This is a genomic window from Rhizobium sp. O111, from assembly GCF_055616315.1.
The window spans coordinates 723,176-1,612,137 of record NZ_JBSHXL010000001.1 but is presented as its reverse complement, the minus strand read 5'-3'; the positions used below and the strand labels follow the sequence as shown (position 1 = coordinate 1,612,137).

General features: G+C 61.3%; 899 protein-coding genes, 18 tRNA genes, 10 pseudogenes, 2 riboswitches and 1 other annotated feature (2 of these 930 running past the window's edge). Of the genes and pseudogenes, 394 read left to right on the top strand and 533 right to left on the bottom strand.

Translation table 11 applies throughout. The features are described from left to right. The 24 genes from ACVTFQ_RS08230 to ACVTFQ_RS08115 form a co-directional block, all read left to right on the top strand. Positions 1-288: the 3' portion of a hypothetical protein gene (locus tag ACVTFQ_RS08230; protein ID WP_470423777.1), read on the top strand. Its footprint begins 129 nt before the window's first position; 288 of the gene's 417 nt are visible here — the last part of the coding sequence; the start codon falls outside the window, past its left edge; its stop codon occupies positions 286-288. A gap of 9 nt (positions 289-297) precedes the next feature. Beyond that, positions 298-1,062 carry a capsid assembly protein gene (locus ACVTFQ_RS08225; protein ID WP_470423776.1) on the top strand — a complete coding sequence of 255 codons (765 nt, stop codon included), beginning with the start codon at positions 298-300 and terminating at the stop codon, positions 1,060-1,062. A gap of 9 nt (positions 1,063-1,071) precedes the next feature. Continuing rightward, positions 1,072-1,302 carry a hypothetical protein gene (locus tag ACVTFQ_RS08220; protein WP_470423775.1) on the top strand — a complete coding sequence of 77 codons (231 nt, stop codon included), beginning with the start codon at positions 1,072-1,074 and terminating at the stop codon, positions 1,300-1,302. Positions 1,303-1,523: 221 nt separating this feature from the next. Beyond that, positions 1,524-2,501 (top strand): phage capsid protein, encoded by a 978-nt coding sequence (locus tag ACVTFQ_RS08215; protein WP_470423774.1) that lies wholly within the window; start codon positions 1,524-1,526, stop codon positions 2,499-2,501. Between the two features lie 75 nt (positions 2,502-2,576). Continuing rightward, positions 2,577-3,188: a hypothetical protein gene (locus tag ACVTFQ_RS08210; RefSeq protein WP_470423773.1), complete on the top strand. Its 612-nt coding sequence runs from the start codon at positions 2,577-2,579 to the stop codon at positions 3,186-3,188. Then, the gene (locus ACVTFQ_RS08205) at positions 3,188-5,569 is read left to right on the top strand and encodes a phage nozzle protein (RefSeq protein WP_470423772.1); all 2,382 of its coding nucleotides are present in this window, start codon (positions 3,188-3,190) and stop codon (positions 5,567-5,569) included. Before ACVTFQ_RS08210 ends, ACVTFQ_RS08205 begins: the two co-directional genes overlap by 1 nt. Then, positions 5,569-6,030 (top strand): hypothetical protein, encoded by a 462-nt coding sequence (locus ACVTFQ_RS08200; RefSeq protein WP_470423771.1) that lies wholly within the window; start codon positions 5,569-5,571, stop codon positions 6,028-6,030. Before ACVTFQ_RS08205 ends, ACVTFQ_RS08200 begins: the two co-directional genes overlap by 1 nt. Beyond that, entirely contained in the window at positions 6,023-6,556 is a 534-nt protein-coding gene (locus tag ACVTFQ_RS08195; protein ID WP_470423770.1) for a virion core protein, T7 gp14 family, read from the top strand. The genes ACVTFQ_RS08200 and ACVTFQ_RS08195 overlap by 8 nt, the downstream gene beginning before the upstream one ends. 2 nt (positions 6,557-6,558) lie before the next feature. Then, entirely contained in the window at positions 6,559-8,577 is a 2,019-nt protein-coding gene (locus tag ACVTFQ_RS08190; RefSeq protein WP_470423769.1) for a hypothetical protein, read from the top strand. 8 nt (positions 8,578-8,585) lie between these two features. Beyond that, on the top strand, positions 8,586-12,362 hold the full coding sequence (locus ACVTFQ_RS08185) for a transglycosylase SLT domain-containing protein (protein ID WP_470423768.1): 3,777 nt from the start codon (positions 8,586-8,588) through the stop codon (positions 12,360-12,362). 72 nt (positions 12,363-12,434) lie between these two features. Beyond that, positions 12,435-13,301 carry a phage tail fiber domain-containing protein gene (locus ACVTFQ_RS08180; RefSeq protein WP_470423767.1) on the top strand — a complete coding sequence of 289 codons (867 nt, stop codon included), beginning with the start codon at positions 12,435-12,437 and terminating at the stop codon, positions 13,299-13,301. 9 nt (positions 13,302-13,310) lie between these two features. Continuing rightward, complete coding sequence (locus tag ACVTFQ_RS08175) at positions 13,311-14,333, top strand: hypothetical protein (RefSeq protein ID WP_470423766.1); 1,023 nt, start codon at positions 13,311-13,313, stop codon at positions 14,331-14,333. Then, the gene (locus ACVTFQ_RS08170; RefSeq protein WP_470423765.1) at positions 14,333-14,878 is read left to right on the top strand and encodes a hypothetical protein; all 546 of its coding nucleotides are present in this window, start codon (positions 14,333-14,335) and stop codon (positions 14,876-14,878) included. The genes ACVTFQ_RS08175 and ACVTFQ_RS08170 overlap by 1 nt, the downstream gene beginning before the upstream one ends. A gap of 11 nt (positions 14,879-14,889) precedes the next feature. Beyond that, positions 14,890-15,129 (top strand): hypothetical protein, encoded by a 240-nt coding sequence (locus tag ACVTFQ_RS08165; protein ID WP_470423764.1) that lies wholly within the window; start codon positions 14,890-14,892, stop codon positions 15,127-15,129. After that, positions 15,129-15,350, top strand: a complete 222-nt coding sequence (locus tag ACVTFQ_RS08160) for a hypothetical protein (protein WP_470423763.1) — start codon at positions 15,129-15,131, stop codon at positions 15,348-15,350. Before ACVTFQ_RS08165 ends, ACVTFQ_RS08160 begins: the two co-directional genes overlap by 1 nt. 123 nt (positions 15,351-15,473) lie before the next feature. Next, the gene (terL, locus tag ACVTFQ_RS08155; protein ID WP_470423762.1) at positions 15,474-17,159 is read left to right on the top strand and encodes a phage terminase large subunit; all 1,686 of its coding nucleotides are present in this window, start codon (positions 15,474-15,476) and stop codon (positions 17,157-17,159) included. A 234-nt stretch (positions 17,160-17,393) separates the two neighbouring features. After that, a complete protein-coding gene (locus ACVTFQ_RS08150) occupies positions 17,394-17,810 on the top strand; it encodes a hypothetical protein (protein WP_470423761.1) in 417 nt (138 codons plus the stop codon). A gap of 71 nt (positions 17,811-17,881) precedes the next feature. After that, on the top strand, positions 17,882-18,763 hold the full coding sequence (locus ACVTFQ_RS08145) for a hypothetical protein (protein ID WP_470423760.1): 882 nt from the start codon (positions 17,882-17,884) through the stop codon (positions 18,761-18,763). 172 nt (positions 18,764-18,935) lie between these two features. After that, entirely contained in the window at positions 18,936-19,586 is a 651-nt protein-coding gene (locus tag ACVTFQ_RS08140; RefSeq protein ID WP_470423759.1) for a hypothetical protein, read from the top strand. A 268-nt stretch (positions 19,587-19,854) separates the two neighbouring features. Then, positions 19,855-20,007, top strand: coding sequence for a hypothetical protein (locus ACVTFQ_RS08135; protein ID WP_470423758.1), 153 nt, complete (start codon positions 19,855-19,857; stop codon positions 20,005-20,007). A 336-nt stretch (positions 20,008-20,343) separates the two neighbouring features. Next, the gene (locus ACVTFQ_RS08130; RefSeq protein WP_470423757.1) at positions 20,344-20,622 is read left to right on the top strand and encodes a hypothetical protein; all 279 of its coding nucleotides are present in this window, start codon (positions 20,344-20,346) and stop codon (positions 20,620-20,622) included. A 339-nt stretch (positions 20,623-20,961) separates the two neighbouring features. Further along, the gene (locus ACVTFQ_RS08125) at positions 20,962-21,090 is read left to right on the top strand and encodes a hypothetical protein (protein WP_470423756.1); all 129 of its coding nucleotides are present in this window, start codon (positions 20,962-20,964) and stop codon (positions 21,088-21,090) included. Next, positions 21,090-21,374, top strand: a complete 285-nt coding sequence (locus tag ACVTFQ_RS08120; RefSeq protein WP_470423755.1) for a hypothetical protein — start codon at positions 21,090-21,092, stop codon at positions 21,372-21,374. Before ACVTFQ_RS08125 ends, ACVTFQ_RS08120 begins: the two co-directional genes overlap by 1 nt. A 693-nt stretch (positions 21,375-22,067) precedes the next feature. Continuing rightward, the gene (locus ACVTFQ_RS08115; RefSeq protein WP_470423754.1) at positions 22,068-22,442 is read left to right on the top strand and encodes a MarR family winged helix-turn-helix transcriptional regulator; all 375 of its coding nucleotides are present in this window, start codon (positions 22,068-22,070) and stop codon (positions 22,440-22,442) included. Here the strand turns inward: ACVTFQ_RS08115 and ACVTFQ_RS08110 are convergent. Further along, positions 22,443-22,527 (bottom strand) — tRNA-Leu (locus tag ACVTFQ_RS08110). Between the two features lie 78 nt (positions 22,528-22,605). On the opposite strand from ACVTFQ_RS08110, the gene ACVTFQ_RS08105 reads away from it, so the two are divergent. Together ACVTFQ_RS08105 and tig are read left to right on the top strand one after the other, a co-directional pair. Further along, on the top strand, positions 22,606-23,559 hold the full coding sequence (locus ACVTFQ_RS08105; RefSeq protein WP_470423753.1) for a tyrosine-type recombinase/integrase: 954 nt from the start codon (positions 22,606-22,608) through the stop codon (positions 23,557-23,559). Positions 23,560-23,910: 351 nt separating this feature from the next. Further along, a complete protein-coding gene (gene tig, locus ACVTFQ_RS08100) occupies positions 23,911-25,389 on the top strand; it encodes a trigger factor (RefSeq protein ID WP_113177515.1) in 1,479 nt (492 codons plus the stop codon). Positions 25,390-25,471: 82 nt separating this feature from the next. Here the strand turns inward: tig and ACVTFQ_RS08095 are convergent, their stop codons facing one another. The 6 genes from ACVTFQ_RS08095 to ACVTFQ_RS08070 form a co-directional block, all read right to left on the bottom strand. Further along, complete coding sequence (locus tag ACVTFQ_RS08095) at positions 25,472-27,253, bottom strand: B12-binding domain-containing radical SAM protein (RefSeq protein WP_181459286.1); 1,782 nt, start codon at positions 27,251-27,253, stop codon at positions 25,472-25,474. Positions 27,254-27,440: 187 nt separating this feature from the next. Beyond that, the gene (gene sthA, locus ACVTFQ_RS08090) at positions 27,441-28,847 is read right to left on the bottom strand and encodes a Si-specific NAD(P)(+) transhydrogenase (protein WP_111563607.1); all 1,407 of its coding nucleotides are present in this window, start codon (positions 28,845-28,847) and stop codon (positions 27,441-27,443) included. A gap of 246 nt (positions 28,848-29,093) precedes the next feature. Further along, positions 29,094-29,903 (bottom strand): RadC family protein, encoded by an 810-nt coding sequence (gene radC, locus ACVTFQ_RS08085; protein WP_111563608.1) that lies wholly within the window; start codon positions 29,901-29,903, stop codon positions 29,094-29,096. Between the two features lie 7 nt (positions 29,904-29,910). Continuing rightward, the gene (map, locus tag ACVTFQ_RS08080) at positions 29,911-30,747 is read right to left on the bottom strand and encodes a type I methionyl aminopeptidase (RefSeq protein ID WP_018900055.1); all 837 of its coding nucleotides are present in this window, start codon (positions 30,745-30,747) and stop codon (positions 29,911-29,913) included. Positions 30,748-30,966: 219 nt separating this feature from the next. Further along, on the bottom strand, positions 30,967-31,179 hold the full coding sequence (locus ACVTFQ_RS08075) for a cold-shock protein (RefSeq protein ID WP_018900054.1): 213 nt from the start codon (positions 31,177-31,179) through the stop codon (positions 30,967-30,969). Positions 31,180-31,649: 470 nt separating this feature from the next. Further along, positions 31,650-31,853, bottom strand: a complete 204-nt coding sequence (locus ACVTFQ_RS08070) for a hypothetical protein (protein ID WP_111563609.1) — start codon at positions 31,851-31,853, stop codon at positions 31,650-31,652. Positions 31,854-32,137: 284 nt separating this feature from the next. On the opposite strand from ACVTFQ_RS08070, the pseudogene ACVTFQ_RS08065 reads away from it, so the two are divergent. Continuing rightward, positions 32,138-32,497, top strand: a pseudogene (locus ACVTFQ_RS08065) (transposase); the annotation flags it as partial. A 223-nt stretch (positions 32,498-32,720) separates the two neighbouring features. On the opposite strand, the gene ACVTFQ_RS08060 reads toward ACVTFQ_RS08065, so the two are convergent. Continuing rightward, on the bottom strand, positions 32,721-33,740 hold the full coding sequence (locus ACVTFQ_RS08060) for an IS110 family RNA-guided transposase (protein ID WP_470423752.1): 1,020 nt from the start codon (positions 33,738-33,740) through the stop codon (positions 32,721-32,723). A gap of 66 nt (positions 33,741-33,806) precedes the next feature. Here ACVTFQ_RS08060 and ACVTFQ_RS08055 point away from each other — a divergent pair. Continuing rightward, positions 33,807-34,679: pseudogene (locus ACVTFQ_RS08055) on the top strand (IS3-like element IS1312 family transposase); the annotation flags it as partial. A gap of 13 nt (positions 34,680-34,692) precedes the next feature. Here the strand turns inward: ACVTFQ_RS08055 and ACVTFQ_RS08050 are convergent. From ACVTFQ_RS08050 to uvrB, 4 genes are all read right to left on the bottom strand, one after another. Further along, positions 34,693-35,076, bottom strand: a complete 384-nt coding sequence (locus ACVTFQ_RS08050; protein WP_470423751.1) for a hypothetical protein — start codon at positions 35,074-35,076, stop codon at positions 34,693-34,695. Between the two features lie 475 nt (positions 35,077-35,551). Then, on the bottom strand, positions 35,552-36,484 hold the full coding sequence (locus ACVTFQ_RS08045) for a nucleotidyltransferase domain-containing protein (RefSeq protein ID WP_111563611.1): 933 nt from the start codon (positions 36,482-36,484) through the stop codon (positions 35,552-35,554). Beyond that, positions 36,432-37,526, bottom strand: a complete 1,095-nt coding sequence (locus ACVTFQ_RS08040; RefSeq protein ID WP_112437450.1) for an HD domain-containing protein — start codon at positions 37,524-37,526, stop codon at positions 36,432-36,434. The genes ACVTFQ_RS08045 and ACVTFQ_RS08040 overlap by 53 nt, the downstream gene beginning before the upstream one ends. Positions 37,527-37,658: 132 nt before the next feature. Further along, on the bottom strand, positions 37,659-40,673 hold the full coding sequence (uvrB, locus tag ACVTFQ_RS08035; protein WP_112989470.1) for an excinuclease ABC subunit UvrB: 3,015 nt from the start codon (positions 40,671-40,673) through the stop codon (positions 37,659-37,661). Between the two features lie 157 nt (positions 40,674-40,830). Next, positions 40,831-40,886: a sequence feature (sul1 is cis-regulatory element that is thought to sense ions involved in sulfur or methionine metabolism; They are found in Alphaproteobacteria), on the top strand. Between the two features lie 71 nt (positions 40,887-40,957). On the opposite strand from uvrB, the gene ACVTFQ_RS08030 reads away from it, so the two are divergent. Both ACVTFQ_RS08030 and ACVTFQ_RS08025 read left to right on the top strand, forming a co-directional pair. Continuing rightward, positions 40,958-42,424: a SulP family inorganic anion transporter gene (locus ACVTFQ_RS08030; RefSeq protein ID WP_112437396.1), complete on the top strand. Its 1,467-nt coding sequence runs from the start codon at positions 40,958-40,960 to the stop codon at positions 42,422-42,424. Between the two features lie 302 nt (positions 42,425-42,726). Continuing rightward, complete coding sequence (locus ACVTFQ_RS08025; RefSeq protein WP_111563614.1) at positions 42,727-43,503, top strand: alpha/beta fold hydrolase; 777 nt, start codon at positions 42,727-42,729, stop codon at positions 43,501-43,503. Positions 43,504-43,532: 29 nt separating this feature from the next. On the opposite strand, the gene ACVTFQ_RS08020 is transcribed toward ACVTFQ_RS08025, so the two are convergent. Further along, positions 43,533-44,846 carry a tlde1 domain-containing protein gene (locus ACVTFQ_RS08020; protein ID WP_111563615.1) on the bottom strand — a complete coding sequence of 438 codons (1,314 nt, stop codon included), beginning with the start codon at positions 44,844-44,846 and terminating at the stop codon, positions 43,533-43,535. 351 nt (positions 44,847-45,197) lie between these two features. Here ACVTFQ_RS08020 and ACVTFQ_RS08015 point away from each other — a divergent pair, with 351 nt between their 5' ends. Both ACVTFQ_RS08015 and ACVTFQ_RS08010 read left to right on the top strand, forming a co-directional pair. Continuing rightward, positions 45,198-46,217, top strand: a complete 1,020-nt coding sequence (locus tag ACVTFQ_RS08015) for a methyltransferase (protein ID WP_111563616.1) — start codon at positions 45,198-45,200, stop codon at positions 46,215-46,217. Between the two features lie 180 nt (positions 46,218-46,397). Continuing rightward, positions 46,398-47,351: an alpha/beta hydrolase gene (locus ACVTFQ_RS08010; RefSeq protein WP_112437390.1), complete on the top strand. Its 954-nt coding sequence runs from the start codon at positions 46,398-46,400 to the stop codon at positions 47,349-47,351. A 7-nt stretch (positions 47,352-47,358) separates the two neighbouring features. Here the strand turns inward: ACVTFQ_RS08010 and ACVTFQ_RS08005 are convergent, their stop codons facing one another. Next, positions 47,359-49,197 carry a PHA/PHB synthase family protein gene (locus tag ACVTFQ_RS08005; RefSeq protein ID WP_111565022.1) on the bottom strand — a complete coding sequence of 613 codons (1,839 nt, stop codon included), beginning with the start codon at positions 49,195-49,197 and terminating at the stop codon, positions 47,359-47,361. A gap of 152 nt (positions 49,198-49,349) precedes the next feature. Here ACVTFQ_RS08005 and ACVTFQ_RS08000 point away from each other — a divergent pair, with 152 nt between their 5' ends. The 7 genes from ACVTFQ_RS08000 (at position 49,350) to ACVTFQ_RS07970 (ending at position 56,503) form a co-directional block, all read left to right on the top strand. Continuing rightward, complete coding sequence (locus tag ACVTFQ_RS08000) at positions 49,350-49,766, top strand: hypothetical protein (RefSeq protein ID WP_111565023.1); 417 nt, start codon at positions 49,350-49,352, stop codon at positions 49,764-49,766. A 226-nt stretch (positions 49,767-49,992) separates the two neighbouring features. Beyond that, on the top strand, positions 49,993-51,213 hold the full coding sequence (locus ACVTFQ_RS07995) for an LL-diaminopimelate aminotransferase (RefSeq protein ID WP_018900041.1): 1,221 nt from the start codon (positions 49,993-49,995) through the stop codon (positions 51,211-51,213). Positions 51,214-51,278: 65 nt separating this feature from the next. Then, positions 51,279-52,601: a homoserine dehydrogenase gene (locus ACVTFQ_RS07990; RefSeq protein WP_111565024.1), complete on the top strand. Its 1,323-nt coding sequence runs from the start codon at positions 51,279-51,281 to the stop codon at positions 52,599-52,601. Between the two features lie 119 nt (positions 52,602-52,720). Next, positions 52,721-54,523 (top strand): single-stranded-DNA-specific exonuclease RecJ, encoded by a 1,803-nt coding sequence (gene recJ, locus ACVTFQ_RS07985; protein WP_470423750.1) that lies wholly within the window; start codon positions 52,721-52,723, stop codon positions 54,521-54,523. 90 nt (positions 54,524-54,613) lie between these two features. Further along, positions 54,614-55,411 carry an aldolase gene (locus tag ACVTFQ_RS07980; protein WP_111565026.1) on the top strand — a complete coding sequence of 266 codons (798 nt, stop codon included), beginning with the start codon at positions 54,614-54,616 and terminating at the stop codon, positions 55,409-55,411. Between the two features lie 315 nt (positions 55,412-55,726). Beyond that, on the top strand, positions 55,727-55,927 hold the full coding sequence (locus tag ACVTFQ_RS07975) for a hypothetical protein (RefSeq protein ID WP_111565027.1): 201 nt from the start codon (positions 55,727-55,729) through the stop codon (positions 55,925-55,927). A 57-nt stretch (positions 55,928-55,984) separates the two neighbouring features. Then, the gene (locus ACVTFQ_RS07970) at positions 55,985-56,503 is read left to right on the top strand and encodes a hypothetical protein (protein WP_111565028.1); all 519 of its coding nucleotides are present in this window, start codon (positions 55,985-55,987) and stop codon (positions 56,501-56,503) included. A 143-nt stretch (positions 56,504-56,646) separates the two neighbouring features. Here ACVTFQ_RS07970 and ACVTFQ_RS07965 read toward each other — a convergent pair whose 3' ends face one another. Next, positions 56,647-56,895: a hypothetical protein gene (locus tag ACVTFQ_RS07965; RefSeq protein WP_111565029.1), complete on the bottom strand. Its 249-nt coding sequence runs from the start codon at positions 56,893-56,895 to the stop codon at positions 56,647-56,649. Continuing rightward, positions 56,889-58,142, bottom strand: a complete 1,254-nt coding sequence (locus ACVTFQ_RS07960; protein WP_111565030.1) for a phage major capsid protein — start codon at positions 58,140-58,142, stop codon at positions 56,889-56,891. The genes ACVTFQ_RS07965 and ACVTFQ_RS07960 overlap by 7 nt, the downstream gene beginning before the upstream one ends. A gap of 201 nt (positions 58,143-58,343) precedes the next feature. Here ACVTFQ_RS07960 and ACVTFQ_RS07955 point away from each other — a divergent pair, with 201 nt between their 5' ends. The 7 genes from ACVTFQ_RS07955 (at position 58,344) to ACVTFQ_RS07925 (ending at position 64,654) form a co-directional block, all read left to right on the top strand. Beyond that, the gene (locus ACVTFQ_RS07955) at positions 58,344-58,715 is read left to right on the top strand and encodes a HigA family addiction module antitoxin (RefSeq protein WP_111565031.1); all 372 of its coding nucleotides are present in this window, start codon (positions 58,344-58,346) and stop codon (positions 58,713-58,715) included. Between the two features lie 306 nt (positions 58,716-59,021). Next, entirely contained in the window at positions 59,022-59,378 is a 357-nt protein-coding gene (locus ACVTFQ_RS07950) for a hypothetical protein (protein ID WP_470423749.1), read from the top strand. 18 nt (positions 59,379-59,396) lie between these two features. Beyond that, positions 59,397-59,849 carry an IS66-like element accessory protein TnpA gene (tnpA, locus tag ACVTFQ_RS07945; protein ID WP_470423748.1) on the top strand — a complete coding sequence of 151 codons (453 nt, stop codon included), beginning with the start codon at positions 59,397-59,399 and terminating at the stop codon, positions 59,847-59,849. Continuing rightward, the gene (gene tnpB, locus ACVTFQ_RS07940) at positions 59,830-60,183 is read left to right on the top strand and encodes an IS66 family insertion sequence element accessory protein TnpB (protein ID WP_470423747.1); all 354 of its coding nucleotides are present in this window, start codon (positions 59,830-59,832) and stop codon (positions 60,181-60,183) included. Before tnpA ends, tnpB begins: the two co-directional genes overlap by 20 nt. 51 nt (positions 60,184-60,234) lie before the next feature. Continuing rightward, positions 60,235-61,821 carry an IS66 family transposase gene (gene tnpC / locus ACVTFQ_RS07935; RefSeq protein WP_470423746.1) on the top strand — a complete coding sequence of 529 codons (1,587 nt, stop codon included), beginning with the start codon at positions 60,235-60,237 and terminating at the stop codon, positions 61,819-61,821. A 152-nt stretch (positions 61,822-61,973) separates the two neighbouring features. Next, complete coding sequence (locus ACVTFQ_RS07930; RefSeq protein ID WP_470423745.1) at positions 61,974-62,654, top strand: FRG domain-containing protein; 681 nt, start codon at positions 61,974-61,976, stop codon at positions 62,652-62,654. Positions 62,655-62,872: 218 nt separating this feature from the next. Beyond that, positions 62,873-64,654, top strand: a complete 1,782-nt coding sequence (locus ACVTFQ_RS07925; protein ID WP_210208071.1) for a retron Ec67 family RNA-directed DNA polymerase/endonuclease — start codon at positions 62,873-62,875, stop codon at positions 64,652-64,654. Between the two features lie 177 nt (positions 64,655-64,831). Here ACVTFQ_RS07925 and ACVTFQ_RS07920 read toward each other — a convergent pair whose 3' ends face one another. Continuing rightward, a complete protein-coding gene (locus tag ACVTFQ_RS07920; protein WP_111565034.1) occupies positions 64,832-65,119 on the bottom strand; it encodes a hypothetical protein in 288 nt (95 codons plus the stop codon). Between the two features lie 213 nt (positions 65,120-65,332). After that, entirely contained in the window at positions 65,333-66,517 is a 1,185-nt protein-coding gene (locus ACVTFQ_RS07915) for an AAA family ATPase (RefSeq protein WP_112437391.1), read from the bottom strand. Between the two features lie 565 nt (positions 66,518-67,082). On the opposite strand from ACVTFQ_RS07915, the gene ACVTFQ_RS07910 reads away from it, so the two are divergent. From ACVTFQ_RS07910 to ACVTFQ_RS07900, 3 genes are all read left to right on the top strand, one after another. Beyond that, entirely contained in the window at positions 67,083-67,331 is a 249-nt protein-coding gene (locus tag ACVTFQ_RS07910) for a hypothetical protein (RefSeq protein WP_111565037.1), read from the top strand. A gap of 69 nt (positions 67,332-67,400) precedes the next feature. After that, a complete protein-coding gene (locus tag ACVTFQ_RS07905; RefSeq protein ID WP_111565038.1) occupies positions 67,401-67,589 on the top strand; it encodes a helix-turn-helix domain-containing protein in 189 nt (62 codons plus the stop codon). After that, positions 67,579-68,727 carry a site-specific integrase gene (locus tag ACVTFQ_RS07900; RefSeq protein WP_111565039.1) on the top strand — a complete coding sequence of 383 codons (1,149 nt, stop codon included), beginning with the start codon at positions 67,579-67,581 and terminating at the stop codon, positions 68,725-68,727. Before ACVTFQ_RS07905 ends, ACVTFQ_RS07900 begins: the two co-directional genes overlap by 11 nt. Before the next feature lie 64 nt (positions 68,728-68,791). On the opposite strand, the gene ACVTFQ_RS07895 is transcribed toward ACVTFQ_RS07900, so the two are convergent. Together ACVTFQ_RS07895 and ACVTFQ_RS07890 are read right to left on the bottom strand one after the other, a co-directional pair. Continuing rightward, a tRNA-Glu gene (locus ACVTFQ_RS07895) sits at positions 68,792-68,866 on the bottom strand. 169 nt (positions 68,867-69,035) lie between these two features. Beyond that, positions 69,036-70,097, bottom strand: coding sequence for a class I SAM-dependent methyltransferase (locus tag ACVTFQ_RS07890; RefSeq protein WP_111565040.1), 1,062 nt, complete (start codon positions 70,095-70,097; stop codon positions 69,036-69,038). Positions 70,098-70,281: 184 nt separating this feature from the next. Here ACVTFQ_RS07890 and ACVTFQ_RS07885 point away from each other — a divergent pair, with 184 nt between their 5' ends. Beyond that, complete coding sequence (locus ACVTFQ_RS07885; RefSeq protein WP_047512032.1) at positions 70,282-70,716, top strand: hypothetical protein; 435 nt, start codon at positions 70,282-70,284, stop codon at positions 70,714-70,716. A gap of 124 nt (positions 70,717-70,840) precedes the next feature. Here the strand turns inward: ACVTFQ_RS07885 and ACVTFQ_RS07880 are convergent, their stop codons facing one another. From ACVTFQ_RS07880 to ACVTFQ_RS07840, 9 genes are all read right to left on the bottom strand, one after another. Further along, positions 70,841-71,104, bottom strand: a complete 264-nt coding sequence (locus ACVTFQ_RS07880) for a BrnA antitoxin family protein (RefSeq protein WP_111565041.1) — start codon at positions 71,102-71,104, stop codon at positions 70,841-70,843. Next, positions 71,070-71,357: a BrnT family toxin gene (locus tag ACVTFQ_RS07875; protein ID WP_081993099.1), complete on the bottom strand. Its 288-nt coding sequence runs from the start codon at positions 71,355-71,357 to the stop codon at positions 71,070-71,072. Before ACVTFQ_RS07875 ends, ACVTFQ_RS07880 begins: the two co-directional genes overlap by 35 nt. Positions 71,358-71,401: 44 nt before the next feature. Then, on the bottom strand, positions 71,402-71,863 hold the full coding sequence (locus ACVTFQ_RS07870; protein ID WP_409527977.1) for a GNAT family N-acetyltransferase: 462 nt from the start codon (positions 71,861-71,863) through the stop codon (positions 71,402-71,404). Then, positions 71,863-72,990, bottom strand: a complete 1,128-nt coding sequence (locus tag ACVTFQ_RS07865; RefSeq protein ID WP_018902344.1) for an S-(hydroxymethyl)glutathione dehydrogenase/class III alcohol dehydrogenase — start codon at positions 72,988-72,990, stop codon at positions 71,863-71,865. Before ACVTFQ_RS07865 ends, ACVTFQ_RS07870 begins: the two co-directional genes overlap by 1 nt. Positions 72,991-73,090: 100 nt before the next feature. Beyond that, complete coding sequence (locus ACVTFQ_RS07860; RefSeq protein WP_112437392.1) at positions 73,091-74,362, bottom strand: zinc metalloprotease; 1,272 nt, start codon at positions 74,360-74,362, stop codon at positions 73,091-73,093. A 100-nt stretch (positions 74,363-74,462) separates the two neighbouring features. Beyond that, a complete protein-coding gene (locus ACVTFQ_RS07855) occupies positions 74,463-76,472 on the bottom strand; it encodes an acetyl-CoA carboxylase biotin carboxylase subunit (protein WP_112437393.1) in 2,010 nt (669 codons plus the stop codon). Positions 76,473-76,577: 105 nt separating this feature from the next. Then, entirely contained in the window at positions 76,578-77,285 is a 708-nt protein-coding gene (locus tag ACVTFQ_RS07850) for a hypothetical protein (RefSeq protein WP_111565044.1), read from the bottom strand. A gap of 96 nt (positions 77,286-77,381) precedes the next feature. Next, positions 77,382-78,308: a DMT family transporter gene (locus ACVTFQ_RS07845; protein WP_111565045.1), complete on the bottom strand. Its 927-nt coding sequence runs from the start codon at positions 78,306-78,308 to the stop codon at positions 77,382-77,384. 133 nt (positions 78,309-78,441) lie between these two features. Further along, positions 78,442-78,526, bottom strand: a tRNA-Leu gene (locus tag ACVTFQ_RS07840). Positions 78,527-78,704: 178 nt separating this feature from the next. Here ACVTFQ_RS07840 and lipB point away from each other — a divergent pair. Then, positions 78,705-79,421, top strand: coding sequence for a lipoyl(octanoyl) transferase LipB (lipB, locus tag ACVTFQ_RS07835; protein ID WP_081620013.1), 717 nt, complete (start codon positions 78,705-78,707; stop codon positions 79,419-79,421). Positions 79,422-79,490: 69 nt separating this feature from the next. Here lipB and ACVTFQ_RS07830 read toward each other — a convergent pair whose 3' ends face one another. Together ACVTFQ_RS07830 and ACVTFQ_RS07825 are read right to left on the bottom strand one after the other, a co-directional pair. Next, complete coding sequence (locus ACVTFQ_RS07830) at positions 79,491-79,859, bottom strand: hypothetical protein (protein WP_047512017.1); 369 nt, start codon at positions 79,857-79,859, stop codon at positions 79,491-79,493. Positions 79,860-80,126: 267 nt separating this feature from the next. Further along, on the bottom strand, positions 80,127-80,822 hold the full coding sequence (locus ACVTFQ_RS07825; RefSeq protein ID WP_111565047.1) for an HAD family hydrolase: 696 nt from the start codon (positions 80,820-80,822) through the stop codon (positions 80,127-80,129). A 208-nt stretch (positions 80,823-81,030) separates the two neighbouring features. Between ACVTFQ_RS07825 and rpiA the strand changes: the two genes are divergently transcribed. The 3 genes from rpiA (at position 81,031) to gor (ending at position 83,824) form a co-directional block, all read left to right on the top strand. Next, positions 81,031-81,729 (top strand): ribose-5-phosphate isomerase RpiA, encoded by a 699-nt coding sequence (rpiA, locus tag ACVTFQ_RS07820; protein ID WP_111565048.1) that lies wholly within the window; start codon positions 81,031-81,033, stop codon positions 81,727-81,729. Positions 81,730-81,744: 15 nt separating this feature from the next. After that, positions 81,745-82,308 carry a DUF2059 domain-containing protein gene (locus tag ACVTFQ_RS07815; protein WP_111565049.1) on the top strand — a complete coding sequence of 188 codons (564 nt, stop codon included), beginning with the start codon at positions 81,745-81,747 and terminating at the stop codon, positions 82,306-82,308. 130 nt (positions 82,309-82,438) lie between these two features. Continuing rightward, positions 82,439-83,824, top strand: a complete 1,386-nt coding sequence (gene gor / locus ACVTFQ_RS07810; protein WP_111565050.1) for a glutathione-disulfide reductase — start codon at positions 82,439-82,441, stop codon at positions 83,822-83,824. Positions 83,825-83,840: 16 nt separating this feature from the next. On the opposite strand, the gene ACVTFQ_RS07805 is transcribed toward gor, so the two are convergent. Then, positions 83,841-85,121, bottom strand: a complete 1,281-nt coding sequence (locus tag ACVTFQ_RS07805) for a TadE/TadG family type IV pilus assembly protein (protein ID WP_111565051.1) — start codon at positions 85,119-85,121, stop codon at positions 83,841-83,843. A gap of 328 nt (positions 85,122-85,449) precedes the next feature. On the opposite strand from ACVTFQ_RS07805, the gene ACVTFQ_RS07800 reads away from it, so the two are divergent. Further along, positions 85,450-86,823 carry a class II 3-deoxy-7-phosphoheptulonate synthase gene (locus ACVTFQ_RS07800; RefSeq protein WP_018902356.1) on the top strand — a complete coding sequence of 458 codons (1,374 nt, stop codon included), beginning with the start codon at positions 85,450-85,452 and terminating at the stop codon, positions 86,821-86,823. A gap of 57 nt (positions 86,824-86,880) precedes the next feature. Here the strand turns inward: ACVTFQ_RS07800 and ACVTFQ_RS07795 are convergent, their stop codons facing one another. From ACVTFQ_RS07795 to ACVTFQ_RS07780, 4 genes are all read right to left on the bottom strand, one after another. Next, positions 86,881-88,608, bottom strand: coding sequence for a pilus assembly protein TadG-related protein (locus tag ACVTFQ_RS07795; RefSeq protein WP_111565052.1), 1,728 nt, complete (start codon positions 88,606-88,608; stop codon positions 86,881-86,883). Positions 88,609-88,616: 8 nt separating this feature from the next. Next, the gene (locus tag ACVTFQ_RS07790) at positions 88,617-89,039 is read right to left on the bottom strand and encodes a TadE/TadG family type IV pilus assembly protein (protein WP_018902358.1); all 423 of its coding nucleotides are present in this window, start codon (positions 89,037-89,039) and stop codon (positions 88,617-88,619) included. 173 nt (positions 89,040-89,212) lie between these two features. Next, positions 89,213-89,737 carry a DUF1003 domain-containing protein gene (locus ACVTFQ_RS07785; protein WP_111565053.1) on the bottom strand — a complete coding sequence of 175 codons (525 nt, stop codon included), beginning with the start codon at positions 89,735-89,737 and terminating at the stop codon, positions 89,213-89,215. 87 nt (positions 89,738-89,824) lie between these two features. After that, on the bottom strand, positions 89,825-91,720 hold the full coding sequence (locus ACVTFQ_RS07780) for an LTA synthase family protein (RefSeq protein WP_313760445.1): 1,896 nt from the start codon (positions 91,718-91,720) through the stop codon (positions 89,825-89,827). 274 nt (positions 91,721-91,994) lie between these two features. On the opposite strand from ACVTFQ_RS07780, the gene ACVTFQ_RS07775 reads away from it, so the two are divergent. Together ACVTFQ_RS07775 and bluB are read left to right on the top strand one after the other, a co-directional pair. Beyond that, positions 91,995-92,828, top strand: a complete 834-nt coding sequence (locus ACVTFQ_RS07775) for a TolB family protein (protein WP_111565055.1) — start codon at positions 91,995-91,997, stop codon at positions 92,826-92,828. Between the two features lie 25 nt (positions 92,829-92,853). Then, positions 92,854-93,038: riboswitch (cobalamin riboswitch) on the top strand. Between the two features lie 40 nt (positions 93,039-93,078). Further along, the gene (bluB, locus tag ACVTFQ_RS07770) at positions 93,079-93,765 is read left to right on the top strand and encodes a 5,6-dimethylbenzimidazole synthase (protein WP_470423744.1); all 687 of its coding nucleotides are present in this window, start codon (positions 93,079-93,081) and stop codon (positions 93,763-93,765) included. 13 nt (positions 93,766-93,778) lie between these two features. Here bluB and ACVTFQ_RS07765 read toward each other — a convergent pair whose 3' ends face one another. Continuing rightward, positions 93,779-94,897: a DUF2865 domain-containing protein gene (locus ACVTFQ_RS07765; RefSeq protein WP_111565057.1), complete on the bottom strand. Its 1,119-nt coding sequence runs from the start codon at positions 94,895-94,897 to the stop codon at positions 93,779-93,781. 142 nt (positions 94,898-95,039) lie between these two features. Further along, on the bottom strand, positions 95,040-97,352 hold the full coding sequence (locus ACVTFQ_RS07760; RefSeq protein ID WP_047511987.1) for an NADP-dependent malic enzyme: 2,313 nt from the start codon (positions 97,350-97,352) through the stop codon (positions 95,040-95,042). 266 nt (positions 97,353-97,618) lie between these two features. Here ACVTFQ_RS07760 and ACVTFQ_RS07755 point away from each other — a divergent pair, with 266 nt between their 5' ends. Both ACVTFQ_RS07755 and ACVTFQ_RS07750 read left to right on the top strand, forming a co-directional pair. Beyond that, the gene (locus ACVTFQ_RS07755) at positions 97,619-98,431 is read left to right on the top strand and encodes a UDP-2,3-diacylglucosamine diphosphatase (protein ID WP_026283711.1); all 813 of its coding nucleotides are present in this window, start codon (positions 97,619-97,621) and stop codon (positions 98,429-98,431) included. Positions 98,432-98,601: 170 nt separating this feature from the next. Next, entirely contained in the window at positions 98,602-99,822 is a 1,221-nt protein-coding gene (locus tag ACVTFQ_RS07750) for an MFS transporter (RefSeq protein ID WP_111565058.1), read from the top strand. Here ACVTFQ_RS07750 and dgcA read toward each other — a convergent pair. Further along, complete coding sequence (gene dgcA / locus ACVTFQ_RS07745) at positions 99,774-100,757, bottom strand: N-acetyl-D-Glu racemase DgcA (protein ID WP_111565059.1); 984 nt, start codon at positions 100,755-100,757, stop codon at positions 99,774-99,776. The genes ACVTFQ_RS07750 and dgcA overlap by 49 nt on opposite strands. Before the next feature lie 98 nt (positions 100,758-100,855). Between dgcA and ACVTFQ_RS07740 the strand changes: the two genes are divergently transcribed. From ACVTFQ_RS07740 to ACVTFQ_RS07720, 5 genes are read left to right on the top strand one after another with little or no spacing between them, the layout of a single operon-like run. Then, positions 100,856-102,025, top strand: coding sequence for an MlaE family lipid ABC transporter permease subunit (locus ACVTFQ_RS07740; protein ID WP_181459356.1), 1,170 nt, complete (start codon positions 100,856-100,858; stop codon positions 102,023-102,025). 9 nt (positions 102,026-102,034) lie between these two features. Beyond that, a complete protein-coding gene (locus tag ACVTFQ_RS07735; protein WP_018902369.1) occupies positions 102,035-102,883 on the top strand; it encodes an ABC transporter ATP-binding protein in 849 nt (282 codons plus the stop codon). Between the two features lie 9 nt (positions 102,884-102,892). After that, a complete protein-coding gene (locus ACVTFQ_RS07730; RefSeq protein ID WP_111565061.1) occupies positions 102,893-104,263 on the top strand; it encodes an MlaD family protein in 1,371 nt (456 codons plus the stop codon). 16 nt (positions 104,264-104,279) lie between these two features. Continuing rightward, positions 104,280-104,888, top strand: coding sequence for an ABC-type transport auxiliary lipoprotein family protein (locus ACVTFQ_RS07725; protein WP_018902371.1), 609 nt, complete (start codon positions 104,280-104,282; stop codon positions 104,886-104,888). 28 nt (positions 104,889-104,916) lie between these two features. After that, positions 104,917-105,408, top strand: a complete 492-nt coding sequence (locus ACVTFQ_RS07720; RefSeq protein ID WP_111565062.1) for a GNAT family N-acetyltransferase — start codon at positions 104,917-104,919, stop codon at positions 105,406-105,408. A gap of 260 nt (positions 105,409-105,668) precedes the next feature. Here ACVTFQ_RS07720 and ACVTFQ_RS07715 read toward each other — a convergent pair whose 3' ends face one another. Then, positions 105,669-105,824, bottom strand: coding sequence for a hypothetical protein (locus ACVTFQ_RS07715; protein ID WP_165936940.1), 156 nt, complete (start codon positions 105,822-105,824; stop codon positions 105,669-105,671). Between the two features lie 159 nt (positions 105,825-105,983). Then, positions 105,984-106,160: a hypothetical protein gene (locus ACVTFQ_RS07710; RefSeq protein WP_181459357.1), complete on the bottom strand. Its 177-nt coding sequence runs from the start codon at positions 106,158-106,160 to the stop codon at positions 105,984-105,986. A 226-nt stretch (positions 106,161-106,386) separates the two neighbouring features. Here ACVTFQ_RS07710 and coaD point away from each other — a divergent pair, with 226 nt between their 5' ends. The 5 genes from coaD to tgt all read left to right on the top strand — a co-directional run bounded on the left by coaD (position 106,387) and on the right by tgt (position 110,307). Beyond that, positions 106,387-106,881 (top strand): pantetheine-phosphate adenylyltransferase, encoded by a 495-nt coding sequence (coaD, locus tag ACVTFQ_RS07705; protein ID WP_018902376.1) that lies wholly within the window; start codon positions 106,387-106,389, stop codon positions 106,879-106,881. 25 nt (positions 106,882-106,906) lie between these two features. Further along, the gene (locus ACVTFQ_RS07700) at positions 106,907-107,470 is read left to right on the top strand and encodes a peptidylprolyl isomerase (protein ID WP_112437416.1); all 564 of its coding nucleotides are present in this window, start codon (positions 106,907-106,909) and stop codon (positions 107,468-107,470) included. 26 nt (positions 107,471-107,496) lie between these two features. Continuing rightward, positions 107,497-108,006 (top strand): peptidylprolyl isomerase, encoded by a 510-nt coding sequence (locus tag ACVTFQ_RS07695; protein ID WP_018902378.1) that lies wholly within the window; start codon positions 107,497-107,499, stop codon positions 108,004-108,006. An 87-nt stretch (positions 108,007-108,093) separates the two neighbouring features. Continuing rightward, positions 108,094-109,176, top strand: a complete 1,083-nt coding sequence (queA, locus tag ACVTFQ_RS07690; RefSeq protein ID WP_111565063.1) for a tRNA preQ1(34) S-adenosylmethionine ribosyltransferase-isomerase QueA — start codon at positions 108,094-108,096, stop codon at positions 109,174-109,176. Beyond that, positions 109,177-110,307 (top strand): tRNA guanosine(34) transglycosylase Tgt, encoded by a 1,131-nt coding sequence (tgt, locus tag ACVTFQ_RS07685; protein ID WP_111565064.1) that lies wholly within the window; start codon positions 109,177-109,179, stop codon positions 110,305-110,307. A gap of 9 nt (positions 110,308-110,316) precedes the next feature. Here tgt and ACVTFQ_RS07680 read toward each other — a convergent pair whose 3' ends face one another. The 7 genes from ACVTFQ_RS07680 to rutA all read right to left on the bottom strand — a co-directional run bounded on the left by ACVTFQ_RS07680 (position 110,317) and on the right by rutA (position 114,826). Continuing rightward, complete coding sequence (locus ACVTFQ_RS07680; protein WP_112437415.1) at positions 110,317-110,745, bottom strand: DUF4864 domain-containing protein; 429 nt, start codon at positions 110,743-110,745, stop codon at positions 110,317-110,319. 80 nt (positions 110,746-110,825) lie between these two features. After that, on the bottom strand, positions 110,826-111,134 hold the full coding sequence (locus tag ACVTFQ_RS07675; protein WP_111565066.1) for a hypothetical protein: 309 nt from the start codon (positions 111,132-111,134) through the stop codon (positions 110,826-110,828). A 110-nt stretch (positions 111,135-111,244) separates the two neighbouring features. After that, positions 111,245-111,754 carry a flavin reductase gene (locus ACVTFQ_RS07670; protein ID WP_162718277.1) on the bottom strand — a complete coding sequence of 170 codons (510 nt, stop codon included), beginning with the start codon at positions 111,752-111,754 and terminating at the stop codon, positions 111,245-111,247. 27 nt (positions 111,755-111,781) lie between these two features. Next, the gene (gene rutD / locus ACVTFQ_RS07665; RefSeq protein WP_111565068.1) at positions 111,782-112,573 is read right to left on the bottom strand and encodes a pyrimidine utilization protein D; all 792 of its coding nucleotides are present in this window, start codon (positions 112,571-112,573) and stop codon (positions 111,782-111,784) included. 14 nt (positions 112,574-112,587) lie between these two features. Continuing rightward, on the bottom strand, positions 112,588-112,977 hold the full coding sequence (rutC, locus tag ACVTFQ_RS07660; RefSeq protein ID WP_111565069.1) for a pyrimidine utilization protein C: 390 nt from the start codon (positions 112,975-112,977) through the stop codon (positions 112,588-112,590). 26 nt (positions 112,978-113,003) lie between these two features. Further along, positions 113,004-113,741 carry a pyrimidine utilization protein B gene (gene rutB / locus ACVTFQ_RS07655; protein WP_111565070.1) on the bottom strand — a complete coding sequence of 246 codons (738 nt, stop codon included), beginning with the start codon at positions 113,739-113,741 and terminating at the stop codon, positions 113,004-113,006. Further along, positions 113,738-114,826, bottom strand: a complete 1,089-nt coding sequence (gene rutA / locus ACVTFQ_RS07650; protein WP_047511950.1) for a pyrimidine utilization protein A — start codon at positions 114,824-114,826, stop codon at positions 113,738-113,740. Before rutA ends, rutB begins: the two co-directional genes overlap by 4 nt. Positions 114,827-114,897: 71 nt before the next feature. Here rutA and ACVTFQ_RS07645 point away from each other — a divergent pair, with 71 nt between their 5' ends. Together ACVTFQ_RS07645 and ACVTFQ_RS07640 are read left to right on the top strand one after the other, a co-directional pair. Beyond that, the gene (locus ACVTFQ_RS07645; protein ID WP_162718301.1) at positions 114,898-115,113 is read left to right on the top strand and encodes a hypothetical protein; all 216 of its coding nucleotides are present in this window, start codon (positions 114,898-114,900) and stop codon (positions 115,111-115,113) included. A gap of 145 nt (positions 115,114-115,258) precedes the next feature. Then, on the top strand, positions 115,259-117,031 hold the full coding sequence (locus ACVTFQ_RS07640; RefSeq protein ID WP_111565071.1) for an ABC transporter ATP-binding protein: 1,773 nt from the start codon (positions 115,259-115,261) through the stop codon (positions 117,029-117,031). A gap of 110 nt (positions 117,032-117,141) precedes the next feature. Here the strand turns inward: ACVTFQ_RS07640 and ACVTFQ_RS07635 are convergent, their stop codons facing one another. From ACVTFQ_RS07635 to ACVTFQ_RS07620, 4 genes are all read right to left on the bottom strand, one after another. Continuing rightward, complete coding sequence (locus ACVTFQ_RS07635) at positions 117,142-117,921, bottom strand: ABC transporter ATP-binding protein (RefSeq protein ID WP_047511947.1); 780 nt, start codon at positions 117,919-117,921, stop codon at positions 117,142-117,144. A 631-nt stretch (positions 117,922-118,552) separates the two neighbouring features. Continuing rightward, positions 118,553-119,926, bottom strand: coding sequence for an ISNCY family transposase (locus ACVTFQ_RS07630; protein WP_112989474.1), 1,374 nt, complete (start codon positions 119,924-119,926; stop codon positions 118,553-118,555). 117 nt (positions 119,927-120,043) lie between these two features. Beyond that, positions 120,044-121,057, bottom strand: coding sequence for an IS30 family transposase (locus ACVTFQ_RS07625; protein ID WP_112983333.1), 1,014 nt, complete (start codon positions 121,055-121,057; stop codon positions 120,044-120,046). 164 nt (positions 121,058-121,221) lie between these two features. Continuing rightward, positions 121,222-121,842 carry a TetR/AcrR family transcriptional regulator gene (locus ACVTFQ_RS07620; protein WP_047510531.1) on the bottom strand — a complete coding sequence of 207 codons (621 nt, stop codon included), beginning with the start codon at positions 121,840-121,842 and terminating at the stop codon, positions 121,222-121,224. Positions 121,843-121,952: 110 nt separating this feature from the next. Here ACVTFQ_RS07620 and ACVTFQ_RS07615 point away from each other — a divergent pair, with 110 nt between their 5' ends. Continuing rightward, on the top strand, positions 121,953-122,249 hold the full coding sequence (locus tag ACVTFQ_RS07615; protein ID WP_111561517.1) for a putative antibiotic biosynthesis monooxygenase: 297 nt from the start codon (positions 121,953-121,955) through the stop codon (positions 122,247-122,249). 167 nt (positions 122,250-122,416) lie between these two features. Beyond that, positions 122,417-123,214: a creatininase family protein gene (locus ACVTFQ_RS07610; RefSeq protein WP_111561561.1), complete on the top strand. Its 798-nt coding sequence runs from the start codon at positions 122,417-122,419 to the stop codon at positions 123,212-123,214. A gap of 24 nt (positions 123,215-123,238) precedes the next feature. On the opposite strand, the gene ACVTFQ_RS07605 is transcribed toward ACVTFQ_RS07610, so the two are convergent. Continuing rightward, positions 123,239-124,189: a LysR family transcriptional regulator gene (locus tag ACVTFQ_RS07605; protein ID WP_111561516.1), complete on the bottom strand. Its 951-nt coding sequence runs from the start codon at positions 124,187-124,189 to the stop codon at positions 123,239-123,241. 183 nt (positions 124,190-124,372) lie between these two features. On the opposite strand from ACVTFQ_RS07605, the gene ACVTFQ_RS07600 reads away from it, so the two are divergent. The 6 genes and pseudogenes from ACVTFQ_RS07600 to ACVTFQ_RS07575 all read left to right on the top strand — a co-directional run bounded on the left by ACVTFQ_RS07600 (position 124,373) and on the right by ACVTFQ_RS07575 (position 130,429). Further along, a complete protein-coding gene (locus tag ACVTFQ_RS07600; RefSeq protein WP_047510616.1) occupies positions 124,373-125,389 on the top strand; it encodes an ABC transporter substrate-binding protein in 1,017 nt (338 codons plus the stop codon). A gap of 66 nt (positions 125,390-125,455) precedes the next feature. Then, on the top strand, positions 125,456-126,286 hold the full coding sequence (locus tag ACVTFQ_RS07595) for an ABC transporter ATP-binding protein (RefSeq protein ID WP_018899841.1): 831 nt from the start codon (positions 125,456-125,458) through the stop codon (positions 126,284-126,286). Further along, on the top strand, positions 126,286-127,128 hold the full coding sequence (locus ACVTFQ_RS07590) for an ABC transporter permease (RefSeq protein ID WP_111561515.1): 843 nt from the start codon (positions 126,286-126,288) through the stop codon (positions 127,126-127,128). The genes ACVTFQ_RS07595 and ACVTFQ_RS07590 overlap by 1 nt, the downstream gene beginning before the upstream one ends. Next, entirely contained in the window at positions 127,128-128,441 is a 1,314-nt protein-coding gene (locus ACVTFQ_RS07585; RefSeq protein WP_111561514.1) for a cytosine deaminase, read from the top strand. The genes ACVTFQ_RS07590 and ACVTFQ_RS07585 overlap by 1 nt, the downstream gene beginning before the upstream one ends. A 1-nt stretch (position 128,442) precedes the next feature. Then, positions 128,443-129,851, top strand: a pseudogene (locus ACVTFQ_RS07580) (FAD-binding oxidoreductase). Next, entirely contained in the window at positions 129,848-130,429 is a 582-nt protein-coding gene (locus ACVTFQ_RS07575) for an NAD(P)H-dependent oxidoreductase (protein ID WP_111561512.1), read from the top strand. Before ACVTFQ_RS07580 ends, ACVTFQ_RS07575 begins: the two are co-directional and overlap by 4 nt. Before the next feature lie 107 nt (positions 130,430-130,536). On the opposite strand, the gene ACVTFQ_RS07570 is transcribed toward ACVTFQ_RS07575, so the two are convergent. Together ACVTFQ_RS07570 and ACVTFQ_RS07565 are read right to left on the bottom strand one after the other, a co-directional pair. After that, a complete protein-coding gene (locus ACVTFQ_RS07570) occupies positions 130,537-130,932 on the bottom strand; it encodes a RidA family protein (RefSeq protein ID WP_111561511.1) in 396 nt (131 codons plus the stop codon). Positions 130,933-130,987: 55 nt separating this feature from the next. Next, on the bottom strand, positions 130,988-131,692 hold the full coding sequence (locus ACVTFQ_RS07565; protein ID WP_181459201.1) for a GntR family transcriptional regulator: 705 nt from the start codon (positions 131,690-131,692) through the stop codon (positions 130,988-130,990). A gap of 299 nt (positions 131,693-131,991) precedes the next feature. Here ACVTFQ_RS07565 and ACVTFQ_RS07560 point away from each other — a divergent pair, with 299 nt between their 5' ends. Genes ACVTFQ_RS07560 through atzF form a run of 10 tightly spaced genes read left to right on the top strand, consistent with a single transcriptional unit; the run spans position 131,992 to position 142,408 of the window. After that, positions 131,992-133,116, top strand: coding sequence for a BMP family ABC transporter substrate-binding protein (locus ACVTFQ_RS07560; RefSeq protein ID WP_111561510.1), 1,125 nt, complete (start codon positions 131,992-131,994; stop codon positions 133,114-133,116). Between the two features lie 18 nt (positions 133,117-133,134). After that, positions 133,135-134,274 carry an ABC transporter permease gene (locus ACVTFQ_RS07555; protein ID WP_111561509.1) on the top strand — a complete coding sequence of 380 codons (1,140 nt, stop codon included), beginning with the start codon at positions 133,135-133,137 and terminating at the stop codon, positions 134,272-134,274. After that, positions 134,274-135,200: an ABC transporter permease gene (locus ACVTFQ_RS07550; RefSeq protein WP_111561508.1), complete on the top strand. Its 927-nt coding sequence runs from the start codon at positions 134,274-134,276 to the stop codon at positions 135,198-135,200. The genes ACVTFQ_RS07555 and ACVTFQ_RS07550 overlap by 1 nt, the downstream gene beginning before the upstream one ends. 42 nt (positions 135,201-135,242) lie before the next feature. After that, positions 135,243-136,259 carry a formamidase gene (locus ACVTFQ_RS07545; protein ID WP_111561507.1) on the top strand — a complete coding sequence of 339 codons (1,017 nt, stop codon included), beginning with the start codon at positions 135,243-135,245 and terminating at the stop codon, positions 136,257-136,259. 12 nt (positions 136,260-136,271) lie between these two features. Then, positions 136,272-136,973 carry a biuret amidohydrolase gene (gene biuH, locus ACVTFQ_RS07540; protein ID WP_111561506.1) on the top strand — a complete coding sequence of 234 codons (702 nt, stop codon included), beginning with the start codon at positions 136,272-136,274 and terminating at the stop codon, positions 136,971-136,973. After that, the gene (gene atzD / locus ACVTFQ_RS07535; RefSeq protein WP_111561505.1) at positions 136,973-138,025 is read left to right on the top strand and encodes a cyanuric acid amidohydrolase; all 1,053 of its coding nucleotides are present in this window, start codon (positions 136,973-136,975) and stop codon (positions 138,023-138,025) included. The genes biuH and atzD overlap by 1 nt, the downstream gene beginning before the upstream one ends. A gap of 1 nt (position 138,026) precedes the next feature. Then, on the top strand, positions 138,027-139,577 hold the full coding sequence (locus tag ACVTFQ_RS07530; RefSeq protein ID WP_111561504.1) for an ABC transporter ATP-binding protein: 1,551 nt from the start codon (positions 138,027-138,029) through the stop codon (positions 139,575-139,577). Beyond that, positions 139,577-140,245, top strand: a complete 669-nt coding sequence (locus ACVTFQ_RS07525; RefSeq protein WP_111561503.1) for a cysteine hydrolase family protein — start codon at positions 139,577-139,579, stop codon at positions 140,243-140,245. Before ACVTFQ_RS07530 ends, ACVTFQ_RS07525 begins: the two co-directional genes overlap by 1 nt. Then, positions 140,238-140,591, top strand: coding sequence for a cupin domain-containing protein (locus ACVTFQ_RS07520; protein ID WP_111561502.1), 354 nt, complete (start codon positions 140,238-140,240; stop codon positions 140,589-140,591). The genes ACVTFQ_RS07525 and ACVTFQ_RS07520 overlap by 8 nt, the downstream gene beginning before the upstream one ends. Beyond that, complete coding sequence (gene atzF / locus ACVTFQ_RS07515; protein WP_111561501.1) at positions 140,588-142,408, top strand: allophanate hydrolase; 1,821 nt, start codon at positions 140,588-140,590, stop codon at positions 142,406-142,408. Before ACVTFQ_RS07520 ends, atzF begins: the two co-directional genes overlap by 4 nt. Before the next feature lie 24 nt (positions 142,409-142,432). Here the strand turns inward: atzF and ACVTFQ_RS07510 are convergent, their stop codons facing one another. The 3 genes from ACVTFQ_RS07510 to metG are packed head-to-tail and all read right to left on the bottom strand — an operon-like array spanning position 142,433 to position 145,614. After that, positions 142,433-143,266, bottom strand: coding sequence for an MBL fold metallo-hydrolase (locus ACVTFQ_RS07510; protein WP_111561500.1), 834 nt, complete (start codon positions 143,264-143,266; stop codon positions 142,433-142,435). Between the two features lie 4 nt (positions 143,267-143,270). Continuing rightward, positions 143,271-144,053, bottom strand: a complete 783-nt coding sequence (locus tag ACVTFQ_RS07505) for a TatD family hydrolase (RefSeq protein ID WP_047510479.1) — start codon at positions 144,051-144,053, stop codon at positions 143,271-143,273. A gap of 7 nt (positions 144,054-144,060) precedes the next feature. Beyond that, entirely contained in the window at positions 144,061-145,614 is a 1,554-nt protein-coding gene (metG, locus tag ACVTFQ_RS07500) for a methionine--tRNA ligase (RefSeq protein ID WP_111561559.1), read from the bottom strand. Positions 145,615-145,883: 269 nt separating this feature from the next. Between metG and ACVTFQ_RS07495 the strand changes: the two genes are divergently transcribed. After that, entirely contained in the window at positions 145,884-146,678 is a 795-nt protein-coding gene (locus ACVTFQ_RS07495; protein ID WP_111561499.1) for a sulfite exporter TauE/SafE family protein, read from the top strand. A gap of 16 nt (positions 146,679-146,694) precedes the next feature. Here the strand turns inward: ACVTFQ_RS07495 and ACVTFQ_RS07490 are convergent, their stop codons facing one another. The 15 genes from ACVTFQ_RS07490 to ACVTFQ_RS07420 form a co-directional block, all read right to left on the bottom strand. Beyond that, positions 146,695-147,720 (bottom strand): DNA polymerase III subunit delta', encoded by a 1,026-nt coding sequence (locus ACVTFQ_RS07490; RefSeq protein ID WP_111561498.1) that lies wholly within the window; start codon positions 147,718-147,720, stop codon positions 146,695-146,697. Further along, positions 147,713-148,408 carry a dTMP kinase gene (tmk, locus tag ACVTFQ_RS07485; protein WP_111561497.1) on the bottom strand — a complete coding sequence of 232 codons (696 nt, stop codon included), beginning with the start codon at positions 148,406-148,408 and terminating at the stop codon, positions 147,713-147,715. Before tmk ends, ACVTFQ_RS07490 begins: the two co-directional genes overlap by 8 nt. Before the next feature lie 142 nt (positions 148,409-148,550). Beyond that, positions 148,551-149,762, bottom strand: coding sequence for a D-alanyl-D-alanine carboxypeptidase family protein (locus tag ACVTFQ_RS07480; RefSeq protein ID WP_111561496.1), 1,212 nt, complete (start codon positions 149,760-149,762; stop codon positions 148,551-148,553). Between the two features lie 42 nt (positions 149,763-149,804). Further along, positions 149,805-150,905 carry a septal ring lytic transglycosylase RlpA family protein gene (locus ACVTFQ_RS07475; protein WP_111561495.1) on the bottom strand — a complete coding sequence of 367 codons (1,101 nt, stop codon included), beginning with the start codon at positions 150,903-150,905 and terminating at the stop codon, positions 149,805-149,807. A 227-nt stretch (positions 150,906-151,132) separates the two neighbouring features. Then, positions 151,133-151,795: an outer membrane protein gene (locus ACVTFQ_RS07470; RefSeq protein ID WP_111561494.1), complete on the bottom strand. Its 663-nt coding sequence runs from the start codon at positions 151,793-151,795 to the stop codon at positions 151,133-151,135. Positions 151,796-151,939: 144 nt separating this feature from the next. Next, the gene (locus ACVTFQ_RS07465; RefSeq protein ID WP_111561493.1) at positions 151,940-153,415 is read right to left on the bottom strand and encodes a pyridoxal phosphate-dependent decarboxylase family protein; all 1,476 of its coding nucleotides are present in this window, start codon (positions 153,413-153,415) and stop codon (positions 151,940-151,942) included. Then, entirely contained in the window at positions 153,415-154,926 is a 1,512-nt protein-coding gene (locus ACVTFQ_RS07460; protein WP_111561492.1) for a hypothetical protein, read from the bottom strand. Before ACVTFQ_RS07460 ends, ACVTFQ_RS07465 begins: the two co-directional genes overlap by 1 nt. A 53-nt stretch (positions 154,927-154,979) precedes the next feature. Continuing rightward, positions 154,980-156,281 carry an ATP-grasp domain-containing protein gene (locus ACVTFQ_RS07455; protein ID WP_181459200.1) on the bottom strand — a complete coding sequence of 434 codons (1,302 nt, stop codon included), beginning with the start codon at positions 156,279-156,281 and terminating at the stop codon, positions 154,980-154,982. A 269-nt stretch (positions 156,282-156,550) separates the two neighbouring features. Further along, positions 156,551-156,934, bottom strand: coding sequence for a response regulator (locus ACVTFQ_RS07450; protein ID WP_111561491.1), 384 nt, complete (start codon positions 156,932-156,934; stop codon positions 156,551-156,553). A 17-nt stretch (positions 156,935-156,951) separates the two neighbouring features. Beyond that, a complete protein-coding gene (locus ACVTFQ_RS07445; protein WP_470423971.1) occupies positions 156,952-157,602 on the bottom strand; it encodes a tyrosine-protein phosphatase in 651 nt (216 codons plus the stop codon). 197 nt (positions 157,603-157,799) lie between these two features. Beyond that, entirely contained in the window at positions 157,800-159,479 is a 1,680-nt protein-coding gene (locus ACVTFQ_RS07440; protein WP_470423743.1) for a phosphoethanolamine transferase, read from the bottom strand. Between the two features lie 249 nt (positions 159,480-159,728). Continuing rightward, positions 159,729-160,310 (bottom strand): dual specificity protein phosphatase family protein, encoded by a 582-nt coding sequence (locus ACVTFQ_RS07435; protein WP_081993033.1) that lies wholly within the window; start codon positions 160,308-160,310, stop codon positions 159,729-159,731. Positions 160,311-160,509: 199 nt separating this feature from the next. Continuing rightward, positions 160,510-160,599, bottom strand: a tRNA-Ser gene (locus ACVTFQ_RS07430). 187 nt (positions 160,600-160,786) lie between these two features. Next, positions 160,787-160,993 (bottom strand): hypothetical protein, encoded by a 207-nt coding sequence (locus ACVTFQ_RS07425; RefSeq protein ID WP_018899881.1) that lies wholly within the window; start codon positions 160,991-160,993, stop codon positions 160,787-160,789. Positions 160,994-161,687: 694 nt separating this feature from the next. Next, positions 161,688-161,969, bottom strand: a complete 282-nt coding sequence (locus tag ACVTFQ_RS07420; protein ID WP_018899882.1) for a hypothetical protein — start codon at positions 161,967-161,969, stop codon at positions 161,688-161,690. Positions 161,970-162,187: 218 nt separating this feature from the next. Here ACVTFQ_RS07420 and ACVTFQ_RS07415 point away from each other — a divergent pair, with 218 nt between their 5' ends. The 6 genes from ACVTFQ_RS07415 to ACVTFQ_RS07390 all read left to right on the top strand — a co-directional run bounded on the left by ACVTFQ_RS07415 (position 162,188) and on the right by ACVTFQ_RS07390 (position 168,182). Then, a complete protein-coding gene (locus ACVTFQ_RS07415) occupies positions 162,188-164,080 on the top strand; it encodes a peptidylprolyl isomerase (RefSeq protein WP_112437106.1) in 1,893 nt (630 codons plus the stop codon). 15 nt (positions 164,081-164,095) lie between these two features. Then, on the top strand, positions 164,096-165,112 hold the full coding sequence (gene trpD, locus ACVTFQ_RS07410) for an anthranilate phosphoribosyltransferase (RefSeq protein WP_111561489.1): 1,017 nt from the start codon (positions 164,096-164,098) through the stop codon (positions 165,110-165,112). Between the two features lie 9 nt (positions 165,113-165,121). Beyond that, positions 165,122-165,934, top strand: a complete 813-nt coding sequence (trpC, locus tag ACVTFQ_RS07405) for an indole-3-glycerol phosphate synthase TrpC (RefSeq protein ID WP_111561488.1) — start codon at positions 165,122-165,124, stop codon at positions 165,932-165,934. Position 165,935: 1 nt separating this feature from the next. Beyond that, entirely contained in the window at positions 165,936-166,436 is a 501-nt protein-coding gene (gene moaC / locus ACVTFQ_RS07400; protein ID WP_111561487.1) for a cyclic pyranopterin monophosphate synthase MoaC, read from the top strand. After that, positions 166,433-167,656 carry a molybdopterin molybdotransferase MoeA gene (locus ACVTFQ_RS07395; RefSeq protein WP_111561486.1) on the top strand — a complete coding sequence of 408 codons (1,224 nt, stop codon included), beginning with the start codon at positions 166,433-166,435 and terminating at the stop codon, positions 167,654-167,656. Before moaC ends, ACVTFQ_RS07395 begins: the two co-directional genes overlap by 4 nt. Positions 167,657-167,768: 112 nt before the next feature. Beyond that, positions 167,769-168,182: an ACT domain-containing protein gene (locus tag ACVTFQ_RS07390; RefSeq protein ID WP_111561556.1), complete on the top strand. Its 414-nt coding sequence runs from the start codon at positions 167,769-167,771 to the stop codon at positions 168,180-168,182. Between the two features lie 21 nt (positions 168,183-168,203). On the opposite strand, the gene ACVTFQ_RS07385 is transcribed toward ACVTFQ_RS07390, so the two are convergent. The 5 genes from ACVTFQ_RS07385 to ACVTFQ_RS07365 all read right to left on the bottom strand — a co-directional run bounded on the left by ACVTFQ_RS07385 (position 168,204) and on the right by ACVTFQ_RS07365 (position 174,776). Next, the gene (locus tag ACVTFQ_RS07385) at positions 168,204-168,926 is read right to left on the bottom strand and encodes a 50S ribosomal protein L11 methyltransferase (protein WP_111561485.1); all 723 of its coding nucleotides are present in this window, start codon (positions 168,924-168,926) and stop codon (positions 168,204-168,206) included. 160 nt (positions 168,927-169,086) lie between these two features. Further along, positions 169,087-171,009, bottom strand: coding sequence for a DEAD/DEAH box helicase (locus tag ACVTFQ_RS07380; protein WP_111561484.1), 1,923 nt, complete (start codon positions 171,007-171,009; stop codon positions 169,087-169,089). A gap of 96 nt (positions 171,010-171,105) precedes the next feature. Then, entirely contained in the window at positions 171,106-172,965 is a 1,860-nt protein-coding gene (locus ACVTFQ_RS07375; protein ID WP_111561483.1) for a CHASE2 domain-containing protein, read from the bottom strand. Positions 172,966-172,971: 6 nt separating this feature from the next. Continuing rightward, complete coding sequence (locus ACVTFQ_RS07370; RefSeq protein ID WP_111561482.1) at positions 172,972-173,517, bottom strand: FecR domain-containing protein; 546 nt, start codon at positions 173,515-173,517, stop codon at positions 172,972-172,974. Between the two features lie 116 nt (positions 173,518-173,633). After that, the gene (locus tag ACVTFQ_RS07365) at positions 173,634-174,776 is read right to left on the bottom strand and encodes a citrate/2-methylcitrate synthase (RefSeq protein WP_470423742.1); all 1,143 of its coding nucleotides are present in this window, start codon (positions 174,774-174,776) and stop codon (positions 173,634-173,636) included. An 85-nt stretch (positions 174,777-174,861) separates the two neighbouring features. Here ACVTFQ_RS07365 and ACVTFQ_RS07360 point away from each other — a divergent pair, with 85 nt between their 5' ends. Continuing rightward, positions 174,862-175,950: a citrate synthase/methylcitrate synthase gene (locus tag ACVTFQ_RS07360; protein ID WP_111561480.1), complete on the top strand. Its 1,089-nt coding sequence runs from the start codon at positions 174,862-174,864 to the stop codon at positions 175,948-175,950. A 103-nt stretch (positions 175,951-176,053) separates the two neighbouring features. Then, positions 176,054-177,766 (top strand): methyl-accepting chemotaxis protein, encoded by a 1,713-nt coding sequence (locus tag ACVTFQ_RS07355; protein ID WP_111561479.1) that lies wholly within the window; start codon positions 176,054-176,056, stop codon positions 177,764-177,766. Positions 177,767-178,098: 332 nt separating this feature from the next. Here the strand turns inward: ACVTFQ_RS07355 and ACVTFQ_RS07350 are convergent, their stop codons facing one another. From ACVTFQ_RS07350 to ACVTFQ_RS07335, 4 genes are all read right to left on the bottom strand, one after another. After that, positions 178,099-179,727, bottom strand: coding sequence for a CTP synthase (locus tag ACVTFQ_RS07350; RefSeq protein WP_111561478.1), 1,629 nt, complete (start codon positions 179,725-179,727; stop codon positions 178,099-178,101). A 182-nt stretch (positions 179,728-179,909) separates the two neighbouring features. Next, positions 179,910-180,461: a preprotein translocase subunit SecG gene (secG, locus tag ACVTFQ_RS07345; protein WP_111561477.1), complete on the bottom strand. Its 552-nt coding sequence runs from the start codon at positions 180,459-180,461 to the stop codon at positions 179,910-179,912. A 106-nt stretch (positions 180,462-180,567) separates the two neighbouring features. Continuing rightward, the gene (tpiA, locus tag ACVTFQ_RS07340; protein ID WP_026283266.1) at positions 180,568-181,338 is read right to left on the bottom strand and encodes a triose-phosphate isomerase; all 771 of its coding nucleotides are present in this window, start codon (positions 181,336-181,338) and stop codon (positions 180,568-180,570) included. A gap of 154 nt (positions 181,339-181,492) precedes the next feature. Further along, positions 181,493-182,383: a dienelactone hydrolase family protein gene (locus tag ACVTFQ_RS07335; RefSeq protein ID WP_111561476.1), complete on the bottom strand. Its 891-nt coding sequence runs from the start codon at positions 182,381-182,383 to the stop codon at positions 181,493-181,495. 219 nt (positions 182,384-182,602) lie between these two features. Here ACVTFQ_RS07335 and parE point away from each other — a divergent pair, with 219 nt between their 5' ends. After that, a complete protein-coding gene (gene parE / locus ACVTFQ_RS07330; protein ID WP_111561475.1) occupies positions 182,603-184,696 on the top strand; it encodes a DNA topoisomerase IV subunit B in 2,094 nt (697 codons plus the stop codon). Positions 184,697-184,711: 15 nt separating this feature from the next. Here parE and ACVTFQ_RS07325 read toward each other — a convergent pair whose 3' ends face one another. Both ACVTFQ_RS07325 and ACVTFQ_RS07320 read right to left on the bottom strand, forming a co-directional pair. Continuing rightward, entirely contained in the window at positions 184,712-185,167 is a 456-nt protein-coding gene (locus tag ACVTFQ_RS07325) for an OsmC family protein (protein ID WP_111561474.1), read from the bottom strand. After that, entirely contained in the window at positions 185,164-185,787 is a 624-nt protein-coding gene (locus ACVTFQ_RS07320; protein ID WP_111561555.1) for a GntR family transcriptional regulator, read from the bottom strand. The genes ACVTFQ_RS07325 and ACVTFQ_RS07320 overlap by 4 nt, the downstream gene beginning before the upstream one ends. Before the next feature lie 410 nt (positions 185,788-186,197). Between ACVTFQ_RS07320 and ACVTFQ_RS07315 the strand changes: the two genes are divergently transcribed. Both ACVTFQ_RS07315 and ACVTFQ_RS07310 read left to right on the top strand, forming a co-directional pair. Then, complete coding sequence (locus ACVTFQ_RS07315) at positions 186,198-187,367, top strand: AI-2E family transporter (RefSeq protein ID WP_111561554.1); 1,170 nt, start codon at positions 186,198-186,200, stop codon at positions 187,365-187,367. Between the two features lie 140 nt (positions 187,368-187,507). After that, positions 187,508-187,921 (top strand): hypothetical protein, encoded by a 414-nt coding sequence (locus tag ACVTFQ_RS07310; RefSeq protein ID WP_111561473.1) that lies wholly within the window; start codon positions 187,508-187,510, stop codon positions 187,919-187,921. Positions 187,922-187,923: 2 nt separating this feature from the next. On the opposite strand, the gene ACVTFQ_RS07305 is transcribed toward ACVTFQ_RS07310, so the two are convergent. The 3 genes from ACVTFQ_RS07305 to ACVTFQ_RS07295 all read right to left on the bottom strand — a co-directional run bounded on the left by ACVTFQ_RS07305 (position 187,924) and on the right by ACVTFQ_RS07295 (position 190,373). Then, positions 187,924-189,063, bottom strand: coding sequence for a DUF2336 domain-containing protein (locus ACVTFQ_RS07305; RefSeq protein ID WP_111561553.1), 1,140 nt, complete (start codon positions 189,061-189,063; stop codon positions 187,924-187,926). 123 nt (positions 189,064-189,186) lie between these two features. After that, on the bottom strand, positions 189,187-189,789 hold the full coding sequence (locus ACVTFQ_RS07300) for a flavin reductase family protein (RefSeq protein ID WP_111561472.1): 603 nt from the start codon (positions 189,787-189,789) through the stop codon (positions 189,187-189,189). Continuing rightward, positions 189,789-190,373, bottom strand: a complete 585-nt coding sequence (locus ACVTFQ_RS07295) for a nitroreductase family protein (RefSeq protein ID WP_111561471.1) — start codon at positions 190,371-190,373, stop codon at positions 189,789-189,791. Before ACVTFQ_RS07295 ends, ACVTFQ_RS07300 begins: the two co-directional genes overlap by 1 nt. 113 nt (positions 190,374-190,486) lie before the next feature. On the opposite strand from ACVTFQ_RS07295, the gene ACVTFQ_RS07290 reads away from it, so the two are divergent. Continuing rightward, on the top strand, positions 190,487-191,581 hold the full coding sequence (locus tag ACVTFQ_RS07290) for a hypothetical protein (RefSeq protein WP_111561470.1): 1,095 nt from the start codon (positions 190,487-190,489) through the stop codon (positions 191,579-191,581). A gap of 83 nt (positions 191,582-191,664) precedes the next feature. Here ACVTFQ_RS07290 and thrS read toward each other — a convergent pair whose 3' ends face one another. Then, positions 191,665-193,671 (bottom strand): threonine--tRNA ligase, encoded by a 2,007-nt coding sequence (thrS, locus tag ACVTFQ_RS07285; protein WP_111561469.1) that lies wholly within the window; start codon positions 193,669-193,671, stop codon positions 191,665-191,667. A gap of 203 nt (positions 193,672-193,874) precedes the next feature. On the opposite strand from thrS, the gene ACVTFQ_RS07280 reads away from it, so the two are divergent. Beyond that, on the top strand, positions 193,875-194,267 hold the full coding sequence (locus ACVTFQ_RS07280; RefSeq protein WP_111561468.1) for a VOC family protein: 393 nt from the start codon (positions 193,875-193,877) through the stop codon (positions 194,265-194,267). On the opposite strand, the gene ACVTFQ_RS07275 is transcribed toward ACVTFQ_RS07280, so the two are convergent. Genes ACVTFQ_RS07275 through ACVTFQ_RS07265 form a run of 3 tightly spaced genes read right to left on the bottom strand, consistent with a single transcriptional unit; the run spans position 194,264 to position 195,673 of the window. Next, entirely contained in the window at positions 194,264-194,818 is a 555-nt protein-coding gene (locus tag ACVTFQ_RS07275; protein WP_111561467.1) for a DUF1697 domain-containing protein, read from the bottom strand. The genes ACVTFQ_RS07280 and ACVTFQ_RS07275 overlap by 4 nt on opposite strands. Continuing rightward, positions 194,815-195,216, bottom strand: coding sequence for a membrane protein insertion efficiency factor YidD (gene yidD, locus ACVTFQ_RS07270; protein WP_111561466.1), 402 nt, complete (start codon positions 195,214-195,216; stop codon positions 194,815-194,817). Before yidD ends, ACVTFQ_RS07275 begins: the two co-directional genes overlap by 4 nt. A gap of 10 nt (positions 195,217-195,226) precedes the next feature. Next, positions 195,227-195,673, bottom strand: coding sequence for an iron-sulfur cluster assembly scaffold protein (locus tag ACVTFQ_RS07265; protein WP_111561465.1), 447 nt, complete (start codon positions 195,671-195,673; stop codon positions 195,227-195,229). Between the two features lie 303 nt (positions 195,674-195,976). Between ACVTFQ_RS07265 and folE the strand changes: the two genes are divergently transcribed. The 3 genes from folE to ACVTFQ_RS07250 all read left to right on the top strand — a co-directional run bounded on the left by folE (position 195,977) and on the right by ACVTFQ_RS07250 (position 198,146). Beyond that, the gene (gene folE / locus ACVTFQ_RS07260) at positions 195,977-196,591 is read left to right on the top strand and encodes a GTP cyclohydrolase I FolE (RefSeq protein ID WP_047510394.1); all 615 of its coding nucleotides are present in this window, start codon (positions 195,977-195,979) and stop codon (positions 196,589-196,591) included. A gap of 24 nt (positions 196,592-196,615) precedes the next feature. After that, entirely contained in the window at positions 196,616-197,074 is a 459-nt protein-coding gene (gene hisI / locus ACVTFQ_RS07255; RefSeq protein WP_111561464.1) for a phosphoribosyl-AMP cyclohydrolase, read from the top strand. 109 nt (positions 197,075-197,183) lie between these two features. After that, positions 197,184-198,146 (top strand): patatin-like phospholipase family protein, encoded by a 963-nt coding sequence (locus ACVTFQ_RS07250; protein WP_111561463.1) that lies wholly within the window; start codon positions 197,184-197,186, stop codon positions 198,144-198,146. 20 nt (positions 198,147-198,166) lie between these two features. Here the strand turns inward: ACVTFQ_RS07250 and ACVTFQ_RS07245 are convergent, their stop codons facing one another. Then, the gene (locus ACVTFQ_RS07245; RefSeq protein WP_047510387.1) at positions 198,167-198,601 is read right to left on the bottom strand and encodes a CBS domain-containing protein; all 435 of its coding nucleotides are present in this window, start codon (positions 198,599-198,601) and stop codon (positions 198,167-198,169) included. 102 nt (positions 198,602-198,703) lie between these two features. Next, positions 198,704-199,471 (bottom strand): rhomboid family intramembrane serine protease, encoded by a 768-nt coding sequence (locus ACVTFQ_RS07240; RefSeq protein ID WP_112949485.1) that lies wholly within the window; start codon positions 199,469-199,471, stop codon positions 198,704-198,706. A 303-nt stretch (positions 199,472-199,774) separates the two neighbouring features. Between ACVTFQ_RS07240 and ACVTFQ_RS07235 the strand changes: the two genes are divergently transcribed. The 7 genes from ACVTFQ_RS07235 to ACVTFQ_RS07205 all read left to right on the top strand — a co-directional run bounded on the left by ACVTFQ_RS07235 (position 199,775) and on the right by ACVTFQ_RS07205 (position 206,096). Then, complete coding sequence (locus ACVTFQ_RS07235) at positions 199,775-200,416, top strand: PAS domain-containing protein (protein WP_181459205.1); 642 nt, start codon at positions 199,775-199,777, stop codon at positions 200,414-200,416. An 89-nt stretch (positions 200,417-200,505) separates the two neighbouring features. Further along, positions 200,506-201,117, top strand: coding sequence for a PilZ domain-containing protein (locus ACVTFQ_RS07230; protein WP_026283270.1), 612 nt, complete (start codon positions 200,506-200,508; stop codon positions 201,115-201,117). Between the two features lie 62 nt (positions 201,118-201,179). Further along, a complete protein-coding gene (gene pip / locus ACVTFQ_RS07225; RefSeq protein ID WP_111561459.1) occupies positions 201,180-202,148 on the top strand; it encodes a prolyl aminopeptidase in 969 nt (322 codons plus the stop codon). Positions 202,149-202,522: 374 nt separating this feature from the next. Beyond that, a complete protein-coding gene (locus ACVTFQ_RS07220; protein WP_111561458.1) occupies positions 202,523-203,128 on the top strand; it encodes a transglutaminase-like cysteine peptidase in 606 nt (201 codons plus the stop codon). A gap of 247 nt (positions 203,129-203,375) precedes the next feature. Continuing rightward, a complete protein-coding gene (locus tag ACVTFQ_RS07215) occupies positions 203,376-204,128 on the top strand; it encodes a hypothetical protein (protein ID WP_111561457.1) in 753 nt (250 codons plus the stop codon). A 139-nt stretch (positions 204,129-204,267) separates the two neighbouring features. Continuing rightward, positions 204,268-205,701: a serine hydrolase gene (locus tag ACVTFQ_RS07210; RefSeq protein WP_181459199.1), complete on the top strand. Its 1,434-nt coding sequence runs from the start codon at positions 204,268-204,270 to the stop codon at positions 205,699-205,701. 116 nt (positions 205,702-205,817) lie between these two features. After that, positions 205,818-206,096 carry a hypothetical protein gene (locus ACVTFQ_RS07205; protein ID WP_047510376.1) on the top strand — a complete coding sequence of 93 codons (279 nt, stop codon included), beginning with the start codon at positions 205,818-205,820 and terminating at the stop codon, positions 206,094-206,096. A 40-nt stretch (positions 206,097-206,136) separates the two neighbouring features. Here ACVTFQ_RS07205 and ACVTFQ_RS07200 read toward each other — a convergent pair whose 3' ends face one another. Both ACVTFQ_RS07200 and ACVTFQ_RS07195 read right to left on the bottom strand, forming a co-directional pair. Next, positions 206,137-206,574: a DUF1489 family protein gene (locus ACVTFQ_RS07200; protein ID WP_026283272.1), complete on the bottom strand. Its 438-nt coding sequence runs from the start codon at positions 206,572-206,574 to the stop codon at positions 206,137-206,139. A 124-nt stretch (positions 206,575-206,698) separates the two neighbouring features. After that, the gene (locus tag ACVTFQ_RS07195; RefSeq protein ID WP_111561456.1) at positions 206,699-208,105 is read right to left on the bottom strand and encodes an L-serine ammonia-lyase; all 1,407 of its coding nucleotides are present in this window, start codon (positions 208,103-208,105) and stop codon (positions 206,699-206,701) included. Positions 208,106-208,293: 188 nt separating this feature from the next. Between ACVTFQ_RS07195 and ACVTFQ_RS07190 the strand changes: the two genes are divergently transcribed. Both ACVTFQ_RS07190 and ACVTFQ_RS07185 read left to right on the top strand, forming a co-directional pair. After that, complete coding sequence (locus ACVTFQ_RS07190; RefSeq protein WP_111561551.1) at positions 208,294-209,058, top strand: DUF599 domain-containing protein; 765 nt, start codon at positions 208,294-208,296, stop codon at positions 209,056-209,058. After that, the gene (locus ACVTFQ_RS07185; RefSeq protein ID WP_111561455.1) at positions 209,059-210,045 is read left to right on the top strand and encodes a heparan-alpha-glucosaminide N-acetyltransferase; all 987 of its coding nucleotides are present in this window, start codon (positions 209,059-209,061) and stop codon (positions 210,043-210,045) included. Between the two features lie 16 nt (positions 210,046-210,061). Here ACVTFQ_RS07185 and ACVTFQ_RS07180 read toward each other — a convergent pair whose 3' ends face one another. Both ACVTFQ_RS07180 and mgtE (ACVTFQ_RS07175) read right to left on the bottom strand, forming a co-directional pair. Beyond that, a complete protein-coding gene (locus ACVTFQ_RS07180; RefSeq protein WP_018899930.1) occupies positions 210,062-210,454 on the bottom strand; it encodes a MerR family transcriptional regulator in 393 nt (130 codons plus the stop codon). A 77-nt stretch (positions 210,455-210,531) separates the two neighbouring features. Then, the gene (gene mgtE / locus ACVTFQ_RS07175) at positions 210,532-211,944 is read right to left on the bottom strand and encodes a magnesium transporter (protein WP_018899931.1); all 1,413 of its coding nucleotides are present in this window, start codon (positions 211,942-211,944) and stop codon (positions 210,532-210,534) included. Positions 211,945-212,112: 168 nt separating this feature from the next. Here mgtE (ACVTFQ_RS07175) and ACVTFQ_RS07170 point away from each other — a divergent pair, with 168 nt between their 5' ends. Next, positions 212,113-212,607: a peptide deformylase gene (locus ACVTFQ_RS07170; protein ID WP_111561454.1), complete on the top strand. Its 495-nt coding sequence runs from the start codon at positions 212,113-212,115 to the stop codon at positions 212,605-212,607. A 10-nt stretch (positions 212,608-212,617) separates the two neighbouring features. On the opposite strand, the gene ACVTFQ_RS07165 is transcribed toward ACVTFQ_RS07170, so the two are convergent. The 14 genes from ACVTFQ_RS07165 to pcsA form a co-directional block, all read right to left on the bottom strand. Continuing rightward, entirely contained in the window at positions 212,618-213,322 is a 705-nt protein-coding gene (locus ACVTFQ_RS07165) for a DUF502 domain-containing protein (RefSeq protein ID WP_111561453.1), read from the bottom strand. Between the two features lie 115 nt (positions 213,323-213,437). Continuing rightward, entirely contained in the window at positions 213,438-215,264 is a 1,827-nt protein-coding gene (gene glmS, locus ACVTFQ_RS07160) for a glutamine--fructose-6-phosphate transaminase (isomerizing) (RefSeq protein ID WP_111561452.1), read from the bottom strand. A gap of 108 nt (positions 215,265-215,372) precedes the next feature. Then, entirely contained in the window at positions 215,373-216,734 is a 1,362-nt protein-coding gene (glmU, locus tag ACVTFQ_RS07155) for a bifunctional UDP-N-acetylglucosamine diphosphorylase/glucosamine-1-phosphate N-acetyltransferase GlmU (protein WP_111561451.1), read from the bottom strand. A gap of 80 nt (positions 216,735-216,814) precedes the next feature. Then, positions 216,815-217,588: a FadR/GntR family transcriptional regulator gene (locus tag ACVTFQ_RS07150; protein ID WP_409527908.1), complete on the bottom strand. Its 774-nt coding sequence runs from the start codon at positions 217,586-217,588 to the stop codon at positions 216,815-216,817. Then, the gene (gene yjfF / locus ACVTFQ_RS07145; RefSeq protein WP_047510358.1) at positions 217,581-218,549 is read right to left on the bottom strand and encodes a galactofuranose ABC transporter, permease protein YjfF; all 969 of its coding nucleotides are present in this window, start codon (positions 218,547-218,549) and stop codon (positions 217,581-217,583) included. Before yjfF ends, ACVTFQ_RS07150 begins: the two co-directional genes overlap by 8 nt. Next, on the bottom strand, positions 218,546-219,562 hold the full coding sequence (locus ACVTFQ_RS07140) for an ABC transporter permease (RefSeq protein ID WP_111561450.1): 1,017 nt from the start codon (positions 219,560-219,562) through the stop codon (positions 218,546-218,548). The genes yjfF and ACVTFQ_RS07140 overlap by 4 nt, the downstream gene beginning before the upstream one ends. Next, entirely contained in the window at positions 219,559-221,082 is a 1,524-nt protein-coding gene (ytfR, locus tag ACVTFQ_RS07135; protein WP_111561449.1) for a galactofuranose ABC transporter, ATP-binding protein YtfR, read from the bottom strand. The genes ACVTFQ_RS07140 and ytfR overlap by 4 nt, the downstream gene beginning before the upstream one ends. A gap of 120 nt (positions 221,083-221,202) precedes the next feature. Beyond that, positions 221,203-222,165 carry a galactofuranose ABC transporter, galactofuranose-binding protein YtfQ gene (ytfQ, locus tag ACVTFQ_RS07130; RefSeq protein WP_018899940.1) on the bottom strand — a complete coding sequence of 321 codons (963 nt, stop codon included), beginning with the start codon at positions 222,163-222,165 and terminating at the stop codon, positions 221,203-221,205. Positions 222,166-222,311: 146 nt separating this feature from the next. Beyond that, entirely contained in the window at positions 222,312-223,385 is a 1,074-nt protein-coding gene (locus ACVTFQ_RS07125) for a BMP family ABC transporter substrate-binding protein (protein ID WP_018899941.1), read from the bottom strand. Between the two features lie 45 nt (positions 223,386-223,430). Next, positions 223,431-224,351 (bottom strand): ABC transporter permease, encoded by a 921-nt coding sequence (locus tag ACVTFQ_RS07120; protein ID WP_111561448.1) that lies wholly within the window; start codon positions 224,349-224,351, stop codon positions 223,431-223,433. Then, positions 224,348-225,433: an ABC transporter permease gene (locus ACVTFQ_RS07115; protein ID WP_047510346.1), complete on the bottom strand. Its 1,086-nt coding sequence runs from the start codon at positions 225,431-225,433 to the stop codon at positions 224,348-224,350. The genes ACVTFQ_RS07120 and ACVTFQ_RS07115 overlap by 4 nt, the downstream gene beginning before the upstream one ends. Then, complete coding sequence (locus ACVTFQ_RS07110) at positions 225,423-226,997, bottom strand: ABC transporter ATP-binding protein (protein ID WP_111561447.1); 1,575 nt, start codon at positions 226,995-226,997, stop codon at positions 225,423-225,425. Before ACVTFQ_RS07110 ends, ACVTFQ_RS07115 begins: the two co-directional genes overlap by 11 nt. Positions 226,998-227,036: 39 nt before the next feature. Then, complete coding sequence (locus ACVTFQ_RS07105) at positions 227,037-228,020, bottom strand: quinone oxidoreductase family protein (protein ID WP_112436297.1); 984 nt, start codon at positions 228,018-228,020, stop codon at positions 227,037-227,039. Positions 228,021-228,045: 25 nt separating this feature from the next. Then, positions 228,046-228,774: a phosphatidylcholine synthase gene (pcsA, locus tag ACVTFQ_RS07100; RefSeq protein WP_111561445.1), complete on the bottom strand. Its 729-nt coding sequence runs from the start codon at positions 228,772-228,774 to the stop codon at positions 228,046-228,048. A 247-nt stretch (positions 228,775-229,021) separates the two neighbouring features. Here pcsA and ACVTFQ_RS07095 point away from each other — a divergent pair, with 247 nt between their 5' ends. Next, positions 229,022-229,834 (top strand): ferredoxin--NADP reductase, encoded by an 813-nt coding sequence (locus ACVTFQ_RS07095; RefSeq protein WP_047510339.1) that lies wholly within the window; start codon positions 229,022-229,024, stop codon positions 229,832-229,834. 48 nt (positions 229,835-229,882) lie between these two features. On the opposite strand, the gene ACVTFQ_RS07090 is transcribed toward ACVTFQ_RS07095, so the two are convergent. From ACVTFQ_RS07090 to ACVTFQ_RS07065, 6 genes are all read right to left on the bottom strand, one after another. After that, positions 229,883-230,500 (bottom strand): GntR family transcriptional regulator, encoded by a 618-nt coding sequence (locus ACVTFQ_RS07090; protein ID WP_111561444.1) that lies wholly within the window; start codon positions 230,498-230,500, stop codon positions 229,883-229,885. A 109-nt stretch (positions 230,501-230,609) separates the two neighbouring features. Then, positions 230,610-231,818 (bottom strand): ABC transporter permease, encoded by a 1,209-nt coding sequence (locus ACVTFQ_RS07085; protein WP_018899949.1) that lies wholly within the window; start codon positions 231,816-231,818, stop codon positions 230,610-230,612. Next, positions 231,808-232,527: an ABC transporter ATP-binding protein gene (locus tag ACVTFQ_RS07080; protein WP_018899950.1), complete on the bottom strand. Its 720-nt coding sequence runs from the start codon at positions 232,525-232,527 to the stop codon at positions 231,808-231,810. Before ACVTFQ_RS07080 ends, ACVTFQ_RS07085 begins: the two co-directional genes overlap by 11 nt. Positions 232,528-232,537: 10 nt before the next feature. After that, positions 232,538-233,851, bottom strand: coding sequence for an efflux RND transporter periplasmic adaptor subunit (locus ACVTFQ_RS07075; protein WP_111561443.1), 1,314 nt, complete (start codon positions 233,849-233,851; stop codon positions 232,538-232,540). A 227-nt stretch (positions 233,852-234,078) separates the two neighbouring features. Then, a complete protein-coding gene (locus ACVTFQ_RS07070) occupies positions 234,079-234,285 on the bottom strand; it encodes a hypothetical protein (protein WP_018899952.1) in 207 nt (68 codons plus the stop codon). A gap of 238 nt (positions 234,286-234,523) precedes the next feature. Beyond that, positions 234,524-234,599: transfer RNA gene (locus tag ACVTFQ_RS07065), tRNA-Lys, on the bottom strand. A gap of 208 nt (positions 234,600-234,807) precedes the next feature. On the opposite strand from ACVTFQ_RS07065, the pseudogene ACVTFQ_RS07060 reads away from it, so the two are divergent. From ACVTFQ_RS07060 to ACVTFQ_RS07050, 3 genes and pseudogenes are all read left to right on the top strand, one after another. Next, positions 234,808-235,065: pseudogene (locus ACVTFQ_RS07060) on the top strand (DUF2934 domain-containing protein); the annotation flags it as partial. Between the two features lie 87 nt (positions 235,066-235,152). Next, positions 235,153-235,314: an entericidin domain-containing protein gene (locus ACVTFQ_RS07055; RefSeq protein WP_018899955.1), complete on the top strand. Its 162-nt coding sequence runs from the start codon at positions 235,153-235,155 to the stop codon at positions 235,312-235,314. A 183-nt stretch (positions 235,315-235,497) separates the two neighbouring features. Continuing rightward, positions 235,498-235,827 carry a DUF6665 family protein gene (locus tag ACVTFQ_RS07050; RefSeq protein ID WP_111561549.1) on the top strand — a complete coding sequence of 110 codons (330 nt, stop codon included), beginning with the start codon at positions 235,498-235,500 and terminating at the stop codon, positions 235,825-235,827. Between the two features lie 16 nt (positions 235,828-235,843). On the opposite strand, the gene ACVTFQ_RS07045 is transcribed toward ACVTFQ_RS07050, so the two are convergent. Further along, entirely contained in the window at positions 235,844-237,649 is a 1,806-nt protein-coding gene (locus tag ACVTFQ_RS07045; RefSeq protein WP_112436299.1) for a diguanylate cyclase, read from the bottom strand. Positions 237,650-237,802: 153 nt separating this feature from the next. On the opposite strand from ACVTFQ_RS07045, the gene ACVTFQ_RS07040 reads away from it, so the two are divergent. Both ACVTFQ_RS07040 and ACVTFQ_RS07035 read left to right on the top strand, forming a co-directional pair. After that, complete coding sequence (locus ACVTFQ_RS07040; protein WP_018899958.1) at positions 237,803-238,552, top strand: cytochrome c biogenesis CcdA family protein; 750 nt, start codon at positions 237,803-237,805, stop codon at positions 238,550-238,552. A 74-nt stretch (positions 238,553-238,626) separates the two neighbouring features. After that, positions 238,627-239,577, top strand: coding sequence for an AEC family transporter (locus tag ACVTFQ_RS07035; RefSeq protein WP_111561441.1), 951 nt, complete (start codon positions 238,627-238,629; stop codon positions 239,575-239,577). Here the strand turns inward: ACVTFQ_RS07035 and ACVTFQ_RS07030 are convergent. From ACVTFQ_RS07030 to cysG, 5 genes are read right to left on the bottom strand one after another with little or no spacing between them, the layout of a single operon-like run. Continuing rightward, positions 239,557-240,768: a UbiH/UbiF family hydroxylase gene (locus ACVTFQ_RS07030; RefSeq protein ID WP_111561440.1), complete on the bottom strand. Its 1,212-nt coding sequence runs from the start codon at positions 240,766-240,768 to the stop codon at positions 239,557-239,559. The genes ACVTFQ_RS07035 and ACVTFQ_RS07030 overlap by 21 nt on opposite strands. A 37-nt stretch (positions 240,769-240,805) precedes the next feature. Next, positions 240,806-241,318: a DUF934 domain-containing protein gene (locus ACVTFQ_RS07025; protein ID WP_111561439.1), complete on the bottom strand. Its 513-nt coding sequence runs from the start codon at positions 241,316-241,318 to the stop codon at positions 240,806-240,808. After that, positions 241,318-242,991, bottom strand: coding sequence for a nitrite/sulfite reductase (locus tag ACVTFQ_RS07020; protein ID WP_111561438.1), 1,674 nt, complete (start codon positions 242,989-242,991; stop codon positions 241,318-241,320). The genes ACVTFQ_RS07025 and ACVTFQ_RS07020 overlap by 1 nt, the downstream gene beginning before the upstream one ends. Positions 242,992-242,999: 8 nt before the next feature. Next, positions 243,000-243,314 carry a DUF2849 domain-containing protein gene (locus ACVTFQ_RS07015; protein WP_111561437.1) on the bottom strand — a complete coding sequence of 105 codons (315 nt, stop codon included), beginning with the start codon at positions 243,312-243,314 and terminating at the stop codon, positions 243,000-243,002. 2 nt (positions 243,315-243,316) lie between these two features. After that, positions 243,317-244,753: a siroheme synthase CysG gene (gene cysG / locus ACVTFQ_RS07010; protein WP_111561548.1), complete on the bottom strand. Its 1,437-nt coding sequence runs from the start codon at positions 244,751-244,753 to the stop codon at positions 243,317-243,319. A 263-nt stretch (positions 244,754-245,016) separates the two neighbouring features. Here cysG and ACVTFQ_RS07005 point away from each other — a divergent pair, with 263 nt between their 5' ends. The 3 genes from ACVTFQ_RS07005 to ACVTFQ_RS06995 are packed head-to-tail and all read left to right on the top strand — an operon-like array spanning position 245,017 to position 247,697. Continuing rightward, a complete protein-coding gene (locus ACVTFQ_RS07005; RefSeq protein WP_111561436.1) occupies positions 245,017-245,604 on the top strand; it encodes a deaminase in 588 nt (195 codons plus the stop codon). Between the two features lie 19 nt (positions 245,605-245,623). Next, positions 245,624-246,457: a nucleoside triphosphate pyrophosphohydrolase gene (mazG, locus tag ACVTFQ_RS07000; RefSeq protein WP_111561435.1), complete on the top strand. Its 834-nt coding sequence runs from the start codon at positions 245,624-245,626 to the stop codon at positions 246,455-246,457. A gap of 10 nt (positions 246,458-246,467) precedes the next feature. After that, on the top strand, positions 246,468-247,697 hold the full coding sequence (locus ACVTFQ_RS06995; RefSeq protein ID WP_111561434.1) for an FAD-dependent oxidoreductase: 1,230 nt from the start codon (positions 246,468-246,470) through the stop codon (positions 247,695-247,697). Between the two features lie 36 nt (positions 247,698-247,733). On the opposite strand, the gene ACVTFQ_RS06990 is transcribed toward ACVTFQ_RS06995, so the two are convergent. After that, entirely contained in the window at positions 247,734-248,759 is a 1,026-nt protein-coding gene (locus ACVTFQ_RS06990; protein ID WP_111561433.1) for a substrate-binding domain-containing protein, read from the bottom strand. A gap of 230 nt (positions 248,760-248,989) precedes the next feature. Here ACVTFQ_RS06990 and ACVTFQ_RS06985 point away from each other — a divergent pair, with 230 nt between their 5' ends. Then, positions 248,990-251,434, top strand: a complete 2,445-nt coding sequence (locus ACVTFQ_RS06985; protein ID WP_112436301.1) for a pyrroloquinoline quinone-dependent dehydrogenase — start codon at positions 248,990-248,992, stop codon at positions 251,432-251,434. 292 nt (positions 251,435-251,726) lie between these two features. Here ACVTFQ_RS06985 and hflX read toward each other — a convergent pair whose 3' ends face one another. The 7 genes from hflX to dusB form a co-directional block, all read right to left on the bottom strand. Next, on the bottom strand, positions 251,727-253,055 hold the full coding sequence (hflX, locus tag ACVTFQ_RS06980) for a GTPase HflX (protein WP_111561431.1): 1,329 nt from the start codon (positions 253,053-253,055) through the stop codon (positions 251,727-251,729). 76 nt (positions 253,056-253,131) lie between these two features. Then, positions 253,132-253,374, bottom strand: coding sequence for an RNA chaperone Hfq (gene hfq / locus ACVTFQ_RS06975; RefSeq protein ID WP_018325164.1), 243 nt, complete (start codon positions 253,372-253,374; stop codon positions 253,132-253,134). Between the two features lie 242 nt (positions 253,375-253,616). Then, positions 253,617-254,981, bottom strand: coding sequence for a nitrogen assimilation response regulator NtrX (gene ntrX / locus ACVTFQ_RS06970; protein WP_018899970.1), 1,365 nt, complete (start codon positions 254,979-254,981; stop codon positions 253,617-253,619). Continuing rightward, positions 254,971-257,241, bottom strand: coding sequence for a sensor histidine kinase NtrY-like (locus ACVTFQ_RS06965; RefSeq protein WP_111561430.1), 2,271 nt, complete (start codon positions 257,239-257,241; stop codon positions 254,971-254,973). The genes ntrX and ACVTFQ_RS06965 overlap by 11 nt, the downstream gene beginning before the upstream one ends. A gap of 222 nt (positions 257,242-257,463) precedes the next feature. After that, positions 257,464-258,915, bottom strand: a complete 1,452-nt coding sequence (gene ntrC / locus ACVTFQ_RS06960) for a nitrogen regulation protein NR(I) (protein ID WP_018899972.1) — start codon at positions 258,913-258,915, stop codon at positions 257,464-257,466. Next, positions 258,912-260,063, bottom strand: a complete 1,152-nt coding sequence (locus tag ACVTFQ_RS06955; RefSeq protein ID WP_018899973.1) for a two-component system sensor histidine kinase NtrB — start codon at positions 260,061-260,063, stop codon at positions 258,912-258,914. Before ACVTFQ_RS06955 ends, ntrC begins: the two co-directional genes overlap by 4 nt. After that, positions 260,060-261,061: a tRNA dihydrouridine synthase DusB gene (gene dusB / locus ACVTFQ_RS06950; protein ID WP_470423741.1), complete on the bottom strand. Its 1,002-nt coding sequence runs from the start codon at positions 261,059-261,061 to the stop codon at positions 260,060-260,062. The genes ACVTFQ_RS06955 and dusB overlap by 4 nt, the downstream gene beginning before the upstream one ends. Before the next feature lie 162 nt (positions 261,062-261,223). Here dusB and ACVTFQ_RS06945 point away from each other — a divergent pair, with 162 nt between their 5' ends. Then, positions 261,224-262,444 carry a bifunctional 2-C-methyl-D-erythritol 4-phosphate cytidylyltransferase/2-C-methyl-D-erythritol 2,4-cyclodiphosphate synthase gene (locus ACVTFQ_RS06945; RefSeq protein ID WP_112436302.1) on the top strand — a complete coding sequence of 407 codons (1,221 nt, stop codon included), beginning with the start codon at positions 261,224-261,226 and terminating at the stop codon, positions 262,442-262,444. Then, positions 262,441-262,941, top strand: a complete 501-nt coding sequence (locus tag ACVTFQ_RS06940) for a CinA family protein (RefSeq protein ID WP_111561427.1) — start codon at positions 262,441-262,443, stop codon at positions 262,939-262,941. Before ACVTFQ_RS06945 ends, ACVTFQ_RS06940 begins: the two co-directional genes overlap by 4 nt. Before the next feature lie 6 nt (positions 262,942-262,947). Here ACVTFQ_RS06940 and ACVTFQ_RS06935 read toward each other — a convergent pair whose 3' ends face one another. The 18 genes from ACVTFQ_RS06935 to ACVTFQ_RS06850 form a co-directional block, all read right to left on the bottom strand. Continuing rightward, the gene (locus ACVTFQ_RS06935) at positions 262,948-263,391 is read right to left on the bottom strand and encodes a type II toxin-antitoxin system RatA family toxin (protein ID WP_111561426.1); all 444 of its coding nucleotides are present in this window, start codon (positions 263,389-263,391) and stop codon (positions 262,948-262,950) included. A 9-nt stretch (positions 263,392-263,400) separates the two neighbouring features. Beyond that, on the bottom strand, positions 263,401-263,970 hold the full coding sequence (locus ACVTFQ_RS06930) for a P-loop NTPase family protein (RefSeq protein ID WP_111561425.1): 570 nt from the start codon (positions 263,968-263,970) through the stop codon (positions 263,401-263,403). A 42-nt stretch (positions 263,971-264,012) separates the two neighbouring features. Then, positions 264,013-264,600 (bottom strand): P-loop NTPase family protein, encoded by a 588-nt coding sequence (locus ACVTFQ_RS06925; protein WP_111561424.1) that lies wholly within the window; start codon positions 264,598-264,600, stop codon positions 264,013-264,015. A gap of 70 nt (positions 264,601-264,670) precedes the next feature. Next, a complete protein-coding gene (locus ACVTFQ_RS06920) occupies positions 264,671-264,955 on the bottom strand; it encodes a type II toxin-antitoxin system RelE/ParE family toxin (RefSeq protein WP_111561423.1) in 285 nt (94 codons plus the stop codon). Positions 264,956-264,960: 5 nt separating this feature from the next. Further along, positions 264,961-265,197, bottom strand: coding sequence for a type II toxin-antitoxin system ParD family antitoxin (locus ACVTFQ_RS06915; protein WP_111561422.1), 237 nt, complete (start codon positions 265,195-265,197; stop codon positions 264,961-264,963). A 66-nt stretch (positions 265,198-265,263) separates the two neighbouring features. Next, the gene (gene lipA, locus ACVTFQ_RS06910; RefSeq protein ID WP_018899982.1) at positions 265,264-266,238 is read right to left on the bottom strand and encodes a lipoyl synthase; all 975 of its coding nucleotides are present in this window, start codon (positions 266,236-266,238) and stop codon (positions 265,264-265,266) included. Between the two features lie 39 nt (positions 266,239-266,277). Beyond that, the gene (locus ACVTFQ_RS06905) at positions 266,278-266,526 is read right to left on the bottom strand and encodes a GlsB/YeaQ/YmgE family stress response membrane protein (protein ID WP_111561421.1); all 249 of its coding nucleotides are present in this window, start codon (positions 266,524-266,526) and stop codon (positions 266,278-266,280) included. 14 nt (positions 266,527-266,540) lie between these two features. Continuing rightward, positions 266,541-266,795, bottom strand: coding sequence for a GlsB/YeaQ/YmgE family stress response membrane protein (locus ACVTFQ_RS06900; RefSeq protein ID WP_111561420.1), 255 nt, complete (start codon positions 266,793-266,795; stop codon positions 266,541-266,543). A 76-nt stretch (positions 266,796-266,871) separates the two neighbouring features. Continuing rightward, entirely contained in the window at positions 266,872-268,317 is a 1,446-nt protein-coding gene (gene lpdA, locus ACVTFQ_RS06895) for a dihydrolipoyl dehydrogenase (protein ID WP_111561419.1), read from the bottom strand. A 15-nt stretch (positions 268,318-268,332) separates the two neighbouring features. After that, positions 268,333-268,914, bottom strand: coding sequence for a GNAT family N-acetyltransferase (locus ACVTFQ_RS06890; protein WP_162718125.1), 582 nt, complete (start codon positions 268,912-268,914; stop codon positions 268,333-268,335). Between the two features lie 2 nt (positions 268,915-268,916). Further along, on the bottom strand, positions 268,917-269,558 hold the full coding sequence (locus ACVTFQ_RS06885; protein WP_018899987.1) for an SGNH/GDSL hydrolase family protein: 642 nt from the start codon (positions 269,556-269,558) through the stop codon (positions 268,917-268,919). A 19-nt stretch (positions 269,559-269,577) separates the two neighbouring features. Next, positions 269,578-270,924 (bottom strand): pyruvate dehydrogenase complex dihydrolipoamide acetyltransferase, encoded by a 1,347-nt coding sequence (locus tag ACVTFQ_RS06880; protein ID WP_111561417.1) that lies wholly within the window; start codon positions 270,922-270,924, stop codon positions 269,578-269,580. Between the two features lie 18 nt (positions 270,925-270,942). Beyond that, entirely contained in the window at positions 270,943-272,325 is a 1,383-nt protein-coding gene (locus tag ACVTFQ_RS06875; protein WP_111561416.1) for a pyruvate dehydrogenase complex E1 component subunit beta, read from the bottom strand. A gap of 17 nt (positions 272,326-272,342) precedes the next feature. After that, positions 272,343-273,389, bottom strand: a complete 1,047-nt coding sequence (gene pdhA / locus ACVTFQ_RS06870; RefSeq protein ID WP_018899990.1) for a pyruvate dehydrogenase (acetyl-transferring) E1 component subunit alpha — start codon at positions 273,387-273,389, stop codon at positions 272,343-272,345. Between the two features lie 146 nt (positions 273,390-273,535). Next, positions 273,536-273,856: an FtsB family cell division protein gene (locus ACVTFQ_RS06865; RefSeq protein ID WP_111561415.1), complete on the bottom strand. Its 321-nt coding sequence runs from the start codon at positions 273,854-273,856 to the stop codon at positions 273,536-273,538. A 186-nt stretch (positions 273,857-274,042) separates the two neighbouring features. After that, positions 274,043-275,317, bottom strand: coding sequence for a phosphopyruvate hydratase (eno, locus tag ACVTFQ_RS06860; RefSeq protein ID WP_018899992.1), 1,275 nt, complete (start codon positions 275,315-275,317; stop codon positions 274,043-274,045). Between the two features lie 164 nt (positions 275,318-275,481). Beyond that, a complete protein-coding gene (gene kdsA, locus ACVTFQ_RS06855) occupies positions 275,482-276,324 on the bottom strand; it encodes a 3-deoxy-8-phosphooctulonate synthase (RefSeq protein WP_111561414.1) in 843 nt (280 codons plus the stop codon). After that, positions 276,321-277,205, bottom strand: a complete 885-nt coding sequence (locus tag ACVTFQ_RS06850) for a VOC family protein (protein ID WP_111561413.1) — start codon at positions 277,203-277,205, stop codon at positions 276,321-276,323. The genes kdsA and ACVTFQ_RS06850 overlap by 4 nt, the downstream gene beginning before the upstream one ends. Before the next feature lie 199 nt (positions 277,206-277,404). On the opposite strand from ACVTFQ_RS06850, the gene lexA reads away from it, so the two are divergent. Then, positions 277,405-278,130, top strand: a complete 726-nt coding sequence (lexA, locus tag ACVTFQ_RS06845) for a transcriptional repressor LexA (protein WP_018899995.1) — start codon at positions 277,405-277,407, stop codon at positions 278,128-278,130. Here lexA and ACVTFQ_RS06840 read toward each other — a convergent pair. Next, complete coding sequence (locus tag ACVTFQ_RS06840; protein ID WP_470423740.1) at positions 278,124-280,571, bottom strand: ComEC/Rec2 family competence protein; 2,448 nt, start codon at positions 280,569-280,571, stop codon at positions 278,124-278,126. The genes lexA and ACVTFQ_RS06840 overlap by 7 nt on opposite strands. 294 nt (positions 280,572-280,865) lie before the next feature. Between ACVTFQ_RS06840 and gltA the strand changes: the two genes are divergently transcribed. Beyond that, on the top strand, positions 280,866-282,155 hold the full coding sequence (gltA, locus tag ACVTFQ_RS06835; protein ID WP_018899997.1) for a citrate synthase: 1,290 nt from the start codon (positions 280,866-280,868) through the stop codon (positions 282,153-282,155). Between the two features lie 33 nt (positions 282,156-282,188). Here gltA and lpxB read toward each other — a convergent pair whose 3' ends face one another. The 15 genes from lpxB to ACVTFQ_RS06760 all read right to left on the bottom strand — a co-directional run bounded on the left by lpxB (position 282,189) and on the right by ACVTFQ_RS06760 (position 297,213). Next, positions 282,189-283,370, bottom strand: coding sequence for a lipid-A-disaccharide synthase (gene lpxB, locus ACVTFQ_RS06830; RefSeq protein ID WP_111561411.1), 1,182 nt, complete (start codon positions 283,368-283,370; stop codon positions 282,189-282,191). Further along, positions 283,367-284,248: an LpxI family protein gene (locus tag ACVTFQ_RS06825; protein ID WP_111561410.1), complete on the bottom strand. Its 882-nt coding sequence runs from the start codon at positions 284,246-284,248 to the stop codon at positions 283,367-283,369. Before ACVTFQ_RS06825 ends, lpxB begins: the two co-directional genes overlap by 4 nt. A 3-nt stretch (positions 284,249-284,251) precedes the next feature. After that, entirely contained in the window at positions 284,252-285,070 is an 819-nt protein-coding gene (gene lpxA / locus ACVTFQ_RS06820; protein WP_047510232.1) for an acyl-ACP--UDP-N-acetylglucosamine O-acyltransferase, read from the bottom strand. Then, on the bottom strand, positions 285,067-285,534 hold the full coding sequence (gene fabZ, locus ACVTFQ_RS06815; RefSeq protein ID WP_047510230.1) for a 3-hydroxyacyl-ACP dehydratase FabZ: 468 nt from the start codon (positions 285,532-285,534) through the stop codon (positions 285,067-285,069). Before fabZ ends, lpxA begins: the two co-directional genes overlap by 4 nt. Beyond that, positions 285,527-286,588, bottom strand: coding sequence for a UDP-3-O-(3-hydroxymyristoyl)glucosamine N-acyltransferase (gene lpxD, locus ACVTFQ_RS06810; protein WP_111561409.1), 1,062 nt, complete (start codon positions 286,586-286,588; stop codon positions 285,527-285,529). Before lpxD ends, fabZ begins: the two co-directional genes overlap by 8 nt. A 50-nt stretch (positions 286,589-286,638) precedes the next feature. Continuing rightward, the gene (gene bamA / locus ACVTFQ_RS06805; RefSeq protein ID WP_047510561.1) at positions 286,639-288,978 is read right to left on the bottom strand and encodes an outer membrane protein assembly factor BamA; all 2,340 of its coding nucleotides are present in this window, start codon (positions 288,976-288,978) and stop codon (positions 286,639-286,641) included. A gap of 195 nt (positions 288,979-289,173) precedes the next feature. Further along, on the bottom strand, positions 289,174-290,307 hold the full coding sequence (rseP, locus tag ACVTFQ_RS06800) for an RIP metalloprotease RseP (protein ID WP_111561408.1): 1,134 nt from the start codon (positions 290,305-290,307) through the stop codon (positions 289,174-289,176). Positions 290,308-290,335: 28 nt separating this feature from the next. After that, on the bottom strand, positions 290,336-291,169 hold the full coding sequence (locus ACVTFQ_RS06795) for a phosphatidate cytidylyltransferase (RefSeq protein WP_111561407.1): 834 nt from the start codon (positions 291,167-291,169) through the stop codon (positions 290,336-290,338). After that, positions 291,169-291,915 (bottom strand): isoprenyl transferase, encoded by a 747-nt coding sequence (locus ACVTFQ_RS06790; protein WP_111561406.1) that lies wholly within the window; start codon positions 291,913-291,915, stop codon positions 291,169-291,171. Before ACVTFQ_RS06790 ends, ACVTFQ_RS06795 begins: the two co-directional genes overlap by 1 nt. Before the next feature lie 44 nt (positions 291,916-291,959). Continuing rightward, positions 291,960-292,520 carry a ribosome recycling factor gene (frr, locus tag ACVTFQ_RS06785; RefSeq protein WP_018900007.1) on the bottom strand — a complete coding sequence of 187 codons (561 nt, stop codon included), beginning with the start codon at positions 292,518-292,520 and terminating at the stop codon, positions 291,960-291,962. A 55-nt stretch (positions 292,521-292,575) separates the two neighbouring features. After that, positions 292,576-293,298, bottom strand: coding sequence for a UMP kinase (pyrH, locus tag ACVTFQ_RS06780; RefSeq protein WP_018900008.1), 723 nt, complete (start codon positions 293,296-293,298; stop codon positions 292,576-292,578). Positions 293,299-293,391: 93 nt separating this feature from the next. Then, the gene (gene tsf / locus ACVTFQ_RS06775; RefSeq protein WP_111561405.1) at positions 293,392-294,318 is read right to left on the bottom strand and encodes a translation elongation factor Ts; all 927 of its coding nucleotides are present in this window, start codon (positions 294,316-294,318) and stop codon (positions 293,392-293,394) included. A 245-nt stretch (positions 294,319-294,563) separates the two neighbouring features. Continuing rightward, positions 294,564-295,331: a 30S ribosomal protein S2 gene (gene rpsB, locus ACVTFQ_RS06770; RefSeq protein WP_047510222.1), complete on the bottom strand. Its 768-nt coding sequence runs from the start codon at positions 295,329-295,331 to the stop codon at positions 294,564-294,566. Positions 295,332-295,547: 216 nt separating this feature from the next. Then, positions 295,548-296,231, bottom strand: a complete 684-nt coding sequence (locus ACVTFQ_RS06765; RefSeq protein ID WP_181459204.1) for a pentapeptide repeat-containing protein — start codon at positions 296,229-296,231, stop codon at positions 295,548-295,550. Positions 296,232-296,364: 133 nt separating this feature from the next. After that, complete coding sequence (locus ACVTFQ_RS06760; RefSeq protein ID WP_111561404.1) at positions 296,365-297,213, bottom strand: cell envelope integrity EipB family protein; 849 nt, start codon at positions 297,211-297,213, stop codon at positions 296,365-296,367. A gap of 136 nt (positions 297,214-297,349) precedes the next feature. On the opposite strand from ACVTFQ_RS06760, the gene ACVTFQ_RS06755 reads away from it, so the two are divergent. The 5 genes from ACVTFQ_RS06755 to ACVTFQ_RS06735 all read left to right on the top strand — a co-directional run bounded on the left by ACVTFQ_RS06755 (position 297,350) and on the right by ACVTFQ_RS06735 (position 300,656). After that, on the top strand, positions 297,350-297,817 hold the full coding sequence (locus tag ACVTFQ_RS06755) for a RidA family protein (RefSeq protein ID WP_111561403.1): 468 nt from the start codon (positions 297,350-297,352) through the stop codon (positions 297,815-297,817). Beyond that, a complete protein-coding gene (locus ACVTFQ_RS06750) occupies positions 297,817-298,536 on the top strand; it encodes a glycerophosphodiester phosphodiesterase (protein ID WP_111561402.1) in 720 nt (239 codons plus the stop codon). The genes ACVTFQ_RS06755 and ACVTFQ_RS06750 overlap by 1 nt, the downstream gene beginning before the upstream one ends. A gap of 93 nt (positions 298,537-298,629) precedes the next feature. Further along, positions 298,630-299,820 carry a GNAT family N-acetyltransferase gene (locus ACVTFQ_RS06745; protein ID WP_111561401.1) on the top strand — a complete coding sequence of 397 codons (1,191 nt, stop codon included), beginning with the start codon at positions 298,630-298,632 and terminating at the stop codon, positions 299,818-299,820. A 52-nt stretch (positions 299,821-299,872) separates the two neighbouring features. Next, a complete protein-coding gene (locus ACVTFQ_RS06740) occupies positions 299,873-300,298 on the top strand; it encodes an HIT family protein (RefSeq protein WP_111561400.1) in 426 nt (141 codons plus the stop codon). 67 nt (positions 300,299-300,365) lie between these two features. After that, the gene (locus ACVTFQ_RS06735; RefSeq protein WP_111561399.1) at positions 300,366-300,656 is read left to right on the top strand and encodes a Dabb family protein; all 291 of its coding nucleotides are present in this window, start codon (positions 300,366-300,368) and stop codon (positions 300,654-300,656) included. An 89-nt stretch (positions 300,657-300,745) separates the two neighbouring features. Here the strand turns inward: ACVTFQ_RS06735 and clpA are convergent, their stop codons facing one another. From clpA to ACVTFQ_RS06700, 7 genes are all read right to left on the bottom strand, one after another. Continuing rightward, the gene (gene clpA, locus ACVTFQ_RS06730) at positions 300,746-303,247 is read right to left on the bottom strand and encodes an ATP-dependent Clp protease ATP-binding subunit ClpA (RefSeq protein ID WP_018900018.1); all 2,502 of its coding nucleotides are present in this window, start codon (positions 303,245-303,247) and stop codon (positions 300,746-300,748) included. 10 nt (positions 303,248-303,257) lie between these two features. After that, positions 303,258-303,611, bottom strand: coding sequence for an ATP-dependent Clp protease adapter ClpS (gene clpS, locus ACVTFQ_RS06725; protein ID WP_018900019.1), 354 nt, complete (start codon positions 303,609-303,611; stop codon positions 303,258-303,260). A 259-nt stretch (positions 303,612-303,870) separates the two neighbouring features. Further along, complete coding sequence (locus ACVTFQ_RS06720) at positions 303,871-304,239, bottom strand: phasin family protein (protein ID WP_111561398.1); 369 nt, start codon at positions 304,237-304,239, stop codon at positions 303,871-303,873. 264 nt (positions 304,240-304,503) lie between these two features. Continuing rightward, a complete protein-coding gene (locus ACVTFQ_RS06715) occupies positions 304,504-304,938 on the bottom strand; it encodes a DUF3597 domain-containing protein (protein ID WP_111561397.1) in 435 nt (144 codons plus the stop codon). 150 nt (positions 304,939-305,088) lie between these two features. Further along, complete coding sequence (locus ACVTFQ_RS06710; protein ID WP_018900022.1) at positions 305,089-305,292, bottom strand: DUF3126 family protein; 204 nt, start codon at positions 305,290-305,292, stop codon at positions 305,089-305,091. 137 nt (positions 305,293-305,429) lie between these two features. Further along, positions 305,430-306,278 (bottom strand): serine O-acetyltransferase, encoded by an 849-nt coding sequence (cysE, locus tag ACVTFQ_RS06705; RefSeq protein ID WP_026283285.1) that lies wholly within the window; start codon positions 306,276-306,278, stop codon positions 305,430-305,432. Between the two features lie 212 nt (positions 306,279-306,490). Then, positions 306,491-307,276, bottom strand: a complete 786-nt coding sequence (locus ACVTFQ_RS06700; RefSeq protein WP_111561396.1) for an alpha/beta fold hydrolase — start codon at positions 307,274-307,276, stop codon at positions 306,491-306,493. 186 nt (positions 307,277-307,462) lie between these two features. Here ACVTFQ_RS06700 and ACVTFQ_RS06695 point away from each other — a divergent pair, with 186 nt between their 5' ends. Next, a complete protein-coding gene (locus tag ACVTFQ_RS06695; protein ID WP_018900025.1) occupies positions 307,463-307,708 on the top strand; it encodes a zinc-finger domain-containing protein in 246 nt (81 codons plus the stop codon). Positions 307,709-307,751: 43 nt separating this feature from the next. Beyond that, positions 307,752-308,903 carry an FAD-dependent monooxygenase gene (locus ACVTFQ_RS06690; protein WP_112950291.1) on the top strand — a complete coding sequence of 384 codons (1,152 nt, stop codon included), beginning with the start codon at positions 307,752-307,754 and terminating at the stop codon, positions 308,901-308,903. A gap of 12 nt (positions 308,904-308,915) precedes the next feature. On the opposite strand, the gene ACVTFQ_RS06685 is transcribed toward ACVTFQ_RS06690, so the two are convergent. Next, the gene (locus tag ACVTFQ_RS06685; protein ID WP_111561394.1) at positions 308,916-310,106 is read right to left on the bottom strand and encodes a cystathionine beta-lyase; all 1,191 of its coding nucleotides are present in this window, start codon (positions 310,104-310,106) and stop codon (positions 308,916-308,918) included. Between the two features lie 379 nt (positions 310,107-310,485). Between ACVTFQ_RS06685 and ACVTFQ_RS06680 the strand changes: the two genes are divergently transcribed. From ACVTFQ_RS06680 to ACVTFQ_RS06665, 4 genes are all read left to right on the top strand, one after another. Continuing rightward, the gene (locus ACVTFQ_RS06680; RefSeq protein ID WP_111561393.1) at positions 310,486-311,511 is read left to right on the top strand and encodes an amino acid ABC transporter substrate-binding protein; all 1,026 of its coding nucleotides are present in this window, start codon (positions 310,486-310,488) and stop codon (positions 311,509-311,511) included. Positions 311,512-311,608: 97 nt separating this feature from the next. After that, the gene (locus tag ACVTFQ_RS06675; protein ID WP_111561392.1) at positions 311,609-312,814 is read left to right on the top strand and encodes an amino acid ABC transporter permease; all 1,206 of its coding nucleotides are present in this window, start codon (positions 311,609-311,611) and stop codon (positions 312,812-312,814) included. Positions 312,815-312,818: 4 nt separating this feature from the next. After that, positions 312,819-313,973 carry an amino acid ABC transporter permease gene (locus ACVTFQ_RS06670; protein ID WP_111561391.1) on the top strand — a complete coding sequence of 385 codons (1,155 nt, stop codon included), beginning with the start codon at positions 312,819-312,821 and terminating at the stop codon, positions 313,971-313,973. A gap of 17 nt (positions 313,974-313,990) precedes the next feature. After that, positions 313,991-314,764 (top strand): amino acid ABC transporter ATP-binding protein, encoded by a 774-nt coding sequence (locus ACVTFQ_RS06665; protein ID WP_018900031.1) that lies wholly within the window; start codon positions 313,991-313,993, stop codon positions 314,762-314,764. 90 nt (positions 314,765-314,854) lie between these two features. On the opposite strand, the gene ACVTFQ_RS06660 is transcribed toward ACVTFQ_RS06665, so the two are convergent. The 5 genes from ACVTFQ_RS06660 to yajC all read right to left on the bottom strand — a co-directional run bounded on the left by ACVTFQ_RS06660 (position 314,855) and on the right by yajC (position 319,571). Next, entirely contained in the window at positions 314,855-315,322 is a 468-nt protein-coding gene (locus ACVTFQ_RS06660) for a hypothetical protein (RefSeq protein WP_111561390.1), read from the bottom strand. Between the two features lie 71 nt (positions 315,323-315,393). Next, on the bottom strand, positions 315,394-316,245 hold the full coding sequence (locus tag ACVTFQ_RS06655) for a phytoene/squalene synthase family protein (RefSeq protein WP_111561389.1): 852 nt from the start codon (positions 316,243-316,245) through the stop codon (positions 315,394-315,396). A 3-nt stretch (positions 316,246-316,248) separates the two neighbouring features. Next, entirely contained in the window at positions 316,249-316,635 is a 387-nt protein-coding gene (locus tag ACVTFQ_RS06650; RefSeq protein ID WP_018900073.1) for an Mth938-like domain-containing protein, read from the bottom strand. A gap of 4 nt (positions 316,636-316,639) precedes the next feature. Further along, positions 316,640-319,171, bottom strand: a complete 2,532-nt coding sequence (gene secDF, locus ACVTFQ_RS06645; protein ID WP_112988803.1) for a protein translocase subunit SecDF — start codon at positions 319,169-319,171, stop codon at positions 316,640-316,642. Between the two features lie 55 nt (positions 319,172-319,226). Beyond that, positions 319,227-319,571, bottom strand: coding sequence for a preprotein translocase subunit YajC (yajC, locus tag ACVTFQ_RS06640; RefSeq protein ID WP_470423739.1), 345 nt, complete (start codon positions 319,569-319,571; stop codon positions 319,227-319,229). Between the two features lie 209 nt (positions 319,572-319,780). On the opposite strand from yajC, the gene ACVTFQ_RS06635 reads away from it, so the two are divergent. Then, entirely contained in the window at positions 319,781-320,653 is an 873-nt protein-coding gene (locus tag ACVTFQ_RS06635; RefSeq protein WP_111561387.1) for an ATP-binding protein, read from the top strand. A gap of 114 nt (positions 320,654-320,767) precedes the next feature. Here the strand turns inward: ACVTFQ_RS06635 and ACVTFQ_RS06630 are convergent, their stop codons facing one another. From ACVTFQ_RS06630 to ACVTFQ_RS06570, 13 genes are all read right to left on the bottom strand, one after another. After that, entirely contained in the window at positions 320,768-322,372 is a 1,605-nt protein-coding gene (locus tag ACVTFQ_RS06630; RefSeq protein WP_111561386.1) for a peptidoglycan DD-metalloendopeptidase family protein, read from the bottom strand. Between the two features lie 129 nt (positions 322,373-322,501). Further along, a complete protein-coding gene (locus ACVTFQ_RS06625; RefSeq protein WP_111561385.1) occupies positions 322,502-323,155 on the bottom strand; it encodes a protein-L-isoaspartate(D-aspartate) O-methyltransferase in 654 nt (217 codons plus the stop codon). Positions 323,156-323,161: 6 nt separating this feature from the next. Next, positions 323,162-323,929, bottom strand: a complete 768-nt coding sequence (gene surE / locus ACVTFQ_RS06620; RefSeq protein ID WP_111561384.1) for a 5'/3'-nucleotidase SurE — start codon at positions 323,927-323,929, stop codon at positions 323,162-323,164. 4 nt (positions 323,930-323,933) lie between these two features. Then, positions 323,934-325,217 (bottom strand): serine--tRNA ligase, encoded by a 1,284-nt coding sequence (gene serS, locus ACVTFQ_RS06615; RefSeq protein WP_111561383.1) that lies wholly within the window; start codon positions 325,215-325,217, stop codon positions 323,934-323,936. A gap of 97 nt (positions 325,218-325,314) precedes the next feature. Beyond that, positions 325,315-326,142, bottom strand: coding sequence for a twin-arginine translocase subunit TatC (gene tatC, locus ACVTFQ_RS06610; RefSeq protein ID WP_018900081.1), 828 nt, complete (start codon positions 326,140-326,142; stop codon positions 325,315-325,317). Further along, positions 326,139-326,834 (bottom strand): Sec-independent protein translocase protein TatB, encoded by a 696-nt coding sequence (gene tatB, locus ACVTFQ_RS06605; protein ID WP_111561382.1) that lies wholly within the window; start codon positions 326,832-326,834, stop codon positions 326,139-326,141. Before tatB ends, tatC begins: the two co-directional genes overlap by 4 nt. A gap of 48 nt (positions 326,835-326,882) precedes the next feature. Further along, complete coding sequence (locus ACVTFQ_RS06600; RefSeq protein WP_047510174.1) at positions 326,883-327,092, bottom strand: twin-arginine translocase TatA/TatE family subunit; 210 nt, start codon at positions 327,090-327,092, stop codon at positions 326,883-326,885. Between the two features lie 186 nt (positions 327,093-327,278). After that, complete coding sequence (gene scpB / locus ACVTFQ_RS06595; protein ID WP_111561381.1) at positions 327,279-328,010, bottom strand: SMC-Scp complex subunit ScpB; 732 nt, start codon at positions 328,008-328,010, stop codon at positions 327,279-327,281. Further along, positions 328,007-328,819, bottom strand: coding sequence for a segregation and condensation protein A (locus ACVTFQ_RS06590; RefSeq protein ID WP_111561380.1), 813 nt, complete (start codon positions 328,817-328,819; stop codon positions 328,007-328,009). Before ACVTFQ_RS06590 ends, scpB begins: the two co-directional genes overlap by 4 nt. Positions 328,820-328,891: 72 nt before the next feature. Beyond that, positions 328,892-329,905, bottom strand: coding sequence for a beta-N-acetylhexosaminidase (gene nagZ, locus ACVTFQ_RS06585; protein WP_111561379.1), 1,014 nt, complete (start codon positions 329,903-329,905; stop codon positions 328,892-328,894). Positions 329,906-330,045: 140 nt separating this feature from the next. Then, positions 330,046-333,117, bottom strand: coding sequence for an SPOR domain-containing protein (locus ACVTFQ_RS06580; RefSeq protein WP_111561378.1), 3,072 nt, complete (start codon positions 333,115-333,117; stop codon positions 330,046-330,048). Between the two features lie 59 nt (positions 333,118-333,176). Beyond that, positions 333,177-334,934, bottom strand: coding sequence for an arginine--tRNA ligase (gene argS / locus ACVTFQ_RS06575; RefSeq protein ID WP_018900088.1), 1,758 nt, complete (start codon positions 334,932-334,934; stop codon positions 333,177-333,179). A gap of 65 nt (positions 334,935-334,999) precedes the next feature. Then, positions 335,000-336,217 (bottom strand): deoxyguanosinetriphosphate triphosphohydrolase, encoded by a 1,218-nt coding sequence (locus tag ACVTFQ_RS06570; RefSeq protein WP_111561377.1) that lies wholly within the window; start codon positions 336,215-336,217, stop codon positions 335,000-335,002. A 219-nt stretch (positions 336,218-336,436) separates the two neighbouring features. Between ACVTFQ_RS06570 and erpA the strand changes: the two genes are divergently transcribed. Both erpA and xth read left to right on the top strand, forming a co-directional pair. Beyond that, entirely contained in the window at positions 336,437-336,769 is a 333-nt protein-coding gene (erpA, locus tag ACVTFQ_RS06565; protein WP_111561376.1) for an iron-sulfur cluster insertion protein ErpA, read from the top strand. Between the two features lie 121 nt (positions 336,770-336,890). Then, on the top strand, positions 336,891-337,682 hold the full coding sequence (gene xth, locus ACVTFQ_RS06560; protein ID WP_047510159.1) for an exodeoxyribonuclease III: 792 nt from the start codon (positions 336,891-336,893) through the stop codon (positions 337,680-337,682). 53 nt (positions 337,683-337,735) lie between these two features. On the opposite strand, the gene exoR is transcribed toward xth, so the two are convergent. From exoR to ACVTFQ_RS06520, 8 genes are all read right to left on the bottom strand, one after another. Next, on the bottom strand, positions 337,736-338,539 hold the full coding sequence (gene exoR, locus ACVTFQ_RS06555) for an exopolysaccharide production regulator ExoR (protein ID WP_018900092.1): 804 nt from the start codon (positions 338,537-338,539) through the stop codon (positions 337,736-337,738). Further along, on the bottom strand, positions 338,533-339,030 hold the full coding sequence (locus ACVTFQ_RS06550) for a hypothetical protein (RefSeq protein ID WP_162718281.1): 498 nt from the start codon (positions 339,028-339,030) through the stop codon (positions 338,533-338,535). Before ACVTFQ_RS06550 ends, exoR begins: the two co-directional genes overlap by 7 nt. Positions 339,031-339,265: 235 nt before the next feature. Continuing rightward, entirely contained in the window at positions 339,266-340,519 is a 1,254-nt protein-coding gene (locus tag ACVTFQ_RS06545) for an OmpP1/FadL family transporter (protein WP_470423738.1), read from the bottom strand. A 394-nt stretch (positions 340,520-340,913) separates the two neighbouring features. Next, complete coding sequence (locus tag ACVTFQ_RS06540; protein ID WP_111561374.1) at positions 340,914-343,757, bottom strand: valine--tRNA ligase; 2,844 nt, start codon at positions 343,755-343,757, stop codon at positions 340,914-340,916. A 120-nt stretch (positions 343,758-343,877) separates the two neighbouring features. Then, positions 343,878-344,828 (bottom strand): DUF2497 domain-containing protein, encoded by a 951-nt coding sequence (locus tag ACVTFQ_RS06535; RefSeq protein WP_111561373.1) that lies wholly within the window; start codon positions 344,826-344,828, stop codon positions 343,878-343,880. A 222-nt stretch (positions 344,829-345,050) separates the two neighbouring features. Next, a complete protein-coding gene (locus tag ACVTFQ_RS06530) occupies positions 345,051-345,713 on the bottom strand; it encodes a protein-L-isoaspartate O-methyltransferase family protein (protein WP_112950040.1) in 663 nt (220 codons plus the stop codon). A 685-nt stretch (positions 345,714-346,398) separates the two neighbouring features. After that, positions 346,399-346,472, bottom strand: a tRNA-Cys gene (locus ACVTFQ_RS06525). A gap of 180 nt (positions 346,473-346,652) precedes the next feature. Beyond that, positions 346,653-347,081, bottom strand: a complete 429-nt coding sequence (locus tag ACVTFQ_RS06520; protein WP_111561370.1) for a BA14K family protein — start codon at positions 347,079-347,081, stop codon at positions 346,653-346,655. A gap of 226 nt (positions 347,082-347,307) precedes the next feature. Here ACVTFQ_RS06520 and ACVTFQ_RS06515 point away from each other — a divergent pair, with 226 nt between their 5' ends. Continuing rightward, positions 347,308-347,949, top strand: coding sequence for a DUF47 family protein (locus ACVTFQ_RS06515; protein WP_111561369.1), 642 nt, complete (start codon positions 347,308-347,310; stop codon positions 347,947-347,949). Further along, the gene (locus ACVTFQ_RS06510) at positions 347,949-348,953 is read left to right on the top strand and encodes an inorganic phosphate transporter (RefSeq protein WP_111561368.1); all 1,005 of its coding nucleotides are present in this window, start codon (positions 347,949-347,951) and stop codon (positions 348,951-348,953) included. The genes ACVTFQ_RS06515 and ACVTFQ_RS06510 overlap by 1 nt, the downstream gene beginning before the upstream one ends. Before the next feature lie 10 nt (positions 348,954-348,963). Here the strand turns inward: ACVTFQ_RS06510 and ACVTFQ_RS06505 are convergent, their stop codons facing one another. After that, positions 348,964-349,257: a hypothetical protein gene (locus ACVTFQ_RS06505; protein WP_112436891.1), complete on the bottom strand. Its 294-nt coding sequence runs from the start codon at positions 349,255-349,257 to the stop codon at positions 348,964-348,966. Positions 349,258-349,365: 108 nt separating this feature from the next. Here ACVTFQ_RS06505 and ACVTFQ_RS06500 point away from each other — a divergent pair. Then, a tRNA-Asn gene (locus ACVTFQ_RS06500) sits at positions 349,366-349,440 on the top strand. A 150-nt stretch (positions 349,441-349,590) separates the two neighbouring features. Here the strand turns inward: ACVTFQ_RS06500 and ACVTFQ_RS06495 are convergent. The 5 genes from ACVTFQ_RS06495 to ACVTFQ_RS06475 form a co-directional block, all read right to left on the bottom strand. After that, the gene (locus ACVTFQ_RS06495; protein WP_111561366.1) at positions 349,591-349,773 is read right to left on the bottom strand and encodes a hypothetical protein; all 183 of its coding nucleotides are present in this window, start codon (positions 349,771-349,773) and stop codon (positions 349,591-349,593) included. 109 nt (positions 349,774-349,882) lie between these two features. Continuing rightward, positions 349,883-351,106: an MFS transporter gene (locus ACVTFQ_RS06490; protein ID WP_111561365.1), complete on the bottom strand. Its 1,224-nt coding sequence runs from the start codon at positions 351,104-351,106 to the stop codon at positions 349,883-349,885. 178 nt (positions 351,107-351,284) lie between these two features. Further along, positions 351,285-351,719, bottom strand: a complete 435-nt coding sequence (locus ACVTFQ_RS06485; RefSeq protein ID WP_018900107.1) for a hypothetical protein — start codon at positions 351,717-351,719, stop codon at positions 351,285-351,287. Positions 351,720-351,840: 121 nt separating this feature from the next. Further along, a complete protein-coding gene (locus tag ACVTFQ_RS06480; protein ID WP_111561364.1) occupies positions 351,841-352,431 on the bottom strand; it encodes an alpha/beta hydrolase in 591 nt (196 codons plus the stop codon). 9 nt (positions 352,432-352,440) lie between these two features. Continuing rightward, positions 352,441-352,641, bottom strand: coding sequence for a hypothetical protein (locus tag ACVTFQ_RS06475; RefSeq protein ID WP_047510130.1), 201 nt, complete (start codon positions 352,639-352,641; stop codon positions 352,441-352,443). Between the two features lie 306 nt (positions 352,642-352,947). Here ACVTFQ_RS06475 and ACVTFQ_RS06470 point away from each other — a divergent pair, with 306 nt between their 5' ends. The 4 genes from ACVTFQ_RS06470 (at position 352,948) to ACVTFQ_RS06455 (ending at position 357,990) form a co-directional block, all read left to right on the top strand. Next, the gene (locus ACVTFQ_RS06470) at positions 352,948-354,393 is read left to right on the top strand and encodes a cryptochrome/photolyase family protein (RefSeq protein WP_111561363.1); all 1,446 of its coding nucleotides are present in this window, start codon (positions 352,948-352,950) and stop codon (positions 354,391-354,393) included. Next, a complete protein-coding gene (locus tag ACVTFQ_RS06465) occupies positions 354,390-355,727 on the top strand; it encodes an NAD(P)/FAD-dependent oxidoreductase (protein WP_111561362.1) in 1,338 nt (445 codons plus the stop codon). Before ACVTFQ_RS06470 ends, ACVTFQ_RS06465 begins: the two co-directional genes overlap by 4 nt. Further along, positions 355,724-356,566 (top strand): DUF1365 domain-containing protein, encoded by an 843-nt coding sequence (locus ACVTFQ_RS06460; RefSeq protein WP_111561361.1) that lies wholly within the window; start codon positions 355,724-355,726, stop codon positions 356,564-356,566. Before ACVTFQ_RS06465 ends, ACVTFQ_RS06460 begins: the two co-directional genes overlap by 4 nt. A gap of 164 nt (positions 356,567-356,730) precedes the next feature. Beyond that, a complete protein-coding gene (locus ACVTFQ_RS06455; protein ID WP_111561360.1) occupies positions 356,731-357,990 on the top strand; it encodes an SAM-dependent methyltransferase in 1,260 nt (419 codons plus the stop codon). Between the two features lie 109 nt (positions 357,991-358,099). Here the strand turns inward: ACVTFQ_RS06455 and ACVTFQ_RS06450 are convergent, their stop codons facing one another. Continuing rightward, on the bottom strand, positions 358,100-358,933 hold the full coding sequence (locus ACVTFQ_RS06450) for an SDR family NAD(P)-dependent oxidoreductase (RefSeq protein WP_111561359.1): 834 nt from the start codon (positions 358,931-358,933) through the stop codon (positions 358,100-358,102). 100 nt (positions 358,934-359,033) lie between these two features. Further along, positions 359,034-359,720, bottom strand: coding sequence for a ChrR family anti-sigma-E factor (locus tag ACVTFQ_RS06445; protein ID WP_313760998.1), 687 nt, complete (start codon positions 359,718-359,720; stop codon positions 359,034-359,036). A gap of 188 nt (positions 359,721-359,908) precedes the next feature. Between ACVTFQ_RS06445 and ACVTFQ_RS06440 the strand changes: the two genes are divergently transcribed. The 5 genes from ACVTFQ_RS06440 (at position 359,909) to ACVTFQ_RS06420 (ending at position 363,727) form a co-directional block, all read left to right on the top strand. Then, complete coding sequence (locus ACVTFQ_RS06440; RefSeq protein ID WP_111561358.1) at positions 359,909-360,949, top strand: cysteine synthase A; 1,041 nt, start codon at positions 359,909-359,911, stop codon at positions 360,947-360,949. Between the two features lie 6 nt (positions 360,950-360,955). Beyond that, positions 360,956-361,693: an alanyl-tRNA editing protein gene (locus ACVTFQ_RS06435; RefSeq protein ID WP_111561357.1), complete on the top strand. Its 738-nt coding sequence runs from the start codon at positions 360,956-360,958 to the stop codon at positions 361,691-361,693. A gap of 21 nt (positions 361,694-361,714) precedes the next feature. Continuing rightward, entirely contained in the window at positions 361,715-362,584 is an 870-nt protein-coding gene (gene sseA / locus ACVTFQ_RS06430) for a 3-mercaptopyruvate sulfurtransferase (RefSeq protein ID WP_111561356.1), read from the top strand. Positions 362,585-362,586: 2 nt separating this feature from the next. Continuing rightward, entirely contained in the window at positions 362,587-363,147 is a 561-nt protein-coding gene (locus ACVTFQ_RS06425) for a GNAT family N-acetyltransferase (RefSeq protein WP_111561355.1), read from the top strand. Positions 363,148-363,256: 109 nt separating this feature from the next. Further along, positions 363,257-363,727, top strand: a complete 471-nt coding sequence (locus ACVTFQ_RS06420; protein ID WP_111561354.1) for a DUF1203 domain-containing protein — start codon at positions 363,257-363,259, stop codon at positions 363,725-363,727. A 63-nt stretch (positions 363,728-363,790) separates the two neighbouring features. On the opposite strand, the gene ald is transcribed toward ACVTFQ_RS06420, so the two are convergent. Further along, positions 363,791-364,909, bottom strand: coding sequence for an alanine dehydrogenase (ald, locus tag ACVTFQ_RS06415; protein ID WP_111561353.1), 1,119 nt, complete (start codon positions 364,907-364,909; stop codon positions 363,791-363,793). A gap of 164 nt (positions 364,910-365,073) precedes the next feature. On the opposite strand from ald, the gene ACVTFQ_RS06410 reads away from it, so the two are divergent. From ACVTFQ_RS06410 to ACVTFQ_RS06395, 4 genes are all read left to right on the top strand, one after another. Then, positions 365,074-365,535, top strand: coding sequence for an Lrp/AsnC family transcriptional regulator (locus tag ACVTFQ_RS06410; RefSeq protein ID WP_111561352.1), 462 nt, complete (start codon positions 365,074-365,076; stop codon positions 365,533-365,535). Positions 365,536-365,608: 73 nt separating this feature from the next. Continuing rightward, positions 365,609-366,490, top strand: a complete 882-nt coding sequence (locus tag ACVTFQ_RS06405; protein ID WP_111561351.1) for a DMT family transporter — start codon at positions 365,609-365,611, stop codon at positions 366,488-366,490. 89 nt (positions 366,491-366,579) lie between these two features. After that, positions 366,580-366,912: a PilZ domain-containing protein gene (locus ACVTFQ_RS06400; protein ID WP_018900124.1), complete on the top strand. Its 333-nt coding sequence runs from the start codon at positions 366,580-366,582 to the stop codon at positions 366,910-366,912. A gap of 124 nt (positions 366,913-367,036) precedes the next feature. Further along, a complete protein-coding gene (locus tag ACVTFQ_RS06395) occupies positions 367,037-369,025 on the top strand; it encodes a bifunctional 2',3'-cyclic-nucleotide 2'-phosphodiesterase/3'-nucleotidase (protein WP_111561349.1) in 1,989 nt (662 codons plus the stop codon). Positions 369,026-369,056: 31 nt separating this feature from the next. Here the strand turns inward: ACVTFQ_RS06395 and ACVTFQ_RS06390 are convergent, their stop codons facing one another. Further along, positions 369,057-370,025 carry a LysR family transcriptional regulator gene (locus ACVTFQ_RS06390; RefSeq protein ID WP_111561348.1) on the bottom strand — a complete coding sequence of 323 codons (969 nt, stop codon included), beginning with the start codon at positions 370,023-370,025 and terminating at the stop codon, positions 369,057-369,059. 144 nt (positions 370,026-370,169) lie between these two features. Between ACVTFQ_RS06390 and ACVTFQ_RS06385 the strand changes: the two genes are divergently transcribed. Beyond that, positions 370,170-370,784 carry an FMN-dependent NADH-azoreductase gene (locus ACVTFQ_RS06385; RefSeq protein ID WP_111561347.1) on the top strand — a complete coding sequence of 205 codons (615 nt, stop codon included), beginning with the start codon at positions 370,170-370,172 and terminating at the stop codon, positions 370,782-370,784. Between the two features lie 69 nt (positions 370,785-370,853). On the opposite strand, the gene ACVTFQ_RS06380 is transcribed toward ACVTFQ_RS06385, so the two are convergent. The 3 genes from ACVTFQ_RS06380 to ilvA form a co-directional block, all read right to left on the bottom strand. Next, the gene (locus tag ACVTFQ_RS06380) at positions 370,854-372,074 is read right to left on the bottom strand and encodes a GGDEF domain-containing protein (protein ID WP_409527900.1); all 1,221 of its coding nucleotides are present in this window, start codon (positions 372,072-372,074) and stop codon (positions 370,854-370,856) included. Positions 372,075-372,368: 294 nt separating this feature from the next. After that, positions 372,369-372,698 (bottom strand): HlyU family transcriptional regulator, encoded by a 330-nt coding sequence (locus ACVTFQ_RS06375; RefSeq protein ID WP_111561346.1) that lies wholly within the window; start codon positions 372,696-372,698, stop codon positions 372,369-372,371. Positions 372,699-372,759: 61 nt separating this feature from the next. Further along, positions 372,760-374,010 (bottom strand): threonine ammonia-lyase, encoded by a 1,251-nt coding sequence (gene ilvA, locus ACVTFQ_RS06370; protein ID WP_111561345.1) that lies wholly within the window; start codon positions 374,008-374,010, stop codon positions 372,760-372,762. A 197-nt stretch (positions 374,011-374,207) separates the two neighbouring features. Here ilvA and ACVTFQ_RS06365 point away from each other — a divergent pair, with 197 nt between their 5' ends. After that, positions 374,208-374,564, top strand: coding sequence for a VanZ family protein (locus ACVTFQ_RS06365; protein ID WP_111561344.1), 357 nt, complete (start codon positions 374,208-374,210; stop codon positions 374,562-374,564). Between the two features lie 62 nt (positions 374,565-374,626). Beyond that, positions 374,627-374,712, top strand: a tRNA-Leu gene (locus ACVTFQ_RS06360). A 39-nt stretch (positions 374,713-374,751) separates the two neighbouring features. On the opposite strand, the gene ACVTFQ_RS06355 is transcribed toward ACVTFQ_RS06360, so the two are convergent. The 3 genes from ACVTFQ_RS06355 to wrbA form a co-directional block, all read right to left on the bottom strand. Beyond that, positions 374,752-375,894, bottom strand: a complete 1,143-nt coding sequence (locus tag ACVTFQ_RS06355) for an acyltransferase family protein (protein WP_162718181.1) — start codon at positions 375,892-375,894, stop codon at positions 374,752-374,754. A gap of 97 nt (positions 375,895-375,991) precedes the next feature. Continuing rightward, a complete protein-coding gene (locus tag ACVTFQ_RS06350; protein ID WP_111561342.1) occupies positions 375,992-376,795 on the bottom strand; it encodes a DUF4886 domain-containing protein in 804 nt (267 codons plus the stop codon). Between the two features lie 617 nt (positions 376,796-377,412). Then, positions 377,413-378,009, bottom strand: a complete 597-nt coding sequence (gene wrbA, locus ACVTFQ_RS06345) for an NAD(P)H:quinone oxidoreductase type IV (protein WP_111561341.1) — start codon at positions 378,007-378,009, stop codon at positions 377,413-377,415. 295 nt (positions 378,010-378,304) lie between these two features. Between wrbA and ACVTFQ_RS06340 the strand changes: the two genes are divergently transcribed. From ACVTFQ_RS06340 to ACVTFQ_RS06320, 5 genes are all read left to right on the top strand, one after another. After that, entirely contained in the window at positions 378,305-379,078 is a 774-nt protein-coding gene (locus tag ACVTFQ_RS06340; RefSeq protein WP_111561340.1) for a competence/damage-inducible protein A, read from the top strand. 107 nt (positions 379,079-379,185) lie between these two features. Further along, a complete protein-coding gene (locus ACVTFQ_RS06335; RefSeq protein ID WP_111561339.1) occupies positions 379,186-380,028 on the top strand; it encodes a universal stress protein in 843 nt (280 codons plus the stop codon). 191 nt (positions 380,029-380,219) lie between these two features. Next, the gene (gene gpt / locus ACVTFQ_RS06330; protein WP_111561338.1) at positions 380,220-380,717 is read left to right on the top strand and encodes a xanthine phosphoribosyltransferase; all 498 of its coding nucleotides are present in this window, start codon (positions 380,220-380,222) and stop codon (positions 380,715-380,717) included. A 187-nt stretch (positions 380,718-380,904) separates the two neighbouring features. Continuing rightward, positions 380,905-381,492 (top strand): hypothetical protein, encoded by a 588-nt coding sequence (locus ACVTFQ_RS06325; protein WP_111561337.1) that lies wholly within the window; start codon positions 380,905-380,907, stop codon positions 381,490-381,492. A gap of 593 nt (positions 381,493-382,085) precedes the next feature. Continuing rightward, entirely contained in the window at positions 382,086-385,907 is a 3,822-nt protein-coding gene (locus ACVTFQ_RS06320; protein WP_470423737.1) for a vitamin B12-dependent ribonucleotide reductase, read from the top strand. An 83-nt stretch (positions 385,908-385,990) separates the two neighbouring features. Here the strand turns inward: ACVTFQ_RS06320 and ACVTFQ_RS06315 are convergent, their stop codons facing one another. Together ACVTFQ_RS06315 and ACVTFQ_RS06310 are read right to left on the bottom strand one after the other, a co-directional pair. Next, positions 385,991-386,476: a BON domain-containing protein gene (locus tag ACVTFQ_RS06315; protein ID WP_112436889.1), complete on the bottom strand. Its 486-nt coding sequence runs from the start codon at positions 386,474-386,476 to the stop codon at positions 385,991-385,993. Positions 386,477-386,576: 100 nt separating this feature from the next. Beyond that, complete coding sequence (locus ACVTFQ_RS06310) at positions 386,577-386,753, bottom strand: hypothetical protein (protein WP_181459196.1); 177 nt, start codon at positions 386,751-386,753, stop codon at positions 386,577-386,579. A gap of 500 nt (positions 386,754-387,253) precedes the next feature. On the opposite strand from ACVTFQ_RS06310, the gene ACVTFQ_RS06305 reads away from it, so the two are divergent. Beyond that, a complete protein-coding gene (locus ACVTFQ_RS06305; RefSeq protein WP_018900140.1) occupies positions 387,254-387,580 on the top strand; it encodes a hypothetical protein in 327 nt (108 codons plus the stop codon). A 79-nt stretch (positions 387,581-387,659) separates the two neighbouring features. Here the strand turns inward: ACVTFQ_RS06305 and ACVTFQ_RS06300 are convergent, their stop codons facing one another. From ACVTFQ_RS06300 to ftsZ, 3 genes are all read right to left on the bottom strand, one after another. Then, positions 387,660-387,860: a hypothetical protein gene (locus ACVTFQ_RS06300; protein ID WP_111561334.1), complete on the bottom strand. Its 201-nt coding sequence runs from the start codon at positions 387,858-387,860 to the stop codon at positions 387,660-387,662. 44 nt (positions 387,861-387,904) lie between these two features. After that, positions 387,905-388,753: an oxidoreductase gene (locus tag ACVTFQ_RS06295; protein ID WP_111561333.1), complete on the bottom strand. Its 849-nt coding sequence runs from the start codon at positions 388,751-388,753 to the stop codon at positions 387,905-387,907. A 196-nt stretch (positions 388,754-388,949) separates the two neighbouring features. Continuing rightward, positions 388,950-389,981, bottom strand: a complete 1,032-nt coding sequence (gene ftsZ / locus ACVTFQ_RS06290) for a cell division protein FtsZ (protein ID WP_313760151.1) — start codon at positions 389,979-389,981, stop codon at positions 388,950-388,952. Positions 389,982-390,204: 223 nt separating this feature from the next. Here ftsZ and ACVTFQ_RS06285 point away from each other — a divergent pair, with 223 nt between their 5' ends. Both ACVTFQ_RS06285 and ACVTFQ_RS06280 read left to right on the top strand, forming a co-directional pair. Next, complete coding sequence (locus tag ACVTFQ_RS06285) at positions 390,205-390,417, top strand: hypothetical protein (RefSeq protein WP_112950038.1); 213 nt, start codon at positions 390,205-390,207, stop codon at positions 390,415-390,417. Positions 390,418-390,493: 76 nt separating this feature from the next. Then, positions 390,494-391,498 (top strand): annotated as a pseudogene (locus ACVTFQ_RS06280) (ketopantoate reductase family protein). A gap of 87 nt (positions 391,499-391,585) precedes the next feature. Here the strand turns inward: ACVTFQ_RS06280 and ACVTFQ_RS06275 are convergent. Next, positions 391,586-392,743, bottom strand: coding sequence for a pyridoxal phosphate-dependent aminotransferase (locus ACVTFQ_RS06275; protein ID WP_111561330.1), 1,158 nt, complete (start codon positions 392,741-392,743; stop codon positions 391,586-391,588). Between the two features lie 211 nt (positions 392,744-392,954). On the opposite strand from ACVTFQ_RS06275, the gene ACVTFQ_RS06270 reads away from it, so the two are divergent. The 6 genes from ACVTFQ_RS06270 to ACVTFQ_RS06245 all read left to right on the top strand — a co-directional run bounded on the left by ACVTFQ_RS06270 (position 392,955) and on the right by ACVTFQ_RS06245 (position 397,775). Beyond that, on the top strand, positions 392,955-393,713 hold the full coding sequence (locus tag ACVTFQ_RS06270; RefSeq protein WP_047510062.1) for a DsbA family protein: 759 nt from the start codon (positions 392,955-392,957) through the stop codon (positions 393,711-393,713). A 143-nt stretch (positions 393,714-393,856) separates the two neighbouring features. Then, positions 393,857-394,294 (top strand): type II 3-dehydroquinate dehydratase, encoded by a 438-nt coding sequence (gene aroQ / locus ACVTFQ_RS06265; protein ID WP_111561329.1) that lies wholly within the window; start codon positions 393,857-393,859, stop codon positions 394,292-394,294. 18 nt (positions 394,295-394,312) lie between these two features. Further along, positions 394,313-394,795 carry an acetyl-CoA carboxylase biotin carboxyl carrier protein gene (gene accB, locus ACVTFQ_RS06260; RefSeq protein ID WP_111561328.1) on the top strand — a complete coding sequence of 161 codons (483 nt, stop codon included), beginning with the start codon at positions 394,313-394,315 and terminating at the stop codon, positions 394,793-394,795. A 10-nt stretch (positions 394,796-394,805) separates the two neighbouring features. Then, a complete protein-coding gene (gene accC / locus ACVTFQ_RS06255) occupies positions 394,806-396,152 on the top strand; it encodes an acetyl-CoA carboxylase biotin carboxylase subunit (RefSeq protein WP_018900150.1) in 1,347 nt (448 codons plus the stop codon). A 5-nt stretch (positions 396,153-396,157) separates the two neighbouring features. Continuing rightward, on the top strand, positions 396,158-396,778 hold the full coding sequence (aat, locus tag ACVTFQ_RS06250) for a leucyl/phenylalanyl-tRNA--protein transferase (protein WP_111561327.1): 621 nt from the start codon (positions 396,158-396,160) through the stop codon (positions 396,776-396,778). Positions 396,779-396,845: 67 nt separating this feature from the next. After that, positions 396,846-397,775 carry a DUF2167 domain-containing protein gene (locus ACVTFQ_RS06245; protein ID WP_111561326.1) on the top strand — a complete coding sequence of 310 codons (930 nt, stop codon included), beginning with the start codon at positions 396,846-396,848 and terminating at the stop codon, positions 397,773-397,775. A 9-nt stretch (positions 397,776-397,784) separates the two neighbouring features. On the opposite strand, the gene ACVTFQ_RS06240 is transcribed toward ACVTFQ_RS06245, so the two are convergent. The 5 genes from ACVTFQ_RS06240 to gatB all read right to left on the bottom strand — a co-directional run bounded on the left by ACVTFQ_RS06240 (position 397,785) and on the right by gatB (position 401,313). Then, positions 397,785-398,216, bottom strand: coding sequence for a DUF2155 domain-containing protein (locus ACVTFQ_RS06240; protein WP_111561325.1), 432 nt, complete (start codon positions 398,214-398,216; stop codon positions 397,785-397,787). A 106-nt stretch (positions 398,217-398,322) separates the two neighbouring features. Next, on the bottom strand, positions 398,323-398,721 hold the full coding sequence (locus ACVTFQ_RS06235; protein ID WP_018900154.1) for an NADH:ubiquinone oxidoreductase subunit NDUFA12: 399 nt from the start codon (positions 398,719-398,721) through the stop codon (positions 398,323-398,325). Positions 398,722-398,826: 105 nt separating this feature from the next. Continuing rightward, positions 398,827-399,291: a GNAT family N-acetyltransferase gene (locus ACVTFQ_RS06230; RefSeq protein ID WP_111561324.1), complete on the bottom strand. Its 465-nt coding sequence runs from the start codon at positions 399,289-399,291 to the stop codon at positions 398,827-398,829. Between the two features lie 10 nt (positions 399,292-399,301). After that, positions 399,302-399,805 (bottom strand): GNAT family N-acetyltransferase, encoded by a 504-nt coding sequence (locus ACVTFQ_RS06225; RefSeq protein WP_111561323.1) that lies wholly within the window; start codon positions 399,803-399,805, stop codon positions 399,302-399,304. 2 nt (positions 399,806-399,807) lie between these two features. Next, entirely contained in the window at positions 399,808-401,313 is a 1,506-nt protein-coding gene (gatB, locus tag ACVTFQ_RS06220) for an Asp-tRNA(Asn)/Glu-tRNA(Gln) amidotransferase subunit GatB (RefSeq protein WP_111561322.1), read from the bottom strand. Positions 401,314-401,460: 147 nt separating this feature from the next. Between gatB and ACVTFQ_RS06215 the strand changes: the two genes are divergently transcribed. After that, positions 401,461-401,766, top strand: a complete 306-nt coding sequence (locus tag ACVTFQ_RS06215) for a DUF1294 domain-containing protein (RefSeq protein ID WP_111561321.1) — start codon at positions 401,461-401,463, stop codon at positions 401,764-401,766. On the opposite strand, the gene ACVTFQ_RS06210 is transcribed toward ACVTFQ_RS06215, so the two are convergent. Then, positions 401,763-402,269 (bottom strand): GNAT family N-acetyltransferase, encoded by a 507-nt coding sequence (locus ACVTFQ_RS06210; RefSeq protein ID WP_111561320.1) that lies wholly within the window; start codon positions 402,267-402,269, stop codon positions 401,763-401,765. The genes ACVTFQ_RS06215 and ACVTFQ_RS06210 overlap by 4 nt on opposite strands. Before the next feature lie 306 nt (positions 402,270-402,575). On the opposite strand from ACVTFQ_RS06210, the gene ACVTFQ_RS06205 reads away from it, so the two are divergent. Then, complete coding sequence (locus ACVTFQ_RS06205) at positions 402,576-402,833, top strand: YjhX family toxin (protein ID WP_111561319.1); 258 nt, start codon at positions 402,576-402,578, stop codon at positions 402,831-402,833. Positions 402,834-402,873: 40 nt separating this feature from the next. Here ACVTFQ_RS06205 and ACVTFQ_RS06200 read toward each other — a convergent pair whose 3' ends face one another. The 6 genes from ACVTFQ_RS06200 to ACVTFQ_RS06175 form a co-directional block, all read right to left on the bottom strand. Next, positions 402,874-404,340 (bottom strand): ArnT family glycosyltransferase, encoded by a 1,467-nt coding sequence (locus ACVTFQ_RS06200; RefSeq protein ID WP_111561318.1) that lies wholly within the window; start codon positions 404,338-404,340, stop codon positions 402,874-402,876. A gap of 14 nt (positions 404,341-404,354) precedes the next feature. Continuing rightward, positions 404,355-405,437, bottom strand: a complete 1,083-nt coding sequence (locus tag ACVTFQ_RS06195; protein ID WP_111561317.1) for a glycosyltransferase — start codon at positions 405,435-405,437, stop codon at positions 404,355-404,357. 166 nt (positions 405,438-405,603) lie between these two features. Then, positions 405,604-405,873, bottom strand: a complete 270-nt coding sequence (locus ACVTFQ_RS06190) for a hypothetical protein (RefSeq protein ID WP_111561316.1) — start codon at positions 405,871-405,873, stop codon at positions 405,604-405,606. A 113-nt stretch (positions 405,874-405,986) separates the two neighbouring features. Beyond that, on the bottom strand, positions 405,987-407,468 hold the full coding sequence (gene gatA, locus ACVTFQ_RS06185; protein ID WP_111561315.1) for an Asp-tRNA(Asn)/Glu-tRNA(Gln) amidotransferase subunit GatA: 1,482 nt from the start codon (positions 407,466-407,468) through the stop codon (positions 405,987-405,989). A 54-nt stretch (positions 407,469-407,522) separates the two neighbouring features. Continuing rightward, positions 407,523-407,810, bottom strand: coding sequence for an Asp-tRNA(Asn)/Glu-tRNA(Gln) amidotransferase subunit GatC (gatC, locus tag ACVTFQ_RS06180; RefSeq protein WP_018900164.1), 288 nt, complete (start codon positions 407,808-407,810; stop codon positions 407,523-407,525). Between the two features lie 121 nt (positions 407,811-407,931). Beyond that, the gene (locus ACVTFQ_RS06175) at positions 407,932-408,636 is read right to left on the bottom strand and encodes a metal-dependent hydrolase (RefSeq protein ID WP_111561314.1); all 705 of its coding nucleotides are present in this window, start codon (positions 408,634-408,636) and stop codon (positions 407,932-407,934) included. A 119-nt stretch (positions 408,637-408,755) separates the two neighbouring features. On the opposite strand from ACVTFQ_RS06175, the gene ruvX reads away from it, so the two are divergent. Beyond that, positions 408,756-409,250 carry a Holliday junction resolvase RuvX gene (ruvX, locus tag ACVTFQ_RS06170; RefSeq protein WP_111561313.1) on the top strand — a complete coding sequence of 165 codons (495 nt, stop codon included), beginning with the start codon at positions 408,756-408,758 and terminating at the stop codon, positions 409,248-409,250. Here the strand turns inward: ruvX and ACVTFQ_RS06165 are convergent. The 5 genes from ACVTFQ_RS06165 to ACVTFQ_RS06145 all read right to left on the bottom strand — a co-directional run bounded on the left by ACVTFQ_RS06165 (position 409,187) and on the right by ACVTFQ_RS06145 (position 412,887). After that, positions 409,187-409,519: a DUF6105 family protein gene (locus ACVTFQ_RS06165; protein WP_111561312.1), complete on the bottom strand. Its 333-nt coding sequence runs from the start codon at positions 409,517-409,519 to the stop codon at positions 409,187-409,189. The genes ruvX and ACVTFQ_RS06165 overlap by 64 nt on opposite strands. Further along, positions 409,516-409,665 carry a hypothetical protein gene (locus ACVTFQ_RS06160; protein ID WP_018900168.1) on the bottom strand — a complete coding sequence of 50 codons (150 nt, stop codon included), beginning with the start codon at positions 409,663-409,665 and terminating at the stop codon, positions 409,516-409,518. Before ACVTFQ_RS06160 ends, ACVTFQ_RS06165 begins: the two co-directional genes overlap by 4 nt. A 147-nt stretch (positions 409,666-409,812) precedes the next feature. Further along, positions 409,813-410,475 (bottom strand): TetR/AcrR family transcriptional regulator, encoded by a 663-nt coding sequence (locus ACVTFQ_RS06155; protein WP_026283304.1) that lies wholly within the window; start codon positions 410,473-410,475, stop codon positions 409,813-409,815. A gap of 142 nt (positions 410,476-410,617) precedes the next feature. After that, on the bottom strand, positions 410,618-411,238 hold the full coding sequence (locus ACVTFQ_RS06150; RefSeq protein WP_111561311.1) for a GNAT family N-acetyltransferase: 621 nt from the start codon (positions 411,236-411,238) through the stop codon (positions 410,618-410,620). Continuing rightward, on the bottom strand, positions 411,238-412,887 hold the full coding sequence (locus ACVTFQ_RS06145; protein ID WP_111561310.1) for an acyl-CoA dehydrogenase family protein: 1,650 nt from the start codon (positions 412,885-412,887) through the stop codon (positions 411,238-411,240). Before ACVTFQ_RS06145 ends, ACVTFQ_RS06150 begins: the two co-directional genes overlap by 1 nt. 176 nt (positions 412,888-413,063) lie before the next feature. Here ACVTFQ_RS06145 and ACVTFQ_RS06140 point away from each other — a divergent pair, with 176 nt between their 5' ends. From ACVTFQ_RS06140 to dprA, 4 genes are read left to right on the top strand one after another with little or no spacing between them, the layout of a single operon-like run. Continuing rightward, positions 413,064-414,020, top strand: a complete 957-nt coding sequence (locus ACVTFQ_RS06140) for an aspartate carbamoyltransferase catalytic subunit (protein WP_018900172.1) — start codon at positions 413,064-413,066, stop codon at positions 414,018-414,020. Beyond that, positions 414,017-415,306: a dihydroorotase gene (locus tag ACVTFQ_RS06135; RefSeq protein WP_111561309.1), complete on the top strand. Its 1,290-nt coding sequence runs from the start codon at positions 414,017-414,019 to the stop codon at positions 415,304-415,306. The genes ACVTFQ_RS06140 and ACVTFQ_RS06135 overlap by 4 nt, the downstream gene beginning before the upstream one ends. 18 nt (positions 415,307-415,324) lie before the next feature. Continuing rightward, positions 415,325-415,945, top strand: coding sequence for a glycerol-3-phosphate 1-O-acyltransferase PlsY (gene plsY, locus ACVTFQ_RS06130; protein ID WP_111561308.1), 621 nt, complete (start codon positions 415,325-415,327; stop codon positions 415,943-415,945). Positions 415,946-415,950: 5 nt separating this feature from the next. Continuing rightward, positions 415,951-417,099: a DNA-processing protein DprA gene (gene dprA / locus ACVTFQ_RS06125; RefSeq protein WP_111561307.1), complete on the top strand. Its 1,149-nt coding sequence runs from the start codon at positions 415,951-415,953 to the stop codon at positions 417,097-417,099. Positions 417,100-417,103: 4 nt separating this feature from the next. On the opposite strand, the gene ACVTFQ_RS06120 is transcribed toward dprA, so the two are convergent. Then, positions 417,104-417,283 (bottom strand): hypothetical protein, encoded by a 180-nt coding sequence (locus ACVTFQ_RS06120; protein ID WP_018900176.1) that lies wholly within the window; start codon positions 417,281-417,283, stop codon positions 417,104-417,106. A 257-nt stretch (positions 417,284-417,540) separates the two neighbouring features. Here ACVTFQ_RS06120 and topA point away from each other — a divergent pair, with 257 nt between their 5' ends. The 5 genes from topA to rpmG all read left to right on the top strand — a co-directional run bounded on the left by topA (position 417,541) and on the right by rpmG (position 424,796). Continuing rightward, positions 417,541-420,228, top strand: a complete 2,688-nt coding sequence (gene topA, locus ACVTFQ_RS06115; protein WP_113177517.1) for a type I DNA topoisomerase — start codon at positions 417,541-417,543, stop codon at positions 420,226-420,228. Next, positions 420,225-422,594, top strand: coding sequence for a ribonuclease R (gene rnr, locus ACVTFQ_RS06110; protein ID WP_181459195.1), 2,370 nt, complete (start codon positions 420,225-420,227; stop codon positions 422,592-422,594). Before topA ends, rnr begins: the two co-directional genes overlap by 4 nt. Before the next feature lie 32 nt (positions 422,595-422,626). Next, positions 422,627-423,088 (top strand): DUF983 domain-containing protein, encoded by a 462-nt coding sequence (locus ACVTFQ_RS06105; protein ID WP_018900179.1) that lies wholly within the window; start codon positions 422,627-422,629, stop codon positions 423,086-423,088. Positions 423,089-423,350: 262 nt separating this feature from the next. Then, a complete protein-coding gene (locus tag ACVTFQ_RS06100; protein ID WP_047510008.1) occupies positions 423,351-424,535 on the top strand; it encodes an MFS transporter in 1,185 nt (394 codons plus the stop codon). A gap of 93 nt (positions 424,536-424,628) precedes the next feature. Continuing rightward, positions 424,629-424,796, top strand: a complete 168-nt coding sequence (gene rpmG / locus ACVTFQ_RS06095; protein WP_018900182.1) for a 50S ribosomal protein L33 — start codon at positions 424,629-424,631, stop codon at positions 424,794-424,796. 737 nt (positions 424,797-425,533) lie between these two features. Here the strand turns inward: rpmG and ACVTFQ_RS06090 are convergent. After that, a complete protein-coding gene (locus ACVTFQ_RS06090; RefSeq protein ID WP_111561304.1) occupies positions 425,534-426,901 on the bottom strand; it encodes a PleD family two-component system response regulator in 1,368 nt (455 codons plus the stop codon). Between the two features lie 18 nt (positions 426,902-426,919). After that, complete coding sequence (locus ACVTFQ_RS06085) at positions 426,920-427,291, bottom strand: response regulator (protein WP_018900184.1); 372 nt, start codon at positions 427,289-427,291, stop codon at positions 426,920-426,922. A gap of 135 nt (positions 427,292-427,426) precedes the next feature. Between ACVTFQ_RS06085 and ACVTFQ_RS06080 the strand changes: the two genes are divergently transcribed. The 4 genes from ACVTFQ_RS06080 (at position 427,427) to ACVTFQ_RS06065 (ending at position 431,097) form a co-directional block, all read left to right on the top strand. Beyond that, entirely contained in the window at positions 427,427-427,735 is a 309-nt protein-coding gene (locus tag ACVTFQ_RS06080; protein ID WP_111561303.1) for a DUF3572 domain-containing protein, read from the top strand. Between the two features lie 2 nt (positions 427,736-427,737). Beyond that, the gene (locus ACVTFQ_RS06075) at positions 427,738-428,406 is read left to right on the top strand and encodes a hypothetical protein (protein WP_111561302.1); all 669 of its coding nucleotides are present in this window, start codon (positions 427,738-427,740) and stop codon (positions 428,404-428,406) included. A 70-nt stretch (positions 428,407-428,476) separates the two neighbouring features. After that, positions 428,477-429,766, top strand: coding sequence for a DNA polymerase IV (locus ACVTFQ_RS06070; protein ID WP_111561301.1), 1,290 nt, complete (start codon positions 428,477-428,479; stop codon positions 429,764-429,766). Between the two features lie 95 nt (positions 429,767-429,861). Then, positions 429,862-431,097 carry a L,D-transpeptidase family protein gene (locus ACVTFQ_RS06065; protein WP_111561300.1) on the top strand — a complete coding sequence of 412 codons (1,236 nt, stop codon included), beginning with the start codon at positions 429,862-429,864 and terminating at the stop codon, positions 431,095-431,097. 267 nt (positions 431,098-431,364) lie between these two features. Here the strand turns inward: ACVTFQ_RS06065 and dnaE are convergent, their stop codons facing one another. Further along, positions 431,365-434,862, bottom strand: coding sequence for a DNA polymerase III subunit alpha (gene dnaE, locus ACVTFQ_RS06060; protein WP_111561299.1), 3,498 nt, complete (start codon positions 434,860-434,862; stop codon positions 431,365-431,367). A 302-nt stretch (positions 434,863-435,164) separates the two neighbouring features. Here dnaE and ACVTFQ_RS06055 point away from each other — a divergent pair, with 302 nt between their 5' ends. Further along, a complete protein-coding gene (locus tag ACVTFQ_RS06055; protein ID WP_111561298.1) occupies positions 435,165-435,740 on the top strand; it encodes a hypothetical protein in 576 nt (191 codons plus the stop codon). Between the two features lie 26 nt (positions 435,741-435,766). Here the strand turns inward: ACVTFQ_RS06055 and ACVTFQ_RS06050 are convergent, their stop codons facing one another. The 25 genes from ACVTFQ_RS06050 to ACVTFQ_RS05930 form a co-directional block, all read right to left on the bottom strand. Beyond that, the gene (locus tag ACVTFQ_RS06050) at positions 435,767-436,450 is read right to left on the bottom strand and encodes an ABC transporter ATP-binding protein (RefSeq protein ID WP_111561297.1); all 684 of its coding nucleotides are present in this window, start codon (positions 436,448-436,450) and stop codon (positions 435,767-435,769) included. 14 nt (positions 436,451-436,464) lie between these two features. Then, entirely contained in the window at positions 436,465-437,772 is a 1,308-nt protein-coding gene (locus ACVTFQ_RS06045) for a lipoprotein-releasing ABC transporter permease subunit (protein WP_111561296.1), read from the bottom strand. A 19-nt stretch (positions 437,773-437,791) separates the two neighbouring features. Continuing rightward, on the bottom strand, positions 437,792-439,114 hold the full coding sequence (gene proS / locus ACVTFQ_RS06040) for a proline--tRNA ligase (RefSeq protein ID WP_018900194.1): 1,323 nt from the start codon (positions 439,112-439,114) through the stop codon (positions 437,792-437,794). Positions 439,115-439,690: 576 nt separating this feature from the next. Next, positions 439,691-439,972 carry a DUF1467 family protein gene (locus tag ACVTFQ_RS06035; RefSeq protein WP_111561295.1) on the bottom strand — a complete coding sequence of 94 codons (282 nt, stop codon included), beginning with the start codon at positions 439,970-439,972 and terminating at the stop codon, positions 439,691-439,693. Between the two features lie 124 nt (positions 439,973-440,096). After that, positions 440,097-440,501: a methylmalonyl-CoA epimerase gene (gene mce / locus ACVTFQ_RS06030; RefSeq protein ID WP_111561294.1), complete on the bottom strand. Its 405-nt coding sequence runs from the start codon at positions 440,499-440,501 to the stop codon at positions 440,097-440,099. A gap of 4 nt (positions 440,502-440,505) precedes the next feature. Next, positions 440,506-442,176: a ribonuclease J gene (locus tag ACVTFQ_RS06025; protein WP_018900197.1), complete on the bottom strand. Its 1,671-nt coding sequence runs from the start codon at positions 442,174-442,176 to the stop codon at positions 440,506-440,508. Positions 442,177-442,193: 17 nt separating this feature from the next. Further along, positions 442,194-442,958, bottom strand: a complete 765-nt coding sequence (locus tag ACVTFQ_RS06020) for a biotin--[acetyl-CoA-carboxylase] ligase (RefSeq protein ID WP_111561293.1) — start codon at positions 442,956-442,958, stop codon at positions 442,194-442,196. Further along, positions 442,958-444,403, bottom strand: coding sequence for an NADH-quinone oxidoreductase subunit NuoN (gene nuoN / locus ACVTFQ_RS06015; RefSeq protein WP_111561292.1), 1,446 nt, complete (start codon positions 444,401-444,403; stop codon positions 442,958-442,960). The genes ACVTFQ_RS06020 and nuoN overlap by 1 nt, the downstream gene beginning before the upstream one ends. A gap of 18 nt (positions 444,404-444,421) precedes the next feature. Next, the gene (locus tag ACVTFQ_RS06010; RefSeq protein ID WP_018900200.1) at positions 444,422-445,933 is read right to left on the bottom strand and encodes an NADH-quinone oxidoreductase subunit M; all 1,512 of its coding nucleotides are present in this window, start codon (positions 445,931-445,933) and stop codon (positions 444,422-444,424) included. After that, positions 445,933-447,927 (bottom strand): NADH-quinone oxidoreductase subunit L, encoded by a 1,995-nt coding sequence (nuoL, locus tag ACVTFQ_RS06005; protein WP_111561291.1) that lies wholly within the window; start codon positions 447,925-447,927, stop codon positions 445,933-445,935. Before nuoL ends, ACVTFQ_RS06010 begins: the two co-directional genes overlap by 1 nt. Positions 447,928-447,934: 7 nt before the next feature. Further along, positions 447,935-448,243: an NADH-quinone oxidoreductase subunit NuoK gene (gene nuoK / locus ACVTFQ_RS06000; protein ID WP_018900202.1), complete on the bottom strand. Its 309-nt coding sequence runs from the start codon at positions 448,241-448,243 to the stop codon at positions 447,935-447,937. Between the two features lie 29 nt (positions 448,244-448,272). Continuing rightward, entirely contained in the window at positions 448,273-448,887 is a 615-nt protein-coding gene (locus tag ACVTFQ_RS05995) for an NADH-quinone oxidoreductase subunit J (protein ID WP_018900203.1), read from the bottom strand. A gap of 136 nt (positions 448,888-449,023) precedes the next feature. After that, positions 449,024-449,515, bottom strand: coding sequence for an NADH-quinone oxidoreductase subunit NuoI (nuoI, locus tag ACVTFQ_RS05990; protein WP_018900204.1), 492 nt, complete (start codon positions 449,513-449,515; stop codon positions 449,024-449,026). Positions 449,516-449,555: 40 nt separating this feature from the next. Continuing rightward, the gene (nuoH, locus tag ACVTFQ_RS05985; protein ID WP_018900205.1) at positions 449,556-450,599 is read right to left on the bottom strand and encodes an NADH-quinone oxidoreductase subunit NuoH; all 1,044 of its coding nucleotides are present in this window, start codon (positions 450,597-450,599) and stop codon (positions 449,556-449,558) included. Positions 450,600-450,611: 12 nt separating this feature from the next. Continuing rightward, positions 450,612-452,693, bottom strand: a complete 2,082-nt coding sequence (gene nuoG / locus ACVTFQ_RS05980) for an NADH-quinone oxidoreductase subunit NuoG (protein ID WP_111561290.1) — start codon at positions 452,691-452,693, stop codon at positions 450,612-450,614. A 226-nt stretch (positions 452,694-452,919) separates the two neighbouring features. Continuing rightward, positions 452,920-453,561, bottom strand: coding sequence for a 5' DNA nuclease (locus ACVTFQ_RS05975; RefSeq protein ID WP_111561543.1), 642 nt, complete (start codon positions 453,559-453,561; stop codon positions 452,920-452,922). A 4-nt stretch (positions 453,562-453,565) separates the two neighbouring features. Further along, positions 453,566-454,870 carry an NADH-quinone oxidoreductase subunit NuoF gene (gene nuoF, locus ACVTFQ_RS05970; RefSeq protein WP_112436865.1) on the bottom strand — a complete coding sequence of 435 codons (1,305 nt, stop codon included), beginning with the start codon at positions 454,868-454,870 and terminating at the stop codon, positions 453,566-453,568. A gap of 10 nt (positions 454,871-454,880) precedes the next feature. Beyond that, a complete protein-coding gene (locus tag ACVTFQ_RS05965) occupies positions 454,881-456,008 on the bottom strand; it encodes an NADH-quinone oxidoreductase subunit E (RefSeq protein WP_111561289.1) in 1,128 nt (375 codons plus the stop codon). Positions 456,009-456,024: 16 nt separating this feature from the next. Then, positions 456,025-456,300, bottom strand: coding sequence for a hypothetical protein (locus ACVTFQ_RS05960; RefSeq protein ID WP_111561288.1), 276 nt, complete (start codon positions 456,298-456,300; stop codon positions 456,025-456,027). Next, complete coding sequence (locus ACVTFQ_RS05955; RefSeq protein WP_018900211.1) at positions 456,300-457,490, bottom strand: NADH-quinone oxidoreductase subunit D; 1,191 nt, start codon at positions 457,488-457,490, stop codon at positions 456,300-456,302. The genes ACVTFQ_RS05960 and ACVTFQ_RS05955 overlap by 1 nt, the downstream gene beginning before the upstream one ends. A 72-nt stretch (positions 457,491-457,562) precedes the next feature. After that, the gene (locus ACVTFQ_RS05950) at positions 457,563-458,165 is read right to left on the bottom strand and encodes an NADH-quinone oxidoreductase subunit C (protein ID WP_018900212.1); all 603 of its coding nucleotides are present in this window, start codon (positions 458,163-458,165) and stop codon (positions 457,563-457,565) included. A gap of 15 nt (positions 458,166-458,180) precedes the next feature. Next, positions 458,181-458,765, bottom strand: coding sequence for a NuoB/complex I 20 kDa subunit family protein (locus ACVTFQ_RS05945; protein ID WP_018857058.1), 585 nt, complete (start codon positions 458,763-458,765; stop codon positions 458,181-458,183). Next, a complete protein-coding gene (locus ACVTFQ_RS05940; RefSeq protein WP_026283310.1) occupies positions 458,756-459,121 on the bottom strand; it encodes an NADH-quinone oxidoreductase subunit A in 366 nt (121 codons plus the stop codon). Before ACVTFQ_RS05940 ends, ACVTFQ_RS05945 begins: the two co-directional genes overlap by 10 nt. A gap of 1,093 nt (positions 459,122-460,214) precedes the next feature. Next, positions 460,215-460,291 (bottom strand) — tRNA-Asp (locus ACVTFQ_RS05935). A 53-nt stretch (positions 460,292-460,344) separates the two neighbouring features. Next, positions 460,345-460,421 (bottom strand) — tRNA-Asp (locus ACVTFQ_RS05930). Between the two features lie 415 nt (positions 460,422-460,836). Here ACVTFQ_RS05930 and ACVTFQ_RS05925 point away from each other — a divergent pair. The 3 genes from ACVTFQ_RS05925 (at position 460,837) to ACVTFQ_RS05915 (ending at position 462,763) form a co-directional block, all read left to right on the top strand. Next, positions 460,837-460,912 (top strand) — tRNA-Val (locus ACVTFQ_RS05925). A gap of 130 nt (positions 460,913-461,042) precedes the next feature. Continuing rightward, positions 461,043-461,648, top strand: a complete 606-nt coding sequence (locus ACVTFQ_RS05920) for a class I SAM-dependent methyltransferase (RefSeq protein WP_111561287.1) — start codon at positions 461,043-461,045, stop codon at positions 461,646-461,648. 128 nt (positions 461,649-461,776) lie between these two features. After that, positions 461,777-462,763, top strand: a complete 987-nt coding sequence (locus ACVTFQ_RS05915; RefSeq protein WP_111561286.1) for an aldo/keto reductase — start codon at positions 461,777-461,779, stop codon at positions 462,761-462,763. A gap of 75 nt (positions 462,764-462,838) precedes the next feature. On the opposite strand, the gene ACVTFQ_RS05910 is transcribed toward ACVTFQ_RS05915, so the two are convergent. From ACVTFQ_RS05910 to clpP, 6 genes are all read right to left on the bottom strand, one after another. Next, on the bottom strand, positions 462,839-463,441 hold the full coding sequence (locus ACVTFQ_RS05910; RefSeq protein WP_111561285.1) for an inorganic diphosphatase: 603 nt from the start codon (positions 463,439-463,441) through the stop codon (positions 462,839-462,841). A gap of 131 nt (positions 463,442-463,572) precedes the next feature. Continuing rightward, positions 463,573-464,475, bottom strand: coding sequence for a DMT family transporter (locus ACVTFQ_RS05905; protein ID WP_111561284.1), 903 nt, complete (start codon positions 464,473-464,475; stop codon positions 463,573-463,575). A gap of 88 nt (positions 464,476-464,563) precedes the next feature. Beyond that, positions 464,564-464,713, bottom strand: a riboswitch (FMN riboswitch). Between the two features lie 122 nt (positions 464,714-464,835). Next, positions 464,836-465,111: a DNA-binding protein HupB gene (gene hupB, locus ACVTFQ_RS05900; RefSeq protein WP_018900220.1), complete on the bottom strand. Its 276-nt coding sequence runs from the start codon at positions 465,109-465,111 to the stop codon at positions 464,836-464,838. Positions 465,112-465,316: 205 nt separating this feature from the next. Further along, on the bottom strand, positions 465,317-467,731 hold the full coding sequence (gene lon, locus ACVTFQ_RS05895; RefSeq protein WP_018900221.1) for an endopeptidase La: 2,415 nt from the start codon (positions 467,729-467,731) through the stop codon (positions 465,317-465,319). A 415-nt stretch (positions 467,732-468,146) separates the two neighbouring features. Next, the gene (clpX, locus tag ACVTFQ_RS05890) at positions 468,147-469,424 is read right to left on the bottom strand and encodes an ATP-dependent Clp protease ATP-binding subunit ClpX (RefSeq protein WP_018900222.1); all 1,278 of its coding nucleotides are present in this window, start codon (positions 469,422-469,424) and stop codon (positions 468,147-468,149) included. Between the two features lie 282 nt (positions 469,425-469,706). Next, entirely contained in the window at positions 469,707-470,345 is a 639-nt protein-coding gene (gene clpP, locus ACVTFQ_RS05885) for an ATP-dependent Clp endopeptidase proteolytic subunit ClpP (protein ID WP_026283311.1), read from the bottom strand. A gap of 385 nt (positions 470,346-470,730) precedes the next feature. Here clpP and ACVTFQ_RS05880 point away from each other — a divergent pair, with 385 nt between their 5' ends. Then, positions 470,731-471,984 carry a GGDEF domain-containing protein gene (locus ACVTFQ_RS05880; RefSeq protein WP_181459194.1) on the top strand — a complete coding sequence of 418 codons (1,254 nt, stop codon included), beginning with the start codon at positions 470,731-470,733 and terminating at the stop codon, positions 471,982-471,984. 52 nt (positions 471,985-472,036) lie between these two features. Continuing rightward, positions 472,037-473,290: a cytochrome P450 gene (locus ACVTFQ_RS05875; RefSeq protein WP_111561282.1), complete on the top strand. Its 1,254-nt coding sequence runs from the start codon at positions 472,037-472,039 to the stop codon at positions 473,288-473,290. Between the two features lie 105 nt (positions 473,291-473,395). On the opposite strand, the gene ACVTFQ_RS05870 is transcribed toward ACVTFQ_RS05875, so the two are convergent. After that, positions 473,396-474,730 carry a dicarboxylate/amino acid:cation symporter gene (locus ACVTFQ_RS05870; RefSeq protein ID WP_047509971.1) on the bottom strand — a complete coding sequence of 445 codons (1,335 nt, stop codon included), beginning with the start codon at positions 474,728-474,730 and terminating at the stop codon, positions 473,396-473,398. A gap of 237 nt (positions 474,731-474,967) precedes the next feature. Here ACVTFQ_RS05870 and ACVTFQ_RS05865 point away from each other — a divergent pair, with 237 nt between their 5' ends. Beyond that, the gene (locus ACVTFQ_RS05865; protein ID WP_111561542.1) at positions 474,968-476,830 is read left to right on the top strand and encodes a sensor histidine kinase; all 1,863 of its coding nucleotides are present in this window, start codon (positions 474,968-474,970) and stop codon (positions 476,828-476,830) included. Next, positions 476,827-478,194, top strand: coding sequence for a sigma-54-dependent transcriptional regulator (locus tag ACVTFQ_RS05860; protein WP_111561280.1), 1,368 nt, complete (start codon positions 476,827-476,829; stop codon positions 478,192-478,194). The genes ACVTFQ_RS05865 and ACVTFQ_RS05860 overlap by 4 nt, the downstream gene beginning before the upstream one ends. Here ACVTFQ_RS05860 and ACVTFQ_RS05855 read toward each other — a convergent pair. Continuing rightward, positions 478,191-478,994, bottom strand: coding sequence for an SDR family NAD(P)-dependent oxidoreductase (locus tag ACVTFQ_RS05855; protein WP_111561279.1), 804 nt, complete (start codon positions 478,992-478,994; stop codon positions 478,191-478,193). The genes ACVTFQ_RS05860 and ACVTFQ_RS05855 overlap by 4 nt on opposite strands. Positions 478,995-479,179: 185 nt before the next feature. On the opposite strand from ACVTFQ_RS05855, the gene ACVTFQ_RS05850 reads away from it, so the two are divergent. Continuing rightward, positions 479,180-479,659, top strand: a complete 480-nt coding sequence (locus ACVTFQ_RS05850; protein ID WP_162718176.1) for a MarR family winged helix-turn-helix transcriptional regulator — start codon at positions 479,180-479,182, stop codon at positions 479,657-479,659. A 39-nt stretch (positions 479,660-479,698) separates the two neighbouring features. On the opposite strand, the gene ACVTFQ_RS05845 is transcribed toward ACVTFQ_RS05850, so the two are convergent. The 3 genes from ACVTFQ_RS05845 to ACVTFQ_RS05835 all read right to left on the bottom strand — a co-directional run bounded on the left by ACVTFQ_RS05845 (position 479,699) and on the right by ACVTFQ_RS05835 (position 481,874). Next, positions 479,699-480,043, bottom strand: coding sequence for a cupin domain-containing protein (locus ACVTFQ_RS05845; protein WP_111561277.1), 345 nt, complete (start codon positions 480,041-480,043; stop codon positions 479,699-479,701). A 6-nt stretch (positions 480,044-480,049) separates the two neighbouring features. Beyond that, positions 480,050-481,333, bottom strand: coding sequence for an O-acetylhomoserine aminocarboxypropyltransferase (locus tag ACVTFQ_RS05840; protein WP_111561276.1), 1,284 nt, complete (start codon positions 481,331-481,333; stop codon positions 480,050-480,052). 112 nt (positions 481,334-481,445) lie between these two features. After that, positions 481,446-481,874, bottom strand: a complete 429-nt coding sequence (locus ACVTFQ_RS05835; RefSeq protein WP_111561275.1) for a CoA-binding protein — start codon at positions 481,872-481,874, stop codon at positions 481,446-481,448. 93 nt (positions 481,875-481,967) lie between these two features. Between ACVTFQ_RS05835 and ACVTFQ_RS05830 the strand changes: the two genes are divergently transcribed. Continuing rightward, positions 481,968-482,288, top strand: coding sequence for a hypothetical protein (locus ACVTFQ_RS05830; RefSeq protein ID WP_409527894.1), 321 nt, complete (start codon positions 481,968-481,970; stop codon positions 482,286-482,288). Between the two features lie 402 nt (positions 482,289-482,690). Then, positions 482,691-483,527 carry a DMT family transporter gene (locus tag ACVTFQ_RS05825; protein ID WP_111561274.1) on the top strand — a complete coding sequence of 279 codons (837 nt, stop codon included), beginning with the start codon at positions 482,691-482,693 and terminating at the stop codon, positions 483,525-483,527. Between the two features lie 22 nt (positions 483,528-483,549). Here ACVTFQ_RS05825 and ACVTFQ_RS05820 read toward each other — a convergent pair whose 3' ends face one another. Continuing rightward, positions 483,550-484,380 (bottom strand): enoyl-CoA hydratase, encoded by an 831-nt coding sequence (locus ACVTFQ_RS05820; RefSeq protein WP_111561273.1) that lies wholly within the window; start codon positions 484,378-484,380, stop codon positions 483,550-483,552. Between the two features lie 340 nt (positions 484,381-484,720). Between ACVTFQ_RS05820 and rplM the strand changes: the two genes are divergently transcribed. The 5 genes from rplM (at position 484,721) to ACVTFQ_RS05795 (ending at position 488,540) form a co-directional block, all read left to right on the top strand. After that, positions 484,721-485,185 carry a 50S ribosomal protein L13 gene (rplM, locus tag ACVTFQ_RS05815; RefSeq protein ID WP_018900238.1) on the top strand — a complete coding sequence of 155 codons (465 nt, stop codon included), beginning with the start codon at positions 484,721-484,723 and terminating at the stop codon, positions 485,183-485,185. Between the two features lie 2 nt (positions 485,186-485,187). Continuing rightward, positions 485,188-485,655, top strand: coding sequence for a 30S ribosomal protein S9 (rpsI, locus tag ACVTFQ_RS05810; protein WP_037177440.1), 468 nt, complete (start codon positions 485,188-485,190; stop codon positions 485,653-485,655). A gap of 121 nt (positions 485,656-485,776) precedes the next feature. After that, positions 485,777-486,736 (top strand): agmatinase, encoded by a 960-nt coding sequence (gene speB / locus ACVTFQ_RS05805; RefSeq protein WP_111561272.1) that lies wholly within the window; start codon positions 485,777-485,779, stop codon positions 486,734-486,736. 63 nt (positions 486,737-486,799) lie between these two features. After that, complete coding sequence (gene argC, locus ACVTFQ_RS05800) at positions 486,800-487,732, top strand: N-acetyl-gamma-glutamyl-phosphate reductase (protein ID WP_111561271.1); 933 nt, start codon at positions 486,800-486,802, stop codon at positions 487,730-487,732. Positions 487,733-487,748: 16 nt separating this feature from the next. Then, positions 487,749-488,540 carry a sulfite exporter TauE/SafE family protein gene (locus tag ACVTFQ_RS05795; protein WP_111561270.1) on the top strand — a complete coding sequence of 264 codons (792 nt, stop codon included), beginning with the start codon at positions 487,749-487,751 and terminating at the stop codon, positions 488,538-488,540. Here ACVTFQ_RS05795 and ACVTFQ_RS05790 read toward each other — a convergent pair. Further along, positions 488,529-488,948 carry a DoxX family protein gene (locus ACVTFQ_RS05790; protein ID WP_111561269.1) on the bottom strand — a complete coding sequence of 140 codons (420 nt, stop codon included), beginning with the start codon at positions 488,946-488,948 and terminating at the stop codon, positions 488,529-488,531. The genes ACVTFQ_RS05795 and ACVTFQ_RS05790 overlap by 12 nt on opposite strands. 491 nt (positions 488,949-489,439) lie before the next feature. Between ACVTFQ_RS05790 and dapA (ACVTFQ_RS05785) the strand changes: the two genes are divergently transcribed. From dapA (ACVTFQ_RS05785) to ACVTFQ_RS05775, 3 genes are all read left to right on the top strand, one after another. Next, entirely contained in the window at positions 489,440-490,345 is a 906-nt protein-coding gene (dapA, locus tag ACVTFQ_RS05785; protein ID WP_111561268.1) for a 4-hydroxy-tetrahydrodipicolinate synthase, read from the top strand. Between the two features lie 51 nt (positions 490,346-490,396). After that, positions 490,397-490,657, top strand: coding sequence for a hypothetical protein (locus ACVTFQ_RS05780; protein ID WP_111561267.1), 261 nt, complete (start codon positions 490,397-490,399; stop codon positions 490,655-490,657). A 115-nt stretch (positions 490,658-490,772) separates the two neighbouring features. Next, positions 490,773-491,081 carry a DUF1883 domain-containing protein gene (locus ACVTFQ_RS05775; protein ID WP_111561266.1) on the top strand — a complete coding sequence of 103 codons (309 nt, stop codon included), beginning with the start codon at positions 490,773-490,775 and terminating at the stop codon, positions 491,079-491,081. On the opposite strand, the gene ACVTFQ_RS05770 is transcribed toward ACVTFQ_RS05775, so the two are convergent. Together ACVTFQ_RS05770 and ACVTFQ_RS05765 are read right to left on the bottom strand one after the other, a co-directional pair. Continuing rightward, complete coding sequence (locus ACVTFQ_RS05770; protein WP_018900249.1) at positions 491,082-492,398, bottom strand: replication-associated recombination protein A; 1,317 nt, start codon at positions 492,396-492,398, stop codon at positions 491,082-491,084. It abuts the gene before it with no gap. After that, entirely contained in the window at positions 492,395-493,813 is a 1,419-nt protein-coding gene (locus ACVTFQ_RS05765) for a DegQ family serine endoprotease (RefSeq protein WP_111561265.1), read from the bottom strand. The genes ACVTFQ_RS05770 and ACVTFQ_RS05765 overlap by 4 nt, the downstream gene beginning before the upstream one ends. Before the next feature lie 139 nt (positions 493,814-493,952). Between ACVTFQ_RS05765 and ACVTFQ_RS05760 the strand changes: the two genes are divergently transcribed. Then, positions 493,953-494,333 (top strand): YkvA family protein, encoded by a 381-nt coding sequence (locus tag ACVTFQ_RS05760; protein WP_111561264.1) that lies wholly within the window; start codon positions 493,953-493,955, stop codon positions 494,331-494,333. 19 nt (positions 494,334-494,352) lie between these two features. Continuing rightward, positions 494,353-494,706, top strand: a complete 354-nt coding sequence (locus tag ACVTFQ_RS05755; RefSeq protein WP_111561263.1) for a lysozyme inhibitor LprI family protein — start codon at positions 494,353-494,355, stop codon at positions 494,704-494,706. Positions 494,707-494,748: 42 nt separating this feature from the next. Here ACVTFQ_RS05755 and ilvD read toward each other — a convergent pair whose 3' ends face one another. Further along, positions 494,749-496,587, bottom strand: a complete 1,839-nt coding sequence (gene ilvD, locus ACVTFQ_RS05750; RefSeq protein ID WP_111561262.1) for a dihydroxy-acid dehydratase — start codon at positions 496,585-496,587, stop codon at positions 494,749-494,751. A 330-nt stretch (positions 496,588-496,917) separates the two neighbouring features. Here ilvD and msrP point away from each other — a divergent pair, with 330 nt between their 5' ends. From msrP to ACVTFQ_RS05735, 3 genes are read left to right on the top strand one after another with little or no spacing between them, the layout of a single operon-like run. Beyond that, positions 496,918-497,865: a protein-methionine-sulfoxide reductase catalytic subunit MsrP gene (gene msrP, locus ACVTFQ_RS05745; protein WP_111561261.1), complete on the top strand. Its 948-nt coding sequence runs from the start codon at positions 496,918-496,920 to the stop codon at positions 497,863-497,865. Beyond that, on the top strand, positions 497,865-498,527 hold the full coding sequence (gene msrQ / locus ACVTFQ_RS05740) for a protein-methionine-sulfoxide reductase heme-binding subunit MsrQ (RefSeq protein WP_111561260.1): 663 nt from the start codon (positions 497,865-497,867) through the stop codon (positions 498,525-498,527). Before msrP ends, msrQ begins: the two co-directional genes overlap by 1 nt. Positions 498,528-498,566: 39 nt before the next feature. Further along, positions 498,567-498,905 carry a hypothetical protein gene (locus ACVTFQ_RS05735; RefSeq protein ID WP_111561259.1) on the top strand — a complete coding sequence of 113 codons (339 nt, stop codon included), beginning with the start codon at positions 498,567-498,569 and terminating at the stop codon, positions 498,903-498,905. A 73-nt stretch (positions 498,906-498,978) separates the two neighbouring features. On the opposite strand, the gene rplQ is transcribed toward ACVTFQ_RS05735, so the two are convergent. The 31 genes from rplQ to rpsL form a co-directional block, all read right to left on the bottom strand. Then, positions 498,979-499,404 carry a 50S ribosomal protein L17 gene (gene rplQ, locus ACVTFQ_RS05730; protein ID WP_018900257.1) on the bottom strand — a complete coding sequence of 142 codons (426 nt, stop codon included), beginning with the start codon at positions 499,402-499,404 and terminating at the stop codon, positions 498,979-498,981. Between the two features lie 45 nt (positions 499,405-499,449). Further along, positions 499,450-500,460, bottom strand: a complete 1,011-nt coding sequence (locus tag ACVTFQ_RS05725; protein WP_007787729.1) for a DNA-directed RNA polymerase subunit alpha — start codon at positions 500,458-500,460, stop codon at positions 499,450-499,452. A gap of 100 nt (positions 500,461-500,560) precedes the next feature. Next, positions 500,561-500,950: a 30S ribosomal protein S11 gene (gene rpsK / locus ACVTFQ_RS05720; protein ID WP_003547577.1), complete on the bottom strand. Its 390-nt coding sequence runs from the start codon at positions 500,948-500,950 to the stop codon at positions 500,561-500,563. Positions 500,951-501,084: 134 nt separating this feature from the next. Next, positions 501,085-501,453 carry a 30S ribosomal protein S13 gene (gene rpsM / locus ACVTFQ_RS05715; RefSeq protein WP_018900258.1) on the bottom strand — a complete coding sequence of 123 codons (369 nt, stop codon included), beginning with the start codon at positions 501,451-501,453 and terminating at the stop codon, positions 501,085-501,087. Positions 501,454-501,678: 225 nt separating this feature from the next. Continuing rightward, entirely contained in the window at positions 501,679-502,329 is a 651-nt protein-coding gene (locus tag ACVTFQ_RS05710) for an adenylate kinase (protein ID WP_111561258.1), read from the bottom strand. Beyond that, the gene (secY, locus tag ACVTFQ_RS05705) at positions 502,326-503,666 is read right to left on the bottom strand and encodes a preprotein translocase subunit SecY (protein WP_018900260.1); all 1,341 of its coding nucleotides are present in this window, start codon (positions 503,664-503,666) and stop codon (positions 502,326-502,328) included. Before secY ends, ACVTFQ_RS05710 begins: the two co-directional genes overlap by 4 nt. 239 nt (positions 503,667-503,905) lie before the next feature. Continuing rightward, a complete protein-coding gene (rplO, locus tag ACVTFQ_RS05700; protein WP_016553563.1) occupies positions 503,906-504,379 on the bottom strand; it encodes a 50S ribosomal protein L15 in 474 nt (157 codons plus the stop codon). A gap of 16 nt (positions 504,380-504,395) precedes the next feature. Further along, positions 504,396-504,605, bottom strand: a complete 210-nt coding sequence (gene rpmD / locus ACVTFQ_RS05695; RefSeq protein WP_016553562.1) for a 50S ribosomal protein L30 — start codon at positions 504,603-504,605, stop codon at positions 504,396-504,398. Between the two features lie 13 nt (positions 504,606-504,618). Next, positions 504,619-505,188, bottom strand: a complete 570-nt coding sequence (gene rpsE / locus ACVTFQ_RS05690) for a 30S ribosomal protein S5 (RefSeq protein ID WP_018900261.1) — start codon at positions 505,186-505,188, stop codon at positions 504,619-504,621. Between the two features lie 130 nt (positions 505,189-505,318). After that, positions 505,319-505,681 carry a 50S ribosomal protein L18 gene (gene rplR, locus ACVTFQ_RS05685; RefSeq protein WP_018900262.1) on the bottom strand — a complete coding sequence of 121 codons (363 nt, stop codon included), beginning with the start codon at positions 505,679-505,681 and terminating at the stop codon, positions 505,319-505,321. 12 nt (positions 505,682-505,693) lie between these two features. After that, positions 505,694-506,227 (bottom strand): 50S ribosomal protein L6, encoded by a 534-nt coding sequence (gene rplF / locus ACVTFQ_RS05680; RefSeq protein WP_018900263.1) that lies wholly within the window; start codon positions 506,225-506,227, stop codon positions 505,694-505,696. A gap of 42 nt (positions 506,228-506,269) precedes the next feature. Then, on the bottom strand, positions 506,270-506,668 hold the full coding sequence (gene rpsH / locus ACVTFQ_RS05675) for a 30S ribosomal protein S8 (RefSeq protein WP_018900264.1): 399 nt from the start codon (positions 506,666-506,668) through the stop codon (positions 506,270-506,272). Between the two features lie 12 nt (positions 506,669-506,680). Beyond that, positions 506,681-506,986, bottom strand: a complete 306-nt coding sequence (gene rpsN, locus ACVTFQ_RS05670) for a 30S ribosomal protein S14 (protein WP_018900265.1) — start codon at positions 506,984-506,986, stop codon at positions 506,681-506,683. 32 nt (positions 506,987-507,018) lie between these two features. Continuing rightward, entirely contained in the window at positions 507,019-507,576 is a 558-nt protein-coding gene (gene rplE, locus ACVTFQ_RS05665; RefSeq protein WP_018900266.1) for a 50S ribosomal protein L5, read from the bottom strand. Continuing rightward, positions 507,576-507,878, bottom strand: coding sequence for a 50S ribosomal protein L24 (gene rplX / locus ACVTFQ_RS05660; RefSeq protein ID WP_470423736.1), 303 nt, complete (start codon positions 507,876-507,878; stop codon positions 507,576-507,578). Before rplX ends, rplE begins: the two co-directional genes overlap by 1 nt. A gap of 12 nt (positions 507,879-507,890) precedes the next feature. Then, positions 507,891-508,259: a 50S ribosomal protein L14 gene (rplN, locus tag ACVTFQ_RS05655; RefSeq protein ID WP_018900268.1), complete on the bottom strand. Its 369-nt coding sequence runs from the start codon at positions 508,257-508,259 to the stop codon at positions 507,891-507,893. A gap of 262 nt (positions 508,260-508,521) precedes the next feature. Then, complete coding sequence (gene rpsQ, locus ACVTFQ_RS05650) at positions 508,522-508,761, bottom strand: 30S ribosomal protein S17 (RefSeq protein WP_018900269.1); 240 nt, start codon at positions 508,759-508,761, stop codon at positions 508,522-508,524. 4 nt (positions 508,762-508,765) lie between these two features. Further along, positions 508,766-508,966, bottom strand: a complete 201-nt coding sequence (gene rpmC, locus ACVTFQ_RS05645; protein WP_016553554.1) for a 50S ribosomal protein L29 — start codon at positions 508,964-508,966, stop codon at positions 508,766-508,768. Positions 508,967-508,978: 12 nt separating this feature from the next. Continuing rightward, positions 508,979-509,392, bottom strand: a complete 414-nt coding sequence (gene rplP, locus ACVTFQ_RS05640; protein WP_003573792.1) for a 50S ribosomal protein L16 — start codon at positions 509,390-509,392, stop codon at positions 508,979-508,981. A gap of 36 nt (positions 509,393-509,428) precedes the next feature. Then, a complete protein-coding gene (rpsC, locus tag ACVTFQ_RS05635; RefSeq protein ID WP_018900270.1) occupies positions 509,429-510,148 on the bottom strand; it encodes a 30S ribosomal protein S3 in 720 nt (239 codons plus the stop codon). Continuing rightward, a complete protein-coding gene (gene rplV, locus ACVTFQ_RS05630; protein ID WP_018900271.1) occupies positions 510,148-510,540 on the bottom strand; it encodes a 50S ribosomal protein L22 in 393 nt (130 codons plus the stop codon). The genes rpsC and rplV overlap by 1 nt, the downstream gene beginning before the upstream one ends. Before the next feature lie 2 nt (positions 510,541-510,542). Beyond that, a complete protein-coding gene (rpsS, locus tag ACVTFQ_RS05625) occupies positions 510,543-510,821 on the bottom strand; it encodes a 30S ribosomal protein S19 (RefSeq protein ID WP_018900272.1) in 279 nt (92 codons plus the stop codon). A gap of 15 nt (positions 510,822-510,836) precedes the next feature. Next, the gene (rplB, locus tag ACVTFQ_RS05620; protein ID WP_018900273.1) at positions 510,837-511,673 is read right to left on the bottom strand and encodes a 50S ribosomal protein L2; all 837 of its coding nucleotides are present in this window, start codon (positions 511,671-511,673) and stop codon (positions 510,837-510,839) included. 11 nt (positions 511,674-511,684) lie between these two features. Next, on the bottom strand, positions 511,685-511,978 hold the full coding sequence (locus ACVTFQ_RS05615; RefSeq protein WP_018900274.1) for a 50S ribosomal protein L23: 294 nt from the start codon (positions 511,976-511,978) through the stop codon (positions 511,685-511,687). After that, the gene (gene rplD / locus ACVTFQ_RS05610) at positions 511,975-512,595 is read right to left on the bottom strand and encodes a 50S ribosomal protein L4 (protein WP_018900275.1); all 621 of its coding nucleotides are present in this window, start codon (positions 512,593-512,595) and stop codon (positions 511,975-511,977) included. Before rplD ends, ACVTFQ_RS05615 begins: the two co-directional genes overlap by 4 nt. 13 nt (positions 512,596-512,608) lie before the next feature. Further along, positions 512,609-513,250: a 50S ribosomal protein L3 gene (gene rplC, locus ACVTFQ_RS05605; protein WP_047509915.1), complete on the bottom strand. Its 642-nt coding sequence runs from the start codon at positions 513,248-513,250 to the stop codon at positions 512,609-512,611. A 34-nt stretch (positions 513,251-513,284) separates the two neighbouring features. Continuing rightward, a complete protein-coding gene (rpsJ, locus tag ACVTFQ_RS05600; RefSeq protein ID WP_003547547.1) occupies positions 513,285-513,593 on the bottom strand; it encodes a 30S ribosomal protein S10 in 309 nt (102 codons plus the stop codon). Between the two features lie 313 nt (positions 513,594-513,906). Then, the gene (gene tuf, locus ACVTFQ_RS05595) at positions 513,907-515,082 is read right to left on the bottom strand and encodes an elongation factor Tu (protein WP_111561256.1); all 1,176 of its coding nucleotides are present in this window, start codon (positions 515,080-515,082) and stop codon (positions 513,907-513,909) included. A 67-nt stretch (positions 515,083-515,149) separates the two neighbouring features. Continuing rightward, complete coding sequence (fusA, locus tag ACVTFQ_RS05590) at positions 515,150-517,249, bottom strand: elongation factor G (RefSeq protein ID WP_111565413.1); 2,100 nt, start codon at positions 517,247-517,249, stop codon at positions 515,150-515,152. Between the two features lie 30 nt (positions 517,250-517,279). Next, complete coding sequence (gene rpsG, locus ACVTFQ_RS05585) at positions 517,280-517,750, bottom strand: 30S ribosomal protein S7 (protein WP_018902682.1); 471 nt, start codon at positions 517,748-517,750, stop codon at positions 517,280-517,282. Positions 517,751-517,828: 78 nt separating this feature from the next. Then, complete coding sequence (rpsL, locus tag ACVTFQ_RS05580) at positions 517,829-518,200, bottom strand: 30S ribosomal protein S12 (RefSeq protein WP_018902683.1); 372 nt, start codon at positions 518,198-518,200, stop codon at positions 517,829-517,831. 484 nt (positions 518,201-518,684) lie between these two features. On the opposite strand from rpsL, the gene ACVTFQ_RS05575 reads away from it, so the two are divergent. Then, positions 518,685-518,978, top strand: a complete 294-nt coding sequence (locus tag ACVTFQ_RS05575; RefSeq protein WP_018902684.1) for a hypothetical protein — start codon at positions 518,685-518,687, stop codon at positions 518,976-518,978. A gap of 9 nt (positions 518,979-518,987) precedes the next feature. Further along, complete coding sequence (locus ACVTFQ_RS05570) at positions 518,988-519,419, top strand: NUDIX domain-containing protein (protein WP_111565414.1); 432 nt, start codon at positions 518,988-518,990, stop codon at positions 519,417-519,419. Positions 519,420-519,529: 110 nt separating this feature from the next. On the opposite strand, the gene rpoC is transcribed toward ACVTFQ_RS05570, so the two are convergent. From rpoC to tuf (ACVTFQ_RS05515), 11 genes are all read right to left on the bottom strand, one after another. Beyond that, positions 519,530-523,741, bottom strand: coding sequence for a DNA-directed RNA polymerase subunit beta' (gene rpoC, locus ACVTFQ_RS05565; protein ID WP_111565415.1), 4,212 nt, complete (start codon positions 523,739-523,741; stop codon positions 519,530-519,532). 189 nt (positions 523,742-523,930) lie between these two features. Beyond that, positions 523,931-528,067 (bottom strand): DNA-directed RNA polymerase subunit beta, encoded by a 4,137-nt coding sequence (gene rpoB, locus ACVTFQ_RS05560; RefSeq protein WP_018902687.1) that lies wholly within the window; start codon positions 528,065-528,067, stop codon positions 523,931-523,933. Positions 528,068-528,325: 258 nt separating this feature from the next. Next, positions 528,326-528,703 carry a 50S ribosomal protein L7/L12 gene (gene rplL / locus ACVTFQ_RS05555; protein ID WP_018902688.1) on the bottom strand — a complete coding sequence of 126 codons (378 nt, stop codon included), beginning with the start codon at positions 528,701-528,703 and terminating at the stop codon, positions 528,326-528,328. Positions 528,704-528,761: 58 nt separating this feature from the next. Then, positions 528,762-529,280: a 50S ribosomal protein L10 gene (gene rplJ, locus ACVTFQ_RS05550; RefSeq protein ID WP_018902689.1), complete on the bottom strand. Its 519-nt coding sequence runs from the start codon at positions 529,278-529,280 to the stop codon at positions 528,762-528,764. Between the two features lie 326 nt (positions 529,281-529,606). Beyond that, positions 529,607-530,299 (bottom strand): 50S ribosomal protein L1, encoded by a 693-nt coding sequence (gene rplA, locus ACVTFQ_RS05545; RefSeq protein WP_018902690.1) that lies wholly within the window; start codon positions 530,297-530,299, stop codon positions 529,607-529,609. A 4-nt stretch (positions 530,300-530,303) separates the two neighbouring features. Continuing rightward, positions 530,304-530,735 carry a 50S ribosomal protein L11 gene (gene rplK, locus ACVTFQ_RS05540; protein WP_018902691.1) on the bottom strand — a complete coding sequence of 144 codons (432 nt, stop codon included), beginning with the start codon at positions 530,733-530,735 and terminating at the stop codon, positions 530,304-530,306. Between the two features lie 171 nt (positions 530,736-530,906). Continuing rightward, positions 530,907-531,437: a transcription termination/antitermination protein NusG gene (nusG, locus tag ACVTFQ_RS05535; protein ID WP_018902692.1), complete on the bottom strand. Its 531-nt coding sequence runs from the start codon at positions 531,435-531,437 to the stop codon at positions 530,907-530,909. 17 nt (positions 531,438-531,454) lie between these two features. Next, positions 531,455-531,655: a preprotein translocase subunit SecE gene (secE, locus tag ACVTFQ_RS05530; protein ID WP_026283763.1), complete on the bottom strand. Its 201-nt coding sequence runs from the start codon at positions 531,653-531,655 to the stop codon at positions 531,455-531,457. A 187-nt stretch (positions 531,656-531,842) separates the two neighbouring features. Continuing rightward, positions 531,843-531,918, bottom strand: a tRNA-Trp gene (locus tag ACVTFQ_RS05525). A gap of 139 nt (positions 531,919-532,057) precedes the next feature. Beyond that, positions 532,058-532,951 (bottom strand): NAD-dependent epimerase/dehydratase family protein, encoded by an 894-nt coding sequence (locus ACVTFQ_RS05520; RefSeq protein ID WP_470423735.1) that lies wholly within the window; start codon positions 532,949-532,951, stop codon positions 532,058-532,060. 450 nt (positions 532,952-533,401) lie between these two features. Next, complete coding sequence (gene tuf, locus ACVTFQ_RS05515) at positions 533,402-534,577, bottom strand: elongation factor Tu (protein WP_111561256.1); 1,176 nt, start codon at positions 534,575-534,577, stop codon at positions 533,402-533,404. Between the two features lie 264 nt (positions 534,578-534,841). Between tuf (ACVTFQ_RS05515) and ACVTFQ_RS05510 the strand changes: the two genes are divergently transcribed. Then, positions 534,842-535,351 carry a hypothetical protein gene (locus ACVTFQ_RS05510; RefSeq protein WP_111561255.1) on the top strand — a complete coding sequence of 170 codons (510 nt, stop codon included), beginning with the start codon at positions 534,842-534,844 and terminating at the stop codon, positions 535,349-535,351. Between the two features lie 83 nt (positions 535,352-535,434). On the opposite strand, the gene ACVTFQ_RS05505 is transcribed toward ACVTFQ_RS05510, so the two are convergent. Together ACVTFQ_RS05505 and ACVTFQ_RS05500 are read right to left on the bottom strand one after the other, a co-directional pair. Next, a tRNA-Gly gene (locus ACVTFQ_RS05505) sits at positions 535,435-535,508 on the bottom strand. A 26-nt stretch (positions 535,509-535,534) separates the two neighbouring features. Next, positions 535,535-535,619 (bottom strand) — tRNA-Tyr (locus ACVTFQ_RS05500). 205 nt (positions 535,620-535,824) lie between these two features. Between ACVTFQ_RS05500 and rlmB the strand changes: the two genes are divergently transcribed. From rlmB to ACVTFQ_RS05465, 7 genes are all read left to right on the top strand, one after another. After that, the gene (gene rlmB, locus ACVTFQ_RS05495) at positions 535,825-536,715 is read left to right on the top strand and encodes a 23S rRNA (guanosine(2251)-2'-O)-methyltransferase RlmB (protein WP_111561180.1); all 891 of its coding nucleotides are present in this window, start codon (positions 535,825-535,827) and stop codon (positions 536,713-536,715) included. A 122-nt stretch (positions 536,716-536,837) separates the two neighbouring features. After that, positions 536,838-537,008: a hypothetical protein gene (locus tag ACVTFQ_RS05490; RefSeq protein WP_181459190.1), complete on the top strand. Its 171-nt coding sequence runs from the start codon at positions 536,838-536,840 to the stop codon at positions 537,006-537,008. Between the two features lie 68 nt (positions 537,009-537,076). Then, positions 537,077-537,214, top strand: coding sequence for a hypothetical protein (locus ACVTFQ_RS05485; RefSeq protein ID WP_181459189.1), 138 nt, complete (start codon positions 537,077-537,079; stop codon positions 537,212-537,214). A gap of 108 nt (positions 537,215-537,322) precedes the next feature. Then, positions 537,323-537,398 (top strand) — tRNA-Thr (locus tag ACVTFQ_RS05480). Positions 537,399-537,549: 151 nt separating this feature from the next. Continuing rightward, complete coding sequence (locus tag ACVTFQ_RS05475; RefSeq protein ID WP_018898656.1) at positions 537,550-537,837, top strand: hypothetical protein; 288 nt, start codon at positions 537,550-537,552, stop codon at positions 537,835-537,837. 212 nt (positions 537,838-538,049) lie between these two features. After that, on the top strand, positions 538,050-538,823 hold the full coding sequence (locus ACVTFQ_RS05470; RefSeq protein WP_111561179.1) for an NAD kinase: 774 nt from the start codon (positions 538,050-538,052) through the stop codon (positions 538,821-538,823). 4 nt (positions 538,824-538,827) lie between these two features. After that, positions 538,828-539,361, top strand: coding sequence for a hypothetical protein (locus tag ACVTFQ_RS05465; protein WP_111561178.1), 534 nt, complete (start codon positions 538,828-538,830; stop codon positions 539,359-539,361). 85 nt (positions 539,362-539,446) lie between these two features. Here the strand turns inward: ACVTFQ_RS05465 and prfB are convergent. From prfB to ACVTFQ_RS05450, 3 genes are all read right to left on the bottom strand, one after another. Further along, positions 539,447-540,578 (bottom strand): peptide chain release factor 2 gene (gene prfB / locus ACVTFQ_RS05460; protein WP_111561177.1). Its coding sequence is split into 2 segments (ribosomal slippage): positions 539,447-540,508 and positions 540,510-540,578, totalling 1,131 coding nucleotides; the frame shifts between segments, so codons are not numbered across the junction. Positions 540,579-540,679: 101 nt separating this feature from the next. Next, positions 540,680-543,127, bottom strand: coding sequence for a penicillin-binding protein 1A (locus ACVTFQ_RS05455; protein WP_111561176.1), 2,448 nt, complete (start codon positions 543,125-543,127; stop codon positions 540,680-540,682). Positions 543,128-543,370: 243 nt separating this feature from the next. After that, complete coding sequence (locus ACVTFQ_RS05450) at positions 543,371-544,552, bottom strand: N-acetylmuramoyl-L-alanine amidase (protein WP_111561534.1); 1,182 nt, start codon at positions 544,550-544,552, stop codon at positions 543,371-543,373. 711 nt (positions 544,553-545,263) lie between these two features. Here ACVTFQ_RS05450 and ACVTFQ_RS05445 point away from each other — a divergent pair. Then, positions 545,264-548,161 (top strand): Rne/Rng family ribonuclease, encoded by a 2,898-nt coding sequence (locus ACVTFQ_RS05445; RefSeq protein ID WP_111561175.1) that lies wholly within the window; start codon positions 545,264-545,266, stop codon positions 548,159-548,161. A 443-nt stretch (positions 548,162-548,604) separates the two neighbouring features. Here ACVTFQ_RS05445 and ACVTFQ_RS05440 read toward each other — a convergent pair whose 3' ends face one another. After that, positions 548,605-549,708, bottom strand: coding sequence for a COX15/CtaA family protein (locus ACVTFQ_RS05440; RefSeq protein ID WP_111561174.1), 1,104 nt, complete (start codon positions 549,706-549,708; stop codon positions 548,605-548,607). A gap of 120 nt (positions 549,709-549,828) precedes the next feature. Between ACVTFQ_RS05440 and ACVTFQ_RS05435 the strand changes: the two genes are divergently transcribed. Next, complete coding sequence (locus ACVTFQ_RS05435) at positions 549,829-550,038, top strand: DUF2842 domain-containing protein (protein ID WP_018898664.1); 210 nt, start codon at positions 549,829-549,831, stop codon at positions 550,036-550,038. Between the two features lie 117 nt (positions 550,039-550,155). After that, positions 550,156-551,400 carry a GNAT family N-acetyltransferase gene (locus ACVTFQ_RS05430; RefSeq protein WP_047513151.1) on the top strand — a complete coding sequence of 415 codons (1,245 nt, stop codon included), beginning with the start codon at positions 550,156-550,158 and terminating at the stop codon, positions 551,398-551,400. Here the strand turns inward: ACVTFQ_RS05430 and ACVTFQ_RS05425 are convergent, their stop codons facing one another. Then, positions 551,401-553,566, bottom strand: coding sequence for a Wzz/FepE/Etk N-terminal domain-containing protein (locus ACVTFQ_RS05425; protein ID WP_111561173.1), 2,166 nt, complete (start codon positions 553,564-553,566; stop codon positions 551,401-551,403). Positions 553,567-553,754: 188 nt separating this feature from the next. On the opposite strand from ACVTFQ_RS05425, the gene ACVTFQ_RS05420 reads away from it, so the two are divergent. From ACVTFQ_RS05420 to ACVTFQ_RS05390, 7 genes and pseudogenes are all read left to right on the top strand, one after another. Beyond that, a complete protein-coding gene (locus ACVTFQ_RS05420; protein WP_018898667.1) occupies positions 553,755-554,330 on the top strand; it encodes a polysaccharide biosynthesis/export family protein in 576 nt (191 codons plus the stop codon). A 6-nt stretch (positions 554,331-554,336) separates the two neighbouring features. Continuing rightward, positions 554,337-555,506 carry a glycosyltransferase family 4 protein gene (locus tag ACVTFQ_RS05415; protein ID WP_047513156.1) on the top strand — a complete coding sequence of 390 codons (1,170 nt, stop codon included), beginning with the start codon at positions 554,337-554,339 and terminating at the stop codon, positions 555,504-555,506. Positions 555,507-555,563: 57 nt separating this feature from the next. After that, positions 555,564-555,792: pseudogene (locus ACVTFQ_RS05410) on the top strand (undecaprenyl-phosphate glucose phosphotransferase); the annotation flags it as partial. 17 nt (positions 555,793-555,809) lie between these two features. Further along, on the top strand, positions 555,810-557,120 hold the full coding sequence (locus ACVTFQ_RS05405; protein WP_409527911.1) for an undecaprenyl-phosphate glucose phosphotransferase: 1,311 nt from the start codon (positions 555,810-555,812) through the stop codon (positions 557,118-557,120). Continuing rightward, complete coding sequence (locus ACVTFQ_RS05400) at positions 557,117-558,361, top strand: O-antigen ligase family protein (protein ID WP_112435900.1); 1,245 nt, start codon at positions 557,117-557,119, stop codon at positions 558,359-558,361. Before ACVTFQ_RS05405 ends, ACVTFQ_RS05400 begins: the two co-directional genes overlap by 4 nt. 38 nt (positions 558,362-558,399) lie before the next feature. Next, positions 558,400-558,693: a helix-turn-helix domain-containing protein gene (locus ACVTFQ_RS05395; RefSeq protein WP_111561170.1), complete on the top strand. Its 294-nt coding sequence runs from the start codon at positions 558,400-558,402 to the stop codon at positions 558,691-558,693. 66 nt (positions 558,694-558,759) lie between these two features. Further along, complete coding sequence (locus tag ACVTFQ_RS05390; RefSeq protein ID WP_018898672.1) at positions 558,760-558,909, top strand: hypothetical protein; 150 nt, start codon at positions 558,760-558,762, stop codon at positions 558,907-558,909. Positions 558,910-558,940: 31 nt separating this feature from the next. Here the strand turns inward: ACVTFQ_RS05390 and ACVTFQ_RS05385 are convergent, their stop codons facing one another. After that, positions 558,941-559,114, bottom strand: a complete 174-nt coding sequence (locus ACVTFQ_RS05385; protein WP_313760326.1) for a hypothetical protein — start codon at positions 559,112-559,114, stop codon at positions 558,941-558,943. 290 nt (positions 559,115-559,404) lie between these two features. Further along, a tRNA-Pro gene (locus ACVTFQ_RS05380) sits at positions 559,405-559,481 on the bottom strand. 326 nt (positions 559,482-559,807) lie between these two features. Here ACVTFQ_RS05380 and ACVTFQ_RS05375 point away from each other — a divergent pair. The 4 genes from ACVTFQ_RS05375 to ACVTFQ_RS05360 all read left to right on the top strand — a co-directional run bounded on the left by ACVTFQ_RS05375 (position 559,808) and on the right by ACVTFQ_RS05360 (position 562,431). Next, positions 559,808-560,683 carry a tyrosine-type recombinase/integrase gene (locus ACVTFQ_RS05375; RefSeq protein WP_470423733.1) on the top strand — a complete coding sequence of 292 codons (876 nt, stop codon included), beginning with the start codon at positions 559,808-559,810 and terminating at the stop codon, positions 560,681-560,683. 27 nt (positions 560,684-560,710) lie between these two features. After that, positions 560,711-561,628 (top strand): DUF2971 domain-containing protein, encoded by a 918-nt coding sequence (locus tag ACVTFQ_RS05370; RefSeq protein ID WP_470423732.1) that lies wholly within the window; start codon positions 560,711-560,713, stop codon positions 561,626-561,628. Between the two features lie 126 nt (positions 561,629-561,754). Continuing rightward, entirely contained in the window at positions 561,755-562,060 is a 306-nt protein-coding gene (locus ACVTFQ_RS05365; RefSeq protein ID WP_470423731.1) for a hypothetical protein, read from the top strand. Next, positions 562,057-562,431 (top strand): thermonuclease family protein, encoded by a 375-nt coding sequence (locus ACVTFQ_RS05360; RefSeq protein ID WP_470423730.1) that lies wholly within the window; start codon positions 562,057-562,059, stop codon positions 562,429-562,431. The genes ACVTFQ_RS05365 and ACVTFQ_RS05360 overlap by 4 nt, the downstream gene beginning before the upstream one ends. Positions 562,432-562,434: 3 nt before the next feature. Here ACVTFQ_RS05360 and ACVTFQ_RS05355 read toward each other — a convergent pair whose 3' ends face one another. From ACVTFQ_RS05355 to ACVTFQ_RS05335, 5 genes are all read right to left on the bottom strand, one after another. Then, positions 562,435-562,947, bottom strand: a complete 513-nt coding sequence (locus ACVTFQ_RS05355; RefSeq protein WP_470423729.1) for a hypothetical protein — start codon at positions 562,945-562,947, stop codon at positions 562,435-562,437. Between the two features lie 111 nt (positions 562,948-563,058). Then, complete coding sequence (locus ACVTFQ_RS05350) at positions 563,059-563,679, bottom strand: hypothetical protein (RefSeq protein WP_470423728.1); 621 nt, start codon at positions 563,677-563,679, stop codon at positions 563,059-563,061. Positions 563,680-563,971: 292 nt separating this feature from the next. Beyond that, positions 563,972-564,349 carry a hypothetical protein gene (locus tag ACVTFQ_RS05345; protein WP_470423727.1) on the bottom strand — a complete coding sequence of 126 codons (378 nt, stop codon included), beginning with the start codon at positions 564,347-564,349 and terminating at the stop codon, positions 563,972-563,974. After that, a complete protein-coding gene (locus ACVTFQ_RS05340) occupies positions 564,346-564,624 on the bottom strand; it encodes a hypothetical protein (RefSeq protein WP_470423726.1) in 279 nt (92 codons plus the stop codon). The genes ACVTFQ_RS05345 and ACVTFQ_RS05340 overlap by 4 nt, the downstream gene beginning before the upstream one ends. 8 nt (positions 564,625-564,632) lie before the next feature. After that, positions 564,633-565,250: a glycoside hydrolase family 19 protein gene (locus tag ACVTFQ_RS05335; RefSeq protein WP_470423725.1), complete on the bottom strand. Its 618-nt coding sequence runs from the start codon at positions 565,248-565,250 to the stop codon at positions 564,633-564,635. A 167-nt stretch (positions 565,251-565,417) separates the two neighbouring features. On the opposite strand from ACVTFQ_RS05335, the gene ACVTFQ_RS05330 reads away from it, so the two are divergent. Next, positions 565,418-566,749: a radical SAM/SPASM domain-containing protein gene (locus ACVTFQ_RS05330; protein WP_470423724.1), complete on the top strand. Its 1,332-nt coding sequence runs from the start codon at positions 565,418-565,420 to the stop codon at positions 566,747-566,749. A gap of 15 nt (positions 566,750-566,764) precedes the next feature. Here the strand turns inward: ACVTFQ_RS05330 and ACVTFQ_RS05325 are convergent, their stop codons facing one another. The 36 genes from ACVTFQ_RS05325 to ACVTFQ_RS05150 all read right to left on the bottom strand — a co-directional run bounded on the left by ACVTFQ_RS05325 (position 566,765) and on the right by ACVTFQ_RS05150 (position 592,987). After that, a complete protein-coding gene (locus ACVTFQ_RS05325) occupies positions 566,765-567,328 on the bottom strand; it encodes a DUF4376 domain-containing protein (protein WP_470423723.1) in 564 nt (187 codons plus the stop codon). Positions 567,329-567,332: 4 nt separating this feature from the next. Next, a complete protein-coding gene (locus ACVTFQ_RS05320) occupies positions 567,333-568,394 on the bottom strand; it encodes a glycine-rich domain-containing protein (protein ID WP_470423722.1) in 1,062 nt (353 codons plus the stop codon). 18 nt (positions 568,395-568,412) lie between these two features. Beyond that, the gene (locus ACVTFQ_RS05315; protein WP_470423721.1) at positions 568,413-569,033 is read right to left on the bottom strand and encodes a putative phage tail protein; all 621 of its coding nucleotides are present in this window, start codon (positions 569,031-569,033) and stop codon (positions 568,413-568,415) included. 76 nt (positions 569,034-569,109) lie between these two features. Continuing rightward, positions 569,110-570,189, bottom strand: a complete 1,080-nt coding sequence (locus ACVTFQ_RS05310) for a baseplate J/gp47 family protein (protein WP_470423720.1) — start codon at positions 570,187-570,189, stop codon at positions 569,110-569,112. Then, positions 570,161-570,697 carry a phage GP46 family protein gene (locus ACVTFQ_RS05305; protein WP_470423719.1) on the bottom strand — a complete coding sequence of 179 codons (537 nt, stop codon included), beginning with the start codon at positions 570,695-570,697 and terminating at the stop codon, positions 570,161-570,163. The genes ACVTFQ_RS05310 and ACVTFQ_RS05305 overlap by 29 nt, the downstream gene beginning before the upstream one ends. Before the next feature lie 31 nt (positions 570,698-570,728). Then, the gene (locus ACVTFQ_RS05300) at positions 570,729-571,172 is read right to left on the bottom strand and encodes a phage baseplate assembly protein domain-containing protein (protein ID WP_470423718.1); all 444 of its coding nucleotides are present in this window, start codon (positions 571,170-571,172) and stop codon (positions 570,729-570,731) included. Then, positions 571,169-572,212, bottom strand: a complete 1,044-nt coding sequence (locus ACVTFQ_RS05295) for a phage baseplate assembly protein (RefSeq protein ID WP_470423717.1) — start codon at positions 572,210-572,212, stop codon at positions 571,169-571,171. The genes ACVTFQ_RS05300 and ACVTFQ_RS05295 overlap by 4 nt, the downstream gene beginning before the upstream one ends. Position 572,213: 1 nt before the next feature. Then, entirely contained in the window at positions 572,214-572,837 is a 624-nt protein-coding gene (locus tag ACVTFQ_RS05290; RefSeq protein WP_470423716.1) for a hypothetical protein, read from the bottom strand. Next, complete coding sequence (locus ACVTFQ_RS05285; protein ID WP_470423715.1) at positions 572,834-573,295, bottom strand: DNA circularization N-terminal domain-containing protein; 462 nt, start codon at positions 573,293-573,295, stop codon at positions 572,834-572,836. The genes ACVTFQ_RS05290 and ACVTFQ_RS05285 overlap by 4 nt, the downstream gene beginning before the upstream one ends. A gap of 6 nt (positions 573,296-573,301) precedes the next feature. Continuing rightward, a complete protein-coding gene (locus ACVTFQ_RS05280) occupies positions 573,302-575,191 on the bottom strand; it encodes a phage tail tape measure protein (RefSeq protein WP_470423714.1) in 1,890 nt (629 codons plus the stop codon). A 58-nt stretch (positions 575,192-575,249) separates the two neighbouring features. Further along, on the bottom strand, positions 575,250-575,624 hold the full coding sequence (locus ACVTFQ_RS05275; RefSeq protein WP_470423713.1) for a hypothetical protein: 375 nt from the start codon (positions 575,622-575,624) through the stop codon (positions 575,250-575,252). A 2-nt stretch (positions 575,625-575,626) separates the two neighbouring features. Beyond that, positions 575,627-576,001, bottom strand: a complete 375-nt coding sequence (locus tag ACVTFQ_RS05270) for a hypothetical protein (RefSeq protein ID WP_470423712.1) — start codon at positions 575,999-576,001, stop codon at positions 575,627-575,629. 53 nt (positions 576,002-576,054) lie between these two features. Beyond that, positions 576,055-577,533, bottom strand: coding sequence for a hypothetical protein (locus ACVTFQ_RS05265; RefSeq protein WP_470423711.1), 1,479 nt, complete (start codon positions 577,531-577,533; stop codon positions 576,055-576,057). 5 nt (positions 577,534-577,538) lie between these two features. Next, positions 577,539-577,697: a hypothetical protein gene (locus ACVTFQ_RS05260; protein ID WP_470423710.1), complete on the bottom strand. Its 159-nt coding sequence runs from the start codon at positions 577,695-577,697 to the stop codon at positions 577,539-577,541. Positions 577,698-577,724: 27 nt separating this feature from the next. Next, the gene (locus tag ACVTFQ_RS05255; RefSeq protein WP_470423709.1) at positions 577,725-578,438 is read right to left on the bottom strand and encodes a hypothetical protein; all 714 of its coding nucleotides are present in this window, start codon (positions 578,436-578,438) and stop codon (positions 577,725-577,727) included. Between the two features lie 6 nt (positions 578,439-578,444). Then, positions 578,445-578,849 carry a hypothetical protein gene (locus tag ACVTFQ_RS05250; protein ID WP_470423708.1) on the bottom strand — a complete coding sequence of 135 codons (405 nt, stop codon included), beginning with the start codon at positions 578,847-578,849 and terminating at the stop codon, positions 578,445-578,447. A 2-nt stretch (positions 578,850-578,851) separates the two neighbouring features. Continuing rightward, complete coding sequence (locus ACVTFQ_RS05245) at positions 578,852-579,184, bottom strand: DUF2190 family protein (RefSeq protein ID WP_470423707.1); 333 nt, start codon at positions 579,182-579,184, stop codon at positions 578,852-578,854. A gap of 83 nt (positions 579,185-579,267) precedes the next feature. Next, positions 579,268-581,268 carry a ClpP-like prohead protease/major capsid protein fusion protein gene (locus ACVTFQ_RS05240; RefSeq protein WP_470423706.1) on the bottom strand — a complete coding sequence of 667 codons (2,001 nt, stop codon included), beginning with the start codon at positions 581,266-581,268 and terminating at the stop codon, positions 579,268-579,270. Continuing rightward, complete coding sequence (locus ACVTFQ_RS05235; protein ID WP_470423705.1) at positions 581,258-582,751, bottom strand: phage portal protein; 1,494 nt, start codon at positions 582,749-582,751, stop codon at positions 581,258-581,260. The genes ACVTFQ_RS05240 and ACVTFQ_RS05235 overlap by 11 nt, the downstream gene beginning before the upstream one ends. Beyond that, positions 582,742-582,951, bottom strand: a complete 210-nt coding sequence (locus ACVTFQ_RS05230) for a phage head-tail joining protein (RefSeq protein WP_470423704.1) — start codon at positions 582,949-582,951, stop codon at positions 582,742-582,744. The genes ACVTFQ_RS05235 and ACVTFQ_RS05230 overlap by 10 nt, the downstream gene beginning before the upstream one ends. After that, a complete protein-coding gene (locus tag ACVTFQ_RS05225; protein ID WP_470423703.1) occupies positions 582,951-584,948 on the bottom strand; it encodes a phage terminase large subunit family protein in 1,998 nt (665 codons plus the stop codon). Before ACVTFQ_RS05225 ends, ACVTFQ_RS05230 begins: the two co-directional genes overlap by 1 nt. Next, positions 584,948-585,577, bottom strand: coding sequence for a winged helix-turn-helix domain-containing protein (locus ACVTFQ_RS05220; protein ID WP_470423702.1), 630 nt, complete (start codon positions 585,575-585,577; stop codon positions 584,948-584,950). The genes ACVTFQ_RS05225 and ACVTFQ_RS05220 overlap by 1 nt, the downstream gene beginning before the upstream one ends. 168 nt (positions 585,578-585,745) lie before the next feature. Next, complete coding sequence (locus tag ACVTFQ_RS05215; protein ID WP_470423701.1) at positions 585,746-586,279, bottom strand: hypothetical protein; 534 nt, start codon at positions 586,277-586,279, stop codon at positions 585,746-585,748. Positions 586,280-586,566: 287 nt separating this feature from the next. Beyond that, positions 586,567-587,259, bottom strand: a complete 693-nt coding sequence (gene nusG, locus ACVTFQ_RS05210; protein WP_470423700.1) for a transcription termination/antitermination protein NusG — start codon at positions 587,257-587,259, stop codon at positions 586,567-586,569. Then, the gene (locus ACVTFQ_RS05205; RefSeq protein WP_470423699.1) at positions 587,243-588,475 is read right to left on the bottom strand and encodes a helix-turn-helix domain-containing protein; all 1,233 of its coding nucleotides are present in this window, start codon (positions 588,473-588,475) and stop codon (positions 587,243-587,245) included. Before ACVTFQ_RS05205 ends, nusG (ACVTFQ_RS05210) begins: the two co-directional genes overlap by 17 nt. Then, positions 588,472-589,128, bottom strand: a complete 657-nt coding sequence (locus tag ACVTFQ_RS05200) for a hypothetical protein (RefSeq protein ID WP_470423698.1) — start codon at positions 589,126-589,128, stop codon at positions 588,472-588,474. The genes ACVTFQ_RS05205 and ACVTFQ_RS05200 overlap by 4 nt, the downstream gene beginning before the upstream one ends. Continuing rightward, entirely contained in the window at positions 589,125-589,415 is a 291-nt protein-coding gene (locus ACVTFQ_RS05195; protein ID WP_470423970.1) for a hypothetical protein, read from the bottom strand. The genes ACVTFQ_RS05200 and ACVTFQ_RS05195 overlap by 4 nt, the downstream gene beginning before the upstream one ends. Positions 589,416-589,420: 5 nt before the next feature. After that, entirely contained in the window at positions 589,421-589,735 is a 315-nt protein-coding gene (locus ACVTFQ_RS05190) for a hypothetical protein (protein WP_470423697.1), read from the bottom strand. After that, positions 589,732-590,049: a hypothetical protein gene (locus tag ACVTFQ_RS05185; RefSeq protein WP_470423696.1), complete on the bottom strand. Its 318-nt coding sequence runs from the start codon at positions 590,047-590,049 to the stop codon at positions 589,732-589,734. Before ACVTFQ_RS05185 ends, ACVTFQ_RS05190 begins: the two co-directional genes overlap by 4 nt. Continuing rightward, positions 590,046-591,242 carry an MT-A70 family methyltransferase gene (locus ACVTFQ_RS05180; RefSeq protein ID WP_470423695.1) on the bottom strand — a complete coding sequence of 399 codons (1,197 nt, stop codon included), beginning with the start codon at positions 591,240-591,242 and terminating at the stop codon, positions 590,046-590,048. The genes ACVTFQ_RS05185 and ACVTFQ_RS05180 overlap by 4 nt, the downstream gene beginning before the upstream one ends. A 2-nt stretch (positions 591,243-591,244) precedes the next feature. Beyond that, entirely contained in the window at positions 591,245-591,511 is a 267-nt protein-coding gene (locus tag ACVTFQ_RS05175; RefSeq protein ID WP_470423969.1) for a DUF2312 domain-containing protein, read from the bottom strand. A gap of 116 nt (positions 591,512-591,627) precedes the next feature. Then, positions 591,628-591,858 carry a hypothetical protein gene (locus tag ACVTFQ_RS05170; protein WP_470423694.1) on the bottom strand — a complete coding sequence of 77 codons (231 nt, stop codon included), beginning with the start codon at positions 591,856-591,858 and terminating at the stop codon, positions 591,628-591,630. After that, positions 591,858-592,043 carry a hypothetical protein gene (locus ACVTFQ_RS05165; protein ID WP_470423693.1) on the bottom strand — a complete coding sequence of 62 codons (186 nt, stop codon included), beginning with the start codon at positions 592,041-592,043 and terminating at the stop codon, positions 591,858-591,860. The genes ACVTFQ_RS05170 and ACVTFQ_RS05165 overlap by 1 nt, the downstream gene beginning before the upstream one ends. Next, positions 592,043-592,492, bottom strand: a complete 450-nt coding sequence (locus ACVTFQ_RS05160) for a hypothetical protein (protein ID WP_470423692.1) — start codon at positions 592,490-592,492, stop codon at positions 592,043-592,045. Before ACVTFQ_RS05160 ends, ACVTFQ_RS05165 begins: the two co-directional genes overlap by 1 nt. Positions 592,493-592,618: 126 nt before the next feature. Beyond that, positions 592,619-592,697, bottom strand: a tRNA-Met gene (locus ACVTFQ_RS05155). An 83-nt stretch (positions 592,698-592,780) separates the two neighbouring features. Next, positions 592,781-592,987 (bottom strand): helix-turn-helix domain-containing protein, encoded by a 207-nt coding sequence (locus ACVTFQ_RS05150; protein WP_470423691.1) that lies wholly within the window; start codon positions 592,985-592,987, stop codon positions 592,781-592,783. Between the two features lie 71 nt (positions 592,988-593,058). On the opposite strand from ACVTFQ_RS05150, the gene ACVTFQ_RS05145 reads away from it, so the two are divergent. Further along, a complete protein-coding gene (locus ACVTFQ_RS05145) occupies positions 593,059-593,772 on the top strand; it encodes an XRE family transcriptional regulator (protein WP_470423690.1) in 714 nt (237 codons plus the stop codon). Here the strand turns inward: ACVTFQ_RS05145 and ACVTFQ_RS05140 are convergent. Further along, a complete protein-coding gene (locus ACVTFQ_RS05140; protein WP_470423689.1) occupies positions 593,757-594,026 on the bottom strand; it encodes a hypothetical protein in 270 nt (89 codons plus the stop codon). The two genes, ACVTFQ_RS05145 and ACVTFQ_RS05140, sit on opposite strands and share 16 nt — an antisense overlap. Positions 594,027-594,241: 215 nt before the next feature. On the opposite strand from ACVTFQ_RS05140, the gene ACVTFQ_RS05135 reads away from it, so the two are divergent. From ACVTFQ_RS05135 to ACVTFQ_RS05080, 12 genes and pseudogenes are all read left to right on the top strand, one after another. Beyond that, the gene (locus tag ACVTFQ_RS05135) at positions 594,242-594,448 is read left to right on the top strand and encodes a hypothetical protein (RefSeq protein WP_470423688.1); all 207 of its coding nucleotides are present in this window, start codon (positions 594,242-594,244) and stop codon (positions 594,446-594,448) included. Between the two features lie 74 nt (positions 594,449-594,522). Beyond that, positions 594,523-594,702 carry a hypothetical protein gene (locus ACVTFQ_RS05130; RefSeq protein WP_470423687.1) on the top strand — a complete coding sequence of 60 codons (180 nt, stop codon included), beginning with the start codon at positions 594,523-594,525 and terminating at the stop codon, positions 594,700-594,702. Then, the gene (locus ACVTFQ_RS05125; protein WP_470423686.1) at positions 594,702-594,881 is read left to right on the top strand and encodes a hypothetical protein; all 180 of its coding nucleotides are present in this window, start codon (positions 594,702-594,704) and stop codon (positions 594,879-594,881) included. The genes ACVTFQ_RS05130 and ACVTFQ_RS05125 overlap by 1 nt, the downstream gene beginning before the upstream one ends. Beyond that, complete coding sequence (locus ACVTFQ_RS05120) at positions 594,878-595,189, top strand: hypothetical protein (RefSeq protein ID WP_470423685.1); 312 nt, start codon at positions 594,878-594,880, stop codon at positions 595,187-595,189. The genes ACVTFQ_RS05125 and ACVTFQ_RS05120 overlap by 4 nt, the downstream gene beginning before the upstream one ends. Further along, positions 595,189-595,446, top strand: coding sequence for a hypothetical protein (locus ACVTFQ_RS05115; RefSeq protein WP_470423684.1), 258 nt, complete (start codon positions 595,189-595,191; stop codon positions 595,444-595,446). Before ACVTFQ_RS05120 ends, ACVTFQ_RS05115 begins: the two co-directional genes overlap by 1 nt. Then, complete coding sequence (locus ACVTFQ_RS05110; protein ID WP_470423683.1) at positions 595,446-596,327, top strand: phage Gp37/Gp68 family protein; 882 nt, start codon at positions 595,446-595,448, stop codon at positions 596,325-596,327. The genes ACVTFQ_RS05115 and ACVTFQ_RS05110 overlap by 1 nt, the downstream gene beginning before the upstream one ends. Before the next feature lie 2 nt (positions 596,328-596,329). Continuing rightward, positions 596,330-597,484, top strand: a complete 1,155-nt coding sequence (gene dnaN / locus ACVTFQ_RS05105) for a DNA polymerase III subunit beta (RefSeq protein ID WP_470423682.1) — start codon at positions 596,330-596,332, stop codon at positions 597,482-597,484. A 2-nt stretch (positions 597,485-597,486) separates the two neighbouring features. Continuing rightward, positions 597,487-598,839, top strand: a complete 1,353-nt coding sequence (locus tag ACVTFQ_RS05100; RefSeq protein ID WP_470423681.1) for a hypothetical protein — start codon at positions 597,487-597,489, stop codon at positions 598,837-598,839. After that, positions 598,829-599,008 carry a hypothetical protein gene (locus tag ACVTFQ_RS05095; RefSeq protein ID WP_470423680.1) on the top strand — a complete coding sequence of 60 codons (180 nt, stop codon included), beginning with the start codon at positions 598,829-598,831 and terminating at the stop codon, positions 599,006-599,008. Before ACVTFQ_RS05100 ends, ACVTFQ_RS05095 begins: the two co-directional genes overlap by 11 nt. Continuing rightward, positions 599,001-599,162 (top strand): annotated as a pseudogene (locus ACVTFQ_RS05090) (helix-turn-helix domain-containing protein); the annotation flags it as partial. The gene ACVTFQ_RS05095 and the pseudogene ACVTFQ_RS05090, both read left to right, overlap by 8 nt. A 23-nt stretch (positions 599,163-599,185) precedes the next feature. Next, positions 599,186-600,343: a tyrosine-type recombinase/integrase gene (locus ACVTFQ_RS05085; protein WP_470423679.1), complete on the top strand. Its 1,158-nt coding sequence runs from the start codon at positions 599,186-599,188 to the stop codon at positions 600,341-600,343. A 281-nt stretch (positions 600,344-600,624) separates the two neighbouring features. Continuing rightward, positions 600,625-600,774, top strand: coding sequence for a hypothetical protein (locus ACVTFQ_RS05080; protein ID WP_018898674.1), 150 nt, complete (start codon positions 600,625-600,627; stop codon positions 600,772-600,774). Between the two features lie 3 nt (positions 600,775-600,777). On the opposite strand, the gene ACVTFQ_RS05075 is transcribed toward ACVTFQ_RS05080, so the two are convergent. The 7 genes from ACVTFQ_RS05075 to ACVTFQ_RS05045 all read right to left on the bottom strand — a co-directional run bounded on the left by ACVTFQ_RS05075 (position 600,778) and on the right by ACVTFQ_RS05045 (position 605,996). Continuing rightward, entirely contained in the window at positions 600,778-601,416 is a 639-nt protein-coding gene (locus ACVTFQ_RS05075) for an HAD family hydrolase (protein WP_111561169.1), read from the bottom strand. Positions 601,417-601,487: 71 nt separating this feature from the next. After that, positions 601,488-602,021, bottom strand: coding sequence for a MerR family transcriptional regulator (locus ACVTFQ_RS05070; RefSeq protein ID WP_047513173.1), 534 nt, complete (start codon positions 602,019-602,021; stop codon positions 601,488-601,490). 230 nt (positions 602,022-602,251) lie between these two features. Then, the gene (locus ACVTFQ_RS05065; protein ID WP_018898677.1) at positions 602,252-602,590 is read right to left on the bottom strand and encodes an integration host factor subunit alpha; all 339 of its coding nucleotides are present in this window, start codon (positions 602,588-602,590) and stop codon (positions 602,252-602,254) included. A gap of 109 nt (positions 602,591-602,699) precedes the next feature. Further along, on the bottom strand, positions 602,700-603,671 hold the full coding sequence (locus ACVTFQ_RS05060; RefSeq protein ID WP_111561168.1) for a beta-ketoacyl-ACP synthase III: 972 nt from the start codon (positions 603,669-603,671) through the stop codon (positions 602,700-602,702). A gap of 19 nt (positions 603,672-603,690) precedes the next feature. Next, positions 603,691-604,737: a phosphate acyltransferase PlsX gene (plsX, locus tag ACVTFQ_RS05055; protein ID WP_047513181.1), complete on the bottom strand. Its 1,047-nt coding sequence runs from the start codon at positions 604,735-604,737 to the stop codon at positions 603,691-603,693. 103 nt (positions 604,738-604,840) lie between these two features. Further along, positions 604,841-605,395, bottom strand: a complete 555-nt coding sequence (locus ACVTFQ_RS05050; RefSeq protein ID WP_111561167.1) for a YceD family protein — start codon at positions 605,393-605,395, stop codon at positions 604,841-604,843. 10 nt (positions 605,396-605,405) lie between these two features. Then, a complete protein-coding gene (locus ACVTFQ_RS05045; protein WP_181459187.1) occupies positions 605,406-605,996 on the bottom strand; it encodes a ubiquinol-cytochrome C chaperone family protein in 591 nt (196 codons plus the stop codon). A 187-nt stretch (positions 605,997-606,183) separates the two neighbouring features. On the opposite strand from ACVTFQ_RS05045, the gene ACVTFQ_RS05040 reads away from it, so the two are divergent. Then, positions 606,184-606,714 carry an outer membrane protein assembly factor BamE gene (locus ACVTFQ_RS05040; RefSeq protein WP_111561165.1) on the top strand — a complete coding sequence of 177 codons (531 nt, stop codon included), beginning with the start codon at positions 606,184-606,186 and terminating at the stop codon, positions 606,712-606,714. Positions 606,715-606,791: 77 nt separating this feature from the next. Here the strand turns inward: ACVTFQ_RS05040 and ACVTFQ_RS05035 are convergent, their stop codons facing one another. From ACVTFQ_RS05035 to ribH, 3 genes are all read right to left on the bottom strand, one after another. Further along, positions 606,792-608,930, bottom strand: coding sequence for a sodium-translocating pyrophosphatase (locus ACVTFQ_RS05035; RefSeq protein WP_111561164.1), 2,139 nt, complete (start codon positions 608,928-608,930; stop codon positions 606,792-606,794). 215 nt (positions 608,931-609,145) lie between these two features. Next, a complete protein-coding gene (nusB, locus tag ACVTFQ_RS05030) occupies positions 609,146-609,628 on the bottom strand; it encodes a transcription antitermination factor NusB (RefSeq protein WP_018898684.1) in 483 nt (160 codons plus the stop codon). 3 nt (positions 609,629-609,631) lie between these two features. Beyond that, complete coding sequence (gene ribH / locus ACVTFQ_RS05025; protein ID WP_112435901.1) at positions 609,632-610,087, bottom strand: 6,7-dimethyl-8-ribityllumazine synthase; 456 nt, start codon at positions 610,085-610,087, stop codon at positions 609,632-609,634. Between the two features lie 230 nt (positions 610,088-610,317). Between ribH and ACVTFQ_RS05020 the strand changes: the two genes are divergently transcribed. After that, positions 610,318-610,821 carry a cupin domain-containing protein gene (locus tag ACVTFQ_RS05020; protein ID WP_111561163.1) on the top strand — a complete coding sequence of 168 codons (504 nt, stop codon included), beginning with the start codon at positions 610,318-610,320 and terminating at the stop codon, positions 610,819-610,821. Positions 610,822-610,838: 17 nt separating this feature from the next. Beyond that, complete coding sequence (locus ACVTFQ_RS05015) at positions 610,839-611,375, top strand: GNAT family N-acetyltransferase (RefSeq protein ID WP_111561162.1); 537 nt, start codon at positions 610,839-610,841, stop codon at positions 611,373-611,375. Here the strand turns inward: ACVTFQ_RS05015 and ACVTFQ_RS05010 are convergent. From ACVTFQ_RS05010 to ACVTFQ_RS04980, 7 genes are all read right to left on the bottom strand, one after another. Beyond that, positions 611,338-611,958: a riboflavin synthase gene (locus tag ACVTFQ_RS05010; RefSeq protein WP_111561161.1), complete on the bottom strand. Its 621-nt coding sequence runs from the start codon at positions 611,956-611,958 to the stop codon at positions 611,338-611,340. The genes ACVTFQ_RS05015 and ACVTFQ_RS05010 overlap by 38 nt on opposite strands. Continuing rightward, positions 611,958-613,259, bottom strand: coding sequence for a bifunctional diaminohydroxyphosphoribosylaminopyrimidine deaminase/5-amino-6-(5-phosphoribosylamino)uracil reductase RibD (gene ribD, locus ACVTFQ_RS05005; protein WP_111561160.1), 1,302 nt, complete (start codon positions 613,257-613,259; stop codon positions 611,958-611,960). Before ribD ends, ACVTFQ_RS05010 begins: the two co-directional genes overlap by 1 nt. 3 nt (positions 613,260-613,262) lie before the next feature. Then, entirely contained in the window at positions 613,263-613,739 is a 477-nt protein-coding gene (gene nrdR, locus ACVTFQ_RS05000; RefSeq protein WP_047513200.1) for a transcriptional regulator NrdR, read from the bottom strand. Positions 613,740-613,748: 9 nt separating this feature from the next. Continuing rightward, the gene (gene glyA, locus ACVTFQ_RS04995) at positions 613,749-615,047 is read right to left on the bottom strand and encodes a serine hydroxymethyltransferase (RefSeq protein ID WP_111561159.1); all 1,299 of its coding nucleotides are present in this window, start codon (positions 615,045-615,047) and stop codon (positions 613,749-613,751) included. A 153-nt stretch (positions 615,048-615,200) separates the two neighbouring features. Continuing rightward, positions 615,201-616,505, bottom strand: a complete 1,305-nt coding sequence (locus ACVTFQ_RS04990; RefSeq protein ID WP_026283037.1) for a L,D-transpeptidase family protein — start codon at positions 616,503-616,505, stop codon at positions 615,201-615,203. Between the two features lie 459 nt (positions 616,506-616,964). Continuing rightward, the gene (gene ldtR, locus ACVTFQ_RS04985) at positions 616,965-617,480 is read right to left on the bottom strand and encodes a transcriptional regulator LdtR (protein WP_018898693.1); all 516 of its coding nucleotides are present in this window, start codon (positions 617,478-617,480) and stop codon (positions 616,965-616,967) included. 130 nt (positions 617,481-617,610) lie between these two features. After that, positions 617,611-618,048 carry a DUF6163 family protein gene (locus tag ACVTFQ_RS04980; RefSeq protein WP_111561158.1) on the bottom strand — a complete coding sequence of 146 codons (438 nt, stop codon included), beginning with the start codon at positions 618,046-618,048 and terminating at the stop codon, positions 617,611-617,613. A 148-nt stretch (positions 618,049-618,196) separates the two neighbouring features. Here ACVTFQ_RS04980 and hemB point away from each other — a divergent pair, with 148 nt between their 5' ends. The 4 genes from hemB (at position 618,197) to ACVTFQ_RS04960 (ending at position 621,590) form a co-directional block, all read left to right on the top strand. Continuing rightward, a complete protein-coding gene (gene hemB, locus ACVTFQ_RS04975; protein WP_112435902.1) occupies positions 618,197-619,210 on the top strand; it encodes a porphobilinogen synthase in 1,014 nt (337 codons plus the stop codon). A 77-nt stretch (positions 619,211-619,287) separates the two neighbouring features. Continuing rightward, positions 619,288-619,746, top strand: coding sequence for an RDD family protein (locus ACVTFQ_RS04970; RefSeq protein ID WP_018898696.1), 459 nt, complete (start codon positions 619,288-619,290; stop codon positions 619,744-619,746). A gap of 176 nt (positions 619,747-619,922) precedes the next feature. Beyond that, positions 619,923-620,699, top strand: coding sequence for an arginyltransferase (locus ACVTFQ_RS04965; protein ID WP_111561156.1), 777 nt, complete (start codon positions 619,923-619,925; stop codon positions 620,697-620,699). Next, a complete protein-coding gene (locus tag ACVTFQ_RS04960; protein ID WP_111561155.1) occupies positions 620,700-621,590 on the top strand; it encodes a DMT family transporter in 891 nt (296 codons plus the stop codon). On the opposite strand, the gene ACVTFQ_RS04955 is transcribed toward ACVTFQ_RS04960, so the two are convergent. Continuing rightward, the gene (locus tag ACVTFQ_RS04955; RefSeq protein WP_047513216.1) at positions 621,526-622,038 is read right to left on the bottom strand and encodes an SRPBCC family protein; all 513 of its coding nucleotides are present in this window, start codon (positions 622,036-622,038) and stop codon (positions 621,526-621,528) included. The genes ACVTFQ_RS04960 and ACVTFQ_RS04955 overlap by 65 nt on opposite strands. A gap of 167 nt (positions 622,039-622,205) precedes the next feature. Further along, positions 622,206-624,464, bottom strand: a complete 2,259-nt coding sequence (gene parC / locus ACVTFQ_RS04950) for a DNA topoisomerase IV subunit A (RefSeq protein WP_111561154.1) — start codon at positions 624,462-624,464, stop codon at positions 622,206-622,208. Positions 624,465-624,688: 224 nt separating this feature from the next. Here parC and ACVTFQ_RS04945 point away from each other — a divergent pair, with 224 nt between their 5' ends. Further along, a complete protein-coding gene (locus tag ACVTFQ_RS04945) occupies positions 624,689-625,876 on the top strand; it encodes a hypothetical protein (RefSeq protein ID WP_111561153.1) in 1,188 nt (395 codons plus the stop codon). Positions 625,877-626,009: 133 nt separating this feature from the next. On the opposite strand, the gene aspS is transcribed toward ACVTFQ_RS04945, so the two are convergent. Continuing rightward, positions 626,010-627,800, bottom strand: a complete 1,791-nt coding sequence (gene aspS / locus ACVTFQ_RS04940; RefSeq protein WP_026283039.1) for an aspartate--tRNA ligase — start codon at positions 627,798-627,800, stop codon at positions 626,010-626,012. Positions 627,801-628,068: 268 nt separating this feature from the next. On the opposite strand from aspS, the gene ACVTFQ_RS04935 reads away from it, so the two are divergent. The 4 genes from ACVTFQ_RS04935 (at position 628,069) to ACVTFQ_RS04920 (ending at position 633,350) form a co-directional block, all read left to right on the top strand. Beyond that, positions 628,069-629,484 (top strand): multicopper oxidase family protein, encoded by a 1,416-nt coding sequence (locus ACVTFQ_RS04935; RefSeq protein ID WP_111561152.1) that lies wholly within the window; start codon positions 628,069-628,071, stop codon positions 629,482-629,484. Positions 629,485-629,567: 83 nt separating this feature from the next. After that, positions 629,568-630,713 (top strand): ribonuclease D, encoded by a 1,146-nt coding sequence (gene rnd / locus ACVTFQ_RS04930; RefSeq protein WP_111561151.1) that lies wholly within the window; start codon positions 629,568-629,570, stop codon positions 630,711-630,713. A gap of 162 nt (positions 630,714-630,875) precedes the next feature. After that, positions 630,876-631,946: an adenylate/guanylate cyclase domain-containing protein gene (locus ACVTFQ_RS04925; protein WP_111561150.1), complete on the top strand. Its 1,071-nt coding sequence runs from the start codon at positions 630,876-630,878 to the stop codon at positions 631,944-631,946. Between the two features lie 45 nt (positions 631,947-631,991). Further along, positions 631,992-633,350, top strand: a complete 1,359-nt coding sequence (locus ACVTFQ_RS04920) for an esterase-like activity of phytase family protein (RefSeq protein ID WP_111561533.1) — start codon at positions 631,992-631,994, stop codon at positions 633,348-633,350. Positions 633,351-633,430: 80 nt separating this feature from the next. Here the strand turns inward: ACVTFQ_RS04920 and ppx are convergent, their stop codons facing one another. From ppx to ACVTFQ_RS04900, 4 genes are all read right to left on the bottom strand, one after another. Then, positions 633,431-634,954, bottom strand: a complete 1,524-nt coding sequence (ppx, locus tag ACVTFQ_RS04915; protein ID WP_111561149.1) for an exopolyphosphatase — start codon at positions 634,952-634,954, stop codon at positions 633,431-633,433. A gap of 12 nt (positions 634,955-634,966) precedes the next feature. Beyond that, the gene (locus tag ACVTFQ_RS04910; RefSeq protein ID WP_047513236.1) at positions 634,967-637,171 is read right to left on the bottom strand and encodes an RNA degradosome polyphosphate kinase; all 2,205 of its coding nucleotides are present in this window, start codon (positions 637,169-637,171) and stop codon (positions 634,967-634,969) included. 66 nt (positions 637,172-637,237) lie between these two features. Then, positions 637,238-637,951 carry a DnaA regulatory inactivator HdaA gene (gene hdaA / locus ACVTFQ_RS04905; RefSeq protein ID WP_026283042.1) on the bottom strand — a complete coding sequence of 238 codons (714 nt, stop codon included), beginning with the start codon at positions 637,949-637,951 and terminating at the stop codon, positions 637,238-637,240. Next, positions 637,948-639,069, bottom strand: a complete 1,122-nt coding sequence (locus ACVTFQ_RS04900; protein WP_111561147.1) for an AI-2E family transporter — start codon at positions 639,067-639,069, stop codon at positions 637,948-637,950. Before ACVTFQ_RS04900 ends, hdaA begins: the two co-directional genes overlap by 4 nt. Positions 639,070-639,314: 245 nt before the next feature. Between ACVTFQ_RS04900 and purM the strand changes: the two genes are divergently transcribed. The 3 genes from purM to ACVTFQ_RS04885 are packed head-to-tail and all read left to right on the top strand — an operon-like array spanning position 639,315 to position 641,355. After that, positions 639,315-640,388, top strand: coding sequence for a phosphoribosylformylglycinamidine cyclo-ligase (gene purM / locus ACVTFQ_RS04895; RefSeq protein ID WP_111561146.1), 1,074 nt, complete (start codon positions 639,315-639,317; stop codon positions 640,386-640,388). Beyond that, positions 640,385-641,044 (top strand): phosphoribosylglycinamide formyltransferase, encoded by a 660-nt coding sequence (gene purN / locus ACVTFQ_RS04890; protein ID WP_111561145.1) that lies wholly within the window; start codon positions 640,385-640,387, stop codon positions 641,042-641,044. The genes purM and purN overlap by 4 nt, the downstream gene beginning before the upstream one ends. Positions 641,045-641,097: 53 nt before the next feature. Further along, complete coding sequence (locus ACVTFQ_RS04885) at positions 641,098-641,355, top strand: type II toxin-antitoxin system Phd/YefM family antitoxin (protein WP_111561144.1); 258 nt, start codon at positions 641,098-641,100, stop codon at positions 641,353-641,355. Positions 641,356-641,473: 118 nt separating this feature from the next. Here ACVTFQ_RS04885 and ACVTFQ_RS04880 read toward each other — a convergent pair whose 3' ends face one another. The 3 genes from ACVTFQ_RS04880 to ACVTFQ_RS04870 all read right to left on the bottom strand — a co-directional run bounded on the left by ACVTFQ_RS04880 (position 641,474) and on the right by ACVTFQ_RS04870 (position 645,448). Further along, positions 641,474-642,637, bottom strand: coding sequence for an alpha-D-ribose 1-methylphosphonate 5-triphosphate diphosphatase (locus tag ACVTFQ_RS04880; protein ID WP_111561143.1), 1,164 nt, complete (start codon positions 642,635-642,637; stop codon positions 641,474-641,476). A gap of 76 nt (positions 642,638-642,713) precedes the next feature. Next, entirely contained in the window at positions 642,714-643,313 is a 600-nt protein-coding gene (locus ACVTFQ_RS04875) for an NUDIX domain-containing protein (protein WP_111561142.1), read from the bottom strand. Next, positions 643,310-645,448, bottom strand: a complete 2,139-nt coding sequence (locus tag ACVTFQ_RS04870) for a molybdopterin-containing oxidoreductase family protein (protein WP_111561141.1) — start codon at positions 645,446-645,448, stop codon at positions 643,310-643,312. Before ACVTFQ_RS04870 ends, ACVTFQ_RS04875 begins: the two co-directional genes overlap by 4 nt. 82 nt (positions 645,449-645,530) lie before the next feature. On the opposite strand from ACVTFQ_RS04870, the gene ACVTFQ_RS04865 reads away from it, so the two are divergent. Together ACVTFQ_RS04865 and ACVTFQ_RS04860 are read left to right on the top strand one after the other, a co-directional pair. Then, positions 645,531-646,403, top strand: a complete 873-nt coding sequence (locus tag ACVTFQ_RS04865; RefSeq protein ID WP_111561140.1) for a 23S rRNA (adenine(2030)-N(6))-methyltransferase RlmJ — start codon at positions 645,531-645,533, stop codon at positions 646,401-646,403. Positions 646,404-646,476: 73 nt separating this feature from the next. Further along, on the top strand, positions 646,477-647,073 hold the full coding sequence (locus tag ACVTFQ_RS04860; RefSeq protein ID WP_018898719.1) for a glutathione S-transferase family protein: 597 nt from the start codon (positions 646,477-646,479) through the stop codon (positions 647,071-647,073). Here ACVTFQ_RS04860 and ACVTFQ_RS04855 read toward each other — a convergent pair. Next, on the bottom strand, positions 647,064-647,969 hold the full coding sequence (locus tag ACVTFQ_RS04855; protein ID WP_111561139.1) for a LysR family transcriptional regulator: 906 nt from the start codon (positions 647,967-647,969) through the stop codon (positions 647,064-647,066). The two genes, ACVTFQ_RS04860 and ACVTFQ_RS04855, sit on opposite strands and share 10 nt — an antisense overlap. Positions 647,970-648,076: 107 nt before the next feature. Between ACVTFQ_RS04855 and ACVTFQ_RS04850 the strand changes: the two genes are divergently transcribed. Then, positions 648,077-648,916, top strand: coding sequence for an oxidoreductase (locus tag ACVTFQ_RS04850; RefSeq protein ID WP_111561138.1), 840 nt, complete (start codon positions 648,077-648,079; stop codon positions 648,914-648,916). Positions 648,917-648,991: 75 nt separating this feature from the next. Here the strand turns inward: ACVTFQ_RS04850 and ACVTFQ_RS04845 are convergent, their stop codons facing one another. Further along, entirely contained in the window at positions 648,992-649,624 is a 633-nt protein-coding gene (locus ACVTFQ_RS04845) for an outer membrane protein (protein WP_026283045.1), read from the bottom strand. Between the two features lie 363 nt (positions 649,625-649,987). Here ACVTFQ_RS04845 and ACVTFQ_RS04840 point away from each other — a divergent pair, with 363 nt between their 5' ends. From ACVTFQ_RS04840 to ACVTFQ_RS04820, 5 genes are all read left to right on the top strand, one after another. Beyond that, positions 649,988-650,755, top strand: a complete 768-nt coding sequence (locus tag ACVTFQ_RS04840) for an SDR family oxidoreductase (protein ID WP_111561137.1) — start codon at positions 649,988-649,990, stop codon at positions 650,753-650,755. Continuing rightward, the gene (gene uvrC, locus ACVTFQ_RS04835; protein ID WP_111561136.1) at positions 650,752-652,803 is read left to right on the top strand and encodes an excinuclease ABC subunit UvrC; all 2,052 of its coding nucleotides are present in this window, start codon (positions 650,752-650,754) and stop codon (positions 652,801-652,803) included. Before ACVTFQ_RS04840 ends, uvrC begins: the two co-directional genes overlap by 4 nt. Before the next feature lie 110 nt (positions 652,804-652,913). Beyond that, positions 652,914-653,504: a CDP-diacylglycerol--glycerol-3-phosphate 3-phosphatidyltransferase gene (gene pgsA, locus ACVTFQ_RS04830; protein WP_018898724.1), complete on the top strand. Its 591-nt coding sequence runs from the start codon at positions 652,914-652,916 to the stop codon at positions 653,502-653,504. Beyond that, positions 653,501-653,755, top strand: a complete 255-nt coding sequence (gene moaD, locus ACVTFQ_RS04825) for a molybdopterin converting factor subunit 1 (protein ID WP_047513275.1) — start codon at positions 653,501-653,503, stop codon at positions 653,753-653,755. Before pgsA ends, moaD begins: the two co-directional genes overlap by 4 nt. Then, entirely contained in the window at positions 653,752-654,213 is a 462-nt protein-coding gene (locus tag ACVTFQ_RS04820) for a molybdenum cofactor biosynthesis protein MoaE (protein ID WP_111561135.1), read from the top strand. Before moaD ends, ACVTFQ_RS04820 begins: the two co-directional genes overlap by 4 nt. Here the strand turns inward: ACVTFQ_RS04820 and ACVTFQ_RS04815 are convergent, their stop codons facing one another. After that, positions 654,214-655,110: a branched-chain amino acid ABC transporter permease gene (locus ACVTFQ_RS04815; protein WP_111561532.1), complete on the bottom strand. Its 897-nt coding sequence runs from the start codon at positions 655,108-655,110 to the stop codon at positions 654,214-654,216. A 64-nt stretch (positions 655,111-655,174) separates the two neighbouring features. On the opposite strand from ACVTFQ_RS04815, the gene ACVTFQ_RS04810 reads away from it, so the two are divergent. Then, positions 655,175-655,726, top strand: coding sequence for a CGNR zinc finger domain-containing protein (locus ACVTFQ_RS04810; protein ID WP_111561134.1), 552 nt, complete (start codon positions 655,175-655,177; stop codon positions 655,724-655,726). Beyond that, on the top strand, positions 655,723-656,226 hold the full coding sequence (locus ACVTFQ_RS04805; RefSeq protein ID WP_111561133.1) for a hypothetical protein: 504 nt from the start codon (positions 655,723-655,725) through the stop codon (positions 656,224-656,226). Before ACVTFQ_RS04810 ends, ACVTFQ_RS04805 begins: the two co-directional genes overlap by 4 nt. Positions 656,227-656,297: 71 nt before the next feature. On the opposite strand, the gene ndk is transcribed toward ACVTFQ_RS04805, so the two are convergent. Beyond that, positions 656,298-656,720, bottom strand: coding sequence for a nucleoside-diphosphate kinase (gene ndk, locus ACVTFQ_RS04800; RefSeq protein WP_018898730.1), 423 nt, complete (start codon positions 656,718-656,720; stop codon positions 656,298-656,300). Positions 656,721-656,923: 203 nt separating this feature from the next. Here ndk and ACVTFQ_RS04795 point away from each other — a divergent pair, with 203 nt between their 5' ends. The 6 genes from ACVTFQ_RS04795 to ACVTFQ_RS04770 all read left to right on the top strand — a co-directional run bounded on the left by ACVTFQ_RS04795 (position 656,924) and on the right by ACVTFQ_RS04770 (position 663,188). After that, positions 656,924-657,439: a DinB family protein gene (locus ACVTFQ_RS04795; protein ID WP_111561531.1), complete on the top strand. Its 516-nt coding sequence runs from the start codon at positions 656,924-656,926 to the stop codon at positions 657,437-657,439. 141 nt (positions 657,440-657,580) lie between these two features. Continuing rightward, positions 657,581-658,630 carry a GGDEF domain-containing protein gene (locus ACVTFQ_RS04790; RefSeq protein WP_470423678.1) on the top strand — a complete coding sequence of 350 codons (1,050 nt, stop codon included), beginning with the start codon at positions 657,581-657,583 and terminating at the stop codon, positions 658,628-658,630. A gap of 53 nt (positions 658,631-658,683) precedes the next feature. Beyond that, entirely contained in the window at positions 658,684-660,567 is a 1,884-nt protein-coding gene (abc-f, locus tag ACVTFQ_RS04785) for a ribosomal protection-like ABC-F family protein (RefSeq protein WP_111561132.1), read from the top strand. A 129-nt stretch (positions 660,568-660,696) separates the two neighbouring features. Continuing rightward, entirely contained in the window at positions 660,697-661,536 is an 840-nt protein-coding gene (locus tag ACVTFQ_RS04780; protein ID WP_111561131.1) for a polysaccharide deacetylase family protein, read from the top strand. 119 nt (positions 661,537-661,655) lie between these two features. Continuing rightward, a complete protein-coding gene (locus ACVTFQ_RS04775; RefSeq protein ID WP_111561130.1) occupies positions 661,656-662,582 on the top strand; it encodes a Gfo/Idh/MocA family protein in 927 nt (308 codons plus the stop codon). A 60-nt stretch (positions 662,583-662,642) separates the two neighbouring features. After that, positions 662,643-663,188, top strand: a complete 546-nt coding sequence (locus ACVTFQ_RS04770) for a GrpB family protein (protein ID WP_111561129.1) — start codon at positions 662,643-662,645, stop codon at positions 663,186-663,188. 12 nt (positions 663,189-663,200) lie between these two features. On the opposite strand, the gene ACVTFQ_RS04765 is transcribed toward ACVTFQ_RS04770, so the two are convergent. Further along, a complete protein-coding gene (locus ACVTFQ_RS04765) occupies positions 663,201-663,650 on the bottom strand; it encodes a DNA polymerase III subunit chi (RefSeq protein ID WP_111561128.1) in 450 nt (149 codons plus the stop codon). Continuing rightward, on the bottom strand, positions 663,647-665,146 hold the full coding sequence (locus tag ACVTFQ_RS04760; protein WP_111561127.1) for a leucyl aminopeptidase: 1,500 nt from the start codon (positions 665,144-665,146) through the stop codon (positions 663,647-663,649). The genes ACVTFQ_RS04765 and ACVTFQ_RS04760 overlap by 4 nt, the downstream gene beginning before the upstream one ends. A gap of 171 nt (positions 665,147-665,317) precedes the next feature. Between ACVTFQ_RS04760 and ACVTFQ_RS04755 the strand changes: the two genes are divergently transcribed. The 11 genes from ACVTFQ_RS04755 (at position 665,318) to pstB (ending at position 677,826) form a co-directional block, all read left to right on the top strand. Continuing rightward, positions 665,318-666,094, top strand: coding sequence for a phosphatase PAP2 family protein (locus tag ACVTFQ_RS04755; protein ID WP_409527949.1), 777 nt, complete (start codon positions 665,318-665,320; stop codon positions 666,092-666,094). Positions 666,095-666,191: 97 nt separating this feature from the next. After that, the gene (locus tag ACVTFQ_RS04750) at positions 666,192-667,358 is read left to right on the top strand and encodes an LptF/LptG family permease (protein WP_112435905.1); all 1,167 of its coding nucleotides are present in this window, start codon (positions 666,192-666,194) and stop codon (positions 667,356-667,358) included. Beyond that, entirely contained in the window at positions 667,355-668,443 is a 1,089-nt protein-coding gene (lptG, locus tag ACVTFQ_RS04745) for an LPS export ABC transporter permease LptG (RefSeq protein WP_111561124.1), read from the top strand. Before ACVTFQ_RS04750 ends, lptG begins: the two co-directional genes overlap by 4 nt. Beyond that, positions 668,443-670,788, top strand: coding sequence for an LPS-assembly protein LptD (locus tag ACVTFQ_RS04740; protein WP_111561123.1), 2,346 nt, complete (start codon positions 668,443-668,445; stop codon positions 670,786-670,788). The genes lptG and ACVTFQ_RS04740 overlap by 1 nt, the downstream gene beginning before the upstream one ends. 184 nt (positions 670,789-670,972) lie before the next feature. Beyond that, entirely contained in the window at positions 670,973-671,923 is a 951-nt protein-coding gene (locus ACVTFQ_RS04735; RefSeq protein WP_111561122.1) for a peptidylprolyl isomerase, read from the top strand. Positions 671,924-671,928: 5 nt separating this feature from the next. Beyond that, on the top strand, positions 671,929-672,954 hold the full coding sequence (gene pdxA / locus ACVTFQ_RS04730) for a 4-hydroxythreonine-4-phosphate dehydrogenase PdxA (protein WP_111561529.1): 1,026 nt from the start codon (positions 671,929-671,931) through the stop codon (positions 672,952-672,954). Further along, positions 672,954-673,781, top strand: a complete 828-nt coding sequence (gene rsmA / locus ACVTFQ_RS04725) for a 16S rRNA (adenine(1518)-N(6)/adenine(1519)-N(6))-dimethyltransferase RsmA (RefSeq protein WP_111561121.1) — start codon at positions 672,954-672,956, stop codon at positions 673,779-673,781. The genes pdxA and rsmA overlap by 1 nt, the downstream gene beginning before the upstream one ends. Positions 673,782-674,084: 303 nt before the next feature. After that, positions 674,085-675,107, top strand: coding sequence for a phosphate ABC transporter substrate-binding protein PstS (pstS, locus tag ACVTFQ_RS04720; protein ID WP_111561119.1), 1,023 nt, complete (start codon positions 674,085-674,087; stop codon positions 675,105-675,107). An 84-nt stretch (positions 675,108-675,191) separates the two neighbouring features. After that, a complete protein-coding gene (gene pstC, locus ACVTFQ_RS04715; protein ID WP_111561118.1) occupies positions 675,192-676,169 on the top strand; it encodes a phosphate ABC transporter permease subunit PstC in 978 nt (325 codons plus the stop codon). 2 nt (positions 676,170-676,171) lie between these two features. After that, positions 676,172-677,020, top strand: coding sequence for a phosphate ABC transporter permease PstA (pstA, locus tag ACVTFQ_RS04710; RefSeq protein WP_111561117.1), 849 nt, complete (start codon positions 676,172-676,174; stop codon positions 677,018-677,020). Continuing rightward, the gene (pstB, locus tag ACVTFQ_RS04705) at positions 677,020-677,826 is read left to right on the top strand and encodes a phosphate ABC transporter ATP-binding protein PstB (protein WP_111561116.1); all 807 of its coding nucleotides are present in this window, start codon (positions 677,020-677,022) and stop codon (positions 677,824-677,826) included. Before pstA ends, pstB begins: the two co-directional genes overlap by 1 nt. Before the next feature lie 45 nt (positions 677,827-677,871). On the opposite strand, the gene gmk is transcribed toward pstB, so the two are convergent. The 7 genes from gmk to fabD all read right to left on the bottom strand — a co-directional run bounded on the left by gmk (position 677,872) and on the right by fabD (position 684,394). Beyond that, complete coding sequence (gmk, locus tag ACVTFQ_RS04700; protein ID WP_111561115.1) at positions 677,872-678,537, bottom strand: guanylate kinase; 666 nt, start codon at positions 678,535-678,537, stop codon at positions 677,872-677,874. 3 nt (positions 678,538-678,540) lie between these two features. Then, complete coding sequence (locus ACVTFQ_RS04695) at positions 678,541-679,428, bottom strand: YicC/YloC family endoribonuclease (RefSeq protein ID WP_111561114.1); 888 nt, start codon at positions 679,426-679,428, stop codon at positions 678,541-678,543. A gap of 17 nt (positions 679,429-679,445) precedes the next feature. After that, a complete protein-coding gene (gene mltG, locus ACVTFQ_RS04690) occupies positions 679,446-680,681 on the bottom strand; it encodes an endolytic transglycosylase MltG (RefSeq protein ID WP_047513340.1) in 1,236 nt (411 codons plus the stop codon). 117 nt (positions 680,682-680,798) lie between these two features. Further along, positions 680,799-682,061, bottom strand: coding sequence for a beta-ketoacyl-ACP synthase II (fabF, locus tag ACVTFQ_RS04685; protein ID WP_111561113.1), 1,263 nt, complete (start codon positions 682,059-682,061; stop codon positions 680,799-680,801). Between the two features lie 93 nt (positions 682,062-682,154). Next, complete coding sequence (locus ACVTFQ_RS04680) at positions 682,155-682,391, bottom strand: acyl carrier protein (protein WP_003502080.1); 237 nt, start codon at positions 682,389-682,391, stop codon at positions 682,155-682,157. Between the two features lie 291 nt (positions 682,392-682,682). Further along, positions 682,683-683,420: a 3-oxoacyl-[acyl-carrier-protein] reductase gene (gene fabG, locus ACVTFQ_RS04675; RefSeq protein ID WP_018898755.1), complete on the bottom strand. Its 738-nt coding sequence runs from the start codon at positions 683,418-683,420 to the stop codon at positions 682,683-682,685. A 29-nt stretch (positions 683,421-683,449) separates the two neighbouring features. After that, on the bottom strand, positions 683,450-684,394 hold the full coding sequence (gene fabD / locus ACVTFQ_RS04670) for an ACP S-malonyltransferase (RefSeq protein ID WP_111561112.1): 945 nt from the start codon (positions 684,392-684,394) through the stop codon (positions 683,450-683,452). 207 nt (positions 684,395-684,601) lie between these two features. On the opposite strand from fabD, the gene ACVTFQ_RS04665 reads away from it, so the two are divergent. Beyond that, positions 684,602-685,645, top strand: coding sequence for an aldo/keto reductase (locus tag ACVTFQ_RS04665; RefSeq protein WP_111561111.1), 1,044 nt, complete (start codon positions 684,602-684,604; stop codon positions 685,643-685,645). Between the two features lie 42 nt (positions 685,646-685,687). Here the strand turns inward: ACVTFQ_RS04665 and ACVTFQ_RS04660 are convergent, their stop codons facing one another. Further along, positions 685,688-687,181: a Dyp-type peroxidase gene (locus ACVTFQ_RS04660; RefSeq protein WP_112437294.1), complete on the bottom strand. Its 1,494-nt coding sequence runs from the start codon at positions 687,179-687,181 to the stop codon at positions 685,688-685,690. 389 nt (positions 687,182-687,570) lie between these two features. Between ACVTFQ_RS04660 and rpsF the strand changes: the two genes are divergently transcribed. The 4 genes from rpsF (at position 687,571) to rplI (ending at position 690,030) form a co-directional block, all read left to right on the top strand. Further along, positions 687,571-688,029 carry a 30S ribosomal protein S6 gene (gene rpsF / locus ACVTFQ_RS04655; RefSeq protein ID WP_018898759.1) on the top strand — a complete coding sequence of 153 codons (459 nt, stop codon included), beginning with the start codon at positions 687,571-687,573 and terminating at the stop codon, positions 688,027-688,029. Between the two features lie 12 nt (positions 688,030-688,041). After that, a complete protein-coding gene (gene rpsR, locus ACVTFQ_RS04650; protein ID WP_007531286.1) occupies positions 688,042-688,290 on the top strand; it encodes a 30S ribosomal protein S18 in 249 nt (82 codons plus the stop codon). Between the two features lie 156 nt (positions 688,291-688,446). After that, the gene (locus tag ACVTFQ_RS04645) at positions 688,447-689,433 is read left to right on the top strand and encodes a YybS family protein (protein ID WP_111561109.1); all 987 of its coding nucleotides are present in this window, start codon (positions 688,447-688,449) and stop codon (positions 689,431-689,433) included. 21 nt (positions 689,434-689,454) lie between these two features. After that, the gene (rplI, locus tag ACVTFQ_RS04640; RefSeq protein WP_018898761.1) at positions 689,455-690,030 is read left to right on the top strand and encodes a 50S ribosomal protein L9; all 576 of its coding nucleotides are present in this window, start codon (positions 689,455-689,457) and stop codon (positions 690,028-690,030) included. Between the two features lie 75 nt (positions 690,031-690,105). Here rplI and ACVTFQ_RS04635 read toward each other — a convergent pair whose 3' ends face one another. Genes ACVTFQ_RS04635 through ACVTFQ_RS04625 form a run of 3 tightly spaced genes read right to left on the bottom strand, consistent with a single transcriptional unit; the run spans position 690,106 to position 693,316 of the window. Then, entirely contained in the window at positions 690,106-691,170 is a 1,065-nt protein-coding gene (locus ACVTFQ_RS04635; RefSeq protein WP_047513355.1) for an HlyD family secretion protein, read from the bottom strand. A gap of 15 nt (positions 691,171-691,185) precedes the next feature. Continuing rightward, positions 691,186-692,862, bottom strand: a complete 1,677-nt coding sequence (locus ACVTFQ_RS04630) for an MFS transporter (RefSeq protein WP_111561108.1) — start codon at positions 692,860-692,862, stop codon at positions 691,186-691,188. 10 nt (positions 692,863-692,872) lie between these two features. Continuing rightward, positions 692,873-693,316, bottom strand: a complete 444-nt coding sequence (locus ACVTFQ_RS04625) for a MarR family winged helix-turn-helix transcriptional regulator (protein ID WP_111561107.1) — start codon at positions 693,314-693,316, stop codon at positions 692,873-692,875. Positions 693,317-693,645: 329 nt separating this feature from the next. On the opposite strand from ACVTFQ_RS04625, the gene ACVTFQ_RS04620 reads away from it, so the two are divergent. The 10 genes from ACVTFQ_RS04620 to ACVTFQ_RS04575 all read left to right on the top strand — a co-directional run bounded on the left by ACVTFQ_RS04620 (position 693,646) and on the right by ACVTFQ_RS04575 (position 702,320). Next, positions 693,646-695,139: a replicative DNA helicase gene (locus tag ACVTFQ_RS04620; protein WP_018898765.1), complete on the top strand. Its 1,494-nt coding sequence runs from the start codon at positions 693,646-693,648 to the stop codon at positions 695,137-695,139. A 50-nt stretch (positions 695,140-695,189) separates the two neighbouring features. Further along, positions 695,190-695,480: a toxin-antitoxin system TumE family protein gene (locus ACVTFQ_RS04615; protein WP_181459184.1), complete on the top strand. Its 291-nt coding sequence runs from the start codon at positions 695,190-695,192 to the stop codon at positions 695,478-695,480. Further along, the gene (locus ACVTFQ_RS04610; RefSeq protein WP_111561106.1) at positions 695,477-695,839 is read left to right on the top strand and encodes an HVO_A0114 family putative DNA-binding protein; all 363 of its coding nucleotides are present in this window, start codon (positions 695,477-695,479) and stop codon (positions 695,837-695,839) included. Before ACVTFQ_RS04615 ends, ACVTFQ_RS04610 begins: the two co-directional genes overlap by 4 nt. An 83-nt stretch (positions 695,840-695,922) precedes the next feature. Beyond that, complete coding sequence (alr, locus tag ACVTFQ_RS04605) at positions 695,923-697,092, top strand: alanine racemase (protein ID WP_111561105.1); 1,170 nt, start codon at positions 695,923-695,925, stop codon at positions 697,090-697,092. Between the two features lie 73 nt (positions 697,093-697,165). Beyond that, on the top strand, positions 697,166-697,462 hold the full coding sequence (locus ACVTFQ_RS04600) for a type II toxin-antitoxin system ParD family antitoxin (protein ID WP_111561104.1): 297 nt from the start codon (positions 697,166-697,168) through the stop codon (positions 697,460-697,462). After that, positions 697,419-697,742, top strand: coding sequence for a type II toxin-antitoxin system RelE/ParE family toxin (locus tag ACVTFQ_RS04595; protein ID WP_296436066.1), 324 nt, complete (start codon positions 697,419-697,421; stop codon positions 697,740-697,742). Before ACVTFQ_RS04600 ends, ACVTFQ_RS04595 begins: the two co-directional genes overlap by 44 nt. Before the next feature lie 9 nt (positions 697,743-697,751). Next, positions 697,752-699,155, top strand: coding sequence for a DNA repair protein RadA (gene radA, locus ACVTFQ_RS04590; RefSeq protein WP_018898771.1), 1,404 nt, complete (start codon positions 697,752-697,754; stop codon positions 699,153-699,155). A 93-nt stretch (positions 699,156-699,248) separates the two neighbouring features. Then, on the top strand, positions 699,249-699,872 hold the full coding sequence (locus ACVTFQ_RS04585) for a CvpA family protein (protein WP_047513382.1): 624 nt from the start codon (positions 699,249-699,251) through the stop codon (positions 699,870-699,872). A gap of 146 nt (positions 699,873-700,018) precedes the next feature. Then, entirely contained in the window at positions 700,019-701,509 is a 1,491-nt protein-coding gene (purF, locus tag ACVTFQ_RS04580) for an amidophosphoribosyltransferase (RefSeq protein ID WP_111561102.1), read from the top strand. Between the two features lie 70 nt (positions 701,510-701,579). After that, on the top strand, positions 701,580-702,320 hold the full coding sequence (locus tag ACVTFQ_RS04575) for an SDR family NAD(P)-dependent oxidoreductase (RefSeq protein WP_111561101.1): 741 nt from the start codon (positions 701,580-701,582) through the stop codon (positions 702,318-702,320). 10 nt (positions 702,321-702,330) lie between these two features. On the opposite strand, the gene ACVTFQ_RS04570 is transcribed toward ACVTFQ_RS04575, so the two are convergent. After that, entirely contained in the window at positions 702,331-703,002 is a 672-nt protein-coding gene (locus ACVTFQ_RS04570) for a glycoside hydrolase family 25 protein (protein WP_409527878.1), read from the bottom strand. A gap of 432 nt (positions 703,003-703,434) precedes the next feature. On the opposite strand from ACVTFQ_RS04570, the gene cysS reads away from it, so the two are divergent. The 7 genes from cysS to cimA all read left to right on the top strand — a co-directional run bounded on the left by cysS (position 703,435) and on the right by cimA (position 709,642). Continuing rightward, positions 703,435-704,841: a cysteine--tRNA ligase gene (gene cysS / locus ACVTFQ_RS04565; RefSeq protein ID WP_111561099.1), complete on the top strand. Its 1,407-nt coding sequence runs from the start codon at positions 703,435-703,437 to the stop codon at positions 704,839-704,841. 233 nt (positions 704,842-705,074) lie between these two features. Beyond that, the gene (locus ACVTFQ_RS04560) at positions 705,075-705,443 is read left to right on the top strand and encodes an endonuclease domain-containing protein (protein WP_111561098.1); all 369 of its coding nucleotides are present in this window, start codon (positions 705,075-705,077) and stop codon (positions 705,441-705,443) included. Then, complete coding sequence (locus ACVTFQ_RS04555; RefSeq protein WP_112437295.1) at positions 705,440-705,919, top strand: GFA family protein; 480 nt, start codon at positions 705,440-705,442, stop codon at positions 705,917-705,919. The genes ACVTFQ_RS04560 and ACVTFQ_RS04555 overlap by 4 nt, the downstream gene beginning before the upstream one ends. A 14-nt stretch (positions 705,920-705,933) precedes the next feature. Then, positions 705,934-706,404 (top strand): GFA family protein, encoded by a 471-nt coding sequence (locus tag ACVTFQ_RS04550; protein WP_111561527.1) that lies wholly within the window; start codon positions 705,934-705,936, stop codon positions 706,402-706,404. Continuing rightward, entirely contained in the window at positions 706,401-706,877 is a 477-nt protein-coding gene (locus ACVTFQ_RS04545; protein ID WP_111561096.1) for a GFA family protein, read from the top strand. Before ACVTFQ_RS04550 ends, ACVTFQ_RS04545 begins: the two co-directional genes overlap by 4 nt. Beyond that, complete coding sequence (gene pip, locus ACVTFQ_RS04540) at positions 706,874-707,830, top strand: prolyl aminopeptidase (RefSeq protein ID WP_111561095.1); 957 nt, start codon at positions 706,874-706,876, stop codon at positions 707,828-707,830. Before ACVTFQ_RS04545 ends, pip (ACVTFQ_RS04540) begins: the two co-directional genes overlap by 4 nt. Positions 707,831-708,028: 198 nt before the next feature. After that, positions 708,029-709,642, top strand: a complete 1,614-nt coding sequence (gene cimA / locus ACVTFQ_RS04535) for a citramalate synthase (protein ID WP_470423677.1) — start codon at positions 708,029-708,031, stop codon at positions 709,640-709,642. 6 nt (positions 709,643-709,648) lie between these two features. Here the strand turns inward: cimA and ACVTFQ_RS04530 are convergent, their stop codons facing one another. After that, positions 709,649-710,548, bottom strand: coding sequence for a protein-L-isoaspartate O-methyltransferase family protein (locus ACVTFQ_RS04530; protein WP_111561093.1), 900 nt, complete (start codon positions 710,546-710,548; stop codon positions 709,649-709,651). Positions 710,549-710,638: 90 nt separating this feature from the next. Between ACVTFQ_RS04530 and rarD the strand changes: the two genes are divergently transcribed. Further along, positions 710,639-711,553, top strand: a complete 915-nt coding sequence (gene rarD, locus ACVTFQ_RS04525) for an EamA family transporter RarD (protein WP_112437445.1) — start codon at positions 710,639-710,641, stop codon at positions 711,551-711,553. 10 nt (positions 711,554-711,563) lie between these two features. Here the strand turns inward: rarD and ACVTFQ_RS04520 are convergent, their stop codons facing one another. Further along, the gene (locus ACVTFQ_RS04520) at positions 711,564-712,187 is read right to left on the bottom strand and encodes an LOG family protein (protein WP_026283057.1); all 624 of its coding nucleotides are present in this window, start codon (positions 712,185-712,187) and stop codon (positions 711,564-711,566) included. Between the two features lie 155 nt (positions 712,188-712,342). Between ACVTFQ_RS04520 and ACVTFQ_RS04515 the strand changes: the two genes are divergently transcribed. The 5 genes from ACVTFQ_RS04515 to ACVTFQ_RS04495 all read left to right on the top strand — a co-directional run bounded on the left by ACVTFQ_RS04515 (position 712,343) and on the right by ACVTFQ_RS04495 (position 718,398). Next, positions 712,343-714,325, top strand: coding sequence for an Ig-like domain-containing protein (locus tag ACVTFQ_RS04515; RefSeq protein ID WP_111561091.1), 1,983 nt, complete (start codon positions 712,343-712,345; stop codon positions 714,323-714,325). A gap of 211 nt (positions 714,326-714,536) precedes the next feature. After that, entirely contained in the window at positions 714,537-716,414 is a 1,878-nt protein-coding gene (locus ACVTFQ_RS04510) for an ABCB family ABC transporter ATP-binding protein/permease (protein ID WP_111561090.1), read from the top strand. Between the two features lie 35 nt (positions 716,415-716,449). Further along, entirely contained in the window at positions 716,450-717,232 is a 783-nt protein-coding gene (locus tag ACVTFQ_RS04505) for a phosphatidylserine decarboxylase (RefSeq protein ID WP_470423676.1), read from the top strand. A gap of 20 nt (positions 717,233-717,252) precedes the next feature. Beyond that, positions 717,253-718,101, top strand: coding sequence for a CDP-diacylglycerol--serine O-phosphatidyltransferase (pssA, locus tag ACVTFQ_RS04500; RefSeq protein WP_018898788.1), 849 nt, complete (start codon positions 717,253-717,255; stop codon positions 718,099-718,101). Positions 718,102-718,260: 159 nt separating this feature from the next. Continuing rightward, the gene (locus ACVTFQ_RS04495) at positions 718,261-718,398 is read left to right on the top strand and encodes a hypothetical protein (protein WP_018898789.1); all 138 of its coding nucleotides are present in this window, start codon (positions 718,261-718,263) and stop codon (positions 718,396-718,398) included. On the opposite strand, the gene ACVTFQ_RS04490 is transcribed toward ACVTFQ_RS04495, so the two are convergent. The 3 genes from ACVTFQ_RS04490 to ACVTFQ_RS04480 form a co-directional block, all read right to left on the bottom strand. Beyond that, a complete protein-coding gene (locus ACVTFQ_RS04490) occupies positions 718,399-719,019 on the bottom strand; it encodes a LysE/ArgO family amino acid transporter (RefSeq protein WP_111561088.1) in 621 nt (206 codons plus the stop codon). Between the two features lie 37 nt (positions 719,020-719,056). Continuing rightward, a complete protein-coding gene (locus tag ACVTFQ_RS04485; RefSeq protein ID WP_111561087.1) occupies positions 719,057-719,821 on the bottom strand; it encodes an SOS response-associated peptidase in 765 nt (254 codons plus the stop codon). 63 nt (positions 719,822-719,884) lie between these two features. Next, positions 719,885-720,205 carry a YnfA family protein gene (locus ACVTFQ_RS04480; protein ID WP_111561086.1) on the bottom strand — a complete coding sequence of 107 codons (321 nt, stop codon included), beginning with the start codon at positions 720,203-720,205 and terminating at the stop codon, positions 719,885-719,887. 94 nt (positions 720,206-720,299) lie between these two features. On the opposite strand from ACVTFQ_RS04480, the gene ACVTFQ_RS04475 reads away from it, so the two are divergent. From ACVTFQ_RS04475 to ACVTFQ_RS04440, 8 genes are all read left to right on the top strand, one after another. Continuing rightward, positions 720,300-720,719 (top strand): NUDIX hydrolase, encoded by a 420-nt coding sequence (locus ACVTFQ_RS04475; protein ID WP_111561085.1) that lies wholly within the window; start codon positions 720,300-720,302, stop codon positions 720,717-720,719. Between the two features lie 73 nt (positions 720,720-720,792). Further along, positions 720,793-721,224 carry a TIGR02301 family protein gene (locus ACVTFQ_RS04470; RefSeq protein ID WP_111561526.1) on the top strand — a complete coding sequence of 144 codons (432 nt, stop codon included), beginning with the start codon at positions 720,793-720,795 and terminating at the stop codon, positions 721,222-721,224. Positions 721,225-721,324: 100 nt separating this feature from the next. Further along, entirely contained in the window at positions 721,325-721,582 is a 258-nt protein-coding gene (locus tag ACVTFQ_RS04465) for a hypothetical protein (RefSeq protein WP_018898795.1), read from the top strand. Between the two features lie 13 nt (positions 721,583-721,595). Continuing rightward, positions 721,596-722,333, top strand: a complete 738-nt coding sequence (locus ACVTFQ_RS04460) for a hypothetical protein (protein ID WP_018898796.1) — start codon at positions 721,596-721,598, stop codon at positions 722,331-722,333. 60 nt (positions 722,334-722,393) lie between these two features. Further along, positions 722,394-723,230, top strand: coding sequence for a CAF17-like 4Fe-4S cluster assembly/insertion protein YgfZ (gene ygfZ, locus ACVTFQ_RS04455; protein ID WP_111561084.1), 837 nt, complete (start codon positions 722,394-722,396; stop codon positions 723,228-723,230). 29 nt (positions 723,231-723,259) lie between these two features. Beyond that, positions 723,260-723,829 carry a YfbR-like 5'-deoxynucleotidase gene (locus tag ACVTFQ_RS04450; protein WP_409527879.1) on the top strand — a complete coding sequence of 190 codons (570 nt, stop codon included), beginning with the start codon at positions 723,260-723,262 and terminating at the stop codon, positions 723,827-723,829. Continuing rightward, a complete protein-coding gene (locus ACVTFQ_RS04445; RefSeq protein WP_112950676.1) occupies positions 723,826-724,347 on the top strand; it encodes a tyrosine phosphatase family protein in 522 nt (173 codons plus the stop codon). The genes ACVTFQ_RS04450 and ACVTFQ_RS04445 overlap by 4 nt, the downstream gene beginning before the upstream one ends. Positions 724,348-724,429: 82 nt before the next feature. After that, positions 724,430-725,239 (top strand): mechanosensitive ion channel family protein, encoded by an 810-nt coding sequence (locus ACVTFQ_RS04440; protein ID WP_111561081.1) that lies wholly within the window; start codon positions 724,430-724,432, stop codon positions 725,237-725,239. A 54-nt stretch (positions 725,240-725,293) separates the two neighbouring features. On the opposite strand, the gene ACVTFQ_RS04435 is transcribed toward ACVTFQ_RS04440, so the two are convergent. Further along, entirely contained in the window at positions 725,294-725,809 is a 516-nt protein-coding gene (locus ACVTFQ_RS04435; protein WP_111561080.1) for a superoxide dismutase family protein, read from the bottom strand. Positions 725,810-725,934: 125 nt separating this feature from the next. Further along, the gene (locus ACVTFQ_RS04430) at positions 725,935-726,246 is read right to left on the bottom strand and encodes a hypothetical protein (protein ID WP_111561079.1); all 312 of its coding nucleotides are present in this window, start codon (positions 726,244-726,246) and stop codon (positions 725,935-725,937) included. Between the two features lie 441 nt (positions 726,247-726,687). Here ACVTFQ_RS04430 and ACVTFQ_RS04425 point away from each other — a divergent pair, with 441 nt between their 5' ends. The 3 genes from ACVTFQ_RS04425 to ACVTFQ_RS04415 all read left to right on the top strand — a co-directional run bounded on the left by ACVTFQ_RS04425 (position 726,688) and on the right by ACVTFQ_RS04415 (position 730,138). Continuing rightward, positions 726,688-728,562, top strand: coding sequence for a putative bifunctional diguanylate cyclase/phosphodiesterase (locus ACVTFQ_RS04425; protein ID WP_111561078.1), 1,875 nt, complete (start codon positions 726,688-726,690; stop codon positions 728,560-728,562). A gap of 66 nt (positions 728,563-728,628) precedes the next feature. Beyond that, the gene (locus ACVTFQ_RS04420) at positions 728,629-729,273 is read left to right on the top strand and encodes an HD domain-containing protein (RefSeq protein ID WP_111561077.1); all 645 of its coding nucleotides are present in this window, start codon (positions 728,629-728,631) and stop codon (positions 729,271-729,273) included. A 10-nt stretch (positions 729,274-729,283) separates the two neighbouring features. Continuing rightward, the gene (locus ACVTFQ_RS04415) at positions 729,284-730,138 is read left to right on the top strand and encodes an MOSC domain-containing protein (protein WP_111561076.1); all 855 of its coding nucleotides are present in this window, start codon (positions 729,284-729,286) and stop codon (positions 730,136-730,138) included. Positions 730,139-730,145: 7 nt separating this feature from the next. Here the strand turns inward: ACVTFQ_RS04415 and recO are convergent, their stop codons facing one another. From recO to rpoZ, 11 genes are all read right to left on the bottom strand, one after another. After that, positions 730,146-730,886, bottom strand: a complete 741-nt coding sequence (recO, locus tag ACVTFQ_RS04410; RefSeq protein WP_111561075.1) for a DNA repair protein RecO — start codon at positions 730,884-730,886, stop codon at positions 730,146-730,148. A gap of 63 nt (positions 730,887-730,949) precedes the next feature. Continuing rightward, entirely contained in the window at positions 730,950-731,312 is a 363-nt protein-coding gene (locus ACVTFQ_RS04405) for a response regulator (RefSeq protein WP_111561525.1), read from the bottom strand. 232 nt (positions 731,313-731,544) lie between these two features. After that, entirely contained in the window at positions 731,545-732,297 is a 753-nt protein-coding gene (locus tag ACVTFQ_RS04400; RefSeq protein WP_047513471.1) for a Crp/Fnr family transcriptional regulator, read from the bottom strand. A 138-nt stretch (positions 732,298-732,435) separates the two neighbouring features. Beyond that, a complete protein-coding gene (era, locus tag ACVTFQ_RS04395; protein ID WP_112436856.1) occupies positions 732,436-733,377 on the bottom strand; it encodes a GTPase Era in 942 nt (313 codons plus the stop codon). 8 nt (positions 733,378-733,385) lie between these two features. Then, a complete protein-coding gene (rnc, locus tag ACVTFQ_RS04390; protein WP_111561073.1) occupies positions 733,386-734,105 on the bottom strand; it encodes a ribonuclease III in 720 nt (239 codons plus the stop codon). Beyond that, positions 734,102-734,845 carry a signal peptidase I gene (gene lepB, locus ACVTFQ_RS04385; RefSeq protein ID WP_047513477.1) on the bottom strand — a complete coding sequence of 248 codons (744 nt, stop codon included), beginning with the start codon at positions 734,843-734,845 and terminating at the stop codon, positions 734,102-734,104. The genes rnc and lepB overlap by 4 nt, the downstream gene beginning before the upstream one ends. A gap of 128 nt (positions 734,846-734,973) precedes the next feature. Then, entirely contained in the window at positions 734,974-735,378 is a 405-nt protein-coding gene (gene acpS, locus ACVTFQ_RS04380) for a holo-ACP synthase (RefSeq protein ID WP_047513480.1), read from the bottom strand. Then, the gene (locus tag ACVTFQ_RS04375) at positions 735,375-735,965 is read right to left on the bottom strand and encodes a DUF2062 domain-containing protein (protein WP_026283062.1); all 591 of its coding nucleotides are present in this window, start codon (positions 735,963-735,965) and stop codon (positions 735,375-735,377) included. Before ACVTFQ_RS04375 ends, acpS begins: the two co-directional genes overlap by 4 nt. 136 nt (positions 735,966-736,101) lie before the next feature. After that, on the bottom strand, positions 736,102-736,251 hold the full coding sequence (locus tag ACVTFQ_RS04370; protein ID WP_018898814.1) for a DUF3563 family protein: 150 nt from the start codon (positions 736,249-736,251) through the stop codon (positions 736,102-736,104). Between the two features lie 180 nt (positions 736,252-736,431). After that, positions 736,432-738,678, bottom strand: a complete 2,247-nt coding sequence (locus ACVTFQ_RS04365; protein ID WP_111561072.1) for a RelA/SpoT family protein — start codon at positions 738,676-738,678, stop codon at positions 736,432-736,434. 100 nt (positions 738,679-738,778) lie between these two features. After that, on the bottom strand, positions 738,779-739,177 hold the full coding sequence (rpoZ, locus tag ACVTFQ_RS04360; protein WP_018898816.1) for a DNA-directed RNA polymerase subunit omega: 399 nt from the start codon (positions 739,175-739,177) through the stop codon (positions 738,779-738,781). Positions 739,178-739,458: 281 nt separating this feature from the next. Here rpoZ and ACVTFQ_RS04355 point away from each other — a divergent pair, with 281 nt between their 5' ends. Then, the gene (locus ACVTFQ_RS04355; RefSeq protein WP_018898817.1) at positions 739,459-740,040 is read left to right on the top strand and encodes a LabA-like NYN domain-containing protein; all 582 of its coding nucleotides are present in this window, start codon (positions 739,459-739,461) and stop codon (positions 740,038-740,040) included. A gap of 69 nt (positions 740,041-740,109) precedes the next feature. On the opposite strand, the gene smpB is transcribed toward ACVTFQ_RS04355, so the two are convergent. Together smpB and dapA (ACVTFQ_RS04345) are read right to left on the bottom strand one after the other, a co-directional pair. Next, positions 740,110-740,589, bottom strand: a complete 480-nt coding sequence (gene smpB / locus ACVTFQ_RS04350) for an SsrA-binding protein SmpB (RefSeq protein WP_018898818.1) — start codon at positions 740,587-740,589, stop codon at positions 740,110-740,112. A gap of 112 nt (positions 740,590-740,701) precedes the next feature. Beyond that, positions 740,702-741,586 carry a 4-hydroxy-tetrahydrodipicolinate synthase gene (gene dapA, locus ACVTFQ_RS04345; RefSeq protein ID WP_111561071.1) on the bottom strand — a complete coding sequence of 295 codons (885 nt, stop codon included), beginning with the start codon at positions 741,584-741,586 and terminating at the stop codon, positions 740,702-740,704. A 216-nt stretch (positions 741,587-741,802) separates the two neighbouring features. Between dapA (ACVTFQ_RS04345) and ACVTFQ_RS04340 the strand changes: the two genes are divergently transcribed. Beyond that, positions 741,803-743,878 carry a lytic transglycosylase domain-containing protein gene (locus ACVTFQ_RS04340; protein WP_111561070.1) on the top strand — a complete coding sequence of 692 codons (2,076 nt, stop codon included), beginning with the start codon at positions 741,803-741,805 and terminating at the stop codon, positions 743,876-743,878. A gap of 59 nt (positions 743,879-743,937) precedes the next feature. Next, complete coding sequence (locus ACVTFQ_RS04335) at positions 743,938-744,831, top strand: alpha/beta fold hydrolase (protein WP_111561069.1); 894 nt, start codon at positions 743,938-743,940, stop codon at positions 744,829-744,831. A gap of 119 nt (positions 744,832-744,950) precedes the next feature. On the opposite strand, the gene ACVTFQ_RS04330 is transcribed toward ACVTFQ_RS04335, so the two are convergent. From ACVTFQ_RS04330 to ACVTFQ_RS04315, 4 genes and pseudogenes are all read right to left on the bottom strand, one after another. Continuing rightward, entirely contained in the window at positions 744,951-746,000 is a 1,050-nt protein-coding gene (locus ACVTFQ_RS04330) for a porin (protein ID WP_047513658.1), read from the bottom strand. A 626-nt stretch (positions 746,001-746,626) separates the two neighbouring features. Next, a tRNA-Ser gene (locus tag ACVTFQ_RS04325) sits at positions 746,627-746,716 on the bottom strand. Positions 746,717-746,797: 81 nt separating this feature from the next. Then, entirely contained in the window at positions 746,798-748,015 is a 1,218-nt protein-coding gene (locus ACVTFQ_RS04320) for an NAD(P)/FAD-dependent oxidoreductase (RefSeq protein ID WP_111561068.1), read from the bottom strand. Between the two features lie 78 nt (positions 748,016-748,093). Next, positions 748,094-748,285: pseudogene (locus tag ACVTFQ_RS04315) on the bottom strand (Gfo/Idh/MocA family oxidoreductase); the annotation flags it as partial. A 219-nt stretch (positions 748,286-748,504) separates the two neighbouring features. On the opposite strand from ACVTFQ_RS04315, the gene ACVTFQ_RS04310 reads away from it, so the two are divergent. From ACVTFQ_RS04310 to iolB, 5 genes are all read left to right on the top strand, one after another. Continuing rightward, a complete protein-coding gene (locus tag ACVTFQ_RS04310) occupies positions 748,505-749,380 on the top strand; it encodes a MurR/RpiR family transcriptional regulator (protein ID WP_047513501.1) in 876 nt (291 codons plus the stop codon). A gap of 92 nt (positions 749,381-749,472) precedes the next feature. Next, entirely contained in the window at positions 749,473-751,413 is a 1,941-nt protein-coding gene (locus tag ACVTFQ_RS04305) for a bifunctional 5-dehydro-2-deoxygluconokinase/5-dehydro-2-deoxyphosphogluconate aldolase (protein WP_470423675.1), read from the top strand. Between the two features lie 87 nt (positions 751,414-751,500). Continuing rightward, positions 751,501-753,351 (top strand): 3D-(3,5/4)-trihydroxycyclohexane-1,2-dione acylhydrolase (decyclizing), encoded by a 1,851-nt coding sequence (gene iolD / locus ACVTFQ_RS04300; RefSeq protein ID WP_111561066.1) that lies wholly within the window; start codon positions 751,501-751,503, stop codon positions 753,349-753,351. 206 nt (positions 753,352-753,557) lie between these two features. Beyond that, on the top strand, positions 753,558-754,475 hold the full coding sequence (gene iolE / locus ACVTFQ_RS04295) for a myo-inosose-2 dehydratase (RefSeq protein WP_111561065.1): 918 nt from the start codon (positions 753,558-753,560) through the stop codon (positions 754,473-754,475). Positions 754,476-754,682: 207 nt separating this feature from the next. Further along, positions 754,683-755,480, top strand: a complete 798-nt coding sequence (iolB, locus tag ACVTFQ_RS04290; protein ID WP_111561063.1) for a 5-deoxy-glucuronate isomerase — start codon at positions 754,683-754,685, stop codon at positions 755,478-755,480. Positions 755,481-755,546: 66 nt separating this feature from the next. Here iolB and ACVTFQ_RS04285 read toward each other — a convergent pair whose 3' ends face one another. Continuing rightward, positions 755,547-755,978 carry a glyoxalase superfamily protein gene (locus ACVTFQ_RS04285; RefSeq protein WP_111561062.1) on the bottom strand — a complete coding sequence of 144 codons (432 nt, stop codon included), beginning with the start codon at positions 755,976-755,978 and terminating at the stop codon, positions 755,547-755,549. A gap of 347 nt (positions 755,979-756,325) precedes the next feature. On the opposite strand from ACVTFQ_RS04285, the gene ACVTFQ_RS04280 reads away from it, so the two are divergent. Further along, positions 756,326-756,658, top strand: a complete 333-nt coding sequence (locus tag ACVTFQ_RS04280; RefSeq protein WP_026283067.1) for a hypothetical protein — start codon at positions 756,326-756,328, stop codon at positions 756,656-756,658. 59 nt (positions 756,659-756,717) lie between these two features. Here ACVTFQ_RS04280 and ACVTFQ_RS04275 read toward each other — a convergent pair whose 3' ends face one another. Continuing rightward, entirely contained in the window at positions 756,718-757,161 is a 444-nt protein-coding gene (locus ACVTFQ_RS04275) for a baeRF12 domain-containing protein (RefSeq protein WP_018898832.1), read from the bottom strand. A 181-nt stretch (positions 757,162-757,342) separates the two neighbouring features. Between ACVTFQ_RS04275 and ACVTFQ_RS04270 the strand changes: the two genes are divergently transcribed. From ACVTFQ_RS04270 to ACVTFQ_RS04260, 3 genes are all read left to right on the top strand, one after another. Continuing rightward, complete coding sequence (locus ACVTFQ_RS04270) at positions 757,343-757,744, top strand: DUF2177 family protein (RefSeq protein ID WP_111561061.1); 402 nt, start codon at positions 757,343-757,345, stop codon at positions 757,742-757,744. A gap of 109 nt (positions 757,745-757,853) precedes the next feature. Then, positions 757,854-758,249, top strand: coding sequence for a hypothetical protein (locus ACVTFQ_RS04265; RefSeq protein ID WP_018898834.1), 396 nt, complete (start codon positions 757,854-757,856; stop codon positions 758,247-758,249). 92 nt (positions 758,250-758,341) lie between these two features. Then, positions 758,342-759,454, top strand: coding sequence for a pyridoxal phosphate-dependent aminotransferase (locus tag ACVTFQ_RS04260; protein ID WP_111561060.1), 1,113 nt, complete (start codon positions 758,342-758,344; stop codon positions 759,452-759,454). 131 nt (positions 759,455-759,585) lie between these two features. Here ACVTFQ_RS04260 and ACVTFQ_RS04255 read toward each other — a convergent pair whose 3' ends face one another. Then, positions 759,586-759,852, bottom strand: a complete 267-nt coding sequence (locus tag ACVTFQ_RS04255) for an SEL1-like repeat protein (RefSeq protein ID WP_018898836.1) — start codon at positions 759,850-759,852, stop codon at positions 759,586-759,588. A gap of 436 nt (positions 759,853-760,288) precedes the next feature. Between ACVTFQ_RS04255 and ACVTFQ_RS04250 the strand changes: the two genes are divergently transcribed. The 3 genes from ACVTFQ_RS04250 to amn all read left to right on the top strand — a co-directional run bounded on the left by ACVTFQ_RS04250 (position 760,289) and on the right by amn (position 762,625). Next, positions 760,289-760,627: a DUF2147 domain-containing protein gene (locus tag ACVTFQ_RS04250; protein ID WP_047513524.1), complete on the top strand. Its 339-nt coding sequence runs from the start codon at positions 760,289-760,291 to the stop codon at positions 760,625-760,627. 170 nt (positions 760,628-760,797) lie between these two features. Then, positions 760,798-761,007 (top strand): hypothetical protein, encoded by a 210-nt coding sequence (locus ACVTFQ_RS04245; protein ID WP_247750131.1) that lies wholly within the window; start codon positions 760,798-760,800, stop codon positions 761,005-761,007. Between the two features lie 115 nt (positions 761,008-761,122). Continuing rightward, positions 761,123-762,625, top strand: a complete 1,503-nt coding sequence (amn, locus tag ACVTFQ_RS04240; protein ID WP_112437069.1) for an AMP nucleosidase — start codon at positions 761,123-761,125, stop codon at positions 762,623-762,625. Positions 762,626-762,640: 15 nt separating this feature from the next. Here the strand turns inward: amn and ACVTFQ_RS04235 are convergent, their stop codons facing one another. Continuing rightward, positions 762,641-763,603, bottom strand: coding sequence for a lysylphosphatidylglycerol synthase transmembrane domain-containing protein (locus ACVTFQ_RS04235; RefSeq protein WP_111561058.1), 963 nt, complete (start codon positions 763,601-763,603; stop codon positions 762,641-762,643). Positions 763,604-763,672: 69 nt separating this feature from the next. On the opposite strand from ACVTFQ_RS04235, the gene ACVTFQ_RS04230 reads away from it, so the two are divergent. Both ACVTFQ_RS04230 and ACVTFQ_RS04225 read left to right on the top strand, forming a co-directional pair. Beyond that, positions 763,673-764,689 (top strand): glycosyltransferase family 2 protein, encoded by a 1,017-nt coding sequence (locus ACVTFQ_RS04230; RefSeq protein WP_111561523.1) that lies wholly within the window; start codon positions 763,673-763,675, stop codon positions 764,687-764,689. Further along, a complete protein-coding gene (locus ACVTFQ_RS04225) occupies positions 764,682-766,178 on the top strand; it encodes a glycosyltransferase family 39 protein (RefSeq protein WP_111561057.1) in 1,497 nt (498 codons plus the stop codon). Before ACVTFQ_RS04230 ends, ACVTFQ_RS04225 begins: the two co-directional genes overlap by 8 nt. A 7-nt stretch (positions 766,179-766,185) precedes the next feature. On the opposite strand, the gene ACVTFQ_RS04220 is transcribed toward ACVTFQ_RS04225, so the two are convergent. Beyond that, complete coding sequence (locus tag ACVTFQ_RS04220) at positions 766,186-767,553, bottom strand: aspartate aminotransferase family protein (protein WP_111561056.1); 1,368 nt, start codon at positions 767,551-767,553, stop codon at positions 766,186-766,188. An 83-nt stretch (positions 767,554-767,636) separates the two neighbouring features. Here ACVTFQ_RS04220 and ACVTFQ_RS04215 point away from each other — a divergent pair, with 83 nt between their 5' ends. Then, entirely contained in the window at positions 767,637-768,989 is a 1,353-nt protein-coding gene (locus tag ACVTFQ_RS04215; protein ID WP_111561522.1) for a glutamine synthetase family protein, read from the top strand. Here the strand turns inward: ACVTFQ_RS04215 and ACVTFQ_RS04210 are convergent. After that, on the bottom strand, positions 768,986-769,930 hold the full coding sequence (locus ACVTFQ_RS04210) for a diacylglycerol/lipid kinase family protein (protein ID WP_026283068.1): 945 nt from the start codon (positions 769,928-769,930) through the stop codon (positions 768,986-768,988). The genes ACVTFQ_RS04215 and ACVTFQ_RS04210 overlap by 4 nt on opposite strands. 299 nt (positions 769,931-770,229) lie before the next feature. Here ACVTFQ_RS04210 and ACVTFQ_RS04205 point away from each other — a divergent pair, with 299 nt between their 5' ends. After that, positions 770,230-771,447, top strand: a complete 1,218-nt coding sequence (locus ACVTFQ_RS04205) for an MFS transporter (protein ID WP_112437072.1) — start codon at positions 770,230-770,232, stop codon at positions 771,445-771,447. On the opposite strand, the gene ACVTFQ_RS04200 is transcribed toward ACVTFQ_RS04205, so the two are convergent. Then, positions 771,418-771,825, bottom strand: a complete 408-nt coding sequence (locus ACVTFQ_RS04200) for a winged helix-turn-helix transcriptional regulator (RefSeq protein WP_111561053.1) — start codon at positions 771,823-771,825, stop codon at positions 771,418-771,420. The genes ACVTFQ_RS04205 and ACVTFQ_RS04200 overlap by 30 nt on opposite strands. Before the next feature lie 103 nt (positions 771,826-771,928). Here ACVTFQ_RS04200 and ACVTFQ_RS04195 point away from each other — a divergent pair, with 103 nt between their 5' ends. After that, positions 771,929-772,942, top strand: coding sequence for a zinc-binding alcohol dehydrogenase family protein (locus tag ACVTFQ_RS04195; RefSeq protein WP_111561052.1), 1,014 nt, complete (start codon positions 771,929-771,931; stop codon positions 772,940-772,942). Positions 772,943-773,262: 320 nt separating this feature from the next. Beyond that, positions 773,263-774,639: a magnesium transporter gene (gene mgtE / locus ACVTFQ_RS04190; protein ID WP_111561051.1), complete on the top strand. Its 1,377-nt coding sequence runs from the start codon at positions 773,263-773,265 to the stop codon at positions 774,637-774,639. Positions 774,640-774,680: 41 nt separating this feature from the next. On the opposite strand, the gene ACVTFQ_RS04185 is transcribed toward mgtE (ACVTFQ_RS04190), so the two are convergent. The 3 genes from ACVTFQ_RS04185 to ACVTFQ_RS04175 form a co-directional block, all read right to left on the bottom strand. Further along, on the bottom strand, positions 774,681-775,301 hold the full coding sequence (locus ACVTFQ_RS04185) for a L,D-transpeptidase (protein ID WP_111561050.1): 621 nt from the start codon (positions 775,299-775,301) through the stop codon (positions 774,681-774,683). A 123-nt stretch (positions 775,302-775,424) separates the two neighbouring features. Continuing rightward, the gene (locus tag ACVTFQ_RS04180) at positions 775,425-775,940 is read right to left on the bottom strand and encodes a GNAT family N-acetyltransferase (protein WP_146618458.1); all 516 of its coding nucleotides are present in this window, start codon (positions 775,938-775,940) and stop codon (positions 775,425-775,427) included. Between the two features lie 10 nt (positions 775,941-775,950). Continuing rightward, positions 775,951-777,615, bottom strand: coding sequence for an electron transfer flavoprotein-ubiquinone oxidoreductase (locus ACVTFQ_RS04175; RefSeq protein WP_111561049.1), 1,665 nt, complete (start codon positions 777,613-777,615; stop codon positions 775,951-775,953). 255 nt (positions 777,616-777,870) lie between these two features. Here ACVTFQ_RS04175 and ACVTFQ_RS04170 point away from each other — a divergent pair, with 255 nt between their 5' ends. From ACVTFQ_RS04170 to ACVTFQ_RS04145, 6 genes are all read left to right on the top strand, one after another. Continuing rightward, positions 777,871-778,659, top strand: a complete 789-nt coding sequence (locus ACVTFQ_RS04170) for an SDR family oxidoreductase (protein ID WP_111561048.1) — start codon at positions 777,871-777,873, stop codon at positions 778,657-778,659. A gap of 211 nt (positions 778,660-778,870) precedes the next feature. Further along, positions 778,871-780,139 carry an efflux RND transporter periplasmic adaptor subunit gene (locus tag ACVTFQ_RS04165; protein ID WP_111561047.1) on the top strand — a complete coding sequence of 423 codons (1,269 nt, stop codon included), beginning with the start codon at positions 778,871-778,873 and terminating at the stop codon, positions 780,137-780,139. After that, the gene (locus ACVTFQ_RS04160) at positions 780,136-783,252 is read left to right on the top strand and encodes an efflux RND transporter permease subunit (protein WP_470423674.1); all 3,117 of its coding nucleotides are present in this window, start codon (positions 780,136-780,138) and stop codon (positions 783,250-783,252) included. The genes ACVTFQ_RS04165 and ACVTFQ_RS04160 overlap by 4 nt, the downstream gene beginning before the upstream one ends. 165 nt (positions 783,253-783,417) lie before the next feature. Then, a complete protein-coding gene (locus ACVTFQ_RS04155; RefSeq protein WP_111561045.1) occupies positions 783,418-784,710 on the top strand; it encodes an Hsp70 family protein in 1,293 nt (430 codons plus the stop codon). Positions 784,711-784,769: 59 nt separating this feature from the next. Next, a complete protein-coding gene (locus ACVTFQ_RS04150; RefSeq protein WP_111561044.1) occupies positions 784,770-785,651 on the top strand; it encodes a uracil-DNA glycosylase in 882 nt (293 codons plus the stop codon). A 181-nt stretch (positions 785,652-785,832) separates the two neighbouring features. Continuing rightward, positions 785,833-785,982: a hypothetical protein gene (locus tag ACVTFQ_RS04145; RefSeq protein ID WP_018898858.1), complete on the top strand. Its 150-nt coding sequence runs from the start codon at positions 785,833-785,835 to the stop codon at positions 785,980-785,982. 187 nt (positions 785,983-786,169) lie between these two features. Here ACVTFQ_RS04145 and ACVTFQ_RS04140 read toward each other — a convergent pair whose 3' ends face one another. Together ACVTFQ_RS04140 and ACVTFQ_RS04135 are read right to left on the bottom strand one after the other, a co-directional pair. Continuing rightward, on the bottom strand, positions 786,170-787,036 hold the full coding sequence (locus tag ACVTFQ_RS04140) for a hypothetical protein (RefSeq protein WP_111561043.1): 867 nt from the start codon (positions 787,034-787,036) through the stop codon (positions 786,170-786,172). Positions 787,037-787,258: 222 nt separating this feature from the next. Further along, the gene (locus ACVTFQ_RS04135) at positions 787,259-788,191 is read right to left on the bottom strand and encodes a DMT family transporter (protein WP_181459183.1); all 933 of its coding nucleotides are present in this window, start codon (positions 788,189-788,191) and stop codon (positions 787,259-787,261) included. A gap of 353 nt (positions 788,192-788,544) precedes the next feature. Here ACVTFQ_RS04135 and pepN point away from each other — a divergent pair, with 353 nt between their 5' ends. Continuing rightward, on the top strand, positions 788,545-791,193 hold the full coding sequence (gene pepN, locus ACVTFQ_RS04130; protein ID WP_111561041.1) for an aminopeptidase N: 2,649 nt from the start codon (positions 788,545-788,547) through the stop codon (positions 791,191-791,193). A 180-nt stretch (positions 791,194-791,373) separates the two neighbouring features. Next, positions 791,374-793,695 (top strand): PAS domain-containing sensor histidine kinase, encoded by a 2,322-nt coding sequence (locus tag ACVTFQ_RS04125; protein ID WP_047513585.1) that lies wholly within the window; start codon positions 791,374-791,376, stop codon positions 793,693-793,695. A 52-nt stretch (positions 793,696-793,747) separates the two neighbouring features. On the opposite strand, the gene ACVTFQ_RS04120 is transcribed toward ACVTFQ_RS04125, so the two are convergent. The 21 genes from ACVTFQ_RS04120 to ACVTFQ_RS04020 all read right to left on the bottom strand — a co-directional run bounded on the left by ACVTFQ_RS04120 (position 793,748) and on the right by ACVTFQ_RS04020 (position 815,655). Further along, a complete protein-coding gene (locus ACVTFQ_RS04120) occupies positions 793,748-796,702 on the bottom strand; it encodes a bifunctional [glutamine synthetase] adenylyltransferase/[glutamine synthetase]-adenylyl-L-tyrosine phosphorylase (protein ID WP_111561039.1) in 2,955 nt (984 codons plus the stop codon). A 122-nt stretch (positions 796,703-796,824) separates the two neighbouring features. Beyond that, positions 796,825-798,228, bottom strand: a complete 1,404-nt coding sequence (locus ACVTFQ_RS04115; protein ID WP_111561038.1) for a sensor histidine kinase — start codon at positions 798,226-798,228, stop codon at positions 796,825-796,827. Then, the gene (locus ACVTFQ_RS04110) at positions 798,225-798,902 is read right to left on the bottom strand and encodes a response regulator transcription factor (protein WP_156144896.1); all 678 of its coding nucleotides are present in this window, start codon (positions 798,900-798,902) and stop codon (positions 798,225-798,227) included. Before ACVTFQ_RS04110 ends, ACVTFQ_RS04115 begins: the two co-directional genes overlap by 4 nt. A 148-nt stretch (positions 798,903-799,050) precedes the next feature. Continuing rightward, entirely contained in the window at positions 799,051-800,616 is a 1,566-nt protein-coding gene (locus ACVTFQ_RS04105) for a Do family serine endopeptidase (protein WP_111561037.1), read from the bottom strand. 151 nt (positions 800,617-800,767) lie between these two features. Continuing rightward, complete coding sequence (locus ACVTFQ_RS04100) at positions 800,768-801,223, bottom strand: cytochrome c-type biogenesis protein (RefSeq protein WP_111561036.1); 456 nt, start codon at positions 801,221-801,223, stop codon at positions 800,768-800,770. After that, a complete protein-coding gene (locus ACVTFQ_RS04095) occupies positions 801,220-803,208 on the bottom strand; it encodes a heme lyase CcmF/NrfE family subunit (RefSeq protein WP_112950200.1) in 1,989 nt (662 codons plus the stop codon). The genes ACVTFQ_RS04100 and ACVTFQ_RS04095 overlap by 4 nt, the downstream gene beginning before the upstream one ends. Further along, positions 803,205-803,657 carry a cytochrome c maturation protein CcmE gene (gene ccmE / locus ACVTFQ_RS04090; protein ID WP_047513603.1) on the bottom strand — a complete coding sequence of 151 codons (453 nt, stop codon included), beginning with the start codon at positions 803,655-803,657 and terminating at the stop codon, positions 803,205-803,207. Before ccmE ends, ACVTFQ_RS04095 begins: the two co-directional genes overlap by 4 nt. Next, positions 803,654-804,820, bottom strand: coding sequence for a c-type cytochrome biogenesis protein CcmI (gene ccmI, locus ACVTFQ_RS04085; protein ID WP_111561034.1), 1,167 nt, complete (start codon positions 804,818-804,820; stop codon positions 803,654-803,656). Before ccmI ends, ccmE begins: the two co-directional genes overlap by 4 nt. A 112-nt stretch (positions 804,821-804,932) precedes the next feature. Further along, entirely contained in the window at positions 804,933-805,361 is a 429-nt protein-coding gene (locus tag ACVTFQ_RS04080; RefSeq protein ID WP_111561033.1) for a hypothetical protein, read from the bottom strand. 110 nt (positions 805,362-805,471) lie between these two features. Further along, positions 805,472-806,875, bottom strand: coding sequence for an ATP-binding protein (locus ACVTFQ_RS04075; RefSeq protein ID WP_111561032.1), 1,404 nt, complete (start codon positions 806,873-806,875; stop codon positions 805,472-805,474). Further along, positions 806,865-807,536, bottom strand: a complete 672-nt coding sequence (locus ACVTFQ_RS04070; RefSeq protein ID WP_018898875.1) for a response regulator transcription factor — start codon at positions 807,534-807,536, stop codon at positions 806,865-806,867. Before ACVTFQ_RS04070 ends, ACVTFQ_RS04075 begins: the two co-directional genes overlap by 11 nt. Before the next feature lie 53 nt (positions 807,537-807,589). Continuing rightward, on the bottom strand, positions 807,590-807,838 hold the full coding sequence (locus ACVTFQ_RS04065) for a hypothetical protein (protein WP_047513615.1): 249 nt from the start codon (positions 807,836-807,838) through the stop codon (positions 807,590-807,592). A gap of 196 nt (positions 807,839-808,034) precedes the next feature. Then, positions 808,035-808,244: a hypothetical protein gene (locus tag ACVTFQ_RS04060; protein WP_018898877.1), complete on the bottom strand. Its 210-nt coding sequence runs from the start codon at positions 808,242-808,244 to the stop codon at positions 808,035-808,037. Between the two features lie 24 nt (positions 808,245-808,268). Further along, the gene (locus tag ACVTFQ_RS04055) at positions 808,269-812,114 is read right to left on the bottom strand and encodes a baseplate multidomain protein megatron (RefSeq protein WP_111561031.1); all 3,846 of its coding nucleotides are present in this window, start codon (positions 812,112-812,114) and stop codon (positions 808,269-808,271) included. Further along, on the bottom strand, positions 812,115-812,549 hold the full coding sequence (locus ACVTFQ_RS04050; protein ID WP_111561030.1) for an NlpC/P60 family protein: 435 nt from the start codon (positions 812,547-812,549) through the stop codon (positions 812,115-812,117). It lies immediately after the preceding gene. Then, a complete protein-coding gene (locus tag ACVTFQ_RS04045; RefSeq protein ID WP_111561029.1) occupies positions 812,546-813,436 on the bottom strand; it encodes a DUF2163 domain-containing protein in 891 nt (296 codons plus the stop codon). The genes ACVTFQ_RS04050 and ACVTFQ_RS04045 overlap by 4 nt, the downstream gene beginning before the upstream one ends. Beyond that, a complete protein-coding gene (locus ACVTFQ_RS04040; RefSeq protein ID WP_111561028.1) occupies positions 813,433-814,071 on the bottom strand; it encodes a DUF2460 domain-containing protein in 639 nt (212 codons plus the stop codon). Before ACVTFQ_RS04040 ends, ACVTFQ_RS04045 begins: the two co-directional genes overlap by 4 nt. Before the next feature lie 7 nt (positions 814,072-814,078). Then, on the bottom strand, positions 814,079-814,624 hold the full coding sequence (locus ACVTFQ_RS04035) for a phage tail tape measure protein (protein WP_111561027.1): 546 nt from the start codon (positions 814,622-814,624) through the stop codon (positions 814,079-814,081). Continuing rightward, positions 814,614-814,859, bottom strand: a complete 246-nt coding sequence (locus tag ACVTFQ_RS04030; protein ID WP_111561026.1) for a rcc01693 family protein — start codon at positions 814,857-814,859, stop codon at positions 814,614-814,616. The genes ACVTFQ_RS04035 and ACVTFQ_RS04030 overlap by 11 nt, the downstream gene beginning before the upstream one ends. Positions 814,860-814,870: 11 nt before the next feature. Continuing rightward, positions 814,871-815,248, bottom strand: a complete 378-nt coding sequence (locus ACVTFQ_RS04025) for a gene transfer agent family protein (protein ID WP_112437440.1) — start codon at positions 815,246-815,248, stop codon at positions 814,871-814,873. Further along, entirely contained in the window at positions 815,248-815,655 is a 408-nt protein-coding gene (locus tag ACVTFQ_RS04020; RefSeq protein WP_470423673.1) for a phage major tail protein, TP901-1 family, read from the bottom strand. Before ACVTFQ_RS04020 ends, ACVTFQ_RS04025 begins: the two co-directional genes overlap by 1 nt. A 129-nt stretch (positions 815,656-815,784) precedes the next feature. Between ACVTFQ_RS04020 and ACVTFQ_RS04015 the strand changes: the two genes are divergently transcribed. Then, entirely contained in the window at positions 815,785-816,999 is a 1,215-nt protein-coding gene (locus tag ACVTFQ_RS04015) for an MFS transporter (RefSeq protein WP_111561023.1), read from the top strand. Here the strand turns inward: ACVTFQ_RS04015 and ACVTFQ_RS04010 are convergent. From ACVTFQ_RS04010 to ACVTFQ_RS03930, 17 genes are all read right to left on the bottom strand, one after another. Continuing rightward, positions 816,987-817,493 carry a GNAT family N-acetyltransferase gene (locus ACVTFQ_RS04010; protein WP_111561022.1) on the bottom strand — a complete coding sequence of 169 codons (507 nt, stop codon included), beginning with the start codon at positions 817,491-817,493 and terminating at the stop codon, positions 816,987-816,989. The genes ACVTFQ_RS04015 and ACVTFQ_RS04010 overlap by 13 nt on opposite strands. 3 nt (positions 817,494-817,496) lie before the next feature. After that, entirely contained in the window at positions 817,497-817,772 is a 276-nt protein-coding gene (locus ACVTFQ_RS04005; RefSeq protein ID WP_111561021.1) for a type II toxin-antitoxin system TacA family antitoxin, read from the bottom strand. Positions 817,773-817,856: 84 nt separating this feature from the next. Beyond that, on the bottom strand, positions 817,857-818,279 hold the full coding sequence (locus tag ACVTFQ_RS04000; RefSeq protein ID WP_111561020.1) for a DUF3168 domain-containing protein: 423 nt from the start codon (positions 818,277-818,279) through the stop codon (positions 817,857-817,859). Continuing rightward, positions 818,276-818,611, bottom strand: a complete 336-nt coding sequence (locus ACVTFQ_RS03995; RefSeq protein ID WP_111561019.1) for a phage head closure protein — start codon at positions 818,609-818,611, stop codon at positions 818,276-818,278. Before ACVTFQ_RS03995 ends, ACVTFQ_RS04000 begins: the two co-directional genes overlap by 4 nt. Beyond that, positions 818,611-819,180 carry a head-tail connector protein gene (locus tag ACVTFQ_RS03990; RefSeq protein ID WP_112437441.1) on the bottom strand — a complete coding sequence of 190 codons (570 nt, stop codon included), beginning with the start codon at positions 819,178-819,180 and terminating at the stop codon, positions 818,611-818,613. Before ACVTFQ_RS03990 ends, ACVTFQ_RS03995 begins: the two co-directional genes overlap by 1 nt. Positions 819,181-819,466: 286 nt before the next feature. After that, the gene (locus ACVTFQ_RS03985) at positions 819,467-820,723 is read right to left on the bottom strand and encodes a phage major capsid protein (RefSeq protein ID WP_111561017.1); all 1,257 of its coding nucleotides are present in this window, start codon (positions 820,721-820,723) and stop codon (positions 819,467-819,469) included. 25 nt (positions 820,724-820,748) lie between these two features. After that, the gene (locus ACVTFQ_RS03980; protein WP_409527965.1) at positions 820,749-821,357 is read right to left on the bottom strand and encodes an HK97 family phage prohead protease; all 609 of its coding nucleotides are present in this window, start codon (positions 821,355-821,357) and stop codon (positions 820,749-820,751) included. A gap of 39 nt (positions 821,358-821,396) precedes the next feature. Further along, on the bottom strand, positions 821,397-821,714 hold the full coding sequence (locus tag ACVTFQ_RS03975) for a DUF6107 family protein (protein ID WP_111561016.1): 318 nt from the start codon (positions 821,712-821,714) through the stop codon (positions 821,397-821,399). A gap of 202 nt (positions 821,715-821,916) precedes the next feature. Continuing rightward, positions 821,917-822,225: a type II toxin-antitoxin system RelE/ParE family toxin gene (locus ACVTFQ_RS03970; RefSeq protein ID WP_111561015.1), complete on the bottom strand. Its 309-nt coding sequence runs from the start codon at positions 822,223-822,225 to the stop codon at positions 821,917-821,919. Continuing rightward, the gene (locus ACVTFQ_RS03965; RefSeq protein WP_111561014.1) at positions 822,222-822,482 is read right to left on the bottom strand and encodes a CopG family ribbon-helix-helix protein; all 261 of its coding nucleotides are present in this window, start codon (positions 822,480-822,482) and stop codon (positions 822,222-822,224) included. Before ACVTFQ_RS03965 ends, ACVTFQ_RS03970 begins: the two co-directional genes overlap by 4 nt. 67 nt (positions 822,483-822,549) lie before the next feature. After that, on the bottom strand, positions 822,550-823,704 hold the full coding sequence (locus ACVTFQ_RS03960) for a phage portal protein (protein WP_111561013.1): 1,155 nt from the start codon (positions 823,702-823,704) through the stop codon (positions 822,550-822,552). A gap of 164 nt (positions 823,705-823,868) precedes the next feature. Further along, the gene (locus ACVTFQ_RS03955; RefSeq protein ID WP_112437356.1) at positions 823,869-824,270 is read right to left on the bottom strand and encodes a hypothetical protein; all 402 of its coding nucleotides are present in this window, start codon (positions 824,268-824,270) and stop codon (positions 823,869-823,871) included. A 126-nt stretch (positions 824,271-824,396) separates the two neighbouring features. Further along, positions 824,397-824,591, bottom strand: coding sequence for a hypothetical protein (locus ACVTFQ_RS03950; RefSeq protein WP_111561012.1), 195 nt, complete (start codon positions 824,589-824,591; stop codon positions 824,397-824,399). 35 nt (positions 824,592-824,626) lie between these two features. Continuing rightward, positions 824,627-824,950: a type II toxin-antitoxin system HicB family antitoxin gene (locus tag ACVTFQ_RS03945; protein ID WP_111561011.1), complete on the bottom strand. Its 324-nt coding sequence runs from the start codon at positions 824,948-824,950 to the stop codon at positions 824,627-824,629. After that, complete coding sequence (locus tag ACVTFQ_RS03940) at positions 824,947-825,195, bottom strand: type II toxin-antitoxin system HicA family toxin (RefSeq protein ID WP_111561010.1); 249 nt, start codon at positions 825,193-825,195, stop codon at positions 824,947-824,949. The genes ACVTFQ_RS03945 and ACVTFQ_RS03940 overlap by 4 nt, the downstream gene beginning before the upstream one ends. A 189-nt stretch (positions 825,196-825,384) precedes the next feature. Further along, entirely contained in the window at positions 825,385-825,693 is a 309-nt protein-coding gene (locus ACVTFQ_RS03935; protein WP_111561009.1) for a Dabb family protein, read from the bottom strand. A gap of 30 nt (positions 825,694-825,723) precedes the next feature. After that, entirely contained in the window at positions 825,724-826,410 is a 687-nt protein-coding gene (locus ACVTFQ_RS03930; protein ID WP_111561008.1) for a hypothetical protein, read from the bottom strand. Positions 826,411-826,559: 149 nt separating this feature from the next. Here ACVTFQ_RS03930 and ACVTFQ_RS03925 point away from each other — a divergent pair, with 149 nt between their 5' ends. Then, a complete protein-coding gene (locus ACVTFQ_RS03925; RefSeq protein ID WP_018898946.1) occupies positions 826,560-826,691 on the top strand; it encodes a hypothetical protein in 132 nt (43 codons plus the stop codon). A gap of 75 nt (positions 826,692-826,766) precedes the next feature. Here ACVTFQ_RS03925 and ACVTFQ_RS03920 read toward each other — a convergent pair whose 3' ends face one another. Together ACVTFQ_RS03920 and ACVTFQ_RS03915 are read right to left on the bottom strand one after the other, a co-directional pair. After that, positions 826,767-828,032, bottom strand: coding sequence for a DNA-packaging protein (locus tag ACVTFQ_RS03920; RefSeq protein WP_313760903.1), 1,266 nt, complete (start codon positions 828,030-828,032; stop codon positions 826,767-826,769). A gap of 340 nt (positions 828,033-828,372) precedes the next feature. Beyond that, positions 828,373-828,945 carry a hypothetical protein gene (locus ACVTFQ_RS03915; protein WP_313760899.1) on the bottom strand — a complete coding sequence of 191 codons (573 nt, stop codon included), beginning with the start codon at positions 828,943-828,945 and terminating at the stop codon, positions 828,373-828,375. 319 nt (positions 828,946-829,264) lie between these two features. On the opposite strand from ACVTFQ_RS03915, the gene ACVTFQ_RS03910 reads away from it, so the two are divergent. Both ACVTFQ_RS03910 and ACVTFQ_RS03905 read left to right on the top strand, forming a co-directional pair. Further along, positions 829,265-830,647, top strand: a complete 1,383-nt coding sequence (locus ACVTFQ_RS03910; RefSeq protein WP_111561006.1) for an HD-GYP domain-containing protein — start codon at positions 829,265-829,267, stop codon at positions 830,645-830,647. 48 nt (positions 830,648-830,695) lie between these two features. Next, on the top strand, positions 830,696-831,040 hold the full coding sequence (locus tag ACVTFQ_RS03905; protein WP_018898950.1) for an MmcQ/YjbR family DNA-binding protein: 345 nt from the start codon (positions 830,696-830,698) through the stop codon (positions 831,038-831,040). Positions 831,041-831,061: 21 nt separating this feature from the next. Here the strand turns inward: ACVTFQ_RS03905 and ACVTFQ_RS03900 are convergent, their stop codons facing one another. Then, complete coding sequence (locus ACVTFQ_RS03900) at positions 831,062-831,553, bottom strand: YcgN family cysteine cluster protein (RefSeq protein ID WP_146618457.1); 492 nt, start codon at positions 831,551-831,553, stop codon at positions 831,062-831,064. 185 nt (positions 831,554-831,738) lie between these two features. Here ACVTFQ_RS03900 and ACVTFQ_RS03895 point away from each other — a divergent pair, with 185 nt between their 5' ends. The 3 genes from ACVTFQ_RS03895 to ACVTFQ_RS03885 all read left to right on the top strand — a co-directional run bounded on the left by ACVTFQ_RS03895 (position 831,739) and on the right by ACVTFQ_RS03885 (position 836,246). After that, positions 831,739-833,868, top strand: coding sequence for a transglycosylase domain-containing protein (locus tag ACVTFQ_RS03895; protein WP_047507597.1), 2,130 nt, complete (start codon positions 831,739-831,741; stop codon positions 833,866-833,868). 1,246 nt (positions 833,869-835,114) lie between these two features. Beyond that, on the top strand, positions 835,115-835,702 hold the full coding sequence (locus tag ACVTFQ_RS03890) for a DUF1214 domain-containing protein (protein ID WP_026283084.1): 588 nt from the start codon (positions 835,115-835,117) through the stop codon (positions 835,700-835,702). Next, complete coding sequence (locus ACVTFQ_RS03885; RefSeq protein ID WP_018898956.1) at positions 835,695-836,246, top strand: DUF1254 domain-containing protein; 552 nt, start codon at positions 835,695-835,697, stop codon at positions 836,244-836,246. Before ACVTFQ_RS03890 ends, ACVTFQ_RS03885 begins: the two co-directional genes overlap by 8 nt. Before the next feature lie 11 nt (positions 836,247-836,257). Here ACVTFQ_RS03885 and ACVTFQ_RS03880 read toward each other — a convergent pair whose 3' ends face one another. Continuing rightward, positions 836,258-836,446 (bottom strand): hypothetical protein, encoded by a 189-nt coding sequence (locus tag ACVTFQ_RS03880; protein WP_111561004.1) that lies wholly within the window; start codon positions 836,444-836,446, stop codon positions 836,258-836,260. Between the two features lie 532 nt (positions 836,447-836,978). Between ACVTFQ_RS03880 and ACVTFQ_RS03875 the strand changes: the two genes are divergently transcribed. The 3 genes and pseudogenes from ACVTFQ_RS03875 to ACVTFQ_RS03865 all read left to right on the top strand — a co-directional run. Further along, on the top strand, positions 836,979-837,185 hold the full coding sequence (locus ACVTFQ_RS03875) for a hypothetical protein (protein WP_018898959.1): 207 nt from the start codon (positions 836,979-836,981) through the stop codon (positions 837,183-837,185). A 224-nt stretch (positions 837,186-837,409) separates the two neighbouring features. After that, positions 837,410-837,829 (top strand): annotated as a pseudogene (locus ACVTFQ_RS03870) (DUF2336 domain-containing protein); the annotation flags it as partial. 378 nt (positions 837,830-838,207) lie between these two features. Beyond that, positions 838,208-838,879 (top strand): annotated as a pseudogene (locus ACVTFQ_RS03865) (DUF2336 domain-containing protein); the annotation flags it as partial. A gap of 6 nt (positions 838,880-838,885) precedes the next feature. Here ACVTFQ_RS03865 and ACVTFQ_RS03860 read toward each other — a convergent pair. From ACVTFQ_RS03860 to ACVTFQ_RS03850, 3 genes are all read right to left on the bottom strand, one after another. Beyond that, positions 838,886-839,242 (bottom strand): DUF1491 family protein, encoded by a 357-nt coding sequence (locus ACVTFQ_RS03860; RefSeq protein WP_047507600.1) that lies wholly within the window; start codon positions 839,240-839,242, stop codon positions 838,886-838,888. A 64-nt stretch (positions 839,243-839,306) separates the two neighbouring features. Then, positions 839,307-840,389: a peptidoglycan-binding domain-containing protein gene (locus ACVTFQ_RS03855; protein WP_111561003.1), complete on the bottom strand. Its 1,083-nt coding sequence runs from the start codon at positions 840,387-840,389 to the stop codon at positions 839,307-839,309. After that, positions 840,361-841,902, bottom strand: coding sequence for a sensor histidine kinase (locus ACVTFQ_RS03850; RefSeq protein WP_111561002.1), 1,542 nt, complete (start codon positions 841,900-841,902; stop codon positions 840,361-840,363). The genes ACVTFQ_RS03855 and ACVTFQ_RS03850 overlap by 29 nt, the downstream gene beginning before the upstream one ends. A gap of 453 nt (positions 841,903-842,355) precedes the next feature. On the opposite strand from ACVTFQ_RS03850, the gene ACVTFQ_RS03845 reads away from it, so the two are divergent. Both ACVTFQ_RS03845 and ACVTFQ_RS03840 read left to right on the top strand, forming a co-directional pair. Continuing rightward, positions 842,356-842,883, top strand: coding sequence for a DUF5330 domain-containing protein (locus ACVTFQ_RS03845; RefSeq protein ID WP_111561001.1), 528 nt, complete (start codon positions 842,356-842,358; stop codon positions 842,881-842,883). A 203-nt stretch (positions 842,884-843,086) separates the two neighbouring features. Continuing rightward, a complete protein-coding gene (locus ACVTFQ_RS03840; protein ID WP_111561000.1) occupies positions 843,087-843,509 on the top strand; it encodes a SufE family protein in 423 nt (140 codons plus the stop codon). 28 nt (positions 843,510-843,537) lie between these two features. Here the strand turns inward: ACVTFQ_RS03840 and ACVTFQ_RS03835 are convergent, their stop codons facing one another. From ACVTFQ_RS03835 to ACVTFQ_RS03785, 11 genes are all read right to left on the bottom strand, one after another. Next, complete coding sequence (locus ACVTFQ_RS03835) at positions 843,538-844,365, bottom strand: DUF6456 domain-containing protein (protein ID WP_111560999.1); 828 nt, start codon at positions 844,363-844,365, stop codon at positions 843,538-843,540. Further along, complete coding sequence (locus ACVTFQ_RS03830) at positions 844,358-844,795, bottom strand: helix-turn-helix domain-containing protein (protein ID WP_111560998.1); 438 nt, start codon at positions 844,793-844,795, stop codon at positions 844,358-844,360. Before ACVTFQ_RS03830 ends, ACVTFQ_RS03835 begins: the two co-directional genes overlap by 8 nt. A 214-nt stretch (positions 844,796-845,009) precedes the next feature. Next, the gene (locus ACVTFQ_RS03825; RefSeq protein WP_018901192.1) at positions 845,010-845,441 is read right to left on the bottom strand and encodes a Ros/MucR family transcriptional regulator; all 432 of its coding nucleotides are present in this window, start codon (positions 845,439-845,441) and stop codon (positions 845,010-845,012) included. 443 nt (positions 845,442-845,884) lie between these two features. Then, positions 845,885-846,217: a monovalent cation/H(+) antiporter subunit G gene (mnhG, locus tag ACVTFQ_RS03820; protein ID WP_181459182.1), complete on the bottom strand. Its 333-nt coding sequence runs from the start codon at positions 846,215-846,217 to the stop codon at positions 845,885-845,887. Next, the gene (locus tag ACVTFQ_RS03815; RefSeq protein ID WP_111560997.1) at positions 846,214-846,636 is read right to left on the bottom strand and encodes a cation:proton antiporter; all 423 of its coding nucleotides are present in this window, start codon (positions 846,634-846,636) and stop codon (positions 846,214-846,216) included. Before ACVTFQ_RS03815 ends, mnhG begins: the two co-directional genes overlap by 4 nt. Next, positions 846,633-847,106, bottom strand: coding sequence for a Na+/H+ antiporter subunit E (locus ACVTFQ_RS03810; RefSeq protein WP_047507614.1), 474 nt, complete (start codon positions 847,104-847,106; stop codon positions 846,633-846,635). The genes ACVTFQ_RS03815 and ACVTFQ_RS03810 overlap by 4 nt, the downstream gene beginning before the upstream one ends. After that, positions 847,103-848,662 carry a Na+/H+ antiporter subunit D gene (locus ACVTFQ_RS03805; RefSeq protein WP_111560996.1) on the bottom strand — a complete coding sequence of 520 codons (1,560 nt, stop codon included), beginning with the start codon at positions 848,660-848,662 and terminating at the stop codon, positions 847,103-847,105. Before ACVTFQ_RS03805 ends, ACVTFQ_RS03810 begins: the two co-directional genes overlap by 4 nt. Before the next feature lie 227 nt (positions 848,663-848,889). Then, positions 848,890-849,267: a Na+/H+ antiporter subunit C gene (locus ACVTFQ_RS03800; protein ID WP_111560995.1), complete on the bottom strand. Its 378-nt coding sequence runs from the start codon at positions 849,265-849,267 to the stop codon at positions 848,890-848,892. Then, complete coding sequence (locus tag ACVTFQ_RS03795; RefSeq protein ID WP_111560994.1) at positions 849,267-849,686, bottom strand: Na(+)/H(+) antiporter subunit B; 420 nt, start codon at positions 849,684-849,686, stop codon at positions 849,267-849,269. The genes ACVTFQ_RS03800 and ACVTFQ_RS03795 overlap by 1 nt, the downstream gene beginning before the upstream one ends. Continuing rightward, positions 849,683-852,061: a putative monovalent cation/H+ antiporter subunit A gene (locus ACVTFQ_RS03790; protein ID WP_112437423.1), complete on the bottom strand. Its 2,379-nt coding sequence runs from the start codon at positions 852,059-852,061 to the stop codon at positions 849,683-849,685. The genes ACVTFQ_RS03795 and ACVTFQ_RS03790 overlap by 4 nt, the downstream gene beginning before the upstream one ends. Positions 852,062-852,213: 152 nt before the next feature. Next, on the bottom strand, positions 852,214-852,429 hold the full coding sequence (locus tag ACVTFQ_RS03785) for a hypothetical protein (protein ID WP_111560992.1): 216 nt from the start codon (positions 852,427-852,429) through the stop codon (positions 852,214-852,216). A 223-nt stretch (positions 852,430-852,652) separates the two neighbouring features. On the opposite strand from ACVTFQ_RS03785, the gene ACVTFQ_RS03780 reads away from it, so the two are divergent. From ACVTFQ_RS03780 to msrB, 3 genes are all read left to right on the top strand, one after another. After that, on the top strand, positions 852,653-853,465 hold the full coding sequence (locus tag ACVTFQ_RS03780) for a class I SAM-dependent methyltransferase (protein ID WP_111560991.1): 813 nt from the start codon (positions 852,653-852,655) through the stop codon (positions 853,463-853,465). A gap of 85 nt (positions 853,466-853,550) precedes the next feature. After that, the gene (locus ACVTFQ_RS03775; protein ID WP_111560990.1) at positions 853,551-853,997 is read left to right on the top strand and encodes an HIT family protein; all 447 of its coding nucleotides are present in this window, start codon (positions 853,551-853,553) and stop codon (positions 853,995-853,997) included. Positions 853,998-854,128: 131 nt separating this feature from the next. After that, on the top strand, positions 854,129-854,539 hold the full coding sequence (msrB, locus tag ACVTFQ_RS03770) for a peptide-methionine (R)-S-oxide reductase MsrB (RefSeq protein ID WP_111560989.1): 411 nt from the start codon (positions 854,129-854,131) through the stop codon (positions 854,537-854,539). Positions 854,540-855,732: 1,193 nt separating this feature from the next. Here msrB and ACVTFQ_RS03765 read toward each other — a convergent pair. Next, positions 855,733-856,239, bottom strand: a complete 507-nt coding sequence (locus ACVTFQ_RS03765; protein ID WP_111560987.1) for a GNAT family N-acetyltransferase — start codon at positions 856,237-856,239, stop codon at positions 855,733-855,735. Between the two features lie 26 nt (positions 856,240-856,265). Here ACVTFQ_RS03765 and ACVTFQ_RS03760 point away from each other — a divergent pair, with 26 nt between their 5' ends. Further along, on the top strand, positions 856,266-856,832 hold the full coding sequence (locus ACVTFQ_RS03760) for a helix-turn-helix domain-containing protein (protein ID WP_111560986.1): 567 nt from the start codon (positions 856,266-856,268) through the stop codon (positions 856,830-856,832). Between the two features lie 2 nt (positions 856,833-856,834). Here ACVTFQ_RS03760 and trhA read toward each other — a convergent pair whose 3' ends face one another. Together trhA and ACVTFQ_RS03750 are read right to left on the bottom strand one after the other, a co-directional pair. Then, entirely contained in the window at positions 856,835-857,497 is a 663-nt protein-coding gene (gene trhA / locus ACVTFQ_RS03755; protein ID WP_111560985.1) for a PAQR family membrane homeostasis protein TrhA, read from the bottom strand. Positions 857,498-857,655: 158 nt separating this feature from the next. After that, the gene (locus ACVTFQ_RS03750) at positions 857,656-858,075 is read right to left on the bottom strand and encodes a universal stress protein (protein ID WP_111560984.1); all 420 of its coding nucleotides are present in this window, start codon (positions 858,073-858,075) and stop codon (positions 857,656-857,658) included. A 237-nt stretch (positions 858,076-858,312) separates the two neighbouring features. Between ACVTFQ_RS03750 and ACVTFQ_RS03745 the strand changes: the two genes are divergently transcribed. Beyond that, on the top strand, positions 858,313-859,290 hold the full coding sequence (locus ACVTFQ_RS03745) for a VOC family protein (RefSeq protein WP_313760878.1): 978 nt from the start codon (positions 858,313-858,315) through the stop codon (positions 859,288-859,290). Between the two features lie 63 nt (positions 859,291-859,353). On the opposite strand, the gene ACVTFQ_RS03740 is transcribed toward ACVTFQ_RS03745, so the two are convergent. Then, positions 859,354-860,280 (bottom strand): LysR family transcriptional regulator, encoded by a 927-nt coding sequence (locus ACVTFQ_RS03740; protein WP_111560982.1) that lies wholly within the window; start codon positions 860,278-860,280, stop codon positions 859,354-859,356. Positions 860,281-860,508: 228 nt separating this feature from the next. On the opposite strand from ACVTFQ_RS03740, the gene ACVTFQ_RS03735 reads away from it, so the two are divergent. The 3 genes from ACVTFQ_RS03735 to ACVTFQ_RS03725 all read left to right on the top strand — a co-directional run bounded on the left by ACVTFQ_RS03735 (position 860,509) and on the right by ACVTFQ_RS03725 (position 864,682). After that, the gene (locus tag ACVTFQ_RS03735) at positions 860,509-862,020 is read left to right on the top strand and encodes an MFS transporter (RefSeq protein WP_181459202.1); all 1,512 of its coding nucleotides are present in this window, start codon (positions 860,509-860,511) and stop codon (positions 862,018-862,020) included. A 201-nt stretch (positions 862,021-862,221) separates the two neighbouring features. Then, the gene (locus tag ACVTFQ_RS03730) at positions 862,222-863,388 is read left to right on the top strand and encodes an AI-2E family transporter (RefSeq protein ID WP_111560980.1); all 1,167 of its coding nucleotides are present in this window, start codon (positions 862,222-862,224) and stop codon (positions 863,386-863,388) included. Between the two features lie 7 nt (positions 863,389-863,395). Further along, positions 863,396-864,682: an NAD(P)/FAD-dependent oxidoreductase gene (locus ACVTFQ_RS03725; protein WP_112437419.1), complete on the top strand. Its 1,287-nt coding sequence runs from the start codon at positions 863,396-863,398 to the stop codon at positions 864,680-864,682. A gap of 345 nt (positions 864,683-865,027) precedes the next feature. On the opposite strand, the gene ACVTFQ_RS03720 is transcribed toward ACVTFQ_RS03725, so the two are convergent. The 3 genes from ACVTFQ_RS03720 to ACVTFQ_RS03710 all read right to left on the bottom strand — a co-directional run bounded on the left by ACVTFQ_RS03720 (position 865,028) and on the right by ACVTFQ_RS03710 (position 867,597). Next, positions 865,028-866,095 carry an IS5 family transposase gene (locus tag ACVTFQ_RS03720; protein ID WP_162718251.1) on the bottom strand — a complete coding sequence of 356 codons (1,068 nt, stop codon included), beginning with the start codon at positions 866,093-866,095 and terminating at the stop codon, positions 865,028-865,030. Positions 866,096-866,239: 144 nt separating this feature from the next. Then, complete coding sequence (locus ACVTFQ_RS03715; RefSeq protein ID WP_111564465.1) at positions 866,240-867,124, bottom strand: polysaccharide deacetylase family protein; 885 nt, start codon at positions 867,122-867,124, stop codon at positions 866,240-866,242. Between the two features lie 149 nt (positions 867,125-867,273). Continuing rightward, positions 867,274-867,597 carry a winged helix-turn-helix transcriptional regulator gene (locus tag ACVTFQ_RS03710; protein ID WP_209233021.1) on the bottom strand — a complete coding sequence of 108 codons (324 nt, stop codon included), beginning with the start codon at positions 867,595-867,597 and terminating at the stop codon, positions 867,274-867,276. A 200-nt stretch (positions 867,598-867,797) separates the two neighbouring features. Here ACVTFQ_RS03710 and ACVTFQ_RS03705 point away from each other — a divergent pair, with 200 nt between their 5' ends. Beyond that, positions 867,798-868,916, top strand: a complete 1,119-nt coding sequence (locus ACVTFQ_RS03705) for an NADH:flavin oxidoreductase (RefSeq protein WP_111564464.1) — start codon at positions 867,798-867,800, stop codon at positions 868,914-868,916. 86 nt (positions 868,917-869,002) lie between these two features. Here the strand turns inward: ACVTFQ_RS03705 and ACVTFQ_RS03700 are convergent, their stop codons facing one another. Beyond that, on the bottom strand, positions 869,003-869,407 hold the full coding sequence (locus ACVTFQ_RS03700) for a DUF930 domain-containing protein (RefSeq protein WP_111564463.1): 405 nt from the start codon (positions 869,405-869,407) through the stop codon (positions 869,003-869,005). Between the two features lie 282 nt (positions 869,408-869,689). On the opposite strand from ACVTFQ_RS03700, the gene ACVTFQ_RS03695 reads away from it, so the two are divergent. The 3 genes from ACVTFQ_RS03695 to ACVTFQ_RS03685 all read left to right on the top strand — a co-directional run bounded on the left by ACVTFQ_RS03695 (position 869,690) and on the right by ACVTFQ_RS03685 (position 873,567). After that, a complete protein-coding gene (locus ACVTFQ_RS03695) occupies positions 869,690-871,798 on the top strand; it encodes a S9 family peptidase (protein WP_112437438.1) in 2,109 nt (702 codons plus the stop codon). A gap of 209 nt (positions 871,799-872,007) precedes the next feature. Continuing rightward, positions 872,008-872,529: a DUF1697 domain-containing protein gene (locus ACVTFQ_RS03690; protein WP_111564461.1), complete on the top strand. Its 522-nt coding sequence runs from the start codon at positions 872,008-872,010 to the stop codon at positions 872,527-872,529. 90 nt (positions 872,530-872,619) lie between these two features. After that, entirely contained in the window at positions 872,620-873,567 is a 948-nt protein-coding gene (locus ACVTFQ_RS03685; protein ID WP_111564460.1) for a homocysteine S-methyltransferase family protein, read from the top strand. A 2-nt stretch (positions 873,568-873,569) separates the two neighbouring features. Here ACVTFQ_RS03685 and ACVTFQ_RS03680 read toward each other — a convergent pair whose 3' ends face one another. From ACVTFQ_RS03680 to ACVTFQ_RS03665, 4 genes are all read right to left on the bottom strand, one after another. Continuing rightward, entirely contained in the window at positions 873,570-875,024 is a 1,455-nt protein-coding gene (locus ACVTFQ_RS03680) for a DHA2 family efflux MFS transporter permease subunit (RefSeq protein WP_111564475.1), read from the bottom strand. Between the two features lie 163 nt (positions 875,025-875,187). Next, a complete protein-coding gene (locus tag ACVTFQ_RS03675) occupies positions 875,188-875,331 on the bottom strand; it encodes a hypothetical protein (RefSeq protein ID WP_181459317.1) in 144 nt (47 codons plus the stop codon). Next, positions 875,306-875,569 (bottom strand): ribbon-helix-helix domain-containing protein, encoded by a 264-nt coding sequence (locus tag ACVTFQ_RS03670; RefSeq protein WP_111564459.1) that lies wholly within the window; start codon positions 875,567-875,569, stop codon positions 875,306-875,308. Before ACVTFQ_RS03670 ends, ACVTFQ_RS03675 begins: the two co-directional genes overlap by 26 nt. 120 nt (positions 875,570-875,689) lie before the next feature. Beyond that, positions 875,690-876,673, bottom strand: coding sequence for a phosphatase PAP2 family protein (locus tag ACVTFQ_RS03665; RefSeq protein ID WP_162718287.1), 984 nt, complete (start codon positions 876,671-876,673; stop codon positions 875,690-875,692). 225 nt (positions 876,674-876,898) lie between these two features. Here ACVTFQ_RS03665 and ACVTFQ_RS03660 point away from each other — a divergent pair, with 225 nt between their 5' ends. The 4 genes from ACVTFQ_RS03660 (at position 876,899) to ACVTFQ_RS03645 (ending at position 882,240) form a co-directional block, all read left to right on the top strand. Next, positions 876,899-877,423, top strand: coding sequence for a hypothetical protein (locus ACVTFQ_RS03660; protein ID WP_210208065.1), 525 nt, complete (start codon positions 876,899-876,901; stop codon positions 877,421-877,423). A 65-nt stretch (positions 877,424-877,488) separates the two neighbouring features. Next, positions 877,489-878,985: a protein adenylyltransferase SelO gene (locus ACVTFQ_RS03655; protein ID WP_111564456.1), complete on the top strand. Its 1,497-nt coding sequence runs from the start codon at positions 877,489-877,491 to the stop codon at positions 878,983-878,985. A gap of 312 nt (positions 878,986-879,297) precedes the next feature. Continuing rightward, positions 879,298-881,634: a glucose/quinate/shikimate family membrane-bound PQQ-dependent dehydrogenase gene (locus ACVTFQ_RS03650; protein WP_112437078.1), complete on the top strand. Its 2,337-nt coding sequence runs from the start codon at positions 879,298-879,300 to the stop codon at positions 881,632-881,634. A 147-nt stretch (positions 881,635-881,781) separates the two neighbouring features. Beyond that, complete coding sequence (locus tag ACVTFQ_RS03645) at positions 881,782-882,240, top strand: hypothetical protein (protein WP_111564454.1); 459 nt, start codon at positions 881,782-881,784, stop codon at positions 882,238-882,240. A 414-nt stretch (positions 882,241-882,654) separates the two neighbouring features. Here ACVTFQ_RS03645 and ACVTFQ_RS03640 read toward each other — a convergent pair whose 3' ends face one another. From ACVTFQ_RS03640 to dmeR, 4 genes are all read right to left on the bottom strand, one after another. After that, on the bottom strand, positions 882,655-882,837 hold the full coding sequence (locus ACVTFQ_RS03640) for a hypothetical protein (RefSeq protein ID WP_111564453.1): 183 nt from the start codon (positions 882,835-882,837) through the stop codon (positions 882,655-882,657). A 64-nt stretch (positions 882,838-882,901) separates the two neighbouring features. Continuing rightward, positions 882,902-883,789, bottom strand: coding sequence for a class A beta-lactamase (gene bla / locus ACVTFQ_RS03635; protein WP_111564452.1), 888 nt, complete (start codon positions 883,787-883,789; stop codon positions 882,902-882,904). 156 nt (positions 883,790-883,945) lie between these two features. After that, positions 883,946-884,992: a CDF family Co(II)/Ni(II) efflux transporter DmeF gene (gene dmeF, locus ACVTFQ_RS03630; protein ID WP_111564451.1), complete on the bottom strand. Its 1,047-nt coding sequence runs from the start codon at positions 884,990-884,992 to the stop codon at positions 883,946-883,948. Between the two features lie 51 nt (positions 884,993-885,043). Beyond that, the gene (gene dmeR, locus ACVTFQ_RS03625; RefSeq protein ID WP_111564450.1) at positions 885,044-885,316 is read right to left on the bottom strand and encodes a Ni(II)/Co(II)-sensing transcriptional repressor DmeR; all 273 of its coding nucleotides are present in this window, start codon (positions 885,314-885,316) and stop codon (positions 885,044-885,046) included. Between the two features lie 267 nt (positions 885,317-885,583). Between dmeR and ACVTFQ_RS03620 the strand changes: the two genes are divergently transcribed. Continuing rightward, entirely contained in the window at positions 885,584-886,078 is a 495-nt protein-coding gene (locus tag ACVTFQ_RS03620) for a GNAT family N-acetyltransferase (RefSeq protein ID WP_112950202.1), read from the top strand. 52 nt (positions 886,079-886,130) lie between these two features. Here the strand turns inward: ACVTFQ_RS03620 and ACVTFQ_RS03615 are convergent, their stop codons facing one another. The 4 genes from ACVTFQ_RS03615 to ACVTFQ_RS03600 form a co-directional block, all read right to left on the bottom strand. Further along, entirely contained in the window at positions 886,131-887,123 is a 993-nt protein-coding gene (locus tag ACVTFQ_RS03615) for a phytanoyl-CoA dioxygenase family protein (protein ID WP_470423672.1), read from the bottom strand. A 124-nt stretch (positions 887,124-887,247) separates the two neighbouring features. Continuing rightward, positions 887,248-888,162 carry a cytochrome c gene (locus tag ACVTFQ_RS03610; protein ID WP_112437080.1) on the bottom strand — a complete coding sequence of 305 codons (915 nt, stop codon included), beginning with the start codon at positions 888,160-888,162 and terminating at the stop codon, positions 887,248-887,250. A 129-nt stretch (positions 888,163-888,291) separates the two neighbouring features. Beyond that, positions 888,292-888,744, bottom strand: coding sequence for a c-type cytochrome (locus ACVTFQ_RS03605; protein ID WP_111564447.1), 453 nt, complete (start codon positions 888,742-888,744; stop codon positions 888,292-888,294). A gap of 142 nt (positions 888,745-888,886) precedes the next feature. Beyond that, positions 888,887-888,962, bottom strand: partial view of a LysE family translocator gene (locus ACVTFQ_RS03600; protein ID WP_111564446.1) — the 3' portion only. 563 nt of this gene lie beyond the right edge of the window; 76 of the gene's 639 nt are visible here — the last part of the coding sequence; its start codon lies off the right edge, out of view; it ends in the stop codon at positions 888,887-888,889.

Below are 888,962 nucleotides of genomic sequence, written 5' to 3'. Positions count from 1 at the left end.
CCCACACCGACCCCACGCCCAGCCGCCGAGCAGCAGGGACCGAACAAGCCGAAGCCCCAGCAGGACTATCCTCGCCCCGCAGCGGCTGTTGGTATCGCCAGCGCCAAGTCTGCAATCGGTCAGGCCGTAGCTCGCCAAGCCAACGCTCCGGTCACCCCCACGCCGAAGCCTGCCCCTGCACCGGCTCCCAAGCAGGGACCGCAGCCGGAAGATCAGCAGTGGTTCGCCAAGAAGGGTTCGGCAATTTCCCTCGGCATCGCCCGCCGCAAGAACGCACCATCCAAATAAGCAGGTACCATGGAAGAAGATGAACTGAACGAGCAGACCCAGCTCGTAACTCCCGGCTCGGAAGAACATGATGCCCTGATGGTCGAGAAGTTCCAGCAGCAGACTGGCACGAAGCCGGAAGAGCAGGAAACTCCTGAGCGCCCGAGCTGGCTTCCCGAGAAGTTCGCAACGCCGGAAGACTTCGCAGCCTCGTATGCCGAGCTGGAGCGCAAGCAGTCCACAGAGACGCCAGCTCCGAAGGCCGGTGAAGCGGACGCTGCTCGTGAAGCCGTGACCGCAGCCGGTCTGGACTTCGACGCATTCGGCACGGAGTTCTCCGAGAAGGGTGAGCTGTCCGAAGAAAGCTACACCGCGCTGGCCGAGAAGGGCCTCGGTCGTGAGATCGTGGATGCCTACATCGAAGGTCAGCAGGCTAAGGCCGATCTGTTCCGCGCTGAGGTTCTCCTCTCGGTCGGTGGTGAGAAGTCCTACGAGGACATCTCGACCTGGGCCGCAACGAACCTCACGGACGCTGAGCTGACCGCCTACAACGATCAGGTCGAAGGTGCCAACCTCACAGCAGCCAAGATGGCTGTGCAGGGCCTGAAGGCTCGCTACGAGGCAGCCAATGGCGAAGAGCCGCAGCTCCTCAATGGTGAGACCGGAGGCAACTCTGTCGAGGTGTTCCGTTCGACCGCAGAACTCACCGCAGCTATGCGCGACCCCCGCTACAAGAAGGACTCAGCGTACCGCGCTGATGTCGAGCGCAAGCTGGCCAAATCGTCCCTGTTCTAAGGAACTCACATGACCGCAGTTACCGCCTTACTGGCGTTGGTCTGGGCGCACCTCGACGACATCTTTGCAGTGCTGTTCGCGCTGCAGGCTGCCCTCGTTGCGATCACCAAGCTGACGCCAACCCCGAAGGATGACGCCTTCGCAAACAAGGTTCTCGCTATCCTCGAAAGCCTTGCCTCGGTCCTCTCCGTCAAACGGAGGGACTTCCCAGACGCCCCGCTCAAACCGGGACTGTACTAACTAATGTGCCCCCCACGCCTCTCGAAGAAGCGCACCCAGGGGGGCCTCTCTAACCCTGTGACGAAGTTCGACAGTGCTGCGTGCCTCATACGCGGCTGTCAAATGGCCTTCCCAAACAATCACTTAGCAAACGTAGCCCTGATGCGTCGGGAGAACTGCGTGCGTGGAGTGAGTGGTCTCGGAAGCCTGATCAACTTCTCTCGCCACAGGAAATACTCAATATGGCAAACGCCAACGTAACCCGCATCGGTCAGATCAACGGCTCTGGTGATGTGGACGCACTGTTCCTCATGAAGTTCGCAGGAGAAGTCCTGACGGCATTCGAGGAAACCAACGTCGCTCTCGAACATACGCAGACGCGCACTATCGATTCCGGCAAGTCGGCTCAATTCCCGGCAACCGGCAAGGTCGGCGGTGAGTACCACGTTCCCGGTACTGAAATCACGGGCCTGAACCTGAAGGCTGCTGAGACGGTCATCACCATCGACGACCTGCTGATCTCGCACGGCTTCATCGCCAACATCGACGAGGCCAAGACGCACTACGACCTACGCTCGATCTACTCGACCGAGATGGGCCGCTTCCTCGCCCGCACGATGGACAAGCACCTGCTCCAGGTCGGCGTCCTCGCAGCTCGCGCCACGAACGTAGTCGAAGGTGAAGCAGGCGGTTCGGTCATCCTGACGGGTGAAGCCGGTCTGCCGGCCACGCCGAACTTCGATACCAACGGCGATCACCTCGCTGCTGCCTTGTTCATCGCGGCCCAGAAGATGGACGAGAAGGACATCCCTGAAGAGGAGCGTGTCGCCTTCGTTCGTCCGGCCCAGTACTACAACCTCGTTAAGGCAACCAACAACCTGAACAAGGATTGGGGCGGCATGGGTTCCTACGCTGAGGGTAACATCCTCAAGGTCGCGGGTATCCAGATCGTCAAGACCAACCACCTGCCCAAGACGGACCTCTCGGCTGCCACTGGCGTCGAAGCTGGTTCCGGCCTGAAGTACCGTGGCGACTTCTCGAAGACCTCGGCACTTGTCATGCACAAGTCTGCCGTTGGTACCGTGAAGCTGCTCGATATGGGCATGGAGTCGGCCTACGACATCCGCCGTCAGGGTCACCTGATGGTCGCTAAGTACGCGGTCGGTCACGGCATCCTGCGCCCGCAGGCCGCTGTCGAAATCCGCAACTCTGCGACCTAATATATCCACCAGTGAATACAGGGGAGTTTCCTTCGGGAGGCTCCCCTTTTTTTTCATCCTTCCCCCAGAGGCCCCATGTCTGTCGTCATCCTCACTCCCACTACGGAGCTTGAGGCGATCAACCTCATGCTGTCCGTCATCGGTGAAAGCCCAGTCAATACGGCTGAGGATACCGGTGTCGTTGACGCGGTGGTTGCCCGCCAAATCCTCACTCAGTCCAGCCGAGACGTTCAGCTCGTAGGCTGGCACTGGAACACTGAGATCGACTATCCAATCGCTGCAAGCTTCCCTGAAGGTGAACTGCAGCTCCCCCCAAACACCCTCAAGGTGGACACCACGGGGGCCGATCAGTCCTTCGATCTGGTCCAGCGAGGCAACCGCCTCTACGACCGCAAGAACCACACCTTCAACGTGGGCCGCACGGTCCTCGTCGAGATCGTCCTTCTCCTTCCATTCGACCAGCTCCCTGAGGCTGCCCGCTCGTACATCGTGATGCGAGCCGCTCGTCAGTTCCAAGAGCGCATGGTCGGCTCTGAGACCATCTGGCAGTTCAACTCCCGAGACGAGCTGCGTGCATGGTCGAACCTCATGTCCGCTGAGGCCGAGACCCAAGACCTCAATGTCTTCACGGACAACCCGTCAGTGCGCCGCGTGATGGACCGAACCCCACCGGGAGGTCTCGTCTGATGGCTGGCGCTCTCGTCTCAACAACCATTCCGAACCTGATCAATGGCGTCTCTCAGCAGCCCTATGCGCTCCGTCTAGCGAGCCAGTGCGAGCTGCAGGAGAATGCCCACAGCTCTGTCGTCGAGGGCCTGCGCAAGCGTCCCGGCACGATCCACCGAGCGAAGATCACGAACGCCCCTGATGGCGAACTATTCACGCATACCATCAACCGCGACCGCTCCGAGCAGTACGAGGTTATGGTGGGTAACGGCGACCTGAAGGTCTACGATCTGAAGACCGGTGCCGAGAAGGCAGTCAAGTTCCCGAGCGGTAAGGCCTACCTCACAGCGGCTGACCCTCGGTCCTCCTTCAAGTCGGTGACGATTGCCGACTACACGTTCCTCATCAACAAGACGATCACGGTTGAGCAGGACACTGCTGTCAGCCCCGTGCGTGCCCCTGAGGCTCTCGTTTGGGTGAAGCAGGGTGCTTATGGCACCACCTACAGCATGACCCTCAACGGGGTGACTGCGAGCGTGACGACACCTGATGGCTCCGTCGCCGCACACATCAACTCGATCCAGACTGACGTGATCGCGAACACTCTCGTGACGAACATGAACGCTGCCCTCGGTGGCTTCTCGTTCAGCCGTAATGGGTCGAGCATCCTGATCAAGCGGGCCGATGGTGCCAACTTCACAGCCGCTGTTACGGACAGCCAGGGCGATCAAGCCATGAAGCTCGTGAAGGACACGGTGCAGCGGTTCTCCGATCTGCCTGCCAAGGGGTTCGATGGTTTCGCTGTTGAGATCGTGGGCGACCAGTCCTCCTCGTTCGACAACTACTACGTCAAGTTCGACACCACCTCAGGTGCCGCTTCAGGCGTGTGGGTGGAGAGCGTTAAGGGTGGCGAGGCAATCCGCCTCAAGGCCTCCACCATGGCCCATGCGCTGACCCGCGATGCTGACGGTGGTTTCACCTTCAAGCCCGTCGAGTGGATCGACCGCAAGACCGGCGACCTCGACAGCTCCCCGATGCCGTCCTTCGTGGGCAAGAAGATGAACGATATCTTCTTCCATCGTAACCGTCTCGGCTTCATCGCTGACGAGAACGTGGTCTTCTCTCGTGCCGGTGAGTTCTTCAACTTCTTCCGCAGCTCGGCCACGCAGGTACTCGATACCGACCCTATCGATGCCGCTGTCTCGCACATCAAGGTCTCCATCCTGCAGCACGCGATCCCGTTCAACGAGACGCTGCTGTTGTTCTCGGAGCAGACCCAGTTCCAGCTTGGGGCTTCGGAGCTGCTCACGCCTGAGACCATCGCGATCAACCAGACCACCGAGTTCGAATGCTCGCTCAAGGCCCGCCCTGTGGGTTCTGGCCGCAACATCTACTTCACGTTCAACCGGGGCAACTTCTCGGGCCTGCGTGAGTATTACGTCGATGGCGACACGAAGACCAATGATGCGTCTGATGTGACCTCTCACGTCCCGGCCTACGTGCCAAAGGATGTCTCGAAGATGGCTGCCTCGTCCTCCGAGGACACCATCGCGATGATCACCGAGAGCGAGCGGAACGCGATCTACATCTACAAGTATTACTGGAACGAGCAGGAGAAGCTGCAGTCCGCGTGGTACAAGTGGTCATTCCCAGCCACCGATACGATCCTGTCCGTCGAGTTCGTCGAGAGCAATCTCTACCTCGTCATCCGCCGCGCTGATGGCGTGTTCCTTGAGAGCATGTCGGTCAACCCCGGCTACGCCGATGAGGGCTTTGACTTCGGCCTGAACCTCGACCGAAAGGTGGGGGAAGATGGCTGCACGGTGGTCTACGATGCCGTGACGAACAAGACCACGATCACGCCCCCGTACCAGATGCAGGCTGATATGCTCCCAGCGAGCGAGGCCTACGTGATCGTCTCCCGCAACAACGACCCGCTGAAGAAGCCGGGGCAGATCATCCCCTACACCCTCACTGGCAACAGCATGGTGGTGGCAGGGAAGCTGGAGAAGTTCTTCGTCGGTCGCTCCTACGTGATGCGCTATCGGTTCTCCACGTTCGTCATCAAGGAAGAGGCCGTTGGCGGTGGTCAGATGACCGTGGGCGAGGGGCGTATTCAGCTCCGCAAGGCCACCCTGACCTACGACAATGCGGGCTACTTCCGTGTTGAGGTCACGCCCTTCCGCAGGGACACCTACCGCTACGTCTTCTCGGGTCGAGTGATCGGCTCGGCCAAGAACGTCATCGGTCAGGTGGCTGTCGATAAGGGCCGCTTCGCGTTCCCCATCATGTCCAAGAACGACATGGTGACGGTGGACATCATCAACGACACCTTCCTTCCCTGCTCGTTCCTGAGCGCGGAATGGGAGGCTCTCTACGTCATCCGTTCCAAGAGGCTCTAATGCTGGAGACACGTCTGTCCCGGCCTGAGGATGTGACGTACCTAGCACCCCGACTTCGAGACGCAGACCGACAGGAGCTGCTTGCCGCTGGCGCGTCCAGCCCCGAGCAGTCCCTTCAGGAAGGCCTCAAGCTTTCCAAGAGCTGCGTCTCGATTGTCGATGATCAGGACAATGCGGTCGCCATGTTTGGCGTCTGCCCGTCCCCTGATGAGGGTGTGGGGTTCATCTGGCTCCTCGGCAGTGACGATATCAAGCAGAACAAGACAAGGTTCCTCCGCCGCTCCAAGCAGTGGATCGAGACCTTCCACCAAGAATTTCCGGTCCTAACCAACTTCGTCGATCAGCGTAACGAGGTCCACCTCCTGTGGCTCCGTTGGCTCGGCTTCAAGTTCCTCAGGACCGTCAACGCACCGGGGCCGGGAAACCTGCCCTTCTATGAATTTGCGAGGATCAATGTGTGACCCAATCTCCATGATCGGGCTTGCCGTTGGCGCTGTGACGCAGGGTGTCGGCTACATGGCTGAGAAGTCAGCCGCTGATGAGCAGAACCGACAGTACCGAGAGAACGCCGCCAGGGCGAACCAGAATGCCCGCGACCAACAGTTCCAGACCCAGCAGCGCATGCTGCAGGAGCAGGAGAAGGGCGCGGCTGAGAAGATGGACACAACCCGTCAGGCTCAGGCAGCCAAGGCGACCGCAGCGGTGGCTGCAGGCGAGGCGGGTGTTTCCGGTCTCTCCGTCGATGCCCTCTTGGCCGAGTTCGATGGCCGAGCTGCGGCAGCCAATGACCGCACCGATCAGAACACTGAGTGGACCCTGAACCAGCTCAACAACGAAATGAAGGGCATCCGCTCCAACGCTGAAGATCGCATCAACTCGGTCCAGCGAGCGGCAGCTCCATCATTCTTCAACACCGGCCTCAAGATCGCAGGGGTCGGTCTCGACACTTACAACCAAAGCAAATCCCGATCTATCACTAGGAGGTAGTAATGGCACGATTGCCGGGGCTGAGGCCCATTGACGAAGAGCGCCGCCGCTCCGGTGGTGGCCAGAACCGTGGCCGTGTGAGGACGCAGGGCGCTGACAATATCAGGGCGCAAGGGCTATCCCCGAGCGCTTCCCCTGTGGACACCTACGCCCGCCCCGAGCAGGCCCCTATTGGCTCGAATAGCTGGGAGGGTCTGGCCAAGGCTCTCTCGGGCATTCAGCCCTCGATCAACGAGTTCCTAAACTTGCAGGGCACCCAGCGGTTGGATGACGATGTCTCCTCGGTTCGTAAGGCGTTCCTCGAAAAGTCCCCTGACGATGTCCGCAAGGCCATCAAGGAGGGCAGCGTTCCCGGCCTGACGAGCCTTGCTGGCCGTGAGCTGGCCGGTGAGCGTCTCGCATATGACCGATCGCTCGCAATCATGGGTGCCTACCAGACCGACTTCGACCGCCAAACGGGTGACGTGGACGCTTTCGTGCGTGACCACATCAAGGACGATCTGGCCGAGTTCGGGAACGATAAGGTTCTCATGGGAGCCTACTCGAAGCAAATGTCCTCGTTCACCGAGAAGCTGCGCACGCAGTCGGTGGATGATGTCTCCACCTACAAGCAGGAAGCTCGGCAGGGCAGCTTGTTCGAGAAGTGGTCCTCGCAGCTCACCTACAACCGCGCTGAAGGGATGACCCCGGCTGATGCGGCTGCGGGCATGTTCGGGGAGTTCACGAAGAACCAAGAGCTGCTTCGCATCCCGTTCCAGAAGCAGCAGGAGATGATGCTCCAGCTCGCTGACCAAGCCGCCACTTCAGGCGACTATGACGGGGCCAAGGCGATCCTCCAGCACCAGCGCTCTGACGGCCCCTACAAGGGCAGCCTGATGACTGACGCGAAGATCGGGGACACGGCCACCAAGCTGTACGCCCGCATCGACGCTGACCAGACTAAGGAGCGCAACGCCAAGCGAGCTGCTGAGGACGAAGAGAACCTCTACAGCGAGGGAGTGAAGGCAGCCGAGGCTGGCTCGATCCTGTCCATCGGAGACGCAACTGTCGTCGATAAGCAGGGCGAGTTGAAGACGATCACCGCTGATACCCAGAAGAAAGAAGTGGGGAACCGGCTGATCGCGAAAGCCACAGAGGAAGCGGCGTATCGAGAGAAAGACCCTGAAAAGCGTCCAGCTCTTGCCCGCCGTCTGGAGAAGGAAAAGTTCGTAGGCTCCGGTCTGGAGCATCCGGTCTGGTTCAAAGCCATGAATGGTGCCCCCGGTCAGGTCAACCTAAACGCAGCTACGGGTGAAATCCCGCCGTCTGCCAAGGATGCCTTCGACACCTACCAAGACCTCTACAAGGACAGCCCGCAGTACCTCTCCAAATACCTGAACAAGGACAGCCTCGAGTTCTTCGAGAGCGCCCGTTTGGCAGAGGAAGTGGGCAACGCCAGCACCCCCGAAGCGGCCCTCCGCATCGCTCATATGGTGACCCAAGACCCCAACCAGATGCCTGAGGCGATGAAGCTCAAGTACGACAGCATAGACAGTGCGGTGAAATCCGCGGTGTCCAATTCTTCCGGCTGGGTGGATTGGGCCATGGGCAAGCAGACCGCTGGCAACCAGAACTACGTCAGGTCTGAGATCGTCCGTCTGGCCAAGCAGTACGCGCTGCTGGGCAAGGACAACGACGAGGCCATCACGCAGGCGCAGCAGACGTTCGAGAAGACCCACATCAACGTGGCGGGTTCCTACATCAAGAACGACAAGCGCCTTCCCGGCGACTTCGAGCCGCTGGTCAATCAGTACCTCAAGGACTTCGTCGACAAGCACAAGGGCGATCTGGGCTACGACCTGGACGACCTGACGATCTCTCAGGGCAACGGCACTGGGGCCTACATGGTGGTCCGCAAGTCTGACCGCATGCCTGCTGAGCCAGCCTCCGACGACACCTTCTTCTCCCTCAACATTCTCAATGACCTGCGCACTCGCAACCGTGATCAGAAGATCAAGGAGGTGACCGGCGGGGCCAAGTAAGGAAACCCATGGCCGATGTAAGGTCCATCATCACTGATGCCGCAGCTCGCTACGGTATCGACCCAGACTACGCTCTGAAGTCTGCCCAGATCGAGAGCGACTTCAATCCCCACGCACAGAACAAGACCTCCACCGCAGGGGGTCTGTTCCAGTTCATCGACAGCACTTGGGGCAAGTACGGCAAGGGCGCGTCAAAGTACGATGCCTATGCCTCTGCTGACGCCTTCATGCGCTTCACGGTGGACAACAAGAACTACCTCACGAAGAAGCTGGGCCGCGATGTCTCAAGCGGTGAGCTGTACCTCGCACACCAGCAGGGTGCCGGTGGGGCGCTGAACCTCTTGGCCAACCCTGACGCCATGGCCGTGGACCTCGTGGGCCGCGCTGCGGTCATGGGGAATGGTGGCCAGTCTGGCATGCTCGCCTCCGAGTTCGCCAACCTCTGGACCTCCAAGCTGGGCGATACGAAGGTCGGTACCGGTGGCTCCGGTCTGGTCATGCCGGGATCGATGGAACACTCCCAGAACCCCGGTGACTTCTCGGTTCACGATCAGGGGCGCATCAGTGCCTCTGACGTGGTCCCCACGATGAACACCACGCGGGCCGAAGAGGTCCAGCAGGAGAAGGACCGTAAGGCTGCCATGCCGGGGTATGGGGAAGCTATCGCAACCGCCGTGAAGAACGAGTGGTCGGTACTGACCCCCTTTCGTGCGTTGGGCCACCACGATCCTGACCCTGACTTCAAGCTCACGGAAGACAAGCTGAGAGCCTACGGTGACAGCATCCCTGATGCCTACCTCGACGAGTTCGCTGATGCGGTCTCTGATGAGCATGCTGAAGCCATCCGCACGCGGCTGCTGACCCAGCTCGAAGACAATCAGAAGATCGCCTCGCTGGGCACTGCAGGCACCATCATCTCGATGGGAGCTGCTCTCACAGACCCCGGTGCTATCGCCGCTACGGCAGCCATCGGTGCGGTCACGGGCGGCTTCGGCGTCCCCGCTGCGGTTGCCTCTCGGCTCGGTCGTGTGGGCCTCGTGGGCCTCGGAGCTGCTGAAGGCATCGCCGGTAACCTCGCCACTGATATCCCGCTCGTGGCCGTTGATCCAACCCGCAACGTGTCCTTCGACGATCTGAAATACAGCATCGGCGCGGGCCTCGTGATGGGCGGTGTGATGGGTGGCTTCAGGCGCAACCCGATGTTCACCGAGGAGGCCAAGAAGATCGCCCAGCTCGGCAGGGAAATGCAGGACCAAGCTGCGTCTCTCCCGACAGGCGGGCGCTCGGCTGGCGCTGCCTCGGTCATGGGTGACAACTTCACCCGCACCGATACCTCCGACCTGATCGACGACTTCAAGCGCCTCGATCCCAAGGGCAAGTTCCTGAACTGGCGCATGGACTCGGTCGGCCAGCTCATGGCCTCCAAGAACCCGATGGCGCAGGCTGTTGCCCGCTACCTTGGCGAGGATGGTGTGCGAGCTGCGAAGGGCAGCGGTGTGGTCACTGAGATCGCCGCGACCGAGCGCATGCAGCGCCGACTTCGCGTGGCCCAGGTCAACTGGTACCGGGGCTATGACGACGCCTTCAAGAAGTACCGCAAGGCCAACGGGGTCACTGCCTTCAAGGCCAAGGATGCCGAGCTGCAGTTCAAGGAGCAGATCACCGACTACATCCGCGAAACCAGCCCGAGCGTCCGCGCTCAGTTCCCGGCTGAGGTGAAGCAGGCTGCCGGTGCATTCCAGTCGGAGATGAAGTCCTTCTGGAAGGAAGCCCAAGAGCTGGGCCTGACGCGCACTGAGGCTGGCGTGGAGAACTACTTTCCGCGCTACGGTCACCTCGCCAAGGCCACGCAGCTCATCCGCAAGGTGGGCTACAGCATGGACAAGGACGGTGGTCTCACTGACCTGTTCGCTGGGGCGATCCTGAAGAAGCAGCCTGACCTCGACCCCCTGATCGCCAAGCGCATGGGCTATGCCGTCCTCGACCGCTTCCAGAAGCTCAGCTCGGGTGAGGAGATGTTCGGCTCGGGCCACCTCGGGTTCGATCTCGATGACCTTGGGGCTGAGCTGAAGCACTACCTCGACGATGACCAGATCGCTAACGTCAAGGCGTGGGCCTCCCGTAACGAGAAGAAGGAAGGCGAGGCCAGCGGCCCAGCTCGAATGAAGGCTCGTATCATGTTGGACGAGAACCACTTTGCGGATGTCATGTCCAAGCGAGATGGCGTGCAGCGCGTGAGCATCTCCGACTTCTACGTCAAAGACCCGCACACCGCATTTCAGCTCTACGCCCGCAACATGAGCGGCCAGCTCGCCATGGCCAAGATACAGGTGAAAGACCCTGTCACCGGTCAGGTGTTGATCGACGGCATCAGGAACGGGAACGACTGGACCAAGCTGAAGAACCAGATCAAGTCGGTCGGTGAGGCCTCAGGGGCGAACAACACGCTCGATGAGAAGAACCTCGACTTCCTCTACTCGGCCATTACCGGCACCCCGCTGGCTGGCATCGACAGAGGCTCCGATGGTGCCACCTTCCTGCGCATGCTGAGGGACTTCAACTTTGTCCGTCTGATGGGTCAGGTGGGCTTCTCGCAAATCCCCGAGTTCGGCCGTCAGGTCTCGCAGGTCGGCCTCAAGACCACCTATCAGGCTGTCCCTTCCTTCCGCCACCTCATCGACATGGCCCGCTCGGGCAAGATGACCGATGAGTTCGCTGAGGAGCTGGACGCGATGGGTGCCTTCGGTACCGACTGGGAGCGCACTGCTCACTACCTCGACACTGACGAGATGGGCGTGCCAGTGACCAGCGGGACCGACAGCAGGATGCAGCGAGTGGCCGGTGTGGTGAACCCGAAGCTCCACGCGATGAACCGCTTCGTCTCGATGGGTTCGGGCATGGCTCCGATCAACCGCGTGTTCCAGAAGTGGTCAGCCCGAGCGGCTGCCGTGAAATTCACTAAGATGGCCATGTTCGGGGACAAGATCGATGCTGAGCGTCTCCGCGCCCTCGGCCTGGACAAGAAGGACGCTGAGGCGATCTTCGATGCGATCAAAACCCACGCCACCTTCAAGGGCGGTGTGAAGTCCCCGTCGAAGCTCCAGAGCCTCGGCATCAAGAAGTGGGACGGCAACACGCTGTCGATGTTCGAGGATGCGATGTTCCGGCTGAACCGGACGATGATCCTTGAGAACGATCCCGGTCAGATGCACCGCTGGCTGGCTCATCCTGTGGGGCAGATGGTCATGCAGTTCCGCACCTTCGCGATGGCTGCCCACACCAAGGCGCTGCTGCAGGGACTGAACCTGCGTGACATGCCCGCGATCAACGGGGTGCTAGCGTCGAGCTTCCTTGGCGCTGCGGTCTATGCCGGTCAGACACACCTGAACCTGATCGGTAGGCCCGACAAGGAGAAGGCATTGCAGGAGCGGCTGAGCTGGAGCCAGATGGCTTTGGCTGGCTTTGCCCGCTCCTCGGAAAGCGCCTTGATCCCAATGGCCGCTGATATCGGCTGGCAGTTCTTCGGTGATGCCCCGCTCTTCGACACCCGCAGCTCGGGCCTGAAGACCACCGTCAGCTCCTTCCTCGGAAACCCGACAGGTGACCTGATCTCGTCCGGTCTGGCGGGCGCTGCTGGCGTGACCTCGGCCATGTTCGGTGACGACTACTCCCAGACCGACTGGCAGAACCTCACCCGCACGCTCCCGTTCGGGCGCATGATGGGCGCTGTCCAGTTCTTCAACTGGGTAGGCTCTGGCCTGCCTCGAAGGGAACTTCGCGACTAAACCTACTCACCAGTGAATGGCTGGCCCTCGGGGAGACTCGGGGGCCTTTTTCATTTCCAAGAAAGATAACCAATGGCACTTGCCTACGCACAATCCTTGGGGGATGGCGTCACCCGCATCTTCACGGTGCCCTTTCCCTACATCTCCAAGACCCACGTCCAGATCAAAGTCGATGGCGCAATCACGGCTTATACCTGGCTGTCTGATACGTCCATCCAGCTCGCTGTTGCGCCGGTCTCTGGCGCTATCGTTGACCGCCGTCGAGTGACGCCTCGCGACACTGTCCTCGTGGACTTCGTTGATGGCTCGACGCTCGTGGAAAGCGATCTCGATCTGGCCACCATGCAGGTCTTCTTCCTCGCTCAGGAAGCGTTCGACCTCGGTGAGGCCAGCCTCGGGGTGACCGATGATGGCTCCTTCTCGGCGCTCGGTCGCCGTATCGCCAACCTGCTCGATCCCGTGAATGCCCGCGATGCGGTCACCAAGCAGTGGGCCGAGACGGGTATGTCCTCGCAGCTAGCGCAGGCCACCACGAAGGCTACCGCTGCAGGCTCCTCCGCTGCCGCTGCTCTCACCTCTGAGACCAATGCTGCGTCCTCCGCATCGTCTGCGAACACCTCGAAGAACACGGCCACCACGAAGGCCACCGAGGCGGCTCAGAGCGCTGCTGATGCACTGGCCTACAGGAACACCGCTAGCACCAAGGCCACGGAAGCTGCGGCCAGCGCGACTGAAGCCAAGGGCTATCGCGACAATGCAGCCACCAAGGCCACTGAAGCTGCCGCTAGCGCTGCCCAGGCAGCCACCTTCAATCCTGCCTCCTACTACAACAAGACCGAGATCGACGCGGCCCTGAAGAGCAATGGACGGCGAAACCTCACGGTCTCCACAGACGCGCCTTCGGGCGGTGCTGATGGGGATGTCTGGTATCAAATCTAAGGAGCCGCGATGACACTCAACGTCAAAAACGCTGGCTCTTGGGCGAAGGTCAACAACCTCTTCTACAATCAGTCGGCCCAGTGGGTCGCAGTCCAGAAGGCCTTCATCAAGAGTGGAGGCGTATGGGCGCAGGCGTTTGCCGCTGAGGTGGTCGTAACGATCACCGCGAACACCAACAACGTCAACATCCAGAGCCTCTTCTCCGCTGCGGACTGGTCCTCGACCAAGAAGAAGCGCGTCATCATCCCGGCCAACGTGATCGTCGGCAGTACCAGTGCCGCCACTGCCTCCTTGTCCACTGGCACTGGCCGTGGCGGTCTCCTGCAGATCGACAACTACGGTGCGATCAATGGGGCCGGTGGAGCCGCTAACAGCGGGACCGGTGGCAACGCGATCAATGTCCAGCAATTGGACCTCCTCATCAACAACTACGGCTACATCCGTGGCGGTGGTGGGGGAGGCGGTATCGGCGGGACCGGGGGCACGGGTGGCCAAGGCTACTACGTTGCAACCGATGGCCCGCGATATTCCCCCGGCTCATACTCCTGGGTCTATGACGGCGCGTCGAAGGTCCAGTGGGGCGGCTCGGGCTACATATTCAACGTAAACGGGAACCTCTCCTCCTACAGCTTTGGCGGCTACCTCTACGTCAGGGGAACGCTCAGACAGACCGGCTTCTACGAAGTCTCCCGTCAGTGGAACGTCTACACGGGCGGTGCTGGTGGTGGAGCGGGCGGTACTGGCGGTCTCGGCCAAGGCTCCAACCAAGCCCGAACGAACGGCCTTGGAGGCGCTGGTGGCGGCAACAACGGGGGCAACTCCGGTGTGGGCGGTACTGGTGGCACTGGCGGCAACGGCGGTGACTGGGGTCAGCCAGGAACAGCGGGCAACACAGGCGCGACCGGCAACACAGGCAACTACACGGGCGGCTCTGCAGGGGCCGGTGGTGGCGGTGGCGGTGCGGCTGGCAAGGCCATCACGGGCTTGGCCCGAACTCTCAACAATCTCGGCACAATTCTAGGAGCGACCTAATGGACGCTAAGTACACTATCACTGCGCTCAACGTGGATGAGGCGACCAGCTCCATCCGGTTGATCCACTATACGTCTGAGCTTACGGCCCCCCAGTTTCCGGGGGTGTGGTGGCTCCACGGTGGCGTCGTCGCGCCGATTGTCTCCCTCGCAGATGACACGTCTGTGGACACGATGATCTCGGTCGTGAAGGGCCTCGTGGCCTTCCAGTATCCCCAGCTCGAAGCCATGGCGCTTCAGCAGCTCGAAATGGATTACATCCAGAAGACCACGAAGGTCATCTCAAAGGTTCCTGAGGTGCTGTCGTCGCTGACCTCCCGCAGGTTCTGGCTGGCCGCGCTTGAGATCGGCATCACCAAAGAAAGCCTCTCGGTCACCATCGACGGCATGAACCTGCCCACGCTCGATGCCCAGCGCATGAAGACCGAGCTGATGGAGGCGACAGAGTTCGAGCGCGACAACCCCGTGCTGATCGCTCTCGTCTCCTACCTCAACATCCCGCAGGCTCAGTTCGACACTCTGTGGCGCTGGGCAATGGACCTGTAATGGAAACCCCAATGAACACCGAAGTCGTCCTCCTGATCGGCAAGGTCGAGGGCAAGGTAGACACGCTCATCAGTTTGAACTCGGCGACCGCTGCGCGTGTCGATCAGCTCGAACAGCGCGTGTCGGCGGGGGAGGTGGAGATCGCCTCCCTCAAGGCTAAGGCCACGACCAATCAATCCGTCATCACCAACATCACCGCATTCCTGGCCCTGATCGTCGCTGCGATCTCGGCATACGTGAGCTACAAGTAATGGACCTGAAACAAATCCTTGCACTGCTCCATGAGGAAATGGCCCAGAAGCTCCTTGATAAAGTCAGGGGTGGGGAAGTGACTGCCGCTGAGCTGAACGTAGCTCGCCAGTTCCTCAAGGACAACAACATCGACTCCACACCCAAGGAAGGCACCCCTCTGGCGAACCTCGTCGAGGAACTTCCATTCACGGGTGACGACGATCGTCCCTCCTACAATTAAACCCAACGCAGCCCTAGCAGGCTGATCCAGCACGAGCTTCAGTGACCCCTTGGCTACTACCATAGCCGGGAGCGCTGGAGCGCGTCTGTGAGCCTGTGCGGCCATATATCCACGGGTGGATTAATGACTGAACAACTGAAGGCAGGGACGCATCTAAGTCCCGCCATCGACCCCCTGAAGAAGGACTTTCGAAACTTCCTCTTCGTGGTGTGGAAGCACCTCAACCTTCCAGTCCCGACAGCCGTTCAATACGACATTGGTGGCTACCTCCAGCTCGGCCCCAAGCGTTGCGTGATCGAGGCCTTCCGAGGCGTGGGCAAGTCCTACGTTACCTCGGCCTTCGTGGTCTGGCTTCTCTACTGCAACCCGCAGCTCAACATCCTCGTGGTCTCTGCCTCGAAGGATCGCTCCGACCAGTTCTCGACGTTCACCAAGCGCCTGATCGCGGACATGCCCATCCTCGCCCATCTGCGCCCCCAGCCGGGGCAGCGCGATTCCATGGTGGCGTTCGATGTAGGCCCAGCCCGCAACTCTCACTCTCCCTCCGTCAAGTCCGTAGGTATCACCGGCCAGCTCGCTGGTTCCCGTGCTGACATCATCATCGCGGATGACGTTGAGGTTCCCAACAACTCCATGACCCAGCTCCAGCGCGACCAGCTCTCGGAGCGCGTGAAGGAGTTCGACGCTATTCTGAAGCCGCTCCCTACGAGCCGCATCATCTACCTCGGCACCCCTCAGACCGAGATGAGCCTCTACAATAGGCTGCCCGAACGTGGCTATGAAATCCGCATCTGGCCTGCCCGAGTGCCTGCCGACCCTGAGCGCTATCAGGGACGCCTCTCCAAGTTCGTCATGGACATGCTCGACAAGGGCGCTAAGGCCCGCCAGCCGGTGGACCCTGAACGCTTCCAAGAGCAAGACCTGATCGAGCGTGAGGCTTCCTACGCCCGCTCTGGCTTCGCGCTGCAGTTCATGCTCGACACCTCGCTGTCTGACCAGGACAAATATCCCCTCAAGCTCTCCGACCTCATCGTGTCGTCCCTCGACCCCCGCATGGCCCCGTCCAAGTTGGTCTGGTGCAACGACCCCGAGAAGGTGATCTCCGATCTCCCGTCAGTCGGCCTTCAGGGTGACCGTCTCTACCGCCCCATGTGGACGGCCAATGAGATGGCTGATTACTCTGGCGCTGTCATGGCGATCGACCCCTCCGGTAAGGGCGGTGACGAGACGGCCTACGCCATCGTCAAGGTCCTTCACGGCAACCTCTTCTTGGTCGCCTCAGGTGGCTTCAAGGAAGGCTATTCCGAGAACACCCTCAAGTCCCTCGCAATGCTGGGCAAGACCCACAACGTGAACCGCGTGATCGTCGAAGCCAACTTCGGTGACGGCATGTTCACCCAGCTCCTCAAGCCGGTGTTCACTCGTGTTCATCCGGTCACCATTGAGGAGGTCAAGCACTCCACCCAGAAGGAGCGCCGTATCTGCGACGTTCTGGAGCCGGTCATGAACCAGCACCGTCTGATCGTGGATGGCAACGTCATCAAGCGTGACCACGAGGCTGAGCCTCACCGTCAGCTCTTCTACCAGCTCACCCGCATCACCCGTGATCGCGGTGCCCTGATCAACGACGACCGTCTCGATGCTCTCGCTATCGCTGTGACCTACTGGGTCGAGCATATGGCCCGAGACACCGAGAAGGCTGCTGACGACCACAAGGCAGCGATGCTCGAAGCCGAGCTGAGGAACTTCGCAGACAACGTGTTCGGACGCTCCAATGAAGACACGCTGAGGTGGTTCAGCATCGGCTGAAGACCAACCTAGAATTTCCACGCACTTTAGAAGAGAGACAAAGGGATAAAGGATGAGGAGAGGGGACTGATGAAAAAGAGTTCCCTCTCCGAATGATCTTTATGATGGATGGAGGTGATGAGAACCCCCATCCACCAACTCCCAATCCCCAGATGAAACCCTAAGGTAACCTATAGGGGGATTGAAGGGGGAAGAGCGGTTGTGTATCGCTGTTACCTCAATCTGGGGGACTGCATGAAATTCCTACTCAAGACCATCTCCATCGCCTCGCTGGTGGCCCTCACAGGCTGCGTGACGAGCGAAGACATCCACTCGGGTGTGAACACCTTCAAGGGCCAGAGCTACAAGGCTGCTTTCGCTCAGCTCGGGTTCCCCGATGCCGAGAACAAGATCGCTGGCCATACGGTTTATACGTGGGGCAACCAGAACTCTGGCAGCTACTCGGTGCCGACATATCAGACCGCCACGACCTACGTGAATGGCCAAGCCATCACCACCAACATCCAAGGTTCGCGGACTGAGAGCTACAACTACGAATGCAGGCTCTCGCTCATCGTGAACAGCGCCGGCATCGTGGTAGACACCAAGGTGGAAGGCAACCTCGGAGGCTGTGAGCGCTACGCCCGGTTCGCCCCGAAGAAGAAAGTCTGATCTCTTCCAGTTCGCGCCCACCCGTTGAAATCGCTGTCGCTCATTCAACGGGTGTCAATATGGGTAAACCGATGCTTCCCAAAGTTCCTCATATAAGAAATCCATTAACCGTAGTCGCCGTCTTCGCTGCTTTTGCAGAGGTGAGTGGTACTGCTGTTCTGCCCCTTCTCGAAAGAGACGTACAGCACGTTTACGTCTGGTTTCTTATGCTGTTTCCAACGTTGCTGATCCTGCTCTTCTTCGCAACATTAAATTGGAATCATACGGTTCTCTATGCTCCTTCTGACTACCGAAACGAAGACAACTTCGCTCGGTTCTCTAAGGCATCGCTTATCGCAATATCTCTCAAAGGCGATGCTGAGACAGCCGAGCAGAACGTGCCACTTGATGGTCCCAGTGAGATCGCGTCAACCGTTGATGAGGGTACACAGACTGCGTGGCTTCCTGACCCCACCGCATCGATGAAACCTTTAGAACCTCAACCAAATTTACCCCAACCAGAAGGGGACGCCATCGGGGGGACTGTCCAACTTTCGACTGATGCAATGCGATTGAGGGCGAGGGTCGCATCTGACCTCGGGCTCAGTATGTTGGAACGGAAGAACGGCGTCTTCTATTACCGCGACCTATCGATTGCTGATCGCCCTCAATTGGTATTCGACGGCATTCAGAAACTCGACAGAGGGATGACTGTTGTCGAAGTGAAGTACAATCATAAGGGTCGGCTTCCAACGCCATTTATCAAAAATACGTTTGACCGAGTTCAGGAGCTTTACGATTTCCTTGCTCCAGACGCGAGGAGCCCTTTCAAATTCATCATGATGTACGTTATCGGTGACGATGCGGACGAGAAGCGGGCCAAGATGTTGGAATTGCAGACGGCGCGGGTTAGCGACGACTACCCGTTCAAGTGCGAGATTGTTGTCCAACGCTGGTCAAGCCTACTTCCCTAGGGGCCAAATATCCTGGTAAAAAAATGTCTGAGGTCAAATCAGATATAAGGAAGTCCGCGTTCCCCCCGTGGCCCCCTCAAATCTTCCTCGACGACCCTTCCGGCCACCGCTGGTGACACATCGGCATGCCACACGCTGGCTAAGCCATTGATATCATTACATGTTGCACTAGATGATTGATCTGAAGATGGCACATAAGCTGCCCTTGGCGCTGCCTCATTGGGTGGCCGTGCGAATGTTGTTCACGTTCGTTTCTTCTGGGGTGATAATGTCTTTTCGAAAATCGCTATCGGCTCTTTACACCGCTGAATTTCTCTCACACACTTTTATTACAGACCAACACCCATTGAGAGACAACCCATTGGAAAACCTACCGTTTGACAGCCTTTACAAATTCCTCGTGGCCGCTGGATTGACCATTACGGTCGCCAGTTCGGGGGCGCTTCTCTATGAGGAGAAGACCATCGCAATGAATAAAGCCGAGCAGGCGGCTAAGGGAGACCTACAGGATACCCACCTGAGGCTTAACAGTGGCCGAATAGAGGAGTTGAAGAAGTCAGGGGCGTCAGGTGCTGCAGTCATCCAAGAGGTCGAGCAGATCATGAAGGATAACGACAAATGGATTGGAGAGATGGACATTTCCATCGTCGAGAACGCTAAGATTGCAGCGCAAGAGGCAGTCTATAACAATCGCTTTTGGCCGCTGGTCGGTGGTTCAGTCGGGGGCGGTGCGCTGCTGGTGTCTGCGCTAGTTCTCTGGTTCTTCAAGCTCCAGCGTCACATTGACAGGCAGGCGCGGCGAGGTCGCATCCCTTCAGCGTGACACAAGCCTAGCCATCGCATCCACTGGTGAATAAAATAAAACGAGGCATCATCAATGGCTTAGGCTGTTGATGATGCCTTTTTTGGTATCTACCTCTTTACAATGCATCCACCTATCCATACATTCCAGCTCACCGAAGCGGAGACGCCGAGGGGCAAGGGCAGGGCGCTCTTGGGTTCTTTGACAATCAAATAGGTACGGGGCTGACGCTGTCCCGCTGATGAGGCCAAGCCATGGCCGAAACCATCCACCAATCCATGGAGTTACCATGAACACTCAAATTCTTGAGAACGCTGCGATCTACGCCAACGCCTACCGCTCCAACTTCGAGCGCAAGGGAATGGCAGTCGATAAGGCCACGCTAAGAGGCCACATCACGCGGCTCTTTGGAGCGACCTACGCGGCAGTGCTGGTGCAGTGAAGCCGCGCCCTAACCTATCCACCAATCCATTGAAGCGGGGCGTCACAGTCCCGCTCAAGTCCACCATTGAGGGCAGCCTAAGCGCTGCCTTGAGTGGTGCGCTTGCTGGTCATGATGAATGGCCTTGGAAATGCCCGCACTCGGAAGCCTCGACGATACAGGGGCACCGCTGGAGGATTAGCCATGATTACATGGTCGATCACCCTTCGCTGGAAAATGAAAAAGGCCACGGTGCGCCTCACCGTGACCCTATTCCTAACCATCTAGCGATGGGGCGGGAGGCTTTCGGGCTTCCCGCTTCAGCATCCTAATCAATCTAGCAAAGGATGCAAGCAAATGGCCGTAGCAATTAAAACCAAGTTCCTCGGTGCCACCAACTACCGAGGCAGCCGCGTGAAGGCCACAGTCATGTACAACTGGGGAGACAGCAGCGAGCGGGGCAGCATCACGCTCAACTGGGACCACGCCAAGGATAGCGAAGGAAACCATGCGGCAGCCGCTGAGGCCCTTGCAAAGTCCCTCGAATGGGATGGTGAGTGGCACATCGCAGACGGCGGTGATTGCTACATCTGGGTGAGAGCAGGGGAATTCTCCAAGCGCTTCACTGTGTCCTGATCTAACCACCCGTGAATACGAATGCCGAAACTGGTCGCCTCTCGGTGGCCGGTCGCGGGGCTTGGCATGCGCCCGCCTGACGATGGCTGCCACAGCGAAGGGAATACGCATGAGACTTCATCCGATTGACCGAATGGCGATGGCCGCAATCGAGGGGCGTGACCTAATCAGCGAGTACGGGCGGAACTACGGGCGACCGGCGAGCCGCAACCAGCTTGCCGCGCAGCCAATGAGGGCCGACGCACTGTGACAAAAAAGCCAAGGAAGTATCACACCCTAATCGCGCTCATAGATGGCCGCTGGGGTGTCCAGTTCGGGGCATACGAGCGGGGAGACGTGATGGCCGAACGTGCGGCCTACATCGAGAACCACGAGGCCAAGGCTAAGGAGCTGAAGGTGATCACCACTGAGGACACTCAGAAGGATATCAACGCGGCTGTTGCCAAGCTCAACGGGGAGGGCGCGTGATGGACAACTCAATCTTGTTCAACTGCTGCACAAATGCCCAGGCACCTGACTGGACCCACTTCGACGCTTTGGAGCTGGGCGGCTGCTGTATGGACGCCGACGATGATGGTCACGTTAACGGTGGCATGGATCGCGAAGAGGCCGAGTTCTTCACCGTCTACGGCCACCTGAAGGAAGGCGGGTGCGAAGCTATCACCGACTGGCACGGTAGTTTTGAGGAAGCTGTGGGCACCGCTGAGGAGCTTTCTAGGCTCTCTGGTCTTCAGCTTCACATCGTCTGCTAAAATGTGACATCACAACCACCTGACGAGGCCGGAAGGCCGAAACCTAAGGAGCCAACAAGTACCCCTTGGTACGGCTCCTGACGGTCGTGGTTTATCCACACATATCCACAGGGAAGCCCCTGAGAGACCCTCAGGATCGCCCGTAGAGCATGATTAAGTGTCTCTTTTGACTTCGCTTTCGGCAATGAATGCCCGCTTACTGTCACCATGTTTGGGTGATGACGATTTCAATGTTTTGCATGGCTGGTTTGCGCCAAATGCATATCCACGTAGGATGATATTCCTATATCCTTACCGGAATGTAATGTTAAACCAGCGTCTTGCAGCACTCATCCATCATGACAGAACGACAACTTTATCGGACGACCCATTCGCAGGTGAATTATTTACCGCTTGATAACGAATCGGTCGTCGGGGTATTAGCCACGCTGTCCGGTGATGGGAACAGGACGCGAACGGTGAGCGAGGGTAAATAGGTGCGCTACTTTAAAAAAACCAAACGATTTGAGATATATATCGAGTTTCACCGCTCGCGTATCTTGGATCGATTTTTCGATTATCGGGTCGAGGACGGCAACCACGAATGGTGGGTAGGTCGCCTCTACGTTACCTTGTTTGTTGATCAAACCTAACCACCGGTGTATGGGTTTTCCCACTCCCGGGGATGGGGGTGTTTGAAAAGGGAAAACTCACATGGCCACCACAATTCTTTTCTCCCGCATATCTGCGGCGCTAAGCGAAGTTTTAAAGGTGCAGGAGGGTCGATCATTGATGTCGATCCAGACTTTGCAGGTCTTTCTATCTGTGGCCGCAAAGGAAGGCGTTACAGCCTCTGAGATACGCAGGACGACAGGAATTGCTCAGCCCACAGTCAGTCGCGCTTTAGGCGACCTAGGCGAATGGGCACAGAAGAAAAATGTCGAGGGATTGAAGCTGATAATCACCGAGCGTGATCCAAACGATGCGCGCAACGTGCTTTGCTTCCTGACCCCTAAAGGCAAGATGTTAGCTACTCGCATAGAGCAGCTAATGGGTGCCGGGAATGTTTCGGTAGACGATGCTCCCTAATGGTGCCCAGTGAGGGACTCGAACCCCCACGCCTCTCAGCGCTTGGACCTAAACCAAGTGCGTCTACCAATTCCGCCAACTGGGCAACGAAAGGAGCAATGAGGTGCCAGTTAAAGCACGCGGAGCCTCTTGGCAAGCCGCTGTCTCTCACAAAGGGACGCGAGTGAGAAAGGACTTCCCAACCAAACTCGAAGCAGAGATTTGGGAAGCCGAGACTAAAGCGGCCTTGCTTTCGGGCAAGGACATCGGCGCTAAGCCGGTCGAGACCGTCTTCACCCTGCAGCAGCTCTTCGATCTCGTGGCTGACACGCGATGGAAGGGAACGAAGGGGGAAAAGACTGCTCGCATCAACGGGCAGCATGTGGTGGACATCGTGGGGCCGCAGCGGGACGTGAAGACGCTCTGCTACGAAGACACGCTGAAGATCAAGCAGGAGGTCACCAAGTGGGGACGCTCCGACGCGACGATCAACCGCAAGCTGGCTGCCTTCTCAACGTTGGCTAAGGAAGCTTTTGACATGGGCAAGCTGCCCAAGCTGTTCAAGATCGGCCTAACCAAGGAACGTAAGACGCGTATTCGGTTCTATACCGATGCGGAGATCAAGCTCATGCTCGACTGGTGTGTCGAATTGGGCGAGGAGGAGCTGCGGGACTACATCATCATATCGCTGGACACTGGCTTCCGTCAGGGCGAGGTGCTGAAGATCACCAAGAGAGACGCCGATAGCGCTGACCTCTGGACCTACGACACCAAGGCCAATAACAACCGCGATGTGCCGCTAACAGCCAGGGCGAAAGAAGTCCTCGTAAGGAGGGCTAAGCCGCTCAACGATCCAGACGCGAAGCTCTTCAAAGAGAAGCCCGCTTGGTATCGTGACCACTGGAAGCAGATGCAGTCCGACCTGTCGATGACCGATGACCGCAACTACGTGCCACACGTCTTGAGGCACACGTTTGTGACCAACATGCTCAAACACACCGACATCAGAACGGTACAGGAGTTGGCGGGCCACAAGCGCATCGAGACGACCCAGCGGTATGCTCATACATCAGCCGAGCGCAAGCGCCTTGCAATCAGCCGGATGTCAGAGTATCAGGAGCCGCGCGTTGGGGCGTGACACATGACACAATGTGGCATTTCCCGGTGACACACGGGTAAAAGATAGACTTAATGCCACACCGAAAACCCAGCGTTTGCAGGGGTTTTCACCGGAAGTATAGATCGCGAAGTAGATTTAGGTTCTGGTGCCGCAAGGCGTGGGAGTTCAAGTCTCTCTACCCGCACCAAAGCTGGCTTGCAGGCGAGGGACCGAAAACGGTGCCCCTCGATTGCCCGGAGCCAAGCGCCGTTCCGCTCACGCAGAACGAAGAAGAATTGAGAACAAGCCACGCCCGGCACTTTCCGGCGTCGTGCTCATCGAAACGAACGGCGTCTGGGCACGGCCGCCACGAATTGAAGGTAGGAAGACATGCAGGTTATCGAAACGCTCGCTGAAGGGCTGAAGCGCGAAATCAAGGTCGTTATCCCGGCCAAGGACATGGAAACCAGGATGAACGAGCGTCTTGCCGACGTGAAGGACAAGGTCCGGATCAACGGCTTCCGTCCGGGCAAGGTTCCGGCCGCTCACCTCAAGAAGGTTTACGGCAAGTCCATCATGGCCGACCTCGTCAACGAGATCGTCCGCGAACAGCCGACCTCCATTCTCGCCGAGCGCGGCGAAAAGTCCGCCACGCAGCCTGAAATCGCGATGACGGAAGACAAGGACGAAGCAGAACTGATCCTGTCGGCTCAGAAGGATTTCGAGTTCACGCTCTCCTACGAAGTTCTGCCCCCGATCGAACTGAAGTCCGTCAAGGGCGTCAAGATCACCCGCGAAGTCGTTGATATCTCCGACGAGGAAGTCAACGAGCAGGTTCTCAAGGTCGCTGAAAGCGCCCGTTCCTACGAGACCAAGAAGGGCAAGGCCGCAGACGGCGACCGCATCACCATGGACTACGTCGGCAAGGTCGACGGCGTTGCCTTCGAAGGCGGCACCGACCAGGGCGCCGAACTCGTTCTCGGCTCGGGCCGTTTCATCCCCGGCTTCGAAGAACAGCTCGTCGGCACCAAGGCTGGCGACGAAAAGACCATCAACGTCACGTTCCCGGCTGACTACCCGGCCAAGAACCTCGCTGGCGCTGAAGCCACCTTCGACGTTACCGTCAAGGATGTTGCTGCTCCTGCCGACGTTGAAATCAACGACGAACTGGCTCAGAAGCTCGGCCTGGAATCGGCTGACCGTCTGAAGGAAATCGTTCGCGGCCAGATCGAATCGCAGTACGGCTCGATGACCCGTCAGAAGGTCAAGCGTCAGATCCTCGACCAGCTCGACGAGATGTACAAGTTCGAGACCCCGGCTTCGCTCGTCGACGCCGAGTACAACGGCATCTGGAACCAGGTTGCCAACGACCTCGCACAGTCCGGCAAGACCTTCGAAGACGAAGACACGACGGAAGAGCAGGCTCGCGAAGAGTACAAGAAGCTCGCTGAGCGCCGCGTCCGCCTCGGCCTCGTTCTCTCCGAAATCGGCGAAAAGGCCGGCGTCGAAGTGAGCGAAGACGAAATGCAGCGCGCCATCTATGAGCAGCTGCGTCAGTATCCGGGCCAGGAAAAGCAGATCCTCGAATTCTTCCGCAGCCAGCCGGGTGCGGCCGCTTCGATCCGCGCGCCGATCTTCGAAGAGAAGGTCATCGACCATCTGCTGACCGAACTCGACGTCACCGACAGGAAGGTTACCAAGGAAGAGCTGCTCGCCGACGAAGAAGGCGAAGGCTCCGAGAAGGAAGCCAAGAAGGCCGCTCCGAAGAAGAAGGCTGCTGCCAAGGCTGAAGCCGCTGAAGGCGAAGAAGCTGCTCCGAAGAAGAAGGCCGCTCCGAAGAAGAAGGCTTCCGAGGAAGGCGCCGAGTAATCTCCGGCCAATCGATCCAACGAAAAACCCCGCTTCAAGCGGGGTTTTTTGTGCTCAAAATTTGAGGTCAGACAACGTCTGCTCAGCCCGCCCGATGGGCGTGCGTCAGTTCGTTGACCTTCTTGATATGCGAGACCGCCGCCTGTCCGCCCGCCGTCTTGGTGAAGAGCTCCAGCGTCTCGTCCTCGTGGTCACCAACAGGTGTCAACGCCTGGTCCATATAGGTCTTGGCATTCTTGTCGCGTGAAATCATGAAGGCGGTGACCGCCAGCCGCGCGATCGTGCCGCCGAGCTTCAGATGCTTGGCGATCGTCTCGCCGATGAAGCGCGGCCAGAAGACCAGCGCGCTCTCGCGTGGCAGGTCGGGCCGGCGCTCCGAGGGATGCTTCAGGCGCAGCAGCCCGCTCTGCAGCGGATGCACGTTTTCGAGCGGCACGGTTGTCGCGAACGACACCAGCACCTTGACCAGCCGCGCCAACGGCACGCCCGTCGCCACCGCCCGGCGCAGCAGCGTCTTCATATGCTCCGGCGAATAATACAGCGACCAGGCTTCCTGGTAGATGCTCTCCCATTCCTGCTTGCTCATCTTCGGATGGTCGGTGCAGACATGCTCGACATCGTAGATGTTGAGATCGGGATCCATCGCCACGCCCTTGCGGAACAGCGTCTGGTGATCTTCGGAGCCGGGCAGCGGGGTCAGCACGAAGAACTCGATCACGTCGAGCGGCAGCTCGTGCTGGATGATCGCGATATCCCGGCGGATCGACTCCGGCGTATCAGCCGGGAAGCCAAGAATGTAGCCGGCTAATGTCATGATGCCCTGCGCCTTCCAGGCGAGAAGCATCTTGCGATATTCGGTGATCTTGTTCTGGTTCTTCTTCGCCGCCGTCAGGTTGTCGGGATTGACGTTTTCCAGCCCGATGAACACGCGGGTGACGCCGGCGCGCTTCGATTTCTCGATGAAATTGGGGATCTTGTGGCACAGCGTATCGACCTGGATCATCAGGCCAAGCGGAATGCCATCCTTTTCACGCAGCTCGATCAGCCGGTCGAAGATCGCTTCCCAATCCTTGTTGCGGGCGAAGTTGTCGTCGGTGATGAAGAACTTGTGGATGCCCTGTGCCCAGTTCATCCGCACCAGCTTCTCAACATCATCGGCGGTGCGGAAGCGCGACTTGCGGCCCTGCACGTTGATGATGGTGCAGAAGGAACACTGGTAGGGACAGCCGCGCCCGGCATCGAAGCTGGTGCTTAAGCCCAGCGTCTGCGCGACATTGACCTTCGGCAGGAACGGAACCGCCGCACCCTCGATGCTTGGCAGGTCGTTCATGAAATTGTAGAGCGGCGCCAGCGCACCGGATGCCGCGTCCTGCAGCACCTTGTCCAGTCGCCCCTCGACTTCGCCGGCGAACATCGAGATGCCCATCTCGCGGCATTCGTCGAGGCCCACGGCGTGGCCGTCGAGCATCGAGAGACAGCCGGAAACGTGAAAGCCGCCCATCGCAACAGGAATACCGGCATCGCGGAAGGGCCGGGCGATATCGAGCGCACGCGGATACTGGTTCGATTGCACGCCGACCAGCGCGACCATGCCGAAATTGCCGTTGGCCTTCAGCTGCCGCAGCAATGCTGAGGTGTTCACCCGCGTATTGGTCTCGTCGATAACGGTGATGTCGATGCCGATACCGGGTCCGAGCACCCGCCGCTCGGCGCAATCGGCGGCAATACCATAGAGCGCCGCCAGCGAATTGGACGGGATCATCGCCCGCCACCAGCGGATGACATAGCCATCGTCGTCGTAGTGCGACGGCTTGATGAGGATGAGCTGGAAATTCCGGTCAGTCGTCTCGGATTGTTCGCGCACGGTCACTCGCTGATTAGAGAGTCCCCCAGTGACATGAACGCTATCAGACGCAGCCGATTATACAAGCTGCGCCTATTACGAGGTTGTCAGGCGTCGAAACGCCTTCGTGGAGCCAGTGAACAAACGGGTTGATGTGCTTGATTGTGCTTGCGGCCACGGCGGATGCGCGTGGCGCCAAGCGAAAAGCTCAGAGCTCCGACTTGATATCGCCCATCCGGTTCCAGGCATCGAGGCCGGCGATCTTGTAGGCTTCGGCGAGAGTCGGGTAGTTGAACGTGTTCTCGACGAAATACTCGACCGTTCCCTTGAGGTTCAGCACCGCCTGGCCGATATGCACAAGCTCCGTCGCACCTTCACCGACGATGTGGACGCCGAGCAGGCGGCGCGTCTTGAGAGAGAAGATAAGCTTCAGGAGACCGGTATCGAGGCCCATGATATGGCCGCGCGAGGTCTCGCGGAAACGGGCGATGCCGCATTCATAGGGAATGCCGCGCTCCTTCATCTCTTCCTCCGTCAGACCGCAGGTCGAAATTTCCGGTACGGCATAGATCCCGTATGGGAAGTATTTCGGCGGCTCCTTGGCAACCGCGCCGACAGCGACACGCGCCGCGATGCGGCCCTGTTCCATCGAGGTGGACGCGAGGCTCGGGAAGCCGACCACGTCGCCGGCAGCGTAAATGCCGGGCACCGATGTCTCGAACGTCTCGGGATTGACCTTGAGGCGGCCACGGCTGTCGGCCTCGAGGCCCGCCGCCTTCAGGTTCAGCGCATCGGTGGCGCCCATGCGGCCGGCGGCGAACAGAACCATGTCTGTCACCAGTCGGCGACCGTTGTCGAGAATGAGCTCGACCTTGCCGTCATCGAGCTTGGTGACCTTCTCCGCCTTGGTGCCGAGCATGATCTTCATGTTGCGGTCGCGCAGCTGGTAGGTGAAGTCCTCGACGATTTCCTTGTCGATGAAATCGAGCATCGTCGACTTCGGATCGATCAGCGTAACGGCGGTATCGAGCGCGCTGAAGATCGTCGCATATTCGATGCCGATGACGCCGGCGCCGATGACGACCATGGAGCGCGGCAGTTCCTCGATATCGAGCAGTTCGTCGCTATCGAGCACCGTTCTGTTGTCGAAGGGGATATAGTCTGGACGGAACGGCTTGGTGCCGACCGCAAGCAGGATGCTGGCGGCCGATACCCGCATGACTTCGCCGTCGTCCTTGACGATCTCGAGCGTCGAGGCATCGACGAAGCTCGCCTTGCCGCGCAGGTGCTGCACGCGGTTACGCGCGAACTGGTGCTCCAGCACCTCCACTTCATGGTCGAGCGTGATCAGCAGGCGGCGGCGCAGGTCCTCGGCGCTGATCTCCTGCTTGACCCGGTAGGCCTTGCCGTAGAAGCCGCGCTCGCGCCAGCCGGAGAGATTGAGCGCCGTCTCGCGCAAGGTTTTCGAGGGGATGGTGCCGGTATGAACGGAAACGCCGCCGACGCGCTTGCCCTGCTCGATGACGAGCACCTTCTTGCCGAGCTTGGCGGCCTGGATAGCACCACGGCGACCGGCCGGGCCGCTCCCCACAACAACGAGATCGTATTGAAACATGGAAGCGGGCCCCGGTTGAAAAGCTGGAATCATATTGCGACGCAAAATGGCGCGTTCACAGGTATCCGGTCAATGTTGCAGATTGATTTACGGCCGAATATTAGGAATGAGCGAGACGAAATAAGGGCGGCGGTGTCGGTGCTGCGGGATGGTACGCCATAGAGGCGGCCATCGACGATGAGAAATAACAGGTGTCTCGAGTATAGCGGATCCGACCTGCGCGGGGAAAATCCACGGCCGGCGTTTTCAGATCAGCCGCAGCCCCTTGAGGCTGGCATGGCCATCCTTGCCGATGATGATGTGGTCATGCACCGTGATCCCGAGCGGCTTGGCTGTGTCGATGATCATCTTGGTCATGTCGATATCGGCGCGCGACGGCGTAGGGTCGCCGGACGGGTGGTTATGCACCAGAATGATCGCGGTGGCCGAAAGCTCCAGCGCGCGGCGCACCACTTCGCGCGGATAGACAGGCGTGTGGTCGACCGTGCCATGCCCCTGGACTTCGTCGGCGATCAGCGCGTTGCGCTTGTCGAGGAACAGGATCCGGAATTGTTCGCGCGTCTCATGCGCCATGGCGGCGTGGCAGTATTCGATGACAGACGACCACGACGACAGCACCTGCTTGCCGCGCAGTTCGCTCTTCAGCGTCCGGTGCGCGATGGTCGAGATCAGCTTCAGGTCGAGCGCTACGGCTTCACCAACGCCCTTCACCTCCTGCAGCAGCGCGATCGGCGCGCCGAAGACGGCGGCGAGCGAGCCGAAGCGATCGAGCAGCGCCTTGGCGATCGGCTTGGTATCGCGGCGCGGGATCAGCCGGAACAGCATCAGCTCCAGCATCTCGTAATCGGCAAGCGCGGTATCGCCGTGATCGCGGAAGCGCTGGCGAAGCCGCTCGCGATGGCCGTGGTAATGTTCTTCCTTGGCCGGCGAGGGCCGAAGCGCTGCGGGCTTGCTGGCCTGCTCGGCGAAAAAGGACCGCTCGTCCATGCCATCGTCCTCATCCGCCGCGAAAGGCAGCTCCAGGTCTTCGGAATGGGAAACCGGTCCTTTTGCCATCAGCGGCTCATTTTGTGAGGGGTGGCAGGCCCGGGCGGTCGAGCCCGCCGGGCGACAGCGTGAAGATCTCGCAGCCATCGGCGGTGACGCCGACCGTGTGCTCGTATTGCGCCGACAGCGACCGGTCGCGGGTAACGGCGGTCCAGCCATCAGCCAAGACCTTCACATGCGGCCGGCCGAGGTTGATCATCGGCTCGATGGTGAAGATCATGCCCTCGCGCAGCTCCGGCCCTTCGCTGGCGCGGCCGTAATGCAGGATATTCGGGCTGTCGTGAAACAGCGCGCCGACCCCATGGCCGCAGAAATCGCGCACGACGGAGCAACGCTCGGCCTCGGCATAAGTCTGGATCGCCTCGCCGATGGCGCCGGTTCGGGCACCGGGGCGCACGGCGGCGATCCCGCGCATCAGCGATTCATAGGTCACCTCAAGCAGCCGCTCGGCCGCGCGCTTGACGGTGCCGACGGTGTACATGCGGCTGGAATCGCCATGCCAGCCATCGACCACATAGGTGACGTCGATATTGACAATGTCTCCCTCGCGCAGCGGCTTGGCATCCGGGATGCCGTGGCACACGACATGGTTGATCGAGGTGCAGGTGGATTTCGTATAGCCGCGGTAATTGAGCGTCGCCGGAACAGCGCCATTCTCAAGCCCGAAATCGAAGACGAAGCGATCGATCGCATCGGTCGTGACACCCGGCTTGACGATATCGTCAAGCGCGTCGAGACACCGGGCGGTGACCTGGCACGCCTTGCGCATGCCCGCGAAGGCATCGGCGCCGTAGAGCCTGATGGCGCCGGTATTCTTGGATGGCGCGGAGGAGGCTTCGATATAGTTTACCATTGCGGGGGCCTTAGCGGAAATTGTCGTCATTCATAATGCAGCTATGCCGGGTTCGTCCATTGCGATCAATGGGGGAGGCGCATTTAAGCTATCACGCCTTCATCGCACGCTGCCATCCCATTGGCACCCGATCCAGCCGCCCGGCACCAGTAGGCCGGAAAACGAAAACGGCGCCCTTGCGGAGCGCCGTTCGCAGTTCTGCCGAGGCAGAAACCAGTATTAGTTGGCCGAAATGTTGACGGCCTTCGGGCCCTTGCCCATGCGATCCGGCTCGGTGTCGAAGGTAACCTGCTGGCCTTCGCGGAGCGACTGGATGCCGGAAGCCTGGAGAGCGGAGATGTGAACGAATACGTCCTTCGCACCGCCATCAGGAGTGATGAAACCAAAACCCTTGTCCTGGTTGAAGAATTTTACGACGCCTTTGGTGGCCATTGGGATAGGTCCTTTTCCCTGTAGTCTGTCTGGTATCCATCCCCCCGAAAGGAAATGGACGGCTTTCACTTTCGCGCTCCCTCATCTTAACTCAGAACGCGAAGGGTCAGTCGAGTAGTTCACGAACGGGGAAAGAACGTCTACGCGCGTGAAGGTCCCCCCACGCCGCCCCTCAAAGAAGGGCTCAGCCACATCAGTCCAGTCACCGGCATGCAAATGCCCGAGTACACAATTGGTGCCAGTAAACGGAGCAAAATGCAAGCGACATTATTCTGACACCAGCCGCTCCAAAGCGGGAATGGCCAAAGATTCAAACACTTGACGATTGGTAACGCTGAGCCCCTATCGCTGATCCATTCCGGGAATGCGTACCGGAACGGCACGTTCACATCCCTAATTTGTGCGAATGCCCAACCGTTGGGCGACTGCCCGCTAAACGCGAGCGGAATTCCCGGTAGGCGCGAGTTAAATCAGCGGGCGGCGCCGGCGCTGAGTTTGTGCTGCACCATGTCGGCACTCCCACGCACATAGGAGACGGCAGGCTTGCCGGCTGCATCGGCGGCGGCGTAGGCGATGATCGTCACGTCTTCCTCATAGGTCGAGACATAGAGCACCTGGGCCGGATTGACGTAGATCGTGTGATTGTGGGTGTTCTTGAAGCCGACGAATGCCATAAAAGTCTCCTACCTGTCGCCTGGAGAGATATGCCACGCGGGCGTTGACGCAAGTTTAACGCGATGTCGGCGAGCGGGGCGCCGGGGGCGGTGGCGATCGCGATCGCATCAGGATTTGGCCTGCGCTTCCTCCTGCGGGTGCTCGAAGACCGGTGGCGCTTTCTCGGCGATAAGGGCAAGTGTCTCATCAAGGCAGGCGAGCGCCCGGGCGTCGCCTGTAATGGCCCCATAAATATCTGGACAGGATCTCCCACTTAACAAGTGTGCGAGGTAATGTGCCCATTATGACCAGTCACAGTCCTAAGATAGAAGTCCTGTCCGGCCCTGAGCGCCGCCGTCGCTGGTCGACGGCAGAGAAGCTTGCCATCATCCAGGAGACATATGAGCCGGACGCAACCGTGAGCATCGTTGCTCGACGTTATGGCATTCAGCCCAACCAGTTGTTCACCTGGCGTAAGCTTGCCACCCAAGGAGCTCTGACGGCAACTGCTGCCGAGGAAGATGTCGTTCCAGCATCCGAATATCGTGCCCTTCAGAACCAGGTCAAAGAACTACAGCGTCTGCTCGGCAAGAAGACGATGGAAGGCGAGATTCTCAAAGAGGCGCTTGAGATCGCCACCGGCCCAAAAAACGTATGGCTCGCCCCTCCGCAAGTGGTCAAATAAACAAGGCTGAACAATCTGCACCAACGTATCCGGTCTCAAGGCTGACCTTGGCCAAGATGGAGCTTCGCGCGCCCTGATCCTTCATAAACACCTCGGCGTGCGAAAGCGCGCCATTTTTTTGGTCAGGTTTTCAAGACACCGTTTAACTGTCAGGCCATCTTCCTCATTCCACCCGCAGAAGCTTTCAGGTCGTACGCGCCAATCAGGCGGCGGCCTGCTGGTAAGTCGTTCGCCGCTGCAACACTGCCCATATCACACGGGCCATTTTGGCGGCCAAAGCGACGACGACGACATTTGGATTAGCCCGAGCCAGCAATCTTCGTAGCCAAGCTCCGGTTGGAGTTTCCAATCGCGCAATATGGGGCATCGCTGCACGAGCACCATGAATTAGCATTCGCCTCAAGTAGGAGTTTCCTCGCTTGCTGATGCCGAGGAGTTTAGGTTTGCCGCCCGTCGTCATCTGTCGTGGGACCAAGCCAAGCCATGCTGCCAGATCTCGGCCTCTAGCAAAAGTTTGAGCATTGTCGATTGCGGCGACAAAGGCCGTGGCGTTCAGTGCGCCGATCCCAGGTATCGTTGACAGCCTGCGGCAGGCATCGTTGCTTTTGCTAAACATCTCGAACTCCTTATCAAACTGAGTTATGCGCCGCGTTAGATTCTGCAACTCTTCGTTCAACTCCTGAAGCAGGGTTCGAATTCTATCGCTGAGCATAAGGTCATGCGTTTCGAGGACCTTGGGCAGTCCGCTTTCGAGTTTCTGCCTACCCTGAGGTATCGTGATCCCACGCTCCAACAGAATTGCCCTGATTTGATTGGCTAACGCTGTGCGTTCGGCCACGAGACGGTCTCTGGCCCGATGTAATATTTGCATGTCGAGTTGCTCCTCAGACTTCAGCTCTACAAAGCGCATTGTCGGGCGTGTCGCCGCTTCCGCAATAGCCTCGGAGTCTCGATCATCGTTCTTTTGCGCCTTCACATATGGACGCACGTATTCCGGCGACATCAAGCGAACCTCATGGCCCCCAGCTCGAAGGAGACGACCGAGGAAATGGGCTCCACAACATGCTTCCATAGCAACGATACAGTTAGGATATTTGTCCGCTAGCTTCACAACGCCGTCACGATGGACTCTTCGTCGAAACACCACTTGCCCGGTCGCGTCGAGCCCAGTGACGCTGCAACTATTTTTACCAAGATCAACACCCATCAAAGCGATTTCCATGACCGATCCCTTTCCTAGTGACGTGCGGCATTGTGCCGGATGTTCGGTGGGCGAGCCATTCCATAAACACCTGTTGCGCTCGCTGTCATTGCCGAAGGGAAGTTCCCGATGACGGCTGTGTGCGAGACTTTTGGTGTTGCCCGGTCAAACATGGCGGAGCGAGTGAGACAGCGTCCTTCCAAAGCCCGTGGTCGGCCGCCGTTCGCGGATGATGATCTCGTCGACGAAATCAAAGCGATCATCTCCGAGATGCCAACCTATGGATACCGCCGGGTTCACGCGCTCTTACGCCGTAAAGCCCGTAACGAAAGCCGCTCATGGCCGAACGTCAAACGCGTTTATCGGGTGATGAAGGTGCATGGCCTGCTTCTCGAACGCCACACTGGAGCTATTGATAGCCGTCGCCACGATGGTCGTGTCGCTGTCGCTCAATCGAATTTGCGTTGGTGCTCGGACGGTTTCGAAATCGGCTGCGATAACAAAGAAAAGGTCCGCGTTGCCTTTGCGCTCGACTGCTGTGACCGCGAGGCAATTGCCCATGTCGCCACTACTGAAGGCATCAAAAGTGAAGATGTTCAGGACCTTGTCATCACGGCCGTCGAAAACCGCTTCGGCCGCATCAATATCCTTCCTAAGCCCATCGAATGGCTGACTGACAATGGATCCTGCTTTATTGCGTCAGACACGAGATCGTTGCTGCTGGACATCGGGATGCAGCCTCGTACGACCCCGGTCCGCAGCCCTCAGTCCAACGGAATGGCCGAAGCCTTTGTAAAGACGTTCAAGCGGGATTATGTCTCAGTCAATTCCATTCCGGACGCTAAAACTGTCATCGCCCAACTGCCATTGTGGTTCGAGCACTACAACACGCTTCACCCGCATAAAGCTTTGGGATATCGCTCACCGCGCGAGTTCTTAGACCGTCAAACAGAAATCTGATCCTGTCCGGTTTTTATGGGGCAACTCCATCGCCGGCAAGGCAATCACGGACGACCGACACCGTATGGCCGCGCAGGTCCGGCGGCAGGAGGTCAAGGAGCCGGAACATCGCGCCGTGCTCTCCATCGCGAGCATCGGCGCAGGCCATCCCGGCCCAGCCGAGATAGTCGGTGAAGCAGGGTGCGTATTCCGAGGGCAGCGTATGGACGCAGGCGAGCTTGCTTCCCTTGACGGCGATGCGCTGGCAGGCGCGAGCGCGGCGGCAGCGGCTGATCGGGCAGGTTAAGACCGGCATGGACAGCATCTCCGATGTCCTCGCCGCCAGCGCAACGATCAGCTCGAGACCGAGGCGGTCCTTAAGGTCCTTGCCGGGATTATCATGAGGGTGCTGCGGCATTGCGGTCCTCTTCGGCTCCGGCGCGCGGCAAGGCCGTCACGCGGCTGGTTTCACCCGTGGTTTGCTGGTTCAGGCTTCACTCGGACGGGGCGCTGGAAATCACCTCGATTGAGTAAAAAATATGGTGCCTTCCAGCACCCCGTTCAGCGGTTTATGAACGCAACTCCGGTCTCTCTGCCTTCTCGCCCAACTTCGCGACGAGACCATGTGTGCCTCACAGGCACGTCCGGGCACAACTCGGGCCCGTCTTGCGACGGAACCCGCCGTCACCGGAGGGAGACCATTTTCTGCGAACCCCGGATGAGAGAGCTTGCGTCCTCCTCAAACACCCAGCGCCGACCCCACCTCGCCGGCACGCCTGCCGGTGTATCCGCGGTGGGGTGAGAGGATGATGGCATGGGTGGGGAGGGAGGGGGAAAATTTGCGCTAAATTTTCTATCGTCGGGACAGAGTAACTCGGCGTACTCGGGCGACTTTAGAATATAACAGCTCGCCGTATCGGATGGGTGCCATGAAAGACACTCTCGAATGCCGATAGCAGTTGCCTCGTGAAATTATGTCCCTCGTTCTTTATCTCACGGAAGATTGGGTCGTCGTGATTCCCCTGAGCGACACTTTTTAGTTTGGATCGATTTTCCGCCGATTCCATGTAATCGAGGAAGCAATTGTAACTGCTCTTTATTCGCGCTGCGTTTCCGCTACCACAAATCTCGACAATTCGTTCTAGGGCGGGGAGATCAAACAAACTGCTCAGTGTTTCGTGCTTTGCATGTTCGCTCTTGTCCGCTGTCAATCCGACGCTAAACAGGCCACTGGCATACATTAGTTTACGAGAGAAAATCAGCTTAATGTTGCGGATACCCCAAGGTTTCGTGTCCTCGGTGGTCTTATACATGTAATCTACCGTCATAGTTCGCCAGTAGCGAATTATGTCGTTCAGCAAGAAAAGTGCCAGCTGATGATCTCTTGGGGTAGCCTTGATATATAACGAAATTAGGTCACTCCGCAGCGACTTGAATTCGTCCCCATTTGTCAACCATTCGCCCTCAAGCATAAGCAAAAGCCGTCTTGTGAGATTTTCGTTTGTGTCGTTGTTACCGCCAACGTTAGTCAATAACTCTGCGCGGGTGACGCTCTTTGCGAAAGCGCCGCCCTCAGATGGTGCGAGTTCCACGATCTTCCCGATTGAATCGCCCGTTGCAGACAGCAATTGGCTGTCGATCTGGCTCGGGTCGCGATTCAGGACGATGTAGTCGATATCTGATTGAGGAGATGCCTCGCGCCGAGCATAAGAGCCAAATGTAATAACAGCCGCGTTGTCCGGAAGCGTTCCTGCCAACGAATGCCTTAGCTCTTTAAGCTTGGTATCTGAAAATGCTTTGGCTCGCTCGTACGCTTCCTGCCCCATGTTTATTTCCCCTGTTGGTCAGTTCGGCTGAAATGAAGTAAGTATACAAAACTTTCTCATCTTTTGATTGCATATAGCGATTATGGTCATCCCAATCAAAGAAATTCGCGTCATAGTTGATGGAGAAATTTCTCACCTTATACGATATCGGTTCGGCTTTGTTGAGTATGTTCTTCACAGCCAGCCGAGGTGAAAACAGTACATTTCGAAGTTCTGGAAGTTTTCTGATCATATTTTTTTCTGTTGAGTAGAAATCTTTTTCAGAAATTCTCGAAATGTTTCGTCGGCATACCTCTTGAGCAAGGTGGTCCGCCAGGACTCCTGCTGGTGCGCGTACAATAAATCGATATATATCATGCTTGTAGTGCCAGAAGGAATCTACCAACTTCCTATCGGTTTTAGAGCTTCTACTTATCGCAGCTTTTAATATATCAGTGGGTCGGGGGGATATGTAGTGGGGATTTATGTAGTCCCGCGACCGCAATATTCCTTCTATTGTGTCGAAATTTATAGGACCAGAGAAAAAACCATCGAATTCATCAATTTTCCCGTCGAGGATATCTGTAACATCCATCGGGTCAATTTTGTTCTTTCTAAGTATATCGTAAATCTGTTTGCCGGTTTCGGTCTCTCCCAAAATTATTCTTTTTGTCGTTGAGTGATGATTTATTCCAAACTCTTTCTCAAAAAAGGGTTCTATTGAATGAGAGAACGGCCCGTGACCGATGTCGTGCAACAGCGCCGCCGCTAACGCTAACTTTCGATCTTGTTTGGCAAGCGCACGCATATCCGCATAAAGCAAAGCAAGACGAGCAACGCCGAGGCTATGCTGATACCGGGTGTAACGTATATTTGCCTTTGCTCCGTTCGGAGATGGTACTAGCCAATAATCGATGCTTCCTAAAAAACGAATGTCTCGAAGTCGTTGGAATGCAGTCGAACTAGATAGTTCAGCCAGCAGCGGTTCGCTATCAAGCTGAAGCCTAATAGGTTCCGCGTAGTTATAATTTGGCAAAGCCAGAATTTCTCGCGCACCACTCACAGCTTAAAACCCAAGGTTTCTCCGATGATTTTTCCAAGTTTTACCATGTTCTTCCTCGTCGCTGCAATTTGGAATTGATTTTCCACAGCCACTATAGTTCGCATGACGTATTGCAAGCTGCGGTCCGCCCACCTACCGCCCCGGCCGCCCCGTCTTGCCCTTCGTCCGCTTCTGCCTCTTCACATCCCCCGCATCCTCATAGCTGCCGACGCCGGTCTTCCCGCGCACCAGGGGGCGTGGGTCGTCGCGGTCGGGTTGGCCTTCGAGGAAGGGGGAGAAGCGCTTGGTGCTCTTGGCGGCGTCCGGCTTTTCCGGAAGCTTGCCTGATACGGGCTTTTCGGTGCGTCCGACGGTCATTTCGTCGAGGTCGTTGCGGCGGAAGGTGCGGGACGGGATGGCGGTGTCGGTGCCTGGGCCCATGTCGTCGAGGGTGGGTTTTTGGAAGAGGGAGGTTGGAGCAAGATCGCCCCCCTCTGGCCTGCCGGCCATCTCCCCCACAGGTGGGGAGATCGACTCGTTGTTGCCGCTCGTCCTCGCCTTGCCGGTCTTCTTGCTGCCTTCCTGCGAACGGGCTTCCTCTCTGGCCATCGGGTCGTCCATGACGGCGAGTTCGGCGGCTTTGAGGCGTTTGATTTCGTCGCGCAGGCGCGCGGCTTTTTCGAAGTCGAGGTCGGCGGCGGCGTCGCGCATCTGTTTCTCGAGCGCGTTGAGATGGGTCTGCAGGTTGCCGCCCACGAGGTTGCCGCCGTCGGCAAAGCCCTTGCCTGACACACCGGAGATGCCGGCGCGGACGTGGTCGCGTTCGTAGACGCTGTCGAGGATGTCGGAGATCTTCGCCTTCACCGATTCCGGCGTGATGCCGTGTTCGGTGTTGTAAGCCACCTGCTTTTCGCGGCGGCGGGCGGTCTCGTCCATGGCGCGCTGCATCGAGCCGGTGATGTTGTCGGCATAGAGGATGACCTTGCCGTCGACGTTACGCGCGGCACGGCCGATGGTCTGCACCAGCGACGTTTCGGAGCGCAGAAAACCTTCCTTGTCGGCGTCGAGAATGGCGACGAAGCCGCATTCGGGAATGTCGAGGCCTTCGCGCAGAAGGTTGATGCCGACGAGCACGTCGAAAGCACCCAGACGAAGATCGCGGATGATCTCGATACGCTCCAGCGTGTCGATGTCCGAGTGCATGTAGCGGACGCGCACGCCCTGTTCATGCAGATACTCGGTGAGGTCCTCGGCCATGCGCTTGGTGAGCACGGTGCAGAGCGTGCGGTAACCCTTGGCGGCGGTCTCGCGGATTTCGCCGAGCACGTCGTCGACCTGGCTGCGGGCGGAGCGGACTTCGACCGGCGGGTCGATCAGGCCGGTCGGGCGGATCACCTGCTCGGCGAAGACGCCGCCGGACTGGTCGAGTTCCCAGCCGCCGGGGGTGGCGGAGACTGCGACGGTGTCGGGGCGCATCGCGTCCCATTCCTCGAAGCGCAGCGGCCGGTTGTCCATGCATGACGGCAGGCGGAAGCCGTATTCGGCGAGCGTCGCCTTGCGGCGGAAGTCGCCCCGGTACATGCCGCCGATCTGCGGAATGGTGACGTGGCTTTCGTCGATGAAGAGCAGGGCGTTGTCGGGGATATATTCGAACAGGGTCGGCGGCGGCTCGCCGGGGCTGCGGCCGGTGAGATAGCGCGAATAGTTCTCGATGCCGGCGCAGGAGCCCGTGGCTTCCAGCATCTCGACATCGTAGCGGGTGCGCTGCTCCAGGCGCTGGGCTTCCAGCAGGCGGCCGGCCTTTTCGAGCTCGGCGAGGCGCAGGCGCAGCTCTTCCTTGATCGACTTGATGGCGCCGTTCAGCGTCGGGCGCGGGGTGACATAGTGGCTGTTGGCGTAGATCTTCACGCTCTTCAGGTCGCCGGTCTTCTGGCCGGTGAGCGGGTCGAACTCGGTGATGGCGTCGATCTCGTCGCCGAACATCGAGATGCGCCAGGCCGCGTCTTCCAAGTGGGCCGGGAAGATTTCGATCGTGTCGCCACGAACACGGAAGGAGCCGCGGACGAAGTTGATGTCCTGGCGCTTGTATTGCTGCGCCACGAGGTCGGCCAATAGTTGACGTTGGTCGAGGCGGTCGCCGACCTCCATCTGGAAGGTCATGGCGGTGTAGGTCTCGACCGAGCCAATACCGTAGATGCAGGAGACCGAGGCGACGATGATGCAATCGTCGCGCTCGAGCAGCGAGCGGGTGGCGGAGTGGCGCATGCGGTCGATCTGTTCGTTGATCGAACTTTCCTTCTCGATGAAGGTATCGGAGCGCGGCACATAAGCTTCCGGCTGGTAGTAGTCGTAGTAGGAGACGAAATATTCCACCGCGTTGTCGGGGAAGAAGTTCTTGAATTCGCTGTAGAGCTGGGCGGCCAGCGTCTTGTTCGGCGCCAGGATGACGGCCGGGCGCTGGGTGGCCTCGATCACCTTGGCCATGGTGAAGGTCTTGCCGGAGCCGGTGACGCCGAGCAGCACCTGGCTGCGGTCGCCATTGTCGAGACCCTCGACGAGGTCCTTGATCGCCGTCGGCTGGTCACCGGCCGGTGAATATTCGGAGTTCATGCGGATCTCGATGCCGCCTTCGGATTTCGGCGGCCGGGCCGGGCGATGCGGCGTCCACATCTTGCCGTCCTTGAACAGCGGATTGCCGCTCTCGATCAGCGCCGAAAGCGCCTCCACCGTGGCGGTCACGGCCGTGCCCGCCTTCAGCGCGGCGGCGTCCTCGAGCGACACGTCGAGGCCGGAGACCGGATTGAGGCCGGCCGCCGCGCGCGTCTTCGGGTCCGTCGAGCCGCCCATGGACGTGCCTCTGGCACTCTTTGAAGCGCTCACGCTGTCGGCGCTTTGCGCCTTCGCTCCGCGGGGGCCTCGCACCGGCTCGGACGCCCGTTCGGGCTTGCGGCCTTCGGCCGATCTGGCGGCGATCTCCACCTTTTTGCGGTGCTTGCCGGCCTTGGAGGCGATCTGGCGCTGCGTCTCGACACCGGATGCCTCGGCATCGGCCTCCAGCTGCTTCACCCAATCGGCGACGGAACCCTCTAGGGGCGCGCCTTCGAATGCGGATTGGGGAGCTTCCTCGAAACCATCGGGGGCGGGGGACTTTTTCGGAGATTTGGCCATGGCCGGAATATGGAGAGAGTCAGCGCGAAATGGAAGAGGCAAAGAGTACAAAAGGGAAACGGATTTTGCGGCGTCCCACGCCGAACGCGTGAGGTCACCAAATGGCGCGGCGATATTGCATCGCCGCAAAAATGCGGGCTATAACGGAGCCACTCACCACGGACCCGGTGAAACTCCGGGTGGCTCTTCTGGCCGCCGATCCGCCAGACAACGCAAAACCTGCACGCCATATTTCGACCGCCCGTCCGGGCGCGTTGGGCCACGCTTTGCGAGATATCACCAACATGCACGTATCCTCCTTCCGCCGGGATTGGTTTTCCAATCCGACTAGCGAAATGCTTGCCGGCGCCGTCGCCACCTTCGCGCTGATCCCCGAGGTCATCGCCTTCTCCTTCGTCGCCGGCGTCGATCCGCAGGTCGGCCTCTTCGCCTCCTTCGTCATCGGCATCGTCATCGCCTTCACCGGCGGCCGCCCGGCGATGATCTCGGCCGCCGCCGGTTCCGTGGCGCTGGTCGCCGCCCCGTTGGTGCATGCCCACGGGCTGCCCTACCTCTTCGCCGCCGGCCTGCTTGCCGGCGTCATCCAGGTCGTGTTCGGCCTGCTGCGCCTCGGCGTGTTGATGCGCTTCGTGTCGAAATCGGTCCGCACCGGCTTCGTCAACGCGCTGGCGATCCTGATCTTCGGCGCCCAGCTGCCGCATATCATCGGCGGTGACTGGATCGCCTATGCCATGCTGGCCGCCGGCCTCGCGGTGATCTATATCGCGCCGCGCATCACCACCGCCATCCCGTCGCCGCTGATCTGCATCCTGCTGCTCACCCTGGCCTCCGTCGGCCTGCATCTGCCGGTGCTGACCGTCGCCGATCTCGGCAAGCTGCCGGATTCGCTGCCGATCTTCGCCTGGCCGCAGGTGCCGCTGAACCTGGAGACGCTCAAGATCATCGCCGGCCCGGCGCTGGCGATTGCCATGGTCGGCCTGCTGGAATCGATGATGACGGCAAGCGTCGTCGACGATCTCACCGACACCACGAGCGACAAGAACCGCGAATGCGCCGGCCTCGGTATCGCCAACGCCGCCGCTAGCCTGTTCGGCGGCATCGCCGGCTGCGGCATGATCGGCCAGACGGTCAGCAACGTGAAATACGGCGGCCGCGGCCGTCTCTCGACGCTGTTCGCCGGCGCGCTGCTGTTGATCCTCATGGTGCTCCTGAAGCCATGGGTCTCGCAGGTGCCCGTCGCGGCCTTGGTCGCGATCATGGTCATGGTGTCGATCGACACCTTCGACTGGTCGTCGGTCAAGACCATGGTGGTGCATCCGAAGACCTCGAGCATCGTCATGCTGGCGACCGTTGTCGTCACCGTCTTCACCGCCAACCTGGCGCTCGGCGTCACCGTCGGCGTGCTGCTGAGCGGCGTCTTCTTCACCTTCAAGGTCGCCAAGCTGCTGTCGATCACCAAGCAGACGGACGAGGCCGGCGAGCGTATCGCCTACCATGTCACCGGACAGGTCTTCTTCGCCTCCGCCGACGTCTTCATCGACGCCTTCGATATCGCCGATGCCGAGGGCATGGCCGTGACGATCGATCTGACCCACGCGCATTTCTGGGACATCACCGCCGTGGCGGCGCTGGACCGCGTGGTGCTGCGCTTCAAGGCGCATGGCGTTTCGGTGGAGGTGAACGGCCTCAACGAGGCGAGCACCACGCTGATCGGCCGGCTCGACAATGCGCCGAGCCTCAAGGAAATCTGAGCGCTTAAAGTCGTCCTGCCGCGCACCCGACCTGTAACAAAACCGCCGACACCGGCGTATACGGGTCGCGTCAGGACAATCAGGCATAAACGGCATGCCTGAACGAGGGCCATCCTCACCTGCGCCAGCCGGCGATCGTGTCTTGGCTGCAGGTCTTGGCCAAGGCACGGCGGCACCTTCAATGGTGTCGCGACGGTGCCCGGAAGAGAACCAGCAGGCCGATGCAGATCGACCGGTGCCGATCATGCGCGGGGTCACAGCCTGTCGCCGGGTCGGGTGGATCAAAGCCGAAGGTAAAGACCATGATGATCAACAGACGGACTTTCTCGACAGCGCTTCTCGCCGGTGCTGCCGCTTCCCTCGTTTCCACGCGCGGCATGGCCGCGATGATGCAGCCCGCCAAGGCGCGCAACATCGTTCTGGCCCACGGGCTGTTCGCCGACGGTTCCTGCTGGACGGAGGTGATCGCGCGCCTGCAGGCAGCCGGCTTCAACGCCACCGCCGTGCAGAACCCGCTGACCACGCTGCCGGAGGCCGTCGCCTCGGTTGAGAAGGTGCTCGACCGCCAGGATGGCCCGACCGTTCTCGTCGGCCACTCCTTTTCCGGCATGCTGGTCACCGAGGCCGGCGTGCATCCCAAGGTTTCTGCACTTGTTTATGTCGCTGCCCGCGCGCCCGATGCGGGCGAGGACTATACGGCGCTGGCGAAGACCTATCCGACCCCGCCGGCTTCGGCCGGGATCGTCTTCGATGGCGATGAAGGCCGGTTGAGCGAGGAAGCGTTCCTGCGCGATTTCGCCGGCGATCTGCCGGAGGCGAAGGCCAAGGTGCTCTACGCCGTGCAGGAGCCGTTCCACAAGGCATTGCTGACGGGCAAGACCACGCAGGCGGCGTGGCGCTCGAAGCCCAGCTGGTATGCGGTGTCGACGGAGGATCGGACGATCAATCCGGATCTGGAACGCTTCATGGCCAAGCGCATGGGCGCCAAGACGATCGAGCTCAAGTCCAGCCACCTGTCGCTGATCTCGCATCCCGACGAGATCACGCAGATGATCATCGAGGCTGCCGGCGGTCGCTGAATTATGTTGTGAGAGCAGGCGTCGCGGTCTTAGGACCGCGACGAGAACAGCGAGGCGAAGGTGGAGCGCGGCTTGTCGGGCATGCTTTCGACAACAACCAGCTGGCGGATGTCGCCGCGCTTGAAGGCGGCGAGGAAGCGCTTGTAGTCCTTGAAGGAGACGCAGCCATTGGAGTCGCCGCGTGCGCCGAGCATATAGGTGTGAGCGAGCAGGCCGACGCGGTTGAAGATGTTGCCGGCGCCGCCGACCGGGTTGAGGCGGATCGCCTCGACGCCGTGGAACAGGCTTTCGCGCATCGTCAGCTGGTACGTGTGCGGCGGGGTCGGGCCGCGCATCTTCTCGCGAACATATTTCGGATTGTCCCGCATCTTGCCGAGGCCGGAATGGGCTTCGAGGCGTTCGCCGTTCGGCAAGTAGACCATGCTTGCGGAGATATCGTAGACAGCGACGCCGGCGCGGGCGACAGGGCTTGCCTGGCGCTTCGGCACGACGGGGATTTCACCTTCGTCGTCACCGATATCAGGCCGTGCATAGGCAAGCACCGGTTCTGCAGGGCGGCTGGCGCGGTCGTTTGCCGGCGCGCGCTTGGTCATGCCGTCGGGACGGGCCATCGGCAGCGGTACGGAATTGTTGTCGTTGAGAACGAGGCCGAAGGCATTGCCGGCGTCGTCGCCCTTGCTGGCGTCGCTCTCGACATCGACGCTTGCCACTTCGACAGGTGCCGGCTTCGCGGGAATGGAAGCGGGCGCGTTGACGGCAACGCGGGCCTGCTGTTCATCCGAAGCGGCCTTCGGCATGGCGGCAAGCGCGAGAAGGGCAGGGCCTTCGAGGGCGGCGATCTCCGCCTTGGACGGAATGACGATGCGATCGGATGAGCTGGCGCTGACAACCTGAGGGGCTGCGGCAACGGCGTCGTCCTTGACCTTCGACGGCTGTGCGGCTGCAACGACGGTGCGCGCCGGCATGGCGTCAGCGATGACAGGGCCGGAGCTGCCGACGAAGGCGGCTCTCAGAACGTCAGGCGTCAACAGGCGATCACGCTTCGACGACCGGTTTTCCGCCGTCAGCGGCTGCAGGCGCGAGAATTTGCTCACGTGAATATTGCGCTCTTTGGGAGCGGCCGCGGCGGTGCGCTGCACGAGCGCGATATCGCCGATGGCATTCTTGTAGGGTGCGGGAGCGACGGCGTGCATCGTCGCGATCGACGTCACGACCCATGCCGAGGCAGCAAAACTAGCACCGATGAGACCCGCCCCGGACATAAGGCGGAATGAGCGACTGAAACGAGAAATGGACGTACCTACTGGCCTGGTATTGGCAAACACATCGACCGCAAACGCCATAACACTCGTCTTTCACAACTCGTTACTAAGGCCGGCGGTACAGATAGATGGATACTTCTTCGCCGGGGCCGGTAAGGGAGCAACAGGGCCAAAATGCGGCCTGTGCGTGATTTCCGGTTGGCTCAGATGATGCCGAATTATGGTAACCAAACCCTTTACGGCGGCGTTGTCTGTTTCGAAATTCGTCACCTTATCCGCTAACCATATTGATCTTGTTCGATTTTTTCTAATGTTCTTCAGTGCCTGCCTGATGGCGCGATCTATGTCGCCGTTTTGACATAAATATTAGCGGGAAAACATATTGCGGATGTGCTATGAAAAGGCATCGAAGGCTTCCGAGGGGAAACGCCAATGTCTTCGGCACAAACCGCATCTGTTAACGAGATTTCGCCGGCCTTGCTTGTCGATGCGATGTTCGCCGTCCGCAAGACGGCCGCCATCAAGGCGGCGATCGAACTCGACCTCTTCACCGTCATCGGAACCGGCCAGACGACCAAGGCGGCGGCATCGGAGATGCGATGTGCCGAGCGCGGCGTCCGCATTCTCTGCGACTATCTCGTCGTCGCCGGCTTCCTTAGCAAGAGCGGCGACACCTACGCGCTGACACCCTCGAGCGCCGTGTTCCTCGATCGCCATTCGCCGGCCTATATGGGCTCGGCGATCGATTTCATCGCGGCACCGCAGATGCTCTCGCTCTTTCTGACCGACCCCGCCGCCTGCGTGCGCAATGGCGGTGCCGAAGGGTTGGCGAACCTCTCGCCGGATAATCCCGTCTGGGTGCGCTTTGCCCGCGCCATGGGTGCCTTTACAGGCGGGGCGGGCAGGACGCTTGCTGCCGATGTCGCGGCATGGCCGTCACCGCCGTCAAAGGTGCTCGATATCGCCGCCGGCCCCGGTTATTTCGGCATCGAGATCGCCAGGGCCATTCCGCAGGCGCGGATCGTCGCGCTTGACTGGAAGCCGGTGCTGGACCTGACGCGGGAGAATGCGACGGCGGCTGGTGTGGCCGATCGTTTCAGCTTCATCGCCGGCAGCGCGTTCGATGTCGATTGGGGCAGCGACTACGATCTCATCATGCTGCCGAACTTCCTGCATCACTTCGATATTGCCGGCTGCGCGGAACTGCTGAAGAAGGCGCGCCCAAGCCTCAGCGCCAGGGGCAAGCTGATCGCCGTCGAGTTCGTCCCCAACGAGGACCGCGTCTCCCCCGACTTCCCCGCCGCTTTCGCTTTCGAAATGCTGGCGACGACACCACGCGGCGACGCCTATACGGCGTCCGACCTGCGCGAGATGGCCTCGATGGCGGGCTTCCGCGACATCGCGATCAGTCCGCTGCCGCCATCACCGGCGAGTGTGATCATGTTTGAGTGAATTCAGAGAACGTCCCCGGACGGTGATGTCGGCTGTCCGGGCGGCTTGCGCTGATCTGTAATAGCGGAATAGTCTGCGAGCCGAGATTTTGAACATCATTGCCAGAAATTCATTGCGGCAAACTTTATTGAACAGCTTCACGGGCGCGTTTGTGACCGGAAGCGATGACCGGGTTTATCAATGCGTCGGCTTTTTCTCTCATCCGCTATTTCCGCGTTGGTCCTTGCCTCCGGCGTGACCGCAACCGCCGAAGTGATGACTGTTCCCGGGCCGCAGGGACAGCTCGAGGGCGAGGCGATCATCGTGCCTGGCGCTAGCGCCGGGGTCGTCATCGTGCCGGGTTCCGGTCCGATCGACCGGGATGGCAACAGCCCGATGGGGCTGCGCAGCGACAGCTACCGACTGCTTGCCGAGGCGCTGGCATCAGCCGGCCTGAGCACGCTCAGGATCGACAAGCGCGGCTTCTTCGGCAGCAAGGATGCGATCGCCGATCCGGAGGATGTGACGATTGCCAACTATGCCGCCGACGTCGATCTATGGCAGCGCGCTTTCGCCGAGCGGATCGGCACGAACTGCGTGTGGATTGCCGGTCACAGCGAGGGTGGCCTCGTGGCACTTGCCGCCGCCGCAAAGGGCGCGACGCCCTGCGGACTGATCCTGCTCGCCGCGCCAGGGCGCCGCGTGAGCACGCTGATGCGCGAGCAGTTCCGCAACAACCCGGCCAATGCGCCTTATCTTGCGGAAATCGACCGTATCGTCTCTGGGCTGGAGCAGGGGAGGAGAACGGATGTCGGGACCATGAGTGCCGTCCTGCAGCCCCTGTTTCGGCAAGGCCTGCAGCGATACATGATCGATCTTTTCAGCTACGATCCCGTGGCGCTAGCCAAGGGACTGAGCCTGCCCGTGCTAATCGTTCAGGGCGACCGGGATGTCCAGGTGACAGTCGAGGACGCCGGCTTGCTGGCGCGATCGATGCCGCATGCGAGGGTGGTGCAATTGCCTGGTGTCACGCACATGCTGAAAGCGGACGTGCCGGACGCGCCCTTTGCCACCTACCAGGATCCGACTCTGCCGCTGGCGCCGGGCATCGTGCCCGCCGTAGTGCAAGCCGTGCAAGCACACACAAGGCGTTGACTATAGATTACGCCTTCTCCAGCACATAGCTGCCCGGTGCTTCCTCAAGCGCGTTGAGCGCATCGCCGCCCGGCTTGCGGGCAGGTACCCGCTTGCCGTCCTTGGCCTCGATCCAGGCCTGCCAGTGCGGCCACCAGGAGCCGGCCGCTTCCTCGGCGCTCACTAGCCAGTCCTCGTATTCGCCCTTGGCCGGACCGCCGGTCCAATACTGGTACTTCTTCTTGTCCGGCGGGTTGACTACGCCGGCGATGTGGCCGGAGCCGGCGAGCACGAAATCGACCTTGCCGCCGAAGAACTGGCTGCCGAGGAATACGGATTTCGCCGGCGCGATATGGTCCTCGCGGGTGGCGAGATTGTAGATCGGGATCCTGACGCTCTTCAGCGAGACGGCCTGACCATCCAGCACCATCTCGCCCTTGGTCAGCGCGTTCTTCAGATAGCAGTTACGCAAGTAGAAGGCGTGGTTGGCCGCCGCCATCCGCGTCGAATCGGCGTTCCAGAACAGGAGGTCGAAGGCCATCGGCTCCTGGCCCTTGAGGTAATTGTTGACGAAGTAGGGCCAGATGAGCTCGGAGGCGCGCAGCATGTTGAAAGCGGTCGCCATCTTCGAGCCGTCGAGATAGCCGGTCACGTTCATGTAGTTCTCAAGCCGCGTCAGCTGTTCCTCGTCGACGAACACCTTGAGGTCGCCGGCATGGGTGAAATCGACCTGGGTGGTGAACAGTGTCGCGGAGCGGATGCGCTTGTTCTTCTCCTTGGCGTGCAACGCCAGCGTCGCGGCCAGCAGCGTGCCGCCGACGCAATAGCCGATGGCGTTGACGTCCTTCTCGCCGGTCGCCTTCTCGATCGTCTCGAGCGCGAAATCGATCCCTTCGCGCGCATAGGCCGCCCAGTCCTTGGTCGCATGGCGCGCATCCGGATTGACCCAGGAGATGACGAACACCGTCTGCCCCTGGTCGACGCACCACTTTATGAAGCTCTTCTGCGGATTGAGATCGAGGATGTAGAACTTGTTGATCCAGGGCGGGCAGATGAGGAGAGGGCGCTTCAGCACCGTCTCGGTCGTCGGCTCGTACTGGATGATCTGGCAGATCTCGTTCTGGGCAATCACCTTGCCCGGTGTCAGCGCCATGTCGCGGCCGACGGCGAACTTGGTCATGTCGGTCTGTCTGAGCTTCAGGTCGCCATGGCCGGCCACGATGTCCTCGGCCAGCATCTTCATGCCCCGCACCAGGTTTTCACCGCTGCTCGCGATCGTCTCGCGATAGAGCTGCGGATTGGTGGCGACGAAATTGGTCGGCGATATCGCCGCCGTGATCTGCCTGACGTAGAAGTTGGCCTTCTGCCGCGTGTGCTCGTCCAGCCCCTCGGTCTCGGTGACCAGCTTTTCGGCCCAGTCCGCGGTGATGAAATAGGCCTGCTTCAGAAATTCGAAGAAGGGGTTCTTCTCCCAGTCCTGGTCGGCGAAGCGCTTGTCCTTACGATCGGGCTCCGGCTCGAGCGATTCGCCCTGCATGCGCTGCATCGAGCGCATCCACACGCCGAAAAAGCTGGTCATCAGCTTGGTCTGCGCGTCGAAGGCGCGGCGCGGATCGGAGATCCAGTATTCGCTGACCTTGGAGAGCGTCTTGACCATGTCGGTGACGGGGTCGGCGGTGTTTTCGCGGATCTCGCCGCTTTCGCGCGGGCCAAGCCAGGCGGATGCCGCTTTTCCCAGGTTTTCCAGGGCGCGGGCGAAGTTCAGCGCCATCGTTTCCGGGTCCTTCAGCATGTAAGGATCGAAATCCTTTGCCTCGAAGCCCGGGCCTTGGCCCTTATCGCTCTTGTCCTGGTTGCTGTCGGTCACGCGGTTCCTCCGGCGGCAGCATCTTAATCCAAATCAAGTTGTATCCGCTCGGATCAAGAAAACAAGTTCCGCAGACATGCCTTCATGCTATTGCTTTGTGCAGGCTGCGAATTTAACAAGTCGAAGCAGCTTAAGGATTTGGAACCTCTGGCATGACCAACACAGGCATTCGTACCATCGCAAACGTCACCCGCATCGCCCTCATCGGCGCCGCCGCGGCCATGGCGCTTGCCGGATGCATGCGAACGCCGGAAGAAAAGGCCGAGATCGCCGCCAGGCGAGCGGCCCCGACAGCCGTGGTCATGAATGCCACCAAGGGCGAGGCGCCGACCGAAAGCGGTCTGTCGCACTATCGCGATGGCTATCCGGGCTTCGGCGCGCCGCTGACCGCCGCCAACGTTCAGATGAACGACGAGGAAGCCTCCGGCCTGCAGCAGAAGCTGACGGCGCTGAGCAACCGGCGCAAGGCGGGCACCATCTCGGAAGCCGAATACCAGCGCCGCGTTGCGGAATACCGCAAGCTCGCCGAAGATCACGGCCAGGAAACGCTGTCCGAAATCACCAAATAAGGCCTTGCCTTCTCTGGCGTTTGCAAGCAAAGCCTTCCGTCAGGTGCGGAAGATGAAATTTTCCTGATAAAGCGTCAGCCCCGAGGCGGTCCGTCAAAGAATCGCCGTGCGCTGGACGTCTGATGAATACGGCGCTCGCGATTCTGAAGTTCGTGTCGCAAGCAGCCGGAAGTTAGGACGAACTTCGATTTGCGGTCATGGTGGCCGCGTTTCCGTGGGGAAAGAAATGGAAGAGTTTCACAAAGTCCGGCGTTTGCCGCCTTATGTTTTCGAACAGGTCAACCGTTTGAAAGCAAGCGCGCGAGCGGGCGGAGCCGATATCATCGATCTCGGCATGGGAAACCCTGACCTGCCGACCCCCAAGGCGATCGTCGACAAGCTCTGCGAAGTGGTCCAGGACCCGCGCACGCATCGCTATTCCTCGTCCAAGGGCATTCCCGGACTGCGCCGCGCCCAGGCCGCCTATTACGCCCGCCGCTTCGGCGTGAAGCTCAACCCGGATACGCAGGTGGTCGCCACCCTCGGCTCCAAGGAAGGCTTCGCCAACATGGCGCAGGCAATCACCGCGCCCGGCGACGTCATCCTCTGCCCGAACCCGACCTATCCGATCCACGCCTTCGGCTTCCTGATGGCGGGCGGCGTGATCCGCTCTCTGCCGGTCGAGCCGGATGACAGCTTCTTCCCGCCGCTGGAACGCGCCGTGAAGCACTCGATCCCGAAGCCGCTGGCGCTGATCGTCAACTATCCGTCGAACCCGACGGCCTATGTCGCGACGCTCGATTTCTACAAGGACGTCATAGCGTTTGCGAAGAAGCACGACATCATCGTGCTCTCCGACCTTGCCTATTCGGAGATCTACTTCGACGACAACAACCCGCCGCCATCGGTGCTGCAGGTGCCCGGCGCCATGGATGTCTGCGTCGAGTTCACCTCGATGTCGAAGACCTTCTCCATGCCCGGCTGGCGCATGGGCTTTGCCGTCGGCAACGAGCGCCTGATCGCGGCGCTGACCCGCGTGAAATCCTACCTCGACTACGGCGCCTTCACGCCGATCCAGGTGGCCGCCACGCATGCGCTGAACGGTGACGGCTCGGATATCGCCGAGGTCCGCGGTGTCTACAAGCGTCGCCGCGACGTCATGGTCGACAGCTTCGGCAAGGCCGGCTTCGAAGTGCCGCCGCCGGCAGCCACCATGTTCGCCTGGGCGAAGATCCCGGAAAAGTTCCGCCATCTCGGTTCGCTGGAGTTCTCCAAGCTGCTGGTCGAGAAGGCTGATGTTGCCGTGGCGCCGGGGATCGGCTTCGGTGAGATGGGCGACGATTACGTGCGTCTGGCGCTCGTCGAAAACGAGCACCGCATCCGTCAGGCGGCGCGCAACATCAAGAAGTTCATGTCCACCGCCGACGAGACGATGCACAACGTCGTCTCGTTGAACGCTCACCGCTGATACAATCAGTTCTTTCGGCAGCCGCTTCGGCGGCTGCCATTCATGACATATTTCAGGATCAATCCATGGCAGATGCCCTTAAAATCGGCGTTGCGGGCTTGGGTACCGTTGGTGCCTCTCTCGTTCGTATCATTCAGCAGCGCAGCGACCAGCTTGCCGCGACGTGCGGCCGGCCGATCCTGATTACCGGCGTTTCCGCCCGCGACAAGACCAAGGACCGCGGCATCGACGTCGGCGGCATCGAGTGGTTCGACACGCCCGAGGAACTGGCGACCAAGGGCGACATCGACGTCTTCGTCGAACTCGTCGGCGGCGCCGAGGGGCCTGCCAACATCGCCGTCCGCGCCGCGTTGCAGCGCGGTCTCCACGTGGTGACAGCCAACAAGGCGCTGCTCGCCTATCACGGCGTCGAGCTTGCAAAGATCGCCGAGGAGAAGGGCGCGCTGCTCAACTTCGAAGCGGCCGTCGCCGGTGGTATCCCCGTTATCAAGGCGCTGCGTGAATCGCTGACCGGCAACACGATCTCGCGCGTCTACGGCATCATGAACGGCACCTGCAACTACATCCTGACCAAGATGGAGAAGGAAGGCCTGTCGTTTGCCGATTGCCTGAAGGAAGCTCAGCGCCTCGGCTATGCCGAAGCCGATCCGGCCTTCGACATCGAGGGCAACGACACCGCCCACAAGCTCTCCATCCTGACGACGCTCGCCTTCGGCAACCAGATCGCCGTCGACGACATCTATCTTGAGGGCATCACCAACATCTCGATCGACGACATCCATGCGGCCGCCGATCTCGGCTATCGCATCAAGCTGCTCGGCGTTGCCCAGCGCACTGATACCGGCATTGAGCAGCGCGTTCACCCGACCATGGTGCCTGTCGATAGCGTCATCGCCCAGGTGGATGGCGTCACCAACGCGGTTGCGATCGAATCCGACATCCTCGGCGAACTGCTGATGGTCGGCCCCGGCGCCGGCGGCAATGCCACGGCCTCATCGGTGCTTGGCGATATCGCCGACATCGCCAAGAGCCGCCCGGGCGCCCAGCAGGTTCCGGTGCTCGGCCACCCGGCCAAGTCACTCGAACCCTATCGCAAGGCGCAGATCCAGAGCCACGAGGGCGGCTATTTCATCCGCCTGACGGTTCTCGACCGCACCGGCGTCTTCGCCAGCGTCGCCACCCGCATGGCCGAGAATCACATCTCGCTCGAATCCATCGTGCAGCGCTCCAAGCAGCACCTTTCGCCGTCGCACCACCAGACAATCATCCTCGTCACCCACGCGACCACCGAGGATTCTGTGCGCAAGGCTGTCGAGGCGATCAAGACCGAGGGCTATCTGGTCGGCGAACCGCAGGTGATCCGCATCGAGCGTCCGAAGGAGGACTGATCGGGCGTCACCGCATGGTGATCTATTCTGTGGGCGGCGGGGCGCAGGCGTGCTCCGCCGTCTTTCGTTTGCCGTCACGGCTCTGTAGAACGGCCTTGTAGTGGCAGTGGAGTGACATGATGGATATCCCGGCCGATCCGGTACAGCGCGCCTTTCTGGGTGTCGAGAAATCCGTTCTCGACAATCGCTGGATCTCGCGGCTGGACCAGGCCGGGCAGAACCGGGCGCTGGCCATGTCGCAGATGCACGGCCTGCCGGATCTGATCGCCCGGGTGCTCGCCGGCCGCGGCGTCACCGTCGACGAGGCGGTCGAATTCCTCGACCCGACGCTGCGCTCGCTGATGCCCGATCCCTACAAGCTGACCGATTGCGAGAAGGCCGCCAAGCGCATCGTCGATGCCATCAACACGCGCCAGCCGGTGGCGATCTTCGGCGACTACGACGTCGACGGCGCATCCTCCTCGGCGCTGATGTACCGCTTCCTCACCCATTTCGGCGTGACATCCGAAATCTACATTCCAGACCGCGTCTTCGAAGGCTATGGCCCGAACCCCGCCGCCATGGACCAGCTGATCGACAACGGCGCCCGCCTGATCGTCACCGTCGACTGCGGCTCGACGAGCCACGAGGCGCTGGCGGCGGCGGCAAAGCGCCATGTCGACGTGGTCGTTATAGATCACCACCAGGTGACACACGATCTGCCGCCGTGCCACGCGCTGGTCAATCCGAACCGCGAGGACGATCTCTCGGGGCAGGGGCATCTCTGCGCCGCCGGCGTCGTCTTCCTCGTGCTGGTCGCCACGCTGCGGCTGCTGCGCGAAGCTGGCCATCCGAAGGCGCGCAGCATCGACCTCCTGCAGTGGCTCGACATCGTGGCGCTCGCCACGGTCTGCGACGTCGTTCCGCTGAAGGGCCTGAACCGCGCTTATGTCGTCAAGGGCCTGATCGCCGCCCGCCATCAGGGCAATGCCGGTCTCTCGGCGCTGTTTCGCAAGGCGGGCCTGGCCGGGCCGGTGACGCCCTATCACTTCGGCTTCCTCATCGGGCCCCGCATCAATGCCGGCGGCCGCATCAGTGATGCTGCACTCGGTAGCCGGCTATTGACACTCGACGACACCGGCGAAGCCGAAGCCATTGCCGAGCGCCTGGACGAGCTCAACCGCGACCGCCAGGTGATGGAAGCCAACATGCTGCAGGAGGCAGAGGCCGAAGCCTACGCCGAATATGGCGACGGCAGCGGCGCGTCGGTCATCGTCACCGCGCATGAAAAATGGCATCCTGGTATCGTTGGCCTGATCGCGGCACGACTGAAGGAAAAGTTCAAGCGCCCGGCCTTCGCCATCGCCTTCGACCCCAATGGCAAGGGAACCGGCTCCGGCCGCTCCATCAACGGCTTCGACATGGGCAAGATGGTGCGCGCGGCGGTCGACGAGGGCCTGCTGGTCAAGGGCGGCGGCCATGCGATGGCGGCGGGCCTCACCGTCGAGCGCGACAAGCTCGGCCGCCTGCGCGGCTTCTTTTCGGAGCGCGCCGAAAAGACCGTGGCAGCGCTGGTGGCCAACGAAACGCTGAAGATTGACGGCGCGATCGGCGCCAGCGGCGCAACGATCGATCTGATCGATCGCCTGGAAACGGCGGGCCCTTACGGCTCCGGCCATTCGCAGCCGATCTTCGCCATCCCCGCCCACCGCGTCCGCGATTCGAGGATCGTCGGTGAGAAGCATGTGAAGGTAACGCTGGAAGCCATGGATGGCGCCCGCCTCGACGGCATCGCCTTCCGCGCCGCCGATACGCAGCTCGGAAACCTGCTCCTGAACTCGCGCGGCGCCAACCTGCATGTGGCGGGTTCGCTCGGCGACAATCACTACCAGGGCTCGCGCCGCGTCCAGCTGCGGGTGATGGATGGCGCCATCGCGCGCTGAGCTGTCGGTCCACGAAATTGCATTGCAAGGAGGCTGGCCTTCTGCCCGGAGCGCGCTACCATGCGGCGATCATCGCAATGGAGCATCGACATGGCGCATTCCCTGAACAAGTCCTCCGCGGTAACCGGCGTTTCCGGCGCCGACCAGCCGGAACTCGACACCGAGGAGGTCTGGCAGGCCCGCGCCGATCTGGCGGCCTGCTTTCGCATGGCGGCGCGCCATGGGCTGGAGGAGGGAATCTGCAATCATTTCTCGGCGCTGGTTCCTGGATATGACGATCTCTTCATCGTCAATCCCTATGGCTATGCCTTCCGCGAGCTGACGGCCTCGAAGCTGCTGATCTGCGATTTTCACGGCAACGTCGTCTCGGGCGAGGGCGAGCCGGAGGCGACCGCCTTCTATATTCATGCCCGCATCCACGCCCGCGTTCCGCGCGCCCGCGTCGCCTTCCACACCCACATGCCCTACGCGACAGCGCTGTCGATGACCGAGGGCGAGCCGCTGATCTTCGCCGGCCAGACGGCGCTGAAATTCTACGGCCGCACCGCCTATGACCGCGATTACAACGGCCTGGCGCTGGATGAGCGCGAGGGCGACCGCATCGCCAACGCGATCGGCGACGCCGACATCGTCTTCATGAAGCATCACGGCGTCATGGTGCTGGCGCCAAACATCGCCGAAGCCTGGGACGACCTCTATTATCTCGAGCGCGCCTGCCAGGTGCAGACGCTGGCGCTTTCCACCGGCCGCCAGGTCCTGCCCGTTGCTCCCGATATCGCCGAGGCCGCCTACCGCCAGATGCGCGCGGGCGACCCGGAATCGGCACGGCTGCATCTGGAGGCGATCAAGCGCATGCTCGACGCCGAGGAGCCGCAATATCGCGATTGAGGGTGGGAGAGGGCGCGCGTCCGCAGGGTGCGCGCCTGATACGATACGGCGGTTCCTGATGGGGAATAGAAGATCGAGCCGAGCGGTTCGTTCGCTATGTCGTTTGTGGAGGATTTTGGGAAAAATCGTTCGTTATCAATGATAACGAATATAGAAGTGGCACGCCCTAGGGGCCTGCCATCATGGCGCGTTATCAATGGGTTATCGGCGGCGTGCAGGAATGAATTTCCCAACCTTTGCCCTGATTCATGACTCCGTGATCCCCTTTTGTACTACCTGAATTTGCGCCCGCTTCGATTGGCGCTAATATCGGCCATGAGCGAAAACGCCGCGCGACAATTCCAATCGATGGCCGAAGGGCTGATCAGTACCGGCATGGTGATGCGCGAGATCGCCGAGGAGGCGAGCCTGTCGGTGGCGACCGTCTTCCGGGCCATCCATGGCGACAGCCGCAAGCCAAGCTTTGAGACCTACACCAAGCTGGAAATCCTGTGGAAGAAGCGCGGCAAGCCCTGACCGGCTACCTTGATCTGAATCTTTGCTTTGGGCACCTTTCGATCAAAGGAGAGCCTAATGGCACTGAAGTTACCGCCAGCCGATATCTACCGCGCGCCATTTGTCGAGCCGATTGGCCATCTGGCGATGCAAGCCGCGCTTGCCGATCAAGCGGTGGTTAATCTCTTAGCGGCAGCGCCGTTCAGCGGCTCCCCATTGCAGGCGCAAATTATCGAGGTCGATGAAAGCGTCCGGAATTGGGATGCCAAGGCTAAGCAATACGCCGAGAAGCGCCTGTCCCTGATCGGTGACGCCGATTTGCGGCAACAGGCGACTGACATCATCGCTAGATACGAGCGCGTGAAAAGAGGGCGAAATCGCATCATCCACGATGCAGTCGAAGTCGGTATCGATTTTGACGGGGAGGCGTATTCGCTGGCGGTTGAGTATCGCAAGAAATCCGGCGTCTGGACGCACAAGGTTACGGCCGAGCAGATCGCGGCGTTTGCTTGCTGGGTCTACGAATTCAATCAGGATATCCGATTGATTATCGAAATGGTGCGCGACTCCGTGCCTGCCGATTTCGTTCGCGCATAGAGCGCGAACGGCTCCAGCTCCTCAGAAGAGCCGCCCGCCATGCCCGCGCTCGCGTCCAGCAGCAGGCAATGATGTGCGGACGACCCCAGCAGGAAAGCCGCCCGCTTGCTACCGATGGCACTGACTCGTGCCTGTGGCGGCAACTACGTGAGGCCCGGCTTTCGGCCGTATGCCCGGAAATGCAAGCTCGCCTCGGTCCCGCTCATCTTCAAATCGAGGGCAATGTCGGCGAGGTGATCGATCCCATCGGCCAACGATCGCAGCTCGAAAGCCAGCGACGAGACTACCAGCGTCGGCGGCGCATTCTCGAAATCGAGGGCCGCAAGCGGGTGAGGGGAGGTTTGCGCCTGGACGATGGCCTGGTCCTTTTCCTTACCCATGCCGATCACCATGCAATGCCATTGACGACGGCCACGCGGCCCGATCCTCGCAAGCGCCAACTGACGAGTGCGAGGAGGCGGATACCGATGACGGCGGTCTGGAACAGCGAGCGGACAGGAGCCGCCGTTACCGCCGACGCGCCGCTCGATCCGGTCGAGATCGGTAGCGGACTCGTGTCCTCTTCGTGAATTACGGCGTCCTCGCTGATGTCGAATGCAAAGCCGGACTCGACCATGGCCAAGGCGGACGCATCGAGCGCGACCACGCTATCGGCGGGCGCTGCGGGCGAGCTGATCCACGAAAGGCTTGCAATGCCCGGCCCGCCATAGATCAAGGCGCGGGCGCGCACCTCTGGTGTCGAGATATAGACAAGATCGCCGGCATTCGGGATTGCGCTTGCTAGCGCGCCCAAATCCTCGCCAGCCGCCTCGATCTTCGAGGTCGCCGTGCTGGCCGTGATCGGCGTTACGCCATAAAGGAGGCCGGGGGGCTGGATCGTCGTCCCGGCATCATCGCCTAGAAAGACGGTATCGATGGCCACTGTGCTATCGGCCGCGATCTCGGTCCTAAGCGTCTGCTCGAAATTGGGGCTGCGGCTCATTTCCCGCGTCATCGTGCTGATGCTGCCGAAATTGAAAGGCTGGATCGGAGCCGAGGTGAGGGTAGTGCGGCGAACCTGCAAGGGCGCACCCTCGCCATGAAATCCGCCCGCCAGATCGCCGCTCGACCGGGCTGGCAAGATGATCGAGTTCGTCCCGTCGAAGCTCAGCGGCAAGACGGATTGCCGGGCGGAAAGCTGGCCATAAGCGGAGCTGACGGCGATCGATGCCAGCGGCGCGACCGTCTTAGGCCCGACCAACTCGCTCGCCCAACCGGAAACGGAGGACATGGCCGGATTGACTGCCGCCTTGAACATCATCGCCTTGCCCTCGGCGATCAGGGTACGGAAGCGCCCGGCGACGGGATCGGGATTGGCCGAGAGGAATTCATCCACCGATTGGCGGGCGATCTTTGCCTTACATGCGGTCGCCAGCAGCTTTATCAGCCCGGCCGGATCATAGCCGTCGAATTTGCTCTTGCCGCTGCGCATTGCGGCCACGGCGGTTTCCTTGGCGTTGGTAATCCGGGCGTCCATGCCCTTGAGGATCATCGCCGCTTTCTGGTCGCGGGATCGGAAGCGTTCGTCGATGTCATCGCGATATTCGCCGAGAGCCTGCCCTAGACCCTCCATGATGATGTTCCTGTCAGATGTGCTCATAATATAGCCCTCGCGTTGAGGGTGATGCGCGCGAGGGCCGGGCGACCAAGGAGGGGGGAGGCCGCATTCGATGCTCGCCGGGAACGAGCGCTTCACCTGATTTATATATTAGCACCCTCTTAAACGTCGTCTACCGGCATCATTCATTGCCCCCAACTAGGTGCATGATATGCTACGGATTAGCCGCAGGGAGGGCGACAGATGGCCGACGAGAATACGAGGACGATCTACATCAACGAGACGCCAGCGCCGCCGCGTAATCCGCCTTCGGCCGGGATCATCATCAAGAACGGCCTGCCGAAGCATCCCGGCGAGCTGCTGAAGGAGAAAATGGCAAAGCTGGCACTCAGCAGCTACCGGCTCGCGCCGCTGATCAGAGTCCAGCGCTCGCGGCTCCAGCGGATCGAGGCGGGGACGCATCCTGTCAGCGCCGATACCGCGCTGCGCCTCGCCAAATACTTCGATGGCCCGGCCGAGGAATGGCTCGATCTCCAAACGCGCTACGACCTCGCCGTCGCTCGAAAGGCAATGGAGCAGGAATTGCTACGCATCCATTGCATTAAAAGCGACTGATCCGGGGTGCGCCATGAGACCAGCCGGGTTGGCGGCCGGTCCTCGGCGGCGTTTCGATGGCGGTAATGGCATATGCAACCAATTTCCCGGAACCTGAAATGGTTACCCCCGCCGCGTTCCCCAATGGCCTTATCATTTGTTTAGGTGAGTCCCCCCGCTGCTTTTCCACAGCATCGACCCACCTTGATATTGACCAGCTTAATGTTGACCAGCCTGATAGCGGAATCGGTTGCGACGAGAGATTCTGGAGGGACAAGTGTGCGCGGACAATGGCAAGGGACGTTTGACGGGTACGCAAAAGGATACTTGACCATCGAGATTGATGAGCACGATCAACATTTCTCTGGCCGAGCTTGCCTATTCGAAGAGGGCAACCAAGTCGTAGTATTCGTTGTTGAATTTGCGAGTGTAGACAAAGCGCCAACGCAGGTCGTCAGAAGCTCTATCTCGATACAACGTATCGCGGACGCAAATGAAGTTTCTAGGTCAGAGATCCAGCAGGCCTTTCCCGAGTCTGTAATACCAGAGCGGGTGGAACTTGCACTCAATCTCACTCAAAAGGGGCTGCGCGTAGTTGCCACAACGTATTCGGACCAGACGCCGATTGGAAAGCTAACTGCCTTCTTGAACAAGGGTAAGCGCGAATTTCTGCACACCTTCTGAAGAGGGGTGCTCTGATGCATGAAGTGTCCACTAAAAACAGGTGGACACCTAATCATGGACGATACTCCTAAACTGCAGGTGCGGCTTGTTGGTCGCGACGGCCGCCGTCGATATGACCCGGCTTCTCGGAATCAACTAATCGCAGCGTGCTTAGAGCCTGGCGTTTCGGTCTCACGACTGGCGCGGGAACACGACGTGAATGCCAATCTTGTTCACAAGTGGATAAAGAAGGCCAAAGCGGAGCGGCCGTTGCCTTTGGTTCCCGCGTTTGTCCCGGTTCAGATTGCACCGGAATTGAACTCAGATGGCGGCGGTTTACCGAGCAAGAGTGTGCGATTGGGCAGGCCGTGTCCTGCGTCGAAGGTGAGTGCACTCTTGCCCAATGGGATCAGCCTTACCGTTGAGTGCGACGATGAGAGTGGCCTGATCGCAATCATAGGAGCGTTGAGCCATGTTCAGACTGGGCGCTGATCTGAAGGTCTACCTCCATCGGGAACCCATCGACTTCCGCGCGGGCATCAACAGCCTAGCGGTCCTTGTGCAAGAGGTGATGGAGCTAGACCCGTTTGCTCCATCAGTGTTTGCCTTCTGCAATCGCAGGCGTAACCGGGTGAAGCTCTTGTTCTTTGATCGGTCCGGGTTTGTTATGGTCCTGAAGAAACTAACGGAAGACCGGTTCAGGTGGCCCCGCCGGGAAACCGCGGTGGTGACGCTGACGACAGAGCAACTCCACTGGATCCTCGATGGCATCGATATCGATGCGATGATCCGCCATCCCGTGCGGCAGTATCAGATTGCTGGCTGAGGATGGCGAATTGAGATTGACGCGCAGGGGCGGTTCAGATTCAAGAATCTGATGACGCGCACCGGCGAACCGAGCATTGCAGAACTGATGGCGCAATTAGCAGCCAACGCTGCCGAAATCGCTGCGCTCAAAGCCGAGAAGGAAGCGCTCTCGCAGCGGGTCGTCAAGCTGGAAGAAGAACTGGCACTGGCAAAGCTCCATCGCTTTGCGCCCCGCAGTGAGAAGCACATTGATCGTCTCTTCAACGAGGCCGAAGAGGCTGCGGTCGAAGGTGGTCGCGAGGAAGACGATGTTGTCGAGCTTCCGGATACTGGCTTGCCTGCGGCCGAGGGCGTTACGGGCAAAAAGCGGGGACGCAGGCCTCTGCCGGCAGACCTGCCGCGCGAGCGTGTTGAATACGACCTTGCTGACGATCAGAAGGCTTGCCCGTGCTGCAAAAGCCCAATGCATCGCATGGGCGAAGCCGTTAGCGAGCAGCTCCATATCGAGGTCAAGGCAAAGGTCCTGCAAAATGTGCGGTTCAAGTACGCTTGCCGCCACTGCGATCGTACCGGGATCAACACGCCTGTGGTAATCGCACCGATGCCACCGCAACCCTTGCCGGGCAGCATCGCTACTGCTTCGACGCTGGCCTTCGCGCTCGTGCATAAATACGTCGACGGCACGCCGCTCTACCGCGTGGCGCAAACATTCGAGCGTGCTGGCGTTCCGATCAGCCGTGGCGCTCTTGCGCATTGGGTCATCGGCTCGAGCGAGAAGCATCTATACCGCATCTATGATGCTTTGAAGCTGCGACTACGATCGCAGTCTCTCATCCATGGCGATGAGACGACGGTTCAGGTGTTGAAGGAAAAAGACAAGGAAGCGACCAGCACGTCGTACATGTGGGCCTATCGCAGCAGCGAGGACAGTGACGAACCAATCGTGCTTCTCGACTACCAGCCCGGCCGCGGTCAAATCCACCCACAGACCTTTCTCGGTGACTACGACGGCATATTGGTGACCGACGGCTACACAGCCTGGCGCACATTGCATGGCGCAACCCATGTCGGATGCATGGCGCATTCACGGCGGCGCTTTGTCGAGGCCCTCAAAACCAGGAAGAATGGAGGCGGACCGCCGGAGCAGGCGCTCCGGTTCTTCGAGCAGCTCTATCGGATCGAAAAGCAGGCAAGAGACAAGACCCCAGATCCAGGGGAGACAAAGGCCGATTGCATTCGCCGTTTCCGCCAGCAACACAGCCTGCCTGTCCTGAACGCCCTAAAGGCGTGGCTCGACAATATCGCGCCAAAGATCGTGCCGGATACCAAGCTCGGCGATGCGGTGTCCTACACCCTGAACCAATGGGATTACCTGACGCGTTACACCAGCGACGGCAGGATGCCGATCGATAACAACATTCTGGAACGCGAGATTAGAGTTTTTGCCACCGGAAGAAAATCGTGGCTGTTCAGCGATACCGTCGATGGTGCCAAAGCCAGCGCCGTGATCTACAGTCTCATGCTGACCTGCCGCGCCTGCGGCGTCGATCCGCTCGCCTGGCTGCGCCATGTGCTCACCGAGTTGCCTCAGCGCAAGGAAACTGCTGGCATTGGCGACCTGCTGCCGTTCAACTTCTCCAGAAACTCAGCCGCCTAACTAGCCGCATGTCGCTCTCAATGTAAACGACCTGGCCCTAATACAGCCGTCAACGCGCATGGAAAATCGCGCTTACGAACAAGGGGGCGGCGGACAAGAAGAGCAAGCTAGCAGCAGATAAGCGCACACGAACCTGGGAGAAGTTTAAGGTCATGGTGGGGAGACTGCCGCCGGACCGCTATATGTTCAGGGGGCAACCGGTCAGCAACCGGCTCCGCACTTCATTTCATCGTACAAATCGACGCAATTTGCACCGGTTTTTGAACCACGACATCCCTATGCTTCATGGTATCGTGACATCGAAAACGAGCCACTACTTTGACCTCAAAGACAACATACAGAACGCTGCGTTCTGGAATCTACTCCAGCATCATGGATACCCGACACCTCTTCTTGACTGGACGCATTCCCCATACGTCGCGGCCTATTTCGCGTTCAGGGAGAAGGCTGCGGCGGCGGTTGACCCCAAGCGAACGATCAGGATTTTCATGTTTGATCGAGCTGAGTGGGTCAAAGATTACCGACAGCTTTCGTCGGTCGTAAATGTCCGGCCGCATTTCTCTATACTCAACCCCATATCGTTGGAAAATCCTCGCGCACTCCCTCAGCAAGCTGTTTGTTCGATCACAACGGTAGACGACGTGGAGACCTATTTGGAACTGTGTGGCGAGGTAGGGGGGAAAACCTATTTAAAGGTATTTGAGCTCCCTTACATCCAACGTGCTGAGGTATTGACAGATTTACGGCTGATGGGGGTGTCCGCCGGGTCCTTGTTTCCGGGCATTGACGGAGCTTGCGAAGAAATGCGCTTGAAGAACTTTGGTGTCGGCTAGCATCACGGCGCTCACACCCGCGATGGTGGTTGATGCCGATTTTGCGATCTTGACGCGATGCGTCGACTCACAGATACAGATCGTGCTCGCGGATAGATTTTTCTGTCGTGTTTCGCGATGGTTGACTACGCTGTCACGGTCAATGCTTACTACAGGCTGGACCGATATGGTTAAAATCCTATCGTTATCTGACGATCGCCAACGAGTGTCCGCGAGCCTTGCCCCCCATTATTACTCAGTCAGCCTCTCGGCTTAGCAACGTCAGATCGTTAGACCAGCTTGGCGCTGTGCTTGAAGAACAAACAAAAGTGCTGAGCTATTGGCTCTACAAAGCCACGCCTGCGCAAAAGTATATCGAGTACCGTATTCCGAAGAAGAACGGCGGTTGGCGCCACATTACAGCGCCGCAAGACGGACTAAAGAGAATCCAAGGAAAACTGGCGAGGTTATTGGCTGAGATCTACAATGATCTGGAGCAGCGTCGAATAGATCATGCGTTCGACGGTTTAAGGGTCTCCGATTGCGTCTTGTCGCATGGATTCAAAGACAAATATAGCATTGTGACGAACGCCAGCGTTCATGTCGGGAGACGGTTCGTCTTCAACACTGATCTGGAAGATTTTTTCCCATCAATTTCATTCGGTCGAGTGCGCGCGTTCTTTATAGCAGATAAAAATTTCCGACTTACACCTCCGGTCGCCACCATGGTTGCGCAACTCGTCTGCTACCAAAACAAATTGCCGCAGGGCGCGCCGACGTCGCCTATTATTTCAAACTACATCGCGCACATATTAGATATCGCACTTAACAAGATGGCTAGAGCCGGAAACTGTAGTTATTCGCGTTACGCGGATGATCTGACCTTTTCTACCAATGAAGCTATTTTTCCATCTGCAATTGCGAGGTTGATCGGAGGAACAACAGATCGATGGGTTGCGGGTGACGGCTTGTTGAGCCGTGTCTGTGCGTCAGGATTTCGAGTTAACCATGACAAAACTCGCATGCAATTGCCGAAGTCGCGGCAAGAAGCGACCGGTCTAACTGTCAATCAAAGCCTTAATGTTGCAGTGGCCTACTACAAGCTCGCCAGAAGCATGTGCGATCACCTCTTCACCGGAGGAACCTGTTTTGAGAAGAAGGATGGCAAGTGGGAAAGATTTCCCGCACATAAACTTCAAGGGCGGATGGATTTCATTTATTCCGTCCGTCGTAGCCGACTGCGTATCACACTCGATTCTGTTTCGAAGAAGCAGCACCCCATCGCCTACAGAGAGCGCGAAACGAAGTTTTGCGAGCAGCAGAAATCCTTTGCTACGCTGTATAAGAATCTCCTGAACTATCAGTCATTCCATGGCATGGACAAGCCGATAATCGTGGGAGAAGGTATAACGGATGGGCTGTACATCAGTGCGGCGATAAAAACCGTAGGCGTTCATTTCCCTAAGCTTTTCGACACGGCTGGCACCGGCGAAGTTCTGGTGAGTTTCTATAAGCATTCGGATAAACGGAAATTTTATCAGATCGGCGAGGGCGCGTCGCAACTTAAGCCATTCATTACTGAATACACGAAAATAATGGAACCGTTCAAAACGAAGCCGAAACAACCCGTCATTCTGGTCGTTGATAACGATGACGAGGGCAGAGATGTTCTTAAAGTCGCGGGGAATCGTTGGAAAAAAGACGTAAAGACGGTTGCCCCGTTCTACCATCTAGTTTCGAATCTTTACATTGTCCCGATACCCTTAAAGGCAGGAATTACCAATGCCGCAATTGAAGATCTGTTCAACCCTATTTGGTTGGCTGCGCAGGATATAAACGGACGAAAATTCACAAAGAGCAATGACTATGACAGCGCTACCCATTTTGGCAAGGCAGAGTTAGTGGGGCAGATCGTTCGCCCTAACAGAACAACGATCACTTGGACAGATTTTCTGCCGCTTCTGCAAGCAATACAGGGTGCCATTCTCGATTTCGAGGTCAACGTGGCGCCTTCACTATAACATGGCGGCGTGAGTAGGCTTTGGATTGCCGAGTTGAATGCGAGTATCGCGGAGAAGCTCAACAGGTTCTTCGGCTTGCGCAGGCTAATTTAGCCATATCGATTTCTGCGTGCTCGTCGCGCCTGCTCGGCGAGGGCAGCAACGCAAACTGATCATTACCACTCATGATTTCCTCCATCAACGCAGCCCCTCGGCGATCATCCGCAAGGCCTCCCCGACATTGGGCGGGGTTTTCGTGAGCTGTTCGCGCAAATCCTCCAGCAGGCAAATCAAAGCGATGTTCTCCCGGCGAAGGCGCTGGCGGCGCTCCTCGTCGTATTCGGCCTCGGCCTCTAGTTCGTTGATCCTGCCGTGCAGGGCGCGCTCGATCTTGTCGTCTGGCTTGCTAGGCGTGGCGGCTGCGCTCCTCCGATCCGGCATGTTCGGCCTTGGCCTCGACGGCTTATTCGGCTGCATACGGCTCATGACGTTCCTTCCTCTTTTGGTTGCGGCGCGCTCCAACGCCTTTGAGCCGTAAAATGAGATCGGGGACACCCCTTTTACCCCAATTCCGTTCCCAATAAAGGAAGGGATTGGGGGGGGTGTTTCCCAATTCTCTTTTTACTAAGGCGTTTGAGACATTTGGGACATTGGTCTGCGCCATGTAGTTCCCAATTATTTTTAGCAATTGGGACAAGCTCATTTTGGCCCTTCCGGATCTGGATTTAGAGACCAGTCAACGAAGCAGCCGCGCCGATTTCCACGGCTCTTACTCGCTTCGAAGTTGTCCTCATAAAGCAGCCCGGACGCCTTCCAGATATCGACAATCTCCCCGGCTTGGGTATCGTTGCAATCCCACTCGTCGCAGATAACGAGCCCGACCCAACGCTTAGAATTGCCGGATCGCTTAAAGCCGTAGCGGTCGGCGTCGCGGTTCCCGGCGTCGATCAGCTTCAAAACGCGGGTAATCGCGGCATAGCTTTTTTCGAACAACGGGCTGGTGCCTTTCCAGCTAACCGGGACGCCAATTTCGTCGCCGCCGCCATGCTCGTCAGCATTGTCTAAGGTCACGGTAACGAAGCGAAACCAATGAGCGCGTCCGGATCGCGCGGAGTAATTCGCCTTGGCGCTATCGCAGCGAAAGATTCCGGCCGCATCCTCCTCGTCCAGTCCGAAGCTTCTGGCCTCGTTTTCATTCATCGGCATCAAGGTATGGGCGGTTCGAACCAGCCCGGCCAGCGAGCTAGCGCCTCGGCTGGCGTCGATATCGCCGGGGGAAGTGCTGCCCTTGCGGGTATGGTGCGTCAAGAGCACCCCGGCGTTGAGATCGCGCGCCATCTCGCGGATCAGCGCTGCGGCCCCTTTCATGGCCGAATTGTCGTTTTCTGGCACCGATATCAGCTCGATCAAAGGATCGAGCACGACCGCATCGACCTCGAATTGGTGGGCCTCATACGTCATTTTCCTCGCGAGATCGGTTGCCTCGATCAACCCGTTATTATTGGCGCGCGCAAGCACAGGCTCCTCGCCGCTCTGGATCAGAAAAAGCCTGTCGGCGTCTTCCTGGCTAAAGCCGTAATGCTTGGCGATCGCATGCAAGCGCCTATCAAGCTCGGTCTCGTCCTCCTCGGTGCTTAGAACGGCGATGCGGTATTTATCGAGGGTTTTCCAAGGCCCGAAATTGCGGCCCGCGCAATGATGCATGGCGATTGTCAGCGACAAGATCGACTTGCCGACGCCGCCAGCCGCAACGAGTGCGGCGACCTGTTTGCGCATCAGCATGCCCGGCATCAACCAAGAGCGGCGAGGGATCGTGATTTCGTCTCTAAGGCGGTACTGCCGCAATTGCACAAGCGGCTCTTTCCTATCAGGCTGGTTTCTCATGGCAGAATCCTTGCAGGGGATCGGGCGCGCGCGCGATGCGCGCGGCGCGGTTTCCGTTCAATATCGAAATGAGGTGAGGGCAGGTTGAGGCCGGGTACGCCAGCTCTCAGTCGCGTCTGCCAAGATGCAGGCGGGTTTTAATCTCCGGGCGAACGATGGTACAAAGCGGAACCTTGCAGTATCGAGCGCCCGGCCCCCGCCGGGCTTTTTTTAATCTTCCTCGTTTGCAAGCTGCTCGATCAAGGCCGCAATCCCGGCCTTCCATCGCGCGATTTTCGCGGGATTATGCCTCGCCCGCGATTGCATGATAGCGGGATCACGCTTTACCGGTCGGGGAAGCCCTGCATGCTTTACCAACACGGAAATCTCATCCGCGCGCCATCCCTCTTGGCGCTGTAGCTCGGCGTTCGAAAGCGTCCGCTGGTCCATCATCGATAAAGCCTCTTGCCAAATGTCTAACGTAAGATAATCTAAATCCTCTAATTCAAGCAAGGCTAAAATAAACGTAATTACAGGGTGATAGGGCGCTCTGCTAACATGTACATATTATGTACACGGAGCCGACATGAAGGACGATCAGCTTGGTTATCCGCCGCGAGGCATGGACCGCATTGTGGCCTGCCGCTACCTCGCCCTCCCACTTTCCGTGTTTGATGAGCTAGTGAAGAGCGGCGCGATGCCGCCGCCAAAGCTGGTCGGCAAGCGCCATGTTTGGGATAGGATCGCGTTGGATGTCAGCTTCGCGAGCCTGCCCGATCTGGAGCAGGATACCCGCACCAACCTCGAAAAATTGATTGATAGCCGTCGTAATTAACACTCTTCCCGACTACCCATTGTGGGGATACACGTTGCCCACAGGCCAATAGAGTCTGAAAGGGAAAGCATGAAATCGTTGGCGATCACAGTAAAGGAATGGCGAGCCGGGCAGGGGATCACGCAAGCCAAGGCGGCGGAAATTCTCGACATGCCGATCAAGACGCTGATGCATATCGAGCAAGGGCGGGAATTCAAAAGCGAGCGCCTGCTGCGGCTGGCAATCACAGCACTGGAAAGGCAGGGCAATGGCGCGTAAATCGAAATACCCGGATTTTCCGAATGTCCTTCTGTTGCGAACTGGCAAGCTGGTCTTTCGCCATCCTGCAATCGGGCAAAAGACGCTGCCCGATGAGGTAGGATCGCCGGAATTCTGCGCCGCCTATGAGACGCTGAGGCTGCTTACCATTGCGCCAGCCGACGCCAAGCCAGCCGTTAAGCTGCCGTCGTTCGCCGACGCTTACGTTCGATGGAAGCAAAGCGATGAATGGAAAGGCTACGAGGCCAAGACGCTGGCCGGGCATATCCGCCATGCGAAAGCCTTCCTTGAAAGCCCGATGGTCAAGGGATCGGCGGCGACGTTCGCGGAGGCCGAAATCGGCACCGCCGAAGCTGAAATGTTGCCGCTTTTGCGCCGATCCGTCGCAAGCCATGCAGCGCATAAGGCCAAGCGCGTGGCCGTGGCGATCCGCAAAATGTATCACTACGCCGTTGAGGCGGAATGGTGCCTGCGCAATCTCGGCAATGATCTCCAGCGCGTCGAGCTTCCAAAGGCCACCGCGCAGAAGCCATGGCCAGCCGACATCATCGAGAAATTCGAACGACGTCACCAGCCGGGGACAGGCGCTCGAACGGCTTTCGCGCTGGCGAGGTTCCTCGGCAATCGCCGGGGCGATGTGGCGACGATTGAATGGTCGCAAATCCGGCCGCATCGCTACATCGACGGCGACGAGATCGCGGTAACGACCGTCATCGAATTCGAGACGCAGAAGAATTCCCACAATGGCAAGAACGCAACCGTCCTATTGTTCGTACCGCCAGAACTGGAGCTGGTGCTGAACGCATTGGATCGAAGCAAGGGCGGCACGATCCTGAAAACGGTCCACGGCAAGCCATTCAGCCAAAAGAGCCTGACCAACAAAATGGCGCTTTGGTGCACGCAGGCCGGGATCGAGGCGGGCTTTACGCTGCATGGATTGAGGCGCACATTCGCTGGCGAGCTTGCCGAAGGCGCAGCCGATCCCATAGCGATCATGAAGGCGATGGGCCACAAGGACATCAGCACGACGATGATCTATCTCAAGGATTTGAACGCGGAGCCAATGGCGCAAAGAGCGGCGGCGGCAGCGGCAAAGAGATCAGGGGAAGTGAAACGGCTGCGCGCGGCGGATAAATGAGTCACTTATCGGATAAGTGAAAGATAGCTGCACGGCGCTGTAAGTATCTGATAAATAATCACGATGGCACGCCCTAGGGGAGTCGAACCCCTCTTCCCAGAATGAAAATCTGGTGTCCTAACCGATAGACGAAGGGCGCTTCCTTCGTGGTGGCGCCCTTATAATCAGGCACTTGGATTCCCGCAAGCGGCAAAACGCATAAAAATGGCGATGTGCTGATCTTTTCCCTATCCGTTTGATAGTTAATGGCTATTTTCGGCGCTTGGCGATGCATCGATCCTGTTCGGGCCGTGGATGTCGGCCTCTTTTCAAGCGCGGACTTCGAACACCATGTTGAACGGCGTTTCGGTGGCGCGGTGGAAATGCTTGAAGCCGGCGTCGAGCGCCACCTTGCGCAATCGCGTTTCGCCGGCCTGCGCGCCGAGCGCCAGCCCGACCTCCTGCGACATCGAGGCTGGCGTGCAGATCATCGTCGAGGCGCCGTAATAGACGCGGCCGACAGGGTTGAGATTGTCCTTGAGGTGATCATGCGCGAAGGGCTCGACGATCATCCAGGTGCCGCCGGGCGCAAGCGTTTCCTTCACATGCTTTCCCGCGCCAACGGGATCGCCCATGTCGTGCAGGCAATCGAACATGGCGACGAGATCGTAACGCCCCGCCGGGAAGCTTGCGGCCGAGGCCTGCTCGAAGCTGACGCGGTCGGAAACGCCGGCCTCCTTGGCCGCCATCCGGGCGCGTTCGATCGACGGCATGTGATAGTCGTAGCCGACGAAGCGCGAGGCGGGATAGGCCTGCGCCATGAGGATGGTCGAGCTGCCATGGCCGCAGCCGACATCGGCCACCTTGGCGCCGGCCTTCAGCTTGTCCTCGACGCCATCGAGCGCCGGTATCCACTCGGTGACAAGGCTGTTGTTGTAGCCGGTGCGGAAGAAGCGCTCGGTGCCGCGAAACAGGCAGTTGCTATGCTCGTGCCAGCCCAGCCCCTTGCCGGTGCGAAAGGCATCGGCCACCTTCGGCTCGTCCGTCCACATCGCCTGCACCAGCTGGAACGCGCCGGTGAAGAAGGCGGGGCTGTCCTCGTCGGCGAAGACGAGTGCCTGCTCCGGGCTCAGCCGGAAGCGGTCGGTCTTTTCGTCATAGGTCAGATAGTCGGCGGCGGCGAGTGCAGATAGCCATTCGCGCAGATAGCGTTCCTTGACGGCCGTCTTTTTTGAAAGCTCGGCCGCGGTCACGGGCTCGCCATCGCCCATCGCCTTGAACAGTCCGACGTCGTCGCCGAGCACCACAAGGGAGCCGGATACGGCGGCGCCGATATCGCCGACCAGCCGGCCGACGAGGGCATCCACTTTTTGCATGTCGGGTTGGCGCATGTCATCCTCCATAGAAAATGCAGGGAAGAACCAGCAGCGCGACTATACACCCGCTCACGGCGCCGTGAAAGCGTGGCGGGGTGTCACGCAATATTCGCGAAGCCATCAAAAAAGCCGCGTTGACAACAAAATGCGCCGGGATAAGAGTGGCTTAGCCTGCATATTAGGCTTTGGAGGAATGACCATGATCAAGCATCTGACAATTCTTGCCTCTGTTTCCCTGCTCGGCGCGCTCGCCTTCGCCACGCCGTCCTCGGCGCTTTCGATGAAGGAGTGCAGCGCCAAGTACAAGTCCGCGCAGGCGGATGGTTCCGCCAAGGACATCAAGTGGAACGACTTCCGCAAGGCGCAGTGCGGCCCAGATGCGACGGCCGAACCTGACGTTACGATGGCAACCGGCGCCGAGCCTGAAAAGCCGACGATGGACGCTCCCAAGGGCGTGACCTTCCCGACGGCGATTGCTCCCAAATACGCCAAGGAAACCCCCGGCAAGGGCCGCATGCACACCTGCGTCGATTCCTACCACACGAACAAGGACGCCAACACGCTGAACGGCCTGAAGTGGATCCAGAAGGGCGGCGGCTTCTACAGCCTCTGCAATGCCAAGCTGAAGGGCTGATCGGCGCGCTTCGGATCAAGGCACCGGATACAGAGAAAGGTCCCATTCGGGGCCTTTCTTGCGTTTGGTGGCGGGGGCTGGATGTTGCCGGCGATGGCCTTGGTCGCGGTATGGGCTGGGGAATCTAGCGCTGTTTCTTGAGACTGCGTGCGTAAGATTCCAGGACCGCGTTCATGCGCGTCTGATAGCCTTTTCCGGAACTCCGATAGAACTGCAGGACCGATTTCTTGATTCGAAGCGTCACCTGTTCGGTTCCCTCGCGCTCGACAAGCTCGGCTTTGCTCCAGAAACTGTCGTCGAGTTCAGGGATGTCGCTGGTGTCGATATCCTCATCGGCAAGGGCCGTCAGTTCTTCAGGGCTTAGTTCTTTGTCGTATCTCTGCGACATAGCGCTCCCTTTCTTGTCGTTTAGCGGGCCGGGCGGAAATTATGCGAATGATGCCATTGCGATCGGTGTGCGTCACAACGAGAAACAGAACGCCGTCGACAAGCCCGATACTGTTTTCGCGGATTTCACCGTAGTCGAACCTGTCGTCAACGGCGGTCAGAACGGGACCGTCGAAAATCCGCACGGCCGTCCGGAAAGAGACGCCATGTTTTGCAATGTTTGCAGCATTCTTGGCGTCGTCCCACTCGAACATTGGATGCAATTGTAACTACAATTGCATCTACGATCAAGCGAAGGTCAGCGTGCCTGCCTGACCATGTCGACGTGGGGGATGTCGTCCTCGAGATATTCCTCTGAGGTCACCTCGAAGCCGAAGCTGCCGTAGAAGCGGGAGAGGTGGCTCTGGGCGGAGAGGTAGATCAGGGCTTGCGGATAGCGCTCTTCGCAGACGGAAATGGCCTCGCGCATCACCGCTTCGCCGAGGCGTTTGCCGCGATGATCAGGCGAGACGACGACGCGGCCGATCTTGGCGGGTGCGTCCTTGTCCGCCGGGGCGAAGATGCGGGCGGCGGCGATCAGGTCGCCATCCTGCAGGAGGCGCAGATGCAGGGCGTCGGCATCCTTGCCGTCGAGCTCCGGATAGGGGCAGTTCTGCTCGACGACGAAGACATCGACGCGCATTTTCAACAGCGCGTACAGCTCGACGGCGGAGAGCTCATCGAGCCTCCGCGCGTCGACCGTATAGTTTGGCTCGGTGATCAATAGACCACGACGCCGCGGATCGATTCACCCTTGTGCATGAGGTCGAAGCCCTTGTTGATGTCTTCGAGCGGCATGGTGTGGGTGATCATCGGATCGATCTGGATCTTGCCTTCCATGTACCAGTCGACGATCTTCGGCACGTCGGTGCGGCCACGCGCGCCGCCGAAGGCGGTGCCCATCCAGTTGCGGCCAGTGACCAGCTGGAACGGACGCGTGGAGATTTCCTGGCCAGCGCCGGCGACGCCGATGATGACGGACTTGCCCCAGCCGCGATGCGAAGATTCCAGCGCCTGGCGCATGACCTTGGTGTTACCGGTGCAGTCGAAGGTGTAGTCGGCGCCACCGATCAGGTCGCCGTGGCGCTTCGTCATGTTGACCAGATAAGGCACGATGTCATCGCCGACTTCCTTCGGGTTGACGAAGTGGGTCATGCCGAACTTCTCGCCCCAGGCCTTGCGGTCGTTGTTAATGTCGACGCCGATGATCATGTCGGCGCCGGCAAGGCGCAGGCCCTGCAGGACGTTGAGACCGATGCCGCCGAGGCCGAAGACGATCGCGGTGGAGCCGATCTCGACCTTGGCGGTGTTGATGACAGCGCCGATGCCGGTCGTGACGCCGCAGCCGATGTAGCAGACCTTGTCGAAGGGAGCGTCGGGGTTGATCTTGGCGAGCGCGATCTCCGGCAGAACGGTGAAGTTCGCGAAGGTCGAGCAGCCCATGTAGTGGTGGATCTTGTCCTTGCCGATCGAGAAGCGCGAGGTGCCGTCGGGCATGACGCCCTGGCCCTGGGTCGAGCGGATCGAGGTGCAGAGGTTGGTCTTGCGCGAGGTGCAGGAGTAGCATTCGCGGCATTCCGGCGTGTAGAGCGGAATGACGTGGTCGCCTTTCTTCAGCGAGGTGACGCCGGGGCCGACGTCGACGACGATGCCGGCGCCTTCATGGCCGAGGATCGCCGGGAACAGGCCTTCCGGGTCGGCGCCCGAGAGCGTGAAATCGTCGGTGTGGCAGATGCCCGTGGCCTTTACCTCGATCAGCACTTCGCCGGCCTTGGGGCCCTCGAGCTGCACGGTCATCACTTCGAGTGGTTTACCTGCCTGTACGGCAACAGCGGCGCGAACGTCCATTTTACAGTCTCCAATATGCTGATTTGGTCGGGCGGACTTTTGCACGCGGGAGGAGCGCTGCTCAAGGAAAAAAGGCAGGGGGAGCTTTATAGTTTCTGCGTCAAAACAGCCGGTCGATGGCGGTGATGACGGCGTAGCCGTGCATGGCGATGGCGGCGTAGAGGCCGAAGAAGACCAGCATGCGCTCGCCGCCGTTCATCTCCTCAAGCTTCTCGCGCGGTTTGAAGGAGCCGCCACCGATGACACTGACGACGGTGAAGACCAGCAGGCCGATGCCGAGATAGCGAGCCGAAAGCCCGATTTCGGCGCCGACAGCAAGGATGCAGAGCGTCACCAGAAAGCTCGCCAGGATCTGCGAGCGCTTGGTCCTGAATATCTGCCGCAGCACCTGGCCCCCATCGAAGCGATGCATGGGTAGAAGATTGAGCAGGTTGAAGGCGCCGAGGATCAACAGGAAGACAAGGATGGGCGGATCGGCAGCGGCGGGAAGGATGCCGTGATCGGCGAAGCTGTGGCCGAGCACCAGGATCGGCACCAGGAATGCCGACATGCCCGATCCCATCAATGCGCAGGTCGCGACCTCGAAAAGAGACCGATAGGGCCGGCTGCCGATGGCGATGCCGCCGAGGAAGGGAATGAAGACCATGCGGACAGAGGTATGGCCGAACATGCGGTAGGCGGCCATGTGGCCGAGCTCATGCAGCGCGATCACGACCGTCAGGAAGGTCGAGACCATCAGGCCGCGCTGCGTCAGGCCGAGGAAGGGCCACAAAAGCAGGGTCGACAGGATGGCGAGCGCGACCTGGACGAGCGGGTGCTCGAAATAGCCCTGCGGCTGCGAGATACCGGTTTTCAGCCAGCCATCAAGCGCCTTCATTTCGCGGCGGAGCGCCACGTAGCGAAAGATCAGGAAGGCGAGGCCGCGATAGCGGTCCGTCTGGTCGACTTCCAGAACCGCGCGGCCATCCGCTGTTGGTCGGATGATGCGGCGCTCGCGATAATCCTTCCAGAAGGACGCGTCGAGCGTGCTGTCATCGACGATGGATGACTGAAAGCCCTGCGCATTGGAGGCAAGGGCCGCCAGAGGCTCGATCGCGAGCAGGCGGCGGGTGGGGGCGTCATTTCTATCCTGATAGCGGTAGGTCTGCTCGACCATATTGCCGCCCGCCTCCATCTGGCGGCTCGATATCACCTGATGGTGCCAACTGGCGTTAGACCCCATCGGGTTCATGGCGTTCCAGAGGGTTTCCGGCGTGCAATCGAAGGAGCGGCTGACATGCAGCGTTCTCAGCCCCAGGGGCATTCGCATCAGGAGCCACAGCATGCCGAGATTGATAAACAGCAGCAGCAGCGCGGATTGCATGACACTCATCATTCACTCCATCCGGCAGGGATCCGGATGGGTTAAAGACTAGCGGCGACGCGTTAACAAATGCGGAGCGGAACGTGACGGTAGGGTGTGCCGGAACGGGTCAGGCGAACTCCATGATGACGGCGTCCACCGCCAGGCTTTCGCCTGGCTTGGCGTTGATGACGCCGACGACGAGATCGCGCTCGGCGCGCAGCACGTTCTCCATCTTCATGGCCTCGACGACCGCAAGCGTCTCGCCGGCTTTCACTTCCTGTCCCTCGGTGACGGCGATCGAGACGACCAGGCAAGGCATCGGGCAGAGCAGGAGCTTGGAGGTATCCGGCGGCAGCTTGACCGGCATCAGGCGGTCGAGTTCGGCGTGACGGGGCGTCAGCACCTTGGACTTGACCGACAGGCCCTGCCAATCGAGCCTGACGCCGTTGAGGATCGGGCGCAGCTGCGCGGTGACCGGTTGCTTGCCGACCTTGCCGCGCCAGACCGGCTCACCCGGTCTCCAGTCGGTGATGACGCTCAAGGTTTGCCCGCCGATATCCATTTCCATCTCGAAGGGGACGGTCACGAGGCCGTCGAGCAGGCGCACGTCGATATAGTCGTCGCCGAGCCGGACGCACCAGTGATCGCGCAACGGATCAGTGGCGCTGCGCAGCCGGTCGGCGAAGGTTTCCCGGCGATTGGCTTCGATCAGCGAGGCAGAGAGGGCGATGGCGGCAAGGGTGCCGCGTTGGCTCTCATCGGGCATCACGGGCGCGAAGCCATCGGGATACTCTTCGGAGATGAAGCCAGTCGACAGCCGGCCCTCGCGCCAGCGCGGGTGCTTCATCAGGGCCGACAGGAACGGGACATTGTGCTCGATACCGTCGACCACGAAGCCATCGAGCGCCTCGCCCATGGCCTCGATGGCCTCGGCGCGGGTCGGCGCCCAGGTGCAGAGCTTGGCGATCATTGGATCGTAATACATCGAAATCTCGGCGCCTTCGAAGACGCCGGTGTCGTTGCGGACAATAGCGTTGCCGGCCTTGCCTTCCTGCGGCGGGCGGTAGCGCGTCAGGCGACCGATCGAGGGCAGGAAGTTGCGATAGGGATCCTCGGCGTAGATGCGGCTTTCGACGGCCCAGCCGTTGAGCTTGATATCTTCCTGCGCGAAGGGGAGTTTCTCGCCCGCAGCGACGCGGATCATCTGCTCGACGAGATCGATGCCGGTGATCAGCTCGGTGACGGGATGCTCGACCTGCAGGCGGGTGTTCATTTCGAGGAAGTAGAAATTGCGGTCGCGATCGACGATGAATTCGACGGTGCCGGCGCTCTGGTAGTCCACGGCCTTGGCGAGCGCCACCGACTGCTCGCCCATCGCGGCGCGGGTGGCTTCGTCGAGGAAGGGCGAGGGTGCTTCTTCGGCAACCTTCTGGTTTCGACGCTGGATGGAGCATTCGCGTTCGCCGAGATAGACGACATTGCCGTGGGCGTCGGCCAGCACCTGTATCTCGATATGGCGGGGATCGACCACGTATTTCTCGACGAAGACGCGGTCGTCGCCGAAGGAGCTTCTGGCCTCGGAGCGGGCGCGGTCAAAGCCGTCGCGCACTTCGGCCTGGTTCCAGGCAATGCGCATGCCCTTGCCGCCGCCGCCGGCAGACGCCTTGATCATGACGGGGTAGCCGATCTCGGCGGCGATCTTTTCGGCATGCTCGGCATTTTCGATGACGCCGAGATAGCCGGGAACGGTGGAGACATTGGCGGCGCTGGCGAACTTCTTCGATTCGATCTTGTCGCCCATGGCATTGATCGCCTTGGGCTTGGGACCGATGAAGACGATGCCTTCCTTCTCCAGCGCTTCGCAGAAGGATGCGCGCTCGGAGAGGAAGCCGTAGCCAGGGTGGACGGCCTGGGCGCCGGTCTGTCTGCAGGCTGCGATGATCTTCTCGGCAACGAGATAGCTCTCGGCGGCTGCGGCCGGGCCGATGTGGACGGCCTCATCGGCCATCTCGACATGGAGCGCATCGCGGTCGGCGTCGGAATAGACAGCGACGGTCGCAATCCCCATGCGGCGCGCCGTCTTGATGACGCGGCAAGCGATCTCGCCGCGATTGGCGATCAGAATTTTCGTGAACATGTAGACTCCACCCATGACCTGCGTTCCGAGTCTTAAGCATAAAGACTGGAACGCACAATCATGGGGAGGACACGCACGGATAGGGCGCGGAGAGAAGCGTCGCGATCAGGCGACGGCCGCCTCTGTCCCCAGCCTGTCGTCTACGATGCGCAGCCAGCGGGTGCGGCGCGGCGCCTCGGCGTAATCGGTGAGCGTGAGCGCCGATATGATCTGCGACCAGCGCGGATGGTTCGACGCCGGTAGCGTCTCTTCGCCGATCTGCATCAGCACCGCCCAGGTGAGCGCCTGTACCGTTATGGTACCGCCGTCGCTGAGCGCGCGCAGGATGCGCATGACGTAATCCACATCCTGCCTGGTGATTCCCCGGCGATCGATGGCGCGGCTCTGGTGATAAGCGCCGCGATTGTCTGATAGGGCCAGGCGCAGCTGATCGAGCGCAAACGCGCGCAGCTCGTCCGGCACATAGGCGGAAATCTCGATGACGTGGAGCACGAGCTCCAGCTCGACCGCCGAATGGATGACACCGTCGGTCGCGACCATGCGCATCAGCCAGGCGACGTTGATTTCGTCGAGAGAGCCTTGCGGATAGTTATAGTGGACGATGAAGGCCGCGAGTTGCTCCACGAAATAGGTGTTCCATTCGGGGCATTTCTCGGGGCAGGCGTTGTTCAGTGCCAGCATGACGACGACGTCGTCAGCGGTCCTGATTCCCTCGGGAAAACTGTGTCTGCGCAGAAGATCGATATCCTCCACGCCAAGTCGCTGCTTTCCGGCGATGACACATGCCGGAAAAGCGAGTCGAATTTCGCTCATCTTTTCTCTCCAGGCCTCATCATGAAGCCGAAGATTCTTCTAGCGCCAGCGAATTGATGTTCTCTCAATAGGCGGAGTTAACAAGGTGTTTACGGCTCAGGCCTGTTTCGCTGCCCGCGCCTGCACCCGTTCGCGCCAGATGATGAAGAGGCCGGAAGCGACGATGATCATGATGCCGATCCATTTGGAGAAGTTCGGGAAATCGCCGAACAGCGCGTAGCCCAAGATGGTGGCGGAGATGATCTCGAAATACTGGAACGGCGCCAGAAGCGAGAGCGGCGCCATGCGGAAGGCCCTGACGACGATCATGTGCACATAGCCGGAGAGCGAGCCGAGAATCAGCAGAAGCACGAGGCCGAGAATCGAAGTCGGGAGCGAGACGTCGAAATCGCTGACGCCCATGCCGTTTCCGACGATCAGCGCGCCGGACATGAAGAGCGTGCCGCCGATGCCGGCCATGGTCTGCATCGTCAACGGCGAATCGGCATTGCCGATGGCGCGGTTGAGGAAAAGATAAAGCGAGAAGAGGAAGGCGCAGCAGACGGGGAGCAGCGCTTTCAGGCCGAAGACTTCATAGCTCGGCTGAATGACGATCATCGCGCCGCCGAAGCCCACCACGATCGCCGTCCAACGCCGCCAGCCGACCTTGTCGCCCAGGAAAAGCGCCGAAAGGCCGGCGAGCATGAAGGGCTCGACGAAATAGATGGCGAAGACGTCGGCGAGCGGCATGTATTTGACCGCGACGAAAAACAGGAGGCTGGCTGCCCCATGCAGCGCGCCGCGCAGCAAATTCATCCAGGGCCGCTTTGCCGAGAGAGCGCCCCAGCCGAACATTATAAAGAGAATCGGCAGCGTGCAGACGAGTTGGAAAAAGAATCGGTAAAAGGTGACCTGTCCAGGCGACATGCCTTCGAACGTCGCCATGTACTTGGCGATGGCATCCATGGCGGGGAGGACGATCATTGCGCCGGCCATCAGCGCCATGCCTTGCAGGGGATTGTGCAGGTCGGTTTTATCGGACATCTTCGAGAAATTTCATTGGGCTGGGATCCAGCCGTTATAGACAATAAAATCTCTCGTTAAGAGATGCCGCGGACGACATATCGCGTCGCCGGGAGCCAGTTGCTCTGGCTGGTCTCACTCCTCAGGAGAGAGATGGTGCGGTCGAGAAGACTCGAACTTCCACGGGTTGCCCCACAGCGACCTCAACGCTGCGCGTCTACCAATTCCGCCACGACCGCATCGTGGTAGGTGCCGGTTTGTGCCGGCGACGCAGCATGTAGCAAAAGGTTTTTCGGGACACAAGGGCCATGTGACAGATTTTTTCAAAGAAGGTGACAGCGTTTGTAAAGGCAGCAATTCGGAGCCATATAGATGCTCGAAAAAGCCCGCGATCACAGGCGCTGCGGGCCGCAAGGAATGGCTATGTTACGAACGGACCTCGATTTTTCCATGTTTCCACAGGCCGGCTCGCGCCCGGTGCGCTGGCGCATCTCCAATGGGCTGGTGCCCTATCAGGAGGCTGTGGATATCATGGAGCAGGAAGTGGCTGCGATTGCCGAGGGCGGCGACGAGTTGGTGTGGCTGCTCGAGCATCCGCCGCTTTATACCGCCGGAACCAGCGCCGATGCGCGCGATCTGGTGCAGCCCGACCGATTTCCCGTTCATGCCACCGGGCGGGGCGGGGAGTACACCTATCATGGGCCTGGCCAGCGGGTCGCCTATGTGATGCTCGACCTGAAGCGCCGCCGGCAGGATGTGCGTGCCTTCGTGGCCGCGCTGGAAGAGGTGATCATCCGCACGCTTGGTGAGATGAACGTGCGCGGCGAGCGCCGCGAGGATCGCGTCGGCGTATGGGTCTGTCGCCCCGACAGGCCGCCGCTGCCCGATGGGACGGTGGCGGAAGACAAGATCGCGGCACTCGGCATCCGCTTACGGAAATGGGTGACGTTTCACGGGCTGTCGCTCAATGTCGAACCCGATCTCGACCATTTCGGGGGAATCGTTCCCTGCGGGATCTCGGCCTATGGGGTCACGAGCCTGGTCGATCTCGGCCTGCCGGTTACGATGGATGATGTGGATGTGCTGCTGCGAGAATCGTTCGAATCGGTCTTCGGCGAGACGGTGAACGGCTGAGCGCGGAATCAGACGGTGCTGATATTGAGAAAGGGCCGGCGTTTCGTCGGCCCTTTCTCTTTTTCGCGTCTACTTGGTGCCGACGTCGCGGCAGGCATCGGTATGCGAGGCGCCGCTGTCGCCGCCTGCGGTGTGCAGGCCGTGACCTTTCGGCGAATAGTCGCATGGGGGGAGTGGCTTGATGCTTGCCGTCGACATCTTGTCGACCGGCGGTGCGACGCGAACGGGAGCGAAACCATCGCTGTCGTTGGTGTAGTCGTCGGAATATTCCGGCGCCTTGTGCTGCGTGTAATGAACGGGCTTCGGCGGAGCAACTTTGACGGGAGCGAAACCGTCGCTATCGTTCGTATAGTCGTTGGAATACATCGGCTGGGCGAAGGCGGCACCGGAAAGGCAGAGGGTAAGCACGGCTGCGGCGGCTGCAAATTGAATGCGCATATCAGATCTCCTCAATCCATTGTTGCACACAATGTGACGTCCATTACCCTCGGCAAGAGCAAGTTCGCGCCTCAATTGAGGCCGGATTGTGAAGGGGATCTGACAGTCGCAAGCACGTTTTTTCACATGAAATCACGGCACCGCGACTGTGTTTGATCGCTATTTGATTGGCCTCGCGATTCGCTAAACCAGCGAGTGACGCGGCGCCATATCGGCAATCGGGAGCTGATGTTTTCGGCAAAAACAACCCTGTTTTGACCGAAAATGTTAGCCAGCGTTGCGCAGGTCCGCCGTGTCGATCAGCTCGTCCACCAGCTCCGGCGTGAGGTCGGTGAAAGTCTTGATGATGCGCGTAGGCTGCAGGCTTTCGATCGGGACGTCGGAATAGCCGAAGGGCACGGCGATCGAGGGGATGGCTGCATTGCGCGCAACGAGAATGTCGTTGGCGCTGTCGCCGATCATGATCGTGCGCTTCGGGTCGCCGCCGGCCTTTTCGATCGTGCCGAGCAGATGGCCGGCATCGGGCTTGCGCACCGCGAATGTGTCGCCGCCGGTGATGGCGTCGAAATAATGGGTGAGCTGCAGGCGCTCCAGCAGGGTGCGGGCAAGGCCCTCCAGCTTGTTGGTGCAGACGGCGAGCTTGTATCCCTTGGCCTTCAGCTGATCCATCGCATCGATCAGCCCCGGATAGGGGACCGTCGCGCCCGGCATGTTGTCCGTGTAATGCGTGATGAAGCGCTCGAGCAGATCAGGAAATTTCTCGGGCTCCAGCGGGTGTCCCTGCAGCTTGCAGGCTCTTTCGATCATCACCTTGGCGCCGTGGCCGACAAGATGCGTCAGGTCGTCATAGGTGACCGGCGCAAGATCGAGTGCGGCGATCGTGTAATTGAGGCTATCGACAAGGTCGACATGGGTGTCGAGGAGCGTTCCGTCGAGATCGAAGACGACAAGGGCAGGGGTCAATGGAGTTTTCGCCTGTTCAGTTGGGATGCATCCGAGTTAAGCGATGAAGGCCGCAAAAGCAACGCTTTGGCCCGGCGTGGCAGGCCTCCCGCATGTGCTTTGGATTTCGAAAGTCTGACGTTATTTTGGCTTTCGTTTGACTGGCGGGCCGTGTAAACAACGCAACCAACGTAACAATGCGTAACGTAACACTGGGAGTAAGCGGCGCATGGACGCCCGCGAAATGAAGATCAAGGCCGCGGCTGCGGCACTCGCTCATGTCGAGCATGGGATGCGTCTTGGGATCGGAACCGGAAGCACGGCCGAGGAATTCGTGCGGTTGCTTGCCGAGAAGGTCGCAGACGGTTTCAAGGTCGAGGGCGTTCCGACATCGGAGCGCACGGCACGGCTTTGCGTCGAGCTCGGCGTTCCCCTGAAGTCACTCGACGAGCTGCCGGAACTCGATCTGACGATCGACGGCGCCGACGAGGTCGATTCTGCGCTCGGGCTGATCAAGGGCGGCGGCGGAGCCTTGCTGCGCGAGAAGATCGTTGCCGCCACCTCCGGCCGCATGATCGTGATCGCCGACGAGAGCAAGCTGGTGGATACGCTGGGCGCTTTCCCGCTGCCGATCGAAGTCAACATGTTCGGCCTCGTTTCGACGCGCATCGCGATCGAAAAGACGGCTGCGCGGCTTGGCCTTTCGGGTGAGTTGACGCTGCGCCAATCCGGCGACGGCAATTTCACCACGGATGGCGGACACTACATTATCGATGCATCTTTTGGCCGTATTCCTGATGCAGAGGCGCTCTCAACCCAGTTGAATGCGATCCCCGGCGTCGTGGAGCACGGGCTCTTTCTCAATATGGCCGCGCTGGCGATCATCGCCGGTCCGGCGGGCGCGCGCGAGCTGCGGGCAACAAGGTAACAGGAGTTGGAACTCATGAATAAATTTGCAGGTTTTGGCCGTTTTGCTGCTGCGACCGTCATTCTCTCGGGTGTTGTCCTGGGCTCTGTAGCCCACGCGCAGGAAGCGTCGCCGGAACAGCTGAAGGCAGCCCGCGCGGCTATCGACGCGATCGGCGCCACCACCCAGTTCGACAACATCCTGCCGGGCCTCGCCGAGCGCCTGAAGGCCGACCTGATCCAGGATTCGCCGAACTACCAGGACCAGATCACCGCTGAAGTCGACAAGCAGGCGCTGGCGCTTGCACCGCGTCGCGCCGATCTCGAAAAGGAAGCTGCGGTGACCTACGCCAAGGCGTTCACGGTCGAGGAACTCAATGCCATCGCCGCCTTTTACGGCTCGCCGGTTGGCCAGAAGCTCCTGAAGGACGGCCCAATCGCTTCGCGCGAAACCGTCAAGGCTGCCGACATCTGGGCGCAGGGCATCTCCCGCGACCTGCAGAAGTCGACCAGCACCGAGCTTGCCAAGGTGATCAAGCCGGCCCCGGGCGCTGGCACCGATCCGGCAGCTCCTGCAGCAAAGCCTGCTGCCAAGCCGTAAGGCTCGCATCATCGCTCAATACGAAGCCCCGGTTCGCCGGGGCTTTTGTTTTTGGCGATATCGGTACTATATCAAGCCTTCCTTCCACCTGACGATTCCTTCCTTCTGATGTTTTGTGCCGGAGATCCCCATGACAACCTATGATTACGACCTCTTTGTCATCGGTGGCGGCTCGGGTGGGGTGCGCAGCGCGCGTGTGGCGGCGGCACTCGGCAAGAAGGTGGCGATCGCCGAGGAATATCGCTACGGCGGCACCTGCGTCATTCGCGGCTGCGTACCGAAGAAGCTCTTCGTCTACGCCTCGCAATATCACGAGCATTTCGAGGATGCTGCCGGCTTCGGCTGGACCGTGGGCGAAAGCACGTTCGACTGGAAGAAGCTGATCGCGGCCAAGGACGCCGAGATCACCCGACTCGAGGGGCTCTACAAGAAGGGGCTCTCGGGCGCCAACGCCGAGATCCTCGACACCCGCGCCGAACTCGTCGACCGGCACACCGTGCGGCTCGTCAACACCGGCAAGACGGTGACGGCGAAGACAATCGTGATCGCGACCGGCGGGACCCCGAACCTGCATGGCGCGCTGCCCGGCCATGATCTCTGCATCACCTCCAACGAGGCCTTTCATCTCGAGGAGCTGCCGCGCTCGATCGTGATTGTCGGCGGCGGATATATCGCGGTCGAGTTCGCCAATATCTTCCATGGGCTCGGCGTCGAGACGACGCTCGTCTATCGCGGGGCGGAAATCCTGTCGCGCTTCGACCATGACCTGCGCCGCGGCCTGCATGAGGCGATGGTGGCCAAGGGGATCAAGATCCAGTGCCACGACATGCTGAAGAGCGTGGCGAAGGGCGAGGACGGGCTCGTTGTCGAGACGCTCAACAACGGAACGATAAACGCCGACGTGGTGATGCTCGCCATCGGTCGCGTGCCGAACACGCATGGGCTCGGGCTCGAGGCTGCGGGCGTCGAGATGAATGCGCAGGGTGCGATTGTGGTCGACGATTATTCGCGCACCAATGTCGAGAATATCTACGCTCTGGGCGATGTGACCGACCGGGTACAGCTGACGCCGGTGGCGATCCACGAAGCGATGTGCTTCATCGAGACCGAATACAAGAACAACCCGACGAAACCGGATCACGATACGATCGCGACCGCTGTCTTCTCGCAGCCCGAGATCGGCACGGTGGGGCTGACCGAGGAAGAGGCCGGCAAGCGCTATAGCGACGTCGAGGTCTATCGCGCGCAGTTCCGGCCGATGAAGGCGACGCTGTCGGGACGGACCGAGAAGATGATCATGAAGCTGATCGTCGATGCGGCAAGCCGCAAGGTTATCGGCGCCCACATTCTCGGCCACGACGCCGGCGAAATGGCGCAGCTTCTCGGCATCACTCTGAAGGCCGGCTGCACCAAGGACGATTTCGACCGGACCATGGCGGTGCACCCGACCGCCGCCGAAGAGCTCGTCACCATGTATGCGCCGAGCTACCGATTGAAGGATGGCGTGCGGGTCTGATCCGCGCGCCTATCTATTAGCTCGTGATGCGGGGCGAGCTGATGGTCTTCAGGAAGAGCGCCTTCATTGCCGCGGAGATGCCTTCGGTCGGCGAGACTTCGAAGTAGAGGCCGGGCGATGCGCAATCCGACATGCGGGTCGGGATTTCGTTCTGGAACGGGCTGATCCACTTGTTGTACCAGTCGTTGCTCGGCAATGGCAGGTAGGTGGTGTAGAGGATGGCGATCTTGACGCCACGGTCCTTCAGCGGCTTGCAGAACGACGTGTCGATCGGTTCCTGGCAGCGACCGCCTGTCGTCTTCTTGGTGCAGCTCGACGGCTTGTAAGCATCGGCGACACCATCGGAAACGAAGAACAAAATCTTCTGGCGATCGGTGTTCGAGTTGCCGCTGCCGGCAGGCTCGATGATCGTATTCATCTGCGTGAGAGCGCTGTCGAAGCTGGTAAGCTGGTCGGAATTGTAGTTCTGATAGGGAATGGTCATCAGATCGACAGCGTCGGTATAGGTCTTCACCTGCGTCAGGTTAGAGTTCAGGCTGGAGATCGTTGTCAGTTTGGCGTCTTCGGCTTTGGTGCCAAATGTGTAAACGCCCATGCGAAACTGATCGGCCGTTACACGCTCGTTCTTTGCCGTATCGGTCAATGCCTGCGTTGCCTTGCGCACCACGTCGATGCGCATGTTCACGCCAAGGCTTTTGGCAGCCGTATAATTGTTGCTGGCCTGGTCCATCTGATGGCAGGCAAAGGCGCAACCGGTCTTTGCCTGCAGCTTCGAGACATCGTCAGCCGTCGCGCCGACACCCATGGACGGGGTGTTGTCGAGAAGCATGTAGAAATCCATGAAGGACGCCGTCTGATACTGGGCCGTCGCGGTGCCCGAGATCTTCATCGACGTCTGTCCCAGGATCTGCATGAAGCTCGTCGAGACAGCTGCACTGAAGGAAACCGTCGAGTTCAGCGTGTTGGAGGTCTTGGTTACGTCAATCGTCAGTTCGACCGGCAGGTTGCCGGTTTCACCCGACATCTGGGAAAAGAAGATGTTATGCGCATCCGTCTTGGCGATCGGGATCGGGCCGTTGCCTGTCATCGTCATGGCAGTGGCGGCGGCGTCCGAACTTTGAGCGATGGCGCCCACGGCGGCTGCGTCGGCGGCGGCCTGAAGCTGGGAGCGGACGCTGAGCGCGTGCGAGAAATCAACTGAAAGGCCGGCTGCACCGATCAATGGAACCGCGAGAACGGCGGTGATCAGGCCGAAATTGCCTGAACGATCCGCGACGAAACGACCGAATATGCGCATGGGAGAAGCCTGGGGAGTATCCGAAGAATTGAAACGTCATTCTTGAAAAACCGAAGCGTCATGCCCCGCTGTGTCAAAACAGGACGATCCTTAGTGTCAAAGCATAAATTAGATACAAAGCGTCTTGGTATATCGAACGTTAAGGGCGCGCAGGATGTTTGAAAACGTGGCCGCGAATACCTTTATAGGGCGTCATCGCGTGGCGCGATGATGCGGACAAAAGCGCGCCGAACCCCGCTATGCAAGATGAAGCTAAACGGCTATAAGCCGCCAGTATTTTAAAGACGGGATATCCGGCCGGTACCGGATACTGAGACAGGTGAACGAGATGGCACAGAATTGGACTCCGAACAGTTGGCGGCAAAAACCGATCCAGCAGGTTCCGGATTATCCGGATCAGGCAGCAGTTGCGGCGACGGAAGCCCAGCTGGCGTCGTATCCTCCGCTCGTTTTCGCAGGCGAGGCGCGTCGTCTGAAAAAGCATCTTGCCAATGTGGCCGAAGGTAACGGCTTCCTCTTGCAGGGTGGCGATTGCGCCGAGAGCTTCGCGGAACACGGCGCGGACAATATCCGCGACTTCTTCCGCGCCTTCCTGCAGATGGCTGTCGTGCTGACCTATGGCGCGCAGCTTCCTGTCGTCAAGGTTGGCCGTATCGCCGGTCAGTTCGCCAAGCCGCGCTCCTCGGGCATCGAAACGCTCGATGGCGTGTCGCTGCCGAGCTACCGCGGCGATATCATCAACGGCATCGAGTTCACCGAGGAAGCGCGTATTCCGAACCCGGAACGCCAGGCCATGGCGTACCGCCAGTCGGCCGCGACGCTGAACCTGCTGCGCGCCTTTGCGATGGGTGGCTATGCCAACCTCGAGAACGTGCATCAGTGGATGCTCGGCTTCATCAAGGACAGCCCGCAGGGCGAGCGCTATCGCAAGCTGGCGGATCGCATCAGCGAGACGATGGACTTCATGAAGGCGATCGGCATTACCGCCGAGAACCAGCCGAGCCTGCGCGAGACGGATTTCTTCACCAGCCACGAAGCGCTGCTGCTCGGCTATGAAGAAGCGCTGACGCGCGTCGATTCGACCTCGGGCGACTGGTACGCCACGTCTGGCCACATGATCTGGATCGGCGACCGTACGCGCCAGCTCGATCACGCGCATGTGGAATACTGCCGTGGGATCAAGAACCCGATCGGTCTGAAGTGCGGCCCGACGCTGCAGGCGGACGATCTGTTGAACCTGATCGACGTTCTGAACCCGCAGAACGAAGCCGGCCGTCTGACGCTGATCTGCCGCTTCGGCCACGACAAGGTCGCCGAGCATCTGCCGCGCCTCATCCGCGCCGTCGAGAAGGAAGGCCGCAAGGTCGTCTGGTCTTGCGATCCGATGCACGGCAACACGATCACGCTCAACCACTACAAGACCCGCCCGTTCGAGCGGATCCTGTCGGAAGTCGAAAGCTTCTTCCAGATCCATCGCGCGGAAGGCTCGCATCCTGGCGGCATCCACATCGAGATGACCGGCAAGGACGTGACCGAATGCACGGGTGGCGCGCGCGCCGTGACGGCGGAAGACCTGCACGACCGCTACCACACGCATTGCGACCCGCGTCTCAACGCCGATCAGGCGCTCGAGCTTGCCTTCCTGCTCTCCGAGCGGATGAAGAGCGGCCGCGACGAGAAGCGGATGGCCGTCAACGGCTAATCGCTGATCGCCTGCTTAGACTGAATTGAATGAGCCCGGCCATCGCGCCGGGCTTTTTCATTGCACCAGCACGGATTGCTGGCAGCGCGCATCGGTGAAACGCACATCGGCCTCGCCGATCTTGATCCCCAGCATCAGCAGGGTGTTGTAGAGCACGTCGTCGAGAGGAGCCGTGACGCTGGACAGCGTGTCGGCGATCGCCTGCATCACCGCCTTGTTGGTTCCGAGCGTCAGGATCAGCAGCTGGATCTGGATATCGGTGCCGGCGATCAGCGACTGCACGGCGGAGGTCAGCGTGTCTCTTGTCGAGACATTCTTGATCGCCTTGTTGGTGATGTCGTTGGGCTGGAACGTCAGGCGCGTCTTGCTGGTGTTGGTGAGGTTGATATCGGCGAGCGCGTTCACCTTGAGGAGCAGGGCGTCGATGATGGTGGCCGATGTGACGCGCGGCTTGGTGCCGAAATTGGCCATGGCTGTCGGATCGACATCGCCAAGCGCGATCTCGGCGACCCCCGGCACGACATCGACGCCGATGCTGGCGCTTTTCGGGCCGCCGCCGAGGCAGGCGAAGCTTGCGAGCTTGGCTTCCGCATAGGCGGCCTCGACATAGAGCGGTACGCGCAGCTTGATGCCGGCAATGGTGCTGAGCCCCGTCACGCCGGCTTCAATGGCGATGCGGATCTGCGCGGTGCGCACCGCCGATCCGGTGGTGCCGATCGCGTTGGAGGCGATGCCCTTGGGGCGCTCGCCGATGGCGATCTTCAGCGTGACGCTGGTCAGCCCCGGAACCGTGCCGGCGAGATTGACGCCGACCTGCTTGCCCTGGTTGGCGGCGAAGGCGCTGGCGGAGATGATGTCGAGCGCGCTGGCCTCAAGCAGCAGGTGCGATCCGGAGCCGATCATCCGCTCGCCGACGGAACCGAGGCTCATGAGGTTCTGCAGCTTGACCTTGATCTGCGTGGTGCCGAGCCCCTTGGAGAGCGAGGTGACCGCCTTGCTGACGGTTGGCGTCAGGCCTTGCGTTGCCGCCAGCGTGTCGAGCAGGCGCGGATAGGAGATGTCGGTGGCCAGAAGGTCATCATAGGTGCCGGCGGTGACGTTCAGCTTGGTCGCGAGAAGGTCGAGATAGGACAGGAGGTCGATATTGGCGGCGGCGAGTGCGTCGTAATCGGCCACCTTCAGCGAGACGGTGGTGCCGAGCAGGCCGCCGAGAATGGCGTTGAGGATACCACCGTTGAGGCTCGCCAGACGCGAGCCGACGGAGAAGGCGGCGAGCTTGGAGGCGGACGCGGTTCCGGTCGCGCCGAGCGTCGGGGGCGGGATGATCGAGGCGGCGAAGGTCAACTGCGCCTTCTGCTGGATCGCAACCTTGACGGCATCATAGGGCTGGGTCCCGGCCACGAAGCGCTGCTCGGGCGGCACGGCGGGATCGGCCAGATAAATCCCTGGCGTGTATTGGACGACGGCATCATAGGTGTCGAGCTGGGCGGCGTTCAGCAGCTTGGTTCCTGATGATGTTGCGTAAGCCACGCCTGACTTTACCGCGACGTTGAGGCCGTTCTGCTGGAAGTTGGTGACCAGATTGCTGGCGGCGTTGTTGATGTCGGACGCCGCAACGATGGCGCCGATATCGCTCAACTGCTGCAGACGGCGCTGCTGCAGCGTCATCGCGCCGAAGTCGACGCCGAGCGCAAGCGTGGAAATGATCAATGGCGCCGAGAGCGCCGCCATGATCGCGATGTTGCCATCCCGGCGGGTGCTGAAACCCGCCAGATATCGCCTCATGCCTGCTTTCATATACCACCCATGCGGATCGTGGCGAAGCGGCGGATCTTGGTGTCCGGAAGCGGAAATGTGTAGAGATTCCAGATCGGTAGGGCGCTGGCGTCATACTCCGTCGTGACCGTGAACTGGTTGGCGTTCGTGGGGTCGGTGGCGACGGTGACCTGGAGTTTCTTGCGGTCGATCAGTGGGTCGTTGAGGGTCGAGAGCGCGATGTAATTGTTGACGAGCTGGGCGCGTTCCTGCTCGGAAAGGCCGGCCACCGCCGTGCGTGCGGCATCCGCCGTCAGCTGCTGCAGCGCATGCGCGGCGCTCAGGTAGATGCCGTAGGCGATCAGGGTGAGAAGAACGAGCAGGAAGACCGGTGCAACGATTGCGAACTCTATCGCGGCCGCACCCTGCCGGTTGGCGAGAAGACGTCGGGCATTTCTCATGCACTGCACTCCTTGCAATGGCCAACGCCGCAGCGAAGACAACCGAAGGATACATTTAACCGTATTAATTTTTGCTTACCTAATAAACCCCATGCGTGTACCCGCAAGATATCAGGGTGTACGGAAATGGCGCGCTATTACTGTGGCCGGCTAATCTTTTCGCCGGCCTGGGATCAGTTGCCGAGCTTCTGGGTCAATCTCGCGATATCCTCGCGCAGCGCGGCGATCTCGGTCATCACCTGCATGTCGATCTTCTGGTGCAGAGACAGCACTTCCAGCTCGGCCTTCAGGTTGACTTCATAGTCCTTGGCAGCCTCGAAGCGATCGCGCTCGGCCTGCCTGTTCTGCGACATCATGATAATCGGCGCCTGGATGGCGGCGACCATGGAGAGGACGAGGTTGAGGAAGATGAAGGGGTAGGGGTCGAAGGCGCGCGTCGAAAGGATGATGGTGTTGATGACGCACCAGACGGCCAGGAAGACCAGGAAGGTGGTGATGAAGGTCCAGGAGCCACCGACGCGGGCAATGCTATCCGCCATCCGCTCGCCGAAGGACGATTCGGCTTTCAGCGCGGCATTGATATCCGTCGAGATGATCTTGCGCGCATGCGCCTTTTCCAGCACCCGCTTTTCGATATCGCCGAGCTCGTTGGCGGACTTGTCGAAATGCAGGTGGACGAAACTGGAGAGATTGTTCATGGCGCGACTCCCGATCAACTTATGTTGGCGGGGAGTATTCCGTTCTGCGCCAGGAATGCAATGCGGCAACGTGCATGTCTGCCGTGCTCAGGAGCCCTCGGCGCGCAGCCAGGAATGCTGCGGGAAGAAGCGTTCGACGGTCTGCGCCTTGCCGAACATCACATCGTGCTGGAGATAGCGGTAGTCGCGGACAAGCGGATCGATGGTCTTGGCGTCGCGAACCCAGTCCGGCGAGGCGGTGTTGTCGCGGGTGATCAGCTGATAGCGGTCTACAATCGGGTACTTCTTCTGCACGCGGCCGAGGAAGCCGGTGTAGAAGGGGTGCTCGTAGCCGGCGAATTTCAGCACGTGATAGGGCAGCTGCGACGGGCTGATGGTGCCGACGTTCTGCTTGACGCCCTTGCGGTTCGACCAAATGACCAGCGGCGTCTCGTGCTCCTGCTTCATCACGCTGACGGAGGCGCGGCGGGTGGCGACCTGGTCGGGCATGTAGCCGGTGTTCGTGTAGACGCTGCCGAGCGGCGGCAGGTGGTCGCCCCAGAGCACGATGATCGTCTCGCGGTCACGCTTGGATGCCCATTCGGTCAGCATCTTGAAGCTGTCGTCGGCCTCCTTGACGCCCTGCGTATAGGTAGCGAGCGTGGCGCGGTCGGCGTCGGTCAGATTGCCGGTGATGTCGACCGTGTTGTTGGCGTAGCGGTTGGCCTCATAGGGGCCATGTCCCTGTAGAGTGACCGCGAAGAAGAAGAAGGGCCGGTCGAGCCCGTCGGCTTCCTGCATGATCTCCTTCATCAGGCTGTCGTCGGAGGCGAAGATGCCACGCTTTTCCATGGTCGGCATGGTTTCTTCGGTGCGGAACTCCTCGAAGCCGAAATCCTTGTAGACCTCGTTGCGGTTCCAGAACCAGCCGCTGAACGGATGCAGCGCACGGGCCGCATAGCCTTCGCCGCGGAAAAAGGTGGCGAGCGACGGGATGTCGTTGCGGATATACTGCTGGTAGGGAATGCTGCCATAGGGCAGGAAGGCATTCGAGAAGCCGGTCAGCGCCTCGAACTCGACATTGGCGGTCATGCCGCCGAACTCGGGCGAGAAGACATGGCCGGACTGCGCCGCGCGGATCGTCGGCATCGGGTCTTCGGAGAATTTCAGCGTCTTGAGGCGCGTCGGATCCCAGAAGGATTCGCTCATCAGCATGATAACGTCAGGCTTGTCGCTCGGGCCGCTGAGATAGCCGTAATTGCGCGACGGGATGGCATCGAGCGCCTGCGCATTGAGGCCGGCGGGCGAGGCGACGTCGGCCATCGGGATGTTGAAGATGAAAGCGAGGATGAAGCCGTTGCTGCGGTAGTTCTCCTTCTGGTCCCACATCATCGGCACCACCTGCAGGCGGTCGCGGATATAGGAATACTGCGAGTAATCCATCAGCGAGCCGAAGGCGGCGATGACGGGAACCGTCAGGCAGAGATTACGGATGCGGTTGCGGCGCGCCATCTTCGGCAGGCGGCGCCAGGCGTAGCGCCATGCCAGCACGAGGCCAGTGACGGAGAGCAGGATGCCGACGGCAACCGCGATAGCCGTCATCGGGCGGTCGCGGACCATGACCGGAAGCAACTCGAGAATCTGGCGGCCGAACAGCATGTCCGAGGGATAGAGCGGATCGGAGAGGTAGTGCTGCTTCTGATTGGAGACGAGCGCCGGGACGAGGACGAGCGGCAGCACGACCAGTGCAGAGAGGAAACGGCGGCCCAGCACCGCATCGACGCAGAGCATAACGATGGTCAGCATCACGACCGTGGTCATGCCTGGACGGGCCGTGGAAGACAGAAATGCGCCCACATCGGTTGCACCGCCGCGCGCGATCACTTCGACCGAGAAGGTTGCAAGCAGCGCCATCACCGCCGTCAGGGCGACTGCAATTACGCCGCGCAGGATGGAGGGGCGGGTATCCGCGCCGACGCCACCATAGAGCGCCGCTTCGCGCATTGCCGCTCCGGACTTGAAAACTTGGGCGATCAATGGCGGAACTCCAGTGTCATCATAACGTCACCGAACTGTCACATCTTCGTCATGAACGCTAGATGAACCATTGTTGTTTCGCGGGCTTAACGCTTTTTTGATCACAAACTTTTCGGCAGCCGGTTGCCTCATGTAGCGTGTGTTCCGGATGGACCCTGCCATGGCGGCGCGGGGGCGATCCTTGCGTGCCTTATTTGGCTGTCGTAGGTCATGGATATGTTCGCGTCAGAGGAGAGTTTGCATGCGCAGTTCCGTCGAGATCTACAACGTCAAGACGGGTGAGGCCCGCGTGATCTGGCAGACCGAGAGGCTGGTCGAAGCCCCGAATTACGCTCCTGACGGCAGCTATCTCCTGCTCAACGATCAGGGCATGCTCTACAAGCTGGCGCTCGATGGTTCAGCGAAAGTGCAGAAGGTCGATAGCGGCTTCGCGACCGCCTGCAACAACGACCACGGGATTTCACCCGATGGCACTCGCATCGTGATCACAGACAAGATCGAGTTCGGCAAAGCGGCGATCTACACGCTGCCGATCGAGGGCGGGGCGCCGCAGCTGGTGACCACCAATCATCCGTCCTACTGGCATGGCTGGTCGCCTGACGGGAAGGAGCTCGCCTATTGCGGTATTCGCGGCGACGTGTTCGACATCTACACGATCGACGTGACCGGCGGCGAAGAGCGGCGGTTGACGCATGGCGAGGGCCGCAATGACGGGCCGGATTATTCGGCCGACGGGCGCTGGATCTATTTCAACTCCAGCCGCACCGGATTGATGCAGATCTGGCGCATCCATCCCGACGGGACGGGCGTGGAACAGGTGACGCACGACAATTACGGCAACTGGTTCGCGCATCCCTCTCCGAAGAACGACAAAGTCGTGCTGATTTCCTACGATCCCGATGTGTTCGACCATCCGCGCGACAAGCATGTGCGGATGCGGATCATGGATATGGACGGCGGCAACCTGACGACGCTGTTCGAGCTGTTCGGTGGGCAGGGGTCGATCAATGTTCCGAACTGGTCACCGGATGGTGACGAATTCGCCTATGTCCGATATTTCCCGGTCGAAGCTTGAGCGATTGCATCGTGCGCGGTTTGTCGGCATAGGTGGCGCGTCGGGTGCCCGCAGGCTTGCGGGAGAATCGGGAATTCGGTGCAAGACCGGAACGTGCCCAACGCTGTAAGGCCGACGTCTGCCGCTTGATGCCACTGGCGCTCTTTGCCGGGAAGGCGTGGCAGACGGATGACGCCAAGTCAGAAGACCGGCCCGACAATCATAGACTGACCGCCTGGACAGCGGCCGGTTGTGTTGTTGGGGATTGACGATGCGACCAGACCAATCTGGCTCTCTTGCGAGAGCCGGCGCCTTTTCGGCGAGCGAGCGCGACGCCGTTTACAGAGCCATCGAGACCAGACGCGACGTGCGATCGGAGTTCCTACCGGATGCCGTGCCCGATGACGTGATCGGACGCCTGCTGGCTGCCGCGCATCACGCGCCGTCCGTCGGCTTCATGCAGCCTTGGAATTTCATCGTGGTGCGCGATCGGGCCGTCCGATCGACCGTGTGGAAGGCCTTCGCCAAGGCGAATGCCGAGGCGGCGGAGATGTTTTCCGGCGAGCGGCAGCAGGCATATCGCGCCTTGAAACTCGAGGGCATTCGCACGGCACCCGTCGGGATCTGCGTGACCTGCGATCCGGATCGCTGCGGCGACGTGGTGCTGGGGCGGACGCACAATATGCGGATGGATTCCTACTCCACCGTCTGCGCGGTGCAGAACTTGTGGCTCGCGGCGCGCGCCGAGGGCATCGGCGTCGGCTGGGTCAGCATCTTCCACGAGGCGGATCTGAAGCGGGCGCTCGGCGTGCCCGAGCGGATCGAGATCGTCGCCTGGCTCTGTGTCGGTTATGTCGACCGGCTCTACGAGGAGCCGGAGCTCGCGGTGAAGGGCTGGCGGCAGCGGCTGCCGCTGGAGGAGCTGGTGTTTACCGATCGCTGGGGCGAGGGCGTGTAACCCACGACGCCAGCTATTGCTTCTGCGCCGGCGGTTGCTGGGGCTGGGCTCCCGGCATGGCTGGGTGTTTCAGGTCGATCGACCCTTGATCGCCGGCGAGGAACTGCGGCCCCACCTGGCGCACCTTGCCGGCACTGGGATCATAGGGGCGATCGGGGATCTGCGACTGGGGCGCTGGCGGCTGTGGCGTAGGTTGGGTTTCGGGCTTGGCGGCGGCGGTGTTCGGGGTTTCGATCGTGGTGATCGAGCTTTGCGGCGACGGCGCGCTCACAGACTGGTTGCGGCGCATCTGTTCGTAATAGGCGGGCAGATTGCAGCTGCAGGACGACTTTTCGCCGGGCTTGCGGTTCTTGTAGGCGAATGCATTCGGCATGGCGCTGTAGGGCGCGCCCGTGGAGGCCGAGATCATGTTCTCCGTCTCGCCGCTGGAGACGTCGTGATAGTAGAGCTCGGTTTCGATGCCCGGGCACATCTGCTGGCAGGTGTTGGCGTCGCGGGCGAAATCGAAAGAGGTTGCGTTCGAGCGGATGGGGAAGAAGCCGCCGTCGCAGCTGCGCACGCAGATCGTGTTCAGATGCGTGAGCGGCTGGCCGCCAGGCGAGAACTCGTAGGAGCGCTGACGCTCGCCGCCGAGCGGAATGAAGGTGTCACTGCGCATCGCCTGATCATCGATGCTGGGCGGGTTCGCATATTGCGGCTCTTCATGTTGCTGCACGGGCGCGTTGCAGTTGTTTTCGTCGAGTGCGGCGAAGAGTTCGTTGCGCAGGCGAGCGTCCGGGCTTTGCGCGCGCAACTCGTCACGGCGCATCTGCAGGTCGGCGATGTTGTCGAGCATCTTCGCTTCGGCCTGTTCGAGCTCGCCGCAATAGCCGGCATTGTCGCCGCCGATGACGACCATACTGCCGCTGCTGCAACCGCTGCGGCGTTGGTCGCTGCGCAGTTTGCGAAGCTCGAGGTTCTGTTCGGTAATGGCGCTCGCGAAGCGGCGTATTTCCGGCGACGTGCCGCCGCCGATCGTCTCTGGGATGGTTGCTAGGCGGGCGCGCAGCTGACCGCAGATCGGCGCCAGCTGCGCATAGGCAGGGGCGGAAAGGGCAATCAGGAGTGCTGCGGCCAGCGTGAGGCGTTTCAAGGCATCGTCCCGTCAGTGAGCAAATACCAAATGGCGAAGGGCGGACCATGGCCCGCCCTTCGATATACATGGCTTGTCTTAACAAGCTGCCGCTCAGAGCCTAACGCATTTTCAGCGTCCAAGGCAAATCACGCAGCCCAGATCATGCAGGCTGGGATGCCTCGACGACCGCAAGGGCCGCCATGTTGACGACGCCGCGCGAGGTGACCGACGGCGCCAGGATGTGGGCGGGCATCGCCGCGCCGAGCAGGATCGGGCCGACATGCAGGCCATCGGTCATCGACTTGACGACGCCGAGCGTGATGTTGGCCGCATCGAGGTTCGGGAAGACCAGAAGGTTGGCTTCGTCGTGCAGCGTCGTGTTCGGCATGACGCGCTTGCGCAGCGTTTCAGAGATCGCGCTCTCGCCGTGCATTTCGCCATCGACCTCGAGGTCGGGCGCGGTGTCGCGCACGAGCTGCAGGGCGTTGCGCATCTTGGTGGCGCTTTCGGATTCACGCGAGCCGAAGTTCGAATGCGAGACGAGGGCGGCGCGCGGCGTGATGCCGAAGCGCTTGATTTCTTCGGCGGCGAGAACGGCCGATTCCGCCACTTCCTCGGCTGTCGGATTGAACGTCACGTAGGTGTCGGTGAAGAAGGTGGCGCCACGCTGCGAGATCAGCAGGCTGAGCGCCGAGAAATCGCGAACGTTCGGGCGCTTGCCCACGATCTGGCGGACATCGCGCAGGTGCTTTTCATAGCGGCCTTCGAGACCGCAGATGAGCGCATCGGCCTCGCCACGCTTCAGCGCCAGAGCGCCGATAACCGTGGTGTTGGTACGAACGATGGTACGCGCCGCTTCCGGGATGACGCCGCGGCGGCCGACCAGCGACAGATAGAGCTCGACATATTCGCGGAAGCGCGGATCGTCTTCCGGATTGATGACGTCGAAATCGGACAGCGGACGGATGCGCAGGCCGTAGCGCTTCAGGCGGGTTTCGATGACCTGCGGACGACCGATCAGGATCGGCTTGGCGATACCTTCTTCGAGCAGAACCTGGGCGGCGCGCAGCACGCGCTCGTCTTCGCCTTCGGAGAAGATGACGCGCTTCTTGTCGGCATTCTTGGCGGCCGCGAAGATCGGCTTCATGACGAAGCCGGAGCGGAAGACGAAGCGGTTCAGCTGGTCGAGATAGGCGTCGAAATCGGCGATCGGGCGCAGCGCCACGCCACTATCGGCCGCAGCCTTGGCGACAGCCGGCGCGATGCGCAGGATGAGGCGCGGATCGAACGGCGAGGGGATGAGATAGTTGGGGCCGAAGATCGGCGTTTCATCCGAATAGGCGCGGGCGGCGACATCGGACGGCTCCTCGCGGGCAAGCGCGGCGATGGCGCGCACGGCCGCCATCTTCATTTCCTCGTTGATCGTGACGGCGCCGCAATCGAGCGCGCCGCGGAAGATATACGGGAAGCAGAGGACGTTGTTGACCTGGTTCGGAAAATCCGAGCGGCCGGTGCAGATCATCGCGTCCGGGCGGGCGGCGCGGGCGAGATCCGGCATGATTTCGGGGTTCGGGTTGGCGAGCGCCATGATGAGCGGCTTTTCGGCCATCTGCGCCAGGAGTTCCGGCTTCAGGACGCCGGCGGCCGAAAGGCCGAGGAACACGTCGGCGCCGCCGATGTTTTCAGCCAGCGTGCGGGTGTCGCTCTTCTGCGCGTAGACGCTCTTCCATTCGTCCATGAGCTCGACGCGGCCTTCGTAGACAAGGCCTTCCAGGTCGTGGACCCAGATGTTTTCGCGCTTGGCGCCGAGGGTGACGAGAAGGTTGAGGCAGGCAAGGGCCGCGGCACCGGCGCCGGAGGCGACGATCTTGACCTCTTCGATCTTCTTGCCGGCGAGTTCCAGGCCGTTCAGGATCGCGGCGGCGACGATGATGGCGGTGCCATGCTGGTCGTCATGGAAGACCGGGATCTTCATCTTTTCGCGCAGCTGGCGCTCGATCTCGAAACACTCCGGCGCCTTGATGTCTTCAAGGTTGATACCGCCAAAGGTCGGCTCAAGCGCGGCGACGGTGGAGACCATGTGATCGACGGTCGTTGCATCGACCTCGATGTCGAAGACGTCGATGTTGGCGAACTTCTTGAAGAGAACCGCCTTGCCTTCCATGACCGGCTTGGAAGCTAGCGGGCCGATATTGCCGAGGCCGAGAACGGCCGTACCGTTGGAGATCACGGCAACCAGGTTGGCACGCGAGGTGTAGTCGGCGGCCGTTTCCGGATTGTCGCGGATAGCTAGACAGGGCGCGGCGACGCCGGGCGAATAGGCGAGCGCGAGGTCGCGCTGGTTGCCGAGCGGCTTGATGGCCTGGATCTCGATTTTGCCGGGACGGGGATAACGGTGGAAGAACAAGGCCTGTTCATCGAGGCTGCCGCCTGCCGCTTTGTTGTCCGTCTTCGGTTTGTCGCTGTGATCCATCGTAATGCTCCAGGCTGTCGCACATGCTTTCATTGGAGCGCTTTCAATACATCAATCGAAAGACGGTAACAGCGGGAATTTCGGTTCCGGTTCCCAAAAACAACGCAAATGTGCAACAGCGCCCGCGAGATGCCGGGGATTTGCGACGGTAGGACCTGTGATCAGGGCCCGACACCCGGGCCGTGTCATCTTCCTGAAACACGAGTCTGGTTTTCAGAGGCACAGATGAAGCATGGGGCACGGGCAGTATGCTTGTGAAGGACAATATGGATACGCGCCACTTCCGTACGCTCTTTATTTCCGACGTCCATCTCGGCTCGAAAGCCGCGAAAGCCGACTTCCTGATCGACTTTCTGAAGTACCACGAAGCCGATACGATCTTCCTGGTGGGAGACATCGTCGACGGCTGGCGCCTGAAGCGCAGCTGGTACTGGCCGCAGGAATGCAACGACGTGATCCAGAAGCTGCTGCGCAAGGCGCGCAAGGGAACGCGTATCGTCTACATCCCCGGCAATCACGACGAATTCCTGCGCGACTTCCCCGGCATGCACTTCGGCGGCATCGAAGTGGCCGAGCGGATGATGCACGAGGCGGCCGACGGCAAGAAGTATCTGGTGCTGCATGGCGACGAGTTCGACGTCGTGGTGCGCAACGCCCGCCTGCTCGCCTATCTCGGCGACTGGGCCTACGACATGGCGATCATGATCAACATCGGGCTTGCCGCCATTCGCCGCAAGCTCGGCATGCCTTACTGGTCGTTCTCCGCCTGGGCAAAGCTGCAGGTCAAGCACGCCGTCAACTTCATCGGTGAGTTCCAGAAGGTGGTGGCCGACGAAGCCCGTAAGAGCGGTGCCGACGGCGTGATCTGCGGCCACATCCACCATGCCGTCATGGAAGACATGGATGGCGTGCGCTACATCAACACCGGCGATTGGGTTGAAAGCTGCACGGCAATCGCCGAGCACGAAGACGGCACGTTCGAGCTGATTGAATGGCGCACAATGGGCGGCGCTGCTGCACCGGCACCGCTGGCGCTCGAAGATCACCGCAAGCGCGAGCCTGCACAGCAGGCGGCCTGATACCACCAACTATTTCGCTGTTGCGAAATGGCATTGTGCAGTTGCTGCCGTTGCCGTTTCGCGACAGTTGTGGCTTATTTTTGAAATCGGTTTGGGGCGGCCTTATCTCGCCTTGGTTGCCATTAAGGTGACGTGTTAGGCAACTTGCAGGTTCCTTTCAGGTCACACCGATGATTCCCGCCACGAATGCCTCTTTCACAGAGGTCGCGCCCGCCCATTTCCGGCTGCTGAGCGCTTTGTCCTATTGCGCGCCGCTGCTTGTGAACGGTGTCGCGCTGCCGTTCTTTCCCGTCTGGCTGGCGATGCACAAATTCAGCGACCACGAGATCGGCATCATCCTCGCCGTGCCGATGGTGGTGCGCGTGCTGGTGGCGCCGATCGTGGCCATGTATGCCGACCGGATGAAGGAGCGGGCCGATGTGCTGGTGTTTTCCGGTGGCCTGTCGCTGCTGACCGCAATCGCGCTCTACTGGACCGACACGTTCTGGCCGGTGCTCATCGTCTACACGCTCCAGGGCGCCACGTTTTCTCCCTATGTGCCTGTGGTCGAATCGATTGTCATCTCGGGTGTGCGGCGCTGGGGTTTCGATTATGGTTCGATGCGGGTGTGGGGCTCTGTCGCCTTTATCGCCTCGACGCTCGTCGGCGGGCGACTGATCGGAAACTGGGGCGGGCAAATGGTTCTGCCTGTCATGATCTTCGGTTTCGTCATGACGATGGTGATGGCGCTCTACTGTCCGCGCATCGGGCCGACGCGCAGGCGCGGCACGCCTGTCGATCTGCAGCAGGCGACCGGCAGTTCGCTGAGGCAGCCGCATCTGTTGATGCTGCTCATCGGCGTCGCCATCCAGCAATCGAGCCACGCGCTTCTGCAGGCCTTTGCGACGATCTATTGGCGTGATCTCGGCTTTTCGGGCACGGAAATCGCGTTGTTGTGGAGTGCTGGTGTCGCGGCCGAGGTGACGGTGTTCTTCCAATCGAAGCGGCTCAGCCGACATTTCGATGCCTGGACGCTGATCCGTGTCGGCGCTGCCGTGTGCGTCTGCCGGTGGCTGTTGTTTCCGATGGAGTGGGGCTTCGTCGGCTTCTTCCTGCTGCAGTGCCTGCATGCCTTCAGCTACGCCTTCGTCCACACCGGCGTCCAGCGGCGGATCATCGCCTCGGTGCAGGCAACGCAGGAATCGTCGGCGCAGGGGGCCTATTTCTTCTATAACGGCATGTTCATGGGGCTGATGACCATCGCGTCGGGCTACATCTACGCAGCACTTGGCATGGCGAGCTACTACATCATGGCGCTGACGGCGGTGCTGGGGCTGGGCCTCATCATCGTCGCCTACTACCTTCAGCCCCAGAGTGCCGGTTCCGGCGGAAAGACGAGCGAACCGGTGTAACGCAAGCCCGGTTCGCGATCGCGGGCGAGAAGCAGCGGCCCGTCGAGATCGACGAAGGCCACGTCCTGGGCCAGAAGCACGGCCGGCGCCATGGCGAGCGAGGTTCCGACCATGCAGCCGAGCATGATCTGGAACTCCAGCCGCTCAGCTTCGCGCTTCATCGCCAGGGCTTCGGTCAGGCCGCCCGTCTTGTCGAGCTTGATGTTGATGGCGTCGTAGCGGTCGCGCAGGCTGGCGAGATCGCCGGTGTGATGGACGCTCTCATCGGCGCAGACGAGGATAGGGCGCTCGATCTCTGCCAGCAGCTCGTCCTTGCCTGCCGGCAGCGGCTGCTCGACCAGCGCCACGCCGCATTCGGCGGCGACCCGCAGATGGTGGGCGAGGCGGTCTTCCGGCCAGCCTTCGTTGGCGTCGAGAATGATCGCTGCGTCGGGTGCGGCAGCGCGCACGGCGCGAATGCGGCTCTCGTCATCGCCCGTGCCGACCTTGACCTTGAGGAGCGCGCGGGCGGCGTTGGCGCGGGCGTGCTCGGCCATGATCTCGGGTTCGCCGAGCGAGATGGTGAAGGCTGTCGTCAGAGAATGCGGGGTGGTGAGGCCGAGCATGGCCGCGACCGATGTTCCGCTTTGCTTGGCCTCAAGGTCCCAGAGGGCGCAGTCGACGGCGTTGCGGGCGGCACCTGGCGGCATGGCCTGTTGCAGATCGGCGCGGGAGAGGCCGGCCTCGATCAGTGGGCGGGCGGCTTCGATCTGCGCGCCGACGCTTTCCATGGTCTCGCCGTAGCGTCGATAGGGGACGCATTCGCCGCGGCCGGAGACGCCGTTCTCGCTCACCGTGCAGAGGATCACCTCCGCGCTCGTCTTGGTGCCGCGCGAGATGGTGAATGTGCCCGCAATCGGAAAAGAGTCCGTCTGAATTTCAAGTGACCGTGGCATAATTGCAATCCTGCAAGCATGGAAATCTGGTGCGGCATCGTTATATTGGCACAACGTTGCGGACCTGTGTTCGCGAGTCGGCAATGTCGCCGTAAGCCTTGAGAGACACAAGCATTTTGAAGTCCGAGAACCGTAACGCCGCCTCACTGCACGTGGACGACCAAGCTCATGGTTCGGATACGCTCGTGCATCTCGAAGGCAATTGGCGAAGCGCCAACATACATCTCGTTCTCAAGGATTTCGACAAGCTTTCGGCCCACAAGGGCGGGAACCTGACGCTCGATCTCTCCGGGATCACGGATATCGATACCGCCGGCGTCTGGCTGCTCTGCCGACTGAAGAAGCAGGTCGAGGATGCGGGCGGTACCGTACATATCGAGGGCAGCAACCAACATATCGACGAGCTGCTCGAATCGTTTTCCGAGGAACGTCCGAAGCCCGAGGCCGAAGAGGTTCCGCCGCGTTCGCTGCAGGAGCGGATTTTCGCTCCCATCGGCCGGATGATGTACGATCTGTGGAACAATGTTTCCGCGGCGATGTACATCCTCGGATCTGCTGTGCGCGGCGCGCAGATGAAGTTCGGGCGCGGCAGCGGCGTTTCGCCGGCGTCGATCGTAAACCAGATCGACCATATGGGCGTTCGCGCCGTGCCGATCATCCTACTAATGTCCTTCCTGATCGGCGCGATCATCGCGCAGCAAGGCGCATTCCAGCTGCGCTATTTCGGCGCCGAAGTGTTCGTCGTCGACCTCGTCGGCATCCTGCAATTGCGCGAAATCGGCGTGCTCTTGACCGCCATCATGATCGCCGGCCGTTCTGGTAGCGCGATCACGGCCGAAATCGGCTCGATGAAGATGCGCGAAGAGGTCGATGCACTGAAGGTCATGGGCCTCAACCCGATCGGCGTTCTGATCTTCCCGCGCCTGGTAGCGCTGACCGTTGCGCTGCCACTTCTGACCGTACTTGCCAACTTCGCCTCGCTGTTCGGCGCGGCCGTCGTTGCCTGGGGCTATTCGGGAATCACTTTCGCCAACTTCATTGCCCGTCTGCACGAGGCGATTACGCTGTCGACCGTGCTGTCGGGGATGATCAAGGCGCCGTTCATGGCGTTGGTTATCGGTATCGTCGCCGCCGTCGAGGGCTTAAAGGTAGGTGGCAGTGCCGAATCGCTCGGCCAGCACGTGACCTCGTCGGTGGTGAAGGCGATCTTCGTGGTCATTCTCATGGACGGGCTATTCGCCATGTTCTATGCAGCTATTAATTTTTAGGGATTTTGCGTGGACGAGCAGCAGACAACGACCAAAGACGAGGCAGGGCGGGATATCGTGCTTTCAGCGCGCGACGTCACTGTTGGCTTCGGGTCGAAGATCGTTCTCGATAATCTCAACCTCAATATCTACAAGGGCGAGATCCTGGGTTTCGTCGGCGCGTCGGGTACCGGCAAATCGGTGCTGATGCGCACGGTTCTTCGCCTGCTGCCGCGCCGCTCCGGCCAGATCAAGATCCTCGGCCAGGACTTCGACGAATTGAATGAGCCGCAGCGCAACGCGCTCGACATGCGTCTCGGCGTTCTCTTTCAGCAGGGCGCGCTGTTCTCCTCGCTGACGGTGAAGGAGAATATCCAGGTTCCGATGCGCGAGTATCTAGACCTGCCGCCGGCGCTGATGGACGAGCTGGCGCATCTGAAGATCCGGCTGGTGGGTCTGGCGGCGGATGCGGCCGACAAATATCCTTCGGAACTCTCGGGCGGAATGATCAAGCGTGCCGCACTGGCGCGCGCGCTGGCGCTCGATCCCGAACTTGTTTTTCTCGACGAGCCGACCTCGGGCCTCGATCCGATCGGGGCTGCGGAATTCGACGAGCTGATCGCCAAGCTTCGCGATACGCTCGGTCTCACCGTCTACATGGTGACCCACGACCTCGACAGCCTGTTTTCCGTCTGCGACCGCATCGCGGTGCTTGGCAAGAAGAAGGTGATGGTCGAGGGGACGATCGAAGACATGCTGGCCTATGACGACCCCTGGGTTCAGGCTTATTTCAAGGGCAAGCGCGCGCGTTCGATCGTGCCGCAGGATGGCCACGCTTCAGCCGACATCAGGCTGGCGCAAGATAGCCGCGGGAAGTGAGCGGATAAGATGGAAACCAAAGCGAACTACACAATCGTCGGCTTCTTTACGGTTCTGGTCATCGCGGCTGCCTTCGGCTTCGTTTACTGGATGGCCGAGTATGGCCGTGGCGGACCGATGGCGGAGCTGATTGTCCGCATTCCGGGCTCGGCGAACGGATTGAGCGTCGGCTCGCCGGTGCGCTTCAACGGTATTCAGGTCGGTTCGGTGCAATCGCTGTCGATCGACGCCGATGATCCGCAGTTCTCGCTGGCATTTACCGAAGTACGCGTCGATGCGCCGATCTATCCGACGACCAAGGCGATCCTCGAGATCCAGGGTCTGACGGGCGCTGCCTATGTCGAGCTTTCCGGCGGTCGCGTCGGGGAAAAGAACATCCTGCAGACGGCGGCGGAGACGGGCAAGCGTGCGGTCATCGTCGCCGACCAGTCGAGCGTCACCAACCTGCTCGCCACCGCCGACAAGATCCTCGACCGTGCCAACGACGCCGTCGGCCAGGTTCAGGGCTTCGTCAAGGATGCCCGTGGACCGCTGACGAAGACGCTGCAGAACGCCGAGACCTTCTCGGACGCGCTGGCCAAGAACTCAGGCAACATCGACAGCTTCCTGCAGAGCGTGGGCCAGCTTTCCGACACCGTGCGCAACGTGTCCGGCCGCGTCGACTCGACGCTGGCTGCCATCGAATCGCTGGTTAAGACGGTTGATGCCAAGAAGATCGACACGATCCTCTCCAACGCCGAGACCGTGAGCCGCAATGTCGCCGACGCGTCGGGCGGCCTGAAGGACGCCATTCAGAAGTTCCAGGAGACGGCCACAACCTACAACGACTTCGGCAAGAAGGCGCAGGCGACGCTTGACAAGGTCGACACGCTGGTGGCGCAGATCGACCCGGCCAAGGTTAAGGGCTCCGTCGACGACATCGCGCAGACGACCAAGGATGCGCGCGCGGCGGTCGCCTCGATCAAGGATGTCGCCAACACGGTGAATTCGCACCAGAAGGACATCGATTCGACGATCCAGAACGTCACGCAGATGGCCAACAAGCTGAATGCCGCATCGACCCGCGTCGACGGCATCCTGGCGAAACTCGATACGCTGCTTGGAGACGACAGCACGCAGTCGATGTTCACGCAGGCGCGCGAGACGCTGGATTCGTTCAAGAAGGTCGCGGACAATCTGAATAGCCGCATCGGACCGATCGCCGACAATCTGCAGAAGTTCTCGAGCGGCGGCCTGCAGAACGTTCAGGCGCTGATCAACGATGCGCGTCTGACGGTGCAGAATTTGAACGATGCGATCAGCAATTTCGACAAGGACCCGCAGCGACTGATCTTCGGCGGGGACACAGTGAAACAATATGATGGCCGGACCAGGCGTTAACAGGGGAAGTCAACATATGGCTGTGTCGGATATGCGTCGTTCGCGTCTTATGAAGACCATGCTCGCTCTGCCGCTTCTTGCCCTGGCATTGTCGGGATGCGGAACTGCGGCCAAGAACGATACCTATGATCTCTCCGCACCCGTCAGCGGCAGCGGCCCTTCGGCGAAGGGGCGCCAGATCCTGGTGCAGCAGCCGACGGCTCTGCAGGCGCTGAACAGCGAGCAGATCGTCATCAAGGTCTCGTCTTCGGAGATCCAGTATCTTGCCAAGGCGCAGTGGAGCGACAAGCTTCCGCGCATGGTTCAGGCCAAGCTCGTCGAGGCCTATGAGAACTCCGGCAAGCTCGGCGGCGTCGGCGTTCCAGGCCAGGGCTTGGCGATCGACTATCAGGTCGTGACCGACATCCGCGCCTTCGAGATCCGCACCGGCGGCGGCAGCCAGGCGGTGGTCGAGATTTCGGCCAAGATCCTCAACGATCGCAACGGATCTGTGCGGGCGCAGAAGGTGTTCTCGCAGACGGTACCTGCTGGCGGCGGCTCGAACGAGGCCTTCGTCAAGGCGCTCGACCGCGCATTCGCCGGTGTCACCAGCGAGATCGTCGACTGGACGCTGAAGTCGATCTGATCGATCGGAACGCTTTTGGGAGAGCGGCATGATCAGGATTTTGGGCGCTGAGGATGTCGAGGCGTTCAAGCGCATCCGGCTTGAGGCACTACACCTGGAACCATCCGCCTTTGCCAGCAGCTTCGACGAATGGGCGAAGCTTCCCGACGATGAATGGCAGCGGCGATTGCTCGCCGATCCCGTCTTTCTTGCTTTCGACGGCGACGAGCCTGTGGCCATCATGGGGCTGCTGCGGCAACGAGCGGGCAAGATGGCGCATCGCGCCACGATCATCATGGTCTATGTGCGTCGGGAGAAGCGCGGGACGGGGCTCGCGCGCGACCTGCTCGACCATGTCGTGGGCTACGCCAGGCAACACGGCATTCGTCAGCTCGAGCTGACTGCCAGCGCCGAGAACCCGGCTGCGATCGGCTTTTATCGGAATGCGGGGTTTATCCAGGCGGGGCTGATACCGGGTGGCGTGCTGGAAGGCGACCGTGAGGTCGACGACGTCATCATGGTCAGGCGGATCGTCGACTGAGTTTTGTTCATCTTTCTCAAGACGCGAAAAGGCCGAGCGCTGGGAGCCGCTCGGCCTTTTCGTATTTCAGCTGTCGGGCTGCTCAGAGCCGATCAAAAGACGCTATGCTTGCCATGTAGTCTCTTATCTTCCTCGGTTTCGCGCCGCAGGGCGGTCACGGTCGATGCCACAGATACGATAAACATGATGCTGATAAGGGCAGTAAGCACAGTCAAGATCGTGAACATAAGCAATCCTCCAGGATTTTGCTTTCACGTCCGTTAGTATTGGCTCACGACAGCCGCACGGGCCGAAGCATAAGGGCCGTAAACCTTGGACGCATCTACCTTCTGATCATAAAGCGCAACAGTTGCTGCAAGCATACCCGTCATCATTACCATCCATACTGCGTTAATCATGGTAATCTTGTTTGGCATATTCATCTTCCTTGTAGCGCCTATTTGCGCAACGCTTCGATTGAAAGAACGCGTCCGTTTGGAATTGGTTCCGCAGGACATTGACAAGTCGTTTACCAACGCCGATCTGAAGCCTCTTTGAATGCCTCGTTCATCTGGCGTTCATCTTCCTAAATCGGTTTATGCATCTTCTCTAATCGGTTTAAAGGAGACGCGACCCATAACGCGTACGATCTCGTGATGTTCCCTCACGTCGCTGCGTACCCATGCCGCGTCACGCACTTCCAGGATGTAGGCGTAGACAAATTCGAAGGCGAGGGAGAGTGCGACCGAGGTGATGACAAGCAGGATGAGCATCGTGGGTTTCCAGGAGTGAACCGATCCCTGTCGGCATCGGCGGCGTTGATGCATCCTGTTATAGAGATCGCGGCTGAAGCGGCCTTGAATGGGCCGTTCATCCGGCATTCAGTCGTCGGGCAGTCGCCCGGCGAGCACCGGTCGCATGTGGCTGGCGCTTGGGGCAAATGACTTGCGGCAAGGCTTTATCCGTGACAAAAGGCGTCGAAACAAATGGCCGGGGCCAATGACGACAGCTTTTTATCCGGGGTCTTTCGACCCGATCACGAACGGACATGTTGACGTGCTCGTCCAGGCGCTGAATGTTGCGTCGAAGGTGATCGTCGCGATCGGCATTCATCCGGGCAAGACGCCGCTGTTTTCGTTTGAGGAAAAGGGCGAACTGATCCGCCAGTCGCTGGCCGAGGTGTTGCCGGAGCGGGCGTCGGATATTTCGGTTGTGTCCTTCGACAATCTCGTGGTCGATGCTGCCCGTGCGCATGGCGCGACGCTTCTGATCCGCGGTTTGAGAGATGGCACCGATCTCGATTACGAAATGCAGATGGCCGGGATGAACCGGCAGATGGCGCCGGATATCCAGACCGTTTTTCTGCCCGCCGGCACGGCCTCGCGGCCCATAACCGCCACATTGGTCCGTCAAATCGCAGGCATGGGAGGCGATGTCAGTGCATTCGTGCCTGCCGCCGTCTTGAAAGCCCTTCAATCCAAGCGCAAATCCTAGGCATATTCGCCGAAACGGAGCTCACATGAAACTTTTCTATATTGCATTTGCCGGCGTGCTTTATCTCGCTTCGTTCGTTGGCGACGTTTTCGCCGCCGACACGATGACGATCCAGCTGAAGAGCGGCCCCGTCGTGATCGAGCTTGCGCCTGATGTCGCGCCGAAGCATGTCGCCCAGATCGAGGCGCTTGCCAAGAAGGGCGCCTACGACAACGTTGCCTTCCATCGCGTGATCGACGGCTTCATGGCGCAGACCGGCGACGTGCAGTACGGCAACATGGAAAAAGGCTTCGACAAGGGCCAGGTCGGCACCGGCGGTTCGGACATGCCGAACATTCCGGCCGAGTTCTCCAAGACCCCGTTCGTGCGCGGCACGGTCGGCATGGCGCGCTCGCAGGACCCGAATTCGGCCAACTCGCAGTTCTTCATCATGTTCGCTGACGGCTCCTTCCTGAACAGCCAGTACACGGTCGTCGGCAAGGTGATCTCCGGCATGGAGAACGTCGACAAGATCCAGAAGGGCGAAGGCCAGAACGGCGAAGTCAGCAATCCTGACCGCATGGTCAAGGTCACCATCGCCAAGAAGTAAGTTTCAAGACCAGTAGGAGAATAACAATGGCTGAGATCAAGGATCCGGAAAACACCATCATCCTGGAAACCACCAAGGGTAATGTCGTCATCCAGCTTCTGCCTGAAGTGGCGCCCGAGCACGTGGCCCGCATCAAGGAACTCGCACGCGAGAAGGCCTATGACGGCGTCGTGTTCCACCGCGTCATCAACGACTTCATGGCGCAGACCGGTGACGTGAAATTCGGCAAGAAGGGCGGCGAGAGCTTCAACCCGGGTCGCGCCGGCATGGGCGGCTCCGAGAAGCCTGATCTGAAGGCTGAATTCTCGGCCGTCAGCCACATCCGCGGCACCTGCTCGATGGCCCGTTCGCAGAACCCGAACTCCGCCAACTCGCAGTTCTTCATCTGCTTCACGGATGCTCCCTGGCTGAACAAGCAGTATTCCGTCTGGGGCCAGGTCATCGAAGGCATGGACAACGTCGACAAGATCAAGAAGGGCGAACCGGTCGTTGATCCGGATTCGATCGTCTCGATGCGGGTTGCCGCCGACGTCTGATTGTGATGTTTGCTGGAACCCGCCCTTGCGCGAGAGCGCGGGGCGGGTTTCGCTTTGCCTGGACCAGCCTTCCCCGGAACTGCCCTTATGCGCGTAGACCTTTTCGATTTCGAGCTCCCCGATGAGAGGATCGCTCTGCGGCCCGCCGAGCCGCGCGACAGCGCGCGCCTGCTGGTCGTCGATCCCAATGGCGAAACGCAGCTCTCCGATCACCGTGTTTCCGACCTGCCGTCCTTCCTGAAGGCAGGCGATGCGCTGGTGTTCAACGACACCAAGGTCATTCCGGCGCAACTCGAAGGCATCCGCCACCGTGAGGGTGCGGGCGGCCAGCAGGTTTCGGCGACGCTGCACATGCGGGTCGGCGCCAATCGCTGGAAGGCGTTTGCCAAGCCCGGCAAGCGCATCAAGGTCGGCGACCGGATCGCCTTTGGCCATGGTGGCGAAAGCTGCCTTCTCGGCTCGCTCGACTGCACCGTGGAAGAAAAGGGCGACGGCGGCGAGGTGACGCTGGCCTTCGATCTGTCGGGCCCGGCGCTCGACGAAGTCATCCATTCCGTCGGCCATATTCCGCTGCCGCCCTACATCGCCGCCAAGCGCGCCGAGGACGAGCGCGACCGAGCCGACTACCAGACCATCTATGCCCGCGAGGATGGCGCTGTCGCCGCACCCACCGCCGGGCTGCATTTCACGCCCGAACTCTTCGCAGCGCTCGACAAGGCCGGTATCGAGCGGCATTTCGTGACGCTGCATGTCGGCGCCGGCACATTCTTGCCGATGAAGGTCGACGATACCGACGACCACAAGATGCATCTCGAAAGCGGCTATGTCAGCGGCGAGACGGCCGCCAAGCTCAATGCCGTGAAGGCGAGGGGCGGGCGGGTCGTTTGCGTCGGCACCACGTCGCTGCGGCTGATCGAGAGCGCTGCACAGGACAGCGGCGAGATTCGCGGCTGGGCGGGCGCCACCGGCATCTTCATCACGCCTGGCTACCGCTTCAAGGCGGTCGATGTGCTGATGACCAATTTCCACCTGCCGCGCTCGACGCTGTTCATGCTGGTCTCGGCCTTTGCCGGCCTGGAGACCATGCATGCGGCCTATGAACATGCCATTTCCACAGGCTACCGCTTCTATTCCTATGGCGATTCCAGCCTTCTTTTCCGGAAAGACTAGATGACCGAGAACTTCCAGTTCACCCTCAAGAAGACCGATGGCGGCGCCCGTCTCGGCGCAGTTTCCATGCCCCGCGGCACGATCCGTACGCCGGCCTTCATGCCCGTCGGCACCGTCGGCACCGTCAAGGCGATGTATCTCGACCAGGTGCGCGAGGGCGGCGCTGACATCATTCTCGGCAACACCTATCACCTGATGCTGCGGCCGACGGCCGAGCGCGTGGCGCGGCTTGGCGGCCTGCACAAGCTGATCCGCTGGGATGGGCCGATCCTGACCGATAGCGGCGGCTTCCAGGTCATGTCGCTTTCCGGTCTGCGCAAGCTCGACGAGCAGGGCGTGACCTTCAAGAGCCATGTCGACGGCAGCCTGCACCACATGTCGCCGGAGCGCTCCATCGAGATCCAGGGGTTGCTCGACAGCGATATCCAGATGCAGCTCGACGAATGCGTGGCGCTCCCCGCTGAGCCGCGCGAGATCGAGCGCGCCATGGAGATGTCGCTGCGCTGGGCCGAACGCTGCAAGGTCGCCTTCGGCAACCAACCGGGCAAGGCGATGTTCGGCATCGTGCAGGGCGGCGATATTCCGGCTCTGCGCGTGCGCTCGGCAGCCGCACTCGCCGATCTCGACCTCAAGGGCTACGCGGTCGGCGGCCTTGCCGTCGGCGAGCCGCAGGCTGTCATGCTGAAGATGCTCGAGGAGACGCTGCCGGTCCTGCCGACCGAAAAGCCGCGCTACCTCATGGGCGTCGGTACGCCCGAGGACATGCTGCGCTCTGTCGCGCGCGGGATCGACATGTTCGACTGCGTGATGCCGACCCGTTCCGGCCGCCACGGCCTGGCCTTTACCCGCCGCGGCAAGGTGAACATCCGCAATGCCCGTCATGCCGAGGATATGCGGCCGCTCGACGAGCAGTCGAACTGCCCGGCGACGCGCGACTATTCACGCGCCTATCTGCACCACCTCGTGCGCTCCAACGAGGCGCTGGGCGGCATGCTTCTCTCCTGGAACAACCTCTCCTACTATCAGGAACTGATGCAGGGGATCCGCAAGGCAATCGCCGAAGGTCGCTTCGCCGACTTCATGGCGGAGACGGAGGCCGAATGGGCTAAGGGCGATATCGATCCGGTTTGATCGCGGTCGTTATATCCCCTTGCTTTCCGTATCCGGCAGGATCTGGACGCCGCCGATCTCGTAGCTGCCATCCGGCTGACGGATGACCTGGTAGATCGCCGTCCAGTCCTTGCCGTCGCGGCCGGAGATCAGCACCTCGTGGTAGATCATCGCGCCGTTGTCGATCGAACGGCTGCGGCCGAAGGCGTAATTTCCGGGGTGATAGACCGGCTCGTAGCTCTTCTTGACCATGGCGAAGAAAACGTTCTTGTCGGGATAGACGGCCTTGATGCCGGGGGCGGCGTAGGAATAGGCCGCTTCCGGATCGTCCTGCAGGAACGCCTTGATCTGCGCCTCGATCATCGACCGCGTGGTATCCAGCGGGTCTTCCGCGCGCGCTGGAGACAGCGTGAAAATCGCGGTGAGACTGAGGATGAGGACTGCGAAGAAGGCGCGCATCGGCATATCTCCCACTATCCCGTGGCCATAGCCGCCACCCCTTGGATTGTAGGGCTTTCAGCGCGCAAGGAAAGAGGCAATCAGAGCCGGCCGCGTGCGAATATTCGAGATAGGATCAGGCCGGCTATGAGCACACCGGCGGCGATGAAGATGGTGTCGATCGGGGTGCCGATATAGAGCGGCCCGACATTGGCGAAGAGCAGGAAGGCGACGACGAAGTTAGCCCAGCCCCACACGACATTCAGCTCCGCCGAGCTCTCGCCGGCACCTGACATGCGCACGAATGGCGTGCGGAACGGCCGGCCGCAGACGCCGTTGACGAAGTGCGGAATGCCGTTCGTCATGATAGCGGCGGCAAAGAAGTGAACGATAAAGGCGATCCAGGGCATCGGCGTCTCCAAGATGGTCATCCTGGCGACGCGACGTCAGGTCACGCTACGGTATGAGCCAGAATTCCGGCAGGAACGCGTTGACCTAAGCTCTTGTTCCGTATGAGGGATCAGATCGTGTGATAGCGGCGATCGAAATAGATCAGCGCCTGGCCGCCTTCGTTCTCCTTGATGGCGACCACCTCGCAGATCAGGATGTCGTGGGTGCCGCCATCGGAGACCGACTTCACCTTGCAGTCGAGCGAGATCAGCGCGTCGTCAAGCGCCGGCGCGCCTGTTTCCAGCACCGACCAGCTCGCGCCTTCGAACCGTTCCTGCACCGGGGTCTTGCCACCGAAGCGTCGGCTCAGATCCTCGTGGGCGTGCGACAGCGTGTTGACGCAGAGCACACGGTTGGCGTTGACGGCCGGGTAAGCGGAGGAGCCGCGATTGATGCAGACCAGAAGCGTGGGCGGATCATCGGTGACGCTGCAGACGGCGGTTGCCGCAAAGCCCGCAAGGCCGGCCGGGCCATCGGAGGTGACGACGTTGACGGCGGCGCCGAGACGGGCCATGGCGTTGCGGTAGTCCTGCTTGCGCTGGTCGGGAACCGTGGCGGTTGCGGTTACGTCCGGGATCATTTTGGCTGATGCTTGCATATCGGGGTCCTAACGGATTTCGGATCTCGCGTCACGAAGGAAGCGCAGCATGGTGTCGTTGAAGCTCTTCGCCTCCGTCACGTTGACGGCGTGGGCGCCGAAGTCCGTCAGCGCGAGTTCTGCATGCGGCAGCCCCTCGGCGAGGCGGACCGATCGGGTGTAGGGGACGAGGAGATCGTCGCGGGTGGCCATGACCAGCGTGTGGGCAGCAATCTCTGACAGCCGGTCGTCGAGATCGAAGGCCCGGAGAGCCGCGATACGACGCAGGATATTGGTCTTGCCCTGGAAATGAGCGATGGCGTGCCGCTCCTCGGCATCGAGACGCTCGGCATTGTCGGACATCCAGACCGACGGATAGAGAAAGAGCGGCTGCGCCTTGACGAACATCTCGACGCCCGACCGTTCCAGAAGCTCGATCCTGACATCGAAGCAGCGGCCGGAATGCGGGTCCGCCTTGCTCCAGGCGTTGACGAGGATGAGCTGGCCGATCATGTCGGGGCGGCGGAGCGCGATATCGAGCCCGATTAGCCCGCCGAGCGCGTGGCCCATGAAGTCGAAACGTTCGATGCCGAGTTCCAGCGCGATCTCCAGCACATCATCGGCCATGGCGGCGATGCCGCCCGCCTCGGGCACCTCACCGCCGGTGCGGCCGGTGCCGCGATGATCGTAGGTGACGACGCGAAAATCGGCGGATAGCGCCTCGATCTGCGGCGCCCAGTAGCCGCCCGAACCGCCGAGGCCGGAGGACAGGATGATGGTGCGGGCGCCGGCATGGGTCTGGCCGTGTATGTCGAAATGCATCTTGCTGACTTTACTCACTTTTTTCCGATATGGGCGACGGTCGCGATCTCGACCAGCGCGTCGGGTTTCACCAGGCCGCACTGAACGCAGTAGCGGGCCGGCTTGTCGCCGGGGAAATACTCGGCATAGACGGCGTTGACGGCCTGGTAGTTGGCCCAGTCGGTGACGAAGATGTGGTTCATGGTCACGTCCTCCATCGTGCCGCCGGCCGTCTCGATCACCGACTTGATGATCTCGAGCACATGGCGGGTCTGGGCGCCGGCATCGCCGACATGGACGACATCGTTGTTCTTGTCGAAGGGCAGGGTGCCGGAGACATAGACGATGCCGTCGGCAAGCGTGCCCGGCGAATAGGGGGCGATCGGCTTCTGGGTTCCCTCGGGGACGATGATCGATTTTGGCATGATGTGTCCTCTTCTATTGTTCTTAATCAGGCTTCGGTGGGCGCTGCTTGTGAGATGACGCCGCAGAAATCGTTGACGGTTGAGACCCAGCCGAAGAACTTCTCGACGTTGTAGACGGTCGCCTGCTGGATGAAATCAGGCCCGAGGTGATGGGTGGCGTCTTCGAGCATCACGCCGAAATATTCGAGATGGAAGGCATCGCGCAGCGAGCTCTCGACGCAGACATTGGTGGCGATGCCGACAAAGACGAGGTTGCGGATGCCGCGGGCGCGCAGCACGCTGTCCATGTTGGTGTTGAAGAAGCCGCTGTAACGGGTTTTCGGCACCAGGATGTCGCCGGGCTGCGGCTGCAGCTCGTCGACGATCGCGTAGTCCCATGTGCCCTTTGCCAGAAGCTGGCCCTGCAGCTCCGGCCGCTGGCGCATGGTCTTCAGCGCATTCGACTTGTGATAATTGGGCGAGCCCGGACCGCCGGCCTCGACATAATCCTTGTCCCAGCCGTTCTGGAAATAGATGACCTGGACGCCCGCGGCGCGTGCGGCGTCGAGCGTCTTCTTGATGTTGGCGATCGTGCCCTTGGCGCCGGCGATATCGAAGCCGGCCAGATCGACATAGCCGCCCTCGGTCGAATAGGCGTTCTGCATGTCGACGACCACGACAGCTGTCTCGCTCGGCTTCAACGTGATCGGCTCGGGGCGGGCGGGGAGGGTGACGCTTTGCGTCCGCTCGCGCGGCGCCTCGTATCCAACAGGTGCGACGCTCATTCGGCGGCCTCCAGCATTTCGGTCACATGGCGGCGGCTCTTCATCAGTGGCTGAACGTATTTGCCGAACTTCTCGACGCCTTCGACGAAATCGTCGAACGTCAGCATGACGCCGCCGGTGCCGGGCACGGCGGCCATCTCGTCGAGCATGGCTGCGACCTCCTCATAGGAGCCGATCAGCGTGCCCATGTTGATATTGACCGCCGAGACCGGGTTCGACATGTGGCGAACATTGGTGTCGGAACCGGATTTGGTATCGGCGGCACTCTGCAGGCCAAGCCACTTGATCGCTTCCTCGTCGGCGCCTGCCTTGTAATGCTCCCATTTCGCCCAGGCGTCCTCCGACTTCTCTTCTGCAAGCACCATCGTCAGGACGAAGGAGCGCACGTCGCGTCCGGTCTTTGCCGTTGCGTTGAGAAGGCGCTGGTTGGTCGAGGCGAAGGCCGTGGGCGTGTTGACGCCAACGCCGAAGCAGAAGCTGTAATCGGCATAGGCGGCGGAGAATGCCATGCCCTTGTCGGACGAGCCGGCGCAGATCAGCTTCACGCTTTCGGGCACCGGCTTCATCCGGCAATCGTCCATCTGGAAGAACTTGCCCTTGAGATCGGACTGGCCTGTTGTCAGTAGGTCCTTGAGGACGGTCGTGTATTCGCCGAGATATTCGTAACGGTCGCCGAAATAGTCGTCGCCCGGCCACAGGCCCATCTGGCTGTATTCCGGCCGCTGCCAGCCGGTGACGAGATTGACGCCGAAACGACCACCGGAAATGCTGTCGATCGTGGTCGCCATGCGCGCAACGATCGCCGGCGGCATGACCAACGTCGCGGCCGTGCCGAAGAGCTTGATCTTCGACGTAACGGCGGCAAGGCCGGCCATCAGCGTGAAGGATTCCAGATTGTAGTCCCAGAACTCCGTCTTGCCGCCAAAACCGCGGAGCTTGATCATCGACAAGGCAAAGTCGAAGCCGTATTTCTCGGCCTTCAGCGTGATCTCCTTGTTGAGCTCGAAGCTCGGCTTGTACTGCGGCGCGTTTTCCGACAGCAGCCAACCATTGTTTCCGATCGGGATGAAAACACCGATTTCCATATCTGCTCTCCTCTTGAGGCAATGGCGCAAAGGATCTGGTTCGGCATTTTCAATGCAGGTGGCGTGCCAGATTGACAAACATCAACGAAATCATGGCGATGCCGTATGATCGGGCTGAATTTATTTATCGTTTGGTCAATTTTTTACCGAACGATAAATTTCGTGCCGAAAAAGCAGACATTGCTGCTCAAATTTTTGGCCGCACTCGATCCTGCCTGAATATTCCGCAAATCCGCACAGCACCGTTGCCACGCACAACCTCGGGACGCGGTCTCACCAAGAAGTAACTTGACTTTTTGATGCCGGATTTGGATATCGGGCAAATCCTTGAAGCGGCTGGCCTTTGCCAGGGCGCACTGTCTTCCACACAGTTGCATTCAGCGCCTGATTGCGCGCCGCAAGCTTCTTATTTTGATTGGGGAGGGCTCGCGGATGAGCACATCGTCGCTGCTGAAACGCTTTGCCGGCTACTACAGGCCGCATCGCGGGCTTTTCGTGCTCGACTTCGGCAGCGCGGTGACCGCGGGCCTGCTGGAGCTTGCCTTTCCCGTCGCCGTCACGATGTTCATCGACAGGCTGCTGCCGACCGGCCAATTGGGCCTGATCGGACTGGCTGCCATCGGGCTGCTGGCGATCTATGTCGTCAACGCCGGGCTGCAAGTGATCGTCACCTATTGGGGCCACATGCTTGGCCTGAAGATAGAGACGGAGATGCGGGCGAGGGCGTTCGATCATCTGCAGAAGCTGTCCTTCTCCTATTTCGACAACCAGAAGACCGGCCATCTCGTGGCGCGGCTGACCAAGGATCTCGAAGAGATCGGCGAGGTCGCGCATCACGGGCCGGAGGATATCTTCATCGCCGTGATGACGCTGGTCGGCGCCTTCATTCTGATGTGGTGGGAGCATCCGCCGCTGGCGATCGTGACCGCGCTGATCGTACCTCTGACGGCCTATGTGACGACGCGCTACGGCCGCCGGATGACGAAGACCTGGCATTCGCTCTACGGCCGCGTGGCGGATTTCAACGCCCGCATCGAGGAGACTGTCGGTGGCATTCGCGTCGTCCAGGCCTTCGCCAACGAGGACCACGAGCGCAAGCTCTTCGCCGTCAACAATGCCGGCTATCTCTCGACCAAGCTGCAGGCCTATTGGGCGATGGCGGCTTCAACGTCGCTCTCCTATCTCTCGATGCGCTTCGTGCAGGTGGTCGTGATGCTCGTCGGCGCCTGGTACGTCACCAGGGGCGAGCTGTCGGCCGGCGGCTTCGTCGGCTTCCTGCTTCTCGTCGGCGTCTTCTTCCGGCCGATCGACAAGATCAATTCGGTCATCGAGACCTATCCGAAGGGGATCGCCGGCTTCCAGCGCTATACTGCGTTTCTCGACACCGATCCCGATATCGCCGATCGGCCCGACGCCCGCAACATGCCACGGTTGACGGGCGATATTCGCTACAGCGACGTGCGCTTCGCCTACCAGACCGGAAAGCCTATTCTCGACGGGCTCGACCTAACGATCAAGGCGGGCGAGACGATCGCCTTCGTCGGTCCATCGGGGGCAGGCAAGACGACCGTCTGTTCGTTGCTGCCGCGCTTCTACGACGTCACCAGTGGCGCCATTTCCATCGATGGCGTCGACATCAGACAGATGACGCTGGCGTCGCTGCGCTCGAGCATCGGCATCGTGCAGCAGGACGTGTTCCTGTTTGCAGGCACCATGCGCGAAAACATCGCCTATGGCAGGCTCGGCGCGACCGAAGCCGACATTCTCGATGCGGCCCGCCGGGCCCGTCTCGACGAAGTGATCGCCGGCCTGCCGGCTGGACTGGAAACCATCATCGGCGAGCGCGGCGTCAAGCTTTCCGGTGGCCAGAAGCAGCGTCTGGCGATCGCCCGCATTTTCCTGAAAAACCCACCGATCCTCATTCTCGATGAGGCGACCTCGGCGCTGGACACGGAGACCGAACGGGCGATCCAGCAATCGCTGGCGGAGCTGTCTCAAGGCCGCACGACGCTCGTCATCGCGCACCGGCTGGCGACGATCACCGAGGCGGACCGGATCTGCGTGATCGACAAGGGCAGGGTGGTCGAAGAAGGCAGCCACCGTGACCTGCTGCGGCGCGCGGGGCCTTATCGGCGGCTGCATATGGCGCAACAGACGAGCGCGCCCGACGATGATGGGGCGCCTGACGAGAAGAAGCTGGCGTAAGCTCTGACGCTGAGATCTTCACCTTAGGGCAGGATCGCAATTCTCTCGTTTAATCCGATGCTTGGTCGGCTATGTTGCTACAAAGCCGGCCATGCCAGCACCTCATGACGCTAGAGCAGGTAGCTGACCGGCTCGTTGCTGACGGGGTGCGGGAAGACGCCCATTTCGACGCCGAAGACCGACTTCAGCACATCCGACTGAACGATCTCGGCAGGCTTTCCGCGCGCCGAAATCCTGCCGTCGTTCAGAGCCACCAATTCGTCGCAGTAGCGCGCTGCGAGATTGATGTCGTGGAGAACGACGACGATCGTCAGGCCCCGCTCGTGGCTCAGCTCGCGCAGCAGCGACAGGACGCCCGCCTGATGGGCGAGGTCGAGCGCGGAGGTCGGTTCATCGAGCAGCAGGCAGCTGGCGTTCTGCGCCAGCATCATGGCGATCCAGGCGCGTTGACGCTCGCCGCCCGACATGTTGGCAACGAGACTATCGGCGAAACGCTCCAGATCCGTGCGCCGGATGGCATCCTCGACCAGATCGCGATCGGCCTGCGTGAAGCGTCCGAGCGTGCCGTGCCACGGAAAACGGCCGAGCGCGACAAGCTCGCGCACCGTCATGCCATCGGTGGCGGGGGTGAACTGCGGCATATAGGCGATTTCGCGGGCAAAAGCGCGCCCGCCCCAGCTCGCGGCCGGCTTCCCCTGGAGCGCAACCGCGCCCGAGGTCGGATCGACCTGGCGGGCGATAGTCTTCAGGAGCGAACTCTTGCCCGAACCATTCGGCCCGACAAGCCCATAGACGCGGCCGGCCTCGAGCGTCAGATCGACACCGCGCAGAATCTGCTTCTTGCTGGCCTCGTAATGGATCTGCGACAGAGTGAGAAATTCGGCGGGCATGATGGCATCTCCGGCTACGTGCGTATGGCGCCGGACATCCGGATCGCACGGATGTAAGTGCAAAAGTTCACTGGCGATGTCAACTTATGTGGTGATGGGAATAGGGTGCGGCGCGGCGTTTTTCCTTCGCGGGTGAACGATGCTCGCTAAGCCTCTGCAAGGATTGCGTGAACCACCGCTTGCGCTCTGAGCATGGTATCAGGTCTCTGCGAAAGGCTCATGAATACGGTTTCGACCTTCACCAGGTAGTTGACGACTTCAGCGGCCGGCGCACCTTGGCGAAAACGTCTACGCAGACGGAAACAGCACATCTGGATCTGTAAGGTTGTTGTGAGCTCATGACCAGCGGCGAGGGTCAACTTGTGATTACAACCGATATGCGATTTTTCGAAGGGAGGGCTCTGAAATCATTGGCATGTCGCACTTCATCCTTGAACCCACCCCCTTAGACACTTTGTGGCAGCCATGTTGAAATGTCCGCCGATATGCAAAGTAGAAATGTCCGACTGGTCGCTACACGGCACACCGACCAGCCCCGATCGGAGCGGCTAATCCCGCTTGCAAGATCAGATCGGGGCGGGTGGCAAACACACCTCTTCGGCTTTAGCTTTGAGGTTATTCGACCTTCAGCTCACTCCGCGGCTGCCTGCTTCAACAGCGCCTTTTTGCGCCGCGCAATCACCGCGGGATCATTCATGAAATCCGTGCTCCGTCCCGGCTTTCGACCCCGTGGCTGGTAACCGATCTTCTCGCTATTGGTCTTGACGACCGGCGGCACATGCTGGTCCTGACGCTCCTTGACGTAAGCCAGAATATCACCGAGCCGCTTGTTCTCGGTAATTGCCGCATGCGTTACCCGCTGGTCCTTGTCGAACACCGTGTAGGGCAGGGAGTACCCTTTCCACCTCACATCCAGGCGACCGTCCGCATGAGAATAGGTCTCGACATAGCGCCCCACCAGCCCACGCGTCACATCGGTCTCCTCCAGCATGATCCGCTGGCGCTCAAACGAAAACGTCAGCTGCGATCCAACATAGCGCTGCTCGCGTTTGCACAGGATCTCCGTCAACCGATCCGGCGCCAGATTTATCGGCCGATGCAAATCATCAGACCGGGCAGGGGTAACCGCAAAACGCGCATTGTAGTCCTCCATGAAACCAGGCAAAAACGTGTTGCCGGCCTCCATGCTGTCGATGCCGCAAAGCCTGAGCTCCTTGACCAAGCGGTCCTGCAGCGTCCGGTTCATGCGCTCGACACGACCCTTGGCCTGGCTCGAATTTGCGCATAAAATCTTGATGTTTAACTCGCAAAGTGCACGCCCGAACTGGGTCATGCCCTGGCCACCTTTGGCATCCTTCTTCGCCACCCGGAACACCGAATGTTTGTCCGAATAAAAGGCAATCGGCGCGCCGTGACGGTGGAGATAGAGCTCCAGCGCCTCGAAGTAGGTGAAGGCACTTTCGGAACGCACAAAGCGCAACTGCATCAGCCTGCCGGTCGCATCGTCGACAAACACCAGCAGTGAACAAGGCGGCCCGCGATCCTCAAACCAGCGATGCTCCGACCCATCGATCTGCACCAGCTCGCCATCGGCTTCGCGTCGAAGCCGCGGCTGATGAAACGTCCGGCGCTGCTTGCGTGACAGCCACAGTCCAGCATCGACCATCCATCGCCGCAGCGTCTCGCGTGACACCCGAAGTCCATCGCGCTCAGCCAACTTCTCCGTCGCCAGGGTCGGACCGAAATCCGCATAACGTTCGCGAACCAGCGTCATCGCATAGTCGCGAACGCCATCGCTGATCCGGTTGTTCGATGGCCGGCCGATCGCCTTGTGCCGGATCGACGCCGCGCCACCAGTCCGTATCCGCTCCAGCAGTCGACGCACCTGGCGCTCGCTCAGATCAAGCACGTGCGCCGCTGACACCGTGGTCATCCGCTCGGCAACCACCTTCGATAAAACCTCGATCCGCTGCAGATCACGCTCGCTCATCGCAATCAGTCCCATCCGCAATCTCCCACGCATCCTTCAGACCCGGGGAGTGTGACATTCCAACTTTGCAGAAACAGGACATTCTAACTTTGCGGTGCTGGTTCCAACTTGAATGCAACGCTACTTCGAAACCTACACGCATTGCCTTTCCAGAGCCAATAGATGTCTACTGAACATCTCCCTTGGCGTTTGAAATCCTAGGCACTTGCGCGGCGTGTCATTCAGCCTGTTACACAGGGAACGGATCTCCTGATTGCTGACATCCAGCACGACCGTTTCTGGCGGCAGGTATCGTCGAACACGCTTGTTTGTGTTCTCGACCGTGCCCTTCTGCCAGGGAGCCTGGGGGTCGCAGAACCAGGCGGTCGTTCCCATGCCGTGCTCGAGCTCGCGCCATGACACGAACTCCAGTCCTCGATCGAATGTCAGGCTTTGCCTGGCTTGGACGGGCAGGGGTGCGAGATGCCGGATCAACTGGTTCATGATCGGCTTCGAGCGCCGGTCATTGTTGCGAAACAGCAGAGTGTAACGGCTCTTGCGCTCCACGACGGTGGCGATGTTTGCGGCGCCATGCTCCTTTCTGAAGATCATCAGATCCGCTTCCCAGTGACCGAATTCACTTCGGGAATTGATGATGTCAGGTCTGTTGCGAATGGCGCATTCCATTGGAAATACGAGGTTTCTTGGTTTGCGTGCATATCTCGGCCGCCGTCTGCGGCGTCGTTCAGGCAAGTGACGCGCCAATTGCTGATCCTGGCCTTCCTGCGAATAGACGTACTGATAAATTGTCTCATGGCTCAGCCGGGTGGCGGCACCACCGGCAAGCCGCAGCCGCCCGGAAATCTGTTCCGGAGACCAGCCATCCTTCAAGCGATCTATCACGGCGGCACACAGACCAGGATCGCGCAGCAGCTTACGGTATTTGCGGCGCCGGTCGACCGCCATCCCATGTGCAGTGACGTGCCAGTATCCTTCGGCAATCGGAACGTCACGATCACGCCAGAAATTGCGTCGCAGTTCCCGGCAGATCGTTGAGCGATCGCGGCGAAGGGCGCGCGCGATCTCCGCTTGACTGATCTTCTTCTCATGCATCCGCGCGATGATGCGGCGTTCATCCAAACTCAACTGCACAAAAGAGCGGGCCATTCCATCCTCCTGAAACCATGGCCATTATTGTCCTCGTTGCATTTGAAAATGGAATCTGCCCCGGCTACACACTTTTATCGCATAAGATAGATTATGGAACAATCAGATGTATGCGGATGCGTGAAACTGGCTCGAAATGCTCCGCAATCCGCCCGCTGCTTATCTCATCGCTTCCCACCTCGATCACCGCCGCTGCCCAATCCCCTGATCATCTGGCCAATGATGTTGTGGAGCTGTTGAGGATCGACGTTCAGCCGGCGGGTCAGCAAGCGGCTCCAGGCGAAGCCGGCCAGGAGTTCGATGGTGAGTTCCGGATCGACGTCGGCGTTGATCTCGCCTCGACGCTTCGCGCGGCGCACGAGTTCGGCGGTCTGGTCGATGCGTTCGGCCATATAGGTTCTGAGCGCAGCGGATGTCGTGGCGTCGCTTTGGGCTTCGGCGATGACGAAGCGGAAGATCGAGCCTGCCTCGCTGTCGCGCCAGTAGTCGAAGAGCGCGGTGACGAAGGCGAACAGGTCGCTTTCGATCGATCCTGTATCCGGAACCGGCTCGACGTGCTTCTGATCATGATAGACGTCAAGCAGAAGTGCTGCGCGCGATGACCACCAGCGATAGATCGTCGGTTTTCCGGCGTGCGCGCGCCTGGCGACGGCCTCGATGGAGAAGCCGCTCAATCCTGTCTCGCGCAGAATATCGGCGGCGGCCTTCAGGATCGCTTCTTGGCTCGCCGGATTGCGCTGCGCGCCAATCGACGTGCGTCGCTCGGACGTCAGTGTCGATGTCATGAAACTCCTCCGTTATCCCTGGCTTTCGTAGCACAGCGCAGACTTGAATGAAACGTATCGTTTCGTTATGGTTTAATCGAAACGATGCGTTCTTATAAAAGGGGAAAACCATGAGCGCCGACAACAATGATACCGCCACATCTTCGGGCGATGCGGGCAGGACGCCGCCGCACCGGCTGCCGAAGCCGTGCCGGTTTCGCCTGTCCTTCCTGCTGATCATCGCAGTCTATCCGCTGATTACGGCGCTTCTCTATATTCTGATGCCGCTCACCAGCAACTGGGAGACGTGGCACCGCACGCTGGTCATCACGCCCGTCATGGTGTCGCTGATCGTGTTTCTGGTGACGCCGACCATCCAGCAGCATTTCGGCTGGTATGTGCTGCGCATGCCGCGTCCCGAGCGGTAGAAGCGGGGCGGGGCGCCCTGCCCGGCATCTGCGCTGTGGCGCGCCCTCCTCCGTCCCGGTCGCGCATATCTCTCGCAAAAAGGCATCGGCACGAACGCAAATTGATGCTTTTCGCATGCCGGCTTAAGGCCTAGTCAATGTCCCATCAGATCGAAGAGGACACGGCGATGGCAACCCCATTTTACTGGAACGAGCTCAACACCTACGATTTCGCCGGGCTGTCCGCCGACACCACGATCGCGATCCTGCCGATTGCGTCCACCGAGCAGCATGGGCCGCATCTGCCTGTTGCGACCGATGTCGCCATCGCCAACGGCATGCTGCAGGAACTGCGCCGCCAGCGGCCTGAGGATCTCGACATATTGGTGTTGCCGACCCAGGAGATCGGCAAAGCCAACGAGCACGTTTATGGGCCGGGCACGCTGTCGCTCAGCGCCGAACTCCTCATTCCCGTCTGGACCGCGATCGGCGCGAAGGTGGCGGAAGCCGGCATGCGCAAGATGGTGATCGTCAATTCGCATGGCGGCAATGTCGATATCATGAGCATCGTCGCGCGCGAGCTTAGAGTGCGCTACCAGATGGCCGTGGTCTCCACGCAGTGGGGCCGTTTCGGCCATCCCGACGGGATGATCAGCGAGCATGAGACGCGCTACGGCATTCACGGCGGTGAGGTCGAGACGTCGCTGATGCTGCACTTCCGGCCGGATCTGGTGCGGATGGACAAGGCCGAGAATTTCACCTCGAAGGCCGAATGGATGCGCGAACAGTCGAAATTCATCCAGCCGCTGCCGCCGCATTCTCTTGCCTGGATCGCCCATGATCTCAATCCGAACGGCGTGGTGGGCGACGCCTCGCGGGGCACCGCCGAAAAGGGCGAGGCGATCTGCCGGCATCAGGTCAAGGGTTTCGTCGAGATGCTCGGGGACCTCAAGCGCTATCCGCTCTCCAATCTCTACAGCAAATAGGCCGCGGACCAGGCGGATATGTCGTCACGCGCCCGCTGATCTGTCGGGCGCGATATGGCCCTTGTCCTGCAGCTCTTGAACCAGCCCGGCAAGCTCGGCCAGGAGATATTCGACGAACAGGCTGGTTGCGGCGTCCAGCGGCGCGCGGGCGCGGGCGAAGAGCTTCATCGGCTGATGGCGGGCATGCGGTTCGGCGATCGGCCGGAACACCAGTTCGCCGGCACGGCATTCGGTCACCACGTCGAGCGGGTTCAGCATGGTCAGCCCTGCCCCGCATTTCACCAGTTTCTTCAGCATTTCCGAGGCGTTGCTTTCCAGCACCGGTTCGACGGACACATCAAGCCGCGCCAGCGCCAGATTGATGACGTCGCGCAGACTGGTACCTTGCTGCGCCAGCAGCAGCCGCTCCTGGACGACATCGCCGAGATTGATCGGTCCATCGCTGATCAGCCGGTGGCCGGGCGGCAGGACGATGCCGATCGGGATGTCGAAGCTTCCGAGCGAGCGAATGCCTGGTGTGGCCGGAATGTTGAAGCCGAGGCCGATGTCGACCTCGCCTGAAAGCACCGGATTGACCGTCGTCGTGCCGGCGTCGTTTCTGATCTGAAAATAGACGCGCGGATGTTCGGTCTGAAACCTTGTGATGATTTCGGCGAGCGGCCCGGATGCGAGACCCACCGTCGTCACCAGCCGCACCTTGCCGGCCTGTTGCATCTTCAGGCTTCTGATGCGACCTTCCAGGCGATCGTAATTCTTCAGCACCTCGCGGATATGCTCGATGCACAGCTCGCCTGCGGCCGTCAGTCTCAGCCCGCGCGGCAGGCGCTCGAAAAGCGGCGCTCCGATTTCCTCCTCGAGCGCCAGGATCTGCCGGTTGATGGCCGAGGATGCGACGTTTAGGCGGGCGGCGGCCTTGCGGATCGAGCCGGAGCGGGCGATCTCGTCGATGTATTGAAGCTTTCTGGAGTGCAGCATTCGACCCTCGGTGCATCTATTTTAAGCGTCGCGCACAAATTAGAAACAGGCGCGTTGTGAGATGCCAAAAAGGCATCGTTGCGCACGAATTTTGATGCTTTTCAAACAGCAAAGCAATCGCTCAAATGAAAGAAATGGAGCGCTGTCGAAGACGCTCCTTGGCCTCAAAGGGGAATGGCTGACATGTCCAATGCATTGAAGACGATGGCTTTTACGACGCTGCTCGGTCTCGGAACGGCGCTTTGCGCGGCCGCTCCCTCCTACGCGCTCGACAAGGTGAGCTACGGCACCAACTGGCTGGCGCAGGCAGAACATGGCGGCTTCTACCAGGCGGTCGCGGACGGCACCTACGCCAAGCATGGTCTCGATGTGACGATCGTCCAGGGTGGGCCGAATGCGGCCAACTCCGCACTGCTGATCTCCGGCAAGATCGACTTTTACATGGGCAGTTCACAGGGTGAACTGACGGCCGTCGAGCAGGGTATTCCGCTGGTCGATGTCGCGGCGATCTTCCAGAAGGATCCGCAGGTGCTGATCGCACACCCCGACGCCGGCGTCGAGAAGTTCGAAGATCTGGCGAAACTCAACACGCTGTTTCTCGGCAAGGATGGCTATCTCACCTTCTTCGAGTGGATGAAGGCCAACTATTCCGGCTTCAAGGACGAGCAGTACAAGCCTTACAACTTCAATCCCGGTCCCTTCATCGCCGACAAGTCCTCGGCGCAGCAGGGCTACCTGACATCCGAGCCCTATGAGATCCAGAAGCAGACGGGCTGGGAGCCGAAGGTCTTCCTGCTCGCCGACAACGGCTACAGCCCCTACTCCACGGCGATCACCACGACGCAGGCGATGATCGACGGCAAGTCCGACGTCGTGCAGCGCTTCGTCGACGCCTCGATCGAGGGCTGGTACAATTATCTCTATGGCGACAATGCCAAGGCCAACGAGCTGATCAAGAAAGACAATCCCGAGATGACCGATGGTCAGATCGCCTATTCCATCGCCAAAATGAAGGAATACGGGATCGTCGAGTCCGGCGAGGCGCTGGACAAGGGCATCGGCTGCATGACCGACGCGCACTACAAGAAGTTCTTCGACGAGATGGTCGGCATCAAGGTGCTGAAGGCAGACACGGATTACACCAAGGCATTCACCACCAAATACGTCTGCAAAGGCGTGGGCATGGCGCTGAAGAAGTAAGTCGGGCTTCCTCCTCTCCTGCGTGGAGAGGAGGCCCATTGCATACCCAGGAAACGAACGGACCTCATGACTTCATCGCAGCCCACCCCGTCAGCGACACCAGCCGAAGCGCGCAGGCGGCCGCTCGTTGCGATGAAGCAGGTCTCCAAGGTCTTTTCCAGCGGCACGGTCGCGCTCTCGGGCATGACGCTGACGGTCGAGAGCGGCGAATTCATCAGCCTGCTCGGTCCATCGGGTTGCGGGAAGTCGACGGCGCTGCGGATCATGGCCGGGCTCGGCGACGTGTCATCGGGGACGATCGACTGGCCGAGCTCGCGCATCAATTCGCGCGGCCTGCCGGAGGGCGATATCAGCTTCGTGTTCCAGGAGCCGACGCTGATGCCCTGGAAGAACGTGTTCGACAATGTGCACCTGCCGTTGAAGCTGCGCGGCGTTTCGAAAGCCGCAGCGCGGGCCGAGATTATGGCGGTGCTTGCGACCGTTGGGCTGCAGGATTTCGCCGAGGCCTATCCGCGCGAACTCTCGGGCGGCATGAAGATGCGCGTGTCGATCGCACGCGCACTGGTGACGAAGCCGAAGCTGCTCCTGATGGATGAGCCATTCGCGGCGCTTGATGAAATCACCCGGCAGAAGCTCAATGACGATGTGCTGCGGCTCTGGAAGGAGACCGGCATCACGGTGATCTTCGTCACGCATTCGGTGTTCGAATCCGCCTACCTCTCCAACCGCATCGTCGTCATGAAGGCGCGACCGGGGCGGGTGCATGCCGATCTGCCGCTCGTCACCAGTCTTGAGCGCGACGCACATTACCGCACCTCCGAGGAATACCGCCAGGCTTGCGAGACGGTCTCGCACTCGCTGATCGGCGCGATCAACGCCGCGAAGGAAGACCACTGATGGCAGATATCGCCGAGACACCCGCCATCGAGGTTGCCAAGCCGATCAATGCGCGCCGCCGCGATCTGGCACTGCGGATTCTCGTTCCGGTGCTGACCGTTGCGGCGCTGGTCGTGATCTGGTGGCTCTATGTCAAGCTGTCGGGCGTGCCGCCCTATATCCTGCCGGGCCCGGCCGCCGTGGCCAGCGCCTTCGTCAGCGATTGGGGTACGCTTGCCCCTGCCCTCTGGGTTACCACCAAGATCACCTTTATGTCGCTGATCCTGGCGCTGATCGGCGGCGTCGGCTTTGCCGTCTTTCTCGTGCAGTCGCGCTGGATCGAGATCGCGTTCTATCCGCTGGCGGTCATCCTGCAGGTGACGCCCGTCGTGGCGATCTCGCCGCTGATCCTGATCTATGCGCCGTCGACGCAGGTGGCGCTCTTGATCTGCGCCTTTCTCGTGGCCTTCTTCCCGATCCTGTCGAACATGGTGCAGGGGCTGAAGAGCGTCGATCACAATCTGATCAACCTCTTCGAGCTCTATGGCGCCTCGCGCTGGCAGACGCTGCTCTATCTGAAGCTGCCGGCCGCCCAGCCCTATTTCATGACGGGGCTGCGCATCGGCGGCGGGCTGGCGCTGATCGCCGCCGTAGTCGCGGAGTTCGCTGCGGGCTCGGCCGGCGCCGGATCGGGTCTGGCCTTCCGCCTGCTCGAGGCACAATACCGCATGAACATCCCTCGCCTCTTCGCCGCCCTGCTGATGCTGTCGTTGCTCGGCGTGGCGATCTTCGCGATCACCTCATTCATCTCCTGGCTCAGCCTGCACCGCTGGCATGAGAGCAGCCTGAAGCGGGAAAACTGATGACCTCTTCCTTCATGTCGCCGCCCAATTCCGCGCGCTTCGTGCTCAGCCACGCGACGTTGCCGGATATCGCCGTCTCGGGTTATGAGGGTGCCGCTGCCGAGGGGCTGGTGAAGGCCGATCTCGTGATCGAGGACGGGTTGATCGCGGCGATCCTGCCGCCCGGTTCAGCGCCGCAGGAGTTAGCGAAATCCGACATGCGCGACGGCATGATCTGGCCGTGTTTCGCCGATGTGCATACGCATCTCGACAAGGGCCATATCTGGGCGCGCAACAGCAATCCCGATGGCACCTTCATGGGCGCGCTGACCTCCGTCGGCATCGACCGCGCCACCTACTGGAACGCCGCCGATGTGCGCAAGCGCATGGAGTTCTCGCTGCGCTCGGCTTACGCGCACGGCACCAGCCTGATCCGCACGCATCTGGATTCGCCTTCTCCGCAGCATCGCATCTCGTTCGAGGTGTTTGCCGAGGTGCGCGACGCCTGGAAGGACAAGATCGCGCTGCAGGCGGCCGCCCTGTTTCCGATGGACGACATGGTCAACGAGGCCTATTTCGCCGAACTCGTCCAAATCGTTCGCGACACCGGCTGCCTGCTCGGCGGCGTGACGAAGATGAGCGCGAACCTCACCTGGCAGCTCGACACGCTGCTGAAGGCTGCCGCCGACAATGGGCTCGACGTCGATCTGCATGTCGACGAGACCGACGATCCCGGCGCCGAGACGCTGAAGGCGATCGCCGAGGCGGTGCTGCGCAACGGCTTCACCGGCAAGGTGACCGCAGGCCATTGCTGCTCGCTTGCGAGACAGGAGGACGCGCTGGCCAAGCACACCATCGAACTGGTGCAAAAAGCAGGAATTTCAATCATTTCCCTGCCGATGTGCAACATGTACCTTCAGGACCGTTATCCCAACAAAACGCCGCGCTGGCGTGGGGTGACGCTTTTCAAGGAGTTGGATGCCGCAGGCGTGCTGACAGCCGTCGCCTCCGACAATACGCGCGATCCCTTCTATGCCTATGGCGATCTCGATCCGGTCGAAGTGTTCCGCGAGGCGGTGCGCATCCTGCAGCTCGACCATCCGCTCGACAGCGCCGCGCGTGTCGTGACCACCTCGGCCGCCGATATCGCCGGACGCCCTGATATGGGTCGCATCGCTGTCGGCCTGCCCGCCGATCTCGTGCTCTTCAGCGCCCGGCGCTGGAGCGAATTTCTATCCCGTCCGCAGGCCGACCGCGTGGTGCTACGCCGTGGCAAGGTCATCGACCGCAGCCTGCCGGATTACCGTGAACTCGATAGCGTCGTTGGAGCCTGACATGCCGGATTACCAGAAGATCAAACAGGAACTCGAAGGCATCGCCATCGAGGACAATCCGGCGCTGGTGCGCCAGAAGAGCCGGGACTTCTATTGGTACTCGCCCGTGCTGAAGGCACAGCTCGACGGCGTCACCGCCGATCTGGTGGTCACGCCGAAGAACGAAGCCGAGGTCATCCAGACGCTGAAGGTGGCGTTTGCGCACGGCGTTCCGGTCACCCCGCGCGGTGCCGGCACCGGCAATTACGGCCAGGCCATGCCGCTCTCCGGCGGTATCGTTCTCAATCTGGCGGCGATGGACCAGATCAAGGAAATCCATCCGGGCCGCGTCATCTGCGAGCCGGGGATCATCATCGCCCAGCTCGACAAGCAGACCAAGGCGCATTCCGGCCAGGAACTGCGCTTCCATCCATCGACGGCGCAGACGGCGACGATCGGCGGCTTCATTGCCGGCGGCTCCGGTGGCGTCGGATCGATCACCTGGGGTGGCTTGCGCGATATCGGCAATATCATCCGGCTGCGGGTGGTGACGATGGAGGCCGAGCCACGCGTGCTGGAGCTGACGGGCTGGGACCTGCAGAAGGTCAGCCACGCCTATGGCACCAACGGCATCATCACCGAGATCGAGATGCCGCTGGCGCCCGCCTACGACTGGGTCGACGTGCTCGTCGGCTATGACCACTTCATGGATGGCGTGCGCTACGCCGATGCGCGGCGAAGTGCAACGGCATCCTGACCAAGGAGATCGCCCCGATCGCGGCGCCCATCCCCTACAGCTACTTCACCCGCCACAAGCCCTATATCCGCGAGGGGCAGTCGGTCGTGGTGGTCATGGTGGCGCCGCATTCGATCGACGCCTTCGCCGCGTTTACGGCCTCGCAGAAGGGCGAGATCATCTTCCGCTCCGACAAGGTCGAGAGCATGAAGGGCATTCCGCATGCCTATGAGCTCGCCTGGAACCACACGACGCTGCGGGCGCTCAAGGTCGATCCCGAATACACCTATCTTCAGGTCCAGTATCCCGGCCCCGATCATGTGGCGAAGGTCGCCAAGATGGTCGAGATCTTCGGCGACGAGGTGCCCGGCCATCTCGAGTTCATCAAGTTCGATGGGCAGATCCAATGCTCGGGCCTGCCGCTGGTGCGCTACACGACGGAGGAGCGGCTGGAGGAGATCATCAAGATCCACCAGGACCATGGCTGCCCGATCTTCAATCCGCACCGCTATACGCTTGAGGAAGGCGGCATGAAGCAGACGGACAAGGTGCAACTCGCCTTCAAGCATGAGACCGATCCAAAGGGCCTGCTCAACCCCGGCAAGATGATCGCCTGGGAGAACCCCGATTTCGATTTCTCCGCCGGCCAGAACTATCTGTTCCCGGGCCTGGCCTCGGTGATGGAGAGCGCATGAGGGTACTCGTCCTTCACTCGCATCCGGTGGAATCAAGCTACGGCAAGGCGCTCTATCAAAAGACGCTGGAGAGCCTGCAAGCGGCGGGCCACGAGGTCGATGGTTGCGACCTCTACGCCGAGGAGTTCGATCCCGTTCTGTCGCGGCACGACCGGCTGGTCTACCACGACTATCCTGAGAATACCGAGCTAGTGAAAGACCATGTCCAGCGGCTGAAGCGCGCTGAGGGGTTGGTCATTGTCACGCCAATCTGGAACTTCGGCTTCCCGGCGATCCTGAAGGGCTATTTCGACCGCGTCTGGCTGCCGGGTGTTTCCTTTGAACTGGTGGACGGGAAGGTGGAATCCCGTCTCAGGCATATCCGCAAGCTCGGCGCGGTGCTGACCTATGGAGCCACCCCGTTCCGCGCCTTCGTCGCCGGCAATCCGCCGAAGAAGATCGTCAAGCGGGTGCTGAGGGCGCAGATCAACCCCGTGCGCCCGGTGACCTTTCTCGCCCACTACGACATGAACAACTGCACGGAAGAAACGAGGGCGGCGTTCATGGGTAAGGTCGAGACGGCGATGGGGCGGTTTTAGACCGCCTCGGGTATCGCCGCCCTGCCCGTTTTATCGATCAATTATCGTATAAGAACATCTTATCAAGACATTGATAAAATGAAATTTTCTCTAGTGCCTTAGACGCTTTACAGCGTGACCACCTTCGCCGCCGTCACCTCGACCTCGACCAGAAACTCCGCTCGCGTAAAGCCGCCGACGACGAGCAGCGTGGAGACAGGCTTGGGGTCGAGCGTGTAGCGGTCGCGCACAGCCATATAGGCCGGGAAGTCCTCGCGACGCGTCACGAAGCCGGAGATGCGGATCACGTCCGCATAGGTCATGCCGGCCTCCTCCAGGATCGCGCCGATTGCCTTGAAGCAGAGTTCCGCCTGGGCGGTGACGCCTTCCGGAATGCTGTCGTCAACGGCGATGCCGAGCTGGCCTGAGGTCACCAGCAGCGAGGCGCCTGGCGGCACGAGGAGGCCGTGATTGTAGTTGCCGAAGGGCTTGCGAACAGAAGGGGGATTGATCGCGTTCTTCATGAAAACCTATATTTCACAAATCTTTATGGTGCATTGCTGATATCCGACAGGAAGATCACTCCGCCTTGTCGGATGCGAATACAATACTGGCATCGCTGACGATGGCAACATGCGAAAAGGCGGCCTGGCTGGCCGCTGCGGCGTCTCCGCGCATGATCGCCGTGACGATGACGTCGTGCTCGTCATAGGACTTGGCAAGGCGCCCCGGGAGCCGGAATTGCGCGCGGCGGAATGGCGCGAGGCGTGCCCGGGTCTGGGTCACCATTTCATAGATGTGGTCGTTATGGGCGCCGCGATAAAGGCGGGTGTGGAACTCCGTGTTGTGGGCGGCGTAGTCTTCCTGGGCGTTGGCGCGCACCAATCTGGCCGATGCGCGATGTTCGAGTTCGAGCGCGTGGCGCTCATCGACCGTCATGCGCTCCGCGGCGAGCCGCGCGCAGATGGCTTCGAGCTCCGACATCGCCTCGAACATGGAATGGAGATAGGCTTCGGTGACATTGGCGACCACGGCGCTGCGGTTGGGCTCGCGATCGACAAGGCCCATGGCGCCCAGTTCCCGCAAAGCTTCGCGCACCGGCGTTCTGGAGACGTCGAAACGGACAGCGAGGGAGAGTTCATCCAGCCGCTCGCCGGGATGCATGACGCCGGTGACGATCATGTCCGCAATGGCGCGCACCATCTGCTCGACGGTGGTGCCGGTGCGTATGATCTGTTTGCGCCTGATCTGCTTCACTTCCAAACTCTGTATTTCACATTGCATACAGATGAACGGCGAAACACGGAAAGTCAAATAATTATATATTTGCAGCGCCTTATGAACTTATCTGAATGTCAGTGTGCAGCATTTTTCCGTTATTATCAGGTACATACGATGATATTTCAGACATGGATGCATTTTTAATCACATCCGGATTGCAATCTGCATACAGTTTACGCGCTGCCGCCTCCCCTCTTTTGAAATTCACGCAATAACAATACCTTAGAAACTGGCACGGCCATTGCATGCACTTTTTCCCGCAACCATTTGTTTTACGCGGCCTTGCCGCAGGGAGAATCGCAATGACCAAGCTCCTTTCCATGAATCGCCGCCATTTCCTCCAAGCTTCCGCCGCCGGTGCGCTGGCGATGACACCGGGCCTGATGGCGGGTCGCGCCATGGCGCAGACCGCGCTCACCGTCGGCTTCATCTATGTCGGCCCGAAGGACGACTACGGCTATAACCAGGCGCACGCCGAGGGTGCCGCGGCCGTCAAGGCGCTCGAAGGCGTCACGGTCGTCGAAGAGGAAAATGTGCCTGAAACCGTCGATGTCCAGAAGACGATGGAATCGATGATCAATCTCGATGGCGCGACCCTGCTCTTCCCGACCTCGTTCGGCTATTTCGACCCCCACATGCTGGCCATGGCCGCGAAATATCCGGACATCCAGTTCCGCCATTGCGGCGGCCTCTGGCAGGAGGGCAAGAACCCGATGAATACCGGCTCCTATTTCGGCTATATCGGCCAGGGCCAGTATCTGAACGGGATCGCGGCCGGTTACGCTTCGAAGAGCAAGAAGATCGGCTTTGTCGCCGCCAAGCCGATCCCGCAGGTGCTGCAAAACATCAATTCCTTCCTGCTCGGCGCGCGCTCGGTCGATCCTGCGATCACCTGCCAGGTGATCTTCACCGGCGAATGGTCGCTGGCCGTCAAGGAAGCGGAAGCCACCAACGCGCTGGTCGACCAGGGCGCCGACGTCATCACCTGCCATGTGGACAGCCCGAAGGTGGTGGTCGAGACCGCCGCCGGTCGCGGCGCCTTCGTCTGCGGCTACCACGCCAACCAGAGCCCGCTGGCGCCCGAGAAGTACCTCACCGGCGCGGAATGGGCCTGGGGCAACGTCTACACCGATTTCGTCAAGAAGGCGCAGGCCGGAGAGAAGCTCGGCAATTTCGTGCGCGGCGGCCTGAAGGACGGCTTCGTCAAGATGAGCCCGCTCGGACCGGCCGTTTCGGCTGAAGCCCGCACCAAGTTCGAGGCCGTCCATGCCGAGATCATGAGCGGCAAGTTCTCGGTCTTCAAGGGACCGATGAAGGACAACAAGGGCAATGTCATCGTCGCGGCCGACAAGGCGCTCGCCGAGGACGCGATCGAGCTCGAGAGCATGGACTATCTGGTCGAGGGCGTCGTCGGATCCACGGCTTAAGCCAGAGGGAGAAGCGTCATGACAATCGAGGCGAATACTCCATCCCTATCGCCTGTAATCTCCGATACGCCGGCGCGGTCCTTCCTGGGGCCGTTGCTGGCATGGCTGGCGCGACGGGCGGAACCCGTCGTCATCAGCCTCGGCGCGATCCTGGTCGGTCTGGCGCTTTTCTCGCTCTTCATCATGGCGGTCGGCAAATCGCCGGCCGTGCTTTTCCAGCTCATGTATACCGGCGGCTTCGGCAGCTGGTTTTCGGTGCAGAACAGCCTCAGCCGTTCCGCGCCGCTGCTTCTGACGGCGCTCTGCGTGGCGCTCCCGGCAAGGCTGGGTCTGACGATCATCGGCGGCGAGGGAGCCGTGGTGCTTGGCGGCGTGGCTGCCGCGGCAATCGCCCTTCCCTTCATAGGCACCCTGCCCGCCATCCTGGTGCTGCTTCTGATGGCGACGGCGGCCATGGTGGTCGGCGGTCTTTGGATCGGCTTCGCTGGCTTCCTGCGGCACTATCGCGGAGTGAACGAGACGATCTCCTCGCTGCTGCTCGCCTATATCGCGATCGCGCTGATGAACCAGTTCGTTGAGGGGCCGCTGCGCGATCCAGCCAGCCTCAACAAGCCATCCACCGCGCCGCTGCCGGCGGAATACATGATGGGCAAGATACCGGGCATGGATGTGCACTGGGGTCTGGTGATCGGTGTCGTCGCCTGCATTTTCTCCTGGATCCTGATCGAAGTGACGAGCTACGGCTTCGCCGCGCGCATCGCCGGCGGCAATGTGCGCGCCGCGCAGATCCAGGGATTGCCGGTGGGACGCCTGATCGTCGGCTTCACTGGTATCGCCGGCAGCTTCGCCGGGCTTGCCGGCATGATCGAGGTCGCCGCCGTCCAGGGCAGCGCCAATGCCTCGATCGCGGCCGGATATGGCTATACCGGCATCCTCGTTGCCTTCCTGGCGCGACACAATCCGCTGGCGATCATTCCCGTGGCCATCCTTCTCGGCGGCATCGATGCCTCGGGCGGGTTGATCCAGCGGCGCATGGGCCTGCCGGATGCGACCGTGCTGGTGCTGCAGGGGACGCTCTTCGTCGTCATCCTGCTGTTCGAGACCTTCTACGGCCGCTTCAAGATCTTCAACCCCGACCTTTGGAAGAGGAACCCGTGATGGACGAGACCGGTATCGGCATATGGGGTGTACCGCTGGCGATCCTCGCCGGCGCCATCCGTGTCTCCACGCCTTTCATCTTCGTCAGCCTCGGCGAGACGATCACCGAGCGATCGGGGCGCATCAATATCGGCCTTGAGGGAACGCTCGTGTTCGGAGCGATGACCGCCTACGCGGTTGCTGTCATGAGCGGGTCGGCCTGGCTCGGCGTGCTGGCGGCAATGGCGGCAGGGGCTGTCTTCGGCCTCGTGCACGGCTGGATCTGCAAGTGGCCGAAGGTCAACGACATCGCGATTGGCATCGCCATGATGCAGTTCGGCCTGGGGATGGCCTTCTTCCTCGGCAAGCCCTTCATCAAGCCGGTGGCGCCGCATCTGCCCTCGATCCCGCTCGGCGGCTGGTCGAGCCTGCCGCAGGTACAGGCTGCCTTGAACATCAATGTGCTCTTCGTCATCGGCGCGCTGCTGGCGGTGGCGCTGTGGTGGGCGTTCAAGAATACCCGCGTTGGTCTCATCCTGCGCGTCGTCGGCGACAGCACGGATGCGGCACGGGCCATGGGTATCGATCCGGATCGTGTTCGCTTGCTGGCGACAGCCGCTGGTGGATCCCTGGCCGCCGTCGGCGGGGCCTATCTCTCGCTCTACTATCCGGGCTCCTGGAACGAGGGCATCTCATCCGGCCAGGGCCTGATGGCGGTGGCGCTTGTCATCTTCGCGCGCTGGAACCCGATCGGCTGCTTCCTGGCCGCCCTGCTTTTCGGCGGTGCCGGCGCGCTTGGCCCCGCCCTGCAATCGGTCGGCGTCACGCAAGGGTACTACCTGTTCTACGCGGCCCCCTACGTGCTGACGCTCGCCATCCTGATCGCCACCTCCTCGCCCACCCGCTCGCTTGCGGGTGCGCCGGGGGCCCTGTCACTGACGAAATAAGTCACTCACCCAGTAATTCTGTTTTGAAATAGGGATTTAGCCATGAACGGTCTCGGCGGCCTCAACAAATCCGAACACGGCGTCGGCATCGGCCTCGTGCAGCTGCAACTCCCCGTGACGGTCACCAGGGAAGATCTGGCGCGGCAGACGCAGGTGATCGTCGACCTTGTGGCCAAGGCGCGGCGTAACCAGCCCGGCATGGACCTCGTCGTGTTCCCCGAATATGCGCTGCATGGCCTCTCGATGGATATCAACCCCGAGATCATGTGCCGGATGGATGGGCCCGAGGTCGCCGCGTTCAAGAAGGCGTGCCTGGACAACCGGATCTGGGGCTGCTTCTCGATCATGGAATTCAACCCTGGCGGCATGCCCTATAATTCCGGCATCGTCATCGACGACACGGGCGAACTGAAACTCTATTACCGCAAGATGCATCCCTGGGTGCCGGTCGAGCCGTGGGAGCCGGGCAATCTTGGCATTCCCGTCATCGATGGCCCAAAGGGCGCCAAGCTGGCGCTGATCATCTGCCATGACGGCATGTTTCCCGAGATGGCGCGCGAGTGCGCCTACAAGGGCGCCGAGATCATGATCCGCACGGCGGGCTATACCGCGCCGATCCGCGACAGCTGGAAATTCACCAACCAGTCCAACGCTTTCTGCAACCTCATGGTCACGGCGAGTGTGTGCATGTGCGGCTCGGACGGCACCTTCGACAGCATGGGCGAAGGCATGATCTGCAATTTCGACGGCTCGATCATCGCCCACGGCACATCCGGACGCGTCAACGAAATCATCACCGCCGAAGTCAGGCCCGACCTGGTGCGCGAGGCGCGGCTCGGCTGGGGCGTGGAGAACAACATCTACCAGTTCGGCCATCGCGGTTATGTCGCTGTCGCGGGCGGCGCGGGCGATGCGCCCTACAGCTACATGCACGACCTGATCGCGGGCCAATACAAGCTGCCCTGGGAAGCGGACATCAAGATCACCGACGGCACCTCCTGCGGCTTCGACAAGCCGGCGAGGCGCTATGGCGAAACATTCAAGCTTGCGGGCGAATAGAGGAGACGGACGATGGACATGATGACCGAGGCAAAAGAGCACTACGTCAAGGCCAATCCCTACCCCTGGCCCTATAACGGCGCGTTGAGGCCCGACAACACGGCGCTCATCATCATCGACATGCAGACCGACTTCTGCGGCAAGGGCGGCTATGTCGATCACATGGGCTACGACCTCGCTCTGGTGCAGGCGCCGATCGAGCCGATCAAGGCGGTACTGACGGCTATGCGCGCCAAGGGTTACCACATCATCCACACCCGCGAAGGCCACCGGCCCGACCTCGCCGACCTGCCGGCCAACAAGCGCTGGCGCTCGCGGCGGATCGGCGCCGGCATCGGCGATGCCGGGCCTTGCGGCCGCATCCTGGTGCGCGGCGAACCGGGCTGGGACATCATTCCCGAACTCTATCCTCTCGAGGGCGAAGTGATCATCGACAAGCCGGGCAAGGGCTCGTTCTGCGCCACGGATCTGGAACTGATCCTCAACCAGAAGCGCATCGAGAATATCATTCTTACCGGCATCACCACCGACGTCTGCGTCTCCACCACCATGCGCGAGGCCAATGATCGTGGTTTCGAATGCCTGTTGCTGGAGGATTGCTGTGGCGCCACCGACTACAACAACCACCTCGCCGCCATTCACATGGTGAAGATGCAGGGCGGCGTGTTCGGCTCGGTTTCCGATTCCAAGGCTCTGATCGAGGCGCTCGTCTGATGCCATCGATGCGTGCCCAGGTCTTTCGCGTCCCGGCCGACGGGCCGGATGATGTCTCCGGCGTCGAGGCGCTGTTCGCTGCCGGCCTGAAGCCGGAGAGTGTGGTCGCCATCCTTGGGAAGACCGAGGGCAACGGCTGCGTCAACGACTTCACCCGTGGCTATGCGACATCGAGCTTCGAGGCGCTGTTTCACCGCCACGGTGTCGAGGGCGTGTCGATCGTCATGTCCGGCGGCACGGAAGGGGCGCTGTCGCCGCACTGGACGGTGTTTGCCCGCGAGGAGACCGATGCGCCGGCGACGCGGGCGCTGGCGATCGGGGCGGCCCGGACACCTGCCCTGCCCTCGCATGATCTCGGGCGCCGGGCGCAGGTACTAATGGTGGCCGATGCCGTGAAGGCCGCGATCCGGGATGCCGGGATCGAGGATCTGGCGGATGTGCATTTCGTGCAGATCAAGTGCCCGCTGCTCACGACGCAGCGGATCGCCAAGGTGGAAGCGTCAGGCAAGACCGTCACCACGCGCGACACGCTGAAATCGATGGGGCTTTCGCGCGGCGCGTCGGCGCTGGGCGTCGCGGTGGCGCTCGGCGAGATCGATGCGGACGAGATCACCGACGGCGATATCGGTACGCGCCACGAGCTCTATTCGCGCTGTGCTTCGGCATCCGCAGGCGTCGAGTTGCTGGATCACGAGATCGTCGTGCTCGGGATGAGCTCCAGATGGTCCGGTGCGTTCCAGATTGACCATGCTGTCATGCAGGACGCAATCGACGTGCAGTCGGTCAAGGCGGCCCATGCGCGGCTGCCTGCGGGCAAGCTTGCGGCGGTGCTCGCCAAGGCGGAGCCTGACCCAAGCGGCGAGGTGCGCGGCAACAGGCACACCATGCTCGGCGATTCCGACATATCCGGCACGCGCCATGCCCGCGCCTTCGTCGGCGGCGTGCTTTCAGGCGTGTTCGGGATGACCGATCTCTACGTCTCGGGTGGCGCCGAGCATCAGGGGCCGCCCGGTGGCGGTCCCGTGGCAATCATCGTCGAAAAGGAGACCTGAAGTGAGCATAGTCCGCGACACGCCTCTTCCACAGGCCGGCAAGGCCGTCGGCATCGAGACCCTCGACATGACCATGCGCTTCGGCAGCTTCACGGCGCTCGACCATGTCTCGGTGGATATCCCGGCCGGCAGCTTTCACGCGCTGCTCGGCGAAAACGGCGCCGGCAAGTCGACGCTGGTGAAATGCATCATGGGTTTCTACCACCAGACCTCGGGCTCGCTCTCGGTGGATGGCCGCGAGGTGGCGGTCGCCTCGCCGAAGGATGCGGCGACCTATGGGCTTGGCATGGTCTACCAGCATTTCACGCTGGTGCCGTCGCTGACAGGCGCCGAGAACCTCGTCATCAGCCGTGCGGCAGTGCCCGCGATCATCAACTGGGCCAAGGAGCGCAAGGACCTTGCCGCCTTCATGGAACGGATGCCGTTCAAGATCCCGCTCGACAGGCCGGTGAGCGAGCTCGCGGCCGGCGAGAAGCAGAAGCTGGAGATCGTCAAGCAGCTCTATCTCGGCCGCTCCTTCCTGGTACTCGACGAGCCGACCTCCGTGCTGACGCCTGCCGAGGCCGACGAGATGCTCGGGCTGGTGCGCGGGATGACGGAGCGCGGCGAACTGACCGTGCTGATGATCTCGCACAAGTTCCACGAGGTCACCAAGTTCGCGGATGCTGTCTCGATCCTCCGGCGCGGCAAGCTGGTGGGGTCAGGCAAGGTCGGTGAACTCTCGACATCAGACATGGCGGCGATGATGATCGGTGACGTGAAGCTTGCGAAACTCGACACGCGCGTGCCGGTGTCGTCGGCCGCAAAGCCGGTTCTCAAGGTCGAGAAGGTGAAGGCGCCGGATCGGTCCGGGCTGAAGACGATCGAGATCGACAACCTGACGGTGCGATCCGGCGAGATCGTCGGCATTGCCGGTATTTCGGGGAACGGCCAGAAGGAGCTGACGGAAATCCTCGCCGGCCAGCGGCCGACCGATGCGGGCACGGTTGAGGTCAACGGCGACGCCTATGGCGCGACGCGGCCGGAAACGCGGCGCAACAATGTGCGCTTCATCCCCGAGGAGCCGCTGCAGAACGCCTGCGCACCGAAGATGACCGTCAGCGAAAACCTCGCCTTCCGCACCTTCGACCTCAAGGCCGATGGCAAGGATGCGATCTGGCTCAGCAAGGGAAAGATGCGCAAACGCGCCACCGACCTGATCGCCGATTTCAAGGTGAAGACCGCATCGTCTTCCTCGCCGATCGCGGCACTCTCCGGCGGCAATGTGCAGCGGGCGGTGCTGGCGCGCGAGCTCACCGGCGAGGTCGATCTGCTGATCGTGTCCAACCCTTGCTTTGGGCTCGATTTCTCTGCGGTAGCGGAGATCCGGGCACGCATCATGCGGGCGCGGAATTCCGGTGCGGCCGTGCTGCTGTTGTCCGAGGATCTCGACGAACTGCTGGAGATGTCCGACCGGATCATGGTGATCTCCGAGGGCAAGCTCGTCTACGAGACGCCGGCGCTCGCCGCCGATATCTCCGTCATCGGCGCGCATATGGCGGGGCATCACTGATGGCTGAGATCAAGGCACAACCGTTTGATTTTCCTTTCAGAAGACAGGAGATTGCGCTTGTCGTCATCGACATGCAGCGCGATTTCGCCGAACCCGGCGGCTTCGGCGCCAGTCTCGGCAACGATGTCGGGCGCATCACCAGGATCGTCCCTGACGTCAAGCGGCTGATCCAGGGCTTTCGCGATGCCGGGCTGCCGGTCATTCACACGATGGAGTGCCACCGGCCTGACCTCTCGGATCTGCCCATCGCCAAGCGCAACCGGGGCAAGCCGAGCCTCCGGATCGGCGACGAGGGGCCGATGGGGCGGATCCTGATCGCCGGCGAGCCGGGTACGGCGATCCTGCCGGAACTGGCACCCATCGAAGGCGAGGTTGTCATCGAGAAGCCGGGCAAAGGGGCCTTCTATGCGACCGAACTCGGCGATGTGCTGAAGGAAAAAGGCATCACGCAGCTGGTATTTGCGGGCGTGACGACCGAGGTCTGCGTACAGACGACGATGCGCGAGGCCAACGACCGAGGTTACGAATGCCTGCTCTGCGAGCAGGCGACGGAAAGCTATTTTCCGGAATTCAAGGAAGCCGCCATCGCGATGATCCGCGCCCAAGGGGCGATCGTCGGGTGGACGGCCGATATCGATGACATATTGGAGACGATCAGCCATGCCTGAGACAACGCGCGAACTGCTGACATCGGGTGGGTGGAAGGACCTAGCCTTCGGACCGTTTCGCGATGGCGTGACCATTCACTGGATCAAGCCTTTCGAGGGCGACCAGCCGGGCGTGGCACTGTTGAAATACGAGGCCGGCGCTTCCGTGCCCCGACACCGGCATGAGGGTCTGGAGACGATCCTGGTGCTTGACGGCGTCCAGTCGGACGAGTCAGGCGACTATGGCGTAGGGAGCTATGTGGTCAATGCTATCGGCACCGAGCATTCGGTCTGGAGCGACACGGGCTGTGTGGTGCTGATACAGTGGGACCGGCCGGTGAAAATCCTCGAGGAGACTGCGGCATGAGCACACCCGCCTTCGATATCGCTTCGCTGCACGCCCTCTATGCTGGCGGTGGCACGGTGGCCGAAATCATCGATCAGGTTTTCGCGCGGATCGCCGCCGTCGATGATCCCGGCATCTTCATTCATCTCGCCGATCGCCAGTCGCTGCTGGCCGAGGCCGCCGCGCTTGGTACGTTTGATCCAGTGGCAAAGCCGCTTTGGGGCATTCCCTTCGCCGTGAAGGACAATATCGACGTGGCCGGCATGCCGACGACGGCAGCCTGCCCCGATTATGCCTATGGTGCGATTGAGGATGCGACGGTCGTGCGGCTCTTGAGGGAGGCCGGGGCGCTTGTGATCGGCAAGACCAATCTCGACCAGTTCGCGACCGGCCTTGTCGGCGTTCGTTCGCCCTATCCGATCCCGCGCAATGCGATCGATCCGACGCTGGTACCGGGCGGATCGAGTTCCGGCTCAGCGGTGGCGACGGCGCAGGGGATCGTCAGCTTCGCGCTTGGGACTGATACCGCCGGCTCCGGCCGCATTCCGGCCGGGCTCAACAATATCGTCGGGCTGAAACCGAGCGTCGGTGCGCTGTCGACCACGGGCGTCATTCCAGCCTGCCGGACGCTGGACTGCGTGTCGATCTTCGCACTTTCCGTCGATGACGCCTGGCGCGTCTTCAGCGTCGCCGCCCGGGAGGATGGCGATGACGCCTATTCGCGCGCGGTGCCGGCGACGGGTTACGGACGGTTGCCGCCGATGCTTTCGATCGGCGTGCCCGCGAAGGCGGATCTGCGTTTCTTTGGCGACGCTGTCATGGAGGCCTCCTACGAGGATGCGCTCGACATGCTTCGAGGTCTTGGTCATCGGATCGTCGAAGTGCCGTTCGTCGATTTCTACGATGTTGCCAACCTGCTTTACGAGGGCGCCTGGGTTGCGGAGCGTTATGCGGCGGTGAAGGATTTCTTCGATACGAGTGAAGCAAGCTTCCACCCGGTGACGCGCAAGATCTACGGCGCGGCGAAGACGCTGACGGCGGCGGATGCCTTCAACGGGTTCTATACGCTGCAGGCGATGAAGCGGAAGCTCGCGCCCGTCATCGCGTCGGTCGATCTCTTCTGCCTGCCGACGGCTCCGAGCCACTACACGCTTGCCGATCTCGCCGCCGAGCCGATCCGCGAGAATTCGCGGCTGGGGACCTACACCAACTTCGTCAACCTGCTGGATATGTGCGGCATCGCCTTTCCCACCGGCAAACGCTCGGACGGCCTGCCGGCGAGTGTCACCCTGCTCGCGCCCTTCGGCCGGGATGGGTTGACGGCGTCGCTTGCCCGCGACATCCATCGGGCCTCTGGCCTCACGCTGGGTGCGACCGGTTGGTCGTTGCCGAGTGCCGGACAGCAGGATGCAGAGATTGAACCCGGGATCGATATCGTTGTGGTCGGGGCGCATCTCTCGGGGATGCCGCTCAACGGCCAGCTTCGCGAACTCAATGCAAGCTTCGTGCGCGAGGCGCGGACGACGGATAGCTACCGCCTTTATGCGCTTGCCGGTCAGGTGCCCGCCAAGCCGGGGCTGATCCGTGTCGAAACCGGCACCGGAGGCGCGATCGATGTAGAGGTGTGGCGGTTGACGCCGGATGCCTTCGGCCGCTTCGTGGCCGCCATCCCCTCGCCGCTCGGGATCGGCAGCATTTCGCTATCGGATGGAACCGAAGTGAAAGGGTTTCTGGTCGAGGCAGCGGCGATCTCCGGCGCGGCCGATATCACCGGCTATGGCGGCTGGCGCAGCTATGTCGAGGCGGGATCGCAGCAGAAGGCCGGCGGCGCGCGATGATGTCGCCCATCGGAGCGCGCGGGCTTAGGCCCCGCGCTCCAGGCTTTCCAGCTCGACCTCGAAGCTCATCTGGTCGTAGGCCGGGACGACATGCTCAGGGGTCTCGGCCATGACGGTGTCGTAGTCAAGCGGCGTGTGCATGTGGGTGAGGATCGCGCGTTTCGGCTGCAGACGGCCGATCCATTCCAGCGATTGCTCCAGCGACAAATGGCTCGGATGGTAGCGGTATTGCAGCGCATCGATGATCAGGACATCGAGGCCTTGCAGCTTCGGCACGGTTTCCGGCGGGAAGTCACTGATATCGCTGCAATAAGCGACATCGCCGATGCGGAAGCCGAGCGAGGTGATGTCGCCATGCTGCTGCACGTGCGGGCGCAGTGAGATCGCGCCGCCCGCGCCGGTGATATGAACAGGCTTGTCGAGATCGCGGATCACCCTTGCCTCGACGATCGGCGGATAGTTGCTGCCGGGTGGCGTTTCCAGGCAATAGCCGAAGCCCTGGCGGATGCGGTCCATGGTCGCTTCGTCGGCATAGATCGGCACGCGCTGCTGCGCGCCGAAATAGTAGCCGCGCAGGTCATCCAGTCCGTGGATATGATCGGCGTGCGGATGCGTGTACATCACGGCGTCGATATGCCCGACCTTGGCCGCGATCATCTGCTCGCGAAAATCCGGTCCGGTGTCGATGACCACGGTTGTGACGCCGCCGTTGGCGTCATATTGCTGAATCATGAACGAGGCGCGGGTGCGCCTGTTCTTCGGATTGTCGGGATTGCAGGCGCCCCAGTCGCCGGTGATGCGCGGAACGCCTGGTGACGACGAGCAGCCGAGAATGGTGAACCGCCGCCTGTAGCCCACCGTGTCAGATCCTCGGCATCTTGGAGAAGCAGCGGAAAGCATTGTCCGTCGTGATCGCGGCCATCTCGGCGTAGCTCAGCCCAAGCGTCTCGGCCAGGACCTCGGCCGTGTTGACGACATAGGACGGCTCGTTGCGCTTGCCGCGCCAGCGCTTCGGCGCGAGATATGGCGCGTCGGTCTCGACCAGCAGGCGATCGTGCGGAATGGTGGCAGCGATGTCGCGCAGCTCCTGCGACTTCGGGAAGGTCAGGATGCCGGAAAATGAGATGTAGCCGCCGAGCTCGACGCCAACGCGGGCCAGATCGGCACCCGCCGAGAAGCAGTGCAGGATGAAAGGGAAGGCGCCCTTGCCCGTCTCTTCGGTCAGGATCGCGGCCATGTCCTCGTCGGCGCTGCGGCTGTGGATGACCAGCGGCAGCTTCGTTTCGCGGGCGGCCTCGATGTGGCGCAGAAAACCGGTCTTCTGGTCCTCGGGCTTTTGCGTGTCGTAGAAGTAATCGAGACCCGCCTCGCCGATCGCAACGACCTTCTCATGCGCATTCGCCAGGCGGATCAGGTCTTCGGCCTGGATATCCAGCTCCTCGTCGGCACTGTTGGGATGCGTGCCGACGGAGCAGAAGACGGACGGATACTTTTCGGTAATCGCGAGCAGACCGTCCAGCTTGCGGACACGCGTGGAGATCGTCACCATCTGCTTGACGCCACTGTCGTGAGCGCGCTTGACGATCTCGTCGCGCTCCTCCTCGAAGTCGGCGAAATCCAGGTGGCAATGGGTATCGATCAGCATCTTCGCCTCACGCCTGCGGCGCGACGTAGCGCGGGAAGACCGGCGTCGGGGCTTCCAGCGGCGTGCCCGAAACCAGGCGACCGGCTTCACCGAGAGCCGTGAAGTCGCGCTTGTCTGCGGCAGCACCCACGAGATCGAGCATCTTTTCAGCGGAGCCCGGAACGAAGGGCTGCAGCAGGATGGCGATCTGGCGCACGACTTCGGCCGTGACGTAAAGCACGGTCTCCATGCGGGCAGGATCGGTCTTTTTCAGCGCCCAGGGCTGCTGGCCGGCGAAATAGCGGTCGGTTTCGGACACGACAGCGATGATCGACGTCAGCGCGCGATGGATGAGCTGCTTTTCCATGTCCTCGCGCGTCGAGGCGAGCAGCGCGTCGGCGGCTGCCAGCATCGCCTTGTCCTCGTCGGTCAGCGGACCGCAGACCGGGATCTTGCCGTCGCAGTTCTTGACGATCATCGACAGCGAGCGGCTGGCGAGATTGCCGATGCCGTTGGCGAGGTCGGCGTTGATGCGGGTGCCGATCGCCTCTTCGCTGCAGTTGCCGTCATGGCCGAAGGAGATCTCGCGCATCAGGAAGTAGCGGATCGCATCGAGGCCGAAATGCTCGATCAGCTCGAACGGATCGAGCACGTTGCCGAGCGACTTCGACATCTTCTCGCCGCCCTTGGCCAGCACGAAGCCATGCGCGAAGACGCGCTTGGGCAGCGGCAGCTTGGCCGACATCAGGAAGGCAGGCCAGTAGACGGCGTGGAAGCGGATGATGTCCTTGCCGATGATGTGGACGTCGGCCGGCCAATACTTGGCGCGCGGGCCGTTCTTGTCCTCAAGGTAGCCGGTGGCAGTGAGATAGTTGGTCAGCGCGTCGACCCAGACGTACATGACGTGTTCCGGATCATTCGGCACCTTGATGCCCCAGTCGAAGGTCGTGCGCGAGATCGAAAGATCCTTGAGCCCCGACTTGACGAAGGAGATCACCTCATTGCGGCGCTCGGCCGGGCCGATGAAATCGGGCTCAGCTTCGTAGAGCGCCAGGAGCTTGTCCTGGTATTCGGAGAGCTTGAAGAAGTAGCTCGCCTCTTCCACCCATTCGACGGGCGTGCCCTGCGGTCCGTAGCGCACGCCGTCGGCGCGCAGCTCGGTCTCGTTTTCCTGGTAATAGGCCTCGTCGCGCACCGAGTACCAGCCGGCATAGCTGTCCTTGTAGATGTCGCCGGCGTCGGCCATCAGGTTCCAGATGTTCTTCGACGTCTCGTGGTGACGATCCTGCGTGGTGCGGATGAAGTCGTCGTTCGAGGCGTTGAGGAGCGTGGCCATCGCCTGGAACTCGCCGGAGTTGCGGTCGGCGAGTTCCTGCGCGGTGATGCCTTCGGCGCGCGCCGTCTGCTGCATCTTCTGGCCGTGCTCGTCGGTGCCGGTCAGGAAGAACACGTCCTTGCCGTCGAGGCGCTGGTAGCGCGCCATGGCATCCGTCGCGATCAGCTCGTAGGCATGGCCGATATGCGGCTTGCCGTTCGGGTAGGAAATCGCGGTGGTGATGTAGAAGGGTGTCTTGTCTGTCATGGCGGCCATTCTCGTGCGGCTTATTCTTTGAAATCTATACGCCGCTCCTTAGCGCATGTGGCGGCGAAGCGAAACAGTAAGTTTGGAAAGCGACGCCTCCAAAACATAGCAGTGCAATCTTCGTGACCGCCGCGTGCTTGACTCGTTTTTTTCCACATTCTACCCAAGAGAACCATCGAACAGGGTTCCGCAAACGTGACATCAGCCGTCCCCCGCGCCTACCGCTTCCACTTAGGTCCGTTTCATACAGGCTTTGGGCCCGCGATTTGATGTTCTCCCATTTCGATCCGCTTTATTCGCTCTCGGGTTTCTTCGTCGGAGCGCTTGTCGGCATCACCGGTGTCGGTGGTGGCTCGTTGATGACGCCTCTGCTTGTTCTGCTATTCGGCGTCCATCCGGCGACCGCCGTCGGGACCGATCTGCTCTACGCGGCCGTCACCAAGAGCGCCGGCACCGCCGTTCACGGCATGCATGGGCGCATAAACTGGCGGATCGTCGGCTGTCTTGCCGCCGGCAGCGTGCCGGCCGCCCTTGTCATGCTGTGGCTGCTCTCGGGCGTCGATCGCAAGAGCATAGAAGTCGCGCATACGATCACGACGGCGCTTGGCTGGTTGCTCGTCATGACGGCCTTCATGCTGGTGTTTCGCAAACAGGTGCTGGCGTTCGCGCAGCGTTCCACAGGCGAGCGACGGACCCTGCGGCCAGCAACGCTTGGCATTCTCACCGTCGTGCTCGGGCTGGCGCTCGGTATTCTCGTCACGTTGACGTCGGTCGGCGCGGGCGCGCTCGGCGTGACCATCCTGCTGGTGCTTTATCCCAGGCTCGATGTGCGCGAGATCGTCGGATCCGATATCGTCCACGCCGTACCGCTTACGCTGATTGGCGGCATGGGATACTGGATGATCGGCGAGATCGACTGGATCATGCTTGCGGCGCTGCTGGTCGGCTCGATCCCGGGGATCATCGCGGGCAGCCTGCTGGCGCCGAAGCTGCATGAGCGGACCATCCGCCTAGTGCTGGCTGCAACACTGGCCGTCGTCGCTTACAAGCTTCTGACTTCCTGATCAGGGACGTACCGGATCAAGGTCCGGGCTGCTTGATGTCGCCGAGAATGCTCAGAATCGTCTGCTTACGGTCGAGATTGTAGGCGTCGGAGACTGTGAGGCGTTCGATGATATCGCTGTGCAGGCGCGACAGGCGCTCGGCCTGGGCCACCTGCCCCGCCATCGCCGCAGCCTTCGCCTTGCCCATCAGATCGTCGCCGAGATGGCCCGCAAAGAACTCGAAGATCGTGTCGCTTTCCTTGCCTGATAGTGCGTCGGCGAGACGGTGCATCGCCTTGCGCGCCGATGGCCCCTGCAGGGTCAGCACCTCGTTATAGGCCGAAATGATCTCGCCGCCGCCGTAGTTCACCAGCTTCAGCGCTTCGCCAACGCTACCATTGGCGGATGCCAGCAGCGACGGATCATCCGCGTCCGCGCCGAGATGTCCCAGAGCGGAGCGCAGCGCGTTGTCACCGAGCGGCGACAGCTTGAGCGGCAGGCAGCGGGAGCGGATGGTGGGCAGGAGTTTGCCAGGCGCATGCGAGATCAACAGGAACAGCGCGCGCTTCGGCGGCTCCTCGAGGATCTTCAGGATGGCGTTGGCAGCACTTCGGTTCATGTCGTCGGCGGGATCGATGATGACGATGCGCCAGTTGCCGGTGCCCGATGTCTGCGAGAAGAAGCGGCCGGCGCGGCGCACCTCGTCGACGGTGATCGCCGATTTCACCTTGCCGGTCTTCTCGTCCACCGGGCGGGCGAGATGCAGCAGGTTGTGCGAGGCGCCCGAGTTGATCTGGCGGCTGACGGAGGAATTCGGATCGGGATCGGCGAGGACGTCAGGGGCGCTCTCGGGATCCGGGTGCAACAGGACGTGATTGGCGAAACGGAAGGCAAGCGTCGCCTTGCCGATCCCCGACGGTCCTTCCATCAGCAGGGCATGGTGGCCCTTGCCGGAGCGGTAGGATTGCGCGAGGAAGGCCTCGGCGTCTTCATGACCGAAGAGCTTGGTGTTTTCGGGCGGCCAGATCGCGCCGTCGAGAAGGCTTGGGTGCTCGTCACTCATCGGTCGCACTCATCGCTGGCTCGGCGACCTTGGGCGCGTCCGCAGGCGCCAGCAACTGGCCGACGATCGAGACGATTTCGGCGGCAATCGCCTCCTCGGTCTGCATGGCGTTGACGACGTGGCAGCGCTCGGGCTCGCGCGAGGCTATGTCGAGGAAGGCTTCGCGGCGCTTCTCGTGTGTTTCGATCTCTTCCTTTTCGAAGCGATCGGGCGCGACGTCGCCGGCGGCACCCCGGCGCTTGGCCCGTTCAAGGCCGGCCTTTGCCGGCAGGTCGAGCATCAGCGTGCAATCGGGAACGACGCCGTTGATCGCGACGCGTTGCAGCGTTTCGATGAAATCGGGCTCCAGATTGCCCGTCACGCCCTGATAGACGCGTGAGGAATCCATGAAGCGATCGCAGAGCACGACCTTGCCCTGGCCAAGGGCCGGACGGATGATTTCTTCGACGTGATCGTTGCGGGCGGCGGCGAAGAGAATCGCTTCCATGCGCGTTCCAAAGGATTCGGCAGCACCCGAGAGCAGCACATGGCGCACGGCCTCCGCACCCGGCGAACCGCCCGGCTCGCGCGTGACCACGACCTCATGGCCCTTGGCGCGCAAGGCATCGGCCAGCCGACGGATCTGGGTGGACTTACCAGCACCCTCACCGCCCTCAAACGTAACGAACAATCCGGTAGCGGATGACAACAATATGTTCCTGCGATCTTGGCCTGCACTCAATCGGCGCCAGCGGCACCTCGTCCGTACATCTAGCCGAAGATGACGGCGAGCGGAACCGCTTCGCGTCGATCTCTCGGCTTTGTCACAAGGTGAAGCGCGACTATGGCGATCATGTGGGCTCGGCCGGCTTATCCCAGAGCCAGGAAAACAGCAGCGTTTCGCCGAGCTCCAGAACGGCATCGACGGCGCGGCTGCTGAGAGTGCCCTCCTCGACCGCGGCCTTCGTATAGAGCGGCACCTCGCGCAGCAGTCTGCTGCCGGCGAAAAGCCGCAGCGTGCCGACTTCGCGGTCCGCTTCGACCGGCGCCGGGAGCGGCCAGTGGTAGACGATGCGGGCAGCCAGGCGGTCGGGATTGTTGACCGGGATGTAGACGCTGATCGGGTTCTTCGCGACGAGCTCGACGCTGCGCGATGCGCCGCCATAGACGCTCGCGGTGCCGATGACCTCGTTTTCCGCGAAGAGCTGGCGGATTTCGAAGGCACTGAGGCCCCATTCGAGCACGCGCTTGGCTTCCTCGGTACGCTCCTTGTCGGATCCGATACCGCCGAGCGTCATGAACAGGCGACGGCCGTTGCGCTCGGCCGACGCCACGATCGAATAGCCCTCGCCTTCGGCAAAGCCTGTTGCCAGGCCGTCGACACCGAGACCGAAGCCGAGCAGCGGGTTGCGGTTACGCTGGAAAATCTTGTTCCACTCGAAATCCGGCTGGGCGAAGTAGGGATAATAGGCCGGGTAACCCTCTTGCAGCCGCTCCGCCAGTGCCACCATGTCATAGGCCGTGGTCTTGCTCTTGCCGTCGGGAAGTCCGGTGGAGTTGGCGAAGAGCGAGTGCTGCATGCCGAGCGTCTTTGCGCGTCGCGTCATGCTTTCGGCGAAAGCGGGTTCGCCGCCGCTCATGCCTTCGGCGAGAATGATGCAGCTGTCGTTGGCACCCTGGATGGCGATGCCGCGCACCAGATCCTCGACCCGTACGTTGGATTTCAGCGCCGCGAACATGGTCGCGGTGCGGGACGGCGCGCCGCCGGTGCGCCAGGCAAATTCGGAGACGGTATATTGGGTATCGAGCGTGATCTGCTTGCTTGTGAGCGCGTCGAAGACGAGCTCGACCGTCATCAGCTTGGCAAGCGAGGCCGGCGAGAAGGTCTGATGTTCGTTCTTGGCAAGCAGCACCGTTCCGGTCGACGCCTCGACCATATAGGCTTGCGCCGCCTTCGTGACGAACGACTGGTTGGTGTCGGCGGGTGCTGCCATGGCATCGGTCGAAACGACCTGGGCCAGCGGCAACAGGCAGACACAGAGACGAAGCATATGTTTCAGCATCGAAACCCTCATCGATCCGGCCCCGAAGGGCCTCGGAAACACTTACTTCAGCGCAGCCTTCGCTGCCTTCTGACGCTTGAATGATGCCAGGATGCTGTCTTCGGTCAAGCCGTCATTGCGAACCATGACCGCGTCGAAGGCGAGATCGACCGTCACGGTCTTTACGCCCTCTTCCTGGTAGCCCATGGCCATAGACCCCTGCTGCCAGCCGTAGGGACGCTCATAAGGATAGGGACCGATCTCAGGCAACACGACCATCTCGCCGAACGAAGCCGGCGCGGCATTGTCGAAGGACGGGGCGCGTAGCGGCGTAGGGATCGGAGCAGCGTTGTAAGGCGCGCTCGGCGTCGATCCGGCGTAGGAGGTCGCGGAGCGCGGAACCGGTACGCTATCGGCCGCAGGCGGCGTAAAGCCGCCGAAGCTCTGGATCTCGTCGCGCGTGATGCGCTTGCTGTTGGAGGCAACCATGACGCCGGTGGCGATCTGGCCCTCGCCCGGATAGACACCGGGGATGCGGCTACCCTTGGGAACGTAGGAGGCCATCAGATACGGCATATCGTGGCCGTCCATGCGCGCCTTACCCACATACTGCACGCGCACATTGCCGGTGCCGCTGTGCTGGAGATCAAGCAGATCGGCCGTCTTATTCGACAGGTCGATGATGCGACCTTCATGATAGGGGCCGCGGTCGTTGACGCGCACGATGATGGACGAGCCGTTTTCGACGTTGGTCACGCGCGCATAGCTCGGCAGCGGAAATGTCGGATGCGCGGCGGAAATATGCATCTGGTCGTAGACTTCGCCATTGGCCGTCAGGCGACCATGAAAGGCAGAGCCGTACCAGGAGGCGATGCCGACCTTGTTGTAGGAGAAGTCCTCTTTCGGGAAGTAGGTCTTACCCTTGACGACATAGGGATTGCCGACGATGTAGCGACCGCCGCCCTTCGGAATATTGTTGCCGGTTGCCACGCGCGGACTTGCCTTGACGCCATATTCCGACTCGGCAAAATATTCCTTGCCGTGCGTGCGCTTGGCCGTCGCCGTGGGTGCCGTTCCGCAAGCGGTCACTGTCGCACAGATAAGCGACAACCCTACCCACCGCATTGGTGTCGCAAGTGCCGCCGCCCCGAAGTCTCGTCTCATATGTCCCACGCCGCTCAAGACCGTTTTGGCTCAAAGTCCGCCTATTCAGGCAAAATAAGCCGTACCGCCATCAACCTAACGAGACTTTAATCATGCGACCTTCGCGGCGAATTTGCGAAAGCTTTCGCCGAGATAGAGACAATTCTAATGAATATGGTTAATGGATCACTAAATTAATGAAGCGATCCGGTACATGCATGGCGGTCTTGGGCAGCTATCATGCGCTGTCAGAAGTGAAACGAGACACCAAGGTTAACGGCGTTCGTGATGATGTTGGTCTTCAGACGGTCACCGCTATCGATCGGCACGTTCACACGGGAATAGGTTCCCTTGTACTCGACGAAGGTTGACCAGCGGTCGGTGATGCGGAAATCCACACCGGCCTGGGCCTGGAGCGTCACACCGCCGAACTCGTAATCGAAGGTCGTGCCCTGCGGGCGCGTTACTTCCACGTGTGGAATGTTGACGCCGACGCCGGCGCCGACATAGGGCGTCCAGCGCTGGCCCTCGATCGGAAAGCGATAGAGCGCGTTGGCCGTCAGAAGGTTCAGGCCGTCGGTGAATTCGAAGTGCGACCAGCCGGATGTCGCCAGCGTCTTCTCGTCAGCATAGACCTTATCGTGGGTGTAATCGATCGAGAGGCCGAGGTTGGGGTGATTGAGGTTCTCAAGCCACCAGGTGACGCGCGCGCCGTAATAGGGCGGCGAGCCGAAGGACTTGCCTTCCCAGCCGGCATTGAAATGCGTGCCGTCGGAAACATCCACGCCGCTGTGCGGTGCCGTCTGGTAGCCACCATAGACGGAGAACTGCAGATCCTCGGCCTTTGCCGGAGCGTACAGACAGGCAGCGGTAACGAGTGCGTATGTGGAGAGGCGGAATGCGCGGCGCATGAATGATCCCCGGGTTGCGATGGCCAGGATATTCGCCGCCGTTTGTAACAGGGCTATTTCAGTAGCACCGCTCGTCTGATTCATTTGCTGCGTAGTGTCTGGAAGACAACAGCGCCTGAATGGCAACGCTTTCGACGCCGCGTGTCAGGCTCGCGGATACCGGTCGAGGTAATCCGTCAGGATCTTGAGAAAGACGTCGATATCCTCGCTGGTCGTGCGGTGATTGACGATCGCGCAGCGTACGACCAGTTCGCCCTGCAGCGTTGTCCAGGAGGGCACGGCCAATCCCTGCTCATGAAGATCAAGCACGAGGTCGCGAATGAAGCCGTCGTCGGCACCGCGAATGCCGAAGCAGACGATGTTGAGGCCAACCGGGGCCTTTACCTCGAAGCGCGGATCGCGCGCCAGACTTGCGGCGAGATAGCGGGCGAGTTCGCAGGTGCGCGCGATGGCATTGCCCATCCGCTCGGTGCCCAGCGTCTCGATCGTCATCCAGGTCTTCAGCGCCCGGAATCCTCTCGACAGATCGGGACCGAGGTCGCAAGGCCATGTCTCGCCGGCAGCAAGCCCCCTGCCCGAGCGTTGCAAATATGCGGCGGGCTGGGCGAATGCGCGCTTGTGCGCATCACTGTCGCGAACCAGCAGGAAGCCGGCATCATAGGGCACGTGGCCCCATTTGTGGAAATCGAGCGCGATCGAGGCTGACCGCTCGATGCCCGAAAACAGCTGACGCATTTCGGGCGACAGCATGGCAAGCGCGCCGATGGCTCCGTCGACGTGGAACCAGATGTTTTCCGCTTCGGCGAGCTTGGATATCTCCAGAAGAGGATCGATCGCACCTGTGTTCACCGTGCCTGCCGTGCCGACCACGAGAAACGGGAGCAAGCCCTGCGCGCGGTCTTTCGCGATCGCTACCGCCAGCGCCTCGACGCTCATGCGGCCTGCGTCATCGACCGCGATAGTCCTCAGGTTCGCCGAGCCGATGCCGGACAGCTCCATGGCCTGCGCGATGCAGACATGCGCTTGCGAGGATGTGTAGGCGACCAACTGTCGGTCGGCCTTGCGCAAGCCGTCCCGCCGCACGCTTTGGCTCAGCGCCTCGGTGCGGGCGATAGTCAGTGCCAGGAAATTGGCCATCGACGAACCGGTGACGAAAAGGCCGCTTGCCGATGAAGGATAGCCAAGCACTTGCGCCATCCATAGGGCGATCTGCTTTTCAACCTCGATGCCAACATGATCGCGGCCGCCGCAATTCATGTTCAAGCCGGCCGCGACCATCTCCGCCACCATGCCGACGGGTGTACCGGCCCCATGCACCCAGCCCATGAACAGTGGATGCAGGTTGCCGGTGGCGTGGGGGAAGATATGCGTGCGGATATCATCGAGCACATCGTCAAGCACGCGGGGGTCGTCCGGCAGCGCGCGAGCGAACCTGGCACGCGTGTCTGATGGCATCGGCTGCCATACCGGCTTTTGCCTGACATTGGCGATATGATCGATGGTGTCGTCGAGCATGCGGTGGGCTGCTTCGCGAAACGCCTGCCAGTCCGTGGGGTCGAGGCTCGTTGGCTTCTCCAGATCCGAGCCCGCCGGCGCGTCCGTCTTCGCAATCCGTGACATCAGAGCCCTCGATCAGCTCTTGAGACGGCCGCCCATTTCTCGAACACGGTGTCGAGATCGCCGGCGATCGGCCGCATTGCCTTCTCCATGCTGTCGCCGCTGGCCAGTCTGTCCGACACGGCGTTGATATCGATCGCCGAAGCCGCGACCCTGAGGATCGTGCGAGCGCCCAGATTGACTGCCTGCCCGATATGGCAGACCGGTCCAATGTCGTTCTCGCGAAGCGCCAGATGGAGCCTTTGCGCCTGCGCAAGCGATGCGAAGCGATTGTCTTCGGCCATGATGGTCAAAGGGAAGATGGCGCGATCGACGATATGATCGCCCTCGTCGTCGGGATGGATCAATATGCCATCCATATGCTCAGCGCGGGCGCGCACAAGGTCGGCGAAGGCCTGCTTGATGCGACGCTGAACGGCGGTGTCGATTGCGGCCAAGGGCTCCAACTGCTCAAGCGCGGCTGTCCACCTGAGGCCCAGCCCGAGATTGAAGTGTGATCCGAATTGCTGATCATGACCGCCGCGCAGAAGCGCCGGCCAATCATGGAGAGCCGTGTATTCGGAAAGCCCCGGCGCAAGTGCCTGTTTCGTGGCAAGTTCCTCGACAAGCGCCGGCGGTACAGCAAGCGCGCCCGCGAAAGGCGGTCCGGCAAGGAACTTCGAGCCGGTAACGGCGACGAGAAAGCCGTCGGAGATATCCCGGGCCAGCGCGGCGGCACTGCAGCGAAACTGGCAGGCATCGACGAGAATGCGAACACGTCCGGGCGCGCGTACCGAAATGTAGCGGGCAGCCTGTCGCGAGACGCCGGTCAGGCCTGTCTTCGACGTATCAAGAACATGGACGAGAACATCCCTGTCGCGTTTCAGCGCGTCCTCGGCAAGCGATATGACGTCAGCGTCGACATCGTCGGGATTCCGCGCTTGGCCCGTCGCGTTGCGGATCGCCACCGCCTGAACTTCGATGCGATCGGCGGCAATACCGGCGAGCATCTCGCCCGCGCCCACGGCGTGTCCCAGCGCCGTGACATCCGAGAAATGGCGGCCGGCGGCAGCGCGCGGTACGCCGCTTCCGGTCTCCTCAGGCGCGATCAGGATGTTGGTGATCGGGCGTGGCGACAGCGAAAGCATCAGGCCGAGCGCGAGAAGTTCAACGTCGGTTCCGGATGCGGCAAGCACGATGCCGCTCTCGTCGCATCCGATGTTGCTGCCGATACGGCCACGGATTTCGGCGAACCATTCGTCGACGGCGACAGCGGTTGCGCCATCGACGCCGAACAGCCGCTTCAGCTGGTGGCCGGCAGCGGTGACGCCCTGCGGCGAGACGTTGCTCGCGGTTGTGGACGCGAAGGCAATTTCGTCCTTGGCCGCAGTGGTGCGGGTTCCGTAACGATTGCGGCCTGTTGCTGCATCCGGCCAGATACGGCTGTCGCCGCCGGCCGCGAACAGAAGCGACAGCGTGTGGTCGATACTGGCCGCGCCCAGCTTGTGCCGGTAATCAGGAACAAGTTCGGCCATCGTCCTGGCAGCGAATATGTCGTCTCCGGATGTGGTGGCCCTCGACGCTGCGATCACAGCGCGTCCACAAGCGACACGACGCCTGCCGGATTGGAGCCGTGCGCCTGCTGGCCTCGTAGAGGTTTGCCCTCCCGCGCGCGGCTAGCCAGCGCATCTTCGAACGCCGCAAACAGCGTTGCCATTGCCTGTTTCTTGTAGGGAAAGACGGTCTCGGAATCCATCGAATGGACGATCATTGCAACGTCTGCTTCAAACAGCAGCAGGCGACCGTCCGACAGCTCGGCGCAATCGATGGCGAAATAATCGAGGCCCAGGCGGCAGTGCAGTGCTGCAAAGGCATCGGCATGCCGTACGGCGAAATCGGTCTGGAAATCCGCCATCCACGACGCCTCCTCCAGCCGCCGCTCGGCATGTTCGGCCATGCCGGCGCTGAGGTAGTGCACCATCCAGTGATCGGAGATCGCCAGGTGGCTTGCATAAGGTTTGCCATCGATGACCGCGATGCGCTGCTTGCGAAACTTGCCGTCCTCGTCGCTGTAGTCGATGAAGGGAGCAATGTAGAACTCGGCTTCAGGGCGGCTGGTGAGATAAGCGGCAATCTCATCGGCAGAGCCGATCTTTTCCATTCCGTGACCGGCGTGGGTGCCGATCGGGCGAAGGATGATCGGGAAGGATGTCAGTCCGTCGATCAAGTTGATCGAGAGCAGGCCCGCTGCCAGATCGACGAGTGTCTGGCGGGCGATCCGTGTCGTCATCGGAGCGAGAATCGTGGGCTCGTTGCGGAAGGCTTCGGCCACGCCTTCGCGCGACAAATCGATGACCCGGCGCGGGGCATTGTTTACGATCGGGCCGATCCAGCTTGCAAGCAGATGCTCGAGGTTTTCCAGCACGGCCAGATTTTCGGGCGACTCGCCGACGGCGACGAAGGCCACGTCATGCTCCGGCATATCGTTCAGATCAGCCGTCAGCTCATCGACGTAGTGGAGAAGGATGTTCGCATTCGAGCTCTCCAGCAGGAACTCGATCGGCGTATTGGTCATGAAGTCGCCGCGGGTGGCGATCACAAGGACGCGAAGGCCCGACCCGCTGCCGTTGCGAATATGGTATTTGCGGCTCATCTCCAGCGCGCCCTTCTGGGTGATGGCGGCTTCGTGGCTCTTGCCTAGCGTTTGCAGGATAATCGCGAGATCCATGAAGGCGCCCGCGTCGGAGACATCGGCGGATACCCGCGCCATCAGCGCATCCCAATAAGGCGAGATGTCCTTGCCCTCATAGACCGTGCGAACGATCGCCGCCTTGCCAGCTATTGCGTGCAGGTCTTCAAGTTCGTGGATCTGGGCGGCGGCAGTTTTCACGGGCATCAACTCCATATGAACCGGCTTGATCGACCGCGGCGTGACTCACCGCGACATCACCGGTTGGCAAATATTCGAGTTCACTTTTGTGCCTGGTTGCTTGCGTGGGCCTTGCTGTTCAGGTCGATCGGTGAGCACAAATCGCCGCAGCGCCACTGGACACCAAGGGAGCGTGGCCATGCCTATTCAATTGGCGGCGTGATGGAGAAGATGCGTGTCGCGCGAACGCCCTCGGCTCAAGGCTCGGCGCCCCAAGAATTCGATCAGAATCAAGCCGGACGTCGCTCGGCCATAGGGTGGCTGCGGGTAACGGACTGAATGCGCAGATCAAGATCAGACAGGCCGAAGGGCTTCACCAGATAGTCCGTCGCACCGCAAGTAAAGCCCTCGACCTGATCGGAGACCTGATCATGCGCGGTAAGAATGATGATGGGAACATTGTTGGCACGGCCACGCAAGCGGCGCAGCAACGACAGTCCGCTGCCATCGGGAAGGCGCAAATCGAGCAGAACCAGGCCGTATTCGCCGCTATCGACGGCGCGGGTCGCGTCGGCAAGCGTCAGGCACCATTCCACCGAATAGCCGTTCGCCGAAACATGGTCGCAAACGGCATCTCCGAGGATCGCGTTATCTTCGACCAACAACACATTCATGACCGCGCGCCTTCCGCCTAGCCAGCGCCACCGGTGATCTGGGTGCTTTCCGCCTGGGCGTCGCGCACTGGGGCCGGAATTGGAGCCGGCACCTTGTCGAGCCCGTAGTGCTTCTCGAGGTTCGTCCAGCTCTGATCCATGGCATAGGCCGAAGACAGCTTGGGAATGCCCACATGCCCGAACGCGAAGGACAGCTGGCGCTCGGCAACATCTTCCTTCACATTGGCGATCTGCTGGCTATAGAGCACGGAGGCCAAGCCGGTTCTGTCGGCACCGGAAAGGCAGTGGACCAGGATCGGCTTTGGAGCGTCGCGCATGATGGCGACGAGGCGCTCCGCCTTTTCGGTGGTAAGAATTCTGGATGCCGACATACCGAAATCGATATGTTCGACGCCCAGTCGCTCCGACACGGCCACCTCTTCCGCCCACCATTTCGCGTGTCCGCTATCGCCGCGCAAATTGATCACGGTCTTGATGCCGTGCTCGCGGATATAACGCTCCAGCTGAGACGGAGACGGCTGCGCCGAACGGTAGAACTGCCCGGCCACGACAGTATGAAAATTCCCGGTAAACTGGAGATAACCGACATAGCCGGCGAGTGTCAGGCCCGTCAAAAGTATCAGTCCGCCGAAAATCTTTACAGGGCGGGCGATCCGAACTCGCTTCAGTGCGCGCAAGAGTATCTCCTAAGTAAAATCGAAGAGAGTTGCTCTATCGCGCGGGCTGCTGACAACAACCTGAAGCGGAAATGACATTATTGCGACATCGGCGGCTCGGCGGTGAAGAAGACGCGGACGCGCGGCCAAGGTCGCGCCCAACATGCGACCGGGGCCTTTCAGCCCCGGTCAGCAAAAACGATCTGATTTCAGTTGACGCCGACCGCGGAGCTCACGCTGGCGACATGGGAATCCCCCTTCCGGCAACTGGAAAACACATCCAGCGCGGGGTCATACACCTTGGTCGAAACATCCATCAGGCCGAGCAGGCTATGGAAGATATTGTCGTGCGAGGTCGTCTTGTTGGCGTTGCTCGCCAGGCACGCCATGTCGAAGCCCGCCGACGCCTGGAGATCGTCGGAGAGCCATACCAGAAATGGCACGTGGGTCTGCTGGATCGGCGCAACGACATAGGGCGTACCGTGCAGATAGAGCCCATTCTCGCCCAGCGATTCACCATGGTCGGAGACGTAGACCACGGAGCCCGCAACGCTATCGGACCGCTTTTTCAGCTTATCGATAACCGTCGACACGATATGATCCGTGTAAAGGACCGTATTGTCATAGGCATTGCGGATTTCTTCCGGCGAGCAGCTTCCGAAATCGTTGGCGCGGCAATCCGGCTGGAAGCGGCGGAACTCCTCGGGATAGCGCGCATAATATGCCGGGCCATGGCTGCCGAGCTGATGAAGCACCAGCACGCTATCGCCCTTTACCTTGTCTAGCCAGCCGTCGATCTTGTCCAGGAGGATCGCATCGAGGCATTCGCCCTCCTTGCAGAATCTCGGATCGGCCGAATCCGGCAGGAATTCGTAAGGTACCCGGTCGGTGACATGGTAGCTGCCGGTGTCGTTGTCGAGCCATGAAACGGAAACGTTCGCATGTCCGAGAACGTCGAGGACATTCTCCGTCTCCAGCCCCTTGCGATGCGTGTAGGCTGTTCTCGGATATACAGAAAACAGGCATGGGATCGAGATCGCCGTTGCGGTTCCACAGCTGCTCGCGTTGGGGAAATAGACGACATTCTGCTTCGCCAACTCGGGATTGGTATCGCGCGTATAGCCGCCGAGCGCAAAATCCTGGGCACGGGCCGTTTCGCCGGCGACCATGATGAGGACCCGCGGCTTGGTGGTTGCGGTCGTGTTGACACGATGGGCATCCGCGCCAAGCGGCTGCGCGACGATGTTGGCGTCCTGCCCCGACGAAATTGCGAAGCGCACGGCGCTGGTGATCGGCACAAACGGGTTGAGCGTGTCGAGAATATCCTTGTGAGCGCGCCCGACGCCCGCGAAGGTCCGGTAGTCACCAATGCCGATTGCCGCGAAAACGGCCGTGCAGGCAAGGATAACGGCAGTGTTGTGCGCCAGCTTCCCGAGGATCGGCCGGTGCCGGATGCGGACCCAAAGGATGAGCAGCGACGGCACGATACCGGTCAGAAAGATATGCCATGCAAACCGGCCGGTAATCAGATGCCCAGCTTCGGCACCGGTCGACACGGCAGCGTTGCGGATCATCTCCTTGTCAACAATGACGCCGAACGAATCGGTAAACCACGACGCGGCGGACGCCACGATCACGAAGAAGATCAGGAACGGCTTGGTGATGTATTTCGCGGAGAAGAAGGTGACTACGCCGAGGCTCGCCGCCGCGATGCCGATCACGAAGATCGAGAAGCCGAAGCGATCGGCGGCGAAATAGCCGAAGGCCTTGGACCAGAAGGTTTGGTTGGTGACGGCCAGAAGATAAGCGGTCGTCAGCAGGCTGAGCGTGATGCTTCCAATTTCCGGACGAAAAAAGCGTGGTCCGGCTCGATCATTACTGTCGTTCAATTCGATGTCTCCGCAATAGCTGGCGCGGGACACCGTCAAAGCGATGGCCTTATCCCGCCAATGCGTGACGGAATGCCTTTCTTTTCTGACACAAGCCTGAATGCTTCCAGGCTATATGCGATCAACGGGCGCCGCGCCGTGCGCCTGCAGGCGTCGGAGAGGTTTTGAAAGTGATGAGCACTTCCTGCATCTCTCCTCCTATTCGGAAACAAAATGCAGCTTGCCCCCTATCCTGATTGAATTCTGCCCTTAGCCCTTGAGGCCATAATGCGTTTCCAGCCGATCCCAGCTGACATCCATCGCGTAGACGGACGAAACATGCGGTATGGCGACATGGCCGTAACGCACAGACAGTTGGCGTTCAGCGACATCTTCGCCGACACCCGCGATCTGCTGGCTATAGATGACCGACACCAGGCCGGTTCGATCTGCACCACTCTGGCAGTGCACGAGGATCGGCTTTGGCGCTGCCTTCATGATGGCGACCAACTGGTCCGCCCGCTCGGGCGTGAGGACGGTACCGGACGACATTGCGAAATCGATGTGCTGGACACCAAGCCGCGCCGCCGTTTCGACCTCGGCATTGTACCACTGCGCGTTCACATTCTCGCCGCGCAGGTTGATGATCGTCTTGATGCCGTGATCGCGGACATGGCGCTCAAGCTGCGCTGGAGAGAGCTGCGCCGATCGGTAAAACTCTCCATGAACGACGCTATGAAAATTCCCGCTCAATTGCAGATAGCCGATATAGCCCCCGAACAGGGCGCCTGCGAACAAAACGCAGGCGGCGGCTCTCAATAGGATCTTCTTCCGACTGGCGGCGAAACGCATGACGACAAACCTCATTCATCAAAGTGCGAGCGGGACTTTGATGAATGAGCCTGACGGCCACCTGAAAGGTATGCTCAGTGCAAGACCAAGCCCGCCCGAGAGCCGGTCTGCGCACGCGATCGGCAGGCAGGGACGAGGTTGTCACCTATGTATTCGGTACGGAGTTTACCCACGCTTCCGGGTCGGACAAAAGCGAAAATGGCGGATGGGGTGGGATTCGAACCCACGGTACGGTTCCCCGCACGACGGTTTTCAAGACCGTTGCCTTAAACCACTCGGCCACCCATCCAGCGCACCAAATCTGATGGCCCGGCGGCAAAATGCGCGCACCTTGGGTGTCACCAAATCAGGTTTCGAAGGCTTTAAGCTGCTTCGTCGGCACCGTCAACCAGCCCGGCCGCGTCTTCGCGCCGTGATCTCGCATAATGGCGCGGGAGCACGAGCGAAGACGTCGGATGAGCGAAGGAAAAAGACGATCAGTGCGCGGTGGTTTTGCGGTTTGCCAGCAGAAGAATGTAATCGTCGGCGGCATCGGCAATCGCCATCGCTACCTCGGCCGCCGCCCAGCCGTTCTTCTGCGCTTCTCTGATAATCTGGTGGAGTGCTGGTTCGACGTCGGCGCGGCAATCGAGCAAACGCTGGTCGTGGTTGGTGTCACTGCGAGCTGACTGAAGATTGATCATCTCTGTTACCCCTCATGTCCAAGGCTGTACCATGACATAGATTGCAGGTTGAGCAAGGGATTGCTGATCAAAACCTAAATTTTGCCAGCGGATGAGGTTTTTCAACGACACTCGCCTAAAGCGACCAGTCATGCAACCTGACCGAAAGTGATGCGAATGGGGTGATAAATATGTTCCATAGTTGGCGATACATCATTGAAAATGATGAAACATACTTCGACATCAACAAAACAACCGAACAACATCTATCACCTCGTTAAAGTTCTACATAGTATTATCTGGGACAATCGAGGTCACATCGATACCATATTTCCGCTTTTATATTCGAACATATTTTAACTCTATGTATCCTCCTAAATTCTTCTAAAGGTTGATTTTATATAAACCATAAAGCGGTGCCAAAATAACATTGCGACCAAAATGAATCATCATGTGAGAGGCTTTTGCTCATCGAGGCGTTCGCCACGTCCAATCACTCCACAATGTGTCGAGTAATTTCATAAAAATCCCCCTGTAGTTGTATTTCACATTTGCGTGATTTCCTGCTTCGTGGCGACCATCTGGGTAAGATGATCGGTCAACCAAAGCACAGTTCTCACAAGCGTCTTCTTAGGCGAATTCGGCGTGCCGAAAATCGGATGCAAAAAGGGCCGAGCTCCACAGCCCGGCCCTTTCCATCTCATTTCAGAAAATTCTATCTGCGGCTCATCAGGCCAAACAGGTATGCCACGCCGGCGGTCACCGCGATGGCAAGGATCGGCTCTTCGCGCACCTTGTCGCGAACGCGCTCGGTCAAAACTGAGGCCTCATCTGCAACGGCGGTCTTTGCACCCTGCCCCAGCGCGACAACGCTCTCGGACAAACGCGCCAGGTCTTCCCGCAATGCGGCGACCTGCGCGGACAGATCGTCCGTTGCAATCTCCGCCTTGACGCGCGCGGCTGTGGACTGTGCGGAGGCGGTTTTCATGTCGGCCATTGTTTGCTCCTGTTTCTTGGGGATGCTGCTCAACGAAATAGCGCTGCCAAAGGTTCCGCAAGCGAGCATCTTTTGTCTTCGGTCGGCGTCGCGAAACACGGCTGGTATAGCGCAGATGTTTTCGCGCGATAACCCTTCAATTCCTCATGCGTTTGCTCTAAGGAACGTCCAATGCTTTGCCCGCGAACGGGCGAATATAATGCGAGGTTTGCGTTTCGATGTTCGATCTTCTGCGTAGAGCTGCCCGGACCTGGGCGGCCAAGCTCCTGATGCTGCTCCTGGTCGCCTCTTTCGGCATTTGGGGTGTGTCACACTCCCTGCTGACCGGCAGCAACAGCACGACCGTGGTGACGATCGGCGACCAGCAGGTCGACGTCAACGAGTTCCGCCTCGCCTATCAGCGCCAGGTCTCCAATCTCAGCCAGCAGTTCGGCATGCGCCTGACACCCGATCAGGCCCGCGCCTTCGGCGTCGAGCAGCAGGTGATCTCGCAGCTGGTGGCCGGCGCTTCGCTGGATCAGCTCGCCGCCGACATGGGCCTCGGCCTCTCCGAGGATCGTCTCGCCCAGCTGATTGGTGACGATCCGGCGTTCAAGGCCGTCAACGGCCAGTTCGACCGTTCGCTGTTTACCTCGCGCCTGCGCAACGCCGGCATCCGCGAGGACGACTATATCAAGGAGCGCAGCAAGGTCGCGGTTCGCAGCCAGATCGTCGACGCGATCTCGAACGGCTTCACGCCGCCGAAGACGCTGGTCGATTCGCTGAAGCTCTACCGTCAGGAAAGCCGCGGGATCGATTACCTGCTGCTGACCAACGCCAATATAGAGCCGATCAAGGCGCCGGCCGACGATGTTCTTGCAAAGTGGTTTGAAGGCGCCAAGGCGCGCTATCGTGCGCCCGAATATCGCAAGTTCACCTATCTGAAACTGCAGCCGGCCGACATCGCCGATGCCGGAACGGTGACCGACGATCAGATCCGCGAAGACTTCGAGAAGCGCAAGGACGCCTATCGCACGCCGGAAAGCCGCACGATCGAGCAGCTGACCTTCCAGAACAAGGACCTCGCCAACGCGGCCGCCAATGCGCTGAAAACAGGCACGACCTTCGACCAGCTGGTGACTGACCAGGGCAAGACCGCCAATGACGTCATGCTCGGCGAATTCACCAAGGACAAGGTTCCCGATCAGTCCGTTGCCGACGCGGCCTTCGCGGTTTCCCGCAACGGCGGCACCTCGCCCGTCGTCGACGGCAGCTTCGGCCCGGTTATCCTGCGTATCACCAACATCAAGCCTGAGAGCGCCAAGAGCTTCGACGAGGTCAAGGAAGACCTGCGCAAGCAGCTCGCCGTCGCAAACGCATCGCAGCAGATGATCACCGTTCACGATCAGATCGAAGACCTGCGCAGCGCCGGATCGACGCTCGACCAGATCGCCACGCAGCTGAAGCTCAAGGCCGTGACCATCGACGCAGTCGATGCAACCGGCCTCGACAAGGCCGGCAATGAGGTCAAGGACATCCCGGAGAAGCAGCAGGTGCTGGGCGCGGTGTTCCGTGCCGAAGCTGGTGCTGATATCCCGTCGCTGTCGATCGGCACCGATGGCTATCTCTGGTTTGCTCTCGGCGACATCACGCCTGAGCGCGACCGTCCGCTTGCCGAAGTTCACGACAAGGCCGTTGCCGACTGGACCGCCGAGCAGCAGAAGAGCGAACTCGCCAAGAAGGCGGACGAGCTGAAGCAGCAGGCCCAGAAGGGTACCTCGCTCGCTGACATCGCCGCACCGCTCGGCATTCAGGTCGAGAGCAAGAGCGGCATCACCCGCGGCATGGACGACGTGGTTCTTGGCACTGGTGGCGTCAACGCCTCCTTCTCCGGCCCGATCGACACGATCGCGACCGCGATCGGCGCTGATCCGACGACGCAGATCCTGATGAAGGTGACCGAGGTGAACACCGAGCCGACCGGCGACGTGCTTGCCAACCAGGACCAGCAGATCAACGCGATCGCAAACGCCGCCGGCGACGACATCCTGGACCAGATGGTCTCCCTGCTGCAGACGCAGTATGGCGTGTCGATCAACCAGCAGCTCGCCGAACAGGCCGCCTCGCGCTAAGGGGAAGATGAACGCATGACCGATCTGAAGCCCCTCCTGGCGAAGGCCGCAAGCCGCGAACCTCTGACACGCGAGGAGGCCCGCGAGGCCTTCGACATCCTGATGTCCGGCCAGGCCACGCCTTCGCAGATCGGCGGCTTTCTGATGGCGCTGCGCGTTCGCGGCGAGACGGTCGACGAGATCGTCGGCGCCGTCACGACCATGCGCTCGAAGATGCTGACGGTGGAGGCACCTGCTGACGCCATCGACATCGTCGGCACAGGCGGTGATGCCAGCGGCACGTACAACATCTCGACGCTGGCGGCCCTGATCGTCGCCGGCGCCGGTGTGCCGGTCGCCAAGCACGGCAACCGGGCGCTCAGCTCCAAGTCCGGCGCTGCCGACAGCCTGGCCGCGCTCGGCGTCAAGCTCGACGTGACGCCAGAGGTCATCTCGCGCTGCATTCGCGAAGCCGGCGTCGGCTTCATGTTCGCGCAGCAGCACCACTCGGCCATGCGCCATGTCGGCCCGTCGCGGGTCGAGCTCGGCACGCGCACGATCTTCAACGTTCTCGGCCCGCTCTCCAACCCGGCCGGCGTTCGCCGCCAGCTGCTCGGCGTCTACTCGCCGCAGCTCGTCATGCCGATCGCCGAAGTGATGCGCGACCTCGGTTCCGAGAGTGTGTGGGTCGTGCACGGCAACGGCCTCGACGAAATCACCACCACGGGCAAAACCAGCGTCGCAGCACTCGAGAACGGCAAGATCAAAAGCTTCGAGCTGTCGCCGAGCGACTTCGGCGTCGATACGGTCGAGCTTCAGGCAATCAAGGGCGGCGATGGGATCGTCAACGCGGCTGCGCTGCGCGATGTGCTCAGCGGCGCGAAAAATGCCTATCGCGACATCGCGCTTGCCAACGCCGCCGCATCGCTCGTGATCGCCGGCAAGGCGGAAACGTTGCGCGACGGCATGCGGCTTGCCGCGCAGTCGCTCGACAGCGGCGCTACCGCGGGTGCGCTCGACAAACTTGTCGCCGTATCCAACGACCTCGACTAGGATACCGCCATGACCGACATTCTGCAGAAGATCGAACTCTATAAGCGCGAAGAAATCGCGGCAGCAAAGGCCAAGGTATCGCTTGCCGATCTGAAGGCGATGCAGCAGGACCAGACGGCGCCGCGCGGTTTCCACAAGGCGCTGGTCTCCAAGCGCGATGCGGGCCAGTTCGGTCTGATCGCCGAGATCAAGAAGGCAAGCCCGTCCAAGGGACTGATCCGTCCGGATTTCGATCCGCCGGCGCTGGCCAAGGCCTACGAGCTTGGCGGCGCGGCCTGCCTTTCAGTGCTGACTGATACGCCGAGTTTCCAGGGCGCGCCCGAGTTCCTGATGGCGGCCCGGGCGGCCTGCAAGCTCCCGGCCCTGCGCAAGGATTTTATGTTCGAGACCTATCAGGTGCAGGAAGCCCGTGCCTGGGGCGCGGATTGCATTCTCCTGATCATGGCCTCGCTCTCCGACAGCGATGCGGAGCGTCTGCAGGACGAGGCTTTCGGGCTCGGCATGGATGTGCTCGTCGAGGTACACGACGCCGAAGAGATGGAGCGCGCGCTGAAGCTCTCGTCGCCGCTGGTCGGGATCAACAACCGCAACCTCAGAACCTTCGAGGTCAGCCTCACCGTCAGCGAAGAGCTTTCGGCGATGGTGCCGGATGACAGGCTGCTGGTCGGCGAAAGCGGCATCTTCACGCATGAGGATTGCAAGCGGCTGCAGGCTTTCGGCATCAACACTTTCCTCGTCGGCGAGAGCCTGATGCGCAAGGACGATGTGACGGCGGCCACGCAGGCGCTGCTGTTCGGCCAGGCCTCGCTGGCGGCCGAATAAGATGAGTGGCGAGAAGGCCGGCCTGACCCATATCGACGCGGCCGGCGAGGCGCATATGGTCGATGTCGGCGACAAGGCCGATACCACCCGCATCGCGACCGCCGAAGGCCATGTGAAGATGGCACCGGCGACGCTTCAACTGATCCTCGAGGGCAACGCCAAGAAGGGCGACGTGATCGGCACGGCGCGGCTGGCCGGCATCATGGCCGCCAAGCAGACCAGCAATCTGATCCCGCTCTGCCATCCCCTGATGCTGACGAAGGTTTCTGTCGAGATTGCCGAGGATAGCGCCCTGCCCGGCCTGCGCGTCACGGCGACCGCCAAGCTCACCGGCAAGACCGGCGTCGAGATGGAGGCGCTGACGGCTGTCTCGGTCGCCTGCCTCACGATCTACGACATGGCCAAGGCGGCCGACAAGGCGATGGAGATCAGCGGCATCCGCCTGCTTGAGAAATCGGGTGGGAAATCGGGCGATTTCCGGCATCCGGAGCATGCGAAATGAGCCTTCTGCCCGTTGCCGAAGCGCAGGAACGCCTGCTGTCGCGGGCAAAGCCGATCATGGCGCTCGAAACCGTCGCTCTGGCTGAAGCCGAGGGACGCGTTCTGGCCACCGACGTCGCGGCGCGGCTGACACAGCCGCCCTTCAATTCATCGGCGATGGACGGCTACGCCTTGCGCAGCGAGGATACAGTTGAGCCCGGTAGCGAACTGCGTGTGATCGGCACGTCTTCTGCCGGACACGCCTTTGACGGCACGGTTGGCGCAGGTGAGACGGTGCGAATCTTCACCGGCGCGCCGGTTCCCGAGGGCGCCGACAGTGTGTTGCTGCAGGAAGACGCTGAAAAGACGGACAACGGCATCCGCACCACCTATCCCGTGCGTCCCGGCCAGCATGTGCGGCCACGCGGGCAGGACTTTCGTGAGGGCGAGCCCGTTCTGATGGCAGGCGCGGTGATCGATTTCTCGCGACTGACCGTTGCCGCCGGCATGAACCACGCGACGCTCGATGTCCGGCGCAAGCCTCTGGTGGCGCTGCTTGCCACCGGCGACGAGTTGGTGACACCAGGCCAGCAGCCCGGCCCGTCGCAGATCATTGCTTCCAGCACATTCGGCATCGCGGCGCTCGCGCGAAAAGCTGGCGCGGAAGTGCTCGATCTCGGTATCGTTCGCGATGACAAGGCGGCGATCACGGCTGCCGTCGAGAGAGCGCGCGAAGCCAAGGTCGATGTGATCGTCACGCTGGGCGGCGCATCGGTCGGCGACCACGATCTCGTGCAGGCGACGTTGCTTGCCGCGGGCATGGAGCTAGATTTCTGGCGGATCGCCATGCGGCCGGGAAAGCCGCTGATGGTCGGCAGTTTCGGCGATACGCATGTGCTTGGTCTGCCTGGCAACCCGGTCTCCAGCCTCGTTTGCGGCCTGCTGTTTCTTGAGCCACTGATCCGCAAGCTCGCGTCGCTGCCTCCGGTCAAGCGGAGCGCTACGGCGGAAGTTGGTGTGAGCATGAAGGCGAACGACCAGCGGCAGGATTATGTCAGGGCAAGAGCGGTGCGTTCGCCATCTGGCACTTTGCAGGTCGAGCCATTCGGCAAGCAGGATTCGTCGATGATGAAGATTTTCGCGGAAGCCGACTGCCTGATCATAAGGCCACCGCATGCGCCCGCTTTCGAGGCAGGAGAGGCATGCGAGGTGATGCTGATCCGTCCGGAACTGCTTGGCTGAAAGCTCGGCCTGGCGCACCTGCTGACTGATTGCTGTTATTATGGTGACTTGTGCGGATAGCGTGCGTGTTCCACACTTCACGCATCGTCACTCACAGCCGGAGAGCATGATCATGACCACCCAGCCGGTTCGCGATACGAAGGCCATGCTGCGTGGCATGACGCCGAGCCTTGACGCCGCAGACTATGTGTTTTGCACGACGGAAGACGAGCAGCTAGCCATGCAGGCTGCGCGTTTGTCGCTTGGCTGGTTTCGCGAAGCTGAAGGCGTGTCTTTGATACTGGCACTTGGCGACGCTTTGCGGCTGGGCTTTGACACCACCCTCCCCATGCGACGGATCACGCTCACCGTGTTCTCGTCGCTTGAGGGCGTCGGACTGACAGCCGCCGTCGCTACCGCGCTCGCCAATCACAACATCTCCTGCAACATGGTGGCCGCCTATCATCACGACCACGTCTTCGTGCCAACGGCCGACGCGGAAGAGGCCATGCGGGTGCTGCTGGAGCTGCAGTCGTCGGCAGGCTGACGCTGGAGCGCCTGGAACTGGCTAGAGGTCCGGAACCGCGGCCAAGCTGAAGACACCGGCGCGAACCTCGTCCCCGTCGCTACCAAGGCCGAAATCCGGCACGGAATACTCCGCGATGCAGTGCAGCTTCTCCGTTGGCAGCGGCACGCGATAGGGATCGCCGATCAGGACGTCGATGCCGGCGGCGCGGCAGGTTTCGAGAAACGCCAGCGCGCGCTTCGCCAGCGCTTGGTCGTAGAAAAGATCGCCGACCAGAACGATATCGACCGCAGGCGGCGGACCGTCGAGGAGATCGACATGCAGGAGATCAAGCTCGACACCGTTGGCGGCCGCATTGAGGTGGGCGGCGGCGATGGCGTTTTCATCGATGTCGGAGGCGACCACGGATGTTGCGCCTGCCCTGGCGGCGATGATCGCGACGAGGCCGGACCCGGTGCCGAGATCGAGAACGCGGCGACCGCGCACAAGATGCGGATTTTCAGCGATGTAGCGCGCCAGCACCGCGCCGCCGCCCCAGCCATAGGCCCAGTAAGGCGCCGGCGGGTCGGGATCAGTGCCGCCGAGCCGTGACAGGCGGCTGCCGGAATGCGCGGTGTAGAGCTGGATATCCTGAAGGCCGGGCACGGGCAGAAGCCGGAGATTCCTGGCGATGAAGGCGCTGGCGTCGAAGGAAGACGTGCGCTTTTGCGGCGGGGGACCATCGTCAGCGGAAACCGATGTCATGCGTTCGGCTTTATCATCCATGGCGTCGCCCGGTCAGGATCAGCAATCGCGAAATTGATGTTTCGCGATTGCTGGACATGAACGACGGCGAGACATGGTTGCCAGGTCGAACATTGCCCTGAAAATCAGGACCATCCGAACGACTGGCGGCGCATGCGATCCTCGCCGTCACGCTTGGGCCTTAGCCCTTCTTCTTGGAGAATTTCGGCTTCGGGCCGTTGCCGTCGAACTTAGGCTTGCCTTCGTATTTCGGCTTACCCTCGAACTTGGGCTTACCCTCGAACTTCGGCTTGCCAGGCTTGCTCCACGGCTTGCTGTCGCGCTCGCCAGACGGAGCTGCATCGCTGCGCGGTCCCTTCTTGAAGCCGCCGTCGCGCGGGCGGTCGTCGTAGCTCTTCTTGGCGGCGTAAGGCTTCGGGCCGGACTTGTTGAAATCCGACTTGCCGTAATCCTGGCGGCCGAACTCCGGCGTGCCGGGCAGACGGCTTACGCGGATGCCGCGTTCCATCGTCTTGTTCGGACCGGTCGCAGCCAGGAAGGCATCGGCGCTGCCGGCTGCGATCTCGACGAAGGTCTCTTCCGGCTGCATCTTGATGGCGCCGATATCGCGCTTGGTGAGGTTGCCGTTGCGGCAGATCATCGGGATCAGCCAGCGCGGCTCGGCATTCTGCTTGCGGCCGACCGACAGCGAGAACCAGACGCTTGGGCCGAAATCGTCGCGCGGGCCACGCGGGCTGGTGTCGCGCGGGCCGTCGGCATTGTCGCGCGGCTTGCGCGGGCCGGCCTGCAGGCTGATTTCCATCAGATCCTCCGGCGCTGACTGCTTGGCGCGGTAGAGGTTGACGAAGGCGTTTGCGAGCTTCTCGGCGCCGTGCGCGTCCAGCAGGCGCTTGACGATGTCCTGCTCTTCCTCGCGCGGAGCCTCTTCGAAGATCGGATCGGCGAGCAGGCGTTCCTCGTCGCGGGCGATGACCTCCTCGGCCGACGGCGGCAGCGCCCAGGTGGCGGCGATGCCGGCGTTGTCGAGGAGGCGCTCTGCCTTGCGGCGGGCGTTGAGCGGCACGATCATGGCGCTGACGCCCTTGCGACCGGCGCGGCCGGTACGACCCGAACGGTGCAGCAGGGTTTCCGGATTGGTCGGCAGATCGGCATGGATGACGAGATCGAGGCCAGGAAGGTCGATGCCGCGGGCGGCGACGTCGGTCGCGATGCAGACGCGGGCGCGGCCATCGCGCATCGCCTGCAGCGCGTGGCTGCGCTCGTTCTGAGTCAGTTCGCCCGAGAGCGCGACGACGTCGAAATTGCGGTTATGGAAGCGGGCGGTCAGATGGTTGACGGCCGCACGGGTCGAGCAGAAGACGATGGCGTTGGTCGCCTCGTAATAGCGCAGTACGTTGATGATCGCGTTTTCGCGGTCGCTCGGAGCGACGGCCAGCGCACGGTATTCGATATCGACGTGCTGCTTTTCTTCCGTCGTGGTGGCGATGCGCACGGCGTTCTTCTGGTAGCTCTTGGCGAGCTTGGCGATCGCGGCCGGCACGGTTGCCGAGAACATCAGCGTGCGGCGGTCTTCCGGGGACGCATCGAGAATGAATTCGAGATCTTCGCGGAAGCCGAGGTCGAGCATCTCGTCGGCTTCGTCGAGCACGACGGCCTTCAGATCGGACATGTCGAGCGCGCGGCGGCGAATGTGGTCGCAGAGACGGCCGGGCGTGCCAACGACGATATGGGCGCCACGCTCGAGCGCACGGCGCTCGCTGCGGATATCCATGCCGCCGACGCAGCTGACGATGACGGCGCCGGTCAGCTCATAGAGCCATTCCAGCTCGCGCTTGACCTGCAGCGCCAGCTCGCGGGTCGGCGCGATGACGAGCGCCAGCGGGGTGGCGGCCGGCTCGAAGCGATCTTCGTCGCCAAGCAGGGTCGGCGCCATGGCAAGGCCGAAGGCGACCGTCTTGCCGGAGCCGGTCTGCGCCGACACCAGGGCGTCGGATGCGGCAAGCGCCGGATCGAGCATGGATTGCTGAACGGGGGTGAGCTCGGAATAACCGCGCTTCGCCAACGCCTTGCCGATCGCCGGAACGACGCCGCTTATCTCTGTCATTTTGTCTGTCTTTCGGAATAATCGGGCGCACGGTGCGCCGTCCGGAACTTGCCGGTTGAAAAGTTGGGCTGTTCCTACTGCGTCAAACGACAAATGTCAAAGCGGATGTCCGCGCCACAGAAAGACATCGATGCTTTCGGCGCGGCCCCTGATCCTGGCTGAGACCGGTCCTTCAATATGCCCTTGATGGTTGGGCGCTGCCCCTGCCCCAGCCGCGCTCATCACGGCGGCGCTGAGTGCGAGCTCGAAACCGCGGCCTGCCGCCACTTCCATGAGGCGGCTTGCGACGTTGACGGTATCGCCGGTCGCGGTGATCTGCTGGCGTGTGCCGGTGCCGAGCCGCGAGGCAACGACGGTGCCGCAATGGGCGCCGACCTTGAAGCCGATCTTGCGGCCGGAAAGCCCGGCATCTGCTGAAAGCCAGGCCCTCAGGCGGTTACCAAGCCCGACAGCGCAGGCCGCCGCCCGCAAAGCGTCGTCATCGGCCGGTCGCGGCAGGCCGAAGAGGATCATCGCGCCATCGCCCATGAAACTGGTGATCGCGCCGCCATGGGCGCGCGCCTCGTCATCGACGAGCTCGAAGAAGCCGCTCAGCACCTCTTGCACGCGCGCAGCACCGATCGCCTCGCTCAATCCGGTGAAGCCGGAGAGATCGACGAACACCGCCGCGGCTTCCTGACGCACCGGGCGCGACAGGAAGGACGGATCGCGCGCCAGCCATTCGCCGAGGCCCGGCGCCTCGATTCGCTGCAGCAGGTCGCTTTGCGCCGCGAAATGCGTGGCGCGGCGGCGATCGAGCCATAGCTCCATCGCACCGAACATCAGCACCGGCGGCAAGGTCGCGGCGATCGGCAAGGCGGCACTGAACCAATAGCCATGCGAGAAGGCGACGATGTTGAATGTCAACCACGCCAGCACCGCGGCCGCGATGGCGCTATAGGCCACGGCGCTGCGGCGCCAACCGAGCAGGCTGATGATCAGCACCGGCAGGGCAACGCCGAGCAGCGCATCGAACGAGCGTACGTTGCCGTCGCGCACGATATTGTCGCCAGCAATCAGCCGGGTGATGGCCGTGGACATGACCTCGACACCGGGAAGCACCGGGTCGAACGGCGTCGGAAAGACGTCGCCGCCGCCGGTTACCGTCGAGCCGATCACGACCACCCTGCCCTCGACCATCTTGGCGTCGATCTTGCCGGCGAGCGCATCGGCGGCGCTGATGGTGGGGATCGTTCCGCGCGGCCCGTAGAAGGTCAACGGCAGGCGCTGGCCGATGTCGGTGGGAAGGCGCAACTCGCCCAGAGCAAGGGCGGCCGGCGTGAACGCCGGATTGACGCCGAGCGCCACCGATGCCACCCGCAGCGGAAACGAGGCATCGACGCGCTGCGCGCCGCGCGAAATCAGCGGAATGTAGCGCGGCGTTCCGCCCTGATCGGTCGACACGTTGACGACGCCGATCGCGGCGGAATCGGCGAAACGGGCGATCGGCAGCATCATCCGGTCTGCCACCGGAATGGTCGCGAGCGGATCCTCGGCGCTCGATGTCACCGACTGAAGACTTGACGGGAAGACGCCTGCCGCGGCGATGACAGTCGGTACGCCCTTCAGCGCATCGGCGAGCGCCTGGTCACCGTCCTCGGGTCCGGGATCGACGAGCAGCAGATCAAGCGCGATGACCTTTGGCTTCAGCGCGCCGATGGTTTCCACCAGCCGCGCAAGCGTTGCCCGGCTCAACGGATATCCATTGGTGCTCGCCGTCTGGTCGTCGATCGCGACGATGGTGACGACCGAAGGCGCGCTGCTTGGCCCTAGAAGATGACTCCTGATGTCCGCCAGCGATGCTTCCATGCGGTCGAGAAAGCCGGCATTGCCCTGCATGTGGAGATAGCCGAGCGCGCCGCCCCAAAGGGCGGCCGCGATCAGCGATATGGTGATCAGAAGCCGTCTGGCCTGCATGGGCGACTACTGGCCCAACCGCGCAAGAAGCGCATCAGCGCGTGCCTGCGGCCAACGCCGAACCGTGAGCGCGCCACTGGTGCGCGACACGTCCACGCCCTCACCCGGCGCCAGCACGACCCTCGGCCCCGCCGATGGCCTGCCCACAGCCACACGCCCACGTACGACGAAGACCGACGTTGTGCCATTCTTGACGTCGACGGCCCAACGCGTGCCGCGCACTGCGGCGATCGCCTGAGGTGTGACTACCTCAAAGCCGCCGCTGCGCCTGGCACTGTCGACATCGACGAGGACCGCCTTGTTGCGCAGCGACACCGAATCGGGACGACCGTCGCCGTTGCTGTCGAGAAGCTGGAATCGCGCACCGCCTTCGGCGGTAACGGTCACGCCATCGGCGCAGCGCATGATCTGGCGCGACGTGCCGGCGACGCGTTCAAGCGTGCAGCCGGCTGATTGCGCCGATGCCAAGCCAGCCCAGAGCCCCGCCCAAAGCAAAGTCGTCGCGGCGACGGCGGTGGCCAGACAAGGACGACCGTACGATACTGTCTCCATGATATCCCCTGTAGCAATTCGCCCCACGACCGAACAGCGCACTCTAACCCTGCCTCGCCCAGCATCGCAATGCGCTTGGCGGCAGTTACACAGGCGATGAGACCATCCGCGTTGCATCAAAGCGCCTCCGGCGGTGGTCCGACATAGCGGGCACGCGGGCGGATCATAGTTCCACTGGTCACCTGTTCGATGGCATGCGCGAGCCAGCCGGCGGTGCGTGACAGCGCGAAGATGACAAGCGGCGCGTCGTCGGGAAGGTCGAAATGCCCGGCCATCGCCGCCAGCGCGAAATCGATATTCGCAGGCTCGCCCAACAGCTCGGCGCCAAGAGCGGCAATCTCGGCGTAGCGCGTCGGCATCTCGAACGAATGCATGATCGCTGCCGCGCGAGGATCGCCGTCTGGATAGAGTTTATGGCCAAAGGCCCGCACTACGCCTTCCGTCGCCAACATCGTCCTGATCGCCTCGCGCGCGCCGATTTCCCGCGACAAATCCATCAGCCGCACGGCGCCCTGCCAAGCCCCACCGTGGCGAGGGCCGGTCAGCGTCGAGAGACCGGATAGCGTGGCGGCGGCCAGTGAAGCGCCCGAGGAGGCAGTGACGCGTGCCGCGAATGCGGAGACGTTGAGTTCGTGTTCGGCGGCAAGCACCAGTGCCCGCCTGATCGGCTCCGCCGCCTCCGGCCGATCCCAGCTCTGCGCAAGGCGCTCGTGCAGCGGCAAATCGAGCGTTGGGCTCGGAGCGAGCGCGGCTACGACCGTGGCAAGCACCTGACCGGCTTCCGACTTCAACGCGGCGGGCGCGCGGCCCAAAGCCGGCAGATCCGCCGCCGCTCTCCTCGCCAGCAAGACGAAAGCGCCAGATATCCTTGAGGGCTCGCCTGTGGACAACTCGATCGGCGGGCATATGGCTGCCGGGCTCTCCCACAGCAGGGCCGCGACCTGCTCGAACGTCGCCCGTTCGGACAAGCCGACCGCCTCGCGGCCACGATAGTAGAGCCGGCCATCCGCGATCGTCGAAATCGCTGTCGGCAGCACCGGCTCGCCCCAGTCGATCGTCTCGGCGGCTATTGCCTCCGCCTTTCGCCTGCCCGCATGGCGCTTGGCCAGACGCGCGACGTCCTCGGAATGATAGAGGCTCCGGCGGCTATCGGCCGCATCGGGCTTGGCGCGGATGCGACCTCGACTGACATTGGCATAGAGCGTCTGCGGCTTCGTGCCGAGCCGTTCCAACGCTTCCTCGGCCGTCAGCCACGTCATGAGAGCCTCTTACATTGATCTTATTCATCAAGTTTGACGTCAATCTATCTAGGTTCGATCCTTCCCGGCGTAAAGGAGAAACGCAATGAAGAACGGCTTGGAAGATGTGATTGCAGCGGAAACCGAACTGTCTGATGTGGACGGTGAACGCGGACGCCTGGTGATACGCGGCGTCTCGCTTGATGACCTCGTTCCCGGTGAGACATATGAGGGTGTCGCAGCACTGCTGCTCGACGGACTGATGGAGCGTCCGGTCAGCGCGACGACATTGCGGTCGCTGCTCGGCGCCGCGAGGATCGAGCTCTATTCACACATCACGCATCTGGACGAAGGACTTATGGCGCTGCCACCCGTCGACGCCATGCGCGCGATGATCGCGCGCCTTGGCGATGGGCAGAATTTCGATACGGCTCTGCATCTGATGGCAGCGCCAGCCGTATTCCTGCCCGCCATCCTCAGGCTGCAGGCCGGCCAGCGGCCGGTGGCGCCGAATGCGTCGCTGTCGCAGTCCGCGGATATATTGCGGATGTTGACCGGCAGGATGCCGAGCACAGAGCAGACGGCGGCGCTGGACGCCTATCTGGTGACGATCTCGGATCATGGATTGAACGCCTCGACCTTTGCCTCGCGTGTCGTCGCCTCCACCCAGGCGGGACTGACATCCTCGGTACTGGCCGCCATCGGCGCCCTGAAAGGACCGCTTCACGGCGGCGCTCCCGGCCCTGTACTCGATATGCTGGATGCAATCGGAACCGCAGCCAACGCCCATGCATGGCTGACATCAGCACTTGATCGCGGAGAGCGGCTGATGGGGTTCGGGCACCGGATCTATCGTGTTCGCGATCCGAGAGCCGACGCGCTGAAGAATGCGCTCTCGCCTCTCATCCGCTCCGGCCAGGTCGATCGTGAACGGATGGCGCTGGCCGCGTCCGTCGAGCGAGTGGCACTTGCCATCCTCAAGGAGCGGAAGCCGGATCGGCCGCTCGACGTCAATGTCGAGTTCTACACGGCGCTGCTTCTCGAATCGCTTGGTTTTGAGCGGCAGGCCTTTACCGGCATCTTCGCAATCGGGCGCACTGTGGGCTGGATCGCCCATGCCCGGGAGCAGGCACTCAACGGCCGATTGATCCGCCCCCGCTCGATCTATACTGGCCCTCTACCAAAGGTCGCATAATCCGAAAAACTCAACACTAATAGAGATTTAGCGAATATTTACTCAAATCCCATAGATTTGCCCGGCGTGCGGTTCGGCACGCTTGGCATATCGGGGTTTGTCCATGGTCGGATTTCTATCAAGCATCGGCTCCTCCAGCAGCGCCGTGCTGGACGCGTTGAACAAGTCGCAGGCAATCATCGAATTCGACCTCACCGGAAAGATTCTGACGGCCAACGAGAATTTCTGCAAGGCGGTCGGCTATGAGCTCAGCGAGATCGTCGGCAAGCATCACCGGATGTTCGTCGATCCGGCCGAGGCGAACTCCAGGGATTATGCGGATTTCTGGGCCCGTCTCGGCGAAGGCAAGTTCGACCAGCACCAATATCGACGCATCGCCAAGGGCGGCCGCGAGATCTGGATCGAGGCGACGTACAATCCGATCTATCGCGGCAACAAGCCGTACAAGGTGATGAAATTCGCGACCGACATCACCGCCGCGAAGAAGCAGGCGGCCGAGGACAAGGGCAAGCTCGAAGCGCTCTCACGCGCACAGGCGGTTATCGAGTTCACGCCTGAGGGCAACATCATCACCGCCAACGAAAACTTCTTGGCGACGCTCGGCTATTCCTTGTCCGAGATCGTCGGCAAGCATCACGCGATGTTCTGCGAAGCGGATTACAGCCGCTCCGCCGAATACAAGGCCTTCTGGGCGAAACTGGCAGCCGGAGAATTCGCGGCCGACCAGTTCAAACGGATCGCCAAGGGCGGGCGCGAGATCTACATCCAGGCGTCCTACAACCCGATCCTCGATGCTTCGGGCCGCGTCTTCAAGGTCGTGAAATTCGCGACCGATGTCACCGAGCGGATGAAGGTCGTCAACGATCTCGGCGCCGGCCTTGCCCGTCTTTCCGAGTGCAATATCCGCCAGACCATCGACGAGCCCTTCGTCGGTGAATTCGAGACCTTGCGCCGCGATTTCAACACCTCGATCGGCGCGTTCCAGGCAACGCTGGTGAAGGTGCTGCAGCAGACCAATGCGCTGAACGGCAATAGCCAGGAAATGCGCGACGCCGCCGAGCAGCTCTCCGCGCGGACAAAGGAGCAGGCGGTCTCGCTGGAGGAAACGTCCGCGGCGCTTGAAACGGTGACGGCGACGGTCAAGTCCTCGACCGAGAACACGCAGGCGACGCGCAAGCTGGTGCAGAGCGCGCGCGCCTCGGCCTCAACCTCCGCCGCAGTAGTGCGCGAGACGATCACCGCCATGCAGCGGATCGCCTCGGCCTCGAAGGAGATCGGCCAGATCATCGGCGTCATCGACGAGATCGCTTTCCAGACCAACCTGCTGGCGCTGAACGCCGGTGTCGAGGCGGCGCGTGCCGGTGAAGCCGGCAAGGGCTTTGCCGTCGTGGCCCAGGAAGTGCGCGAACTGGCGCAGCGCTCGGCCAAGGCCGCCAAGGAGATCAAAGGTTTGATCGAGAACTCCGGCAAGGAAGTCAACGAAGGCGTTCGCCTTGTCGACGCGACCGGCACGGCACTCAACGAGATCGAGACCTTCGTCGAATCGATCGACACCAACATGACCGCACTGGCGACCGCCGCCGCCGAGCAGTCCACCGGCCTCTCGGAGATCAACAACGCGGTCTCGCAGATCGACCGGATGACCCAGCAGAACGCCGGCATGGTGGAGCGCACGACGGGCATCAGCTCGGAGCTCGCGTCGGGCGCGGCGCTGCTGGCCGAGCTGGTCAACCACTTCAAGCTCAACCGGCGCGGCATGATCCGCGATCAGGGGGCGCAAGCCGGTGTCCCCGTGCGGGGACAGCGCGCGGCCTGAGGCGGCGGATCGCAGATTTGGGAGTGAAAGAGCCGCCGCATCGTTGGATGTCGGCGGCTTTTGTTTGCCTAGCCATGGCGCCGGCAACTCCTCCACCCTCATTTCTGTGCTCGTCACAGACATCCAGTCAGCCCAAGTCCTTGGGCTGGAACGAGTCTTTTCGCCGCGCGGACTCGCGCGGCTGGATTCCCGCCACAAGGGCGAGAATGAGGGGAGTTTTTGGCACCCGGCGCTGCCCACATCAGCGTCAGCCAGCTCGCTTACATCCCTATCCCCAAAACCAAAAAGGCCGCTCTCGAAAGCGGCCTTCTCTATCGTCTTGCAACTATGTCTTAAACCAACCGGCTCTGCTCGGTTGCCGCTTCGATGAAGCTCTTGAACAGCGGGTGCGGTTCAAGTGGGCGGGACTTCAGTTCCGGGTGGTACTGGACGCCGATGAACCAGGGATGGTCAGGGTATTCGACGGTCTCGGGCAGCACGCCATCTGGCGACATGCCGGAGAAGACGAGGCCGCAGTTTTCCAGCCGGTCCTTGTAGTCGATGTTGACTTCGTAGCGGTGGCGGTGGCGCTCGGAGATGTCGGTCGAGCCGTAGATCTCGGCGATCTTGGTGTCCTTCTTGAGGGCGGCCTTGTAGGCGCCGAGGCGCATGGTGCCGCCGAGGTCGCCGGCAGCGTTGCGCTTCTGCAGCTCGTTGCCCTTGACCCATTCAGTCATCAGGCCGACCACCGGCTCGTCGGTCTTGCCGAACTCGGTCGACGAAGCCTTCTCGATGCCGGCCAGATGACGGGCAGCTTCGACGACTGCCATCTGCATGCCGAAGCAGATGCCGAAATAGGGAACGTTGCGCTCACGGGCGAACTGGGCAGCAAGGATCTTGCCTTCCGAGCCACGCTCGCCGAAGCCGCCGGGCACGAGGATGCCGTGGACCTTTTCGAGATAGGGTGCCGGGTCTTCCTTTTCGAAGACTTCCGATTCGATCCACTCGAGATTGACCTTCACGCGGTTGGCGATGCCGCCATGGTGCAGCGCTTCGATCAGCGACTTGTAGGCGTCTTTAAGGCCGGTGTACTTGCCGACGATCGCGATCGTGACCTCGCCCTCAGGCGTGCGGATGCGGTTGCAGACCTCTTCCCAGGAATCGAGACGCGGCTTCGGAGCCGGCTCGATGCCGAAGGCGGCCAGAACTTCGTTGTCGAGGCCTTCCTTGTGGTAGGCGATCGGCACGTCGTAGATGTTGGCGACGTCGAGCGCCTGGATGACGGCGCTCTCGCGGACGTTACAGAACAGCGAGAGCTTGCGGCGCTCGGCTTCCGGAATTTCGCGATCGGCGCGAACGAGCAGGATGTCGGGGTGAATACCGAGCGCCTGCAGTTCCTTGACGGAGTGCTGGGTCGGCTTGGTCTTCAATTCGCCGGCGGCCGGGATATAGGGCATCAGCGTCAGGTGGACGTAGACGGCGGTGCCGCGCGGCAGATCGTTGCCGAGCTGGCGGATGGCTTCCATGAAGGGCATCGCTTCGATATCGCCGACGGTGCCGCCGATTTCGCAGATGACGAAGTCATACTCGTCATTGCCCTCGATCACGAAATCCTTGATCTCGTTTGTGACGTGCGGAATGACCTGAACGGTCGCGCCGAGATAATCGCCGCGGCGTTCCTTGTCGATGATGTTCTTGTAGATTCGGCCGGTGGTGATGTTGTCGGTCTTGGTGGCCGAGCGGCCGGTGAAGCGCTCGTAGTGGCCGAGATCGAGATCGGTTTCCGCGCCATCGTCGGTGACGAAGACTTCGCCGTGCTGGGTCGGGCTCATGGTGCCCGGATCCACGTTCAAATAGGGGTCGAGTTTGCGCAGCCGCACCCGGTAACCACGGGCCTGCAGCAACGCTCCGAGAGCGGCGGCCGCAATTCCTTTACCGAGAGAGGAAACCACGCCGCCAGTGATGAATACGTATCGCGCCATGGGAGCTACCGCTTACCTTTTCAAAAACGATTCCACCAGCCCTAAAATTCATGTCCTGAATTTTAGGGCTCTAATTTAACAGCATTCTTCTCGCGCTTGCCGCGCGATCGCTGTCGGTGACTTCAAGACAAAAGAAAACCGGCAGACCCTGGGGCCTGCCGGCGGTTTATGCGTCGTTCGGCTTACTGCCCGCTGGGAGCGGTCGCCGGGGCCGGAGCGGCAGGCGTGGTGGCCTGCGGTGCTGCCGGAGCAGTTTCAGTCGCTGCCGGAGCTGGCGTCGTCGCGGCGGGAGCCGGTGCGGTGGCTGCAGGAGCAGCCGGAGCAGTCGCGGCAGGAGCCTGACCGGCAGGAGCTGCAGGTGCGTCGCCGCCGGTCGGAACGCCGTTGCCGGCAGGAGCCGCGGGTGCAGCCGGAGCGGCTGCGCCGTTCTGCTGCTGGCCACCGAGCGAATCGAGGATGCCGTTGCCCTGCCCGCTCGTTGCCGGAATGCGGTTCAGGATGTCAGTCGGACGGCTTTCGTAGCGGTTCAATACGCCGAGGCCGAGCGAGGTGATGAAGAAGAGTGCTGCGAGGATCGCGGTCGTGCGGGTCAGCGCATTGGCCGTGCCGCGTGCCGACATGAAGCCCGAACCGCCGCCGATACCGAGGCCACCGCCTTCGGAGCGCTGGATAAGCACAACGCCGACAAGCGCCAGCACGATCATGAGATGAATGACAATCAATACGGTCTGCATGGGTCCAGTCCTGCCGGCGCGAAGCGGGCATAAAGTAAAATTCTGGCGCTCTTTACATGAGGTGATCCGCTATTCCAAGCCCTTCAGCCCGGAATATACACGCATCTCAAGAGAGCAACGCCTCGTATGCGCCGTAGATGGCGAGGAAATCGGTTGCTTTCAAGCTCGCGCCGCCGATCAGCGCGCCGTCGACATTGGCAACGCCCATCAATTCCTTGGCGTTGCCCGGCTTGACCGAGCCGCCATAGAGGATGCGGAACTTGCGGCCGTTGTCGCCGAAGCGGGCGACGAGCTCGGCACGCATGAAGGCATGCGCCTTCTCGACGTCCTCGACGGTCGGCGTGACACCGGTGCCAATCGCCCATACGGGCTCATAGGCGATCACGGTGGTTTCAGGCGTGGCGTTCTCCGGCACGGAGGCCGACAGCTGCCGCTTGATGATATCGAGTGCCTGGCCGGCCTGGCGCTCGGCGGCGGTCTCGCCGATGCAGACGATCGCGGTCAGGTCGGCAGCGGCGGCGGCTTCCGCCTTGGCGCGCACCAGATGGTCGGTTTCGGCATGATCGGTGCGGCGTTCGGAATGGCCGACGATGACATAGGTGCCGAAGCAATCGGCGATCATTTCAGCCGAGATATCGCCGGTATGGGCGCCTTCGGGGTTCTGGTGGCAATCCTGCGCGCCGATGGCGAGCGGGCTATCGGTGCAGAGCGCGGTCGCCACGTAAAGCAGCGTCGCCGGCGGGCAAATCAGCGCTTCCACCTTGTTGGAAAGAGGACCCTGGACACCCGAAGCGATCGCCTTGATCTGATCCAGCGAGGCACGCGTGCCGTTCATTTTCCAGTTTCCCGCCACAAGCGGTCGCACGTCAGGTGTCATGCCGGCCTTCCCCATTTCTCCGTCAGCACGGGCCTTAGCAAAAGCATGCGGCAATGAAAAGGTTTGGGACGCTTACGTAAGGGAAATTGCGGCGTTTTGCGGCGCAAATGCTTAAAATTTGTCAGCCGTGTTGCCTAAACTATGGCTACCCCCCTCAATTCTGGGAGGCCAGCATCCAGTTCAGCGTCTGGCGCCAATCGATCATGCGGATCGGCGTGCCGTGATTGCCCGTCTGGTACAGCGTGAAATGCGTCGGGTAGCGCGATTTGATCAGCGTTTCGAACAGCGCCTGCTGGTCGGCGGCGGCGTAGGTCGGGTCGCGGCTGCCGTGGGCGAACCAGAGCGGCAGCTTGGCCTTGTAGAAGGCGCTCTTCGTAAAATCGGGATCGGCGACACCACTCATGATCACCATACCCTTGAGCCGCTTGACCGTCTCGGCGTCACGCGTCGCGCCCCAGCAGATCTGGCTGCCCATGGAGGCGCAGGTGAGGATGATCGGCCGGCCCGGCGACTGGGCGCTGGCGTAGCGGATGAGGCCGGCGACAGCGGTCACGCCGTCGCTGTCGAAGGTCTTGACCGACGGGGCGTAATAGACGCCGCCATTGCCGGCGACGAGGTTTTTCAGCCGGTTGAAGTTGCCGCCGAAGGTGTAATCGTTGACGCCGAGGCGGCGGTCGCCGTCGCGACCGTGGACGAAGATCACCGTGAAGGCGGCGCCGGCACTCGGCCCTACCCTTGCGACGTCGAGCTTTATGCCATCGAGCGACAGCGTTTCGTTGTTCTGAAGCTTGCGGATGCCGAGTGAGACATACTTCTGCTGCGTGCGCTTTTCCGGGATCTGGTCGCGACCGTTGATATCGCGCATTTCGTCGTAGTCGATGACATCGAAGGCGCCGCCATTGCCGGTCTGAAGCGTTGTCTGCGTGGAAAACAGGTCATCCTTGAAGGGTGGCAAGGTGTCGGCAGCACTAAGATCGGCCGACGCGACCATGAAAAAGGCCGCAATTGCTGTGATAGTTATGCAATGACTTGTGGACATTCGCATGCGCAAGGTTCCCTGAGGCGTCTGGCCGCTTGCCATTCGGCGACCCAGGACGCAAATCATTTCTTAATGAAAGTCCGCCCGATGAGGTGGCGTCGCGTATCGAGGTGCTTTCTGGCAGACTCTGCCTGATTCGCAAACGTGACATGAATTGCGGTGATTTTGGGTCAGGCTCAAGCGCAAGCGGCCACCCCACGACAAGATGAAGATCTGAACGGCTCCATGGACGATAGCAACGACCTCTTTTCCGGAATGCCCCTGACCAAGAAGCAGGAGGATGCGCCAAAGCCGGCCGCGGCAGCCCCCGCGCCCGTCGCCGCTCCGGCTGCGCCGAGCGCTGCCGCCAGTGCCGCGCCACGGCAGGCGCCGCCGGCGAGTTCAACGTCCGAGGACTACGGCGCGTCGTCGATCCGCGTTCTCGAGGGTCTTGAACCGGTGCGCATGCGTCCTGGCATGTATATCGGCGGCACCGACGAGAAGGCGCTGCATCACCTCTTCGCCGAAGTCATCGACAACTCGATGGACGAAGCGGTGGCCGGCCACGCCAATTTCATCGAAGTGCATCTCGACGCGATGGGCTTTCTCACCGTCAGCGACAACGGCCGTGGTATTCCGGTCGAGAACCACCCGCAGGTTCCCGGCAAGTCGACGCTCGAGGTCATCATGACCAAGCTGCATGCCGGCGGTAAGTTCGACGGCAAGGCCTACGAGACATCGGGCGGTCTGCACGGCGTCGGCGTTTCCGTCGTCAACGCACTCTCGGATGTTCTCGAAGTCGAGGTTGCGCGCAATCGCAAGCTCTACCGCCAGCGCTTTTCGCGCGGCATCCCGCAGGGTGGCCTCGAGGAACTGGGCGACGTTCACAACCGTCGCGGCACGCGCGTACGCTTCCATCCCGATCCGCAGATCTTCGGCGATCACGCCAAGTTCGATGCGGGCCGCGTGTTCCGCATGGCGCGCTCCAAGGCCTATCTGTTCGGCGGCGTCGAGATCCGCTGGAGCTGCGATCCCGGTGTCGTGCAGGAAGGCGGCGAGATCCCCGATAAGGCGGTCTTCCACTTCCCTGGCGGCCTGAAAGATTATCTGCAGGCGACGATGGGCAAGGAGTTCACCGTCACGCGCGAGATCTTCGCCGGCAAGACGGAGAAGACTAGCGGCCACGGCTCGCTCGAATGGGCGATCACCTGGTACGGCGGCGATCCGCAGGTTCACTCCTATTGCAACACCATTCCGACCCCCGAAGGCGGCACCCACGAGGCCGGGCTGCGTATCGCGCTGACCAAGGGCCTGAAAGCCTATGGCGAGCTGACGCAGAACAAGCGCGCCGCGCAGATCACCACCGACGACGTAATGATCTCGGCCGTCGGCATGCTCTCGGTCTTTATCCGCGAACCGGAATTCGTCGGCCAGACGAAGGACAAGCTTGCGACCGTCGAAGCCCAGCGCATTGTCGAAAACGCGCTGCGCGATCCCTTCGACCACTATCTCGCCGATAACCCGAACGAGACGGCCAAGCTGCTCGACTGGGTGATCGAGCGCGCGGAAGAGCGTCTGCGCCGCCGCAAGGAAAAGGAAGTCAACCGCAAGACGGCCGTGCGCAAGCTGCGCCTGCCCGGCAAGCTTGCCGATTGCTCGCAGAACACCGCCCAGGGCGCCGAGCTCTTCATCGTCGAAGGGGATTCGGCAGGTGGCTCCGCCAAGCAGGCGCGCAACCGCGCCAACCAGGCGATCCTGCCCTTGCGCGGCAAGATCCTCAACGTTGCCAGCGCCGGCCGCGAGAAGCTTGGCGCCAACCAGCAGCTCTCCGATCTCGTCCAGGCGCTCGGCTGCGGCACGCGCTCGAAATACCGCGAGGAAGATCTTCGCTACGAACGCATCATCGTCATGACCGATGCCGACGTCGACGGCGCGCATATCGCATCGCTGCTCATCACCTTCTTCTATCAGGAGATGCCCGAGCTCGTGCGCGGCGGCCACCTCTTCCTCGCCGTGCCTCCGCTCTACAAGATCACGCAGGGCGCGAAATCGGCCTATGCGCGTGACGATCGCCACCGCGCCGAGTTGATGGAGACGGAATTCAAGGGCAAGGCGAAGGTCGAGATCAGCCGCTTCAAAGGTCTCGGCGAAATGCTGCCGGCGCAGCTCAAGGAAACCACCATGGATCCGAGCAAGCGCACCATGCTGCGCGTGCTGATCGACGAGGTGGATTTCGAGGGAACGCGCACGGCGGTCGACGATCTCATGGGCACGAAGCCGGAAGCCCGCTTCCGCTTCATCCAGGACCGCGCCGCATTCGCGGAAAACCTCGACATCTGAGGTTTAGGATCAGGCTCAGTCGAGCCTGATCTCGATCACCGTCTTTACCGAGTTGGCGAGGAAGCAGAGTTCGTGCGCTTGGTGGTGCATCTGCTCCTCAAGTTCACGGCTTGGCACTTCATCTGTGTAACCGACCTTCGGGCGCAGCTCGACGCGGCTGACCATCATGCGGCCATCGACTTTCTCCATGACGCCGATCGCATCATCGACATAGCTGTCGATGGCGATGCGCTTCTTCGAGGCGATCCAGAGATAGAACAGCATATGGCAGCTGGAGAGCGCCGCGACATAGGCTTCCTCCGGATCGACATTCTCTTCGACGGCATAGGGCGAAGGCACATTGTGCGGTGATGCGGAGGCCGGAACCGTGATGCCGCCGTCAAAGGTCCAGCTATGACCACGGCTGTAGCGCCCATCGATAAAGCTGCCCTCGCCCAGCTTCCACGCCACCTGTGCCGAAAACGTCATCATTCTTCTTCTCCTTCGAGGCTAAGCCTTGCGGTCGTCAATTGCAGATGTTGCGCAAGCGCCTGGCGCGCCAGATCGGCGTCTCGCGCGGCGCATGCCTCGATGATCGCCTGATGGTCTCCATAAAGGGTAGGGCGGGCCTCGGAGCCTTTCGGTTGCCGCGCATAGGCCCGACGCGATTCACGGCGGAATGTGTCGATCATGTCGAGCAATCTCGCATTGCCGCAGCGGCCGTAAAGCGTTCGGTGAAATGCAAGATCGAGCTCTTCGAGCTGTTGCGGGTCGTCTTCATCAAGCAGATCCTCGTTCAGCCGTCGCGCCTTGCGCAGATCACTTTCGGTCAGCGCCCCGATCGACGCCAGCAGCGCGGTCGTCTCCAGAGACAGGCGGATCTCGGCAAGCTCACGCGCCTGCTCCTCGTTCAGACCCGACACGGCAAGACTACGATCCGGGCGGCGCACCAGAAAACCGGATGCCAGCAGCCTGTCCAGCGCCTGCCGGATGGGCTGGCGGCTGACGCCGAAGCGTTCCGCCAGCTGTTCCTGTTTGAGCACCGTGCCGGCGCCGAGATGTCCAGCTTCGATATCGCGCCGAAGCGATGTGATGATTCCATTTGTATCCATGGATCCAAAATAAGCGAGGCGCATCATCGCTGCAAGAGCTTGTTGTGGGATTGGGTCAGCCGGCGGAAACCGGCTGAAGCTTCGAAGGCGTGCGGCAGCCGAAATTGAGGGATCACATTTCCGTCAGATCATGGCAGTTCGTTCCAATATCGGTCGAAACAAGCGCGATCTCGACGAAAATCGCCGATCGCGCAGACCGAGCGTGATCCATGACAAGGATGTCGAAGGGTTTCTGTCTTAATGATTGTGTGATGTAAGGTTATGAAGCCTGCGGATCAGGCCGACGGACCGGTGGCGGGGGCGTCATCGGGCTTAAATCGGTGATGGCGCTTGCGTGCAAAGGACGCATGGCCCATATCCTTAGGTGAAATAAGGGGGAAAAGGACGACGTGAGCCTTCCGAACAACAATATGCAGCGCGAGTCGCGGTGGATCGGTCCATCCTCTCCCGCACGTACGCCGCTCATCCCTTCGATCTCGGCGGCGCGCTGGCTTCTGATCCTCGTCGTGGCCGCCGGCGTCTATTTCTTCTACGGCTTCGTCGTGCCGGTGCTGGCCGCGCTTGTCATCGGGTTTGCAAGCTGGCCGCTTTATCGCCGGCTGCTGCAAAGGGTTGGCGGCAACACGACGGTCGCGGCGACCATTGCAATCATACTCATCGTCACCTTTCTCATCACTCCGATCGTGCTTGCCGTCACCTACACAACGGGCGAAGTGCGTGAATGGGTCGGCTGGCTTATCCATGTGAACCGCTTTGGCGAACCGACACCGCAATGGATTTCGGCCTTTCCGTTTGTCGGGCCCTACCTCGATGAGCTCTGGGTCAAGTATATCGGCAGCCCCGGCAGCATGGGCGAAGTGATCCAGGCGGTCAGCGGCGCGCATATCGGCAATATCTATCGCGCGGTGCTCGCAGCCGGTGGCGGCGCTTTCCATCTGCTGCTGACGTTGCTCTTCATGCTGATCGCACTGTTCTTCGTCTATCGCGACGGTGCGGATTTCTCCCGCCAGATCGACATGCTCGGCGAGCGCATCCTGCCCAATCGCTGGGAGCGGATTTCGCGCGTGGTGCCTGCCACGATCAGCTCGACCGTGATGGGAATGACGCTGATCGCCATCGGCGAAGGCATCGTGCTCGGCGTCGCCTATTGGGTCGCCGGCGTGCCCTCGCCCGTGACGCTCGGCGTCATCACCGGCATCATGGCGCTGATCCCCGGCGGCGCACCGCTGTCGTTCACATTGGTGTCGCTGTACCTGCTTGCCAGCGGCTCGCCCGTTGCCGGCGTCAGCCTGTTCGTCTGGGGTACCGTCGAACTCTTCATCGTCGACAAGACGCTGCGCCCCAAGCTGGTGGGTGGCCCGATCAAGCTGCCATTCCTGCCGACCTTCTTCGGTCTGATCGGTGGCGTGAAGACCATGGGCTTCCTCGGGCTTTTCATCGGCCCGGTACTGATGGCGCTTCTGGTGGCGATCTGGCGCGAATGGATGCATGAGGTTCGCACGGCCGAAAAGCCGGATCTCGGTCCGCAGGTGCTGATCGACGAGCAGGCTCCGCCACCGCCGAGGGTCGCCGAAGGCTGATCGCGCCCGTCGCCGAAGGCTGATCGACGGCATCACCTTTCCTGATTGTAATCTTGCTCCGCATGGATGCCGGAAAGCGGCCTTCATTTGGTTGAAATTGCTGCGTCTAAGGGGAGCGGTTCAATATCGAAAGCGCCCCCATGCAAGCTGTCCTCATCGCCATGACCATCCTCGGCTGCAACGACTCGGTCACGCAGTGCAATTACGTGGCGACGGTGGGAAAGCACTTTGAGACGGTGGCGATGTGCGATGCCGATTCCGAGCGGCAGTTGAAGCATTATTCGAACATCAGCTACCCGACGGTCATTGCCGTCTGCGAGCCTCCGCATCCGCCGCTGCCACCCGAGCCAAAGGTGATCGCCGCAGCGCCAGTACCAGCGCCTGCCGTTATCGAGGAAAAGCCGCAGACCGGGGTTTCCGGCCTGGCGTCCAGAATGGCGGCAGAGGTACGCACGCACCTTCCCTCTGGCCATTCGATGAAATCAGCGCTCGCGACGCCCGTGCATTTTGTCTCAGGAAGCTATTCCTGGGTCGTGAGGCGCTTGAGCAATTAGCCTCAAGCGGCGGCGAGCGCCGTCATGTAGGCATAGCCGCGTGCCGACTGTCGCTGCTCGGCGACATGCAGCTTCTCGACCATCTCCAGCAGTTCCTGCACAGCGCCATGCGTGGTGTTACGGCTGCGGAAACTCTGCAGCAACCGGCCGCAGACATTGGCCAGCATCGTGCCTGATGTGGATTTCGACGCCTCGCGCCACAGCAAGGTGGCTTCGACGAAGATCACGCTGATATCGCGGGCAAGACCAGCCGATTCATAAAGCGCGCGCACGGCATGCATGCGGCCGGTCGCCAGGATCGAGCGCACCCGCCGCTCGTCGCAGCCGGTCAGATTGACGATGGCGCCGGCGAAGAACTCGATCTTGCCGGAGCACAGCGTATGCATGAGGAAGGATGGCGTCAGGCGTCCGCTGACGCGCAGATGCTCCACCAGATCGGCAACTTCGCGTGGCGTGATCTCACCGGCAATGGCGACGATCGCGGTTTCCGTCGCCTCGCGGGCCACGCGCTGCAGCCGACCGGTGCCGATCGCGGCCTGCGCAAGAGGCAGATTGATGAGGGCGTCGCTGACATGCTGCGTCAAAAGCTGACGGGCGTCGGCCGGAAGATCCGGGCGATCGAGCAGGAGGTTGCGGACTTCGCAGTCGTCGCCCAGCCGTTCGGCAATGCGCTTCAGCGCCTGCGGGGCGATCGCGGCGCCTTCGTTTTCAAGCAGGCACAGCACATCTTCCTCGCCGCCGATCTCGGCAAGCGCGGCTGCGACCGAGCGCGAAATGCTGGAGCGGGCGGCGATCAACATGCGGGTGACGGCGCTGCCGCGTGCGGCGAGATCAACCAGATCAGCGTCAGAGAGAAGCGGCGAGAAAGTGATGGCGTGGCAGGCGATCTCGGCCTGGTCACCGGCCAGAGACAGGACGATGGCGCGGGGCGCATCCGGCGACCATGCGATCGCTTCGGCCATGGCAAGACGAACCTTCGGCGACGGGTCGTCGAGCAGGAAGGTCATCGCCATCTCGGCGGCCTTGCGCTCCTCCAGAGACATTTCCGACTGCAGGTAGGCCCGGCCGAGCGCGCTCGCCGCCCTCGCCCGGTCTCCAACCTTGGCAGTCTCAACCCAACGAAGAAATGCCTCTACGATCACCGCGAACCCCAATCCTCAAGTGCGATTCTCTCGCACCCCAAGTGTTGAGGATGACGGTAGCGGCAAAAAGTTTATGATTGGTTCACCATATACTTTAACCGTTCAGCAGGACCGATAGACACTTCAAGCCTTGGGTCGGAAGAGTTCGAACACATCGCTGCTCTCGCTGTAATCCATGTAGCCCAAGCGCGCGACGGGTCTTGCCAGCCCCATGTCGATGCGGCCATCGCGCAGGATCGCCTCATCGATATGGATACCGACGACCTGGCCGAAGATCATGACATTCTCCGACGGCTCGCCGCTCAGCGACTTCGGCTCGATGATCTCGGTGACCTTGCACTCCAGAACCGCGAAGGCTTCGGCCACATAGGGAGCATCGATGAGTTCGCCCTTCTTCGGCGTGAGGCCCGACAATGCGAATTCGTCGACGTCGTAAGCGACGGCAGCCGAGGACTTGTTCATCTTGTCGATCAGGTTGCGACTAACGAAGTTGCAGGTGAACTCGCCGGTCTCGCTGGCGTTCCGGTAGCTGTCCTTGCGGCCGCTCGATGAAAACATCACGAGCTTCGGACGATCCGACACGGCGTTGAAGAAGGAGTATGGCGCGAGGTTGAGCGTGCCATCCCTGCCCTTGCTGCCGATCCAGCCGATCGGCCTTGGCGACACGATCGCCTTGAAGGGATCGTGCGCAAGGCCGTGCCGGTTCTGATCCGTGGTGTAGAACATCAGCCTTCCCCGCCGACCCAGGTGACAGTATCGGAAAGCTCGGGACGCGGGCGCTCGACGGGTGGGAACGTCGTCGAGCCCATGTGGATGAAGCCGGCGACCTTCTCGCCTTCCTCGACGCCCAGCAGCGGATAGGCGCGTTCGTCATAGGCGAACCACTCGGTCAGCCAATTGGCGACCCAGCCATGGGCGTTGGCAGCGAAGATGATGTTGAGACATACGGCGCCAGCCGACATCAGCTGCTCCCATTCCGGGACCTTGACGTGAGGGCCGGCCTTGCTGACGACCGCGACGACGACGGGCGCGCGCGTGAAGCGGCTACGCTCGACCTTGATCATCTCTTCGGAGAGATCGGGCTTCTTTTCCAAAGCAAGCTTCAGAAGCTCCTCGCCGATGCGGGCGCGTTCCTCGCCGCGATAGACGATGAAACGCCAGGGCGCGAGCTTGCCGTGATCCGGCACGCGCGAGGCAAGGCGCAGGATTTCCTCGATCTCGGGCTTTTCGGGACCGGGCTCGGACATCTGGAAGGCGGGGATGGAGCGGCGGACACCGAGGTAGTCGATCAGCTTGATATCGGATCTCATAGGCAAGAAACTCTCATTTTCATTGCGGTATCGGGGATGGGTCTTGAATTTGCCATCCGGTTGGTCTTGAAGTGGCCTCTGTCATTTCAGTTGTCAATTGGTTCGCAAAACACATGCTCGGCATTTTGCCATACGCCCGCTGGAGTGTTGCCGTAGCCCTCCTTGCCTTGATCCCCGCCGGCGCCGGCGCGCAGGATGCCTTCAAGGAGTTCAAGCAGCTCGACACCACGACGAAGATGCCCAAGCTCAACGCCTTTATCGCGCCCGGCACGACGCCCCAGGGCGCCAAGCTGCATTCCGTCGCGCTCGAGGCGAAGCTCACGGCATCGGGCGACGCCGTCAAGGACGGGCTCTCGTGGTATGTGTTCAGCCCTGTCGCGGGCAGCGACGGCAAGCTGCCGTTGATCGCCAGCTCCCAGGGTGGCTCGGCCGACTTCCAGCTGGCGCCGGGCGACTATTTCGTCAACGTGTCCTTCGGCCGCGCCGGCGTGACGCGCAAGCTCTCGGTTCCCGAGGACGGCGCGCTTGAAAAGCAGACGATGGTTCTGGAGGCCGGCGGACTGCTGCTCAACGCTGTCTCGGGGTCTGATGTGAAGATCCGGCCGGATCAGCTGAGCTTTTCGATCTATTCCGCCGATGTGCGCGATGACGGCGAGCGTGGGCTGGTGATGGCCGACGTGCCGCCGAATACCGTCGTGCGGCTCAACGCCGGCACCTATCACGTCGTTTCCGATTACGGCGAGACCAACGCATCGGTGCGGGCCGACATCCAGGTGGAAGCGGGCAAGCTCACCGAAGCGACGATCCAGCACAAGGCGGCGCAGATCACCTTCAAGCTGGTTTCCGACAAGGGCGGCGAAGCGATCGCCGATACCGCTTGGTCGATCCTGACGGCTGCAGGCGACAGCGTCGGCGAAAGCGTCAGCGCGTTTCCGACCATGGTGCTTGCCGAAGGCGAGTATTCCGCCGTGGCGCGCAACAAGGACAAGATCTACCAGCGCGAATTCAAGGTCGAGGCCGGCAAGAACACCGATGTCGAAGTCCTGATGAAGGACGTGCAACCGGACCAGGGACCGGCCGCCACGACATTGCAGCAGCTGCCGCCGGAGCAGCAGACCCCGACGGAACAATCGCACGCGTCACAGCCGCTGCCCTCGTTCGAGCAGCTGCAGAGCGGTGCCGCCGCAGGCGGCGTCGATTCCGACTGACGCATCCTACATCGCCATCAACGCAAAACGCCCGATCATTGCTGACCGGGCGTTTTTGTTTTCAGTTCAGGATCACGAAGGCCTCAGGCGGCCTTCGCCTTCCGGGCAGCAGCCTTGCGCAGCACGTCCGGCGGCGTCGCTTCGTGCGTCAGGGCAGCGATCGCGTCGTCGAGCGACATCGAGCTCTGCTCCTGGCTTCCGAGACGACGGATGTTGACCGTGCGCTCTTCGGCTTCCTTCTTGCCGCAGACGATGATGACGGGCACCTTGGTGACCGAGTGTTCGCGAACCTTGTAGTTGATCTTCTCGTTGCGGAAGTCGGTCTCGACGTGGAGGCCTGCCTCGCGCAGCGCTTCCGCCACTTCTTCGCCGTAAGCGTCGGCTTCCGAGGTGATCGTCGCGACGACGATCTGCAGCGGCGACATCCACAGCGGCAGATGGCCGGCGAAGTTCTCGATCAGGATACCGAGGAAGCGCTCCATCGAGCCGCAGATGGCGCGATGGATCATCACCGGCTGCGTCTTTTCGGAGTTGCTGTCGATATAGAAGGCGCCGAAGCGTTCCGGCAGGTTGAAGTCGACCTGCGTGGTGCCGCACTGCCATTCACGGCCGATGGCGTCCTTCAGCGTGTATTCAAACTTCGGACCGTAGAACGCGCCCTCGCCCGGCAGAATGCCGGTCTTGATGCGGCCTTCGGACTGCTCCTCGATCGTCTTCAGCACTTCGGTCATGACGGCCTCGGCGCGATCCCACAGAGCGTCGGAGCCGACGCGCTTTTCAGGACGGGTCGAGAGCTTGACGACGATTTCCTTGAAGCCGAAGTCTTCATAGACCGACAGGATGAGATCGTTGATGCGCAGGCATTCGGCTGCCATCTGCTCTTCCGTGCAGAAGACGTGCGCGTCGTCCTGGGTGAAGCCGCGAACGCGCATCAGGCCGTGCAGCGCGCCGGAGGCCTCGTAGCGATGCACCGTGCCGAATTCGGCCAGACGGATCGGCAGCTCGCGATAGGACTTCAGGCCATGCTTGAAGATCTGCACGTGACCCGGGCAGTTCATCGGCTTCAGCGCGAAGACGCGGTTGTCGGCTTCCTTGTCTTCAGGGTGCGTGAAGGCATAGGCCGACTTCACCGCGAACATGTTCTCCTGGTACCAGCCCCAGTGACCCGAGGTCTCCCAGAGCGAGGCGTCGAGAACCTGCGGGGCATTGACCTCTTCATAGGTGCCGGCAAGGCGGCGGCGCATGTAGGAGGTCAGCGCCTGGAACATCCGCCAGCCCTTGCCGTGCCAGAAGACGACGCCGGGGCCCTCTTCCTGGAAATGGAACAGGTCCATCTCGCGGCCAAGCTTGCGGTGATCGCGCTTTTCAGCTTCCGCCAGCATGTGCAGGTAGTTGTCGAGGTCCGCCTGCTCGGCCCAGGCCGTGCCGTAGATGCGCGAGAGCATGGCGTTGTTGCTGTCGCCACGCCAGTAAGCGCCGGCTACCTTCATCAGCTTGAAGGCCGTGCCGATCTGGCCGGTGGAGGCCATATGCGGGCCACGGCAGAGGTCGAACCATTCGCCCTGATTGTAGATCTTCAGATCCTGTCCTTCAGGGATCGCATCGACGAGTTCGACCTTGTAGCTTTCGCCCTTGGCGGCGAAGACTTCCTTGGCCTTCTCGCGCGACCAGATCTGCTTGGTGAAGGCAGCGTTGCGCGAGATGATTTCCTTCATCTTCTTTTCGATCTTCGGAAGATCGTCAGGCGTGAAGGGCTCGTTCTTTGCGAAGTCGTAATAGAAGCCGTTCTCGATCACGGGACCAATCGTGACCTGCGTGCCGGGCCAGAGCTCCTGCACGGCTTCGGCCATGACGTGGGCCGCGTCGTGGCGGATGAGCTCGAGCGCGCGGGGATCGGTGCGGGTGATGATCTCGATCGTGCCGTCGACGACGGGATCGGAAAGGTCGCGCACGGTGCCGTCGATCGCAATGGCGACGGCCTTCTTGGCAAGCGACTTGGAAATGGATTCAGCGACATCCTTGCCGGTTGCGCCAGCATCGTAGCTGCGCACGGAACCATCGGGGAATGTCAGGGAAACGGATTGGGACATTTTCGAATTCTCCTTGTCCAGTCCCGCCAACGAATGCGGGTGGTTGCAATGACGCGTTTCGGATCACGAATACGCCGCCGCCTGATACCGGGATTTGCCGTCGCAGTAAAGGAAAAGCCGATCCGGCGTGGCAACAGTATCGCCACATTGACAATGGCCCGGCCGATGGCAAAGTGACAAAAAACAGCAACGCAAGGTGGCGCATGATCCTTTACACCACCGTTGGAACAAACGACCTCCCACGATCGGTCGGTTTCTATGATGCACTGTTTCGTGAGATGGGCCTTGAGCAGTGCTTTCTCGATGGCACCTCCGCGTCCTGGGGGCGCAAGGATGACGAAACGGTTTCACGCTTCTCTGTCGGCTACCCGTTGAAAGGATATTCAACCGCCGGCAACGGAACGATGACGGCGTTTCGTATCGACGAGCCTGCCCGGGTCGATCGCCTGCATGAAATCGCGCTTACGGGCGGCGGATCGGACGATGGGGCACCCGGCTACCGGGCTCATTACAGCGGCGCGCCTTACGCCGCCTATATCAGGGACCCCGACGGCAACAAGCTGGCCTTCATTTGCTACGGATCGCCGGAACTCTAGGCCAGAGGCTGAATGCCGGCCTCCTGCGCGACCATTTCGGCGAGGCCGCGAACGGTGTTCCAGTTGCGCAGCGTGCCGACGCCCATGCGTTTGGTCGTCAGAGCGGAGAGCAGCTTCCATTCGCTGGGCTTGCCGGCGAAATCGATCCAGAGATCGCCACCGATCACGGCAAGGCGCTGGGTCGGCTGGGCGTGGGGCCTCAGCCGCTCGATAACGGTGCGGTCGAGCGGCTTTCGCATCACGCGCAGAATGACCTGGCTACCATCACCATCGGGGAACGGATTGGCGGCCGCGATCTTGCGCCAATCCTCGGCCGTGCGAACGAGGATATCGACCGGTTTTCCGAAGCGCGCGCGGAACGCCTGCTCAAGCCGCGCTTCCATGTCTCCAATCGGTGACGATGGCGCCTCGAAGACGATGTTGCCTGTTGAAACGAGAGTGCGTGGATTGCGATAGCCGAGCGACGTGGCCATGTCGCGCAGGTCGGACATGATCACTCTGCGACCCGGTGCCAGAACGATGCTATGGAGGAGTGCGACGTAAACCGTCACGTCGGCTTGCGGCCGAACACGAGATAGCGCCACGGCGTCCACCAATGGAAACGGTCACCCAGCGTTTCCGGCACACGGTCGAGACCGCTGGTGCCGCCGGGGCCGCAGCGGCCGACGCGAAACAGCGTCATCCATCCGCCGCTCCAAAGACCATGGCGGGCGATGGCCTCGTAGCCGTATTCGGAGCATGTCGGGATGTGGCGGCAGGAATTGCCGATGAACCCGGATAGGGTCAGCTGGTAGAGCCGGATAAGGCCCATGCCGAACAGGCGGTCCGGTGTCTTGCGGAAAGGACCGGTGTAATTGCGCGAGTGATGCACCGGCTTCTTCCTGGGCGAAGCGGCCGCGCCGCCTTCGTCCTCGTCGTCATCATGGTTCAGCGAGCAGAACTGGCACATGGCGATCCGCTCAGGCCTCCACGGTCTCGGCGCGCTTGGCCTCGACCTGTCCGATCGCATCGACCACGGCGTCGAAGGTCAGCATGGTGGAGGCGTGGCGGGCCTTGTAGTCGCGAACGGGCCGCAGATAGCGCATATCCTCGAAACGCCCCGATGGGCCCTCACCGTCTTCCTTCAGCATGGCGAGCATGTCCGAACGCGCCTGGCGCAGCTCCTGTGCCGTCGCGCCGACCACATGGCGGGCCATGATCGAGGAAGAGGCCTGGCCGAGCGCGCACGCCTTGACGTCATGGGCGAAGGCCGAGACCGTGTCGCCGTCCATCTTCAGCCATATCCTGACCTTGGAGCCGCAGAGCTTGGAGTGCGCCTGGGCGCTGGCGTCGGGTTCCTCAAGAGCGCCGATCAGCGGAATATTACCGGCAAATTCGAGAATTTTGCTGTTGTAGATGTCGTCCATCGGGTATTCCGCTCCATATTTCATGCGGATAGACGGCTCATTGTTCATCGTCACCCAAACAAAAACACACCGTGTCACGCTGGAAGACTTACATAGCGATGCCGTTTTCCTATATGTATGTCGTTCGAAGGCCATGGAAATGCAATGGCCTCGTGTAAGTTTGAATGGGAAACCGTGCCGGATGGGCCGCAGAATTTCGCCCTGAAAGCCCCGGAGCCTGCCAAAGGTGCACTATTCCCGAGTGGGATTGCCAGTGGCTAGTCCGAAATACGGTCCGCATTGCGGATCAGGAGACAGTTGCAGATGGACGCCATCGTAAAGAACTTTCCGCAGACCACGCCAGAATCCAATCGCCCAAGCCAGAAGGAAGCCGAAGATGCGGTGCGCACGCTGCTCCGCTGGGCCGGCGACGACCCTGCGCGCGAGGGTTTGCTGGATACGCCGGCGCGTGTCGCGAAAGCCTATCGCGAGCTTTTCGCCGGCTATGAGATGGATGCGCAAGAGGTGCTTGGCCGGACCTTCGAAGAGGTCGCGGGTTATGACGACATGGTGCTGGTGAAGGACATTCCCTTCTTCTCGCATTGCGAACACCACATGGTTCCGATCATTGGCAAGGCGCATGTGGCCTACATGCCCGACGGCAAGGTTCTCGGCCTGTCGAAGATTGCGCGCGTGGTTGAAATCTATGGCCGTCGCCTGCAAACGCAGGAAACCATGACCGCCCAGATCGCCCGTTCGATCGACGAAACGCTCGCTCCGCGCGGCGTCGCGGTGATGATCGAGGCCGAACATATGTGCATGGCTATGCGCGGTGTTCAGAAACAGGGCTCGACCACATTGACGACAACCTTCACCGGCACATTTAAAACTGAGCCGGCTGATCAAGCCCGGTTTATTTCCATGGTGCGGAGCCGCTGACCGGCTTCATTTCAGAAAGCCGCGATGATGCCATTTGCCTTCAATGCGCCGTCCGAAGACAAGTCCGAGCTCGAGGATGCCGGTGATTTCACGCCGCGGTTCGATGACCGCGGCCTGATCACCGCGATCGTGACGGACGCCCATGATGGCGAGCTGCTCATGGTGGCGCATATGAACGCCAAGGCATTGGCGCTGACGATCCAGACCGGCCAGGCCCACTATTTCAGCCGCTCGCGCGGCAAGCTCTGGCTGAAGGGCGAAACCTCGGGCAACATCCAGACGGTCAAGGAAATCCGCACCGACTGCGACCAGGATGCAATTTGGCTAAAGGTCGAAGTTGCCGGTCACGACGCGACCTGCCACACTGGTCGCCGTTCCTGCTTCTATCGGACGGTGAGCCTGGAAGACGGCAAGCCTATGCTTGAGATCGCCGACGACGAGCGCCAGTTCGATCCTCATGAAGTCTACGGAAAACAACCGTAACAACGGCCTACCGTCTCTTTTTGGGTCAGAAGAGGCGGCCATATACCAATTCGAAAGGGTGGCGGCGCACTAATATTTGCCTGCGCGTCGTGCCAGGGGGAGGTTTGCCATGGTGAGCTGGAGTTTGATCCGTCAAGGCTCCGAAGCCGTCGGTTCCGACGCTGGCATCGCCTCGCCCTCCGACATAAAGCTCCCCGTCCCCACACCGAAGAAGCCGAAGCTGGCGCTTGCCCTTGGCGGTGGCGCCGCGCGCGGTTGGGCGCATATCGGCGTACTGCGTGCGCTCGACGAAGCGGGCATCGAGATAGGCATGATAGCCGGCACATCGATCGGTGCGCTGGTCGGCGGCTGCTATCTGGCGGGCAAGCTAGACGAGCTCGAGAGTTTCGCGCGGTCGCTGACCATGCGCCGGATCGCCAGCCTGCTTGATCTGACCATCGGCGGCAGCGGCCTGTTCGGCGGCATGCGGCTCACCAAGCGCATGCAGGAACATCTGGAAGGGCTGAATGTCGAGGACCTCGACCGCCCTTTCGTTGCGGTGTCGGCCGAAGTCAATAGCGGCCACGAGGTGTGGATCGCCAACGGCTCGCTTATCACGGCGCTGAGGGCTTCCTACGCCCTGCCCGGCATTTTCGAGCCTGTGCGCAGCAACCACCGGACGCTGGTCGACGGCGCGCTGGTCAATCCCGTTCCCGTCTCGGTCTGCCGCGCCTATGAGCAGCCGCTGGTCGTCGCCGTCAACCTCAACTACGACATCTATGGCCGCTCGGCCGTGGTGCGCCACAGCGCAAGCCTGACGCCGTCCGAGGTGCAAAAGCAGGAGCACGCGCCTTATGCCAAGCTTGGCATGACCGGGGTGATGGTGCAGGCGTTCAATATCATCCAGGATCGCATCGCGCGCGCGCGTCTGGCGGGCGATCCGCCGGATATCTCGCTTCAACCTAGATTGAGCGATATCGGTCTTTCGGAGTTTCATCGAGCCGGCGAAGCGATCGAGCGCGGCTATCAGGAAGCCACGGCGCGGCTTCCCGAGTTGAGGCGCATGCAGGAGTTGTTCGCCGGCTCCAGCTGAGCAAGCCGGCGCGCCTTCATTCAGCCTGCGATATAGGCCTTGATGTCCTCGGCCTCGCGTTCGACCTCGGCGATACGCGTCTTGACCACGTCACCGATCGAGATGATACCGGCAAGCTTTCCAGCGGTTTCAACCGGCACATGGCGGAAGCGCCGGCTGGTCATCAGTTCCATCAGTTCGTTGACGGTCGTTGCCTCGTTGCAGCGATAGACCTTCGCCGTCATCACCGATGCCACGGAGCTATCAAGACAGGCGGGGCCGGACTTTGCGATCGCGTGAACCACGTCGCGCTCGGTAAAAATCCCGGCGATCTTGTTTTCCATGCCGACGATGACGATGGCGCCGATCTTCTTCTTGCTCAGAATCGCGGCTGCTTCGGAAACGGTCGTGTTCGGGCCGGCGGTGACGACATCCCTGCCCTTGGCATCCAGTATGGCTTTGACTGTATTGGACATTTGAACCTCCTATGTCGAAAGTGAGACACTTCAGCTGATCACAGGCATCCGCGGCGGTCTCTCCTCCCAACGCGGATCAGTTCGAATGGTGCACTTCAACGCTCAGGATTGCAATATATCCGCATCCTCTGAAATAGAGGGAAGTTCGGGCGGCGGCCGGTCGAACAGCGAAAACAGCACGAAGCCGAAGAGAAAGCCGCCGATATGGGCGTCCCAGGCAATCGGCGCGCCGGTGTCACCGATCAGTGGAATGCCGACGGCGATCAGGATGTTGCCGACGAACCAGAAGAGCATGAACATGACGACGGTGCGGCTGCGGAAGGTTTCCACGATCGAGAGGCGCGGATTGAGATGGGCGGGAAGCGCCACGCGGCGCTCCGACGGGAATGCGAAGCGGCAGGCTGCGCCCATCAAGGCCGACACCACGCCGGATGCACCGATCAGCACGGTCGCCTGTCCCCAGTTCAGCACGGCGTGAAGCGCGGCGGAAGCGACGGCGGCGAGAACCCAGAACACAGTATAGCGAACCCAGCCGATGCGGCGGGCGACGGGGGCGCCAAAGGCCATCAGCCAGAGCCCGTTGAACAGGATGTGCTCGATATTGCCGTGCAACAGCGAATAGGTGAGCGGCGTCCAGAACAATTGCGGCCCCTGCTCGGCCAAGGGCGTGATGTAGCGCAGCGGAATGAAGCCGAAATCGAAGAACAGCATGTCGACGCCGCTTTCGGTCAGGAAAATCGCCTGCACGGCATAAATCGCCGCCAAGAGACCGATCGTTGCGACAATGGCGCCGGGAAGATGGAAAACGGGCGTACGCGGCGGCTTGGCGGCGGGCTCGGTCGGCTGGTGCGGCTCGTTCGTATCGTCCATTGCATTCCTCGTTCACTTCGCGTGCACTGGCTTACAGGACGACAGGTCAAAAAAAAAGCCGTCCGGCAATCTACCGAACGGCTTGCTGAGCGTCCCCCGAGAATGACCTCGCGCCCGAGCAATTCATGCTGAACTTCCAATACCGGAAGCAATGAAAAGATACTGGCACGAGAGGCCGTCACAGACAATCGAAACCCTTCCTTAACCTTAACTGCCCGGATCTGGCATGAAATCCGCATGGCATAGAGCAAGGTGGCCATGATGGCCGCCGTTTGAACCGAAATGAAACAGATCGGCAGTCCCATGCGCCTCAACACCACCATCCAGATCTTCGACTACTGGAACAAGCTACGCGGCAGCGAGATCGCTCCCCTGCGGACGCAGGTGGAGCCACGCGATATCAGCCAGATTCTCTCCAGCCTCTTCATGCTCGAAACGTCCGAGACGAGCCGCGTCACCTTCCGTCTAGCCGGTACCCGCATCTGCGATCTCTTCGGCCACGATCTCGGCGGCAGCTGTTTGTCGGAGCTCTGGGCACACGGGCACGAGGACATCGAAAAGACGGCCGTCGGCGTCATGGAGCATGGCATCCCGGCGCTGTTGAACGCCACCGGATACAGCACCGCCGGCCATCGCGCGGCCTTCGAGATCATTCTTCTGCCGCTGCGCAATGCCGAGGGGGAATGCGACAAGCTGCTCGGCGCAATCGCACCGGCCACGACCGCGAGCTGGCTGGAGGTCGTCCCGCTGCAGTTCCTGGCGCTCGACCGCAGCCGGTTGCTGCATGAGCAGCTCGACCCAACGGAAAACACGCAAAGCGGCGCGAACGAGCCTCGTGCGGCGACCAGCGGCAGCCGCTCGATCGCCGATACGGTGCGTCGTCTGATGTCCAGCCTGATGGATGAACCCGTGAAACAGGATGCGCCATTTCGGCACTACCGCTGAGCGGTAAAACCCCCTCGCCTGAACAACCTTCTGTTAATGGATTGCGAGTAAAGCTTGGCGCCAAAGCTATTTGTAAAAGAAGCCCTTTAATGCACGCTTTCCAGCAAGCTCAGACGCAAAAAACTGCGCCTCGTCTTGAACAAGGTGCATTTCAGCGCGTGCCCATCAATATGCAGGGCCGCCTGATGCTGGCAAATTACGAGGAATTCGAGTGCCTGGTCATCGATATGTCGCCCGGCGACATGTATGTGACCTGCCAGGGCCGCCCGCGCGTCAACGAACGCGTCGTTGCCTATATCGATCACCTCGGTCGCGTCGAAGGCTATGTCCAGACGATCGACAGCCGCGGCTTCAACATGTCCATCCACGCCACCGAGCGCAAGCGCGAGAAGCTTGCCGCGCAGCTGACGTGGCTTGCCAACAAGCACGAGCTCGGCCTGCCGGAAGATCGTCGTCACGATCGTCTGATGCCGCGCGAGACGCAGACGGAAATCACGCTTGAAGACGGTACGCAGTATATGTGCCGGATCATGGACTTGTCGCTCTCGGGTGCTGCCGTCGACGTCGAGGTTCGCCCGGCGATCGGCACAGCGCTTCGTCTCGGCAACATGCGCGGCCGCGTGGTGCGTCACTTCGTCGAAGGCGTCGCGATCGAGTTCCTGTCGCTTCAATCGCGCGACACGCTACGCGAATTTCTCTGATCACCGTCATCGCGGCTTCACAAAGCTGATGGATTGAAGCGCCTCTTTAGGAGGCGCGCCCGATGTCGATTCTTTATCCCGAGATTGAAGCTTACGATCACAGTTTCCTCGATGTCGGGGACGGCCATCTGATCCATTGGGAAAGCTACGGCAATCCGCATGGACGGCCGGCGCTCTATCTGCATGGCGGGCCGGGCTCCGGCGCATCGCCCTCGGCGGCACGCTATTTCGACCCATCCGTCTATCGGATCATCCTGTTCGACCAGAGAAATTGCGGCCGCAGCCTTCCCAATGCCGCCGACATGCGGACGGATCTTTCCGCCAACACGACCTGGCACTTGATCGACGATATCGAGAAACTCCGTTGTCACCTTGAGGTGACGGATTGGGTATTGTTCGGGACATCCTGGGGATCCACGCTTGCGCTCGCCTATGCGCAGACCCATCCGGCCCGCGTCGCGGCGATGGTGCTTGCAGGCGTGACGACAACGCGCCGATCGGAAATCGAATGGCTGACACAGGGAATGGCCGCGCTGTTTCCCGAGAAATGGCACCAACTCAACGCGTCCCTTCCCGGTGACATGAGGGCCAAGGGCGTTCTTGAGGGTTATCGAGAATTGCTCAATGGGCCCGATCTCGGCGTCCGCCTCAAGGCGGCGCGGGACTGGCATGATTGGGAGGCGGCCTCCATCCTGCTTAACAATCCCGAGGGCTACCCCCGGCGCTGGCGAAATCCGGAATATCTGCTCACCCGTGCCCGGATCATAACGCACTATTTCAGCCATGGGGCATGGCTCGAAGAAGGTGCGCTGTTGCGGGACGCTGGAAAGCTGGCCTCGATCCCCGGCGTTCTCGTTCAGGGACGGCTCGATCTGGAGGCACCATTGACCACGGCATGGGAATTGGCGCGCGCGCGGCCGGGAAGCGAGCTCGTCATCGTCGAAAACGCCGCTCATGCACCCGATCACGACGGCATGGCGCGCGCAATTATCGCCGCGACCGACAGATTTCGCGAAATTTCTCAAAAATAATTTTCGACGCATCACCTTAAAAAGCGGCTCAAAACGCGCCATTTGCGGGCGAATCCGGCGTTCCAACGGTCGAAAGAGCACCGTTTCCCTCCAAGCCACATGATGAACGCAATATTACCGAAATCGCGCCGTGGCCGCCGGCGTTAATCTTTTGCCTCGAAACGAGCCATCCGATGGCGGCGAGGCCTTTTTGAGAAAGATAAAATTTGAAGCAATCTTGGTAAAAATTCCCTTCGAATTCCGGTAAAATTCGATGTTGATTTTAGTCGAATTCGACGCGCTTTTGAATCAACTAAGCCTTTAATTTTGCTTCTGAATTTTGCGTCGAGTAAAAACACGTCTGGCAATGTCTCCTCACAAACGGGGACATACAAATGACGATAACAAACTTCATCAAGGGCGGCTTCGCCGCTGCTGCGATGCTCATGTCCATGGCAGGCGTCGGACAGGCCGGCTACCAGAGCATGACCGTTCTCGGCAACACCAGCCCGCCGATCGGCGCTTACCAGTTCTGCAAGGAAATTCCTGAGGACTGCAAGAACGCAGCCGGCGACCAGGGCACGATGGTGCTGACCGAAGACAGCTGGAAGACGATCCTGAAGATCAACTATCAGGTCAACTCCGAGATCACGCCGATGACCGACATGGAGATCTACGGCGTCGAAGAACGCTGGGCATATCCGAAGACCGCAGGCGACTGCGAAGACTATGCGCTTCTGAAGCGCAAAATGCTGATCGAAGCCGGCTTCTCGCCGTCGAACCTCCTGATGACCGTCGTGCTGCAGCCGAATGGCGATGGCCATGCCGTGCTGACCGTTCGCACCGATCGCGGCGACTTCATTCTCGACAACATGCGCAACAAGGTCATGCTCTGGGCCGATACCGAGTACACCTATCTGAAGCGCCAGTCGTCCAGCGATCCGACCCGCTGGGTCAAGCTTCAGGACGGCCGCGCCGTGGCTGTCGGTAGCGTCAAGTAATTCCATCCGCCGGAGCAATCCGGTGGGCAAGCAAGGCGCCTGGTCCCGTCCCCGCATGCACGTCCAGACCGGCGTCTCAAGAGCCGCTCCTGCTGTCCCAGGAGCGGCTCGCTTTTTATGGGCCATCGGCATGCCCTGATGCCCGGTTAACGATTAATTAACCACACAAGCCCGATCATCACGCCATAGATCAGCGACACCGGCGGCTCACGTTTTTCCTGCGACGGTCAGATATGCGAAAGCCGTCATGCGCCAGGCCATTCAGAGCTCCACAGAGGTCGAGGAATCCCCTCTGCTGTCGACTGGCTTTCTCATCCGCACAACCATTGTCATCGCGCTTCTGGCGGTGCTTACCGTTGCCATCAGCGTTGGCGGCCGATGGTTTGGCGCGCGCGTGTCGCTTGCCGGGAATACCGACAGCACCGCGCCGGTAACACTCACGATCGGCCAGGATACGCTTCAGCTCCAGGAAAACACGATCCGCTTCCCCAGCCAGCGGCATAGCGGCACCACCGAGCGCGCCGACCTCTATCTGGCATGGCCGCAGATGCAGGGTTACTCGAGCGAGAACCGCGATCGCTTCGACGACATCGCCAAGTCCCCGGACCTGATCTTCCTGCAGGTCACGCAGGCGACCATGTCGCGTGACATGTCCGGCCGATTCGAGCCGATCTACTCGCATCTGATCGACCCAACCCCGCACCCATTCGCTAATGGCATGACGCTTCACAAGCTTCGAGCCGATACCGGATATGGCGACGAAGTGCTGCTGACGGCGCCGCGCGCGGGTGATCCCGACTACGTCGTGCGCTGCCTGCTGCCGGCGAGCCCGGAGTTTACCACCAGCGGCGACTGCCAGCGCGATATCAAGGTCGGGCGCGATTTAAGTGTGCTTTACCGCTTCTCCAGCCGTCATTTGGCGGAGTGGGAACATATTGATGCCGCTATTGCCCAATTTGTGGAAACGCGCCTCGTGAACCGTTCCGCGACATCTCGGTAGAATGGTCCGAAACGGTGAAACAAACGATTAATCATAAACGGATTGGTAACCCCAAAGAGCTACCTTCGACGAGGTTGATCGTGCGGGCGAAGCGCGGTCCCGATTCTTCTAAACTGCAAGCCAAGCAAAGAGTGAAATAGTGTCAAGGTCAGCTTATTCCGCTTCCCCGTCCCGCTCCAGCAATTTCCTGATCAAGGCGATCGTTGCGCTGTCCATGGCAGTCGGTATGGTTGGCTTGGCTTCAAGCGCAGAAGCTGCCAACTCGAAGTATGCGGGCATCGTCGTCGACGCCAATACCGGCAATGTCCTCTACAGCGAAAACGCCGATCGCTTGCAGTATCCGGCTTCGCTGACCAAGATGATGACGCTTTACCTGACGTTCGAAGCGCTCGAGCAGGGCCGCATCCGTCTCGATAGCGCCGTTCCCTTCTCCGCTCACGCATCCGGTCAGGCACCGACCAAGCTCGGCGTTCGCCCGGGCGCCACGATTTCGGTCGAGCAGGCGATTCTCGGCCTCGTCACTCTTTCCGCCAACGACGCCTCTACCGCGCTTGGCGAACTGCTCGGCGGTTCGGAAGACCGTTTTGCGCAGATCATGACCGCGAAGGCGCATGCGCTCGGCATGACACGCACCACCTACCGCAATGCCAACGGCCTGCCGAACACCGCGCAGATGACCACGGCGCGCGACCAGGCCCGTCTCGGCATCGCGCTGCGCCAGCATTTCCCGCAGTATTACGGCTATTTCTCCACGCAGAGCTTCAAGTTCGGCAACCGCATCATCCGCAGCCATAACCGCCTGGTCGGTTCGGTGCGCGGCGTTGATGGCATCAAGACCGGGTACACCCGCGCTGCCGGCTTCAATCTGGTCAGCTCGGTTCAGGTCGATGGCAAGTCGATCGTTGGCGTGGTTCTCGGTGGTGCTTCCACGCCTGCCCGCGACACCCAGATGCGCAACCTGATTGCCTCCTACCTGCCGAAGGCTTCGACCCGTGGCGGATCCGCTCTGGTTGCCCAGGCCCCGAAGATTTCGTCCGAGACCGTCATTCCGGTGACCGTTGCCAAGCAGGAAGTCGCGGAACTGCCGCCGACGCATCCGCTGCCGGTCAGCCGCACCGAGGTTGCCTCGGCGCAGGTCGCCTATGCCGGCACGTCGTCGTCCAAGTCCGACAATCCGCTTCTGCAGGAAATGCCGCAGCCGACGAAGGTGAAGACGCAGCCGATCAAGCAGGCCGCTGCCGCGCCGGTTCCCACGCCGACCACCGCCTACGTTCCGCCGGAACAGGGTGATACCTCGGTCGACAACGTCACGACCGCATCCACCAAGCAGGCGCAGCCGGAAGGCTGGGTCGTGCAGATCGGCGTCTCGGCCAGCCGCGAAGCAGCAATGGACCTTCTCGACGGCGCCAAGAGCAAGGGTGGCAAGGCACTGCGTTCCGCCAAGCCCTTCGCCGTCGCCTATGCCGGCAGCTATCGCGCACGTTTCGGTGGCTTCGACGACCAGAAGCAAGCCGTCAACGCCTGCAACACGCTGAAGCGTGCCGGCGTGAAGTGCTGGGCCTCCGCCCAGTGATGAAGACGACCGCCGCCTACTCAAGTTCAGGCGGCGGCCCGGAATTCGGCCGTGATCGGTGTTCGCGACAGGGCCGGCCTTCCTAGACCTGATTTGTATTGCGTACGGGGATAATTATGGCGATCAACGAGAATGTTCCGGAATTTCCGGCCGAAGGTCGGTTGACTGGCAAGAATCCGCGCTCGGTTCTGCATCCGCTTCACGAGGCGGCGATGCGTCTTGCCGAGATTGGCATGCCGCGGCCGAAGGCGAAAACGGCCAAGACCAAGGACCTGATCAACCTGCTCTTGTCGCATGGCGCACGCGCCTGGCGCTACTCGCAGCCCGAAGCGAACATCCATCTTCACGTCACCAACCCGGAAGGCCGGGCGCCGGTGACGATGCGGCTCCGCTGAGCCGAAACGAACGGGTCTTTCTCTGACGTGATGCGTTTCGTCAGAGAAGGCCGAGTTCGGAGAGCTCGCGGCGCAGGTCCGCGGGCATCTCGGCAACACCCTCGCCGAGCGTATCGAGATCACGCGGGCGATCCTCTTCCGGATAATAGCGCCAGCCCTGAAAAGCACGCTTCGGCTGTACCGCCGTTTCGATGACCTCGGGGCCGAGCACCAGATGGCAGCGGCCAATGCCCTCGCCATCGGTAAAGCTCTGGATATCGAGCAGCTTCTGCCGCGCCTGAACCTGGCCCTTGATCACCCAATACAGTGAGCCGCCGTCGAGCAGCTCTTCAACGCGCTTCGGGACCATTCGGGTCGTGTGGACGGAGTGTGGTTCCATGCCGGCGGCGATCGCCCTCAAGGAGCGTTCGGCCACCCATTCGCGCAAGTCGTCGATCGAGTCGGCGCCGACGCAGAGTTTGATAAGATGCAATGCCATACCGCCGTTCAAATCCTTTTGCGCGGCAGCGTCAAGCGGCTTGAACGCGCCGGCGGCCCATAGCCGCCGGTTTTCCAATCACAGTGTGATACGCCGTCCAGACCGCGATAGCCGGCCCGGCCGATCAACACTCCACGACGTTGACCGCGAGGCCGCCGGTCGAGGTTTCCTTGTACTTCTCGCTCATGTCGTAGCCGGTCTGGCGCATGGTCTCGATACAGGCGTCGAGCGGAACGAAGTGGCGACCGTCGCCCTTGATCGCGAGCGATGCAGCGGTCACGGCCTTCACGGCGCCAAGCGCGTTGCGCTCGATGCAGGGAACCTGGACGAGACCGGCGACGGGATCGCAGCTCATGCCTAGATGGTGTTCCAGCGCGATTTCGGCTGCATTCTCGATCTGCTCAGGCGTGCCGCCCATCACGGCGGCGAGACCGGCTGCGGCCATGGCAGCCGCCGAGCCGACTTCGCCCTGACAGCCGACTTCGGCGCCCGAGATCGAGGCGTTGTGCTTGATGATGCCGCCGACTGCCGCTGCCGTCAGCAGGTAGTCGCGGATGCCGTTCTGGTCCCAATCGTCGTGAAAATGCTCGTAGTATCGGATCGTCGCCGGGATGACGCCGGCGGCGCCATTGGTCGGCGCGGTCACCACGCGGCCGCCGGCCGCGTTCTCCTCGTTGACGGCCATGGCATAGACGCTCAGCCAGTCGTTGGCGAGCAGTGGATTGATGCGGTTGCTGCGCCACTCTTCCTGCAGCTTGTCATGGATCGAGCGTGCGCGGCGGCGGACATTGAGGCCACCCGGCATGATCCCGTCGACCTTGAGGCCGCGTTCGATGCAGGAGCGCATCGCTTCCCAGATCCGATCGAGGCCTTCGTCAAGTTCCTCACGGCTGCGCTGGCTTTCCTCGTTGGCGCGCTTCATCTGCGCGATCGAGACGCCCGAGCGCGCCGCCATATCGAGCATCTGCTTGGCGGTGGAGAAGGGATATGGCACCTTGACGCCATCCGACGGCATCTTCTTCTTGGCGCGCATGGTTTCCAGTTCCGTGTCGGTCACGACGAAGCCGCCGCCGACGGAATAGTAGATGCGGCGCACGAGCATCCGGCCGTCCTTGTCGAAGGCGGAGAAGGACATGCCGTTGGCATGGCCCGGAAGCGGCTGCTTCTTGTCGAATACCAGATCGGTCTTCGGCTGGAACTGATAGGCGGAATGCCCAGGTGGAGTAATACGGCCGGAGCGCTCGACCTTGTCGATGATGCCGTCCATCTGGTCGGGATCGACGCTGTCAGGCTGCTCACCCATCAGGCCGAGGATGACGGCCCTGCCCGTCCCGTGGCCGATACCGGTGTGGGCGAGCGAGCCGTGCAGGCTGACCTTGATTGCCGCGACATTGGCACCCGAAGACGGGCGCGGCCATTCATCCGACAGAATCAGATCGAGAAAGCGGTTCGCCGCCGTCATCGGCCCCATCGTGTGGGAACTGGAAGGGCCGACGCCGATCTTGAATACGTCGAAAACAGAAAGGAACATGGGTGCGTCCTGTTGAGAATTTACTTAATCAAGCTACGCCAGCGCGGCTTGCGATCCGTTCGGTCCACCGACATAGCATTTCACGCGTGCGACATCATCCTGTGAAAGGTTCCACTTCCGCCCGTTGTTGCGGTCAGCGCTTCTATCTATAGAGTGGGCGCGTGGAGAGGGACTGAATCAATATAATGATGACGACACCAGATTACATCGCCCTGTGCTTCTTCGCGCTCATGTGGTTCGGCTATGCGCGACTGTTGCGCAGCGCCAGTCTCTTCGGTCGCACCAGTCTCACACATGCGATGATCGAGCGGCGGCGCGAATGGATCTACAATTCGCTGCGCCGCGACCTGAAGATGATCGACACGCAGATCATGGCCGGCCTGCAGAACGGCACTGCCTTCTTCGCCTCCACCTCGATCTTCGCCGTCGGCAGCTGTTTCGCGCTGCTTGGGGCGACGGAGAAGGTCGACGCGGTGTTCGCCGATCTGCCATTGGTGCTGCACAGCGGCCACGCGGTGTTCGAGATGAAGGTCGGCGGGCTGGCGGCTCTGTTCGGCTACGCCTTCTTCAAGTTCGGCTGGTCTTATCGGCTGTTCAACTACTGCACCATCCTGTTCGGCGGCATCCCCATGATGCGCGACACGGAAAACGACGTTCTGGCAGCGGAACGGGCCGCCGAGCGCGTCATCCGCATGAACATCATCGCCGGCGGTCATTTCAACGAGGGGCTCAGGGCAATCTTCCTGTCGATCGGCTATCTCGGCTGGTTCATCAACCCTTACGTCTTCATGGCGACGACCACGATCGTCATCGTCGTCCTGACGCGGCGGCAGTTCTTCTCCGAGGCGCGGCTGGCGATCATGGATCGCGAGCCGTCATCAAATCTCCACCTTTCTCCTATTCCCCGCAGCAATCCGTCAGCCGACGGAAACGACTCATCTGGGGGATTGTGAATGACTGTTCCGGCGACGGAGACCGTAGCGGCACCAAAGCCGCCGCGCATCGGCTTGCTCGACACGCTGCGCGGCGCGGCGCTGATCGCGATGGCGACCTATCATTTCACCTGGGACATGGAGTTCGTCGGCTACCTTACGCCGGGTACCGCCGAGACCGGCTGGCTGAAGCTCTATGCTCGCGCCATAGCCTCGACCTTCCTGTTCATCGTCGGCGTCAGCCTCGTGCTCGCCAATACGCCGGAGACGCGCTGGGCTTCGTTCTGGAAGCGGTTCGCGATGATCGCCGCCGCGTCGGTGGCCATCTCCGTGGCGACCTATTTTTTCATGCCGGGAGAATGGATCTTCTTCGGGATCCTGCACTGCATCGCCGTGCTGAGCGTGGTGGGCGTGTTGCTGTTGCGGCTGCCCCTGCCCGCGATCGTCGCCGTCACCGTCGTCGCGGTCGCCGGCTGGGTTGCCGATACGTGGGTATCGCCGGGCATCCTGCGTTCGCCGTTCTTCGACCCGCGCTACCTCGCTTGGGTCGGCTTCGCCGAGATGCCGCAGCGTTCCAACGATTATGTTCCGCTGTTTCCGTGGATGGTGCCGTTTCTACTTGGGCTGACGGGTGCTGCGATCGCACTCAGAACGGGGCTTCCCGCCAAGCTCGCCAGCTTGGGAACCGGATCGAGCCTGCTCGCCAGGCTGGGCCGGCACAGCCTCGCCTTCTATCTGATCCACCAGCCGGTGCTGATCTCGATCGCGTTTGCGCTGGCTTACATCGTGCCGCCGGCCAAGCCCGATCCCGTGCAGACCTACCTGCAGCAATGCAACACGTCCTGCAGCCTGCAGGAAGGCGAAGCGCTGTGCCGCAGCTTCTGCCAGTGCACGCTCGATAAACTTCAGGAACAGAAGCTGTTCACGCCGTTTCAATCCGGCGAGGTCAAGGCCGATGATGGTCGCATCCTCGGCCTTGCCAGCGAGTGCAGCGCCGCGCCCCAATAAGGGGCGCGTTGACCGATCAGGTGCCGACGCCGATCTCGGCCAGACGGCCGAGGCAGGATTCTTCGATATTGTCGAGTTCGGCGAGAGTGTCGTCGATATCCTTGCGCTTCTGGCGCAGGTCCTCGCGCTTCTCGTCGACGCGCTTCATCAGCAGCTTGAGCTGCCCGAGCTCGCCCGGCGGTTCCTTGTAGACCTGAATGATTTCGCGAATTTCGGCGATGGTGAAGCCGATGCGGCGACCGCGGAGGATCTCCTGGATCAGGCGCCGATCGGTCGGGCGAAACAGCCTCGTGCGGCCACGACGCTCCGGGTGAATGAGGCCTTCGTCTTCATAAAAGCGAAGCGTGCGCGTCGAAACTCCGAATTCGCGCGTCAACTCCGTGATGCTGTAATATTTGCTAACCGGCATGGATCCCTCGATATTCAGGAACCCATAATATTAACTTTTACGTAATAGTCAATTTGTGCAACCCGGTTGCGAGTTGTCTATATGCCAAACCACCAGGTGGCGATCCCCAGAAAAGCGAAGAAGCCGGTGCAATCGGTGACCGTGGTCACGAAAACCGACGAGGCGATGGCGGGATCGGCTCCGACCTTATCCAGCAACAACGGCAAAAGAATGCCGGCGACCGCTGCTGCGAAGAGATTGATGATCATGGCCGAGCCGATGACGAAGCCGAGCTGATAGTCGTGAAACCAGGTCGCAGCGATGGTGCCCATGATCACCGAGAACATGGCGCCATTGGCAAGACCGACTGCCACTTCCCTTCGAATAACGCGGCCGGCATTGTAGATATCGAGATCGCCGGTCGCGAGCGCGCGCACGGTCACGGTCATGGTCTGCGTGCCGGCATTGCCGCCCATGGAGGCGACGATCGGCATCAGCACGGCGAGCGCGATCATCTTCTCGATCGATCCATCGAACAGGCCGATGACGCTGGCCGAAAGCAGCGCGGTGCCGAGATTGATGACCAGCCACAGGAAGCGTGACTTGACCGTTGAGAATACGTTGTCCGACAGCTCTTCATCGCCGACACCGCCGAGGCGCTTGATGTCCTCGTCGGCTTCTTCGTGGATGACGTCGACGACGTCGTCGATGGTGAGCACGCCGACCAGCCGGTCGTTCTCGTCGACGACGGCGGCGGAGAGAAGGTCGTATTGCTCGAATAGCTGCGCCGCCTCTTCCTGGTCCATCTCGGCCGGGATCGGGTGGTTGGTCTCGCGCATGATCGTTTCGATCTTGTTCTGCCGCTTGGTGCGCAGGATCTTGTCGAGATCGATGGCGCCGAGGAGCTTGAACGTCGGATCGATGACGAAGATCTGCGAGAAGGAATCCGGCAGGTTCTCCTCGTCGCGCATGTAGTCGATCGTCTGTCCGACCGTCCAGAACGGCGGCACGGCGACGAATTCCGTCTGCATGCGGCGGCCGGCGGAGCTCTCGGGATAATCGAGCGCCCGGCGCAGGCGAACGCGCTCGGTGAACGGCAGCTGCGCCAGGATCTCGTCGCGGTCTTCCTGGTCGAGATCTTCCAGAATGTAGACGGCGTCGTCCGAATCGAGCTCACCGATCGCGGCTGCGATCTGCTCGTTCGGCATCTGGTCGACGATCTCGCGGCGGATCGCCTCGTCGACCTCGGTCAGCGCCGTCATGTCGAATTGGTCGCCGAGCAGGCGAACGAGCGCCAGGCGCTGATCGGGCTGGATCGATTCCAGCAGATCGCCCAGTTCCGATTCGTGCAGGCGCGCGACGTGCTGTCTGAGGAAGATCGTATCGCGATCGGCGATAGCCGCGCCGACAAGCGCCAGGAAGTCGCTGCGGACGTTTCCGTTCTCGTCGTAGAGGTCGGCTTCGCTGTCCTCCGGACGCGTGCGGACGAGCTCTTCTGCGTCGTTCGTCATCTTTGCCGCCCTCGCATCTCTTTCGAAGTTTAGAACGCTTCGATACGCCGGAATTCAACCCGTGCTAGCCGAAAGACATGGGAACGTCCAGCGTTAAACCGTTCATACGGATGACAATTCGCCAGTCGGGAGATAGTTTCGGCGCATCTGAAATCAGGAGAGGTTTTCGTGACCGTCCGCCCCATTCTACGCTTCCCTCACCCCGGCCTCAAAACGCCTTGCGAACCGGTGACAGCCTTCGACGACACATTGCGCACGCTTGTCGCCGACCTCCTCGACACGATGCGCGCGGCCCCGGGTGTCGGCATCACGGCGGCGCATATCGGCGTGTTCGAGCGCGTAACCGTCATCGAGCTTAGCCGTGAGGATGGGGTGCGGGTTTACGTCAATCCCGAGATCGTCAACGCATCACAGGAGACAAGCCGCAATACGGAGGGCAGCGTCTCGATGCCTGGGGCGACCGACGAGGTGATCCGGCCGAACGCAATCCGGTTTCGCTATCAGGATGTCGATGGAAACACCCACGAGGAGGACGCGGAAGGCTTTCTCGCCATCTGCATCCAGCACGAGATCGACCAGCTCGACGGGATTTTCTGGCTGCAGCGTCTGTCGAAGCTGAAGCGCGACCGGTTGGTGAAGAAGTGGGAGAAGGCTGGCGGCTGAACCGGCTGGATTACATCTCGACCGGCGCCGGCAGCGGCTTGCGTTCAGGTTCGGGTGCGGCGATCTGCGAGGCCAGTTCTTCCGGGGTCACGAGGCCACCCGAGATCAGAAGCTTCGCGGCGTCTTCCGGTGACATGTCGAGCAGCACGATCTTTTCGCGCGGCACGAAGATCAGGAAGCCCGCGGTCGGCACCGGGGTCGGCGGCAGGAAGACGCTGACCATGTCGTGGCCCATGGCGTTGAACTTCGAGGCGATCTCGCCCTTCGCATCGGTCGCGATAAAGACCATCGCCCAGAGGCCCTGGCTCGGGTACTCGATCAGCCCAACCTTCTTGAAGGAGTTGCTGCGCTCCTTGAGCACCGTCTCGAAGATCTGCTTGACGCTCTTGTAGATGACGCGAACCAGCGGCACGCGGCGCACGAGAGACTCGCTGAACATCACGATCTGCTGGCCGATCAGGTTCTTGCCGAGAAAGCCGATAATGGTGATGATGATCAGGCCGATCAGCAGGCCGGAGCCCGGAACGGCGAAATTCAGATAGTTGTCGGGGTCGTAGCGCGCCGGAAGATAGGGCTTCACCCAGCTATCGGCCCAGCGCACCACCGACCATGTCAGCCACAGCGTGATGGCGATCGGCGCGCAGATGATGATGCCCGCCAGAAAGTTGTTTCTGATGCGCGTCGCGACCGACAATCGGGGCAGTTTTTCCGTCATCGTATGCCGACGAACTCCGTTGAGTTTAGCTGCGATCGGAAATCAGTGCCCCCGTGCTTTCCGTGCCAAAAACTGCCAGAATTCGCCGCCCCGCACAAGCCTCGGTCGGACGGCCTCACTCGACCGTGACCGACTTGGCGAGATTGCGCGGCTGATCCACATCGGTGCCCATGAAGACCGCCGTGTGATAGGCCAGAAGCTGGATTGGCAGCGAGAAAATCATCGGTGCGATGATTTCATCGACGTTGGGAAGAACGATCGTCGCCATGGTCGGCAGCTTGGAATGCGCGGCACCCGCTTCATCGGTGATGAAGATGATGCGGCCGCCACGGGCTGCCACTTCCTGCATGTTCGAGACGGTCTTTTCGAAGAAGCGGTCGTAAGGCGCGATGACGATGACGGGCATGTTCTCGTCGATCAGCGCGATCGGGCCGTGCTTCAATTCGCCGGCCGCGTAGCCTTCGGCGTGGATATACGAGATTTCCTTGAGCTTCAGCGCGCCTTCCATGGCAAGCGGATAGCTCGTGCCACGACCGAGATAGAGCACGTCCTTGCACTTCGACAGTTCACGCGACAAGGTTTCCATCTGCGGCTGAATGGCGTTGAGCACGCGGCTCATGATGCGCGGCATCTCGGCGAGATGGCGAACCAACTCCTTTTCCTGATCCGGGCCGATGGTTCCCCTCGCCTTGCCGGCGCCGAGCGCCAGCGATGCCAGGACGGCGAGTTGGCAGGTGAAGGCCTTGGTGGAGGCGACGCCGATTTCGGGGCCGGCCATGATCGGGAAGATCGCATCCGATTCGCGGGCGATCGTCGATTCCTTGACATTGACGACGGCGCCGATCTTCAGGCCATTGTCCTTGCAGTAGCGCAGCGAGGCCAGCGTATCGGCGGTTTCGCCTGATTGCGAGATGAAGAGTGCCGCCTGCGTCGGCGACAGCGGCATTTCGCGGTAGCGGAACTCGGAGGCGACGTCGATCTCGACAGGCAGGCGCGCATAGCGCTCGAACCAGTATTTGCCGACCAGACCTGCGAGATAGGCGGTGCCGCAGGCGGAGATGGCGAGACCGGTCACCGACTTGAAATCGATCGCCGCCGCGTTGGCGCTGATCGTGTTGCTGGCGAAATCCACATACTGGCTGAGCGCGTGGGAGATGACCTCTGGCTGCTCGTAGATTTCCTTTTCCATGAAGTGGCGGTGATTGCCCTTGTCGACGACATAGGCCGTCGTCTGCGAGATCTGGCGCGGGCGCGAGACTTCGTTGCCGTCGAAATCGAGGATGGTCGCGCCGTCCTTGGTCAGGACCGCCCAGTCGCCGTCGACGAGATAGGTGATCTCGCTGGTAAAGGGCGACAGCGCGATGGCGTCGGAGCCCAGGAACATCTCGCCCTTGCCGTAACCGACGGCGAGCGGCGGACCGGAGCGCGCCGCCATTATCGTGTCGGGATCCTTCTGCAGCATGACGGCCAGCGCATAGGCACCGGTGACGCGGTTCAGCATCGTCATCATCGCTGCGCGCGGCTCGAGGCCTTCGCCGAGATACTTGGCGACAAGATGCGCGACGACTTCGGTGTCTGTCTGCGTTTCGAACACGGCGCCTTCGGCGGTCAGTTCGTCGCGCAGCTCGGAGAAGTTTTCGATGATGCCGTTGTGAACGACGGCGACGCCCTTGACGAAATGCGGGTGAGCATTGGTTTCGTTCGGAACGCCATGCGTCGCCCAGCGGGTGTGCGCGATACCGGTCGTGCCGGGCAACGGCTCGCTATCGAGGCGCTTTTCGAGATTGAAGAGTTTGCCCTCGGCGCGACGACGGTCCATGGCGCCATCGTGGATGGTGGCGACGCCGGCGGAATCATAACCGCGATATTCAAGCCGCTTCAGCGCATCGACCAGACGCACCGCCACGGGGCTGTTACCAACGATACCAACAATACCACACATAAAGAAATCCCCAGAGCCAGCAATCAATTGCAGGCAGTCGTAACAATTTTCGCTTTTTACTCAATCGGCCCGCCGGTCACTTTCGGTGACCGCGCGTTACGAAGACAATCAGCCTTTCGCCTTCTTGGCGGCCTTCTTCGCAAGTGCCAGTTCGCGCAGGATGGTGGCGCGCCCAGGCTTGATCTCCTGGCGCGCGCGTCCGAAGGCAAGCGCATCCGCCGGCACGTCATTGGTGATGACGCTGCCCGACGCGATATAGGCGTTGTCGCCGATGCTTATGGGCGCCACCAGCGAGGAGTTCGATCCAACGAAGGCGTTTGCGCCGATGATCGTTTCGCTCTTGTTGACGCCATCATAGTTACAGGTGATCGTGCCCGCGCCGATATTGGCGCCGGCGCCGATGCGGGCGTCGCCGATATAGGTCAGATGGTTGACCTTGGCACCCTCACCCACCTTGCCGTTCTTCACCTCGCAGAAATTGCCGACCTTCGATCCCTCGGCGAGATCAGCGCCCGGCCGCAGGCGCGCGAACGGGCCGACCGTGGCACCGGTGCTGACATGCGCGCCCTCGATATGCGAGAAGGCATGGATGATGGCGCCGCCATCGATCACCACGCCGGGGCCGAAGACGACGTTCGGCTCGATCAATGCATCCTGGCCGATGACCGTGTCGTAGGACAGGAGGACCGTTTCGGGAGCAATCATGGTGACGCCCGAGATCATCAGTTCGTGGCGACGACGCTCCTGCCACAGCCGCTCGATGACGGCGAGTTCGGCGCGGTTGTTGGCGCCGGTCATCTCGACCTCGGGGGCATCGACCGCGGTGACGCGACCGCCCTGCGAGCGGGCGATCTCGACGAGATCGGTCAGATAATACTCGCCCTTGGCATTGTTGTTGCCGATCAGCGCCAGAAGCTCCAGCGCCTTGCGGCCGTTGATCGCCATAAGGCCGCTGTTGCACCAGGTTACGGCGCGCTCTGCGTCGGTCGCATCCTTCTCTTCGCGAATGGCGATCAGCTCGCCGTCCTTGACGAGCAGACGGCCGTAGCCGGTCGGCTTGTCGGTGTGGAAACCGATGACGACGATATCGCTGCCATCAGCAAGCGCCTGGCGTGCGGCCTTGAGCGGCGCTTCCGTCTGCAGGGGAACGTCGCCATAGGTGACGATCACATCGTCATAACCGCGCGCAATGGCTTCACGCGCCGCAAGCACCGCATGGCCCGTGCCGAGGCGTTCCTTCTGGAGATAGGCCTCGATCTCGACACCGCCGACCGCAGCGGCCTTGGCAACCTCGTCGGCATCACGGCCGACCACGAGTGCCACGGCGCCGATATCGGTCTTGGCCACGGCTTCGACGACATGGGCGATCATCGGGCGGTTGGCCACCGGGTGGAGAACCTTCGACTTCGACGATTTCATTCGCGTGCTGTCACCCGCGGCGAGAATGACGGCAAGACAAGTGCGTTCCATGGTCTGCTCCCAAGAATCCGTTACAGGCGCGTTGCCGCCTCATAGCAGCAAGACGAACAAGGAACAAAGATCAAAATGGATTAGGCCCGTACCCTGGTCATACCGGCATAGGCGTCATGCACATGATCGCGGCCTTCGACGATAACCGCCTCCATCGCTGAACGAGCGGCCGGCACGTCGCCTGCCGCGATCGCCTTGACGATGCGCATGTGTGTCTCTGCGATATTCGAGAAGCCGTTCTGCGACGGCGGCGTGCTGATACGGAACATGCCGACGAGTGCCGCCTCGATGAGGCTGCCGAGCGTATGCATGAAAGGATTGTGCGCGGCATCGGCGACGGCAAGGTGGAACTCGAGATCGGCCATAGCGAGACTCTCGGTCGTATGATCGGGCGCCGCCATCTCCTTGGCAAGATCGGTCAAAAGCGCGATCTCTTCAGGCGTTGCCCGCTCGGCCGCAAGGCCAGCCGCGAAAGGTTCGACGGCCAGCCGGATATCGTAGAGTTGCAGCAGGAATTCCTCGGTCACGTCGTCATCGAAGTGCCAGGCGATCACTTCGCTGTCGAACATGTTCCACTGGCTCTTTTCGGTGACCCGGGTGCCGACGCGCGCCTTGGCGACGATCATGCCCTTGGCGGCCAGCGTCTTCATCGTTTCGCGAAGAACCGTGCGGGACACCTTGAAGCGCTGTGCGAGCTCAATGTCGCCAGGAAGGATGCTCCCGACAGGATAGTTGCCGGCGACGATGGCGCGGCCGAGTTCGTCCACCACCTGTGCGTGGCTGGTGCGAGATCGCCGTTGTGTCTTCCCGGTGTCCAGAATTCGATTGCGCAAGCCACGGCCCCCGTCAGGCATACCTCTTGTTCAAACTCGAGAGGAACAGGATGGCTTTCTGCATCAGGATGAATGCAAAAAGCAGCAGGCCGATCAGTATCTTCGTCCACCAACTGGAGAGTGTTCCATCGAAGGTGATGTAGGTCTGAATCAACCCCTGTATCAGGAGCCCGATAAAGGTCCCTGCTACAAATCCCGCTCCACCCGTCAGCAAAGTGCCCCCAATGACAACCGCCGCGATGGCATCGAGTTCGACACCGACAGCCGCCAACGAGTAGCCGGCGGACGTATAGAGGGAAAAAACGATTCCGGACAGGCCGGCAAGGAAGCCGGAAAGCGCATAAATCTGAATTGTGGTGCGACCAACCGGCACACCCATCAACTGCGCCGTGTGCGCCCCGCCGCCCAGCGCGTAAACGTTGGTGCCGAAGCGGGTACGGTGCGCGATGAAGATGCCAACGGCGAAGACCAGGAGCATCACCGCGCCGATCAAAGTGAGTCGGCCACCGCCCGGCAGCTTGTAATAGAGGCCTGACAGCGTGTTGTAATAATCGTGGCCGATCGGGATGCTGTCGATGGAGAGCACGAAGGCCATGCCGCGCGCCAGGAACATGCCGGCCAGCGTGACGATGAAGGCCGGCATCTGCAGATAATGGATCACGGCACCCATCGCCGCGCCGAAGGCAGTGGTGATGACGAGCACCAGCGCGAAGGCGACCAGCGGGTGGATGCTGGTGTTCTGCAGGATGACGGCGAGGAACACGCCGGTGAAGGCAATGACCGAGCCGATCGACAGGTCGATGCCACCCGAGATGATCACGAAGGTCATGCCGACGGCGGCGATGCCGAGGAAGGCGTTGTCGGTCAAGAGGTTGCCGACCACGCGCGTCGACAGCATGCTCGGATACTGCATGGCGCAGACGGCGTAGGAGAGGATGAAGATCACGATTGTCGCGAGAAGCGGCAGGTATTTCGAATTCATTTCTGCAGTTCCCCTCTCGGGCTGGAGCGACGCCCCACAAAGACAGCTGCCGATTGGACGGCCGGCGACTGGATCACCAGGATGACCAGAACGATCACCGCCTTGATGATCAGGTTGAACTCCGGCGGGAAGCCCGAGAGCAGGATGCCGGTATTGACCGCCTGGATGATCATTGCGCCGATGAGCGAGCCGACGATGCTGAAGCGGCCGCCGAGCAACGAGTTGCCACCGACGACCACCGCGAGGATCGCGTCGAGCTCGAGCCAGAGCCCGGCATTGTTGGCGTCGGCGCCCTTGATGTCGGCGGCGACGATGATGCCGGCGATCGCCGCGCACAGCCCGCTCAGCATGTAGACAGCCATCAGGAGCACCGGCGTGCGGACGCCCGACAAAGTGCTTGCGCGGCGGTTGATGCCGGTTGCCTCGACGAGCATGCCGAGCGCGGTGCGGCGGACAAGCAGCGTGACGAGAACGCCAACGACCAGCCAGATGACGACGGGCATCGGCATGAAGGCGAAGGAGCCGCTGCCGAAAAAGATCAGACCGTCATCGTTGAAGGTCATGATCACGCCCTCGGTGATCAGCTGCGCGATGCCGCGACCGGCAACCATCAGCACCAGCGTGGCAATGATCGGCTGGATGTTGAGGATCGCCACTAGGAAGCCGTTCCAGACACCGCAAGCGAGACCGATCAGAAGCGTCAGAACCAGCGTCCAGGCGAGCGAGTTGCCCGAGACGATCGACGACGCGGCGACGGCGCCGCAGATGGCGATGACCGCGCCGACGGAGAGGTCGATGCCCTTGGTGGCGATAACGAGCGTCATGCCGATCGCCAGCAGGGCTACGGGAGCGCCGCGGTTCAAGACGTCGATCAAGCTGCCATAGAGCCGGCCGTTTTGAATTGTGACATTAAAAAACTGTGGGAACATTATGAAGTTCAACAGCAATATGACAGCTAGCGCGATCAATTGCGGTGCCAGGCGGATGAGCAGCGCCTTCTGTGACGACGTCATGCGTCCTCCGTCTTTTTCTGCACGGCGGCAATTGCCTGGACGATGCGCGACGTGCTGACGTTCTCACCCGTCAACTCCGCCACGTGCTCGCGGTCCCGCAATACCAAAATACGTGAACTATAGGCGATAAGCTCTTCTAATTCCGACGAAATAACGATCAGCGACATACCCCGTTCGCAGAGCTCCTCGATCAGCTTTATGATCTCAGCATGGGCGCCGACATCGATGCCGCGGGTCGGCTCGTCGAGGATCAGGAAGTCGGGATTGGTGGCGAGCCAGCGGGCGAGGATCGCCTTCTGCTGGTTGCCGCCTGACAGCAGCCGGATCGGCTTTTCGCGATCGGTGGTGCGGATATCGAGCGCCTTGATGTACTGATCGGCAAGCGTGTTCTGCTCGCCGCGCGACAGCGGCCGCGCCCATCCCCGGCGTGCCTGCAGCGCCAGCGCGATGTTCTCGCGGATCGAGAGATCGCCGATGATGCCATCGGTCTTGCGATCCTCGGGGCAGAAGCCGAAACCGGCGCGGATCGCCGCGCGCGGGTTGGACAGCGCCACCGGCTTGCCATCGACCTTGGCGGTGCCGCTATCGGCATTCTCGATGCCGAAGAGAAGTTCGGCCGTTTCCGTGCGTCCCGAGCCAAGCAGACCGGCGACGCCGACGACCTCGCCGACACGAACGTTCAAGTCGAAGGGCTTCACCTTGCCGCGCTTGCCGTATCCCTCGAAGCTGTATTTGACGGGACCGGCGGCGACGCTGCGTTCCTTCACGGCGGCTTCGGCATGCGCCAGCTCGTGGCCGAGCATCATCGAGATCAGGCCCTGGCGCGGCAGTTCGGCCTTCTCGCGGGTGCCGACCAGCTTGCCGTTGCGCAGCACCGTGATGCGGTCGCTGATGTCGTAGACCTGCTCTAGGAAGTGGGTGATGAAAACGATGCCCAGGCCGCGCTTCTTCAGGTCGCGCAAGATGCCGAAGAGCATCGCCACTTCCTGCGCGTCGAGACTTGCCGTCGGTTCGTCGAGGATCAGTACCTTGCCGGAGAGATCGACGGCGCGGGCGATGGCCACGACCTGCTGGACAGCCACGGAGAAGCGATCGAGCTGCGCGGTGACGTCTATCTCCATGCCATATTGTCGCAGCAACTCGCGCGCCTGGCGGTTCATGGCGGAAACGTCGATCATGCCGAAGCGCTTCGGCTGGCGTCCGAGAAACAGGTTTTCGGCTACGCTCAAATTGGAAAGGAGATTGACCTCCTGATACACCGTTCCGATGCCAAGCCGCTGCGCAGCAAGGGTATCGGCCGGATCGATCTCGGCGCCATCAAGCGTGAGGCTGCCTTCGTCGCGGCGATAAGCACCGGTGATGCACTTGATCAGCGTCGATTTTCCGGCGCCGTTTTCACCCAGCAGCGCGTGCACTTCGCCCTTGCGAAGGGTGAAATCGACCTTGTCGAGAGCGACGGCTCCGGGGAAGAATTTCGATATGCCTGATGCGGCAAGGACGTTCTCGAAATTGTGAATCATCAAGTGGGCTTTTCCTGATATTGACCGACATGGCCTGATAGCAACCCGACATGATGTCTGGCAGCGTTCGCGGCAGTTCCGCACCGGTCCATGATGGACCGGTGCGGTTCATGTGTCAGATCAGTAGCCGAGGCCCTTCTTGGACTCGTAGACCTTCTTCGGATCGTCAGCCTGGGTGTAGAGCTTCGATTCGGTCTGGATCCACTTGGCCGGAGCCTTCTTGTCCTTGAGGTAGGCGTCGAGTGCATCGAACGCCGGGCCTGCCATGTTCGGTGTCAGCTCGACGGTCGCGTTGGCTTCGCCGGCTTCCATTGCCTTGAAGATATCAGGAACGGAGTCGATCGAGACAACGAGGATGTCCTTGCCCGGCTTCAGGCCGGCTTCCTTGATCGCCTGGATACCGCCGACAGCCATGTCGTCGTTATGGGCGTAGAGGGCGCAGATGTCCTTGCCGCCGTTCTCGGCCTTCAGGAAGCTTTCCATGACTTCCTTACCCTTGGTGCGGGTAAAGTCGCCGGTCTGGCTGCGAACGATCTTGAAGTTGGACTTGCCAGCGATGGCTTCCTCGAAGCCCTTCTTGCGTGCGATGGCAGGCGAAGAGCCGGTGGTGCCCTGAAGCTCGACGATGTTGCACTTCTTGTCGGCAACGGTCTTCACGAGCCAGTCACCGGCAACCTTGCCTTCGTGCACCTGGTCGGAGGTCACGGCCGTCAGGTAGAGATCCTCAGGCGCCTTGATCGTGCGGTCGAGCAGGATGACCGGGATATCGGCTTCCTTGGCTTCCTTCAGAACCGCGTCCCAACCGGTTTCGACAACCGGAGCGAGCAGGATGGCGTTGACGCCCTGGGCGATGAAGGAGCGGATTGCCTTGATCTGGTTTTCCTGCTTCTGCTGGGCGTCGGCGAACTTCAGGTCGATGCCGCGCTTCTTGGCCTCTTCCTTGGTGACGGTCGTCTCAGCAGCGCGCCAGCCCGATTCCGAGCCGATCTGCGAGAAGCCGACAACCAGTTCGGCGGCCTGTGCCGAGCCGAACATGCAGGCAGCAAAAACCGTGGCACTCATGAGTGCTGTCTTGAATTTCATGATTTCCTCCAAAAGCCGCCTCCCGCGGCACGCACTAGGAAAATCATATAGTATTACTTTTGTAAATGCACTTTCTGGTATGCAATGCAGCAAAAAAGGGCGCCCGAAACGAGCGCCCTTTCGCATGTGCTAACAGTGAGAAATGCTCACTTCGGCAGCTTGTCGTCTACGCCTTCGACGTAGAAGTTCATGCCGAGCAGCGTGGCATCATCAGCCTTCTCGCCGGCCTTCAGCCACGGGGTACCGTCCTGCTTGTTGATCGGGCCGGTGAAGGGGTGAATCTCGCCGGACTTGATCTTAGCTTCGGTGTCCTGCGCCATCTTCTTCACGTCGTCAGGCATGTTGGTGTAGTCGGCCATCTTGAGGATGTTATCCTTCAGGCCGTCCCAGCTCTGCTCGGACTTCCAGGTGCCGTCGAGCAGCGCGTGAACGCGCTTGGAGTAGTAGTTGCCCCAGGTGTCGACGATCGCTGTCAACTGTGCCTTCGGGCCGGCAGCGATCATGTCGGAAGCCTGGCCGAACGCGTGGATGCCGCGTTCTTCGGCAACCTGCATCGGAGCCGTCGTGTCGGTGTGCTGCGTGAGCACGTCGACGCCCTGGTCGACCATGGCCTTGGCGGCGTCGGCTTCCTTGCCCGGGTCGAACCAGGTGTTGACCCAGATGACCTTGAGCTTGAAATCAGGATCGATCGACTTCGCGCCCTGCTCGAAGGCGTTGATGCCCATGACGACTTCAGGGATCGGGAAGGAGGCGATGTAGGCAGCGCCGTGGTTCTTCGAGGTCTTGGCAGCAATCTGGCCGAGGATGTAGCGGCCTTCGTAGAAGCGCGAGTTGTAGGTCGCAAGGTTCGGGCCGGACTTGTAGCCCGTGCCGTGCTCGAACTTCACATCCGGGAACTTGGCGGCAACCTTGACGGTGGCGTCCATGAAGCCGAACGAGGTCGTGAAGATCAGCTTGCAGCCGGAGCGGGCGAGACGCTCGATGGCGCGCTCTGCATCCGGGCCTTCAGGAACGTTCTCAAGATAAGGCGTGTCGATCTTGTCGCCGAATTCCTTCTGGATCTGCTGGCGGCCGAGGTCGTGCGCCTGCGAGTAGCCGCCGTCGGTGTGGGAGCCGACGTAGACGAAGCAGACCTTGGTCTTGTCGGCAGCCTGTGCGGACGAGCCGACGCTCAGAATGGCAGCTGCCGAAGCGGCAAATGCGAATGCTAGTCTTTTCATGGTAACCCCTGTGGTTTGGAATTTCTGAGTTCGTTTATTCTTGTTCTATCGTTCCGGGACGAATGGTTTTCCCAGGGACGCCGGCGTGTTGATCAGCGTCGTGCGCCGATTATGAGAAATGATGACGAGAACCACAATAGTGGCCGCATAAGGCAGCATCGACAGGAACTGCGCCGGAATACCGATACCGAAGGCCTGGGCATGCAGCTGCAGGATCGTGACGGCGCCGAAGAGATAACCGCCGGCGAAGACCCGCCACGGACGCCACGATGCGAAGACCACCAGCGCCAGCGTGATCCAGCCACGGCCTGATGACATGTTCTCCACCCATTGCGGCGTATAGACGAGCGAAAGCTGCGCACCGGCAAGCCCGGCGCAGGCGCCACCAAACATTACCGCGAGATAGCGGGTGCGGATGACGCTGATGCCAAGCGCATGCGCCGAACCATGGCTGTCGCCGATGGCGCGCAGCTTGAGGCCGGCGCGGCTGCGGAACAGGAACCAGCTGACGCCGAAGAGTAGCGCCAGCGACAAATAAAAGGTCAGGTCCTGCTTGAAGAGCACCGAGCCGACGAAGGGAAGGTCGGAGAGGTAGGGCACGACGATCGGCGCGAGCCGCACGCCCGGAACACTGACATAGCCCTCGCCAAGCATGCCTGACAGGCCGAGGCCGAGGATGGTGAGCGCGAGACCTGTCGCGACCTGATTGGCAACGAGCGTCAGCGTCAGGAAGGCGAAAAGCAGCGAGAAGAGAGCGCCCATGGCGATGCCGGCGAGAAGCCCGATATAGGGCGAACCCGACATCTGAGCCCCGGCGAAGGCCGCGACGGCGCCCATGATCATCATTCCCTCGACGCCGAGGTTCAGCACGCCGGAGCGTTCGGTCACCAATTCGCCGAGTGCGGCGATGACGAGCGGTGTCGAAGCGGTGATGACTGTCAGCAGGATGGCTTCGAAAATACTCATGCGACGCCTCCCCGGACACGCGACCAGACGATGCGGATCTTGTAGGCGATCAGCGTGTCGCAGGACAGGACGAAGAACAGCAGCAGCCCCTGGAAAACGCGAGTGACCTTGTCGGAGACACCGATCGACAGCTGCGCCGCCTCGCCGCCGAGATAGGTCAGCGCCAGCACCAGGCCGGAGGCGATGATGCCGAGCGGGTTGAGGCGTCCGAGGAAGGCGACGATGATGGCCGTGAAGCCGTAGCCCGGCGAGATCGCCGGCTGTAGGTGGCCGATCGAACCCGAGACTTCCGAGATTCCGGCGAGACCGGCCAGGGCGCCCGAGAACAGGAAGCTGAACCAGATCATCTTCTTCGACGAGAAACCGGCAAAGCGCCCTGCCCGTTCAGACTGACCGAGCACGACGATTTCGAAGCCCTTCAGCGTGTATTTCAGCATGAACCAAACGAGGATCGCGGCAATGATCGCGAAGATGAAGGCCCAATGAGCACGGCCGGATTCTTCCCAGATCGCCGGCAGCACCGCTTCGGGCGGAAAGGAGACGCTTTCTGGGAAGTTGAAGCCGGCAGGATTGCGCCAGGCGCCGCGGATCAGCCAGTCGAGAAAGAGCTGCGCGATATAGACCAGCATCAGGCTGGTCAGGATTTCATTGGTGTTGAAATGCGCCTTGAGCAGCGCCGGGATGCCGGCAAACAGCGCTCCGCCGAGCGCGCCCATGATCAGCATCAGCGGCAGCACGAGGGGCGAATGCCATTCGGTGAACAGGATCGGCAGGATCGAACCGGTGATCGCGCCCATGGTGAACTGGCCCTCGGCGCCGATGTTCCAGTTATTCGAGCGATAACAGACGGCCAGGCCGACGGCGATCATGATCAAAGGTGCAGCCTTGATTGCCAGCTCGTGCAGCGACCAGACTTCGAGCAGCGGCTCCAGGAAGAAGGCGTCGAGCGCCTCGATCGGATCCTTGCCCAGGATCTCGAACATGATCGCGCCGGCAACCAGCGTCAGAATGAGCGCCAGGAGCGGCGAGACGAGACCGTAGAGCTTCGACGCCTGCGGGCGCTTTTCGAGTTCAATGCGCATGCGTGGTCTCCGGCGCGGTCTTGCTTTCATGCAGGCCGCCCATCAGCAGGCCGATCTTTTCGCGCGTCAGCTCGCCCGCAGGGAATGGCGACGACAGACGTCCCTCGGAGATGACGGCGATTTCGGTGGCGACCTCGAAGATCTCGTCCAGATCCTGGCTGATGACGACGACGGCAGAACCGTTACGGGCGAGATCGACGAGGGCCTGGCGGATGCGGCTTGCGGCGCCCGCGTCCACGCCCCAGGTCGGCTGGTTGACGACGAGGACGGCCGGCTGGCGGTCGAGCTCGCGGCCGACGATGAATTTCTGCAGGTTGCCGCCCGAGAGCGACCCGGCTGCGGGATCCTCGCCGCTCTTGCGAACATCCATTTCCTCGGAAATGCGCTTCGTGGCGTTCTTGACGGCGCTACGGCGGATGATCTTGAGGAAACCGCCCGACAGAAACGCCTTGCGGTCGGATTTGCTGCGGGCGAGCACGAGGTTGTCGGAGAGCTTCATCGCCGATACGGCGGCGTGGCCGTGGCGCTCCTCGGGCACGAAGCCGGCGCCGAGCAGGCGGCGGGCGGTGATTCCTTGGTTTCCGACAGGCTTGTTGCGGATGACGACCGCCTCGGGCGTCGAAACAGGATATTCGCCCGACAGCGCATCGAACAACTCGCCCTGCCCGTTTCCGGCAACGCCTGCGATCGCCAGGATCTGGCCGGAACAGACGGTCATCGACACGTCCTTCAGCGGCATGGCGAATGGCGTGCGCGGAGCGACCGAGAGGCCGGAGACGGCAAGCTGGGCCGGACCCTTGGCGCCGCGATCGGGGTGCGTGACGGATGCCACGTCGTTTCCGACCATCATGCGCGCAAGCGAGGCCGGCGTTTCATCGGCCGGCACGCAGGCGCCGGTGACCTTGCCGTGGCGCAGCACGGTGGCGCGGTCGCAGATGCGCTGCACCTCTTCCAGCCGGTGGCTGATGTAAAGCACCGAGCGGCCCTCGGCCTTCAGCTTGAACAGCGTCTCGAACAGCTTGTCGGCTTCCTGCGGCGTCAGCACCGAGGTCGGCTCGTCGAGGATGATCAGCTTCGGGTTTTGCAACAGCGCGCGGACGATCTCGATGCGCTGGCGCTCACCGACGGACAGATCGGCCACATGCGCATGCGGGTCGAGCGGCAGGCCATAGGCCTGCGACAGCGCCCTCGCCTCCTCGGCGATCCTGCCGATCGGGATGCTGTCATCGAGCGAGAGCGCGATGTTTTCGGCAACGGTCAGCGCCTCGAACAGCGAGAAATGCTGGAACACCATGCCGATGCCGAGCTTGCGCGCGGCCCCGGGCGAACCGATAGCCACCGGACGACCTTCCCACACGATCTCGCCCTCGCTCGGTTCCAGGACGCCGAACAACATCTTGACCAGCGTGGATTTTCCCGCGCCGTTTTCGCCTAGCAGTGCATGGATTTCGCCAGGAGCGATATCGAGGTCTATGTGGTTGCAGGCAGCAAAGCTGCCGAAGAGCTTTGTCAGTTTCTGGACGGACAATAACGCGCCTGATGCCGGCACAGTCGATGACGACACTTTCCCCTCATTTCCCACTGCCGACCTGCCCCTTCAGGATCATTCTGGGATCAGCAGCGTCGCTCCGGTCGTTTTTCTAGCTTCCAATTCCGTGTGGGCTCGCCCAACCTCGCGCAACGGATAGGTCTGATTGACATTGATACGCACTTTGTTGCTCAAAACAACATCAAATAATGCGTTTGCACAATCAGTTAGCTCATCGCGCGTGGCGATATAGGTGAAAAGCGTCGGACGGGTCGCAAAGAGCGAACCCTTCTGCGCCAGCAACGCCAGGGTGAAATCCTCGATCGGCCCTGATGACTGGCCGAAGGACACGAACATCCCCAAGCGCTTCAGGCAATCGAGCGATTGCGGGAAGGTATCGCGACCGATGGAATCGTAGACCACGTCCACGCCCTTGCCGCCTGTGATCTCCGACACGCGAGCGACGAAATCCTCGGTGTTGTAGTTGATGACATGGTCGTAGCCATGGTCGCGCGCCAGCTCGGCCTTGGCGTCCGAGCCGACCGTGCCGATGACGGTCGCGCCGAGCGCCTTGGCCCACTGGCCGGCGATCAGGCCGACACCGCCGGCGGCGGCATGGAAGAGCAGCGTCGTGTCAGGGCCGACCTTGAAAGTGCGGTTCAGCAGATACTGTGCCGTCATGCCCTTCAGCATCATCGCCGCGGCAGTATCGAGCCCTATGCCATCGGGCACTTTGACCAGATGCCTGGTCTCGATGTTGCGCTCCATGCTGTAGGCGCCGTCGGAGCCGGCATAGGCGACGCGGTCGCCGACCTTGAAATCCGAAACGCCGGGACCGACCGCCGTCACCGTGCCGGCAGCTTCCTTGCCCGGAACGAAGGGCATATGCGGCGCCTTGTAGAGGCCGGTGCGGAAATAGACGTCGATGAAATTCAGGCCGATCGCCGCGTGCCTTATCTGAACTTCGCCGGCGCCGGGCGGCGGCAGGTCAATATCGACATAATCGAGAACTTCGGGACCGCCGGTCCCATTCAGCACGACCGCCTGTGTCTTCGTCATTCCAGCTCTCCTATGCCTAATTCTCCTAAGCGCGGCGTCCCAGCGCCGGCAGGAACTGCAGGACGGCGCCGATGCAATAGAGATAGATACCGCTCAGAACGAAAAGAACGAGCGCCCATTGCGGCATGACGAAATGCATCAGCAGCGCATAGATGCCGAGCGCCGACCACAGGAAGAAGATGCCGAGATTGAGCGGACGCAGCCGCTGGACGCGCACCGGATGCAGGAAGTTGATCGGCAGGAAGGTCAGGATCACCGAGACTGTGACGACGACAAGCGCCGTCGTGGCGCTGGCATCCATGACGAACAGCGTAAAGACGATCATGTTCCAGACAACGGGGAAGCCTGAGAAGAAATACTCTTCGGTCTTCATGCCCATGTCGGCGTAATAGATGGCGCTCGACACGACGATCATGCCGGCGGCGACGAAGGACCACGGCTCGCCGATCATGCCGCTCTGATAGAGCGCAAAGGCAGGCAGCAGGACGTAGGTGACGTAATCGATGATGTTGTCGAGCGTGTCGCCCGACCAGTTCGGCAGGACTTCCTTGACCTTGACCTTGCGCGCGATCGGTCCATCGATACCATCGACCAGAAGTGCGAGCCCCAGCCACCAGAACATGTCAACAAAACGATGCTCGGCGGCGGCGACGACGCCGAGGAAAGCAAGGAAGGAACCGGAGGCCGTCAAAATATGGACGGAAAATGCGCGCATTTCCGCATAGGGTACGCGCTTGTAATTGAAAATCTTCATGTTTCCCCGAGTTGCCATAAGCAATCCGCACCCCCGAGGCGCGATTTCGGCCTAATATGCATCCTTTGTCAGGCTTCGCCAGAGCAAAAGCGAATGATGCACATCGGGTTTCCCAAACCTGACGATAACATGCATATTTCATGCAACTCGCCACAGAGGGAATGGAATACCTTTAATCCGCCGCCTATTTGTAATATCTCGCTCGCATCGAATTGATGATCGACGAACTACGGGATCCGATACCGCAATGAACGCCCCTGCAAAGACCGAAGAATTCGCAGCCCCAATCCCTGCCGGCGTATTCGCCGAAACCGTTCTCAGCGTCACGCATTACACGGACAACCTGTTCCGCTTCACGATGACGCGTCCTGAAGGTTTCCGCTTCCGCTCGGGCGAATTCGCGATGATCGGTCTCATGGTCGACGGCAAGCCGATCTTCCGCGCCTACTCTATCGCCAGCCCCGCCTGGGCCGAAGAACTCGAATTCTTCTCCATCAAGGTTCCCGATGGTCCGCTCACCTCGCATCTGCAGGCCATCAAGCCTGGCGATCAGGTGCTGATGCGCAAGAAGCCGACGGGTACGCTGGTGCTCGACGCTCTGACGCCCGGCCGTCGTCTCTACATGTTCTCGACCGGCACCGGCATCGCGCCCTTCGCCAGCCTGATCCGCGATCCGGAGACCTATGAGAAGTTCGATCAGGTCATCCTGACCCACACCACGCGCAACATAGCCGAACTGAAGTATGGCTTCGATCTGGTTCATGAGATCCAGAACGACGAACTTCTGCAGGAAGTGGTCGGCGACAAGCTGCTGCACTACGCAACGGTGACGCGCGAGGATTTCGAGTATCGCGGCCGTATCACCGACCTGATCTCCTCAGGCAAGCTGTTCACCGACCTCGGCGTTCCCAAGCTCGATCCCGAGATCGACCGCGGCATGATCTGCGGCTCTTCGGCGATGCTGAAGGACACCAAGGAACTGCTTGAGCAGGCTGGGCTGGAGGAAGGCGCCAACAGCAAGCCGGCGCAGTTCGTCATCGAGCGCGCCTTCGTCGGTTGATCGCCGTGTCACATCCTTAGAACAACGGCTCCGGAAACGGGGCCGTTTTCATTTCTGGCCGAGATAATCGATCAGCGTTGTCATGGCCTTGCGTGCTTCAGTCGCGTTGCCCTGCTGGATCGCGCGGATAACGGCGACGTGCAGAGAGATCGAGCGATCCATGCGCTCCGGGCTGGCCTTCGAATACCAGAGGCGGCGCGAATGGGTCTGCACCGGGCCGAGCGCCGAGGTGATGAAGGCATTGGGACAGGATTCTTCGAGAATCTCATCAAATGCCTTGTCGGCCGCGAAGAAGCCGGCGAGATCGCCGCTGACGGCGCAGTCGTTCATGGCGCGCGCGCACTCGACCAGCTGGTTGCGCTGCCCGTCGGTCGCCTGTTCGGCAACGAGCGCGGCCGCGATCGGCTCGAGTTCGCGGCGAACCTGCATGACATGGGCGTGGTCGGTCGGCTTGATCTCGGCGATCTGCAGGCCGACGCGCGGCTTCACCACGATCAATCCCTGCCAGGCCAGCTTCTGGATCGCCTCGCGCACCGGCGTGCGGCCGTGTCCGGAGAGATCGATCAGCTGCTTTTCATTGACGAGCGCACCAGGCGTCAACGCCAGGGTCACGATGGCATGTTCCAACGCCAGATAGGCAAGATGGCTCTGTGAGGAGTTCGGCATCGCGGATCCGTGATTCGAGCTGATATATCATAAGCCCCGCGTTAACGGATTCAATGGCAGGTTGCCATGATATATTAGGCCGCAGCGAGAGCCGTTATTTTACAGCGGCTTATTCGTGCCTCAGCGCATCGATCGGATTGAGCTGGGCGGCTCGCCTCGCCGGGAAATAGCCGAAAATCATGCCGATCGCAGCGGAAAAGGCGAACGCGACGATGATCATTGTCGGGCTCACCACGAACGGCACCTTGAGTAGCGATACGGCGCCGAATCCGAGCCCCAGCCCCAGCAGAATGCCGCTCATGCCACCGAATATCGACAGCGCCACCGCCTCGACCAGAAACTGCATTAGCACCTGCCGCTCCAGCGCACCGATCGCCAGGCGAATGCCGATTTCGCGCGTGCGCTCGGTGACAGAGACCAGCATGATGTTCATGATGCCGATGCCGCCCACGAGAAGGCTGATCGCGGCCACCGCGCCAAGCAGGCTGGTGAGGAGCGTCGTCGTGCCGGTCATCGCGGCTGCGATCTGGGTCATGTCGTTGACGTTGAAATCGTCTTCGCGGCCGGGAATGATCTTGCGCCGTTCGCGCAGCAGGTTTTCCGTGTCCGACTGGACCTTGGATGTCGCAACGCCATCGCGCGCCGAGATCAGGATCATCGAGACATTGGCATTGGCCTTGCCGCCGATACGGCGCTGGTAGACCTTGATCGGCACGATGACGACATCATCCTGGTCGGTGCCCATGCCGGACTGCCCGCGCTTGGCCAATACGCCGATGACACCGCAGGAGACCTTGCCGACGCGCACCTGCTGGCCGATCGGATCGGCGGACCCGAAGAGCTGCGAACGGACGGTCTCGCCGAGAATGCAGCGCGCGCGGCCGCGCTCTTCGGCGGCGTCGAAGGTACGGCCGGAGGCGATATCCCAGTCCTGCGCCGTGAAATAGTCGTTTGTCGTGCCCATCACCGTCGTCGAGTGGCTCTGGCCACCGTAGATGACAGTCGCGGTCGTCTGGTTGAGCGGCGCCACGGCCCGCAGCCCGCTCACCTGTTCGCTGATGGCGTCCACATCGGCAACCGTGAAGCGCCGTGCCTCGGAGCTTGCGCGGCCGGGCCCGAACTGGCCGGGGCGGGCAAACAGCATGTTGGTGCCGAGACGCGACAGCTCGGAGGTGACCTGCGCAGTGGTGCCGTTGCCGATCGTCACCAGCGCGATGACGGCGGCGACGCCGATGACGACGCCAAGCACCGTGAGAAACGAACGCAACATGTTGCGGCTGATGGCGCGCAGCGCGAGCTTGACCGTCTCAAGAAACATGATGACCCGCCCTTCCCTGATGCGCCGTTTCCGCTTCCAGCTTTCCATCGACGAAGCGCAGCAGCCGCTGTGCATATGCCGCGATGTCAGGCTCGTGCGTGACCATGACGATGGTGATGCCCTGCTCGCGATTGAGCCGCGTCATCAGGTCCATGATTTCGATGCTGGTCTTGGTGTCGAGATTACCCGTCGGCTCGTCGGCGAGAAGCAGGGATGGCTGGGTGACGATGGCGCGCGCGATGGCGACGCGCTGCTGCTGGCCGCCGGAGAGCTCCTGTGTCTTGTGATGTTCACGGCCGCCAAGGCCAACGAGGCCAAGCGCTTCCTTCGCCAGCCGGTGCCGCTCGGCCGCCGGCATGCCCCGATAGATCAACGGCAGCTCGACATTCTCGACTGCCGACGTGCGCGGCAGGAGGTTGAAGCCCTGGAAGACGAAGCCCAGCATGTGACGGCGCAGCATCGTCAATTGCGCGCGGTCGAACCCGGTGGTCGAGATGCCCTGGAACAGATAGTCGCCGGCGCTTGGGACATCGAGACAGCCGAGAATGTTCATGGCCGTCGACTTGCCGGAGCCCGATGGCCCCATGATCGCGACGAATTCGTGCTCGCGGATGGCGAGATCGACATGATCGAGCGCACGGATCGAGGCTTCGCCGCGACCGTAGATCTTGGACACCTTGCTGAACTCGATGAGAGGCGGCGTTGTCATAATACGCCTGCTATCTCGACCGCTCGGTCGAATCGGTGATGATCGCTTCGTTTTCCTTGAGATCGCCTGACGTCACCTGGGTGAACTGGCCATCGGAAGAACCGACCTGGATGACAACAGGCGATGGCTTGCCGGATTTCAGCACCCAGACGCGACGTTTGGCGCCGGTCAAGGTCTCGCCGCCACCCTGATTGCCGCCGCGAGGACCCATGCGTGGGGGAGCGAACATGCCGAAGAGGCCCCGATTGCGCCTGGTTTCCGTGGCCGGCGGTGCGTAACGCAGGGCGGCATTCGGCACCATCAGCGTGCTCTTGACCGCTTCGACAGTGACGTCGGCGGTCGCGGTCATGCCCGGGCGCAAGAGCAGATCGGCATTGTCGACGGAAAGGATGGCCTTGTAGGTGACGACGTTGTTCGTCGTCTCCGAGGCAAAGCGGATCTGCTTGATCTCGGCCGGGAATGTGCGATCCGGATAGGCATCGACCGTGAAGGTCGCCTTCTGGCCAACCGCGATCTGGCCGACATCGGCCTCGTCGACATCGACCTGCAACTCCATCTGCCTGAGGTCGCCGCCGATGACGAAGAGAACAGGCGCGGACAGCGAGGCCGCCACCGTCGCCCCCGGATCGACCGAGCGTGTGAGAATGACGCCGTCGATCGGCGAGACGATCTTGGACTTGGTGAGATTGACCTGGGCGAGCTGCAGATCGGCTTCCGCCGACAGCACTGCCGCTTCGTTGATCTCCTTCGTGGCGACCGCCGAATCGTACTTGTAGCGCGCATCCTCGAGGCTCTGCTGCGTCGTCACGTTGCTTTGGACAAGGTTGCGATAACGATCGTAGGAGCTCTTGGCGGACTCCAGATCCGCGGTAGCCTTGACGACGTTCGCCTTCGCCGAATCGAGCTTCGCCTGCGTGCTCTTCACGTCAGCCTCGACCTTGATCGTGTCGAGCACCGCGAGCACGTCGCCGGCCTTCACCTCGCTGTTATAGTCGACGTTGACGTCGCGCACGGTGCCTGACAGTTCGCTCGATATATCGACCTGCTCGGTCGGCTGCACCGATCCGGTGGCGGTCACAAGCACGGTCAAGTCACCGTTCTTGACCGGCTGCGTGGTGTAGCTCACCTCGCTGCCGCCCTGGCGCGAATACAGATAGAATCCGCCTGCCAAAGCCGCGACGACGACGAGCGAAACCAACGAGCGCTTCCACCACCGGCCCTTCTGCTTCTGCTGGGAAGCGGCAAGGACAGCGGCGAGATCGGCGGTTGCCGTGCTCTGGGGCTTCGTGCTCTGGGGTTTATTGGGCGTTGTCATATCGTTCATGCGGGCAGCCTCGGTCAGATACAGCCAATACGACTGTCAGCTTCGGGAATAACGATCTGAAGCTGAACGCAGGATTAGCAAGTTGACCGCATTGGCACGCAGCAACGTCAAATGGAAATGAAATCTTGGTAATGAAAGTCGAGTTTCCAGCTGGGCGAACACCTCATATCACCACTCGCGAGCGGTGATGGCCCTCGTGATTCTGCCCCGGGCGCGGATGGCGCCGATCAGGCGCCAAGTGATTCCAGCGAGACGGGCGGACGGCGCTTGGCGGCCATCAGCAGATCGAGTTCGGTCGCGGATGGACCGAATTTCTCGAACAGGCGAACGGCTTCATCCTGGCCGAGCCGGTATTTGCGCGAGAACTCCGTAAGACTATAGGCACGGCCACGCAGCACCTTGCGGCTATTGGTGTGTTCGATCACGTTGGTCATGGTCATCTCCTTGTATAAGGGAGATTTAGGGCCAGGGATCGATTTGTTAAGCCGCGAATGCGATTGAACCGATTGATTTTATTAAATATTTTTCGGGAACTTTATTGCTGCTCGTGCATTTACGGCGATCGTTGAGCCGAAGGCGCTCCAGCAACTCGGGGCTGATCCCAAATTTGAGAGTTGCGGATTTTCCGACCCGCGAGCAAAACACCACAAATCTTCTAACGAATTGATTTAATGGTGAGAGCGATGGGGCTCGAACCCATGACCTACTGATTAAAAGTCAGTTGCTCTACCAGCTGAGCTACGCTCTCCCGTGTCGCGAGGCATCTCTGAGGGGCCCCGTCTGGAAGTGCGCGGAACATATGCAGACGCCCCATTGCGGTCAACTGAAAAATCCACCTTTCCTGTGCATTAGGCACATTTCTTGCGAGGGATGGAAAACCACTCGACCGCATGCGGAACATTTGACGCTGCCGCCAGTTCTAGCGATGGAAAACATCGGAGAACACCATGTCAGACCGTGAGAAAGACATTCGCGACCGCGCCCATGCCATCTGGGAGCGCGAAGGCAGACCTGAGGGACGGCACGAGGAGCACTGGTCGCAGGCCGAGCATGAGATCAATCATGGCGGCGACCAGATCGAGGGTGATGATGTGCCGAACCTCGAGGCGCTCAGGGAGGCGGCAAGACAACATACCGATGCCTTCATCGTGAAGACGGACCTGGAAGATGCCGACGAGCGCGAAGCGACGCCTGGGATGCGCGAGCAGCCATAGCGCGACAGGTAGGCGTTAACTGCCATGGAATGCAACCAGCAGCCGCGCCGTGCGTTGTGTCACAGGTTTCACGAAAAGGATTGTGACATGACTTCCTCCATCACCACGAAGATCGCAGCTGCTCTTTGCGTCATGCTGGCCCTCAGCTCCTGCGGCAATACGATCCGCGGCATGGGCAAGGATGCGGCCAACACCGTTGACGCAACGCAGAATGCGGGCAACCGGGTTGGCAACGCTGCCGCCAAGTAAGGTGGCTCGTTGCGTCTCGGGATTTCCGTTGCTTTTCAATGACGAGATTTCGCCAGAGGCATCTCGCATGCTTCGGCGAGCGTCTTTACCGGCGAGCCGATCACCCCTAATCTATCGCGGCATTCGTCAACCGAGCGACGCTCGCCGGCAGCCTATCTGTGCGCGAGCTTAAGGGGCATGTTCATGACCGTTCGTCCGCCGCAATCGCTGAGGCAGCCCTTCTCGGTCGAGGGCGGGTTCAATGTTCTCGAATATGAATTGAGAGCGGAGCGGGCGAACTCGCTTGGACGCAGCGGGCTGAAGGCCGAGGCGGCATTGGCCGAGCTGAAAGGCTGGGATCCGGCGCGCCATGGCCAGGATGATCGCGACGCGCGCCTCAGGAAGGCGGCGGATGCCGTATGGGATCTCTTCGTCCAGCGCGAGATTTGCGGGCTGCGCAACAGCCGCGACGTTATCCAACGCTACGGCATTCCGGATGAGGTTCTGGTGCGGCTTGGATCGACGCGGAAATAAGCGATTACCTCGCCTTTCAGGCCGAGCCGCGCATCTTGCTATCCGGCACCAGAACAGAGGCCATGACGGTCCTGTTTCGTCCCTGGGCCTTGGCTTCCAGCAACGCCGCGTCAGCGCGTGTCAGCAATGTCGAGACGGCAGCGCCCTCTGCCAGTGAGCCGACGCCGATCGATACCGAGATCGGCCCGAGAATGCGGCCGCGATGCGAGAGCGCCAGACCACGAATATTGGACCTCAGCCGCTCCGCGATCTCGAAGCCTTCTGCATCGCTGACATCGGGCAGCAGAACGGTGAACTCCTCGCCGCCGAAGCGGTAGGCGCGGCCGGCGTCGCCGATCGTATCGAGTATGGTTTGCGCGACGTAGCGCATAACCTCGTCGCCCGCGTCATGGCCGAACTCGTCGTTGAAGCGCTTGAAGTGATCGATATCGACCATCATGCAGCTGAGCTGCGCCAGCTCGCGGTTGCGCGCATGCTGGTTCATGTCCTCGTCGAGCGAGCGCCTGTTATAGAGACCCGTCAGCGCGTCGCGAATGGAGAGGTTGGTGAGCTTGTCGCGCAGCTGCAGGTTGGCGGCGGCGAGGCCGATGTTCTCGGCGATCAGCTCTAGATAGAGGCGCGATGCCTCCGCCTCCATATGGCCCTGCGGCCGCTCCTCGAAATAAAGAAGCCCGACGACATCGCCCTGCGCCGTCAAGGGAACACAGAGCCCCATCGTATCGGATTGATCGAGATGCTGGCAGCTGATGTCGCCGTGCTCGTGCGAGCTCACATGCGGGCGGCCGCGTCGCAGACCCCAGCAGGCCGTTGCGGGAAACACTTGATCGGAGCGCTGCGGCTCGTGCCATGAGGAGATGCGCGACAATGTCGAGCGGCTCTCATTCATGATGTATAGGTTGCCGGCGAGATCGGGAAAGATCTGCGGAGCGAAGAGCGTCACGACTTCGGCCAGCTCCTCCTGCGCCTGGCAGGCCTGCAGGCGGTGCATCATCTGCAGGATCAGGTCCTTCGTCTGCTGGTCGCGCCGGCGCTCGGCATCCAAGCGATCGCGCTCCAGCCCGTTTTCGCGGAAGATGTGGATCGCTTCGTTCATCTCGCCGATCTCGTCGCGGCGGCGATCGAGCGGCACGTCGACGGCGTAATCCTGCTTGGCAAGGCGCGTGACGATTCCGGTCATCCGCATCAACGGCATGGCGACACGGCGCTTGAGGATGAAATAGAGGACGCTCAGAAAGAGAGCCGCGGTAACGGCGAGCAGCGCCTTGGCGATGAAACCCCACCGGTCGCTGCGCAGCTGCGTGTCCTGCATGACGGCCTGGGTACGGGCGTTCGCGAGATCGCGGAAGCGCGTGACGGCGCCGAGCAATGCAGTCTGAAGTCGGTCATGTTCCGGGCCGAACAGGGTCTGGCGGGCGCCCGCCTGATCGCCGTTGCGATACGCGGCGATCGCCTCCTCCTCGATCTTGTCGAGAACGTCGGCGTTTTTCTCCACATCCTCAAGCGCCTGCAACTCGATAGGCGTGGCGCCCAAGTCGCGGACACCCCTGATTGCGCGTTCGCGCCGACGCTCCTCGCCTTCCTTGCCCTGGAAGGCATCAAGGTGCCTGATATCATCGCGCATGACATAGAGCCGCGCCTCGTCGGTGCGCTCTTCGGCGCCGAGCGCCAGACCGTCGGCGAGATCGTCCAGCGCCAGATGCTCCTCGACCGCGATCCGTTCGCGCGTGGCACTAGTGGCAGACAGGATGAAGGCAGAGCCTGAGAGAACGGTCAGAACAACCGTCACTCCGTAGGCCCAGTTGGTGATGACGCTGATCCGCATGAGAGTATATTAGGGCATCCGAATTGCCAGACAATTAACACAGGTTGTATCGGCCCATGCAAGCTCCCGAGACGCGAGACGCAAAAAGGTGATTGGCGGCGGGCCACCCGCTGCGCTAGGACTGCGCTCGAATGCCCTGCGCCGGAGAACCGCGTGTCGATTGCCGATATTTCCCTGTTGAGTGCCTTACTTGCCGGCGCCCTGTCATTTCTCTCGCCCTGCGTGCTGCCGCTGGTGCCGCCCTATCTATGTTATATGGCCGGCATTTCCGTCGAGCAGTTCAGGGGCGGCGGCGCGGTGACTGTTGCACCGGATGTGCGCCGCGGCGTGCTGTTTTCGGCGCTGTTCTTCACACTCGGCTTTGCGACAGTGTTCGTGGCGCTCGGGGCCGGTGCATCGAGCATCGGCATGGCGCTGCGCCAGCATCTCGATCTTCTCTCGAAGATCGGCGGGCTGATCATCATCGTCATGGGCCTGAACTTCCTTGGCGTCTTCCGCATCGGCGTTCTGGCGCGGGAAGCACGCTTCCAGGGAAGCGGCAAGCCGGCGACGCTGACGGGCGCCTATGTGATGGGGCTGGCCTTCGCCTTCGGCTGGACGCCATGCATCGGCCCGGTACTCGGCGCCATCCTGGGTGTTGCCGCCTCGCGCGAAACGGTCGGCTCTGGTGCCGGCCTGCTTGCCGTCTATTCGCTCGGGCTCGCCATCCCCTTCTGGATCGCCGCCGGCTTTTCCGGCGCCTTCATGGGCTTCCTTACGCGCTTCCGCCGCCACCTCGGCACGGTGGAGAAGGTCATGGGCGTGTTCCTGATCCTGACCGGCCTCGCCTTCATCTTCGGTTTCGTCAGCGATGCCGCAATCTGGTTCCAGCAGACCTTTCCAATCCTGATGAAAATCGGCTAAGCCTAGGCTCCTCCCGCAGACAAGCCGTATTGGCCGCCTATCGCGCCAGATCGGCCCCAGCACTGGAATGACCCTTGGCCGACATCGTCAGTCTTCTCCTGCCGTTCTTCGGCCTGATCCTCATTGGCTTCATCGCCGCCAAGGTCACCAAGCAGCCGGCCGAGGCGATGGGGTGGCTGAACACCTTTATCGTCTATGCCGCCCTGCCCGCGCTTTATTTCAAGCTGGTGTCGCGCACCCCGTTCGAGGATCTGACGCGGATCGACTTCATCGTCACGGATCTCGCCGCCACCTATTCGATCTTCATCGCGATGTTCCTGATCGGCCGGTTCCTGCGCCGCAATTCATTTGCCGACAGCACGATCCAGGCTTTTGCCGGGTCCTACGGCAATATCGGCTACATGGGGCCCGGACTTGCGCTGGTGGCGCTCGGCGAAGGGGCTGCCGTGCCGGTAGCGTTGATCGTCTGCATCGAGAATGCGTTTCACTTCATCGTCGCGCCGGCAATGATGGCGGCATCGGGTGACGACAAGCGTTCGCGCGGACGGCTGGCATTCGATATCGCGCGGAAGGTGGCACTGCACCCGTTCATTCTGTCGACGGCGCTCGGTTTCGTCGCGGCCGGCTTCGAGATACCGCAGCCGGCGGCCTTTCAGCGCTTCATCGATTATCTCGCGCAGGCCGCCGCTCCATGTGCGCTATTTGCCATGGGTGTCACGCTGGCGCTGAGGCCGATGCGGCGTATTCCGGTTGAAATCAGCTACATCGTTCCGGCCAAGCTGATCATCCACCCCATCGTCGTTTACCTTGCGTTGACGACCGTCGGCGGCTTCGATCCGGTGTGGATTTACGCCGCCGTACTGCTCGCCACACTGCCGACGGCGACCAACGTCTTCGTCATCGGCCAGCTCTACGGCGTCTGGCAGGAGCGCGCGTCGGCCACGATCCTGATCACCACGACGCTGTCAGTGGTGACCGTATCGCTCTTCCTGATCGCGATGAAGTCAGGCTTTCTTCCGACGTAGATGTTCCTTGATCGCATCCGGGATCGCGCGCAGTCCACGCCCGGGCTCGACACCCTCGCGCATCACCATGCTGCGGAACGGCGGCACGGCGGCCAGGATATGCAGGCCGGCTGCGCGCAGCACCTGCATCGGCAGGAAATCGGATAGAAGCGAACGGTTCAGCACATCGACGCTTGCCGTGCGGGTCATGATATCGACGCGGCGCTTGCGGTCGAACTGGCTGCCGGCATCCTTCGATATCGGCAGTTCCGGCCGATCACAGAGGATGTCGGTCAGCCCCATGACGTCGCGCAGGCTGAGGTTCAGCCCCTGCGCGCCGATGGGCGGAAACACATGCGCGGCCTCGCCGATCAGCGCCACCCGGCCCTTGCCCGAGCGATGCGCCATCATGCCCGACAGCGGCCAGATCTGCACACCTTCCTCGACCGTCACCTTGCCGAGCAGCGATTGCATGCGCTCCTCAACCACGTTGCTGAGTTCGGCCAGCGAAAGCTCGCTGCGCGTCTCAGCATCCGACGGGCTCTGCACCCAGACAAGACTTGAGCGATTGCCGGGGAGCGGCACTTGCGTAAAGGGGCCGTTTTCCGTGTGGAACTCGGTGGAGATGTTTTCGTGCGGCAGGGAATGCTGAAAGTTCAGCACCATGGCCGATTGCGGGTACGACCATGTCTTGACGTCGATACCAACGGTCTCGCGCAGCTTCGACTTGCGGCCATCGGCGCCGATCGCGAAATCGGCGGTGAGCGTTTCGCCATTGTCGAGCGAGATGACGACGGCGTCTTCGCTGACGTCGATCACATCGGCAAAGGCCGTGAAACGCGTGATGTTGCCCTCGGCGGCCGCGGCCTCGTCCAGCACATCTATCAACGCCTTGTTGGGAAAATTGTAGCCGAAGGCTTCCAGCCCGACTTCGGCGGCCCGGAAGGTCGCGGTCGGGGCGCGCAGCAACCGGTTGGTGCCGTCGATGATGCGCATGCTCGAAAGCGGCGCGGAAGACGGCTTGAGGCGCTCCCAGAGCGTCAACCGGTCGATGAAGCGGATCGACTGATCCATCAGCGCCGTCGTCCGGCGGTCTTCCCTTGGGGCCGGCGGCGCAACGAGTGCAACGTTGCGTCCGCCGCGTCCAAGGGCGATTGCGGCGATCATTCCGGCCAGTCCGCCGCCGATCACCGCGATTTCGAAAGTCTTCATTGCACCGTTCCGCAAATTCTGAAACGGCGAGCCGGCTCTACGCCGCCGGCTTCGCCTGACGGCGCCAACTATAGCCCTTGCCCGGCTCCGCGTCACGCGCAGTCGGCTGATAATAATGCGGAATCTCCGGCAGGCGCCGCTCGGTGAGACGCTTTATCGCAGTCTCGTTGGTCACCGCGAAGCTGTCGATGCCGCAGCGCAGCATCAACGGCACCTGATCGATCAGCACGTCGCCGACCGCGCGCAGCCCACTGGTGTAGCCGAGGCGCTCGCGCAGCAGCGAGGCATGGCTGAAGGCACGGCCGTCGTTGAAGGCAGGAAATGCCACCGCCACCAGCTCGAGACGATCGAGATAGGGCTCGAGCCTGCGCACGTCGTCTGCGGGCTTGATCAGCACGCCGAAGCCGATTTCGTTGCTCTCGTCGGCCTTGACCACCAGTTCGTCGAGGCTGAGCAGAGGCTTCTGCCCCTCGCCCGCCTTCACCTCTTCCGTCTCGATCACCCACGGATCGTTCTCGACGAAGCCGGTCTCTTTCCAGATCCTGGTCATCACGCCGCCTCCGCCTTGGAATCACCGTAGAGCGCATCCTTGAAGGGCTGCGGACCGACGCGGCGATAGGCATCGAGGAAGATCTCGGACGGATCGTTGCGCAGGCCGAGATAGGTGTCGACGATCTTTTCGATCGCATCCGTCACCTTTTCCGGCTCGAAGCCACGGCCGATGATTTCGCCGATCGAGGTGTGCTCGTCGCCGGAACCGCCGAGCGTGATCTGGTAGAGTTCAGCACCCTTCTTTTCCACACCCAAGAGGCCGATATGGCCGACATGGTGGTGGCCGCAGGCATTGATGCAGCCGGAGATCTTGATCTTCAGCTCGCCGATCTCTGCCTGGCGCTCGGGGTTGCCGAAACGACGGGAAATCTCCTGTGCGACAGGGATGGATCGCGCATTGGCGAGCGCGCAGTAGTCCAAGCCGGGACAGGCAATGATATCCGTGATCAGGCCGGCATTGGCTTCGGCAAGACCGATGGCGACCAGGCCGCGATAGACGCTCTCGAGATCGGCCAAGGCCACATGCGGCAGGATCAGGTTCTGTTCGTGGCTGACGCGGATCTCGTCGAAAGCATATTCCTCGGCGATATCGGCGACCGCATCCATCTGGCTGTCGGAAGCGTCGCCGGGGATGCCACCGATCGGCTTCAGCGAGATCGTCACCATGCCGTAATCAGGGTTCTTGTGCGGCTGGACGTTCTGGTGGACCCATCGGGAGAACGCCGGATCGGCCTTCTTCCAACGTGCCAGGTTTTCCCAGCCTTCGGCACGCTCAGGCAGAGCCGGCGGCGCGAAATAGGAGGTAATGGCGGCGACATCGGCTTCAGGCAGCTTCAGTTCGGTGTCCTTCAGCGCCGCGAACTCGACCTCGACCTGGCGGGCCAGTTCCTCGGCGCCCGTTTCGTGGACGAGGATCTTGATGCGGGCCTTGTACTTGTTGTCGCGACGGCCGTGCAGGTTATACACGCGCATGACGGCGGTGGTGTAGGACAGCAGGTCCTCTTCCGGCAGGAAGTCCTTGATCAGCTTGGCGATCATCGGCGTACGGCCCTGGCCGCCACCGACATAGACGGCAAAGCCGATCTCGCCCTTGTCGTTCTTCTTCAGATGCAGACCGATGTCGTGAACCTGGATGGCGGCGCGGTCGCGCTCCGCACCCGTGACGGCGATCTTGAACTTGCGCGGCAGGAAGGAGAATTCCGGATGGACGGAAGACCACTGGCGCAGGATTTCCGCGTAAGGACGCGGATCGGCGACCTCATCGGCGGCGGCACCCGCGAAGTGGTCGGCGGTAACGTTTCTGATGCAGTTGCCCGAGGTCTGGATCGCGTGCATCTCGACGGTGGCGAGTTCCGCCAGCACGTCGGGCATATCAGACAGCTTCGGCCAGTTGAACTGCAGGTTCTGGCGCGTGGTGAAATGGCCGTAGCCGCGGTCATAGGTACGCGCGACATGCGCCAGCATACGCATCTGCTTGGAATTCAGCGTGCCGTAGGGAATGGCGATGCGCAGCATGTAGGCGTGCAACTGCAAATAGACGCCGTTCATCAGGCGTAGCGGCTTGAACGCATCCTCGGCCAGCTCGCCGGACAGACGGCGCTCGACCTGATCGCGGAACTGCGCGACGCGCTCGGCGACAAAGGCGTGGTCAAATTCGTCGTAACGGTACATCGTATTCCTCAGACTGCAATGAATGCGGGATCGGCGGGCTTGTAGCCCGGCGCGTATTCCATGGTCGGACCCTGCGCACGAATGCGCTCGCGAAGGCGCAGTGGCCAGAGAACACCATCGGTCTCCTGCACGTCAACCACGGCGACATCGACAACCAGATTATCGGCATAGGACTTCTTGCCGATCGCCTCCAGCGCGGCAACAGCCTCGGCATGGCGCGCGACCAGCGCATCCTGCAGCGACGTCACCCAGGTGCCGTTGGCATCGAGCCAGACGGCGATGCCGTCGGTCAGCCTGTTGGCGGTCAGAACCTTGTCTCCCATAGTCAGCTCCTTAGCAGTTCATCGGACCGGGCGCGTGCACGCACCAGCGGTTCGGACAGTTCGAAATTGGCGCCCGCAACGGCGTCGCCGATGATGACCATGACAGGTCCGGTGAGTTCATCGCGGTTCTGCAGATCGGGCAGATCGCGCAGCGTACCGTGCAGCAGCCGGCGATCGGCGCGGCTGGCGTTCTCGATGACGGCGACCGTCGTCTCCGGCGCGATGCCGGCGCGCATCAGCCGCTCGGCAACGGATGCGGCGACGGTGCGGCCCATGTAGACGGCGATGGTGGCGCCGGACACCGCAAGGCTCGCCCAATCTGGAAGAACGTCGCCGGTCAGATCATGGCCGGTCGTGAAGACCAGTGACGAGGCGACGCCACGCAGCGTCAGCGGCAGTTCGAAATCGGCGGCGGCTGCGAAAGCAGAGGTGATGCCGGGCACGACCTCATAGGCGATACCGGCGGCGCGCAATGCGGCCATTTCCTCGCCGGCGCGGCCATAGACCAGCGGATCGCCCGACTTCAGGCGAACGACGCGCTTGCCCTCGCGGCCGAGATAAACGAGCAGGTCGTTGATCTCTTCCTGCGACTTGGAATGACAGTTCTTGCGCTTGCCGACCGAGAGCCGCTCCGCATCGCGGCGGCCCATGTCGACGATTTCCTGCGGCACCAATGCGTCATAGACGATAACATCGGCTTCCATCATCACGCGCTGGGCGCGCAGCGTCATAAGATCAGCGGCACCCGGGCCGGCGCCGACCAGCCAGATACGGCCCTCGGCCTTATCGGCGGAGAGCAACAGCTCGTCGGCGAGGTGTTGCGCCTGCGGCATGTTTTCGTTGGAGACAGCGTCGGAAACCGCGCCGGAGAAGAAACGGCGCCAGAACAGACGGCGCGTAGCACCCTTCTCAAGCGCATGCTCGACGCGACCGCGATAGCTGACAGCCAGTTCGGCAAGGCGGCCGAGCGACGGCGCCAGCAGCTGATCGACCTGCGCGCGGATCATCTGCGCGAGAACAGGCCCTGCTCCTTCCGTGCCGATGGCAACCGCGACAGGCGCGCGGTTGACGAGCGCCGGGGTGTAGAAATCGCAGTAGTCGGGCTGATCGACTGCATTGGCCGGAACCTTGGCAGCACGAGCGGCGTCGACGATGGCGCGATCGGCGGCGGCGGCGCCCGTGGCCGCGAAGACCAACGTTGCGCCTTCAACCTGCTCAGGCGCGAAGGCCGCGCGGACGGTTTCGATGCGGTTGGCGATCAGATGGGCGTGATAGTCGGCCTCCGGGCGATCCGTGTAGGCGACGATCCGGGCCCTGGTGTTCGACAGCAGGCGCACCTTCGCGAAGGCTTCATCGCCATTGCCGAAGACAGCCGCGATCTTGCCTTCGACACGAACGAAGGCAGGAAAAACCGACAGTTGCTCACTCTTGGAAGGCATCATCAATCCATTTCGAAGTTGCCAGAATATGCACCACCGGACCAGCCAAATGAAGAAACAGAAATTCCAAACCCCCTATTGACCGCGTATTGTTTTACCCAGCATGTCAATGATTTGAGCAAAACTCACCGATGCGGCGCCGGCAGCGCAGTGAATCGCGCTGCAATGCAGCACAAAGCCTGTGACAAATTCGGGCTGGCCCAAGAATCCTCGTTTGCCTCGCGCAGCACCGGCGATAAAGTGCCGGCAACAAGGAGAAAACCATGTCCGATACCACCATTGCCGCCCGCCTGCTCGATGTCATGGAGCGCGATATCCTGCCGATGACCGAACGCGGTGTCGGCCTCGGCAACAAGGTCTTCGGTGCCGCGATCCTGCGGAAATCCGACCTTTCGCTCGTGGTCGCCGAGACCAACAACGAGCTGGAAAACCCGCTCTGGCATGGCGAGGTGCACACGCTGAAGCGCTTCTACGAGCTCGGCGAGAAGCCTGCCACCAAGGACCTGATCTTCCTCTCGACCCATGAACCCTGCACCATGTGCATGTCAGCGATCACCTGGGCCGGCTTCGACAATTTCTATTACTTCTTCAGCCACGAGGATTCCCGCGACGCCTTCGCGATCCCCCACGATTTGAAGATCCTCAAGGAAGTGTTCGGGCTCGAGCCCGGCGGCTACCGCCGCAGCAACGCCTTCTGGAACAGCTTCGCGATCGCCGATCTCGTCGAGACCGAAAGCGACGCCAGAAAGGCCGAGCTGAAGGCGCAGACGGCGCGGATCAAAGGGCGCTATGACGCGCTTTCCGAAAGCTACCAGTCGTCCAAGGGCGACAACGACATTCCGTTGAACTGACGCGAGCGACCAGAACACGATGGAAGCCTCCAAAGACATTTCCCGCCTGATCGAGATCATGGCCGCCCTCCGCAACCCCGAGACCGGTTGCCCCTGGGACATCGTCCAGACATTCGAGACGATCAAGCCCTATACGATCGAGGAGGCCTACGAGGTCTCCGACGCGGTCGAGCGCAACGACATGGACGATCTCTGCGACGAGCTTGGCGACCTGCTTCTGCAGGTGGTGTTCCATGCCCGCATGGCCGAGGAGGCCGGAGAGTTCTCGTTCGGCGACGTGGTGGAGGCGATCACGGCTAAGATGATCCGCCGTCACCCGCATGTCTTCGCCCGCTCCGAGGCGGATACGCCCGACGCCGTGAAGAAGCAGTGGGACGATATCAAGCAGGCTGAAAAGCGCGAGCGCGCGGAGCGCCGCGCCGCGCGGGGTATCTCGGAGGATTTCAAGGCCGGCTTCCTCGGCTCCGTGCAGCGCAGCTTTCCGGCGCTAACGGAAGCACTGAAGCTGCAGGAACGCGCCGCCAAGGTCGGTTTCGACTGGTCGGCGCCGGAGCCCATTCTCGACAAGATCGAGGAAGAGATCGCGGAACTGAGGGAAGCGCTGGCCTCGGGCGACCATGCCAAAGTCAGTGACGAACTCGGCGACCTGATCTTCGCCGTGGTCAATATCGGCCGGCATGTGAAGGCTGATCCGGAGCAATCTCTGCGCGGAACGAATACGAAGTTCCGGCGTCGTTTCAGCTATATAGAAACGTCTCTTGAAGCGGAAGGTGAAACACTGGAGGCCGCAACGCTGGAGCGGATGGAAGATCTTTGGCAGGCGGCCAAGGCCATCGAGCGGCAGTTGGGCTGATCTGGGCGCCATGAAGCTTGAAACGCTCGACATCGCGATTGCAGGCGCCGGCGTTGGCGGCCTGTCGCTCGCCGCACTGCTTGCAAGCCGTGGCGCCCGTGTGACCATCTATGACCAGATGAGCGCGCCGCAGCCCGTTGGATCCGGCTTTGTGCTGCAGCCGACGGGTGCCGCGGTCCTTTCGCACATGGGCCTGCTTGGAAAAGTCGAGGCGCGCGGCGCCCGCATCAGCCGCATGCATGGACGCTTGTCCGGCAACGGTCGGACCGTGCTCGACGTCGGCTATCGTCCGGGCGCCTATGGCATCGCCATCCAGCGCGTCGCCCTGTTCGACCTCTTGCTTGAGGCTGCGATCAATGCTGGGGTGCGGTTCGAAACATCGTCGCGGGTGACCGAGATCGAGGCGGGCAGCGCGCCGCGCCTTGTGCTCGACGGCGGCATACGCACGGCGACCGCCGATCTCGCCATCGACGCTATGGGCGCCAACTCGCCGGTCGCCGCGAAGGCCGCCACCGAACTTGGCTACGGCGCGCTTTGGGCGACGGTTCCCTGGCCCGAGCACGGCGTCTTCCGCACGGACGAGCTGGAGCAACGCTACAAAAGAGCAAGCCAGATGGCGGGCGTGCTGCCTGTCGGCACGGCACGCGATGGCGCGGCTCCGATGGCGACGTTCTTCTGGAGCATCCGCAACAAGGATTTCGAGGCGTGGCGGGCTGCCGGGCGCGAGGCCTGGATCGACGCGGTGCGATCCTTCTGGCCGGAAGCGGAAGCGCTTGCCGCCGTGGCCGAGCCGGTGCACGCGCGTTACCGGCATCTGACCCGAACGCCTATCGCGGGGAAGCACATCCTGAAAATCGGCGATGCCTGGCATGCAACGAGCCCGCAGCTTGGCCAAGGCGCGAACATGGCGCTGCTCGACGCTGCGTCGCTCGCTTCAGCGCTCTGCCGCGAGGCAACGGTCGGCGCGGCCATCGAGCGCCATTTGAAGCAGCGGCAAATCCATATCCGCTTCTATCAGATGCTGAGCCAGATCCTGACGCCGTTTTATCAATCAGACAGTTCAGTGCTGCCTTTCAGCCGCGACATCATGATCGGGCCCGCGACCAAGCTGCCGCTGGTGCGCAGCCTGATCACCACGCTGGTGACGGGTGAGCTGCTCGATCCGGTTGGACGGATCGAGCTTGATCGGCTGGTGTCAAAGAAGAAAGTCGCGGTGCAGGATGCGGGCGCGCTGATTTAAATTAGTTTGGGGCTCTTGATCCAGTATTTATCAGCCTCAGCCGGTATGTTCCCTTCGCAGGGAGTAGCGCGAATAGGTGTCTATAGGAAGCAGAGTCTGATCGGCGATGAGATTTCCATCGCAAACGGACTTGAGTGCGGAGGCGGCCGTCCTGAGAAGATTGTCCAGATCTTGTGACAGGACATAGTCGATGGCGCCGGAGCGCAGCCGTCGTTCCGTTACGCTATCCAGCTCATGCGCAATGCAAACGGTACGACCAGCAAGGCCCTGTTCAACCAAGGCCTGCGCCATGCCGTCGTTACCGCCGCCGACATTGTAAATTCCGTCCAGACGCCCGTGCTTGCGTATGAAGTTCCGCACGCCCTCGTAATTCGCTTCATCCGTATCCTGGCCATTGATGACTTCCAGGATGTTGATGTTCGGAAAGCTGTTGCGACAGAGCGAGCGAAACCCGATTTCCCGATCTTCGTGACCGATATAGGCGGCCGTCGCCACTATCACCGCCACATTGGGCGACTGGAGTGGTTGCAGGTGTCGGCCAATGAGAAACCCCGCCGATTGGCCAGCCGCACGGTTGTTTATGCCGACGAACGCATGACGCGCTTCTGGCTCCAAATCCGAAACAAGCGAGATGACCGCCTTGCCATTGTCCATGCAATGCCGCGATGCAGCGGTCGTTACGGCCGTATTTCGTCCCACAATGGCAATCCCGTCCACGGAATTTTCGGACTGCAGGATTCGCGCGGCCAGTTGCTCATCGCTATCCCGGAAGCAGTTCACGAGGTCGAGCTGAACGCGGGCATGTGCCATCTCCGACGCAAGATGGTCGATGCGCTGGGACAGCCATTCGACAAAGGCTTCGCCTGTTTGCACGAACAAGCGAAAGCGCAGCGCGGGATGCTGGTCCGATCCAAGTGGAGGAGCCGCCAGTCGGTCAAGGGCCTGCTCGACAATCTTCTGCGTTCGAGGGTGCACTCCCGGCCGCTGATTGAGCGCGCGATCCAATGTCGCACGGCTAAGCTCGGTCAGTTCCATCAATTGTTTGATGCTCGGCCTTTTCATTTAGCTCCTCCAAGCCAACAGTTTTCCATTCCCAAAATCCTCCCGCCTTCTCATTAATGCCTCATATTGAGGCATTTTTCCTTCTTCACAAACTCAAAAAGAGGCATACAAGTGGTCAAATTGTCTCACATGCTCGATAGGTCGTTTTTTGCATTATTTAAGCGGACATTTTGATCAGATGCAAATGCATCAGGGTGAGGCAATTTAACCTCAATTCCAAGGTCTACTCTATGAATATTTTTCTCAACTGGGCGCGCATCGTGCTCGGCGTCGTCCTCGCCCTGCTGGGGGTGGGACTGGCCGCAGGCGGCCTTTACCTTGTCGTACTGGGCGGCTCCTGGTTTTATCTGCTGGCAGGACTGGCGCTCGCGGGCGTCGGGTATGGATTGATCCGCCAGCGAGTCTTCGCTTTCCCTCTCAGCCTGGCCCTTCTCGTCGCCAGCGTCATATGGGCCCTGTGGGAGGTCGGCATTGACTTCTGGCAGTTGGTACCGCGCCTTTTTGCCTTCACCATAATCACGCTTCTCGTTAGCGTGTTCTCTCCATTGCTGCGCAAGAAGAACGGTCAGCCCGGCATCGGTCCGCGGCCGGCCTTCGGAGTGGCGGCCGTACTGGCGATCGCCGTCGTGGGAACTTTCGTCGGTATGTTCCGGCCACACGCCACCGTCTCGCCCAGCGGGGAGAAGGCGGAAATCGTCAGCCCCGATGCCGGTAAGTCCGAGGGCGCAGACTGGACTGCCTGGGGGCGCGACACGCTGGGGCAGAAGTTCGTTCAGTTCGACCAGGTCAACAAGACCAACGTCAAGGATCTCAAGGTCGCCTGGACATACCGGACCGGCGAAATGGCCGTGGATGGTGGCGAGTATCAGGTAACGCCGCTTAAGATCGACGACACCGTTTACCTGTGCACGCCTTTGAGCAAGGTGATCGCTATCGATGCGACGACGGGCAAGGAAAAATGGCGCTTCGACCCGCAGCCGAAGATCAGCGAAAGCGTCAAGGGCTGGAAGCGTTGCCGTGGCGTCGGATATGCCGATCTCGACCAGCTAAAGGCTGACCAGAGCGGCGGCCAGCCGGTCGCCAACACCGGGGACCCCGCGGTCGCAACATGCCGCAAGCGCATCATCGAGACGACTATCGATGCGCGCATTCTGGCTGTGGATGCAGAGACCGGCAAGCTTTGCGAAGGTTTCGGTGTCAACGGCTATGTCGATCTGACCGTCGGCCTGACGCCCGACCCCAAGGGTGGTCAGGTTGGCAGCTACAACGTCACGTCGGCGCCTTTGGTTGCTGATGGTGTTGTGGTCGTCGGCGGACGCCTGAACGACAACCTGACTGTCGGCGAGCCTTCGGGTGTCGTCCGCGGCTTCGACGTCGTCAGTGGTAACATCCTCTGGGCCTGGGATCCGGCCCGTGGCGCGACGGACAGCACGCCGCTGCCCGCGGGGCAATACTACGCGCCGGAAACCCCCAATTTCTGGGGCACCGCCGCATACGATCCCAAACTTGGCCTGGCATACTTCCCGACGGGCAACCAGACCCCGGACTTCTGGACTGGCAACCGCCATCCCTACTCCAACGAATACAACGACGCCATTGTCGCGGTAGACTTGAAGACGGGCAAGGAACGGTGGCATTTCCGCACCGCCAACATCGACCAGTTCGACTATGACGTCACCTCGCAGCCGATTCTCTACGATCTGCCGCGCAAGGACGGCACGACCGTTCCTGTCGTGATTCAGCTGACGAAGCGCGGTCAGGTATTCGTTCTCGACCGGCGCGACGGCAAGCCCGTTTTCCCGGTGGAATACAGAAAGGTCGCAACCGACGTCATGCCGGGCATGCAGGTGTCCGAGACCCAGCCTTACTCGGCACTGTCCATTGGCGTCGATCCGCTAAAGGAATCGGACATGTGGGGCGCCACGATCTTCGATCAGCTCTATTGCCGAGTTCAGTTCAAGCAGATGCGCTGGGAAGGTGAATGGACACCGCTCTCCGACAAGCAACGAACATTGATTTGGCCGGGATATTACGGCGGCTTCAACTGGGGCGGCGGTGCTCTCGACCCAACGACTGGAACGCTGATCGTCAACGACATCCGCATGGCAATGTGGGGCAAGTTCCTCAAGCGTGAAGACGCCAGCAAGGCAGGTCTCGTCCCGTCTACGGAAGGCGAGTATTCCGAACAGAACGGCACCCCTTGGGGTGTGGAGCGCGGCATGTTCCTGTCACCGCTCGGCACCCCATGCTTCAAGCCGCCCTATGGCTCGATGACGGCCGTCGATCTGACGACCAATAAGGTCCGTTGGCAGGTGCCCCTTGGCAGCATGGAAGACGCCACGATCTACGGCATCTTCAAGAACGGCGTTCGCCCGGGCGTCAACATCCCGATCGGCATGCCGGTTCTGGGCGGACCACTGGTCACGAAGGGCGGCCTGACGTTCTTCCATGGATCGCTGGACTATTATGTCCGCGCGTTCGATAACGACACGGGCGACGAACTGTGGCGCTCGCGCCTGCCGGTCGGCGGCCAGGGCGTACCGATGTCCTACATGGACAAGAATGGCAAGCAGTACATCATCGTCGTGGACGGCGGGGCTACCCGTACCGGAACCAATCGTGACCGCGGCGATTATGTCATCGCTTACGCGTTGCCCGATGCACCCGCTCAATAGTGCCTAACCTGGAAAATTGAGCGTATCCCAGGGTGATGCCGAGTGTAGTGTACTCTCGGCATCACTCACCACTGTCTGGTTTAAATCTCTGGACCGGTTTGAATAAACATTGATTGTATTCGGTTTCGGACGTCTCTCGGTGTTCTGGCGATCAACGTCATGCGGCATGCGGGCCAGGATCGACAGGCCATCGTCACGCTTCGTCACCCGCCTGATGAGCCACGCCATCACAACCGTGGCATCGCCGCGACGGACGAGGCCAGCGGCGGCGAATGGACAATGGGGCGCCTGATCAGCGCTCCCAGTCTTCCTTCTGCCTGGTCGTGTTGCCAAGCCGGCGCTCGAGTTCGGTCGCTTCCGTTTCAGACAGCCTGAGATCGAGCGTGACCGAGCCGTCTTCGTTGTCTTCACGGCTGTCGACGATGGCGTGATCGTAAAGCCATGGCAGCAAGGCCAACTTGTCGACCGGGAGCACGACGGTGGTTTCCGTCAGCACGCCGGAAAGCCTGCGGCTGATCTCTTCCATCAGCGCATCGACGCCCTCGCCCGTCACGGCGGAAACCGCCACGACATTGCGGGCGCCTTCGGCCTTCTGGACGATTGCTTCGTGGTTTTCCGGCTCAAGACGGTCGATCTTGTTCCAGACCTCGATGATGCGCTTTTCGCCCTCGGCCTCGTCGATGCCGAGATCCTTCAGGATGCGGAGCACGTCGGCGCTTTGCGCCTGGTTGTCCTCATCGGCCATGTCGCGGACGTGCAGAACGAGATCGGCTTCCAGCACCTCTTCCAGCGTCGCGCGAAAGGCGGCGACGAGGTGGGTCGGCAGGTCGGAGATGAAGCCGACGGTATCGGATAGGATGACGGTGCGGCCATGCGGCAGCTTCATGCGGCGCAGGGTCGGATCGAGCGTCGCAAACAGCATGTCTTCGGCGAGAACGCCGGCGCCTGTGATGCGGTTGAACAGCGTCGACTTGCCGGCGTTGGTGTAGCCGACCAGCGCCACGATCGGATGCGGCACCTTGCGGCGCTTGGCGCGGTGCAGCTGGCGGGTGCGGACCACCTGCTCCAGCTCGCGCTCGAGCTTGATGATGCGATCCTGCAGCATGCGGCGGTCGGCTTCGATCTGGGTTTCACCCGGACCACCCATGAAGCCACCACCACCGCGCTGACGCTCTAGGTGGGTCCAGCTGCGAACCAGCCGGCCCTTCTGGTAATTGAGATGCGCGAGATCGACCTGCAGCGTGCCTTCCTTGGTGGAGGCGCGGCGGCCGAAGATTTCGAGAATGAGGCCCGTGCGGTCGATGACCTTGGCGTTCCATTCCTTCTCGAGATTGCGCTGCTGAACCGGCGTCAACGGATGATCGACGATGACGAGGCCGGAATCGGTCTCGTCAAGGCTGTCCTTGATCTCCTGGATCTTGCCGGTACCCATCAGCGTTGCCGGACGCGGCTCGCTGATGGTGACGATGGTGCCCTTGACCACATCGAGATCAATCGCCTGCGCCAGGCCAGTCGCCTCTTCGAGGCGGCTTTCCGGCGTGCGGGTCGTGGTGACGGCGTCGGCACTGCCGCGGCTGCCGCGTGCCTGCTTGAGCACGGGCACGACGACGGTCGCGCGCATGTCATCCCGGTGCTTCACAGCTTCCGGGATGATCGAATCATTCTTGGTATCACGTGTCGAGATGACGTCTGTCCTGTCAGGAAGCGGATTCTTCGCTTTCGAACATCTGCATCGGCTGGCCGGGCATGATGGTCGAGATCGCGTGCTTATACACGAGTTGCGAATGGCCGTCACGGCGCAGCAGAACGCAGAAGTTGTCGAACGACGTAACAACGCCGGTCAGCTTCACACCGTTAATCAGAAATATAGTCAGGGAAATCTTTTGCTTGCGAACAGTATTGAGAAATAAGTCCTGCAGGTTTTGAGAACGTTCCGCCATCGCGCCGATTCTTTCTTTATTGCCGGCCTTCACGTGCCGGTAAAATACTTCTTATTTTTCCATCAGGCAGCCGACAACCCTCATCCCTGCTGCCTGGAAAGCCTTTGGTATCAAATCGCAATCTTTTCCGCAACGGCGAAAAAGACCTGTCTAATTTTATGGGGCGGCAGATCACCTTAGACCCCTGCCGCTACCCTGCCCGCCCATCGAAAAGACACGCCGGCTACCGATCAAACCTCTGATCAGACGCCGAGCGACTTCAACTTGCGGTGCAGCGCCGAGCGCTCCATGCCGACGAACTCGGCGGTGCGCGAGATATTGCCGCCGAATCGATTGATCTGGGCGATCAGATAATCCTTCTCGAACATCTCGCGGGCCTCGCGCAGAGGAAGCGTCATGATGTGGTAGTCATTCTTTGCCGATACTTTCGGAAGCATGTCGCCGAGATCGGTCGGCAGCATCTCCGCGGTGATCGGCGCATCCGGACCGTCGGAGCGGGCGAGAATCATCAGGCGTTCGATATTGTTGCGCAGCTGGCGGATATTGCCCGGCCAGTCATGGGCCTGCAGAACCGCCATAGCGTCGTCGCCGATCCGGCGCGGACGAATGCCCGCCTGCTCGGAAATCTGGCGCATCAGTTGATCGACGAGGAACGGGATATCCTCGCGACGCTCGGCCAGCGACGGCACCTTGACCGGCACGACGGCCAGCCGGTGATAGAGATCCTCGCGGAACCAGCCCTCAGCAATCCGGCTTTCGAGATTGTAGGCGGTCGAGGAGACGATGCGCACATCGACCTTCACCCGCTTGGAGCCCCCGACGCGTTCGAACTGCTGATCGACCAACACGCGCAGGATCTTGTTCTGCGTCTCGCGCGGCATTTCGCCGACCTCGTCGAGATAGAGAATACCGCGATGCGCTTCCTCGAGCGCGCCGATCTTGCGGGCCTGACCGGGCGAACCCTCGGTTCCGAAAAGCGCGACTTCCATGCGGTCGGGCGTGATGTTCGCTGCGTTGATGGCCACGAACGGACCACTCGCGCGCGACGACTTCTTGTGGATCATCCGCGCGACCAGCTCCTTGCCGGAGCCGGAGGAGCCGAGGATCATGATGCGGCTGTTGGTCGGCGATACCTTCTCGATCGTCTGACGCAGCTGCGAGACCGCCACGGAGGTGCCGATCAGCTCTACCGGATCGCCGGCCTTGCGCTTCAATTCGGAGACTTCACGCTTGAGCTTGGAGTTCTCCAGCGCACGCTCGGCAATCAGGATCAGGCGGTCGGCCTTGAAGGGCTTCTCGATGAAATCGAAGGCGCCGCGCTTGATGGCGGAGACAGCTGTCTCGACGTTGCCGTGGCCGGAGATCATGACGACGGGAATATCGGGATGGCGCGCCTTGACCTCATCCAGCAGCGCCAGACCGTCGAGCTTGCTGCCCTGCATCCAGATGTCGAGGAAGATCAGCCGCGGCGCACGATCGGATATCGCGGCAAGGGCGCTGTCGCTGTCGTGCGCGGTGCGGGTCTCGTGGCCCTCGTCGGAGAGAATGCCGGAGACGATCTCGCGGATGTCGTGTTCGTCGTCGACGACCAGAATATCAGAGGCCATATGCATTTTCCTTGTCACTTGCAGCCGAGGCGGCGGGCGATTGCTCCAGGCGTGGCAGATGCACGCGGATCATGGCCCCTCTTCCCTGGTCAAAATCAGCGGGAGCGTCATGCAGTTCGAGCTGCCCGCCATGTTCTTCAATAATCTTCTTCACGATGGCGAGGCCGAGACCGGTCCCCTTCTCGCGCATCGTCATATACGGTTCCAAAATGCTGTGCCGGTTCTCGACGGGCAGACCGCGTCCGTTGTCGATGATATCGACGGTAAAGCGGTCACGCGGCTGATCGAGCGATGCGCGCACCAGCACCTTGCGCTCATCGCGCTCGTCGACCGGCACGGCCTCTATCGCTTCCACCGCGTTCTTGATGAGATTGCCGAAGGCCTGGCCCAGCATGCGGCTGTCGAATTGTCCTTCAAGCGGCGCATCGCCGAATTCCTGCAGGAAGGCGACGTGGCTGTTGCCCATCTCGCGCAGGAAGACCGCGTCATGCAGGATCTTGCGCAGGTCGCTCGGCTCCTTGATGGGCTTCGGCATGCGCGCGAAGGAGGAGAACTCGTCGACCATGCGGCCGATATCGCCGACCTGGCGGATGATCGTCTCCGTGCACTGATCGAAGACGCCGCGGTCGTCCTGATTAATCTGCTTGCCGTAGCGGCGCTGGATGCGCTCGGCCGAAAGCTGGATCGGGGTGAGCGGGTTCTTGATTTCGTGGGCGATACGGCGCGCCACGTCGCCCCAGGCGGTGGAGCGCTGGGCGATGACGAGATCGGTGATGTCATCGAGCGTAATGACGTAAGATTCGCTCATGTCGCGCACTTCCTCGCGCGTCACCTGGACGCTCAGCGTGCGTACTGTGCCGGCGCGCACCAGCGCGATCTGCTTGCGGAAATCGCCGCGATAGCGCGACGCCGCCTCGGTCAGGACCTGGTCGACCTCAGGCGCGATTTCGGAGAGCTGCTTGCCGAGCATGTCGCCCGCATCGAGCGCCATCAGCGTTTCGGCCGAACTGTTGACGATGGTAACCCGGCGATCATGCTCGACGCCGATGACGGCGGCGGTGACGCCAGAGAGCACCGCCTCGATGAAGCGGCGGCGGTCGTCCACCTCATCCTTGGCTTCGAGGATCTCGTCGCGCTGGGTGCGGATCTCCGAGATCATCTTGTTGAAGGTGCGCGACAGATTGGCGACGTCGCCGTCAACGGCATGCACGGGAACGACGATGTCCATATTGCCGGATGCAACGCTATCGGCCGCCGTGATCAGCAGGCGGATCGGGCGGACAATACGGTCGGCAACGGCGATAGCCGTCCAGATGGCGGCGAGGAGCACGATCAGCGCGAAGCCGACATAAAGGATGGCGAAGGCGATCTGCAGCGAGAAACGCCCCGCCTCCATCGACCTGTATTCGGTGGCGTTCTCCTCCATCATCCGCATCGCGGTCATGACCTTGGGGTCGACCGCTCGCACCGTGTAGAGGAAGGCGCCGTCGATGGATTCGAGCCTGATGATGGCGCCGACAAGGTTCGTCACACCCGGCGGAATGAGCGTCGGCTGGCCGGCCGACGCCTTGTTCAGGGCGTCTTGGGGGATCGCCGGCAGTGGCTTTTCGGTCTTGATATCGGCCTGCGTGATAACAGTACCGTCAGCCTGCACCAGGAAGGCGCCGAGCAGGCCGCGTCCCCTCGCCTGGCGGGTCATCAGTTCGGCAAAGCCGGTGCGGTCGAGATTGAACAGCTGGCGATTGCGCTCCAGATCGTTGGCCATCGAGACCGTCTGGCCCTGCAGGTAGCTCGCATTCTCCATCATGTAGGCCTGCCCGATGTTTCGGGAGGAACTGACGATCGACTGCGTCCTCAGCGCGAACCAGCGGTCGAGACCGGCGTTCAGCGTGATACTGGCGAAGAGGGCAACGAGAATGGCGGGCGTGATCGCCACGATCGAGAACAGCACGACGATACGGATATGCAGACGTGCCGCGGCGCGGCCACGCTTGCGCGCTTTCAGAAGCCGCGAAACCTCGCGGCCGATCAGCGCCATCAGGCCGAGCACGAAGAAGGAGTTGACGACGACCGAAGTGATGACGACCGGCGATGTCGGCGCGATCGGCGTCAGGCCGAGCAGCACGAAGAGCGTCATCGTCGCGCAGAGGAGCGCGCCCCCGGCAAGCACGAGACCGGGCAGAGCAAACAGCGCGCGGCGATCCGTTACCGTGGTAACTGCTTCGCCCTCCGCCGCCGGCGGCAACGCATCCTGCTTCATTCGTTTAACTCTCCACGCGGCGAAACGCATTTCGCCGCCGTCCATGGGTCAGGGTGAAAGACCGCGCTCGATCTCCCGCTCGTCCATCGTCGAGCCGGATCTTCGGACGCAGAACTGACCGCAGGAACACAAACCCCTTGCGTGACTTATTGGCAACGCAATGTGGCGAAAATGCAACGCATCACGTCACATTGTCAAGCGCTGCGGGTCAAGCCAACAGGGTCAAGCGGTGCGGGAGCTTCTGTAGACGGATACGCCGAGTTCGCGGATCTTCTTGCGCAACGTGTTGCGGTTGAGACCTAGGAGATCGGCGGCCTTGATCTGGTTTCCGCGCGTGGCCGTCAGCGCTGCCAGGATGAGAGGATACTCCATCTCGGTCAAAACGCGGTCATAAAGGCCCGGAGGCGGCAGGTTATCGCCGAAAGTCGCGAAATAGGACCGCATGTTTTCTTCGACAGCCTGCGCAATGGTCATGTTGCCATTGCGGATCGGACCCTTCTCGATCGGGCTATCCGGCACGTCGGAGCGCAGCTCGGATTCGATGATTTCGCGGGTGATCACATCCTGTGGATAAAGTGCCATCAGGCGGCGGATGAGGTTCTCCAGCTCGCGCACGTTGCCCGGCCAGGCGTAAGCCTTCATCAGATCGAGCGCTTCCTGATCGAAGCGCTTGGTGCCGAGGCCTTCCTTCTCCGCCTGCTGGACGAAGTGACGGACGAGATCGGGGATGTCTTCGGCGCGATCGCGCAGCGGCGGCAGGCGCAGCGGCACGACGTTGAGGCGGTAGTACAGATCCTCGCGGAAGAGGCCCTGGTTGATCGCCTGCTTCAGATCCTTGTTAGTGGCGGCAACGATGCGCACGTCGGTGCGGATCGGGGTGCGGCCGCCGACGGTGGTGTATTCGCCCTGCTGCAGCACGCGCAGCAGGCGCGTCTGCGCATCCATCGGCATGTCGCCGATTTCATCGAGGAACAGCGTGCCGCCCTCGGCCTGCTCGAAGCGGCCGGTGGAGCGGGTCTGCGCGCCGGTGAAGGCACCCTTCTCATGGCCGAAGAGCTCGGATTCGATCAGGTCGCGCGGGATCGCGGCCATGTTGATCGCCACGAAGGGACCGTTGCGGCGCTTGCCGTAGTCATGCAGCGCGCGGGCGACGAGTTCCTTGCCGGTGCCGGATTCGCCGGTGATCATCAGCGTCAGGTCGGTCAGCATCAGGCGCGCGAGAACGCGATAGATTTCCTGCATGGCGGCCGAACGGCCAACCAGCGGCATGCCGTCCTGCACATCGTCCTCGACCTTGGCGGGCTTCCGCTTCGGCTCGGACAGCGCCCGGCCGATGATGCCGATCAGCTCGGTCAGATCGAAGGGCTTGGGCAGATAGTCGTAGGCGCCCTTTTCCGAGGCCTTGATCGCCGTCATGAAGGTGTTTTGCGCGCTCATGACCAGCACCGGAAGATCCGGGCGGGCCTTCTTGATGCGCGGAAGCAGGTCGAAGGCATTCTCGTCGGGCATGACGACGTCGGTGACCACGAGGTCACCCTCGCCGGCCGAAACCCAGCGCCACAGTGTGGCGGCGTTCGAGGTGATACGCACGTCATATCCGGCGCGGCTCAAGGCCTGATTAAGCACCGTACGAATTGCCGCATCATCATCCGCGACGAGGATCGTTGCTGTCATCGAGAAGGTCCTGTGGGGGTTATGGTTGCGTCCTCAAGCGATGCGTCCTTGGAGGCAGGCATGAGCACGCGGAATGTGGTTTTGTTGGTCTGGCTGTCGCATTCGATGATGCCGCCATGATCACCGATGATCTTGGCCACCAGCGCAAGACCGAGGCCGCTGCCGTTGGTCTTGGTGGTGATGAAGGGATCGAACAGATGCGGCAGAAGATCGGACGGAACGCCCGGGCCGTTGTCCTGCACACAGAACTCCAGCGGCAGCGAAATCTTCTCGCGCGTTCCCGCGACCGACAGGCGGATGCCGGGACGATAGGCGGTCGTCAGCACGACTTCGCCATCCGGCCGGTCGCCGATCGCCTCGGCGGCGTTCTTAACGAGATTGAGGAAGACCTGCACCAGCTGGTCGCGGTTGGCGTAGACCGATGGCAGCGACGGGTCGTAGTTCTCGGTGATCTTGATGTGGCGCGCAAAGCCCGCCTTGGCCACCGCCTTCACATGATCGAGCACGGAATGGATATTCACCGGCACGCGATCGACTGGGCGCTCGTCGGAGAAGACTTCCATGCGATCGACCAGCGAGACGATGCGGTCGGTTTCGTCGCAGATCAGCCGGGTCAGCGCGCGGTCATCGTCGGTCGCCGAGTGTTCGAGAAGCTGGGCGGCGCCGCGAATGCCCGAGAGCGGGTTCTTGATTTCGTGCGCCAGCATGGACGCGAGACCGGTGACCGAACGGGCAGCAGCGCGGTGCGTCAGCTGCCGGTCGATCTTGTCGGCCATCGAGCGTTCTTGGAAGACGATAACGACGGAGCCTGGCTCGCTCGTCACCGGCGCGACGTAGATGTCGACGAGCTTGTCCTGGCCGAGCCTCGGCGAACTCAGATCGACGCGATACTCGTTGATCGGCGCGCGGCGTTCGCGCACCTGGTCGATCAACGCCAGAAGCGGGCTACCGAAGGGAATGAAGGTCGAGATCTTGTAACGCGCCAGATGAGAGGCGCTGGCCCCGAAGAAGGCTTCCGCCTCCCAATTGGCGAAGGCCACAAGCCCGGCGTCATCGACCATGATGACGGGGTTCTGGATGGCGTTGAGAACGGCCATGGCGACGGCACTGCCGGCATGGGCAGATGATAGCGACGCGTCGTTTGTCATGCAGCCTCCCGGGCATCTGTATTGTCTGCCGCCGCGACCAGGGCATCGTGGAATCGTTGCGAGACCTCGCGTGGGTCCCGCGCGGTCATGATCGCCGCCTTGTCGTTTGCCGACACCGACGGTGCGAAGCGCTCCATATACCAGCCGAGATGCTTGCGCGCATGACGAACGCCGACCGCTTCGCCATAAAAATCGAGCATCATACGATAATGTTCGACCGCGATATCGGCGATCTCCCATGGCTGGGGCGCATCGGCTCCGGCGAGCACGCCGGCATGCCACGGACGCCCCTGGCAGCCACGGCCGATCATGACGGCATCGGCGCCGGAGCGGCGCAGGATTTGATGGGCGTCCTCGACCGTTTCGACGTCGCCATTGGCGACCAGCGGGATGGTCAGAACATCGCGGACCGCCCTGATCGCATCCCAATCGGCGCGTCCTTCGTAAAACTGCATGCGCGTACGGCCGTGGATCGTCACCAGCTGAACACCGGCCTCCTGGGCGCGTTTTGCGATTTCGGGGGCGTTGATAGAATTCTCGTCCCAGCCAAGGCGCATCTTCAGCGTGACGGGAACATCGACCGCCTTGACCGTCGCCTCGATCAGTCCAAGCGCGTGGTCCGGGTCACGCATCAGCGCCGAGCCGGAATAGCCACCGATCACCTTCTTGGCCGGGCAGCCCATGTTGATGTCGATGATATCGGCACCGTGTGCGGCGGCGATCTTCGCGCCTTCCGCCATCCAGTGCGCTTCGCGACCGGCAAGCTGCACCATGTGCGGATTGAAGCCAGCGGTCTTCAGCCGCGCCCAGGATTGCTCGGTGTCGTTGACGAGTTCGCGGCTCGCCACCATCTCAGTCACCACCAGCCCTGCGCCATGGCGCCAGGCCAGTTGACGGAACGGCATATCGGTGACGCCGGACATGGGCGCCAGCACGATACGGTTGCGCACCGCAACGGTTCCGATGCACAAAGGAGATGCGAGGTGTATGTCAGACAACTGATTATCTTTCAGGCACGCTAAGCAGGTGCACTATTTTTAGACAGATTTAAAAGACTTGCCAAGGGGGAAGTGCCCGAATTGATATTTTTCGGGCAAATGCTGGAATTCGGTGCGCCAAGCCGTTAGAGCACCTCCAGAAATTCTGCTTTTTGGGGATTTATGCCGCAAATGCATCAAAAGCAACCGATATCGATCGGAATTATCGTGGTGGCCGCAGGCCGGGGCGAGCGCGCCGGCGCATCCGTCGAAGGCCCAAAGCAGTATCGCCGGATCGGTGGCCGACCCGTCATTGCCCACACTCTCGAACTTTTCGCGACATGGCCCGCAGCAACTGAGATCGTCGCCGTGATTCACGCCGATGATGAAGCGCTGTTTGCGAAGGCAACCGCTGGTGTCACCTCCAAGCTGCCGATCACCACCGTCCACGGCGGCTCGACGCGCCAACAGTCGGTGCTCGCAGGGCTTCGGCACCTGAAGGACAAGGGGATCACCCACGTCCTGATTCACGACGCTGTACGGCCGTTCTTCGATCACGATCTGCTCGACCGCGTCGCGGCCACCCTAGCTAAGGGCACGGCTGCCGTGCTGCCGGCCATGCCGGTTGCAGATACGCTGAAGCGTGCGGATCAATCCGGTATCGTGGTCGAGACCGTGCCCCGCACGCAACTCTACGCGGCGCAGACACCGCAATCCTTCGACTTCGGCATCATCCTTGCCGCGCATGAGAAGGCGGCAGCGGCCGATCGCACCGACTTCACAGACGATGCGGCGATCGCCGAATGGGCCGGCTATCCCGTGACCATCGTCGAGGGCATGGCCGACAATGTAAAACTGACAGTGAGGCGCGATATCGCAATGGCCGACCAGAGACTTTCCAGCACACGCCTTCCCGACGTGCGCACCGGCAACGGCTACGACGTTCACCAGCTCGAGGCCGGCGACGGCGTGACGCTCTGCGGCGTGTTCATTCCGCACGACCAGAAGCTGAAGGGCCACTCAGACGCCGACGTCGCACTGCATGCGCTGACGGACGCACTGCTTGCCACCTGCGGCGCGGGCGATATCGGCGACCATTTCCCGCCATCGGACCCGCAATGGAAGGGTGCGCCGTCGCGCATCTTCATCGAGCATGCGGCCAAGATCGTGCGCGAGCGCGGCGGCACCATCATGAACGCCGACGTGACGCTGATCGCCGAAGCGCCGAAGGTCGGGCCGCACCGCGACACGATGCGCGCCATGCTTTCGGAGTTTCTCGGCATCTCGATCGACCGCTGCTCGGTCAAGGCGACGACCAACGAGACGATCGGCTTCGTCGGCCGCCGCGAGGGGATCGCCGCTATTGCCACCGCCACCGTCGTCTATCAGGAGATAGCCCAATGAGCCTCTATCCCGCCGATATCCTGTCCGAGGCCGAAGCCATTATCAGGACATTCGGCGCGGCGGGATTGATGGTATCGACGGCGGAATCATGCACCGGCGGGCTGATTGCCGGCGCGCTGACCGAAATCTCGGGCTCGTCCGCCGTGGTCGACCGCGGCTTCGTCACCTATACGAACACCGCGAAGATGGAGATGCTGGGCGTCCAGGAAGCGACGCTTGCGCGCTTCGGCGCGGTGTCGGAGGAGACGGCGCGGCAGATGGTGCATGGCGCCCTCTTCCGCTCGCGCGCATCAATCGCCGTCGCGGTCACCGGCATTGCCGGGCCAGGTGGCGGATCGGCGGAAAAGCCTGTTGGCCTCGTGCATCTTGCCGCCAAGTCACGCAACGGTGACCTCATTCACAACAAGATGCTCTATGGCGATATCGGTCGTGGCGAGGTTCGTCTCGCCACCGTCAAGACGGCGCTGGCGATGATCCGACAGCTCGGGCCGCAGTAAGCCGGATCAGCTGTAAATCTTGCCCGCGCGCGTTTCGAAGGCTTCGGTGAACATCCGGAAGGCTCGGTCGAACATCGAGCCCATCAGAGCGCCGAGGATACGGCTCTTGAACTCGTAGTCGATGAAGAAGTGCACGTTGGAGCCCGACGCCGTGTCTTCGAAGCGCCAGCGGTTGTCTAGATACTTGAAGGGGCCGTCGATGTATTTGACGTCGATGACGCGCTCGGCCTTGTTGAGCAGCACCTGCGTCGTGAAGGTCTCGCGGATCGCCTTGTAGCCGACCGTCATGTCGGCGATGAGCAGAACCTTGCCATCGCGCTCCTTGCGGCTGCGGACCGCAAGGCCTTCGCAGAGCGGCAGGAATTGCGGGTATTTCTCGACATCGGCAACGAGATCGAACATCTGGTCTGCGGAATGCGGGACGGGGCGGTGCGTTTCGAACTGAGGCATGACCGGCAGTTAAGCGGGCGCGCCGAGAAGATCAAGAAGGCGGCGCATTTCACGGTGCGATTTCAACTGAAGGACGGGCACATCGGGCTTGTATCGCTCGATGCCCGCAAGGATGAGCGGCGCCCAGCGGCGCTCGAAGTTCCAGATGTAGGTCAGGAACTCGCCATCCAGCTTTTCCGGGCAACCCGGCGCCATCTCCGGCCGCGCCTTGCCCCGCCAGCGAAGCCACCTTGTGGTGACACCAAGCAGACACCGCCAGCGCGGCAGCCGCACCCAGAGCACCATATCGGTGCGCGGCATCCTGAGATCGAAGGTCGAGGCGCCGGTGCCGTCCATCAGCCACCGCTCTTCGGCGACAGCGGCCGCGATCATCTCGCGCTCTTCGGCCTTTGGCCGTTTCACCCAGCCGGGTAGCCAATAGAAGTCGCGGTCCATCGAGATGTGCCGCACGCCAAGCAGCGCGCCGAGGCGCCTCGACAGTGTGGTCTTGCCGCCGCCGGAGCAGCCGATCACGAGAATGCGGTCGGCGCGGCTGACGAGGTTGGCGGCGCTGGCGATATCGGTGACGAAATTCGGCATGTCCTTCCCTCCTGCAAGCAAAGACCGAATCAGGCTGTCATCCTAGCCGATGGCTTCGAGGCGCTGAAGCAGCTGTCCCATCTGCGCCCTGCTCTTCAATTCGACGAGCGGGACGTCAGGCCCATGCAGGCGGATGCCTTCCATGAACTCGGGCACGTCGTCCCTCTCGAAATTCCAGACATAGGATATGAACTCCCGGTCCGGCCACTGCTCCAGGCACCCAGGCGCCATGTCGGGACGCGTCCTGCCGCGATAGACGATACCGCGCTTGAAGATGCTCCATAGGCAGAGCCAGCGCGACACCCTCACCCACAGGACCACATCGGCGCGCGGGAGCCTGAGATCGAGCGTTCTCGGATTATTGCCGTCTATGATCCAGCGCTCCTCAGCAACGATCTTGGCGATGATCTCGCGCTGCTCCGGCCTCGGTCTCGACACCCATCTTGGAAGCCAGAAGACCTCGCGGTCCATGGAGACGTAGCGGACGCCGAGGATCCGCGCGAGCTTCTGCGCCAGCGTACTCTTGCCGCCACCTGACGAGCCGAAAATGACGATGCGGTCGGCGCGCTTCAGGAATTCGGCCGCCTCACCGAGATCGGTGACGTTCAGCCGATGCTTCGGTTGTTGCAACACGATGGCCTCTTGTCTGATTGCGGGGAAGATCAGGCCGCCTGGACGGGTATGGAAAGCTCTACCGGGATTATGCCTGCCAATTCTCGTGGCCATGGCGCACGCGGATGATGAGAATGCCACCATCACCCAACTCATGGTAGACGATCAAGTGAGCGCCGCAAGGATGTATCCTCACGGGTGGGGTGATTTCTTTGCGAAGCCGAGCGAGTTTCGGATTATCCGCGAGTATTTCGAAGATATCGCCCAAATGACGGTGATAGCTGTCGGCTTGCGCTTTTCCAAAAAGCCGAAGGCCTGTCGCGTGAATAGTGCGAAGATCATGAGCGGCCTGGCGCGACAGCCGGTAGCCCATGAGAACTATTCCGCTGCTTCGTTGAGCGACCGCAGAATGTCATCCATTGTTTCGTCGGAGACGCCGCTCGCCAGCCCTTCATCGACAAGAGCCTGCATATGGGCGATCTTGGTCGCGCGCTCCTGGTCGCGGCGAACGAGATCGCGCACGTAGTCGGATGCATCGGCATAGCAGCCGGCGGCGGCCTGCTTTTCCAGCCAGGCCTTCATCTCATCCGGCACGGTCACTGTCACCACGGGCATGACGTGTTCCTCTGTTGCATTGCCTGCAGCCGATCATGGCACAGCAGGCCACACAAGAGAACCGTCTTACTCCGCAGCCACCAGCAGCTTCTTCTCACGCGCCGCGCGCAGGCGGGCGAAGTCGTCGCCGGCGTGGTGCGAGGAGCGGGTCAGCGGGCTGGAGGCGACCATCAGGAAGCCCTTGGTGTAGGCGACCGTCTCATAGGACTTGAATTCCTCGGGCGTGACGTAGCTCATCACCGCGTGGTGCTTGCGGGTCGGCTGCAGGTACTGGCCGATCGTCAGGAAGTCGACGTCGGCGACGCGCAGGTCGTCCATCAGCTGCAGCACTTCGTTGCGCTCTTCGCCGAGGCCGACCATGATGCCCGACTTGGTGAACATGGTCGGGTCCAGTTCCTTAACCCGCTGCAGCAGGCGCACGGAGTGGAAGTACCGGGCGCCGGGGCGGACGGTCAGATAGTTGCCCGGAACGGTTTCCATGTTGTGGTTGAAGACGTCGGGCTTAGCGGCGACGACGCGCTCCAGCGCACCGGGCTTCTTCAGAAAGTCGGGCGTCAAGATTTCGATTGTGGTCGTCGGCGATGCGGCGCGGATCGCCCAGATCACCTTTTCGAAGTGCTCGGCGCCGCCGTCTTCCAGATCGTCGCGGTCAACCGAGGTGATGACCACGTGGCTGAGGCCCATTTCCTTGACGGCCTTCGCCACGCTCTCAGGCTCGGCCATGTCAAGCGCGTTCGGCTTACCGGTCGCGACGTTGCAGAAGGAACAGGCGCGCGTACAGATCTCGCCCATGATCATGAAGGTGGCGTGCTTCTTGTCCCAGCACTCGCCGATATTCGGGCAGCCGGCCTCCTCGCAGACGGTGACGAGCTTGTGCTCCTTCACGATCGAGCGGGTTTCGGCGTAGCCCTTGGAGGTCGGCGCCTTGACGCGGATCCAGTCCGGCTTGCGCATGACTTCCGTGTCCGGGCGATGCGCCTTTTCCGGGTGCCGCACGCGCTTTTCAGCGCTTGGATTGATCCTGTCGAGAATAGTTACCATCAATAACCTGCCTTCAAACCGCCGAAACGGCCTTCTTCGTCAGCGTCTGACGAGTTTTGCCAGAAATAGCAAGATACAAGAGCCGATGAAACCCGTCACAAGGTAACCCTGCCAACCGCTGGTGACATAGATGCCGGCGCGGGCAAAGATCGCGCTCGCGATAACGGCACCGACGATGCCGATGACGATGTTCATCAAAACGCCGAAGCGTATGCCCATCAAAATGCCCGCGAGCCAGCCCGCCAAGCCGCCGACGATGATCGCCGTAATCCAGCCCACACCTTCCATCCAGTCCTATCCCCTCAAGCTATCGCCCTTGCGATCAACACCACGATGATGGCGCCGACCGTGGCGTGAATGATTTGCACCACGATGGCGCTGTCTATGCCCAGGTCGATCCCCAGCGCGTTGAAGAGAAAGCCTCCGACGAACGCGCCGATGATGCCGCTGAGCAGGCACCGTATCAATCCGCCTCCGCCAACGATCAGGCTGGCGAGGAACCCCGCGACCAGACCGATCAGGAGGAAGATAAGCAGTGCCTGCGTACCCATAGACATGATGATTTCCTTTCGCTTTTTCCAGTCCAAGATTGAACGTGGTTCAATCCGTCATAGAGAGCGGCGAAGAAAATTATCAAGCGTTGAGGACGCGACCATAAGCATCCAGAACCGCTTCCTTCATGGTTTCGGAAACCGTCGGATGCGGGAAGATGGTGTGCATCAGTTCTTCTTCGGTCGTTTCCAGGTTCATGGCGACGACGAAGCCCTGGATGAGTTCGGTGACTTCGGCGCCGACCATGTGGGCGCCGAGCAGTTCGCCGGTCTTCTTGTCGAAGATCACCTTGCAGAGACCCTGGTCTTCGCCGAGCGCGATCGCCTTGCCGTTAGCGGCAAACGAGAAGCGACCGACGCGAATGTCGCGGCCGGCTTCCTTGGCCTTGGCTTCGGTCAGACCGACGGAGGCGACCTGCGGGTGGCAGTAGGTGCAGCCCGGGACCTTGCCCTTGTCGGTGGCGTGAACGTTCGGCAGGCCGGCGATCTTTTCGACGCAGACGACGCCTTCGTGCTCGGCCTTGTGGGCGAGCATCGGCGGGCCGGCGACGTCTCCGATGGCGTAGATGCCGGCGATGTTGGTCTTGCCGTAGCCGTCGATGACGACGCAGCCGCGGTCGGTCTTGACGCCGACGGCTTCGAGGCCGAGGTTTTCGATGTTGCCCTGGACGCCTACGGCCGAGATCATGCGGTCGGCGGTGATCTGCTGCACCTTGCCGTCAGCCGTCTCGACATGCGCGGTCAGGCTATCGGCGGCCTTTTCGACCTTGGTGATCTTGGCGCTGGTCAGGATCTTCATGCCGCGCTTCTCAAGCTGCTTGCGCGCGATCGCGGTCACTTCGACGTCTTCGACCGGCATGATGGTCGGCATGACTTCGACGACCGTGACATCAACACCCATCGAGCGGTAGAAGCTCGCGAACTCGATGCCGATGGCGCCCGAGCCCATGACGATCAGCGACTTCGGCAGGGCTGCCGGCTTCATCGCCTCGAAATAGGTCCAGATCAGCTTGCCATCCGGCTCGATGCCCGGCAGCGCGCGCGGACGAGCGCCGGTTGCGATGATGATGTGCTTGGCAGTGTAGGTGCCCTCGCCCTTGACGTTCTTCGGAACCGGATTCTGCGGCTCGACGACGGGCTTGGAGGACTTGCCGACGACGATTTCGCCCGGCTTGGTGATCTCGGCTTCGCCCCAGATCACATCGACCTTGTTCTTTTTCATCAGGAAGCCGACGCCGCCGTTCAAGCGGGCGGAAACGCCGCGCGAGCGGGCGACGACTGCCGTCACGTCGGCGCTCATCTTGCCTTCGAGAACGAGGCCGTAGTCCTTGGCGTGGTTGGCGTGGTCGAGCACCTCGGCCGAGCGCAGCAGTGCCTTGGTCGGGATGCAGCCCCAGTTCAGGCAGATGCCGCCCAGGTGCTCGCGCTCGACGATCGCGGTCTTGAGACCGAGCTGGCTGGCGCGCACAGCGGCCACATAGCCGCCGGGACCGGAGCCGATGATGATGACGTCGTAATTCTCAGCCATGTTTTCCTGCCTTTGTTATCGGGCGTCGCGGGTGAGAAGCACCCACTCGTGTTTCCTGCTGCTTTCGAAAAGAGACATTGCGTTTTGGCGCGCCGCTTCCGAAAATCCATTCTTCTTGTAAAGCGACAAAGCCGCTTCATTGTCACTTGCGGTGATCAGACTGACCGGCAGCGACCCTGCCCTGTCGATCTGACCTTTAAGTATTTCCCTGCCGATCCCGATGCCGCGCAGATGGCGGTAGACGCCGAGCGTTGCAATGAACCAGCTGCCAACAACCATCTTCTGCAGGTCGATCACCGGCTGCAGCGCCACGCGGTCGACCTCCATGTTCTTTACGTCCTCGCCCAGCGCATAACCGATCGCCGCGCCCGCCGTCTCACCGTAAGCTTCGGCCAGCATCGCATGGCGCCATGTGCCGTAGCCTTCGTCCTGACGCATCTTCAGCCGGCCAAGCTCCATCGGCGTATCGGTGCCGGTGCCGCCCAGTTCACCCAGCCAGAGCCAGGAGGCGAAGCCATGGGAGGCAATGTCCGAGAGGATCGCCAGTTCGGCCGCGTCATCCCTTGTGGCGGGACGCAGCGTCACGAAAGACGCCACCGTCAAAGCCCCAACATCATCCGCACGGTCGATTCCATGCCGCGCCCGAGAGCGCGGGTATTGTCGGCGTCGAGATGGATGCCGTCGAGCGGCGTCGTCTTGGCCACCGAATTGCCGTCGAAGAAACCGCAACCGAGCTCATCGGCGAGATCCCGATAGAGCGTCGCCAGCATTGCCGATTCCTCGATGCCGCCAATGAAGGAGGCCGCGAAGGGCACGTTGGCCGTCTCGCAGATCCTCGGCGGCGCGACGATCAGGATATCCGGCACGTCGAAGTCGAACGGCCAGGCGTGGTTGCGGATCAAACGCACCAGCCGGGCGATGCCCTGGCAGGCGGCGAAGGCCGATCCGGCCACGACATTCTTCATGTCGTTGGTGCCGAGGAGCAGAATGACGAGATCGAGCGGCGCATGCGTCTGCAGAATGGTCGGCAGGACGCGGGCGCCGTTGCGGTCGCAATCGGCCAGATGGTCGTCGAAGGCGGTGGTGCGGCCGTTCAATCCCTCGGCGATAACCCGGACCTCGTTGCCGAGTGCTGCCTGAAGCGCACTCGGCCAACGATCCTTGTACTCATGACGACCGACGGAAGCGGCGTCATAACCCCAGGTCAGGCTATCACCATAGCAAAGAACGGTCTTCGTCATTTCCGCCTCCGCCGTTTGATCAGACGAGCATGCCCATCGGGTTTTCGATGTAGCCCTTGAACGCCTGCAAGAGCTCCGCGCCCAACGCGCCATCGACGCAGCGGTGGTCGGTCGACAGCGTGACGGTCATCACGGTCGCGACAGCCAGCTGACCGTTCTTGACCACGGGGCGCTGCTCGCCCGCACCGACCGCGAGGATCGTTGCGTGCGGCGGGTTGATGACGGCGGCGAAGTGCTTGACGCCCATCATGCCCATGTTGGAGACCGACGAGGTGCCGCCCTGATATTCTTCAGGCTTCAGCTTGCGGTCCTTGGCACGCTTGCCGAGGTCGCGCATCTCGTTGGAGATGGCCGACAGGGTCTTTTCCTCGGCCTTGCGGATGATCGGGGTGATCAGGCCGCCCGGGATCGAGACAGCAACGCCGACATCGGCGTGCTTGTGCTTGACCATGTTGGCTTCGGTCCAGGAGACGTTGGCATCAGGAACGTCGCGCAGTGCAAGCGCCATGGCCTTGATGACCATGTCGTTGACCGACAGCTTGTAAGCCGGCGCGCCTTCCTTGCGGGGAGCCGCGTCGTTGAGCTGGGCGCGCAGCGCCAGCAGCGCATCGAGCTCGCAATCGACGGTGACGTAGAAGTGCGGCACGGTCTGCTTGGATTCGACCAGGCGCTTGGCGATGACCTTGCGCATGCCGTCATGCGGCACGAGTTCGTAGGAACCCGGCTCGAACAGCTTGAGAACGGTCTCGTCGGATGCGCCCTTCGGTGCGGCGGCAGGAGCCGATGCGGCAGCCTGCGGAACAGCGGCAGGCGCAGCCTTGGCGCCGCCACCGGCGACGGCGGCTTCGACGTCGCTCTTAACGACGCGGCCATGCGGGCCGGAGCCAGCAACAGCCGACAGATCGATACCGGCTTCCTTCGCCAGACGACGCGCGAGCGGCGAGGAGAAGGTGCGGTTGCCGCCCGTGGAAGCAGCGGCAGGCGCTGCCGCGGGTGCTGGAGCGGCCGCTGGCGTGGCCGGAGCCGGAGCGGCTTCGGTCTTTGCCTCGGCCTTCGGCGCTTCGGCAGCCTTCGGTGCCGGAGCAGCCGAGCCAGCGCCGCTTGCGGTGGCAGCGACGTCTTCGCCATCGGCGGCCAGAACGGCGATCAAGGCATTGACCTTGACGCCTTCGGTGCCGGCGGGAACGACGAGCTTGGCGACGACACCTTCGTCGACCGCTTCGACTTCCATCGTCGCCTTGTCGGTTTCGATCTCGGCGATGACATCGCCAGACTTAACCGTATCGCCTTCCTTGACCAGCCACTTGGCGAGGTTGCCCTCTTCCATGGTTGGAGACAGGGCAGGCATCGTGATGTTGATAGGCATCGAAATACCCTTCCCTTGTTACTTGTAGCAGACGGCTTTCACGGCCTGGACGACTTCGTCGACGCTTGGCAGCGCAAGCTTTTCGAGGTTGGCGGCGTAAGGCATCGGAACGTCCTTGCCGGCGATCGTGAGAACCGGCGCATCGAGATAATCGAAGGCCTGCTGCATGACGCGGGTGGCGATTTCGGTTCCGACCGAGTTCTGCGGGTAGCCTTCCTCGACGGTGACGAGACGGCCGGTCTTCTTGACCGATTCGATCACGGTCGGCAGGTCCATCGGACGCAGCGTGCGCAGGTCGATCAGTTCGACGTCGATGCCGATCTTTTCGAGTTCGGCGACGGCCTTCGTAGCGTAGGTCATGCCGATACCGAAGGAGACGATCGTGACGTCCTTGCCCTGGCGGTGGATGCGGGCCTTGCCGATCGGGAGAACGAAATCGTCCATCTTCGGCACGTCGAAGTGCTGACCGTAGAGGATTTCGTTTTCAAGGAAGACGACCGGGTTCGGATCGCGGATCGCAGCCTTGAGCAGGCCCTTGGCGTCGGCTGCCGTGTAGGGCATGACGACCTTGAGGCCCGGGATCTGGCTGTACCAGGCCGAGTAATCCTGGCTGTGCTGGGCGCCAACGCGGGCAGCCGCACCGTTCGGGCCACGGAACACGATCGGTGCACCCATCTGGCCGCCGGACATGTAGAGCGTCTTCGCAGCGGAGTTGATGATCTGGTCGATCGCCTGCATGGCGAAGTTGAAGGTCATGAACTCGACGATCGGCTTCAGGCCGGACATCGCAGCACCGACGCCGACGCCGGCAAAGCCGTGCTCGGTGATCGGGGTGTCGATGACGCGGCGTGCGCCGAATTCCTGCAGCAGGCCCTGGGTGACCTTGTAGGCGCCCTGGTATTCGGCCACTTCCTCGCCCATGACGAAGACGTTGTCGTCGGCGCGCATTTCCTCGGCCATGGCGTCGCGAAGCGCTTCCCGCACGGTCATGGAGACCATTTCGGTGCCGGCGGGGATTTCAGGATCGTTCGGAACCTGAGCCTTCGGCTCAGCGGGAACCGGCGCTGCGGCAGCGGCGGGCGCTTCAGCAGCCTTGGGTGCTTCGGCGGCGGCCGGCGCGGCAGCAGCAGGTGCAGCCGAGATGTCGGACGCGGATTCGCCGTCCTGCAGGAGAACAGCGATCTTGGCGTTTACCTTGACGCCTTCGGTGCCGGCGGCAACGAGCAGCTTGCCGATGACGCCTTCGTCGACGGCTTCGACTTCCATCGTCGCCTTGTCGGTTTCGATTTCGGCAATGATGTCGCCGGAGGTGACCTTGTCACCTTCCTGCTTCAGCCACTTGGACAGCGTGCCTTCTTCCATCGTCGGAGAGAGGGCGGGCATGAGAATATCGATTGGCATGGGTCTACCCTCCCCGATTACAGCAGAATGTCGGTGTAGAGCTCGGATGCATCCGGCTCCGGTGCGGCCTGGGCGAAGTCGGCGCTATCGGCGACGATGTCGCGAACGTCCTTGTCGACCGCCTTGAGATCGTCCTCTGAGGCCCAGCCCTTTTCGATGAGGCGTGCCTTGACCTGCTCGATCGGATCCTGCTCGGAGCGCATCTTCTGCACTTCTTCCTTGGAGCGATACTTGGCCGGGTCGGACATGGAGTGACCACGATAGCGATAGGTCAGCATTTCGAGAATGATGGGCCCCTTGCCCGAACGGCAATGCTCGAGCGCCTCGTCGGCAGCAGCCTTGACGGCGCGAACATCCATGCCGTCGACCTGGACGCCGGGGATGCCGAAGCCGGAACCGCGCAGCGAATAGTTCGACTGCGCCGTGGCGCGGGCCGTGGACGTACCCATGGCGTAACGGTTGTTCTCGATGATGTAGATGATCGGGAGCTTCCAGAGAGCAGCCATGTTGAAGCTCTCGTAGACCTGGCCCTGGTTGGCAGCGCCGTCGCCGAAATAGGCGATCGAGACGCTGTCATTGCCGCGATAGCGGTTGGCGAAGGCGAGACCGGTGCCGAGCGACACCTGGGCGCCGACGATGCCGTGACCGCCGTAGAAATGCTTCTCCTTGGAGAACATGTGCATCGAGCCGCCCTTGCCACGGGAATAGCCGTCGATGCGGCCGGTCAGCTCGGCCATGACGCCGCGTGCGGTCATGCCGGTTGCCAGCATGTGACCGTGGTCGCGGTAAGCGGTGATGACCTGGTCCCCTTCCTTCTGCGCCATCTGCATGCCGACGACGACAGCTTCCTGGCCGATATAAAGGTGACAGAAACCGCCGATGAAGCCCATGCCGTAAAGCTGGCCCGCCTTCTCTTCGAAACGGCGGATGAGCAGCATTTCGCGATAGGCCTTGAGCTCTTCATCACGATCGAAATCGGCCACCGGGCCACCATTCGATGCCTTGGCTGCAGGCTTTGCGCTTGTCTTACGGCTGGAAACGGTCGCGTTTTTTCGCGGAGCCATTCAACCCTCCCTATGGGTTTATCGGTTCTTGGGTGGTGCGCACCATAGGGAAGAATTTTCGCCACAGCAATGCCATAAATGCATGGCTCATATTCTGGCGCAAGTTGTTGATAAATATCAATTTATTTCGATTAACCTGATTTCGGTTAATTCGAATAATGATTGAATATGACGATCTCGTCGGCGCGGGAGAAGTTCAGCTGCAGACGGGCCTTCTCGTCCAGCATGTCCTTGTCCATGGAACCATCACTTAGGAGCGCCACCTGCTTTTCAAGGTGCTCGCGCTTATTTTTAAGCACGGCCAGCTCTCTTTCGCGCGCAATGCGCTGGCGCTCGAACACTTCTGTCGCGCGCAGGCCGTAGTCGCCATGGATGCAATGGTAGCCGAAATAGGAGAGAAACGCGACCGCCATCGCCGGAATGACGAAACGGCCGATCTTTTTCTTCTTATGATGCTTGGTCCACATACACGCATTCTCGAAACGCATTACCCTTGACCAGAAGACTACCGGGCAGAGATTAACCGTCCGTTGACTATGACCGCGGCGCAACAAAAAACCCGCGCCGTCATGAACTGTCCCCGAAAGTTGGTAATCCAACTTCGGGGATCAGTTCACGAGAGCGCGGGTTCCAAATGCTTGAAATCAGAAGGCTTAGCCGCGGATGATCGAACGGCCGGCGTACTGCGCCTGCGGGCCGAGGCCTTCTTCGATGCGGATCAGCTGGTTGTACTTGGCAAGACGATCCGAGCGCGACAGCGAGCCAGTCTTGATCTGACCGCAGTTCGTGGCAACGGCGAGATCGGCGATCGTGCTGTCTTCGGTTTCGCCCGAACGGTGCGACATGACGGCGGTGTAGGCTGCCTTGTGCGCGGTGTTGACGGCGTCGAGCGTTTCCGTCAGCGAACCGATCTGGTTGACCTTGACGAGGATCGAGTTGGCGACGCCCATCTTGATACCATCGCGCAGGCGAGCAGAGTTGGTGACGAAGAGATCGTCGCCGACCAGCTGAACCTTCTTGCCGGCCAGATCCGTCAGAGCCTTCCAGCCATCCCAGTCGTCTTCAGCCATGCCGTCTTCGATCGAGATGATCGGGTACTGGGCAGCGAGCTGCGCCAGGTATTCAGCCATTGCGCCCGGCTCCAGCGTGCGGCCTTCGCCTTCGAGAACGTACTTGCCGTCCTTGAAGAATTCGGTCGAGGCGCAGTCGAGGCCGAGATGGATGTCTTCGCCAGGCTTGTAGCCGGCTTTCTCGATCGACTTCATGATGAAGTCGAGGGCTTCAGGGGCGCTCTTCAGGCCCGGTGCGAAGCCGCCTTCGTCGCCGACATTGGTGTTGTGGCCTTGGGCAGCGAGCTCCTTGCGGAGCGTGTGGAAGACTTCCGAGCCCATGCGAACAGCTTCGCGGATGGAATCAGCTCCTACAGGCAGGATCATGAATTCCTGGAAGTCGATCGGGTTGTCGGCATGCGCGCCGCCGTTGATGATGTTCATCATCGGAACCGGCAGCAGGTGCGCGGAAGCGCCACCAACGTAACGGTAGAGCGGCAGGCCGGCAGCTTCGGCGGCAGCCTTGGCAACGGCCAGCGAAACGCCGAGGATAGCGTTGGCGCCGAGGCGCGACTTGTTCGGCGTGCCGTCCAGTTCGATCATGATGTTGTCGATCTGGATCTGGTTTTCAGCGTCGATGCCGCCAATGGCGTCGAAGATTTCCGTGTTGGCGGCTTCGACGGCCTTTTCGACACCCTTGCCGAGATAACGCTTGCCACCATCGCGGAGTTCGACGGCTTCGTGCGCGCCGGTCGATGCGCCCGACGGAACGGCGGCGCGGCCCATGCTGCCATCTTCGAGATAGACATCGACTTCGACGGTGGGGTTACCACGGCTGTCGAGAATCTCGCGGGCGATAATATCGGTAATAGCGGTCATCGGCTCTTCTCTGCTTGAGGGTGGATAAATCGTTTGAAATTCGTCTTTAATCGAAGATGCGCAAATTACAATGCCGGTTTGGGGCAGTTTGGGACCCTTTTGCGCATGCTCCTCCACATTGTTCTTCGGTGGCCTAATACACGAACGTGTCAGTCTTTTGAACGTCAGCCCTTGGCGATGGCGTCAAAGGCCAGAAGCTTCTCAAGCAGGCGCGGCATGTCCTTGAGATAGACCATGTTCGGGCCATCCGACGGCGCATTGTCGGGATCTTCGTGCGTCTCGACGAACACACCGGCGACACCGACGGCGACAGCCGCACGTGCCAGCGTTTCCACGAATTCGCGCTGGCCGCCACTGGAGCCGCCCTGCCCGCCCGGCTGCTGCACCGAATGCGTCGCATCGAAGACAACAGGCGCGCCCATGGCTTCCATGATGGGGAGCGAGCGCATGTCGGAGACCAGCGTGTTATAGCCGAAGGAAGCGCCGCGTTCGCACAGCATGATGTTCGGGTTGCCGCTGGCATTCAGCTTGGCAAGCACGTTCTTCATGTCCCAAGGCGCCAGGAACTGGCCCTTCTTGACGTTGATGGCGCGGCCGGTCTTGGCGGCAGCGACCAGCAGGTCCGTCTGCCGGCTAAGGAAGGCCGGGATCTGCAGCACATCGACGACAGCGGCGACTTCGGCGCACTGCTCCTCGGTGTGGATGTCGGTCAAGACAGGGAAGCCGTATTCCTTCTTGAGATCGGCGAAGACTTCGAGCGCCGTTTCAAGACCGATGCCGCGCTGGGCCGACAGCGAGGTGCGGTTGGCCTTGTCGAAGGAGGACTTGTAGACAAGGCCGATGCCGAGCTTGTCGCAGAGCTCCTTCAGCGTGCCGGCGATCATGAAGGCATGGTCGCGGCTTTCCATCTGGCAGGGGCCGGCGATCAGCGACAGCTTGCCGGTGTTGGAAAACACCACACGGCCGGCGCCTTCGCCAACGGCCACCTCGGAATTGGTCTCAGTCATCGTTTCTCCTCGAAGGCGAAGAGCGCGCCCTGGCCGGGTGCGGCCTTCACCAGAATTCGATTGTTCTTGCGTGTATAGGTGATCCCGTTAGCAGCCAAATGCGCCTCTGTCACGGCGAGATCGGCAACGGAAAAGACAATCGCCGCGCCACGCAGGCCGCGATCGGCCTTGGGCTCGGCGAGATCGTAGTAAGCGTTCAAGCCATCCGGCGACAGGATATTGATACGGGCGTTGCCGGCATCCAGGCTGACACCGAACGCCTCCTCGCGGGTCGCCTGCGCATCAGACGCCAGCTGCAACAGCGGCGCGAACGCCTTGGGATCGGACGACGAGAGCACGATCGACAGGATGCCCAAAACGCCATTCGCATGGGTTTCCAAGGCCTTGAGATCGCTGGGCAGTGGGTTGACGCGCTGGCAGGCGAAGAGGAAGAAATCGGGTGCGCGCAGATCGGCCGCGAAAGCCAGGCGGAACGCGGCGGTCGCCTCAGAACCATCCGGCATCTTCATCTGCCGGGCAAATCTCAGCATCTCGCCGCCGCTCATGCCATCGTCGATGAAGCGGGCGTGATCGCTATCGGCATCCGGCGTACCGAAGACGATAGCCGACAGGCCGTCGTCGCCGCAGCGGAAGCGGAAGGCACGATCACGTGCGGTGAAAACGTTGCCGTCTCCGATGGCCGCTTCGTAAGTCTCCAGGCTGGCGATGCCGAGCGGCTCGAGGTAGGTTTTGTCGGCAAAGAAGACGCAGGCATTCTCGGTGCCGAATGGGTGCCGCGCATCGGCGGCGACGGTAAAACCGAGCTTGCCCAGGCGCTCGCGCGCCATCTCGATATTGACCACCGGCAGCACCACGTGGTCCAGGGGATGGGGGTCACTCATCGGCAAATCCTCCCGAAATCGGCAGAGATGTGCGCTGGCTTTCGCCACAATGCAAGAGGCGAGCGCGGTTAAATCGAATGAAGTGCAAAATCGCGACGATTCCGAGCCAAGTTTTACGAAAATTTAGGCACTTGCGGAACACATATGGAACATATAGTGTCCGTTCTGGCTTTGTTTCACGACTCTGGGGTTCATTTCGATGCTGACACGCAAGCAACAAGAACTGCTTCTGTTCATTCATGAGCGGATGAAAGAGTCGGGCGTTCCGCCATCCTTCGACGAAATGAAGGATGCACTCGATCTAGCATCAAAATCCGGCATTCACCGGCTGATCACGGCGCTGGAAGAGCGCGGCTTCATTCGCCGGCTGCCAAACCGGGCGCGCGCGCTCGAGGTCATCAAGCTGCCGGAAGCCTATAATCCGAGCCTGCAGCCGCGACGCGGCTTCTCGCCGAGCGTCATCGAGGGCAGCCTCGGCAAGCCGCAGCCGGTGGCCGCGGCCCCTGCCCCGAAGGCCGCGCCCAGCGCCGACAACGGCAACTCGGCGTCCGTTCCCGTCATGGGCCGGATCGCCGCCGGTGTGCCGATCTCGGCGATCCAGAACAACACCCACGACATCACCGTCCCCGCCGACATGCTCGGCTCCGGCGAGCACTACGCGCTCGAGGTCAAGGGCGACTCGATGATCGAAGCCGGCATTTTCGACGGCGACACCGTCATCATCCGCAACGGCAACACCGCCAATCCCGGCGACATCGTCGTGGCGCTTGTCGACGATGAAGAGGCGACGCTGAAGCGCTTCCGCCGCAAGGGCGCGTCGATCGCGCTGGAAGCTGCGAACCCGGCTTACGAAACCCGCATTTTCGGGCCTGACCGCGTCAAGGTTCAGGGCAAGCTCGTCGGGCTTATTCGCCGGTATCACTGAGTGGTGACATCGCCAGGCGGTGACTGGTCGTCGCTGAAGCTGTCGTTGCGCCAGTCATAGGCGCGATGGCGCAACCAGGGGCGACCGAGGCTTTCATAGGCGGTTTTGACGACGGGTGTCCCCTGCTCGTCGATACGGATTTCGACGGCGCCCGATCGCCTGAGGGTTTCGCCGGTCAATAGCATTGCGCCGGAACGGCATGTCGCCTGGCGCAGACGGACAGGCGTGATGACGATATCGGCCACATCGCAGGCGGGACCGAGATAGGCGGCGTTTTCGAGCGTCGCGATGACGTAGCCGCTATCGAGCGCTGTCACGCACCAGGCCATCTTGAGGCACTGGAAACCGCTGTCGTTTGTCGAAGCCGCTGCTTCGCGCATCATGGCGCGCGCTTCGCGTTGTTGTTTCAGTGTCAGTCGTGGCCTTGGCTCACCCCTCCTGGGAATGGACAATGCCTCGCCTTCGATCACATCCGGCGGCTTGTGGTCTTCGATCGCGAGCGCGCGCTGCCATTGCCCGAAGATGAAGTCGGGCGGCCGTTCGCGGTTGCTGGCAAGGCCGTCGCCTGTAACTGCCGCCACAAGGCTTCCATCCTCGGACACGACGAGTTCTGGCGCAGGTGTCGCAGGCAGCAGGACGACGACGATCGTTGCAAGCGCGGCAACCGCAGCGCCGATCCATCGCAGGCGCGTCCGCATCAGCCCCCAGACGAGGAAGCCGAGTACGGCGATCGCGAAATACCATTCGGGAATCCGCCCGATATCGACACTGCCGCCCCAGCCGGAAACCATCTTTGCGATGTCGATCACGAGATCCAGCCCGAAGCCGGCGACCTTCCACGGCACAGCGTCGAGGCCAAATGGCGTCGCCAACATCGCGGCCATTCCGAAGGGCATGACGATGAAGGAGATGACGGGCATGGCAAGCAGGTTGGCGGGAAGGCCGTAGCCGCTCAGCCTGTGAAAATGCTCGATCGAAAACAGCGCCGTCGAGAAACCGCCGATCATCGAGGTCAGCGCGATGCCGCCGAAGAAGCGAAGCGTGACCATGACCGGCTTTATCGCGGGATGCGTGAGAAGAACGCTTTCGCGATGCCGCCTCCTAGTCCACACAGCAAAGCCCGCGACCAGCGCCAGCGTCGCGGCGTAGGACATCTGGAAGCTCGGGCCCAGCACCTCGGATGGCGACATCAGAATGATCAGCATCGCCGAGAGCGCGATGTTGCGCAGGCTGATCGAGGGGCGATCGAACAGCACCGCGACAAGCATGATCGCCATCATGATGAAGGCGCGCTCGGCGGAGACGGCAAAGCCCGAGATCATGTAATAGGCCGTCAGCGCCAGAAGCGCGCTGCCGGCGGCAAGCTTCTTGGTCGGATAGGCCTGTGCGAAGCCAGGAAACAGTCCAAAGAACAGCCGCAGCCCGACAAAGCAGATGCCGGCCGACAGCGCCATGTTGAGGCCCGAGATCGCGACGATATGCGCGAGGCCGGATTGGCGCAGCGCCTCCGTCGTCTCGTTGGAGATGACGCGTCTCTCATCGGTGACAAGCGAGGCGGCGAAGGCGCCGGTATCATCAGGCAGAATGCTGCGGATGCGGTCGCCAATACTGCTGCGCAGACCGTAGAGCCATTCCACGGCGCGATCGGCGGCAGAGAGATCGGCGATATCGATCTGCGACGCGATGGGCTGCGGAATACCGTAGAAGAAGCCGTTGGCGCCGATGCCGTCGAAATAGGCGGAGAATGCGAAATCGTTGAGTTCGGGCAATGCCGGTCCGGCTGGCGGCGTCAGGCGCACTCGGCCCGTGAGCCATCCGCCGACCGCGACAGGCTCGCCGGCACGCGCGACGAGCGACACTTGCTGCGGCGGACGCTTGAGCGCAGGCTCGTCCGTGCGCGTTACCCTTAAGATATAGCGCCAGCGGCCGTTGTCGTCGCCCTCGCGCCGTTCCACGCGGCCGGTCACAGTCGTAGTCACCGCTGTGTCGAGAACGACGGTATCAGCGCGCCAGGTCTCGAGTTGCGCCGCGAACATGCCAAGGACGACGAGCAGGCCTGATATCGCCACACGGCGGGTGGCAACGGGCGCGGCGCCCGCCAGAACGAAGACGAGACCGAAGAGAACAGCCCAGGCAAGGAGCCGCATGGGCGGGATATCGACAGCAAGGCGGAACCAGGCGATGGCGCCTGCGCCGAGGAAGATGGGCGACGCCAGGAAAAAGCGGCCGTGATCGAATTCCGTGCTGAACGCTTGTGCTGCAACGGCTGCCTGGCGGCCGATCCCTCGGCTTGCGCGACTCAGAAAACCCGACGTCGACTGCGTCAACGGCGCGCGCGTCATTATGGCACGGGCATTTTGCCCCGGTACGGCCGGCAAATTGGCAATTTGCGCCGCTTCGGGTGGCATCAAAACGACGTGACTGGCATTCAACTCCGGCATGCAACGACACCCGAAAGCCACCCTGACCTGCAATCAGAATGAGGCCAGCGGAACCGAAACGCAACTATAATCGTTTGAATTCAAACGGGAAATAAAACCATCGAAAATGTCAGGATTATCATTGGCTTCCGCTATGCGGAGACGGCATCTCAGCACTGCTCAAAAGTTGATACTGCGATGCACAAAATGGCATCACGGTAACTTGGCATTAGGCGCGCGATCATATAGCTATCGCAGACGACGCTTAACCCTATGGCGCTTTTAAGGCGCCAACCGCCAGTTTGGAGGATCAGAATGACGGATCAAAGCGCAACACTAAAACTCGGTGAGAAAACAGTCGACCTGCCGGTCAAGAGCGGCACGATCGGACCTGATGTCATCGATATCGGCGCCCTCTACAAGAACACGGCTTCCTTCACGTACGATCCTGGTTTCACCTCGACCGCATCCTGTGAATCGAAAATCACCTATATCGATGGCGACGAGGGCGTTCTGCTCCATCGCGGTTACCCGATCGAGCAGCTGGCCGAACAGGGCGACTTCCTCGAAGTCTGCTACCTGCTTCTTTACGGCGAACTGCCGACAGCCGCGCAGAAGAAGGACTTCGACTACCGCGTGACGCACCACACGATGGTGCACGAGCAGATGAGCCGCTTCTTCACCGGCTTCCGCCGCGACGCGCATCCGATGGCCGTCATGTGCGGCTGCGTCGGCGCCCTGTCGGCGTTCTACCACGACAGCACCGACATCACCGATCCGCACCAGCGCATGGTCGCTTCGCTGCGCATGATCGCCAAGATGCCGACGATCGCCGCCATGGCCTACAAGTACCATATCGGCCAGCCCTTCGTTTACCCGAAGAACGACCTCGACTACGCGTCGAACTTCCTGCGCATGTGCTTCGCCGTTCCTTGCGAGGAATATGTGGTCAATCCGGTGCTTGCCCGCGCCATGGACCGCATCTTCATCCTGCACGCCGACCACGAGCAGAACGCTTCGACCTCGACCGTTCGCCTCGCCGGTTCCTCGGGTGCCAACCCGTTCGCCTGCATCGCGGCCGGCATTGCCTGCCTCTGGGGCCCTGCCCACGGCGGCGCCAACGAAGCGGCGCTCAACATGCTGCAGGAAATCGGCACGGTTGACCGCATTCCTGAGTATATCGCCCGCGCCAAGGACAAGAACGATCCGTTCCGCCTGATGGGCTTTGGCCACCGCGTCTACAAGAACTACGACCCGCGCGCCAAGATCATGCAGAAGACGACGCATGAAGTGCTCGGCGAACTCGGCATCAAGGACGATCCGCTGCTCGACGTCGCCATGGAACTCGAGCGCATCGCGCTGACCGATCCATACTTCATCGAGAAGAAGCTCTATCCGAACATCGACTTCTATTCGGGTATCACGCTGAAGGCTCTCGGCTTCCCCACGACCATGTTCACCGTTCTGTTCGCTCTCGCGCGCACCGTCGGCTGGATCGCGCAGTGGAACGAAATGATCGAAGATCCGCAGCAGCGTATCGGCCGTCCGCGCCAGCTCTACATCGGCGAAGCGCAGCGCGACTACGTTCCGGTTTCCAAGCGTTAATCTCGACGCATCGAAGCTCAAAAAGAAACCCGGTCAGTTTTGACCGGGTTTTTTGTTTTTCAGGACATCAAGCACGATTTCCGCGGCGTGTACGCCAGGCGGCTTTTCGGTCTGCATCCGCTCCCAGACGAGATCGTAGCCCTCCATCATCGAGCGGCGCGGCAAGGTGTCGGACGAGAGCTTCTCGGCCCAGCGCGTGAAACTCGCGCCGCGCACGACCTCGTTGATATATTCGGGCACGACAGCGTAATCGGCAACAAGGTTCGGGATCGCCGCCGTCCAGATCTTGATCTTGCCGGTCATCAGCTTGATGATCCAGTCCGTCTTGTAGGCCGAAACGGTGGGGACGCCTGCGAGCCCTAGCTCCAGGATGACAGTGCCGGATGCGGCCATGGCGGCGTCGGCCTCGGCGAAGGCTTTCCACTTGTCGTCCTTGCCTGTCACCACATCGGGCTTGACCGGCCAGTCCTTGATGATCTCGCGCACCATGGCCTCGCGGCGCGGCGCAGTCGGCAGCACAAAGCGGATGCCTTCGTTGCGGGCGGAGAGCTCGGCCACTGCGTCGCCGAAATAGGGCAAGAGCTTGGTGATCTCGGATCCGCGCGAGCCCGGCAGGAGCATGATCGTCTTCGGCTCATGCGCGGGGCGCGGCTTGCTTGCCGCCCTCGCCTTGCGGGTCGCGAGAACATCGACATCAGCGGTCAGGCGATGGCCGACATAGCTTGTCGGCGGACCGCCGAGCTTGCGCATCACCTCGGGCTCGAAGGGCAGCACGGCCAGCACATGGTCGATATAAGGCAGCATGCGCTGCGCACGGTATTCCTTCCAAGCCCATACGCTCGGACAGACGTAGTTCACCACAGGCAGGTCAGGCAGCGCAGTGCGCACGCGCTTGGCGACGCGGTGGGTGAAATCGGGGCTGTCGACAATGACGAGCACGTCGGGCTTGGCGGCAATGACGGCAGCCGCAGTCTGGCGGATGCGTTTCACAAGCGTCGGAAGCTTGGCGAGAACCTGGGTGATGCCCATGATCGACAGTTCGGAGAAATCGAACAGCGATGTCAGGCCCTGCGCCTGAAGCCCTTCGCCACCGACACCGATGAGCTCGACTGGCCCCGCATATTGCTGCTTCAGTGCGGCGATCAGATCGGCCGCCAGAAGATCACCGGAGACTTCGCCCGCGATGATCGCGACCTTCAATGCACGCTCGCTCATTCAAGCCCCCAGGATGGCAATCCACGATCCAGACCGCAGACGAAGATACCGGCTTCCTTTGCCGCCGATATGACTGCCGGGCGATCCAGGATCAGCGCACGCCCGGCCTCGATCGCCACGCCCGCCAGGCCGGCCTTGCTGGCATTCTCGATGGTCGAGATGCCGATTGACGGCAGATCGGCGCGCAGGTCCTGCTGCGGCTTGCAGAGTTTGACCAGGACGCCGCGACGGCGCGCCGAGATGCGTCCGGCGGCGCGCAGATCGGCCACACGCTGCAACATGCTATCCGTTCCCTCGACACCCTCGAGCGCCACGATACGCCCGCCAACAGCGACGGCGCCCTGCCCGACGTCCAGCCGGCCGAGCGCATCAGCCGCGGCACCCGCCTTGGCGATATCCTTGACGTCCTCGGCCGATGGCGCAATCGCGCCGAGTGGACCGACGGCGGCCAGAAGATCCGGTGCGATCTCCTGCACGCCAATCACGCGGCGGCCATTCTTCTCGATCAGTCCTATCACCATGCGCAGCACGGTGTCATCGCCACCAGACAGCAGCGTGCGAATGGTCGAGGGAATGCTTGCGAGTGTCTTCAGCGTCGGGCGAACCTCGCGCCATTCCGGGCGCCTGCGCACGGCGCCGGACATGACGACGCGCTCGATGCGATGGCTATCCAGCATGCCGTCGATGGCCGCGAAATCGCCGACGCCGACAATAGCGTGCTCAAAGCCTTCCCAGGATCGGTCAGTCTCGTTCTTCAGCGCGATGATCAACGGGTCTTCGCCGGCGCTCTTGGCGGCCTCGGCGACGTAGGACGGCAGAAAGCCGCTGCCGGCGATGATCGCCAGGCGGCCTTTTGTCGTGTCACTTGCTGGAGACAAGGTTTATCCCTTCTGTCCCCGCGTCGGAGAAGAGAGCGCACGATCGCTTTCGGCGGCAATGAAATCGAGGATCTGGACGACCTGCTCGCAATCGGCGAATTCCTCGCGGATGGCGGCTGCGTTGTCGCGCAGATTGCCTTCGGTCTCGAAGATCGCCTTGTAGGCACGGCGCACGATATGGATCGTGGCGCGATCAATGCCCGCACGCGTCATGCCGACGACGTTGAGGCCGCCGAGAAGACCGGGATTGCCGTTCAGCATGCCATACGGAATGACGTCGTAGCTGACAGCCGACAGACCGCCGACGAAAGCATGACGGCCGACGCGCGTGAACTGGTGCACGGCGCAACCGCCGCCGAGGATCACGCGGTCCTCGATCACGACATGACCGGCCAGCATCACGTTGTTGGACATGATGACGTGGTTGCCGACGCGGCAATCATGGGCGATGTGCGAATTGGCGAGAAACAGGTTGTTGTTGCCAACGATGGTCTTGCCGCCGAAATCGGCGGTGCCGGTGTTGATCGTCACACCTTCGCGCATCGTGCAATTGTCGCCAACCGTCAAGGTCGTCTCTTCGCCGCCATGATGAACGCTCTGCGGATCGCCGCCGATGACAGCCATCGGGAAAATCCGGCATCCCTTGCCGAGCGTGGTGATGCCGCTGACGATCGAATGCGGAAGCATTTCGGTGTTGTCGCCGAGCACGACCCTGGGGCCGACATGGCAGAACGGACCGATCTTGACGTTCTCGCCGATCACGGCGCCGTCTTCGACGACTGCCATCGGGTGAATGCTGGCACTGGCTGCGATCGTGCTCATGCCTGATCCTTGCGCACGATCATCGCACCGATATCGGCTTCGGCGACCAGCGCTCCATCGACCTTCGCATCACAGTGGAACTTCCAGATGTTGCCGCGCTGCTTCTGCTTGACGACATGGTACTCCACCCGGTCGCCAGGAACCACAGGCTTGCGGAAACGGGCGTTGTCGATGGTCATGAAGTAGACCAGATTGCCGCTTTCGCCCTCCTTCTTCGCACAGATCGCGCCGGCCGTCTGGGCCATGCCTTCGACCAGCAGGACGCCAGGCATGATCGGCTGTTCCGGGAAGTGTCCGGTGAAATGCGGTTCGTTGGCCGTCACGTTTTTGATGCCAATCGCCGAATCATCGCCGTCGATGTCGATGATCTTGTCGACCAGCAGGAACGGATAGCGATGCGGCAGCAACTTCATGATTTCGATGATGTCAGCCGAGGAAAGCGACTTCTTGACTTCTTCAGCCATTCTTTTCTCCCGTTTTCTTGGGGCCCGTCGTCCGCATCATGACTGCCGCGACTTCGCGCAAAAAGTCATGCGCCGGCCGTGCAGGTATGCCGCCGTAGCGCTCCCCAGCGGGGATGTCGGACACTACGCCGCTCATGGCAGCGATCTGGGCACCGTCGTTAATTGTTATATGGCCTCGAATACCAGAATGACCACCGATCTGCACGCCATCGCCGATAATGGCGCTTCCGGCGATGCCGACCTGCGAGACAACGGCGCAATGACGGCCGATGCGAACATTGTGGCCAATCTGGACCAGGTTATCGATCTTCGTCCCTTCGCCAATCACGGTGTCGTCCATCGTGCCGCGATCGATCGTCGTGTTGGCACCGACCTCCACGTCATCCTGCAGGATGACGCGGCCGATCTGAACGATCTTGATCATGCCGCGAGGGCCCGGCGCGTAACCGAAGCCGTCCTGGCCGATGCGTGCGCCGTTGTGGATGATGACGCGATTGCCGACCAGCGAACACAGAATGCTCGCGCCGCTGGCGATCGTGCAATCACGGCCGATCTTGACGCCTGGTCCGATGATGGCGCCGGCGCCGATGCGCGTGCCCTCACCGATCTCGGCATGAGCGCCGATCACGGCAAACGGCTCGATCTCGACATTCGCTTCCAGTCTCGCCGTCGGATCGACAGACGCGCGGTCGGAAACATCAGCACTCACAGAGCGCAGCCGCTGAGGCGTCAAGGCGCTCGGATAGAGCAGCCCACCAGCCATAGCGAACGCGGCATGAGCGTTTTTCGACACGAGAACAGGCACATGCGCCGGCACGATCGACTGCAATGCCGAACTGACCAGCACAGCGGACGCCTCGCATGTCACGAGTTCGTCCTTGCTCTTCTTGGAAATGACGTAACAGAGATCGCCCGCCTTCGCCCGATTTACGGGCGAAACGGAACGGATCACGATGTCGGCATGTTTGGGGTCGGCAAGTTCCGCCCCAAGAAATTGCGCTAGCTCCGAGAGCTTCACACCGTCATGGGGCGGAAAGAAATAGGTTTGCTCCATCGGCAAATCTCCAGAACGGAATTCGATTTTACGGTTCCGGACTGCCGATATCAGAATTGGTTGTTGATGCCAAACTTGAAGTGCTGAACCTTGTCGTAGTCTTCCTTCAGGACCGGGATCGCGTAGTCGACGCGCAGAGCGCCGAACGGCGAGTTCCAGACGATACCGACACCGACGGAAGCGCGCAGCGAAGCATCTTCGCCGTTCACGAACTCGGAACCGCTGACATTGACCTTGTTGCCAAAGAGCGTACCAGCGTCCGCGAAGACCGCGCCGCGAAGACCGAAGTCACGCGGGAAAGCCGGAAGCGGGAACGATGCTTCAGCCGAAACGGTGAAGTAGGTCGTGCCGCCGAGCGGATCATCCGGACCGCCGCCAACGCGTGGGCCGATACCCTTGTTCTCGAAGCCGCGGATGTCGCCGTTGGTCAGCGTGAACTGGTCGAAGACGTGCAGATCCTTGCCGAAGCCGACGACGTAACCAGCAGAACCGGCAACCGAGCCGATGATGTCGGCATCGTCAGCGAGCGTGTGGTAATAACGCGCCTTGCCGTAGATCTTGTAGAATTGCGAGTCACCGCCGAGGCCTGCGATTTCGTGCGTCAGGCTGGCGTAGATACCTTCACGCGGCAGAACCATGTCGTCCAGCGTGTTGTAGGTCAGCGTCTGCGAGACAGACGACTTTACCCACGGGCTGTTGTTGACGAGGTCCTGGTACGGCGTGGACAGATCGGAGAGCGATCCAGACGGATCGTACTTCATCTGCTTGTAGTTATAGCGGAACGTCGTCGCCAGATCTTCAGTGATCGGCGCGGTAGCGCGCAGAACGACGTTGTTTTCTTCGTAGTCGTAGTTGTCGTTGCTCGACGTCTCGCTGTGGTTGATGTCGAAGCCGACAGCCAGACGGTAGCCGAGGAAGTAAGGCTCGGTGAAGTTCAGGCCGTAGGTACGCGAACCTTCCTGACCACCACCGGCAGATACCTTGATGTACTGGCCGCGTCCGAGGAAGTTCTTTTCTTCAATCGAGGCTTCGAGTAGCAGGCCGTCGCCGCCGGCAGCGTAACCCGCGCCGATACCGAACGAACCGGTTGCCTGGTCCTGAACGTCGACGACAACAACGACGCGGTCCGGCGAGCTGCCAGGCTGGGTCGAGATGTTGACGGTCGAGAAGTAGCCGAGAGCCTCAAGACGACGCTTGGCTCTGGTGATCATCTGCTGATTGAAGGCGTCGCCTTCACTCATGTCGAACTCGCGACGGATGACGTAGTCACGCGTACGGCTGTTGCCGCGGATTTCGATACGCTCGACGTAGGCCTTTTCGCCCTGGTCGACGAGGTATTCGACGCCGATGGTGTTGTTGTTCAGGTCGCGGTTGCCACGGGGCGTGACACGAGCGAACGGATAGCCGGCCGAAGCCACCTGATCCGAAATCGCTTCCATCGACTTCTGAACTTCCTTGGCGTTGTAGACCTGGCCTTCATGTGTGCGAACGAGACCCTGAAGCTGCGCGCCGTCGACACCCTGAACGGTGGACTGAACGGAGATTGCGCCGAAGTCGTAACGCGGGCCTTCTTCGATGTTGAAGGTCAGCGTGTACTTGTTGGTCGTCTCGTCGAAAGCAGCGTCCGAAGACACGATGCGGAAGTCGGCGTAACCACGGTTGTAATAGAACTGACGGAGCGCTTCTTCGTCTGCGTGCAGCTTGTCAGCGCTGTAGACGTCCTTACGGGTCAGGAAGGACAGGAAGTTGCTTCGCTTGGTGGCAATGACCGATGCGAGGCGGCCAGAGCTGTAGGCGTTGTTGCCGACGAAGTTGATCGAATCGATCTTCGTGCGGTCGCCTTCATTGATGACGAATGCGAGGTTGACGCGGCCCTGGCCGAGCGGAACGACCTGCGTCGTCACTTCAACTTCGCTACGACCGGTCGCTGCATAAGCGTCCTTGATCGACTGGATGTCGGCCTGAATCTGGGTCTCGTTGTAAGCGCCAGACGACTGCGTCTTGACGACCGCTGCGAGCTTGTCGTCCTTGATCTTGCGGTTGCCGTTGAACACGACCTGGTTAATCAGCTGAGCTTCCTCAACGGTCACAACCAGCGTGCTGCCGGAAACGGAGATCTTGACGTCGGAGAAGTAGCCCGTGTCGTAGAGCTGCTTTACGGAGTCGTCGATGTCGGTGTTGGAGAAGCTCCGGCCGGGCTGGATCGTGAGGTTGGACCGCACAGCTTCGGCGCCGACGCGGTTTGCACCACGAACGTCAACACGCTGAATGACTGCAGCCTCGGCAGCAGAAGCCGAGATGAACACCGTTGCACCAGCCCCCGACGCAACAATACCTGCAGACAGCGCAACCGCCGATACTGCGTTCAAAAATCTTGAACCAGCCTTCATTTCACCCATTACCTTTTTTCTCGTCCCCTTCACCAGGCGTCCCCCGATTCCGGTCACGTGTGTCGTTTTACCCGCTTTTGATATACAAGCAAGGGAGCTAGTTAATTTCTGTTTACTTCATTTCAAAGCGTGACGCTTTCGCCACTACAGCTTTGAAACATCGTAAATAAATCGTAATTTTCCCTCGTCCCGCAATCAGCCGATCAGAGCACTAATATCGTTCCACGTGGCAAAAACCATCAGGCTCAGAACCATGGCCAGTCCGATGCGAAACGCAACCTCCTGAGCCGACGATCCCAACGGCTTTCCCCTCACAGCTTCAATCGCATAGAACATCAGATGGCCGCCATCAAGTACCGGAACCGGCATCAGGTTCAGTAATCCGATCGAAACCGACAATACGGCGGCCAGCTGAAGCAAAGCTGCAACGCCAAGCGTCGCCATCTGGCCGGATGCCTGCGCGACACGGATCGGGCCACCCAGCTGGTCCGGCTTCATGTAACCGGACACCAGATTGCCGATATATTTGAAGGTACCGGTGACGATGTGCCAGGTCTGCAGCGTTCCCTCATGCAGCGCTTCAAGCGGCGTGTAGGTCTGCTGGCGGAAGTGTCCGACGTCCTGATTGGTGACGATACCGATCAGGCCTATCTCGATCTTGTTACCGAACTGGTCGGTCATTTCGGTGCGTTCAGGCACCATCGGCACGTCGATCTTCTCGCCGTTGCGCTCGATCGTCACAACGATGCGCTGCATCGGACGGATGCTGACGTATCGGCGCACATCGTCGAAGGTCTGCACCTTGCCGCCATCGATCGCGATCAAAAGGTCGCCCGGCACGACGCCGGCTTCTGCGGCAACGCTGCCCGGCTTAACCTGCGCAACGACAGGATCGGCGACCGAGCGGCCGTAGATCGAAAACAGGACGGTGAAGATGGCAATTGCCAGGATGAAGTTGGCGATCGGGCCGGCGGCGACGGTTGCCGCGCGCTTCCAGAGCTTGGCGCCGGCGAATGACCGCGCCCGCTCCTCGTCCGACATCTGCGCGAGCTTGTCCTCATCCGGCTTGCTCGACGCATCCTCGTCACCGAAAAACCGGACATAGCCGCCGAGCGGGATCAGCGAGAGCTTCCAGCGTGTTCCGTGCTTGTCGGTTCGCCCTAGTAGTTCCGGGCCAAACCCAACCGAAAACGCCAGAATGCGGATGCCACTCCAGCGACCGACGAGGTAGTGCCCCATCTCGTGCACGAACACCAAGAGAGAAAGCACGAGCACGAAAGGAACGATGTATCCCGTCAGAAACCCAAAAACTTCGGTCAAGCCTGCCATAAAATCCTTCCATCAGCCTCTATCGACATTATCCGCCGAACAAGGCCGCGCCCAGCGACGCCATTTCTCCGCCCTTTATCAGCGAAAAAAGCCCGGCTAGCAAGAACGCCGCAAAACAGGCGAAAATGAGCCCGTCAACCCGGTCCATGACCCCGCCGTGCCCCGGAATGAGACGGCTCGAATCCTTGACGCCGAAGCGGCGCTTGATGAAGGATTCGAAGAGATCACCAGACTGGCTGCAGACGGACAGTACGAACGCCACGAAGGCCGCCATTGCGATACCATCGGGAAATGCCGCGTAGGCCACCAGCACACCGGCAATGACCGCGCAGACGGCGCCGCCGATCGCACCCGACCATGTCTTGCCGGGCGAGATCCTTGGTGCCAGCTTCGGCCCGCCGATGGCGCGGCCGATGAAGTAGGCGAGGATGTCGGTCGCCCAGACGACGGCGAAGACGAAGAGCATCGCGTGCAGGCCGGCCGCATCGCTGCCGCGAATATTCGCGAGCGCAATCCCGGTCAGCCCGGCATAGACGATGCCCGCCGGGAACCAGCGCGATACGCCGCGCGTGACGACAAAGCCGATAGCGATGGTAAAGAACAACAAGAGCAGGATCAGCGAGTAGCCGACAGTGCCGGATACGACCGCAGCGGCGATCGCCGCCTGCCCGATCCAGCCGATCGCATTCGCAACCGGCTGCTCACTGGCAAGGCGGGTGATCGTCGACCACTCATAATAGATCAAAAGCCCGATCAGGGCCGACAGCAGGCTGAAGGCGAGCCCGCCATACCACGTCGCGGCAAGCACGATCACGGCGAGGATGATGCCCGAGATGATCCGAAGCTGCAGTTCGCGGTGCATCAGGTTCCCACCGCCGCCGCGGTTTCGGCGACCAGACCACCAAAGCGGCGGTTGCGGGAAGCGAAGGTCTCAAGCGCCGCGTACAGCGTCTCACGGCTGAAATCCGGCCAGTAGTCGGGAATGAAGATGAACTCCGAATAGGCGGCCTGCCAGAGCAAGAAGTTCGACAGGCGCTCTTCGCCGCTGGTGCGGATGATGAGATCGGGATCCGGGATGCCCGCGGTATCAAGCCGGCCGTTGATGAGCGCGGGCGTGATATCCTGCGAGCGCAGCCTCCCCTGCTCGACATCGCGCGCCAGGCTTGCCATGGCGCGGGCGATCTCGTCGCGCGAGCCATAGTTGAAGGCGATGATCAGCGTAAGCGCCGTGTTGGCCTTGGTGGTCTCTTCGGCGTCGATCAGGAGATCGAGAATGTCGTTCTGCAGGCTATGGCGATCGCCGATGATCTTAACGCGCACGTTCTGCTTGTGCAGTTCGGCGAGGTCGCGGCGAATGAAAGCCTTCAGCAGGCCCAAAAGGTCCGACACCTCGGTTTCCGGACGGCGCCAGTTCTCCGACGAGAAGGCGAAGAGGGTGAGATATTTGACCCCGATGTCGCCCGCTGCGCGCACGGTCTCACGCACGGCGTCAACGCCCTTGCGATGCCCCATGGTGCGCGGCAACCCCCGCTGCTTTGCCCACCGACCGTTGCCATCCATGATGATGGCAACGTGTTCAGGCACAGTCACAAATGTTCTTTCCAACATTTCCCGTCCGGTTTTTAAGGTCCAAGGCGCAGGCGCTTTGCGCCTTAGACCTGCATGATTTCCTTTTCCTTCTCGCCAAGCAAGCGGTCGACCTCAGAAATCGTGTCGTCTGTCATCTTCTGCACACGATCCGACTGCGAGCGGCTCAGGTCCTGCCCTATGACACCGTCCTTTTCGGCTTTCTTAAGGCCGTCCATGCCGTCACGACGAACATGGCGAATCGCAACCTTGCTTTTCTCGGCATAGTCGTGTGCGACCTTGACGAGCGACTTGCGGCGCTCTTCGTTGAGTTCGGGCAGCGGAATGCGCAGATTCTGGCCGTCGACGATCGGGTTGAGGCCGAGATTGGCTTCGCGGATCGCACGATCCACGGCGCCGACCATCGACTTGTCCCAGACCGAAATGCCGAGCATGCGCGGCTCCGGTACGGTCACGTTCGCGACCTGGTTGAGCGGCACGCGCGAACCATAGGCTTCGACCGTGACCGGGTCGAGAATGTTCGCCGACGCACGACCGGTGCGCAGCGATGCGATATCGCTCTTGAACGCGTTGATCGCGCCATCCATGCGGCGCTTGATATCGTTGATGTCGATGCCTTCACTCATAGCAGTGCTCCCGTCTCGGTAGAAGCTGCGGCGCGCTTTGGGCGCCGCCACTCTGTCAGTTGTCGGTAACGATGGTCTTCAGACCGCCGCCCCTAAGGATTTCAGCAAAACCGCCCTTCTCGTGGATCGAGAAGACGATGATCGGAATGGAATTTTCGCGTGCGAGTGCTACGGCCGCAACGTCCATGACGGCGAGGCCCTTGTCGAGCACTTCCTTGTGCGTAAGCTGGTCGAAGCGCGTGGCATCGGGCACCTTCTTCGGATCGGCGGAATAGATACCGTCGACCTGCGTGCCCTTGAAGATTGCCTCGGCGCCCATTTCGGCGGCGCGCAGCGCTGCGGCCGAGTCGGTCGTGAAGAATGGGTTGCCGGTACCACCGGCGAAGATCACCACACGGCCCAGCGAAAGATGATAAAGCGTGGCGCGCTGCGAGAAGCTCTCGCAGATCTCCGGCATGGCGATCGCCGACAGCACCACCGTATCAATGTTGAGCTTGCGCAGCGAGGTCGCCAGCGCCAGCGCATTGATGACCGTCGCGAGCATGCCCATGTGGTCGCCCGTAACGCGGTCACCGCCCTTGGAAGCGACGGCCACGCCGCGGAAGATGTTGCCGCCGCCGACGACGACGCCGACTTCCACACCCATCTGCCGCGCTTCGGCTATGTCGGCCGCAATGCGGTCGGCCACCGCTACATCGATTCCAAATCCCTGGCTGCCCATGAGGGCTTCGCCGGAAGCCTTGAGTAGAACACGTTTGTAGACAGGCTCTGACGACATCTTGGCTCCTCGTATATTACCGCTGAGTGCCGGATACACGAAGGGCACCGCGTTGTCACGCGATGCCCTTCTGTTTTCACATATATAGGACGATCAGCTCTTGGCGACAGCAGCCACTTCAGCAGCGAAATCGCTCTCTTCCTTCTCGACGCCTTCGCCGAGCAGGAGGCGCGCCATGCCGACGACTTCGATCTTGGCGCCAGCTTCCTTGGCAGCGGCTTCAACAGCAGCACCGACCGTCAGGTCGGGGTTGATGACGAAAGCCTGCGAGAGAAGAGCGACTTCTTCGAAGAACTTGCGCATGCGGCCATCGACCATCTTTTCGATGATGGCTTCCGGCTTGCCGGATTCGCGAGCCTGCTCGATGAAGACGTTGCGTTCGCGTTCTGCAACGGTAGCGTCGACTTCTTCAGCGCGGATCGCGAGCGGGTTGGTCGCAGCGATGTGCATGGCAACCTGGCGGCCGATCGAGGTCAGGACAGCCTTGTCGCCTTCCGACTTCAGGGCAACCAGAACGCCGAGCTTGCCGATGCCGTCACCGGCAGCGTTGTGGATGTAGGTCGCAACAACGCCATGCTCGACTTCGAGCTTGGCAGAGCGACGCAGCGTCATGTTTTCGCCGATGGTGGCGATCGCGTCCTTGATGGTGTCGGCGACCGGCTTGCCGGATGCCGGGTAGGTCGCAGCCGAGATGGCTTCAACCGTGCCATCGGTCGTCAGGGCAACGTTGGCGATGCCACGAACCAGATCCTGGAAGGCGTCGTTACGGGCAACGAAGTCGGTTTCCGAGTTGAGCTCGACGACAACAGCCTTGTGGCCGGCGCCGGCGATGGCAACGAGGCCTTCAGCAGCAGCGCGACCAGCCTTCTTGTCGGCCTTCGAGATGCCCTTTGCGCGGAGCCAGTCGATCGATGCTTCGATGTCGCCGTTGTTTTCCACCAGCGCCTTCTTGCAGTCCATCATGCCTGCGCCGGACTTCTCGCGCAGTTCCTTCACCAGTGCAGCCGTAATCTCGGTCATAAGCTTCCTCTTGTCGGTTCAAACGGTGGCCCGCGAAAGGCGGTGCGGCACCGGATTGAGGCACGAAATGTACCTGTATGTATGACAGCGTGATGAATGACGCGTCATAACGAAACTCAAATGGCGAGAGACTTTTTCCCCTCGCCTGAAATGGTCAAGGCCGCCCAACTTCATGAAAGTCGCGAGCGGCCTTTTCCCAATCTCTGGAAAGCACGGCGGACCATTTGATCCGCCTGCTTCTTTTATCAGGCTTCGGCTTCGCCTTCGAGCGCCGGCTCAACCGGAGCTTCGATCGATGCACCGAGGTCACGGCCCGACGAGCTCTGCTGACGAGCGATACCGTCGATGGCAGCGCGCGAGATCAGGTCGCAATAGAGAGCGATGGCGCGCGAAGCGTCGTCGTTGCCGGGGATCGGATAGTCAATCAGATCCGGGTCGCAGTTCGAGTCGATGATCGCGACAACCGGGATGCCGAGGCGCTTGGCTTCGTCGATCGCGATCTTTTCCTTGTTGGTGTCGATGATGAACATCAGGTCCGGCGTGCCGCCCATGTCCTTGATACCACCGAGAGCCTTGTCGAGCTTTTCGCGCTCGCGCTCAAGGTTCAGGCGCTCTTTCTTGTTGTAGCCGGACTGTTCCGAAGACAGGATCTCGTCGAGCTTGCGCAGACGCTGGATCGAGTTCGAAATCGTCTTCCAGTTGGTCATCATGCCGCCGAGCCAACGCGAGTTGACGTAATACTGAGCGGAACGCTTGGCCGAGTCAGCGATGAGCTCGGAAGCCTGGCGCTTGGTGCCGACGAACAGAACGCGGCCGCCACGGGCTACGGTGTCGGAAACAGCCTGCAGAGCGCGCGACAGAAGCGGAACCGTCTGTGCGAGGTCGATGATGTGGATGTTGTTACGATCGCCGAAAATGTACGGCTTCATCTTCGGGTTCCAGCGGTGAGTCTGGTGACCAAAGTGGACGCCTGCTTCAAGCAGCTGGCGCATAGAAAAATCGGGCAATGCCATGCCTTGTTATCCTTTTCCGGTTGAACCTCCGCAAGGCGAACAGCACTCTCTTCGAGAATGCCACCGGGCGGAACCATCCGGATTTCTCCCGGACAATCCCATGCCTTACGTGTGGAATGCGGGGGCCATACCCTCCCCGCCCCGGAAAATCAAGCCTTATCGGTAAAATAACCGCCATGCCCGGCCTTTAGGCACATTCCTGACCCTTGGGGAGGATCAGTCGGCGTCGCAGGGCCAGCTTGTCGGCGTCGCCATGCCCTGGGGCAGCTTGGTCTTCGAATCACCGCAGGCCAGTGACACCTGCGCCTCTTCGAGGCCGGTCGCCTGCGACAGATCCAGTCCGCTGATCCTTGTCAGGAACAGGAAGGCGCGGTCGAATGAGATCGGACCGGTGAAGGTGGCGCCGCTCAAATCGGCGCGCGACAGGTTGGTCAGCGAGAAATTCGCGCCTGTAACGTCTGCGCCCTTGAAGTTGACGCGCCCGAGTTCGGCCTTTTCGAAGTTGACGCCCTTCAGCGTTGCGCCACTGAAGTTGGCGCGCTGCAGCTCCGCGCCTGTAAAATTGGCGCCCTCGGCCTTAACGCCCTCAAAGCCCGAGCGATAGGCCTCGACCTTGGAGAAATTGGCCTTCGTCAGATCGGAGCCGGTAAACCAGGTACGAACGAGCGTCGCCTTCTCCAGGTTGGCGGAGGCGAGATTGCTGTGGCTGAGATTGGTGAGCGTGAAATCGGCGTCGGCGAGGTTCCCCTTCTCGAAATCGCCATCCTGCAACATCAGGTTTTTCTTGCTGCAACCGCCCCAATCTATACCCGCGGAGGCGGTCGAGCCGCAATCGGCCGCGGAGATCGAACTAGAAAATGCAGCCGCCAGCATGGCGACAGCCAAGGCCGTCACGGCCATGATCGATACTCTAAAGCCTGGCAAAATATGCACTCCGCTTGCCGTCAATGCTCACTATAGAGCGATATAGAGCGATCTCTAGCACAGAGCGCGTCGCTTTGCATACCGTGTCAAACTGAAACGGTGAAATCGTTCAACGCGTGCAATTACTTACAGGTGAGGTTTTGGCGTCGAGAAGCTCCAGCTTGGAGAGCTTGCCGGTCAGAACGAAATCGCCGTAATCCATCGTCAGGTCGCGCGTGATGCCGTTCTCATAGAGCTTGAACGACATGCGATAGACCGGAAGGGCATCTGTCTTGGTGTTCTCGTTGAAATAGGAAATGGTCACCGGCCAGAAGCTCGTCTTGGAGAAGGCGCCCGCATTGCCGGCATCGGCTTCGTCGCTGACGGGTGTCACCGCCTTGCCGACAACCGTTGTCGTCGCCAGCGCCTTGTCGCCATCATCAGAGCCATCGAAGACGCGGGCTTCGAACAGGCGGGTGCCGGCCTTGGCGTTCTTGATGACATCCATCATGTGCTCGGTGGGGAAGCGGCTTGCGGCCAGCTGCAGCTCCTTGCTCGATGGCTGCTTCAGATCGACCTTAGTTCCATCGGCCTGATCCTGGGCCGCGCCGTTCACTTCCTTGTCGAGCTGGTCGTCGGTAAACGACTTGGTGTCGAAGGTGAACTTGCGATCCTTCAGGTTCTCGAACGTGTTGGTCTGCTGGTCGCTGACGCGCACGGCATCGCCGGTGTCGATCTGCGTCACGAAGCGGAACTTCGTGGTGTAGCCGGTGCAGTAATCGCCGTCGAACTCGTAGACCATGCGGCCGGACATGCCCGAAATGCCGGAGCGCTCCGACGCATCCTTCAGTTCCAGATCGTAGATCGCCCGATGCGCGATCAGGCCCGTGGCCATCACGGCGCCGGCAGCGGGTGTCGCCGCATGAGCGGTTGCCGAAACGCCTGCAAGCAACAGCGCGGCAAGACTCGATCGGACCATAGATAATCTCCTGTTGGACTCACCAACGATGTTATAAGAACGCATCCGGCTAAATCGAGGCTCGATCGTGTCACAAAATTGATTCAAGCCCAGATGCATAGTTTTAGAACTATTCACAACAAAAGCGGAGAAGAAAATGTCCGATCAGATCGCAGCACGGCTGAAAGAGATGGGGATATCCCTGCCCCAGGCTGCAGCACCCGCCGCCAACTACGTTTCCTATGTCATCTCGGGCAACGTCCTCTACATCTCCGGCCAGCTGCCGATCGAAGACGGCAAGATCGCCGTGACCGGTCATCTTGGCCGCAATGTCGACGTCGCCACGGGCCAGCGTGCCGCTGAACTGTGCGTCATCAACATCCTGGCGCAGGCAAGTGCAGCACTCGGCGGTGATCTCGGCCGCATCAAGCGCGTCATCAAGCTGAACGGCTTCGTGGCCTCCGTGCCTGAATTCGTCGAGCAGCATCTCGTGATCAACGGCGCGTCGAACCTCATCGCCAATGTTCTCGGCGATGCCGGCAAACATGCGCGTGCCGCCGTCGGCATGGCGGCGCTGCCGCTGAACGCCGCCGTCGAAATCGATGCCATCATGGAAATCGCATAATGACCTCTGCAGCATGGCTTAAGGAACGTCCCGTCGCTCACCGCGGCTATCACGACCAGAACAAGGTCGTGTGGGAGAACACGCTTTCGGCTTTCGCGCGCGCGGTCGAGGCAGGCTTCGCGATCGAATGCGACCTGCACTACGCCTCGGATGGCGTTCCCGTCGTCTTTCACGATGAGAATCTTGAGCGCCTCTGCAATCTCAAGGGCGACGTACGCGAGCGTACATCGAAAGAACTCGGCATGCTCTCCGTCGGCGGAACGGCCGACAAGATCCCGACGCTTCGCCAACTTCTCGAACTTGTGAAGGGAAAAGTGCCGCTCGTGATCGAACTCAAGGGCCGCGAAACCGACGATGAAGGCTTCGTCGAAGCGGTGCTGGAAGAGCTCGAGGGCTATGAGGGCCAGGTGGCGCTGATGAGCTTCGACCATTGGCTCTTGAAGGAACTGAAGGCGCTGAACGCTCCCTACCCGATCGGGTTGACGGCTGGCGGAAACAAGCCGGAAGAGTTCCAAGCCCATGAAAAAGCTATGAAACACGGTCTCGACTTCATTTCCTATTTCTATGCCGACCTGCCCAATCCCTTCATCACCGCTGAGCGAGAGAAGGGCATCGTCGTCATCACCTGGACGGTTCGTGACGAGAAGGCGCGCAAGCATACCTTCGAAAACGCCGACCAGATGACCTTCGAGGGCTTCGACCCGCGCGCGTCCGTTTGACGCTCGCTTTTTCAACAAGCCCTCGCTTTTTCATCAAGATATGCGCAGACTGGCAATGCCCCCAAATCATTGAAACGGTCTCGCATTCGCTCCATGACTGATGAACTTTCAATCCGCATAGAGCGGTCTTTCACCGCGATTTCCCCGGAGAGCTGGTCCAAGCTCGCCGGGGCCTCCCGATCAAGCACATCGATCGCCTACAATCCCTTCGTCTCGCATGCCTTCCTGTCGTCGCTTGAGGAATCGGGGTCGGCAACAGCGGAGACCGGATGGCTCGGCCACCATATGCTGCTCGAGACGGACGACGGGCGCCTCGTCGGCGCACTGCCCGGCTATCTGAAGAACCACAGCCGCGGCGAATATGTCTTCGACCATGGCTGGGCCGACGCCTTCGAGCGCGCCGGCGGCCGCTATTATCCGAAGCTGCAATGCTCGATCCCCTTTACGCCCGCCACCGGCCCACGCCTGCTCGTCGCCGAGGATTATCCGCGTCTGGCCGTCCAGGACGCGATGGCAGAAAGCCTGAAGGAAGTCGTGCGTCGCCTCGGCGTGTCCTCCGCGCACATCACCTTCGTGCCCGACGACGAGATGGCGGTGCTGGAGAGCGAGGAGTATCTGCACCGCACTGACCAGCAGTTCCACTTCATCAACGAAGGCTATGCCAACCACGATGAATTCCTGGAAACGCTCGCCTCGCGCAAACGCAAGGCGCTTCGCAAGGAACGCCGGGCCGCGCTCGAAAACGGCATCAGCATCGACTGGCTGACCGGCAGCGACCTGACCGAGGATATCTGGGACCAGTTCTTCGCCTTCTACATGGATACCGGCAGCCGTAAATGGGGGCGGCCCTATCTGACGCGGGAGTTCTATTCGCTGATCGGCGAGCGCATGCCCGAGGATATCTTGCTTGTCATGGCCAAGCACAATGGCCGCTATGTCGCCGGCGCCATCAACTTCATCGGCTCCGAAACGCTTTATGGCCGGCACTGGGGCTGCATCGAGGATCATCCCTTCCTGCACTTCGAGGTCTGCTATCACCAGGCGATCGATTTCGCGCTCGCCAAGGGGCTGAAGCGGGTGGAAGCAGGTGCGCAGGGAGAGCACAAGCTCGCCCGAGGTTACCTGCCGGTGATAACGCATTCAGCCCACTATGTCGCCCATGCGGGTCTGCGCCAGGCGATCGGCGATTACCTCGCCCGCGAGCGCGATGACGTCGAGCACATGAACGAGATTTTGAGCGAGCACAGCCCGTTCCGTCGCGGCGAGCGGCTACAGGAGGATTGACGCCCTCGCCTCAGCCGCGCTACGCGAATACAACACCATCAGGAGAGACAAGATGACGAGCGCGGCTTACGACACCAACAACATCTTCGCAAAGATCCTGCGTGGCGAGATCCCCTCGGTCAAGGTCTACGAGGACGAACATACGCTGGCTTTCATGGATGTGATGCCGCAGGCGCCGGGCCATGTGCTTGTCGTGCCGAAGGCCGCCTCGCGCAACCTTCTCGACGCCGATCCGGCCGCACTCGCCAAGACCATCCCCGTCGTCCAGACGATCGCCAACGCGGTGAAGGAAGCCTTCGACGCCGATGGCGTGTTCGTCTGCCAGTTCAACGAACCGGCCGCCGGCCAGACCGTCTTCCACCTGCACTTCCACGTCATCCCCCGCCACGACGGCATCGCGCTGAAGCCTCATTCCGGCCAAATGGAAGATGGCGCCGTGCTGGCGGCGAATGCGGAGAAGATCAAAGCAGAGCTTTGATAGGCAAGGCGGAGCTTTGATTGATGAGGCCGACTGGGCTGAACGCACCTACATCAGGAGGACACCGATGATACGTCATACCGTGGCATTTCGCCTGAAGCACGCGGAAGGATCCGCCGAGGAAAAGGCGTTTCTTGACGCAGCATTCATCCTCACCACGATCCCAAGTGTGAGAAATTTCGAGCAGTTGCGGCAGACCAGCCGAAAGAACAGCTTCGCCTTCGGCTTTTCGATGGAGTTCGAAAATCAGGCGGGATACGACGCTTACAACGAGCATCCCGTACACACGGCCTTTGTCCGCGACCATTGGGTGCCTGAGGTCGAAGAGTTTCTCGAGATCGACTACGCACCACTCTGACCAGCGTTTCTGGGCAGAGTTCGCGTGTCGGAGGCACAGGCTCCGAAACATCAAAAAAGGCGGCTCGAAAGCCGCCTTTTCTATTCGCTTTACTTCTTCGGCACCCTTGGCACCGCGCCCTTCTTCGGCGCGCTCTTGACCTCGGGCTCGGCAACCGCCGCTGCCTTCGACTTCTTGACCGTGGCCTTCTTGGCCTTGGCCTTCGTCTTCAGCTCGCCGTCATCCTCGTCGTCTACCTCTGGGTGCACGACTTCTGCTTCCGGCTTCGGCTTGATCGGCGCGGTGTCCGACACGGCTTCCAGGATGATGCCCGGCTTGCCGTCTTCCTTCGGTCCGACGGTGACATTGACGACGCCGCCCTTCTTCAGCTTGCCGAAGAGGATCTCGTTGGCCAGCGGCTTCTTGATGACGTCCTGGATGACGCGCGCCAGTGGACGGGCGCCCATCTTTTCGTCGTAGCCCTTCTCGGCCAGCCACGAAATCGCATCCTCGTGCAGGTCGAAGGTGACGTTCCGTTCGGAAAGCTGGGCTTCGAGCTGCATGATGAACTTCTGCACGACCTTGTGGATGACCACGGTCGGCAGCGGCGCGAACGGGATGACCGCGTCGAGACGGTTACGGAATTCCGGCGTGAAGATGCGGTTCAGCGCTTCCTCGTCCTCACCCGTCCGCTTGGACGAACCGAAGCCGAAGGCGGCCTTTGCCATTTCCGACGCGCCCGCATTGGTCGTCATGATCAGGATGACGTTGCGGAAGTCGATCTTCTTGCCGTTGTGGTCGGTCAGCGTGCCGTGGTCCATCACCTGCAACAGGATGTTGTAGATGTCGGGATGGGCCTTTTCGATTTCGTCGAGCAGGACCACGCAATGCGGATGCTGGTCGACGCCATCGGTCAAGAGACCGCCCTGGTCGAAGCCGACATAGCCGGGAGGTGCACCGAGCAGACGCGAAACCGTGTGCCGCTCCATGTACTCGGACATGTCGAAGCGCAGAAGCTCGACGCCGAGCGACGAGGCCAGCTGCTTGGCGACTTCCGTCTTACCGACGCCTGTCGGGCCGGAGAAGACGTAGGAGCCGATCGGCTTGTTCGGTTCACGCAGGCCGGCGCGCGCCAGCTTGATCGAGGTCGAGAGCGCTTCGATCGCGAGATCCTGGCCATAGACGACCGAGCGCAGTTCCTGCTCGAGATTGGCGAGAACGGCTTCGTCGTCCTTCGACACGCTCTTCGGCGGGATGCGGGCCATCGTGGCGATCGTCGCCTCGATTTCCTTCTCGGTGATCAGCTTGCGGCGCTTGGACGGCGGCAACAGCATCTGGGCCGCACCGGTTTCGTCGATCACGTCGATCGCCTTGTCCGGCAGCTTGCGGTCGGAGATGTAGCGGGCCGACAGCTCGACCGCCGTCTTGATGGCGTCGTTCGAGTATCGCAGATGGTGATACTCTTCGAAGTAAGGCTTCAGCCCCTTCATGATCGCGATGGCGTCGTCGATGGACGGCTCAGCCACGTCGATCTTCTGGAAGCGTCGCACCAGAGCGCGGTCCTTCTCGAAGAACTGGCGATATTCCTTGTAGGTGGTCGAACCGATGCAGCGGATCGCGCCCGAAGACAGAGCCGGCTTCAAGAGGTTCGATGCATCCATCGCGCCGCCAGAGGTGGCGCCGGCGCCGATCACCGTGTGGATTTCGTCGATGAACAGAACGGCACCCGGATACTCCTCGAGTTCCTTGACGACCTGCTTCAGGCGCTCTTCGAAATCACCGCGATAGCGCGTGCCGGCGAGCAGCGTGCCCATGTCGAGCGAGAAAATCGTCGCATCGGCCAGCGCTTCCGGAACCTTGCCTTCCATAATCCGCTTGGCCAGACCTTCGGCAATCGCCGTCTTGCCTACGCCAGGATCGCCGACGTAGAGCGGATTGTTCTTCGAACGGCGGCACAGGATCTGGATGGTGCGGTTGACCTCGGCGTGACGACCGATCAGCGGATCGATCTTGCCGGTCTTGGCCTTCTCGTTGAGGTTGACGCAATAAGCCTTCAGGGCGTCCTGCTGCTTCTTGGCACCGCCTTCTTCCTCGGTACCGCGCGCGGCATTCGGCTTGCTCTCGGCTTCGCCTTCCTCGGCGCCACGCGGCGTGCGGTTCTCAGAAGAGCCGGCGCGCTTGCCGATGCCGTGCGAGATGTAGTTGACCGCGTCATAGCGGGTCATTTCCTGCTCCTGCAGGAAGTATGCAGCATGGCTTTCGCGCTCGGCGAAGATGGCGACGAGCACGTTGGCACCGGTCACTTCCTCGCGGCCGGACGACTGCACATGGATCACCGCACGCTGAATGACACGCTGGAAGCCGGAGGTGGGCTTCGAGTCTTCATCGTATCCAGTGATCAGGTTGGAGAGTTCATTGTCGACGTATTCGACGAGCGTCTTCTTCAGCGCGACGAGATCGACGTTGCAGGCACCCATGACGGCTGCCGCATCGGCGTCGTCGATCAGGGCGAGCAGCAGATGCTCGAGCGTTGCATACTCATGATGCCGCTCGTTGGCAAAGGTCAGTGCCTGATGGAGCGCCTTCTCAAGACTAGGCGAAAATGTTGGCACGTTCAGATCCTCACTTCTTTTCCATGACGCATTGCAGCGGATGCTGGTGCTGTCGGGCGAAGTCCATCACCTGGCTCACCTTGGTTTCCGCCACCTCGTATGTAAATGTTCCGCATTCGCCAACGCCGTGGTTGTGGACATGCAGCATGATGCGGGTGGCACTTTCACGGTCCTTCTGAAAAAACCGCTCCAGGATGTGGATGACGAATTCCATGGGCGTGTAGTCGTCGTTCAGAATAAGTACGCGGTACAGGTTAGGCTTCTTGGTCTTCGGTTTGGTGCGCGTTATGACCGAGGTGCCGCGATTTCCGTTGTCCCCGTTCCTTTCGCTATCATCCTGCATCCGGACGGGCGTTGCGATCATTTTCATTCGTTCCTCGATCAACCCGGCGGAGCATGGGAGATGTGCTTTACCCGCCGAATGTCTGACTACTAACTTAGTTCATAATAGAGCGATTTTAAGCCCCTTGCTTCACACTGCAATCACAATTCGCCCGCGTCAGGTGCAAAGACACAAAAATAGCGCGCAGATTTGAGAATGCCTGGCGGCAAAACAAAAAGACCGGCTGCAGATGCGTAGCCGGTCTTTGTATTTCAAGAGGTAAGTGACGTGAGCGCTAAGCTTAGGCCGCCGTCTGCGTCGCCACCGGCGCCGGCTTCATTGCCTTCGCGGCGGCCGCGACCGGCGCCTCATAGGGCTTGTAGGCGCTCTTGGCGATGTCGGAGTACATTTCCGTCAGCTTCGTCGCTTCGGCGACAAAGTTTTCGTAGGCGGACTTCACATAGCTGGTCTGCAACTCGAAGACGGCTTCGAAGCTGCGGGCGCCCGAGAGCGTCTCGAAATGCGTGACAGCGTCCTGGAAAGACTTCTTGGAATATTCGGTGGTTTCCGTCGCGATCGCCTGCATACCCTTGGCGGTTTCCGAGTAGCTTTTCAGCACCGCGTCCATGGCTTCCTTGCTCTTGCGATTCGTGTCCTCAAAATTCAGCATGACTATCCTCCTTGTCTTGCGTAATTGCCGTGCGGGGGCCTCCTTGCCCTGCCTCGACATCGAAGGTTAGCTGCACCGCACACGAAGTCAAGCGACTTTGTGCAATGCAAAACAATCATTGGTTGCGATGACAATTGTAATCCTGCCCCGATTTTCGAGCGACGTACGTCTTTAATTGATTTCGCTAAAATATATCAGGCGGCCGCAACCGTAAGCTTTGAACAAAAACTCGGTTGCGCGCCGCGAATACTTTCTCGACAACGATCAATCGAGCAGATCGGCCGGAACCTTGCCGCCATTCTCCGACAGCTTCTTCAGAAGCGCCTTGTGCAGGAACATGTTCATCGTCGCCGAGTCGTTCTTGTCGCCGGTGTAGCCGAGTTCGGTCGCCAGTTCCTTGCGCTCGGTCAGGCTCGCATCCATGCCGACTGCCTTCATCAAATCGACGATCGAACGGCGCCAATCGAGCTTCTGGCCATTCTTCTTGACGGCGGCGTCGAGCACCATGGCGATATCGACCGAGGTCGATGGTGCGGAAGTGGCTGGCGATGTCGGTGCAGGGGTCGGAGACGGGCTCGGGGCGGCTGAAGGCGATATCGGCGCCTGCGCGGGCTCGATCTTAGGTGCAGCGGCCGGCGTTGCCTCGGCGGCGTGTGCCTCACCCCAGATTGCGTGTTTGATCTTGTCGAAAATACCCATGTCCGGTTTCCCCTTGATGGCGCTCGAGCACATGCTCAAGCCCAAGATGGGGCGCAAGACCGGGTGGTCCAGAGCGGGACCAGCAATTTCGGCCAGGCCGCGACGCCGCGGCCCAGGCACAATCGGTGCGAGACAAAGCTCGCGACCGGATCAGAGGTCGACGTCGAGGATCGCCATCGAGAAGTTGTACGAGCGGTCGCCGTCCTCGTCATCGATGTAGACGACGCCCAGAAATTCCTCGCCCATGTAGACTTCAGCGGAGTCGTTCTTGCGCGGACGTGCCTTGACGATCATTTCCGGGTTGAACGTGCGTTTGAAATAGGCGTCGAGTTTCTTGATTTCTTCGGGCTTCACACTGCATCTCCTGAGCGGTCTCAATGGCCGCTTTTTGCATGGGAAAGTTGGGCCTGTAAAGGCGCGGAGCCGGTAGTGACACCGCTTTCCCCGCCGTTCTTCAGGCCATGTTGTCGCTATGAGCGACGCGAAAACGCCTAGATGTCGGCGCCCATCACCTGGTCCATGATCACTTGGTCCATGAGCCTGGATGGTTCCGAACAGCCGGCCGTGCCGACCACCTTGGCGGGTACGCCCGCGACCGTCGTCTTCGGCGGCACCGCCTTCAGCACGACGGAGCCGGCGGCGATGCGCGAGCAATGGCCGATCTCGATATTGCCGAGGATCTTGGCGCCCGCGCCGATCAGCACGCCACTGGCGATCTTAGGATGGCGATCGGCGCCCTCCTTGCCTGTGCCGCCGAGCGTGACGCCGTGCAGGATCGAGACGTTATCGCCGATGACGGCGGTTTCGCCGACGACGAGGCCCGTCGCGTGATCGAGGAAGATGCCGCGGCCGATGCGTGCGGCCGGGTTGATATCGGTCTGGAAGACGCTGGAGGAGCGGCTCTGCAGGTAGAGCGCCAGATCACGGCGGCCGCGATTGAGCAGCCAGTGCGCGAGACGATGGGTCTGCAGCGCATGGAAACCCTTGAAATAGAGCAGCGCCTCCATGAAGCGCAGGCATGCCGGATCGCGGTCGTAAACGGCCTGAATGTCGACGCGCAGGATGGCGCCCCATTCCGGCCAGTCGGCCAGCATCTGGTCGAAGGTCTGGCGCAGCAGGATCGCCTGCATATCGGGATGATCGAGGCGCTCGCAGATGCGGTAGATCACGCATTCCTCGAGCGAGCGATGGTTGAGCACGGTTGAATACAGAAATGCCGCCAGCACCGGATCGGCTTCGGCGGCAAGACGCGCTTCCTCGCGCAGGCTATCCCAGATCGGGTCCATCGCCTTGAGCGAACCTTGGGTCTCAAGAGGACGAATGTCTGACTTCGCGACCATCGAGGTCTCCTTGTCTTCCGAATGGCGTTCCATCCGGGCATTGTATTCAGACTGGGTATTCCGGCTGGATCCGTCGATCGGCGCCGGGCATTTGCGCCTGAGTGTCACCCTATATAGGGCAAAATCCGGCTGATATAAATGGGGCGGCGGAAACAGCTTTTCGCTATTTTCGGCTTTTGGTGAACGATCGTTCTTGCGCGGCCGCCCCGATGTCACCGAGCGGAGAGTTCCGCGTAAAAGTCGAGAACGGCCGCCTTGAACACCTTGTCGCCGACGGCAAGCATGTGGTCGCGACCGGGGATATCGAGCGCGCGGGCGTCGGGCATCAGCGCCGCCAGTTCCTGCGGAGAGCCGGCGATATCGTCCTTGGTTCCGACGGCGATCAGCGTCGGCGCCTCGATCTTTGCCATGTCGCTTCGTTCGACCAGATCGCGCGAGCCCCTGATGCAAGCGGCGAGCGCCTGGCGGTCGCTCTTCGTCTGCTCGGCGAAGGCGCGGAACATGCGGCCGCGGGCATGGGTGACGCCATCGATCGACGGCGCGAGAAGCGCGTCTGCGATCGGGTCCCAGTCGCCGACACCATCGGTCATGCCGATGCCGAGTCCACCGAGCACCAGCGAACGGATGCGATCGGGCCTGCTGAGCGCGGCGAAGACCGAGATGCGCGCGCCCATCGAGTAGCCGATCAGGTTTGCTTCCGGGATGCCGAGATGATCAAGCAGCGCAATGGAATCAGCCGCCATGATCCAGGGGCGATAAGCTTCGGAATCATGCGGCTTGTCGCTTGCGCCGTGGCCTCTATTGTCCATGGCGATCACCCGGTATCCGGCCTCGCCTAGCGTTTTCAGCCAACCCGGATAGACCCAGTTGACGCTGGCGGTGGAGGCGAAGCCGTGGATGAGCAACACCGGCGGCCCCTCGGGATTTCCCTCGTCGAAATAGGAGAGGTTGAGGCCGTCGTGCACGAAGCTGGAAAAGGCAGGCGTATTCAAGTTCATCGGGGCAGTCCTGTTTTGCCGGGACCATATTTTATCGGGCCGCTGACGGGAACCCCTGCCCCAATCAAAAAGCACGGTCCAAAAGCGCCTCCAAAAACTATCGGGCGCGCCTCTCCTTTGGCTCGACACATTTCCGGCGACGCACTATAAGGTGCGCACGTTTTCAAAGGCATTCGGAGATCCCTCATGGCCGGTCACAATATCCCTCACTTCCAGAACGACGGCGGACACCGTGTCATCGAAGTCGGGGTGAAGGAATTCATGTGCACGGGCGCCTCCGTTCCCTACGACCACCCGCATATCTTCATCGACATGGGCGACGAGAACGAGAAGGTCTGTTCCTACTGCTCGACGCTCTACCGCTTCAACGGCGCGCTGAAGGCCACCCAGACGAACCCGGCCGGTTGCGTCTTCCACTTCCAGGTCGCCTAACTCACACGTCGCTTAATTCACCGAAACACAGATTGGATCGACCATGTCGGTCGAACATGCCGCTATTATCGGAGCGGGCGTCGCTGGTTTGACGGCGGCGCTGGCACTCGTCAGGCATGGCATTCGTTCCGAAATCTTCGAACAGGCGCCTGAGCTGACCGAAGTGGGCGCCGGGCTGCAGATATCGCCCAATGCGTCGCGCATCCTCGACAAGCTTGGCGTTCTCGACCTGTTGACGCCGGTCTGGCTCGAGCCGAACAGCATTCGCCTGATCTCCGGCACGTCGCTGCATGAACTGGCGGCCGTGCCATCGGGCCCCGCCGCCCGCGCGCGCTGGGAGGCGCCCTACGGGGTGCTGCATCGCACCAGCCTGCAAGGCGCGCTCCTTGCCGCCGTAAAAGACAACCCGCTCTGCACGCTGCATCTCGGCTCACGCATCGAAAGCGGTGACATCGCCGCGATCACCCGCGCGGGCGGCGTGATCATCGGAGCCGACGGCGTCTGGTCGAAGACGCGCGATCTTGTCGCCGACAGCCCCTCCTCGCGCTTTTCCGGCAACATCGCCTATCGCTTCACCGTCTCGGCGGCCGATGCACGGGGTATCCTGAACCGCGAGAGCGTCTCGGCCTTTCTCGGACCATCGGCGCATCTGGTCGCCTATCCGCTGCGCGAAACCGACAGCTTCAACATGGTGGCGATCACCACCGGCCATGCCGCTACGCGCGAATGGCTCGCGCAGCCGACGCAGGCGCAGCGCCAACAGTTGCTCGCCCGCTTCTCGCGCTGGAGCCCGGCGCTGCTGTCGCTGTTTGAAAAATCCGGCGAGATGACTTTCTGGCCGCTTTACGAGGCGACGCGCGGCAAGTGGCAGAACGGCCGCGACACGGTGCTGATCGGCGATGCGGCGCATGCGATGATGCCGTTTGCCGCGCAAGGTGCCGCGATGGCGATCGAGGACGCCTATGAACTGGCGTCGTTCCTGGCAAAACGTCCCGTTTCAGAAGCGCTGCCACTGTTCGAGACGCATCGTGTGCCGCGCGTGAACCGGCTGCGCCAGCGCGGCGCGTTCAACCAGTTCGTCTATCACGCCCGCGGTCCATTCCGGATCGGACGTGATATCGTTCTCTCTCTGAAGCCGCCGCAAAGTCTCGCGGCGGATCTTGACTGGATCTACGCTTATCGCGCCATGGACTGACAGCGCCGCTGATCAGACCGTCTTGGCGGCGGCGAAGCCGCGCTCGATATCGAGCTTGATATCGGCAACATCCTCCAGACCGATCTGCAGGCGGATCACCGGACCCTCGCTCGGCGCCTTGGTGACGCGGCGGTCGTTCAGGTTGACGTGGACCGCCAGGCTCTCGAAGCCACCCCAGGACCAGCCGAGACCGAAGATCCTCAGCGCATCGAGGAAGGCATGCGCCTTTGGCTTGAAGGCGGCCGGGCTATCGGCCTTCAGCACGAAAGAGAAGATGCCGCTGGCGCCCTTGAAGTCGCGCTTCCAGAGTTCGTGACCCGGGAAGCTCGGCAGCGCCGGATGCAGCACGGTGGCGACGTCTTCGTGACCCTCCAGCCATTTGGCGATGGTGAGCGCGCTTTCGTAGTGACGCTCGAGGCGCACACCCATGGTGCGCAGGCCGCGCAGGATCTGGTAGGCATCGTCAGGCGCGCCGCAGATGCCGAGCGTGATGTTGGCCTCGTGCAGCTGCTCCCAGTGCTTGGCATTGGCCGAAACCGTGCCCATCAGGATATCGGAGTGACCGGACGGATATTTCGTCGCCGCGTGGATCGAGATATCGACGCCGTAGTCGAGCGGCCGGAAATAGACCGGTGTCGCCCAGGTATTGTCCATCGTCACCACTGCGCCATGCTTGTGGGCGATCGCGGCGATCGCCGGGATATCCTGCATCTCGAAGGTGTTGGAACCCGGCGCTTCCGTGTGCACCAGCTTGGTGTTCGGCTTGATCAGCGTTTCGATGCCGACGCCGATCGCCGGATCGTAATATTCGACGGAAACGCCGAGGCGCTTCAGCATCGTGTCGCAGAAATGGCGGGTCGGGCCATAGACCGAATCGACGACCAGCGCATGGTCGCCCGACGACAGGAAAGCCAGGAACGGCACGGTGACAGCCGCGAGACCCGACGGAACCAGGATCGTTCCGGCCGATCCCTCAAGCGCGTCGATCGCCTCGCAAAGAGCGTCGGTGGTCGGCGTTCCGCGTGTTCCATAGGTGTATTTCTGCGCCCGCTGGTCCATCGCCTTGGCATTGGGAAACAGCACCGTGGACGCATGCACGACGGGCGGATTGACGAAGCCATGATAGTCGGAAGGGTCGTTGCCGATATGCGAAAGGCGGGTATTGATGCCAGCGTTTTGAAGCAGGCCGTCTCTATCTGTCATGTCTAATTAAGCCTTTGGAATGAACGCGCTTTGCCGAAGTCTTGGACCTCTCCCGAGGCGGGGTCAACCCCGCTCACGTAACGTAAAGCCGACCAAGCGAACCCGCCGGTACGGCAATTATCCAGATATATCAGTGAGTTTGCGCGATTTTTTTCGCCAAACACTGCCTTTTGGGTAATCAATTGCTCATTTTGTGAGCCGCGCTCAGCAAATTGCCGAAATATCACGCAATCTTGTGGCGCGAGACTTGACCGTGGTGACATTTCCGACTGTGATAGACCAACTCGCGCCGGGAGGGTGTCGGGTCTTTTGGGGGGTCAGCATGCTTCTGCGGATGCTCCCACAATAAACAAAAGATAACGGAAAAAGGTTGGGAAAAATGAAGATTAAGCTTCTGTCGGTCGCCATTGGCGCAGCAGTCTTCGCACTTGGCGCTTCGGCAGCTTCGGCGACGACGCTTGGGGACGTAAAAGCAAAAGGGTTCGTTCAGTGCGGCGTCAACACCGGTCTGACCGGTTTCGCGGCACCTGACGCTTCCGGCAACTGGGCCGGTTTCGACGTCGATTTCTGCAAGGCCGTTGCATCCGCCGTCTTCGGCGATCCGACCAAGGTGAAGTACACGCCGACCAACGCCAAGGAGCGCTTCACGGCGCTGCAGTCCGGCGAAATCGACGTCCTGTCGCGTAACACGACGTGGACCATCAACCGCGACACCGCTCTCGGCTTCAACTTCCGCCCGGTCACCTATTACGACGGCCAGGGCTTCATGGTTCGCAAGAGCCTGAACGTGAAGTCGGCTCTCGAACTCTCCGGCGCCGCCATCTGCGTACAGTCCGGCACCACAACCGAGCTCAACCTCGCCGACTACTTCAAGGCCAACAACCTGCAGTACAATCCGGTGGTTTTCGAAAAGCTCGAAGAAGTCAACGCAGCCTATGATTCGGGCCGTTGCGACGTCTACACCACCGACCAGTCCGGCCTCTACTCGCTGCGTCTGACGCTGAAGAACCCCGACGAGCACATGATCCTGCCTGAGATCATCTCCAAGGAGCCGCTCGGCCCGGCCGTTCGCCAGGGCGACGACCAGTGGTTCGACATCGTTTCCTGGACGGCTTACGCGCTGATCAATGCCGAGGAATTCGGCATCACCCAGGCCAATGTCGACGAAATGAAGAACTCGCCGAACCCTGACATCAAGCGCTTCCTCGGCTCCGAGGCTGACACCAAGATCGGCACCGATCTCGGTCTCACCAACGACTGGGCTGCAAACGTCATCAAGGGCGTCGGCAACTACGGCGAAATCTTCGAGCGCAACATCGGCCAGGGCAGCCCGCTGAAGATCGCTCGCGGCCTGAACGCGCTGTGGAACAAGGGCGGCATCCAGTACGCACCTCCGGTCCGCTAATCGGCCCCATATGAAAGCCCGGAAAGGCGGCCAAGCCGCCTTTCCGTCTTCCAAAAAAGAAAAGCCCTAAAAGGGGCACACAGGGGAAAGGCTCGGCATGGCGCAGCAAGAGGCGGCTCACACCACACCCATATCCGAAAACGGCTGGAACTACCGGTCCGTACTCAACGACCCGAAATATCGGGGCATCTTCTTCCAGGTTCTCACCGTCGTCGCACTCGTCGGTCTCGTCTGGTGGATCGCGCACAACACCGCGGCCAACCTGGCGCGCAGCAACACGGCCTCGGGCTTCGGCTTCCTGCGCGGCCGCGCCGGCTTCGAAGTCGGCCAGTCGCTGATCAGCTATTCCAGCGATTCGACCTACGGACGCGCGCTCGTCGTCGGCATCCTCAACACCATGCTGGTGGCCATCACCGGCATCATCACGGCGACCATCATCGGCTTCATCGTCGGCATCGGGCGCCTGTCGCACAACTGGCTGATCGCCAAGCTGTGCCAGATCTATGTCGAGGTTTTCCGCAACATCCCGCCGCTGCTCGTCATCTTCTTCTGGTATTCCGGCGTTCTCGCCGTTCTGCCGCAACCGCGTGAATCGCTGCATCTGCCGTTCAGCATGTTCCTCAACAATCGCGGCCTGGCCTTCCCTCGCCCGATCTTCGAGAGCGGCATGCTCGCGGTGCTGGCGGCCTTCGTAATCGCGATCATCGCCGTCATCTTCATGGCACGCTGGGCGCACAAGCGGCAGGCTGCCACCGGCAAGCCGTTCCACACCATCTGGGTGTCGATCGGCCTGATCGTCGGATTGCCCGTCGTGGCCTTCCTCGCATCGGGACTGCCGATGTCCTTCGACATTCCCGTTGCCGGCAAGTTCAACCTCACCGGCGGCTCGGTCGTCGGGCCTGAGTTCATGTCGCTATTCCTGGCGCTGTCCTTCTACACCGCATCCTTCATCGCCGAGATCGTTCGCGGCGGTATTCGGGGCGTGCCGAAGGGCCAGTCGGAAGCGGCCGGCGCGCTCGGTCTGCATCCCTCCAGCGTCACGCGCCTCGTCGTCGTGCCGCAGGCCATGCGCATCATCATCCCGCCGCTGACGAGCCAGTATCTCAACCTCACCAAGAACTCGTCGCTGGCGATCGCCATCGGCTTCTCCGACCTCGTCGCGGTCGGCGGCACCATCATGAACCAGAGCGGCCAGGCGATCGAAATCGTCTGCATCTGGGGTATCATCTACCTCGGATTGAGCATCCTCACCTCGCTGTTCATGAACTGGTTCAACGCCAAGATGGCCCTGGTGGAGAGATAAGACGATGTCCGTATCCAAGAACTCCTTCGTCCGAACCACCATGCTGTCGCCCGAACCCGCCCCGGCGGGAGAAAAGGGCGTCACCGCCTGGGTCCGCAAGAACCTTCTGGCGACGCCGAAAGACGTCGTGCTGACGGTGCTTGCGCTGGCGCTCATCCTCTGGGCGGTGCCGCACATCGTCAACTGGCTGTTCATCCAGGCCGTCTGGTCCGGTCCCGACCGCACCTTCTGCGCAACGACCGTCCAGGGTGGCGTTCAGCCCGAGGGCTGGAGCGGCGCCTGCTGGGCCTTCGTGCAGGCCAAGTACGACCAGTTCATCTTCGGCCGCTATCCGATCAGCGACCGCTGGCGCCCGACCATCGTCGGCATCCTGTTCGTTGCACTCCTGGTGCCGATGCTGATCCCGTCGGTGCCGCGCAAGGGCCTGAACGCCATCCTGCTGTTCCTCGTCCTGCCGGTCGTTTCCTTCTGGCTGCTTTACGGCGGCTTCGGTCTTGAGGTCGTTGAAACGTCGCTCTGGGGCGGCCTGATGGTGACACTGATCCTTTCCTTCGTCAGCATCGCGGTCTCCTTCCCTTGCGGCATCCTGCTCGCGCTCGGCCGGCGATCAAAGATGCCCGTCATCCGCATGGTCTGCGTGGCCTTCATCGAAATCGTCCGCGGCGTGCCGCTGATCACCGTCCTCTTCATGGCAAGCGTCATGCTGCCGCTGTTCCTGCCCACAGGCTGGACCATCGACAAGCTGCTGCGCGCGCTGATCGGGGTGTCGATCTTCACCTCGGCCTACATGGCCGAAGTCATCCGCGGCGGCCTGCAGGCCATTCCGAAGGGGCAGTTCGAGGGCGCGGATTCGCTGGGCCTCGGCTACTGGCAGAAGACCCGGCTGGTGATCATGCCGCAGGCGATCAAGCTGGTTATCCCCAGCATCGTCAACACCTTCATCGGCACCTTCAAGGATACGTCGTTGGTGTCGATCATTGGCATGTTCGACCTGTTGAACATCGTGCGCCTGAACTTCTCGGACGCCAACTGGGCAAGTGCCGTGACGCCTTTGACCGGCCTGATCTTCGCGGGCTTCGTTTTCTGGCTTTTCTGCTTCGGCATGTCACGCTATTCAAACTTCATGGAACGCCACCTCGACACTGGCCACAAACGATAAGAGCAAGGGGAAAAATCATGGCTGAAGCCCAACCCAAGAAGATGACCGTGTCGGCAACCGATGTTGCCATCGAAATCATCGGCATGAACAAGTGGTACGGTGATTTCCACGTGCTGCGCGACATCAACCTCAAGGTCATGCGCGGCGAGCGCATCGTCATCGCCGGCCCTTCGGGTTCCGGCAAGTCGACGATGATCCGCTGTATCAACCGCCTGGAAGAACACCAGAAGGGCCAGATCATCGTCGATGGCACGGAGCTGACCAACGATCTGAAGAAGATCGACGAAGTGCGCCGCGAAGTCGGCATGGTCTTCCAGCACTTCAACCTCTTCCCGCACCTGACGATCCTGGAAAACTGCACCCTGGCGCCGATCTGGGTGCGCAAGATGCCGAAGAAGCAGGCCGAAGAAATCGCCATGCACTTCCTCAAGCGCGTCAAGATCCCCGAGCAGGCCAACAAGTATCCGGGCCAGCTTTCCGGCGGTCAGCAGCAGCGCGTGGCGATCGCCCGCTCGCTGTGCATGAACCCGAAGATCATGCTGTTCGACGAGCCGACATCGGCGCTCGATCCTGAAATGATCAAGGAAGTGCTCGACACCATGGTTGGTCTTGCCGAAGAAGGCATGACGATGCTGTGCGTGACCCACGAAATGGGCTTCGCCCGCCAGGTCGCCAACCGCGTCATCTTCATGGATCAGGGCCAGATCGTCGAACAGAACTCGCCGGCCGAGTTCTTCGACAATCCGCAGCACGAGCGCACCAAGCTCTTCCTCAGCCAGATCCTGCACTAAAAGCGCGGATAGCAACCCTCAACATCCATCCCCGCCCTCTCAAACGATCGGCGGGGATGAAATGCGTTGTAAGGGAAGCGTGAGGTCGCCCTATCGGTGGTTGGCGGCAGTCGGGTCGGCCAGCGGCAGTTCGCGATCGGGTTCGGCGACGTAGTTGCCGAGCAGCCAGAGGGCGACTTCGGAGGCTTCCTTCGGCGAGGCGAATTCGAAGGTGCCGTTCTGGTGGGGCGTATCCAGGAAATCGACCGTCAGGCCCTTGCCGCTATCGGAGCTTAGAACGCGCACCCTGCCCGGCTGGATGACCTGGCAGGAGTAATGGCGCTGCATGCTGCGCATAAAGCCGGCCTTGTTGTCGTGCAGGCGGACGAAGACCACCTGGCCATTGGCCGTTGCCTGCAGCGAGCGGATCGCTTCGGTCGGGAAGGCGCGGTTGAACTCGATGATGGCAAGGCCGGTATCGTGCAGGCCCTGCTCCTCATGTTTCGCCGACATGCGCACGGCGATGAAGGCCACGATGACGAGCATCACGAAAAGAGTGGCCCAGATCATTATGCTCACGTCACACTCCATTCAAAGCAAGCGATGATGACAGCTATAACGCGCGAGGCTTGCGCGAGTTTGAACGAGCCTCAGATTTTCTTGCGCATCAGCGCCACGGTCATACCGATCTGGCGGCGCCATTGCGGTTGCTGCGCAGAGCGATCGAACAGCCCTGCCCCCAGCTTCTGCGCCTTCGACAGCACTGGCGCAGCCAGTGCTGCGGGCAGGAAGGCCGGGAAGACCGCTTGCGGGATAGTCACCTTGCGCGCCCTCGCGAGATGGTCGCGGCCAAGTCCGGCGAAAGCCTCGATGGCCGCCGAGATGCGCGCCTTGTCTTCGCCAGCCAGGAAGGTGTCTCGGTCAAGTCCGGTCGCGGCAAGGATTTCGAGCGGGATGTAGATCTGGCCGCGATGGCGATGGAGCGGCATCAAGAGCAGCAATCCCGCGATCGCCTGGGCGACACCGGCATGGCCGGCCGCTTCGGCCGACTGCGCCGCCTCGTCGGGCGACAGGATCAGGCTTGCCAGCTGGATCAGGGCCGAGGCCGTTTCGCCGGCATAGCCTTCCAGCGCGCCGCGCGATTCCATCGGATCGTCGTAGAGATCGAAGATGCGGGCGTCGATCTTATCCGACAATGTCTTGCGCGGCAGACGATGCGCCTCGATCGCGGCCAGCAGCGCGGCAGCCACCGGGTTGGCTTCCGTTGAGCCGTGCGCGGTTCCCTCCAGAAGATCGCGCCAGTATTGCATGCGGACTTCGCCGGGCAGCGGTTCGTGCACGAGATCGCGGATGCGGGCGAGTTCGGCGTTGAATGCATAGAGCGCCGCCAGCGCGCCGCGCTTGTCTTCGGGAGACAGGAGGCAGGCGAGATAGCGGTCACGATCGCTGTCGCGCAGCATCGCCAGGCAGATGTCCTGGTTCGTCGAGGATTGATCGGCCATGCGTCAGACCGCGATCAGCGCCGCTGCCACGGCGCGCGATTCCATCAGCATGATGTTGAAGGTGCGCACCGCCGCACCCGTGCTCATCGAATCCGAGGAAATGCCGGCGCCCTTCAGCGCAGCCTTAAGATCCGCCGGGATCGGGCGCATGTCGACGCCGGTGCCGAGCAGCAGGAATTCGATCTCGGACGCCTCGTTCAGGACACGCTGCAGGTTTTCGATCGACAGCGGCATGGTCGCGTCCATGTTCCAGCCGTGGATGCCCGACGGCAGGCAGAGGATGGAGCCGCGATGCGACATGTCGGCGAAGCGGAAGCCGCCGTTCCCGTAGGTATCGATCGGAGCGCGACCGGGAAAGTGCGCTTCGCGTATTTCAATGCCTCTTGCCATATTCTCACACTGCCGGCTTGCCGGGCTGGGCGGCCGGTTCCGGTACTTTCTTGTCGTTATCGTTATCGAGCGCATCCGGGCGGAGCTTGAAGACGATCAGCACCGGTGCAGCAATGTAGATGGAGGAAAACGTGCCGATGGCAACGCCAGCCAGCATGATGAAGGCGAAGGAGCGGATGACCTCGCCGCCGAAGAGCGCCAGCGCGAGCAGCGCCAGCATGGTGGTGGCGGCGGTCAGCACGGTGCGCGACAGCGTCTGGTTGATCGACGCGTCGATCAGGATCGGCAACGGCATCTTGCGGTAACGCTTCAGGTTTTCGCGCATGCGGTCGTAGACCACGACGGTATCGTTGAGCGAATAGCCGATGATCGTCAGAAGGGCGGCGACGCTGGTCAGGTTGAACTCGATGCCTGTGAGCACGAACAACCCGAGGATCAGGATGATGTCGTGCAGCGTGGCCACGATGGCGCCGACGGCGAACTGCCATTCGAAGCGCATCCAGATATAGACGAGAATGACGAGAAGCGACGCGAGCACGCCGAGCGAGGCGGCGCGGGTGAGTTCGCCCGAGATCGCGGGACCGACGACTTCGACGCGGCGGAAATCATAATCGTTGGCGAGTTCGTCGCGCACCAGCGTGACCGCCGATTGTTCGGCATTCTCGCCGCCGCCCTGCGCTTCCAGCTGGATCAGCGCGCCTGCCGGATCGGCCAGCCTGCGGGCAAGAATGTCGCCGATCGGCAGATCGCCGAGGCGGGCGCGGATATCCTCGAGGTCGGCAGGGCCTTGCTTGGCCTTCACCTCGATGATCGAGCCGCCGGCGAAATCGATGCCGAGATGCATTCCGACCGCCGCGAAACCCAGCATGGCGGCGACGCAAAGGGCGGCCGAGGCGGTGAAGACGTAGCGGCGGATGCCCATGAAGCGGATGTTGGCGCGATCGAAGATGCCGGTGTGGACATCCTTCGGCAGATGCCGCGGATGGCGGCGATGCAGCCAGGTGACGACGATCCAGCGGGTGAGCGTGACGGCCGTGAAGATGGTGGTCAGGATGCCGGCGGCGAGCGTGACGGCAAAGCCGCGCACGGCGTCGTTGCCGAGGAAATAGAGGATGACGGCGGCGATGAAGATGGTGACGTTAGCGTCGAGGATCGTCATGATGGCGCGGGAGAAACCGTAGTCAATCGCCTCGAAGAACGGCCGGCCGGTCTTCGCCTCGTCGCGAATGCGCTCGTAGATCAGCACATTGGCATCAACCGCCATGCCCATGATGAGCACGATGCCGGCAATCCCCGGCAAGGTGAGCGTGGCGCCGATGAGGCTCATCACCGCGAGGATGAGAATGAGGTTCAGGAGCAGCGACAGAGCAGCGATGAGGCCGAGGCCGCGATAGAAGCCGAACATCAGGCCGATGACCAGGATGGCCGCGACGATGCCAGCGACGAGCCCTGCCCGCGCCGATTCCGCGCCGAGCGTCGGGCTGACCGTGCGTTCTTCGACGGTCGTCAGCGTCGCCGGAAGCGCGCCCGCGCGCAGCATGAGGGCTAGGTCGCTGGCGCCTTCCTCGGTGTAGCTGACCGGGATCTCGCCCTTGCCGTCGAGGATCGGCGCGCTGATCGGGAGCGAGGCCATGACCTGGTCGTCGAAGATGATGGCGAGGTGGCCGCCGGCGTGCTGCTGTGTCTTCTCCGCCAGGCGCTTGGTGCCTTCGGCGTCGAGCGCGTAGCGGATCGCGACCGTGTCGGCCTGCGCATCAGCAAACGACTGGACATCGACGATATTGGCGCTGGTGATGAAATCGGTACGGTCCACCAGATATGGGATCGGCGGATCATCCAGCGAATAGAGAACTTCGGAGCTCGCCGGCCAGCGACCGTTGACGGCGTCCTGTCCCGACATGGTTTCGTCAAGCATGCGCACCGAAAGCTTGGCGGGCTCGTTGAGGATGTTCTTCAGACGCTCCGCATCGATGACGCCGAAGACCTGGACATCGAGACGATCGGCGCCCTCGGGCTTGATCGCGAAATCCGGATTGCCGAGCCCGGCGATGCGGCGGCTGACGATGTCGACGGACTGGGCCTGCGCCTCAGAAATGGCGGAGTCGATGGCGGCATCCGCGATTTCGATCGTGAGGTCGCCGCTATTGGCCTGCTTGAGCGTGACACCTTGTGTCGAGGTCAGATTTTTCAGCGCGGCGACGGCGGCGTCGACCTGCGCGGGGTCGGTGATCTTGACGGTGACTGTCTGGTCGTTGCCCGTAAGCCCGGTGTAACGAATGTTGGCCTGGCGCAGCGCGCGGCTGATCTCGCCGACGGTCGCGACCAGCTTCTGGCGCGCGACATCGGCGCGGTCGACCTCGAAGACGACATGCGTGCCGCCGCGGAGATCGGAACCAAGCACGACGCGGTGCTTGGACAGCCAGGAAGACAGCAGGCCGGACTGGCCGACCGGCAGAAAATTGGGGGCCGCGATCAACACGGCCACCAGCACCACAAACCAGATCAGAAGGGTCTTCCAGCGGGAAAAATGAAGCATTTTCTCTCGACTATGTCAGATCCGGGTGATCCGGTTCGTGGGATATGCGTGATGATTATGCGGCGTCTGCCTTTACGGGCTCGCCCTTGACGCGGATCTCGGTTACGCCGGTGCGGACAACGCGAACGCGCACGCCATCAGCAACTTCGACTTCGATTTCTTTTTCGTCAATCACCTTGGTGACCTTGCCGACGAGACCGCCAGACGTGACGACCTGATCGCCGCGACGGATTGCCTTCAGGGCTTCGTCACGCTTCTTCGCCTGGGCGCGCTGCGGACGGATGAGCAGGAAATACCAGACGACCATCAACGGCACGAACAGGATGATCATTTCGAAGCCGGAACCGAACGGCGACGCCGCACTGTCGGTGGCCTGGGCGAATGCCGGGGTGATGAACATGCTAATCTCCTCAAACTTTTCCGGAGGCGGAATGTCGCCTTTTTTCTCGGTGGCCGGACTATAATTATGGTCTTTGCGATTGCAACTGAAACAGCCGAAAACCGTACCGATTCCGCTGCCTAATAACCTTTCCGCGTATAAAAGGCCATGCTACCCGACTACGAAAAGCAATTGCCACACAGCCGCATACGCCCCAAGGAGAAAAGGCCATGGCCGAAGACGTCAACAGCATCATTCTCGGCGAACTGCGCCGCCTTGCCGATGCCGTGGAACGGCTGGCGGGACCGCCGCCCGCCATCAACGACTGGAACGCGGCCGACTGTTTCGTCTGGGCCCCTGCCCGCCAGCATCTGCAGCCTGTTGCCCGCCCCAACCGCGTGGCGCTGGCGCTGATCCGCGGCGTCGATCGCGTACGCGATATCCTGCATGAAAACACGGTACGCTTCGCCGAGGGCTATGCCGCCAACAACGTGCTTCTGTGGGGTGCACGGGGCATGGGCAAGTCGTCGCTGGTGAAGGCCGTTCACGAAGATGTCAGACGCGACAGCGGCGTCTCGCTGAAGCTGGTCGAGGTGCACCGCGAGGATATCGCCAGCCTGCCCACACTGCTCGACCTCCTGAAGGACACGCCGCACCGGGTCATCGTCTTCTGCGACGACCTTTCCTTCGACCACGACGACACGGCCTACAAGTCGCTGAAGGCGGCGCTCGATGGCGGTGTCGAGGGACGGCCGGAAAATGTGCTGTTCTATGCGACCTCAAACCGTCGCCACCTGCTGCCGCGCCACATGATGGAAAACGAGCAGTCGACGGCGATCAACCCGTCGGAGGCGGTAGAGGAAAAGGTGTCGCTGTCGGACCGCTTCGGGCTGTGGCTCGGCTTCCACAAGTGCAGCCAAGAAGACTATCTGACGATGATCGACGGCTATGCCGCCCACTTCAAGCTGCCGCTCGACCGCGAAACGCTGCATGCGGAAGCGCTGGAATGGGCAACCACGCGCGGCGCCCGCTCGGGCCGCGTCGCCTGGCAGTATGTCCAGGACCTCGCGGGCCGGAAGCGGATCGCGCTCGACAGAGCCTAATCCTCATTCAATCATCGACCAAAACGACAAAAGCCCGGCGTCTGCCGGGCTTTTGCATTGTCCTCGATACACAATACCTATTCGAGGAAACTCTTGACCTACTCGAGGCCTAACCTACTCGAGGAAAGTCATCGGGTTCACCGGCGTCGCGTCCTTGCGGACTTCGAAGTGAACCTGCGGCTGCTTGACGTTGCCGCTCATGCCTGACACCGCGACCGTCTGGCCGCGCTGGATCTTCTGGCCGCGCGTCACGCTCAGCGTGTCGGCATTGCCGTAGACGGTGACGGTGCCGTCGTCGTGGCGAACGAGAACCGTGTTGCCGAGTTCCTTGAGGCCGTTGCCGGCGTAGATGACGACGCCGTTTTCAGCTGCCTTGATGGCGGTACCCTGCGGAACCGAGATGTCGATGCCGTCGTTGCGGCTGCCGTTGACGTTGGCGCCATAGGCGGCGATCACGGCACCACGGACCGGCCAGCGATATTTGCCGATGCCGGTGGCTTCGGGTGCTGCCGAGGCCACTTCCTTCTTGGCGGCGTCGCTGACGCTTTCGGTGGCGACCGGCGCCTTGTAGGTGGCGGGCTGGGCTGCGGCCGTTTCCGGCGCGGATACCGGCTGTGCGGCGGGCTTGGGCTCCGCCTTCGGCTGGATCGAGGCCGTCTTCATGGTGTCGGCGGAGCCGCTGCCGTTCGGGATGTTCAGTTCCTGACCGATGCGGATCGAGCCGGCCGTGAGGTTGTTGGCGGCCTTGATGTCGTCGATGCTGTTGCCGGTCGCCTTGGCGATCTTGGCAAGCGAGTCACCCGACTTGACGACGTAGGTGCCGCCAGCGCCCTTAGGGCCGGCGCCGACGGGAGCCTTGCCGGACTGGTCGGCGCTCGCCATCGACTTGTCACGCGAGGCGTTCGAGCCGTTCGGGATGACCGCGAGGTTCTGTTCCTGGCCACGAGCCGGCTGCGGCGCCTGGCCACCCTTGGCGAGATCGTTCGATTGCGCGGCGGCCTTGGCGGCGTTGCCGCCGTTGAAGGTCGGGATCAGGATGGTCTGGCCGGGCCTGGCGGCTGCTGCACTCTTCAGGCCGTTGGCGCGCAGGATTTCCTTTTCCGGAACGCCGTAGCGGTTGGCGAGGATCGCGACGCTTTCGCCGGGACGCATGGTGACCGAGGGAGCGTTGGTCGAGGACCAGCCGGAGACCTTCGGGGTCGAGCCCGTGACAATGTTGTCGGCGTTGCGCTTCGGCGGAACGATGACCTGGCTGGAATGCTGCGGCGCGTTGGCGGCCGGGAACGGCTGAGCGAGAGCGACCTGCTTTTCGCGAGCGGCAGATACGTTGCCGGAAGCCATGGGGGCCTGCGACACGGCGCCGGGAGCGGCAAGCTCGGAGCGCTGAACGGAAACCGGAGCCGATGCCATGCGAGCGCTCGAGCCGTAGGTCGACTGCTGGCTCGGATATGGCTGGTTCATCGACTGATTGTTGTTTGCATAATTGGGCTGCATCGCGCCGCCCTGCATGTCCGCCTGCGGCACGGGATCAGCCTGAAGGCCGCTCATGCTCCGCCGAGGAATGGAATTTGTCGTCATCTGGTCCTGACCGGACGAAGAAAACAGACCGCCGAAACGCGTCACATCGGAACTGCAACCTGATGCAGCACTCGCCAGGAGAGCCACGATCAGGGCATTACCGGCAGACTTCCCGAACTTAGGCGAAACGCTGAAACGCATGACACTCGACCCACTGAATAACGCAACCATTTGTGGGTATGATTAAAGCGCGTTAGCATTACCAACCGGTTAAGGCGGAAACATCAGCTTGCGTTTTTTGACAAATCGCTAACCATAGCGACGACACGATCAGAGCTGCGAGGCGACGCGCGGAACAATCGGCAGGTACGGGGAGTTAAATAGCTCCTCGCGCTCGAAGCGGCTGCCGGTCTTGGTCAGGCGCACGAGGCGACACTCGGTCTCGGAGATGATCAGCGGCGCGATCATCGAACCGCCGGAAACCAGCTGATCGGCATAGAAGCGCGGCATGCTCTCGAAGGCGGCGGTAACAAGGATACGGTCGAAGGTGCCCTCGCCCTGAAGGCCGGCGCTGCCGTCCGCCTGACGCACGATGATGTTGCGGATGCCGAGCGTCTCGAAGCGCTTCTGGGCATTCGAGGTCAGCGTCTTGTAGCGGTCGATGGTGAGCACGCGCTCGGCCATGCGGGCAATGACGGCAGTCATGAAACCGCTGCCGGTGCCCACTTCCAGCACACGCTGGCCGGGCTTTACTCTCAGGTGATGCAGGACGCGGACGGCGAAATCGACGCCTTCGAGGAAGGAGCCGCATTCGATGGGGATGGTGCGGCTGGAATAAGCCTGCTCTGCGAATTGCGGCGGCACGAAGAGCGAGCGCGGCGCCTGCTCGACCGCCGTCAGCAGATCAAGATCGGACACGCCTTCGGCCCGCAGCCTCAAAACGAGTGCCGCAAACTCTTCCTTCTCCACCAGACGTGCCGCCAATGCGATTTACTCCGTACCCGAAAGCGCCCGCGCCACGCGGTCCTGTACGGAATAATCGGTCAGATCCAGTTTCAAAGGCGTTACCGAAATCTTTCTATTCTTGAGCGCGTTGACATCGGTGCCGTCAACGAAGGCGCCGGCGCGCTCGCCGAACTTCAGCCAGTAGTAGGGAAAGCCGCGACCATCGGCGCGGGCGTCGACCTCCAGATTGAAGGCGAGCTTGCCCTGCGCGGTCACTTCCGTGCCCTCGACTTCGTCAGGCGCGCAGTTCGGGAAGTTGAGATTGAGGAAGGTGCCCTCGGGCAGATCGACCGACATCAGCTTGTTGAGCAGTGCCGGGGCATGCGTCTCGCAGACTTCCCAGGGAAGGATGCGCTGGTCGCCTTCGCGAATGTAAGCCTGGCTCAACGCAAAGGAGCGCACGCCCTGCATCGTGCCTTCGATGGCGCCGGCGATCGTGCCCGAATAGGTCACGTCGTCAGCGACGTTCGAACCGGCGTTGACACCTGACAGCACGAGATCGGGCTTGATCTCCATCACCTGCTTGATGCCCATGATGACGCAATCGGTCGGCGTGCCGCGCAGCGCGAAGTGCTTGTCGGAGATCTTGCGCAGGCGCAGCGGCTCCGACAGGCTCAGCGAATGCGCGAGACCGCTCTGGTCGGTCTCGGGCGCGACGATCCAGACGTCGTCGGAGAGTGTGCGCGCAATCCGCTCCAGCGCCGCAAGGCCTTCCGCGTGAATGCCGTCGTCGTTGGTGAGCAGAATGCGCATGGTCTCAAGCCGCCTTTTCGATCTTCGTCAGGCCGCCCATGTAGGGCACCAGCACGTCGGGGATGGTCACCGAACCATCCTCGTTCAGATAGTTTTCCAGAACCGCGATCAGGCAGCGGCCGACGGCGGTGCCGGAGCCGTTCAGCGTATGAACGAAGCGGTTGGTCTTGTCTTCCTTGCCGCGATAGCGCGTGTTCATGCGCCGCGCCTGGAAATCGCCGCAGACCGAGCAGGACGAGATTTCGCGGTAGGTATTCTGGCCGGGCAGCCAAACCTCGAGATCGTAGGTCTTGCGCGAGCCGAAGCCCATGTCGCCGGTGCAGAGCGTCAGCGTGCGGAAATGCAGGCCGAGGCGCTTCAGAACTTCCTCGGCGCAGGCAGTCATGCGTTCATGCTCGGCGATCGAGCTTTCGGCGTCGGTGATCGAAACCAGCTCGCACTTCCAGAACTGGTGCTGGCGCAGCATGCCGCGGGTGTCGCGGCCGGCAGAGCCCGCTTCCGAGCGGAAGGACGGGGTGAGCGCGGTGAAGCGCAGCGGCAGCTTGTCATGCTCGAGGATTTCTTCGCGCACGAGGTTGGTCAGCGTGACTTCCGCGGTCGGGATCATGTAGCGGCCGTCGGTCGTCTTGAAGAGGTCTTCCTCGAACTTCGGCAGGTTGCCGGTGCCGAACAGTGCTTCAGCGCGCACCATCAGCGGCGAGCTCACTTCGGTGTAGCCGTGCTCGCTGGTGTGCAGGTCGATCATGAACTGGCCGAGCGCCCGCTCCAGCCTTGCCAGCGGGCCGGTCAAGACGGTGAAGCGCGAGCCGGAGAGCTTGGCGGCGGTTTCGAAATCCATGTAGCCGAGGGCTTCGCCGATTTCGTAGTGTTCCTTCGGCGTATGGTTCCAACGCGGCTTCTCGCCGGTCACGCGGGTGACGACGTTGTCGCCCTCGTCCTTGCCGACAGGGACGTCGTCATGGGGGACGTTGGGGATGCGCGAGAGGGCGTCGTTCAGCTCTTCGGAGAAGGCGCGATCGTCTTCCTCGGCGGCCGGCAGCAGGACCTTGAGGTCGGCGACCTCGGCCTTCAGCTTCTCGGCCAGCTCGGTGTTCTTCTGCGCCATGGCAGCACCGATCTCCTTGGAGGCGGCGTTGCGGCGGGACAGCATGTCCTGGACCTTCTGAACGGCCGTGCGGCGCTTCTCGTCCAGCGCGATCAGGCTTTCGGACAGGGGCTCGGCACCACGCTTGGCAAGTGCCGCGTCGAGGGCTTCGGGATTCTCACGGATCCATTTGATATCGAGCATCGTCGTTCCAGGTCGTTACAAAAAGGATGACCCGGCCAAAGCCTGACCGGGCCTCGACCGGATATTGGAAAGCGCTCATCGAGGAATTGCGGTGACGCTAGACGTTGTCCGTCTTGGCAACGTCCTGGGACCCTTCAGCCTCGGTGGCCGCATCGCGAGCACGCTGGCGTTCCACGAGTCGCGCCGCGTAGATGGCAATCTCGTAGAGAATGATGGTCGGCAGCGCAAGGCCGATCTGGGACATCGGATCGGGCGGGGTCAGCACCGCTGCGACGATGAAGGCCATGACGATCGCGAACTTGCGCTTTTCGCGCAGCCAGTCGGACGTCAGCAGGCCGACGCGGGCGAGCAGCGTGGTGATGACGGGAAGCTGGAAGACCAGGCCGAAGGAGAAGACCAGCGTCATGATCAGGCTGAGATATTCAGAGACCTTCGGCAGGAGCGAGATGGCGACGTCTCCCTCGCCCGGCGCCTGCTGCATGGTCAGGAAGAACCACATGACCATCGGCGTGAAGAAGAAATAGACGAGTGCGGCGCCCATCAGGAACAGGATCGGAGAGGCGATCAGGAACGGCAGGAAGGCCGAACGCTCGTTCTTGTAAAGGCCGGGGGCCACGAATTTGTAGATCTGCGCGGCGATGATCGGAAAGGCGATCACGAGACCGCCGAACATGGCCACCTTTACCTGCGTAAAGAAGAATTCCTGCGGCGCCGTGTAGATCAGCTGCGCCTTGGAGACATCGAGATGCGCCCACTGGACCGCCCATTTGTAAGGGAAGACCAGCGCATTGAAGAGATGCTTGGCGAAAATGAAGCAGACGATGAAGGCAGCGAAGAAGGCGCCGATCGACCACATGAGCCGCGTGCGCAGCTCCATCAGGTGCTCGATCAACGGCTGCGGCTTGTCTTCGATATCACCGCTCATGCTTCATCTTTCTTTTTCTTCGCCGCCGGCTTCTTCGGCGCGGCCGTGGCGACTGCTGCCGGCTTTGCGGCGGCCGTCTTCTTTGCGGGAGCAGCCTTGGCTGGTGCAGCGCTTGCCGGAGCTGGAGCCGGAGCCGCCTTCACGTCCGCGGGCTTGGCAGCAGCACGCTTCGGCTTTTCGGCCGGCGTCACCGCGACGGCGGCAACAGCGTCCGCCTTGTCGGCGGCCTTGGCGCGGGGCTTGCGGGCGGGCTTTGCCGCTGCAGCCTCAGGCACGGCAGCCGATGCTGCAGGCACCGGCGTCGGAGCCGGCATGACTGCAGGCGTCTCGGTCGGTGCGACCTCGGGCGCCGGCATCAAGCCGAGCGGCGCTTCCGTCTTGCTATCGACCGTTGTCGAGCGCTGGAGATCGGCCTTGATCTCGTTGCCCATCTGGCGAAGCGGGTTCATTGCCTCGCGCAGCGTGTTGACGGGATTGAGCTTCTGCGCGTCGCTCAGCGTCTGGCGCACGTCGTCCATATCGGCTTCGCGCAGCGCCTCGTCGAACTGGGCACGGAATTCACCGGCGACCTTGCGGGCGCGCTGCGTCATCTTGCCGAAAGCACGAAGCATCGGGGGCAGATCCTTGGGACCCACCACGACAATCAATACGACCGCGATGACAAGCAGCTCGGTCCAGCCAATATCGAACATTCAAGGCTCCTGAACGGGAAACGCGGGGGCGGCGCTGCCCGGACGTGGTTACTTCGTTTCGTCGGCCTTGTGATCGACGGTCTTGCCTGCGGTGGTCGTGCTCGAAGCTTCGGGCGCGTCCTCGTCGTTCATGCCCTTCTTGAAGCTCTTGATGCCCTTGGCAACATCGCCCATCAGTTCCGGAATCTTGCCGCGACCGAAGAGCAACAGCACGATGACCAGAACGATCAGCCAGTGCCACATGCTAAAAGAACCCATTACGCTAACTCCTGTTGTGATGCTCTATTGATGTAAGAATACCCGACATCAAATCCAACATCTAATTCCCCGTAGATAGACGCTTAATGTCACGGTATCGACCATCGTGACAAGATAGTCTCCGGTCGAAAAGTCGTGAAGACAATTGTTTTCGCTCGGCGTGGCGAAACAAAGACACGGAGCCGCCTATTCCTCGGACGCGCCACCGGGCGCCAGAAGGCCCAGTTCCTCGAGATCCATCTGCGTGATTGGGTCTTCGTCTTCGGTCAGCTCATCGTTCATCGACGGTGACGGAATGTTGAAATTGGCCGGGATACGGCCGGAGAGCAGCCCTGCCCCCTTCAATTCCTCGATACCCGGCAAGTCGCGCAGTTCCTCAAGCCCGAAATGATCGAGGAAGTCGCGGGTGGTGCCGAGAGTAACAGGACGTCCCGGCGTACGGCGGCGGCCGCGAAAACGCACCCAACCGGCTTCCATCAGCACATCGAGCGTGCCGCGCGAGGTCTGCACGCCTCGGATATCCTCGATCTCGGCGCGCGTCACCGGTTGGTGATAGGCGATGATCGCGAGAACCTCGAGTGCGGCGCGGGACAGCTTGCGCACCTCGTTTTCATCGCGGCGGATGACGAAGGAGAGGTCTGCGGCGGTGCGAAACGCCCAGGCATCGTCGACCCTCACCAGATTGACGCCGCGATGGGCGTATTCTTCCTGCAGCCGCAGCATAATGGCGCGCACGTCGAACGCTTTCGGCAGGCGATCACTGATGAAAGCTTCCGAGACGGGCTGGGCGGAGGCGAAGACCAATGCCTCGGCGATGCGGGCGGCCTCGCTCTCGTCGTGGACGGTGTCATCCCCGGTGCCGTCGTTGTCGCGTTCGGCGTCGCCATTGTCCAGATCGATGTCTTCCAGATCGCTCAAGCCGGCAGCTCCTGTTCGACGACCTGCAGTGTCGCATGATTTGGTCCACGCCGCATGTAGATCGGCTCGAAGACGCCTTCCTGGCGGATTTCGATCTTTCCTTCGCGTGCGAGCTCGAGCGAAGCGGCAAAGGCGCTGGCGATCGCCGTCACCCGGTCTTCGGGCGAAACCATGTAGGTCAGGATATGCTGCTCGAGCGCCGTCCAGTCGCCGATCTCACCGATCAGGCGGGTCAGCAATTCACGCGCTTCGGTGAGCGACCAGACGGTACGGCGCGCGATCGTGACCTGCGTGACAGCCTGACGCTGGCGCAGCGAGCCATAGGCGGTCAGCAGATCGTAAAGGCTGGCGTCATAGGCGGATTGGTGGCGATCGGGGATATGCTCGGGCGCGCCACGGGCAAGCACGTCACGACCGAGACGATTGCGGTTCACGAGACCGCCGGCCGCCTCGCGCATCGCTTCCAGACGTTTCAGGCGAAACGCCAGCGACGCTGCCATCTCCTCGCCCGAGGGGCCGTCGTCCTTGACCTGCTGCGGAATGAGCAGGCGTGACTTCAGGTAGGCAAGCCATGCCGCCATGACCAGATAGTCAGCCGCGAGCTCGATGCGTATGCGGCGGGCGCTGTCGATGAACAGCAGATATTGTTCGGCAAGCGCCAGCACGGAAATGCGGGACAGGTCGACCTTCTGCGTGCGGGCGAGATGCAGCAACAGGTCGAGCGGGCCTTCGAAGCCGGCGACATCGATCAACAGCGCCGGATCGGTCGAGGCGCGGTCGGCGCTGCCGTCCTGCCACAGCTTGTCCATCGGCGTTGCCGATGTCTGCGGGCGCTCCTGAGCCTTTGTCGTCGTTGTCACGTCGTCTCGTTCCTTTCGCGATCAGGCCGTCGCAAACATCGCATCGAATTCGGCGCGGATCGCGGCCTCGTCGGCGCCATCGGCTGTCGGGAACCCCTGCTCCACGCGCTTGGCACGTTCGAGCGCTCCACCTTGCAGCAGCGGCACGTTGGCGACCACTTCAAGCATCTCATCCATATGGCCATTGCAATGCAGCACGATATCGCACCCGCCCGCAATGATATTCGCCGCCCGCTCGCCAAGCGTGCCGCTCAGCGCGTTCATCGAACTATCATCGGAAAGCAACAGGCCTTTGAAGCCGATATGCTCGCGGATGATGCCGTCGATGACCTTGCGCGAGGTGGTGGCGGGATTATCGGGGTCGATCGCGGTGAAAACGAGATGGCAGGTCATCGCCATCAATTCGTCCTTCATCGCGATGAATGGCGGGAAGTCGTGGGCTTCCAACTCCTCGCGCGAGACGCGGACGACCGGGAGCTCGTGGTGGGAATCGGCAAAGCCGCGGCCGTGGCCGGGCATGTGCTTCATCACGGAGAGCACGCCGCCCGCCTTCAAGCCTTCTGATGCGGCGATGCCCATGTCCGTCACGGTCTTCGGGTCCATGCCATAGGCGCGGTTGCCGATGACGTTGCTGCTGCCTTCGACCGGAACATCCAGGACGGGCAGGCAATCGACGTTGATGCCGAATCTTGAGAGATCGAAGGCGTGCAGGCGCGACATCAGCCAAGCCGCGCGCTTGCCCTTTTCCGGGTCCTCTCTGTAGAGATCGCCCAGTTGTTGGCCGGAGGGATAGTGCGGCAGGATCGGCGGGCGAATGCGCTGGACGCGGCCGCCTTCCTGATCGATCAGCACCGGCGCATGCCAGCCGACGCTTTCGCGCATCTCGGCCACGAGGTCCGATATCTGCTGCGGTTCGGAAATATTGCGGCCGAACAGGATGAAGCCCCAGGGGCGCTCGCCCGCGTAGAAGGCCTTCTCTTCGGGCGTCAGGGAGAGGCCGCTACAGCCAAGGATCATCGCTTTTGATTCGGTCATACCCGAATCATAGAGACGCCTTGGCGAAATGCGAGCAGCGTCAACTGCCATTCACAAAAAAGAACGACGCAAAACTGCGTTCTGCAAACGAAAAGAGCGGCGGGTTGCCCCGCCGCTCTCAAGCAATTCAGTTACGAGCCTTACTTCGAAATCAGGCAGGAGCCGCCGGCTGCGCGGTACTTCTCGCAAATCGCGGCTGCCTCGTCCTTGGAGCCGGCAGTGATGCGCAGGCGGTAGTAGGTGCCCTTGCCTGCGATGTCGGCCTTGCGGATTTCGTAAGGCATGCCAGCCAGTACGCCGCCGAACTTCTTCGACAGGCTTGCATAGGACTTCTTGGCTTCGGCTTCAGATGGCAGCGATGCAATCTGGACGCCGTAGCTGCCAGGAGCGGCCGTGGTCGGCTGGGCCTGTGCCGCTGCCGGCGGAACCGCCGCAACTTCCTTCGGTGCCTGGGCAGCTGGTGCCGGTGCGGCCGTTGCAAGTGCGAGAGCCGAAGCACCCGGACGCGATGCCGGGGTCGGCGCGGTGTCGGTCTTGGTGCTGGTTACGGCACGGACCGGCGGGTTGACGCTGTCAGGCGTTGCCGCCGCAGCCTTGGCAAGCACGTTCTCAGAGGTCTGCTTTGCAGTCGGCGTAGCACCTTCGACCGGCGTCGAGCGAATGTCGGCGGACGCCAGCTGTTCGATCGTCGGAGCGGAGGCCGATGCACCACCTGCCGCGATCTTCTGCGTCTGCACCGAGGTGGGCTTCGGCAGCGAGGATGCAGCAGGCTCCGGCGCCGGCTCGTCGCGGGCGACAAGCGTCCCATCCGGCTTGACGATCATCGTGCGGACCTTGCGGGCCGAGACCGACGGCGAACGATCAGCATCCGACGGAGCGGCAGCGGCCGTATCGGTGGCGCTGTCGTTCGGCAGCAGGCGCGGATCCTCGGTGTCGCCGACGGGCGTTGCCATGGATGGCATCGGGGCGTCGTTATCTTCAGGCAGCGTTTCCGGCGTCAGCGTGCGCTGAACGACATCGACCGGCTGCTCGTCGCTCGAGACCAGCGACTTCTGCTTCGGGGCTTCGGTGGCAGCACCACCAACGCTGTCGTAGACGGCCTTGTCCTGGTTCGGAACGGTCTTGCCACCCGGGTTTTCCGGAACGACCTTGACCGGGTCCTTGTCGGCCACGATGACGCGCGGCTCGCCGGTGGCGATACCGAGGCCGCCGTCGCGCGCCAGGAAGGAATAGCCGGCATAGGCGACGCCGCCGAAAATGACGATGGCAGCGGCTGCCGCCAGCATGCGCTTCATCGAGCGGGCGCGGCTCATATCCTCGGCGTCGCTTGCCGACTGGATCTGAACTTCGGACACCGTCTCGCGACGCTGCTGTACGGGCTCGTTGACGCTGCGGCGGAAATCCTCCTCCAGCGCGCGTTCGAATTCATCGAAGCTCTGGGCCTGCGGCTGCGACGGCTGCGGACGTGCAGCGGATGCCACAGCGGCGACAGAGGCCTGGGCGCGGGCACGGATGTCCTGAGCCGGCTTTGCGGGTGCTTCAACCGGCTTGGCCGGGGTCAGAAGGTTGGCGATTTCCGAATCGACGTCGAAATCGAAATCCGACATCGCGGGGACAGGTTCATGCTTTTCGACCGGCGGCAGCGTCGGGACATGCATCTCGACCGCTTCCATCTGATACTCCGCATCGGAGATCATCGACGGATCGAAGGGCAGCTCTTCCGTGGTGTCGACGGCAGGTGCCGGCGCGCGGTAGGACGGTGCTGCGGGCTCCGGCGAACGGTAAACCGGTGCGGCTGACTGATACGCGGGCGCCTGGTAGGCCGGTGCCTGATAAGCCGGCGCCGGGGCGGCCTGCTGATAGGGCGCGGGTGCCGGCTGCGCCACAGGCTCCGGCTGGCGGACTGCCGGCTGGTAGGCCACCGGTGCAGCAACAGGCTGGGGCTTCGGCTGCTCGATTTCCTCGGCGACAACAGGCTCGACGAAATCGAGGTCGGCGAGCTCAAGCTCGATGCCTTCGAGATCCAGTTCGAAGTCATGGCCGGCAAACGGGTCTTCCGCGTCAGGTGCGGCCTTGGCGGCGACCGGCTGCGGCTCGGGTGCATAGCGAGGCGCTACGGGTGCTGCCGCTACGGGAGCGACGGCGACAGGCGGCTCGGGCACATAGGCCGGCGTCGGGATCGGTGCCTGGACGACCGGGGCGACCGGCTGTGCTTCCACGGGCGCAGCTTCGCGCGCGGTAACCGGATACTGCGAAACATCGGCCAGAAGGTCATCGATATCGAAGGCGATATCGTCGACTTCGGTGACGGCTTCCGTCAGCGCCGCATCGGCCTTGACGTCGCCATCCTTGGCGGCAGCGGCCAGATCGAAGGCGCTGTGATCGACAACAGGTTCGACGATCGGCTCGACAACCAGCTGCTCGACGGCGAACGACGGCTCATGACGATCGATCTCGGCGGGGAAGCTGGCGGCGGCCGGCGCTTCGAAGCGCGGCGCTACTGCCACAGGCTCGGCAGCGATTACTGGTGCCGGAGCGGCAACAGGCGCTGCGGTCGGCTCTTCGCGGCGAGACGTATGGAAATTGGCGATCGGCAAGCGAATGCTTGCGGCCGACCATTGCGGGGCCTTGGCGGGCTGAACCGGCGTCGGTGCGGCGCTGATCGAAAGCTCAAGCTCCTCTATCAGATCGCGAGCGCCGCCGGAGACGGGCTCAGCAGGGCGCGAAACACTTGCTGCCCAATCGGCGGACGAGAGGATCGCGCGGGCATCAGGCTGCTCGATGACAGGCAAGGCCTCGTCTTCGACCCGTTCCGAGACAACCGGCGCTTCGTAATGAACCGGCTCGGCATCATAGCGCGGCGCCTGCTCGTAGTGCTGTGCGGGCTCGTAGTGGGGCTCGGGCTCGTCGTAGGTGACGGGCTCCGGCTCGGCATAGACTACGGGCTCAGGCTGAGGCTGAGGCTGAGCGTAAGCCGTCTCAATCGGATGATCGACGACCGCCGGCGCGGTCGGAGCGTCGTAACGCTCGAACTCGCGCAGCAGTTCATCTTCGAGATTGAAGGCAGGCTCCTGCCTTGGTGCCGCTTCGACGGTGTTTGCCGCTACACGGGGCTCAAAACCGACGATACGCGCAAGCTCCGCAAGGGGATCGTCGTCAGCAAAGAGGTTCGCATCGTTACGCGTGTCATACGCCCGCTGTTTATCTGCCATACTCATCCACTCGCAAATGCAAAGGTTTCGTGCCAGCGCATTGTGGGTAAATGGTGACGCTACCGCATCTCTTCCGGCGCAGCCGTTCCTGCGATGGCAAGACCCGACTTCAAAACGGACGCAACGGCGTACACCAGCCCTAGTCTGGTAATACTAGACTCTCGGCTCTTATCGTTAATAAATCGTAAGTCTACCTGATCCTTGCCCTTATTCCAATGAGCATGGAAAGAACTGGCAAGATCATAGAGGTAGAATACGACACGATGCGGCTCTTGCGATTGAGCCGCCGCCTCGACCAGCCGAGGGAACTCGGCAACCTTCGCAACCAATTGTAATTCCGCAGGATCCGAGATTCCCGACACGGCGTTCGCGAGGATTTCAGGCGACACGTCGAGATCCGGAAACGCCTCCTTCGCCTGCCTGAAGACAGACATGCAACGGGCGTGCGCGTACTGTACGTAAAAGACCGGATTGTCTTTCGACTGTTCCGTTACTTTGGCGAAATCGAAGTCCAACGGCTCCGAGCTCTTTCTATACAGCATCATGAACCGCACCGAATCGCGGCCGACTTCCTCGACCACATCGCGCAGCGTCACGAAGTCGCCCGAGCGCTTCGACATCTTCACCGGTTCGCCATCGCGGAACAGCTTGACCAGCTGGCACAGCAGAACGGTAAGCTTGGCCTTGCCTTCCGACACGCCACGCGCAACTGCCTCCAGGCGCTTGACGTAGCCGCCATGGTCGGCGCCGAGCACGTAGATCATCTCGCTGAAGCCGCGATCGAACTTGTTCTTGAAGTAGGCGACGTCGGCGGCGAAATAGGTGTAGGAGCCGTCCGACTTGATCAGCGGACGGTCCATGTCGTCGCCGACCTCGGTCGAGCGGAACAGCGTCTGTTCGCGATCTTCCCAATCTTCCGGCAGCTGGCCCTTCGGCGGCGGCAGCGTGCCCTTGTAGACGTGGCCCTTGAAGGTCAGGTCGTTGATGGCCGTGCGGATAGCGGCAGCGCCATTGGCGTGCAGCGTGCGCTCGGAAAAGAACACGTCGTGATGGACGTTCAACGCCTCCAGATCCTCGCGGATCATCACCATCATCGCATCGATGGTGCGATCCTTGACCAGCGGCATCCACTGATCCTCGGGCATGTTGTGCAGCTTGACGCCGTAGTCACGCGCCAACGCTTCGCCGACGGGCACGAGATAATCGCCCGGATAGAGGCCAGCCGGGATCTCGCCGATCTTTTCGCCGAGCGCCTCGCGGTAGCGCAGGAAGACCGAGCGCGCGAGAACGTCGATCTGCGAGCCGGCGTCGTTGATGTAGTATTCCTTGGTGACGTCGAAGCCGGCGAAGGACAGCAGGTTGGCCAGTGCGTCGCCGACGACGGCGCCACGGCAATGGCCGACATGCATCGGGCCGGTCGGGTTGGCCGAGACGTATTCGACGTTGACCTTGCGGCCCTCACCCATCGTCGAGCGACCGTAATCGGTGCCAGCAGTGATCATCGAGGCCAGCAGGCGCTGCCAGTAGCCGACGGCGATCCTGACGTTGATGAAGCCAGGGCCCGCAACCGATACTTCGGCTACATCCGGGTCTTCCTTCAACTTTTCGGTGATGATTTCGGCCAGCGCGCGCGGATTGGTGCCGAGCGGCTTGGCAAGCACCATCGCCGCATTGGTCGCGACATCGCCGTGGCTCGCATCACGCGGCGGCTCGACGGCAATGCGTCCGAAATCCAGCTCGGATCGCTTTTCCTTGACCAGATCGATCTGTTCAAGGGCGGTTTTAATCCTGGCTTCGAAATCGGTAAAAAGGTTCATCGCACTCTTCCATGCATAGGCTGTGCCACACGGCATCCGCCCGGCCTTTGCCGAGCGACCGCTGCCTAGCGCAAATCCGGAGTCTGGTCAAACAATCGCCTGTGGGCGCTGATGGCGTAGGTATCGGTCATGCCGGCGAGATAATCGCCAACATGGCGCGCCTTCGGCGCCTCGGCGAGCCCCGCGATGTGATCCACCCAATAGTGGCTCTGCATCTCCTTGGGGTTGGCCATGTAGGCCGAAAACAGATCGGTGACGATCTGCGCGGCGCCTGATCGAATGCGCATGATGTCGGGATGGCGGTAGATGCGCTTGAAGAGCATCGCCTTGATCTGCCTGTCCGTCTCGGCCATGCCCTCGGAAAACGTCGCGATGACGCGGTTGGCGTGCCTGACGTCGTCGGCGCTCTCGGGGCGGATTTCAGCAAGACGCTCCTGGGCGACGGAAATCACATCCTCGACCATGCGGGTGATTTGGCGGCGCATGATCTCGTGGGTGAAGCGGCTTGGCTCCAGCGTGGGGTAGCGCTCCCTCACCTCGGCCATCAGCCCGGCGAGGAAGGGGATATCCTCAAGCATGTCGAAGGTGAGATAACCAGAGCGCAGGCCGTCATCGATATCGTGGGTGTTGTAGGCGATATCGTCGGCGATCGCGGCAACCTGGGCCTCGAGGCTAGCGAAGGTGTCGAGCTGAAGATCGTGGATCTCGCAGTAATCGAGGATCGGTTGCGGCACGGGGCCGCGCGTGCCGGTTCCGTCCTTGGTGAGCAGCGGACCGTTGTGCTTGACCAGGCCTTCCAGGCTTTCCCATGTCAAGTTGATGCCGTCGAAATCGGCGTAGCGGCGTTCGAGCTTGGTGACGATGCGCAGCGACTGGGCATTGTGGTCGAAGCCGCCATAGGGCAGCAGCACCTCGTGCAGCGCGTCCTCGCCGGTGTGGCCGAAGGGCGTGTGGCCGAAATCGTGCACGAGGGCGACGCCTTCCGCCAGATCCTCGTCGAGCTTCAGCGCCCTTGCGAGCGCGCGCGCGATCTGGGCAACTTCGATCGTGTGCGTGAGCCGCGTGCGATAGTGATCGCCATCCTGGGCGATGAAGACCTGGGTCTTGTGCTTGAGGCGCCGGAAGGCTGTCGTATGAACAATGCGGTCGCGGTCGCGCTGGAAGTCCGAGCGTGTCGGGCTGGAATTCTCGGGATAGAGCCGCCCACGCGTCGTCCACGGGTCAGCCGCGTAGATTGCCCTGTCGCTGTTACCGAAGCCTAATGCACGCCTGTCGATCGTCATTCTTCACCGTCACTCGCCATGTCCAGGCTCACGCCCATTGACGCCGCCATATGCTCTTCATACCTATAGAGAGCATAAACGGCAAAGAGACGACGTATCGCCCACTTTGCCGCGGGCCGCGCTTTCATGATATAAGGCGCGATAGCATTGAAAAACAGCCGTTTATATTGATGGCTGGACCACTATTCTCTCCGGATCTTGACCCCGGCAGGAGCAGACATGACCGAAGCAAGTGTAACCCTTTCCGACGCCGCGGCGAAGCGAATCGCCACCATCGTCGGCAGCGACCCCGGCAAGAGCGCGCTGCGCGTTTCCGTTGAAGGCGGCGGCTGTTCGGGTTTTTCCTACAAGTTCGACCTGACCGACGGCATCCAGGACGACGACGTGGTCGTCGAGAAGAACGACGCGAAAGTGCTGATCGACAGCATGTCGCTGATCTACATGGCGGGCTCTGAGATCGATTTCGTCGACAACCTGCTCGGCCAGTCCTTCCAGATCAAGAACCCGAACGCGGTAGCGAGCTGCGGCTGCGGCACCAGCTTCTCGATCTGACCACCCTCTCCCGCTATCCACACCGAACCGGCCGAAGATTGCCTTCCGGCCGGTTTAACGTCTTGTCGCTTGTCTCAAGACCACGCTAGAAGAAGACGTCAAAGCGGAACGGGACAAAAGAATGAAGATCGCGACCTGGAACATCAACGGCGTCAAGGCGCGTATCGACAACCTCACGCAGTGGCTGAAGGATTCGAACCCCGATATCGCCTGCCTGCAGGAGATCAAGACGGTCGACGAAGGCTTTCCGCGGCTGGAGATCGAGGCTCTGGGCTATCATGTAGAGACACATGGGCAGAAGGGCTTCAACGGCGTCGCCATTCTTTCCAAGACCAAGCCGGACGAAGTGACGCGTGGCCTGCCGGGCGATCCGCTGGACGAGCAGGCACGCTTTCTTGAAGCGGTGTTCTCCATTCCCGGCAATCGCGTCGCCCGCGTCTGCTGCCTCTATCTGCCGAACGGCAATCCTGTCGATACCGAGAAATACAGCTACAAGCTCGCCTGGATGGAACGGCTGCGCACATTCGCGGCCGAGCGGCTGGCTTACGAGGAGATCCTGATCCTTGCCGGCGACTACAACGTCATCCCCGAGCCACATGATTGCTTCGACCCGAAGGTTTGGGAAAACGACGCTCTGTTCCTGCCACAGACGCGGGAGGCGTTTCGCAGGCTCGAGAGCCTGGGGCTGACGGATGCGGTGCGCGCGACGACGGATGCGGTGCCCGCCTATACGTTCTGGGATTATCAGGCCGGCGCATGGCCGAAGAACAACGGCATTCGCATCGATCACCTGATGCTGTCGCCGGAAGCCGCCGACCGGATGACCTCGACGGCAATCGAAAAGCATGTGCGTGCCTGGGAGAAGCCTTCCGACCACGTGCCTGTGGTCGCCTATTTCGATTTCGCGGCCTAAGGGCTAGGCGGCACAAATCGAGGCCGGATCTCGGCGATCCGGTCTTACATCGCTCAGTCGGTGTTGCTGCTGGCGATCTTGTGTGAGAGGGCGATGGCGTTTCGGCGGTCGCTTTCGCTGGCCACCGAGAAAGCCTGCTCCTGCAGCGATTCCATCCAGTTGCAATCCTTCGGCTTGCAGCGATCGAGTGCCGCCGTCATCAGTGCGAGGCCGTTGGCCGACTGGCCTTCCTGGAACAGGATATTGCCGAAGACGGACATGGCGCCCGGGTGACCGGCCTTGCGGGCCTGGTTCAGCCACTTCTTGGCCTGCTGCGTGCTGGTGGCGCCGCCATCGCCGGCAAGCATCATCTGCGCCAGCTGGAACTGCGCTTCGGGAACGCCGAAGGTGGAGGCGACCTGGAAATAGATCTGGCGCGCCTGGGTGAGATCGGTCTTCACGGGGCTGCCCGGAATGCCGTGCTTGTAATAACCGGCGAGCGACAGAAGCGCGTTGACGAAGAAGCCGGTATCTTCAGAACCGGGCTCCACGCCCTGCTGGGCGATCTCGCTATAAATCTTAAAAGCTTCGAAATCGTCCTGCGCGACGCCGTCGCCATCGGCATACATGTTGGCGAGCGCCCAGCGCGAGCCGGTGTGACCCTTTTCGGCCGCGTATTTATAGGCTTCGACAGCCTCTTCCTTCTGGCCGTTCTTGTAGGCCTTGAAACCGAACTTGAAGAGATCGAAAGGACCGGATTCCTTGTTGACGCCCGACTTGATGTCGAACGCGCTTGCCGGACAACTCATCGCCGCGCAGCAGGCGACGGAGAGCCCCATAAGCATCAATCTGAAAGGTCTGAACTCGAACGTCAGCATTTCACTCGATTTCTTTCGTTTCCACCCATACGCGCCATCTCGAACATCCCGCCCGTTCGGCTCGCAGATAAAGTCCCTTCGGCGAGCGATCCCGCGGTGGGTTCCAAGACCCGCTTGCCCGCGTCGCATCCAGCCTTTTGCTCTCCAGAGAGAGCCGTCATTCCCTTCGCACCGACCTCATCCGCCCGCTTCCCGGCGCGAACTGACGGCGATGCCTTCAACCTCATTTCGGCGAGCCCGCGGAGCGGCATTTCGCCTTCAGAAATGTCGTAGTCACCAATTGTGACAAAACGCGAGACGTCGTTACCGAAAGCCAGTTCGGAAAGCGGCAACACCGTCGAACGTGAGGAAATTGAAAGGCTTGAGAATGCTGCGATCGAACGACGCTTTCCGGCTGAAACACCCTGTAAAACAGGCGAAACAAGCGAAGCGGCAGCAACTGCGCCACACCTCATGTCCGTCTCTTTCACACTCACCGAAAAACGACCCATCTTACTCTTTTACGCGCACCCTATGCCTGTCATTCCCTCGCCCGAGATTACCGCTGCGCCTAGTTTGTGGCGGGAAATGGACAATTCGTGATGGAGCCCATCATACGCCAACACTCAAAAAAAACTGTTGCTGAATCGTCACAAAATGACACGTGACGAGAGCATGCTTAATGGCGCCCAGACAAAGAAAAGCCCGACAGTTTGCCGGGCTTTCACTTGCGCTGATCTTGGCAGGTCAGAACTTGACCTTGATGCTTGTGGAGATGGCCGCCACGAGATCGTTGCCGTAGTCGTAGGTTGCGTCGTCACCGTAGGTTACGCCATCCTTGACGACGGTACCTGATGATCCGCTGGTCATGACGCCGAGCGCTCCGGCAAGCCGCCACTCGATGTTTTCAGTCGGGCTGTAGGAGGCGCCGACGCCGAGCGTCCATACATCGGCCTGCGCACCATAGCCATCGCTCGTTCCGCGATCCCAGGTGAGGCTGACTGCCCCGCTCCACTGATCATTGAACTTGTGACCGACGCCGCCCGTAAGGGTCCAACCGTCACGGTAGCCGAGATCGAGCGATGTCAGCTGGTTCGACTGGCCGCAAGCGGTGCCGCGCGTCGAGGTGGGGCAAAGAGACACGGACTGAAGGACGCTCCAGTTTGTCCACTTGACTGAGCCGAAAGCCAACCAATCCGGTGCGATGCCGCTCTGCAACTTGAGCTCAAGCGAATCCGGAGCTTCCGCCTCGCCGTAAACATTGGTGATCCTGCCGCCGTATACCGGAACCACGGGAACCTGCGTCAGGTCGACCGTGCCGGTCAAACCGTCATACTTGACGCGGCTGTTGTACACCAAGCTGGCGCGCATCGCGTATTCGGGAATCTCATAGGCGACGCCGAGACGCCAGCCCCACGCACTGTCGCTCAGATCGAGGCGACCGACGCCGGTGCCAAGACCGAGAGCCAACGGCGCGGTGCTGACCAGCTTTTCCTGGAAGCCCTCGATCTCCTGATAGAATGCACCACCGATAATGCGCGCCTGGCCCTGACCGAGATCAAACTTGTAGGAACAGGTCGCCCCATAATTGTGGCTATCGATCTTCGTCTCGACGTTATTGTTTGCGCCCGCCCAGTTCACGCCTGGGTTCGTATGCGCACCAAACGGCTCCGAATAATCGACAAGGCAGTCAACGTCGCCGACGCCACCCTTGAGGCCCAAATAGGGAATGGCGTAGTTCTCTGTGTCATCAGCGTGGTTGGGCCGCGAATTCAGATTTCCGCCACCAGTGGTGTTCGAAGTATTGACGTCACGCGCATTCTTCAGCTTGCGCTGCGGCATGACATAGATCACGCCGGACTGAATCGAAAACTGCGATGCATCGAACAACTGATCGATATTATAGCCGCCACGCTCCAGACCGCCCGCGAAGGCAGTCTGGGTGAGCGTCGAAATCATAACAAGCGGCAGGGCTGCCGCCAGAACCTTACGAGATGCCAAGGTGTCTCCCCCACTGAGGCAATTGCGATGGTGAGACTGTGACGGCGAGAGGTTAAAATGGCAACTTCGTGACCGGACGCGATTGAAAAGTGAGCTAATGGATGCTTTACGTAAAAAATTGACGAGCACGTCAAAATTTCCTCATGTTAGAAAATGTATCTCAAAAAATCCTAAAATCGATCAGGTGATAGGGCGATCGTTCTATACGAGCACAGATATGTTACCTTCTGACAACAGTTTGATTTTTAGCAAAAACTTCGTGGAAAAGCTGAAAAATGGTGCTGCTCCGGCCAAGTTGTGGCGGCGGAGGGCGTGATTACGGTTAATTTTTTCGAAAAAAGGCGCCCGATTCTTCATCGGGCGCCTTGGAATGAAATACTATTGAAAGTTGATTTTACGAGGCTTCATCTACACGCGAGAGCGCGATCTTAAGGCTCGCGAGCTGGACCGTCAGCTCTTCCAGACGCTCCCGTTCGGCCGCGACGACCTCCGGGTTGGCATTGGCGACGAACTTCTCGTTGGAGAGCTTACCGTTGATCCTTGCCATTTCGGCCTCGGTCTTGGCGATCGCCTTTTCGAGGCGGGCCTTTTCAGCACCGAGATCGATCAGCGCGCCGAGCGGCAGGCAGACCGTCGCTTCGCCGGCCACGATCTGGGCAGCACCCTTCGGCGCCTGCTCGGCGAGCGAAATGCCATCGACACGCGCGAGGCGCTTGATCGCCGCATCGTGGCGCGACAGCCGGTCACGCGTCAGGCTGTTGGCGTTGACGAAGACGAGCGGGGCTACGGCCGATGGCGGTACGTTCATTTCGGAGCGAACCGAGCGGATATCGGAGACGAGGTCGATCAGCCAGTTGATCTCGTCGGCTGCCGCGTCGTCGGCGTAGGACGGCGACGGCCATTCGGCGTGGCAGACCAGGCCGTCACGCTCGCGACCCTCGCCTGCTGTATGCGCCCAAAGCTCTTCGGTCATGAAGGGCATGAACGGGTGCAGCAGCTTGTAGATCTCTTCCAGAACGTAGGCGACGCAGGACTGCGCCTCCTTCTTGGCGCCCTCGTCCGTACCGCCGAAGATCGGCTTCAGCAGTTCGAGATACCAATCGCAAACCTGGTTCCAGACGAAGCGATAGAGCACGCCGGCGGCATCGTTGAAGCGATAGGCTTCGATCGCCTCGGTAAGGTCGCGTTCCGTGCGGGCCAGTTCCGTCAGGATCCAGCGGTTGACCGTGAGCTCGGCGGCTTCAGGAATGAAATGCGGGTCGTTGACCACGCCGTTCATCTCGGCGAAGCGCGTCGCATTCCAAAGCTTGGTGCCGAAGTTGCGGTAGCCGGCGATACGGGCCGGATCGAGCTTCACGTCGCGGCCCTGGGCCGCCATGATCGCCAGCGTGAAGCGCAGCGCGTCGGCACCGTACTCGTCGATGAGTTCCAGCGGGTCGATGACGTTGCCCTTCGACTTCGACATCTTCTGGCCGTTCTTGTCGCGAACCAGCGCGTGGATATAGACCGTGTGGAACGGCTCGACCGGAACGCCGTCCTCGTCCTTCATGAAGTGCAGACCCATCTGCATCATGCGAACAACCCAGAACGGGATGATATCGAAGCCGGTGACCAGAACGTTGGTCGGGTAGTAGCGCGCAAGCTCGGGCGTCTTTTCCGGCCAGCCGAGCGTCGAGAACGGCCACAGAGCGGACGAGAACCAGGTGTCGAGCACGTCTTCGTCGCGCGTCAGGATTTCGCCCGGCTGGAAGTTCTCGAGCTTTTCCTCGACCCAAGCCTTCCAGGGGCCCTCGTGAGCGATGTAGTGCTGGATGGCGGCCTGCAGCGCTTCTTCCTCGGTCTTCTCGACGAAGACCTGGCCATCGGGACCATACCAAGCGGGAATCTGGTGACCCCACCACAGCTGACGGGAAATGCACCAAGGCTGGATGTTTTCCATCCACTGGAAATAGGTGTTTTCCCAGTTCTTCGGCACGAAATTGGTGCGGCCTTCACGGACCGACGCGATCGCCGGCTGGGCCAGCGTCTTGTTGTCCACCCACCATTGGTCGGTCAGGCGCGGCTCGATCGGCACGCCGCCGCGGTCGCCGTGCGGGACCACGTGCTTGTGCGGCTCGATCTTGTCGAGCAGGCCTGCCTCTTCGAAAATCTCGACGATGATCTTGCGGGCGGTGAAACGATCCTGGCCTTCCAAGCGGTCCCAGGCGCCATGAAGTGCGGCCGGATGATCGAGACCTTCGAGGAAGTCCTCGTTCTCCTTGATCGAGATCGAGGCATCGATGTTCATGACGTTGATGGCGCGCAGGCCGGCGCGCTTGCCGACTTCGAAGTCGTTGAAGTCGTGCGCAGGCGTGATCTTGACGGCGCCGGTACCGGCGGTCGGATCGGCGTAGTCATCCGCGACGATCGGGATCTTGCGGCCGACGATCGGCAAGATGATATGCCTGCCGACGATCGACTTGTAACGCTCGTCCTCAGGGTTTACCGCGATTCCGGTATCGCCGAGCATCGTTTCCGGACGGGTCGTTGCGACAACGATGTAGTCGCGTGTCTCGAATTCCGTCGGCTTTCCTTCCTCGTCGAAAGCGATCGGGTACTGGTAGGTGACGCCCGCTTCCAGCGGATAGCGGAAGTGCCAGAGATTGCCCTTGACCTCCAGCTGCTCGACTTCCATGTCGGAAATCGCGGTCAGGAGCTTCGGGTCCCAATTGACGAGACGCTTGTCCTTGTAGATCAGGCCTTCCTTGTAGAGGCTGACGAAGACTTCGAGGACGGCCTCAGACAGGCCCTCGTCCATGGTGAAGCGCTCGCGCGACCAGTCACAGGAAGCGCCGAGGCGCTTCAACTGGTTGAAGATCAGACCGCCCGACTCGTTCTTCCACTCCCAGACCTTCTCAATGAAGGCTTCGCGGCCCATGTCGCGACGGCCCGGAAGCTGCTGTTCCATCAGCTTGCGCTCGACGACCATCTGCGTGGCGATGCCGGCATGGTCCATGCCCGGCTGCCACAGCACGTCCTTGCCGCGCATGCGCTCGAAGCGGACCATGATGTCCTGCAGCGTGTTGTTCAGCGCATGGCCCATGTGCAGCGAACCCGTCACGTTCGGCGGCGGGATCACGATGGTGAAGCTTTCAGCGCCCGGCTTGGCGTTCGCGCCCGCGCGGAAAGCGTCCGCCTCGTCCCATTTCGCGGCGATCTTCGGTTCAACGGCTGCGGAATCGTAGGTCTTTTCGAGCATTTTTGGACCAAATCTGGAGGTTTTCTGGATGCGGGTTGTAAATAGGATGCCCGCCAGCAAGTCAATAAAAAAGCCGCCCCGAGGACCGGAGCGGCTCTTTGTAAAAAGCGACGGATCCGATCAGCGGCGCGGGCCGCGCGCCACACGCTCGATCTCTTCGCGCACGAGGCGCTCGACCAGGGTCGGCAGGTTGTCGTCGAGCCAGTCGCGCAGCATCGGGCGCAGCATGTCCTCGGCGATCTCGTCCAGCGAGCGGCGCTCGGCGCCATCGATGGCGGCGGCCAGTTCCTCGAAGGAGCGGGCGATCTGCAGGCCGGCATCCTGCGACAGCAGCGACTGCTGGGTTTCGTCCATCAGGCTCGGCAGAAGTCGATCCGACAGCGGCGCGGAAACCGGCTCGGCGTAGAGCGGCTGTGCTGCGATCGGCGCGGCAGACATGGGCGAAGCAGCCATTGGCGGAGCGATGGCGACCTGCTCCTGAACCGGCGCTGCCGCGAGCTGAACGGTTTCGGTTTCTGCGACCGGCTGCTGAGGAGGCATTTCGAACGCCATTGCGGCCGGTTCTTCGACCAGCACGGGCTCGGGTGCGCGCTGAGCCGCCGGAGCAGCCTGCTGCATCACCGGGTGCTCCTCGACTGCCTGCTGCGGCTGCGCTTCCATGACGGGAGCCGGTGCGACAGGCGCCGGCTGCTGGCGGAACTCGAGAGGCGGTTCGCGCTGCGGCTGAAGCGTGTTGCGCTCGGAGGCCGCGCGAACGCGGGCGGCGACATCGGCGAGCGACATGGCGGCGCGCGGCGCTTCCTGCGCGGGTGCGGAGCCTGCGGAGTTGGCAGCGACGAAGCGCGGATCGGTCTGCTGCGGTGCGGGATCGGGGAATTCCACGCCGGCATAGGCCTGATCAACAGTCAGATGAATATCGGAGCCGTGATCGTCTTCATCATCACCGTAAACAGGCGGCAGCGATGAGGAGAGTGCCCTGCCCGCGCCCGGCTCATTGCTTTCGATGATCTGGCGGATCGACGCCAGGATTTCTTCCATGGACGGTTCACGCGCTACGCTTGGCTGAGCCATATCTATCCCCGTTATTCTCAAACAACGACCGGATTGCGAGGTGTCGGCATCCGAATCACCCAGACTGTAGGATAGCCGATCGGGGAAAAAAATCATCGCGAATCAAATGACTGCCGCTTTGCACAGTTTTCTGGAAGGTCAACCGCCTTGCACAGTGCTGACCTCAAACAGAAACGGGCGCCAGTGGCGCCCGCATCATCGAAAACCCACGTCGCGCGTCGCTCAGAACACGAATTCGCGTGCTTTGGCGAAGGCCGGCAGCGGCTTGACGGAAGCGTTGAAGAAGACGTTTTCGGAGACCGCGCCGCGCTCGCTGACGAACACCGTCGCACGCGCCGAGCCGCCATATCCCTTGATGGTGACAAGGCGACCGCCTTCACGCAGCTGCGAGAAGAGCGAAGCCGGAACTTCTTCCACCGCGCCGTTGACGAAGATCAGGTCGTAGGGCGCGCCCTTGGCGCTGCCGGCTTCCAGCGATCCCGTGACGACGAAAACGTTGGCGTAATCGGCGAGGTTTGCCGTTGCCTCAGCGGCAAGCGCTTCGTCTTCTTCGAGAGCGACGACCGAACCGGCGAGCTTGGAGAAGAGCGCGGAGACATAACCCGTGCCGCAGCCGACATCGAGAACGACATCATCCTTGGTCACGGCTGCAAGCTGCAGCAGCTTGGCGAGCGGCGACGGCTGCATCAGAAAACGCGCCGGCTTGCCCGCGGCCGCCGGACAGATTTCGACGTCGGTGTCGATATAGGAGATCGCCTTGGACTTTTCCGGAACGAAAGCCTCACGCGGCACGGCAAGGAAAGCGGCCTGAACGGAGTGAGAGGTGACATCCGTGGTGCGGATCTGGTTGTCGACCATGTTGGCGCGTGCCGTCTCGAAATTCATAGTGTCCTCTCGCCCAATGAAAAGCGCTTATTGCTCATCCGTGTCTTAATCGCAGGGCAACCGGCTTTCAAGGCTTCCTGAGCGACTGCAGCAAGAATTCGGACATCGTGGCCACTCCCCCTAAGCCTTCGGAAAAATCCATGGAGACGTTCATGAGATTGTGATAATATTGCAACCGGAGGAATAAGGAGGAGAAGATCATGTCAGTCATAGCTGAATATTTCTCGCTGTTCGACTTTTTCATCGTCGCCGCACTGATCGCGATCATGTGCTGCGGCTTGCTCGGAAAAGAGACAGGCTGAGGTTCGAACATCGTCTCCCGCAACCAACACGTTCAGGTGGTCGTCAGCTTTATTAGCGATGACTTTAACCAATAAGAACGATGGCCAGCGGGGTGTCATGTCGAAATCAGCTCTTTTGGGTGGTCTCTTTATTGGAGGCCTATTTGCGATCGTCGTGATGATACCGCTTGTGCATGCGAGTGTGCCTGGCGTTGCGACCAACGGCGTTTCGCCGCTCGTATCGTTGCGGGGCGGGAATTAAGCGGACTGCTGCTGGCTGAACAGCCAAGTCGTGCCGCGACCGACTCGATCATTACATTCAAGCACAGCTCGACGTCCCTCGATGACGAGATTTCTCGCGTGCCAGGGATCGTAATATTTACATCATTTGCCGGTGAGAAAATTGGAGGCCTCGCCCGGAATTGAACCGGGGTACAAGGATTTGCAGTCCTCTGCGTCACCACTCCGCCACGAGGCCTCACAACACTTACGCTTGAAAGCGTGGGCGGCATTTAGAATGAATAGAAATTAAGCGCAAGGGGGTTATTCAAAAACCTACAGGATTTGCGCCGCCAAATTCAACGCGGTCTAAAATGACAAACCTGACCGCCATCGTGGCGATCAGGTTTGTCGTCATTGAAATGCCAGCCTTGGCTTATCACGGACCTACGCACTGACGGCGGGGGCCGTAGTTGGGCTGGTAGGTGTTGTCGGATGCGCGGTACGAGCGGTAGCGGCTGTAGCAATAATCCACATGTGAACCGCCCGAGCGGACGCGCGGCTGCGACGCGATTATGCCACCTATGATCGCCCCTGCTGCCAAGCCACCGATGATGGCGCCGGTGTTGTCATGATGACGATAGTAGCGGTCATCATAACGGCCGTAGTAGTCGCGACCACGGTTGCCGTAGCGGTAGCGATCCCGGTTGCCGTAACAGTTGCGGTAGGGGCCGCATCGATCCCAGTTGGGGCGCCTCACATCCGGAGGCGCGTCGTAGTGCTGCCCCTTGACCTCAAAGGCGGCGGCCGGCGACATGCCTCCCAGAGACGTCATCAGCGCCACGGCGATAATGGCCAGTTTCTTCATTTCAGACCTCACAATCCACAGAGATGCTTCATCCTTGTCCCATGACGAGATAACGCGCATTTCGGCAACTCGTTCCAATCACTTGGTTTTGCTCAGCATTCGCCAGTGAATGCGGCGATTTGGTGTGGGTTAACCCTGCACGCCCGAATGCCCCTCCGGCACTTTCTTTGGTCCGGCCGCTGCTTTATGACACTTTTATGACAACACCCTTTCATGGATGGATACTATGCTGAGCTGGTTTCGGAAACTCATGCCACGCGAAGACCGGTTCTTCGATCTCTTCGCGCAGCACGCGAAAACAGTCGTGGGTGCGGCCGAAGCGCTGAACGAACTGCTTTCCGGAAACGACACCGAGAAGCACTGCGCCCGCATCGTCACGCTTGAGAACGAGGCCGACGATATCACCCGCGATGTTCTGCTCGCCGTTCGCCGCAGCTTCATCACGCCGTTCGACCGCGTCGACATCAAGGACCTCATCCAGTCGATGGATGACGCGATCGACATGATGCACAAGACGGTCAAGACGATCCGCCTGTTCGAGCAGAAGAGCTTCGATCCCGTGATGCAGGAGATGGGCAAGACGATCGTTGAGGCCGCCCATATGATCGCCGAGGCCATCCCGCTGCTCGATCGAATCAACGCCAACGCCCCTCGCCTGACGGCCATCGCCGAAGCGATAACGCGGATCGAGGGACGGTCGGACGAATTGCACGATCAGGGACTGAAGGACCTCTTCCACCGGCACGGCGCCACCAACCCGATGGCCTACATCATCGGCAGCGAGATCTACGGCGAGCTCGAAAAGGTCGTCGACCGCTTCGAGGACGTCGCCAACGAGATCAGTGGCATCGTGATCGAGAACGTCTGATGGACGCCACCCTTGCCTTCCCGCTGCTTGCCGGGCTGATCGCGGTCGCGCTGTTCTTCGACTTTCTGAACGGCCTGCATGATGCCGCGAATTCGATCGCGACGATCGTCTCGACGCGCGTGCTCCGGCCACAGTTCGCCGTCGCCTGGGCGGCCTTCTTCAATTTCATCGCTTTCCTGTTCTTCGGGCTGCATGTCGCCGAGACGCTGGGGACCGGGATCATCGATCCGGCCATCGTCTCGCCGATGGTGATCTTCGCGGCGCTGATGGGCGCGATCATCTGGAATATCGTCACCTGGGTGTTCGGTATCCCGTCGAGTTCGTCGCACGCACTTGTCGGCGGGCTGGTCGGCGCTGGACTCGCCAAGGTCGGTTTCAGCTCGATCGTCTGGAGCGGTCTCTTGAAGACCGCAGGCGCGATCGTCATGTCGCCGATGATCGGCTTCCTGCTGGCGCTGTTTCTCGTGCTCATCGTTTCGTGGCTCTTCGTGCGTCAGACTCCGTTCGCGGTCGACCGCACCTTCCGCATCATGCAGTTCGTCTCGGCGTCGCTCTATTCGCTCGGACACGGCGGCAACGATGCGCAGAAGACCATGGGCATCATCGCCATCCTGCTCTATTCGCAGGGCTATCTCGGCGGCAGCTTCCACGTGCCGCTGTGGGTGGTGCTTTCATGCCAGTCGGCAATGGCGCTCGGCACGCTGTTCGGCGGCTGGCGCATCGTGCATACGATGGGATCGAAGATCACGCGGCTGAACCCGATGCAGGGCTTTTGCGCGGAGACGGGTGGCGCGCTGACGCTGTTCGGCGCCACATGGCTTGGTATCCCCGTCTCGACCACACACACCATCACCGGCGCGATCATCGGCGTCGGCGCGGCGCGGCGGGTGTCTGCCGTGCGCTGGGGCCTTGCGGGCAATATCGTCGTCGCCTGGGTGGTGACGCTGCCGGCCGCCGCATTGATCGCGGCCGCCTTCTACTGGATCGCCGGCCTCTTCGCCTGAGCGATTGATATCAGGAGGCGGAATTCCGCCTCCTGTGCCACCAAACCGAAAATCGTCGTCTCATTCGCCGCGCGACATGCAGGTCGTGTGACAGCACCAGCACGCCGAGCGGAATCATCCAGAAGCCGAGAATCGGAAGAAAGCCGAGACATCCGCCAAAAATCAGCAGTCCGCCGATCAAAAGCCTTGCTATGCGCGACTTCGGCAGCGGAATGCGGGTCGGCCCCATCACGATATGGCCGGTAGTGTGATCGATGCCAAAGCGTTTGGCGGTGTTTTTCGGTCTCTCAGTCATCCACAGCATGTGGGGATAACCTGAATGATTGCAAGGAGATGTCATTTTTTTGAAAAAACCGCTTGGCAAATCGAGCAAGCATTTGTATTAGCCCACTCACACCGCGGCGAGCGGTGATCCCTGGTAGCTCAGCGGTAGAGCATTCGACTGTTAATCGACAGGTCGCCGGTTCGAATCCGGCCCGGGGAGCCAGTTTCTAAAAGGCCTGCATTGAAAAATGCAGGCCTTTTTCTTTTCCGAAATCAAAGCGGTAGGTTTCGCCCCGAGCTTCTCTCGGCGGCGGTGCGATTGTTTCATCCCCGTGGGCGATCTAGCCACGGGGATAAAGACGAAGCGGCGAGATCAATAGCCGCAGGAGCGTCCTTCGTTCGGCCTGAAGCCATCGGAGCAGGCGCGGTTCATGGAATCGCCAGGCACATAGCCGGATGCCGAGCCCGCGGAGGTCGGGTAGCCCGCGCATCCTGTCGTGAGCGCAGCAAGGCCGATCAGCGTGATCGCGGCCAGGACGGTTGAAATTCGCTTCATATGGACCTCCTCGAAACTGTCTTTGAATCTAAGCTAACACGCGACCGGCAAACGCCATGTAAATTTCTTATGGCGCGCCGAGCGAGGGGCCGTGACGCGGCGCGGCACCCTACCCTTGCAGCGTGTCAACCTTGCGAAGATCCGGGAACAACCGCGTCCACAGGAGCACCACGACGATTGTCCCAACGCCGCCGATGACGCCGGCAGCGACGGGACCCATCATGCCGGCGAGCATGCCCGATTCAAATTCGCCCAGCTGGTTTGAGGTGCCGATGAAAAGCGAGTTGACGGCGTTCACACGTCCACGCATCGAATCCGGGGTCAGGAGCTGAACCAGCGAGCTGCGCACCACGACGCTGACCGTATCGGCAGCCCCCACCACCAGCAGCGCGGCGATCGACAGCGCGATGTTGGTCGATACGGCAAAGACGATCGTCGCGACGCCGAACACAGCCACAGCGGTCAACATCTTCGCGCCGACCCTGCTCGTCAGCGAGCGTCTTGCCAGAACGATCGACATGGAGAGCGCACCGACAGCAGGTGCGGCGCGCAGCATGCCGAGGCCCCAGGGGCCGGCATGCAGGATATCGCTGGCGAACATCGGCAGCAGTGCCGTGGCGCCGCCCAGCAGAACGGCGAAGAGGTCGAGCGAGATGGTGCCGAGCATCACCGGCTTGCTCTTGATGAAGGAAACGCCGGCAAAGACGGAGGTCAGCGTGACCGGTTCGCGCTTGCTCGGCGTCCATTCCATGCGGATCGAGATGACGTTGATGCTTGCAACGGCAAACAGGACGGCGGCCACGGCGAAGGGGGCGACGGCATCGACGCCGTAAAGCAGGCCACCCAGCGACGGGCCGACGATCAGCGCCGTCTGCATCATCGAGGTCGAGGTTGCCACCGCGCGCTGCAGCAGCGAGGGCGGCATGATGCTGGGGAGAAGTGCTGCCATCGTCGGGCGCTCGAAGGCCACAGTTGCGCCCATGATCGTCACCGCCGTCAGGATGCCCGCCGGCGTCAGCCAGTTCTGCCAGGTGGCGACGGCAAGTGCTGCCGACACCGTGGCGAGGATCAGCTGGCAGATCAGGCCGATGCGCCTTCGGTCGAAACGATCGGCGACGTGACCGACCACGAAGGTCAGCACCACCATTGGCAGGAACTGGCAGAGCCCGACCATGGCCAGCGCGAAGGCGCTATGGGTCTGATCGTAGATCATCCAGCCCATCGCGATGGCGACGCATTGAAAGGAGAGAGAAGAGAAGACGCGGGAAGCCGCGAAATTGAGATAGCCGGGATGGCGCAGAACGCTATCCTGGTGAACTGCTGATGCATCCATGAGAAAACTGTCCGGAGCGCTGCCGACAGCGCGCCTCTGAGGGTTGTTGCTGCAACCGTTTCCGCCCGGACCGGCGTGCTTGTCAATGGCGGCGGGGCCGCTTTCCGTTCGGCTCTGCTAAAACACGTGATCGTGACCGCCGACAGCGCCCGCCGCGGCGGTCATCCGACCAGAGACGTTATCTCTTTTTCTTCGTCGAACGGACTTTAACCGGTGCCGGCGGCGGGATCAGTTCGGCGTCGGCGTAGCAATATCCGGCGACCCAGCCGTCGCTGGCGAAGAGCTTGGAATCACCCTCCGCGTGCCACTGGCAGGTCAGCGAGTTGGCGTCCCATGCGGTAACCGTCACATCGTAGACGCCCTTGCCGGCGAAAGTGGTCTTCGGATTGCCCGTCAGACGCCAGCCCTCGGCCGGCTGCATCGTCCATGACACCCTCTGGCCCTTGCGGGCTTTCTGCTTGATGCCGAATTCGGGGGTCTGGCAGCGGTTGGTGGCGGGATCGCAGTTCATTTTCGCCGTCGACATCTGCGTCGGCGTATTTGTGACCACCGTCTGGCAACTGCTGAGCGTAAACGCCACGAGTGTCATGGCCAAGGCAACTTCATACCACATATCCGGCCTCCCATCCGTCACATGCTATCGATGGGGACCACATTACAGCATTACGACAACTGTCGCGCTTCACCGTTCGGGTGATACCGGCACGTACGTTTACATCGAACGGCAATGGCGATCAGCCAAGCGAGGTGTGCGACGTGTGGTCGGCCACGTATCGCCTCGGCGCCTTCGCCTTCTCTCTGAGATTGTCGAAGAGCGCATAGCCACCGGTCCAGCGGCCGAAGCCGCTGGCGATGTTGATGTGGCCCGCCAGCCCGATGTTCTTGAGCTCGGTCTTCCACAGACGCGCGTAGAGCGTCAGGCGGTCGAGCTCCATGTAATGGTCGTTGAGGCTGCCGACGGTGATGCTAGGAAACGGCAGCGCCCGTGTCGGCATCGGCCCGAAGCGGATGGCGGCATCCGGGTGGCGTCGTTCGGTGGGGCGCAGGTCGCAGGGGGCGACGAGCAGCGCGCCCTTGATGCGGCGCGCCGATGGCCGGTCGGCGAACTTCGCCGTCAGCAGGCAGCCGAGGCTATGGGCGACGATATAGGCCTCGCCGTGCTCGAGCAGCACCTCTTCGAGCCGGTCGGCCCAGCGATCGACCAAGGGATCGTCCCAATCGTCCTGTTCCACCAGAACGCTGTCAGGATGATCTCGGAGCCAGTATCGCTGCCAGTGGCCCTCGCCGGAGCCGTAGAGGCCGGGAATGATCAGTGTCGCGGTCATCGCTCCCTCCTAGAAGTCGGCATAGCGCGGGCTGTGCATGAGCGCCGAGATCTCGTCGGTCATCTGCATGATGCGCTCGCGCAGATCGGCACCCGTGCCGTCCTCGACATCCTCGCTGCCGAAACAATATCGCGCCTCATGCAGCTCGAGCCTCGCTTCCAGCTGGTCGCGGATAGTGCAAAGGCGATCGAAATGCCGGATGATACTCATCGTCGTCTCTCCTGTGCGGCTGCGTTTTTCGGGCCGCCATCTGATGAGAGCAGTATTCTCTATCTTTTTAGTAGATTAAAGGAATGAGCATCCCTGCATGCGCGAACGAGGGGAAAAATCGGCATGCCGATCTCGCCTGAGGGCGACAATCAACCCGCCAGGCGACCCGCGACGCGCGCAACCTCCGATGCTGTCGGATAATTTACCGATGTGCCGTGTTAAATCTTTATACAGGCTGAAACTTTTGATCCACACTCCCCGTAGCTTCGTAACAGAAGCAACACAGAAACAAGGGGATCACATTCATTGTCCGACGATGCAGCAAAGCCGCTTATCCTCTGGTTTCGCAAGGATCTTCGCCTCGACGACAATCATGCGCTGCATGCTGCCTGCCGCACCGGACGCCCGATCATTCCCCTCTATATTCGCGAGCCCTCCTCTTCCGGCACCGGGCCTCTGGGCGGCGCGCAAGAGTGGTGGCTGCATCACTCGCTGATGTCGCTCATGGCATCGATCGAAGCGCTTGGCGGCTCGCTCAATCTTGTGAGCGGCGATGCGCTCGATGTGCTCCTCGACCTGATCAAGAAGACCGGCGCGGACACTGTCATGTGGAACCGCCGCTACGATCCGCCCGGCATCGCCATCGATACGCGCATCAAGCGGGAGCTTGAGCAGCAGGGGCTGGATGCGCAGAGCTTCGCCGGCCAATTGCTGCATGAGCCGTCGCGGCTGAAGACAGGTGGTGGGACGCCCTACCGCGTCTATACGCCGTTCTGGCGGGCGCTTGAGGGTGCCGGCGAGCCGCCTCACCCTGTCGATGCGCCGAAGAAGGTCAAATTCGCGCCGGAGCTCGCTGCAGGCGAGACACTGAAGTCCTGGAAGCTTCTGCCGACCAAGCCGGACTGGGCCAAGGATTTCGCCGAAGTCTGGACTGCCGGAGAAGAGGCGGCGCGCGAGCGGCTTGCGGATTTCCTCGACCAGAGCCTCGAAGGCTACAAGGCAGACCGCGACTTTCCGGCCAAGCAATCGACCTCGATGATGTCGCCCTATCTGGCGCTGGGCGTGATATCGCCTGCCCGGATTTGGGAGGAGACGCGTGGGCTGGACGTGCCGGCGGACGATCTGGTTCATTTCCGCAAAGAGATCGCTTGGCGCGAATTCTCCTACCATTTGCTGTTTCACTTCCCGAAGCTGCCCTACGCCAACTGGAACGACCGCTTCGACGGGTTCGAATGGAGCAACAGCACCGCCCATTTTCGCGCCTGGACCAAGGGGATGACCGGCTATCCGATCGTCGACGCCGGCATGCGTCAGCTCTGGAAGCACGGCTTCATGCACAATCGGGTGCGGATGATCGTCGCCTCGTTCCTGATCAAGGACCTGATGATCGACTGGCGGCGCGGCGAAGCCTGGTTCCGCGACACGCTCGTTGATGCCGACCCGGCAAGCAATGCGGCGAGCTGGCAATGGGTCGCGGGCTGCGGTGCTGATGCCGCCCCCTTCTTCCGCATCTTCAATCCGGTGCTGCAGGGCGAGAAGTTCGATCGCGATGGCGCTTATGTCCGCGAGTTCGTTCCCGAGCTTGCGGCGCTCGATACCAAATACATCCACAAGCCATTCGCGGCACCTCAAAGCGTGCTCGACAAGGCGGATATCAAGCTTGGCGAAACCTATCCGAAGCCGATCGTCGACCACGCGACCGCCCGCGACCGGGCGTTGAAAGCCTACAACGCCGTAAAGGACGCAGCATGAACGCCCATTTTCACCACCCGCACAGTCGCTTGAAGATCGCGGTCATCGGCTCCGGCGTCTCCGGGGCATCAGCGGCATGGGCGCTCAATCCGCTGCATGACGTGACGCTCTATGAGAAGGAAGCGCGCGCCGGCGGCCATACCGCCACCGTGGACGTCGATTACGATGGAACTCGCATTCCCGTCGATACCGGCTTCATCGTCTACAACGAGCCGAACTATCCGAACCTGACCGCGCTGTTTGCGCGGCTCGGCGTCGCCACCCATGCCAGCGACATGAGCTTTTCGCTCTCGCTCGACCACGGCAAGCTGGAGTGGAGCGGCAGCGGGCTGTCTTCGATCTTCGCGCAGAAGCGCAATCTGGTACGCCCGTCCTTCCTCTTGATGATCCGCGAGATCCTGCGCTTCAACAAGACCTGCCTCATCGACCGCGCCGCCGGCCACCTCGCCGCGCGCTCCATCGGCGACTATCTCGACTGGCGCGGCTTCTCGCCGGGGTTCACCAATAATTATCTGGTGCCGATGGCAGCTGCGATCTGGTCGACGCCGGCGGCGAAGATGATGCAGTTTCCGGCCGAGCACTTCGTCAACTTCTTCGACAACCACCGCCTGATCTATTCAAGGCAGCACCAGTGGCGCACGGTGACCGGTGGCAGCCGAAACTATCTGGATAAACTGCTTGAGCCTCTGGGTGACCGGTTGAAGCTCGGGCTCGGCGTGCGCGCCGTCATCAGGGCCGAGACTGGCATCACCATCGTCGACGACCGCGGCGAGCAGCGCCACTTCGACAAGGTGATCCTTGCCGCGCATAGCGATCAGACGCGACGCATGCTCGTCGATGCGACCGAGCAGGAGAAACGGCTGCTGGCGGCCGTTCCCTATCAGCCGAACAGGGTGGTGCTTCACCGCGATCCGATGCTGATGCCGCAGCGCCGGAAGGTCTGGGCGTCGTGGAACTATCTGCGCTCCAGCTCGGCCGATGGCAACGCCGACGTCGCCGTCACCTACTGGATGAACAAGCTGCAGGCGATCGACGATCGCTTCCCGTTGTTCGTGACGCTGAACCCCGATCGCGAGCCGGATCCGCGCAAGGTCTTCGCGGAGTTCAGCTACGAGCATCCGCAATTCTCTGCCGACAGCGTTCAGGCGCAGCGCGCGCTCATGGATATACAGGGACGCAACGGCTGCTACTTTGCCGGCGCCTGGACGGGCTACGGGTTCCACGAGGATGGTCTGAGTTCGGGCCTCGCGGCCGCCAAGGCGCTCGGCGCGGCGCTGCCGTGGAGCAAGCTCAAGACTGATAGTATCGAACAGGAGCTGGACGCCGTCGCATGACGCAGAAGCGCGAAGGACGAGGCGTGAGCATGCGCGACAACGGGCCGCCGCCCGAGGCCGCGGCAGCGCTCTATATCGGCGACGTCATGCACCAGCGCATGAAGCCCTTCGGCCACCGCTTTCGCTACCGCGTGTTCTCGATGGCGATCGATCTCGACCGGCTGGACGAGGCGGATCGGTTGTCCGCGCTGTTTTCGGTCAACAAGCGCAACGCCGTGTCGTTTCATGAGAGCGACCATGGCGGGCGGATAGGCGCCAGGGCGCATGCCGACGAGCTGCTGGCGCAGGCGGGCTTGCGTGCCCAGCGCATCGTCCTGGTCTGCTATCCCCGCATCCTCGGCTACGTCTTCAATCCGCTCTCCGTCTATCATGCCTATGATGCCCGTGATGAACTGATCGCGATGATCTACGAAGTGCGCAACACGTTCGGCGAACGGCACACATACGTCTGCCCTATCGGCTCAGGCGAGGTCAGCGACACCGGCGTTCGGCAGAGCTGCGACAAGATCTTTCACGTCTCGCCCTTCATCGAGATGGGCATGCGCTACAATTTCCGCATGCTGCCGCCGGGCAAGGAGATCCGCTGGCGTATTCTCGAAACCGATGCTGGTGGCCCGCTTCTGGCGGCGACCTTCTCTGGACGGCAGCTGAGCCTCACGACGAGAAACCTGGCGTGGCTGACGGCAGCCGTTCCGTTTCTGCCGATCAAGATCGTCGGCGGCATTCATTGGGAGGCGCTGAAATTGTGGCTGAAGGGCGCGAAATACATCGCAAAACCTGCACCACCCGCCCCTGTCAGCGTGGTCGCGCCGCGCGAGACGGCGGAGGCAGCGGAATAACTAAAGCGTGCTTCGATATATGCGTCGATTGCCCGCAACACAGGATTGGAAAATTGTTTGGCTTTTCCAATTTTTACGATAGCGTTCAAAGCAATCGCCGGGGGGCGGAGATTTTCAGCGCATCGTCGTCCTGAACCGGCCAAATCTTGCCGGAGGAGAAAACCATGAGTGATGCTAGCGACTTGACCGATTCTCAAAGCAACGCGATCCAGCTGACGCAGCAGAATATCGGACAGGTTTCGAAGGGACTGCCGCTGCGCGCCAAGCTGGCGCTGAGGGCATTGCTTCGCATGCAGCATGGCTCGCTGACGATCGCGTTTCCCGATGGCCGCGTGGTGCGGGTGACCGGCAGCACGCCCGGCCAGCACGCCGAGATCCACCTGAAGAACTGGAACATCTGCTACCGGGCGCTTTCCAACGGCACGATCGGCGTGGCCGAGAGCTATATGGATGGCGATTGGGACAGCCCCGATATCGCGGCGTTCCTGGAGTTGTTCATCGTCAACGACGAAGCGATCCAGGACTACGCCAACGGCAAGCGTGGCCTGCCCCGTCTCGTCGAGCGCATCCGCCACTGGATGAATACGAACACCCGAAAGGGCTCGAAGCGAAACATCTCGGCGCATTACGATCTCGGCAACGACTTCTACAAACAGTGGCTCGATCCGACGATGACCTACTCGTCGGCGCTCTATTCCACCGGCGCCAACGATCTGCAGTCGGCGCAGAACGCCAAGTATCGGGCTCTGGCCGAGGCAACCGGCATCAAGCCGGGAGACCATGTGCTGGAGATCGGCTGCGGATGGGGCGGGTTTGCCGAGTTCGCCGCGAGCGAACTGAATTGTCGGGTCACGGGGCTTACGATCAGCCGCGAGCAGCTGGCCTTCGCCGAGGAGCGCATCCGCAAGGCGGGTCTCAGCGACAAGGTCGACTTCCGCTTTCAGGACTATCGCGACGAGACAGGCGTCTACGACAAGATCGTTTCGATCGAGATGTTCGAGGCTGTCGGCGAGAAATACTGGCCGGCCTATTTCTCCAAGCTTGAGCAATGCCTGAAGCCCGGCGGCAAAGCGGGTCTGCAGATCATAACGATTCGGCCGGAGTCCTTCGAACAGTACCGGAGCAATCCAGACTTCATCCAGAAGTACGTTTTTCCCGGCGGCATGCTACCGACCCGCGAGCATTTGGCGGAACTTGGGCGAAAAGTGAATTTGTCACTGGTGCGGGACTTTGGTTTTGGGTTAGACTACGCACGTACTCTGGCCGAATGGCGAGAGCGTTTTTGGTCCGTTTGGGAACGAGTTCGCCCACTGGGCTTCGATGAGCGCTTCAAGCGGCTCTGGGAGTTCTATTTATTTTATTGTGAAGCAGGTTTCCGCGCCCGAAACATAGACGTCCGCCAGGTCGTTTTTTCGCGGAGCTGACGAGAGCGGGTGGCGGGACCAGACAGTCGACCTCCTGTCCCGGTCGCCATCCGCCTCGTCTATCCCCTCATCACCATCCTGATTGGTTGTAGGCGCGACGACGCGTGAGCTATTCCGCAGGGCTTGGCGTCACCGGCCGGCGACCATCGGCGCGCGGGCGCTCCTGCCAGCCGGTGGCGCGGTTCACCAGCCAGAAATACAGGCTGTAGGGCATGAGATTGAGAGCCTTCAGCATGTAGGTGAAGCGCTTCGGGAAGGTGACCTCGAAATTCTTCGACTTCAGGCCCGCGTAGATCTCGGCCGCCGCCTCGTCGACCGGGATCAGCGACGGCATCGGAAATTCGTTCTTGCGGGTGGCAGGCGTGTCGACGAAGCCCGGATTGATGAGCTGGATGCGGATGCCCATCTTGTCGAGATCGAATTTCAGGCTCTCGGCCATGTTGATCAGGGCAGCCTTGGTGGCGCCATAGGCCGCACCCGTGGGCAGGCCGCCGTAGCCTGTCACCGAGGAGACGATGGCGATCTGCCCCTGCCCCTTGTGCTTCATGTGACGCACCGCCGGCACGAGGCAATTGACCACGCCCTGTAGATTGACGGCGAAGCTCTGCTCGAAATCCTCGCGGCGCAGTTCCTCGGCGTGAACAGGCAAATAGACCCCCGCATTGAAGACAGCGAGCGCCAGCGCGCCGTGCTCGTATTCGATCGATGCGAGCACATGCTCCATGTCTTCAGGATTGGTAACGTCGCCATCCAGCACGATGATGCTGCCCGCAAGACCGTTGGCTTCCGATTGCAGTTCGGCGAGCTTTTCGTGGTCGCGAGCGGTCACGGCGACCTTGTAGCCTTCGCTTGCCAATTTCAGCGCCAATGCCCGGCCGATGCCGGAGCTTGCGCCTGAGATCCAGGCAATTCCATGTTCGGGGCGGGCTACAAAATCGTTCATGGCGCGACTCCTCAGGTTGTATCGAAGAACGTCGAAACGGGCCCGGAAGTTCCTCTAAACCTCCCGGGATAATGGCTCTATCACGCTATTGTGGCTGCTTTCAGCCGATCAGGTCGCCAATCAGCTGGCGGAAGGACCCGGTCAGTTTGATGGGGGCATCGAGAACGGAAAATGCAATGCAGGGACGATCTTTTTCGGCCACCGGGCGGTGGTCGATCGTCTCGTCGGCAACGGAGATATCGCCGGGGCCGAAGCGGCCGCGATTGTCGTTAAAGGCGCCGTCGAGGATGAGCGTGAGCTCCATGCCCTTGTGGGTATGAGCGGGCATGGCGCGACCGGGCTTGATCCACATGACGCTGACTTCGCAGCCGTCGATATCGACCGAATATTCCTTGAAGCCGGGGAGCTTGGTCTTCCACGGCACCGTATCGACATCGAAGCCGACGAGGCGGCGCAGCGCGCGTGGAAAGACGCTCGGTTTGTCGGCCGCGATCAATGGCTTGGGTTCAACCGGCGCGGTGGATGCGAAGATCCGCGCCAGTTTGGCATCGCGGTCTTCAAGACTTGCTTCGGATGTCTGCTCCAAAGCCTGGCCGGCCAGAAATTCCAGGTCGCGTACCAAAGGCCGACGATCCGGCTTCATTTGCAGATGCGATTCGACAAGAACGCGCGCCGGCTCCGGAAGGGAACCCGCAACATAATACGCCATCAATGCATCGACCGTGTCGATATGCTCGTGAACCATGATGGTTTCGGTCGTTTCCGCTTTCAGTGATTGCTTTGTCATCGTCCATACGATGAATGTCAATCTCCGGATCACAAAGCGACCCGGATCAGCACGTCGCGAACCAATCTGGGACGGGAAGTCTAATTTTACCGTGTTGGTTGAGGGCGAGGAATAGGATTTCTTGCCAACCCAGCCTTGTGAAGGGAAAAGACCGTTCCTAAACTAAGTGTTTCAAAGAGGCAGATTCCATGACCGTTCATCCTTCCGTCCTAGAAGCCATTGGCAACACTCCCCTGATCAAGCTCAAGGGAGCGTCGGAGGCGACCGGTTGCACCATTCTCGGCAAGGCGGAATTCCTCAACCCGGGACAGTCGGTCAAGGATCGCGCGGCGCTCTACATCATTCGCGACGCGGAGAAGAAGGGCCTGCTGCGGCCGGGCGGCGTGATCGTGGAAGGGACCGCCGGCAACACCGGCATCGGCCTGACGCTGGTCGCCAAGGCGCTCGGCTATCGCACCGTGATCGTCATTCCCGAAACGCAGAGCCAGGAAAAGAAGGACGCGCTGAAGCTGCTTGGCGCTGAGCTCGTCGAAGTGCCGGCCGTGCCCTACAAGAACCCCAACAATTACGTGAAGGTTTCCGGACGGCTTGCCGAGCAGCTCGCAAAGACGGAGCCGAATGGCGCCATCTGGGCCAACCAGTTCGACAACGTCGCCAACCGGCAGGCACATATCGAGACGACGGCGAAGGAAATCTGGGCGGATACTTCGGGCAAGGTCGACGGCTTCATTTGCTCGGTCGGATCGGGCGGCACGCTTGCCGGCACCGCGATGGGCCTCAAGAGCTTCAACAAGGACATCAAGATCGGCATCGCCGACCCGGATGGCGCAGCGCTCTATGAATTCTACAAGAACGGCGAACTGAAGTCCGCGGGCTCCTCGATCACCGAGGGTATCGGCCAGGGCCGCATTACCGCCAATCTCGAAGGCTTCACGCCTGACTTCGCCTATAACATCTCGGATGCGGAAGCCCTGCCCTATGTCTTCGACCTCGTCGAGCATGAGGGGCTTTGCCTCGGCGGCTCGTCGGCGATCAACATCGCGGGCGCGGTGCGCCTCGCCAAGGACCTCGGCCCCGGCCACACGGTCGTGACCATTCTGTGCGACTACGGCAACCGCTACCAGTCGAAGCTTTTCAATCCCGATTTCCTGACATCGAAGTCGCTGCCGCTGCCGGCATGGCTGACCTCGCCTGTCGATATCAAGATCCCATACGAACCCGCAGCGTGAGGCCCAATGCCCGTTAATGCCCTCTATCGTGACGACTTCTATCTCTCGACCTGCGAGGCCGTCGTCACCGCCATTCACGAAGACGGGGGCATCGAGCTCGATCAGACCTGCCTTTACGCAACCTCGGGCGGCCAGCCGGGCGATACCGGCTTTCTCGAGCGCGCCGATGGCAGCAAGATCACGCTTGCGCAGACCAAGCATGGCGCCGCCAAGGACATCATCATCCATGTTCCGCTCGAAGGGCAGGCAAGCCCTGAGGTCGGCGAGAAAGTGGTGTTGCATGTCGATTGGGAGCGCCGCCACAAGCTGATGCGCATGCACACCGCCTGCCACCTGCTTTCCGTCGTCTGCTCGTACCCGATCACCGGAGCGGCCGTCGGCGAAGAAGAGAGCCGTGTCGATTTCGACATGACCGACACGATCGACAAGGACGAGGTGACGGCCAAGCTGATGGCGCTGGTCGACCAGGACCATCCCGTTTACCTGCAGTGGATCACCGATGAGGAACTGGCGGCCAATCCAGGGATCGTCAAATCGAAGAACGTGCGCCCGCCGATGGGGCTCGGTCGCGTCAGCCTCGTCTGCATCGGCGAAAACTCGGCGATTGACAGCCAGCCCTGCGGCGGCACACATGTTGCGACAACACGAGAAGTCGGACAGATTCATATCGCCAAGATCGAGAAGAAGGGCAAGGAAAACCGCCGCTTCCGTATCCGTTTCGGCGCTCCTGGCGACGACGCATAAGCATTGATTGGAGAGAGCAGCATGAGCGAGACCACGAGCCGCTTCGTCGTTTCGGCCGATTGGGTCGAAAAGCAGCTGGGGACGTCAGGTTTCAAGGTGGTGGACGCCTCCTGGTATCTGCCGGCGCACAAGCGCGCCGCCAAGGACGAGTATGTGGCGGGCCACCTTCCCGGCGCCGTCTTCTTCGATCAGGACGTGATTGCCGATCACTCGACCGGCCTGCCGCATTCGCTCCCCTCGCAGGAGTTCTTCGCTGCCGAAGTCGGCAAGCTCGGCATTTCAGAGACGGACACGATCGTCGTCTATGACGGCATGGGCTTCTTCTCGGCGCCGCGCGTCTGGTGGATGCTGCGGACCATGGGCGCTAAAGACGTCTACGTTCTGGATGGCGGCCTCGATGGCTGGAAGGCCGAGGGACGCGCTCTGGAGACCGGGACGACCGCCCCGGCGCCGGCAGTGTTCACGCCGAAGTTCCGTGCCGACAAGGTTATACCCTTCGAGACCATGCGCGAGATCGTCGATGACGGTTCGGCGCAGATCGCCGATGCTCGCGGCGCCGGCCGCTTTACCGGCGAGGAAGCCGAGCCGCGCGCCGGCATGCGTTCTGGCCATATGCCCGGCGCCCGCAGCCTGCCGGCGACCTCGCTCTCGGCCAACGGCCGCTTCAAGGATGTGGCAACGCTGAAGACGATGATTGCAGATGCCGGCATCGATCTCTCCAAGCCCGTCGTGACGAGCTGCGGCTCGGGCGTGACCGCCGCCGTGATCATGCTGGCGCTGGAAAGCGTGGGGCATGACGACAACGCGCTTTATGATGGCTCCTGGAGCGAGTGGGGCAGCCGTGAGGACACGCCCATCGTTACCGGCCCCGCAGAAGCGATCAAAGCTTGACCATGGCAAAAGCTCCCTCTTCGCTGAAGGCCCATGTGACCCGCCTCGAGATGACGGCGGCGCCGAAGACGAGCCTGCCGGTGCCGGTCAATATCCAGACCGCCATCATGCGCGCGCCGGAAATTCCGCTGCCGTTCTACCGCTATCTCTATCGCCAGGTCGGCGCGCGGTGGCAGTGGGTGGATCGCCTGAGGATGAGCGACGAGGAACTGGCCACCACGCTCTACGACAAGCGCAACACGATCTGTGTGCTCTATGTGAACGGCGCGCCTGCCGGATTCTACGAGTATTTGACGGTTGACGAGGATACGATCGAGCTCAGCCATTTCGGGCTGATGGAGCATGCGCTGGGTCTCGGGATCGGCAAGTGGTTCCTGCTGCAGGCGCTCTATGCGATCTGGACGCAGAACCCTTTGCGCGTGACCACCACGACCAACAATCTCGACCATCCCCGGGCGTTGCAGCTCTATCAGATGTTCGGCTTTTCTCCGGTTTCGACGGGCACCGCGATCGTGCGGCCACTCAGCGACAAGGAGTTGCTCGAGCTGGCGAAGAGAAGCTAGCCGGCGCGTTTCGGCTGTTTCTTCTGACGACTGTATAGAGGCGCAAGGATCGGGTGGTTTCCACGCGGGTTGAAGCGCATTCAAGGCAAGCTCGAAAAGGAGACGTGCCATGACTGCCCTATCTTTCACCGCGATGCCCACTGCCGACGCAGAGACGATCTGGAACGGCGGGAACGATGCCTATGGTCACTTGCCGGAGACAATGATTTCCGATGGCCCGGGACACCCCTGCCGCCATTGCCTGAAGAACTTAGATGCGGGCGACGCGCTTTACGTCTTCGCCTACCGCCCCTTCCCGGAGATGCAGCCTTATGCGGAGACGGGACCGGTGTTCCTGCATCAAAAGCGCTGCGAACGCTATGCCGCCGAGGAAGTGCTGCCACCTGTCCTGACGACAAGCCCCAACTTCATCCTGCGCGGCTACGGCCCCAACAACCGCATCGTCTACGGCACCGGCGCGGTGACCGAGGTCGCCGATATTCCTGCCTATGCGGCGGAGCTTCTGCGCAAGCCCGAGGTCGCCTATGTGCATGTTCGCTCAGCGCGCAACAATTGCTATCAATGCCGGATCGACGGTTAGATCACGGAAAAAAGCCGGTTGCGGAGAGTGCAACCGGCTTCAGTTGACGTAGCGCGATGGACTTTACGCCACGTTGAGCACGGCTTCCGCAGCGTAAGGCTCATAGCCCAGCGCCTCGGCAACGGCTTTATTGGTGACCCGTCCCTTGTGGACGTTGAGACCGTTTCTGAGATGTCTGTCTTCGGCGATGGCGCGCAGGCCGCGATCGGCGAGCGCCAGGCCATGGACCAGCGTGGCGTTGTTCAGCGCATGCGCCGAAGTGACCGGAACCGCGCCCGGCATGTTGGCGACGCAATAGTGCACGACGCCATCGACCTCGTAGGTCGGGTCCGAATGGGTCGTCGCGTGCGATGTTTCGAAGCAACCGCCCTGGTCGATGGCGACATCGACGATGACCGAGCCCTTCTTCATGCCCGAGAGCATTTCGCGGGTGACGAGCTTCGGCGCGGCGGCACCGGGGATCAGCACCGCGCCGATGACGAGATCGGCGGAGAAGACCTCGTCTTCGAGCGCCTGGATGCTGGAATAGCGCGTGTGGATGCGGCCGGAGAAGAGATCGTCGAGCTGGCGCAGGCGCGGCAGCGACTTGTCGAGAATGGTGACATCGGCACCGAGGCCGGCGGCCATGCGCGCCGCATGCAGGCCGACCACGCCGCCGCCGATGATGGTTACCTTGGCCGGCAGAACGCCGGGCACGCCGCCCAACAAAATGCCGAGACCGCCATTGGCCTTCTGCAGCGCCGTCGCACCGGCTTGGATCGAAAGACGACCGGCAACTTCGGACATGGGCGCCAGGAGCGGCAGGCCGCCACGGTCATCGGTCACCGTCTCGTAGGCTACGCCGGTGACGCCCGATGACAGCAGGCCCTTGGTCTGCTCGGGATCCGGCGCAAGATGCAGATAGGTGTAGAGGATCTGGCCGTCGCGCAGCTGCGCCCATTCGGACGGCTGAGGCTCCTTGACCTTCACGATCATGTCGCACTTTTCGAAGATGTCCTTGGCAGAGGACGCGATCTTCGCGCCCGCGGCGGCATAGGCCGCGTCATCGGCACCAATGCCGGAACCCGCCTTCGTCTCGATCCAGACCTCGTGGCCATGCGCGATATACTCGCGAACGGCTGCAGGCGTCAGGCCGACGCGATATTCGTGATTCTTGATTTCCTTCGGACAACCGACGCGCATCGGGGCGCTCCTCCTCGTTTGTTTTTTTCAGCCTCGTCGAGCGAAGCGTTCACGAGTGAAATCCAATCACCCCGCGCACGAAATGTCCTTGCAAAGAGGATTTGCATGTATGGCAATTTTCGAAGAAAGATGCGTTTTGGACGCAATAATCGAAAGTTCTTCGAATGTCGGATCTCGACGCCATCGATCATGCCATTTTGAAAGCGCTGCAATCGAACGCGCGGATCACCAACGCCGATCTTGCCGCCAAGGTGGGGCTATCCGCGTCGGCCTGTTCGCGGCGGCTCGACATTCTCGACCGCAGCGGCGTCATCCTCGGCTATCACGCGCGTGTCTCACCCAAGGCGCTCGACTACAAGATGATCGCCATCGTGCACATCTCGCTTTCCGGCCAGTTCGCCAAGACGCTGTCGGAATTCGAGACCGCCGTGAAGCGCTGTCCCAATGTGCTCGTCTGCTACCTGATGTCGGGCGAATACGACTATATCCTGCGCGTCGCGGCCCGCGATCTGGAGGACTATGAGCGCATCCATCGCGACTGGCTCTCGGCCCTGCCCCATGTCGTCAAGATCAATTCCAGCTTTGCCTTGCGCGAGGTGATGGACCGGCCCAATGTGGGCTTATGACGGAGGAGCGGAATCACTTGCCTGCGCGGGTTTTTCCGGAATACGGCCGAGGCCGGTGTGTTAAGAAGACGCCATGAAATCGAAGACCCGAGGCTATATTTTCGTTCTTCTGGCGATCACCATCTTTTCCATTCAGGACGGCATCTCAAAGCATCTGGGCGGCGCCTACCCGCCCGTTTTCGTGACGATGATCCGTTATTGGGCCTTTGGCCTCTTCACCATCCTTCTGGCCGCGAAGATGCGCGGCGGGATCGTCGCCACGGCGCGCACGAAGCGGCCGGTGCTGCAGGTGATACGCGGGCTGCTTCTCGCCGCCCAGGTGGTTGTCGTGATCAGCTGCTTCGCGGTGATCGGGCTCGCGCACTCGCAAGCAATCTTCTCGGCGACGCCGATCCTGATTGCGCTGCTCGCCATGCCGCTGCTCGGCGAGCGGGTAGGCTGGCGGCGGTGGACGGCGATCGGCGCAGGGTTGGTCGGTGTGCTTCTGATCCTGAAGCCTGACAGCGGCTTCTTCGATGTCACGCTGCTGCTGGCGGTGCTCTCCTGCTTCCTCTTTGCTTTCTACGTCATCGCCACCCGGCTGGTCAGCCGCGACGATTCATCGATGACGAGCTTCTTCTATACGGGTGTCGTTGGCGCCCTCGCGATGACGCTGGTCGGGCCGTTCTACTGGACCTGGATGGCGCCGGCGGATTGGGTGTGGATGGCGCTGGTCTGCATGACCAGCATATCGAGCCACTATTTCCTGATCCGCGCCTACGACATGCTCGATGCCGCAGCCGTCCAGCCGCTCACCTATCTTCAGCTCGTCTACGCCTCGATCATCGGCGTGACGATCTATGGAGAGACACTGAGCCTCAACACGATCATCGGCTCGGTGATCGTCGTCGGCTCTGGGATTTTCACGATCTGGCGCGAGCATGTCGTCGGCCGCCGGGAAGCAATGCGGAAGTAAAAATCGATCGCGCAATTTTAGCGAATTGTATAAATTCATTTCAATCTACGCGACGTATGCTGTCTCCAGTTCAATTTGGGAGACGCGTCATGCACAATCTCAACATTATTACCCGCAAGGCCGAACGCAAGTCGTGCCGGATCTTCGGCAAGGTTCGTTACCTGACCAAGGAAGTCGATGCGCGCATTCTGAACATGTCCATCTCGGGCATTGCGCTTGAAGTCCGCTCACCGCTGCATGCGGCTTCCGGCAGCCGTGTGCAGATCCTCGCCGACGATCTCGGCGTTCTGCACGGCGTCATCCGCTGGAGCCACAATGGCCGCGTCGGCGTCCAGTTCGACCCGAACTCCAACGCCCGCGCCCAGGTGGCTTCGTACTTCCGGTTCTTCCACAAGGACGTGAAGCCGGTTCTGGCGCGATAGACCTCGTCCGACACGCATAAAGCGAAAAGCGATATTCCCCTGTCATTTACGGGGGTTACTCCTTCGAAAATCACCCTACTCTCGCCGCCGGGCGGGTGTCGCGTGATGTTTCGAAGGAGTTTTCATGTCTTCCAATCTTGATCTGTCATCCATGAGCCGTCGTTCTCTTCTCACCGGCATTGCCGCTACATCAGCGCTCGTTCTGCTGCATCCATTCACCGCGCGTGCCGCCGCCAATCAGGCGCATCTCAGGCTGATGGAAACGACGGATATTCACGTCAACGTCTTCCCTTACGACTATTACGCCGACAAGCCGAACGACACGATGGGACTGGCGCGCACCGCGACGATCATCGACACGATCCGCGCCGAGGCGGCGAACTCGCTTTTGATCGACAATGGCGACGTTCTGCAGGGCAATCCGATGGGCGATTACATGGCCTATCAGCGCGGCTTGAAGGATGGCGATGTCCATCCCGTTATCAAGGCGATGAACACGCTCGGCTACACCGTCGGCACGCTCGGCAATCACGAGTTCAATTACGGCCTCGATTTCATGTTCAAGGTGCTTAATGGCGCGAACTTCCCGTTCGTCTGCGCCAATCTGACCAAGGGCCAGCTCGCCTCCGATCCGAAAAACGACGAGCTTTTCTTCAAGCCCTACATCATCGTCGAAAAGATGATCAAGGACGGGGCCGGCAATGAGAGCCCGGTGAAGATCGGCTTCATCGGTTTCGTTCCGCCGCAGATCATGCTCTGGGATATCAAGAACCTCGAGGGCAAGGCGCAGACGCGCGATATCGTCGAGGCCGCCAAGGCCTGGGTGCCTGCGATGAAGGAAGCGGGCGCGGATATCGTGATCGCGCTTTCGCATTCGGGCATCGATGGTAGTGCGCCTAGCGACAAGATGGAGAACGCATCGCTGCACTTGGCCGCCGTCGACGGGATCGACGCGATCTTTACCGGCCACCAGCACCTCGTCTTCCCCGGTCCGAAGACCTGGGATGGCATCCAGAACGCCGATCCGGTCAAGGGAACGCTGTATGGCAAGCCCGCCGTCATGGCCGGCTTCTGGGGCTCGCATCTCGGCCTGATCGATCTATTGCTCGAAAAGGACGGCAAGAGCTGGAAGATCGTCGACTTCACCTCGGAGGCGCGGCCGATCTATCACCGCGACGACAAGAAGAAGGTCGTGGCCGATGTCGCCGACAAGAAGGAAGTCGTCGAAGCCGCAAAGGCAGAGCACGAGGCGACGCTCGCCTATGTCCGCACCCCCGTCGGCAAGACGTCGGCGCCTCTTTACTCCTACTTCGCGCTGGTCGCCGACGATCCCTCGGTGCAGATCGTCAGTCAGGCGCAGACCTGGTACATCAAGCAGATGCTTGCCGACACAGAATACAAGGATCTGCCGGTGCTCTCGGCGGCGGCTCCCTTCAAGTCGGGCGGCCGTGGCGGCGCCGATTACTATACGGATGTTCCGGCCGGCGACCTCGCCATCAAGAACATCGCCGACCTCTATCTCTACCCCAACACCGTCCAGGCTGTCGTCATCACCGGCGAGCAGGTGAAGAACTGGCTGGAGATGTCTGCTGGGATGTTCAACGAGATCAAGGAAGGCACGAAGGACGCCGAGCTTTTGAACGCCGACTTCCCGTCCTACAATTTCGATGTGATCGACGGTGTCACCTACCAGATCGACCTCGCGCAGCCGCGCAAATACGACAATGACGGCAACGCCATCAATGCCGGATCGAACCGTATCCAGAACCTTGCGTTCGATAGCAAGCCGATCGATCCCAGCCAAAAATTCGTGGTCGTGACCAACAACTACCGCGCCGGCGGTGGCGGCAAGTTCCCGGAGATCGCGGCCGACAAGGTGGTGTTCCAGGCGCCCGATACGAACCGCGACGTGATCGTGCGCTATGTGCACGAGCAGGGAACGATCAATCCGGCTGCCGACGGCAACTGGACCTTCAAACCGGTGACGGGCGCGACCGCGACGTTCCAGAGCGGGCCGAAGGCGAAGCAGTTCATCGCCGACGTCAAGGGCGCGAAGATCGAGGAAGCCGGCGAAGGCACCGATGGTTTCGCAAAGTTCCGACTGGTTCTCTAAGACAGACTAAAGGCGGGGCTTAGAGCCTCGCCTACTCCGCCGCGAGTGGCAGATCGCGATCCTTGGTCTCGTTCAGCGCCGCGGTGAAATCGGCGTGGTTCGGGCAGAAAGACAGCTTCGAATGGAAGGCTTCGATCAGCCATGTCGCAGCCGGGCCCGGCGGGTTGGCGATGCGTCGTATCGCATAGATCGGATATTCGCCCTGTTCGTAAGCCGGCAGGTCGAGATGGACGAGCGTGCCGTTGGCCAGATCCTCGCGGATAATCGACGCCGGCAGGCCGCCCCATCCCAGGCCGCCGCGGATCAGCGCATGCTTGGTGGCGATGTCGCTGACACGCCAGGTCTTGTAGGACAGCACGTTGAAATCACGACCCTTGGTAAGCCCCGAGGCGTCGGTGACGACGAGCTGCACTTCCTCACGAACATCGCTAAGCGTCAGCGGCCTGTCGATATTGGCCAGCGGGTGGGAACGCGCGGCGACCGGGATCATGAAGGAATGGCCGATCTTTTCGACGGCGATCGAATCGTCCTGCTTCAGCAGCGCGCCGCCGATGCCGATCGTGGCCTTGCCCGACAGCACGGCCTCCATGACCATGCCGAGTTCGCCAGCACTGAGATTGAGCGTGACGGAGGGGAAGCGGTCGCGGAATTCACGCAGCACCGCGACTACCGCCTGAGACGGCACCATGACGCTGATCGCCACATCGACCTCGGCCTCCAGCCCTTCCTTCAGGCTCTTCACCCTCGCCCGCATCACTTGCAAGTCGGTCATCAGCCGGCGGGCGTCCTCGAGCATGGCCTTGCCTGCTTCGGTAAGCTTCGGCTGACGAGCGCCGGAGCGTTCGAACAGCTGCATTTCCAGCTGCGCCTCAAGGTTTGCAATGGTGTAGCTGACCACCGACTGGGCACGATTGAGCACGCGCGAGGCAGCCGAGAAGCTGCCGGTCTCGGCAACGGTCAGGAAAACCTGCAGCTGGTCCAGTGTCGGGTTGGGCAACATTACATCCATCCAATCGATCGATAGTCTTGATCGACATTATCACAGTTTTTTCGATAGGCCGCTAGACCTATTTCTTCACTCGAAGACGCGGTTCGACCTTCCCCCGATCGCGCCGAAAACGCAAAGATCAAAGGATTATCAATCATGTCGTCCATTCTGCTCTTGACCTCCAGCCCGCGTGCTGAGTCGCTTTCGACCGATATCGCTGTAGACCTCGCTGGCAAGCTCCAGTCGCAGAAGGCCGGCAGCGTCGTCGTTCGCCGTGATCTCGCAGCGAACCCGCTGGCCCATATCAACGACCTCTTCACCGGCGCGATCCGCAAGCCGGCGGACGCCCGCACGGCCGAAGAAAACGAAGCCGCGAAGATCTCCGACGAACTGGTCAACGAGTTGCTCGCAGCAGACACCATCGTCATCGGCACCGGCCTCATCAACTTCAACATCTATTCGTCGCTGAAGAGCTGGATCGACAACGTCGCCCGCGCTGGCATGACGTTCAAGTACACCGAAAACGGCCCGGTTGGCCTTGCCACCGGCAAGAAAGTCTACGTCGTTCTCGCTTCCGGCGGCGTCTACTCGCAGGGTCCGGCCGCCGGCATGAACCATGCCGTGCCTTATCTGAAGACCGTTCTCGGCTTCATGGGCATCACCGACGTCGAGACCATCTATGTCGAAGGCCTGGCCTTTGGTCCTGAAGCAGCCGAGAAGGCTGTCGGCGCTGCCAAGGCGCGCGCTGAAGAGCTCGCGCTCGCTGCCTAATTCAAAGGGTAGTCAGTTCAGGAAGACGGTCGGCTTGCCGGCCGTCTTTTTGTTTGTGGAGACTTACGGTTAGCCGGCAACCGTGAGACCATGGACGCCGGTCTGGCCGAAGACGCAGTTTCGGCCGTTCTTCTTGGCGCAATACAGCCGCTCGTCCGCTGCCGACAGGATCACCGTGAAGGCGTCGCCATCTTCGCTGGCTGTGGCGACGCCGATGCTGATCGTTACCGGCTTGCCATCGGGCGTGGCGACGCTGCTCTCGATCGTCCAGCGCAACCTCTCGGCCAGACGCAAGCCCTCGGCGTGATCGGTCAACGGGCAGATCGCCACGAATTCCTCGCCACCGAAGCGGAAGACCCTGTCGCCGGCGCGCAGGATCGAGCCCAGGCGCGCTGAGATCGCGCGCAGGACATCGTCGCCCTGCAGGTGGCCGAACACGTCGTTGACGTTCTTGAAGTGATCGGCGTCGAGGATCATCACCGTGGCGGATTGCCCCTGGCGCAGCGATTCGCGGATCATGATCGGCGCTTCGAGCTCCATTCGGGTGCGGTCGTAGAGCCCGGTCAGTACATCCCGGCCGGTGCGGCTCAGGAGGTCGTTGTAGCGCTCGCGGAAGGTCAGGTCGCTGAAAATATCGCCGATGGGACGCGCGCTCGATGTTGTCACGGCGCGGCCGATCCATTTCTCGTAGATCGCGAAGAGCACCGTGTAGATGCAGACGGCGAACATCTTCGCCTTCCACCCACCCCAGAACGCGGCAAGCGGGACGCCGACCGAATAGTGCAGCGCGCCGAAGAAGGCGATCTGGTCGAACGTCAAAAGCACGAAGCCGCAGATCATGAAGCGGACAACCGGCCGTTGCCGGAGATAGCGGCCGAGCCGCTCGTAGAGGAGGATGATGCCGATCGCGTCGAGATAGAGTATGGCCGTACCCCCGAGCATCAGCCAGCCCATTTCCTTCAGGAACTCGTCGCTGGGGAGCGCGCCAGATGTCAGCTCCAGCGGCGCGTGCCATTGCACGATCCAGGCGATCGCAACGGTCAAAAGGTTGCCGATGAAGAGCCCGTATATCGGCTGGCGGACGACGGCGGCGTCTTCCTGAAGATAGAGCATCAGGATCATCATCAGCTTGCCGGTGAAAAACACCGATGATCCCGGCGAGACGATGCCGAACGGTAGCTCGACATAAAAGACCGCCGCGAGGTAGGTCTCCATGAAGTGCATGACGCCGAGTGCCGTCAGGAATATGCCGAGGCCGATGCGGGCGCGAAAATGCAGCAGAGTCACCATCAGCGTGAAGTAGCCGATGGCTTCGACAACGAAGAGGATGAGATTGACGTTTGCGATCAACGCCGCGACCTCCCGTCAAGGCGATGCGGCGGCCGCGCCGGCCCAATGACACCACGCCATGCCATCTCGACCGCTCTGTCGGCGAAATTCATCACGGATGTGCGGCGGGCATTCTGATGCACTGGATATTCCTGCGATGTCTGCTGAGCGCAGGATCGCCGCAATGTTTTAAAATAGCATGAGGGAATGGCGGCGCGACCGCTCAACACGCAAGGGCGCGCCAGCCTTCCGTGATCAGACCTGACGAACCTTGGCTCCGTCGCTGAACAAGGATGGTCCGTTCTGATCGATGATCTGCTGCGCCTTGCGCACGGTGCATTCGATCGCATCATCCGTCGACGAAAACATGTCTGCGCGGATGAAATTGCGCACCAGCACCTCGTCGCCAACGGTCTTCTCGATACGGCCGGCCAATCGGTACTGGCCACCTTCCTTCATCGGTTCGGCGTAAATCGTGCAATCGGCATAGGGCTGCGGATCGGAAGCGGCGCTCGAAGACGCAGCGCCCGGCTGCTTCGCGCCGCCCGAGAACATGGAGAAAATGCTGAAAAAAATCGAAGCCATGATACGCCTTTGTCATGAGGGCGGATGCCATCAGGGTTAGATAGGGCCGTTGCCGTAAAAGTTAAATGATGAGGTTCGCGAGGATCTCGTTTTCGGTGATGTCCTCGAAGCTGATACCCGATGCCTCGAACTTCACGAAGAGTGCCGCGAAGTTTTCCGGCGCCTTGGTTTCGATGCCGATCAGGACGGAACCGAAATTGCGGGCGGTCTTCTTCAGATATTCGAAGCGGGCGATATCGTCATCGGGGCCGAGCAGGTTGAGGAAGTCGCGGAGCGCGCCCGGACGCTGCGGAAGGCGGAGAATAAAGTATTTCTTCAGGCCCGCGTACCGCATGGCCCTTTCCTTCACATCCGGAAGCCGCTCGAAATCGAAATTGCCGCCGGAGACGATCGCGACCACCGTCTTGCCGCGGATCGCTTCGGGGTCCATCGTGGCGATTGCGGTCAGCGACAGGGCGCCTGCCGGCTCCAGCACTACGCCCTCGACGTTCAGCATCTCGTTGATCGTCACGCAGATGGCGTTCTCCGGCATCAGCATCACCTGATTGCTCGGGAATTCCTTCAGCGCCGCGAAATTGAGGTCGCCGATGCGGGCGACGGCCGCGCCATCGACGAAGTTGTCGACCTTGGAGAGCGTCACGACCTCACCAGCCTCGATGCTGCGCTTCAGGCTCGGCGCGCCCTGCGGCTCGACGAAGAAGAAGCCCGTGCTCGGCACAGTGTCCTTGAGATAACCGCTGATGCCGGCCGCCAGACCGCCGCCGCCGACAGGCATGACGACGAGATCGGGCACCGTGCCCTCGGGCAGCTGCTGCATGATCTCAGAGGCCACAGTCGACTGGCCCTCGATGATATCCTCATGATCGAAGGGCGGTACCATGACGCCGTCGATCGTCTCGACGTGATCGCGGGCCGCCTTGTAGCACTGGTCGAAGAAGTCGCCCGTCAGCTTGATGGTGATGAATTCGCCACCGAAGATGCGGGTTTTGTCGATCTTCTGCTGCGGTGTCGTCACCGGCATGAAAACCACGCCCGGAACGCCGAAATGGCGGCAGACGAAGGCAAAGCCCTGCGCGTGATTGCCGGCAGACGCGCAAACGAAGGTCTTGCCGGACGCACCTTCCTCGATGCGCTTGCGGAAGAAATTGAAGGCACCACGGATCTTGTAGGAGCGGACGGGCGACAGGTCTTCGCGCTTCAACCAGATGTCGGCGCCATAGCGGGCGGACAAATGCTCGTTGAGTTGCAGCGGCGTTGCCGGAAATAGGCTGCGCAGAGCCTCTTCGGCAGCTTCGACATTCTGTCTGGTCACGGTCTCAGTCCCTTGTTATTGCGCCCCACGCTATGCCATAGGCAGACCCTCGAAAGAAGCCCATTTTCAACCACAACGGTTCGGTAAGGCGCAGTGCCACGCGTTTTGGGAAAAGTACCGAAATGACGTAGGCCGTACCGCCGAGATAACGCAATCGTGCGGTGAAACCGCCCGGTGACATCAATATTGTGAGTTTTATGACAGCAGACAAATTCTCAAAGCCGCTCGCCTGGCTCCTCCTCGCCGCCATCATTTTCGTAACGGTCTCGCCGATCGGCCTTCGTCCTCATACGGTGACTTCAGTCAATATCGACCGGGCACTTGCCTATATGGTCGTAGGCCTCGCCTTCGCCGTGGCTTATCCCAAGCACTGGATGACAGTGGCTTTGCTCCTGATCGCAGGCGCGGTCTTTATCGAATATCTGCAATATCTGTCGCCCACTCGCCACGCACGCTTTCACGACGCCGCAGTAAAAGCCGTGGGCGCAACGGTTGGCGTCGCTATCGGATCGCTGTTCAACAGGGTTCGCGCCGCCAAGGCGAATGCATCTTGACGCCTGCCCCGCGCACGCATGCCCTTGACTGAATCGCCGCAGTCGTTGAATGAGAAGCCTGCGCGGGCGTGGCGAAACTGGTAGACGCAAGAGACTTAAAATCTCTCGGCCTTTGGCTGTGCGGGTTCGATCCCCGCCGCCCGCACCAGGTGCCTGGTATTTACCCATAAATTGATGCGAGGACGGCTCAGGCCGTTTCCGAGGGAAGCGGTTTTCGCAGCCCTCTTATCATCGATGTCATATTGGTGAGGAAGGGTCTGAAGCGCGTCTTCATCTCCGCGATGAGCGCGCAGACAAGCGCCGTGAAGATCACGAGCGGTATGAAGGAACGGATGTCGAGAAGGCCTGCCTGCGCGATGTAGTAGGCCGCGATGACGATCACCGTCTGATGCGCGATATAATAGGTCATGATCGACTTGTTCAGGTACATGATGACCCGGTTCGGCCGGTTGGCGAGCCTGCCCGCGAAGGCAAGCAGCGCAAGCACGGCACTCCATTGGAAGGCCGAGCGGACGACCCTGATCGCGACCACGAGTGCATCCGGCCTCGCCTCCCGTGGTATGAACAGGAATACTGCCGTAAGCGCCGCCAGCGACAGCGTGGCGACGCAGAGGCTCATCCAGCGCTGGCGATCGATCTCCTGCCAGAAGCTTTGCTCGTTGGCGAGCAGCGTGCCCAGCATGAAAATCGAGAAATACACGGCGTGCGCATAGAGATCGGAATTGATGACCAGCGTCTCGCCGAAGACGGGATAGAGACAGAGCCTCAGGATCGACAGAAATGCGATCGGCGCCACGAACAAGCCCCTGCCCCGCAGCCGCGCCGCCAGGGACGCCGATAGGCCGGGCCAGCGCCGCGCGAGCTGCGGCTGGGCAACCGACCAGGCGATGACATAGATCCAGAGATAGGCCAGGAACCACATATGCTCAAGCTGAATCCCGGAGACGACATAGGTCTTCCAGAATTCCCAATAGGAGAGATCGGGCGTGAAGTTGTACGGCGAGACATAGATCTGCGGCGGCACAACCACGAAAACGCCGAATACAAAGGGCAGAAGGAGCTGCCGCGTGCGGGTCGTGCGAATTTCAGCCACGGATCTCTTCTTGAGCAGCGATGCCGTGACCACGCCGGAAATGAAGAATAGCAGGCTCATCCGCCATGGATGCGACCCGATCGTGATCAGATCGATCAGCTTCGTGGTATCCGAAGCGTGGACCCACCAGGTCTTCGCTCCATAGACAAGGCTCGAATGGTAGATGATGAGCGTGCCGAAGCAAAACACACGCAACGCATCAAGATCATGACGTCGTCCATCTGGTCTGTCGCCCACCATATATCCCGCCCTCAGCCCCGGGGACATACAACCATAAGGGAATTTAACAGACGTTAATTTAACCGGCTTGATTGAATATGTTTATCGCAATATTTCAAACCTTGGTGGAATTCGCCAGATAGTCCGACACAGCCTTCCGCAGCATCGCCGCGTCCTCCGAAGACATTTCACTCGGCCGGAACGTCACGTTCAGAACGTCGTTTCCGGAAAAATAGTTGTAGAACATCAGAGCCGAGAGATAGCTGCCATAGATCGAAGGGTGGTTGCAATCATAGTAGAGATTGAAATCCTTCGGCTGGCTCTGAAGCGCTTCCCAAATCATGCCTACATTAACGAGCGCGACGCCGGTCAGCGCGGCGAGACGGGCATGCTGCCGCTGGATGTTGAGGTGCATGTCGGCATAACCCATTGGTGAGTAATCGCCGGCCGTCTTCGGCATGCCGGCATCCTTGATGCACTGATCGGTATAGCGCCAGGTGACGAACATGACCGGCACGTCGCCTTTCGCCTGAACCTCCCGTATCAGGTTCTCGGCATCGTCCCATGCCGGGCCGGATTGCCGCGCGCTATACTGGTCGCTGCTCAGCACCTGCAGCACGACTTGATCCCAGCGTCGGGAAAGGAGCGCCTGGGTTTTTTCACTCTTGATGTGATAGCCGAGGCTGACGCCCGGTTCCGCATCCATCACGATGCGCAGCCTCTTGGAATAGCCGGCGGAATCGGCGATGGCACGCACCATTTGGGGCATATTGTTATAGAAGGTGCGGCTGTTGCCGATGAACAAGGCGGTCTGCTCGGGCCTCTTGTCGAAATAGTCCCGGACGTATTGAACGCCCCCGTTAACGTATCCATTGAACGGCGGGAGGAAAAACATGCAGACGAGCAAGATCGTCAGCAATGCGCTTATTCGTATCAGCCGCAACACCTTGGAATCCCATGCTATTCAACAGGTACTCACATGAATATCAGCAAAGACGTAAAGGATGGGTTGCACGAACAGCGAAGAATCGAAGCATGTACCCGCCAGGCGCAACGAGCCCACGCCGGCATTCAGCCTCGGAGAAGTGGTCAACACCGACCTGAGCACCGCTCGAAGAATAGCCGAAGACAAAACGAGCGGCTGCGATGCATTTATGAGACATCGCTTAATTAATTAGTAATATCTCTTTCTTGCAACGTTAGAATGTGTTTGTATGCCTGCCGTCAGCAAAGCTACGGCTTTAGGGCGTGTATTTGTAAAGCTTGTCTTGTGGTGGGAGTAAGACGATGGTTTACGATTGGGATGGCGCCAGAACACGGCGCCTGAGACTGTTTAGAACAGGCACGGCATTCTTGATCGCACTGGCGGTATTTGGGGTACCGCTGTTCGTTTACACGGCAAAATTCCACGGATTTTACGGCTAGACGATCGCGGAAATCAGCAGCGACGACTTCGATTTTATGACGGCGTTTCGACGCCACACATGAAAAGGCGCGGCCCGAGGCCGCGCCTTCACTGTTTCAAGGTGCCTTGGCTCAGGCGAGCTTTGCCGCAAGCTTGGCGACGTGCGCGCCCTGGAACTTGGCGGCGTCGAGCTCGATTGCCGACGGCTGGCGCGAACCGTCGCCATCGGTGATAGTCGACGCACCGTAGGGCGAGCCGCCCTTGATCTCATCGACGCCCATCTGGCCCTGGAAAGCATAAGGAAGGCCGGCGACGACCATGCCCTGGTGCAGGAAGGTCGGGATGAAGCCGAGGATGGTGGATTCCTGGCCGCCGTGCTGCGTGGCGGACGAGGTGAAGACCGAGCCGATCTTGCCGACCAGCTTGCCGGCAAACCAGAGGCCGCCCGTCTGATCCCAGAAGTTGCGCATCTGCGATGCAACGGTGCCGAAGCGGGTGCCGGCGCCGACGATGATCGCATCGTATTCGGCGAGTTCGTCCACGGTGGCGATCGGTGCCTGCTGGTCAAGCTTGAAATGCGATGCCTTGGCGACTTCTTCCGGCACCAGTTCCGGTACACGCTTGACGGTCACGTCGGCGCCCGCGGATTTCGCGCCTTCGGCTACGGCGTATGCCATCGTCTCGATGTGGCCGTACGACGAATAGTAGAGAACCAGAACCTTAGCCATCTTGGAAGTTTCCTCTTTCTGGGTTGCGGCGGGTGCTGCGCTCGGTGCACCGACCAAAATCCGTTTGATGAATTCGCGTATCATAAAGAATGCCTCGCAACGCTATCGTGCGTATGACCAATAGCTAGCGCATGCACTTGGTGGCGGCCAGCCGCGCTGCGAGAGACGGACTGTTCAATCTTATCGCACGTTTTTGCCTTGCGTTCACATTTCCGTATTGGTGGGCACGGGCTTCCCGTCCGCTCTATTTGGTATAAGCTCGACACCAAAGACTGAGTGAAGACAGAGACCTAACATGACCCAACAGATTGTGACCGCAGCCATTCTGGCAATCGGCGACGAGCTTTTATCCGGCCGCACCAAGGACAAGAACATCGGCCATCTCGCCGATATGCTGCTGCTTGCAGGCATCGACCTCAAGGAAGTTCGCATCGTCGCGGACGAGGAAGACGCGATCGTCGAGGCGCTGAACGCGTTGAGGACGAAATACGACTATGTCTTCACCTCGGGCGGCATCGGGCCGACCCATGACGACATCACGGCCGACGCCGTCTCCAAGGCCTTCGGCGTTGCCTGCCATCATGACGAGAAGGCGATGGCGCTACTCGGCGAAATGTACAAGCGCCGCGAGATGGAGTTCACCGAGGCCCGCCAGCGGATGGCACGCATGCCTGTCGGCGCCACCCACATTCCCAACCCCGTTTCCACCGCGCCCGGTTTCAACATCGGCAACGTCTATGTCATGGCGGGCGTGCCGCAGGTGTTTCAGGCGATGGTCGACGCGGTGATCCCGACGCTCAGAACCGGAACGCCGGTGCTGTCGCTGGCGATCTCGTGCCCTTATGGCGAAGGCGATATCGGCACGCCGCTCGCCGCCATCCAGAAGGCGCATCCGGAAACAAGCATCGGCTCCTATCCGCGCTATGTCGGCCAGAAATTCTCCACCGAGATCGTCGTTCGCGGCCGCTCGCAGGCGGTGATCGATGCCGCCGGCGCGGATGTCGCGGCGATGATCGAAGGCATCCGTCGCGAACGGGATATCCTGGAAAACCATTCGGCGGAGGCCTAATCTCTTTCGAGACCGGCCTATGGGACTTGATCTCGGTCAAGGAAACAAATGGCGGGCAAGCGCATTGCTTCTCTTACGGACTTTTTCATCCGAGCAAGGAGATACACATGTCTTACAAAACCATTCTTGCGATACTCGATACTTCAGACAATTGCGTTGCAGTCGCCGATCTCGCCTTCGCGCTGGCTGCGGAACACGGTGCCCATGTGATCGGACTACATGCGGAAACGATCGCCGTCGTTCCACTCGTGGCGCCGATGGAGATCCCGGATCCCGTGGCCGTGCAGGCGCTGCAGGACATGGCGCACGCCGAACGGGTCAAGATCGAAACGATCGTTCGCCGCAAGGCCGAAGTCGAAGGCGTCTCGTTCGAATGGCGCAGCTTTGCCTCCTCGACGGGCTACGGCTCGGCACCGTTGATCGAGAGCGCCCGCAGCGCCGATCTCTTGATCGCCTCGCAGGCAGATCCGGCACGGCCGTCGGACAGCCACGTCGATGTCGACAACTTCCTGCTCGAAAGCGGACGGCCGGTCTTGATGATCCCCTTCATCATCCGCCAGCCGAAGCCGATCAAGCGGGTGCTCGTCGCCTGGAACGGCTCGAAGGAGGCGGCGCGGGCGACCTTCGACGCCCTGCCCTTCCTGACGGCCGCCGACGAGGTTGAGATCTTCTCCGTCGATCCGGTCGACAACGCGCTGCAATCGGCGGCGGTCGCGGGTGCGGAAATCGCGGCAACGCTCGCCCGTCATGGCGTCAACGTCACCCTCGCGACGGCGACGACCACGGACAAGAGCACCTCGGCCGTTATCGAGAACCGGCTGTCCGACAGCAGTATCGACCTGCTTGTGATGGGCGCCTACACGCATTCGAGGCTCTGGCAGATGATCTTCGGCGGCACGACGAAGACGCTCCTGCATTCCATGACGGCGATGACGCTGCTTTCGCGTTAGCGGGCCGCGATCAGCGGGGGCTTGCGTTTTGCAGCCAAATTCCGCTAATTGCCACGACCGACGACGAGCTCCGGCTTCGGTCCTTCCATCGCGCAGTCTCGGCTGCGCGATTTGCGTTTGACCCGAGTGAACGGAAGAGCGTCCGGCCGCCGGCAAACGGCGTGTCATCATCCATGCCTCGGAGCGAGCCAATGTCCCTTCCCGATAAAGCCTTTCCCGTTTCCTGGGATCAATTTCACCGCGATGCACGCGCGCTGGCCTGGCGTCTTGCCGGCCTGAACCGCGAGTTCAAGGCGATCGTCTGCATCACCCGCGGCGGCCTTGTGCCGGCCGCCATCATTTCGCGCGAACTGAACATCCGCCTGATCGAGACGGTTTGCGTCGCGTCCTACCACGACTACGTGAACCAGGGGGAGATGATGCTCCTCAAGGGGATCGCCGCCGAACTGCTTGAAGATGGCGGTGAAAGCGTGCTTGTCGTCGACGATCTGACGGATACCGGCAAGACGGCTTCCGAAGTCCGCACCCTGCTTCCCAAGGCACACTTCGCCTGCGTCTATGCAAAACCACAGGGTGTGCCTACGATTGATACCTTCGTCACCGAAGTGAGCCAGGACACTTGGATCTACTTCCCGTGGGATATGGGTTTCAGCTATCAGGAACCGATCTCCAAGGGCAGCAAGGGCTGATTTTCCAGGCCCTAGACCGCGCAAAGACAGAAGCAACTTTAAATTGCTCCAATCTTTGTTTACTAACATAATCAAATTCGCTGTCCGCCCCTCGCCGTCCGCCGTATGATCATATGGCATCAGGCGGCAAGGGCGCGGCAGGGTGTTTGGGTAGAGGGCGGTCGCTAAGCGCGACACTGGAACGACGATGCAGCGTTGGCGGTTTATCGGCTTGATCGCGGCTTTCGGGCTGTGCTTGAACGCGCATCCGCGCGCGGTCTTAGCCGAGCCCGCCTATATATCGGTCGTGCGTGAATATGTGGATACGCTCGTCAAGCCGATGATCAACAAGCCGAACGTTCTGGCCGCGATCAAGGCGCAGAACAGGAAGTTCGGCGATATCAGCCCGATGGATATCCAGGTGCTCGACAACAGCTACCGCTCGGAGATCAAGAGCGGGCAATGGCAGATGGTCACCCGCCTCCTCAACAATCCGGTCTCGCGGTACCTCAAAGCCAAGCAGGATGATTCGCAAGGAACGATTGTGGAAATATTCGTGACCGACCGGAACGGACTGAATGTCGCACAGAGCGTGCCCACCAATGACTACTGGCAGGGCGACGAAAACAAGTTCCTGAAGACCTTCGCCAGGGACTCCGACGAGGTCTTCATCGATCGCGCCAGCCGTGACGATGCCACGCAATTGCTGGAAACGCAGGCAAGTTTCACTGTTCGCGATGAGCGTGGAGAGGCGATCGGAAGCGCTACGGTAACCATCGCCATCGACGCACTTTAGCGCCTTGTTTGGCCTTGCGAATCACAAGGCTCATTTGCGCTCGAAAAGCCACCGCCAAATGACAAAATATGGCAAAATTAATCCAGCTTTGGCATTTCTCTTGCGCATCCCGTAGCAAGCCATTGAAATTCTTGCCCAACTGGTTTTTCCCCAGTCTCCACAGGCCACTCCACAATATCTTGTGGTGAACACTTCGTTAAGAACAAGCCCTTGACGGAATCGCCTGTTTTCAACTTAATGAACTTCGATGTTGCGGCGGCAGCTGAACCGGACATGACGAGGCCGGTTCTCACCAGAAATCGAGCATTGAATCAGGGCGTTGATCCATGAGGGGTGAGCCGCCATGAGTATGTTCTGCGCGATTTTTGCCGCCTGAAAAAGCGACATCCGGGGCTGGCGGAAAAAGGCTGTTAATACTATATTTAGTGATTGCAGCCACCATCACCACAAGATACAGGATGACCCATCTCCGGATGACACTCCTGTGACGATACGGAAACGAGAACTGGCTGCGCTCCTTACGGCGCCGCCGGAGGTGGAAACTTGCGCCTTGGTCAACGGGGACGGGGCGCGCGAGCTAGAGGTTAAGGCAAATGCGCATAGAACGCCGATTTACGAAGGCAGATCAGGGCGCTTACGCGGCTATCGAATTCCGCAAGGCAACCAGCGAGATCAAGAACCCTGACGGGTCGATCGTATTCCGCCTCGAGAACATCGATGTTCCCGCGCAGTTTTCGCAGGTTGCGGCCGACATTCTGGCGCAGAAGTATTTCCGCAAGGCCGGCGTCCCTGCCCGCCTCAAGAAGGTGGAGGAAAACGACGTTCCTTCCTTCCTGTGGCGCTCGGTTGCCGATGAGGCCGCTCTGAAGGAACTCCCGAAGGATCAGCAGTACGGTTCTGAAACCGATGCGCGCCAGGTCTTCGACCGTCTGGCCGGCACCTGGACCTACTGGGGCTGGAAGGGTGGCTATTTCTCTTCCGAAGAAGACGCGGCCGCGTTCCGCGACGAACTTGCCTACATGCTCGCGACACAGCGCGTTGCCCCGAACTCGCCGCAGTGGTTCAACACCGGCATGCACTGGGCCTACGGCATCGACGGCCCCGGCCAGGGCCACTTCTATGTGGACCCCTTCACCGGCAAGCTGACGAAGTCGAAGTCTGCCTATGAGCATCCGCAGCCGCATGCCTGCTTCATCCAGTCCGTCGAAGACGATCTGGTCAACGAAGGCGGCATCATGGACCTTTGGGTTCGCGAAGCCCGCCTCTTCAAGTACGGCTCCGGCACCGGCTCCAACTTCTCGCATCTACGCGGCGAAGGCGAACGCCTTTCCGGCGGCGGCCGTTCCTCCGGCCTGATGAGCTTCCTGAAGATCGGCGACCGCGCTGCCGGCGCCATCAAGTCTGGCGGCACGACGCGTCGCGCGGCCAAGATGGTCGTGGTCGACATCGACCATCCGGATATCGAGGAATACATCAACTGGAAGGTCAAGGAAGAGCAGAAGGTTGCTGCCCTCGTCACCGGTTCCAAGATCGTCAATCGCCACCTGAAGGCGATCATGAAGGCTTGCGTCAATTGCGACGGCGACAATGACGATTGCTACGACCCGAACAAGAACCCTGCCCTGAAGCGCGAAGTGCGCGCTGCCAAGAAGGACCAGGTTCCGGAGAACTATATCGGCCGCGTCATCCAGTTCGCTCGCCAGGGCTACAAGGACCTCGAGTTCAAGACCTACGACACCGACTGGGATTCGGAAGCCTACCTCACGGTTTCGGGCCAGAACTCCAACAACTCGGTCTCTATCAAGGACGACTTCCTGCGCGCAGTCGAAAACGACGGCGACTGGAACCTGACCGCCCGCAAGGACGGCAAGGTCATGAAGACGCTGAAGGCACGCGACCTGTGGGAATCGATCTCCTACGCCGCATGGGCCTCGGCCGATCCGGGCCTGCACTTCAACACGACGATGAACGACTGGCACACCAGCCCGGCTGCCGGCCCGATCCGTGCATCCAACCCGTGCTCGGAATACATGTTCCTCGACGACACGGCCTGCAACCTTGCCTCGCTGAACCTCATCCAGTTCAAGGATGCGGCCACCAAGCGCATCAACATCGCTGATTACGAACACGCCGTTCGCCTTTGGACGATCGTGCTTGAAGTCTCCGTGATGATGGCACAGTTCCCGTCGAAGCAGATCGCCGAGCGCTCCTACGAATACCGCACGATCGGCCTCGGCTACGCCAACATCGGCGGCCTGCTGATGTCGTCGGGCATTCCCTATGACAGCGACGAAGCCCGCGCCATCGCAGGCTCGCTGACCGCGATCATGACCGGTATCTCCTACGCCACTTCGGCCGAGATCTCGTCTGAACTCGGACCTTTCCCGATGTTCAAGCCGAACCGCGAAGCCATGCTGCGGGTCATCCGCAACCATCGCCGCGCCGCTTACGGCGAGACGTCGGGCTATGAAGGCCTGTCGATTAACCCGGTCGCGCTCATCCACTCCGAGAACCCGGACCAGGATCTGGCGGCTCACGCCAAGAGCGCCTGGGACAAGGCTCTCGAGCTCGGCGAAAAGCACGGCTACCGCAACGCCCAGGCAACCGTGATTGCGCCGACAGGCACGATCGGCCTCGTCATGGACTGCGACACGACCGGTATCGAGCCTGACTTCGCGCTGGTGAAATTCAAGAAGCTCGCCGGCGGCGGCTACTTCAAGATCATCAACCGTGCCGTTCCGGAGGCGCTCCGCACGCTCGGCTACTCCGAGAGCCAGATCGCCGAGATCGAAGCTTACGCTGTCGGCCACGGCAACCTGAACCAGGCGCCGGCGATCAACCCCGGCTCGCTGAAGGCCAAGGGCTTCACCGACGAGAAGATCGAAGCGCTGAACGGCGCGCTGAAGTCGGCCTTCGACATCAAGTTCGTCTTCAACCAGTGGACGCTCGGCACCGACTTCCTGAAGGGCACGCTTAAGGTTTCCGACGAACAGCTCGGTGACATGGGCTTCAACCTTCTCGAGCACATCGGCTTCTCGAAGAAGGACATCGAGGCTGCCAACGTTCACGTCTGCGGCGCGATGACGCTGGAAGGCGCACCGTTCCTCAAGAACGAGCACCTCGCCGTCTTCGATTGCGCCAATCCGTGCGGCAAGATCGGCAAGCGCTACCTCTCGGTCGACAGCCACATCCGCATGATGGCTGCTGCCCAGCCGTTCATCTCGGGTGCGATCTCCAAGACGATCAACATGCCGAACGACGCGACGGTCGAGGATTGCAAGAGCGCCTACATGCTCTCCTGGAAGCTCGGCCTCAAGGCAAACGCTCTCTACCGCGACGGCTCCAAGCTGTCGCAGCCGCTGAACGCCTCGCTGATCGAAGACGAAAGCGATGAGGACGCACTGGACGATCTGCTGCAGCAGCCGGTCGCCGCCCAGGCCGTCACCATCACCGAAAAGATCATCGAGCGTGTGGTCGAGCGTGTGACCCGCGAACGCGAGAAGCTGCCGAACCGCCGCCAGGGCTACACCCAGAAGGCTGCCGTCGGCGGACACAAGGTGTACCTGCGCACCGGCGAATTCGGTGACGGTCGCCTCGGCGAAATCTTCATCGACATGCACAAGGAAGGTGCCGCCTTCCGTGCGATGATGAACAACTTCGCCATCGCCATCTCGCTCGGTCTGCAGTACGGCGTGCCGCTCGAAGAATATGTGGAGGCCTTCACCTTCACCAAGTTCGAGCCGGCAGGCATGGTCATCGGCAACGACGCAATCAAGAACGCCACGTCGATCCTCGACTACGTGTTCCGCGAACTGGCCGTCTCCTACCTCGGCCGCCACGATCTGGCGCATGTCGATACGTCGGACTTCTCGAACACGGCTCTCGGCAAGGGCATCCAGGAAGGCAAGACGAACCTCGTCTCGACCGGCTGGACCCGCGGCTACAAGCCGACGATCGTTTCGAACAGCGAACGCCAGGCTGCCGGCGAGCCGAAGGGCTCGGCAACTGCCGCCCCTGCCCGCGCCTCGTCCGGTGCAACGGTAACGTCCTTCGCCGGCGCTGCCGCCCGCAAGATCGAGCCGACGACCGCCATCTCGACCTCCGAAATCGTCGCCTTCAAGCGCGATTACGAAGAGCGCGCCAAGGAACTGGCCGAAGAGATCGCCGAGGAAGTGGTCGAAGAGATCGCCAGCGAAGGCCAGCAGCAGGCGACCGCGCTGTTCTCCGACAAGGCCGCGGCCGACGCCGCATCGGCCAAGACGGAAGCCAAGAAGATCGAATCCGAGCGCCGCGCCCGGTCGATCATGCAGGGCTACACCGGCAACATTTGCTCGGAGTGCCAGAACTTCACGATGGTGCGCAACGGCACCTGCGAGAAGTGCGACACTTGCGGCGCGACCAGCGGCTGCAGCTGATCGGCTTTAGAGAACGCTAATTAAAAAGGCCGTCCGCTTATCCAAGCGGGCGGCCTTTTCCGTTGTAGGCAGGGCGCAAATTATCAATGCGCATCGACTCCCGTCGTGTGCAGCCTGTTCCTCACATGGTGGACGCCATCGACAGAGGACGCTGCGAGCTCGACCTTGCGGGCGATGCCGATGGTCTCGACGGAGCCTTCGACCGTGACGACATGGCCGTCGGCGTGGACCTCGATGCTGTCGATATCGACTTCGGGGACGTTCTCGATGTTTTCGGTGACCCGCGCTTCCAGATCGTCGCTGTCATCGCGATCGATCGTGTCGGCGCGGAGCGAATCCTTCAGCCGGTTCTCGTTGCCATCGCGGTCTATGCCGTCGATGCGGAAGCCTGGATTGTCGCTGCTGTCGAAATTGGCGGGCGTTTCGCCATAGGCGCGATTTTCAGGCGCTGCCGACGCGGCGTCCGTTGTGTCGGCATAAGGCCAGCCGTCGTCGATATTGCGCTCTTCGAAATCGCGATAGTCCTCGCTGCGCGACAGCGGCTTCTTTCCATCATCGTTCATGGGCATCGATCTTCTCCTTCAGCGTGTTTTCAAACAACGCCCAAGGGGCCAGATGGTTCGCCATTGATGGCTGGATTAACGCATCGCGCAGCGCTGGAGCGGGCGCTTACCGCGCGCTCTTCGCGTCGGCGACCGCAGGCGCTGCCGACAACGGCACGTCATCGGCCACTTCCTGCGCGACGGCGGAGAGGTCGAGATTGCCCCAGATGGATTTTTCCTTGCTGCGATCGGTACGGCGGGAAGTCTTGATTTCAACAACGAACGGCTTCGATTGAGCGCGCATGTGATTCCTACTGAAAAGCGTTGAACGAATCCATCAACGCAGCGAGCCTATGAAGCGTTCCCTCGCCGCGCAAGCGCATTCGGCTTCGCATCCCCCGACCTAGGCTGCCATATACAGCCTCAAGTCAGCCACGAGCAAAATTCACGCCCATGGCGCGAGCCGATGAGGGCGCTGCTACCGTTTTTTCGTCGCGACTGGCAGCCATGCAAAATTGTTTCAGGAAAATCCTTGAAGGAACAATCAATGTCGACTAGGTAGCACGTCGCCGAACGTAATGGCGTCCCAGCTCAGGCTTCGACGGCGTTCAATCGGCCACCTTTTCCTACTCGTGTAGAGGCACCGGCGGCGGCCCCTGGTCGCTTATCGATCGTTGATCGGCAGCCGGTTTGCAAACAAAATATCAGCGTGCGGATGGCACCTGGACAGCGGAACGGCCGATCAACATCGCTCGCTTCGACGGCTAGGGAGTCGCTGACGCCAAGGAATGAAAAAGACTGCGAATGACCATTAAAGAGCGTTTTCTGAAACAGCAGCATGCCTGGATGATCGGCGCATGCTACTCTCGCAAACACCCCGATTTTCATCGCTACGGCGGCGTCGATGTCGCCGTTTCGCCCCGCTGGAAAGAGTGTCTCGACACGTTCATGAACGACATGATCGACACCCTGCCCCGCAGCCTGTCCGAGCGCCGTTTGGCGCTGCGCAATCCGCGCCGGCCCTTCGAGCCCGGCAATGTCGAGTGGATTTTCGTCAGCAAGCACCGCGGCCTTCGCGCGCCTGACGGCACCCGGCCCGAACTGCCCGAGGCGCGCCTGCGCCGCGCTTGATCCGTTTCGAGCGATGGATTATCGCCGGCTGGCGGGGTTTTCTTACCCTTCCAGCCGGCGAATTTGTTTTGGGTGCCGCTTAGCGCCTGCCGCGCAGGCTCTTGGTCAGCACGATCAGAATGAGGCCGACGGCAACGGCAAGCGCGCCCCAGTAGATCCAGGGCGTCTGGTCGATCATAAAGCTTTCGGCCGGATACGGAAAATAGCCGCTGCCCTGCCCCATCCAGATCAGACCGGCGAGGATCAACAAGCCTTCAAGAGCGTAGACCAGCTTCACCATCACTTCTTCCTCCACGGCGCACTGTTCATACCAGAGCGCGAGCCTCAAGACTTCGGGAAATCGGCGCCGAGGCTAGTGTCCTTCCATTCCTCGATTAGCGCCAGGCGCTCCTTCAGCTTGGCCGTGACCGCGCCATAGCCGAATTCGCCAAGCACCAGGTGGCGTGGCGCTTTTTCGACCTCGGTGATCTTGATGATCGCTTCGCCGGCGCGCACTGGATCGCCCGGCTGCTGGCCGCTGTATCCAGCCGTCTGGCGCATGCGCGCGGCAGCGGTTTCCGCGTAATCGGCGATCTTGCTTTCGGTCTGCCGCAGCGAACGGCCGGCCCAATCGGTGCGGAACGGACCGGGCTCGACACAGGTGACCTTGATGTCGAGCGGCGCGACTTCGGCGGCAAGCGCATCCGACATCCCCTCGACCGCGTGCTTGCTCGCCGCATAATAACCGGATCCAGGAAAGCCGATGAAGCCGGCCACAGAGGTGATGTTGATCACATGGCCGCGTCGGCGCGTGCGCATGCCGGGCAGAACGGCGCGGGTCATGGCGAAGAGGCCGAAGACATTGGCTTCGAACTGATCGCGGATCTCGCTATCGCTGCCTTCCTCTATCGGCGACTGATAGCCATAGCCGGCATTGTTGACGAGGACGTCGATCCGTCCGAAGCGCTCCTCGGCGGCCTTTACGGCGGCGATGATCTGCGCGGCATCGGTCACATCGAGATCGACGGCGAGCGAATTGCCCTCATGGCCGGTGACGAGATCGGCGACGCGAGCCTTGTCGCGGGCGCTGACAACAGTCGGCCAGCCGCGGGCTATGGTCAGTTTCGCCAGTTCGCGGCCGAAGCCTGTCGAGCAACCAGTGATGAACCAGACGGGATTTTTATCTTGAGACATGGTGTTTTCCTGAAATGTTCGTCTGAAATTGAAAGCGCCCTTTGGTGTCCTTTGGGGATGTATTCGGGGCACCTTCTGATCTAGGGTCGTCCAACTGATTTTTCCAGAATTGGCGGGGCGTTGCGGCCAATAGACGCAAAAAGGCCGCGCGCTCGCTGGAGCACGCGGCCGGATCGGACCAGACTTTTCTTTCGGCTTACTGCAGCGTGCGCGGCGGCAAGCCCTGAACCAGCGGCGCGCCAGGCTGGACCGGTGCCACGCCGGCACCCGCGCCATCGAGGCCGGTGGCGACGACGGAGACGCGGAACTTGCCATCGAGGTTACGGTCGAAGATCGCGCCGACGACGATATCGGCGTCGTCTTGCACTTCGTCGCGGATACGGCTTGCGGCTTCATCCACCTCGAACAGCGTCATGTCCGAGCCGCCGGAGATCGAGATCAGCACACCCTTGGCGCCGCGCATCGAGATGTCGTCGAGCAGCGGATTGGCGATCGCGGCTTCCGCCGCCTTCATAGCGCGCTCTTCGCCCGATGCTTCGCCGGTGCCCATCATGGCGCGGCCCATGCCGCGCATGACCGACTTCACGTCGGCGAAATCGAGGTTGATGAGACCTTCCTTGACGATCAGGTCGGTGATGCAGCCGACACCTGCGAACAGAACGCGGTCGGCGGTCATGAAGGCGTCGGCGAAGGTCGTCTTGGCATCGGCGATGCGGAACAGGTTCTGGTTCGGGATGACGATCACGGTATCGGCTGCCTGGCGCAGCGCCTCGATGCCGGCATCAGCCGTCTTCATGCGGCGGTTGCCTTCGAAGGTGAAGGGCTTGGTGACGACGCCGACCGTCAGGATGCCGGCGTTGCGGGCCGCCTGGGCAATCACGGGTGCAGCACCCGTGCCGGTGCCGCCACCCATGCCGGCGGTGACGAAGCACATATGCGAGCCGGCCAGGTGGTCCATGATCTCGTCGATCGATTCTTCAGCGGCGGCGCGGCCGATCTCGGGCAGCGAACCGGCGCCGAGGCCTTCGGTCACATGCGCGCCGAGCTGGATGCGGCGCGAGGCCTTCGAGGTGGCGAGCACCTGCGCATCGGTGTTTGCGGCAATGAATTCAACGCCTTCGAGGCTTTCCGCGATCATGTTGTTGATGGCGTTTCCGCCACCACCACCAACGCCGATCACCGAAATTCTGGGCCGCATCTCGGAAATCCCGGGCTTGGCGTTCGTCATCGCAATCTCCTTCGTGCGCATTCTTTCGTGGGCTCCACCGCTTTATCGGGACCCGAATCGCGCATCAGCCTATGGGCGCAAGAAGGCAGAGGCGGGGCGAAAGAACAAGATGCAGGCTTTTCTAAAATTTATCCGGAACCTTTTTTGAGGTTGGCGCATTAGGTCGATTCAAGCCAGCTAAAAAGAAAGCCCGCCTACCCAAAAAGAGAGGAGTACCGCGCAGATGCCTATGCTCGCTTCCAGCCAGTCGATAGCCCCTCCGAAAGACCATGTCGTGACCGCCCAGGAAGCGCTGGAGCAGCTCTTCCTGCAGATCGAGGCCGAAGCCGAGTTGCGGATGATTTCCGCTGCTCTGAAGGCCGGCTGGTCGGCAGAGGACGCGGTGAGCGCGATCGACGAATTGCGTCGCAGCGAGTTGCTGCCGGGCGATCGCTGAACACCAAAAAATCATTCGCCTTCGAGGCCGGATGGCCTATCTCTACGCGGTCAAGTGATTGCGGAGACAGGATTTCATGACCATCAAGACCATCTGCATTTTTGGCGCCGGCGCCCTGGGCGGGATGATCGCCACCAAGATCGCGGCGTCGCTTGCAAACGACGTCACGGTGTCGGTCATCGCGCGCGGAGCGCATCTCGATGCCATCCGCCGCAACTGACTGACGCTGCATGAAGCGGGTTCCGAGACGCCGATCAACGTGAAGGTGGTGGCCACGGACAATCCGGCCGATCTTCCGCCGCAGGATCTGGTCATCACCGGTCTCAAGGGTCATCAGCTGAGCGCCGCGGCCGAGGGCATGGCGAAGCTGTTGAAGGACGACACGCGCGTCGTGATGATCCTCAACGGGATTCCGTGGTGGTACTTCCACCGCGACGACCATCCCGAATTCGCCGAACTGCAATTCGAGGAGCTCGATGAAGGCGGTGCGCTCTGGAGCCTTGTCGGCCCGCACCGGGTCATCGGCTGCGTCGCGCATCAGGGTGCGGAGGTCAGCCAGCCTGGCCATATCAAGCTCAGCAACAAGGGCCGCTTCATATTGGGCGAACCATCGGGCGAGATCACGGCTGATCTCGAGGCCATTCAGGCTCTGCTGCAGAAGGCCGATCTCAACATCACGCTGTCATCGAAGATCCGCAACGACATCTGGAGCAAGCTGATGGGCAATGCTTCGTTCAATCCGATCAGCGCGCTGACGCGTTCCACCATGTCCGACCTCATGGCCGACGTCGCCGTTAGCGACCAGATCGGCAAGGTGATGAAGGAGGTCAAGGCGGTTGGCGAGGCGCTCGGGGCCAATGTCGGCATGTCGGTGGAAGAGCGCCTCGAGCAGGCGAGCCAGATCGGCCCTGTCCGCACCTCGATGCTGCAAGACCTGCTTGCCGGAAAGGCGCTGGAGATCACGCCGCTGGTCGGCATGGTCGTTGCGCTCGGCAGGCTCGCTTCGGTGCCGACGCCGGTTTCGGAAACCTTGCTGGCGATGGTTTCGCAGCTTGATCGCGAGAACTGCAAGCCGGCCTGAATGGCCGGCCTCCCCTTCACAATGCTCTGTCAAGGCGCTCAGAAAGTGAGTCCGGAAACGCCTGCAGCGCCTTGAAATCGTCTCGTTTTACTTGAGCCAGCCAGCCATACGCTCGACCGCCTCGGCGATCTCAGCTTCGGAACCGGCATAGGACATGCGCATGGCGCGATGCCCTTCCAGCGGATCGAAATCGAGGCCCGGTGTCGCGGCGACATCGATCTCCGCCAGCATGCGCTTGGCGAATTCCATGCTGTCATTGGTGAAGCGCGTCACATCGACATAGGCGTAGAAGGCGCCATCCATCGGCGAGGCGATCGTAAGGCCCATCTCCGGGAGACGCCGCATCAGGAAGTCACGGTTGGCCGCGTAGCTTGCCTTGTAGACATCGAGTTCTGCGGAAGCGCCAAGGGCGGCGGTCGCGGCGATCTGCGATAGTTCTGGTGCCGAGATGTAGAGACTTTGGGCGACCCGCTCGATCGGGCGCACCAGGCGATCGGGCAGCACCATCCAGCCGATGCGCCAGCCGGTCATGCAATAATATTTCGAGAACGAATTGATGACGATCGCTTCGTCGGTCAATTCGAGCGCGCTCGTCTCTTCGCCCGCGAAGGTGAGACCGTGATAGATCTCGTCGGAAATGAAGGCGATCGAATTGGCCGAACAGTATTCCGCCAGTTCGGCAAGCGCCTTGCGGCCCGTCACGGTGCCGGTGGGGTTTGCCGGGCTTGCAAGGAGAACGCCCTTCAGCCGGATGCCGCTTTCCTTCTGGGCTGCCTCGATGCTTTCGGGCGTCAGCGTGAAATGCGTTTCGGCGGTGACGGGCACTTCGATGACCCGCAGGCCGAGGGCGCCGAGGATGTTGCGATAGGCCGGATAGCCGGGCCTGGCGATCGCCACCGCATCACCGGCATCGAACAGCGACAGAAATGCGAGATTGAAGCCCGCGGACGAGCCCGTCGTGATCGCGATGCGCGCCGGGTCGATGTCCAGCCCATGCCGGTCGCGGTAATGTGTTGCCAGAGCGTCTTTCAAGCGCAGAATACCCAGAGCGTCGGTATAGCCGATCCTGCCGTCTTCAAGTGCCGCCTTCGCCGCGTCGAGTGCGGCGCGCGGTGCGGGATGCGAGGGCTGGCCGACGGCCATCGAGATCACCGGCAGGCCACTTGCGCGCCGCCGCGTCGCTTCCGCCAGAACATCCATTGCGTGAAACGGCTCGACTGCACTGCGTTTGGAAATGGAAAACAAGGGTTCTTCTCTTTCGGCTCGATTTGCGGCCCGACAAATGCCGCATTAGTGAGATCTTCACAATCCCGCGACCAGATTACGAACGCGAGAATTCCTGTTTCAATAGGCCGGGATGCGCCGTATTTTTGCTGCTTCGCATTGCGTTCCGATCATCGGACTGTGATACCCGAAGCATTGAACGACCGACATCACCTGCAAAGACGAGGATATCATGGCCATTCTCCCGAAAATCTTCACGGCGCTCGCGCTGACCGCCTCCGTAGCCTCCGCCCAGCCGGCCGCAGCCCTCGACGACGCGCAGAAGAAAGAGTTCGGCGAGTTCATCAAGCAGTATCTGATCGAGAACCCGGAGATCATGCTTGATGTGCAGGAGGCGCTGCAAAAGAAGCAGGAGACGGCGCGCCTGGTGAAGGCCAATGCGACGATCTCGGAAAACAAGGCGACGATCTTCGATTCCAAATACGACATGACGATCGGCAACCCGAAGGGCGACGTCACGATCGTCGAGTTCTTCGACTACAATTGCGGTTACTGCCGCCACGCTCTGACCGACATGCAGACCATGCTGAAGAAGGACCCGAACGTCCGCTTCGTGCTCAAGGAATTCCCGATCCTCGGACCTGAATCGGTTGCCGCCCATAAGGTGTCGGACGCCTTCCGCAAGATCGCTCCGGAAAAGTACAGCAAGTTCCACGTAGCACTTCTCGGCAGCGATGGGCGGGCCGACGAGGCGAGCGCCATCGAAGCGGCTCAGTCTCTCGGTGTCAGCGAAAAGCAGATCCGGGCGGAGATGGCCAAGAGCCCGAGCGACGCTTCCGTGCAGGAGACCTACTCACTGGCGCAGAACCTCGGCATAACGGGTACGCCGTCCTATGTGATCGGCAACGAGTTGGTTCAGGGCGCGGTCGGCTATGACGACCTCGAGACCAAGGTCAAGAACATGCGGACCTGCGGCAAGACCAGCTGCTGAACCGGCCCCCATCAAATTGCCAAAATCCCGGTGCTTCAGCCATGTGGACAAAATGGCGCGATTCCTGATGCCTTGCCCAAAGGGCTTTCATTAAGCCTTTGGTGAGTCTATAGGTTGCCCTCGCACATTTGACGGAACACTCGATGACGCAAACCATTTTCGTCCTGAACGGGCCAAACCTGAACATGCTCGGCAAAAGAGAGCCCGGCATTTACGGCGGCAAGACGCTTCAGGACATCGAGGCGGACTGCAAGTCGGCCGGGCGAGAGCTTGGCGTCGATATCGATTTCCGTCAAAGCAACCATGAAGGTCAGCTCGTCGACTGGCTGCACGAAGCTGGCGACAGGGCTATCGGCGTTGCGATCAACGCCGGCGCCTACACGCACACCTCGGTTGCGCTACATGATGCGATCCGCGCCATTTCCATTCCCGTTGTAGAGCTCCATATCTCCAACGTGCATGCGCGGGAAGAATTTCGCCACAAGTCGATGATCGCGCCCGCCGCAAAGGGTGTCATCGCCGGCTTCGGACCATATAGCTACATTCTGGCGCTCCATGCGCTAAAGAACGTCACCGCATAAAAAGACAGGGCAAAACTCATGGCTGAAAAAAAGAACGGTATCGACCAGGCACTGATCCGCGATCTCGCGAACATCCTCAACGACACGGATCTGACCGAGATTGAAGTCGAGCAGGACGATCTGCGCATCCGCGTTTCGCGCGCCGGCAACACCCAGTATATCCAGGCGCCGATGGCAGCGCCTGCTTACGCCGCCGCTCCGGCAGCGATTGCAGCTCCGGCTGCTGGCGCAGCGCCTGCCGCTTCCGCCGCACCGGCACGCAACCCGGCCAACACGGTTTCTGCTCCGATGGTCGGCACCGCCTACATGGCACCGGCTCCGGGCGCGCGCGCATTCATCGAAGTTGGCGCGACGGTCAAGGAAGGCCAGACACTGCTCATCATCGAAGCGATGAAGACGATGAACCAGATCCCTGCCCCGAAGTCGGGCAAGGTCGTTGAAATTCTTGTCGAGGACGGCACGCCCGTCGAATACGGCCAAGCTCTCGTGGTCGTCGAATAAGGCGGACGTCATGGTCTCGAAAATCCTCATCGCCAACCGCGGGGAAATTGCCCTTCGCGTGCTTCGCGCGTGTAAAGAGCTCGGCATTCCCTGCGTCGTCGTTCACTCGACCGCCGATGCCGACGCCATGCATGTGCGCCTGGCCGACGAAAGCGTCTGCATCGGCCCGCCGCCGTCGCGCGACAGCTATCTGAACATTCATCAGATCGTTGCTGCCTGCGAGATCACCGGCGCCGACGCTGTACACCCCGGCTACGGCTTCCTGTCGGAGAACGCCAAGTTCGCCGAGATCCTCGAAGCGCACGGCATCACCTTCATCGGCCCGACCGCGGAACACATCCGCATCATGGGCGACAAGATCACCGCCAAGACGACGGCGCAGGAACTCGGCATCCCCGTGGTTCCGGGCTCCGACGGCGAAGTGAAGACCGAGGAAGAGGCCATCAAGACGGCCGCCGAAATCGGTTATCCCGTGCTGATCAAGGCGACTGCCGGTGGTGGCGGACGCGGCATGAAGGTCGCCAAGAGCGCTGACGACGTGATCGAGGCCTGGTCGACCGCCCGTACCGAAGCGGCTGCCGCTTTCGGCAACGAAGCCGTCTACATGGAAAAGTACCTCGGCAAGCCGCGGCACATCGAAATCCAGGTGTTCGGCGACGGCGAAGGCAATGCCATCCATCTCGGTGAACGCGACTGCTCGCTGCAGCGCCGCCACCAGAAGGTCTGGGAAGAAGCCAACTCGCCTGCCCTCAACGTCGAACAGCGCATGAAGATCGGCCAGGTCTGCGCCGACGCCATGAAGAAGCTGAAGTATCGCGGCGCCGGTACGATCGAGTTCCTCTACGAAAACGGCGAGTTCTATTTCATCGAAATGAACACCCGTCTTCAGGTCGAGCATCCGATCACCGAAGCGATCACCGGCATCGACCTGGTGCACGAACAGATCCGCGTCGCTTCCGGCGGCGGTCTGTCGGTCACCCAGGATGAGATCCACTTCCATGGCCATGCCATCGAATGCCGCATCAACGCCGAGGACGCGCGCACCTTCGTGCCCTCGCCCGGCACGATCACGCATTTCCATGCACCTGGCGGTCTCGGCGTACGTATCGATTCGGGTGTCTATCAGGGCTACAAGATCCCGCCCTATTACGACAGCCTCATCGGCAAGCTCATCGTGCACGGCCGCACCCGCGTCGAATGCATGATGCGTCTGCGTCGTGCGCTTGACGAGTTCGTGGTCGACGGCATCAAGACGACGCTGCCGCTCTTCCAGGATCTGGTCGACAACCAGGACATCGCCAACGGCGATTACGACATCCACTGGCTGGAAAACTATCTGGCCAGCAAGCCGGCTTAACCGCAATGGCAGGGTCGCGCAGGAAATCTCCAGGCATCACACCGGAAATTCTCCTGCGCGCCTATTCCATCGGGCTCTTCCCGATGGCCGAATCGGCTGACGATCCCGAGATCTTCTGGGTCGAGCCCGATCTTCGCGGCGTTCTGCCGCTCAATGATTTCCATGTTTCCAAAAGCCTCGCCAAGACTATCCGGCGCAAGCCGTTCGACATCCGCTTCGATCATGACTTCGAGGCTGTGATCGCGGCATGCGCGGAGGAGACGTCCGGGCGCCCAAGCACCTGGATCAACCAGACGATCAGGTCGCTCTACGCCTCCCTCTTCCGCATGGGGCATGCCCATACCGTCGAGGCGTGGGATGGCGACCAGCTTGTGGGGGGGCTTTACGGCGTGTCGCTGGGTGCTGCCTTCTTCGGCGAGAGCATGTTCTCGCGGCGCACGGACGCATCGAAGATCTGCCTAGTGCATCTGGTGGAACGGCTGAAGGAGAAGGGTTTCGTGTTGCTCGACACCCAGTTCACCACCGAGCATCTGAAGACCTTCGGCGCCATCGACGTTCCGAAGGACGAGTACGAGCACATGCTCGCCACGGCGATGGGTTCGCCACATCTGTCTTTTGCACAATAAAATACACGTTCACGTTGACGTTACCCCCAAGTCGCCTATTGTCGCGCCTTTAACGGGAGTATTGTTCATGAAGTTGAAAATTGCCGCGCTGACGTCCCTCTTCGTTCTGGCAGCAACGCTGGCTCAGGCGAAGCCATATCAGGAGATGTTTCCGGGTGCGGATCGTTTCGGAGATGCCGACAAGGCTATCCTGGAAAAGATCGACTTTCAGCAAGGCGCGATCAAGATTCCGGGCGCGAATGCCACCCTCGATATTCCCGAGCAATTTTACTATCTCAGCCCGGCCGACGCTCGCCGCGTGATCGTCGACATCTGGGGCAATCCGCCACAAGCGGGTGAAGGAACGATGGGCATGGTCTTCCCCGCCAAATACGCTCCCGTTGAGGGCGGATCATGGGGCTCTGTCGTCGAATACAGCGCTGACGGCTACGTCTCCGACGTGGATGCCGCTTCCACCGACTACGACGAACTGCTCCGCAGCATCAAGGACTCGATCGCGGAAACCAATCCGGAACGCGTGAAGCAGGGTTTCGAGAAGATCACGCTCGTCGGCTGGGCGTCACCCCCGCACTATGACCAATCCGCGCATGCGCTGCATTGGGCGCGCGATCTCATCTTCGGCGACGACATGAGCCAAGCGCACACGCTGAACTATTCCGTACGCGTCTTTGGGCGCGAAGGCGTCTTCATGTTCAACTTCGTGGCGGGAATGGACCAGCTGAAGGAAATTCAGTCCGCCGTCCCCGATGTCCTGACCATGGTCAAATTCGACAGCGGCAAGACCTACAAGGACTATGAAAGCGGAGACAAGCTGGCGGCCTACGGCATGGCAGGCATGATCGCGGCCGGTGCAGGCGCAAAGGTCGCGGCCAAAGTCGGACTGCTCGCAATGGCAGCCGTTTTCTTCAAGAAGGCCGGCGTGCTTGTTCTTGTCGCGGGAGCAGCGTTATTGCGGGCCCTCAAGGGAATGTTCTCCCGCAAGAAACCCTCGGCATAACGCTAAGGGTCAGTTCGTCTTGGCGTCGGGCGCAGGCACGTCCGACGTCGCCTTGCAGTCCTTCAGCCAGACGTCATAGATCGGGTGCTCGACAGCGTTGAGGCCGGGGCTGTCGGCGAACATCCAGCCGGTGAAGATGCGGCGGATCTTGCGGTCCAGCGTGATCTCGTCGACTTCGACAAAGCCGTCGATCTTCTGCACTTCGCTCTGGTCGCGGGAATAGCACGCCTTCGGCGTCACCTGCAGGGCGCCGAACTGCACCGTCTCGTTCACGTAGACATCGAAGGTGGTAATGCGGCCGGTGATCTTGTCGAGGCCGGAAAAAACGGCGACAGGATTGTCGATGCGGGCGGCGAAAACCGTCTGCGGCAGGAAGGACGAGCCAAGCGCCAGGGCAATGCCGGCGGCACGCAGGACGGGGTTCCGCGTGAGAAGCTTCATATCTTTCCGTCTCCACCGCATTTCAAAAATAGAAGGCCGCAGTGTCTGCGGCCATTCTGCGGGTATAGGTCAATTGTGGCCAAAAAGCGGGCCGGACTGGCTGTGATCAGCTACCGGGCGTCCATGCGTCGTAGTCGCCGGTGACGCGCGGACGTTCGCCGGCAACGGCGAGCGAGCCCGGCGGACGATAGGCCTGCGGCGAACCGGTCGGGTTGGCGCGGTGTCCCTTCTGCCATTCCTTGGCGACATAGGTCTCCTTGGACGGCGGCACGTCGGTGCGGTAGTGCATCCAGCCGTGCCAGCCCGGCGGGATCGCCGATGCGTCCGCGTAGCCCTTGTAAATCACCCAACGGCGCGGAAGGCCGAAGGAGGTGGTGCCGCCTTCGTAGTAGACGTTGCCCAATTCATCTTCGCCGACGCGCTTGCCGAAACGCCAGGTCGCGAAGCGGGTACCGATCGTCTGACCGTTCCACCAGGTGAAGATTTGCAGGAGGAGAGTTTTCATGTCTTTTCCTTGTGCCTGCCTTGGGAGCAAGCGGGACCAGAATTCGATCCTTCGCTTATGCCGCCAGCAGCGCCGGTTGTCCAGTGATTCCGAAGGCAAAAGGGTTCATTTCAGCGCCATCTTGAAGCCGAGATGCGAGGGCTCGAAACCGAGCCGCTCATAGAAGCGATGGGCATCCTTGCGCTTGGCATTGGAGATGAGCTGCACGCGCGGCAGACCACGCGCCCTCGCCTCTTCGATGCAGAATTCGATCATCCTGGCGCCGATGCCCTGGCCGCGCATATCACTGCGCGTCTGCACGGCTTCGATGATCATGAAGGACGCTCCGCGGCCGGTCAGCGTCGTGGTGATGGCGGTCTGGAAGGTGCCGACCACTTCGCCGGCCAGTTCGGCGACGTAGAGCGTCTGGTCGGGAGAGGCCGCGATGGTCTTAAACGCGCGCTCGTAATCCGGCAACGCGTCTTCGGATTGGGTGTCGCCGTGCCCGCCAATATCATCGTCGGCGAACATGGCGATCAATGCCTTCAGATCGTCCAGGCGGGCTTCGCGAATGATGATCTCTACGGCCATTTGAAACGTCTCAGTAGCTGGCGAGCGGTTTTTCGAGGATCAGCGCCGGGATGCCGGATTGGCCGGGGCCGTTGTTTTCGCTCTGGCCGACATCGGCGAAGCCGAGCCGGTGGTAAAACGTGATCGCCGCCTCGTTGCGCGGCTCGACCTCGAGCCGCATGATTTCGGCTGCCGGAAAGCAGGTTTCGAGCTCGGCGAAAATATCGCGGCCGATACCCTCGCGCTGCAGCGAGGGGCGCACGTAGAGCAGGTGCAGCATGACCGTCTTCGTCATCTCGCCGGACATGGCGGCATAGCCGATGCCGCCGATTTCCTTGCCGTCATCGGCCACCAGGAATTCGGCGTTCTTGTTTGCCATGCGCGTCTTCAGCGCCGCGGGCGAGAAGAGCGTGGAGACCAGTTCATCAACCTTCGGCGCGCCGAGAAGCGCGTCGTAGGTCACATGGAAGGTTTCGACCAGGAGAGCGCGAACCTTGTTGAGATCACGCTCGCTGGCGGTGCGGACGAAATACAAGACTATTCCTCGACGATACCGAGCTTGGCCTTGACCAGCGCCTGGACGGCCTGCGGGTTGGCCTTGCCGCCGGTCGACTTCATCACCTGGCCGACGAACCAGCCGGCGAGAGCGGGCTTGGCCTGCGCCTTGGCGACCTGATCCGGGTTGGCGGCGATGATCTCGTCCACGGCCTTTTCGATGGCGCCGGTGTCGGTGACCTGCTTCATGCCGCGGCTTTCGACGATCTCGGCCGGGTCGCCGCCTTCGCTCAGAACGATTTCAAAGACGTCTTTGGCGATCTTGCCGGAGATGGTCTCGGCCTTGATGAGGTCGATGATCGAACCGAGCTGAGCGGCGGAAACCGGAGTCGATTCAATATCCTTGCCGAGTTTATTCAAGGCGCCCAGGAGGTCGTTGATGACCCAGTTGGCGGCCATCTTGCCATCGCGGCCTTCGGCAACGGCTTCGAAATAATCGGCGATCGCCTTTTCCGACACGAGCACGGATGCGTCGTAGATCGACAGACCGAGTTCGCGCACGAAGCGCTCCTTCTTGTCGTCGGGCAGTTCCGGCAGGTCGGCCGCCAGCGCCGCCACGAAGGCGTCGTCGAATTCGAGCGGCAGCAGGTCTGGATCGGGGAAATAGCGATAATCGTGCGCGTCTTCCTTCGAGCGCATCGAGCGCGTCTCGCCCTTGCCGGCGTCGAACAGGCGGGTTTCCTGGTCGATCACTCCGCCGTCCTCGAGGATAGCGATCTGGCGGCGGGCTTCGTATTCGATCGCCTGGCCGATGAAGCGGATGGAGTTGACGTTCTTGATCTCGCAGCGCGTGCCGAAGCCTTCGCCCGGGCGGCGCACGGAGACGTTGACGTCGGCGCGCATAGAGCCTTCGTCCATGTTGCCGTCGCAGGTCCCGAGGTAACGCACGATCGAGCGCAGCTTGGTCATGTAGGCCTTGGCCTCATCCGACGAGCGCATGTCCGGCTTGGACACGATTTCCATCAGGGCGACGCCCGAACGGTTGAGGTCGACATAGGACATGGTGGCGTGCTGGTCGTGCAGCGACTTGCCGGCGTCCTGCTCAAGATGCAGACGCTCGATGCCGATCTCGATATCCTCGAACTGGCCCTGGCGATCCGGGCCGAGCGAGATGACGATCTGGCCCTCGCCGACGATCGGATCCTTGAACTGCGAGATCTGATAGCCCTGCGGCAGATCGGGATAGAAGTAGTTCTTGCGGTCGAAGATCGAGCGCTTGTTGATCTGCGCCTTCAGGCCGAGGCCGGTGCGGACCGCCTGGGCGACGCATTCCTCGTTGATAACGGGCAGCATGCCGGGCATGGCGGCATCGACGAGCGAGACGTTGGAATTCTGCGGCTTGCCGAACTCGGTCGAGGCGCCGGAGAACAGCTTCGAATTGGACAGCACCTGCGCATGGACTTCCATGCCGATGATGACTTCCCAATCGCCAGTGGCGCCGGGAATGAAGCGTTTCGGATCAGGCGTGCGAACGTCGACAAGGGTCATGGAAATGCTCTTTTGAGGCTATCTTATTCAACTGGTGAGGTAACGGAAATGACCTTCCGGTGCAAGGCTTTCGGCATGGTCTCGACCACTGCGGGCCGCACACCGGGCATTTTTCGGTTGTTAACGGGCCGCCGCTAAACTTCGCCGATGCTTCTCACTGATCTCGCCAAAATCATCGGACTGTTCACAGCCTGGAACGGGCTGGTGTTTACGATCTACTTCATCGACAAGCAGGCCGCGCGCTATGGCCAGTGGCGCATCAGCGAAAAGACGCTTCTGACACTGGCTTTCCTTGCCGGAAGCCCCGGCGCGGTGAGCGCCCAGCAACTGCTGCGCCACAAGACCCGAAAGGAGCCGTTTCGCTCGGAGCTGATGGCGATCTGCGGCTTTCATCTGCTTGCCGTGGTCGCGCTCATAGCAGCCATCGCGGCCAGGATGCTCGGACTGATCTAGAAAGCGCCGTAGGGGCCCTCGCCCTGCGACGATACCGGTTTCGACAGCCCAACCGAGGGGACGTCGCGGTCGAGCTTGGGATTATAGGCGACCGAAAGCCAGTGAATGGCATAGCCGTTCTTCTTGAAGAAGGTGATCGCCTCGTTGTTTTCGGCGTGGGTCTGCATCATCACGCTATCCAGCCCCTGCTCGGACACTTCCTTCTCGACCGACTGCAGCAATGCCGAGCCAAGGCCATGGCCGGTAAAAGACGGATCGATCCAGAAGTCGGAAATCGTCTCGTCGAGATTTTCGCGCGCGGCCCATCCGGCCGTGTGGCCGTTCCATTCGATAACGGTGATAGTCAGCCAGCGGGTCTCGGCGAAATTCATGAAGGCGCTGCGGGCAGCCGACGCCATCGCATCCGCCTCGCCGATCGGCGCCATGGCCTTTTGCCAGGCGCGCAAGCCGATCTCGCTCAGTGCCTCGGCCTCTCCCTCATGTGCATTGCGAATCGTGATCAATCAAAACCTCCGAAACACCGAGGAAAGTAAACCACCGAATCGAGCCATATCAAAGCCTTCCGTAACGTCAGGCGAAGCTTATCCCGCATTGCGAAAGACGGAGCTCGCTTGGCGCCGACCTTGACGCCGACGGGGCCGAAGCCTATCAAACCCTCATGTTGAGCTCGCAATCAGAGACCCGGTAAAGGCCCTGCCCGCAAGTTTTCTTGCGCGCATGGGCCCGACGAGAACGAAGCCCTGACGTCCAACGCGGACGCCAGATCGTTTTTGTGCGCCTTAATGGCGCGAGACCGGATCAACATTTCCATGGATATTTCACGCGCGGAACAGCGCATCCTGCACTTGCTGGCCCAAGGCGGCCGCATCGAAATCGAACGCGACGACAAAAAGAAGATCGAGGCGGTCAACTGCCTTACCCGCGACGGCTGGCTTTACCCGGGCTTCGACCTCGAGCTCTTTCGAAAGCTCAAACGGCTGAAGGCGATAAGATCCCAAACCGGACAGCCATACCGGATCACCGAACGCGGGCTGCGACTGGTGCGCTCGCAGCTGGACAACCGATGACGGGGAAACGGCGCCGCGTATGCGGCGCCGTTTTGCCGCCTCAGCGTTGAAGCAGGCGATATTTCGAAAGCTGAAGACCTGTGTCGCTGTAGCCGGCCGCTTCGCCAGCGCAGCTATCGTCGACCACGATATGGTTGCTCGTAGCGGCATCCATGGTTGCAAGGCTGATCTTATGTCGACGCTCCAGATAGCCGTAAAGCGCCCAATCATCGGCCCCGGCGCCGCAGACGGCAACCGTACTTTCGCACGTTCCTGACGACGGGCAGACATGATCCGCGATGCGCGCAGCATTGGCGATCGTATCCGCATCCGCCCCCGGCCGACCAATGTTGAAGCCGACGAGAATGACACTCAGCGCAAGTGCGACCGCCAAGCCGATCGACAGCCGCCGATATGAGCGCGTGTTCAGCGCCTGAAGCGCTCGGACAACAGCTGGTGCGCCCGCAATCGCGAATGCCGATGCGAAGTAGGCCAGCGAGGGGTTGAAATAGAAGCTCGCGACGCGGGGGCTGACCAGCAAGGGAAGCGAGGCGGAGAAGCCAATGAGCGCGAGGAAGATCGCGGTCCTTCGTCGCGCCTGGCTTAAACGCGGCACTTCGGAGCGGCTTCCCCAACGGCGATCGCAGAGCACAATAATGAGCGTGATGATCGCCGGATACGCATTCACGCGTATGAAAGCGCGCACTGCGTTCCAGTTGCCGCCACCGCTGCCACGCTGACCGGTCAGGCTCGGCAATAGCTGTATCGAGAGATAGCGCTCGATCGCGTCCCGGGCGCCGTCGAGCTGCCAGAGAGCTGCAAAAAACATGACGACCGTCGCTGTCATGACCAAGGTGTCAGCAATGACGGAAACCAGGCTTCGACGACGAAATGCCAGCCACCATATTCCCGGTGTTGCAAGCGGGAACAGACCGACCAATCCTTTGGTCATCAGCGCCAACGCCACCAATATGCCTGCCGCGATCATCAGGATCGAACGCAACATGACCTTCCCGCGATCTGCGCCATCATAGGCGACGATGACACAATAGATCGCCAGGGAGGTGAAAACGATGAGCAGGTTTTCGAGCATGCCGTTGGTGAAGCCCCAGCTGACACGTCCTGCGCCGAGCGCCATGGCCAAAACCATGGGACCTGCAAAGCAGAGCTCCGGATCGCTCTCGTGAAGCCTTTGCCAAATCTTCAGCAAAACGAAACCACTGGCGATCAGCGTCATCAAGGAGAAGCATTTCTCGACCGCGATCGTGTCGCCGAACAGAAGAAAGCCAATCGCCTCAAGCCACATCATCAAGGGCGGATGTTCAGAGAAGACCGGGAACAGGGTCTCCGAAAACTGCAGCCGCCACGGCGATCCAGCGCCTTCAGCCAGATTGCGCGCGATGCTGGCGTAGATCGCGCCATCAAAGAACATCGACTGATGCATGAGCTGACGCAGCACCAGCAGACAGACGACGATTGCAAGGATGATCCAGAGAGGCTTTGCAGCATCCACGGTCTTGGACTGCATGGGGTGCGCCTCGCCTACTTCCAGATGAACTTGTTGGCGATCACGAACTTCCAGACGGTGTCGATGGCGATGCCCGCCAGCGTAGCAAGGAAGACCACGTGAACCAGTCGCTCATAGGCAAGCGTCGCAGCTGAAACGTTGGCGACGATGCCGACGGAGGAGACGAACAGAAACTTGAGATAGCCCCAAAACTTGTTCATGCCGCGCAGCCGGCGATCCTGGAAGGTCAGCAGGTTGTTGAGCAGGAAGTTGCTGGTAGCAGCGACCAGCGTCGCAACGGTCTGCGCCGCCATGAAGGGCACGGTTAGCGCCAGTGCGCTGTACAGAACCGCCATGTGAACGAAGAGACCCAGCCCTCCAACGAACAAGAAAGAGATCAGGTTCGCCGGCACAATGCCACGGGTCATCTTGCTGAGAAGGAAGGTGACAAATTTCCAGATGACATAGCTGTCGAGCTTCGATTCGCCGCTGAGTCGCGCCTGGAAATCAAACGGCACTTCGGCGTGACGCAGGTCCTTGCGCGAATAGAGGATATCGAGAAGGAGCTTGAAGCCCGCGTCGCCAAGCTGCGGCGCAACTCCCAGAAACGCCTCGCGCCTGATAATGAAGAAGCCCGTCAGCGGGTCGACGAGCTGGCGTCCCAAAACGAAGCTGCTCAACCAGTTGCCAACCTTCGACAGCGTGTTACGGACCGGCGACAACGCATCCGCCTGGCGCTCATCGCCCAACCGTCGGGCGGCGCTGACGATGTGCAAGTTATCCTGGTGCAATCGATTCACCAGATCCTTGACCACTTCAGGATCATGCTGACCATCGACATCCATCACGCAAAGCAGTCCGCCCTTTGCAGACAGCATGCCCTGGATACTCGACTTGGCGAGGCCTCGATCGGTCAGACGCGTAATAATGCGTATGCGCGGATCATGCGCAGCGTAGTCGAATACCTTCTGCGCCGTTCCATCGGCGGAATTATCATCGACGAAGATAATCTCCCAATCCTTTTCATGAAGGGCAGCCTTGGTGCGTTCGATGAAAGGAATGACGTTTCCCGATTCATTGTATGTCGGGGCGATAATAGAAATACGGCCTGCGGGCAAAGCGTTATCCACCAATAGAATTCAATCGCACGTAGCAGGTCGCCAAATAAAAATCCAGCGAGATACATACGTGATCGGCATCAGCAAATTGGATACTTGTGGACCGACAAATCAGAGATGAAAAACCAGTGCCCGAAACACGGTGGATGCGTGTGCGGCGCCGTTTTCACTTGGACAGCAGCACCGGGCGCATGGCCGCCCACTCATCGCCGAACGAACCTGTGGCAACCTGCTTGCCAGCCAGCCGATACCAGTAACCGGCATTCCATGTATCGCCTTCGATGCGGTGACAGAGCGCGTGGCCCCAATCGAAAGGCTGTTCGCCTTCATGGGCCTGGCAGATGTCATGCACGGCTTTCCAATCCGCGCCCATCACGAAGTCTGCGGCAGCCAGGCGGTCGAAAGCGTCAACGAGCGCTGCAATCTGCGATGCCATAAGCTTCTCCTCCACTTGGCGCATCTAAGATGCGTGGGTCTTCCCTACCCCAAAACCGACTTCGCCGACCAGCATGTGGTCGGCGATCGTCATGTCTCTGATTTTCAGTCCGCTTACCACCACTTGGCGGGGGTGAAGCGGCCGACGGCTTGTTCGATGACGTGGGCCGTCTTGAAGAGGGTTTCTTCCTCGAACGGCTTGCCGATCAGCTGCAGGCCGAGCGGCAGGCCCTTGTGGTCGAGGCCGGCGGGAACCGCGATGCCTGGAAGGCCGGCCATGTTGACGGTGACGGTGAAGATGTCGTTCAGGTACATCTTGACCGGATCGGATGCCAGATCCTCATCGGCGATGCCGAAGGCGGACGATGGGGTCGCTGGCGTCAGGATGGCGTCGACGCCGGCGTGGAAGGCGAGGTCGAAGTCGCGCTTGATCAGCGTGCGGACCTTCTGGGCCTGGATGTAATAAGCGTCGTAGTAACCGGCCGAGAGAACATAGGTGCCGATCATGATGCGGCGCTTGACTTCCTTGCCGAAGCCGGCGGCGCGGGTCTTCTCGTACATGTCGGCAATGTCCTTGCCGTCGACGCGCAGGCCGTAGCGCACGCCGTCGTAGCGGGCGAGGTTCGAAGAAGCCTCTGCGGGCGCCACGATGTAATAGGCCGGCAGCGCGTACTTGGTGTGCGGCAGCGAGATGTTGACGATCTCGGCGCCGGCATCCTTCAGCCAGGCGATGCCCTGCTGCCAGAGCGTTTCGATCTCTTCCGGCATGCCGGCGACGCGGTATTCGTTCGGAATGCCGATCTTCATGCCCTTCAGCGACTGGCCGAGCACGGCTTCATAATCCGGAACAGGCAAATCGACCGAGGTCGTGTCCTTGGCGTCGACAGAGGCCATGGACTTCAGGAGGATTGCGGCGTCGCGGACGTCGCGAGCGATCGGGCCGGCCTGGTCAAGCGACGAGGCGAAGGCAACCGTGCCCCAGCGCGAGCAGCGGCCGTAGGTCGGCTTGATGCCGACGGTGCCGGTGAAGGCGGCGGGCTGGCGGATCGAGCCGCCGGTGTCGGTGGCGGTGGCGCCGGCGCAAAGATGGGCTGCCACGGCAGCCGCCGAGCCGCCCGAGGAACCGCCCGGAACCAGCTGCTGGTTCGAGCCTGCGGCGCGCCAGGGGTTGATGACCGCGCCGTAATGCGAGGTCTCATTGGAGGAGCCCATGGCGAACTCGTCCATGTTCAGCTTGCCGAGCATGACGGCGCCGTCGTCCCACAGGTTCTGCGTGACGGTCGATTCGTAATGCGGCTTGAAACCGTCGAGGATGTGGCTGCAGGCCTGGGTGTGGATGCCTTCGGTGGCGAAGAGATCCTTGATGCCGAGCGGAATGCCCTCGAGCTCGCCGCCCTTGCCGCTGGCAAGACGGGCGTCGGAGGCTTCGGCCATCTGCATCGCCTTTTCAGGCGTCACCTTGATATAGGCGTTGAGCTTGTCGTTGGCCGCCTCGATCGCCGAGATATAGGCCTCGGTGAGTTCGGTTGCTTTGATTTCCTTGGCGCGCAGCTTGGTGCGGGCTTCGGCAATGGTCAGGCTGGTGAGTTCGCTCATGATGGTTCGCTTCAAATCTTGAATGGCAACGAGGTCGGAAAGCGGCGAAAGGCCTTATTCGACGACTTTAGGCACCAGGAAGAAATTCTGATCGGTAACAGGCGCGTTGGAAACGATATCGGCGGCCTTGTTGCCGTCGGTGACGTCGTCGGTGCGCTTCTTCATCAGCATCGGCGTGACCGATGTCATCGCCTCGACGCCTTCGACATTGACTTCGGAGAGCTGCTCGACGAAGCCGAGGATCCCATTCAACTCGCCGACCATGCGGTTTGCCTCATCTTCGGAGACGGCAATACGGGCAAGGCGCGCAACGCGCTTAACGGTGGCTAGGTCGACGGACATCATATTCTCCGGATGGGATTTTCCCACACGCTATAAAGGCCATGCCCGCTGTGTGCAACGGGCATGGCCTTTCGTTCATTCAGATTTCCGCCCTTTCAACTGAGGGCGAAGTGCCAATGCGTCAGAGAACGACGCTCTCGCTCGGCTTGATCGCCTTCACCTCGGTCTTTGCGCCTTCCATGCCGGCGACGAACTTTTCGGGCGTCTGATCGATGATCGGGAAGGTGCCGTAGTGGCAGGGGATGGCGGCCTTGAAGTTGAAGTAGCGCTGGCAGGCGAGTGCGGCCACGGCACCGCCCATGGTGAAGCGGTCGCCGACCGGGACGAGGCCGATATCGGGCTGGTGCAGTTCGTTGATCAGCGCCATGTCGGAGAAGATGTCGGTGTCGCCCATGGCAAAGATCGAGGCTTCGTCGTCGAAGTGCAGCATCAGGCCGTTGGCGCTGCCGAGCGCGTGGGAGACTCCGTCCTCGGTGATCTGGGCGGAGGAATGCAGCGCGTTGGTGAAGGTGGCGGAGAAGCCGCCAAGCGACACCGTGCCGCCGGTATTGCCCATCTCGATCTTTCCGACGCCCTTGGAGCCGAGCCAGGAGGCGAGATCGGCATTGGCGAGGACGACGGCGCCGGTTTCCTTGGCGATCTGAACGGTATCGCCGACGTGGTCGCCGTGGCCGTGGGTCAAGAGGATATGGGTGACTCCAGCGGTGACGTCCTTGATGTGCTGCCCGGCGAAGGAGCCGTTATGCGTCAGGAAAGGGTCGAGGAGGATGGTTGCCTTCGCGGTCTCGATGCGAAAGGCGGAATGGCCTAGCCAAGTGATCTTCATGAAATCTGTCCTTTTATTAAGTGATGCAAAAGCCTGTTTCGATGGGTATGGAGATAACCGATACCGCCGCAAAGAAAAGCGGTCGAGGCTTCAATTTCTTTTGACGGGATGAAACGACGATGACGGTGCTGACGATCGAGGAACTGGCGGCGACCCTTCAGCCGGGACAGGCAATCGCCGGTCTCGACCTCGGCACCAAGACGATCGGGCTTTCGATGTCGGATCTCGGCCGGCGATTCTCGACGCCGCGCCCGGTCATCAAGCGCGAGAAATTCACCATCGATGCCGAGGTGCTTTTGGGCTTCGCCGAGAAGGAAAAGGTCGCGGCCTTCGTTATCGGTCTGCCGATGAATATGGACGGGTCGGCCGGTCCGCGGGTCCAGGCCACGCGCGCCTTCGTGCGCAATATGGAGCAGAAGACGGCCCTGCCCTTCGTCTATTGGGATGAGCGGCTGTCGACGGTCGCCGCCGAGCGGGCGCTGCTGGAAATGGACGTGTCACGCGCCAAGCGGGCCGAACGCATCGATTCGGCGGCCGCGAGCTTCATTCTTCAAGGCGCTCTCGACAGGCTATCCTTGCTTGGAAGGGCGGCGCTCGAAGAACCGGACGCCTGACGCGCCCGCCACCAGGCGGCGATCTTTTTGCGCCTGCGGAACGCCATGATGGCGAAGACGACGAGGCTGTCGACCACGACGGCGCGGGCGACCAACGGCGGGATGGTTTCGGCGGGGATGCCGAGAATATTGGCGTAGACCTGGAACGTCAGGTCGTGGGCCTGACGTGTGAGCATGAAGATGCCGAAGCTCATGTCGTAGTAGGATAGCCAGTACCAGCCCGCCAGAAACACGATCGGACCGGCCCAGAAGATCAGGAACCACTTCATGCGGTCGCCCCTCTTTGTCGCTTTGCGAATGGCAGATCAAGCGAGACCAGCCATGTCGATAATGCCATCAAACCCAGCACCAGGGCCGGCACCGCAATATCGAGCGCGAGCACGGCAAAGAACATCATCGCGGCAACGAGGAACATGATTCTCGCGATTTTGGTTCGCATGGTTCCAGACAACTCAACTTTGAAACTGCCCGGTAACCTGACCTCTTAACTCCATGTGCGCAATGTAAACCATTTGTTAAGGTTAACAGCCGAGCAGGAGGCTGTGGGAAAGTCTGGGCCCAATCAGCCGTAAACGCCGCGAACGATGCGTTTCAGGGCCTGCTCCGCCTTTTCCCAATCCTTCGACGCCTTCAGCGCCAGGCCGGCGCACTGTCCGCCGGCCGACGCCGAAAGGACGATATGCTGGATGGCGGCGATCAGAATCGCGTTGACGGCGACGGCGTCGACGCCCTTGGGCGGCGTCAGCGAGCCGCGCATGCGCTCCAGCCATGTCGCCAATGCTTTCGAGCGCGCTTCCGAGAGACGACGGACCTGCTCGGTGTTTTCGGAGACTTCCCAGGCAACGATGCGGCGCATCAGCGGGTCGTCGCGCAACGCCTGGAGGAAGAGCAGCGACAGGCGCTCCATCAGGTCGCCGTAGGTCAGCAGGAACATGCCGCCCGTGTCCTCGGGAATGCGGTCCTTCACCCATGTGCCGAGATCGGCGCCGATGGCATCGACAAGGCCATTCAGGCCGCCGTAGTAGCGATAGATCAGCTGCTTGTCGCAGCCGGCCTTGCGGGCCACGGCGTTGATGCCGAAGTTCTGGAACCCCTCTTCCGCGAGCAGCGCCTTGGCGGCGTTGAGGATCGCTTTTTCCGTCGCGCCACGGTCGCGCACACGCTTTTCCGGTTCGGCCTGCGGTGCGCTCGCGATGGGGGTCAAAGGCATGGGGTCATTCAGCATCAGGGACTCGGATTTCATGTGTCACTTATCGGTGAGTAACAACACCGCCCCCAACCGGCAACGGCGAACCCTTTGAAAGATTGTGGATTGTTTTCGGGCCATTCGCTGCGGGCAGCCGAATGTCGCCGTGTGGCGACATCGATCAGAGCGTCTGGCCGAACCAGACGGTGCGCTCGGACGGCTCGACGAGCGGCGGTCCGAGGCGCGTAAAGCCGCGAGAGCCCCAGAAGCCGATACCATTGGCATTCGTTGCGCTGGCGCCGAGATGCACGGACTTCACGCCGGCGTCTCTCGCCTGCGAGAGCCACAGGTCGAGCAGCTTCGTCCCCATCCCCTGCCCGCGCAGACGCGACAGCAGGTTCATATGGATATGAGCCGGGAAAGCCTCGATGATGGCCGCTGGCGCCGACGAGGGATGATGGATCGCGGCGATGCGTTTCTCGTCGGCATTCCAGAGGTCGGGATCGCCTTGCGGGTCCGGGTAGGCGCTGCGCAGCGCCGGCCACCAGTCGCGCTCAAGCTGAGCCTGAAACGCAAGCGTATCGTAGACGCCAACGATATAACCGGCGACGCCTTCGGCATCCTCGGCCACGAAGGCGGTTTCCGGGCTCAGCGTCACGTAAGGCGCGGAGTAGATGTGGCCGATGAGCTTGCCGTCGCGATGCAGCGGCGTTGCGTCCTGGCCGGCGTCGCCCGTGACCAGCGAGATGTTGTAGATCTGATCGAGATCGTCGAGGCGCGCGCGGCGGAGCGTTGTCGTCATCAGGATGCCGGTGGATAGAGGAGATCGACGATGTAGCTGGCATCGAAACGGCTATCGAGCATGCCGTAGGTGGAGCGCCAGCCGCCGGCGAGACGGGTTTCGATGAAGGCATCGGCGATGCGCCCTGCCCCCAGACGATAGAGCTCGGCGGCACCCGCCGCGAGCGCCAGCTGCTCGACGAGCAGGCGAGCAGCGCCCTCGTCGCGTTCGCAAAGCGCCATGGCTGCACGCAGCACGTCGATGGTCTTCTTGCCGGCCGGGCCCAGATCGCGGGCAAGCCCTGCGAAGACGGTCTCGAAAAGATCCTTGCCGCGGTTCAGGATACGCAAGACATCGAGCGCCATGACGTTGCCCGAGCCTTCCCAGATCGCATTCACGGGCGCTTCGCGATAGTGGCGGGCGATCGGGCGTTCCTCGATATAGCCGCTGCCGCCGATGCACTCCATCGCTTCATAGATGAGCGCGGGAGCGATCTTGCAGCACCAGTATTTGGCAACCGGCGTCATGACGCGGGCATAGGCGGCCTCCTCGGCGCTGCCGCGCGCGCGGTCGAAGGCGTCGGCGAGACGGAAGGAGAGTGCTGTCGCGGCGGCAACGTCGAGCGCCATGTCGGCAAGCACGCGGGTCATAATCGGCTGGCTGACCAGCATCTTGCCGAAGACGCTGCGGCCACGGGTGTGGTGCACGGCCTCGGCCAGCGAGGCGCGCATGATGCCTGATGATGCCAGCGCGCAATCGAGGCGCGTCAGCGTGACCATGTCGAGGATGGTGCGGACGCCGGCGTCTGGGCCGCCGAGCAGGAAGCCGAAGGTATCGCTGAACTCGACCTCGGAGGATGCGTTCGAGCGGTTGCCGACCTTGTCCTTCAGGCGTTGGAACTGCAGCCCGTTGGCCGATCCGTCCTCGAGCAGGCGCGGCACCAGGAAGCAGCCCATGCCCTCCTTGGTCTGCGCCAGCATGATGAAGGCGTCGCTCATCGGCGCCGACATGAACCACTTGTGGCCCGACAGGCGGTAGATGCCCTCGCTGACTTTTTCGGCAGACGTCGTGTTCGAGCGGACATCGGTGCCGCCCTGCTTTTCGGTCATGCCCATGCCGATGGTGACGGCGGATTTCTGCATGGCCGGCTTGTTGGCCGAATCGTATTTGCGCGACAGGATCCTCGGCGCCCAGTCCTTCTGGACGGCGGGCGACGCGGAGAGAGCGGCAACGGATGCGCTCGTCATGGTGATCGGGCAGAGGTGGCCGGTCTCGAGTTGCGCCGACAAATAGAAGCGAGCGGCGCGGATCTTGTGCGCCTGGTCTTTCGCCTCGGCATCGGCCTGCGGATCCCAGACGGACGAATGAAGACCAACGGACATGGAGCGGCGCATCAGCGCGTGCCAAGCCGGGTGAAATTCCACGACATCGAGCCGTTCGCCGCGCGGGCCATGGGTGCGCAGCTGCGGCACACCCTGGTTTGCCATGCGCGCCAGTTCCTGCGCTTCCGGCGATGTGACGTAGCGGCCCATATTGTCGAGATCATCGCGAATGCCGCGCGGCAACGCACCAGTGAGGTCGACGATCAGCGGATCGGACCTGTAGGCGTTGATGCCGGACCACAGGCTCGGCTGGTTGAGTTCGGCGAGTTTTTCTTCAGCGGATGTCATGAATCGCTTCTAGAGTATGAGGCGGGCAAAGGGAAACCGGAAGTTTGGCACTCCTTGTGCTTTAGCCCAATTGCGACAAAATTGCAGGGGGAGAGCGCGGTTTGCCCACAGCGCATGCTTGCCGCCGCCGCACGCACTCTTTATAGAGCCGCTGACGACAGCATAGAGGCAGGTTCATGGTCTTCTTTCCCCACCGCCACCTCATCGGTATCAAAGGGCTCACAGAGCAGGATATCACCTTTCTCCTCGACAAGGCCGACGAGGCCGTCAAGATCAGTCGACAGCGAGAGAAAAAGACGTCGACCCTTAGAGGTTTGACGCAGATCAATCTGTTTTTCGAAGCATCCACCCGCACGCAGGCCTCCTTCGAGCTCGCCGGCAAACGCCTCGGCGCCGACGTGATGAACATGTCGGTCGGCAATTCCTCGGTGAAGAAGGGCGAAACGCTGATCGACACGGCGATGACTCTGAACGCGATGCGCCCCGACGTACTGGTCATCCGCCACTCCAGCGCTGGCGCCGCCGCCCTTCTCGCACAGAAGGTTTCCTGCTCGGTGGTCAACGCCGGCGATGGCCAGCATGAGCATCCGACGCAGGCGCTGCTCGACGCGCTGACGATCCGCCGTGCCAAGGGCAAGCTGTCGCGCATCATCGTCGCCATCTGCGGTGACGTGCTGCACTCGCGTGTGGCGCGCTCCAACATCCTGCTTCTCAACGCCATGGGTGCCAGGGTTCGCGTCGTGGCACCGGCCACGCTGCTTCCGGCTGGGATCGCCGACATGGGTGTCGAGGTCTTCCACTCAATGAAGGAGGGCCTGAAGGACGCAGACGTCGTGATGATGCTCCGGCTGCAGCGCGAGCGCATGTCCGGCGCCTTCGTGCCGTCGGTGCGCGAATACTTCCACTTCTACGGTCTCGACGCGGAGACGCTGAAGGCGGCGAAGGAGGATGCGCTGGTCATGCACCCTGGACCGATGAACCGAGGGGTTGAAATCGCCTCCGAAGTCGCGGACGGGCCGCAGAGCGTGATCGCCGAACAGGTCGAAATGGGTGTCGCCGTACGCATGGCTGTCATGGAAACGCTGCTGATCTCGCAGAACCAGGGTCCCCGCAGCGAAGGAGCCGGCGCATGAGCAACTCGATCGTCTTCAAGAACGTTCGCATCATCGACCCCTCCAGAGATCTCGACGAGGTCGGCGCGATCGTCGTCAAGGACGGCGTGATCGTCGCTTCCGGCAAGGATGCGCTGAGCGAGGCAGTACCCGCAGGCGCGACGGTGCGCGACTGCAACGGGCTTGTCGCAGCGCCCGGTCTCGTCGATGCGCGCGTCCATATCGGCGAGCCTGGGGCCGAGCATCGCGAAACGATCGAGTCGGCCAGCCGGGCCGCTGCCGCGGGCGGCGTGACCTCGATCATCATGATGCCCGACACCGATCCCGTCATCGACGACATCGCGCTGGTGGAGTTTGTGAAGAAGACCGCCCGCGACAAGGCGCTGGTCAATGTCTATCCGGCAGCGGCGATCACCAAGGGTCTCGCCGGCGAGGAGATGAGCGAGATCGGCATGCTGATGGAAGCCGGCGCGGTGGCCTTCACCGACGGCCGCTCCAGCATCCACGACGCGCAGGTTCTGCGCCGGGTGATGACCTATGCGCGGGAATTCGGCGCTGTGATTTCCTGCGAGACGCGCGACCAGCATCTGGCCGCCGGCGGTGTCATGAATGAGGGGCTGTTCGCAAGCTGGCTCGGCCTCAGCGGCATTCCGCGCGAGACCGAACTGATCCCGCTGGAGCGCGACCTGCGCATTGCCAAGCTGACGCGCGGCAAATACCACGCGGCGATGATCTCGGTGCCCGAATCCGTCGAGGCGATCGAGCTTGCGAAGAGCCGTGGCGCGACTGTCACCTGCGGCATCTCGATCAACAATCTCGCGCTCAACGAAAACGACATCGGCGAGTACCGCACCTTCTTCAAGCTCTATCCGCCGCTGCGCTCGGAAGACGATCGCGTGGCGATGGTGGATGCGCTGGCGCGCGGGGCGATCGACATCATCGTCTCTTCGCACGACCCACAGGACGTCGACACCAAGCGCCTGCCCTTCGGCGAGGCTGCCGACGGTGCTGTCGGGCTCGAGACCATGCTCGCGGCAGCGCTTCGCCTGCACCACAGCGGGCATGTGACGCTGATGCGCCTGATCGATGCCATGTCGACGCGGCCGGCGCAGATCTTCGGTCTTGATGCCGGTACACTGAAGCCCGGCGCCAAGGCGGATATCGTGCTGATCGATCTCGAAGAGCCTTGGATTGTCGCCAAGGACATGCTTCTCTCGCGCTCGAAGAACACGCCGTTCGAAGACGCGCGCTTCAGCGGACGTGCAGTCGCGACCTATGTCGCCGGCCAGTGCGTACATACATTATAAGAAGACAAGTGGGGGAACATGGGCGCTGATCTCATGACGTGGCAGATCACCTGGCAAATCGCGCTGGCGGCCGCCGCCATCGGCTATCTGCTGGGCTCCATTCCGTTCGGGCTGATTTTGACGCGCGCTGCCGGGCTCGGTGATGTGCGCAGCATCGGCTCGGGCAATATCGGCGCGACCAACGTTCTTCGAACCGGCAACAAGAAGCTGGCGGCCGCGACGCTGCTCCTCGATGCGCTGAAGGCATCGGCGGCGGCGTGGATCGTTTCCTACTTCTTCGGTCCGGAAGCCGCGGTCATCGCCGGCTTCTTCGCCTTCATCGGCCACCTCTTCCCGGTCTGGATCGGCTTCAAGGGCGGCAAGGGTGTCGCGACCTATATCGGCACGCTGCTTGGCGTCGCACCGCTGATGGTTCTCGCCTTCGCGGCTGTCTGGCTCGGCGTTGCTTTCTTGACCCGTTATTCTTCTCTTTCCGCACTGGTTGCAATTCTTGTCATTCCGGTTGCATTGTGGATACTGGGTGCAGAGAAGGTTGCAGCGATCATGGCGATCATGACGGTGATCTCCTACTGGAAGCACAAGGCCAATATCAGCCGCCTCATCAGCGGCACGGAAAGCAAGATCGGGGCAAAGGGATAGGATAGATGGACGCACGCAGCGCAAGGCCAAAAGGAATTGCGCTGACGGACAGGCAAAGGATTGCCTGGTTGCGTCTTATCCGCTCCGACAATGTCGGCCCGGCCACCTTTCGCGACCTCATCAATCATTTCGGTTCTGCGGAAGCAGCCCTTGCCGCCCTGCCCGGCCTTTCGGCACGCGGCGGCGCGACGCGCGCGATCCGGATCGCCACCGAGAGCGAAGCGCTGAAGGAGCTCGACGCGGCGCAGCGGTTCGGGGCGCGCTTCGTCGGCATCGGCGAACCGGAGTACCCGCAGGCGCTGAAGCAGATCGACGGGGCGCCGCCACTGCTCGCGGTAAAAGGAAATCTCGCGGCAACGGCGCAGCCGGCCGTCGGCATCGTCGGTTCGCGCAACGCTTCGATATCAGGCGCGAAGTTCGCGGCGATGATCGCGAGAGAGTGTGGACGTGTCGGCTATGCTGTTATCTCCGGCCTTGCGCGCGGCATCGATACGGCCGCCCACCGCGCCAGCCTCGACACTGGCACGATCGCCGCCATGGCCGGCGGGCTGGATCAGCCCTACCCGCCCGAAAACGCCGGACTGCTTGAGGAGATCTGGAATGGCAACGGCTTGGCTGTCAGCGAGATGCCGTTCGGCTGGGAGCCGCGTGCGCGTGACTTTCCGAGGCGCAACAGGCTGATCGCCGGCATTTCACTTGGGACGGTGGTGGTGGAAGCGGCGACGCGATCGGGCTCACTGATCACCGCGCGGCTCGCCGGCGAGTTCGGCAGGCTGGTCTTTGCGGTTCCCGGCTCGCCGCTCGATCCACGATGCCACGGCACGAACGGGTTGCTGAAGGATGGCGCGATGATCGTTACCGCGCCCGATGACGTGATCAGCGCGCTTGCGCCGCTATCACAGCTCGACCTGTTTACCGCGCCGCTTGCCGAGGAGCCGGAACGCGGCGGCGGATCGTCGCTGCTGCCGCCTGATGAGACCGACAGGGCGCGCATCATCGACGCTCTTGGGCCGACGCCCGTGGAGATCGACGATATCATCCGGCACACGGGGCTCAGCGCCTCGGCCGTCTATCTCGTGCTGCTGGAGCTCGACATCGCCGGGCGGCTGCACCGGCACCCCGGCGGGATGGTGTCCATTGCAATGGAGGTTTGACGACTTACATACGAGCCTGGAGATCGCCGGCTTCGACATATGCCATCTCGATCAGATAGCAGAGCATGTCGGCCTTTTCCTTTTCCGCCACCTGACGCAACTCGGCGAGCATCTGGCGGATGAAGGCAATGTTCTCGCGGGAGCCGGATCGGCCGGTATCCTTCTTTGCGTACTTAGCCGTCATGAAAGCACTCGCGCCCCAATTGGGAAGGGTTGATCGTCGCAGCCTGAACCACACGCGAAAAACGATATCGCAATAATCAGAAATTGCAATATGCGGCATATCGTCTTTTGGTTGCAACGCGTTGCAATGCGTAAAAATGCACTCAAAGTACTTGACCGAAACGAATTCCCTGTCCATGTCGGAGAACCGGCGACCGTGACACGGCAGGTCCTCTGCCCTGATATAGGCCGGCTGGCATCCATTTTTAGAGAATCATCATGAATGTTGTAGTGGTGGAATCGCCCTCGAAGGCCAAGACGATCAACAAGTATCTGGGACCCGGATACAAGGTGCTCGCCTCCTTTGGCCACGTCCGCGATCTCCCCGCCAAGGACGGCTCCGTGCTGCCCGACCAGGATTTCGAAATGCTGTGGGAGGTCGATGGGGCCTCGGCCAAGCGTATGAAGGACATCGCCGACGCGGTGAAGTCTTCCGACGGCCTGTTCCTCGCAACCGACCCTGATCGCGAAGGCGAAGCGATCTCCTGGCATGTGCTCGATATGCTGAACAAGAAGCGCGTGCTCGGCGGCAAGACCGTCAAGCGCGTCGTCTTCAACGCGATCACCAAGAAGGCCGTGCTCGACGCGATGGCAGAGCCGCGCGATATCGACGTGCCGCTGGTCGACGCCTATCTGGCGCGCCGCGCTCTCGACTATCTCGTCGGCTTCAATCTTTCGCCGGTGCTCTGGCGCAAGCTGCCCGGCGCACGCTCGGCAGGACGCGTGCAGTCGGTGGCGCTTCGTCTCGTCTGCGACCGCGAATCCGAGATCGAGCGTTTCGTCTCCGAGGAATACTGGAACATCTCGGCGCTGCTGAAGACACCGCGCGGTGACGAGTTCGAAGCAAAGCTGGTTGCGGCGAATGGCAAGCGGTTGCAGCCGCGCGCGATCGGCAACGGCGACGAGGCCGGCAAGCTGAAGGCGCTGCTCGAAGGCGCGTCCTATGTCGTCGATACCGTCGAGGCCAAGCCCGTCAAGCGCAACCCGGGACCACCCTTCACAACCTCCACGCTGCAGCAGGCCGCTTCCTCGAAACTCGGCTTCTCGGCTTCGCGTACTATGCAGGTGGCGCAGAAGCTCTATGAAGGCTTCGACATCGGCGGTGAGACGGTCGGTCTGATCACCTATATGCGTACCGACGGCGTGCAGATGGCGCCTGAGGCGATCGATGCCGCGCGTGGCGCCATCGTCGACCAGTTCGGCCAGCGCTACCTGCCGGAGAAGGCACACTTCTATTCGACCAAGGCGAAGAACGCCCAGGAAGCGCACGAAGCCATCCGCCCGACGGACTTCAACCGCTCGCCGGACAAGGTTCGCCAGTTTCTCGATGCCGACCAGCTCAAGCTCTACGACCTGATCTGGAAGCGCGGCATCGCCAGCCAGATGGCATCGGCCGAGATCGAGCGCACCACAGCCGAGATCATCGCCGACAATAACGGCGAGAAGGCCGGATTGCGCGCCGTCGGCTCCGTCATCCGCTTCGACGGCTTCATCGCCGCCTATACGGACCAGAAGGAAGACGGCGAACAGAGCGACGACGGCGACGAGGATGGTCGCCTGCCGGAGATCAATGCGCGCGAAAACCTCGCCAAGCAGAAGATCAATTCGAGCCAGCACTTCACCGAGCCGCCACCGCGCTACTCGGAAGCGTCGCTGATCAAGAAGATGGAAGAGCTCGGCATCGGCCGCCCGTCCACCTATGCGGCAACGCTCGCGACCCTTCGCGACCGTGAATATGTGATCATCGACAAGCGCAAGCTGATCCCGCATTCCAAGGGCCGGCTGGTGACGGCGTTCCTCGAAGGCTTCTTCACCAAGTATGTCGAGTACGACTTCACGGCTGATCTGGAAGAGAAGCTGGACCGGATTTCGGCCGGCGAACTGAACTGGAAGCAGGTTCTGCGCGACTTCTGGAAGGATTTCTTCGCGCAGATCGAAGACACCAAGGAACTGCGCGTCACCAACGTGCTCGATTCGCTGAACGAATCGCTGGCCCCGCTGGTGTTTCCGAAGCGCGAGGACGGCAGCGATCCCCGGATCTGCCAGGTCTGCGGCACGGGCAACCTGTCGCTGAAGCTCGGCAAGTACGGCGCCTTTGTCGGCTGCTCGAATTACCCCGAGTGCAATTACACGCGCCAGCTGTCTTCCGAAGGCGGCGCGGAGGCCGAGGGTGCTGCACTCAACGAGCCTAAGGCGCTCGGCACCGATCCCGTGACCGGCGAGGAACTGACGCTGCGCTCCGGCCGCTTCGGACCTTACGTCCAGCGTGGCGACGGCAAGGAGGCCAAGCGCTCCTCGTTGCCGAAGGGCTGGAAGCCCGAGGATATCGATTATGAAAAGGCGATGGCGCTGATTTCGCTGCCGCGCGATATCGGCAAGCATCCGGAATCGGGCAAGATGATCTCGGCCGGCATCGGCCGTTATGGACCGTTCCTGCTGCATGACGGCGGCTACGCCAATCTCGAGACCGTCGAGGACGTCTTCAGCATCGGCCTCAACCGCGCTGTCACCGTGATCGCCGAGAAGGCCGCCAAGGGTCCCGGCGGGCGTGGTCGCACGGCAGCGGCGGCACTAAAGGAGCTCGGCGAGCATCCCGATGGCGGCGGCGCGATCACCGTGCGCGACGGCAAGTACGGCCCCTACGTCAACTGGGGCAAGGTCAACGCGACGCTGCCCAAGGGCACCGATCCGCAGGCGCTGACCGTCGAGGAAGCCGTGGCGCTCATCACCGCCAAGGCCGGCAAGGCGCCGGCGGCCAAGAGCAAGGCGAAGCCGAAAGCGAAGGCCAAGGCTGCGGCGAGCGATGACGCGAAGCCGGCAAAGGCAGCCGCCAAGCCGAAGGCAAAAGCCAAAGCGCCCGCCAAGAAAGCTGCTGCACCCGCAAAGAAGAAAAAGAGCGAAGAGTGACCAGAATTCCGCGGGAACCAAAGGGCATGGGCAAGCGTCCCGAAAAGACGGGACGCTCCAGCAGGGCGCCCGCCGTCGAGCCACTCAACATCCAGCACGGCGCGCTTCCCTCGCGCGAAGTGATCCTGCGCTTCATCGCCGATCACCCGCAGAAGGCCTCCAAGCGCGAGCTCGCCAAGGCCTTTGGGCTGAAAGGCGACAGCCGTGTTGAGCTCAAGCACCTGCTGCGTGATCTCGAGCAGGAAGGCATGCTCCAGAAGACGCGCAAGTCTCTGATCCGTCCCGGCGCGCTGCCGCCGGTTACCGTGCTCGACATCACCACGCGCGACAAGGACGGCGGACTGATCGGCCGTCCGGCGGAATGGTCGGACGAGATGGGCGTGGCGCCTGCCGTCTCCATCCGGCAGTCCTCCTCGCCTGCCGGCCGCAACGGCAAGGGCAAGGCGCCGGTCGCCGGCATGGGCGACCGCATTCTCGCGAAGATTTTTGCCGCGACCGATCGTGGTGGCCCGGCCTATACGGCGCGCATCATCAAGATCCTCGACAAGCGCCGCGGCGCGCTGCTCGGTGTCTTCAAGGACGCGCCTGGCGGCGGCGGGCGGCTATTGCCGATCGAGCGGCGCGGCGAGGAAATGCTGATCGATCCCGATGACAAGGGCGACGCCAAGGACGGCGATCTGGTCGAGGTCGAAGTCGCGCGCCTGCGCAGCTTCGGACTGCCGCGCGCCAAGGTGCTCTCGATCGTCGGTTCGGTCGCTTCGGAAAAAGCGATCTCGATGATCGCCATTCATGCCCATGGCATCCCCTATATCTTCCCGCCGGCTGTGGTTGCCGAGGCGGATGACGCCAAGCCCGCGACCATGTCGCACCGCGAGGACTGGCGCGACGTACCGCTGATCACCATCGATCCGGCCGATGCCAAGGACCATGACGACGCCGTCTATGCCGAGCACGACCCCTCGCCCGACAACGAAGGCGGCGTCATCGTCACCGTGGCGATCGCCGATGTCTCCTACTATGTGCGCCCGAGCTCGCCGCTTGACCGCGAGGCGCTGAAGCGCGGCAACTCGGTCTATTTCCCCGACCGCGTCGTTCCCATGCTGCCGGAGCGGATTTCCAACGACCTCTGCTCGCTGCGCGAGGCACAGGACCGCCCGGCGTTGGCCGTGCGCATGACCTTCTCAAAGGAAGGCCGCAAGGCGGGGCATACTTTCCACCGCGTGATGATGAAGAGCGCTGCCAAGCTGTCCTACCAGCAGGCGCAGGCCGCGATCGACGGCAATCCCGACGACAAGGCCGGGCCGCTGCTGGAGTCGATCCTGAAGCCGCTGTGGCATGCCTATGAGGTGATGAAGCGTGGCCGTGAGCGCCGGCAGCCGCTGGAACTCGACATGCCCGAGCGCAAGATCCAGCTGAAGCCCGACGGCACTGTCGACCGCGTCGTCGTGCCGCCGCGTCTCGATGCGCACAAGCTGATCGAAGAGATGATGATCCAGGCCAACGTCGCGGCCGCCGAGACGCTGGAAAAGAAGAAACAGCCGCTGATCTACCGCGTGCACGATGGCCCGTCGCTCTCCAAGCAGGAAATCCTGCGCGAGTTCCTGGCGACGCTCGGCATTTCGCTCGCCAAGGGCGGCAACATGCGCGCCAACAACTTCAACGGCATTCTCGCCAAGGCCGAGGACACACCGCACCAGACGATGGTCAACGAGATGGTGCTGCGCTCGCAGAGCCAGGCGATCTACAGCCCCGAGAATATCGGGCACTTCGGCCTGAACCTGATGAAGTACGCGCACTTCACCTCGCCGATCCGGCGCTATGCCGACTTGATCGTGCATCGCGCGCTCGTGGGATCGCTCGGTTTCGGCGAAGGCGGGATCACGCCGGACGAGGAAGCGGCCCTCGACGATATCGCGGCCGAGATCTCCACCTTCGAGCGCCGCGCCATGGCCGCCGAACGCGAGACCGTCGACCGCCTCATCGCCCATCACCTTGCCGGCCGTATCGGCGAGGAATTCGATGGACGCGTGGGAGGTGTGACGAAATCGGGACTATTTGTCGCCCTGCCGGACTATGGAGCGGACGGTTTCATTCCTATATCTACACTGGGAATGGACTACTTCATCTATGATGAGGCGCATCAGGCACTATCCGGTGAAAAGACCGGCCTCGGCTATCGCCTGGGAGACAGTGTCACGGTCAAGCTGGTGGAAGCCATTCCGCTGGCCGGCGCGCTTCGGTTCGAGATGGTGAGCGAGGGGCGCAAAATGCCCACCGCCGTGCGTTCATTCCACAAGGGCGGCCGACGCGACGCAAGCCGCGCGCGCAAGCAGGCCGGGACAAGACCCCCGAGAGGGCGTCGATAGGCGTTTTGGGACGCCGGGAAGGAAGTGCAGTCATGACGACCACCTCGAACGGCCAGGCGATCCAATACGGCGATGTCGATGAAGCCAAGCGTCCGCTCGGTCAATCGATCAAGCGCGGGCTTCTCGGCCGTTGCCCGGCTTGCGGCAGCGGCAAGCTGTTTCGCGCCTATCTGAAGCCGGTGGATAATTGCGCGGCCTGTGGCGAAGCCATGCACCATCACCGCGCCGACGACCTGCCGCCCTACATCACCATCGTCATCGTCGGCCACGTGATCATCGCCGGCTACATGATGACCGACCTGATCTGGCCGATGCCGCTCTGGCTCACCTTCGCCATCTGGACGCCGCTGACGCTGCTTGCCACCCTGCTGATCATCCAGCCGATCAAGGGCGGGGTCATCGGGCTGCAATGGGCGCTGAAGATGCATGGTTTCGGCGGGCACAGCGACGAGCAGGATCAGTACGAAATCCCCGGCCGCCGGCATCAAGGCTGAAGACTTTCCTTGAACCTTCACCATCACGACATATTTGGCGTGTAGCAGCGCCGGATGAGCCGTGCGTTTGTCTTCAATGCACTGCACCAATTCTTGAGATGGTAGGCTTGTTTGACTGAATCGCTTCCACCGCAAACAGATCATTGCCGCCAACCTTGTTCATCTAGTAAAGCACACTCGTCATCAGGCTTTGGCAGGACCTCGCCAAGGCATCTGACTCGCGGCGCGCGATACTACGCAGCAGTTCTGTAGGGGTGGATATATGTCTCAGCCGCGAAACGGCACACCGGGCGATGTCGAAGAAATCCATTGGCCGTCTCTGGTAGCCGCCGTTTCGTCGATCTCAGCGGTCGGCATCGCGATCGGGCTGGGGTTGCCGCTTCTGAGCATCATCCTTGAGAAGCGCGGCATCCCCTCGACCCTGATCGGTCTCAATACGGCGATGGCCGGTGTCGCGGCGATGGTGGCCGCGCCGATCACGACGAAGCTGGCGCATGCCTACGGCGTGGCGCAGACGATGCTTTGGGCAGTGGTGGTGTCGGCAATCAGTGCCGTGAGCTTCTACTATGCGCAGGACTTCTGGATGTGGTTCCCGCTGCGCTTCGCGTTCCATGGCGCCACGACCACGCTGTTCATTCTCTCCGAGTTCTGGATCAACGCCGCCTCGCCGCCATCGAAACGCGGTTTCGTGCTGGGCATCTATGCGACCGTGCTGTCGCTTGGCTTCGCGGCGGGTCCCCTGCTCTTCTCCGTTCTCGGCAGCGACGGCATCCTGCCGTTTGCCGTCGGCGCCTGCGCCATTTTGATGGCGGCCATACCGATCTTTGTCGCACGCCATGAAAGCCCGGTGCTCGAAGAGAAGCCGGAACTGCATTTCATGCGCTATGTCTTCCTGGTGCCGAGCGCCACGGCCGCCGTCTTCATCTTCGGCGCGGTGGAAGCCGGAGGGCTGGCGCTGTTTCCGATCTACGCGGTACGCGCCGCCTTCACCGAGACTCAAGCGGCCCTGCTGCTGACGGTCATGGGGATCGGTAACATGATCTTCCAGATTCCGGTGGGGATGCTTTCCGACAAGATGAAGGACAAACGTCCCCTGCTCGCTGGCATGGCCTTCATGGGCCTGATCGGCTCTCTGATGCTGCCCGTGCTCTCTCATAGCTGGCTGCTGATGGCCGGCGTCCTGCTCTTCTGGGGTGGCTGCGTGGCAGGCCTCTATACGGTCGGATTGAGCCATCTGGGCTCGCGTCTCACCGGCTCCGACCTTGCCGCCGCCAATGCCGCCTTCGTCTTCTGTTACGCCGTCGGTACCGTTGCGGGTCCGCAAGTCATCGGCGCGGCCATCGATGTGGCGGGAAACAACGGCTTTGCCTGGGCGATTGCGGGCTTCTTCGGCGTTTATGCAGTGCTTTCGGCGGGTAGACTGCTTTTCATTCGAAAGCGGGGTTGACTTTTCAAGCTAGATTCGTAGTTTCGCGCCAGAATTAGCCGAGGCGCCTAGACGGATTCCAACGGCTTTCATTTAATTAAAGGCAGGACGACCATGGCCAAGGCTACAACAATCAAGATCAAGCTGCTGTCGACAGCCGACACAGGTTCTTTCTACGTCACGACGAAGAACAGCCGTACGATGACGGACAAGATGACGAAGACGAAGTACGACCCGATTGCTCGCAAGCATGTCGAGTTCAAGGAAACCAAGATCAAGTAATTTCTTGATCCTGTAGACCGCTTAAAAGCGCGCGCCACCAGGCTGCGCGCTTTTTTGTTGTCTGCGATACGGCTTGCGACAAGCACGATGAGGGGCCGACAAATGAAAACGCCGCCCTGCCCGTTTCAACGGAGAGGACGGCGTTTTACGAAAGGGGGTCGGTCAACAGGCAACGCGGCACGAGGAACCGCAGGTGTTGCTTGCCGACCGACCGACCCCACGACCCAGGAGATGCGGCGGACCTGAGCATCATGGGGTATCGGCGCACCCCGCATAGGGAGTGCTTATTTCTATGTATTGATCATTCGCGCGAAAATGAAAGAAAATCAACAAATTCTTAATGATGAGATTTATTAGGTTGATTTTATGGTTAAAAGTCCCGATTTGGGACGCCGTTTCGCATGTTTTCCGGCCATCTCGCGCTAGAATAAGATACGGCATCAAGAATAGACGGACAATATAGACCAGTATTCTTCGCGCTTGCAGGCCTGTGAAACCGCCTGAAAACCATCAAAATCGGCCAATCAGATCAAACAAAGTGACGGGGCCTCACATTTTCTTCTGAGGCTGACAGCGTCTGTGCTAACCTAGATCGGCCGTCGCGGCCAGCGCCAAGGTCAAAACCCAGCACTACTACTTGCGGCTAATCCGCACACAGGTCGGTCCGACGCCGTTCAACTTTCTGTGGATGATCAATGCGCTGCGGGTCCTGGGCGCCGAGCGCGCCTATGCCATTATCAGGCAGCGGCAACGACTCGGTTGCGACCGCCGTTCTTCGCTTCATAAAGCGCAACGTCGGCCTGCTTCAGCAGATGGCCCGGCGTGATGACCTGCGGCGTGCGCGAGGCGATGCCGAAGGATGCAGTCACCTGCAGCTCCTGGCCCGTGCCCTTCACCACGAAGGGTACGCTTTCGATAACGCCGCGCAGGCGCTCGGCAACGGAGGCTGCGATCTCCGGCGAGGTGTCGGGCATGACGACGACGAACTCCTCGCCACCATAGCGGCAGGCGAGATCGGCGCCGCGAACCGTGGAGCGGACGCGATTGGCGAACTCGCGCAGGATATCGTCGCCGGCATCGTGACCATACGTGTCGTTGATCTGCTTGAAGCGATCGATATCGGCGATCAGCACCGACAGCGGGCGACCGCGCGCCATCGAGCGGTTGAAGAGCGTGCTGATATGATTGTCGAGATAGCGGCGATTGCTGAGGCCCGTCAGCGGATCGGTGACCGCGAGCTCGATCGTCTGCTGCACATTGGCGCGCAGGCGGTCATTGTAGTTCTTGCGGCGGATCTGCGTCAGGCTGCGGGCCACCAGCTCGTTCGGATCGACGGGGCGGACGATATAGTCGTTGACGCCGAGATCGAGCGCGCGCACCACCATCTCGTCGTCGCCTTGCTCGGTGATGATCAGAATCGGCAGGAAACGGGTGCGCTCCAGCGAGCGGAGCTGCGAGCAAAGCCTGAGTGGGTCGTAATCGTCGATATTGGAATTGACGATCACGAGATCGAACAGATTTTCGGATGCTTCGAAGATAGCGGCCTGAGCATCCGAAATGGCAAACACGTTGCCGATCGGCTTCAGCGCCTTGATGATCCGCTCCTGCGAATTGGCGCGACCATCCACCAGCATGATCTGGCCGCCCTCCTCGCCGCGCTGATCGGCGCGCAGCAATTCGTCGATGCCCATCGTGTGCGCCGTCTGGGCGCGGATGCGCAGTTCGTCGCTCAACGTCTTCAGGCGCAGCAGGCTCTTGACGCGGGCGATCAGCTGCAAATCGTTGACCGGCTTGGTCAGGAAGTCGTCGGCACCGGCCTTCAGGCCACGCACACGGTCGGCCGGCTGATCGAGCGCGGTGACCATGACGACGGGAATATGCGATGTCTTCGGGTTGGACTTCAGCCGCTCGCAGACTTCGAAGCCGTCCATGCCCGGCATCATGATATCGAGCAGGATGAGATCGACTTGGTTGCGCTCGCAGATCGCCAGAGCCTGATAACCGTCGGACGCGGTCAGCACGTCGAAATACTCGGCGATCAGCCGCGCTTCGAGCAGCTTCACGTTTGCCGGGATATCATCAACGACGAGAATGCGCGCGGTCATAAGCTTCTTTCCGATCTATCAGGCGTCGCCTAGGTAGGTCTTGATCGTCTCGATGAACTTCGGAACGGAGATCGGCTTCGAGACATAAGCCTCGCAGCCGCCCTGGCGAATGCGCTCCTCGTCGCCCTTCATCGCGAAGGCGGTGACGGCGATGACGGGAATGACATGGAGCTCGTCGTCCTCTTTCAGCCACTTGGTGACTTCGAGCCCGGAAACTTCTGGCAGCTGGATGTCCATGAGGATCAGATCGGGGCGATGCTTGCGGGCAAGGTCCAGCGCTTCCATACCGTTGCGGGTCTGGATGGTTCTGTAGCCGGACGCCTCGATGAGGTCGCGAAAGAGCTTCATGTTGAGCTCGTTATCCTCTACAATCATCACTTGTTTGGGCATCGAACGCGATCCTAAGTCCGTCATGAAAACCGTTTCGCCGTGCGGAAATAAACCCGCGAGCACACCGGCCGCCATGAAACCGATTGCGGCACGCTATCGGTATTTGGTTGAAAAATAGGTAATTTACCGCAAGAAATGCAGAGCAACTTCAAGACTTCAAAGCAACGCGCCGCCGACCCGCAAGAGACGGCCATCGCAGTTCTCGCCTGGCTCGCAAACGAACCCGATCTGTTTGGCCGCTTCCTGGCGTTGACGGGGGTCGAACCGGCGCAAGTGCGCAATGCGATCAATGATCCGGGGTTTCTATCGGGCATGATGGACTTCCTGATGCAGCATGAGCCGACGGCGCTGGCGTTTTGCCAGGCGAGCGGTACGCCGCCGGAGGTGCTCAATGCCGCCTGGCAGCATTTCTCGCCTGCCGGCCTCGGCTCGGGCGAGTATTGATCATGAGCGTGGTCACCGATCCCTCGCAGGTGCGCCTCGGTGATCGCCCGCTGATCGTCTGCGATATCGATGAGGTGGTGCTGGAATTTCTCTCGCCCCTCACCCGCTTCCTGCGCTCGCATGATTACGATCTCCTGCCGCGCTCTTTCCGGCTGCACGGCAATATCGTGTCGCTGCTCGATGGGGCGGAGATGGACCGAGACCAATTCGACCGCTTCCACGAGATATTCTTCGAAACCCAGGACCTGTGGCAGGAGCCGGCGGAGCGTGCCGTCGAGACGCTGCATGCATTGGCTGCCGATGCCGACATCGTGTTCCTCACAGCTATGCCGCCGCGTCACCACGAAGTGCGCCGCAAGCTTCTCGACCGGTTCGACCTCTGCTTCGACATGATCGCCTCGGAACAGCCGAAGGGGCCGATCGTGGCGGCGCTGCACGACCGCCGGGAGCTGCCCGTCGCCTTTATCGACGATATCCAACGCAACCTCCTTTCCGTTGCCGACCATGTGCCGGAGTGCCTGCTGCTCAACATGATGGCGAATGCCGATTTCAAGCCATTCGCGCCGCCGCCCACCGGCACAATCGTACAGGCGTCTGACTGGACGCATGCGGCCGAGCTGATGCGGCGGCATTTTTCGACCACGACGACGCTGGGTAAAACCAGCGCATAAGCGCCGACATGCTCTTGAGACTCTCGAACTTAGAGCGTAATGTCGCGATGTTCAACCTTTGTTCCCGTCGATGACCGCCAATCCTGCCAAGACACCCGGCTTCTGTCGCGACTGCCTTGCCGAGCAGAAGGCGGAGGGGCGACGCTGTGCTGCCTGCGGCAGCCCCCGCCTCGTTCGCCACGACGAGCTCTACGGCCTGACGCTGGCTCATATCGACTGCGATGCCTTCTATGCCTCGGTGGAGAAGCGCGACAATCCCGAGCTGGCCGATAAGCCCGTCATCATCGGCGGCGGAAAACGCGGCGTGGTGTCGACCGCCTGCTACGTCGCGCGGATCTACGGCGTGCGCTCGGCAATGCCGATGTTCAAGGCGCTGGAGGCCTGCCCGCAGGCGGTGGTGATCCCTCCCAACATGGAGAAATACGTCAAGGTCGGCCGCGAGGTGCGGGCGATGATGCAGGAGCTGACGCCCTTGGTCCAGCCGCTGTCGATCGACGAGGCGTTTCTGGAACTCGGCGGCACGGAGCGGCTGCACAACGACCCACCGGCGCGCACGCTGGCGAAGTTGGCCCGCCGCGTCGAAAAGGAGATCGGCATCACCGTTTCGATCGGGCTCTCCTATTGCAAGTTCCTGGCTAAGGTCGCTTCCGACCTGCAGAAGCCGCGCGGGTTCTCGGTGATCGGCCGCGAGGAAGCGGTTTCGTTTCTTGCGCCGCGTCCGGTGACGACGATCTGGGGCGTGGGAAAGGCCTTCGCCGCGACGCTTGAGGCTGATGGCATCCGCACCATCGGCCAGTTGCAGACCATGGACGAGGCAGACCTGATGCGTCGCTACGGCACCATGGGGCAGCGGCTGTCGCGGCTGTCGCGCGGGATCGATGACCGCGACGTGCATCTCAACGATCCCGCCAAGAGCGTTTCGGCCGAGACGACCTTCTTCGACGACATTTCTCGCTATGAGGAACTCGTTCCGGTGCTGCGCAATCTCTCCGAGAAAGTCGCCTGGCGCCTGAAGAAGGGCGACATCGCCGGTCACACCGTCGTCCTGAAGATGAAGACGGCAGACTTCAAGTCGCGCACGCGCAACCGCAAGCTGGAGGACCCGACGCAGCTTGCCGACCGGATATTCCGCACCGGGATCGAACTGCTGCAGAAGGAGACGGACGGAACCAAGTTCCGACTGATCGGCATCGGCGTGACCGACCTTTGCGACCCCACGCGCGCCGATCCGCCCGACCTGATCGACGTTCAATCCGGACGGCGTGCCGCGGCCGAAGCCGCGATGGACAAGCTGCGCGACAAATTCGGCAAGGGCACGGTCGAGACCGGCTATACGTTCGGGACAAAGCGCAATCAATAATATGTGAGCCCTACTCGGGATCGAGCATTTCAAATCTTCCTTAAGTTTCGAGCATTACCCTCCGGCCCGTAGTATTGCGTATCGGTTGGGTTCAAATGTTCTCGCGTCTCGTCTTCGGGCTCGGCTTGCTGTCGGCCACCGCCCTCGTGCACCCCGCGTTCGCCACGGACGCGCGGGCGCTGCAGATCTTCGTTTCCAAGAGCAAGCAATCGCTGGCCGTCTATGACGGAACCGATGTCATCGCCACATCGAAGATATCGAGCGGAAAATCCGGCCACACCACGCCAAGCGGTATCTTCTCGGTGATCGAGAAGCAGACTTACCACGAATCCAACATCTATTCGGGCGCGCCGATGCCGTTCATGCAGCGGCTGACATGGTCGGGCATCGCGCTCCACCAGTCGAATTCCGTGCCGCGCTATCCCGCCTCGCACGGCTGTGTGCGCATGCCCGACGCATTTGCGAAACAGCTCTACAAGATGACCGAGATGGGCGTGCCTGTGATCATCACCGACGCGCAACTTGCGCCGGAGCCGGTCGATCACCCGCTGCTGTTCAGCCCACACGCGCCAGCCCCGGCGCCGCTTTTGTCCGACGTCGAACTTCGGCCGGCGATCGGCTCACTGCCGGTGCAGGTGGCGATGAACGAGGTGGCGATGCCGCGGCTGCAGGTGCAGCCGATCGTGGCGCCCGTCAACGACCAGCCGGTGAAAATCCTGATCACGCGCCGGGCGCAACGCGAAACCATCATCGATCTGCAGACCTATCTCGCCGAACTTGGATTTGCTGTCGGCAACGCCGATGGTTATCTCGGGCCGGCGACGGTGCAAGCGATCGGCGAGTTCAAGAAGCAGCATCCGATGAAACCAGACGCAGCCAAGTCACTCATCAGTGACGACCTCCTGCGCGCGGTCTATAGCGCCGCCGGCAAGGGCGAGCCGCCGAATGGCGTGATCATGGTGCGGCAGGGCTTCCAACAGGTGTTCGAGGCGCCGGTGACGATCGCCGAGCCCGGGCTGGCGCTCGGGACCCATTTCTTCAGCGCGCACGAAGTGAATTTCGAAGACGGCACCACCGAGTGGCTGGGCGTGACGCTGCCCAACACTTTGACCAGCCAGACGATGAAGCGGCTGGGCATCAGCACGATGGAAAGCTCAATCATCTCGGGCACGCCGATCCTGAACGCGCTCGGCCGGATCACCATTCCTGATGACACCAGGCAACGGATCGACTCCATGCTGACGCCGGGATCGACGCTGACGATCTCCGACACCGGCGTCGGCCCGGAGACCGGTCAGGGCACCGATTTCATCACGCTGACGCGCGGCTAGAGCCTTTCCTGGTTAGATTGAAGCATTCTGTTGGCTCAAACGGAGTCGGATGGTCGTCCGGCCGGCGCGCGTCGTAGCCAACGCATACGGCCAAGCCGGCCGGACGATCAGGCGGCCCGTTTCAGCCAACCCCGCAGGGGCCGGGCATCTTTCCGCCAGGGCAAAGGCGATCGGCTCGACCGTACCCGGGGTATGCCCTTCGCCAATCGCCTTTGCCCTGACGAAAACCTGCTCCGGCAGAATGCTTCAAGCTAACCAGGAAAGGCTCTAGACCAGCTCGACATCGATCACCCCTGGCGCCGAGCGCATGGCGGCTGCGATTTCGGGCGTGATCCGGTATTTCTGCGCCAGTTCCACCTCGATCTCGCGCTTGCCATCCTCCTTGATGACGATGAAGGAGACGAGGCCGTCGCCCCGGGCGTTAAGGTGGGCGGCAACGGCGCGCAGCGGGCCGGAATCGCGGACATAAACACGCAGCGCCTTCTGCATCTGCAGCGACTTTTCCTCCAACGACTGGATGGTCTGGATGCGCAGACCGATGCCCTCGGGTCGCTCTTCGCCGGTCGCGGTGATGACGAAGGATTTTCCCGATTCCAGCATGTCGCGATACTGGTTCAGCATTTCCGAGAAGAGCACCGCTTCGAACTGGCCGGATGAATCTGAGAAGACGATGATGCCCATCTTGTTGCCGGTGCGCGTCTTGCGTTCCTGCTTGGAGATGACGGTGCCAGCAAGGCGCGCGTTGCTGGCGCCCTGCTTCACGGCGGCTGCGAAATCACCGAAGGTCTGGACGCGCATCTTCTCCAGCACACTGCTGTAGCTATCGAGCGGATGGGCCGTCAGGTAGAAACCGAGGACCTGGAACTCCTTGAGTAGGCGCTCCGAGGGCAGCCAGGGCGAGAAAGGCGGCATCGAGATCTTTTCCGGACCCGATGACAACACGCCGCCGAAGATATCCGACTGGCCGCTCAGCTTGTTTTCCTGGGCGCGCTGGGCATAGCCCATGATGCGATCTATGCCGCCCGAAAGCTGGGCGCGATCGAGTTCGAAGCAATCGAAGGCGCCGGCGAAGATCAGGCTTTCCAGCACGCGCCGGTTCACCTGCTTCGGATCGATGCGCAGGCAGAAATCCTCGAGGCTGGCGAATGGCGTGTCGCCGCGCACCTCGACGATATGATCGACGGCCGATTCGCCGACACCCTTCAGCGCCGCCAGCGCGTAATAGATGCGGTTGTCGCCGGTCTGGAAGTGGCGGAACGAGGTCTGCACGGAGGGCGCGATCACCTCGATACCGAGGCGCTTGGCATCCTGGCGGAAGTCGTTGACCTTTTCGGTGTTCGACATATCGAGCGTCATCGAGGCGGCGAGGAACTCGACCGGATAATGCGCCTTCATGTAGGCCGTCTGGTAGGAGACGATGGCGTAGGCTGCGGCGTGCGACTTGTTGAAGCCGTAGTTGGCGAACTTCGCCAGAAGCTCGAAAATGTTATCGGCCTGCGGCTTCGACACGCCATTCTTGACGGCGCCGACGACGAAGCGCTCGCGCTGCTGGTCCATCTCCGCCTTGATCTTCTTACCCATGGCGCGGCGCAGAAGATCGGCCTCGCCGAGCGAATAGCCCGAGAGCACCTGGGCGATCTGCATGACCTGCTCCTGGTAGACGATAACGCCCTGCGTTTCCTTCAGCAGATAATCGATGGTCGGATGGATCGATTCGAGCTCTTCCTCGCCATGCTTGCGGGCGTTGTAGGTCGGGATGTTTTCCATCGGACCCGGACGATAAAGCGCCACGAGCGCGATGATGTCCTCGATGCAGTCGGGACGCATGCCGATCAGCGCCTTGCGCATGCCGGCACTTTCCACCTGGAACACGCCGACCGTCTCGCCGCGCGACAGCATCTCGTAGGTCAGCTTGTCATCCAGCGGGATCGCGGCGAGATCGACCTTGATGCCGCGCTTGGCGACGAAATCGACGGCGACCTTCAGCGTCGTCAGCGTCTTCAGGCCGAGGAAGTCGAACTTGACGAGACCGGCCTGCTCGACCCACTTCATGTTGAACTGGGTGACCGGCATGTCGGAGCGCGGATCGCGGTACATCGGCACCAGCTTCGACAGCGGACGGTCGCCGATGACGATACCGGCGGCGTGGGTCGAGGCGTGGCGGTAGAGACCTTCGATCTTCTGGGCGATATCGAGCAGACGGGCGACGACGGGCTCCTTGTCGGCCTCCTCCTGCAGCTTGGGCTCTTCCTCGATCGCCTTCGACAGCGGTGTCGGGTTGGCGGGATTGTTGGGCACGAGCTTGCAGATCTTGTCGACCTGGCCGTAGGGCATTTCGAGCACGCGGCCAACATCGCGAAGGGCGGCGCGCGCCTGCAGCGAACCGAAGGTGATGATCTGCGCCACCTGCTCGCGGCCGTATTTCTTCTGCACGTAGCGGATCACCTCTTCGCGGCGATCCTGGCAGAAGTCGATATCGAAGTCGGGCATCGAGACGCGTTCCGGATTGAGGAAGCGTTCGAAGAGCAGCGAGAAGCGCAGCGGATCGACGTCGGTGATCGTCAGCGCATAGGCGACCAGCGACCCCGCACCGGATCCGCGGCCGGGGCCGACAGGAATATCCTGCAGCTTCGCCCACTTGATGAAGTCGGCAACGATCAGGAAGTAGCCGGGGAATTTCATGCGCTCGATAACGCTGAGTTCGAATTCCAGCCGGTCGCGGTAATCCTTCTCCTCGTAGCCCGCCGACATGCCGAGCGTCTGTAGGCGCATATCCAAACCTTCGACGGCTTGGCGGCGAAGCTCCAGCGATTCGGCGCGCTCCGCCTCCTCGGGGTCCGCCGTGGCACCGGTGAAGCGCGGCAGGATCGGTTTGCGGGTCTTCAGGACGAAGGAGCAGCGGCGGGCGATCTCCACCGTATTCTCCAGCGCTTCGGGCAGATCGGCGAAAAGCTTCACCATCTCGGCGCGGCTCTTCAGATAGTGATCCGGCGTCAGGCGGAAGCGCGTGTCGTCGGAGACGATGGCGTTGTGCGCCACGGCCATCAGCGCGTCGTGCGCGTCATAATCGTCGCGCGTCGGGAAGAAGGCCTCGTTGGTCGCGACCAGCGGGATCTCGTGCTCATAGGCAAGGCCGATCACACGCTGCTCGTGGCGCTTGTCGTACGTACCCTGGCGCTGAAGCTCCATGTAGAGCCGGTCGCCGAACTTGTCCTTCAGAGACAGCAAGCGCGCGGTCGCCGGCGCGATGTGGCCCTCTTTCAGCGGCATGTCGATCGGGCCAGTCGATGCGCCCGACAGCGCGATCAGGCCCTCGGTGCCGAGCTCGTCCAGCCACGACGCCTTGATGTGGACCGCCTGCCCGGCGCCCTCGCCGCTGAGATAGGCACGGCTGACGAGGTCAACCAGCCGCTCGTAGCCTGCGTCGGTGGCGGACAGAAGCACGATCGACGGCAGCTTCGCCAGCTGCTGCTGGCCGCCGCGGCGCTCGGTCTCAAGGCCGTCTTCCATATCGATGGAGACCTGGCAGCCGATGATCGGCTGCAGACCTTCGTCCATTGATTTCTGCGCAAATTCCAGTGCGACGAATAGATTGTTGGTATCGGTGATGGCGATCGCCGGCTGGCTATCGCCCGATGCCTTGTAGAGAATCTTCTTGAGCGGCAACGCCCCCTCAAGCAGCGAGAAGGCGGAGTGCACACGCAGGTGAACGAAGCCCGGCGTACCGCCGATGAAGTCGCTCGCGCCGTTTTCAGTGCCCGCCATGATATGCCTTTCCGCGCATCCGTATGAATCGGATGCATTGTCGGATTTGGGGACGTCGATGTCCAGAGAGGCGGGTACCATCGGACCGCATGACAGCCATGCGGTCCCCGTTATTCTTACATTGCCATGCAGATCAAAGAGAAGCTGGCAATGAACATTGCGATGGAGGTGAATGCTGCGATATCGCGGATCATGTCAGTCATTTGGCTCTCCTGTGCTCTTATGTTTTTATTTTGTTCCGCTCTTGTTCCGTTGTCAACAGGATTGTTTTCTGTTTGGTTAACGGCAAACGGGAGACGAGCATGCGTCGATTCATCTTTGTGGCAGTCCTGCTTTCAGCCAGCGCGGCCTTCGGCGCGGATCCTGATCCGGCGCGCATCGTCGATGTGGCCGTCGGCGACTGGAACGGCGATGGCAAGCCGGACCTGGCGTTGCTCGCCGAGGCTCCCGACGATGCCGCCGACGACCAGCTCGGCGTCTACATCTATCTGCGGGATGACCACGACCTGTTGCGGCTTACGACCAGCGCGCCCGGCAAGATCTGGGGAACCACAGTGGCTGAGGGGATTTACGGCCAGGAGCCCTCGATCAAGGCGGCGGGCAAGAGCTCGATCGCCATCCATTCGAAAAACAGCGCCATCGGCCGCAACCGCTGGGAGCAGACGCTGACGCTTGCCTACCGCAACAACCAGTTCGTCGTCGCCGGCTACACCTACAGCCACTACGACACATTAAATCCGGATGGCGGCGGCTCGTGCGACTACAATGCGCTCACCGGCAAGCTGCAGCGCGACGGCAAGGATGCGAAGGCCGAGGCACGGACGATCACGATTGCCGATTGGAAGGACGAAACCGGGCAGTCTATCTGCGGCGGCTAGATTGGTCCTGACCAGGCGGTGAAATCTCAGAAATCCACGACCTTGCCGTCGGCGATGGTGACGCGGCGGTCCATGCGGGCCGCGAGCTCGTGGTTGTGGGTGGCGATCAGGGCCGCGAGGCCGGACTGGCGCACCAAGGCTTCCAGAGCTTCGAAGACATAGCTGGCCGTCTCGGGGTCGAGGTTGCCTGTTGGTTCGTCGGCGAGCAGAAGGCTCGGCGCGTTGGCGACGGCGCGGGCGATTGCCACGCGCTGCTGTTCACCGCCAGAGAGTTCGCCGGGGCGGTGGGCGCCACGGTGGCCGATGCGCATGTAGTCGAGCAGCTGGCCCGCCCTGACCTTTGCTTCGTTGCGCGGCAGGCCCGCGATCATCTGCGGCATCATGATGTTTTCAAGCGCGGAGAATTCGGGAAGCAGGTGGTGGAACTGGTAGACGAAGCCGATCTCGCTGCGGCGGATCGCCGTGCGCTTGTCGTCGGAAAGGCCATTGCAGGCATTGCCGCTAATAGTGACTTCGCCGCCATCGGGATGCTCGAGCAGGCCTGCCAAGTGCAGCAGGGTCGACTTGCCGGTGCCTGATGGAGCCACAAGCGCGACGATCTCGCCGCTGTTGATGGTCAGGTCGGCCTTCTTCAGGATCGAAAGCTGGGTCTCTCCCTGGCCATAGTGACGCTCGACGCCGGAAAGCTTGAGAACGGTATTCCGCTTCATGTAATCAGCATTCCTTATTCGTAGCGCAGGGCCTGCACGGGATCGAGCTTGGAAGCGCGCCATGCGGGGAAGATTGTCGCGAAGAAAGACAGCGTCAGCGCCATGACGACGACGGAGACCGTTTCGCCGACCTCCATCTTGGCCGGGAGCTGGCTGAGGAAGTAGAGCTGCGGGTCAAACAGCACCGTTCCGGATAGCCAGGAGAAGAAAGCACGGATCTTCTCGATATTGATGCAGACGATAACGCCGAGTAGCACGCCGGCGAAAGTGCCGACCAGGCCGATCGCGGCACCTGTCATGAAGAAGATCCGCATGATGGCGCCGGAGCTGGCGCCCATGGTTCTCAGGATCGCGATATCGCTGCCCTTGTCCTTCACCAGCATGATCAGGCCGGAGATGATATTCAGCGCGGCGACAAGAACGATCAGCGTCAGGATCATGAACATAACGTTACGCTCGACCTGCAGGGCCGAGAAGAAAGTCTGGTTGCGCTGGCGCCAGTCGGTGATCGCGATCTGGCGACCGGCGGCCGCCTCCACCTTGGGGCGGAGTTCGTCGATATTGTCGGGATTGTCGACATAGAGCTCGATCGACTGCACCAGACCTTCGGCGTTGAAATAGAGCTGTGCTTCCTCGAGCGGCATATAGATGATCGTCGCATCATATTCCGACATGCCGATCTCGAAGATGCCCGAGACCTTATAGGATTTGACGCGCGGATTGATGCCCATCGGCGTCACGTCACCTTCCGGTGATATGAGCGTAATCGTATCGCCCGCCTGCAGTCCCAGCTGGTCGGCCATGCGCGAGCCGATGAGAACGCCCTGGCCGGCCGCAAAGCCGACGAGGTCGCCGGACTTGATGTTGTCGGAGACGGTTTTCACCTTGCTCAGGTCTTCGGCGCGGATGCCGCGAACCAGCGCGCCCGTGCCAGCGCCGCCGGCACCCGAGGCCAGCGTCTGGCCTTCGACGAGCGGCAGCGCCACCTTGATGCCCGGCACGGCGCCCAGGCGATCGGTCAGCGCCGGATAGTCCGTGAACGGCCCATCGACCGGCTGCACGATCATGTGGCCGTTGATGCCGAGGATGCGCGAGATCAGCTCGGTGCGGAAGCCGTTCATCACGGCCATGACGATGATCAGCGTCGCGACGCCGAGCATGATGCCGATGAAGGAGAAGCCCGCGATCACCGAGATGAAGGCTTCCTTGCGGCGTGCGCGCAGATAGCGCCACGCCACAAGTCGCTCGAAAGCGGAAAATGGCCTGCTGGCCGCAGCCGAGCCGGATTTGGATCCCTGCTGGCTCACCGCTGCGTCTGCCATTTCGCCTCCCGCCTTCTTCTTAGCCCAAGAGCTTATTGATTGCCGCGTCGATGGTCATCGTTTCGCGGGCACCGGTCTTGCGGTCCTTGACTTCCACTTCGCCGTTCGCGACCGCGCGCGGGCCGGCGATGATCTGTACGGGCACGCCGATCAGGTCCGCAGTTGCGAACTTGGTGCCGGCGCGATCGTCGGTATCGTCATAGAGAACATCGACGCCGGCCTTGGAGAGCTCCGCATAGATCTTCTCGCAGGCGGCGTCGCAAGCGGCGTCGCCGGCCTTCATGTTGATCACGACGACATCGAAAGGCGCAACCGAGGCCGGCCAGATGATTCCGTTCTCGTCATGCGATGCTTCGATGATGGCGGGAACAAGGCGTGTCGGGCCAATACCGTAGGATCCCATGTGGACGGCATGTTCCTTGCCATCCGGTCCCTGCACCTTCGCACCCATCGGCTCGGAATATTTCGTGCCGAAGTAGAAGATATGGCCGACTTCAATTCCGCGTGCGGACAGACGATCGCTCTCGGGGATGGCGTCGAAAGCGGCTTCGTCGTGCATCTCGGAGGTGGCGGCGTAGACCGAGGTCCACTTCTTGAAGATCGCATCCAGGCCGGCGACGTCGTCGAAATTGGTGTCGACCGAAGGGATATCGAAATTCACGAAATCCTTGTGGCTGTAGACTTCCGATTCACCGGTGTCGGCAAGGATGATGAACTCGTGGCTGAGATCGCCGCCGATCGGGCCGGTGTCGGCGCGCATGGGAATGGCGCGCAGGCCGAGACGATCGAAGGTGCGCAGATAAGCCGCGAACATCTTCTTGTAGGAATGCTCGGCGCCTTCGCGGGTCATGTCAAAGGAATAGGCATCCTTCATCATGAATTCGCGCGAGCGCATGGTGCCGAAGCGCGGACGGATTTCGTCGCGGAACTTCAGCTGGATGTGATAGAGGTTCAGCGGCAAGTCTTTGTAAGACTTGACCGAAGACCGGAAAATATCGGTGACCATTTCTTCGTTGGTCGGGCCGTACAGCATCGGACGGTCCTGGCGGTCCTTGATGCGCAGCATCTCCTTGCCGTAGGCGTCATAGCGCCCGCTTTCCTGCCAGAGCTCGGCCGACTGCAGGGTCGGCATCGACAACTCGATGGCGCCGGAGCGGTTCTGTTCCTCGCGGATGATGTTGTTGACCTTGTCGAGCACGCGCTTGCCCAGCGGCAGCCAGGAGTAGATCCCCTGCGACTGCTGCCGGATCATGCCGGCGCGCAGCATCAACCGGTGGGAGACGATTTCCGCCTCCTTGGGGTTTTCCTTGAGGATGGGCATGAAGTAGCGAGACAGACGCATGGCGAATTCCAGAGCTGTTGAGACGCCGCCAAATAGCGGAATCGAAGGCAATCACAATGTTGGCAGCGTTCATAACCGCTTCGCGGCAGGAAGGAAACCCGCGAGGGATTTCCACAGGCTTCTCTTAGAGCAAGTTGGAGCCCGCAAACCGAAGAAACCAAGAAAGCGGCGAAATTATAATGACTTGCGCGAAACTCTTATCAACAGAAAAAATTTACTCGAGTGTAGCAAAAATGCAAAAAAATCTGATGACAAAGCACAATCTTTGAGCTAGCTTTAGCCCACAAAACAGGCAGGGAGTTCAAATCCCTACCATTTTCGCGGTCAAGTCTTGGGAGGATCAGATCTTAGGCGCGCTTGTCGCAGCCCCGGTAACGGTTAAGGATCACGCGATACTTAAAACAAGGCTTTTAGCCTTGTTTTTTTTTGGCTTTTCGACACCGCGTCCCTCGCTCGAAACGCCCATCTTCCGCAACGTAAGCTGCCCATTCCGTTACGGCACCTCCATGCCGTAACTTGATGACACGCGTATGACGCACCTTCTATCGCATCTGCTCAATTGGTGAGCAAACGCCCTCAGACGTTCGAGAATGACGGGCCGATCTGCGGGAGAGCGTCGAAGCCCCAGCCGAAATAGGTCGAAGAGACATACCAGAGGATGTAGATGACGGCGGAGACCAGCGTCGTCAGCGAGAAGGTGAAGAGCGGCCGAAACCGCGTCGGTGCGCTGTGCACGGTGCCGAGCACGATATCGTCGTCCTCCGCCTGCGTCCGCAAGCCGATCGGCAAGACGGCAAAGAGCGTCATCCACCAGACGATGAAGTAGACGGCAAAGCCCTGTAGAAATGTCTGCAGCATAAGATCTCCCACCCAAGCGGCCGCATCGGGCCACCGCCCTTATAAGACGGAACAGCGACGATACAAAGCGGTGTTGAGAGGCTTGTGCGTTCTCTGCGGCGTTTGGGTCACTCTGCCGCAGCGATCAGACCTGCTCGAGCTCGATCAGCGTGCCGAAGAAATCCTTGGGATGCAGGAAGAGCACGGGCTTGCCGTGGGCGCCGATCTTCGGCTCGCCATTGCCAAGCACCCTCGCCCCGGCACCCAGCATCTGGTCGCGGGCTGCGATGATGTCGGCCACCTCATAGCAGATGTGATGCATGCCACCGGACGGGTTCTTCTCCAGGAAGGCCGTTATCGGGGATTGCGGGCCGAGCGGTTCAAGCAGCTCAACCTTGGTGTTCGGCAGTTCGACGAAGACAACGGTGACGCCGTGTTCCGGCAATGCCTCGGCCGCAGATACCGTGGCGCCAAGCTTGTCCCGATATGCGGCCGTGGCGGCTGCGAGATCGGGAACGGCTATGGCGACATGGTTGACGCGGCCGAGCATCGGATCAGACCTTGGTGACGAAGACGGTGACCAGCGGCTTCTTGCCCCAAATCTGGTTCGCCGTCGAACGGACCGCGCGACGCATCGATTCCTGCAACAGGTCCAGATCCTTGCGACGGGCGCGCGGAATGCTCTCGAAGGCGCTCAGCGCGGCGTCATAGAGCGTGTCCTCGAACTCATCGCCTTCATCGTCGTAGACAGGCAGGCCTATCGCCACCATGTCGGGTTCGCCGATGATATCGAATCGAGCGTCGATCACGACGTTCAGCGCGACATGGCCGACATAGGACAGCTTCTTGCGGTCGCCGATGCCCATTTCGTCGAAATCGCCGATCAGTGTGCCGTCCTTGAAGATACGGCCATGCGGGGCTTCGTCGATCACTTCTACCGTACCGGGCGCCAGGCGCAGGACATCGCCGTTGCGCACGCGCGGAACGGTGGAGATGCCGGATTGCTCCGCGAGCTCCTTGTGGGCGGTCAGATGCGTGGCTTCGCCGTGCACGGGAACGACAACGGTCGGCCGCGTCAGTTCGTACATCTTCTGCAACTCGTTGCGGCGCGGGTGGCCGGAGACGTGAACGAGCGCTTCGCTATCGGTGATGATGTGAACGCCCTGCTCGACGAGGCCGTTCTTGATGTCCTGGATGGCCTTCTCGTTGCCCGGGATGGCGCGCGAGGAGAAGACGACCGTGTCGCCCGCCGCCAGCGCCACGTTGCGCATCTCGTCACGCGAAAGCTTGGCAAGGGCTGCGCGCGGCTCGCCCTGGCTGCCTGTCAGGATGACGACGACGTTTTCGCGCGGAATATAGCCGTATTCCTCTTCAGCAATGAACGGCTTAATGCCATCGAGCAGGCCGAGATCGCGGGAGACGTTGACGACGCGCTTAAGCGAGCTGCCGAGAAGCAGGACTTCGCGTCCGGCGGCTTCGGCGGCTTCAGCCACGGTGCGGATACGGCCGACGTTCGAGGAGAAGGTGGTGATCGCGACGCGGCCTTCGGCGTTCTCGATGATCTTGCGCAGGCTCTCGGAGACGTCCTTTTCGGACGGCGAGACGCCGTCGCGCAGCGCATTGGTCGAATCGCACATCAGGGCAAGCACGCCTTCATCGCCGAGCTGGCGGAAGCGTGCTTCATCGGTCAGCGGGCCAAGCGACGGTTCGTGGTCGATCTTCCAGTCGCCGGTGTGGATGACGTTGCCCAAGGGCGTGCGGATCATCAGCGACATCGGCTCGGGGATCGAGTGGTTGACGGCCACGCCCTCAACGCTGAAGGGGCCGACATTGACGACGGTGCCCGCAGTGAACGGCGTGATCGGGATCTCGACCATCGTCGACTTCTCGTAGTTGCGCTTGGCTTCTAGGAGCCCGGCCGTGAAGCCTGACGCGTAGACGGGAACATTGAGGCCCGGCCAGAGATCGGCCAGCGCGCCATAGTGATCCTCATGCGCGTGGGTGATGAAGATCGCCTTCAGGTTCTTGCGTTCCTTGGCGAGGAAGCGAATGTCGGGCAGAACCAGATCGACGCCCGGCAGATCGGGACCCGGGAAGGTCACACCGCAGTCGACCATGATCCACTGGCGATGCGCGGACGGGCCATAGCCGTAAAGGGCGAGATTCATACCGATCTCGCCAACGCCGCCCAAAGGCAGAAATACCAGTTCGTCCTGCTTCGCCATACTGCTTGTTTTTCCAATCATCCAAAGAAGACGTCGCCGGCGGCGATCGTCATCATCCTGCCTGCCCCCGTATCGAGCAGCAACAGGCCATTATCATCAATTCCGCTGAAGTGGCCGGAAATCGAACGGTCCGGCAGATTCACGGTTATCTTTTCGCCAATACCGCAAGCGACATCGCGCCAACGGGCGGTGATGTCGCGAATACCGCGGCCGCGGTCCCATGCTGATAGCACATTGGCCATGGATACGAACAGATGCGCGAAGAGTTCCTGTGGAGAGGCGGAACTTCCCTGCTCGCGCAGGCAGGTCACGGGATAGAGCGGATTGTCGGGCATGAAGGCAACGTTGATGCCGATGCCGATGACAAGAGCATAGCGGCCGTCGGCCAAGGCCTCGCCTTCCATCAGTATGCCGCATGTCTTCTTACGGCCGATCAGGATGTCGTTCGGCCACTTCACCTCGAGCGGCTCCGCGCTCGGCGGCAGAACCATCCGCACCGCCTCGTGCACGGCCACAGCAATCGCCAGCGGCAGGGACGAGATGCGCTCCATCGGCGCAGGATCGATCAGGAGAAGAGAGGCGTAAAGGTTGCCGGGTTCAGAGACCCAGGGACGACCACGGCGGCCGCGGCCGCCGGTCTGCCTTTCCGCGGTCACCCAGAGGCGACCGGCATCCCCTGCCCGGGCCCGGGCAAGGCATTCACTATTGGTGGACAATGTCTCCGACAGAGCCTCGTGCCTGAAGTCATCGAGCGACTTCAGGCGCCGTGGGTCGAAGCTCATCAGAACAGCGTCGCGGCTGCGAGTTCAGCCGCACCACCGATCGGGCCGCCGATGAGGACATAGGCAAGAACGAAGAGGCCGGAGACGCCGAAGACGAGGCGCAGCGAGCCGGAGACGCGGGCGAATTCGCCGGTGGCTTCATCGAACCACATCAGCTTGATGACGCGCAGGTAGTAGTAGGCGCCGACAACCGATGCGAGGACGCCGATGATGGCAAGCGCATAGAGCTTGGCTTCGATGGCGGCGACGAAGACGAAGTATTTCCCGAAGAAGCCTGCCAGCGGCGGAATACCGGCCAGCGAGAACATCAGGATGGTGAGGACCGTCGCCATCATCGGATTGGTGGTCGACAAGCCTGCGAGATCGGCCACGTTTTCAACGACGGTGCCATCCTTGCGGCGCATCGACATGATGATCGCGAAGGAGCCCAGCGTCATGACCATGTAGATCAGCATGTAGAGCATGACGCCCGAGACGCCAGTCTGCGAGCCGGCGGCAAGACCGACCAGCGCGTAGCCCATGTGACCAATCGACGAATAGGCCATCAGTCGCTTGATGTTCTTCTGGCCGATCGCGGCGAACGAGCCGAGCAGCATCGAGGCGATCGAGATGAAGACCACGACCTGCTGCCAGTCCGCCATGACGGGCTGGAAGGCGGTGATGACGATACGCGTCATCATGGCCATGGCGGCGATCTTCGGCGCGCTGGCCAGGAAGGCGGTGACCGGGGTCGGCGCACCCTCGTACACGTCAGGCGTCCACATGTGGAACGGAACGGCCGAGATCTTGAAGGCGATGCCGGCGAGGATGAAGACCAGACCGAAGATCAGGCCGAGCGAGCGCGCACCATCCACCGTCAGCGCCTGGGCGATATCGGCGAAGTGGGTGTGGCCGGTGAAGCCATAGACCAGCGACATGCCGTAGAGCAGCATGCCGGAGGAGAGAGCACCGAGCACGAAATACTTCAGGCCGGCCTCGGTCGACTTGACGCTGTCGCGGTTGATCGCGGCAATGACGTAGATCGCCAGCGACTGCAGCTCAAGGCCGAGGTAGAGCGAGATCAGGTCGTTGGCCGAGATCATCAGCAGGATGCCGAGCGTGCAGAGCACGATCAGAACCGGGAACTCGAACTTGTCGAGCTGATTTTCCTTAGCAAGGCCGAGCGACATGAACAGCGCCACGATGGAGCCGACCAGAGCCGTCACCTTCATGAAGCGGCCGAAGCCATCAGCCAGGAAGACGCCGCCATAGGCCAGGCCTTCGCTCGGAGCGAAGACCAGCCAGAGGGCCGCGACCGCCAAAAGGATGATCGCGAGAACGCTGACCATGCGGCCAGAGCGCTCTCCCGAGAATACGCCGATCATCAGCAGGACCAGAGAGCCGACCGCGAGGATCAGTTCCGGTATCGAAAGATGCAGGCTTGCGAGTAGTGTTTCAGAGGTCATATCACAAAAGTCCCGTCATCATTTCATCGACAGCGCGACGTCATGCGCTGCCTGGACTGCGGCCGAATAGCTGTTGATCAGATGGTCGACGGAGGCAGCGGTCACATCGAAGACCGGAGCCGGATAGACGCCGAAGAAGATCGTCAGAGCAATCAGCGGGTAGAGGATCAGCTGCTCGCGCGGCGACAGGTCGAGGAGAGCCTTGAGCTTTTCCTTGTCCAACGTGCCGAAAATCACCCGGCGATAGAGCCAGAGCGCGTAAGCGGCCGAGAGGATGACGCCGGTGGCGGCAAAGAGCGCGACCCAGCTGTTGACACGGAAGACACCGATCAGCGTCAGGAACTCGCCGATGAAGCCCGAGGTGCCGGGAAGACCGACGTTCGCCATGGTGAAGACCATCATCGCAACAGCATATTTCGGCATGTTGTTGACGAGGCCGCCATACGCCGCGATCTCGCGGGTGTGGGTGCGGTCGTAGACCACGCCGACACAGAGGAAGAGCGCGCCCGAGACGATACCGTGCGACAGCATCTGGAAGATCGAGCCCTGCAGACCCTGCGCGTTGGCCGCGAAGATACCCATCGTCACGTAGCCCATGTGGGCAACCGAGGAGTAGGCGATCAGCTTCTTGATGTCTTCCTGCATCAGCGCCACCAGCGAGGTGTAGATGATGGCGATGACGGACATGGCGAAGACCATGGGCGCGAAGAAATCGGAAGCGACAGGGAACATGCCGAGCGAGAAGCGGATGAGGCCGTAGCCGCCGAGCTTCAGGAGAACGCCCGCCAGGATGACGGAACCAGCCGTCGGCGCCTGAACGTGCGCGTCGGGAAGCCAGGTATGGACCGGCCACATCGGCATCTTCACCGCGAACGAGGCGAAGAAGGCCAGCCATAGCCAGGTCTGCATGTGCGGCGGGAACTTGTAGGCGAGCAGCGCCGAGATATCGGTCGTGCCGGCCTGCCAGTACATGGCCATGATGGCGAGCAGCATCAGCACGGAGCCGAGCAGCGTGTAGAGGAAGAACTTGTAGCTGGCGTAGACGCGATCCTTGCCACCCCAGACGCCGATGATCAGGAACATCGGGATCAGGCCGGCTTCGAAGAACACGTAGAAGAGAACGATATCGAGCGACACGAAGACGCCGACCATCATCACTTCCAGCATCAGGAAGGCGATCATGTATTCCTTCAGGCGCTTCTCCACCGAGAACCAGCTGGCGAGCACGCAGAAGGGCATGAGGAAGGTGGAGAGGATGACGAACAGCATGGAGATGCCGTCGACACCGAGATGGTAGCTGATGCCCGTGCCGAGCCAGCCGTGCTTCTCGATCATCTGGAAGCCCGGGTTCGCGTTGTCGAAACCGATCCAGATGAAGAGCGACAGGATGAAGGTCACGACCGTCGTCAACAGGGCAATGTTGAGGACGTTGCGGCGGCCGTTCGGGCCGTTCTCATTCATCAAAAGCAGGAGCACCACGCCGACGAACGGCAGGAAGGTGACCGTGGAAAGAATAGGCCAATCGGTCATCAGAGGGCACTCCCGAGCATCATCCAGGTAACGAGCGCTGCAACGCCGATAAGCATGGCGAACGCGTAGTGATAGAGGTAACCGCTCTGCAGGCGCACGACGCGGTTGGTGACATCGACGACGCGGGCGGCAATGCCGTTCGGGCCGTAGGTGTCGATGACGCCGACGTCACCCTTCTTCCACAGGAACCGGCCAAGGGCCTTTGCCGAACGGACGAAGAGGAAGTCGTAGAGCTCGTCGAAGTACCACTTGTTCAAGAGGAACTGGTAGAGCACCCGATGCTGGCGTGCGAGCACGGCCGGCGTCGACGGCGACTTGATGTACATGTACCAGGCGGTCACGAAACCGATCACCATGGCGATGAAGGGGCTGAGGGCTACGAGCGCCGGAACGTGGTGGAACTCGTGGACCAGCTCGTTGTGCTCCGAGGTGAAGAGCGCGCCCTTCCAGAACTCGGCATATTCCTCGCCGTAGAAGTGTCCTTCGAAGAACCAGCCCGCGAAGACAGCGCCGATCGCCAACAGATAGAGCGGGATCAGCATAACCTGCGGCGATTCGTGTACGTGGTGCATGACCTCGTGCGAAGCGCGCGGCTTGTTGAAGAAAGTGAGGAACATCAGGCGCCAGGAATAGAAGCTCGTGAACAGAGCCGCGATAACCAGCATGGCGAAGGCGAAGCCAGCGACCGGCGAATGCGATGCGTAGGTTGCCTCGATGATCACGTCCTTCGAGAAGAAGCCGGCGAAGCCGATCGGCGTGAACGGAATGCCGACGCCGGTGATGGCGAGCGTGCCGATCAGCATCATCAGGAACGTGACCTTGATGTGCGGACGCAGGCCACCCATGTTTCTCATGTCCTGCTCACCATCGACGGCGTGGATGACCGAGCCGGCGCAAAGGAAGAGCAGTGCCTTGAAGAAAGCGTGCGTGAACAGGTGGAAAATCGCCGCGCCATAGGCGCCGACGCCGAGAGCAACGAACATGTAGCCGAGCTGCGAGCAGGTCGAGTAGGCGATGACGCGCTTGATGTCGTTCTGCACGAGACCGACGGTTGCCGCGAAGAAGGCGGTGATCGCACCGATAATGGTGACGACGGTCAGCGCATCCGGCGAAAGTTCGAACAGCGGCGACATGCGGGCGACGAGGAAGACGCCGGCGGTGACCATGGTCGCGGCATGGATGAGCGCCGACACAGGCGTCGGGCCTTCCATGGCGTCAGGCAGCCAGGTGTGCAGCAGGAACTGCGCCGACTTACCCATCGCGCCCATGAACAGCAGCAGGCAGGCGCCGGTCAGCGCGTGTGCCTTGTCGAGGTGCATGCCGAAGAGGTTCAGAACCACTTCGCCGCCCTCGCCGCCTTCATGCGCGAAGCTCGCGGCATTGGCGAAGATGGTGTCGAAGTTGATAGCGCCGAAGAGAACGAAAACGCTAGAGATGCCGAGGATGAAGCCAAAGTCGCCAACGCGGTTGACGATGAAGGCCTTCATGGCGGCGGCGTTCGCCGACGGCTTCTTGAACCAGAAGCCGATGAGCAGGTAGGACGCCAGACCCACGCCTTCCCAGCCGAAGAACATCTGGGCAAGGTTGTCCGACGTGATCAGCATCAACATCGCGAAGGTGAAGAGCGACAGATAAGCGAAGAAGCGCGGGCGATGCGGGTCGTGGTGCATGTACCCGATCGAATAAAGGTGAACGAGCGTCGAGACCGAGTTGACGACGATCAGCATGACCGAGGTCAGCGTGTCGATGCGCAGCGACCAGGAGACGTCGATGCCGCCGGACTGGATCCAGCGCAGGACTTCGACCTTGATCGGGCCGCCTTCGACATGGCCCATGCCAACGGTGATGAAGACGTACCACGACAGGACCGCCGCGATGATCATCAAACCCGTCGTGACGAATTCCGACGCCTTGGCGCCGATCGCGCGGCCGAAAAGGCCGGCTATGATCGCGCCGATCAGGGGAAGAAAGACGATAGCCTTATATAAAAACATAGCCTTATCAGCCCTTCATCATATTGACGTCTTCCACGGCGATGGAGCCGCGGTTGCGGTAGAAGACGACGAGAATTGCGAGACCGATGGCCGCTTCAGCAGCAGCGACGGTCAGAATGAACAATGCAAAGACCTGGCCGACGATGTCGTTCAGGAACGACGAGAAAGCGACCATGTTGATGTTGACGGCGAGCAGAATGAGCTCGATCGACATCAGGATGACGATGATGTTCTTCCGGTTGAGGAAGATGCCGAAGACGCCGAGCGTGAAGAGGATGGCGCTGACCGTCAGGTAATGGGAAAGTCCGATGACCATTGTGTTGTTTCCTTAAGCTCGCGCCTGCCTCAAAGCCCCTGCCCCGGCTTCACCGAGATCACCTCGACGGCGGTCTTCGGGTTGCGGGCAACCTGGTTTGCGATGTTCTGACGCTTGACCGTCGTGCGATGCTTGAGCGTGAGCACGATTGCCCCGATCATCGCGACCAGCAGGACGAGAGCGGCGATTTCGAAGAAGTAGACGTAATTCGTGTAGAGCACGTCGCCGAGGGCGGCGGTGTTGGTGCGCTCGGTGATCGCGGGGATCGGCATGGCGACCGTCTTGGCGATCTCCGGCGAGATCACGCTGCCGCCAACCACGACGATCAGCTCGGCCGCGAGGATCACCCCGATCAGCGCGCCGATCGGCGCATATTCCAGAACGCCCGCGCGCAGCTCCGTGAAGTCGATGTCGAGCATCATGACCACGAAGAGGAAGAGAACCGCCACGGCGCCGACATAAACGACGAGCAGGATCATCGCGAGGAATTCAGCCCCGAGCAGCAGGAAGAGACCGGCCGCGTTGAAGAAAACCAGGATCAGGAACAGAACCGAGTGAACCGGGTTCTTCGACCAGATGACCATGAACGCCGACGCTATCGCGATAAAGGCGAAAATATAGAAAAATAGAGCCTGCAGACCCATGTTCGTGCCTTCTTCATCTTCCCACGGGCTGCCGGGTACTCCCCCCGCCCGATGAAGCTTCGCATTGGTTGCCGCGAAGCTCTGGTGCATGTTGACTGGGCGACGCTTCAAGCACCGCCCGGCATTTCAATTTCAATCAACGGTACGGAGCGTCGAGTGCGAGGTTGCGAGCGATTTCACGCTCCCAGCGGTCGCCATTCTCGAGGAGCTTCTGCTTGTCGAAGTAGAGCTCTTCGCGCGTTTCCGTCGCAAATTCGAAATTCGGGCCCTCGACGATCGCATCGACCGGGCAAGCCTCCTGGCAGAAGCCGCAATAGATGCACTTCACCATGTCGATATCGTAACGGACCGTGCGGCGGGTGCCATCGTTACGGCGCGGGCCGGCTTCGATGGTGATCGCCTGAGCAGGACAGATAGCCTCACACAGCTTGCAGGCGATGCAACGCTCTTCGCCATTGGGATAACGACGCAGGGCATGTTCGCCACGGAAGCGCGGGCTGACCGGTCCCTTTTCGAACGGATAGTTCACCGTTGCCTTCTGCTTGAAAATGTAACGGAACGTCAGCCAGAAAGCGCTGATGAATTCCTTCAGGAACAACGAGCTGACAGCGTTGGACAAGCCTGCCATCTTCAACCTCCAATATTGCTGGAAACCAGGGCCGGCATGATCATGCCCCTGCCGTCAGCTTCAGCACGAATGCAACAATGATGACCATGGCGAGCGACAGCGGAAGGAAGACCTTCCAGCCGAGGCGCATCAGCTGGTCGTAGCGGTAGCGCGGCACGAATGCCTTGACCATCGCGAACATGAAGAACACCAGGCACGACTTCAGCATGAACCAGATGATGCCGGGAACCCAGTTGAGGAACCAGACGTCAACCGGCGGCAGCCAGCCTCCGAGGAACAGGATCGTCGTCAGCGAGCACATCAGGACGATGGCCGCGTATTCGCCGAGCATGAACATCATGTAGAGGGCCGAACCATACTCGACCATGAAGCCTGCGACGAGTTCGGATTCAGCTTCCGGAAGGTCGAAGGGCGGACGGTTGGTTTCAGCGAGTGCCGAAATGAAGAAGATGATGAACATCGGGAACAGCGCAAGCCAATGCCAGTCCAGGAAGGACGACGGCATGCCGAGACGCGTACCGATGCCGCTCTGCTGCGCGTGAACGATATCCGTCAGGTTCAGCGAACCCACGCAAAGCAGGACGGTGACAATGACGAAGCCGATCGAGACTTCGTAGGACACCATCTGTGCCGCCGAGCGGAGCGCGCCGAGGAACGGATACTTCGAGTTCGAAGCCCAGCCGCCCATGATGACGCCGTACACTTCAAGCGAGGAGATCGCGAAGATGTAGAGGATGCCGACGTTGATGTTGGCGATAACCCAGCCATCAGCGAAGGGAACCACGGCCCAGGTCGACAGTGCCAGAAGCACGGTGACCAGCGGGGCCAGAAGGAAGACCGCCTTGTCGGCGCCAGCCGGAATGATCGGCTCCTTGAAGACGAACTTCAAAAGGTCGGCGAAGGACTGGAAAAGGCCGAAAGGACCTACCACATTCGGTCCGCGACGCAGCTGTACGGCTGCCCAGATCTTGCGGTCGGCCAACAGGATGTAGGCGATGAAGACGAGCAAGCAGACGAGGACGAGAAGCGACTGACCGACCATGAGGAGGCCTGGCCAGACATATGTTGAAAGAAACGATTCCATAGTCCCCTGCCCTTACTCTGCCGCGACTTTGAAGTTGTTGCGGGCCAATGCCGAGCACTCAGCCATGACAGCCGATGCGCGCGCGATTGGGTTCGTCAAATAGAAGTCTTTCACCGGCGATGCGAAGCCGGCCTTGTTCATCTTGCCGGCTTTCTTGGCGACGGCAGCAATCTTGGCGCTGTCGCTTTCGGCAATCTCGTCGGCGGCCGCAAAGTGCGGGAACGCCTGGTAAAGCTTGGCGCGCAGCTGGCTCAGCGAGTCGAACGGCAGCTTCTTGCCGAGCACGTCGGAGAGCGCGCGGATGATCGCCCAGTCCTCGCGGGCATCGCCCGGTGCGAAGCCTGCGCGGTTGCCGATCTGAACGCGGCCTTCGGTGTTGACCCAGGTGCCGGACTTTTCCGTGTAGGCTGCGGCCGGCAGGATAACGTCGGCGTTCTGTGCGCCCTGGTCACCATGCGAACCGATGTAGACGGTGAACTTCGCCTTCTTGGCTTCGAAGTTCATTTCGTCGGCGCCGAGCAGGAAGAGAACGTCCATCGAGGTCAGCATCTCAGCGGCATTGACGCCCTTGGCGCCCGGTACGAAGCCGAGATCGAGACCACCGACGCGGGCGGCAGCCGTGTGCAGGACGGCGAAACCGTTCCAGCCGTCGACAACAGCACCGACAGTGCCGGCGAGCTTGGCGGCACTGGCGAGAACGCCTGCGCCATCAGCGCGCGAGAGAGCGCCCTGGCCGATGATGATGAGCGGCTTCTTGGCGTCGGTCAGAACCTTGGCGAAGCTATGCGTGCCGTCGACCAGATCCTTCAGCGTATCCGGGCCGGAGCCGAGATATTCGTAGTCGTAGCGCAGTTCGCCGGCTTCGCCGATCACGCCAATCGGGAAGTTGCCGCGGCGCCAGCGCTTGCGGATGCGGGCGTTAAGAACTGCGGCTTCGAAACGCGGGTTGGCGCCGATGATGAGCAGCGCGTCGGCCTGTTCGATGCCTTCGATCGTCGGGTTGAAGAGGTAGCTTGCGCGGCCGAGCGACGGATCAAGTGCCGTCCCATCCTGGCGACAGTCGAGGTTCTCGGAACCGAGCGACTTTACCAGTTCGGACAGAGCGTACATCTCTTCGACCGAAGCGAGGTCGCCGGCGATGGCGCCGATCTTGTCGCCGGAGGTCGAAGCGACAGCCGACTTGATCGCTGCGAACGCATCCGGCCAGCTTGCGACCTGCAGGCGGCCGTCCTTGCGAACGTAAGGCTTGTCGAGGCGCTGCGTCTTCAGGCCGTCCCAGATGAAGCGGCTCTTGTCGGAGATCCACTCTTCGTTGATCTGGTCGTTGACACGCGGCATGACGCGCATGACTTCGCGGCCACGCGTGTCGACGCGGATTGCCGAGCCGAGCGCGTCCATGACGTCGATCGTTTCGGTCTTGTTCAGTTCCCAAGGACGGGCCGTGAAGGCGAAGGGCTTGGAGGTCAGCGCGCCGACCGGGCAGAGGTCAACGACGTTGCCCTGCAGCTCGGAGGTCATCGCCTGCTCGAGATAGGTGGTGATCTCGGCGTCTTCGCCACGACCGATCAGACCGAGCTCGGCAATGCCGGCGACCTCGGTGGTGAAGCGAACGCAGCGCGTGCAGTGAATGCAGCGGTTCATGACCGTCTTGACGAGCGGTCCGATGTACTTGTCCTCGACGGCGCGCTTGTCTTCCTGATAGCGCGAGCCGGCGATACCGAAGGCCATGGCCTGGTCCTGCAGGTCGCATTCGCCACCCTGGTCGCAGATCGGGCAATCCAGCGGATGGTTGATCAGCAGGAATTCCATCACGCCTTCGCGGGCCTTCTTGACCATCGGCGTGTTGGTGAAGACCTCGGGCAATTCGCCGTTCGGGCCGCCGCGGATATCGCGCACGCCCATGGCGCAAGATGCCTGCGGCTTCGGCGGGCCACCCTTGACCTCGACGAGGCACATGCGGCAGTTGCCGGCAACCGAAAGGCGTTCGTGGAAGCAGAAGCGCGGAACTTCAGCACCGGCTTCCTCACACGCCTGAATGAGGGTGTAATGATCCGGGACCTCGATCTCGTTACCGTCAATCTTCAGTTTTGCCATCGTCACTCAGTCCTGTTTCCCGTTCACCGGAAGCCGGCAAACAAACCTATTCTGCAACGTTTCCACTGCCAGGCCGGATTTCGATCCCGCTGACACTGGTGTCGTCCAAATTTTCGTCTCCGCCCCCCGAGGCCCGGGAACCGGCCTGCGACATCGCGGCATTGGGACCCTCCCCGCGCCGCTCAGTCTTGTCTCTCCTCCGATCGCGATCCGCGACCGGACATCATCACGTCCGCTTCCGGCCCTTTGCCGTCAGCGCCTTTGCCTGCGCCACCCAGCCATCGCGGACAATGCGGCCGTCGAAACCAAACTCCGCGTCAAGGCGGGCCACATCGGCATCCGACCAGCCAGCGATCTCGCTGAGCATGCGAACACCCTTGGCGTTCAGCACCTGCTCAAGCTTCGGGCCGATGCCGGAGATCTGCTTGAGATCATCGGCTTTCTTGCCACGCGCTGCCGGCTTGGCGGCTGCAACAGTCTTCGTCTTCGCCACCGGCTCGGCCTTGTCGGCAACCACGGCCAGCTTCACGCGGGCCGTCGTCTTCTTCGTCGCGGCCGGGCGAATGTTTTCGGGCTTCACGTCGAACTCGGGCTTCGGCTCTTCCGGAGGCGTCTCGTCGAGAACCGCCGCCAGCTTGTTCGATGCTTCCATCGCTCCCTGGAGGGCGCCGAAGAAGGCGCCGGCCATCTGCGTGGAGAAGCCGAAACCGATTGCGGTCGCGGCAGCCATGGCGGCTGCCGGATTGACCATCATCGGCGCGATCGGCAAGGCGCGGGCATTTTCCAGCATCTCGGCGGCAAGACGGCCGAAGTCGGCCGAGAAATCGGCGACCCCTTCCTTGTTCTTGCTGTCGGATGCGTTTGCCATCGTCTTACTCAGCAGCCTCGAGAACCGCGCCATGGTCCATGGCGTTTGCCGTATACTGATCGATGCGCGCTTCGATCTCATGACGGAAGTTGCGGATCAGACCCTGCACCGGCCATGCGGCAGCATCGCCGAGCGCACAGATGGTGTGGCCTTCGATCTGCTTGGTGACGGCGAAGAGCATGTCGATTTCGCGCTTTTGGGCGTTGCCCTTGGCCATGCGCTCCATGACGCGCCACATCCAGCCGGTGCCTTCGCGGCACGGCGTGCACTGGCCGCAGCTCTCGTGCTTGAAGAAGGCCGAGATACGGGCGATCGCCTTGATGACGTCGGTGGACTTGTCCATGACGATCGAGGCTGCGGTACCGAAGGAGGAGCCGACCGAGCGCAGGCCGTCGAAGTCCATCGGCACGTCGATCATGTCCTTGGCGGGAACGATCGGGCACGAAGCACCGCCGGGAATGACCGCGAGCATGTTGTCCCAGCCGCCACGGATACCGCCGGCGTGCTTGTCGACGAGCTCGCGGAAGGTGATGCCCATTTCTTCTTCGACGGTGCACGGCTTGTTGACGTGACCAGAGAGCATGAACAGCTTGGTGCCGACGTTGTTCGGGCGACCGAGTGCCGAGAACCAGCCGGCGCCGCGACGGAGAATCGTCGGCGCAACAGCGATCGACTCGACGTTGTTGACCGTGGTCGGGCAGCCGTAGAGGCCCATGTTGGCCGGGAATGGCGGCTTCAGGCGCGGCTGGCCCTTCTTGCCTTCCAGGCTCTCGAGCAGCGCGGTTTCCTCACCGCAGATGTAAGCGCCGGCGCCGTGGTGGACGAAGATGTCCATCGGGTAGCCGAGCTTGTTGTTCTTGCCGAGCAGACCGAAGTCGTAGCACTCGTCGATCGCAGCCTGCAGCGCCTCGCGCTCGCGAATGTATTCGCCGCGAACGTAGATGTAGGCGGTGTTGGCGCCCATGGCGAACGAGGCAATAACGCAGCCTTCGATCAGCGTATGGGGATCGTGACGCATGATGTCACGGTCCTTGCAGGTGCCGGGCTCGGATTCGTCGGCGTTGACAACGAGGTAGTGCGGACGACCGTCGTTTTCCTTCGGCATGAAGGACCACTTGAGACCCGTCGGGAAGCCGGCGCCGCCACGACCGCGAAGACCGGAAGCCTTCATCTCGTTGATGATCCAGTCGCGACCCTTTTCGAGGATCTGCTTGGTGCCGTCCCAGTGGCCGCGGCTCATCGCGCCCTTCAGGGACTTGTCCTTGAGGCCGTAGATATTGGTAAAGATGCGATCTTTATCTTGTAACATGCTTCACCTCTTACCGCGGCTTCTTGCCGAAGACTTTAATGTATTCGGCTTCGCCGCCCTTGGCGAGCGCCTTGGCCTGCTTGACCCAGTCGTCGCGATCGATGCGGCCCTTGAAATTCAGGTAGCCATCGACCCACTCGCGCTCGGCCTTCTTCCAGCCCGCGACCTGCGCAAAGGTGAAGATGCCGAGTTCATGCAGCGTGCCTTCGATCTTCGGGCCAACGCCCGAGATCAGCTTCAGATCGTCAGGGGTGGCAGGCTTTTCGATGCCGGCAGGACGGTTCTTGTCTGTCAGCGACGGCTTTGCCGCTGCCGGAACCGGCGCTGCGACGCCCGGCTGTTCTTCAACGGCCTTGGCGTTTTTTGCAGCGGCCTTCGGCGCCGTTACGGGCGTCTTCAGCGCGGCATTGGTCTCGGCGTCCGTGCTCTTAGCGCGGGCTGCTTCCGACGGGGGAACCGGTGCGGCGTCGACCGTTGCGGTCGCAGCGTCGGCGACGACCTTCTTGGCGGAAGCCCTCTTCTTCGGCTCTTCGTCGGTCAGCGACGTCGGGCCGCCTTCCGGAGAGGAGAAGTGACGGTCGATCTGCGGGCCGGGTGTTACGCTCGCACCGTTGCCCGCATCGAAGGTGTCGATGATCTCGGCCAGGCGTTCCGGCGTCAGGTCTTCGTAGGTATCCTTGCCGATCATGACCATGGGCGCGTTGACGCAAGCCCCGAGACATTCGACTTCTTCCCAGGACAGCGTGCCTTCGGCATTACGCTCGAACGGATGGTGATGGATCTTGCTCTTGCAGACCGACATCAGGCCTTCCGAACCGCGCAGCATGCAAGGCGTCGTGCCGCACACCTGGATGTGAGCGCGCGTGCCGACCGGGCCGAGCTGGAACTGCGTGTAGAACGTCGCGACCTCAAGAACGCGGATGTAGGCCATGTCCAGCATGTTGGCGACCTTTTCGATCGCCGCGCGCGTGACCCAGCCGTCCTGTTCCTGCGCTCGCATCAACAGCGGAATGACCGCGGATTGCTGACGGCCCGCAGGGTATTTCTGGATCGTCTTATCCGCCCAGGCCGCGTTCTCGTCATTGAAGGCGAACGCGGCAGGCTGGAATTGATCTTCGGCTAATCGACGAACGGACATTCTTCCTCACGCCTTGTCAGTTTAGGGCGCCACACTGCGACGAGGTCAGAGACTTCATCTCGCAAGCGTAGGCCGACTGGTCTTTCTGCAGGAACACAACGAAGAACTTTCCACCGTTGGGGACTGCAGCCTTGATTTGATAGCCCCTGGACAAAAGCTCGCCCATGGACGCCTTGTTTGCCGGCGGCGCTACGTCTTCCTGGCCCAGCTTGGGGCCAAGTCCACCGGCTTCCTGCGCGTAAGCGCCAGAAGCCAGGAGGAGAACGACGGTAACGAGCGACGGCAGTTTCATTAGCGGTCGACCTCGCCGAAGACGATGTCGAGCGAACCGAGAACGGCAGTCACGTCGGCAAGCATGTGGCCCTTGCAGAGGAAATCCATCGCTTGCAGGTGGGCATAGCCCGGGGCGCGGATCTTGCAACGATAGGGCTTGTTGCTGCCGTCGGCGACGACGTAGACGCCGAACTCGCCCTTCGGCGCTTCGACGGCTGCGTACACTTCGCCGGCCGGAACGTGGTAGCCTTCGGTGTAGAGCTTGAAGTGGTGGATCAGCGCTTCCATCGAACGCTTCATCTCGCCACGCTTCGGCGGAACGACCTTGCCGTCGATCGAGGAGACCGGGCCGACCTTGGCATCGCCGAGCAGGCGGTTGACGCACTGCTTCATGATGCGGACGGACTGGCGCATTTCGATCATGCGGATCAGATAGCGATCGTAGCAGTCGCCGTTCTTGCCGATGGCGATGTCGAATTCGAGATCGTTGTAGCACTCGTAGGGCTGCGAGCGGCGCAGGTCCCAGGCAGCGCCCGAACCGCGAACCATGACGCCCGAGAAGCCCCAGGACCATGCGTCTTCCAGCGAGACGACGCCGATATCGACGTTACGCTGCTTGAAGATACGGTTGTCGGTCAGGAGGCCTTCGATATCGTCGAGAACCTTGAGGAAAGGATCGCACCACTTGCCGATATCCTCGACCAGTTCCTGCGGGATGTCCTGGTGGACACCGCCCGGACGGAAATAGGCCGAGTGCATACGGGCGCCACAGGCGCGCTCGTAAAACACCATCAGCTTTTCGCGCTCTTCAAAGCCCCAGACCGGCGGCGTCATCGCGCCGACGTCCATGGCCTGTGTCGTCACGTTCATGATGTGCGACAAGATTCGGCCAATTTCGGAGTAGAGAACACGGATGAGCTGACCGCGAATCGGAATTTCCAGCTTCAGCATCTTTTCGACGGCGAGCGCGAAAGCATGCTCCTGGTTCATCGGCGCGACGTAGTCGAGGCGATCGAAATAAGGAACGGCCTGAAGATAGGTCTTCGATTCGATCAGCTTTTCGGTGCCGCGGTGCAGGAGGCCGATATGCGGATCGACGCGCTCGATGATTTCGCCATCGAGCTCGAGCACCAGACGCAGAACGCCGTGCGCGGACGGGTGCTCCGGTCCGAAGTTGATCGTAAAGTTGCGAACGTTATGTTCAGTCATAGCGACGCGCTCCGCGCTGGCAATTGGCATGAGACGGCGAACGGAGAGGCTTCAAGACAGTCGAGCCTCATCTCAATTCGCAGCCTTCTCGTCTCCCGGAAGTACGTAATCGGTGCCTTCCCACGGGGACGTGAAATCGAAATTGCGGAATTCCTGCTTCAGCTCGACGGGTTCGTAGACAACGCGCTTGGCGGCATCGTCGTAACGCACCTCGACATAACCGGTCGTCGGGAAGTCCTTGCGCAGCGGATGGCCTTCGAAACCATAGTCCGTCAGCAGACGGCGCAGGTCGGCATGGCCGGAGAATGGAATGCCGTACATGTCCCAGGCTTCGCGCTCGAACCACTCGGCACCCATGTAGACCGACGTCGCCGACGGAACGGATACGCCATCGGCAACAGCGAGCTTGACGCGGATGCGCAGGTTCTGCTTCGGCGACAGGAGATGGTAGACGACATCGAAACGCTTTTCGCGCTGCGGCCAGTCGACGCCGCAGATGTCGATCATGCTGACGAAGCCGCAACGCGGATCGTCGCGCAGGAACGTCAGCAGCGCGACAATCGTTTCCGGCGTCGTCGTTACGTTCAATTCGCCATAGCTGATCGATGCATCGACAATCAGATCGCCGCGCATCTCGCGGAGATACGACGACAGTTCGCTCAAGGCTTCACTCATGACAGTCCTCCGCCCTTAGCGCTCAATCGTTCCGGTGCGCCGTATCTTCTTCTGCAGAAGCAAGACCCCGTAGAGCAGCGCTTCTGCCGTGGGGGGACAGCCCGGCACGTAGATATCGACAGGAACAACACGATCGCAGCCACGCACGACCGAGTAAGAATAGTGATAGTAGCCACCGCCGTTTGCGCAGGAGCCCATCGAGATGACGTAACGCGGCTCCGGCATCTGGTCATAGACCTTGCGGAGCGCCGGCGCCATCTTGTTGGTCAGCGTACCAGCGACGATCATGACGTCCGACTGGCGCGGCGAAGCACGCGGAGCAACACCGAAGCGCTCCATGTCGTAACGCGGACCGGAAACCTGCATCAGGCCTTCGACGGCGCAGCAGGCCAGACCGAACTGCATCCACATCAGCGAGCCGGTGCGCGCCCAGGTGATCAAATCGCGAGTGGACGTGACCAGGAAGCCCTTGTCGGCCAGCTCGTCATTGATCTCGCCGAAGAACGCACTGTCGCTTCCAATCGGCTTGCCCGTTGCCGGGTCGATGATGCCTTTCGGATGCGGCGCGACGAGCGCCTTGTCGCTTGGGGCTACTCCCATTCCAGGGCTCCCTTTTTCCACTCATAAATAAAGCCGATGGTCAGCACGAGAAGGAAGACCATCATGGACCAGAAGCCGAACCAGCCGATCGCGCCGAAAGAAACGGCCCACGGGAACAGAAAGGCGACTTCGAGGTCGAAGATGATGAAGAGAATCGACACCAGATAGAAGCGGATATCGAATTTCATGCGGGCGTCGTCGAACGCGTTGAAGCCGCATTCGAAAGCCGAAAGCTTTTCAGCATCAGGCGCCTTGTAGGCAACGGCGAACGGCGCAATGAGCAGCGACAAGCCGATTACAAGGGCGATGGCAATGAAAATGGCGATCGGAATATAGGAACTGAGAAGTCCAGTCATCAGGTTCATCCCTGCTTGCCATTTGCGCCGGGAGGCGCACCTGGGCATTTGCCCGGCAAGCGAACGTGCGTTGCAACAAGCCGTGGTTAGCGCAGCCACAGCCAATGCGCAAGAGTTTTAGCGTGTCAATTCCAATTGCACGCGTGCGACATTATTAGCCATGCACATTGTTTTTGCGACAAATCAACGCACAGCACACGATCTTGCATGCCAGCCTAGCATATATTGCATAACTCAAGGGCTTTCATGAGTAGGAAACGCAGGATTTGAACAAGCCAAGCGGCGAACTCAGGCTGCCGAAGCGCTTGACAACTAAGGCATATCCGCTGCGAGCGTCGCGCAGAGCCGCGTAAAAAACTGCGAACCGCTGCATGTCTATGTATTTGATATGCAATGACCATTTTCGCGCAAGCGCAGCGCCACAAGTGCGACGCGCCTCGCCCAGCCACCGGACAGCAGGGCAAAATCGGCGACCTTGCGGCGGCTAAATGCATGTTTCCTCATCTAAAGCCGGTCAATTGTCGGATAGTCGGAGGATCGGTTGCGATTCGATCAAAAACCGGCGCCAATCGGGTCGCTATGTCGCAGGCCCAACGACTAAATAAAGGGCATTTCGGCCAGTGGATATCACGCGCGCACCGGCCCCGGAACGGGCCGCGCGGGGTGATTGGGCGGGTGCGCGGCATGCGCTTCAGACACACTCGCGGGACCCGCGATTCCTGACATGCGCGAACGCTACTTAAAGCCATAAGTTGCGTGAAATAGCCTCGTTGATGAGGTGCATTCCGACACTTCTGTATTAGGAACGATAGCCGGGGCAATGGCGGCGACGTGTGGGATTATCGAGTGCCAGAGACATGATTGGTCGGCGGGACGTTGGGATGCACAGGAGAGGCGCCTGTCGCGCGCATGGCGCGGCTCCTGGCAGACCATACAAGGCCGCCTGCCCTCTTCGCGACAATGGCGCCACACGGAAGGCACTGCGAAACCCGCAAGACCGCAAGAGCGATGAGACCGGCGTGCACCCCGAAGGCAGAAAGGCGCAAGCGCACCTTCTAGGTGATCTATATTCTGGAGACATTCTGGAAAAGAATGGCGCGAGTGACGGGGCTCGAACCCGCGACCTCCGGCGTGACAGGCCGGCACTCTAACCGACTGAGCTACACCCGCGCATTTTTCAGACTGCGTCGCTCCGGACCGTGCTTTTCAGCACTTACATGAAATGGCGCGAGTGACGGGGCTCGAACCCGCGACCTCCGGCGTGACAGGCCGGCACTCTAACCGACTGAGCTACACCCGCATTCATTCCAAGCAATCCGGATGCTTTCGCGTCCGTGTCAAAGCAGCTTGCCGCTTCGATGAGCGGCTAACTACGGGGTTCGCATTTGAGTGTCAAGCAGGTTTGGAGACAAAACGATGACAGCCTGCGATTTGTTTGTGGGTGAATGAAATCAGATCGAAAATCGCCCACATATAAGGGACCATTCCAGCGCCGCCGCTCTAGATATCCGCCAGCGAACGATCCTGGCTCTGCCCTCCCCCTGGCCCTGCCCTTGTCGATTTTTCTTTTCCACAGACGGAATTACCGGGAAACCGGGGCATTGGCGGATGCCGATCGAAAAAAATCAAAAAATCTTCACAAACGCTCTTGCGGTTTGTCCGCGATCCGCATAGATCACGGCCATCGACGCGGCGGACATGATCCGCACCGCGGAGGGCGATTAGCTCAGTTGGTAGAGCGCCTCGTTTACACCGAGGATGTCGGGAGTTCGAGTCTCTCATCGCCCACCATTTTCTCTCCGCTTTATGTGATTGATCTACCGGCAGCTTTGATTTTGCTGCGGTTGCTAATCCCGTTTCCGGCGATTAGGTTCCGGCCAAATCGAACGGCACCTCATGTGCTTCAGGCGGAGATAGAATCATGAAAACACGCGAAGATCGCCAGGCACAGCGGGCAGCCATGCCGCGCACGCAGCTCAGCGCCCACCACATGGAAAACGCGCGCCTGCTGCCCGATCGCGGCGAATTGCTCTATCGAATCCCCAATGGCGGCGTGGGTGTCGAGATCGGCGCGGCGTTTGGGGAATACACGGCGGAGATTCTCGAAAAGAATCGCCCGGCCCAGCTTTATCTCATCGATCCCTGGAGCATGGACCGCTACAGCTCCGGCCTCGACCAGATCCATACGCAGTTCGGCAAACATATCGAAAGCGGGCAGCTGCACTTGATGCAGGGCACCTCGCTGGAGAAGCTCGCCGAATTCGAGGACGATTTTCTTGATTGGGCCTATATCGACACCGACCATTCGTTCGAACTGACCTGGCAGGAGCTTTTGCTCTGCGACCGCAAGGTCAAGCGGACCGGCCGCATCGCCGGTCACGACTTCTGCACCGGCAATACGGTGAAGCCGATCGTCTATGGCGTCGTCGAGGCCGTCACCAAGTTCTGCAAGGATTATGGCTGGCAGTTCGAATTCTTGACCGTCGAATCGCATGCGCACTTTTCCTTCTGCCTGAAGCGGCTCTGAGTCGCACAGGCTCCTAGGGAAAACGGTAGGGCGGATGCGCCGCCCTGCCCTATCTCCTCCCTCTCAAGCGCTTGTCGGCTTTTGTGCGGACTGATAGTGCCATGAAGGAAACGAGGAGGATAATTCCAATGAAGCAGCATTCTTTCGGCCACCTGCCCCATACGGTGAGCAATATCGGTTTTGGCGCATGGCAGATCGGCGGCGCCTGGGGCGATGTCAGCGAAGCTGATGGACGCGCAGCGCTCAATGCGGCGCTTGACGCCGGGATCACCTTCATCGACACCGCCGACGTCTATGGCGACGGCCGTTCGGAAAAGATCATCGCCGATGTGCTTGAGAGCCGTGGCGGCGAGCGACCGATGGTCGCGACGAAGGCCGGCCGGCGGTTGAACCCGCATGTGGCCGATGGTTACACCAAGGCCAATCTCGAGAGTTTCATCGATCGCAGCCTGAAGAACCTCAAGGTCGACAGCCTCGACCTCGTGCAGCTGCACTGCCCGCCGACGGAGGTTCTTTATCGCCCTGAGGTGTTCGAGGGCCTGAACGAGCTGCAGAAGGCCGGCAAGATTCGCGGCTATGGCGTCAGCGTCGAGAAGGTCGAGGAAGCGCTGAAGGCGATCGAGTTCCCCGGCGTGGTCAGCATCCAGATCATCTACAATCTCTTCCGCCAGCGCCCGAGCCATCTGTTCTTCCAGGAAGCGCGGCAAAAGAATATTGCCGTCATCGCCCGCGTCCCGCTGGCAAGCGGCCTGCTCTCTGGCAAGATCAGCCGTGAGACGACGTTTGCGAGCGACGACCATCGCAACTTCAACCGCCATGGCGAAGCATTCGATGTCGGCGAGACCTTCGCGGGCGTTCCGTTCGAGGTCGGCCTGCAGGCGGTGGAAGAGGTTCGCAAGCTGGTTCCCGAGGGCGCCACGATGGCGGCGTTCGCGCTGCGCTGGATCCTGATGAGCGATGCCGTCACGGTGGTCATTCCTGGCGCCCGCAACGCCGAGCAGGCGAAAGCCAATGCGGCAGCCGCCAGCCTTGCGCCGCTGACGCATGAGGTGATGGCCGCGAGCCACGAGATCTATGACCGGCTGATCGCGCCGCATGTGCACCAGCGCTGGTAACAGCTATAACTATTTCACCAAACAGAAATGGCCGGGCATCGACCCGGCCATTTCCTTACCTGGGCTTTGCCCGGATTACTTCTTTTCAGCGTAAGCCTTGATGGCGGCGGCGACTTCGGCCTGTGCCTTCTCGGCGTTTTCGAAGCCGTTCAGCTCGACAACCTTACGCTTTTCCGGCAGCTGCTTGTAGACGCGGAAGAAGGCCTGCAGGCGCTGCTGCTCGATCTCGGGAAGATCGGTGATTTCCTTGATCTTGTCGTAGCTCGGGTCGATGTCGCTGGCCGGAACGGCAACGATCTTGTCGTCCCGTTCGCCGCCGTCGATCATGTTCAGCACGCCGATCGCACGAACCTTGATGATGGCGCCCGGAACAACCGGCTCGCGGGTATAGACCAGAGCGTCGAGCGGATCGCCGTCACCGCCAAGCGAGCTGGTGATGGAGCCGTAGTTGGCCGGGTAGATAACCGGCATCGACTGGAAGCGGTCCACGACGATGTGGCCGGTCTTGGCGTCGATTTCATACTTGGTGAAGCTTCCCTGCGGAATTTCGATCGCCGTGAAGAACTCCTTGCTGTCGTCCTTCGGCTGCGGATAGTCGAGATAGGAAACATAGTCGGAAGCGGCGGCAACGCCGGCCGTGAAGAGAACGGCAGCGGCCGCGGAAATAATGGTCTTCATAAGAGATACCCCCAATTGGCATTGCGAAGAAACGCCCTCCGCCTATGGGGTTTGCATTACAGCGATGTGACATATGCCGGGCACTCATTGCCATCCACATGACAATCTCGTGAGCGCCCGGAGCAGATCTGTTATGCGGATCCGCGCTCGCGCTTCATCTCGTGGCGCATGAGGAATAGCGAGGCGCAGAGAATCAGGCCCGCACCTAGCCACAAATAGCCCGCGGGCGCATAGCCGAAGACCAACCAGCCAGCGAGAACGTTGAGCGGCAGCTTCAGATCGTCGAAGGGCTGGACATAGGCGGCATCGGCGGCGCTGTAGGCGAGCGTCAGAAGATACTGGGCGATCGCCGTCAGCAGGCCGGCGGCGACGAGCAGCATCAACACCGTGCCTGTTGGCATCGCGAAGCCGGCCGCAAAGGCGAGACCGCCGTTGACGGGCGTGAGGAGCACGAGCAGCCAGACCGTGATCGTCTCCGGCTTCTCGATCCCCGTCAGGCTCTTGGTGATCAGTGACGAGGCGCCCCAGAGCAGCGCCGAAAGGATCGGCAACAGTGCCGCCCAGCTGAAACTGTCCGACCAGGGCTGCAGGATGATCATTGCTCCGGCGAAGCCACAGGCCGTGGCGCCCCAGCGCACTGCCCCTACCCGCTCGCCGAGGAACAGGCGGGCGCCGAGGATGATGAAGAAGGGCGAGGTCATGACCAGCGCGATCGCCTGCCAGATCGGCACGCTCGCAAGACCAGCGACCCAGGTCTGGACACCGAGGGCGGCCAGCACGACGCGAACGATGTGGCGCCAGGGGTATTGGGTGCGCATCGCGCCAAGGCCGGTCTTCCACAGGAAGGGTAGCGAGAAGACGAGCGCGAAGGCATATTGCCAGAAGGCGACCGAGGCCGACGGAAAGGCCAGGGTCATCGTCAGCCATTGGGTGACGACGTTGAGAACAGCAAAGGCGATGCCGGCAAGCACCATCCAGCTTGCGCCGGCAAGCGCACGCGATGCGGATATGGAAATATGGGTAGTCTGATTCATGTCATTCATCCGAACAAAAGGACCAACATAAATCAGGACGCATGAACGCGGGTGCCGACGCGGCGGACGATGCCGCCCCGCGTACCCTGCTCATTCTCTTTCATCCGGACTATGACCGTCGGCTCCGGAATTCAACCGGATCTGCTGACCCTTCTCACCTGAGGTGAAAAGGCGCTCGCGGGCTCAAGCTTGCGCTCTTACCGCCGGTGGGGAATTGCACCCCGCCCTGAGAATGATCCATGCGTAGTTGAAAGCCGCGATCGCGGCAAGTCTCGCAAATGCGAAAAGGGTCCGGCTTTCGCCGAACCCTTCGAATACTTGTGCTGCCGGTCTCGTTGCCCGGCTGCCAAGCAAATCCAATCAGCCGTTGACGGCTTCCTTCAGGCCCTTGCCGGGCGTGAACTTCGGCACGTTGCGTGCCGGAATGTCGACTTCAGCGCCGGTCGACGGATTGCGGCCCTTGGTGGCAGCGCGATGGGAAACGGTGAAGCTACCGAAACCAGCGAGGCGAACGTCGCCCTTGCCCTTGAGTTCAGCCTGGACAACTTCGAAAACAGCGTCGACGGCCGAAGCGGCATCGGTCTTCGAGAGTCCTGCCTTTTCGGCAACTGCGGACACGAGTTCATTCTTGTTCATGTTTCCACCCCTTTCAAATGGTTCGAAACGACTCAAATCTATAGCCGGGCACGGAATTTGGTGCATCAGGCCCGCCGCACCCCAAAGAGCCTGCAAATAAAGGAAAAGCAAGCGTCTCCGTACGGTTTTCACAAAAAAAGGCTGGCAAAAATGCCAGCCTTTTCAGGGTTTTTAAGCAATAGGGCACGAATGTGGCAAACAAGGCTCAATGAGCGATGGAAGTGCCGCTTTCGTCGTGCCCTTCGACCGTTGCGATAACAGGCGTTTCCACCGTGCCATCCCACTCGATCGCCTCCGGTCTGCGGACCAGAGCATGCTTGATCACCTCGCCCATACGGGACACAGGGATGATCTCCATGTTGTTCTTCACGTTATCCGGAATCTCCGCCAAGTCCTTGGCGTTTTCTTCCGGGATCAGAACAGTCTTGATGCCGCCGCGCAGTGCGGCGAGCAGCTTTTCCTTCAATCCGCCGATCGGCAGGACGCGACCACGAAGCGTGATTTCGCCCGTCATCGCCACGTCCTTGCGAACAGGGATGCCGGTCATGATCGAGACGATCGCGGTTGCCATGCCGACGCCGGCCGATGGGCCGTCCTTCGGGGTGGCACCTTCCGGCACGTGGACGTGAATGTCCGACTTGTCGAAGCGCGGCGGCTCGATGCCGAAATCGACAGCGCGCGAGCGGACGTAGGACGCGGCCGCCGAAATCGATTCCTTCATGACGTCCTTCAGGTTGCCGGTGACGGTCATGCGACCCTTGCCCGGCATCATGACGCCTTCGATCGTCAGCAGTTCACCACCAACCTCGGTCCAGGCCAGACCGGTAACGACACCGACCTGATCCTCGCCCTCGGCTTCGCCGTGACGGAAGCGCGGAACACCCAGATAGTCCGAAATGTTCTCGGCGGTAACCGCGACCGATTTCGTCTTACCCTTGATGATCTCGGTGACCGCCTTGCGGGCGAGCTTCATCAGTTCGCGTTCGAACGAACGGACACCGGCTTCGCGTGTGTACTGCTGGCTGATCGCCATCAGGGCATCGTCTGAAACCGAGAATTCGTTCGGCTGCAGAGCATGTTCCTTGATGGCCTTCGGCAGCAGGTGCCGCTTGGCGATCTCGCGCTTTTCGTCTTCGGTGTAGCCGGCGATACGGATGACTTCCATGCGGTCCATCAAAGGTGCCGGAATATTCAGCGTGTTCGCCGTCGTGATGAACATCACGTCCGACAGATCGTATTCGACCTCAAGGTAGTGGTCCATGAAGGTCGAGTTCTGTGCCGGATCGAGCACTTCGAGCAGAGCCGACGACGGATCACCGCGGAAGTCCTGGCCCATCTTGTCGATTTCATCGAGCAGGAAGAGCGGGTTGGACTTCTTCGCCTTCTTCATCGACTGGATGACCTTGCCGGGCATCGAGCCGATGTAGGTGCGGCGGTGACCGCGGATTTCAGCTTCGTCACGAACGCCACCGAGCGCCATGCGGACGTACTCACGGCCGGTCGCCTTGGCGATCGACTGGGCGAGCGAGGTCTTGCCGACACCCGGAGGGCCGACGAGGCACAGGATCGGACCCTTGATCTTGGTCGCGCGGGCCTGGACAGCCAGATACTCGACGATGCGCTCCTTGACCTTGTCGAGACCGAAGTGATCGGCTTCGAGGATCTTTTCGGCGTTGTTGAGATCCGTCTTGATCTTCGACTTCTTCGACCACGGAATACCGAGCAGCCAATCGAGATAGTTGCGCACGACGGTGGCTTCCGCCGACATCGGGCTCATCTGACGCAGCTTCTTCAGCTCGGCATCGGCCTTCTCGCGACCTTCCTTGGAGAGCTTGGTCTTGGAGATGCGCTCTTCCAGTTCGGCCATCTCGTCGCGGCCTTCCTCGCCGTCGCCGAGCTCCTTCTGGATCGCCTTCATCTGCTCATTCAGGTAGTATTCGCGCTGGGTCTTCTCCATCTGGCGCTTGACGCGCGAGCGGATGCGCTTCTCGACCTGGAGGACCGAGATCTCACCTTCCATGAAGCCGAGCGCCTTTTCGAGGCGTGCCTTGACGCTGGTGGTTTCCAGCATTTCCTGCTTCTCGGTGATCTTGATCGACAGGTGCGAGGCAACCGTATCGGCCAGCTTCGAGTAATCGTCGATCTGGCTGGCGGCGCCAACGACCTCGGGCGAGATCTTCTTGTTGAGCTTCACGTAGCTCTCGAATTCGGACACGACCGAGCGGCTCAGCGCTTCCAGTTCGACCGGATCGTCGTGCGGCTCTTCAAGCACATGACCGAGCGCTTCGTAGAAATCCTCGCGGTCGGTGTAGGCGTCGATTTCAGCGCGCGCGCGGCCTTCGACGAGAACCTTGACGGTTCCATCGGGAAGCTTCAGCAGCTGCAGAACGTTGGCGACGGTGCCGACATTGTGGATGGCGGACGGCTCGGGATCATCGTCGCTGGCATTGATCTGCGTGACGAGCATGATCTGCTTGTCCGAGCCCATGACTTCTTCGAGCGCGCGGATCGATTTCTCGCGGCCTACGAAGAGAGGTACGATCATGTGCGGAAAGACCACGATGTCGCGCAGGGGCAATACTGGATAAGCGGTGCTCGCAACTGACGTTTTCTTCGTCATTTTATTTCCTTTCCATCGTCCCGTTGCCGGGCTCTTCTGGCGCGACCGTTTGGGACCGGCCGCACTCTCACTTGGATTAACAAGTGGAGGTTCTGACTATGCTTTTCAAGCTGCCACATGGCCCGTGTCCGCTTGGACATGACAGCTATGCTACAACGGAACACCTCACTATGTCGCGCCTAGCTGGACCGGCGCTGACCATTTCCGAACCGGCTAAAATACAACGCCGAAACACACCAACGGAATCATTGCATAATTGCCAAGGGCGGATGAATTCGCAACGGCAACGAACGTGGTTTCAGGCGTCATCAGCAAGTTTTATCGGCATTTGGAGGTGCCGCGAACGGTTTTTCAAATAGAAAGGGGCCTGCCAACGGCAAGCCCCTTAAATTCACGGTTCGTATCGCGCTGATACTTAGGCCGAGGCGTTGGCCTTTTCTTCCTGGCGATCCGCGTAGATGTAGAGCGGACGCGAGGAGCCGCGGACGACTTCGTCGGAGATGACGACTTCGCGCACGCCTTCGAGCGTCGGCAGTTCGAACATCGTGTCGAGCAGGATCTTTTCCATGATCGAACGAAGGCCGCGGGCGCCGGTCTTGCGGGTGATCGCCTTGCGGGCGATTTCGCGAAGGGCGTCCTCGTGGAAGGTCAGCTCGACGTCTTCCATCTCGAACAGGCGCTGATACTGCTTGACGAGCGCGTTCTTCGGCTCCGACAGGATCTGGATCAGTGCGTCCTCGTCAAGGTCCTCAAGCGTCGCCAGAACCGGCAGACGACCGATGAACTCGGGGATCAGGCCGAACTTGACGAGATCTTCCGGCTCCAGTTCGCGCAACACTTCGCCGACGCGACGGTCATCCGGAGCGGCAACGCTTGCGCCGAAGCCGATCGAGGTCTTTTCGCCACGGGCCGAGATGATCTTGTCGAGACCGGCAAAGGCGCCACCGCAGATGAACAGGATGTTCGTGGTGTCGACCTGCAGGAATTCCTGCTGCGGATGCTTGCGGCCGCCCTGCGGCGGTACGGAAGCGACCGTGCCTTCCATGATCTTCAGAAGCGCCTGCTGCACGCCCTCGCCCGACACGTCGCGGGTGATCGACGGGTTGTCGGACTTGCGCGAGATCTTGTCGACTTCGTCGATGTAGACGATGCCGCGCTGCGCGCGCTCGACGTTGTAGTCGGCAGCCTGCAGAAGCTTCAGGATGATGTTTTCGACGTCTTCACCGACATAGCCGGCTTCGGTCAGCGTCGTGGCATCGGCCATCGTGAAGGGAACGTCGATGATGCGGGCGAGCGTCTGGGCAAGATAGGTCTTGCCGCAACCGGTCGGGCCGACCAGCATGATGTTCGACTTCGCAAGCTCGATTTCGCCGTTCTTGGTGGCGTGCGCGAGACGCTTGTAATGGTTGTGAACGGCAACGGACAGGATCTTCTTCGCCTGACGCTGGCCGATGACGTATTCGTCGAGGACCTTGATGATGTCCTGGGGCGTGGGAACGCCATCACGGGACTTGACCATCGAGGACTTGTTTTCCTCGCGGATGATGTCCATGCACAATTCGACGCATTCATCGCAGATGAAAACTGTCGGTCCGGCAATCAACTTGCGGACTTCGTGCTGGCTCTTTCCGCAGAAGGAGCAGTACAGGGTGTTTTTAGAGTCGCCGCCGTTGCTGCCGCTGACTTTGCTCATATCACTTTCCTTCCAGCACGCCGCATTTCAAGGTGAAAGTGCGGTCAACTCATTGGCCTGCCCCACTTGGAGCTACAGCCGGCCAAGGCCGTCAAGGGGTACGAACCGGGTCCAGACTAGGCCGTCTTGGCCCCGGCGGCAACGAACTCCCCTTCGAAGCCAAATGCTATGTCATAAAAATTCAACATAGCATTAATACTTGAGAATGGTTCACCCGCCACTCGGTTTATTCCCTAGTTCGATCACAAATGAGATAGAACTGTGGCGGGGAAAACACCATCCCTAGTTCTGACTAGGCGCAGCGCCTTCGATCTCGACACGAGACGTCAGGACCTTGTCGATCACGCCCCAGTCCTTGGCTTCCGCCGCATCCATGAAATGGTCACGGTCGAGCGTCTTTTCAACTTCCTCGTAGGTCCGGCCCGTGTGCTTGACGTACACTTCGTTCAGGCGGCGCTTCATCTTGAGAATGTCGCGTGCGTGACGTTCGATGTCCGAAGCCTGGCCCGAGAAGCCGCCCGACGGCTGGTGAACCATGATGCGCGAGTTCGGCGTGGCGAAGCGCATGTCCTTGTCGCCGGCTGCGAGGAGCAGCGAGCCCATGGATGCGGCCTGGCCGATGCACAGCGTCGACACAGCAGGCTTGATGAACTGCATCGTATCGTAGATCGCCATGCCGGCGGTGACGACGCCACCCGGCGAATTGATGTAAAGCGCGATTTCCTTCTTGGGGTTCTCGGCTTCGAGGAAAAGCAGCTGGGCGCAGACGAGCGTCGCCATGTGATCCTCGACCGGACCCGTCAGGAAAATGATGCGTTCCTTGAGCAGGCGCGAATAAATGTCGTAGGAGCGTTCACCGCGATTGGTCTGTTCCACAACCATCGGCACGAGGGCCATAGCGGTATCGACTGGGTTTCTCATGTGCGTCCTTTGTCAACGTCTTTCCGGCCCGACGCCGGGAATCAAAGAAAATGCCTTATCCCTACATAGAACTTCCCTACCCTTCTCTTCAAGACGCGCCTTGGGATAACGTTAAGACGGTGGGAAACCATGCCTGTTTTCATGGGCCCTCTGTAGGGAGATTCTTCAAAACCGTCATTAACGGCGGAGAGCCATACTCACGGCTCACAGCTTTTCTCTTCAGCAAGATGAAGAAATGCTGAATTCGCTCAGTATGGGACGCCGGTCATTTACCTCGTGGAAAGCCTATCGCCAGATAACGGACGAGGCCTGCGGGCTGCCGCTCCGCGATTAAGAAAGTCGCCAGCTTATTTAGCGAGGATGCGGCCATACAAGGGGTATTGCCGTGTTCAATGTTACGACAGGACTGGCCATTTGGTGCTCCGAGGCGATGACGCTCGCGCTGGTCGCGTTCATTGCCTGGCGCCATAATGTCCGAGACAAGACTTATTTTTATTGGGGCTGGGGCTTCATGCTCAGCGGCATCGGATTTGCACTGGTGGCGCTGCGCGGCCACATTCCGAGCTATCTGTCGATCGAGGCGGGCAATACCATCGCGCTTGTTGGCCAGAGCGCCTGGGTGGCGGGATATCTGGCGCTCGACCGGCGCAAGATCGAATGGTGGGTGCTGTTGCCGCCGGTCGTCTGGCTGGCCGGCGTGTTCCTGCCCTGGGTGCACGACGACTATCCGAACCGGGTCGCCCTCTACAACCTCGCCTCGGCAACGGGCGCGACGGCGCTGACCATGGCGGTCAGCTCGCCCGGCCTCAATCGAGAGTCGGCGCGCGCCAAGCTCGCGGTCATGTTCATCCTGCAGGCCTGCGTCTGTTTTATCGCCGCCGGCGCGATCGCCGTGCTGTCGCCGAGTGATATGGAAGCAGCCAATATCGCCGGCATCGCTGCAATGGGTACGGCGCTGATGCTGACGCTCGCCTGCGCGCTGACGGTTCGTCTCATCATGGAGCGCTCGGAGCAGAAATTGCGTATTCTCAGCCTCACCGACACACTGACTGGCGTCCTCAATCGCCGCGGTCTGTTTGCGCAGTTCACGCGCATCCAGACGAAGGCCTTCGACGAGAACCGCCAGGTCGCCGTTCTTCTGTTCGATCTCGACAACTTCAAGCGCATCAACGATCGCTTCGGCCACCAGGGTGGCGACGCCGTGCTGACGGTCTTTGCCCGCATGGCGCAGCAGTTTACGCCTGCGGGCGTGTTCGGCCGCATGGGCGGCGAGGAATTCGGGGCGTTCGCAAGCGTCGCCGACCAAACCGAGGCCGAGGCGCTCGCCGAGACGATCCGCACCGAGTTCTGCCGTGTTCCCGTCAGCACCGGCGACGCCATCATTCCGGCCACCGTCAGCATCGGCGTGGCCCTTGCCTCGCCGATCGAGGCCAATATGGACAAGCTGGTATCGGCCGCCGACCGCGCGCTTTATTCCGCCAAGGCCGCGGGCCGCAACTGCACCGTCACCTTCGGCGAGGCCGAGGCGGCAGCGCCGCCACCGCCGGAAGAAAAGCCGGATCACACGACGGGCGAACTCGTGCCGACGCTCGACGACCAGATCCATGCGTTGCGTCGCGTAGGTTCACTTGGACGCTGACAATAGGTTGTGCTCTCTTCCCGAGGTTGAGCAAATCCGCTAAGCCTCGGGCATGATCACATTGCCTTACATGTCCATTGACCCCGCCGCGCGCCGCGTCTCCATCGATGCGCGCAGTCCCTTGTTCTACAGCAATCCCAATGCCGCATACGCGGCATTGCATACCCACTGTCCCACATTTTACTGGGAAGAGCAGAAGCAGTGGTTCTTCACCTCGTATGACCATGTGAACGCGCTTTTGCGCGACCGGCGCTTCGGCCGGCAGATCCTGCATATCGCCAGCCGCGAGGAGCTGGGGCTTCCCGAGCCCGACCAGCACGTCGTCAATTTCGACCTTGCCGAACGGTACTCCCTGCTCGAACTCGAGCCGCCGGAGCACACGCGCCTGCGCACGCTCGTCAACCGCGCCTTCGTTTCGCGCCACGTCGAGAAAATGAAGCCGGAGCTCGAGGAGCTCGCCAACCGGCTTATCGATCAGTTCGAGCACAAGGGCGAGGTCGAGTTGCTCTCCGCCTTCGCCGACATCATCCCGGTCACGATGATCGCGCGGATGATCGGCATCCCCGAGGAGATGGGGCCGCAGCTCCTCAAGTGGTCGCACGCCTATATCCGCATGTATCTCTTCGGCCGCACCCGCGCCGACGAGGATGGTGCCGAAAAGGCCGCGAAGGAATTCGCCGATTACGTGAAGACCGTGATCGCAGAGCGCCGCGCCAACCCGCGCGACGATCTTTTGACGCACATGATCCATACCGAGCACAAGGGCCAGTATCTGACGGAGGACGAGCTCGTCTCGACGACGATCGTGCTTTTGAATGCCGGGCATGAGGCGACGGTGCACCAGATCGGCAACTCGGTGCGGATGATCCTCGACAGCGGCTTTGCGCCTTCAGAACTGTTCAAGGACGAGGAAACAACGGAGCGGACCGTCGAGGAATCGCTGCGCATTTGCGCGCCGGTTCACATCTTCCAGCGTTGGGCGCTGGAGCCGGCCGAGATCGACGGCATATCGTTCAAGCGCGGCGACAAGGTGAGCCTGATCCTGGCCGCGGCCAATCTCGATCCGCTGAAGTTCACCGATCCGCTGACCTTCAAGCCGGATCGCCGCGAGGCGGCCAACCTCTCCTTCGGCGCCGGCATTCACTTCTGCATCGGCGCGCCGCTGGCGCGGCTGGAGCTCAACGTGGTCCTGCCGATTCTGTTCGAGCGCCTGCCCGGCCTGAAGTTGGCCAAGACGCCCGAAGTAAAGGACGTCTACCATTTCCACGGGCTCGACCGGCTCGACCTCAGCTGGCCCTCTCGCTGAGAAACGGCCAAATAAAACGACCGCGCTCCCTTTCGGGAGCGCGGCCATCCGCCTTGGGAGGCACAGCTGCCGGTTAACGGCAGGCTGTTCTTTGGTTTGTTTGCCTTACTCGGCGGCCTGCAGCGTCGGAACCGGCTGATCGAGCTCTTCCGGTAGCTGGCCTGCCATGGCGGCGGCGAACTTTTCCTGGTCGAGTTCATTTTCCCAGCGAGCGACCACGACGGTGGCGACAGCGTTGCCGACCAGGTTGGTCAGAGCGCGGCATTCCGACATGAAGCGGTCGATGCCGAGGATCAGCGCCATGCCGGCGACAGGAACCGAAGGCACGACCGACAGGGTTGCCGCGAGCGTGATGAAGCCCGCGCCGGTGATGCCTGCAGCACCCTTGGACGACAGCATCGCAACGAGGAGCAGCAGGATCTGGTCGCCGAGCGACAGATCGATGCCGGTTGCCTGGGCGATGAAGAGTGCAGCCAGCGTCATGTAGATATTGGTGCCGTCGAGGTTGAACGAATAGCCGGTCGGGATGACCAGGCCGACGACCGAGCGCTTGCAGCCGGCGCGTTCCATCTTCTGCATCAGACCCGGCAGAGCCGCTTCCGACGAGGATGTGCCGAGGACGAGCAGCAGCTCTTCCTTGATGTAGCGGATCAGCGACAGGATCGAGAAGCCGTTATACTTCGCAACCGCACCCAGCACGACCAGCACGAAGAGAAGCGCCGTGATGTAGAAGGTGAGGATGAGGTAAGCGAGATTGGCGACCGAGCCGATACCGTACTTACCGATAGTGAAAGCCATCGCGCCGAACGCACCGATCGGGGCAGCCTTCATCAGGATCGCGACGAGGCGGAAGACCGGGGCGGTGAGCGCGGTCAGGAAATCGGTGACCGGCTTGCCCTTTTCGCCGACCATGCCGAGCGCGATGCCGAACAGCACAGAGAAGAACAGAACCTGCAGGATGTCGCCCTGGGCAAATGCACCGACGATGGTTTCCGGGATGATGTTCATCAGGAAGCCGGTGATCGTCGTCTCATGCGCCTTGGTGGCGTAGGTCGAGACAGCCTTGCCGTCGAGCGTGGCCGGATCGATGTTCATGCCGGAGCCCGGATGCAAAAGGTTGCCGACGATGAGGCCGACGATGAGCGCCAGCGTCGAGAAGACGATGAAATAGAGCATCGCCTTGCCGGCGACGCGACCGACCTTCTTCAAGTCCGACATGCCGGCAATGCCGGTGGCGACCGTGAGGAAGATGACCGGTGCGATGATCATCTTGACGAGTCGGATAAAGGCATCGCCGAGCGGCTTCAGGCTGGCGCCGAAATCAGGCCAGAAATGGCCGATCAGCATGCCGGCGATGATGGCGACGACGACCTGGAAATAGAGATGCCGGTAGAACGGCATCTTGGTCCGCGGCTCGGCGGCTGGAATTGCAACACCCATAGTGTCCTCCATAAAGCCCCCAAACCTGACCGGCCTCCCGGGGCAACTGCGTTTCAATCAACAGCCTTCCGGCTATTCGCAGCTACTTTGCAATGGCCGTGCCAGTTTCCGCGCGCCGTAATATCGCCATGATTCAAAACGGTTTTCTTCTGGACTGAAACGTCGCCGGAGCTCGATTGCGCGAATTGTCGCACAATTTCATTTGACGAATGTGCGAAAATCCGCACATTGAACATCATGCCAAATACGCTGAGCATTCCGGGGTTTGAGACCATCGACGACGTCGATCGCAGGACGCGACGCGGCTGGATCCTCTTCGTTGCGCTCTCAGCCGCCTTGCTTGTCGCGGCCCTGATTGGTGCGGCACTCTATGGGCGCAGTTCGTCGATCAACGCGCTCGCGGCCCAGAGCCAGACCGACGCCAGCTTGAAGGTGGCGCTGCTGACGGCCGTGCTTGAGCGCCCGCGCGCGCTGCCATTGCTGCTCGCCGAGGACCAGCAGGTTCTGAATGCCCTCTCCTCCACCAGCGTCACCGATATTGACATTTTGAACCGCAAGCTGGAGCGGCTGGTGACGGGCACGCAGGCCGCGGTCCTCTATGTCATCGGCACCGACGGCCTTGCCATAGCATCAAGCAACTGGCGCGAACCGATCAGCTTCGTGGGGAACGACTATACGTTCCGCGACTATTTCAAGCGGGCGATGCAGCAGGGAACGGCGGAGCATTTCGCGCTCGGCAGCGTCAGCAAACGCCCAGGCCTCTACATCTCGCGCCGGGTCGGCAGTGCCGACGCGCCGCTTGGCGTCGTAGTCGTGAAGCTGGAATTCGACCAGCTCGAGACCGACTGGCGCGACACGCGCCGGCCGGTTTACGTGACCGACGAGCACGGCGTGGTGCTGATCACCAGCATCCCCTCCTGGCGCTTCATGACGGCGGTGCCGGTGCCGCAGCAGGAACTCGCCGCCATCCGCGAGAGCCTGCAATTCGGCGATGCGCCGCTGACGCCACTGCCGGTCGTCAGGCCCGATATCATCGACCCCAAGACGTCACTGGTTTCCGCTATCCTTCCCGGCAGCAGTGCCGCGGAATATCTGCGCCTCTATGCTGCCGTACCGACGACGCCTTGGCGACTGGAGTATCTGGTGCCAACGGAAGCCGCCGTCGCCTCCTCCGTGCGGGAGATGCGTTTGCTGTCGCTCGCCGTGCTGGTGCCGATCCTCGCGGTTGCGGCGTTCCTGCTCCGGCGCAGGCAGAGTGCGGCCATGCGGATTGCGGTCGAATTGTCGATGCGAGAGGAACTCGAGCGCCGGGTCGCCGCCCGCACCGAGGATCTCAGCCGCGCGCGCGACCGCCTGCAGGAAGAGATCGCCGATCACAGGAACACCGAATCCAGACTGCAGGTCGTGCAGCAGGAGCTTGTCCAGGCAAACCGACTTGCCATTCTCGGCCAGGTCGCAGCCGGTGTTGCGCATGAGATCAACCAACCGGTCGCGACCATCCGCGCCTATGCTGATAATGCCCGCGTCTTCCTCGACCGCGAGCAGGCCGAGCCGGTGAAGGAGAATCTTGGCGCCATCGCTGCGCTCACCGAGCGGATCGGTTCGATCACCGAGGAGCTCAAGGCCTTCGCGCGCAAGGGGCGGACGGCGCCGGAACCGGTGGAGTTGCGCGATGTGATCGAGGGTGCCGTGGTGCTGCTCAAGAGCCGCTTTGCCGGACAGTTGCAGGCGCTCAGCATCAAGCTGCCGCCGCCGGGCCTGCAGGTTCTCGGCAATCGCGTTCGGCTCGAGCAGATCCTGATCAACCTGTTTCAGAACGCGCTCGAAGCGCTGGAGGGGCGCAGCGATGCGCGAGTGGAAATCTCGGCGGTCGCGACCGATGAGGACGTGGAGGTGATCGTCGCCGATAACGGCCCGGGGATACCCGCCGCCATCCTCGCCTCGCTGTTTACGCCCTTCAACACCTCCAAGGAAAAGGGCCTCGGCCTTGGTCTGGTGATCTCGAAGGACATCGTCGCCGACTACGGCGGGCGCATCGAGGTCTCCAGCAGCGACCGGGGAACCAGCTTCATCGTGCATCTCGTGAGAGCAAAGCCATGACAGACGCCGCATCCATCTTCCTCGTCGACGACGACAAGGACCTTCTGCGCGCCACCAAGCAGACGCTGGAACTGGCGGGCTTTACCGTTTCCGCCTTCTCCTCGGCGGTCGATGCGCTGGCGGCGCTGACGCCGGATTTCCCAGGCATCATCGTTTCCGATATCCGCATGCCGCAGATGGACGGCCTGCAGCTGTTCGACCGCGTGCAGCGACAGGACCAGGATCTTCCCGTCATCCTGGTCACCGGTCATGGCGATATTCCGATGGCGGTGAAGGCGATCCAGCAGGGTGTGTATGATTTCATCAGCAAGCCCTTCCCCGCCGACCGATTGGTGCAGAGCGTGCGCCGGGCGGTGGAGAAGCGGCGTCTGGTGCTGGAGAACCGGGCACTGCGCAAGGCGAGCGAGCAGGTACGCGACGACCTGCCGCTGATCGGCCAGACGCCGGCGATGGAGCGGCTGCGCCATACACTGCGGCAGATCGCCGATACCGATGTCGACGTGCTGGTGACCGGGGAGACCGGCAGCGGCAAGGAAGTCGTGGCCAGCCTGCTGCATCAGTGGGGGCGGCGCAAGGCCGGGAACTTCGTCGCGCTCAATTGCGGCGCCCTGCCGGAAACCGTCATCGAGAGCGAGCTTTTCGGACACGAGCCCGGCGCCTTCACCGGCGCGCAGAAGAAGCGTGTCGGGCGCATCGAGCACGCCAGCGGCGGGACGCTGTTCCTCGACGAGATCGAAAGCATGGCGCCATCGACGCAAGTGCAGATGCTGCGCGTGCTTGAAATGCGCGAGGTGACGCCGCTCGGGACCAACGAGGTACGGCCGGTCGACCTGCGCGTGGTCGCAGCCGCCAAGGTCGATCTCGGCGATCCCCGGCAGCGCGGCGATTTTCGCGAGGATCTCTATTACCGGCTGAACGTGGTGACGATCTCGATCCCGCCGCTCAGGGAACGGCGCGACGACATTCCGCTGCTCTTCGGCTATTTCGCCGAGCGGGCGGCGAAGCGCTTCAAGCGCGACATGCCGGTCGCGTCATCCGCCGTGCACCGGCATCTGCAGGATCACGACTGGCCCGGCAACGTCCGCGAGCTCTCGCATTTCGCCGAACGCTTCGTGCTTGGCGTGCAGCAGTTCTCCGGCAGCGCGTCAGAGCCGAAGCCCAGCGACCTCGGCGAGGGTCTGCCCCTGCCCGATCGGCTGGACCGTTACGAGGCAAGCATCATCCGCGACGTGCTCGACGCCAATGACGGCGATGTGCGCAGGACGATCGCGGAACTCGGCATTCCGCGAAAGACCTTCTACGACAAGCTGCAGCGCCACGGCATCGTGCGTGCCGACTTCGCGCCGAGCGATGAGCGGAACTAGCCCGCCGTAACGCCGTAACGCGTAGCGGGCTTGTTGTGCGAGAGGTTAGGCCCGAGCGCCAGGCGCGCTGCGGTTGCGGCATCGAGATCGCCGCTATCGGGCAAGGACGGGATGGTGACCAACTCGCCCTGATCGAAGCCCGCAAGGGCCGCGTCCACCATGTCGTTCACATCCATGACCATCGAGGGTGGCATCTGATCGACCGAGCGGCCGGCGCGCTCGAAGATTTCCGTGCGGGTCAGGCCGGGCATGACCGCCTGAACCTTGACGCCCTTTTCCGCGACTTCCGAATGGATGGCCTGGGTGAGGTTGAGGACGAAAGCCTTGGTGGCGCTGTAGGTGCCATTGAAACGCTCCGGAATATAGGCAACCACCGACGCGATGTTGATGATGGCGCCCCTGCCCCGCTCTGCGAAGGCCTGCGCGGCGGCAACAGCCAGCCGGTTGGCGGCAACGACGTTCAGCTCGATCATCGTCTCGAGATAATCGATGTCATCCTCCACCAGTGTGCCCTTGGGGCCGATGCCGGCATTGTTGACGAGCAGGCTGATATCAGCGTCTTCCCGCAAACGCTTCTCGACAATCCTGACGTCGGCGCGATCGGTCAGATCGGCCGGAAGGACGCTGACCTTCACGCCGGTCTCGCTGGCCAACCTGTCAGCCAAAGCCTGCAGTCGCGCGGCATCGCGGGCGACGAGAACAAGATCGTAGCCGCGTTTGGCAAGGCGATCGGCATAGGTGGCGCCGATGCCGGACGAGGCGCCGGTGACGAGTGCGGTTCCGAGAGAATCGGTGGACATTGCGGCATTCCTTCCTTGTTTGAACTCACCCTGCCCGATTTGGCGGGGCGCGTTGAAATTTACTGGTATATGCCACTATATTTAGGCGACGGAACGTCGTGCACAAGAGGCGCTGCAAAAGATGTGTCGTTTAGCGGTTGACGGATCGCCACCAATCGGAAGACATCACCGATGGAGAACATTCTATGGCAGAGAGCAACGCCCCTGACGGGGCATGGAATTATTGCAGCAACAGCGCGCTCAAGCGCGCCTCACGGCAATTGGGCCAGCTTTATGAAGACGTGCTGGCGCCGAGCGGCTTGAAGATCACGCAGTACACGCTGCTGACCCAGATCAAGCTTGGCGGCGAAACGCCGCTGAAAATGCTGGCCGAGGCGATGGTGATGGATCTCTCCGCGCTCGGCCACACACTGAAGCCGCTGCAGCGCGATGGTCTCGTGGAACTGGTTGCCGACGAGCATGACCGCCGCGTCAAGCGCGTGCGGCTGACACAGAAGGGCAATCAGCTATGGAATGAGACGAACGGCCTGTGGCGTGAGGCGCAGGCGCGTTTCGACGCAGCATTCGGCAAGGATGCGTCGGAAAACCTGCGGAGAACGATGGACCTCATCGCATCACCCAGCTTTGCCGCGGCCTTTTCCGGCGCCCGGCAGGATCAGGACTGAAGGGCGCAGCAATGATGTCCCTGCGCGAGGACAGCGCCATCAGAGCCTGATGACATAGTCCTTGCGAGTCGTTTCAATGACTTCCCACGTTCCCTTGAAGCCGGGTCTCAGGATCATCCGGTCGCCGGCGCGCAGGTGGACGGGCTCGCCATCGTCTTCGGTGACGATCGAGTGGCCAGAGAGAACGTTGAAATATTCCCACTCGTCATAGACGATCCGCCACTTGCCCGGCGTCGCCTCCCAGATGCCCGCATAGAGACCGCCATCGGCCTCCTCCAGGTTCCATGTCCGAAACTGCGGATCGCCCGCGATCAACCGATCCTCCGCCGGGGCGCCGACCTCAGGTTCGACGCCCGAAATATCGAGCTTGAGCTGCTTTGACATTCCGCCTCACACCCTCGCCAGCGACTGCTCGAGATCGGCGATGATGTCCTTAACGTCCTCGATGCCGATTGACAGGCGAACGACATCCGGGCCTGCGCCGGCGGCGGTCTTTTGTTCGTCGGTCAGCTGGCGGTGGGTCGTCGAGGCCGGGTGGATGACCAGCGAGCGGGTGTCGCCGATATTGGCGAGGTGTGAGAAGAGCTGCAGACCCTCGACCAGCGACTTGCCGGCTTCGTAGCCGCCCTTGACGCCGAAGGTGAAGACGGAGCCCGCCCCCTTTGGCGAATAGCGCTGCTGCAGCGCGTGGTTCGGATCGTCCTCGAGGCCGGCGTAGTTGACCCAGGCGATCTTGCTGTGCGCCTTCAGCCATTTGGCCACCGTCGCGGCGTTTTCGCTGTGGCGCTGCATGCGCAGCGGCAGCGTCTCGATGCCGGTCAGGATCAGGAAGGCGTTGAAGGGGGAGATGGCCGGGCCGAGGTCGCGCAGGCCGAGAACGCGGCAGGCGATGGCGAAGGCGAAGTTGCCGAAGGTCGAATGCAGGACCACGCCGTTATATTCCGGCCGCGGGCTCGACAGCATCGGATAGTTGCCGGATTTCGACCAGTCGAAGGTGCCGCCATCGACGATGATGCCGCCCATGGAATTGCCGTGGCCGCCGAGGAACTTTGTGAGCGAATGCACGACGATATCGGCACCGTGCTCGATCGGACGGATGAGATAGGGGCTCGCCATCGTGTTGTCGACGATCAGCGGCAGGCCATGCTTGTGGGCGACATCGGCGATTGCCGCGATATCGACGAAGGTGCCGCCTGGATTGGCGAGGCTTTCGATGAAGATGGCGCGGGTATTCTCGTCGATCTGGCTTTCGAAGCTCGCCGGATCGGCGGAATCACCCCAGCGCACCTGCCAGCCGAAATTATCGAAAGCATGGCCGAACTGATTGATGGAGCCGCCATAGAGCCGCTTGGCTGCGACGAAGTTTTCGCCTGGGCGCAGCAGCGTGTGGAAGACGATCATCTGAGCGGCATGGCCGGAGGCGACGGCGAGCGCCGCCGTGCCGCCCTCAAGGGCTGCGACACGCTCTTCGAGCACAGCCTGGGTGGGGTTCATGATGCGGGTGTAGATATTGCCGAATTCCTGCAGGCCGAAGAGTGCGGCTGCATGATCAGCATCGTTGAAGACGTAAGCCGTCGTCTGGTAGATCGGCGTGGCGCGGGCGCCGGTCGCCGGATCGGGCTTTGCGCCCGCATGCACGGCCAACGTATTGAAACCCGGATCATTCGCGGTCATGAAGTCCTCCCGTTCTGATTTGACATTATGACGGCGAGCATAGCGGACGATCGGCAAAAGTTAATCGCCATCCATTTCAACCGAAACGCGTTTGGCGAAAAATTTGCCCTTCTCAGCCGATGAGGCGTGGGTACTCGATTGCCGGGCAGCGGTCCATGACAACCTTGATGCCGGCCGCCTCGGCTTTGGCGGCAGCGGCATCGTCGCGCACGCCGAGCTGCGCCCAGATCACTTTCGGTCGCGGGTTCATCGCCAGCGCCTCGTCCACTACCTCCCCCAGATAGTTGGAGGCGCGGAAGACGTCGATCATGTCGACCGGCACGGGCACATCAGCGAGATCGCCGAAGACCTCCTGCCCTTGGATACGCTTGCCGACCTGGCCGGGATTGACGGGCACTACCTCGTAACCACGCGACAGAAGATAGCCCATGACGCCATTGCTCGGCCTTGCGGGATTGGGCGACGCGCCGGTGAGCGCTATCGTCTTTACCGACCGGAGGATATCGAGGATGTATTCGTCGCTATAGTGATCGTGATCCATCTTTCCTTGTCTCCAACTCAATGACAGCGCTAAAGCGTTTCCTATATATAATAGGTACGCTGGATGCCGAAGGAGGAGATCGCCGTGAGAAAAATGCTTGTGTTTACCGCCGCGCTGCTCGCCGCCACGCCGGCGCTCGCGATATCGCGCTACAATTCGCAGACGATCAGCTGCGACCGGGCGCGCGCCGCCATCCACAACGAGGGAGCGGTCATCTTGCGCTACCCCTCCACCCGCGTTCGCGGCATGACGCTCTACGACAGATATGTGCGCAACAGCCGGCTGTGCGACGCCAACGAATATGCCGAATGGACCACTGTTCCGACCAAGGACAACCCGAAATGCCGGGTTCTGAACTGTCAGAATATCGACAACCTGGACGGGATGCTGTTCATTCCGGATAATTCGCTCTGAGACCTGAAATTCCGGTTGAGCGGCTGCCCATCAGACGGGCATAAAACCCACCAATTTTGACAGGCCGGTCTCGCCCTCGCTTGGTTTTTTGTGATCTATTTACATCACCCAGTCGGGTTAATGCGCTCACCTTAGAAAATGTTCACTGTATATCCCGCTTATGTCCCCACCTGTTCATGGCCATTTTAGAAACACCTCATAGTTGAATGAGGAAAAAATTTTTGAAACTTCTGGCGTACGTATCGCAACGGCTGCTTAACGGTATGATCGTCCGAAGGTTGCATAATCGTTTAAGCAGAGAGGGCACTGCATAGCTTCGTTTTAATGGCTGCTGTTGCATTTTCCTGATGACGGCGTAACAAGCTTTGTCCCGTCTTTTCGCCACACCATCAGGTAGTTCTTTTGTCCCTCACCGTCATCCTGCTGGTCCTCTTCGGCGCGCTTCTTCACGCGACATGGAACGCATTGATCAAGGCCGGGACGGACAAGGCGCTGGACGCCAGCCTGATCTCGGCAGGTGGGGCGATCGCGGCCCTGCCTTTCCTGCCCTTCCTGCCCCTTCCCGCTATCGAGGCCCTGCCCTATATCGGCGCCTCGGCGATTTTGCAGTTCGCTTATTTCCAGCTGGTCGCTGGCGCCTATCGAGCCGGCGATATCGGCCTCGTCTATCCGCTGATGCGCGGCTGCGCGCCGCTCTTGGTGGCGGCAACGAGCGGCTTCGTACTCGGCGAGAGCCTGTCCGGCGGCGCGCTGATCGGCACGATCACGATATGCGCCGGCATCCTGACGCTCGCCTTCGAGGCCAAGCGCGGCAGCGGCCACGCCATTCGTCTGGCGCTCGCCAATGCCGTGGTCATCGCCACCTACACCTATGTCGACGGCATCGGGGCGCGGATATCCGGCAATGCGATCTCCTATACGCTGTGGATGTCGCTGTTGCCGCCGGTGTTGCTGCTCAGCTGGGCGATCTCGCGGCGCGGCGCCTATGCGGTTGCCATGCATGTGAAGGTGAACTGGTGGCGCGGCCTGATCGGCGGCACCGGATCGATCGCATCCTACGGGCTGGCGCTCTGGGCCATGACCAAGGCGCCTGTCGCCACCGTCGCCGCGCTGCGCGAGACGTCGATCCTCTTCGCGCTCATCATTTCCGTCGTGTTTCTGAAGGAGAAAGCCAGCCCATGGCGCTATCTCGCCGGCGCGATCATCGCGCTCGGCGGGCTATTGCTGAAGCTGGCGTAGAAGGCTCCGAGCTCCGCCGGGTTCAGTCCCTCGACCAATCCGGCATCCGGTTTTCCAGGAATGCCCCGATCCCCTCTTCCGCATCCTCGGTCATCATGCTGTCCACCATGACTTCGGCGGCATAGCCATAGGCCTCCTCGATCGGAATTTCGACCTGGCGATAGAAGGCTTCCTTGCCGATCTGGAGCGCCATGGGCGATTTGCTTGCGATCACCGAGGCGTATTTGGTGACGACCTGCTGCAGATATTGTTTTGGCACGATGCGGTTGACCAGGCCGAAGTCCTTGGCGGTCGAGGCGTCGATCGTCTCGCCCGTTAGCAGCATCTCCATTGCCTGCTTGCGATGGGCGGAACGGGTCAGCGCCACCATCGGCGTCGCGCAGAAGAGGCCGATATTGACGCCCGGCGTGCAGAAGGTTGCGGTATCGGTGCAGATTGCGAGATCGCAGGAAGCGACGAGCTGGCATCCGGCGGCGGTCGCAAGTCCGTCGATCTCGGCGATGACGGGCTTCGGCAGCTTGGTGATCTCCAGCATCAGGTCGGCCGCAAGCGCGAAGGTCTCCTCGAAGAAGGCTTCGCCGTCATCGGCATCGGCGCGATGCTCGGTTAGTTCCTTGAGATCATGGCCGGCCGAGAAGACATCGCCCGTCGATGCGATGATCACGACACGCACGTCGTCGTCCTCGGCCGCATTCTGCAGCTCGCCCATCAGCGTCTCCATCATGGCGAGCGACAGGTGATTGGCGGGAGGATTGTTCAGGGTCAGCCGCAGCACGCCATCGGAAAGCTGGCGCAGCACGAGCGAACCGCTGGCTTTGCTGGCATCGGTGCGGAACGATAGAACTTCGGCCATGATGAAACTCCCTGCATGTCGATTTCGTGCTATCAGTCCTGCCACAAAAGGCCAGTCATTTCGAGGAGAAGCGATGCCGTTGACGCCAAAGCGCTCACATCGAGACGCTGAAAATTGAGGTATCAAAATACCACATACTTAAAGCATTGATTTCATTGACTTGTTTTTACGGCTGCGACCCGCGGCAATATTGACGCTATCGGCCTCAACCTCTATACACACCGCCAGAACGCAGCCTTTCCCGGCTGCTTTCTTTTTGGTGCGCCCCAGGGCTCCCAAATCAAGCAACAAGAAACGCCCTTTCGCCTTCGGGCCAAGGGATCAAAAGAGAGTAACTACTATGGCAACCTTCTCCCAGAAGCCTGCAGAGGTAGAGAAGAAGTGGGTCATCATCGACGCCGAAGGGCTTGTCGTTGGTCGTCTCGCTTCTGTTATCGCCATGCGTCTGCGCGGCAAGCACAAGGCTACCTTCACTCCTCACGTTGACGACGGCGACAATGTCATCGTCATCAATGCCGACAAGGTCGTATTCACCGGCAAGAAGTATTCCGACAAGGTTTACTACTGGCACACGGGTTTCGCCGGCGGCATCAAGGAGCGTACCGCTCGCCAGATCATGGAAGGCCGCTTCCCGGAGCGCGTTCTTGAAAAGGCAGTCGAGCGCATGGTTCCGCGTGGCCCGCTCGGTCGTCGCCAGATGAAGAACCTGCGCGTTTACGCTGGTTCCAACCATCCTCATGAAGCTCAGCAGCCTGTCGCTCTCGACGTGGCCTCGCTGAACAAGAAGAACGTAAGGAGCGCCTAAGAATGGCTGACCTCTCCTCCCTGAAGGATCTCGGCACGGCTACCGAAGCTTCGGCTCCGGCACACGTCCGTAAGGTCGATTCGCTTGGCCGCTCCTACGCGACCGGCAAGCGCAAGAACGCTGTTGCTCGTGTATGGGTCAAGCCGGGCTCCGGCAAGATCGTCATCAACGGCAAGGAATTCACGGAATACTTCGCACGTCCGGTTCTGCAGATGATTCTGCGTCAGCCGATCGTCGCTGCTGCCCGTGACGGCCAGTTCGACATCATCGCAACGGTTGCAGGCGGCGGTCTTTCCGGCCAGGCCGGTGCCGTTCGTCACGGCGTCTCCAAGGCTCTCACCTACTTCGAACCGGGCCTGCGCTCGGTCCTGAAGAAGGGTGGCTTCCTGACCCGCGACAGCCGCGTCGTCGAGCGTAAGAAGTACGGTAAGGCCAAGGCCCGCCGTTCGTTCCAGTTCTCCAAGCGTTAATCGCTTCGGACTTCGGAATGTGGAAAGGTCGGGTGCAAGCCCGGCCTTTTTTCGTTTTGGCAATTGTTGAATCGATATTCAAATCGCATACCTCTTCGAACAGGCGAGAAGGAGTATTCACTTGGCCAACAAGTCGATCGATCATGCTTTCACGGCAACGAGCCTCACCTCGGCGGCAACGGACCCGACGTTTGCGGGTGCGCTGTCCTTCATGCGCCGGCGTTTCACCAAGGATCTGAACGGCGCCGATGCGGTGGTCTGGGGTGTCCCGTTCGATGCCGCGACCTCCAACCGGCCTGGTACGCGTTTCGGGCCGCAGGCGATCCGGCGGGCTTCGGCGATCTTCGACAATGATCCGCAATACCCCTTCAATCGCGACCTCTTCGCTGAGATGGCCGTGATCGACTATGGCGATTGCCTGCTGGATTACGGCAATCACCAGGAGACGCCCGAAGCGATCGAGCGGCAGGCGAAGACGATCGTCGATGCCGGCGCCTTCATGCTGACGCTGGGCGGCGACCATTACGTGACGTGGCCGATCCTCAAGGCGCATGCGGCCAAGCATGGCCCGCTGGCGTTGGTGCAGTTCGACGCGCATCAGGATACGTGGTTCGACGACAACAAGCGGATCGACCATGGCTCCTTCGTGGCGCGCGCCGTCCGCGATGGCATCATCGATCCCGATCGTTCGATCCAGATCGGCATCCGCACGCATGCGCCCGATGATTTCGGCATCAATATTCTTTACGGCCATCAGGTCGAGGAGATGAGTGCTGCCGAGATCGCCTCGACGATCATCTCGCACACCAAGGGCGCGCCCAGCTATCTGACTTTCGATATCGACTGCCTGGATCCGGCCTTTGCGCCCGGCACCGGCACGCCGGTTTCGGGCGGCCCGTCCAGCGCCAAGATCCTCTCCGTACTGCAGCGGCTGCACCAGCTCGACATCCGCGGCGCCGACGTGGTCGAGGTGTCTCCCGCCTACGACCATGCCGACATCACCGCCATTGCGGGGGCGACGGTCGCGATGTATATGCTGGGGCTGCATGCCGAACGACGCGCGACAGCGTCACACGGCTGACTCATCCATCTTCCAAAATGATTCCGGACTTCTTTCTAACCTATTGAAAGTGTGAGCAAGACAATGGCACCGAAGATCTTCATCGATGGCGAACACGGCACGACGGGCCTGCAGATCCGCACGCGCATGGCCGGCCGCCGCGATGTCGAGCTTTTGTCCATTCCGGAAGCGGAGCGCCGCAATGCCACGATCCGCGAGGATATGCTCAATAGCGCCGATATCGCCATCCTCTGCCTGCCCGACGATGCGTCGAAGGAAGCCGTGCAGATGGTCTCGGCCAACAACAATGTCCGCGTCATCGACACCTCGACCGCCTATCGCGTCGACCCTTCCTGGGCCTATGGCTTTGCCGAGATGGACAAGGAGCAGGCTGGCAAGATCAGTTCGGCTCGCTTCGTCGCGAATCCGGGCTGCTATCCGACCGGTGCCATCGGCCTGATGCGACCGCTGCGGGCTGCCGGCATTCTATCGGACGGCTATCCCGTGACCGTCAACGCGGTCTCCGGCTATACCGGCGGCGGCAAGCAGATGATCGCGCAGATGGAAGACCAGAGCCGCGACGACGCGATCAGCGCGCCGCACTTCCTCTATGGCCTGACCCTGGCGCACAAGCATGTGCCTGAGATGAAGATCCACGGCCTGCTCGACCGCGCGCCGATCTTCGCGCCATCGGTCGGCAAATTCGCGCAGGGCATGATCGTGCAGGTTCCGCTGCATCTCGACATGCTGGCCGCAGGCACGACGCTGGAGAGCATTCACGCGGCGCTGACCGCGCATTATGCCGGCCAGGATATCGTCGCGGTCGTGCCGCTCGCAGACAGCAGCAAGATGGCGCGCGTCGATGCGGTCGAACTCGCCGGCAAGGATACGATGAAGCTCTTCGTCTTCGGCACGCCGGGTGGTTCGCAGGTCAATCTCGTGGCCCTGCTCGACAATCTCGGCAAGGGTGCGTCGGGCGCCGCCGTGCAGAACATGGATCTGATGCTGGCCTCCTGAGCGAGGCCGGGCGTTCATGTCGTTTTCCGGTAGCATGGCCGATATAGGTGCGTGGCTTTCCGCCGCGCTGCCGGATCATGGGCTCTATACGCTGATCGCCATCGCCTGCATTGCCGGGCTTGCCCGCGGCTTTTCCGGCTTCGGGGCGGCGCTGATCTTCATTCCGCTCGGCGGCGCCATCATCGGGCCAAAGCTGATCTCGCCGGTGCTGCTCGTCATCGACGGGCTGGCGACGCTGGGCATGATACCGCCCGCGTGGAAGCGGGCGAACCGGCGCGAGGTCTTCACCATGGCTGCGGGTGCGATGCTCGGTGTTCCCGCCGGAACCGCGGTGCTGACGCTGATGGACCCACTGCTCTTGCGCTGGTCGATCACCGTCATCGCGCTGTTACTGCTTGCGCTCTTGGTCTCGGGCTGGCGCTATCACGGGGAGCCGCATTCCTATCTGAGTGCTGCGGTCGGGCTGGTGGCTGGTTTGTTCAGCGGCGCTGCCCAACTCGGCGGGCCGCCCGTCGTCGCCTACTGGCTGGGCGGAAAGACCGAGTTCACCAAGGTGCGCTCCAACATCATCATCTACTTCGCGATCTCCACCTGCTTCAGCGTCGCCAGCTATTATGCCGGCGGGCTGTTCGTCGATACGGTGTTCGCGCTGACGCTGGTCATTCTGCCGAGCTATACGATCGGCCTGTTTCTCGGCTCCAAGCTTTTCGGCTTCGCCAAGGAGAGCACCTTCCGGATCATCTGCTACGGGCTGATCGGCGCCTCGGCCTTCCTCGGCATGCCCGCTCTCGACGGCCTACTGCGCTAGGGCAGACGGCGGGCGAGCTTGGCCGGTCCTGACGACCAGCGCCTCGCCGGGACCGTGTACCGCCGCGAAGAGTAGGCCCGCCAGGAAGGTGAAGTGGTCGATGAAGAAGCCGAACTCCGCCTGATTGCCAGCCCAGCGCCCGGGTCCGTGGAATGCCACGGCGAGGAAGATCACATAGATCCCCGCCAGCAGGGCTGCCGGCGAAAAGAAGATGCCGGTCAGGAAGGCAAGCGCCAGCCCCAGCTCGAAGAAGGCCGCGACCCAGGCGAGAAAGAGTGGGAATGGAAAGCCGGCGGCGGCGATGTAGCCGGCCGTGGCCGTTATATCCATGAACTTGAAGCTCAGCGCCATGATGAACACGCCGGCGAAGATCAGCCTTGCGATCAGAATTGCGATTGTCCTGCCCATATCTCTCTCCCTGTGCCGATAACGGCCTGATACGTGAACGCTCCGCAGCGCGGTTGCGCCGCTCATGATGCAAGGACGAATGGCATATCGCGTTCCCGACATGCCCTTGCACAATCTCCTCCCGCGCCTTCTCATTCTGATTCAAGTGCTTCGCAAGTCGAGTCCGAAACGCGCCGCAAGTCCATGATTTCGGATTCCATTTAGCGATCGCTGTCCGCCGCCAGCCGACCCCGTCTTTATGAGATTTCTATTTCCCGTCGAAGACCAGCGAATGGATTTCATACGCCGCGCGGCGCTAGCCTGTGATCGAAATTCAGAGGTAGACGTCATGCGAGACTTCCTGTTTCCCCACCCTCCGACCGGCCGGCCCCGACGACCGGTGGTCAAGCGTCATATGCGCGAGAAGCGCACGGCGCACCTGCTGATCGTCTTCGGTCTCGTGCTTGCCGCCGTCGAGATCTATGTCATCTGGGGCAGTATCTGACACGGCCATGCGGATGGACACGCGACTACGACTGGGACCTGTGATCACGGCACTGGTCACGCCATTCAGGAACGACCGGCTCGACCTTGCGATGCTCGAGCGGCTGGCGGAGCGGCAGATCAATTCCGGCATCGACGCGCTGGCCGTCTGCACCGCAACGGGAGAAGGGCCGACGCTGTCGCCCACCGAGCGGGCGGCCGTCATCCGCACCTGCATCAGGGTCGCCGCCGGGCGGGTGCCCATCATCGCCGCGACCGGTACCAATGCCACATCGACCACGATCGCGCTGACGCTGGAGGCGCGAAAGCTCGGCGCCGACGCAGCGCTCGTCACGGTGCCCTATTATTCGAAACCGGGGCTGAAGGGTATCGTCCACCATTTCGAACAGGTGGCGGCGGCGAGCGATCTGCCGGTCATCATCGATGACAACCCCTCGCGTTGCGCCAGCAGCTTGGCGCCGGAAAGCCTCAAGGCGTTGGCGCCTATCGAGAGCATCCTCGGCGTCGTCCATTCGAGCGGTGTGGCGACCCGGCTCTCGCCGTGTCTGCGCCGACGCTTCGTCTCACTGTCATCCGATGACGGCAGCGCACTTTCGTTTCTCGCTTGCGGCGGCGATGGCATGCTGTCGTCTGGTGCAAATGTCGAGCCGCGCCTGTTTGCTTCGCTTCATCGCTCGGCGAAAGCGGGCAACGTGGCGGCGGCCATGGCGCTGCAGGACCGTCTGCAACCGCTCATAAGGGCGCTTGCGGAAGATGGCTCGCCGGCTCCCGTCAAATACGCGTTGCATGTGCTGCTTGGCACTCTCCCTGATGTCCGCCTGCCGATGGTCGGCCTCGATGCCATCGAGAAGGCAGCGGTTTTCGCCGCCCTGACAGGGCTTGCCGAGAGCCGTCGCCAAGCGCGCGCCGTCTGAGCCCGACAATTCCAATCACAGCCTCGGTCATCCAACCTGAAAGGAAAGATCATGCCCTCCTCCAACGCGCGTGCCCTCGCCGCGACCAACCAGCCCAGCCCCCTGCCGCGCTTTACCATCGGTCGGAGCAAGGGCGGCGGATGGGTGGTTCAGGATCGCGAGGGGCGCGTCGGCGGTCTGTTTATCAGCGAGAGCGCCGCATTGCATTTCGCCTCCGACGAATGCGATCACGATGCCACGCAGATCGCGATCACCCGCACACGAACGCTGCTGCCGTTCAATCGGCCCGATGGCCGCGGACATGTGCACTGACGGGACATGATCCACCTCAGCGGGAGCGCGCAACGGCGTTCCCGCGGGCGTTGGCGAACGCTTCCTTAACCGCCGTTTCGTATCATCTGCCCCTACCCCACGCCGAGCAGACACGATGTCGAACAAGCCGAATTTCCGCTTCACTCATTACGATCTCAAGGAACAGCGCGCCGGAACGGTGATCGAGGTGACCTTGAACGCGGTCGCCAATGTTCGGCTGATGACATCGCCGAACTACCAGCGTTTCACCGAAGTGCTCGATTTCAAATATGTCGGCGGCGTTGCGCGCAAATCTCCGATCCGGGTGCCGATCCCCGACAGCGGCCACTGGCATCTCGTGGTCGATATGGAAGGCCATCACGGCCTTGCGGAATCATCCGTCAAGATCGTCACCGCGCCATCGGCGCAGACACGGGCGTCGTGATCAACGCGGATTGCGCTCTTTCCTGAGTTTCGACCACCATTCAAGCCGCTTGCGGATATCGCGCTCGAAGCCGCGCTCGGGCGGATCGTAGAAAGTCTGGCGGCCCATCTTCTCCGGGAAATAATCCTGGCCTGAAAAGGCATCCGGCTCGTCGTGGTCGTAGCGATAGCCTTCGTTGTAGCCCTCATCCTTCATCAGCTTGGTCGGCGCGTTCAGGATGTGCTTGGGCGGCAGCAGCGAGCCGTTCTGCTTGGCGGCCATGGTGGCGGCCTTGAAGGCGGTGTAGACGGCGTTGGATTTCGGCGCGGTGGCGAGATAGACGCAGGCCTGCGCCAGCGCCAGTTCCCCCTCGGGCGAGCCGAGATAATCGTAGGCGTCCTTGGCGGCATTGCAGATGACAAGCGCCTGCGGATCGGCAAGACCGATGTCTTCGACCGCCATGCGCACCAGCCGGCGGCCGAGATAGAGTGGATCCTCACCAGCGTCGAACATGCGCGCGAGATAGTAGAGCGCCGCATCGGGATCGGAGCCGCGCACGGACTTGTGCAGGGCCGAGATCAGATTGTAGTGGCCGTCCTGGGCCTTGTCGTAGACGGGGGCGCGGCGCTGGACGATCTTCGTCAGTCCCTCGGTGTCGAAGATTTCGTCGCGGCGGGCGGCGCGCCAGACTTCCTCGGCGAGCGTCAGCACGGCGCGGCCATCGCCATCGGCCATGCGCAGCAGGCTGACGCGGGCTTCCGGCGTCAGCGGCAGCTCCCTGCCCTCGATCGCCTCGGCGCGGTTCAAGAGTTCGGCGAGGCTTTGATCGTCATGCGACTTGAAGGTCAGTACGCGGGCGCGTGACAAAAGAGCGGCGTTGAGCTCGAAGGACGGGTTCTCGGTGGTGGCGCCGACAAGGATGACGGTGCCGTCTTCCATCACAGGCAGAAAGCTATCCTGCTGGGCGCGGTTGAAGCGATGGATCTCGTCAACGAAGAGAAGCGTCTGGCGCCCGTCCATGCGGCGAAGGCGGGCGGCCTCGAAGACTTTCTTGAGATCGGCGACGCCTGAGAAGATCGCCGAAATCTGTTCGAAGGCAAGACCCGCCTCGCCCGACAGCAGGCGCGCGACGGTGGTCTTGCCGGTTCCGGGTGGTCCCCAGAAGATCATCGATCCCAACGAGCCGCTTTCGATCATCCGCCTGAGAACACCGTCCTCGCCGGTCAGGTGATCCTGACCGGTGACGTCGGCGATGGTCTGCGGGCGAAGCCGATCCGCCAGCGGCCGCCTGTTGGCGACCTCCGGCGGAATACGCGGCGCGAAGAGATCATTGCTCATCGGAAGAACTGCCGGATACGCTGGCCATTGCGCTCGATCTCGACGCGCCAGAAGCTCGGGTTCTGCGCGGCCAACGTAGCAAGATCCTTCGTGGTCTTCACATCGGCACTGTTGACGGAGACGATGATGTCCTTCGGCTCGAAACCGAGCTGCTGGGCAACGGAGCCATCCTTTACTTCCGAAACGACGACGCCCGTGCTCTCGCTTGCCATGCGCAGCTCATCGGCCACGCGCGGCGACAGGTTCTCGACGACGGTGCCTGTAAACGGCGAGCGGCCGCCGATCGTGCGCTGGTCGCGCGGCGTCGTCTCAGGCGCCTGGCCGAGCGTCATCTTCACATGCTCTTCCTTGCCATTGTCGGTTATGGCGAGATCGACCGGCTTGCCGAGACCGGCCGTGGTCAGGCGGTAATAGAGCGCGTCGGGGTGCTCCACCGCGATGCCGTCGACCGCAGTGATGACTTCACCAGCCTTCAGGCCGGCCTTTGCGGCCGGGCCGCCTTCCGTGACCTTGACGACGATGGCGCCGCGCGCTTTCTCGAGGCCGAGCGCATCGGCGACGTCAGAGGTGACCGCATCGAAGGTCGCGCCGACATAGGGACGCTCGAAGGTCTTCACGCCCGCGTCAGCGGAAGCAACGAAGACTTTCACGAGGTTGGCGGGGATGGCGAAGCCGATGCCGTTGGAGCCGCCGCCGCGCGAGAAGATGGCGGTGTTGATGCCGATCAGCTCGCCCTTCATGTTCATCAGCGCGCCGCCGGAATTGCCGGGGTTGATCGAGGCGTCGGTCTGGATGAAGAAGCCGAACTCGTCCTTGACGACCTGGTTGCGCGCCAGCGCCGAGACGATGCCTGACGTGACCGTCTGGCCGACACCGAACGGATTGCCGATGGCAAGCACGAGATCGCCGACTTCAACAGCGTCGGAATTGCCGATCGGAAGCGCCGGGAACGTCGCCTTGGTATCGACCTTCAGCACGGCGAGATCCAGCCGATCGTCCTTCAGAATGACCTTGCAGGGAAACTCGCGGCCATCCGAGAGCGCGATCTTGATTTCGTCGGCGCCCTCGATGACGTGGTTGTTGGTCACGATCGTGCCGTTGGCCTCGACGATGACACCGGAGCCGAGCGAGGACTGCTTCTGCGTACGGTTCGGCATCTGCTGTCCGAAGAACTGCTCGAAGAAGGGATCGCCGGCAAACGGCGACTGACGGCGCACTGTCTTTTCCGCATAAACATTCACCACCGCACCCGCCGTCTGCTTGACGAGCGGCGCGAAGGACAGCTGCATCTCCATCTGGCTCTGCGGCACGGTCTTGCCCGTCTCGCTATTTGCCGTTTGGGCGTGAGCGTTGATCGGCAGTGCAAGCACCAGAGCAAGCAGCGGCAGAGAGGCGCGCTTCAACAGGTCGTGCATAATAATCCCTTCTTGAAATCGTCTTGAGAGAACGTTGTAGTGCCGGACGCTAGAAAGGAAAGAGGGCGGAAGCATGGAAGAACAGGACGGGTGAACCGATGCGCGACAGACTTGCCAAACTGAATCAGGAACGACAGGCATGCAACTGATATCAAAGGCCAAACTCTGGGCAAAGTCACTGAAGCGTGACGTCGTGGCCCTGTGGCTCGCCGCACGCGACAGGCGCGTACCCTGGTACGCCAAGGCGGCCGCGGGAGGGGTTGCCGCCTACGCGTTGTCGCCAATCGACCTGATCCCCGATTTCATCCCCGTGCTTGGTTATCTCGACGATCTCCTCATCGTGCCCTTGGGCATCATGCTCGCCGTCAGGCTCATCCCTTCCGATGTCATGGCGGAGCTGCGTCTTGACGCCGCCGCGCGTCTGGAGCGGCCGTCCAGCCGCGCCGGGCTGATCGTCATCCTTGCCATCTGGCTTTGCTGCATCATCTTCGTCGGCATGGCATTTTTGAGAGCCAGATAGACCAGACAGGAACCACTGCATGACGCGATATCGCCAGCCCCTTCTCTTCACCGCCGCCGCGCTGCTTCTTTGCTGCGCCGGGACAAGCCACGCGGCAAGCTTCGATTGCGAGGCCAAGGAGCTGAAGCCGGACGAGAAGGCGATCTGCGACAACCGCGCGCTCAACGACGCCGACGTGAAGATGGTGACCACCTTCGACCTGTTATCCGGCCTGCTTGCCATGGGCTCGCGCGGCACGATGCAGGATGAGCAGACGGCGTGGCTGAAGAAGCGCCAAGAGTGCGCCGCCGACGTCGCCTGCATTCAGGCCGCCTACGACGAGCGGCTGAAGCAACTGGCAGAAACCTACAAAAACATAAACCGGCCGCTTTGAGGCGACCGGTTTAATAGAGCAACTGACTTTTAATCAGTAGGTTCAGCGATCGCCGAGATCGCGAACGGCGCCACGGTCGGCGCTGGTTGCGAAGGCGGCATAAGCCTTCAGCGCGGTCGTGACGTTGCGCTTGCGCTTTTCGGCCGGCTGCCAGCCCTTGGCGTCCTGTTCGGCGCGGCGGGTTGCCAGCTCCTGGTCGTCGACGCGCAGGCTGATCGTGCGGTTCGGGATGTCGATGTCGATCATGTCGCCTTCGCGCACGAGGCCGATGGTGCCGCCATTGGCCGCTTCCGGAGAGGCGTGGCCGATGGACAGACCCGAGGTGCCGCCGGAGAAGCGGCCATCGGTGATCAGCGCGCAGGCCTTTCCAAGGCCCTTCGACTTCAGATAGCTCGTCGGATAGAGCATTTCCTGCATGCCCGGGCCGCCCTTCGGGCCTTCGTAGCGGATGACCACGACATCGCCGGCGACGACTTCGTTTGACAGGATCGCCTTTACCGCCGCATCCTGGCTTTCGTAGACCTTGGCCGGGCCGGAGAACTTCAGGATCGATTCATCGACGCCTGCCGTCTTCACGATGCAGCCATCCAGCGCCAGGTTGCCCTTCAGGACAGCCAGACCACCATCCTTGGAGAAGGGATGCTGGGCATCGCGGATGACGCCGGTTTCGCGGTCGAGGTCGAGTTCTTCCCAACGCGAGCTCTGGCTGAAGGCGACCTGTGTCGGAACACCACCGGGAGCGGCACTGAAGAGATCGAAGGCAGCCTTGTTGTCGGTGACAGCGACATCCCACTGTGCCAGCGCTTCACGCATGGTCGGAGAGTGAACCGTCGGAAGATCGACATTCAGCAGGCCGGCACGGTCGAGTTCGCCGAGGATGGCCATGATGCCGCCGGCGCGGTGAACGTCTTCCATGTGAACGTCGGCCTTGGCGGGCGCGACCTTCGACAGGCAGGGAACGCGACGCGACAGGCGATCGATATCGTCCATGGTGAAATCGATCTCGCCCTCGTGGGCTGCCGCCAGGATGTGCAGGACGGTATTGGTCGAGCCGCCCATGGCAATGTCGAGCGCCATGGCATTTTCGAACGCGCCCTTGCTGGCGATCGTGCGCGGCAGAGCGGTCAGATCGTCCTGTTCGTAATAACGACGGGCAAGCTCGACGACGCGACGCCCGGCTTCAAGGAAGAGTTCCTTGCGGTCGGAATGGGTGGCGAGTGTCGAGCCGTTTCCGGGTAATGACAGGCCCAGGGCTTCCGTCAGACAGTTCATCGAGTTTGCCGTGAACATGCCGGAGCAGGAACCGCAAGTCGGGCAAGCGGAGCGCTCGATGACGGCGACGTCTTCATCGCTGATCTTGTCGTCTGCGGCTGCGACCATGGCATCGACGAGGTCGAGCGCGACCTTCTTGCCGTTCAGCACAACCTTGCCGGCTTCCATCGGGCCGCCGGAGACGAAGACCGTCGGGATGTTGAGGCGCAGCGAGGCCATCAGCATGCCGGGGGTGATCTTGTCGCAGTTGGAGATGCAGACCATGGCGTCGGCGCAGTGGGCGTTGACCATGTATTCGACGCTGTCGGCGATCAGTTCGCGCGAAGGCAGCGAATAGAGCATGCCGTCATGGCCCATGGCGATGCCATCGTCGACGGCGATCGTGTTGAACTCCTTGGCGACGCCGCCGGCCGCTTCGATCTCGCGGGCGACGAGCTGGCCAAGGTCCTTCAGGTGGACGTGACCCGGCACGAACTGGGTGAAGGAGTTGACCACCGCGATAATCGGCTTGCCGAAATCCGAATCCTTCATGCCCGTGGCGCGCCAAAGGCCGCGTGCGCCCGCCATATTGCGGCCGTGGGTCGTGGTTCTCGAACGATAAGCTGGCATTGGTGTTTCCTCACAACATCGGAAGTCTTGCGCGATACCGGGCGGATCTTGACGACACGCTCCTGATACCGCTGCTTTTTTGAATTGTCCTAATCCAAAGAGTATATGCTGTCACTACCGGGAAAGGCAAAAGCGGTACTCCTCGGTACGCCTCAGGCGTCCATCGATCATATACGTGGGCGGAACGTGGTTTGTTACAGGCAGAAGCACGTTTTCGCTACACGATAAGTTGGCTTCCCGGACGGCCGCTTCAAGGCGTAAACAGTGATCCGAAACGAACCTGAATGCGTTGAAGGTTCAATGCCGAGCTAGGTTGCTCAGGAGGATACCATGCCCGTCTACCGTCCACCCAGGATCGCCTCTTCGGAGATCACGCCGCGCCAGACCTATCTTGATCGCCGTCAGTTCCTCAGTGCTGCCGCGATTGGCGCCGTCGGCCTGTTGGGTGCCGGCACGGCCAGCGCGGCCGCGCTATCGGCGGTCGACAGCAAGTACAAGGTCGACGAGAAGCTGACGCCGGTCAAGGATGTGACAACCTACAATAACTTCTACGAGTTCGGTCTCGACAAGGGTGATCCGGTGGCGCTGTCCGGCGACTTCAAGCCCGCGCCCTGGACGATCAAGGTCGACGGCATGGTCAACAAGCCGGGCACCTTCGATCTCGATGCGCTGATGAAGGAATTTCCGATCGAGAGCCGCACCTATCGCATGCGCTGCGTCGAGGCATGGTCGATGGTTATCCCCTGGGATGGCTTTCCGCTGGCTTCGCTGCTCAGCAAGGTCGAGCCGCTCGGGAGCGCCAAGTATGTCGCCTTCGAGACGGTGGTACGCCCTGAAGAGATGCCGGGGCAGAAGGGGATCTTCCAGTCGCTTAACTGGCCCTATGTGGAGGGGCTGCGGCTTGATGAAGCCAACCACCCGCTGACGCTGCTTGCCGTCGGGCTTTATGGCGAGACGCTGCCGAACCAGAACGGCGCGCCGATCCGGCTGGTCGTTCCCTGGAAATATGGCTTCAAGGGCATCAAATCGATCGTGCGGATCACGCTGACGGACAAGGAGCCGAAGAACACCTGGCAGGTGACCAATTCGCAGGAATACGGCTTCTATGCCAATGTGAACCCCGCGGTCGATCATCCGCGCTGGAGCCAGGCGACCGAGCGGCGGATCGGCGAGAGCGGCTTCTTCGGCGCCAGCCGCCATCCGACGCTGCCGTTCAACGGATATGGCGATGAGGTAGCGAGCCTCTATGCGGGCATGGACCTGAAGGCGAACTTCTGATGGCAACGCTCTCGTTCAGCCTACCGAAGCGATGGCATTCGGCCTCCGTCTGGCTGCTCTATGTCGTCGGGCTGCTACCTGCCGCCTGGACCTTCTATCTCGGCGCCACCGACCAGCTGGGCGCCGATCCGGTCAAGACCTTCGAGCTCTTCCTCGGGTTGTGGGCGATCCGTTTCCTGGTGCTGACGCTCGCCGTCTCCCCTGCCCGCGATCTGCTCGGCTGGAACTATCTGCGCTATCGCCGCGCGCTGGGACTTCTCGCTTTTTACTACGTGGCCATGCACTTCGCCGTCTACATGCTGCTCGATCAGGCGCTCGACGTTTCCGCCGTCCTCGACGATGTGATGAAGCGGCCCTTCATCATGTTCGGCATGGCCGGGCTCGTGCTGCTCGTGCCGCTGGCTGTCACTTCCAACAACCTGTCGATCCGAAAGCTCGGATCGAAGTGGATCTGGCTGCACAAGCTGATCTACATCATCGCCGCCTGTGGCGCGGTGCATTTCGCGCTGTCGACGAAGCTTCTGGATCTCGAGCAGTATATCTATGTCGGCCTGATCATCCTGATGATCCTCTACCGGTCATGGCGGCCGATCGCGCGGAGCAGGAGGCGTAGCCGAAACGGGCAAGGCGGCAGAACGCGTCCAGCCCAGGCTGCTGGCTGAGCTCTTGTTAGAAACCGTGAGGGCTGACAGACTGCCCGCATGGAAGCAGCGTCGCCACTATACATCTACCGTGACCCGCATTTCGCCCCGGCCGGGGACACAGTCGTTGCCGCAGCGCCGCTTGACGTCGTCGTAGACGCCTACGGCGGCGGCGGGCTCGTTGGCGAGGCTAGCCTAAGCGCGGCCTTTGGTGGCGCGATCGTCTTCAAGGAAGACCTGACCGGGGCCTGTTTTCTTGGAGTATGGGGAAAGCGCAATGCTGCGCGTTTCAAGGCCGCACTAGAGGCGCAAGGTGATGTCGAGGTCATAGACGGCGCACCACCGGCGCGGCTTCAACATTTCAGCAAGACTGGCGAGCGGCCGAAGTGCACCCGATGAAAAATCAATACCACAAACGAAAACAGCCGGGCTTTCTAGCCCGGCTGTTTTGCTTCCGGCGAACCGGAAAATATTAAGCGGCTTCAGCAGCAGCTGCTTCGGCTTCAACGCGAGCCTTGTCAGCTGCGCCCTTGGCGAAGGTGTCGCGGTCAACGAATTCGATGACGGCGAGAGCAGCGTTGTCGCCCTGGCGGAAGCCAGCCTTCATGATACGCAGGTAGCCGCCGTTGCGGGTTGCGTAGCGCGAAGCGATCGTGTCGAAGAGCTTCGAAACAACAGCGGCGTCGCGGATCTGCGAGATCGCCTGACGACGAGCGTGCAGGTCGCCGCGCTTGCCGAGGGTTACGAGCTTTTCAACGATCGGACGGATTTCCTTTGCCTTCGGCAGGGTGGTCACGATCTGCTCATGGGTGATGAGCGAAGCCGCCATGTTGGCAAACATTGCCTTGCGGTGGCTAGCGGTTCTATTCAGCTTGCGGCCGGCTTTACCGTGGCGCATTGCTATTCTCCTTCACATGCAGGCATCTCGCCCGCCGTTTGATGGTTAGTATTGGTCTTCGTAACGCTTGGCGAGATCTTCGATGTTCTCAGGCGGCCATGCCGGCACTTCCATGCCGAGGTGCAGGCCCATGGAAGCGAGAACTTCCTTGATTTCGTTCAGCGACTTGCGACCAAAATTCGGCGTGCGGAGCATTTCTGCTTCGGTCTTCTGAATGAGGTCGCCGATGTAGACGATGTTGTCGTTCTTCAGGCAGTTTGCCGAGCGAACAGACAGTTCGAGTTCGTCCACCTTCTTGAGGAGAGCCGGGTTGAAAGCGAGTTCGGTGACTGCTTCTTCTTCGGTTTCCTTCTGCGGCTCGTCGAAGTTGACGAACACGCCAAGCTGATCCTGCAGGATGCGAGCCGCGAAAGCGACGGCATCTTCGCCGGAGATCGAACCATCGGTTTCGATGGTCATGTTCAGCTTGTCGTAGTCGAGAACCTGTCCTTCGCGGGTATTTTCAACCTTGTAGGACACCTTCTTGACCGGCGAATAAAGGCTGTCGACCGGGATGAGACCGATCGGAGCATCTTCCGCACGATTACGGTCGGCCGGAACGTAGCCCTTGCCGTTGTTGACGGTGAATTCCATACGGATTTCGGCGCCCTCGTCGAGCGTGCAGATCACATGCTCGGGGTTGAGGATTTCGATATCGCCGACCGTCTGGATGTCGCCAGCCGTTACAACGCCCGGACCCTGCTTACGCACGACCATGCGCTTTGCGTCGTCGCCATCCATCTTGATGGCGATTTCCTTGATGTTCAGGACGATGTCGGTGACATCTTCACGAACGCCAGGGATCGACGAGAATTCATGCAGCACGCCATCGATCTGCACGGCCGTCACTGCGGCACCGCGCAGCGAGGACAGCAGAACGCGGCGAAGCGCGTTGCCGAGGGTGAGGCCGAAACCGCGCTCCAGCGGCTCTGCTACGAGCGTCGCCTTGGTGCGCGAGCTCGAAGAGAACTCGACCTTGTTCGGCTTGATCAATTCCTGCCAGTTTTTCTGAATCATATTTTTGCCTTCCGTTCGTTGCCACCATCCAATCGTGACAACCGAGCTTGAGAAGCATCGGGAGCGAGGATCCGCTCACCGATGTTGTGAATGGCGATGATCAGACGCGACGCTTCTTGCGCGGGCGGCAACCATTGTGCGGGATCGGGGTCACGTCGCGGATGGACGTGATCATGAAACCAGCAGCCTGGAGGGCGCGCAGAGCGGATTCACGACCCGAACCCGGACCGCAAACTTCAACTTCCAGCGACTTCATGCCGTGTTCCTGAGCCTTCTTGGCGCAGTCTTCAGCAGCGATCTGAGCGGCGAACGGGGTCGACTTGCGCGAGCCCTTGAAGCCCTTGGCGCCAGCAGACGACCAGGCAATGGCGTTGCCCTGTGCGTCGGTGATCGTGATCATCGTGTTGTTGAAGGTCGAGTTGACGTGAGCGACGCCCGACGAAATGTTTTTACGTTCGCGACGGCGAACGCGTACGGCTTCCTTGGCCATTTTAATCCCTTTCTTGGATCTCTGCACCGCCGTAATACCAGCGGCTACACCGGAACGAGACCTTGCGGCCCTGCCCCAAACTCAAAAGAGGCCGGCGCAGACCGCCAGCCCCCTCACCTCCGGTTTCCCGGAAATTACTTCTTCTTACCAGCGATAGCCTTTGCCGGGCCCTTGCGGGTACGAGCATTGGTGTGCGTGCGCTGACCGCGGACCGGAAGGCCACGGCGATGACGCAGGCCGCGGTAGCAGCCGAGGTCCATCAGACGCTTGATGTTCATCGAGGTCTCGCGACGCAGGTCACCTTCGACCTGGTAATCGCGGTCGATGGTTTCGCGGATCTGCAGGACTTCAGCGTCGGTGAGCTGATTCACGCGACGATCAGCAGGAATACCGACCTTCTCGATGATTTCCTGTGCGAATTTCGGACCGATCCCGTGAATGTACGTCAGCGCGATTACAACGCGCTTTGCGGTCGGGATGTTGACGCCAGCGATACGTGCCACGCCTATTCTCCTTGCGTTCCAGTTGCCATCCGGCAAGTGGTGTCTCGTTACACGGCCTTGAAAGGCCGCAATTACAATTCAGGTTCTCAACAAGTCAAAACGATCGAACCCGGAATTCCTATCGGAAGTCCGCGCCGATCGCATCAGATATCGCGAGTTGGCGCGGTGTTTAACGGAATCAGTGCTGAAAAGCAACCGCTCCCGCCAAGTTTTATTTCCAAAGCCTTACAGCTTCGAAAGTATGCCCTCGATCTCGCCGGTGACGTGATCGATGTCTGCCATGCCATCCACCGACTGCAACTTGCCCTTGGCATAGTAGTAGCCGATCAGCGGCGATGTTTCCTTGTAGTAAGCGCCGAGACGCGTCACCACGGTTTCGCGGTTGTCATCGGGACGACGCTTGAAGTGAGTCGAACCACAGCGGTCGCAGACCCCTTCCACCTTCGGCTTGACGTTGGTGTCGTGATAGCCGGCACCACAATTCGCGCAGGTGTAGCGGCCCGAAACGCGGTCCGCCAGAATCTTGTCGTCCACCTGGATCTCGACGACCTTCGACAGTTCGAGACCCTTGCCGTTGAGCATGGCTTCCGTTGCATCGGCCTGAACCAGCGTACGCGGGAAACCGTCGAGGATGAAGCCATTCTCGCAATCGGGCTGGTCGATACGCTCCGACACGATTGCGATGACGATGTCGTCAGAGACAAGCTTGCCAGCATCCATGACGGCCTTGGCGCGCTTGCCGACTTCGGTACCGGCCTGAACGGCGGCGCGAAGCATGTCACCCGTGGAAAGTTGCGGAATGCCGTACTTTTCCACGATCCGCTGAGCTTGAGTCCCCTTACCCGCGCCCGGCGGCCCCAAAAGTATAAGTCTCATCGACCCCTCTTTCCTCCACGCAACTTCGATTTCTTGATCAGGCCTTCGTACTGCTGCGCGATCAGGTGACCCTGAATCTGCGCGACCGTATCAAGAGTTACGCTAACGACAATCAAAAGCGAAGTGCCACCAAGGGATAATGGGATCCCTGTCTGCGACACGAGGATTTCTGGAAGAATGCAGACGAATACGAGGTAGATCGCGCCGATGACCGTGATGCGGGTCAGCACGTAATCGATGTACTCGGCGGTGCGCTCACCGGGACGGATGCCCGGGATGAAGCCGCCGTGCTTCTTCAGATTGTCGGCCGTATCCTTCGGATTGAAGACGATGGCCGTGTAGAAGAAGGCGAAGAAGGCGATCAGCAGACCGTAGAGGAGCATGTAGAGCGGCTGGCCATGGCCAAGAGCCGCGACAATCGAGGTTACCCAGGTCGGCATGTTGGTGGTGCTGGCGAAGCCCGCGATCGTTGCCGGCAGGAGTAGCAGCGAGGACGAGAAGATCGCCGGGATAACGCCCGAGGTGTTGAGCTTCAGCGGCAGGTGCGACGTGTCGCCCTGGAACATACGGTTGCCCACCTGGCGCTTCGGATACTGGATCAGAAGGCGACGCTGGGCGCGCTCGACGAACACAATGATCGCGATGACGGCGATAGCAACGACGATGACCAGCAGGATGAGGCTCGTCGACAGCGCGCCTGTGCGGCCGAGTTCCAGCGTACCGGCAAGAGCCGAAGGCAGGCCAGCGGCGATGCCGGCGAAGATGATGAGCGAGATGCCGTTACCGATACCGCGCGAGGTGATCTGCTCACCGAGCCACATCAGGAACATCGTGCCGCCGAGCAGCGTGATGACGGTGGAGACGCGGAAGAAGATGCCCGGATCGACCACGAGCCCCTGCCCGCTCTCCAGACCAATGGCAATGCCATAAGCCTGCAGCGTGCCGAGAAGCACCGTGCCGTAGCGGGTGTACTGGTTGATGATCTTGCGGCCCTGCTCGCCTTCCTTCTTCAGGTTTTCGAGCGCCGGGACGACCGAGGTCATCAGCTGCACGATAATCGAAGCGGAAATGTAGGGCATGATGCCGAGGGCGAAGATCGCCATGCGCTGAACAGCGCCGCCCGAGAACATGTTGAAGAGGCCGAGAATGCCGCCTGCCTGACCCTGGAAGGCCTGTGCATAAGCCTGCGGGTTGAGGCCGGGAAGCGGAATATGCGTTCCCAACCGATAGACGAGGAGAGCTGCCAGTGTAAACCACAGGCGCTTCTTGAGATCCTCGGCTTTGGCGAAGGTCGAGAAATTGAGGTTGGAAGCCAACTGTTCCGCTGCAGACGCCATGCGTATCTCCGCGCTACCGGTTTCGGGCTCTGACCAAGCGAAAGGCAGAACGCCGGATCGGCATTTCTGAATTATTCAAAAGCGGGCTTCGGACGGATTGCGGGCGCAACCTATGCCTCACCCTGTTGTTCGTCTAACCTGTCCTGACGCACGTGCATCCGACCGGTTTTTGTGAGGCTCACATATGGGAGCAAAACCGCCCGGTGTGAAGCACCCCGGGCGGTTTATCATAGATTAAATTATTCTGCAGCTGCGGCAGAAAGAAGCGTGACGGAACCGCCAGCCTTTTCGATCTTTTCGACTGCCGGCTTGGAAGCGCCAGCAACTTCGAACTTGACCTTTGCCTTCAGCTCGCCGTCGGCGAGAACGCGAACGCCGTCCTTGACGCGACGGATAACGCCGGCAGCCTTGAGAGCTGCTGCATCAACCGTGGACTTGGCGTCGAGCTTGCCAGCGTCGATAGCAGCCTGAACACGCTCCAGGGACACGACAACGAAGTCGGCCTTGAAGATGTTGTTGAAGCCGCGCTTCGGCAGGCGACGGTAGATTGGCATCTGACCGCCTTCGAAGCCGTTGATGGCTACGCCCGAACGGGACTTCTGACCCTTGACACCGCGACCACCGGTCTTGCCGGAGCCCGAACCGATACCGCGGCCGAGGCGCTTGCGGCTATGGGTCGAACCTTCGTTGTCTTTGATTTCATTGAGTTTCATAGCGAATACTCCCTGCTTACTTCTCGTCGACGATGCGAACGAGATGCTGGACAGCACGGATCATGCCACGAACGGAAGGGGTATCTTCCAGCGTGCGACGACGGTGCATCTTGTTCAGCCCGAGACCGATCAGCGTGCGCTGCTGGACATCCGGACGGCGAATCGGGCTGCCGATCTGCTCGACGGTAACCGTCTTCGCTTCGGTCTTCTTTGTAGCCTTGGCCATGGATCAGCTCCTCTTATTCTTCAGAAGCGTTACCGGAAGCGGCACGGCGAGCCTGAAGCGTTGCATACTTGATGCCGCGCTGTGCTGCGATGTCCTTCGGGTGAACCTGGTGCTTCAGAGCGTCGAAGGTAGCGCGAACCATGTTGTATGGGTTCGAGGAACCGGTCGACTTGGCGACGACGTCGTGAACGCCGAGCGTTTCGAAAACAGCGCGCATCGGACCACCGGCGATGATACCGGTACCGACCTTGGCCGAACGAAGCAGAACCTTGCCGGCGCCGTGGCGGCCGTGAACGTCGTGATGCAGCGTACGGCCGTCGCGCAGCGGTACGAAGATCAGTTCGCGCTTGGCAGCTTCAGTTGCCTTGCGGATTGCTTCCGGCACTTCACGTGCCTTGCCGTGACCGAAGCCAACGCGGCCCTTCTGGTCACCGACGACGACGAGAGCAGCAAAACCGAAACGACGGCCGCCCTTGACGACCTTGGCGACGCGGTTGATCGCGACCAGCTTGTCGACGAATTCGCTATCGCGCTCTTCGCGGTTCTGGCGATCGTCGCGCGAACCTTTTCTTTCCTGTGCCATTGTCCTTTTCCTTTTTCTTTTGCGGGTGGAACGGCAGACAACACGAGGACCGCAGCAGCCTCCCCTATCGAGGAGCGTTTGCGGTCCGGTTAAAATCCGGCCGGAGCGCTGAGCTCCGGCCGGAAATTCATTAGAAGGTCAGACCGCCTTCGCGGGCTGCATCTGCCAGGGCCTTGATACGGCCGTGATAGATGAAGGCGCCACGGTCGAATACGACTTCCTTGACACCAGCCTTGGAGGCGCGCTCGGCGACGAGCTTGCCAACGGCGGCAGCTGCCGCGGTGTCAGCACCGGTCTTCAGAGAACCGCGCAGGTCCTTATCGAGCGTCGAGGCAGCCGCGAGGGTCTTGCCGGCAACATCGTCGATAACCTGAACGTAGATGTTCTTCGAGGAGCGATGAACCGACAGGCGCGGACGGCCATTGGCCACCGACTTGAGATGACGGCGCACGCGGTTGGCACGACGTGCAAGTGCTTCTTTCCTGCTAGCCATTTCGCGTGATCCTTACTTCTTCTTGCCTTCTTTGCGAACGATACGTTCGCCGGCATACTTGACGCCCTTGCCCTTGTAAGGCTCAGGACCGCGGTATTCGCGGATTTCAGCGGCGACCTGGCCGACCTGCTGCTTATTGATGCCAGTGACAACAATTTCAGTAGGCTTCGGCACAGCGATCGTGATGCCGACCGGCGGCTCATAAACCACGTCGTGGCTGAAACCGAGAGCGAGCTGCAGGTTCTTGCCCTGAAGCGACGCGCGGTAACCAACGCCGTTGATTTCGAGCTTGCGCTCGTAGCCGTCCTTAACACCCGTGAAGATGTTTTCGATCATCGTGCGGGACATGCCCCACTTCGAACGAGCATCCTTCGACTGCGTGAGCGGCGTCACGACAACCGCATTGTTTTCGAGCTTAACGCCGACTTCGTCGTTTGCGACGAAGAACAGCTCGCCCTTCGGGCCCTTTGCAGTAACCTTCTGGCCTTCGACCGTAGCCGTAATCCCAGCAGGAATCTGAACGGGCTTCTTACCGATACGAGACATTTTTATATCCTGTCTGTTCGCTATGGAGATCGATGCTCGGTATTAGAATACCGAGCAAAGAACCTCGCCACCAACGTTCTGTTCGCGAGCCTGGTGATCAGCCATCACACCCTTCGGAGTCGAAAGGATGGTGATGCCGAGACCGTTCGCGACCTGCGGAATGGACTTGACCGAGACATAAACCCGGCGGCCCGGCTTGGACACACGGCCGATCTCACGGATCACCGATGCGCCTTCGTAGTACTTCAGCTCGATGTTGATTTCAGACTTGCCATTGCCGAAATCGACAAGAGCGTAGCCACGGATGTAGCCTTCAGCCTGGAGAACATCGAGAACACGTGCACGGAGCTTCGAAGCAGGCGTCGAGACCGACGACTTGCGGCGGGAAGCGCCGTTACGGATGCGGGTGAGCATATCGCCCAACGGATCAGTCATTGTCATCTAACCTGCTCCTTACCAGCTGGACTTGACGATGCCCGGCACCTTGCCGAGATTGCCGAGTTCACGCAGCGCGATACGCGACATGCGCAGTTTGCGGTAGTATGCGCGCGGACGGCCCGATACTTCACAACGGTTGCGAATACGGGTCTTCGATCCATCGCGCGGCAGGGATGCCAGCTTGATCGAGGCCTTGAACCGGTCTTCGATCGGAAGAGCCTGGTTCATGATGATCGCCTTCAACTCGGCGCGCTTAGCGGCCTGGTTGGCGACCGTAATACGGCGGCGCTTGTTCTTTTCAACTGCGCTGGTCTTCGCCATGTGTGGTTCCTTTTCTACGCTCGTCGTTACGGTTACTGACGGAACGGGAAGTTGAACTCTGTGAGCAGAGCCCGTGCTTCGTCGTCCTTGGTGGCCGTCGTGCAAACGATGATGTCCATGCCCCACATCTGATCAACCTTATCGTAGTTGATCTCAGGGAACACAATGTGCTCCTTGATGCCCATGGCGAAGTTGCCACGGCCGTCAAAGCTCTTCGGGTTCAGGCCGCGGAAGTCGCGAACGCGCGGTAGCGCGATGTTCACGAGACGGTCCAGGAACTCGTACATGCGAGCGCCGCGCAGGGTAACCTTTGCGCCGATCGGCATATCTTCGCGGACCTTGAAGCCAGCGATGGAGTTGCGTGCACGGGTGATGACCGGCTTCTGACCAGCGATAGCGGCCAGGTCAGCTGCAGCAACAGTCGGCTTCTTCGAATCAGCCGTTGCTTCACCAACACCCATGTTGATTACGATCTTGTCGAGCTTGGGGATCATCATCTCGTTGGCGTAGGAGAACTTCTCCTGCATCGCCGCACGGATGCGCTCGACATATTCCTTCTTGAGCCGCGGCTCGTACTTTGCCTGAGCCATCAGATCACCTCACCGGAACGCTTGGCCACACGGACCTTCTTGCCGTCAACAACCTTGAAACCAACGCGGGTCGGCTTGCCGTCCTTGTCGATGATCGAGACGTTGGACAAGTGAACCGAGGCTTCCTTGCTGATGATGCCGGCTTCCTGGGTCTGCGTCTGGCGCTGGTGGCGCTTCACGCCGTTGACGCCACGGACTACGGCGCGATCTTCCTTGGGCAGAACCTGAAGGACTTCGCCAGTGCGGCCCTTGTCCTTGCCTGCGAGCATGACGACCGTGTCGCCCTTACGAATCTTTTGCATCGTTCGTGCTCCTTACAGAACTTCTGGAGCGAGCGAGATGATCTTCATGTGGTTCTTGGCGCGAAGTTCGCGCGGAACCGGTCCGAAGATACGGGTGCCGATCGGCTCTTTCTTGTTGTCGATGAGGACTGCTGCATTGGTGTCGAAGCGGATGATGGAACCATCTACGCGACGGATTTCCTTGGCGGTGCGAACGACAACCGCCTTCATCACGTCACCCTTCTTCACGCGGCCGCGCGGAATAGCTTCCTTGATCGAAACGACGATAACGTCGCCGATCGAGGCATACTTGCGCTTAGAACCGCCCAGCACCTTGATGCACATGACACGACGTGCGCCGGAATTATCCGCCACGTCGAGGTTTGTTTGCATCTGAATCATATCAGGTCGCCTTCTTGTGTTTACCGGAATGGTTGGGCTGTCGCCCCCTACCCCGGCATATGAAAATTGTCAGCCGGCCGCTTGCCACGAGAGCAGGCGAAAACACGGCATTAGCTTGACTAGCGCGGGATCGATCGTGCCAGGGTGGTTTCCCAAACGGGACCTTCCGTGCGCTCAAAGTAAAAGAACGCTCGACGAACGAGCGTTCTGACGCTGCTTCATACAGAAATTTCCGCGAGACGCAAGGCCTCGCGAGAAATTCTTACTTTGCCTGGCCGGAAATGACCGTCCAGCACTTGTCCTTGGAGATCGGCGCGCATTCCTCGATGGATACGGTATCGCCAATCTTGTACTGATTGTTTTCGTCGTGGGCCTTGTACTTCTTGGAACGACGAACGGTCTTCTGCATCAGCGGATGAGCGAAACGACGCTCAACGCGGACAACTACAGTCTTCTCGTTCTTGTCGCCAACGACGACGCCCTGCAGGATGCGCTTCGGCATATTCTTAGGCCTTTGCTTCTGCCGCCTTCTGGCGGGCAATGGTTTTCACGCGGGCGATGTCCTTGCGAACTTCGTTGACGCGGGAGGACTTTTCGAGCTGACCGGTGGCCTTCTGGAAGCGCAGGTTGAACTGCTCCTTCTTCAGGTCGGCGAGCTTGTCCTTGAGCTGATCGGCCGTCAGGCCGCGAACTTCTTCGGCTTTCATGTGCCTTGCTCCTTACTCTGCAATGCGCTGTACGAAGCGCGTCTTGACCGAGAGCTTGGCAGAGCCGAGGCGAAGCGCTTCGCGAGCGATTTCTTCGCTGACGCCGTCGATCTCGAACATCATGCGGCCTGGCTTGACCTTGCATGCCCAATATTCAACAGAGCCCTTACCCTTACCCATACGGACTTCGGTCGGCTTTGCGGTTACCGGAACATCCGGGAACACGCGGATCCATACACGGCCAGCACGCTTCATGTAGCGCGTGATCGCGCGGCGGGCCGCTTCGATCTCACGTGCATTTACGCGGTTTGGCTCCTGAGCCTTAAGGCCGAATTCACCGAAGGCGAGGTCGGAACCACCCTTGGCGACGCCCTTGATGCGGCCCTTAAATTGCTTGCGGTACTTGGTACGCTTTGGCTGCAACATTTTCTTATTCTCCGAACTTATCTGCCACCAACGCTATTAAGCGTTGTCGCGGCGACGATCGCGGTCACGGCTAGCCGGACCCTGAGCATCACCCTCGAGTGCGCGGCGCTCGGAGGCCATCGGATCGTGCTCAAGGATTTCGCCCTTGAAGATCCAAACCTTGATGCCGCAGATACCGAAAGCGGTTTCCGCTTCGGCTGTGCCGTAGTCGATGTCAGCGCGCAGCGTATGCAGCGGCACGCGACCTTCGCGGTACCATTCCGTACGAGCGATTTCAGCACCGCCGAGACGGCCCGCGCAGGTGATCTTGATGCCTTCGGCGCCAAGACGCATTGCGGACTGAACGGCGCGCTTCATGGCGCGACGGAAAGCAACACGACGCTCGAGCTGCTGAGCGATCGACTGAGCGACCAGTACAGCGTCGACTTCCGGCTTGCGAACTTCAACGATGTTGAGGTGCGTTTCGGAGTTCGTCATGTCCGACAGCTTCTTGCGGAGCTTGTCGATGTCTGCGCCCTTCTTGCCGATGATCAGGCCCGGACGAGCCGAGTGGATCGTAACGCGGCACTTCTTGTGCGGACGCTCGATAACCACCTTGGAGATACCAGCCTGCTTCAGTTCGCTCATGACGAACTTGCGCATCTTCAGGTCTTCGTGCAGCAGCTGACCGTATTCGGCATTGTCCGCGAACCAGCGGCTATCCCAGGTACGGTTGATGCCAAGACGGAAACCAATTGGATTGATTTTCTGACCCATTATGCGGCCTCCTCGGTGGCGGCTTCAACTTCGCGAACAACGATCGTGAGGTGCGCAAAGGGCTTTTCGATGCGCGATGCACGACCACGGCCACGAGCGTGGAAACGCTTCATGACGATCGACTTGCCAACGTAAGCTTCCGCTACGACCAGCGAGTCAACGTCGAGATCATGGTTGTTCTCGGCGTTTGCGATCGCAGATTCGAGCGTCTTCTTGACGGCGCCTGCGATGCGCTTGCGGGAGAATTCCAGCTCAGCGAGTGCGCGCTCGACCTTCTTGCCGCGGATAGCCGCGGCAACCAGGTTGAGCTTCTGTGGGCTGACGCGGAGCGTGCGGGCGACTGCTTGCGCCTCGTTGTCCTTCAGCCGGCGTTCGGCTTTTGCCTTGCCCATCGTTACTTCCTCTTTGCCTTCTTGTCCGCACCGTGACCGTAGTAGGTCCGGGTCGGAGAGAATTCACCGAATTTGTGACCGACCATGTCTTCATTGACGTTGACCGGAATATGCTTGCTGCCGTTGTAGACGCCGAAGGTGAGACCGACGAACTGGGGCAGGATCGTGGAGCGACGGCTCCAGATCTTGATTACTTCTGCACGTCCGCCTTCACGAACCTTCTCAGCCTTCTTGAGAAGATAGCCGTCAACGAACGGACCTTTCCATACTGAACGAGCCATTGGAGACTTCCTCTCTTACTTCTTACGCTGATGACGCGAGCGCATGATCATCTTGTCGGTCGACTTGTTCGACCGGGTGCGCTTGCCCTTGGTCGGCTTACCCCAAGGGGTAACCGGGTGACGACCACCGGAAGTGCGGCCTTCACCACCACCGTGCGGGTGGTCGACAGGGTTCATGACAACACCGCGGTTATGCGGACGCTTGCCGCGCCATACGGTACGACCGGCCTTGCCGTCGTTGATGTTGGCGTGGTCAGGGTTCGAAACCGCACCGATCGAAGCAAGGCAGGAGCCCGGCACGAGGCGCTGTTCGCCAGAGTTCAGACGAAGGATCGCGAGACCCGCGTCGCGGCCTACGAGCTGTGCGTAGGAACCAGCGGAGCGAGCGATCTGACCGCCCTTGCCCGGCTTCATTTCCACGTTGTGGATGATGGAGCCAACCGGGATGTACTGCAGGGGCATGGTGTTGCCCGGCTTTACGTCCACAGCCTTTTCAGAGGCGATGACCTTGTCGCCGGCAGCAAGGCGCTGCGGAGCGATGATGTAGGCCTGTTCGCCGTCGGCGTAGGAGATGAGCGCGATGAACGCGGTACGGTTCGGGTCGTATTCGATACGCTCTACCGTGCCTTCAACTTCGAACTTGCGACGCTTGAAGTCGATCAGACGATACGTACGCTTGTGACCGCCGCCGATGAAGCGAGCCGTGATGCGACCGAGGTTGTTACGACCGCCGCTCTTGGTCAGACCCTGCGTCAGCGCCTTGACCGGCTTGCCCTTGTAGAGCGAAGAGCGGTCGACGATGACCAGCTGACGCTGGCTCGGGGTCGTAGGATTGAATGTTTTCAATGCCATGTTTTTATTCCTCAGAGACCGGTGGAGACGTCGATCGTCTGGCCTTCAGCCAAAGTCACGATTGCCTTCTTCACGTCCTTCTGCTTGCCGACAAAACCGCGGAAACGACGGGTCTTGCCCTTGCGGAGCAGAGTGTTGACGGCCGTGACCTTGACGCCGAAGAGCGCCTCGACTGCAGCCTTGATTTCCGGCTTCGACGCCGTCTTAGCGACGTTGAAAACAACCTGGTTGTTTTCCGATACCAGAGTGGACTTTTCGGTGATCGACGGCGAGACGATCACATCATAGTGGCGAAGATCGGTCACTTGAAACGCTCCTCTAGAGCTTCAACGGCAGCCTTGGAAAGCACGAGCTTGCCACGGCGCACGATGTCATAAACGTTGATGCCCTGGATCGGCAGAACATCGATGTTCGGGATGTTCTTGGCTGCGAGCTTGAAGTTGCCATCAAGTTCGGCGCCGCCGATGAAGAGAGCGTTGGTCAGGCCGAGCGTTGCGAAGGTCGAAGCCAGAGCCTTGGTCTTTGCTTCAGCAGCAACCAAGTTGTCGATGATGATGACATCATCGGACTTCAGCTTTGCCGACAGAGCCAGACGCAGGCCGAGAGCGCGAACCTTCTTCGGAAGGTCGTGTTCGTGGCTGCGAGCAACCGGGCCGTGAGCCTTACCACCGCCGCGGAACTGCGGAGCACGAGCCGAATGGTGACGAGCGCGGCCCGTACCCTTCTGCTTGTACATCTTGGCGCCGGTGCGCCATACGTCGGCGCGGCCCTTTGCCTGGTGAGTGCCCTGCTGCTTCTTGGCAAGCTGCCAGCGGATTACGCGGGCGAGAATGTCTTCGCGGGGCTCGAGACCGAAAATCGCGTCAGAAAGAGAAACCTTCCCTGCGTCTTTTCCCTCGAGGGTCTTGACGTTGAATTCCATTGGTCTGGCTCCCTTACTTCGCGGCCGACTTGACGGCGTCGCGCACGATGATCCAGGCACCCTTGGAACCGGGTACTGCACCCTTGATCAGGATCAGACCACGATCTTCGTCGGTCGAAACCACTTCAAGGTTCTGAGTCGTTACGCGCGTCTGGCCCATGTGACCAGCCATCTTCTTGTTCTTGAAAACCTTGCCCGGATCCTGGCGCGAGCCGGTCGAACCATGCGAGCGGTGCGAAACCGACACACCGTGCGTGGCGCGCAGACCGCCGAAGCCGTGACGCTTCATGGCGCCGGCAAAGCCCTTACCAATGGTCGTGCCGGTGACATCGACGAGCTGACCGGTGGCGAAGTGGCCAGCCTTGAGCTCGGTGCCGACGTCAAGCAGGTTGTCTTCCGTGACACGGAATTCAGCGAGCTTGGCCTTTGGCTCGACGTTGGCAATAGCGAAATTGCCGCGCATCGCCTTGGACGTGTTCTTGACCTTCGCCGTGCCAGCACCAAGCTGAACTGCGGCGTAGCCGTTCTTTTCTACTGTGCGCTGGGCCACTACCTGGCAGCCTTCCATACGCAATACTGTTACCGGAACATGTTCGCCGGCGTCGTTATAGACGCGGGTCATGCCGATCTTCTGTGCAATCACACCTGAACGCATCGGTTCAATCCTTCCAACTCAGCTCGAGCTAGGCTCAGAGCTTGATCTCAACATCGACACCAGCGGCGAGATCGAGCTTCATCAGCGCGTCTACCGTCTGCGGTGTCGGGTCAACGATGTCGAGGAGGCGCTTATGCGTGCGCATCTCGAACTGCTCGCGGCTCTTCTTGTCGATGTGTGGGGACCGGTTTACCGTAAACTTCTCGATGCGAGTCGGAAGCGGAACGGGGCCCCGGACGCTTGCGCCGGTGCGCTTCGCCGTCGACACGATCTCGCGCGTCGAAGCGTCGAGAATGCGGTGATCGAACGCCTTCAGGCGAATGCGGATATTTTGGCCGTTCATTCGACGTTATCCTTGTGTTTGTTACTTACGCGCCCTTGTTCAAGGCACGGGTTGTTTTCTTCCCTAAAGGCGGACCACCGGTTTCAAAGATCGAGAGGGACGTCGGAAACCGGCATCCCTATCCAGTCTTCAGGCCTTTCGGCCACCTTTATGTTAGCTTCAGTCTGCCGCTTCGAAACAACGAAGCAGCGCGCAAACAGCGCTTGCGCGCCATGTGCCGTATTTCTTTGTAATAAGCAAGCGGCTAAAGCCACTTGCTTCATAATAATGTCATCGAAGCGGCCGTCTCTTTCGAGACGGCCGATCTCAATGATTACTCGATGATCGAGGCAACGATGCCTGCGCCGACGGTACGGCCGCCTTCGCGGATAGCGAAGCGCAGCTTTTCTTCCATCGCGATCGGAACGATCAGCTCAACGGCAACCGTGACGTTGTCGCCAGGCATAACCATTTCCGTGCCTTCCGGCAGAGAAACGATGCCGGTCACGTCGGTCGTGCGGAAGTAGAACTGCGGACGGTAGTTCGTGAAGAACGGCGTATGACGGCCGCCTTCTTCCTTCGTCAGGATGTAGGCTTCAGCCATGAACTTCTTGTGCGGCTTGACAGAGCCCGGCTTGCACAGGATCTGACCACGCTCAACGCCGTCACGGTTAACACCGCGAACCAGAGCGCCGATGTTGTCGCCAGCCTGGCCCTGATCGAGCAGCTTGCGGAACATTTCAACGCCGGTAACCGTCGTCTTCGAGGTAGCGCGGATGCCGACGATTTCGACTTCTTCACCAACCTTGACGATGCCGCGCTCGACGCGACCGGTCACAACCGTACCACGACCCGAGATCGAGAACACGTCTTCGATCGGCATCAGGAACGGCTGGTCGATCGGACGCTCAGGCGTCGGGATGTAGGCGTCGACGGCGGCCATCAGTTCGCGAACGGCGTCTTCGCCGATCTTCTTGTCCGAATCGTTGAGAGCAGCAAGAGCCGAACCCTTGACGACAGGAACGTCGTCGCCCGGGAAGTCGTAGGACGACAGAAGTTCGCGAACTTCCATCTCGACGAGCTCGAGCAGTTCGGCGTCGTCGACCTGGTCGACCTTGTTGAGGAACACGACCAGAGCCGGAACGCCAACCTGACGAGCAAGCAGGATGTGCTCGCGGGTCTGCGGCATCGGGCCGTCAGCAGCCGAGCAAACCAGGATCGCGCCGTCCATCTGTGCGGCACCGGTGATCATGTTCTTGACGTAGTCGGCGTGGCCGGGGCAATCAACGTGGGCATAGTGACGGTTGGCCGTCTCGTACTCTACGTGTGCCGTCGAGATGGTGATGCCGCGTGCCTTTTCTTCCGGAGCAGCGTCGATCTGGTCGTACGCCTTGAACTCGCCGAAGTACTTCGTGATCGCTGCCGTCAGAGACGTCTTGCCGTGGTCAACGTGGCCGATCGTGCCGATGTTAACGTGCGGCTTGTTGCGCTCAAATTTGCTCTTTGCCATTTAGGCTCTCCATTCTTGCAAGTCCGCGAGGGACTTAATTCTTGTTATCGGTCAATTGGTATTCCGGTCACTTCTGACCGGAATACTTTGCCTGGATCTCGGTTGCGACGTTCGACGGGACCGGCGAGTAGTGATCGAAGGTCATCGTGTACTGTGCGCGGCCCTGCGACATGGAGCGCAGGTTGTCGACGTACTTGAACATGTTCGCCAGCGGAACGTTGGCGTTGATGACGATCGCGATGCCGCGCTGTTCCTGACCCTGGATCTGACCACGGCGGGAGTTCAGGTCACCGATGACGTCGCCGACGTAATCTTCCGGCGTTACGACTTCGACCTTCATCATCGGCTCGAGGAGCTGAGCGCCGGCCTTCTTGGCTGCTTCACGGAAGCAAGCACGCGAAGCGATTTCGAACGCCAGGACGGACGAGTCAACGTCGTGGAAGGCACCGTCAACGAGCGTCGCCTTGACGCCGAGCATCGGGAAGCCAGCCAGCGGACCGGAAGACAGAACGCTTTCGATACCCTTCTGAACGCCCGGGATGTATTCCTTCGGAACAGCACCGCCGACGATCTTGGATTCGAACTTGAAGTCGTCGCCTTCTGGGTTCGGTTCGAAGATGATCTTGACGCGCGCGAACTGACCGGTACCACCGGACTGCTTCTTGTGCGTGTAGTCTTCTTCGTGCTGACGCGTGATGGTTTCGCGATAGGCAACCTGCGGAGCACCGACGGTTGCTTCAACCTTGAATTCGCGACGCATGCGGTCGACGAGAATGTCGAGGTGAAGTTCGCCCATGCCGGCGATGATCGTCTGACCGGATTCCTGGTCAGTCTTCACGCGGAAGGACGGGTCTTCAGCAGCCAGACGGTTGAGCGCGAGGCCCATCTTTTCCTGGTCGCCTTTGGTCTTCGGCTCGATCGCGATCTGGATGACCGGCTCGGGGAATTCCATGCGCTCGAGGATAACCGGCTTCAGCGGATCGCAGAGCGTATCGCCGGTCGTGGTTTCCTTGAGGCCGGCGAGAGCAACGATGTCGCCTGCGAAGGCTTCTTCGATGTCTTCACGCGAGTTCGAGTGCATCTGCAGCATGCGGCCAACACGCTCGCGCTTGTCCTTGACCGTGTTCATGACCGACGCGCCCTTTTCGAGCTTGCCGGAGTAGATGCGGGCGAAGGTCAGCGAACCGACGAAGGGGTCGTTCATGATCTTGAACGCGAGCATGGAAAGCGGCTCGGCGTCGTCAGCATGACGTTCGATTTCGGCTTCGGTCTTGAAGTCGATGCCCTTGATTGCCGGGATGTCCATCGGCGACGGCAGGTAATCGACAACTGCGTCGAGCAGCGGCTGAACGCCCTTGTTCTTGAAGGCGGTGCCGCAGAACATCGGGTGGAACTTGACGTCGATCGTGCCGCGACGGACGAGCGCGCGGATCTGGTCGTTGTCGGGCATGGTGCCTTCGAGGTAGGCTTCCATCGCGGCTTCGTCGATCTCGACAACGGTCTCGATCAGCTTTTCGCGATATTCCGCAGCCTTTTCCTTCAGGTCATCAGGGATTTCGACGACGTCCCACTGGGCGCCGAGCGACTCGTCGCGCCAGACGAGTGCGTTCATCTCGATCAGATCGACAACGCCCTTGAAGTCGCTTTCAGCGCCGATCGGGAGCTGCATGACGACCGCGGTGGCGCCGAGACGGGTCTTGATCATTTCTACCGAGCGGTAGAAGTCAGCACCGGTCTTGTCCATCTTGTTGCAGAAGATCATACGCGGAACGTTGTACTTCTCAGCCTGACGCCAGACGGTTTCCGTCTGCGGCTCTACGCCTGCGTTGGCATCGAGAAGGGCAACAGCACCGTCGAGAACGCGCAGCGAACGTTCGACTTCAATGGTGAAGTCAACGTGGCCGGGGGTGTCGATGATGTTGAAGCGACGCATCTTGCCGTCGCGACCCTTCCAGAAGGTCGTGGTCGCAGCGGACGTGATCGTGATGCCACGCTCCTGCTCCTGCTCCATCCAGTCCATCGTGGCGGCGCCATCGTGCACTTCGCCGATCTTGTGCGACTTGCCGGTGTAGTAAAGGATACGCTCGGTCGTCGTCGTCTTGCCGGCGTCGATGTGCGCCATGATACCGAAATTACGGTAGTCTTCGATTTTATATTCGCGAGCCATAATGGACTGCCTTTCGGGAACCGTTCGGGATTACCAGCGATAATGCGAGAACGCACGGTTGGCATCAGCCATCTTGTGCGTGTCTTCGCGCTTCTTGACGGCGCTACCACGGTTGTTGGATGCATCGAGAAGTTCGCCGGAAAGGCGATCGACCATCGTCGTCTCATTGCGCTTGCGAGCGGCAGTGATCAGCCAGCGAATTGCGAGGGCCTGGCGACGCTCGGGGCGAACATCGACCGGAACCTGGTACGTAGCACCACCAACGCGGCGCGAACGGACTTCTACGTGCGGAGCAATGTTGTCGAGGGCGGCGTGGAAAACAACCAGCGGCTCCTGCTTCGACTTGTTCTGCACGGAGTCAAATGCGCCGTAAACAATGCTTTCAGCGACGGACTTCTTGCCGTCAAGCATGATTGCATTCATGAACTTGGTGACGATGAGATCGCCGAACTTGGGGTCCGGGTTGATCTCGCGCTTTTCTGCTCTGTGACGTCTGGACATACTTCTCGTCTCTTAACCGTTAAGGCGCTTTATCACGCGGAGGACCTCACGCAGCGCCGAATTTACAAAAAGTCCGAATTACTTCGGACGCTTCGCACCGTACTTGGAGCGGCGCTGCTTGCGGTTCTTGACACCCTGGGTATCGAGAACGCCGCGGATGATGTGGTAACGAACACCCGGCAAGTCCTTCACGCGGCCGCCACGGATCATGACGACTGAGTGTTCCTGCAGGTTGTGACCTTCGCCAGGAATGTAGCCGATGACTTCGAAGCCATTGGTCAGACGGATCTTGGCAACCTTACGGAGAGCCGAGTTCGGCTTCTTCGGGGTCGTGGTGTAGACGCGGGTGCAAACACCACGCTTCTGCGGGTTTTCCTGCAGAGCAGGAACCTTGTTACGCTTTACGTTTGGCTGGCGCGGCTTGCGGATCAGCTGGTTTACGGTAGGCATTCAACCATCCCTTACGTTTAAATCTCAAACCCTTGCGGGCGTAACTCACGCCGTCTCCGGCAAGATCACACGCCTGTCTCAATGCGCAAAACGTGGCCCGATCTGTTTTCACAGATGGACCACAAAGAGCAGAGGACGCAAAAGAAATGCGTCATGCGTGCAGGCAACATATCTTCAACGTGCGTTTCGAACCTTGTTTGAGGTGATATCGAGGGCGTGTCGCCCCAGATGGCCATGCCTCACATGGGTTCCGATGGCGCGGGTACTACTGGTTTCCCGTCGTCTCGTCAAGGCTGTTAACAAATAATCTTCCCGAGAAGGCCTTGAAACGCGGCCTTTTGGCCCTCGCTTGGACCTTTTAGACAAAATCGCGTGCGGTGGCCAAGATAAACTTGGGCATTGCAGCGAAAGCGGCTAAGGAATCAGAGATTGCAGAGGCCAAGTGCCTGAAATGAGATTCAAATCTCGAATCGAAGGACGAAGAATGATTACCAGCCCGGACAACGACAACAACAACGAAGGCCCGATGGTCTTCATCATCATCGGCAAGGGTTACGAGACCGATGGCAGCGAAGGTGTCGATCTGCACATCATGCTGAAGGCGGCCGACGACGACAGCGCGGTTCGCGAGGCGTTGAACGCGTTGTCCGAGGAAGGTTTCATCGAGGCCGACCTCGACCAGATCGGCATGCTGACCGACATTCCGGAAGAAGAGCCGCACGCATCCGCCTACAAGGGCGCGGTCGAAGGCGAAGTCGCGATCATTCGCTTCAGCTGAGGCGAGATCATGGAGCCGGATGCGCTGAAAGTGCTGATCTATGCCACTTGGCGCGACCGGCTTCTCGTTTTCGACGAGCCGGACTTTCCCGACGTGCTCTGGCAGGTGCCGGGCGGAACGGTCGAGACCGGCGAAGATATCGCCGAGGCGGCGCTGCGGGAATTCTCCGAAGAAACCGGCCTTGCGCCATCCGCTCCCCTCACCCCACTTGCCGTCCACGACTACCGGTTTTCGCTGAAGATCGGCGGTATCGCCTGGCACCGCCGGCACTATTTTCATGTCGAGCTCAAAGATCACCACCCGGAGACATGGCTGCACCAGGAGCTCACGCCATTCGGCGGCGGCGACCCGATCCAGTTTCGCTTCTTCTGGATCGACTTCACGCAGGCAAAAGCCCGGCTGGGCTATGGCATGGAACACTGCCTGCCGATGATCGGCTGATCGCCGAGCCCTCCCCCCTCCTCAATTCCATATCCTGAAACGAAAAAACCGCCCGGATTGCTCCGGGCGGTTTTCAATTCTTGTTATCCGGTCTTGCGACCCGGCGCCGATTACTCGGCGGCCGGTGCGCTTTCGCCAGCCAGATCCTGAAGCATCGGGGTCGCGACATCGGCGCCCGTGCCCTTGCGGCGTTCTTCGAGGATCAGCTCGTCGCGCGACGTCGCGATACGGCGGATCTGGGTCATCGTGCCACCGGTACCAGCCGGGATGAGGCGGCCGACGATGACGTTTTCCTTCAGACCCTGCAGGCCGTCGGTCTTGCCGGCGATCGCAGCTTCCGTCAGCACCTTCGTCGTTTCCTGGAAGGACGCGGCGGAGATGAAGGACGGCGTCTGCAGCGATGCCTTGGTGATACCGAGCAGAACCGGCTCGCCATAGGCAGGCTTCTTGCCCTGTTCGATCAGGCTGTCGTTGACGTCCTCGAGCTCGATACGGTCGACGTTGTCGCCGACGATATAGGTCGAGTCGCCTGCATCGGTGATTTCCACCTTCTGCAGCATCTGACGGACAATCACTTCGATGTGCTTGTCGTTGATCACAACGCCCTGCAGACGATAGACTTCCTGGATTTCGTTGACCAGGTACGAAGCCAGAGCTTCGACGCCCTTGATCGCCAGGATGTCGTGCGGCGCGGGGTTACCGTCGAGGATGTAGTCACCCTTTTCGATATAGTCACCTTCCATCAGATGGAACGGCTTGCCCTTCGGGATCAGGTACTCGACAGGCTCGACACCGTCTTCCGCCGGCTCGATGATGACGCGACGCTTGTTCTTGTAGTCGCGGCCGAGGCGGATCGTACCATCGATCTCAGCGATGATGGCGTGGTCCTTCGGACGACGAGCTTCGAACAGTTCGGCAACACGCGGCAGACCACCAGTGATGTCCTTGGTCTTGGCGCTTTCCAGCGGCGAACGTGCAAGCACGTCACCCTGGGAAACCTTCTGACCAGGCTCGACCGACAGGATCGCATCAACCGACAGCTGGAAGCGGGCATCAGCACCGCGCGGCAGCTTCATGACGCTACCGCTGGCGTCCATGATGACGATCGACGGCTTGAGATCCGAACCGCGCGGGGTCGAACGCCAGTCGATAACCTGACGCTTGGTGATACCCGTGGATTCGTCGGTCGCTTCGAGAACGGAGAGACCATCGACGACGTCTTCGAACTGAACGGTACCCGAGACTTCCGTCATCATCGGACGGGTGTACGGATCCCACTCGGCCAGACGCTGACCGCGCTTGACCTTGTCACCGTCATCGACGTGCAGCTTCGAACCGTAGGCGACGCGCTGCGAAGAGCGTTCGACGCCACGCTCATCGAGAATGGTGACCGCCATGTTGCGGCCCATAGCGACGAGAACGCCGTCAGAGTTGCGCAGCAAGTTGCGGTTCTTCATCTGCACGGTACCTTCGTACGATGCTTCGAGGAACGACTGGTCAACCACGTTCGCCGTGCCACCAAGGTGGAACGTACGCATGGTGAGCTGCGTGCCCGGTTCACCGATCGACTGTGCGGCGATGACGCCAACGGCTTCACCCATGTTGACAGGTGTACCGCGGGCAAGGTCACGACCGTAGCAGATCGAGCAAACGCCGGTCTGAACTTCGCAGGTCAGTGCCGAACGGATACGGATCGACTGGATACCAGCCTTCTCGATCTCGATGACATCGGGCTCAAGGATCATCTTGCCGGCATCGACGATACGTTCGCCGGTGACGGGATGATCGATATCGTCGAGCGCGGTACGACCGAGAACGCGAACGCCAATCGACGCCACGACCTGACCAGCATCGACGATGGCGGTCATGGTGAGGCCCTTGTCGGTGCCGCAATCCACGAGGTTGACGATGCAATCCTGCGCGACGTCGACGAGACGACGGGTCAGGTAACCCGAGTTAGCCGTCTTCAGAGCGGTGTCTGCGAGACCCTTACGGGCACCGTGGGTCGAGTTGAAGTACTCGTTAACGGTCAGACCTTCCTTGAAGTTCGACGTGATCGGCGTCTCGATGATTTCACCCGACGGCTTGGCCATCAGGCCGCGCATGCCGCCCAGCTGGCGCATCTGGTTCGGAGAACCACGGGCACCGGAGTGCGACATCATGTAGATGGCGTTCATCTGCTTCTGGCGACCCGTCTCCGGATCGAACTCGACGGCCTTAATGCGGGCCATCATGTCCTCGGCGACCTTTTCGGTTGCCTTGCCCCAAGCGTCAACGACCTTGTTGTACTTCTCGCCCTGAGTGATCAGGCCGTCGTTGTACTGCTGCTCGTATTCCTTGACCAGGTTTTCGGTGTCGCCGACGATCTTCGCCTTCGAGTCCGGGATAACCATGTCGTCCTTGCCGAACGAGATGCCGGCGCGGCAGGCGTGGGTGAAGCCGAGCTGCATGATGCGGTCGCAGAAGATGACCGTGTCCTTCTGGCCGCAATGACGGTAGACCGTGTCGATCATCTTGGAGATGTTCTTCTTGGTCATTTCCTGGTTGCAGATGTCGAAGGTCACCTTGCCGTTCTTCGGCAGGAGTTCGCCGATGAGCAGACGGCCAGGGGTCGTTTCATAGATCTTCGAGTAGGGCTTGCCATCCTCGTCGATCGACTTGAAGCGGCCGCGGATCTTGGAGTGCAGCGTCACGACCTTGTTTTCAAGCGCGTGATGCAGTTCGCCCAGATCAGAGAAAGCCATGCCTTCGCCCGGCTCGTTCTGGTTCATGATCGCGAGGTAGTACAGGCCGAGAACCATGTCCTGCGACGGAACGATGATCGGTGCACCGTTTGCAGGGTGCAGGATGTTGTTCGTCGACATCATCAGGACGCGGGCTTCGAGCTGGGCTTCGAGCGACAGCGGCACGTGAACGGCCATCTGGTCACCGTCGAAGTCGGCGTTGAAGGCCGTGCAGACGAGCGGGTGCAGCTGGATAGCCTTGCCTTCGACCAGGATCGGTTCGAAGGCCTGGATGCCCAGGCGGTGCAGCGTCGGTGCGCGGTTCAGCAGAACCGGATGCTCGCGGATGACCTCGTCGAGGATATCCCAGACTTCCGGCTTTTCCTTTTCAACCAGCTTCTTGGCCTGCTTGACGGTCGAGGAGTAACCCTTGGCGTCGAGGCGGGCGTAGATGAACGGCTTGAACAGTTCCAGCGCCATCTTCTTCGGCAGGCCGCACTGGTGCAGCTTCAGTTCCGGACCGGTCACGATGACCGAACGGCCGGAATAGTCGACGCGCTTGCCGAGCAGGTTCTGACGGAAGCGGCCCTGCTTGCCCTTGAGCATGTCGGACAGCGACTTCAGCGGACGCTTGTTGGCGCCGGTGATGACGCGGCCACGGCGGCCGTTGTCGAACAGCGCGTCCACAGATTCCTGCAGCATGCGCTTTTCGTTGCGGATGATGATGCCCGGAGCGCGCAGTTCGATCAGGCGCTTCAGACGGTTGTTACGGTTGATGACGCGGCGGTACAGGTCGTTCAAGTCGGACGTCGCGAAACGGCCGCCATCGAGCGGAACCAGCGGGCGCAGGTCCGGCGGGATGACCGGGACGACCTTCATGATCATCCATTCCGGACGGTTGCCGGATTCCATGAAGTTCTCGACGATCTTCAGGCGCTTCATCAGCTTCTTCTGCTTGAGATCCGACGTGGTGTCGGCCAGATCCGAGCGCAGGTCGCCCGCGATCTTCTCAAGGTTCATCGATGCCAGCATTTCGAAGATGGCTTCAGCGCCGATCATGGCGGTGAACTGATCTTCGCCGTACTCATCGACAGCAAGCATGTATTCTTCTTCCGTCAGGAGCTGGTGCTCCTTGAGCGCGGTGAGGCCCGGCTCGGTGACGATGTAGTGTTCGAAGTAGAGAACGCGCTCCACATCCTTCAGCGTCATGTCGAGCAACGTCGAGATGCGCGAAGGAAGCGACTTCAGGAACCAGATGTGGGCAACGGGAGCGGCGAGCTCGATGTGGCCCATGCGCTCACGGCGAACGCGCGACAGCGTGACTTCGACGCCGCACTTTTCGCAGATGATGCCCTTGTACTTCATGCGCTTGTACTTGCCGCACAAGCATTCGTAGTCCTTGATCGGTCCGAAGATGCGGGCGCAGAACAGACCATCGCGTTCAGGCTTGAACGTACGATAGTTGATCGTTTCCGGCTTCTTGATCTCACCATAAGACCAGGAGAGAATCTTCTCCGGAGACGCAATCGAGATCCGGATGGAATCGAAATTCTGCGCAGGCACCTGCGGATTGAAAAGATTCATGACCTCTTGGTTCATGCCTGTCTCCTTCATGGGCTGAAAGCCCTCAAACTGCGATGGTCAGCGGCAAATCCCGGGCGCCGCGCCATCGCGAAAAAACGACAATAACCGCAGAATGCGGCGAAATCGTCCCTTCCCGGCCAACACGTTACGGGGCCAGAGCTGGGACGGTGCGCGCTACATAGCAGCGCGCACCCTATCAGGTGGTTACTCGGCGGCGTCCGGCAACTGGCCGGTCTGCTGCTCGTCAACCTTCGAGTTCTCAAGCTCGACGGAAAGACCCAGAGAGCGCATTTCCTTGACGAGAACGTTGAAGCTTTCGGGAATACCCGCTTCGAACGTGTCGTCGCCACGGACGATGGCTTCGTAGACCTTGGTACGGCCGGCGACGTCGTCGGACTTGACCGTGAGCATTTCCTGCAGCGTGTAAGCCGCACCGTATGCTTCCAGAGCCCAGACTTCCATTTCCCCGAAGCGCTGACCGCCGAACTGCGCCTTGCCGCCCAGCGGCTGCTGGGTAACGAGCGAGTAAGGACCGATCGAACGAGCGTGGATCTTGTCGTCGACAAGGTGGTTGAGCTTGATCATATACATGTAGCCGACGGTGACCTTGCGGTCGAAGGGCTCGCCCGTGCGGCCGTCGTACAGAACCGACTGACCACTTTCGTGCAGACCTGCCTTCTTCAGCATCGAGGCAACGTCAGGCTCATGCGCACCGTCGAAGACCGGCGTTGCGATGGAGACACCACGGCGGGACTGCTCGGCCAGCTTGACCAGCGCGTCGTCGTCGAAGTGGGCGACTTCATCCTTGGCCTGCGAAGCGTAGACATCCGTCAGCTCCGTCTTCAGGTCGGTGATGTCCATCGTCTTGCGGTATTCGTCGAGCAGCTCGCCGATCTTCTTACCCATGCCGGCGCAAGCCCAGGCAAGGTGGGTTTCGAGGATCTGGCCGACGTTCATGCGCGAAGGCACACCCAGCGGGTTCAAGCAGATGTCGACATGCGTGCCGTCTTCGAGGAACGGCATGTCTTCGACAGGCACGATACGCGAGACAACGCCCTTGTTACCGTGACGGCCGGCCATCTTGTCGCCCGGCTGGATCTTGCGCTTCACAGCGACGAAGACCTTGACCATCTTCATGACACCAGGAGGCATTTCGTCGCCGCGCTGGACCTTCTCGACCTTGTCCATGAAGCGCTGTTCAAGGCGCGACTTGGATTCGTCGTACTGGCCACGCAGAGCTTCGAGCTCGGACTGAACCTTCTCGTCTTCGACGGCGAACATCCACCACTGCGAGCGGGGATATTCGGAGACGACGGCGTTGGCCAGCTCAGTGCCCTTCTTGAAGCCCTTCGGGCCTGCGATGGCAACCTGACCACGCAGCATGTCGATCAGACGGCCGTAGACGTTACGGTCGAGGATCGCCTGCTCGTCGTCGCGGTCCTTTGCGAGACGCTCGATCTCTTCGCGCTCGATGGCCATCGCGCGCTCGTCCTTTTCAACGCCGTGGCGGTTGAAAACGCGAACTTCGACGATCGTGCCGTAAGTGCCCGGAGGCATGCGCATGGAGGTGTCGCGGACGTCGGAGGCCTTTTCACCGAAGATGGCGCGCAGAAGCTTTTCTTCCGGCGTCATCGGGCTTTCGCCCTTCGGCGTGATCTTGCCGACGAGGATGTCACCCGGCTGAACTTCAGCACCGATGTAGACGATACCGGCTTCGTCGAGGTTCTTCAGCGCTTCTTCCGAAACGTTCGGAATGTCGCGCGTGATTTCTTCCGGACCAAGCTTGGTGTCGCGGGCCATCACTTCGAATTCTTCGATGTGGATGGAGGTGAACACGTCGTCAGCGACGATGCGTTCCGACATCAGGATCGAGTCTTCGTAGTTGTAACCGTTCCACGGCATGAACGCGACGAGCGCGTTGCGGCCGAGTGCCAGGTCGCCCAAGTCCGTCGACGGACCGTCGGCGAGAATGTCGCCGCGGTTGATGACGTCACCAACGGTGACCAGCGGACGCTGGTTGACGCAGGTGTTCTGGTTCGAACGCTGGAACTTCTGCAGACGGTAGATATCAACACCGGACTTGCCGGCATCGAGGTCTTCCGTCGCACGGATAACGATACGCGTCGCGTCGACCTGGTCGACCACACCGCCACGGCGAGCGCCGATAGCAGCGCCGGAGTCGCGGGCAACGATCGGCTCCATGCCGGTACCGACGAACGGAGCTTCAGCGCGCAGCAGAGGCACGGCCTGACGCTGCATGTTCGAGCCCATGAGAGCGCGGTTGGCGTCGTCGTTTTCCAGGAACGGGATGAGAGCGGCTGCGACCGAAACGACCTGCTTCGGCGAGACGTCCATCAGGTTCATGCTGTCACGCGGAGCGAGCATAACTTCGCCGGCGTGACGGCAAACGACGAATTCGTCAACGAACGAGCCGTCGGAACCGAGTTCGGCGTTGGCCTGAGCGACGTAATACTTCGCCTCTTCCATTGCGGAGAGGTAAAGAACGTCGTTCGTGACCTTGCCGTCAACGATGCGGCGGTACGGCGATTCAATGAAGCCGTACTTGTTGACGCGTGCAAAGGTGGCCAGCGAGTTGATCAGACCGATGTTCGGACCTTCCGGCGTTTCGATCGGGCAAATACGGCCGTAGTGCGTCGGGTGAACGTCGCGGACTTCGAAGCCTGCGCGCTCGCGGGTCAGACCACCCGGGCCAAGAGCCGAAAGACGACGCTTGTGGGTGATTTCCGAAAGCGGGTTCACCTGGTCCATGAACTGCGACAGCTGCGAGGAGCCGAAGAATTCGCGGACGGCGGCTGCTGCCGGCTTGGCGTTGATCAGGTCCTGCGGCATGACCGTGTCGATTTCGATCGAGGACATACGTTCCTTGATCGCGCGCTCCATGCGGAGCAGGCCGAGACGGTACTGGTTTTCCATCAGTTCGCCGACGGAGCGAACGCGACGGTTGCCGAGGTTGTCGATGTCGTCGATCTCGCCCTTGCCGTCGCGCAGTTCGACGAGCATCTTGACCACGGCCAGGATGTCGTCCTTGCGCAGGACACGGACGGTGTCTTCGACTTCGAGGTCGAGACGCATGTTCATCTTGACGCGACCAACAGCGGACAGGTCGTAGCGCTCGGCGTCGAAGAACAGCGAGTTGAACATCGCTTCGGCCGATTCCATGGTCGGCGGTTCACCCGGACGCATGACGCGGTAGATGTCGAACAGAGCGTCCTGACGGTTCTCGTTCTTGTCGGCGTTCAGCGTGTTGCGGATGTAGGCGCCGACATTGATGTGGTCGATGCCGAGAACCGGGATCTCTTCGAAACCGTGCGACAGGATGACGGCGAGCGACTTCTCGTCGATTTCATCGCCTGCCTCGAGGTAGATTTCACCCGTCGAGTAGTTGACGATGTCTTCAGCGAGGAAGTTGCCGTACAGGTCTTCGTCGGTCGCCTGCAGAGCCTTGAGGCCCTTTTCGGACAGCTGACGGAGCAGACGCGGGGTCAGCTTCTTGCCGCCTTCGACGACGACTTCGCCGGTGTCGGCGTCGATCATGTCGCTGATCGTCTTCGCACCCTTGAGGGTCTCAGGCGTAAACGGAATGCGCCAGCCCTTGCCGTCACGAACATAGTCGGACTTGGTGTAGAAGGTCGACAGGATCTCTTCGCCGTCCATGCCGAGCGCCATCAGCAGCGACGTTACCGGCAGCTTGCGGCGACGGTCGATACGGGCGTAGACGATGTCCTTGGCGTCGAATTCGATATCGAGCCAGGAACCGCGATACGGGATGACGCGAGCAGCGAACAGCAGCTTGCCGGACGAGTGGCTCTTGCCCTTGTCGTGATCGAAGAACACGCCCGGCGAACGGTGCATCTGAGACACGATAACGCGCTCGGTGCCGTTGACGATGAACGTACCGTTGTTGGTCATGAGCGGCATGTCGCCCATGTAAACCGACTGTTCCTTGATGTCCTTGATCGACTTCGCGCCCGTATCTTCATCGATATCGAACACGATCAGACGGAGAGTAACCTTCAGCGGCGCGGCATAGGTCAGGTCGCGCTGGCGGCATTCATCAACGTCGAACTTCGGCGGTTCGAACTCGTAGGACACGAATTCCAGCATGGAAGCGCCGGAGAAATCCGTGATCGGGAATACGGACTTGAAAACCGACTGAAGGCCCTCATCAGGGCGACCGCCCTTGGGCTCTTCAACCATCAAAAATTGGTCATAGGACGCCTTCTGAACCTCGATGAGGTTCGGCATTTCCGTGACTTCTGGGATCTTACCGAAAAACTTGCGTACGCGCCTACGACCATTGAACGAAAGGGTCTGAGCCATCGTCGCTCCTTCAAAATTGCATCCGGGCCTGCAACGGACGGGAACCGATGGCCAGTCGACCCCGTCAAGCAATGTGCGCTTCAAACTCGTCTCACTTCCCGAAATCACGAGGCCGGATTGCCTGCGCGTCTCGGTTCGAGACCATCCTCTTGAAGAACCCATTACCCAAAAGCCGTTTTCACGCGGCTTTTGGGTAATTCGTTCCGGGAAACGGCAAATGGGAGGCCGGAAATCCAGCCTCCCAGATGCAGTTCAAGATTACTTAACGTCGACCTTAGCGCCGGCGTCTTCAAGCTTCTTCTTGATGTCGGCAGCTTCAGCCTTGGAAACAGCTTCCTTGACAGCCTTCGGAGCGGCTTCAACGAGGTCCTTAGCTTCCTTCAGGCCGAGGCCCGTGATAGCGCGAACTTCCTTGATGACGTTGATCTTGTTAGCGCCGGCGTCAGCCAGGATAACGTCGAACTCGGTCTTTTCTTCTTCAGCAGCAGCCGGAGCAGCGCCACCGCCAGCAGCAGCAACTGCTACCGGAGCAGCAGCGGAAACGCCCCACTTTTCTTCGAGAAGCTTGGACAGTTCTGCAGCTTCCAGAACGGTCAGCGAGGAGAGGTCGTCTACGATCTTTGCGAGATCAGCCATTGTATCAATTCCTTATGTTCGGTTCGAACCGGTTGTTTATAAACAGCAAAAAACCGCCTTATGCGGCTTCGTCCTTCTTGGCGTAAGCCGAGAACACGCGAGCAAGCTGGCTTGCCGGTGCCTGAACAACGCCTGCGATGCGGGTAGCCGGAGTCTGGATCATGCCCAGCAGCTTCGCGCGCAGTTCGTCCAACGAAGGCAGGGTCGCGAGCGACTTGACTGCTTCTGCGTTGAGCGTCGTTGTCCCCATGGCGCCGCCCAAAACAACGATCTTATCGTTGGTCTTGGCGAAATCCACGACGACTTTCGGAGCGGTGATCGGGTCATTGCTGTATGCAATGAGCGTCTGACCGTTGAAGAGACCAGAGATCCCTTCCGCTTCCGTACCCTGAAGGGCGATTTTGGCCAGGCGGTTCTTCGCGACTTTGACGGTACCGCCAGCTGCACGCATCTTGGAACGGAAGTCGTTCATCTGCGCGACTGTAGCACCAGCATAGTGGGCCACGACAACCGAGCCCGAAGCCTTGAAGACTTCGTTCAGTTCCGTGACGAATTCGCGTTTTTCCGCTCTTTCCACTGCCTATCTCCAGTAGATGAGACCGTGACCGGCCCCATCGGGTTGCCTTTGCCTCCTGAGATCACGAATGATCCCAAGCGACGCTTGAGGATCCTGTCCCCTCGCGCTCCGCGCCAGAAAGGCTAAGAGGCACAAGGCATCCAAGGTTCGAACCAAATCGATGAAGCGAAGCTTCAAAAATTCGGGCCTTACCCGTCTCATGCAGGCCAAGTGATTAAGGGAAAACCACCTGCAATCTCGGACAGGATTCCGGATTTCTCCGGAATATCCCGGCCCCTTGCGAGGCCGGAATCTGATGAGCCGGACTGACGCCCAGCGAAACTTTATTAAGCGGCCGTGACCGAAGCGACTTCGATCTTGACGCCCGGGCCCATGGTCGAAGAGATCGCTACGCGCTTGACGTAGTTACCCTTTGCGCCAGCCGGCTTTGCCTTGATGACGGCGTCAGCGAAAGCCTTGATGTTTTCTTCAAGAGCCTTGGCGTCGAACGAAGCCTTGCCGATGCCGGCGTGGACGATACCAGCCTTTTCGACACGGAACTCGACAGCGCCGCCCTTGGAAGCCTTGACGGCGCCAGCGACGTCCATGGTGACGGTGCCAACCTTCGGGTTCGGCATCATGCCACGCGGGCCGAGAACCTTACCGAGGCGACCGACGAGCGGCATCATGTCCGGGGTCGCGATGCAGCGATCGAAGTCGATCTTGCCGCCCTGAACGATCTCGACGAGATCTTCAGCGCCGACAACGTCAGCACCAGCAGCCTTGGCTTCGTCAGCCTTGGCGCCACGTGCGAAGACGGCGACGCGAACGTCACGGCCCGTGCCGTTCGGCAGGTTGACAACGCCGCGGACCATCTGGTCAGCGTGGCGCGGGTCAACACCGAGGTTCATCGATACTTCGACGGTTTCGTCGAACTTGGCGACAGCCCGTTCCTTGACCATGCTGATAGCGAGGTCGAGAGCGTAGAGCTTCGTGGGATCAACACCTTCGTTGATCTTCTTGGTGCGCTTGCCTGCCATGGTCTTATCCTACCACTTCCAGGCCCATGGCGCGGGCAGAGCCCTCAATCATCGCCATTGCACCTTCGATATCAGCTGCGTTCAGGTCCTTCATCTTGGCTTCAGCGATCGTCTTGATCTGAGCCTTGGTGAGCTTGCCTGCGGTGGCGCCCTTGCCAGGCGTCTTGGAACCGGACGTGATCTTCGCTTCCTTCTTCAGCCAGTAGCTGACCGGAGGCTGCTTCATGACGAAGGTGAAGGACTTGTCCTGGTAGTAGGTGATGACGACCGGGATCGGCATACCCTTTTCCATTTCCTGCGTAGCGGCATTGAACGCCTTGCAGAATTCCATGATGTTAATGCCACGCTGACCAAGCGCCGGGCCGATTGGCGGGGACGGGTTAGCCGATCCTGCCTTGACCTGAAGCTTGAGCTGGCCTGCAACTTTCTTAGCCATAACTCTCTGCCTTTCACTGACGGCCGGTTGCCCGACCAATAATGCCGGATCGCTCCGGCGGCTGCGGTTGCGTGGTTCGGATTTTAGGACCCGGCTAAGGTGCCCTCACCTTCCACGCGCTTTGCGGCTTTCGCCGCGAGGACATAAGCCGTTGCCGGCTTACATCCGAGCTCAGACCTTCTCGACCTGAGCGTATTCCAGTTCGACCGGCGTCGCGCGGCCGAAGATCGACACTTCCACCTTCAGGCGCGAACGCTCTTCGTCCACATCCTGAACCGTGCCGTTGAACGATGCGAACGGACCGTCGGAAACGCGGACCTGCTCGCCGATCTCGAAGCTGACCGAAGACTTCGGACGCTCAACACCTTCCTGAACCTGACCGAGAATACGATCGGCTTCAGAGTCAGGGATCGGAACGGGCCGATTGTCGGAGCCCAGGAAGCCGGTCACCTTCGGCGTGTTCTTGATCAGGTGGTAGGCTTCGTCGGTCAGATTGGCGCGAACCATCACATAACCGGGGAAGAACTTGCGCTCGCTATCGACCTTACGGCCGCGACGCACTTCAACCACCTTTTCGGTCGGGACGAGAATCTTCTCGAAGAGATGCTCAAGACCCTTCTGACGGGCCTTGTTCTCGATGTCTTCCGCGACCTTCTTTTCAAAATTCGAATACGCGTGGACGATATACCAACGTGCCGCCATCTTATATCTCCGCCCGATCAGTTGCCGATATTGAGCACGAAGCCCAGCAACCAGCCGATCAACTGGTCCGCGGCAAAAAAGAACAGCGCGGCAAAGACAACCATCACAAGTACCATGATCGTCGAGATCATCGTTTCACGGCGCGACGGCCAAGTAACTTTCAACGTTTCCGTGCGAACCTGCTGCAGAAACGTAAGCGGATTTGATTTGGATGCCATCGACTGCCCACGCAATTACGGCGCGTAAAGCTGATCATATCAGCCCCACGCACCGCGTGTCTGTTGAACCCCTACATAAACACCGATTCCCCATTAGACAAGAGGGGAACCAAAGTTTAACGAAATTAGCCATGTACGAGCCTCTTGCGAAATGCTGCAGGTTGTCCGCGCTGTTCGTTCAAGGAAATGGCAGGGGCAGAGGGGCTCGAACCCACGGCCTGCGGTTTTGGAGACCGCCGCTCTACCAACTGAGCTATACCCCTTTACGCTTCCCGATCAGCCTGTTGGCGAAAGCCGCGACGCATTGTCGAGAAGCATGGCGCACCCTTTAAGACGCCGAGAGGAGATTGGCAAGTGCGTTTTTCACTTTTTCCCATTCCTCGCGTGTGCATCGAAACGCGTTCACAGCTTCACGTATCGGCGCCAGTCGTGCTCCTCGCGAAAGCCCAGCACTTCCCTGATCTTGCGGTTCGACAGGAGACCCTCGAATTCGCCGATCTCGCGGGTGAAGCTGACGTTCGGATAATAGCGCGCGGCAAGCTCGCGGGTCGGCGTATTGGCCGAGACGGTATCGTTGGCGGCGTTGAACACCTGGAAGCCGAGGCCATCCTTTTCGATGCAGAGATGGCAGATCTGGCCGAGATCGCGCGCGTCGATATAGCTCCAGGCGATGCGCTTGCGCATTTCGGGATTGGCGAAATAGGTCGGGAAATTCTCGTATTCGTGCGGCTCGATAACGTTGCCGATTCGCAGTGCATAAATGTCTGCCCCGGAGCGCTCGGCAAATGCCCGCGCCGTCTTCTCGTTCAGCACCTTCGACAGGCCATAAGAATCCATCGGGTTGACGTCGTAGTCCTCATCCAGCGGGAACTGATGGAAGTCGCGATGCCCCTCGGCAAAGCAGACGCCGTAGGTGGTTTCGCTAGAGGCAACGATGATCTTGCGCACACCGAGCTTCACCGCAGCCTCGATGACATTATAGGTGCCCATCGTGTTGATGCGGAAGGTTTCGTTGTCGGGTTTGATCAGGATGCGCGGGATGGCGGCGAAGTGCACCACGGCATCATAGGGTAGAACACCCCTGCCCGCTTCGAGATCCGGAAAGTCGCGATGCATCGAGAGCGCATTATAGACCTGACCGCTATCGGTGATATCGACGATCAGGTTGGTGACACCAGGATTGTCGAGCGGCACGAGATCGATATTGTGAACCTCGTAGCCGGCATTGACCAACCACGGCACGGCATGACGCCCCGCCTTGCCGGAGCCCCCCGTAAACAGAATGCGCTTCTTCATGAAATGTCCTCCCACACTATCGGATGCGCGAATAGATACTCCAACTGTCCCGCGATCAAGGCGAAGATGGAGATTCGCGCGGCACGGTCGCCTTGTCGTCCAATCCCAAGGCGCAATCGTGATTCAAGCCGGTACCTGGGGCATTCTCGAAAGTGTAGCGAAGATCGGGCGGATTGCCGCACACCTTGGCAAGGCTTTTGAAGCCGACGCATCTTCCGTCAGGGCCACGGTAGCCAGGGCCGCCCTTGCAACCACATCCGCGGCAGGCCGGCCGCTCAGGGCAGCCTGCCGCCATTGTCTGCGGCCCAGCGCCCATCTGCAAAATCAATATACTTAGAGCCGCAACAAGCAGCGTCGTCAGCCGCACATTAATTCCCTCAGCGAAATCCAACAGAAAAAGGCCCCGCTGTTTCCAGCGAGGCCTTTCCTAACTCAAAGCAATCCTAAGGATTACTCGATGATCGAGGCAACGATGCCAGCGCCGACGGTACGGCCGCCTTCGCGGATAGCGAAGCGAAGCTTTTCTTCCATCGCGATCGGAACGATCAGCTCAACAGCAACGGTGACGTTGTCGCCAGGCATAACCATTTCCGTGCCTTCCGGCAGGGAGACGATACCGGTAACGTCGGTCGTGCGGAAGTAGAACTGCGGACGGTAGTTCGTGAAGAACGGCGTATGACGGCCGCCTTCTTCCTTCGTCAGGATGTAGGCTTCAGCCATGAACTTCTTGTGCGGCTTGACAGAGCCCGGCTTGCACAGGATCTGACCACGCTCAACGCCGTCACGGTTAACGCCGCGAACCAGAGCGCCGATGTTGTCGCCAGCCTGGCCCTGATCGAGCAGCTTGCGGAACATTTCAACGCCGGTAACCGTCGTCTTCGAGGTGGCGCGGATGCCGACGATTTCGACTTCTTCACCAACCTTGACGATGCCGCGCTCGACGCGACCGGTCACAACCGTACCACGACCCGAGATCGAGAACACGTCTTCGATCGGCATCAGGAACGGCTGGTCGATCGGACGCTCAGGCGTCGGAATGTAGGCGTCGACAGCGGCCATCAGTTCGCGAACGGCGTCTTCGCCGATCTTCTTGTCCGAATCGTTGAGAGCGGCCAGAGCCGAACCCTTGACGACAGGAACGTCGTCGCCCGGGAAGTCGTAGGACGACAGAAGTTCGCGAACTTCCATCTCGACGAGCTCGAGCAGTTCGGCGTCGTCGACCTGGTCGACCTTGTTGAGGAACACGACCAGAGCCGGAACGCCAACCTGACGAGCGAGCAGGATGTGCTCGCGGGTCTGCGGCATCGGGCCGTCAGCAGCCGAGCAAACCAGGATCGCGCCGTCCATCTGTGCGGCACCGGTGATCATGTTCTTGACGTAGTCGGCGTGGCCGGGGCAATCAACGTGGGCATAGTGACGGTTGGCCGTCTCGTACTCGACGTGTGCCGTCGAGATGGTGATGCCGCGTGCCTTTTCTTCCGGTGCAGCGTCGATCTGGTCGTACGCCTTGAACTCGCCGAAATACTTCGTGATCGCTGCCGTCAGAGACGTCTTGCCGTGGTCAACGTGGCCGATCGTGCCGATGTTAACGTGCGGCTTGTTGCGCTCAAACTTACTCTTTGCCATTTGAATGCTTCCTGTGAACGAAATGGATGACCCCGGCGAACCGGTTTAGTGCCGCCGTTTAAGGCTTTCGGCGGAATTGCGCAAGACTTAATTGCGGACGCTATTCCGCACTGCCGCCGCATATGGGAACGAAGCATTCGATCGGCAATATCGAAGTGCGACGACACATGCGCGTTTTCACCATAACCCGCCACAAGCGATTGATGCTGTGATATTACTTGCCCTTGCCGGAGCCACGCCGGCGATCGCCCGGGGGAGCATGGCATGGAACCGAAGGACATCGCGAAACGATCGGCCGGCAATTTTCTGATCTTTGCCGGCTGCGCATTCATATTGTGGATATTGGCGGCGGCGATCGACTGGATCGCGCAGGTCGTGCGGCTCTCGACGCCCGAGCGGCTGCCGGCGCTGGCAGCCTCCATCGTCAGCTCGTCGACGCTGCAGGCGATCGTCGCCATATGGCTGCTGACGGCGGCTGTCGCCATCGCGTTTCCGAGAGTTCTCAGGCCGCTATCGACCACGACGACACTAATGTTCGATGTCGGCTACGGCATCCTCGGCGCGCTGACCGGATTCGGCATCGCGATCGGGCTCTTCGGCGGTGGGTGGTCGATCCTGTTGCGCGCACTCATCTATAGCGCCGTCATCGCCGTCGGCTATGTCGCCGTGCGCAAATGGTTGTCGCGGGACGAATTCACGATGGATGGGCGCACGCGCTGGATGGCGGCCGGCATCATTGCGCTCGCCTCCCCCTTCGTTTTGCTCTGGGGCTGAGATGGGGCGCCGCGTCAGTGCGATACGCAAACGCGAACAGGCGCTTGCGCGCTGTAGATAATGTCGGGCTTCGATTTGAAAAGTGGAGCGGGTAGCGGGAATCGAACCCGCGTATTCAGCTTGGAAGGCTGCTGCTCTACCATTGAGCTATACCCGCGGGGTTTGGTCCGATCCGAGGACGAATGGTGGAGAGAGTTGGATTTGAACCAACGTAGGCTGAGCCAACGGATTTACAGTCCGTCCCCTTTAACCACTCGGGCATCTCTCCAGTTTTTCGTCCGGATCGTTAGACCAAGTCTGCTAGACTTTCGAAGCGTTGCCGCCCCTCGGTCTGCGCCGCGTATATGACGGGCCGAGTTGCCTATGTCAACACGATGACGATGGAAAATATGCGAAAAATGTCATCGGCGATGGAAAGCCCCTGTGGACAAAGAAATCCTATGCGGAAAGAAATGCCACCGCTATAAAGCGGCATGAGCAAAGACAACAAATCCGGGGGCCCGCCCTCCGACGAAAAATCCGCCAAGGATACGCACTACGCGAATCTGCGTCGTGCGCATCGCGACAACAAGCGCGAACGCGGCGAAATTCCAACTCCCGGCTTCCAGAAGCGCAAGCGTGGCGGCGACGACTGGAAGCCGCCGGCACTCGCTCCGGACCAGGTCCATCTCTATGGCCTGCACACGGTGCGCGCCGCGCTCGAGAACAAAGAGCGCAAGAAGATAAAGCTGTCGGTCACCCCCAACGCGCTGGCCCGCCTTGAGATCGATGTCGAGAAACTCGGCATACCGTTCGAAATGGTTTCGCCGCAGGATCTCGACAAGGTGCTTGGCCCCGATGCCATCCATCAGGGCGTGATGCTGGAAACGCGTCCCCTGCCCGTGCGCCGCCTCGAAGCGCTGAAGGACAGCCCGCTGATCCTGGTGCTCGATCAAGTGACCGATCCGCACAATGTCGGCGCCATCATGCGCTCGGCCGTCGCCTTCAATGCCGGTGCGCTGATCACGACGCAGCGCCACAGCCCGACCGAATCGGGCGTGCTTGCCAAATCCGCTTCCGGCGCGCTGGAGCTCATCCCTTATATACAGATCACCAATCTCGCCGATGCGCTTGGCGAACTGCACAAGCTCGGCTTCGTCACCATCGGCCTTGATTCGGAAGGCCCGGCTCCTCTCGAGGGCACCTTCTCCGGCGATAAGGTCGCTCTCGTGCTTGGCGCCGAAGGCAAGGGATTGCGTCAGAAGACCCGCGAGACGGTGAATGCGCTGGCTCGGCTCGATATGCCCGGCGAGATCAAGTCGCTCAACGTGTCCAACGCTGCGGCGATCGCGCTTTACGCGGCGCGCATTCATCTGAAGGGCTGACAGGCTCACGGACAGGCCACCATGCAGAAAGATGCCGCTGCTGATGCTCGACCGCCTCGGTTTTGACGTCAGCGGCGGTTATCATCCAGCAATGCTCCGACCAACAAGGAGAAGCATCCGACATGGCAGTTCGTCCCCTCATCATCGGCATTCTCTTCATCGGCATCCTCGTCGCCATCGTTCTCAGCATCGGCTGGATCGACAAGACCCAGCCCGTGCATCAACCCGACCCGCTCGCTCCCACAGCTCCCGGCACCAATCCCACGACGACAGCACCGCCGCCGGCGCAATAGCCGCCAAGCCCGCTCCGGAACCCAATTGCCTTATTTGCGTTTCTTCCTCGTTCAAAAGGAGAAATCGCGTGCGAATAATGATCGCTGTCATCGCTCTCATGGTTGTTTCGGTTCTCAGCATCGCTGCCATGCCGTCTTCCGGCGATGGCATGGGCGAAAATGGCGGCCACCTGCAATCGACCGTTCGGCAGACCACTCCAAACTAGCCGCGCGAAACCGGTGCCTGAATACGGCCTGTTGAAATCACTATGCGAAATCAAATCGTGGCCGATTTTTCTTTACAGAGCAGCAAAATCTGCTAATTGGCGGGCGTTGCCCTTGTAGCTCAGTTGGTAGAGCACCTGATTTGTAATCAGGGGGTCGCGGGTTCGAACCCTGCCGGGGGCACCACAATTCTTCGAAGGAATCGATTGTTGCCACACCGACGGGCCTCGGTAGACGAGATGCTCGCGTTGCAACATTTGGTTCCTATTGCCCTTGGTTTCCCAGGGTTCCCCTGCATTCACGGCTGAGCCGTGCAACATGCCAAGAGGTTATTGAAATGGCTGAACTCACCCCGGCGCAGATCGCGGGACTTAAACTCGCCCGTGACGGCGATCTCTATCCGCAGGCGGCCGGCAAGTGGACGCATGAGAACGCAACCGTGACTTATGCGAAAACGGACCGCTGGAAAGAGCGCCCGCAGAAGATCAAGACCGTCACCGCGAAGACGCTTGTGGATCTTTGCGAGCACGGCTTCCTGGAGCGCCGCAATCTCACCGACGACGGCACCACCGATACCTATGGCATCACCATGGGCGGAAAGATCTGGCTGCTTCAGAACAAGTAAGGCGCTGTCGCTGACCCGACGGGCCACGGACGCGAGTCGACCAAGACCCGGTAGAAGCCGATTACAAACAGGGGGCGCCATGAAACTGGCGCCCTTCTGCCCTCTCCTCACCTATGCAGAGAGTGGTCCCGGCGAACAGCTGCGACCTTAAAATGCCTTGTCGTGCCAGCCCATTATCATTTAGCTAGGCGGACTTTATCAAAGGGCATTGCATGAGCGTATCCTTTCAAACCCTCTGTTTTCTGGCTTCCCCTACCGCCGAGGCGCTGGCGGCGCGAGACGAACTGATTCGCATCTATGGGGATGTGCCCGCCAAGGACGCCGATGTGATCGTGGCACTCGGCGGCGACGGCTTCATGCTGCAGACGCTGCACAGCACGATGAACTCCGGCAGGCTCGTCTATGGGATGAACCGGGGCTCCGTCGGCTTTCTGATGAACGAGTACCGCACCGACGCGTTGCGCGAGCGGATCAATGCCGCCGTCGAGAACACGTTTCGGCCGCTGAGAATGACGACCACGAATGCGGATGGAACGAGCGATACCGCGCTTGCCATCAACGAGGTCTCGCTGTTTCGCCAATCCTACCAGGCCGCCAAGCTCAGGGTCGAAGTCGATGGCGTCGTGCGGCTTGAAGAACTGATCTGCGACGGCCTGATGGTGGCGACGCCGGCCGGGTCGACGGCCTACAATCTCTCTGCGCACGGTCCGATCTTGCCTCTGGACGCGCCGCTTTTGGCCATGACGCCGGTGAGCGCGTTTCGTCCCCGCCGCTGGCGCGGGGCGCTGTTGCCGAACAAGGTGACAGTGGACATTCATATTCTCGAATCGGAAAAGCGGCCGGTGAATGCGGTTGCGGATAACTCCGAGGTCAAATCGGTGCTGCATGTGCGCATCGCTCAATCCGAGCATATGACCGCCCGCATTCTCTCAGACCCCGACCGCTCCTGGTCCGACCGTATTCTATCCGAGCAATTCGAGGATTGAGGCGATGAAGCGTTTCGGACTGACAGCCTGCGCGCTGCTGATCGCCGCGGCTCCCTTGGCCACGCATGCCGCAGATGCCACGGATCCTATCTTGCCCGCGAGCATCACATTCGCCACGAGCACGGGTTACTGGGCCGACGACGGCAATGCGCCGGCGGTCACCCGTCCGCCAGCCGCGAGCACGCCGAATGCGCCAGCCTCAGCGACGGCGACGCCCGCCGCGCCAAGCCAACCCCGCCATGGCTACTACAAGCTGTTTGCGGTTCGCCAGGCCGATCGCACCGCCAAGGTCTATCTGCAGCAGATCGCGCAGACCGAGACCGGGCCCGAAATCGTCTCAACGGTCGAGGTTCAGGAACTGAACGACCTCAATCCTTATGTGACGGATATTCGCCCTGAGAACTCGACCGGGCGGCTGAACGAGCCTGGGCTGTTCGCCATGGTCTATCTGAAAACGGATCCGGATGGAGATGCCGATAGCTGGACCGTCATCATAGACGAGTTCGGCGATATCAGCGTCGAGAAGTCCGGACATTAACGCCCGTAACGCTTCGAAAGACATGCCGCCAGAATCAGAAAAGGCCCCGGATGGGGCCTTTTCTATATCATCTTGACCAGACCGATCAGTCGACGTCGTCGACCACGGCATCCGCCTTGCCGCTGATGCGGTGGGCGAGCGCTGCTTCCATGAACTCGTCGAGTTCTCCATCCAGCACGTCGTCGGGCGCAGTGCTGGTAACGCCGGTGCGCAGGTCCTTGACCATCTGGTAGGGCTGCAGGACGTAGGAGCGGATCTGGTGGCCCCAGCCGATATCGGACTTGGAGGCCGCTTCGGCGTTGGCCGCGTCTTCGCGCTTCTTCAGTTCCGCTTCGTAGAGACGTGCGCGCAGCATGTCCCAGGCCTTGGCGCGGTTCTTGTGCTGCGAGCGTTCCTGCTGGCACTGCACCACGATGCCCGAGGGCATGTGGGTGATGCGGACCGCGGAGTCGGTCGTGTTGACGTGCTGACCGCCGGCGCCGGACGAGCGATAAGTGTCGATACGGCAGTCGCTTTCGTTGATGTCGATCTGGATCGAGTCGTCGACGACGGGGTAGACCCAGATGGACGAGAACGAGGTGTGACGGCGCGCGTTGCTGTCATAAGGCGAGATGCGTACCAGGCGGTGAACGCCCGATTCGGTCTTCAGCCAGCCATAGGCATTGTGGCCCTTGACGAGCAGCGTCGCGGACTTGATGCCGGCTTCTTCGCCGTCATGCACTTCGAGCAGTTCAACCTTGAACTTCGAGCGTTCGGCCCAGCGGGTATACATGCGCAGAAGCATGTTTGCCCAGTCCTGGCTTTCCGTGCCGCCGGCGCCGGAGTGAACTTCGAGATAGGTGTCGTTGCTGTCGGCTTCGCCAGACAACATCGCTTCGACCTGCTGGCGCGCGGCTTCGGCCTTGAGTGCCTTCAGCGCGTCTTCGGCTTCCTTGACGATGGCTTCGTCGCCCTCGTCCTCGCCCATCTCGATGAGCTCGATGTTGTCTTTGATCTGCTGTTCGAAGCGGCGTACGCCGCTGATGCCATCATCGAGCTGCTGGCGCTCGCGCATCAGCTTCTGTGCTTCGGTGGCATCGTTCCAGAGGTTCGGGTCCTCTGCCTTGTTGTTCAACCAGTCCAGTCGTCTTATCGCCTGGTCCCAGTCAAAGATGCCTCCTCAGCAGGGTGATAGCCTGCTTGGTTTCATCGACTACGTTCTGGATTTCCGCTCGCATTGTCCCGCTTCTTTTGCGTTGTCTTCAAAAGTCGTCCGTCAAATAGTTGTGGCGGCCGCGGATGTAAAGAGCCGCGACCGCCACGCTATCAGCGGAAAATGTCAGTAGAGACCGCCGGCGCCGGATTGAACCGCCTGGTTGGCCTGCGGCGAGGTCTTCAGGATTTCCTCCGGCGCCATGGTGTTGTCCATGCCGATAACGGAGTAGCTGTCGGCCGGGCCGGTGCCGGGCTTGAAGGCCTCGATGATGGTGTTCGGGTCGCCCTGCGTCGCGGCCATGCCGGTCTTGCGGTCGATCGGGATCAGGTTCATCCCGGCAGGGATGACGAACTTCGATACCGGCGTGTCCTTGACGGCCGCCTGCATGAACTCGTTGAAGACGGGCGCGGACAGCGAGCTGCCGGTGCCGCCGCGGCCCAGCGTCGATGGCGAATCGAAACCGATATAAAGACCGGCGACCAAATCCGGTGTGAAGCCGACGAACCAAGCGTCCTTTTCGTCGTTGGTCGTGCCGGTCTTGCCGGCGACGTCGCGTTCGCCGAGCTGAACCTTGCCGGCGGCGGTGCCGCGCTGGATAACGCCCTGCATCATCGAGGTGATCTGGTAGGAGGTCATCGGGTCGAGAACGGTTTCGCGGTTATCGACCACGTTCGGCTCTTCCTGGTTCTGCCAGTCGCTGGCGTTGCAGGCCTCGCAGACACGCTCCTCATGCTTGAAGATGGTCTTGCCGTAGCGGTCCTGGATACGGTCGATGAGCGTCGGCTTGATCTGCTTGCCGCCGTTGGCGATGACCGAATAGGCCGACACCATGCGCAGCACGGTGGTTTCGCCGGAGCCGAGCGACATGGCCAGTACAGGCATCATCTTGTCGTAGATGCCAAAGCGGTTGGCATATTCGGCAACGACGTTCATGCCGAGGTCGTTGGCGAGGCGCACCGTCATGCGGTTGCGCGAGTGCTCGATGGCGAAGCGCAGCGTGTTGGCGCCACCACCCTCGCCTTCGTAGTTATCAGGTGCCCAGACCTGGCCGTTGCCGACCTGGATTTCGAGCGGATCGTCGCTGACGACCGAGGCCGGCGTGTAGCCATTGTCCATCGCGGCTGCGTAGACGAAGGGCTTGAAGGACGAACCAGGCTGGCGCATCGCCTGCGTCGCGCGGTTGAATTCCGACTGGGCATAGGAGAAGCCGCCGACCATGGCCAGCACGCGGCCGGTCTTCGGATCCATCGCGACGAAACCACCACCGACCTTCGGCGGCTGGCGCAGACGGTAGGATGTGGAGCTGTCGCCGCCAAGCCGTTCGACGAAGACGACGTCGCCCGGCTGCAGCACGCCCTGCGGCGACTTGGACGTCTTGCCGCCGGTGGCCGAACGGAAGGCCCACTGCATGTTCTTGGCTTCAATGGTCCCGCGCTGGCGGTCAGAGCCGATCTTGCCGGCGCCATCCTTCTGCGGCTGCAGGCCGATGTCGACGCTGTCGCTGGCGACGGCGAGCACGACGGCGAGGTCCCATTCCGGAACGTCGGAGAGAGCCGGGATATCGGCGAGCGCCTTACCCCAATCCGACGTCGTGTCGATCTGCTTGATCGGGCCGTGGAAGCCGCGGCGTTCATCATAGTTGATCAGGCCATCCTGCAGCGCCTTGCGCGCGAAGACCTGCAATTGCGGGTCGAAGGAGGTGCGAACCGAGAGGCCACCCTCATAGAGCATCTTCTCGCCGTACTGGTCGATCAGCTGGCGGCGGACGGCTTCGGCGAAGTAGCCCGATGCGAAGAGCGACGGACCGCTGGTGCGACCGGTAACGCCGAGCGGCTGCTTCTTGGCTTCCGCGCCATCCGACTGGCTGACATAGCCATTCTCGACCATGCGGTCGATAACCCAGTTGCGGCGGGTGACCGCGGCCTCAGGATGGCGGAACGGGTGGTAGTTCGCCGGGCCCTTCGGCAGCGAGGCCAGATAGGCGGCATCAGCGATGGTCAGTTCGTTGACCGACTTGTTGAAATAGGTGAGTGCGGCGCTGGCGATACCGTAGGAGTTGAGGCCGAAGAAGATCTCGTTGAGATAGAGCTCAAGGATCTTGTCCTTGCTGTAGGCCTGCTCGATGCGGAAGGAGAGAATGGCTTCCTTGGCCTTGCGCTCCATGGTCTGTTCGCTCGACAGCAGGAAGTTCTTGGCGACCTGCTGCGTGATCGTGGAACCACCCTGCGTCGGGCCACCGGTCAGATAAGCGACCACGGCGCGGCCGAAGCCGGTGACGTCGATACCAGGGTGCTGGTAGAAATTCTTGTCTTCGGCGGACAGGAACGCGGCCTTGACGCGATCGGGGACGGCCTGGATCGGCAGGAACAGGCGACGCTCCTTGGCATACTCGGCCATCAGCGCGCCGTTGCCGGCATGCACGCGCGTCGTCACCGGCGGCTCATAGCTGCTCAGCACCGCGTAATCAGGAAGATCCTTCGTCACCGTCGCCAAATAAACGGCAACGGCCGCCGCTACGCCCAGGAACAGGACGCAAGCCGCTCCGAAGAAATATCCAAGAAGTCTGATCATATCTAAGCTACCGGTATCTCAATTGTCGATCGGCGCGCGCATAACAATCGCATGAACCGCGGCACTTTGCACGCTGCGCGAATTACTCCATGCCGGATGCGGCCACAAGCCAATTCCGTTTTGCACACGGAAACATAGCCGTGAGTAATGGCCTGAATGTGAGGAAAGTAGGGCTTTTGCCTGCAATTCCACACGCATACATGTTTACGCACGCAAGTGTCACATCTGAGCAACGGCCGCCTATCAGCCGCCATTGGCGACCATGGATGCATGGTAATGCTTCACCGCTTCCGTCAACAGGTCACCCATCTTGGCGCGCCAGGTGTCGTCGAGCAGCAGTTTCTCGTCTTCCTTGTTCGAGAGGAAGCCGAGTTCCAGCAGGATGGAGGGAACATCGGGTGCCTGCAGAACGCGGAAGCCGGCGTGGCGGTGCGGGTTGTTGATGGTCCCGACCTGATCCTTGAAGGAGGCCAGCACACTCTCAGCCATCGAGATCGAAAACGCCTGCGTCTCGCGGCGCGTCAGGTCGAGCAGGATGTCGGCCACTTCGGGCGGCTCGGTCGCGGCCGCCTTGCCGGCGATCTGGTCGGACAGGTTTTCGCGATCGGCGAGATCGGCGGCGAGCTTGTCGGATGCCTTGTCGGAGATGGTGTAGACGGTGGCGCCGCGAATATCCTTCTGGCGCAACGTGTCGGCATGCATGGAGACGAAGAGTGCCGCGTGGTTCTGCCGCGCGATCTGCACGCGCTCGGAAAGCGACAGGAACGAATCATCCTTGCGGGTCAGGAAAGCCTTGATGCCGGGTTCACGATTCAGCCGGTCGGCGAGCGTCTTGGCGAAGGCCAGCGTGACATCCTTTTCCTGGGTCTTCGTGTCGACGCCGATCGCGCCGGTATCGATGCCGCCGTGGCCGGCGTCGACGGCAACGATGAAGTCGCCGGGCTCAGCCTTTTCGGGCACCGGTATGGCGCTTGTCGTTTGCGCGGCCTCAGGCTCGTTCCAGGATTGGGCTTTCACCAGTTCGGCGAAGGTCGCCTTGTCGGTCATCTCGGCTTCGAGAACGAGCCGCTGGCCCTTGCCGTTTTCATCCGCCTGAACCCTCGCCATGCCGATGCGAACGGGCTTTGTCGCCGTCAACACGATACGGGCGCTGTCGCCATCCATCGTGCCGTAGCGGATATCCTTGAAAAGGCCCCTCGCCTCGAGATCCTTGGCGGGAAACCCGAAAGCGGTTGCCGGAAGATCGACGACGACGCGTTCCGGATTGGCGATGTAGTGGATGGAGAAGCTCGGGGGACGATCGAAATCGATGACGATGCGGGTCCTGGCGTCGTCGCCGACGATACGCGCGCCATAGGCCAGCAGGCGCTCTTCGCCGGCCGCGGTCGCCACCGAATGACTGACCAACGGAACGGCCACGGCCATCACCGCGGCAACCAGCCAAGCCCTGAAGTTTTTCGTCCGCAAGCCGGATTTCACCGTTGCGCGCCGCGTCTCGCTATACAACCGACTGTCATGCCCCAATTGTCATCAATGCCGGATCCCGCGATACACGCGATTGCGACCGAGAACAATTGTCACTGTCGCCGCGCCGGAATCACCTCGTCCACCGCTATTTTTTATGATGCTGCAAATCCATCAATATTATGGCACATTTGGCTTTTCCCTTGCTATTGTGACGGAGAAAACATACAAGCAATTTTAGGGTAGAAGCACTGACGGGATAGAGTCGCCGACAAGGCAGCCAACCGCAAAGGACCTGGCGCCACAACCGGCAATCGTCCGCCGTCTTACATGCTTCCACTCGACAATGGATCCTGATTTTTCCGGAGTATGCGGAAACTTCATCGGTGGATTGCCACCAACCGCTCTTTAAAGAGAGAGCAAACTCATCGGGCCTGAATAAGGTCTTTGTTTTGTCGATCTCGCTTGGTCTTTTATGGTGTCGCAGCAGGTTTTATCTAAAGTCTACAGACCCCGGGAGAAGAGTTTCCCCGCTGCTGTCTGGCTGCTGCCTTCCACACCGAACCAATCGCGACTTTCACTATCCGGCGCTGCTATGACGGTCCGCACTCCCCTTGTCTTATCGACTGCGGAGACTGCCGACGATCGACCGCGCCGAGGAGCTCAGCTTACATGGCAGACAAAATGCTTATCGACGCGTCTCACGAGGAAGAGACGCGCGTCGTTGTCGTTCGCGGAAACCGCATAGAAGAATTTGACTTCGAGTCGGAACACAAGAAGCAAATTCGCGGCAACATCTACCTCGCAAAGGTAACGAGGGTCGAGCCTTCGCTGCAGGCTGCTTTCGTCGATTACGGCGGCAACCGGCACGGCTTCCTGGCCTTCGCCGAAATCCATCCCGATTATTACCAGATCCCGCTTGCCGACCGTCAGGCCCTGTTGCGCGCCGAAGCCGAAGAGCATCGCCGCGACGACGACGTCGAGCATGTTGATACGGCACGGATCGACCCCGCGACCCAGGAACAACCCGATGTCGGCATCGTTGCCAAGGACGAGCCTGATGCGCCAGTTGAAGCTGCTGTAGAGGTCGTAGAGACCGTCGAAGCTGCAGAGGTTGTCGAAACCGTCGAGGAAGCGCCTGCAAAGAAGGCAGCCAAGCCCCGCCGGAGCCGTAAGAAAGTCGTTCCCGCCGCTGACGAAGCGACGGTTGAAGCCGATGCCGCGGCATCGTCCGACGACGACGGCTCCACCGGCGGCGAGATGGCCGCCATGGTCGAGACCGACACGATTTCCGAAGACGTCGATGCGCGCCGCCGCGGTGACGACGAGGACGACGACGATCATGATCACGAAGAAGAAGTGATCGAGAACGTCGGCGCCGAAGACGCCATGGAAGAGGTTCCCGATCGCGTGCAGCGCAAGCCGCGCAAGCAGTACCGCATCCAGGAAGTCATCAAGCGTCGCCAGATCCTGCTCGTTCAGGTCGCCAAGGAAGAACGTGGCAACAAGGGCGCCGCCCTCACCACCTATCTGTCGCTTGCCGGCCGTTATTCGGTTCTGATGCCGAACACCGCACGTGGCGGTGGCATCTCCCGCAAGATCACCAGCCCTCAGGACCGCAAGCGCCTGAAGGAAATTGCCAAGATGCTCGAAGTGCCGCAGGGCATGGGGGTCATCCTGCGCACCGCCGGCGCCAACCGCACCAAGGTCGAGGTCAAGCGCGACTTCGAATACCTGATGCGTCTTTGGGAAAACGTCCGTACGCTGACGCTCGCATCGACCGCGCCTTGCCTCGTCTACGAGGAAGGCTCGCTCATCAAGCGTTCGATCCGCGACCTCTACAACAAGGATATCGGCGAGATCATCGTCTCCGGCGAAGAAGGCTATCGTGAAGCGAAAGACTTCATGAAGATGCTGATGCCGAGCCACGCCAAGGTGGTCCAGCCTTACCGCGACATTCACCCGATCTACTCGCGCTCCGGCATCGAAGCCCAGCTCGACCGTATGCTGCAGCCGCAGGTGACGCTGAAGTCGGGTGGCTACCTGATCATCAACCAGACGGAAGCGCTGGTTTCGATCGACGTCAACTCCGGTCGTTCGACCCGCGAGCACTCGATCGAAGACACGGCACTGCAGACCAACCTCGAGGCCGCCGACGAAGTCGCTCGTCAGTTGCGCCTGCGCGACCTGGCAGGGCTTGTCGTCATCGACTTCATCGACATGGAAGAAAAGCGCAACAACCGCGCTGTCGAGAAGAAGCTGAAGGATTGCCTGAAGAACGATCGCGCCCGCATCCAGGTCGGCCGCATCTCGCACTTCGGCCTGCTCGAAATGTCGCGCCAGCGCATTCGCGCATCGGTTCTCGAATCGACGACGCAGGTCTGCTCGCATTGCGGCGGCACCGGTCATGTTCGCTCGCAGTCTTCCGTTGCCCTGCACGTGCTGCGCGGTATCGAAGAATATCTGCTCAAGAACACGACCCACGACATCACGGTTCGCACGACGCCGGAGATCGCTCTTTATATCCTCAACCACAAGCGTCAGACGATCGTTGACTATGAAGCCCGCTTCGGCGTCGCCATCATCATCGATGCCGATGGCGCGGTTGGCGCGCAGCATTTCGCGATCGATCGCGGCGAAGCCGTCGAGAACCCGGTCAAGATCGAAACGCTCTTCAACTTTGCGGCCATCCCTGAAGACGACGACGACGACGTCGTTATCGAGATCGACGAAGAAGAAGACGAAGAGCTGGAAGAAAAGCAGGCGTCGGAACGTCCGGCTGCCGCTGCCCGTGCAGAGGGCGAAGGTGACGGACGCAAGCGAAAGCGCCGCCGTCGTCGTCGCGGCCGTAACGGCAATGGCGAGCAGCAGGCATCCGACGAGAACGGCGCCGAACAGGCTGGCGACGAAGACGGTAGTGACGAGGAAGGCGACGACGCCGAAACCACGTCCGCTGCCGGCTCCGAAGAACGCGCAGAAGGTGATGACGCACAGCGCCGCAAGCGCCGCCGTCGCGGCAAGCGCGGCGGTCGCCGCAACCGCGAGGAAGGTGCCGAAGGCGCTGAGGGCGACGATGTTGCCGAAGTTGATGGCGATGTTGCCGCAAGCGCGGAAGCAGGCGAGACCACGGACGAAGCCGCAGTCGCAACCGAAGACAGCGCACCGGTAGACGTTGTCGTCGAAGCCGCTGCAGCAGAAGCTGTCGAAGCCTCCTCGGCCATGGCCGCCGTTGAAGCTGGCGCCACCGTAACGGAAGACGTGAAGCCGAAGCGCGCTCGTCGCAGCCGCAAGGCCTCGCCGGTCGAAGAGCCTGTCGTGGAAGCAGAAGTGGCACCTGCCGCTGAAGCCGCACCGGTTGCCGAAGCAGCCCCTGCCGCCGAGCCGGAAGTCGCCGAAGCGTCCGCCGATCTGGCAGCGCCCGCTGAAGAAGAAGCAAAGCCCGTTCGCGCCAATCGCGGTGCAAACGTTGCCTCCTCCGAACCAACCGTCAAGTCGTCCACCACGGAAGCGGCTGATGGCGACGGCAAGCCGAAGAAGGCCGGCTGGTGGCAGCGCCGCGGTTTTTTCTGAGACTGATTTTCGGACGTGATTGATTGAAATCCGGCTGCGGCAACGCAGCCGGATTTTTTTGTTCAGGGGGTTATGTGGTGGCGGAGCCGGGATACGTCAGATAGCTCCGGTGGCGGGGCTTGGATGTCGGTCTCGCGCGGCCCCGTAAACAGGGTGCGCCATATCAAGCCTCCAGATGCTTGAACGCTCTCACACGCGGCGAAGTCTCATCCCTGCCCTGCCAGCAACCGTCGCTCACGCTAGGCTCGGCTAATGCGTATTGGCGCTTTTGGCTGGCACAAGCGCGAAACTGGTTCCAGCCAGAAAAAGCTGCAACGGTTTGGCGATAGACAGATAAGCAAACAGCGAGATCGGCTTCCGGCCGGATCTCGCTGAGACAAATTTGAGGATTGGTGCAAGGCTAGTCACGAACCGCACGTTCGCGCGCCGATAGTGGCGCCAAATCAATCGCGTTCGGAAATAACCGTCGCGTGCGGGTATTCGCCGTAGAAGCCGCGCCAATTGGCGATCGCGAAGCCGAAGACGACGAGTGCGCCGCCTTGGTGCAGCAGGCCCCAGTGGAGCGGGACTTCGAGCAGCAAGGTGGCGATGCCGATCGAGGCCTGGATGGTGACGAGGGCGAACATGACGACGGCGCGGCGTGCGTGGGTCGTTGCCGGCGCTGCGCGCAGCAGCATGATCATGTTGATCAGCGTTACGGCAAACAGCGTGTAGGCGCCGACGCGGTGGATGAACTGTACCGTCTTCGGGTTTTCGAAGAAGTTGATCCAGGCGGGCTGCTGGATCAGGAGATCGGACGGCACGATGGCGCCGTCCATCAGCGGCCATGTATTGTAGGTGAAGCCCGCGTCGAGACCGGCGACCAGCGCGCCGAGATAGATCTGGAACAAGGTCAGCGCGGCGATCACGCCGGCCCAGACACGCGCGCTTTTGGTCGGCGCCGTGTCTTCGGAATGCGGCGAGAGCGCGCGCATGATCCACATGCAAGATGCGAAGATCAGACAGGCCGTGATCAGATGCGTCGCCAGGCGATACTGGCTGACATCAGTACGCGCGGTCAGTCCCGACGAGACCATCCACCAGCCGATGGCGCCCTGGAAGCCGCCGAGTGCCAGAATGCCGACGAGAGGCCAGCGCAGGCGGCGCTCGATCCTGCCGGTTGCCCAGAAATAGAGGAGCGGGAGCGCGAAGATCACGCCGATGCCGCGGGCGATCAGGCGATGCGCCCATTCCCACCAGAAGATGCCCTTGAACTCATCGACGGTCATGTCGCTGTTGATCTGCTGGAATTCGGGAATGCGCTGATAGAGCTTGAATTCTTCTTCCCATTCCGTCGCGTTCAGCGGCGGGATAACGCCGTGGATCGGCTTCCACTCGGTGATCGACAGGCCGGAATTGGTCAGGCGCGTCGCGCCGCCCACAATCACCAGACAGAACAGCGCGAGAAGGACGATGCCGAGCCAAATTCGTATGGCCTTGCGATTATCATCCTGCTTGCGCACCTGGCGCAGAATTTCCTGTTCAGTCGTGAGATCAGCGACGGCCATGGACGGACTCCTTCGTTCCGACAGTTGATTTGCCTTAGCCACTGATGCAAAACAAGTCCGAACATTTGCGGCATGCAGTCGCGGTGGCCTGCCTGCACATCCCATACCGGAATTCACCAGATGCCTGTCCGCCTTCGCAAGTTCATCGGCACCATCCTCATCGTCGTCCTCGTTCTGGTCTATGCGCTGGTTGCGAATACGATCGCGGTTGCAACGCTCGGCAATGCGCCTTGGTGGGGCCACCTGCTCTATTTTTCGCTGACGGGGCTGCTCTGGGTGTTGCCGGCGATGGTCATCATCAAGTGGATGGCCGGCCCGAAGCAGCAATAGGCATTAATCGCGGACTAACCGTGATTGACGGAAAAGCCGGCGGCCGGGTGCGCGTAAAGGAAATGGATGCGCTGCCGCGCTATTTTCCCGGGCAGTATCTTTTCCCGGAGAACGCCCGTGCAAACGCAGAAGCTTCCATTGGAATCCGCGCCGCGTGACATCGCCGCAGACGCCGATGCCGGATTGGCGAAGCTCAGGGAGATCAATGCGCGGCTCTCCTTCGATGCGATCGAGATCGACATCGTCGATTCCATCGAGGCTATGGAGCCCGAATGGCGTGCGCTCGAGCGTGACAATCTGAATTCCCTGCACCAGGGCTATGACTGGTGCGCCTCCTGGATGAAGGCCTACGGCAATACGGCCGCCGTCGTCCGTGGCCGGTCGGGGACGCGAACGATATTCATCCTTCCCGTCGAGATCTTCCGGTCGCGCGGCGTGCGTGTCGCGAAGTTCATCGGCGCCGACCACAGCAACATAAACACCGGCCTGTTTGCCGCCGACTTCGCGGATGCCTTCGAGGCACTCGATACGCATGACCTTGCCGCGCGTATCTCCGGCGCGCTCAAGGGCAAAGCCGATCTGCTGCTCCTGCAGAACATTCCCCTGACATGGCGCGGCCGTCACAATCCGCTAGCGCTGCTGCCGATGGTGCAGAACCAGAACCACGCCTACCAGCTGCCGCTGTTCGACACGATGGAAGTGACGCTGAAGCAATTGAACGCCAAGAGCCGGCGGAAGAAGTTCCGGGTGCAGTCGAAGCGGCTGGAGGAACTTGGGGGCTTCGATTATGTCCATGACACGGATACCGCGAGCCAGCACGCGCTTCTTGATCAGTTCTTCCGGCTGAAGAGCGAACGCTTCAAGGCGATGGGGCTACCCGACGTCTTCGCGGACGCCGAGACGAAGGCCTTTCTTCATGGCGCGATCGATATCCGCGACGCCAAGAACGAACTGTCAGGTCTCGAAATGCATGCGATCCAGCTGAAAGGCGAGCATGCCGGTCACGTGGCGGCTGTCGCCGGCATTTCGCGCAAGGGCGATCATGTGATCTGCCAGTTCAGCGCGATCGACGAGAGCATCGGCGCCGAGGCAAGCCCGGGCGAGTTTCTGTTCTGGCAGATGATATCGGGCCTGCACGGCAAGGGAGTCAGCATGTTCGATTTCGGCCTGGGCGACCAGGGCTACAAGCGCTCCTGGGCGCCTGTCGAGACGGATCATTACGATGTCGTCCTGCCCCTCACCGCTCGCGGCGTGGTCGCCGGCACGGCACACCGGCTCGTCACCCGCGCCAAGGCCTACGTCAAATCGCAGCAGCGGCTCTATCGCGCCGCCCAGCGTCTGCGCCGGTTCGCCGGCGTCTGATCAGGCCGCCTGCTGGGCGACCGCCGCATTGCCATCCGTATTGCCGCCGGACATGAGCACGACGCGCTCGTAACCCGCCTCTTCGAAGCTGGTCATCGCGGCCACGAACTCTTCCTCGACGATCTCGGGCATGGAGAGGATGATTTCGACGGTCTTGCTCTGCGTCAGCTTGGAGACGCCGGCCACATCAGCAGCGCCGGATTCGACTAGCACCAGATCGTAGGCCGAGGAGAGAGCGTCGAGCAACAGCGAGAGGCGGTCGGCCCCACGCATGGCGCGGCGCATGTCGCTGGTGCCCTGGGGGATGAAGTGGGCGTCGGAGAGGTAGTCACCATGGATGGTGTCGCCAAAGGCTGCCTCACCGCACAGAAGGTCGGTCACGCCAGGCAGCGAGCGGCCCTGTGCGATCAGTTCCGTCGGGTGTCCGGAGCCGGTCATGTCGACGAGCACGACACGAGAGCCCGCCGACGCAAGCGCGCGCGCCAGGGCGACGGTCGCGGCCGAGCCATTGTCACCGGTCGGTGAAATTGCGATCGCCAGCGGTGCACGGCTGCCGATGAGGTAATGCGCGACGGAAGCGATGGAGAACTCGTTCTCCTCCTCAGGCTGTTCCGGGACGAGCTCTTCGGCGACTTCGTCTTGCTGTTCGTCTCTCACTTCCTGCTGGACGGCGAGCATGCTCGACGCGGGTGTGCGTGCCGGCGGCGAAGCAACTGCGACAACGTCGACCGTTTCCTGCTCGATCCGCTCTTCTACCTCGGCTCCCGACGTCGGCCGCAGGGCGCGGCCGCTAAAGAGCTCGGCCAGCATGATCGCGATCGAGGTCATGATGAAGGTCGCAAGTGCTGCGACAACGACGATCGGGACGACCTTGGGGAAGTAGGGATCGACCGGTTGAACGGCGGTCGAGACGATGCGGGCGTCAGCCGGGCTGGAATTCTTGTCGGCGCGCGAGGCGGCCTCGCGGAAGCGAGACAGATAGGTTTCGAGCAGCTGACGCTGGGCGGCTGCTTCGCGCTCAAGCGCATTCAGGCCAACCTCATCCTCGCCGGCCTGGGCGCTGTTTGCCTTGACCTTGTTGGACTGCTGCTCGAGCTCCTGCTCGCGAAGCGTCGCGACCTTTGCCTCGTTTTCGATGCTTGCCAGGATCTTCTGCGTTTCCTGACGGATCTGCGTCTTGATGTCGGCGAGCTGGGCGCGGAGGCTCTTCAGGCGCGGATGGTTGTTGAGCAGCGACGTCTGGAGGTCCGAGATCTGCGACTGCAGGCCGGATTCCGTTCCCTTCAGCCGCTGGATCGACTGAGACGACATGATGTCCTGCAGCGTATCGGATGCTTCGCCAGACGACAGCGCATTGCGCACGGACTGCGCGCGCGCCTCGGCATTCGCCCTCTCGCCGCGGACACGCGTCAATTCGGCGGAGATATCGTTCAGCTGCTGCGTCTGGAAATTGCCGCCGCCATTGGTCGGCAGCAGTCCATGGGCGGCGCGATATTCGGCGACCTTTTGCTCGGCGTCGCTGACCTTGGTGCGGAGGTTCTCGATTTCAGGCTCAAGCCAGCGCGTGGCTTCAGAGTTGGAATCAAGCTTGGCGCCGCTCTGCTTGGCGAGATAGGCGGCGGCCATGGCATTCGGGATCGTCGCCGCGAGCGCCGGATCCTTGGAGGTGAAGGTAATGCCGATGACGCGGGAACCGGGAACCTGATAGACCTGCAGGCGCTCGACGAAGGCGTCGATGACGCGCTCTTCCGGCGGGTTTGCAAGCGGGCTCTTCTTCAGATGCAGCGCGATCAGAATGTCGCCGAGCGCGGAGCTGTTGGCGGCTGCGTCAAACTCGGGGAGATCATAGAGCTTCTGGCTGCTGATGACCTGCTTTATGAGATCGGCCGACTGCAGGAGCTGAACCTGGCTGGAGATATTCAGTTCGTCTAGGAGCTGGGTTGCGTTCGCATCCGTTGCCTGCGCGGTGGCGAAGGCCGGCGCGCGCGGCTCGATCAGGATGCGGGTCTCGCTGCGATACTTCGGCGAGATCATCTTGGCGCCGGCAAAGGCCACCCCTGCCCCGAGCAAGGTGATCGCCACGACCTTGAGCCGACGGGCCCAGACGCCGCGGACCAGCTGGGCAAGATCGATATCGACATCCTGATTACCCGTCACGCCGGACATGCTCGTACTCCAAGAACAAAGGTGCCGCGAGGGTAAATGACTATAGTAACTCAAGGGTTAATGCTTACGGGCGCGGAGCTGACAGCCTTCGCAGCTCAAGAAAGAGCGAATTTGACTGCGGTCTTTACCGGTCATTAACCCTAACGGATCGATAACGGGGCAAGAGTTTCGTTTCCTGTGAGAAGCAGATGCCCGTCGCACAGCCCAAGTTTCTGATGGCCTTGAGCCTCGCCGCCATGACAGCAGTCTTGGGCGGCTGCAACAGCTATCAGCCCGCGCCGCGCGCATTCAACCAGGCGACGATCCAGCCCTATTCGCTGGATAGCGGCGACCGGCTTCGCATCACCGTGTTCGACCAGCCGAGCATGACCAACACCTACACGATCGATCAGGCAGGCTACATCGCCTTCCCGCTCGTCGGCCAGGTGCCGGCGCGTGGCCGCACGCTGCAGCAGCTCTCCGGCCAGATCGCGCAGAAACTCAAGCAGGGCTACCTCCGCGACCCCGACGTCACCATCGATGTCGACCGCTATCGTTCCATCTTCATCATGGGCGAAGTCGGCCAGCCCGGCCAGTACGCCTATGTTCCAGGCATGACCGCGCAGAACGCGATTGCTGTTGCCGGCGGCTTCACGCCGCGCGCCAACCAGAGCGCCGTCGATGTGACCAGAAAGATCAACGGCCAGGTGATGACCGGACGCGTCAACATCTCGTCCGCCATCATCGCCGGCGATACGCTCTATGTCCGCGAACGGTTGTTCTGATCATAGATGAGCGAACAGCGGCCCCTTCGCATCATTCACTGCTTCAGGTCCCCGGTCGGCGGCATCTTCCGCCACGTGCGCGATCTGGTGATTGAGCACAGCAAGGCTGGCCATGAAGTCGGCATTCTTTGCGACAGCTCGACCGGTGGAGAGCATGAGGACGCGCTGTTCGACGATATCAGGCCCTATCTGGCGCTGGGGCTGACGCGTGTGCCGATCCGGCGCTCGATCAGCCCTTCGGACATTGGCGTGCTTTGGGACGCCTACAAGAAGATCAAAAGTTTGCGGCCGGATGTGCTGCACGGACACGGCGCCAAAGGCGGCGTGCTCGCGCGACTAGCCGGCTCAGCCCTGCGGGTGAACAGGTATTGCGTAGCCCGCCTCTACACTGCCCATGGCGGAAGCCTGCATTATTCCCGCTCGTCGCTCCTGGGGCAATTCGTGCTCCGCATGGAGCGGTTGCAGGAATATCTCACGGACGCCCTGGTGTTCATCTGCGAGTACGAGCGCGACACCTACACCAAGAGGGTCGGCCGCCCGCGGACGCAGACGCGGCTGATCTACAACGGCATCAGCGAGCGAGACTTCGAGCTCGTCCCGACCCGGTCCGATGCCGTCCACTTCATCTACGTTGGCATGTTGCGGGACCTTAAGGGTCCCGACCTTTTTGTGGACGCGTTTGCAAAGACGGAGCGCCTGATCGGCCGGCCGCTGTCGGCGCTGATGATCGGCGACGGGCCGGATCGGGATCGCTACCGCGAGATGATGGTCGAGCGCGGCCTCGGCAAGCGGATCGGCATGCTGCCCGCGATGCGCGTGCAGCAGGCATTCGCGATGTCGCAGAACCTCGTCGTTCCGTCGCGAGCCGAAGCCATGCCCTATATCGTGCTCGAGGGGCTTGGCGCCGGCAAGACGATCATCGCGACCCGCGTCGGCGGCATTCCGGAAGCGCTCGGCAAGGACAGCGAGGCGCTGGTAGCGCCTGACAATGCCGACGATCTCGCTCGGGTGATGGCGGACGCTATCCGCGTTCCCGAATGGCACGAGAAAACCATGCCGCCGATCGACCAAGTGCGGTCGGTCTTTTCCGCTACCGTCATGGCCAAGGATGTGCTGAAACTCTATCGCGAGCTGCTTGAGCGTCGGGCCGCAAAGACAAGTAAAGCCACTTCGTAAAACGTTTCTTAGGGGCTTTCTGCTATTGCCGACTGGTGAAACAGCGGCGGTAGCCTCATGAACAAGGCAGAGAACAACGATCAATTTGATCTGGAAACCCTGCGCAAGCAAGTTTCCGACGTCAATCGACGCAGCGGCGGCGGCACTGAGAAGACCACCTCGGAGCCGCTCAACGACTACGCGCGTCAGATCGCCGAGCAGTTCAGCGATGGCACGCGCACGCCCGCGATCATGATCGGTCAGTTCCGCCTGATCGAATTTCTCTCGCAATTCGGCATCGGCCTGCTCTCCTTCCTGCTGTGGATGGATACGGAGGAAACGATCTCCATGCGCGCCGTCGCGTCCATATGCGTCGGCGCCGCGCTGGTACTCGCCCTGCAGACGGCCGATTGCTACACGATCCCGGCGCTGCGCGCCCGCACGCGCCCGCTGCCGAAAGTGCTGCTGACATGGACGCTGGTCTTTGGCGCCATGGTCGCCATTGTCGCGATCGTCAGTCCTGTCGATGCGGCGCAGCTGCGGTCCTATCTCTCGTGGTTCATCCTTGGCGGCGTCTTCCTGCTCGCATCGCGCTTCCTGCTCGCCTACGGCATCCGCAACTGGGCGCGAAACGGCATCATGGAGCGTCGCGCGGTTCTCGTCGGCGGCGGCCAGCCGGCCAAGGATTTCATTCGCCTGCTCGAACAGCAGCCCGACAACGACATCCGCATTTGCGGCATCTTCGATGACCGCGGCGACAAGCGGTCGCCGGCGATGGTCGCGGGCTATCCGAAGCTAGGGACGATCGGCGAGCTCGTCGAGTTCGCGCGCCTGACACGCATCGACATGCTGATCATCGCACTGCCGCTCAGCGCCGAGGCGCGCATCCTGCAATTGTTGAAGAAGCTGTGGGTGCTGCCTGTCGATATTCGCCTGGCCGCCCACTCCAACCGCCTGCGCTTCCGTCCGCGCGCCTATTCGCATGTCGGCTCGGTGCCGATGCTTGATATCTTCAACAAGCCCATTCGCGACTGGGATTCGGTGGCCAAGCGCTGCTTCGACATCTTCTTCGCCGTGCTTGCGCTTCTCGTGCTCTGGCCGATCATGCTGGGAACGGCCATTGCCATCAAGGCGACGTCTCAGGGTCCCGTCTTCTTCATGCAGAAGCGGCATGGCTTCAACAACGAGGTCATCAACGTCTTCAAGTTCCGCTCGATGTACACCAATATGAGCGACCCGACCGGAAAGGCGGCGGTGACCAAGGGCGACCCGCGCGTCACCCCCGTCGGCCGTTTCATCCGCAAGACGTCGATCGACGAACTGCCGCAGCTGTTCAACGTGCTTCTCGGCAATCTCTCGCTCGTCGGTCCCCGCCCGCATGCCGTGCTTGCCCAGGCCCGCGACCGCGCCTTCGGCGATGTCGTCGAGGGCTATTTCGCGCGCCACCGCGTCAAGCCCGGCGTCACCGGCTGGGCGCAGATCAACGGCTGGCGCGGCGAAGTCGACAATGACGACAAGATCAAGTTTCGCACGGCATACGACCTCTATTACATCGAGAACTGGTCGCTCTGGTTCGACCTGAAAATCCTGTTCCTCACGCCGTTCCGCCTGTTCAACACGGAAAACGCCTATTGAGCGCGATCGAGGCGACATATCCACGCGTCGCCCATCCACAACGGGCAACACTGCGACTGATCGGCTCGGCGGCCGTGACCGTCGGCGTATTCCTGTCGGGCTTCGTCATCAGCGAGCCCGCCCCGTATGAACTCTGGATGGCCTGTTTGGTCGGGCTGTGGTTCATCCTGGGGCTCAGGATCTCGCGCTATACCGTTCCTCTTCTGGCGCTGCTGATCACCTTCAACGTGGGCGGCATGCTGTCGCTGACGCAGATGAAGGATCTCGCCGATGGTCCGATGTACGTCGCGGTCTCGACCTTCCTCGCCTTGACTGCCGTCTTCTATGCCGCGATCATCGAGGACAGTCATCGTCGGCTGCCGCTCATCTTCAATGCCTGGACGTTTGCGGCCGTCATCACCTCGATGCTTGGTATTCTCGGCTACTTCCACGCCTTTCCGGGCTCCGAGGTCTTCACGCTCTACGACCGTGCCAAGGGCGCCTTTCAGGACCCGAACGTGTTCGGACCGTTCCTCGTGCCCCCTTCCCTCTATCTCGTGCACGGCATCCTGACGGGAAACCTGCGCGCGGCACCGATCAAGGCGGCGGCACTCCTGATCCTCGCGCTCGGCGTGTTCCTGTCGTTCTCGCGCGCGGCCTGGGGCCTGTTCCTGCTCACCATCATCCTCCTGATCTTCGTGATGCTGCTCAAGGAACGCAGCGGCGCGTTCCGTCTGCGCATTCTCGTTCTGTCGCTCGCCGCGATCCTGATGATGGTGGCGTCGCTTGTCATCGCGCTGCAGTTTCCCAAGGTCAGCGACCTCTTCTCGACGCGCGCGCAGCTTGTGCAGCAATATGACGGCGAGCACCTCGGGCGCTTCGACCGCCACCGGATCGGCTTCACGATGATGATGGAGCGACCGCTCGGGATCGGACCGATGGTGTTCGGCACCATCTTTCCCGAGGACGAGCACAATATCTGGCTAAAGTCACTGACGACCTACGGCTGGCTCGGTTTCGTCAGCTATGTCGGCATGCTCTTCTGGACCTTCTATCTCGGCTTCAAGAACCTGCTGAAGAACAGACCCTGGCAGCCCTATCTGATGATCGCCTGGATCGGCGTTCTCGGCCATGCAGCGATCGGCAACGTCATCGACATCGACCACTGGCGCCATGTCTATCTGCTCTTCGGCGTCGTATGGGGCTGCGCGGCGCTCGAGGCGCGGCATATGCGCGATCCAAACGCTCGCGACCGCCACTGAGCCCTTGCGAACCGCCATCGGCGCGCTAGTCTTTCCTTATGATCACAGCCATGCAGATACGCGCCGCCCGCGCCATGATGGGCATCTCCATAGAGCAACTGGCAACCGCATCCGGCCTGCCCGTCGCGACCCTCGAAACTCTTGAGCGCGACGAGACGCAAGGCGAGCCGCAGGCGCTGCTGGCGGTCAAGCAGGCGCTCGAGACGGGCGGCGTGCTGTTTATCGCCAGCGGTAATCATGACGAAGGTGGCCCGGGCGTTCGGCTGAAGGCACGCAGCGGCAGCGACGAGGGTATCCGTCCGGAAAACCTGAACTCTGCAAACGACGACTGAACGCTGGAACCAAAGTCGAGGTTTCGCGTTATTCCCGCGCATTATCAAAATGTTGGGGGATATTTCTTGAGAAACTCGAACGGTCTTTATGTAGTCATCGGCGCTCTGATTGTCGTCGTCGCCGGGCTTGGCGCCTATATCTATCACGAACAGACAAAGCCTAAGGGCGTCGAGATGAGCATCGGCCAGAACGGCGTGTCCATCGAGCAGAAATAACGTCTTGAGATGACTGGCGCGATAGTCGCGCTCAGTTCTTGAAGCTGGCGGCGCGCTCGCAATGCAGCGCGCCGTCGGTGATGACGCCAGCCGCGACCTTCATCAGATGTGCTTCCGCAAGTTCCATCAGCAAGAGCGCGACATCATGCTCTGACCAACCGGACCGAACAGCATTATCGACCATCTTCGACAGTGATTCGGACATTTTATCTCGAAGAGATTCGCTGCCAGCGACATCAATCATGAAAACCTCATGTATCTCCCGTATATCTATGCCACATATTGAAGCGATATTCGAGATCACCAGCAGTTTACCAGCATATTTATTAGAAATAACATCTTGCGTTGATTTAATACTGAATATCGGCGTCAAATATTATTGACAACGGCCGAATCGGCTAGCCCTGCACGCGATGACATGCAGCCAAATACAGTTATTCATCAGAGTTTTGATTGTGATCTCGGCTCCTGGGGGCTGCCGAAAATCTGATTAAATGGTCGGGGCGACAGGACTTGAACCTGCGACCCCTTGACCCCCAGTCAAGTGCGCTACCGGGCTGCGCTACGCCCCGACCTGCCTTTACGGCCTGATCCTGTTAGTCTTTTGGCTTTTTCCGTGCAAGCGAAAAATCACGTCGCTGGAATGAAAAAGGAACGGAAGGGGTGGAAAAGCGCGGTTCGGCGCAAAAAGTCCCACCAAAGTCCCACGGAGAGTTCTGTGTGTGTTCACGGTCTCCGGAGGATGCAAGCCGCACCGGACGCCGCTCCGGCTTCCCGACTCGATATTCAGATTGGGAAGCTTCGAGAACCCCGAGCAAATTCAAAGCGGCGTTTCACTGAGACTGGACCTCGCCGGGATCGATCCGGCGGGTTTTGAAACGCCATATCGGAGATTTTCATGCAGCAGTTTGCGCATTCGTTTGTTCCGACCGCCCATCCCATGATGTTCACCAAATCCTTCGCCGAGACTGCCGCCAGCTATCTGGAACATGGTGGCGACGATCGACACCTTCAGCCCATCATCGACCATTTCGGCGATCGAAACCTAGCGACCATCTTCCCGTTCGATGTGAAGCAGATGGCGATCGACCTCTATCCGACCCAGAGCAATGCCACTCGCAACCGCCAGGCGCTCACGCCGGCAAGAGCCGTCATCAACCACGGATACGAGCGCGGCTGGTGCAACCTGATTCGGATCAAGAAACTGAAGGAGGAGAAGCCGCTTCCGAAAACGCCAGCATCGCCGATCTGGATGCATGCGTTTATCCGTCGCTGCGATCGAGACGGACTGCCGCACCTGGCGGCACTGGTGCTCTTCATGGCGCAAACGGCGGCCAGGGTGAGCGAAGCTATAAACTTGAGGTGGAGAGACGTGGATCTTCCGGGGCGACGGGCGGTGATCCTGAAAACGAAAACAGGCACCAACTCGATGCGACACCTGACCGACGAGCAGGTTTCACGACTGCGCGCCATGCGAGGCATCGAGCCCGACGAAGCCCTGGTGTTCCGCTATCGGAACCGTCACGCCGTCAACGAGCGCATCAAGGCAGTCTGCGGGCGAGCTGGCATTAGCTATAAATCATCGCACCTGTGCGGGCGCCACACGTTTGCAACAACTGCTATGGATCTCGGAATGGACATCAGGACAGCCATGGAAGCGGGCGACTGGAAGACAGCAAGCATCTTTCTTGGAATTTATGTGCACCCGCGCACAAACTCTGGACGTATAGTTGCAGACCGGTTCAACGCCGAGCAGTATGACGCTAAGCTGTAGCCCGTCCTATGTTCCCGGAAAGTTAGTATGGTTAAACTATCGTTTGATGAGAAACTGCAGGTTACCTCGCCCAGCACCGCCTTTGACGGGTTTGCCAATTCGATCATCGGAACAATTCACGACGGAATACCCCCGACGTTGTTCCACTACACGAGCGGACAAGGCCTTCTCGGCATTATAGAAAACCACTCGCTGTGGTTTTCAGACGCCACGTTTCTAAACGACGGGTCTGAACTCTTCTGGGGCGTGAACCTGGTTGGGATGATGATCGATAAATTTATGGCCGATAAGTCAGCGGATGAAAAGAACGCCGGCTACGCCCTGAAGGAAGAGGTCGCAAGCGCGATGATTGGCTTTCAGCCAGTCACGTTTTCAATGAGTGAGCGAAACAACCTGCTCAATCAGTGGAGAGACTATGGAAAAGATGTGGTCCCGTATTGCATAGAGCTGCACACAGCTAGGCTTCTAAGCGCGGCGGGGTCGTCATCTTTCCCGATGTTCATAACGAAGATTGTCTATGATGTCGCGGAGCAGCAAGACCTGATCGCTTCGATTCTCGAAGCTATCTACGCAAGATCGAAGGAGCTGCTAGGTACTCGCTCCGTGTTCGGGGACGAGGAAGGGGAACCGCTCCTAATGGGAGCGGCAATCGAGATAGTCAAACTGATCACTAAGTTTAAAAACCCGGCCTTCGCCGCCGAAGAGGAGTGGCGAGCTATTTGCTATCGCCCCACTACGCCAAAAAAGTTCAGGGTTGGCTCCCTTGGAATAACGCCATACTACGAATGGAGGAGGACTGGCGACGATCGCCATCTACCCATCAAGAGCGTCACCGTAGGGCCGTCGCCATATTCTGAGGTTTCTCATCGCGCTCTTATCCAGTTTCTGAGAGAAAAGGGATACGATGCGGAAACGAGCTATTCAACCATCCCTATCCGCCAATAGGTTCGACTTCATGCCGGAGTGACACAACACAGGAGTATCAGCTCCTTAGCGCGGCGTGGGGCACATCGCTAAAAGGTCTATCACCGATGCTTTTCGGACGAGATGTCTCACAGTAAGGTCGGGTCGATGACAATCGAACCTTACAAGCCCCTCTATAAATGGCGCCGGACAAAGTTGGACGAGAACGACGTGCCGGCTGTTTCCGATTGGTCAGGCTACGACGGGGAGATCGGGATAGGGAGGATACAACTGCAGGACCATAGCGCAATGAAAGGGAAATGGATGTGGAACCTGCATGGTCCCATACGCATCAAGACGCGGATCTCGCCGCACTCCGGATATATCGACGACGGCCGCGAGGCTATGCGCATGGTCGAGGAAAGATATCATGACCTGATGGCGGCAAACGGGATGAAGGGGAGCAAGCAATGATCGCCACGTTGCTTGTCTGTGCCAGCCTGACCGTCGTCGATGGCGATACCGTCAGGTGCGACGGCCAGAACTTGAGACTGCTAGGAGAAGGCGTCCCATTCGTCTCGGGCATCGATACGCCGGAGATCGGAAGTCATGCTAAGTGCATGAAGGAACGTAACCTGGCGCTGCTGGCCAAGGGAAGGCTGAAAGGAATATTGGCCGAAGGTGGCCTTACGGTCGAGTTCTATGGAGTGAAGGATAAGACCCCAGCACGCCGGCCGCTGGTGAACATCTATCGGAATGACGGGTCAGAGGTGGGGCAAACCCTGCTCAAGGAAGGGTTCGCCAGACCGTGGCGGCAGGGATATCAGAACAATTGGTGCGATTAATCCCTACGAAGATTGAGCCTGCTTTGCGATGCAGGCCACGATTGCTTGGCCAGCATTAGTTGACCCTCGCGCGGACAAAAGGTGAGGCTTGTCGGCGATGCCGTCGTCGACGGCGATCTGTTTCTTCGCTGCGGCAAAAGCATCCACAAACTGTTTTGCCTTCTCTCCATCAAGCGTCACCTGAGACACTGCCAAACTGTTCCCAACTGAGCCCGTTTCTCCCTCTGCGTCGAATAGCAGCTTGCCGTCGAAAGCGAACTTGACAGTAGGCGTGAAGTCCTTCAGCTGCTCGGTATAGTCAAAACCCGGAATGGCTCGGACAATTAAGCCCCTTTTGGAGCTGTCACAAAGTACGACGACGCCAGAGCGAAGCGACGACATAAAGTTTACCGAAACGCTCTCGCCGCCCGAAAACGGATCGGCCTCTCGGTCGACGGACCATGACTGGAATCCAGCATAACCCGGTATCGCCGAGCATAACGAAATGGCTGCTACCATAGACACGATACGAAACACTTTCACCCCCATTTTAACATGGCGCAATCTTGCTGTGCTTGCGCAAGAAAGCAACTCTAAATATAGAATACGGTTACCAGCGGCGTATGCGCGTTTCCCACGCGCGATAGCCTACCCACCCTGACCTGAAGTTCGCTGCCGCTCCATTCGATCGAGCCGCTCACGAAGGTCGAGAATTACGTCACGGGTCCCATAGACGTTGCCCTGTGCTTCCTTCATGTCGGTCAACTGGCGCTGCTGATCGAGGAAACGTTGATCGTAGGCGGCAAATACTCGGTCAAGCTCCGCGCGCGGCACCTGGGCGTCGCGAAGCTCTTTGACGTTGGCATCGGTCCTGGCTCGATCTTCGGCTGACCGCCCCGTCCGCCATTCAAGCTCCTTGTTTGTCACCATCTTGTCGACGACGGTAGCGAGTGCGGTTGCCGTGCTTGAGACCTGGACCTTCGCGTCGTCCCTGATCTGGGCAATGTTGTCCTTAATCGGCTGCAGGGCGAGATAGCCGAGGCCACCAAGGATTGTGATCGATACCGTGCAGAACCCGATGATCAGCGGCCACTGTGTCTTCGACCCGCCCCGGACGTCATCCGAAAGGGCGCGCAACTGCGAGGCTATATCGGTAAAGCTCTGCCGCATCCGCATGTCGAGGTCAGCGATGCGGGTCGCCTGGTTCTCGACCCGCTCACCGAGCTGGACATATTTGGTTTCCGGATCGAAGTGGCCGTTGCTAGGCATATCATTATTCCCTGCCATTAAATGCGCTACCCCTGCCCTTGCGATGCGATGCTATTTGGCGGTTGAATCGCCCCTAAGCCCTGCTGCCTGATTGTTGTTGAAGTCGAAGCAGCGCCGCTTGCTGGCGTTTGCCTTGTCCACTTGCCCCCGCTCTCGATCGAGGGTGTTCAGTTTGCTTTCTCCGGGGATGAGAGGTGCGTGCGGCGTGTCGGTTCCGCACTCAGCCGGCTGCGGTCCTATATTGATGCCGGTATTGACGACGCCCTGTCGCCTGCCTGCATCCTTTATGCGGTCAAGGTCGGCGCCGCAGGAACTTAATGTCATCGTCAGTAAGACCGTCATCACGACCTTCAGCGCGGTTCTTGGCGGCATGGTCCTTCCTCTCGTGCTCGGCTTGAGCATCGTCCTGTTGTTCTTTCTGGAGCTGATTGCGGTACTGGACCTGGTAAGCGTCCATCACCGTCTTGTAGCTTTCGGCTTGGCGCTTAAACTCGTCACGTTCGGATTCTGCCGCAGTCTTCTCGGAAAGTAGGACGTATCCGGTGAGAAGGTTCTGATCGTGCTCGTGGAGCCACCAGCGGAAGCCGACGACGACGGCGCCGATCAGCAGAAGCCCGCCGATGATCGAGCCGGCCCATCTGCCCAGAGGAGTAGCGAGGAAGGCAATCATGGCTCCACCTTCACGCTGGTATCAACGGCGCCCTGATCGACGGCCTGCTGAGCGAGGTCGGTCTTGCGCTCGACATTTCGTTCCCAGACAGCGCCGAATACGTAACTTCCTATGATCGCTCCCATGAGCAGGATAAGGTTCATGGCGATCGTGTCACTGAGGGCGATCGGACGCCCCCATACCGCTAGGTAGGTCACGATACCCGCGCACCAGAGCAGTACCAGGATGATGATCCGGCGGCGGACTGCCCAGTCGGGCGATGCTATGTGATCCATGAAGAGCTTCATGCCTGCATCGCCCTCAGGAAGAGGCGGCCATAACCGGCGATCTTCTCCGCCTGGTCAGTGCCGTTGATGATCTTGCGGGCGCCTACCCAGTCCTCACCCTTCGCGGTGAAGTAGTCGCCCAGCTTCTTGGTGGTGAAGAGGCCGCGCGCCATGCCCTCGAACATGATCTTGACGGCGACGTCATCGCGCATTGCCAGGTCAGGATTGCCAACGAGATCGGCGCCGACGATCGGCCCCATCCGCTCGTAGTTGGCCTTGTGGGTCAGCTGAACGAGCCCACGGCCCAGCCAAGACTTGCCCTGTACATCCTTCCGCCAATAGGCCGACTTGACCCATGGCATCCGGCCCTTTGCCCACGAGCTTTCGAGGCGAGCAATGGCCTTGTCGACGGTGGGGTTGGTGGCCTCGTCCGGCTGTCGCGTCTCGATGACCGGCTGCATGGTGCGGGCCGTCTCGTGAAAGGCCGTCGCCAGCATGTAGGCCAGCCAGCGCGGATCGATGACAGCCTTCGCTGCCTCGTCGAGGATGGCCTCCATCCCCTGTACTTGAGACGCAGTGAGCGAGCCGCCGAACAACGAGGTTCGAACGCTCGCGAAGAAATTCGCGCGGTTCATGATGGTCTCCAATGTTTAGTGTCAACAGTTCAGGTCAGCGCTCGCAGTACGCGCATCGCGTAGGCGGTTGGATTTGAACGACACAACTTGACCTGAGACGCCCTAGACTTTGGCGTGCAATTAATTCAAAGCTGCGCTTATCAAAAAAAGCACGCTCTGGACGAAACATGCTCAACATCGGAATAGGAAGACAGATTGACCGGATATTCCCCGGCTCTATTCGGACATTGGTCAAGCTTACTGGCTATCTAAGCAAAAATGGTAGAGCCAGAAGCGCCGCGACGAAGCACGCACAGTCAGCTGAGGCTGCGGCATCGGCAGCTGACGCCGAAATTATGTCGCGTGCTGAGGCGATCTTGACGGAAGCTATATCTCTAGGACGAGATGGCCATTTTACTATCGTTCCGAGCGTTTTCCCCGTTTCGGCGACTGATAACTGCAACCTCGCTTGCATCATGTGCCCTGGTCACACCGGCATGAAAGGGCCAGCACTTACATTTGAGCAAGCAGAAGGAATTTTCGCATCGCTCAACTCAAATCGTGCCAGTTTCGGGAAACCCGTCTACCTGGATGTTACCGCAGGCGAAGCCACTCTCAATCGAGATCTCCACAGGGTATTTAAGAGCTTCAGAGAGCGTTTTCCCGAGGCGACTATCTCTGTCATCACTAATGCCACCCTTCCCTTACGTGGTCGGGTGACCGAGATTTTCGAACATGCAACTGCCGTAGCGATTTCTATCGATGGTGCCACAAAGGAGTCCTACGAAAGGATCAGACGTGGATCCCGGTTCGAGAACGTGATCCGGAATGCGAAGGACATCTGTGCGCTCAAGGATGGAAACGTTCAGGTGATCTTTGTTGCCATGGATCAGAACATCGCCGAGATGGCCGCGATGGTCAGGCTCTGTTCTGAGATCGGAGCGAAGCAACTCATCATTCAAGGGGTCGAACAAGGCTCTTCTCCCTTCCTCAGGGAAGGCGACAGCATGGCTTTCGACGCCCCTGCAGAGTTGCTTCAGGGATATTTGGCCGAAGCTCAAGTTGAGGCGGATCGTTTGGGCATCATGTTCAGCCCCACGCCTGGCGTGAGAGACAAGGCAAACACCTCCCCAATATCTACAGTGGAAAAGAGAGATCCAATTGAGGCGCGCAAAGCCTGGCTGCAGGGCGTGAAGATGTGTCACGTCCCTTGGACCATAGCACCAAGAATGAATCACACTGGCGACAAGCTTACGTCAACCAGGGCCTGCTGCCATATGCCTGGCAACAAAATCGGCATCGGCGGCTTCAGAGAAGAATTCGCTGACATGCCGGTGGGTGAACTATACAACAGCCAACGATACTGGGACATCCGGCAGGGTCTATTGGATGGATCAATCTCTAGAGATGCCTGCAAAGGCTGTCAGTATGCCGACAGCTACCAATGGACTGCCGCGCAACTACGCGAGATTGAAGCGGGGATCGAGCAGGCAAAAAGCATGGGGACTGAGGCTGCGTAGAGCCCCAGATCCCACTCAAATATCCGACGTCCAGTCTACTGCGTTGATCGCATCGGCGGTTGAAGCCGACATGACAGTTGCGGAAAGCTGCGAAAGCCGTGTCTGACATGACACCACATGTGCCTTTCCGTCCGATCCAGCCTGCTGGATTTGTGCAGCCGCATGAGGACGGTATGCCCACTCGCCCGCCTCATCCTCACACCAGAACGGCGTTGCCCAATCCAGAGGCAGATCAGGCAGTAAGCTCGCGGTCACACTGCCCATCATATTGATCTGATCAATGACGCCACTTGGATATCTGTGCGCGACACCGAGCGCGTCAGAGGAATAGCCACCAACGATTGCAAGAGCACAGACTGATGTGAGGGCGGCTATACGAAGCGCTCTCACATCATCAAGATCCGGCGCCGGGGGAGGAACGAAAGTTCGATCAACGAATGCCCATCCGATTTCAACCTCTGCCGGTGCAGGAAAGAACTCTTCAGCCACTTCCGGCACATAAATCTCTTGGATTTTGAACTCCTCAGAAAGATCGACGACCTCAACAACCAATCCATCAACCACACGTGCGTAAATCATGTTCTCACCACTTAATGAAGATTGCGCCGACTGCACCACTTCCACCCGAGTTGGCGCCGGCACTGCCAGATCCACCACCGCCACCCCCAGGAGAAGCTCCGGGGCCAGCAATGCCGAACCCGCCGCCACCGCCTGCCCCGCCGAATGACGACGTGCCGCCTGGGCCGCCGCTGACACTCGCGCCCGCCGCGCCGGCTGTGCCCGCACCGCCTGTCGCGTTGATGTCGCCGCCAGTCGCAGCACCACCTCCACCGCCGTTGCCAGTCGGATTGGGGCTACCGCCAGTGCCACCGTTGCAGGTGACCACGCCGCCAAAGGAAGTCGTGCCGCCAGCAGATCCAGACCCGCCGGCGCCACCACCAGCACCATTTGCACCGACCGTCCCCGTGAGAACCTGACCGGGTGTTACGTTGATCCTTTTCCGCGCATATCCACCACCACCGCCGCCGCCTGCGGAGCCATTGCCCCCGGCACCAATGCCGCCACCGCCAGCGCCGCCGCCCCAGCATTCGACTTCAATGATTGTCACACCGACCGGAACGGTAAACGACATTGCTCCCGCAGTGTTGAAATACTGCTGACCGGCGCCGAAACCGTAACGGATTGCCGACACGATTATCCATCGGTCTCCAGTCGCGTCGAAAGCAAACTCGGCTATCGTGCCTGCGATGAGCTCGCCTCGGGCAAGCGCACCGCCATCGAACTTGACGATGGGTTTATTCCCCAAGCCATTGAGGTTGAGTGTAGCGGCTGCGGTGTTTGTATTGGTCAACATCAACCGGATGGCCAACCCCGTGAAAAGCGTCGGCGTCGGCGACAAGACAGCAGTCAGGGCATTCGCGGCGCCGCCCGCAACGGCGAAATTCATCTTCTGCGACTGGATCGCCGTAGCCAGCTGAAGCACATCGTCTGGCGTGAAGCCTGATTTTGCGATGACGTCGACAATCTCGCGCTGGGTCCAGTTCGGAAAGCCAGCAGGAATTTTCGAGCCGCTGTTCACTCCAGCGCTGTAGTCAACGTAAGGGGCATCCGGATCTAGAGATCCGTATGGTTTCTGATATTTCATGGCGAAACCTTTCGGGTATCAATCGGCAATGAGGATTGGCGTGGTCCAGGCTGGGGCGACGCGCCGCAAGACGCACATCAGGCGATCGGCGTCGCCGATATCGAAAAGCGGATCGAGGCCGCACTGAGAAAATCCAGCGGTGAAGAAATCAACGGCGAGGTCGCTCACGCGGACGATCCAATACGTCTCTTGTCGAGGATCGCCGACCACGTGCTCTCCACCGCAGACGGAGAAGCCGCATTCAAAAATCGCAGGCTCTTCGATGGTTATCGTGAACCCGTAACGCGCAGCCAAAGTGATGAAATCCTGCGGCGTACTCACCTGCTGGCTATTGACCTTGGCCTCCAAGGCTCGAATCCGTTCTGCCGCAGATGTTTCTCCGGTCACGCAATTGTCAGGAAGGCCATATTCGACCTCCCACTCCGGGAGGAGGTCATCGATACCGGATAGGGTCGCCTCTCGCGCTAGCGCCCAGAGGCGGGCGTAAACGAGGGCGAAAGGAGATACCAGCACCCGCGTGAATGCCGCCAGGCGACTGTCAAGGCTGACGGCCTCTCCATCGGGGGAGCCGAACGCGGGTCCCGTGGGCCACATCGCCAACGCTGCACCGAGCAGATCTTCAGCGCTCGGATCGGACAACGCATCATCCACAAGAGGAGGCCGGCTGCCACTCGATGGACCTGCCCCGGTCGACGTTCTCGTTACAAGAGCAGGATCACGAGCCATATGTAACAACCCCAAGCGTTGGGAACCGGCCATCGGTTAACGTGACGTCACCGACCGGCAGAGCAAGAACGTGACGATCTTCACCCGTCACGCCAGAGATGGCTTCTCCAATCCATGACTTGGAGACGGTGAAAGTGTTTCCAGGAATACCCGGCCTGCACTTGGCGAGAAACATCGCCGTGATCGCAGCTGAAATGCTTGCTCGGATCTCCGTGGTATCACTCGACAATCCGTTGATCGTGACATCGATCGGATTGGCAACTGGCGCAAGTGCGACGGTGTTGTCGACCCGGACGAGGCGCTTGGTATCGATGTAGGCCTGCACAACGGCTACATCGGAAGGCTCCGGTATCAAGTTTACCCGGTTGGCGAACAGAAAATAGACCCAGACGGTGCCAGGTGACGCCGCCCTGAATGCCCAAGCAGCAACTACGCCAGAGACCTCGCGGGCATAGCGCTCATAATCCGTCAAAGATCCCGCACCTGGCGGGTTTCGCTTTCGCTGCAGGCCACGTTGGCGCAAATCTTCGATGCTTTCGAGATCGGCACCACCCCCCAGACCTGCAGACGAAACCGTGAACTGCGCAGAGAGGTCTGGATATAGTCCAGGGTCAGCCAAACTGACCGCACCGCCCGCATCCCTGTTTCCATTCGCACCTTTAGTTTCCGCCGAGACCGCGAAGGATATTGATCCATCATTGGCTGCTGTCGCGTTGGAAGTAGAGATGTATATTACAGAGGCGGAGACAAACCTAACTCCCGCAGGATACACAGCGGCCGGTGTACCAGTGCCAGTGATCGAGCCAACCGCTGGTGTCGGTTGCTTGCGATAGATCCCGACATCCGCACAATGCTGGATAACAAACTGCTCGGCCGCACTGTAAAGAAAGATCTGCCTGGCGAGCCATCCGGCGCGCAGCTCAAGCTCATGGCCGAGGCCGGCCAGCACTTTCACGACGATGGTGACGAAGTTGTTTTTCAGGCTGGTGTCCGTGCCCGGCAGATACTGCCGAAAGTATCCGCGCGCACGCGACGATAGTTCATCCAGCGAGCGGATAGGCCACGCCATCGATCTGCCTCCATAAACTTTCGAATTTTCGTTGATAGATGCGGGCGCCGTCACGACCGTAGAGCGAAACTTCACAGTCGAGCCGGTTCGCGGGCCGATCAGCGGTCGCGACCGCTTCAACGCGCGACACCACGCCTTGATCGATCAATGGCTGCAGAGCCTCGATCGCATAATCCTGCGCGTCGATCTCGATGCCGTCGTAAAGCGACTGCCGGCGCAGCAGCCACCAGCGCGAGCCGATTGGCCCCTCGCCGTCCATCTGATCGAAGCTATCGCCGAACCAACCCCTATTTTCCTCGCCTTCGCGCAGCTCGCTTTCCTCGACGCGCCGATCGGTCATGAGGTGGATGAGGACCTGCGTCGCCAGCCCTTGCCCCGCGCGAAAGTCGCCAGGTGCTGTTGGGTGGTCTGATGCGTTGATGAGGAGATCACCGACAAAGCCGTTCCAGCCGAGATCCGGCGCGCGGTAAGGCTCGGCGCTATCACCCTTAGGAATGATGCGAACCACTGAAGTCCTCGCTTATGTAGAGAATGCGCGCTTAAGCGCCGTTGTTGCCGTCGCTGTCGGTGATCACGCCTGAGGCAGTGATGTTTCCGTTGACCTGCAGATTGCCGTTGATCGTTGCAGGACCATTCAGAACCCAGCCTCCGGCTGTCGTCGTGATCGTGCGTGCACCGACGTCGACAACAATGCCAGTGGCGATGAGCTTCTGGATATTGCCGAAGGCATCGTAAATCGCGACGCCCCCATTGGGTAGAACAGGGCGCTTGCCCGGGTGCTCGCCGCCGATCATCATAGCGAAGTCCGGATTGCCGGGCTGCGGCAGCACGAAACCCATGCCGCCTGCTATGGGGCTCGACGCGAAACCATGCGGCTCGGGCCGGTACACCTTTGTCCATGCGTCGTTGTAGGCACCACGACCAGAGACAAACTGTTGGCCACCTTGCTCTACAACACGTCCATCAAGATCGATGCGGATCATTCGTCTATATACTCCGCATCGACGGCTGCAGGCGCCGCATAGCCGCTGGCGGTCTTGCCACGCGGGTTTTCGCCGCCGAGCGCACGCGGATCGGCAAGCGACAGCGTAGCCTTGGTCATATCGCCCTGCTCGAAAACGATGCTCTTGATAATCATCAGCCCCTCGATGCCGAGCCAGTCGTCTTCCACGGCAACCAGCCAGTTCGGCTGCCAGATCATGCCGGCGTCGTCCCGCCATCCGGTGACCGGAATGCTCGCCGTGACCCCGTTGCCGGCGGTGCGACGCCCCGTCCATCCGGCACGTGTCTTCATCCGGTCGAGCGTCGTCTCGCCTTCATGCACTAGGATCAACGGGCGCCGACGCTTGATGCCGCCGTCGCGGACGGAAGTCTGCGGCCGGAGCTGCTGCTTTCCGGTGCCCTCCGTCGTTTGCCCACGCACATTGATATCACTGTAGCGGCCCGACTCTGTGAAGCTCGCCGATGCGCCGGGCAGGATGTTTCTGCCTCGCCTCAGAGTGCCAGCGTGCGTACCGCCTGGCTTGCTGGCGATCATGATCTCGCCCGTGGCGGTATCGTGGATCAAGGCGCCGCGGCCACGCGCCCGCCGCTCGATCGAGCTAAAAGGGCTTTCGCCAAGATTGAGCTTATGGCGGGGCTCTTTAGGAAAGCGAGTGCCATCCGACTTGATGCCGATACCAAGCGAATCGAGTTCCTCGGCGATCGCGACGATATCCTTGTCGAAGATCTCCCCCGTCTTATGCTCGGCCGAGCACTCAACGAAGTCGACCGTCCGCGATACCAGACTGCAGCCGAGGCTGCGTTCCGCCTCGGTGTAGGCGGTATCGACGTCGCGCACGTATCCGGTCAGCATCAGCGTGCCGGTCGCCTTGATGACAGCGTCCTGCCCGGTAACGATCGGGATGCCAGGACCTCTAATGACGAGATCCAGATTAGCCGAGCGCGCCGCCTGCTCGGCAGATACATTGATGGTGATCTGCTTGATCGGCGGAAATCCCGCCACCGTCACATTTTCGAACATGTCAGTTTTCCAGCGCGTCGAAGCCGATCGGCATCAACATGGGTGTCGATGATCCGGCGATGTCGACGAGGCCTGCGGCGCGACCTGCCTCATCATAGAGTTTGTAGGCGAGCACCGTGGACGGCATTGAGATGCCCGTTTCCACGCGCCCAACTGGCGCCAGATCGGCGGCAAGATCGGACACCAGCCGAACGGATATCTGCACCAGGCGGGAAAGCCAGCCATACAGATCCGCAGCATCGGCGCCGATCGTCGAGACAACCGCAAGCGCGGCGTCGCCGGCCGCCGAGATCCGCTCCCGTCCTGCCCTTGCCTGCGGCCGCGAAATCCACTCCACGCGCCCGCCAGCAAGCGAAAGACCGACAGCGAGCAGGATCTTGCCAGCCGCTTCGGTGTCGCCCTCCTCGAAACTGCCAGCCTTCAGGCCATCGAAGCCTGCCACCGACGTGACGCTTTCGCCGACGATCCGCATCAGAGACAGCATCTCGGTGGAAAACGCAGCAGCCGACAGGCTAGGGGCGGCGGCAATCCGCGTCGCCACATCCGACAGGTCATCAGCATCCTGGACGATCACGGCCGCGAGGTCGGACAGCCAGGAGCACAGCGCATCTCGATCAGCAGTCATCGAAACAACCTCGACAGTCCGGCGGCCGCGTCAACGATATCGGTGACGTAAGCCAAGGTTACATCGGCCAAGCCGAGGATCATGCCAGTCTCGTTGCTGAGAGGAATGGCCGAAAAGCTGAAGGCTATATAGCCCTGCCGGTCGCGCTCTCGCGACCGGGTGAAGTTCTCGATGTAGGCCATGAAGCCGCCATCGATCGGTAGTACTAGCCGCCCCGGCCCAACCGCGAGACACGCCGCCTGCAACGACACGACCTGTAGATCGCTCACATCGCCGAGAAGATAGGCCGTAACGTCATAGATGCTGGTGGCGAGGCCAGCTTCTTCGAGAACCGTCTGCCGGCCACCGGCATATTCATGCCGCGCGATCCGCTTCCCGGCGGACAGCGCGTCCTGATCGACCCAGAAGCGGATACCGCGAAAGCTGGCTGGCCGCAGGTCTCTCTGCCAGTGTCTCATACTGCGTTACTCCATACCTGCGTTCATCGGCCGGTTGACCGATGCGGGCATCGAGCGGCCGGTATTGGCATTCACACCCGGCGGCCCATTCGCGCTGCCCGGACCGAACGAATTGAAACGGCCCGCCGCCGCCGAGAGCTTTTCCGCAGCTGCGGTGATCGCCGCGCCGACATCGTAGCCAGCGACCTTGAAGAATGCGGCGGAATCCTCGATCGCCTTGCCAGCTTCCTTGCCGCCATCAGCTACCTTCTGACCAGCTTCGTCACCGCCTAGATCAATCTTCAGCGCATCCTTGAATTCTTCCTTCGATGGCATACGAAAGAAATCGGACTGCAGGTTCGGCGCACCCGGCATGCCCGCTGCCTTGGCCTTTTCCCACCCAGCTGCCGAGTTGCGGCTATCGGCATACTGCCCATAGATTTCAGCCAGATTGACCTTGGGTGTGGAGACCATTGACGGGCGAGAGCCTGGAGCCGGCACACCTGTCTTCGGGAGATTGCGCGGGTCGAGATGACGATCACCGCCCGGAAACTCGGGAAGCTGCGGCCCCTGCGGCATGTTCGGCCCCTGCCGCATGCGCTCGATGAATTCGGGATCGCGGTAACCGCCGGTCAGCGCCAGGCGATCTGCCTCGGCGCTATGCGAAAAACTGCCGAAGGGCAGGTTCATCGCCATCCAAGTTTCGGTCTCCCAGTATCCTTTGCCTTGCTTGCCGAGAGCCTCGCGAACAGCACTGCCGTAATCGACATCCTTCGAAATCGCGTCCATGATCGGCACGGCCGGCCGAGCTACCCCTTTGCCGACGCTGTTCAACATCTTGTCCCAGCTGCTCGACAGCTTGTCGATACTTGCCTGCGTATCCCCGGTGACGCGGTTGAGATCCTGTAGGACTGTGCCATCGACCTCCGAGCTATTCACCGTGTCGATGAACTTCTTGTAGCTGTCCGCTGAGGTCATCAGAGACTGCATGCCGAGACGGAACTGCTCGTCGGTGAAGAGCAGAGGCAGCTTGCTAAGATCGCCCTTGATTGCCTCTTTCGAGATGCGAACAAAGGCGGCCACCGTATCCTCGCCGCTTTTACGAGCAGCATCCATCTCCTTGCGGAGATCGATACCCATCTTCGAGAACTTGCTAGCCGTGTCGGCCGAATAAATTTTGCCGAAGACATTCCCCGCATAGGTCGCGGCCGACGACGCCGAGCCGGTATCCTCACGAATGGTCTGAAGGATCGCCACCAGCTTCTTAAGGCCATCCTCGCCTGTATATCCGAGCGACGCGAACGAGTTCGCGAGGTCTGGAATGTATGTCGCCATGTCTTTCAGTTCGAACTGGCCCGCCTTGCCGCCGGCAACCATGATGTCAAACGCCCGCTGCATCTGACTGGTCTCGAGCTTCAGAGCCGAGGCCGCCTTGATCGCGGTGTTGGCGATATCGTCGGTGGCAGCACCCGATGCCTGCGCGGTGGCAAGAACGGAGGGGAGGAAGGCCATAGCCTCCTTCAGGTCCATACCCGAAGCAACGAGCGTGTCGAGCGCAGTGATACCGTCCTCGACACCCAGGGCGAGCTGCTTGGTCGTTGACTGCAGCTCGGTGAAGGCCGACTTGGTTTCTTCGGCGCTGGCGTTGGCGGTGATACCGATCCGGTTCATCTGACGCTCGACGGCGGCGAAATCCGTCAACGCCTTCTTGGCGCCATAGACAAGCGCCGCCGGCGCGGCAAACCGCGCGATACCGGCATACATGGCAGCGGTCGATTTCCCCAGGACGGACTGCTGCCTGTTAAAGGCGGCCGCCCGCTTGTTGATATCGGCCATCTTGTCGGACACGTTCTTAAGCGTCCGACCGGTCTTATCGACGGCCGATATCTTGAGCCGGGCTTCGACTTCGCGTGTCATGATCAACCTTTACGGAATGCGATCGCGCGGCTTACCCACCACGACAATTCGCGAAGCGTCATTCGCTGGACGGCTGCTGCGTCCCATCGGAGTCGGAAGACGAACTGGTCTGCGGCGCTGAGGAAGTTTTCAGTGCCGCCTGCCGGAAAAAACCGCAGATTGCGTCCTGCAGATCATTGGTGTCTGCGAACGACAGACCGGCAAGATCCTTGTATTCCGGCGAGACAACGAGCCGCTGCGCGTACGCGTCGACGACTGGATAGTACGTCACTACCATCGTGCCGCCATGGCCGTTCGGCTGCAGCTCCTGCGGGAAACCGAGACCGGACATGATGATGTCCTGATAAGTCGGCTCCCGCAGCGTGATGCTGTCGAACGGCCTTTCGTTGGGAGGCTCGTAGCGCTGCGAGAGCTTGATGGTCTTTTGCGCCATCGTCAGCCACCCGTCCTGCGATAGGTGGTACCGACGATGGTCACGCCAGAGGCTTCACCGTTGACGCGGTTGCTCTCTGGAGTGCCAGTGAAAACGGCGTCGATGAAGTGATGGGTGACGCCCGTGTTCTCCTCGTTGATGACTATGTTCTGGCGCGGAGATTCAATCAGTTCGTCGTCGGTGACATCGCCATCGCGGAAGTTGATGACCGCACTCGGCGAACGCGGCGTAAAGGTGCGGTCCATGGACCCGTCCTGATTGGTGACCGCCTCCGACGACGATCGCGCGCCAGAGACGTTGAATGTGCCGCGCAGCGCAAGCGTGCTGCCGCTCGAAAGCCGGACGCTCATGCGTCCGCCGAAATCCTTGCCAGCCATGGCAGTTTCTCCTGAAAAAGAAAAAGAGATGCGAGGGCGGAACCGCCCTGCCGTTAAGCGTAGACGCGGGCAAGGCCGGCGAAGATATCGAGCGGGTTGGCCCGGTCAATCGGCAGAACGATGTTGACGCGATTGCGGTCGTCCGCGTCGCGCGTCACGGCGATCTGATCAAGGAGATCCTGCGAAGACTCGACGACACCCCGCATTTGCAGCTGCACTGTGGAATTCACCAGCGTTGCCTTGATGTCCTTCGGCGTCCGCAGGTTCGCGTTGTTGGCCGGATTGTCGTCGACGATCGCTTTGTTCGAATGTTCGTTGGCGAGCGCCGTCCGGTGGAACTTCAGCGCATAGGTGATTTGGTAGACCGCCTGAATGTCGCGGAATACCGTATCCGGCACGTTGTTCGTCGTCTGCTGCTGCGTGATCACCTTGTCGATCAGGACGTCACCGCTGGTATTCACCTTCCAGGCGGAAACGCCGTTCTTCAGGAACGCGTCGCGCGTGGCGTAGCCCGGCCAGTATGTGCGGTCGCGCGGCGCCAGAACGCCTTCAACCTTGAGACCAGTCTGGTTGACCGAGACACGGCCATCGGCGCCACTGCCGAGCAACGCCGCGATACGCCCGACCACGGCGGCAACGAATTCGTAATCCGGCGTCGCCATGCCCGAATTCGACAGGATCGGGATCATGGTCAGATGCCAGGTATCCTTCGCCAGCGCGGATGCCGTCAGTTCGGCTGTCGTACCTGTCTTCGGATAGAAGGCATGGCCGTAGAGCTGCTGCGCATAGGACCAGCGACCCGCCGTGTTGTTGTGAAAGTCGTCGAGCTTGCTGCGGTTGCTGTCGTCACCGAAGGCCGAGACCACGATTTCGAAGGGATCGTCGCCCATGGCGGCGAGGATGGGAGCGACATCAGGAACACCAGCGCCAGGCGTGGTAGTGGCAAAGGTAAGGACCCCATTGAATGCATTGCCACCATCGATAACCGGCACGAATGCATCGAGCTTCGAAGCATAGATACCCTTGTGACGCGCCGTCAGCGTGACAACGTTCGTGGCGGCAGTCGCCGTGAACGGCAGACTCTTCTTGGTTGCGGCATTGAAATACGCGTTGACAGCAGCGGCCAGAGCCGTGGCAACGGCGTTGGCGGATGTGCCGGCGGCGATCTCAATCGAGACATCCTCGCCAGCGATCTGCAGGACGCCCTGCCCACCGTTGGCCGGCACGACACCGATGGTGACGGTGCGGATCTCCGCCGTGCCGGTATCGGCGACGCGCCCGAGATACAGCTCCTGGCTCGGCGCGTTCTGGAAAAGCCGGATCACCATGCTTTCAAGCATCGAACCACGGCCAGCAAGGGCGCGAGCTTCATTGACGCTGGAGCAAAGCGAGATACCGACCTCGGCAAGGGAGCCGGCAGCAAGGCCGTGCCCCAGAAGGATCATCTTCGTTTCGGATGTGAATTGCCCGCCCGACTCCACGTCGAAGGCAAGAAGCGGAGCGACGATATCGCTCGGGATGTTGGCTACCATTAGTTCTAATCCTTCTTCGTGGTCTTGGCGGGCTTCACCTCGACGAGGTCGCCATCCCTCACAAGGTTGCGTTCGAGCTGGCTAAGGTCATTGATCGGCCGCCCGTCTTCCGGCCAGCCGCCAGGGATCACGCGGCCATCGGCCGCGACATAAATCCTCTTCATCGATTTCTCCTGAGGTCAGGGCTCGGTCTAGCCGACGCCAATTTGAAGTTGCTCGCCACCGATCTGAACCTCGCCCACCAACTTCTCCAGCGGCGGCGCCGTCTCTGCGATGAAATAGCCGGCAAGCTCGGCAAGCTTTGCCTTGGCGTAGCTTTGCTCCGGCAAGGCCTCGAAAATGGATCGCATCGGCTCAGGCAGGCCGCCTTCGGATGCGAGAAACAGATCGCCCGGAACTTGCAGGCGGTAGCGCATGGTCCTGCGCAGATACCGCAAGCCAAGGTCAGGAAACTCGAATGGCATCTCTTCAAGGGAGATCACGCGCGGCGCGATCCGACGCCAGGCTACACCACGCTCGCTCCGCTCAAGCAGGAATTGCACCTGCGCACACAGGGCGGAGAGAACAAGTTCACCCTCGGCATCCGTCGCCGCCATCGGTACGGCATAGACCATTCCGCCCTCTTCCGCTGCGATCGCCAACTCGGCGCGTATGTCGAGAACGCATTCGCATTCGAAATCTTCAAGGTCCGCCAACGCTCCTCGCGACGTGTTCGTCGAGGTGCCGGTATGAACCGAAAGAACGGGGGTATAAGCCTGCGCCGGATCGATGTCCTGCGTTGCCACTGCGCGGCTGTCGAGAACGTTCTTTCCGGCGAAAGTGGGAAACCCACCCTTGGTGAGAACCGCGGATGTTGGCCGCAGAGTTTCGACGGTGATGAGGCGCAAGGCGTCAGGGGCAAGCATGAAACCTCACAGGGAAGAAGGTCGTTTGGCGCTGGGAACAACCGCCATGACGTGACCGAGGCCATCGGGATCGAAGCTCTCGATCGTAAAGAACTCACCGTCATCGAGCCGCTCCATAAAGAAGCCGGTTCGCAGCGGCATGCCGTAGACAAGGCGGATGGAGGCGGTTCGCTGCAGAGAGCGTCCGAGAAGACGACTTCCGCCCGCGAGCGGCTGGGAGCGAGCCTCGCTCTCCATCATCGTGTTCTCGAAAAACAGCGCCGATGTGTCGTAAGGCATCTCAGTCTCGGACAGGCGTGGCCGGGCGTTCGGATCGTCTCCGGAGACCGGATAGATCCGAACCGCCTTGCCGTGCACCCTCTCGGCCGTCTGCCGACTGACGGCCGCCAGACGTTCGAAAAGGTTCGCCATGGTCAGACCGTGGTCGCGCCGAGTTTGAATTCCACCGTCGGCGACGGATTTGCGGCCGGAACGACGGCAATGCCGACGAGCGTGTTGCCAGAGGCCGTCTTGTTCAGCTGATCATTGGTGGAGTCATAGTAGACCTTGTCACCTACAGCGATCGCGAGAGCCGAGACCTTCGCGTAGCGGATGACGCCCTCGGTAACGAGCGGAAGGTCGGCACCATTGGCGGCGTCCTTCTGCGCAACGCCGACCAGCGAGCCGATCACGACAAGCTTTCCGGAAGTAACTGCGGCGGGTGCCGAGACGGTGATGACATCACCCTTCTGCGTATAGTTTTTCATAGCGATAATCCCGTGGATTTAGCCGCGTGGCGGCCTGTGAACGATGCCGGCGACTGAAATGCCGCCGGCTGCTGGTCTGCCGTTTACTGACCGGGGTTCTTCACCAGGCCACGGTAGTCGAGCTGCTTGACGCCGGCATCGATGCGGACCTTGAACTCGACGCCATCAATGCCCCAGCCTTCCTTCTGCTCCAGCGTCGGCGTCTCGACGCCGTTCAGATAGGCGACTTCGATCGTATCCGTGGAGTTCGGATCAGCGGCCATGTACCAGGCCGCCGCCGAGTTCGCGGACAGACGCGCCTCGGAGATCACGGTCGCTGCATTACGCGCGGAGTTCGGTACGCGCTGCGTCTTCGACGGATCGAACTCCGAAGCCATCAGAACCGCCGCATCGTCTTCCAGTTCTACCGGCACGAGGAGGAACTTCGGACGAATATTCAGGCCGGCTGCAGCAATCCCATCGGCGTCGGCCTGCTTAGCCATGGCCGCACGGGCTGCACTGATGGATGCGGCAGTGATGCCGGCGCCAGCCAAAAGGTTCTTATGCGTGGCATGGAAGAGCTGAACGCCGTCGCTCATGACGGGATTGCTGGTCAGAACCGCATAGACCAGGTTGCCGATCGTGCGCTTGGCCGCGCGTCCCATCTTCAACGGGATGCGAGAGAAGGCGCCGACGTCATCATTAATGATTGCCTGGCGGCTGATGGCGAACATGTTGCCGTAGGTCGCGAGCTGGATCGTCTCGCCGCGATCGCTCATCGTCGCGTACTTGTATTCAGCACCTTCCTCGACCTTTGCCAGCGACGGGAACAGTCCTGTGTCGACGCGGTTGCCTGGCTTGAAATCGGTGAGAACGCCCTTCGACGTCCATTCGCTGTAGGTTTCCTCGGCCTCGCCGTAACCGCGCAACATGGACTTGCTGGCGACGTTGGCCAGGATCTTCACGAAGTCAGACGTGGTGTGCATGCCGCCAGCCATAACTGGCTGCATTGCGCGACCGACCATCATCAGCGGATCGGAGAAGGTTGGCTTCTCGCCGCGAAGATCAAGGGAGTGCCGCGCGATCTCACGCATCGTCATCCCCGAAAACTCATTGGCTTCACCACCAGCAACGCCAGCCTTGAGGAGCAGCGCCTTGGTGGCGCCGATCGCAAACTTGTCGCCGGCGTCTGCGGTCACGGTTGCCGGAGAGTGGCTGATCGTTTCAGGCGGGGCGCGATCGGCCAGCATGTTGATGATCAGGTCGCGCGCCGTGTCGGGGTTGCCCTTCGCCTCGGCAAGCACCTTGTCGGTTTCTTCCATTGAAAGCTTGGCCGAGCGGCAACGCGCGAAAATGTCCTGCGTGACATCCTTTGCGGTCGTCGTTTCGGAGATGACAGCGGCCGGTGCGGCCGGTGCGGGAGCATTCATAACGAACTCCATGGTTTGGACGGCTTGTGCCGGTTTTACGGGATTGCCGGGAGCCGCCACGGCGCGGTTGAGAGCAAGCTCATGGGGAGCATGCTTGAAGAGCTTGTAGTTGAAGGTCGGGAGCGACATTGTCTCCCCGGCCTCCTCGACATCGTCGGCGAAGCCGAGAGACCTGGCCACGTTTCCACGCATCCATGTTTCTTCCGCCATCAGGGAAAGGATCTCGGCGATTGGCTTCCCGCTACGTGCGGCATAGATCTCGGCGGCAGCAGCGGCGATCTCGTCGAGAGTACCGGCAGCCTTCCGATGTTCATCGGAGGTTCCCCAGGTGATAGTGGCGGGGTTATGGATCATGATCATGGACCCAGGGCGCATGATGATCGTATCGCCAGCCATGGCGACCACCGATCCGGCAGAAGCCGCCAAGGCGTCGATGTAAATCGTAACCTTGCCATCGTAGGCCTTGAGGGCGTTGTAGATGGCGATACCCTGAAATGCGATGCCCCCGCCGGTGTTGAGACGAACAACAAGGTCGCCAGACAATTCGCTCAGCGCCTCAATGACCTGCTCGTCGGTAAAGCCGGTTGTTCGGATGCCGTCTTCATCCCAAGTCCAGTCGCCACCGACCATGCCGTAAAGATGGAGTTCGCCATCCTTCACAAGCTTACTGCCCATTGTTGATCTCCTGTGTGACGACACCACTCACCGGATACCGGCTGTCGCTGCTTAAAGTCAGACCGTGGGAATCCGCACGGTCGTTGTCCGCCTTGATTTCGGCATCGAGGTCGATTGGATCGAAGCCGAGCTTGCGCACCTCCGAGGACCGCGAGGACAATCCACCTCGGATGGCCTCGATCGACGCTTTCGTCTCCTTCGTCGGGTCGAGCATCTCGCGACGCGGCGGAGTGTGAGTAACTCTCGCCGGAATTCTCCGGCCCATCTGCGCGGCGAGCCCATCCAGAAGCCAACCACCGACCGGATCGCAGAACGAGGGGACCATCATGTTCCACTGCCAGTTCTCGATGGATCGGCTGAAACGTAGGAAGCCCATACGACCGCTGGAGAAGTTCCCTTGGCTCGCATCGCCAGTGAGGCTCGCGTAGTCGACACCAAGGCCAATCGCGATCTTATGAAGCGTCACCGTGGAGAAGTCCCGATACCCCTCTACCTGCGGCGGAACACCGAACGTAACATCTTCCCCCTGACCCAGGCGCATAATCAGACCGGGCTCAACGCCTTCTATGGGCAGATCTGTTTCGCTCTTGCCGCTCGCAGCGCCCAGCATCGAGTTCATCCCGCCATCCGCCTTCGTGATGAAGGCAGTAAAACAGGCGGCGATCTTCTGGCGAATGAGCTGCGCGTCCTCGTAGTCGGCGAAATCGCGCATCGACAGGATGACAGGTGCAAACCAGCTGACGCCGGTCATTTGGCCCGGCCGGTCCATCCGATAGATGTGAGCCACATATTCGGCAGGGACGCGAATGCTCTCAGGCAGACGGAACGTGACTATGTTGCCGGGATGCTCACGATATAGGTGGTAAGCCACCCTGCGCCCCTGCGCCGTGAACTCGATCCCATTCAGGATGAAGCCGCCACCAGAGAGGGCGCCATCCTTGCTGGTGTCAAGAAAGTCAGCTTCGAGGACCTGAAGCTGGAAAGGAAGAGGAAGTCGATCCGCCGCCTTTCGCGGAAACATCCGAACCAAAACCTGACCGGCCTCGACGACGCTGCGAGCAGCTAGGCTTTGCAAGCCGTAAAGGTTGTTACGACCATCAACATCGATCTTGCTGGTATCGCAATGCTCATTGACCAGCGCCTGCATCTGCGCCTTCATCCCGGCGACCTTAGTCTCGATCGTCGGAATGATTCCTGCGCCGACGATCCCTTCCGAGATGACCTGCACGCCACGCGCAGCAAACGGGTTGTTGCGAACCATGTCGCGGGAGATCTCGCGCAGCCGATAAGCCGAAAACTGAATTTCGGCGTTCGCGTCTGTGCCGACCGTCCGCCAGCCCTGTGATGCCCGAGATGCCCTCGCGGCATCATAGCTCATCAAAGTGTCGTTGAGAGCCTGCGCCTGAAATCGTGCCTGCAATCGCTGCAGTCCACGGCGAGGCGCTACAGCCATGATCGCGCGATCGAGGAGATTTAGCTGCATGAGAACCCACGATGAAATCGCGCCACCGTGGTGCGCGCGCTATTGGAATCCGGCTCGATTGCCGCCTTGATGACATCGCGAGCGCGGAGCATATCCGAGATGCTCTGGTACTCGACCTCGTGCGTTTGATATCGAACCCGCTTAGCGCCGGTGGCGATTGCCGCCTCGATGCTATCGAGATCCGTCTGAGACCAAGCCATTAGTGTTTCCTTTGCAGCCAGCCGCTCCGCATGCTGGTCTTCTTGGGCTCTTCCGCCGTGACGGTGCCCCCCTCGGCGGGTTGGCTGGCCAATCTCGCCGCCTGCGTCTGCACGATCAGCGGCGCAGGAGAAAAGAGATCGGCGTTGAATGCCTCTTCCGGTACGCCGCGCATCGCGATCAACCGCTGCCACTCATCCGGTGTCATGCGCGCGATACCGAGATAATCTCCCAGCGCCTCGCCATAGACCTCACAATCGAGCAGGTGGTTTTCGTAGCCGACGCGCGGTATCCACTTCTGTCGCGACCGGCCCTTGAACTTTTCGACACCGAGATACTCGGACGTGATCTGCTTGAAGTAGATCTCGTCCATCCAGTCGCCGAAATGGCAGTAGCCAGGCGGATCGATATCCTTGCCGGCGGCGCGGCCTTCCTTGCGCAAGCTGGCATAGAAGGCGCCCTTGATTGACCAGGTGCCGACGCCCCACAGCATGACGCCGTTGCGAATGCGCTTGCCGTTGAAGTTGATATCCATCGGCTTCGGCTGTCCGATCGGTGGCCTAGACCAGCCGTCGAGACCATCGAGAGCAAACACGCCTGCCTTGCCTCGGCACCAGGTGTAGACGACGTGGCTGCGATAGCCCGTATCAACGCCGAAGGCATCGACCTTGCGGGTGCGACCGAAGGCGTCCGGCCACTCCTTGCTGCGCAGCTCCTCAAGCTTGACGAACGCACCACCATGCGGATCGTCGGTCGCACCTTCGATATATCCTGCGTCGACACGCCAGCTCTGGCGATCGGGCCCCCATGCCTTGAACAGATACCAGATGCCATTCATCTGGACGTCTGCGGTGCCGACAAACACGATGCCCTGCGCCGGAATGTGACCGCGCCTTAACCCAACTTCGCGGCGCTCCATTAGCCTGACATGGTCGGGAGCGTCCCCCTTCATGTCGAAAGGCAGACCCAGCGTGAGGTTGAAGAACGTCTTCAGACTTTGCGGATCGCCGTTGCAGGCGATGAAGCGTTCCGCGATCTTCTCCCACGGCACGAAGGGAGAGGTCAGCGCGTCGAAATGGTAGGAAGGGTAGGCGCCGGGACGTGACGCCTCCGCTACCCATTTACCCTTTCGATAGAGCGAAACCTTCTCATGGCCCTGGACGATAGTCCCGCAGCAAGGCGTCGCGTAATACGGATCGTGGGGAAACTCGTCGTTGAACTTAAAGTAGCGACGATCGAACTCAAACTTGAAATCAGCGCCGCAGCCAGGGCACGGCATTTTCCAGTAACGCTGGTCTCCGGCCATGAACTTGTCGTCGATCTTCGACGAGCCCTTGACCGTGGGCGTGGAGACATAGGCCCGAAACCAATCACCCGATGCCAGGAAGGATTCCTGACGGGCCTCGATCATGCCGAACGGGTCTCCCTGTCCGTCGAGATCGTCAGGATACTCGTCGATCTCGTCGCAATAGGCCTTCTTGATCGTCGAGGATCGAAGGTCGGCCGCCGAATTGGCGATCGCCAATTTCAGCGAACCGCCGGGAAAGCGCTTGGCGAGTGCGGTCGAACCTTCGCCGGAACGGCTGGTTTGATCGCGTACAAGCTTCTTCAACGCCGCCGACTGCTGTAGCATGACGGTCAGCTTCTCGCGGTTAAACTCCGCGAGCGCGTTGGTCGTGGGCTGCACGATCATCATGCGGCAGGGGTCCTGCGCGATCGTATATGCAGCCGCGCAAAGCAGCAGGGTCGTGAAACCGGTCTGAGCCGACTTCCGCACCGCGATCTCGTTGTGCCCGCTCTCGACCATGGTCATTAGAAGCGGCTCGCGGATATGCGGCGTCAGGCTGTCATCCCAGGTGTCGCCGCTACGGGGCCCGTCTGGAACAACGACGTTGGAGCGTGCGTACTCGACGGCATCGAGCTTTTCCGGGGGCATGATCGCGGCCGCAAGCGCTGCGGCAATCACTGCAACAGCAGAGCGCTTCAGCGCGATATGCATCAGTCGTCACCGTCAAAGTGGATGTTGATATCGATGCCTGCCGCTTCCGCCTTTGCGGCTTCGCCGGAAACGGCCAGGAGATGTTCGGCTACTGTCTTGCGCTGCTCCGCGATCTTGTTGCGCATCAGTCGGCGGAGCTGCGGTTCGCCCTTGCGGGCCGCCTCCATGATTTCGTCGATCCACTGCATCGGGATGCCGAGATCGCGAACGACATGATCGCAAACCTTGATCAGCGCGCCCTCTATCCCGTGCTCGCCTTTGAGCGGCACGACCTGGCCGCTTCGCTCGGCGAAATCGAGAGCCTTAAGGCGGGTCTCGTATTTCGCCTTTTCTGTCTGCGCGTCGCGCAGCGCTCCGCCGCTGCCTGAGTTTTCGTCGCTGCCTTTCTTCGTCGCGGCTCCGATCTCGCGGGCCGCGTCTCCGACCTGGCCGACAAGACGGTCATAGGTCGCAAGCTCGACCATGCGGAGCCGGCCATTCTTCCGCGTCGACAGGCGGCCTTCGCTCTCCAGCTTGGCTACCTTCTCGCTGGCGGTCTGCCGGCTGATACCCTTCATCTTGGCGAGGTCCGACACACTGACCCAATGGCCGTCCGGCATCGCTTCCATTTGCGAGACGAGATCGCTCATGTCAGGTTGTCAGTCCCATTGTCAGGGTTGTCAGGTCAGCTTTTTGGCCGCCGTCACTAGCGAAATCTCGGGGTCGTCCCGGCCCGCAGGGGGCGGGTGTCTGGGGAGGACCCGAAGGGGGGTGGGGGTGCCGGGAGGGGGTCTGGGTCGGCCGACCCGGCCGATGGGTCAGCCCGGCAACAGTCGCCCGATCTCATGAAGGACGCGAGGAGCAAGGTGGTCTTCGATGATCGAGGCCAAGACCTTGATGAACTCGTCGGGGTTGTTCGTTACGTCGTGTGCCGGGTTAGGGCCGAACAGTTCGCGGATCGGAATGCGTGCCTTGCCGACACGCTTCATGACACCTGCATGTCCGTTGCCCATACGAGCAATAAAGGCTGAGGCATATGATCCGCGATAGCGCGTCGTCACCCCGGTTTTCGTTTGACGCGGCCCGAGATCGTAGAGCGGTATCCAGCCCGACTTTTCGACGATCTCAATCGTGTTTCCGCCAGCGTTGAAGTGGGCGGTAGTGATCCGCCGAACACGACTTGGTGGTAGGTCAGTGCGCAAGGCACTCTGCTTGATGACCTGCGTCTTCGCCATCTGCGTCATCCGTCGCATGGCGCTCGCCATAGCCTTGGCCTTGATCTCTCCCGGCAGCTTTCCGATCGCTCGCCCGAGCTGTGCAATCTCGGATGCGTCAAAGATAACTTCCGTCATCGTGTAGTCCCAAGCCTGCGACCATTACAGCCGCCCGATCATGGTAGCCTCCATCGGTCGGAAACAATGCCTATACTCCAGATACGAAAAAGGCGACCGCATCGGGTCGCCTTGGAAATCGGAGATCATAGCGGTAGCACCGGCCTTGAATCGGTGCCTCGCAGAGGAGGCGGTCAAGGCTGGGGTCGGATGCAATGTTCCCTGCGGCTTGTGGCCTGCTCTCCACATCGTCGAGCGATGAGATCAGAGGGTTTGCTTGTCCGGCTCGTCCAGTGCGACAATAGCTGTCACGACTTTTTCAGGAAAGCAAGAGGCATGCTCTCGATCTCGAAAGCCTTGCCCGCGACATCGATCACCACCTTCGCCTTTGCCTGCCGGCACCATTTCACCGCCACCACGAGGCAGCTGAATCCGGCGAATGGGCCATCAGTGATCTCGGCGGTATCACCATCCTTCATCGACTTGTCGGTCTTGATGTATGGGATTTCACTCTTGGTCGTAAGTGCCTTGAAACGTTCAACATCCGCGTCAGCTACCACGTGATACCCAGACGCTCCACCAACAATATCGAGCACGTCTTTGACGCTCGAAAGAGCATGGAAAGCTTCAGCTGTACCGACGCAACGCACCAGAATATAGCACCGCAGAAACGGCTTCACGGTCTCCAACCGACGCCCCTTGCGCACGAAAACCACCGTCTCGGTCGGCATAAAGACCTCGACATTCGCATCGGCCAGAGACTTTTCCACAGCGAATTCCCGACCACTTTCTACACGCAAGCAGTACCACTTAGCCATTTTCGGCTCCTTTTTGATCTTTTCCTTGGATGCTGCCCGCAACTTCTCCGCTGCGATTCGTGCGATTCGGTCAGTCCGCGTCGATCGCCAATGGATGCGATCACGCTCTTCCTGCGATAGTTCAGCCTCAATCATCGGCCTGTAGCGGATCTTCTTCCCCGTCATTTTACCGTGCATCGTCATTGTCCCGCTCCACACCAATTGCATTTTCAAAGTCCGTCAGTGCCTGCAGGCAAGCCTCGTCGAGATCTTCGATCTCAGGCGAAAGCCTCGGGAACTGCACCCATTCCAACTTCTCGGGAGCGGCCAGCCATGGCCAGCGACGCGCATGGTGCAACCGCTGCCATGCTTCCCAAATAGGACCCCCGACCATGACCTTGTCGAAGCATTGGGAGGCGGCAATGATGCGCTGCGGCACAGGGAAGCGTCGACGCTCGACCGTCAGCTCGATCAGCTTCACAGCCTCTGGCCATCCCTGCTTTTCGTGCTTGTCGCGCCAGATCAGCGCCTCCTTCTCCGGCCCCTGGCGAGCGATCATCTCCTCGATCGGGGTGAGCTGCAGGAATCTGGCCGGGCGCAGAAGCTCAGCGAAGATCATGGCGCGTCCGGCTCTCGAATAGCCGGTAAACGCTTCCGGCGTGGCCGATTGAGCCTGCACGACAGTATCCTGCAGCTTTTCCCAGCGCTCTTCGCGCAGGTAGGTTGCCGCCGAGCAAAGGTGCTTTCGCCCGCTCGAAAGTGCAGCCGCCTGATAGTCAGCTGATTGAGCCTCAGCCGCTTTCCGCTGCTCAGAGGACAGCGATGCCCATACCCGGCGTGCCTCCGGCTCGCTGTCGCTGATCTTCGTCTTCCAGCCGAAGAAGAACCGCTTAAACGCTTTCTCCACCGCAGCAGGATCATCTTCGTGATTTGCAGATCGCTCGCGCTCTCTCTCTTCTTGGTAGGAATCAGTATTTGCTGAATCTGAGTTATTACTAGGTGCCGATTTTACCGGCGACGGCGAATCCGGCGACGGTTTTGCCGTCGCCGGCAAATCAGTCTGCGGCAAAGATGCAACACTCTCCGATTGGCTCGAAATTCCGGAATGAATTCCTACGGTTGGCTCGTCATAGATCACCAAAACTGATGAGCTGAATTTGCCATCGTCCCGCGTCTGCTCACGCTCGGCATAGCCGAACTCGACAAGCTCGGTGATCATCTTGCGCGCCTTGTCCCGCCCGCAGTTACCCTTGCGGATGATATCGCCGATCACAACGGTCCAGTTATCAGGCTTCGAAAGCAGGTAGCTGAGGAGCCAACGAGCCTCCATCGTCAGCCGGGAATCCTCGAATACGTGGTTCGGTATGGCAGCATAGCGCGCATTGCGCACACCACGGCGAATTGTTGCTTCGCTGCTCATGCCGCCACCTCGCCAGCAGCGACGCCGCCCCATTGGGCGCCGAAGGCATCGGCAATGCCCTGATAGGTCTTTGAGCGCATCCTCCATCGATCCGGCCCCGGCGAGGCGCGGTGCACCTGCGACCATCGCTTATGCTCGTCGGTATCTTTTGCCGGCGGCACAAGCCTGTTTGTCGGCACCAGCAGCGGCAGTTTTCGCAGGTAGAGAGAGGTTGCCTTGAATGCGGGATCACCAAACCACCAAGGCTGCACCGTCTGAGCGGGTGGCTGGTAATCGCGGATCAGCGCCTTCGCATGTCGATGAATGATCGGGTTTTCTATGCAGATGCGCTCGATCGGGGCATTCCAGCAGTCGGAGAAAAGCGCAGCACCATCCCGAAGATCACGCCACATCTCTTCCTCGGTGCGGCCAGGCGGTGGCGAGGAAAGCCAACGGACACCAGAATTGCACAGCCGCGTGCAAGGCGGATGCATGACCGCCAGCAGATCCCAGCCTTCACCCAGAAGATCACGGACATCGCAGACGATATGCCGATTGCTTCCGTCGTCCGCCGGCAACAGGTCGCATGACCATGCATCATGGCCACGATCCGCAAAGGCGCGCCGCACGCGCCCCGACGTTTCGCAGCCCACAAGAACCCGCATCGATTTCATTTTACCCCCTCGGCGCCCGCACGCGCCGCCGCCCTGAGATCATGCGCAGCGATCTGCACTGGCATGACGATTGTTTGTGGAAACAAGCCGTCAGGCAGGCGCTTGGCACAGGCCAGCGCCACGACGGCTTCGAGATAGGAAATTCCAGCCTCCAGCCCCGCACTCTGCAGGATGCGCCGGATGGCCATGTGGTCTCGATGCATCACCGCGTACGGGCAGGCAAACAGCCATTCCGCTCGCTCTTGGTGCGTCTGCGCGTCCGCAAGGATCTCGACGATCGGTAGCATTCCGCTCAACGGTGCGCCTCCGAGTGACCTTGTTCCATGTGTAGCCCGGTGAAACACTTTGATTTTTCGAGATTTTCCGGCTCAAGGTAGAACGCTTCAACCGGCACATTGAGCCACCGGCAAAGCGCGATGACCTTGCCGACAGAGACCATCTGGCCGCCCATGGCGCGAGAAAGATCCGATACGGTGACGCCGATCTCGTCGGAGAGCGGTCTAAGGGCCTTCATGTTTTCAAGATGCTTCCGCTTCAGCGCTGAGGCAAAGGATCTGAAGTCATATTCGCCGCGCGCCGGGTTATGTCCATTCTGCAATCCGCTCACGCAACCTTCTCCCATTTGCCATAATCAACCAGCTTCACGCCGTAGATGCCCAAATCGACACCCAAGGCGCGCCATAGCTTTTCACGAGGCTCGACGCCCAACGTTCGGCCCGACCAAGCGAGATCTATTTGCTCGACGGAAACGCCTGCGCTCTTTCGGATCCGCTCTTTTTCCGCCGCTCTGGCAGCTTCAAAGCTTTTGGCAGGTCGCCGCGTGCTGGCTTTAGGATCTGGAAAGACTGCTCGGTATCCGGCCATTTCACATCGGGCATGAAGGAAACCCTTCAGCATCGTGGGTGAGAAATCGATCGTCATGCTACCTCGCTTTCCGGAGATCCTGCTTGGTTACCCCAGAAAGACCAATTGCCTCGCAGCCGAACATCGCCTTCACTAAGGCTGGCTTTACGCTGGAACATTTCGAGCTTTGGCAGTTCTGGATAAAGTCGATCCAGCTGCTCAGCGAACCAGACGGGTTTCTTCGAGTGCCCCTCGACAGGATGATCTGTGCACTTGACCGGTTGCGAACCAGGAAGCGGCGCGGGAAAGCCGCCACGCGTGCCGATCAGAAGCAGTTCGAGGTTATCGAATCCCCAGTATCCTGTTCCGGTCTGCTTGCCGGGATAGATCTTCTTCCAGCCCCAGAAACTCTTGAACTCGAAGCCCCAGGCATCAAGGGCGCGCATGCCGTTGGCGAGATCCGTCACCCACATGAACAGAACGGCTTGCTTCGGCGCCGGGCAACCGAGCGCGCAGATGTCGTTTATCGACATCGTGGGATAATGGTTCTCGGCGCTTTTCTCGCCGCCCGTCAGCTCGGAATGCGTCACGAACCGCCATGGTGGATCGGCATAGATTACCGGAAACGACGATCCCCCCTCATGTCCGGCCGCCTTCCACCAGGGCGTGGCATCGGCCTTGCTCGCAATCTCGGCCGCGAGCGACGTGCGGACGGCATGACTCTTTTCTTGTTCAGCGCGCCGTATCGACTTCACGACATGCTTCATTTCGGAAATGTTGGCGCGCTCTGGCAAGAACATCGTGCGCATTGGCTTCCGCGCCGCCTGCACGACGCCGTTGCGGCCAGTCACGGTTACAAGGTGCGGAATTTCCGCACCTTCGACCATCCTCTTCCGTATTGTTCCGACTGTTTTGTCATCCACGCCAAGCTTGGATGCGATGGAGCGCGATGATAATGCCGGATTGTCACGAAGCTGGGCTTCGATGATCTCGCGCTTTTGAACCGTTGAAAGGTGACGGCGCGACAAGTTGAGCGACCTGGCGTGCGCCCGCTTTTCCTCTTCCGATAGCCCTTTGCGCACAAAGCGCGGCCAATCGACGAGGCCGAGACTTTCGCAGATGGCAACACGATGGTGGCCGTCGAGGATGTTACCAGCCTCATCGTACTCTACCGGAACCTTGACGCCGTGCGCGATGATATCGGCTTCGAGGGCATCGTAATCCTCCTTCGAGAGCGGAGGCAGCAGCTGGTATGGACCGGATGCGTTCAATCTCAATCCTCCCCAATCATGCCGAGCGCATGCAGGTAGGTGTCGAGAACAGCTTCTTCCTCGCGGCGCTCCGCCTCATCCTTGCGCCGAAGCGCGATCACCTTCTTCATGATCTTGGGCGAAAAACCCGTCCCTTTCGCCTCGCCATAGACATTCTTGATGTCGTCGGCGACTGCACGCTTCTCTTCCTCCAGGCGCTCTATCCGCTCAATGAAGGCTCGCAGTTCATCGCCGACGATTCCGTTTGCGCGTCCCGCCGCCTTCTTCATGGCGCCGACCGTAGTCTTCGCCTCGACGCCGCCACCTGTGATGATCACTTCGGTATCGTCGCCTGCCGCCGCCATCTTTCCGCCGGCCACGCCCATGGGATCAAATTCGCCGCCCATCACTCAGCCCTCATCAATCGGTCGAGATAGGCTTCGCCCTTCTCGGTCACGGTCACGAAATGCGGATCGTCATTGAGCCGCGCGAGGTAGCCGCCGGCCACGGCGTCGCCGACCGCGCGCAGGTCGCGGTTCAGGCAAAGCGGATACGCCCGGCGGTTTTGCCGGGCGTGAAGCCTCACGTCATACAGGAGGCGAATGCCAGAACGGCTTAGACCCGGCTCGGTGATCATCAGTTCACCCTCGCCTTGCGCAGCCGGTCGCGCAGCCCACGCAGTGCCGCGAGAAGCCCGCCGCCCGCCTGCTCGTCGGTCATTCCCGCATCGATGCATTTCGCGGCGGCCACTGCCAGCGCCACATGCGCCGCCTCGTCATCCTTTTCGGGAAGGCCATCAAGGATTTTGTCGACGCCGGTCATCAGCAGACCCCCGCCATCATCGCATCGAGCCGCGCAAGGAACTGCATGGCCGGAACGATGCGGCTACGAACCGCCTGCCGCTCTGATGCATCCAGGTGACCATCCTCGATCGCAACCGCGATCGTACGAACCACCTCGTCGAGAACCCCGTCGAGCCGCAGCACCGCCGCCGCCGTCAGCTCGCCAACAGGCGTCGGCGCCTGATCGGTCACCAGCTGATTGATCGCGGTGGAGATGAAAGGGTGAGCCGTTGCGCGGTCGAGCGCGACCGCGAGGTCGACGCGGATGAAGTTCTTCGACCACTCTTCAGCCGTCGAGCAATACTTGGTGAGCGCCGACGTGCCGATGCCTAGCAGCTCAGAAGCACGGGAAACGCCGCCTACTGCATCTACCGAGGCGACCGTTGCAGCCTTCAGCAGGGCATCTGTTTGAGAGAGATATGAACGCACAAAACCACCCCTGAGTTTGGTCAAGGAAAAAAACGAGATGAAAGGATTCCGTGTCTGCCGCGCGAGCGTGGCTTACTGGTCAGGCATCAGATCAAGGAGGGCCGGATGCCTGTACGAACGAGAAACTGGTTGCAGGGGCAGGATTCGAACCTGCGATATCGTGGTTATGAGCCACGCGGCTTAAACCGGACTTGCCCACCCTGCCGGAAAGAGAAAGCGCGCCGGACAGTTGAGGTCCGCCAGTCCGGCGCGAGTTGGCGCGGTCGAGACCGTGCGCTTGGGAGACTTTCATGCTGCTTGCCCCCTATCGTGGTCCGCAAGCAGCCGATCAATAAGTTTGATGACAGGACCGGACGGGTTAGCTTTCCCGTTGATCCATTTCGAAACCGTGCCCTGGTCGACGCCCAACTCCTCCGCGAGCTGCGGCTGGTTAAGCCCAAGCGTCTTCATGGCGGCCTTGATGTTCTCAGAATGGGGCTCGGTCAAGTGCATCATGCATATTAAATGCCTTACGCATTCTTTTCTGTCAATGCCTCTTGCATCTTCGTTTTGGATAGAACATGCACATGGAAGATAATCTTAAAGAAATCGGCCAGCGCCTTAAGGCCGCTCGCGTCAGAGCCGGGTTCAAGACCGCCAGAGCGGCGGCGGAGTCGTTGGGGATCCCTTATCCGACGTATACGCAGCATGAGAACGGCACACGAGGGCTACAACGTGAGGCGGAGGTTTATGTTCGCCGCTACAGGATATCGCTAGACTGGCTTCTGCGTGGTAAAGGCCCCGGTGTCACCGACCTCGACGAGCTCGACGCAACGACAGGTCAGTCGAAGCCCAATGCCAGCTTCCCGCCGAGATATCAGCGGTTCGCCGGCGACGCTACCGTGCCACTCCTTGGGCAGACAGTTGCCGGGCCCAACGGGAAATTCATCCTCAACGGGTCCGAGGTGGGAAGGATCTTTACGCCGCCGATGCTCGAAGGCGTTGAGGGAGCTTACGCTGTCCGCGTATATGGGACGTCAATGGAGCCCCGCTATTATGCGGGCGAAACGGTATGGCTAAACCCGAACGAGCCTGTGCGACAGGGTGATGACGTAGTTGTTCAGATTATAACGGACGAAGAAAATGGGCGGGAGAGTTACATCAAGCGATACGTATCCCGATCGGCTTCAGCAACCCGCCTCTGGCAGCACAACCCCGACGAAGGCGAGAGCAACGAGCTGACGTTTGACACCAACGCGGTTTTCTCAATCCATAAAATCGTCTTTCACGCCACCGTCTGAAGCGCCTGCCGCTCCGAGATCCAGTTAGGACGGATCGTAAGATTACGCTGCGAGGGTGTGACCTTCGGGCACTCGCTGCAGCGGATTTTCCTACAGAGTTGCATGTAATTATGAACGCCCAGGTCCGCTGCTTTTCGCAGATTGGAAAGGTGAAGCGTGCGGGAATGGCCGCAATCGTCACAAGCCACATAAAGGCTCGATAGCTCGATCACCAATCGCATCGCGTCCGGATGATCGATCGCCAGCTTTGACATGCGCCCTCCCTTTTTGTTCTCATTCCGTTCACGCGAACTAAAAACAAAAAAACCAGCGTGAGTCGAATCGAATTTACAGATCCGACGGATTTTTTAAGACCATCACTCGAGTCGCATAAATGCATTTCGCATTTTTTATGCTTGACTGAAACAATGCGTAATGCATACTCCGGGCATTCCGAGATTTGGAATGTCAGAACACAGGAGTAGTTGAAATGCAAAACGCAACCAACATGCCCTCATACAGTGGCTCAATCCCGAGAAATATTGCAGCCGAGATGGCGGACGCTGCGCTTGAGCGCGGTCAAGGCCTGACCCGCAAAGAATACAAGCAGCTCGGCTACACAGACGATCAAATCGATCGCAACGAAGAGCAAGCTGCTCGTCTCTACAACAAAGGCTTGGTCCGACGCGTCGCCTGAGCATCCGCTTCGGTTTCCGCTTGTCGCTCCACCCCTCGCGGCAAGCGGGCTCCGAAACGGATGGAGCACCCGCCATGCAGCACATCACCATTGAAATCATGACGCAGTCAGCGGAACAGGCTGAAGAGAACCGCCGTCGCAACACCCGAGATCTTGGCGTCCTGGCGACGGTTCTCTTGGTATGGGTTTTCGTCGGCGCATGCTCGGCCCTTCTCCAGATGCAGCACGCCGCCGATATCGCGAGCCGCGTGTGATGCTGGACGATCTCCTGATCATTTTCGGCTCAGCCGCCGCAGCCTTCACCGCAGGCCTCTTGGTCGCGGCCGCGATCCTTCTTGGCCGGGCCGGATCACTGGTCACGCGGCTTAAATCGAAGTCTTGCCCGCTTGCCGCCGACGACGAGCGCGAGCACTCACCTTGGAGACACATGTGATGAACGTGATCCACCTGCCCCCGCGACTGACCATTGTTCCGCCAACGGTACGATCTGAGCCTCAAGTCACGATCGCCCACGCTTGTGGCCGACTACGCAGCGCGATCGATAACACGGACGAAGCACGTCGCCATATGACCGACGCGTCGTTCAGCATAGGTGGGGACCGCGAGCAGAACTTCGACAACGCAACGGTTTCGCTTGAAGAGGCGTTGCTTGACTTGCTCACCCTCACTGCACACGGCGGCGATGACATGGCCTTGCGACAGATGTTGCGCGCTCGCCGTGCAGAGCGGGAGCAAGGCTGATGACACCCGCTACCAGCCGGCAGTTCTCCGACCTCCACGAAGCAGCGGAGTTTGCTCTTCATTGCACCGAGCGTTCTTTCAAGGTGTTTCTGCACGAGCGGAAAGGCATGGATTTCCCACTGACAGACAACAACGCCGTCGCCGGAGTCCTCCGCCTACTTGGCCTGAATAACCGGCGCGAGATTGCGACAAACGGAGCCGCAAAGGCTGAATGGGACGCCATGCGCGCTGACTTCCGGGAATGGAGAAACTCCTGATGGCTGAGAACTCAGCAATCTCATGGACGCGCCACACCTGGAACCCGTGGATGGGATGCACCAAGGTATCTCCAGCGTGCGACGGCTGCTACGCCGAGGCGCTCATGGACAAGCGCTACAGTAAGGTTCAATGGGGTCCGCACGGCGAGCGCGTCCGCACAGGTGCCAGCACATGGAACGACCCGTTGCGCTGGCAGAAGCAGGCGGAGAAGGATGGGGACCGCCCATTCGTCTTTTGCGCGAGCCTTGCCGATATCTTTGACAATCAGGTCGATCCTCAGTGGCGGGCTGATGCATTCGAAGTCATGCGCAAGACGCCCCGCCTGGTCTATCTGCTGTTGACCAAGCGCCCGCAGAACATCGTCAAGCTTTCCGACGCGGTCGGCGGCCTTCCCGGCAATGCCGCGCTCGGCACCACTGTCGAAGACCAGAAGCGCGCAGACATGAACCTGCCGGCGTTGCAAGTCGCCAAGATCGAGACGCACCCGCTATTCACCTTTGGCTCGTTCGAGCCGTTGCTTGGACCGATCGTTATCCCGCCCGCCTTCATGCCGGATTGGATCATAACAGGCGGTGAAACGGATCAAGGTGGACACAAGGCGCGCCCCACCCATCCCGATTGGTTCCGCAGTCTGCGCGACCAGGCGCAAGCCAATGGCGCTACCTTTCACCACAAGCAGAACGGCGAATGGATCGCGTGGCGCCCGATAACCGGCAATCCGGACGATCGGCCGATCGAACACGTCATGCAGGACGGCAGCCAGTATTACCCCGGCAACTTTGGCGCATCGCTGCAGTCGATGATCAAGGTCGGGAAAAAGAACTCAGGCCGCGATTTGGACGGCGTGACCCACAACGATTTCCCGGCAGTGAGGAGATAGGTATGAGCGATTTTGTCACCATAGAGGCCAAGGTGTTGGCGAAGGCGATGAAGTTCGCCAATGCGATCGTCGAAGCCCGCAACACCATTCCGGTATTGAACACCGTGAAGCTTTCTTTCGGCCCAAAGGGCTTGGTAATCGGTGCGACTGACCTCGATATCGTCGCCTCGATAGAGGTTGACGAGATCGATGGCGCGGGCGAATGGTCGACCTGTATAGCCGCGCGAGACCTAGCCAACGTCGCCGCAGCGGCTGGGTCAACGCCGTTGCGCATCGCACCCAAACACGTCGATCGCGACAATGGCAAGGAACGCCAGTGGCAGGACAGGTCCGTTGAAATCGCTGTCGGCGAGGCATTGTACGATGTCCCCGCAGTGGACGCAGCCGACTTCCCTGAACTGCTCGGCGACCGGATGCAGCGTATCGAGCGGTTCACCAACGGCCAGTTCCCCGCGATGCTCAAGAAGGTGTCGAACTGCATTTCGACCGAGGAAACCCGGTACTACCTGAATGGCATCAACTGGTCGGCAAAGCAGCAGGGTAAACGCCTGACCGCCACGGACGGACATCGTCTTGCGACATGTAGGTACGATGGCAACGAGACCGGTGAGACGTTCTCATACATCCTTCCGCGAAAGACAGTGAGCATTCTCACAACGTTCCTTGATGGCGCCGACATCGAGATTTTTTCGATCGGCAAGGGCAACGCCATCGTCGAAACCATGCTCGACATCACCGCGCCAGCGGTGACGATCCGGACAAAGCTGATCGACGGCACCTATCCGGATTTTGATCGCGTCATTCCGAGCAACCAAAACCATCGGATCGACATCCGCAGGGAGGAGATGCTTGTCGCTCTCCGCCAGGCCACGGCAATCGGCAACTGGCGCGGCCCCGCGATCCGGCTGCATGGCATCAACGGTCGCCTGCATCTTGAAACCAAGAACCCCGACGCTGGCAGCGCCAAGGTCGTCACCTCGGCGGCATGGCCGGACGGGATGGCAGAGATCGGCTTCAACAGCCGGTACATGGCCGACATGCTCAAGAGCTGCCAGGGCGGCGAGATCAGCATCGGCATGACCGATGCGGGCGCCCCCATAACGCTCACAGACGAAGACAAGGATGTGATCCGCGTCGTTATGCCGATGAGGGTGTAGACATGAGCCACTCAGAGAAGACCCTCGAAGTCGCTGAGCGCTACCTGTCGCGACAGCCGGTACATACGACAAGCGCATCCGGCGAACCGCTATGGACGCGCGGCCAGATGCTTCGCGCGTTCTACGCCGGCCAGGTTGCCGTCATCGAAGACGAGCCCCCATCACCCGTTGATCTTGTGATGGGGTATCAGGACCGCGTTGCGGCGGCCCACCATGCGCTCTTCCACGATGATCCGACCGAAATTGCGGAGCGCCTCGCTCGGTACGCGGAAGAGACTAACGAGGTGCTGCAGGCGTTCGGCATGTCGCGCGAGGATATGCACCAGCTCGTTGACTACACCTGCGACCGGCCAGCCGGCGAGCCTGCCAAGGAAATCGGCGCAGCTCTGCTCACCCTCACGTCTCTATGTGTGGTCGCAGGCTACGATGTGATGGCTTGCGGCGAGGCTGATCTTGAGAAGTTGCAGCGGCCCGAAACGATTGCACGCATCCGGGCCAAGCGCTCGACCCGACATGGGCGAGGTCCGCTCCCCGGTATCGACCCCTCTTCCCGTCCCGTTCTGCCCTCTCCTGCGGGGAGTTTGAAGGGGGTAACCAGCAGTGATACCGTCGTTGAAAATGCCAGCGAGGAAATATGTCAGAGCGGCCAACCTATCAATGGGTTAAATTCAAGCCCATTGACTTACCTCCCGAAATTGAGCCCGGAGCTTGGACCCTCGCCCAAATCTGGGACGGGTACGCAAACGGTGGCGTCTTTGTCTTCGCCACCGATAACGAGTTCGCAAGAGCCGATATCGCCATCTTCGGCCTTGTCGTCGAATACCCGGCAGGCGATTGAGACCTGTTACTACTGTGATGATCCACTTGAACCCGAAACAACCGATCATTGGGTCAACGAAACATATCCGTGCTGCGACGCATGCGTTGCTGGTATAAGCGAATTGGCAGGCGAGGCTTCGGCCTACACCTCAGAGGTTCATCGGGCGGCAGCGCAAGCCGTGTCTAGAGCCAGGCTGGATAAGAGCCATCAAACTATGCCCTCTGAGCTTTGCGTAGTCCCCGCTGTAACAGGCGGTCCTGCCAACCAATCCCTCGATCATGAAAAGCTGAGAGAAAGGATCACCACGATCCTCCGACAGCATGATCGAGGGCCGAGGCCTGACGAACGTCGGCGCTTGGGAACCATGTCACTAATTCTGCAAGCCGTCTCGGATGCATCTTCGATCGAACATTTGGCATCGGATGACAACTCGTTGAGAGTAAAAGTTGACGACGGCCGCCTCGCTATCGTCACAACGTCCTCCATGAACGAGCCCCCACCGCCCGTAGAGAGGGAGGTTGGCAATGGCGGATGAAAAAGAGGATCTTCGGCCACTCACGGACGAACAATGGGCAATCATGTTCTCGGGTCCGGAATGGGACCAGGAGACGCTAGACGCCCTCGACTATTCTCTCCAGAAAGCCTTTGAAATTCATTCCAGCAGGCTACGGGCCAGTGCACCTTCGGAGGGCAGCGATGGCTGATTTATTGACTGCATCCGAGGCCGCCGCGCAGTTGCGGATCTCGCCGCGCCAGTTGAGAGACTTGACTGACGACGGCCTTGTGAGGTGGATTAACGTGGGCCGGGGGAAAAAAAGACCGTCCCGCAGATATACCCAGGAAGATCTGGACGAGTTCAAGCAGAGGCAAGCTACCGTATCATGTCCCTCTACAAACGCCCCGGCAAAGAGACCTATTCGTATGACTTCGTCGTCAGGGGCCGTCGATTTTCTGGCGATACTGGCGCAACGAAAAAGCGAGAAGCAAAAGCCTTCGAGGACACACAGAAGGAAATAGAAAAGGCGAGGATGGTAGCCGAAGCGGCACCAACATCGCCTTTCATGACCTTTGAAAATGCCGCCCTCAGATGGTTTCACGAGGTCGGCCAGCACCACAAGAATTCAAACACAACCCTCATCGTTTTGAACTGGCTGACCGTCAATCTTGGCGCCGGAACGGATCTCCGCGACATCACGGACCCGGTCGTTGCCAGCCTTGTCGCCAAGCGCCGAGGAGAGCGGGTGAAGCGTGTCCAGCGGAACGGGAAGGTCAAAGAAGGCGCGCTCATCAAGCCAGCGACCGTCAACCGAACCTGCACGCAGCCGCTTCGCGAGATCATCCTGCGGGCGCGCGACGTATGGAAGGTTCAGGTCGGCGAGGTAAAGTTCGGCGACCATCTTCTGAGGGAGCCGCAAGAGCGCGTTCGCGAGGCCTCGATTGACGAGGAAGACGCGATTATGGCGCAGCTCGATCGCGGATACGATGACGCTATCCGCTTTGCCTTCCTCACAGGGTGCCGCCGGATGGAGATCCTCGGGCTGGAATGGCGCCACGTTGATTTCTTCTCTCGCCGCTTCACCGTGACTGGCAAAGGCGACAAACAGCGCAGCATCCCCATGTCGCAAGAGATTTACGATTTGCTTTGGGCGCAGAAGGATCACGATCCGGAAGCTGTGTTCACCTATGTCGCGGCCCGAACACTGAAGAAGATCGGCCAGGTGAGAGGAAAGCGCTATCCCATGACGGAAGCGGGCTTGAAAACTGCTATGCGGCGAGCAGTACCGGCGGCAGGCGTGAAGAATTTTCGCTTCCACGATACCCGCCACACAGCGGCCACCCGTGTACTTCGAAAATCAAACCTGAGAGTGGCGCAGCAGCTGTTGGGGCACTCGGATGTGGCGACGACGGCTAAGTATGCTCACGCCCTCGACGATGACGTTCGAGCCGCTCTTGAGGCGACATCGAGTCCCACCAGAATTCCCACGAAACCAGCGAGTGATGAGGATAACGTATTGAGGAAAAACCAGAAATCGGATTGATGGGGCCAGCCCCCCAGTCAAGTGCGCTACCGGGCTGCGCTACGCCCCGACCTGCCTTTACGGCCTGATCCTGTTAGTCTTTTGGGATTCTCGGCGCAAGCGAAAAATCGACATCGCTCAGAAATTCACCGGTTCTTTTCGCCATATCCCAGACGACCAAGCTCTCCGCCACCGTAAAGCGCTTGCCCTGCCGCGATCATCTGACTATTGGGACGTCAGATTGCTCAGGGAGACATAGCATGGAAATCGAGATCCCCTGCCCGAAGTGCAGGAACACCAGAATGAAGTTCGAACGCCCGCAACCGCTGGATAGCGACATGCTGACGTGCTTCACCTGCGGCCATGAGCTCGGAACGCTCGGCTCCGTCAAGGCGAAGATGATGGCCGCGTTCGAGCGGATGCAGAAGCAAGGCCTGCCGCGCAAGCAGTAAGCTTTAGCCGCGTACGAAACCCATTCGCCCGTCTTCGGCGGTCGTGACGCTGCTGCCGAGATAGTCGGCGATCGACATATGCGGGGTTTCAAAGGGCGTGGCGTGGGTCTGGGTCACAACGACCACATCCGCGCCCGCCGCCTCGCCCGCGAGAATGCCGGCGACCGCATCCTCGAATACGAGGCACTTGGCCGGATCGACGCCGAGACGTTCGGCGCCAAGACGATAGCCCTCCGGACTTGGCTTTCCGGATGAAACCTCTTCACCCGTCACAATCACTTTCGGCATTGGGATGCCGGCGGCGGCCATTCGGAGCTTGAAAAGCTCTGTCGGCGCAGAGGTGACGATCGCCCAACGCTCCGGCGGCAGGCTGTTCAGGAATTTCACCGAGCCCGGTATCTCAATGATCCCGTTCACATCCTCAAGCTCTTCCTGCAGCAACAACTTTGCTTCGTGCTCCGGATCGACACCCGGCAGCGCCAGATTGCGGATCACGTCGCTGGCGCGAACGCCGTGGATCGTCTTCAGGAAAACCTCGGGCTCGAACCCATGGCGCACTGCCCAGCCGGTCCAGACGCGCTCGACGACGGCGATGGAGTTGAGCAGCGTTCCGTCCATGTCGAAGAGGAAGGCGTCATACATTTTTGTGGGAACCGGCACGCGAAGCTCCTGGCTGGCAATATGAGATCATCTCGGGCGGCTTGACGTCGGTCTTAGCGGACCTGATCGAGAAGACGCTTGCATTCCAGCAGATCATAGAGCGCCTCCTGCAACAGCGCCCGATCTTCCTTGCCGACACTCGACTTGCCGAGCGACACCTCGGCCGCCTCGTCGTCGCCACCGCCGAAATTGAAGAAGCGGCGGGAAGCGGGCGCCTTGGCGCGTCCGACCAGTTGATCCTCCTCGGACATGCCGACCCTGGGCTCGCCGGCTTCGCTTTCGCTTTGGCCTGTCAGCGCCTGGACGCTCGCGAGGTCGCCATGGCCGATGGCGATGACGAACTTGTTGCCATTGGTCTTCAGGAGTTTTTGCACACCCTTGATGGTGTAGCCGTGATCATAGAGCAGGTGCCGGATGCCCTTCAGCAGGTCCACATCTTCCGGCCGATAGTATCGCCTGCCACCGCCGCGCTTCATCGGCTTGATCTGCGGGAAGCGGGTCTCCCAGAAGCGCAGCACGTGCTGCGGAAGATCGAGGTCATCCGCTACTTCGCTGATAGTGCGAAAAGCATCCGGGCTCTTATCCAAGGTTCTCACTCCCTACGCGATTTTCAGCACGCGATCTTCGGCGCGTCGCGCTTGCCGTTTATCGGCAAGGCGAAGGGGCTCGCATCTGATATGTCCGAGCCGCGACTCATCATATTTCAACGGTTTGCTTGCGTTAATTCAAGTCACGTCTCGAATTCGCACAGAAAACGTTGCGGAAAATTTACGGGAAGCGTCGATCAGCCTCGTCGGGCGACGAGATCGGAAAGCGATCAGGCAGCCGGATTGGCCGGCTTGGTCTTGACCTTGCGCAGGGTGTGCGCCTTGAGGATGCGGGTCTTCAAGACGTTCGATGCCTTGAAGGTCATGACGCGGCGCGGAGAGATCGGCACTTCTTCGCCGGTCTTCGGGTTGCGGCCGATGCGCTCGTTCTTGTCGCGCACCTGGAAGGTCGCGAAGGAGGAAAGCTTGACCGTCTCACCGCGAACGATGGCATTGCAGATCTCGTCGATCACAGTCTCCACGAGCTCCGCCGATTCCGTTCGGGACAGACCGACTTTGCGAAAAACGGATTCCGCCAAGTCTGCGCGCGTGACTGTTTTGCCGGTCATCTTTTTCCCTGCCCATCGGTTTTGTTTTGTGAGGACGAGCGAAGAGTATTTGTCTTGCGCCTTACGGTCAAGCCCTTGTTCGTTGTCAGCTTTTTGGGTTTTTAGGCCGTTACCAGCGCAGCAGGACGGCGCCCCAGGTGAAGCCACCGCCCATCGCCTCAAGCATGACGAGATCGCCCTTCTTGATACGTCCGTCACCGGCTGCAACCGCGAGCGCAAGCGGGATCGAGGCCGCCGACGTGTTGCCGTGCAGGTCAACCGTGACGACGACCTTTTCGGGCGCGATGTTGAGCTTCTTGGCGGAGCCATCGATGATGCGACGATTTGCCTGATGCGGCACCAGCCAGTCGAGATCGTCCGAGGTGGTGCCCGTGCTGTCGAAGGCTGCCTGGATGACGTCGGTGATCATGCCGACGGCATATTTGAAGACTTCGCGGCCTTCCATGCGCAGCTTGCCGACAGTGCCCGTGGTCGATGGTCCACCATCGACGAAGAGCTTTTCCTTGTGCGAGCCGTCGGAGCGCAGATGCGCGGTCAGAACGCCACGGTCCGCAGTGGTCCCCTCGCCTTCGGCTGCCTCAAGCACGATCGCGCCGGCGCCATCGCCGAACAGCACGCAGGTCGTGCGGTCGTTCCAGTCGAGGATGCGCGAGAAGGTTTCGGCGCCGATAACAAGCACGCGCTTGGCAAGGCCGCCACGGATATAGGCGTCAGCGGTGGTTACCGCGTAGACGAAGCCGGTGCAGACCGCCTGTACGTCGAAGGCGAAGCCATGGCTCATGCCGAGACGGTTCTGGATACTGACCGCGGTTGCCGGGAAGGTGTTGTCTGGCGTCGACGTCGCGCAGATGATCATGTCTATGTCATCGGGCGTCATGCCGGCCTTTTCGAGCGCAGCCAGAGCCGCCGCCGCGCCGAGCGAGGACGTCGTCTCATCTTCTCCGGCGAGATAACGCTGGCGGATGCCCGTGCGCTGGACAATCCATTCGTCGGAGGTGTCCACGACATCTTCCATGTCGCGATTGGTCATAACGCGTTTCGGAAGCGCGGATCCGAAACCGCGAACCACTGAACGGATCATATTCTTCAAATCCCGTCGCTCATGCCGCTTCCGGCCCGATAGGGGGCAGCCGCTTGGCATGATACTTTTGCAAATCGTTTTCTATTTTCTGATTGAGGCCATTCTTGGCCATGTCGTAGCCGACCTCGATCGCCGACGCGATCCCTTCGGCATTGGCGCCGCCGTGGCTCTTGATGACCACGCCGTTGAGGCCGAGAAACACGCCGCCATTGACCTTGCTCGGGTCCATCTTCTCGCGCAGCATGTCGAAAGCGCTCTTGGCGAAGATATAGCCGATCTTGGCAAGCAGGGTGCGCGACATCGCGGCTTTGAGATATTCGCCGATCTGGCGAGCCGTGCCTTCGGCCGCCTTCAGCGCGATGTTGCCGGCAAAGCCTTCGGTGACCACGACATCGACGGTTCCCTTGCCGATGTCATTGCCCTCGACGAAGCCGAAATAATCGAGCGAGTCGATATTGGCCTCGCGCAGCAGGCGTCCGGCTTCCTTGACCTCTTCCTGGCCCTTGATCTCTTCGACGCCCACATTGAGCAAGCCGATCGTCGGACGGTCGATCTCGAACAGCGCGCGCGCCATGGCGCCGCCCATCAGCGCGAAATCCATCAGTTGCTGGCTATCGGCGCCGATCGTCGCGCCGACATCGAGCACGATGCTTTCGCCGCGCATGGTCGGCCAGATCGCCGCGATCGCCGGGCGCTCGATATTGGCCATCGTGCGCAGACAGAACTTGGCCATCGCCATCAGCGCGCCAGTATTGCCGGCGGACACCGCGACATCGGCGTCCTTGGTCTTCACGGCCTCGAGCGAACGCCACATGGAAGAGACATAGCGGCCGCGGCGCAATGCCTGGCTCGGCTTCTCGTCCATGCGCACGGCAAGTTCGCAATCGTGGAGAACGGATTTCTCCTTCAGCTTCGGAAACTGGGCGAGAATAGGCTCGCACTGTTCCTTCAAGCCATACATCACGAACGAAATGTCCGGATGCCGTTCCAGCGCCTTTGCGGCACCGGGGATGACTACCTGGGGACCAAAGTCGCCACCCATGAGGTCGAGAGAAATTCTGATCACGCGTCCCTGATCCTTTTTTTTCGTCCCAGGAGGGCGAAATTTTGGCCAAAATACCGGTTTTACCGTCGCTGACAACTGAATTATGTCAAACCGCGAGCGGCTTTCAGTCCTTTTTCCAGTCTTTCAGAACAGCAAAGGCGGAAGGCTTCTTATCGTTCTCTCCGGTGTCTTCTATGTGACCATCGAAGGCAACGCCCTCTTTGCGGGGATACGGATCAATCGCCATGGCGGCGAATTCGGTGGCGACTTCGCCGGCGTCGATCGTGTCGCCGACAAAGCTTTCCGGCAGATCAGGACCATCGGGGTCCAGCATCATTTCGCCGGTATCGTTAGCCGGGCGGCGCGCAAGCTTGGAGTTCTCGGGAACGAAGATCTGCTCGAAGGGCTCATCGATCTTCGACGGCACCGGCTCCAGCGTGACGACGCAGCTCTGGACGATGCTCGCCCGCACCCTGCCCTTCACGCGGATGCCATCCTTTTTCCATCGCGCGATCTGCAGATCGGCGCGGAAATCGTCGACGGAGATCACGTCCCAGGTCTCGGCGAGCGCCCGCAACTCGTCCTTGTCGGCTTCCAGATGCACGTCGACCGGGTTGGCCGAGACGTTACCGACCTTGACCAGATAGGAGAAAGGCGTGTCTTCGTTTGAATTCTTCATCATTGTCTCCTCACGCGACGGCGGGCAGCGTTGCCGAGCCGGTCGCGATCGTGTCTTCGGACTGCGCCGACAGGTGTTTTTCAGCGGAAAACATCCAATCGGCAAGCGCGCGCATATCGACCGGATCTGCTTCCTTCGGATGAATGTTGCGGCCAAGCGCCACGGCGAGAGCCTCGGCATCGCCAGCGTCCATCGCCTTGGAATAGGCTTCGAGCCGGCCGTAGAACATGCCGGCGAGTTTCTTCATGCGCTTCGGCACGGTGTTGTCGCCAATGCCGAGTTCGCGGATCGAATAATCGATATCCTGGAAGAATGCATCCACGATTTCCTGCGCGATTTCCTGGCCGCTCGTCTCGGATGCACGCGTGCGGCGAAAAAACAGGATCATGACGGCCGACAGCATTTCGAAGCGACCCATGACCGTATCCGGCACGCCGAGTCTCTCGTAAAGCGCAGGCATGCGGGCGGCCGATGTCAGCGCCTCATATTGCCGGTCGACGATCGCCTGGTTGTTGTTTTTCTTGCCGAAGAGCCCGAATATCATTGTTTTTTCCGGAAAGGCCTCGTTCTTGGCGCCAACCTGCGTCCGGCCTTGTTGCATGATTTCGAAAGCTGGTTTACCGAAGCATGCGCGAATTGCAATGGCGAAGGTGGCCACTTTCGGGACAGCGCTTCGACGATGGCCACTCGGCAGATGGCTCACGTCCGACCCCGGAAAGGCCACAATAGTTTTGCATCAGCGTAACATTGCATGGCCGATGGCTGGTATCGATACGTTAAGGGAGTAGATGTCGTTGAAGAAACGGTATTTCAAGTCTGACAAGAAATTCCTCAGCAATGCCGCCATTGCCATCATGATCGCCTCCGCCGGATTGACCGGCTGCCAAACAGGTACGGTTCTCAACGGCGGTTACGTCGCCGACGAGCAGTCGCTCAACCTGGTTCCCGAGGGTTCGAGCCGCGAGCAGGTTCTGCTGTCGCTGGGCACGCCTTCGACGACCGCTACCTTCGATGGCGAAGTCTTCTATTACATCTCTCAGCGTCGCGAGCGCTCCATGGCGTTTCAGAAGCTGAAGGTCGTGGATCAGAGCGTTCTCGCCATCTATTTCGACAAGGACGGCGTCGTAGTCCGCCGCGCCAACTACACGCTCAAGGACGGCAAGCCGTTCGACACGATCACGCGCGTCACGCCGACTGGTGGTAAGGATCTCACCTTCCTGCAGCAGCTGCTTTCTGGCGGCAGCGCCGCGAACATGGCCAAGGGTCTGTTCGGCGCCGGCGATCGTCCTTCGCCGCAGAACCCGGCCAGCTTGCGCTAAGCGCCAAGTCATTCGCCCACACAAAACCCGCCGGATCGCTCCGGCGGGTTTTTCATTGGTTCTAGATCGAAGGCCGATCAGCCCGCCAGGATGGCAAGCAGCAGCAGCGCCACGATATTGGTGATCTTGATCGCCGGATTGACGGCGGGACCTGCGGTGTCCTTGTAGGGGTCGCCGACGGTGTCACCGGTGACCGAAGCCTTGTGGGCTTCCGACCCCTTCATGTGGCGCGTGCCGTCCTTGTCGACGAAGCCGTCTTCGAAGGACTTCTTGGCGTTGTCCCATGCGCCGCCGCCCGAGGTCATCGAGATCGCAACGAACAGGCCGTTGATGATGACGCCCAGCAGCGATGCGCCAAGCGCTGCGAAAGCCGACGCCTTGGAGCCGGAGATCAACAGCACGCCGAAATAGACGACGACGGGCGCCAGGACAGGCAGAAGCGACGGAATGATCATTTCGCGAATGGCGGCCTTGGTCAGAAGATCGACCGCCTTGCCGTAATCCGGCTTCTCGGTGCCCTGCATGATGCCGGGCTTTTCGCGGAACTGCTTGCGCACTTCTTCGACGATCGATCCAGCCGCACGTCCCACCGCCGTCATGGCGATGCCGCCGAAGAGATAAGGGATGAGGCCGCCGAAGAGCAGTCCGGCGACGACATAGGGATTGGAGAGATCGAAAGAGATTGCGCCGATATTGGCGAAGTACGGATACTGATCACCATGCGCGGCGAAATATTGCAGGTCGTTCGAATAGGCCGCGAAGAGGACTAGGGCGCCAAGACCGGCGGAGCCGATCGCGTAGCCCTTGGTGACGGCCTTGGTGGTGTTGCCCACCGCATCGAGCGCATCCGTGGACTTGCGCACCTCCGGCGGCAAATGCGCCATTTCGGCGATGCCGCCGGCGTTGTCGGTGACCGGGCCGAAGGCGTCGAGCGCCACGATCATGCCGGCGAGACCAAGCATGGCGGTGACGGCGATACCGGTGCCGAACAGGCCACCGAGCTGGAAGGTCGCCAGGATGCCGCCGACGATGACGATCGCCGGAAGCGCTGTCGATTCCAGCGATACGGCGAGCCCCTGGATGACGTTGGTGCCGTGTCCTGTCACCGATGCCTGGGCGATAGAATTGACCGGGCGCTTGTTGGTGCCGGTGTAGTATTCGGTGATGACGACGATCAGCGCGGTGACGATGAGGCCGACGATACCGCAGATGAAGAGGTTCATGCCGGTAATGTCATGACCGGCGACGGTGCCGATCGGGCCCCAACCGACGGTCAGCGACGTTGCAGCACCAAGACCCAGGATCGACAACAGGCCGGTGACGATGAGACCCTTGTAGAGGGCGCCCATGATCGAGCCGTTGCTGCCGAGCTTCACGAAGAAGGTGCCGATGATCGAGGTGATGATGCAGGCGCCGCAGATGGCGAGCGGGTAGATCATCGCCGATGCAAGAACCGGCGTTCCGCCGAAGAAGATCGCGGCGAGAACCATCGTCGCGACGACGGAGACGGCATAGGTTTCGAAAAGGTCGGCCGCCATGCCGGCGCAATCGCCGACGTTGTCGCCGACGTTATCGGCGATGGTCGCGGGGTTGCGTGGATCATCTTCCGGAATGCCGGCCTCGACCTTGCCGACGAGATCGCCGCCGACGTCGGCGCCCTTGGTGAAGATACCGCCGCCGAGACGGGCGAAGATCGAGATCAGCGATGCGCCGAAGCCGAGCGCGACCAGGGAATCGATAACTTCACGCGAGGCAGGATCGTGGCCGAGCACGCCGGTGAGGATCAGATAGTAGATGGAGACGCCAAGCAGCGCCAGGCCGGCGACCAGCATGCCGGTGATGGCGCCCGACTTGAAGGCGATGCCTAGACCAGCGGCAAGGCTATGCGAGGCAGCCTGCGCGGTGCGCACATTGGCGCGAACCGAAACGTGCATTCCGATGAAGCCCGCTGCGCCCGAAAGCACGGCACCAACCAGAAAGCCGATCGCGGCCGTGGCGGAGAGCAGCAGCCAGGCGGCGATGAAGACGACGACGCCGACAATGGCGATTGCCGTATACTGGCGCGTCAGATAGGCCTGCGCGCCTTCGCGAATATATCCCGCAATTTCCTGCATGCGGGCGTTTCCCTGATCGGCTGATAGCACCGACCGGATTGCCCAGATGGCATAGACCACCGAAAGCAAACCGCACGCTATTACGCATAAAAGAATCGTCATTTCGCTCTTTCCTCCAAAAGAGCCGGAGCTCACTCCCTCTCCGGCTGCGAACACGCCGTCCTCATTTCCTCCCACAGAAATGCTGCAACGCCGAGTGGAGATTGCGGGGAGGAAAACGGGACGTCAAGCCCGCAAGGGCTGAAAACCCTTACGGAGCAATGGGAAAGAGGAGATTAGCCGATCGGAGGAAGGGGCTGTTTCTTGCGCGCGAAACGCTACTTTTTCTGATCGCCGCGAACTTGCTTGGCGATGCGGTCGAGAACGGCGTTGACGAGCTTGGGCTCATCATCGCTGAAGAACGCCTGGGCGATCTCGACATATTCGGTGACGATGACCGCGACCGGGACATCCTTGCGGTCGAGAAGTTCGAAAACGCCGGCGCGAAGGATGGCGCGAACGGTGCTGTCGAGACGCGACAGCGCCCAATCGTCCTGCAGCGCGGAAGCAACCAGCGGATCGAGCCGCTTCTGTTCGCGCACCACGCCGGAGACGATCGAACGAAACCAGGAAGGATCAGCCTTCAGATAGGTTTCGCCATCCAGCTCCTGGCCGAGACGATGGGCTTCGTATTCGGCGACGATTTCGAGAACGCCGGTGCCGCCGATATCCATCTGATAGAGCGCCTGAACGGCGGCGAGACGCGCGGCGCCACGCTGGTTCGCTGCCTTGACCGGACGCTCTACGTTTTCGTTGCTCATGCCTTATGCACCCAGCTTTTTCTTCAGCTCGATCATGGTGAGAGCTGCGCGAGCGGCAAAGCCGCCCTTGTCCTTATCCGAACGGCGTACGCGCGACCAAGCCTGCTCGTCGTTTTCGACCGTCAGGATGCCATTGCCGATGGCAATGGATTCGCTGACGGACAGGTCCATCAGCGCGCGCGAGGATTCGTTCGATACGATATCGAAGTGGTAGGTCGCGCCGCGGATGACCATGCCGAGCGCGACGTAGCCGTCGTAGTTCGTGCCGTCATTATCCGCTCCATCGAGAGCCATTGCAATCGCAGCCGGAATTTCCAGCGCGCCGGGAACGGTGACGACGTCATAGGTCGCGCCGGCTTCGGTCAATGCGAAGGTTGCTCCTTCCAGGAGAGCATCAGCCATGTCGTCGTAGAAACGTGCTTCAACGATCAAGATATGAGGAGCGGTTTCTCGCGCCATGGGTCACCTTCATTTCCTAGAGGACTTGCCGTTCGACAGGCGGCGGTCAAAACATGCCTTCGGCAGAATGGCAAGCAAATTCGGCTCATGGCTGCGGTGCAAAATCGCGAATCGTCCCGGCGAACGCCGAGGTGCTGGCGGACTGCCGGGGCGAAAACGCCAGGTCGTGATCGATAACGGGTTGATTTCCCGCGCAAACTCATAGTTCCCTGAGGCAAAGGGGGACGAGAATGACCGATCAGCAAACACCCGTTATCAACGTGGATGCACTCAGCCTTGAGCGCTGGAAGCAGGGAGAGTTTTACCAGAGCGCGGATACATCCTTCGGCGCGATGCTCGGGCTGAAAGGGCTCGGCGTCAGCTATAACGAGGTACCCGCGGGCAAGTCGGGCTGTCCCTTCCACAACCATCATGCCGAGGACGAGATGTTCTTCGTGATCGAGGGGACCGGCGAATATCGCTTCGGGACCGAGCGCTATCCGATCCGCAAGGGCGATGTGCTCGGCGCACCGGCGGGCGGGCCGGAGACGGCGCACCAGATTATCAACACGGGTGCCACCCCGCTCATCTATCTCGGCATCTCGACGAAGGCTGCGACCGATATCGTCGAATACCCGGACTCGGGGAAGTTTCTTGCGAAGACGCGCCGCGAGGGATCGCCCGATCGGTCGTTTCGCGTGATGGGACGCGCCGGCGACAGTCTCGACTACTGGGATGGCGAGCCGGGAGCCTGACGAGGAAAGCGATCGCGATGAACGAGATACCGACGATAGAGACCGAGCGGCTGATCCTGCGCCCGCACGCGCTTGAGGATTTTGAGGCCTATCATGCGCTCTGGAGCAACGATGCGGTCGTGCGCTTCATCAGCGGGGTGGCATCGACGCGGGAGCAGAGCTGGGGGCGCATGCTGCGTGTCGCAGGCATGTGGCATCATATGGGCTTCGGCTTCCTCGCCATCGAAGAGAAAGAGAGCGGGAAGTTCGTGGGCGAAGCAGGCTTCCTGGAGATGAAGCGCGACATGCAGCCCGTCAGCACCGAGGGGACGCTGGAAACGGGCTGGGCATTGTTTCCGGAGGCTCAGGGAAAGGGCTACGCGACCGAGGCGCTGCGGGCATTGATCGGCTGGGCAGAGGTGCACTTTCCGGCACGGCCGATGAGCTGCATCATCGATCCCGACAACGCCGCCTCGCTGCGCCTCGCCGAAAAGCTCGGCTTTGGCGATGCGAGGCGCTCGAACTACAATGGCGAGGTTATTCTGCTTTCGCGACCGGGAACTCGGCCAGCCTAGCGGCGTAACGCGCCATTGTGTCGACCTCGAAATTGACGAAATCGCCAGCCTGGCGCTTTCCCCAGGTCGTGACCTCGAGCGTGTGGCGAATAAGCAGAACGTCGAAGTCGGTGCCATCGACAGCGTTGACGGTCAGCGATGTGCCGTCAAGCGCGATCGAGCCCTTAGGCGCGACGAACTTGGCCAGATGCTCCGGCGCACGGATGCGGAAACGGGTGGCATCGCCCTCTTCGGTGACGGAGAGGATCTCGGCCTTGCCATCGACATGGCCGGAGACGATGTGGCCGCCCAGTTCGTCGCCGATCTTCAGCGAGCGCTCGAGATTGACAGGGCTGCCCTCTTTCCAGGTGCCGATCGTGGTCAGGCGCAGTGCTTCTTCCCAGGCTTCCACCTCGAACCAACGGCCGTTGCTGCCCTCTTCGGGCAAGCCGGTGACGGTCAGGCAGATGCCGGAATGCGAGATCGAGGCGCCCATGTCGATGGTCGCGGGATCATAGCTAGTCGCCACGCGAAGCTTGATGCCCTCCTTGAGAGGCGAAACGGATTCGATCGTGCCGACGTCGGTGACAATGCCTGTAAACATCAAACTTCTCTTTCGTATTCGTCCAGGCTGTCGTCGCCAACGATGCGCGTGCCCACATGCTTGAAATCGGATGGAATATCGGTTTTGCGGATCGGCGTTTCAATACCGCCTTGCCCAATCGTGCCCGGCCCCTGGTAGAGCAGGATGCGATCGATATAGCCGGCCTCCAGGAAAAGCCGCGCCGTCTTGGCGCCGCCTTCGACCAGCAGCGAGGAAATGCCGCGGGAGGCGAGTGCCGGGAGAAGCTGTTCCGGGTGGTAGGGGTGGCAGTAGACGACTTCGACGCCGGCGGATTCGAGGGCTTGGCGGCGGGAGTCGAGTTGTGCGGTGGTCTCAGCGTTGATGTCAGCGGTTGGGATACCCCCCTCTGTCCTGCCGGACATCTCCCCCACAGGTGGGGAGATTGGCTGGGGGTGGCCGCTCGATTCAACATCGATTGTTTGGGGAGAAGCAGACAACGAGTCGATCTCCCCCCTTGTGGGGGAGATGTCCGGCAGGACAGAGGGGGGTAATCCTTGCTCCCCCGTCTGCGAACCGGAAACCTCCTCACGCCCCACCACGATGACCGGAACCTGCCGCGCCGTCCGCACCAGCTTCGACGTCAACGGCAGCTCCAGCAACGGATCCAGCACAACACGCACCGGCGAGCGTCCCTCAAGTCCGGGAATACGCACCGTCAGTTCCGGATCGTCGGCAACGGCTGTCCCGATGCCGACAAGGATCGCATCCGTCTCGGCGCGCAGCTGCTGCACTTCGGCGCGCGCCTCGGGACCGGTGATGGCGATCTGCCCCTCGCCCATGCGCCCGATCATGCCGTCTTGAGAAACGGCAAGTTTCAGAATCACATAGGGGCGGTTCTTCGTCTGGCGGGTGAGATAGGCGGCCAGCGAGTGGCGGCCCTCCTCTTCCAGCAAGCCGGTCTCGACCATGATGCCGGCATCACGGAGCATGGATATGCCCCTGCCCGACACGCGCTCATCGGGATCGGTGACGCTGATGACGACGCGCGCCACGCCGGATGCGATCAGCGCATCGGCGCAGGGCGGCGTCTTGCCGTGGTGGGAGCATGGCTCAAGCGTGACATAGGCGGTGGCGCCGCGCGCCAGTTCACCGGCCTCGGCCAGCGCCTGCGGTTCGGCATGCGGACGGCCGCCGACAGCGGTCGTGCCGCGGCCGACGATCGTGCCGTCGCGCACGACGACGCAACCGACAGAGGGGTTTGTGGATGTCTGGCCGAGATGGAGGAGACCCAGGCGGATCGCCTCCTGCATGAATTGCGCGTCGTCTGGCGAGGCGCTCATCGCTCAACTATCCAAAGGATCGCGAGCGATCTTGGCGTTGATCTCAGAGATCACCTTCTCGAAATCCTCGGCGTGAGAGAAATCGCGGTAGACCGAAGCGTAGCGCACGAAGCCGACGTCATCGAGGCTCTTCAGCGCTTCGAGAACCTGCAGGCCGATCTGCTCGGAGCTGATTTCGACCTCGCCGGAGCTTTCCAGGCGTCGGACGATGCCGGAGACCGCGCGTTCTATGCGGTCGCGGTCGACGGGGCGCTTGCGCAGTGCGATCTCGAAGGAACGCACCAGCTTGTCGCGATCGAAAGGCACCTTGCGGCCGGTCTTCTTCGAGACCATGAGCTCGCGCAGCTGCACGCGCTCGAAGGTCGTGAAGCGACCGCCGCAATCAGGACAGATACGCCTGCGGCGGATGGACGTATTGTCCTCCGCCGGGCGTGAATCCTTGACCTGTGTGTCTTCCGATCCGCAGAATGGGCAGCGCATGCGCTATCCTTAGCCGATGTAGTCGTACATTGGGAAGCGGCCGGTGAGGTTCATCACCTTGTCGCGTACGGCTGCTTCGACGCTGGCATTGCCTTCGTCGGAGTTGGCCGCCTTCAGGCCATCGAGAACCTCGACGATGAGATTGCCGATTTCCTTGAATTCCGCTTCCTTGAAGCCACGCGTCGTGCCGGCAGGCGCGCCGAGGCGAACGCCGGAGGTGACGAAGGGCTTTTCAGGGTCAAACGGGATGCCGTTCTTGTTGCAGGTGACGTAGGCGCGGCCGAGAGCTGCTTCGGCGCGCTTGCCCGTGGCGTTCTTCTTGCGAAGGTCGACCAGCATCAGGTGGTTGTCGGTGCCGCCGGAGACGACGTCGAGGCCGCCTGCGATGAGCGTTTCCGACAGCGCCTTGGCGTTCTTGACGATCTGGGCGGCGTAATCCTTGAACTCAGGCTGCAGCGCTTCGCCGAAGGCAACGGCCTTGGCGGCGATGATGTGCATGAGCGGACCGCCCTGCAGACCTGGGAAGACGGCCGAGTTGAACTTCTTCGCCAGATCTTCGTCGTTGGTCAGGATGACACCACCGCGCGGACCGCGCAGAGACTTGTGGGTCGTGGTGGTGGCAACGTGGCAATGCGGGAACGGCGACGGATGCTGGCCACCGGCAACGAGACCGGCGATGTGAGCCATGTCGACCATCAGGTAGGCGCCGACTTCATCAGCGATCTCGCGGAAGCGCTTCCAGTCCCAGATACGGGAATAAGCTGTGCCGCCGGCGATGATGAGCTTCGGCTTGTGGGTACGTGCCTTCTCGGCGACGTCGTCCATATCGAGCAGGTTGTCGCCTTCGCGAACGCCGTAGGACACGACGTTGAACCACTTGCCGGACATGTTGACCGGCGAACCGTGGGTCAGGTGACCGCCCGAATTGAGGTCGAGGCCCATGAAGGTGTCGCCCGGCTGCAGCAGCGCGAGGAAGACAGCCTGGTTCATCTGCGAGCCGGAGTTCGGCTGAACGTTGGCGAAGTTGACGCCGAACAGCTTCTTGGCGCGTTCGATCGCGAGTTCTTCAGCGATATCGACGAACTGGCAGCCGCCATAGTAGCGCTTGCCCGGATAACCCTCGGCGTATTTGTTGGTCATGATGGAGCCCTGGGCTTCCAGAACCGCACGGGAAACGATGTTTTCCGAAGCGATCAACTCGATCTCATGACGCTGGCGACCGAGTTCCTTTTGGATCGAACCGAAGATTTCCGGATCGGTATCGGCAAGCGAGCGATTGAAGAAGGTCTGGGTAGAAGCATTGGTCATCGGCGGGCTCCTTAACTGGAATGCGCTAGGCTATTAGCGCCCTGCCCGTTCGAGGGCAATACGGAGAGCGACATTTGCTGGGCAATCTACGCGCAACAAAAAACCGCGCCATGAAAGACGCGGTTTTTTTAGTTCTAACGCAGCTTGCGGCTCTTACTGAACCGGCTGCTCCATGCCCGCGGTCGTGTCGAGCGCGAGTTCGGCATTGCCGTCCATCTGGTAGATATCGTCTCGGAACTGCACGATACCGTCAGGCATGCCCCAGGCGGAGATGTAGACGAAGTATACAGGCACTTCCTCGGCCAGCTTGATCGGCGTGTTGACGCGGGTGGTGATCACCTGCTCCATCTGCTGGCGAGACCACGGAGGCGTGTCGCGCAGCAGCCAGGTGGTCAGGTCGCGAACGTTCTGGACGCGCACGCAGCCGGAGGATTCGAAACGCATGAGCTTGTTGAACAGGCCCTGCTGCGGCGTGTCGTGCATGTACTCGCCGTTCTTGTTGTAGAAGTTGATTTTCGTCGACGCCATGGCGTTGATCTTGCCCGGGTCCTGACGGAACATCAGGTTCGGCGCCTTTTCGGCGTTCCAGTCGATCGTCTCCGGGGCGACCTCCGTACCCTTGCCGTCGATCAGACGAATGTTGTTCTTCGTCAGATAAGTCGGGTCCTTGCGCATCAGCGGCACGATGTCCTTTTCGACGATCGAGCGCGGCGCGGTCCAGTAAGGATTGAGGATGACCTCGTAGATCTTCGAGTTGACCAGGTGTGTCGGGCGGCTCAGACGGCCGACAACCGCGTTGTGGCGCGTCACGACACTACCGTCCTCGATGCCCTCAACGTAAGCGGCCGGGATGTTGACCATCACGTGGCGACGGCCGAGTTCTTCCGGGAAGGTCTGCAGGCGGATCAGGTTCGTGTTCAGCTGCTGCAGGCGCACGTCGGCCGGGATGTTCATCGCCTTCAGCGTGAATTCACCGAGCACGCCGTCGGCCGGGAGGCCGTGACGCGCCTGGAAGCGCTTGACCGCGCCATCGACGTAGGAATCGAAGGACGAAGACATGCCTGCTTCCTGCGGCAAGTCGCCGGTAACGAAGAGGCGCTGGCGCAGGGCCTGGACGGACTGATCGGTGACGCCGATCTGCAGGCGCTGCTGGCCCGGATTGACCTGCGGCCAACCGCCTGCGGATGCGATCTGCTGATACTGGGCAATCGCCTGCTGAATGCTGGGGACGGACTGCGGTCCGAGGATCGGGGTGTTCGACACCACGGCGTTTGCCGTACGGGACGCTGCCTTCGCATCGAACTGGTCGTCCCAGTCACCGCGCTCCGGTGCATTGATCAGCGAATCGATTGCCGATTGCGCCAGAGCCGGCGCCGCTACCGAGCTTGCGCCAACGGCTGCGGCCGAAGCAAGAAATGCCCGCCGAGAGAGAGCTTCAGTACCTGTTTTTTTAGACATGCATCCCAACCACAATAATGCCGCCGCTTGAGAGACCGGTGGCTTTGCCCTTCGTCACCGCGAATAACGCAGTCACTACCCATCCGTTGCCACGGCGCACCTCAAATTCTCGCTGCCGGCGATCACATGATCGCGAGCAGGAAAGGCGAGGTTTTCATAACCCCGGATTCGAAAAGCGCCGATTGCCGTGTATTTCCGCTGCCATGCTAATATGGCCAATTCGTGTCTCCGCCGAAAAGTGCAACTTTCGATAGCGATCGAAGCGAAGAATGAACCAAACCATTGCAACGTTTCTGCCGGCTAATAGCGGCTAAAAGGCGACTTGAATACAGGGGTTTACCGCTTGAAGCGCGGTTGGCCGGCCATGCGTTGCAAAGATGCCACGTCGGCGCAAACGGCAAAGCCGGACGCGCAGGGAAACGCATCCGGCTTTCTTTGACCTTGGAGGGGTCTTGTTGCTTAGAGACGATACATGATCGAGTCGTTCCAGAAGCGGTCCAGACGGGTCAGCAGCTTGTTCATCTGCGCGAACTCGTCGGTGCCGATGCCGCCGACCTTGTCGATCGATGCCGTGTGGCGCTCATAGAGCTTGGCAACCGTCTCGGCGATTTCCTGGCCGGTTTCCGTCAGGCTGATGCGGACCGAGCGACGGTCGATGCGCGAGCGCTGGTGGTTGATGAAGCCGAGGTCGACGAGCTTCTTGACGTTGTAGGAAACGTTGGAGCCCAGGTAGTAACCGCGAGAGCGAAGTTCGCCGGCGGTCAGTTCCGAGTTGCCAATGTTGAAGAGGAGGAGAGCCTGGATGGCGTTGACGTCGCTGCGACCCTGACGGTCGAATTCGTCCTTGATGACATCCAGAAGACGACGGTGAAGACGTTCAACAAGATGAAGGGATTCCATGTAAAGATCGCGGATACCCAGGTCCTGCTGTTCACGGAAGTTCGATACCGCCTGCGGCTTGATTTTCGTATTCATGATGACTGCCTCACTGTTTTGTTTGGCGGTGTTGGTTGTCTTCCCGCCTTGAGACAGACCCTATCGAATACAGATAAAATTCTACTTAAACTGCAGGCTTAACAGTGCCTTACCAAAACGCGCTGTTGTATCAGGGTAAATCAACACTTACCTGCTGCCGGCGCCGGCGCTTCTCCTGCCAGAGCAAAAAGCGGAAAACAGCGTAGATAACGGCCACTGCCGCATGCAGGAGAATGATGAGTTTGTTGGCTCCGAAAATCTCCGGAAGAAAGCCATACATTATGATCTGGCCACCGGCCGCCAGCACCCAGATGACGGGTCCCCAGGAGACAGCCAGCCAGAGCCCGAGGGCAGCCACAGGGAACAGGACGGCAAGGCTGGTGCTTGCCACCTTCCACGGCAGGCTCAGAAGATCGAAGCGTCCCGCACCAATCAGCGAGTAGCCGACCAGCATCGCCCAATACTGCAATCCGAACCAGAAACACGAGATCGCGATCAGGCGCAGGAACAGGACAAAGAGAACGCCGGTGAGCGTGCTTTTCGGTATGGTCGGAGAATCAGCGTTCATGCGTCAGACAATAGAAGTGCTGCGGCGTCTTCGCCAGCGGTTGATCGCAAGCTGTTGATTGGTTGCGGCCATTCGCCCGGTTTGGATTTGCCTGGCGGCATGATAATGAGCGCAGCAACAATTGGAACTGCCAAGAGCTGGAACGATCATGCAGGACAAGACACACCTCGTTGATGAAATCACGGGCCACCGCCGGATGCGGCGCAACCGCAAGGCCGACTGGACGCGCCGGATGGTGCAGGAGAACCGACTGACGGTCGACGATCTGATCTGGCCGGTCTTCGTGGTTCCGGGTTCCGGCATCGTCGAGCCGATCCCCACCATGCCTGGCGTCAACCGGATGAGCGTCGACAAGCTGGTGGAAGCCACCAAGGAAGCGGCCGATCTCGGCATCCCCGCAATTGCGACCTTCCCGAATATCGAGATGTCGCTGCGCGACGAGACCGGCTCCAACAGCCTGGAAGCGAACAACCTGATCAATCAGGCAACCGCCGCCATCAAGAAGGCCGTGCCGAATATCGGCGTCATCACCGACGTGGCGCTAGACCCCTTCACCAGCCACGGCCACGACGGCATCCTGCGCGGCAACGAGATCGTCAATGACGAGACCGTCGAGCAGGTGGCGCGCGCGGCCGTGATGCAGGCCGATGCCGGCTCAGACATCATCTCGCCTTCCGAAATGATGGACGGCCGCATCGGCGCCATCCGCCGGGCGCTAGACGCCGCCGGGCACCAGGATGTCGGGATCATGAGCTACGCGACGAAGTTCGCCTCCGCCTTCTATGGTCCCTACCGCGAGGCGATCTCGACCGGCGGACTGCTGAAGGGCGACAAGAAGAGCTACTATATCGACCCCGCCAACGGCACCGAGGCGATCCGCGATGCGGCACTCGACGTCGAGGAAGGCGCCGACATGCTTATGGTCAAGCCCGGCCTGCCCTATATCGACATCTGCTGGCGGATGAAGGAAGCATTCGGCCTGCCGACCTTCGCCTATCAGGTGTCGGGCGAATATTCGCAGATCAAGGCGGCGGCGATGAACGGCTGGATCGACGGCGAAAAGGCGATGCTCGAGACCCTGCTCGCCTTCAAGCGCGCCGGTTGCGACGGCATCCTCACCTACTTCTCCATCGAGGTCGCCAAGATTCTGGCCAAGCGCTGATCGCTTCGCGCCAATATTGCATTCGGGGCGAGCGTCACCATATCAGCGGTAGCCACTCTCGAAAGGAGACCGTAACGATGTCGCTCAACCCGAACCCGCTTTATGCCGCACCTGACGATTGGCGCGCCTATAGCGGTACGCTGAGCCGGCGCGTTTTTGCGTTCATCCTCGACTATGTGATCATTCTGCTGCTCTGCATTCCCGCAGCGGTGATCCTGTTCTTCCTGTCGATCGTCACGCTCGGCCTCGGTTTCTTTCTCTATCCGGCGCTGTTCGTGATCGTCGCGGGCCTCTATTTCGGCTTCACGGTCGGCGGCTCGAGCCAGGCATCGCTTGGTATGCGGGCTATGGGGATTGCGATCGTGCGCGTCGATGGGCGGGAGATGGATTTCCTGACAGCAATCGTTCACCTCGCGCTGTTCTGGATCCTGAACTCGGTTCTGACACCGCTGATTCTGCTGGTCGGCCTGTTCACCGAACGCAGCCGCCTGCTGCATGATTTTCTCGTCGGCACGGTGACTGTCAGAACCGCCTGAGATCGCTCAAGCCTCTGAAATAAGCGGATTTCCCCTCCTTTTGAGGGGAAATTTTCGGCCAATATCCGAAAGTATAATCAGTCACAAAGCGCGGCGCACTGCCGCGCTGTTGACGTTTTCTTTTCTTAAGTCATGCTGTCATTTCAGCATGCAACCTAAGGACATCTCAGCAGCAGATGAATACGCAGACCACGCCATCTCCGCAGTTTTATCTGACGGCCCCGGCTGCCTGCCCTTACCTTGCGCATGAGATGGAACGGAAGGTTTTTACGCATCTCGTCGGGCCCCGCGCCGCCGAGATGAATGACATCCTGACGCAGGGCGGATTTCGCCGCTCGCAGAACATAGCCTACCGCCCGGCCTGCGAGGCCTGCCGAGCCTGTGTCTCGGTCCGCATCCTCGCCGACGAGTTCGAGCCGACCAAGTCGATGAAGCGGGTGCTCGCGACCAATTCCGATATCATCTCGACTGAATTTCCGGCGCAGCCATCAAGCGAGCAATATTCGCTGTTTCGCCGCTATCTCGACTATCGTCACCAGCAGGGCGGCATGTCGGACATGACGGTGCTCGACTATGCGATCATGGTCGAGGATACGCACGTCAACACCAAGATCATCGAGTATCGCCGACGTGTCGAGGGATCAGGACTGGAGACGCGGCCAAGCGGCGAGCTGATCGCGGCGGCTCTGACCGATACGATGAGCGACGGGCTCTCGATGGTCTACTCCTACTTCAATCCCGATCTCGACAAGCGCTCGCTCGGCACCTTCATGATCCTCGACCACATCAGGCGGACAAAGGCGCTCGGCCTGCCGCATGTCTATCTCGGCTACTGGGTCCAAGGCTCGCGGAAAATGGACTACAAGACCCGCTACCAGCCGCAGGAACACCTGACCGCGCGCGGCTGGGAACGCTTCGACCCAACATCCCTTCCCGAAGGTAGCCAGCCTTAAATGAGTTTCCTCACCCTTTCCGATCATCGGAAGGGCCTGCTGCTGACGGCGATCGGCGGCCTTGCGCTCTCCATGGACATTCCGCTCGTGCGCCTCGCCCATGGCGACATGTGGTCGATCGTCGGCATGCGCAGTATCACCACGGTTGCCGTGACGTTGCTGATCCTTTGCACGATCCGGTGGATGAAGGGAAGCTGGCCGGCGATGGTGCCCGGTCGAGCGGGCCTTCTTGCGGGATTTCTCTACGGGCTATCGACCATTACATTCCTGCTTGCGGTGTTTCATACGACCACCGCTAACGTGGTCTTCATCGTCGCCTTCAATCCGATGTTCGGCGCGCTGCTGTCATGGCTGTTCCTGAAAGAGCGCCCATCAGTATCGACGCTGGTGACGATGGCGGTGATGATTGTCGGCGTCGGCATGATCGTCGGCGATGGACTGGCCGGCGGCCACAGCTTCGGCGATGCGATGGCGCTCTTGACGGCGCTGGTGCTTGCAGGCGCGATTACCGTCGGGCGCGCGTCACGTCGCGCCATGGGCTTCGTGCCGTTGCTTGCCGCAGCCCTTCCCGCCGCCCTGGGCCTCGCCAACACCCTGCCAGCAGGTCTCGTGATCGAGCATCCCGCCTGGATCATCTTCAACGGCGCGATCCTGATGCCGGTGTCGTTCTGGTGTCTTGCCAGCGGGCCGCGCTATCTGTCGGCGCCCGAGGTCGGCATGTTCTACCTGCTCGAGACCATCCTGGCGCCGATCTGGATCTGGTTGATTTTCGCGGAAACGCCGCCGGTCATGACGCTGATCGGCGGCTCCATCCTCGTCACCGCGATTATGGCGCACTCGCTTTGGATGGTTCGGAAACAGCCTGCGACGCAACAAGCTCCGGCAGCTTGACTGTGTGAGCCGCATCGAGCTCGCGCTCCAGCCCGTTCAGCACATGCGTCCAGCCGCGATGGGTCTGCTCTTCGAAGGCCGACCACTCGGCGCACATTTCATGCGACAGCGTCAGGCGCGTGCCCTCCCCCAGCGGCTCGATCTCGACGCGGATGCGATCGGCGTTGTGATCGTGTTCGGCGACCGAAAACGAGAACACCATCAGGCGCGGCCGGCGCATTTCGAGAAATACGCCGTAATGAACAGCGTCACCGGTCGGCCGTCTGTCGATGACGAGAAAATGGCCGCCGACGCGCGGCTCGATATCTGCGCGGATGACCCGTCCGTCATCGGTGGCGAAGAGGAAGCGTTTGGCGATTTCGGGGTTGAGCCAGGCGTCGTAGACCTCGCAGGGCGAGGCATTGTAGGTGTGGCCGACGGAAAGCGTAATGGTCTTGCAGGCACTCATCAACATTCCTCCGTGATCGGACCTCCATGATCGGACATGCCGCCTTCCACGAAGGCGCCACATACGATCATTCCGTCCGCCTTCGGAATGATGTTTGTCCATGTTGTGATTACAGGACAGAACTAGAGGAAATGCCCCGCTCGCCAAGAGCGGGGCGCTGATATATTTCAGCCGGCGAACTTGCCGCTGCGGGGGAAGCCCTTGGGAACGGTGCGACCGGCGGATGCGCGGTCGGCGAGCCACTCGGCGAGCTCTTCCTTGTTCTTGCTGAACGTACGGCCGGCGCTGTCTTCCCAGACGAGGCCATCCGCGATCGCGAAGCAGCGAACATCCGAAATGCCGCCGTCCTTGTAGCGCTGCAGGCGAACGCCCTTGCCGCGCGACATTTCCGGAACCTGATCCAGCGGGAAGACCAGAAGCTTGCGGTTTTCGCCGACGACGGCGACGTGGTCGCCGGATACGGGCACGAGCAGCTTGGTCTCGTCGGGCATGGAGACGTTCATGATCTGCTTGCCCTTGCGGGTGTTGGCGACCATGTCGGTCTCCGCGACCACGAAGCCGTTGCCGGCCGTCGACACGATCATCTGCTTGCGCTGCGGATCGTGGACGAAGGCCGTCAGCACGTCCTGGTCGTTGTCCATGTCGATCATGATACGCAACGGTTCGCCATGGCCGCGACCGCCGGGCAGCTTGTCGCCGCCGAGCGTGAAGGCCTTGCCGCCTGTGGTGATGATAAGGATCTTGTCCGTCGTCTGCGCCGGGAACGCGATCCTCAGCGCATCGCCTTCCTTGAAGGTCAGCGTCGTGGTGTCGGAGATGTGGCCCTTCAGCGCGCGGATCCAGCCCTTTTCGGAGACGACGACGGTGATCGGTTCCTTCTCGATCATCGCCTGCTGGATCGCCTGCTCGTCGGCATCAGGCGCTTCGGCGAACTGGGTGCGGCGGCGGCCGAGTTCGGTCGCCTTGGCGAACTTCTTCTTCACCTCACCGATTTCCCAGGCGACGGTCTGCCACTGCTTGTCCTCGGAGGCGAGCAGCGCTTCGATCTCGGCCTTTTCCTTGCTGAGAGCGTCGAACTCGGTGCGGATCTCGAATTCTTCCAGCTTGCGCAAGGAGCGCAGGCGCATGTTGAGGATGGCTTCAACCTGGATCTCGGTCAGCGACCAGCGCGCGACCATGACGGGCTTGGGTTCATCCTCCTCGCGGATGATACGGATCACCTCATCGATGTTGAGGTAGGCGATCAGCAAACCGCCCAGGACTTCCAGGCGACGCTCGATGGCGGCCAGGCGGAAGCGCGAACGGCGCTGAAGCACGTCGCGACGATGGTCCAGCCACTCCTTCAGGACCTCGTTCAGGGCCATGACGCGCGGAATGCGGCCCATGGAGAGAACGTTCATGTTCAGCGGGAAACGGCTTTCGAGTTCCGTCAGCTTGAACATGGATTCCATGAGGATCGTCGGGTCGACGGTACGGTTCTTCGGCACCAGCACGACGCGGACATCTTCGGCCGACTCGTCGCGGATATCTTCGAGCAGAGGAAGCTTGCGGGCGATCAAGAGCTCGGCGATCTTCTCGATCAGGCGCGACTTCTGCACCTGGAACGGGATTTCCGTGATGATGATCTGATAACCGCCGCGGCCGAGATCCTCGGTCTCCCACTTGGCGCGCGTGCGGAAGCCGCCGCGGCCGGTCTTGTAGGCGTCGATGATCGTCTGGCGGTCGTCGATGATGATGCCACCGGTCGGGAAATCCGGACCCGGAATGAACTCCTCCACCAGCGTCTCGACCGTCGCATCCGGATGCTTGATCAGATGCAGCGCCGCGTCGCACAGTTCATGCGCGTTGTGCGACGGAATCGAGGTCGCCATGCCGACGGCGATGCCCGACGAGCCGTTAGCGAGAAGGTTCGGGAAAGCGCCCGGAAGAACCGTCGGCTCCTGGTCTTCCTCGTTATAGGTCAGCCGGAAATCGACGGCGTCCTGGTCGACGCCTTCGAGCAACAGCCCGGCGACATCGGTCATGCGGGCTTCGGTGTATCGATAGGCAGCCGCACTGTCGCCATCGATGTTGCCGAAGTTCCCCTGCCCGTCGACGACGGGATAACGCTGCGAGAAATCCTGGGCGAGACGGACCAGCGCATCGTAGACCGATTGGTCGCCGTGCGGGTGGAACTTACCGATGACGTCACCGACGATACGGGCGCATTTCTTGAAGGCCGAGTTTGGGCGAATGCCCATCTCGCTCATCGCGTGGATAATGCGGCGATGGACCGGCTTCAGGCCGTCGCGAACGTCGGGCAGCGCGCGGTGCATGATGGTCGACAGCGCGTAGGCGAGATAACGCTCTTCGAGCGCCGCCTTCAGGTCGATCGGAAGAATGCTGTCATCGTCTCCGCCCGACGGCGGCAAAATCTCTTGTCCCATACCTTCTGACTAACCGAGATGGTTGATGTGAGCAAGGAATCCGGGCATTGCGGCTGTGGATGAAGTCTCCGAACAGAAAGAAAACAACCGCTAAAACCTTTCTGCCCGAATTTGGACTTTGTTTGCTTATCCCTTCAACATAATTTTAGAAAACACGAAATATAAACCGGCACAAATCCATCGTAGATTATGGCCAACCGCCCACCTGGATCTGAGGAACACCCATGACATTTTACCGGACGACACGGCTCATGCTTTCGGGCGTGGCATTCCTTTCTCTCGCCGGCTCCGCCTTCGCGCTCGATGGCCAGGACCTGCTGACGAAGATCAATGCCGCCTATACGCTGCAGGGCGGCACGCTCGCAGCCGACGGCGTCGATGTCGACGGCAAGACCGTGACGCTGAAGAACGCCAGCTTCAAGCCGAACAACGGCAGTGCTCTGCCGATCGGCGAAATCACGCTCTCGGGCGTCGAAGAAGACGAGGACGGCGGCTACTACATCGAGGAAGCAGCCTTCCCTGATATCAACACCACCAATGACGGTGCGACGCTGACCGTGAGCGAGCTGACGCTCGGCGGCATCTCCATCCCTGCCGATGCCAAGGGCGAAGGCCTCTCCTCCATGCTGCTCTACGAGAGCGCCCACAGCGGCCCGCTGAAGGTCGTCAAGGATGGCGCCGAAGTGTTCTCGCTCGGCGGCAGCGATGTGAACCTGACGCTGCGCGAAGACGAGTCCGGCTTCGATTTCGACGGCGCCTTCAAGAGCCTCAAGGCTGACCTCAGCAAGGCGGCCGATCCGCAGAGCAAGGAAGCGATCGAGAAGCTGGCGCTGCAGCAAGTAAACGGCGACATCACTATGAAGGGCGCCTGGGACCTGGCACCGGGCACGATCGACGTATCCGAGTTCGCCTTCGACTTCAGCAATGTCGGCAAGCTCAACCTCGCCTTCAAGGTCAATGGCTACACGCTCGCCTTCGTGAAGTCGCTGCAGGAAGCCGCCCAGCAGGCGGAAGCCAACCAGAACAAGGACCAGGCACAGCAGGCCTTCGGCCTTGCCATGCTTGGTCTGCTGCAGCAGCTGTCCTTCGAAAGCGCCCAGATCCGCTTCGACGACGCCTCGATCACCAAGCGCGCGCTCGACTACGCCGGCAGCCAGCAAGGCATGTCGGGCAAGCAGATGGCGGACTCGCTGAAGGCGATGGCGCCGATCATGCTGGCGCAGCTCAACATCCCCGAGCTGCAGAACGCCGTATCGGCCGCCGTCAACACCTTCCTCGACGACCCGAAGAGCCTGACGGTCAACGCCGCACCGGAAAAGCCCGTGCCGTTCCCGATGATCATGGGTGCCGCCATGGGCGCCCCGAACACGCTGCCGCAGGTGCTCGGCGTGAAGGTTTCGGCGAACGACTGATCGCCTCGACATGAAATCAGGAAGGCCCGGCGCGCATTGCTCGCCGGGCCTTTTTGTTGGCTGGAAATGATCAGAGCCAGAAACGAAAAAAGCCCGACTTGCGCCGGGCTTTTCTCATTCACGCGATGTTCGCTCAGTCCTTCTTGACCGGCGGCATGACGCGCAGCGACAGTTCCATCAGCTGCTTCGGCGTTGCCGGCGATGGGGCGTTCATCAGGAGGTCCTGCGCCTGCTGGTTCATCGGGAACAGCGTGATTTCGCGCAGGTTCTTGGCGCCGAGCAGCAACATCACGACACGGTCGATACCGAAGGCGCAGCCGCCATGCGGAGGCGCGCCGTACTGGAAGGCGCGGTACATGCCGCCGAAGCGTTCCTCGACATCCGTCTGGCTGAGGCCGACCAGTTCGAAGGCCTTGACCATGGCTTCCGGCGACTGGTTACGGATCGAGCCCGAGGCGATTTCGAAGCCGTTGCAGACGGCGTCGTACTGGTAGGCCTTGAGCGACAGCGGATCCTGGCTCTGCAGCGCTTCCAGACCACCCTGCGGCATCGAGAAGGGGTTGTGGGCGAAATCGATCTTCTTGTCTTCCTCGCTCCATTCGTAGAACGGGAAGTCGATGATCCAGCACAGTTCGAAACGATCGCGATCGACGAGGTTCAGGTCTTCACCCGCCTTGGTGCGTGCTTCGCCTGCGAACTTGTAGAACTTGGCCGGTTCGCCGGCGACGAAGAAGGCAGCGTCGCCTGCTTCAAGGCCGAGCTGGACGCGGAGCGCTTCGGTGCGTTCTTCGCCAATGTTCTTGGCGAGCGGACCGGAGCCGCCGACCTTGCCGTCTTCTTCCTTCCAGAAGATGTAGCCGAGGCCCGGCTGGCCGAGCGACTGCGCCCAGGCGTTCATGCGGTCGCAGAACGCGCGCGAACCACCTGTTTTGGCCGGGATCGCCCAGACTTCAACCTTCGGGTTCGATGCGATCATGCCGGCGAAGACCTTGAAGCCGGAGCCTGCGAAGTGCTCGGTGACGGCCTGCATCTCGATCGGGTTGCGCAGGTCGGGCTTGTCGGAGCCATACTTGCGGATCGCGACGTCGTAAGGAATACGCGGCCATTCCTTGGTGACCGGCTTGCCTTCGGCGAACTGCTCGAAGACGGAGGTCATGATCGGGGCCATCGTGTCCCAGACGTCTTCCTGGGTGACGAAGCTCATTTCCAGGTCGAGCTGGTAGAATTCTCCCGGCAGGCGGTCGGCGCGCGGGTCTTCATCGCGGAAGCACGGCGCGATCTGGAAGTAGCGGTCGAAACCGGCCACCATCAGGAGCTGCTTGTACTGCTGCGGCGCCTGCGGCAGGGCGAAGAACTGTCCGGGGTGGATACGCGACGGCACGAGGAAGTCGCGCGCGCCTTCCGGCGAGGAGGCCGTCAGGATCGGGGTCGTATATTCGCCGAAGCCGGCCGACGTCATGCGGTTGCGGATGTCGGAGATGATCTGGCTGCGCTTGACGATGTTCTTGTGCAGCGTCTCGCGGCGCAGGTCGAGGAAGCGGTACTTGAGGCGGATGTCCTCAGGGTAATCAGGCTCGCCGAAGACCGGCAGCGGCAGTTCCTTGGCTTCGGAGAGCACTTCGATCTCCTGGGCGTAGAGTTCGATCTCGCCGGTCGCCATGTTCTTGTTGACGGTGTCTTCCGAGCGCGCCTTGACGACGCCGTCGATGCGGATGACCCACTCGCCGCGAACGGTCTCGGCGATCTTGAAGGCCGGGCTATCCGGGTCGGCGACGACCTGGGTCATGCCGTAATGGTCGCGAAGGTCGATGAAGAGAACGCCGCCATGGTCACGAACGCGGTGGACCCAGCCGGAAATCCGGACATTGGCGCCGACATCCGACTTGCGGAGGGCTGCACATGTGTGGCTGCGGTAACGATGCATCATCTCAATTTCCAGTATTTGGCTTGAAGACGGCAGCAGGGGCTTCAAAAGCTCTCTCGCGCCGACAAGAAAATCGGGCGGAAAAGCGCATGGACGGCCTGATTTGTCAAGACTTGGCACGGCTCACGCGTGCTTTGCGCGCGGTTTTCGACGTGGTTGCAACCTTATCATATGCCAAGCTCCGCGGCAGTTTGGTTGCGCGAGGCATATTGCTGAAGGTCGCGGTCAACTTTAAAGAGGATGTATCATCCTTCTCCGGAGTCCCACCATGCCTCTCCTCACCCGCCGCAACCTCCTGAAGGCTTCCGCCGTCGCCGGCGCTTACGGGGTAGGCATCGGCATCGCGGGCAAGTTCGGCATGGCGGAGGCGGCACCCGAGCCGCAGGTCTTGAAAGCGCTGAAGACGCAGGCAACGCTGACCGATGCCGGCGTGACCAAGAACATCATGACGTGGGGTGCTGTGGGGGGTGACGCGCAGGGCGGTGCGGCGATGCCGCCGGTGCTCCGGATGACCAAGGACAAGCCCTATGCGGCGCGGCTGACCAACACGCTCGACGAACCCACCACCATTCACTGGCACGGCCTGCGCATTCCCAACAAGATGGACGGCGTGCCGTTCATGACGCAGCCCTATGTCTATACCGGCGACAGCTTCGACTATGCCTTCACGCCGCCCGATGCCGGCACCTTCTGGTATCATCCGCACTGCAACACGCTGGCGCAGATGGGCCAGGGCATGACCGGCGTGATCGTGGTCGATGATCCGGCCGACCCGACATTCGATTCCGAAGTCGTGCTGAACCTCCGCGACTGGCGGCTTGGCGGCGATGGCCAGTTCATCGCGGCATTCCGGCCACGCGATGCGGCGAAGACAGGCACCTATGGCACCGTCCGCACCGCGAACTGGCATCAGGAGCCGCAATATGACGCGCCGGCCGGCGGCCTGATCCGCCTGCGCATCGCCGTCACGGATGTCACGCGCATCTTCTCGCTGAAGATGGAGGGTGCCGAGGCGACCGTGATCGCGATCGACGGCAATCCAGTGCCGAAGCGCTTCCCGCTCGACCTGCTGCTGATCGGTCCCGGCCAGCGGCTCGATCTTGCCGTTCGCATGCCCGATAGCGAAGGCGCGGTTGCGACGCTGGAGGACATTCGCGGCACCACGCCGAAAACGATCGCCAAGCTGCGATCGGTCGGCACCTCGCTCAAGCGCAATGTCGGCGACCTCGCAGCGCTCGCCGAGAACCCCGTCGCAAAGGCCGACCTGTCTTCGGCAGAGAAAATCTCGGTGGTCCTTAGCGCCACCGCCGAAAATGCGCCCGTCGACAGCATCTGCGGGACGCTGGGCTACAGCTTCTGGGCCATCAACAAGGTGCCGTGGCCGGGCGACACGAGTGACCCGACTGCGCCGCTTTCGGAATTGAAGCTCGGCAAGAGCTATATCCTGCAGCTGGAGAACGTGACGCCGCATACGCATCCGATCCACCTGCACGGGATGAGCTTCACGGTGCTCTCATCCTCCACGCGGGAGGTCATGCCGCTCGTCACCGACACCTATCTGGTGCAGCCCGACGAAAAGGTGCAGCTTGCCTTCGTCGCCGACAATCTCGGCGATTGGCTGTTGCATTGCCACATCATCGAGCATCAGAAGACCGGCATGACGAGTTATGTCAGGGTTGTTTGACCACTCTTTGCCGGTAGCGGTTGACATATTGGGCCGAAAGGAGAAGGAAGGTTCAACTATGTCTATCCTGCGAATGAATTGAGATGATTGAAACAACCGCCGATTTGGAGGCGGCCTGCATCGAGCTGGCCAAGTCAGAATTCATTACTATCGACACCGAGTTTCTGCGAGAGACGACGTTCTGGCCGGAGCTTTGCTTGATCCAGATGGCGAGCCCGACGACGGAAGTGCTTGTCGATCCGCTGGCCAAGGGTCTCGACCTGAAACCCTTCTTCGAGCTGATGGCCAATTCCAGCGTGCTGAAGGTGTTCCACGCCGCGCGCCAGGATATCGAAATCATCTACAACCGGGGCGGCCTCATTCCGCATCCGATCTTCGACACACAGGTCGCGGCGATGGTTTGCGGCTTCGGCGATTCCGTTTCCTACGACCAGCTGGTCAGCCGGACCAAGGGCGTGCAGATCGACAAGTCCTCGCGCTTCACCGACTGGAGCCGCCGTCCGCTTTCCGAAAAGCAGCTAGACTATGCGCTGGCCGACGTGACGCATCTGCGCGACGTCTACCTCTATCTCAAGGCAGAGCTCGAGCGCGAAGGCCGCTCCCTGTGGCTCTCCGAGGAGATGGATGTGCTTGAGGCGAAAGAGACCTACGACATTCATCCCGACGATGCGTGGCAGCGCCTGAAGATGCGCCTGCGCAAGCCGCAGGAGCTTGCCGTGCTGAAATACGTGGCCGCATGGCGCGAGCGTGAAGCGCGCAGCCGCAACGTGCCGCGTTCGCGCGTCATCAAGGACGACGCGATCTATGAGATCGCTCAGCAGCAGCCCAAGGATGCCGAGGCGCTTGGCCGCCTGCGCACCATCCCGAAGGGTTGGGAACGGTCGTCGGCCGGTGCCGCCGTCGTTGAGGCGGTGAATACCGCACTCGCCTTGCCCAAGGCCGAGATGCCGCATGCGCCGAGGCAGACCCAGGCGCCGGAGGGAGCCGCGGCCGCAGCTGAGCTCCTGAAGGTGCTGTTGAAGCTGATCTCGGAAAAGCACGGCGTCGCACCCAAGGTGATCGCCAACAGCGAGGATCTGGACAAGATCGCCGCCGAGGGCGAAAACGCCGATGTGGGCGCACTGCGCGGCTGGCGTCGGGAGCTGTTCGGCGATCCCGCTTTGCAGCTGATCAAGGGCGACGTTGCGTTGCGCTTCGTCGGCAAGAAGGTCGAGACGGTCGCTCTGTAAGTCGCGACGCAAATTTTGCGTCGCCTCGATTCAGGCCATAACTGCGCCCAATCATTCAGCTAAATCTTTTCGGGAGGGATATCCAATCCCCTTCCGAAAGGGCTTACGCGCGCCTACATTGCTTGAGACGCACGCTGGCCAAGGCTGAACGAAAAGACCCTTATGAGAGAAGTATCTCCAGTCCAGAACTGGCTTCTGATCATGCTCGTCATGGCAGGAAGCGGCGTGCTCTACAGCGTGATGTTCTTCCAGGACAGCCGCCCGCTCATCGGCGCCGTCTTCGCCCTGTGCATGGGCATGCCGATCATCGCCTTCGAGCGAAAAGTGATCTTTCGCGAACTGCGCAACCGCGTCGAGGCGCTGCCAACGCTGACCTTCTTCCTCGCAGAGCTTTTCATCTACGAAGTGCTGATGAGCATCGGCTTCGCGGCCGCCGGCCTCTCTTTGTGGGGAACCGGCATTGTCATTCCCCATTCCTGGGTCGACATGGTGGTGCTGCCGTTCAACGCCTTTCTTTACGCGCTGGCCGTCTGCTCGCTGATGATCTTCGTTCTCAGAGTTCGCGAGTTGCTGGGCCGCGAAGTGTTCACCAGCATGCTCGTCAGCCGCTACCGCAAACCGGTCAGCGAAGAGCGGGTGTTTCTTTTCATCGACCTTGTCGATTCGACGACCTTCGCGGAGAAGCACGGCGATTTGCGCGCCCAGCAGATGCTGAGCTCGCTGTTTGCCGCCTTTGCCGAGCCGGTGCGCAAGTACAAGGGAACGATCGTCGACTATGTCGGCGATGCCGCCATCATTACCTGGCCGCTGGACCGCGGGGTCAAATTCGCGCGCTGCGTCAATTGCATCTTCGACATCATCAATGCAATCGAGGCGGATGCCGAGAGCTGGCTGACGACCTATGGGCAGGTGCCGAGGTTGCGCGCCGCGCTTCATGGCGGCAGCATCATCACCGCGGAAATCGGCGTCGACCATCACAAGATCACGTATTTCGGCGACACCATCAACACGGCGTCGCGGCTTGAATCGCTCTGCAAGACGCTGAACCGCTCGGTGCTGATATCGACCGACCTCGCCCAGCGGATCCAGCTGCCGGCCAAGGTTGTCGCGGAGGATCTCGGGCAACACGCCGTCAAGGGGCGCGGACAGAGCCTCGGCGTGATCTCGCTCGTCAAGGCGGACGACCGCGTAGCGTCACCAAAGCTTCACGCGGGTGTCAAAGCGCCGACATGAGAGGCCTGTTAATCGAAGCCCGCATTCCATCACATGGGGGTTTCGATGAAAAATGCTCTTCTTGCTTCTGTTTCATTTGTTCTTTTGATCTCCGGTTCGGCCATGGCCGACCAGCAGCAATTTCCCGCAAAGCTCGCCGGTCAGGCTATTTTGCCGGCGAACACCATGGTGCCGGCTCCCGCCGATGCACCTGAGTTCCTCAAGCACTCCGGCAAGTTCACGACGCCGGATCGCAAGCGCACCGAGGCGCTCGGCACCGTTCCGGGCAAGGACGGCGCGCGCGTGACCGACCTCAAGCTTCCCTTCGACGGACAGCCGATCCAGGGCTTCTCCGGCATCAAGACCATGGAAGACGGCACGTTCTGGACGTTGTCCGACAACGGCTTCGGCTCGAAGGCCAATTCCAGCGACGCCATGCTTTTCCTGCATCAGGTGAAATTCGACTGGGCCACCGGCAAGGTCGAGGTCGTCAAGAACCTGTTCCTGTCCGATCCCGACAAGAAGGCACCCTTCCCGATCGTGCTTGAAGGTGCGGAGAAGCGCTACCTCACAGGCGCTGATTTCGACATCGAGTCCATCCAGCCCGTCGCCGACGGCTTCTGGATCGGCGAGGAGTTCGGTCCCTACATCCTGAAGTTCGACACCGAGGGCAAGCTGACCGACGTCGTTTCGACCGTCGTCAACGGCAAGCCGGTGCTGTCGCCCGACAATCCGACGCTGTCGGTTCCGGCAAACCCGGTCGCCAAGATGCCGGCCTTCAACCTGAAGCGCTCGGGCGGCTTCGAAGGCCTTGCCATGTCCAAGGACGGATCCAAGCTTTACGGTCTGCTCGAAGGCCCGCTCTTCCAGGACGACGGCAAGGTCGAGACGGTCGATGGCCGGACCGCCATCCGCATCGTCGAGTTCGACACGGCTGCCAAGAACTGGACCGGCCGCAGCTGGCTCTATCCGCTGGAAGAAAAAGGCATCGCGATCGGCGACTTCAACATGCTCGACGACAGTACCGCGCTGGTGATCGAGCGTGACAACGGCGCCGGCAGCAAGGACAAGGCCTGCGCCGATCCCAAGCAGCCGAAGGCGGATTGCTTCGAGGCTCCCGCCGAGTTGAAGCGCATCTACAAGATCGAGTTCAACGACGCCAACGTAAACGGCGCCGTACGCAAGATCGGCTATATCGACCTTCTCGACATCAAGGACCCGGACAACAAGAAGAAGGCCGGCACCAAGGATGGCGTCTACGACATGCCGTTCGTAACGATCGAGAACGTCGACCGCGTCGATGCCACCCATATCGTGGTCGGCAACGACAACAACCTGCCCTTCTCGGCCGGCCGCGCCGTCGACAAGGCTGACGACAACGAGTTCAGCCTGCTCGAAGTCGGCGAACTGCTGAACGCCAAGTAAGCAGCGATCGAAATCAAGACGGCCCCCGTTCGAAAGAGCGGGGGCCGTTTTGTTCGGCATGGGATTGAGCGGCGGCAGCGCTACTCGAAACGGAAGGCCAGGCGCTTGTTCGTCAGCTTCGCAAGCTGCTGCAGGCGGCCATCGAGACGCTCGCCGGCGAAATCGCGATACTCCGAGGGCACCACAAACTCAAGGTCGAGATCGGGATCGTTGGACTTGCGGAAGGTCAGATTGCGGACGATGCCGGGCATCGAGGCCGAGAACAGATAGACGACACGCAGCATGCCGCCGAGCAGCTTGGCGCGCTCGACATATTGCGGCGTTGCGATCGTTGCCAGCGGGCTGGTCGCGCCGTCGTCGTGCAGGCCTTCGAAGCGGTAGTAATTGGCGAGCGCGATGAAGGCGCGGCCGGGATGGCTGATGCCGACGAAGGAGGTGTGGGCGATGATGTTCAGCGCCTGCAGGCCGCGATAATCGGGATGGGCGCGCCAGCTGATATCGGCAAGCAGGCAGGCAGCCTGGCGATAGCGGGCTTCTTCCGGCGTCTCCAAGATATCGAAGAACGGCATCATCCGGCCGGTCCATTCCGAGAGCTCGCGGGCATGTTCGGGAGAGCGGGCACGCAGGATCGCCAGTTCGCGAGCCGCTTCCAGCAGTGGATCGGCGCGACGTTCGCTTTCGGAGAGAAGCGAGTAGAGATAGCCCTCGCGCACGCCCTGGCCAGAGAAGGAGATCACCGAGGGCTTCATGACGCTCAGCACTTCCTTCATCGCAATGGCGCCGAACGGCAGCAATGCGCGGCGATACTTCGAGACCGCCATCCAGGCGGGATCCTTGGAGTCCCTCGCGGCATCGACCTGATCGAGAAACAGCATCATCTGCTCGAGCGAGATTTCGTAGCCCTGCATCATGTGCAGCGGATAGTTGGTCATCTCCATGTGCAGCTTGGCGATGTTTCGCCAAGTGCCGCCCACAGCGTAGAACGTCCGCCCCTCGCCCTTGGCCAGAAGCTTGGAGATGGTCTTCACATGCTTGCGGGCGAAGGTGCGGGCCTTTTCCATCGAGCCGCCGGCATATTCCGACAGGCGCAGGCCGCCGAGCGGCAGCGTCACGCCCTGCCCGAGTTCCTTGCCCTTGATGTCGATCAGTTCCAGAGAGCCGCCGCCCAGGTCACCGGCGATACCGTCAGGCGTGTAAAAGCCGCTGACGATGCCGAGCGCGGAGAACTTGGCTTCTTCCTCGCCGGAGAGAACGCGCACCTTGCGCTGCAGGATGGTTTCGGCGCGATGGATGAAATCCGGGCCGTTCGAGGCCTCGCGGGCAGCAGCCGTCGCCAGCACGTACATGGTGGCCGCGCGCGCCTGATCGGACAGCGCCTTGAAGCGATGCAGAGCGGAAAGCGCACGTTCGACGCTGGCCTCGTCCATCTTGCCTGTGAGCGCTATGCCCTTACCGAGACCGCAGAGAACCTTTTCGTTGAAAAGGATCGTGGGCGATCTCGACAAGCCTTCATAGATGACCACACGGATCGAGTTCGACCCGATATCGACAACGGAGACCGGGGCAATCCCTGGAAGGCGCCCCTGGGCTTCTGATTCAACCATGCAGGTCCAGTTTTATCGTTTCGTGCGGCCGGAAAGAAGGCCGGCAATCAGCTTTGGCGCACTGGATTTCAACGCTTCACCACGGCCCGAAAGGCTGGGATTGGTCATGAAATACTGTTGCGCGTTGAACGGCTCCTCGCCCTTGCGCACCTCCATGCGCCTTGACGTCCCGTCGGCCAATATCTCGTAGCTTTGTTGATTGTCAATGAGGTTGCCAAGCATGATCTGTGACAAAACCTGCTCGTGCACGGTCGGATTGATGAGCGGAACCAGCGTTTCGACGCGGCGATCGAGGTTTCGCGGCATCATGTCGGCTGAGCCGATATAGACCAGCGCCTTGTCCGACGGCAGACCGTGGCCGTTGCCGAAGCAGAAGATGCGGCTGTGCTCGAGGAAGCGGCCGACGATCGACTTGACGCGGATGTTTTCCGACAGGCCAGGAACTTGCGGGCGCAGGCAGCAGATGCCGCGGATGACGAGATCGATCTCGACGCCGGCGTGGCTCGCCGTATAGAGGGCGTCGATGATTTCGGGATCGACGAGCGAGTTCATCTTCATCCAGATCGCCGCCGGCGCGCCGTTCTTGGCATGCTTGATCTCTTCGTTGATGTGGCGAAGGATGCGCGAGCGCAGCGTATAGGGCGATACGGCGAGCTTCATGCTTTCTTCCGGCTCGCCATAACCGGTGATGAAGTTGAAGATATTGGCCATGTCGTGCGCAATGACAGGATTGCAGGTGAAAAACGACAGGTCGGTATAAATCTTCGCAGTGATCGGATGATAGTTGCCGGTGCCGAGATGGCAGTAGCTGCGCAGCTTGCCCTCTTCGCGGCGAACGACCAACGACATCTTCGAGTGGGTCTTCAATTCGATGAAGCCGAAGACGACCTGCACGCCGGCGCGTTCGAGATCGCGCGCCCAGCGGATGTTGGCTTCCTCGTCGAAACGCGCCTTGAGCTCGACAAGCGCCGTGACCGACTTGCCGGATTCGGCGGCATCGATCAGCGCGCGAACGATCGGGCTGTCGTTGGAGGTGCGGTAGAGCGTCTGCTTTATCGCCAGGACGTCAGGATCACGCGCAGCCTGGAGCAGAAACTGGACCACCACGTCGAAGGACTCGTAGGGGTGGTGAACCACCATGTCCTTTTCGCGGATGGCGGCGAAGCAATCGCCGGCGTGTTCGCGGACGCGTTCGGGAAATCGCGCATTGTAAGACGGGAAGCGCAGATCGTCGCGCGGCGCCTTGGTGATCTCAGACAGCGTGTTCAGCGCCAGCAGCCCAGGCAGAACGGCAACGCGGTTATCGGGCACGTTGGTCGCCTGCACTACGAACTGGCGCAGCGAGGCCGGCATTTCGGAATCGGTTTCGAGGCGGATGACCGAACCGCGGCGGCGGCGCTTCAGCGCGGTTTCGAAGAAGCGGACGAGATCTTCGGCTTCTTCTTCAACTTCGATATCGCTGTCGCGGATGATGCGGAACGTACCGGAACCCTGCACCTCATAGCCCGGGTAGAGCCGGTAGATGAAGATGTTGGCGACGTCTTCCAGCGTGATATAGCGGATCGTGTTGCCATCATCGGGCAGGCGCACGAAACGATCGAGCGCCGGCGGCAGGCGCAGAAGCGCCGTCATCGGCTCGCGGCCATTCTTGCTGACCAGCTGCAGGCCGATTGAGAAGCCGAGATTGGGGATGAAGGGGAACGGGTGTGCCGGGTCGATCGACAGCGGCGTCAGCACCGGGAAGATCGCCTGCTCGAATTCGGTGGCGAGCCAGTTGCGATCGCTTTCGCTGAGCGCGCCGGGGCGGACGATCAGGATATCTTCCTTGGCGAGATATTGCTGCAGGACCGCAAGCGAGGCCTGCTGCTCCATCTGCAGATTGTCGATTTCCTGCAAGATGGATTCGAGCTGCTCGGCCGGCGTCTTGCCATCGGGCGTGCGCACAACGATGTTCTGGCGCACCTGGCCTTCGAGACCGGCAACGCGCACCATGAAGAATTCATCAAGGTTGGCAGCCGAGATCGACAGGAAGCGAACGCGCTCGAGCAGCGGATGCTCGGTGTTCAGCGTTTCCTCGAGAACGCGGCGATTGAACTGCAGCCAGGAAAATTCGCGATTGATGAAGCGCTCGGGGCTGGAGAGCAGTTCTTCAAGCGGAGGAACGTTCGCCTTGGTTTCGGGAGCCGTTTCCTGGTTTCCCGCGACTGCACTGTCCATCGTTCGATCGTCCCCTCATGATTGCGCCAAGCCGAATATATCAGTTTCACGACGGAACTGTGACAGTCAATCAGCCGGATCGGAATTGCCCAATTCATTCAACACTTCAGCGGCGAGCGCGCGTGTGATCTTGGTGCCTCTCGATAGCGCCAACCGGTCCAGCCGCTCGACGATGGTCTGCGCGGCGTTTAGCGAGCGCTCCATCCTGACGACAATATAGAGCACCAGTTTGTCATCTATATAAAGCTGGCGATCGGCAAACAGCTTGACGATGACCTGCGACAGCAGTTCCTCGTCCGGCTCGCCGATCTCGACAACGGTCGCGGCCTTCAGGCGAGAGCGCAGATCGGCGAGCTCGACAGGCCAGGACATTGGCCAGAGGCGGCTGGTCATCAGCAGGCTGTGGCCGTTTTCGCGCACGCTGTTGATGACATGAAACAGTTCGGTGTCGTCGAAGCCGAGGCGATCGACGTCCTCAAAGAGCACCGGGCCGTTGGCCGCATCGACGGCGGCATTGGCGCCGGCCTTCGGGTGGATGAGCGTGGCGCCGCTGTGATCCTTCCAAATATTGGCGAGGTGTGACTTGCCCGATCCGACCGGGCCGGCGAGGATGACGACGGGCGAAGGCCAGTTCGGCCAGGCATCGACGATCTCGACAGCCGCCGCCAGCCGCTCAGAGATCAGGAGATCGTCACGACCGGTCGCGGCATCATGAGAAAAGGCCAAGGGCAGCTGCTCCACGGGCTTGCGCCTTGAGTCAGCGTTTTTCACGTCAGTCATTTCGGGCCAGCTTTTGTCTTCCGTACCGGGGTGGCCTTCGCCTCGCCCGCATACAGGTCACTCTCAAGATACCGTGAAAGCGCAAAGCGAACAAGGACGCCGACGGCGGCAGCGGCCGGCACGGCAACGAGCAGTCCGACGAAACCGAACAGCGCGCCGAAGGCAAAGAGCGCGAACATCAGCCAGACCGGATGCAGGCCGACGCTGTGACCGACAAGCTTCGGCTGCAGGATATTGCCTTCCATGAACTGGCCGCTGAAGAAGACCGCAAGCACCGCGCCGACCCAGATATAGTCAGGCCAGAACTGCACGAGCGCCACGCCGACTGCGGCAATCAGGCCAACGGTGGAGCCGACATAGGGGATGAAGCTGATCATGCCGGCGAAGAGGCCGATCAGCAGGCCGAAATTCAGCCCGACCAGCGACAGGCCGACCGCATACCAGATGCCGAGGATGAGGCAGAGCGACCCCTGACCGCGAATGAAGCCGGCAATCGCCTGATCGATCTCGCGCATGATCTGGTGGACGTTGGCGACGTAGTCGCGGGGCACATACTTGTCGATATTAGCGACCATCCGGTCCCAATCGAGCAGCATGTAGAAGGCGACAACGGGGGTCACGACCATCAGCGAGATCACGTTGACGACAGCAAGGCCGGAGCTCCAGACCTGGCTGAACAGCCCGGTGAGCAGGCCGAAGCCCTGAGACAGGATTTCGGAGAAATTGTTCTTGATTGTACCGAGCTGGTTCTTGATCCAATCCGGCAGCATCGAGTTCTGCTGCTTGGCGATGAAGGTCTGCAGCTGATCGATATAACCAGGCAGCCGGCCGGCGAAATCGGCGAACTGGCTGGCAAGGATCGGGATCAGGATCATCAGCGCAAGCACGATCAGGACCACGAAGGCGATCAGGATGACGATGGTCGCCATCAGGCGGCTGAGGCCGAGCCTCTCCAGCCGGTCGGCGACAGGGTCGAGGAAATAGGCGATCGCCATACCGGCCAGGAACGGCAGCAGGATGGAGCTGAACACCAAGAGGAAGGCGATGAAGGCGGCGAGCACGAACAGCCAGAAGATAACCTGGCGCTTCAGACCGGCGCCGCTAACCTGGTGTGGCATCATGTTCTCCGCTGATCGAACGTCGGTATTTGCCGCATCGCAGCGATACGGCCTGCGAGCCACATAGGATGCACCCGCGAGAATGGTCAACCCCAGCGTCCAATTTCCGCCGAGCTCCGTTCAAAAGAGCGGGAAATTGGGGCTTTTGCCACGCAACGCCTTGCATAAAGGCCCCTGTCATGCAATTGCGACCCGCATGTGACGCGGGGATATTTCCCGCCCGACGACAGCCATCGGAGAGCAGTATGAGCCAGTCCGGAAAAAACGGTCTCACCTATAGCGATGCAGGCGTGGATATCGACGCTGGCAACCTTCTCGTCGAAAAGATCAAGCCCGCCGTACGCTCGACCCGCCGCCCCGGCGCGGATGGCGAAATCGGTGGCTTCGGCGGCCTGTTCGACCTCAAGGCCGCGGGCTTCACCGATCCGGTCCTGGTTGCCGCCAATGACGGCGTCGGCACCAAGCTGAAGATCGCGATCGATGCCGATTATCACGACACCGTCGGCATCGACCTCGTGGCCATGTGCGTCAACGATCTTGTGGTCCAGGGCGCCGAGCCGCTGTTCTTCCTCGACTACTTCGCGACCGGCAAGCTCGATCCCGATCAGGGTGCGGCGATTGTCGAAGGTATTGCCGCCGGCTGCCGCGACGCGGGCTGTGCGCTGATCGGCGGCGAGACCGCCGAGATGCCTGGCATGTATTCCTCCGGCGATTACGATCTGGCCGGCTTTGCCGTGGGTGCGGCAGAACGCGGCAAGCTGCTGCCCTCGGGCGATATCGGCGAAGGCGACGTCATTCTCGGCCTCGCCTCCTCGGGCGTTCATTCCAACGGCTTCTCGCTGGTGCGCAAGATCGTCGGCCTTTCCGGCCTCGCCTGGGATGCGCCGGCACCGTTCGCAGACGGCAAGACGCTTGGTGAAGCGCTGCTGACGCCAACCCGCATCTATGTGAAGCAGCTCTTGAGCGTCATCCGCGAGACCGGCGCGATCAAGGCGCTGGCGCACATCACCGGCGGCGGCTTCCCCGAGAATATTCCGCGCGTTCTGCCGAAGCACCTCGCCGCCGAGATCGATCTCACCGCCGTCAAGGTTCCGGCCGTGTTTTCCTGGCTGTCGAAGACCGGCGGCGTGGAAGCGAACGAGATGCTGCGCACCTTCAACTGCGGCATCGGCATGATCGCCGTCATCTCCGCCGAGAATGCCGACACCGTCATTTCGGCGCTGGAAGCGCAGGGCGAAAGCGTCGTGCGGCTCGGCCGGATGATCGCCCGCGCCGAGGGCGCGCACGGCACGCTCTACCAGGGCACGCTCGCCATATGACGTCTCCGCGCAAACGCGTCGTCGTCTTCATCTCCGGCGGCGGTTCCAACATGATGGCGCTGGTCGCCGCCGCGAAGGCTCAGGATTTCCCTGCCGACATCGTCGGCGTGATCTCCGACAAGCCGGATGCGGGCGGGCTTGCCAAGGCATCAGCCGAGGGCATCGCGACCTTCGCCTTTCCGCGCAAGGATTACACCAGCAAGGAAGCGCATGAGGAAGCGATCTTCGCCGCCCTCGACGCTCTGTCGCCCGACATTCTCTGCCTCGCGGGCTACATGCGGCTACTGAGCGGCACATTCATCCAGCGCTACGAGGGGAAGATGATCAACATCCACCCTTCCCTACTGCCGCTATTCCCCGGCCTGCACACGCATCAGCGCGCCATCGACGCCGGCATGCGGATCGCCGGCTGCACGGTGCATTTCGTCACCGAGGGCATGGATGAAGGCCCTGTTATCGGCCAGGCGGCAGTGCCTGTACTCTCCGACGACACCGCCGACACGCTGGCGGCACGTGTGCTCACCGTCGAGCACAAGATTTATCCGCAAGCGCTAAAGCTGTTTGCCGAGGGCAAGGTGCGGATGGAAGGTGGCAAGGCTGTTAGGACTGCCGATGCGTCCGGCAATGCAGCAACCGGTGCCGTGATCTCCGCCTGATTGACCGGCGGGATGATGCGGATCATCATGTGCGTGGCCCACGGAGCGACGCCATGACGATTACCGTCAACATCGATGAAGCAAGCCTTCCCGAACTTCTTGCCAAGGTCGAAGCCGGCGAGGAGATCGTTATCTTGCGCGATGGCTTGCCGGTGGCGAAGATGGCCCCTGTTGTGACGGATAGGGCCACTGTCGTGGCGGCTCACGAAAAGCGCATGCAAGTGGTCGAGGCAATCCTTGCCTTTCGCAAAACCATGCCAAGCATCACACAGGAAGAAATTGCGGAATGGAAGGCGACGGGCCGGCGATGACGCGGCTTACCCATCGCCAGCAATTCAAACGAAACTGCCGCTCGCCACTTTGGACAAGCAACTGATAGAGGCAGCAGCACGCGAAAACGTGCCGCCGCTCGCTTGACAGGATCAACCCTTACGCCGCAATCGCCCGCGGCTGGTGCAGCGTGCCGTCGCTGTAGACGAAGCGGCCGCCGCGGAACGTGGCGCGGATGCGGTGGATGTCGCCGGCTTCGACGACAACCAGATCGGCACGCTGGCCGATGGCGATTTCGCCGCGGTCGGTGAGGCCGGCGGAGCGGGCGGCGTTTTTGGTTGCCATGGCAACGGCGGTCGGCAGGTTGGTGGCCTCGGCGATCTTGAAGATGCCGGGCACAAAGGCGGCCGGGTGATAGTCGGCGGCGATGACGGAGAGGACGCCGGCGCGGGCGGCATCGAGAGCGCTGAGATTACCCGACATCGACTGGCCGCGCAGCGCATTCGGCGCGCCCATCAGCGTCCAGAGCCCACGGCGACGTGCCTCTTCGGCGGCCGGCATCGTTACCGGGAACTCGCTGATCGTGACGCCCATCGCATGCATCTCAGCCACCTTCTCGGCGCTATCGTCGTCATGCGAGGCGAGCGACAGCTTGTGGCGCAGCGACAGGTCGACGATATGGCGGAGCCTGGTCTCGATTTCGGGATTGTCGCGCATGGCGATGCGCTTGGCGACCATCTCGGCGGCCATGTCCTCGGAGATGGCACGGCGTTCGGCCATGCTGAGGATGTAGCTCTGGATGTCGTTATACTGCCCCTGCCCCGGCGTGTGATCGGTCAGGGAGACCATGTCGACATGGCCGGCATCGAGTAGCTTTTCGAGCGCAGGGGCCGCGCCGACATTGGTGATCTCGTAGCGCGCGTGGACGCGGTGATCGATCAGGAGATCATCCTTGAAGCGGCTGACGCCCTCGATGACGGCGCAGGTGGTTTCCAGCGAGCGGACATGGCCGTAGACACTTTCGGTCGCGAAGGAGACGGCGGCATAGGCCGTCGTCACGCCGTGGGCGGCGAGCTTCTTGTCGAGCTCATGGATTGAGAAGCCGATCGGCATCATGGCGTTGGGGCGCGGCGCGATCTCGCGCTCGATCATGTCGCCATGGAGATCGACGAACCCCGGCATCAGCAGGCGACCTTCGCCATCGATGGCGGCATTGGCGACGGTCTCAGGGCGGATCTCGGCGATAACGCCATCCTCGATGCGCACCGAGCCGTTGTTCACGACCTCATCCGGCAGAACGATCGTGAAATTGCTGAGCCACATCGGCTTTCTCCTCATATCAGGCAATTATGACAGGCTGGAGCCGATAGCCCCGATTCATGACATGCGAATGAACGTCTCAGGGCTTATTCAAGGCAGCCCTGTTCAGTGCCGCCCATTGCAGCAGAATGATCGTCTTGAAGTCGATGATCTCGCCGCTGGCGATCATCTGCACCGCCTCGTCCAGCGGGATTTCGACGACTTCGATGTCTTCGTGCTCCTCGGCCAAGCCACCGCCTTCCGAGACGCGGTCTTCTGTGTCGATCGAGGCCGCGAAGAAGTGGACGAGTTCGGCGTTGGCGCCGGGGGAGCTGTAGGCCTTGAACAACAAGCGGACATCGCGGACGCGGAAGCCGGTTTCCTCGATGGCTTCGCGGCGGATGGCCTCTTCGGGCTCATCGCCATCGAGCAGGCCGGCCGGCGTTTCCAGCATCCAGGCCGGCTCGCCATGGAGATAGACGGGCAGACGAAACTGTCGGACGAGGACGACGGTGTCACGCTTGGGATCGTGCAGCAGGATCGTGGCGGCGGGAGTGCGATGGTAGATCTCGCGGTGGATGCGGTGCGTTTCGCCGTCGGAGTTGGTGTAATCGACTTCGTAGGTGCTGAGCCGCGTCCAGCCGTCCGAGAGCGTCCTTTCCTGGATGATCTCGGCCTTCGCCTTTTCAAATTTCGTCATGCCGCATCCTTGCGAAGCCAAACCTTGTTGTCGTGGACGGCAGCGCCGCCATAGGGCGCCACGGGGTCTGCGCCGGTCAAAACGTTGATGCCCTCACCATCGACATGCGCCTTGTTCGGCCACAGGCCCTCGGCGATCAGCACGCCCGGCTTGACCTCAGTCGTCAGCTTGGCGTGCAGACGCACCTCGCCTCTGGCGTTGCCGACCTGGACGAGATCGCCGTGGGCGATGTCTCGGGCTTCCGCATCAACGGGATTGATCATCAGCTCCGGCCGCCCCTCCTTCTGCCGCGAGGTCTTGGTCTCGGCGAAGCTAGAGTTCAGGAAGTTGCGGGCGGGCGATGTGGCGAGGCGGAACGGGTGTTCGGCATCGGCGACTTCGATCACGTCGACCTGATCCGGGAATTGCGGCAACTCCGGATAGGGGCCGAGCAGGCCGACGGCCTCCGGCGGGCGGTTTGGCGCCGGCTGGTTGCGCCAGTCCGGGCGGAAGTGGAAGCGGCCGTCGGGATGGGCAAAGCCGTTGAGGAAATGGGCGTCGTCGAAATCCGGCTGGCGATCGAACCACTTGTGTTCGAGGAAATAATCGTAGCCGGGGAGTTCGCTCGATTGGAGAACGCGGTCGATCATCTCACGCGCCGTGAAGCCGAAGCCAGGACGATCGGCGACGCCGAGGCGCTTGGCGAGTTCCTCGATGACGAAGAGATTGGTGCGCACCGTTTCCGGCGGCTCGACCAGCTTGGGGCCGAGCAGAATGTGGTTCTGGCCGCCGGCACGATAGATGTCGTCATGCTCAACGAACATGGTGGCGGGGATGACGATATCGGCCATTTCGGCGGTATCGGTCATGAACTGCTCGTGGACGGCGACGAAGAGATCGTCGCGGGCGAAGCCGCGCTTCACCAGCCGCTGCTCGGGCGCAATGTTCACCGGGTTGGTGTTCTGGATCAGCATGGCGGTGACGCGGCCGCGATGGCGGAGCGCCACGGCGTCGCCCGTCAGGGCTCGGCCGATCTGCGACTGGTCGATCATGCGGATGTCGGCATCCTTCATCGACTTGCCGGTGAGTTCCGCATTGTTCATGCGGAAGATGTCGCTGTTCGAATGGAAGGCGCCGCCGCCTTCATATTGCCAGGAGCCGAGAACGGTGGCGACCGAGGCCGCCGCATGCATGGCGACCGCGCCATTGCGCTGGCGGGTGAAGCCGTAGCCTAAGCGGAAGAAGGTCTTCTTGGTGGTGCCGACGAGCTTGCCGAAGGCTTCGATCTCCTCGCTCGAAAGCCCGGTAATGGCCGCAGCCCATTCGGGCGTCTTCGTCTTCAGATGCGCTTCGAGACCGGCGGGATCGTCGGCGTATTTCGCCATGTAGGCCCGGTCGGCATAGCCGTCGCGGAAGGCGATGTGCATGGCGGCGCAGGCGAGTGCTGCATCAGTGCCTGGCTTGAGGATGAGCGCCAGGTCCGCCTGCTTCATCGTCGGGCTGTCATAGATATCGATCACGACGATCCTGGCGCCGCGTTCCTTGCGCGCCTTGATCGCGTGCGTCATGACGTTGACCTGCGTGGCGACGGCGTTGGTGCCCCAGATGACGACGCAATCGGTGCGCGCCATTTCGCGTGGGTCCGGGCCTCTCAAGACCCCTGTCGCCATGGTGAAGCCGGTCCAGGCAGGGTTGGTGCAGATCGACGAGAAGAAGCCGGAATAGCGCTTGGCGTGGCGCAGGCGGTCGATGCTGTCGCGCTGCACCCAGCCCATGGTGCCGGCATAGTAATAGGGCCAGATCGCCTCGCTGCCATCCTTCGCCTCAGCCTTCACGAAGGCTTCGGCGATTTCATCCAGCGCGGCGTCCCAGGAAATCTGCTGCCACTCCCCTGCCCCCTTGGCACCCTTGCGGCGCAGCGGGTGCATCAGGCGGTCGGGATGATAGAGGCGTTCGGCGTATCGGGCGACCTTGGCGCAGATGACGCCCGAGGTGTAGCTGTGGTCGTTTGCCCCGCGCACACGGCCGATCCTGCCATCATCAGTGACCTCCACTTCCAGCGCGCAGGTGGAGGGACAGTCGTGCGGACAGGCAGTGTGGCCGATCCGGACGGCAGACTTCGGGGATTTGGCTTCGATGGGGGTCGCAATGTTCATGGAGTTTCTATATTCCAACCGGAAACCGGCCAAAAGCCGGAAACGACGTCTCCCACGCGAATTCATGTAGGCATCAGCGAAAATGAACTACCGCCATATCTACCATGCGGGCAACTTTGCCGATGTCCTGAAGCACGCGGTTCTCGCGCGTCTCGTCCGCTACATGCAGAAGAAGGATGCGGGTTTCCGCGTGCTCGATACACATGCCGGCATCGGGCTCTACGATCTCTCTTCGGAAGAGGCGCAGAAAACAGGCGAATGGCGCGAAGGGATCGGCAAGATCATGGAAGCCGAGCTTTCGCCGCAGGTGGCGGAACTGCTGGAGCCCTATCTGACCGCGATCCGCGAACTCAATCCAGATGGCGGCATGCGCTACTATCCCGGCTCGCCGAAGCTGTCGCGCATGCTGTTCCGGCCACAGGACCGGCTGTCGGCGATGGAGCTGCATCCCGAGGATTTCCAGCGGCTGCATCGCCTGTTCGAGGGCGACCATCATGCCCGCATCACCGAGCTCGACGGCTGGCTGTCGCTCGGCGCGCATCTGCCGCCGAAGGAAAAGCGCGGCATCGTGCTCGTCGATCCGCCCTTCGAGGAAGGTGGCGAATACGAGCGGCTGGTCGATGGTCTCGCCAAGGCCTATCGCCGCTTTCCCGGCGGCACATACTGCCTGTGGTATCCGATCAAGAAGGGCGCACCGATCAAGGAATTTCACGAGGCGCTGCAGGCACTCGATATTCCGAAGACACTCTGCGCCGAGCTTACCGTGCGCAGCGACCGCGGGATGGTGACCGGGCTGACCGGCTCAGGGCTGATCATCGTCAACCCGCCTTATACGCTGAAGGACGAGCTGCACCAGCTGCTGCCGGCGCTGAAAGATCATATGGCGCAGGACCGCTACGCCTCGCACCGGGCGTTCTGGCTGCGCGGTGAAAACAAGGCCGTGAAAGAGGATTGACCGACTCTTTCCGGCGCGAAATAGTCCGGCCACATTCCAAGTAAGTTGCCCGGCATTTTGAAAGAGACCGACGATGAAGATCCTTTGCGCGCCCGCCTCCCCCTATTCCAGCAAGGTCCGGATGGCCGCCCGCTATCTCGAACTGGATGCGACCGAGATCCGCGTCGACACCAATGCCGGCCCGGCGATCCTCGTCGATAACAATCCTCTCGGAAAGATCCCGACCGTGCTGACGGATGACGGCGTTTCGGTCTTCGACAGCGTCGCGATCATGCATTATTTCGGGCGACTGAAGGGCAAGCAGCTCTATCCGTCGAAGAACGGCAAGCGCACGGAAGCAGAGGTGCTGGAAGCCCTTTGCGACGGCATCTGCGACTGCCTGCTCGCCATCGTCTATGAACGCCGCTTCCGCGACGAGGAGAAGATCCACCAGCCGTGGATCGACCGGCAGTGGAAGAAGGTCGTGAGCGGCCTCAATCACCTCAGCGTCCACCTGCCGAAGATCGGCAAGAAGCTGCATGGCGGCCACTTCGCGCTGGCGGCGACGCTCGGATATCTCGACCTGCGCTTTCATGGCCAGTGGGAAGCCGAGCATTCGGAGCTGATCGGCTGGCTCCGGACCTTCGAGAAGAAATTCCCCGCCTATGCGGAGCTCAAGCCTCAGGGCTGAGCGCGATCGCGCTCCGCTTTCACGAAATCGATGAAGGCGCGCAACGCCGTCGGCAGCTGCCGGCGGCTCGGATAATAGAGGAAGAAGCCCGGATAATAGGGGCACCAATCCTCAAGCACCCGCACCAATTTGCCCGTCTCGATCTCGTCACGCACCTGATCCTCGAACAGATAGCCGAGCCCGTCGCCCTGCAATACGGCGTCACGCATGATGTCCTGATCGCCCAACGTCAGCGGCCCCTGCACCTCGATCTCCAACTCGATGCCGCCGCGCTCGAATTCCCAATGATAGAAAGCGCCGCCGGCAAAGCGGAACCGGACGCAGACGTGATCCTTCAGATCATGCGGCGTCAGCGGCCTGCCCCTGCCCTCGAAGTAACCCGGCGTGCCGACGACGGCGAAGCTGTGGCGCGGACCGATCGGGATTGCGATCATATCCGCCGCGATGCTTTCGCCGAAGCGTATGCCGGCATCGAAGCCTGACGAGACCATGTCGATAAGCGCATCGTCGATGACGATATCGACCTCGACGGACGGATGGGCTTTCAGGAAACGCGAGACAATCGGCAGCAGCACGAGCTTGGCTGCAGCGCGTGGCGCGTTGATGCGCAGCTTGCCGTAGGGCTGGCCACGGAACGTATCGAGATCATCAAGCGCGGCGTCGATATCCAGGAAGGCCGGACGGATGCGGTCGAAGAGGCGTTCGCCTGCCTCCGTCAGCGCCACGCCACGGGTGGTGCGGTTGACGAGGCGGACTTCCAGCCGCTCTTCGATCGCTCTCAGCGCGTGGCTCAGCGCCGAAGGCGTAACGGCGAGCTCGACGGCGGCCTTGCGAAAGCTTCGGTGACTGGCGATGGCCAGGAAAATGGCGAGGTCGGTCGAGCGCACACGCTTCATTGATGAGTATTTCTCACTAGCTCATGGAGTAGAAGGTAAATTCTCTCACTTATGTCCATAGGCTAGTTTCGGGGTGTCAGCAAATCACAACCCGAAAGGAAAACGTCATGCGTGTTTGGTTCATCACTGGTGCGTCGCGCGGTTTCGGCGCCCTTATCACCCAGGAAGCTCTCGATGCCGGCGATGCCGTCGTCGCCACGGCGCGCAATCCGAAAGGCTTGCAGGAGAAGTTCCAGAATCATTCGAATCTCTTGGCGGTCGCGCTTGATGTGACGGATGAAGCCTCGGCGCACGCCGCCGCCGAGCAGGCCGTCAAGCGCTTCGGCCGGATCGATATCCTGCTGAACAATGCCGGCTTCGGCCTGCTGGGTGCCGTCGAAGAGGCGACCAACGACGAGATCGAAAAGCTCTACGCGGCCAATGTCTTCGGCCTGTTGAAAGTGACGCGCGCGGTACTGCCGCATATGCGCCGCCAGCGTTCCGGCCATATCCTCAACATCTCGTCGATCGGCGGCTATGTCTCACATGCAGGCTGGGGCGTCTATTGCTCGACCAAGTTCGCGGTCGAAGGATTGACGGAAGCGCTTGCCGCCGAGGTCGCGCCGCTCGGTATCAAGGCGACAGTCGTTGAGCCCGGCTTCTTCCGCACCGACTTCCTCGACGAAAGCTCGCTGTCGGTCAGCCCAAGCTCGATCGCCGACTACGCCGAGACACCTGTCGGGGCGATGCGCGATTTCGCGGCTAGCCATAACCACCAGCAGCCGGGCGACCCTGCCCGCTTCGCCAAGGCGATGATTAAGCTGGCGCATTCCAACAATCCGCCGCTGCGCATGCCCTTCGGCAGCGACACGGTGGCTGCGATCGAGAAGAAGAACGCAAGCGTTGCCGAGGAGCTGGCCGCATGGCGGGAACTCGCGGTGTCCACTGACTTCCCCAAGGGGGAATGACGGCCACCACCGAACGAAGCGCAACAAAAAAGCCGGAGCGATGCCCCGGCTTTTTTCATTTCTCTGATCGGATGATCAGAACTTCATGCCGATACCGACCTTGACGCTATGCTCGTCATAGCCGCGCGAGATGTTCGCGCCGCCGACGTTGAAGTCGTTCTTCTGGTAGTCGGTGTAGCGGTATTCGATACGAGCCGTGATGTTGTTGGTCACCATGGCTTCGGCACCGGCGCCGACCGTGTAGCCCAGAGCGCTGTCGCTGTCAGAACCAGCGGCGTTGCTGAACTTGTTCTTGGTGGCGGCCAGACCAGCCGTACCATAGAGCAGGAAGGGGTTCAGGTCGTAACCGATACGGCCGCGGATCGAGCCGTTGACTTCGTTCTTGGCAGTGCCGCCGTCGACAGCGCCGTCAGCGCCGGAGTAGCCGATGTCACCTTCGACACCGTATACGATCTGGCCCTGCTGCCAGTTGTAACCGCTGTAAATCTGGCCGCCGAAAGCGCGAGCGTTATAGTCGTGAGCGAAGCCGCCCATGTTGTAGGTGCCGGCGCCACCGAGGTAGAAGCCCTGCCAGTTGCCAGTAGGCGCTACATCGTTCTGGGCAACCGGAGCTTCCGGGATCTGATCGACGGCATCGGCCGCGTAAGCAGCGGAAAAGCCACCAAGGGCAACGGTCGAAACCAACAGGCTAGCAATAAACGTACGCATACTCATCTCCTTATCGAACCCGCGCCCTTCATCAACTGTGTTAACGTGAAGCATTCGCGAGCAATTACGCATGTCCCTTTCGGATCGAGAGGGAAATTGATGCGCAAATGAGGATTTGGAAGAGCCAAAATGTGATTTGATTGTGGCTTAGGGGTGGCTGAAATTCGATGTTGCTTTATCGCAACAAACACTTCATTAACCCTAACCAAGCGTTAAATCATGAATACTTATTTTATCGAATTATATTCTTAAATAATACGTACAATATCCAAGTTCTGTGCGCAATCAAGACGCCTATTTATAAGATCTGATCGGCCGCCTATATAAGCACCGCAGAGATTTGCGGGATGAAGAGGCAGGATTTTGAGCGAGACAAGACTTCGAACAGCGTTGGTGACAGGGTCGGCCAAGAGAATAGGCCGTGCGATAGTCGAAGATCTTGCAGCGAGCGGCTTCTCGGTGGCGATCCACGCGAATGGTTCCATCGCCGAGGCGGAAAATTTTGCGGCGGAATTGCGGCAAGAGGGCAAAAACGCGATTGCGCTTCACGCCGATTTGAAGGACGTCGAGGACACCAACGGACTGATAAAAAAGGCGTTTGAGGCGCTTGGACCGCTCGATTTGCTCGTCAACAACGCCTCGGCCTTTCATAATGATTCGGCCCACCACTTTGACGCTGCGGCCTGGGACGATCATTTCGCGCTGCACGTGCGAGCGCCCTCCATATTGTCCGCCGCCTTTGCCGAACAGCTGCCGAAGAGCGCTGCGGGACTGATCGTCAACATCATCGACCAGCGGGTGTGGGCGCTCAATCCGGGCTTCTATTCCTACACGCTCTCAAAGGCGGCGCTCTGGACTGCGACGCAGACGATGGCGCAGAGCTTCGCGCCACGCATTCGCGTCAATGCGCTCGGGCCGGGGCCGACGGTTCGTAGTGCGCGACAGAGCGAAGAGGACTTCCAGCAGCAGGTGGACGGCCTTATCATGAAAGCGGGGCCGGGATTCGGCGAATTCGGACGGACGATCCGCTTCCTCTATGATACGCCCTCCATCACCGGCCAAATGATTGCCCTCGACGGCGGCCAGCACCTTGCCTGGCAGACGCCCGATGTGGCGGAGATTACGGAATGAATTCAAGGAAGCTGCCGGATGGCGGCGTTCTTTACGACGAAAATGACGAGACCGACGACGATATCGAGGTGGAAAGCGAAAGCTCTGCCTCGCCCGTCGGCGCGCCGGTTGCCTCTGCCATCGACTGGAACGAAGGCGGCAGCAACGAGACCGGGCTTGTCGGCGCCGACCTGATCGCGGAATTCGTCAAGCGGCTGCCGAACAGCCCCGGCGTCTACCGCATGTTCAACGACGCCGGCGACGTTCTCTATGTCGGCAAGGCGCGCAGCCTGAAGAAGCGCGTGAGCAATTACGCGCTCGGCCGCGTGCACTCCAACCGCATCGCGCAGATGGTGCGGCAGACTGCGCATATGGAGTTTGTGACCACCAGAACCGAGATCGAGGCGCTTCTCTTGGAAGCGAATCTGATCAAGCGGTTGCGGCCGCGCTTTAACGTGCTTTTGCGCGACGACAAGTCGTTTCCCTATATCCTGATATCAGGCGACCACCGCGCACCCGCCATCCTGAAACATCGTGGCGCGCGCGCCCGCAAGGGCGATTATTTCGGTCCCTTCGCTTCGGCAGGCGCCGTCGGCCGCACGATCAACTCGCTGCAGCGTGCCTTCCTGATCCGCACCTGTACGGACAGCGTGTTCGAGACGCGGACCCGCCCTTGCCTGCTCTATCAGATCAAGCGCTGTTCGGCGCCCTGCACGCATGAGATCAGCGATGCGGGGTATGGCGAATTGGTGCAGGAGGCGAAGGACTTCCTTTCCGGCAAGAGCCAGAAGGTGAAGGCGCATATGGCCGAGGCGATGAACCAGGCGGCCGAGGATCTCGATTTCGAGCAGGCCGCCGTCTATCGCGACCGCCTTGCCTCGCTGTCGCACGTGTCCAGCCACCAGGGGATCAACCCCGCCGGCGTCGAGGAAGCCGATGTCTTCGCGATCTATCACGAGGGCGGCATTTCCTGCATCCAGGTGTTCTTCTTCCGCACCGGGCAGAACTGGGGCAACCGCGCCTATTTCCCGAAGGCGGACCCGCAGCTGACAGGCGCCGAAGTGCTGAGCGCCTTCCTGGCGCAGTTCTACGACGACAAGCCGGTGCCGAAGCAGATCCTGCTTTCGGAAACGGTGGAGGAGATGGAACTGCTCGCCGCAGCCTTCGCCGAAAAGGCGGGGCACAAGATTTCGGTGCTGGTGCCGCAGCGCGGCGAGAAGCGCGATCTGGTCGATCACGTCATGGGCAATGCGCGCGAGGCACACGGGCGCAAGCTCGCGGAGACCGCATCGCAATCGCGGCTGCTCGAAGGCTTCAAGGATACGTTCAAGCTCTCCTACGTGCCGCAGCGCGTCGAGATCTACGACAACTCGCATATCATGGGCACGAATGCCGTCGGGGGCATGGTGGTGGCGGGGCCGGAAGGCTTCGTGAAGAACCAGTATCGCAAGTTCAACATCAAATCGACCGACATCACGCCCGGCGACGACTTCGGCATGATGCGCGAGGTGATGACGCGGCGCTTTACGCGACTGCTCAAGGAAGAGGGCATTCCGGACAGGAGCCAGCCGGTCGCTCCAGCGGATACCGCCGACATGCCCTTCCCTGCATGGCCCGACGTGATCCTGATCGACGGCGGTCAGGGGCAGATGACGGCGGTGCGGGCGATCCTGGAAGAGCTCGGCATCACCGACAGCGTCACCGCCATCGGCGTCGCCAAGGGTGTCGATCGCGATGCCGGACGCGAGCGCTTCTTCCTGCCCGGCGGCGAGAGCTTCACGCTGCCGCCGCGTGACCCGGTGCTCTACTTCACCCAGCGCATGCGCGACGAAGCGCACCGGTTTGCCATCGGGTCGCACCGGGCGCGGCGCAAGAAGGAGATGGTCAAGAACCCGCTCGACGAGATCGGTGGAATCGGCCCATCACGCAAACGTGCCTTGCTCCAGCATTTTGGAACGGCGAAGGCGGTTTCGCGGGCGGCACTGTCGGATCTTATGGCCGTTGAGGGGATTTCGGAGACGGTCGCCAAGCAGGTTTACAATCATTTTCACGACGACGCCGCGAAATAGGTGGCGTCGGTCGCAAATTCCACGCAAAGGCAGCGAAAAAACAGAAAGAATGTTGACGCTTTGCGGTCAAAGCCGTCATCTACGGACGTATCAAATCAGAGACAGATTTCATGGCATCGCGCGCATACAATATCCCCAACCTGCTGACCTACGGCCGCATTCTCGCGGTTCCGCTCATCGTCCTGTGCTTCTTCGTGGAAGGAAAACTGTCGATCAGCAATACGGCCCGCTGGGTTGCGCTGTGGATCTTCGTCATCGCGTCGATCACCGACTTTCTTGACGGCTACCTCGCCCGTATCTGGAACCAGACGTCGAATATCGGCCGCATGCTCGACCCGATCGCAGACAAGCTGCTGGTCGCCTCGATCCTTCTGCTTGTGGCCGCGGACCAGACAATCGCCGGCTGGTCGATCTGGGCCGCCATCACCATCCTTTGCCGCGAGATCCTGGTCTCCGGCCTGCGCGAATATCTCGCGGCGCTGAAGGTCAGCGTGCCGGTAACTCGTATCGCCAAGTGGAAGACCACGGTGCAGCTGGTGGCAATCGCCTTCCTGCTCGCGGGTCCCGCCGGCGACGAGATCTTCCCCTATACCACGATGACCGGCATCGGGCTGCTCTGGCTCGCCGCCATCCTGACGATCTATACCGGCTACGATTACTTCCGCGCCGGCATCAAGCACATCGTGGAAAACGACGAATGACCAAGCTCATCTATTTCGCCTGGGTGCGCGAGCGGATCGGCAAGGCCGAGGAAGATATCGCCCTCCCCGCCTCCGTCGTCACCGTCACCGATCTTCTCGATCACCTGAAGACGCTCGGCGAGGAGTACGAGACCGCATTGCAGTTTCCCGACGTGATCCGCGTCGCGCTCGATCAGGAACATGTCGAGCACGACGAGCCGATCGGCGATGCCCGGGAGATCGGTATCTTTCCGCCGATGACGGGCGGATGACGACCTCCCCCACCATCCGCGTCCAGGGCGAGGATTTCGACCTGCAGGCCGAAATCGATCTGTTGTGCAAGGGCAAGCCCGGCATCGGCGCCGTGGTCACTTTCTCCGGTCTCTGCCGCGACGAAGGCGGCACGCTTGATGCGCTGGAGCTCGAGCATTATCCGGGAATGGCCGAGGCGGAGATGACGCGGATCGCCGAGATGGCGATCGAGCGCTTCAAGCTCAACGGCCTGACCGCCATTCATCGCTACGGAAAGATCGCTGCGGGCGAGAACATCGTGCTCGTGATCGCCGCCGCGCCGCACCGCCAGGCCGCCTTCGATGGCGCGAACTTCGTGATGGATTTCCTGAAGACGTCGGCGCCCTTCTGGAAGAAGGAGCACGGCAAGGACGGCGTCGAGCGGCAATGGGTCGAGGCCAAGGGCCACGATGATGCCGCGCGCGACAAATGGAAGTGATCACGGGATCACCCGTTCACGCCGGCTGAGCACCAGCAAAAGCACAAGCAGCGAAAAGACCACGAAGTCACGCCACAGGACCGGGCCGTAAGCGGTCCATAGCGTCTCGACCAGCCCGAGACCGGCAGCACCACCCGCCGATTTCAACGGGTCGGAATAGCCGCCGACAGCGGCCACCATCAGGACCTTCAGCCCGAACATCAGCCCGGCGCCGAAATCCATCGTGCCGTAATATGCTGTGGAGAGGATGCCGCAGAGCGTCGCCATCAGGACGGCGGCGGCGTAGGCCGTGAGAAAGACGCTTGCGGCGCTGACGCCGCAGAGTTCGGCAGCCTTCGGATCGTCGGTGACGGCGCGCCAGGCGCGGCCCCAGGATGTTCGCTTCAGGATCACGGCGCCGATCGCCACGAAGCCGCACATCAGCGCGGTGTTGATCAGTTGCATCTCGGTCAACACCACCTCGAAGCCGCCCCTCTGCCAGAAGACGACATGGCCATTGAGAAACGGCGACAGCCAAAGGCTACGGGTATCGGATGCCAGTCGCGCGGTCTCCATCAGGACGATGGTGACGCCGAGCGCGGCGACGATGACCGTGTTCGAGGACTGGCGCACCAGCGGCAGCATGACCGAGCGGCCGATCCAGACCCCCGCCCCCATCGCATAAACCAACGAGGCGGCCGCGCCGAGCGCGAGTGCCGCGGGTAGGACCAGCCATAGCTTGTTGTATCCGAAATCGGTGAAGAGCAGCAGGATCTGGCCGGAGAAGGCGAAGAGCGCGCCATAGGTGATGTCGGGACGCTTGGTGACGCCGAAGGCGACCGCATAGCCGAAGGCCAGCGCGGCATAGAGAGCCGCCAGCGGCACCGCATTCGCCAGTTGCTGCAAGAGATAAGCCATCGACATATCCTATTTCCACGAAATCATAACTGGCAAAATTGCTTTTACCAGTTATATTTTGACGATGACCTTCTCATGGACCCCTCACCGCTTTTCCGGCGGCGCACTGGCATTCGATGTCGCCAACAGCGTCGTGCTGCGGCACGACGAACAGCGCCGTATCGATCGCTTTGCAATCGACGCGCAGCTGCATGCCTTTCCCCAGGCGGCGGCGAATTTCTGCGCCGAACGGGCGATCTTCGGGGACGTCGCGCCGGTTCCGCCTGATGGCAGGCCTGCGTTCATCGCCTTGCGCGAGGCGACCGATCGCTATTTTCGCGACCGCGTCCTTTCAAGCGGTAGCGATGGACTGTTGGCGGAGTTGCTGGAAGCGGCCGCCGTCGTGCTACGTGGCAGCTCGGGTGCTGCCGGCATCGATCGAGCCACGGCACATTCGGTGCTGAAGCTGATCGCCTCGCCTGAGCCCGAGCGGATGAAGATCTGCGGCAATTGCGGTTGGCTGTTTCTCGATCGCAGCAAGAACCGGAGCCGGACCTGGTGCGACATGGCGGTCTGCGGCAATCGAGCCAAGGCGATCAAGCACTATCGGCGCCGGAAAGAGGAGAACGGGTCATGAAAGCGTTCGGAGCGGTCCTGCTGTCGGCGATGTTGGTGCTTAGCGGATGCCAGCGCGAGAGCGACACGCTGGTGCAGGTCAGCGGCCATATCTTCGTGTTCAATTATCGCGTCGCGATCGCGACCTATTTGGTGACGCTCAGCAAGAAGGCGCCGCTGCCAGACGGCGCGGTGGCGATCGCCGAGTTCGAGAACCCAGCGGGCGGAGCGCCGCTTGTGATCAACGAGAAGATCTTTCCGGCTTGGGAGAAGATCAGCCTGCAAAGCCCGCCGATCCATTGTGTGAAGAAGGACAGGCCCTACGCCGTCAGCATAAGACTGGTCGATGCAAGCGGCAAAGAGCTGCAGAGCCTGAAGACGACGGTCATATCGGATGTCGATCAGTCGATCATGCCGGGCAAGCCGCTGGTGGTCGGGCCGCTCTACACCAAGAACCCCGAGGTCTTCAAAGCGGACGGAAGCGTGGATTACGACAGCGCCGACACCTGCCCCAAGACGTGAAAAAGCCCGGCGCGGTGGCCGGGCTTTCGGAGTCATTTCAATTAGTTCAGCCTTGGGGCTGAGCTTTTGATTCAGCCGACGATTTCGGTTTCTGCGAACCAGTAGGCGATTTCCTGGACAGCGGTCTCAGGAGCGTCCGAGCCGTGAACCGAGTTTTCGCCGATCGACAGCGCGAACTGCTTGCGGATCGTGCCTTCGTCAGCGTTTGCCGGGTTGGTGGCGCCCATGATTTCGCGGTTCTTCAGGATGGCGTTCTCGCCTTCCAGGACCTGAACGATGGTCGGGCCGGAGGTCATGCCTTCAACCAGTTCGCCGAAGAAGGGGCGTTCCTTGTGAACGGCGTAGAAGCCTTCAGCTTCGCGCTTGGACATCCATACGCGCTTGGAGGCGATGATGCGCAGGCCGTTGTCTTCGAATACCTTGGTGATGGCACCGGTCAGGTTGCGCTTCGTTGCGTCCGGCTTGATCATCGAGAAGGTGCGTTCAATCGCCATTGTAATAATCCTCATTCATCGGGGAAAAGTGGGCGGTGTTTACCCGTCCGATAGGCTGAAAACAAGGGGGCTGCGCGAATTTCACGCGTCCGTCACAGAGCGGGACAGTTTGGTACGAGGCGATGACGGAATTTCATGAAGCCATCAGCGCCATTGCTGGCAAAGCCCCATAGGATAGAACAGATCGAGAGATGGAGGGCAAAATGCAAAAGCAATATGCGATGTTTGCGGATTACAACCGCTGGGCCAACGGGAAGGTCTATGCGGCAGCCTCGGAACTGACGGATGCCGAATACCGGGAAAACCGCGGCGCCTTCTTCGGCTCGCTCAACGCAACGCTGAACCACATCTTGTCGGCCGACCGGATCTGGATGAAGCGCTTCACCGGATCGGGCGACGCGCCGACGACGCTCGACAGCATCCTCTATGAAGACCTCGCCGGCCTGCATGCCGCGCGTGAGCGGGAGGATACAAGGATCGCCGATTGGGTCGATACGCTTGATGCCGAGGCGCTCGCGGATACGTTCACCTATACCCCCGTCACCCGTCCCGGCGCGATTACCCAGCCGCTGTGGCCGGCGCTGTCGCATTTGTTCAACCACCAGACGCATCATCGCGGCCAGTGCCACATGACGCTGACCTCGCTCGGCAAGCCCAGCCTGTCGCTCGATCTCAGCTACTTCCTGCACAGCGACGGCAAGCGCTGGCTGAGCGCATGACGGAAACGCGGCATTAACCGCGTTGGCGAAATCCCGGAAATGGTTTTACTCGGCAAAGGTGCAAATTCAGCCCATCTTAAATAGTCCGGTGCATAGGGGAGAGAACGAGGCCGGACAGGGCCGACGAGCGAGGAGTGCAACATGGCAAGTGCAGCATCAAGCCCGCAGGCGCAACGCGAGACATCCCGTCCGGCACCGGTCACGGATATTCAGCGCATCAGCCAGCACATGACGCGCCTTGGCGTTTCCGGCCTGCCGCGCAATTACGAGCTGTTTCATGAGGCGATCGTTGGCCAGAACGCCGCGCTTGCGCAGGATATCGCCTCGCTTGGCGCGGCACCGCGCCAGCCATCCCTCGATGAACTCGGCCTCAAATATCGCCTCGTCAGCCATTGCGGGCTGGTCGGAGAGACCTCGCAGGCCGAGATGAGCAAGATGATGCGCGATGCCGTCGAGCGCCTGACGTCAGGCGTAAAGCAGAAGCAGAGTTTTATGCGCGCGGCGGAAACCGCGCTGAAATCGATCACCGGCAGCCCGGACCAGAGCCTCTCTTCCTTGATGAGCGAGATGGAGTTCCTGTCGACCTCTCTGGCCGGTCTCCTGACCGCCGAGACCGATCTCGAGACCAAGCTGCGCCACGACGTCGATCGGATGGAGGCGCTTGAGCGCGGCGTCGCCGCCGCTCAAACGGCATCGTCGACCGACCGCCTCACCGGCCTTCCCAACCGCACCGCGCTTAACAAGACCGTACTCGATCTCTATGAGCGCGAGGAAGGCTCGGCCGGAAGCGCGCTGATCATGATGGATATCGACGACTTCAAGGCGCTGAACAGCCGCTACGGCACGCAGACCGGCAGCCGTCTTTTGAAGAAGCTCGCCGACCTCTTCCGCAAATCGATCAAGAAGCACGACTTCGTGGCCCGCACGGATGGCGACGAGTTCACCTTCCTGTTCGCCAATGTCGGCATGCAGGAGGCGATGGCGATCGCCGAGCGCCTGCGCAACTCCGTGGAAGAGAACGTGGTCTTCGCGACCTCGGACGCCGGACAGAACGCCAAGCTGACGGTATCGCTCGGCGTCGCCCTGAGCGCGGACGCGGCGACGGCCTCGCAGCTGCAGGCCAATGCCCGTATCGCGCTGCATGCTGCCCAATCGAACCGGCGCCTGCCGGTGCAGGCCTTCGGGCGCTGAGAGACCGTTTCAAGCTCTTGCGCTGATCGCGGCTTTCGGCCAAAACGCCGGGCATGATCACGATTAGCGATATCTCCGCCCGCATTGCCGGCCGCCTTCTCCTCGACCATGCCAGCGTCTCGCTGCCCGCGGGCACGAAGGCGGGCCTCGTCGGCCGCAACGGCGCCGGCAAGTCCACCCTCTTTCGCATCATCACCGGCGATCTCGGGGCTGAGACGGGCGCGATCACCATCCCCAAGAATTCACGGATCGGTCAGGTCGCCCAGGAGGCGCCGGGCACGGAAGATTCGCTGATCGAAATCGTGCTGTCCGCCGACAAGGAACGCGCCGCATTGATGGCGGAGGCAGAGACCGCCAGCGATCCGCACCGCATCGCCGAGATCCAGATGCGCCTGGTCGATATCGACGCGCATTCGGCCGAAGCGCGCGCCGCCAGCATCCTCTCCGGCCTCGGTTTCGACCAGGCGGCGCAGGCGCGGCCGGCATCGTCATTCTCAGGCGGATGGCGCATGCGCGTGGCGCTGGCTTCGGTGCTCTTTACCGAGCCCGATCTGCTCCTGCTCGACGAGCCGACCAACTATCTCGACCTCGAAGGCACTCTCTGGCTCGAGGATTACGTCCGACGCTATCCCCACACGGTGCTGATCATCAGCCACGATCGCGATCTCTTGAACAATGCCGTCAATTCGATCGTGCATCTCGACCAGAAGAAGCTGACCTTCTATCGCGGCGGCTACGACCAGTTCGAGCGGCAGAAGGCGGAAGCCGACGAGTTGCAGACCAAGGCGAAGGCGAAGAACGACGCGGCGCGCAAGCATCTGCAGAGCTTCATCGACCGTTTCAAGGCGAAGGCCTCCAAGGCCCGGCAGGCGCAGAGCCGCGTCAAGGCGCTGGAGCGCATGGGCACCGTGGCCTCGGTCATCGAGGATCACGTGCAGCCGATCACCTTCCCCGAGCCGGAGAAGCAGCCCGCCTCCCCGATCGTCGCCATCTCGGGCGGCGCGGTGGGTTACGAGCCAGGCAAGCCGATCCTCAAAGGCCTCAACCTTCGCATCGACAATGACGACCGCATCGCGCTTCTCGGCTCCAACGGCAACGGCAAGTCGACCTTCGCGAAATTCATCTCCGGCAGGCTTTCGGCTGAAAGCGGCGAAGTGAAGCTGGCGCCGAGCCTGAAGATCGGCTTCTTCGCGCAACACCAACTCGACGACCTCATCCCCGACCAATCGCCGGTCGAGCATGTCCGCCGGCTGATGCCGGAAGCGCCGGAGGCCAAGGTGCGCGCCCGTGTCGCGCAGATGGGTCTGGCAACGGAAAAGATGTCGACGGCCGCCAAGGATCTGTCCGGTGGCGAAAAGGCGCGCCTGCTGATGGGGCTTGCCGCCTTCCATGCGCCGAACCTGCTCATTCTCGACGAACCGACCAACCACCTCGACATCGACAGCCGCCGCGCGCTGATCGAGGCGCTGAACGACTATGACGGCGCCGTCATCCTGATCTCGCACGATCGCTACCTGATCGAGGCGACCGTCGACCGGCTGTGGCTGGTCAACAATGGCACGGTCACCACGTTCGAAGGCGACATGGACGAGTATCGCGACCTGATCGTCGCCTCCGGCAAAAAAAAAGACGAAAAGCCGCAAGTAACTGAGGAGACCGCGACCAAGGCGGACCAGCGCAAGCTCAACGCCGACCGGCGCGCCTCGCTCGCCCCTCTCAAGAAAAAGATCAACGAAATCGAATCCTTGACGGGGAAGCTGGAGAAACTGATTCAGGGCCTTGATGCGGAACTTGCGGATCCGGTGCTTTACGAAAAGGCGCCGGCGAAGGCCGCAGAGAAGGCAAAGCAGCGCGGCGAAGCGGCCGCCAAGCTGGCTGCGGCCGAAGAGCAATGGCTGGAGCTTTCGTCCGAGTACGAAGAGGCTATGGCGGGATAGCCACAGTCGTTAGTCGAGCGCTTCGAAATTAACATTTGTTAGCGCGCGAACGGTCGAAAGAAACCGATCGTTAACCATAATCATCAAGGTTGTCTCAACATTCATTACTGATTTGTTGAGACCCTCTTCATGCATCGCTTCGCTTTTTACTCCGGCCTTCTTCTGTGCGCCGCCGCCCTCGCCGGCTGCCAGACAACAAAGCAGCCCGCGCCCGACAAGACGATCAAGACCTCGTCGATCGTGGCTCCCGAAGGCAAGCAGGACACGATCAGCGGCGATGCGGCCGAGCAGCCACGTGCACGTGGGTTTGGCAAGCAGCACCACCTCGCCGGCCGCATCATGACGGTGTCGTCGATCCACGATATCCGGCTGCAGGACAAGGAAGTCATTCTCAGCTTCGACGATGGCCCGATCCCCGGCCGCACCGACCGTGTTCTGGCGACGCTTGACGAGTTCGGCGTCAAGGGCGCCTTCATGATGGTCGGCGAGATGGCGGCGCTGCATCCCGAACTCGCCCGCAAGGTCGCCATGGACGGTAATGCGATCGGCAGCCACACCTACAAGCACGACAACCTGGCGGCTCTGACCTTCGACATGGCGATGGCGGAAGTCATGCGCGGCGAAGCGGCGGTGACCAAGGCCACGGGTGTCGACGTCAACTTCTTCCGCTTCCCCTATCTCGCCGACAGCCACAAGCTGCGCGCCGCGATCGCCATTCGGGACATGGTCGTGATGGACGTGGATGTCGACAGCAAGGACTATTTCAACACGACGCCCGCCGCCGTGACCAAGCGGACGCTTGACCTTCTCCACAAGCGCGGACGCGGCATCATCCTGATGCACGACATCCACAATCGCACGGCAACCATGCTGCCCACCCTGCTCACCAAGCTGGAGGCCGAGGGCTACAAGGTGGTGACGCTGAAGTTCAAGAAGCCGGTCGCGCCGACCGTTATGGCGTCGCTGTAATTCGACTGCGGAATTCGAGGTTCACGGCAGACGCCGGCGCTTGCCCGCCGGCGTCTTTCTGTTAAAACAGGCGCCCAATAATCATACTTTTGAGCGAAACACCGAAGCGAGCCAACAGCATGTCACCCATCAACCTCGCCATCGTCGGCGTCGGCAAGATCGTCCGCGACCAGCACCTCCCCTCCATCGCCAAGAACCCGGATTTCAACCTGATCGCCACGGCGAGCCGTCACGGCACGGTCGATGGCGTCCAGAGCTTCACCGCGATCGACGCGATGCTAGACGCCGTGCCCGAGATCGACGCAGTGTCGCTGTGCATGCCGCCGCAGTACCGCTACGAGGCCGCCCACAAGGCGCTCTCGGCCGGCAAGCACGTGTTTCTTGAAAAGCCTCCGGGCGCGACGCTGAGCGAAGTAGCCGATCTCGAGGCGCTCGCCGCCTCCAAGGGCGTATCGCTGTTTGCCAGCTGGCATTCGCGCTATGCGGCCGCCGTCGAGGCAGCCAAGTCCTTCCTCGCATCCACGACCATCGACAGCGTTCACGTCGTCTGGAAGGAAGACGTGCGCCAGTGGCACCCGAATCAGGATTGGATCTGGCAGGCCGGCGGCCTTGGCGTGTTCGATCCCGGCATCAACGCGCTGTCGATCGTTACGCATATCCTGCCGAAGGCGATCTTCCTGACCAGCGCAACGCTGGAGTTCCCCGAGAACCGCGACGCGCCGATCGCAGCCGACCTGCACTTCAAGAACGCCGATAACGTGCCCGCGCATGTCGAATTCGATTGGCGCCAGACCGGCAAGCAGAGCTGGGATATCTTCGCCGAGACGGCGGCAGGCAAGATGGTTCTGGCCGAGGGCGGCTCGAAGCTTTCCATCAACGGCGAGCTGAAGTTCGAAGCGCCGGAAGAGGAATATCCTTCGCTCTATCGTCGCTTCGCGGAAATCGTCAAGGCTGGTAAGTCAGACGTCGACCTCGCGCCGCTGCGCCACGTCGCCGACGCCTTCATGCTCGGCCGCCGCAAGTTCGTGGAAGCGTTCCACGATTGATTCGAAATTGCCGAACCTCGTGATACAGTAAGGTCATCCTGGCTATCTCAGAGGTTCGGCATGCGCGACGATGAAGCTTTCGGTCTAGGCTTGAAAAACCTGACGGTATCGCTCTCCGACGCAAATGCCTTATGGCATGAAGCCTATGAAGAAGAGGCCGAGGCGATCCGCCAGGCGCTCGGCGACACCGTCATCGACATCCAGCATGTCGGCAGCACATCGATCCCATCAATCAAGGCCAAGCCGATCATCGATATCATGGTCGGCATTCGTTACTTCGCCGACGGCCCGGCCTGCGTCGGCGCGATGGAGAGCATCGGCTACGACTACGCCGGCACCGATCTCGTTCCCGACGACCACATCTTCGGGCGCGGCATCAAGGGCGAGACGCGGACGCATCTCGTGCATGTCGTGGAATATCACGGCGAGAACTGGAACCGCATGCTGGCATTTCGCGATGCGCTGCGCGCCGATCCCGATCTCGCCCGCGCCTATGAGCAGCTGAAAATCGACCTCGCCGGCACGCATGCGGCAAGCCGCGCCGAGTACACCCGCGCGAAGCACGACTTCATCGAGAAGGTGGTCAAGGATGCAGGGATCGGCTGATCCGGACAGACTCTAGGCCTTCTTTTCCCAGCGCCCCTCGGGCGTCTGCTGCCAATATGTGAGGCTATGCCCCTCACCTTTCAGCTTCTTCCACTGCGCGCGTGCGCCTTCGAGCTGCTCCTGATCATAGCCGTCGAACATGAACACGACCCGCTCATAGGGATCGAGCGGCGGCGGCTCGGCGCCGGCGACGATGAAGCGGACTGTAGCGCCGTTGATGTTGTCATCGGCAACAGTCAGGAGAACCGGCTGATTGCCGGCGAGTTTGCCTTCATCCGTGCCATGCGGCAGGAAGCTGTCTTCGCGGAAGGTCCAGAGATGCGCATCGAGCGCATCCCTATGAGTCGCTTCCTTCATCTGAACCGCGACGCGCCAGCCGCGCTCGACGCTTTTGTCGAGCAACGGCGGAAGCGCGTCTTCCAGCTTGGATTCGGTCAGATGGTAGAACAGGACCTCGGTCATGATTCGTAGTTTGCACGCACTAGCTGGTCTAGCAGCCGCACGCCGTAACCGGAGCCCCAGGACTGGTTGATCTCGTCGAGCGGCGAGCCCATGGCGGTGCCGGCGATATCGAGATGGGCCCAGGGCGTCTCGCCGACGAAGCGGCCGATGAAGTGGGCCGCCGTGATCGAGCCGGCGTGGCGACCGCCGGTGTTCTTCATGTCAGCGAACTTGCTGTCGATCATCTTGTCGTATTCCTTGCCCAGCGGCATGCGCCAGAGACGCTCGTGGGTCTCGGTTCCGGCCGCGATCAAATGCTCCGACAACTTGTCGTCGTTAGAGAACAGGCCGGCCTGGATGTTGCCCAGCGCCACGAGAATCGCGCCTGTCAGCGTCGCGAGGTCGATCATGAACTTCGGCTTGAAACGATCGTTGCAATACCAGACGGCGTCGCAGAGCACGAGGCGGCCTTCGGCATCGGTGTTGATGACCTCGATGGTCTGGCCAGACATGGAGGTGACGATATCGCCGGGACGCTGCGCGTTGCCATCCGGCATATTCTCGACCAGGCCGATGATGCCGACGACGTTCGCCTTGGCCTTGCGGGCGGCCAGCACGTGCATGAGACCCGTGACGGCGGCGGCACCGCCCATGTCACCTTTCATGTCTTCCATGCCACCGGCCGGCTTGATGGAGATGCCGCCGGTATCGAAGACGACGCCCTTCCCGATGAAGGCGAGCGGCGCATCGCCGCTCTTGCCGCCCTTCCACTGCATGACAGCTAGGCGCGGCGGACGTACGGAGCCCTGGGCAACGCCTAGAAGCGCGCCCATGCCGAGCTTGCTCATTTCCTTTTCCGTCAGGATCTCGACCTCGACGCCGAGCTTCTCGAGTTCCTTGGCCTTGGCGGCGAATTCGACGGGGCCGAGCACGTTCGCCGGCTCGTTGACGAGGTCGCGCGCCAGATTGACGCCATCGGCGACCGCCTGCGAGACCTCGAAGGCCCTGGCGGCCTCAGCGGCGTTTGCGGTTACGATGCGGACCTTGATCGGCGCGCTGCCGTCTTTGCTGTTGCTGTCGTCGTCCGACTTCTTCGTCTTGTAGGTATCGAAACCATAGGCGCGCAACATCATGCCGAGCGCGAAATCGGCGGCCTGCGTGGCGGTGACATCCACGCCGGGCGCGTCCACAAAGATGGTCACATCCGTCGTGTTCTTGATCTTCGCGGCGGCAGCGCCACCAGCCTTCAGCCAATCGAACGAAACCAGAGCGTCCGCCTTGCCGAGACCGATGACGAAGATGCGCTCGGCCTTCGATCCCTCAGGCGCCACGATATCGAGTGCGCCGGCGAGCTTGGCGGAAAACGCGGCGATCTTGGCGGCCTTGGCCACCACGCCCGATGGGTCGGCGACACTTGCGCCGGCGGCGAGATCCTGCCCCTTGGCCTGCAACAGAATGGCGTATCCACCGGCAATTTCGGCAGAGTTTTCAAACGAGATATCGAATTTGGCTGACATGTCTTCTCCAGTGGGATCGTTTTAAATCCTCTTGCCCGATCATTCAGGTTTTCACCACTGAAGACAAGTCTTTGTCACAGCCATCGCGTTCAGGATCGCGGGAGTTGCGTCAACAAAGCGTCATGGACGACGACTATTCATCCGCACAAGTTGATGCGGCGAGGATCGGTCTTGAACTCCATATTGAAGACTTTCAGTCCGACTGCCATACGCGAAGCGGATTACGGAGCCGCCGACGTCTTCAAATTCCTTCTCGCCACATGGTTTGCGCTGCTTGTCGTCTTCAATCTGTTTCCTCAGATCGACCAAGAAATCTCGGCGCATTTCTTCACCCGTGAAGCCTGCAATGTCGGCGTTTCGCTTCGCGAGGTCTGTGGGCACTTTCCCTACCGCCAGGAATTCACGCTGCAAATCCTGCGCACGCTTTTCCTGCGCCTTCCCTACATCGCCGCGTTTGTGCTGCTGTGGAAGCTCATTGATTGCTATGGTCACTTCGGCGCCACCTTCGACGCCGAGCGCGCACGCAAGCTGAAGATCGCTCTCGGTTCGCTGATCGCCGGCCCGATCGTTCTCGTCAACTTCATCCTAAAGGACCATTGGGGGCGCCCTCGTCCATTTTCCACAACCGATTTCGGTGGCGCGCTCGACTTCGTGCCTGCGGGATCGACGGCGGGCAAGTGCCTGTCCAACTGTTCTTTCGTTTCAGGCGAAGCCGCAGGCGCAGGCTGGCTGCTCTGTCTTCTCTTCATCATGCCGCGCGCGTCGCGACGCGCGCTCTTCCTGCCGTTGGCCACGATTTCGTTACTGGCACCGGCATTGCGTCTGGCCTTCGGTGCACACTATCTGTCCGACGTCATTCTCGGGTGGTTGTCATCCTTCGTTGTTTTTGCCGGCATCCTGGCGCTGACCGATTCGCCACAGCGGGAAAAAAAACTGAAAATTGAATGAATTTTCGACGGTAGCTTGTCGCAAAAGCAAACCAAAAAGCGTAGATGGTTTTCGCTGCGTGGCGGCAAGAATTCGCGAAGAGCGTTCAAGGGCGTGCATGAAACTGCTTGAAACATATATATTGCGGCGCGTGGGCCAGATGTTTCTCGTCGCCCTATTGCCCGTGCTCGCGATCATCTGGACGACGCAGGTGCTTCAGCGCATCAATCTGGTGACGGATAGCGGCCAGTCGGTCGGTTCGTTTGCCAAGCTCGCCACGCTTATCCTGCCCTCGATCATTCCCGTCGTCCTGCCCTTCGCGCTGGTGATCGGCGTCACGCAGACGCTGACGACGATGAACAACGATTCGGAGCTTGCCGTTATCGATGCCGCCGGCGCGCGCCGCAGCATCATCTGGCGCCCGATCATCATTCTCGCGGCCGTCATCAGCGCCTTCTCCTTTTTTGTCGACAACGTCGTCGAACCGAAGGCGAAGACCGGCGCAAGGCAAATGATTGCAGCGGCTTACGCCGATCTGCTCTCAACCGTGATTGAAGAGAAGAACTTCCGCCAGATCGATACCGGCCTCTATGTGCAGATCTCCGAGCGCTTGGCCGGACGCGTGCTCAAGGGCCTGTTCGTCGTGGACGAGCGCGACCCTGCCTTCCAGCTGATCTACTATGCGCGCGAAGGCGCCGTCGATGAGAAGGGCACGTCGCTGATCATGCATGATGGTGAGGTGCACCGGAAAACCACGACCGGCGACGTGTCCATCATCCGCTTCGATTCCTATTCGTTCGACCTGTCCGACCTCACGCAGAACCGTGGCCAGTCGACGCTGCGCGCGTCCGACCGTGAACTGCCGTTCCTGCTCAATCCCGATCCTACGGACAAGGATTACATCGCCAAACCCGGCGGCTACGTTGCGGAGCTTCACAGGCGCCTGACCGACTGGATGCTTCCGCTTGTCTTTTCGTTGATTTCGCTTGCGATTGCCGGTGATGCGCGCTCGCATCGCGAGGCACGGCTGCACCCCATGGTATCGGCACTGGTGCTCGCGTTTGCGGTTCGATGGGCGACGTTCTACGCCGCCAACCAGATCGAAACGAAACCTATATTCATCGGCATCCTCTACGCGCTGCCGATCGGAATCAGCGCGTTGGCGATTGTTTCGCTGGTTTCGCACAAACGAATCTCGCTGCTGGGCTTCATCGGCAACTGGATCGCCATCGGCTGGCGCAAGCTGCAGCAGCGCTTCCCCCGCTCGGCCGGAGGTGGCGCATGATTTTCGGTACGCTCGGACGCTATTTCTTCCGCCGTTATGCAACGACGGCGATGTGGTTCTTCCTCGGTGTCATTGGCATCGTCTACCTCGTCGACTTCAGCGAGACCGCGAGCCGCATGTCCGGCCTGCCAGGCTATACGGTAACCGGCGGATTGCTGATGACGGCTGTGCGCCTGCCACTCATTCTGCAGCAGACGGTTCCCTTCATCGCACTTTTCGTCGGCATGACCGTGCTGATCGGCCTCAATCGCAAATACGAGCTGGTCGTGACGCGCGCCGCCGGCATTTCCGCTTGGCAGTTCATGTCGCCATTCATTTTTGGCGCATTTTTGCTCGGCATCGGCGTCATGACGATCCTCAATCCGCTGGCTGCATGGGGACAGCGGCAGGCAGCGAGCGTCGAGAGCAATTGGCGCGGCGATGCTGGCGCCTCAAAGGGCGGCCCTCAAGTGCCGTGGATCCGCCAGATCAGCGGTCAGGACGATGTCATCATCGGTGCGCGAAGCGTTCTTGAGGATGGAACGATGCTCGTCGACGCGGTGCTCGTGCACTTCGATTCGAGCAATCACATCATCCTCAGACAGGATGCGACGTCCGCAAAATTGGAAGATGGTTACTGGCTTCTTAAGAACGTTATCGAGCGTCGCCCCGGCGAGATCGCTGAGCGTAAGGATGAGGTACAGGTCCGTACCAATTTGAAACGGGACTTCGTCGAACAGAGGCTTACCGCCCCTGAAACCATTGCGTTTTTTGATCTCTCGAACCGAATCAACATTGCCAAATCCTTCGGGATTCCGACCAAGGCTCTAGAGACCCAATTCCACTCTTTGTTGTCCCAACCACTGTTGCTCGTGGCTATGACTCTCATTGCTGCAACAGTGTCCCTAAAATTTAGCCGGTTCAACCAATCGAGGTCCGTGATTCTGGGTGGCATCCTGGCAGGCTTCGTGCTTTATGTGGTCACCGTGCTTGTGAAAGCATTCGGAAGCAGTGGGGTTGTCCCGCCTTTCGTGGCGACGTGGATTCCGGTCATCGTCGCCTTGGCTTTGGGTGCAACAATTCTGCTTCATCAGGAGGATGGCTAGTGGCGGCAGGCAACCGCAAAAGTGTTCGTAAGCAGTTGGTTGCCCTGTTCGCAGGCGTAGCCCTGTGCAGCTATACCGGCAACGTGCCCGTTGCCATTGCGCAAGACGCTTTGCAAAACATGAAGCCCAATGTCTCGAAGGAAGCCAAGATGCTTCTTTCGGCCAATGAGCTCGTCTATAACAAAGACGCCGAGGTCGTTTCGGCCGTAGGTGGCGTGCAGATCAATTACGCCGGCTACAAGATGGTCTCGCAGCGAGTCGAGTACAATCAGAAGACCGGCCGGATGATGGCGCTTGGCAATGTCGAGCTCGTCAGCCCCGACGGCACGCGCATGTATTCCGACAAGCTCGACGTCACCGATGACTTCGCCAACGGTTTCATCAATTCGCTTCGAATCGAGACACCCGACAACACGCGTATCGTCGCCGAAACCGGCGAGCGCGTCGGTGGCACGGAGATGATTCTCAACAAGGGCGTCTATACTGCCTGTCTGCCCTGCGCGGAGAAGCCCGAGAAACCGCCATTCTGGCAGGTGAAGGCCGAACGCGTTATCCAGAACGGCGAGAAGCACACGATTCGCCTCGAGCACGCTCGCATGGAGCTTCTGGGCCATCCGATCGCCTACGTTCCGTGGCTCGTCGTTCCCGACAACACCGTCAAGCGTAAGTCCGGCTTCCTGTTCCCGAGCTTCGTCAGCGCACAGAATCTCGGCTTCGGCCTGTCTGTCCCCTACTATTACGTGATCTCGCCCAGCATGGACGCGACGGTGACGGGTACGGGCTACACGACGCAGGGCTTCCTGGCCGATGCCGAATTCCGCCAGCGCTTTGAGAACGGCACGCACACTCTGCGCGTGGCCGGTATCAGCCAGATGAATTCCAGCACGTTCACTGAAGGAACCAGCGACGCGCAGAACGATGCTCGCGGCATGATCGCCTCGAAGGGGGCCTTCCAGATCAATCCGCGCTGGTCTTTCGGCTGGGATGTAATGGTGCAGAGCGACAACAACTTCTCGCGCACTTACAAACTCAAGGGCTACGACAATTCGACGCAGACCAACCAGATTTATCTGACCGGTCTCGGCAAGCGGAACTACTTCGACCTGCGCTCCTTCTATTTCGACGTGCAGGACGCCGATCCGTCGAATACGGCGGAGAAGAAGCAGGCGATCGTCTATCCGGTGATGGACTATCACTACGTGGCGCCGCAGCCGCTTGCCGGCGGCGAAGTCTCGGCCGACGTGAACTTCACCAATATCTCGCGCGGGCATGATGACTTTTACGACATCGCGGGCTTCGATCGCTACCGTGGCCTTAACGGCCAGACATCGCGCCTGACCGGCGAGCTGACGTGGAAGCGTACGTTCGTGACGCCTGCCGGCGTTCTGATCACGCCGCTGCTTTCGGCTCGCGGCGACGCGCTGGCGCTCAACATGGACGACCCGGTCGGCTATGGCGGCAACTACGACACGAGCGATGCTGCAACGCGTGGCATGGTGACGGCTGGCCTGGAAGTTCGCTATCCGATCCTCGCCACCACCGACAACAGCACGCATGTGTTCGAGCCGATCATGCAGATCTATGCGCGCCCGAACGAATCGCTGGCCGGCAGGCTTCCGAACGAAGACGCGCAGAGCCTCGTCTTCGATGCGACCAATCTGTTCGAACGCGACAAGTTCTCCGGTTACGACCGGATTGAAGGCGGCACACGCGCTAACGTTGGCTTTCAGTACACCGGCACCTTCGACAACGGCTACAAGCTGCACGGCATCTTCGGCCAGTCCTTCCAGCTGGGCGGCCAGAACTCGTTCGACACCGCCGATCTCGTCAATGTCGGAGCCGATTCCGGCCTTGAAACCACGCGGTCCGATTATGTCGGTCTCGGTGGTATCGAGACGCCGCAGGGCTTTGCATTCGCCGCTTCGTACCGCCTCGACGAAAAGAGCTTCGAGCTTCGCCGCGGCGACCTGACGGCCGGCTTCGAGACGGACGCGTTCCAGAGCCAGCTTCTCTACACGCACGTCTCCGCGCAGCCGGAATATGGCTACGACACGGATAACGATGAGCTGCAGACGCGCGCTCGGGTCAAGTTCAAGGACTACTGGTCGATCTTCGGCGGTATCGCCTATGACCTGAACAACAACACGTTCACGCGCCAGACCATCGGCCTCACATACGAGGACGAGTGCACGATCTTCACGATCGCCTACTCCGACAAGCGCGACACCAGCGACCAGTCGGCAAGCGATTGGACGATCGGCGCGAGGCTGACATTCCGTACGCTTGGCGACATCAATGTCGGTGATGCCAGCGAGCTCGGATACGGTAACATCTACAACAACTGATCGATTTTGTAGCACGGCGAAAGAAAGGGGCCTTTCTTTCGCCGTAACGCTATGCAGGACATTGTGGCCATTGGATATATGCGGCATATGCTGCTGCGTCTCGAAGGCAGCAACGCTGACGTTATCTCGGTAAGATAGGCGCGCCGCGACGCGAAAGCGCGGCGTCAATGGGAAGGGTCGACAGATGATTGGCGCGAAGAACACCGTAAGAACGATGATCGCAGGCTTGGCGTTCGCCACTGTCGCTGGCTTTGCACTGCCGAAGGCCAATATGGCCTATGCCGCGAGCGAAGTCCGCGTGGTCGTCAACGGCACGGCTCTCACCAGCGGTGATGTGGCCAAGCGCCAGGCCTTCCTGCGCCTGCAGCACCAAAAAGCGGACGCCAAGGCTGCTGAAGACCAGCTTATCGAGCAGACGTTGAAGGAACAGGAAATCTCGCGCGTCCGCATGTCGGTGTCCAAGGACGACGTAGACGCTTCCTTCGCGCGCTTTGCCACCGGCAACAAGCTGACGACCGCGCAGATGACGCAGATCCTCAACCAGGCAGGTGTCGGCGTCGACCACTTCAAGGCATTCATCGCCGTACAGATGAGCTGGCCGCGCCTCGTCAACGCCCGCTATGGCAACAGCAACAAGATGTCGAACGCCGACCTCGTTGCCCGTATGATGGAAAACAACAAGCAGAAGCCGGAGACCACCGAGTATATCCTGCAGCAGATGATCTTCGTCGTGCCCGCCAGCAAGAAGGGCATCGTCGGCAAGCGCAAGAGCGAAGCGGAAGCCTCGCGCTCGAAGTACCCAGGCTGCGAACAGGCCAAGGTTTTCGCCGCCACGATGCGTGACGTTTCCGTTCGCGACCTCGGCCGCATGCTGGCGCCGGAACTGCCGCCTGAGTGGAAGCCGCTGGTCGAACAGGCCAAGGGCAACACCACGGCAACGCGCGTGACCGAAAAGGGCGTCGAATATCTTGCAATCTGCAGCCAGCGCCAGGTCTCTGACGACCAGGCAGCCGAAATGGTCTTCCGTGAAGAAGATCTGAACAAGGCCAAGGACAAGAACGCGCCGCCGGAAAACGCCAACGCTACCAAGTATCTCGACGAACTGCGCAAGAAAGCGCAGATCGTTCGCCGCTAATGTCGATGACGCTCGCGTTTTCTCGTCCGCTTGCACTGAGCCAGGGCGATCCTGCCGGGATCGGCCCTGACGTCACATTGATGGCCTGGCTGCGCCGCCGCGAGCTTGGCCTGCCGCCTTTTATTTTCATCGGTGATCCCGACGTCCTTGCCACCCGCGCGCGGATGCTGGATCTGACCGTCGCGATCCGCGAGACGGACTGCGCCGGCGCGATCGACGTCTTCGCCGACGCCCTTCCCGTTCTGCCGATCCCCGCAGGAATTGAAGTCATCGCCGGCGAAGCGCATGTCGCGACGGCTCGAGGGACGATTGCAGCGATCGAGCAGGCTGTATCGCTGACGATCCGCGGCGAAGCGCTTGGCGTCGTCACCAACCCGATCGCCAAGTCCGTTCTCTACGAGAGCGGTTTCCGTTTTCCCGGACATACCGAGTTTCTGGCTGAGCTTGCGAAACGTGCAACCGGCACGCCCGTGACACCCGTCATGATGCTCGCCGGGCCGAAGCTTCGCACGATCCCCGTCACAATCCACATCCCGATCAAGGATGTGCCTCAGGCGCTGACGGCGGAGCTGATCGTCGAGACCTGCCGGATCGCGCATGCCGATCTCGTCCAGCGCTTTGGCATCACCAATCCACGCCTCGCCGTCGCTGGCCTCAATCCGCATGCCGGCGAAGATGGCGCCATCGGCAAGGAAGATGCCAACGTCATCCACCCCGCGATCCAGTTCCTTCGCGCAGAAGGCATCGATGCGATCGGTCCCCTGCCCGCCGACACCATGTTCCACGACGAGGCGCGCGCGCGCTACGATGTGGCAGTCTGCATGTATCACGACCAGGCTCTGATCCCGGCAAAGGCGCTCGGCTTCGACGATGCCGTCAACGTGACGCTTGGCCTGCCCTTCATCCGCACATCGCCCGACCACGGCACGGCCTTCGGCATCGCCGGCAAGGGGCTGGCGCGCGAGAGCAGCCTGGTCGCCGCCCTGAAGCTTGCCGGGCATCTCGGTCGCGTTTCCAAGAGCAATTCCTGATGGCCGCACTCGACGGATTGCCGCCGCTGAGCGACGTCATCAGGCGGCATGGGCTGGATGCGCGCAAGGCGCTTGGGCAGAACTTCATTCTCGACCTCAACCTCACGCAGAAGGTGGCGCGTAACGCTGGCCCGCTCGAAGACGCGACGGTGTTCGAGGTCGGGCCTGGTCCCGGTGGCCTGACGCGGGCGATCCTTGCGCTCGGCGCCAAGAAGGTCATCGCCGTCGAGCGCGATCCGCGTTGTCTGCCGGCGCTGGCAGAAGTATCGGCGCATTATCCCGGCCGGCTTGAGGTTATCGAAGGCGACGCTTTGACCACCGATTTCGAGGCGCTGGCCCCCGAGGGACCGGTGAAGATCATCGCCAACCTTCCCTATAATGTCGGGACCCAGCTTCTGGTGAACTGGTTGCTGCCGAAGCAATGGCCGCCGTTCTGGCAATCGCTGACGCTGATGTTCCAGAAGGAAGTGGGCTTGCGTATCGTCGCTGACGAGGAAGACGATCACTACGGGCGTCTCGGCGTGCTCTGCGGTTGGCGTACGAACGCACACATGGCGTTCGACATCCCGCCGCAGGCCTTCACGCCTCCGCCGAAGGTAACCTCGACGGTGGTGCATCTGACGCCGAACGAGAACCCGATCCCCTGCTCCGTTGCCAATCTCGAAAAAGTGACCCAGGCGGCCTTCGGGCAGCGCCGAAAGATGCTGCGCCAGAGCCTGAAGCCGATCGGCGGCGAGAAACTGCTCGAGAAGGCCGGCATCGATCCGCAGAGACGTGCCGAGACGCTTTCGGTCGAGGAATTCTGCCTCCTGGCCAACAGCCTCTAATCCCTGCACACCTCATCAAAATCAACGCTAGCTTGCGCGGAGGCGGCGGTCTTCTATGCTGTTAAAACACTACAATTCCAGTCGTCTTGACTTGGGAAAACGAAGTATTTCCGCGCCCGGAAACCAAGTTTTTCTCGATGATCCGCTTTAACATCGCGTGAATGCGGTTTGCCTCATCGGCTGTCATGAAACTGTTATCTCTGGGGAATAGCCCGTTCCCGGCGAGACTCGTTGCGCAAGCAAACAAGTAGCCCCCTATTGATCTCGCCGTCATCTTTTCAGCTTTCAGGAAAGCGAACCCTTATGCGTACCAGCAGATTTTTGACGACCTGTTTCGGCATCGGCCTTGCGGCCGTCATGGCCGCCTCCGCTTCCGCCGCCGATATCACCGGCGCCGGCTCCACCTTCGTTTACCCGGTTCTCTCCAAGTGGTCGGCTGACTACAACAAGAAGACCGGCGACAAGCTGAACTATCAGTCGATCGGTTCTGGCGGCGGTATCGCTCAGATCAAGGCCGCAACGGTCGATTTCGGCGCCTCCGACAAGCCGCTTGAATCCAAGGAACTGACGGATGGCGGCTTCGGCCAGTTTCCGCTGGTTGTCGGCGGCATCGTTCCCGTCATCAACGTCAAGGGCATCAAGTCGGGCGAGCTGAAGCTCACCGGCAAGGTTCTGGCCGACATCTACCTCGGCAACGTCACCAAGTGGAACGACAAGGCCATTGCCGACCTGAACCCGGGCGTCAAGCTGCCGGATTCGCAGATCGCCGTCGTTCACCGCTCGGACGGTTCGGGCACCAGCTTCAACTGGACCAACTACTTTTCGAAGGTCAATGCCGACTGGAAGTCCAAGGTTGGTGAAGGCACCGCCGTCAACTGGCCCGTCGGCATCGGCGGCAAGGGCAACGAAGGCGTCGCAGCCTACGTCACGCGCGTGAAGGACTCGATCGGTTACGTCGAGTACGCCTATGCGCTGCAGAACAAGCTGCCCTACGTCCTGATCGAAAACGCTGCCGGCAAGTATCCGAAGCCGAACGCCGAGAGCTTCGCTGCTGCCGCTGCAAGCGCCGAGTGGGACAAGGCTCAGGACTTCAACCTGATCATGACCAACGCTCCTGGCGATAAGGCCTGGCCGGTCACGGCTACGACCTGGGCAATCATGTACAAGCAGGCCAAGGACGAAGCTCGCTCCAAGGCTGCCTTCGAGTTCTTCAAGTGGGCGCTTGAGAACGGCCAGAAGCAGGCTTCCTCGCTCGACTACGTTCCGCTTCCCGATAGCCTCGTGAAGCAGATCGAAGCCTACTGGACCGCCCAGTTCAAGGGTTGATCCCCACACTGTCGAAACGGTCGGAGAGTTCTGCTTTCCGGCCGGCTTAACTTTGATTGCCCCTCAAAGATTAGAGAACAGACAATGAGCCAAGTTTTGGCATCGCAGCGCGCCGAAAGTGTCGGCGTGAAGCGTCGCCATGGCGCGACCGGCGACATGGTATTTTCTGCGATCGTGCTGTGCTGCGGCATGTTCGTACTGATTGCACTTCTGGCAGCGACCTTTTCCATGGGGTGGGGCGGCCTTCTTGCCTTCCGCACCTTCGGCCTGGAATTCCTCTACGGCACCGAATGGGATCCCGTCGCACAGAAATTCGCCGGCCTCGTGCCGATCTACGGAACGCTGGTCACCTCGGCGCTGGCGATGATCATCGGTGTCCCCATCAGCCTCGGCATCGCGGTGTTCGTCACCGAAGTGGCGCCACGCTGGGCGCGCGGACCGATCGGCGGCGCCATCGAGCTGCTCGCCGGCATTCCGAGCATCATCTACGGCATGTGGGGCCTTTTCACCTTCGCCCCCTTCATGTCCGATTATATCCAGCCTGTCCTGATCGACTGGCTCGGTCCGCTGCCTGTCATCGGTGCGCTGTTTTCTGGTGCACCCATGGGGATCGGCATGCTGACGTCGGGCATCGTGCTCGCCATCATGATCATCCCCTATATCGCTTCGGTGATGCGCGACGTCTTCCTCGTCGTGCCCGCACAGCTGAAGGAATCGGCATACGCGCTCGGCTCGACCAAATGGGAGGTCGTGCGCGATATCGTCATTCCCCACACGCGCACGGCCGTCGTCGGCGGCATCTTCCTCGGCCTCGGCCGCGCGCTCGGCGAGACCATGGCCGTCACCTTCGTGCTCGGGAATACCCACAATATCGCGATCTCGCTGATGGAACCCGGCAACTCGATCGCCGCGGCCATCGCCAACGAGTTCACCGAGGCCGACACGGATCTCTATCTGTCGTCGCTGATCGGCCTCGGCTTCATCCTCTTCGTGGTCACCTTCATCGTTCTGGCGGCCGCCAAGCTGATGCTGCTCCGGATCGCCAGGCAGAAGGGAGAATAATCATGACGACATCCAACTCCCTTTACCGCTACCGGCAGATCAAGAGCGCCATCGCCTTGTCTCTCGCAACCGTCGCCACGGTGATCGGCCTCATCTTCCTCGTCTGGATCCTGTGGACGACGTTGATCAACGGCATCGCGGCGCTCAGCCCTCGCCTGCTGACCGAAATGACCCCGCCACCCGGCGAAGACGGCGGCCTGGCGAATGCCTTCATGGGGAGCCTTCTGATCGTCCTGATGGCCGTTGTTCTCGGCACGCCGATCGGGATCCTCGCCGGCACCTATCTTTCGGAATACAGCCGCGGCAAGAAGATCGGCGATCTCGTTCGTTTCGTGAACGACATCCTGCTCAGCGCGCCGTCGATCATCATCGGCCTGTTCATCTACGAGCTGGTAGTGCGCCAGACCGGGCGCTTTTCGGGCTATGCCGGCGGTATCGCGCTCGGCTTCATCTTCCTGCCGGTCGTGGTGCGCACAACCGACGAGATGCTGCGGCTGGTGCCCGACGTCATGCGCGAGGCCGCACTTTCGCTCGGCATCCCGCGCTGGAAGGTGACGGTGCATGTGCTCTATCGCGCAGCGTCTGCCGGTATCCTGACCGGCGTGCTGCTTGCCGTGGCGCGTATCTCCGGCGAGACCGCGCCACTTCTCTTCACCGCACTCAACAACCAGTACTGGAGCACGGACATGTCCGGGCCAATGGCCAACATTCCCGTCGTGATCTTCCAGTACGCGATGAGCCCCTATGACGAGTGGCATACGCTCGCCTGGGCCGGCGCCTTCGTCATGACCGCCATTGTGCTGCTGCTCAGTGTCGGATCACGAATCATCCTGAGCAGACGGGGGAAATAATGCTGCAATCTTCCAGCGCACTCGACACCGGCAGGACCGCGAATACCATGAAGACCGACAAGATCACGCTCGAAAACGTCAACTTTTTCTACGGGAAGACGCAGGCGATCCGCGATGTCAGCATCAGCTTTCCGGAGCGGCAGGTCTCGGCCCTGATCGGCCCGTCCGGCTGTGGCAAGTCCACGCTGCTGCGCATCCTCAACCGCATCTACGCGCTCTATCCGGGCATGCGGGCAACGGGTACCGTGAAGCTCGATGGCGACAACATTCTCGACCCCCGCTATCCGATGAACGAGCTGCGTGCCCGCGTCGGCATGGTGTTCCAGAAGCCGGTCCCCTTCCCCATGTCGATCTACGACAACGTCGCCTATGGCATCCGCCATCATGAGCGGCTGTCGAAGACGGAGATGGACGGGCGTGTCGAGGAAGCGCTTCGGCAGGCGGCTCTGTGGGACGAGGTCAAGGACAAGCTCAAGCAGAGCGGTCTCGGCCTCTCCGGCGGTCAGCAGCAGCGTCTGTGCATCGCGCGTGGCGTGGCGCTCAGGCCTGAGGTTCTGCTGCTCGACGAGCCGACATCGGCGCTCGACCCGATCTCGACCGCCAAGGTCGAGGAACTGATCGCGCAGCTGAAGGCGAATTTCACTATCGTCATCGTGACCCACAACATGCAGCAGGCGGGCCGTATCTCCGACAATACCGCCTTCATGTATCTGGGCGAGCTTATCGAGCATGGCCCGACATCGCAGATATTCGAGGCGCCGAAGAACAAGCGGACCGAAGACTACATCACCGGCCGCTACGGCTGATCATCGTCTAGGAATGACGCCGGCGCGAAGGCGCCGGCGGATGGATCAGAGCACCGGCGTCTCTTCGATCAGGCCGGTCACGAAGTCGAACATGCCGTGGCGGCGATCGCGGCGAAGGCGTTCGGCACGGACGATCGACTGTACGGCCTCGAAGGCTGTGTTCAGGTCGTCGTTGACGATGACATAATCATATTCGCGCCAGTGGGCGATCTCGGCGCGGGAATTGGCGAGACGCGTGGCGATCACCTCTTCTGAATCCTCTGCACGGCGGTGCAGGCGCGACTGGAGCTCGGTCATGGTCGGCGGCAGCACGAAGATCGATACGATATCGGCCTTCATCTTTTCCTGCAGCTGCAGCGCGCCCTGCCAGTCGATATCGAACAGCATGTCGCGGCCATCGGCCATGGCGGCCTCCACCGGCTCGCGCGGGGTGCCGTAGAAATTTCCATGCACTTCCGCCCATTCGAGCAGCTCGCCGCTGTCGCGCATGCGCTCGAACTGCGGGATGGTGATGAAATGATAGTGCGTGCCGGCAATCTCGCTCGGGCGACGCTGGCGCGTCGTGACGCTAACCGAGATCTCGAGGCTGCGGTCGCGCTCCAGGAGGTTGCGCGCGATGGTCGACTTGCCGGCGCCCGAAGGCGAAGACAGGACAAGCATCAGCCCGCGACGGGGGATCACGGTGGGGGTGCTCGACGGGGTCGGGCTCATGGCTCACTCCAAATTCTGAACTTGCTCGCGGAACTGGTCGATGACCACTTTCAACTCAATACCGGCCGCTGTCACGGCAGCCGCATTGGACTTCGAGCATATTGTATTCGATTCCCGGTTAAATTCCTGTGCAAGGAAATCGAGCTTTCGACCGATAGGGCCGCCCTTGGCGAGCAGGTCGCGCGCGGCGGCCACGTGTGCCTTCAGGCGGTCGATCTCTTCGCGCAGATCGGCCTTGGTCGCCAGGATCGCCGCCTCGGCATGGAGCCTGTCCTGGTCGAACTTGCCGGATGCATCCATCAGCATCGCGACCTGAGCCGCGAGCCGTGCCGCGATCTCGCGTGGCGAACGCGACGGGTCGCTTTCCACAACACCAGTCAGACGCTCGATGATCGCCACTTGGTCGAGGAGCACGCGGGACAGAGCCGCCCCCTCCTGCTCGCGCATATGCCGGAGATCGGTCAGCGCCAGCGAAAGGCCATTCATGATCTCGGCATCGCGCGCAGCGATGGCTTCCGGGCTATCCTCGGTCTCGCGGAAATCGACGATGCCGCGGATGCCGAGAAGCGTATCGAGCTTCAGCGGCGCCGGGTCGATGATATCAGCCAGTTGATCGCGCAGCGACAGAACGGCGGCAAGCGCTTCCTGGTTGAGAACAGTCTCGACGCGGCTTTCGGGCGACGAGACGGACAACGACACCTGCATATTGCCGCGGCTGAACTGCTCGCCGGCAAGCCGCTTGACGTCGTTTTCCAGCCGCTCGAGGCCTGGCGGCAGGCGCAGACGGATATCCAGGCCCTTGCCGTTTACCGAGCGCAGTTCCCAGGCCCAGCGCCAGCGATCGGTCGTGCCTTCGCGCCGCGCAAAACCCGTCATGGACTGCAAAGCCATGGAAGCCTCCGATAGTGTCAGTTTCTCTTTTTCTTCGGAGCCGGAGCGGGCGCTGCCGGCGCATCGGCGGGCGTTGCCGCATCGGGCTGCCCGTCGACCGCAATATTCGGATCGGCGCCCTTGTCTGCCTCCAGCTTGCGCCAGCGCCGGACATTGGCGTTGTGGTCCTCAAGCGTGGCGGCGAAGACATGGCCACCCGTGCCGTCGGCCACAAAATAGAGGTCCTGCGTCTTCCACGGATTGGCGACAGCTTCCAGCGCATCGCGACCGGGATTGGCGATCGGCGTCGGCGGCAGGCCCTTGATCACATAGGTGTTGAAGGGCGTCTCTTTCTTGAGATCCGACTGGTAGATCGGCCGGTCGGCCGGCTTGCCGTCGCCGCCGAACAATCCGTAGATGATCGTCGGGTCCGACTGCAGGCGCATGCCCTTGCCCAGGCGGTTCAGGAAGACCGAGGCCACGTGGGCGCGCTCGTCCGGAACGCCGGTTTCCTTTTCCACGATCGAGGCGAGCACGATCATCTCGTCCTTCGACTTGAAGGGCAGCGAGGGATCGCGCTTGTCCCAGATCTGGTCCACGAGCTTCTGCTGGGCGGCGGCCATCTGCTCGATGATCTCGGCGCGCTTGGTGCCGCGCGAGAACTTGTAGGTATCCGGGCGCAGGCTGCCCTCCGCCGGCAGGACGGTCGGGAGGTCGCCCTCAAGCACCTGGTCCTCGTTCATTCGGTTGAACATCTGGCGGACGCTCAGGCCCTCGGGGAAGGAGATCGAATAGAGAATGGACTTGCCTGACTTCAGCAGTTCCATGATCTCGTTCATCGAGGCATGCGCCTTGATTTCATACTCACCGGCCTTGAGGCTTTCGCCATCGTTCAGATGGGTGGCGGTGAGATAGCGGAAGACGCGGCCATCGGAGATGATGTTGTTGCGCTCCAGATTGAACGCGATCTCGGTGATGCCTGCGCCGTTGCGCACGATGAAATTGGTGTTGGCCTCCAGCGGACCGGGGCTCTGGTAGGTGGAAATCGCATAGTAGAAGACGACGACCGCTGCGGCGCAGCCGAGCACGACCAGCGTCATCAGGAAGTTCAGGAAAATGACGACCTGGCTTCTGGCCTTCTTGGAGCGCTTCGGCGGCTCCGGCACGCGCTCAGGGCGCAGCGCTTCGGTTGGCGATTTCGGAATGATCGGGCCACTCTGCGACTGCTGGCCCTGCTGGCCGGTCGTGTCGTTGCTCTGGTTCGTATCGCTCACCGGCAATCCTCTAAATTTGGCCCCAAAAGCTGCTTCTTGCGAAGCAATGCGGCGAAATGCGGGTGGGCAGCCATCGGATTGGACTGCCCTGCCCGTTGCGGACGTCGTGGGTCAGTCTCAGGCGACGTAGCGGCGCAGCACCAGCGATGCGTTTGTACCGCCGAATCCGAACGAATTCGACAGCGCCACGTTCACTTCCCGTTGACGCGCCTTGTGCGGGACGAGATCGATCTTCGTCTCGCGCTCGGGGTTGTCGAGATTGAGCGTCGGCGGCACGACGTTGTCGCGGATCGAAAGCGTCGCGAAGATCGCCTCGATCGCGCCGGCGGCACCCAGGAGGTGACCGGTGGCGGACTTGGTCGAGGACATGGAGATCTTCGACGCGGCATCGCCGACCAGGCGCTCGACGGCGCCGAGCTCGATCGTGTCGGCCATGGTCGATGTGCCGTGGGCGTTGATGTAGTCGATATCGCCAGGAGTCAGACCAGCGCGCTTCAGCGCCATTGCCATGCAGCGGCCGGCGCCTTCGCCATCTTCCGAAGGCGCGGTGATGTGGTAGGCGTCGCCCGACAGGCCGTAGCCGACGACTTCGGCGTAGATCCGTGCGCCGCGCGCCAGGGCATGTTCGAGCTCTTCGAGAACGACGATGCCGGCGCCCTCGCCCATGACAAAGCCGTCGCGGTCCTTGTCGTATGGGCGCGAGGCCTTGGTGGGGTCGTCGTTGTGCTGTGTCGACAGCGCCTTGCAGGCCGCGAAACCGGCGAGCGAGATGCGGCTGACCGGCGATTCGGTGCCGCCGGCGACCATGACATCAGCATCGCCGAAAGCGATCAGACGGGCAGCATCGCCAATGGCGTGCGCGCCGGTCGAGCAGGCGGTGACGACGGAGTGGTTCGGGCCGCGCAGCTTGTGACGGATCGAGACCTGGCCGGATACGAGGTTGATCAGACGGCCGGGAATGAAGAAAGGAGAGATACGGCGCGGGCCCTTGTCGCGCAGCGTGTAGCCTGCCTCGACGATGCCTTCGATGCCGCCAATGCCGGAGCCGATGAGGACGCCGGTGGCAATCTGGTCTTCGTCGCTCTCGGGGTGCCAGTTGGCATCGTTGAGCGCCATGTCGGCCGCGGCCATGCCATAGACGATGAAAGGATCGACCTTGCGCTGTTCCTTGGGCTCCATCCAATCATCCTGATTGAAAGTGCCGCCGGTGCCATCGCCGACAGGGATACGGCATGCGATCTTGGCCGGAAGGTCATCGACTTCGAACTCGGTCACGAGGCGTGCGCCGTTTTCACCCGCCAGCAGGCGAGCCCAGGTCACTTCCGTGCCGCATCCCAAGGGAGACACCATGCCAGTGCCCGTAATAACCACCCGTCTCATCGACTGCATTCCCCCGCCTTTTGTGTTCTATGGAGACCATGCCAGAAATAAAAAGGGCGGACTCCGGGTCCGCCCTTTCTAAAGTGCTCAGGATTAAGCCTGGGCCTTTTCGATAAACTTAACGGCGTCGCCGACCGTCAGGATCGAGTCCGCAGCGTCGTCAGGAATTTCAACGCCGAATTCTTCTTCGAACGCCATGACCAGTTCGACGGTGTCGAGCGAGTCAGCGCCCAGATCGTCGATGAAGCTTGCGCCTTCGACAACCTTGTCGGCGTCGACGCCAAGATGATCAATAACAATTTTCTTTACGCGTTCTGCGATATCGCTCATGTCGGTTTCCTCGACCTTATAATCCTGATCAGAGAGCCTTTATGGCACCCTACCCTGTTTCAGCCTGCGGCGCCCTAAAGCCACCTTCGGCAAACTCGTTGTACCCGGCTACCAGAGATGTCCCAGGCTTGCTTGGAAAGCCTGCCGGTCCGTCTTCTTTCTCGGGAGACTGTTCACAGTCATGGCCCGATTAACACGGTTTATGTCTGCCGCAAAGCCAGAAAATCAACCCCATAGCGTTGGTGAACAGGCTATTGCGGGGAAAAACGGCCCGAAAGCCAGTTTTCCGTTTCAGATCATGGCCATGCCGCCATTTACATGCAAAGTCTGGCCCGTCATGTAGGCCGCTTCCGACGAAGCCAGGTAAGCAACGGCGGAGGCCACTTCGGCGCCCGTGCCCATGCGCTTCATCGGGATCGCGCCCATGATCGCGTCCTTCTGCTTGTCGTTCAGCTTGCCCGTCATCGCGCTTTCGATGAAGCCCGGAGCCACGCAGTTGACCGTCACGTTGCGGGTCGCGATCTCCTGCGCCAGCGACTTGGTGAAGCCGATCATGCCCGCCTTGGAGGCGCAGTAGTTGGCCTGGCCCGGATTGCCGGTGACGCCGACGATCGAGGTGATGTTGATGATGCGGCCATAGCGGCGGCGCATCATCGGATGTGTCAGCTCGCGGGTCAGGCGGAACATCGAGGTCAGGTTGACTTCGATGACGCTGTCCCAGTCCTCGTCCGACATGCGCACGAAGAGGCCGTCCTTGGTGATGCCGGCATTGTTGACGAGAATGTCGACGCCATCGAGTTCGGCTTCGGCCTTGACGCCGAGCGCCTTGACTTCGTCGCGATCGGCAAGGTTCGCCGGGAAGATCTTGACGCGGTCGCCGAGTTCATTGGCCAACGCCTCGAGCTTTTCAACGCGGGTGCCGTGCAGGCCGACGATGGCGCCCTGCTTGTGCAGGATGCGGGCGATTTCTTCGCCGATGCCGCCAGAGGCACCGGTTACCAGAGCCTTGCGGCCGGAGAGATCGAGCATGGAAGAATTCCTTGTAATCGTTAAATCAATCAGGCCAGAAGAGCGGCGACCGCCGCGTCGATATCAGCCGGTGTATTGACCGAGATGCCGGTCACGTTCTTGTCGATACGGCGCGCGAGGCCGGTCAGGACCTTGCCGGCGCCGAGTTCATAAAGCGTCGTCACGCCGTTTGCCGCGAACCACTCGACCGTTTCGCGCCAGCGAACCTGGCCGGTGACCTGTTCGACCAGCAGCTTGGCGATTTCGTCAGCGTCGGTGACGGGCGCGGCGCGCACGTTGGCGATGACGGGCACGACCGGGTTCGACTTCGCGACACCTGCCAGCGCTTCGCGCATTGCATCAGCGGCCGGCGCCATCAGCGCGGAATGGAACGGTGCGGAGACCGGCAGCAGGATGGCGCGCTTGGCGCCCTTTTCGGTGGCGATGGCTGCAGCCTTTTCGACCGGCGCCTTCTCACCCGAAATCACGATCTGTCCGCCACCGTTATCGTTGGCGATCTGGCAGGCGCCGAGAACCGAAGCTTCCTCGCAGACGGCAATCACGTCGGCATGTTCGAGGCCGATGATGGCGGCCATGGCGCCGACGCCGACAGGAACGGCTGCCTGCATCGCATTGCCGCGAATGCGCAGGAGGCGCGCAGTGTCAGCGATCGAGAACATGCCTGCGGCACAGAGAGCGGAGTATTCGCCGAGCGAGTGGCCGGCGACGTAGGAGACCTTGGCCTTGAGATCGACGCCCTTGGCTTCGAGCACGCGGATGACGGCCATCGACACGGCCATCAGCGCCGGCTGCGCATTGGCGGTCAGCGTCAGCTTCTCTTCCGGACCGTTGAACATGGTCTCGGACAGCTTCTCGCCGAGAGCGTCATCGACCTCTGCAAAAACGGCGCGCGCCTCGGCGAAATTCTCGGCAAGATCCTTGCCCATGCCGACGGCCTGACTGCCCTGGCCAGGGAACGTGAAAGCGATGGTCATCCTATGTCCTTTTTATATGGACCCGCGGTCATTTCGCCTCCAATTGACATTCTTTCCCCGAGAGTCAAGTGCCGGAGGCCTGCGTTCCAAGGCTTTCGCGACTGCAACAAAGCCGCACATTTGCTCTTGCGCTTGCTCAATTCCGGCCTAAATTCGCGCCGTCCTTCAAAGACCTCATTCTTTTAAGATCACGATTAAGGCTCCCGAATGAAACACAAGAAACTTGGTCGCACCGATATCTCGGTGTCCGAAATCTGCTTGGGCACGATGACCTGGGGTTCGCAGAACTCCGAAGCCGAAGCGCACGGCCAGATGGACTATGCGTTCGAAAAGGGCGTCAACTTCTTCGACACCGCCGAACTCTATCCGACCACGCCGCTTTCCCCGGAAACGCAGGGCCTTACCGAGGACTACATCGGCACCTGGCTCGAAAAGACCGGAAAGCGCAAGGATGTCGTGCTCGCCACCAAGGTCGCCGGCCCCGGGCGCGCCTATATTCGCGGCGGCGAAGGCGCTGATGCCAAGAATATCCGCCTGGCAATCGAAGCCAGCCTGAAGCGGCTGAAGACCGACTATATCGATCTCTACCAGATTCATTGGCCGGTTCGCGGTCACTTCCACTTCCGTCAGAACTGGCACTACGACCCCTTCAAGCAGGACCGCGCCAAGGCTGTCGCCAACATCACCGATATTCTCGAGACGATGGGCGAACTGGTGAAGGAAGGCAAGATCCGCGCGATCGGCCTCTCCAACGAGACGACCTGGGGCACGCAGAAGTATCTCACGATCGCCGAGCAGCTCGGCCTGCCGCGCGTCGTCAGCATCCAGAACGAGTACAACCTGCTCTATCGCCACTACGATCTCGACATGGCGGAAATGTCGCACCATGAAGATGTGGGCCTGCTCGCCTACTCGCCGCTCGCCGGCGGCATCCTGAGCGGCAAGTATATCGGCGGCGGCAAGCCCGAGGGATCGCGCGGCTCGATCAACGGCGACATCGGCGGACGCCTGCAGCCGCTGCAGGAAGCACCGACCAAGGCTTACGTGGAGATCGCCAAGCGCCACGGGCTCGACCCATCGGCCATGGCCATCGCATTCTGCCTGACCCGCCGCTTCATGACATCAGCCATCATCGGCGCGACGACCATGGCGCAGCTGACAACCGATATCGACGCGGCCGGCATCAAGCTCTCGAGCGATATTCTCGCCGAGATCGACAAGGTGCATCGCGAATATCCGATGCCGATTTGATTGGAAGAACCGGGCACCTTGGCGACAAGGCGCCCGGCCGCTTCACGCTATCGCGGCACCAGCAGCGGTCGGTTGGCCACGCTGCAGAAAACTGATCGACGGGGCGAAGAAATATGCGCCACCCATCAGCTTGATCGCGGTCTTGAAATCAAACTGCGCCGTCGACGCTGTCCTGGCATCCGTCCAATCTATGTCTCCGGGACCGTTCGGCTGCTGGCCGATGACAGGGTCGACAGCGGTGTTCTGATTTTTGAAATCCACGTTGTTAGCCCATGCGCTTTGCGTGAATTCGAACTGCTCGGAAATATTCGACATATAGGCCATGAACAGCAGGCCTACCTTGCCGGTCGGCTGATCGTGCTCGGAAAAATCCTCGTCGATACTGTCGCGATTGCGCTTTCCATAGGTGATGCCACGGCGGGCCATGATGCGTGAACGCTCCCCCGCGTCCCCTGCGGTTCGCGGATTGGTCTTTCGGATGTGCGCCTTGAAGGGACATTTCGCGGTCATTGGATCATCGTCCCCATAGCCGTCGTAATTGAAGTCGTTCGTCGGCACACCCGCCTGCTCTTCACCATGGAGCACAACCGGCGTGCCGTCTTCGAACCGTCCCACGACGAGCGCACCCGCTCGCTCTCTGTCGTCGCCGGCAAGTTTCAGAGCCGTCGCCAGTTCGTCTTCCTGTTTCTTGAACAGCTGCACGTTCTGCTCGAGCTTGCGGTAGACGAAATAGCTACCGCACGAGAAGGGTGTGCACTTGGCTGGATCCGGCACGATAAACTGCGATGGTACGAACTCCTCCAACCACGCCTTGTTTACCCGGAAGTCTTCGGCGAGGAAGAGCGGCTGGCTGACGCCATCGACGTATCCAAAATGCTCGAGGCCTTCCCCCTTAGGGCTTCCGCCCAACTGTCGGCGCCGTTGCGCCTCGCCCCGATCCACGCCGAGAATGGCGACATTGGCCTTTTCAAACGCCTCCTTCAGCGAAGCAAGACCGGCGGAGACGAGGCCAGCATCGTCATCGGCAATCAGGATCATGGCATCAGGATCACTCTGATCAGGGTCCCAAGGGCCACCCTTCTCCCAGTCAGACTTCGCAGGATCGTTGATACCCGGAAAGTCCCTCGGGATGTCCTTGAACTGGAGGCTGGGGAGCGTTCCCCGCGTCCGCATTCCGGCGAGAAAAGCTGCATCTGTCGGCATATCGCCCGGCGGAATGTCGAGCTTCTTATAGCCGCTAGCAGTCAGAAAGACGCACAGTACCCGTCCGCCGCTGACTTTCGTGGCGCCGTAGGCGGCAGCGGATCGCAATTGATCAAGTGCGGATGTGGTTAGATAGGATAACGTCTGCAGTAGTTCCCAAATCTGCTCTTTCTTCATCTCTTCAAAGCTCAGGAAAATATTCGCCGTATAATCCCGGCCGTGTCCCTTCAGAATATTGGATTGCAGATCACTCAAGAATGCCAGCATCTCGGCGTCTGACACCCACGTCTTCCACTCTACCGCACGATCAAGAATAGTCTGAACAGTCGCCATAACTTCCTCCGTTTAACGTATCGCGGTTGCATTTGGTTGTATTGTATATTTTATACACGCAATACGTTATACACCCGCTGATGGAAACGACAACACAGGCACACCAAAATCGCGTCCGCGCACAGCTTGCGGCTCCCGCCCCTTGCGTTCTCCTGAAAAATCCGTATAAGCCGCCCTGTTCGCAAAACCCGGTCTTCTGGCTGGTGGCTGAACGGAGGGCCGGTTTCCCACGGGAAATCGTTCGGAACGGAAGCGTTCCAGCCTCCCGTGTCTCCGCTCTCGACCGTCTCGGAACGCTTTTCTTGCCTGGGTTCACCCAATCAGGAGCAGTCGTTGAGGCTTAGCCGCCGAATATCGGGTTGAATAAACGCAAGAAAGGCAAAGCTGTCATGGCTCTTTATGAACATGTATTCCTTGCCCGACAGGATATTTCCGCTCAGCAGGTAGAAGCCCTCGTAGAACAGTACAAGGGCGTACTCGAAGCTAACGGCGGTAAGGTCGGGCGCGTAGAAAACTGGGGCCTCAAGTCCCTGACCTACCGCATCAAGAAGAACCGCAAGGCTCACTACGTTCTCGTCGACATCGACGCCCCGGCTGCTGCCGTGCAGGAAATGGAACGTCAGATGCGCATCAGCGAAGACGTCCTTCGCTACATGACCATCGCTGTTGAAGCTCACGAAGAAGGCCCGTCTGCCATGATGCAGAAGCGCGACCGCGACGACCGCGGCCCGCGTGATGGCGCCGACCGTGGCCCGCGTCGCGAATTCGGCGATCGTCCGCCGCGTCGTGATGGCGACTTCCAGCGTGGCCCGCGTCCCGATCGCGCTCCGCGCGAAGACCGTGCATAAGGAGAACTGAGAATGTCTGAATCTTCCTCCGCACCGGTACGTCGTCCGTTCCACCGTCGTCGCAAGACTTGCCCGTTCTCCGGCGCAAACGCTCCGCGTATCGACTACAAGGACGTTCGTCTCCTGCAGCGCTACATTTCCGAGCGCGGCAAGATCGTTCCTTCCCGTATCACGGCTGTTTCGCAGAAGAAGCAGCGCGAACTCGCTCAGGCGATCAAGCGCGCTCGTTTCCTCGGCCTGCTGCCGTACGTCGTCGCTTAATCAGCTGACGAGACCAAATCGAGGGAAGGCAACAATGCCTTCCCTTCTCCCTTTCGCGATGGGCGCGGATCGGAACCCTTAAAACCCATGTTGAGGCCTTTCTGAAACTGATTCAGGAAACGCCCTCTAACTGCTTGATGAAGCAGGACAGCGACCGTGAAACCACTGAATGCAAAAATGCTGGGCGTTGGAGCCCTCGCCGGGTTCGTCGCCGCACTTCTGGTGCTGGGCGCTGGCCGGCAGCCGTCGTCTTTCAGTGCTGTTCTCTACGCGGCTTCCGCGCTTCCCATTCTTCTTGTCGGCCTCGGCTGGGGCAACATGGCGGCGATCTCGGCCGTCATTACCGCCGCCGTCCTCGGCGCGATCGCCATCTCGCCGTCCTTCGCGCTGATGATGACGCTGGTCACGCTGCTGCCGGCAGGCTGGATCAGCCACCTCGCCAATCTCGCGCGCCCCGCTTCCGAACTCGGCGGCCCCGATCACCTGATGGCGTGGTATCCGCTGTCGGATATCCTGCTGCATCTCTGTGGCCTCGTGACGTTCGCCGTCATCGTCGTCGGCGTGATGATCGGCTATGGCCCCGAACTGATCGACCGTCTGGTCGACGTGCTCTTCACCTCGGTGGCGCAGCAGCAGTCCGATTTCGCGCCCGACGCGGCCGTGATCGCGCAGACCAAGTCGCTCGTTCTCCTGCTTCTGCCGGCGATCCAGGGCGGCATGTGGGTGGTTATGCTGTTTGCGGCCTATTACATCGCGACGCGCATCGTTGCTGCATCCGGCGGCGGGCTTCGTCCGCGCGAGGATATCCCCTCCTCGCTCCGGATGAACCGCAACACGATCTTCATCTTCCTTCTCGGGCTTGCCGCAACCTTTCTGGGCGGCATCCCGGCGATGGTCGGAGCAACCGTCGTCGGCACGTTCGGTGCCGGCTTCCTTCTCTCCGGTTTCGCCGCGCTGCATTTTCGCACGCGCGGCAAGGAATGGCGCCTGCCGGCGCTTATTCTCTGCTACCTGGCATCCCTCATGTTGATGCTGCCAGCCTTTTTCATCCTCGTTCTGGGGCTCAGCGATACCCGCAAGGCGATCGCGCTGACCCCGAACAAGGATGCTGATGCCCCCAAACAGACAGATTCGAAACTCTAGGAACACGAAAGGAAAACTGACATGGACGTCATTCTTCTCGAACGCATCTCCAAGCTCGGCCAGATGGGCGAAGTGGTAAAGGTCAAGGACGGCTTTGCCCGTAACTACCTGCTGCCGCTCGGCAAGGCTCTGCGCGCCAACGACGCCAACAAGAAGCGCTTCGAATCCGAGCGCGCAACGCTCGAAGCCCGCAACCTCGAGCGCAAGTCGGAAGCACAGACCGTTGCCGACGCTCTCGAAGGCAAGTCCTTCATCGTCGTTCGTTCGGCTGGCGAAACCGGCCAGATGTACGGCTCGGTCGCTGCTCGCGACGTCGTTGAAATCCTGGCTGCCGAAGGCTTCAACATCGGCCGCAACCAGGTTCACCTGAACACCCCGATCAAGACGATCGGTCTGCACCAGGTCGAACTGCAGCTGCATGCTGAAGTCGAAATCAAGATCGAGCTCAACGTTGCTCGTTCGGCTGACGAAGCTGAGCGCCAGGCCAAGGGCGAAACCCTGACGTCGGTTGACGCCATCTACGGCGTCGACGAAGACGCTCTGCGTCCGGAAGACTTCTTCGATCCGGAAGCCGACGGCAACGCCGAAGACGAATAAGGTTCAGGAGAGCAATCTCCGGAATGCGAAAGCCGGGCCCAGCGCCCGGCTTTTTGCTGTCCGCTATTTTGAAGACTAATTGGCCGCCGTTTTCTGCTCGGGCTCGGCGCTCTTGTCGACGCTGACGACAACAGACAGGCCGGGCCCGAGGCCCTTCGCGGCAGGCTGGCCGGGATCAATGCTGATGCGAACGCCGACTCGCTGGGCGATCTTGACGAAATTGCCGGTGGCGTTGTCGGCCTTGATTACCGCGAATTCGGAGCCGGCAGCGGGCGAAAAACGCTCGATGCGACCGGTGAGCCGCTGACGGCCCAGGGCATCGACCACGATCGAGACGGGCTGACCGACCTGCATGCCCTCAAGCTGCGTCTCCTTGAAATTGGCGACGACCCAGACCTCCTCAGGCACCACCGCCATCAGCTGCGTGCCTACTGCCACGTACTGGCCGAGGCGAACGCCGATCTCGCCGAGGTGGCCGTCGCGCGGCGCCAGGATCGACGTGTTCTGGAGATCGATCTCGGCCAGATGCACGGTCGCTTCCGCGCTTGCCACGTTGGCCTCCAGCAGCGAGCGATTGACGATGATGGTCGCCAGATTCTGCTTCGACACTTCCAGCGCCGACTGCGCCTGGTTCAACGCGGCCTTCGCTTCCTCAAGCGTCGCCTGCGCCTGCTCGGATTCGCTGGCCGAGGCGATGCCCCTGTCGTTGAGGTTGCTGATACGGTCCCAGGCGAGCTGGGCACGCTTCAGCGAGGCGTTGGCGCTATCGATCTGCGCCTGGCTGGAGGCGATGGTCGCTTTCGCCGACAGCTCCGACTGGCGGGAGTTCTCAAGCGATGCCTTCTGCCCCTCAAGCGCCGAGCGGGCCTGGGCCAGCTTCTGCGCGTAGATGCGGTCGTCGATCTTGGCCAGCACGTCTCCCTGCTTGACCTGCTGGTAGTCCTTCACCGGAACATCGACGATGTAACCATTCACCTGCGGGCTCATGATCGTCACGTAACCCCTGATATAGGCGTTGTCGGTCGTCTCAACCGACGTCACGAACGGTGGCAGCCGCCAGGCGTAAAGCACGAGCAGGATGCCCGCGATACCGGCGATAATGGCGATGAGGCTGGCAGGCGACCGGAAGAATTTCGACATGCGGTGAACTCGTGATCAGGATTGAACGGCTGCGGAAGCATTCGGCTCGGCGGTCCGGCGCTCGGAGAGGCGCAGCCATGCCTGATGAAGAAGCATGACCAAAAGACCGAGAAGAGACGCCACGCAAATTGCGAGGAAGGTGTCGTTATAGGCAAGCGTATAGGCTTCGCGCGTGACCTGCTGCGACAGCAATGCCAGCCCTTCGGCGTTGAGCAATGTCTGGTCGGTGATGACTTTGCCGTATCCCGCGGAAAGCTGCGAGACGCGCTGGGCAACCAGCGGATCCTGCAGCAGGATATGCTCGACCAGCACGTTCGAGTGGAACTTCTCGCGGATTGTAACGAAGGTGCCGAGCATGGCCGAGCCGAAGAGCGAGCCGATACTCTGGGTGAAGAGGAAGATCGCCAGGAAATTGACGATGAAGGGATAGCCACGGGCCATGGCCGCCTTGAAGCCGCTCGCCATCACCGGCGGCAGGAACATCGCCGCTCCCGCCGAGACCAAGGCCTGGCTGAGATACATCTGCTCCGGCCGTGTCAGGCTCGTGGACTGGCTGTCGAGATAGGCGCCTGCCGCGATGAGCACCAGCGATATCAAATGCGCGGTGCTGACGTAGCGCGTCGTCATCAAGAGCGTGCAGAACAATCCGCCGAGCACCGAGGCGACCAGAACGATGGCGTAGAGCTTGGTCGTCTGATCGTTGAGCAGGCCAAGTTGCTGGTAGAAGTTCGCGGCCGTCGATGATTGTTCTGACGAAACGAAACGGAACATCAGAAGCACGCCTGCCATCCTGAGATTGGGGCCAGAGAGCACCCAGCGGATATCCAGCATCGGATTTTCGCGCGGCAGCTCAATCGCCACCACCAGCGCCAGACAACCGGCGGCGACAGCAAGGAGAACACCGATCCACGGCGCTTCAAACCACCAATAGAGACGCCCCAGCGTGAGGACGACCGCGAGGCAGCCGAAACCGACGGCAAGCAGGAGATAACTCAGGAAATCCAGGCGCTGGATGACGACCGCGCGCGGCGGCGAGGTCAATGGCATGGTGTAGATGATGGCGAAGACCAGCAGCGCAAGGCCCATCTCCAGCGTGTAGAGCGCGTGGTAGCCGCCGAGATCAAGCAAGGGCGGCGAGATGATGCGTGCGATCGGGGCGGCAAACAGCGTGCACATCAGCGCCAGGCTGATGCCTGTCGTGAGCTTGCGCTCCGGAGGAAAGAGCTCGAGCATGTAGAGAAAGCCGAGCGTGGAGATCGGCGCCGCCGCGATGCCGCTCAGCGCCCTGACGACGATCGCGGAGTGTAGGTCGGTCACCAGCAGGTTCAGCACCGCGGCAAAGACGAAGCAGACGATGCTGAACTCGGCGAAACGCCTCAGGCCATACTGCGTGCGGATCTTGAAGAGCGCGATCGACAGGCTGGCATATGGCGCCATATAGGCCGCCGACAGCCAGGAGACCTCGGCGGCCGTCGCCGAAAACGATCCCTGGAGCTGATAGATATTGGCATTCACAAGGTTCATGCCGAGACCCTGCGTAACGAAGAGCAGGACCGACGCGGCCATGTAGAAAGGCTTCTTCCAGCCGGCCATCGGCACCGCAGGCGGCGGCGCAGGCTGCGGCACCGGTGATGCCGCCTCGTCCGCGGCCTTTGGCGCAACACTGTCGCTGGACGCCTGGACGAGGCTCATTGCTATTTCCTCACACTCCGCGAATGCTCTGCAAATTCGCCTGCATGGCCCGTATCGTATCCAAGGTAGTTCTCAGATCGCGTTCGGGAATACCTGATATCACCTGGGCACGCACGCTGACGGCGATGTCGTCGATCTCGCCGGCGACTACCTTGCCTGTCTCGGTGATGTAGATTTCCTTGGCGCGACGGTCGGAGCCTGCAACACGGCGCTCTACAAAGCCCTGCCCTTCCATCGCGTCCAGAATGCGGACTAGGGTCGGCGTTTCCAGCTCCAGCCGATCGGCAAGCTCACGCTGGTTGATGCCGTCCTTCTTGTTCAGCGTGAAAAACACACGCGCCCGTGGCAGCGTCATGTTCCGTTCCCGGACGATCTTGTCGAAAACCGCTCTAAGCTTCCGGTTGAAAGCCGCCAAATCTTCAATCAACTCTCGTCCGAGAGGCGCATTTGTCATATTTATCAGTCCATTTAATTAGTGTGCTTATTATATCTTTTATGCCTACAGTCATTTCCCGCGTTTTTCAAGCGGTGATGACGAGAGTCTCGATGCACACTCCCCTATCAACGCCTAAAATACCACGAACGCGTTGATTCGCATGAGTCGCTTTGTACCGTGTCCGGAAGGCTACACCGCCGGTATTTTCGCGTAATGGCAAGATGCGCTGTGGAGAAGTCGAACAACGTGCCAAAGCCAAAGCGTTTTGGCCGCACGCCATGTTCAGCACTTGATTTTGCCGTTGGTGGGCTGCAAACCCGAAGCTGAATAAGACAGAACGGATCAAGATGAACGACGCCGCCCGAAAGATCGCCGCTGTTGCCCAGCCGGAGCAGCACTACCGCGAAGCACCCAACAACATCGAGGCCGAGCAGGCGCTTCTCGGCGCGATCCTGATGAACAACGACGCCTATTACCGGGTGTCGGACTTCCTCAAGCCGCCGCATCTCTACGAGCCGCTGCACCGCAAGATCTTCGAGGTTGCGGGCGATATCATCCGCATGGGCAAGATCGCCAATCCGGTGACGATCAAGACCTTCCTGAAGGCCGACGAGAAGGTCGGCGACATGACGGTCTCCGAGTACCTCGCGCGTCTGGCGCGCGAAGCTGTCACCATCATCAACGCCGAGGACTATGGCCGCGCGATCTACGATCTGGCGCTGCGCCGGGCGCTGATCACCATCGGCGAGGACGTCGTCAACATCGCCTATGACGCGCCGCTCGACATGCCGCCGCAGGCGCAGATCGAAGACACCGAGCGCCGCCTGTTTGAGCTTGCCGAAAACGGCCGCTACGACGGTGGCTTCCAGGCGTTCAACGACGCGGTGGCGCTGGCGATCGACATGGCTGCCGTCGCCAAGGAGCGCGATGGCGGTCTTTCCGGTATCTCGACCGGCATCATGTCGCTCGACGGCAAGATGGGTGGTCTGCAGCGGTCCGACTTGATCGTGCTTGCCGGACGCCCGGGTATGGGCAAGACATCGCTCGCGACCAACATCGCCTACAACATCGCCGCCGCCTACGAAGGCGAAGTGCAGTCCGACGGCAGCATGAAGGCGAAACAGGGAGGCGTCGTCGGCTTCTACTCGCTCGAAATGTCGTCCGAACAGCTGGCCACCCGTATCATCTCCGAGCAGACGGAAGTCTCCTCGTCGAAGATCCGCCGCGGCGACATCAACGATGCCGACTTCGAAAAGCTCGTCGCCTGCTCGATGATGATGCAGAAGGTGCCGCTCTACATCGACCAGACCGGTGGCATCTCGATCGCCCAGCTATCCGCCCGCGCGCGCCGCCTGAAGCGCCAGCGCGGCCTCGATTGCCTCGTGGTGGACTACATCCAGCTGATGACGGGCGCCGGCAAGGGCGACAACCGCGTGCAGGAAATCACCCAGATCACGACAGGCCTCAAGGCGCTCGGCAAGGAACTGAACGTGCCGATCATCGCGCTGTCGCAGCTGTCGCGTCAGGTCGAAAGCCGCGAGGACAAGCGCCCGCAGCTCTCCGACCTTCGTGAATCGGGCTCGATCGAGCAGGACGCCGACGTCGTGCTCTTCGTGTTCCGCGAGGAATATTACGTCAAGAACCTCGAGCCGCGCGACATTCACGATCCGAAATATCCGGAGTGGGAAGCGCTGTTCGACAAGGTGAAGGGCACCGCCGACGTCATCATCGCCAAGCAGCGCCACGGACCGACCGGCACCGTCAAGCTCGCCTTCCAGTCCGAGTTCACCCGCTTCGCCGACCTGGCCGAGCCGAGCTTCACGCATTACGAAGAGCAGTAAGGGCCTGACCCAATTTGACACCGCGCCCTCGCGTTGGCATTATCGCCAACATGAGGGCACAACTGCTTTACCGCTCGAAATCCGTGTTGTCGGACGGCGCAATCCAGGAGTTGGTCATCTGGAAAGTCACGCGGTCCGTGCCGGGTAGCACTCATGGCTACAAATACAGCCTCTTCTATGGCTATCCCGGACAACGCGTCGTCGGGTATGACAACGAGCGAGGCAAGGGCGACCACAAGCACGTCAACGGCCATGAAGAGGCATATGCGTTCTCGACGATCGAAAAGCTTCTCGAAGATTTTCGCAGAGACGTCGACATCAGAAGGAGCCGGCGCAGATGACCACCGCAACGATCCGAATTCAACGAGACGATGACGCTGCGATCGGCAACGCGATCGATGGGTTCGCCAAAGCCTGGAACAGCGGCGAAGCGCAACCGGATCTGTTCACCTTCTCATCACCCGAACAGCTCTTCTCGGTGCTCACGCCCAAACGCTGGACATTGATCGAACGCCTGCAAGCGATTGGCCCTTCGACCTATCGCGGCTTGGCAACCGCGCTGTCCCGCGACGTCAAGCGGGTCCACGAGGATGCGGCCGCGCTGATCGAATGGGGACTGATCGAGGTCAACGAAGAAGGCCGTATCCATGTGCCCTATGAGGTGATCCATGCCGATTTCGATCTTCGCAGCGTTGCGTGAGCAAAGCTCCGTCTCTTCCCTGTAATCATCCGACCCTTACAATGAGCGGAGACCTCCCTCCGCCTCCACTGCAGATGTGAAACATGACCGATTTTCCAGACGACTACGAAGAAGAAGACCGTTTTGCCTCCGCGGGTTTGCGCCTGACGGTAGATCTGGCTGCGCTTACCGACAACTGGCGTGACATGGCGCGGCGTTCCGGCAAGGCGCGCACAGCGGCCGTGGTCAAGGCAGATGCTTACGGTACCGGGATGGAGGACGCCGGTGAGGCGCTTTATCTGGCGGGCGCGCGGGATTTCTTCGTGGCGACCGTCGATGAAGGCGTGACACTCAGGCTCTATGCTCCCGACGCCCGTATCTTCGTGCTCGCAGGCATCTGGCCGGGGACCGAACGGCGCTTTTTCGAGAACGATCTCGTGCCGGTCATATCGTCGGAGGAGCAGCTTGCCTTCTGGATGGCGGTGCTGGCCGAGTATGGCGACTATCCGTGCGCGCTGCATGTCGACACCGGCTTCAACCGGCTGGGCCTCGACATGAACGAGGCGATCGCGCTCGCCGACGATGTGTCGCGTCCGGCGAGTTTCGCGCCCGTGCTGGTCATGAGCCACCTTGCCTGCGGCGACGACCCGAACTCGGCGATGAACCGGCAACAGCTTGAATCATTCCGCAAGGTTAGCGCCGCCTATGAAGGTATCGATTCAAGCCTTTCGGCCTCCGCCGGCATCTTCCTCGGCAGCGATTATCACTTCGACCTGACCCGCCCGGGGATCGCGCTTTATGGCGGCGCGGCGGTGAACGGCATGACCAATCCGATGCGCCCGGTCGTGACGGCGGAAGCGCGCGTTATTCAGGTGCGTGATGCCAAGGCCGGCCAAGGCGTCGGCTATGGCCGCGCACTGGAAATTACCCGCGACAGCCGGCTCGCCATCGTCTCGGCCGGTTACGCCGACGGGTATCTGCGCAGCCAATCCAGTGGTGGCGTCCCCCTGCGCCAAGTGGCGCCCCAGGGCGGCCACGGCTTTATTGCCGGACGCAAGGTGCCGATTGCCGGACGCGTGACCATGGATATGACGATCTTCGACATCACCGATCTGCCCGAGAACGCGGTGAACGCCGGCGATTATGTCGAGCTCTTCGGGAAGAACATCTCGGTCGACGACGTCGCGCGCGCGGCGGGCACGATCGGCTACGAGGTGCTGACGAGCATGGGGTTGCGCCACGAGCGGCGGTATCTGAGCGAGGACGACGGCTAGGGCTTGGAATCCCTGCCTGCGCCTCTTGGAAGCCGGAAATCTTCGTGCTAAAAGAGAACAAAAGGAGATCGAAATGGCCGAGATCCATCTCAGCGAGCAAGACCTCACCTTCATTGAGGAGCAGGTAGCAGACGGACGATACCGAAACGCCGAAGACGTTATTGCGGCCGGGTTGAGACTGCTTGGCAGCGAAGAAGGCGAGATACAGGAACTGCGCCATCTGATCCAACAGGGGATCGATGACATAGATGCCGGACGCGCCATCACATTCGAAAGCGCCGAAGATCTGACAAAGCACATTCTCATGATGGCGGAGGAACGGAAGAATGCGGCCGCGTCAGCTGAAAATGTCGTTCGAGGCGCTGGATGATCTTCTCGGCATGTATGATCATATTGCAGCCTTCGATGCGCTTGCTGCGCGGCGTTTTCTCGATGACATCAACGGCAAGATCGAATGGATAGCAAAGCTCGGTATAGCCGGAAGTCCGCGCGAGTTCATTCCCGGGTTGCGGGCTTTCCCTTATCGCAATCGCTGTATCTATTTCTTCATTGATGATGAGACGCTTTCCGTCCTGCGCGTGCTGCATGGACGGCAGAAGATCGAGCTCTCACATTTCCTGCGTTTTTATCAGACAGAACAAGAAGACTGATCCTTCCTCATGGCAAAAGCAAGAACACAATTCATCTGCCAGGGCTGCGGCACCATCCACAGCCGCTGGGCCGGCAAATGCGAGGGTTGCGGCGCGTGGAACACCATCGTCGAGGAAGACCCGATGGGCGGGATCGGTGGTGGCCCGGCGAAGACCCCGAAGAAAGGCCGCCCGGTAGCGCTGACCGCTCTGTCGGGCGAAATCGAGGAAGCGCCGCGTATCCATACCGGCATTTCGGAGCTCGACCGGGCGCTGGGCGGCGGCTTCGTGCGCGGTTCGGCGGTGCTGATCGGCGGCGATCCCGGTATCGGCAAGTCGACCCTGCTCATGCAGGGGGCGGCAGCACTGTCGCGGCGCGGGCATCGGATCATCTATGTCTCGGGCGAAGAGGCGGTCGCGCAGGTACGGCTTAGGGCTCAGCGTCTTGGGGCAGCCGATACGGATGTGCTGCTCGCAGCCGAAACCAATGTCGAGGATATCCTGGCGACACTTGCCGAAGGCAAGCGGCCCGACCTCGTCATCATCGATTCCATCCAGACGCTGTGGAGCGATCTTGCCGAATCCGCGCCGGGCACGGTGACGCAGGTGCGCACCGGCGTGCAGGCGATGATCAAGTTCGCCAAGCAGACGGGTGCCGCCATGGTGCTTGTTGGCCACGTCACCAAGGACGGGCAGATCGCCGGTCCGCGTGTGGTCGAGCACATGGTCGACGCCGTTCTCTATTTCGAGGGCGACCGGGGCCATCACTACCGCATCCTCCGTACCGTCAAAAACCGCTTCGGGCCGACCGACGAGATCGGCGTGTTCGAGATGTCGGACAAGGGCTTGCGCGAGGTGGCGAACCCGTCCGAGCTCTTCCTTGGCGAGCGTAACGAGAAATCCCCGGGGGCTGCCGTTTTCGCCGGCATCGAGGGCACGCGGCCGATCCTCGTCGAGGTGCAGGCGCTGGTGGCGCCGACATCGCTGGGTACGCCGCGACGGGCGATCGTCGGGTGGGATTCGGCGCGGCTGTCGATGATATTAGCCGTGCTCGAGGCGCATTGCGGGGTAAAGCTCGGGCAGCACGACGTCTATCTCAACATCGCGGGTGGCTACCGGATTTCAGAGCCGGCAGCGGATGTGGCGGTCGCGTCCGCACTGGTTTCGTCGCTTGCCGGTATTGCCCTTCCCGCCGATTGTGTCTATTTCGGCGAAGTCAGCCTGTCGGGCGCCGTCCGGCCGGTTGCGCACACGAACCAGCGCCTCAAAGAAGCCGAGAAGCTCGGATTTTCTGCAGCGCTGCTTCCATCGGGGTCCGCCGAACTGCCAAAGGGCACGGGCGGGCGCTGGAGCGAGATCGAAAGCCTGCCGGATCTGGTCGCCCGGATCGCCGGCTCGAAGGGCGCTTTGAGACGTGTGGAAGAAGAGGTTTGATCCTTTCATCGCCGCAACAGGTGATGATATAGGATGCACGCAATGAGGCGCGACTGAGCTGCGAATTGGCGGCCGTCCTGGAGTTGGATTTATATGCCCATTACGATTTTCGACGGTATTGTCATCGGCGTCGTGCTTTTTTCCGCCGTGCTCGCCATGGTGCGCGGCTTCTCCCGCGAAGTGCTCTCGATCGCAAGCTGGGGCGGCTCGGCTGCCGCGGCCTATTATTTCTACCCCTATCTCGTGCCTTACGCCAAGAAGTACACCGACGATGACCGCATCGCGCTGGTCGGCTCGGCCGCGGTCGTATTTCTGGTCGCGCTGATCGTGATTTCCTTCATCACCATGAAGATTGCCGATTTCATCATCGACAGCCGCATCGGCGCGCTCGACCGTACTTTGGGCTTCCTGTTTGGCGCGGCAAGAGGCATACTTCTGCTCGTCGTCGCCACCGCTTTCTGGAACTGGCTGGTCGCCGATCATGGCGCGGCCTGGGTCAACAATGCCAAGTCGAAGCCATTTCTGGATTCGATGGTCGTGAAGATGCAGTCGGTTCTGCCTGCAGAATTCGCGCAGGTACTCCGCGCAAGCGCAGAGAAGATGTTACAGCCGCAGGGCGGCAATGCGGAAGGCGACAATGCGCCGGCTTCCGATCAGGCGCCGGCCGAAGATGCCGCCCCCGCCCCTGCCAATGGTGCACAGCAGCCGTCTAATTGACGCAGTGTTCAACAGCTTGACCCAGCCTATGGCAGTTGCCATTTGAGGGGGACGCGACTAAAGGTCCGGCCGGGCACACGCTCCGCCGGGCTTACGCCGTTTTCGGAAGTGCCATTCCATTCTTGTGAGAGCAAAGGCCCGCATCAATGAACCAGTCCCATTCCTCCACGCTCAACGACGAACTCGATGGCGATACGCTGCATGAGGAATGCGGTGTCTTCGGCGTTCTCGGCCATCCCGATGGCGCAACGCTGACAGCGCTCGGGCTGCATGCCCTGCAGCATCGTGGACAGGAGGCGGCCGGTATCGTCACTTTCGACGGCAAGCAGTTCCATACCGAAAAGCGCATGGGCCTCGTCGGCGACCACTACACCGATCCGGCAACGCTGGCGAAGCTTCCGGGCTTCATCTCGATCGGCCACACGCGCTACTCCACGACGGGCGAAGTGGCACTGCGCAACGTGCAGCCGCTGTTCGCCGAACTTGAAGTCGGCGGCATTGCGGTTGCCCATAACGGCAACTTCACCAACGGCCTGACGATGCGGCGCATGCTGATCGCCGATGGCGCCATCTTCCAGGCGACGTCGGACACCGAAGTAGTGCTGCACCTGATCGCCCGCTCTAAGCAGACTTCCTCCTCCGACCGCTTCATCGACGCCATCCGCCAGATGGAAGGTGGTTACTCGATGCTGGCAATGACCCGCACTAAGCTGATCGCCGCGCGCGACCCGATCGGCATCCGCCCCCTCGTGATGGGCGAACTCGACGGCAAGCCGATCTTCTGTTCCGAGACCTGCGCGCTCGACATCATCGGCGCGAAATACATTCGCGACGTCGAGAACGGCGAAGTCATCATCTGCGAAATCCAGCCCGACGGCTCGATCACCATCGACAGCCGCAAGGCCGACCAGCCGAAGCCGGAACGCCTCTGCTTGTTCGAATATGTCTATTTCGCCCGTCCTGATTCCGTCGTCGGCGGCCGCAGCGTCTACACGGCGCGCAAGAACATGGGCATCAACCTTGCCAAGGAAGCCCCCGTAGAGGCCGACGTCGTCGTGCCGGTGCCCGATGGCGGCACGCCGGCAGCCCTCGGCTTTGCGCAGGCGAGCGGCATTCCGTTCGAATACGGCATCATCCGCAACCATTATGTCGGCCGCACCTTCATCGAGCCGACGCAGCAGATCCGCGCCTTCGGCGTGAAGCTGAAGCATTCGGCCAACCGCGCGATGATCGAAGGCAAGCGCGTCGTCCTGGTCGACGATTCGATCGTTCGCGGCACGACCTCGCTGAAGATCGTGCAGATGATCCGCGATGCCGGCGCCAAGGAAGTTCATATCCGCGTTGCCAGCCCGATGATCTACTTCCCCGACTTCTACGGCATCGATACGCCTGACGCCGACAAGCTGCTCGCCAACCAGTATTCGAGCCTGCAGGCGATGTGCGACTATATCGGCGCCGACTCGCTCGAATTCCTGTCGATCGACGGCCTCTATCGCGCTGTCGGCGGCGAGAACCGCGATGCGGCCAATCCGCAGTTCACCGACCACTACTTCACCGGTGACTACCCGACCCGCCTGCTCGACAACGACAGCACCAGCAATGTCCGCAAGCTGGCCGTCATGGCCAGCAACGGCTGATCTCGACTGACCTTTCGACCGAGGGGCCGATCGCGCCCCTCGCCTCCCCGCGCATACGGATAAGGCTACAATGAGCGTCAATCTCACCGGCAAGGTCGCACTCGTCACCGGCGCATCGCGCGGGATCGGCTATTTCACCGCACTCGAATTGGCCAAGGCCGGCGCGCATGTCGTCGCCTGCGCCCGCACGGTCGGCGGCCTCGAGGATCTCGATGATGCGATCAAGGCTGTCGGCGGCTCGGCGACGCTCGTTCCCTTCGACCTTGCCGACATGAACGCCATCGATGCGCTCGGCGCCTCGATCTTCGAACGCTGGGGCAAGCTCGACATTCTCGTCGCCAATGCCGGCGTGCTCGGGGTGATCTCGCCGATCGGCCATATCGAGGCGAAGGTGTTCGAGAAGGTGATGACCATCAACGTCACGGCGACGTGGCGGCTGATCCGCTCGGTCGATCCGCTGCTGACACGCTCCGAAGCCGGACGCGCCGTTATTCTATCGTCAGCTGCCGCCCATCGCTGCCGCCCGTTCTGGGGTGCCTATTCGGCGTCCAAGGCTGCTGTCGAGGCCTTGGCGCGCACCTGGGCCGGCGAGACGCAGAGCACGCCTCTTCGCGTCACCAGCGTCGATCCGGGCGCCACGCGCACCGCGATGCGCGCGCAGGCCGTACCGGGCGAAAATCCGGAAACGCTGCCGCATCCTTCCGAGGTTGCAAAGGCGATGATGCCGCTTCTCGCCCCCGACTACACCGAGACTGGCAAGCTGTTCATCGTGCGCGAGAACAAGCTCGTCGGCTACCAGATGCCCGGCTAAGCCGTTTCGGCTACCGCGACGCTTGCGCCGCGGTCTGGAAGAGGCCCGTTAGGTCGGGCTCGTCTGGGCAAAGCGCGTTGAGATCGACAGGGCCTTGGATGCCGGCAAGGCTGGCGGTATCGGCGAACTGCCAGATCGACCATCTCGAGCAATCGCCCGCCGACGGCTCCCCAGCGATGCTTCGCAGCCAGAGATGGTGCGCGGGAAACATCTCCTCATTCCCCTTTAGATATTGATCGAAGAAGGGCTGATCGAGGTAGAAGATCGGCTTGCCGGGATAGGCGCCGTTCAGTTCCACAAAGAAAGCCTGGATCTCGGCGCTCAGTTCCTCGCGTGTCGGCACCTTGCCGCAATTGCCGGTGAATTCGAGATCGATGGCAAGCGGAAGCGTTCCCTGTTCGGAAGGCACCGTCGCCAGCACGTTCTGAGCCTGATCGCGGCCGGGGCGGCAGAAGGTGAAGAAGTGATAGGCGCCCCTGACGATGCCTGCATTCTTTGCCGCCTGCCAATTCTCGGCAAAGCGGGTGTCTCGGTGATCCCCGCCTTCCGTCGCTTTCATGATCGCAAAACGGACATTCGGCTGCGTCGCCAGAGCGTTCCAATCGACCGCGCCCTGATGGTGGCTGATGTCGATGCCCTGGATCGGATAATCGGTGAGCGAGGGAGGAGAGAAAGTGGCCATGGCGCGATCGTATGCCAGATAGGCTGCTGAAGCGACAGCCAGAAGGATGGCGGCAAGCAAGGCCTGATGTATTCGCTTCAATGGTGGCTCCGTTTTGCCTATCGTTCCCATCTGATATAGGGCGGGCTTGAGAGATATCTGGACCGCCCGGCCCTTCGCTTGCGCTCCGGGCGTTCGACGCTGCAATCGATTCGCTGGATCGATTGCTCGGGCTCAGCCCGACCGCGTCTCACCCCCCTTGACCAATGCCCGAAGCCGGGCCATAAAACCCGCCATGAAGACGGTTACCTGCATCATCTGCCGGAAGATTATTCGCTAGCGCGCTCGCTGGCCTGGCCGTTTTCGTCTCCCAATACGCCAAGATGACAAACGCCCCGGCCCGCCGGTCGCGACACGTTGTTTTTCGGATTATGGCATTTTGGGAGAATAGACATGGACGGCCAGTCGGGATCGAAGACGCCGGAACTCAAGCTGTACAACACGCTGACGCGCGAACGGACGGTCTTCGCACCGATCGACGCCGACAATGTGCGCATGTATGTCTGCGGCCCGACCGTCTATGACTTCGCCCATATCGGCAACGCCCGCCCCGTCATCGTCTTCGACGTTCTCTTCCGGCTGCTGAAGCATGTCTATGGCGACGACCACGTCACCTATGCGCGCAACATCACCGACGTCGACGACAAGATCAACGCGCGGGCGCTGCGCGATCATCCGAGCCTCTCGCTCAACGACGCGATCCATGCCGTGACCGAGAAGACGGCGCGGCAGTTCCACGAGGACGTGGCGGCACTCGGCTGCCTCGAGCCATCGGTGGAGCCGCGCGCGACCGACAATATCGCCCAGATGATCGAGATCATCGGGCGGCTGATTGCGCGTGGGCATGCCTATGAGGCCGAGGGCGAGGTGTTGTTCGACACCAAGTCGATGGCGGATTACGGGCAACTTTCCAAGCGCCCGCTCGACGAGCAGCAGGCGGGCGCCCGCATCGCCGTCGACGCGCACAAGAAGAACCCCGGCGACTTCGTTCTCTGGAAGGCCTCCAGCGACAGCGAACCCGGCTGGGAAAGCCCTTGGGGCCGCGGCCGTCCCGGCTGGCACATCGAGTGCTCGGCGATGAGCCAGCGCTATCTCGGCGACGTCTTCGATATCCATGGCGGCGGGCTCGACCTGATCTTCCCGCACCATGAAAACGAGATCGCCCAGTCGCGCTGCGCGCATGGCACCGAGGTGATGGCGAATGTGTGGATGCACAACGGCTTCGTTCAGGTCGAAGGCCGCAAGATGTCGAAGTCGGAAGGCAACTTCATCACCATCAACGAATTGCTGGCAACTGAGAAATTCGGCGGTCGCAAGTGGCCGGGCGCGGTACTTCGCCTCGCCATGCTGATGACGCATTACCGCGAGCCGATCGATTTCTCGGTCAAGCGCCTGGAAGAGGCCGAACGCCTGCTGGCGAAGTGGCCGGCGGCGGACGCCGGCGACGCCGCACCCTCTGAGGCGGTCCTCGGCGCGCTTCGAGACGACCTCAACACGGTGGCTGCCGTGCAGGCGCTGCATGCGCTGGCCCAGGAAGCCAACGCCGACAAATCGCTGCTGCCGACCTACGCCGCCAGTGCCGCCCTGCTCGGTCTTTTGCCCGAGATGGCGGAAATCGACGAGGCGGTGGCGATCGAGATCGACCGGCGCGTGAAGGCGCGGCTGGAACTGCTGAAGGCCAAGAACTTCGCCGAGGCCGACAAGATCCGCGACACGCTGCTGGCCGAGGGCGTGCAGTTGAAGGACGGCAAGGATGCGGCAACCGGCGAGCGGGTGACGACGTGGGAGGTGAAGCGGTAGTCATGTTGAGTGCTGCGGCCTGCGATACCCCCCTCTGCCCTGCCGGGCATCTCCCCCACAAGGGGGGAGATCGGCTGGAAGTGACCGCATGGCCCAGCCATCGACGCTTCGGATTCGCTCGACGTTGCGTTGGGCAGCGTCATCGCTACTATCCAATCTCCCCCCTTGTGGGGGAGATGTCCGGCAGGACAGAGGGGGGTAACGCGCCCGCTGCGCTAACGAAGGAGCATGCCATGACCCATGCCCCCGTTCCCCAGCAGCGCCGCGCCAACGCCAAGCGCATGCGCCAGGCGCTCACAGACGCCGAACTCAAACTCTGGAACGAACTACGGGCCCACAGGCTGATGGGCCTCGGCTTTCGCAGACAGGTTCCCGTCGCCGGCTTCATCGTCGATTTCGCCTGCCCTCAGCATCGGCTTATCGTCGAGATCGATGGCTCGCAGCACGCGCGCGAATCGAACGCTGTCTATGACGAAGGAAGGACGCGTCGCCTCGAGGCCGATCACTGGACAGTCCTGCGCTTCTGGAACGACGACGTGCTGCGCGATGTCGACAATGTCTGCCTGCATATCCTCACGATCATAGGAAGGCACAGCTCATGACCTCAACCTACACCGGCGGCTGCCAGTGCGGCGCGATCCGTTTCCGGGTCCAGGGGACGCTCAAGGACTCCTCGATCTGTCATTGCCGCATGTGCCAGAAGGCATTCGGCGCCTATTATGCGCCGCTGGTATCGGTGCGTGGCGCCGAGCTTGAATGGACGCGGAGCGAGCGGAAGCGGTTTCAGTCGTCGAACGTCGTGGAGCGCGGCTTCTGCGCTGATTGCGGCACACCGCTGACCTATGAGGCGCCGGATGGGATCGCGATTGCCGCCGGTGCCTTCGACGATCCCTCGGCGCTGCCGCCCGTCATCCAGTTCGGCACCGAGCGCAAGATCGATTTCGTCGACCACCTGCACGAACTGCCGGCCCGCGTGACCGAAGACGATGCCGAGTCGGCACCCTTCGTGCTCGATCTCGTTTCCTACCAGCATCCCGACCACGACACCGCAACCTGGCCAGAGGAAAAGCGTCCGTGACGACAACAGCGGCGATGAGTGGAGGATGTCAGTGCGGCGCGGTTCGCTATCGCGCGGCGGGTGAACTCGGCTATCCGCATCTGTGCCATTGCCGCATGTGCCAGAAGGCTTCCGGCAACTACTTCATGCCGCTGGCGGCCGCGAAACGATCCGAGTTTGCGCTGACGCGTGGCGAGCCAGCGTGGTTCCAATCCTCTGACCTCGTGCGGCGCGGCTTTTGCGCGGCCTGCGGGACGCCGCTTTTCTACGACACGCCGGAGGCCGATACCATCAACCTCGTTCTCGGCACGCTCGACGATCCGCAGGCGGTCAAGCCGGTGGCGCAATCGAATACCGGGCTCAAGATGCGCTGGTTTCACGACCTCGACGACCTGCCCATCGAACCCGACGAAGAGACGCCCGATCGCGAAAATGCGATTGCCGCGAGCAACCATCAACATCCCGACCACGACACGGCCGAATGGCCATCTGGAGCATCATCATGAGCGAACCCATCCGAACCGGCGGGTGCCAATGCGGCGCAGTGCGTTTTCGTATCTCGGGCAAGCTCGGGCGACCGTCGATCTGCCATTGCCGGATGTGCCAGAAGCAGTTCGGCGGGTTCTTCTCCGCACTGGTGACGGCGCCCGAAGAGGGCATGGAGTGGACGCGTGGGGCGCCGAGCTACTTCCAGTCGTCCATCAACATCGAGCGCGGCTTCTGCAAGGATTGCGGCACGCCGATGATCTACCGGCATCCCGGCGGGCTTGAGCTTGCGATCGGCACCTTCGACGATCGCAGCGATCTCGCGCCGCAGGTCCAGGTGAACTACGAGGCGCGCATCCCCTGGGTCGAGACGATCTTCGACCAGCCGGTTCATACCGACCCCGATTTCTACGCGCGGCAGGAGGCGATCATCTCCTTCCAGCATCCCGATCACGACACCAATATCTGGCCAGCCCAAGGCGTGAAAATATGACCGAAGTTCTGAGAACGCTCTATCCCGAAATCGAACCCTACGCATCGGGCCATCTCGATGTCGGCGACGGGCATGTGATCTATTGGGAACGCTCGGGCACGCCGGGCGCGAAGCCGGCCGTCTTCCTGCATGGCGGCCCCGGCGGCGGCATCGCGCCGAGCCATCGCCGGTTGTTCGATCCCGCGCTCTACGACGTGACGCTATTCGACCAGCGCGGCTGCGGCCGCTCTACGCCGCATGCCGATCTCAACGCCAACACCACCTGGCATCTCGTTTCAGATATCGAGCGGCTTCGCGAGATGGCGGGCGCCGAGAAGTGGCAGGTTTTCGGCGGTTCCTGGGGATCGACGCTGGCGCTCGCCTATGCCGAGAAATATCCGGAGCGGGTATCGGAGCTGATCGTGCGCGGGATCTATACGCTGACGAGGGCCGAGCTCGACTGGTACTATCAGTTCGGCGTCTCCGAGATGTTTCCGGACAAGTGGGAGCGCTTCATCGCGCCGATCCCCGAGAACGAGCGGCATGAGATGATGCACGCCTACCACCGCCGGCTGACCCATGAGGACAAGGCGGTCAGGCTCGAAGCGGCGAAGGCCTGGAGCATCTGGGAAGGCGAGACGATCACGCTGATGCCGGAGCCTTCGACCAGCGGCAAGTTCGAGGACGCCGAGTTCGCCTATGCCTTCGCGCGCATCGAAAACCACTTCTTCGTCAATGCCGGCTGGATGGAGGAAGGTCAGCTTCTGCGCGACGCCCACAAGCTGAAGGACATTCCCGGTCTCATCGTCCACGGTCGCTACGACATGCCCTGCCCGGCCAAATACGCCTGGGCGCTGCACAAGGCCTGGCCGAAGGCGGATTTCCATCTGATCGAGGGGGCGGGGCATGCCTATTCGGAACCGGGGATTCTCGACAGGCTGATCCGGGCGACGGATATGTTTGCGGGGAAGTAAGGTTCTCCGGAGCAAATGAGCTGACGCTGGTGGGTGTACGCCCCCTCCGCCCTGCCGGGCATCTCCCCCACAGGTGGGGAGATTGGCTGGGCGCACCCGCTCGCCACAAATCGATCTCCCCCCTTGTGGGGGAGATGTCCGGCAGGACAGAGGGGGGGTGCCCCACATGAAAGCATTCAAGGCCTGGGAGGCTTCGCGATGAAAGACCGTATCTATCTCTTCGACACCACGCTGCGCGACGGACAGCAGACGCCGGGCATCGATTTTTCCGTCGAGGACAAGATCGCCATCGCCACCATGCTCGACGAGTTCGGGCTGGATTACATCGAGGGCGGCTACCCGGGCGCGAACCCGACGGATACGGCTTTCTTCAACGAAAAGCGCACCCGCAACGCCTCTTTCGTCGCCTTCGGCATGACCAAGCGCGCCGGTGTTTCGGCCTCCAACGATCCGGGACTGACCGCCCTGCTGCAGGCAAAGAGCGACGCGGTCTGTCTGGTCGCCAAGAGCTGGGACTATCACGTCAAGGTGGCGCTCGGCTGTTCCAACGAGGAGAACCTCGAGAGCATCTCAGAGAGCGTCAAGGCCGTGGTCGCGGCGGGCAAGGAGGCGATGGTCGATTGCGAGCATTTCTTCGACGGCTACAAGGCCAATCCTCAGTATGCGCTCGCCTGCGCCAAGGCGGCCCATGATGCCGGGGCGCGCTGGGTCGTGCTTTGCGACACCAATGGCGGCACGCAGCCGCCCGAGGTTCGCGAAATCGTCGAGGCGGTGATTGCGTCGGGCTTTCCCGGGCACTGTCTTGGCATCCATGCGCACAACGACACCGGCCAGGCGGTCGCCAATTCGCTCGCCGCCGTCGAGGCCGGCGTGCGGCAGATCCAAGGCACGCTCAACGGTATCGGCGAGCGTTGCGGCAACGCCAATCTGGTGACGCTGATCCCGACGCTGGCGCTGAAGGAAACCTATTCCTCGCGCTTCACGACCGCCATCGACCCCGAGCGTCTCCTCAACCTGACGCGGCTGTCGCATGCCTTCGACGAGCTGCTGAACCGCTCGCCCGATCACCAGATGCCCTATGTCGGCGCCTCCGCCTTCGCAACCAAGGCCGGCATCCATGCCTCGGCGCTTCTGAAGGACCCGCGCACCTACGAGCATGTGACGCCGGAAAGCGTCGGCAATTTCCGCAAGGTCATGGTGTCGGACCAGGGTGGCAAGGCGAATTTCATCAACGCGCTGAAGCGGCGCGGCATCGAGGTCGGCAAGGACGATCCGAAGCTCGACCGGCTGATCTCGCTGGTAAAGGACCGCGAGGCTTCCGGCTATGCCTATGAGGGTGCGGATGCCAGCTTCGAGCTCTTGGCGCGCCGCACGCTCGGCACGATCCCCGAGTTCTTCTCAGTCGAAGGTTTCCGGGTGATGGTCGAGCGCCGCTTCGATTCGCATGGGAAGGTGAAGATCGTTTCAGAGGCCGTCGTGAAGCTCAGTGTCGATGGCCAGACCATCATGTCGGTGGCGGAAGGCGATGGCCCGGTCAACGCGCTCGACCTCGCGCTGCGCAAGGATTTCGGCAAGTACCAGCACGAGATCGACGATCTGGTTCTGGCCGACTTCAAGGTGCGTATCCTCAATGGCGGTACGGAAGCGATCACCCGCGTCCTGATCGAATCCACCGATAGCGACGGCGTGCGCTGGTGGACGGTCGGCGTGTCGGAGAACATCATAGACGCCTCGTTCCAGGCGCTGATGGATTCGGTCATTTATAAGCTGATGAAGAACCGACAGCTGGCGGGAAAGATCGCGGCCGAATAGAAACGCTCAATGGAGCGCCGCCATGACGAGGCCCCAGCGCTCCTGCGAATACCACTCCTGCTCCGTCTTGACCGCATTCCAGCGCAGCGCGTGAATGCGGTTGAGCCCTCCGGCGTGGAAGGCGCGATCAAGCGCGGCATAGGTCGAGAGATCGCCCGAGATCCCCTCGCCCCAGACGAAATTGACCGGCTGCAGGAAACGCGCGCTCAACTCATCCCCCTCCCTGCCGATCAGGAAGAAGGCGGCCTGCGAGGTCACCCCAAGCAGCCGTCCCTCGGCGCCCATGGCGGGCGTGCCGAGCGGAAACAGCAGGCGCCCGCCGTCCGCGAGCCTGTCGATCCAGGGTTCGGCGGGGTGGTGCAGCGCGAAGTTCACATAGACGGCATCCGCCGGCTCGCGGGGCCATTCGAGACCGTCTCCGTGGACCACTTCGACATTGGCGTATCGCTCGAGATTGCGCCTGGCCTGTTGCGCCAACTCCGCATCGAACTCGACGGCCACGACGCGGCCGGTCTCGCCGACGATTTCGGCGATGATGGCGGTGTAATAGCCGCTGCCGGCGCCGATGTGGCAGACCGTCTCGCCCTTGCGCAGCGCGAGCCGGTGCAAGACGCCCGCATGCAGGCTGGGGCTGCCATTGTTGACCTGGCGATCGGCCTGGAGCGCGAAGAGCAGGTCCTGATAGAGAACGACCGGATCGGTTGAGGGCACGTCCACGTAGCGCTTCCAGTCCCGCATCTTCCACGGCGGCGCCCCCAGGAAATCCTCGCGCGGCACAGTGGCGAACGCGTTCAGCAGCGCATCATCCCGATCGACACCGGCTTTGGCCAGCATTTGCACGGCGTATGCGCGGCGGCAGATTTTCAGCTCGGCTTCATCCACGGTCTGATCCTGATAATTCAGCATTAGCGAATATCGCTTCAATGAAATGAATTGGCCTATTCACGGCCTTTGCGCTAATCGGGTGCCAATCATAAGAACCAATGGAAACACCCAATGTCCGCCGATGCAAGCATTCCCCTCGTGAAAAACGAGGACAGTCCGCGTGGCTTCGCCTTCGCGCTTACGGCCTATCTACTCTGGGGCTTCCTGCCGATCTACATGAAGGCGGTCGCGCATATTTCGCCGGCCGAGGTGATCGCGCATCGCATCCTCTGGTCGCTTCCGCTGGCCGGCATCGTGCTCATCGTACTCGGCCGCACGCAGGACATCCGCATCGCGCTGCGCTCTCCGCGCATGCTCGCCATGGCGGCGCTGACGGCATCGCTGATCACGGTCAACTGGGGAACCTATGTCTGGGCGATCGGCGCCGGGCATTCGCTGGATGCGGCACTTGGCTATTTCATCAATCCGCTCTTCAGTATCTTCCTCGGCGCGGTGGTGCTGAAAGAAAAGCTGCGTCCGGCGCAGATCGGCGCGATCGTGCTGGCGGGCCTCGCGGTCGTCGTGCTTGCGGTCGATAGCGGCGGCGTTCCGTGGGTTTCGCTAACGCTGACGATCTCCTGGGGTCTCTACGCGCTGTTTCGCAAGACCCTGCCGCTCGGACCGAACCAGGGATTCTTCCTTGAGGTTCTGATCCTCAGCGTCCCGGCCTTCTTCTACATTCTCTACCTGGAGCTCGGCAGCGGCACGGGCCATCTCTATCGCACGGGCTGGGCGGATACCGCGCTTCTGCTCGGCTGCGGCGTGGTGACGGCGGTACCGTTGATGATCTACGCCAACGGCGCCAAGCTCCTGAAGCTGTCGACGATAGGCATCATGCAGTATATCGCGCCGACGATGATCTTCCTGATCGCCGTCTTCATCTTCAAGGAACCGCTTGGCACCGCGCGCATGATTGCCTTCCCGCTGATCTGGGCGGGGCTTTTCCTCTATACGTGGTCGATGCTGAGAGGCAGTCGGGGGCGATAAGCCCCCGCAATTATAATTTCGAGATAACGGCTTCCTCGCCGTCGCGGTCGCTCGCGACTTCGGCGGCCTGCGCCATGATCGCCGGGATGATCTCTTCGATAGAGTCGATGACCAGCGGCTGCACCCGGTGGGCGGTGTGGATGAAGCCCTCGTCCGTCATGTGGCGCAGGAGCTCCATCATCGGATCCCAGAAACCGTTGATATTGGCGAAGATCATCGGCTTCTCGTGACGGCCGAGCTGCGCCCAGGTCATGATCTCGATGATTTCCTCCAGCGTGCCGATTCCGCCCGGAAGCGCCACGAAGGCATCGGAGCGCTCGAACATCGTATGTTTGCGCGCATGCATGTCAGGCGTTACAATCAACTCGTTGAGCTGGCCGAGGGAGTGGCGGGTCGCCTCCATGTCGATCAAGAATTCGGGAATGATGCCGGTCACCTGACCGCCGTTCGAGAGCGTACCGCTCGCAACCGCCCCCATGATCCCCTTGGTGCCGCCGCCATAGATCAGGCGCAGGCCGTAATCGGCGATCTCCTTGCCCAGCGCGCGGCCGGCGGCCATGTGGCTTGGGTCGCTACCGGGGCGCGAACCGCAATAGACACAGATGGAGCGAATGGAATGAGATTGATCTGTCATGGGAGCAAACAACTATTCTCTCTGGGTCCAGTCAAGAAAAATGACGGAAAACATACATCTTACATTTGCCCGGCTACTTTGACTGCTTGTGCAAAGCAACGGGAATCGCTAGCAATTTCAGGAAGTCTGGCAAGATTGCCGCTTGGGGAGACCTGATGATGAAAAACCGTGCCGGCTTGCTGGCCCTTGCAGTGCTTGTAATCGCAATTCTGTTGATGGTCTTTGTCGTCATGCCGCGTATCGGCGGCGATGCCGGCAAGGTTGGTGACGCAATCAATCAGGCAAGCTCCGAGGTCAAGAAAACCGTAACCGAATCCGCCAAGACCTCGCGTCCGTCGGCCCCCGACGATGCCGCAACCGCGCAGAAGCTCGGCGGCCTGACAACGGCAGCCGGACAGGCACTTGGCGAACTTAAGGCACTGTTTGCCGACGGCAAGGGCCCGACCGACGACGTTTTCGCAAGCGCCAAGACGAAGACTATCGGAGCGCTTCAGGCACTCGCCGATTTCGCGACCCCCGAGGGTACCAACCCGATCACCACAGCCGCGATCGACAAGGCCAAGGCCGGCGCCGCCAAGGCGCTCTCCATCATCCAGGCGCTGCCCGAAAACATCGCTGACGCAGCAGCCGCGATTGCACGTGCCGAAGCCGCCCTCACGGGCGCGCCGGAACCGGCCGCACCTCAGACGCAGGACAACGCCGCACCGGTTGCCGAAGGCCCGAAGCTGCCGACCTTCGACGTGCTGCGTGTCGAGCCCGACGGCTCCACTGTTATCGCCGGTTCCGCCGAGCCGAACAGCAAGCTTGAAATCCTCGACGGCGACAAAGTGCTGATGGGCACCGATGTCGGCGACAATGGCGATTTCGTCGCGGTTCTCGACAATCCGCTTGCCGCCGGGGACCACCAGCTGCAGCTGCGCGCGACTGCCAAGGATGGCAAGGTGACGACCTCGGAAGAGATCGCCACGATCTCGATCCCCAAGGACGGCAATGCATCGCAGCTGCTCGCCATGGTCTCCAAGCCGGGCGCCGCCAGCCGCATCATCACCGCGCCTGGCGTGACGCCTCCGGCAGCAGCCAACAACGCCGCCCCGACCGACGAGGCCTCGGCAGCGCCGCAGGCACAGGCTCCCGCGACAGCGGAGACGGCAACGGCGCCGGCAACAGCAGCCGCACCGGCTGATGTCCGGGTCAATGCCGTCGAAATCGAAGGCGACAAGATCTTCGTCGCCGGCACCGCGAAGCCTCAAGCCAATGTGTTCGGCTATGCCGACGACAAGCTGATCGGCAAGGCCAAGGCCGGCGCGGATGGCCACTTCGTCATCGACGGCGTAATGCCGCTTGCCGTCGGCGACCACAAGATCCGCGTCGATGTCGTCGATGCGGCCGGCAAGGTTCTGGTTCGCGCGTCCGTCAACTTCAACCGCCCCGAAGGCAACCAGGTCACGGTAGCGGCGCAGTCCGGCACATCCACGGGCAACGCGGCGACGCCGATGGTCTCGCTCGACGAAGGCGCGCTCGGCAAGCTGAAGAACGATGCGGCCAAGGCATTCGCGCTTCTGAGCGGCCTGTTCAGCGACGGCAAGGTGCCCGGCAACGAGCAGCTCGCGGCCGCGCGCTCGGCCAACGAGTTCGCGTTGAAGTCGATCGTCGATTTCCGTGCCGCCGCCGATGCGACTGCCGACTTCAAGGAGCGTGTCACCACCGCTTCGATGAAGGCGAGCGATGCGCTGAAGCTGCTGCAATCGCTGCCGCGCGATGCCAGCTCGGTCGGCGCCGCACTCGCCAAGCTCGGCCAGATGGTTGCCGATCTGACGGCGCCGCCGGCTGCACCCGCGGTACCGGCTGCCCCTGCAAACGAGGTTGCGAGCGGCGACGCTGGTCCCGCGACCATCGAGCAGGCGCCGCTGCAGGAGAGCAAGGAAACCGTGATCATCCGCCGTGGCGATACGCTGTGGCAGATCTCGCGCCGCATCTATGGCGCGGGCGTGCGCTACACGACGATCTACGTCGCCAACGAGGACAAGATCGTCAATCCGGATCGCATTCTGCCGGGCCAGGTCTTCGGCCTTCCGAAGGACGCTTTGCCCAACGCGGAAGAGATGCACCGCAAGCGTATGTCGGGCGAGCATCTCTAGGACAGACAGGATTACTGAAGATTACCGGGGGCCGGCGTCGATATGACTGCCGGCCTCTCTTTTCCTTTGATCTTCTTATGTTGTATTGCTCCGCCCGCAACCCTATTTGGCGTTGACGGCGATCATGTCAGGCGGCGGCTTTGCGCTGCTCCCTTCCCCTCTTTGCCGACAACACGACACTTCCAGGGCCTGACGCGGGCCGGAGACATGCATGGCAAACGGCAAGACAGTTTCAGATTCCAATCTGTTGCGGACCCTCTTCAATCTCTGGCCCTACATGTGGCCGACGGGGCGCGGTGATCTGAAGATGCGGGTCGTCTGGGCATCGGTCTACCTGCTCATATCGAAGTTCGTGCTGCTGCTCGTGCCCTATTTCTTCAAGTGGTCGACGGATGCGCTGAACGGCAAGTCCGACCTTGCAGGCAAGGTGCCGGATCTCCTCGTCGGCGCCATCGCGCTCGTCATCGCCTATAACCTCACCCGGCTGATCCAGCTCGGCCTGAACCAGCTGCGCGACGCGCTGTTTGCCAGCGTCGGCCAGTACGCAGTGCGCCAGCTTGCCTACAAGACCTTCGTGCACATGCATGAACTGTCGCTGCGCTTTCACCTGGAGCGCAAGACGGGCGGCCTGTCGCGGATCATCGAGCGCGGGACGAAGGGCATCGAGACGATCGTTCGCTTCACGATCCTGAACTCGGTGCCGACGCTGATCGAGTTCCTGCTCACCGCCATCATATTCTGGTGGGGCTACGGCTTCTCCTATCTGGCGGTCACTGCCTTCACCGTCTGGGCCTATATCTGGTTCACCATCCGGGCCAGCGACTGGCGCATCTCCATCCGCAAGACGATGAACGACAGCGATACGGACGCCAATACCAAGGCGATCGATTCGCTTCTGAACTTCGAGACGGTCAAATATTTCGGCAATGAGGACATGGAGGCCAAGCGCTTCGATTCCTCGATGGCGCGCTACGAGAAGGCTGCGACCAGCGTCTGGACGTCGCTCGGCTGGCTCAACTTCGGCCAGGGCGTCATCTTCGGCCTCGGCACAACAGTGATGCTCATCCTCTCGGCGCTGGCCGTGCAGCGCGGCGAGCAGACCGTCGGCGACTTCGTCTTCGTCAACGCCATGCTGCTGCAGCTTTCCGTGCCGCTCAACTTCATCGGCTTCGTCTATCGCGAAATCCGCCAGGGCCTGACCGATATCGAGCAGATGTTCGACCTGCTCGAGGTACAGGCCGAGGTGAAGGACGCCCCCGATGCGAAGCCGCTGAACATCGAGCAGGGCGCCATCTCGTTCAAGGACGTGCATTTCGCCTACGACCCGGCGCGCCCGATCCTGAAGGGGATTTCGTTCGACGTGCCGGCTGGGAAGACGGTGGCGATCGTCGGACCGTCAGGGGCCGGCAAGTCGACCATGTCGCGGCTGCTCTATCGCTTCTATGACATCCAGAGCGGCTCCATCACCGTCGATGGCCAGGATGTGCGTGGGGTCACGCAGAAGAGCCTGCGCACCGCGATCGGCATGGTGCCGCAGGATACCGTGCTCTTCAACGACACGGTTGCCTACAACATCCGCTACGGCCGGCCTTCGGCCACCGAGGCGGAGGTGAAGACCGCGGCCGAGATCGCGCAGATCGCCCACTTCATCGACCTTCTGCCTGAAGGGTTCAACACCATGGTCGGCGAGCGCGGATTGAAGCTTTCGGGCGGCGAGAAGCAGCGCGTGGCCATTGCCCGCACGATCCTGAAGGCCCCGCCGATCCTCATCCTCGACGAGGCGACATCCGCACTCGACACGACGACGGAACGCGAGATCCAGACCGCGCTCGACGTCGTCTCGAAGAACCGCACGACGCTTGTTATCGCTCACCGTCTTTCGACCGTGATCGGCGCCGATGAGATCATCGTGCTCAAGGCCGGCGAGATTGCCGAGCGCGGGACGCATGCCGAACTGTTGCTGAAGAACGGCCTCTACGCATCCATGTGGAGCCGCCAGCGCGAGGCGACGCAGGCCGAGGAACATCTGAAGCAGGTCCGCGAGAACGACGATCTCGGCGTGGTCAACCGGCTGGCGCCTGCCACCTGAGCCCGCAGACGCTTGCCGTTCATCAGCAAGCTTAGATGTGCATGAGAGGGCATCGGCATTGCCCCCAAGAGTGTTTCCCTGTAACCAGCGGAAACGAAAACGCTAGGAGAGCGGCATACATGAGCTTGTTCAATACGGTACGCAACACGATCGTTCCGGTGCACAAGGAAGGTTATCCCTTCATCGCGGCCTTCTTCGTGGCCTCCCTCATTCTCGGCTGGATCTTCAAGCCGCTGTTCTGGATCGGCCTGATCCTGACGCTGTGGTGCGCCTATTTCTTCCGTGATCCGGAGCGCATGACGCCGCAGGACGACGATCTGGTGATCTCGCCCGCGGACGGCAAGGTGTCCTCCGTGCAAATGGTCGTGCCGCCGGCGGAGTTGAACCTCGGTTCGGCGCCGATGCTGCGCATCTCCGTCTTCATGAACGTCTTCAACTGCCATGTGAACCGCGCCCCGATGCGCGGCCGCATCGTCAGCGTCAATTACCGCTCGGGAAGCTTCGTCAACGCCGAGCTCGACAAGGCCAGCGAAGACAACGAGCGCAACGGCCTCGTCATCGAGACAGCCCACGGCCAGATCGGCGTCGTGCAGATCGCCGGCCTCGTGGCGCGCCGCATTCTCTGCTGGGCCAATGCCAACGAACCGCTGGATGCCGGTGAGCGCTTCGGCCTGATCCGCTTCGGCTCGCGCCTCGACGTTTTCCTTCCCGAGGGCGCGCAGCCGCGCGTGACACTCGGCCAGACGGCAATCGCAGGTGAAACGGTGCTGGCCGAATTCGGCTCCGCCAAGGGCCCTGTCGTCAGCCGCCGCGCCTGAGAACCACTAGGAGCGCGATCATGGAAACGCCCTTCCCGCCTTTCGAACCCAATGGCCCACCCGATGATTCGGGACGTGGGCCACGGCTTCGCGAGATTCCGTTGCGGCTGGTCGTTCCCAACCTGATCACAATTCTCGCGATCTGCGCCGGCCTGACCGGCATTCGGCTTGCCTTCGAGAATCGTTACGAGCTTGCCGTCGGCATGGTGCTGGTCGCCGCGTTCCTCGATGGTATCGATGGGCGCGTTGCGCGGCTGATGAAGGCGACTTCGAAGTTCGGCGCGCAGATGGATTCGCTGGCCGATATCGTCAATTTCGGTGTGGCACCGGCGCTGGTCGTCTATGTCTTTGCGCTAGACCAGGCGCGTTCGCTCGGTTGGATCGCGGCTCTCATCTATGCCATCGCTGCCGGCCTGCGCCTGGCGCGCTTCAACGTCATGTCGGAGCGCGAGAACAAGGCGAGCTGGCAGTCGGAATATTTCGTCGGCGTGCCGGCGCCTGCCGGCGCCATGCTGGTGCTTCTGCCGGTCTATCTCGGCTTCCTCGGGATGACGACCGACAAGACCTTCGGCTATCTCTCCGCCGCCTATACGGTGCTTATCGCCTTCCTGCTGATCAGCCGCCTGCCGGTCTGGTCGGGCAAATCGGAAGGCACCAAGCTTCGGCGTGATCTTGTGCTGCCGATGATGCTTGGCGTGGTGCTTTATGTCGCCATGCTGTCGAGCTTCACGTGGGAAGTCATGTCGCTCACCGCCGTGGTCTACCTCTGCACGCTGCCGTTCGGCGCGCGCAAGTGGAAGCGCAAATACGGGACGCTGACGATCGAAGAGCCGGGTGTCGGCGAAGACGATATCGGCCGTCACATCTGACGTACCCCCAACAATCCTGACCTGTCCCGCTTCGCTCAAGGCTCGCGAATTATGGTTTGGCGACACAAATCATGATGTGTCTTGCCTCCATTTTGTCGCTATTTCGGGCAAAAGAGCAATAAATATAAGAGTCTAGGGACAGAAGTTAAGGAGAGTAACGTGACCCCGAAGAAGACGAATGTGGAACAGCCTGCAAAGACCGATCTCAGCGCGCACTACCGCCCGCTCGGCCTGAAGGCTGTTCTGGCTGCAGCGCTGATGCTGAAGAAGCCGGCGCTCGCCAAGAAGATCGCCTGATCACGACATCAGGACACGGGCGCCGAGGCTGATGGCCAGAAGCGCCATGACGATGCCGATGAGCACGTCGAGAACCCGCCATGCGGCGGGTTTGGCAAAGACCGGTTGCAGCAGACGCGCACCGTAGCCCAGACCAAAAAACCAGATGAATGACGCAGCCGCGGCCCCAAGGCCGTAAGCCAGGCGATCCACGCCGTGATAGGCGGCCGACAAGCTGCCGAGCAGGACGACCGTGTCGAGATAGACGTGCGGATTGAGGAAGGTAAAGGCCAGGCACGTGGCCACAGCCGCCTTCAGCCCCAGCGGCTCAGGCGTACCCGCCTCGATCGCGCCGGGCTGAAGCGCGCGCCGGAACGCCATGAACGAGTAAGTGCCGAGAAACAGCATGCCGCCGAGGCTGACGGCGATAATCAGCGTCGGCGATTGCGAGACGAGCGTGCCGAGACCGGCGACGCCTGCGGCAATCAATAGGGCATCCGACAGCGCGCAGATCAGGCACAGCACGAAGACATGCGAGCGCAGCAGTCCCTGCCGCAGAATGAAGGCATTCTGGGCGCCGATGGCGATGATGAGGGAAGCGCCGAGGAAGAGGCCTGAGAGCGCGGCCGAAATGGAGAACATGTGATTTTCCGGATGTGACTGCGGTGGGGATATCGAATCAGAAGAAGCTGAGCTGGCCGTCATCCGGCTTTTTCTTGTCAGCGGGCGGCAGCGGCTTTTCCAGCGGCACTGGGGTCTGCAGGTCCTCGCCCATATTGGCCACGTTGTTGACCTTGTCGGAGACCGGTATCGCCTCGAAGAAATCCTCCTCGACCGGCCGCATGAGATCGGCCACCTCGCGCGGTTCCTGCGTCTTGCAATCCAGCCAGCGGGCGAAGTCCTCGGGCTTGATGACCACGGGCATGCGGTCGTGGATCGGGGCCATGGCGGCATTGGCTGATGTGGTCAGAATCGCGCCGGTATCCACTTCGGAGCCATCGGCCGAGGACCATGTTTCCATGAGCCCTGCAAAGGCGACCACGCCGCCGTGACGCGGCTTGATCCAATAGGCCTGCGATTTCTCGCCGCTCTGCTTGGAAGGGCGATGCCATTCGTAAAAGCCGGAGGCGGGAATGAGCACGCGGCGATGGCGCATGGCGGCGCGGAACGACGCCTTGCCGATCGCTGTTTCCGAGCGGGCGTTGATGAGAAGCGGAAACGCCTTGGGGTCTTTCACCCAGCCCGGCGTAAAGCCCCAGCGAACGAGAAGCGCACGACGGTCCGGCAGGTTGCTTCCCCTCTCCTGTCCCTCGCCCGAGACGACCACGAGAATCGGCTGAGTCGGCGCGATGTTGAAGCGCGCGGGAAAATCCTCAAGGTCGAGGATACCCAGAACTTCCTTCAACTCCTCGGGGGATATGGTCAGGGCGTAGCGTCCACACATGCCAATCTATTTGCACCCTGCCCTTTCAGGGTCAAGAGAACGGCCAGTTATGGTCCCGTCGGTTCAGCCTCTCGGTGCGAAGAGGATGATCGCAGTGCCCGCGAGGCAGACAATAGCGCCGCTGATGTCCCATCTGTCAGGCACGCGGTGCTCGACAAGCCACAGCCAGATCAGCGACGCCACGATGTAGATGCCGCCATAGGCCGCGAAGGTGCGGCCCGCCGCTTCGCTCGGCACCAGCGTCAGGAGCCAGGCGAACAGCGCCAGCGACACCATGCCGGGCGCCAGCCACCAGATCGGCTTTCCCATGCGCAGCCATGCCCAGAAAGCGAAGCAACCGGCAATCTCGAAGAGGGCCGCGGCGGCGTAGATGATATAAGTCACGGCACGTGCCTTCGAATCGCTTGGATCAGATTGTTTTCCTGAGTGAGATAGGCACGCGACGGCGATCACCGGCAAGCAACAAACGGCATTTCTGATGACTTCCAATCCGACAGCTGCATCTTCCGCGATTCTCGAGCGCGACGGACGGTTTCTGCTGGTGCTCCGGCGCAATCCGCCATCGGCGGATATGTACGCCTTTCCCGGCGGCAGAGCGGAGCCTGGGGAAACCCCTGATCAGACCGCGTTGCGCGAGTTCGAGGAGGAGACGGGTATCCGTGCCCGCAACCCAAAGATCTTCGCCACCTACGATCTGAAGCAGCACGGCGCCGACGGACGGCTGACCAGCCACTTCTTTCTCTCGGTTTTCCGCGTCGAGGCCGATGCCGATTCGGCTGCCGTGGCGGCCGACGATGCGGTGGCGCTCGGCTGGTTCACGGTCGATGAGATTCGCCGGCTGCCGACGCCGCAAAGTGTGCTTGAGTGCGCCGAACGGCTGGCAGCAGCCCGGAAGTGAGGAAGGGGAATAAGCAAGGGGAAAGGCAACCCCGCACCTTGTCGCCGTCACCTTCCGGGTGTCCAATACGCACATGATTCCCCTTCGCCGCGTTTTGTTGTGTGTTGTTCTTGGCGTCTCCACGGCGATACCGACATTTGTCTCGGCGCAGGGGCCGACAGCGGTTGCGCCCGATGAATCGGTCGCGCCTAAGGATGTCACCGTTCCCTATGACGACAAGCTTGGCCGGTTGGCCGAGGTGCTCGGGTCGGTGCATTATCTGAGAACGCTCTGCAAGGCTCAGAACGGCGAGGAATGGCGCGCGCGAATGCAGCAACTGCTTGATTCTGAAGCGAAAGATGAGCCCGCACGGAAAGAGAAACTGACGGCGGCGTTCAATCGCGGATACCGCGCCTTTGCCTCCGTTTATACCGATTGCACACCGGCGGCGATCATGGCAGAAGAACGCTACCGTAACGAAGGCGCAACACTCGCCACGGAAATTACGTCACGCTTTGGAAATTAACGATAAATTAACCTCTTTTTACAGGGGGACGTGTCGTTTTGGGAAAAGGCTGATAGTGTTGTTAACCAGACAGTAAGGCATGCAGTTCGAGGAAAAGCTAATGGAACCGAGCCTCAACGACATCGACGACATGATCGTCCACGAAAAGATGCAGGCGGCGCTGGAGTACCATAACGAAGCCTGGGCCGACGGCATGGCCGACGGTATCGAACCCGAGATCATCGCCGACACGGCAATCATTCACGCGCTTCGCGAAACCATCCGCCTGCACGGCGAAAAGAACGCGGAAGCCTTGCTGGAATCGTTGCGAGAACGCATGCTGGCCGGTGAGTTTTCTCCGACCCGCACCCTGCAATAACACAGAGAGTTCCATGCGCACCGATATGAACAATGCTTCGCGGCCCGCGATCGCGCCGCTTTTGCTTGCAATCAGCCTCGGTGCCAGCAGCCTGATGAGCGCCCCATCGGCGTTTGCGCTGTCAGAGTTGCAAAAGACCCCCACCGCTTCCGACGGCACATCCACCGACAAGCCACCGAGCGCGCCCGACGCATCGTCAGGCGTGCCCGCGCCTGGCCCTGTGATCAGCAAGCCGGCGGGCCAGAGCCCCGACACGACGCCTGGCGCACAGGACAGCTCGAAGCCGGTCGAGGTTCTCTACGACATCAGCAAGGTGCCGGAACCGGTTCGCCACATGCGCGAGCAGATCGTCGAAGCGGCCGCCTCCGGCGATCTCGAGCGGCTGCGGCCGCTGTTCGGCACTGGCGCGACACAGACGCAGGTCAGCGTCGGTGAAGCAACCGACGATCCGATCGGCGCCCTGAAGGATCTCTCGGGCGACCCCGATGGCGACGAGATCCTGGCGATCATTCTCGACATCATCTCGACGGGCTTCGTCCATGTCGGACAGGGCACCCCCGACGAGATGTATGTCTGGCCTTACTTTGCTGAGAAAGACCTGAAAAAGCTGACGCCGCCCGAGCGCGTCGAGCTCTTGCGCATCGTCACCGCCGGCGATCTTGCGGACATGCAGGAATTCGGCGGCTACAATTTCTATCGCCTCGGCATCACCGCCGACGGCAAATGGAAGTTCTTCACCGCCGGCGACTGATGCTTGCGATCCCCGTTCCGACGACATACTTCTGAGCGATAACAACGCGACAGGTGCGCCATGCCAGCCGTATTTCTGAAAGACCGCGCGCTCATCCGGGTGAGCAGCGCCGAGGCCCAGTCCTTTCTGCAGAACTTGATCACGACCGATATCGTGTCGCTGGATGCAGCCGAGACGCGCCCAGGCGCATTGCTGACGCCACAGGGCAAGATCCTGTTCGATTTCATGATCTGGCGCGATGGCGACGACTTCATCATCGAGACTGACGAAAGCCAGCGCGAGGCGCTGACGAAGCGGCTGACGATGTACAAGCTGCGTGCTGCCGTGGCTCTTGCCGACGAGGGCAATGGCGTTACCGTCTCGTGGGATGACGCTTCGACCGATGGCTTCAAGGACAGCCGATTCGCCAAGGCGGGCATCAACGTTTTCCGCCGCCCGGGCGAGCATGGCAGCGACGATATCGCGCTTTACGACGCGCTGCGCGCCGCGCATGGCGTCGCCGTATCCGGCTCCGACTACGCGCTTCAGGACGCCTTTCCGCATGACGTGCTGATGGACCTGAATGGCGGGCTCTCGTTCAAGAAGGGCTGCTATGTCGGCCAGGAAGTGGTGTCGCGCATGCAGCACCGGGGAACGGCGCGTCGTCGCGTCGTGACCGTGAGCAGCACCGAGCCGCTCCCCGCCTCCGGCACCGACATCACAGCCAACGGCAAGCCTGTCGGTACGCTCGGGTTGGTCTCGGGACATGGCGGGCTCGCCATCATCCGAATCGATCGCGCCGGTGAGGCCATGTCGTCGGGTACGCCACTGCTTGCCGGCGACGTCACCGTGACGGTTGCGCTGCCCGCATGGTCCGCGCTCGTCTTTCCGGCCGCCTCCGACGAGGCCAGCGCTTGACGACGAAGGCTCCCCGCGCCTGGCAGCGCATGCTTTCGGGGCGCAGGCTCGACCTGCTCGACCCCTCGCCTCTCGATGTCGAGGTGAGCGATATCGCCCACGGCCTGGCGCGCGTTGCCCGCTGGAACGGACAGACATCGGGCGATCACGCCTTTTCGGTCGCGCAGCACAGTCTCGTGGTCGAGGACATCTTCCGGCGGCTGAACGAGGCGACGCCGGACCAGTGCCTGATGGCGCTGCTTCACGATGCGCCCGAATATGTGATCGGCGACATGATTTCGCCGTTCAAATCGGTGGTCGGCGGCGGCTACAAGACCGTCGAGAAAAGGCTTGAGGCGGCGATCCATCTGAGGTTCGGGCTGCCGCCGCATGCATCCCGAGAACTCAAGGACAACATCAAGAAGGCCGATACGATCGCGGCCTATTTCGAGGCGTCGCAGCTTGCCGGCTTCAGCGCCAGCGAGGCGCAGAAGCTCTTCGGCCAGCCGCGCGGGATCACCAAGGAGATGCTCTTGTTGACACCGCTGCCGGCGATCGAGGCGCAGCGGCTGTTTTGCGAGCGCTTCGCCGTCATCGACGGCCTGCGGGGCAAGTCATGACCTCGATCGTCGTGACTCCACTTGCCCGCATCGCCGAAATGGCCGTGCGGCACCGCGCCCGCGAAATGATCAGCCTGATGGCGAAGGAACAGAGCTTCCATCGCCCGGCGGTCATTCAGGCGCACCGGCATCTGCTGCTCCACATGAACGACATCGCCTTCAAGGGCACGGGCAATCTCGTGGCGCCCGATGAGACGCATGTCCGAGAGATTATCGACTTTGCGGCGGGGTGGGATCAGACGGCGCCGCTCATCGTTCACTGCTGGATGGGCGTATCGCGCTCGCCGGCTGCGGCGGTGATCGCGGCCTTGTCGCTGAGGCCGGACCAGAGCGAGGAAGAGTTGGCGCAGCGTCTGCGCGCGGCCTCGCCCTATGCCACGCCGAACATGCGGATCATCGAGATCGGCGATCAACTGCTTGGCCGCGATGGGCGGCTGGTCAAGGCGATCAAGGCGATCGGCCGTGGCGCCGATGCGGATGGAAACGCGCCCTTCGTCCTTGCGCTTGACGAAGCGTGACGGTTTCAAACGGTTGACGCGCCTGCCTTCTGTCCCATCTACGCAGGTCAACCGATAATCATTTCAGATATTTGGCGAGATCATGGAACAACAGGCAACCGACGTAATCGTGGCAACCCGAACGGCTTTGAGCCAGGCGAGCGCGCTTGCGGTCCAATACTCATTCTCCATCCTCGGCGCGCTGATCCTCCTGGTGCTTGGCTGGTTGATGGCGAGTTTCGTCAGCCGCTGGGCGTTTGAAGGCATCTCGCGGGTGCGTGGGATCGACGAGACGCTGGCGCGTTTCTTCACCAATGTCCTGCATTACGCGCTGCTGATTCTGGTGTTCATCACCGTGCTCGGGCAATTCGGCGTGCAGACGGCCTCGATCATCGCGGCTCTTGGTGCTGCAGGCTTGGCCATTGGTTTGGCACTGCAGGGTACGCTGCAGAACATCGCTGCGGGCATCATGCTTTTGATCCTGCGGCCGTTCCGGGTGGGCGAGTATATCGCGACGGGCAGCGTCGCCGGCACGGTCCGTGAGATCGGGCTGTTCGCGACCGAGTTCCGCACCGCCGACGGGCTCTATCTGCTGGCGCCGAACTCGACGCTCTGGAATACGCCGATCACCAATTACAGCCGCGAGAAGACGCGCAAGAACGATCTCACCATCAATGTGCGCGCCGGCGACGATGTCGATCTGGCGATGAAGGTGCTGACGGATATCGCAAAGGCCGATTCGCGGGTCGAGAAGTCGCCGCAGCCGAAGACCTATATCGACGCGGTGACGTCGGACAAGATCACGCTGACGCTGCGCTATTGGGCGAAGACCGGCGAATGGGACGATGCGCGCCGAGAGATTCTCGGCCGAGTGAAGGCGAGCTTCGACGAGAAGGGCCTGCCGATTCTTTAAGAGGCGGCCGCCAGGCTGGCGGCCACCCCTATCTCTGCCATGGCAGAGTGAATGCTACTTGATGACGGCGCAGGCAAGACGGGCGCCGGCATCGCCGGCCGGCTGGCTGCGGTAGTCATCGGAATTTTCATGGATCATCAGGGCGCGGCCGCGAATGCCGTTGTCCTTGCCGTCGAGCGTCACCATCCCATCGAAGACCTGCGCTCTCAGCACACCGTCCTGCCCGACATACTGGTTCGGCATATCGCCGGCATGCGGCCCCTTGGCGGCGAGCAGACCGTGCTCGGCCTTGGTAGGGTTGAAGTGCTTGCCGGCCGATTCGTGATGGCTGGCGGCATCGCACTTGCCGGTTTCGTGGACGTGGAAGGCGACCCACTTGTTGGCCGGAAGGCCGGACACTTCAAGCTCGATCAAGACGCCACCGGCGGCGGCGGCCGTCAATGTGGCGCGGCCATCATCCTTGCCATCGGCGCCGACGAAATTGGCCTGCGCGGTCTGCTTGTCCTGCGCGACAGCAACAGTCGCCAAGGCCGCGACGGTCGCGAATGCTAGAGATAGAAGCCGTTTCATGCTGTTTCCCTCCTGTGAGCCCTCTTTCAGAAACGCGTGCGGCGTGCCGGTGTTCCAGCATAGAGCGCAAAGAAAAAGCCGACCAACCGGCCGGCTTCTTCTTTGATCAATTCATGAGCGAGCGATCAGGACGCGATGTCGAGATCATACTGGCCATAGGTGTTCTGATAGAGAACATTGGCCGAGTTTGACTGGCTTTCATAAGTGGAGCTCAAAGCACCAGACTGGCGCGCGCCCATCATGAATGCGAGGACGCCGTTCGACAGCTTGGGTGCTTCCTGGGTGCTCTGGGACTGGCTTACAACGGACAGAATCCCCGGCTTCTCATCAGCCGCACGCTCACTACGGCTCAACACGCCGTCACTGTTGGAATCCAATCTCGAAAGAGTGCCGAGATACGCGTAGGACGTATCAACTGCAGACGAAATACGGTTCATACAAACCTCCGTTCACCGCATTACCGATGATGTTTGTACGCAATACGAATAGGGAAAAATCAGAACTAAGCCGGTGGATAAACTGATTTGCGAGGCCGGTCAATAAGTTGTTAATGCCGCATTAACCATGATTGACAAATTCTGACACTCTGATCGCGGCCAGAGTAGCCGGATCCTTTGGTCACTCCACCTGAGCGACGCATGGATAAATATAGCGGGAACCATATATCTTTTTGTGAAACAACTAAATATTAATGCGACTAGGAGATTATGCCGGCCAAATTTAGAGCATAAAAACAATCCTAGATTGCATATTTATTTTGCTTCAAACGCTTCAGGAATGCCTTCGCATGTTGCCCATGCCATACGGGATCCGAACCGCCGGACAATCAACCCACCGCTCCAACATGCTTATAGGCACCGGAGAGGAGAGCAGCGGCTATGGAAGCTGAAGCGCTGTTCAGGCGCCAGTGTGCCGCGTCCCTCAATGAAGACGGCACCACCGACGGACAACGGCTCGTGAGACTCGTTATCGACACCTACCGCGAACAAGCCGGCAGCATCCGCAGCCTCGAGCGCCAAGCCAACCTGACCCTTGAAGAAAACGAGGCGCTGCAAGTCCTCCTCAATCAGGCGAACAGAAGCCTGACTGAGCAAAGTCACCTTCTTGAGATCGTCCTCAATCACCTGCCGCTCGGCCTGTGTATTTTCGATTCGGAACAACGCCTCATCGTATCGAACATTCGCTTCCAGCAACTGTTCGGGCTGGAGGCGGACGACACGCGAGCGGGAACATCGATCAGCTCGCTGATTGCCAAGATCGACGGCCTGGAAAAGCCGGAGGTGAGAGCCGCCACTCGCGAGGGCCGCGCCGACGGCGGACGCATCCGCCGTCGCGAATGGGAGATGAATGACGGCCGCATCATTCAGAGCGTCGTTACCGTGCTTCCCGACGGCAGCAACATCTCCATTCATGCGGATATCACCGACGACCGAAAGGCCGCAGAGCGCATTGCGTTTCTGGCGCACCACGACCCCCTCACCGGCCTGCCCAACCGAATCCGGTTCCGTGAACAGCTGGATACGGCGCTTGGTGCGCGCAAGCCGGACGATCAGATCGCGCTTATCCACCTCAACCTCGACCGCTTCAAGTCCGTCAACAACACGCTTGGCGTTTCGGCGGGCGACAAGATCCTGCGGCAGGTTGCCGATCGTTTGCGCGCCCTTGCCGGCAAGAGCAACATTCTCGCGCGCCTGGGATCCGATGAGTTCGCCATTCTGCAATGCGGGCGAGAGCAGCCGTGGAATGTCATGGCGCTTGCCGATCAGATCAGGCGCGAGCTCTCCGAACCTTTCTTCCGCGGAGAAAAGGCGGTCGAACTCAGCGTTTCCATGGGCATAGCCGTCTGCCCCAAGGACGGCACGGAGACCGAACTGCTTCTGAAACATGCCGGCGTGGCGCTTTCGCACGCAAAGAGCGGCGGCAGACGCGGCGAGCGCTTTTTCAGCTCGGAGATGGAAGCGCAGCTTGAAGCGCGACACGCCCTTGAGGCGGATCTGCGCAGGGCCGTTCACAACGAGGAATTCGAGCTTCACTATCAACCGCTCTATGACATGGCCGAACGTCGTATCTGCGGTTTCGAAGCACTGCTCCGCTGGAGCCACCCGACCCGTGGCCGGATCGCGCCGATGGAGTTCATTCCGTTGGCCGAAGAAGTTGGGCTTATCGTCGACATCGGACGATGGGTGCTCAAGCGCGCTTGCACGGACGCTGCCACCTGGCCCGCCGATATCAAGGTCGCTGTCAACGTCTCGGCGATCCAGTTTATCTCCAGTGATCTGGAGGAGGATGTCTCGGCCGCGCTTGCAGCATCCGAGCTTGCGCCCGAGCGTCTGGAAATCGAGATCACCGAGAGCGTTCTTATGGAGAACCGCGACGAGGCGCTGCCGATCCTGCATGCGCTTCGCCAGCGCGGCATCCGTATCTCCATGGACGATTTCGGCACCGGCTACTCGTCGCTCAGCTATCTGAGCAGCTTCCCCTTCGACAAGATCAAGATCGACAAATCCTTCGTCAACGACATCGTCGACAACAAGGAAGCCTTCGCGATCATGCGCGCCATCATTCTGCTCGGCAACGCGCTCGGCATGCGGGTTACCGTTGAAGGCGTGGAGACGGCGCAGCAGCACGACCTGCTGGCGCAGGAAGCCTGCGACGAGATACAGGGCTATCATATTAGTTCGCCCCGCCCAGCCTTTGACGTGCCGCAGTTGCTCGCGGGGTCGCAACGCAGTGGCAAAGCCCAGGCCGTGTGACGCCGCATTGCGACTCGTCACCGCCCGCTCTAAGAGAGGCGATCTCCGTCTACTCCTGGTGCGCACATGAAAGAGGCTCAGGCCTTCCGTCCCTACGAAACGCTCGCTGAAGCGCTTATCCCGCATTCGCACGAAGGCGACGATGGTTCGCATGATCTCGCGCATATCTTGCGCGTCTTCAAGAACGCCATGCGCATCCAGGCGAGCGAAAGCGGAGATGGCCGCATTCTTGCCGCCGCGGTCTTGCTGCATGATTGCGTGGCCGTCGAGAAGAGCTCGCCGCTCAGAGCCCAGGCATCCGCGCTTGCGGCGGACAAAGCCTCTGGGGTGCTGGCCGGGCTTGGATGGTCGAAGGACGATATCGCCGCCGTCGCCCATGCGATCCTGACGCACAGCTTCTCGGCCAACATCGCGCCCGAGACGCTGGAAGCGAAGATCTTGCAGGATGCAGACCGGCTGGATGCAATCGGCATGGTCGGCGCGGGCCGCTGCTTTTATATCGGCGGGCGCATGGCGTCGTCGCTTTACGACCCGCTCGACCCGGCTGGAAACGATCGACCGCTTGACGACCGGCGTTATGTCATCGACCATTTCCAGACGAAACTGTTCAAGCTGGCCGATGGGTTCAAGACGGCCGCTGGCCGGGCGCTTGCGGCGGAGCGCGACAAGAGGCTGCGGGATTTTCTCGACGCCTTCATGGACGAAATCTAGGAGGACTTACATGCGCGTCAGCGATCTCTTCATCTATCCGCTCAAAAGCGCCCGTGGCATCGCGCTTCAAAGCACCGAGATCAATGCCTTCGGCCTGCCCGGCGACCGGCGCGCGATGCTGATCAATCCGGATGGGAGCTTCATTACCCAGCGCGAAATGACGGATCTGGCGCGGCTCGACGTTCGGCAGGAAGCCAACGGCTTTCATCTCGGCATGAACGGGGAGACCCTGTTCGTCCCCCTGCCCGATGGCAACAAGCGCATCGATGTCTCGATCTGGAAGTCGATCGTCAATGCCGCGATCGCCGACGACCACTCCAACCAAGTGCTCTCGCGCTGGTTCGGCCGGGACCTGAAATTCGTGTTCTTCGACGACGACGCCAATCGCATCGCGAGCCCGGAATGGGCGGGCGACGACACGCCGGTGACTTTCGCAGACGGCTACCAGATCCTGGTGACCACGACCGGGTCGCTGAAGGCGCTCAACGCCGATATCGGGGCTCATGGAGAAGGCAGCGTCGGCATGGAGCGGTTCCGGCCGAACATCGTCATCGACACGGACGAAGCCTGGCCGGAGGATCGCTGGGCGGCCATCGAGATCGGCGGCATCCGTTTCGATCTGGTGAAGCCGTGCGCGCGGTGCATCATGACCACGCAGGACCAGCAGACAGGTTCGCGCGAGGTTGCGAACCCGATGCCGGCCATGGGACGCATCCGCATGTCGGCAGACCGTCGTGTCCCCGGGCCGCTGTTCGGCTGGAACGTCACGCCACGCGCGGCGGGTGCGATTTCGATCGGCGATACGGTGAAGGTGCTCGACGAACGCCCGGATGGATGGGCGTTCAAGGTGCGCAAGCGCGCCTAAGGGTAGACTAGGCAGCAGCGAGCTTCAGCGCCTTTAGCGCGGCCTGCACGAAGCCCTCGCGGGCTGTGGACGGTTCCAGTCCGCGCGGCTCGTAGACGTGGCGGTGCAGAAAGAAAGCCGTCAGGCGAAATGCCTCGGACAGGCTGTCGAAATCGGCGGCCTGCCGCTTTTCCACGGATAGAAACGCCGGCAAGGCAAACATCCTGTCGGCCCAGGGTGCGCCGGCTGTGCGGCTGACCGCGCGACCCGATTTCGGCGAGACATAGGCAAGATCGGCGCGGGTGCCGGTTGCGGCGCATTCGTTGAGATCCAGCCCAAAACCGAGATCGTTGAGCACGGCGAGTTCGAAGCGAACGAACAATTCGCCCGCATCGGCCGGGTTATCGAGATTGTCGAGAATGACTTCCAGCGCCTCGAAGAGATGCGGATGTGGATCGCGCTCCGGCAGAAGCCGGAGCAAGGCGCCCATGGCCTGCACGCCGTAAACCGCGGTCGCCGTTTCCATCAGCCGGGCGGCACGCAGCGTGAGCGGCTCGATCTTGAATTCGCCCATATGCTCATCGAGACGCGCGCGCCAGGTGACCTCGACCTCGTTGCCGGGCTGCAGCACCGGCTGCATGGCGCGCGAACGCCCGGATCGCACCATCCCTAAGTGACGACCGCGATCCGGCGTCATCACCTCGGTGATGACGCTTGTCTCGCCATGGCGCCGAACGCCAAGAATGATTGCACGACCTTGCCACTGCATTAGAAATCGACCTTCACACCACGCGCTATCCTAACGCATGGCGCAAGCCCTGTCATGAAAGCCTCAGGCCTCGGAGGGGAAAAGCCGGCGCAAGAAATCCCGCATTGCGTCTTCGTCGAACGGCTTGACGAGGAGCGGCCTGTTTTGCAGGTCTTCGGGAAAATCCAGCGTGTCGGAGTAGCCGCTGACGAAGCCGAAGGGGATTTCGGCGGCGACCAGCCGCCGGGCGAAATCGAAGCTCATGACCTCGCCGAGATTGACGTCAAGCAGGGCGAAATCATATCTGTCGGCCTGGATCGCCTCATTGGCCTGCTCGACGCTATTGCAAATATCGATGGTCTCGACACCGACGGCACGCAGAATGTCTTCCGCCTCCATCGCGATAATCAAGCTATCCTCGAGAACCAGAACACGTCTCGCGACCATGATCAGAAAGCCCTCTTCCGGGCGCCGCTCTCGACGCACCATGTATCCCAAAATCGCATTTCTACCCCTGACAACCCACGGCCTCAGCCGAGAATTTCACGCCGCCTATGCTTGCATAGCCGCTTTTTCAGTCCCGGTCGATATTAGCGAATCTCGACACAAGAATGGCTCGTGCTGGACATTAGGGTCCGGCCCTGGAATTTGCATTTAAAAAAGACATAGATAGAACCGCTTAGAGGAAGGGGCGCACCCTCTCGTCGAGCCCATCCCAGGCAGCAATTTTGGCGAGCGTTTCGCCATCCAGCACCTCGCAGGCGCGCTCCTGCCAGCGGATCAGATTGCGCGACGCGAGCTTTTTCAAGGTCTTGTTGGTGTGCACGATGGAGAGGCCGAGTGTGTCGGCGATGTGCTGCTGGGTGATTGGAATGGCGCTGTGGCCGTTGAAGAGATTGAGCTGCTTGCCGCGTTGATAAAGGAAGGCGATCAGGTAGGCGGCGCGCTCCAGCGCCGTGCGGCGACCGATGCTCAGGAGGTGTTCGTCGAGGATCCGCTCCTCTTGCGCCGCCATCCAGGTGATGTCGAAGGCGAGCGACGGATGCTTGTTGTAGAGCGTCATCAGCTTGTCACGCTCGAAGACGCAGAGCGAGACCGGCGACAGCGCCTCGATCGAGTGCTGCATCTCACCCATGATGGTGCCTTGCAGGCCGATCAGATCGCCGGGCATGATGTAGTTCAGGATCTGTCGCCTGCCGTCTTCGAGCGTCTTGTAGCGGAAGCCCCAGCCGGTCAGCACGGTGAACAGGTGCGCGCTATGAGCGCCTTCAACGAGGATCGTGGCGCCTGCATCGGCCGCCAGTTCACCCTTCTTGAACTTTGAAATGAAGCCCAGCTCGTCGCCGGTGAACTCGCGGAAATGCGGCAGCGGCCGCAAGGGACACTGTTCGCAGGGTGTCTTGAACGAATGCGTCGGCCGTGATGTCGCCATGCGCTCCCCATAATCCAGAAAAAGCGGCGCCCCGAAATCGAGACGCCGCTTTTAAAGAACTCATCACTTGCAGCTTTGTTCCTTCGTTATCCAGATTTTTTCAAGGAAACGAGGGACTTGCGCCATAACCGGGGCAGCTTACTGGCGCGGGAACTCCAGGCCCATTTCGCGGAAGCGTTCGGGATCGTCGCCCCAGTTCTCGCGCACCTTCACGAAGAGGAAGAGGTGTACGGTCTGCTCAAGGATCTCAGACAGTTCCTTGCGCGATGCGGTCGAGATCGCCTTGATTGCTTCGCCATTCTTGCCGAGAGCGATCTTCTTCTGGCTGTCGCGCTCGACGTAGATCACCTGCTCGATGCGAACGGAGCCGTCCTTGCGCTCTTCCCACTTTTCCGTCTCGACATGCGAGGCGTAGGGAAGCTCCTGATGCAGGCGCAGAAACAGCTTCTCGCGGGTGATTTCGGCCGCCAGCTGGCGCATCGGCAGATCGGAAATCTGGTCTTCCGGATAATACCAAGGACCCTCGGGAAGCGTCTTGGAAAGGTAGTCCATGACGTCATCACAGCCCGAACCGTTTTCGGCCGAGATCATGAAGGTCTGGTCGAAAGCGACGTATTCGTTGGCTGCCGAGGCCAGCGCCAGCAGATCCTCGCGCTTGACACGGTCGATCTTGTTGAGAGCGAGGATCTTGCGCTGGGGCACGTCCTTCAGGCTCTCGAGGATCTTCTCGGCGTCGCCGCGCAGGCCACGCTCGCTGTCGATCAGGAGCATGATGATATCGGCATCCTTGGCGCCGCCCCAGGCGGAGGTGACCATGGCGCGATCGAGCCGACGACGCGGCTTGAAGATGCCAGGCGTGTCCATGAAGACGATCTGGGCGTTGTCGTGGGTTGCGATGCCGCGGATGACCGCGCGCGTCGTCTGCACCTTGTGGCTGACGATCGAGACCTTGGCGCCAACCAGGCGGTTCAGCAAGGTCGACTTGCCGGCATTGGTCGGCCCGATCAGGGCGACGAAGCCGGAATGCGTCGGGCCAGCGGGTTCAGCGGCGCTATCCGCGATGTCGTGTTCTTCGGTCATTGTTCCCGTCAATTTCCGGCAGACGATTTCTGCCAAATGCCTTCGCGTTCGAGCATCTTCGTCGCGGCCACCTGCTCGGCGGCACGCTTGGAGCGCTCGACGCCCGTTTCCGGCTTCACGCCGGCGACTTCGACCGTCACCGTGAAGCGCGGATCATGATCCGGTCCGGTGCGTTCTTCAACCCGGTAGTTTGGCGTCACGCCGAATTTGGCATGCGACCATTCCTGCAATTCCGTCTTGGCGTCGCGCCTCGCGCCATCGGCGCGCACCGCCCGCTTTTCCCAATACTTCAAGATGAAGTGGCGGGCGACCTCCAGGCCGGCATCGAGATAGATCGCGGCGATCAGGCTTTCGACGACGTCGGCGCGAACATTCATCATGCGCTTGCCGGTGAGCTTCTTCACGTCGGCACCGGTGCGGATGTAGAGATGCAGGCCAAGCTCGTCGGCGACTTCAGCGCAGGTATCGGCGCTGACCAGCTGGTTCAGGCGGACAGAGAGTTCGCCTTCCGTGGCGGTGCCAAAGGTTCTGAAAAGCATCTCGGCGACACACAGGCCAAGGACCCGGTCGCCAAGAAACTCAAGCCGCTCATAGTTCGCGCCCTTCTGGGTGCGGGCGCTCGCATGCGTCAGTGCACGATCGAGGCGCTCCTTCTCGGCGAAGACATGGCCGATCAGCGCCTCGAGCTTTGTTCGGTCAGCCGCCGAAAGCGTCGGCGACTTGGTCATTCAACGCCCTTGAACAGTCGATCCCAACGCATGTTGGAAGGCCACTTCCAGATTTCGCGGAAGGAGGTGTCGTTGCCGAGCGAGAAGAAGATGACGCTGGCGCGGCCAACCAGATTTTCGGCCGGCACGAAACCGACGTCGAAGCGGCTGTCGAGCGAGTTGTCGCGGTTGTCGCCCATCATGAAGTAGTGACCTTCGGGAACGATGAACTCGCGGGTGTTGTCGCCGCGCGATACCGGAGATTGGTCGAGCGTGTCGTAGGTCACGCCGTTATCGAGCGTTTCGCGGAACACCGGAACGTCCTGGCCCGGATCCTGCGCGTAATCGGAGTTGAACGTACCATCCGGCACCTTCGGAACAGCCTTGCCGTTCACGTAGAGCACGCCATCGGTGACCTGGATATGGTCGCCGGGGAGACCGACGAGGCGCTTGATGTAATCGACCTCAGGATTCGGCGGGAAGCGGAAGACGACGACGTCGCCGCGCTTCGGCTCGCTTGCGAAGATGCGGCCGCTGAACAGGTTCGGCGAGAACGGCAGCGAGTATTTCGAATAGCCGTAAGCGAACTTGTTGACGAAGATATAGTCGCCGACGAGAAGCGTCGGCATCATCGAGCCCGAGGGAATGGTGAATGGCTGGAACAGGACCGTGCGGATGACCATCGCCAAGACGAGTGCCTGGACGATGACCTTGATGTTCTCCCAGAGGGCGTTCGGCTTGGCTTGAACTTTTTCGGACACGCAGTTCTATTCCTTCAGAGCGCCAAAACGGCGCAAGTCTTTAATCGGTTCTGTGTAGCGGCTTCGGCTGATTGCGGCAATGCCGCCAACATTAAAAGCGGGACATGTAACAGTCTGTTGCTCTGCAGTCAGTCGCTCAGCGGCAGGGCCTCGATGATGACGAAGGCCTGGGCCAATGGATAATCATCTGTAATTGTCAAATGGATGGCGGCGCGGTGCCCTGAGGGCAACATCTTCTGTAGAATCTCGCCGGCGCCGCCTGTCAGCTTCATCGTCGGCTTGCCGCTCGGGAGATTGACGACGCCCATGTCCTTCCAGAAGACACCCTGGGCGATGCCCGTGCCCAGAGCCTTGGAGCATGCCTCCTTGGCAGCGAAGCGCTTGGCATAGGAGGCGGCGCGGTTGGCGCGGCGGTCGGATTTCTGCTGTTCGATCTCGGTGAAGCAGCGATTGGTGAAGCGCTCGCCAAATCGCTCCAGCGACTTCTCCACGCGCCTGATATCGATGAGGTCGCTGCCGATACCGATGATCATACTGTTTCCTCAAGCGAAACGGGCTCAGCGACGCGCAGGCGCGCACGCTCCAGCAGGCGGGCGCGGCGGCGCCCCTGGAAGCCCCTCACCGTGTAGAATGTCGCGAAATAGATGGCCACGGCGGTGACGGCTGCCGGCGGCAGCGAACCGATCAGCATCGGCTCCAGCACCGGGCGCCAAAGCTCGCTGAAGTGCAGTTCGTGGAAGAGTGCGGGAAGATCGACCGCATTGCCCTGCATCGTATCCTTGCGGCTCAGGAGCAGATGCCCGATTTCCCAGGTCGTCCCCCAGATGAAAGGATAGGTCAGCGGGTTGCCGAAGGCCGCGCAGCCGAGAGCGGCGGCGACCATATTGCCTGACAACAGATAGGTGATGACGAAGGCCATGATGAAATGGACGCCGATGAACGGGGTCCAGGACACGAAGATCCCGGCCGCGACGCCAACAGCCACTGCATGTGGCGATGCCCTCAGGCGAAGCACGCGCATCACGAGATAGCGCGGAGGCCTCAAGAATCCCTTTCGTGGCCAAAGCAGCTCACGCAGCTTTTCACGAAATCCAGCGGGTTTCCGACGACGAAATAACATGGCGCGTATGTAGTGCATGCCGCACAGGCCTGACAAGAGCGCCAGACCTCCTCAGTCGCTATTTGATGTGCGCCGACTGAGTATCTACCGGGGCGTAACTCAAACGCCCCTTCCCACTTGCAAATCCGGTAACCGATTAACGGCTACGGAACAGACCACGGTCAACCTGACGCTGGCGATATTCGAGATCGATACGGTCGAACGAGCCGTTCAGGTATGCGGTTTCGCGTTCTTCAGCGCTCGGAGCGCGCAGGGCACGAGCGAACTTCTTGATCGGTGTAAACATTTGGATGCCTCTTCTTTCGGTCACTTGTTGATGACCAGAAGATAGGCGGGGCCGCGCCTTTTTACCAACGCTCTAATACTCAGTCAGCCATGCACTAAACGCATACCTAGCCCCTCATCTGCGACAATTTGACCATAAAACGATCACATATTGTGCAAACCGGGTGCAGATGCGCCCGCTTTACTCGTAAAGCCGGCGCACGGTCGCAACGCAATCCAGCTCATTCAGCTGCGCAAGCAATTGATTCAACTGGCGAAGATCCCAAACTTCCACATCGAGCGCCATCTCCGTGAAGTCGGTGGCGACGCGAACCGTGTTGAAGACGCGGATGTTGACGTCGACATCGGCGACGGTGCGGGCAAGCTTTGCGAGCGTACCGGGCTCGTTCAATGCATTGACCAGGATGCGGGCCATGAAGCGCGACTTGTTGGCCTCATCCAGATCCCAGCGCACGTCAATCCAGCGATCGGGCTGCTCGTCGAACCGCTGCAGCACGGGCGACTGGATCGGGTAGATCGTGATGCCCTTGGCGTTTTCGGTCGTGTTGGTGATGCCGACGATGCGATCGCCGGGTACCGCGCCGGTCGGGGCGAACTGCACATCGATATTGCTTGAGATGCCACGGATCGGCACGGCTTCGGCATCGCCGAGCGCCTCAAGGCCGTTCGGCGCATGCTCGCCGGCCTTGCCCTTATCGGGGATCTTGAAGATCATGCCGGTGGCGCTGCGAACATTGAACCAGCCATCGTCGCCCGAGGGCTTCGAGGTGATGCGCTCTTCCTGGTGATCGGGATAGACGGCGCGCAGCACGTCCAGCGACGACATCTCGCCGCGGCCGACGGAGGCAATCGCGTCCTCGACATCCTTCTGGCCGAGACGGTGCAGCGCCGGCTTCATCGCTTCGCGGGAGAAGACCTTGCCGGCGCGATCGAAGGTGCGCTCGAGAATGCGGTGGCCGAGGCCGGCATATTGCTTGCGGATGGCCATGCGGGTGGCGCGGCGGATGGCGGCGCGCGCCTTGCCGGTGACGACGATCTCTTCCCAGGCCGCCGGCGGCACCTGTACGCCGGAGCGGATGATCTCGACCTCGTCGCCATTCGCAAGGCGGGTGACGAGCGGCATGATGCGGCCGTTGATCTTGGCGCCAACCGTGGTGTCGCCGATGTTGGTGTGAACGGCGTAGGCGAAGTCGATCGGGGTGGCGCCGCGCGGAAGCGCAATCAGCTTGCCCTTCGGCGTGAAACAGAAGACCTGGTCCTGGAACAGCTCGAGCTTGGTATGCTCCAGAAACTCTTCCGGGCTGTCGCCTTCGGCCAGCGCTTCGATCGTATGGCGGAGCCAGGAATAGGCGTTGGATTCGCGAGAGAGGATGTCGCCATCAGCATTGCTGGCGCCGTCCTTGTAGAGCGTATGAGCGGCGATACCGAACTCGGCGATCTCGTGCATGCGCTTGGTGCGGATCTGCAGCTCGATGCGCTGGCTCGACGGGCCGACGATGGTGGTGTGCAGCGAACGGTAATCGTTCTGCTTCGGCGTCGAGATGTAGTCCTTGAAACGGCCGGGGACGACGCGCCAGCGGGTGTGGACGATGCCAAGACCACGGTAGCAGGACGGAATATCGTCGACGATGATGCGGAAGCCATAGACATCCGACAGCTGCTCGAAGGAGAGCGACTTCGACTGCATCTTGCGGAAAACGGAGTAAGGCTTCTTCTGGCGGCCCTTGACGTAGGCATTGGTCAGCCCGTTGGCGACAAGCAGGTCGCGCAGCTCGGTCTCGATCTTCTTGACCAGGCCTTCGTTGCGCCGCGACAGCTCCTCGAGCCGCTTGGTGACCGTGTCGTAGGCCTCGGGGTTGATGTGGCGGAAGGACAGGTCCTCCAGCTCCTCGCGCATATCCTGCATACCCATGCGGCCGGCGAGCGGTGCGTAGATATCCATCGTCTCTTCGGAAATGCGGGCGCGCTTTTCCGGTGACATATGGTCGAGGGTGCGCATGTTGTGCAGGCGGTCGGCCAGCTTGACCAGCAGCACGCGCACATCGTCGGAGATCGCCAGCAGCAGCTTGCGCAGGTTTTCGGCCTGCTTGGCTTTCTTGGTGACGAGATCGAGTTTCTTGATCTTCGTCAGGCCCTCGACCAGGCGGCCGATGTCTTCGCCGAAGAGCTCATCGATCTCGGCGCGGGTCGCGGTCGTGTCCTCGATCGTGTCATGCAGCAGGGCGACCGCAATCGTCGACTCGTCGAGATGCATGTCCGTGAGGATGGCGGCGACTTCGAGCGGGTGCGAGATATAGGGATCGCCGCTTGCCCGCTTCTGCTGCCCATGCTTCTGCATGGCATAGACATAGGCTTTGTTGAGCAGGGCTTCGTTGGCGTCGGGCTTGTATTTCTGAACCCGCTCCACGAGCTCGTACTGCCGCATCATGCCGAAACCACTCCATCACAAAAGAAAAGCGCGCCAATCACAGATTGGCGCACGTGATACTCAATCATATGCCGAAGCAATAATGGCGCAAGATTGACGATTAGTAATCGTCGCTCTTTTCCGGCGGCACGAGGCCTTCGATACCGGCCAGAAGCTCTTCTTCCGACATCTGGTCGAAGGTGATCGTCTCCGGAGCGTCTTCCTGCTCTTCGCCATCGGCAGCAGCCGCGGTGGTGATGAGGCTTGCCGGATCGGGCTCGGGCTCGTCGACTTCGACGTGCTTCTGCAGCGAATGGATCAGGTCTTCCTTCAGGTCGTCGGGAGACAGCATCTCATCGGCGATCTCACGAAGGGCGACGACCGGGTTCTTGTCGTTGTCGCGATCGATGGTGATCGAGGCGCCCTGGGAAATCAGCCGGGCACGGTGGCTGGCAAGCAGAACCAGCTCGAAGCGGTTCTCAACTTTGTCAATGCAATCTTCTACTGTGACACGGGCCATTGCCTGTCCTTTACGGTCGGGATCTCGGGATTAGCACGGCGATACAATTAAAAGCAGGCGAATTCAAGTTTTTAGTGAAGGAGCCGTTCGAGCCTGTGGGAACTTTCTAATTTTAGAGGTTTCCACTAAAAGTTGCTTGGAATATGCCGAATCCTGCCCTAAATCTGACTTATATGAATAGTTCATAAAGTAAGAATTGTTCTGAATTTTTCAGATAACCCATTGTTTTCGTGGGTTATCTGCAGCCGCATATTAGATTACTCAAAGTGGATTGGTACGCGATGTTCGACCCGCGAGAAAAAATTGCACTTTTCATTGATGGCGCCAATCTCTACGCGGCGTCCAAGAGTCTGGGCTTTGATATCGACTACAGAAAACTTCTGAAAGCCTTCCAGAAGCGCGGTTATCTGCTGCGCGCCTATTATTACACGGCCCTGATCGAGGACCAGGAATACTCCTCGATCCGCCCGCTGATCGACTGGCTGGATTACAACGGCTACAAGGTCGTGACCAAGCCGGCCAAGGAATTCACCGACTCCATGGGCCGCCGCAAGATCAAGGGCAACATGGATATCGAGCTCGCAATCGATGCCATGGAGCAATCCGAAACCGTCGATCATCTGGTGATTTTCTCCGGCGACGGTGATTTCACGACGCTGGTCGAGGCGCTGCAGCGCAAGGGCCGGAAGGTCTCGATCATCTCGACGATGGCGACCCAGCCGCCGATGATCGCCGACGATCTGCGCCGTCAGGCGGATCACTTCATCGACCTCTTGTCCCTGAAGAGCGAAATCGGCCGCGATCCGTCCGAGCGCCCTGCCCGTCCGGTCGAGCCTGCGGCATCCAGCGACTTCGAAAGCTGAGGCGAGCAAACAATGCTCAAAAAGAAAATCGCGGCAATTGCCGCGGTTTTGATTCAGGCGGCTATTTGATCAGCCATTGTCCTTGAGAAGCCGGCTCTTCTGCCGGTTCCAATCGCGCTCTTTTTCAGACTCGCGCTTGTCGTGCAGCTTCTTGCCCTTGGCGAGCGCCAGCTCCATCTTCGCGCGGCCGCGATCGTTGAAATAGATCTTCAACGGGATGAGCGTCATGCCTTCGCGATTGATGCCGGCGCGCAGACGGTTGATCTCGCGGCCCGACAGCAACAGCTTGCGGCGGCGGCGCGGCTCGTGGTTGAAGCGGTTGGCCTGCAAATATTCCGGCAGATAGGAATTGATCAGCCAGATCTCGCCACCCTCGTCCGATGCGTAGGATTCGGCGATATTGGCCTTGCCCTCGCGCAGCGATTTGACCTCGGTGCCCATCAGCACCAAGCCAGCCTCGTAGGTATCGACGATCTCGTAGTTGTAGCGCGCCTTGCGGTTTTCGGCGACGATCTTCTTGACGACGCGCTGGCTGCCTTTGGGGGCCATGACAAATTCCAATTGCTCGGGGGCGCGATATCCGCGCCCGCACTTCTCGGCTTTATGTAGAGGCGCGGCCCATCTTTGTGAAGGCCGCGCGTTTTATCAGTTCAGCAGCCTATCAGTTCAGAAGGCCGGCGTGGCGCAGCGCCGCATCGAGTGCCGCTTCCGTGCTTGCCTCCAGCGAGGAGACGAGCGGCGAGCGTACGGTGCGGTTCATGCCGCGAATCTTCGACAGGCCGTACTTGGCGCCACAGAGGCCCGGCTCCAGGAAGATCGCCTTGTGCAGCGGCATCAGGCGGTCCTGATATTCGAGCGCCTTCGTGAAATCGCCAGCTAGGGTCGCGGCCTGGAACTCGGCACAGAGGCGCGGAGCGACATTGGCCGTGACCGAAATGCAGCCGACGCCGCCATGGGCGTTGAAGCCGAGCGCGGTTGCGTCTTCGCCGGAGAGCTGACGGAAATCCTTGCCGCAGGTGATGCGCTGTTCGGAAACGCGCTCGATCTTGCCGGTGGCATCCTTGACGCCGACGATATTGCCGTATGCCTTCGCAAGCGCGCCCATGGTTTCCGGCGTCATGTCGATGACCGAGCGGCCCGGAATATTGTAGATGTAGATCGGCAGCTTGATGGCTTCGGCGATCGCCGCGAAATGGGCGTAGAGGCCCTTCTGTGTCGGCTTGTTGTAATAGGGCGTGACGACGAGAACCGCATCGGCACCGGCCTTTTCGGCGTGCTGCGCAAGTTCGACGGCTTCGCGGGTGTTGTTGGAGCCGGCGCCAGCCATGACGGGAACGCGCTTGGCGGCGGCCTCGATACAGAGTTCGACCACGCGTTTGTGTTCGGCATGCGACAGGGTCGGCGATTCGCCGGTCGTTCCGACTGGAACGAGACCGCTGCTGCCTTCCTTGATCTGCCAGTCGACATGGGAGGCGAAGGCCGCTTCATCGACAAGGCCAGCATCGGTGAAAGGCGTGACGAGTGCGGGAATGGATCCCTGGAACATGCAGAACTCCTTACGACCGCAATCCATGCTTCGGCCGCATTCCTTGAATACGAAGGAGCGCACCATAGTGCGCCAAAAAGGGTCCGACAAGCGTACAGAGCTTCGTTGCAACAAATTCCGATCGCAAATGTGAATGAAATTGAAGGGCTTCGGTAAGGTTTCGTTAATATGCGTCCCAGCAAATGTATGGACGCGTTTCCATTGCGAGTATCCCTGATGAAGAGAGCTGTCCTGATCCTGTCCGCGCTCGGCCTGACGGCCGCCGCATGGGGCGCATTTGCCGCGCAGCTCCCAGGCCAGGACGCGCCCGTTCCCGACGTCCGGCCGATCGGCTACATGCCGCAGACCTCGCTGCCGGAATCGATGACAACGGGCGCGATCCCGCGAAGCCAGGCAATCGCCCCCGTCAACAGCGACCTGAAGACCGGCCTCGACGCGCTATCCGCGAAGGACCCGATGCAGGCGATTTCGATCCGCGACGGCATGGCGCAGGGCACGCTCGACCGTCACATCCTGACCTGGGCGATCGCTGTCTCGGGACAGAAGGGCGTACCCTCAGTCGAGATCGCCACCGCTGCCCAGGAATTGAAGGGCTGGCCCGGGCTGGCAAAGCTCAGGATATACTCCGAACGTGCGCTCTATGGCGAAAACCCCTCGCCTTCAGCGGTTCTCGCGGCCTTCGGCGAAACCGCTCCGGAAACGACGTCAGGCGCGATGATCCTGTCGCGCGCGCTGGTCGCCACCGGCAAGCAGCAGCAGGCGGCGAAATATATGCGCAAGGTCTGGCGCGGCGAGACGCTGGACAAAGCCACGGAAGACAAGATCCTGGCCGAGTTCGCAGGCTTGCTGACGGTTGCCGATCACAAGGCGCGCATGGAATACTTGATGTATCGCAATCGCACGGCGCAGGCCAAGCGCTTCGGCGATCTCGGGCAGGCGCAATCGCTCTACAAGGCATGGGAAGCCGTCGCCAACAAGGCGCCGAACGCGGGCGCGCTTCTTGCCGGCGTCGATGGAAAATGGAACGGCGATCCGGGCTATCTCTTCGCGCGCATCGAATATCTGCGCAAGCAGGAGAAGTATCCGGAGGCCGCCAAGCTTCTGCACCAGATGCCGCGCGACCGCGACGAGCTCGTCAATGCCGGCGAATGGTGGAACGAGCAGCGCATCGTCAGCCGTGGGCTGGTCGATCAGGGACAGTTCAAGCTCGCCTATGGCATCGTTTCGAAATACGCGGCGACGACGCCGACCGATATCGTCGAGGCAGAGTTTCATGCCGGCTGGTACGCGCTGCGCGGGCTGCAGGACCCGACAACGGCCCAGACCCATTTCCGCAAGATTCTGGATTTCTCCAACGGTCCGATTTCCGTGTCGCGCGCCTATTACTGGATGGGACGCTCGGCAGAAGCCGGCGGCGCCGGCAAGGCCGCAGAGTTCTACGCCAAGGCCGCGGGCTATCCGACCACCTTCTACGGCCAGCTTGCCGGCGAGAAGCTCGGCCGCAAGACGATCAATGTCAGCTACCCCTCGCCCAGCCCGGCGGACCGTCAGCGCTATCAGGCGCGCGAGGCTGTGCAGGCTATCGCCCGCCTCGACGCAGCCGGCCATGGCTGGCGGGCGAATGCGCTTTATCTGGCGCTCGGCGAACAGATGCAGAGCCCCGGCGAACTCGCGATCCTCTCCGCGCAGGCCGAGCGCTCTGGCGACCATCATTTGTCGCTGCAGATCGGCAAGAGCGCCTATGCGCGCGGCGTCGATGTCGCGGCGCTGGCTTTCCCGATCGGCGTCATTCCCGGCACCGCCAACATCTCGGGCTCCGGCAAGGCGCTCGCTTATGCAATCGCCCGCCAGGAGAGCGCCTTCAATCCGACGGCTGTCTCCATCGCCGATGCGCGCGGCCTGCTGCAGATCCTGCCCGGAACGGCCAAGGCCGTCGCCAAGCGCCACAACATCGCCTATTCCAAGGACAAGCTGACTGCGGATGCCGGCTACAACGCGACGCTCGGCGCGCATTATCTCGGCGAGCAGATCGACGCCTTCGGCGGCTCCTACATCATGACCTTCATCGCCTACAATGCGGGGCCGAAGCGCGTTCCTGAATGGATCGGCCGCTACGGCGATCCGCGCGGCAAATCGATCGATGCCGTCGTCGACTGGATCGAGCGCATCCCCTTCCCCGAAACGCGTAACTATGTGCAGCGGGTGATGGAGAATTACGAGGTCTACAAGGCCCGCCTCGGCCAGCCGGCCAGCATCCAGCAGGACCTGATCGGCGGACGCAACGCGTCCTAAAGCGCCGTTTGCCTGCTGGTGCAGCGCAGGCTAGTCTCTCGTCAAAGCGGGGAGAGACGATGGACGATACCGACAGCCAAGCCTTTAAGGACCGGACTTTCATATCCAGCGATGGCCTGACGCTGCATCTGCGGGACTATGATCCACCCGCTGAGGCAACCGAAGACACGCTGCCGGTGATCTGTCTTCCTGGGCTCACGCGGAATTCGCGCGACTTCCACGCGCTGGCGCTGGTCCTGTCGCGGGATCCGGTTGCTCCACGACGGGTGATTGCTCTCGACTACCGAGGGCGCGGCCTCTCCGACTGGGACGAGAACAAGGCCAACTACAACCTCGCCGTCGAAGCCCGTGATGTCATCGAAGCCTGCGCCTATCTGAACATCGGCCGCGCCGCCTTCATCGGCACATCGCGCGGCGGGCTGATCCTGCACCTGCTTGCGGGAATGAACCCCGATCTGATTGCCGCAGTGGTCCTTAATGATATCGGTCCGATTATCGAGGCTGGAGGATTGATGAAGATCCGCGACGATCTCAACGCCGCACGGCTTCCGAGCGATATGGAAGAGGCGGCCGCGCTGCTGAAGCTGCGGCATAGCGCCGAATTCCCTGCCCTTTCGGATAGCGACTGGGCGGAGATGGCGACGGCAATCTTTCGCGACGTCGATGGTCAGCTCGTACCCGATGTCGATCCCGCGATTGCCAGGCAGCTGTTGTCTATCGATTTCACCAAGCCGGTGCCGGACCTCTGGGCGCAATATGAGAGTTTTGCACGCCTGCCCCTGATGGTGGTTCGCGGGAAGAATTCGGCATTGCTTTCCGAGGGCATGCTAACAGCGATGGCTGATAGGCATTCCAATATCAGGATCGTTAGAGTTCCCGGCCAAGGCCACCCGCCCTTGCTGCATTCAGAGCCGGCGCTCCAGAGCATCCGGACTTTTCTGACGGCGACATAGCGCTCCGATCCGAACCTTCAGACGACAAGCTTTCCAGTGCAACTTGCACGCCGCCAAGAATGCAAAAAGCCCGGTTCATGCGAACCGGGCTTTCCTGATTAGACCGAAGTCAGATCAGATTAGAATGCACGCTGCAGACGGAAGTAACCCGACCAGTTGTCGTCGTCGTTCGTCGCCGACGTGTGGTCCTGCCACTGTACCGAAGCCTTAGCGTAGAAGTTTTCTACGATCTGGTAGTCAAGCGTTACGCCAGCCTTCCAGATGTCCTGATCCGAGAAGTCGGTGGTGGTGGTGAAACGACCGCCAGATACGTAACCACCGTTGCGGTAGTTGTCGAAGTACTGAACACCGGGGGTGATCTTCAGCTTGTCGGTTGCCTGGATGGCGTATTCAGCAGCAATCGTCCACTCCGACTCTTCGTAGTAGGCGTTCGGGCCAGAAGCCCAAGCAGCTGCGAGGCCGAGGGTGCCCGGACCAACTGCAACCGTAGCCATACCGCGGATTGCACCTTCTTCGGTATCCGTGTCGTAGCCGCCGATCAGCTGGTAGCTGAATGCGCCAGCCTTGCCACCGATACCAGCAGCGATACCAACGTTGTTCGCGGATTCACCGAGGCTCGAGTGGATGCTGTCTTCCAGTTCGTCAACCGAGATACCGGCGTAGAAGTCGCCAGACTCATACTGGTAACGAATGGAGTTGTGCAGGGTCGGGCCAGAAGCAAGCGAGTCGGTTTCGCCAGAGAGACCATCGTCCCACCAGCTGTAGAACAGACCAGCGCGGAAGCCGGCGATGTCGATGTAAGCAGAGTCGAGGTAGGAAGACTGCTGCGTAGCGTTGTCAGCGTCCGTCTGCAGAACGATAACGCCGGTCAGCGGACCGTACTCGGTGTCGCTCTTAGCCGTGAACTGAACCTGGCCGCGAGTGAACGAATCCCAGTCAGACGTACCGGAAGCATCCTTGCCAGCATCAACCTGGAAACGGATGTAACCGTTGATCTTCAGGCAGGTTTCCGTGCCCGGGATGTAGAAGTAGCCGGTGCCGTATGCGTCGCAAACGCGAACGTATTCTACTGCTTCCGGTTCAGCTGCAACAATCGCGTCAGCAGCCTGAGCGCCGGATACAACTGCCAGGGCAGCTGCGGAGCCGAGAAGTAGGCTCTTGATGTTCATATTGACCTCCAATTCAAAGTTTCAATCGGATCCGGGTTTTCGCCGTTTTGGCAGCGTTCCCTGCCCCGTCACCGTGTTTCAAGAAGTCGGACGATCAACCGCCCTCGCTTCCGAAGTTGAAAATACAAGACCCGGCCTGTCACGCAATCACCAACTTGTTCGATTGGGGGATTTACGACAGCCTTCCGTATGCGCTGTTGCTGAAAGGTCACAAATACGACATGCGGCCATTCCGTTTGTTTATACTTCGTTAAGAAAGCCCTGGTTTTGCGGGGGTTTAGTGCCAACCGACAGCACGGCAAAACCCGGCGATGTGCCACATTGGTACCGTTTTCCGGCCGGATTCGGCGGGATAGCCAAGGATTTTAGCAGGTGAATGAATAAGTGGCGTGACAGATCAGCAGAGACGCCTATGCGGAATCGCTTGCGGAGCGTCCGATGATTCTCGAAGCGATTCTGTGCGGCGCTGTCATCGTCGTGTCATGGAGATGACGACAAGGTCCGCGGCGCGCAGAGATGCGCGCGCGACCAAGTAGGTTCGACGCAAAATCACTGAAGTGTCTGTTTGGAAAAATCGCTCGACTAAGGAGCAGTACCCATGCGTCCGTGTCGGACATTTGGGATGATGGCGGAGAAGATGGGATTCGAACCCACGATACCCTTCCGGGTATACTCCCTTAGCAGGGGAGCGCCTTCGACCACTCGGCCACCTCTCCGGTCGAGAGCCTGATAGAGTCATTCGCTGGGGGACGCAAGCGCTTTTCGGCTTTGTCCCTGAAGAAAAAGCCGGCTTATTTCTAAGCCAGCAATTGCTTCAGATCGGAAGACCCGTCGGCGAGGATCGACTTGTCGGGGTTTATGCCAAGTTCCAGCATCTTCTTGCCGCTGACATAGGCCTTGGCATCGTTAATCGCATCGACGGCGATGAACTTGCCTGATTTGAAGTACCAGATCGAATGCGCGCCTTCGCGCGCGCCAGGGCGCAGGAGCGTTTCGTCGTAGCCGAGATTGAAGCCGGCGATCTGCAGCTTCACATCATATTGATCGGACCAGAACCAGGGCTTCGGCTCGTAGGGCGCGTTGCCGCCTGCAATGATGGCGGCGGCCGCGTCGGCCTGATCGACGGCGTTCTGCACCGATTCGAGACGGATGCGCCCGCCCTGCCACGGGAGTGCCGCGCAATCTCCGGCCGCGAAGATTGATGGGTCGGAGGTGCGCGCGAATTCATCGACGACGATGCCGTTCGCAACCTCAAGGCCCGATTCCTTGGCGAGCTGGTCGTTCGGCGTCACGCCGATGCCAACGATGGCGAAATCGATATCGATGATCGAGCCATCGGAGAGTTCGGCGCCAACGAGCTTGCCGTCGCGGCCGATCAGATGTTTGAGGCCGGTCTTTTCGCGAATCTGCACGTCATGCTCTTCGTGGATGACGCGCATGATATCCGCGGTCTCCTTGGCGGCGACACGCTGCAGAATGCGGTCGGCCATTTCAATGACGGTGACTTCAAGGCCCAAATGGCGCGCGACGGCTGCGGCCTCAAGGCCGATATAACCGCCGCCTATAATAAGGACGCGGCGGCCGGGGCGCATTTCGGCGGCCAGAAGATCCGCGTCGCGCTTGTCGCGTGCGACATAGACGCCTTCGAGATCGCCACCGATCGCCGCCGGCAGGCCACGCGGCGTCGAGCCCGTCGTCAGCGCCAGGGTGCCATAGTCGATGGTGGAGCCATCCTGGAGCACGACCTGCTTCTTGTCGCGCTTGATCTGCTCGACCCATGTAGAGAGACGAATCTCAACATCATTGTCTGCGAACCACTGCTCGGGGCGAAACAGCAGGCGGTCGAAGCTCATTTCGCCGAGCAGATACTTCTTGGTGAGTGGCGGGCGCTGATAAGGCAGCACATCCTCGGCGCCAAGAATGGTGATGGGCCTGGTATCCTTGAGCGCACGAAGCTTGGCCGCCATTGCAAAGCCTGCCTGACCTGCGCCGATAATCACCAATCTGTCCGTCACGATATCACTCCCGCATTCACTGTATCGAGCAAAGGCCTATCCCCTGCCCCTTGCGTCGTCAACCGGAGCGGAGCGCCGTCAGGCGATCTCGATCCAGCGGCGCTGGTGATAGGACTCTGCCATGGCGTGAACAGACTTTTCTATCCTAAGACCGTCTTCGAATGTGACGATCACCGACGGCTCACCGGAAATCGCACGAATGAGTTCGCGGTATTCGATGATCTTCAGATCGTTGAAGCCGAGGCCGTGACCTGGCGCAGGAATGAACCGGCCAACGCCCAATGACTTCATGATATCCTCCCGCTTCGACCATGATTTGGAATGCTTGGACCATTTTGACAAGACTGGTGATCGAGCCAAGAAGCACGTGACAGCCATCAAACAGCGGAAATGGCTCGATATTCCCCGAATAAAAAACAAATATGCCCGGGATTGGAAATCATCTATGGTCGGGAAACTGGAATATACGTTTCATTTTCGGATCAACACATGGACAACGACCCCAAGGCCCCCTCTCGCGTTCCGAGGGATTTCGAGAGCCTGCGCAGCACGATCATCGAGCGCAAGGCGACCATGCCGAAGCGCCTGGCGCAGGTGGCGGCTTTCGCGCTGGCCAATCCCGATGAAATCGCCTTCGGCACGACGGCAAGCATCGCGTCGGCTTCCGAGGTTCAGCCATCGACGCTGGTGCGGCTTGCGCATCATTTGGGATATGAGGGCTTTTCCGACCTGCAGAGCATATTTCGCGAGAGGCTGCGCGACCGGACGCTGACCTACGAAGAGCGGCTGGTGACGCTGGAGCAATCGGGCGGCGAGGACGAGGATGCCAATCTGCTTTCCGGCTTCATTTCGGCCGCCGGCCAATCGATCAACCGGCTGGCCGCGACCGTTCAGTCGGACACGTTCAGCAAGGCGGTCGATATTCTGGCGGCGGCCGATACCATCTATTTGATTGCCAAGCGCCGCTCCTATCCGCTGACGGCGCATATGAGCTACGCCTTCTCGAAGCTCAATATCCGTCACCAGATCGTCGCTTCTCCCAATGGCGTCGACCCCGAGACCGTCCAGTTCGCAACGCCCAAGGATGCGGCGATCGCGGCGAGTTTTTCGCCCTACGCTGCTGAAAGCCTCGGCCAGGCGGAGATGCTTAAGGAGCGTGGCGTGCCTGTCGTCGTCATCACCGATTCGGCTTTCTCGCCGCTCGCCACCAGCGCCGCCTGCTGGTTCGAAGTGGCGGAGGCCGATTTTGCCGGCTTCCGTTCGCTTTCCGCCTCGATGGCGCTGACCATGGCGCTGCCGGTGGCGATCGCCGAGCGGCGGCGAAAGCTGGGGCAGCCAAAATCCAAAAAAGCAAAAATGGAATAAACATTCTGAATTGACATTCAAACGGAACCGATGTTTCATTGATCAATATCACCGGCGGACATCCACGCCGGACTGAAAATGATCGGGAGGACATGATGGCACTAACTCAACCGGGCGCGAATCCGGGGCTGTCGCTTGATGTGATTACCATCGGCCGCTCTTCGGTCGATCTCTATGGCCAGCAGATCGGTTCCAAACTCGAAAACATCGCGTCCTTCGCCAAGTCTGTCGGCGGCTGCCCGGCGAATATCGCGATCGGCACGGCGCGCCTCGGTCTGAAGTCGGGGCTGATCACCCGCGTCGGCGATGAGCAGATGGGCCGCTTCATTCGTGAGCAATCGGCACGCGAGGGCGTTGCGACCGACGGCATCGTGACCGACAAAGAGCGGCTGACGGCGCTGGTGCTTCTGGCGGTCGAGGCCGAAGGCGTTTCGCCGATGATCTTTTACCGCTCCGACTGTGCCGACATGGCGCTCGAAGAAGGCGATATCGACGAGGCCTATATAAAGTCCTCGCGCGCGGTGCTGGTTTCGGGAACGCATTTCTCGCGGCCGAAGACGGAAGCGGCGCAGCGCAAGGCGATCCGTATCGCCAAGGCCAATGGCCGCAAGGTGATCTTCGATATCGATTATCGCCCGAACCTCTGGGGCCTTGCCGGCCATGCCGAAGGCTTCGAGCGCTATGTGAAATCGGACCGCGTATCCTCGAAGATGAAGGAGACGCTGCCGGATTGCGACCTGATCGTCGGCACGGAAGAGGAAATCCTGATTGCCTCGGGCGCCGACGACGTGCTCGGCGCGCTGAAGGAAATCCGCCGCCTGTCGTCCGCGACTATCGTCTTGAAGCGCGGCGCGATGGGCTGCATCGTCTATGACGGGCCGATCTCGGACGATCTCGAAGCCGGCATCGTCGGCGAAGGTTTCCCGATCGAGGTGTTTAACGTGCTCGGCGCGGGCGATGCCTTCATGTCCGGCTTCCTGCGGGGATGGCTGAAGGATGAGCCGCTGAAGACCTGCGCCACCTGGGCGAACGCCTGCGGTGCCTTTGCGGTCTCCCGCCTGCTCTGCTCGCCAGAATATCCGACCTGGGCGGAGCTCGACTTCTTCCTGAAGAACGGCAGCACGCATCGGGCGCTGCGCAAGGATGAGGCGATCAACCACATTCACTGGGCCTCGAACCGCAAGGGCGACATCCCGCTCCTCATGGCGCTCGCCATCGATCATCGCTCGCAGCTGACAAGCGTCTGCGACGAACTCGGCGTCGACTACAAGCAGATCGTCGCCTTCAAGCGGCTGGCGGTGGAAGCCGCCGCGCGCGTCGCCGATGGCCGCAGCGGCTATGGGATGCTGATCGACGAGCGCTTCGGGCGCGATGCCTTCTTCGACGCAGCGACCAAGAACTTCGCCTGGATCGGGCGGCCGGTCGAGCTGCCCGGCTCGAAGCCGCTGCGTTTCGAGTTCAGCCAAGATATCGGCTCGCAACTGGTCGAATGGCCGCTCGATCATTGCATCAAGTGCCTGTGCTTCTATCATCCCGACGATCCCGCAGAGCTGAAGACCGAACAGCAGGAGAAGCTGCGGACGCTATTCGAGGCGGCGCGCAAGGTTGGTCGCGAGCTGCTGGTCGAGATCATCGCCAGCAAGAACGGGCCGCTCACCGACGACACCATCTCGACAGCAATGGAAGAGCTCTATGCGCTCGGCATCAAGCCGGACTGGTGGAAGCTGGAACCGCAGGCATCGAGCGCGGCGTGGAAGAAGATCGATGCCGTCATCGCCAAGAACGACCCATGGTGCCGCGGCATCGTGCTGCTGGGGCTCGAGGCACCGGCGGACGAGCTGGTGAAGGGCTTCGAGGCGACGCTGGCGGCACCTTCGGTCAAGGGCTTTGCCGTGGGAAGGACGATCTTTTCGGATGCGGCGCGGGCCTGGCTGTCCGGCAAGATCAATGACGAGCAGGCGATATCGGACATGGCCGGACGCTTCCGTGAACTGACCGAAGCCTGGTTGAAAACACGCGGGCTAGGTTCTTAATTGCGAATAGACTTCTCCCCAACCCGGTGCGTTAGGCGAGGCGTTGGGGAGGGGAAAAACGGATACGAGAATTGCGGGAGGAGCCTTATGGGCAAGACTGTACGATTGACGATGGCGCAGGCCGTCACCCACTTTCTGAAGAAGCAGATGACCGTCATCGACGGCAAGACGGTGCCGATCTTCGGCGGCGTCTGGGCGATCTTCGGCCATGGCAATGTCGCGGGCATCGGTGAAGCGCTCTATCAGGTGCGCGGCGAGCTTAAGACCTATCGCGCCCATAACGAGCAGGGCATGGCGCATGCCGCGATCGCCTATGCCAAGGCGAGCTTCCGCCAGCGCTTCATGGCCTGCACGACATCGATCGGCCCTGGCGCGCTGAACATGGTGACGGCGGCGGGCGTGGCGCATGTCAACCGCATCCCCGTGCTCTTCCTCCCAGGCGACGTCTTCGCCAACCGCGCGCCGGATCCGGTGCTGCAGCAGATCGAGGATTTCGGCGACGGCACGGTTTCCGCCAACGACGCCTTCCGCCCGGTCTCGCGCTATTTCGACCGCATTACCCGGCCGGAACAGATCATCTCGGCGCTGAAGCGCGCCATGCAGGTGCTGACCGATCCATATGATTGCGGTCCGGTGACACTGTCGCTCTGCCAGGATGTTCAGGCGGAAGCTTTCGATTATCCAGAGAGCTTCTTCGAGGAGCGCATCTGGACCACGCGGCGCCCTCGCCCCGATGCGGACGAGCTGGCGAACGCCATCGCGCTGATCAAGAAGTCGGAAAAGCCTGTCATCATCGCCGGCGGCGGTGTGCTCTATTCGCAGGCGACGAAGGAACTCACCGATTTCGCGGATGCGCATGGCATTCCTGTCGTCGTCACGCAGGCCGGCAAGTCGGCGATCGACGAGCGGCATCCGCTGGCGCTCGGCTCGGTCGGGGTCACCGGCACGTCGGCCGCTAATGCGCTTGCGGAAGAAACCGATTTGCTGATCGCCGTCGGTACACGCTGCCAGGACTTCACCACCGGTTCATGGGCGCTGTTCAAGAATGAGAAGCTCTCCATCCTCGGCCTCAACATCGCCGCCTACGACGCCGTCAAGCATGACGGGCTTCCCCTGGTGGCGGATGCGCGCGAAGGTTTGAAGGCGATCTCCGAGGGTCTTGCCGGCTGGAAGGCTCCGGCAGTGCTTTCGGCGAAGGCCGAGAAGGAAAAGAAGATCTGGATGGAAGCCGCCGCCAAGGCGATGGCAACCACAAACGCTGCGCTGCCCTCCGACGCCCAGGTGATCGGCGCGGTCACCCGCACCATCGGCGGAGAGAACGCGATCGCGCTTTGCGCGGCCGGCGGTCTGCCTGGCGAACTCCACAAGCTCTGGCCGGCCACGGCGCCGGGCAGCTACCATATGGAATACGGCTTCTCCTGCATGGGTTACGAGATCGCGGGCGGCCTCGGCGCCAAGATGGCGCATCCCGACAAGGACGTCGTCGTCATGGTAGGCGATGGCTCCTACATGATGCTGAATTCAGAGCTCGCGACCTCGGTGATGCTGGGCCTGAAGCTCAACATCGTCGTCCTGGACAACCGCGGCTACGGCTGCATCAACCGTCTGCAGATGGGCACCGGCGGGGCCAACTTCAACAATCTGCTGAAGGACTCCTATTACGAGGTCATGCCCGACATCGACTTCCGCGCACATGCCGAAAGCATGGGGGCGATCGCGGTCAAGGTGTCCTCGATCGCCGAGCTTGAGCAGGCGATCATCGATTCGAAAAAGAACGACCGGACGTCGGTGTTCGTGATCGATACGGATCCGCTGATCACGACGGAGGCCGGTGGGCATTGGTGGGATGTGGCTGTGCCGGAGGTGAGTTCGCGCGAGGAGGTCAACAAGGCGCGCGCCAATTACATGAAGGCGCGCGAAGCGCAGCGGATTGGTTGATTTGAAGCTTTAGAGCAAGTGGCCCCCTCATCCGGCTGCCGCCACCTTCTCCCCGTTGGGGAGAAGAGAAACGTGGTGAGGCGCTCGCTCCATCTTCCCTTCTCCCCTCCGGGAGAAGGTGCCCGTAGGGTTCAGGTGCAAAAAGTTGCACCGGGGATGAGGGGGCCGCGCTCGCTGACTTTAGAGAATGACGAGGAGAAACAACAATGAAAGCCAAACTTGGCATGTCGCCCATCGCGTGGTGGAACGACGACCTTCCTGAGCTCAGCGACGACGTATCGCTGGAGGAATGCCTGCGCCAGTCGCGCGGCGCCGGTTTTACCGGCATGGAACAGGGGCGCCGGTTCCCGAATAATCCGCGGGAAATGCTGCCGATCCTGAAGGCGGCCGACGTGACGCTGTGCGGCGGATGGTTTTCCGGTACTCTGGTCGACGAGGAGCTTGCGGCCAACAAGGATCGCATCCAGCCGATGATCGAGCTCTTCAAGGCCGTCGATGCTCCCTGCATCGTTTATGGCGAAGTCGGCCGCTCGATCCAGGGCGACCGTTCCAAGCCGCTCGCCACCAAGCCGAAACTCTCCGACGACGAGATGAAGGCCTATGCCCGCAAGGTCACGCAGTTCGGCGAATGGTGCGCGGAACAGGGCATGCCGCTTTCCTACCACCATCACATGGCGGCCGTGGTCGAGACCGAGCCGGAGCTCGACGCCTTCATGCACAACTCGGGCGCCGGCATTCCGCTGCTGCTCGATGCCGGCCACCTTGCCTTTGCCGGCGGCGACGTGCTGCGCGCCATCGACAACCACCACGCCCGCATCAACCATGTCCACGTCAAGGACATCCGCAAGTCGGTGGTCGACGGTCTCGACCGCAGCAGGCAGTCCTTCCTCGATGCGGTGGCGCTCGGCGCCTTCACCGTGCCGGGCGACGGGTCGCTCGATTTCGGCGCGATCGTGAAGCGCTTCGCCGATTACGGCTATGAGGGCTGGTTCGTCGTCGAGGCCGAGCAGGACCCACGCAAGGCGCCGCCGCAGAAGATGGCGGAGATCGGTCACGCGGAACTGATGCGGGTGATGACGGCTGCCGGATATACGGTGGAGACGGAAGGGTTTCCGAAGGGGTAGTCTTACGCGAGAACGGTGGGTGGTATACCCCCCTCTGCCCTGCCGGGCATCTCCCCCACAGGTGGGGAGATTGGCTGGGCGCAACCGCTCCCTCTACCTTCAGTGTTTGGCGTAAACCTCACCGCATGTCGATCTCCCCCCTTGTGGGGGAGATGTCCGGCAGGACAGAGGGGGCGCCGCACCCACAACGATACCGAGGAGAAACAAATGCCAAACCTCAAAGTCAAACCAACAGGAACGCACGGCCGCGTCACCCATGTCACACCCGAGAGCGCCGGCTGGACCTATGTCGGTTTCGACATGCACCGGCTGAAAGCTGGCGAGACCGTGTCCGGCGAAACCGGCGAGCGCGAGGTGTGCCTCGTCTGGGTGAGCGGCAAGGGCAAGGCCAGCGCCGGCACCAGGGATTTCGGCACGCTCGGCGAGCGCATGAGCCCGTTCGATGGGGCGCCGCATGCGCTCTATATCCCAATGGAATCGGCATGGTCGGTGACGGCCGAGACCGATCTGGAGCTGGCGGTCTGCTCGGCGCCGGGCGGTGGCGCCTATGAGGCGAAGGCGATCCCGCCGGGCACGCATCCGGCGTTGACGCGCGGCAAGGGCACCAATGTGCGCTACGTCAACAACATCATGCCCGAGGATGACGCGTCGGCCTATTCGCTGCTCGTCGTCGAAGTGATCACGCCAGGCGGGCATACTTCCTCCTACCCGCCGCACAAGCACGACCAGGACAATCTGCCGAACGAGAGCTTCCTCGAGGAGACCTATTACCACCGCCTGAACCCGCCGCAGGGTTTTGGCTTCCAGCGCGTCTATACCGACGACCGGTCGCTTGACGAAGCAATGGTGCTTGAGGATGGCGACGTGACGCTGGTGCCGAAAGGGTATCACCCCTGCGCTGCCACGCACGGCTACGATCTCTACTATCTCAACGTCATGGCCGGCCCGAAGCGCGTCTGGAAGTTCTACAACGCGCCGGAGCATGAATGGCTGCTCAAGGCCTGAGACCGCAAGCATGACGACAAAAGCCGCGCCTCGACAGCGCGGCTTTTTCGTTTCAGGCGCCCGACATCAGATATCGAGCACCAGCTGCGGCAAGCCGTTCGAGGTCTTGCGCGGGGAGACGCCGTTCTCGTCGACCTGCGCGTTGACCCTCTGTCGAAAGGCCGAGAAGCTCTCGAAGGTGACGACATCGACGGGCTCGTCGAAATGAAGCGTCAACTTGTGCAGGCCGCCGGATTGTTCGCCAAGCGCCAGGATCTTGCCGGTGAACGGCTGGTTGAGATAGCGACCGCTCACCCGCGCGCCCACGGTGAGTGCGGCAAGCGGCGTCGTGTTGGGCCTGTTTGCCAGCGCCGACAGCGTGTTCCAGTCGCGGACGCCGTGCTGGCTGGCGATAAGCTCGAGAGCGGCGCTATGCGAGATCGGTGTGCCGCTGGATTCCATGGCGCTACGTAATCGCTTTGCCTGGGCCTTCAGATCGTCGATCGAAGGATAGTTCATGGTTCAGCCTTTCAAAAAGGCATGCTGTTCGAAGCAGTTGGGAGCTCGCGTTGCCACCAGTCAGCATGCACAAAGGGCTGTGACCGTTCATTCCGGGAGATCTTCACCATGGATTTTCATCCGCGAGCGGCAGGCGTCTCTAACCGGTTTTCGGTATGAGGCAGGGAGGCGCAACTGTCAACCTGCGCAAATTTCCGGCAAAACTGACGAATATTGCCTAAAAATGGGACTTTTGAGCGCCACAATCTACATAAGCATCTAGTTTTAAAGATCTTTTTCAGAACTATTCAGCACACTTGCCCTAGATTGAAACCAGACAACCAGCGGAGGCGACCATGGCCTTTCAGATGCACCTCGATACTGCACATCCCGAACCGGAGCAGGCTTACCGGGAATTCGCGCTCGATCGCCCCGGCAAGATCATTTTCGTCGGCCATCACCTCAGCACCGCTACCCAACTCCGTTGCCTGATCCGCAGCATCACGCTCGCCGGCGCGACGCTCGAAGTGAACGCTTCGATCGAGATGCCGAACCATTTCTTTCTGGAAATTCTCGGCATCCAGGATGAGATCGGCGCGACGCTGGTGAAACGCGAGGGCGACCTCGCGACGATCAGCTTCAACATGCTGATCAATCCGGAATTCCTGCACCACGTGCTGCGCCTGAGCTTCGAAAACTAGGACCAGTCACCCCTAGAAAAAGAGCGGGCTTGCGCCCGCTCCGGTTTCGCCTGATATCGTCAGGCCGCCAAACGCCGCTCGATCTGATCGATCGGCAAGTTCGTGTAATCCTTGGGAATTTCGGCAGATATAATCGCCTGCGCCTCGACGCTGAGGTTGGAACGAAGCGTTCCGAGCGCGCGCGGCGGCGCCACCAGCACGATGTTGGTCGCATCCTTCTCGATGATCAGGTCATCCAGCTTGAACGCGATCTGCTTCAGGAATTCGGCCTCGGCCTGATCGTGCCAATCGAGCTCCTCGACCGCGCTACCCCGACCATCCGCGCTATGGGCCCGGCCGGGCTTGTCGGTGCCGATTTCCCGATCGGGCTCGTTCGGTTGCGCCAGGGTTTCCCTGACCTTGAGATCGACGCCGCTAACGTCGCCGTCATTCTGCATAATCAGAGCCTTGCCTCCGTCGCATACCACAACCCAGGAATTTCGCGGCACTCTGATGTCAGCCATATCAGTCTCCTTGATCTTCTATCTTGAGCGCGAAATTCGCACTCGGGAGCACAGACTTGTGCTCGTGAACAGGAGGCAAACGCCCGGGATCGTAAAGAGTTCAACGATTTGTGGAATTCGCGCCATGGGCAATCCAATCCGTGTAGGGGACGTACAGAGAGGCAAACGTCAGGACAGGATCATGAAAACAGCTCTCGTCGCCTATGCCGGTTCATTTGGTACCCTGCTCGTGTTGGATGCCATATGGCTCGGCCTCGTCGCCCGGACATTCTATCGCGATCAACTCGGCGATCTGATGCTGCCGTCACCGAATTTCGGCATCGCCGCGATCTTCTATCTCTTCTTCGCCGTTGCCGTGGTGGTGCTCGCCGTGCTTCCAGCGATCGCGTCGGGGTCCCTATGGACCGCCGTCATCTACGGGCTGATCCTGGGCCTTGCCGCCTACGGAACTTATGACGTCACGAACCTCGCCACGCTGAGGAACTGGCCGCCGCTGATGAGCATCGTCGATCTCGCCTGGGGCGGCTTCGTCACCGCGATGACGGCCGCCGGTGGATTTTTTGCGGTCCGAGCTCTCAGTTAAATTCTCATTCACTAAAATTGCAGTGACTTCGTTGATGATTGCGCAAAGCATTCATGTGACGCTCCATTGGAAAGACTAGGATTTTCCTGATTTTAGGAGTGTGCCTGCGATGTCGATGCTCAACAACACGCACCTCACGACGGTGAAATCGGAGATTTACGAGACCCGGTGGGAGCAGTTCAACGTGCGGCGTCCGGCCCGCATCGTCGCCGTGCGGCCCTGTCTGACGGGTGTCTCGATGCGCAGCGCCGAGATCATCGATATCTCCCGCGGCGGCGCCACGCTTCTTGTCGCCTCGGCGACCGGTCTTCCCAAGCACTACTATCTCAACATTCTCGGGCTAGCCTACCGCATCGGCTGTGCCGAGGTATCACGGCGCAATGAGCGCCTGCATGTGCGCTTCATCAACACGATCGAGCCCGAGGTATTGCGCCGCGTCGTGCGTGCCGACTTCATGATCGGCAATATGGAAGCGATCAGCGCAAGCCGCACGATCAGCATGTAAATAGGCTTCCCAGCGGAATAATCGTCCTTGCCATGGCACTGTCAGCGCCTATTGTTGGCGCGATTTTCATAGCCTTGGGAAATGCCCTTAAAATGTCTGCCTTCTCGCGCTTCACACCGCTTGTCAGCGCCCTGCCCTCCACCGTTCCCTTCGTCGGCCCAGAAGCCATCGAGCGCCAGCGCGGCCTTACCGTCAAAGCGCGCATCGGCGCCAACGAAAACGGCTTCGGCCCCGCCCCATCAGTGCTGACGGCAATGCGCGAGGCGGGCGCTGATATCTGGAAGTACAGCGACCCCGAGAACTACGATCTGAAGGAAGCGCTTGCCGCCCATCTTGGCACGACGCCGGCCAATATCGCCATCGGCGGCGGTATCGATGAGTTGCTCGGGCAGATCGTGCGCGTGGTGATCGAACCCGGCGCACCCGTCGTCACGTCGCTCGGCGGCTATCCGACCTTCAACTTTCATGTGGCGGGCTTCGGCGGCCGGCTGGTCACCGTTCCCTATGTCAACGATCGGGAAGATCTCGACGGATTGCTGGATGCGGTGAAGCGCGAAAACCCGCCGCTCGTCTACTTCGCCAACCCCGACAATCCGATGGGCAGTTGGTGGGATGCCGACCGCGTGGTGGCTTTTGCCCGCGCCATCCCCGAGACCACGCTGCTGATCCTCGACGAGGCCTACAGCGAGACAGGCCCCGCCAGCGCCCTGCCCTCGATCGCATCGCTGATCGATCTGCCGAACGTGATCAGAACCCGCACCTTCTCGAAGGCTTACGGCCTTGCCGGCGCGCGGGTGGGCTATGCGATCTCGACACCGGGCACTGCCCTCGCCTTCGACAAGATCCGCAACCATTTCGGCATGAACCGGATGGCTGTCGCCGGCGCAATCGCCGCGCTCAAGGATCAGGCCTATCTCTCTGAGGTAATCGCCAAGATCCACGCCGCGCGCGAGCGGATTGCCGGTATCGCCGCTGCCAACGGCCTGCAGGCGCTGCCGTCGGCAACCAATTTCGTTGCCATCAACGCGGGCCGCGACGGCACCTATGCGCGGGCGATCGTCGACGGGCTGATGCAGCATGGCGTGTTCATCCGCATGCCTGGCGTGGCGCCGCTTAACCGCTGCATTCGCGTCAGCGTCGGCCCGGCCGCCGATATGGACCTGTTCGAGGCGGCACTGCCTCAGGTTCTGAAATCGATCGGCTGATTGAACGACAAGAACCGCGCCGGCCTTGTTCCTGCCGGTCGCGGTTCGATATGTCGGCGCAGGCGCATGGCGCCTCGCCATCCCCTCTTCGAGGTTATTGTTTTTATTGAATTGTCAGCACTGACAGTCGCTTAGTGCACCGTCATCCATTCGCGAGCCGCGCGAAGCGCCTCGACAAGCTGCATCTTGTCCATCGTGGCCGCGAGATCGGCGCGCAGTTCGGCGGCGCGATCGTGGCCCTTGATGGCGGCGATGTTCAGCCATTTGTGGGCCGCAACGAGGTCAACGGAGCATCCGCGACCTGTCGCGTACATCAGACCCATTTCGCAGAAGACATCGGCGTTGTTTTCGCCACCCATGGTGGCCGTTTCAGCATTATGCATTTCAAAGCGTGCCATCGGTTTTATCCCTGTTTAGCCTGTTATCGACTTACCCTGTTTTACCTCGGAGCCTTGCCGTCTAACGCGGCGTTCGGTCTCTTCGGCTCGGCGGGTTTGCCCCGCTCGTTTGATGGCTCCAATATGCAGCAAGCCCTTCAAAAAACGCCTAAAATGCATGATTAATTTGAGACAAACAAAGTGCAAACGCTTGGTAAAATTGGGTTTTTGTTAAACATCGGATCGCCTGCTCATTAAGGGTTCCGGCATTTGTTTAAGGAAAAATTCAGATTTGAAAATCAACCCTTCGTTCACCACGAAATCAGCGCTCAAATGAAAACACACGGGAATTCGTCTTCGCGAACGGGCACTTTCAGGCATGCCGGAACCAAAAATATTTACCTTTACGTTCGCGTAAGCTATCGTCCGCAACCTCAGGACATCAGGGAGGAATAAGATGATCCGCAGTCTCATTCTGGCGAGCGCATTGGCGCTCTCCGCAACGCTTGCGCATGCCGAGGAGCCGATCGCAGGCAATTGGAAGACGGTGGCGGGCGATACCGCCGTGATCGCGTCCTGCGGCGGCAGCTACTGCATCACGCTGAAGACGGGCAAATATGCCGGGCGCAAGATCGGTACGCTGACTGGCAAGGACGGTACTTATAATGGCGAGATCACCGATCCCAGCAACGACAAGACCTATAGCGGCTCGGGTACGGTTTCCGGCAACTCGCTGAAGATGAAGGGCTGCGTGCTCGCCGTGCTCTGCAAGTCGCAGACCTGGACACGCTTGTAAGACGATATCCGGTGCGCCCGGCCCATCGGGCGCATCTCTTCCGTCCTTCCCGCCCATGCTTGTTTCATGAACGGCGGATGAATTCCGATCTCAGCATCGGTTCAGCCTGACCATGGCAAAACGGTGTCATTCTAAAGTGCACTGCGTCGCAAGCAGCACCCGGCGCACACATGACATTCGGAACATGGCACATGGGCAAGGATACGGAAGTGCTTATCATGGCAAGACGCTTCACCATCATCACGCTGTTCGCGGCGATCTTCGCCGTCTCGTTCTCGGCGGCCGTCAACCGCAATGCCGGCGGCGGCGCGCAGTCGCATTTCGGCGCGAACTATACCTGCGTCGACAGAACCAACCCGATCTGCACCAGCGTCAACTGACACCACCGCGACCGGCAACCGCAATTCCGGCTACCGGTCATTGGCCATTCAGGTCTTGTCAGGCTGGTCATGCACGCGTCGTTTGCTTGTTAAGAACGACGTACTATAATGCCTCATGAGCAACCGAATCTCTCCTTCTGCCCCCCTCGACGTCTCGTCTCCGAGCCCCTTCAAGCCGCAAAGTTTCGACGATCCCATCAAGGCCGTCGAAGCGCTGACAGAGCTTTACGAGCGCAACACGACCTTCCTGATCGAGCACTTCAAGGAACTGGCGCAGGGCGCGCCAATCACCTCGCGCTACCGGGCATTTTATCCGCAGGTCAGCATCGAGACGACCAGCTTCGGCCATATCGACACGCGCCTCTCCTATGGTCACGTCACGGCACCGGGCATCTACACGACGACGATCACCCGTCCCTCGCTCTTCCGGCACTATCTGAAGGAACAGCTCGGGCATTTGATGCGCAATCACAATGTGCCCGTCGTCGTCTCCGAATCGACCACGCCGATCCCGCTGCATTTCGCCTTTGGCGAAGGCGCGCATGTCGAGGCATCCGCGTCGGCTTTCGTCGACGTGCCGATGCGCGATCTCTTCGACACGCCCGACCTCAACACCACCGATGACGAGATCGCCAACGGCGAATATATCCCGCCGACAGGCGAGCCCTCGCCGCTTGCGCCTTTCACGGCACAGCGCATCGACTATTCGCTGGCCCGCCTGTCGCACTATACGGCCACGGGCGCGCAGCACTTCCAGAACTTCGTTCTGTTCACCAACTACCAGTTCTACATCGACGAGTTCTGCGCCTGGGCGCGCAAGCTGATGGCCGATGGCGGCGATGGCTATACCTGCTTCGTCGAACCCGGCAACATCATCACCCATGCCGGCTCCAGCACGCCGGAGACGGACGCGACGCTATCGCGCCTGCCGCAGATGCCGGCCTATCACCTCAAGAAGAAGGGCCATGCCGGGATCACCATGATCAACATCGGCGTCGGCCCGTCCAACGCAAAGACGATCACCGACCACGTGGCGGTGCTGCGCCCGCATGCGTGGCTGATGCTTGGCCATTGCGCCGGCCTGCGCAACAGCCAGCGATTGGGTGACTACGTGCTGGCGCATGCCTATATGCGCGAAGACCACGTTCTCGACGACGACCTGCCGGTCTGGGTGCCGATCCCGGCGCTTGCCGAAGTGCAGGTAGCGCTGGAGGCCGCCGTGGCCGAGATCACCGGCTACGAGGGCTTCGAGCTCAAGCGCATCATGCGCACCGGCACCGTGGGTACGATCGACAACCGCAACTGGGAACTGCGCGACCAGCGTGGACCGGTGAAGCGGCTGTCTCAGGCCCGTGCCATCGCGCTCGACATGGAATCGGCAACCATCGCCGCCAACGGCTTCCGCTTCAGGGTGCCTTACGGAACGCTGCTTTGCGTCTCCGACAAGCCGCTGCATGGCGAACTGAAGTTGCCGGGGATGGCGACGGCCTTCTATCGAACGCAGGTCAACCAGCATCTGCAGATCGGCATCCGCGCCGTGCAGAAGCTCGCGGCCATGCCGCCGGAAACGCTGCATTCACGCAAGCTCAGAAGCTTCTTCGAGACGGCCTTTCAATAGGCCACGTCGCTTGCCTCACGAGGCGCGACGTCGACCGAACGGCAAGGAGATTGCCGTTCCCGTGAGCGCGGAAACAATGATCAGCAGATGGGCATTGATGCTTGCCCGGGCGAGTGCCGCGATATCCGCGGCATCGCTCGATGCGCCGAAGGCAACGGCGCCAGCCGTGATGCCCGCCGGATAGGTGCCGACACCGCCAGGGGCATGCATCGGCAGCACCGACGACAGCTCGCCACCAAGCGCGCCGCCAAAGCTTGCGGCGGCCGGCACGACGCCCATCAGCCGCAACGCCCAGGCAAGCACCAGCACCTTGACCAGCCAGTTGATGACGGTCATCGCCCAGGCGCGTGCGAAAGCCGAGGCGTTTGCGGGCAGACCGTTTTCGATCTCGGCGACAAAGTGTTGCAATTTCCTAGGCAGGAGCTTCGCGGCAAGTCGGACGAGAGGCTTGCGCGCCGCAAATGCTGCGACCGGCAGCAGCAGGAACGCCACCCACAGCAGCCACGCAATCAGTTTGTGCGACGACGCGATGGCGAAACCGATCCCTGCGGCTGCAAAGAGCGCATGAAGATCAAGAAGACGCATGACGAGCAGCGCCGCCGTTCCGCGCGCTAAGGGAATGCCGAATTCGGTGCGCATCAGCAATGGAAAGCTGGTTTCGCCGGTTCGAAACGGCAGCATGATGTTCAAGAGATTATGGACCTGCGTGACGCGAAAGAGCGCCGGGAAACGGCCGCTGGTTTCGCGCGGGAAGTAATCGTAGATGCGCCAGGTGCGCAGAAAGTAGGTACTGGTCAGAAGCGCCAGTGCGGCAATGATCGTCAGCGCGCCGACCTCGGCCCATTGCCGCAGAATGGTCGACCAGCCCCAGAACCACTCGATGAAGGCGGCATAGACTATGACAATTATGACTGTGAACAGCAGCATTCGATTGCGTGCGAACCAGGATTGTCGGCTGGCAACCACCGGAGACTTCATGTACTAGCTTCCTGCCTTCGGCCGACAGAAGAGCGGCACCACTGGGCGGCGTTTTAGGAGAAATACGTGTTGCAGACAACGGCAGAAACACTTTCAGGCGCGACCGACGCCGCTGCTCCCGTCGAACTATCGCTGGTCGTCCCCGTCTTCAACGAAGAAGAAAGCGTTGGCCCGCTGGTCGATCGCATCTGCTCGGCGATGACGCGATATCCCAATCGCTGGGAGCTCATCCTGGTTGACGATGGCAGCACCGACGCCACGCTCGTCAATGCCCGCAAGCATATCGGCCGTGACGGCCTGTCGCTTCGCATCGTGGCGCTGCAGCGCAATTTCGGCCAGACCGCCGCCATGCAGGCGGGCATCGACACGGCCACTGGCCGCCTCATCGCCACCATGGATGGCGACCTGCAGAACGATCCGAACGATATCCCGCACATGGTCGCCGAACTCGAGCGCCGCGAACTCGACCTGCTCGTCGGCTGGCGCAAGAACCGTCAGGACGGGCTTTTGCTGCGCAAGATCCCTTCCTGGTGCGCGAATTACCTCATCGGCCGCATCACCGGCGTGAAGCTGCACGACTATGGCTGCAGCCTGAAGATCTACCGCACCTCGGTCATCAAACAGGTGAAGCTGATGGGCGAGATGCACCGCTTCATTCCGGCCTGGGTCGCCGGTGTCGTTCCGAGCTCGCGCATCGGCGAAATGGTCGTTACGCACCATGCCCGCGCACATGGCCAGTCGAAATACGGCATCTCGCGCACGTTCCGCGTGATCCTCGACCTGCTCTCGGTGATGTTCTTCATGCGCTACAAGGCGCGCCCGGGCCATTTCTTCGGCTCGCTGGGTCTCGGGCTCGGCGCCTTGTCGGCTCTGATCCTGATTTATCTGTTCTTCGACAAGTTCATCATGGGCAACGATATCGGAGCTCGACCGATGCTCATGGTCGGCGTCGTCCTTCTTCTGTCGTCGGTGCAGATGATCACCACCGGCATCCTGGCCGAAATGATCGCGCGTACCTACTACCGCGACGACGTCTCGCCCAACTATATCGTCCAGCGGATCTTCGACGGGAATGAGAATGCGTAATCTCCTGGCGCGCAAGCCGGATGCTGTCGTCTGGCTGATCGCCGGGTATTTCTGCATCCAGTTTATTGTTCGTCTCCTGCAGCCACACGGCCTGAGATTTGACGAGTCGCAGCAGGCGTTCGTCTCGCAGTGGCTGACGCTCGGCTACGATTCGCAGCCGCCGCTCTACAACTGGCTGCAGTCGATCGTCGTCTGGTTTTTTGGCCTGTCGCTGGCAACAGTGTCCGCGACCAAGAACCTGGTGCTATTTCTCGTCTACCTGACCTACTACAAGCTTGCCCGCGAGGTGCTCGAGGACAAGCTCTACGCTGTCATCGCGACGCTTTCGCTGCTGACCATCCCTCAGCTCTTCTGGGAAGCGCAGCGCGACCTCACCCACACGGTCATTCAGCTTCTGACGATCAATCTCTTTCTCTACGGCGTGATCAAGACGCTGAAGGCACCGTCGCTCGGCTCCTATGCCTTCATGGGGCTGGCGCTCGGATTGGGGATGCTGTCGAAGTACAATTTCACGCTCGTCGCCGTGGCCGCGATGCCAGCCGTCTGGCTGCATCCGCAAGGACGCGCGCGGATCATGGACCGGCGCTTCCTGCTGTCGATCGCGCTTGCCGTGCTGATCTTCTTGCCGCACGGGCTCTGGCTGCTGCACAATCTCGACATCGCCTCCGGGCGCACACTCGGGATCATGAAGCAGGAAGCGCCAGACACGGCGTTTGCGAAGCTGGTGCAGGGGCCATTCAAATTCCTGCGGCTCGTCTTGGTGATCATGGCACCGACGGTCCTCGTCTACACGCTCGTCTTCGGCCGTTCCTTCTGGAAAAGCCTTCGTGCATCTTCCGAATGGACACGGTTCTTCACCGCTCTGTTCGTCACCATCGCGCTTCTGGTGCTGGTTCTGGTCGTCACGATCGGCATGACCTCGCTGCGCGACCGCTGGCTGTTGCCGTTCCTGTTCCTCATGCCAATCTATTTCTGCTTGAAGATGCAGGCCGCCGGCCATCGCTCTGATAGTCACTTCCGCCGCTTCATCGTCGTGCCGCTGGTTCTGATGATCCTCATCCCGACGGCGTTGCTTGCCAGGCCGAACCTGCCCACCTTGTTTGGTCGGTACGAGGCCTACAACGTGCCCTATAGCGGCTTTGCCAAACACATTGCTGCTGAGGAGAGCAAGACGCCGGGTCTCATCGTGACCGACAGCTGGCTGCCGGCTGGCAATCTTCACCTGCAATGGCCGGATGTGCCGCTGATGTCGCGGTTCTTCGACAATATGAAGATCGCCTACGAGTGGACGGCCGACAGGCCGATCCTGATGGTGTGGATCACCAAGGACAGCGGAGAGGCTTTGCCTCCCCTGCTGGCCGAATGGGTCACGCAAAATCTCGGCGAGCAATATAGCGCCGTCGACGTGAAGAGCACCTCCGTCCCCTATCACCGCGGACGGGCGGAAGATCAGGTCGGGTTCAGCTACGTCTGGATCTATCCGAAATAAGCGGGCCTCAAGCCTTCAGCTCCTTCCACGCCGCATCCAAGGCAAGCTTGGCAATGCGTCCCATCTCGTCCACTTCCTCGTGGCTGATGATGAGTGGCGGGGATGCGAGCATGCGGTCGCCTGTGGCGCGCAGGATGAGGCCATTGGCGAGCGCGTGATTGCGCACGAGCGTGCCGACGGCATCTGGCTTCTCGTAACGGGTGCGGGTTTTCTTGTCGGCTGTGAGCTGCAGCGCTGCCATCAGGCCGATGCTCTGGACCTCACCGACGAGATCGTGATCGCCGAGCGCGCCCCACACCTTGGCGAAGTAAGGGCCGATATCGTCGCGGACGCGCTCGACCAGCCTTTCATCCTCGATGATCCTGAGGTTTTCCAAAGCGGCGGCGGCGCAGACGGGGTGGCCGGAGTAAGTGAAGCCGTGGTTGAAATCGCCGACCTCGTTGATCAGGACATCGGCGACGCGGTCGCTGACCAGCACGCCGCCGATCGGCAGGTAACCCGACGACAGACCCTTGGCGATCGGCGCCAGATCCGGCTCGACACCGAAATACTGGTGACCGAACCATTCGCCGAGACGGCCGAAGCCGCAGATCACTTCATCGGCAACGAGCAGGATGTTGCGCGCCTTGCAGATGCGGGCGATCTCCGGCCAGTAGGTTTCGGGCGGGATGATCACGCCGCCCGCGCCCTGCACCGGCTCAGCCACGAAGGCGGCGACATTATCCTCGCCGAGCTCATCGATCTTCGCTTCCAGCTCGCGAGCTACCTTGAGGCCGAACTCGGCCGGAGAGAGATCGCCACCCTCGCCATACCAATAGGGCTGGCCGATATGGACGATGCCCTCGATCGGCAGGTGGCCCTGCTCGTGCATGTACTTCATGCCGCCGAGGCTGGCGCCGGCGACGGTCGAGCCGTGATAGCCATTCTTGCGGGAGATCACGATCTTCTTCGACGGCTGGCCGATGGCGCCCCAATAGACGCGGGCCATGCGAAACCATGTGTCGTTGGCCTCGGAACCGGAGCCGGTGAAGAAGACGTGATTGAAGCGCGGGCCGGCATGGGCCGTGACTTTCTCGGCAAGCAGGGTGGTCGGTGTCGTCGTGGTACCGAAGAAGGTGTTGTAATAGGGCAGTTCGTTCATCTGCCGCGCCACGGCCTCGGTGATCTCGTTGCGGCCATAGCCGACATTGACGCACCAGAGGCCGGCAAAACCATCGAGGTATTTGTGGCCATGATTGTCCCAGACATGCACGCCCTCGCCGCGCTGGATGATGCGGGTGCCGTCCGCATTCAGCTTCTTCATATCGGAGAACGGATGCAGATGATGAGCGGCATCGATGGCGGCGAGATTGGAGCGCGCGTAAGTATCAGACATGATTTGCTAAACACCCTCGGATATTGAAAGCCTCTTCCCAATGAGCTACGACCTTGGCCTTGTCCGAGGGGATTTTCAAGATCATGGCGAGCGACAACATGCACGGCAAAGCTGCGGGTGGCGATCCGCGCATCGAAATCCTGCTGGTCGGCATGAATGGCGACCTGCGCGGCAAGCAGATTCCGCTCGAAGCGCAGAAGAAGGTATGGGCCGGCGAAGTCCGCCTCCCCTCCTCCACGCAGTCGCTCGATATCTGGGGCGACGACAATGACGATATCACCGGGCTGTCACTCTCCGTCGGCGATCCGGATGGACACTGTCTTCCCGACCGGCGCAGTCTTGCGTCGATGCCTTGGGCGCCGGAGGGCTCGGTCCAGGTGCTCGCCACCATGCATGAATTCGACGGCACGCCGAGCTTCATGGACCCGCGCGCCATCCTGCAATCGGTGCTGAACCGTTACGCCGAGCGCGGACTGACGCCCGTTGTCGCAACGGAACTCGAGTTCTACGTGGTGGCGCCGGACTGGCGCGAGACCGGCCGGCCGATGCCGCCGGCAAGCCTGACCTATCAGGGCGATCCGAACGGCTTCCAGCTCTACGACATGAGCGCCGTCGATGCGCTCGACGATTACCTGCAGACGGTGCGCGCATACGCGAAGGCACAGGAGTTGCCGGCGGATGCGACAACGGCGGAGTTCGGCCCTGGCCAGTTCGAGATCAACCTTTTGCATCGCGCCGACGCGCTGGCCGCTGCCGACGACTGCATCTACCTGAAGCGGATCGTGGAGCAGGCGGCGCGCAAGCACGGGCTGAAGTCCACCTGCATGGCCAAGCCCTATTCGGATCACGCCGGCTCAGGGCTGCATGTGCATGCCAGCATCATCGACCGGGATGGACGCAACATTCTCGACGCCGAGGGTGGCGAGGCAATGAAGCTGAAATCGGTCTGCGCCGGGATGCTGCAAAGCATGCGCGATGCGCAGCTGGTGTTCGCACCCTTCGCCAACTCCTACCGTCGCTTCCAGCCCGGGTCCTTCGCGCCTGTGGATCTCACCTGGGGCTACGGGCATCGCGGTACGGCGATCCGCATTCCCGACAAGAACGGACCAGCGGCCCGCATCGAACACCGCGTTGCCGGTGCCGACGCCAACCCCTATTTACTGCTCGCGGCCATTTTAGGCGGCATGCTGCTCGGGCTCGACAATGAGCTCGACCCCGGCGAGGAGACGACGCCGTCGCATATGCCTGACAATACGACCAAGCTGACGCATGACTTCCTGACGGCGGTCGAAACGTTTCGGGCGTCGCCGTTCATCGCGGATATCTTCGGCGAGGCCTATCAGAAGCTCTATGGTGACACGAAGCGGAAAGAGGCGATCACGCATCTCCGCACCGTTTCCGACTTCGACTACCGCACCTATCTGCCGCGGCTTTAGGACGTCGGTTCGCGGCGTTCGGCCTCATCGACCTGGGCGGCAAGCCCCTGTCGGACGAGAACCTTGAGTTCGCCGGGATGCAGCTTCAGCGCGACGTCGCGGGCGAGCGGCAGGAGTTCGCCGTCCATGACGCAATTGGCCTTCGAATGCACCTTCGGGAAGTGCAGATGCACTTCGGCCGGGTGCATGATCATCACGTCGGCGTTTTCCCTCACCTTCCCGCGCAGGAGATCGATGGCAAGCCGCGCCACGCCCCATGGCTTCAAGGGCTTGGCGGTGTAGAAGCCGAGTTCGCCTGATGTCAGCGTATCGGCGTAAAGCAGCGCATTCTCGCCGAATGGATTGTTCGATACGGATACGGCTGACACCTTGCGGCGTTCCTTGATGCCAATAGCCTCGAACTCCACCTCGAATTCCGGCGGATTGAGCACGACGCCAAAAGCCGCGCGGGTGCTGGCGCGCATTTTTCCGAGCCTGGACCGATAGCTGTATGAATTGCGATAGCGGACCATGCGCGCATGAAGACCGGCGGAAAACTGGTGGATGAAAGGGCGGTCGTTGGCGCTGGCGATATCGACATGATCGACCTCGCCCGAGGCCAGAACATCGAGCGCCTGCCAGATATCGAGCGGAATGCGCAGTGATCGCGCAAACAGGTTCATCGTCCCGGCTGGGATCACGCCGAGCGCCACGCCGTTCTTCCAGGCGATCGAGGAGGCCGCCGAGATGGTGCCGTCGCCGCCGCCCGCAACGATGCCGTCGATGTCGTCGCGCCGCGCGGCACGCTCCATCGCGGGGACGATCTCCTTGCCGGGAAAGACCACCGCCTCGAAATCATGGCCGGCTTCGCGGAACACCCGTTCCGCATGCTTCTCGTACGCCTCCATGTCGGTCGTGCGAAAGGTGCCGCCATCGCGGTTGAAAAAACCTATAAGCTTCATCGAGTTCCCGTTATTCATCGGCTGACGCGCCGCCTAGAAATGGTTCGTTCGCGTGCGATTTCAAGCAGATGGCGCTCTAAATGACGCTAGAATGCGCGATCTGGACCAATGCATCGCTCACGTATGCGTCTGGCGGGATGCTGCGCTGCATAAAACGCACATGACGCCTCCCGACAAATCGTAAATTAATACCGTGTTGGAGCAGGCGCTCCATCTCCCTCATTTTCCGCTTGTCCGTCCGGCAGTGACACTTCATTGCGCGACTGTTCCAAGCCATTGCATGCCGAAGGAGCTCGCGCTTGAGCCAGGTCGCCGTAAACGATTCCATCGCCGACATCCCCGTTTCCGAGGCGCCCTCGCCCATGGCGGTCGCGCTCGTGCAACTGGCGCTTGCCTGTGGTGGCTTCGGGATCGGCACCGGCGAGTTCGCGATCATGGGCCTGCTTCCCAATGTCGCCGACACGTTTTCCGTGACCATCCCGCAGGCTGGTTATGTCATCAGCGCCTATGCGCTCGGCGTTGTCATCGGCGCTCCCGTGATTGCCGTGCTGGCCGCCAAGATGGCGCGGCGCTCGCTTCTTCTGCTGCTGATGGGCATTTTCGCGGTCGGCAATATCACGAGCGCCATGGCTCCCTCGTTCGAGAGCTTCACCGTGCTGCGCTTCATCACCGGCTTGCCGCACGGCGCCTATTTCGGCGTTGCCGCGATCGTCGCCGCATCGATGGTGCCGGTGCATAAGCGCGCCCGCGCGGTTGGCCGCGTCATGCTGGGTCTCACGATCGCGACGCTGCTCGGCACGCCGCTCGCCACCTTCTTCGGTCAGTCGCTCGACTGGCGCGTCGCGTTCACCGCCGTCGGCGTGATCGGCCTCGTGACCATGGCGCTGATCTGGTACTACGTGCCGCGCGATGAGGTGTCCGAGGGTGCGAGCTTCATGCGCGAACTCGGCGCCTTCAAGCGTCCGCAGGTGCTGCTGACGCTCGCCATCGCGGCCGTCGGCTACGGCGGCATGTTTGCGATGTTCAGCTATATCGCGGACACCACCACTGATGTCGCCATGCTGCAGCCAGGAATGGTCGCCGTGATGATGGTGCTGTTCGGCGTCGGCATGAATGCCGGCAACGTCGTCGGCTCCTGGCTCGCCGACAAGTCGATCATGGGCACGATCGGCGGCTCGCTGGTCTTCAACATCATCGTGCTGACGCTGTTTTCGCTGACCGCTTCCAGCCCGTTCATGCTCGGCCTCTGCGTCTTCCTGATCGGTTGCGGCTTCGCGGCCGGTCCGGCGCTGCAGACCCGCCTGATGGATGTCGCCGCCGACGCGCAGACGCTGGCGGCCGCCTCCAACCACTCCGCCTTCAACATCGCCAACGCGCTCGGCGCCTGGCTCGGCGGCCTCGTCATCGCCTGGGGCTACGGCTCAGCTTCGACGGGTTATGTCGGCGCGATCCTGTCGGCGCTCGGCATCGTCGTCTTCGCGGCCTCACTACGCCTCGACCGGCGCAGCCGCGTCTGAGCGATCACAGGCCGCCACATCCCTGAGGTGGCGGCCACTGGGGCGGCAGGATATGTTTTCCTCGCCCCATGCGGCCAAGGCGGCGATGACGGGCTTCAATGTCTTGCCAAGCGACGTCAGCGCGTAATCCACGCGTGGCGGCACGACCGGAAACACCGTGCGCGACACCAGACCGCATTCCTCCAGCTCCCGAAGCTGCTTAGTGAGCATCCGCTGCGTTACCGATGGCAGCTTGCGGCGCAGTTCGTTGAAGCGCAGCGTGCCCTCCATCAGGTGAAAGAGGATCACGCCCTTCCACTTGCCATCCAGAAAACTCAACGTCGCCTCGACGGGGCATCCGGGGAAGTTCTCGGTCAGCTTGTCTCTCGGCAACGACATTTGACGGTATCCTTTTGGGTACTACGTACAGAATTTGTGCATTCTTGCGTGATCCTAACGTAAGACGCATCTAGCATCCGTGCAACAAACACTGGAGTCTTTCATGCGTGCCGTCGCCTACACCACCCCGCAGCCCATTTCCGCCGAGACATCTCTGATCGACGTCGACCTGCCGATGCCTGAGGCTACCGGCCACGATCTCCTGGTCGAGATCAAGGCCGTCTCGGTCAATCCCGTCGACACCAAGATCCGCATCGGCGTGGCGCCCGCGGACGGCGAGTTCAAGGTTCTCGGTTGGGACGCGGCCGGCATCGTCAAGGCGGTCGGCCCTGATGTGACGCTTTTCAAGGTCGGAGACGAGGTCGCTTACGCAGGCGCGATCAACCGCCCCGGTTCCAACGCAGAGTTCCATCTGGTCGATGAGCGCATCGTCGGCCGCAAGCCATCAAGCCTCGATTTCGCGGCCGCCGCTGCCTTGCCGCTGACCTCGATCACCGCCTATGAGGCGCTGTTCGACCGCCTGAAGGTGCAGGACGCTGTTCCGGGTGCGGCCAACGCCATCCTCATCATCGGCGGCGCCGGTGGCGTCGGGTCGATCGCCATCCAGATTGCCCGCGCCTTGACCGACCTCACCGTCATCGCGACGGCCTCGCGGCCGGAAACACAGGCCTGGGTGAAGGAACTCGGCGCCCACCATGTGATCGACCATTCGCAGCCGATCGCTCCGCAGATGGCAGCACTCGGCATTGGCGCACCCAGCTTCATCTTCTCCACGACGAACACCAGCGACCACCTGCAGGATATCGTCGAGGCCATCGCGCCGCAGGGCCGCTTCGCGCTCATCGATGATCCAAAGACGCTCGACATCGTGCCCTTCAAGCGCAAGGCCATTTCGATCCACTGGGAGCTGATGTTCACCCGCCCGCTCTTTAACACCGCCGACATGATCGAGCAGCACAAGCTCCTGAACAAGATCGCCGACCTGGTCGATGCCGGCACCATCCGCACGACGCTGAACGAAACGCTCGGCGTGATCAACGCGGCGAACCTGAAGACGGCGCATGCGATGATCGAGAGCGGAAAGACCAAGGGCAAGCTCGTGCTCGCAGGCTTTTGATCGCTGTCGGCTCGTCCTGATGGATGAGCATTTCGGCATAAGGAAGCGCCTTATCCATCACGCTTACCAAGAAAGCCGCGCGGCCTGCGCGGCTTTTTCGCCGCAACCGCCTACCCCGCTTGACTTTTTCAGCGTTTGGGACCACCTACAGCATCACGCACGGAACGCCCGTTCCGCGCGGATATCAACGGAGCCATCTCACGATGCCAAGCGACAGTAGTAGTCGATTGCCTTTGCCGTACGCGGCCTTCGTGCGCTGACCGATATCCATCGGGCTCGCCCGTCGGACGCTGCGGCGGATCGACGGAAAGGCGAGCTATATGAACATCAATCGCTTCCCTCTGCGGGCAGGCCATGCCGCCCGTTTCTTTGCCAGCGACAGCCTCGGTGCCATCACCACGGCTGAACGCGTCGAGCGTCTAAACGCGCTCGAAATTCCCGAAGCAGCGGCTATCCTCGCCACGCTGCCGCAGCAGAAGGCCGTCCGCATACTCGGACGCCCGGAGCTGCACCATGCCGCCGCGATGCTGACCGAAATGCCGGTCGAGCAGGCCGCACGGCTATTGAACGCCACCGCCAACGACCGCGTCGCCGACCTGTTTCAAGAAATGGACGAGGCCGCTCGGGCACACCTGTTTTCCAAGCTCGACCGCGCGACCTGCCTCGCCGTGCAGCACCTCATGGGCTATCCGCCGCGCACGGCAGGCAGCATCATGACGACGGAGTTCGTCAGCGTCCCAGCGACCTGGACTGTCGAGAAGACATTGGAGCATGTTCGCAAGGTCGAGCGTTCGCGTGAGACCGTCTATGCGATCTATGTTCTCGACGTGGAGACACAGGCGCTCACGAGCGTCGTCACCCTGCGCCGTCTCATCAATGGCGAGCCGCAGGCCTCGGTGCTGAGCGTCGCCCAGCAGGGCGGCATCGTCCGGGCCGATCCGCTGATGACGCAGGAAGACGTGGCACGGCTGATCCGCAAGCACAATCTGCTGGCACTGCCTGTTATCGGCGAGAACGGCCACATGCTGGGGATTGTCACGGTCGACGACGTGATCGACACGATGATCGCCGATCAGACAGAAGACGCCCAGAAGTTCGGCGGCATGGAGGCGCTCGGAAAGCCCTACATGGCGATCAGCTTCGCCGGCATGCTGAAGAAGCGCGCGGGCTGGCTCTGCGCCCTCTTCCTCGGCGAGATGCTGACGGCAAGCGCCATGCAGCATTTCGAGGGCGAGCTGGAAAAGGCCATCGTGCTAACGCTGTTCGTGCCGCTGATCATGAGCTCCGGCGGCAACTCCGGTTCGCAGGCGACGTCGCTCATCATCCGGGCGCTGGCGCTGGGCGAGCTGAAGCTGTCAGACTGGTGGCGGGTTCTGCTGCGCGAACTACCGACCGGCATCGTGCTCGGCTCGATCCTCGGCGCCGTCGGCTTTGTCCGCATCATCCTGTGGCAGAATATCGGGCTCTATGACTATGGTGAGCACTGGATCCTCGTCGGCTTCACGATCTTCGCGGCGCTGATCGGGATCGTGACGTTCGGCTCGGTCGCAGGCTCGATGCTGCCCTTCGTGCTGCAGAAGCTACGGCTCGATCCGGCCAGCGCCTCTGCGCCCTTCGTCGCCACGCTGGTCGACGTGACCGGGCTGGTGATCTACTTCTCGGTGGCGCTGCTGATCCTCAGCGGCACATTGCTTTAGACAGGAAAACGGGGCCGATCGGCCCCGTTTCTCATTGTGGTTCAGGCCGTTGCCTGGATGACGACGACCTGCGCGCCCGGCTCTACCCGCTCGTAGAGGTCGATGACGTCGTGGTTGAGCATGCGGATGCAACCGCTCGACATGGCAAGACCGATCGACTGCGGCTGGTTGGTGCCGTGGATGCGGAAGTGCGTGTCGTTGCCGCCGCGATAGAGATAGATGGCGCGGGCGCCGAGCGGATTGTTCGGCCCGCCCGGCATGCCGCCGGCGAGCTTGCGGTAGCGCTCTTCGCGGCGCTGCATGTTTTCGGTCGGCGTCCAGCTCGGCCATTCGGCCTTGCGCCCGACATAGGCGCCGCCTGCAAAGGCCAGCCCTTCCCGACCGACGCCGACGCCATAGCGCATCGCCTGGTTATCGCCGAGGATGTAGTAGAGGCGGCGGGCGGGCGTATCGACGACGATGGTGCCGGGGCTATAGCTCGAGGCATAGCTGACCTGCTGGCGACGAAGCTCCGGATCGATCTTGTCGATCGGCATGGCCGGCAGCGGAAACTTCTCGGCCGGAATGGCCGCGTAGTTGGCGCGATGATCGGGACCGCTCGAAGCGCAGCCGGCGAGAAGCGCGGAGACGCCCAAAACGAAACCACGGCGGGAAAGCGACATCGAAGCAGATCCTTAACGTTCGGTTGATGAGACCAAGGTTACGGAGATTATGGTTAATGAACTGCTAAGCGTGTGGGTGTGGTAACGCATTCGTTAAGAGGTTGTGAGGTGGCTGTTCGCACCTCAAAGCCGCAGCAGCATGGCCACGCGCCGTTCCGGATCCATGCCGTTGCCGACTTCATCATCGATCTTGGCCCGCAAAAATGGCGGCATGGCTTCGCCGTCTGCCGTTTCGAAACCGATGGATTGGTAGAAAGGTGCGTTGAACGGGACATGGCGGTCCGTCGTCAACGTCAGCGCGGAGAGCCGTCGTGTCCTTGCCATTTCGACCGCGTGGGACATCAGGCGCCGGCCGACGCCCTTTCGTTGCCAGTCCCTGCTGACATCGAGCTCGATCACATAGAGGGTGTCGTGGATCTCTTCCGCCGCCAGGAAGCCGACTGGGTGATCATCGCCGTCGGCGGCCACGATCAGCAGGCCGGCTTCGAGTGCCTTTCGCAGGATATCGTGCGGCAAGGCTTGCGCTGCGTCGGAGATGCCCAACGCCTCCGCCAATGTCGCGAAGGCGTCAAGTTCGATCTCGGTGAGACGCGGGAATTCTTCCAAGCGCGCTTGCCTGATCGCAAGGGTAGCGCTCATGGCTCATCCCTTACATATTCGGATAAACAGGCCCCTCACCGCCCTGCGGCGGCACCCAGTTGATATTCTGGTTGGGGTCCTTGATATCGCAGGTCTTGCAGTGGACGCAGTTCTGGGCGTTGATGACGTAGGTCTCCTCGCCATCCTTCTCCACCCACTCATAGACGCCTGCAGGACAGTAGCGCGTCGAGGGACCGGCGAAGATGTCGTGCTCCGACGACTTCTGCAGCGCCATGTCCTTGACCTTCAGATGAACAGGCTCGTTCTCCTCGTGATTGGTGTTCGACAGGAACACCGAGGAGAGACGGTCAAAGGTGAGCACGCCGTCAGGCTTGGGGTAATCGATCGGCTTGTGCTTTGATGCCGGCTCCAGCGATGCGGCATCGGTCTTGCCGTGACCGAGCGTACCGAAGAAGGAGAAGCCAAAGAGCTGGTTGGTCCACATGTCGAGACCGCCGAGCGCCACGCCGATGGCCGTGCCGAACTTCGACCAGAGAGGCTTGACGTTGCGGACCTTCTTCAGGTCCTTGCCGATGTCGCTTGCGCGCCATTCGTTCTCGATCTCGATAACCTCGTCATTGGCGCGGCCTGCGGCGATAGCGTCGGCGATCCTGTCGGCCGCCAGCATGCCCGACAGTACGGCATTGTGGCTGCCCTTGATGCGGGGAACGTTGACGAAGCCGGCGGAGCAACCGATCAGCGCGCCGCCTGGGAAGGTCAGCTTCGGCACCGACTGATAGCCGCCCTCGGTGATGGCGCGGGCGCCGTAGGACAGCCGCTTGCCGCCCTCGAAGGTGGTGCGGATCGCCGGATGCGTCTTGAAGCGCTGGAACTCCTCGAAGGGATAGAGATAGGGGTTCTTGTAGTTCAGGTGCACCACGAAGCCGACGGCAACGAGGTTGTCTTCCAGATGATACAGGAACGAACCGCCACCGGTCTTCATGCCGAGCGGCCAGCCGAAGGAGTGCTGCACGAGGCCCTGCTTGTGGTTCTCCGGTTTGACTTGCCAGAGCTCCTTGATGCCGATGCCGAATTTTTGGGGTTCGCGGTCCTTCTGGAGATCGAACTTGGCGATCAGCTGTTTCGCGAGCGAGCCGCGCACGCCTTCGCCGATCAGCGTATATTTGCCGAGCAATTCCATGCCGCGAGTGAAATTCGGGCCGGGCTCGCCGTTCTTCTCGACGCCCATGTCGCCGGTGGCGACACCGATGACGGCGCCCTCGTCGTTGTAGAGAACTTCGGTGGCGGCAAAGCCCGGATAGATCTCGACGCCCAAGGCTTCCGCGTGGCCCGCCAGCCAGCGACAGACATTGCCGAGCGAGACGATGTAGTTGCCGTGATTGCTCATCAGCGGCGGCATGGCGAAGTTCGGCAGGCGGATGGAACCGGCCGGGCCGAGCAGCAAGAAGTGGTCGTCCTTGACCTCGGTCTTGAACGGATGATCTGCCTCTTCGCGCCAATCCGGCAGCAAGCGGTCGATACCAATAGGATCGACGACGGCGCCCGACAGGATATGCGCACCGACTTCGGCGCCCTTCTCCAGCACGACGACGGAGAGTTCGGGATTGACCTGCTTCAGCCTGATCGCGGCCGAGAGGCCGGCAGGACCGCCGCCGACAATCACGACGTCGAATTCCATGCTCTCGCGTTCGGGCAGTTCAGTCGCTTCGGTCATTCATCATTCTCCGCTCGGCCGGCTTTGCGGCCATAATTCCCCGTGTGTAGGCTATCTCTTGGCAAAACATGGCTGGATTGTCGAGCCGGGAAACGACAGCCAATACCCCATTTCGCGCAATGATATTCCTCTTCACCAGAGAACTACATGCCGCTTACGTCAACGTCAATAAATGAAGCTGATCAAGCCATGGCCGGTCTTTCCTTTTGATCGTCGCGCGCCCTATAAACGGAGCGAACAACAGGCGACGTCAAAATGGATCTGGGCATCAAGGGCAAGCGCGCGCTCGTGCTGGCATCGTCGCGCGGACTCGGCCACGGCATCGCGGTCGCTCTGGCGCGCGAAGGCGCCAATGTGCTTTTGTGCGGACGCAGCGGTGAAACGCTGGAGGCGAACTGCAAGGCGATCAATGCCGAGGGCAAGGGCAAGGCCGACTGGATCTGGGCCGATCTTTCGGAAGAAAACTTCGTCGAGACGGTCACGACAGCCGTCAAGAGCAAGCTCGGTGGCGTTGACATCCTGATCAACAATACCGGCGGCCCGACGCCCGGCACTACCGAGGACATGACGGCAGAGCGGCTGGAGACCTATTTCTTCTCGATGGTGCTCCGGGTCATCACGCTCACCAACACGCTGCTGCCCAGCATGAAGGAACAGGGATGGGGCCGCATCCTGACTGTCGCGTCCTCAGGTGTGATCGAGCCGATCGGCAATCTCGCGCTTTCCAACACGCTGCGCCCAGCGCTCGCCGGCTGGAGCAAGACACTGGCAACCGAAATCGGCCGCTTCGGCATCACCACCAACCTGCTGCTCCCCGGCAGCATTCTGACGAGCCGGCTTGACGATCTCGACGGGGCCGCCGCCAAGCGCACGGGCAAGAGCATAGAAGACGTTCGCGTCGTCAAGGAAGCGGCCATCCCAGTCGGTCGATACGGCAAGGTGGAAGAGTTCGCGGCGACCGCCGCCTTCCTCTGCAGCCAGCAGGCGAGCTATATCACCGGCAGCCTCGTGCGCTGCGATGGTGGCGCGGCGCGATCCCTCTGATCGCAAACGACAATCGGGCGCCAGCCAGCGGCGCCCGACCGCGGTTGCGTCACATTCACGCGATCGCCCGCAGGTTAGAATATGCGAACATTACGAAAATTTAAGCCATTCTAACCACTTAGTGATGCCCCTGTCGGGATTGTGTCTCTTTCGTGCCGCAATAAAAGTGGTTGAATAAGTCATACTCAACAGCCCCCGACCGGTATCAACCATGAAGAAACTCTGGATCACCACCTGCCTTGTTGTCGCAGCCGGCTTCGGCGCGTGGCACTATAAGGATCGCATCCCCTATCTCTCGCAATTCGGATCGAAAGCGACCGCACAGGCCGATGCTTCCGGCGGCAAGCAGGCGGCAGGCGATGGCGCGCAACAGGGGGGCGACCAGAAGGGCAAGGGGCGAAAGGGCGGCGGACCGACCCTGGTGAAAACAGTGGCCGCCGTTAAGACGGTGCTGCCGCGCGATGTCACGGCATCCGGCTGGGCCGACGCCGACGACAACACGACGATCGCCGCGCAGGAACAGGGGTTGGTCACCGAGATCATCGCCAGCGATGGCTCCTCCGTCAAGCAAGGCGACCTCATCGCCAAGCTCGACAACCGCACGGCACAGGCCGCGGTCGACAAGGACAATGCGATGATCGTGCGCGATACCGCGACGGTCGCCGAGGCAGAGACGGCGCTCACGCGCGCCTCGGACCTTCTCACATCGAAAGCCGGCACGCAGCAGACCTATGACCAGGCAAAGGCGGCGCGTGACACCGCCGTTGCCACCGTGCAAGCGGACAAGGCGACGCTCGCGTCCGATCAGGTACTGCTTGAACATACCGACATCCGGGCGCCGTTCGACGGCCGCCTTGGCGACGTCGCCGTCAGCCCCGGCGCCTTCGTGACGGCAGGTGCGACCATTGTGACGATCGCCAAATACGACCCGATCTATGTGAAGTTCCATCTGCAGGAGCGCGATCTCAGGCAGCTGAAGCTGGCGCTCGCAGCCGGCCCCGTCGACGTGACCACCGTGCCGCCATCAGGCAAGGGCAAGCCGCGCACCGGCCATATCAGCTTCTACGACAACAGTGTCGATACCGCATCCGGCACCATCCTCGCCAAGGCGAAATTCGAGAATGCATCGGGCGCGCTCTGGCCCGGTCAGTCGGTCAACATCGTCGTGCATTTCAACAACAACGAACAGCAGGTGGTCGTGCCGACGGTGGCGGTGAGCCCCGGCGCCGATGGCTTCTACTCGTTCGTCGTCAACGACGGAAAGGTGCGGCTGGCGCCTGTCACCGTCGCCCGCGCCAACGGCGGCTACACGGCGATCTCTGCCGGTCTTTCGGAAGGCGACCATGTGGTCATCGAGGGACAGGCGCAGCTCGTCGACAAGCAGGCCGTGAAGGAAGAGTTCGATAGCAAGGCGATCAACGTCGCCTCGGCGGATCAGCCGAAGTCAACGGAAACCATCGTGGCGGGCACGGAAGAATGATACCAAATTTCTGTATCCGGCGCCCCGTCGCCACCACGCTTCTCGCCATCGGCGCCGTGCTTGCCGGCATCGCCGGCTATCAGCTCGTGCCGGTGGCAGCCCTGCCGCAGGTCGATTTCCCGACGATCAACGTCTCGGCGGCACTGACCGGCGCCTCGCCGAAGACCATGGCGACGTCGGTCGCGACCCCGCTGATCAAGCAGTTCGAGACGATCCCCGGGATCAGCGAAATCAGCGCCACCAACTCGCTCGGCAATACCAGCATCGTGCTGCAGTTCGATCTCAACCGCAGCATCGATGCGGCCGCCGCCGACGTTCAGGCGGCGATCTCGCATGCCACACGGCAGCTGCCCGACAACATGACGACGCCCCCGAGCTACCGGAAGACCAACCCGGCCGACGCTCCCGTCATGCTGCTTGCGGTGCAGAGCGATACGATGCCGCGCAGCAAGCTCGACGATGTCGCGGAAAACATCATCTCGCCCTCGCTCTCCACCCTGCCCGGCGTGGCCGAGGTCTCGGTCTTCGGCGCGCAAACCTATGCCGTGCGCGTCGAGGTCGATCCGAACAAGCTGCTCAACCGGGGTCTCGGGATCGATACGGTCAACAAGGCGATCCAGGCTGCCAATAGCCAGGTGCCCGTCGGCACGCTGCAGAACGACAGCCAGAGCATGACGATCACCGCCGACACGCAGCGCACCAATGCCGAGCAGTTCCGCACCCTCGTCATTGCCAATCCTGGTGGTGCGCCGATCCATCTCGGCGATGTCGCCGACGTTGAGGATAGCGTCGAGAACCAGAACACCGGCAGCTGGTACGACGGCAAGCAGAGCATCATCCTGGCAATCCAACGCCAGCCGGATGCCAACACGGTTGCGGTCGTCGATGCCATCAATGCGAAGCTGCCGGCGCTGCATGCCGAGATACCGGGATCGGTGACGACGCAGGTGATGAACGATTCGGCCAAGCCGATCCGCGACGCGATCTCGGACGTGAAGTTCACGCTGTTCCTGACAATCGGCCTCGTCGTTCTCGTCATCTACCTCTTCACCGGCCACCTGACGGCGACGATCATACCGGGCCTTGCCGTGCCGCTGTCGCTGATCACCACCTTCGGCATGATGTATGTGCTGGGCTACAGCGTCGACAACATCTCGCTGCTCGGGCTGACGCTCGCCGTCGGCCTCGTGGTCGACGACGCCATCGTCATGCTCGAAAACATCCTGAGGCACGTCGAGGATGGCATGCCGGTTCTCGAGGCGGCCATCAAGGGCTCGGGCGAAGTCAGCTATACGATCATCTCCATGTCCGTCTCGCTGATCGCGGTCTTCATTCCGATCCTTCTGATGGGCGGTGTCGTCGGGCGTATCTTCAACGAGTTCGGCATGGTGGTGGCGATCGCGATCGTGGCATCCGCCATCGTGTCGCTGACGGTCACGCCGATGCTCGCCTCACGGCTCGGCAGCGGCCATAGCCAGCCGCCTTTCTTCATCCGCTGGTTCGATGCCGGCTTCGAGCGAACGCTGCGTGGGTATGACCGCTCCGTTGCCTGGTGCCTGGCGCACCGTCCGGCCATTCTCGGGCTGTTTCTGGCTTCGGTCGGACTGACCATCGACCTGTTCATGACGCTGCCGACGAGCTTCTTCCCGACGGAAGATATCGGCCGCCTCAACATATCGACCCGCGCCCGCCAGGATATCTCTTACCCGGCGATGAAGGATCTGCAGAACCAGGCTGCGGCGCTGGTCAAGCAGAACCCTGCTGTCAACCACGTCATGTCGATCGTCGGCGGCAATGCCCGCAGCCCGCTCAACAACGGCACGATGTTCGTTGAACTGAAGGACAAGAAGGACCGGCCGCCACTCGACCAGACTCTGCGCGAACTGCGCGCCAGCATTAGCAAGATCCCCGGCCTACAGGCCTTCATCACACCGCAGCAGAGCCTGCGCTTCGGTGGACGGCAGACGGCCAGCCAGTATCAGCTGGTGGTCCAGGCACTCAGCGCGGACCAGACAAACCTCTGGGCCAACAAGATCCAGCAGGCCATGCACGGCGATCCGCGCTTTACCGACGTGACATCGGACGCGCAGAACAACGCGCTTCAGGCCGAGATCAAGGTCGATACGGAAAAGGCAGCCGCCTTCGGGATCACCGACGACCAGCTGCGCACGACGCTGCAGGAATCCTTCGGCGGTTATGCGGCGGCGCAGATCCAGTCGACCGGCGACAGCTACGACGTGCTCGTCGAGTACGACACCAATGCGCCGTGGGATGACCAGAAGCTGCAAGACATCCGCGTGGCGTCGTCGAGCGGCGCGCTCGTCCCGCTGTCGAACTTCGCGACCGTCGAACGCACCACCGGGCCGGTGACGATCAACCAGACCGGCCAGCTGGTCTCGACCACGGTGTCGTTCAACCTGCCCGCCGGCGAGGCGCTCGGCGATGCAACAGCGGCGATCGACCAGATCAAGAAGGACATCGACATGCCCTCGGACGTCTTCACGTCCTATGGCGGCACGGCGCAGATCTTCGAGCAATCGCAGGGCAATACGCCTCTCCTGATCCTGGCGGCGGTTCTGACGATCTATGTCGTTCTCGGTGTCCTCTACGAGAGCTTCATCCACCCGCTGACGATCCTCTCCGGTCTGCCGGCGGCAGCACTCGGCGCGCTTCTGGCATTGAGAGTGATGAACTTCGACCTGTCGATCATCGCGTTGATCGGCCTCCTGATGCTGATCGGTATCGTCAAGAAGAATGCGATCATGATGATCGACGTGGCGCTGGAGAACCTGCGATCGGGAACCGGGATGACTTCGTCCGAGGCCATTCACGAAGCTTGCGTACGGCGTTTCCGCCCTATCATGATGACGACCTTCTGCGCGCTGCTCGGCGCGCTCCCGATCGCGCTCGGCTCGGGCGCAAGCTCGGAGCTTCGCCAGCCGCTCGGCATCGCCGTGGTCGGCGGCCTCATCGTCAGCCAGGCGCTGACGCTGTTCATCACCCCCGTCATCTTCGTCGAGATGGGACGGCTCAGCGACTGGCTGCTCAGCCTTGGGCGGAAGAAGACAGAAGAGCAACACGAGGAGCCCGCCCGGGCCATCGCAGCGGAATGATCGAGACGGGCGCCCATCGGCGCCCGTTTCATTTTGCGCTTCCGCGTCTTGAATAAGACGAACCGCTGTGGCATCACGCGCCCTCTTGAATTTGGGCGTCCCTTGGCGCCCCGGCGGAGCATTTGCTCCAGTCTCCAGCAACGATCGACATTGAGAGGTGCGAGCATGGCTCAAGCGCTAGGTTTGGACTTTGGCACGACCAACACCGTACTTGCCACCGCAGACGGCAAGACCACGCATTCCATGGGCTTCACCAGCTCGGCGGGTGAAAGCGACAGCATGCGCACGGCGCTGTCCTTCATGAAGGATGGCAAGCTCGGCGCTTCGGCGCTGAAGGTCGAGGCAGGCCATGCGGCGATCCGCCAGTTCATCGACAATCCCGGCGATTGTCGCTTCCTGCAGTCGATCAAGACATTCGCCGCCAGCGCGCTCTTCCAGGGCACGCTGATCTACGCCAAGCGCCACAGCTTCGAGGACCTGATGGAGGTCTTCATCCGCCGCCTCAGCAATTATGCGGGCAGCAACTGGCCATCGGACGTGACGCGCATCGTCACCGGCCGGCCGGTGCACTTCGCCGGCGCGAGCCCCGATCCGGTGCTGGCGACGCAGCGCTACAACGAGGCTCTGTCGCGCTTCGGCTTCCCGGAGGTGCACTATGTCTATGAGCCGGTGGCGGCCGCTTTTTACTTCGCGCAGAACCTGAAAAGCGATGCAACGGTGCTGGTCGCCGACTTTGGCGGCGGCACGACCGACTATTCGCTGATCCGCTTCGAGACCGTCGCCGGCCAGCTGAAGGCCACGCCGATCGGTCATTCCGGTGTCGGCATCGCCGGTGATCACTTCGACGCGCGCATCATCGAAAACGTCGTGGCGCCTGAGATCGGCAAGGGGAGTCATTTCAAGAGCTTCGACAAGATCCTTGAAGTGCCGACCAACTACTACTCCAGCTTCAGCCGCTGGAACCAGCTATCGATCTTCAAGACCTCGCGCGAATATGAGGACCTGAAGAAGCTTGTCCGGACGGCGCTTGAGCCGGAGAAGCTGGAGCTCTTCATCGATCTCGTCGACCACGACGAAGGCTATCCGCTCTACCAGGCGGTGTCCGCCACGAAAATGGCGCTGTCGGCCTCTGAGGAAGCCGAGTTCAACTTCTCGCCGCTCGGCCGCGCCGGAAAGCGCATGGTGGCCCGCGCCGATTTCGAGAGCTGGATTTCGGACGATCTCGCGCGCATCGAAGGCGCGCTCGACGATGTGCTCGAAAAGACCAATACGGAAGCGGGCACGATCGACAAGGTCTTCCTCACCGGCGGCACCTCTTTCGTTCCGGCGGTGCGTCGCATCTTCACCGAGCGCTTCGACACGGATCGTATCGAGACCGGCGGCGAGATGCTCTCGATCGCGCACGGCCTGGCGCTGATCGGCGAACGCGACGATATCGCGCAATGGACGGTGCAATAGGCCGGGATGTGGCGGCTGCGCACTTTCATTGAGGCCTCAGCTTCGGTAATGTCGCGCCCATGATCTCCGTCAACGACCTCTCTCCAGGCGAACTCGCAGCCCTTCTGCATTTCCATGCGGATGCCGGCGTCGAGTGGCTGCTGGAAGACGAGGCCGTCGATCGCTTCGCCGAATTCGAGGCGATGAAGGCGGCGCGCCGCAGCGCCGCCCCTGCCCCGCAGGCGGAGGCGAGAGAGACGGCTTCCCGTGCACCAGCGGCTTCCGCACAGCGCAGTGCGCCCCAGCCTGAGCGGTCGGCGCAGCGGCCGCAGCCGGCCATCCCCGACGGCGAGGCGATCCAGCAGGCGCGGTTTGCCGCCGAAAGCGCGCGGTCTCTCGCGGAGCTGAAGACCGCGCTCGAAGCCTTTAACGGCTGCAATCTCAAGCACAGCGCGCGCTCGACGATCTTTGCCAGTGGAGATGCTGCGAGCGGCATCATGCTGATCGGCTCGGCGCCGGGCGCGGAGGACGATCGCGAGGGGCAGCCTTTCGCCGGGCGTCCCGGCCAGCTGCTGGACAAGATGCTGGCCGCGATCGGGCTTGATCGCGCGGGTATCCTCTTGACCCAGGTCATTCCGTGGCGCCCGCCGGGCAACCGCGTCGCCTCGCCCGCCGAGATGGATATCTGCCGTCCCTTCATCGAGCGGCAGATCGCGCTTGCCGAGCCGAAAGTGATTCTCCTGCTCGGGAATTTCGCGGCTCGAGTGTTTTTTGGCGAAGGCGACACCATTCACGGCTTGCGTGGCCAATGGCGTGAAATTGCCGCAGGTGACCGCGTCGTCCCGGCCATCGCGACGCTGCATCCGCAGGACCTGTTGACGGCGCCGGTCAATAAGCGCTTGGCCTGGAACGATTTATTGGCTTTTCAGGCGAAACTGACAGAAATCAATTCTGCCTCCTAAATAACCAACATTGACAGATTTGCGACGATACCCATGCGCAAAACGCATGCCTGCCGCGTATTCCTATGCCTTGTGAAATCTATTGTGCGCTGCAATATTAGCGTTGTGTCTTGGGAGGAATCACTAAGGAACCAAGGCAATGAGCAACACTCGTCGTCCTACACACTGCAGATTTGAAACATTGAGAAACGCAAACAGCAACGGCCGCACCACGCAGAGCTACTGCCGCACCGGCTTCGCCACCAACGAGCAGATGATCGCTCGTGGCACTGGCGCGAGTGGTCGCATCGTGCGCCCCGCTGCCATCTTCGCGGATTTCCAGCAGTATTGATCGCAGGGCACGGCCATTCGCCGTCCCTGCCGCTTATCGGCTTATTCTCATGACGACCCGTCTCATCTCACTTCTCTGCAAGATCGACGCCATCGAGCATATCCGCGCAGCCGTATGCGCCGCGGAAGCCTACGATCGCGAATCCTGACGCGTCGCCATCGGCGCACGCCAGAGCGGCCGCAGCGGCCTACCTCTCTCCCGATATCTCGCTTGCCGCGTGAAACGCCTGATCAACATAGGCAAACTTGATCGCCTGCCACTGGCAGTATTCCTCGACGAACGCGCGCGATATCCATAGCGACGGCTTCTTCATATCGATGTCCCACCCCATGCAGCCATCCTGCGCCGCCTTGGCGAAGAGGCGCTGCATATGCGTGCGCGATATCATGAAGTCGGCTGCCAGCGCCCTGCTGTCGATCGGCCCGACGAAGAAGCGGTCGGGATGCTGCTCTTCCGGGTCGATCCTCGACATCAGATAATCGACGATAAGGCCGCCGGCGTCGTTCCACATAAACATGGCAACCCGCTCCGGCGGCTCACGCCAGGCCTTATCGCGCAGGCAATCACGCGCGATGCGCGGCTGCATCAGCCCTATCCACTGAGGGTTTGCCTCAAAGCGCTCCGCCCTATCGCCGTCGTCGAGGACGTCGAGCGCGAGCAGGTTGGACCAGACCCAGCTGACCATTGCCTGCTGCGCGATTTCGGCCACCTCGTAGCGACGCGGCCGCTTGCGCTCTTCGCCCGGAACACAGGTGATGAACCTGTAGGTCGCAAGTTCATCGATATAGCTGCGGATGGTGTTGCGGCTCGCGGCCTTGAAAGCAGTGATCTCGGTCGTCAGCGCCGTAGCAGTTAGCCCGGACGTTGGATCGCCATCGACGCGCTCCATGCTGAGCGCATAGGCGACTTGTGTAAGAAGCCACCGCTGGTGCGATGCGAGCAAGCGCGCAAGCCTTGGGCCGGCATCGAACATGTTGCGCATGCGGCTTGCGTGAAATCGAATACCCAAAATAAACTTGGGGTCGGCGATCAAGTCTGCGGCACTAAACGGCATTGGTCTCCCGGACGGCACTCGACTTGCCCATGCACAAGCTCAACAATGCGAAGCCGTCACTTATTCTCAACATCATGACATATAAATAAATGAAAATTGTTCATGTTCACAAAGCATGCGCAATCGCCCCGCGCTACCCTCAAATTTTGTAGGGACGAGCGCGCGACATCAAAAATGCATGAATTTTGCGACACTTAGCCGCACCATTTCGTGAGAATCGCGTTACGGGGAACTGGCTTTCCGCGCAGCCGCCCGCTCAAGCTCCAGCTGATGCTCGCGGTAGATAATGAAAATGCCAGCAGAGACGATGACGGCGGTTCCGATCAGCATGCTCGTGGTCGGGATATCATCGAACACGAAGTAAGCGAGCACACTTCCCAAGACGATCGATGTGTATTCGAATGGCGCGATCGTCGAGACATCCGCATGACGATAGCTTTCCGTGAGCAGGATCTGCGCGATACCGCCGCAGAAGCCGGCGGAGATCAGATAGAGTTGCGGCGCGAGATCAAGCAGATCCCAGCCGAAGGGTACAGTGAATAGCGAAAACACCGAGGCCGTGATCGAGAAATAGAGCACGATCGTCGAGGTCTTCTCTTCTTCCACCAGCTTTCTCACCTGGATCATCGCCAGACCGCCGAGAACGGATGCCAGGAGCACCGTAACGGCGCCGATTGCCTGCGCCGTCTCCACGCCGCCATCACGAAAGAGTGTAAGCTTCGGCCAGGACACGATCGCCACACCGATCAGGCCGACAAACACCGCGCTCCAGCGATAGACGCGCACCGTCTCGCCAAGAAGCAGCGCGGCGAAGATCACCGCGATCAGCGGCAAGGCATAGCCGAGCGCGATCGCCTCGGGCAGCGGCAGGTGCAGCAGACCATAAAAGCCCAGGCCCATCGAAATGATGCCAAGCGTGCCGCGTTTGAGATGACCGACAGGATTGGCAGTGTAGAACGATGCCTTCAACTGTCCGCGATAGGCCAGAAACGCCATGATCGGGAACAGGGCGAAAAACGACCTGTAAAAGGTCACCTGGCCGGGCTGGATGCCGGCGCCCGCAAGCTTGATGAAGGTCTGCATCGCCAGAAAGAAGACGACGGAGGCGACTTTGCACGCGATACCTCGCATCGGGTTTTCGAATACCGGCCGCATGTCAGAAACTCGCGAATTCACCAATTGAACGTCGGGGGATCGCACCGGATTCGATGCATGCTCACTTTGACAGGGTTTCTGCTAAAGAACAGGTGAAAACGCCACATGCGCGAATTTGGTCGTCTTTTTCGCCCAGACCATCCCATTCAGCGCCCAAATCGCCCCATACGAAGCGGATCATAGCGTCGGAGAATGCACCTCAAGTATCTCCAGCACTGGCGGCGCTAAAACCCCGCGAAACTGCCTCTGGCTTTAGCTTTAGTTCAGACTTTAGTGTAATTATACCAATCAAATTTTACGGCAGAGCGCCCACTCTGTTTGCGAAGCATTGTCTAAAGGTCTCAGGGAATATCATGCGCACAGATACCGGCCAGGTCATCAATCTGGCAGATTACCGCCCCACCGATTTCGTACTCGAGCGCGTGGATCTGACGTTTGAACTGGACCCGACCGCGACCAAGGTAGATGCCCGCCTGATCTTCCACCGCCGCAAGGGCGCCGATCCGAAGGCGCCGCTCATTCTCGACGGTGACGAACTCGCTCTGTCCGGCCTGCTCTTCGACCAGGCGGAAATGAAGCCCAGCCAGTATACGGCAACGCCTGACAGCCTGACGATCCGCAACCTGCCGAAATCCAAGCCCTTCGAGCTGACGATCACCACGATCATCAATCCGGAGGCCAACACCAAGCTGATGGGCCTTTACCGCACCAACGGCGTCTACTGCACCCAGTGCGAGGCCGAAGGCTTCCGCCGCATCACTTACTTCCCCGATCGCCCGGATGTTCTGGCGCCCTATACCATCACCATCATCGGCGACAAGGCCGCCAACCCGGTCATGCTGTCCAACGGCAACTTCCTCGGCGGCGCCGGTTATGACGAAGGCCGCGCCTTCGCCGCCTGGTTCGATCCGCATCCGAAGCCGAGCTATCTCTTCGCGCTGGTCGCCGGCGATCTTGGTGTCGTCGAAGACAAGTTCGTCACCATGTCGGAGCGCGAGGTCACGCTGAAGATCTACGTCGAGCATGGCAAAGAAGCGCGCGCTGCCTACGCCATGGATGCGCTGAAGCGCTCGATGAAATGGGACGAGGAGCGGTTCGGCCGCGAATACGATCTCGACATCTTCATGATCGTCGCCGTGTCGGACTTCAACATGGGCGCCATGGAGAACAAGGGCCTCAACGTCTTCAACGACAAATACGTGCTGGCCGATCCGGAGACCGCGACCGACCAGGACTACGCCAACATCGAAGCGATCATCGCCCACGAATACTTCCACAACTGGACCGGCAACCGCATCACCTGCCGCGACTGGTTCCAGCTTTGCCTGAAGGAAGGCCTGACTGTTTATCGCGACCACGAATTCTCGGCCGACATGCGCTCGCGCCCGGTCAAGCGCATCGCCGAAGTGCGCCATCTGAAGTCCGAGCAGTTCCCCGAGGATGGCGGTCCGCTGGCGCATCCGGTGCGTCCGACCACCTATCGCGAAATCAACAACTTCTACACGACGACGGTCTACGAGAAGGGCAGCGAAGTCACGCGCATGATCGCGACGCTGCTCGGCAAGGACCTGTTCAAGAAGGGCATGGATCTCTATTTCGATCGCCATGACGGCCAGGCCGTCACGATCGAGGATTTCGTCAAGTGCTTCGAGGATGCCAGCGGACGCGACATGACGCAGTTCTCGCTTTGGTATCACCAGGCCGGCACGCCGCTCGTCACCGCATCCGGCAGCTATGATGCTGGCGCCAAGAGCTTCACGCTGTCGCTTGAGCAGATGGTTCCGGCAACGCCTGGGCAGACAGACAAGAAGCCGATGCACATTCCGCTCAGCATCGCGCTCTTTGCCGAAGGCGGCACGCCGCTCGAACCCTCCTCGGTCGATGGCGCCGAGTATGGTGACAACGTGCTGCATCTGACCGAGCGCAGCCAGCAGGCTACCTTCAAGGGCATCGGCTCGCGGCCGATCGTATCGATCAACCGCAGCTTCTCGGCGCCGATCAACCTGCATTTCGATCAGTCGCCCACGGATCTGGCGCTTCTCGCCCGCTTCGAGACCGATCACTTCGCGCGCTGGCAGGCGCTGACCGATCTCGCACTGCCGACGCTCCTTGCAGCCGCCCGCGATGCGCGTGACGGCAAGCCGGTCGTTGCCTCGAAGGATTTCGTCGAGGCCCTGCTTGCGGCAGCCGCCGACGAGACGCTGGAGCCCGCCTTCCGCGCCCAGGCGCTGGCGCTCCCGAGCGAATCCGACATCGCCCGCGAACTTGGCGGCAACAACGACCCCGATGCCATCCACGCCGGCCGCTCCGCCGTGCTGCAGCAGGTTGCCGACGCAGGAAAGAGCGTCTTCGCCGCACTCTACGACAGCATGACCACGCCAGGCGATTTCAGCCCCGACGCCAAGAGCGCCGGTCGCCGTGCGCTCCGCAACAGCGCGCTCACCTATCTGTCCTACGCCGAGAATACGCCTGATCGCGCCAAGGCCGCCTTCGATGCCGCCAACAACATGACGGATCTGATGCAGGCGTTGACGATCCTCGCGCACCGCTTCCCCGACAGCAGCGAGGCGGCCGCAGCACTCTCCACGTTCCATGACCGCTTTGCCGGAAACGCTCTTGTTATCGACAAGTGGTTCTCCGTCCAGGCGACCATTCCGGGCGCAAAGGCGCTCGATCGGGTGCTGAAGCTGATGGACAATCCGCAGTTCAAGCGCACCAACCCCAACCGCGTGCGCGCGCTGGTCGGCACGTTTGCCTTCGGCAACCCGACCGGCTTCGGACGCGCGGATGGAGAGGGCTATCGCTTCCTCGCCCGCGAGATCCTCGACATCGACATACGCAACCCACAGTTGGCGGCGCGCATCCTTACTTCGATGCGCTCCTGGCGCTCGCTGGAACCCGCAAGAGCCGAGCATGCACGCAAGGCGCTGACCGAGATCGCCGAAGCACCGGCTCTCTCCACCGACGTTCGCGACATCGTCGAGCGCACCCTCAAGGGGTGATTTGCGACACGAGGCGGCCGAGCCTGTCGAAGCCGCCTCCCACGCATGCTGGAAAAATCAGCACTTAGAATCGGTTAACAGATTTTTACCTTTTCCTCTGGACAAGGCGAATCACCAATGATTCATTGAGTCAGGTTCGGGCGAGCGGCGCAGCGAATCACGAGGGACAAGGCTCAGAAAATGATGAACGTGCGGCGGGCAACCGTGGCCGAAGGACGGCTGCGTGTCGATTTCGAGAGCTTCCGCGCCTGGCGTGAAAGCTTCACCGGCAAGGCTACCGCGACCTCGCGACCATCCTCTACCCGAAATTACACGCATGCCGAGGCCGTGTTGAAGCGCGCCATTCCTATCCTTATCGTTGCATTTCTGACGGTTGTTGCAGCCTCGCATTTCTTTGGCATGCTCTCCGAGCACGACCGCATGCAGGCCGCCGCCCGCCACTCCACGGCACTCGCAGCCGCCACCGCCGCCGCAGCCTTCGCCGACTCCGCGGCGATCTTCGACAGCGGCAACGCCACCGAAGGCCAGGCCCGCCTCGCACGCTTCTTGCCTCAGGACCGGCTCGACGACGACGCCTTCGTCCTCCTCGTGCAGTCGAGCGGCAAGGTGTTCGCGGCGTCCGCTGCCGGTGCGGCCTATGTCGGCGCCGGTATCGGCGATTTCTTCTCCGAGGTCTCCGCGATCCGCCGCTTCGGCGACCGGGCGGGCGTGATTGAGACCACCATCGCCGGCCGACCGCACTACGCGCAGATCACGCTCATCGGCGACAGCGGCGGCTATGTGGTCGCGGCAACCTCGCTCGACCGGATCAGCCAGCTGTGGCGCGAGGAGTTGACGCTCAACGTCACGCTGTTTGCCGGCATTTCCTCGATCCTCCTGGTCATCCTCTACGCCTACTACATGCAGGTGCGCCGCGCCCGCCATGCCGACGAGATCTTCGTCGAGTCCAACCAACGGGTCGAAACAGCTCTGTCGCGTGGCCGCTGCGGCCTTTGGGATTTCGATTTCGATCGCCGCGAATTCTTCTGGTCGCGCTCAATGTACCAGATGCTCGGCCTTCCAGGCGGCGACGGCAATATGTGCTTCGGCGACGCAGCGCGTCTGATGCACCCTGATGACAGCGGCATTTACGAGATCGCCCGCTCGGTCGCACGCGGCGACGCCGAGCAGATCGACCAGATCTTCCGCATGCGCCACGCCGCCGGCCATTACGTCTGGATGCGCGCCCGCGCACAGGTCATCCGCACCAATGCGGGCCAGGTCCACATGATCGGCATCGCCATGGACGTGACCGAGCAGCACCGTCTCGCACAACGCTACGCCGAAGCCGACCAGCGGTTGGCGGACGCGATCGAGAGCACGTCGGAAGCCTTCGTGCTGTGGGACAAGAACGACCGACTGGTGATGTGCAACACGCACTTCCAGCAAGCCTACGGCCTTCCCGACAGCGTGCTGGTGCCGGGCACCGAGCGCGCCGCGGTCAATGCCGCCGCCGCCCGTCCCGTCATCGAGCGCCGGATCGCCGACGCCCATGGCAACGGCTACTCGCGGACCAGCGAAGTGCAGCTTGCCGACGAACGCTGGCTGCAGATCAACGAGCGGCGCACCCGCGACGGCGGCATGGTTTCCGTCGGCACCGACATCACGCTTCTGAAGCGCAACCAGGAGCGCCTGCGCGATTCCGAACGCCGCCTGATGGCGACGATCGGCGACCTCTCCTCTTCCCGCCAGACGCTGGAACGGCAGAAATCGGCGCTGTCGCTGGCGAACGCCAATTATCTCTCGGAGAAGGAACGGGCCGAGGCCGCCAACAAGGCGAAGTCGGAATTCCTCGCCAACATGTCCCATGAGCTGCGCACGCCGCTCAACGCCATCCTCGGCTTCTCCGAAATCCTGCAGGACGAAATGTTCGGTCCGCTCGGCTCGGCGAAGTACGACGAATATGCCCGCGACATCCATCACAGCGGCCGTCACCTGCTCAACGTCATCAACGACATTCTCGACATGTCGAAGATCGAAGCCGGCCACATGAAGCTTCAGTGCGAGACGATCGACCTCGCGCCGCTCATCGAGGAAAGCCTGCGCTTCACCGCGATCCCGGCCAGCGAAAAGCGCATCGAGATCCAACAGCGCATCTGCGATGGCATGACGCTCAATGCCGATCGCCGCGCGATGAAACAGATCCTGCTCAACCTGCTGTCCAACGCCGTGAAATTCACCGACGAAGGCGGCCGGATCGCGGTGCGCACCCGTCGCACATCGGTCGGCGTCATGCTCACGATCGCCGATACCGGCATCGGCATTCCCACGACCGCGCTCAGCAAGATCGGCCAACCCTTCGAACAGGTCCAGAACCAGTATGCCAAGAGCAAGGGCGGCTCCGGTCTCGGCCTCGCCATTTCCCGCTCGCTGACGACGCTGCACGGTGGCCGCATGAAGATCCGCTCACGCGAGGCGATCGGAACGGTGATTTCGCTGCTGATCCCGGACAGCGCTGCATAAAGCTTCGCATGTCGGCGCCGCAAAACCGCTACACACTTTTGCGCGACATGCGCTACGCCTTCACCACCGCCTGAAAGACCTTCCGCACCGTCTTAGAGATCTGCTTCATCTCTCCCTCGAGCGTCTTGATGTCGGGGCAATCGCCGGCCCGGCAGACGAGATCGATCAGACCCGCCGGTGCATCCTTGGGATCGAAGGGACCATCGATGCAGAGCCGGATGAGCTGCGACAGTTCGGTGTAGAGCCCGAACGCCTCGCCGCAGCTATCGACATCGGCCGATGCCATCAGCGGCGCTCCCAGCTGCTTCAACGCTTCGCCAGTGCTGATGCCATTAACCTTGACGGCGACATCCTTCGCCGGCGCGATCAGCGCAAGGTATTGCGCGATGAACTCGATATCGACGACACCGCCGGGGATGAGCTTCAGGTCCCACATGTTGGCCGGCGGCTTTTCCTGTTCGATCAGCGCGCGCATCTCGGCCACATCCTTCGCCACCTTGCGCACATCGCGCCGCGTCGACAGCACCTCCTCGATCACGCGCTCGACGTCATCGATCAGGCTGGCATCGCCGCAGATCAGCCGCGCGCGGCTGAGCGCCATGTGTTCCCAGGTCCAGGCTTCCTCGCGCTGGTATTTCGCAAACGAGCTGACGCGGGTGGCGACTGGCCCCTTGTTGCCTGAAGGGCGCAGGCGCATGTCGACTTCGTAAAGCACGCCCTCGGCCGTCGGCGCCGACAAGGCGGCGATCAGCCGCTGGGTGATACGGGTGAAGTAGCGCACCGCGTCCAGCGGCTTGGCGCCGTCGGATTCCTCGGCCGCATCGTCGTAGTCGTAAAGCAGGATGAGATCGATATCGGAGCCCGCGGTCAGCTCAAAGCTTCCGAGCTTGCCCATTCCGGCGACGGCGACGCGGCCGCCGGGGAACTTGCCGTGCGCCGCCTCGATCTCCGAGAGCACGGCGTTCAGTGCCGCCTCGACGATCAGATCAGCCAGGTGCGTGAAGGCGCGGCCCGCCATCGCGCCGTTGATGGAGCCCGTCAGCAGGCGAATGCCGATCAGGAAGCGCTGCTCGGCAGCGAAGATGCGCAGCCGGTCCAGCACCTCTTCATAATAGCGCGCCTGCTGCAGCGAGCCCTTGAGGCGTCCCGCCAGATAATCGCGCGTCGGAAGCTCGGCCATCAGGCCTGGATCGAGCATGCCGTCGAAGACATGCGGCCTCGCGGCAATGACCTCTGCGAGCTTCGGCGCCGCCGACATGATATAGACGATCAGCGAGAGCAGCGCCGGATTGCTGCCGAGCAGCGAGAACAGCTGGATGCCGGCGGGCAGGCCCGAGATGAAACTGTCGAACCTGAGGATCGCCTCGTCGGCGCGCTTGCTTTCACCGAACACACGCAGAAGCTCGGGCGTCAGTTCCGTCAGCCGTTCGCGCGCCTCGACCGATTGCGTCGCCTTGTAGCGCCCGTAATGCCAGGTGCGGATGACGCGGGAGATGTCGGAGGGGCGTTCGAAGCCGAGTTTGCGCAGGGTCACCAGCGTGTCGGGATCGTCGTTCTGGCCGGTGAAGACGAGGTTGCCCGTCTCCGTCGACAGCTTGGTCTCCTGCTCGAACAGCCGGGCGTAGCGGCGCTCGACGGTCCTGAAGACCTCGACAAGACGCTCCGAGAAGCTCGGCGTGTCGCTGAAGCCCATCATGTAGGCGATGCGCTTCAGTTCGCCCTCGGTCTCGGGCAGCAGGTGGGTCTGCTCGTCGCGCACCATCTGGATGCGGTGCTCGACGTCGCGCAGGAACCAATAGGCGTCCGTCAGTTCCTCGCAAGTCTCCTCGTCGATCCATTTGGCCTTGGTGAGCTCGTTGAGCGTTTCCTCGGTCGCGCGCGAGCGCAGCGCCGGCATGCGCCCGCCGGCGATCAGCTGCTGCGTCTGGGCGAAGAACTCGATCTCGCGGATGCCGCCACGGCCGAGCTTGACGTTATGCCCCTTCACCGCGATCGCCCCGTGCCCCTTGTGGGCGTGGATCTGCCGCTTGATCGAATGGATGTCGGAGATCGCCGCGTAGTCGAGATACTTGCGGAAGACGAAGGGAGTGAGGTCGCGCAGGAAACGGTCGCCGGCGGCGATATCGCCCGCAACTGGACGCGCCTTGATGAAGGCCGCGCGCTCCCAGTTCTGCCCCCTGCCCTCGTAATAGACCATGGCGGCATCGATCGAGACGGCAAGCGGCGTGGCGCCGGGGTCCGGGCGCAGCCGGAGGTCGGTGCGGAAGACGTAGCCGTCGCCGGTGCGCTCCTGCATGATGCGGACGAGCCTGCGCATCAGGCGCGGGAAGATATCGATCGCGTCGTCGGGATCCGACAGGATCCCCGCCTGCTCGTCGAAGAAGACCACGAGATCGATGTCGGAGGAATAGTTGAGCTCGCAGGCGCCGAGCTTGCCCATGCCGAGCACGACGAGACCCGATCCTTCGCTCGGCCGCGCAACATTCTTCAGCTGCAGCTTGCGGGCTTCGTGCGAGGAGAGAAGCAGATGATCGATCGCGGACGAGACCGTGGCCTCGGCAAGCCGGCTCAGCCACGCCGTGGTCGTGCGGCCATCGAAGACGCGGGCGAGATCGGCGAGCGCCAACAGAAACGCCACGCGGCGCGTGACCGTGCGCAGGCGGCCCATGATCTCACTCTCGCTCGGTGACGCGCCTTCGCGCGGCATCCAGGCGTCACGCGCTTCCGAGATCAGCGCCTCCAGGCGCGGCTCGAGCGGCTCGCTGATGGCGATGGTGAGGATGCCGGGATCGATGTTGGCGATATCGCGCAGATAGGGCGAGAGCGTCAGCGCGGCGGAGATGAAATCGCGAAGCGCGCCCTCGGTCTTCAGCATATCGGCCACGACGGGTTCGTCGGCGCCGATCTTCTGCAGATCATCAAGCACGAGCTTCAATTCGGTCTTGCTCAACGGCTTCAACAGGCCGTCGACCACCTCGCTCAGGCTGTGCGTCGAATTCGTCAGCATGCGCCCTCCCTGGCATCAGGCAGCGAAAGTCGAAGCAGAATCAAAGCCGCTCGCCGCCTGAGGCTAAGTTAGGGTCTCAGACGCAAATGGCCAACAGACAATTCGGGGTAGCGTGGAAACGCCTACTTCAAGGGAAAGACGAGGGTGACGGCGAGGCCGCGATTGGTCGCCGCATCCGGATCGGTGTCGCTGAGTTCCAGCTTGCCGCTGTGCAATTCCATCACCGCTTCCACAAGCGACAGCCCCAGGCCGGTACCTGGTTTCGAGCGACTCTCGTCCAGCCGCACGAAGCGCTTGAGCACGTCCTCGCGCTTGTCGGCAGGGATGCCGGGACCATGATCGGCGACCTGAAGGCAGATGGCGTCCGGCCGGCGTGTCAGCCGCAGCGAGACCTCACCACCCGTCTCGGCGCCCGCCGAATACTTCACGGCGTTGTCGATCAGGTTGAAGATCGCCTGGCCGATCAGTTCGCGGTTGCCCTGCACCTCGATGCCGGGCTCGATCGCGGTGGTCATCGCAAGGCCCGCCTCGTCGGCCACCGGCTCGTAGAGTTCGGCGCTATCGGCGACGATGGCCGAGAGATCGATCGTCGACATTTCGGCGGCCACCGAGCCGGCCTCGACGCGGGAGATCATCAACAGCGCATTGAAGGTGCGGATCAGCTGGTCGGATTCTGAAATGATCCCTTCCAGCGCCACGCGGCGGGTATCGGCATCCGGCGTATCGATCGCGTCCGCCGCCTTGTTGCGCAGGCGTGTCAGCGGCGTCTTCAGGTCGTGGGCGATGTTGTCGGAGACCTGGCGCAGCCCCTCGTTCAGCTTCTCGATACGGCCGAGCATGGTGTTCAGCGACACGGAGAGACGATCGAACTCGTCACCGGAGCCGCCGACCGGCAGGCGCTGCGAGAGATCGCCGGCCATGATCTTCTTGCTCGCCGCCGACATGCGGTCGATGCGCTTCAGCGCGTTGCGGCCAATGCCGAACCAGATGATGACGGCGCCGAGACCCATGATCGCCAGCGCGACCATCAGCGCCTGCCTGACGAGCACGCGGAACGCTTCCGGCTCGCCGAGGTCGCGGCCAATCAGGATGCGCAGGCCATTGTCGAGCACGTTGATGTTGGCGACCGCCATGTGCGGCTTGCTCTGGCGTCCCTCGGCATAACGCTGATAGCGAAACGGCAGGCTGGTCCAACCCTGCTCGTCGAGTACGCCCGGCTGGACGGAAGCGACGTTGCCCGCGAGGATATCTCCCGAAGGACCGGCGATGATATAGAGATTGGCGCCCGGCTGGCGGGCGCGGCGCTCCATGGTGCGTAACAACAGGTTCATGCCGCCATTGTCATAGGCGCGCTGAACCTGGTCGACCTCCTGCTGCACCGCCTCGCGGATCTGGCTGGTCAACAGCCGCTCGGACATCGCCGTCACGTAGAAGACGAGCGTTGCGGCGCAGATGGCGAAGAGCAGGATATAGAGAGCCGAAAGGCGGACTGCCGTGGACTTGAAGAGAACCCAGAAGCGGTTCATCCGTCATCCTTGATCATGTAGCCGGCGCCGCGAATGGTTTTCAACAGCGGCAGGCTGAAGTCCTTCTCGATCTTGGAGCGCAGCCGCGACACATGCACGTCGATGACGTTGGTCTGCGGATCGAAGTGATAATCCCAGACGTTTTCGAGCAGCATGGTGCGGGTGACCACCTGGCCGGCATTCTTCATCAGATATTCCAGCAGGCGGAATTCGCGCGGCTGCAGCGGGATCTCCTTCCCGCCACGGCGGACTTCGTGGGCCAGACGGTCGAGCTCGAGATCGCCGACGCGGTAGACGACGTCCTGATCGGGCGTGCCCTTGCGGCGGCCGAGCACCTCGACGCGCGCCAAAAGCTCGCTGAAGGCGTAGGGCTTGGGGAGATAGTCGTCGCCGCCGGCGCGCAGGCCGGTCACGCGGTCGTCGACCTGGCCAAGGGCGGAGAGAATGAGAACGGGGGTGTGGATGCCCTTGCGGCGCAGCTCGGCGATGACGGAAAGGCCATCGCGGCGCGGCAGCATGCGGTCGATCACAAGCACGTCGTAGGTGTTTTCGGTCCCCATGAAGAGGCCGCTTTCGCCGTCGCTTGCATGGTCGGCGACAATACCCGCCTCACGAAAGGCTTTCGTGAGATAGGCAGCCGCTTCCAGATCGTCTTCGATGATGAGAATCTTCATGCGGCCGACATTACCCGCCGGCTGTGTTTCGGCAAGGCTCAAAGCGTGATCGTCTTGCTGGAAGGTCATTGTCGTCACCTGCGATGGGTTGACAGGAAGAGCCGCGCGAGCGCGCGACCCTTCAATTCGATCCGGAAACCCGGGGCGTTTAGCCCTGGTTTTCGACCGGAAGGGCGACGAAGCGGCTGCCTTCCTTGGACTGGATCTGGAACAGCGCGCGAGTGCGGCCATCCTTCTTCGCCTGGTTCAGCACCTTGACCACGTCATCGGCCGAGGAGACTTCCTGGTTGTTGACCGAGGTGATCTTCTCGCCTTCCTTGATGCCCTTGTCGGCAGCGTCGGAGTTTGGGTCGATGCCTGTGATCTGCAGGCCCTTGCCGTCATCAGCCGGGCCAACCGTCAGGCCGAGATCGGCGAGCGCCTTTTCGGATGCCGGGGTCTGCGCTTCCGGTGCCTGATCGCCATCATCGGTCGAAGCCTGCTGCTGTTCTGCCGGCAGCGTGCCGAGCTCGACCGTGACAGGCATGGACTTGCCGGAGCGCCAGACGGAGAGTTCGACCTTCTTGCCCGGCGTCATCGCGCCGATGCGGCGGCTCAGATCACGGGCGTCCTTGACGGTCTCGCCGTTGACGGCGGTGACAACGTCGCCCGCCTTCATGCCGGCCTTTTCACCCGGCGTTCCAGCCTGGGCGTTGACGACCAGCGCGCCGCTGGCTTCAGAGAGGCCAAGCGAGTCGGCGATGTCCTTGGTCACCGGCTGGATCTGCACGCCGAGATAGCCGCGCGAAACCTGGCCGTCCTTCATCAGGTCGGCGACGACGTCCTTTGCGGTCGAAGCCGGGATCGCGAAGGCGATACCGACGCTGCCGCCCGACGGCGAGAAGATGGCGGTGTTGATGCCGACCACCTGGCCGCTGAGGTTGAAGGTCGGGCCACCGGAGTTGCCGCGGTTCACGGCTGCGTCAACCTGGAGATAATCGTCATAGGGGCCGGAGCCGATATCGCGGCCGCGGGCCGAAACGATACCTGCCGTCACCGTGCCGCCGAGGCCGAACGGGTTACCGACGGCCACGACCCAGTCGCCGACGCGGACGTTGTTGTCGTCCGCCCAGTTGACGTAGGTGAACTTCTTGCCCTTGCCGTCGACCTTCAGCACGGCGAGGTCGGTGCGCGGGTCCTTGCCGATCAGCTTGGCGTCGAGCTCGGTACCGTCCTTCATGACAGCGACGAAGGCCGCGCCATCGGAAACGACGTGATTGTTGGTGACGATATAGCCGTCTTCGGAGATGAAGAAGCCCGAGCCCTGGGCGACAGGGCGCAGGCGACCCTCATGCTGGCCGGGGCCTGGAGGATGCGCGCCGGGAGGGCCACGGCGACCCTGCTGCTCGCCGAACTGGCGGAAGAAAGGCTTCAGGGCGTCGGGGAGATCATCGAAGCCACGGCCGTTGAAATCGAAGGAGAAGCCGTTGTTGCCATCCTCATCGGAGACCGGCTTGACGCGGCTTTCGACGCGAACGGAAACGACGGCAGGAGAAACGGCGTCGACGACGTTGGCGAAGCTCGGCACGGACGGTGCCTCGACCTTGACCGCTTCAGCATAGGAACGCGTGATTTCGAGGGGGACACCCGTCGCCAGGACGGCGGTGGCAAGACCGGCAACGGTCGAGGCCTTGAGCACGGTCGACAGTGACGGAGCTTTGATAGTCTTCAGCATAAGACGCACCTTCTTATATTTAAATCCACGGGACCGGCGGTTACCGGATCGGTCGATGGATAAAGATATAGGACGGCACACCTTACTGCGAACTGTCCGAGGCATGAAAAATTCGTAATGTCCGAATTCTTCCGCCTGGAGCCGCGCGGATTTACTTTTTCAAGAGCTCGTTCAGGCGCGCCTGCTCGTCGCTCGTCAGCGCCGACCCCGTCGGCTGGCCGGCATAGCGGCGGGCGAAGACGACGAGCGACAGGCCACCCAGCACCGCGAGCAGGATCGGAGCGCCCCACAAGAGCAGCGTCTTTGTCTCGAAGCGTGGCTTCAGCAACACGAATTCACCGTAGCGGGAGACGATGTAGCTCATGACCTGCTGGTCGCTATCGCCATCGGTAATGCGCTTTCGCACCAGCAGACGCAGATCCTTGGCCAGTTCGGCGTTGGAATCGTCGATCGACTGGTTCTGGCAGACCATGCAGCGCAATTCCGCCGAGATGGCACGCGCACGGCTTTCAAGCGCGGGATCTTTCAGCATCTCGTCCGGGTTGACGGCGAAGGCCGGCACGGCGGACGTGATCAGGAGGAGAGCCAGAAGGAGGCGACGCATCATTCGGCCGGCTCCATGACAGGCTGCAGCGCCTTTGCCTTGCGGCGTGGCGCGCCGACGCGCAGGCGCCGGTCGCTGAGCGAGACGAAGCCACCAAGAGCCATGACAAGGGCGCCGCCCCAGATGCAGAGAATATAAGGCTTCCACCAGATGCGCACGACGATGCCGCCGTCATCTGTGGGATCGCCGAGCGAGACGTAAAGCTGGCTCGCACCGAAGGTCAGGATACCGGCTTCCGTTGTCGGCATCTGGCCGGCGGTGTAGATGCGCTTGGCCGACCAGACGTCAGCCACGTCGACGCCGCCCCTGGCGATAGTGAAATGACCGCGATCCTCGGTGTAGTTCGGTCCGGTCGCCTTCTTCATGCCGTCGAAGCGCAGCGTGTAGCCGCCGGCATCGGTCACCTCGCCCTGCTTCATCTGCAGCACGTGCTCGGTCTGGAAGGTGGAAACGGCGACGATGCCAAGCACGGAAATACCGAGACCCGCATGGGCGAGCGCCGTGCCGAAGGCCGAACGCGGCAGGCCCTTGAGGCGGCGCCAGGCGATGCCAAGAGGCTGCTTGCCGACGCCGGCGCGATACCACAGATCGGCGATGGCGCCGAGGACCAGGAAGAGACCGGCCGCGAGACCGAGAACCGACATGACCGGGCCGCCATGCTGGAGATAGAAGAACACGACGGCGGCAACGAAGGCGAGTGCCGCAACCGCATAGAGCCGCTGCAGCGCGCCCAGCAGATCACCACGCTTCCAGGCCAGCAGCGGGCCGAATGGCACAATGACCAGAAGCGGCGCCATCAACAGGCCAAAGGTCATGTTGAAGAAGGGCGGGCCGACCGAGATCTTGTCGTTGGTCAACGTTTCCAGAACCAGCGGGTAGAGCGTCCCCGTCAGCACGGTGCCGCAGGCGACCGTCAGGATCAGGTTGTTGACGACGAGCGCTCCTTCGCGCGAGATCGGCGCGAACAGGCCGCCGGCCGTCAGCCTCGGCGCCCGGAAGGCGAAGAGCGACAGCGCACCGCCGATGAAGAGCAGCAGGATACAGAGGATGAAGACGCCGCGCGAGGGATCGCTGGCGAAGGCGTGAACCGAGGTCAGCACGCCCGAGCGCACCAGGAAGGTGCCCATCAGCGACAGCGAGAAGGTGAGGATGGCGAGCAGCACGGTCCAGATCTTCAGCGCCTCGCGCTTTTCCATGACGAGCGCCGAGTGCAGCAGCGCCGTGCCGGCGAGCCAGGGCATGAAGGAGGCGTTTTCGACCGGATCCCAGAACCACCAGCCACCCCAGCCGAGCTCGTAATAGGCCCAGTAGGAGCCCATGGCGATGCCGAGGGTCAGGAAGGTCCAGGCGGCGAGCGTCCAGGGGCGCACCCAGCGCGCCCAGGCGGCGTCGATGCGGCCTTCGATCAGGGCGGCGACAGCAAAGGAGAAGCAGACGGAGAAGCCGACATAGCCGAGATAAAGCAGCGGCGGATGGATGGCGAGGCCGATGTCCTGCAGGATCGGGTTCAGATCCTTCCCCTCGGCCGGCGCCGGATCGAGGCGCGCGAAGGGGTTGGAGGTGAGCAGGATGAAGAGTATGAAAGCGACCGAGATCCAGGCCTGCACCGAGAGCACATTGGCCTTCAGCGTTTCGGGAAGATTGCGGCCGAAGACGGCGACCAGCGCGCTGAAGAGAGCCAGGATCAAGAGCCAGAGCATCATCGATCCCTCGTGATTGCCCCAGACGCCCGAGTATTTGTAGATCAGCGGCATCAGCGAATGCGAGTTTTCCCAGACGTTCTTCACCGAGAAATCGGAGACGACATGCGCATAGGTCAGGACGCCGAAGGAGAAGGCGACCAGCGCGAAAAGAACGACAGAGCCGATCGGCCCGACATCCATCATCGCCTGATCCACGCGCCGGGCACCGATCAGCGGTACCAGCGACACGATGATCGCGGTGGCGAGCGCCAGAATGAGAGCGTAGTGGCCGATTTCGATGATCATTTCGCCGCCTGTTCCTCTTTCCAGAGCCCCTGCTGCTTCAGCCTGTCGGCGACATCCTTGGGCATGTATTTCTCGTCATGCTTGGCAAGCACGGTATCGGCTGTGAAGACGTCGCTGCCGCTCTCGAACGTGCCCTCGGTCACCACGCCCTGCCCTTCGCGGAAGAGATCGGGAAGGATGCCGGTGAAGCGGACGTGAACCAGATCGCCCGAGGCATCGGTCACCGCGAAACGCACCGTCGAGCCAGCGCCCCTGACCACACTGCCCTCGCCGACCAGGCCGCCGAGGCGGATGCGGGTTCCCGGCGGGACCGGATTGCTGGCGAGATCGGCCGGCATGTAGAAATAGGCGACCGAATTGCTGAAGGCGAACATCACCAGCAGAACGGCCGCGACAATGAAGCTCATTCCGCCGCCGATTACCGCAAGGCGTTTCTGCTTGCGCGTCATTGCATCGTTCCTTGTGTCGCCGCTGCGTCCGCGGGAAGACCGAGTTCATGGGCGAGCGCTACAAGCTGCTTGCCCTTCTCGCCATCAGCGGGGAAAGCCGTCAGCCCGCGCTTCAGCGCCGCCGCCGCGCGGTCCTTGTCGTTCAATACCATATAGGAGCGGACCAGCCGCAGCCATCCGTCGAGATTGTCGGGGTTCTCGGTGAGCTTCGCGTCGAGGCTGTCGACCATGCCGCGGATCATCTGCTGACGATCGCCGCTGTTCATCTGATCGGCCGCCGCGACATCAGCCTGCGTCGGCCCACCAAGCGGTGCGGCTGCCGTTGGTGCGTTACCCGCAACCGGCGTGCCGCCGTTCTTTGCGATATGCTCGCTCACCAGCGGCATCCATGGCGCGTCGGGCGGTGACTGCTTGGCGATCGCCTCGAAGCCGGCGCGGGCCTCGTCGGCCTTGCCCGCCTGTTCGAGGCCGAGCGCGATGTAGAAGCGGGCGCGCGGGTTTTCCGGCTCCAGCTTCAGCGATCGCGTCAGCACATCGCGCGCATCGTCGGTGATCACGCCGCTCGAGGCGGCAATCAGCGTTTCGGCCAGCCCATCGAGCCGGGCCGCCGTTTCGCCGAGCAGGCGGATGGCGTTGCGGTAGGCGGTCTCGGCGTCGGCGATACGCATGGTGTTGAAGTAGATCGGCGCCAGGATGTCCCAGCCCTTGCCGTCATCCGGGTTCTCGGCGAGATGCCGCTCGGCCTTGGCGACAAGGATCGCCATGTCGTTGCCGGGATTCTCCAGGCGCGCCTCGAGAGGCTGCGAGGGCAGATCGGGTCTGCCCATTATGATGTAAAGACAGAGCCCCGTGAGCGGCAGCAGCATCAGCACGAAGACTTCGGCGGCGCGACGGTATCCGCGTCCGGCCTTGGGAGCAGCAGCCGTGTCGGCGCTCGATACGGCGAGCAGTCGTCGGCCGATTTCGGCGCGGGCGTATTCGGCTTCCTCGGAGGAAATCAAACCACCGGCGCGGTCGCGGTCGAGTTCGGCAAGCTGGTCGCGGTAGACGGCGGTTTCGCCGGCACGGCTATCGCCGGTCGCCTTCGAGCCCCGCAAAAGCGGATAAAGCAGAAGAGCGGCAACGGATGCCGTCATCACGGCCAGGAGAATCCAGAAAGTCATGACCGCCAATTACTCGAAGCGCGTGATCATTCCAATACGCAAAGCCACGATGACGATGATTTGAAGTATTTTGCCGCACGTTACCAAACGAAGGTACCGTCAGGGCTTTCGCTCAGCCGAGTGGCGACCAGCTGCCGTCGCCATTGCGGCAGGCCGATCCGCGCGCCAGCGTGTCCTTGCCGTCGACGGTGAGCGTGTGGGTGTACTGGCGGCAATTCTGCGAGCCGACCTGATAGGGTGCGGCGGCCACGACCTTGCCGCTGACATTGCGGCCGCTCCACACGACCGGCTGGCCGACGGCTGCCCCTTCCAGCGCGCGATACTCGGCTTCGAGCGCCCGCTGCCGGTCGCTGTCGCTCAAGGTCACGCCGGTGCGGCCGACGATGCCGCCCTGCAGGGCTTCGATGATGGTGGCGGAAGCCGATGGCTTGCGGCCGCCGAAAAGGCCGGATGAGGCGCCGCTCTTCGTCGTCTGGCAGCCGGACAGAGCCACGCATGCCACAAGAGAAAGACCAATTATGCCTTTTGAGCTAGGTATCATTCAGTCGAACCCGAACAAGGTGTCAAACGCGCCACAGGTGCAAGCCGCACCCCGCCTTAGGCCGAGGTAAAGCATGCTATGCAAATGTCTTTCTGGCATCAAGCCGCCGATCACGCAACATCCTTTGTGACACCGGGAAGAATAAGGCGCGCCTTCAGCCCGCCCCACTCGCCGCGCGACAGTTCCAGCCGGCCCTGATACTCGTTGGCGATCTCGGTGACGATCGACAGGCCAAGGCCGGTGCCTGGCTTGCTCTCGTCGAGACGGCGGCCGCGCTTCAAAGCCTCGCGGATCTGGTCGGGCTCCAGGCCCGGGCCATCATCCTCGACGATCACCTCGACCCAATGGCGGCGGGCACGGCCCTCCCCGCCCTTGACGTCATCGGGGGCTTCGGTGACCGAAAGCCGGACCTTGTGCACGGCAAAGCGCGAGGCGTTTTCGAGCAGATTGCCAACCACTTCCTCCAGATCCTGCTGCTCCAGCGCCACGGCCAGATGCGGTGGGTTGACGACAAGGTCGAACTCCTTGTCGACGTTCAGGCGGCGCATGACGCGCACCAGCCGTTCCAGCGCCGGCTCGGCGTCGGTACGGGCGAGCACGGATTCGCGCTGGGCGGCGATGCGGGCGCGGTTGAGATAGGATTGCACCTGCCCCTGCATCGATTCCGCCTGGCTCTTGACCAGCTCGCCATGCGAGCGCTCCAAGACGCGGGCCTCGTTGAGCAGCACGGCGATTGGCGTCTTCAGCGAGTGGGCGAGATTGCCGACCTGCATGCGGGCGCGCTCGACGATGCGGCGGTTGCTGTCGATCAGCGCGTTGACCTCGTTGGCAAGCGGCAAGATCTCGCGCGGGAACTCACCCTTCAGCTGCTCGCTCTCGCCGGCGCGGATGCGCTCGAGTGCGGCGCGCGCCTTGTCGAGCGGCTTCAGGCCATAAAGAATGGCGAGCGCGTTGACGATCAGGCTGCCGACGCCGAAGCCGGCAAGAGCGAGATAGAGGCTGTGGGAGAAGTTGCGGACATCGTCCTCGACGACATCGACATTGCCGGTGACGCGAAAGCGCGCGGCGCGGCCATCGGTGTCGAGCACCACTTCGGTCTCGGCGACCTGGATGCGGTTCTGCGAGGTATCGGTGACCTGATAATAGCGCTCGTAGTTCTTGTCGAACGGCGCTTCCAGCACGGAGGGAACGGGGATGGTGGTGGCGCCGAGCGAGGGCGAGACCAGCGGCGGGGCCGTGTAGGTCCCGAGCGGCTCGACCATCCAGTACCAGCCGGTTTTCGGCTGGGCGAAGCGCAGGTCGCCGAGCTGCGGGCTGCCCGACAGCGCGCCCTGATCGCCAATCGCCACCGAGTTGATGACGTTATAGAGCTGCGCGCGCAAAAGATCCTGAAAGCCGCGCTCGGCGCTCTTGCGATAGAGCGTCGAGATCAACAGGCCGATTACGACAAGCGCCACGGTCGACCAGATCGTGGTCAGAAGCAGGACGCGTGCGGTAAGAGACTTAATTCGCATTGGTCGGCGCTTGGATGCGGTAGCCGAGACCGCGCACCGTTTCGATCAGATCGACGCCCATCTTCTTGCGCAGGCGACCGACGAAGACTTCGATCGTGTTGCTGTCGCGGTCGAAATCCTGGTCGTACATGTGCTCGACCAGCTCGGTGCGCGACACGACCTCGCCCATGTGATGCATGAGATAGGCCAAGAGCCGGTATTCGTGCGAGGTCAGCTTCAGCGCCACGCCGTTGACCACCGCCTTCGAGGTCTTGGTGTCGAGGCGAACGGGGCCGCAGACGATCTCGGACGAGGAATGGCCGGCGGCGCGGCGGATGAGCGCGCGGATGCGGGCGAGCACTTCTTCGACGTGGAAGGGCTTGGTGACGTAATCGTCGGCGCCCGCATCGATGCCGGCGACCTTGTCGCTCCAGCGGTCGCGGGCGGTCAGGATCAGCACCGGCATGCCGCGACCGGCGCCGCGCCACTTCTCCAGAACGCTGACGCCATCGAGTTCGGGCAGGCCGATATCGAGGATGATCGCGTCATAGGGCTCGGTATCGCCGAGGAAGTGTCCCTCCTCGCCGTCGAACGCCTGATCGACGACGTAGCCGGCCTCTTTCAGGGTTTCGCTCAGCTGACGATTCAGATTGACGTCGTCTTCGACTACCAGGATGCGCATCGGTCCGCTCTACTCCGCTTTATGTCTTCGATGTCTAAATAGGGCGATTCTGCCTACATCGGAACCTTGACGGTTACTTTACGCGGTCGCTGGCCGTTGCCCTGGACGAGCACGGTGATGATGCAGCTGTCGCCGGAGGGCTGAACGGAGAGCAGCTGCCCCCCGGTCTTCTCGACAACCTGCTGGGCGGCTTCACTGCAATCGCCTGCTACACGCACCAAAAGGTTGTGCGTATTATCCGGTGAGGGCGACGGTACCGTCAGCCAAACGGCCAACGCTGCGACGCTCAGAGGAGAGGCCATGTGCTATGCTTTCAATGGATACCAACTTGACCTGACTATGTACTCAGGAGACCTGAATGGCAAATGAATGCAAGGTAATGTCGGGTCCCTGGGGGTGTCTCGGAGCACGCCGCAAGGCACCCGACGTAGCTGCTGTGGCCGGAAAGGCACGGTTGGCGGTGGCATTCGCGCCACCGTGCCGCAATCGCCCCTGGACTCAAGGCTTGATCGCCGACTTCGCCGTCACCCGGCCATAGACCGCCAGCAGGCCACCCAGCGCGCCGGCTATGTTGACGATCGCATCGACGATCTGAGAGCGATCGCCGGATGCGATGTCCACACCCGTAAAGTGCAAAGCCGAAGCGAGGATCGCAACGACCGCGCCCCAGATGGTCTTCGAGCTGTACCAGTTTTTCAAATCAGGCATCGTCCTTCTCCTTCGGTTGAAATGTCACGTCTGAAAGATCGCCCGGGCGGGCAATCCCAGCGGCACGCGCTCGCCAAGCTGACGGATCGTCACCGCAAGGCTCGCCTGCCGCCCGCCGAAATCGAGCACTTCGTCGGCGAGCGGATAGGTCCATTCCGGCGTCGCGACCTCGGCGGCGCGGATTACGGCGTCGGTGCCATCAAGCACCTCGACCCGGTAACGTTCGAAGGGTTCGTCGAGCGGAATGTCGGCGCCGGTCCAGCTGTCGGCATTGTCGCGTCCGCGTCTTGTCCAGGAGATCACGGTATCGCCGGCATCCGTGCGCCGGCAGCGCAAGTGCACCGGAGCGAGCGGTGTGGCGGCGCGCAGGCCGCCCGCGAACACGAACGGCCCCGCCATCGCAAGCGAACCGGCCGCCTCGGCGATCCAGTTGAGCGACAGGCCGGCCTCGTCGCTACGCAGCCCGAGCGGCTTGACCGCCTCGTCGAGCAGCACAACGGCAGCGCCCTCGATAATGCCCGAGACCATCGCATCCTCCGTACCGGCAAGCCCGCGCAGCAAGCCGCCGAGCCGCCATCGCCCGGCCGCGATCTCTTCGGCCTGCAGGAAGGACAGAATTTCCCAGACGCCACCCACTGAGCGCACAGCCAGCCGATTGGCGCCGTTCAGCACCGATATTTCGGCCGCCGAGGAGAGCTCTCCGTAAGCGAGATCGACGATCAGAGCCTGGGACCAGTCAAAGCGGCCGGTAACACCCGGTGCCAATGCGCACACAAGCGTTCCCATCGTCGCCGGACGGTCGAGCACCGCCCTGCCCCGATAGCCCTCCGTCGTCGCCGATGACGACAGGCCGACGGTGCGCCATGGCTTGGCGAAGACCGCGCCGCGCGCGAAGCTCGCCGCCGCCTCGCCGTCGAAGCGCGGCAGGTCCATGAGATGGACCAGCGGCTTGAACAGGTTCGACGCGGTGCCGCCGCCATTGCGGCCGCCGGTCACGGCGGGCGGAGCGCCGCCTGAAGATGGCGCAAAGGCTCGCGCCTCGATGCGACGCGCATCGCCATCCTCGATGCGCGAGACCAGGAAGCGGCCATCGGGACCATCCGCGAGCGAGACGACATCGCCCGGCTGCACGTCCAGCCGACCCGGCGCCAGCGAGAAGCGCAGCGAGCGGCGGGCGATTCTGACGTCGCGCAGCAGCGCCTCGGCCGCATCGAGCGCCGTCTCTTCGGCAAGCACGGCGAGCAGATCCTGCTTGATCAGCCGGCTCGTCGCTTGCCCGGCGCGATGCGAGCGGGCGCTGGCCTGCTCGTAGTCGAGATCGGGATTGTAGACGGTGATCACCGCCTCGGCGGCGAAATCGCTGTCGTGGCCGCGCGTCTCCTGCCAGAGCGGTTCGTTCTCGCTGTCGACGAGCGTTTCGATCCGCATCGCCGGCAGGCTGGCGCGTGCGCGCGCGCGGAAGCGCAGGAGGCCGGCATCCTCGAAGGCATCGATCTGGAACGCCTGCAGCAGCGGCTCGATCAGGTCGCGAGCTGACCCAAGCTCGCCCTTGACGTAACCGATCAGGTCGCCGCTCACCTCGGAGACGTCGAAATCCGAGAAGCCGTGGTCGCGCAGCACCGTCGCCACGATATCGGCCAGGGTGCCGGCACCAAGCCGACCATTCAGCCAGTGCCCGGTGCGCCAGTTGCCGCCGTCGGACCAGACATCCGTTGCCAACGGAAAGGCCGGGAACGGACGCGCATCCCAGCACCAGACAAAGAGGTGCGAGGGGTCGACCATGCCACCAGGCGCGTCATTGCCGGCCCACCAGCGATGGTGCGCCTCGAGGAAGCGACGCTGCATGCTGTCCGAGCGCATGCCGGTCGAGAAATACGGCGCTCCACTTTCCACCGACTTCGGGTCGGCGAAGACATTCGGCTGGTTGGCGCCCTTGTCGACGGCGCCGCAGCCAAGCTCGGTGAACCAGACCGGCTTGCCGGACGGGATCCAGGCCGTCGGCGCCGCGCGCTCGGCGCCGCCGATGCGCTCGTGATGCGGATTGGCCCACCAGGCGGCGATATCCTTGTAGCGGAAAACCCAGGGCTTGCCGGCGAGGCCATCGGTGATCGGGCTGCGCTGCCGGGCTTTGCGGGCATCGTCATCGGGGTAGTACCATTCGAAACCCTCGCCGCTAGTGATCGCCGCCGTCAGCGCATTTCGATCATCGGCAAGCCGGAAGCCGTCGGGATTGGCGCTGGCGAGATCGTCGTCGCGCCAGTCGGCGAGCGGCATGTAGTTGTCGATCCCCACTGCATCGATATCGGGCGAGGCCCAGAGCGGGTCGAGATGGAAATAGACGTCGCCGCTGCCATCAGCCGGGTGATAGCCGAAATACTCGCTCCAATCGGCGCCATAGGTGATCTTCGTCGCCGGCAACAGGGCTTTGACATCGCCGGCCAGCCGCACCAGCGCCTCGACGAATGGGAAGGCATCGCCGCCATCGCGCAGCTGCGTCAGCCCGCGCAGTTCGGAGCCGATCAGGAAGCCATCGACCCCGCCCGCAAGACGCGCCAGTTGCGCATAGTGCAGGATGAAACGGCGGTAGCTCTCTTCGCCACCGTGATAAGCCACATGACCGCCCGCAATCGTGAAATCACCCGCCTGCGCATTGCCCGCAAAGGCCTGAACCTGCCCGCGCGCGGCGACCGTCCGATCGGCACTGCCGGGCCGCCCCGACGCCGGATCGCAGGTAATGCGGCCGCGCCAGGGATAGGGTGCCTGTCGCGCGCGCCCATAGGGATCGGCAAGCGCGTTATCGACGGGAATGTCCATCATCACGAAGGGATAGAGATAGACCTGAAGGCCACGGCTCCTGAGATCGGCGATCGCCGAGAGCACGCTGGTATCATCGGGCGTGCCGCCATAGGCCGGGCCGCCATTGCTGCGGCTGACGAGGTGGGCCGCGCCGCGCGCGATGCCGGAGACCGACCACGGCGTGCTTTCCTCCGCGCGGCTCGCCACCTCGACGCCGGGCACCACGCGGCATTGGCCGGCGCGCAGATCGGTCCCGAACCAAGAGACGACGAGCGCCACGCGCTCGAGATTGGGGCAGAGCGCCAGCAGCTCGTCGATCGAGATATCCCAATCGCTCGTGCCGCGCAGGCTGTTGCGGTTGAGAATGCGGGCGCTGCCGGCACCGAGGCTCTCCGAAACCTGCGCCAGCTGATAGCCATGCTCGGTGGCGCCGGGGATGATGCAGACGGCCCTGATCTCATTTTCCAGCTCACCGACCGATCTCACCACCTCGAACTGCAGCAGCGGAATGCGGTTTCCATAGGCATCGAGCGGCAGCCGCTCGAAGACGACATAGGCAAGCCCGCGATAGGCGGGCGCATTGCCGGCCCCTTGCTTGGCCTCGATCAGCGGATCGGGCAGCTGGGTGTCATCGCCACGATAGACGCGCATCTCGATCCTGGTGAGATCCAGTTCCTTGCCATCGGCCCAGACGCGCCTGACATGCCCGATCGGCCCTTCCGCCAGCCCGACCGCGAGATTGGCGAAGTAGCGGAAGCTTTCGACGCGGGTGCCGCCGGTGGCCTTGCCGCCCTGCCGCTCGCTGGTCACCTCCTCCTCGAAGCGCGTCGCCCAGATCAGCGTGCCGCCGACGCGGACACTGCCATAGACGCGGTTGATCGCCGTACCCTCGTCGGGGCCGGGAATGCGGGCGCTCGACAGATGCGCGCCGCGCACGGTGGAGCGGCCGTTGATCAGCGCGCGATCGACGACGCTTCCGGCAAGCGCGCCCGCCGCGCGGCCGATGATGGCGCCGACAGGGCCGAAGACGCTGCCGATTGCCGCGCCGGCTGCCTGGAAGAGGAGCGTTGCCATTTATCTCTCCGGAAAACGAAAGACGCCCGAAATGCGCCGGCGCCAGCTCGGCACCAGCGGCGAGGTCACCACCGCCGCCTGCTCGTAGGCGTGGATGAACTGCCGCTCGCCGGAGAGGATACCGGCATGCTTGGCGGCGAGCTGCGGGCGCCAGCGGAACAGGAGCACGTCGCCCGGTCTTGCCTCGACAAGCGGCAGCGGCGGACCGAAATGCCGGAGTGCAGCCTCCATCAGCCGATCCCCGCCGCCGCGCTCCGCCCAGTCGGGCGCATAGGGTGGCGGGCGCTCTGGCTCCCGCCCGTAAAGCTCGCGCCAGATGCCCCGGATCAGCCCGAGACAATCGCAGCCGACGCCCTTGAGCGAGGCCTGATGCCTGTAGGGCGTGCCGATCCAGCCTTCGGCCAGCCGCAGCACTTGCGTTGAAATGTCTGTCATTTGAACAGCGCGCTCCCGTCATGAAGGGTCTCGCCATCGGCATAGGTGTAGGCGAAATCGGTGCCGGGGATGTGCGGGAAACCGCGAAAATTCAGGTGGTTGGCGAATTTCGCTCGGCAGGTGGAAAAGGCCTTGTCGCAGCCCGCCGTGAGCACGACGCGGTCGCCCGCACTTGGGGTGGCCTCGAGCGGCAGCCAGAGCGTCACCTCCAGCAGATCGTCCTTCATCGTATGCGTCTCGATCTCCAGCCGCTGGCCTTGATTGTCGCCATCGAGAAAACCGAGCACGCCGAAGCGGAAGAAGCCGTCGGGCACGGTGCGGACACCCGAAAGCACAAGCCGGCTGGCATCCGCCACCGCGACCACCACGCCTTCGGCGCGCATCGCGGGTGCCGAGAGATCGACACCGCATCTTTGATCGCCAAGCGTGGCGTCGCAGCGCCGGCCATAGACGCGGCCCTGCGGCTCGCCGAGGCGGCTGGCGAAGCTGCGCAGCTCCGCCTGGAACTGGCCGGCATCGCGCGTGACGTCGCCGATCTCCTGCACCTTCAGGAGCATATTCTGCTCGGGCTCCGCCCAGTTGACGAGATGCACCTCGACGCGGGCGCCGTCATAGCGGCCACGCGTCAGGTCCTCCTCGGTGATCGCCGCGCTGGAGAAGCCGCCGGCGACATCGCTGGTGGCCGCGGGCAGGCCCGCCTCCTCTTCCGCGGCACTGGCGGAAAAGCCGCTGGCTGCCAGGAAGGTGGTGACCGCGAAGGTCAGGTCGTGATCGTGTTCGGTAAACCCAAGCACGACGCCATCGCGCCGCGTTACCCGCCAGGCATGGCAGAGCGTCGTGGCGTCGCTCGCAAGATGCGCGGCGAGCGCGTCGGGAATATGCCTCATGGCATGATCTCCATCAGCGGAATGGTGGGAATGCGCCCGGCATTGAAGGCCGAGAGGTTGACGTCGATGCGCCCGGTCGCAAAGCGCACCGGCACGTCGAACAGAAACCCCGCAGTCACCGACGCGCCCTCCGGCGGAACGGCATCGGCCGCGAAGGTGACGATGCCGGTTACGGGATCGCACACGAAGGCGGACGACGGTTGCGGCACGCCATCCACCGCGACGACGACCGAGCCCTCGACAGGCTTGGCGATCCGCCGCGTGCTGCTGGCGCCGGCATCGCCATAGGTCTTGGCGAGCGTGAAGGCGACGGTCACGCCATCGCCGATGCCGAGCGGCTGGTCGCCCGGTCCGATCTCGGCACCGGGCCGTGTCGAACTCCAGTCGATGGGATCACGGAAGCGGAAGCCATAGAGCTCGCCGCTCCGGGCCTCGAAGAACTCCAAGACTTCGTAGAGATCCGCCACCGAGCGCACACCGGAGCCCGCATCATAGCTGCGCCGCGCATCGCGCCAGCGGCTGTTGCGGTTTTCGCGACCATTGGAGAGATTGACGATATCGGTGCGCCTGACAGGCCCGCCGCTCGTCGACAGCGACAGGCGCAGCGGAAAGCGCACCTCATGGAAACCTGACATCATCACCTCACAGGTTGCGCTGGCCGCGCATCGCGGTGCGCGCCAGCATCGAGGAAATCTGCGCCTCGCTCTTTCGGAAGCTCTCGGCATCGGTCGTGGTGACGTTGAAGACGATCTGCGGCTGCGAGCCCGCCCCTGCAGCGGCGACGCCGAGCGAACCGTCGGCGCCGCGCCGCAAGGGCAGGATCGCCTCGCTGCCCGCCTCGCCCATCAGCCCCATGTCGCCGCCGAGAGGGAAATAGGTGGGCTGCGAGACGACACCGCCATCGGCGAAAGGCAGCAGCTTGCCCGCACCGCCGAAGAGACTGGAGGCGGCGCCCGAAAGCATCGTCTCGAGCGGTTTCAATCCAGCCTGCAGCGCGATATCCGTCATGCGATTGGCCAGCCCGCGCAGCACGTCGTCCAGCCCCTTGCCGCCTGACACGGCACTTCGGAGAGCGCCTGACAGCGCCGAGCCGAAGGAGCGCGAGCGGCCCTCCAGATCGTCGAGCGCACGCCGCAGCGTCGCCGCCTCGTCGGTCATGGCGGAGAGGTCCGTCTGGTCATCGGTCATGGTCGTTCCTCGTGTCTAAGCTTGCCCGGCTGTCCGGAAAGCGGGCCATCAGCCCATCGAGATCGGCGCGGGAAACAGCGGGACGCTGTGGCGAGAGCCCGCCGGCTGCGGCGTTAAACTCCACCGGCGTCATCCCCCAGAAGGATTGCGGGGGAAGCCGCAGCAGGCAGAGACCGACATGCAGGACCCGCGCCCAGGGAAAAGGCGTGGGCCCGGCACTGTCCGTGGTCTTCATGCCCGCTGCGGCTAGAGGGGGCGCGCGGAGGCGTCCGCGCCATCCCCCGAAAACGTCGCCGTCAGCAAATCTCCGACGATCGCGGCATAACCACCGATGCCGCCCTCGACATCGGCCTCCGCCACATCCTCATCGGAATAGAGATTGCCGCCGCCGCGCAGGCCGGCGCCGATGATGCGGATCATATCCGCCGCCCTCAGCCGGCCGCCGGCGAAACGCTCGGCCAGGCCATTCAGGCTATCGACCGAAAACGCCGTCTCGAGCTCGGCCAAGGCGCCCAGCGTCAGGCACAACACCCGCCGCTCGCCGTCGATCTCAGCCTCGATCTCGCCGCGCCTGCGATTAGCCCTTCGTCCTGGCACTTGTTCCACTGCCGTGCGGGCCGCCATCACAGCGCCTCGAAGGTGATGGCACCGGCCGATTCCAGCGCCAGCTCGAACATCACCTCGCCATTATACTGGCCGGAATATTCGAGCGCGCTCGCCTGAAACGGGCCGGTGACCGTCCCGAAATCCGGCACGACAATCTGCCAGCTCAGGATCGAGGCGTTGAAGAAGGCATTGCGCACAAGCTGGTCGGAGGCCGCATCCTTGAAGATGCCTGAACCCGACACCGAGGCCCGCTGCACGCCGGCGCCGCCCAAAAGCTCGCGCCAGCGCCCGGCGCTCTCGGCATCGGTCACATCCACCGTCTCGGCATTGAAGGCCAGCCGCTTCGAGCGCAGCCCCGCCACCGTTTCATAATCCGCGCCATTGAAAACCCTCAACAGCAGATCCTTGCCCTTCTGCGCCACCATGGCCTCGTCCCTTCCACGAAAAAGGGCGCCCCAGAGGGACGCCCGCGATGTCATCGACTTGTCACTTTCAACCTGACGGCGAAGATGCTACGACCGCTTCGATCCCTTCCCTTCGCCGAAATCCACACCATGTCCCGGGCCTTCCCTCTGCGTTCGACACAGATGATTGCCGTGCTCACCGTGACGCAGCTCATCGGCTGGGGCACGACGTTCGACATGCTCGGCGTCATGGGCCGGGTGATCGCGCCCGATCTTGGGCTGGCGAACGAAATCGTCTTCGGCGGCCTGACCGTGATGATGGTCGTGCTTGCGCTTCTGGGCCCGACGATCGGCCGGCTGTTGCAGCGCCACGGCGCCGTGCCCGTTCTTGCCGCCTCATCCGTCACCTTTGCCGCCGGCCTTCTCATGCTGGCCGCGACAGAGGGTATCGTGCTCTACACGATCTCCTGGATCGTGATCGGCATCGGCGGCGCGCTCGGCCTGACAACGCCGACCTATACCGCCGTCGTCGAGCGCGAGGGCGCAAACAGCAAGCGTATCATCGCCATGCTGATGCTGTTCACCGGCCTATCCAGCACGCTGTTCTGGCCGATCCTCAGCCTGCTCGACGCTCACTTCGGCTGGCGGAGCACCTTCGTCATCTGCGCGGCGCTGCAATTGTGCATCTGCCTGCCGCTCTATCTCTTCGGTCTGCCGCGCCCGGCGGCCACGCAAGAGGGATCCGCCGAAATGCATGCAGCACCGGTCGATCTTTCGCCCGATGATCGGCGCAAGGCATTCCTGCTGCTTGCGGCGGCAACGACGCTATCGAGCTTCGTGACCTTCGGCCTGGCACCATCGCTGCTGGAGGTCCTGCGCCAATACGGCGCCGCGCCTGTGCTCGCGCTGCAGCTCGGCTCGGCGCGTGGGGTCATCGGCATCACAGCGCGCGGCATGGACATGCTGCTTGGCAAGCGCGGCAACCCCATCGTCAGCGCCATTGCCGGGATCGGCCTGATGGTGGCGAGCTTCGGATTGATCCTCATCGTCCCGCCCTCGACATCGCTGCTCGTCGGCTTCATCGTCATCTACAGCTTCGGCGCCGGGGTCATGGCGGTTGCCCGCGCGCTGCTGCCGCTGGCGCTGTTTTCGCCGCGCGAATACGGCCTGCAGGCCGCCCGCCTGTCGCTGCCGCAAAACATCGCAAACGCCGCCGCGCCCATCATCTTCACCGCCATCCTCGACCGCGCCGGCGCCGGCATGGTGATGGCCCTATGCTGCATGCTCGCCGCACTCGCCTTCGGCCTCGTGCTGATGCTGGCCACGCTCATCCGCCGCGCGAAGCCGGTTGCTCAGGTCGCCTGAGCCAGCGAAGCGACGATGTCCCTCGTCGGCAAAAGTAGCGTGCGCTCGAGGCCCTTGGCGGCGCGAAAACCGAACTTGAGATAGAAGGCCTCCGCCTCGTCGTCCAGGGCATGAACCATGACGGCGCGAAAGGCGACCGAGCGCGACGAGGAGACGACGGACATCAGCGCGTGCTTCAACAAGGCCCTGCCCAGCCCCATATTCTGATGGCGGCGGTCGACCGCCAGGCGCGCCAGCAGCGCGACCGGGATTTCGCCCGGCGCCCGATGCCCCTTGACCTGCCTCGGCGCGCTGTTGCGGCTGATCATGCCCGCGCACAGCGAGTGATAGCCGACGACGCGGTAATCCTCGGTCGCGATGACGACGGTCCGGGTATATTCCTGCTGCTGATTGTAGAGCGCCATGTCCTTCAGGAAGCCATCCAGCGCCGGCTTGCCACTGTCGAAATCATCGACCAGATGCTGTTCGCCGAGAGGAACGGGCTTGCGAAACATCCGTCAGTCAATCCATTCGGCGTTTGATTTGAACAGCGCGACGAGCCTATCGTTGGCCTTCGCCGGTTCGTCGAGAAGCCCCTCGACGGCATCGAAGACAGCCGCATCGACGCCGATGAAACGCTGATCCAGCAATTCCTTCTGAGCCGAGTAAAACGCCGCCTCGGTCATGAATGCCGTGAGAGACTTGCCGCTGACGGCCGCGGCGCGCGCGATGATCTCGCGCGTCTCAGTATCGATGCGCAGGTTGATGGTTTCGCTCTTCTTGACGCCGGGCATGTCAGTCGCTCCGCATGCGGATCCATGAATTCGTACGGACAATGTCTATACAGCAATGCGGTGCCGCCGTCCAGATTTGGGCTCTCAGCCGCCCGAGATCTCGACCGCCACCTCCGTCACTGCCCGGAAGCGGATCTCGGCGACATGCGGCCTCGTCTTCGCTTCGCGCCGGGTGCGGGTCGAAAGATGCAGCAAGCCCACCAGGTGGTGGGTTTCCAGCGAGAGCGGCGCATCGTCCAGCAGGAGGCGCAGCCGCTCGGCGATGGTTGCGGCCTCTCTTCGGCCGCCGGCGTCGGTCCAGATTTCGAGCGTCAGCAGGTGCTCGGCGCCGGTCTCGGTCGCTGTCGAATAGTCGTTGCTTGCGAGATCGGCGACGATGATAGCAGGGAGTTTTCGGCCCGAGACCAGGCGGTCGCGCAGGCCTTCGGGGCCAATCATGGCGGACAGTTCCGCATCGTCGCCGAGGCGCGCTTGGATCGCCGTCAGCAATTGGTTGGCGGCGCTCATCGGGCTTCCTCCTCGCACAGGCAGACCAGATAGTTGCCGCGCTCATCCGGGTCGCGCCAGGCGCGGATCGCAAAGATGCGCGCGCCCTTGCGCAGCCGCATGCCGGCTTCGATATCGTCGCGGAAGCGCAGCCAGATGCGGTGGGTCAGCGTGAAGACATCGGCGCCCGCCTGCTCCTCGCGCAGCTCGCTCACCGGTTCGACGCGGGCCCAGAATGAGGCGATCTCGGTGAAGGAAATGCTCGCGCCGCCCTGCCCGTCCGGCGTCTCGACCGGTGCTTCGAGCGCCAGCCGCGCCGTCATCTGGCCGGGATCGAAGAAGACCGAGCGCATCAGAGCCTCCTGATCATGTAGGGCGCGATCAGGCGGTCGTAGCACGAGGGAATATCGGCCGGCTGGCCCTCGACCGCCACCGTGCCCCGGAACGCGAACATCTGCGCGACATGCATCAACATCGCCCGCTTCAGCGTATCCGGCACCTCGGCGCCGCTCTCGCCGAAACCGGCGGTTAAGTCGATCTCGATGCCGTTGATGGGCTGATCCGACCTCACTCCGCGGCCGAGCACGAGGCGCGCCGGGCGTGCGTGGCCCTCGAGGATGTGGCCGGTCAGCGGGAGTTGAAGCTCCTCGCCGGATGCGTCGTAAAGGGTCAGACTTTCAATGGCTTGGACGGGGCCTCTCGCGATCTGAATCACGCCGTCTTCAGGAATTGAATCAAGATAGAGACGCCAGGTCTGGGTGATGAGGCTGAGGCCGGTGGTGCGCTCGAGATGTTCGCGGGCGGTGCGGATGAGCGCGGTGAGCAGCGTGTCTTCGTTGGTGTCGTCGAGGCGGAGGTGGGATTTGGTCTCGGCGAGCGTGATGGGTTCGGAGCTGGGTGGGTTGATGAGGGCGTAGGTCATGGGTGAAGGTTCCTGGTGGTGTGTGATGTGGTGTGGGGCGGAGGAGGAGACGTTGTGCGGTGTGGCCCCCTCATCCGCCTGCCGGCACCTTCTCCCCGCTGGGGAGAAGGGACTTGGGGTTGGCCGCTCGCTCCATCTTCCCTTCTCCCCCGCGGGGAGAAGGTGGCCCGAAGGGTCGGATGAGGGGCTCCGGGCGCGACGCAGGCTACATTCGGGGCCACTGGGCACTACGCAAGCCGCATTCAAAGCCGCGCGGCCCAACCCGAGCCGCACCCCCTCACCGCACTCAACTCACCGCAAACTTCACCAGCTTGATCGCCTCGAAGTTCTGAACCCCGCCGCCGACCCGCTTGGTCGTGTAAAACAGCACATACGGCTTGGCCGAATACGGGTCGCGCAGCACCCGCACCCCCGTACGATCAACCACCAGATAGCCCGCGCGGAAATCCCCGAAGGCGATGGCCATCGCATTGGCCGCGATGTCGGGCATGTCCTCCGCCTCGACGACGGGGAAGCCGACCAGCGAGGCGGCTTCGCCTGCCGTTGCCGGCGGCTGCCAGAGGTAGCGGCCTTCGGCGTCCTTCAGCTTGCGCACCTCGGCCTGGGTCTTGCGGTTCATCACGAAGTTGGCGTTCTGGCGGTGACCCGCCTTCAGCGAATAGATCGTGTCGATCAGCGTGTCGGAAGCGCCGGTCGCCTTGAAGCCGCCGGCAGCACCCGTGGCGATGTAGCCGAGATTGCCCCAGCTCCAGGCGCTATCGGCGACCACGGTATAGGCCAGCAGGCCCTTGGGCTTGTTGATGCCATCGCCGGCGACGAAAGCAGCCCCTTCCTGCTCGGCGAAGACGGTATCGACCTCGCTCGATATCCAGGCCTCGATATCGACGGCGGCATCGTCGAGCAGCGCCTGGGTGGCGGCCGGCATGGCGTAGAGTTCCATGGTCGGGAAAGAGAGCTCGGCAAGCTGGGCGCCTGATGTCTGCGGCCGCGCCGCCGTTTCGGCCACCCAGCCGGACGCCATGCCGGAGATCGCAAACGGCTTCTTCAGCACAGCACCCGAGACCTGGCGCACCGTCGCGATCGAGCGGATCGGCGAGACCACCGAGAGGCGGCGGCCGATTTCGGTATCGGTTTCGTCAGGCACGAGATAGCCGCCATCGGCGCCGGAGCCCGATGACATCGCCTTGGCCTCGATCTCGCGCAGGCCGGCCTCGTCGCCGCGGCGGATATACTGCTCGAAAGCCTGCTTGTGCTCGGTGGTCTCTGCGCCCACCGATGCGGTGCGGCCGAGCGGCGGGCGGGCCTTTTTCAGCGCCAGCTGGTCGAGCACCTTTTTCTGCTCGTCCATGGCGCGGCTGATGCGGTCCATCTTGTCGCGGGTGACGACATCCGACGTCAGCTTCTGCTCGATCTCGCCGAGCCTGGCGTCGTTGGTTTCCTTGAAGGCTTCGAAGGCTTCCATGAACTCGTCGAAGGCGGCGGTCATTTCCGGCGCGGCCTTGATTTCGGGGGCAGTTTTCTCGGCAATCTGCATGTTGGTCATTGCGGGATCATCCTTTGTGAAGGGTCTACTTGAATGTGTCTTGCAGCATCATCCGGGCAGCCCGGCGCATGGCGCGGACGAGCTCGGTCTCCTTGTCGCGGAACCACCGCGCATTCTTGATGTTCTGCACGCGGGCAGACGGCAGCATGGGGAAGGTCACCACCGAGATCTCCCAGAGGTCGGCCTCGAGGATGCGGCGCACGCCGGATTTGGCATCTGTCTTGGCGCGGACGGTGCGAAAGCCGATCGACAGGCCATCGAGCGCGCCGTTCTTCAAAAGCTGGTGCACCTCGCGGGCGCGGCTGACGCCATCGGCGAGCACGCCCTCGACATAGAGCCCGCGGCTATCCTCGCGGATCGTCTTCCAGGCGCCGATCGGCTCGGCCGGGTCGTGCTGGAAGAGCATGCGCACGCCACCGGCGCCGCGCGTCTTCAGCGAGCGCAAAAAGGCGCCGCGCTCGATCGCATCCTTGCCGAGATCGACCTCGCCGAAGACGCTGGCATAGCCGGAAAAGGTGCCGTCGCGGCTGAGGCCCCGTAGCTCCAGATTGGCGAACTTGCGCGTGTCCGCGCCGGGAATGGCCCGGGTGGACAAGCGCGTGGGGGTTCGCGCCAGCGCGCGGCTTGCGGTCATGATCATGCTCCTCGTTTCATGGTTTTGTGGCCGGCCGGCTTACCGGTTGCGGGCGCCGTATCGGCCGGCGATCCGCTGGAGAATGCCGAGCCCCCACCAGGCGCAAAGGCTGGAGGCGGCCGAGCCCGAGAGCATCACTTCGACAGCAGAGAGCCGATCGACCAGATCCAGCCGCTCGGCGATCCAGATCCCAGTCGGCCCGCCAAAGACTATGCCGCAGGCAAGCCCGGTGAAAAACCGGCTCGCCGCCTCGCGCCGGCTCTTCGGCAAAAGATAGATCAGCGACACGGCGGCACCCGCCGACGCGCCCAGCGCCCTGGTCGCCCAGAGGCTGGTATCGTTGGAGAAATCGGCCATTGGGTTGGGCCTTTGTGGTGTGGCGTGTGGGGGAGACGCGCGTCTTCCGCCGCAGCGATGCTACGGCCGGTTCAATTCTGCTGTCTTTTGAATCTGTTGCGCACAGCCGCTCTAAGATTGAGTCCGGCGGTTCACACGATGAATCAATTGGCGATGAGATCGGCCCAACAAGGTTCAAAACCCGCGCGGTATTCGTGACGCTTCAGTCGCTCTCGTCGAGCCCGTCGTCCTTATCCAGTTGCTCGCGCTGCCTGCCGTGGGTGATGTCGGAGACCATGATGGCATCACGGCCGATGCGGTAGGTGATAATATAGGGGCCGACGACCAACTGGCGGCGTCCAGTCAACATGGGTACGGGAGCGCCGACCTGGGGATAGGCGGCGAGCCTTCTGATGCCGCCCTGGATTCTCGCCATGGCAGCGTCGGCAGCGCGGGAATTGAACGCGCTCAGATAGCCATATTCGTGGCTGAGATAGTCCGCAGCATCCTTGGAAAGAATGACCTTCATCATGCCGCGTCATCTCTGGGAGAGGATGTCAGCTCCCGCATGAACTCCTCGAAATCGACGGTCTCGCCATTGCGGATCTGCTCTTCGCCCTTCAGCGTCTGCAGAACATCATTCCCCTCTTCCATCAGATAATATTTCAGCGCCCGGACGATGACCCAGCTACGGCTGCGGTCGGTGGCCTTGGCGATGGTCTCGATGTCCTTCAGCATGTCTTCTGGAATGCGCAGGGCAATCGGGTCGGAGAGAACGGGCTTGGTCATCGGCTTGCTCCTCGATTTGTAATACTGTGTATAACAAATTTCCGAGCTGGCCTCAACGCCACCCCCATCAATACCCCACCGCCTGCCGCTTCTCCTCATCCGTCAGAAACACCGCCTCGCCTACCCGTTTCCAGAGCTCGCCTCGCTCGGCAGAGAGACCCGCGACCTTGTCGAGATCCGGCTCCAGCCGCAGCCCGTCGCCATAGCCTGCCGCCGCCCAACTCGACAGCGCCGCCAGCGTGCGGGCCAGCATGGGCAGCACGGTCAGCCTATAGAAGGCGCGGTTGGCTTCCTGGTAGTTGGCGTAGGTGTTGTCGCCGGGAATGCCGAGCAGCATGGGGGGCACGCCGAAGGCGAGCGCGATGTCGCGGGCGGCACCGTTGCGGGCCTCGACGAAGTCCATGTCCTTGGGCGAGAGGCCCATGGATTTCCAGTCGAGCCCGCCTTCGAGCAGCAGCGGCCGGCCGGCGCGCATCGGGCCGGAATAGCCCTCGTCGAGCTCCTGCTTCAGCCGCTCATACTGGTCCGGCGAAAGATTGCCGCCTTCCTTGGGCTGGTAGACGAGCGCGCCGGAGGGGCGCGCGGAGTTGTCAAGCAGCGCCTTGTTCCAGGTGGCCGCGGCATTGGAGAGATCGAGCGCCACCTGGGCTGCCGCCAGCGGCGGAAAGCCGAGATGGTCGTCGAGCGGGTGGAAGAGTTTCAGGTGCAGCAGGCCGAGCCCGTCGGTCTCGACGGGAAAGCGGCGGACGAGGCCGCCGGCGCGGTAGTCATAGGCTTCCGGCCAACCGTCGCGGCCCTCGACGATGCCGATACGGTCGGGACGCAGCAGATGCAGTTCGCGCAGCGCGCCGCCGATCTCGACGGGCTCGACATAGGCATTGCCGGACAGCAGCAGATGGCCATAGAGCGCCTCGAAGAAATCGGGGCCGCTCATGCGGGCATTCGGCTGGCGCAGCAGATGCAGCAGCGGGTGGTCCGGCCGTTCGCGATCCTGCTCGTAGATGAGCAGCGGTACGCAAGCGGCGGCCTCCGAGACCATCCTCACACAGCGATGCGCCACAGGATTGCGCATGAAGCCCTCGCGCGACAAAGCCGCGTAGGAGCGGCCGGTCCAGCTCGCCCTGCCCTCCGATGTCAGCGACAAGAAGCCGGCGGCCTTGCGTTCGGGCACAGATGTGCGGCCCGCCGCGGAGCCCCACGGCAGGAGAGATCGAAGGTTCATGATCCGGTTTCCTGATGTTTGCGACCGGCACTGAATTGGCCGGCGCTATCGTCTGCACAGGGCGATTAAGCCCGAGGCGCCGCAAGGGCGGCGGTCGCGGGCATGTCCCCGCGACTTGGATGCTCAAGAACGAATTGGGGCCGGATCACATCCGGCCGCCGGCATCACATTGCCGAGCCGATGATGTTGCAAAGCCCGGTGCGCACAACTTCCTTGGTGGTCAGCTGGCCGGCCTGGATATCGAAGACGGCATCGACGCGCACGCCTGATCCCTTCTGGCGGGCGACGACGCGCAGGGTCTGGATGCGGCCACTGCCTGTTGTTTCCTGGAAGGCGTCGACCGAGGAGAGTTCCCTGTTCACCTTGATGCCGGAAAAGCCCTCGGCGGCGACGGCCTGGGCGAGGTTCTTCAAGACGGCGGCGGATTTCGCCTTCGGAAACTCCTGCCACGTCTTGTAGCTCAGCGCCGTCACCATCGGCACGCCCGACACCTTGAAATTCGCCTCGCAGGAAGCCGCCTCGGCCAAGCCCGCGCCCGAAAGCAGCAGCGCCGCCGTCATCACCATGATCTTCAATTTTATCTCCTGAAACGTGTGTTTTCCCAACTCAATGGGGATATCCGACTTCAGGTTGAATTAAAACCGGAAATATGCACGCGACGGCAACCGGTGCGTTTGCGGCGCTGGAGAGCGTCAGTTGCGATCCTTAAGCGCCGGGATCGGGCGCCAGCGGCGCACGGGTAGCGTCTTCAGCAGCGTCTCCATGCTCTCGAATGCGACAACGCTCTGCTGTACGCTGAAGTCACCGCCGTCGATGCGGCGGGCAGCCTCGATCGCATCGGCGAAGAACCCGCCGAGATCGGTGATCTGCAGCTTAACCTCTTGCATGTGCAATCTCCGGGTCTGACGTCCGTATCCTACCATCAATCGACCTTCTCCGCGATCGCCTCGCAAATCCAGGCATTCAGCGACTTGTCTTCATCGGCAGCGGCCATGGCCGCGCGACGGTGCAGCGTGGGGTCCATTCGGATGTTCAGCGAGCCCTTGAAGGGCTTCTCGGGATCGCGGCCCTCGTCGATGCAGGTTTGAATGTAGTCGTCGATCAGCGTCCGCGCGGTCGCTTCCACCAATCTGGAATCCTCGCATTCCGCCAGCAGGAGATCGTCGATATGCAGTATCTTGATGAACAGCGTGCCGTCCTGATACTCCACCGACGCCTGGTAGCCCTTGTAGGTGATCGGCTTCATAGCTCTTTCCTGTCGATCAGATAGTTGCGTATCTGGTTGACCATGTAGGGTTTGATCTCGTTGCCGGGATGCGGCTCGTGAACGATGATGACCTTCTTGGTCACCGCGTGCACGAACTTCCGGCCCGAACCGCTCCCGCTCTTCAAGTCATAGCCAAGACCACTCAGCAGCTTGACCAGTTTGCCATAGGGAAATGGCCCCTTGCAGGCGCGAAACTCCTGCTTCAGCGTTTCAAGGCGCGTCATCCGCCACCTCTGGCGCTAAAATACGCCTCAACTTCGCTGCAACTATTTTTCAGTTGCAAGTATTTTTCTACAGATAATCTTCGCGCACAGCAAGTCAATTGGCGGCAACCTTTGCGTCAACCCGCCCACAACCTATCAACGCAATCTTGCGGCGCAAACGCCGCCATTAGAGGGAGCCGGCTGGCCCAATCACCCCAGCGGCTGCTTCACCGCCAGGTCGCTCTCGTAATCCGCCGCCATGCGCATTTCGCGGATCGGGCGTACGAGGTCGATGGAAAGCTGGTAGTTCGGGTGCGCCTTGTAGGCGGCCAGCGCTGCCTCGTCGTCGAACTCGCCATAGACCACGAGATCCACCTCGGTGCCGAGCTGGTCGGTCTTCACATTGGTGCCGATCTCCAGCAGACGGGCGTGCGGGATTGCGGTGAGGATCGACAGGCCCTCGCGCACCTTGTCCATGTTTTCTATCGGCGCCGTGAAGAAGACGATGTGACGGATCACGCGGAACTCCTGTATGTCTGATGGATCGCTTTAACCGATAAGCCGGGCGATACCACGGCAGACCCATTGCTTCAACCGGGCGAACCAACCCGCCGGGCGCTCGGGCCTTATGGCGGCCAGAAAGGTCTTGCCGTAGCCTGCCAGTTTTTCGGCCCGGTCGGTGCCGTTGACGATGCGGCGGGCGTTGATCCAGTCGTCATTCGTCGCGTTCAGATGATCGGCGAGCTTGTGCTTCGAAAAACTGCCCTGAACCATGCCCTCGATCAGGATCGATACCGCCGGCCCCATCTCCATCGCCCGGTCCGGCTCGGCGACGAGATCGATGCCTGTGAGAACGCTCATCGCCTCGTAGTTCCGCTTGTGGGTCAGCTGCACCAGGCCGCGGCCGAGCCAGCTCTTGCCGTCCTCGTCGAGCCGCCAATAGGGCGTCTTCACCCAGGAGAGCTTGCCGCTCGCGAATGCATTTTCCAGGATCTCGACGGCGCGCGCATCGGTAGTCGCCAGCGTCTCGCGCACGGGCTGCATGGTGTAGGCCGTCTCGTGAAAGGCGGTCGCCAGGATATAAGCCAGCCAGCGCGGGTCGGCGTCGACCATCCGCTCTTCCCAGAAATTCAGAATCGCCGTCATGCCCTCGACCTGCGGGGCCGAAAGCGTGCCCTTGAACAGCGCCTCGCGCACCGTGTCGAAGAAAAACCGCCTGTCGATGTGGATAACCATAGCGTGTAATCCTAAAAGCTGATGAGGACGTCCTGGCCTTAATCGATTAAATTTAATTTAATCGTTTAAAGTGTTTAAAGCCATGATTTACAGACCGTTTGGCGCATGGCAGTGATGATCCATCATTCAATTCGTCTTCGGAGGACCGCATGACGCAGCCCGTTCACAGCAATCAGCCGATCATTCCCCAGCATGTAACGGACCAACTCGAAAGCGAGTGGCGCCAGGTTCGCCCCGTGCCGCAGGCACAACGTCCGGCGACGCAGCAACAGCAGCGTTAAGCGCAAGTGCCAGGGGGTGTCAAACACCCCCTCACGGCCCGCCCCTCCGGCAGTGGCCAATACGCCATCAAGGCTTCAAATACCCCGCACACGCGGCTCCCCGCCCCCTTCGAGCATCAAAGCCGTCAGCGCCCAGACCAGAGCATCCAGCCGGTCCGGCGAGCGGCCCTGGGATAATCCATCCGGGCCGAAATCACACATCTGATCTTCCAGCGCCATGAAGCGCCCTGCATGGGCGACACGCCCCTGCTCGTAGAGTGCGGCGACCGGCTCGGCGCGCAGGAATTTGCCGCGCGTGGCGCGCACCGTCGTTACCGGCAGCGTCTCGTCGATGCTTTTCAGCATAGCGGTGACCATATCGCCGCCTTGGTTGATCTCGGCCACAACGCGGTCGGCGGCGAAGCGGCGATAGGCTTTCGCCACCGCGCCCGCCCAGCCCGCCGGGCTTGCGCCCTCCACGGAGCAATCGGCCAGCACCACCGCGCGGCCGCTCGCATCCAGCCCGGCGACAACAATGCCGCAGCAAGACGTCGGCCCCGTCGCCGCCGGCGGATCGACCGCCACGACGATGCGGCGGAGATCGCCGGAAAGGCGGATCGTCACGGCATCGAACATATCGCGGCGCCAGAGCGCATCCTCGCGATCCTCGATCAGCTCGCCATCCAGCTCCTGCCGCCCCAGCCGCGTGCCGCCATAGCGGCCCGCCAGCGCGTCGATGAAGCCGGGCGCCAGGTTTTGGGCATTGGCGCGGGTGCTGATGCGCGTCGTCAGCGTCGTCGGGTCTGATATCAGCGCCTTCAAGAGCGGCACCGGGCGCGGCGTCGTCGTCACCAGCTGGCGCGGTGCTGAGCCGAGCCGCAGGCCGAACTGCAGCATGTCCCAGGTCTCCTGCCCGTGCTTCCACTTGGCGAGCTCGTCGCTCCAGGCGAAATGAAACTGCGGGCCGCGCAGGCTTTCGGGATCCTCCGACGAGAATATCTGCGCCACCGCGCCGTTCGGCCAGACCAGCCGGCGGCGGGAGATCTCGAATTCGGGACGGCGGCTGCGGGCGATCCGCATGATCCCCGAGATGCCGTCGATCATCACCTCGCGGGCATCGCCCAGCGTCTCGGCGATCAGTGCGATGCGCAGATCCGACACGCGCCCGGCGCTCGCAATCGCATGCACCCATTCGGCCCCCGCCCGCGTCTTGCCCGAGCCGCGCCCGCCCATGATCAGCCATGTGCGCCAGTCTCCCGGCGGCGGCTGCTGTTCGTCGCGGCCGGTAAAGGCCCAAAGGTTGCCAAGCGTGGGCCAAAGCCCCAGCCGTTCAGCAAGGTCCTCGGCGGGAAGGTCGAGCATGTCGGCCAGCGAGAGTTCGGGCCGGTCTGCATCGGCGCCGGCGCCGTTATCGGCACCACCGTTGACATTGGTATCAGCGCCAGCATGGAAGTTGGCGTTGGCGGACCGGGGCACACCGCTCGCCACCGCGTCGACCACCGGAGCCTCACCGAAAACCGCCGCTGCCACCGCCACGTTATCCGGCTGCGACATCGCCCCGATCAACGCCGTGCCACGCGCAATTGCACCCAGGATTACCGCGCGGTCATCAGCCCGTTTCGCCACGATCGCATCCATTTTATGACTGTAGTCCAGCAAGGCGCCAGCGACCTTGCCCGTATTGGCGTCCGCGACGCGCCGCTCAATCCGGTTCGGCTTCGCGGCTGGCGAGGGCTGGTCCGTCGTCAATAGTTGGGGGAGCGCCGTCGCGCTGCCATTCGGCCAGCAATTGGCGGGCGCGGGCTTCGGCGCGCTCTTCGATGCGTGCGAGGAATTTCGCTTTGACATGGTCGAGCCCCCTCGCCGCTTCGCTTTCCTCAGCGGCCTGCTCGCGGTCGCGGGCAAACTGGCGCTGCAACTGGTCGATCTTCTCCAGCGTGCGGACGATCAGTGACATGGCATCGGTCGCGGCCTTCAAATCGGCGCGGGCCAGTTTGGCGGCGGCATCGTCGCCACCGCCTGATGTCGTCTGCTCGGCCGCCTTGCGCAGATCGCGAAAGGCCGAAAACTGCTCGCGCATCTCGGCCGTCATCTCGTTCAGGAGCACCCGCAGCTCTTCGGCCGGCGATGCCGCGGACTTGGTCTCGAGCATACAGGCCTCGGCCACCGCCTTGGCCCTGTCCACGTCGAGAGCCTGCGCGAGATCGTTTTCATAAGCATGGTGAGCCGGCCAGAGGCCAAACAGCTCCGGCGCGAAATCGTCGATATCGGTCATGGGGACATCCCGTGGCAACAGGCGTTGCGTGGAGAAGCGGCGGTGCCGGCAGCAATGATAGATCAGCCAGGAGACCATGCCCCTCGCCGCGCCCTGCCCGCAACTTTCCGACTATGCCATAACCCTATCAAAGCACCGTTACGCCGTCAAGGATTATTTTCCTATTATCGGAAAATCCTCCTGCAACGTCCCGTCGAATTGCAATTTATCTATGTCTAATCTATTGATAAATATAGGCTTTCTTGCCTTTCTCTTGGCTATTTCAATGAATCCTCAAGAAACCCACGGCTAGAACGGATCGCAGCAAGGGGCGATCGACATGCAGGCCATCCAGATACGACTAGCGGAGATTATCGAGGCGTTGAGCAAGGCGCTCGACCTTACGGAGGGCCAGCCGCCCGGCCATTGCATCCGCGCCTGCTATATCGGCACCCATATCGGCCGCGAGATCGGCATGGCGGATGAGGCGCTGCAGGAGCTCTATTACACGCTGCTCCTCAAGGATCTCGGCTGCAGCAGCAATGCGGCGCGGATCTGCGAGCTTTACATGGCCGACGATCTCTCCTTCAAGCGTGACTTCAAGCTGGTCGACGGCAGCCTCAGCCAGGTGCTGCGCTTCGTGCTTTCGCATACCGGCATGCAGGCCGGCCTTGCCGAGCGGTTTCGCGGGATCGTCAATATCCTGCAGAACGGCGGACGCATCGCCACCGACCTGATCCAGACCCGCTGCCAGCGCGGCGCCGAGATCGCCAGACAGATGCGCTTTTCCGAGGGCGTGGCCGATGGTGTGCTCAGCCTAGACGAACACTGGAACGGCGGCGGCAAGCCGCTGGGCATATCAGGCGAGGAAATCCCGCTCTATTCGCGCATCGCGCTGGTCTCTCAGGTGGCCGATATCTTCCAGATGAGCGCCGGGCCGCGGGCCGCCATCGCCGAGATTGAAAAGCGTGCCGGCAGCTGGTTCGATCCTTCACTTGCCGCCGCCTTCATCCGCATCGGCGGCCGCGAGGAATTCTGGCGGACGCTGCGGTCAGAAGCGCTGGAGACGATCGTGCTCGACAGCGAGCCCGGCCAGCAGGCGATCATGGCCGATGACGATTATCTCGATGATATCGCTGCCGCTTTCGCCCGCGTCATCGACGCCAAGAGCCCCTATACGTCAGGCCATAGCGACCGCGTGGCGCTGTTTACCGATCTGATCGCCGAGGAGATGGGGATCGACGAGAAAGGCCGCCGGCTGTTGCGCCGCGCTGCCCTGCTGCACGATATCGGCAAGCTCGGCGTCAGCAACAGCGTGCTCGACAAGCCGGGCAAGCTCGACGACGAGGAATGGGGCCAGATGAAGCGCCATGCCGAGTTCTCGGAGATGATCCTCTCCCATATCGGCGCCTTCTCCGACCTCGCCCGCATCGGCGGCGCGCATCACGAGCGGCTGGATGGCAAGGGCTATCCGCGCGGGCTTATGGCCGATGAAATCCCGATGGAAGTCAGGATCGTCTCGACCGCCGACGTGTTCGACGCGCTCACCGCCGACCGCCCCTATCGCGCCGCCCTGCCGATCTCCAAGGCGCTGTCTATCCTCTGGGAAGGTGCCGGCCAGGCGCATGACCCTATCTGCATCGAGGCGCTGCAGCGGGCGCTTGCGAGGACCGAGCTGGAGCGGCCTGACGGCGCAAGGGAAGACCAGCGCGCGGCTGCGTGAGTTTTTCTGATTGGCCTGACAATATTCTATTGTGCTAAAATAAAGATCATGACCCGCGAAGAGCTTGCATCCTTCGCGCTCAGCCTGCCCGAGGCGGTCGAGAGCGCGCATCACGGCACACGCGATTTTCGCGTGCGGACGAGGATTTTTCTCACCATGCCGGAGCAGGATTATTGCGTCGTCAGGCTGACGCCGGAGCAGCAGCACATGACGCTGGCGGTGTCGCCGAAGGAGACAATCGCCGTTCCCGGCGGCTGGGGATTGCGCGGCTCGACGCGGCTGTTCTTTCAGCTGGCGAGCGACGCGCTGGTGCAGGATCTGGTGCGCCGCTCCTGGCAGAACGCCGCGCCGAAAACCCTGCAAAGACAATTCGTTGTCATCCCTTCCCCATAAGTCGATTCAGCCAGAATCCACTCAGCGATTGCCCACTTCATCCGGCGTCTTCGGCGCATCGTCGCCGACCGTCAGCGGCCAGTCGACGACATAGTCCTCGTAATTGTCGACATCGATGCCCGTCTCGTCGATGGTGCGGCCGCGCGCCGAAATGCCGGCGATGTGCACCGTCTCCGGGTCGCCCGAGACCAGCGGATGCCACCAGTAGAGATCGCGCCCCTCGTTCAGCAGCCGGTAGCCGCAGGTCGGCGGCAGCCAGGGGATTTCGTCGACATTCTGCTTGGTCAGCTGCACGCAATCGGGCACGAAGTCCCAGCGATTGGGGTAGCTGGAACACTGACAGCTTTCGCTGTCGAGCAGCTTGCAGCGGATCGAGGTGAAGTAGATATCGCCGCTATCCCACTCCTCGAGCTTGTTGAGACAACAGAGACCACAGCCGTCGCAGATGCTTTCCCACTCGGCATTGGTCATCTCGTTCAGCGTCTTTTGCTTCCAGAAGGGCTGCTCTTCCATCATTCCGTTCTTGCAACAGCACCCGCAAAATCGCGTGAGTGCTTTCCATTTCTCTTGTTCTTCTCAGGCAAATCAACCAAAGATTCACCCTGCGCCGGTTACCCCGGATGCGAGCGGCAGATTTGCCATAGTTCGACCTCAGTCTATCAGGCGTCGAACTGACTGATCGGGCGGGAATATAAGACGTGACGGATCCGGACAATCCAGAAAAGCAGCCGCGCAAGAAACGCCACTTGCTGCTGAAGATCGATTCCTGGATCGATTCCACCATCTGGAACGCCGGTTTCCGCTCCGCCGAAATCTGGGAAGACATCACCATCTTCTTCCGCCGCTTCCGCGTTCGCGGCTGGAAGCGCGTCGTGTTCGAACTTGCCGGCGAAGGCCTGACATGGGGTTCGGTCGGCGCCGTCTTGATGCTTGCCCTTGCCCAGCCCGCATTCGAAGCTACCAAGGAAGATTGGCGCAATCGCGGCGATTATGCCGTCACCTTTCTCGATCGCTATGGCAACGTCATCGGCCATCGCGGCGTCATCCACCAGAATTCCGTGCCGATCGACGAGCTGCCCGACAGCCTGATCAAATCGGTGTTGGCGACCGAAGACCGCCGCTTTTTCAGCCACTTCGGCATCGACGTGATCGGCCTCTTCCGCGCCATCGTCACCAATGCGCAGGCCGGCGGCGTGGTTCAGGGCGGCTCGACGCTGACACAGCAGCTCGCCAAGAACCTGTTTTTATCCAACGAGCGCTCGATCGACCGCAAGATCACCGAGGCCTTCCTGGCACTCTGGCTCGAGGCCAATCTGTCGAAGAAGGAAATCCTCTCCACCTATCTCGACCGCGCCTATATGGGCGGCGGCACGTTTGGGGCGGCGGCGGCGGCGCAGTTCTATTTCGGCAAGAACATCACCGATGTGAATCTGGCCGAATCCGCCATGCTCGCCGGCCTCTTCAAGGCGCCGGCGAAATACGCGCCCCACGTCAACCTGCCGGCCGCGCGCGGCCGTGCCAACGAGGTTCTCACCAATCTCGTGCAGAGCGGCATGATGACCGAGGGCCAGGTGATCGCGGCACGCCGCAGCCCGGCCACCGTCGTCGATCGCAACCAGGTGGAATCGCCCGACTTCTTCCTCGACTGGGCCTTCGACGAAACCATGCGGCTTTCGCCGCGCTTCCACCAGCATTCGCTGATCGTGCGCACCACCGTCGACATGGGCCTGCAGCACGCGGCCGAAGATTCGATGGAGACGTCGCTGCGCGAATATGGCGAGAGCTATCACGCCAAGCAGGGCGCGATGGTGATGATCGAAAACGGCGGCGCCGTGCGCGCCATGGTGGGCGGGCGCGATTATGGCGAGAGCCAGTTCAACCGCGCCACCAAGGCGCTGCGCCAGCCGGGCTCCTCCTTCAAGGTCTACACCTATTCGGTAGCCATGGAGAACGGCATGACGCCCGACAGCATCGTCGTCGACGCGCCGATCTCCTGGGGCAACTGGAGCCCGCACAATTACGAAAACCGCTATGCCGGCCGCATCACGATCGCGACCGCGGTTGCGCAGTCGATCAACACTATTCCCGTCCGCCTCGCCAAGGAGAAGTTCGGCATCGCCCCCATCCGGGCCATGGCCACCAATCTCGGCGTGGAATCGCCAGTGCGAAACGACGTGACGATCCCGATCGGCACATCTGAAGTCACCGTCATGGACCAGGCGACCGCCTATGCCGTCTTCCCGGCCGGCGGCTACCAGTCGCGGCGCCACGGCATCACCCAGATCCTCGATTACGGCGGCGACGTTCTCTACGATTTCGACAAGGACGAGCCGCCGGCCAAGCGTGTGCTCTCCGAGCAGGCCGACGCCTATATGAACCAGATGCTGTCGCGCGTGCCCTATGTCGGCACCGCAAGGCGCGCCGCCCTCGACAACGGCATCCTGACAGCAGGCAAGACCGGCACGACGCAGGCCTATCGCGACGCCTGGTTCATCGGCTTCACCGGCAATTTCACCACCGCCGTCTGGTTCGGCAACGACGACTACACCTCGACCAACAAGATGACCGGCGGCACGCTTCCGGCCATGACCTTCAAGCGCCTGATGGACTACGCCCACCAGGGCATCACCTTGCGCGCCATCCCCGGCGTCACCGCCCCCCCGCCCCCCAAGACCATCGCCGCCACCAAACCCGCCGCCGGCGCGCCACCACCGCTGGTCCGCCCACGGATGCTCTCGGTGGAATCGACGAAGTTGCTGAAGGATATCGGCGAGGAACTGAAGACGGCAGCACCGCTGGCGGCTCAGAAGGTGGCTAGCGCGGAGTGACCCCACCCGCGGCGTCATCCTCGGCCAACGTGCCGAGGATCTAAGCACGCCTCCCGGAATGCAACGGTGCGGATGCACGCTACGGCGCCAAGTGTCCACTACCGTCGCCCGAGAGGCACCGTCGGCAGATGCTCGGCACAAGACCGAGCATGACGTCGGGGATGGGGTTGCTGTCGGCGCTCACAGCGGATGAAGACAACCGGCAACCGCTCGTTTCCACAACGAAAACCCCACACGCGACGTCATCCTCGGGCTCGTCCCGAGGATCTAAGCACGCCTCCGAGAGTGCAACGGTGCGGATGCACGCTACGGCGCCACGTATCCACTACCGTCGCCCGAGAGGCACTGTCGGCAGATGCTCGGCACAAGACCGAGCATGACGTCGAGGATGGGTTGCCGTCGGCGCTCACAGCGGATGAACACTACCGGCAACCGCTTGTTTCCACAGCGAAAACCCCACACGCGACGTCATCCTCGGGCTCGTCCCGAGGATCTAAGCACGCCTCAACGGGCGCGACGGTGCGGATGCCCGGCGCGGCGCCAAGTGTCCACTACCGTCGCTCGAGAGGCACCGTCGGCAGATGCTCGGCACAAGACCGAGCATGACGTCGGGGATGGGGTTGCGCCGGCGGTTGAACCGCAGACACTGGCAGAGTGAGGGTTAGGCTGCTTTTGGTCTAACTGGCAAATGCCACTACCAGCAACCGCTCGTTTCCACAGCGAAAACCACACACGCGACGTCATCCTCGGGCTCGTCCCGAGGATCTAAGCACGCCTCCGAGAATGCAACGGTGCGGATGCACGCTACGGCGCCAAGTGTCCACTACCGTCGCTCGAGAGGCAACGTCGGCAGATGCTCGGCACAAGACCGAGCATGACGTCGAGGGTGGGTTGCCGCCGGCTCTCACAGCGGATGAAGACAACCGTCAACCGCTTGTTTCCAAAGCGAAAACCACACACACGACGTCATCCTCGGGCTCGTCCCGAGGATCTAAGCACGCCTCCCCGGATGCAACGGTGCGGATGCCCTGTGCGGCGCCACGTGTCCATTACCGTCGCTCGAGAGGCACCGTCGGCAGATGCTCGGCACAAGACCGAGCATGACGTCGAGGCTGGGTTGCCGCCGGCGTTCCACGAAGTCGTGGTCGGTCGACGCTCATCGCCCCCACCTTTTCCCCCTCCACCATTCCGCCCAGCCAGAATCAGTGGTAACCCTTTCAACTGATTTGGCTATCAAGGGCGACCGGTGTTTCGATTTCCTCTCTTTATCGCGATGACGCTGATAATCGCTTTCGGCGGCGGGATACTCGTTTCGCTTTATGCGCTGAATGCGACCGCCGGCTTCGGCGCCATCAAGCTTGGCGCATGGGAGGCGTTTCCGGAGTTGCAGACGGAGAATGCCGATCCTTACGCGAAATCGCACCGGGCGCGCGCAGGCCGGCTGCTTTATGGGTCGGCAGAGGGGTTGATGTTTACCGCCAAGGTGGATGACGCCGGCAATCGGCTGGAGGCGGGGTGCAGTTACCGGATCACCGGGCAGACGCCGCCGGCGCGGATCTGGACGCTGTTCACATCTGATAATTCCGGCAACCCGGCCTCGCTGCAGCCGGGGCTGCCGGGTGCGCTCAATTCGTGGACGGTGCTGCGCCAGCCGGACAGCAGCTTCACCATCGACATCTCGACCCGGGCGCGGCCGAACAACTGGCTGGCGCTTCCGGCGGCCGGCACGTTTCAGCTGGTGCTGACGCTGTTCGACACGCCGACGGCGGGCAGTTCCGGTGTCATCGATCTGGCGATGCCGAAGCTTGAAAAGACTGGGTGCGGCAATGCTTAGGGTTCTGTTCGCGCTTCTGGCCGGCCTTTTCGGCGCCGCTTTGCTGCATCTCGTCATCATCCTGTCGCTGCCGCATTTCACCGGCAAGGATGCGGCGACGCGCGTCGCGTCCGAAGGCGATCTCGATACGTTCTATCTGCTCGGAGGCACCGAGGATACGGCGGGGCTTTCCAACGACGACCCCTTCGTGCGGACCGCCGTCTGTTCCTTCGATATCGAGGAGAACCCGGTGCGGTTCACGGCCAGGGGTAACGTGCCCTTCTGGTCGATCGCGCTGTTCGACGATGCGTCGAACGAGATTTTCAGCATGAACGACCGGACCTCGGTCGGCGGCGCGGTTGATATCCTGATCGGCAGCCCGATCCAGCTCACCGAATTGCGCAAGTCGCTGCCGCAGGAACTTCAGAGAACCATCTTGGTCGAAACGACGCGGTCGGGCGGATACGCGGTTTTGAGAACGCTGGCGCCGCAGACGAGCTTCGACGCGGCGGCCAAGAGCTTCCTGTCGGAAGCCGGTTGCGAGGAATTCGCTCCCTCCAACTAACGCCGTCTGGACTACTTGGTCTTCGACCGCGACGCGCGGCGAACCGACGCCGGCTTGTCGGGGTCTGTCAGGCGTTCGTAGCGCACGCCGGTGTAAAGCAGGATCTGCGCTTCGAGCGGCGATCCTTCCACGCTTGATGATCTTTCCTTGCGGCCTGGCGTCCGAGATAGACGATCAGCCAATGCGATGACTATTGCCATTGTCGTCTCCCTGCACTGCCCGAGACGGATGAAGCTCAGATCTCACCCTGCCCGCCTGCGCGGACCGGCGCACCCTTGGCCGGGTTTGCCGGCATCGGGTCATTCGCGCCTTTCTCACGGCATATCGTGAACAATACCGTGATGCGTATGATGGCGCCCCTTACGAGGAGCGCGTTCTGCTTCCCGGATTGAGACAGACGGTGGTTAACAGAATATTAAAATTCGGCCGCAGAATCCTTGTCGATCGACGTCTCCATTAAAACGCAGGGGCCCGCCCTTTGGTTGCATGCCGATCGCAAAGATTCGCCGTTTCCATGGGTCGCAAATTTTAGCTATAAATCATATAGTTAGCGATACAGCGCCAGAGGCAGGCTCCGCCATCACCGATGTTACAAATTTACCTCACAAAAATATTAATTGCAGTTCGCCGAGATGCCGCTAAGGTCGCATTATCGGCTGCAGGGCAAAACGCGGCCGACCCTGGATTTGATCTGGGGACTGGGTCTGACGGTTAACCAGGGTGGGCAGACAGATGTCTCTGATGATTGGGTCGACATTTTCGCCTGAGGATCTCGATATATTGCGCCATGCGCTGGATGCCTGGTGCGCGGAAAAGCGCATCGACATCAAGAGCTCGAAGGCGCAGGTCGCCGCCTCCACGGCGCTCGATCTCTATCAGTCCGGCTATGACGACCCCGACAGGCTGCTCACCGCGCTGCGCGGACACCGGGCGCTTTAAGCCGTCCATACAAGTCATCCACATCACTCGTTTAACGGGCATCGAACGGGCAGGCCGATGCCGCGACCGTTGATGTTGCACAGCACCATTTCGGGACGATTCCCCTCAAATCTTCAGCAACGGTTAACCGTGTCCCTGTAGGATTTGTTCATATCCCGTATGTGGTAGAGGCGTCTTCGCGTCCAGGCCAGCGGCATCCCTCTAGCGTGTTCAGGGTGTGTTTTGTGCGTGACCGGTTTCGAGACCTAGAGGCCCCCTCCGCGAGCCGGAAGAAGGACGTGGTTCTCATGGCGACAGTGAGCAGTTTCGAGGGATTGCAGCCGCCGACCCGATCGGAGCTTCGCCAGTTCGCCGAATTGTTCACCCCCCTCTTCGTCGCCTCCTCCGATGACGCCAAGCGCCAGGCCGTTGCAGCGTTATCGCAATGCGCCGCCATTCCGCAGGCCGTGGCGCTGTTCATCGGCTGCCAGCCGATCGCCATTTCCGCCCCCTTCCTCATCTCCTCGCCTGCCATCGACGACGATACGCTGATCACGGTTGCTCGCACGCAGGGCGTCGAGCACATGCGCGCCATCGTCAGCCGCGATGCGCTGTCGCCGCGGGTGATCGACGTGCTGGTCGGGCTGCGCCATGCCGCGCCGAAGCGGCAGGTGGAAACGATCGAGCCGGCGCCAACAGTCGACAGAGCCGAGGTCGCGGAGGCACTGGCGAGTGCGGCGATGCCGTTCGTTGCGCCGGAGGCTGGACAGGTTAAGGTCATCGCAGAGACCGCGAGCGTAAAGGTCGAGATCAGCGAACCGGTTGCTGTGGCTGTCGAGGCTGTCGAGGCTGCGGGTGTCGAGGCGACGCCCGTGATCAACAAGGTGGTGGTCGTTGCCCCAGAGGCTGCACCTTTGGCCACCGAAAAGGCGTCCGTGGTCACCGAAGTCGCGCCTGTCGTCACCGAGACGGTGTCCGTTCTTGCCGCCACGCCTGTCGCCGTCGAAGTGCAGACCGTAGCCATCGAAACCGACGCCGAGGTCGTGGTGGTCGAGACGATCGCCGTCCGTCCCGTCGAGCCGACGCAGATTGCCGAGGCGCCTTCTGCAGCCGGCGAACAGCCGAGCGTTCGGTCAACACCTTCCCCTGCCCCGGCGGCAACCGCCGAGACGCCCGCCAACGGCGGCGCGCGCGAGGAAGAGGTTCGCGACACGCTGCGTGGTCTGGCGCGCCATCTTGGTCGCGACGACAACGACCGGCTCGGTCTTCGCACCCTTTCGACGCTGCAGTCGGCGCTGCTGGTGCGCTTTGCCCGCAGCCGCGAGGCGGTGGCCTTCGCAACGGCGCTTGCCGATACGCTGTCGGCCAGCCGCTGGCTCGCCGAACGCATCATGCTTGACACGTCGGGCCAGCAGATGGCGACGACGCTGACCAGCATCGGCATGGATTTTTCCGACGCCGTCTTCGTTCTCGAAAAGCTCTATCCGCATCTCGCCGAGGCGCAGCACAGCGTCACCCGCGCCTGGATGGTGCTCGATGCGCTCGATCCGGAAGAGTGCCGCGACCGCGTCGAGGCATGGCGCCGGGCCGACAGCTATACCTATCTGCCGGAACAGGCCCCCGCGCCCCATCCGGTCGCACAGCAGGCCTCGCATGCCCGCGCCGTCCACCAGCCGCCGGCGCGCGCCATGCGGCTCGTCGGACGTTCGCGCTGATCTGAGTTAGAAGCGGTCGTCGCGCTCCTTGGCGAGCGGCACGATATCGGCGACATCATCGGCCTCGAGCTCGACGATCCAGAGGTCGTTGTCGAACTTGCGCTCGCGCTCCAGCATCGTTCTGATCTCCTCGGCATCCTTGCGCTCGAGCCTGATCTCGAACAGCCGTTCGCCGCTGTCTTCCTCGTCGAAGAAGCTTTGAGGCGCCGGGCCATAAAGCGTCTCGGAGCCATCGCGAAAATGCTGGCGGATGAAGACCGCGCCAGCCTCGTCGGCGCCCTTCTTCTCGACGGCGGCAAAATCGCCCTTGGCGAAGACACGGCGCAGCAGCGCGGATACGAAGATGTCGGTGCGAAGTCTCATGCAGGCGGTATAGACCGGTGTGCACGGAGCCGCAACGCGGCGGCGACGCGCATTTGATCGGCGCTCAGAGCGCGCCGATATCTTTGAGCTTCTTCAGTACCGCCTCGCTGGGCTCGCCGTTTTCAGGCAGGTTGTAGTGCTTCTGGAAATGGCGGATGGCGACGCGGGTTTGTTCGCCGACGACGCCGTCGACGCCGACATTGGTGTAGGCCATGTTGACGAGGCCCTGCTGGATCTTCAGGACCAGATCGACGCTATTCAAGGTCGATGACGGCGCGGTTGAAGGGGTTGCGGCGGCGCGGGCGACGGAGGTCTGCCTGGCCGGAACGGCCTCCAGCGCGTTTTTCGGGGCCGAGATCTTCTGGACCGGAACCTGCCTGACCGGCACCTGGGCTGCCGGGGCCGAAACCGGGGCGGGCTTGGGGGCCGCTTTTGGCGTTGGCGCGGTCTTCACCTGGTGCTCGGCGCTGCGGATGGCGGCGGCGACCGGGTCTTCAGCAAGCGCCTGGGCCGAGACATCCTCGCGCGGGCGCTCGGTGGGAATGGCGGATGGGCCGATGGAGTCGGTTCTGAGTGCTGCCAGCACTTCGGGCGTGGCGTCGCCGCTCTGCGGCATGCCGACGGTTTCCTCGAAGAACAGGATGGCGGCGCTGGTGCGCGGGCCGATGACGCCGTCGGGCGCACCGTTATAGAGGCCGCGACGGACGAGTTCGGCCTGGATGTCCATGACCAGCTGGTTGGCGGGCTGGCCGGCCACAGGCGCCGGCGGCACGGCGTTGGTGGTCTCGGCGCTGTTCGCCTCGCCCTCACCCTCGCGCTCGATCTTGAAGGTGGTGACCTCGCCGGTGTGTTCCTCGACCGGTGGACGGCCGATCAGCGCGCTCGGAAACAGGCTGTCACGGGTGCGCAGGAACGGGTGCGGGTGCACGCCCGGCTGATACCAGAGCGCATTGGCGGCGACGAAGGAGAAGATGACGAGGAAGGCGGCCGTGCCGCCCGTGATCGACGGATTGCGGCCGATGACGCCGCCGAGCACGCCAATGCCCTGCAGCCCCAAACCGCCAACGGCGGCAGCCCCGGTGAGAAGAAGGCTCGGCTTCTGCCTGCCCCTCTTTCCCTTAGGCGATTTTCGCTTGCTCGCGGCCATCGAAAAGCCCCTCTTCCAAGATGTCGGTCATGCCAGTCGACGCTTTCAGCCGTGGCGGAAACTCGACCGGGTGATTGGCCGAGAGATCCATGACGGGAACGCCGGAGCCATCCGCCGCGATCGAGATCGTGATGATGGTGCCGGAACCCGGCGTGCTGGCGATGGCGAAATCGCCGCCATGCAGCGCGACCAAGCCCTTGACCAGCGACAGGCCAAGGCCCGTGCCTTCGAACCGGCGGGTGTAATCGTTCTGGATCTGCACGAAAGGCTGGCCGAGCAGCTGCAGCTTGTCGGCCGGAATGCCGATGCCGGTATCGGAGACGCAGAGCGTCAGGATGCCGTCGCGCACCGAGGCGTCAAGGGAGATCGCGCCGCCGGCTTCGGTGAACTTGACGGCGTTGCCGACCAGATTGATGAGGATCTGCTGGATGGCGCGCTGATCGGCGACGACCTCGTCGAGACCGCGCTGGATGCGGCTTGTCAGCGACACGCCCTTGGTCTTGGCCTGCAGCCCGAGCATGGCCTCGCAGGAGCGGACGACGGTGGCAATATCGAAGGGTTCCAGCACCAGCTCGTAGCGGCCGGCCTCGATCTTGCTCATGTCGAGCATGGTGTTGACGACGGAGAGCAGATGCGCGCCGGAATCGCGCACGAGGCCGACATATTCGCGCTGGCGCTCATTGGCGAGCTTGCCGAAATACTCGCCGATCAGGATATCGGAGAAGCCGAGAATGGCGTTGAGCGGCGTGCGCAGCTCGTGGCTGACGGCGGCCAGGAACCGCGACTTGGCATCATTGGCCGAGCGGGCATCGGCGGCATGGGCTTCGGCCTCGACGCGGAGCTGATGCTCGGCGGAGACATCGCGCAGCTGGGCAACGACGCTAACAAGCGCGCCATCGCTGTCGCGGCGCGCGGTGAGATCGGTTCTGAGATGGGAAAACTGGCGATTGTCGACCGAGACCGACGGACGCTCGAGCCGGAGATCGACCATCGCCTGCTCCTCGCCCTGGCGCAGCCGGTCGAGCGCCTGGAGGAAGAGGATGCGGTCGGAGACGTGGATCTGCTCTATAAAGCCGCGCCCGTCAGGGGCGCGCATCCAGGCGAGATAATCGCGCTTGTCGCGGCCGCCGACATTGACGACGGAACCCTGCGGATCGAGAAACAGGATCAGGCCGGACGAGGCTTCCATGAAGAACTCTTCGGCGGACTGGGTGGCGACACCCGATGTGACGATGCTCTGGCGCGACAGAGCGATGCTGCCGACGGCCGAAAACAGGAAACCGCCGACGACGGCGGCAACGCCCGCCGGAAGCGCAACGGCCGGGCTGGTGACGATGGAGAGAGCAGCGGGGGCGACGACAAGTGCTGCCGAAGACAGAAGCGCAAGCCGGCGCAGGATGGTCAGCTCACGCTGGCGCACCGCGGCACTTCCTCCCGTCCGGGAGAGCCAGCGATCCGCCGCCCGGTCCACGAGGGCTGTCGCCCGATCCACGATGTCACTCAATACAAGCACGCAATACCCGCCCTAAAAAGGCTCTTCACAGAGGCCCAAGAATAGGCCCCGGGCGCTTAAGGAAAGAATAAGGGAAACTGCCGCTCCCCAGCCGGAAAGCGCGAAAAGTCCCATTTTGGGCCACCGGAAGGGCCCTTTGTTTTTTACGGTTAACAGCGAGTAAGCGACGGATTTCGCTCATTTTTCGGCAAGTCGTTAACGCTTGGGGCGAGCGCGCTTCGAGGAAAGCCTGCAATTACAGGAGGTGGCTCATGGCATGCTTAACGCCAATGGCTACAATTCGACCGAAATGCGCCGAATGCGGTTTCGATTAAAATTTGAACTAAATTTGACGCAAATGCCACCGAGTTTCGAAAACCGGCATTCGCAAGTTTTGGCTAGGGTGAAATCACACCGGAAGACGGACCTGATTCGGCGGCAAGACCGAGCGGGAAAACAGGATGGGCAACGAACATGTGGTTTCTATTCAAATCATCGATCTGGCTCGGGCTTCTTTTCGTCGCCTTGTCGTTCTTCAGCGGCGAGCGCCAGACGAACACGCAGACCGGATCGACATTGCAGATTGCAGACGCTTTCGTCGCCGTGACCGGCGCCTATGACTATCTGAGCGGCATGTGCGGCGAGAAGCCTGAGGTTTGCGCCAAGGGCGCCAATACGCTCGGCGTTCTCGGCGAGCGGGCCCGCTCCGGCGCCCTCGTTGCCTTTGAACTGCTCGACAGCAAGTTCGGCAGCGGCAAGAGCGCCACTGTTGCCACGACCGCGACACCTTCCGTTGGCCTGGCGCCTGCGACGGCCGTACAGCCGGCAACGGCAGCCGCTCCGCAGCAGCTGCGCGATGATCGTACCGTGGCGCTGAACCAGCCGATGCCTTACCGCCCGCCTGTTGACGACGGCGAGGACAGCCCGGCCGCCGCCCATGTCGCGACCGATCGGGTCACGACCGGCACCATTCCGCTGCCGACCCCGCGTCCGGCGATCTAACGAATTCCGCGGCCACCGCCGCACCCAAGCTTGCACCGGCGCCGGCCAATGGCCCCGCCCTGTGCCTGACGTGCCTGCCCTGTTTATTCTTCAGCAATTTGCTGCGCCGCGAGGATGCCCATCCTTCGCGGCGTTTCTTTTTAACAGTTCAAATCTGGCCGCATCTCCCCTATATGATCGGGAGACAACGAAAGGCCATTTGCATGACGTCCCTCGATCAGATCATCGACGATTTCACCTTCCTGGACGACTGGGAAGATCGCTATCGCTATGTGATCGAACTCGGCAAGGCGTTGCCTGATCTCGCGGACGAGAAGAAGACGTCTTCAAACAAGGTGATGGGCTGCGCCAGCCAGGTGTGGCTGGTAACGCATGTATCCGACGACAGCGACAATCCCGTGATGACCTTCGAGGGCGATTCCGACGCGCATATCGTGCGCGGGCTGGTGGCGATCGTGCTCGCCACCTATTCCGGCAAGACCGCTTCCGAGATCGCCGCATTGGATGCCTTCGAGGTGTTCGGCAAGATGGGCCTTGTCGAGAACCTCTCGGCACAGCGCTCCAACGGCCTGCGCTCGATGGTGAACCGCATCCGCGAGGAAGCGCGGCTGCGGGCGGCGGCGTAAAGCCAGCCTTTCTTTTCTGACTGACCGATCAGGACCAGAGCTCCGGGCGATAGTCCGGCGTGCCCCAATGCTCCATCCGCGGGCGGCGGGATGGCGGTTGCGGATTGTAGTGGCGCGAGAGCGCCATGAGTGCCGTGCGCAGCATCAGCTTGGCGGAACGCACCGGCCATTGCCGCTCGCGCTCGACCGTCTCAAGCCCCTTCATGAAGCAGCAGACATCCAGCGCCACGCCTGACAGCTCCGGCCCAAGCGCCTCCAGCGCGCGGTTGACGGCAAGGCGGGCGGCGACGGCGCTGTCGGTCAGATCCGCCATGCCGCCGCGTCCGCCGCTGGCGCGGCTTGAGAGCCGCGGCTCCCAGGAGGCGGTGACGCGCGGCTGCAGCTGGGCACGGGTGAAATCCAAATGCAGCCTCTCGCCGGCCTTGATCGCCGCCTCGGGCATGAAGGCAGCGCCGTCGCGGTCCTTCAAACGCTCAATACTGGCGAGCGGCGATTCATCCTTGTTGACCCGCAGCCGCCTGACGACGCCGTCGACCTCCCGGGCGCTTGTCTCGATATCCGCGTGCTGGGTGAGAAAGGCCTCATCGGCCTCGGCGGCAGCGCGGCGCAGATAGGCGCGGGCCTGATTGGATGCGCGCAGTAGATCGCCCTGCTCCTCGATGAGGCCGGAGGCGCGGGCTTCGGCGATAAGGACTGAGGGAAAGCCGGCGGTCGTTCCGTCGGCGAAGAGGAGGTCGATATCGCTCCCCTCGCCCTGATGTCGGCGCGCTTCGCTGCGGATGAGCAACTTCAGCAGTCTCACCATCGGCTTTCGCGACGCGGCCGGCTTTGTCTTGGTCTTTGCCGATTTACTCATGGCCGTATCCTCCGCCGGATCGGAAGATGGAATTGACGGTGCGCTCGACGGCGGCGACGAATTCGTCATAGGCGGGGTCGTCGCGGCGATCCTCGACCACGTGGCAGGCATGGCTGACCGTGGTGCGATCGCGGCCGAAGCCGGTGCCGATCTCATGCAGCGGGATCTGCAGCGCGACATGGCAGACATACATGGCGATCTGCCTGATGTGGCAGAGCGTGCGGCGGCGGTCGCGGCGCATCTGCACACGCTGGCCGGCGATCATCACCATCTCGGTCGTGACTTCCTGGCAGATGCGGCAGACGGCGCGCACGGCATCCGTGGCGGACGGCGGTCGATCATCCCTTGAAAGGGTGGTCTGCTCTTCCCCATAAAGCGGGGACAGCGGCGCATTCGCGGCGCCGGGCGGGGAAAAATGTCCAATCGGCATATGAATACTCCTATGAATAGGAATTAATTCATACACGCTATACAGGAACGGGGATAAACGAAAGCGCGCCTCGATCGATTTCGGCTGATTTCGCTCACGAATTTTAACGAGGATTGAAATTATTTGGGATTATTTTCCTCGTCGCCTTGAAGCCAGACACGAAAAAGCCGGGCTCTCGCCCGGCTGATCGTGATCGTTCAATGCGACAAATCTATCAGCCGCGGCCGCGCTTGCGGCGCTGGCCAAGGCCCATTTCCTTGGCAAGGCGCGAGCGCGCCTCAGCATAGGCAGGTGCTACCATCGGGTAGTCGACCGGCAGATCCCACTTTTCGCGATATTCTTCAGGCGAGAGGCTGTGGTGAGTCATCAGATGGCGCTTGAGCGACTTGAAATTGCCGCCGCACTCGAGGCAGGTGATCTGCTCGTCCTGGACGGATTTGCGCACAGAGACAGCAGGCTTCTGCTTTTCAACGACAGCCATGGCCGGTGTCGGCGTCGATGTGTTGCTCAACGCCGAATGCACGTCCGAAATAAGATTGGCGAGGTCGCCAACCGGCACGACGTGGTTGCTGACATACGCTGCGACGATATCCGCGGTAAGCTCGACCAGCAATTCTGGCCCGCTTCCGGCTGCAGTATCCGTCATATTTCGTTTCTCCTGTTTGCATGCTCAAAAGGTCTAGAGCCTCCTTGGCCCCGGACCGCTATCGTAGAGCGAACAGCAAAAAACTCAGTCTGCGGCTACATGTTTCGAAAAACTGAAATCCACCCCTAGATTCCTGAGGCCGAAACCCGTTCTTATACTGCCTGATCTTGCATTAGTACGCACACACCCGCACACGACCCTCAATTAAACATTGAAATTCAAAGCGACCGAGGAATTATGCAATGTGATTCTAATTCAATATCAGAACTCTACTTGAGCATCAATTATCACCGTTTTGCGAAAACGCCAATTAATATTTCATATATATCCGTCAAAAAACGCCTCTATCCCAAGAATTAGTATAGCGCGAAGGAAACATTAATCATCCTCACATCTGCTTAAAACTGCAAAAAACTGCTTAAAATCTTGAATATATAGCGCTCTTACCTTTCAAGAAGATCGTCGCGCACCGAAGGCGGTAACAGACGATAACCTGTCTTGTGTGCCGCCCTGGCCAAGAGATGAGCGGCGACCGGTGCCGTCAGTATAAAAAACACGAAACCAGCAAGCGAACGTGCAAATACGGCGATTTCTCCTGATTCGATCCCGGCCGCAAATAATAACAGACCCGAGCCAACCGTTCCGGCTTTCGAGGCGGCGTGCATGCGCGTGTATAAATCCGGCAGTCTGACTATACCAAGGGCGGCCACCAGCGCGAAAAGCGCACCCGCCATGAGCAGCACGGAAACGACGATGGCGGCGACGTAATCCATCATGTCCTGTCCTTCTTCGTCTTGCGCGCGGGCGTGGTCTTGGGTTTCAACTTGGCATCGCTCTTCACCTTCGCATCGGGCTTTTTCGAGGCCGGGCGGACGGTTTTATCCGTTTGCGCCGCCATCGGTCCAGCCGAAGCGGGCAACGGGCCGCGCGACAGAACGAAGCGGGCGAAGGCGACGGTGGCGAGAAAGCCGACGAGGCCGAGCGAGATTGCGATATCGATATAGAGCGCAAAGCCGGTCTTGACCGCGACGACGGCGAGAAAGCCGATCGCCGTGCCCGAGAGCGTGTCGAGCGCCAGGATGCGATCGGGCAAGGTCGGCCCGACGATGACCCGCCAGGATGCGACGAGGAAGGTGGCGGCGAGGATCACAAGGGCCACGGATGCCGAGATGGAGACGATCGCGTCAGGCGTCATCGGAAGGCCTCCATGATCTTGCGCTCGAAGCCATTGGCGATATCGCGCCTGATCGCATCCGGATCGGCGCAATCAAGCGCATGGACGTAGAGCGTCTTGTGGTCATCGGAGACATCGACCGAGAGCGTTCCCGGCGTCAGGGTGATCATGTTGGCGAGCAGCGTGATTTCGAAATCGCGATCGACGGTGAGCGGAAAGGCGAAGATGCCGGGCTTCAGGTTCATCTTCGGGCTGAGCACCGTTGTCGCCACCTTGATGGCGGACATTGCGAGCTCCTTGATGAACAGCAGCGCCAACGACGTGATCGCCCAGAGGCGCCAGAGATAGGCCTTGCTGCCGAAGGGTTCACGCACGAGGAAGAGTGCCAGTGCGCCGAGCGCGAAGCCCAAGACGAGATTGTGCGCCGAGGTGCTGCCGCTGAGTGCCGCCCAGGCGATCGCCAGCAGGAGATTGAGAAGCAAGGCGATCATGGCGCGACGCCTCCCGGGAAAACGGATTCGATATAGGGATAGGGGTCGGTGAGCTCGGTGGCGACGGATTGCGTCAGCGCCAGCAGGCGCTCCGGCAGCAGGCCGAAGCCGACGATGAAGACGGTGAGAAGCAGGAGCGGCAGCATCGTCCGCCAGCCGGTGGCGACATGGGTTTCGGCGCTTTCGGTGGCCGGGCGCCAATAGGCGAGCAGGAAGACACGGCCAAAGCAGATCGTCGTCAGGAAGCCGCTGACCAGCACGGCCGCCGCCAGCCACCAGGCACCGACATCGAGCGAGGACTTGACGAGGATGAGCTTCGGCCAGAAGCCGGAGAACGGCGGCAGGCCGCAGGCGGCGAAGAAGAGGATGAGCGAGATGGCGGCGAAGAGGCCATTGCGGCGATAGAGACCGCCGAGCCTCGTCAGCGAGAAACTGCCGCCGAGAAAGGCCATCTGGCCGGCCGCGAGATAGAGTGCGGTCATCAGCAGCATGGAATGCAGGGCGTAGAAGACGGTGCCGGACAGTGCGCCTGTCGTGCCGATGGCGATGCCGATCAGCATGTTGCCAATGCCTGATATGACGACATAGCCAAGCAGCTTTCTCACATCATCCTGCGCCAGCGCGCCGAGCGCGCCGAGAATGGCGGTGGCAGCACCCGTGATCGCGATCAGCAGGCTGAGCTCCTCGCGCTCCAGCGGCAGCAGCACCACCAGCACGCGGATCAGCGCATAGATGCCGACCTTGGTGAGCAGGCCGGCGAAGAGTGCCGACACGACGATGCGCGGGGTGTGATAGGAGGCAGGCAGCCAGAAATTGACCGGAAAGGCGGCCGCTTTCATGGCGAAGGCGAGCAGGAAGAGGGCTGCCAGCGTCGTCAGCGGCGCGGTGTCGCTCAGTTCACCGGCCTTGCTGGCGATATCGGCCATGTTGAGCGTGCCGAAGATGGCATAGAGAATGCCGACCGCGATGAGGAACAGCGTGGTGCCGAGGAGATTGAGGACGGCATATTTCATCGCGCCGTCGATCTGCTTGCGCTCGGAGCCCAGGATCAGCAGGCCGAAGGACGAGATCAGCAGCACCTCGAACCAGACGTAGAGATTGAAGACGTCGCCGGTGAGGAAGGCGCCGGTGACGCCGGCCATCAGCATCATCAGGAACGGGAAGAAGCCGTAGCGCCGGCCGGTGTCGTCGACATCGGAGAGCGCGTGGATGGCGCCCGCCAGTGCGGCGATCGCCGCGGTCAGCGCCATGACGGCGGAGAGCGTGTCGACGGTGAAGGCGATGCCGAACGGCGGCAGCCAGCGGCCCATCACCATGGTGAGCGGGCCGTCGGCCATGACCTTGACGAGGAGTGCGGCGTCGAGGGCGACGAGCAGCGCGAGGCCGGGGATGGCGAGTGAGGCTTGAAGGCGCACGGAGCCGCGGGCCATCAGGAGGATGGCGCCAAGCGTGATGCAGAGCGCCACCGGGGCGATGACGAGCCAGTGGGCGATCGGCACGGGGGATGTGACGAGGGCTGCGGAGAGGTCGGTGATGGGCTGGGTGGGAGTGGCCATTTAGGGGGTGGCCTCCCTTGGGGGTGGTGCGGGTGGGCGTGGTGCGGATACACCCCCCTCTGTCCTGCCGGACATCTCCCCCACAAGGGGGGAGATTGGCTGGGCTCGGCCGCTCGCTCCACATTCATTGTTTGGGGATGCCGTCGCAACGAGTCGATCTCCCCCCTTGTGGGGGAGATGCCCGGCAGGGCAGAGGGGGGTAACCCACGGCATAACACCAGCCATCATCAATACCCCACCGGCGGCGGCGTCGGTTCATCGGGCTCAGCCACCCGCATCTCGTCGGTGTTGTCCGTGCCGATGTCCTGATAGGCGCGATAGGTCAGCACCAGCAGGAAGGCCAGCAGCGAAAACGAGATGACGATCGCCGTCAGGATCAGCGCCTGCGGCAGCGGGTTGGCTGCCCCCGATGGCAGCGCGTCGAGGCCGTCGGGGATGATCGGCGGTACTTCGCGGGTGAGCCGACCTGATGTGAAGAGCAGCAGGTTGACGGCGTTGCCGAGGATGGCGATGCCCAGCATGATGCGGATCGAGAATTTCGACAGCATCAGATAGACGGCGGCGGTGAAGAACAGGCCGACCAGGATGGCGAAGAGCGGCTCCATCATTCGACCTCCCGCTCTTCCAGCGACAGCGCGATCGAGGTGACCGCGCCGACCACGACGAGATAGACGCCGATATCGAACAGCATGACCGATGACAGCGGCACCTCGACGCCGGCAATCACTGGATAGATCCAGAGGCCGGTCATGAAGGGCACGGCGAAAAGGATCGAGATCAGGCCGGCCAGAGAGGACATCAAAAGGCCGGCTCCTGCGATCGACAGCGGGTGGAAGACGATGGCGCGGCGCACGGCGCCGGTGCCCTTGATGATGCCGAAGATCGCCAAGGCGGATGCCGCGATCAGCCCGCCGATGAAGCCGCCGCCGGGCTCATTATGGCCGCGCAGCAGCACGAAGACGGAGAAGAGCAGCATCAGCGCGGTGAGCACGGGGGCGATGGTGCGAGCGATAAGCGTATTCATGGGCGCTCCACTCCGAGGTCATCGGGCGCATCTGGGTCGTTTGCCGCGAGCTTGCGCTCGGCCCCTGCCCGGACACGGATCAGCGCCAGGATGGCAAGGCCGGTCATGGCGACGACGGCGATCTCGCCGAGCGTATCGGTGCCGCGGAAATCGACGATGATGACGTTCACGACATTGGCGCCGTGGGCGATGGTTTTCGAATAGGTGTTGAAGAAATCGCTGAGCGTGGCGCTGAATGGCGCCTCGGTCGCCTTCATCAACAGCAGCGTCAGGCCGGCGCCGCAGGCAAGCGCCACCGCGCCGTCGAAGAGCATCTGGCCGAGAGGGCGCGGATCGGTGTGCGACAGGCGCAGCCGCGTCATGACCAGCGCGAGGATGACCACCGAGAGGGTCTCGACCATGAACTGGGTGAAGGCGAGATCGGGGGCGCCGAAGAGCAGGAAGATGAGCGCGACGGCAAAGCCCTGGATGCCGAGCGAGACGATGGCCGTCAGCCGGTCGCGGGCGATGATGACAGCGACAAGCCCGATGACGGCAAGCAGGAAGACCCCCCATTCATGGATCTGCACGCCGATAGGCCATGCCGGCAGCGACGGCCCCTCGCCGAACAGCCAGAGCGGCAGGAGCAAGGTGGCCGCGACCGCAAGGAAGGTGCAGGTGACGTAGATCTCCAGCCGGCCGGGCTGCAGGATGCGGGTGATGCGCACGGAGAAGGATACGAGGCCCGATATGGCGTTGTCGAAGCCCTGATCCGGCCCCGGCCCCAATCTCTGCAACAGCGCCGCCATCAGCGCGCGGGCGCGATCGAGCTGCCAGTAGACGGCGATACCGAGCGCGATGGTGAAGAGCGACAGGAGCAGCGGCAGCCCGATATGCGGCGCGAGCGAGCTCTCGATCGTGGTCGCCGATCCCCTGACGGACGAGGCCATGGGCGAGGAGATGAAGCGGTGCGTCGTTGCGGAAAACATTGCGGCGAGAAGGCCGAGCAGGGCCAGCACGGCGGGGCCGAGCCAGAGAAGCGGCGGGGCTTCGTGCGGGTGCTTGGGCGTCTCGACCGGGGCGCCGAGGAAGGGTTTCAGGGCGACAGCGAAGGCGATGGCGAACATCAGCACATTGGCCGCAATCACCAGGATGGCGAAGAGGATCGAGCGAGGGTCGCCATGGGCAAGCGCCGCGTAGATTTCCTCCTTGGCGAGGAAGCCAGCGAACGGGGGCAGGCCGCCCATCGAGAGGGCGGCGGCGAGCGCGATCGCGAAGGTGAGCGGCATTGCCGTTCTCAGCCCGCTGAGGCGGGTCACGTCGCGGGTGCCGGTCTCGTGATCGATGATCCCCGACACCATGAACAGCGCGCCCTTGAACAGCGCGTGGGCGACCAGATAGAGCACCGCCGCCTCGATGGCGTAATCGGAGCCGAAGCCGGTCAAGAGCACCAGCAGACCGAGCGAAGAGACGGTGGTGTAGGCGAGCTTCAGTTTCAGGTCGGTCTTGCGGATGGCGAGCAGCGCGCCAACCACAAGGGTGACGCCGCCGAAGAGCGGCAGGATGGTTTCCCACGGCGTTGTGCCGCCCATGGCGGGATTGAGGCGCATCAAGAGATAGACGCCGGCTTTGACCATGGTTGCCGAATGCAGATAGGCCGAAACCGGCGTCGGCGCTTCCATGGCGTTGGGCAGCCAGGCGTGAAACGGATATTGCGCCGACTTGGTGAAGGCGCCGCCGAGGATGAGCAGCAGGATCGGCATGTAATAGGGGTTGGCGCGCAAGAGATCGCCCGATTGCAGCAGCACCGAGAGCTCCGACGCGCCCGTGGTGCTCCAGATCATCAACAGGCCGGCCAGCAACAACAATCCGCCGCCGCCGGTGATGACAAGCGCCTGCAATGCTGCGCGGCGCGAGGCCTCGCGACGGTGATCGAAGCCGATCAGCAGGAAGGAGGTGATCGACGTCAGCTCCCAGAAGACGAAGAGCATCAGGAAATTGTCGGAGACGACAAGACCGAGCATCGCGCCCATGAACAGGAAGATGAAGGAGAAGAAGCGGCCGAGATCGGGATGGCCCTTCAGATGACCGCCGGCATAAAGCACGACCAGCGTTCCGATGCCCGTGATGAGCAGCGCGAAGGTGACCGACAGGCCGTCGAGCATCCAGGCGAAATCGAGATTGAGGCTCGGCGCCCAGGCATAGCCGCCGCGAATGACGGTGCCGGCCGCGATCTCCGGCAGAAGGCTTGCGAACCGCAGGAAAGCCAGAAGCGGCGCGAGCGCCAGCAGCCAGGCGGCATTGTGACCGAATGCGCGGACGAGGAACGGTGCAAGAACGGCGCCAAGAAATGGCAGACACAGTGCCGCAAACGTCAATGCCGTGCCATCGGCCATCCGCTCTCCTTTTACCCTTGAAGACCCCGAATCCGAAACAAATCAGATGCCTCAGGTTTAGAAGAAGAGCGCCGCCATCTCAAGCTAGATCGGCCAAATGAGGGTTTGGACGCATCGCGCGCGGGGACGGATGGCGGCGCAAAGAGGCTGTTTCAGGCAGCGCGGGTGAGACGCGGCATGCGTCTTGGCGCGAGCAGCGTGTGCAGAATGAAGGCGGCAAGCAGCAGCGGCCAGAGCGGACAGGCGGCAAGGCCGAAGCCACGCGCCAGCGTCCATCCGCCCCTCATGGCCCAGCCTTCGAGCGCCGTCATCAGCATGAAGACGCTCGAGATCGCGCAATAGGCGCTGACAACAATAGTATCGCTCATTTCAGCATCCCCCGATGCTCGCCATTGGCCCCGATGCTTGCTTTTCACCAAGTATAGCCAGGATCAGGGGCGACATTAGCTGGCTCTTATGATGAGCCGGCGTTCATCCGAACGGGCGATGCGACGAAGGGCGCGATAACCGCGCTTGAGACGAGCGGGAGACGGCGTTTCGTGGTAGTCTCCTCGCAATAGCAAATGCCAATCATCAAGGGAGGATGAGGCGATGCTGGAAGCGGACAAGATCTTTGCCGGCTCCGTTCCGGAGAATTATGACCGCCACATGGTGCCCCTGATCTTCGCGTCCTATGCCGCCGACCTGGCGCGGCGGGCAGCCGCCCTCAAGCCGAAGGCGGTGCTCGAGATCGCGGCCGGCACCGGCGCCGTGACCCGGGCGCTGGCGCCATTGCTGCCACCCGGCGCGACCTATATCGCGACCGATCTCAACCAGGCCATGCTCGACTATGCCCGCTTGCACCAGCCGGCCGACGACCGTGTCGTCTGGCGACAGGCCGATGCCATGGCGCTGCCCTTCCAGGATGCGAGTTTCGACCTCGTCTGCTGCCAGTTCGGAGCGATGTTCTTTCCGGATCGACCGGCCGCCTATCGCGAAGCAAGGCGGGTGCTCAAGCCAAACGGCCGGCTTCTGTTCAGCGTCTGGGACCGGATCGACACGAACGTGTTCGCCGACGACGTGACCAAGGCGCTGGCCACCGTGTTTCCCGAGGATCCGCCACGCTTTGCCGAGCGCACGCCGCACGGCTATCACGACCGCAACCAGATCCGCGACGACCTCGCGCGCGCCGGATTCAAGGAGATCGAGATCGACACGCGCGCCGATATCAGCCGCGCGCCGTCCGCCCGCGAGGTCGCCGTCGCCTATTGCCAGGGAACGCCTCTGCGCGGCGAGATCGAGGCGCGGAACCCTGCGAAGCTCGAGGCCGCGACCAAGGCGGCGGAGGCGGCGCTCGCGAGCAAGCACGGCAACGGCGAGATCGCCGCCAAGATCCAGGCGCATGTGATTTTGGCTTCCGGTTAGGTTTGCCTCATCCGGCCCATTGCGCGGCCCGGCCTCTTTGGAGCATAGGAAGATCCAAACGGAATCAATCCTTTAGGGAAACGCAATGAACCTTATCGAAGAGCGCGTGGCGATGGCGCGGGCGGGCACGAACCCTTATGTGATCTGCCGCATGCGTTCCGGCTGGCTTGTCATCGGCGATGTGCAGCCGCTGCCAGGCTACTGCCTGCTGCTGGCGGATCCCGTCGTGCCGAGCCTCAACGATCTCTCTCCCGAGGCCCGCGCTGCCTTTCTCAGCGACATGGCGCTCGCCGGCGACGCGCTGCTCTCAGCGACCGGTTGCGCCCGGGTGAACTACGAGATCTGGGGCAATGCCGAGCCTGCCCTGCACGCGCATATCATGCCGCGCTATCTGACCGAGCCCGAGGACAAGCGCCACCGCCCGGCCTGCATGGGCTATTCGTGGAGCGAAGCAGCGAAATCCGGTGATGGCGAGGCCGCGCTGGTGGCCAAGCTGAGAGAGTATATCGAGGCGCACGGGGCTGTGATCTGATCGACACGGAGGCCGCGAACTCGGCCTTCGGACGCTCGCGGTCCCTTGATCGTTCAACCAAACAGCACCACATTCTCGAAGAAATCAAAAAACACTCGCCGCAAGCCACAGCTGCGTGAAAGGAGCACTCCATGGCCGATACGACGATCGCCAAGGTTCACAAGACCGATGCCGAATGGAAGGAACAGCTCACCCCCGAGCAATACCGCATCACCCGCCAGCACGGCACCGAACGGGCTTTTACCGGCCCTTACTGGGATTCATTCGAAACGGGGCTCTACAGCTGCGTTTGCTGCGACGCGCCGCTGTTTCGCTCCGACACCAAATTCGACGCCGGCTGCGGCTGGCCGAGCTATTTCGAGGCGGTTTCGCCCGAGGCGGTGACGGAATACCGCGATACCAGCCACGGCATGGTGCGCACCGAAATCCGCTGCGGCAAGTGCGAGGCCCATCTCGGCCACGTCTTCCCCGACGGCCCACCGCCAACAGGCCTGCGCTACTGCATCAACGGTCACTCGATGGTGTTTACGCCGGACAAGTGATGGCGATGACTATGGATTACGCCCGCCCGGGAGACCGTGGCGGGCGTTTTGCGTTTGTGGTGTGGGGGCGCCCCTCCGCCGTCCGGACTCGGATCGAGGACGACAGCGAGAGGGAGGAAACGCTTTCGTTTCAATTGGTTGCCAACGTCGGCAACACACTCCGCCGTCATGCTCGGCCTTGTGCCGAGTATCTAAGCACGTCTCCCGGAATGCAACGGTGATGGTGCTTTCGACGGGCGCCTATGTGATGCCGCCATGCGTACCGGGTGATCCACTCACGTCCAGCCCGTTGCGGCGTGCTTAGATCCTCGGGACGAGCCCGAGCATGACGCCGCGAGGGAGGAAGTGTTGGTGTTTCAATGGGTTGCCGGGTCAAGGCTCCGCCGTTTCGATCATTTACTGACGCCGGCCACATACTCAGCCGTCATGCTCGGCCTTGTGCCGAGCATCTAAGCACGCCTCCTGGAATGCAACGGTGATGGTGCTTTCGACGGGCGCCCATGCGATGTCGGCACGCGCACTGGGTGGTCCATTCACGTCCAACCCGTTGCACCGTGGTTAGATCCTCGGGACAAGCCCGAGGATGACGTGGCGAGGGAGGAAGTGTTGGTGTTTCAATGGGTTGCCGGGTCGAGGCTCCGCCGTTTCGATCATTTACTGACGCCGGCCACATACTCAGCCGTCATGCTCGGCCTTGTGCCGAGCATCTAAGCACGCCTCCCGGAATGCAACGGTGATGGTGCTTTCGACGGGCGCCCATGCGATGCCGGCACGCGCGCCGGGTGATCCATTCACGTCCAGCCTGTGGCACCGTGGTTAGATCCTCGGGACAAGCCCGAGGACGACGCCGTGAGGGAGGAAACGTTCGTTTCGATGGGTTGCCGGGTCGAGGCTCCGCCGTTTCGATCATTTACTGACGCCGGCCACATACTCCGCCGTCATGCTCGGCCTTGTGCCGAGCATCTAAGCACGCCTCCCGGAATGCAACGGTGATGGTGCTTTCGACGGGCGCCCATGCGATGTCGGCACGCGCACTGGGTGGTCCATTCACGTCCAACCCGTTGCACCGTGGTTAGATCCTCGGGACGAGCCCGAGGATGACGTCGCGAGGGAGGAAACGCTTGTGTTTCAATGGGTTGCCGAATTCACTCTCACCCTTTAAATGGCTTTTCGTCGCCCTTCGCACGCCACCGTCAGCCGGGCACCCGCAATTCCATGAACGTCAGGTCCAACCAGCGGCCGAACTTGATGCCGACTTCGTGGAAGGTGCCGCCGTTGCGGAAGCCGAGCTTTTCGTGCAGCGCGATGGAGGCCCGGTTGCCGGCCTCGATGCCGGCGATCATGACGTGGATGCCGTTTTCGCCGGCGCGCTTGATCAGCGCCGTCATCAATTCTCTGCCGATGCCCGCCCCCTGGTGGTCCTTTTCGACATAGACCGAATGCTCGACCGTGTGGCGGAAGCCTTCGAAGGCGCGCCAGTCGCCATAAGAGGCGTAGCCTGCGATCTTCCCTTCCCTTTCGGCGACCAGAATGGGGAAGCCGCGGGCGCGGCGCATGGCGAACCATTCGCGGCGGTTGTCGAGATCGACCACCGTCTCGTTCCAGATCGCCGTCGTGTGCTCCACCGCGTGGTTGTAGATATCGCGGATCGCGGCCAGATCGGCCTCGGTGGCGTCGCGGATGAGGGTGGCTTGCGTCATGATGGTATATCCACTATAAATTCACTATGTCCACTATATCAGACAATTTCGATCGCTGTCTAGGCGATCGCGTTCGCGCCGAGCGGGAATTGCGGGGATGGTCGCTGAGCGATCTCTCGGACCACTCCGGCGTATCGCGGGCGATGATCCACAAGGTGGAGCGCGGCGAGAGCAGCCCGACGGCCTCGCTGCTAGGCAAGCTCTGCGGCGCCTTCGGGCTGACGGTGTCGTCGCTGATCGCGCGCGCAGAGGCGGGCAGCCAGCGACTTCGCCGGCACGCGGACCAGCCGCTTTGGACCGATCCGGAGACCGGATATACGCGGCGGCATGTCTCGCCGGATGGTAGCCCGTTCGATATTATCGAGGTTGCACTGCCCTCAGGCGGCCGCGTCGCCTACCCGGCCGCCTCCTTCGTGTTTCTGCGGCAATGCATCTGGGTGACCGAGGGGGCGCTCACCTTCGTCGAGGGCGAGGTGGTGCATGCGCTAAAGGCGGGCGACTGCCTGCTGCTCGGGCCGGCGGTGGATTGCGAGTTCCGCAACGATAGCGATGAGACCTGCCGCTATGTGGTGACGCTGACGAAGACTGGCTGAGGTTAGGCCGGACTCATGCTGAAACAGGTGAGCACGGCGGTGTAATGGACCGCGGCAGCCGCGACGACGAAGCCGTGCCAGATGGCGTTCTGGAAGCGCAGCTTTTCCCAGACGTGGAAGATCACGCCGAGCGAATAGATGATGCCGCCGATGACGATCAGGAGCATTGAGGCATAGGGGATGCGCTCGGCGACCGGGCCCGCGACCATGACGCCGCTCCAGCCCATGGCGAGATAGAGCAGGATCGCCAGACGGTCGTAGCGGCCGGGGAAGACGCATTTCAGGAACACGCCCATGAAGGCCACGGCCCAGATGCCGATGAGCATGCCGAGAAGAAGCGGATTGTCGGCGCCGCGCTCGAGGAATGGGGTGTAGGTGGCGGCGATCAGGATGAAGATCGAGGAATGATCGAGCCGGCGCAGGAACCATTTGGTGCGCGAGACGGGCCAGGCATTGTAGGAGAACGAGATGCCGAGCGTCAGCACCAAGCCGAGGCTGTAGATCCAGGCGGCGGCCAGTTCGCCATGCGAGGACCAGACGGTGGCGTAGAAGATCAGCACGGTGGCGCCGATGAGCGCGAGCGCCAGCCCGACGCCGTGGACGATGCCATCGGCGATCAGCTCGTATTTGTCATAAGCCCAGCGGATGCCGTTGAACTCGCCCATGCAAGATATGCCCCATTCGTTAGACCGGGATCGTCGCATCGAAATGGTTTGCGCGCAACACAAGCGCTGTGTGGCGAAGATAAATCTTCGTGAAGCCGGATGAGGCGGGAGGCCGTGGCCGCCTCCCGCATCTCCGCCTCCCTTTTATAGGCTTGCGCTCACGCCTTGCGGCGGTCGACCAGCACCGAGCATTTGGCGTGGCGCACGACGCGGTCGGCGGTGGCGCCGATGAAGTAGTTGCTGAAATCGGGCATGTGCGAGGAGAGGATGATGAGGTCGGCCATGTTGGCCTCGGCCGAGGCGAGAATGCCGCTCGCGGGCCTGCCGTGGCTGATCTCGACCTTGGCGGGAATGCCGGTGCTGACGATCAGCCCCTGCAGCTTCTCCTCAGCATCCTTGGCGGCGTTTTCGATCAGGTCGACGGGGATATCGACGCCGAGATAGGTCGGGATGTCCTCGACGACGTTGAGCAGGATGATCTCGCCGCCGCTATCGAGCAGCGAGGCGGCCTTGCGGAAGGTCATTTCCCCGTTTGCGAGCGCGCCGATTTCGACCGCGACGATGATCTTCCTGTACATGATGCAACTCCTCTATGACTGCATTTAATGGTGACAATATCCTCCTGAAATACATATGGCGCTTTGATCGAGATCAAGCTGGCGCCGTTGATCGGGATCAAGCCGGAAGCTCGAAGATCACGCGCGGAAGTCGTCAATGGATATCGAACGCTTCATCGTCAAAAACGGGACTTCTGTGAACAATCGCGATGCGCCATATAGGATGCAAGTACAGCGGCCAGAGGACCCATCACACGCATGAACCGGCGAACCTTCCTTGGCATCGCTATGGGCAGCACTTTGCTGCCCGAGAGCAGCATCTTTGCTGCCGGCGCCGGTACGCCCTCCTTATCCCGGGCAGGAGACCCAAAGATGACCACCACACAGACTTCCTACGCGCTGACGCGCCCTGCCTATGTCGATCACTCGCATCTCGTCGTGACCGACCTTGCGACCGTTTCGGCCTTCTACCAGTCGATGCTCGGGCTCAAGGTCATCGAGAAGACGGCGAGCGGCGAAGTGCTTGGCGTCGGCGAAACGCCGCTTCTGACACTGACGACGGGCAAAGATGTGCGCACCGCGCCGCGCAATGCCGCCGGCTTGTTTCACACCGCTTTCCTGATGCCATCACGCGTCGAACTGGCGCGCTGGTTGCGCCATGCCGCGCACAACAATGTGGTTCTCGACGGCGCGTCCGACCATCTGGTCAGCGAGGCGATCTATCTCTCCGACCCCGAGGGCAACGGCATCGAGATCTATTCCGACCGCTCGCCGATGCAATGGAAATTCCACCAGGACGGCCAGGTGGAGATGGCGACCCACCGGCTCGACCTGCAGGCGCTCTACGAGAGCGCGCCTGATGATACGTGGACCGGCATGGCCGATGGCTCGGCGATCGGCCACATCCACCTCCAAGTCGGCAATATTCCCGAGGCCGACCAGTTCTATCGCGACGTGCTCGGCCTGAAGATCATGGCGCGCTATCCCGGCGCCAGCTTCTTTGCCACAGGCGACTATCATCACCATGTCGCCGCCAACATCTGGAACAGCCGCGGCGCCGGCGCCCGCACCGAGGCGATGACCGGGCTTTCGGACTACGCGCTGCGCTTCAACGATACCGCGGCCCTCGACAAGGCCGTCGCCAAGCTCGACGAACTCGAGATCAAGAGCGAGAAGCGCGACGGCGGCGTATTCCTGCGCGACCCCTGGGGGATCGGGCTGACGTTGTCGGCGTAAGTTCCTCTCCAAGGATGATTGTTGCAGCGCCCACCTTTCGGTGGGCGTTTTGCATTCCAACCCTCACGTCGGCCATGCCGGCGCGGCCGGGCTTTCGAAGTGGTCGGCGAAGAGGGTTTCGGTGAGGTAATCGACCAGCACGCGGACCTTGGGCGACAAGTGCCGGTTCGAGGGCCAGAGCATGTGGAACTGGCCGGGACCGTCGATATGATCGTCGAGCACGGTGCGCAGGCGGCCTTCGGCCAGCCGGCGACGCGCCAGGAAATCCGGCATGCAGCCGATGCCGAGACCGGCTTCCACCGCGCCGCCCAATGCTTCCATATTGTTGCAGACGAGCAGGCTGCGGATCGCCAGTTCCGGCGCGCCTGATGGCATGGAAAGCGGCCAGTCCTGCAGCTTGCCACTGTTGGGAAAGCGAAAGCGGATGGCGGCGTGGCCGGTGAGATCGTGCGGGGTTTTCGGCGTGCCGTGCGTCTCCAGATAATCGGGTGCGGCGCAGAGCAGCATGCGGAACGGCCGCAGCGCCCGCGACATCAGCCTGGAATCCTGCAGATGACCGCTGCGGATCGCCACATCGACGCCCTCGTCGATCAGATCGACGATGCGGTCGTTGAAATCGAGATCGAGCTCGACCTCGGGATAGAGGCGGACGAAGCCCGGCACGACGGGCAAAAGAAGATGATAGCTGACCAGCGGCAGGCTGAGGCGCAGCCGGCCGCGCGGGGTGGCGACGGCAGCGGCGAGCGAAGCCTGCGCATCCTCGAGATCGTCAAGCACACGGCGGCAGCGCTCGTGAAACAGCCGCCCCTCCTCCGTCAGCCTTATGCTGCGCGTCGAGCGCTGGAAGAGCCGCACGCCGACCTGCCGCTCCAGCGTCGTCACGGCCTTGCCGACGGCGGACGCCGACAGGCCAAGCACGCGTCCGGCGGCGACGAAGCTGCCGAGATCGGCGGTTTTCACGAAGGCCGACAAGCCGCTGAGCTGATCCATATTGCGCTTTCCACGCTCCTTATTCGAGCGAATTTTTCCATGATGAACGGCATCATAGGCCGCTTATCGCAATATTGAAGCGAATTTATCCTGTCTGTGCTTTCGGCGATGGGCCTCCCGCTGTCGCCGCGCTTCACCTTTCACACAGGCGGATTTCTCATGACACGACAACTCTCGACACCGCTTGGCGCCCCCGGCGCAAGCCAAGCCGGCAGCATCAGGAAGATCATGGCGTTGATCGGCATTTGCGCGGCCGCGGCCGCCATGCCGCTGACCTTCACCGGACCGGCGGTGGCGCTGCCGGCGATCAGCCGCGATCTCGGCGGCAGCCCGATCGCGCTCAACTGGGTGACCAATGCCTTCATGCTGACCTTCGGCAGCAGCCTGATGGCATCAGGAGCGCTCGCCGACAGCTATGGCCGCAAGCGCATCTTTCTCATGGGCCTCGTTGCCTTCCTGCTGTTTTCCGCAGGCCTCGCCTTCGCCCCCGATATCGTCTGGTTCGACGTGCTGAGAGCGCTGCAGGGCATGGGTGCCGCGGCCGCCTTTTCCGGAGGCATGGCGGCGCTGGCGCAGGAGTTCGACGGCAATGCGCGGATGCGGGCCTTCAGCATCGTCGGCTCCAGCTTCGGCGTCGGCCTCGCCTTCGGGCCGATCGCCTCTGGCTTTATGGTCGACAGCTTCGGCTGGCCGGCGATCTTCGCGCTTGTCGTGGGGCTGGGCGTGATCGCCTTTGTCCTCGGCTCCATATTCCTGCACGAGACGCGCGACCCGGAGGCCAAGGGGCTCGACTGGCCGGGTGCTACAAGCTTCACGCTGGCATTGGCGCTTTTCACCTACGGCGTGCTGCTGGCGCCGGAGAATGGATGGGGCAGCCCATCGGTGGTGGCGCTGCTCGTCGCCTCGGCGGCGCTGTTGGCCGGCTTCTGGCTGATCGAGCGGAGGACGGCGCGGCCGATGCTCGATCTGACGCTGTTTCGCTATCCGCGCTTCGTCGGCGTGCAGCTTCTGGCCGCCGCACCGGCTTACGCCTTCGTGGTGTTGCTCATCCTGCTTCCCGTGCGCTTCGTCGGTATCGACGGCATGAGCGAGGTGGGCGCCGGGCAGATGATGATCGCGCTATCCGGCCCGCTGCTGGTGTTGCCCGTCGTCGCAGGGCTTTTGACGCGCTGGTTCACCGCCGCCGTCATCTGCGGCGTCGGGCTGCTGATCGCGGCCGGTGGGCTGTTCTGGCTGTCGACCCTTCCGGCAGGCGTGCCGGCCTCGCAGCCGCTGCTTTTGATCGGGCCGCTTCTGACGATCGGCATCGGCATCAGCCTGCCCTGGGGGCTGATGGACGGGCTTGCCGTCAGCGTCGTGCCGAAGGAGCGGGCCGGCATGGCGACGGGGATTTTCAGCACGACCCGCGTTGCCGGCGAAGGGGTGGCGCTCGCCATCGTCAGCGCGGTGCTTTCGGCGCTGGTTGGCGCCCGGCTTGGGTCAGGTCTTGGCGGGTCAGGTGAAGAGGCGGCGCGGGCGGCGCAGCGGTTGGTGACCGGCGATCTCGGCGCGGCCGCTCTTGCGATGCCTCAGATGGGTCGCGAGGCGCTGGCGCTGAACTACGCGCAGGCCTTCAGCACGCTGCTCATCCCGCTCGCGAGCATCACGATTTTCACGGCGGTCGTGGTGGTGGCGTTTCTCGGCCGCAGGGAGCCTGAGGCGGCATCGGAAGCCGCCGTTTGTGACAGTGCGGCGGGCTGAGATATCGGATCTGGCAGGGCCGCGACGGTGCTCCGAACGGGCACGAAACGCAGCGGCCCTGCCTCCCCGCCGTTGCGTTCCTGATGATGCGCCTCAGATGAGGCGAGAATTCGGCATTCCCGCTTTGACACAGGCGGAACCGGAATGAGTTTCGCGGCGTTCTAAGTGCGAAGCACAGGGGCTTCCGGGGAACGACAATTCATGGGTATTGCCAACGGCATTCGCAAACAGGCGAGCAAGATCGCGATCGGAGAGCGGCGGGTCAGTTCATGGGCGAAAAACATGACTGACGCAGAGGAAGCCATAATACAGGCGCCGGTGCGGCGTTTGGAGAAGGATGGCCTAGACATTTCAATGGCCTGGGCGATCATCGGCATCTTCGTGATCCTCGCTCTTTCGGCCGTCTACATGATGTCGCTGGTTCTGATCCCGCTGACGCTTGCCATTGTCGTCGGCATGATCCTCGGGATGCTGGCGGAGAAGCTGACGAAACTCGGCGTGCCCCGGATTACCAACGCCGTGATCCTTTCCTCGGCCGTGGCGCTCATCATCTTCCTCGTCGCCAATTCGCTTGCAGGCCCGCTGACGACGCTTGCCAACGAGGGGCCGGACTTTGCCGAGAAGACGGCGAACCGGCTGATGCCCTATCTCGAGCGCATCAAGTGGCTGCATATCACGCCCGAAACCTTCCAGAGCGGCCCGATGTCGGCAGAGAAGCTGCTGGAGAATACCGGCAACGTCCTTCATCTCGTGACAGCGAACCTGACGCCGGCCCTGGTGCAGGCGCTGATCTTCTTCGCGGCGCTGCTGCTCTTCCTGATGGGCCGCGTCAGCCTGCGCAAGTCGATCATCATGGTGTTTCGCGAGCGCTCGCAGCGGCTTGCGGCCATCCGCGTCATCAGCAGCGTCGAGCAGGTGCTGGGCTTCTATTTCGCCACTGCCTCCGTCATCTATGCCTGCCTCGGCGTCGTCATGACCATCATCGCCTATGCGGGCGGGCTGTCGGCGCCGGTGCTCTGGGGCTTCTTCGCGTTTCTCTCGAGCTTCATTCCCTATCTCGGCATCACCATGATGACGCTCGCAATCGCGATTGCCGGCATCATCACGCATGATGCGCTCGTCGTCGGGCTAATCCCGGCTGCGGCGTTTTTTACCGTCCACCTGCTGATGGAAAACCTGATCTTCCCGGCGGTGATGGGACGGCGGCTGGAGATCAACGCCTTCGTGGTGTTCCTCGCCATTCTGTTCTGGACCTGGATGTGGGGCGCCGTCGGCGCTATGCTGGCGCTGCCCTTGTCGCTGATCGTCATGACCATCATCGACGAGCTGTTCATCGAAGAAAAGCAGCAGCCGCAACTGCCGAAGTGAGGCCGCCATGTCCGAGATAGAGCTGAAAAGCCTGAGCCAGGATCGATTGACCAGCGGCCGTTCGCCATGGGGCAACGGCGTCAGCCGACCCATATTCGCGCCACTCACCGATCATCTCCAGATCGATGCCCTCGTGATCGGCGGCGGCGTGACCGGGGCGCTGATGGGGCAGCATCTGGCCGAGCGCGGCCTGTCGGTTGCGATCGTCGACCGCGAACATCCGGGGCTCGGGAGCACCGCCGCCAGCACCGCGATGCTGCAATGGGAGATCGACAAGACGCTGACGGAACTCGAGCAATTCTACGGCTTCGAGCGCGCCGTCGGCATCTACAGGCGCAGTGCAGCCGCCGTATCGGGCCTCGCCAAGCTGATTGCCGCCTACCGCATCGACTGCGCCTTCCAGCCGCGCCGCTCGCTTTATCTCGCCAGGAACCACGAGGGCGCGCGCGATCTCGCGGTCGAGGCCGAGCTCAGGCAGCGCGCCGGGCTGCCGAGCCGCTATCTCGAACATTGCGATCTGTTCACCGAATTCGAGATCGACCGCGATGCCGGCATCCTGTCGCGCGGCTCGGCGGAGGCCGATCCGCTGCTGCTCACATGGGCGCTGCTGCGGATGGCTAACAAGGATGGCGCGCGGCTCATCGATGCGTCCGTGACGAGGCTGCACAGCGAGGGCAACCGCGTGACAGCGGAAACCGATGGCGGCTTCGTGATCGAGGCGAAGACGGCGGTGCTCGCCACCGGCTACAGCCTGCCTGATATCGCGATGCCGAAACTGCACCGCACGACGTCGAGCTGGGCAATGGCGACCGTGCCGCAGGAGCCGGGCACGCTGTGGCGCGACCAGGCGCTGATCTGGGAGGATAGCCACCCCTATCTCTACATGCGCACGACCCATGACGGCCGGATCGTGGTCGGCGGCGAGGATGACGACACGGTCGATCCGGCCGCGCGCGACGCCAAGGCGCCGGAGAAGATCATGGCGATCCGCGAGAAGATGAAACTGATCTGGCCCCGCGCCGACACCCGCGTCGCCACCGCCTGGTGCGGGACCTTCGGCGAAACGGCGGACGGGTTGCCACTGATCGGGCCGGTGCCGTCACTGCCGCATGTCTTTGGGGCTTATGGTTATGGCGGGAACGGGATTACGTTCTCCTATCTGGCGACGCAGGTGATCGGGGCGATGATGTCGGGGACGTATCGCGATTGGTTTGATGACTTTGCGATGGATCGGGATGGGCCGGGCGGCGTGCGGCGGGATGAGGCGGCGCGGGTGGAGATGGTGGTGAGGTAGAGCGGGTTGGTGGGGCTTAGGTTGAGCCGGGGTGCTTCGTCGTTTCGTGTGTGTTGGGATATCCGCTCGCCAGGTTGTGCCGTGGGATACCCCCCTCTGCCCTGCCGGGCATCTCCCCCACAGGTGGGGAGATTGGCTGGGCGTGGCCGCTCGCTCCGACATCAACGTTCGGATGGGAAGCATGTCACGAGTCGATCTCCCCCCTTGTGGAGCCGTTGCAAAATACGCGATCGCGGCAGCTCTATGGCGAACCGACCTGCCCTTTTCCCCGCTCAATGCCTTGAGCGGGGTTTTTGTTGGCTTCAGGCTGGCGTTTTCAGGTTTGCGGGCGCAGTTCGGCCTTGGTCACGTCGCCATCGTCACCCAGCGGCGCATGTTGAAGGCGATCGTCGCCATCAGCACCTGGGCCCGCGCCTTGACGAGCCCGCGATAACGGATCAGCCCGAGGCCCATGCGATGCTTGAGCGTGGCGAAGGTCGTCTCAACGGCCGCACGACGTTTCGATATCATCCGGTTGAGGCGGGCAAGCCTTGGCGGCAGGACGCGGTGATGCCGGTTGGGCCGGCGCATCAGCCGCGGCTTGATGCCCTGGCTCCTCAGGGCCTTCTCGCGTGCATGGGTATGATAGGCGCTGTCGGCCAGCACGCAGGATTCGTCGCCGGTAATCAGAAGGTCGGCGACGACGGTGTCGTTGACATTGGCCGGCGTGGTCACGACCCTCAGGATCAGGCCGGATCCTTCATCGACCCCGACATGAGCCTTGTAACCATAGGCCGAACCTGCCTTGCCCTTGCGCTGCGTGAACCGCGCATCCGGATCGCTCGGTGCCTGACGCGGCAACCGCTCGCCCGGCTCGTCCCCGTCCGAACCGGACGCGTCGGCATCGAGATTGGCATTGGCATCAAGGTCGCCATTGCGACCGCGAGGCGGGCGGGCCGCCGTCGTCTCGATCACCGTCGCATCCAGCATCGTGCCACGCCGCAGGATCAGACCGGCGGCATCCAACTGCCGGTCGAGCTCGGCAAACAGCTTGTCCAGCAGCGCTTCGCTGATCAAAAGGTTGCGAAATCGGCACAGCGTTGAGTGATCCGGAAAAGCTTCATCCAGAGCAAGGCCGACGAAACGCTTGAACGACAACCGGTCGCACAACGCTTCCTCAAGCTCCATGTCCGAGAGGCCGTATAGCGACTGCAGAAGCAGCGCCTTGAACATCACCAGCGGTCTATAAGCGGGCCGACCGGCGCCCTTGCCCGTGTCATCACGCAGCCGCGCAAGGTGCTTCTCGAAACGGTACCACCTCACCAGCGACGACAACTTGTCCAGCCGACCCGACCCTTTGCCCTGAGGGATCAACGCATCGGCGAAACTGAACTGGCCACCATCCCGAACCGACATCGCATCATCTCCGCTCATCGCTAAGACAGAGAATCACAACGGTGAGATTTTGCAACGGCTCCCTTGTGGGGGAGATGTCCGGCAGGACAGAGGGGGGTAACACGCACTCGGATCTAACGATCCGTGCTCCCGCGCCAAAGCCAACGCGAGTAGAGAGCCACCCTACTCCGTCGTATCATCATCCCCACGATCCTCGACATCCTGCAGCCGCACGAATTCCGTGCCCTTGGCCTTGAGATCGAGGATCGCCTTCGCCACCCCCTCGCCGGCGGCGTGGGTCGGCTGGTTGATGTGGGAGATGACGACGTCGCCGTCCTTGGCGGACGAGATGCGTTTTTCCGTGATCGCGGCACCAAGAAGCGAGCCGCCGTCGCCGTTTACCGAGTAGCCGGCGATGCGGTAGCCCATGGCGCGGATCTGGGCGATCGAAGAGAGGTCGTATTTGGCGGTCGAGCCGCGGAACCAGCGGGGGGCCGGGATGCCGGAGGCGAGCATGGCGTCGGCGCCGCCTTGGACTTCGAGGCGCACGGCTTCAGGAGAACCGGCGGATGCGATGCCGTAGATCGACACCGGCTGGTCGACGGCGGGAATGTGGTTCTGGCCGTGATTTTCCAGTTCGAACAGATCGGGATTGGCGAGCATGACCTGCAGCGCTTGCGGGTTGTGCTTCAGCCAGCGGGCGGTGACGAAGATCGTTGCCGGAATGCGTTCAGACACCAGCACCGAGAGGATACGCTCGTCGGCCTTACCCATGCAGGCGTCGAAGGTGAGCGCGACGCGGGCATGGCCCTTGATATCCGAACGGGCGACGCGCAGGTGCGGCTCGACGAGCTTCGCGGATGATGTCTGCTTGGGCGGTGTCTGCCTGGGCGCGGTCTTCGGGGCGGACTTCGGCGCCGGGTTTGCCGTCCCTGCGTCCGACGAAGGCTGAACCACCGGCGCCGGCATCGTGGCTGCGACGACGGGCTGGATCGTTGCCGTTTGCCCGGCAGCGGCCATTGCGACCGGGGCAAGGAGCAGCGCCGAGGCGAGGACGAGGTTTTTCATTGTGCCGGGACCGTGGAGTTCAAACCGAGTTCAGATGGCAGCAGCCGTATAGTGATCGCATCGGCCGCTTCCACGGCAAATTTACGGCCGGTTTCGGCGCATTGCTGTTTCTGTCGATAAATAAGTCGTGGCCGCGCGGCAAGGCGTGATCAGCCGGCCGAACGTTCGTCGAAGGCAGCGCGGGCTTTTTCCACATCCGGCAGGTAGTCGATCGTCCAGGCATAGAGCGCCTTGAACGGCGTCTGCAGCGAACGGCCGAGCGGGCTGATGCGGTATTCGACCGCAACAGGCGAGACGGGAATGACCTCGCGCGTCACGAGCCCGTTGCGCTCCAGGCGGCGCAGCGTCTGGGTCAGCGCCTTCTGAGTGATGCCGCCGAGTTGGCGCTTGATGGCGTTGAAGCGCAGCGGCCCGCGATCGAGCACGGTCAGGATCATCATCGACCATTTGTCGGCGATCTGCTCGAACAACAGCCGGCTCGGGCAATCGACAACGAAGCTCTGCTCGATAGCGTCGGGGCGGTCCGCGCGGCAATTGACGGGGGCTGCGATCGGCCGATGTTCGTTCATGGCGGTTTCCTCGATGCTACCTAGGCGCCTCGTAGTGCCTCATTGACACTAGGTATATAGAATACACTTAAGGCGCGCCACCTTTCTACAGGAGTTTGCCCGTAATGAATGCAGCTGACGTCAACGCGCTGTTTGCGCCGTTCAAGATCAAATCGCTCGACCTCAAGAACCGTATCGTCATGGCGCCGATGACGCGGACCTTCGCGCCGGAGGGCGTTCCGGGAGCCGATGTCGAGGCCTATTATCGCCGCCGCGCCGAAGACGGCGTCGGGCTGATCCTTTCGGAAGGCACCGTCATCGACCGGCCGGCGGCCAGCAACCACGAGCGCATCCCCTTCTTCCACGGCGAGAAGTCGCTTGCCGGCTGGAGCAAGGTGATCAAGACGGTTCACGACAAGGGCGGCAAGATGGGGCCGCAGATCTGGCATGTCGGCTCGGTCGCCCATCCGGCCGGCGACTGGCCGACGAGCGGTGTCGAAAGCCCGTCCGGTCTGCTTGCGCCGGAAACGCCGCGCGGCGAAGCGATGAGCGAGGAAGACATCGCCGACACGATCGCAGCCTATGCGCGGGCCGCCGCCGACGCCAAGCGGCTCGGCTTCGACACGTTCGAGATCCACGGCGCGCATGGCTATCTGATCGACCAGTTCTTCTGGGCCGGCACCAACAAGCGCACCGACCGCTATGGCGGCGCGACGCTGAAGGAACGCGCCCGCTTCGCCGCCGATGTGGTGAAGGCGATGCGCGAGGCCGTCGGCCCCGACTATCCGATCATCCTGCGTCTCAGCCAGTGGAAGCAGCAGGACTACAAGGCGCGGCTCGCCGAAACGCCTGACGCGATGACCGACTGGCTGATGCCGCTGGTCGAGGCGGGCGTCGATGTGCTGCACTGCTCGCAGCGCCGCTTCTGGGAGCCCGAGTTCCCCGAGATCGACGGCGAACAGGGGCTGAATTTCGCCGGCTGGGCGAAGAAGCTCACGGGTGCGGCGACCATCAGCGTCGGCTCTGTCGGTCTTTCCGGCGATTTCATGGCGGCATTCGGCGGCGAGAGCTCGAGCGTCGTCGGGCTCGACAATCTGGTGCGGCGCATGGAGCGCGAGGAGTTCGACCTGATCGCCGTCGGCCGCGCGATCCTGAGCGATCCGCAATGGGTGACCAAGGTGCGCACCGGCGACAATGAAAACATGCGCCCGTTCACGGCAGCCGCCTTCGGCGAACTGGTGTAAGGCGTCACCTGCGACACGAATGCGAAACGGCGGCTCCATCAGGGCCGCCGTTTTGCTTTGGTCTGGACGAGAGGCTCTCAGGCTACTCAGTCGTAGAGGTAATATTTGGTCCACTTGTCGCGCGGAACCTTGTCGCCGATCTGGTAGCTCAGCTCGCGCACATTGATGTGCTGCGGACCGGTGATGCAGCTGTAGGACAGGTGATACCAATCACCCCTGCTGCGGAAAACCGCACCCGGAGCTTCCAGACGATCGTCGCTCGGGACCGGGTCCTTGAAGGTGTAGGCGATCACCTTGTCCGGCTTGTAGCCGGTGGCGTCCTTGTTGATGCGGCTCATGGCCTCGGTGTCGCAGCTCTGTTCGAGGCGCGTCGCGGGGTCGAGCTTTTCGAGCTGCTTCTTGATTGCGGGGTCGACGGCGAATGCGGTGGGTGCAAAGGCGGGGGCGGCAAGGCTGAGAGCGGTCAGAACAAGGGCGATACGTTTCGGCATTACTGAAGAAATCCTTTGCAAGCTCATTCCGGAATGCTGCGCGGCCGGTTCAGCAGAGGCAGCTTTGAGGGCCGCCCGGCCATGGCAGAATTCCGCACGATGGGAGCGGACTTTCTTAAATATTGTGGTCACATCAAGGCAAGGTGAGGATTGCTTGGGTTTTGCACAGTCACCATTTAGCGAGCGTCGCATGGCACTCTTGCGCGTGGCTTTTGCCGCTTGATCGACAGCGCTTGCGTCTCTATCTCTTCACAACCTGAAATGCCGACCCCGGAGCTCCCCTTGTCCGTCTTCAAGAACCTGCCGAACCCGCCCGTTGCGCCGAAGAAGCCGCATTCCGACACGCGTCACGGCATCACCCGCACGGACGATTACGCCTGGCTGCGCGCCGACAACTGGCAGGCGATGTTCAAGGATCCCTCGATCCTCGACCCCGAAATCCGCAAGCATCTGGAGGCGGAAAACGCCTATATGAACGCGGCGATGGAAGACACCAAGCCGCTGCAGAAGACGCTGTTTGCCGAGATGCGCGGGCGTATCAAGGAAGACGACAGCTCGATCCCGATGAAGGACGGGCCCTTCGCATACGGCACCTTCTTCGTGACCGGCGGCGAGCAGCCGCGCTACTTCCGCATCCCGCGCGACGCCGACATCAAGGATGAGAGCCAGCGCACCGTGCTGCTCGACGGCGACAAGGAAGCCGAGGGCAAGGCCTATTTCCGGCTGGCCGGCATCGACCATTCCACCGATCACGATCGCGGCATCTGGGGCTATGACGACAAGGGCTCGGAGTTCTACACGCTGAAGGTTCGCGACCTGAAGACCGGGGAGGACCTTCCCGACCTGATCGAGAATACCGGCGGCGGCGGCGCCTGGGCGCCCGACGGCAAGAGCTTCTTCTATTCGGCGCTCGACGAGAACCACCGCCCTTCGAAGGTGTTCCACCACATCATCGGCACGCCGCAATCGGAAGACCGTCTGGTCTACGAGGAAGAGGATGCGGGCTTCTTCATGGGCGTCGGCGGTTCGCTGCTCGACGACTTCATCTATATCGACATTCACGACCACGAGACCTCGGAATATCTGCTGATCCCGACCAGCGATCTTACCGCCAAGCCGAAGATGGTGGCGGAGCGCGAAGAGGGTATCGAGTACACGCTGACCGAAGGCGGCGACGTGTTCTACATCCTGACCAACGACGGCGACGCCAAGGATTTCAAGATCATGGAAGCGCCGGTCGATAATCCAGGCAAGGAGAACTGGCGCGAGGTGGTGCCGCACAAGCCGGGCACGCTGATCATCAGCCACATGGCCTATGCCCGCCATCTGCTCTGGCTGGAGCGCAAGGACGGCCTGCCGCAGATCATGATCCGAGACCGGGCGACCGGCGAGGAGCACGCAATCGGCTTTGCGGAAGAGGCCTATTCGCTCGGCCTGCAGGGTGCCGCCGAATATGACAGCGACGTGATCCGTTTCTCCTACTCCTCGATGACGACGCCATCGCAGCTCTACGACTACAACATGGTAACGCGCGAGCGCACGCTGTTGAAGACGCAGGAAGTGCCCTCGGGCCATAACATCGACGACTATGTCACCCGCCGCGTGTTCGCGCCTGGTTGGGATGGCGTCGAGGTGCCGGTGACGCTGCTTTATCGCAAGGACACGCCGCTCGACGGCTCTGCCCCCTGCCTGCTCTACGGCTACGGCGCCTATGGCGTGACCATTCCGGCGAGCTTCAACACCAACTGCCTGTCGCTCGTCGACCGCGGCTTCGTCTATGCCATCGCCCATATCCGCGGCGGCAAGGACAAGGGCTTCGCGTGGTACGAAGACGGCAAGATGGAGAAGAAGACCAACACCTTCAAGGACTTCATCGCGGCGGCCGACTATCTGAATCAACAGAAGTTCACCTCCTACGCAAACATCATCGCCGAGGGCGGCTCAGCCGGCGGCATGCTGATGGGGGCGATCTCTAACATGGCGCCGGAGAAATTCGCCGGCGTCATCGCCGCCGTTCCCTTCGTCGACGTGCTGAACACCATGCTCGACGACACGCTGCCGCTGACCCCGCCGGAATGGCCGGAATGGGGCAACCCGATCGACAGCCGCGAGGAATACGACCAGATCGCCGCTTACTCGCCCTACGACAATGTGGAGGCCAAACCCTACCCACCGATCCTGGCACTGAGCGGCCTGACCGACCCGCGCGTGACCTATTGGGAGCCGACCAAATGGGTGGCGAAGCTGCGCGACAAATCGACCAGCGGCGCGCCGGTGTTGCTGAAGACCAACATGGACGCCGGCCACGGCGGGGCGTCCGGGCGGTTCCAGCGGCTGGAAGAGGTTGCGTTCGAGTATGCGTTTGCGGTGAAGGTGGCGGGGAAGATGTAATCCGCTTGCGGGGTGCCGTGGGGTACCCCCCTCTGCCCTGCCGGGCATCTCCCCCACAAGGGGGGAGATTGGCTGGGCGCGGCCGCTCGTTCCACTCTCATTGCTTGGCGTAGGCCTTAACCGCGAGTCGATCTCCCCACCTGTGGGGGAGATGTCCGGCAGGACAGAGGGGGGTAATTCTTGCTCCCCCGCCAACGCAAGGAGCCCCAATGCCCGTCCACATCGCCCTCATCCGCGCCATCAATGTCGGCGGCACCGGCAAGCTCGCCATGACCGAGCTGAAGGCGATCTGCGAGACGCTCGGCTTTACCGACGTCAAGACCTACATCCAGAGCGGCAACGTGCTGTTTCGCGCAGACGCCAACGAGACCGATGTCGCACGCGCGTTGGATGACGCGCTCGGCGAGCTGCTGGGCAAGAAGCCTGGCGTGATGGTGCGCAGCCGCAGGGAGATGGGGGCGATCGTCGCCAAGGCGCCCTTCCCCGACGCCAAGCCGAGTTTTCTGCTCGTCAGCTTCCTGCCCGAGAATGCGCCTAAGAATGCGCTCGACAGGATGGTGGCGCCTGACGGAGAGGAGGCGGTGGTAGATGGGCGGGAGATCTATGTGCACTATCCCATCGGTTCCGGCAAATCGAAGCTGAAGCTGCCGGCGCTTAATGCCGGTACATCGCGCAACATCAATACCGTTCGCAAGCTCGCCGAAATGGCGGCCGCGATGGAAGATGGCTGAGACCCGCTTTACGGCGGCGGCGCATTATTTTAGTCTTCCCTAATTCACAATAGCATCGCATCTGTTTCCTGCTTACCGGGAGGGACCGATATGGCGAAGTACAGAGCGCATCTGCCGCAGATCGACGGCGGGTTTTATGCGAGCGACGGGGGCATGGAGACGACCTTCATCTTTCACGACGGGATGGAGCTGCCGCATTTTGCGTCCTTCGTGATGGTTGACGACGAGGAAGGGCGGGACCGGTTGCTGGTCTATTATCGCCGCTATCTCGAGATCGCCCGCAAGCACCGCACCGGCTTCATCCTGGACACGCCGACATGGCGGGCCAATCCCGACTGGGGCGAGAGGCTGGGCTATGACGCCGAGGCTTTGCACCGGGTGAATTTGGCTTCGATCGAGCTGCTGTTGCCGCTCCGCGACAAATACGAGGAACCGGGGCGGCCGATCGTGATCTCAGGGGCGATCGGGCCGCGCGGCGATGGCTACAAGGCGGGCAACATGAATGCTGCCGAGGCCGAGGATTATCATGGCGCGCAGATCAGAAGCTTTGCGACAAGCGAGGCCGACATGGTGGCCGCCTATACGCTGACGAACATCGACGAGGCGATTGGCGTGGCGCGCGCGGCGGCGGCCAATAATATGCCCTGCGCGATCTCGTTTACGGTGGAGACCGACGGCCGACTGGTGACGGGGCGGAGCCTGCAGGATGCGATCGAGACCACGGATGCGGCGACCGGCGGCTCGCCCGCCTACTACATGATCAACTGCGCGCACCCGACCCATTTTGCAGGCGCGCTCGACGCGAACAGCGGCTGGACGCGGCGCATCGGTGGCCTGCGCGCCAATGCTTCGCGGATGAGCCATGCGGAACTCGACGAAAGCGAGACGCTCGATGCCGGCGATCCATCAGATCTCGGGGAGCGGTATCGGGTGCTGTTGCGCGACATGCCCGAGATCAGGATCGTCGGCGGCTGTTGCGGCACCGATCACCGCCATGTGGCGGCGATCTGTGAGGCTTGTGTGCCGGCAGCTGCTTGAGTTCAGTGCTCGGCGTGCGCCGCAGCCTTGCTGCCGCCGTGGCCGCTGATATCGGCGCCGGCGGTGCTGGAGAAGCGCAGGTTCCAGAAGGTGGCGGTGAGCGAGACCGCGGTCACGAACAGGAAGGCGGCCGAGAAGTCATGCAGTTGCGGCGTGTCGCCGCTGCCGGTTGCCGACATCGAGACATGCAGCACGAAAGCGCCGACGCAGATGCCGAGCGACAGCATCAGCTGCTGGAAGGTGGTGTAGAAGCTGGTTGCGGCGCTCATGCGGTCGCGCTCGATCGCGTCATAAGCCACCGTGTTATAGGCGGTGAACTGGAACGACATGAAGAAGCCGCACATGACGAGCACCGCGAAGATCAGGCCGAGCGGCCAATCGGGGCGGAAGAAGGCGCAGAGCGCGTAGCCGAATGTGGCGGTGAAGCCGTTGAACACCAGCGCGTTGCGGAAGCCGAAGCGGCGCAGGATCCTCGGCGCGAAGGCCTTCATCGCCATGGAGCCAATGGCGGCTGCCGTCACCAGCTGGCCGGCCTTGGCGGCGGAGAGGCCGAAGCCGAGCTGGAAATAGAGCGGCAGCAGGAAGGGTTGCGCGCCCTGCGTGATGCGGGTGAGCGAACCGGCGATGACAGAGGTGCCGAAGCTCGGCACCTTCATCAGCGAGAAATCCATGATCGGCGCGGGATGCTTGCGCGCATGCTTGAGATAGGCAATGCCGAAGAGCACGCCGATCGCGATCAGGAACAGCGCGAACATCCCCTCGCCGGGACGGCTGGAGCTCTCGAAGCCGAAAAGCAGCGAGCCGAGCGCAATGCCGGAGAGGATGAAGCCGACGGTGTCGAAGCGCTTCTTCGTCTCGCCCTTGAAATTCTCGATGAAGATCGAGACCAGGACGAAGCCGAGTATGCCGATCGGGACGTTGATGTAGAAGATCCAGCGCCAATCGAGATAGGTGACGATCATGCCGCCAACGGGTGGGCCGAGGATAGGGCCGATCAGCGCCGGCACCAGCAGCCACGACATGGCGTTGACCATATCCTTGCGGGCGACGCTGCGCAAAAGCACGAGCCGGCCAACCGGCATCATCATGGCGCCGCCGAGACCCTGCAGCAGGCGGGCAAACACCAGACACCAGAGATTGGGCGAGAGCGCGCAGCAGATCGAGCCGAGAACGAAGACTGCGATGGCCCACCGGAAGACCGTGCGCGAGCCGAAGCGGTCTGCGATCAGGCCGCTTGCCGGAATGAAGATGGCGAGGCTGAGCAGATATGACGTCAGCGCGATACTCATCGACGGCGCGGTGACGCCGAAATCGCGCGCCATGGTGGGAAGTGCAGTCGCCAGAACCGTGGCGTCCAGCTGTTCCATGAACATGGCGCTGGCAACGATCATCGCAATCAAGCGGAAATTGAGCGGCGGGCGTCCAACGACAGCCGCCTGGTAGATCTGATCCGACATCGTCAGGGATCGCTCGCGAATACGCGGCTCAAGCGCGAAGGCAATCGCCGCGGGCATGAAATGGCAAGGCGCCAAGGGTGAATGAAGTTTTTATATACGCCCGCAAATGTGGCGGGGTTATGCTGAAATGGCAAGGCTGATGTGAGCTCAGCGTATGGGTATATTAGCGATGATCGCGCATCAGCGTTTCGTAGTCGCGACCGCCGGAGAAGATGTTGGTGATGAGGATGGTGTCGGGCTCGACGCGGTAGAGTATGACGATGCTGCGCCGCTCTACGCGTTCATTCCTGATGATGCTTGTTCGCAAGCGTCTTTATCCAGGCAGCCATCTCCTGGCTGCTCAGGCTCGGCCTGGGATCATCAAGCGATTCCTGCACCCGCGCCCTTATGGCGGCGATGCGTTCCTTGTGCTCTTCCTCCTGGCGCATCCAGGCGCGCATGGCGGCGCGGATGACTTCGCTGGTGGAGGCGAAGGCGCCGGCATCGATCTCGGCATTGATCACATCGACCATTTCCGTTGGCAGCGTGATGCTGAGCTTTTCCATGTGTGGCTCCCGCGTTTGCGTCTGGAGGTGCGATTTAATCCTACCACTGCGGCCATGCGGCAGCAATCGGCGCGCGGGGTCGGTCGCGGCAACAAGATTGCGGGGATTATAGTGGCGGAATCATCCCTCCGCCGCGCTTCGCGGATAAAGCACTTGCGGGCCATCAAGAGGTGTCGCGCCTTGCGGGAGCGGCGCGCTTTTAACCGCGGCCGGTGTACGACCGAGGCGACTTGCCCAGACGATGAAAGCAATCGAGACCATCGCCACCGCGCAACCTGCGACGACGTCAACTGCATAATGATTGGCATTGGTTACCGCGGAGCATGCCATCGCGACGTTCAAGGCGATCACCGGGTATCTTACTGGTGCAAGCGACCACGCGGCCCATGCACACAGGAAAGCCACAGCTGCATGGACGGAGGGAAAGGTCAAAATGCCTTTGCTGGCCTCAACGCTCCAGACAAAATTGGCGTCTTCGCGAACAGCGTTGAACTGGTCGAGGAAATCGTAGCCGTAGAGCGGGTTGAGGTTTTTTAACAGGGAGCCATCGAAGCCATAGTAGGAGTAGGTGCCGACCGCAGGTGTCCAAACAGAGATGAGGCTGGATAGAAAACAGATGACCGCAAAACTGGCGACCATTACATGCGCCCGCTTTGCGTGGCCGGCGATCGCCAGCAAAAGCGGCCAAAGCAGCAACTGTAATGCGAATGTGCCGTATGCTGCGTTCAAGATGATGGCGAGTACCGGATGGCCATCGACTACGCCAATCACATAGTGCCAATCAAAGCCAATTGCCGCATCCAGGGCCGCGAGGTTGTGATCCTGCAGGGGCAGGTTCAGCCGAATAGCAAGATACGTTGCTAGTGCAATTGGTGTCGTGAGCAGGAATCCATAGGCGACACATGTCGTGCCCTCTCGCACACGCGGCATGTCAAATCGTGTGCAAAGAGCAGCAATCAGCAAGAACGCGGCAGCACAAGCGAGAATAGGAGCGATACCGGCGAGGTCGATGGCCAATCCGCTGACGGCAGCCAGACCAAAGGTTGAGACGTAGGCCCCCAGAACGACCATCTCCGTCACGCGCTTCGCATTATCAACGCCCATTGCAACCTCGAATACCCGTGTCGGATATTTGAAACCACTAGCAAATAACCATAAGGGGAAAGTTAATAGGAAATCGCTAACTGGTTGCATCTCGCACGCGATCGACGGTCTTGGCGCGGCATTACCTCCTATTTCCGAATTGCATTTCCCGCCAACGCGCTCAAGCTCTCACCGGAGGAGCGCCGGGGCGCCTTGGCCGTCGGCGAAAATGGGAGAGAGGGGCAGATGCGTCTATATCTCATCGTGGCGGCCGCGACCGTTCTCGTGGCGGGGAGTGCCGAGGCTTATCAGAAATGCGGCGGCAGCCCTTCTGTCGATGTCTACTGGGAGAAATCGGTCCTTAGCGTCAACGGGACCTTCTACCAGATGAAGAGCGAGAAGCTTGGAAAGAAAAGTGCGCGGCTCGTCGGCCACGACATGACTTTCGTCAAAAGCAAGGGCGGCAACGACGTGCTGATCCGCAATGGTGGGAGCACGCACTATACGTGCCAGAAGACTGAGGGTGAATTGGGCGCGGTCAGCATCGTTCCCTATCGGGCGAACACGATCGTCAAGTCCACGGCGGAGGTCGAATACCCGGACGATACCGGCAATGGCGCGCAGGCCTCTTCCCGCAATGGCCGTGGCAAGGGCGGCGGCGGTGGAGGTGGTGGGGGCGGTCACGGCGGAGGAGGCGGTGGCCATGGCGGAGGCGGAGGCGGAGGTGGTGGCGGCGGCGGAGGCGGTGGTGGCGGCGGGCGCAACCGATGAAGTTTGGGCCAACACACGGCGCTTGAGCGCTTGCGCCGGCAGGGCCTGAGCCCTACCTAAAGCCTATGACCATTGCACCCGCACAGACGTCGCGCCCCTTCCCCTTCGACAACAGCTATGCGCGGTTGCCGCAGAATTTCTTTGCCCGGCAGGCGCCGTCCGCCGCCGCCGAGCCGTGGCTAATCAAGCTCAACGAGCCGCTGGCGCGAGAGCTCGGGCTCGATATCGAGGTTTTGAAACGTGATGGGGCCGCGATCTTTTCCGGTAATCTCGTGCCTGAGGGCGCAGATCCGCTGGCCATGGCCTATGCCGGGCATCAGTTCGGCAGCTTCGTGCCACAGCTCGGCGACGGGCGGGCGATCCTGCTTGGCGAGGTGATCGACATCAAAGGCCGGCGCCGTGATATCCAGCTGAAGGGTGCCGGGGCGACACCGTTTTCGCGGCGGGGTGACGGGCGCGCGGCGCTCGGGCCGGTGCTGCGGGAATATATCGTCAGCGAAGCCATGCACGCGCTCGGCGTGCCGGCGACGCGGGCGCTGGCGGCGGTCTCGACCGGGCAGCCTGTCTATCGCGAGCAGATCCTGCCGGGTGCGGTGTTTACCCGCGTGGCGGCGAGCCATATCCGGGTCGGCACCTTCCAGTTCTTTGCGGCGCGCGGCGATACCGAGGGCGTTCGGGCGCTCGCCGATTACGTCATCGACCGGCATTATCCCGAGCTGAAGGACGGAGCCAATCCCTATATCGCGCTGTTCGAGGCTATTGCTGAACGGCAGGCGGCGCTGATCGCCAAGTGGCTGCATGTCGGCTTCATCCATGGCGTGATGAACACCGACAACATGACCGTTTCGGGCGAGACGATTGATTTCGGCCCCTGCGCCTTCATGGATGCCTATGATCCCGGCACGGTGTTTTCCTCGATCGACCAGAACGGCCGCTACGCCTATGCCAGCCAGCCCGGCATCGGGCAATGGAACCTGGCGCGGCTTGGCGAAACGCTGCTGCCGCTGATCGACGCCGATCAGGACAAGGCGGTGGAGATCGCCAATGTCGTCATCAAGGATTATGGCGAGCGTTTCCAGCTGCACTGGATGCGGGGGATGCGCGAGAAGATCGGTCTTGCTGATGTCGAGGACGACGATCTCTCGCTGATCCAGTCGCTGCTTTCGACCATACAGGCGGGACAGGCGGATTTCACGCTGAGCTTCCGGCGCCTGTCGCATCTGGCGGCCGACGACAGTGCCGAAGACGCGTTCCTGGATACGTTCAGCGACAGCGCCGCGGCGAAGGATTGGCTGCTGCGCTGGCGGGAGCGGCTTGCGCGCGAGACGACGACTCCGAACGAGCGCAGCGTGGCGATGCTTGGCGCCAACCCCGCCTTCATCCCGCGCAATCACCGCATCGAGCAAGCGATCGCAGCCGCCGTCGAGGATGCGGATTTCTCGCTGTTCGAAGCGCTGCTCGACGTTCTCGCCAGGCCCTATGAGGATCACGCGGAGTTTACCGCCTACATGCAGCCGCCCAAGCCCGAGGAGCGGGTGTTGCAGACATTTTGCGGGACCTGACTGGCCGCATTCCACTACCAGGACGCTAGCGTCCGTCGTGACCTTTCGACGCGGCCAAGCGCCTGCGTTTCATGGCTTTTTCGTGGCAGCTAACGAAACATCGATTCAACGCTCGCCCGTAAATCCAGATTCTGTCGCATTTTCTAGCCAGTTTGCGCACCCCCATATTGTGGCGGTTGAAAGGCAGATGGGGCCGCTCTATTTCCGCTGATGACGCTTGCGGCAAAATGTCTTGTTCGCCGTTTGCGTGCATTCCTGACCACTCCCGATCCCCCTCGGGAGCTTTATGCATTTCAGTTGGAGACCGGCCTGATGGCGATCGTCTTAACATCCATCCTCTTCATTCTGATAGGATTGGCACTCGGCGGAGGCGGGCTCTGGCTCGTGCTGCTCGGTGGTAACTTCTTCTATCTCTTCGCAGGCATCATGTTCCTGCTGACCGCTGCACTGCTCTTGAAGCGCAAGGCGTCGGCCCTTTGGGTCTATGCCGTGCTCGTCGTCGTTTCGCTCGTCTGGGCGATCAACGAAGTCGGCTTCGACTGGTGGCAGCTCGGACCGCGCGGCGGCCTGATCATCCTGCTCGGCCTGTGGCTGCTTACGCCCTCGATCCGCCGTCCGCTCGGCTTCTCCGGCACGACCGGCGCGCCCTACCCGGCCAGCCCCTGGCCGCTCGCCATTCCGGTTCTGATCGCGATCGTGGTTGCCGGCTATTCGATGACGACGGACCCGCATGACCAGAACGGCAGCCTGCCGACGGCCATGACCGGCACCACGACATTTGGCGGCACGGTGACCGACGGCGAGTGGCACCAGTATGGCCGCACACCCTTCGGCCAGCGCTATTCGCCGCTGGAGCAGGTCAACGTCAGCAACGTCAAGGACCTGAAAGAGGTTTGGCGCTACCAGACCGGCGACGTGAAGCGGCCGGATGACGTCGGCGAGACGACCTACCAGGTCACGCCGCTCAAGGTTGGCGATACGCTGTACATCTGCACGCCGCACAACCTTGCCATCGCGCTTGATGCCAAGACCGGCAAGGAAAAGTGGAAGTTCGACGCCAATTCCGGCATGAACCCGGACCGACAGCACCAGACGTGCCGTGGCGTGACCTACTACCACGATACGGCAGCGGCTGCCGGCGCTCCCTGCGTCGACCGCGTCTACCTGCCGACCGCCGATGCCCGCCTGATCGCGCTCGACGCGCTCGACGGCAAGGTCTGCACCGATTTCGCCGAACAGGGTACGCTGCACCTCGAAAAGGGCATGAAGTACAACCCCGCCGGCTACTACTACTCGACCTCGCCGCCGGTGGCGATCGACGGCAAGCTGATCATCGGCGGCGCTGTCAACGACAACTACTCCACCCAGGAGCAGTCCGGCGTCATCCGCGCCTTCGACATCCACACCGGCGCGCTGGTCTGGAACTGGGATTCGGGCAACCCCGACGTCACGACGCCGCTGCCCGAGGGGCAGACCTACACGACGAACTCGCCGAACAGCTGGTCGGTTCTGTCCGCTGACGAGGGTCTCGGCCTGATCTACGTGCCGCTCGGCAACCAGGTGCCCGACCAGCTCGGCATGAACAGAAGCGCCAATGTCGAGAAATTCTCGTCGTCGGTCGTGGCTCTGGACATGAAGACCGGCCAGTTGCGCTGGGTCCAGCAGTTCGTGCATCACGACCTGTGGGACATGGACGTTCCGGCACAGCCCGTGCTCTTCGACATGAAGAAGGCGGACGGCACCGTCGTTCCGGCACTCGTGGCGCCCACCAAGCAGGGCGACCTCTACGTGCTCGACCGCCGCACCGGCGAAGCGATCATTCCGTTCAAGGAAATCCCCGCGCCGCAGGGCACGATCCCCGAGGATCATGCTTCCCCGACGCAGCCGATCTCGGACCTCACCTTCTCGCCGCCGCCGCTGCATGAGAAGAACATGTGGGGCGTGTCGCTGTTCGACCAGCTCGCGTGCCGCATCGAGTTCCACCGCTACAAGTATGAAGGCCGCTATACGCCGCCGTCGCTGGAAGGCACGATCGTCTATCCGGGCAATTTCGGCACCTTCAACTGGGGCTCGGTCGCGGTCGATCCGGAACGGCAGATCATGTTCGGCATGCCGACCTATCTGGCCTTCACCTCGCGCCTGGTGCCCGCCGCCGACATCCCGCCGAAGGGTGCGGGCGAAAAGGGCAGCGAACAGGGCCTGAACCGCAATGACGGCGCGCCTTATGGTGTGGTCATGGGTCCGTTCCTCGGCCCGCTCGGCATTCCCTGCCAGGCACCGCCATGGGGTTATGTCGCCGGCGCCGATCTCACCACGGGCAAGACCGCCTACAAGCTGGTGAACGGCACGGTTCGCGACATGAGCCCGTTGCCGATGCCCTTCAAGCTCGGCGTTCCCGGTATCGGCGGCCCGATCATCACCAAGGGCGGCGTTGCCTTCCTCGGTGCCGCGGTCGACGACTACCTGCGCGCCTATGACGTGACCAACGGCAAGCAACTGTGGCAGGCCCGCCTGCCGGCCGGCGGCCAGTCGACGCCGATGACCTACACGACATCAGACAACAAGCAGTATGTCGTGATGGTGGCCGGCGGACACGGATCGATCGGCACCAAGCCGGGCGACTACGTCATCGCCTACACGCTGCCCTAAGCAGTTTCAACGACCACCGAAATGGCCGCCTCCGGGCGGCCATTTTGCGTTTGGGCCTTTGATGGACAGCGCGCGATTATGACAACGAAAGGCTGGCGCAGGCTTATCGAAGCAATTCTTCCGTGCATTGTCTCAGGGGGAATTTTCATGAAGATCGGCGACGGCATCTCGAGCGCTTATGGCTTGAGCAATCTTTTCCAGCAATCCGGCCAGCGCAACAAGCAGCAGCCGATGACGATCGAAGACAGCATTCGCCAGACGGGCGCGTCGCTTGCACCCAGCACGACGCCGCCCTCGATCTCCAGCACGATGTGGGCGCTGCAGGCGACCGACCAAAGCCAGACGATGTCAGGTGTGGAAGACGACGCCAAGGCCCGCCACGACGCCATCGTCAGCGAATTCAGCGACCTCGCCAACATGACGCTCGCCGAACGCATCCGCAAGCAGGTGCTCGACAGCCTCGGGATGACCGAAGACAGCCTGAAGGGTATGTCGATGGACGACCGCGCGGCGATCGAAAAGCAGATCGCCGACGAGGTGAAGCGCCAGCTGACGGGCAATGACGACAAGGGCGAGAGTGCTGCGGCGGATATCGGCGCGGTGTGAGTCTTGCCGTGTAGCTTGGTGGGACGCGAGATCGCGGCCCATGATCGCTGCCGCTGCGATAGGCCTCTCCGGGCGCCACAAACTCCACCCTCATTCCTGTCCTTGTGACAGGAATCCAGCCACGGCGCGTCTGCGCCGTGAATGACCTGCTCCCAGCATTCGTCCGAAGAAGAGTCTTCTCGCCGCGCGGACGCGTGTCGGCTGGATTCCCGCCACAAGGGCGAGAATGAGGGAGAGGATGGGGGCGCTTCGGCTAAGATTTAACCGTGGTGCTTGGGATTAAGAGATTGATTCAAGCAGATGCGAGCGAGATTCATATTTGCACTGTAGGTATATGAAATATCTCGACAATTTTGCAGATCCTGTTGCGCACCAATGGGTACTGCAGAGCTGAAAATCTACTGACAAACGTTTTCAGCGTTCGTAGAGACTATCGACGAAGGCCTTGTCCGCAACTGGGCCGCGATCGTTTCCGGCGCGAGCCCGCAGTGCGCGACCATACGCAAGTCCCCGCTCGACCAATGTGTCGTCGGATTGATCCTGCGGAGCCTCCGGCTCGCTCTGGCCTTTGCCAGCACCCGTCTCGTCGTGCGCCATCTGGCTTCTCCGTGAGGGTTTCAGTCTAATGCCGGCGTCGTTGCTCAGCAAGCCGCCCGCCCCCTCACACCATCTCCGCCACGATCCGCCCCACCTCGCCGAACACCGGGTTGATCTCGGCGGTCGTGACCGTGGCGTTGGTGACGTAGACGGCGATCAGGATGGGGCCGTGGCCGGGGGGCCAGCAGATGGCGATGTCGGCGGCGGAGCCGTTCTTGCCGGTGCCGGTCTTGTCGCCGATCTTCCAGGTTTCCGGCAGGCCGGTGCGCAGGCGTTCGTTGCCCGTGGTGTTGGCGACCAGCCACTCGATCAGCGTCTTTTGCGAGGGCTCCGACAGGACCGAGCCGAGCGTGATGTTGCCGAGCGTGTCGAGCATGGCATCGGGCGTGGTGGTGTCGCGCGGGTCGTCCTTGGCGATGTCGTTGAGATCGGGCTCGATGCGGTCGAGGCGGGTGGAGCCGTCGCCGAGCGTGCGCAGCCAGTTGGTCAGTTCCTTCGGGCCACCAAGGCTTTCAAGGATGAGATTGGCCGCGGTGTTGTCGCTCAGCGTGATCGCCGCCTTGCAGAGATCGCCGACGCTCATGCCCTCGCCGCCGACATGTTTCTCGGTCTCGGGCGAATAGGCGATGAGCTGTTCCTTCTCGTAGACCACGCGGCGCTCGAGATTTTCCTCGCCCTTGTCGACGCGCGACAGCACCATGGCGGCGGCGAGCACCTTGAAGGTGCTGAACATCGGGAAGGTCTCGGTCTCGCGATAGCCGAAGGAGATGTTGGTCTCGGTATCGATAACAGATACGCCGATGCGCCCGCCGATCTGCTTTTCCAGCGCGCCGATGCGGCGGTCGATCTCGTCGTCGCTCTCTTCGGCGCGAACGATCCCCGGCAGTAACAGCGCCGGGGCGAGCAATGCGGAGCCGAGCAGTGTGCGGCGGCGGAGCGAAAAGGGATGCATGAAAAGACCTCTGCCAGAATCGATGAAGGCATCAATGAGTACGGGGTTAAAGCGGGATTGTGGCCCGCTTGCGTCGCCCGCGCCTTCGCCATCGGAATGCGTTGATCTTTCAGATTCGCATTCCCGGCATCAAGCCCTTCTCTGGCATCACAAGCGTCAGGCGGCCTTTTTGGCCGCCATCTGCGTGACCTCGACCGTCACATGCGACAATTGGCCGAGCGTCGCGAGCTTCTCTTTGTAGAAGGACGGCGCGCGCGGGGCCGATGTGGCGACGGCGACGATCGCCGCGTGGTGGCCAGGGCCGACCTGCCAGACGTGCAGATCGGTTATTTCGTCGCCATCGGTCTCGACCACCTTGCGGATCGCCTTGGGCAGATCGCCCGCCGCCGGCAATGTGTCGAGCAGAACGGCGCCGGATGCCTTCATCAAGCCCCAGGCCCACTGCGCGATGATGACGCCGCCGACGATGCCCATCAGCGGATCGAGCCAGAGCCACCCATAGAGGCTACCGAGCAGAAGTGCCGCGATGGCGAGCACCGAGGTCAGCGCGTCGGCGATGACGTGGACATAGGCGGCGCGCATGTTGTTGTCGGTGGCGCGCGGGGCGTGGCTGGCGTGGTCACCGTGACGGGCGTGGGAGCTATGGTGCGCATGGTCGCCGTGGTGCGCATGCGAACCGTGGTGGGCATGGGAGCCGCGATCACCGTGGCTCCCATGGCTGTGGCCATGCGCGTGGCCGTGGTGATGGTGGTCGTCCTTCAGCAGCCAGGCGCTCAAGACATTGACGGCGAGGCCGAGGACGGCGACGCCGATGGCCTGGGAGAAGCTGATCGGAACCGGATTGGCGATGCGCAGCACGCTTTCATAGGCCATCAGCAGCGCGATCAGCGCCAGGATGATGGCGCTGGCGAAGCCGGCGAGATCGCCGAGCTTGCCGGTGCCGAAGGTGAAGCGCGGATTGTGGGCCTGGCGGCGGGCGTAAAGATAGGCAACCGCCGAGATCAGCATGGCGCTTGCATGGGTCGACATGTGCCAGCCATCGGCGACCAGCGCCATCGAGCCATACCAGGTGCCGGCGGCAATCTCGGCCACCATCATCGAGGCGGTCAGCGCGATGACGAGCCAGATGCGGCGGGTGTTACGGTCATGGTCCTCGCCGAGGAAGACGTGCTCGTGCTGCAGGTTGTTTGTCTGTGCGCTCATCGCACGCTCCTTGTCGGTGGCCTTGTCAGTGGTCTCGCGCCCTCAGGCGCATCAGCGGACGTAGGTTCTCAGAACCTCGGAAATTTCCTCGACGGCCTCGCTGCGCGCCTTCTCGTCGGCAGCGTGCAGCACATGCTCGTGCAGGTGGTCATCCAGCACCTCGCCGGTCAGCCCGTTCAGCGCGCCGCGGATGGAGGAGAGCAGCTGCAGGATTTCGCCGCAGGGCTTTTCGGCCTCAAGCGCCCGCTCCACCGCATCCATCTGGCCCTTCAGCCGGTTGATGCGGGCGATCAGCTTTTTCTTGTTGTGCTGGGTGTGGGACATGATCTTCTCGATATAGGATAGGGGGGTACCCTATCTCAAATGAAGACGGAAGGAAAGCGGGCGCACGGCTTGACAAGACGAAGAATTGGGAAGATGTATTGCGCCATGATCAAGAACGCGCACATCAACCGCTCGTATTTTTGGCTGTACCTGTAAAGGGCGGCTGGACAGATCTTATTGTCAACAAGCCGCCGTCAGGCGGCTTTGTTGTATCTCAAGCGTCCTGACGGCAGAACACCACGAAACGCCAGACCGGGACGTAAAGACATGACCGACATCGAAGGCAGCGAAATCTCATTGATCCGCCCGCCGGTGATCAATATCCGTGCGGCCAAGCCGCGCGACCTTCCCGAACTCAACGACATGATCGCGCTGCTCGCCAAGCACCACGGCGACGCCGCCGGCTCGACGCCGGAGCAGCTCGAGCGCGACCTGTTCGGCCCCCTGCCCTGGATCACCGCGCTGGTCGCGGAAACCGACGAAGGCCTGATCGGCTACGCCATTCTCGTGCCGCTCTACCGCGCGCAGGAAGGCGCGCGCGGCATGGATCTGCACCATCTCTTCGTGCGCGACGGCCATCGCGGCCACGGCGTCGGCCAGCATCTCGTCAACCGCGCCCGCGATACCGCCCGCAACGCCGGCTGCGGCTACCTCTCGGTCAGCGCCGCGACCGGCAACATCCAGGCGCACCGCTTCTACGAACACATGGACTTCATCCCGCGCCCGGTCACCGGCATGCGCTATCTGCAGGCGCTGGCTTAGAGGTTCAGACGGCCCTTTGTGGCGCCCCCAATCGCATCGGCGGCTGCGCCTTTCAGCGCAGCACCGGTTCGCCGTGGAAGCGGCGGCGGGAGGGTTTGGAGACGCCGAAGCCGATTTCCATCATCAGGCGCGGCTTTTCGGTGGCGACGGTTCCCATGTGGAAGCCGAAGGGGTCTTCCACGAAGCCGGAGCCGGCCTTGCCGGTCAACGTGATCGGGCTGTCCTTGCCGTAATAGTCGATGATCTCGTCGGCGGGGTGGCCGACCAGCAATGTCAGCTGGTGCTTCATGCGGCGCTTGTTGTGGCTGCCCCGGACGAAGACGTGCGGGCCGGTGCCTTGATCCACATCCACGAGATAGAAGAAGAACTTCAGCATCCGCCAGTCGTCGAGATCGAAGTGATACTTGTCGAGCGAGGCAAGGCTGCGGTCGGCTTCGCTGGCCTTGGTGGGGAAGCTCCACCATGTGCGGGTGGTGATCAGTTGCGCCTGGGCGCCGAGATAGCGGCGGGCGATCTCCGACAACAGCGGATCGCGCTGCACGGTCAGCACCGCCGGGCAATCCAGCGCCCGCTCGAAATGGTGGCCGGAGAGGATGGGGCGGCCGAGCCGGTCTTCGGTGGCGCGATGATCCGATGCGCTGAACTCTATCTTGCGGTCGAAATTGCCGAAGCACGGGGTGGCGTGGCCGAAGGCGGATATCTCCTGCGTGATATCAGCCGGCAACTGCAAATCGGGGAAGATACCGTCGCGGTTCAGCGCATCCACGGCGGTTTCGGCGTTCACGCCTTTAAAAATGGTCGGGAGGTTGTCGATCGCGCCGTTGCTTTTCCTGGCCGTCAGCCAGTGGGCGCGGCGGCCGGGAATGGTGCGGGCGAGCAGGAACATCGGCAGCCAGGCCGGGTTCTCGCGGATATCGGCCATGTAGGTGGGAATGCGGACCGCCATGCGCTTGAGCTTGCCGCCCTTGCGCGCGACCGCTTCGAGATCATTTGCGGAGGCGTTCAAGGCGGCACCACTGGCGGGAGATACTGATGAGCTGTGCATTTCAGCTGGCCTTTCGCAAGACGTTTGAGGATCGTCATTCGGCAGCGGCATGCGCCACTGCGGGGCATTCAGTCGAATTTGCTAATAAATGCTGCAATGCGGCGATTTTGGGGTATTTCTACCCTCAATGGCCAGGCACCGCCTTCAGGTAGGCGGCAATCGCCTCCAGATCAGCCTTGGGTAGGTGGGCGACGTTCTGCTGCACCTCGGTCATCGATCCGCCGGCCGAATCGAAATCGGGCGTGAAGCCGGTTTCGAGGTAGTTGGCGATGTCGGCCTCGCTCCATTCGCCGATGGCTTTCGAGCCCGGCGTGATGTTGGGGATGGTGCCCTGCCCTTCCGGATTGGGAGCGCCGGCGAGCCACAGATCCGGCTTCAGGCCGCCCAGCGCATCGCGCGGGGTGTGACATTCGCCGCAATGGCCGAGGCCCTCGACCAGATACTGGCCGCGTTTGACCTTGTCGTCGGCATTTTGAAGCACGACGCGCGGACTGTCGTTGAAATAGAGAAACTTCCAGCCGCCAAGCGCCAGCCGGATGTTGAACGGGAAAGGCAGCTCATGCGGCGGCGCGACGTTGCTGCTCTTCGGCAGGGTCTTCATGTAGGCGTATAGGTCGTTGACGTCCTTGTCGGTCATCCGCGTATAGGAGGCATAGGGGAAGGACGGATAGAGATGCGAGCCGTTGGGCGCGACGCCGCGCTTCATGGCATTGCCGAATTGAGCGAGCGTCCAGTTGCCGATGCCGGCCTGCTCGTCACTGGAGATATTGGGGACGTGGAAGGTGCCGAAGGGGCTCTTCAGCGCCAGCCCGCCAGACAGCGTCAGCTTGGCATCGCCTTCGGCACTGGGCGCCGCGTGACAGCTGACGCAGCCGCCGGCCCAGAAGACCATCTCGCCGTTCTTGACGTCAGGAGCGCCGAGGTTCGCCCAATGGCTCTCAGGCAGCGGGTTGGGCGCGGTTACCAGGTAGAAGACGGCGCCGCCCAAGACGGCGACGCCGACGAGACAGAGAACAAACCTGATAAACCTGCGAAACATGCACTGCTCTCCCATCGTCCTTGACGCTTACTGGACATAAAGCGATCCGCCCGGCGGGCAAGGCCGGACGGATCGCAGAAGACGGATCGCCCAAGGGAGGATCCCCCCGGGCGAACAGAAAGGGGAGACCTATTCCTTCTTCACGCGGTAGTTCTGATGACAGCCGCCGCAGTTGGCGCCAAGCGTCTTCAGGCCAGCGCCGACGCCTGCGGCGTCTGCCGGAAGCTGGGCGAGCAGCGTATCGGCATCCGTGCCGAGCTTTGCCGAGCGGGCCTTGAAGTCATCCATGTTTTCCCAGATCTTCGGGCTCGCCTCGGAATCGGCGGAGGCGTTTTCCGTGCCGGGTCCGAACTGATCCGGGAAGGCCTTGGCGTTTTCCGAGATCGTGGTCAGCGCCGCCTTCACGGCTTCGGCGTCATAGGGCTTGTCGCCCTTGGCGATGCCCGAGAGCGCGCCGGTGGCGCCGCCGATCTTCTTCATCATGGCAACGCGTGCGTCATGCGTGCCCTCTCCGGCCGCCAACACCGACGTGACCCCCATGCCGGCGACCATGATGGCCGCGACGATTGCTTTTACTCTCATGTCTCCACTCCTCTTCGATACCGAGATTTTCGAAGCCCGGCGCTTCGTTTTTACGCGGGCATGATGGCAAATTAATCTCAGCTAAAAAGTAACAAGTGGGTGAGAGTGCAATAAATTCAGGAATTTGCGGTTTCGGCGTTTTTCATGCCGGCGCCCGCCAGCCATGCCAGGCAGTCAGTATCGCGATCGCCACCAAAAGGCCGCCGGCGATGCGACCG

Coding starts and splice junctions, on each gene's coding strand:
- ACVTFQ_RS03980 (WP_409527965.1), bottom strand. CDS start 821,357: ATGACCGCAAGCCGCGCGCTGGCGCGAACCCCCACGCGCTTGTCCACC.
- lipA (WP_018899982.1), bottom strand. CDS start 266,238: ATGGTAACTATTCTCGACAGGATCAATCCAAGCGCTGAAAAGCGCGTG.
- trpC (WP_111561488.1), top strand. CDS start 165,122: ATGACCGACATTCTGCAGAAGATCGAACTCTATAAGCGCGAAGAAATC.
- ACVTFQ_RS07750 (WP_111565058.1), top strand. CDS start 98,602: ATGATTCCCGCCACGAATGCCTCTTTCACAGAGGTCGCGCCCGCCCAT.
- rplI (WP_018898761.1), top strand. CDS start 689,455: ATGGACGTCATTCTTCTCGAACGCATCTCCAAGCTCGGCCAGATGGGC.
- ACVTFQ_RS06045 (WP_111561296.1), bottom strand. CDS start 437,772: ATGGCAGACGCAGCGGTGAGCCAGCAGGGATCCAAATCCGGCTCGGCT.
- radA (WP_018898771.1), top strand. CDS start 697,752: ATGGCAAAAGCAAGAACACAATTCATCTGCCAGGGCTGCGGCACCATC.
- ACVTFQ_RS05790 (WP_111561269.1), bottom strand. CDS start 488,948: ATGGGCAGGACAATCGCAATTCTGATCGCAAGGCTGATCTTCGCCGGC.
- ACVTFQ_RS07350 (WP_111561478.1), bottom strand. CDS start 179,727: ATGGCGCGATACGTATTCATCACTGGCGGCGTGGTTTCCTCTCTCGGT.
- rplD (WP_018900275.1), bottom strand. CDS start 512,595: ATGGAATTCAACGTCAAGACCCTCGAGGGAAAAGACGCAGGGAAGGTT.
- pssA (WP_018898788.1), top strand. CDS start 717,253: ATGGAAACGCCCTTCCCGCCTTTCGAACCCAATGGCCCACCCGATGAT.
- ACVTFQ_RS05575 (WP_018902684.1), top strand. CDS start 518,685: ATGATTACCAGCCCGGACAACGACAACAACAACGAAGGCCCGATGGTC.
- ACVTFQ_RS06795 (WP_111561407.1), bottom strand. CDS start 291,169: ATGCACCGCGAACTGCAGCTTCGGATCATCTCGGGCATCATCCTCGCC.
- ldtR (WP_018898693.1), bottom strand. CDS start 617,480: ATGAATACGAAAATCAAGCCGCAGGCGGTATCGAACTTCCGTGAACAG.
- ACVTFQ_RS03785 (WP_111560992.1), bottom strand. CDS start 852,429: ATGAGCGATACTATTGTTGTCAGCGCCTATTGCGCGATCTCGAGCGTC.
- nagZ (WP_111561379.1), bottom strand. CDS start 329,905: ATGACCGAATCAAAAGCGATGATCCTTGGCTGTAGCGGCCTCTCCCTG.
- parE (WP_111561475.1), top strand. CDS start 182,603: ATGGACGATAGCAACGACCTCTTTTCCGGAATGCCCCTGACCAAGAAG.
- rpsS (WP_018900272.1), bottom strand. CDS start 510,821: ATGGCTCGTTCAGTATGGAAAGGTCCGTTCGTTGACGGCTATCTTCTC.
- ACVTFQ_RS06915 (WP_111561422.1), bottom strand. CDS start 265,197: ATGCCCGTGGTGACAGTGACCGTGCCGGATGAGATGAAGGCCTGGCTG.
- ACVTFQ_RS04440 (WP_111561081.1), top strand. CDS start 724,430: ATGGAACAACAGGCAACCGACGTAATCGTGGCAACCCGAACGGCTTTG.
- glmU (WP_111561451.1), bottom strand. CDS start 216,734: ATGGAACGCACTTGTCTTGCCGTCATTCTCGCCGCGGGTGACAGCACG.
- ACVTFQ_RS04285 (WP_111561062.1), bottom strand. CDS start 755,978: ATGAACTATCCTTCGATCGACGATCTGAAGGCCCAGGCAAAGCGATTA.
- ACVTFQ_RS04120 (WP_111561039.1), bottom strand. CDS start 796,702: ATGCTGACGAATTCGACGCACAGCCTGAGCGAGGTGGTCGACGGCCTG.
- ACVTFQ_RS04750 (WP_112435905.1), top strand. CDS start 666,192: ATGAAACTGCTTGAAACATATATATTGCGGCGCGTGGGCCAGATGTTT.
- ACVTFQ_RS05455 (WP_111561176.1), bottom strand. CDS start 543,127: ATGATCAGACTTCTTGGATATTTCTTCGGAGCGGCTTGCGTCCTGTTC.
- bamA (WP_047510561.1), bottom strand. CDS start 288,978: ATGAAGGCTGGTTCAAGATTTTTGAACGCAGTATCGGCGGTTGCGCTG.
- ACVTFQ_RS04615 (WP_181459184.1), top strand. CDS start 695,190: ATGAGGGCACAACTGCTTTACCGCTCGAAATCCGTGTTGTCGGACGGC.
- tsf (WP_111561405.1), bottom strand. CDS start 294,318: ATGACCGAGATTACGGCTGCACTGGTGAAGGAACTGCGCGAGAAGTCC.
- clpS (WP_018900019.1), bottom strand. CDS start 303,611: ATGATCGCAACGCCCGTCCGGATGCAGGATGATAGCGAAAGGAACGGG.
- ACVTFQ_RS03740 (WP_111560982.1), bottom strand. CDS start 860,280: ATGGATCAGCTCAGCGGCTTGTCGGCCTTCGTGAAAACCGCCGATCTC.
- ACVTFQ_RS06375 (WP_111561346.1), bottom strand. CDS start 372,698: ATGGCTTCGATTTTTTTCAGCATTTTCTCCATGTTCTCGGGCGGCGCG.
- ACVTFQ_RS03690 (WP_111564461.1), top strand. CDS start 872,008: ATGCCCGTCCACATCGCCCTCATCCGCGCCATCAATGTCGGCGGCACC.
- aroQ (WP_111561329.1), top strand. CDS start 393,857: ATGACGCAAACCATTTTCGTCCTGAACGGGCCAAACCTGAACATGCTC.
- ACVTFQ_RS03945 (WP_111561011.1), bottom strand. CDS start 824,950: ATGAAGCCGATCACCTACAAGGGCTACCAGGCGTCGGTGGAGTATCAG.
- ACVTFQ_RS06535 (WP_111561373.1), bottom strand. CDS start 344,828: ATGGCTCAGCCAAGCGTAGCGCGTGAACCGTCCATGGAAGAAATCCTG.
- ACVTFQ_RS06840 (WP_470423740.1), bottom strand. CDS start 280,571: ATGCCGGAGTTGAATGCCAGTCACGTCGTTTTGATGCCACCCGAAGCG.
- ACVTFQ_RS05995 (WP_018900203.1), bottom strand. CDS start 448,887: ATGGGTCTGCAGGCTCTATTTTTCTATATTTTCGCCTTTATCGCGATA.
- ACVTFQ_RS04020 (WP_470423673.1), bottom strand. CDS start 815,655: ATGGTGGCGCAGAAGGGCAAGGATCTGCTGTTGAGGGTTTTCAATGGC.
- nrdR (WP_047513200.1), bottom strand. CDS start 613,739: ATGCGCTGCCCATTCTGCGGATCGGAAGACACACAGGTCAAGGATTCA.
- nuoL (WP_111561291.1), bottom strand. CDS start 447,927: ATGTTTTTATATAAGGCTATCGTCTTTCTTCCCCTGATCGGCGCGATC.
- dapA (WP_111561071.1), bottom strand. CDS start 741,586: ATGTTCCAGGGATCCATTCCCGCACTCGTCACGCCTTTCACCGATGCT.
- cysE (WP_026283285.1), bottom strand. CDS start 306,278: ATGGTCGCGAAGTCAGACATTCGTCCTCTTGAGACCCAAGGTTCGCTC.
- ACVTFQ_RS08115 (WP_470423754.1), top strand. CDS start 22,068: ATGGCCACCACAATTCTTTTCTCCCGCATATCTGCGGCGCTAAGCGAA.
- ACVTFQ_RS07095 (WP_047510339.1), top strand. CDS start 229,022: ATGAACGCCCCTGCAAAGACCGAAGAATTCGCAGCCCCAATCCCTGCC.
- rutD (WP_111565068.1), bottom strand. CDS start 112,573: ATGCATTTCGACATACACGGCCAGACCCATGCCGGCGCCCGCACCATC.
- ACVTFQ_RS06155 (WP_026283304.1), bottom strand. CDS start 410,475: ATGCTGAATGACCCCATGCCTTTGACCCCCATCGCGAGCGCACCGCAG.
- ACVTFQ_RS06365 (WP_111561344.1), top strand. CDS start 374,208: ATGACAGCAGACAAATTCTCAAAGCCGCTCGCCTGGCTCCTCCTCGCC.
- rplQ (WP_018900257.1), bottom strand. CDS start 499,404: ATGCGCCACGGTAAAGCCGGCCGCAAGCTGAATAGAACCGCTAGCCAC.
- ACVTFQ_RS07295 (WP_111561471.1), bottom strand. CDS start 190,373: ATGAGATCCGATATCAAGCTGATCGACTACCTCGGTGTCCGCCGCTCC.
- ACVTFQ_RS07970 (WP_111565028.1), top strand. CDS start 55,985: ATGGCACTGAAGTTACCGCCAGCCGATATCTACCGCGCGCCATTTGTC.
- ACVTFQ_RS08210 (WP_470423773.1), top strand. CDS start 2,577: ATGTCTGTCGTCATCCTCACTCCCACTACGGAGCTTGAGGCGATCAAC.
- ACVTFQ_RS04040 (WP_111561028.1), bottom strand. CDS start 814,071: ATGTCAGGTTTCCATGAGGTGCGCTTTCCGCTGCGCCTGTCGCTGTCG.
- ACVTFQ_RS06880 (WP_111561417.1), bottom strand. CDS start 270,924: ATGCCTATCAACATCACGATGCCTGCCCTGTCTCCAACCATGGAAGAG.
- ACVTFQ_RS07615 (WP_111561517.1), top strand. CDS start 121,953: ATGAGCGCCGACAACAATGATACCGCCACATCTTCGGGCGATGCGGGC.
- ACVTFQ_RS04200 (WP_111561053.1), bottom strand. CDS start 771,825: ATGTCGTTGCCGAGAGACAAGCTGACCGAGAACTTCCCCGGATGCCCC.
- ACVTFQ_RS08060 (WP_470423752.1), bottom strand. CDS start 33,740: ATGGAAATCGCTTTGATGGGTGTTGATCTTGGTAAAAATAGTTGCAGC.
- ACVTFQ_RS08185 (WP_470423768.1), top strand. CDS start 8,586: ATGGCCGATGTAAGGTCCATCATCACTGATGCCGCAGCTCGCTACGGT.
- rutB (WP_111565070.1), bottom strand. CDS start 113,741: ATGAGCGTCGCACCTGTTGGATACGAGGCGCCGCGCGAGCGGACGCAA.
- ACVTFQ_RS04060 (WP_018898877.1), bottom strand. CDS start 808,244: ATGCCTGATTTGAAAAACTGGTACAGCTCGAAGACCATCTGGGGCGCG.
- ACVTFQ_RS03765 (WP_111560987.1), bottom strand. CDS start 856,239: ATGACGCAAGCCACCCTCATCCGCGACGCCACCGAGGCCGATCTGGCC.
- biuH (WP_111561506.1), top strand. CDS start 136,272: ATGGACATGATGACCGAGGCAAAAGAGCACTACGTCAAGGCCAATCCC.
- ACVTFQ_RS05760 (WP_111561264.1), top strand. CDS start 493,953: ATGCAACTGATATCAAAGGCCAAACTCTGGGCAAAGTCACTGAAGCGT.
- ACVTFQ_RS03925 (WP_018898946.1), top strand. CDS start 826,560: ATGACGCAGCCCGTTCACAGCAATCAGCCGATCATTCCCCAGCATGTA.
- ACVTFQ_RS06420 (WP_111561354.1), top strand. CDS start 363,257: ATGACTGCCCTATCTTTCACCGCGATGCCCACTGCCGACGCAGAGACG.
- secDF (WP_112988803.1), bottom strand. CDS start 319,171: ATGCTTCATTTTTCCCGCTGGAAGACCCTTCTGATCTGGTTTGTGGTG.
- ACVTFQ_RS07570 (WP_111561511.1), bottom strand. CDS start 130,932: ATGAAGAACGCGATCAATCCCCCTTCTGTTCGCAAGCCCTTCGGCAAC.
- ACVTFQ_RS05915 (WP_111561286.1), top strand. CDS start 461,777: ATGAAGCAGCATTCTTTCGGCCACCTGCCCCATACGGTGAGCAATATC.
- ACVTFQ_RS04275 (WP_018898832.1), bottom strand. CDS start 757,161: ATGGCTGACATCAGAGTGCCGCGAAATTCCTGGGTTGTGGTATGCGAC.
- ACVTFQ_RS07955 (WP_111565031.1), top strand. CDS start 58,344: ATGGCCGACGAGAATACGAGGACGATCTACATCAACGAGACGCCAGCG.
- ACVTFQ_RS05755 (WP_111561263.1), top strand. CDS start 494,353: ATGACGCGATATCGCCAGCCCCTTCTCTTCACCGCCGCCGCGCTGCTT.
- ACVTFQ_RS07435 (WP_081993033.1), bottom strand. CDS start 160,310: ATGCGTTTCGCCGCCAGTCGGAAGAAGATCCTATTGAGAGCCGCCGCC.
- ACVTFQ_RS05475 (WP_018898656.1), top strand. CDS start 537,550: ATGGCTGAACTCACCCCGGCGCAGATCGCGGGACTTAAACTCGCCCGT.
- ACVTFQ_RS04405 (WP_111561525.1), bottom strand. CDS start 731,312: ATGGTCGCGAGACGTGTTCTGGTTCTCGAGGATAGCTTGATTATCGCG.
- ACVTFQ_RS04925 (WP_111561150.1), top strand. CDS start 630,876: ATGAGAGAAGTATCTCCAGTCCAGAACTGGCTTCTGATCATGCTCGTC.
- ACVTFQ_RS05830 (WP_409527894.1), top strand. CDS start 481,968: ATGCTTGTGTTTACCGCCGCGCTGCTCGCCGCCACGCCGGCGCTCGCG.
- mazG (WP_111561435.1), top strand. CDS start 245,624: ATGGAAGCCTCCAAAGACATTTCCCGCCTGATCGAGATCATGGCCGCC.
- ACVTFQ_RS05080 (WP_018898674.1), top strand. CDS start 600,625: ATGAAGTTCGAACGCCCGCAACCGCTGGATAGCGACATGCTGACGTGC.
- ACVTFQ_RS06665 (WP_018900031.1), top strand. CDS start 313,991: ATGGCTGAAGCCCAACCCAAGAAGATGACCGTGTCGGCAACCGATGTT.
- ACVTFQ_RS03745 (WP_313760878.1), top strand. CDS start 858,313: ATGAACCGGCGAACCTTCCTTGGCATCGCTATGGGCAGCACTTTGCTG.
- ACVTFQ_RS07700 (WP_112437416.1), top strand. CDS start 106,907: ATGAAACTTTTCTATATTGCATTTGCCGGCGTGCTTTATCTCGCTTCG.
- ACVTFQ_RS05910 (WP_111561285.1), bottom strand. CDS start 463,441: ATGAAGACCATTATTTCCGCGGCCGCTGCCGTTCTCTTCACGGCCGGC.
- pip (WP_111561459.1), top strand. CDS start 201,180: ATGTCGATTCTTTATCCCGAGATTGAAGCTTACGATCACAGTTTCCTC.
- ACVTFQ_RS06530 (WP_112950040.1), bottom strand. CDS start 345,713: ATGAATTTCGAGACGGCACGCGCCAACATGGTCGACAACCAGATCCGC.
- rseP (WP_111561408.1), bottom strand. CDS start 290,307: ATGGCAGGCTTGACCGAAGTTTTTGGGTTTCTGACGGGATACATCGTT.
- ACVTFQ_RS05870 (WP_047509971.1), bottom strand. CDS start 474,730: ATGGGTGTTGCAATTCCAGCCGCCGAGCCGCGGACCAAGATGCCGTTC.
- ACVTFQ_RS07360 (WP_111561480.1), top strand. CDS start 174,862: ATGAAGAACGGCTTGGAAGATGTGATTGCAGCGGAAACCGAACTGTCT.
- ACVTFQ_RS06695 (WP_018900025.1), top strand. CDS start 307,463: ATGGCCGGTCACAATATCCCTCACTTCCAGAACGACGGCGGACACCGT.
- ACVTFQ_RS08120 (WP_470423755.1), top strand. CDS start 21,090: ATGGACAACTCAATCTTGTTCAACTGCTGCACAAATGCCCAGGCACCT.
- ACVTFQ_RS07245 (WP_047510387.1), bottom strand. CDS start 198,601: ATGTCCAATACAGTCAAAGCCATACTGGATGCCAAGGGCAGGGATGTC.
- ACVTFQ_RS07900 (WP_111565039.1), top strand. CDS start 67,579: ATGGCGCGTAAATCGAAATACCCGGATTTTCCGAATGTCCTTCTGTTG.
- ACVTFQ_RS06450 (WP_111561359.1), bottom strand. CDS start 358,933: ATGAACGATTTTGTAGCCCGCCCCGAACATGGAATTGCCTGGATCTCA.
- iolD (WP_111561066.1), top strand. CDS start 751,501: ATGGGCAAGACTGTACGATTGACGATGGCGCAGGCCGTCACCCACTTT.
- plsY (WP_111561308.1), top strand. CDS start 415,325: ATGGGCGCTGATCTCATGACGTGGCAGATCACCTGGCAAATCGCGCTG.
- ACVTFQ_RS07005 (WP_111561436.1), top strand. CDS start 245,017: ATGTCCGATACCACCATTGCCGCCCGCCTGCTCGATGTCATGGAGCGC.
- pstC (WP_111561118.1), top strand. CDS start 675,192: ATGAGCCAAGTTTTGGCATCGCAGCGCGCCGAAAGTGTCGGCGTGAAG.
- ACVTFQ_RS03960 (WP_111561013.1), bottom strand. CDS start 823,704: ATGAACCTTCGATCTCTCCTGCCGTGGGGCTCCGCGGCGGGCCGCACA.
- rpsC (WP_018900270.1), bottom strand. CDS start 510,148: ATGGGTCAGAAAATCAATCCAATTGGTTTCCGTCTTGGCATCAACCGT.
- ACVTFQ_RS06165 (WP_111561312.1), bottom strand. CDS start 409,519: ATGAAGTGGTTCCTGATCTTCTGGGCCGGTCCGATCGTGTTTCTGGCG.
- ACVTFQ_RS04695 (WP_111561114.1), bottom strand. CDS start 679,428: ATGGCTTTGCAGTCCATGACGGGTTTTGCGCGGCGCGAAGGCACGACC.
- ACVTFQ_RS05860 (WP_111561280.1), top strand. CDS start 476,827: ATGACAGACGCCGCATCCATCTTCCTCGTCGACGACGACAAGGACCTT.
- ACVTFQ_RS07325 (WP_111561474.1), bottom strand. CDS start 185,167: ATGATGACGTTTTCGGCACAGGTGGCGTGGAAGCTGGGCGAGGGCAGC.
- ACVTFQ_RS04430 (WP_111561079.1), bottom strand. CDS start 726,246: ATGAACCGTATTTCGTCTGCAGTTGATACGTCCTACGCGTATCTCGGC.
- ACVTFQ_RS07975 (WP_111565027.1), top strand. CDS start 55,727: ATGAGCGAAAACGCCGCGCGACAATTCCAATCGATGGCCGAAGGGCTG.
- ACVTFQ_RS04490 (WP_111561088.1), bottom strand. CDS start 719,019: ATGTTCTCCATTTCGGCCGCGCTCTCAGGCCTCTTCCTCGGCGCTTCC.
- abc-f (WP_111561132.1), top strand. CDS start 658,684: ATGATCACGATTAGCGATATCTCCGCCCGCATTGCCGGCCGCCTTCTC.
- ACVTFQ_RS07450 (WP_111561491.1), bottom strand. CDS start 156,934: ATGAATGTGTTGTTGGTCGAAGATAACGCGATCCTCGGAGATGCCGTT.
- ACVTFQ_RS07625 (WP_112983333.1), bottom strand. CDS start 121,057: ATGGCCCGCTCTTTTGTGCAGTTGAGTTTGGATGAACGCCGCATCATC.
- ACVTFQ_RS07630 (WP_112989474.1), bottom strand. CDS start 119,926: ATGGGACTGATTGCGATGAGCGAGCGTGATCTGCAGCGGATCGAGGTT.
- ACVTFQ_RS08195 (WP_470423770.1), top strand. CDS start 6,023: ATGTGTGACCCAATCTCCATGATCGGGCTTGCCGTTGGCGCTGTGACG.
- ACVTFQ_RS07730 (WP_111565061.1), top strand. CDS start 102,893: ATGGAAACCAAAGCGAACTACACAATCGTCGGCTTCTTTACGGTTCTG.
- ytfQ (WP_018899940.1), bottom strand. CDS start 222,165: ATGAAATTCAAGACAGCACTCATGAGTGCCACGGTTTTTGCTGCCTGC.
- ACVTFQ_RS06440 (WP_111561358.1), top strand. CDS start 359,909: ATGACCGTTCATCCTTCCGTCCTAGAAGCCATTGGCAACACTCCCCTG.
- parC (WP_111561154.1), bottom strand. CDS start 624,464: ATGGGACAAGAGATTTTGCCGCCGTCGGGCGGAGACGATGACAGCATT.
- ACVTFQ_RS06025 (WP_018900197.1), bottom strand. CDS start 442,176: ATGGCGAAGCAGGACGAACTGGTATTTCTGCCTTTGGGCGGCGTTGGC.
- ribH (WP_112435901.1), bottom strand. CDS start 610,087: ATGGCGCGAGAAACCGCTCCTCATATCTTGATCGTTGAAGCACGTTTC.
- ACVTFQ_RS03795 (WP_111560994.1), bottom strand. CDS start 849,686: ATGAATACGCTTATCGCTCGCACCATCGCCCCCGTGCTCACCGCGCTG.
- ACVTFQ_RS04795 (WP_111561531.1), top strand. CDS start 656,924: ATGCAAAAGCAATATGCGATGTTTGCGGATTACAACCGCTGGGCCAAC.
- ACVTFQ_RS03805 (WP_111560996.1), bottom strand. CDS start 848,662: ATGGCCACTCCCACCCAGCCCATCACCGACCTCTCCGCAGCCCTCGTC.
- rpmD (WP_016553562.1), bottom strand. CDS start 504,605: ATGGCCAAGGCTACAAAGAAGACCGAAGCGAAGACGGTTACCGTCGAG.
- ACVTFQ_RS07085 (WP_018899949.1), bottom strand. CDS start 231,818: ATGTTTCTTGAGACGGTCAAGCTCGCGCTGCGCGCCATCAGCCGCAAC.
- ACVTFQ_RS04660 (WP_112437294.1), bottom strand. CDS start 687,181: ATGGCGACTGTTCAGACTATTCTTGATCGTGCGGTAGAGTGGAAGACG.
- ACVTFQ_RS05340 (WP_470423726.1), bottom strand. CDS start 564,624: ATGGATCACATAGCATCGCCCGACTGGGCAGTCCGCCGCCGGATCATC.
- ACVTFQ_RS07915 (WP_112437391.1), bottom strand. CDS start 66,517: ATGAGAAACCAGCCTGATAGGAAAGAGCCGCTTGTGCAATTGCGGCAG.
- ACVTFQ_RS08075 (WP_018900054.1), bottom strand. CDS start 31,179: ATGGCCACCAAAGGCGTCGTAAAATTCTTCAACCAGGACAAGGGTTTT.
- ACVTFQ_RS05300 (WP_470423718.1), bottom strand. CDS start 571,172: ATGATCCGCATCGATCTTGATGGACGTGTTGTAGAGCAAGGTGGCCAA.
- ACVTFQ_RS05230 (WP_470423704.1), bottom strand. CDS start 582,951: ATGGCTTGGTCTCAGACGGATCTCGATAGCATCGAGGCGGCAATCGCC.
- ACVTFQ_RS03615 (WP_470423672.1), bottom strand. CDS start 887,123: ATGCACAGCTCATCAGTATCTCCCGCCAGTGGTGCCGCCTTGAACGCC.
- dprA (WP_111561307.1), top strand. CDS start 415,951: ATGGACGCACGCAGCGCAAGGCCAAAAGGAATTGCGCTGACGGACAGG.
- rplO (WP_016553563.1), bottom strand. CDS start 504,379: ATGAAACTCAATGAAATCAAAGACAACGAAGGTTCGACCCATAGCCGC.
- ACVTFQ_RS04545 (WP_111561096.1), top strand. CDS start 706,401: ATGAGCGAACCCATCCGAACCGGCGGGTGCCAATGCGGCGCAGTGCGT.
- rpsJ (WP_003547547.1), bottom strand. CDS start 513,593: ATGAACGGCCAAAATATCCGCATTCGCCTGAAGGCGTTCGATCACCGC.
- purF (WP_111561102.1), top strand. CDS start 700,019: ATGAACCAGTCCCATTCCTCCACGCTCAACGACGAACTCGATGGCGAT.
- ACVTFQ_RS08190 (WP_470423769.1), top strand. CDS start 6,559: ATGGCACGATTGCCGGGGCTGAGGCCCATTGACGAAGAGCGCCGCCGC.
- ACVTFQ_RS06335 (WP_111561339.1), top strand. CDS start 379,186: ATGTCTTACAAAACCATTCTTGCGATACTCGATACTTCAGACAATTGC.
- ACVTFQ_RS06740 (WP_111561400.1), top strand. CDS start 299,873: ATGACGAGCGCGGCTTACGACACCAACAACATCTTCGCAAAGATCCTG.
- rplX (WP_470423736.1), bottom strand. CDS start 507,878: ATGCAAAAGATTCGTAAGGGCGACACGGTCGTCATGCTCGCAGGCAAG.
- ACVTFQ_RS07875 (WP_081993099.1), bottom strand. CDS start 71,357: ATGTTCGAGTGGGACGACGCCAAGAATGCTGCAAACATTGCAAAACAT.
- nuoH (WP_018900205.1), bottom strand. CDS start 450,599: ATGGAATCGTTTCTTTCAACATATGTCTGGCCAGGCCTCCTCATGGTC.
- glmS (WP_111561452.1), bottom strand. CDS start 215,264: ATGTGTGGTATTGTTGGTATCGTTGGTAACAGCCCCGTGGCGGTGCGT.
- ACVTFQ_RS07965 (WP_111565029.1), bottom strand. CDS start 56,895: ATGGTGATCGGCATGGGTAAGGAAAAGGACCAGGCCATCGTCCAGGCG.
- ACVTFQ_RS05245 (WP_470423707.1), bottom strand. CDS start 579,184: ATGAAAAACTATACGCAGAAGGGTGATGTCATCACCGTCTCGGCACCC.
- ACVTFQ_RS07620 (WP_047510531.1), bottom strand. CDS start 121,842: ATGACATCGACACTGACGTCCGAGCGACGCACGTCGATTGGCGCGCAG.
- ACVTFQ_RS04820 (WP_111561135.1), top strand. CDS start 653,752: ATGACGACCTCCCCCACCATCCGCGTCCAGGGCGAGGATTTCGACCTG.
- ACVTFQ_RS06320 (WP_470423737.1), top strand. CDS start 382,086: ATGCGCATAGAACGCCGATTTACGAAGGCAGATCAGGGCGCTTACGCG.
- ACVTFQ_RS05725 (WP_007787729.1), bottom strand. CDS start 500,460: ATGATTCAGAAAAACTGGCAGGAATTGATCAAGCCGAACAAGGTCGAG.
- ACVTFQ_RS04470 (WP_111561526.1), top strand. CDS start 720,793: ATGATTCCCCTTCGCCGCGTTTTGTTGTGTGTTGTTCTTGGCGTCTCC.
- rpmC (WP_016553554.1), bottom strand. CDS start 508,966: ATGAAAGCCGAAGAAGTTCGCGGCCTGACGGCCGATCAGCTCAAGGAC.
- ACVTFQ_RS04050 (WP_111561030.1), bottom strand. CDS start 812,549: ATGACAGACATTTCAACGCAAGTGCTGCGGCTGGCCGAAGGCTGGATC.
- ACVTFQ_RS06105 (WP_018900179.1), top strand. CDS start 422,627: ATGACGACCACCTCGAACGGCCAGGCGATCCAATACGGCGATGTCGAT.
- ACVTFQ_RS06035 (WP_111561295.1), bottom strand. CDS start 439,972: ATGCTGCAGACATTTCTACAGGGCTTTGCCGTCTACTTCATCGTCTGG.
- ACVTFQ_RS07785 (WP_111565053.1), bottom strand. CDS start 89,737: ATGAACAATCTCTCCAGTTTCGTCCACCTGCATTTCGACAAGTCCGCC.
- xth (WP_047510159.1), top strand. CDS start 336,891: ATGAAGATCGCGACCTGGAACATCAACGGCGTCAAGGCGCGTATCGAC.
- ACVTFQ_RS04805 (WP_111561133.1), top strand. CDS start 655,723: ATGAAAGCGTTCGGAGCGGTCCTGCTGTCGGCGATGTTGGTGCTTAGC.
- ACVTFQ_RS03860 (WP_047507600.1), bottom strand. CDS start 839,242: ATGAGACTTCGCACCGACATCTTCGTATCCGCGCTGCTGCGCCGTGTC.
- ACVTFQ_RS04070 (WP_018898875.1), bottom strand. CDS start 807,536: ATGCGCATCCTGGTAGTCGAAGACGACGTCAATCTGAATCGTCAGCTG.
- ACVTFQ_RS06080 (WP_111561303.1), top strand. CDS start 427,427: ATGCAGAGCAACTTCAAGACTTCAAAGCAACGCGCCGCCGACCCGCAA.
- ACVTFQ_RS04810 (WP_111561134.1), top strand. CDS start 655,175: ATGACCTTCTCATGGACCCCTCACCGCTTTTCCGGCGGCGCACTGGCA.
- ACVTFQ_RS04030 (WP_111561026.1), bottom strand. CDS start 814,859: ATGAAGACCACGGACAGTGCCGGGCCCACGCCTTTTCCCTGGGCGCGG.
- ACVTFQ_RS07585 (WP_111561514.1), top strand. CDS start 127,128: ATGACCTCTTCCTTCATGTCGCCGCCCAATTCCGCGCGCTTCGTGCTC.
- ACVTFQ_RS04515 (WP_111561091.1), top strand. CDS start 712,343: ATGATGAAAAACCGTGCCGGCTTGCTGGCCCTTGCAGTGCTTGTAATC.
- ACVTFQ_RS04485 (WP_111561087.1), bottom strand. CDS start 719,821: ATGTGTGGACGCTACGCCCTGACCATATCCCCCGAGGAGTTGAAGGAA.
- ACVTFQ_RS06480 (WP_111561364.1), bottom strand. CDS start 352,431: ATGACCGCGACACTGATCATTCCCGGCCTCTACGGCTCCGGCGAGGGC.
- ACVTFQ_RS07375 (WP_111561483.1), bottom strand. CDS start 172,965: ATGCAGGCCAGACGGCTTCTGATCACCATATCGCTGATCGCGGCCGCC.
- ACVTFQ_RS06850 (WP_111561413.1), bottom strand. CDS start 277,205: ATGAGTGACCCCCATCCCCTGGACCACGTGGTGCTGCCGGTGGTCAAT.
- ACVTFQ_RS05065 (WP_018898677.1), bottom strand. CDS start 602,590: ATGACCGGCAAAACAGTCACGCGCGCAGACTTGGCGGAATCCGTTTTT.
- ACVTFQ_RS06715 (WP_111561397.1), bottom strand. CDS start 304,938: ATGGGTATTTTCGACAAGATCAAACACGCAATCTGGGGTGAGGCACAC.
- ACVTFQ_RS06240 (WP_111561325.1), bottom strand. CDS start 398,216: ATGAAGCTTCTCACGCGGAACCCCGTCCTGCGTGCCGCCGGCATTGCC.
- ACVTFQ_RS03970 (WP_111561015.1), bottom strand. CDS start 822,225: ATGATGAAGGTCATTCTTTCCAAGGATGCTGCGGACTATCTCAGCCAC.
- rpsL (WP_018902683.1), bottom strand. CDS start 518,200: ATGCCTACCGTAAACCAGCTGATCCGCAAGCCGCGCCAGCCAAACGTA.
- ACVTFQ_RS04265 (WP_018898834.1), top strand. CDS start 757,854: ATGTCGATGCTCAACAACACGCACCTCACGACGGTGAAATCGGAGATT.
- tuf (WP_111561256.1), bottom strand. CDS start 515,082: ATGGCAAAGAGCAAATTTGAGCGCAACAAGCCGCACGTTAACATCGGC.
- ACVTFQ_RS04520 (WP_026283057.1), bottom strand. CDS start 712,187: ATGACAGATCAATCTCATTCCATTCGCTCCATCTGTGTCTATTGCGGT.
- ACVTFQ_RS03780 (WP_111560991.1), top strand. CDS start 852,653: ATGCTGGAAGCGGACAAGATCTTTGCCGGCTCCGTTCCGGAGAATTAT.
- ACVTFQ_RS06655 (WP_111561389.1), bottom strand. CDS start 316,245: ATGGCCGATCAATCCTCGACGAACCAGGACATCTGCCTGGCGATGCTG.
- ACVTFQ_RS06885 (WP_018899987.1), bottom strand. CDS start 269,558: ATGACGAAGACCGTTCTTTGCTATGGTGATAGCCTGACCTGGGGTTAT.
- ACVTFQ_RS04180 (WP_146618458.1), bottom strand. CDS start 775,940: ATGAGCGCTACCCTTGCGATCAGGCAAGCGCGCTTGGAAGAATTCCCG.
- ACVTFQ_RS07390 (WP_111561556.1), top strand. CDS start 167,769: ATGACCACCCAGCCGGTTCGCGATACGAAGGCCATGCTGCGTGGCATG.
- ACVTFQ_RS05100 (WP_470423681.1), top strand. CDS start 597,487: ATGAGCCACTCAGAGAAGACCCTCGAAGTCGCTGAGCGCTACCTGTCG.
- ACVTFQ_RS06720 (WP_111561398.1), bottom strand. CDS start 304,239: ATGCTGAATTTTGAGGACACGAATCGCAAGAGCAAGGAAGCCATGGAC.
- ACVTFQ_RS06905 (WP_111561421.1), bottom strand. CDS start 266,526: ATGGAAGGTGTGGGCTGGATTACGGCGATCATCGTCGGCGGCTTGGCG.
- ACVTFQ_RS03940 (WP_111561010.1), bottom strand. CDS start 825,195: ATGACGCGCCTTGAAACGCTGAAGCAGGAGTTTCGCGCCTGCAAGGGG.
- terL (WP_470423762.1), top strand. CDS start 15,474: ATGACTGAACAACTGAAGGCAGGGACGCATCTAAGTCCCGCCATCGAC.
- ACVTFQ_RS03950 (WP_111561012.1), bottom strand. CDS start 824,591: ATGCAAGAGGTTAAGCTGCAGATCACCGATCTCGGCGGGTTCTTCGCC.
- clpP (WP_026283311.1), bottom strand. CDS start 470,345: ATGAGAAACCCAGTCGATACCGCTATGGCCCTCGTGCCGATGGTTGTG.
- ACVTFQ_RS03975 (WP_111561016.1), bottom strand. CDS start 821,714: ATGGCCGATTTCTCCAACGATACCAGCCTCTGGGCGACCAGGGCGCTG.
- smpB (WP_018898818.1), bottom strand. CDS start 740,589: ATGGCCCCCAAAGGCAGCCAGCGCGTCGTCAAGAAGATCGTCGCCGAA.
- ACVTFQ_RS05135 (WP_470423688.1), top strand. CDS start 594,242: ATGCAAAACGCAACCAACATGCCCTCATACAGTGGCTCAATCCCGAGA.
- ACVTFQ_RS05320 (WP_470423722.1), bottom strand. CDS start 568,394: ATGAAATATCAGAAACCATACGGATCTCTAGATCCGGATGCCCCTTAC.
- coaD (WP_018902376.1), top strand. CDS start 106,387: ATGACGACAGCTTTTTATCCGGGGTCTTTCGACCCGATCACGAACGGA.
- ACVTFQ_RS05780 (WP_111561267.1), top strand. CDS start 490,397: ATGCCCTCCTCCAACGCGCGTGCCCTCGCCGCGACCAACCAGCCCAGC.
- ACVTFQ_RS07775 (WP_111565055.1), top strand. CDS start 91,995: ATGCGCAGTTCCGTCGAGATCTACAACGTCAAGACGGGTGAGGCCCGC.
- ACVTFQ_RS07845 (WP_111565045.1), bottom strand. CDS start 78,308: ATGTCCGATAAAACCGACCTGCACAATCCCCTGCAAGGCATGGCGCTG.
- ACVTFQ_RS05420 (WP_018898667.1), top strand. CDS start 553,755: ATGCCCGTCGCACAGCCCAAGTTTCTGATGGCCTTGAGCCTCGCCGCC.
- pdxA (WP_111561529.1), top strand. CDS start 671,929: ATGACGCTCGCGTTTTCTCGTCCGCTTGCACTGAGCCAGGGCGATCCT.
- rplK (WP_018902691.1), bottom strand. CDS start 530,735: ATGGCTAAGAAAGTTGCAGGCCAGCTCAAGCTTCAGGTCAAGGCAGGA.
- ACVTFQ_RS07755 (WP_026283711.1), top strand. CDS start 97,619: ATGGATACGCGCCACTTCCGTACGCTCTTTATTTCCGACGTCCATCTC.
- ACVTFQ_RS04630 (WP_111561108.1), bottom strand. CDS start 692,862: ATGAGCCTCGTCCAGGCGTCCAGCGACAGTGTTGCGCCAAAGGCCGCG.
- ACVTFQ_RS07920 (WP_111565034.1), bottom strand. CDS start 65,119: ATGAGCCGTATGCAGCCGAATAAGCCGTCGAGGCCAAGGCCGAACATG.
- ACVTFQ_RS04235 (WP_111561058.1), bottom strand. CDS start 763,603: ATGAAGTCTCCGGTGGTTGCCAGCCGACAATCCTGGTTCGCACGCAAT.
- ACVTFQ_RS07265 (WP_111561465.1), bottom strand. CDS start 195,673: ATGGACGACATCTACAACAGCAAAATTCTCGAATTTGCCGGTAATATT.
- ACVTFQ_RS04885 (WP_111561144.1), top strand. CDS start 641,098: ATGACGATTACCGTCAACATCGATGAAGCAAGCCTTCCCGAACTTCTT.
- ACVTFQ_RS05270 (WP_470423712.1), bottom strand. CDS start 576,001: ATGGCTGGCAAGGATTTCGGCGGACGCATGAGCGTCCGGCTTTCGAGC.
- pstB (WP_111561116.1), top strand. CDS start 677,020: ATGCTGCAATCTTCCAGCGCACTCGACACCGGCAGGACCGCGAATACC.
- ACVTFQ_RS04560 (WP_111561098.1), top strand. CDS start 705,075: ATGACCCATGCCCCCGTTCCCCAGCAGCGCCGCGCCAACGCCAAGCGC.
- ACVTFQ_RS07300 (WP_111561472.1), bottom strand. CDS start 189,789: ATGTTCTACACCACGGATCAGAACCGGCACGGCCTTGCGCACGATCCC.
- ACVTFQ_RS07670 (WP_162718277.1), bottom strand. CDS start 111,754: ATGATCCCGGACGTAACCGCAACCGCCACGGTTCCCGACCAGCGCAAG.
- ACVTFQ_RS08015 (WP_111563616.1), top strand. CDS start 45,198: ATGTCTTCGGCACAAACCGCATCTGTTAACGAGATTTCGCCGGCCTTG.
- ACVTFQ_RS05965 (WP_111561289.1), bottom strand. CDS start 456,008: ATGTCCGTTCGTCGATTAGCCGAAGATCAATTCCAGCCTGCCGCGTTC.
- rplM (WP_018900238.1), top strand. CDS start 484,721: ATGGCAACCTTCTCCCAGAAGCCTGCAGAGGTAGAGAAGAAGTGGGTC.
- era (WP_112436856.1), bottom strand. CDS start 733,377: ATGACCGAAGAACACGACATCGCGGATAGCGCCGCTGAACCCGCTGGC.
- ACVTFQ_RS04055 (WP_111561031.1), bottom strand. CDS start 812,114: ATGGCAACGCTCCTCTTCCAGGCAGCCGGCGCGGCAATCGGCAGCGTC.
- ACVTFQ_RS06230 (WP_111561324.1), bottom strand. CDS start 399,291: ATGGCCGTAGAGATCATCATTCGCGAAGCCCGCCTGGACGATCTGAAG.
- ACVTFQ_RS03760 (WP_111560986.1), top strand. CDS start 856,266: ATGTCCACTATATCAGACAATTTCGATCGCTGTCTAGGCGATCGCGTT.
- ACVTFQ_RS06750 (WP_111561402.1), top strand. CDS start 297,817: ATGACCTCTGCAGCATGGCTTAAGGAACGTCCCGTCGCTCACCGCGGC.
- ACVTFQ_RS06075 (WP_111561302.1), top strand. CDS start 427,738: ATGAGCGTGGTCACCGATCCCTCGCAGGTGCGCCTCGGTGATCGCCCG.
- rpsR (WP_007531286.1), top strand. CDS start 688,042: ATGTCTGAATCTTCCTCCGCACCGGTACGTCGTCCGTTCCACCGTCGT.
- rplV (WP_018900271.1), bottom strand. CDS start 510,540: ATGGGCAAGGCAAAAGCCGAACGCCGGCTGAAGGACAACGAGGCGCAA.
- ACVTFQ_RS04575 (WP_111561101.1), top strand. CDS start 701,580: ATGAGCGTCAATCTCACCGGCAAGGTCGCACTCGTCACCGGCGCATCG.
- ACVTFQ_RS04860 (WP_018898719.1), top strand. CDS start 646,477: ATGAAGATCCTTTGCGCGCCCGCCTCCCCCTATTCCAGCAAGGTCCGG.
- mgtE (WP_111561051.1), top strand. CDS start 773,263: ATGAACATCAATCGCTTCCCTCTGCGGGCAGGCCATGCCGCCCGTTTC.
- ACVTFQ_RS08220 (WP_470423775.1), top strand. CDS start 1,072: ATGACCGCAGTTACCGCCTTACTGGCGTTGGTCTGGGCGCACCTCGAC.
- ACVTFQ_RS05710 (WP_111561258.1), bottom strand. CDS start 502,329: ATGAGACTTATACTTTTGGGGCCGCCGGGCGCGGGTAAGGGGACTCAA.
- ACVTFQ_RS03670 (WP_111564459.1), bottom strand. CDS start 875,569: ATGGAAAAGCTCAGCATCACGCTGCCAACGGAAATGGTCGATGTGATC.
- ACVTFQ_RS05330 (WP_470423724.1), top strand. CDS start 565,418: ATGCTCAACATCGGAATAGGAAGACAGATTGACCGGATATTCCCCGGC.
- ACVTFQ_RS04335 (WP_111561069.1), top strand. CDS start 743,938: ATGGACGATACCGACAGCCAAGCCTTTAAGGACCGGACTTTCATATCC.
- ACVTFQ_RS07240 (WP_112949485.1), bottom strand. CDS start 199,471: ATGGACGATACGAACGAGCCGCACCAGCCGACCGAGCCCGCCGCCAAG.
- ACVTFQ_RS06930 (WP_111561425.1), bottom strand. CDS start 263,970: ATGCCGAATTTCGTCACCGATATCGCCAGCGCCGCCAACCTCGTCAGC.
- ACVTFQ_RS05260 (WP_470423710.1), bottom strand. CDS start 577,697: ATGAAGAGGATTTATGTCGCGGCCGATGGCCGCGTGATCCCTGGCGGC.
- ACVTFQ_RS03990 (WP_112437441.1), bottom strand. CDS start 819,180: ATGACCTACGCCCTCATCAACCCACCCAGCTCCGAACCCATCACGCTC.
- ACVTFQ_RS05405 (WP_409527911.1), top strand. CDS start 555,810: ATGGATACGGAGGAAACGATCTCCATGCGCGCCGTCGCGTCCATATGC.
- pip (WP_111561095.1), top strand. CDS start 706,874: ATGACCGAAGTTCTGAGAACGCTCTATCCCGAAATCGAACCCTACGCA.
- ACVTFQ_RS05735 (WP_111561259.1), top strand. CDS start 498,567: ATGGAAGCAGCGTCGCCACTATACATCTACCGTGACCCGCATTTCGCC.
- rnc (WP_111561073.1), bottom strand. CDS start 734,105: ATGACCAAGTCGCCGACGCTTTCGGCGGCTGACCGAACAAAGCTCGAG.
- cysS (WP_111561099.1), top strand. CDS start 703,435: ATGGACGGCCAGTCGGGATCGAAGACGCCGGAACTCAAGCTGTACAAC.
- ACVTFQ_RS07760 (WP_047511987.1), bottom strand. CDS start 97,352: ATGGATCACAGCGACAAACCGAAGACGGACAACAAAGCGGCAGGCGGC.
- ACVTFQ_RS04210 (WP_026283068.1), bottom strand. CDS start 769,930: ATGAAGCTTATAGGTTTTTTCAACCGCGATGGCGGCACCTTTCGCACG.
- ACVTFQ_RS07370 (WP_111561482.1), bottom strand. CDS start 173,517: ATGGAGACAGTATCGTACGGTCGTCCTTGTCTGGCCACCGCCGTCGCC.
- ACVTFQ_RS07865 (WP_018902344.1), bottom strand. CDS start 72,990: ATGGACGTTCGCGCCGCTGTTGCCGTACAGGCAGGTAAACCACTCGAA.
- ACVTFQ_RS06385 (WP_111561347.1), top strand. CDS start 370,170: ATGTCGTCCATTCTGCTCTTGACCTCCAGCCCGCGTGCTGAGTCGCTT.
- ACVTFQ_RS05045 (WP_181459187.1), bottom strand. CDS start 605,996: ATGCAACAAGGCCGGACGCAGGTTGGCGCCAAGAACGAGGCCTTTCCG.
- ACVTFQ_RS04195 (WP_111561052.1), top strand. CDS start 771,929: ATGCGTGCCGTCGCCTACACCACCCCGCAGCCCATTTCCGCCGAGACA.
- ACVTFQ_RS06900 (WP_111561420.1), bottom strand. CDS start 266,795: ATGTCTATGGGTACGCAGGCACTGCTTATCTTCCTCCTGATCGGTCTG.
- glyA (WP_111561159.1), bottom strand. CDS start 615,047: ATGACCAATGCTTCTACCCAGACCTTCTTCAATCGCTCGCTTGCCGAT.
- queA (WP_111565063.1), top strand. CDS start 108,094: ATGCGCGTAGACCTTTTCGATTTCGAGCTCCCCGATGAGAGGATCGCT.
- msrP (WP_111561261.1), top strand. CDS start 496,918: ATGCCCGTCTACCGTCCACCCAGGATCGCCTCTTCGGAGATCACGCCG.
- ACVTFQ_RS07550 (WP_111561508.1), top strand. CDS start 134,274: ATGGACGAGACCGGTATCGGCATATGGGGTGTACCGCTGGCGATCCTC.
- mgtE (WP_018899931.1), bottom strand. CDS start 211,944: ATGACGAACGACGCAGAAGAGCTCGTCCGCACGCGTCCGGAGGACAGC.
- ACVTFQ_RS06945 (WP_112436302.1), top strand. CDS start 261,224: ATGCCGCAAATGCATCAAAAGCAACCGATATCGATCGGAATTATCGTG.
- rpsH (WP_018900264.1), bottom strand. CDS start 506,668: ATGACAATGACTGATCCGTTGGGCGATATGCTCACCCGCATCCGTAAC.
- ACVTFQ_RS05510 (WP_111561255.1), top strand. CDS start 534,842: ATGGAACCGAAGGACATCGCGAAACGATCGGCCGGCAATTTTCTGATC.
- nuoF (WP_112436865.1), bottom strand. CDS start 454,870: ATGTTACAAGATAAAGATCGCATCTTTACCAATATCTACGGCCTCAAG.
- ygfZ (WP_111561084.1), top strand. CDS start 722,394: ATGCCAGCCGTATTTCTGAAAGACCGCGCGCTCATCCGGGTGAGCAGC.
- gor (WP_111565050.1), top strand. CDS start 82,439: ATGACAACCTATGATTACGACCTCTTTGTCATCGGTGGCGGCTCGGGT.
- ACVTFQ_RS06965 (WP_111561430.1), bottom strand. CDS start 257,241: ATGAAGCAGGATGCGTTGCCGCCGGCGGCGGAGGGCGAAGCAGTTACC.
- ACVTFQ_RS04680 (WP_003502080.1), bottom strand. CDS start 682,391: ATGAGCGATATCGCAGAACGCGTAAAGAAAATTGTTATTGATCATCTT.
- ACVTFQ_RS05845 (WP_111561277.1), bottom strand. CDS start 480,043: ATGTCAAAGCAGCTCAAGCTCGATATTTCGGGCGTCGAACCTGAGGTC.
- ACVTFQ_RS03775 (WP_111560990.1), top strand. CDS start 853,551: ATGAACCTTATCGAAGAGCGCGTGGCGATGGCGCGGGCGGGCACGAAC.
- ACVTFQ_RS06175 (WP_111561314.1), bottom strand. CDS start 408,636: ATGAAGATCACTTGGCTAGGCCATTCCGCCTTTCGCATCGAGACCGCG.
- ACVTFQ_RS06295 (WP_111561333.1), bottom strand. CDS start 388,753: ATGTCTCAAGATAAAAATCCCGTCTGGTTCATCACTGGTTGCTCGACA.
- ACVTFQ_RS06465 (WP_111561362.1), top strand. CDS start 354,390: ATGAACGCCCATTTTCACCACCCGCACAGTCGCTTGAAGATCGCGGTC.
- ACVTFQ_RS06245 (WP_111561326.1), top strand. CDS start 396,846: ATGAAGTTGAAAATTGCCGCGCTGACGTCCCTCTTCGTTCTGGCAGCA.
- ACVTFQ_RS03900 (WP_146618457.1), bottom strand. CDS start 831,553: ATGGAAGAGCAGCCCTTCTGGAAGCAAAAGACGCTGAACGAGATGACC.
- ACVTFQ_RS03800 (WP_111560995.1), bottom strand. CDS start 849,267: ATGGAGCCGCTCTTCGCCATCCTGGTCGGCCTGTTCTTCACCGCCGCC.
- ACVTFQ_RS03640 (WP_111564453.1), bottom strand. CDS start 882,837: ATGGCGCACGACGAGACGGGTGCTGGCAAAGGCCAGAGCGAGCCGGAG.
- ACVTFQ_RS05115 (WP_470423684.1), top strand. CDS start 595,189: ATGACACCCGCTACCAGCCGGCAGTTCTCCGACCTCCACGAAGCAGCG.
- ACVTFQ_RS05235 (WP_470423705.1), bottom strand. CDS start 582,751: ATGCAGCTAAATCTCCTCGATCGCGCGATCATGGCTGTAGCGCCTCGC.
- ACVTFQ_RS06650 (WP_018900073.1), bottom strand. CDS start 316,635: ATGGCAAGAGGCATTGAAATACGCGAAGCGCACTTTCCCGGTCGCGCT.
- lipB (WP_081620013.1), top strand. CDS start 78,705: ATGGCTATGTTACGAACGGACCTCGATTTTTCCATGTTTCCACAGGCC.
- ACVTFQ_RS06400 (WP_018900124.1), top strand. CDS start 366,580: ATGCACAATCTCAACATTATTACCCGCAAGGCCGAACGCAAGTCGTGC.
- ACVTFQ_RS06315 (WP_112436889.1), bottom strand. CDS start 386,476: ATGCCCATGAACGATGATGGAAAGAAGCCGCTGTCGCGCAGCGAGGAC.
- ACVTFQ_RS03680 (WP_111564475.1), bottom strand. CDS start 875,024: ATGTCGGATCAGATCTACCAGGCGGCTGTCGTTGGACGCCCGCCGCTC.
- ACVTFQ_RS05085 (WP_470423679.1), top strand. CDS start 599,186: ATGTCCCTCTACAAACGCCCCGGCAAAGAGACCTATTCGTATGACTTC.
- ACVTFQ_RS03810 (WP_047507614.1), bottom strand. CDS start 847,106: ATGATCGCCTTGCTTCTCAATCTCCTGCTGGCGATCGCCTGGGCGGCA.
- ACVTFQ_RS06505 (WP_112436891.1), bottom strand. CDS start 349,257: ATGCTGTGGATGACTGAGAGACCGAAAAACACCGCCAAACGCTTTGGC.
- ACVTFQ_RS06090 (WP_111561304.1), bottom strand. CDS start 426,901: ATGACCGCGCGCATTCTCGTCGTTGATGATATCCCGGCAAACGTGAAG.
- ACVTFQ_RS04005 (WP_111561021.1), bottom strand. CDS start 817,772: ATGCCCGGCGTCAAGAAGAGCGAAACCATCAACCTGCGCATCGATACT.
- ACVTFQ_RS06515 (WP_111561369.1), top strand. CDS start 347,308: ATGCTGAGCTGGTTTCGGAAACTCATGCCACGCGAAGACCGGTTCTTC.
- ACVTFQ_RS03665 (WP_162718287.1), bottom strand. CDS start 876,673: ATGGGCGTTGATAATGCGAAGCGCGTGACGGAGATGGTCGTTCTGGGG.
- ACVTFQ_RS05425 (WP_111561173.1), bottom strand. CDS start 553,566: ATGTCCGGCGTGACGGGTAATCAGGATGTCGATATCGATCTTGCCCAG.
- ACVTFQ_RS04635 (WP_047513355.1), bottom strand. CDS start 691,170: ATGTCGAAATTCTTCCGGTCGCCTGCCAGCCTCATCGCCATTATCGCC.
- fabD (WP_111561112.1), bottom strand. CDS start 684,394: ATGACCATCGCTTTCACGTTCCCTGGCCAGGGCAGTCAGGCCGTCGGC.
- ACVTFQ_RS06300 (WP_111561334.1), bottom strand. CDS start 387,860: ATGGTGAAGCTGGTCTACGCTCTTGAAGGCTTGTTGATCCTCGCCGGT.
- msrB (WP_111560989.1), top strand. CDS start 854,129: ATGGCCGATACGACGATCGCCAAGGTTCACAAGACCGATGCCGAATGG.
- wrbA (WP_111561341.1), bottom strand. CDS start 378,009: ATGGCTAAGGTTCTGGTTCTCTACTATTCGTCGTACGGCCACATCGAG.
- ACVTFQ_RS03705 (WP_111564464.1), top strand. CDS start 867,798: ATGAATGCAGCTGACGTCAACGCGCTGTTTGCGCCGTTCAAGATCAAA.
- ACVTFQ_RS04310 (WP_047513501.1), top strand. CDS start 748,505: ATGGACAACGACCCCAAGGCCCCCTCTCGCGTTCCGAGGGATTTCGAG.
- secE (WP_026283763.1), bottom strand. CDS start 531,655: ATGGCATCCAAATCAAATCCGCTTACGTTTCTGCAGCAGGTTCGCACG.
- ACVTFQ_RS07790 (WP_018902358.1), bottom strand. CDS start 89,039: ATGAGAAATGCCCGACGTCTTCTCGCCAACCGGCAGGGTGCGGCCGCG.
- ACVTFQ_RS07890 (WP_111565040.1), bottom strand. CDS start 70,097: ATGCGCCAACCCGACATGCAAAAAGTGGATGCCCTCGTCGGCCGGCTG.
- ACVTFQ_RS07335 (WP_111561476.1), bottom strand. CDS start 182,383: ATGCGAATGTCCACAAGTCATTGCATAACTATCACAGCAATTGCGGCC.
- ACVTFQ_RS07380 (WP_111561484.1), bottom strand. CDS start 171,009: ATGACAGAGATAAGCGGCGTCGTTCCGGCGATCGGCAAGGCGTTGGCG.
- rplR (WP_018900262.1), bottom strand. CDS start 505,681: ATGGCTAGCAGGAAAGAAGCACTTGCACGTCGTGCCAACCGCGTGCGC.
- ilvD (WP_111561262.1), bottom strand. CDS start 496,587: ATGCCAGCTTATCGTTCGAGAACCACGACCCACGGCCGCAATATGGCG.
- ACVTFQ_RS05840 (WP_111561276.1), bottom strand. CDS start 481,333: ATGACCGCGAATGATCCGGGTTTCAATACGTTGGCCGTGCATGCGGGC.
- ACVTFQ_RS05875 (WP_111561282.1), top strand. CDS start 472,037: ATGATCACATTGCCTTACATGTCCATTGACCCCGCCGCGCGCCGCGTC.
- lexA (WP_018899995.1), top strand. CDS start 277,405: ATGCTGACACGCAAGCAACAAGAACTGCTTCTGTTCATTCATGAGCGG.
- ACVTFQ_RS06200 (WP_111561318.1), bottom strand. CDS start 404,340: ATGCAGTCCAAGACCGTGGATGCTGCAAAGCCTCTCTGGATCATCCTT.
- ACVTFQ_RS04550 (WP_111561527.1), top strand. CDS start 705,934: ATGAGTGGAGGATGTCAGTGCGGCGCGGTTCGCTATCGCGCGGCGGGT.
- dmeR (WP_111564450.1), bottom strand. CDS start 885,316: ATGTCCCACACCCAGCACAACAAGAAAAAGCTGATCGCCCGCATCAAC.
- nuoG (WP_111561290.1), bottom strand. CDS start 452,693: ATGGCAAAACTGAAGATTGACGGTAACGAGATCGAGGTCCCGGATCAT.
- ACVTFQ_RS04075 (WP_111561032.1), bottom strand. CDS start 806,875: ATGCGAATTAAGTCTCTTACCGCACGCGTCCTGCTTCTGACCACGATC.
- ACVTFQ_RS06920 (WP_111561423.1), bottom strand. CDS start 264,955: ATGGGCTACCGGCTGTCGCGCCAGGCCGCTCATGATCTTCGCACTATT.
- ACVTFQ_RS05365 (WP_470423731.1), top strand. CDS start 561,755: ATGACAATCGAACCTTACAAGCCCCTCTATAAATGGCGCCGGACAAAG.
- rplP (WP_003573792.1), bottom strand. CDS start 509,392: ATGTTGCAGCCAAAGCGTACCAAGTACCGCAAGCAATTTAAGGGCCGC.
- ACVTFQ_RS05470 (WP_111561179.1), top strand. CDS start 538,050: ATGAGCGTATCCTTTCAAACCCTCTGTTTTCTGGCTTCCCCTACCGCC.
- clpX (WP_018900222.1), bottom strand. CDS start 469,424: ATGAGCAAAGTCAGCGGCAGCAACGGCGGCGACTCTAAAAACACCCTG.
- ACVTFQ_RS07165 (WP_111561453.1), bottom strand. CDS start 213,322: ATGACGGAAAAACTGCCCCGATTGTCGGTCGCGACGCGCATCAGAAAC.
- ACVTFQ_RS04970 (WP_018898696.1), top strand. CDS start 619,288: ATGTCGCTCAACCCGAACCCGCTTTATGCCGCACCTGACGATTGGCGC.
- ACVTFQ_RS05095 (WP_470423680.1), top strand. CDS start 598,829: ATGGCGGATGAAAAAGAGGATCTTCGGCCACTCACGGACGAACAATGG.
- dnaN (WP_470423682.1), top strand. CDS start 596,330: ATGAGCGATTTTGTCACCATAGAGGCCAAGGTGTTGGCGAAGGCGATG.
- ACVTFQ_RS04260 (WP_111561060.1), top strand. CDS start 758,342: ATGTCTGCCTTCTCGCGCTTCACACCGCTTGTCAGCGCCCTGCCCTCC.
- ACVTFQ_RS05075 (WP_111561169.1), bottom strand. CDS start 601,416: ATGTATGACGCCTTCCTCTTCGACATGGACGGAACGCTGCTCAACTCC.
- ACVTFQ_RS05435 (WP_018898664.1), top strand. CDS start 549,829: ATGCCTGTCCGCCTTCGCAAGTTCATCGGCACCATCCTCATCGTCGTC.
- secY (WP_018900260.1), bottom strand. CDS start 503,666: ATGGCGTCTGCAGCGGAACAGTTGGCTTCCAACCTCAATTTCTCGACC.
- ACVTFQ_RS03905 (WP_018898950.1), top strand. CDS start 830,696: ATGACCCGCGAAGAGCTTGCATCCTTCGCGCTCAGCCTGCCCGAGGCG.
- ACVTFQ_RS04225 (WP_111561057.1), top strand. CDS start 764,682: ATGCGTAATCTCCTGGCGCGCAAGCCGGATGCTGTCGTCTGGCTGATC.
- ACVTFQ_RS05285 (WP_470423715.1), bottom strand. CDS start 573,295: ATGAGACACTGGCAGAGAGACCTGCGGCCAGCCAGCTTTCGCGGTATC.
- ACVTFQ_RS05570 (WP_111565414.1), top strand. CDS start 518,988: ATGGAGCCGGATGCGCTGAAAGTGCTGATCTATGCCACTTGGCGCGAC.
- ACVTFQ_RS04510 (WP_111561090.1), top strand. CDS start 714,537: ATGGCAAACGGCAAGACAGTTTCAGATTCCAATCTGTTGCGGACCCTC.
- ACVTFQ_RS07505 (WP_047510479.1), bottom strand. CDS start 144,053: ATGCTGATCGATACCCATTGCCACCTGGATTTCGCCGACTTCGAGGAG.
- ACVTFQ_RS06050 (WP_111561297.1), bottom strand. CDS start 436,450: ATGAAGCGGAATACCGTTCTCAAGCTTTCCGGCGTCGAGCGTCACTAT.
- ACVTFQ_RS07120 (WP_111561448.1), bottom strand. CDS start 224,351: ATGAGTATTTTCGAAGCCATCCTGCTGACAGTCATCACCGCTTCGACA.
- ACVTFQ_RS06540 (WP_111561374.1), bottom strand. CDS start 343,757: ATGCTCGAAAAGACCTACGATTCCGCAGCCGTTGAACCGAAGATCGCC.
- ACVTFQ_RS06205 (WP_111561319.1), top strand. CDS start 402,576: ATGGATATTTCACGCGCGGAACAGCGCATCCTGCACTTGCTGGCCCAA.
- amn (WP_112437069.1), top strand. CDS start 761,123: ATGAGCAACCGAATCTCTCCTTCTGCCCCCCTCGACGTCTCGTCTCCG.
- ACVTFQ_RS08225 (WP_470423776.1), top strand. CDS start 298: ATGGAAGAAGATGAACTGAACGAGCAGACCCAGCTCGTAACTCCCGGC.
- ACVTFQ_RS05020 (WP_111561163.1), top strand. CDS start 610,318: ATGACCGATCAGCAAACACCCGTTATCAACGTGGATGCACTCAGCCTT.
- ACVTFQ_RS04365 (WP_111561072.1), bottom strand. CDS start 738,678: ATGATGCGGCAGTACGAGCTCGTGGAGCGGGTTCAGAAATACAAGCCC.
- ACVTFQ_RS07020 (WP_111561438.1), bottom strand. CDS start 242,991: ATGTACCGTTACGACGAATTTGACCACGCCTTTGTCGCCGAGCGCGTC.
- pepN (WP_111561041.1), top strand. CDS start 788,545: ATGCGCACAGATACCGGCCAGGTCATCAATCTGGCAGATTACCGCCCC.
- ACVTFQ_RS04425 (WP_111561078.1), top strand. CDS start 726,688: ATGGAAGCTGAAGCGCTGTTCAGGCGCCAGTGTGCCGCGTCCCTCAAT.
- ACVTFQ_RS06435 (WP_111561357.1), top strand. CDS start 360,956: ATGCCCGTTAATGCCCTCTATCGTGACGACTTCTATCTCTCGACCTGC.
- ACVTFQ_RS05385 (WP_313760326.1), bottom strand. CDS start 559,114: ATGTCCGAATCACTGTCGAAGATGGTCGATAATGCTGTTCGGTCCGGT.
- ACVTFQ_RS03825 (WP_018901192.1), bottom strand. CDS start 845,441: ATGACGGATACTGCAGCCGGAAGCGGGCCAGAATTGCTGGTCGAGCTT.
- tatB (WP_111561382.1), bottom strand. CDS start 326,834: ATGTTCGATATTGGCTGGACCGAGCTGCTTGTCATCGCGGTCGTATTG.
- pstA (WP_111561117.1), top strand. CDS start 676,172: ATGACGACATCCAACTCCCTTTACCGCTACCGGCAGATCAAGAGCGCC.
- ACVTFQ_RS05275 (WP_470423713.1), bottom strand. CDS start 575,624: ATGGCGCAAAAGACCATCAAGCTCTCGCAGCGCTACGAGCCTCCCAAC.
- ACVTFQ_RS07075 (WP_111561443.1), bottom strand. CDS start 233,851: ATGAACGATATGACAACGCCCAATAAACCCCAGAGCACGAAGCCCCAG.
- ACVTFQ_RS04065 (WP_047513615.1), bottom strand. CDS start 807,838: ATGGCCTCTCCTCTGAGCGTCGCAGCGTTGGCCGTTTGGCTGACGGTA.
- ACVTFQ_RS06510 (WP_111561368.1), top strand. CDS start 347,949: ATGGACGCCACCCTTGCCTTCCCGCTGCTTGCCGGGCTGATCGCGGTC.
- ACVTFQ_RS07355 (WP_111561479.1), top strand. CDS start 176,054: ATGGTCGGATTTCTATCAAGCATCGGCTCCTCCAGCAGCGCCGTGCTG.
- pdhA (WP_018899990.1), bottom strand. CDS start 273,389: ATGGCTCCGCGAAAAAACGCGACCGTTTCCAGCCGTAAGACAAGCGCA.
- ACVTFQ_RS07180 (WP_018899930.1), bottom strand. CDS start 210,454: ATGCCGGTTAGCAAATATTACAGCATCACGGAGTTGACGCGCGAATTC.
- ACVTFQ_RS06135 (WP_111561309.1), top strand. CDS start 414,017: ATGAGCAACTCGATCGTCTTCAAGAACGTTCGCATCATCGACCCCTCC.
- gpt (WP_111561338.1), top strand. CDS start 380,220: ATGTCCCTTCCCGATAAAGCCTTTCCCGTTTCCTGGGATCAATTTCAC.
- tgt (WP_111565064.1), top strand. CDS start 109,177: ATGACCGAGAACTTCCAGTTCACCCTCAAGAAGACCGATGGCGGCGCC.
- accB (WP_111561328.1), top strand. CDS start 394,313: ATGGCTGAAAAAAAGAACGGTATCGACCAGGCACTGATCCGCGATCTC.
- ppx (WP_111561149.1), bottom strand. CDS start 634,954: ATGGTTGAATCAGAAGCCCAGGGGCGCCTTCCAGGGATTGCCCCGGTC.
- ACVTFQ_RS04450 (WP_409527879.1), top strand. CDS start 723,260: ATGCTTTCGGGGCGCAGGCTCGACCTGCTCGACCCCTCGCCTCTCGAT.
- cimA (WP_470423677.1), top strand. CDS start 708,029: ATGAAAGACCGTATCTATCTCTTCGACACCACGCTGCGCGACGGACAG.
- ACVTFQ_RS05040 (WP_111561165.1), top strand. CDS start 606,184: ATGTCGTTGAAGAAACGGTATTTCAAGTCTGACAAGAAATTCCTCAGC.
- ACVTFQ_RS03845 (WP_111561001.1), top strand. CDS start 842,356: ATGTGGTTTCTATTCAAATCATCGATCTGGCTCGGGCTTCTTTTCGTC.
- ACVTFQ_RS05945 (WP_018857058.1), bottom strand. CDS start 458,765: ATGGGAGTAGCCCCAAGCGACAAGGCGCTCGTCGCGCCGCATCCGAAA.
- ACVTFQ_RS06550 (WP_162718281.1), bottom strand. CDS start 339,030: ATGGGTCGTTTTTCGGTGAGTGTGAAAGAGACGGACATGAGGTGTGGC.
- ACVTFQ_RS03930 (WP_111561008.1), bottom strand. CDS start 826,410: ATGGTTATCCACATCGACAGGCGGTTTTTCTTCGACACGGTGCGCGAG.
- ACVTFQ_RS05775 (WP_111561266.1), top strand. CDS start 490,773: ATGTCGAACAAGCCGAATTTCCGCTTCACTCATTACGATCTCAAGGAA.
- ACVTFQ_RS06455 (WP_111561360.1), top strand. CDS start 356,731: ATGAGTGATGCTAGCGACTTGACCGATTCTCAAAGCAACGCGATCCAG.
- ACVTFQ_RS04045 (WP_111561029.1), bottom strand. CDS start 813,436: ATGAGGCATATTCCCGACGCGCTCGCCGCGCATCTTGCGAGCGACGCC.
- ACVTFQ_RS07315 (WP_111561554.1), top strand. CDS start 186,198: ATGCAGCGCGAGTCGCGGTGGATCGGTCCATCCTCTCCCGCACGTACG.
- ACVTFQ_RS04220 (WP_111561056.1), bottom strand. CDS start 767,553: ATGTCTGATACTTACGCGCGCTCCAATCTCGCCGCCATCGATGCCGCT.
- ACVTFQ_RS06935 (WP_111561426.1), bottom strand. CDS start 263,391: ATGCCTCAGTTCGAAACGCACCGCCCCGTCCCGCATTCCGCAGACCAG.
- ACVTFQ_RS03655 (WP_111564456.1), top strand. CDS start 877,489: ATGACCATTGCACCCGCACAGACGTCGCGCCCCTTCCCCTTCGACAAC.
- ACVTFQ_RS06675 (WP_111561392.1), top strand. CDS start 311,609: ATGGCGCAGCAAGAGGCGGCTCACACCACACCCATATCCGAAAACGGC.
- ACVTFQ_RS07830 (WP_047512017.1), bottom strand. CDS start 79,859: ATGCGCATTCAATTTGCAGCCGCCGCAGCCGTGCTTACCCTCTGCCTT.
- ACVTFQ_RS04530 (WP_111561093.1), bottom strand. CDS start 710,548: ATGCTGAATTATCAGGATCAGACCGTGGATGAAGCCGAGCTGAAAATC.
- ACVTFQ_RS03835 (WP_111560999.1), bottom strand. CDS start 844,365: ATGAGTAAATCGGCAAAGACCAAGACAAAGCCGGCCGCGTCGCGAAAG.
- ACVTFQ_RS04160 (WP_470423674.1), top strand. CDS start 780,136: ATGATACCAAATTTCTGTATCCGGCGCCCCGTCGCCACCACGCTTCTC.
- ACVTFQ_RS07930 (WP_470423745.1), top strand. CDS start 61,974: ATGGTGGGGAGACTGCCGCCGGACCGCTATATGTTCAGGGGGCAACCG.
- ACVTFQ_RS04465 (WP_018898795.1), top strand. CDS start 721,325: ATGGAACCGAGCCTCAACGACATCGACGACATGATCGTCCACGAAAAG.
- ACVTFQ_RS04865 (WP_111561140.1), top strand. CDS start 645,531: ATGAACTACCGCCATATCTACCATGCGGGCAACTTTGCCGATGTCCTG.
- pstS (WP_111561119.1), top strand. CDS start 674,085: ATGCGTACCAGCAGATTTTTGACGACCTGTTTCGGCATCGGCCTTGCG.
- ACVTFQ_RS05520 (WP_470423735.1), bottom strand. CDS start 532,951: ATGAAGAAGCGCATTCTGTTTACGGGGGGCTCCGGCAAGGCGGGGCGT.
- ACVTFQ_RS03880 (WP_111561004.1), bottom strand. CDS start 836,446: ATGGCAATAGTCATCGCATTGGCTGATCGTCTATCTCGGACGCCAGGC.
- ACVTFQ_RS08160 (WP_470423763.1), top strand. CDS start 15,129: ATGGACCTGAAACAAATCCTTGCACTGCTCCATGAGGAAATGGCCCAG.
- ACVTFQ_RS04770 (WP_111561129.1), top strand. CDS start 662,643: ATGCGCGACGATGAAGCTTTCGGTCTAGGCTTGAAAAACCTGACGGTA.
- ACVTFQ_RS06495 (WP_111561366.1), bottom strand. CDS start 349,773: ATGAAGCGAATTTCAACCGTCCTGGCCGCGATCACGCTGATCGGCCTT.
- ACVTFQ_RS06685 (WP_111561394.1), bottom strand. CDS start 310,106: ATGACAGATAGAGACGGCCTGCTTCAAAACGCTGGCATCAATACCCGC.
- ACVTFQ_RS07385 (WP_111561485.1), bottom strand. CDS start 168,926: ATGGATGATAAAGCCGAACGCATGACATCGGTTTCCGCTGACGATGGT.
- ndk (WP_018898730.1), bottom strand. CDS start 656,720: ATGGCGATTGAACGCACCTTCTCGATGATCAAGCCGGACGCAACGAAG.
- ACVTFQ_RS06325 (WP_111561337.1), top strand. CDS start 380,905: ATGCAGCGTTGGCGGTTTATCGGCTTGATCGCGGCTTTCGGGCTGTGC.
- accC (WP_018900150.1), top strand. CDS start 394,806: ATGGTCTCGAAAATCCTCATCGCCAACCGCGGGGAAATTGCCCTTCGC.
- lpdA (WP_111561419.1), bottom strand. CDS start 268,317: ATGGCTGAGAATTACGACGTCATCATCATCGGCTCCGGTCCCGGCGGC.
- ACVTFQ_RS04505 (WP_470423676.1), top strand. CDS start 716,450: ATGTGCATGAGAGGGCATCGGCATTGCCCCCAAGAGTGTTTCCCTGTA.
- alr (WP_111561105.1), top strand. CDS start 695,923: ATGACCGATTTTCCAGACGACTACGAAGAAGAAGACCGTTTTGCCTCC.
- ACVTFQ_RS07200 (WP_026283272.1), bottom strand. CDS start 206,574: ATGGCATTGCATCTTATCAAACTCTGCGTCGGCGCCGACTCGATCGAC.
- bla (WP_111564452.1), bottom strand. CDS start 883,789: ATGCATCCCTTTTCGCTCCGCCGCCGCACACTGCTCGGCTCCGCATTG.
- ACVTFQ_RS06395 (WP_111561349.1), top strand. CDS start 367,037: ATGTCTTCCAATCTTGATCTGTCATCCATGAGCCGTCGTTCTCTTCTC.
- rpsB (WP_047510222.1), bottom strand. CDS start 295,331: ATGGCATTGCCCGATTTTTCTATGCGCCAGCTGCTTGAAGCAGGCGTC.
- ACVTFQ_RS03920 (WP_313760903.1), bottom strand. CDS start 828,032: ATGCTCGACCTTCCCGCCGAGGACCTTGCTGAACGGCTGGGGCTTTGG.
- ACVTFQ_RS05295 (WP_470423717.1), bottom strand. CDS start 572,212: ATGTTCGAAAATGTGACGGTGGCGGGATTTCCGCCGATCAAGCAGATC.
- ACVTFQ_RS04460 (WP_018898796.1), top strand. CDS start 721,596: ATGCGCACCGATATGAACAATGCTTCGCGGCCCGCGATCGCGCCGCTT.
- rplB (WP_018900273.1), bottom strand. CDS start 511,673: ATGGCATTGAAAACATTCAATCCTACGACCCCGAGCCAGCGTCAGCTG.
- ACVTFQ_RS07640 (WP_111565071.1), top strand. CDS start 115,259: ATGAGCACATCGTCGCTGCTGAAACGCTTTGCCGGCTACTACAGGCCG.
- ACVTFQ_RS04255 (WP_018898836.1), bottom strand. CDS start 759,852: ATGGCACGCTTTGAAATGCATAATGCTGAAACGGCCACCATGGGTGGC.
- ACVTFQ_RS06285 (WP_112950038.1), top strand. CDS start 390,205: ATGCCTATGCTCGCTTCCAGCCAGTCGATAGCCCCTCCGAAAGACCAT.
- ACVTFQ_RS07205 (WP_047510376.1), top strand. CDS start 205,818: ATGGCGATCAACGAGAATGTTCCGGAATTTCCGGCCGAAGGTCGGTTG.
- ACVTFQ_RS06790 (WP_111561406.1), bottom strand. CDS start 291,915: ATGTTGGAAAGAACATTTGTGACTGTGCCTGAACACGTTGCCATCATC.
- ACVTFQ_RS07460 (WP_111561492.1), bottom strand. CDS start 154,926: ATGGCCGAACTTGTTCCTGATTACCGGCACAAGCTGGGCGCGGCCAGT.
- ACVTFQ_RS05140 (WP_470423689.1), bottom strand. CDS start 594,026: ATGTCAAAGCTGGCGATCGATCATCCGGACGCGATGCGATTGGTGATC.
- ACVTFQ_RS05225 (WP_470423703.1), bottom strand. CDS start 584,948: ATGCATATCGCGCTGAAGCGCTCTGCTGTTGCAGTGATTGCCGCAGCG.
- ACVTFQ_RS07590 (WP_111561515.1), top strand. CDS start 126,286: ATGGCAGATATCGCCGAGACACCCGCCATCGAGGTTGCCAAGCCGATC.
- ACVTFQ_RS07495 (WP_111561499.1), top strand. CDS start 145,884: ATGTTCTCCCATTTCGATCCGCTTTATTCGCTCTCGGGTTTCTTCGTC.
- ytfR (WP_111561449.1), bottom strand. CDS start 221,082: ATGATTCACAATTTCGAGAACGTCCTTGCCGCATCAGGCATATCGAAA.
- ACVTFQ_RS07215 (WP_111561457.1), top strand. CDS start 203,376: ATGCGCCAGGCCATTCAGAGCTCCACAGAGGTCGAGGAATCCCCTCTG.
- ACVTFQ_RS06955 (WP_018899973.1), bottom strand. CDS start 260,063: ATGACAAACGACGCGTCGCTATCATCTGCCCATGCCGGCAGTGCCGTC.
- ACVTFQ_RS06995 (WP_111561434.1), top strand. CDS start 246,468: ATGAAGCTTGAAACGCTCGACATCGCGATTGCAGGCGCCGGCGTTGGC.
- atzF (WP_111561501.1), top strand. CDS start 140,588: ATGAGCACACCCGCCTTCGATATCGCTTCGCTGCACGCCCTCTATGCT.
- ald (WP_111561353.1), bottom strand. CDS start 364,909: ATGCGCGTCGGTTGTCCGAAGGAAATCAAGAATCACGAATATCGCGTC.
- ACVTFQ_RS06580 (WP_111561378.1), bottom strand. CDS start 333,117: ATGGCAGATAAACAGCGGGCGTATGACACGCGTAACGATGCGAACCTC.
- ACVTFQ_RS07475 (WP_111561495.1), bottom strand. CDS start 150,905: ATGAGACGAGACTTCGGGGCGGCGGCACTTGCGACACCAATGCGGTGG.
- ACVTFQ_RS05795 (WP_111561270.1), top strand. CDS start 487,749: ATGTCGTTTTCCGGTAGCATGGCCGATATAGGTGCGTGGCTTTCCGCC.
- ACVTFQ_RS06140 (WP_018900172.1), top strand. CDS start 413,064: ATGGTCTTCTTTCCCCACCGCCACCTCATCGGTATCAAAGGGCTCACA.
- ACVTFQ_RS05950 (WP_018900212.1), bottom strand. CDS start 458,165: ATGAGTGAAGCCTTGAGCGAACTGTCGTCGTATCTCCGCGAGATGCGC.
- ACVTFQ_RS04330 (WP_047513658.1), bottom strand. CDS start 746,000: ATGAACATCAAGAGCCTACTTCTCGGCTCCGCAGCTGCCCTGGCAGTT.
- ACVTFQ_RS06305 (WP_018900140.1), top strand. CDS start 387,254: ATGACCATTAAAGAGCGTTTTCTGAAACAGCAGCATGCCTGGATGATC.
- ACVTFQ_RS07725 (WP_018902371.1), top strand. CDS start 104,280: ATGGCTGTGTCGGATATGCGTCGTTCGCGTCTTATGAAGACCATGCTC.
- ACVTFQ_RS07490 (WP_111561498.1), bottom strand. CDS start 147,720: ATGAGTGACGAGCACCCAAGCCTTCTCGACGGCGCGATCTGGCCGCCC.
- ACVTFQ_RS05345 (WP_470423727.1), bottom strand. CDS start 564,349: ATGATTGCCTTCCTCGCTACTCCTCTGGGCAGATGGGCCGGCTCGATC.
- ACVTFQ_RS04900 (WP_111561147.1), bottom strand. CDS start 639,069: ATGCCACACCAGGTTAGCGGCGCCGGTCTGAAGCGCCAGGTTATCTTC.
- ftsZ (WP_313760151.1), bottom strand. CDS start 389,981: ATGACGAACGCCAAGCCCGGGATTTCCGAGATGCGGCCCAGAATTTCG.
- ACVTFQ_RS07710 (WP_181459357.1), bottom strand. CDS start 106,160: ATGCTCATCCTGCTTGTCATCACCTCGGTCGCACTCTCCCTCGCCTTC.
- lpxA (WP_047510232.1), bottom strand. CDS start 285,070: ATGAGCACGATCGCAGCCAGTGCCAGCATTCACCCGATGGCAGTCGTC.
- ACVTFQ_RS06570 (WP_111561377.1), bottom strand. CDS start 336,217: ATGACGATCGACAGGCGTGCATTAGGCTTCGGTAACAGCGACAGGGCA.
- ACVTFQ_RS06100 (WP_047510008.1), top strand. CDS start 423,351: ATGTCTCAGCCGCGAAACGGCACACCGGGCGATGTCGAAGAAATCCAT.
- tuf (WP_111561256.1), bottom strand. CDS start 534,577: ATGGCAAAGAGTAAGTTTGAGCGCAACAAGCCGCACGTTAACATCGGC.
- argS (WP_018900088.1), bottom strand. CDS start 334,934: ATGAACCTTTTTACCGATTTCGAAGCCAGGATTAAAACCGCCCTTGAA.
- ACVTFQ_RS04400 (WP_047513471.1), bottom strand. CDS start 732,297: ATGGCGACATCACGGCCGACGCATTCGTTCAAGACACCCTGCGAACAG.
- ACVTFQ_RS05960 (WP_111561288.1), bottom strand. CDS start 456,300: ATGAAACTGCCGTCGCTCGTTACCGTCGTTCTCCTCCTGGCTTCTGGC.
- ACVTFQ_RS06940 (WP_111561427.1), top strand. CDS start 262,441: ATGAGCCTCTATCCCGCCGATATCCTGTCCGAGGCCGAAGCCATTATC.
- ACVTFQ_RS06340 (WP_111561340.1), top strand. CDS start 378,305: ATGACCCAACAGATTGTGACCGCAGCCATTCTGGCAATCGGCGACGAG.
- ACVTFQ_RS05370 (WP_470423732.1), top strand. CDS start 560,711: ATGGTTAAACTATCGTTTGATGAGAAACTGCAGGTTACCTCGCCCAGC.
- ACVTFQ_RS07595 (WP_018899841.1), top strand. CDS start 125,456: ATGACTTCATCGCAGCCCACCCCGTCAGCGACACCAGCCGAAGCGCGC.
- hfq (WP_018325164.1), bottom strand. CDS start 253,374: ATGGCGGAACGTTCTCAAAACCTGCAGGACTTATTTCTCAATACTGTT.
- ACVTFQ_RS07395 (WP_111561486.1), top strand. CDS start 166,433: ATGAGCCTTCTGCCCGTTGCCGAAGCGCAGGAACGCCTGCTGTCGCGG.
- ACVTFQ_RS05465 (WP_111561178.1), top strand. CDS start 538,828: ATGAAGCGTTTCGGACTGACAGCCTGCGCGCTGCTGATCGCCGCGGCT.
- ACVTFQ_RS08170 (WP_470423765.1), top strand. CDS start 14,333: ATGGACGCTAAGTACACTATCACTGCGCTCAACGTGGATGAGGCGACC.
- rpsQ (WP_018900269.1), bottom strand. CDS start 508,761: ATGCCGAAGCGCATCCTGCAGGGCGTCGTCGTTGGCGACAAGAACGAG.
- ACVTFQ_RS05265 (WP_470423711.1), bottom strand. CDS start 577,533: ATGGTAGCCAACATCCCGAGCGATATCGTCGCTCCGCTTCTTGCCTTC.
- ACVTFQ_RS05445 (WP_111561175.1), top strand. CDS start 545,264: ATGGCAGACAAAATGCTTATCGACGCGTCTCACGAGGAAGAGACGCGC.
- ACVTFQ_RS07885 (WP_047512032.1), top strand. CDS start 70,282: ATGATCAAGCATCTGACAATTCTTGCCTCTGTTTCCCTGCTCGGCGCG.
- ACVTFQ_RS08020 (WP_111563615.1), bottom strand. CDS start 44,846: ATGGCGTTTGCGGTCGATGTGTTTGCCAATACCAGGCCAGTAGGTACG.
- ACVTFQ_RS03730 (WP_111560980.1), top strand. CDS start 862,222: ATGGGTATTGCCAACGGCATTCGCAAACAGGCGAGCAAGATCGCGATC.
- ACVTFQ_RS04375 (WP_026283062.1), bottom strand. CDS start 735,965: ATGTTATTTCGTCGTCGGAAACCCGCTGGATTTCGTGAAAAGCTGCGT.
- ACVTFQ_RS06020 (WP_111561293.1), bottom strand. CDS start 442,958: ATGAGCTTCGACCCACGGCGCCTGAAGTCGCTCGATGACTTCAGGCAC.
- ACVTFQ_RS03620 (WP_112950202.1), top strand. CDS start 885,584: ATGACCGACATCGAAGGCAGCGAAATCTCATTGATCCGCCCGCCGGTG.
- ACVTFQ_RS03725 (WP_112437419.1), top strand. CDS start 863,396: ATGTCCGAGATAGAGCTGAAAAGCCTGAGCCAGGATCGATTGACCAGC.
- ACVTFQ_RS05130 (WP_470423687.1), top strand. CDS start 594,523: ATGCAGCACATCACCATTGAAATCATGACGCAGTCAGCGGAACAGGCT.
- ACVTFQ_RS08070 (WP_111563609.1), bottom strand. CDS start 31,853: ATGGCATTCGTCGGCTTCAAGAACACCCACAATCACACGATCTACGTC.
- fabG (WP_018898755.1), bottom strand. CDS start 683,420: ATGCTCGATCTCTCCGGCCGCAAGGCTCTGGTAACCGGTGCCTCTGGC.
- ACVTFQ_RS07905 (WP_111565038.1), top strand. CDS start 67,401: ATGAAATCGTTGGCGATCACAGTAAAGGAATGGCGAGCCGGGCAGGGG.
- ACVTFQ_RS07290 (WP_111561470.1), top strand. CDS start 190,487: ATGCTCGGCATTTTGCCATACGCCCGCTGGAGTGTTGCCGTAGCCCTC.
- ACVTFQ_RS06150 (WP_111561311.1), bottom strand. CDS start 411,238: ATGACGACAACGCTCCGCCGCGCGCGCCTCGACGATCTCGATCAGATC.
- topA (WP_113177517.1), top strand. CDS start 417,541: ATGAATGTTGTAGTGGTGGAATCGCCCTCGAAGGCCAAGACGATCAAC.
- ACVTFQ_RS07635 (WP_047511947.1), bottom strand. CDS start 117,921: ATGCCCGCCGAATTTCTCACTCTGTCGCAGATCCATTACGAGGCCAGC.
- ACVTFQ_RS07280 (WP_111561468.1), top strand. CDS start 193,875: ATGATCCTTTACACCACCGTTGGAACAAACGACCTCCCACGATCGGTC.
- ACVTFQ_RS06700 (WP_111561396.1), bottom strand. CDS start 307,276: ATGAACTTGAATACGCCTGCCTTTTCCAGCTTCGTGCACGACGGCCTC.
- ACVTFQ_RS05765 (WP_111561265.1), bottom strand. CDS start 493,813: ATGCACGACCTGTTGAAGCGCGCCTCTCTGCCGCTGCTTGCTCTGGTG.
- ACVTFQ_RS07190 (WP_111561551.1), top strand. CDS start 208,294: ATGACGACACCAGATTACATCGCCCTGTGCTTCTTCGCGCTCATGTGG.
- ACVTFQ_RS05855 (WP_111561279.1), bottom strand. CDS start 478,994: ATGTCCACCGATTCTCTCGGAACCGCACTCGTCACCGGCGCCTCGTCC.
- ACVTFQ_RS05195 (WP_470423970.1), bottom strand. CDS start 589,415: ATGCTACCGATCGTCGAGATCCTTGCGGACGCGCAGACGCACCAAGAG.
- ACVTFQ_RS06160 (WP_018900168.1), bottom strand. CDS start 409,665: ATGTTCCTCGTTGCCGCGATGATGTTCTTTGCCGTGCTCGCGCTCGAT.
- ACVTFQ_RS04280 (WP_026283067.1), top strand. CDS start 756,326: ATGCACCTCGATACTGCACATCCCGAACCGGAGCAGGCTTACCGGGAA.
- rplA (WP_018902690.1), bottom strand. CDS start 530,299: ATGGCAGGCAAGCGCACCAAGAAGATCAACGAAGGTGTTGATCCCACG.
- hflX (WP_111561431.1), bottom strand. CDS start 253,055: ATGCGCGCGACCGTCGTCGTGCCCGTGCTCAAGCAGGCACGCGGCAGC.
- ACVTFQ_RS03685 (WP_111564460.1), top strand. CDS start 872,620: ATGGCGAAGTACAGAGCGCATCTGCCGCAGATCGACGGCGGGTTTTAT.
- ACVTFQ_RS07045 (WP_112436299.1), bottom strand. CDS start 237,649: ATGCGGATCAGCGTCATCACCAACTGGGCCTACGGAGTGACGGTTGTT.
- gatA (WP_111561315.1), bottom strand. CDS start 407,468: ATGAGCGAACTCACCAGCCTGACCATTGCCGAAGCCCGCACCAAGCTG.
- rpsI (WP_037177440.1), top strand. CDS start 485,188: ATGGCTGACCTCTCCTCCCTGAAGGATCTCGGCACGGCTACCGAAGCT.
- fabZ (WP_047510230.1), bottom strand. CDS start 285,534: ATGGCTGAAGAAGTCAAGAAGTCGCTTTCCTCGGCTGACATCATCGAA.
- ACVTFQ_RS04155 (WP_111561045.1), top strand. CDS start 783,418: ATGGCTCAAGCGCTAGGTTTGGACTTTGGCACGACCAACACCGTACTT.
- ACVTFQ_RS06235 (WP_018900154.1), bottom strand. CDS start 398,721: ATGAAAACTCTCCTCCTGCAAATCTTCACCTGGTGGAACGGTCAGACG.
- ACVTFQ_RS06410 (WP_111561352.1), top strand. CDS start 365,074: ATGTCGGATCTCGACGCCATCGATCATGCCATTTTGAAAGCGCTGCAA.
- rplC (WP_047509915.1), bottom strand. CDS start 513,250: ATGCGTTCAGGTGTGATTGCACAGAAGATCGGCATGACCCGCGTCTAT.
- ACVTFQ_RS06520 (WP_111561370.1), bottom strand. CDS start 347,081: ATGAAGAAACTGGCCATTATCGCCGTGGCGCTGATGACGTCTCTGGGA.
- ACVTFQ_RS07795 (WP_111565052.1), bottom strand. CDS start 88,608: ATGAGGCGATATCTGGCGGGTTTCAGCACCCGCCGGGATGGCAACATC.
- ACVTFQ_RS04665 (WP_111561111.1), top strand. CDS start 684,602: ATGAAACACAAGAAACTTGGTCGCACCGATATCTCGGTGTCCGAAATC.
- nusG (WP_470423700.1), bottom strand. CDS start 587,259: ATGACGATGCACGGTAAAATGACGGGGAAGAAGATCCGCTACAGGCCG.
- ACVTFQ_RS05920 (WP_111561287.1), top strand. CDS start 461,043: ATGAAAACACGCGAAGATCGCCAGGCACAGCGGGCAGCCATGCCGCGC.
- rpsG (WP_018902682.1), bottom strand. CDS start 517,750: ATGTCCAGACGTCACAGAGCAGAAAAGCGCGAGATCAACCCGGACCCC.
- eno (WP_018899992.1), bottom strand. CDS start 275,317: ATGACCGCTATTACCGATATTATCGCCCGCGAGATTCTCGACAGCCGT.
- ACVTFQ_RS07680 (WP_112437415.1), bottom strand. CDS start 110,745: ATGCGCGCCTTCTTCGCAGTCCTCATCCTCAGTCTCACCGCGATTTTC.
- ACVTFQ_RS07365 (WP_470423742.1), bottom strand. CDS start 174,776: ATGACGTGGCTGACGGCCGAGGAAGCGTTGGAACGGCTCGGCACGAAG.
- ACVTFQ_RS04105 (WP_111561037.1), bottom strand. CDS start 800,616: ATGCTGAAGACTATCAAAGCTCCGTCACTGTCGACCGTGCTCAAGGCC.
- ACVTFQ_RS07575 (WP_111561512.1), top strand. CDS start 129,848: ATGAGGGTACTCGTCCTTCACTCGCATCCGGTGGAATCAAGCTACGGC.
- ACVTFQ_RS05940 (WP_026283310.1), bottom strand. CDS start 459,121: ATGACTGGACTTCTCAGTTCCTATATTCCGATCGCCATTTTCATTGCC.
- ACVTFQ_RS06630 (WP_111561386.1), bottom strand. CDS start 322,372: ATGCGTTTCAGCGTTTCGCCTAAGTTCGGGAAGTCTGCCGGTAATGCC.
- purN (WP_111561145.1), top strand. CDS start 640,385: ATGACGTCTCCGCGCAAACGCGTCGTCGTCTTCATCTCCGGCGGCGGT.
- iolB (WP_111561063.1), top strand. CDS start 754,683: ATGCCAAACCTCAAAGTCAAACCAACAGGAACGCACGGCCGCGTCACC.
- ACVTFQ_RS08150 (WP_470423761.1), top strand. CDS start 17,394: ATGAAATTCCTACTCAAGACCATCTCCATCGCCTCGCTGGTGGCCCTC.
- ACVTFQ_RS07465 (WP_111561493.1), bottom strand. CDS start 153,415: ATGTCACGGATTGCGAAGACGGACGCGCCGGCGGGCTCGGATCTGGAG.
- ACVTFQ_RS06310 (WP_181459196.1), bottom strand. CDS start 386,753: ATGCGCGCTCAATCGAAGCCGTTCGTTGTTGAAATCAAGACTTCCCGC.
- ACVTFQ_RS06475 (WP_047510130.1), bottom strand. CDS start 352,641: ATGAGTATCATCCGGCATTTCGATCGCCTTTGCACTATCCGCGACCAG.
- argC (WP_111561271.1), top strand. CDS start 486,800: ATGGCACCGAAGATCTTCATCGATGGCGAACACGGCACGACGGGCCTG.
- ACVTFQ_RS06445 (WP_313760998.1), bottom strand. CDS start 359,720: ATGACAAAGCAATCACTGAAAGCGGAAACGACCGAAACCATCATGGTT.
- ACVTFQ_RS04110 (WP_156144896.1), bottom strand. CDS start 798,902: ATGAAGATTCTCATCATCGAAGACGATCTGGAAGCGGCTGCCTATCTC.
- ACVTFQ_RS04965 (WP_111561156.1), top strand. CDS start 619,923: ATGAATACGCAGACCACGCCATCTCCGCAGTTTTATCTGACGGCCCCG.
- ACVTFQ_RS04185 (WP_111561050.1), bottom strand. CDS start 775,301: ATGTCGCTTTCCCGCCGTGGTTTCGTTTTGGGCGTCTCCGCGCTTCTC.
- ACVTFQ_RS08200 (WP_470423771.1), top strand. CDS start 5,569: ATGCTGGAGACACGTCTGTCCCGGCCTGAGGATGTGACGTACCTAGCA.
- ACVTFQ_RS06070 (WP_111561301.1), top strand. CDS start 428,477: ATGACCGCCAATCCTGCCAAGACACCCGGCTTCTGTCGCGACTGCCTT.
- ACVTFQ_RS06055 (WP_111561298.1), top strand. CDS start 435,165: ATGCGTCGATTCATCTTTGTGGCAGTCCTGCTTTCAGCCAGCGCGGCC.
- ACVTFQ_RS06490 (WP_111561365.1), bottom strand. CDS start 351,106: ATGGATGCATCAGCAGTTCACCAGGATAGCGTTCTGCGCCATCCCGGC.
- ACVTFQ_RS07525 (WP_111561503.1), top strand. CDS start 139,577: ATGGCTGAGATCAAGGCACAACCGTTTGATTTTCCTTTCAGAAGACAG.
- ACVTFQ_RS08000 (WP_111565023.1), top strand. CDS start 49,350: ATGACCAACACAGGCATTCGTACCATCGCAAACGTCACCCGCATCGCC.
- ACVTFQ_RS05325 (WP_470423723.1), bottom strand. CDS start 567,328: ATGATTTACGCACGTGTGGTTGATGGATTGGTTGTTGAGGTCGTCGAT.
- ACVTFQ_RS05125 (WP_470423686.1), top strand. CDS start 594,702: ATGCTGGACGATCTCCTGATCATTTTCGGCTCAGCCGCCGCAGCCTTC.
- ACVTFQ_RS07320 (WP_111561555.1), bottom strand. CDS start 185,787: ATGGATACAAATGGAATCATCACATCGCTTCGGCGCGATATCGAAGCT.
- ntrX (WP_018899970.1), bottom strand. CDS start 254,981: ATGGCCTCTGATATTCTGGTCGTCGACGACGAACACGACATCCGCGAG.
- ACVTFQ_RS06010 (WP_018900200.1), bottom strand. CDS start 445,933: ATGACCGATTGGCCTATTCTTTCCACGGTCACCTTCCTGCCGTTCGTC.
- ACVTFQ_RS07880 (WP_111565041.1), bottom strand. CDS start 71,104: ATGTCGCAGAGATACGACAAAGAACTAAGCCCTGAAGAACTGACGGCC.
- lpxB (WP_111561411.1), bottom strand. CDS start 283,370: ATGAGCGAGCGTGCATTGAAGGTCGCGATCATCGCGGGCGAAGTCTCC.
- ACVTFQ_RS05150 (WP_470423691.1), bottom strand. CDS start 592,987: ATGATGCACTTGACCGAGCCCCATTCTGAGAACATCAAGGCCGCCATG.
- ACVTFQ_RS07470 (WP_111561494.1), bottom strand. CDS start 151,795: ATGCGCCGCGCATTCCGCCTCTCCACATACGCACTCGTTACCGCTGCC.
- ACVTFQ_RS05200 (WP_470423698.1), bottom strand. CDS start 589,128: ATGAAATCGATGCGGGTTCTTGTGGGCTGCGAAACGTCGGGGCGCGTG.
- thrS (WP_111561469.1), bottom strand. CDS start 193,671: ATGTCCCAATCCGTTTCCCTGACATTCCCCGATGGTTCCGTGCGCAGC.
- ACVTFQ_RS06865 (WP_111561415.1), bottom strand. CDS start 273,856: ATGTGGACCAAGCATCATAAGAAGAAAAAGATCGGCCGTTTCGTCATT.
- ACVTFQ_RS04010 (WP_111561022.1), bottom strand. CDS start 817,493: ATGTTTCGCAAGCCCGTTCCTCTCGGCGAACAGCATCTGGTCGATGAT.
- ACVTFQ_RS07185 (WP_111561455.1), top strand. CDS start 209,059: ATGACTGTTCCGGCGACGGAGACCGTAGCGGCACCAAAGCCGCCGCGC.
- ACVTFQ_RS08125 (WP_470423756.1), top strand. CDS start 20,962: ATGGCCGAACGTGCGGCCTACATCGAGAACCACGAGGCCAAGGCTAAG.
- ACVTFQ_RS05010 (WP_111561161.1), bottom strand. CDS start 611,958: ATGTTTACAGGCATTGTCACCGACGTCGGCACGATCGAATCCGTTTCG.
- yidD (WP_111561466.1), bottom strand. CDS start 195,216: ATGTGCCAGTTCTGCTCGCTGAACCATGATGACGACGAGGACGAAGGC.
- ACVTFQ_RS05770 (WP_018900249.1), bottom strand. CDS start 492,398: ATGAGCAATGATCTCTTCGCGCCGCGTATTCCGCCGGAGGTCGCCAAC.
- ACVTFQ_RS05170 (WP_470423694.1), bottom strand. CDS start 591,858: ATGATCACCGAGCCGGGTCTAAGCCGTTCTGGCATTCGCCTCCTGTAT.
- ACVTFQ_RS03875 (WP_018898959.1), top strand. CDS start 836,979: ATGTCTCTGATGATTGGGTCGACATTTTCGCCTGAGGATCTCGATATA.
- ACVTFQ_RS04355 (WP_018898817.1), top strand. CDS start 739,459: ATGTTCGACCCGCGAGAAAAAATTGCACTTTTCATTGATGGCGCCAAT.
- lpxD (WP_111561409.1), bottom strand. CDS start 286,588: ATGGAGCAAACCTATTTCTTTCCGCCCCATGACGGTGTGAAGCTCTCG.
- ACVTFQ_RS04945 (WP_111561153.1), top strand. CDS start 624,689: ATGACATTTTACCGGACGACACGGCTCATGCTTTCGGGCGTGGCATTC.
- ACVTFQ_RS07195 (WP_111561456.1), bottom strand. CDS start 208,105: ATGTTCCTTTCTGTTTTCGACGTATTCAAGATCGGCGTCGGCCCTTCC.
- ACVTFQ_RS07995 (WP_018900041.1), top strand. CDS start 49,993: ATGGAAGAGTTTCACAAAGTCCGGCGTTTGCCGCCTTATGTTTTCGAA.
- ACVTFQ_RS04370 (WP_018898814.1), bottom strand. CDS start 736,251: ATGTTTACACCGATCAAGAAGTTCGCTCGTGCCCTGCGCGCTCCGAGC.
- ACVTFQ_RS05335 (WP_470423725.1), bottom strand. CDS start 565,250: ATGAACCGCGCGAATTTCTTCGCGAGCGTTCGAACCTCGTTGTTCGGC.
- ACVTFQ_RS04175 (WP_111561049.1), bottom strand. CDS start 777,615: ATGACCGAAGCGACTGAACTGCCCGAACGCGAGAGCATGGAATTCGAC.
- ACVTFQ_RS03955 (WP_112437356.1), bottom strand. CDS start 824,270: ATGGTGATGACGGCGGCGCTGCTGCTTTCGGGCGCGGGCTTGGCCGAG.
- ACVTFQ_RS03995 (WP_111561019.1), bottom strand. CDS start 818,611: ATGCGCTCGGTCTTCTTCGATCCCGGCCAGATGACGGCGCGGCTGGCG.
- ACVTFQ_RS07610 (WP_111561561.1), top strand. CDS start 122,417: ATGGCAACCCCATTTTACTGGAACGAGCTCAACACCTACGATTTCGCC.
- ACVTFQ_RS03715 (WP_111564465.1), bottom strand. CDS start 867,124: ATGAAAAACCTCGTCCTCGCCTCGGCGCTGCTCCTTGCCCCGGTCGCA.
- ACVTFQ_RS06755 (WP_111561403.1), top strand. CDS start 297,350: ATGTCCGATCAGATCGCAGCACGGCTGAAAGAGATGGGGATATCCCTG.
- ACVTFQ_RS08025 (WP_111563614.1), top strand. CDS start 42,727: ATGATGATCAACAGACGGACTTTCTCGACAGCGCTTCTCGCCGGTGCT.
- mce (WP_111561294.1), bottom strand. CDS start 440,501: ATGCTCGGCCGCGTCAACCATGTCGCCATAGCCGTTCCCGATCTCGCA.
- ACVTFQ_RS07910 (WP_111565037.1), top strand. CDS start 67,083: ATGAAGGACGATCAGCTTGGTTATCCGCCGCGAGGCATGGACCGCATT.
- ACVTFQ_RS07980 (WP_111565026.1), top strand. CDS start 54,614: ATGGCGCATTCCCTGAACAAGTCCTCCGCGGTAACCGGCGTTTCCGGC.
- ACVTFQ_RS05835 (WP_111561275.1), bottom strand. CDS start 481,874: ATGGATCACGATCACTATAGCGACGAATACATCCTCGATATCCTCCGG.
- gmk (WP_111561115.1), bottom strand. CDS start 678,537: ATGAGCCCGACCCCGTCGAGCACCCCCACCGTGATCCCCCGTCGCGGG.
- tatC (WP_018900081.1), bottom strand. CDS start 326,142: ATGAGCGGTGATATCGAAGACAAGCCGCAGCCGTTGATCGAGCACCTG.
- ACVTFQ_RS06990 (WP_111561433.1), bottom strand. CDS start 248,759: ATGAAAAGGCCGAGCATCAAACAATTGATGGAACTGACCGAGCTTAGC.
- nuoK (WP_018900202.1), bottom strand. CDS start 448,243: ATGGTCATCGGACTTTCCCATTACCTGACGGTCAGCGCCATCCTCTTC.
- ACVTFQ_RS08045 (WP_111563611.1), bottom strand. CDS start 36,484: ATGGGGCAGGAAGCGTACGAGCGAGCCAAAGCATTTTCAGATACCAAG.
- ACVTFQ_RS04600 (WP_111561104.1), top strand. CDS start 697,166: ATGGCCGAGATCCATCTCAGCGAGCAAGACCTCACCTTCATTGAGGAG.
- ACVTFQ_RS04250 (WP_047513524.1), top strand. CDS start 760,289: ATGATCCGCAGTCTCATTCTGGCGAGCGCATTGGCGCTCTCCGCAACG.
- rpoZ (WP_018898816.1), bottom strand. CDS start 739,177: ATGGCCCGTGTCACAGTAGAAGATTGCATTGACAAAGTTGAGAACCGC.
- nuoI (WP_018900204.1), bottom strand. CDS start 449,515: ATGGCAGGCTTGTCCAACGCTGTCAGCTCGTTGTTCCTGAAGGAATTC.
- ACVTFQ_RS04245 (WP_247750131.1), top strand. CDS start 760,798: ATGACATTCGGAACATGGCACATGGGCAAGGATACGGAAGTGCTTATC.
- ACVTFQ_RS05450 (WP_111561534.1), bottom strand. CDS start 544,552: ATGGCCGTGGCCGTTCCGTTGGTCAGTCATTCGGTGGCGACCGCGGCC.
- aspS (WP_026283039.1), bottom strand. CDS start 627,800: ATGCATCGTTACCGCAGCCACACATGTGCAGCCCTCCGCAAGTCGGAT.
- ACVTFQ_RS04170 (WP_111561048.1), top strand. CDS start 777,871: ATGGATCTGGGCATCAAGGGCAAGCGCGCGCTCGTGCTGGCATCGTCG.
- ACVTFQ_RS06760 (WP_111561404.1), bottom strand. CDS start 297,213: ATGGTCCGATCGAGTCTTGCCGCGCTGTTGCTTGCAGGCGTTTCGGCA.
- ACVTFQ_RS05015 (WP_111561162.1), top strand. CDS start 610,839: ATGAACGAGATACCGACGATAGAGACCGAGCGGCTGATCCTGCGCCCG.
- rpmG (WP_018900182.1), top strand. CDS start 424,629: ATGGCCAAGGCTACAACAATCAAGATCAAGCTGCTGTCGACAGCCGAC.
- tnpC (WP_470423746.1), top strand. CDS start 60,235: ATGACGCGCACCGGCGAACCGAGCATTGCAGAACTGATGGCGCAATTA.
- ACVTFQ_RS04475 (WP_111561085.1), top strand. CDS start 720,300: ATGACTTCCAATCCGACAGCTGCATCTTCCGCGATTCTCGAGCGCGAC.
- rplE (WP_018900266.1), bottom strand. CDS start 507,576: ATGGCTCAGGCAAAGTACGAGCCGCGGCTCAAGAAGGAATATGTCGAG.
- proS (WP_018900194.1), bottom strand. CDS start 439,114: ATGCGTCTGTCTCGCTACTTCATGCCCATCCTCAAGGAAAACCCCAAG.
- rlmB (WP_111561180.1), top strand. CDS start 535,825: ATGAGCAAAGACAACAAATCCGGGGGCCCGCCCTCCGACGAAAAATCC.
- ACVTFQ_RS07545 (WP_111561507.1), top strand. CDS start 135,243: ATGAACGGTCTCGGCGGCCTCAACAAATCCGAACACGGCGTCGGCATC.
- ACVTFQ_RS04000 (WP_111561020.1), bottom strand. CDS start 818,279: ATGAGCGCCGCCAACCAATTGCTGACGGCGATCCAAGCGCGCCTCGGC.
- ACVTFQ_RS06590 (WP_111561380.1), bottom strand. CDS start 328,819: ATGGACAAGCTGTGGCAGGACGGCAGCGCCGACCGCGCCTCGACCGAT.
- ACVTFQ_RS08205 (WP_470423772.1), top strand. CDS start 3,188: ATGGCTGGCGCTCTCGTCTCAACAACCATTCCGAACCTGATCAATGGC.
- ntrC (WP_018899972.1), bottom strand. CDS start 258,915: ATGACAGCAACGATCCTCGTCGCGGATGATGATGCGGCAATTCGTACG.
- msrQ (WP_111561260.1), top strand. CDS start 497,865: ATGGCAACGCTCTCGTTCAGCCTACCGAAGCGATGGCATTCGGCCTCC.
- ACVTFQ_RS05240 (WP_470423706.1), bottom strand. CDS start 581,268: ATGGGCAGTAAGCTTGTGAAGGATGGCGAACTCCATCTTTACGGCATG.
- ACVTFQ_RS06875 (WP_111561416.1), bottom strand. CDS start 272,325: ATGCCAATCGATATTCTCATGCCCGCCCTCTCTCCGACGATGGAAGAA.
- erpA (WP_111561376.1), top strand. CDS start 336,437: ATGACCGAAGCAAGTGTAACCCTTTCCGACGCCGCGGCGAAGCGAATC.
- rpsF (WP_018898759.1), top strand. CDS start 687,571: ATGGCTCTTTATGAACATGTATTCCTTGCCCGACAGGATATTTCCGCT.
- metG (WP_111561559.1), bottom strand. CDS start 145,614: ATGACAGACAAGACACCCTTCTACATCACCACCGCGATTTCCTACCCG.
- ACVTFQ_RS04025 (WP_112437440.1), bottom strand. CDS start 815,248: ATGGCGGCCCGCACGGCAGTGGAACAAGTGCCAGGACGAAGGGCTAAT.
- ACVTFQ_RS07715 (WP_165936940.1), bottom strand. CDS start 105,824: ATGCCAAACAAGATTACCATGATTAACGCAGTATGGATGGTAATGATG.
- ACVTFQ_RS07800 (WP_018902356.1), top strand. CDS start 85,450: ATGGCACAGAATTGGACTCCGAACAGTTGGCGGCAAAAACCGATCCAG.
- ACVTFQ_RS07605 (WP_111561516.1), bottom strand. CDS start 124,189: ATGCTGCACTCCAGAAAGCTTCAATACATCGACGAGATCGCCCGCTCC.
- ACVTFQ_RS05310 (WP_470423720.1), bottom strand. CDS start 570,189: ATGGCGTGGCCTATCCGCTCGCTGGATGAACTATCGTCGCGTGCGCGC.
- ACVTFQ_RS06190 (WP_111561316.1), bottom strand. CDS start 405,873: ATGGCATCGCAGATTGCAGCGCTCGTTGACGCTTTCGACCGCCTGGCT.
- ACVTFQ_RS07780 (WP_313760445.1), bottom strand. CDS start 91,720: ATGCGCGAAGCGGCGCTCTATGGTGGCGTCGGCGCGGATACCCGCCCC.
- cysG (WP_111561548.1), bottom strand. CDS start 244,753: ATGCCTTCCAAGAGTGAGCAACTGTCGGTTTTTCCTGCCTTCGTTCGT.
- gltA (WP_018899997.1), top strand. CDS start 280,866: ATGACGGATCAAAGCGCAACACTAAAACTCGGTGAGAAAACAGTCGAC.
- yajC (WP_470423739.1), bottom strand. CDS start 319,571: ATGTTCATCACCCCGGCATTCGCCCAGGCCACCGACAGTGCGGCGTCG.
- ACVTFQ_RS04150 (WP_111561044.1), top strand. CDS start 784,770: ATGATCTCCGTCAACGACCTCTCTCCAGGCGAACTCGCAGCCCTTCTG.
- rpsN (WP_018900265.1), bottom strand. CDS start 506,986: ATGGCGAAGACCAGCGCAGTTGAAAAGAACAAGCGCCGCCGTATTACG.
- ACVTFQ_RS05215 (WP_470423701.1), bottom strand. CDS start 586,279: ATGACGGAAGTTATCTTTGACGCATCCGAGATTGCACAGCTCGGGCGA.
- surE (WP_111561384.1), bottom strand. CDS start 323,929: ATGCGCATTCTGCTCACCAACGACGACGGCATTCACGCGGAAGGCCTT.
- ACVTFQ_RS06145 (WP_111561310.1), bottom strand. CDS start 412,887: ATGACATCCGCTGAAGAAAAACTCGCCGAACTCAACCAGCCGAGCCTG.
- ACVTFQ_RS07030 (WP_111561440.1), bottom strand. CDS start 240,768: ATGAAGACTTTCGAAATCGCGGTGATCGGCGGCGGACTGGCCGGAATG.
- hemB (WP_112435902.1), top strand. CDS start 618,197: ATGCAGGACAAGACACACCTCGTTGATGAAATCACGGGCCACCGCCGG.
- ACVTFQ_RS04420 (WP_111561077.1), top strand. CDS start 728,629: ATGAAAGAGGCTCAGGCCTTCCGTCCCTACGAAACGCTCGCTGAAGCG.
- ACVTFQ_RS04875 (WP_111561142.1), bottom strand. CDS start 643,313: ATGACGAAATTTGAAAAGGCGAAGGCCGAGATCATCCAGGAAAGGACG.
- uvrC (WP_111561136.1), top strand. CDS start 650,752: ATGAATTCAAGGAAGCTGCCGGATGGCGGCGTTCTTTACGACGAAAAT.
- ACVTFQ_RS07310 (WP_111561473.1), top strand. CDS start 187,508: ATGCAAGCTGTCCTCATCGCCATGACCATCCTCGGCTGCAACGACTCG.
- tnpA (WP_470423748.1), top strand. CDS start 59,397: ATGAAGTGTCCACTAAAAACAGGTGGACACCTAATCATGGACGATACT.
- hdaA (WP_026283042.1), bottom strand. CDS start 637,951: ATGACTGACGTGAAAAACGCTGACTCAAGGCGCAAGCCCGTGGAGCAG.
- ccmI (WP_111561034.1), bottom strand. CDS start 804,820: ATGACTTTCTGGATTCTCCTGGCCGTGATGACGGCATCCGTTGCCGCT.
- ACVTFQ_RS05905 (WP_111561284.1), bottom strand. CDS start 464,475: ATGAATCAGACTACCCATATTTCCATATCCGCATCGCGTGCGCTTGCC.
- ACVTFQ_RS06680 (WP_111561393.1), top strand. CDS start 310,486: ATGAAGATTAAGCTTCTGTCGGTCGCCATTGGCGCAGCAGTCTTCGCA.
- ACVTFQ_RS08050 (WP_470423751.1), bottom strand. CDS start 35,076: ATGCCGCAGCACCCTCATGATAATCCCGGCAAGGACCTTAAGGACCGC.
- ACVTFQ_RS04445 (WP_112950676.1), top strand. CDS start 723,826: ATGACCTCGATCGTCGTGACTCCACTTGCCCGCATCGCCGAAATGGCC.
- ACVTFQ_RS04775 (WP_111561130.1), top strand. CDS start 661,656: ATGTCACCCATCAACCTCGCCATCGTCGGCGTCGGCAAGATCGTCCGC.
- ACVTFQ_RS07070 (WP_018899952.1), bottom strand. CDS start 234,285: ATGACCAACGTGATCGAACACACCAATAGCCGCAAGGTGCTGCGTGGC.
- ACVTFQ_RS03910 (WP_111561006.1), top strand. CDS start 829,265: ATGCAGGCCATCCAGATACGACTAGCGGAGATTATCGAGGCGTTGAGC.
- fusA (WP_111565413.1), bottom strand. CDS start 517,249: ATGGCTCGCGAATATAAAATCGAAGACTACCGTAATTTCGGTATCATG.
- gatB (WP_111561322.1), bottom strand. CDS start 401,313: ATGACCCTTGTCGACGTTCGCACGCCTGATCCGAAACGCTTCATTCCC.
- ACVTFQ_RS04780 (WP_111561131.1), top strand. CDS start 660,697: ATGCATCGCTTCGCTTTTTACTCCGGCCTTCTTCTGTGCGCCGCCGCC.
- ACVTFQ_RS05865 (WP_111561542.1), top strand. CDS start 474,968: ATGCCAAATACGCTGAGCATTCCGGGGTTTGAGACCATCGACGACGTC.
- ACVTFQ_RS04585 (WP_047513382.1), top strand. CDS start 699,249: ATGCCCATTACGATTTTCGACGGTATTGTCATCGGCGTCGTGCTTTTT.
- ACVTFQ_RS06460 (WP_111561361.1), top strand. CDS start 355,724: ATGACGCAGAAGCGCGAAGGACGAGGCGTGAGCATGCGCGACAACGGG.
- ACVTFQ_RS03660 (WP_210208065.1), top strand. CDS start 876,899: ATGCGTCTATATCTCATCGTGGCGGCCGCGACCGTTCTCGTGGCGGGG.
- ACVTFQ_RS04140 (WP_111561043.1), bottom strand. CDS start 787,036: ATGCCGTTTAGTGCCGCAGACTTGATCGCCGACCCCAAGTTTATTTTG.
- serS (WP_111561383.1), bottom strand. CDS start 325,217: ATGCTCGATATCAAATGGATCCGTGAGAATCCCGAAGCCCTCGACGCG.
- ACVTFQ_RS04920 (WP_111561533.1), top strand. CDS start 631,992: ATGAAAAATGCTCTTCTTGCTTCTGTTTCATTTGTTCTTTTGATCTCC.
- ACVTFQ_RS04015 (WP_111561023.1), top strand. CDS start 815,785: ATGTCCCGGGCCTTCCCTCTGCGTTCGACACAGATGATTGCCGTGCTC.
- ACVTFQ_RS05490 (WP_181459190.1), top strand. CDS start 536,838: ATGGCAGTTCGTCCCCTCATCATCGGCATTCTCTTCATCGGCATCCTC.
- ACVTFQ_RS04870 (WP_111561141.1), bottom strand. CDS start 645,448: ATGAACATTGCGACCCCCATCGAAGCCAAATCCCCGAAGTCTGCCGTC.
- nusB (WP_018898684.1), bottom strand. CDS start 609,628: ATGAGCAACGAAAACGTAGAGCGTCCGGTCAAGGCAGCGAACCAGCGT.
- ccmE (WP_047513603.1), bottom strand. CDS start 803,657: ATGACGCGCAAGCAGAAACGCCTTGCGGTAATCGGCGGCGGAATGAGC.
- frr (WP_018900007.1), bottom strand. CDS start 292,520: ATGAGTGAAGGCATCGACATCAACGATATCAAGCGCCGCATGGATGGC.
- recO (WP_111561075.1), bottom strand. CDS start 730,886: ATGCAGTGGCAAGGTCGTGCAATCATTCTTGGCGTTCGGCGCCATGGC.
- ACVTFQ_RS04555 (WP_112437295.1), top strand. CDS start 705,440: ATGACCTCAACCTACACCGGCGGCTGCCAGTGCGGCGCGATCCGTTTC.
- ACVTFQ_RS04935 (WP_111561152.1), top strand. CDS start 628,069: ATGCCTCTCCTCACCCGCCGCAACCTCCTGAAGGCTTCCGCCGTCGCC.
- hupB (WP_018900220.1), bottom strand. CDS start 465,111: ATGAACAAGAATGAACTCGTGTCCGCAGTTGCCGAAAAGGCAGGACTC.
- ACVTFQ_RS04855 (WP_111561139.1), bottom strand. CDS start 647,969: ATGAAGCGTGTGCGCTCGACCGACCTCGCCATTTTCCTGGCCATCGCC.
- ACVTFQ_RS07140 (WP_111561450.1), bottom strand. CDS start 219,562: ATGACGTCGTCACAGAAGGCGCTGCTCATCCGCCTGGCACCGCAATTG.
- ACVTFQ_RS04765 (WP_111561128.1), bottom strand. CDS start 663,650: ATGACCGAGGTCCTGTTCTACCATCTGACCGAATCCAAGCTGGAAGAC.
- ACVTFQ_RS07080 (WP_018899950.1), bottom strand. CDS start 232,527: ATGACAACGCCGCCTCTCATCGAGTTCAGCAAGGTGTCCAAGATCTAC.
- ACVTFQ_RS04305 (WP_470423675.1), top strand. CDS start 749,473: ATGATGGCACTAACTCAACCGGGCGCGAATCCGGGGCTGTCGCTTGAT.
- ruvX (WP_111561313.1), top strand. CDS start 408,756: ATGACGGTGCTGACGATCGAGGAACTGGCGGCGACCCTTCAGCCGGGA.
- rutA (WP_047511950.1), bottom strand. CDS start 114,826: ATGGAAATCGGTGTTTTCATCCCGATCGGAAACAATGGTTGGCTGCTG.
- ACVTFQ_RS07015 (WP_111561437.1), bottom strand. CDS start 243,314: ATGGGAGACAAGGTTCTGACCGCCAACAGGCTGACCGACGGCATCGCC.
- ACVTFQ_RS03650 (WP_112437078.1), top strand. CDS start 879,298: ATGGCGATCGTCTTAACATCCATCCTCTTCATTCTGATAGGATTGGCA.
- ACVTFQ_RS04845 (WP_026283045.1), bottom strand. CDS start 649,624: ATGCGTACGTTTATTGCTAGCCTGTTGGTTTCGACCGTTGCCCTTGGT.
- rnd (WP_111561151.1), top strand. CDS start 629,568: ATGATTGAAACAACCGCCGATTTGGAGGCGGCCTGCATCGAGCTGGCC.
- secG (WP_111561477.1), bottom strand. CDS start 180,461: ATGCAGACCGTATTGATTGTCATTCATCTCATGATCGTGCTGGCGCTT.
- dnaE (WP_111561299.1), bottom strand. CDS start 434,862: ATGGCGGGCACTGAAAACGGCGCGAGCGACTTCATCGGCGGTACGCCG.
- ACVTFQ_RS07860 (WP_112437392.1), bottom strand. CDS start 74,362: ATGAGTGTCATGCAATCCGCGCTGCTGCTGCTGTTTATCAATCTCGGC.
- ACVTFQ_RS05955 (WP_018900211.1), bottom strand. CDS start 457,490: ATGACTGAACATAACGTTCGCAACTTTACGATCAACTTCGGACCGGAG.
- ACVTFQ_RS03735 (WP_181459202.1), top strand. CDS start 860,509: ATGGCGTTGATCGGCATTTGCGCGGCCGCGGCCGCCATGCCGCTGACC.
- rplF (WP_018900263.1), bottom strand. CDS start 506,227: ATGTCTCGTATCGGTAAGAAGCCCGTTCAGATTCCTGCTGGGATTACG.
- rpoC (WP_111565415.1), bottom strand. CDS start 523,741: ATGAACCAAGAGGTCATGAATCTTTTCAATCCGCAGGTGCCTGCGCAG.
- ACVTFQ_RS04215 (WP_111561522.1), top strand. CDS start 767,637: ATGGCGAGCGACAACATGCACGGCAAAGCTGCGGGTGGCGATCCGCGC.
- trpD (WP_111561489.1), top strand. CDS start 164,096: ATGACCGATCTGAAGCCCCTCCTGGCGAAGGCCGCAAGCCGCGAACCT.
- ACVTFQ_RS04980 (WP_111561158.1), bottom strand. CDS start 618,048: ATGAACGCTGATTCTCCGACCATACCGAAAAGCACGCTCACCGGCGTT.
- ACVTFQ_RS07480 (WP_111561496.1), bottom strand. CDS start 149,762: ATGCTGAAACATATGCTTCGTCTCTGTGTCTGCCTGTTGCCGCTGGCC.
- ACVTFQ_RS03855 (WP_111561003.1), bottom strand. CDS start 840,389: ATGGCCGCGAGCAAGCGAAAATCGCCTAAGGGAAAGAGGGGCAGGCAG.
- ACVTFQ_RS05145 (WP_470423690.1), top strand. CDS start 593,059: ATGGAAGATAATCTTAAAGAAATCGGCCAGCGCCTTAAGGCCGCTCGC.
- tig (WP_113177515.1), top strand. CDS start 23,911: ATGCAGGTTATCGAAACGCTCGCTGAAGGGCTGAAGCGCGAAATCAAG.
- ACVTFQ_RS03645 (WP_111564454.1), top strand. CDS start 881,782: ATGAAGATCGGCGACGGCATCTCGAGCGCTTATGGCTTGAGCAATCTT.
- ACVTFQ_RS05035 (WP_111561164.1), bottom strand. CDS start 608,930: ATGACGATTCTTTTATGCGTAATAGCGTGCGGTTTGCTTTCGGTGGTC.
- ACVTFQ_RS04790 (WP_470423678.1), top strand. CDS start 657,581: ATGGCAAGTGCAGCATCAAGCCCGCAGGCGCAACGCGAGACATCCCGT.
- ACVTFQ_RS04100 (WP_111561036.1), bottom strand. CDS start 801,223: ATGATGCGTCGCCTCCTTCTGGCTCTCCTCCTGATCACGTCCGCCGTG.
- ACVTFQ_RS04735 (WP_111561122.1), top strand. CDS start 670,973: ATGATTGGCGCGAAGAACACCGTAAGAACGATGATCGCAGGCTTGGCG.
- ACVTFQ_RS06735 (WP_111561399.1), top strand. CDS start 300,366: ATGATACGTCATACCGTGGCATTTCGCCTGAAGCACGCGGAAGGATCC.
- trhA (WP_111560985.1), bottom strand. CDS start 857,497: ATGGGCGAGTTCAACGGCATCCGCTGGGCTTATGACAAATACGAGCTG.
- hisI (WP_111561464.1), top strand. CDS start 196,616: ATGATGCCATTTGCCTTCAATGCGCCGTCCGAAGACAAGTCCGAGCTC.
- ACVTFQ_RS07600 (WP_047510616.1), top strand. CDS start 124,373: ATGTCCAATGCATTGAAGACGATGGCTTTTACGACGCTGCTCGGTCTC.
- nuoN (WP_111561292.1), bottom strand. CDS start 444,403: ATGACCTCTGAAACACTACTCGCAAGCCTGCATCTTTCGATACCGGAA.
- mnhG (WP_181459182.1), bottom strand. CDS start 846,217: ATGATGGATTACGTCGCCGCCATCGTCGTTTCCGTGCTGCTCATGGCG.
- ACVTFQ_RS06380 (WP_409527900.1), bottom strand. CDS start 372,074: ATGGTGACTCTGCTGCATTTTCGCGCCCGCATCGGCCTCGGCATATTC.
- ACVTFQ_RS06690 (WP_112950291.1), top strand. CDS start 307,752: ATGTCGGTCGAACATGCCGCTATTATCGGAGCGGGCGTCGCTGGTTTG.
- ACVTFQ_RS06485 (WP_018900107.1), bottom strand. CDS start 351,719: ATGTGGTATGAAGTTGCCTTGGCCATGACACTCGTGGCGTTTACGCTC.
- ACVTFQ_RS08165 (WP_470423764.1), top strand. CDS start 14,890: ATGAACACCGAAGTCGTCCTCCTGATCGGCAAGGTCGAGGGCAAGGTA.
- rarD (WP_112437445.1), top strand. CDS start 710,639: ATGTCCGCCGATGCAAGCATTCCCCTCGTGAAAAACGAGGACAGTCCG.
- ACVTFQ_RS04115 (WP_111561038.1), bottom strand. CDS start 798,228: ATGAACCGCTTCTGGGTTCTCTTCAAGTCCACGGCAGTCCGCCTTTCG.
- ACVTFQ_RS03885 (WP_018898956.1), top strand. CDS start 835,695: ATGCTTAGGGTTCTGTTCGCGCTTCTGGCCGGCCTTTTCGGCGCCGCT.
- ACVTFQ_RS04165 (WP_111561047.1), top strand. CDS start 778,871: ATGAAGAAACTCTGGATCACCACCTGCCTTGTTGTCGCAGCCGGCTTC.
- ACVTFQ_RS07025 (WP_111561439.1), bottom strand. CDS start 241,318: ATGACCAGGATCTGGAAAGAGACCGGCTTCGTCGAGAACGATCCGTGG.
- ACVTFQ_RS06085 (WP_018900184.1), bottom strand. CDS start 427,291: ATGCCCAAACAAGTGATGATTGTAGAGGATAACGAGCTCAACATGAAG.
- ACVTFQ_RS07850 (WP_111565044.1), bottom strand. CDS start 77,285: ATGAGCGAAATTCGACTCGCTTTTCCGGCATGTGTCATCGCCGGAAAG.
- ACVTFQ_RS03815 (WP_111560997.1), bottom strand. CDS start 846,636: ATGACGCCTGACGCGATCGTCTCCATCTCGGCATCCGTGGCCCTTGTG.
- ACVTFQ_RS07105 (WP_112436297.1), bottom strand. CDS start 228,020: ATGACGAAGACACAGGCGGTCGTGCTGAATGGGACCGGCGGTCCCGAA.
- ACVTFQ_RS06765 (WP_181459204.1), bottom strand. CDS start 296,231: ATGGCCGTGACGGCCTTGGCTGTCGCCATGCTGGCGGCTGCATTTTCT.
- ACVTFQ_RS07115 (WP_047510346.1), bottom strand. CDS start 225,433: ATGCGCATTGAACTCGAAAAGCGCCCGCAGGCGTCGAAGCTCTACGGT.
- ACVTFQ_RS04080 (WP_111561033.1), bottom strand. CDS start 805,361: ATGATACCTAGCTCAAAAGGCATAATTGGTCTTTCTCTTGTGGCATGC.
- rplN (WP_018900268.1), bottom strand. CDS start 508,259: ATGATTCAGATGCAAACAAACCTCGACGTGGCGGATAATTCCGGCGCA.
- ACVTFQ_RS04095 (WP_112950200.1), bottom strand. CDS start 803,208: ATGATCATCGAAATCGGCCACTACGCTCTCATTCTGGCGCTCGCCACC.
- ACVTFQ_RS07555 (WP_111561509.1), top strand. CDS start 133,135: ATGACAATCGAGGCGAATACTCCATCCCTATCGCCTGTAATCTCCGAT.
- ACVTFQ_RS03965 (WP_111561014.1), bottom strand. CDS start 822,482: ATGACCAAGCCCGTTCTCTCCGACCCGATTGCCCTGCGCATTCCAGAA.
- ACVTFQ_RS05185 (WP_470423696.1), bottom strand. CDS start 590,049: ATGACGATCGATTTCTCACCCACGATGCTGAAGGGTTTCCTTCATGCC.
- ACVTFQ_RS07520 (WP_111561502.1), top strand. CDS start 140,238: ATGCCTGAGACAACGCGCGAACTGCTGACATCGGGTGGGTGGAAGGAC.
- atzD (WP_111561505.1), top strand. CDS start 136,973: ATGCCATCGATGCGTGCCCAGGTCTTTCGCGTCCCGGCCGACGGGCCG.
- folE (WP_047510394.1), top strand. CDS start 195,977: ATGGACGCCATCGTAAAGAACTTTCCGCAGACCACGCCAGAATCCAAT.
- ACVTFQ_RS07125 (WP_018899941.1), bottom strand. CDS start 223,385: ATGAAAAGACTAGCATTCGCATTTGCCGCTTCGGCAGCTGCCATTCTG.
- ACVTFQ_RS04435 (WP_111561080.1), bottom strand. CDS start 725,809: ATGAAACGGCTTCTATCTCTAGCATTCGCGACCGTCGCGGCCTTGGCG.
- ACVTFQ_RS07560 (WP_111561510.1), top strand. CDS start 131,992: ATGACCAAGCTCCTTTCCATGAATCGCCGCCATTTCCTCCAAGCTTCC.
- ACVTFQ_RS05850 (WP_162718176.1), top strand. CDS start 479,180: ATGGCAGAGAGCAACGCCCCTGACGGGGCATGGAATTATTGCAGCAAC.
- ACVTFQ_RS05360 (WP_470423730.1), top strand. CDS start 562,057: ATGATCGCCACGTTGCTTGTCTGTGCCAGCCTGACCGTCGTCGATGGC.
- ACVTFQ_RS04570 (WP_409527878.1), bottom strand. CDS start 703,002: ATGGCCACTTTCTCTCCTCCCTCGCTCACCGATTATCCGATCCAGGGC.
- ACVTFQ_RS05440 (WP_111561174.1), bottom strand. CDS start 549,708: ATGGCCGTCGCTGATCTCACGACTGAACAGGAAATTCTGCGCCAGGTG.
- ACVTFQ_RS05175 (WP_470423969.1), bottom strand. CDS start 591,511: ATGAAGAAGGCGGCGGGACGCGCAAACGGAATCGTCGGCGATGAACTG.
- rpoB (WP_018902687.1), bottom strand. CDS start 528,067: ATGGCTCAGACCCTTTCGTTCAATGGTCGTAGGCGCGTACGCAAGTTT.
- pcsA (WP_111561445.1), bottom strand. CDS start 228,774: ATGAAGATTTTCAATTACAAGCGCGTACCCTATGCGGAAATGCGCGCA.
- ACVTFQ_RS03750 (WP_111560984.1), bottom strand. CDS start 858,075: ATGTACAGGAAGATCATCGTCGCGGTCGAAATCGGCGCGCTCGCAAAC.
- ACVTFQ_RS07425 (WP_018899881.1), bottom strand. CDS start 160,993: ATGATCAATCTTCAGTCAGCTCGCAGTGACACCAACCACGACCAGCGT.
- ACVTFQ_RS07815 (WP_111565049.1), top strand. CDS start 81,745: ATGAATAAATTTGCAGGTTTTGGCCGTTTTGCTGCTGCGACCGTCATT.
- pgsA (WP_018898724.1), top strand. CDS start 652,914: ATGGCATCGCGCGCATACAATATCCCCAACCTGCTGACCTACGGCCGC.
- ACVTFQ_RS04415 (WP_111561076.1), top strand. CDS start 729,284: ATGCGCGTCAGCGATCTCTTCATCTATCCGCTCAAAAGCGCCCGTGGC.
- ACVTFQ_RS05350 (WP_470423728.1), bottom strand. CDS start 563,679: ATGCCTAGCAACGGCCACTTCGATCCGGAAACCAAATATGTCCAGCTC.
- yjfF (WP_047510358.1), bottom strand. CDS start 218,549: ATGAATTCGAAATACCTGCCGCTTCTCGCGACAATCGTGATCTTCATC.
- ACVTFQ_RS05375 (WP_470423733.1), top strand. CDS start 559,808: ATGCAGCAGTTTGCGCATTCGTTTGTTCCGACCGCCCATCCCATGATG.
- sseA (WP_111561356.1), top strand. CDS start 361,715: ATGAGCGAGACCACGAGCCGCTTCGTCGTTTCGGCCGATTGGGTCGAA.
- ACVTFQ_RS04955 (WP_047513216.1), bottom strand. CDS start 622,038: ATGAGTGCCTGCAAGACCATTACGCTTTCCGTCGGCCACACCTACAAT.
- ACVTFQ_RS08030 (WP_112437396.1), top strand. CDS start 40,958: ATGCACGTATCCTCCTTCCGCCGGGATTGGTTTTCCAATCCGACTAGC.
- ACVTFQ_RS03915 (WP_313760899.1), bottom strand. CDS start 828,945: ATGACCGATATCGACGATTTCGCGCCGGAGCTGTTTGGCCTCTGGCCG.
- dgcA (WP_111565059.1), bottom strand. CDS start 100,757: ATGCCACGGTCACTTGAAATTCAGACGGACTCTTTTCCGATTGCGGGC.
- ACVTFQ_RS03700 (WP_111564463.1), bottom strand. CDS start 869,407: ATGCCGAAACGTATCGCCCTTGTTCTGACCGCTCTCAGCCTTGCCGCC.
- ACVTFQ_RS06270 (WP_047510062.1), top strand. CDS start 392,955: ATGGCCATTCTCCCGAAAATCTTCACGGCGCTCGCGCTGACCGCCTCC.
- ACVTFQ_RS05060 (WP_111561168.1), bottom strand. CDS start 603,671: ATGATCCGTTCAGTGGTTCGCGGTTTCGGATCCGCGCTTCCGAAACGC.
- ACVTFQ_RS08135 (WP_470423758.1), top strand. CDS start 19,855: ATGAACACTCAAATTCTTGAGAACGCTGCGATCTACGCCAACGCCTAC.
- uvrB (WP_112989470.1), bottom strand. CDS start 40,673: ATGGCCAAATCTCCGAAAAAGTCCCCCGCCCCCGATGGTTTCGAGGAA.
- ACVTFQ_RS07220 (WP_111561458.1), top strand. CDS start 202,523: ATGACGATAACAAACTTCATCAAGGGCGGCTTCGCCGCTGCTGCGATG.
- ACVTFQ_RS07150 (WP_409527908.1), bottom strand. CDS start 217,588: ATGCCTGACGGGGGCCGTGGCTTGCGCAATCGAATTCTGGACACCGGG.
- ACVTFQ_RS07990 (WP_111565024.1), top strand. CDS start 51,279: ATGGCAGATGCCCTTAAAATCGGCGTTGCGGGCTTGGGTACCGTTGGT.
- nusG (WP_018902692.1), bottom strand. CDS start 531,437: ATGGCGGCACGTTGGTATATCGTCCACGCGTATTCGAATTTTGAAAAG.
- radC (WP_111563608.1), bottom strand. CDS start 29,903: ATGGCAAAAGGACCGGTTTCCCATTCCGAAGACCTGGAGCTGCCTTTC.
- ACVTFQ_RS06635 (WP_111561387.1), top strand. CDS start 319,781: ATGGCCGAAGACGTCAACAGCATCATTCTCGGCGAACTGCGCCGCCTT.
- ACVTFQ_RS05050 (WP_111561167.1), bottom strand. CDS start 605,395: ATGAAGAATTCAAACGAAGACACGCCTTTCTCCTATCTGGTCAAGGTC.
- rplL (WP_018902688.1), bottom strand. CDS start 528,703: ATGGCTGATCTCGCAAAGATCGTAGACGACCTCTCCTCGCTGACCGTT.
- ACVTFQ_RS05110 (WP_470423683.1), top strand. CDS start 595,446: ATGGCTGAGAACTCAGCAATCTCATGGACGCGCCACACCTGGAACCCG.
- ACVTFQ_RS06670 (WP_111561391.1), top strand. CDS start 312,819: ATGTCCGTATCCAAGAACTCCTTCGTCCGAACCACCATGCTGTCGCCC.
- ACVTFQ_RS04610 (WP_111561106.1), top strand. CDS start 695,477: ATGACCACCGCAACGATCCGAATTCAACGAGACGATGACGCTGCGATC.
- ACVTFQ_RS08215 (WP_470423774.1), top strand. CDS start 1,524: ATGGCAAACGCCAACGTAACCCGCATCGGTCAGATCAACGGCTCTGGT.
- ACVTFQ_RS04125 (WP_047513585.1), top strand. CDS start 791,374: ATGATGAACGTGCGGCGGGCAACCGTGGCCGAAGGACGGCTGCGTGTC.
- dapA (WP_111561268.1), top strand. CDS start 489,440: ATGCGGATGGACACGCGACTACGACTGGGACCTGTGATCACGGCACTG.
- ACVTFQ_RS04135 (WP_181459183.1), bottom strand. CDS start 788,191: ATGCGGCCGGTATTCGAAAACCCGATGCGAGGTATCGCGTGCAAAGTC.
- dmeF (WP_111564451.1), bottom strand. CDS start 884,992: ATGAGCGCACAGACAAACAACCTGCAGCACGAGCACGTCTTCCTCGGC.
- ACVTFQ_RS04620 (WP_018898765.1), top strand. CDS start 693,646: ATGAACGACGCCGCCCGAAAGATCGCCGCTGTTGCCCAGCCGGAGCAG.
- ACVTFQ_RS07805 (WP_111565051.1), bottom strand. CDS start 85,121: ATGCGCATATTCGGTCGTTTCGTCGCGGATCGTTCAGGCAATTTCGGC.
- ACVTFQ_RS04990 (WP_026283037.1), bottom strand. CDS start 616,505: ATGTCTAAAAAAACAGGTACTGAAGCTCTCTCTCGGCGGGCATTTCTT.
- ACVTFQ_RS04035 (WP_111561027.1), bottom strand. CDS start 814,624: ATGACCGATGACCAGACGGACCTCTCCGCCATGACCGACGAGGCGGCG.
- tpiA (WP_026283266.1), bottom strand. CDS start 181,338: ATGACACCTGACGTGCGACCGCTTGTGGCGGGAAACTGGAAAATGAAC.
- ACVTFQ_RS06215 (WP_111561321.1), top strand. CDS start 401,461: ATGCTTCTCACTGATCTCGCCAAAATCATCGGACTGTTCACAGCCTGG.
- ACVTFQ_RS07720 (WP_111565062.1), top strand. CDS start 104,917: ATGATCAGGATTTTGGGCGCTGAGGATGTCGAGGCGTTCAAGCGCATC.
- ACVTFQ_RS03840 (WP_111561000.1), top strand. CDS start 843,087: ATGACGTCCCTCGATCAGATCATCGACGATTTCACCTTCCTGGACGAC.
- ACVTFQ_RS08145 (WP_470423760.1), top strand. CDS start 17,882: ATGCTTCCCAAAGTTCCTCATATAAGAAATCCATTAACCGTAGTCGCC.
- ACVTFQ_RS06600 (WP_047510174.1), bottom strand. CDS start 327,092: ATGGGTTCTTTTAGCATGTGGCACTGGCTGATCGTTCTGGTCATCGTG.
- map (WP_018900055.1), bottom strand. CDS start 30,747: ATGGTAAACTATATCGAAGCCTCCTCCGCGCCATCCAAGAATACCGGC.
- lptG (WP_111561124.1), top strand. CDS start 667,355: ATGATTTTCGGTACGCTCGGACGCTATTTCTTCCGCCGTTATGCAACG.
- ACVTFQ_RS04340 (WP_111561070.1), top strand. CDS start 741,803: ATGAAGAGAGCTGTCCTGATCCTGTCCGCGCTCGGCCTGACGGCCGCC.
- ACVTFQ_RS07050 (WP_111561549.1), top strand. CDS start 235,498: ATGACCGTTCGTCCGCCGCAATCGCTGAGGCAGCCCTTCTCGGTCGAG.
- ACVTFQ_RS08010 (WP_112437390.1), top strand. CDS start 46,398: ATGCGTCGGCTTTTTCTCTCATCCGCTATTTCCGCGTTGGTCCTTGCC.
- moaD (WP_047513275.1), top strand. CDS start 653,501: ATGACCAAGCTCATCTATTTCGCCTGGGTGCGCGAGCGGATCGGCAAG.
- ACVTFQ_RS07420 (WP_018899882.1), bottom strand. CDS start 161,969: ATGGCCGACATGAAAACCGCCTCCGCACAGTCCACAGCCGCGCGCGTC.
- rpsE (WP_018900261.1), bottom strand. CDS start 505,188: ATGGCACAGGAAAGAAAAGGTTCGCGCGACGATCGCCAGAACCGCGAA.
- ACVTFQ_RS07960 (WP_111565030.1), bottom strand. CDS start 58,142: ATGAGCACATCTGACAGGAACATCATCATGGAGGGTCTAGGGCAGGCT.
- ACVTFQ_RS05165 (WP_470423693.1), bottom strand. CDS start 592,043: ATGACCGGCGTCGACAAAATCCTTGATGGCCTTCCCGAAAAGGATGAC.
- ACVTFQ_RS04910 (WP_047513236.1), bottom strand. CDS start 637,171: ATGGACAGTGCAGTCGCGGGAAACCAGGAAACGGCTCCCGAAACCAAG.
- ACVTFQ_RS05290 (WP_470423716.1), bottom strand. CDS start 572,837: ATGACTGCTGATCGAGATGCGCTGTGCTCCTGGCTGTCCGACCTCGCG.
- gatC (WP_018900164.1), bottom strand. CDS start 407,810: ATGTCCGTCGACCTAGCCACCGTTAAGCGCGTTGCGCGCCTTGCCCGT.
- ACVTFQ_RS03605 (WP_111564447.1), bottom strand. CDS start 888,744: ATGAGAGTAAAAGCAATCGTCGCGGCCATCATGGTCGCCGGCATGGGG.
- ACVTFQ_RS07090 (WP_111561444.1), bottom strand. CDS start 230,500: ATGCCGAACTCCTCACAGAGCCATCTTGCCTATCTGGCGTTGGAACAT.
- exoR (WP_018900092.1), bottom strand. CDS start 338,539: ATGCTGACGTTCGAGTTCAGACCTTTCAGATTGATGCTTATGGGGCTC.
- ACVTFQ_RS07055 (WP_018899955.1), top strand. CDS start 235,153: ATGACTTCCTCCATCACCACGAAGATCGCAGCTGCTCTTTGCGTCATG.
- ACVTFQ_RS08140 (WP_470423759.1), top strand. CDS start 18,936: ATGATTGATCTGAAGATGGCACATAAGCTGCCCTTGGCGCTGCCTCAT.
- ACVTFQ_RS05975 (WP_111561543.1), bottom strand. CDS start 453,561: ATGGCAAACGCATCCGACAGCAAGAACAAGGAAGGGGTCGCCGATTTC.
- ACVTFQ_RS08130 (WP_470423757.1), top strand. CDS start 20,344: ATGGCCGTAGCAATTAAAACCAAGTTCCTCGGTGCCACCAACTACCGA.
- ACVTFQ_RS04880 (WP_111561143.1), bottom strand. CDS start 642,637: ATGTGGCTCAGCAATTTCACGATCGTTCTGCCGGATGAGGTCGTGAAC.
- ACVTFQ_RS05220 (WP_470423702.1), bottom strand. CDS start 585,577: ATGAGCGATCTCGTCTCGCAAATGGAAGCGATGCCGGACGGCCATTGG.
- ACVTFQ_RS03830 (WP_111560998.1), bottom strand. CDS start 844,795: ATGCCGATTGGACATTTTTCCCCGCCCGGCGCCGCGAATGCGCCGCTG.
- ACVTFQ_RS05820 (WP_111561273.1), bottom strand. CDS start 484,380: ATGGCCGAAGTTCTATCGTTCCGCACCGATGCCAGCAAAGCCAGCGGT.
- ribD (WP_111561160.1), bottom strand. CDS start 613,259: ATGAGCGCCTCGCCAGACGACGCGCAATTCATGCAGGAGGCGATCCGC.
- ACVTFQ_RS05415 (WP_047513156.1), top strand. CDS start 554,337: ATGAGCGAACAGCGGCCCCTTCGCATCATTCACTGCTTCAGGTCCCCG.
- purM (WP_111561146.1), top strand. CDS start 639,315: ATGAGCCAGTCCGGAAAAAACGGTCTCACCTATAGCGATGCAGGCGTG.
- ACVTFQ_RS07675 (WP_111565066.1), bottom strand. CDS start 111,134: ATGCCCTGGATCGCCTTTATCGTTCACTTCTTTGCCGCCGCTATCATG.
- ACVTFQ_RS04760 (WP_111561127.1), bottom strand. CDS start 665,146: ATGTCAGCCAAATTCGATATCTCGTTTGAAAACTCTGCCGAAATTGCC.
- ACVTFQ_RS06065 (WP_111561300.1), top strand. CDS start 429,862: ATGTTCTCGCGTCTCGTCTTCGGGCTCGGCTTGCTGTCGGCCACCGCC.
- ACVTFQ_RS03610 (WP_112437080.1), bottom strand. CDS start 888,162: ATGTTTCGCAGGTTTATCAGGTTTGTTCTCTGTCTCGTCGGCGTCGCC.
- ACVTFQ_RS04595 (WP_296436066.1), top strand. CDS start 697,419: ATGCGGCCGCGTCAGCTGAAAATGTCGTTCGAGGCGCTGGATGATCTT.
- rpsK (WP_003547577.1), bottom strand. CDS start 500,950: ATGGCCAAGGAAGCCGTACGCGTTCGCCGTCGCGAACGTAAAAACATT.
- ACVTFQ_RS07415 (WP_112437106.1), top strand. CDS start 162,188: ATGTTCGATCTTCTGCGTAGAGCTGCCCGGACCTGGGCGGCCAAGCTC.
- sthA (WP_111563607.1), bottom strand. CDS start 28,847: ATGTTTCAATACGATCTCGTTGTTGTGGGGAGCGGCCCGGCCGGTCGC.
- ACVTFQ_RS04960 (WP_111561155.1), top strand. CDS start 620,700: ATGAGTTTCCTCACCCTTTCCGATCATCGGAAGGGCCTGCTGCTGACG.
- ACVTFQ_RS04625 (WP_111561107.1), bottom strand. CDS start 693,316: ATGACAAATGCGCCTCTCGGACGAGAGTTGATTGAAGATTTGGCGGCT.
- ACVTFQ_RS06120 (WP_018900176.1), bottom strand. CDS start 417,283: ATGACGGCTAAGTACGCAAAGAAGGATACCGGCCGATCCGGCTCCCGC.
- ACVTFQ_RS06425 (WP_111561355.1), top strand. CDS start 362,587: ATGGCAAAAGCTCCCTCTTCGCTGAAGGCCCATGTGACCCGCCTCGAG.
- ACVTFQ_RS03790 (WP_112437423.1), bottom strand. CDS start 852,061: ATGGCCGATGGCACGGCATTGACGTTTGCGGCACTGTGTCTGCCATTT.
- ACVTFQ_RS06985 (WP_112436301.1), top strand. CDS start 248,990: ATGAATATTTTTCTCAACTGGGCGCGCATCGTGCTCGGCGTCGTCCTC.
- ACVTFQ_RS04850 (WP_111561138.1), top strand. CDS start 648,077: ATGCGTGTTTGGTTCATCACTGGTGCGTCGCGCGGTTTCGGCGCCCTT.
- ACVTFQ_RS07855 (WP_112437393.1), bottom strand. CDS start 76,472: ATGTTCACGAAAATTCTGATCGCCAATCGCGGCGAGATCGCTTGCCGC.
- ACVTFQ_RS07565 (WP_181459201.1), bottom strand. CDS start 131,692: ATGCAATGTGAAATACAGAGTTTGGAAGTGAAGCAGATCAGGCGCAAA.
- rsmA (WP_111561121.1), top strand. CDS start 672,954: ATGGCCGCACTCGACGGATTGCCGCCGCTGAGCGACGTCATCAGGCGG.
- ACVTFQ_RS03720 (WP_162718251.1), bottom strand. CDS start 866,095: ATGAGCGGAGATGATGCGATGTCGGTTCGGGATGGTGGCCAGTTCAGT.
- ACVTFQ_RS07230 (WP_026283270.1), top strand. CDS start 200,506: ATGCACGCTTTCCAGCAAGCTCAGACGCAAAAAACTGCGCCTCGTCTT.
- ACVTFQ_RS06405 (WP_111561351.1), top strand. CDS start 365,609: ATGAAATCGAAGACCCGAGGCTATATTTTCGTTCTTCTGGCGATCACC.
- tnpB (WP_470423747.1), top strand. CDS start 59,830: ATGTTCAGACTGGGCGCTGATCTGAAGGTCTACCTCCATCGGGAACCC.
- kdsA (WP_111561414.1), bottom strand. CDS start 276,324: ATGACTGAGACCAATTCCGAGGTGGCCGTTGGCGAAGGCGCCGGCCGT.
- ACVTFQ_RS07235 (WP_181459205.1), top strand. CDS start 199,775: ATGCGCCTCAACACCACCATCCAGATCTTCGACTACTGGAACAAGCTA.
- ACVTFQ_RS05205 (WP_470423699.1), bottom strand. CDS start 588,475: ATGAGCAGCGAAGCAACAATTCGCCGTGGTGTGCGCAATGCGCGCTAT.
- lon (WP_018900221.1), bottom strand. CDS start 467,731: ATGACGAAGAAAACGTCAGTTGCGAGCACCGCTTATCCAGTATTGCCC.
- ACVTFQ_RS05395 (WP_111561170.1), top strand. CDS start 558,400: ATGATCACAGCCATGCAGATACGCGCCGCCCGCGCCATGATGGGCATC.
- rpiA (WP_111565048.1), top strand. CDS start 81,031: ATGGACGCCCGCGAAATGAAGATCAAGGCCGCGGCTGCGGCACTCGCT.
- ACVTFQ_RS04815 (WP_111561532.1), bottom strand. CDS start 655,110: ATGGCTTATCTCTTGCAGCAACTGGCGAATGCGGTGCCGCTGGCGGCT.
- ACVTFQ_RS06745 (WP_111561401.1), top strand. CDS start 298,630: ATGACTGATGAACTTTCAATCCGCATAGAGCGGTCTTTCACCGCGATT.
- ACVTFQ_RS08180 (WP_470423767.1), top strand. CDS start 12,435: ATGGCACTTGCCTACGCACAATCCTTGGGGGATGGCGTCACCCGCATC.
- ACVTFQ_RS06390 (WP_111561348.1), bottom strand. CDS start 370,025: ATGTTGCCCAACCCGACACTGGACCAGCTGCAGGTTTTCCTGACCGTT.
- bluB (WP_470423744.1), top strand. CDS start 93,079: ATGCGACCAGACCAATCTGGCTCTCTTGCGAGAGCCGGCGCCTTTTCG.
- iolE (WP_111561065.1), top strand. CDS start 753,558: ATGAAAGCCAAACTTGGCATGTCGCCCATCGCGTGGTGGAACGACGAC.
- ACVTFQ_RS04270 (WP_111561061.1), top strand. CDS start 757,343: ATGAAAACAGCTCTCGTCGCCTATGCCGGTTCATTTGGTACCCTGCTC.
- ACVTFQ_RS08175 (WP_470423766.1), top strand. CDS start 13,311: ATGACACTCAACGTCAAAAACGCTGGCTCTTGGGCGAAGGTCAACAAC.
- ACVTFQ_RS03985 (WP_111561017.1), bottom strand. CDS start 820,723: ATGACCAACATGCAGATTGCCGAGAAAACTGCCCCCGAAATCAAGGCC.
- pyrH (WP_018900008.1), bottom strand. CDS start 293,298: ATGTCGTCAGAGCCTGTCTACAAACGTGTTCTACTCAAGGCTTCCGGC.
- acpS (WP_047513480.1), bottom strand. CDS start 735,378: ATGATCATCGGTATCGGCAGCGACCTCATCGATATCAGGCGCGTGGAG.
- recJ (WP_470423750.1), top strand. CDS start 52,721: ATGGATATCCCGGCCGATCCGGTACAGCGCGCCTTTCTGGGTGTCGAG.
- moaC (WP_111561487.1), top strand. CDS start 165,936: ATGAGTGGCGAGAAGGCCGGCCTGACCCATATCGACGCGGCCGGCGAG.
- ACVTFQ_RS05250 (WP_470423708.1), bottom strand. CDS start 578,849: ATGGCGAACCTTTTCGAACGTCTGGCGGCCGTCAGTCGGCAGACGGCC.
- aat (WP_111561327.1), top strand. CDS start 396,158: ATGGCAGGGTCGCGCAGGAAATCTCCAGGCATCACACCGGAAATTCTC.
- fabF (WP_111561113.1), bottom strand. CDS start 682,061: ATGAGACGGGTGGTTATTACGGGCACTGGCATGGTGTCTCCCTTGGGA.
- ACVTFQ_RS05280 (WP_470423714.1), bottom strand. CDS start 575,191: ATGACACGCGAAGTCGAAGCCCGGCTCAAGATATCGGCCGTCGATAAG.
- ACVTFQ_RS05255 (WP_470423709.1), bottom strand. CDS start 578,438: ATGCTTGCCCCTGACGCCTTGCGCCTCATCACCGTCGAAACTCTGCGG.
- rutC (WP_111565069.1), bottom strand. CDS start 112,977: ATGCCAAAATCGATCATCGTCCCCGAGGGAACCCAGAAGCCGATCGCC.
- ACVTFQ_RS07695 (WP_018902378.1), top strand. CDS start 107,497: ATGGCTGAGATCAAGGATCCGGAAAACACCATCATCCTGGAAACCACC.
- ACVTFQ_RS07250 (WP_111561463.1), top strand. CDS start 197,184: ATGGTGAGCTGGAGTTTGATCCGTCAAGGCTCCGAAGCCGTCGGTTCC.